The organism is Flavobacterium sp. N3904, from assembly GCF_025947305.1.
Taxonomy (GTDB): domain Bacteria; phylum Bacteroidota; class Bacteroidia; order Flavobacteriales; family Flavobacteriaceae; genus Flavobacterium.
The window spans coordinates 57672-980417 of sequence record NZ_CP110009.1; the positions used below are offsets into that span (position 1 = coordinate 57672).

General features: G+C 34.7%; 719 protein-coding genes, 14 tRNA genes and 3 pseudogenes (2 of these 736 running past the window's edge). 290 read left to right on the forward strand and 446 right to left on the reverse strand.

Features of this window, described 5'->3' with window-relative positions; translation table 11 throughout:
- From OLM57_RS00280 to OLM57_RS00295, 4 genes are all read right to left on the reverse strand, one after another.
- Positions 1-1449, reverse strand: the 5' portion of a protein-coding gene (locus OLM57_RS00280; RefSeq protein WP_264565250.1) for an aconitate hydratase. 819 nt of this gene lie to the left of the window's left edge; the window shows 1449 of its 2268 coding nt (coding positions 1-1449); its start codon is at positions 1447-1449; the stop codon falls past the left edge of the window.
- A 123-nt stretch (positions 1450-1572) separates the two neighbouring features.
- The gene (locus OLM57_RS00285) at positions 1573-4344 is read right to left on the reverse strand and encodes a bifunctional aconitate hydratase 2/2-methylisocitrate dehydratase (RefSeq protein ID WP_264566933.1); all 2772 of its coding nucleotides are present in this window, start codon (positions 4342-4344) and stop codon (positions 1573-1575) included.
- Between the two features lie 334 nt (positions 4345-4678).
- On the reverse strand, positions 4679-5632 hold the full coding sequence (locus OLM57_RS00290; protein WP_264565251.1) for an AAA family ATPase: 954 nt from the start codon (positions 5630-5632) through the stop codon (positions 4679-4681).
- A gap of 76 nt (positions 5633-5708) precedes the next feature.
- The gene (locus OLM57_RS00295; RefSeq protein ID WP_264565252.1) at positions 5709-7136 is read right to left on the reverse strand and encodes a peptidylprolyl isomerase; all 1428 of its coding nucleotides are present in this window, start codon (positions 7134-7136) and stop codon (positions 5709-5711) included.
- Positions 7137-7856: 720 nt separating this feature from the next.
- Between OLM57_RS00295 and OLM57_RS00300 the strand changes: the two genes are divergently transcribed.
- Both OLM57_RS00300 and OLM57_RS00305 read left to right on the forward strand, forming a co-directional pair.
- Entirely contained in the window at positions 7857-9299 is a 1443-nt protein-coding gene (locus OLM57_RS00300; RefSeq protein WP_264565253.1) for an alpha-amylase, read from the forward strand.
- Positions 9300-9462: 163 nt separating this feature from the next.
- Positions 9463-11052 carry a peptide chain release factor 3 gene (locus OLM57_RS00305; protein WP_264565254.1) on the forward strand — a complete coding sequence of 530 codons (1590 nt, stop codon included), beginning with the start codon at positions 9463-9465 and terminating at the stop codon, positions 11050-11052.
- An 83-nt stretch (positions 11053-11135) separates the two neighbouring features.
- Here OLM57_RS00305 and OLM57_RS00310 read toward each other — a convergent pair whose 3' ends face one another.
- The 20 genes from OLM57_RS00310 to OLM57_RS00405 all read right to left on the reverse strand — a co-directional run bounded on the left by OLM57_RS00310 (position 11136) and on the right by OLM57_RS00405 (position 29305).
- The gene (locus OLM57_RS00310; RefSeq protein ID WP_264565255.1) at positions 11136-11501 is read right to left on the reverse strand and encodes a hypothetical protein; all 366 of its coding nucleotides are present in this window, start codon (positions 11499-11501) and stop codon (positions 11136-11138) included.
- 238 nt (positions 11502-11739) lie between these two features.
- The gene (locus tag OLM57_RS00315) at positions 11740-12051 is read right to left on the reverse strand and encodes a DUF3467 domain-containing protein (RefSeq protein WP_264565256.1); all 312 of its coding nucleotides are present in this window, start codon (positions 12049-12051) and stop codon (positions 11740-11742) included.
- Between the two features lie 67 nt (positions 12052-12118).
- On the reverse strand, positions 12119-16426 hold the full coding sequence (gene rpoC / locus OLM57_RS00320; RefSeq protein ID WP_264565257.1) for a DNA-directed RNA polymerase subunit beta': 4308 nt from the start codon (positions 16424-16426) through the stop codon (positions 12119-12121).
- A gap of 249 nt (positions 16427-16675) precedes the next feature.
- Entirely contained in the window at positions 16676-20488 is a 3813-nt protein-coding gene (gene rpoB, locus OLM57_RS00325; protein ID WP_264565258.1) for a DNA-directed RNA polymerase subunit beta, read from the reverse strand.
- 275 nt (positions 20489-20763) lie between these two features.
- On the reverse strand, positions 20764-21132 hold the full coding sequence (rplL, locus tag OLM57_RS00330) for a 50S ribosomal protein L7/L12 (RefSeq protein ID WP_264565259.1): 369 nt from the start codon (positions 21130-21132) through the stop codon (positions 20764-20766).
- An 87-nt stretch (positions 21133-21219) separates the two neighbouring features.
- On the reverse strand, positions 21220-21720 hold the full coding sequence (gene rplJ, locus OLM57_RS00335) for a 50S ribosomal protein L10 (RefSeq protein WP_264565260.1): 501 nt from the start codon (positions 21718-21720) through the stop codon (positions 21220-21222).
- 22 nt (positions 21721-21742) lie between these two features.
- Positions 21743-22432 (reverse strand): 50S ribosomal protein L1, encoded by a 690-nt coding sequence (rplA, locus tag OLM57_RS00340; protein WP_039111376.1) that lies wholly within the window; start codon positions 22430-22432, stop codon positions 21743-21745.
- 13 nt (positions 22433-22445) lie between these two features.
- Positions 22446-22883: a 50S ribosomal protein L11 gene (gene rplK, locus OLM57_RS00345; RefSeq protein ID WP_035639405.1), complete on the reverse strand. Its 438-nt coding sequence runs from the start codon at positions 22881-22883 to the stop codon at positions 22446-22448.
- Positions 22884-22950: 67 nt separating this feature from the next.
- Complete coding sequence (nusG, locus tag OLM57_RS00350; RefSeq protein ID WP_264565261.1) at positions 22951-23502, reverse strand: transcription termination/antitermination protein NusG; 552 nt, start codon at positions 23500-23502, stop codon at positions 22951-22953.
- 9 nt (positions 23503-23511) lie between these two features.
- A complete protein-coding gene (gene secE / locus OLM57_RS00355) occupies positions 23512-23709 on the reverse strand; it encodes a preprotein translocase subunit SecE (RefSeq protein WP_035639370.1) in 198 nt (65 codons plus the stop codon).
- A gap of 18 nt (positions 23710-23727) precedes the next feature.
- Positions 23728-23798 (reverse strand) — tRNA-Trp (locus OLM57_RS00360).
- A 56-nt stretch (positions 23799-23854) separates the two neighbouring features.
- Entirely contained in the window at positions 23855-25042 is a 1188-nt protein-coding gene (gene tuf, locus OLM57_RS00365; RefSeq protein ID WP_264565262.1) for an elongation factor Tu, read from the reverse strand.
- 54 nt (positions 25043-25096) lie between these two features.
- Positions 25097-25168, reverse strand: a tRNA-Thr gene (locus OLM57_RS00370).
- 83 nt (positions 25169-25251) lie between these two features.
- Positions 25252-25332: transfer RNA gene (locus OLM57_RS00375), tRNA-Tyr, on the reverse strand.
- A gap of 117 nt (positions 25333-25449) precedes the next feature.
- Positions 25450-25523, reverse strand: a tRNA-Thr gene (locus OLM57_RS00380).
- A 90-nt stretch (positions 25524-25613) separates the two neighbouring features.
- Positions 25614-25916, reverse strand: coding sequence for a ribosome hibernation-promoting factor, HPF/YfiA family (gene hpf, locus OLM57_RS00385; protein ID WP_264565263.1), 303 nt, complete (start codon positions 25914-25916; stop codon positions 25614-25616).
- A 34-nt stretch (positions 25917-25950) separates the two neighbouring features.
- Positions 25951-26847: a tyrosine-type recombinase/integrase gene (locus OLM57_RS00390; RefSeq protein WP_264565264.1), complete on the reverse strand. Its 897-nt coding sequence runs from the start codon at positions 26845-26847 to the stop codon at positions 25951-25953.
- A gap of 71 nt (positions 26848-26918) precedes the next feature.
- Positions 26919-27116 (reverse strand): 30S ribosomal protein S21, encoded by a 198-nt coding sequence (gene rpsU / locus OLM57_RS00395; protein WP_264565265.1) that lies wholly within the window; start codon positions 27114-27116, stop codon positions 26919-26921.
- A gap of 144 nt (positions 27117-27260) precedes the next feature.
- Positions 27261-28403, reverse strand: coding sequence for an acyl-CoA dehydrogenase family protein (locus OLM57_RS00400; RefSeq protein ID WP_264565266.1), 1143 nt, complete (start codon positions 28401-28403; stop codon positions 27261-27263).
- A 17-nt stretch (positions 28404-28420) separates the two neighbouring features.
- On the reverse strand, positions 28421-29305 hold the full coding sequence (locus OLM57_RS00405) for a ComEA family DNA-binding protein (protein ID WP_264565267.1): 885 nt from the start codon (positions 29303-29305) through the stop codon (positions 28421-28423).
- 252 nt (positions 29306-29557) lie between these two features.
- Between OLM57_RS00405 and OLM57_RS00410 the strand changes: the two genes are divergently transcribed.
- Positions 29558-31036, forward strand: a complete 1479-nt coding sequence (locus OLM57_RS00410) for an amino acid permease (protein ID WP_264565268.1) — start codon at positions 29558-29560, stop codon at positions 31034-31036.
- 72 nt (positions 31037-31108) lie between these two features.
- Here OLM57_RS00410 and OLM57_RS00415 read toward each other — a convergent pair whose 3' ends face one another.
- The 5 genes from OLM57_RS00415 to OLM57_RS00435 all read right to left on the reverse strand — a co-directional run bounded on the left by OLM57_RS00415 (position 31109) and on the right by OLM57_RS00435 (position 36832).
- Complete coding sequence (locus OLM57_RS00415; RefSeq protein ID WP_264565269.1) at positions 31109-31336, reverse strand: PspC domain-containing protein; 228 nt, start codon at positions 31334-31336, stop codon at positions 31109-31111.
- Between the two features lie 84 nt (positions 31337-31420).
- On the reverse strand, positions 31421-32692 hold the full coding sequence (locus OLM57_RS00420) for a DUF2851 family protein (RefSeq protein WP_264565270.1): 1272 nt from the start codon (positions 32690-32692) through the stop codon (positions 31421-31423).
- 143 nt (positions 32693-32835) lie between these two features.
- The gene (locus OLM57_RS00425) at positions 32836-33318 is read right to left on the reverse strand and encodes a 3'-5' exonuclease (protein WP_264565271.1); all 483 of its coding nucleotides are present in this window, start codon (positions 33316-33318) and stop codon (positions 32836-32838) included.
- Between the two features lie 73 nt (positions 33319-33391).
- On the reverse strand, positions 33392-34753 hold the full coding sequence (locus OLM57_RS00430; RefSeq protein ID WP_264565272.1) for a pyridoxal-phosphate dependent enzyme: 1362 nt from the start codon (positions 34751-34753) through the stop codon (positions 33392-33394).
- 123 nt (positions 34754-34876) lie between these two features.
- On the reverse strand, positions 34877-36832 hold the full coding sequence (locus tag OLM57_RS00435) for a putative porin (protein ID WP_264565273.1): 1956 nt from the start codon (positions 36830-36832) through the stop codon (positions 34877-34879).
- 377 nt (positions 36833-37209) lie between these two features.
- Between OLM57_RS00435 and OLM57_RS00440 the strand changes: the two genes are divergently transcribed.
- Positions 37210-37869: a ribonuclease HII gene (locus OLM57_RS00440; protein ID WP_264565274.1), complete on the forward strand. Its 660-nt coding sequence runs from the start codon at positions 37210-37212 to the stop codon at positions 37867-37869.
- Positions 37870-37923: 54 nt separating this feature from the next.
- Here OLM57_RS00440 and lipB read toward each other — a convergent pair whose 3' ends face one another.
- Together lipB and OLM57_RS00450 are read right to left on the reverse strand one after the other, a co-directional pair.
- Positions 37924-38625 (reverse strand): lipoyl(octanoyl) transferase LipB, encoded by a 702-nt coding sequence (lipB, locus tag OLM57_RS00445; RefSeq protein WP_264565275.1) that lies wholly within the window; start codon positions 38623-38625, stop codon positions 37924-37926.
- Between the two features lie 78 nt (positions 38626-38703).
- The gene (locus tag OLM57_RS00450) at positions 38704-39444 is read right to left on the reverse strand and encodes a hypothetical protein (RefSeq protein WP_264565276.1); all 741 of its coding nucleotides are present in this window, start codon (positions 39442-39444) and stop codon (positions 38704-38706) included.
- A gap of 311 nt (positions 39445-39755) precedes the next feature.
- Here OLM57_RS00450 and lysS point away from each other — a divergent pair, with 311 nt between their 5' ends.
- Positions 39756-41459: a lysine--tRNA ligase gene (lysS, locus tag OLM57_RS00455; protein WP_264565277.1), complete on the forward strand. Its 1704-nt coding sequence runs from the start codon at positions 39756-39758 to the stop codon at positions 41457-41459.
- Between the two features lie 54 nt (positions 41460-41513).
- Here the strand turns inward: lysS and OLM57_RS00460 are convergent, their stop codons facing one another.
- The 4 genes from OLM57_RS00460 to nadA form a co-directional block, all read right to left on the reverse strand.
- Positions 41514-42104, reverse strand: a complete 591-nt coding sequence (locus OLM57_RS00460) for an RloB family protein (protein WP_264565278.1) — start codon at positions 42102-42104, stop codon at positions 41514-41516.
- A 2-nt stretch (positions 42105-42106) separates the two neighbouring features.
- Positions 42107-43288 carry an AAA family ATPase gene (locus OLM57_RS00465; protein ID WP_264565279.1) on the reverse strand — a complete coding sequence of 394 codons (1182 nt, stop codon included), beginning with the start codon at positions 43286-43288 and terminating at the stop codon, positions 42107-42109.
- 181 nt (positions 43289-43469) lie between these two features.
- On the reverse strand, positions 43470-45008 hold the full coding sequence (gene nadB / locus OLM57_RS00470; protein ID WP_264565280.1) for an L-aspartate oxidase: 1539 nt from the start codon (positions 45006-45008) through the stop codon (positions 43470-43472).
- Between the two features lie 2 nt (positions 45009-45010).
- Positions 45011-45937 (reverse strand): quinolinate synthase NadA, encoded by a 927-nt coding sequence (gene nadA / locus OLM57_RS00475; RefSeq protein ID WP_264565281.1) that lies wholly within the window; start codon positions 45935-45937, stop codon positions 45011-45013.
- A gap of 257 nt (positions 45938-46194) precedes the next feature.
- Here nadA and OLM57_RS00480 point away from each other — a divergent pair, with 257 nt between their 5' ends.
- Positions 46195-48009, forward strand: coding sequence for a hypothetical protein (locus OLM57_RS00480; protein ID WP_264565282.1), 1815 nt, complete (start codon positions 46195-46197; stop codon positions 48007-48009).
- Positions 48010-48066: 57 nt separating this feature from the next.
- On the opposite strand, the gene OLM57_RS00485 is transcribed toward OLM57_RS00480, so the two are convergent.
- From OLM57_RS00485 to ric, 7 genes are all read right to left on the reverse strand, one after another.
- Positions 48067-48816 (reverse strand): DUF3667 domain-containing protein, encoded by a 750-nt coding sequence (locus tag OLM57_RS00485; protein WP_264565283.1) that lies wholly within the window; start codon positions 48814-48816, stop codon positions 48067-48069.
- Between the two features lie 111 nt (positions 48817-48927).
- Positions 48928-49656 carry a hypothetical protein gene (locus tag OLM57_RS00490; protein WP_264565284.1) on the reverse strand — a complete coding sequence of 243 codons (729 nt, stop codon included), beginning with the start codon at positions 49654-49656 and terminating at the stop codon, positions 48928-48930.
- A gap of 63 nt (positions 49657-49719) precedes the next feature.
- Complete coding sequence (locus tag OLM57_RS00495) at positions 49720-50154, reverse strand: RrF2 family transcriptional regulator (protein ID WP_264565285.1); 435 nt, start codon at positions 50152-50154, stop codon at positions 49720-49722.
- Positions 50155-50304: 150 nt separating this feature from the next.
- Positions 50305-51021 carry an anaerobic ribonucleoside-triphosphate reductase activating protein gene (locus tag OLM57_RS00500; RefSeq protein WP_319800262.1) on the reverse strand — a complete coding sequence of 239 codons (717 nt, stop codon included), beginning with the start codon at positions 51019-51021 and terminating at the stop codon, positions 50305-50307.
- Complete coding sequence (nrdD, locus tag OLM57_RS18675; protein WP_319800263.1) at positions 50975-51142, reverse strand: anaerobic ribonucleoside-triphosphate reductase; 168 nt, start codon at positions 51140-51142, stop codon at positions 50975-50977. The genes OLM57_RS00500 and nrdD overlap by 47 nt, the downstream gene beginning before the upstream one ends.
- A gap of 137 nt (positions 51143-51279) precedes the next feature.
- Positions 51280-53385, reverse strand: coding sequence for a ribonucleoside triphosphate reductase (locus OLM57_RS00510; protein WP_264565286.1), 2106 nt, complete (start codon positions 53383-53385; stop codon positions 51280-51282).
- Positions 53386-53414: 29 nt separating this feature from the next.
- Positions 53415-54146 (reverse strand): iron-sulfur cluster repair di-iron protein, encoded by a 732-nt coding sequence (gene ric, locus OLM57_RS00515; protein ID WP_264565287.1) that lies wholly within the window; start codon positions 54144-54146, stop codon positions 53415-53417.
- Between the two features lie 642 nt (positions 54147-54788).
- Here ric and OLM57_RS00520 point away from each other — a divergent pair.
- Positions 54789-55109 (forward strand): annotated as a pseudogene (locus OLM57_RS00520) (c-type cytochrome); the annotation flags it as partial.
- 452 nt (positions 55110-55561) lie between these two features.
- The gene (locus OLM57_RS00525; RefSeq protein WP_264565288.1) at positions 55562-56800 is read left to right on the forward strand and encodes an alginate export family protein; all 1239 of its coding nucleotides are present in this window, start codon (positions 55562-55564) and stop codon (positions 56798-56800) included.
- Positions 56801-56876: 76 nt separating this feature from the next.
- Here OLM57_RS00525 and OLM57_RS00530 read toward each other — a convergent pair whose 3' ends face one another.
- The 6 genes from OLM57_RS00530 to OLM57_RS00555 form a co-directional block, all read right to left on the reverse strand.
- On the reverse strand, positions 56877-57968 hold the full coding sequence (locus OLM57_RS00530; protein ID WP_264565289.1) for an alpha/beta hydrolase family protein: 1092 nt from the start codon (positions 57966-57968) through the stop codon (positions 56877-56879).
- A gap of 122 nt (positions 57969-58090) precedes the next feature.
- Complete coding sequence (gene budA / locus OLM57_RS00535) at positions 58091-58870, reverse strand: acetolactate decarboxylase (protein ID WP_264565290.1); 780 nt, start codon at positions 58868-58870, stop codon at positions 58091-58093.
- Positions 58871-58989: 119 nt separating this feature from the next.
- A complete protein-coding gene (locus OLM57_RS00540) occupies positions 58990-59382 on the reverse strand; it encodes a group III truncated hemoglobin (RefSeq protein WP_264565291.1) in 393 nt (130 codons plus the stop codon).
- 55 nt (positions 59383-59437) lie between these two features.
- Positions 59438-59977, reverse strand: a complete 540-nt coding sequence (locus OLM57_RS00545) for a DUF4136 domain-containing protein (protein ID WP_264565292.1) — start codon at positions 59975-59977, stop codon at positions 59438-59440.
- Between the two features lie 333 nt (positions 59978-60310).
- Positions 60311-62290, reverse strand: coding sequence for a urocanate hydratase (locus OLM57_RS00550; protein ID WP_264565293.1), 1980 nt, complete (start codon positions 62288-62290; stop codon positions 60311-60313).
- 299 nt (positions 62291-62589) lie between these two features.
- Positions 62590-62766 (reverse strand): DUF5522 domain-containing protein, encoded by a 177-nt coding sequence (locus OLM57_RS00555; protein ID WP_264565294.1) that lies wholly within the window; start codon positions 62764-62766, stop codon positions 62590-62592.
- 94 nt (positions 62767-62860) lie between these two features.
- Between OLM57_RS00555 and OLM57_RS00560 the strand changes: the two genes are divergently transcribed.
- The 4 genes from OLM57_RS00560 to hemL all read left to right on the forward strand — a co-directional run bounded on the left by OLM57_RS00560 (position 62861) and on the right by hemL (position 66332).
- The gene (locus tag OLM57_RS00560) at positions 62861-63202 is read left to right on the forward strand and encodes a hypothetical protein (protein WP_264565295.1); all 342 of its coding nucleotides are present in this window, start codon (positions 62861-62863) and stop codon (positions 63200-63202) included.
- Positions 63203-63205: 3 nt separating this feature from the next.
- Entirely contained in the window at positions 63206-64102 is an 897-nt protein-coding gene (locus OLM57_RS00565) for a 1-aminocyclopropane-1-carboxylate deaminase/D-cysteine desulfhydrase (protein ID WP_264565296.1), read from the forward strand.
- 34 nt (positions 64103-64136) lie between these two features.
- Entirely contained in the window at positions 64137-64961 is an 825-nt protein-coding gene (locus tag OLM57_RS00570) for a glucosaminidase domain-containing protein (protein WP_264565297.1), read from the forward strand.
- Between the two features lie 84 nt (positions 64962-65045).
- Positions 65046-66332 (forward strand): glutamate-1-semialdehyde 2,1-aminomutase, encoded by a 1287-nt coding sequence (gene hemL / locus OLM57_RS00575; protein WP_264565298.1) that lies wholly within the window; start codon positions 65046-65048, stop codon positions 66330-66332.
- A 105-nt stretch (positions 66333-66437) separates the two neighbouring features.
- Here hemL and OLM57_RS00580 read toward each other — a convergent pair whose 3' ends face one another.
- Positions 66438-66863, reverse strand: coding sequence for a hypothetical protein (locus OLM57_RS00580; RefSeq protein WP_264565299.1), 426 nt, complete (start codon positions 66861-66863; stop codon positions 66438-66440).
- Positions 66864-66990: 127 nt separating this feature from the next.
- Here OLM57_RS00580 and OLM57_RS00585 point away from each other — a divergent pair, with 127 nt between their 5' ends.
- The 5 genes from OLM57_RS00585 to glp all read left to right on the forward strand — a co-directional run bounded on the left by OLM57_RS00585 (position 66991) and on the right by glp (position 71828).
- The gene (locus OLM57_RS00585; RefSeq protein ID WP_264565300.1) at positions 66991-67365 is read left to right on the forward strand and encodes a hypothetical protein; all 375 of its coding nucleotides are present in this window, start codon (positions 66991-66993) and stop codon (positions 67363-67365) included.
- A gap of 103 nt (positions 67366-67468) precedes the next feature.
- Positions 67469-68269 (forward strand): MbnP family protein, encoded by an 801-nt coding sequence (locus OLM57_RS00590; RefSeq protein WP_264565301.1) that lies wholly within the window; start codon positions 67469-67471, stop codon positions 68267-68269.
- A 165-nt stretch (positions 68270-68434) separates the two neighbouring features.
- Positions 68435-69475 carry a cytochrome-c peroxidase gene (locus tag OLM57_RS00595; RefSeq protein ID WP_264565302.1) on the forward strand — a complete coding sequence of 347 codons (1041 nt, stop codon included), beginning with the start codon at positions 68435-68437 and terminating at the stop codon, positions 69473-69475.
- Positions 69476-69487: 12 nt separating this feature from the next.
- Positions 69488-70462 (forward strand): transporter, encoded by a 975-nt coding sequence (locus tag OLM57_RS00600; RefSeq protein WP_264565303.1) that lies wholly within the window; start codon positions 69488-69490, stop codon positions 70460-70462.
- 196 nt (positions 70463-70658) lie between these two features.
- Positions 70659-71828, forward strand: coding sequence for a gephyrin-like molybdotransferase Glp (gene glp / locus OLM57_RS00605; protein ID WP_264565304.1), 1170 nt, complete (start codon positions 70659-70661; stop codon positions 71826-71828).
- 102 nt (positions 71829-71930) lie between these two features.
- Here the strand turns inward: glp and OLM57_RS00610 are convergent, their stop codons facing one another.
- From OLM57_RS00610 to OLM57_RS00620, 3 genes are all read right to left on the reverse strand, one after another.
- Entirely contained in the window at positions 71931-72431 is a 501-nt protein-coding gene (locus OLM57_RS00610; protein ID WP_264565305.1) for a GNAT family N-acetyltransferase, read from the reverse strand.
- A 262-nt stretch (positions 72432-72693) separates the two neighbouring features.
- The gene (locus tag OLM57_RS00615; RefSeq protein ID WP_264565306.1) at positions 72694-73365 is read right to left on the reverse strand and encodes a hypothetical protein; all 672 of its coding nucleotides are present in this window, start codon (positions 73363-73365) and stop codon (positions 72694-72696) included.
- A gap of 337 nt (positions 73366-73702) precedes the next feature.
- Positions 73703-74905 carry a BamA/TamA family outer membrane protein gene (locus tag OLM57_RS00620; RefSeq protein ID WP_264565307.1) on the reverse strand — a complete coding sequence of 401 codons (1203 nt, stop codon included), beginning with the start codon at positions 74903-74905 and terminating at the stop codon, positions 73703-73705.
- Between the two features lie 316 nt (positions 74906-75221).
- Here OLM57_RS00620 and glgA point away from each other — a divergent pair, with 316 nt between their 5' ends.
- The gene (gene glgA / locus OLM57_RS00625) at positions 75222-76448 is read left to right on the forward strand and encodes a glycogen synthase (RefSeq protein WP_264565308.1); all 1227 of its coding nucleotides are present in this window, start codon (positions 75222-75224) and stop codon (positions 76446-76448) included.
- Between the two features lie 131 nt (positions 76449-76579).
- Here the strand turns inward: glgA and OLM57_RS00630 are convergent, their stop codons facing one another.
- The gene (locus OLM57_RS00630) at positions 76580-77389 is read right to left on the reverse strand and encodes a DUF5995 family protein (RefSeq protein ID WP_264565309.1); all 810 of its coding nucleotides are present in this window, start codon (positions 77387-77389) and stop codon (positions 76580-76582) included.
- 321 nt (positions 77390-77710) lie between these two features.
- Between OLM57_RS00630 and OLM57_RS00635 the strand changes: the two genes are divergently transcribed.
- The 10 genes from OLM57_RS00635 to OLM57_RS00680 all read left to right on the forward strand — a co-directional run bounded on the left by OLM57_RS00635 (position 77711) and on the right by OLM57_RS00680 (position 86341).
- Entirely contained in the window at positions 77711-78040 is a 330-nt protein-coding gene (locus OLM57_RS00635; RefSeq protein WP_264565310.1) for a winged helix-turn-helix domain-containing protein, read from the forward strand.
- Positions 78037-78786 carry a sulfite exporter TauE/SafE family protein gene (locus OLM57_RS00640; RefSeq protein ID WP_264565311.1) on the forward strand — a complete coding sequence of 250 codons (750 nt, stop codon included), beginning with the start codon at positions 78037-78039 and terminating at the stop codon, positions 78784-78786. The genes OLM57_RS00635 and OLM57_RS00640 overlap by 4 nt, the downstream gene beginning before the upstream one ends.
- A gap of 51 nt (positions 78787-78837) precedes the next feature.
- Positions 78838-79407, forward strand: coding sequence for a molybdenum cofactor guanylyltransferase (locus OLM57_RS00645; RefSeq protein WP_264565312.1), 570 nt, complete (start codon positions 78838-78840; stop codon positions 79405-79407).
- Positions 79404-79646: a MoaD/ThiS family protein gene (locus OLM57_RS00650; protein ID WP_264565313.1), complete on the forward strand. Its 243-nt coding sequence runs from the start codon at positions 79404-79406 to the stop codon at positions 79644-79646. The genes OLM57_RS00645 and OLM57_RS00650 overlap by 4 nt, the downstream gene beginning before the upstream one ends.
- Positions 79647-79708: 62 nt before the next feature.
- Positions 79709-80764, forward strand: coding sequence for a HesA/MoeB/ThiF family protein (locus tag OLM57_RS00655; protein ID WP_264565314.1), 1056 nt, complete (start codon positions 79709-79711; stop codon positions 80762-80764).
- 43 nt (positions 80765-80807) lie between these two features.
- Positions 80808-81281 (forward strand): molybdenum cofactor biosynthesis protein MoaE, encoded by a 474-nt coding sequence (locus tag OLM57_RS00660; RefSeq protein WP_264565315.1) that lies wholly within the window; start codon positions 80808-80810, stop codon positions 81279-81281.
- Positions 81282-81342: 61 nt separating this feature from the next.
- Complete coding sequence (gene moaCB / locus OLM57_RS00665) at positions 81343-82257, forward strand: bifunctional molybdenum cofactor biosynthesis protein MoaC/MoaB (protein ID WP_264565316.1); 915 nt, start codon at positions 81343-81345, stop codon at positions 82255-82257.
- Positions 82247-83254, forward strand: a complete 1008-nt coding sequence (gene moaA / locus OLM57_RS00670; protein WP_264565317.1) for a GTP 3',8-cyclase MoaA — start codon at positions 82247-82249, stop codon at positions 83252-83254. Before moaCB ends, moaA begins: the two co-directional genes overlap by 11 nt.
- A 165-nt stretch (positions 83255-83419) precedes the next feature.
- Positions 83420-84409 (forward strand): TIGR01212 family radical SAM protein, encoded by a 990-nt coding sequence (locus tag OLM57_RS00675; protein ID WP_264565318.1) that lies wholly within the window; start codon positions 83420-83422, stop codon positions 84407-84409.
- Between the two features lie 168 nt (positions 84410-84577).
- On the forward strand, positions 84578-86341 hold the full coding sequence (locus OLM57_RS00680; protein ID WP_264565319.1) for an aromatic amino acid hydroxylase: 1764 nt from the start codon (positions 84578-84580) through the stop codon (positions 86339-86341).
- 60 nt (positions 86342-86401) lie between these two features.
- Here OLM57_RS00680 and OLM57_RS00685 read toward each other — a convergent pair whose 3' ends face one another.
- From OLM57_RS00685 to OLM57_RS00700, 4 genes are all read right to left on the reverse strand, one after another.
- Complete coding sequence (locus tag OLM57_RS00685) at positions 86402-88696, reverse strand: BamA/TamA family outer membrane protein (protein WP_264565320.1); 2295 nt, start codon at positions 88694-88696, stop codon at positions 86402-86404.
- A complete protein-coding gene (locus OLM57_RS00690; protein ID WP_264565321.1) occupies positions 88686-93749 on the reverse strand; it encodes a translocation/assembly module TamB domain-containing protein in 5064 nt (1687 codons plus the stop codon). The genes OLM57_RS00685 and OLM57_RS00690 overlap by 11 nt, the downstream gene beginning before the upstream one ends.
- Before the next feature lie 204 nt (positions 93750-93953).
- Complete coding sequence (locus tag OLM57_RS00695) at positions 93954-94574, reverse strand: DUF4230 domain-containing protein (RefSeq protein WP_264565322.1); 621 nt, start codon at positions 94572-94574, stop codon at positions 93954-93956.
- A 2-nt stretch (positions 94575-94576) separates the two neighbouring features.
- Positions 94577-95533 carry a GSCFA domain-containing protein gene (locus tag OLM57_RS00700; protein ID WP_264565323.1) on the reverse strand — a complete coding sequence of 319 codons (957 nt, stop codon included), beginning with the start codon at positions 95531-95533 and terminating at the stop codon, positions 94577-94579.
- A 215-nt stretch (positions 95534-95748) separates the two neighbouring features.
- Here OLM57_RS00700 and OLM57_RS00705 point away from each other — a divergent pair, with 215 nt between their 5' ends.
- On the forward strand, positions 95749-96600 hold the full coding sequence (locus OLM57_RS00705; RefSeq protein ID WP_264565324.1) for a hypothetical protein: 852 nt from the start codon (positions 95749-95751) through the stop codon (positions 96598-96600).
- A gap of 1 nt (position 96601) precedes the next feature.
- Positions 96602-97252 carry a hypothetical protein gene (locus OLM57_RS00710; protein ID WP_264565325.1) on the forward strand — a complete coding sequence of 217 codons (651 nt, stop codon included), beginning with the start codon at positions 96602-96604 and terminating at the stop codon, positions 97250-97252.
- Positions 97253-97309: 57 nt separating this feature from the next.
- On the opposite strand, the gene OLM57_RS00715 is transcribed toward OLM57_RS00710, so the two are convergent.
- Positions 97310-98149 (reverse strand): hypothetical protein, encoded by an 840-nt coding sequence (locus tag OLM57_RS00715; protein ID WP_264565326.1) that lies wholly within the window; start codon positions 98147-98149, stop codon positions 97310-97312.
- A gap of 122 nt (positions 98150-98271) precedes the next feature.
- On the reverse strand, positions 98272-100902 hold the full coding sequence (gene alaS / locus OLM57_RS00720; RefSeq protein ID WP_264565327.1) for an alanine--tRNA ligase: 2631 nt from the start codon (positions 100900-100902) through the stop codon (positions 98272-98274).
- A gap of 319 nt (positions 100903-101221) precedes the next feature.
- Here alaS and OLM57_RS00725 point away from each other — a divergent pair, with 319 nt between their 5' ends.
- The 13 genes from OLM57_RS00725 (at position 101222) to OLM57_RS00785 (ending at position 113693) form a co-directional block, all read left to right on the forward strand.
- Complete coding sequence (locus tag OLM57_RS00725; protein WP_264565328.1) at positions 101222-102199, forward strand: peptidoglycan DD-metalloendopeptidase family protein; 978 nt, start codon at positions 101222-101224, stop codon at positions 102197-102199.
- Positions 102200-102281: 82 nt separating this feature from the next.
- On the forward strand, positions 102282-102614 hold the full coding sequence (locus OLM57_RS00730; RefSeq protein WP_264565329.1) for a MerR family transcriptional regulator: 333 nt from the start codon (positions 102282-102284) through the stop codon (positions 102612-102614).
- A gap of 43 nt (positions 102615-102657) precedes the next feature.
- Complete coding sequence (locus tag OLM57_RS00735; RefSeq protein ID WP_264565330.1) at positions 102658-103239, forward strand: LemA family protein; 582 nt, start codon at positions 102658-102660, stop codon at positions 103237-103239.
- 43 nt (positions 103240-103282) lie between these two features.
- A complete protein-coding gene (locus OLM57_RS00740; RefSeq protein WP_264565331.1) occupies positions 103283-103720 on the forward strand; it encodes a TPM domain-containing protein in 438 nt (145 codons plus the stop codon).
- Positions 103721-103723: 3 nt separating this feature from the next.
- Positions 103724-104536 (forward strand): TPM domain-containing protein, encoded by an 813-nt coding sequence (locus tag OLM57_RS00745; protein ID WP_264565332.1) that lies wholly within the window; start codon positions 103724-103726, stop codon positions 104534-104536.
- A 27-nt stretch (positions 104537-104563) separates the two neighbouring features.
- The gene (locus OLM57_RS00750) at positions 104564-105295 is read left to right on the forward strand and encodes a DUF2490 domain-containing protein (RefSeq protein WP_264565333.1); all 732 of its coding nucleotides are present in this window, start codon (positions 104564-104566) and stop codon (positions 105293-105295) included.
- Between the two features lie 97 nt (positions 105296-105392).
- Positions 105393-105806: an RrF2 family transcriptional regulator gene (locus OLM57_RS00755; RefSeq protein ID WP_264565334.1), complete on the forward strand. Its 414-nt coding sequence runs from the start codon at positions 105393-105395 to the stop codon at positions 105804-105806.
- A 244-nt stretch (positions 105807-106050) separates the two neighbouring features.
- Entirely contained in the window at positions 106051-108606 is a 2556-nt protein-coding gene (locus OLM57_RS00760) for a TonB-dependent receptor (RefSeq protein ID WP_264565335.1), read from the forward strand.
- A 164-nt stretch (positions 108607-108770) separates the two neighbouring features.
- Positions 108771-109712, forward strand: a complete 942-nt coding sequence (locus OLM57_RS00765) for a PstS family phosphate ABC transporter substrate-binding protein (protein ID WP_264565336.1) — start codon at positions 108771-108773, stop codon at positions 109710-109712.
- A gap of 92 nt (positions 109713-109804) precedes the next feature.
- On the forward strand, positions 109805-110698 hold the full coding sequence (pstC, locus tag OLM57_RS00770; protein ID WP_264565337.1) for a phosphate ABC transporter permease subunit PstC: 894 nt from the start codon (positions 109805-109807) through the stop codon (positions 110696-110698).
- Positions 110699-110709: 11 nt separating this feature from the next.
- Entirely contained in the window at positions 110710-111549 is an 840-nt protein-coding gene (gene pstA / locus OLM57_RS00775) for a phosphate ABC transporter permease PstA (RefSeq protein ID WP_264565338.1), read from the forward strand.
- Positions 111546-112307: a phosphate ABC transporter ATP-binding protein PstB gene (pstB, locus tag OLM57_RS00780; RefSeq protein WP_264565339.1), complete on the forward strand. Its 762-nt coding sequence runs from the start codon at positions 111546-111548 to the stop codon at positions 112305-112307. Before pstA (OLM57_RS00775) ends, pstB (OLM57_RS00780) begins: the two co-directional genes overlap by 4 nt.
- A 216-nt stretch (positions 112308-112523) precedes the next feature.
- Positions 112524-113693: a chromate transporter gene (locus tag OLM57_RS00785; RefSeq protein ID WP_264565340.1), complete on the forward strand. Its 1170-nt coding sequence runs from the start codon at positions 112524-112526 to the stop codon at positions 113691-113693.
- A 41-nt stretch (positions 113694-113734) separates the two neighbouring features.
- On the opposite strand, the gene der is transcribed toward OLM57_RS00785, so the two are convergent.
- A complete protein-coding gene (gene der, locus OLM57_RS00790) occupies positions 113735-115045 on the reverse strand; it encodes a ribosome biogenesis GTPase Der (protein ID WP_264565341.1) in 1311 nt (436 codons plus the stop codon).
- Positions 115046-115119: 74 nt separating this feature from the next.
- On the opposite strand from der, the gene OLM57_RS00795 reads away from it, so the two are divergent.
- Positions 115120-115683 (forward strand): hypothetical protein, encoded by a 564-nt coding sequence (locus OLM57_RS00795; protein WP_264565342.1) that lies wholly within the window; start codon positions 115120-115122, stop codon positions 115681-115683.
- Between the two features lie 22 nt (positions 115684-115705).
- On the opposite strand, the gene OLM57_RS00800 is transcribed toward OLM57_RS00795, so the two are convergent.
- From OLM57_RS00800 to era, 4 genes are all read right to left on the reverse strand, one after another.
- Positions 115706-115915 carry a helix-turn-helix domain-containing protein gene (locus OLM57_RS00800; RefSeq protein WP_264565343.1) on the reverse strand — a complete coding sequence of 70 codons (210 nt, stop codon included), beginning with the start codon at positions 115913-115915 and terminating at the stop codon, positions 115706-115708.
- A 3-nt stretch (positions 115916-115918) separates the two neighbouring features.
- A complete protein-coding gene (locus OLM57_RS00805) occupies positions 115919-116467 on the reverse strand; it encodes a DUF2975 domain-containing protein (RefSeq protein WP_264565344.1) in 549 nt (182 codons plus the stop codon).
- 80 nt (positions 116468-116547) lie between these two features.
- Positions 116548-116706 carry a hypothetical protein gene (locus OLM57_RS00810; protein WP_264565345.1) on the reverse strand — a complete coding sequence of 53 codons (159 nt, stop codon included), beginning with the start codon at positions 116704-116706 and terminating at the stop codon, positions 116548-116550.
- A gap of 146 nt (positions 116707-116852) precedes the next feature.
- Positions 116853-117734 (reverse strand): GTPase Era, encoded by an 882-nt coding sequence (gene era, locus OLM57_RS00815; protein ID WP_264565346.1) that lies wholly within the window; start codon positions 117732-117734, stop codon positions 116853-116855.
- 117 nt (positions 117735-117851) lie between these two features.
- Here era and OLM57_RS00820 point away from each other — a divergent pair.
- The 3 genes from OLM57_RS00820 to OLM57_RS00830 all read left to right on the forward strand — a co-directional run bounded on the left by OLM57_RS00820 (position 117852) and on the right by OLM57_RS00830 (position 118860).
- Positions 117852-117924, forward strand: a tRNA-Met gene (locus OLM57_RS00820).
- A 35-nt stretch (positions 117925-117959) separates the two neighbouring features.
- Positions 117960-118032: transfer RNA gene (locus tag OLM57_RS00825), tRNA-Met, on the forward strand.
- A gap of 129 nt (positions 118033-118161) precedes the next feature.
- Positions 118162-118860, forward strand: coding sequence for a pseudouridine synthase (locus OLM57_RS00830; RefSeq protein ID WP_264565347.1), 699 nt, complete (start codon positions 118162-118164; stop codon positions 118858-118860).
- 248 nt (positions 118861-119108) lie between these two features.
- Here OLM57_RS00830 and fbp (OLM57_RS00835) read toward each other — a convergent pair.
- From fbp (OLM57_RS00835) to OLM57_RS00960, 26 genes and pseudogenes are all read right to left on the reverse strand, one after another.
- Positions 119109-120128, reverse strand: a pseudogene (fbp, locus tag OLM57_RS00835) (class 1 fructose-bisphosphatase).
- Positions 120129-120205: 77 nt separating this feature from the next.
- Complete coding sequence (locus OLM57_RS00840) at positions 120206-120406, reverse strand: hypothetical protein (protein WP_264565348.1); 201 nt, start codon at positions 120404-120406, stop codon at positions 120206-120208.
- A gap of 21 nt (positions 120407-120427) precedes the next feature.
- Complete coding sequence (locus OLM57_RS00845; RefSeq protein WP_264565349.1) at positions 120428-121828, reverse strand: exopolysaccharide biosynthesis polyprenyl glycosylphosphotransferase; 1401 nt, start codon at positions 121826-121828, stop codon at positions 120428-120430.
- Positions 121818-122246, reverse strand: a complete 429-nt coding sequence (locus tag OLM57_RS00850) for a VanZ family protein (protein ID WP_264565350.1) — start codon at positions 122244-122246, stop codon at positions 121818-121820. Before OLM57_RS00850 ends, OLM57_RS00845 begins: the two co-directional genes overlap by 11 nt.
- A 62-nt stretch (positions 122247-122308) precedes the next feature.
- Entirely contained in the window at positions 122309-124636 is a 2328-nt protein-coding gene (locus OLM57_RS00855) for a GumC family protein (RefSeq protein ID WP_264565351.1), read from the reverse strand.
- Positions 124637-124646: 10 nt separating this feature from the next.
- Entirely contained in the window at positions 124647-125408 is a 762-nt protein-coding gene (locus OLM57_RS00860) for a polysaccharide biosynthesis/export family protein (RefSeq protein WP_264565352.1), read from the reverse strand.
- Between the two features lie 117 nt (positions 125409-125525).
- Positions 125526-126272 (reverse strand): glycosyltransferase family 2 protein, encoded by a 747-nt coding sequence (locus tag OLM57_RS00865; RefSeq protein WP_264565353.1) that lies wholly within the window; start codon positions 126270-126272, stop codon positions 125526-125528.
- A 459-nt stretch (positions 126273-126731) separates the two neighbouring features.
- Entirely contained in the window at positions 126732-127676 is a 945-nt protein-coding gene (locus OLM57_RS00870) for a UDP-glucuronic acid decarboxylase family protein (RefSeq protein ID WP_264565354.1), read from the reverse strand.
- Complete coding sequence (locus OLM57_RS00875) at positions 127673-128503, reverse strand: glycosyltransferase family 2 protein (protein ID WP_264565355.1); 831 nt, start codon at positions 128501-128503, stop codon at positions 127673-127675. Before OLM57_RS00875 ends, OLM57_RS00870 begins: the two co-directional genes overlap by 4 nt.
- Complete coding sequence (locus OLM57_RS00880; protein WP_264565356.1) at positions 128496-129053, reverse strand: DapH/DapD/GlmU-related protein; 558 nt, start codon at positions 129051-129053, stop codon at positions 128496-128498. Before OLM57_RS00880 ends, OLM57_RS00875 begins: the two co-directional genes overlap by 8 nt.
- A complete protein-coding gene (locus OLM57_RS00885) occupies positions 129053-130168 on the reverse strand; it encodes a glycosyltransferase family 4 protein (protein ID WP_264565357.1) in 1116 nt (371 codons plus the stop codon). Before OLM57_RS00885 ends, OLM57_RS00880 begins: the two co-directional genes overlap by 1 nt.
- A 4-nt stretch (positions 130169-130172) precedes the next feature.
- Entirely contained in the window at positions 130173-131246 is a 1074-nt protein-coding gene (locus OLM57_RS00890; RefSeq protein ID WP_264565358.1) for a glycosyltransferase, read from the reverse strand.
- The gene (locus tag OLM57_RS00895) at positions 131243-132415 is read right to left on the reverse strand and encodes a glycosyltransferase (RefSeq protein ID WP_264565359.1); all 1173 of its coding nucleotides are present in this window, start codon (positions 132413-132415) and stop codon (positions 131243-131245) included. Before OLM57_RS00895 ends, OLM57_RS00890 begins: the two co-directional genes overlap by 4 nt.
- A complete protein-coding gene (locus OLM57_RS00900) occupies positions 132416-133729 on the reverse strand; it encodes a hypothetical protein (RefSeq protein WP_264565360.1) in 1314 nt (437 codons plus the stop codon).
- Between the two features lie 47 nt (positions 133730-133776).
- Positions 133777-135021 carry a glycosyltransferase family 4 protein gene (locus OLM57_RS00905; protein ID WP_264565361.1) on the reverse strand — a complete coding sequence of 415 codons (1245 nt, stop codon included), beginning with the start codon at positions 135019-135021 and terminating at the stop codon, positions 133777-133779.
- Between the two features lie 17 nt (positions 135022-135038).
- Positions 135039-136151 carry a hypothetical protein gene (locus OLM57_RS00910; RefSeq protein ID WP_264565362.1) on the reverse strand — a complete coding sequence of 371 codons (1113 nt, stop codon included), beginning with the start codon at positions 136149-136151 and terminating at the stop codon, positions 135039-135041.
- Positions 136152-136169: 18 nt separating this feature from the next.
- Complete coding sequence (glf, locus tag OLM57_RS00915) at positions 136170-137288, reverse strand: UDP-galactopyranose mutase (RefSeq protein WP_264565363.1); 1119 nt, start codon at positions 137286-137288, stop codon at positions 136170-136172.
- 11 nt (positions 137289-137299) lie between these two features.
- Positions 137300-138214: a glycosyltransferase family 2 protein gene (locus OLM57_RS00920; RefSeq protein ID WP_264565364.1), complete on the reverse strand. Its 915-nt coding sequence runs from the start codon at positions 138212-138214 to the stop codon at positions 137300-137302.
- A 12-nt stretch (positions 138215-138226) separates the two neighbouring features.
- On the reverse strand, positions 138227-138700 hold the full coding sequence (locus tag OLM57_RS00925; RefSeq protein ID WP_264565365.1) for an acyltransferase: 474 nt from the start codon (positions 138698-138700) through the stop codon (positions 138227-138229).
- 114 nt (positions 138701-138814) lie between these two features.
- The gene (locus tag OLM57_RS18680; protein ID WP_319800264.1) at positions 138815-139348 is read right to left on the reverse strand and encodes an acyltransferase; all 534 of its coding nucleotides are present in this window, start codon (positions 139346-139348) and stop codon (positions 138815-138817) included.
- 2 nt (positions 139349-139350) lie between these two features.
- Positions 139351-140304, reverse strand: a complete 954-nt coding sequence (locus tag OLM57_RS00935; protein ID WP_264565366.1) for a hypothetical protein — start codon at positions 140302-140304, stop codon at positions 139351-139353.
- A complete protein-coding gene (locus OLM57_RS00940; protein WP_264565367.1) occupies positions 140301-141590 on the reverse strand; it encodes a polysaccharide biosynthesis protein in 1290 nt (429 codons plus the stop codon). Before OLM57_RS00940 ends, OLM57_RS00935 begins: the two co-directional genes overlap by 4 nt.
- A 109-nt stretch (positions 141591-141699) precedes the next feature.
- A complete protein-coding gene (gmd, locus tag OLM57_RS00945; protein ID WP_264565368.1) occupies positions 141700-142815 on the reverse strand; it encodes a GDP-mannose 4,6-dehydratase in 1116 nt (371 codons plus the stop codon).
- A gap of 205 nt (positions 142816-143020) precedes the next feature.
- Positions 143021-143980, reverse strand: coding sequence for a GDP-L-fucose synthase family protein (locus OLM57_RS00950; RefSeq protein ID WP_264565369.1), 960 nt, complete (start codon positions 143978-143980; stop codon positions 143021-143023).
- A 119-nt stretch (positions 143981-144099) separates the two neighbouring features.
- The gene (locus tag OLM57_RS00955; protein ID WP_264565370.1) at positions 144100-145104 is read right to left on the reverse strand and encodes a mannose-1-phosphate guanylyltransferase; all 1005 of its coding nucleotides are present in this window, start codon (positions 145102-145104) and stop codon (positions 144100-144102) included.
- The gene (locus OLM57_RS00960; protein WP_264565371.1) at positions 145104-145529 is read right to left on the reverse strand and encodes an adenylyltransferase/cytidyltransferase family protein; all 426 of its coding nucleotides are present in this window, start codon (positions 145527-145529) and stop codon (positions 145104-145106) included. The genes OLM57_RS00955 and OLM57_RS00960 overlap by 1 nt, the downstream gene beginning before the upstream one ends.
- A gap of 527 nt (positions 145530-146056) precedes the next feature.
- On the opposite strand from OLM57_RS00960, the gene OLM57_RS00965 reads away from it, so the two are divergent.
- Positions 146057-146524: a UpxY family transcription antiterminator gene (locus OLM57_RS00965; RefSeq protein WP_264565372.1), complete on the forward strand. Its 468-nt coding sequence runs from the start codon at positions 146057-146059 to the stop codon at positions 146522-146524.
- A gap of 89 nt (positions 146525-146613) precedes the next feature.
- On the opposite strand, the gene OLM57_RS00970 is transcribed toward OLM57_RS00965, so the two are convergent.
- The 5 genes from OLM57_RS00970 to OLM57_RS00990 all read right to left on the reverse strand — a co-directional run bounded on the left by OLM57_RS00970 (position 146614) and on the right by OLM57_RS00990 (position 151701).
- Positions 146614-146817, reverse strand: coding sequence for a helix-turn-helix domain-containing protein (locus OLM57_RS00970; protein ID WP_264565373.1), 204 nt, complete (start codon positions 146815-146817; stop codon positions 146614-146616).
- A 78-nt stretch (positions 146818-146895) separates the two neighbouring features.
- Positions 146896-147126 carry a helix-turn-helix domain-containing protein gene (locus tag OLM57_RS00975; protein WP_264565374.1) on the reverse strand — a complete coding sequence of 77 codons (231 nt, stop codon included), beginning with the start codon at positions 147124-147126 and terminating at the stop codon, positions 146896-146898.
- A gap of 856 nt (positions 147127-147982) precedes the next feature.
- Positions 147983-150424 carry a fibronectin type III domain-containing protein gene (locus tag OLM57_RS00980; protein ID WP_264565375.1) on the reverse strand — a complete coding sequence of 814 codons (2442 nt, stop codon included), beginning with the start codon at positions 150422-150424 and terminating at the stop codon, positions 147983-147985.
- Positions 150421-151161, reverse strand: coding sequence for a hypothetical protein (locus OLM57_RS00985; RefSeq protein ID WP_264565376.1), 741 nt, complete (start codon positions 151159-151161; stop codon positions 150421-150423). Before OLM57_RS00985 ends, OLM57_RS00980 begins: the two co-directional genes overlap by 4 nt.
- Positions 151162-151173: 12 nt before the next feature.
- The gene (locus tag OLM57_RS00990; protein ID WP_264565377.1) at positions 151174-151701 is read right to left on the reverse strand and encodes a T9SS type A sorting domain-containing protein; all 528 of its coding nucleotides are present in this window, start codon (positions 151699-151701) and stop codon (positions 151174-151176) included.
- Between the two features lie 987 nt (positions 151702-152688).
- Between OLM57_RS00990 and OLM57_RS00995 the strand changes: the two genes are divergently transcribed.
- The 4 genes from OLM57_RS00995 to OLM57_RS01010 all read left to right on the forward strand — a co-directional run bounded on the left by OLM57_RS00995 (position 152689) and on the right by OLM57_RS01010 (position 168419).
- Complete coding sequence (locus OLM57_RS00995) at positions 152689-159330, forward strand: polyketide synthase (RefSeq protein WP_264565378.1); 6642 nt, start codon at positions 152689-152691, stop codon at positions 159328-159330.
- A gap of 195 nt (positions 159331-159525) precedes the next feature.
- Positions 159526-163575 (forward strand): non-ribosomal peptide synthetase, encoded by a 4050-nt coding sequence (locus OLM57_RS01000; protein WP_264565379.1) that lies wholly within the window; start codon positions 159526-159528, stop codon positions 163573-163575.
- A gap of 67 nt (positions 163576-163642) precedes the next feature.
- Positions 163643-167641, forward strand: a complete 3999-nt coding sequence (locus OLM57_RS01005) for a non-ribosomal peptide synthetase (protein WP_264565380.1) — start codon at positions 163643-163645, stop codon at positions 167639-167641.
- The gene (locus tag OLM57_RS01010) at positions 167628-168419 is read left to right on the forward strand and encodes a 4'-phosphopantetheinyl transferase family protein (RefSeq protein WP_264565381.1); all 792 of its coding nucleotides are present in this window, start codon (positions 167628-167630) and stop codon (positions 168417-168419) included. Before OLM57_RS01005 ends, OLM57_RS01010 begins: the two co-directional genes overlap by 14 nt.
- A gap of 47 nt (positions 168420-168466) precedes the next feature.
- Here OLM57_RS01010 and OLM57_RS01015 read toward each other — a convergent pair whose 3' ends face one another.
- The 4 genes from OLM57_RS01015 to OLM57_RS01030 all read right to left on the reverse strand — a co-directional run bounded on the left by OLM57_RS01015 (position 168467) and on the right by OLM57_RS01030 (position 171872).
- Entirely contained in the window at positions 168467-168700 is a 234-nt protein-coding gene (locus OLM57_RS01015; RefSeq protein ID WP_264565382.1) for a helix-turn-helix domain-containing protein, read from the reverse strand.
- Between the two features lie 522 nt (positions 168701-169222).
- Entirely contained in the window at positions 169223-169528 is a 306-nt protein-coding gene (locus OLM57_RS01020) for a hypothetical protein (RefSeq protein WP_264565383.1), read from the reverse strand.
- A 448-nt stretch (positions 169529-169976) separates the two neighbouring features.
- Entirely contained in the window at positions 169977-170804 is an 828-nt protein-coding gene (locus OLM57_RS01025) for a Two component regulator three Y domain protein (RefSeq protein ID WP_264565384.1), read from the reverse strand.
- A 213-nt stretch (positions 170805-171017) separates the two neighbouring features.
- On the reverse strand, positions 171018-171872 hold the full coding sequence (locus OLM57_RS01030; protein WP_264565385.1) for a Two component regulator three Y domain protein: 855 nt from the start codon (positions 171870-171872) through the stop codon (positions 171018-171020).
- 284 nt (positions 171873-172156) lie between these two features.
- On the opposite strand from OLM57_RS01030, the gene OLM57_RS01035 reads away from it, so the two are divergent.
- Positions 172157-172645 (forward strand): DUF1761 domain-containing protein, encoded by a 489-nt coding sequence (locus OLM57_RS01035; RefSeq protein ID WP_264565386.1) that lies wholly within the window; start codon positions 172157-172159, stop codon positions 172643-172645.
- A 60-nt stretch (positions 172646-172705) separates the two neighbouring features.
- On the opposite strand, the gene OLM57_RS01040 is transcribed toward OLM57_RS01035, so the two are convergent.
- The gene (locus OLM57_RS01040) at positions 172706-172981 is read right to left on the reverse strand and encodes a 4a-hydroxytetrahydrobiopterin dehydratase (RefSeq protein WP_264565387.1); all 276 of its coding nucleotides are present in this window, start codon (positions 172979-172981) and stop codon (positions 172706-172708) included.
- Positions 172982-173070: 89 nt separating this feature from the next.
- Between OLM57_RS01040 and OLM57_RS01045 the strand changes: the two genes are divergently transcribed.
- Positions 173071-174219: a GNAT family N-acetyltransferase gene (locus OLM57_RS01045; protein ID WP_264565388.1), complete on the forward strand. Its 1149-nt coding sequence runs from the start codon at positions 173071-173073 to the stop codon at positions 174217-174219.
- A gap of 50 nt (positions 174220-174269) precedes the next feature.
- Here OLM57_RS01045 and OLM57_RS01050 read toward each other — a convergent pair whose 3' ends face one another.
- Positions 174270-176177: an ABC-F family ATP-binding cassette domain-containing protein gene (locus OLM57_RS01050; RefSeq protein ID WP_264565389.1), complete on the reverse strand. Its 1908-nt coding sequence runs from the start codon at positions 176175-176177 to the stop codon at positions 174270-174272.
- A gap of 73 nt (positions 176178-176250) precedes the next feature.
- Here OLM57_RS01050 and OLM57_RS01055 point away from each other — a divergent pair, with 73 nt between their 5' ends.
- A complete protein-coding gene (locus OLM57_RS01055; protein ID WP_264565390.1) occupies positions 176251-176631 on the forward strand; it encodes a DUF983 domain-containing protein in 381 nt (126 codons plus the stop codon).
- Here the strand turns inward: OLM57_RS01055 and OLM57_RS01060 are convergent, their stop codons facing one another.
- The 7 genes from OLM57_RS01060 to topA form a co-directional block, all read right to left on the reverse strand.
- The gene (locus OLM57_RS01060) at positions 176632-177681 is read right to left on the reverse strand and encodes an NAD(P)/FAD-dependent oxidoreductase (RefSeq protein WP_264565391.1); all 1050 of its coding nucleotides are present in this window, start codon (positions 177679-177681) and stop codon (positions 176632-176634) included.
- A 94-nt stretch (positions 177682-177775) separates the two neighbouring features.
- Positions 177776-178753, reverse strand: coding sequence for a gliding motility protein GldN (gene gldN / locus OLM57_RS01065; RefSeq protein WP_264565392.1), 978 nt, complete (start codon positions 178751-178753; stop codon positions 177776-177778).
- 50 nt (positions 178754-178803) lie between these two features.
- Positions 178804-180360 carry a gliding motility protein GldM gene (gene gldM, locus OLM57_RS01070; protein ID WP_264565393.1) on the reverse strand — a complete coding sequence of 519 codons (1557 nt, stop codon included), beginning with the start codon at positions 180358-180360 and terminating at the stop codon, positions 178804-178806.
- A gap of 49 nt (positions 180361-180409) precedes the next feature.
- Positions 180410-181042 carry a gliding motility protein GldL gene (gene gldL, locus OLM57_RS01075; RefSeq protein WP_264565394.1) on the reverse strand — a complete coding sequence of 211 codons (633 nt, stop codon included), beginning with the start codon at positions 181040-181042 and terminating at the stop codon, positions 180410-180412.
- Positions 181043-181085: 43 nt separating this feature from the next.
- Positions 181086-182489, reverse strand: coding sequence for a gliding motility lipoprotein GldK (gene gldK / locus OLM57_RS01080; protein ID WP_264565395.1), 1404 nt, complete (start codon positions 182487-182489; stop codon positions 181086-181088).
- Positions 182490-182758: 269 nt separating this feature from the next.
- On the reverse strand, positions 182759-183910 hold the full coding sequence (locus tag OLM57_RS01085) for a formimidoylglutamase (RefSeq protein ID WP_264565396.1): 1152 nt from the start codon (positions 183908-183910) through the stop codon (positions 182759-182761).
- 3 nt (positions 183911-183913) lie between these two features.
- Positions 183914-186433 carry a type I DNA topoisomerase gene (gene topA, locus OLM57_RS01090; protein ID WP_264565397.1) on the reverse strand — a complete coding sequence of 840 codons (2520 nt, stop codon included), beginning with the start codon at positions 186431-186433 and terminating at the stop codon, positions 183914-183916.
- A gap of 342 nt (positions 186434-186775) precedes the next feature.
- Here topA and OLM57_RS01095 point away from each other — a divergent pair, with 342 nt between their 5' ends.
- Positions 186776-188359, forward strand: coding sequence for a glycerol-3-phosphate dehydrogenase/oxidase (locus OLM57_RS01095; protein WP_264565398.1), 1584 nt, complete (start codon positions 186776-186778; stop codon positions 188357-188359).
- Between the two features lie 112 nt (positions 188360-188471).
- A complete protein-coding gene (locus OLM57_RS01100) occupies positions 188472-188894 on the forward strand; it encodes a CBS domain-containing protein (RefSeq protein ID WP_264565399.1) in 423 nt (140 codons plus the stop codon).
- Positions 188895-188952: 58 nt separating this feature from the next.
- On the opposite strand, the gene rpe is transcribed toward OLM57_RS01100, so the two are convergent.
- From rpe to OLM57_RS01175, 15 genes are all read right to left on the reverse strand, one after another.
- A complete protein-coding gene (rpe, locus tag OLM57_RS01105; protein ID WP_264565400.1) occupies positions 188953-189615 on the reverse strand; it encodes a ribulose-phosphate 3-epimerase in 663 nt (220 codons plus the stop codon).
- A 225-nt stretch (positions 189616-189840) separates the two neighbouring features.
- Entirely contained in the window at positions 189841-190704 is an 864-nt protein-coding gene (locus tag OLM57_RS01110; protein WP_026707723.1) for an RNA polymerase sigma factor RpoD/SigA, read from the reverse strand.
- A gap of 222 nt (positions 190705-190926) precedes the next feature.
- The gene (locus OLM57_RS01115) at positions 190927-191166 is read right to left on the reverse strand and encodes a hypothetical protein (protein WP_264565401.1); all 240 of its coding nucleotides are present in this window, start codon (positions 191164-191166) and stop codon (positions 190927-190929) included.
- A gap of 240 nt (positions 191167-191406) precedes the next feature.
- A complete protein-coding gene (locus OLM57_RS01120; RefSeq protein ID WP_264565402.1) occupies positions 191407-192153 on the reverse strand; it encodes a LytR/AlgR family response regulator transcription factor in 747 nt (248 codons plus the stop codon).
- Complete coding sequence (locus tag OLM57_RS01125; RefSeq protein WP_264565403.1) at positions 192146-193687, reverse strand: ATP-binding protein; 1542 nt, start codon at positions 193685-193687, stop codon at positions 192146-192148. The genes OLM57_RS01120 and OLM57_RS01125 overlap by 8 nt, the downstream gene beginning before the upstream one ends.
- Before the next feature lie 289 nt (positions 193688-193976).
- Positions 193977-194402: a hypothetical protein gene (locus OLM57_RS01130; protein ID WP_264565404.1), complete on the reverse strand. Its 426-nt coding sequence runs from the start codon at positions 194400-194402 to the stop codon at positions 193977-193979.
- A gap of 505 nt (positions 194403-194907) precedes the next feature.
- Entirely contained in the window at positions 194908-196689 is a 1782-nt protein-coding gene (locus OLM57_RS01135; protein WP_264565405.1) for a hypothetical protein, read from the reverse strand.
- Entirely contained in the window at positions 196677-197879 is a 1203-nt protein-coding gene (locus OLM57_RS01140; RefSeq protein WP_264565406.1) for a DUF4249 domain-containing protein, read from the reverse strand. Before OLM57_RS01140 ends, OLM57_RS01135 begins: the two co-directional genes overlap by 13 nt.
- Positions 197880-197919: 40 nt before the next feature.
- Complete coding sequence (locus OLM57_RS01145) at positions 197920-199122, reverse strand: DUF4249 domain-containing protein (RefSeq protein ID WP_264565407.1); 1203 nt, start codon at positions 199120-199122, stop codon at positions 197920-197922.
- Positions 199123-199162: 40 nt separating this feature from the next.
- The gene (locus OLM57_RS01150; protein ID WP_264565408.1) at positions 199163-200395 is read right to left on the reverse strand and encodes a DUF4249 domain-containing protein; all 1233 of its coding nucleotides are present in this window, start codon (positions 200393-200395) and stop codon (positions 199163-199165) included.
- Between the two features lie 11 nt (positions 200396-200406).
- A complete protein-coding gene (locus OLM57_RS01155; protein ID WP_264565409.1) occupies positions 200407-203190 on the reverse strand; it encodes a TonB-dependent receptor in 2784 nt (927 codons plus the stop codon).
- A 3-nt stretch (positions 203191-203193) separates the two neighbouring features.
- Positions 203194-203943, reverse strand: a complete 750-nt coding sequence (locus tag OLM57_RS01160) for a hypothetical protein (RefSeq protein ID WP_264565410.1) — start codon at positions 203941-203943, stop codon at positions 203194-203196.
- A gap of 358 nt (positions 203944-204301) precedes the next feature.
- Positions 204302-206437, reverse strand: coding sequence for a polyribonucleotide nucleotidyltransferase (locus OLM57_RS01165; RefSeq protein ID WP_264565411.1), 2136 nt, complete (start codon positions 206435-206437; stop codon positions 204302-204304).
- Between the two features lie 200 nt (positions 206438-206637).
- Positions 206638-206907, reverse strand: coding sequence for a 30S ribosomal protein S15 (rpsO, locus tag OLM57_RS01170; protein WP_264565412.1), 270 nt, complete (start codon positions 206905-206907; stop codon positions 206638-206640).
- 148 nt (positions 206908-207055) lie between these two features.
- Positions 207056-207511 carry a GAF domain-containing protein gene (locus OLM57_RS01175; RefSeq protein WP_264565413.1) on the reverse strand — a complete coding sequence of 152 codons (456 nt, stop codon included), beginning with the start codon at positions 207509-207511 and terminating at the stop codon, positions 207056-207058.
- 72 nt (positions 207512-207583) lie between these two features.
- On the opposite strand from OLM57_RS01175, the gene xrtF reads away from it, so the two are divergent.
- From xrtF to OLM57_RS01215, 8 genes are all read left to right on the forward strand, one after another.
- A complete protein-coding gene (xrtF, locus tag OLM57_RS01180; RefSeq protein WP_264565414.1) occupies positions 207584-208120 on the forward strand; it encodes an exosortase family protein XrtF in 537 nt (178 codons plus the stop codon).
- The gene (locus OLM57_RS01185; RefSeq protein WP_264565415.1) at positions 208110-208553 is read left to right on the forward strand and encodes an exosortase F system-associated membrane protein; all 444 of its coding nucleotides are present in this window, start codon (positions 208110-208112) and stop codon (positions 208551-208553) included. Before xrtF ends, OLM57_RS01185 begins: the two co-directional genes overlap by 11 nt.
- Positions 208554-208614: 61 nt before the next feature.
- The gene (locus OLM57_RS01190) at positions 208615-209445 is read left to right on the forward strand and encodes an ATP cone domain-containing protein (protein WP_264565416.1); all 831 of its coding nucleotides are present in this window, start codon (positions 208615-208617) and stop codon (positions 209443-209445) included.
- A gap of 36 nt (positions 209446-209481) precedes the next feature.
- On the forward strand, positions 209482-210837 hold the full coding sequence (locus tag OLM57_RS01195; RefSeq protein ID WP_264565417.1) for an MBL fold metallo-hydrolase: 1356 nt from the start codon (positions 209482-209484) through the stop codon (positions 210835-210837).
- A gap of 70 nt (positions 210838-210907) precedes the next feature.
- Positions 210908-211318: an HYC_CC_PP family protein gene (locus OLM57_RS01200; RefSeq protein ID WP_264565418.1), complete on the forward strand. Its 411-nt coding sequence runs from the start codon at positions 210908-210910 to the stop codon at positions 211316-211318.
- Positions 211319-211380: 62 nt separating this feature from the next.
- Positions 211381-213393 (forward strand): TonB-dependent receptor plug domain-containing protein, encoded by a 2013-nt coding sequence (locus OLM57_RS01205; protein WP_264565419.1) that lies wholly within the window; start codon positions 211381-211383, stop codon positions 213391-213393.
- Positions 213394-213446: 53 nt separating this feature from the next.
- The gene (locus OLM57_RS01210; protein WP_264565420.1) at positions 213447-213836 is read left to right on the forward strand and encodes a heavy-metal-associated domain-containing protein; all 390 of its coding nucleotides are present in this window, start codon (positions 213447-213449) and stop codon (positions 213834-213836) included.
- 199 nt (positions 213837-214035) lie between these two features.
- Complete coding sequence (locus OLM57_RS01215) at positions 214036-214713, forward strand: DedA family protein (RefSeq protein WP_264565421.1); 678 nt, start codon at positions 214036-214038, stop codon at positions 214711-214713.
- 147 nt (positions 214714-214860) lie between these two features.
- Here the strand turns inward: OLM57_RS01215 and groL are convergent, their stop codons facing one another.
- The 24 genes from groL to OLM57_RS01335 all read right to left on the reverse strand — a co-directional run bounded on the left by groL (position 214861) and on the right by OLM57_RS01335 (position 240126).
- Positions 214861-216492, reverse strand: coding sequence for a chaperonin GroEL (groL, locus tag OLM57_RS01220; protein ID WP_264565422.1), 1632 nt, complete (start codon positions 216490-216492; stop codon positions 214861-214863).
- Between the two features lie 64 nt (positions 216493-216556).
- Positions 216557-216832, reverse strand: coding sequence for a co-chaperone GroES (groES, locus tag OLM57_RS01225; protein ID WP_264565423.1), 276 nt, complete (start codon positions 216830-216832; stop codon positions 216557-216559).
- 133 nt (positions 216833-216965) lie between these two features.
- The gene (gene secG, locus OLM57_RS01230) at positions 216966-217310 is read right to left on the reverse strand and encodes a preprotein translocase subunit SecG (protein WP_264565424.1); all 345 of its coding nucleotides are present in this window, start codon (positions 217308-217310) and stop codon (positions 216966-216968) included.
- 11 nt (positions 217311-217321) lie between these two features.
- Entirely contained in the window at positions 217322-218278 is a 957-nt protein-coding gene (locus tag OLM57_RS01235) for a tetratricopeptide repeat protein (protein ID WP_264565425.1), read from the reverse strand.
- A gap of 47 nt (positions 218279-218325) precedes the next feature.
- The gene (locus tag OLM57_RS01240; RefSeq protein WP_264565426.1) at positions 218326-218829 is read right to left on the reverse strand and encodes an LptE family protein; all 504 of its coding nucleotides are present in this window, start codon (positions 218827-218829) and stop codon (positions 218326-218328) included.
- A 95-nt stretch (positions 218830-218924) separates the two neighbouring features.
- Positions 218925-220181, reverse strand: a complete 1257-nt coding sequence (locus OLM57_RS01245; protein ID WP_264565427.1) for a sigma-54 interaction domain-containing protein — start codon at positions 220179-220181, stop codon at positions 218925-218927.
- Between the two features lie 331 nt (positions 220182-220512).
- The gene (locus tag OLM57_RS01250; RefSeq protein ID WP_264565428.1) at positions 220513-220884 is read right to left on the reverse strand and encodes a GxxExxY protein; all 372 of its coding nucleotides are present in this window, start codon (positions 220882-220884) and stop codon (positions 220513-220515) included.
- A gap of 35 nt (positions 220885-220919) precedes the next feature.
- Positions 220920-222365 carry a tRNA (N6-isopentenyl adenosine(37)-C2)-methylthiotransferase MiaB gene (gene miaB / locus OLM57_RS01255; protein ID WP_264565429.1) on the reverse strand — a complete coding sequence of 482 codons (1446 nt, stop codon included), beginning with the start codon at positions 222363-222365 and terminating at the stop codon, positions 220920-220922.
- 111 nt (positions 222366-222476) lie between these two features.
- Positions 222477-223289 carry a zinc-dependent peptidase gene (locus OLM57_RS01260; protein ID WP_264565430.1) on the reverse strand — a complete coding sequence of 271 codons (813 nt, stop codon included), beginning with the start codon at positions 223287-223289 and terminating at the stop codon, positions 222477-222479.
- A gap of 74 nt (positions 223290-223363) precedes the next feature.
- Positions 223364-223437 (reverse strand) — tRNA-Arg (locus OLM57_RS01265).
- A 54-nt stretch (positions 223438-223491) separates the two neighbouring features.
- On the reverse strand, positions 223492-223941 hold the full coding sequence (locus OLM57_RS01270; RefSeq protein WP_264565431.1) for a GatB/YqeY domain-containing protein: 450 nt from the start codon (positions 223939-223941) through the stop codon (positions 223492-223494).
- A 338-nt stretch (positions 223942-224279) separates the two neighbouring features.
- Positions 224280-226220 (reverse strand): cell division protein FtsZ, encoded by a 1941-nt coding sequence (gene ftsZ / locus OLM57_RS01275; protein ID WP_264566935.1) that lies wholly within the window; start codon positions 226218-226220, stop codon positions 224280-224282.
- Positions 226221-226315: 95 nt separating this feature from the next.
- Positions 226316-227707 (reverse strand): cell division protein FtsA, encoded by a 1392-nt coding sequence (ftsA, locus tag OLM57_RS01280; RefSeq protein WP_264565432.1) that lies wholly within the window; start codon positions 227705-227707, stop codon positions 226316-226318.
- A 6-nt stretch (positions 227708-227713) separates the two neighbouring features.
- Positions 227714-228436 carry a cell division protein FtsQ/DivIB gene (locus tag OLM57_RS01285; RefSeq protein ID WP_264565433.1) on the reverse strand — a complete coding sequence of 241 codons (723 nt, stop codon included), beginning with the start codon at positions 228434-228436 and terminating at the stop codon, positions 227714-227716.
- A complete protein-coding gene (murC, locus tag OLM57_RS01290) occupies positions 228423-229772 on the reverse strand; it encodes a UDP-N-acetylmuramate--L-alanine ligase (RefSeq protein ID WP_264565434.1) in 1350 nt (449 codons plus the stop codon). The genes OLM57_RS01285 and murC overlap by 14 nt, the downstream gene beginning before the upstream one ends.
- Before the next feature lie 36 nt (positions 229773-229808).
- Entirely contained in the window at positions 229809-230897 is a 1089-nt protein-coding gene (gene murG, locus OLM57_RS01295; RefSeq protein WP_264565435.1) for an undecaprenyldiphospho-muramoylpentapeptide beta-N-acetylglucosaminyltransferase, read from the reverse strand.
- A gap of 76 nt (positions 230898-230973) precedes the next feature.
- Positions 230974-232293 carry an FtsW/RodA/SpoVE family cell cycle protein gene (locus tag OLM57_RS01300; RefSeq protein WP_264565436.1) on the reverse strand — a complete coding sequence of 440 codons (1320 nt, stop codon included), beginning with the start codon at positions 232291-232293 and terminating at the stop codon, positions 230974-230976.
- A 55-nt stretch (positions 232294-232348) separates the two neighbouring features.
- Positions 232349-233680, reverse strand: a complete 1332-nt coding sequence (gene murD / locus OLM57_RS01305; RefSeq protein WP_264565437.1) for a UDP-N-acetylmuramoyl-L-alanine--D-glutamate ligase — start codon at positions 233678-233680, stop codon at positions 232349-232351.
- A gap of 1 nt (position 233681) precedes the next feature.
- Positions 233682-234911 (reverse strand): phospho-N-acetylmuramoyl-pentapeptide-transferase, encoded by a 1230-nt coding sequence (mraY, locus tag OLM57_RS01310; protein WP_264565438.1) that lies wholly within the window; start codon positions 234909-234911, stop codon positions 233682-233684.
- A 6-nt stretch (positions 234912-234917) separates the two neighbouring features.
- Complete coding sequence (locus OLM57_RS01315) at positions 234918-236381, reverse strand: UDP-N-acetylmuramoyl-L-alanyl-D-glutamate--2,6-diaminopimelate ligase (RefSeq protein ID WP_264565439.1); 1464 nt, start codon at positions 236379-236381, stop codon at positions 234918-234920.
- A complete protein-coding gene (locus OLM57_RS01320) occupies positions 236378-238381 on the reverse strand; it encodes a penicillin-binding protein (protein ID WP_264565440.1) in 2004 nt (667 codons plus the stop codon). Before OLM57_RS01320 ends, OLM57_RS01315 begins: the two co-directional genes overlap by 4 nt.
- Positions 238372-238719: an FtsL-like putative cell division protein gene (locus OLM57_RS01325; RefSeq protein WP_264565441.1), complete on the reverse strand. Its 348-nt coding sequence runs from the start codon at positions 238717-238719 to the stop codon at positions 238372-238374. Before OLM57_RS01325 ends, OLM57_RS01320 begins: the two co-directional genes overlap by 10 nt.
- Before the next feature lie 41 nt (positions 238720-238760).
- Positions 238761-239678, reverse strand: coding sequence for a 16S rRNA (cytosine(1402)-N(4))-methyltransferase RsmH (rsmH, locus tag OLM57_RS01330; RefSeq protein ID WP_264565442.1), 918 nt, complete (start codon positions 239676-239678; stop codon positions 238761-238763).
- On the reverse strand, positions 239653-240126 hold the full coding sequence (locus OLM57_RS01335) for a division/cell wall cluster transcriptional repressor MraZ (RefSeq protein WP_116763849.1): 474 nt from the start codon (positions 240124-240126) through the stop codon (positions 239653-239655). The genes rsmH and OLM57_RS01335 overlap by 26 nt, the downstream gene beginning before the upstream one ends.
- 370 nt (positions 240127-240496) lie before the next feature.
- On the opposite strand from OLM57_RS01335, the gene OLM57_RS01340 reads away from it, so the two are divergent.
- Positions 240497-241270 carry an alpha/beta fold hydrolase gene (locus OLM57_RS01340; protein ID WP_264565443.1) on the forward strand — a complete coding sequence of 258 codons (774 nt, stop codon included), beginning with the start codon at positions 240497-240499 and terminating at the stop codon, positions 241268-241270.
- 30 nt (positions 241271-241300) lie between these two features.
- Entirely contained in the window at positions 241301-241921 is a 621-nt protein-coding gene (gene yihA, locus OLM57_RS01345; RefSeq protein WP_264565444.1) for a ribosome biogenesis GTP-binding protein YihA/YsxC, read from the forward strand.
- A 78-nt stretch (positions 241922-241999) separates the two neighbouring features.
- On the opposite strand, the gene OLM57_RS01350 is transcribed toward yihA, so the two are convergent.
- From OLM57_RS01350 to gldB, 3 genes are read right to left on the reverse strand one after another with little or no spacing between them, the layout of a single operon-like run.
- Entirely contained in the window at positions 242000-242455 is a 456-nt protein-coding gene (locus tag OLM57_RS01350) for a DUF4252 domain-containing protein (protein WP_264565445.1), read from the reverse strand.
- A gap of 58 nt (positions 242456-242513) precedes the next feature.
- Complete coding sequence (gene gldC / locus OLM57_RS01355; protein WP_264565446.1) at positions 242514-242849, reverse strand: gliding motility protein GldC; 336 nt, start codon at positions 242847-242849, stop codon at positions 242514-242516.
- Positions 242849-243805 carry a gliding motility lipoprotein GldB gene (gene gldB, locus OLM57_RS01360; protein WP_264565447.1) on the reverse strand — a complete coding sequence of 319 codons (957 nt, stop codon included), beginning with the start codon at positions 243803-243805 and terminating at the stop codon, positions 242849-242851. Before gldB ends, gldC begins: the two co-directional genes overlap by 1 nt.
- Before the next feature lie 201 nt (positions 243806-244006).
- Here gldB and nadE point away from each other — a divergent pair, with 201 nt between their 5' ends.
- Positions 244007-244804: an NAD(+) synthase gene (nadE, locus tag OLM57_RS01365; protein ID WP_264565448.1), complete on the forward strand. Its 798-nt coding sequence runs from the start codon at positions 244007-244009 to the stop codon at positions 244802-244804.
- An 88-nt stretch (positions 244805-244892) separates the two neighbouring features.
- Complete coding sequence (locus OLM57_RS01370) at positions 244893-245522, forward strand: response regulator transcription factor (protein WP_264565449.1); 630 nt, start codon at positions 244893-244895, stop codon at positions 245520-245522.
- Here the strand turns inward: OLM57_RS01370 and dnaG are convergent.
- Together dnaG and OLM57_RS01380 are read right to left on the reverse strand one after the other, a co-directional pair.
- The gene (gene dnaG / locus OLM57_RS01375) at positions 245519-247495 is read right to left on the reverse strand and encodes a DNA primase (RefSeq protein WP_264565450.1); all 1977 of its coding nucleotides are present in this window, start codon (positions 247493-247495) and stop codon (positions 245519-245521) included. The genes OLM57_RS01370 and dnaG overlap by 4 nt on opposite strands.
- Positions 247496-247580: 85 nt before the next feature.
- Positions 247581-248558 carry a polyprenyl synthetase family protein gene (locus OLM57_RS01380; protein ID WP_264565451.1) on the reverse strand — a complete coding sequence of 326 codons (978 nt, stop codon included), beginning with the start codon at positions 248556-248558 and terminating at the stop codon, positions 247581-247583.
- A 346-nt stretch (positions 248559-248904) separates the two neighbouring features.
- On the opposite strand from OLM57_RS01380, the gene OLM57_RS01385 reads away from it, so the two are divergent.
- Positions 248905-249762, forward strand: coding sequence for a hypothetical protein (locus tag OLM57_RS01385; protein ID WP_264565452.1), 858 nt, complete (start codon positions 248905-248907; stop codon positions 249760-249762).
- A gap of 76 nt (positions 249763-249838) precedes the next feature.
- On the opposite strand, the gene rlmN is transcribed toward OLM57_RS01385, so the two are convergent.
- The gene (rlmN, locus tag OLM57_RS01390; protein WP_264565453.1) at positions 249839-250882 is read right to left on the reverse strand and encodes a 23S rRNA (adenine(2503)-C(2))-methyltransferase RlmN; all 1044 of its coding nucleotides are present in this window, start codon (positions 250880-250882) and stop codon (positions 249839-249841) included.
- Positions 250883-251508: 626 nt separating this feature from the next.
- Here rlmN and OLM57_RS01395 point away from each other — a divergent pair.
- From OLM57_RS01395 to OLM57_RS01405, 3 genes are read left to right on the forward strand one after another with little or no spacing between them, the layout of a single operon-like run.
- Entirely contained in the window at positions 251509-252072 is a 564-nt protein-coding gene (locus OLM57_RS01395) for a YceI family protein (protein WP_264565454.1), read from the forward strand.
- Between the two features lie 11 nt (positions 252073-252083).
- A complete protein-coding gene (locus OLM57_RS01400) occupies positions 252084-253475 on the forward strand; it encodes a hypothetical protein (RefSeq protein WP_264565455.1) in 1392 nt (463 codons plus the stop codon).
- Between the two features lie 3 nt (positions 253476-253478).
- Complete coding sequence (locus OLM57_RS01405) at positions 253479-254033, forward strand: hypothetical protein (RefSeq protein ID WP_264565456.1); 555 nt, start codon at positions 253479-253481, stop codon at positions 254031-254033.
- Positions 254034-254640: 607 nt separating this feature from the next.
- On the opposite strand, the gene OLM57_RS01410 is transcribed toward OLM57_RS01405, so the two are convergent.
- A complete protein-coding gene (locus tag OLM57_RS01410) occupies positions 254641-255084 on the reverse strand; it encodes a hypothetical protein (protein ID WP_264565457.1) in 444 nt (147 codons plus the stop codon).
- 146 nt (positions 255085-255230) lie between these two features.
- Here OLM57_RS01410 and OLM57_RS01415 point away from each other — a divergent pair, with 146 nt between their 5' ends.
- Positions 255231-255872 (forward strand): O-methyltransferase, encoded by a 642-nt coding sequence (locus OLM57_RS01415; protein WP_264565458.1) that lies wholly within the window; start codon positions 255231-255233, stop codon positions 255870-255872.
- Positions 255873-255893: 21 nt separating this feature from the next.
- Here the strand turns inward: OLM57_RS01415 and OLM57_RS01420 are convergent, their stop codons facing one another.
- The 9 genes from OLM57_RS01420 to OLM57_RS01460 all read right to left on the reverse strand — a co-directional run bounded on the left by OLM57_RS01420 (position 255894) and on the right by OLM57_RS01460 (position 263307).
- On the reverse strand, positions 255894-256481 hold the full coding sequence (locus tag OLM57_RS01420; protein ID WP_264565459.1) for a phosphatase PAP2 family protein: 588 nt from the start codon (positions 256479-256481) through the stop codon (positions 255894-255896).
- Positions 256481-256879, reverse strand: coding sequence for a twin-arginine translocase TatA/TatE family subunit (locus OLM57_RS01425; RefSeq protein WP_264565460.1), 399 nt, complete (start codon positions 256877-256879; stop codon positions 256481-256483). The genes OLM57_RS01420 and OLM57_RS01425 overlap by 1 nt, the downstream gene beginning before the upstream one ends.
- A 149-nt stretch (positions 256880-257028) precedes the next feature.
- On the reverse strand, positions 257029-259272 hold the full coding sequence (locus tag OLM57_RS01430) for a M1 family metallopeptidase (protein WP_264565461.1): 2244 nt from the start codon (positions 259270-259272) through the stop codon (positions 257029-257031).
- A 64-nt stretch (positions 259273-259336) separates the two neighbouring features.
- Positions 259337-259840 (reverse strand): DUF6702 family protein, encoded by a 504-nt coding sequence (locus OLM57_RS01435; protein WP_264565462.1) that lies wholly within the window; start codon positions 259838-259840, stop codon positions 259337-259339.
- Positions 259837-260595 carry a carboxypeptidase-like regulatory domain-containing protein gene (locus OLM57_RS01440; protein ID WP_264565463.1) on the reverse strand — a complete coding sequence of 253 codons (759 nt, stop codon included), beginning with the start codon at positions 260593-260595 and terminating at the stop codon, positions 259837-259839. Before OLM57_RS01440 ends, OLM57_RS01435 begins: the two co-directional genes overlap by 4 nt.
- 192 nt (positions 260596-260787) lie before the next feature.
- Complete coding sequence (locus OLM57_RS01445; RefSeq protein ID WP_264565464.1) at positions 260788-261513, reverse strand: carboxypeptidase-like regulatory domain-containing protein; 726 nt, start codon at positions 261511-261513, stop codon at positions 260788-260790.
- 29 nt (positions 261514-261542) lie between these two features.
- On the reverse strand, positions 261543-262358 hold the full coding sequence (locus OLM57_RS01450; RefSeq protein ID WP_264565465.1) for a carboxypeptidase-like regulatory domain-containing protein: 816 nt from the start codon (positions 262356-262358) through the stop codon (positions 261543-261545).
- The gene (locus OLM57_RS01455) at positions 262348-263079 is read right to left on the reverse strand and encodes a carboxypeptidase-like regulatory domain-containing protein (protein ID WP_264565466.1); all 732 of its coding nucleotides are present in this window, start codon (positions 263077-263079) and stop codon (positions 262348-262350) included. The genes OLM57_RS01450 and OLM57_RS01455 overlap by 11 nt, the downstream gene beginning before the upstream one ends.
- A gap of 42 nt (positions 263080-263121) precedes the next feature.
- On the reverse strand, positions 263122-263307 hold the full coding sequence (locus OLM57_RS01460) for a hypothetical protein (protein ID WP_264565467.1): 186 nt from the start codon (positions 263305-263307) through the stop codon (positions 263122-263124).
- Between the two features lie 148 nt (positions 263308-263455).
- Between OLM57_RS01460 and pepE the strand changes: the two genes are divergently transcribed.
- Positions 263456-264163, forward strand: coding sequence for a dipeptidase PepE (gene pepE / locus OLM57_RS01465; protein WP_264565468.1), 708 nt, complete (start codon positions 263456-263458; stop codon positions 264161-264163).
- Positions 264164-264302: 139 nt separating this feature from the next.
- Here the strand turns inward: pepE and OLM57_RS01470 are convergent.
- Together OLM57_RS01470 and OLM57_RS01475 are read right to left on the reverse strand one after the other, a co-directional pair.
- Positions 264303-264378: transfer RNA gene (locus OLM57_RS01470), tRNA-Gly, on the reverse strand.
- A 52-nt stretch (positions 264379-264430) separates the two neighbouring features.
- Positions 264431-264503 (reverse strand) — tRNA-Gly (locus tag OLM57_RS01475).
- Between the two features lie 454 nt (positions 264504-264957).
- Between OLM57_RS01475 and OLM57_RS01480 the strand changes: the two genes are divergently transcribed.
- Entirely contained in the window at positions 264958-266529 is a 1572-nt protein-coding gene (locus OLM57_RS01480) for a L,D-transpeptidase family protein (RefSeq protein WP_264565469.1), read from the forward strand.
- Here the strand turns inward: OLM57_RS01480 and OLM57_RS01485 are convergent.
- Positions 266518-267240 (reverse strand): murein L,D-transpeptidase catalytic domain family protein, encoded by a 723-nt coding sequence (locus OLM57_RS01485; RefSeq protein ID WP_264565470.1) that lies wholly within the window; start codon positions 267238-267240, stop codon positions 266518-266520. The two genes, OLM57_RS01480 and OLM57_RS01485, sit on opposite strands and share 12 nt — an antisense overlap.
- Before the next feature lie 187 nt (positions 267241-267427).
- Here OLM57_RS01485 and OLM57_RS01490 point away from each other — a divergent pair, with 187 nt between their 5' ends.
- The 3 genes from OLM57_RS01490 to gpmI all read left to right on the forward strand — a co-directional run bounded on the left by OLM57_RS01490 (position 267428) and on the right by gpmI (position 274129).
- Complete coding sequence (locus OLM57_RS01490; RefSeq protein WP_264565471.1) at positions 267428-269827, forward strand: carbohydrate binding family 9 domain-containing protein; 2400 nt, start codon at positions 267428-267430, stop codon at positions 269825-269827.
- 124 nt (positions 269828-269951) lie between these two features.
- On the forward strand, positions 269952-272369 hold the full coding sequence (locus OLM57_RS01495) for a DUF5916 domain-containing protein (protein ID WP_264565472.1): 2418 nt from the start codon (positions 269952-269954) through the stop codon (positions 272367-272369).
- A gap of 242 nt (positions 272370-272611) precedes the next feature.
- Entirely contained in the window at positions 272612-274129 is a 1518-nt protein-coding gene (gpmI, locus tag OLM57_RS01500) for a 2,3-bisphosphoglycerate-independent phosphoglycerate mutase (RefSeq protein ID WP_264565473.1), read from the forward strand.
- A gap of 72 nt (positions 274130-274201) precedes the next feature.
- Here the strand turns inward: gpmI and OLM57_RS01505 are convergent, their stop codons facing one another.
- Positions 274202-275476 carry an acetyl-CoA hydrolase/transferase family protein gene (locus OLM57_RS01505; protein WP_264565474.1) on the reverse strand — a complete coding sequence of 425 codons (1275 nt, stop codon included), beginning with the start codon at positions 275474-275476 and terminating at the stop codon, positions 274202-274204.
- A 145-nt stretch (positions 275477-275621) separates the two neighbouring features.
- On the opposite strand from OLM57_RS01505, the gene OLM57_RS01510 reads away from it, so the two are divergent.
- Genes OLM57_RS01510 through OLM57_RS01525 form a run of 4 tightly spaced genes read left to right on the forward strand, consistent with a single transcriptional unit; the run spans position 275622 to position 280722 of the window.
- On the forward strand, positions 275622-276296 hold the full coding sequence (locus tag OLM57_RS01510; RefSeq protein WP_264565475.1) for a TetR/AcrR family transcriptional regulator: 675 nt from the start codon (positions 275622-275624) through the stop codon (positions 276294-276296).
- Between the two features lie 4 nt (positions 276297-276300).
- Positions 276301-277959 (forward strand): peptidase domain-containing ABC transporter, encoded by a 1659-nt coding sequence (locus OLM57_RS01515; protein WP_264565476.1) that lies wholly within the window; start codon positions 276301-276303, stop codon positions 277957-277959.
- 4 nt (positions 277960-277963) lie between these two features.
- Entirely contained in the window at positions 277964-279313 is a 1350-nt protein-coding gene (locus OLM57_RS01520) for an HlyD family secretion protein (RefSeq protein WP_264565477.1), read from the forward strand.
- A 35-nt stretch (positions 279314-279348) separates the two neighbouring features.
- On the forward strand, positions 279349-280722 hold the full coding sequence (locus tag OLM57_RS01525) for a TolC family protein (protein ID WP_264565478.1): 1374 nt from the start codon (positions 279349-279351) through the stop codon (positions 280720-280722).
- Between the two features lie 66 nt (positions 280723-280788).
- Here the strand turns inward: OLM57_RS01525 and OLM57_RS01530 are convergent, their stop codons facing one another.
- The gene (locus OLM57_RS01530) at positions 280789-282042 is read right to left on the reverse strand and encodes a DUF445 domain-containing protein (RefSeq protein WP_264565479.1); all 1254 of its coding nucleotides are present in this window, start codon (positions 282040-282042) and stop codon (positions 280789-280791) included.
- Between the two features lie 210 nt (positions 282043-282252).
- Between OLM57_RS01530 and map the strand changes: the two genes are divergently transcribed.
- The 6 genes from map to pruA all read left to right on the forward strand — a co-directional run bounded on the left by map (position 282253) and on the right by pruA (position 290385).
- Positions 282253-283071 (forward strand): type I methionyl aminopeptidase, encoded by an 819-nt coding sequence (map, locus tag OLM57_RS01535; protein WP_264565480.1) that lies wholly within the window; start codon positions 282253-282255, stop codon positions 283069-283071.
- On the forward strand, positions 283071-283835 hold the full coding sequence (locus OLM57_RS01540; protein ID WP_264565481.1) for a class I SAM-dependent methyltransferase: 765 nt from the start codon (positions 283071-283073) through the stop codon (positions 283833-283835). Before map ends, OLM57_RS01540 begins: the two co-directional genes overlap by 1 nt.
- Positions 283836-283953: 118 nt before the next feature.
- Positions 283954-286863, forward strand: a complete 2910-nt coding sequence (locus OLM57_RS01545) for a DEAD/DEAH box helicase (RefSeq protein WP_264565482.1) — start codon at positions 283954-283956, stop codon at positions 286861-286863.
- A gap of 61 nt (positions 286864-286924) precedes the next feature.
- Positions 286925-288190: a DUF5103 domain-containing protein gene (locus tag OLM57_RS01550; protein ID WP_264565483.1), complete on the forward strand. Its 1266-nt coding sequence runs from the start codon at positions 286925-286927 to the stop codon at positions 288188-288190.
- An 85-nt stretch (positions 288191-288275) separates the two neighbouring features.
- Positions 288276-288662, forward strand: coding sequence for a Co2+/Mg2+ efflux protein ApaG (gene apaG, locus OLM57_RS01555; protein WP_264565484.1), 387 nt, complete (start codon positions 288276-288278; stop codon positions 288660-288662).
- Between the two features lie 94 nt (positions 288663-288756).
- Positions 288757-290385 (forward strand): L-glutamate gamma-semialdehyde dehydrogenase, encoded by a 1629-nt coding sequence (pruA, locus tag OLM57_RS01560; protein WP_264565485.1) that lies wholly within the window; start codon positions 288757-288759, stop codon positions 290383-290385.
- 112 nt (positions 290386-290497) lie between these two features.
- On the opposite strand, the gene rsmG is transcribed toward pruA, so the two are convergent.
- Positions 290498-291127: a 16S rRNA (guanine(527)-N(7))-methyltransferase RsmG gene (gene rsmG, locus OLM57_RS01565; RefSeq protein WP_264565486.1), complete on the reverse strand. Its 630-nt coding sequence runs from the start codon at positions 291125-291127 to the stop codon at positions 290498-290500.
- Between the two features lie 106 nt (positions 291128-291233).
- On the opposite strand from rsmG, the gene OLM57_RS01570 reads away from it, so the two are divergent.
- Together OLM57_RS01570 and OLM57_RS01575 are read left to right on the forward strand one after the other, a co-directional pair.
- Complete coding sequence (locus OLM57_RS01570) at positions 291234-292325, forward strand: fatty acid desaturase family protein (protein ID WP_264565487.1); 1092 nt, start codon at positions 291234-291236, stop codon at positions 292323-292325.
- A gap of 42 nt (positions 292326-292367) precedes the next feature.
- Entirely contained in the window at positions 292368-293573 is a 1206-nt protein-coding gene (locus OLM57_RS01575; RefSeq protein ID WP_264565488.1) for a pyridoxal phosphate-dependent aminotransferase, read from the forward strand.
- Between the two features lie 190 nt (positions 293574-293763).
- Here the strand turns inward: OLM57_RS01575 and OLM57_RS01580 are convergent, their stop codons facing one another.
- Complete coding sequence (locus OLM57_RS01580) at positions 293764-296340, reverse strand: AsmA-like C-terminal region-containing protein (protein ID WP_264565489.1); 2577 nt, start codon at positions 296338-296340, stop codon at positions 293764-293766.
- A 218-nt stretch (positions 296341-296558) separates the two neighbouring features.
- A complete protein-coding gene (sppA, locus tag OLM57_RS01585; protein WP_264565490.1) occupies positions 296559-298316 on the reverse strand; it encodes a signal peptide peptidase SppA in 1758 nt (585 codons plus the stop codon).
- A gap of 129 nt (positions 298317-298445) precedes the next feature.
- On the opposite strand from sppA, the gene folK reads away from it, so the two are divergent.
- Complete coding sequence (folK, locus tag OLM57_RS01590; RefSeq protein ID WP_264565491.1) at positions 298446-299582, forward strand: 2-amino-4-hydroxy-6-hydroxymethyldihydropteridine diphosphokinase; 1137 nt, start codon at positions 298446-298448, stop codon at positions 299580-299582.
- Position 299583: 1 nt separating this feature from the next.
- On the opposite strand, the gene OLM57_RS01595 is transcribed toward folK, so the two are convergent.
- From OLM57_RS01595 to OLM57_RS01605, 3 genes are all read right to left on the reverse strand, one after another.
- Positions 299584-302466 carry a T9SS type B sorting domain-containing protein gene (locus OLM57_RS01595; protein WP_264565492.1) on the reverse strand — a complete coding sequence of 961 codons (2883 nt, stop codon included), beginning with the start codon at positions 302464-302466 and terminating at the stop codon, positions 299584-299586.
- 106 nt (positions 302467-302572) lie between these two features.
- The gene (locus tag OLM57_RS01600) at positions 302573-303109 is read right to left on the reverse strand and encodes an RNA methyltransferase (RefSeq protein WP_264565493.1); all 537 of its coding nucleotides are present in this window, start codon (positions 303107-303109) and stop codon (positions 302573-302575) included.
- Positions 303110-303181: 72 nt separating this feature from the next.
- A complete protein-coding gene (locus OLM57_RS01605; protein ID WP_264565494.1) occupies positions 303182-303640 on the reverse strand; it encodes a DUF1573 domain-containing protein in 459 nt (152 codons plus the stop codon).
- A gap of 153 nt (positions 303641-303793) precedes the next feature.
- Here OLM57_RS01605 and mutS point away from each other — a divergent pair, with 153 nt between their 5' ends.
- The 4 genes from mutS to OLM57_RS01625 all read left to right on the forward strand — a co-directional run bounded on the left by mutS (position 303794) and on the right by OLM57_RS01625 (position 307206).
- Positions 303794-306400 carry a DNA mismatch repair protein MutS gene (gene mutS / locus OLM57_RS01610; RefSeq protein WP_264565495.1) on the forward strand — a complete coding sequence of 869 codons (2607 nt, stop codon included), beginning with the start codon at positions 303794-303796 and terminating at the stop codon, positions 306398-306400.
- Between the two features lie 152 nt (positions 306401-306552).
- Positions 306553-306628 (forward strand) — tRNA-Gly (locus OLM57_RS01615).
- 12 nt (positions 306629-306640) lie between these two features.
- A tRNA-Leu gene (locus OLM57_RS01620) sits at positions 306641-306726 on the forward strand.
- A 132-nt stretch (positions 306727-306858) separates the two neighbouring features.
- A complete protein-coding gene (locus OLM57_RS01625) occupies positions 306859-307206 on the forward strand; it encodes a DUF1508 domain-containing protein (RefSeq protein ID WP_264565496.1) in 348 nt (115 codons plus the stop codon).
- 100 nt (positions 307207-307306) lie between these two features.
- Here OLM57_RS01625 and OLM57_RS01630 read toward each other — a convergent pair whose 3' ends face one another.
- Positions 307307-307516 carry a hypothetical protein gene (locus tag OLM57_RS01630; protein WP_264565497.1) on the reverse strand — a complete coding sequence of 70 codons (210 nt, stop codon included), beginning with the start codon at positions 307514-307516 and terminating at the stop codon, positions 307307-307309.
- Positions 307517-307764: 248 nt separating this feature from the next.
- On the reverse strand, positions 307765-309003 hold the full coding sequence (locus tag OLM57_RS01635) for a 3-deoxy-D-manno-octulosonic acid transferase (protein WP_264565498.1): 1239 nt from the start codon (positions 309001-309003) through the stop codon (positions 307765-307767).
- Positions 309004-309275: 272 nt separating this feature from the next.
- On the opposite strand from OLM57_RS01635, the gene OLM57_RS01640 reads away from it, so the two are divergent.
- Positions 309276-310406 (forward strand): DegT/DnrJ/EryC1/StrS family aminotransferase, encoded by a 1131-nt coding sequence (locus tag OLM57_RS01640; RefSeq protein ID WP_264565499.1) that lies wholly within the window; start codon positions 309276-309278, stop codon positions 310404-310406.
- A 49-nt stretch (positions 310407-310455) separates the two neighbouring features.
- On the forward strand, positions 310456-311469 hold the full coding sequence (galE, locus tag OLM57_RS01645) for a UDP-glucose 4-epimerase GalE (RefSeq protein ID WP_264565500.1): 1014 nt from the start codon (positions 310456-310458) through the stop codon (positions 311467-311469).
- A gap of 88 nt (positions 311470-311557) precedes the next feature.
- Here galE (OLM57_RS01645) and fabD read toward each other — a convergent pair whose 3' ends face one another.
- On the reverse strand, positions 311558-312430 hold the full coding sequence (gene fabD, locus OLM57_RS01650) for an ACP S-malonyltransferase (protein ID WP_264565501.1): 873 nt from the start codon (positions 312428-312430) through the stop codon (positions 311558-311560).
- A gap of 445 nt (positions 312431-312875) precedes the next feature.
- Here fabD and OLM57_RS01655 point away from each other — a divergent pair, with 445 nt between their 5' ends.
- The 3 genes from OLM57_RS01655 to OLM57_RS01665 are packed head-to-tail and all read left to right on the forward strand — an operon-like array spanning position 312876 to position 317187.
- On the forward strand, positions 312876-314342 hold the full coding sequence (locus tag OLM57_RS01655; RefSeq protein ID WP_264565502.1) for a glycoside hydrolase family 130 protein: 1467 nt from the start codon (positions 312876-312878) through the stop codon (positions 314340-314342).
- A 4-nt stretch (positions 314343-314346) separates the two neighbouring features.
- Positions 314347-316611 carry a glycosyltransferase gene (locus OLM57_RS01660; protein ID WP_264565503.1) on the forward strand — a complete coding sequence of 755 codons (2265 nt, stop codon included), beginning with the start codon at positions 314347-314349 and terminating at the stop codon, positions 316609-316611.
- Between the two features lie 15 nt (positions 316612-316626).
- Complete coding sequence (locus OLM57_RS01665) at positions 316627-317187, forward strand: sugar O-acetyltransferase (RefSeq protein ID WP_264566936.1); 561 nt, start codon at positions 316627-316629, stop codon at positions 317185-317187.
- Here the strand turns inward: OLM57_RS01665 and OLM57_RS01670 are convergent.
- The 7 genes from OLM57_RS01670 to OLM57_RS01700 form a co-directional block, all read right to left on the reverse strand.
- Complete coding sequence (locus OLM57_RS01670) at positions 317184-317414, reverse strand: (4Fe-4S)-binding protein (protein ID WP_264565504.1); 231 nt, start codon at positions 317412-317414, stop codon at positions 317184-317186. The genes OLM57_RS01665 and OLM57_RS01670 overlap by 4 nt on opposite strands.
- Positions 317415-317416: 2 nt before the next feature.
- Entirely contained in the window at positions 317417-317824 is a 408-nt protein-coding gene (locus OLM57_RS01675; protein WP_264565505.1) for an OsmC family protein, read from the reverse strand.
- The gene (locus OLM57_RS01680) at positions 317824-318108 is read right to left on the reverse strand and encodes a GNAT family N-acetyltransferase (RefSeq protein ID WP_264565506.1); all 285 of its coding nucleotides are present in this window, start codon (positions 318106-318108) and stop codon (positions 317824-317826) included. Before OLM57_RS01680 ends, OLM57_RS01675 begins: the two co-directional genes overlap by 1 nt.
- A gap of 70 nt (positions 318109-318178) precedes the next feature.
- The gene (locus OLM57_RS01685) at positions 318179-318895 is read right to left on the reverse strand and encodes a pirin family protein (RefSeq protein WP_264565507.1); all 717 of its coding nucleotides are present in this window, start codon (positions 318893-318895) and stop codon (positions 318179-318181) included.
- A gap of 78 nt (positions 318896-318973) precedes the next feature.
- Entirely contained in the window at positions 318974-320524 is a 1551-nt protein-coding gene (locus OLM57_RS01690) for a vWA domain-containing protein (RefSeq protein ID WP_264565508.1), read from the reverse strand.
- Between the two features lie 164 nt (positions 320525-320688).
- Positions 320689-321261 (reverse strand): Crp/Fnr family transcriptional regulator, encoded by a 573-nt coding sequence (locus OLM57_RS01695; protein WP_264565509.1) that lies wholly within the window; start codon positions 321259-321261, stop codon positions 320689-320691.
- Between the two features lie 73 nt (positions 321262-321334).
- Positions 321335-321697 carry a DUF983 domain-containing protein gene (locus OLM57_RS01700; RefSeq protein WP_264565510.1) on the reverse strand — a complete coding sequence of 121 codons (363 nt, stop codon included), beginning with the start codon at positions 321695-321697 and terminating at the stop codon, positions 321335-321337.
- Positions 321698-321786: 89 nt separating this feature from the next.
- Here OLM57_RS01700 and OLM57_RS01705 point away from each other — a divergent pair, with 89 nt between their 5' ends.
- Complete coding sequence (locus OLM57_RS01705) at positions 321787-322647, forward strand: AraC family transcriptional regulator (protein WP_264565511.1); 861 nt, start codon at positions 321787-321789, stop codon at positions 322645-322647.
- A gap of 24 nt (positions 322648-322671) precedes the next feature.
- On the opposite strand, the gene OLM57_RS01710 is transcribed toward OLM57_RS01705, so the two are convergent.
- From OLM57_RS01710 to OLM57_RS01720, 3 genes are all read right to left on the reverse strand, one after another.
- Positions 322672-323265 carry a hypothetical protein gene (locus OLM57_RS01710; protein WP_264565512.1) on the reverse strand — a complete coding sequence of 198 codons (594 nt, stop codon included), beginning with the start codon at positions 323263-323265 and terminating at the stop codon, positions 322672-322674.
- 151 nt (positions 323266-323416) lie between these two features.
- Positions 323417-324577 (reverse strand): formate-dependent phosphoribosylglycinamide formyltransferase, encoded by a 1161-nt coding sequence (gene purT / locus OLM57_RS01715; protein WP_264565513.1) that lies wholly within the window; start codon positions 324575-324577, stop codon positions 323417-323419.
- 310 nt (positions 324578-324887) lie between these two features.
- The gene (locus tag OLM57_RS01720) at positions 324888-325682 is read right to left on the reverse strand and encodes a DUF2797 domain-containing protein (protein WP_264565514.1); all 795 of its coding nucleotides are present in this window, start codon (positions 325680-325682) and stop codon (positions 324888-324890) included.
- Positions 325683-325849: 167 nt separating this feature from the next.
- On the opposite strand from OLM57_RS01720, the gene OLM57_RS01725 reads away from it, so the two are divergent.
- Positions 325850-327358 carry a GH3 auxin-responsive promoter family protein gene (locus OLM57_RS01725; protein ID WP_264565515.1) on the forward strand — a complete coding sequence of 503 codons (1509 nt, stop codon included), beginning with the start codon at positions 325850-325852 and terminating at the stop codon, positions 327356-327358.
- A gap of 143 nt (positions 327359-327501) precedes the next feature.
- Positions 327502-327636 (forward strand): hypothetical protein, encoded by a 135-nt coding sequence (locus tag OLM57_RS01730; RefSeq protein WP_264565516.1) that lies wholly within the window; start codon positions 327502-327504, stop codon positions 327634-327636.
- Positions 327637-327711: 75 nt separating this feature from the next.
- Here OLM57_RS01730 and OLM57_RS01735 read toward each other — a convergent pair whose 3' ends face one another.
- From OLM57_RS01735 to OLM57_RS01765, 7 genes are all read right to left on the reverse strand, one after another.
- Complete coding sequence (locus OLM57_RS01735; RefSeq protein WP_264565517.1) at positions 327712-328242, reverse strand: SRPBCC family protein; 531 nt, start codon at positions 328240-328242, stop codon at positions 327712-327714.
- An 11-nt stretch (positions 328243-328253) separates the two neighbouring features.
- A complete protein-coding gene (locus tag OLM57_RS01740) occupies positions 328254-328694 on the reverse strand; it encodes a VOC family protein (RefSeq protein WP_264565518.1) in 441 nt (146 codons plus the stop codon).
- Between the two features lie 155 nt (positions 328695-328849).
- Positions 328850-329260, reverse strand: coding sequence for a VOC family protein (locus OLM57_RS01745; RefSeq protein WP_264565519.1), 411 nt, complete (start codon positions 329258-329260; stop codon positions 328850-328852).
- A gap of 16 nt (positions 329261-329276) precedes the next feature.
- A complete protein-coding gene (locus OLM57_RS01750) occupies positions 329277-329681 on the reverse strand; it encodes an SRPBCC family protein (RefSeq protein ID WP_264565520.1) in 405 nt (134 codons plus the stop codon).
- A gap of 115 nt (positions 329682-329796) precedes the next feature.
- Positions 329797-331029 (reverse strand): ATP-dependent Clp protease ATP-binding subunit ClpX, encoded by a 1233-nt coding sequence (clpX, locus tag OLM57_RS01755; RefSeq protein ID WP_264565521.1) that lies wholly within the window; start codon positions 331027-331029, stop codon positions 329797-329799.
- Between the two features lie 75 nt (positions 331030-331104).
- Entirely contained in the window at positions 331105-331779 is a 675-nt protein-coding gene (gene clpP, locus OLM57_RS01760) for an ATP-dependent Clp endopeptidase proteolytic subunit ClpP (protein WP_264565522.1), read from the reverse strand.
- Between the two features lie 231 nt (positions 331780-332010).
- Complete coding sequence (locus OLM57_RS01765) at positions 332011-333336, reverse strand: trigger factor (RefSeq protein WP_264565523.1); 1326 nt, start codon at positions 333334-333336, stop codon at positions 332011-332013.
- 407 nt (positions 333337-333743) lie between these two features.
- On the opposite strand from OLM57_RS01765, the gene OLM57_RS01770 reads away from it, so the two are divergent.
- Entirely contained in the window at positions 333744-334112 is a 369-nt protein-coding gene (locus OLM57_RS01770; RefSeq protein ID WP_264565524.1) for a hypothetical protein, read from the forward strand.
- A gap of 53 nt (positions 334113-334165) precedes the next feature.
- Positions 334166-334372, forward strand: coding sequence for a hypothetical protein (locus OLM57_RS01775; protein ID WP_413614335.1), 207 nt, complete (start codon positions 334166-334168; stop codon positions 334370-334372).
- A gap of 76 nt (positions 334373-334448) precedes the next feature.
- Here OLM57_RS01775 and OLM57_RS01780 read toward each other — a convergent pair whose 3' ends face one another.
- The 6 genes from OLM57_RS01780 to OLM57_RS01805 form a co-directional block, all read right to left on the reverse strand.
- Positions 334449-335273 (reverse strand): MOSC domain-containing protein, encoded by an 825-nt coding sequence (locus OLM57_RS01780; protein WP_264565525.1) that lies wholly within the window; start codon positions 335271-335273, stop codon positions 334449-334451.
- Between the two features lie 135 nt (positions 335274-335408).
- A complete protein-coding gene (locus tag OLM57_RS01785; protein ID WP_264565526.1) occupies positions 335409-335741 on the reverse strand; it encodes a nuclear transport factor 2 family protein in 333 nt (110 codons plus the stop codon).
- A 206-nt stretch (positions 335742-335947) separates the two neighbouring features.
- Positions 335948-336169, reverse strand: a complete 222-nt coding sequence (locus tag OLM57_RS01790; RefSeq protein WP_264565527.1) for a hypothetical protein — start codon at positions 336167-336169, stop codon at positions 335948-335950.
- Between the two features lie 131 nt (positions 336170-336300).
- The gene (locus OLM57_RS01795) at positions 336301-336963 is read right to left on the reverse strand and encodes a DUF2461 domain-containing protein (RefSeq protein ID WP_264565528.1); all 663 of its coding nucleotides are present in this window, start codon (positions 336961-336963) and stop codon (positions 336301-336303) included.
- Positions 336964-337124: 161 nt separating this feature from the next.
- Positions 337125-337658, reverse strand: a complete 534-nt coding sequence (locus OLM57_RS01800; protein ID WP_264565529.1) for an ester cyclase — start codon at positions 337656-337658, stop codon at positions 337125-337127.
- Between the two features lie 116 nt (positions 337659-337774).
- Positions 337775-338215 carry a hypothetical protein gene (locus OLM57_RS01805; protein WP_264565530.1) on the reverse strand — a complete coding sequence of 147 codons (441 nt, stop codon included), beginning with the start codon at positions 338213-338215 and terminating at the stop codon, positions 337775-337777.
- Positions 338216-338493: 278 nt separating this feature from the next.
- Here OLM57_RS01805 and OLM57_RS01810 point away from each other — a divergent pair, with 278 nt between their 5' ends.
- On the forward strand, positions 338494-339495 hold the full coding sequence (locus OLM57_RS01810) for an IS110 family transposase (protein ID WP_264563942.1): 1002 nt from the start codon (positions 338494-338496) through the stop codon (positions 339493-339495).
- 283 nt (positions 339496-339778) lie between these two features.
- Here OLM57_RS01810 and OLM57_RS01815 read toward each other — a convergent pair whose 3' ends face one another.
- Complete coding sequence (locus tag OLM57_RS01815; RefSeq protein ID WP_264565531.1) at positions 339779-340633, reverse strand: hypothetical protein; 855 nt, start codon at positions 340631-340633, stop codon at positions 339779-339781.
- Positions 340634-340929: 296 nt separating this feature from the next.
- Between OLM57_RS01815 and OLM57_RS01820 the strand changes: the two genes are divergently transcribed.
- Entirely contained in the window at positions 340930-341931 is a 1002-nt protein-coding gene (locus OLM57_RS01820; protein ID WP_264563942.1) for an IS110 family transposase, read from the forward strand.
- A 282-nt stretch (positions 341932-342213) separates the two neighbouring features.
- Here the strand turns inward: OLM57_RS01820 and OLM57_RS01825 are convergent, their stop codons facing one another.
- The 7 genes from OLM57_RS01825 to OLM57_RS01855 all read right to left on the reverse strand — a co-directional run bounded on the left by OLM57_RS01825 (position 342214) and on the right by OLM57_RS01855 (position 349062).
- Complete coding sequence (locus OLM57_RS01825; protein WP_264565532.1) at positions 342214-343044, reverse strand: SDR family oxidoreductase; 831 nt, start codon at positions 343042-343044, stop codon at positions 342214-342216.
- Positions 343045-343369: 325 nt separating this feature from the next.
- Complete coding sequence (locus OLM57_RS01830) at positions 343370-345907, reverse strand: heavy metal translocating P-type ATPase (RefSeq protein WP_264565533.1); 2538 nt, start codon at positions 345905-345907, stop codon at positions 343370-343372.
- 56 nt (positions 345908-345963) lie between these two features.
- Positions 345964-346332 carry a heavy metal-binding domain-containing protein gene (locus tag OLM57_RS01835; RefSeq protein WP_264565534.1) on the reverse strand — a complete coding sequence of 123 codons (369 nt, stop codon included), beginning with the start codon at positions 346330-346332 and terminating at the stop codon, positions 345964-345966.
- A 97-nt stretch (positions 346333-346429) separates the two neighbouring features.
- Positions 346430-346990, reverse strand: coding sequence for a helix-turn-helix domain-containing protein (locus OLM57_RS01840; RefSeq protein WP_264565535.1), 561 nt, complete (start codon positions 346988-346990; stop codon positions 346430-346432).
- Between the two features lie 169 nt (positions 346991-347159).
- The gene (locus OLM57_RS01845) at positions 347160-347504 is read right to left on the reverse strand and encodes a phage holin family protein (RefSeq protein WP_264565536.1); all 345 of its coding nucleotides are present in this window, start codon (positions 347502-347504) and stop codon (positions 347160-347162) included.
- Between the two features lie 56 nt (positions 347505-347560).
- Complete coding sequence (locus OLM57_RS01850) at positions 347561-348322, reverse strand: alpha/beta fold hydrolase (protein WP_264565537.1); 762 nt, start codon at positions 348320-348322, stop codon at positions 347561-347563.
- Positions 348323-348348: 26 nt separating this feature from the next.
- Positions 348349-349062 (reverse strand): pyridoxine 5'-phosphate synthase, encoded by a 714-nt coding sequence (locus OLM57_RS01855; RefSeq protein WP_264565538.1) that lies wholly within the window; start codon positions 349060-349062, stop codon positions 348349-348351.
- A gap of 115 nt (positions 349063-349177) precedes the next feature.
- On the opposite strand from OLM57_RS01855, the gene OLM57_RS01860 reads away from it, so the two are divergent.
- The 8 genes from OLM57_RS01860 to murI all read left to right on the forward strand — a co-directional run bounded on the left by OLM57_RS01860 (position 349178) and on the right by murI (position 357505).
- Positions 349178-349837, forward strand: coding sequence for a CBS domain-containing protein (locus OLM57_RS01860; RefSeq protein ID WP_264565539.1), 660 nt, complete (start codon positions 349178-349180; stop codon positions 349835-349837).
- Positions 349838-349877: 40 nt separating this feature from the next.
- Positions 349878-350762 (forward strand): NAD kinase, encoded by an 885-nt coding sequence (locus OLM57_RS01865; protein ID WP_264565540.1) that lies wholly within the window; start codon positions 349878-349880, stop codon positions 350760-350762.
- 160 nt (positions 350763-350922) lie between these two features.
- Positions 350923-351600: a DUF6089 family protein gene (locus OLM57_RS01870; RefSeq protein ID WP_264565541.1), complete on the forward strand. Its 678-nt coding sequence runs from the start codon at positions 350923-350925 to the stop codon at positions 351598-351600.
- Between the two features lie 3 nt (positions 351601-351603).
- Positions 351604-352341 (forward strand): isoprenyl transferase, encoded by a 738-nt coding sequence (locus OLM57_RS01875; RefSeq protein ID WP_264565542.1) that lies wholly within the window; start codon positions 351604-351606, stop codon positions 352339-352341.
- The gene (locus tag OLM57_RS01880) at positions 352274-355021 is read left to right on the forward strand and encodes an outer membrane protein assembly factor (protein ID WP_264565543.1); all 2748 of its coding nucleotides are present in this window, start codon (positions 352274-352276) and stop codon (positions 355019-355021) included. Before OLM57_RS01875 ends, OLM57_RS01880 begins: the two co-directional genes overlap by 68 nt.
- Before the next feature lie 34 nt (positions 355022-355055).
- Positions 355056-356096: an OmpH family outer membrane protein gene (locus OLM57_RS01885; RefSeq protein ID WP_264565544.1), complete on the forward strand. Its 1041-nt coding sequence runs from the start codon at positions 355056-355058 to the stop codon at positions 356094-356096.
- Between the two features lie 27 nt (positions 356097-356123).
- Entirely contained in the window at positions 356124-356624 is a 501-nt protein-coding gene (locus tag OLM57_RS01890; RefSeq protein WP_264565545.1) for an OmpH family outer membrane protein, read from the forward strand.
- A 104-nt stretch (positions 356625-356728) separates the two neighbouring features.
- Entirely contained in the window at positions 356729-357505 is a 777-nt protein-coding gene (gene murI, locus OLM57_RS01895) for a glutamate racemase (RefSeq protein ID WP_264565546.1), read from the forward strand.
- A gap of 4 nt (positions 357506-357509) precedes the next feature.
- Here murI and OLM57_RS01900 read toward each other — a convergent pair whose 3' ends face one another.
- Complete coding sequence (locus OLM57_RS01900) at positions 357510-358748, reverse strand: outer membrane protein transport protein (protein ID WP_264565547.1); 1239 nt, start codon at positions 358746-358748, stop codon at positions 357510-357512.
- Positions 358749-360071: a DUF4270 domain-containing protein gene (locus OLM57_RS01905; protein WP_264565548.1), complete on the reverse strand. Its 1323-nt coding sequence runs from the start codon at positions 360069-360071 to the stop codon at positions 358749-358751.
- Between the two features lie 229 nt (positions 360072-360300).
- Between OLM57_RS01905 and OLM57_RS01910 the strand changes: the two genes are divergently transcribed.
- The 5 genes from OLM57_RS01910 to OLM57_RS01930 all read left to right on the forward strand — a co-directional run bounded on the left by OLM57_RS01910 (position 360301) and on the right by OLM57_RS01930 (position 364364).
- Positions 360301-361164 carry a DUF6268 family outer membrane beta-barrel protein gene (locus tag OLM57_RS01910; protein ID WP_264565549.1) on the forward strand — a complete coding sequence of 288 codons (864 nt, stop codon included), beginning with the start codon at positions 360301-360303 and terminating at the stop codon, positions 361162-361164.
- 15 nt (positions 361165-361179) lie between these two features.
- Positions 361180-362175, forward strand: coding sequence for a Kelch repeat-containing protein (locus tag OLM57_RS01915; protein ID WP_264565550.1), 996 nt, complete (start codon positions 361180-361182; stop codon positions 362173-362175).
- A 103-nt stretch (positions 362176-362278) separates the two neighbouring features.
- Positions 362279-362524: a DUF4907 domain-containing protein gene (locus OLM57_RS01920; RefSeq protein WP_264565551.1), complete on the forward strand. Its 246-nt coding sequence runs from the start codon at positions 362279-362281 to the stop codon at positions 362522-362524.
- 276 nt (positions 362525-362800) lie between these two features.
- Positions 362801-363619 (forward strand): sensor histidine kinase, encoded by an 819-nt coding sequence (locus OLM57_RS01925; RefSeq protein WP_264565552.1) that lies wholly within the window; start codon positions 362801-362803, stop codon positions 363617-363619.
- Between the two features lie 31 nt (positions 363620-363650).
- Positions 363651-364364, forward strand: a complete 714-nt coding sequence (locus OLM57_RS01930) for a LytR/AlgR family response regulator transcription factor (protein ID WP_264565553.1) — start codon at positions 363651-363653, stop codon at positions 364362-364364.
- 27 nt (positions 364365-364391) lie between these two features.
- Here OLM57_RS01930 and OLM57_RS01935 read toward each other — a convergent pair whose 3' ends face one another.
- Together OLM57_RS01935 and OLM57_RS01940 are read right to left on the reverse strand one after the other, a co-directional pair.
- Positions 364392-364907 (reverse strand): gamma carbonic anhydrase family protein, encoded by a 516-nt coding sequence (locus tag OLM57_RS01935; protein WP_264565554.1) that lies wholly within the window; start codon positions 364905-364907, stop codon positions 364392-364394.
- A gap of 13 nt (positions 364908-364920) precedes the next feature.
- Complete coding sequence (locus OLM57_RS01940; RefSeq protein ID WP_264565555.1) at positions 364921-365904, reverse strand: type IX secretion system membrane protein PorP/SprF; 984 nt, start codon at positions 365902-365904, stop codon at positions 364921-364923.
- A 123-nt stretch (positions 365905-366027) separates the two neighbouring features.
- Between OLM57_RS01940 and OLM57_RS01945 the strand changes: the two genes are divergently transcribed.
- From OLM57_RS01945 to OLM57_RS01955, 3 genes are all read left to right on the forward strand, one after another.
- Entirely contained in the window at positions 366028-366921 is an 894-nt protein-coding gene (locus tag OLM57_RS01945; RefSeq protein WP_264565556.1) for a NifU family protein, read from the forward strand.
- Between the two features lie 163 nt (positions 366922-367084).
- Entirely contained in the window at positions 367085-367561 is a 477-nt protein-coding gene (locus OLM57_RS01950) for an apolipoprotein A1/A4/E family protein (protein WP_264565557.1), read from the forward strand.
- An 82-nt stretch (positions 367562-367643) separates the two neighbouring features.
- A complete protein-coding gene (locus OLM57_RS01955) occupies positions 367644-368471 on the forward strand; it encodes a mechanosensitive ion channel family protein (RefSeq protein ID WP_264565558.1) in 828 nt (275 codons plus the stop codon).
- A 16-nt stretch (positions 368472-368487) separates the two neighbouring features.
- Here OLM57_RS01955 and tsaB read toward each other — a convergent pair whose 3' ends face one another.
- The 7 genes from tsaB to OLM57_RS01990 all read right to left on the reverse strand — a co-directional run bounded on the left by tsaB (position 368488) and on the right by OLM57_RS01990 (position 376534).
- Entirely contained in the window at positions 368488-369156 is a 669-nt protein-coding gene (tsaB, locus tag OLM57_RS01960) for a tRNA (adenosine(37)-N6)-threonylcarbamoyltransferase complex dimerization subunit type 1 TsaB (protein WP_264565559.1), read from the reverse strand.
- Between the two features lie 196 nt (positions 369157-369352).
- Positions 369353-370645: an efflux RND transporter periplasmic adaptor subunit gene (locus OLM57_RS01965; protein WP_264565560.1), complete on the reverse strand. Its 1293-nt coding sequence runs from the start codon at positions 370643-370645 to the stop codon at positions 369353-369355.
- A gap of 13 nt (positions 370646-370658) precedes the next feature.
- Entirely contained in the window at positions 370659-372089 is a 1431-nt protein-coding gene (locus tag OLM57_RS01970) for a TolC family protein (RefSeq protein ID WP_264565561.1), read from the reverse strand.
- Between the two features lie 78 nt (positions 372090-372167).
- The gene (locus OLM57_RS01975) at positions 372168-373286 is read right to left on the reverse strand and encodes an efflux RND transporter periplasmic adaptor subunit (RefSeq protein ID WP_264565562.1); all 1119 of its coding nucleotides are present in this window, start codon (positions 373284-373286) and stop codon (positions 372168-372170) included.
- A gap of 41 nt (positions 373287-373327) precedes the next feature.
- Positions 373328-374593, reverse strand: a complete 1266-nt coding sequence (locus OLM57_RS01980; protein ID WP_264565563.1) for an ABC transporter permease — start codon at positions 374591-374593, stop codon at positions 373328-373330.
- A gap of 2 nt (positions 374594-374595) precedes the next feature.
- Positions 374596-375840, reverse strand: a complete 1245-nt coding sequence (locus OLM57_RS01985; protein ID WP_264565564.1) for an ABC transporter permease — start codon at positions 375838-375840, stop codon at positions 374596-374598.
- Positions 375833-376534, reverse strand: coding sequence for an ABC transporter ATP-binding protein (locus tag OLM57_RS01990; protein ID WP_264565565.1), 702 nt, complete (start codon positions 376532-376534; stop codon positions 375833-375835). The genes OLM57_RS01985 and OLM57_RS01990 overlap by 8 nt, the downstream gene beginning before the upstream one ends.
- Positions 376535-376707: 173 nt before the next feature.
- Between OLM57_RS01990 and OLM57_RS01995 the strand changes: the two genes are divergently transcribed.
- Complete coding sequence (locus OLM57_RS01995) at positions 376708-378120, forward strand: DUF4403 family protein (protein ID WP_264565566.1); 1413 nt, start codon at positions 376708-376710, stop codon at positions 378118-378120.
- A gap of 148 nt (positions 378121-378268) precedes the next feature.
- On the opposite strand, the gene OLM57_RS02000 is transcribed toward OLM57_RS01995, so the two are convergent.
- The 29 genes from OLM57_RS02000 to OLM57_RS02140 all read right to left on the reverse strand — a co-directional run bounded on the left by OLM57_RS02000 (position 378269) and on the right by OLM57_RS02140 (position 422173).
- Positions 378269-378532 carry a hypothetical protein gene (locus tag OLM57_RS02000; RefSeq protein ID WP_264565567.1) on the reverse strand — a complete coding sequence of 88 codons (264 nt, stop codon included), beginning with the start codon at positions 378530-378532 and terminating at the stop codon, positions 378269-378271.
- A complete protein-coding gene (locus OLM57_RS02005; protein WP_264565568.1) occupies positions 378525-379064 on the reverse strand; it encodes a DUF420 domain-containing protein in 540 nt (179 codons plus the stop codon). The genes OLM57_RS02000 and OLM57_RS02005 overlap by 8 nt, the downstream gene beginning before the upstream one ends.
- Before the next feature lie 42 nt (positions 379065-379106).
- The gene (locus OLM57_RS02010; RefSeq protein ID WP_264565569.1) at positions 379107-379793 is read right to left on the reverse strand and encodes an SCO family protein; all 687 of its coding nucleotides are present in this window, start codon (positions 379791-379793) and stop codon (positions 379107-379109) included.
- 3 nt (positions 379794-379796) lie between these two features.
- Positions 379797-380438, reverse strand: coding sequence for a hypothetical protein (locus OLM57_RS02015; RefSeq protein ID WP_264565570.1), 642 nt, complete (start codon positions 380436-380438; stop codon positions 379797-379799).
- A gap of 78 nt (positions 380439-380516) precedes the next feature.
- Complete coding sequence (locus OLM57_RS02020; protein ID WP_264565571.1) at positions 380517-380867, reverse strand: cytochrome C oxidase subunit IV family protein; 351 nt, start codon at positions 380865-380867, stop codon at positions 380517-380519.
- 16 nt (positions 380868-380883) lie between these two features.
- Complete coding sequence (locus OLM57_RS02025) at positions 380884-381861, reverse strand: cytochrome c oxidase subunit 3 (RefSeq protein WP_264565572.1); 978 nt, start codon at positions 381859-381861, stop codon at positions 380884-380886.
- Positions 381862-381903: 42 nt separating this feature from the next.
- A complete protein-coding gene (locus OLM57_RS02030) occupies positions 381904-382491 on the reverse strand; it encodes a heme-copper oxidase subunit III (RefSeq protein WP_264565573.1) in 588 nt (195 codons plus the stop codon).
- Between the two features lie 2 nt (positions 382492-382493).
- Complete coding sequence (cyoE, locus tag OLM57_RS02035) at positions 382494-383396, reverse strand: heme o synthase (RefSeq protein WP_264565574.1); 903 nt, start codon at positions 383394-383396, stop codon at positions 382494-382496.
- A gap of 158 nt (positions 383397-383554) precedes the next feature.
- Positions 383555-384643 (reverse strand): glycoside hydrolase family 18 protein, encoded by a 1089-nt coding sequence (locus OLM57_RS02040; RefSeq protein WP_264565575.1) that lies wholly within the window; start codon positions 384641-384643, stop codon positions 383555-383557.
- A gap of 103 nt (positions 384644-384746) precedes the next feature.
- Positions 384747-386861, reverse strand: coding sequence for a gliding motility protein RemB (locus tag OLM57_RS02045; protein WP_264565576.1), 2115 nt, complete (start codon positions 386859-386861; stop codon positions 384747-384749).
- A gap of 19 nt (positions 386862-386880) precedes the next feature.
- Entirely contained in the window at positions 386881-387624 is a 744-nt protein-coding gene (deoC, locus tag OLM57_RS02050) for a deoxyribose-phosphate aldolase (RefSeq protein ID WP_264565577.1), read from the reverse strand.
- 106 nt (positions 387625-387730) lie between these two features.
- A complete protein-coding gene (locus tag OLM57_RS02055; protein WP_319800266.1) occupies positions 387731-388123 on the reverse strand; it encodes a VanZ family protein in 393 nt (130 codons plus the stop codon).
- Positions 388116-388496 carry a glycine cleavage system protein GcvH gene (gcvH, locus tag OLM57_RS02060; protein WP_264565578.1) on the reverse strand — a complete coding sequence of 127 codons (381 nt, stop codon included), beginning with the start codon at positions 388494-388496 and terminating at the stop codon, positions 388116-388118. The genes OLM57_RS02055 and gcvH overlap by 8 nt, the downstream gene beginning before the upstream one ends.
- Positions 388497-388577: 81 nt before the next feature.
- Positions 388578-395750, reverse strand: a complete 7173-nt coding sequence (gene sprA / locus OLM57_RS02065; RefSeq protein ID WP_264565579.1) for a cell surface protein SprA — start codon at positions 395748-395750, stop codon at positions 388578-388580.
- 24 nt (positions 395751-395774) lie between these two features.
- On the reverse strand, positions 395775-396356 hold the full coding sequence (gene ruvA, locus OLM57_RS02070) for a Holliday junction branch migration protein RuvA (RefSeq protein ID WP_264565580.1): 582 nt from the start codon (positions 396354-396356) through the stop codon (positions 395775-395777).
- A 156-nt stretch (positions 396357-396512) separates the two neighbouring features.
- Positions 396513-398789 carry an NADP-dependent malic enzyme gene (locus OLM57_RS02075; protein WP_264565581.1) on the reverse strand — a complete coding sequence of 759 codons (2277 nt, stop codon included), beginning with the start codon at positions 398787-398789 and terminating at the stop codon, positions 396513-396515.
- Between the two features lie 160 nt (positions 398790-398949).
- Entirely contained in the window at positions 398950-399375 is a 426-nt protein-coding gene (locus OLM57_RS02080; protein WP_264565582.1) for a CBS domain-containing protein, read from the reverse strand.
- 76 nt (positions 399376-399451) lie between these two features.
- Positions 399452-401317: an alpha,alpha-trehalase gene (locus OLM57_RS02085; RefSeq protein ID WP_264565584.1), complete on the reverse strand. Its 1866-nt coding sequence runs from the start codon at positions 401315-401317 to the stop codon at positions 399452-399454.
- Positions 401301-402527 carry an MFS transporter gene (locus tag OLM57_RS02090; protein ID WP_264565585.1) on the reverse strand — a complete coding sequence of 409 codons (1227 nt, stop codon included), beginning with the start codon at positions 402525-402527 and terminating at the stop codon, positions 401301-401303. The genes OLM57_RS02085 and OLM57_RS02090 overlap by 17 nt, the downstream gene beginning before the upstream one ends.
- Positions 402528-402546: 19 nt before the next feature.
- Positions 402547-403485 carry a carbohydrate kinase family protein gene (locus tag OLM57_RS02095; RefSeq protein WP_264565586.1) on the reverse strand — a complete coding sequence of 313 codons (939 nt, stop codon included), beginning with the start codon at positions 403483-403485 and terminating at the stop codon, positions 402547-402549.
- Between the two features lies 1 nt (position 403486).
- Positions 403487-404662: a glycoside hydrolase 100 family protein gene (locus OLM57_RS02100; protein ID WP_264565587.1), complete on the reverse strand. Its 1176-nt coding sequence runs from the start codon at positions 404660-404662 to the stop codon at positions 403487-403489.
- Positions 404655-405962 (reverse strand): MFS transporter, encoded by a 1308-nt coding sequence (locus tag OLM57_RS02105; RefSeq protein ID WP_264565588.1) that lies wholly within the window; start codon positions 405960-405962, stop codon positions 404655-404657. The genes OLM57_RS02100 and OLM57_RS02105 overlap by 8 nt, the downstream gene beginning before the upstream one ends.
- Positions 405963-406085: 123 nt before the next feature.
- The gene (locus tag OLM57_RS02110) at positions 406086-407003 is read right to left on the reverse strand and encodes a hypothetical protein (protein WP_264565589.1); all 918 of its coding nucleotides are present in this window, start codon (positions 407001-407003) and stop codon (positions 406086-406088) included.
- A gap of 2 nt (positions 407004-407005) precedes the next feature.
- Positions 407006-408331 carry a vanadium-dependent haloperoxidase gene (locus tag OLM57_RS02115; RefSeq protein WP_264565590.1) on the reverse strand — a complete coding sequence of 442 codons (1326 nt, stop codon included), beginning with the start codon at positions 408329-408331 and terminating at the stop codon, positions 407006-407008.
- 45 nt (positions 408332-408376) lie between these two features.
- Positions 408377-411637: a VCBS repeat-containing protein gene (locus OLM57_RS02120; RefSeq protein WP_264565591.1), complete on the reverse strand. Its 3261-nt coding sequence runs from the start codon at positions 411635-411637 to the stop codon at positions 408377-408379.
- Complete coding sequence (locus tag OLM57_RS02125) at positions 411630-414947, reverse strand: VCBS repeat-containing protein (RefSeq protein WP_264565592.1); 3318 nt, start codon at positions 414945-414947, stop codon at positions 411630-411632. The genes OLM57_RS02120 and OLM57_RS02125 overlap by 8 nt, the downstream gene beginning before the upstream one ends.
- Positions 414948-415113: 166 nt before the next feature.
- On the reverse strand, positions 415114-416676 hold the full coding sequence (locus OLM57_RS02130; RefSeq protein ID WP_264565593.1) for a RagB/SusD family nutrient uptake outer membrane protein: 1563 nt from the start codon (positions 416674-416676) through the stop codon (positions 415114-415116).
- Between the two features lie 13 nt (positions 416677-416689).
- Positions 416690-419692: a SusC/RagA family TonB-linked outer membrane protein gene (locus OLM57_RS02135; protein WP_264565594.1), complete on the reverse strand. Its 3003-nt coding sequence runs from the start codon at positions 419690-419692 to the stop codon at positions 416690-416692.
- Between the two features lie 474 nt (positions 419693-420166).
- Positions 420167-422173 (reverse strand): glycosyl hydrolase family 95 catalytic domain-containing protein, encoded by a 2007-nt coding sequence (locus OLM57_RS02140; RefSeq protein ID WP_264565595.1) that lies wholly within the window; start codon positions 422171-422173, stop codon positions 420167-420169.
- 178 nt (positions 422174-422351) lie between these two features.
- Here OLM57_RS02140 and OLM57_RS02145 point away from each other — a divergent pair, with 178 nt between their 5' ends.
- The 12 genes from OLM57_RS02145 (at position 422352) to OLM57_RS02200 (ending at position 438794) form a co-directional block, all read left to right on the forward strand.
- A complete protein-coding gene (locus tag OLM57_RS02145) occupies positions 422352-423974 on the forward strand; it encodes a glycoside hydrolase family 32 protein (protein ID WP_264565596.1) in 1623 nt (540 codons plus the stop codon).
- 3 nt (positions 423975-423977) lie between these two features.
- Positions 423978-425306: a sugar porter family MFS transporter gene (locus OLM57_RS02150; RefSeq protein WP_264565597.1), complete on the forward strand. Its 1329-nt coding sequence runs from the start codon at positions 423978-423980 to the stop codon at positions 425304-425306.
- Positions 425303-426211 carry a carbohydrate kinase family protein gene (locus OLM57_RS02155; protein ID WP_264565598.1) on the forward strand — a complete coding sequence of 303 codons (909 nt, stop codon included), beginning with the start codon at positions 425303-425305 and terminating at the stop codon, positions 426209-426211. The genes OLM57_RS02150 and OLM57_RS02155 overlap by 4 nt, the downstream gene beginning before the upstream one ends.
- A gap of 12 nt (positions 426212-426223) precedes the next feature.
- Entirely contained in the window at positions 426224-427987 is a 1764-nt protein-coding gene (locus OLM57_RS02160; protein ID WP_319800267.1) for an alpha-glucosidase, read from the forward strand.
- A 13-nt stretch (positions 427988-428000) separates the two neighbouring features.
- On the forward strand, positions 428001-429737 hold the full coding sequence (locus OLM57_RS02165; protein ID WP_264565599.1) for a glycoside hydrolase family 13 protein: 1737 nt from the start codon (positions 428001-428003) through the stop codon (positions 429735-429737).
- A 28-nt stretch (positions 429738-429765) separates the two neighbouring features.
- Positions 429766-431451: a glycoside hydrolase family 13 protein gene (locus OLM57_RS02170; RefSeq protein ID WP_264565600.1), complete on the forward strand. Its 1686-nt coding sequence runs from the start codon at positions 429766-429768 to the stop codon at positions 431449-431451.
- 187 nt (positions 431452-431638) lie between these two features.
- On the forward strand, positions 431639-432190 hold the full coding sequence (locus tag OLM57_RS02175; RefSeq protein ID WP_264565601.1) for a hypothetical protein: 552 nt from the start codon (positions 431639-431641) through the stop codon (positions 432188-432190).
- Positions 432191-432547: 357 nt separating this feature from the next.
- Positions 432548-433738 (forward strand): hypothetical protein, encoded by a 1191-nt coding sequence (locus OLM57_RS02180; protein ID WP_264565602.1) that lies wholly within the window; start codon positions 432548-432550, stop codon positions 433736-433738.
- A gap of 37 nt (positions 433739-433775) precedes the next feature.
- On the forward strand, positions 433776-434687 hold the full coding sequence (locus OLM57_RS02185) for a hypothetical protein (protein ID WP_264565603.1): 912 nt from the start codon (positions 433776-433778) through the stop codon (positions 434685-434687).
- Between the two features lies 1 nt (position 434688).
- Positions 434689-436245 carry a phosphatase PAP2 family protein gene (locus tag OLM57_RS02190; RefSeq protein WP_264565604.1) on the forward strand — a complete coding sequence of 519 codons (1557 nt, stop codon included), beginning with the start codon at positions 434689-434691 and terminating at the stop codon, positions 436243-436245.
- Between the two features lie 411 nt (positions 436246-436656).
- Positions 436657-437676: a LacI family DNA-binding transcriptional regulator gene (locus tag OLM57_RS02195; protein ID WP_264565606.1), complete on the forward strand. Its 1020-nt coding sequence runs from the start codon at positions 436657-436659 to the stop codon at positions 437674-437676.
- Between the two features lie 95 nt (positions 437677-437771).
- Positions 437772-438794: a LacI family DNA-binding transcriptional regulator gene (locus tag OLM57_RS02200; protein WP_264565607.1), complete on the forward strand. Its 1023-nt coding sequence runs from the start codon at positions 437772-437774 to the stop codon at positions 438792-438794.
- A 93-nt stretch (positions 438795-438887) separates the two neighbouring features.
- On the opposite strand, the gene OLM57_RS02205 is transcribed toward OLM57_RS02200, so the two are convergent.
- The 13 genes from OLM57_RS02205 to OLM57_RS02265 form a co-directional block, all read right to left on the reverse strand.
- Positions 438888-440831 carry an OmpA family protein gene (locus OLM57_RS02205; protein WP_264565608.1) on the reverse strand — a complete coding sequence of 648 codons (1944 nt, stop codon included), beginning with the start codon at positions 440829-440831 and terminating at the stop codon, positions 438888-438890.
- Positions 440832-440841: 10 nt separating this feature from the next.
- Positions 440842-441756, reverse strand: a complete 915-nt coding sequence (locus OLM57_RS02210; RefSeq protein WP_264565609.1) for a type IX secretion system membrane protein PorP/SprF — start codon at positions 441754-441756, stop codon at positions 440842-440844.
- A 29-nt stretch (positions 441757-441785) separates the two neighbouring features.
- Positions 441786-459791 carry a gliding motility-associated C-terminal domain-containing protein gene (locus OLM57_RS02215; RefSeq protein ID WP_264565610.1) on the reverse strand — a complete coding sequence of 6002 codons (18006 nt, stop codon included), beginning with the start codon at positions 459789-459791 and terminating at the stop codon, positions 441786-441788.
- Positions 459792-460040: 249 nt separating this feature from the next.
- Positions 460041-460964 carry a tRNA epoxyqueuosine(34) reductase QueG gene (queG, locus tag OLM57_RS02220; RefSeq protein WP_264566940.1) on the reverse strand — a complete coding sequence of 308 codons (924 nt, stop codon included), beginning with the start codon at positions 460962-460964 and terminating at the stop codon, positions 460041-460043.
- Positions 460965-461094: 130 nt separating this feature from the next.
- Positions 461095-462117, reverse strand: a complete 1023-nt coding sequence (ruvB, locus tag OLM57_RS02225) for a Holliday junction branch migration DNA helicase RuvB (protein ID WP_264565611.1) — start codon at positions 462115-462117, stop codon at positions 461095-461097.
- Between the two features lie 78 nt (positions 462118-462195).
- A complete protein-coding gene (locus OLM57_RS02230) occupies positions 462196-463992 on the reverse strand; it encodes a cbb3-type cytochrome c oxidase subunit I (protein ID WP_264565612.1) in 1797 nt (598 codons plus the stop codon).
- Positions 463993-464020: 28 nt separating this feature from the next.
- Positions 464021-465178, reverse strand: a complete 1158-nt coding sequence (locus OLM57_RS02235; RefSeq protein ID WP_264565613.1) for a cytochrome c oxidase subunit II — start codon at positions 465176-465178, stop codon at positions 464021-464023.
- Between the two features lie 19 nt (positions 465179-465197).
- Positions 465198-466526 (reverse strand): quinol:cytochrome C oxidoreductase, encoded by a 1329-nt coding sequence (locus OLM57_RS02240; protein ID WP_264565614.1) that lies wholly within the window; start codon positions 466524-466526, stop codon positions 465198-465200.
- Positions 466527-466556: 30 nt separating this feature from the next.
- Entirely contained in the window at positions 466557-467105 is a 549-nt protein-coding gene (locus tag OLM57_RS02245; RefSeq protein WP_264565615.1) for a c-type cytochrome, read from the reverse strand.
- Positions 467106-467113: 8 nt separating this feature from the next.
- On the reverse strand, positions 467114-467638 hold the full coding sequence (locus tag OLM57_RS02250) for a DUF3341 domain-containing protein (RefSeq protein WP_264565616.1): 525 nt from the start codon (positions 467636-467638) through the stop codon (positions 467114-467116).
- Positions 467631-469034 carry an NrfD/PsrC family molybdoenzyme membrane anchor subunit gene (nrfD, locus tag OLM57_RS02255; RefSeq protein WP_264565617.1) on the reverse strand — a complete coding sequence of 468 codons (1404 nt, stop codon included), beginning with the start codon at positions 469032-469034 and terminating at the stop codon, positions 467631-467633. Before nrfD ends, OLM57_RS02250 begins: the two co-directional genes overlap by 8 nt.
- Before the next feature lie 36 nt (positions 469035-469070).
- Complete coding sequence (locus OLM57_RS02260; RefSeq protein ID WP_264565618.1) at positions 469071-472139, reverse strand: TAT-variant-translocated molybdopterin oxidoreductase; 3069 nt, start codon at positions 472137-472139, stop codon at positions 469071-469073.
- Positions 472140-472230: 91 nt separating this feature from the next.
- On the reverse strand, positions 472231-473565 hold the full coding sequence (locus tag OLM57_RS02265; RefSeq protein ID WP_264565619.1) for a cytochrome c3 family protein: 1335 nt from the start codon (positions 473563-473565) through the stop codon (positions 472231-472233).
- A 221-nt stretch (positions 473566-473786) separates the two neighbouring features.
- Here OLM57_RS02265 and OLM57_RS02270 point away from each other — a divergent pair, with 221 nt between their 5' ends.
- A complete protein-coding gene (locus OLM57_RS02270; protein WP_264565620.1) occupies positions 473787-474176 on the forward strand; it encodes an SPOR domain-containing protein in 390 nt (129 codons plus the stop codon).
- Positions 474177-474197: 21 nt separating this feature from the next.
- Here the strand turns inward: OLM57_RS02270 and OLM57_RS02275 are convergent, their stop codons facing one another.
- From OLM57_RS02275 to rimP, 4 genes are all read right to left on the reverse strand, one after another.
- Entirely contained in the window at positions 474198-474956 is a 759-nt protein-coding gene (locus OLM57_RS02275; protein WP_264565621.1) for a 5'-methylthioadenosine/adenosylhomocysteine nucleosidase, read from the reverse strand.
- A gap of 133 nt (positions 474957-475089) precedes the next feature.
- A complete protein-coding gene (infB, locus tag OLM57_RS02280; RefSeq protein ID WP_264565622.1) occupies positions 475090-477990 on the reverse strand; it encodes a translation initiation factor IF-2 in 2901 nt (966 codons plus the stop codon).
- Positions 477991-478092: 102 nt separating this feature from the next.
- A complete protein-coding gene (gene nusA, locus OLM57_RS02285) occupies positions 478093-479346 on the reverse strand; it encodes a transcription termination factor NusA (protein ID WP_264565623.1) in 1254 nt (417 codons plus the stop codon).
- 13 nt (positions 479347-479359) lie between these two features.
- Positions 479360-479824: a ribosome assembly cofactor RimP gene (rimP, locus tag OLM57_RS02290; protein ID WP_264565624.1), complete on the reverse strand. Its 465-nt coding sequence runs from the start codon at positions 479822-479824 to the stop codon at positions 479360-479362.
- A gap of 175 nt (positions 479825-479999) precedes the next feature.
- On the opposite strand from rimP, the gene OLM57_RS02295 reads away from it, so the two are divergent.
- Positions 480000-480824, forward strand: a complete 825-nt coding sequence (locus OLM57_RS02295; protein WP_264565625.1) for a universal stress protein — start codon at positions 480000-480002, stop codon at positions 480822-480824.
- A gap of 132 nt (positions 480825-480956) precedes the next feature.
- Here the strand turns inward: OLM57_RS02295 and OLM57_RS02300 are convergent.
- A tRNA-Gln gene (locus OLM57_RS02300) sits at positions 480957-481027 on the reverse strand.
- Between the two features lie 261 nt (positions 481028-481288).
- Here OLM57_RS02300 and OLM57_RS02305 point away from each other — a divergent pair.
- Together OLM57_RS02305 and OLM57_RS02310 are read left to right on the forward strand one after the other, a co-directional pair.
- On the forward strand, positions 481289-484564 hold the full coding sequence (locus OLM57_RS02305; RefSeq protein WP_264565626.1) for a DUF2723 domain-containing protein: 3276 nt from the start codon (positions 481289-481291) through the stop codon (positions 484562-484564).
- A gap of 90 nt (positions 484565-484654) precedes the next feature.
- Positions 484655-485305, forward strand: coding sequence for a polysaccharide deacetylase family protein (locus tag OLM57_RS02310; RefSeq protein WP_264565627.1), 651 nt, complete (start codon positions 484655-484657; stop codon positions 485303-485305).
- Positions 485306-485329: 24 nt separating this feature from the next.
- Here the strand turns inward: OLM57_RS02310 and OLM57_RS02315 are convergent, their stop codons facing one another.
- The 6 genes from OLM57_RS02315 to OLM57_RS02340 form a co-directional block, all read right to left on the reverse strand.
- Positions 485330-485626 carry a thioredoxin family protein gene (locus tag OLM57_RS02315; RefSeq protein ID WP_264565628.1) on the reverse strand — a complete coding sequence of 99 codons (297 nt, stop codon included), beginning with the start codon at positions 485624-485626 and terminating at the stop codon, positions 485330-485332.
- Positions 485627-485698: 72 nt separating this feature from the next.
- The gene (locus OLM57_RS02320; RefSeq protein ID WP_264565629.1) at positions 485699-486934 is read right to left on the reverse strand and encodes a metallophosphoesterase; all 1236 of its coding nucleotides are present in this window, start codon (positions 486932-486934) and stop codon (positions 485699-485701) included.
- A 176-nt stretch (positions 486935-487110) separates the two neighbouring features.
- On the reverse strand, positions 487111-487314 hold the full coding sequence (locus tag OLM57_RS02325; RefSeq protein ID WP_264565630.1) for a hypothetical protein: 204 nt from the start codon (positions 487312-487314) through the stop codon (positions 487111-487113).
- A 111-nt stretch (positions 487315-487425) separates the two neighbouring features.
- Entirely contained in the window at positions 487426-488751 is a 1326-nt protein-coding gene (locus OLM57_RS02330) for a sensor histidine kinase (protein ID WP_264565631.1), read from the reverse strand.
- Between the two features lie 23 nt (positions 488752-488774).
- Positions 488775-489449, reverse strand: a complete 675-nt coding sequence (locus OLM57_RS02335; protein ID WP_264565632.1) for a response regulator transcription factor — start codon at positions 489447-489449, stop codon at positions 488775-488777.
- A gap of 183 nt (positions 489450-489632) precedes the next feature.
- A complete protein-coding gene (locus OLM57_RS02340; protein ID WP_264565633.1) occupies positions 489633-489821 on the reverse strand; it encodes a hypothetical protein in 189 nt (62 codons plus the stop codon).
- A 233-nt stretch (positions 489822-490054) separates the two neighbouring features.
- On the opposite strand from OLM57_RS02340, the gene polA reads away from it, so the two are divergent.
- Complete coding sequence (gene polA, locus OLM57_RS02345; RefSeq protein WP_264565634.1) at positions 490055-492916, forward strand: DNA polymerase I; 2862 nt, start codon at positions 490055-490057, stop codon at positions 492914-492916.
- Positions 492917-493009: 93 nt separating this feature from the next.
- Here the strand turns inward: polA and OLM57_RS02350 are convergent, their stop codons facing one another.
- A complete protein-coding gene (locus OLM57_RS02350; protein ID WP_264565635.1) occupies positions 493010-494029 on the reverse strand; it encodes a LacI family DNA-binding transcriptional regulator in 1020 nt (339 codons plus the stop codon).
- Between the two features lie 342 nt (positions 494030-494371).
- On the opposite strand from OLM57_RS02350, the gene rplM reads away from it, so the two are divergent.
- The 4 genes from rplM to tsf all read left to right on the forward strand — a co-directional run bounded on the left by rplM (position 494372) and on the right by tsf (position 497296).
- The gene (gene rplM / locus OLM57_RS02355; RefSeq protein ID WP_264565636.1) at positions 494372-494827 is read left to right on the forward strand and encodes a 50S ribosomal protein L13; all 456 of its coding nucleotides are present in this window, start codon (positions 494372-494374) and stop codon (positions 494825-494827) included.
- Positions 494827-495213, forward strand: coding sequence for a 30S ribosomal protein S9 (gene rpsI, locus OLM57_RS02360; RefSeq protein WP_077371473.1), 387 nt, complete (start codon positions 494827-494829; stop codon positions 495211-495213). The genes rplM and rpsI overlap by 1 nt, the downstream gene beginning before the upstream one ends.
- A gap of 173 nt (positions 495214-495386) precedes the next feature.
- Positions 495387-496196: a 30S ribosomal protein S2 gene (gene rpsB / locus OLM57_RS02365; protein ID WP_264565637.1), complete on the forward strand. Its 810-nt coding sequence runs from the start codon at positions 495387-495389 to the stop codon at positions 496194-496196.
- A 137-nt stretch (positions 496197-496333) separates the two neighbouring features.
- On the forward strand, positions 496334-497296 hold the full coding sequence (gene tsf, locus OLM57_RS02370) for a translation elongation factor Ts (RefSeq protein ID WP_264565638.1): 963 nt from the start codon (positions 496334-496336) through the stop codon (positions 497294-497296).
- Positions 497297-497680: 384 nt separating this feature from the next.
- On the opposite strand, the gene OLM57_RS02375 is transcribed toward tsf, so the two are convergent.
- A complete protein-coding gene (locus OLM57_RS02375; RefSeq protein WP_264565639.1) occupies positions 497681-498925 on the reverse strand; it encodes an MFS transporter in 1245 nt (414 codons plus the stop codon).
- A gap of 222 nt (positions 498926-499147) precedes the next feature.
- Here OLM57_RS02375 and OLM57_RS02380 point away from each other — a divergent pair, with 222 nt between their 5' ends.
- The 3 genes from OLM57_RS02380 (at position 499148) to OLM57_RS02390 (ending at position 501603) form a co-directional block, all read left to right on the forward strand.
- Entirely contained in the window at positions 499148-500206 is a 1059-nt protein-coding gene (locus OLM57_RS02380) for an exopolyphosphatase (protein WP_264565640.1), read from the forward strand.
- 150 nt (positions 500207-500356) lie between these two features.
- Positions 500357-501040, forward strand: a complete 684-nt coding sequence (locus OLM57_RS02385) for a hypothetical protein (RefSeq protein ID WP_264565641.1) — start codon at positions 500357-500359, stop codon at positions 501038-501040.
- Positions 501040-501603, forward strand: coding sequence for a DNA-3-methyladenine glycosylase I (locus OLM57_RS02390; protein ID WP_264565642.1), 564 nt, complete (start codon positions 501040-501042; stop codon positions 501601-501603). The genes OLM57_RS02385 and OLM57_RS02390 overlap by 1 nt, the downstream gene beginning before the upstream one ends.
- Here the strand turns inward: OLM57_RS02390 and aat are convergent.
- From aat to OLM57_RS02405, 3 genes are all read right to left on the reverse strand, one after another.
- The gene (aat, locus tag OLM57_RS02395; protein WP_264565643.1) at positions 501600-502244 is read right to left on the reverse strand and encodes a leucyl/phenylalanyl-tRNA--protein transferase; all 645 of its coding nucleotides are present in this window, start codon (positions 502242-502244) and stop codon (positions 501600-501602) included. The genes OLM57_RS02390 and aat overlap by 4 nt on opposite strands.
- Positions 502245-502355: 111 nt before the next feature.
- Positions 502356-502730, reverse strand: a complete 375-nt coding sequence (locus tag OLM57_RS02400; protein WP_264565644.1) for a DUF3127 domain-containing protein — start codon at positions 502728-502730, stop codon at positions 502356-502358.
- A 20-nt stretch (positions 502731-502750) separates the two neighbouring features.
- Positions 502751-503638: a flavin reductase family protein gene (locus OLM57_RS02405; protein WP_264565645.1), complete on the reverse strand. Its 888-nt coding sequence runs from the start codon at positions 503636-503638 to the stop codon at positions 502751-502753.
- A 282-nt stretch (positions 503639-503920) separates the two neighbouring features.
- Between OLM57_RS02405 and OLM57_RS02410 the strand changes: the two genes are divergently transcribed.
- A complete protein-coding gene (locus OLM57_RS02410) occupies positions 503921-505066 on the forward strand; it encodes a sensor histidine kinase (RefSeq protein ID WP_264565646.1) in 1146 nt (381 codons plus the stop codon).
- A 3-nt stretch (positions 505067-505069) separates the two neighbouring features.
- Here the strand turns inward: OLM57_RS02410 and OLM57_RS02415 are convergent, their stop codons facing one another.
- The 3 genes from OLM57_RS02415 to greA all read right to left on the reverse strand — a co-directional run bounded on the left by OLM57_RS02415 (position 505070) and on the right by greA (position 507226).
- Positions 505070-506236 carry a transglutaminase domain-containing protein gene (locus tag OLM57_RS02415; RefSeq protein ID WP_264565647.1) on the reverse strand — a complete coding sequence of 389 codons (1167 nt, stop codon included), beginning with the start codon at positions 506234-506236 and terminating at the stop codon, positions 505070-505072.
- A gap of 81 nt (positions 506237-506317) precedes the next feature.
- Positions 506318-506707, reverse strand: coding sequence for an HIT family protein (locus OLM57_RS02420; protein WP_264565648.1), 390 nt, complete (start codon positions 506705-506707; stop codon positions 506318-506320).
- A 42-nt stretch (positions 506708-506749) separates the two neighbouring features.
- Positions 506750-507226 (reverse strand): transcription elongation factor GreA, encoded by a 477-nt coding sequence (gene greA / locus OLM57_RS02425; RefSeq protein WP_264565649.1) that lies wholly within the window; start codon positions 507224-507226, stop codon positions 506750-506752.
- A gap of 164 nt (positions 507227-507390) precedes the next feature.
- On the opposite strand from greA, the gene OLM57_RS02430 reads away from it, so the two are divergent.
- Positions 507391-507804 carry a Rieske (2Fe-2S) protein gene (locus OLM57_RS02430; RefSeq protein WP_264565650.1) on the forward strand — a complete coding sequence of 138 codons (414 nt, stop codon included), beginning with the start codon at positions 507391-507393 and terminating at the stop codon, positions 507802-507804.
- 111 nt (positions 507805-507915) lie between these two features.
- Here OLM57_RS02430 and OLM57_RS02435 read toward each other — a convergent pair whose 3' ends face one another.
- The 9 genes from OLM57_RS02435 to OLM57_RS02475 form a co-directional block, all read right to left on the reverse strand.
- Positions 507916-510087: a TonB-dependent receptor gene (locus OLM57_RS02435; RefSeq protein ID WP_264565651.1), complete on the reverse strand. Its 2172-nt coding sequence runs from the start codon at positions 510085-510087 to the stop codon at positions 507916-507918.
- A gap of 232 nt (positions 510088-510319) precedes the next feature.
- Positions 510320-510721, reverse strand: a complete 402-nt coding sequence (gene arfB, locus OLM57_RS02440) for an alternative ribosome rescue aminoacyl-tRNA hydrolase ArfB (protein WP_264565652.1) — start codon at positions 510719-510721, stop codon at positions 510320-510322.
- 1 nt (position 510722) lies between these two features.
- The gene (locus tag OLM57_RS02445) at positions 510723-512849 is read right to left on the reverse strand and encodes a DUF4301 family protein (RefSeq protein WP_264565653.1); all 2127 of its coding nucleotides are present in this window, start codon (positions 512847-512849) and stop codon (positions 510723-510725) included.
- Positions 512798-513433 carry a nicotinamide riboside transporter PnuC gene (pnuC, locus tag OLM57_RS02450; RefSeq protein ID WP_264565654.1) on the reverse strand — a complete coding sequence of 212 codons (636 nt, stop codon included), beginning with the start codon at positions 513431-513433 and terminating at the stop codon, positions 512798-512800. The genes OLM57_RS02445 and pnuC overlap by 52 nt, the downstream gene beginning before the upstream one ends.
- Positions 513434-513492: 59 nt before the next feature.
- Positions 513493-514203, reverse strand: a complete 711-nt coding sequence (locus tag OLM57_RS02455; RefSeq protein WP_264565655.1) for a geranylgeranylglyceryl/heptaprenylglyceryl phosphate synthase — start codon at positions 514201-514203, stop codon at positions 513493-513495.
- A 56-nt stretch (positions 514204-514259) separates the two neighbouring features.
- Positions 514260-514916, reverse strand: a complete 657-nt coding sequence (locus OLM57_RS02460; protein ID WP_264565656.1) for a 4'-phosphopantetheinyl transferase family protein — start codon at positions 514914-514916, stop codon at positions 514260-514262.
- A 102-nt stretch (positions 514917-515018) separates the two neighbouring features.
- Entirely contained in the window at positions 515019-515819 is an 801-nt protein-coding gene (locus tag OLM57_RS02465) for a lipid II flippase Amj family protein (protein ID WP_264565657.1), read from the reverse strand.
- Positions 515820-515924: 105 nt separating this feature from the next.
- On the reverse strand, positions 515925-517013 hold the full coding sequence (locus tag OLM57_RS02470) for a glycosyltransferase (protein ID WP_264565658.1): 1089 nt from the start codon (positions 517011-517013) through the stop codon (positions 515925-515927).
- Positions 517014-517790 (reverse strand): hypothetical protein, encoded by a 777-nt coding sequence (locus OLM57_RS02475; protein ID WP_264565659.1) that lies wholly within the window; start codon positions 517788-517790, stop codon positions 517014-517016.
- A gap of 279 nt (positions 517791-518069) precedes the next feature.
- Between OLM57_RS02475 and ahcY the strand changes: the two genes are divergently transcribed.
- From ahcY to OLM57_RS02490, 3 genes are all read left to right on the forward strand, one after another.
- On the forward strand, positions 518070-519386 hold the full coding sequence (ahcY, locus tag OLM57_RS02480) for an adenosylhomocysteinase (protein ID WP_264565660.1): 1317 nt from the start codon (positions 518070-518072) through the stop codon (positions 519384-519386).
- A 315-nt stretch (positions 519387-519701) separates the two neighbouring features.
- Positions 519702-522020 carry a patatin-like phospholipase family protein gene (locus tag OLM57_RS02485; protein ID WP_264565661.1) on the forward strand — a complete coding sequence of 773 codons (2319 nt, stop codon included), beginning with the start codon at positions 519702-519704 and terminating at the stop codon, positions 522018-522020.
- Between the two features lie 121 nt (positions 522021-522141).
- The gene (locus tag OLM57_RS02490) at positions 522142-523413 is read left to right on the forward strand and encodes a PQQ-dependent sugar dehydrogenase (RefSeq protein WP_264565662.1); all 1272 of its coding nucleotides are present in this window, start codon (positions 522142-522144) and stop codon (positions 523411-523413) included.
- Between the two features lie 50 nt (positions 523414-523463).
- On the opposite strand, the gene rpmA is transcribed toward OLM57_RS02490, so the two are convergent.
- Together rpmA and rplU are read right to left on the reverse strand one after the other, a co-directional pair.
- Positions 523464-523724 carry a 50S ribosomal protein L27 gene (gene rpmA, locus OLM57_RS02495; RefSeq protein WP_116761547.1) on the reverse strand — a complete coding sequence of 87 codons (261 nt, stop codon included), beginning with the start codon at positions 523722-523724 and terminating at the stop codon, positions 523464-523466.
- Positions 523725-523747: 23 nt separating this feature from the next.
- Positions 523748-524182 (reverse strand): 50S ribosomal protein L21, encoded by a 435-nt coding sequence (gene rplU / locus OLM57_RS02500; protein ID WP_264565663.1) that lies wholly within the window; start codon positions 524180-524182, stop codon positions 523748-523750.
- Between the two features lie 253 nt (positions 524183-524435).
- Here rplU and OLM57_RS02505 point away from each other — a divergent pair, with 253 nt between their 5' ends.
- Positions 524436-525734, forward strand: coding sequence for a M16 family metallopeptidase (locus OLM57_RS02505; RefSeq protein WP_264566941.1), 1299 nt, complete (start codon positions 524436-524438; stop codon positions 525732-525734).
- Positions 525735-525792: 58 nt separating this feature from the next.
- Entirely contained in the window at positions 525793-527142 is a 1350-nt protein-coding gene (locus tag OLM57_RS02510; RefSeq protein WP_264565664.1) for a M16 family metallopeptidase, read from the forward strand.
- A gap of 181 nt (positions 527143-527323) precedes the next feature.
- Here OLM57_RS02510 and OLM57_RS02515 read toward each other — a convergent pair whose 3' ends face one another.
- Complete coding sequence (locus OLM57_RS02515) at positions 527324-528190, reverse strand: DMT family transporter (RefSeq protein WP_264565665.1); 867 nt, start codon at positions 528188-528190, stop codon at positions 527324-527326.
- A 108-nt stretch (positions 528191-528298) separates the two neighbouring features.
- On the opposite strand from OLM57_RS02515, the gene OLM57_RS02520 reads away from it, so the two are divergent.
- A complete protein-coding gene (locus OLM57_RS02520; RefSeq protein WP_264565666.1) occupies positions 528299-528679 on the forward strand; it encodes a heavy-metal-associated domain-containing protein in 381 nt (126 codons plus the stop codon).
- A gap of 87 nt (positions 528680-528766) precedes the next feature.
- On the opposite strand, the gene gldD is transcribed toward OLM57_RS02520, so the two are convergent.
- The 5 genes from gldD to mutY all read right to left on the reverse strand — a co-directional run bounded on the left by gldD (position 528767) and on the right by mutY (position 533576).
- On the reverse strand, positions 528767-529330 hold the full coding sequence (gldD, locus tag OLM57_RS02525; RefSeq protein WP_264565667.1) for a gliding motility lipoprotein GldD: 564 nt from the start codon (positions 529328-529330) through the stop codon (positions 528767-528769).
- 43 nt (positions 529331-529373) lie between these two features.
- Entirely contained in the window at positions 529374-530669 is a 1296-nt protein-coding gene (locus OLM57_RS02530) for a gliding motility-associated protein GldE (protein ID WP_264565668.1), read from the reverse strand.
- A gap of 23 nt (positions 530670-530692) precedes the next feature.
- Positions 530693-531133: a single-stranded DNA-binding protein gene (locus OLM57_RS02535; protein ID WP_264565669.1), complete on the reverse strand. Its 441-nt coding sequence runs from the start codon at positions 531131-531133 to the stop codon at positions 530693-530695.
- A 138-nt stretch (positions 531134-531271) separates the two neighbouring features.
- Positions 531272-532441 (reverse strand): hypothetical protein, encoded by a 1170-nt coding sequence (locus tag OLM57_RS02540; protein ID WP_264565670.1) that lies wholly within the window; start codon positions 532439-532441, stop codon positions 531272-531274.
- A 97-nt stretch (positions 532442-532538) separates the two neighbouring features.
- Positions 532539-533576, reverse strand: coding sequence for an A/G-specific adenine glycosylase (gene mutY / locus OLM57_RS02545; protein ID WP_264566942.1), 1038 nt, complete (start codon positions 533574-533576; stop codon positions 532539-532541).
- Positions 533577-533709: 133 nt separating this feature from the next.
- Here mutY and OLM57_RS02550 point away from each other — a divergent pair, with 133 nt between their 5' ends.
- Both OLM57_RS02550 and OLM57_RS02555 read left to right on the forward strand, forming a co-directional pair.
- Positions 533710-534000: an HU family DNA-binding protein gene (locus tag OLM57_RS02550; protein ID WP_016989051.1), complete on the forward strand. Its 291-nt coding sequence runs from the start codon at positions 533710-533712 to the stop codon at positions 533998-534000.
- A gap of 383 nt (positions 534001-534383) precedes the next feature.
- Complete coding sequence (locus tag OLM57_RS02555; RefSeq protein ID WP_264565671.1) at positions 534384-535928, forward strand: ribonuclease E/G; 1545 nt, start codon at positions 534384-534386, stop codon at positions 535926-535928.
- A gap of 178 nt (positions 535929-536106) precedes the next feature.
- On the opposite strand, the gene pbpC is transcribed toward OLM57_RS02555, so the two are convergent.
- The 3 genes from pbpC to OLM57_RS02570 all read right to left on the reverse strand — a co-directional run bounded on the left by pbpC (position 536107) and on the right by OLM57_RS02570 (position 545040).
- Positions 536107-538482 carry a penicillin-binding protein 1C gene (pbpC, locus tag OLM57_RS02560; protein ID WP_264565672.1) on the reverse strand — a complete coding sequence of 792 codons (2376 nt, stop codon included), beginning with the start codon at positions 538480-538482 and terminating at the stop codon, positions 536107-536109.
- Positions 538483-538676: 194 nt separating this feature from the next.
- Entirely contained in the window at positions 538677-544331 is a 5655-nt protein-coding gene (locus tag OLM57_RS02565) for an alpha-2-macroglobulin family protein (RefSeq protein ID WP_264565673.1), read from the reverse strand.
- A 265-nt stretch (positions 544332-544596) separates the two neighbouring features.
- The gene (locus OLM57_RS02570) at positions 544597-545040 is read right to left on the reverse strand and encodes a nucleoside deaminase (protein ID WP_264565674.1); all 444 of its coding nucleotides are present in this window, start codon (positions 545038-545040) and stop codon (positions 544597-544599) included.
- A gap of 84 nt (positions 545041-545124) precedes the next feature.
- On the opposite strand from OLM57_RS02570, the gene OLM57_RS02575 reads away from it, so the two are divergent.
- On the forward strand, positions 545125-546906 hold the full coding sequence (locus OLM57_RS02575; RefSeq protein WP_264565675.1) for a 1-deoxy-D-xylulose-5-phosphate synthase: 1782 nt from the start codon (positions 545125-545127) through the stop codon (positions 546904-546906).
- Positions 546907-546929: 23 nt separating this feature from the next.
- Positions 546930-547958 (forward strand): DUF3078 domain-containing protein, encoded by a 1029-nt coding sequence (locus OLM57_RS02580; protein ID WP_264565676.1) that lies wholly within the window; start codon positions 546930-546932, stop codon positions 547956-547958.
- Positions 547959-548019: 61 nt separating this feature from the next.
- Here the strand turns inward: OLM57_RS02580 and OLM57_RS02585 are convergent, their stop codons facing one another.
- The 9 genes from OLM57_RS02585 to OLM57_RS02625 form a co-directional block, all read right to left on the reverse strand.
- On the reverse strand, positions 548020-550683 hold the full coding sequence (locus tag OLM57_RS02585) for a T9SS-dependent M36 family metallopeptidase (RefSeq protein ID WP_264565677.1): 2664 nt from the start codon (positions 550681-550683) through the stop codon (positions 548020-548022).
- Positions 550684-550778: 95 nt separating this feature from the next.
- Positions 550779-552122 carry a dGTP triphosphohydrolase gene (dgt, locus tag OLM57_RS02590; RefSeq protein ID WP_264565678.1) on the reverse strand — a complete coding sequence of 448 codons (1344 nt, stop codon included), beginning with the start codon at positions 552120-552122 and terminating at the stop codon, positions 550779-550781.
- Between the two features lie 151 nt (positions 552123-552273).
- On the reverse strand, positions 552274-552753 hold the full coding sequence (locus OLM57_RS02595; RefSeq protein ID WP_264565679.1) for an RDD family protein: 480 nt from the start codon (positions 552751-552753) through the stop codon (positions 552274-552276).
- A 126-nt stretch (positions 552754-552879) separates the two neighbouring features.
- Complete coding sequence (locus OLM57_RS02600) at positions 552880-553605, reverse strand: AAA family ATPase (RefSeq protein WP_264565680.1); 726 nt, start codon at positions 553603-553605, stop codon at positions 552880-552882.
- A 44-nt stretch (positions 553606-553649) separates the two neighbouring features.
- Positions 553650-553775, reverse strand: coding sequence for an addiction module protein (locus OLM57_RS02605; RefSeq protein ID WP_264565681.1), 126 nt, complete (start codon positions 553773-553775; stop codon positions 553650-553652).
- Positions 553776-553969: 194 nt separating this feature from the next.
- Entirely contained in the window at positions 553970-554848 is an 879-nt protein-coding gene (locus OLM57_RS02610) for a hypothetical protein (protein ID WP_264565682.1), read from the reverse strand.
- A gap of 361 nt (positions 554849-555209) precedes the next feature.
- Positions 555210-557591 (reverse strand): ribonucleoside-diphosphate reductase subunit alpha, encoded by a 2382-nt coding sequence (locus OLM57_RS02615; protein ID WP_264565683.1) that lies wholly within the window; start codon positions 557589-557591, stop codon positions 555210-555212.
- Between the two features lie 284 nt (positions 557592-557875).
- Positions 557876-558853 carry a ribonucleotide-diphosphate reductase subunit beta gene (locus tag OLM57_RS02620; RefSeq protein WP_264565684.1) on the reverse strand — a complete coding sequence of 326 codons (978 nt, stop codon included), beginning with the start codon at positions 558851-558853 and terminating at the stop codon, positions 557876-557878.
- A 261-nt stretch (positions 558854-559114) separates the two neighbouring features.
- Positions 559115-559687 (reverse strand): DUF3109 family protein, encoded by a 573-nt coding sequence (locus OLM57_RS02625; protein WP_264565685.1) that lies wholly within the window; start codon positions 559685-559687, stop codon positions 559115-559117.
- 307 nt (positions 559688-559994) lie between these two features.
- Between OLM57_RS02625 and OLM57_RS02630 the strand changes: the two genes are divergently transcribed.
- The 3 genes from OLM57_RS02630 (at position 559995) to OLM57_RS02640 (ending at position 561517) form a co-directional block, all read left to right on the forward strand.
- On the forward strand, positions 559995-560573 hold the full coding sequence (locus OLM57_RS02630) for a MarC family protein (protein WP_264565686.1): 579 nt from the start codon (positions 559995-559997) through the stop codon (positions 560571-560573).
- Positions 560574-560702: 129 nt separating this feature from the next.
- A complete protein-coding gene (locus OLM57_RS02635) occupies positions 560703-560906 on the forward strand; it encodes a hypothetical protein (protein WP_264565687.1) in 204 nt (67 codons plus the stop codon).
- A gap of 2 nt (positions 560907-560908) precedes the next feature.
- Positions 560909-561517, forward strand: coding sequence for an NAD(P)/FAD-dependent oxidoreductase (locus tag OLM57_RS02640; RefSeq protein WP_264565688.1), 609 nt, complete (start codon positions 560909-560911; stop codon positions 561515-561517).
- Between the two features lie 41 nt (positions 561518-561558).
- On the opposite strand, the gene OLM57_RS02645 is transcribed toward OLM57_RS02640, so the two are convergent.
- Genes OLM57_RS02645 through OLM57_RS02655 form a run of 3 tightly spaced genes read right to left on the reverse strand, consistent with a single transcriptional unit; the run spans position 561559 to position 564207 of the window.
- Positions 561559-563142: a S41 family peptidase gene (locus OLM57_RS02645; RefSeq protein WP_264565689.1), complete on the reverse strand. Its 1584-nt coding sequence runs from the start codon at positions 563140-563142 to the stop codon at positions 561559-561561.
- A gap of 36 nt (positions 563143-563178) precedes the next feature.
- Complete coding sequence (locus OLM57_RS02650; protein ID WP_264565690.1) at positions 563179-563610, reverse strand: deoxycytidylate deaminase; 432 nt, start codon at positions 563608-563610, stop codon at positions 563179-563181.
- Between the two features lie 3 nt (positions 563611-563613).
- Positions 563614-564207 carry a HupE/UreJ family protein gene (locus OLM57_RS02655; protein ID WP_264565691.1) on the reverse strand — a complete coding sequence of 198 codons (594 nt, stop codon included), beginning with the start codon at positions 564205-564207 and terminating at the stop codon, positions 563614-563616.
- A gap of 183 nt (positions 564208-564390) precedes the next feature.
- Here OLM57_RS02655 and OLM57_RS02660 point away from each other — a divergent pair, with 183 nt between their 5' ends.
- Entirely contained in the window at positions 564391-564822 is a 432-nt protein-coding gene (locus tag OLM57_RS02660) for a TerB family tellurite resistance protein (protein WP_264565692.1), read from the forward strand.
- 68 nt (positions 564823-564890) lie between these two features.
- Here OLM57_RS02660 and fbp (OLM57_RS02665) read toward each other — a convergent pair whose 3' ends face one another.
- Positions 564891-565910: a class 1 fructose-bisphosphatase gene (gene fbp / locus OLM57_RS02665; protein WP_264565693.1), complete on the reverse strand. Its 1020-nt coding sequence runs from the start codon at positions 565908-565910 to the stop codon at positions 564891-564893.
- 170 nt (positions 565911-566080) lie between these two features.
- Here fbp (OLM57_RS02665) and OLM57_RS02670 point away from each other — a divergent pair, with 170 nt between their 5' ends.
- The 5 genes from OLM57_RS02670 (at position 566081) to OLM57_RS02690 (ending at position 573359) form a co-directional block, all read left to right on the forward strand.
- A complete protein-coding gene (locus OLM57_RS02670) occupies positions 566081-566563 on the forward strand; it encodes a GNAT family N-acetyltransferase (RefSeq protein ID WP_264565694.1) in 483 nt (160 codons plus the stop codon).
- Between the two features lie 59 nt (positions 566564-566622).
- A complete protein-coding gene (locus OLM57_RS02675) occupies positions 566623-567879 on the forward strand; it encodes an aspartate kinase (RefSeq protein WP_264565695.1) in 1257 nt (418 codons plus the stop codon).
- A 195-nt stretch (positions 567880-568074) separates the two neighbouring features.
- Positions 568075-571506 carry a hypothetical protein gene (locus tag OLM57_RS02680; protein ID WP_264565696.1) on the forward strand — a complete coding sequence of 1144 codons (3432 nt, stop codon included), beginning with the start codon at positions 568075-568077 and terminating at the stop codon, positions 571504-571506.
- Between the two features lie 65 nt (positions 571507-571571).
- Positions 571572-572138: a hypothetical protein gene (locus OLM57_RS02685; protein ID WP_264565697.1), complete on the forward strand. Its 567-nt coding sequence runs from the start codon at positions 571572-571574 to the stop codon at positions 572136-572138.
- Positions 572139-572291: 153 nt separating this feature from the next.
- Positions 572292-573359 carry a glycosyltransferase family protein gene (locus tag OLM57_RS02690; protein WP_264565698.1) on the forward strand — a complete coding sequence of 356 codons (1068 nt, stop codon included), beginning with the start codon at positions 572292-572294 and terminating at the stop codon, positions 573357-573359.
- Between the two features lie 58 nt (positions 573360-573417).
- Here the strand turns inward: OLM57_RS02690 and phoU are convergent, their stop codons facing one another.
- From phoU to OLM57_RS02730, 8 genes are all read right to left on the reverse strand, one after another.
- A complete protein-coding gene (gene phoU, locus OLM57_RS02695) occupies positions 573418-574098 on the reverse strand; it encodes a phosphate signaling complex protein PhoU (RefSeq protein ID WP_264565699.1) in 681 nt (226 codons plus the stop codon).
- Between the two features lie 200 nt (positions 574099-574298).
- Positions 574299-575057: a phosphate ABC transporter ATP-binding protein PstB gene (gene pstB, locus OLM57_RS02700; RefSeq protein ID WP_264565700.1), complete on the reverse strand. Its 759-nt coding sequence runs from the start codon at positions 575055-575057 to the stop codon at positions 574299-574301.
- A gap of 48 nt (positions 575058-575105) precedes the next feature.
- Positions 575106-576050 carry a phosphate ABC transporter permease PstA gene (gene pstA, locus OLM57_RS02705; protein WP_264565701.1) on the reverse strand — a complete coding sequence of 315 codons (945 nt, stop codon included), beginning with the start codon at positions 576048-576050 and terminating at the stop codon, positions 575106-575108.
- Between the two features lie 2 nt (positions 576051-576052).
- Positions 576053-577258, reverse strand: coding sequence for a phosphate ABC transporter permease subunit PstC (pstC, locus tag OLM57_RS02710; RefSeq protein ID WP_264565702.1), 1206 nt, complete (start codon positions 577256-577258; stop codon positions 576053-576055).
- 79 nt (positions 577259-577337) lie between these two features.
- A complete protein-coding gene (locus OLM57_RS02715) occupies positions 577338-578171 on the reverse strand; it encodes a PstS family phosphate ABC transporter substrate-binding protein (RefSeq protein ID WP_264565703.1) in 834 nt (277 codons plus the stop codon).
- Positions 578172-578198: 27 nt separating this feature from the next.
- The gene (locus tag OLM57_RS02720) at positions 578199-579545 is read right to left on the reverse strand and encodes an OprO/OprP family phosphate-selective porin (protein ID WP_264565704.1); all 1347 of its coding nucleotides are present in this window, start codon (positions 579543-579545) and stop codon (positions 578199-578201) included.
- Between the two features lie 200 nt (positions 579546-579745).
- Positions 579746-580837, reverse strand: a complete 1092-nt coding sequence (locus OLM57_RS02725; protein WP_264566943.1) for a sensor histidine kinase — start codon at positions 580835-580837, stop codon at positions 579746-579748.
- Between the two features lie 72 nt (positions 580838-580909).
- Positions 580910-581593 carry a response regulator transcription factor gene (locus tag OLM57_RS02730; RefSeq protein ID WP_264565705.1) on the reverse strand — a complete coding sequence of 228 codons (684 nt, stop codon included), beginning with the start codon at positions 581591-581593 and terminating at the stop codon, positions 580910-580912.
- A gap of 237 nt (positions 581594-581830) precedes the next feature.
- Here OLM57_RS02730 and OLM57_RS02735 point away from each other — a divergent pair, with 237 nt between their 5' ends.
- The 4 genes from OLM57_RS02735 to OLM57_RS02750 all read left to right on the forward strand — a co-directional run bounded on the left by OLM57_RS02735 (position 581831) and on the right by OLM57_RS02750 (position 587842).
- Positions 581831-584626 (forward strand): TonB-dependent receptor, encoded by a 2796-nt coding sequence (locus OLM57_RS02735; protein WP_264565706.1) that lies wholly within the window; start codon positions 581831-581833, stop codon positions 584624-584626.
- 256 nt (positions 584627-584882) lie between these two features.
- Positions 584883-586301 (forward strand): hypothetical protein, encoded by a 1419-nt coding sequence (locus tag OLM57_RS02740; protein WP_264565707.1) that lies wholly within the window; start codon positions 584883-584885, stop codon positions 586299-586301.
- Between the two features lie 99 nt (positions 586302-586400).
- Positions 586401-586739, forward strand: coding sequence for a T9SS type A sorting domain-containing protein (locus tag OLM57_RS02745; RefSeq protein ID WP_264565708.1), 339 nt, complete (start codon positions 586401-586403; stop codon positions 586737-586739).
- Positions 586740-586861: 122 nt separating this feature from the next.
- Entirely contained in the window at positions 586862-587842 is a 981-nt protein-coding gene (locus OLM57_RS02750) for an acyl transferase (protein ID WP_264565709.1), read from the forward strand.
- Between the two features lie 71 nt (positions 587843-587913).
- Here the strand turns inward: OLM57_RS02750 and tyrS are convergent, their stop codons facing one another.
- Positions 587914-589212: a tyrosine--tRNA ligase gene (gene tyrS / locus OLM57_RS02755; RefSeq protein WP_264565710.1), complete on the reverse strand. Its 1299-nt coding sequence runs from the start codon at positions 589210-589212 to the stop codon at positions 587914-587916.
- A 140-nt stretch (positions 589213-589352) separates the two neighbouring features.
- Between tyrS and OLM57_RS02760 the strand changes: the two genes are divergently transcribed.
- Positions 589353-590342 carry an NAD-dependent epimerase/dehydratase family protein gene (locus OLM57_RS02760; protein WP_264565711.1) on the forward strand — a complete coding sequence of 330 codons (990 nt, stop codon included), beginning with the start codon at positions 589353-589355 and terminating at the stop codon, positions 590340-590342.
- On the opposite strand, the gene OLM57_RS02765 is transcribed toward OLM57_RS02760, so the two are convergent.
- From OLM57_RS02765 to OLM57_RS02775, 3 genes are all read right to left on the reverse strand, one after another.
- Positions 590343-590849 carry a DUF4296 domain-containing protein gene (locus OLM57_RS02765; protein WP_264565712.1) on the reverse strand — a complete coding sequence of 169 codons (507 nt, stop codon included), beginning with the start codon at positions 590847-590849 and terminating at the stop codon, positions 590343-590345.
- A gap of 9 nt (positions 590850-590858) precedes the next feature.
- Positions 590859-592199 carry a dihydroorotase gene (locus OLM57_RS02770; protein ID WP_264565713.1) on the reverse strand — a complete coding sequence of 447 codons (1341 nt, stop codon included), beginning with the start codon at positions 592197-592199 and terminating at the stop codon, positions 590859-590861.
- A gap of 104 nt (positions 592200-592303) precedes the next feature.
- Positions 592304-593029 carry a polyprenol monophosphomannose synthase gene (locus OLM57_RS02775; RefSeq protein WP_264565714.1) on the reverse strand — a complete coding sequence of 242 codons (726 nt, stop codon included), beginning with the start codon at positions 593027-593029 and terminating at the stop codon, positions 592304-592306.
- Between the two features lie 102 nt (positions 593030-593131).
- On the opposite strand from OLM57_RS02775, the gene OLM57_RS02780 reads away from it, so the two are divergent.
- Both OLM57_RS02780 and OLM57_RS02785 read left to right on the forward strand, forming a co-directional pair.
- Positions 593132-593803: a DUF4271 domain-containing protein gene (locus OLM57_RS02780; RefSeq protein WP_264565715.1), complete on the forward strand. Its 672-nt coding sequence runs from the start codon at positions 593132-593134 to the stop codon at positions 593801-593803.
- Positions 593804-593815: 12 nt separating this feature from the next.
- A complete protein-coding gene (locus OLM57_RS02785) occupies positions 593816-594565 on the forward strand; it encodes a uroporphyrinogen-III synthase (RefSeq protein ID WP_264565716.1) in 750 nt (249 codons plus the stop codon).
- Positions 594566-594653: 88 nt separating this feature from the next.
- Here OLM57_RS02785 and OLM57_RS02790 read toward each other — a convergent pair whose 3' ends face one another.
- The 6 genes from OLM57_RS02790 to OLM57_RS02815 all read right to left on the reverse strand — a co-directional run bounded on the left by OLM57_RS02790 (position 594654) and on the right by OLM57_RS02815 (position 600860).
- Positions 594654-595334, reverse strand: a complete 681-nt coding sequence (locus tag OLM57_RS02790) for a zinc metallopeptidase (RefSeq protein ID WP_264565717.1) — start codon at positions 595332-595334, stop codon at positions 594654-594656.
- A gap of 103 nt (positions 595335-595437) precedes the next feature.
- Positions 595438-595623, reverse strand: coding sequence for a hypothetical protein (locus tag OLM57_RS02795; protein ID WP_264565718.1), 186 nt, complete (start codon positions 595621-595623; stop codon positions 595438-595440).
- A gap of 124 nt (positions 595624-595747) precedes the next feature.
- Positions 595748-596344 (reverse strand): hypothetical protein, encoded by a 597-nt coding sequence (locus OLM57_RS02800; protein ID WP_264565719.1) that lies wholly within the window; start codon positions 596342-596344, stop codon positions 595748-595750.
- Entirely contained in the window at positions 596334-596804 is a 471-nt protein-coding gene (locus OLM57_RS02805; RefSeq protein WP_264565720.1) for an RNA polymerase sigma factor, read from the reverse strand. The genes OLM57_RS02800 and OLM57_RS02805 overlap by 11 nt, the downstream gene beginning before the upstream one ends.
- Before the next feature lie 2 nt (positions 596805-596806).
- Complete coding sequence (locus OLM57_RS02810) at positions 596807-597655, reverse strand: alpha/beta fold hydrolase (protein ID WP_264565721.1); 849 nt, start codon at positions 597653-597655, stop codon at positions 596807-596809.
- Between the two features lie 187 nt (positions 597656-597842).
- A complete protein-coding gene (locus OLM57_RS02815; protein ID WP_264565722.1) occupies positions 597843-600860 on the reverse strand; it encodes a leucine--tRNA ligase in 3018 nt (1005 codons plus the stop codon).
- Positions 600861-601071: 211 nt separating this feature from the next.
- Here OLM57_RS02815 and OLM57_RS02820 point away from each other — a divergent pair, with 211 nt between their 5' ends.
- From OLM57_RS02820 to truB, 4 genes are all read left to right on the forward strand, one after another.
- The gene (locus OLM57_RS02820) at positions 601072-601947 is read left to right on the forward strand and encodes a cell division protein FtsX (RefSeq protein WP_264565723.1); all 876 of its coding nucleotides are present in this window, start codon (positions 601072-601074) and stop codon (positions 601945-601947) included.
- Positions 601948-602039: 92 nt separating this feature from the next.
- Positions 602040-602279 carry a DUF3098 domain-containing protein gene (locus tag OLM57_RS02825; protein WP_264565724.1) on the forward strand — a complete coding sequence of 80 codons (240 nt, stop codon included), beginning with the start codon at positions 602040-602042 and terminating at the stop codon, positions 602277-602279.
- Between the two features lie 75 nt (positions 602280-602354).
- Positions 602355-603164, forward strand: a complete 810-nt coding sequence (locus OLM57_RS02830; RefSeq protein WP_264565725.1) for an undecaprenyl-diphosphate phosphatase — start codon at positions 602355-602357, stop codon at positions 603162-603164.
- Between the two features lie 7 nt (positions 603165-603171).
- Positions 603172-603870, forward strand: coding sequence for a tRNA pseudouridine(55) synthase TruB (gene truB / locus OLM57_RS02835; protein ID WP_264565726.1), 699 nt, complete (start codon positions 603172-603174; stop codon positions 603868-603870).
- A 318-nt stretch (positions 603871-604188) separates the two neighbouring features.
- On the opposite strand, the gene OLM57_RS02840 is transcribed toward truB, so the two are convergent.
- Entirely contained in the window at positions 604189-604806 is a 618-nt protein-coding gene (locus tag OLM57_RS02840) for a thioredoxin family protein (protein WP_264565727.1), read from the reverse strand.
- 181 nt (positions 604807-604987) lie between these two features.
- Between OLM57_RS02840 and OLM57_RS02845 the strand changes: the two genes are divergently transcribed.
- From OLM57_RS02845 to OLM57_RS02860, 4 genes are all read left to right on the forward strand, one after another.
- Positions 604988-605773 (forward strand): patatin-like phospholipase family protein, encoded by a 786-nt coding sequence (locus tag OLM57_RS02845; protein ID WP_264565728.1) that lies wholly within the window; start codon positions 604988-604990, stop codon positions 605771-605773.
- 127 nt (positions 605774-605900) lie between these two features.
- Complete coding sequence (gene pyrH / locus OLM57_RS02850) at positions 605901-606608, forward strand: UMP kinase (protein WP_264565729.1); 708 nt, start codon at positions 605901-605903, stop codon at positions 606606-606608.
- A 79-nt stretch (positions 606609-606687) separates the two neighbouring features.
- Positions 606688-607251: a ribosome recycling factor gene (gene frr, locus OLM57_RS02855; RefSeq protein ID WP_264565730.1), complete on the forward strand. Its 564-nt coding sequence runs from the start codon at positions 606688-606690 to the stop codon at positions 607249-607251.
- Positions 607252-607367: 116 nt separating this feature from the next.
- The gene (locus OLM57_RS02860) at positions 607368-609866 is read left to right on the forward strand and encodes a DUF5686 and carboxypeptidase regulatory-like domain-containing protein (protein WP_264565731.1); all 2499 of its coding nucleotides are present in this window, start codon (positions 607368-607370) and stop codon (positions 609864-609866) included.
- A gap of 55 nt (positions 609867-609921) precedes the next feature.
- On the opposite strand, the gene OLM57_RS02865 is transcribed toward OLM57_RS02860, so the two are convergent.
- From OLM57_RS02865 to OLM57_RS02890, 6 genes are all read right to left on the reverse strand, one after another.
- The gene (locus tag OLM57_RS02865; RefSeq protein WP_264565732.1) at positions 609922-612192 is read right to left on the reverse strand and encodes a cation:proton antiporter; all 2271 of its coding nucleotides are present in this window, start codon (positions 612190-612192) and stop codon (positions 609922-609924) included.
- Positions 612193-612524: 332 nt separating this feature from the next.
- Complete coding sequence (locus OLM57_RS02870) at positions 612525-613244, reverse strand: LytR/AlgR family response regulator transcription factor (RefSeq protein ID WP_264565733.1); 720 nt, start codon at positions 613242-613244, stop codon at positions 612525-612527.
- On the reverse strand, positions 613213-613980 hold the full coding sequence (locus tag OLM57_RS02875) for a sensor histidine kinase (protein WP_264565734.1): 768 nt from the start codon (positions 613978-613980) through the stop codon (positions 613213-613215). Before OLM57_RS02875 ends, OLM57_RS02870 begins: the two co-directional genes overlap by 32 nt.
- A 31-nt stretch (positions 613981-614011) precedes the next feature.
- Positions 614012-614341 (reverse strand): DMT family transporter, encoded by a 330-nt coding sequence (locus OLM57_RS02880; protein ID WP_264565735.1) that lies wholly within the window; start codon positions 614339-614341, stop codon positions 614012-614014.
- Between the two features lie 60 nt (positions 614342-614401).
- Positions 614402-616012 carry a hypothetical protein gene (locus OLM57_RS02885; RefSeq protein WP_264565736.1) on the reverse strand — a complete coding sequence of 537 codons (1611 nt, stop codon included), beginning with the start codon at positions 616010-616012 and terminating at the stop codon, positions 614402-614404.
- A gap of 35 nt (positions 616013-616047) precedes the next feature.
- On the reverse strand, positions 616048-618318 hold the full coding sequence (locus OLM57_RS02890) for a cation:proton antiporter (protein WP_264565737.1): 2271 nt from the start codon (positions 618316-618318) through the stop codon (positions 616048-616050).
- Positions 618319-618515: 197 nt separating this feature from the next.
- Between OLM57_RS02890 and OLM57_RS02895 the strand changes: the two genes are divergently transcribed.
- A complete protein-coding gene (locus tag OLM57_RS02895; protein WP_264565738.1) occupies positions 618516-620879 on the forward strand; it encodes an efflux RND transporter permease subunit in 2364 nt (787 codons plus the stop codon).
- 109 nt (positions 620880-620988) lie between these two features.
- On the opposite strand, the gene OLM57_RS02900 is transcribed toward OLM57_RS02895, so the two are convergent.
- Together OLM57_RS02900 and OLM57_RS02905 are read right to left on the reverse strand one after the other, a co-directional pair.
- Positions 620989-622164, reverse strand: coding sequence for a cation:proton antiporter (locus OLM57_RS02900; protein WP_264565739.1), 1176 nt, complete (start codon positions 622162-622164; stop codon positions 620989-620991).
- A 69-nt stretch (positions 622165-622233) separates the two neighbouring features.
- Positions 622234-622686, reverse strand: a complete 453-nt coding sequence (locus OLM57_RS02905; RefSeq protein ID WP_264565740.1) for an Hsp20/alpha crystallin family protein — start codon at positions 622684-622686, stop codon at positions 622234-622236.
- A gap of 491 nt (positions 622687-623177) precedes the next feature.
- On the opposite strand from OLM57_RS02905, the gene asnS reads away from it, so the two are divergent.
- The 3 genes from asnS to OLM57_RS02920 all read left to right on the forward strand — a co-directional run bounded on the left by asnS (position 623178) and on the right by OLM57_RS02920 (position 626834).
- Entirely contained in the window at positions 623178-624611 is a 1434-nt protein-coding gene (gene asnS / locus OLM57_RS02910) for an asparagine--tRNA ligase (protein WP_264565741.1), read from the forward strand.
- Positions 624612-624695: 84 nt separating this feature from the next.
- Entirely contained in the window at positions 624696-626165 is a 1470-nt protein-coding gene (gene rpoN, locus OLM57_RS02915) for an RNA polymerase factor sigma-54 (protein ID WP_264565742.1), read from the forward strand.
- A 63-nt stretch (positions 626166-626228) separates the two neighbouring features.
- The gene (locus tag OLM57_RS02920) at positions 626229-626834 is read left to right on the forward strand and encodes a hypothetical protein (protein WP_264565743.1); all 606 of its coding nucleotides are present in this window, start codon (positions 626229-626231) and stop codon (positions 626832-626834) included.
- Here OLM57_RS02920 and OLM57_RS02925 read toward each other — a convergent pair.
- The 5 genes from OLM57_RS02925 to OLM57_RS02945 all read right to left on the reverse strand — a co-directional run bounded on the left by OLM57_RS02925 (position 626829) and on the right by OLM57_RS02945 (position 638608).
- Complete coding sequence (locus OLM57_RS02925) at positions 626829-627536, reverse strand: porin family protein (RefSeq protein ID WP_264565744.1); 708 nt, start codon at positions 627534-627536, stop codon at positions 626829-626831. The two genes, OLM57_RS02920 and OLM57_RS02925, sit on opposite strands and share 6 nt — an antisense overlap.
- A gap of 270 nt (positions 627537-627806) precedes the next feature.
- The gene (gene porV, locus OLM57_RS02930; protein WP_264565745.1) at positions 627807-628862 is read right to left on the reverse strand and encodes a type IX secretion system outer membrane channel protein PorV; all 1056 of its coding nucleotides are present in this window, start codon (positions 628860-628862) and stop codon (positions 627807-627809) included.
- A 137-nt stretch (positions 628863-628999) separates the two neighbouring features.
- A complete protein-coding gene (locus tag OLM57_RS02935) occupies positions 629000-636496 on the reverse strand; it encodes a S8 family serine peptidase (protein ID WP_264565746.1) in 7497 nt (2498 codons plus the stop codon).
- Positions 636497-637037: 541 nt separating this feature from the next.
- Complete coding sequence (locus tag OLM57_RS02940; RefSeq protein ID WP_264565747.1) at positions 637038-637385, reverse strand: helix-turn-helix transcriptional regulator; 348 nt, start codon at positions 637383-637385, stop codon at positions 637038-637040.
- Positions 637382-638608 carry a tetratricopeptide repeat protein gene (locus tag OLM57_RS02945; protein WP_264565748.1) on the reverse strand — a complete coding sequence of 409 codons (1227 nt, stop codon included), beginning with the start codon at positions 638606-638608 and terminating at the stop codon, positions 637382-637384. Before OLM57_RS02945 ends, OLM57_RS02940 begins: the two co-directional genes overlap by 4 nt.
- Positions 638609-638969: 361 nt before the next feature.
- On the opposite strand from OLM57_RS02945, the gene gnd reads away from it, so the two are divergent.
- The 3 genes from gnd to OLM57_RS02960 are packed head-to-tail and all read left to right on the forward strand — an operon-like array spanning position 638970 to position 642644.
- Positions 638970-639869, forward strand: coding sequence for a phosphogluconate dehydrogenase (NAD(+)-dependent, decarboxylating) (gene gnd / locus OLM57_RS02950; protein ID WP_264565749.1), 900 nt, complete (start codon positions 638970-638972; stop codon positions 639867-639869).
- Positions 639870-639899: 30 nt separating this feature from the next.
- Positions 639900-641222 carry a gluconate:H+ symporter gene (locus OLM57_RS02955; protein ID WP_264565750.1) on the forward strand — a complete coding sequence of 441 codons (1323 nt, stop codon included), beginning with the start codon at positions 639900-639902 and terminating at the stop codon, positions 641220-641222.
- 3 nt (positions 641223-641225) lie between these two features.
- Positions 641226-642644: a gluconokinase gene (locus OLM57_RS02960; protein WP_264565751.1), complete on the forward strand. Its 1419-nt coding sequence runs from the start codon at positions 641226-641228 to the stop codon at positions 642642-642644.
- Positions 642645-642703: 59 nt separating this feature from the next.
- On the opposite strand, the gene OLM57_RS02965 is transcribed toward OLM57_RS02960, so the two are convergent.
- The 6 genes from OLM57_RS02965 to OLM57_RS02990 form a co-directional block, all read right to left on the reverse strand.
- Positions 642704-642790, reverse strand: a tRNA-Ser gene (locus OLM57_RS02965).
- A gap of 61 nt (positions 642791-642851) precedes the next feature.
- Positions 642852-643880: an asparaginase gene (locus OLM57_RS02970; RefSeq protein ID WP_264565752.1), complete on the reverse strand. Its 1029-nt coding sequence runs from the start codon at positions 643878-643880 to the stop codon at positions 642852-642854.
- Entirely contained in the window at positions 643870-645006 is a 1137-nt protein-coding gene (locus OLM57_RS02975) for a 1-acyl-sn-glycerol-3-phosphate acyltransferase (protein WP_264565753.1), read from the reverse strand. The genes OLM57_RS02970 and OLM57_RS02975 overlap by 11 nt, the downstream gene beginning before the upstream one ends.
- Positions 645007-645069: 63 nt before the next feature.
- Positions 645070-645849 carry a TatD family hydrolase gene (locus OLM57_RS02980; protein WP_264565754.1) on the reverse strand — a complete coding sequence of 260 codons (780 nt, stop codon included), beginning with the start codon at positions 645847-645849 and terminating at the stop codon, positions 645070-645072.
- A gap of 200 nt (positions 645850-646049) precedes the next feature.
- Positions 646050-646775, reverse strand: coding sequence for a tetratricopeptide repeat protein (locus OLM57_RS02985; protein WP_264565755.1), 726 nt, complete (start codon positions 646773-646775; stop codon positions 646050-646052).
- Between the two features lie 2 nt (positions 646776-646777).
- A complete protein-coding gene (locus OLM57_RS02990; RefSeq protein ID WP_264565756.1) occupies positions 646778-647362 on the reverse strand; it encodes an RNA polymerase sigma factor in 585 nt (194 codons plus the stop codon).
- A gap of 578 nt (positions 647363-647940) precedes the next feature.
- Here OLM57_RS02990 and OLM57_RS02995 point away from each other — a divergent pair.
- From OLM57_RS02995 to OLM57_RS03010, 4 genes are all read left to right on the forward strand, one after another.
- Positions 647941-648924, forward strand: a complete 984-nt coding sequence (locus OLM57_RS02995) for a hypothetical protein (protein WP_264565757.1) — start codon at positions 647941-647943, stop codon at positions 648922-648924.
- A gap of 131 nt (positions 648925-649055) precedes the next feature.
- Complete coding sequence (locus tag OLM57_RS03000) at positions 649056-651005, forward strand: PKD domain-containing protein (RefSeq protein ID WP_264565758.1); 1950 nt, start codon at positions 649056-649058, stop codon at positions 651003-651005.
- Positions 651006-651066: 61 nt separating this feature from the next.
- Positions 651067-653724, forward strand: coding sequence for a CHAT domain-containing protein (locus OLM57_RS03005; RefSeq protein WP_264565759.1), 2658 nt, complete (start codon positions 651067-651069; stop codon positions 653722-653724).
- 47 nt (positions 653725-653771) lie between these two features.
- Entirely contained in the window at positions 653772-654209 is a 438-nt protein-coding gene (locus tag OLM57_RS03010; protein WP_264565760.1) for a retropepsin-like aspartic protease, read from the forward strand.
- Here the strand turns inward: OLM57_RS03010 and OLM57_RS03015 are convergent.
- On the reverse strand, positions 654184-655419 hold the full coding sequence (locus OLM57_RS03015) for a TCR/Tet family MFS transporter (protein ID WP_264565761.1): 1236 nt from the start codon (positions 655417-655419) through the stop codon (positions 654184-654186). The genes OLM57_RS03010 and OLM57_RS03015 overlap by 26 nt on opposite strands.
- Before the next feature lie 433 nt (positions 655420-655852).
- On the opposite strand from OLM57_RS03015, the gene OLM57_RS03020 reads away from it, so the two are divergent.
- On the forward strand, positions 655853-657835 hold the full coding sequence (locus OLM57_RS03020) for a T9SS type A sorting domain-containing protein (protein WP_264565762.1): 1983 nt from the start codon (positions 655853-655855) through the stop codon (positions 657833-657835).
- 76 nt (positions 657836-657911) lie between these two features.
- Here OLM57_RS03020 and odhB read toward each other — a convergent pair whose 3' ends face one another.
- Both odhB and OLM57_RS03030 read right to left on the reverse strand, forming a co-directional pair.
- Entirely contained in the window at positions 657912-659138 is a 1227-nt protein-coding gene (gene odhB, locus OLM57_RS03025) for a 2-oxoglutarate dehydrogenase complex dihydrolipoyllysine-residue succinyltransferase (RefSeq protein ID WP_264565763.1), read from the reverse strand.
- Between the two features lie 81 nt (positions 659139-659219).
- Positions 659220-661994, reverse strand: a complete 2775-nt coding sequence (locus OLM57_RS03030; protein ID WP_264565764.1) for a 2-oxoglutarate dehydrogenase E1 component — start codon at positions 661992-661994, stop codon at positions 659220-659222.
- A 116-nt stretch (positions 661995-662110) separates the two neighbouring features.
- Here OLM57_RS03030 and OLM57_RS03035 point away from each other — a divergent pair, with 116 nt between their 5' ends.
- Entirely contained in the window at positions 662111-662662 is a 552-nt protein-coding gene (locus tag OLM57_RS03035; RefSeq protein ID WP_264565765.1) for a hypothetical protein, read from the forward strand.
- A 152-nt stretch (positions 662663-662814) separates the two neighbouring features.
- Here the strand turns inward: OLM57_RS03035 and OLM57_RS03040 are convergent, their stop codons facing one another.
- Together OLM57_RS03040 and OLM57_RS03045 are read right to left on the reverse strand one after the other, a co-directional pair.
- The gene (locus OLM57_RS03040; protein ID WP_264565766.1) at positions 662815-663168 is read right to left on the reverse strand and encodes a hypothetical protein; all 354 of its coding nucleotides are present in this window, start codon (positions 663166-663168) and stop codon (positions 662815-662817) included.
- Positions 663169-663199: 31 nt separating this feature from the next.
- Positions 663200-664174, reverse strand: a complete 975-nt coding sequence (locus OLM57_RS03045; RefSeq protein WP_264565767.1) for a polyprenyl synthetase family protein — start codon at positions 664172-664174, stop codon at positions 663200-663202.
- Between the two features lie 286 nt (positions 664175-664460).
- Here OLM57_RS03045 and OLM57_RS03050 point away from each other — a divergent pair, with 286 nt between their 5' ends.
- The 5 genes from OLM57_RS03050 (at position 664461) to OLM57_RS03070 (ending at position 671380) form a co-directional block, all read left to right on the forward strand.
- The gene (locus OLM57_RS03050; protein ID WP_264565768.1) at positions 664461-664982 is read left to right on the forward strand and encodes a YceI family protein; all 522 of its coding nucleotides are present in this window, start codon (positions 664461-664463) and stop codon (positions 664980-664982) included.
- A 106-nt stretch (positions 664983-665088) separates the two neighbouring features.
- On the forward strand, positions 665089-665688 hold the full coding sequence (locus tag OLM57_RS03055) for a TetR/AcrR family transcriptional regulator (protein WP_264565769.1): 600 nt from the start codon (positions 665089-665091) through the stop codon (positions 665686-665688).
- Complete coding sequence (locus tag OLM57_RS03060) at positions 665685-667025, forward strand: TolC family protein (RefSeq protein WP_264565770.1); 1341 nt, start codon at positions 665685-665687, stop codon at positions 667023-667025. Before OLM57_RS03055 ends, OLM57_RS03060 begins: the two co-directional genes overlap by 4 nt.
- A 5-nt stretch (positions 667026-667030) precedes the next feature.
- Positions 667031-668095 (forward strand): efflux RND transporter periplasmic adaptor subunit, encoded by a 1065-nt coding sequence (locus OLM57_RS03065; protein ID WP_264565771.1) that lies wholly within the window; start codon positions 667031-667033, stop codon positions 668093-668095.
- A 108-nt stretch (positions 668096-668203) separates the two neighbouring features.
- Entirely contained in the window at positions 668204-671380 is a 3177-nt protein-coding gene (locus OLM57_RS03070) for an efflux RND transporter permease subunit (RefSeq protein WP_264565772.1), read from the forward strand.
- Between the two features lie 182 nt (positions 671381-671562).
- Here OLM57_RS03070 and OLM57_RS03075 read toward each other — a convergent pair whose 3' ends face one another.
- The 3 genes from OLM57_RS03075 to OLM57_RS03085 all read right to left on the reverse strand — a co-directional run bounded on the left by OLM57_RS03075 (position 671563) and on the right by OLM57_RS03085 (position 672921).
- Positions 671563-671850: a hypothetical protein gene (locus tag OLM57_RS03075; protein ID WP_264565773.1), complete on the reverse strand. Its 288-nt coding sequence runs from the start codon at positions 671848-671850 to the stop codon at positions 671563-671565.
- Between the two features lie 150 nt (positions 671851-672000).
- Positions 672001-672360, reverse strand: coding sequence for a hypothetical protein (locus tag OLM57_RS03080; RefSeq protein WP_264565774.1), 360 nt, complete (start codon positions 672358-672360; stop codon positions 672001-672003).
- 111 nt (positions 672361-672471) lie between these two features.
- On the reverse strand, positions 672472-672921 hold the full coding sequence (locus tag OLM57_RS03085; protein WP_264565775.1) for a hypothetical protein: 450 nt from the start codon (positions 672919-672921) through the stop codon (positions 672472-672474).
- 343 nt (positions 672922-673264) lie between these two features.
- Here OLM57_RS03085 and OLM57_RS03090 point away from each other — a divergent pair, with 343 nt between their 5' ends.
- The 9 genes from OLM57_RS03090 to OLM57_RS03130 all read left to right on the forward strand — a co-directional run bounded on the left by OLM57_RS03090 (position 673265) and on the right by OLM57_RS03130 (position 686342).
- Positions 673265-673660, forward strand: coding sequence for a hypothetical protein (locus tag OLM57_RS03090; protein WP_264565776.1), 396 nt, complete (start codon positions 673265-673267; stop codon positions 673658-673660).
- 49 nt (positions 673661-673709) lie between these two features.
- A complete protein-coding gene (locus OLM57_RS03095) occupies positions 673710-674210 on the forward strand; it encodes an RNA polymerase sigma factor (protein WP_264565777.1) in 501 nt (166 codons plus the stop codon).
- Positions 674211-674671: 461 nt separating this feature from the next.
- On the forward strand, positions 674672-675268 hold the full coding sequence (locus OLM57_RS03100) for a TetR/AcrR family transcriptional regulator (protein ID WP_264565778.1): 597 nt from the start codon (positions 674672-674674) through the stop codon (positions 675266-675268).
- On the forward strand, positions 675268-676596 hold the full coding sequence (locus tag OLM57_RS03105; protein WP_264565779.1) for a TolC family protein: 1329 nt from the start codon (positions 675268-675270) through the stop codon (positions 676594-676596). Before OLM57_RS03100 ends, OLM57_RS03105 begins: the two co-directional genes overlap by 1 nt.
- A 26-nt stretch (positions 676597-676622) precedes the next feature.
- Positions 676623-677762, forward strand: coding sequence for an efflux RND transporter periplasmic adaptor subunit (locus tag OLM57_RS03110; protein WP_264565780.1), 1140 nt, complete (start codon positions 676623-676625; stop codon positions 677760-677762).
- A gap of 96 nt (positions 677763-677858) precedes the next feature.
- Positions 677859-681326: an efflux RND transporter permease subunit gene (locus OLM57_RS03115; RefSeq protein ID WP_264565781.1), complete on the forward strand. Its 3468-nt coding sequence runs from the start codon at positions 677859-677861 to the stop codon at positions 681324-681326.
- A gap of 857 nt (positions 681327-682183) precedes the next feature.
- The gene (locus OLM57_RS03120; RefSeq protein ID WP_264565782.1) at positions 682184-683422 is read left to right on the forward strand and encodes a TMEM143 family protein; all 1239 of its coding nucleotides are present in this window, start codon (positions 682184-682186) and stop codon (positions 683420-683422) included.
- A gap of 407 nt (positions 683423-683829) precedes the next feature.
- Positions 683830-684138: a S8 family serine peptidase gene (locus tag OLM57_RS03125; protein ID WP_264565783.1), complete on the forward strand. Its 309-nt coding sequence runs from the start codon at positions 683830-683832 to the stop codon at positions 684136-684138.
- A gap of 32 nt (positions 684139-684170) precedes the next feature.
- Positions 684171-686342 carry a prolyl oligopeptidase family serine peptidase gene (locus tag OLM57_RS03130; protein ID WP_264565784.1) on the forward strand — a complete coding sequence of 724 codons (2172 nt, stop codon included), beginning with the start codon at positions 684171-684173 and terminating at the stop codon, positions 686340-686342.
- Positions 686343-686497: 155 nt separating this feature from the next.
- On the opposite strand, the gene OLM57_RS03135 is transcribed toward OLM57_RS03130, so the two are convergent.
- Complete coding sequence (locus tag OLM57_RS03135) at positions 686498-686860, reverse strand: toxin-antitoxin system YwqK family antitoxin (RefSeq protein ID WP_264565785.1); 363 nt, start codon at positions 686858-686860, stop codon at positions 686498-686500.
- A 174-nt stretch (positions 686861-687034) separates the two neighbouring features.
- Complete coding sequence (locus OLM57_RS03140) at positions 687035-688033, reverse strand: TlpA family protein disulfide reductase (protein ID WP_264565786.1); 999 nt, start codon at positions 688031-688033, stop codon at positions 687035-687037.
- A 150-nt stretch (positions 688034-688183) separates the two neighbouring features.
- Here OLM57_RS03140 and aspS point away from each other — a divergent pair, with 150 nt between their 5' ends.
- The 16 genes from aspS to OLM57_RS03220 all read left to right on the forward strand — a co-directional run bounded on the left by aspS (position 688184) and on the right by OLM57_RS03220 (position 703595).
- A complete protein-coding gene (gene aspS / locus OLM57_RS03145; protein WP_264565787.1) occupies positions 688184-689938 on the forward strand; it encodes an aspartate--tRNA ligase in 1755 nt (584 codons plus the stop codon).
- A 109-nt stretch (positions 689939-690047) separates the two neighbouring features.
- Positions 690048-690242, forward strand: coding sequence for a cold-shock protein (locus OLM57_RS03150; protein ID WP_077378011.1), 195 nt, complete (start codon positions 690048-690050; stop codon positions 690240-690242).
- Positions 690243-690481: 239 nt separating this feature from the next.
- Positions 690482-690847, forward strand: coding sequence for an NADH-quinone oxidoreductase subunit A (locus OLM57_RS03155; RefSeq protein WP_264565788.1), 366 nt, complete (start codon positions 690482-690484; stop codon positions 690845-690847).
- Between the two features lie 85 nt (positions 690848-690932).
- Positions 690933-691481: an NADH-quinone oxidoreductase subunit B gene (locus tag OLM57_RS03160; protein WP_264565789.1), complete on the forward strand. Its 549-nt coding sequence runs from the start codon at positions 690933-690935 to the stop codon at positions 691479-691481.
- A gap of 5 nt (positions 691482-691486) precedes the next feature.
- Complete coding sequence (locus OLM57_RS03165; protein WP_264565790.1) at positions 691487-692008, forward strand: NADH-quinone oxidoreductase subunit C; 522 nt, start codon at positions 691487-691489, stop codon at positions 692006-692008.
- Between the two features lie 33 nt (positions 692009-692041).
- Positions 692042-693280: an NADH-quinone oxidoreductase subunit D gene (locus OLM57_RS03170; RefSeq protein ID WP_264565791.1), complete on the forward strand. Its 1239-nt coding sequence runs from the start codon at positions 692042-692044 to the stop codon at positions 693278-693280.
- A gap of 79 nt (positions 693281-693359) precedes the next feature.
- Complete coding sequence (locus OLM57_RS03175; RefSeq protein ID WP_264565792.1) at positions 693360-693890, forward strand: complex I 24 kDa subunit family protein; 531 nt, start codon at positions 693360-693362, stop codon at positions 693888-693890.
- Between the two features lies 1 nt (position 693891).
- The gene (gene nuoF, locus OLM57_RS03180) at positions 693892-695259 is read left to right on the forward strand and encodes an NADH-quinone oxidoreductase subunit NuoF (RefSeq protein ID WP_264565793.1); all 1368 of its coding nucleotides are present in this window, start codon (positions 693892-693894) and stop codon (positions 695257-695259) included.
- Positions 695260-695276: 17 nt separating this feature from the next.
- Positions 695277-696308 (forward strand): 2Fe-2S iron-sulfur cluster-binding protein, encoded by a 1032-nt coding sequence (locus OLM57_RS03185; RefSeq protein ID WP_264565794.1) that lies wholly within the window; start codon positions 695277-695279, stop codon positions 696306-696308.
- A gap of 3 nt (positions 696309-696311) precedes the next feature.
- Entirely contained in the window at positions 696312-697364 is a 1053-nt protein-coding gene (gene nuoH, locus OLM57_RS03190; protein WP_264565795.1) for an NADH-quinone oxidoreductase subunit NuoH, read from the forward strand.
- Between the two features lie 124 nt (positions 697365-697488).
- Positions 697489-698034: a NuoI/complex I 23 kDa subunit family protein gene (locus tag OLM57_RS03195; protein ID WP_264565796.1), complete on the forward strand. Its 546-nt coding sequence runs from the start codon at positions 697489-697491 to the stop codon at positions 698032-698034.
- Complete coding sequence (locus tag OLM57_RS03200) at positions 698034-698543, forward strand: NADH-quinone oxidoreductase subunit J (RefSeq protein ID WP_111409550.1); 510 nt, start codon at positions 698034-698036, stop codon at positions 698541-698543. Before OLM57_RS03195 ends, OLM57_RS03200 begins: the two co-directional genes overlap by 1 nt.
- On the forward strand, positions 698543-698863 hold the full coding sequence (gene nuoK, locus OLM57_RS03205) for an NADH-quinone oxidoreductase subunit NuoK (RefSeq protein ID WP_077377981.1): 321 nt from the start codon (positions 698543-698545) through the stop codon (positions 698861-698863). The genes OLM57_RS03200 and nuoK overlap by 1 nt, the downstream gene beginning before the upstream one ends.
- A 6-nt stretch (positions 698864-698869) precedes the next feature.
- Positions 698870-700753 carry an NADH-quinone oxidoreductase subunit L gene (gene nuoL / locus OLM57_RS03210; RefSeq protein ID WP_264565797.1) on the forward strand — a complete coding sequence of 628 codons (1884 nt, stop codon included), beginning with the start codon at positions 698870-698872 and terminating at the stop codon, positions 700751-700753.
- 9 nt (positions 700754-700762) lie between these two features.
- Entirely contained in the window at positions 700763-702205 is a 1443-nt protein-coding gene (locus tag OLM57_RS03215) for a complex I subunit 4 family protein (protein WP_264565798.1), read from the forward strand.
- Between the two features lie 19 nt (positions 702206-702224).
- Positions 702225-703595 (forward strand): NADH-quinone oxidoreductase subunit N, encoded by a 1371-nt coding sequence (locus OLM57_RS03220; RefSeq protein ID WP_264565799.1) that lies wholly within the window; start codon positions 702225-702227, stop codon positions 703593-703595.
- A 132-nt stretch (positions 703596-703727) separates the two neighbouring features.
- Here the strand turns inward: OLM57_RS03220 and OLM57_RS03225 are convergent, their stop codons facing one another.
- Entirely contained in the window at positions 703728-704987 is a 1260-nt protein-coding gene (locus OLM57_RS03225) for a tetratricopeptide repeat protein (RefSeq protein WP_264565800.1), read from the reverse strand.
- Positions 704988-705303: 316 nt separating this feature from the next.
- Here OLM57_RS03225 and OLM57_RS03230 point away from each other — a divergent pair, with 316 nt between their 5' ends.
- The 3 genes from OLM57_RS03230 (at position 705304) to OLM57_RS03240 (ending at position 707549) form a co-directional block, all read left to right on the forward strand.
- Entirely contained in the window at positions 705304-705738 is a 435-nt protein-coding gene (locus OLM57_RS03230; protein WP_264565801.1) for an ArsR/SmtB family transcription factor, read from the forward strand.
- Between the two features lie 105 nt (positions 705739-705843).
- A complete protein-coding gene (locus OLM57_RS03235) occupies positions 705844-706560 on the forward strand; it encodes a DsbA family protein (protein WP_264565802.1) in 717 nt (238 codons plus the stop codon).
- An 8-nt stretch (positions 706561-706568) separates the two neighbouring features.
- Complete coding sequence (locus OLM57_RS03240) at positions 706569-707549, forward strand: Gfo/Idh/MocA family protein (RefSeq protein ID WP_264565803.1); 981 nt, start codon at positions 706569-706571, stop codon at positions 707547-707549.
- A 55-nt stretch (positions 707550-707604) separates the two neighbouring features.
- Here OLM57_RS03240 and OLM57_RS03245 read toward each other — a convergent pair whose 3' ends face one another.
- The 14 genes from OLM57_RS03245 to OLM57_RS03310 form a co-directional block, all read right to left on the reverse strand.
- Positions 707605-710046, reverse strand: a complete 2442-nt coding sequence (locus tag OLM57_RS03245) for a glycoside hydrolase family 95 protein (protein ID WP_264565804.1) — start codon at positions 710044-710046, stop codon at positions 707605-707607.
- A 161-nt stretch (positions 710047-710207) separates the two neighbouring features.
- Positions 710208-712157 carry a sialate O-acetylesterase gene (locus tag OLM57_RS03250; protein ID WP_264565805.1) on the reverse strand — a complete coding sequence of 650 codons (1950 nt, stop codon included), beginning with the start codon at positions 712155-712157 and terminating at the stop codon, positions 710208-710210.
- A 91-nt stretch (positions 712158-712248) separates the two neighbouring features.
- Complete coding sequence (locus OLM57_RS03255; protein ID WP_264565806.1) at positions 712249-713745, reverse strand: cellulase family glycosylhydrolase; 1497 nt, start codon at positions 713743-713745, stop codon at positions 712249-712251.
- Between the two features lie 18 nt (positions 713746-713763).
- Positions 713764-715989 carry a glycoside hydrolase family 3 C-terminal domain-containing protein gene (locus tag OLM57_RS03260; RefSeq protein ID WP_264565807.1) on the reverse strand — a complete coding sequence of 742 codons (2226 nt, stop codon included), beginning with the start codon at positions 715987-715989 and terminating at the stop codon, positions 713764-713766.
- A 31-nt stretch (positions 715990-716020) separates the two neighbouring features.
- The gene (locus tag OLM57_RS03265) at positions 716021-717598 is read right to left on the reverse strand and encodes a GH39 family glycosyl hydrolase (protein ID WP_264565808.1); all 1578 of its coding nucleotides are present in this window, start codon (positions 717596-717598) and stop codon (positions 716021-716023) included.
- A gap of 2 nt (positions 717599-717600) precedes the next feature.
- Positions 717601-719766, reverse strand: a complete 2166-nt coding sequence (locus OLM57_RS03270; RefSeq protein WP_264565809.1) for a glycoside hydrolase family 3 C-terminal domain-containing protein — start codon at positions 719764-719766, stop codon at positions 717601-717603.
- Positions 719767-719917: 151 nt separating this feature from the next.
- Positions 719918-721924: a glycoside hydrolase family 97 protein gene (locus tag OLM57_RS03275; RefSeq protein ID WP_264565810.1), complete on the reverse strand. Its 2007-nt coding sequence runs from the start codon at positions 721922-721924 to the stop codon at positions 719918-719920.
- 80 nt (positions 721925-722004) lie between these two features.
- Complete coding sequence (locus OLM57_RS03280; protein WP_264565811.1) at positions 722005-724404, reverse strand: alpha-xylosidase; 2400 nt, start codon at positions 724402-724404, stop codon at positions 722005-722007.
- Positions 724405-724435: 31 nt separating this feature from the next.
- The gene (locus OLM57_RS03285; RefSeq protein WP_264565812.1) at positions 724436-726913 is read right to left on the reverse strand and encodes a glycoside hydrolase family 2 TIM barrel-domain containing protein; all 2478 of its coding nucleotides are present in this window, start codon (positions 726911-726913) and stop codon (positions 724436-724438) included.
- A 244-nt stretch (positions 726914-727157) separates the two neighbouring features.
- Entirely contained in the window at positions 727158-728018 is an 861-nt protein-coding gene (locus tag OLM57_RS03290; protein ID WP_264565813.1) for a hypothetical protein, read from the reverse strand.
- 26 nt (positions 728019-728044) lie between these two features.
- Positions 728045-729634, reverse strand: a complete 1590-nt coding sequence (locus OLM57_RS03295) for a RagB/SusD family nutrient uptake outer membrane protein (RefSeq protein ID WP_264565814.1) — start codon at positions 729632-729634, stop codon at positions 728045-728047.
- Positions 729635-729645: 11 nt separating this feature from the next.
- The gene (locus tag OLM57_RS03300) at positions 729646-732732 is read right to left on the reverse strand and encodes a SusC/RagA family TonB-linked outer membrane protein (RefSeq protein ID WP_264565815.1); all 3087 of its coding nucleotides are present in this window, start codon (positions 732730-732732) and stop codon (positions 729646-729648) included.
- A 48-nt stretch (positions 732733-732780) separates the two neighbouring features.
- Positions 732781-734103, reverse strand: coding sequence for a xylose isomerase (gene xylA, locus OLM57_RS03305; protein ID WP_264565816.1), 1323 nt, complete (start codon positions 734101-734103; stop codon positions 732781-732783).
- 2 nt (positions 734104-734105) lie between these two features.
- Positions 734106-735599 carry a xylulokinase gene (locus OLM57_RS03310; RefSeq protein WP_264565817.1) on the reverse strand — a complete coding sequence of 498 codons (1494 nt, stop codon included), beginning with the start codon at positions 735597-735599 and terminating at the stop codon, positions 734106-734108.
- Between the two features lie 391 nt (positions 735600-735990).
- Here OLM57_RS03310 and OLM57_RS03315 point away from each other — a divergent pair, with 391 nt between their 5' ends.
- The 4 genes from OLM57_RS03315 to OLM57_RS03330 all read left to right on the forward strand — a co-directional run bounded on the left by OLM57_RS03315 (position 735991) and on the right by OLM57_RS03330 (position 739515).
- Positions 735991-736710, forward strand: coding sequence for an NUDIX hydrolase (locus tag OLM57_RS03315; protein WP_264565818.1), 720 nt, complete (start codon positions 735991-735993; stop codon positions 736708-736710).
- 511 nt (positions 736711-737221) lie between these two features.
- Entirely contained in the window at positions 737222-738496 is a 1275-nt protein-coding gene (locus OLM57_RS03320; protein ID WP_264565819.1) for a Y-family DNA polymerase, read from the forward strand.
- The gene (locus tag OLM57_RS03325; RefSeq protein ID WP_264565820.1) at positions 738487-738927 is read left to right on the forward strand and encodes a LexA family protein; all 441 of its coding nucleotides are present in this window, start codon (positions 738487-738489) and stop codon (positions 738925-738927) included. Before OLM57_RS03320 ends, OLM57_RS03325 begins: the two co-directional genes overlap by 10 nt.
- A 102-nt stretch (positions 738928-739029) precedes the next feature.
- Positions 739030-739515, forward strand: a complete 486-nt coding sequence (locus OLM57_RS03330; RefSeq protein WP_264565821.1) for a DinB family protein — start codon at positions 739030-739032, stop codon at positions 739513-739515.
- Between the two features lie 77 nt (positions 739516-739592).
- Here the strand turns inward: OLM57_RS03330 and OLM57_RS03335 are convergent, their stop codons facing one another.
- The 12 genes from OLM57_RS03335 to OLM57_RS03390 all read right to left on the reverse strand — a co-directional run bounded on the left by OLM57_RS03335 (position 739593) and on the right by OLM57_RS03390 (position 759624).
- On the reverse strand, positions 739593-741278 hold the full coding sequence (locus tag OLM57_RS03335; RefSeq protein ID WP_264565822.1) for a sodium/sugar symporter: 1686 nt from the start codon (positions 741276-741278) through the stop codon (positions 739593-739595).
- Positions 741279-741586: 308 nt separating this feature from the next.
- On the reverse strand, positions 741587-742618 hold the full coding sequence (gene galE / locus OLM57_RS03340) for a UDP-glucose 4-epimerase GalE (protein ID WP_264565823.1): 1032 nt from the start codon (positions 742616-742618) through the stop codon (positions 741587-741589).
- Positions 742619-742639: 21 nt separating this feature from the next.
- Positions 742640-745771 carry a glycoside hydrolase family 2 TIM barrel-domain containing protein gene (locus OLM57_RS03345; protein WP_264565824.1) on the reverse strand — a complete coding sequence of 1044 codons (3132 nt, stop codon included), beginning with the start codon at positions 745769-745771 and terminating at the stop codon, positions 742640-742642.
- Positions 745772-745773: 2 nt separating this feature from the next.
- A complete protein-coding gene (locus tag OLM57_RS03350) occupies positions 745774-746823 on the reverse strand; it encodes a UDP-glucose--hexose-1-phosphate uridylyltransferase (RefSeq protein ID WP_264565825.1) in 1050 nt (349 codons plus the stop codon).
- 1 nt (position 746824) lies between these two features.
- Positions 746825-747994, reverse strand: a complete 1170-nt coding sequence (galK, locus tag OLM57_RS03355; RefSeq protein ID WP_264565826.1) for a galactokinase — start codon at positions 747992-747994, stop codon at positions 746825-746827.
- 31 nt (positions 747995-748025) lie between these two features.
- Complete coding sequence (locus tag OLM57_RS03360) at positions 748026-750452, reverse strand: DUF4982 domain-containing protein (RefSeq protein ID WP_264565827.1); 2427 nt, start codon at positions 750450-750452, stop codon at positions 748026-748028.
- 45 nt (positions 750453-750497) lie between these two features.
- Positions 750498-751532 carry an arabinogalactan endo-beta-1,4-galactanase gene (locus OLM57_RS03365; RefSeq protein ID WP_264565828.1) on the reverse strand — a complete coding sequence of 345 codons (1035 nt, stop codon included), beginning with the start codon at positions 751530-751532 and terminating at the stop codon, positions 750498-750500.
- A 6-nt stretch (positions 751533-751538) separates the two neighbouring features.
- Positions 751539-752633: an arabinogalactan endo-beta-1,4-galactanase gene (locus OLM57_RS03370; protein ID WP_264565829.1), complete on the reverse strand. Its 1095-nt coding sequence runs from the start codon at positions 752631-752633 to the stop codon at positions 751539-751541.
- A gap of 13 nt (positions 752634-752646) precedes the next feature.
- Positions 752647-753699, reverse strand: coding sequence for an aldose epimerase family protein (locus OLM57_RS03375; protein WP_264565830.1), 1053 nt, complete (start codon positions 753697-753699; stop codon positions 752647-752649).
- 273 nt (positions 753700-753972) lie between these two features.
- Positions 753973-755031 carry a SusE domain-containing protein gene (locus OLM57_RS03380; RefSeq protein ID WP_264565831.1) on the reverse strand — a complete coding sequence of 353 codons (1059 nt, stop codon included), beginning with the start codon at positions 755029-755031 and terminating at the stop codon, positions 753973-753975.
- A gap of 32 nt (positions 755032-755063) precedes the next feature.
- The gene (locus OLM57_RS03385) at positions 755064-756671 is read right to left on the reverse strand and encodes a RagB/SusD family nutrient uptake outer membrane protein (protein WP_264565832.1); all 1608 of its coding nucleotides are present in this window, start codon (positions 756669-756671) and stop codon (positions 755064-755066) included.
- Positions 756672-756681: 10 nt separating this feature from the next.
- Positions 756682-759624 carry a SusC/RagA family TonB-linked outer membrane protein gene (locus OLM57_RS03390; protein WP_264565833.1) on the reverse strand — a complete coding sequence of 981 codons (2943 nt, stop codon included), beginning with the start codon at positions 759622-759624 and terminating at the stop codon, positions 756682-756684.
- A 404-nt stretch (positions 759625-760028) separates the two neighbouring features.
- On the opposite strand from OLM57_RS03390, the gene OLM57_RS03395 reads away from it, so the two are divergent.
- From OLM57_RS03395 to fsa, 3 genes are all read left to right on the forward strand, one after another.
- Positions 760029-761027: a GntR family transcriptional regulator gene (locus OLM57_RS03395; protein ID WP_264565834.1), complete on the forward strand. Its 999-nt coding sequence runs from the start codon at positions 760029-760031 to the stop codon at positions 761025-761027.
- Between the two features lie 393 nt (positions 761028-761420).
- Positions 761421-763475 (forward strand): transketolase family protein, encoded by a 2055-nt coding sequence (locus OLM57_RS03400; protein ID WP_264565835.1) that lies wholly within the window; start codon positions 761421-761423, stop codon positions 763473-763475.
- 70 nt (positions 763476-763545) lie between these two features.
- Positions 763546-764202 carry a fructose-6-phosphate aldolase gene (gene fsa / locus OLM57_RS03405; RefSeq protein WP_264565836.1) on the forward strand — a complete coding sequence of 219 codons (657 nt, stop codon included), beginning with the start codon at positions 763546-763548 and terminating at the stop codon, positions 764200-764202.
- 93 nt (positions 764203-764295) lie between these two features.
- Here the strand turns inward: fsa and OLM57_RS03410 are convergent, their stop codons facing one another.
- Entirely contained in the window at positions 764296-764985 is a 690-nt protein-coding gene (locus tag OLM57_RS03410; RefSeq protein WP_264565837.1) for an NUDIX hydrolase, read from the reverse strand.
- A 644-nt stretch (positions 764986-765629) separates the two neighbouring features.
- Between OLM57_RS03410 and OLM57_RS03415 the strand changes: the two genes are divergently transcribed.
- The 14 genes from OLM57_RS03415 (at position 765630) to OLM57_RS03480 (ending at position 790090) form a co-directional block, all read left to right on the forward strand.
- Entirely contained in the window at positions 765630-768680 is a 3051-nt protein-coding gene (locus OLM57_RS03415; RefSeq protein WP_264565838.1) for a SusC/RagA family TonB-linked outer membrane protein, read from the forward strand.
- 26 nt (positions 768681-768706) lie between these two features.
- Positions 768707-770266, forward strand: a complete 1560-nt coding sequence (locus OLM57_RS03420) for a RagB/SusD family nutrient uptake outer membrane protein (RefSeq protein WP_264565839.1) — start codon at positions 768707-768709, stop codon at positions 770264-770266.
- A gap of 136 nt (positions 770267-770402) precedes the next feature.
- Entirely contained in the window at positions 770403-771398 is a 996-nt protein-coding gene (locus OLM57_RS03425; RefSeq protein WP_264565840.1) for an arabinan endo-1,5-alpha-L-arabinosidase, read from the forward strand.
- A gap of 53 nt (positions 771399-771451) precedes the next feature.
- Entirely contained in the window at positions 771452-772999 is a 1548-nt protein-coding gene (locus tag OLM57_RS03430; protein ID WP_264565841.1) for an alpha-N-arabinofuranosidase, read from the forward strand.
- An 11-nt stretch (positions 773000-773010) separates the two neighbouring features.
- Positions 773011-774633, forward strand: a complete 1623-nt coding sequence (locus OLM57_RS03435) for an arabinan endo-1,5-alpha-L-arabinosidase (protein WP_264565842.1) — start codon at positions 773011-773013, stop codon at positions 774631-774633.
- A 72-nt stretch (positions 774634-774705) separates the two neighbouring features.
- Positions 774706-775701, forward strand: coding sequence for a glycoside hydrolase family 43 protein (locus tag OLM57_RS03440; RefSeq protein WP_264565843.1), 996 nt, complete (start codon positions 774706-774708; stop codon positions 775699-775701).
- 107 nt (positions 775702-775808) lie between these two features.
- Positions 775809-776777, forward strand: a complete 969-nt coding sequence (locus tag OLM57_RS03445; RefSeq protein ID WP_264565844.1) for an arabinan endo-1,5-alpha-L-arabinosidase — start codon at positions 775809-775811, stop codon at positions 776775-776777.
- A 77-nt stretch (positions 776778-776854) separates the two neighbouring features.
- A complete protein-coding gene (locus OLM57_RS03450) occupies positions 776855-778819 on the forward strand; it encodes a glycoside hydrolase family 127 protein (RefSeq protein ID WP_264565845.1) in 1965 nt (654 codons plus the stop codon).
- A 118-nt stretch (positions 778820-778937) separates the two neighbouring features.
- Positions 778938-780923 (forward strand): alpha-L-arabinofuranosidase C-terminal domain-containing protein, encoded by a 1986-nt coding sequence (locus tag OLM57_RS03455; RefSeq protein ID WP_264565846.1) that lies wholly within the window; start codon positions 778938-778940, stop codon positions 780921-780923.
- A gap of 84 nt (positions 780924-781007) precedes the next feature.
- Positions 781008-782699, forward strand: a complete 1692-nt coding sequence (locus tag OLM57_RS03460) for a ribulokinase (protein WP_264565847.1) — start codon at positions 781008-781010, stop codon at positions 782697-782699.
- The gene (locus OLM57_RS03465; RefSeq protein WP_264565848.1) at positions 782683-783384 is read left to right on the forward strand and encodes an L-ribulose-5-phosphate 4-epimerase; all 702 of its coding nucleotides are present in this window, start codon (positions 782683-782685) and stop codon (positions 783382-783384) included. The genes OLM57_RS03460 and OLM57_RS03465 overlap by 17 nt, the downstream gene beginning before the upstream one ends.
- A 94-nt stretch (positions 783385-783478) precedes the next feature.
- The gene (gene araA / locus OLM57_RS03470) at positions 783479-784987 is read left to right on the forward strand and encodes an L-arabinose isomerase (protein ID WP_264565849.1); all 1509 of its coding nucleotides are present in this window, start codon (positions 783479-783481) and stop codon (positions 784985-784987) included.
- Positions 784988-785181: 194 nt separating this feature from the next.
- Entirely contained in the window at positions 785182-786369 is a 1188-nt protein-coding gene (locus OLM57_RS03475) for an aldose epimerase family protein (RefSeq protein WP_264565850.1), read from the forward strand.
- Positions 786370-786811: 442 nt separating this feature from the next.
- Positions 786812-790090: a T9SS type B sorting domain-containing protein gene (locus tag OLM57_RS03480; protein WP_264565851.1), complete on the forward strand. Its 3279-nt coding sequence runs from the start codon at positions 786812-786814 to the stop codon at positions 790088-790090.
- Between the two features lie 597 nt (positions 790091-790687).
- On the opposite strand, the gene OLM57_RS03485 is transcribed toward OLM57_RS03480, so the two are convergent.
- From OLM57_RS03485 to OLM57_RS03495, 3 genes are all read right to left on the reverse strand, one after another.
- On the reverse strand, positions 790688-790870 hold the full coding sequence (locus OLM57_RS03485; protein ID WP_264565852.1) for a hypothetical protein: 183 nt from the start codon (positions 790868-790870) through the stop codon (positions 790688-790690).
- Between the two features lie 580 nt (positions 790871-791450).
- Positions 791451-793922 (reverse strand): T9SS type A sorting domain-containing protein, encoded by a 2472-nt coding sequence (locus tag OLM57_RS03490; protein WP_264565853.1) that lies wholly within the window; start codon positions 793920-793922, stop codon positions 791451-791453.
- A 371-nt stretch (positions 793923-794293) separates the two neighbouring features.
- Positions 794294-796213 carry a glycoside hydrolase family 97 protein gene (locus tag OLM57_RS03495; protein WP_264565854.1) on the reverse strand — a complete coding sequence of 640 codons (1920 nt, stop codon included), beginning with the start codon at positions 796211-796213 and terminating at the stop codon, positions 794294-794296.
- 383 nt (positions 796214-796596) lie between these two features.
- Here OLM57_RS03495 and OLM57_RS03500 point away from each other — a divergent pair, with 383 nt between their 5' ends.
- From OLM57_RS03500 to OLM57_RS03540, 9 genes are all read left to right on the forward strand, one after another.
- The gene (locus OLM57_RS03500; RefSeq protein WP_264565855.1) at positions 796597-797235 is read left to right on the forward strand and encodes a phage integrase SAM-like domain-containing protein; all 639 of its coding nucleotides are present in this window, start codon (positions 796597-796599) and stop codon (positions 797233-797235) included.
- A gap of 60 nt (positions 797236-797295) precedes the next feature.
- Complete coding sequence (locus tag OLM57_RS03505) at positions 797296-797850, forward strand: tyrosine-type recombinase/integrase (protein ID WP_264565856.1); 555 nt, start codon at positions 797296-797298, stop codon at positions 797848-797850.
- Entirely contained in the window at positions 797837-798568 is a 732-nt protein-coding gene (locus tag OLM57_RS03510) for a hypothetical protein (RefSeq protein WP_264565857.1), read from the forward strand. The genes OLM57_RS03505 and OLM57_RS03510 overlap by 14 nt, the downstream gene beginning before the upstream one ends.
- Before the next feature lie 65 nt (positions 798569-798633).
- Positions 798634-798915, forward strand: coding sequence for a helix-turn-helix domain-containing protein (locus tag OLM57_RS03515; RefSeq protein WP_264565858.1), 282 nt, complete (start codon positions 798634-798636; stop codon positions 798913-798915).
- Positions 798916-799083: 168 nt separating this feature from the next.
- Positions 799084-799839, forward strand: a complete 756-nt coding sequence (locus OLM57_RS03520) for a hypothetical protein (protein ID WP_264565859.1) — start codon at positions 799084-799086, stop codon at positions 799837-799839.
- A 197-nt stretch (positions 799840-800036) separates the two neighbouring features.
- Positions 800037-800891, forward strand: coding sequence for an ATP-binding protein (locus tag OLM57_RS03525; protein ID WP_264565860.1), 855 nt, complete (start codon positions 800037-800039; stop codon positions 800889-800891).
- Positions 800866-801912, forward strand: coding sequence for a DUF3871 family protein (locus tag OLM57_RS03530; RefSeq protein WP_264565861.1), 1047 nt, complete (start codon positions 800866-800868; stop codon positions 801910-801912). The genes OLM57_RS03525 and OLM57_RS03530 overlap by 26 nt, the downstream gene beginning before the upstream one ends.
- 81 nt (positions 801913-801993) lie before the next feature.
- Positions 801994-804000 carry an ATP-binding protein gene (locus tag OLM57_RS03535; RefSeq protein WP_264565862.1) on the forward strand — a complete coding sequence of 669 codons (2007 nt, stop codon included), beginning with the start codon at positions 801994-801996 and terminating at the stop codon, positions 803998-804000.
- Complete coding sequence (locus OLM57_RS03540; protein WP_264565863.1) at positions 803997-805013, forward strand: HNH endonuclease; 1017 nt, start codon at positions 803997-803999, stop codon at positions 805011-805013. The genes OLM57_RS03535 and OLM57_RS03540 overlap by 4 nt, the downstream gene beginning before the upstream one ends.
- A gap of 110 nt (positions 805014-805123) precedes the next feature.
- On the opposite strand, the gene OLM57_RS03545 is transcribed toward OLM57_RS03540, so the two are convergent.
- The 4 genes from OLM57_RS03545 to OLM57_RS03560 form a co-directional block, all read right to left on the reverse strand.
- Positions 805124-805762, reverse strand: a complete 639-nt coding sequence (locus OLM57_RS03545; protein ID WP_264565864.1) for a hypothetical protein — start codon at positions 805760-805762, stop codon at positions 805124-805126.
- Entirely contained in the window at positions 805755-808790 is a 3036-nt protein-coding gene (locus OLM57_RS03550) for an Eco57I restriction-modification methylase domain-containing protein (protein ID WP_264565865.1), read from the reverse strand. The genes OLM57_RS03545 and OLM57_RS03550 overlap by 8 nt, the downstream gene beginning before the upstream one ends.
- Positions 808791-809346: 556 nt before the next feature.
- On the reverse strand, positions 809347-810042 hold the full coding sequence (locus OLM57_RS03555) for a DUF4276 family protein (RefSeq protein ID WP_264565866.1): 696 nt from the start codon (positions 810040-810042) through the stop codon (positions 809347-809349).
- A gap of 8 nt (positions 810043-810050) precedes the next feature.
- On the reverse strand, positions 810051-811148 hold the full coding sequence (locus OLM57_RS03560) for an AAA family ATPase (protein ID WP_264565867.1): 1098 nt from the start codon (positions 811146-811148) through the stop codon (positions 810051-810053).
- 833 nt (positions 811149-811981) lie between these two features.
- Between OLM57_RS03560 and OLM57_RS03565 the strand changes: the two genes are divergently transcribed.
- Both OLM57_RS03565 and OLM57_RS03570 read left to right on the forward strand, forming a co-directional pair.
- Complete coding sequence (locus OLM57_RS03565) at positions 811982-812383, forward strand: hypothetical protein (protein WP_264565868.1); 402 nt, start codon at positions 811982-811984, stop codon at positions 812381-812383.
- An 86-nt stretch (positions 812384-812469) separates the two neighbouring features.
- Positions 812470-812910, forward strand: a complete 441-nt coding sequence (locus OLM57_RS03570) for a JAB domain-containing protein (RefSeq protein WP_264565869.1) — start codon at positions 812470-812472, stop codon at positions 812908-812910.
- Between the two features lie 89 nt (positions 812911-812999).
- On the opposite strand, the gene OLM57_RS03575 is transcribed toward OLM57_RS03570, so the two are convergent.
- The gene (locus OLM57_RS03575; RefSeq protein WP_264565870.1) at positions 813000-813230 is read right to left on the reverse strand and encodes a helix-turn-helix domain-containing protein; all 231 of its coding nucleotides are present in this window, start codon (positions 813228-813230) and stop codon (positions 813000-813002) included.
- A 96-nt stretch (positions 813231-813326) separates the two neighbouring features.
- On the opposite strand from OLM57_RS03575, the gene OLM57_RS03580 reads away from it, so the two are divergent.
- Entirely contained in the window at positions 813327-814046 is a 720-nt protein-coding gene (locus tag OLM57_RS03580; RefSeq protein ID WP_264565871.1) for a hypothetical protein, read from the forward strand.
- 30 nt (positions 814047-814076) lie between these two features.
- Positions 814077-814586 (forward strand): hypothetical protein, encoded by a 510-nt coding sequence (locus tag OLM57_RS03585; protein WP_264565872.1) that lies wholly within the window; start codon positions 814077-814079, stop codon positions 814584-814586.
- A 342-nt stretch (positions 814587-814928) separates the two neighbouring features.
- Here OLM57_RS03585 and OLM57_RS03590 read toward each other — a convergent pair.
- Positions 814929-815008 (reverse strand) — tRNA-Leu (locus tag OLM57_RS03590).
- 218 nt (positions 815009-815226) lie between these two features.
- Between OLM57_RS03590 and OLM57_RS03595 the strand changes: the two genes are divergently transcribed.
- The 3 genes from OLM57_RS03595 (at position 815227) to pth (ending at position 817853) form a co-directional block, all read left to right on the forward strand.
- Positions 815227-816168, forward strand: coding sequence for a ribose-phosphate pyrophosphokinase (locus tag OLM57_RS03595; protein ID WP_077377844.1), 942 nt, complete (start codon positions 815227-815229; stop codon positions 816166-816168).
- A 66-nt stretch (positions 816169-816234) separates the two neighbouring features.
- Positions 816235-816843 (forward strand): 50S ribosomal protein L25/general stress protein Ctc, encoded by a 609-nt coding sequence (locus tag OLM57_RS03600; protein ID WP_264565873.1) that lies wholly within the window; start codon positions 816235-816237, stop codon positions 816841-816843.
- Positions 816844-817181: 338 nt separating this feature from the next.
- A complete protein-coding gene (pth, locus tag OLM57_RS03605; RefSeq protein ID WP_264565874.1) occupies positions 817182-817853 on the forward strand; it encodes an aminoacyl-tRNA hydrolase in 672 nt (223 codons plus the stop codon).
- A gap of 52 nt (positions 817854-817905) precedes the next feature.
- On the opposite strand, the gene OLM57_RS03610 is transcribed toward pth, so the two are convergent.
- Positions 817906-820635 (reverse strand): reprolysin-like metallopeptidase, encoded by a 2730-nt coding sequence (locus OLM57_RS03610; protein WP_264565875.1) that lies wholly within the window; start codon positions 820633-820635, stop codon positions 817906-817908.
- A 214-nt stretch (positions 820636-820849) separates the two neighbouring features.
- Here OLM57_RS03610 and OLM57_RS03615 point away from each other — a divergent pair, with 214 nt between their 5' ends.
- The 3 genes from OLM57_RS03615 (at position 820850) to bioB (ending at position 823610) form a co-directional block, all read left to right on the forward strand.
- Entirely contained in the window at positions 820850-821794 is a 945-nt protein-coding gene (locus tag OLM57_RS03615; protein ID WP_264565876.1) for a bifunctional riboflavin kinase/FAD synthetase, read from the forward strand.
- Between the two features lie 192 nt (positions 821795-821986).
- Positions 821987-822424: a hypothetical protein gene (locus OLM57_RS03620; protein WP_264565877.1), complete on the forward strand. Its 438-nt coding sequence runs from the start codon at positions 821987-821989 to the stop codon at positions 822422-822424.
- A 100-nt stretch (positions 822425-822524) separates the two neighbouring features.
- On the forward strand, positions 822525-823610 hold the full coding sequence (gene bioB / locus OLM57_RS03625; RefSeq protein ID WP_264565878.1) for a biotin synthase BioB: 1086 nt from the start codon (positions 822525-822527) through the stop codon (positions 823608-823610).
- Positions 823611-823684: 74 nt separating this feature from the next.
- On the opposite strand, the gene OLM57_RS03630 is transcribed toward bioB, so the two are convergent.
- The 6 genes from OLM57_RS03630 to OLM57_RS03655 all read right to left on the reverse strand — a co-directional run bounded on the left by OLM57_RS03630 (position 823685) and on the right by OLM57_RS03655 (position 853426).
- Entirely contained in the window at positions 823685-826198 is a 2514-nt protein-coding gene (locus OLM57_RS03630) for a T9SS sorting signal type C domain-containing protein (protein WP_264565879.1), read from the reverse strand.
- Between the two features lie 205 nt (positions 826199-826403).
- Positions 826404-831032 (reverse strand): T9SS sorting signal type C domain-containing protein, encoded by a 4629-nt coding sequence (locus OLM57_RS03635; RefSeq protein WP_264565880.1) that lies wholly within the window; start codon positions 831030-831032, stop codon positions 826404-826406.
- Between the two features lie 352 nt (positions 831033-831384).
- A complete protein-coding gene (locus tag OLM57_RS03640) occupies positions 831385-837087 on the reverse strand; it encodes a fibronectin type III domain-containing protein (RefSeq protein ID WP_264565881.1) in 5703 nt (1900 codons plus the stop codon).
- A gap of 569 nt (positions 837088-837656) precedes the next feature.
- Positions 837657-845951 carry a T9SS sorting signal type C domain-containing protein gene (locus OLM57_RS03645; protein WP_264565882.1) on the reverse strand — a complete coding sequence of 2765 codons (8295 nt, stop codon included), beginning with the start codon at positions 845949-845951 and terminating at the stop codon, positions 837657-837659.
- 314 nt (positions 845952-846265) lie between these two features.
- Positions 846266-848059, reverse strand: coding sequence for a T9SS sorting signal type C domain-containing protein (locus tag OLM57_RS03650; protein ID WP_264565883.1), 1794 nt, complete (start codon positions 848057-848059; stop codon positions 846266-846268).
- A gap of 495 nt (positions 848060-848554) precedes the next feature.
- Positions 848555-853426, reverse strand: a complete 4872-nt coding sequence (locus OLM57_RS03655) for a LamG-like jellyroll fold domain-containing protein (RefSeq protein ID WP_264565884.1) — start codon at positions 853424-853426, stop codon at positions 848555-848557.
- A 725-nt stretch (positions 853427-854151) separates the two neighbouring features.
- Here OLM57_RS03655 and OLM57_RS03660 point away from each other — a divergent pair.
- Positions 854152-854631 carry a regulatory protein RecX gene (locus OLM57_RS03660; protein ID WP_264565885.1) on the forward strand — a complete coding sequence of 160 codons (480 nt, stop codon included), beginning with the start codon at positions 854152-854154 and terminating at the stop codon, positions 854629-854631.
- Positions 854632-854829: 198 nt separating this feature from the next.
- Here the strand turns inward: OLM57_RS03660 and OLM57_RS03665 are convergent, their stop codons facing one another.
- From OLM57_RS03665 to OLM57_RS03730, 14 genes are all read right to left on the reverse strand, one after another.
- Positions 854830-855984 carry a beta-ketoacyl synthase N-terminal-like domain-containing protein gene (locus OLM57_RS03665; RefSeq protein WP_264565886.1) on the reverse strand — a complete coding sequence of 385 codons (1155 nt, stop codon included), beginning with the start codon at positions 855982-855984 and terminating at the stop codon, positions 854830-854832.
- A gap of 162 nt (positions 855985-856146) precedes the next feature.
- Positions 856147-857418 (reverse strand): adenosylmethionine--8-amino-7-oxononanoate transaminase, encoded by a 1272-nt coding sequence (bioA, locus tag OLM57_RS03670; protein ID WP_264565887.1) that lies wholly within the window; start codon positions 857416-857418, stop codon positions 856147-856149.
- A gap of 116 nt (positions 857419-857534) precedes the next feature.
- Positions 857535-858152, reverse strand: a complete 618-nt coding sequence (gene bioD, locus OLM57_RS03675; RefSeq protein WP_264565888.1) for a dethiobiotin synthase — start codon at positions 858150-858152, stop codon at positions 857535-857537.
- 51 nt (positions 858153-858203) lie between these two features.
- The gene (locus OLM57_RS03680) at positions 858204-858587 is read right to left on the reverse strand and encodes a GxxExxY protein (RefSeq protein ID WP_264565889.1); all 384 of its coding nucleotides are present in this window, start codon (positions 858585-858587) and stop codon (positions 858204-858206) included.
- Positions 858588-858629: 42 nt separating this feature from the next.
- Positions 858630-859790 carry an aminotransferase class I/II-fold pyridoxal phosphate-dependent enzyme gene (locus OLM57_RS03685; RefSeq protein WP_264565890.1) on the reverse strand — a complete coding sequence of 387 codons (1161 nt, stop codon included), beginning with the start codon at positions 859788-859790 and terminating at the stop codon, positions 858630-858632.
- A 140-nt stretch (positions 859791-859930) separates the two neighbouring features.
- Positions 859931-860665 carry a porin family protein gene (locus OLM57_RS03690; RefSeq protein WP_264565891.1) on the reverse strand — a complete coding sequence of 245 codons (735 nt, stop codon included), beginning with the start codon at positions 860663-860665 and terminating at the stop codon, positions 859931-859933.
- A 64-nt stretch (positions 860666-860729) separates the two neighbouring features.
- The gene (locus OLM57_RS03695) at positions 860730-861851 is read right to left on the reverse strand and encodes a hypothetical protein (RefSeq protein WP_264565892.1); all 1122 of its coding nucleotides are present in this window, start codon (positions 861849-861851) and stop codon (positions 860730-860732) included.
- A gap of 272 nt (positions 861852-862123) precedes the next feature.
- Positions 862124-862405 carry a FoF1 ATP synthase subunit delta/epsilon gene (locus OLM57_RS03700; protein WP_264565893.1) on the reverse strand — a complete coding sequence of 94 codons (282 nt, stop codon included), beginning with the start codon at positions 862403-862405 and terminating at the stop codon, positions 862124-862126.
- Between the two features lie 63 nt (positions 862406-862468).
- The gene (atpD, locus tag OLM57_RS03705; RefSeq protein WP_264565894.1) at positions 862469-863980 is read right to left on the reverse strand and encodes a F0F1 ATP synthase subunit beta; all 1512 of its coding nucleotides are present in this window, start codon (positions 863978-863980) and stop codon (positions 862469-862471) included.
- A 259-nt stretch (positions 863981-864239) separates the two neighbouring features.
- Complete coding sequence (locus OLM57_RS03710; RefSeq protein ID WP_264565895.1) at positions 864240-865733, reverse strand: SGNH/GDSL hydrolase family protein; 1494 nt, start codon at positions 865731-865733, stop codon at positions 864240-864242.
- 36 nt (positions 865734-865769) lie between these two features.
- On the reverse strand, positions 865770-868592 hold the full coding sequence (locus OLM57_RS03715; protein ID WP_264565896.1) for a TonB-dependent receptor: 2823 nt from the start codon (positions 868590-868592) through the stop codon (positions 865770-865772).
- A 300-nt stretch (positions 868593-868892) separates the two neighbouring features.
- Positions 868893-870740, reverse strand: coding sequence for a glutamine--fructose-6-phosphate transaminase (isomerizing) (gene glmS / locus OLM57_RS03720; RefSeq protein ID WP_264565897.1), 1848 nt, complete (start codon positions 870738-870740; stop codon positions 868893-868895).
- A gap of 9 nt (positions 870741-870749) precedes the next feature.
- Positions 870750-872393 carry a DUF4270 domain-containing protein gene (locus OLM57_RS03725; protein WP_264565898.1) on the reverse strand — a complete coding sequence of 548 codons (1644 nt, stop codon included), beginning with the start codon at positions 872391-872393 and terminating at the stop codon, positions 870750-870752.
- 21 nt (positions 872394-872414) lie between these two features.
- Entirely contained in the window at positions 872415-873221 is an 807-nt protein-coding gene (locus OLM57_RS03730) for a glycogen/starch synthase (RefSeq protein ID WP_264565899.1), read from the reverse strand.
- A gap of 108 nt (positions 873222-873329) precedes the next feature.
- On the opposite strand from OLM57_RS03730, the gene panC reads away from it, so the two are divergent.
- The 5 genes from panC (at position 873330) to OLM57_RS03755 (ending at position 879258) form a co-directional block, all read left to right on the forward strand.
- The gene (panC, locus tag OLM57_RS03735; protein WP_413614338.1) at positions 873330-874178 is read left to right on the forward strand and encodes a pantoate--beta-alanine ligase; all 849 of its coding nucleotides are present in this window, start codon (positions 873330-873332) and stop codon (positions 874176-874178) included.
- An 11-nt stretch (positions 874179-874189) separates the two neighbouring features.
- Positions 874190-874540: an aspartate 1-decarboxylase gene (gene panD, locus OLM57_RS03740; protein WP_264565901.1), complete on the forward strand. Its 351-nt coding sequence runs from the start codon at positions 874190-874192 to the stop codon at positions 874538-874540.
- Between the two features lie 99 nt (positions 874541-874639).
- Positions 874640-875893 (forward strand): alpha/beta hydrolase, encoded by a 1254-nt coding sequence (locus OLM57_RS03745; RefSeq protein ID WP_264565902.1) that lies wholly within the window; start codon positions 874640-874642, stop codon positions 875891-875893.
- 2 nt (positions 875894-875895) lie between these two features.
- Positions 875896-877260, forward strand: coding sequence for a DNA repair protein RadA (gene radA, locus OLM57_RS03750; protein WP_264565903.1), 1365 nt, complete (start codon positions 875896-875898; stop codon positions 877258-877260).
- Between the two features lie 36 nt (positions 877261-877296).
- A complete protein-coding gene (locus tag OLM57_RS03755; RefSeq protein WP_264565904.1) occupies positions 877297-879258 on the forward strand; it encodes a transglycosylase domain-containing protein in 1962 nt (653 codons plus the stop codon).
- Positions 879259-879310: 52 nt separating this feature from the next.
- Here OLM57_RS03755 and OLM57_RS03760 read toward each other — a convergent pair whose 3' ends face one another.
- Positions 879311-880057, reverse strand: coding sequence for a LytR/AlgR family response regulator transcription factor (locus OLM57_RS03760; protein ID WP_264565905.1), 747 nt, complete (start codon positions 880055-880057; stop codon positions 879311-879313).
- Complete coding sequence (locus OLM57_RS03765) at positions 880054-881874, reverse strand: histidine kinase (RefSeq protein ID WP_264565906.1); 1821 nt, start codon at positions 881872-881874, stop codon at positions 880054-880056. The genes OLM57_RS03760 and OLM57_RS03765 overlap by 4 nt, the downstream gene beginning before the upstream one ends.
- A gap of 221 nt (positions 881875-882095) precedes the next feature.
- On the opposite strand from OLM57_RS03765, the gene OLM57_RS03770 reads away from it, so the two are divergent.
- The 3 genes from OLM57_RS03770 (at position 882096) to OLM57_RS03780 (ending at position 886652) form a co-directional block, all read left to right on the forward strand.
- On the forward strand, positions 882096-883256 hold the full coding sequence (locus OLM57_RS03770) for a vWA domain-containing protein (RefSeq protein ID WP_264565907.1): 1161 nt from the start codon (positions 882096-882098) through the stop codon (positions 883254-883256).
- Positions 883257-883377: 121 nt separating this feature from the next.
- Positions 883378-885027 (forward strand): DUF4139 domain-containing protein, encoded by a 1650-nt coding sequence (locus OLM57_RS03775; RefSeq protein ID WP_264565908.1) that lies wholly within the window; start codon positions 883378-883380, stop codon positions 885025-885027.
- A 257-nt stretch (positions 885028-885284) separates the two neighbouring features.
- Entirely contained in the window at positions 885285-886652 is a 1368-nt protein-coding gene (locus OLM57_RS03780; RefSeq protein ID WP_264565909.1) for a PQQ-dependent sugar dehydrogenase, read from the forward strand.
- A gap of 78 nt (positions 886653-886730) precedes the next feature.
- On the opposite strand, the gene OLM57_RS03785 is transcribed toward OLM57_RS03780, so the two are convergent.
- The 3 genes from OLM57_RS03785 to OLM57_RS03795 form a co-directional block, all read right to left on the reverse strand.
- Complete coding sequence (locus tag OLM57_RS03785; protein ID WP_264565910.1) at positions 886731-887768, reverse strand: aldo/keto reductase; 1038 nt, start codon at positions 887766-887768, stop codon at positions 886731-886733.
- A gap of 194 nt (positions 887769-887962) precedes the next feature.
- Positions 887963-888901, reverse strand: coding sequence for a flagellar motor protein MotB (locus OLM57_RS03790; RefSeq protein ID WP_264565911.1), 939 nt, complete (start codon positions 888899-888901; stop codon positions 887963-887965).
- A gap of 184 nt (positions 888902-889085) precedes the next feature.
- Positions 889086-889847: an exodeoxyribonuclease III gene (locus OLM57_RS03795; RefSeq protein ID WP_264565912.1), complete on the reverse strand. Its 762-nt coding sequence runs from the start codon at positions 889845-889847 to the stop codon at positions 889086-889088.
- A 193-nt stretch (positions 889848-890040) separates the two neighbouring features.
- Between OLM57_RS03795 and OLM57_RS03800 the strand changes: the two genes are divergently transcribed.
- Positions 890041-891843 carry a lysophospholipid acyltransferase family protein gene (locus tag OLM57_RS03800; protein ID WP_264565913.1) on the forward strand — a complete coding sequence of 601 codons (1803 nt, stop codon included), beginning with the start codon at positions 890041-890043 and terminating at the stop codon, positions 891841-891843.
- 96 nt (positions 891844-891939) lie between these two features.
- On the opposite strand, the gene OLM57_RS03805 is transcribed toward OLM57_RS03800, so the two are convergent.
- From OLM57_RS03805 to OLM57_RS03820, 4 genes are all read right to left on the reverse strand, one after another.
- Complete coding sequence (locus tag OLM57_RS03805; protein WP_264565914.1) at positions 891940-892377, reverse strand: DUF2752 domain-containing protein; 438 nt, start codon at positions 892375-892377, stop codon at positions 891940-891942.
- Positions 892378-892398: 21 nt separating this feature from the next.
- Positions 892399-892677 (reverse strand): TM2 domain-containing protein, encoded by a 279-nt coding sequence (locus OLM57_RS03810; RefSeq protein WP_264565915.1) that lies wholly within the window; start codon positions 892675-892677, stop codon positions 892399-892401.
- A gap of 10 nt (positions 892678-892687) precedes the next feature.
- Complete coding sequence (locus OLM57_RS03815) at positions 892688-893092, reverse strand: DUF805 domain-containing protein (protein WP_264565916.1); 405 nt, start codon at positions 893090-893092, stop codon at positions 892688-892690.
- A gap of 88 nt (positions 893093-893180) precedes the next feature.
- Positions 893181-894131 carry a 2-hydroxyacid dehydrogenase gene (locus tag OLM57_RS03820; protein ID WP_264565917.1) on the reverse strand — a complete coding sequence of 317 codons (951 nt, stop codon included), beginning with the start codon at positions 894129-894131 and terminating at the stop codon, positions 893181-893183.
- A 122-nt stretch (positions 894132-894253) separates the two neighbouring features.
- Here OLM57_RS03820 and nhaA point away from each other — a divergent pair, with 122 nt between their 5' ends.
- The 5 genes from nhaA (at position 894254) to OLM57_RS03845 (ending at position 900830) form a co-directional block, all read left to right on the forward strand.
- Positions 894254-895426, forward strand: a complete 1173-nt coding sequence (gene nhaA, locus OLM57_RS03825; RefSeq protein ID WP_264565918.1) for a Na+/H+ antiporter NhaA — start codon at positions 894254-894256, stop codon at positions 895424-895426.
- Between the two features lie 101 nt (positions 895427-895527).
- Complete coding sequence (locus OLM57_RS03830; protein WP_264565919.1) at positions 895528-896187, forward strand: hypothetical protein; 660 nt, start codon at positions 895528-895530, stop codon at positions 896185-896187.
- A 4-nt stretch (positions 896188-896191) separates the two neighbouring features.
- The gene (locus tag OLM57_RS03835; RefSeq protein ID WP_264565920.1) at positions 896192-898195 is read left to right on the forward strand and encodes a DUF4836 family protein; all 2004 of its coding nucleotides are present in this window, start codon (positions 896192-896194) and stop codon (positions 898193-898195) included.
- A complete protein-coding gene (locus tag OLM57_RS03840) occupies positions 898188-899576 on the forward strand; it encodes a hypothetical protein (protein WP_264565921.1) in 1389 nt (462 codons plus the stop codon). The genes OLM57_RS03835 and OLM57_RS03840 overlap by 8 nt, the downstream gene beginning before the upstream one ends.
- A gap of 168 nt (positions 899577-899744) precedes the next feature.
- Positions 899745-900830, forward strand: coding sequence for a hypothetical protein (locus OLM57_RS03845; protein ID WP_264565922.1), 1086 nt, complete (start codon positions 899745-899747; stop codon positions 900828-900830).
- Positions 900831-901005: 175 nt separating this feature from the next.
- On the opposite strand, the gene OLM57_RS03850 is transcribed toward OLM57_RS03845, so the two are convergent.
- The 11 genes and pseudogenes from OLM57_RS03850 to OLM57_RS03900 all read right to left on the reverse strand — a co-directional run bounded on the left by OLM57_RS03850 (position 901006) and on the right by OLM57_RS03900 (position 911792).
- Positions 901006-901488 (reverse strand): YybH family protein, encoded by a 483-nt coding sequence (locus OLM57_RS03850; RefSeq protein ID WP_264565923.1) that lies wholly within the window; start codon positions 901486-901488, stop codon positions 901006-901008.
- Positions 901489-901711: 223 nt separating this feature from the next.
- Positions 901712-901834: a FeoB-associated Cys-rich membrane protein gene (locus tag OLM57_RS03855; protein WP_264565924.1), complete on the reverse strand. Its 123-nt coding sequence runs from the start codon at positions 901832-901834 to the stop codon at positions 901712-901714.
- Positions 901835-901840: 6 nt separating this feature from the next.
- Complete coding sequence (feoB, locus tag OLM57_RS03860; protein WP_264565925.1) at positions 901841-903940, reverse strand: ferrous iron transport protein B; 2100 nt, start codon at positions 903938-903940, stop codon at positions 901841-901843.
- A 2-nt stretch (positions 903941-903942) separates the two neighbouring features.
- A complete protein-coding gene (locus OLM57_RS03865; protein WP_264565926.1) occupies positions 903943-904179 on the reverse strand; it encodes a FeoA family protein in 237 nt (78 codons plus the stop codon).
- 72 nt (positions 904180-904251) lie between these two features.
- The gene (locus OLM57_RS03870; protein ID WP_264565927.1) at positions 904252-904929 is read right to left on the reverse strand and encodes an SCO family protein; all 678 of its coding nucleotides are present in this window, start codon (positions 904927-904929) and stop codon (positions 904252-904254) included.
- A 114-nt stretch (positions 904930-905043) separates the two neighbouring features.
- Positions 905044-905994, reverse strand: coding sequence for a DMT family transporter (locus tag OLM57_RS03875; protein ID WP_264565928.1), 951 nt, complete (start codon positions 905992-905994; stop codon positions 905044-905046).
- Position 905995: 1 nt separating this feature from the next.
- A complete protein-coding gene (locus OLM57_RS03880) occupies positions 905996-906799 on the reverse strand; it encodes an SDR family NAD(P)-dependent oxidoreductase (RefSeq protein ID WP_264565929.1) in 804 nt (267 codons plus the stop codon).
- Between the two features lie 121 nt (positions 906800-906920).
- Entirely contained in the window at positions 906921-909317 is a 2397-nt protein-coding gene (locus OLM57_RS03885; RefSeq protein WP_264565930.1) for a M20/M25/M40 family metallo-hydrolase, read from the reverse strand.
- A 12-nt stretch (positions 909318-909329) separates the two neighbouring features.
- Entirely contained in the window at positions 909330-909677 is a 348-nt protein-coding gene (locus OLM57_RS03890; protein WP_264565931.1) for a DUF2116 family Zn-ribbon domain-containing protein, read from the reverse strand.
- A gap of 90 nt (positions 909678-909767) precedes the next feature.
- A pseudogene (locus OLM57_RS03895) lies at positions 909768-911297 on the reverse strand (GNAT family N-acetyltransferase).
- A gap of 165 nt (positions 911298-911462) precedes the next feature.
- Positions 911463-911792: a hypothetical protein gene (locus OLM57_RS03900; RefSeq protein ID WP_264565932.1), complete on the reverse strand. Its 330-nt coding sequence runs from the start codon at positions 911790-911792 to the stop codon at positions 911463-911465.
- 287 nt (positions 911793-912079) lie between these two features.
- On the opposite strand from OLM57_RS03900, the gene OLM57_RS03905 reads away from it, so the two are divergent.
- A complete protein-coding gene (locus OLM57_RS03905; RefSeq protein ID WP_264565933.1) occupies positions 912080-912403 on the forward strand; it encodes a single-stranded DNA-binding protein in 324 nt (107 codons plus the stop codon).
- A gap of 487 nt (positions 912404-912890) precedes the next feature.
- On the opposite strand, the gene OLM57_RS03910 is transcribed toward OLM57_RS03905, so the two are convergent.
- The 5 genes from OLM57_RS03910 to metG all read right to left on the reverse strand — a co-directional run bounded on the left by OLM57_RS03910 (position 912891) and on the right by metG (position 918576).
- Positions 912891-913406 carry a ferritin gene (locus OLM57_RS03910; RefSeq protein ID WP_264565934.1) on the reverse strand — a complete coding sequence of 172 codons (516 nt, stop codon included), beginning with the start codon at positions 913404-913406 and terminating at the stop codon, positions 912891-912893.
- A gap of 99 nt (positions 913407-913505) precedes the next feature.
- Positions 913506-914915, reverse strand: a complete 1410-nt coding sequence (locus tag OLM57_RS03915) for a hypothetical protein (protein WP_264565935.1) — start codon at positions 914913-914915, stop codon at positions 913506-913508.
- 82 nt (positions 914916-914997) lie between these two features.
- Positions 914998-915627 (reverse strand): chloramphenicol acetyltransferase, encoded by a 630-nt coding sequence (locus OLM57_RS03920; protein WP_264565936.1) that lies wholly within the window; start codon positions 915625-915627, stop codon positions 914998-915000.
- Positions 915628-915763: 136 nt separating this feature from the next.
- Positions 915764-916453, reverse strand: a complete 690-nt coding sequence (locus OLM57_RS03925; protein WP_264565937.1) for an HAD family hydrolase — start codon at positions 916451-916453, stop codon at positions 915764-915766.
- Between the two features lie 62 nt (positions 916454-916515).
- Positions 916516-918576, reverse strand: coding sequence for a methionine--tRNA ligase (gene metG / locus OLM57_RS03930; protein WP_264565938.1), 2061 nt, complete (start codon positions 918574-918576; stop codon positions 916516-916518).
- 298 nt (positions 918577-918874) lie between these two features.
- Here metG and OLM57_RS03935 point away from each other — a divergent pair, with 298 nt between their 5' ends.
- The 3 genes from OLM57_RS03935 to OLM57_RS03945 all read left to right on the forward strand — a co-directional run bounded on the left by OLM57_RS03935 (position 918875) and on the right by OLM57_RS03945 (position 920262).
- Complete coding sequence (locus OLM57_RS03935) at positions 918875-919294, forward strand: lipocalin family protein (protein WP_264565939.1); 420 nt, start codon at positions 918875-918877, stop codon at positions 919292-919294.
- A gap of 187 nt (positions 919295-919481) precedes the next feature.
- Entirely contained in the window at positions 919482-919634 is a 153-nt protein-coding gene (locus tag OLM57_RS03940; RefSeq protein ID WP_264565940.1) for a hypothetical protein, read from the forward strand.
- An 88-nt stretch (positions 919635-919722) separates the two neighbouring features.
- Positions 919723-920262, forward strand: coding sequence for a hypothetical protein (locus OLM57_RS03945; RefSeq protein WP_264565941.1), 540 nt, complete (start codon positions 919723-919725; stop codon positions 920260-920262).
- Positions 920263-920371: 109 nt separating this feature from the next.
- On the opposite strand, the gene OLM57_RS03950 is transcribed toward OLM57_RS03945, so the two are convergent.
- Positions 920372-922288 carry a M1 family aminopeptidase gene (locus OLM57_RS03950; RefSeq protein WP_264565942.1) on the reverse strand — a complete coding sequence of 639 codons (1917 nt, stop codon included), beginning with the start codon at positions 922286-922288 and terminating at the stop codon, positions 920372-920374.
- Positions 922289-922408: 120 nt separating this feature from the next.
- Positions 922409-922746, reverse strand: partial view of an outer membrane beta-barrel protein gene (locus tag OLM57_RS03955; protein WP_264565943.1) — the 3' portion only. 178 nt of this gene lie beyond the right edge of the window; 338 of the gene's 516 nt are visible here — the last part of the coding sequence; the start codon falls outside the window, past its right edge; the stop codon is at positions 922409-922411.

Here is a 922746-nt window from a genome sequence, read left to right on the forward strand (position 1 = left end):
CGGATTAAAATCCAATCTTCCTGAAATAGCCAATGCAGCTACCATTTCTGGTGACGTTACAAAAGCATGTGTATTTGGATTACCGTCTGCTCTTTTAGAGAAATTACGGTTAAATGAATGTACGATAGTGTTTTTCTCGCCCTTATCAGCTCCTGCTCTATCCCATTGTCCAATACATGGTCCGCAAGCATTGGTAAATACTTTGGTTCCCATTTTTTCGAAAGTGGCAATTATACCGTCTCTTTCGATAGTATAGCGAATTTGCTCTGAACCTGGATTAATTCCGAATTCCGCTTTTGGAGTGATTCCGTGTTCTACGGCTTGGTTTACGATTGAAGCCGCACGAGCCATATCCTCGTAGGATGAGTTCGTACAAGAACCAATCAATCCCCATTCTACTTTTATTGGCCATCCATTTGCAGCCGCTTCCGCTTTCATTTTAGAAACAGGCGTTCCGCGATCTGGTGTAAAAGGCCCGTTGATGTGAGGCTCTAATTCTGATAAATTAATTTCGATAACTTGATCAAAATATTGTTCTGGATTTGCATATACTTCTGGATCCCCAGTCAAATATGAAGCTACTTTATCGGCAGCATCAACAATATCCTGACGATCTGTAGCCGCTAAATACCTACGCATAGAATCGTCGTAACCAAATGTAGATGTGGTAGCACCAATCTCTGCCCCCATATTACAAATTGTTCCTTTTCCTGTACAAGACATTGAAGTAGCACCTTCTCCAAAATATTCAACAATAGCTCCAGTTCCACCTTTTACGGTAAGAATATCGGCTACTTTTAAGATAACGTCTTTTGGAGCTGTCCAACCCGATAATTTTCCGGTCAATTTTACTCCAATCAATTTAGGAAATTTCAATTCCCAAGACATTCCAGACATTACATCTACTGCATCAGCACCACCAACACCTATTGCTAGCATGCCCAATCCACCTGCATTTACAGTATGGGAATCGGTACCAATCATCATTCCTCCAGGAAAAGCATAATTTTCTAAAACAATTTGGTGAATAATTCCTGATCCTGGTTTCCAAAAACCAATTCCATATTTATTTGAGACTGAGGACAAGAAATCAAAAACTTCTTTTGACTGTTTATTTGCAACAGCCAAATCTGATTCAGCTCCGTTTTTAGCTAAAATCAAGTGATCACAGTGAACAGTAGTTGGTACTGCAACTGTTTTCTTTCCAGCGTGCATAAATTGCAACAATGCCATTTGAGCCGTGGCATCTTGACAAGCCACTCTGTCTGGAGCAAAATCAACATAATCAACCCCTCTTCCATATGCTTGGGTAGCGACGCCATCCCAAAGGTGACTGTACAAAATCTTTTCGGATAAAGTAAGTGGACGACCAACTATTTCGCGTGCTGCATCAACACGACTTGTCATGTTAGCATACACTTTTTTAATCATTTCAATATCAAAAGCCATAATGTTTTAGGTGTTTTTGTTATTATATTTTGAACATTACAAGGTACAAAAAAATAGAGTACAAAAAAAAGCCTGAGTCATTAGGCTCAGGCTTTAACATTATAATTAACTAATTATGTATAATTATTTAACTAGTAATTTATGAGAAGGCGCAAACTTGGTTAGATTAATACCTTCTACAGCAGTTTTATATTCTTCTATTGTTGGGGTTCTTCCAAGTATTGTAGATAAAACTACAACTGGCGTAGAGGAAAGTAATGATTCTCCTTTTTTACCCTCAGTATCTTCAACGACTCTTCCTTGGAAAAGACGAGTAGATGTTGCCATAACCGTATCTCCTTTGGCCGCTTTTTCTTGGTTACCCATACAAAGATTACAACCTGGACGCTCTAAGTACAACATATTTTCGTATGATGTACGTGCTGCAGCTTTAGGAACATTATCGTCAAATTCGAAACCAGAATATTTTTGTAAAATTTCCCAGTCACCTTCTGCTTTCAATTCATCAACAATATTATAAGTAGGAGGTGCTACAACTAGAGGCGCTTTGAACTCTACTTTACCTTCTTGCTCATCAATATTCTTAAGCATGTGAGCAAGGATTTTCATATCTCCTTTGTGAACCATACAAGAACCGATAAATCCAAGATCTACTTTTTTAACTCCACCATAGAAAGATAAAGGTCTGATGGTATCGTGAGTATATCGTTTAGAAACATCAGCATTATTTACGTCTGGATCAGCAATCATTGGCTCAGCAATCTGATCCAAATCTACAACCACTTCAGCGTAATACTTAGCGTTTGCATCAGGTCTTAGCGCTGGTTTTTCACCTGATATAATCTCAGCGATTCTCTTGTCAGCTATAGCAATCAATCCTTTAAGAACTTGATTTTTGTTATCCATTCCCTTGTCAATCATGATTTGAATTCTACCTTTCGCCATCTCCAAAGATTCAATCAAAGTATAATCCTCAGAAATACAGATAGACGCTTTTGCTTTCATTTCAGCAGTCCAGTCCGTAAACGTAAACGCTTGATCCGCATTAAGAGTTCCTAAGTGAACCTCAATAATTCTTCCTTGGAATACATTTTCTCCACCAAATGTTTTAAGCATCTGAGATTGTGTAGCATGAACCACATCACGGAAATCCATGTATCCTTTCATATCTCCTTTGAAAGTTACCTTCACAGATTCTGGAATTGGCATAGAAGCCTCACCAGTAGCCAATGCAAGAGCAACAGTTCCTGAGTCAGCACCAAAAGCAACACCTTTAGACATTCTTGTATGAGAGTCACCACCGATGATGATAGCCCACTCGTTTACAGTAATATCATTAAGCACTTTGTGAATTACATCCGTCATTGAATGATAAACGCCTTTCGGGTCACGAGCTGTGATCAATCCGAAATCGTTCATGAATTTCATTAATCGCGGGATATTTGCCTTAGACTTATTATCCCAAACTGAAGCAGTATGACAACCTGATTGGTAAGCACCGTCAACAATTGGAGAAATCACAGTAGCAGCCATAGACTCTAATTCCTGAGAAGTCATCAAACCAGTTGTATCTTGTGAACCAACGATATTCACAGTAACACGAACATCAGAACCAGCATGTAAAATTTTACCTGGTGTTGTTCCTACCGCATTTTTATTAAATATTTTTTCTACAGCCGTAAGACCTTGCCCTTCAACAGAAACCTCTTTTGATGGAGCATATACTGATACAATAGGAATACCCAGAGTCTTTGATGCAAATGTTTGCAATTTTTTTCCAAATACAATTGCGTAAGATCCACCTGCTTTTATAAATTCAATTTTCTGAGGAGTAAATGCCTTAGAAATATCAATCAATTCTTTATCACCGTTATAAAGTTTCTTTGTCTTTGTATTAATAGTAAGAACAGTACCGGTAGCAACAGAATAAACTTCTTCAAGAATAGGATCACCACTTTCATTACGAACAACGTTCCCATTTTCGTCAAGTTTTTTTACCCAGTTTTTAAGGTCAAGACCAATACCACCAGTAACATCAACAGTTGTTAGGAAAATCGGAGAAATACCATTTGTTCCCGCAACTATTGGAGCAATATTAATAAATGGAACATAAGGACTTGCTTGTTTTCCACTCCAAAGTGCCACGTTATTTACACCTGACATTCTTGAAGAACCCACACCCATAGTACCTTTTTCAGCGATTAACATCACGCTCTTATCAGGATTCGCAGTTGCTAATGCTTTGATTTCAGCTTGTGCTTCAGGAGAAATTAAACATTTTCCATGAAGTTCACGATCTGAACGGGAGTGCGCTTGGTTTCCTGGAGAAAGTAAATCAGTTGAAATATCTCCTTCACCAGCAATAAAAGTAACTACCTTAATTTCTTCTGCAATTTCAGGCAATTTAGTAAAGAACTCAGCCTTTGCGTAACTCTCTAAGATATCCTTAGCAATTTCGTTACCGTTTTTGAAAGCCTCAGCCAAACGATCAGTATCTGCTTCATAAAGATAAACTTGTGTCTTTAAAACTTCGGCAGCATCTTTTGCAATAGCAACATCATTACCTAAAGCTAAATCAAGTAATACCTTTATAGAAGTACCACCCTTCATATGCGATAATAACTCTAAAGCAAAAGCAGGGGTAATTTCAGCAACTACTGATTGACCTAGAACGATTTCTTTTAAAAAATTAGCTTTAACATTTGCAGCAGGAGTAGTTCCAGGAACAACATTATAAATAAAGAAGTTAAGAGAATCTACTCTGTACTCGTTATTTAAATCTTTAATTTGCGCAATGATTTCGCTTAGCAATTCGGCGCCATCAATAGGTTTCGGGTGAAGCCCCTGACCTTTTCGTTCTTCGATTTCTTTAATGTAATCGCTATAAGTCATAATGATATCTTTTCAATGTTATATGGCATTTTTTTTTATTATTTTAAAATAAAAAAGCCATAATAATAAGTGAGTTATTTTTTTGTGTTGCAAATCTAATAATTAAAGATGAGAATTAAAAAAAATTTAATAGAAGTCGCCTTTTTGAAAATTATTATTGCAAAATTAAAGATTTCGATGCGATAAAATAAGAAAAAATCATGTTTTAGCCTTTTATTTTAAATATTATACAAATAAAAATTTTAATTTTAACAAATAGAAAAAATAATGTTAAAACAAAAAGTGCTACATTCTTATTAGAACATAGCACTTTTCAGTAATTTATTATTTTTTCCTTTTAAATTAGCTTTCCAATTATCATTTCCTCAGTCACTCCTTCGGCGTCAGCTTTGTAATTTTTAATAATTCGGTGTCGCAAAATACCAACCGCCACAGCCTTTACATCTTCAATATCCGGTGAAAACTTTCCGTGAAAAGCAGCATTGGCTTTGGCCGCCAAAATCAAATTCTGTGAAGCCCTTGGGCCTGCACCCCAATCTAGATAATTTTTAACAAATTCATTCGAAAGCGCGTTATCGGGACGGGTTTTACTTACCAATGTTACGGCATATTCTACAACATTATCCGCTACAGGAATACGACGAATCAAATGCTGAAAATCGATTATCTCCTGCGCTGTAAACAATGCATTTACAGTAGCACTTGAATCTGCAGTTGTGCGTTTTACCACCTGTACCTCTTCTTCAAACGAAGGATATTCCAATTTTATGGCAAACATAAAACGGTCCAATTGTGCTTCGGGCAAAGGATAAGTTCCTTCTTGCTCGATTGGATTTTGGGTTGCCAACACAAAATAAGGCAAACTCAATTTATGATTTGCTCCCGCAATAGTAACCGAACGTTCTTGCATCGCTTCTAATAAGGCAGCTTGCGTTTTTGGAGGTGTTCTATTTATTTCATCTGCCAGAATAATATTCGAAAATATTGGTCCTTTTATAAATTTAAACTGTCTATTTTCGTCCAAAATTTCACTTCCAAGAATATCTGAAGGCATTAAATCCGGAGTGAACTGAATTCTCTTAAAATCCAATCCCAAAGCCTGCGCCAAAGTGTTTACCAATAATGTTTTTGCTAATCCAGGAACACCCACTAACAAGGCATGTCCTCCAGAAAAAATACAAAGCAAAATTTGATCTACAACTGCTTCTTGGCCAACAATTATTTTTGCAATTTCTTTTTTTAGTTCGTTACGTTTTTGAACCAAATTCTGTATTGCTGTTACATCCGACATTTTATATTTTTTTAATTAAAAAAGGGTTAGTACTATGAAAACATAAAACTAACCCTTTTTATTTATTTAATGAAAATTATTTTTTCAACCAGTTATTTGTAAAAGGGCAATCTCTATATTCACCCAAAACTTTAATATAGGTATCTTTTATTTTGGCATCAAACCATTTTCCAATAGCCTGAATTTGTTTTTCTTTCAAAGCCAAATCTTTAATTTTGATGTAATCTTTAGCATAATCAGCCGTGTGCTCATCGATTCTATTGGTTACAATCATAATTTTATAATCTTTCTTACCTTGATTATCTTCAAGAAAAGGCATAGAAATTTCGTTGTCTTTTAAATTGGAAACCTGAGTATATAGTGACGGATCCATTTTTGTCAATTCAAATCGGGTATCTTGCGTCTTAGGATTTACAAGGGCTCCACCATTTGCTCTCGTTTCTTTTTCATCAGATGTTGTTCTGGCGGCTTCCGCAAAAGTGATTTCTTTGTTTAAGATTTTATTTCTAATCAAGGTAATTTTTTCCTTCGCTTCTTTCAAAGCATCTGGCGAAAATGTTGGTGAAATCAATATATGTCTCAATTCAACTTCTTGACCTTTTATTTTTTCAACATAAATAATATGATATCCAAAAGTAGTTTCAAAAGGTTCTGAGATCTCGCCTTCGGCAAGACTAAAAGCGACATCTTTAAATTCTTTTACAAATGGGGTTCTCCTTGTCATTTTATAATACCCACCATTCTTACTGGAACCTGGATCTTCTGAATACAAAACTGCTTTGGTCGCAAAACTCGCGCCTTCCTTACATTCTTTTCGGAATGCATTGAGTTTGTCAATTACTTTTTGCTTATCCGCATCGGTAAGTTTTGGCTTGATAACAATTTGAGCAACTTCCAATTCAGCTCCAAAAACGGGTAAATCTGCTGTTGGTATTTTTTTATAGAATTCACGAACTTCTTCAGGTGTGATTTCGACTTTATCTATAATTTTTTTTCTCATTTCTTCAGTCAGCTTTTGCTCTTTCAAAACATCAAAGAAATAAGTTCTAAATTCTTCCTCAGAATCCTTTTGATAATACTTTACCACTTTATCCATAGAACCTATTTGTTCTACCATATAGTTTAGTCTTTCATCCATCATCCCTTTTACTTCGGCATCACTTACTATAATACTGTCTTGAACCGCCTGATGGGCATACAATTTATCTTCTAGCAGACTTCCCAGAATCTGGCATCTTGTAATATCTTTTATTGAACCACCGCGACTGCTAATTTCTAAAAAGGATTTATCAATATCCGAATCCAAAACAATATAATCACCAACAGTTGCTACCACTCCATCCACTTTCAATCTTTTGCCAGATGGCTCAACCGCTTTAATGGCAACCACACTATCTTTTATAATTTCTTGAGCATGCATTAATAAAGGTGAGATAAAGCAAAGAAATAATGTAACAACAACCTTATTCACCAAGGATTTCATTCTGACTGTTTTTAAAGACATTTTATATAATTTATATATTATTTTACAGGATATATATTGATTTAAAAAATCACAAATAACTACAAACAAGCACTTTAGTTGCAAATTTATTTAATTATCCGTTTTTTAAGCATTAAAAAGCATTTATCCTACAAAAAATAACTACCATTTACAAAACTTAAAGCGAACAAAAATAACAATTCGATTGCATTAAACAAGTTTCCCTACTAGTATTAACAAAAAATTATTAAGTTCCTAAATGGTCACTAATGCATTGATTGTAATTCGGAAATCAAATGCTTCTTTAAAATTGAAAAATCATTAATAATCTTAAAAAAATTTGCGAATTTAAATTTCACTCGATTTGGTTATTTTTTAAGGAATTAGCATTTAAAAAAAACATAAAATATCGTATTCTTATTATTTTATTTAAAAATCATTTTTTGCATTTTTAAATAATTAATAAAAAATAAGCATTTTAATAATTATTCGAAAAAAGCAACTTTTAAGAACCATTATTAAGACTGATTTACAACAACTTATAAACACTACATCGTTATAGTTTTGCTTTGAAATAAAAAATTTACAAACAATAGTGTTTTTTAAATACATTCGCTACAGCATAAATATAAATACATCGTTTTCAGTAATTTATAATTTAAAATAATGACTAAAAATTAAGCCTATTTATATTCAGCTAAAAATAATTAACACCAATTAACCAACTAAATTTACCAGATTATGAAAAAACCAAATTTTAAAATGTACGCATTATGTGCATTATTAGTCGGGCTTTATTCCTGTAATTCATCGGATGAAGCCACTACTAATAGCATTGAAACCGCACGTGAATTCAAAATCATCAATGTCACGACACATGATGGCCGCCCTTTTAGTACAGGAAAAACAAGTTCTTCAATTACAGGAAAATATGTCGACAATCCTGGCGGGGGCGTTATGATGCAAGCCTTTTATTGGGATGTTCCAGCAGGTGGAAACTGGTGGAATACAGTAGGAACAAAAGTTGTAGCATGGGGAAATGCAGGAATTGGTTCCATCTGGCTACCTCCTGTGTCAAAAGCACAAAATGGAGCTTTCTCAATGGGATATGATCCAACAGATTATTTTGACTTTGGAGATTATAATCAAAATGGAACTGTAGAAACTCGTTTTGGATCTAAAGCCGAACTGGTAAGCTTAATAACAAAAGCACACGCAGAAAACATAAAAGTGTACGCCGATATTGTAATCAACCACAATAGTGGCGGACAATTAGAAAACAATCCATTTACAGGAACCCAAACCTATACTAACTTCACGGGTGTTGCTTCAGGAAAATTCAAAAGAACTAGTGCCGATTTTTACAAAAATTCATTCGGGAATAACGATGAAGGTTCTTTTGGAGGATTTCCGGATTTATGTCATGCTGCACCAAATGTACAAGACTGGTTATGGAAAAGAACCGATGGTGTAGGTAAATACTATAAAAACACAATGAAATTTGATGGATGGAGATTTGACTATGTAAAAGGTTTTGGATCATGGGTAATAAAAGACTGGAATACAAACGTAGGCGGATTTTCTGTTGGTGAATTATGGGATTCAAATGTAAATATCCTAAACAATTGGGCTAATGCAGCAAATAGTTCAGTATTTGATTTTGCTTGTTATTACAAAATGAATGACGCTTTTGACGGCAACAATCTAAACTTATTGACAGATGACATGATGTGGAAAAGAAATCCATACAAAGCAGTCACATTTGTAACCAATCACGATACAGATGAAATTTGGGCCAAAGAATTAGCTTATGCATATATACTTACCCACGAAGGTTATCCGACAATTTTCTACAGAGACTATGAAGAATGGCTTAATAAAGCAAAATTGAACAATCTAATTTGGATTCATAACAACAAAGCGACAGGAAATACATCAATATTATATGCCGATAATGATGAATATGTTGCAAGAAGAAACGGCTACAATGGCAATCCAGGATTGGTAGTATACATCAACAATTCTACATCAACACTAGAAAGATGGATTCAGACCAATTGGGCATCCAAACAAATCAAAGATTTTACAGGAAATTCTACCTGGTATCCTACAACCCAAGCAGATCAATGGGTAAAAATACAATGTCCTCCAAAAAGCTACACAGTTTGGTCATTAAATATCTAAAACTAAAAGTATAAAAAATTTAAAGCTATCCATTATTGGGTAGCTTTTTTGGTTATAGCATAAATTAACATCAAAGAGAAACAAGAAAGACTCCTTTTATTATAAGTATATTTTTCAAATAGCATTTATAAATAGTACTTTTGCAAACTATTGAGATAAAAATATGAGTTTTTTAAAAGAAATACAACGAAGACGCACTTTTGGGATTATATCACATCCTGATGCTGGAAAAACAACTTTAACTGAAAAATTACTTCTTTTTGGAGGAGCTATTCAAGAAGCAGGTGCCGTAAAAAATAATAAAATAAAAAAGGGAGCAACGAGCGATTTCATGGAAATTGAACGTCAGAGAGGAATTTCGGTTTCTACTTCTGTTTTGGCCTTTAATTACAAAGAAAAAAAAATAAACATTCTTGACACGCCTGGTCACAAGGATTTTGCCGAAGATACCTTTAGAACTTTAACTGCCGTAGACAGTGTAATTGTTGTAATTGACGTTGCAAAAGGAGTCGAAGAGCAAACAGAAAAATTGGTAGCCGTATGCAGGATGCGTAAAATTCCAATTATAGTTTTCATCAATAAATTAGACAGAGAAGGAAAAGATGCTTTTGATCTAATGGATGAAGTAGAACAAAAATTGGGATTAACCGTAACTCCACTAAGTTTTCCAATAGGAATGGGCTATGACTTTCAGGGAATTTACAATCTTTGGGAACAAAATATAAATCTATTCAGTGGTGATAGTCGAAAAAATATTGAAGAAACAATAGCTTTCTCTGATGTTCAAAGTCCTGAATTAGAAAAAATAATTGGTCAAAAACCAGCGGATCGCTTACGCGAAGAACTAGAATTGATTGACGAAGTATACCCAAAATTTGATCGTCAGGATTATTTAGACGGAAAATTACAACCAGTATTTTTTGGTTCTGCCTTAAATAATTTTGGAGTGAGAGAACTTCTTGATTGTTTCGTTGCTATTGCGCCATCTCCTAGACCGAAAGATTCTGAAACAAGGCTAGTAGATCCAAAAGAAGAAAAAATGTCCGGTTTTGTATTTAAAATACACGCCAATATGGATCCAAAACACAGAGATCGATTGGCTTTTATAAAGATTGTTTCTGGAACTTTTGAAAGAAACAAACCTTATTACCACGTTCGCCAGAAAAAAAACTTAAAATTCTCTAGTCCAAATGCATTTTTTGCCGAAAAGAAAGAAATTGTCGATATTTCCTATCCGGGGGATATTGTAGGATTGCACGATACGGGGAATTTCAAAATCGGAGATACTTTGACCGAAGGTGAAATCATGAGTTTTAAAGGAATTCCGAGTTTTTCTCCAGAGCATTTTAGATACATCAATAATGCCGATCCGATGAAAGCCAAACAACTTGACAAAGGGGTAGATCAGTTGATGGATGAAGGGGTAGCTCAATTATTCACTTTAGAAATGAATAATAGAAAAATAATAGGAACAGTTGGAGCCTTACAATATGAAGTTATCCAATACCGATTAGAACATGAGTATGGCGCTAAATGTACTTATGAAAACTTCCCGGTTCATAAAGCGTGTTGGGTAAAACCAAATGATCCAAAAAGCGATGAGTTCAAAGAATTTAGACGTATCAAGCAAAAGTTCCTGGCCCATGACAAATATGGTCAATTAGTATTTCTTGCTGACTCGGACTTCACTATACAAATGACTCAAAATAAATATCCAAATGTAAAATTATTTTTTACATCAGAATTTGAATAATTTCTAAGCATAAAAAAAACGCTAATTTATAAAGTTAGCGTTTTTTTTATGCTTAAAATGAATTAATTTAACCTTTATAAATTTTAACAAAACTTAATATTTATCGTTTTTTTCAAAAGTGTTTTAATCAACAAGTGATTAGGTACAGTTCCAGAAATAATGATTTGTTTCTTTGTATACATTCCATCACTTGAAATGGTTTTGTTTGGATCTTCTTTTGTACCCATAAACCATAAGATGAAATGAACATTAGAATTTGAAGTAGCAGGAGCTATTGATACAGTATCACCTGCTGCAATAGTATTTATTTCCTCAAAATTCTCAGTAGTAACACTTACAACTGTATTTTGTGCAAAAGTAGATGAGTTAGTCAAAACAGTGAAAACAAACAGTAAATACAAGCTTACTTTTCTATTCTTACCGTAAATTTTTTCGAAAAAATTATTCATACTTTGCAAATTATGGCTTGGTTATGTATTAACCGAGCACAAAACTAGTTGAATCACTAATTACAAAAAAAAATAGTCGTTGAAATGTAAAAATAGCCGTTTAATTACCTGAATACGTATTCTTAAGTGTTTTAAAACAAAAAAAGTAGTTAAGATTATAAAATATGTAATTTGTTATTCCAGATTTATAACAAAAAAAAAGAGGCTCTATTACTAGAGCCTCTTTTTTACTATTTTATTATGCTTGTCCAGCTGGACCAAAATTTAATGGAATTGGAGGTTGTTCACCTTCTTTAATTTCGCCATGAGCGACTTCAAAACGATGTACATTCTCTCCTATTGCCTTCAACAATCTTTTAGCGTGTTGCGGTGTCAAAACAATCCTTGATTTAACTTTTGCTTTTGGTACACCAGGCATGATACATACAAAATCCAAAACAAATTCAGACGAAGAATGATTAATTATTGCTAAATTAGAATAAATTCCTTCAGCAATTTTTTCATCCAACTCAATATTAATTTGCTCTTGTTGTTGTTTAGAATTACTCATAAATAATTGTTTTATCCAAGATTCCCTTTCTGCTTTTCAGCAGAAAGGGTTCTATTTGGAAAATGAATTAATAAATATATTCCTCTTTATTTGCCATCATATCATTGTAATCTTCTCTTGACCCTACAATTGTATTATCATATTCTCTCATACCGGTACCGGCAGGAATTCTATGCCCTACAATTACATTTTCTTTCAATCCTTCTAAGTAATCAATTTTACCTGCAACCGCAGCTTCGTTTAATACTTTTGTAGTTTCTTGGAAAGAAGCTGCAGAAATGAATGATTTTGTTTGAAGAGATGCTCTAGTAATACCTTGCAATACCGGTGTTGCTGTTGCGGTGATAACATCACGAGCTACAACTAAGTTCTTATCGGTACGTTTCAACAATGAATTTTCATCACGCAATTGACGAGGTGTAATAATTTGACCTGGTTTTAATGCGCTTGAATCTCCTGCATCTTCCACAACTTTCATTCCGTAAAGATTATCGTTCTGAACAATAAAATCTTTTGTATGAATCAATTGATCTTCAAGGAACAAAGTATCTCCTGGATCTTGAACTCTTACTTTACGCATCATTTGACGTATTACTACCTCAAAGTGTTTGTCGTTGATTTTTACCCCTTGTAAACGGTATACTTCTTGAATTTCATTTACCAAATACTGTTGAACAGCAGCAGGTCCTTGAATTCTTAAAATATCATCTGGAGTAATTGCACCATCAGATAATGGTACCCCTGCACGTACGAAGTCATTTTCTTGAACTAGAATTTGGCTTGATAATTTAACCAAGTATTTTCTAATATCACCAAATTTAGATTCGATAACGATCTCACGGTTCCCTCTTTTGATTTTTCCAAAAGAAACAACTCCATCAATCTCAGAAACGACAGCTGGATTAGAAGGATTACGAGCCTCTAACAATTCTGTAATTCTTGGTAAACCTCCTGTAATATCTCCTGATTTAGAAGAACGACGTGGGATTTTCACCAATACTTTACCTGCTTTAATTTTCTCACCGTTTTCAACCATCAAGTGGGCTCCAACTGGTAAGTTATAAGAACGAATCAACTCTCCTTCTTTACCGTAAACCAATAAAGTTGGAATCAATTTTTTGGCTCTTGATTCAGAAATTACTTTCTCCTGGAAACCAGTTTGCTCATCAATTTCAACCATGAATGATTGACCTTGCTCTAAATCTTCGTAAGCAATTTTACCAGTAAACTCAGAAACGATAACTCCATTATATGGATCCCATTTACAGATTACATCTCCTTTTGCAACTGATTGACCATCCGCAACAAAAATACTTGAACCGTAAGGAATATTATTAGTACTTAATAAAATACCTGTTTTCTCGTCAATTAATTTCAATTCCGTTGAACGGGAAACTACAATATCAACAGCATTACCTTCGCTATCCTCACCTTTAACGGTTTTCAAATCTTCAATTTCAAGTTTACCTGCAAAACGAGTTACAATACTAGATTCTTCAGAAATACCACCCGCAACCCCTCCAACGTGGAAAGTACGTAATGTCAACTGTGTACCTGGCTCACCAATAGATTGTGCAGCAATTACACCAACTGCTTCACCTCTTTGAGTCATTTTGCCAGTAGCTAAGTTTCTACCGTAACATTTAGCACATATACCTTTTGTAGCCTCACAAACCAAAGGAGAACGTACTTCAACTTTCTCAACTGGAGAAGCTTCAATACCTTTTACCAATGCTTCAGTGATTTGCTCACCAGCATGAACTAAAATTTCACTTGTTAATGGGTTAATTACATCTTGCAATGCAACACGTCCTAAGATTCTCTCTCCTAATGATTCAACAATTTCTTCGTTTTTCTTCAATGCCGAAACTTCAATACCTCTAAGAGTACCACAATCTTCAACATTAACAATAACATCTTGAGAAACGTCATGTAATCTTCTTGTAAGGTATCCAGCATCTGCCGTTTTCAAAGCGGTATCTGCAAGACCTTTACGAGCACCGTGAGTAGAAATGAAATACTCAAGGATAGAAAGACCTTCCTTAAAGTTAGAAAGAATAGGGTTTTCAATAATTTCACCACCACCAGCAGTCGATTTTTTAGGCTTAGCCATCAAACCACGCATACCAGTTAACTGACGAATTTGTTCTTTGGAACCCCTTGCTCCAGAATCAAGCATCATATACACTGAGTTGAAACCTTGTTGGTCTTCTCTAATGTTTTTCATTGCCAATTCCGTAAGCTGAGCATTCGCTGATGTCCAAACATCAATAACTTGGTTGTAACGTTCGTTATTGGTAATAAGACCCATATTATAATTCACTGAGATACCTTCAACTTGTTCTCTGGCATCAGCGATTAATTTTGGTTTTTGTTCTGGAATTCTAATATCCCCAAGAGAGAATGACAAACCACCTTTGAAGGCAAATTTATAACCCATATCTTTCATATTGTCCAAGAACGCCGCTGTAGTAGGCACATTGGTCACATTAAGAACGTGTCCAATAATGTCTCTAAGGTTTTTCTTAGTCAATACATCATTGATATATCCAGCTGCTTCCGGCACTACTTCATTAAATAATACACGACCAGCAGTTGTTTGAATGATTTGGTACACTAATTCACCTGCTTCATTAAAATCTTTTGCTCTAATTTTCACTCTAGCATTCAATTCTAATCTTCCTTCATTCAAAGCAATATTTACTTCTTCAGCAGAATAGAAAGTGATTCCTTCACCTAAAATAGCTTTTTCTGGAGTTGACAAACGCTCTTTGGTCATGTAGTAAAGACCAAGTACCATGTCTTGAGAAGGTACCGTGATTGGCGCACCATTCGCAGGGTTCAAGATATTGTGAGAAGCCAACATTAACAATTGCGCCTCCAAAATAGCTTCTGGTCCTAACGGTAAGTGAACAGCCATTTGATCCCCATCAAAATCCGCATTAAATGCAGTACAAACTAAAGGGTGCAATTGGATTGCTTTTCCTTCAATTAATTTTGGTTGGAATGCTTGGATACCTAATCTGTGCAAAGTAGGAGCACGATTCAGTAATATTGGATGACCTTTGATAACATTTTCAAGGATATCCCAAACTACAGGCTCTTTCTTATCTATAATTTTCTTAGCTGATTTTACAGTTTTTACAATTCCTCTTTCTATCAATTTACGGATAACAAAAGGTTTGTATAATTCGGCTGCCATATCTTTTGGGATACCGCATTCGAACAATTTCAATTCAGGTCCAACAACAATTACCGAACGAGCAGAATAATCCACACGTTTTCCAAGTAAATTTTGACGGAAACGTCCTTGCTTACCTTTAAGGGAATCAGATAATGATTTTAATGGTCTGTTTGATTCAGTTTTTACTGCAGACGCTTTACGTGTATTATCGAAAAGTGAATCTACAGATTCTTGCAACATACGTTTCTCGTTACGAAGGATTACTTCTGGAGCTTTAATCTCGATTAATCTTTTCAAACGGTTATTACGGATGATTACACGACGGTATAAATCATTCAAATCTGAAGTTGCAAAACGACCACCATCAAGAGGCACAAGAGGACGTAATTCTGGCGGAATAACAGGAACCACTTTCATGATCATCCACTCAGGACGATTTTCTCTGTTCAAGTTAGACTCACGGAAAGACTCAACAACTTGTAATCTTTTTAAAGCTTCAGTTTTACGTTGTTTTGATGTTTCGTTATTTGCTTTGTGTCTCAAATCATATGACAATTCGTCAAGATTAATACGAGCCAATAAATCCATAATACACTCTGCTCCCATTTTAGCAACAAATTTATTAGGATCAAAATCATCAAGATATTGATTGTCTGCAGGAAGAGTATCTAAAATATTCAAATATTCTTCTTCTGTCAAGAAATCTAATCTTTGAACTGATTCACCTTCTGCATTTTTAGCGATACCGGCTTGGATTACTACGTATCTTTCGTAGTAGATAATCATATCTAATTTCTTAGATGGAAGACCCAGGATATAACCAATTTTGTTTGGAAGAGAACGGAAATACCAGATATGGGCAATTGGCACAACAAGATTGATGTGACCTACTCTGTCTCTACGTACTTTTTTCTCAGTAACTTCTACACCACAACGGTCACAAATGATCCCTTTGTAACGTATTCTTTTATATTTACCACAAGCACATTCAAAATCTTTAACTGGTCCGAAAATACGTTCGCAGAAAAGACCATCACGCTCTGGTTTATGAGTTCTGTAATTGATGGTTTCAGGTTTTAATACTTCACCTCTAGACTCTTTCAAGATTGATTCTGGAGAAGCAAGACCTATCGAAATTTTATTAAACCTTTTTACAGGATTCTTATCTTTATTATTTCTATTATTCATCATAGTTTTTACTATTGATTTATTTGCAATTAAAAATTGATTTTATGGAGTCATAGCGGCGCTACTTCTCTACACATTACCTCGGATTACTTCTCTAAACTTCAACTAAATTTTTGAAGTGCTAATTATAAAACTATTTAAGTTATTATAAAAAATCGGAACGGTTTACGGGTCTAAATCCTAAAAACTCTTATAAATGAGTAATCAGTTTTCAGGTATTGCGACCTGAAAACTGAATACTGTAACCCTTTTTTATTCTTCTAAACGAATGTCAAGTCCAAGACCTTTCAATTCATGCATTAATACATTGAATGATTCAGGTAATCCTGGCTCTGGCATCGATTCACCCTTAACGATTGCTTCGTAAGTTTTTGCTCTACCAATAACATCATCAGACTTCACAGTCAAGATTTCTCTAAGTGTACTTGATGCTCCATAAGCTTCAAGTGCCCAAACCTCCATCTCTCCAAAACGTTGTCCTCCAAATTGCGCTTTACCTCCTAAAGGTTGTTGCGTAATTAATGAGTATGGTCCGATAGAACGTGCGTGCATCTTATCATCAACCATGTGTCCTAATTTTAACATATAGATCACACCTACGGTTGCTGCTTGATGGAAACGCTCTCCAGTACCACCATCATAAAGATGTGTATGTCCAAAACGTGGTACTCCAGCTTCGTCGGTCAATTCATTGATTTGGTCTAAAGTCGCTCCATCAAAAATTGGCGTAGCAAATTTTCTACCCAAGTTTTGTCCAGCCCAACCAAGAACAGTTTCATAAATTTGACCAATGTTCATACGTGAAGGTACCCCAAGTGGGTTCAACACAATATCAACCGGTGTTCCGTCCTCCAAGAAAGGCATATCTTCATGACGAACAATACGAGCAACAATACCTTTGTTACCGTGACGTCCTGCCATTTTATCCCCAACTTTCAGTTTACGTTTTTTAGCGATATACACTTTAGCCAATTTCAAAATTCCTGCTGGCAATTCATCTCCAACAGTAATTGTGAATTTCTCTCTACGTAACGCCCCTTGTAAATCGTTCAATTTAATTTTATAGTTATGAATTAAATCATTAACCATTTTATTAGTCACATCATCTGCAACCCATTGACCTTTACTTAAGTGAGCAAAATCTTCCACTGCATAAAGCATTTTTTGAGTATATTTTTTACCTTTTGGTAAAACTTCTTCACCCAAATCATTCATTACACCTTGAGAAGTTTTTCCGTTTACAATAGTAAAAAGTTTCTCAATCAATTTATCTTTAAGCTCAACAAACTTAACTTCAAACTCCATTTCAAGTGCTCCTAAAGCATCTTTATCTTGAGTACGTTTACGTTTGTCTTTTACGGCTCTTGCGAATAATTTTTTATCTAAAACCACACCATGTAAAGAAGGAGATGCTTTTAATGAAGCATCTTTTACATCACCTGCTTTGTCCCCAAAGATTGCGCGAAGCAATTTCTCTTCCGGAGTAGGATCTGATTCTCCTTTTGGAGTAATTTTACCGATAAGAATGTCACCAGGTTTAACCTCGGCTCCAATTCTAATCATACCATTTTCATCTAAATCTTTAGTAGCTTCTTCAGAAACGTTTGGAATATCATTCGTTAATTCTTCGTTACCTAACTTAGTATCTCTAACTTCCAATGAATAATCATCAACGTGAATAGAGGTAAAAATATCGTCACGAACTACTTTTTCAGAAATCACAATCGCATCCTCAAAGTTATATCCTTTCCATGGCATAAATGCCACTTTTAGGTTACGACCCAAAGCTAATTCACCATTTTGAGTAGCATATCCTTCGGATAATACTTGACCAAGAACCACTCTGTCCCCTTTTCTTACGATAGGTTTCAAATTGATACTTGTACCTTGATTGGTTTTTCTAAATTTAATTAGATTGTATGTTTTCTCATCAGTTTCAAAACTTACCATTCTTTCTTCTTCAGAACGGTCGTATTTGATAGTAATGATATTTGCATCTACATATTCAATAACCCCATCACCTTCAGCGTTTATCAAAACTCTAGAATCCGAAGCTACTTGACGCTCTAAACCAGTTCCAACAATCGGTGCTTCAGGACGAATTAATGGTACGGCCTGACGCATCATGTTAGATCCCATCAAGGCTCTATTCGCATCATCATGTTCCAAGAAAGGAATTAATGAAGCAGAAATCGAAGCAATTTGGTTAGGAGCAACGTCTGTATAATGTACTTGAGAAGGGTCAATTACCGGGAAATCACCTTCTTGACGTGCAATTACGTTTTCGGCAGTAATTTTACCAGTAGCATCCATTTTAATGTTTGCTTGGGCAATCAACATTCCTTCTTCTTCTTCCGCGCTTAAATAAATTGGTGTTGCATCTAAATCAACAACTCCATTAGTTACTTTACGATAAGGTGTTTCAATGAAACCCATTCCGTTTACTTTAGCATAAACACCAAGAGAAGAAATCAAACCAATGTTTGGTCCCTCTGGAGTTTCAATTGGACATAAACGTCCGTAGTGCGTATAGTGAACATCACGAACCTCAAATCCAGCTCTTTCTCTCGAAAGTCCACCTGGTCCAAGTGCAGATAATCTTCTTTTGTGTGTAATCTCAGCCAATGGATTCGTTTGATCCATAAATTGAGATAACTGGTTTGTTCCAAAGAAAGAGTTGATAACAGATGATAATGTTTTAGCATTAATCAAATCTATTGGTGTAAACACCTCGTTATCTCTAACGTTCATACGCTCTCTAATGGTTCTAGCCATACGTGCTAAACCAACACCGAATTGTTGAGACAATTGTTCTCCAACTGTTCTAACACGACGGTTTGATAAGTGGTCAATATCATCAATATCCGCCTTAGCGTTTATCAATTCAATTAAATACTTCACTATAGTGATGATATCTTCTTTGGTAAGCACTTGCTTTTCCATTGGAGTATCAAGACCTAGTTTTTTGTTTATTCTATAACGACCTACTTCACCTAAGTTGTAACGTTGGTCAGAAAAGAATAATTTATCTATAATACCACGAGCAGTCTCTTCATCAGGCGGTTCTGCGTTACGCAATTGTCTGTAGATATGCTCAACAGCTTCTTTTTCAGAGTTTGTTGGATCTTTTTGTAATGTATTGTGAATGATAGAATAATCTACAAGATTATTATCTTCTTTATGCAACAAAATAGATTTAACATTTGAATCAATGATTTCTTCTACATTATCTTTGTCGATAATAGTATCTCTATCAAGGATTATTTCGTTACGTTCAATAGAAACAACTTCGCCAGTATCTTCATCAACGAAATCTTCATGCCAAGTGTTCAAAACACGAGCAGCTAATTTTCTACCAATATATTTTTTAAGTCCTGTTTTAGAAACTTTAATTTCTTCAGCAAGGTCAAAAATCTCAAGGATATCCTTGTCTCTTTCGAACCCAATTGCGCGGAATAAAGTAGTAACAGGTAATTTTTTCTTTCTATCGATATACGCATACATTACGCTATTGATATCTGTAGAAAATTCTATCCAAGATCCTTTAAAAGGAATAACTCTCGCAGAATATAATTTTGTTCCATTTGCATGGAATGACTGTCCAAAGAAAACACCAGGAGAACGGTGCAATTGTGAAACCACAACTCGCTCTGCTCCATTGATAACAAAAGTACCACTTGGTGTCATATAAGGTATTGTTCCAAGATAAACATCTTGCACAATAGTTTCAAAATCTTCGTGTTCAGGATCGGTACAATATAGCTTCAACCTTGCTTTTAAAGGCACGCTATAAGTAAGACCTCTTTCTATACATTCTTGAATGGTGTAACGTGGTGGATCAACAAAGTAATCAAGGAATTCCAAAACAAAGTTATTTCTTGTGTCTGTAATTGGAAAGTTTTCCATGAAGGTGTTGTATAACCCTTCGTCGCCTCTTTCGTCTGATTTAGTTTCTAATTGAAAAAAATCTTTAAACGATTTTACCTGAACATCTAGAAAATCTGGATAATCAGGAATATTTTTTGTAGAGGCAAAATTCAATCTTTCAGTCTGATTTGTTATCATCAATGGACAAAATTTTGATTAAAAAAAAGTAGTTTTGTGTGTAAAACACAGTAATTTATAAAACAATCTATACTTTCTTTTTACAATCAATACCTCTTTAAAAATAATATAAAATAAATCTTGTATTATTTTTTTTCTTCGTATTGATTAAAAAAACCTTTTCGTATTTTAAACTATTTTATAATAAAACTTGATATAATTTTATTATACGAAAAATGGTTTAGGCCTTGAGAAGACTCTCAAAGACCTAAACCTGTTTCAAAAACTAGTTAAACTTATTTAAGCTCAACAACAGCTCCAGCTTCTTCTAAAGATTTTTTAAGCCCTTCAGCTTCTTCTTTAGTTACACCTTCTTTAACGTTGCTAGGAGCACTATCAACTACATCTTTAGCTTCTTTCAAACCTAAACCTGTAAGTTCTTTAACTAATTTTACAACTGCCAATTTAGAAGCGCCAGCTTCTTTCAATACAACTGTAAATTCTGTTTGAGCTTCTTCAACAGCAGCTTCTCCACCACCTGAAACCACAACTGCAGCAGCAGCTGGTTCGATTCCGTACTCATCTTTTAATATTGTTGCTAATTCGTTAACTTCTTTTACAGTTAAATTAACTAATTGTTCTGCGAATTGTTTCAAATCTGCCATTTTTTCTATCGTTTTAAAATGATTTGTAAAATATAATTTATTTATTGTGCGCTAATTTAAGCAACAAGGAAAACCTTGTTTTGAGCATTATGCTTCAGCCTCTTCGCTATTAGCGAATTGGTTTTGTAAAGCAGAAATAACTCTTTGAGCTGGTGATTGTAATAATCCAATGATTTCACCAATAAGCTCTTCTTTAGATTTAATAGTTGCTAATGCATCTAATTGATCATCACCAATATAAATTTCAGAATTAATGAAAGCCCCTTTTAATACAGGTTTATCCGATTTTTTTCTAAAATCTTTAATGATTTTTCCAGGAGCATTTGCAACATCTGAAATAAATATAGCACTGTTACCAGTCAATACTGATGGTAAATCACCATAATCATTAGCAGAAGCTTCCATTGCTTTTGCAAGCAAAGTGTTTTTTACTACCTCTAATTTAATACCTGCTTTAAAACAAGCTCTTCTCAAGTTTGAAGTTGTTTCTGCGTTTAATCCAGAAATATCAGATACATAAATAATGTTTGTACCAGCTAACTGTGCAGTTAAATCTTCAATCGCGATTGATTTTTCTTCTCTAGTCATACTAAAAATTATTAACTACCAATTATACTGCTTTAGGGTCCAATGCAATTGCAGGACTCATAGTGCTTGTAAGGTGAATACCTTTAATATAGGTCCCTTTAGCAGCAGTTGGTTTAAGTTTGATTAATGTTTGAATAATTTCGTGTGCATTGTCATAAATTTGCTCAGCTCCAAAAGAAACTTTACCAATTCCTGCATGTACAATACCAGTTTTATCAACTTTGAAATCGATTTTACCAGCTTTCACTTCTTGAACAGCTTTTGCAACATCCATAGTTACAGTACCTGTTTTAGGGTTTGGCATCAAACCTCTAGGTCCTAAAATACGACCTAATGGACCTAATTTACCCATTACAGCAGGCATAGTGATGATTACATCAACATCTGTCCAACCGTCTTTTATCTTTTGCAAATAATCGTCAAGACCTACATAGTCTGCACCAGCTGCCAAAGCTTCCGCTTCTTTATCTGGAGTAACCAATGCCAATACTTTAACGTCTTTACCTGTACCATGAGGTAATGTTACAACACCTCTAACCATTTGATTCGCTTTTCTTGGATCAACACCCAATCTAACTGCGATATCAACAGACTCATCAAATTTTGCAGAAGCTATTACTTTAATTAATGCCGCAGCATCTTTTAAAGAGTATAGTTTGTTCTTTTCAATTTTTGAAGCAGCCTCTTTTTGCTTTTTTGTCAATTTTGCCATGTTTTTCTCTTAATTAAAAAGGAGAATCTCCTGATACAGTTATACCCATAGATCTAGCTGTTCCAGCAATCATGCTCATAGCAGATTCGATTGTGAATGCATTTAAATCTACCATTTTATCTTCAGCAATTGCTTTGATAACATCCCAAGTAACGCTAGCTACTTTTTTACGATTTGGTTCACCTGATCCAGACTTTAGCTTTGCAGCTTCCAATAACTGGACAGCCGCTGGAGGAGTTTTTACAACAAAATCAAATGATTTGTCTTTATACACAGTAATTTGTACTGGGCATATTTTGCCGGGTTTATCTTGAGTTCTAGCATTAAATTGCTTACAAAACTCCATGATGTTTACCCCAGCAGCTCCTAAAGCAGGTCCAACCGGTGGCGACGGATTCGCAGCACCTCCCTTAACTTGTAGTTTAACTACCTTACTAATTTCTTTAGCCATTTTTTAAAAAATTTAACACGACAATCATTGGAAGCGATTGAAGTGGTTATTATAGATGTAACAAAAATTATACTTTTTCAACTTGCATAAAACTCAATTCCAACGGTGTTTTTCTTCCGAAAATTTTCACCATTACTTCGAGTTTACGCTTTTCTTCATTAATTTTTTCAACCGTACCGTTAAAACCATTAAAAGGACCATCGATCACTTTTATTGTTTCACCCAAGTTGAAAGGAATAGAACGAGTATCTGTATTTACAGCCAACTCATCTACTTTACCTAACATTCTATTTACTTCAGATATTCTTAAAGGAACAGGCTCTCCACCTTTTGTTTCTCCAAGAAAACCGATAACACTGGTTATAGACTTAATAATATGTGGAATTTCACCAATAAGATTAGCTTCAATCATAACATAACCCGGAAAGTATACTTTGTCCTTGGATAGTTTTTTACCATCTTTTACAGTAACTACTTTTTCAGTAGGCACAAGAACTTGCGAAACATAATCACCCATTCCAAGACGCGCAATTTCTGTTTCGATATAAGCTTTCACTTTATTTTCTTGTCCGCTTACTGCACGAACTACATACCACTTTTTTATATTATTCTCTGCCATTACAAAAAATTATGCTTTTATCCAGTTAAAAAACACAGCTAATGTTTTTGCAAAAAGTTCATCTACACCCCATGTTGCCAAAGCGAATACCACTGAAAAAACAGCAACAACAATCGTAAGACGTTGTACTTCAGCCCAAGCTGGCCAAGTTACATTTGATTTTAATTCTTCAAATGATTCTGATATGTAATTAACAACTTTTGTCATAGTGATTAGTTTATTTTGCACGGGCGGAGGGATTCGAACCCCCATCAACGGTTTTGGAGACCGCTATTCTACCCTTGAACTACGCCCGTAGTTAATAAAAACCAGTGTCGCAAAAAACGACACTGGCTTAGATTTTATAATAGTATTAAGCTACAATTTCAGTTACCTGACCTGCACCTACAGTTCTACCACCTTCACGGATAGCAAAACGTAAACCTACGCTCATTGCGATTGGGCTTAACAAAGTAACATTGATAGTTAAGTTGTCTCCTGGCATTACCATCTCTACTCCTTCTGGTAAAGTAATAACTCCTGTTACGTCAGTTGTACGTACGTAGAACTGTGGACGGTAGTTATTATGGAATGGAGTATGACGTCCACCTTCTTCTTTTTTCAAGATATAAACCTCAGCTTTGAAAGTAGCGTGTGGTTTTACTGATCCTGGCTTAATGATAACCATTCCTCTTTTGATAGATTCTTTATCAATACCTCTTAACAATAAACCTACGTTATCTCCTGCTTCACCTCTATCAAGGATTTTACGGAACATCTCAACTCCAGTAATAGTAGAAGTTAATTTTTCAGCTCCCATACCAATGATTTCAACAGCATCTCCTGTATTAGCAATACCAGTTTCGATACGACCTGTAGCAACAGTTCCACGACCTGTAATTGTAAATACATCTTCAACTGGCATCAAGAATGGTTTTTCAGTATCACGTACTGGCTCTTCGATCCAAGAATCTACAGCTTCCATTAATTCAATGATTTTTGGTACCCAAGCTGGATCATTATTCAATCCTCCAAGAGCAGACCCTTGAACAACTGGACAATTATCTCCATCATATTCATAGAAAGACAATAAGTCTCTAATTTCCATTTCAACAAGTTCCAATAATTCCTCATCATCAACCATATCCACTTTGTTCATGAATACTACCATTCTAGGAATACCTACTTGGCGACCTAAAAGGATGTGCTCACGTGTTTGTGGCATTGGTCCATCAGTTGCAGCTACAACAAGGATAGCACCGTCCATTTGAGCAGCACCAGTAACCATGTTTTTTACGTAATCCGCGTGACCAGGACAGTCAACGTGTGCGTAGTGACGGTTTGCAGTTTCATACTCAACGTGTGAAGTATTAATTGTAATACCTCTTTCTTTTTCTTCTGGAGCATTATCAATTTGATCAAATGATTTTGCTTGACAGTAACCAGCATCAGATAACACTTTTGTGATTGCTGCTGTTAAAGTAGTTTTACCGTGATCTACGTGTCCGATCGTACCAATATTTAAGTGTGGTTTCGAACGGTTAAAGGTTTCTTTTGCCATTTTACTTAATTTTTAATCTAGTTTATATATTTATTTCAATTTCCTACTTACTTGAGCCAACTACGGGAATTGAACCCGTGACCTCTTCCTTACCAAGGAAGCACTCTACCTCTGAGCTAAGTCGGCAGTTTTTTAGATTACAGATTGGACAATTCAGATACTAGAACCTAGCTTAAAAATCTGCCAACTAAAATCTGCCATCTGGCTAGTGGGGAGAGCAGGATTCGAACCTGCGAAGTTCACACAGCAGATTTACAGTCTGCCCTCGTTGGCCGCTTGAGTATCTCCCCAGACAATTTATGATTAAGACTTACAATCTTAGATTAAAACCTAAAAACAGTACCCTAAACCACAAATCAATACTTTTTTATTTACAATCCAGAAAATATAAAATCTCCAGTCTTTTGAGCCGGCGGAGGGACTCGAACCCACGACCTGCTGATTACAAATCAGCTGCTCTAGCCAACTGAGCTACGCTGGCAATTTCAAAAAAAAAGTCCGCTATTTCTAACGGACTGCAAATGTAGAGATTTTATCTTTTAATCAAAACATTTTATTGAAAAAATTTTAATTAAATATGTGTTCTTAACTTTTCTTTACGTTTTACCAGTAACCTTTCTATTGATTCTGCAGCTTGTTCCGTTGCTTCTTCAAAGGTTTTGCATTGTTTTTTTACCAAAAAATCATCCCCTGGAACATTAATCTTCATCTCAACTATTTTATTTTCTTTGTCACTTGTCTTTTCAACTTTCAAAAAAACATCAGATGACACGACTTTGTCATAATACTTTTCTAATTTATCCATTCTATCCTGAACAAAATCTACTAGCTTTTTGTCAACAGTAAAGTTAACCGCATGAACATTTACCTTCATAATCAATCTATTTTAATGGTTAAACATTTTTGAATTATTTTTTATTCCGAGGATGTGACTCTTGATACACTTTTTTAAGTTCTGACAAACTACTATGAGTATAAATCTGAGTTGAAGCCAAACTGGAATGTCCTAATAACTCTTTAACTGAATTTAAGTCGGCTCCGTTGTTTAATAGATGGGTCGCAAATGTATGTCTTAATATATGAGGACTTTTTTTTACTTTCTCGGAGACACTACTAAAGTATGAATTTATTAAACGATACACAAAAGAATCATTCAATTTTAATCCTTTTTTTGTGAGGAACAAATATTCGTCGTCCATTATATTTTCTAAAGATGATCTTTCTTTTTTATACAGCAATAATTGCTCTATTATAACTGGCAGAATTGGCAGTATGCGCTCTTTGTTTCTTTTTCCCAATACTTTTAAAGTTTGATTCGAAAAATTAATATTCATCAATTTTAAATGAATCAATTCTGTTCGTCGCATTCCGGTTGTATAAAACAAATCTATAATGAGTTTATTCCTTATTTCCTCAAATCCATTTGTCTCGAAAGTGATATCTAAAACTGCATTCAATTCTTTTTCCGAAAAAGGAATTTGCAATATCTTGGGCGTTTTCAAAGCTTTATGCTTTAATAATGGATTCAGTTCAATTTGCTTTGTTTTTAATAGAAATTTATAAAAAGCCTTAAGAGAAGCCACTTTTCTATTTATGGTAGTATTTGAAACCCCATCGTCTACAAGCGAAACAACCCAACTTCTAATCTGGTTGTAATTTACCTGTTCGATTGTATCTTGCCCGAAGTTATCCTTATTAAATGATTCAAAATAAGTGATATCATTTAAATAAGCATTTATGGTATGAGAAGAATATTTTTTTTCTAATTGCAAATAATCTTTAAATGCATCTTTATTTGTAGCCATAAAAAAAACCGTTAGCATCAAAGTTAAGAAACTTTAATGACTAACGGTATTTTATTTTCAATCGAATTTGACTAGATATTCTCTAAACCATCTTTCATGTTTTGGATGTAAGCTGCTTTTTGAATTTTCATTCTATTGATAACTGATGGCTTTATAAAAGCAGTACGTGCTCTTAGTTGTCTTACAGTTCCAGTTTTGTCAAACTTTCTTTTATAGCGCTTAAGTGCTCTATCGATATTTTCTCCGTCTTTAATTGGTATAATTAACATAATTTTATCACCCCCTTTCGTTAAGTGCGCAAAAGTAAAAATTAATTATGAATTATTAGTTATGAATTATAAATTATTTTAAAATAAAAAAGTCAAGTCACAATTTCTTGCTTCGTGACTCTTTTATCTATTCTCAATTTTTAATTAATCTTTCAAAATATTTCTCGAAATTACCACTTTTTGAATTTCGGTAGTTCCTTCGCCTATAGTGCATAATTTTGAATCTCTATAGAATTTTTCTACAGGATAATCTTTGGTATAACCATAACCTCCATGTATTTGCACAGCATCATTGGCTACTTTTACACAAACTTCTGAAGAGTACATTTTTGCCATAGCACCCGATACTGTTACTGGCCTGTGCTGTTGTTTAAGAAAAGCGGCTTTATGCAATAACAATTCAGAAGCTTCAATCTCGGTGGCCATATCGGCCAATTTGAAAGAGACTCCTTGAAACTCTGAAATAGGCTGACCAAACTGATGTCTTTCTTTAGAATATTTCAAAGCAGCTTCGTAGGCCCCTTTTGCAATTCCCAAAGACAATGCTCCAATGGAAATTCGTCCTCCATCCAAAATTTTCATGGCCTGAATAAATCCTTGCCCTACTTCTCCCAATCTATTGGCATCAGGAATGCGACAATTATCAAAAATCAATTCTGCCGTTTCGCTGGCGCGCATTCCTAATTTATTTTCTTTTTTCCCTGATGTAAATCCTGGCATGCCTTTCTCAAACACAAATGCAGTCATCCCTTTTGAATCTCCTTTTTCGCCAGTTCGAACAATGACTACAGCAATATCACCAGAAATGGCATGGGTAATAAAATTTTTTGCTCCATTAATTATCCAAAAATCACCATCGCGCACAGCCGTTGTATTCATTCCACCAGCATCAGAGCCCGTGTTATGTTCTGTCAAACCCCAAGCACCTATATGCTTGGCAGTTGCCAATTTCGGAATCCATTTTTTCTTTTGCTCTTCGTTTCCAAAAGTCAAAATATGATTGGTACATAACGAATTATGTGCCGCAACAGACAATCCAATAGAAGGGTCAACTTTAGAAATTTCCTCAACTATCGTTATGTATTCGTGATAACCTAATCCAGAACCTCCTAATTCCTCGGGCACCAAAACGCCCATGAATCCCATTTCTCCTAATTTTTTGAATAATGAAATAGGGAAAATCTGTGCCTCGTCCCATTCCATTATATAAGGTCTTATATTTTTTTCCGCAAAATCTCTTATAGATTGCGCTATCAAAGACTGCGTCTCGTTGTAATCAAAATTCATCGTAAATCTATTTTGTATTAAAAGTCCAAATATAAGGCAATAAAATTTGCTTTTTCAACAGGAAAGCCGTTAATTTTTATCAAATCCTCAATATTCTTAATATTCCCGTTCATGCTTCTGTATTTTACGATTTGTTTTGCCAATTCATATTTAAAATAAAAAAACTGAGAAAGCTCCTTTAACGACGCATTATTGATGTCAATTTTATGCAAATTGGGTAATTTTGCTATTGTAAAATGAGTATTTAAATTTGAAATTACTTCAGGAGTCAATCCCCAAACATCATTGAGTTGCTCGATCGAGACAAATCCACCTAATTTTTCTCTTTGATTAAGAATACGAATTGAAATGGCTTCCCCTATTCCATAAATTTTAATTAAATCTTCTTTGGTAGCGCCATTAATGTCGATTGCAATGATTTTTTCTTTTTTGGCAAAAGCCCTATCAGGAAAATCTTTGTAAGTCCCGTTTTCCTTTTTATGGCTCACCCAATCCGGGAATTTAAAAAACGGCGCAATGGTATTCAGCAACGAATCCGATACTTTTGTAACTTTTTGAAATTCTTCTGCTGAATTGACGTATTTGTTTTGCTTCCTGAACGCAAAGAGCCGATCAATTTCCTGAACAGACATGCCGAGTTTATATCCTTTGTAATCTGAAATAAAATTGGGATTGAACGGGTATAACTTGGCAACATAATTACGGTTCTCTAATTTTGCAGCATCGATTTCAGATTGTAAAGAAAGCCATTTTTGCTTTTCTGGATTTTCTTTTGATAATGAATTGAAATCAACAAAAAAACAAACGAATTGCAAAATAATTATTATGCCAAATAAAATAGCAATTCCCGTTTGTTGGCTTTTAGAAAATTTGAATAAATGCTTAATTGTATTAAAAGTCATGCTTTAAACTGTTTTAATTGTTTATTAGAATGGAAATCTAAAAATATAAAAAAATAGTATAGCTCGTTTATTTCTATAAGAAAAATATTAGTATAGAAATCAAATTTCAATATTGTAAAATAAGAAATACCAAATTTTGGCAAAACAAAAAATCACAACTTTTAATATTTTGTTAGTTAATTTAAATTATAGTTTTTTATTTTTTATAAAAAACTATACATTTGGCGCTTAATAACACTAAACCATAAAACCATGTCTATTTGGAAAAGAAAACCATTAGCTCAACTATTAGCAGAAGCTGCTGATTCTGAAAAAGGATTAAAAAGAACGTTAACCGCTTGGTCCTTAATTGCATTAGGAATTGGAGCTATTATTGGAGCTGGATTGTTTGTAAGAACAGCAACAGCGGCCGCACAAAATGCTGGTCCGTCGGTAACTTTAGCTTTTATAGTAGCCGCCATCGGTTGCGCTTTAGCTGGGCTATGTTACGCTGAACTCTCATCTTCTATTCCTATTTCCGGTAGTGCATATACTTATACTTATGCAACAATGGGTGAGTTTCTTGCTTGGATTATTGGTTGGGATTTAATACTCGAATACGCAGTAGGTGCTGCAACAGTAGGAATTGCATGGAGTGAATACTTAAACAACTTATTGATTAATGTCCTCCACATGAGCCCCATACCCTTTGAATATTCACATTCACCCTTTCAAACTTCTGCAGAAGGTGTACACGGAATAATCAATCTTCCAGCATTGTTTATAGTCGTTGCAATTAGTCTTATATTAATAAAAGGAATTCAAGAATCAGCCTTTATAAATGGAATAATTGTAATTGTAAAAGTTACTATTGTTATATTAATTATTGTATTTGGATGGAATTTTATAAATCCTGCAAATCACGTACCTTATATTCCAGCACCTTCAATTTTCACAGATGAACATGGAGTTGACCATCATTACGGGGGGATTTTAGGGATTTTAGGAGCTGCCGGAACTGTTTTCTTTGCTTTTATTGGATTTGATGCAGTAAGTACAGCTGCTCAAGAAACAATAAATCCTAAAAAGAATATGCCAATTGGTATTTTAGGATCATTGGCTGTTTGTACCGTTTTATACATACTTTTTGGTCATGTATTGACAGGTCTTGAACCAGTAGAATTTTTCAGAACCGATGGTAAAGAAGCGTCAGTTGCCAATGCAATCATAGCTGCTATGGGAGAAAGCTACAACTGGCTAGCACAGTTTGTAACTATTGCCATTTTAGCAGGTTTCTCGTCAGTAATTTTAGTAATGTTGTTAGGACAATCTAGAGTTTTCTATGCAATGGGTAAAGACGGTTTATTACCAAAAGCTTTTAGTGATTTACATCCTAAATACAAAACACCATACAAAGCCAATCTTGCCATTTTAATAATTGTAGGGGCCTTTGCTGCTTTTGTTCCTGGTGACATTGTTGGCGATATGACAAGTATAGGAACTTTATTTGCTTTTTCACTTGTATGTATTTCGGTTATTATTTTAAGAAAAAAAGAACCAAATATGGTAAGAGAATTCAAAACACCATTTGTTCCATTCGTTCCAATATTAGGGGTTATAGTTTGTGTCGCTATGATGTACGGTTTAGGCTGGACTAACTGGTTAAGACTATTTGCTTGGATGGCAATAGGAGTCGTTTTCTATTTTGCTTACGGAAAGAAAAACAGTGTCTTGAACAACACAAAAGAATAAATTTAATTTAAACCAAAAAAAGGGATTTTAAAGTTTAACCACTTTAAAATCCCTTTTTTTATTTTACTTTTTCTACAAATCAAAAACTGAAGTTCTTTTGGCCCGTATCAAATCTTTAAGCCGAATCCAGAAAGCCAATGTAAGGTACACTCCAAACCCTAATCCTGCTGTAACAAACGAAATGTAAATAAAAAAAAGTCGCACACTCGTCACACGCATTCCCAATTTATCGGCTAATCGCGAAGACACATGAAAACCGTATTTTTCTAAAAAAAACTTTAATCTAATTACTGCTCGCATTTTTTTTTGAGTTATGAGTTATGAGTTATGAGTTATGAGCAAAATTACGAAATTTTAGGTTTAACAAATAATCAAATTAAGAGGTCAACATTTTTTCAACAATTCCATTCCGATTGCACATTCTAAGCAACGGCTTTTATTGCAATATTCATTTTTGAGTTGCAATAAAGATTGACTTTCAAATGCATTTTTGGCTTTTATTCCAAATGAATTAAACTTATCAATAATTGAATTCTTCTCTGGATGTATCTCATTCAAAATCATTATTAAGTCCTCAGATATTTCTTTTCCCTGACTTTTTGCATAAGCAAATTGTAGCGGAATAATCGTATTTAAAACAATCAAATCAACAAATGATTTTGATACCGTTTTCTTTTTCTTTGAGCTTTCCTTGTCAAATTGATAATGCGTCAGCCAATAAGGCGCTGCCGAAACCTGAAATACTTCATAAATAGATTCTAGCAAATTTAAAGTAACTGCTTTCGAAAACAAATTATGCTGTTTATGATACAAATTAGCCAACTGCGACAGTCGGATAGTTGGAAAATTATCAGGACGGTGTTTAAAAAACTGAACGGGTTCGATACAACTTTTCCCCATTTGATATTTATGAAGCAAATAAAAATATCTGAATTTTAAGTCCTTGAAGTAGTTGTCTTCTTTTTCGGAATCCAATAATCCCGCTGAACCAAACAACAAAGCTTCCAGATTTTCGACTTCAAAAGATTCTTTTCGTATTACGGAAAAAGGAATAGACTGAGCAATTTTCAAAAATATTTCGCCATTGGTATTCAAACCAAAATTCTTTGCCAACAGGCAGAATAAAACTGCTTCCCAATCATTATTGGTTTGCTCCAGTAATTCAAAAATAGGTTTTGATTTCCTTTCCAAACGCTCAAAAAACAAACGTTCCTGCCAATTGATTAATGTAAATTGCGGAATTGCAGCTAATTGTTTTTCGCAAAAAATCCACGACTTTGGACTTATTAATTTTTTATAATTGGCAATTGTAATTCCATCAACATAATTTTTGAGTTCCAAGACTGGAATCTCGGTATTGTTGCTTCTGTAAATTTCAGAATCATGTTCCCAAACTACATGAAGTATTACATTCTCGTAACCAGCATCTTTCTCATGATGATGCACATACCAATCGGAGGATTTAAGATGCATTTCTACGTTTCCTGCCCACTTTTGATTGCCAATGGTGATTTGGGCATTAAAAAAATCAGGTCCGGCCATTTCTAAATACTGCCCAACATTGGTTATGGTGATTTCCTCCATGTTGGAAGTTTTTATATTTAAAGTGTCAAATTTTTTAAATTTCCAGAGGTAGTGCAGAAAATCTTCTTTCATAATTCCAATTTGTTAGACTCTTATTTTTGTTAGATTTTTAGACTAAAGTACTAAATAAATCAACAACTTGTCTTACAAAATATAAATTATCACAAAATTCTAAACGAGATTGCTTCGTTCCTCGCAATGACAGGGTGCCAAAACTATCTCAACATATACAATTTGGCACAGGCCCTGGCATCAGATAAAGCTTCGTGATGATTGAGCTGAATTTTCATTTCGCGACAGCAATCGCTCAGTTTCGTAGGTTTCAAGCCTTTGGCTTTGTATATTTTTACGGTACATTCCCAACGAGAACCGATATTCAAATCCTCATAATTCAAGCCGTAAAGCGCCATTGATTTAGCCAAAACATTGCGATCGAAACTTTCATTATGGGCAACCACTATCCTGTTTTGAAGTCTTTTTTGAATTTCAGGAAATACCTGCACGAATGTTTTGGCATTTACCGTATCTCTGGGATAAATCCCATGCACTTGTATCGTAAAGGGATTGTATTCGTTATTGGGTGGTTTGATTAAGGTCACAAACTCATCTACAATAATGCCGTTTTCTACGGTAACAATCCCAACAGAACAGGGATGATAAGCGGTTGCGGTTTCAAAATCTATAGCGGTGAAGGTCATGAAAATTAGAATTTAGATTGCAATATAAATTGCAGATTTTATCATTTATATAAAATCTGCAATCCAAAAAGTATTACTTCATCGACCTGATAATATCAGACTTAGTGATAATTTGATGGTTCCCATTTTCAAGTTCTACCAAAACAGCATCATTTTCTTTGGTAAATAATTTAGATACTTCGTCAATCGAGGCGTTCAATTTTACAATAGGAAACGGTTTTCCCATTACTTCTTTAATGGGTTTATCGGCTACGTTTTTGTCGGCTACGTAACTTCTGAACAAATCGGTTTCGTCTACAGAGCCCACAAATCCAGTAATATCGACTACGGGAATTTGCGAAATATTATACTTACGCATGCGATCAATGGCGTGCGAAACCAATTCTTCGGTGCGTACCACAATCAAAGGCTCATTGATATGGTCCCTGATTACATCTTCGGCTTTGGCAACATCGTCTTCCAGGAATCCTCTTTCGCGCATCCAGTCGTCATTAAACATTTTGCCTACATAACGACTTCCAGAATCGTGAAACAACACCACAACTACATCTTCCGGTTTAAAGTGCTCCTTAAGCTGCAACAGTCCTTTTATTGCTGCTCCAGCCGAATTACCAACAAATATACCTTCTTCGAGTGCAATTTTTCGAGTATAGACTGCGGCATCTTTATCGGTTACTTTGGTAAATCCGTCGATTAGAGAAAAGTCAACATTTTTTGGCAAAATATCTTCTCCAATTCCTTCTGTGATGTATGAATAAATTTCATTTTCATCAAAAATACCTGTTTCGTGGTATTTCTTAAAAACCGATCCATAGGTGTCAATTCCCCATATTTTAATGTTTGGATTTTTCTCTTTCAAAAATTTTCCAACACCGGAAATTGTTCCTCCTGTACCTACTCCAACTACAAAATGGGTGATTTTCCCTTCGGTCTGTTTCCAGATTTCAGGGCCTGTTTGCTCGTAATGTGCCAATGAATTGGATAAATTATCGTATTGGTTTACATACCAGGAATTTGGAGTTTCTTCAGCCAATCTTTTGGAAACCGAATAATACGAGCGTGGATCTGTCGGCTCCACATCTGTAGGGCAAACGACCACTTTGGCACCTACGGCACGAAGAATATCCATTTTTTCTTTGGATTGCTTATCCGAGATCACACAAATCAATTTGTATCCTTTGATAATGGCTACGAGTGCCAAACCCATTCCGGTATTTCCAGAAGTCCCTTCAATTATTGTCCCTCCCGGTTGCAAACGTCCATCGGCTTCGGCATCTTCAATCATTTTTACAGCCATACGATCTTTGACCGAATTACCTGGATTGAATGTCTCTACTTTGGCCAAAACCAAGGCATCAACTTCGGCAGTAACTTTATTGAGTTTCACCAATGGAGTATTCCCAATTGTGCCTAATATATTTTCTGAGTATTCCATTTTATATTTTTTTTGGGTAGTTGTTTTTCAAAACTATACCATTCCTATATAGTTTAATTTATTAAACAAAATTAGCTTATTTTTTAAATATCAGCTATTATAATTTAATTCTTTGAGGTCAAATTAATTGAAGAAGTTCCAAACCAATCCGAATCGGATCAAGAAATCACGATAGGGATAATTGGGTGACGAAAAATAATTGTCTTTAGAAAAAAGCGAGTTAAAATGCTCTGCCTTGAAATAAATACGGGTTCTAAGAATTCGTGCATTTACAAAAAAGTCCAGATTGGCATAATTACCAATTTTCGTTTTATTCTGAACAAAAAACTCTCCAACCAATGTGTTGTAATTATCACTATAATAATTTGTGAAATAGTTAAACTCCACACCCGTTTGAAGAAATAATCTTTTTTCGAATAAAGTATCCGAAAAATAAAAGGCATTTCTGGTCACAAAATCAGGCACATTCAAAATCAAGTCAGGCTGATCTACTTTTTGAAACAAAAAAGTATTGTCCAACGCAAATTTCCCCAACACAAACTCTCTGCTTATCTTTAGCGAAGCATAATTAATTACTTTACCATATTGAGCCGGAGCTACTATTTGCATACTGTCTTTTCTTTGCAAAGCATTGGTAACATCTGCAAAATACAAATGATCTTTTACCGAATTAAGCTGCAGCGAAAGGTTGACCCATTGGGTTGTGGCATTCACACTGATTGCATTAATTTTTTCAGTCTGAAAATTATTCGACCAATTGTATTTCAAATAACTGCTTTGAAATAAATTATAATTATTGTTTGGAAGCTTATTCATGTTCTGATATTGAAACGAGATTTGATTGTCGTCGTTAATATCGTATTTTGCAGATGCATCCAAGTTGTATAAATTTTGATCAGTAATAGATTTAGTATACAAAAAAGTACCACTCCATTTGTCTTTTTGATAATTGTATTGTCCACCGACAGTATTTATAACCTGATTTAGCAAATTGGGTATTGTTTCGGAATCCAAATACAAAATCTGATTGTAGTAATAATTAGACTGCAAATCTTCTCCAAAAAACGTAAACTTCCCTAAAGTAGTATTCTCATATACTAATCCGAATTTGTTGTACATTTTATTGTACTTCGTTCTGTCATTAATATTGCTAGTAACGAATGATTCTCCATAACGATACACCAATTTAGTACCTACTGTAGAAGCAATTGTTGCCTGTGTGTAATCAAAATACATGTTTTCATAATTAAACTGCTCGGTGACAAACAGGTTATTTGCACCTTTGGTTTTGTTTATCCTAAAGGTTTGATCCAGGAAAAAACGTTTTCCTTGCAACAAAGAAGTGGCATCTTCAAAATAAACCTGCAATCTTGCACGATTTGAATAAGCAGGATCACCACTCTCAAAATCTTCAACGGTGGTTATTCCCCCATTTTCTTGATTCTCAATTTTCTGAGACGTATAATGCATGTTGGCAATATAACGTCCGCTCTTACTGTTATAACTCGTAGTAAATTTAAAATTTCCCGATTTTGCTTCCTGATTAATATACCTTCCCTGAGAAACCAGTGCTTTGTAAGCAATAGAAAAATTCAATCTTGGAGAAACATTTAGGGTAAAAAACGAATCAGCAGAACGTCCCTGTTGTATCGTTGTTTTAAAATACAATTCGGTAGCAGGTGTAGCCACATTATAATACCTCACTTGATCGGCCAACATATAATCAAATTGTTTTGCCGTAAAACCGAATCCGGGATACGGGTTAAAACCATTTATGCCATATTGCAAGGTATTGTACGTTTGCCCCACATTGGTAAATTCCAAAAGACCAAAATTATCTTTTCTCAAATAATTATGGCTGTATTCTTTCTGAATGGTAAGTGATGTATCAATGTAAGTAGTGTCACGATCCAAAGTAATTACCTGATACATATCGCGAGTAGCTACAGGCTCTTTCTTCTTTTTTATGGAGTCCGAAGAATTGTATTTGCTATTATAATCGATTTCTTTAGCACTATTTACTTGAGAAAATAGGAGAATTGGGAAAGCTAAAAAAAATAACGAAAAGAAAATTCTCATTTGAAAAGGTTATAATTAGGCAATTATTTTACTGATATACCGAGCAAAGGTAAAGGATAAAAACGTATAAATAAAAAAACACCTCAATTTATGGAACAAACAACCAAACAAAATTTAGTTACAAACCACAACTTCACTCTTTCAAATAATTTGGGCGAGCCACCAGTAGGAAAAGGGGCTAACTCACTATGCCGCTTATTCGCCCCTTTCCCTAATGCTGTCGGGCTATACGCGCTACTTTGGTAGCTTGCTACTATACCTCTCGCAATCGCAAGATGTAGAATACAATCTCCACATCATTATTTCCGAAATGAATTTGCTCACAAAAAAGAAAATCAAGAAAAAATCACAATATTTGTCTTTATAAATCAAACAGCATGTTACTCACTAATTTTTCAAATTATATTCTAGAATCAGGCACCGACGAAGCGGGTCGTGGCTGTCTTGCTGGTCCAGTAACCGCCGCCGCCGTAATTCTACCAGTAGATTTTGAAAACAAAATACTAAACGACAGTAAGCAGTTATCTGAAAAAGTTCGAGAAAAGCTCAGACCGATTATAGAAGAACACGCCATTACATTTGCCGTAACCCATTTGCATCCAAATGAAATTGACGAAATAAATATTCTAAATGCTTCGATGAAAGGAATGCAGGAAAGTATTTTGAAATTAACACAAACTCCAGAATTTATCATTGTTGACGGCAATAGAGCATTGTATGCAAAACTAGGCTTGAAAAGCAATTTTGGAAAACAATTCTCTGAAGCCGAGATAGAATTATTGAAATCGATTCCCAATCAAAGCATCATAAAAGGAGATTCAAAATATTTGAGTATTGCTGCGGCTTCGGTTCTGGCAAAAACCTATCGGGATGAATACATGGATAAAATTCACGAAGAATTCCCGATGTACAATTGGAAAAAAAACAAAGGCTACCCCACCAAAGAACACCGCGAAGCCATTCGGAAATACGGTACGACAAAATACCACAGAATGAGTTTCAGGTTATTGCCAGAACAATTGAAATTGGATATTTAGTTCGATTACTGGATTATTAGATTCTCAGGTGTTTCTATACTTCGAACAATTTAATTATCGAATGATTGAGCATTCGAACAATACAGAGAAATGCTTTAAAATTTTTTCTTTGACTTCTCGTTCATCTACCCGATCAACTCCGAGTTCAACATTCAAAGAAGTTACCGCTTTACCGCGAATTCCACACGGAATAATGTTATCAAAATAACCCAAGTCGGCATTGACGTTTAAGGCAAAACCATGCATAGTTACCCAGCGGGATGCACGAACTCCCATAGCACATATTTTTCGAGCGAAAGGCGTTCCTACTCCAAGCCAAACTCCGGTTTCGCCTTCGCTTCGTCCACATTCCAAACCGTATTCCTGCAAAGTCAGAATAATGGCTTCCTCCAGAAAACGCAAGTATTTATGAATATCCGAGAAGAAATTCTCCAAGTCGATAATAGGATAACCCACAATTTGTCCAGGTCCGTGGTACGTAATATCGCCACCTCGATTGATTTTGTAGAAAGTAGCACCTTTGGCTTCAAGCTGTTTTTCGGATAAAAGCAAATTACTCAAATCACCGCTTTTCCCCAACGTATAAACATGTGGATGTTCTACAAACAGAAAATAATTAGGTGTCGCAATAGCAGTTTCTTCTCTCCTATTTTGAATCTTCAAATCCACAATTCCTTTAAACAATTCTTCTTGGTATTCCCAAGTTGCTTTGTAATCTTTATTTCCTAAATCTTGAAGTTGGATGGTTTTGTTCATTTTTTTCTCTGAGATGCTATCCCGATAGCTATCGGGACTAAGATTTATTTTTGCAAATGTACAAATGTTTATGGCATTTTAATCAACTGTTTCGGGCTCCAAAACCACTTCTAGATTTGTGATTTCAGGATTTTGTAAACAATCGGTTAAGAGAAATTGTAATGAAAGTGATTTACCATCCTCACTAATTTTGGCAAGTGGATTGGAAATCGATTGGATTTTTCGAGGAAAGTGGTAGTTCACCACATAATTTTGCACCAATTTGGAGCCTTTGTATTTCGCCTTTATTTCCTCAATTTTATCAAATTGTTTTTTTAGCTCTACTGAATCGATAATCGTTACGGATCTGCTGAAACGATTTCGATTGTAATCATAACTCACTTTATAATAATGCTCTTCGGCACTTAAGGCATAGTTGTTTTTAATGTCATCTAAATAATGATCCGTTTTTGAAAGGTCAACAATATCGCATGCTTTTTGAAAATTTTGAGTATAAGTAGTTCGAAATTCCTTCTCGTAGGAACTTGCTTTTCTATGAACTTTCACATCCGTATATCTCAAAAAAACTTGTTGATCGGCCGCAGCCGTTCTAGAAAACGTTTCTTGATGTTTCTTTATATAATCACCAAAAACATAAGTGGTGTCGCTGTAAATATCTTCTTTTGAATATTCTTCTTTTGCCAATTGCATGTAGCTGTTTTCATCTCGTAAATGGACTACTTCAATATTTCCGCTACCGTCAGGATTGAGATGAAGAGTTTCGGTCACTTGACAACTTACCATTAGGAGAATTAAGAGCAGGAAGAAATATTTTTTCATTTTTAAAGTTTTCTAAGTTTTGAAAAGCTAAGTTACTTAGTTTTCTTACAGCTGTTATTGTTGTTTTTAAATAATTAACAATTTTACATCACAATGCAGCTTTGTCAAAGATCTTATGAAAAACTAAACTTGTAGAATAGCCCCGATAGAAGGGAAAATCCTCTCTCGTTTTTCAACGGGAGAGATTGCAACGGATAGCGGGAGAAATGATCTTGAAAACACGCGAATTTTCTGCTCCAAAAAATCTGAAATCTGCTTTCTAAAATCTGCAATCTATTTGTTATCTTTGCACACTTAAAAAACAGTATATAATGGCCTTATCAGAACAAGAAATCATCCGAAGAGAAAAACTTCAATCTTTACGTAATTTGGGAATCAATCCTTATCCTGCTAATCTTTTTCCTGTAAATCATACTTCAAAACAAATAAAGGAGTCTTTTGTAGAAGGTAAAAAAGTGATTGTTGCCGGGCGTTTGATGAGTGTTAGAGATCAAGGAAAAGCTTGTTTTGCTGAATTGCAAGATAGCGAAGGGCGCATACAATTGTATGTGAATCGCGATGTTTTGTGTTTGGGAGAGGATAAAACATTATACAATCAAGTATTTAAAAAATTGACCGACTTGGGGGATTTTATTGGTATTGAAGGCGAATTGTTTACGACCAAAGTGGGTGCGCAATGTATTCGTGTAGATGGTTTTACATTTTTAAGTAAAACACTTCGTCCGTTGCCTTTGCCAAAAGTAGATGAAGACGGAAAAGTGCACGACGCTTTTAACGATGCTGAATTGCGTTACAGAATGCGTTATGTGGATTTGACTGTGAACCAGAATGTGAAAGAAACGTTTATCAAGAGAACGAAATTGTTTAATGCAATGCGTGGTTTCTTTAACGAAGCGGGATACCTTGAAGTTGAAACTCCCGTTTTGCAATCAATTCCTGGTGGTGCGGCAGCAAGACCTTTTATCACGCACCACAACTCGCTTGACATTCCGCTTTATATGCGTATTGCAAATGAATTGTATTTGAAAAGATTGATTGTTGGTGGTTTTGATGGTGTGTATGAGTTTTCGAAAAATTTCCGTAACGAAGGTATGGACAGAACGCACAACCCGGAATTTACCGCTATGGAAATATATGTAGCCTACAAAGACTACAACTGGATGATGGATTTTACCGAAAACTTGTTGGAACATTGCGCTATTGGTGTAAATGGAACTAGCGAAGCTGTTTTTGGTGAACACAAAATCAACTTCAAAGCGCCTTATGCCCGCGTTACAATGACGGATTCTATCAAACATTTTACTGGTTTTGATATTTCTGGCAAAAGTGAAGCGGAACTTTTTGAGGCTGCAAGAGGTATGGGAATAGACGTGGACAACACGATGGGTAAAGGAAAATTGATTGATGAGATTTTTGGAGCGAAATGTGAAGGGAATTATATTCAGCCAACATTCATTACTGATTATCCAAAGGAAATGTCACCACTTTGTAAAGAACACCGTGACAATCCGGATTTGACAGAACGTTTTGAATTGATGGTTTGTGGTAAAGAAGTAGCAAACGCCTACTCTGAATTGAATGACCCAATTGACCAAAGAGCCCGTTTTGAAGACCAAATGCGTTTGGCTGAAAAAGGAGATGATGAAGCGAATGGAACTATTGATGAGGATTTCTTGAGAGCATTGGAATACGGTATGCCTCCAACTTCCGGTTTAGGAATTGGAATGGATCGTTTGATGATGTTCTTAACAAATAATGCTTCGATTCAAGAAGTGTTGTTTTTCCCGCAGATGCGTCCTGAAACCAAAAAAGCTCAAATTGAATTGACTGATGAAGAGAAATTTATCGTAGATTTATTGAAAGGAAATGAAAATAAAATGGATCTTCAGCAATTAAAAATTACTGCGAATTTAAGTGGTAAAAAATGGGATGCTGCTATGAAAGGTTTGTCTAAAAATGGTTTGACTAAAGTAGCTATTGAAGGAGAATATAAGATTGTGGAATTAATAGAATAAGGTTTATTCTAAAACTATACTGAAAAAGGAGCTTCAAATTTGAAGCTCCTTTTTTTATGTTCTTTGACTTTCTAAAAATAGTACCAACTCATCAACATTTGTATATGGATTTAAATTAAAAACTTCAACACCATAATTATTTCCTACAACAGACAATCTAACATTTTCTGCATTTAATTTAGCAAGGGTCAACTTATCTTTTAATATTGCATAATGTTTAAAGTCATTCTTCTGATAATTTTCCATTCCTGAGCATTTCTTTAATTCTTTTTCCAAAACTTCTTCTGAAGTAAATACCTTAGTCGAATTTTTAAAATGGAACAAATACCAGGACTCAAAACAAATACTCGAAAAAATAACATTTGCATTCTTTTGAGAAGCTAGTTTAAAAACATCTCCTCTTTTTGGAAAATTATCATGGTCAAAAACTACAAATATTTTTTCAAAACCATCTTTCTTTGCATTTTTTAAAACATCAGTCACGTCACCTTTACAATCAATCACATTCACTGCAATAGTTTTAGGCAAACGAAAATCCTCTTTCATTGCATTAAAATAATTCTTCTCGGTCAATCCTTCACACAGAATCAAGACTTTAGATTTAAACGTTCTTGATTTAAAATTATTAGTAGGTCTTTTAGCCATATTTATGAATTTATATAATCAATCAATTCCTGCCTAAAAGTTTCCCTTGCTATATTTGGCACAGCTCCCAATCTACCTTCTAAATACCATTTTTCATAATTTCCTTCTCGAACTCCTTTGATATCTGAGATAGCAAACATTTCTGTCTCTCCTTTTGAATTTTTTTCAACCAAATTAATTTGATCTCTTCTCATATTGTTTTCAGGACTTAATAAAGTAGTATCATGAGTTGCAAATATAAACTGAGCCCCTTTATTGTTTACTCCTGGATCATTAAATAAACTCAAAATATATTGCGCAATTTCAGGATGTAAACTTCTTTCAAATTCATCTACGACAATAGTGCCTCCATGTTTTAAAACCATAAAAATTAAAGGAGAGAATGAGATTGCTCTTTGTGTACCAGAAGATTCATCAGAGAATTCAAATTCAATCTTTTCGTATTGATCATTCAGATGAATGGTTTTAATTACCCCTTCTTTTTCTTCAAAATCAACAACTTGTGTGTCTAATTTTTGTATTAAAGATTTTGATAATCTTAGAATTAAACTTCCGCCATCAAAACCACTGAAAAGATGTTTATTTGCAGCTTTATTAAATCTTTCAGAATGAAAAAGATCAGTAGTGAATACTAGTAAAGCTGAAATGGTCTCATAAACATTTTTAGCAATTTCTACATTTTCTAAGGCAGCTTTACTCAAAAACAATTGATTTTCAGTTGTTCTCTGTTTTATTGTTTCAAAAATACCTTCATATCCATTGCCCTTTTGGAAATCTTGTTTATTTCTTTCAAAAATTTTCGTTTTCAATCCTTTAGGGTAGAAATATAGAGATTCACTAATAACTTCTTTTTGATAAACCTCTATAGAATATGTATGTAGTATATTTTCAATTAAAATATCAATTGAAAAAAATGATGGTTTCAATACGTTTTTTTTAGATAACCTAAATGGATTAAATAATTTTATTGGATCATTGGGCTTATTGTCAGTGGAATTTCTGATAAATTCTTGAAACTCATGTAGAGCCCTGATAATATTACTCTTCCCACTAGCATTTGGTCCATATATAGCAGCAGAAGTCAGTCCGAAATAATCTTTATTTTTAGTCGCATTGGGATTGGTCTTTATGATTCTATTGACTGAATTTTTCAAATCACTAGGTATCATAGATAATTCTAACATTTCATTTATAGAACGAAAATTAGCTATTCTGAAGTTTAACAACATCACTTAAGGGTTTAATTTGTAAATATATTACAAATATATACTTTAATTGGTTTTTAAATCACAAATCAAACATAAAAAAAGGAGCTTCAAATTTGAAACTCCTTTTTTGTGTATTTTTCCGATTCAAACAAATCCTCTATTTAATATCCTTTGAATCAAACTTCACAAATCCGCCACAATTACCATTTCGGTCAATAGATTGCTGAACGATAAGATTTCCAATATCAATCATATTGTTCAGTTCGTATAAATCAGTACAAACAAGATGATTCTGTATTTTTTCGTCAATCTCATTTTGCATGCTTTTGAGTGCTTCTTTGGCTATCAATAAATCGGATTCAAATCGGACGATTCCCGCATTTTGACGCATCAGCAGTTGCAGTTTTGCTTTTGTCTGAGCAACATATTCGGGAGCAATTTTTGTTTTCGATTGGATAGACCATTTGGGGATGGTGATAGCTGTTTTTGGTTCAATAAAAGGATTTTCGGCCAAATAATGATAGATTTTATCCGAGTACACCAAAGCTTCCAATAAGGAGTTTGAAGCTAGTCTATTGGCCCCATGCAATCCTGTTCTGGAACATTCACCACAAGCAAAAAGATTTTCTATTGATGTTTTCCCGTTAATGTCAACTACAATACCGCCACATAAATAATGTTGAGCCGGAACAACAGGAATCCACTCTTTTTCAATATCGATTCCCATTTTTTTACAAAAATTGTAAATCATAGGGAAATGTTTTTTGAATCCTTCTATTTCAAGATGAGTGCAATCCAGAAAAACACATTCATCGCCCGACTTTTTGAGTTCTAAATCGATGCTTTGGGAAACAATATCCCTAGAAGCCAAATCTCCTCTAGAGTCATAATGATGCATGAACAAATCTCCTTTCTTGGTTCTCAATCGAGCGCCAAAACCCCGAACCGCTTCGGATATTAAGAATTTTGAACCTGCAGTATTATCAAACAAAGCAGTTGGATGAAATTGAATAAATTCCATATCCTTTATCATTGCATTGGCACGATACGCCATTGCGATTCCATCACCAGTTGCAATTATAGGATTGGTGGTATGTCCATACAAATGTCCGATTCCTCCAGTTGCCAATAAAGTAAAATCAGAACGATAGGTTATGATTTCGTTCGTCTTTTCGTCAAGAGCATAAGCGCCCAAACAGTTGTTGTTATGGGTTATTAATTCAAGGGCAAAATGATGGTCTAAAACCGCTATGTTTTCTTTTTGTAGTACTTGCTCCAGAATAGCACGCTGAATTTCGTGCCCGGTTTGATCTTTATGATGCACCACCCTATTCTCAGAATGGCCGCCTTCTTTTCCTAAATCAAAAGTACCTTTGGCATTTTTATCAAAAGTAGCGCCCCATTCAATTAATTCTTTCAGGCGTTTTGGCCCTTCGGTTACAACCATTTTTACTACCGTTTCATCACACAATCCATCTCCACAAATAAGAGTATCCTGTATGTGTTTTTGATAGGAGTCTTCGGTTTTATCGGTAACAATAGCGATTCCACCTTGTGCGTATTTGGTATTAGATTCGTCAGCGTTTGCTTTGGTAATAATCGTGATGCTTCTATCCGGAAAACGATCTGCCATTTTTATAGCAAATGTCAGTCCTGCAACACCGGAACCTATAATTAAATAATTGGTTGTAATCATTATTAAGATAATTCGAGCATGCGTTCGATTGGGATTAATGCTTTCTCTCTAATGTCATCCGGGACATTAATTTCCGGAGTTTCATTCAAAAGGCAGTCATATACTTTTTGAAGGGTATTCATTTTCATATAACCACATTCGCTACAAGCACAAGTATTGTCTTCGTTTGATGGTGCTGGAATAAGAATTTTATCTGGAACTTCTTGTTTCATTTTATGCAAAATACCCGCTTCGGTAGCTACAATAAATTTTTTGCTTGGATTGGTTTTTACATAATTTATCATTCCAGCAGTAGAACCTATGTAGTTTGCTGTTTTCAGGATATGGGTTTCAGATTCCGGGTGTGCAATAATCTGGGCATCCGGATTTTTTTTGTATAACGCAATTAATTTATCCAAAGAAAAGGCTTCGTGAACTACACAAGATCCGTCCCAAAGTAGCATTTCTCTGCCAGTTTGTTCCATTACATATTTGCCTAAATTTTTATCGGGTGCAAAAATAATTGGTTTATCTTTTGGAATCGATTCCACAATTTTAACAGCATTGGAAGAAGTAACCACAATATCTGTCAATGCTTTAACTTCGGCAGAACAGTTTACATAAGTGATTACGATATGGTCAGGGTGCGCTTCTGTAAATTCTTTGAATAAAGGAGCCGGACATGATTCTGCCAACGAACAGCCAGCTTTCAAATCGGGTAAAATTACTTTTTTGGTAGGGTTTAATATTTTGGCAGTTTCGGCCATAAAATGCACTCCTGCAAAAAGGATAATATCGGCATCTACTTTCATTGCTTCCTGTGACAATCCCAAACTATCTCCTACATAATCTGCCACATCTTGAATATCGGCTTCCTGATAATAATGCGCTAAGATTACCGCATTTTTCTCCTTTTTCAACTCCAATATTCGTTCTTTAAGACTTTTCATTTTTTTAAAAACTTTAATTGTATTTTCCTAATTGAAGATTAATTCTATGCAAATATAAGGTAAAACTTTGAAGCTACATCGAACTTATAGTTTTAGAAAACTATCAGAAAAGAGCTTTTTGTTAAATAGTTGCGGTTGTAATTTTTAAAACTTGCAAATGTATTCGAATATGATTCTTGTGAGTATGACATTTATCAGCTTTTTAAAGAAGAACATTCATAACCTTTGTAAAATCATTTAATAAACCAATAACACGCATGACAACAAAAAAACCATTGCATACTTTCCATATCCCTGTAATGGGATTGGCCTATACAATTGACAGTCCTATACGAGTGGCACAATACGGAATTTCTTCTGTAGTTTCAATTATTGATGATGATTTGATTGAAAGAATGAATGCTTTTTATAGCGAAAAATTCAAAATGCCTTACCAGGAAATCACTCAAAAAATGCATGATTATCGTGCCGAAAGAGTCACTTCCTATTTGAATTTAATGGACACGATTGTCAAAGAAAAATTTGAAAAATTCAAAGTTGAATTAACCGAAAGCAAACAAGCTTTAGAGAATTATATTGCAATGTTACCCAACAAATCTGAGATTAAAAAAGGGCTGCAAGATTTAATCGACGATGGAATTGCTTTTAAGGAAAACATCAAAAATTACCTTGAAAACAATCTTTCTCCTGGGGAAATAGATGTCAATATTATGACAAAGGTTGACAAAGACAACTTTAACAAAAATGAACAATTACCAGTTGAATTTAATGACGCACATGCTTCACTTCGTGGTTTTGCAAATAGCAATTTATCCTCTTCTGTAGTACTTTCTGCGGGTATGAATCCTAGATTATACGCCTATTTTGAAAACTTTCCTGTTTTTTATCCAGATGCAAATAATCAATTGCAAAAGAAAATTATCTTAAAAGTAAGTGATTTTCGTTCGGCGATGATTCAAGGGAATTTCTTAGCCAAAAAAGGGCTTTGGGTATCAGAATATAGAATCGAATCCGGTTTAAACTGCGGCGGCCATGCCTTTGCTACCGACGGATTTCTGTTGGGCCCGATTCTCGAAGAATTCAAGCAAAAGAAAGAACAATTAATACAATCGGCACATGAGTTGATGGTAAAAGCTTTGGATTTAAAAGGAATGCATGCACCAGAAAATCCATTAGAATTAAAAATCACAGTGCAAGGAGGAGTTGGAACCGCCGAAGAACATGAGTTTTTATTAGATCAGTATCAGGTTGATTCTGTAGGCTGGGGTTCTCCATTTTTGTTGGTTCCAGAAGCAACTTCTGTAGATCCTGCCACCAGAATTCTTTTGGAAAAAGCCAAAGAAGATGATTTTTATTTAAGCCATATTTCACCTCTTGGTATCCCGTTCAATGCGGTAAAAGGAACTACGAATGAATATTTTAAACAAAAACGCATTCACGACGAAAAATCCGGAAGTTCGTGTCCGAAAAAATTCTTGGCCTTAAGCAAAGAATATGGTCCTAAAGGAATGTGTCCGGCTTCCAAAAAATACCAAGATTTAAAGTTAGATGAACTGGATGCTGCAAAAGATTCATTAACCTCATCAGAGTTTAATAAAAAGAAAAATAGCATTACAGAAAAATCATGTCTTTGCGTAGGTTTGGCAAATGCCTCTTATCTTGAAAATCACATCAAAATAACGGGACAATCACAAGGAGTCGTTATTTGTCCTGGCCCCAATTTGGCTTATTTTGACAAAGAAGTTTCGCTGCTGGATATGGTGAAACACATTTATGGAAATGCTTCTGTATTAGGAACTACCGATCGTCCAAATGTAATTATCAACGAATTGAAAATGTACATGGACTATTTGAAAAATGAAATCAATGAATTTTCAGAACAAATAACAGCACCTCAAGTAAAAAAATTGAAAGCTTTTAAAAGTAATTTAAATGAAGGAATTGAATATTATCAGTCCTTACTTGCTTCCAATACTTGGTTTGAGAAAAGCAAACAAACCATCGAAAATCAATTGCAACAATACAAAAAAGAACTGTTTGACCTTTGTATACCTGAATTAATAATAGTTTAAAAACAAAAAAGGCTTGACGTAAATCAAGCCTTTTTTTATTTACTAAGTGTTCTTTCTTTAGTTTAAATACCATTCAACAATAACGACCCCAAGAGAAGCAATTGCGATTATTAAAATCCAAAAAATAAAATGAGTCAATAGTGTCAAGAAAAATGTTTTTGTTTTTGACAACTGATTGAAAAATTGCTCGTTGGTCCAAAAATATAAGACAAAATCAATAATAAGAAGAATTTTGCTCAAAATTTCAACAGTTGGAGTTCCGCTATAATGATACAAAAGTGGAAGAAACAAAATGGAAACATATAATTTTTGAGCCGCTTTGTAAGTGTTGAGCACAAAATATTCTATAAAATTATACCCTTGATTTCTAAAGCAAATTGCTGTACCAACAGTATGTAAAGGAATGCTCAATAAGTTAATCCAAGCAAAATGAGAAAACAACCACTCTCTAAATTGTTCCATATCAATATGAGAATCTGGAATTACAGTTTCGTTTGTTTTTGCAAATAAATCAATATGAAGTATATGGATTGAAGCAATATAAGTCGTTGCCAAAACCATTATCAAAGAAATTGGCTTGAAATGTTTTATTCTTTTTCCCTCTATAAATTCCCGAATCGAATGGCCTGGTCTTGTGAATAATTCTTTGGCCGTATAAAATATTCCACTGTCAAAATGTAATAATCCATGTTGAATGTCATGCCATAAATAATGTAAATTGAGTTTGTGAGTCTCTGCGGTCTGCCCGCAATTACTACAATAATGCCCTTTGAAAGTTTGATGGCAGTTTTTACAAGTGATATTCATTTTTCTTGCTGATTATTAGTCTTTATAAAAAATAGAACAAAAATATTTTTTACGTAAATATAGCAGATTAATTAAAAAATTGAAACTAACATCCGAATAAATAATTGTGAATTAATCTTTAAACAATGTTTCCCCTTTGACCAACCAAGCAAAACCAAAACTTTCAATAGCAAGTGTCTCCATCCAAAAAGTCAACGGATATGTTTTAAAATAACTTGCTGGAATTATTTTAAGAGAACCGGCAAATAATATCAAAATGGCCAAAAACATTACTACACCACAAGTTCTATAAATTCGATTTCGAATGGTTTTTTGGATTCCTCTTTTACTTGGAGTTTTGTTTGACTTTGTAAACAAAAAAAAGGACATATAGGAAAGACAAATGAAGAATAATGCAGCAGAAATGTAATGAAAATACATTCTAAAATCGCTCGCAGGTAAAATCGTTACAGCGTATTTTTTGGTAGGATCACCACATATTTCAATGATATTACTTGTTGGGAATAAAACAACCAAGAGCGCAAAAACTCCTGCAAATAAAGAAATATAGAAATCAATAGGATTTTTGCCCTTGTAAACAATCAAGAAAAAGGCCAATAAGCTCAAAATAATTACAAATATTCCACTCACTCGGGTGTAATAATAATGACTAATGGACTCCAAAGGAGAACTTAATCCATTGTCAAGATATAAAAACAAAAACAGCAGCAATGGCATTACCATTCCCAGAACACCAATAATCTTTCGGAGTGTAAGACTATTGGTAAGCCAAATACTATTTTCTTCTTTGTAATCTACTTTTAAAAAAGTATTTAAATTGGATTCCTTAGATTTAGTCATGACAATTTAAGTTTTAAATTCAATCACTTAAAAAATACCATGTAAATATAAGATTACTTTTTATTAATATCTCAAAAAAGTATCTCCAGATTTAATTCCAAGAGCCAACTCTTCTAGATTCGTATTTTCGAGCATGAAAGCCAATTCGTTTCGGATGGCTTTGAATTTTTCGTGCATCGGACAAGGATGTCCTTCGGTACATTGACTGAGTCCCAAACCACAACCAGTAAAAACGCGGTCACCTTCCAAGGCATTTACTATTTGGGCCAATTTGATGTCTTTCATTATTTCCCGAGGTATTTCAAAACCTCCGCCAACACCTTTTACGGAATGTATAATGTTGTCTTTGGATAATATTTGAAGAATTTTTGCTGTAAAAGCTTCAGGGGAATCAATTTTTTTGGCAATGTCTTTGAGCCCAACTCTATTGTTTTGATAAGATTGGGAAGCTATGAAAATTGTAGCTCGAATGCCGTATTCGCAGGTTTTAGAAAACATAATCGGTTTTTTACAAATTTAAGAAATAAGTTTCATTTTTGAAAGTAAATACTAGAGTTTTGAACGCTTAAACGTTACAATTCGGTTAATAAAATTAAGTTTCTGTTACAAAATAAAAAGCCTAAAAGACAAACAGTTTCCTTCGACTGATTATCCTCTAAAATGCACTTTAATTTTTTCTGTCGAAAGATTTTCATTTTCCAATTCCTTGAATGAATGTCCTAATTTTTCAATCGTTGAAACCTCATTCATAAAATGCTGAATGTAATAGTTTCCAGTATAACCAATTGCTTCTAAATAGAAAATCATCTCCTGAATGTCCTTTTTCTTTAATAATTCAGAATGCACTGTTGTGCGTACTTCAAACGGTATTCTGCTTTGAAGCAATAAAAGCAATGACTTTTCGAAGGGAATAAAAAGTTTGGACTGTGTTATCTTTTCAAAACTAGCAGGCATTGCCTTAAAATCGAGCGCCACATAATTGATGAGCTCTTTTTCTATGAGTTCTTTTAGGACTTCAGGTTGTGAACCATTGGTGTCTATTTTGACCAAGAATCCCATTTTTTTGACTTCGGCGATAAATGAAATGCACTTTTTATGCAACAAACATTCGCCTCCGCTAAAAACAACAGCATCCAAAAGATTGATTCTGGATTTTAAAAAAGATATTATTTTTTCGAATGAAATTATTCCTTTACCCAAAACAATTTCGGGATTATAACAATAAAGACAACGCATATTACAGCCTGCAAACCAAAGTATGCAAGCTGATTTATGAGGGTAATCCAATAACGTAAAAGGAGTTAAGCTATAAATAGGTTTAGCAACACTTTCCTTCTGTAAAATGTGTTCGTTGTTTGTGTTCACCTTTTTTTCCTATGTTAAAACTTTCTACGGGTCTATGATAGCCCATAACTCGTGTGTACACTAAGCACTTGGTGCGTAATTCTTGATTTTGATCTAAAATCTCTTTGGTTGTTATTTTCATGTCTTTATTGTTTAATAGTTAGGTTATAAAATTTAACCGCAATCCCGATAATTATCGGGACGCAAAGGATGCACAATGTCCGCAAAGCTTAGGGAACTTAGCGTAATTTATTGCGAACCTTGCGGTTGAATTCTCTTCTAAATTTCAATGAACTTAGCTTTTTCTTCAATTATAATTTCATCACATTTCGGACAATATTCGTGTTCTCCATTCAAGTAACCGTGTATTGGGCATACGCTGAACACCGGCGTTACAGTGATATAAGGCAATCTAAAATTGGAAATCACTTTTTTTACAAACTGCTTACAGGCTTCTGGTGAACTTATTTTTTCGCTCATGTACAAGTGCAAAACCGTTCCGCCAGTGTATTTGCATTGCAATTGATCTTGCAACAACAAAGCTTCATAAGGATCCTCTGTATAATCTACTGGAATTTGAGAACTATTGGTATAATAAATATTCTGATTTTGTCCGGCTTGAATAATATCGTCAAAACGTTTTTTGTCTTCTTTGGCAAAACGATAAGTTGTCCCTTCAGCAGGAGTAGCTTCCAAATTGTAAAGATTCCCAGTTTCTTCCTGAAACTCTCTCATTCTGTTTCGAATGTGATCTAGAATTCCAGAAGCAAATTCAATACCCTCTTCAGAAGTAATTGTGTCTTGATTGTTGGAGAAATTCTGAATCATTTCATTCATTCCATTTACACCAATAGTCGAAAAATGATTTCTGAAATGTTGCAAATAACGTTTGGTATAAGGATATAATCCGCGATCATACATTTCCTGAATAAACACTCTTTTTTTCTCCAAAGTCGATTTGGCAATATATAAAAGCTGATCCAGTTGGGTATATAATTTATCTTTATTCCCTTTGTTTAAGTATCCCAAACGGGCCATGTTTATAGTCACCACGCCAATACTTCCGGTCATTTCTGCACTTCCAAAAAGTCCGTTCCCGCGTTTTAACAATTCACGCAAGTCAAGTTGCAAACGACAACACATACTGCGAACGGCATTCGGTTTGTAGGCATTCTCATTTTCAATTTGATTGCCATTTTCATCCAAAATATACTGACTTCCTATAAAATTCTGAAAATACGAAGAACCGATTTTTGCTGTGTTTTCAAAAAGCAAATCGGTATTTTCACCATCCCAATCAAAAGCTTCGGTAATGTTTACTGTCGGAATCGGGAATGTAAATGGTTGACCATTGGCGTCGCCTTCGGTCATTACAGTATAATACGCTTTGTTTATGAGGTTCATTTCTTTCTGGAAATGCTCATAGCGCAAATCGGTTACTTTGGTTACTCCTCTTTTTCTGGCTCTAATTAATAAATTAGATGTAATGTTATTTTCAAAAATATGGTAGTCATTTTTGGTTGGAATCTGAGTCTTTAGATCATCGGGAACAATCCAGTCCAAAGTAATATTCGTAAAAGGAGATTGTCCCCAGCGCGCCGGCACATTCAAGTTATAAACAAAACCTCTTACTGCCTTCAAAACATCATCAAAACCTAGATTATCTTTAAAAACATAAGGAGCAAGATAGGTATCAAACGAACTGAAAGCCTGTGCTCCTGCCCATTCGCTTTGAAGAATTCCCATAAAATTGGCCATTTGTCCCAGCGCCTCCCTAAAATGAGAAGGTGGTTTGCTCTCCACACGACCTCTAACGCCATTAAAACCTTCGTTAAGCAATACACGCAAGCTCCAACCTGCACAATATCCTGTAAGGCAATCCAAATCATGAATGTGAATATCTCCGTTGCGGTGTGCATAACCTTCTTCTTTGGTATAGACTTTATCCAACCAGTAATTGGCAATGATTTTTCCCGCCACATTATTTACCAATCCTGCATTAGAATACGAAGTATTGGCATTGGCATTGATGCGCCAATCGGTTTGCTCTATGTATTCTTCGATAGTTTGTGTACTGTCAACATAAGTAGTATCATCGTTTAATCCGTTGATATGCTCTCGCTGCAATTTTCTGGTGTGGCGAAACAACATAAAGGAGCGCATCACATCAAAATATTTTTTCTCAAACAATTTTTTCTCAATTAAGTCCTGAATTTCTTCAACGGCCCATACCTCTTTGCTCTCAAGTTGAATAATTATATTTTCAAAAACACTTTCGTCAACAACTACGGAGACACTCTTGAAACTCTTTTCAATAGCATCTTTTATTTTAAAACTTTCAAATGGCTTGTATTTTCCATTTCTTTTGATGACGTAATTTTCCATAGTTGTTAATTTTTAGTGTTTGACATTGGTTATAATTGTGTCGAAAAATCCTTTTCGAGCTTGGTTGCTTTTGGGAATAAAATATTATTTTCCAAATGAATGTGTTTATGGAGATCCTCTTCAAATTCCAGCAACATCGCAAATGTTACTTTATAGGTGTTGCATCCGTCTGATGGCGGTGTATAATTATTGCTTAATTCTGCTATTTTTCTAAAACGTTCTCCTTCGGCATCGTGTTCGTGCATCATCATAGTGATAGGATTTTGAATAGTTCCAAAATGAGGTTGCTCAATTAATTCATCCGAGATAACGGCATGAACCATGTTCTTTACAAATGGAAATAAAATCATTTCCTCTTTTTTCATATGATTAGCCAATTCTTCGGCGCAACCTTTAAAGAGTTCATTTATCTCCAACAATTCAGGATGATTTGCCCCATGCACTTTGCTTAATTTATCTAAAAACTGAAGCAAAACCGGTGTTTTTTCAACAACATAGCGATGATGCGTTTTCTCAATATAATCGGCCAATAAATCGATTGGCCATGCATTGAAATCGATTCCTATATCGCTTTTTGATGCTAAAATATTTTCAATTTCCCCTAATAAAATATCAGGGTTGACTGCTTTTTTCTGACAAGCTTCTTCAATGCTTCTGTTGCCATTACAGCAAAAATCAATGCCATATTTTGAAAATAAAGCTGCTGTTCTAAAGTCTTTTGCTACATATTCTCCTATTGTAATTTTCTCTAAAGTTTCCATTTTGTTATTTTTTATAATTAAAATTTAGAGTACAAAATTAGGTGTAATTTAAATAAAAGACAAATTTATCCTTAATTAAATATATTATTTTTTGTTTTATGTAAATGATTGAAAACTAAAAGAATGAGATTTGGGAATCTTCTTTTTTTGACTTTATAATTTTACGATTATTTAAAAACCTAGAACATGATTTTTATCATATTTCACACACGAGTTAAGAACATTCTACTGTTGAAAACTTATTCCGAAATGAATAGTGACATTTACCAGAATATTATTTTTGGTAATTATTATTTTTTTAAGTTTCAGGTTTCAATTAAAATGATTAATTGGTCAGAAATGAATTAATCCAACAAAATTATGGCTAATAGTATACATTAAATCACAATAAAAAGACATTTTTTTTAAGTATTATTAGACAAATAATAAGAAGAAATCTATTTGCATTTACTACAGATAAGATATCTTTGTAAATGAGAGAAAAGATTACTCCGACTGCCAATTATAACTAAGAAATTAACTTGAGTGTCGCATAATACTAACGTTCGGCAAAATAAACAAACACCATTTAAATATTTATAAGTCATGAAAAAGTACATTTTAGGATTTGCATTAATTGGATTAAGTCTAAAAGGTTTTAGTCAAGATACAAACAAAGGAAAGGGAGTTTATGCCAAAACATGTATCGCTTGTCATCAAGCTACAGGTCTTGGAATTCCGGGAGCTTTTCCTCCTTTGGCAAAATCGGATTATTTGAATGCCGACGTAAATCGCGCCATTAAACAAGTAATTAAAGGATCTAATGGACCGATAACAGTAAACGGAAAGAAATACAACACTCCTATGCCAGCACAAGTTCTAAATGATCAAGAAATAGCAGATGTGCTGACTTATGTTTATGCAAGTTGGGGGAATAGCAAAAAAGTGATTACTCCTGCAATGGTAAAAGCTCAAAGAAAATAACTGCAGAGAATTAATAAGCCTTCACCTCCTTATTAAAAAGCATTACCAAAATAACTACTACAGAGAGCTTTTTTTTATAAAAATCAGGCTCTTTTTGCTTTTATATTTTAAATCATACGATTAAGTCAAATTATTGTCTAATACTAAATTTATTTTTCTGCATATAAAAGTAAAAATCTACTAAAATTAATCATTGAATTAACTATTTAACCCTAAAAAAATAAGCAATTCATATCTCAAAATAAAAACAAAAACAAAAAAAGTGAAATATGATTTTTATCATGCCCTAGGTTTTAAATGACTTCTATTTTTACACCATTAAAAATAGGTTCTTCCAAAAAATTATTTACAGAAAAAGCCTACATATAATTGATTTTCTTAAAATAGTTAGGTTGCCTCACAAGAAACCAATAATGAAATCGCTAAAAAAAATCTTACTATCATTAATTTTAATGATAAACCTAGGAATCTATGCTCAGGAATTTGATGCTACATTACAAATCAGACCCCGTTATGAATTTAGAAACGGTTATCGCTCCTTTATTCCTTATGGAGTTTCCCCATCACAGTTTATTTCTCAAAGAACCCGTTTGAGTCTGAATTTCAAGCAAGATAAATTTGTTACTCGAGTGGTAATGCAAAATGTTCGAGTGTGGGGTGATGTACCGACAACAACAAAAACAGATGTTAATGGCGTTGAATTATTTGAAGCTTGGGCACAATATAATTTTGATGAACATTGGAGAATTCGACTAGGGAGACAAGCCATTTCTTATGACAACCAACGTTTATTATCCCAATCGGATTGGGCGCAATCTGGCCAAAGTCAAGATGCTGCTTTGGTAACTTTTCAAAACAAAAAAAATCAACTGGATCTTGGTTATTCCTATAGCGCTTTGTCTGAGACAGACATTGTAACCCCTTATTCGGTAAACAATTATAAAAGCATGCAATTTGCCTGGTATCACACTCAATTGAAAAAAGTGGATGTGAGTTTGCTTTTTCTAAATGCGGGATATGAAGAGGCTATGCCAAAACCAGTACCAGATCCGCTACCCGAGTTAAAACAAGATTACATGCAGACTTTTGGGACCTATATTAGTAGTACCTCAAATAAATGGACCGGAACTTTTGCCACATACGGGCAAACCGGAAAATACGAAAAAAACACTGTGAGTGCATGGTATGCCTGGGCAACATTAGGATATTCTTTTACAGAACATTTTAATACTACACTTGGATATGAGTTCCTTTCTGGAAAAGGACAAGACAATTCCAGTACGATGATTAAATCCTTTTATCCTAAAAACGGAGCCAATCATGCCTTCGATGGAAATATGGATTATTTCTATGTGTCTAACTACCAAAACAATGCAGGTTTAAAAGATTATTTCTTGAAACTCAATTACATTACAGGAAAATGGGATGCCTTGCTTACCAGTCATGTTTTTTATGCCGGAAATACTGTTTTGGATGCTTCCAAAAACAAAATGAATCCTTATTATGGTGTTGAAGAAGATTTTATTGTAAAATATGCCGCCCATAAAAACATAACAGTATCCGGAGGATATTCTCAAATTTTCGGAACCAGTACGCTTCAAAGCATTAAAGGAGGAGACATAGACCATCCCAACAACTGGGCTTGGGTAATGGTTAATGTAAATCCTCAAATATTTTCAACCAAAAAATAGTTCTATATGGTAAACTCAAAAAAAGGAGCTTTGAATTAGTGGCTCCTTTTTTTATTTATACCTCTATCCTATTTTACTATGACGTTTTTATACTCCTAAAAATTTTAGATTGTGTTTCCAAAACCGATTCATTAAAACCATGAGCAGTTTTCGGAAGCAAATAATACTTCTTTTCGGGTGCTTTTATTTTATCAAAATAGGCTTTCGAAGCTTCTTTTGGTGTCATTAGGTCTTCATTGCCTTGAATCAAGTAAACAGGAATTTTAAACTCTAAATTATCTTGCATCAAGTCAATCGTATCAATCATCGAATGCACTCCCAGTTTGCTGTCACCGATATAATTGACAAATGAATAATCATCACCATCCTCTCGATTTTGATTGTCTTTCGGACTGTTATAAGCAGTTGCTTCTACAAACCAAGTATCAGGAGCAGGTGTCGAATTGGCTCTTTCATACTTTTTTAAAACTCTAAATAACTGGCCCGTTTTTTTGGCTCTATCGTAAGGTGGTTTACCAATAGAGTTCAACACTTCCAACGATTCCGAGTCGTTTTTATCCTCAGCAATTTTATAAATTTTGGTATAAAATGCTTCATCAATCGCCGGTTTTACAATTTGTGAATGACCCACATAAGCATAAAATAAATCTGGTCTTTTGGTTACTATTTTGACTCCTAGTGCCGAGCCCCAGGATGTACCAAAAAGGATGAGTTTTTGTTTTCCCAAATGTTTCAAAAGATATTCAGACACTGCAATTCCGTCAGCTGTCATTTGCTCCAATGTTAATGGATTAGCCTGCAAAAATTCAGGTGTCAATTCTGCTGGAGCGTTACGTCCATACGTTTTTCCTGTTCCTCGCTGATCCCATTGAACAATGATAAAATCCTTTGACAAATCTTTGTACAGATTGTCCGAATAAGGACTTATAGGACTACCGGGACCGCCGTGAATAAACAAAACAACAGGTTTTGAACTTTCTCCTTTAATCGTTATCCATTGCTTGATGCCGTTGATCAAAACAAAGTTGTCTTCAGAAATTTGCTTTCTGACAATGGAGTCATGAGCGGTCTTTGCAATTATAGTTTGCGATGGAGATTTAGCAAAAAGTGATGCAGTTAAAAATAAATGAACTAATACTAATTTTAATGTACTGGAGTAATTTTTCAAAATGATGGTGGTTTAATGGATTGAAAGCTAATGAGCAGTAAGACTGCATTTTTTCAGTTTGTTACAGTATTTATACGAATTCTCTCAATTAAGGTTGCTTTTGAACAATCAGTTTAGCCTAATTATTTCTCCACTTTCTCCAAATCTTCCGCTTTGGTTTTAGTTAAATTCAGTTTATTGAATGCTTCATTATCGGGAATATGCAATTCAAAATCATCCATGTAGTCAATTTCAATTTCAAAATTTGAACCCGATAAATCCAATACGTGTCCACCTACCTTTTTATCATCCGACAGGAAATGAAAATGATATCCCGGAACATTAAGTCCTTTCATATAATCCGGAAATCGAAAACCAATCAGTGTTCCAGAAATAGTCCCCAACTCAAATACCGATTGCTTTTTTACGGCATCAATCATCAGAGGATACGGCCTCACTTGTTTGGAAACGCTTCTGGTTTTTAGAGTCTGACATTTTACTTTGATTTTATACGCCACATATAAATTTTTATTGGGCGATATGGTGTCCAGTAAAGCATAGAGCTTCTTGAGGTCAAATGTTTGATGTGCAAAAACAACATTGTCTTTATAAAAATTGGTCACAACTGCAAAAGGTGTTTTTTGCGAAGGCAAAACTTCATAAGCTTTTCCATCCGATTTAATTTGATAAAAATGATTGTCAAACCCAATCATTTCGCCGTCCAATTCATTAAAAGTTCCGATACCGAAAGTGCCTTTTTTTTGCAAATCGCTAAAAGTCATATCACCATCAAAACCACCTTCCATCAAGGCGTTGATTGTGGCATATTGATAAATCTTAGTGTTTCTGTCTTTTTGGGCGTTGCTCGTAAAATAGGATAATGTAATAAGTATAAAGCTAATTGCTTTTAAAGAATAAGTCATTGTAATTTGGTTTCGTTAGAGTAACAAAAGTAACACAATGATCTTGAAAATGAATTACCGCACATTTGCAGATTAAAAGTTTTTAAAATCTATGGCAATTTTAATCAATGTGGATTCTGTTACAAAAGCGGATGTTTTGCCTCATGCCTGAAATACTCAATTTTGTGATTGAACATCTCGGCCATCATTTTACCTCTCAGTTTGGCTTCATCAGCATTTTTACCTGTAAATAAGCTATCCACAGTTTCAGTAAAAACTTCCATCCAACGGTTAAAATGTTCTTTCTCGACAGGGAGTTGTTTGTGCGGTGGAAAAGGACTTCCTGAATAAGTGTGTTCTTCGAGCAAAATAGTTTGCCAAAAGCGATACATTTTCTCCAAATGTTCTGGCCAACGATCACCTATTTTTTCGTTGAAAATACCACTAATCAGATCGTCTTTTTTCACTTTGGCGTAAAAGCTGTTGACCAATAATTGAATATCTTCTATGTTTGTTATGTCTTTGTTTGTCATGATTTATGGATATAAAAAAACCTACGCAAAGGTAGGTTTTTGTCTTTAACTATTTTTATTTTTGGGGAAGTACAGGTGGGTACTGAGCCAAAATTTGAGTTACAAAATCATTAACAATTTTGTCTTTTTCTTCTGCTTTTTTACTTAGATCCCCTTTTCCTTCTCCTTGCCAAACTAATTCTTTCTTTTTGGCATCAACTAAATCAATATATAAAACCCCTTCTGTAGAGGTGGTAACTGTTGTTTGCCCTCCGTACAGGTAAGGATTCCATCCCCAACCCCATCCGTAACCCCAACCTGAGTTGAATTGATTGACGCTAACTTGTTCGCGGGATTTAGTAAAAATATTAATTAATAAATCGGGTGTTTCGCTTTTTGTAAATCCTTTGGCTAGCATTTGTTGATCAATGGCATTCAGGATTCGTTTTTTATCAATATCTGAAATTTCCACTTTGTCGATACCTGATTTCATATAGGCATACGTTTTGAACTGTGAAAAATTGACACTTTTATCGTAATCTGAATTTACTTTTATAGTACTGCATGAGGCTACTATGAAAAGCAATAATAAGGGCAAGAATTTAAATGTTTTCATGTTTCTGTGTGATTTAAGATAGAATAAATATTAATCAAAAATTATACCATAATAATTATCAGAAAGGTAATAATTATTTTTCTACTGGCGAAAAGTTTCTATCAAATCATTTTGTTACTGTTGGCCGCGCTAGCCCTGATAGCAGCGGAAAGCATTTTTGATAAACGAGTATTTTTTTCTTGAACAAAAAGAGCGACCAGAGGAAGCTCCTTTTTGTTCTTAGAAAAAAACGAGTTTGTAAAAAATCTTGGAGCGAATAGCGTGATTGGCTCCTAAAATATTTTAGTGAATAACTTATTTTGTGGCTAATAACTAATCACCAATAACTAATTACTATTCTAATAATGCATCGTCTACTAAATTGGGTAATGTTACTTTTAACAAAGGCTCAACTTCCATAGCGCGTTTTATAGCAAAAACAGCTCCTTCGTTACGTGCCCAGCTGCGTCTTGAGATTCCGTTATTGACATCCCAAAAAAGCATCGAAGCCAAGCGGCGGGAAGCTTCTTTGGAACCGTCCAGCACCATTCCAAAACCACCGTTGATGACTTCGCCCCAGCCTACGCCACCACCATTGTGTATAGAAACCCAGGTCGCACCACGGAAACTATCCCCAATCACGTTTTGAATTGCCATATCGGCCGTAAAACGAGAGCCATCATAAATATTGGAAGTTTCTCGGTAAGGAGAATCCGTTCCTGAAACGTCATGATGGTCACGCCCCAAAACTACTGTTTCTATCTCGCCTTTGGCAATCGCCTGATTGAATGCTTCGGCAATTTTTACACGACCTTCGGCATCGGCATATAGGATTCGGGCTTGAGATCCCACAACCAATTTATTTTCTTGTGCGCCTTTGATCCACTGAATATTATCCTGCATTTGTTGCTGAATTTCAATAGGAGCCGTTTTGGCCATTTCTTCCAGAACTTGACAGGCAATAGCATCTGTTTTGGCTAAATCTTCAGGCTTTCCAGAGGTACAAACCCAACGGAAAGGTCCGAAACCATAATCAAAACACATAGGTCCCATAATGTCCTGCACATAACTTGGGTATCTGAAGTCAATTTTATTTTCCGCCATAATATCGGCTCCTGCACGAGAAGCTTCGAGTAAAAAGGCATTTCCGTAATCAAAGAAATAGGTTCCTTTGGCAGTATGTTTGTTGATAGCCGTTGTATGTCGACGCAAAGTTTCTTGCACTTTTTCCTTGAATAAAATAGGATTGTTCGCCATCATTTCATTGGCTTCTTCAAATGAAATTCCGACTGGATAATACCCACCTGCCCATGGATTGTGAAGCGAAGTTTGGTCGGAACCCAAATCAATGTAAAGGTTTTCTTCGTCAAAACGTTCCCAAACATCGACTACGTTTCCGAGGTAGGCGATAGAAACGGTTTCATTATTGGCTTTCGCCAAAGCGACTCTTTTGACTAATTCGTCAATGTTTTCAACCACTTCATTTATCCAGCCTTGACTGTGTCGAATATGTGTTATTTTAGCATTTACCTCCGCACAAACTGTGATGCAACCTGCAATATTTCCCGCTTTCGGCTGTGCGCCACTCATTCCACCCAATCCAGAAGTTACGAATAAGCCGCCTTTTGGTGAGCGTTTTATTTTTCTAAAACCATTCAAAACCGTGATTGTCGTTCCGTGTACAATTCCCTGTGGGCCTATGTACATATAACTACCCGCAGTCATTTGCCCGTATTGCGAAACGCCCAGGGCATTCATTTTTTCCCAATCATCAGGTTGAGAATAATTCGGAATCACCATTCCGTTGGTAACCACCACTCTCGGTGCTTCTTTGTGGGAAGGAAACAATCCCATGGGATGTCCGGAATACATCGTCAACGTTTGCTCATCGGTCATTTCCGATAAGTATTTCATTGTCAATAAATATTGAGCCCAGTTTGAGAAAACCGCACCATTCCCTCCATAGGTAATCAATTCGTGCGGATGTTGCGCTACTGCATAATCCAGATTGTTCTGAATCATCAGCATAATGGCTTTGGCTTGCTCGCATTTTCCGGGATATTCCGAGATTGGACGGGCATACATTTTATAATCAGGACGCAAACGGTACATATAAATACGACCATAAGTCTCTAGTTCGTTGCGAAATTCAGGAATCAATTCAGCGTGATGTTTTGGATCAAAATAACGCAAAGCATTTCGAAGCGCCAGTTTTTTCTCGTCGTCAGACAAGATTTCTTTCCGTTTCGGCGCGTGGTTGATGTTGGCTTCATACGGTTTTGGCTGTGGTAATATAGAAGGAATTCCTTGTTGTATTTGTTCTTGAAAAGTCATCTGTTTTTAGATTTTTAGATTGTTGGATTGTTGGATTATTAGAATTTTATAAACTCAATAAAGCACATCTATCAATCTTTTTGGTTGTATTTATTTAGATTTTTCGAACTGTCGAATAATCTAAAAATCGAATAATCATTGTTTAATTAAAATGACAAACTTAGGGATACCGTATATCCGACCTATGGTAGGACTTATGAATTTTAATTCTATATTTTAAAGAAAGGATGTCCATTATAATTATTGAAATATTTAAAATACTGTTTTCTGAATTCTGCCTTCTGAATACTGCAAACTGATTACTTTTTCAAAAGCCCCGTTTTCTTATCAAATCCATAAGGACAATGACGACAACCACTTTTACAACAATAGCCTCTTTTCAAATGGTATTTTTCGGTAAAACATCTGTAACCTTCGGGTGTATAATAAAAATCTTCTCCCTCAATTAATTTATTTTCATTACTTTGTTCTGCCATTCTGTTTTTTATGCTTGAAATTCGTCTCTGAACGATTGTGTTTTTCTTTAATTTGACGCAAATTGCTTGTACAAATCTATAAATTTTATAATCAATGTTTGTTATTGTTGCCAAATATTTAATTCCTAAAGGATATCGCGGGCTAACCGTCTTTCCTTTTATGTTTATAAAACATCAATTCGATTCTGAAAATAAAGTGCTAATAAACCACGAAAAAATACATATCAGACAACAATTAGAATTATTAGTATTGCCTTTTTATGTTTGGTATTTTGTCGAATATGCGGTACGTTTGTTCCAGTATAAAAACGCAAATCTAGCCTATAGGAATATCAGTTTTGAAAGAGAAGCTTATGCCAATGAACTCGATTTTGACTATTTGAAAAAGAGAACTTTTTTTAGTTTTTTAAACCATTTAAAAACTAATAAATCCTAAACATTGAATCAAAAAATAACATACGAATTACCCAATGGAATTTCTCTTGAAATAAAAAGAGAAGATTTGCTTCATCCCTTTATATCGGGGAATAAATTTAGGAAGCTAAAGTATAATTTGCTTCAGGCGAAAGCCGAAAACAAGGAAACAGTATTGACCTTTGGCGGGGCTTATTCCAATCATATTGCGGCGGTTGCTTATGCAGGGAAAGAACAAGGTTTTAAAACCATTGGCGTGATTCGCGGAGATGAGTTGGGCGATAAAATTGACGAAAACCCAACATTGAAGTTTGCCCAAGAATGTGGAATGCAATTCGAATTTGTGACCCGAGAAGCTTATCGGCATAAAACCGAACCGGATTTTATAATTAACCTACAACTCAAATTTGGATCATTTTACCTTGTTCCAGAAGGCGGAACCAATGAGTATGCCATAAAAGGATGCGAAGAAATATTGACTGAGGAAGATATTAAATTTGATTATATATGTTGTGCGGTAGGAACTGGTGGCACCATTTCGGGGATTATTAACAGCGCATTACCGCATCAAAAAGTTTTGGGATTTCCGGCATTAAAAGGAGATTTTTTAAAAGATGAAATTCGTAAATTTGCCATCAACGAAAATTGGGAATTAATCACCGACTATCATTTTGGGGGTTACGGAAAGGTAAATGAAGAACTGATTCAGTTTATAAACCAATTTCATGAACAAACTGGAATTCCCTTAGATCCAATTTATACGGGAAAGATGGTTTTTGGCGTTATAGATTTAATTCAGATGAACTATTTTCCCAATAACACAAAAATTCTGTTGATTCATACGGGAGGATTACAGGGAATTAGAGGAATGAATGCGCTTTTGAAAAGTAAAAACAAAACATTGATTGAGGTTCAACAATAAAAAAAGTAAAAACACAACACCCAAACACAACTTCATGTTTAAAAAAATAATTTTATTTCTTCTAATTGGAACAATCGTCGGATGTGGTTCTTCGAAATCAACCATCGTGACGACAAAGAAACCAGTAGGATGGAAATACTCCAAACCCACTCAAAACGGAAGTAGTAGCAAAGTGTCTTCACAATCTACCACAAAACCAATATCGACAAATGAAGTGACTTATGCCTACATTGCACAATACAACACTGTTGCAATGGCCAATATGAAAACCTACGGAATTCCTGCCAGTATTATTTTGGCACAGGGAATTCTAGAATCAGGTGCTGGACAAAGTGATTTGGCAATGAATGCCAACAACCATTTCGGTATCAAATGTCATAACGACTGGACTGGAGACAAGGTCTACAAAGATGATGATTCCCTTCAGGAATGTTTTCGAAAATACAATCAAGCCTCCGAATCCTACCAAGACCACGCAATGGTATTGACCAGTAAAAAAAGATATGCCAATTTATTTACCTTGCCAAAAGGAGATTACAAATCCTGGGCAAAAGGTTTGAAAGATGCCGGGTATGCGACAGACCCTAGATATCCTGAAAAATTAATAAGTTATATTGAAACCTATAACTTAAGTCAATATGATACTAAAGTTTTAGGGAATAAAATCGCAAAAGAGCAAGCCAAAGTATTGCTTGATGATAATTTTGGTGCCGATGAAGCCAGTTTGTATGAAATTCAAAAAGGAGATACTTTTTATTCCGTTTCCAAAAAATTCAATTTGACCGTAGAAGAATTAAAACAGAAAAATAATCTAACAGAGAATACACTTTCAATTGGACAGAAGCTGATTGTGAAGTAAGATGGCAGTGTTCAGTTTTTAGTAATCAGTCAAGTCTTAATGCCTAATAATCCAATAATCGAACAATCAAAGAATCCAAAAATAATGATCTATAAAAGAAGTAGTCAGCTTTTTGCTGAAGCAGAAAAAGTAATCCCTGGAGGAGTAAATTCACCAGTAAGAGCTTTCAAAGCCGTGGGTGGAACTCCAATATTTGTAAAAAGTGCCAAAGGAGCGTATTTGTATGATGAAGACGGAAACCGATTAATCGATTATATCAATTCATGGGGGCCAATGATTTTGGGTCATGCCTACGAACCTGTGGTCGAAGCTGTAATCGAAAAAGCCAAATTAGGAACATCTTTCGGGATGCCAACAGAATTGGAAACCCAAATTGCAGCACTTGCCGTTTCGATGGTTCCAAATATTGATAAAATCCGTTTTGTGAATTCCGGGACAGAGGCTTGTATGAGTGCCGTGCGTTTGGCTCGTGGATTTACCAAAAGAGACAAAATTATCAAGTTCGCTGGTTGTTATCACGGTCATTCCGATTCGTTTTTGATTCAGGCAGGTAGTGGAGCGGTTACTTTTGGAACACCAAACAGTCCTGGTGTAACCGCAGGAACGGCTAAAGACACTTTACTTGCCAAATACAATGATTTGGATAATGTGAAGACTTTGATTGAAGCAAACAAAAATGAAATTGCAGCTATAATTGTAGAACCCGTTGCCGGAAACATGGGATGCATTCCACCAGTTAAAGGATTTCTAGAAGGATTACGTGAGTTGTGTACGGCCAACGGAATTTTATTGATTTTTGATGAGGTAATGACAGGCTTTAGATTGGCCAGAGGCGGAGTTCAGGAATTGTTCAACATCAATGCAGACATCGTTTGTTTCGGAAAAGTAATTGGTGGTGGTTTACCTGTTGGAGCTTTTGCAGCACGTGCCGAAATTATGAATTTCTTAGCGCCATTAGGGCCTGTTTATCAAGCAGGAACTTTGTCTGGAAATCCATTGGCTATGGCAGCTGGATTGGCGATGTTGCAGGCATTGGACAATGATCGTGAAATTTTCAAAAGGCTGGAAGAAAAAACGGCATATCTAGGAGCTGGAATCGAAAGGGTTTTGAAAGCCAATAATGTTAATTTTACAATCAACAGAATTGGTTCTATGATTTCGGTTCATTTTGATGCCAATCCAGTGATTGATTTTCAATCTGCTGCTGCAGGTGATAATGAAACTTTCAAGAAATTCTTCCACGGATTGGTTGTCGAAGGGGTCTATATCGCGCCATCGGCGTATGAAACTTGGTTTATCACCGATGCACTAACCTATGAAGACTTAGATTTTACTATTAATGCAATAGATAAAGTTTCTAAAACGTTCTAAATAACGCCAAATAATAAAACACGAATTCCACTAATTAGCACGAATCTATTTGTGTTTATTAGTGGAATTTTTTGTTTGACTTTTGAAAAGAAATGGAATTATGCTCTACATTCCTGCTCTTCTTTCTTTCATTTTTTCTTTATTCTCAGCTCTTAAGTCAATCCATTTTTGATATTGATCGGCAGATAAAACGGATTTCATTTTAGCTTCGGTATCTGCTTTTTCGGCTTGCATGGTGTTTTTAAAGGCAGTTCTTTCTTCTGTAGTCATTCTGTCTCCACTGGCTTTACGGGTATCTTTTTGAGCTTTCAGATCTTGTGCTTTGGCACTTTTCTCTGCTAAAATTTTACCAACTGCTTCTTGTTGTTTGACATCCAAACCTAATTCTTTGGTTAAGTAAGCCAAATGTTTTTGTTGGCGTTGCTCTGGAGTCATTTTTTCTATATTTGCTCGGTTGGGTTTTGGAGTCGCTTCTTGTGCAAATCCTGATATTCCCATTACTAATACTAAGGCAATAATTAAATTTTTCATTTTCATTTATTTTTAAGTTATAGGGATAAGATGAATGTAAGAAGCAAAGGTTTAATACTTTAACGTTAATTTAATAAATTCGGTTATTCGTTATTTGAATTTAAAAAGGGTGTACTATCTTTGCGCCGTGAAAAACCTCGTATTCATACTTATCATAGCTATTTTTCTAAAGCCGATTTTTCCGGTTATAGAATATGTGGTTAATTATGAATACATCTCAAAAGTACTTTGCGAAAACAAGGCAAAGCCAATGATGCACTGTAACGGTAAATGTCATCTGATGAAAGAATTGGCCAAAGCTGCCGAAAACGAAAAGCCTGCTTCTTCTGATAAAAAAGGATATTCTCCTGTTCTTGAAGTGTTGTTTTTTCAGGAAATCAACTCTTTTGCAATCGCTTCTTTTTCTTTTTTAGATAAAGAAAACAGCAGCAATGCTTATTCTAATTCATATTCCAATTCTCATTTGGAGTCCGTTTTTCGACCACCCATTTTTATTTCTTAGATTTTATTAAAACACCGTGTCAATTGTCGCAAATGATATTCATTATTTGTGCACACTTTCGCGCACGCATCAATTCTAAATAATTTAAGAATAAAAAACAATAATGAAAAACACAATAAACAAAGCAATTGCTGTAATGGCAATGGTTGCTGTAGTATCAGCATGTTCAAACAATAATGACGAAGTTATCACTGGAACCGGTAAATTGGGCGTAGAATTTGACAATGCCTTCGGATCAAATGACTTGATTTTAACGAGTCAAACCAACACCACCTCACAAGGAGAAGTATTAAAAATAAGCAGCGTAAAATACATTATTAGCAATATTGTTTTGACCAAAGAAGACGGAACTACCCTTACTTATCCAAAAAGCTCCAGCTATTTCATTGTTGATGAAGCTACTGCAGACAGTCATGAAATCGAATTGGAAAATATCCCGGCCGGGAATTACACCAAAATAAAATTCGGAATCGGAGTAGACAAAGCGCAATGGGAATTGGGAGTAACTGGACAAGGTGATTTTTTGGCAAAAGCACAAGATGCCGGAATGTTGTGGAGTTGGTCTGCTGGGTATAAATTCGTGGCTTTTGAGGGAACTTTCACTTCTGCTACTGTGACTACAGATACTTCTTTTATGGTGCATACAGGACAAACAGGAACCGATTACAATTATACAGAAGTAACTTTGAATTTGCCTACAAATGCAATGGTAAGAACTACAATCACTCCAGATATTCACATCATTGCCAATGTAGCTAAAATCATTGACGGGACCAATAAAATCAAGCTTTCAGACAACAATATGGGAGGTATGGGTGCCATGATTATGGGCGGTTCACAATTGCCTTTGATTACCACAAATTTAAACGGAATGTTCTCAGTAGCTCACGTACACAACGACTAACAGGATGCTGAAGTTTTAGGAGCAGACGATTTGTTTTCATAACAATTGTCCTCCCGCTATCCGCTATATCTTTTTTACTAACCCTGAATAGGTTAGTAAAAAAGGATATACGCTTCTATCGGGGCTAATCCACAACTTTAGTAATTCTTTCAACAGTATAAAAACATGAAGAAAAGACATTTCCTGTGGTTCATTATTCCGTTATTTTTTGGTTGTTCCAATGAAAACGAAGACAACTATATTGATGTGCCGTTAACATTCACCGTTCCGTCCAATTTCCCTCCTTTGGCTTACAATATTGCATTGAATCCACCAACAGAGAAAGGGTTTGAACTCGGTAAAAAATTGTTCTACGACGGAAGATTGTCTTCGGATGGAGTCGTTTCCTGTGGCTTTTGTCACATTCAGGAAAATGCATTTACCCATCACGGTCACGTCTTTAGTCACGGAGTCGGCGACAATGTCGGAACCAGAAACACACCTTCGATTCAAAATTTAGGCTATCAAACCGCCTTTATGTACGATGGTGCCGCTTCGCATCTCGATTTGCAACCGATTATTCCGTTTACAAGTCCAATCGAAATGAATGGTAATTTTAATGATGCGATTGCCATGATGAAGTCCGATGCAACGTATCAAAAATTGTTTGCTGTTGCATTCAAAGATGGAAAAATCAATTCCGAAAACATGCTCAAAGCACTTTCGCAATTCATGCTGATGGTAACCTCCAGCAATTCTAGATTTGACAAATACCGTCGCGACGAAGTTGGAGGAACGTTGACAACAGAAGAATTAGCCGGTTACGAAATTTTCAAAACCAAATGCAGTTCGTGCCACGCCACCGATTTGATGACGGATAATTCGTTTCGAAACAACGGATTGGCAGTCAATCCACAAATTAAAGATGTAGGTCGTTATCGAGTAACCCAATTAGCAGTGGATTATTATAAATTCAAAGTGCCGAGTTTAAGAAACGTTGAAAAAACAGCGCCTTATATGCACGACGGACGATTCGGAACATTAGAATCGGTTCTGGATCATTATGCCTCGGGTGTTGTAAACTCGGAGACATTAGACCCAATTTTGAATCAAAACGGCAAACTCGGAATCGCTTTGACTAATCAAGAGAAAACGCAAGTGATTGCTTTTCTAAAAACACTAACTGATAATCAATATCTAACAGATAAACGATTTTCGGAATTTTAAAGACTCACTAAAATGAAAAAATATTTATTAATAACCCTAGTTTGTAGTTTTCAATTCGCTTTTTCCGCTCCAGTAAAAGACAGTATTTATGCGGATACTTTTCGAAAAATGTTGTTGCAAAGCCAATATGAATACGAATATGAAGACTGCGATGCTTGCGGCTGTTCGGCCAGTAGCGGTGGTTTGGGTTTTGGCTCCATGCTCAATTCCAATTTTGTGGGAGTTCGTTATTTGAATCAAAGTTATACCAGCAAAGACGGAATTTTTGACAATTCCCCTTGGGTCGACGAAAATTTCAACACCATCCAGATTTGGTCCAAAATACCGATTACCGAAAAGCTTCAGGTTTTTACATTAATTCCTTTTCAGCATCACAGCCGTGAATTGACATCGGGAAAAGAAGAGATTCAGGGTTTGGGTGATATCACGGTGATGGGAATGTATACTTTGTATGAAACCCATAAAGACAGCATCACACTAACCCATAAATTCCAAATGGGAGGCGGTGTGAAAATGCCTACCGGAAAGTTCAACGAAGCCAACAATCTGGGAACAGTTAATCAAAGTTTTCAAGTTGGAACAGGCAGTTGGGATTATCTTTTGGTAGCTGATTATGTGATTCAAAAAAATAATCTAGGGCTGAATTTGCTTTTAGATTACACAATTAAAACAGAAAACAGTAAAAACTATCAATACGGTAACCAACTCAATTATGGCGGATTGTTGTTTTATTTATTGGAAGCCAATACCGTAAAAATAATGCCTCATCTGGGTTTGGTTGGTGAAACGTATGCTGCTAATAGGCAGCACGGTCAAGAATTACCCAATACAGCCGGTGATGTATTGTTTAGTAAATTTGGTCTCGAAATTGGTATAAACAAACTTTCACTGGGTATGAGTGCAATGTTGCCTGTTACGCAGCATTTGGCAGGTTCTAATATTGAAGCCAATTATCGTTTAATGTTCAATTTGAATTATAGTTTGTAATCAAAAAAAAAACGGCAAAGAGCGCAAAAGAAGTAGGATGTTCGCAAAACTTTGTGAACTTTGCGAAAATCTTTGCGCTCATTGCGGTTAATTATAAAAGCTACCAGTTTTTTTGTTACAATATTTGATTTTATTTAGAACCTCTCGTTAAAGTCATTTTCGAATTGTATTTTTGAATACTGTTAAAAATTAACCTATGATTTCCGTTCAAGAAGCCTTTTCGATATTAGAACAAAATTTGCCTACTTTGCACGAAGTGGAGTTGCCACTTTTTCAAGCCCGAAAACATATTTTGGCACAATCGGTGGTGTCGCCCATCAATATGCCACCCTTCCGGCAATCGGCGATGGATGGCTATGCTTTGTGTTTGCACGAGGCTTTGGTTTATGAAATTGTTGGCGAAATAAAAGCGGGAGATTCTCACTTGGTAAATTTGGTTCCTGGTCAGGCTGTCAAGATTTTTACTGGAGCCACTGTACCCGATTCGGCGCAGGCTGTAATTCAGATTGAATTGGTTGCGGCTAACGGAACACAATTATTACTCGACGAATTGGTAGAGCCCGAAACGAATGTCAGACCCATTGGCGAACAAATTTCTACTGGGGATTTGGCACTCGAAAAAGGAACTTTGTTGAATGCCGCTGCTATTGGATTTTTGGCGGGACTTGGTTTTACAAAAGTCTCTGTTTACAAAAAACCAACCGTTGGAATTGTAGTTACTGGAAACGAATTGTCAAAACCCGGAACTCCTCTTGAATACGGTAAAGTATATGAGAGCAACGGAATTATGTTGCAATCGGCATTAATTGATGCTTTTTATGAGGCAGTGACGATATACGAAGTCAATGATGATTTTGAAAATACCAAAAACAAACTGAATGAAGCGTTGACAAACAACGATATGATTTTGGTTTCCGGTGGCATATCAGTTGGGGATTATGATTTTGTGGCTCGTGCATTAAAGGAACTTCAAGTCGAAACCTTATTTTACAAAGTGAATCAAAAACCTGGAAAACCTTTATTTTCAGGAAAATTACAAAACAAAATGGTTTTTGCATTGCCAGGAAATCCTGCCGCTTGCCTGACTTGTTTTTATGTATATGTGTTGCCTACATTGGCCATACTTTCGGGTGCCAAGGCCAATTATCAACAGGCTGTTTTATTTCCAATAGCCCATGATTATGAAGTAAAAAATACCCGTTCCCAGTTTTTGAAAGCAAATATTAGCAATGGAGAAGCACAAATCCTGTCACATCAAAATTCGTCCATGCTTAATTCTTTTTCAGTTTCAAACGGATTGATTTTCGTTCCCCACGGACATTATGAATTGAAAAAAGGGGATATGGTTGAGGTGTATTTGTTGTAGACTTTAGATAGTTTTTTTTACTTTACATAGTTAAAAAAGAAACGAATAAATACCGAAAATCCAGAAGTGAGAATTAACAATAGGTATTGTTTTGTTTGTCTATTATATATTCTGTCTTAATTCGTATTCAATTTCGTTGTCTCCCAAATCAGTAATTTTAATAAAGTTTAGTTGCTCCAGAAGTTGTATTGCTTTCAAGTTTTGTTGGGTTGTTATTGCCCAAATACGTTTTAGTCCGATAGTATTTATTCCAAATTCTATCGCTAATACCATAGCAGAAGTCATAAAACCTTGTCCTCGATATTGAGGTAATAAAACGCATCCCAATTCGCCTTCTCCTTTGCGAAGGCCACGATAGTAACCACAAGTCCCAATAATTTTATTTGTTGAATTTTCTGCAATGCCCCAATGAATAGAATTACCTTCAAGATAATCCTTGTTTATTTTAGTCTGCATTTCCATCGCCTGTTGAACAGAAGTCGCCTGAATAGAATCGTAAAATGAAATTTCAATAAGATCTTCTATATCCGCAGTTAGGATTTTTCGCAACGAGATTTTCTCGCCAGAAATAATTGGAAAAATGTCATACGGAGGTAGTTTCATTTTGTATGTAATTGTTTTTTTAACGTTCTGGCACTAGCGGGTTTGGGATTAAATTAAGCCCTATTTTCGGATTTGCCAAATATTCTAAATACAAAACCAACTTTCCATTAAGCCAATTGCCCAAATCCGTTGTAGCTATTGTATGCTGTATTTATTTCTCGTATTTCCAATTTATGTTCTCTTCAATTGAAATTGCTTTAAAGATTTGGAATGCAAATTCAGCTAATTTTATTATTAAATATTCAAATTTCGTAAAGTCAAGTTATATTTTCAATTGTTCATTATTAATTTCTGAATAACTAAATAAAAATTCGAATATTTGATTGTGATATTGTGTTTTATTTATTTTTGATTTGTTTATTACTGATTTAGAATGAGTAATGGAATGACGTACTTCAGATAATATTTTTAATAGTTCTCCAAATTTTATATTTGTATTATTCTCTTTAGATAATTTATGTATTGTTTTTTTTCCAATCTTTTTAATTGCTTTATAAAGTAAATCACCTCCCTTGATATTTTCTCGAGTTAGTTCTCCTTCAATTTTAAAAGCTATTTTAATCTCTTCTCCAAAGTTAAAATTATTTTTTGCTTTATAAAACACACAATCTTTGAAGAATTTTTCAAGAGACTCATATGATTGGCAATACATTAAACAAAATTCTCGAGATAGAACGCTTATCATTTCACTTTTGTAATTTTCTCTGGAGGTATTTTTAAATAATCCTGAATGAAAAGGTAAAACCCAACCATTATCAGTTTTTCCAGTCCAGTCACTTAAAAGTAATGTAGAATTTGAATCATAAACGGAACCAGTTTGCGTGTACTTTTCAATATCCAAATTGATTACTTTATTTAATCTTCTGCTGGTATGAATAAATTCCAGTAAAGTTGAAAAGTAGTTGTCGAGAAATACTTTGTATTCATTATTCATATATAATTCAGATTATCCGATTCTGTGGGAATATAGCATACAACTTTCTTATAAGAGTGATGGAAATACACTTTTCTCAAATCCAAATATACAGATTAATCTTTGTAAATTATCAAATGCATTTGTTTTGCTAAATGTACTTTAGTTCTTGAAACAATTAAAATTTGTTGTTTTTTATTGAAGTCTTTGTGTTGCGTGAGGGATAGAAGCTAGCTACCAAAGTAGTGCGGATAGCCCGACCACAATATAAAAAGGGGCGACTGAGCGACACTATATTCTAGTCCCTTTTTTATATTGTGGTCACGCCCAAATGATTTTCCTTATTTTTAGAAAAGTCTTAAAACATTTCGCCAATATTCAAATAGACGGTAAAATAATCTTTACTGAAACCAAAATCGAGGTCGACATTGACATCTGAATATTTGTTGAACTTAACTCGTAGACCGAAACCTGCTGCTGGGTGCCAGTATTCAAAATTTTGCGTGTCAAATTGTGAAGCCGATACTACATTGGCAAATAACACTCCTCCTATTAATCCGTTATTGGTAATAACATAACGGTATTCGGATTCAAAATAAAGATTGGCATTACTACGGTACCTGTTTTGCTGAATTCCTCTGGAAGATGTCCCCTGAGCGGGTTCCCAATCATTTGACGGCAAATCGAGATAAGGCGTTCTACCTGAGAGTATTGTCCAATAATACGATCGAAGAGCGAGAACTGACCGGGTGTTTTTGATGGAGAAATATTTTCGAAGGTCTATAAATAGAGAAGACCAATCGCTGTCGCTGCCAAGTATTGTGCTGTTATATCTATAATTGAAACTACCATAGAATCCTTGTTTTGCATTTAAAGTATTTTTTCTACTATCAAAGACTATTGGAATTTCCAAACCTGAAGAAATACTGACATTGTTGACCACATCACTTTTTAAGGAATCAAGTACATGCTCAGGGGCATCAGGCAAACTGATGTTATAATGTTTATCGTATTGATAACCTAAACCCACAGCCAAATTTGGAAAAATACCTTTTAAGGTACTTTGATGCACTCTTATTTGTTTATAATCTACGAGTGTTTGATTACTGCTGGGTGTATTGCCTCCAAGTCCCCAAGTATCTTGTGGGTAGTTTAAAATAAAATACTCTCCTACAAAATTCCAACTGTTTTTTTTAAGCCAGATCGTTGGGTATAATTCAAAACCATATTTGCCTACAAAAGAAATATAAGGAATAAAATAAACATTGGAGACATTGGTATTTGCTTTTTCACCCAGTAAAAAAGTGGCGTTAAAGGTTGTTACCAATGCTCTACCTTCAGCAAAATTAGATTCGGTCGGAAATAAGGAAAACTGAATTTTTTTTGTGTCCTTATTGTCTATCTCGACCTTGGGTTTGAAAATTTTTCGAAAATAGTCAATAAGGTCAACTTGCTTAACGGTATCAATTTTATGGTAAACAAAATAGCTTTCTCCGTTTTGAGAAATCGCATTAAATGCAATAAGCAAAAAGAATATGAGTAAAGCTAATTTTAGTTTCATAATTAACGAAGCAAATTGAATATAAAAAACAACTGGTCCTAAAAATGGCTTGAATGTTGTTTCTTTTTAAATAATTACATACAAAAATAGACAAAAAAAGAATCTTCCAACTGGTAGTTTCTTTCCAATAATTTGTTTTTTTATCTTAAAATAATTAACTCAAAACAGATTTTTTTTTCTGGAAGTGCCAATCGGAATTTTGTTTTAAATTAGTAACTGTTTTTGGTATTTATTAAAATGGTCTTTCGTATTTTTACTTTTAATGCTAATAACCCGCTTTTTTTCAACACAATAATATAACTCTAAAAACAAATCCATGAAAATAGCTCTGTATACCAACGAATTTCCACCAAATATTTATGGCGGTGCAGGAGTTCATATTGATTTTTTAAGTCATGAATTGGCCAAACTGGCTCAAGTTGAAATTCGATGTTTTGGTGATCAAAAAGAAAACAAGGAATCCATGCATGTGGAAGGAATTGATTCGTGTTTGACAAAAATGGTTGATCCCGAAAACGAGCATATAAAGATGTTTCATAATTTAAGCCGCAATGTCGAAATGGCTCAGGCTACTCCAAAAGCAGACATTGTGCATTGCCATACTTGGTACACACATTTAGCTGGTGTCTTTAGCAGGGAATTGTTGCAAGTACCGTTGATTTTGACTACTCACAGTTTGGAAACGCACCGCCCATGGAAAGTAGAACAACTCGGAAATGGTTACTTTATGTCCCGATGGATTGAAACCAATGCCTATAAAACTGCCGATGGCGTGATTGCCGTAAGCGAACAAATGAAAACCGATGTTGTGGAAGCTTATGGTGTCGATCCCGAAAAAGTAACGGTAATTCATAACGGAATCGATCCTGAATTTTATAAACCAACTTTTGATGAAGCTTTGTTGACCGAATACGGAATCGACCCAAATATTCCTTTTGTGCTTTTTGTGGGGCGAATCACCCGTCAAAAAGGGATTTCGGGATTGATCGAAGCTGCTCAATATTTTAATGAAAATTGTCAAATTGTGCTATGCGCAGGCGCTCCAGATACCGAAGAAATTGCTCGTGAAACGGCAACTCTTATCGACCAATTGAAAGCCAAAAGAAAAGGCGTTATCCTGATTTCAGAAATGTTGCCTCGTGAAAAAGTTAAAGTGCTGTACAGTCATGCTAGGGTTTTTGCCTGTCCGTCTTTGTATGAGCCATTTGGAATTATCAATCTCGAAGCGATGGCTTGCGAAACGCCAGTTGTAGGCAGTCACGTTGGTGGAATCCCTGAAATAATTATTGAAGGAGAAACCGGTTATTTGATTCCACTGGAAAGCATTTCGAGAACAGATTTTAATCCAAAAGATCCAATTGGTTTTCAAAAAGCTCTTGCTGCCAAAATAAATGTGTTGTTGGACAATGAGGAACTAGCAACAGCCATGGGTAAAGCCGGTCGTGTGCGAGTGTTGAAACAGTTTAGCTGGGAATCGATTGCTAAAACTACGTTTAATTATTATCAGGAAGTAATTGCAAGATTTGAAAAAGAGACGGCATAAAGGAGTCGAATATATTTGCAAAAGTTTAACCGCAAGGTTCGCAAAGCAAGCGCTATGAACGCAAAGATTAGCGAACAATGCGGTTTTTCTTTGTGTTTAGCGGTTAAATCTGATAAGGATTTTTTTATGTCTTAATTTTGTACGACACATTCAGGAGTCACAACGGTTTTACTTACTGGGTTATATCCTACTTTGCTTAAATCTATAATTTTTTGAGCCACAGTTCCTTTCTCAAATAATCGAATAAGCTTGAAAATGCTACTTACAAAATAACCCGGATTCGAAACTAATCGAGCTATTTTGGTAATCTTGATGTCCCTTTCTTGTATGGAGGCATCTCTTTGATTTTCTGGAAGAAGGACAAATTCAGTAGCGTATTTCCATGCACCATCTCTAGCGGTTTTCATACTAAAATCAATAAAGAAATTGTCTATTTTGCCAGATAATTTCAATATATACGTGAGTGTTGGCCAAATTTCAACCAGACATTTTTCAACTCCTTCGACTAGATTGCTTAAAATTTCATTGATTTTATTATAGTCAGAATGTAAATCAAAAATGCTTTCAGGAGTACTGACTTGTGCGCAGGCAATTCCTAAATCTAAATTGATATGTGCATTGATTCCTAGTAGTAAATGTTGTACTACAATTGGCCAATATTCTTCTCCTTTCGTAAACGAAAATTCCCAGCATTCTGAGCATTTTTCTTTAGCTTTAAACTGGTAATAAGCTTTTAAATACCTATTGGCAAAAATAACATCGAGTTTTTCCATTCGTTCTGGATTTTGAAATAAACCCGTTTCGATACCATGTTTTATTTGCAATGTCACTTCTCTATATAAAGTACTAAACAAACCTATAGCACATTGTTCCAGTTTTGACGTTTCAATTATTTCATCCAAAAACTGAATGACTTCATCTATGGTTGTGGCTTGTTTCATATTCATTTAGAGTTGGTAATGGTTAAAAATGGAAGAGCGAATATAATTATTTTAATTTTTTAAAGAGTATTTTTTTTGAAGTAATTGTCTTGCTATTTTTTTGTATTTAATACTAAAAGCGAGTGAAAGCTTGGATTTTTATTTTTTTATAACAAAAAAGACATGGTTGAGCTATTTTTTATTTTTAGGAAATAATCATTTCGTTATATTTGTGAAAGTATAACGAAAACAACAGACATTGAAATCGCTCTGATTCAAGAATACAAACACGATGAAGAATGGCGATTCCATATTCCGATAAAAAACAAATATTAACTTCGTATGAAAATCAAGAGTAAAATTTGGATTGAAACCGATGAAGGGGTCCTCATTAGTGAAGGGCGAATTCAGTTGTTAAAGTTGATTGAGTCCACAGGTTCGCTCAATAAAGCGGCAAAGGAAATGAATATTTCGTATCAGAAAGCGTGGAAATTGATTGATGCTTCGAACAAAGCTTCCAAAGAGCCATTAATTGCAACCCAAGTGGGAGGCAATAAAGGTGGAGGAACTGTTATCACTCCCTATGGTAAATCCCTAATCGACTCTTTTGAAAAAATTAATATCGCCTGCTGGAAATTCTTGGATTTGGAACTTAAAAAACATTCTTTATGAGCGTAGAACATTTATTAGAGATGCCTTTGCTATTGTTGTTGTTTCCAATTGTAGCTTTTTTGTATGCCAGTGTAGGTCATGGGGGCGCAAGTGGTTATCTCGCCTTGATGAGCGCTTTTGCTTTTCCAATAACGTTTATGAAACCAACCGCTTTGATCTTGAATATTTTGGTTTCGGGACTTTCATTTTATTTCTATTACAGAGAAAAAAACTTTAAATTCAATCTGTTTTATCCTTTTGCTTTGACCTCAATTCCGTTTTCGTTTATTGGAGGCTATTTAAAAATAGACGCTTTTTATTACAAAATAATTCTGGCTACCGTTTTGGTTTTTGCCGTTTTACGATTATTGGGTGTTTTTGGTAAAGAAAAAGAAAATTTAAAAGTGATAAACATTCCGATGGCATTGGCTTTTGGAGCCCTCATAGGTTTTCTATCGGGATTGTTGGGCATTGGCGGAGGAATCATTTTGAGCCCCGTTCTGTTGCTGATGGGTTGGGCCAACATGAAACAAACTGCGGCCGTATCGGCATTGTTTATCTTGGTCAATTCAATTTCAGGACTTTTTGGTTTTGTCTTACAAGGCGGAACATTACCTGCTTCATCTGGAGTGTTAATCGGGTTGGTTTTTATAGGAGGATTATTAGGCGCTTATTATGGAAGTGCAAAATTCAATTCAAAAAGATTGCGAATCATATTATCAGTAGTCATTGGGATTGCGATTTTTAAATTATATACAACGGCATAACCACCAAACGCAAAGAGGAGTAAAATTGGCATAACTAATTAAAAAATAACTATGGAAAACAAAATAACAGCAATACTGCTGGCCGGTGGAAAAAGCCAGCGCATGGGAACCGACAAAGGATTATTGGTTTTAAATGAAAAAACATTCATCAAACATATTTGTGATGCTTTGCAACCCATTGTTGGGTCAAATATTTTAATTGTTTCGGACAACAAAGAATATGATGTTCTCGGTTTTACCAGAGTGGAAGATATTATAGAAAATAAGGGACCGGTTGGCGGACTTTATACGGCTTTGGCAACATCTAAAACCAAAGTAAATTTGGTTTTGAGTGTTGATGTGCCATTGGTGTCAACTGAATTGTTGCAATGGGTTTTAGAAAATCACGATGAAACGGATATGGTTACACAAACCAAAAGTGGCGATAAAACGAATCCATTAATTGGTGCGTACGACCGCTCGATGCGAATTGTCTTTGGAGAACATATGGCTGGAAACCAGTTGAAATTGCGAAAAGTGATTGAAGATGTCAAGCATCAAACTCTTGAAATACCTGAAAAATGGGATAACCAGATTCAAAATATAAACACACCAGAAGAATATCAAAATTTAATAAAATGACGATAACGCTAAAATATTTTGGCCTACTAGCGGATATTACACAATTGAAAGAGGAGCAATTTGCTTTCGAGGAAGAGACTATTTCGGTTTCAGCATTAAAATCAAAAATAGAGAGTAGTTACCAAAGTATTCAAAATACTAATTACACCATTGCTGTCAATCAAGCAATAAGTAGTTTGCAAACCACCATAAAAGACCAAGATATAATTGCTTTTTTGCCACCGTTTGCGGGAGGGTGAAATTTGTTTAAAGTTTAATGGTTAAAACCCGTTTAACTTTAAACTTTTAAACTTTAAACACTATGAGATATTCCAGACAAATGATTCTTCCAGAAATAGGAGAAACGGGCCAGCAAAAATTGCAGGACGCTCGTGTCTTGGTAATTGGTGCGGGTGGTTTGGGCTGTCCTGTTTTGCAAAATTTGGCTGCTGCAGGAGTTGGAACCATCGGAATTGTAGACGGAGATGTGGTAGATGAAACCAACTTGCATAGACAATTATTGTATACCTTAAAAGACTGTGGCAACAGCAAAGCCGGAATAGCCAAGAGAGCGATTTTGGAACTCAATCCTGAGATTAATGTAACTGCTTTTTCAGGGTTTTTCACTGCTAAAAATGCAAAACGTATTATTAACGAATACCAAATAATTGTTGATTGCACAGATGCTATTCCAGTTCGTTATTTAATTAATGATGTTTCTGCGGCCAAAAGAATTCCGATGGTGTATGCATCCATTCATAAGTTTGAAGGACAGGTTTCGGTATTTAATTATAAAAATGGACCAAGTTATCGCTGTCTGTTTCCAGAGCAGGAAGGGTTAAATACGATTCCCAATTGTGTTGAATCTGGAGTTTTGGGCATTTTGCCTAATACTTTGGGAACGTTTCAAGCTACCGAAGTACTTAAGATAATTTTGGAAATCGGGACAGTATTGTCAGGGAAATTATTGATTTATGATGCTCTACATTTTCAAACGCAAACCATCAATTTCTCCAAAAATCCAAAAATGATTGAGAAAGGAATCATAAATGGAACACAAGTTTTAAACAGTAAAAAAACAGAAACCGATTTAAGCCCAGAATCTTTTTTTGAAAAATGCAATCAGTCAGGAATCGTCATTATTGACGTTCGGGAATTGGAAGAAACTCCAGATTTTAAAGGAATGAATGTTGTTCGGATTCCTTTGGGTGCATTAGAAGAGTATAGCAAGAAATTGGATAAAAATCAGGAAATAGTTTTGTTTTGCCAAACGGGACAACGCAGTCAAATGGCTTTGAATTATTTGATAAAATCAGGATTTGTCGGCGTTTTTCATTTGGGGAAAGGAATCGAATCTTTGAAAAATCAAATTCAATAGCAATGACAATATCAATTTAAAAAAATTAAAAAATACACTATTCATGTCAACAGATAAACCCAAAAAAAGTTCCTTTATTCAGGGGCAGATAACATCCGAATTTATTGGAAATTCGATTGCCAAACACCAAAGTAAAACTTCGATTGGCGCACATAATATTTTCTTGGGTCAGGTTCGTGCCGATGTGATTGAAGGAAAAACGGTCGCAGCCATTGAATATACAGCCTATGAAGAAATGGCAGAGCAAACGTTCTACGAAATTAGGGAATCGGCTTTTGCCAAATATGAATTGTCTTGTTTGCATATTTACCACAGTTTGGGAACTGTAAAAACAGGCGAAATATGTTTGTTTGTTTTTGTTTCGGCACCAAGACGAAAAGTGGTGTACGAAGCTTTAGAATTTTTGGTTGAAGAAATAAAAGAAAAGACAGCCGTTTTTGGAAAAGAAATTTTTGAAGACGAATCGTATACTTGGAAAGTAAATATCCCCCCAACCCCCAAAGGGGGAGTTATGTAGATTGTCTTAATAGGAGCAAATCTAAAATCTAAAATCAGTTAATCTGAAATCTAAAATCCCTATGGTAGATATCACCCATAAAATAATCACACAACGCACCGCAACTGCCCAGGCCATTGTAAAAGTAGGTTCGCCAGCAACCATGCAAGCCATTTTGAACAAAACAGTTCCGAAAGGCGATGTATTGGAAGTGTCCAGAACAGCAGGTTTGTTTGCTGTAAAAAACACTTCAACCTCGATACCAGATTGTCATCCTATGCCTATTGAATTCACTGGAATTGAGTATGAAATGCTCGAAGATTCAGTGTTAATAAAGGTAACCGTTAAAGCGATTTACAGAACAGGCGTTGAGGTCGAAGCCATGCACGGAGCTTCAATTGTAGCCTTGACAATGTATGATATGCTAAAACCCATCGACAAACAAGTTGAAATTTCGACTATCAAACTACTCCACAAAAAAGGAGGAAAATCCGATTATGGAGTTAAAGAAGATCTTGATTTATCGGTAGCGGTAATCGTTTGTTCGGACAGTGTTTCCAGCGGAAAAAAAGAGGATCGAGCTGGAAAAGTAATCTCAGACAAAATCAAGAATCTTGGTTTGAGCGTTTCGAGTTATTCAGTCATTCCAGATGAGGTTCTTGATATTCAGGAAACCATAAATAAATTGTGTTTAGCCAATAAAGATTTAGTTATCCTCACAGGCGGAACAGGTTTGTCCAATCGTGATGTCACTCCCGAAGCGATCATCCCATTACTTGACCGACGCATTCCCGGAATTGAAGAAGCCATTCGCTCTTATGGACAGGACAGAACGCCTTATGCAATGTTGTCTAGATCTGTGGTGGGTTTCAAAGGGAATACGTTGATTATGGCTTTGCCAGGTTCTACAGCGGGTGCCAGCGAATCTATGGATGCGGTTTTTCCCTCCATATTGCATTTATTCAAAATATTAAATGGTTTCAACCATGAAAAATAACAGCAATCCAATGCAGGACAACCACGGCAGGTCGCACAATTACCTCCGCATTTCGATTACAGAACATTGTAATTTGAGATGTACCTATTGTATGCCAGCCGAGGGGATTGCGCTTACGCCAAGAGCACATCTAATGACTGCAGACGAAATTGTTACCATCGCCAAGACTTTCGTAAAGCTCGGCGTGACCAAAATTCGATTGACTGGTGGCGAGCCACTGGTACGAAAAGATGCCAAAACCATTATTGAACAATTAGGCAAACTAGGTGTCGAATTGACATTAACTACCAATGGAATTCTGGTTCACGAATTTATTGACACGTTCAAAGAGGCGGGAGTCACTACTTTGAACATGAGTATTGACAGTTTAAAAAAAGACAAATTCAACCAAATTACACGCCGCAATTATTTTGAAAAAGTAATTGAAAATCTGGATTTATTAGAAGATAATGGGTTTCAGGCAAAACTGAATGTCGTTGTGATTAAAGGCTTTAATGATAACGAAATTATTGATTTTATAGAGATGACCAAAGACCGAAACATTCAAATACGGTTTATAGAATTTATGCCTTTTGACGGCAATCAATGGAACAAAGAAAAACTGGTGAGTTATGCCGAAATCCTATCACAAGTCAATGCTTTTTATACCGAACAAAAGGTAGAACGTACCCAAGACAAACCAAATGACACTTCCAAAAACCACAAAATTATAGGCTATCAAGGCAGTTTTTCTGTAATCAGTTCGGTGACCAATCCGTTTTGTAGTACTTGCAATCGCATTCGATTAACCGCAGATGGAAAACTGAAAAACTGTTTGTTCTCCAATTCCGAAACATCTTTGCTCGATACTTTGCGGGCAGGAGAATCCATAGAACCACTCATCTTCCAAAACATAAAATCCAAACACGCCATGCGCGGCGGAATGGACGATGATGCTAAATTTCAAAATCCGTTGCTTTTTTCCCAAAACAGAAGCATGATTAAAATTGGGGGCTAAAGTAAGAGAAAATCATTTCACGAAGACTCGCTAAAAAAACACAGAGGTGCGCTAAGAGTATTTTTGCTAAACCTTTGCGGTCCTTTGTGTATCCTTTGTGAAACTTTGCGAAAACAACTTCTCTTCAGCAACAGTTCATTATTAAATCCCTGATAAAAGTCATTGTTGGAACTATACAATAGTGAATATCTTTGCATGATGAAGGCAGAAAAAGAATCCAGTAAGAAAGGGTACAACAATTACGGGACCCATCTCCGTGAAAAATACAACGGAAAAAAAGTTTTCAAAGTAATTGTCGATGGAAATTTTAGCTGTCCCAATCGAGACGGATTAAAAGGCTACGGCGGTTGTACCTATTGCAATACCGATTCTTTCACGCCCGATATTTCCAGAAAAGCGCCTACCATCGAGGAGCAGTTGTTGCAAGGTATGGAGCGCGCCAAAAAATCATACAAAGCAGACCAATTCATAGTCTATTTTCAACCCAACACTAACACTTATGCCAGCGTCGATTATCTAAAAGAAATCTATGACCGAGCCCTGTCTTTCAATCCCGATGAGGTTGTTGGCTTTTCGGTAGGGACTCGTCCCGATTGCATTGATACCGAAAAAGTGGATTTGCTCGAAAGCTATTGCAACCGATTTGATGTCGATCTCGAAATGGGAATGGAGTCCATTTATGACGAAACCTTAGAAAAAATCAACCGAGGCTGTACGCACGCCGAGTTCATCACAGCGGTGGAATTATTAAAAGACAGTCCCATCGATTTGTGCGTTCACACCGTATTCGGATTCCCTTGGGAAACCCGCGAGATGATGCTCAACTACATTGCCGAAATCAACCGTTTCCCCCAAATAAAATTCGTCAAATTCCATCATTTACACATCGTAGAAGGCTCGATTATGGGCGTACACTACAAGCGAAATCCATTCCCTCTCTTCACTTTAGAAGAGTATACTGATTTGCTTTGCGACCTAATCCCGCTACTGCGACCGGATATCGTTATCCAACGCCTCTTCGGAATCTCCGATTGGGATCTACTCATCGCACCAAATTGGGGACTCAAAAAAACCCAAATCCAACATTATATCGACTCCACAATCGAAAGTAGAGGAATCATTCAAGGATCAAAATACAACACTATAAACGTTTAAAGGTCTCTTTGTTTTTGGCTCATTTTTTAAATAAAAACAATCTTAGATAATTTTTTAAAAAAGTATAAATTGATTTCAATAACTTACATGCGATAAAATCTTGACTCAAAAAGGTACAATTCGCCTCTGAAAATTGTACTTTTGCATAAAAACTATATCGTTTTCGTTATGAACACAAAAATAAAAAGCAATCCGTTATTAGACCGCTTGCCCAAACATTTAAAACAGTTTATCAAACCACAGGATTATAGCGATTACACTCCTATTAACCAAGCGGTTTGGCGTTATGTGATGCGCAAAAACGTAAATTATCTCTCTAAAGTCGCCCATAGTTCGTATCTGGAAGGATTGAAAAAAACGGGAATTGAGGTGGACAATATTCCAAGTATGTACGGAATGAACCGCATCTTAAGTGAGATTGGTTGGGCTGCCGTAGCGGTTGATGGTTTTATTCCACCAAATGCTTTTATGGAATTTCAGGCGTATAATGTTTTGGTTATTGCATCAGACATTCGTCAACTCGAACATATTGAATACACTCCCGCTCCCGATATTATTCACGAAGGTGCCGGTCACGCGCCTATTATTGCAAATCCGGAATATGCAGAATACCTGCGTCGATTTGGCGAAATAGGTTGCAAAGCGATTTCTTCGCATAAAGATTACGAAATGTATGAGGCCATACGTTTGCTTTCGATTTTGAAAGAAGCGGAAGGTACACCAAAAGCCGAAATTGAAGCTGCCGAAAAAGCTGTAGAAGACCTGCAAAACAATATGGGCGACTTGTCTGAAATGGCGCAAATTCGCAACCTGCACTGGTGGACCGTGGAATACGGTTTGATAGGAACTGTGGAAAACCCAAAAATATACGGCGCCGGATTATTGTCCTCTATTGGCGAAAGCGCTTGGTGCATGACCGATAATGTGAAGAAAATACCTTATGGTTTTTCGGCAGTCAATCAAAGTTTTGACATTACCAAATTACAACCTCAACTGTATGTTACTCCCGATTTTGCTTATTTGAGTTTAATTCTGGAAGAGTTTGCCAATACTATGGCCTTGCGCACAGGTGGATTGTCAGGGATTAAAAAACTAATCCATTCGAAAGCATTGGGAACCATTGAATTGAGTACCGGTTTACAGATTTCGGGCGTGTTTACCAATGTTATTGAAGAGGATGGAAAACCAATCTACTTTCAAACTACAGGAAAAACAGCTTTATCGTACCGCGAAAAAGAATTGGTTGGACATGGCACCGCGACACATCCGGAAGGTTTTGGCAGCCCGATAGGCAAACTCAAAGGTATCAATCTGGCTATTGAAGATATGAGTCCGCGAGACTTGAAAGCATACGGCGTTTATGAAGGACAAACTGCTTCTTTGGAATTTGAAGGTGATATAAAAGTCGTTGGAGAAATCATTACCGGAAAGAGAAATCTGCATGGTGAAATTATTCTAATTTGTTTTAAAAACTGTACAGTCACACACGGAGACACTATTCTATTTCAACCAGAATGGGGAAATTATGATATGGCTGTGGGGAAAAAATTGGTTTCGGCTTTTTCGGGTCCTGCCGATGTAAACAGTTTTGATTTAATTTTGCATGTGCCTTCGAGCAAAACCATTAAAGCCAAACAAACTGCCGAAAGAGATGACTTGGAAATATTGTACCAAACCGTAAGAAGTATTCGAGAATCGAATGATATGACGACTTCATTGGAACCGATTTTTGAAAAACTGCAAAATGCCCATCCAAATGACTGGTTGCTTTCTGTGGAATTGATTGAGATTTTAAACACACGAAACGAAACCAATTTGATGCAAGAAGTCCTTTTGCATTTGGAAAATCTTAAAAAACAACGACCTGAAATCGGAAAATTGATTTCGAATGGCTTGGAGTTGATTTTTGAGAATGAAGAAACGACACATTAAAATTTTTAAACACGAATTATAAGCAATTGTAATTCGTGTTTTTTTGAGTAAAAAACGACATTAAAAAGGATAACCAATAGCAATACTAAGTACTAGATTTTCTTTCCTCCAAGCACCGCTCCCGAAATCGACTGCATCAAACACCCAATTGCTTCCGTTAACTAGGTAAGGCTGCCTGATGGGAAAAGCAAGATCAGTTCGTAGGATTAAAAAAGAAAAATCAAAACGGAGTCCTGCTCCTACTCCAACGGCAATTTGCTTCATAAAATCTTTGGATATTTGTCCGCCAGACTCTTCTGGATTTTCATTCAAAAGCCAAATATTTCCCGCATCTAAAAACAGTGCCCCATTTACAATACTAAATAATTTGGTTCTGTACTCAGTATTGAATTCCAGTTTTATATCCCCCGTTTGATCGGGTAAAAAAGCTGGGTTTGGATTAATATCTTTATAACTTCCCGGCCCAACCGATTGCGATCTAAAGGCTCGAATACTATTGGCTCCCCCAATAACAAACTGTCTGGAGGATGGCATTTCGGTATTGTTTCCATAAGCATATCCTACTCCAGCAATAAGTCGGGTCGCCAATTTACTATTTTCTCCGAGCTTTAAATAATGTCTAAAATCTCCTTTGACTTTTACATATTGGCTGAAAGGGACGTCAAAAAACTTGATGGTATCTCCTTTTTTTGCATTGGCTCCCATAATCAGTCCCGTAATATTTCCAGCCAAATCCAATTCACCATTGAAATAGAAAGTGTTTTTCTTCCTTTTTTGCATGGTGTTGGTAAAAGTATACGAATAGGCAGGTCCAAAAATCAATTGCTTTTCGATTACTTTTCCTAAAGATGGATTTGCCAAAATTTCTTGCTGATATTCAGCTGTTACATTTTGAGGACTTACATAATTAATTTCGATTACTTTCAATTCATGTTCTGCTTTGGCACTTTCTTTCCATAAATAAACAAAAGAGGTTTTGAAAGAATTCAATGTATAAAGCTGAGCCTTACTTTGTCGTTCATATCGGAGAAGCACTTTGGTTTTTGGAACGAATTCGCTCGAATTTTGCCATTTGAAAGGCGCGATTAAACGAGGCCAAATCAAACTTGCTTCCCCACCAAAAGTATAAATATCGTTCCCCCCATTCTTCCCCGAAAGTTGAAAATCGGCACCACCAAATAAGGAAAGTGTAAACAATTCAGCTCCTCCAAAAGTGTTTCTATGATTCCAATTCACTTTCAAATCGGTACCCGTATAACCTGCCGAATTGGTACTGGCACCCACTTCAAATCGAAGAAATTTTTCGGGCAACATGGTCAAATAATAATAGGCATTTAATGCATCTGGAATTGAATCGTCTACTTTGAATTCATTTTTTACAAACTTAAAAGTTCCTAAACTCACGAATCGATTCAAGGAAAGGTTATGATTTTTTCTGTTGTACAAATCCCCTTTTTTAAAATATAAAGTACGGTCAAATACTCTAGGATTAAAGGTTTTGGCAGAATCAATAATGGTAAAATCTTTGTATTGAACAACATCTTCCTTTTTATAGGCGATACTATCCGTTAGAATAGAATAATTAGGATATACAATAATATCATTTATGCTATACGGTTTCCTCGCTTTGGTGGGTGTTTCTTCTTTTATTTTTAGTCTTATATTCACCTCCTGATTTCCCTTTGAACTATCAACCTGAGCCAAAATATAATCGGGATTAAAAAAATAATATCCTTTTTCTTTTAATCTGGCATCAATACGATCCCGTTCTGATTTAATGACTTCCAAATCATAAGGATTTCCTGGAATCAAAAGACTTCTTTTTTGGGTTCTGCTAATAGCTTTTCCCAAAGCTGTAGAGTCATCAGGAAAAGTAACAGTTTTAATTTTATATTGTTTCGAAGGCCAAACAGTATATTCTGCTGTGGCTTTTTTTCCATGTCTAGTAGAATCTGACTGAACTTTAGTTTTAAAATACCCTCTGTTTTCGGTATAATTTCTTAGTACAGCTGCATTATATTCTAAATCTACTTGGCTGAATAAAACGGGTGGTTCCCCTACTTTAGTACTTAACCAATACTGCAAACCTTTGTCTTTTGTGGGTTTTCCTGCCAAATTATAAATTAATAATTTTGGTCTTAGCCCCAATATTTGTTTATTAGGTTTGGGACGTAAAAGATTTTCCAATTCTGTTTCTAGCGCTTTTCTGTCTTTTCTTTTTATAATTGAATCCTCCACTTTTACGGAACCTCCAGTATACAGCAAGTCACCGTCGGGCAAATACTTAATGTTACTGCATCCTAGAATAAAGAATGAGCATAGAAGTAAAAGATATTTTGAATAGTTAGTTTTCATACGACACCTTAGACTTTTGTTTCTCTTTCTCCAATTTCTTTTTTTCTTTACGGATTTGCTCCTTTTTCGTAATCTCAATTTCCTTGGCACTCCGTTTAAAAAGCTCTTTGAATTTGTTATACTCCATCGTGATTATAAAGACAACGCCTGTTTCCACAATTTCGCCTTGAATCGCAACTTGGTATTCGTTTTTTCTGTAGGCCCGAATCATATACCTGCCATCTTTACTCAGTTGATATTCTATCGAAGCATCCCCGGCAATATTCGACGCATCTTCATTGGCGCGTTCTGCTCCTTCAACCCCGAAACTGCTTCCTACGGTAACTTTCAACCTATCGTTCAACAATTTTTTTGAAATCCCTACATTCAAATCGGTTCTAGTTTCTTTTGTGCCTGTAGAATAGTCTTCGGTCGATTCCACATCAAATTCCAACTGAACTCCTGCAATTAAATCTCCTGCCAAATCATTTAGTTGTTGCGAAAGTATTTTACTCGCACTTTGTCGGGCAAGATATTCGGCACTTGTGCTGCCGCTTTCGCTAGAAAAAGGATTCTCGCCTACGAATCGATTTAGCAACAGTAATGCAAATACTTGTTTATTTAATTCCGATGGATCTTGTCTCAGCTGTTCTAACTTTGTTTGTGATGCAGTCACAATATCTGATGAAACATTATAATTCCCATCAGGCAAAATGATGTCAAATGTTATTTCAGGTTTTAGTAATTCCCCATTCATCTTCAATAAAGTCTGAAATGGGATTTTTTGTTTGTAGGTATTTCTAACAGCAGGACTTAATGCTCCAAGTTGATCACTAAGCAAATCCAACGGTGCTGTATTGACTTTATAAATCGCCGTAATATTCACAGTTGCCATTGTTGGTTCACCGTTCCAAATAATATAACTGCCTTTTTGAATCTCGAATTTCCGTCTGATCATATTGAAATTCATTTCGTAAGCACCACCACTAAACTCGTACTTACCCGTTAGTGTAGTTTTCCCGGAAGGGTCAATTCCAGCGGTAAGTTCGGCTTCGCCTTTTAAATTCAAATAATCACCATTTCCTTTATCAATCACCAAAGTAAAAGCAGCTTCCTTATTTATAGTAATAGCAACCGACACATCCATTCCTATTAATTTAGATTGATTCAGTTCTTTCTGTAATTCAACCGTTTGTTTTAAATACAGATTATCTTCATCTACAAACTCGACAATTCCTTCCCTGTCAATAATAGAAGGATCCGACTGAGGCATAACAACCGTAAACTTTGTTTCTTCATTAATCTCGACATTTCCCTTAACGACAGGACTGTCAAGAGTTCCTCCTATTTTTAGTTTGGTATCCAAAAATAAATCGCCGTAAAACAGATCATTATCGGTTACTTTAGAATGAATCGCCCTGAAATCATCTGCCGTAACGATTAAATCGAAATTGAAATCCCTAAAGTTTTTGGTGATCATTTTTCCGTTTACAGCCAGTTCATTTTTATTTTCATCAAAAATGGAGAAATGGTCAAAATTAATTTCTTCATTTCTCAGAGATACTTTTTCATCATTTACAGTAAAGAAGGAATTGAGTTTTGTGATTCGGAAACCAGCGTCTTTAAATAACAATTCTCCATTTACTTTTGGTTCCAAAGTATTTCCGGTAATTTTAAATTGTCCAGACAAGGATCCTTTTCCATCGGTTATATTTCCAAACGAAAACCCTTGAATGCTTTTGATGTTTAATTGATTTACATCTAAATTCAAATCAAAATTATCGTTGTCAATTCTATATGTCCCCAAAAGAGCCAGATCATTTCCTTCCCCAGATAGCATCATATTTGCCGAAAGAATATTTGCCGTTTTGTTATCTACTTTTAAACTGATATTTCCAATAGCTTCACCTCCAAAGACAAACTTATCAATCGTCAAATCGGAAGTAAAAATGGGATTCGTCATGACGTTTTCGACTACGGCAGATCCATTTATCAAACCTTGCATTTCCAATTCATCTTTCTTTATCATATTCAAAATCGTCTCTATTTTGAAATTCACAAAATCAACATGAAGCGGAGCATTGTTTTGATCGCCTTGCGATTGAATCTTAAGTTCATTTCCGGAATGATCCAAATAAAATTTATTGACATAAAGTCTTTTATCTCCAAATTCAATTGAATTATCCGGGTTTATATTCCATCTATCATAATTCAAAACCAAGCTTTCCGCATTCAGCTTAATTACATTTTTTGAATACTCGTGACGCAATTCGCCTGCAATAAAATATTGATCTTTTTTGTCTTTGTCTTTTACCTGCAAAGCATACGAAAGAATATTGTTTTCTGCTTTTCCCGATAAACTCGTAAACGGAATTTTAAATTGTCCGCCTTCAATCGTTGCTACAGAAGTCTGATACTCTAAAGCATTATCCTTCGTTTCAATATTTATCTTACCGTCCGACATGGTAGTATTGGCATAAATAATTTTCGGAATGGCTCCTTTAATTTCCAACGTATCACCTACGCTATTGTATTTTCCGGAAATATTTATGGGTTCCAGTGCGGTCAACTTCGGAATCAATTTATATAAAACAGGGTCATTTTGAACAGCCACAGTAAAGGTAAATTGTTGTTTCTCAGAACTATTTTTGTATTTCTCAGACTGAATATTTATATATTTTGACAACGAATTTTTTATCGCATCCGAAAGTGTGGTCAATTTGTATTTACCGTCAATTTCGGCTTGAATAAATTGCGAACTGATTTTAATATTATTTTTTTGATTGTCTGAAAAAGCAATAATTTTAACCTTATCCATAACAATCGGTTCTGTATTCTGTAAAATTTGAACATTTGAAGCCACGATTTCGCCGTTCAAATAATCGGGATTACTGTTGGCAATATCTGCGACAACGTTTCCTCTAAGTTTCATCGGGCCTGCATGAAGATTCAGTTTTTCCAAATCGGCGATATCAAGATTCAGATTCAATTTTACAGCTGGGTATTTATCTTTGAAACCACCATTTGCATCCAATTTGAATTTTAGATTTGGATCTTTACTGTCGGCTTTTATATCAAAATTTCCTTTGGCAATCGCCCCTTTCAAAGCCATGTTAGAGTACGTATATTTATTGAAATCTGCTTTTTTTACAATGGCTACGAGCTGAGCATTTGCTGTTTTAGGATTCAGTCCTTGGCCTTTAACTTTTGCATTTAGCGTAATTTTTCCCAAGGAATCATTCATAATTAATCGGCCAAGATTAAAATCCATAAAAGCAATCGTTGCATCATATTTTTCACTGTTTTTAATTCTATTATCAAACAATGCGTCCACATTGGCTTTGCCATAACTGCTGTTTAATGCCAATTTGGTTTTAAAATTATCGATGGAACCTTTGAATTTTCCACTAGCATTAAATTGTTCCGGAAGCCGAATCGTTTTGGGAAGTGATCCTTTAGGAACAAAAGAAATTATGTCTCGGGAAGAAGAAGTTATGTTTTTTATATCCAAATCAAAAAAAGCTTTTTCGTAATTGGGAAGCCCTTTTATTTTTCCAGAGACAGAAACTTTTGTGTTGCCAATTCCCTGCATTTGAAAATAGGGAATATTCAAATCTTTAACTTTCCCGTTTACTCGGGAATTGATGTACAAAATAGCATTGGGATTCGATTGAAAAGGATTCATTTTATGCAATTGTGGAGCAAAAAGCAAAATATCCTTAAAGCCAATTTTCGACTGACTCAAATTAGCATCAACCAACATATCCCCTATGTTTTTTGAAATACCATCAATTGATTGATAGTTCACCTTTAATTTGTCTTTCAACTCAGTTTGAGGTGTTCTTACATACAAATCAGTCAGATACGCTTGCTTTGGACCATAAAAAAACTGAGTTCTGAGTTGCTGAATTTTGAGACCGCTTTTCTCGTTTAGAGCTAAAGAGTTCACACGCCCCGAAACAGTCTCATTTGCAAAATAAATATTTTCTGCTTTGGCATTCAAACCATTCCAATCAAGATGACTGTAATCCATTCCATTTGCAATTGCAGGAGATTGCATATCATCAAATTGGAAAGCAATGTTTTGCAAATCGATTGATTTCAGTTTCATTTTCCAACCATTTTTTGAAATGGCTGTTGTGTCTAAATTAGGTGTTTTTAGTTGTTTGTCTTTTTTGCCAAGAAGCAGATTTCCTTTTAGATTCTTAACTTCAAATTTTTCAAAATCGAGCATTTGATTTTTTATATCTAAATCATTTACCAAAAGTTTCAGACTGCCCAAAGTGAGTCCTGAATTCATTTTAGAATCTTTATTGTCGTATAAAACCTTGATTTTAGACAAGGTGATTTTCTTTAATTCCAAATTAAAATCACTTCTTTTGGCAATTGTATCAACGGTTTTAACAGAAACTTCGGCAATTTTTTCGACCAAATCCTGATTTAAAACTACATTCAATCCGTTCAAATTAATGTATGGAATATTGAAATCCATTTTATCCAAATCAAATTTCTTGAATTTTGTGCTGAAATTATCCAACTTCAGACGAATGTCATTTTTTGATAAATCGTCTTGAAAACTAAACTTGATGTTTTTTAAATCCACATCAACAACCGATACAATATATGGTTTGCTGCTAGGATCTGCGGGCGCGTTTGAAGCAAATGCTTTGATAATATAATCGAAATTAAATACAGCGTTCTTGTTCCTTGAAATATTTGCAGTTGCGTTTTCCAGTTCAATCGAGTTTATTTCTATTTTGTGATTGATGATTTTAAATAGATCAATATCAATGGCCAAACGTTTTCCACTCAATAAAGTATCCTTATGTTGGTCTTCAAAATAAAACCCTTCGAGTACAATCGTTTTCGGGAAACTAATCGCAATTCGATCAAGAGAACTTTTAGTTTTAAGCTTATCATTCAGATAAGTGAGTACCTTATCCTTAGTAAAATTCTGAACAGCCGGAACTTGAATCAAAACAATAATTAAGAGCAAAAAAACCAAAATTGTAACAGCGCACCAAAGCATAATACGCTTTGTTTTTTTTACAAAAGAATTTAGTTTTGGGTTCATATAAAAAATCTTTGTAAATAAATGCGTTTGAATTTGGACTATTCAGAGTATTTATTAGGAATTTTTGAATCTACAAATATGCAATAACCATAATTGTTTAAGTTATACAATTCCTATAATATGTTTTAAAATTATTGTATGATTGTCTAAATTATTAGGTTGAAGTATAACAATTGAGTTACTCTTTATAAAGCTAAAAAAGTTTTAAAGTTTTACTTTTGTAGCAAAATCCTTTTCATTTTCAATCACTTTACCATCGTATTGCAATTTCCAACCCATGGTGTTCGTAAGGATTAAAATCTTGGAAAGTTCACTAATCAAACGATTCTGGGCATTTGATTTCAACGAAGATTTTTCGATTTTCTTTGCCAAATTTGCTTTTACCGATTTGTTTATTTTATTGTAATCATCGCCTGTAAATTCGTTCATCTGACTTTGTTCAACATCATAAAACTTGATGTCTGGGCTTATTTTTATTTCTTCTTTTGGAATACTTAGAATCGTTATGGTTTTGTTTTTCTCATCAATATCATATTTCATTTGGTGCAAATCATAAGAAACAGTAACATCGGCATTGACAATTACTAGTGCTTTTTTTTCAAACTTAAGCATATCAAGCAGGTATTTCTGTTGGTTCCTATAAGTTACCACCTCAGAAAAATGCCCCTCGGTAACCACCAATTTACCTACATTAACGATTTGTTGTTGAATCAAATTGGTATTGTATTCTAATGATGAATCGTCCCCTTTCTTGAACTCACAATATTTGAATGCCAAAATGATGACCACTACTACTACTGCACCAACTATAATTCTCTTTAGCATAATTAAAATTTCATAAATGAATATTGCGATACTAATTTAGTGATTTTTTCCTTCAATTTGGATTCGAATTTTTTATGACTCTCTGAATCTGGATTAAAAGGACGATGTTGCAAACTTTTTTGAATGCTTTCTACAATTTCCATTGCTTCATAAGCAGTTTCTGAAATGGCAGTTTCCTTGAATCGTTCCCAAATATAATCAATCGCCACTTGACTTGGATGAACCATATCTTCGGCATAAAAACGATAATCGCGAAGTTCGTCTATCATGATTTCGTAACTTGGAAAGTGCTCAGTGTTCAGTATTGAGTATTCAGATCTCACTGTATCATAAACAGCAGTAATCAAATGTGCTTTACTGACCTGATTTTCGACAAAACCATCTTTGAGGTGACGCACTGGTGAAACAGTAAATATGAAATTGCAATTGGGATTTATGGACTGAATTAAATGTATTGTATTTTCTATATTTTCCTGAATAACTGTTGCAGAAAGTAATTCTTTGGCAAACTGCTTTTGAGGGACTTTATGGCAATTGGCTACTATCGCATCTTTCTCAATATTCCGGTACACCCAGGACGTTCCGTAGGTAATAATGATATGGGTTGCCACATGTAATTGCTTTTTTGTTTCTCTCAGAATTTGATTTAGATTTTTTAGCAATTCCTCTTTATTTGAATGACTTAAATCCGAATGCACCTCAAAACAATGCCAACGTTCGTTAAAGAAAAAGATATCATCTTCAGTAAATAAAGTATCATTAACTACTCTATACATAATTCTCTCGATAGAGACCGGATTAAAAATAATCCCGAATGGATTGGTCGCACTTTGAAATTTAAAATACTGGAATTTGCCTCCCATATTTTCAGCAAAACAAGAGCCCAAAGAGACTATTTTAGAATTGTAGTTTATTGGATTGGGATTTTTCGGGATTTCGATTTTGGTCGTAAAATTCATTATATGTTTTTAATATTTCAAAAATACAAAATAAAAAATACAGAATATAGATGTAATTTTTTTAATACAATTATTTAATTATTTATATTTGAATTAAAAGACACAATTTACTCAAAATCAGCATTTTGTTTAACTTTAAATTAATTACAAGTAAGAAAAATAATATTTTAATAAAAGCTAGATACATAAATTAAAAATAACCTAAACTAAAAAAAATGAAACTAAAAAAAACACTTACCATTTTGTTTTTGGTTGTATTATCAACTTCCATCACAGCCCAAGTAAAGAAACTTGACAAAATCATCACCAAAGATTATCAAATAATTGAATGTACAGTCACGAAAATGTCTGACAAGACTGTAGATTATTCGTTGCCAAATGAAACAATGACAATTGAAATTGATGTATCAAAAATTGCAAGAATAGATTTTGCAAATGGCAGATCACAAACTTTTGCAGCAGCTAAAAACACATTGGGTGCTGGCTCAAGTTCAACAATTGTGTCTTCTGAAACACAAGATGCAACTTTCAAAATAAATACAATAGCCGTATTACCTGTACCTTTTGTAAATTCTGAAAACTTAACCAATTCGGAAGAAATGGCGAAATTTGCCCAAAATGACATCTACAATAAACTGCAGGACAAATCCTCCAATATATTGCCATTAACAGTTCAGGACTTAAGAATCACTAATAGTCTATTGAAAAAAGCAGGTATAGATTATAAAAATATAGATGAAACTCCAATAGAAGAACTTCATAAAATTCTTGGAGTAGACAATATTATTGCATCAAAAGTGTCCTATACAGTTACTGAAAAACAAACCTCAGCAGCTTATACCACTCAAAATGCAAAAGTCAACAACAATAAGATAAAAGGAAATGAAGCAACTATTGCCAATACCAATACCCAATTAATCTTTGATTACCATGTGTATTTTGATATGTATAAAAACAACTCCAAAATATACACGCAATCCCGAAAACCAATGCTAAAAATCAAAGACAGTTGGATGGACACCGTTACATATTTATTAAAAAGAAGTCCAATTTATGTAAAAAAATAAAATGAAAAAGTACATCTTAACATTCACATTTATCTCAACATTTGCCTTTATTTCATGCAAAAAAGAGATAACCAAAAATCAGAACAGTACTGATACAACTACAATAAATAAAGATACAGTTACAAATATTTCTAAAGATAGCATTATTGATCCTGATCCTACGGATACCATTCCCGCTGGACAGTTCGGAATCAACTCCTCTAATTTAAAAACAGCCAATACCGTTCGACTGACTTTACAAAATATCTTTAAAGAGGACCTATCGAAAAACAGCATTGACGATTATAGCAAAAGATTCATTTTCTTTGAATATGATTTAAATGATGATGGTAAAAAAGAAATTCTCGTGGGATTAACAGGTTCTTACTTTTGCGGTTCAGGTGGTTGTACCCAATATATTTTGGACAATCAAGGCGCAGTCATTTCCAGATTTACGGTTGCCGATTATCCCATTGTGATTGATACTGAAAAATCTTTGGGCTGGAAAAACTTATTTATACCAAGTGGTGGGAAAAACAGAATTGTAAAGTTCGACGGGAAAAAATATCCATCGAACCCATCACTTCAACCAGAATTGAAAGTTATACCAGGGGATGGTTTACCAAGAGCATTGAATTTTATTAATGAGCCTTATGCTTGGTTTAAGTTTTAAATATAAAACCCCAAATACTCCATTTTGAAAATAGAGTATTTGGGGTTTTATAAAGAATTATTCATAAAAATATTTAGTTGTAAGGTCTTTTATAAAAACTCCATAATTGTCATAATAAAGTGTACTTTCCACTGGAAATCCTTCTTCATTCAAAACATATTCATACTTAGCTGGCAAATTAGTGTTCTGATTAGCTTTTATAACATTATTAAATCTTTCTAAATGGAAGCCTGTAGTATTTGAAGCGAAATTTGGAGGAAAATCAAAAAATAAAAATTTATTTAATCCTACTACATTCTTTTTAGAATTAAAACTAGTATTATACTCATAACTTGCAAATATTATTTTGGAATCCAATGATTCTGATTTAATAAGATTGTCATTAATATCAAAAAACAAATTCGATTCCATCAAAAGAGACTCCGTATTATCATTTATCGCAATATTATAAATTTTACAAGAAATTATTTTATCACTTTTTTTATCATATAAAATCTTAATTTTTCCAAATTCATTTGTCTTAATAGATGATATTAAATTCTCTTTATTATCATAAACATAATCTGTATTTACAAGCAATTTATAAGGAGTCGAAAAAATATTCATTACTTTTATATTAGTAATTAAATTGCCTGTATATGTATACTCGGTTTTGTAATTATAACCTACATCTACACCCATAGAAATGTCATTTTTTTTAACTTCTTCACTAACAATTTTATTACCATCATAAACGTATATAAATGTTAATATTTTTTTTCCATCAGTTGAATACACCTCTTTTCTTTTCAACAATGTCGAATTTATAACATCTCCTTTTTCGTCTTCATTATTGTCACTCGAACAAGAACAAAAAGCAAACAATAGTATATTTAATACCAATATGATTTTTTTCATAATTAAATAATATTTATTTTACTTACAAATAAACATAATTTTTTAATACAAATAAGAATAAAAAAATAACCCTTTTAGAGTTCGAAACTCTAAAAGGGTTAATTACTTTAAAACAAGTTTTTTTACTTCACAAACTCAACTGCCTTAGCCAAAGCCTCAGCAATTCCATCAGCATTTTTCCCTCCGGCGGTTGCGAAGAACGGTTGTCCTCCTCCTCCTCCTTGAATGTATTTTCCTAATTCACGAACAACTTGACCTGCGTTTAATTTTTTGTCAGCCACCAATTCTTTAGAAATATAACAAGACAACGTCGGTTTTCCTGCTTCGGCAGTTGCCAAAACCAAGAATATATTCGTGCCCAAAGTTCCCAATTCATAAGCCAAGTCTTTGGCACCTTCCGGACTCAAATCAACTTGTTTGGCTAGGAACTGAATTCCGTTGATCTCTTGCAATTCCTGAGCCAATTCGCCTTTCATATTTTTGGCTTTATCTTTCAATAAAACTTCCAATTGTTTTTTCAAAGAAGTATTTTCGTCTTGAAGTGTTTGAATCGCTTTTACTGGATCAACAGCGTTCTTCAACACTTCTTTGATCTCATAAAATGAAAGCAACTGGGACTCAAAGAAATCTTTGGCTGCATCGCTGGTAATAGCTTCTATACGTCGGATTCCAGCCGCAACTGCACCTTCGGATACAATTTTAAAATGCCAAATATCACTTGTGTTTGGAACGTGCGTTCCGCCACATAACTCTACCGAATCACCATATTTTATCATTCGAACCAAATCACCGTATTTCTCTCCAAACAAAGCAATAGCGCCTTCTTCAATTGCCTGGTCTTTTGGAATTGCTCTTTTTTCAATCAAAGGTAAGCTTTCGCGAATTCTGGCATTTACAAAATCCTCCACTTCTTTAATTTCATCATCGGTAACTTTAGAAAAATGAGAAAAGTCAAATCGTAATGAAGCCGAACGCACCATCGATCCTTTTTGCTCAATATGAGTACCCAACACTTTTCGCAATCCTTGGTGCAACAAGTGCGTTGCCGTATGATTCGAAGAAGTTTTTGCTCTTTGATTTTCATCCACAATAGCAGTAAAACTATCTGTCAAATTATTAGGCAACGATTTAGTAAGGTGTATCGTTTGATTATTTTCTTTTTTGGTATCAATAATATAGATAATGTCTCCGTTTTGGGCTTCCAGATATCCTTTATCCCCTGTTTGTCCCCCACTTTCACCATAAAAAGGTGTAGAATTGAAGACCAACTGATAAATTTCACCGTCTTTCACACTGTCTACTCTTCGGTATTTAGTGATTTTAACATTGTGTTTCAATCGGTCATAACCCACAAATTCCTGAACGTCGTCTTCAACCAAAACATTCCAGTCTCCTGCGGTAACTTTAGAAGCCGCACGAGAACGCTCCTTTTGCAATTGCAATTGTTCCTGAAATCCTTTTTCGTCCAATTCCAATCCTTTTTCAGACAGAATCAAAGCAGTTAAATCAATTGGAAAACCATAAGTGTCATACAATTCAAATGCTTTTTTACCATCAATTACAGTTCCGGAATTGGTATTAATCACAGCATCCAACAACACCAATCCTTGATCCAATGTTCTCAAGAAAGAACTTTCTTCCTCCCGAATCACATTCGAACACAAGGCTTTTTGAGAGCGAATTTCAGGAAATGAACCTCCCATTTGAGCACTTAAAGTGTCAACTAATCTATATATAAAAGGCTCTTTGGTATCTAGGAAAGTAAAACCGTAACGAATCGCACGACGCAAAATTCTACGAATTACATAACCAGCGCCCGTGTTCGATGGCAACTGACCATCGGCAATGGCAAAAGCAACTGCACGCACGTGATCTGCAATTACACGAATCGCGATATTTACTTTTTCTTCAGCTTCGTCTTTCGCTTTAATGGTATATTTAGTACCGGTAATCGTTTCAATTTCTCTGATTAGCGGTGTAAAAATATCGGCATCATAATTTGATTGAACCCCTTGCAAAACCATACAAAGACGCTCAAATCCCATTCCCGTATCCACGTGTTGAGCAGGCAATTTTTCTAAAGAACCATCGGCTTTACGATTGAACTCCATAAATACATTGTTCCAAATCTCCACCACGTGCGGATGATCGTTATTCACCAAAGATTTTCCTGAAACCAAAGCTTTTTCTTCAGCAGAACGAATATCAACGTGAATTTCAGAACAAGGTCCGCAAGGTCCCTGGTCACCCATTTCCCAGAAATTATCTTTCTTGTTTCCAAGAATAATTCGGTCTTCATCTATCAACGTTTTCCAAATATCCCAAGCTTCTTGATCAAAAGGCACATTCTCATCAGGATTCCCTTCAAAAACAGAAACATACAGAATGTCTTTCGGAATTTTATACACCTCAGTCAATAATTCCCATGCCCAGTGAATCGCCTCTTTCTTGAAATAATCGCCAAAAGACCAGTTCCCCAACATTTCAAACATCGTGTGGTGATAGGTATCAATCCCCACTTCCTCCAGGTCATTATGCTTTCCGGAAACACGAAGACATTTTTGTGTATCGGCAATTCTCTTGCTTTTTGGCGTTCCAAGGCCCAAAAAATACTCTTTAAACTGCGCCATTCCCGAGTTGTTAAACATCAAGGTTGGATCATCCTTAAGAACAATAGGTGCAGATGGAACAATTAAATGCCCTTTACTTTCAAAAAAATCTAAAAATTGTTTACGTACGTCTTGTGATTTCATTTTTGCTGTATATTCAGTAATTTGTTGAATTATTATTTATTATTTTATCTAAACCTTATTTTAATCATCCTTTGGGCGTGCCACCATTAGAAAAAGGAGCCAAATTAAGCAACCGTATATTCGGCTCCTTTCTCTAATGCTGTCGGGCTATACGCGCTACTTTGGTAGCTAGCTTCTATCCCTCACGCGAACTCGTTATACCAAGAACTATATTTTAAATAAAGTTATATTTAAAAAAAAAGAGCCGAACATCTGAAACATTTATTAAATTTGTTCGACTTACCTTTAACTAATTTGCAAAAATAGGGTATTTTAAAATATGGCGAAAGTAAAATATTATTACGATTCCGTAAATCTGGCATATAGAAAGATAAAAATCAGAAAAAGGAGAAAAGTTGGCTTTGCAGTTCTGTTTTTATTGGCATCAGCTATTTTTGGATTCCTTACCTTCATCATATTACTGAACACTCCTTATTTTGACACACCAAAAGACCGTTTACTGGCTAGGGAAATCGAAAATTTAAAATTAAATTACGCTATTTTAAACAAAAAAATGGATGAAGTAGATGAAGTAATGGAAGATATTGAAGATAGGGACAACAATTTATATCGCGTTTATTTTAATACCGCCGCCATTCCAGAAGAACAGAGAAAAGCAGGCTATTCTAAAATAAACCGTTATGCAGCCTTACAAGGCTACAACAATTCAAAATTGGTGACCAGCACCACCGAAAGAGTAGACGCATTGAGTAAAGAATTAGCCATTCAATCCAAATCATTGGATGAAATAGTAAAATTAGCCGAGGCCAAAAGCAAACTGCTTTCTGCAATTCCAGCGATTCAACCGGTAAAAAATGAAAATTTAAAACATATGGCATCAGGCTTCGGGTATCGAACAGACCCATTTACAAAGGCCAGAAAAATGCATGAAGGAATGGATTTTACAGCCAAAACAGGAACTCCAATTTATGCCACGGGCGACGGAGTTGTAGCAAGAGCAGACAACACTGCTTCTGGATTTGGCAATCACATTGTAATTAGACACGGCTACGGATATGAAACATTATATGCCCATTTAAGCAAATACAATTGCAGACCTGGAAAATCGATAAAACGGGGAGATATTATAGGATATGTTGGCAGCACAGGACGTTCTGAAGCACCACATTTGCATTACGAAGTACACAAAAACGGAAAAGTGGTCAATCCGCTTAATTTTTATTATGGCAATATTTCGGCAGTAGAATACGTTGCTATTTCAAAAATAGCCAATCAAGAGAATCAATCGCTGGATTAATTTAGAAAAGTATTCAGTGTTCCGTTAAATAGTAATCAGTACTAGGAGACTATAAAAAGTGTTCAGAAAAAAAAAAACAAAAATGCATATTGAACTTTCAAAAGACAAAAGATACTACAGCATAGGCGAAGTCGCCAAAGCATTTGATGTAAACGCTTCCCTGATTCGTTTTTGGGATAGTGAATTTGACATTCTGAAACCGAAGAAAAATGCTAAAGGAAACAGAATGTTTACTCCAGAAGACATCAAGAACCTGCAGCTTATTTATCATTTGGTCAAAGAAAGAGGATTTACACTCGAGGGTGCGAAAACCCATTTGAAAGAAGGTCAAAAGAAAATAATGGATAAATTTGAAATTATTACTAAATTAGAATCCATAAAAATGCAATTAATTAGTATTAAAAACGAATTATAAAACAATACATTAAAACAACAAACAAACTTTAAATTAAACAATCATGAAAAGATTTTTGCCTTGGATTATCGGAATTGGAGTAATAATAGTCATTGCTTTTTGGGTAATGGGATTAAAGAACACAGCGTTGCGCTATAGCCAAAATGTTGGCAAAGAATGGGGAAATGTTGATGCCGCCTATCAAAGAAGAAATGATTTAATTGGAAATTTGGTAAACACAGTAAAAGGTGCTGCCGATTTTGAAAAAAGTACTTTGACCGCAGTTATTGAAGCCAGAGCCAAAGCTACGGCAGTTACCGTTGACCCAACCAATATTTCACCAGAACAATTAAGCGCTTTCAGCAATGCGCAATCCGGAGTATCCTCTTCATTATCCAGATTATTGGTAAGTGTAGAAAGATATCCTGAATTGAAAGCAAATGCTAACTTCTTAAAATTACAAGATGAATTGGCTAGCACAGAAAATCAAATTTTAACAGCAAGAACACGTTTCAATGAATCTGTAGAAGTCTATAACGGTTATGTTTTGGCAATGCCACAAAGCTTTTTCTTAGGAAATTACAAAGAAAAACCTTTCTTCAAATCTGTTGAAGGCGCAGACAAACCTGTTGAAGTAAAATTCTAAAAAAACTGAACCCCGCCATGGCGGGGTTTTTAAAAATTATACGATGTCAAAAGTAGAAGATTTTTTAAGCAAAGAAGACGAACAAGAAATTGTGGAAGCTATTCGAATAGCCGAGAAAAACACTTCTGGCGAGATTCGAGTTCATATCGAAAAAACAACTTCACAGGATGCGTATGATCGCGCCTTGGAAGTTTTTCATGAATTAAAAATGGATGAAACCGAATTGCAGAATGGTGTTTTAATTTATATGGCTGTCGAAGACAAAACGTTTGTGATTTGTGGAGACAAAGGGATAAATGACATTGTTGAAGCTGATTTTTGGAACTGTACTAGAGATGTAATGGTTACTCAATTCAAACAAAACAAATTCAAACAAGGTCTTGTTGACGGAATTTTAAGAGCTGGAGAACAACTCAAAAAACACTTCCCGTGGCAAGAAGGTGATACCAACGAATTATCAAACGAAATATCAAAAGGATAACTAATGGAAATTCCAACAAAGAAAAAATCAAATTCCAAAGGAATTTTTAAATTCGCTTTCTTATTCATTGTACTTTTTTCAAGTAATTGCATCTTCTCACAATTTACAATTCCCGAGAAACCTAGTTTTCAAACTTCGGTTTATGACTATGCCAATATTTTGAGTCCGGAGGAAAAAGCACAACTCGAAGAAAAACTCATCAAATATTCCGATTCTACAACTACACAAATCGTTGTGATTACCATTGAAAGTCTCAAAAATGAAGATGTTAGCCTATTAGCAACTAAATGGGGCCAAACATGGGGAATCGGCGGAACAGAGAAAGATGATAATGGGGTTGTCATTCTTGTGGCCAAAGACGAAAGAAAAATAGCCATCAATCCTGGTTATGGCCTTGAAGATCGATTAACTGCAGGAATAGGTGGCGAAATAATAAGAAACATTATCATTCCAGAATTCAAAGCAGGCAGCTATTATAAAGGACTTGACAAAGGTGCAGATGCTATTTTTGATGTTTTCAAAGGCAAATACAAAGGGGAGCGTAAACAAACCAAAGGAAAAAGCTTTCCAATTTTCCCAATCATCGTTATTGTTGTAATCCTTATATTTTTATTTTCAAGAAATAAAGGAGGCGGAAGCGGAAATTCCGGCAATCGAGGTGGTGGAATTGGTCCTAGCCTACTCGATGTAATCATCTTAAGCAGTCTCGGAAGAGGTGGTGGAGGTGGTTTTGGAGGATCTTCAGGCGGAGGTGGCTTCGGCGGTGGTTTTGGCGGCGGTGGTTTCTCTGGTGGCGGATCTAGCGGAGGTTGGTAATTTCTAAAATGATATATAAAAAACCTAATGCAGTTCCCTAAATCCCTTTTTTTTACGCTAATGATTAGCTCCGTTTTGTTTGCTCAAACCGAGAAAACAGTTATTCACCAGAGTATGCTTTGGACCCGTTATTACAACATACTCAATTTAAATGAAAAGTGGTCAATCCATTCCGAAATAGAAAATAGAATCTTTACAGACCCTATAAAAGAAAGTTCTATAGATGTTCGTTTTCAAGGGAGATATAAACTAAATGAGTTCCTAGAAATGGGGGCTGGTTTGGCTTATTTTGTTAACCCAACAGATATCCCCAATACCAATGATAAATTTTATATTGGAGATTATCGTCTTCAGCAAGACATTATTTTAAAACAAAATATTGGTTCGTATGGTATTAGCAATCGTTTACAACTGGACGAACGATGGATTGAAAATTCAAACAAGCAAGGATTAACATCCGGAACAACGCTAAATTTAAGACTTAGATATCGATTTCAAGTAGATCATGTTTTTTGGAAAAAAGAGGCGAAATATTTCAAAGGAATTATATACGATGAAATCATGTTCAACATTGATCATAATGTCGTTTACAATACCTTTGACCAAAATCGAATTTATATTGCGGGTCAAATGGGATTTAATAAATCACTATCTTTAGAACTCGGTTATATGAAAGCTTTTCAACAACGACCAAATGGATATGAATATTTAGATCGAGATATCATACGGATTACTTTTTATCAAAAATTAAATTTGTAGCACTTTAAAAAGAAACTATATTTGATTTTCTAATATTTAAATAAAAAATGATATATTAGTTTTTTTTATATTTACCACCAAACAGTAATCAACAAAAATGTTATCACACAAGACCAAATACGCTCTTAAGGCACTTCTTTATTTAGCACAACAAGACGAAAATCATATTTCAAGAACCATTGAGATTGCTGAAGGAGCCTCTATACCCAAAAAGTTTTTGGAGCAAATTCTTTTGGATCTAAAAAGAGGTCATTTTGTTGGCAGCAAACAAGGTAAATATGGAGGATATTATCTTTTAAAAGACAAAGAAACTATTACTTTGGCCGATATTCATCGTTTATTTGACGGCGCAATTGCACTACTTCCCTGTGCATCACTGAATTTTTACGAGCGTTGTTCAGATTGCGAAAACGAGTCGGAATGTACATTAAGACACGGATTATTAGCCATTCGTGATGAAACTTTGAAAGCAATGCAAGGGATTACAATCGCCTCATTGGTCAAAAAATAAAAAAATATTTTTTAAACTATACTACTTTAATAGAATTTATATATATTTGCCTCGAGTTTAACGTATGATTAACAATAAAAAATTAAACAATGCAAACGAATCGAAGTCAAAACAATGATGTCAGGACAACAAATCTTTTAAATACAGAAAAAAATAGTATCAAAATGTACTGTATGTGTATGTGCTAGTTTATTTAAAAAAAATTTATTTAAAACTCTACTAATTACATATAACATACATAATAATGAGAACTATTTATACAAAAACAATTACAACTATAGTATTCGTATTTATTCTAACTTCTTCATTTGCACAAAGCAAAATAGAAGGCATACTAACAAACAGTCAAAAAACACCGATAGAAGGAGCCAATGTCGTTATAAAAGGCACAAAATACAACACTACTTCGGATGCTTTTGGAAAGTTTTCTATAGAAACCCAAGAGAAATTACCCGTTACATTATTAATCCAATACGCTGGTTATAAAACAAAAGAAATTACAATAAACAAGCTATTGGATGCTCCGTTAGAAATACAAATCAACGATGAAAATGCGCTAGCAGAAGTTGTCGTAACCTCTAGACGCCGCATAGAAAAACTACAAAATATTCCTATACCAATTACTGTTGTGAGTGGCGCACAAGCCGATCAGGCAAGTGCATTCAATGTGAATCGATTGAAAGAATTGATTCCATCGGTACAGTTATATTCCTCCAATCCAAGAAATACAGGAATCAACATTCGTGGTCTTGGTTCTCCATTTGGACTTACCAATGATGGTATTGACCCAGGAGTTGGCTTTTATGTTGATGGTGTGTACTATGCTCGTCCTGCTGCGACAACTTTAGACTTTATCGATATAGAACAAATTGAAGTATTACGTGGCCCGCAAGGAACCTTGTATGGCAAGAATACAACAGCTGGAACCTTTAACATAAAAACAAAAAAACCAAGTTTTACAACTGGTGCCAACTTTGAAGTGAGTTATGGTAATTATGGTTTTCTTCAAGCAAAAACTTCTATTACAGGAGCTTTGGCTAAAAACTTAGCCGGTCGATTGTCCTTTTCGGGTACTCAACGTGATGGTTTAATAGAAAATATTGTAACGGGTAGATATGTTAATGAATTGAATAATCAAGGCTTTCGTGGTCAGTTGCTATTTACTCCATCAGAGAGCATTGATATAACATTATCCGCAGATTATACTAGCCAGAAACCAGATGGATATGCGCAAGTTATTGCTGGTGTTGCTCCAACACAACGTGCTGCCTACCGTCAATTTTATGCAATTATTGCCGACTTAAATTACACTCTTCCAACAACAAATGCATTTGACAGAATAATTGACCATGACACTCCATGGCGTTCGGAGCAACAATTGGGTGGAGCATCCCTTAATGTTGAAGCAAAAATTGGAGAAGGAACACTTACCTCTACAACCGCTTGGCGTTTTTGGAAATGGAATCCTTCCAATGACAGAGATTTTACAGGTTTATCAGCTCTGGCAAAATCACAAGGTTTCTCCAAACAAGATCAATGGTCGCAAGAGGTGCGATATGCTGGAAATGTAACATCCTCTTTGAGTGGTGTGATTGGAGTCTATGCCTTTGGTCAAGAGGTTCAGTCAGATCCGCTACAAATTGAAGAATCGGGAGATGATCAATGGAGATTTGCTCAGAGTACAACTAGCCCATTATGGAAAACACCAGGCCTTTTGAATGGATATGGAATTAAAACCTATTCTGATTTAAATACTTTTAGCGGAGCTGTCTTTGGACAATTGGATTGGGCTATAACGGAACGTTTACACGTTTTACCTGGATTAAGATATAATTATGACCAGAAAAAAGTAGATTATAGCAGAGTAACTTATGGAGGCTTGCAAACGACTGATCCTGCATTAATTGCTATTCAGCAATCGGTTTACAGCAACCAGGCATTTAAAGCTGATGTTGATGACACTAACTTTTCAGGAAATTTAACTGTAGCATACAAAGTATCTGATCGTATTAATACTTATGCCACTTATGCAAAAAGTTTTAAACCTGTAGGTATGAATGTAGGCGGACTCCCTACACTTGCAGGTCTGCCAATACTAGAATTAGCAGTAGTCTTACCTGAAGAAGTAAACCATTATGAAATTGGTGTAAAAACGTCACCTTCTGCAAATTCAATTTTAAATTTAACCCTTTACGATACCGAAATTAAAAACTACCAAACTCAAGTTCAGAGTCCAGAACTAGGTGTAAACCGTGGATATCTTGCCAATGCAGCAGGAGTTCGTGTAAGAGGTGCAGAACTCGACGCTAGTATTTTTTTAAATAAACATTTAACTTTTAACGGAGCATTATCGTATACTGAAGGAATATATACCGATTTTAAAAATGCACCTTTACCATTAGAAGAAACTGGTGCAAAAATACCGTTGAAAGATATTTCGGGTAGCGATTTACCAGGTATTTCAAGATGGGCAGGAACTTTAGGCGGGGAGTACTCTGGTTCAGGAAAATTATTTGGAAACAATGGTAAATTCTTTGTAGGATTGGATGCCTTTTATCGTTCCGGATTTTCTTCAAGTCCAACACCATCTATTTATCTAGTTGTTCCGTCTTATGCATTATTTAATGCTCGTATTGGTTTTCGTGCCTCAGATGGGCTGTCTGTTTTCTTATGGAGCCGTAATATTTTTAACAAAGATTATTACGAACAACTATTGCCTGCAGGAGGAAATGCAGGTCAATATGCAGCTGTGTTAGGAGATCAAAGAACGTTCGGAATTACATTTCGTTATTCTTTATAATAAAATATTTAAAATTGAAAAAGTTGATACATAAATAACATTTGAAAGCAGAACTCTAAGATTCAAATCCTTAGAGTTCTTTTCAATTCTTTTCCATACTTTAATAGAAATTAAAATTTAACAAAGACATCCAATTTATTTTGGATTAAAAAACATTAAAAAAAATGAAAACATTCTCAAAAATAGTAGCAGCAATCATACTATTAGCAGCCATACTACCTACTAAAGTAGCTGCACAAGATCTATCAGGCAACATCAGTATTTCTGGAGCATTTGCCTTATACCCAATTACTGTAAAATGGGCCGAAGAATTCAAAAAAATTCACCCCAATGTCACAATTGACATACAAGCCGGCGGCGCAGGAAAAGGAATTACAGATGTATTGTCTAAAGTGACCGATATCGGATTGGTATCCCGTAATTTAAATCCCGCTGAATATAAAAAAGGAGCATTTGCCATTGCGGTTACAAAAGATGCTGTTATTCCAACCATAAGCGCAGCGAGTCCCTATAAAAAAGTAATCTACCAAAAAGGTATTAAGAAAGAAGCTTTCAACAATATCTTTATCACCGGTAAATATACTACTTGGAACTCTTTAGGTTTCAAAAGCACTGCTCCAATACATGTTTATACCCGATCTGATGCAGCAGGAGCTGCCGAAACTTGGGCTGGCTATTTTGGTAAAAAACAAGAAGACTTACTGGGGGTTGCCGTATTTGGAGATCCTGGATTGGCACAAGCGGTACAAAAAGATCCTGCTGGAATAGGATATAACAATATTGTATACATCTACGATACTAAAACCAACAAGCCAACAAATGGAATTGTTCCTGCTCCAATTGACCTAAACAACAATGGAAAATTAGATCCAGATGAAAACTTTTATGGAGATATAGATCAATTAATCGCAGCTATAGTGACTGGAAAATACCCATCGCCTCCTGCTAGAGATTTATATTTTGTAACGGTTGGAAAACCAACAAATCCTATTGTAAAAACATTTATAAAATACATCCTGACTGATGGTCAAAAATTTGTATCGGAAGCAGGATATATTAAACTTTCAAAAGAAAAACTGAAGAAAGAATTAACGAAAGTAAAATAACTCTTTTTCTAAATAAAACTTCCGCCCAAAAGCAAACACAAAAATCATGAGCGATTTATAAACTGTTTGTTGGGGCGGTTTACTATAATTAAATGAAAAATATAAGACTACTCAAAGACCGTTTCATAAGTAAAACGTTCTTGACACTAACCATCTTGTCAATATCTGTTGTTATATTGATCGGTTTAGGCTTGTTCTATAAATCAATCCCTATTTTAAACAGTACATCGCTTTATAATTTATTGTTCTCATCCGAGTGGAGACCTTTCAAAGAGGCCTTCGGATTTTATCCTTTTATAATTGGTACACTTTGGGTAACCGCAATTGCCATTATTATTGCCTTACCATTATCAATGCTGACCGCGATTTACCTTTCTGAATATGCACACGCACGTGTCCGAAAATTGGTTTTGCCATTGATCGAATTATTATCCGGTATTCCTCCTGTCCTTTTTGGCGTTTGGGGAGTTTTGATTATTGTCCCGTTAATTCAAGAAAAAATCGCACCCCATTTTATTGAATTCACTACTGGTTATTCTGTATTGGCAGGAGGAATTGTCCTAGCCATTATGATTTTCCCGCTAATCATCAGCATTCTGATGGAAGTATTTGACAATGTGCCTCAGGAATTAAGAGATGCCTCTTTGGCTTTGGGAGCAACAAAATGGCAAACCACCAAAAAAGTATTGCTTAGAAAATCGGTTGACGGAATTGTAGCGGCTGTTGTACTCGCTATTTCCAGAGCTTTTGGAGAAACTATTGCCGTATTAATGGTTTGCGGAAATTTGGCGCAAGTTCCACATAGTCTGTTCGATTCTGGTTATCCGTTGCCTGCCCTTATCGCCAATAATTATGGTGAAATGATGTCAATCCCGATGTACGATTCAGCACTTATGTTTGCCGCCCTACTCCTATTTGTCATTATATTTTTATTTAATGCCATTTCGAGAATCATTTTATTCAGAATTGAAAAAAGAAACAATTAATCTATATCAAAATGAGAAAAATAGAAGAAAATATATTCAAAGTTTTGATGATAGCCAGCACCATCATCATTAGCAGTACCTTGTTTATGATATTATACACCATTTTTTCAAAAGGTGTTGGTTCCCTGAGTTGGGATATGGTTTCAAAAATTCCCGAAGGCGGATTCTATATCGGCAAAGGCGGAGGAATTTTGAATGCTATAATCGGATCCGTTTATATCACGATAGGCTCAACGATTTTGGGGCTTTTAATTAGTATTCCAATTGTAATTTACATCAATGTCTACGCAAAAAAGAATGCAGCTTTAGCCAATATAACCCGTTTGAGTTATGACATTTTATTTGGAATCCCATCGATTGTTTACGGTGCCTTTGGATTTGCAATAATGGTTTATTTAGGATTGAAAACATCGCTGTTGGCAGGAATAATCACGGTTACTTTATTAATCATTCCAATATTGGTTCGCGCCATAGACGAAGTAGTAAGAGTTGTTCCAGAAGACATGAGTAATGCGGTATATTCCTTAGGAGGCACCCGTTATGAAACGGCAAAAATTTTACTAAGACAATCCATCCCCGGAATTATTACTGCCATATTGCTCTCTTTTGGAAGAGCTATTGGTGATGCGGCCTGTGTACTTTTTACGGCTGGTTTTACAGACAGTATTCCAACCTCTTTAAATCAACCGGCGGCGACTTTGCCGTTATCCATTTTCTTTCAACTCAGTAGCCCGATACAGGAAGTTCAAAACCGAGCCTATGCTGCAGCAGTTATCCTAACCATAATTGTTCTAATTATTAGTATCGCGGCAAAAATAGCCAGCAAAAACCTTTCAAAAAATAAAATATGATCATTCAACCTCACATAAGCATCCAGAATTTAAATGTTCACATTGGTGAAAACCACATTCTAAAGAATATTAACCTTGATATCCCAGACAAGAAAGTAACTTCACTAATTGGTCCTTCAGGTTGTGGAAAAACAACTCTTCTTAAAACCATGAACCGACTACTCGACCGTCAAAACGACGTACGTGTGGAGGGAAGAGTTTTGGTAGATGGCGAAAACATCTACGATCCAAAAGTGGAAGTTACCCACATTCGAAAAAAAATGGGGTTGCTTTCTCAAAGACCATTCCCATTGCCCATGAATATTTATGACAATATTGCTTACGGTCAACGCATTCATGGAAACCATAACAAAAGGGAGCTGGACGAAATAGTTGAGAAATACCTTCGCGGTGTTAATCTTTGGGACGAAGTCAAAGACAGACTAAAATCTCCTGCTACCCGATTGTCCATTGGGCAACAACAACGATTGTGTCTAGCCAGAGGACTGGCTATAGAGCCCGAAATTATTTTGGGAGACGAACCAACATCGGCCTTAGATCCGATTTCTACCCAAGCAATCGAGGAATTGTTTTTGCAGCTAAAAGACAAATACACTATCGTTTTGGTCACTCACATTCTGCGTCAGGCGCGAAGAGTATCAGACTATATCGGATTTGTCTATATGGGCGAAATTATAGAATTTGGCCCAACCGAAGAAATACTTTTGAACCCAAAAGAAAAACTGACTCAGGACTATGTAAAAGGTTTTTTGAGTTAGTAATGAAAAAAGGGGGCCTACCCTCAAAAGTGTGGGTTTTATCAAATAGAGAGTATCGTCAAAATAAAATATTAAAAAAAACCATTAAGGCATTAAGACTCATTAAGGTTACAATTGCTTAATGAATCTTAATGTCTTAATGGTTTAGAGTTTTAAATTTAATCTTAAATTTAAAAACCCACACAATTCGTGGTAGAACCAAAAAATTAAACGATTATGAGTACAGAAAAACTCAATTATACCTTACTTGATTTAATAAAATATTTTCTCAAACTGGGAACAACTGGTTTTGGAGGTCCAGTTGCCTTGGTTGGGTACATGCATCGGGACTTGGTTGAAGACAAAAAATGGATTAACGACTCCGATTTTAAAGAAGGATTGGCACTTTCGCAATTGGCACCAGGCCCTTTGGCGGCGCAATTGGGGATTTATATCGGCTTTGTACATTTTGGTGTTTTGGGTGCAACCTTATCAGGATTGGCCTTTGTGATTCCGTCATTCATAATGGTTGTTTTATTGGGTATTGCCTATCAGGCGTATGGCGGATTACCGTGGATGCAAGCTATTTTTTACGGTATTAGCGCAGCTGTAATAGGCATTATTGTTATGAGCTCCTATAAACTAACTGTCAAATCCATTAGCAAATTTGAAATTCCAGCCATCAAAAACAACTGGATTCTTTGGACATTTTACGTCGCCGCCATCATTCTCACGGCGGTAACCCAAAAAGAAGAACTGCTTTTATTTGTTGCTTTAGGTTTTATTTATATGGTTGTAAAAGCACATCCCGAATGGATTAAACGCCCAAAAACAGCCTCGTTTTTTTTCCTGACAACTGCCGGATTATCTACTGTTGACCTTGGAAAATTAGGAGAACTTGCCTGGTTTTTTATCAAAGCTGGTGCCTTTGTTTTTGGAAGCGGATTGGCCATTGTTCCGTTTTTGCATGCGGGAGTGGTCAATGAGCATCATTGGTTAACCGAAAATCAATTTGTAGATGCCGTAGCGGTAGCCATGATTACTCCAGGTCCGGTTGTAATAACGGTAGGGTTTATAGGCTATTTGGTTGGGGGTGTTACTGGAGCAACTATTGCCGCTTTAGGTGTTTTTCTTCCCTGTTATTTATTTACGGTAATTCCTGCTCCCTATTTCAAAAAAATATCGCAAAACAAAAGTATCAAAGCATTTGTCGACGGAATAACTGCCGGCATAATTGGGGCCTTAGTAGGAGCCGTAATTGTAATTGCCCTTAGGACCATTGTTGATATACCCACGGCACTGATTGCTATAGGTACCGTGCTTATTCTCATTTACGTCAAAAAAATACAGGAACCACACATTATAGTCATTGCAGCTCTTTTGGGCGTTTTACTTAAATTGGTTTAAGCCCATAAAAAAAGCGGATGTCAATGGCATCCGCTTTCCTATTATTTTTCTCTAATATAAATATCGATTGGCACTCCTGAGAAATCCCATTTTTCTCTAATTTTATTTTCAAGGTAACGTTTGTATGGCTCCTTAACGTATTGTGGCATGTTGGCAAAAAACACAAACTGAGGTGTTGGTGTTGGCAACTGCATACAATATTTAATTTTCACATATTTCCCTTTGGTTGCAGGTGGCGGATACGCTTCAATCACTTTCAACATAAATTCATTGAATTTCGATGTGGCAATATGTTGCTTTCTATTTTCAAAAACCTGAACAGTAGCTTCCAATGCTTTCAACAAACGCTGTTTGGTCAAAGCCGAAACAAAAAGAATAGGCACATCAGTAAATGGCATTAATTCTTTTTTGATTTTCTCTTCGTAATCACGGGTCGACATGGTATCTTTCTCTACCAAATCCCATTTGTTTACCAAGATCACAACTCCCTTACGGTTTTTCTCGGCCAACCAAAAAATACTTTGGTCCTGTCCTTCAAATCCACGGGTAGCGTCAATTACCAAAATACAAATGTCGGCATGCTCAATCGCACGAACCGAACGCATTACAGAGTAAAACTCCAAATCTTCTTTCACTTTCGCTTTACGACGAATACCCGCCGTATCGACCAAGTTGAATTCAAAACCAAAACGGTCAAACTTTGTATCAATAGCATCACGAGTAGTACCCGCAATATCAGTTACCATAAAACGTTCTTTACCAATCAAAGCATTGATAAAACTAGATTTTCCTGCATTAGGACGACCCACTACAGCAAAACGAGGCAAAACTACTTCTTCTTGAACCGGTTCTGGTTTCACCGGAAAAGCTTCAATTAAAGCATCCAATAAATCCCCAGTTCCACTTCCAGAAATACTCGCAAAAGTGTAATATTCTCCTAAACCAAGATTATAAAATTCCAGAGCGTCTTTTTCACGCATGGCATTGTCTACCTTATTCACCGCCAATAAAACAGGCTTAGTCACTTTACGCAACAAACGGGCAACAACATCATCCATTGGGGTAATCCCCTCTTCAACATCAACCACAAATATAATAACATCGGCTTCGTCGATAGCCAATTCTACTTGTTTGCGGATCTCACCTTCAAAAACATCATCCGATCCACGAACGTACCCACCTGTATCAATCACAGAAAACTCTTTTCCGTTCCACTCGCTTTTACCGTAGTTTCTATCTCTGGTAACTCCAGAAACTGAATCTACAATAGCTTCTCTTCTTTGTATCAGCCTATTAAAAAGGGTTGATTTCCCTACATTAGGTCTTCCTACTATCGCAACAATATTGTTCATAATATAAATTCAAATATTTATTTTCCCCGAATACTGCTTTCCAGTTTCGGGTTGCAAAGGTAGTGTTTAAAACCATGAATATCAATTTTTTTGGTATATTAGCACTACCTAATTCCCTTAACCGATTCATTTCTAAATTTATGGACACCAATAATGAGATCCGTTTGCGATTGCGATTCAACAAAGAAGTCAACCAGAACATAGATTCCCTACGCCAAAAATTCATACAATTTACCACCACCAATTCACCTGATTACTTTCTAAAAATAAGAGGCTACCATATCTGGATTAACATCAAAGGCCCCAAAAAAGCATATTGGTCACCTCATTTGCACCTCGAAATGGAATACAAAGACCAAAATGAAACCCACATTCGAGGTTTATTTGGCCCCGACCCTACTCTCTGGACATTATTTATGTTTCTCCATTTTATGATAGCAGGAACTTTCATTATTTTTTGCGGCATCGCCTACTCTGATTATATCTTAAAAACGTCAACAACAGGCGATTTTGTTGTAATGTCCCTTATGGTTTTTGCTTGGTTTTTGCTCTACGTCACCGCCAAACAAATCCGGAGCAACGGCGAAAAGCAAATGAACGATATAGAAAAGGTGTTTTTAGAAATATTAGAATCATAAAAAAAATTTGTCAATTCGTTTTTTACTTATTTTCTACATATTCTAAAATATCACCTGGCTGACAGTCCAACACTTTGCAAATAGCCTCCAAAGTAGTAAACCGAATAGCTTTTGCCTTTCCAGTCTTTAGTATTGAAAGGTTAGAAAGCGTCAAATCAACCTTTTCTGAAAGTTCGTTCAGCGACATTTTTCGCTTAGCCATCATAACATCTAAATTTACAATTATAGCCATAGCTTATATCGTTAAGTCATTTTCAGTTTGCATTTCGATTCCCTTTTTAAAAATATGAGCAATAACAAAAAGTATCACACTCATAAACAGCCACACATCTGCTCCGTCAAGCCTTAAATACTGTGTGTCAGGGATATTAAGTCCTTTTATCGCTAATTCTCTGCAAAACTTCGCTCCCCAAAAAGAAAATAAGCCAATACCCAAAGCCAAAAAAGCAATATTCAAAATAAAACGCCTTACCACTTCATTGAATGGCTGTGTTAAATTAAATTTTTTGTCGTGAAAAAATTTCACAATACAATAAAACAATAAAGCTTCCATGACTGTCACAATAATCATTAATGAAATCAAAATAACAAAATAAGTTTGATTGAAATAATACAATTCAGACAAATCAATCTCATTCCAAAATTTACTGGCACCAACTGGATTCAGTAATAAAGTAAAAAAAGCATTAGTTATAAAACCCCCTGCTTGAACACAAAGGCCCACGAATATCACCCATGAAACGACATTCAATGCCTTAAGAACGAAATCTGTTTTTCTAGACATAACATTTATTTTTTAAAATTACGCCTCAAATATAAATATTTTTTATTGATAAACAATAAATATATATCATTTTTCAAAAATTATTTGTCTTTAAACAAAACTAAGCATTCGTAGCCAATCCAGCTCTCCATTGCAACTCCTCCCTCAAAAAGAAGTTGTTCCAATGCACTTGCAGGAGCTTCCGTTGGTCGCTCAGCAAGCCCAGGAACAACAACCTTTTTTCGTTGCGGGGTTTCCATTTCACACGAGCGAAGCGAACTGGCGAAGCAATCTGGGCTAAAAAAAAATCAGCATCAGAAAAATTTCCGATACTGATTTACAATTATTTGATTTCAATCTTTTATAAGTCATCAAATTCACTGATCACTAAAAAACTGAACGCTACTTATTGGTTGTACCCAAAACGCTTCAACATATTCGCGTTGCTTCTCCAGTTTTTATTCACTTTTACAACCAACTCAATATGAATTTGTTTACCAAAGAATTTCTCCAAATCGGCACGCGCTTCCATTCCCACTTTTTTCAAAGCAGCTCCTTTATGTCCAATGATGATTCCTTTTTGGGTATCGCGTTCTACCATAATCAAAGAACGAATGCGGATGATATTCTCATCTTCAAAAAACTCTTCAGTTACAATTTCTACTGCATATGGAATTTCCTTGCTGTACTTCAATAATATTTTCTCACGAATCGTTTCGTTTACAAAGAAACGCTCCGGTTTGTCCGTCAATTGATCTTTTGGATAATAGGCTGGCGATTCTGGCAATAACGAAATGATTCTTTGAAAAACTTCAGGAACATTAAAATTCTGCAAAGCGGATATCGGGTAAATTTCGGCGTTAGGAACTTTGGCTGTCCAAAAAGCCACTTGTTCTTCTAATTGCGTTTGATTCGAATTATCAATTTTGTTTAATAACAACAAAACCGGAATTTTGGAATGAATAATTTTATTAAAAAAAGCTTCGTCTTTCAATTCCTGCTCACCAATCTCAACCATATAGATCAAAATATCAGCATCTTCAAAGGCAGACTTCACGAAGTTCATCATCGATTCCTGCATTTCGTAGGCCGGTTTGATGATTCCGGGTGTATCCGACAAGATCATTTGAAAATCTTCTCCGTTTACAATTCCCAGAATTCTATGACGTGTTGTTTGTGCTTTTGACGTAATAATAGATAACCTTTCTCCAACAAAGGCATTCATTAACGTTGATTTCCCAACGTTTGGATTCCCTATGATGTTTACAAAACCTGCTTTATGTGACATTTCTACTTTAATTTATAGTGCAAAGGTAGTCATATCAAGTCAATACAGGAAATAAAACATTTTTTAAAGTTTTCATTGGATTTATCAAAATTCAGCGTATCTTTGCACCCGAAACAACGCGGGATAGAGCAGTAGGCAGCTCGTCGGGCTCATAACCCGAAGGTCACAGGTTCGAGTCCTGTTCCCGCTACTAAGGTAGCCTTATTGAGATTACAAAACGCACATCGCGGGATAGAGCAGTAGGCAGCTCGTCGGGCTCATAACCCGAAGGTCACAGGTTCGAGTCCTGTTCCCGCTACTAGAAAAGCTTCAGAGAAATCTGAAGCTTTTTTCGTTATAACCATCTTTGTCAAAGTGTCGTTATGCTCAAGAGTGGGGTGCTCGCGCCAGCAGAGTAAAATAATCAACAGTATAAAAGAACATTAAAATGTTAGAAATTCTTTACCAAGACGAATATATTATAGCAATTAATAAACCAAGTGGATTGATAGTTCACAAATCATTTTATGCGCGCGATGCAAAAGTTTATGCTATTCAAGAACTGAGAAATCAAATAGGAGGACAACACGTTTATCCTATTCATCGGTTAGACCGAAAAACATCCGGCATCTTGTTATTTGCTTTAGACAAACAGGTTTTAAAAATTATGAATGATCGTTTTGCCACACGCGAAGTCGAAAAAAAATATTTAGCAATTTTACGCGGTTGGTCACCCGAAGAACTAACGATTGATTATGATTTAACCAATGATGATGACATTACACAAAATGCAATAACATACTTTCATCGTTTGCAAAATGCCGAAGTTGAGTTAGAATTTAACAATCAACCAACGTCACGATATTGTTTGGTAGAAGCGATTCCTGAAACTGGACGTATGCATCAATTGCGAAAACATTTCAAACATATTTTTCATCCCATTTTAGGAAGTCGTCCACATGGTTGTAACAAGCAAAATAAATTATGGTTGGAGAATTATGACCTGAAAGGAATGATGCTTCATGCACATCAGTTAATTTTTAATCATCCAATAAAAAATGAACAACTAATCTTGAATGCAAAGATTAATGAAGAATTTAGCAGAGTAGGTACTATTCTTAATCTAGATTTGAGAAAGTATAAATAGAATAATGATTTTGAAATTGTCGTTGTATTTTGAAATTTAATATACGTATGCTAAAATGCTATAATAATCACCAATAAACTCATTAAATTTTCCAAGATTTCTCGCTACTGAGAAAGCTTTGGAAAAATCTAAAGCTATTTTTATACACTAAAACCAAGTTTATGCTACAATAAAATTCAAAAGCTATCCAATTTCAGCGCAAAAAAAAGACCGTTCAATCTGAACAGTCTTTTATACTTTAAAAAAAACTAATATTTACTCAATTTTGCTTCGTAAATACATTCTTCTACTTTCTCTACCATATTAATACTACCACCATAAAAAGGCACTCTTTCATGTAGACTTGTAGGTTCAATCTCCATTATTCTGAAAACGCCGTCGGATGCTTTACCTCCGGCTTGCTCTATTATAAATGCCATTGGGTTGCATTCGTACAACAGTCTCAATTTTCCATTTGTAGCCTTGGTACTTGTAGGATACAGGTAAATCCCGCCTTTTAGCATGTTCCTATGGATATCTGAAACAAGACTTCCGATATATAGTGAAGTATAAGGTCGATTTCCTTCTTGTTGCTGGCAATATTTTATGTAGTCCTTAACTCCTTGAGGAAAATGAACATAATTCCCTTCGTTTACAGAATATATTGTTCCATCTGCTGGAAATTTAATTTTGGGATGAGACAGATAAAATGTTCCAATTGCTGGATTTAAAGTAAATCTGTTGACACCATGACCCGTGGTATAAACTAGCATTGTAGACGTTCCATAAATTACATAACCCGCAGCGACTTGGTTTATGCCAGGTTGCAGAAAATCTTCTAATGTAACGGGAGTTCCTAATGCCGATATTCGTCTATACACAGAAAAAATGTTTCCTACTGAAACATTTACATCGATATTAGAAGAACCATCTAATGGATCCATTAATAGCACATATTTATTGTTGTTGCCATTATCACTGTCTTTAACGGTGATAAAATCATCATTTTCTTCCGAAGCAATACCACATACAATTTCGCGATTGATCAATGTTTCAATAAAAACTTCATTAGCATAAAGATCCGGTTTTTGCTAATCCTCCCCTTGAATATTTTTCTCCCCAACTCCTCCAATAATATCTACTAAACCTGCTTTATTTACTTTATAGCTCACTACTTTGGCGGCTAATTTAATGGAGTTAAAAATACGAGATAGCTCACCAGAGGAATATTTAAATTCTTTTTGATTTTCAATAATAAATTCGCCTAATGTTTTGTGATTTTCTTCCATCTTCTGTTTCAATTAGAATGTAAATCATTGCCATTAAAAATCATTTAAATCTACGAGTCTCCAATAAGAAAACAAACCTATGCTCCAACATTAAAATTAGTGGTTTTAGACTTAAAATTTTTTAATTTTTTAATTTTGTCGTTCAACTTCAAAATCCGATCCAATTGTTTTTGTTGAATCGTGCATTTGGTATAATATTTATACAATTCCTTACCAATAAAGAATGCTGTCACTGAAACTCCGGTGAGTAACCCAATAAAATAATTAGTAATATCCATAATTTCTATTTTTAAAAAAATTTAAAAAGCATTTTCATCCCCTTTCAAGGTTACAATAACTGTTGCAAAACAAATTTTAATATCAGTTATTAGGCTCCAACGCTGTAGGTACATTATGTCTGCTGTAACTCGGCGTTTCATATCAGATACTTTTTTTGTTTCCCCTCTAAGTCCAGAAACTTGGGCAAGGCCCGTAATTCCAGGTTTGACAAAATGGCGTACCATAAAATTATTAATATGATCATTGTAATCTGAAGTGTGTTTAATCATATGAGGGCGTGGCCCAACAACACTCATTTTCCCCATCAAAACATTAAAGAATTGCGGCATTTCATCCAAACTGGTACGACGAATAAATTTACCAATTGGAGTGATTCTGTCATCATCTTTTCTTGCTTGTTGGCATTCATCTCCAGCATTGATATACATGCTCCGAAATTTATAACACCAAAAGGGTTCATTTTTTTTCCCAGTTCTCATTTGCTTGAATAAAACGGGACCCTTACTTTGCCTTTTAATAAAAAATGCTAATAAAGGATACAGCCATGATAAAATAAAAACAATAACCAGAATACTAAAAACAACATCAAATATTCTTTTAACTAAACGATTATAGGCATTTTGGAGTGGCTCATAGCGCGGTTTTATAACGTGGAAGTTATCAAAATTACCTGCACTAAAATGGTTTTTCGAAATTAACGAAAAGTCAGGAACAAACTTCAAGCGCATACAATGCCTATCCCCAAGTTCAAAAAAATAATTCAAATCAGAAATAAAATCGGGTTGCGTTACAATATATAACTCATTTACATTTTTTTCAGATGCATTATGAATGGCATTTGAAAGTGCAGAACTAAAATCCTCTATAGTAATATAATCCGAGGAAGAATTTTCATTGAGAATACCCAGAAAATGGATAAAATGAGAATTGGCTTCTAAGTGAGAAGCTAATTCGATACTCGTTTTATTAAACCCCCATATGGCAACTGTATATCGTTTGTTTACCCATTTTTTGATTTTTACAATTACTAGAGTAAATAAAATTCTAGATAACAAGAAATAGAACAATAAAAAACTCAATTGAAATAAATAGGCTTTACCTTTTAAAACGTATAATCTATCGTCATGAAAAAAATAAATATAACTATGCCAAAGAATTCGTTGCGTTAAAAAAGCACGCCAGCTATTGGCAAAAAATTCTCCCAAGTTAAATAATACATCAATCTGATACAATCTAAAATAGGTGATTGAAAATAACCAACTCAATATCGTAATGGGCATTATATTATTGATAAACAAAGCATTCCAGCCAACATGCTCTTCGGTCGCAAACCTCAAAAATAACATAGTTCCAAATATCATAGCGGCCATGTCTGCAATAGCACAGCAAATTATGAAAGTGAATTTATGTCTATTCCGCATTTCTTACTCTTTTAAAATTCACTAATATGCTTAACAGATTATATCCTAAACCTCCTAATAAACCTCCAACTATTGCAAAATAAATATCCATTACATCCGGATTTCTACTTTTAATTAGAAATTGCCCTCCTTCTGCAATAAAAGCTATAACTGCTGAAATTCCTAAATTTTGCATGAAACTTAAATTTCTGTTTGGATTTGTATCATATGATTTTTTTCGATTTGTATAAGCTTCTAATAAGAAACCCAAAGCCACAAACGGAATAGCTGTTCGCAAATTATAATATTCATTACTCCAGTTCAAAAGCCATTGAGGCAAATAGGTTTCGCTTTCCAAACTAGGATCTGACAACCAAGAAAAATAAAAAACACCTACAACAACAAAAATCAATGAAACTAGAATTATTTTTTTGGTCATTTTGCAAAATTTAATTATTGTATACGTGTTTATTATTACTTTATGTTTTAGAAAAAAAACTATTAGCTTGCATTTCTCTTAAACCACGATTTGTTTTCTTTTTTATCTTGATACTTATCATAATAGTTTGAACCATAATTATATCCATGAGTGTTTTTTATTTTTACTCCGTTTATGACAATACCAACATTTTTCAATTGCTCTTTTTTAATAAAATTATTTATCTGAACCAATGTATTCTTGTCAGAATAATCAGATCTGGCAATAAATACCGTTACATCGGCCAAAAAACTATAATTGAGTGTGTCTGCAACCAATTGAAGAGGTGCTGAATCTATAATTATAAAATCATAAAGACCTTTGGCTTCTTCAATTAACTCTTCAAAATTGTTGTTGGTTAATAATTGGGCTGGATTGGGTGGGATTTCTCCTGAGAAGAGGGTGTCTAGATTTTCAGAAAAACTTGTGTTCTTTAGCAAAAATTCTTTCCAGTCATCACTTTTATTGGAGAGAAAATTGGAAAGACCAACCTCGCTTCTTGCAATATCAAAATATTCATGCAATTGAGGATTCCTTAAATCAGCGCCGATAAGTAATACTTTTTTATTAAGATTACTAATAGTTACAGCACTGTGAAATGCACAAAAAGATTTTCCTTCTCCATGAATAGAAGAACAAAACAATAATACATTCCCTTTTTTCTCCTTTTTTTTAGGCAGCAAAAAGGATAAATTAGAAAATAATATGCGGGTTGCCTCGGCTATTACAGAATTGGAACTTGCTGTATTATCTAACTTTTTGTTTTCATCTACTTTTGGAATAACCCCTAAAAATGGAATATGTGAAAAACCTTTGTGAATATCATCTTCGGTATGTATTTTAGTATCTAAAAGCAAATTGAGATAGATTGCTCCAAAAGGGAGAAGCAAGCCAAACATAAATGCACCTATCATAAAGGATTTGGGTTGCGGAAAAATGGCCGAATAATTGGTTTGAGAAGGATTTATGATTTTTATATTTGAATCTAAAACGGCACCATTCAAAATAGCTTCTTCTCTTTTTTGTAATAAGGCCAAATAAGTGACTTCTTTTAGATTAAGATTGTTGTCAATATTACCCAACACTCTATCTTTAGTAGGAATGGTGCTGGCTTCTGAATTCGCGACACTTTGTTCGGATTTGTTTGCAGCATTATTTTGGTTAAGAAAGGTCAAATAGCCATCCAAAGTATTCAAAATAGCTTGTTTTTGCATATTTAATTGCAATTGCAAATTAATATATGTTGGATTATTTTTCTGCGCTCGTTGCAAAATAATTTGACTTTCGAGTATGGTAGCATTATAATTTAAAATTAATTGATTGACCGTTGGCGCATCTAAATTGTAGCCTGTACCCAATGCCGAATTACTATTTGTCCCTTTTATGTCATTGATAGCAAATTTTGTTAGAGCAATTTGTCTCTCATTGATCATTGAACTCTCTTTTTTTAGATTCTTAACATTAGTTTTATCAACGATATATTTATCTAAAACCAGTATGTCATTGCTTTGCAAATATTTCTCTTTTACACTTTCTATAGAGTCTTTCTCTTTTAAAAAAACCTTAATTCGTTGATTTAAATAAGAAACTGTATTGTCAAATAGCTTCTTTTTATTGGCAACAATAGTTTTGTCCAACAATACAATAAGTTCGTCTAAAATTTTTCTGGAAAGTTCTGGATTTATTCCTTCATGAGTCAAAAGTAAATTTGATTTTTCCTCTTCAAATAAATCAACATCGAATGAAGCTTTTAATTTTTTTGTTGCTGATTCAGTAGATTCAAGATTGACTACATACTCTTTATTTAAATAAGAAGAAAGCTGCTTATTACCCTTTGGTGTCAATCGAACATTAAAAGGTAATTGTTTCAAAGTATGATTATTGCTGTGCCCGCGAATTAAATATCTTTTTTCTACACGGGGACTACTTACAAGAAATCCTTCTTTTACTACTTGAATATCATATTTCACATCGTGCAAAGAATCATTTGGAACAGTAGGATTGACAATAAAAGGAGCATCGTTTATAATCTTGTCTTGTAAATAACCTTTTTCAAAATAATTAATATTCAAATGCAAACTGTCCACTACTTTGGATAAAACTTCATTAGAAGTAACAAGCATGATTTCGTCTTTCAAATCAAACTCTTTATTTTCGCCCTCTTCCTTACTAAAAGTGTTTATTTTGGAGTTGTCATTATGCCTTTTATCAATATTGATTACAGCCGATGTTTTATAAGTAGGAGAGACTGTTTTGATAAAAGCATAGGCAGCGCCCACAGATAAAATCAGACTAAGCAAAATCCAAGGCCAATACTGGAAATACTTAAAAAATTCTTTTTTAAAATCCATGTTATTTATTTTAATTAGTAATTAGTAAAATGACTGCTAAAGCAGATAATAGCAATCCCATTACTTGTATTGGATCTTTAATTAATCCCCCACTATTTGCTTTTAACTTGTTAGGGTTAACAATAATAATATCATTTTGTCGTATTTGATAAACCGGATTAGACATCCATGCTGCCGTTGTTAAATCAATATGATATACTTGACGTTTTCCATCCAACTCCCTAATAAGCGTTACATCTTTTCTAATCGCAGAATAAGTAAGATCGCCTGCCTTTCCTATTGCATCAAGTAAACTAACTGACTCTTCACTAAAAGGATATACACCTGGAGAATTAACCTCTCCTAAAATGGTAAATTTATTATTAAGTACTCTAACCTGTACTGTAGGATTTACCAAATATCCTTCATTTATTAGGCGTTCTTTTATTTTAATCTCCAGTTCAGAAGGGGTTAAATCTCCAACATTCACTTCATTCAAAATAGGCATTGTGATATTCCCTTTAGGAGAAACCAAATAGCCCGTTAATTCCATCATTGATACTGATTCATTGGAAGAAGTTGAAATAATATTAAAAGGTGCTGCTACTACAGGATTGAGATCGCTTATATCAATTTTTAAAATATCGTTAGGTTGTATTTTTGTGGTAACATACGGTACATTAGAATTTGTGTAAACATTGATATCTTGTACATACAACACATCCTTTCTGGTCATGCAAGACTGTAGAGTCAAAAAAATAAATAAAAGTATACTTAATAGGATTTTTTTCATGTATTTATAGTTTAGACATGTAATTACAATTAATTTTTAATTTATCGACAAAAAGAATAGCATTATGTATTAATCATTTTAAAAAAAATTAATCAATACATCCATATTCATTTTTTATTAATGCACTAAATATTGTCTTAGAGCACTAGATTTTTTAAGAAAGACAACTAAAATTGGGCCTAAACCGTGAAATTTATAAATTTTATAATCCTCATATAAAACTTCCAAAGCACGTTTAAGATTGGTACTCATACCACCCATTCTCATTTTAACAATATATGCATTGATATAGCTTACCTTAATCTTATATTTGTATAAATAGCGCAGCAAAAATTCAGTGTCTGAGGCTATTTTAAAATTAATATTATATAATCCATATTTTTCAAATATTTTTTTCTTCAAATAGACGGTAGGATGCAAAGGCAGCCAACCCGCTTTAATTTTTTGTTGACTAAAAGCTCCTCCAATTCTATTGCGAATCAATCGCTCTTTATTGTCATTCGACACATAAACGCCATCTCCATAGACACCTTCTATACTTGGGTCATAATTAAAACGATTGACAATTCTACTAATCGCCTTTTCGTCATAAAATTCATCATCCGAATGCATCAAACCAATGACATCACCAGTTGCCAATTGAAGTCCTTTATTTATAGCATCATACATTCCATTATCTGGTTCTGAAATATATTTACTTATCCGATCTCTATAAGACTCAATAATTTCTTTTGTCCCATCAGTAGAATTCCCATCAATAATGATATATTCTATATTATCATAATTTTGTTCCAATACACTTTTGATGGCTTTTTCAATAGTGTTTTTTCGATTGTAACATACCGTTATTATAGTAATTTTCATAATAATTATTTTTATTGGGTAAAATGTTTTTCCAATCTGAGGTTAAAACTAATGCAAAGGAATTCTAATAAAAAATGTTTTCGATGAAGCACTGCAATACTCGTTAAAAACGCAAAAAACAGGTTTATTTCTTTAAAATAGTTAACAAAATATTCATTTTAAAATGCTGTAATAATGTACTTTAAATGAAATTTTCTTTAACAAGTTTTGGATTGTTCATCAATGAAAATTGATGTCGGGACAGTAAAAATTCTTTATAATTTGTTGGGGGAACAAACTTCTAATAAAGATTTAAAATATAAAAAATGTAGGTTGTAATTTTTTAGTAACAAACCAGAACAATGTTAAAAAATTATTTGTTTTGGTTTAGGAAAATGAAATATTCAAATTAGAGAATTTATAAAACTGCATGCATAACAAACAGCATATAAATTGTCCGTTTTTGTAAAAAAATAAAGTCTATAAATTTAACAATAGGTTGTCAAAATAGCTGATAGTAGTAATCAAACCTTCGCGCAACTGTATCTTAGGTTCCCATCCCGCTAGTTTTTCTTTAGCCAGGGAAATGTCAGGTTGCCGCTGTTTTGGATCATCCCGAGGCAAATCCATATAAATAATTTTAGATTTGGATCCTATCAATTCAATAATTTGCTGAGCCAATTCGAGCATTGTGAATTCATTTGGATTTCCTAAATTTACAGGTCCTAGAAATTCAGGATCCGATCCCATCATCCTGATCATACCTTCTACCAAATCATCAACATATTGAAACGAACGAGTTTGCGAACCATCTCCAAAAATTGTAATGTCTTTTCCCTGCAAAGCCTGCACAATAAAATTAGAAACTACTCTCCCATCTGATAGATTCATATTGGGTCCATAGGTATTAAAAATCCGAATGATTTTAATGGCCACCTTATTTTGATTGTGATAATCCATAAATAAAGTCTCTGCACAGCGCTTTCCTTCATCATAACAAGAACGGATACCTATTGGGTTTACATGCCCCCAATAGCTTTCGGTTTGAGGATGTACAAGAGGATCACCATACACTTCGCTAGTACTGGCTTGCAACACTTTAGCATTGATACGTTTGGCTAATCCCAATACATTAATTGCTCCCATTACAGATGTTTTTATTGTTTTTATGGGATTGTATTGGTAATGCACAGGAGACGCGGGACAAGCCAAATTGTAAATCTCATCAACCTCAGCATAATATGACTCTGTAATGTCGTGCCTTACCATTTCGAAATAAGGATTATCCAGTAAATCAATAATATTTGATTTGGAACCAGTAAAATAATTGTCCAGACAAATTACTTCATTACCTTCCTTCAATAATCTTTTACACAAATGTGAACCTACAAATCCAGCTCCACCAGTTATCAATACTTTTTTCATTTTAATTCTGTTTGTTTTTTTAATAAATCAACTTTAGTCTGAATTTGAAAAAAATAATGTGACTTAAAACGCGCCAAATAAAACCCCTCTTTTCCATCTAAAAACCCCAATTTTAAAAAGTAGGCACCTAAAAAATAAACCACGGGAAGTAATCCTGTATTGAGAAGACCATACTTAATTTTTTGATTTAATGATAAATGCGAATTTTTTGATTCCTTAAGTTGCAAATACCTTTCCGCTTCCCAAGTTGAGTAAGCATTGTGCTTGGAAATATAATGCTCTAAGTTTTTAAAATCTTTATGAATAACCTTCGCCTTAATAACTCCAACCTTACCTTCTATGATAGGATGTTCATGTACTTCCATATCCAAATGACTCCACAAATCTTCATCTACTTTTTCATATGCTCCTTTGGATTTCTTAAAAAGCGCCGACTTTTGAAATCCGTAACCGTATTTCAGTTTTCTTCCCATAAAATAGTTTTCAAACTGTATTGTGTAGCCATTGTAATTTGGCTCTTGCGTTTTGATTGCTATTTCGTTAACAAATGCCTCGGTTACGAACTCATCGGCGTCTAAAAATAAAACCCATTCGTTCTCGATATTAGCATTTTGTAGCGCCCAATTGCGTTTTTTAGGAAATTTACCATTCCATTCAAATTGCAACACCTCAGCTCCCATATTGGCAGCAATGCTTCTAGTTTCATCAGTGCTACCTGAGTCCACCACAATGATTTGAGCAAAACGCGTTAATTTTTCCAAACAAGATGGCAAATTTAAAGCTTCATTTTTTACAGAAACAATTACTGAAATTGGAATTTTATTCAAAACTTCTAGATTTTATAAATTTGGCAGGATTCCCTCCTACGATGGTATTTTTCTCGACATTTTTAGTAACTAAACTTCCTGCGCCAACAATAGCATTTTCGCCTATTGTTATTCCCGGCATTACAATCGCTCTTACTCCAATAAATACGTTTTTATGTATTGTTATTTTACTGGTTATCAAATTCAGAGTAGGTTTATCAAAAGCATGAGTTCCTGTACATAAGTAAACCTCTTGTCCTACGGTGGCGTGTTCAAATATTTCAATAACTCCCAGTGTATACGCATTGGCTCGATCGCCAAGGCATGCATGATCATGTAAAATTAGATTCCAAGGAATTTGAATTCTAGCTCTTTGATGTACAAATGGTTTTCCATAGATTTTACACCCAAATAATTTGAGCCAAAATAATCTCCATGAATTAGCGGGTTTTGGAGTCCAAATACAAAACAACAACCAAGTATATTCCCAAATTATCATTTTAACGCGCTGATATACAGACCACGGCGAATGGTATGGAGAATCTTGCAAATACTGTTGGTTCATTCTCATTAATAATTGATTTTCATAGACTCAAATTCATTTAAGAACTCGGTGGCTAATTTTTCAGTAGAATGTGTGTCATTTACCTTTATGCCTTCTCTTGCTAAGTCATTCCTCAGTTTTGGATTATTTATTAAATCTTTAAGATACTGCTTTAAAATTTCAGCCTTTTCTTCTAAACGATGATCGAAACACAAACCATTTTTATTGTGGATTAAAAAATCCTTAAAACAATCTAAATTAGAAACTATTGTAGCACATCCCCAACTCATGGCTTCTAACGGTGAAACCCCAAAAGTCTCACCTTTTTCCGCTACAGAAGGATAGACAAATACAGATGCTTTTGCATATACTTCACTCAATTTATCAATATCAAAAATGGGGTCTACAAATTCCACATTGCTGTTTTGGGCTAATTGTTTTAACTCCTGTAAATAGGCATCTCCTCCTCCTCCCGTTTCTATAGAATAAGGCCCTACAATAAGTAATTGCCAATCTATTGCATCAAGAGAAACAAATGATTTTATTAAAATATCTAAGCCTTTTTCAGGATGAATTCTGCCAGTATATAATATTATTTTTTCTTTTTTTGAAAAGTCAACGGCAGTAGTGTTCTTAAACGGTAACGTATTAGGTATCATAATTACTTTGTCAAAATATTCTGCCTTGATTTCATCTTTTATTGCTTTTGCTACAGGACTAGAATTAGCTCTTAATCGAGCATTTTTTGTGTAAAACCTCATTTGCCCTTTAGGCATTCGTGCCACATCAATCATGCATTTTTTTTTTTGGTTGGATGACAGCAGGATAGGCAACCAAAAAGTATTTGAAATAATAATATCTGTATTATTGGCTATTTTCCGAACCGCTCTTAAAGTATAAAATAAATCTAAAATCTTGAGAACGAAACCAGAAGATGGCGTATTGTAACCTTTTACTCTTATGTGATTAATTCCGCCTTTACTTTCAACATTTAAAAACCCATTATATGATTTTGATATGTAGGTCACTTCATGGCCCCGATTAACAAACTCTTTTGCCAAAAGATACCACATTTTTTCAACAGCTCCTCCCAATAGTGGAGGAATAGGAAAAAAAGCACCCTGAACTATTGTTATTTTCATTGTTTTAAATAGTATTATACAATTCAACCATTTTTTTTCCTATTACCGTTATATCATATTTATCTTCAATTAATTTTCGGCCATTTTTGCCCATGGTTTCTAATAGTTTGGTTGGCACATTGAAAGCTTTGACTAAGGCATTTTCTAGATTTATAACCGATAACTCAATCCACCATCCACATTGGTATTCTTCTAAATCTTGCCAAGGTGTTCCTTGAGTTGTTAATACTGGAACCCCTACAGCCAGAGCTTCGGCAACTACAATCCCAAAATTCTCACTATGGGTGGGAAGTACCATCACATCTGCTGATCGCAAAAATTCCCACTTATCCCGGCCATATTTTGCTCCTACAAAATGCACATTATTTAAATTTTGAGCACTTTGCTTTAAAGTTTCCATGTAATTTTCATCACCAATACCCGCTATTTCGAGTGTCCATCCTGTGGTATGACAATTTCGCCACGCCTCCAACAAAATTTCAATTCCTTTCTTGGGATGAATCCGTGATAAAAAAACCATTTTTCGGGTTCCATAATTTATTTTACCTCCATTTAATTCACTCAAATCAACTCCATTCGGTATAATAGTTATTGGATTATTAAAACCTAAAGCTTGAATATTTTCAGCTTCCATTTGAGCAGTAGCATGAAGACATACGGATCGTTCTATAGCTTTTTTTTGGTATAAAAACAGTGCTATTTTTTTTTTAAATGAATTGTGTGCCAAAATCCAAGGTTCAAGCATACCATGAGGAGAAACAATCACTTTAATTCCCAGTTTTTGAGCCGCTTTTTGAAAACCCCAATTTTGAGGGCTCCAGATTCCATTAATATGCACAATATCTGGCTTTTCATTTTCAAGGAAAGTATAAAATTCTTTACTGGAAGAAAACCAACGTAATACACTGCTGTTGAAAAACTTTATTGAAACCCCATCAATAGTTATAGGGTCTTTAGAAATTCCTGTAGCGATGCTAAGTGAGGTCTCATCTTTTAATGCTTTACTCAACAAACGCATATATTCGGTAGTTCCACCACCACTTTTATCAATGCTGGCTATATAATGAATTACTCTCATTTATTTTGTAAAATTTCTTGATATATTATTTCAACTGAATTGACAAAATCTTGTGATGAAAATTTTTTTGAACGTAAAATAGACTTTGCAACAGCATCACTGCGTTCTTCAGCCGTCAATTGCATAATTTTTTCTAATTCCTTGGCTGCAGTCATTTTCCAATTTTCTACCTTTTCCGGATCATGAGGTTTTTTAGGTATATAAAAACCTGCCTCTCCTGCCACTTCCTTCATTGGATCTTCATCAGTTGTGATAACCAAACTGCCCGAAGCCATTGCCTCGACTATTGGCCAGCCAAAACCTTCATATAATGATGGAAAAACCATAACTGAAGCGCCTTGATAAAACTGTTGTAATTGCAAATCGTCAACATTTGATAAAAAATAAATTGATTTTGAAGCTCTTGAATTTTCTTTAAAAGCAATCATTTCTTCAGTAGGGTATTCTCCAATCAAAATCAATGGAACTTTTGCTTTAAAAGATTTTGCCCATTCATCATATATTTCCAAAACACCTAATTTGTTTTTATAAAAAGCATTACCACCAATATGTAGAATATATCCTTCTAATAAATCTATATTATATCTTTTGGATAATATTTCTCTTATTACAATACTCTTTTCTGCAGGCTCAAATTTTTGATTCAAGCCATTATAAACCACCCGAGATTTTTTAGGTTTTTGGGACAACAAAAGATGCAAATCGGTTTGAGTTTTCTTAGAAATAGATATAAAATTTTCAGCTTTACAATACCCCCGATGAATGAATTTTTGATACTGTTTTCCAGTTATTCCTGTTTTATTTTCGGGCAATAAACCAAAAGCTGACTGTTGCGCCAAAAAATCATGGCAATGTACAACATGATGTCTTTTGCATACTAAAGGTACCCATGGACCTAAGGCATTGTCTGAAAAAACAAACAATGTTTCTTTACTGCAATTCAATAATCTCAATTTTACTTCAATCGGAAAAACTAAAAACTGATCCAAATAACCCAACCACTTTTCCAGAATTGGTTTTTTAAATGCTAGTTTATAAAAAAAAGCCCTGGGATGCCATTTTATAACCTCATGCCCTTTTTGTTTCATGCCCTCCTTAATCATTTGAGCAAATCGAGGCATACTCTGATGAGCTAAAAAGGCTGGATGAGTAAAAAGTACAATTTTCATCTATTCGTTTTTCAGGTTTTTATTTATACTTGCTAATAAAAGTCCTATTACCATAACTGAATATCCCAACATACTGGGCTGTGCCCATTGCCCTTGAGTAAGTGAAAACAATGCTGTACCACAAAAAATCATGGGGAGAAGTTTATCTTCATTTGGCAACCTGATAGACTTCAAAAATAAACTCAAAGCCAATCCTAAACGTAATACTATAGTGCCGCCTCCTAAAAGAAGTCCTTGTTCACCACCAATTCGGCCTAATTCGTCTTCAGCAATTAAAAACCCATTGCTACCCGACAACATTTGCGCCCCTGCATTAGTACCCATTCCTAAATTACCAATAAATAAAGGTAATTTCAACAATTTTACTATAGGGCTTACAAAACCATCGACAGCTCTTGAAAAAAAAGATTCTTCAAAACCACCACTTTGCTCGCTAGCAGTATCAACCCTACTCATAAAAACTTCAGTTCCTAAATTAAAAATAGTTGTTGTTTTTTGCAAAAGAATAAACAGTGCAAACAATACAAAAATGGTCAAGACGATTCTCATTAATGTTTTAAAACTCGTAGCTGAACCAATAAAAGCAAAAAAGCCTACTAATAAAACTCCTCCAACGGCTGTTCTGCTCACTGTTAAAGGCAAACTAAATATTAAAGCTAAAGTACTGGCAATAAGCAAAGACTTAGAAACTGGCTCTTTAGATAACCAAAAATAAAATACAAATACTGAAACCATAATATAAAAAGATGACAGTCCTGTAATAAATGAAAAAGTACCAGGAGGCCTGAAATACCCCATTGCACCAGAAAAACCAGAACTACCTTCTCCTCCTAAACCAATATTTATAAAAGCAGATTGAGGGCTAACAAATTGTAAATAAACAATTAAACTCATCAATATATTAATAGCCAATAATAGATATCCCATTTTGAGAATATCATCTTTCGTAAAAACAGCTCCAATAATAAATATTAACGGAAAATGAAGCAACATAATCCTTGCTCCGTAAACCCCAACAAATAAATTGCCATGACCAAAAGTAAGTGTGACAATTAATGATAAAAGGGTGATAATAATAGCTGAGACTAAATATACGTTTGTAAATTTCACATTCAAATAAATAGCTCTAATTATTATATATATTGCAATTGGATCGCGTACAATTAGCAATGGAGTCGCTAAACTCGGCAAAACCCATTTACGCAACGCTCCTTCAAAAATCCAAAGTAAAAAATAAAGCCAAATGGCTATTTTTAGGGAACTATATGGATCTTTTTGAATTGAAGTTTCAGATTTGATATAATTTATATCCATTTATTTTATTGAATCTAAGTCGTATTTTTTTATCGTAGTACTTAATATTATTTCAAAATAGATTTTAACTGCTCGATAATAGTTTCACTATAATTATCCCAAGTATACTTTTGCGCATGTTTTGCTGCTTTTTCACCCATTACAATAACTTGATCTCTGTTTTCAATAAACCATTTTATTTTTTCAGCTATAGCACTTGGTGACCGAATGGGAACCAAGAAGCCCGTTTCTCCTTCAATCACTAAATCTTCTCCTCCCGTATTTGGTGTTATTATAATTGGCAATCCTTGACTCATCGCTTCTTGCATTACTAACGCTCTACCTTCAACAATAGAAGGAAGACAAAATACATCACAGGTTCTCATTAAATTTAGAACCTCTTCATTAGAACGACCATGCTCATAAGTAAAATTGGTTAGGTTCGAATTATAAAACTCCATTGGAGCCAATAAAGAGCCTAAAACAACTAGTTCAACAGGCATTTCTTTTAATTGATTGATCGCTTCAAATAAATCTCCTAATCCTTTTCGCTGCCCCATTGAACCAACAAAAAGTACACGTAGTGGCTGGTCCTTTTTTTTAGAATTTAATAGTGTTTCTACATCATTTTTTGGAGAACCAAACGGAGCTATTATTTTAATTTTATTCACAGACCATTCTGGCAAAGAATTAATTACAAATGAACCAGGTCCAATTACTACATCAGCTAATTCTAATTCTCTGCGTTTCCGGTCTAATTTAGCTTCACTATCTAGTATACCTCCTCCCAATGTTTTTGCCCAAGCAGGTAATCGTTGTGCTTCTTCTAGCATTAACTTCCTTCCTGTTTCCCAATAAGCAATTGGCAAATCATAAATACAAATTAATCCCAATTCTTTTGCCTTTATAAAAGTTTCCAACGCTCCATCTTCATAAGCGTAGACAGCAGTAACTCCATTTTTTTTTGCATTCTCCAATGTGTTGGCCACCTTACCATCAAGATTGTGATATATTTTATCAATGCTAAAAAGACCAACTTCATGAGTAGTAAAAAACTTAATTCCTAATTTTGAGAATAGCATTCTGAAAATTTCGTTCCAAGGCGAAGTATGTATGTGTTTCTTTAAAACGGATTTGAAAGTTCTTCGTTTTAATTCCTTAAAAAAAGAAAAATCACTGAACTTAGCTAAATAACTATCAGGAAATATGGCAATCGAAGTATAAAATCTAAATAAATTATTTTGTTCTACAAGTTTATTAACTACAGCACGTACGTTAGAATTCCCTGTAGGATGAGATAATATTATTTTCATACTATTAATAAATTATATTATTTGCTACCTAAAAAACCTAAAAAACTATTTGCAATATTTTTGAGATCTGATTTTGAATTATTTAAATGGGGTGAATCAAACAGATTTTTTAATGTATTTTCCTTATATTCTACAATACCATTTAATACACCTGAAGGTATATCTGTATCTGGTGTCCATGATCTAGCCACACAAATTACATTCAGTCCATGTTCCAGCATCGCTGCCACAGTGCCACTTTTTTCAATTTGTCTCCACGGTGTGCTACTGACACCCCAATCAGCATTGCTCAAGGCCTTAGAAATTGTATCAGAATTTTGTTCTCCAAATACTTTAAATTCAATATTTTGTTCTTGACAAAGAAAAACCCATCTATTCAATTCCGCACCACAACGTCCTATGAAATTTAATTTAATTTTAAGCTTATTTATTTGACCATATTGTGCCAATTCTGAAATAAATTCTTTAACAGGAGCATTTGGATGGATAGTTCCGAAAACAATAAAGTTCAAATAATCTTTATTTACAGAAATATCTGAAACATTATTTTCAATTACTGCAATATTCCCAAATAAAGGAAGATATGATGGTATACAATCTATTTTTTCCAACTGCGATTGATAAAGTACCGATTGTGTATGAACTGCATTGGGAGCTAATTTTTTTATTATTTTTCTAGCAATATACTTTTGTAAATTTCCCCATAATTTATGCTTTAATGGCGATTCCTGATCCATTCCTACCCATAATTCATGAAACATAATATGCCATTTTTTCCCTCTACCGATTTTATACAATTGACTCGCTAGCCCAAACGGCAGCCCTTTTTTTTGAAAAGAAAAAGGAACATATTGTAAGCTCAACCATTCAGGATTAAAATCAGAAATGTATTGTTTTGACTTTGCAAAACGTACGTTTGGTTTTGTACTATTTGGGATGCGTAATACTTGAATTATACTTCCTTCCGACTCCTGAAATTCTTCACTAATTGTATCAATACTTTGATCATAAATTGCTATTAATAAAATTTCGTGGCCTTGTCGAATTAATTCTCCAGCGAGGCGACGGGTATAATCTCCGACTCCATCATGTCCTTGCTCTAGAGAACCACAGATAAAAATTATTTTCATAGTATACTGTTACACCTGCTATATAAAATCTGCTGCTTTTTTTAATGCTGAGGCAATTATTTGATGCATATCGTAATACTTATATTCTGCCAAACGCCCTCCAAAAATCACATTAGTTTCTTTATCTGCTAAATCCCTATATTTTATAAATAAATCATTATTTATTGTATCATTAACAGGATAATAAGGTTCTTTCCCTTCTTCCCATTCTTGAGGATATTCTTTGGTTATAACTGTCTTTTTTTGTTTTCCGAATTCAAAATGTTTATGTTCGATTATTCTGGTAAATGGTGTTGTAGAATCAGTGTAATTTATAACTGCATTCCCTTGAAAATTATCTGTATCAAGTGTTTTACTTTCAAATTTTAAACTTCGGTAATTTAATTTTCCATATTTAAATCCGAAAAATTCATCAATTCTACCCGTAAATACAATTGTTTTAGCTTTAGCATTCCATTCAGCATTGTTTTCAAAATAATCTTGATCAGTCATTGTTTCTATTCCATCCAATAAAGCATCGATTAATTTATTATAGCCCCCAACAGGAATTCCTTGATACTTATCATTAAAATAATTGTTGTCGTATGTAAAACGAACAGGGAGTCTTTTAATTATAAATGCTGGTAAATCTGTTGCTTTACGACCCCATTGTTTTTCAGTGTATCCCTTAATCAGCTTAAAATAAATATCCTTACCGACTAAAGAAATTGCTTGTTCTTCTAAATTCTTAGGGTTCGATATATTTAATTCTTTTATCTCTTCCTGAATTTTATTTTTTGCTTCCTCTGGCGTTTTTACGCCCCATAGTTGGTAAAACGTATTCATATTAAAAGGTAAATTGTAAAGTTCCCCATTATAATTTGCAATTGGGCTGTTTATGTAGTGATTAAATTCGACTAAATTATTGACATAATCCCATATTTTTTTGTCGTTAGTATGAAATATATGGGCTCCATATTTATGAACATTTATGTCCTCAATGCTCTCACAATAAACATTTCCACCTAAATGATTGCGTTTGTCTATTACCAAGCATGTCTTACCTTTTTTTTTTGCCTCGTGAGCAAAAACGGAACCAAACAGGCCAGCACCTACTATCAAATAATCAAATTGTTTTTTATTTGTTTGAGATTTCATAAACTCTGTTTTTAAAATGGGTTGGCTGCTAAAATAATTCTTTTGATACCTCTTGGTCCAAATAATTTATGTCTATAGTATTTGGAAAACAACCATTTAAAAGCATTTTTTTTATCCTTTACCCTTGCTGCAACAGTAATTGCCATTGGGATATTGTTTCTTATAGATATCTCAATCTCAGGAATATTTAATTGCGCTTTACTACAATCTTCAAATAGTATCTTAACCATTCTATAGTTATTGTCGGAAGTTGACGTTCTTGATTGTGATTCTTTAACAATTCGACACTTTGCAGTAAATTTATTAACAAAATAAAAAGGTTTACCTAATTTACCTAATTGCAAACCAAAGAAAAAATCAGTTGCCTTACCTGCTCTTCCTTGATCTGAATACCCAATAGAAATCACGGCATCTCTGCGGACAAGAAAGGAATTGTTTGGAAACATCGACACGGCCCCAGCAATAAATCCATCTACTAAACCTTCTCTGTCTGGAGTTCTGAAATAAACATCATTTACAATTTCAGAATTTTCTATATATGTTCCATCTTCATTAATTACTCTTTGTTTTCCAAAACTTGCTATTATTTCGGGATGATCCAAAAAAGGCTTTTTTAAATCCTCAATACAGTTTGGATATATAGGATCGTCATCATGTAAATGCAAAACCAAATCGCCAGTTGCATGTTTATATTGAAAATCAACATTTTTTACTTCCAGCAATGATGGTTTATGATGAAAATATTTTATGGGAACAGGGCTAATATGGCTAAGTACATTAGTGACGAGATCTTCAGTAGCATCGCTCTTAGAATCATCTCCAATAACAATTTCATCAGGTAGAACTGTTTGTGCCCAAACAGATTCTAATGTTTCTTTTAAAAAATCAGGCCGCTCATAGGTTGGTATAATTACTGTTATTTTCATGATGATTATTTTTTAAATTCTGTTTTTTAAAAATTTTGCTGGTACACCACCCCATATTTGGTTGGCCGGTATTGACTTCGTCACGACAGCCCCAGCTGCAACGATTGAACCTGCACCTATAGAAACACCTTTTAACACCACGACATTACAACCTAACCAAACATCCTTCTCTAAAAGTATCGCACCTTTTATAGAGGCTTGAGGTCCAATTAGCATTCCTGATTTGGTGCCATGATCGTGATCTATAAATTTACAGCCTGAAGCAATATTTGAATATTTTGAAATTTTAATTCCACAGTTGATATTAAATTCGCAATCAGCACCTATAAAAACCTCGTCCTCTATAACAATAGATGGTCCTCTGCTCCAAATCCCTGCATATTTAAAATAAACACCATGTTCCAGAATACAATTTTTACCAATAGATACTTGATGTGGCCAAATAGTGTAAATTTTAGGAATACATACTCCACTTGCTATTTTCATTCCTTGTATTTGCAAAAATATTTTTCTAAAAAAACTTTTTGCTTTTCTAAAATAACGTATTCGCAGTACAAATAAAGATTGTTGAATAAAATAAATAAGTTGCATTTAATTAATTTATTGAAATAAGCGTTTGTAAGTTGCGTTGTATTCAAAATTTTCAATGCGATATTTTATAAATTTTGCTGGAATTCCTCCAACTACTGCAAGCGGTTCTATATCTTTCGTTACAACGGCACCAGCAGCAATAACGGCACCTTTGCCAATAGTTATTCCTGGCAGAACCATTGCTCTAGTTCCAATCCAAACAAAGTCTGCAACAGTTACTTTTTTTTCCCTGTCACAAATTCCAAGAAGTTCTGCATTATGATCTGCAGTTAAAAAAATAACATCTTCTGAAATAGACACGCTATTACCAATATCTAAAAAACCTCTTGAATCCAGACGACAATTAGCATTGATGCAAGAATTATTGCCTATCGTTAGTCCTTTGGCACAATCAAATTTACAATTCATAAAAATTGTAGTTCCTTTCCCAATACTAAAGTTCATTACTTTTCTATAAAACCACAACCTTACTGTATGGCTTGGAAAATGCGAAATGAAATTGTTACAGATATATAAACGTAATTCAGAAAAAAATCTACTCATGGCTAATATTTTCTATAAAATCGCCCAATTACTGAAGCAATTTTAATACTTAAATTTTTTATTTTAATTGTGCTTTTATTGCAGGTCGCTATAGGAAGTCCCACATTTTTCCAATAGGCTTTATCAGGAAATGAAGGAGGTATTCCTTTCAATGCAAATAAAATAAAAGATTTATTCCATGGTTTAGGACCACCAACTGCGTGTGACATAGTAAAACCTCCATGAATGAAATCCATTGCTTCTGGCCCCATCTCTGACAAAGGCGCTTTGCTGCACATTGCTGCAATATTGAAAGCGTCCTGATCACCAGCAAAAAAAATATCCCAAGGCTGAAAATTTGTAAACTCAAAATGCTTAATGCTAAACCCGAATGAATCAACAAATGAATGAATTACCTTTGACCATGTTGCTAAAAAATCAATATTACTTTTTTTAACTCCACAAAAGCCTGAATTAATATAAGAATGAACTTCTCGTTCAACTTTCATATTCATTTTATCTATAACTTCTTTCCAAATTGATCGTTTAGGGTGGTTAGGAGGACAGTCATTTGATATGATTTCATGAACCAAGGCCACCCCAAAATTTGCCCATTTTTCATAAAATAACCAACTACATTTAATTACTATATCTGGATCAAAATAAAATAGTGATTCGGCATCTTTGGCACTGGTAGCCCAAAGGTTTAACATAAAATCAGGTTTTAAATTCGCCAAATGCCAATCCGTTACTAGTGGCAGAAAATGAACTTTGAAATCTTCCTCAAGTTTCAGAGTTTTAGCATTGTCCCATTCAAGATTCGGGTTTTCATAAGCTGAATTTGCCCAAGGAGGCAGATTACCTCTATAACCCACAAATATGTCTCCTCTAAACCCATTATTATAAAGCGAATTGGATAACGCAGCCAAACCATAATGATAATTTCCTTCAAAAAGTGTACAAACAGCTGACCTCATTTAATATCTATTATTTTTATTAGACAATAGCCACCATGCAGAATGACTTGAATAATGGCTAGAAATATATTAAAGATTAATACTCCATTTAGAGTTCCTACATTAAACAAAAATGCACCAATACCTATAGACATTAAACTAATTGAAATTGAAAAGAGCGGATTAATCACCCATCCTCTACTTGTATAAAGTAAAAAAAAGACACCCCCAATAAGACCAATACAGGTACCTACAATACTTAATATTAATTCACTTTTAAGTCCATAATAATTTTTACCCAAAACCCACAATAATTGATCTGAAAACAAATAAACCAAAATCAAAATAAAGCATATTAAAATAATAAGCGAAAAAAAGATTTGAATAAATCGTTTGAATAATAGAACCTTATTTTCTAAAAGTCTGGCATATCTCGGTATTACTAATGTACTAATCAAAACGCTAAACAAAGAAAGTAAAATCGCAAATCTACCCAGAGCTCCTAATTGTGCAACAGATTCGGTTTTGCCAAAAATTGAAATAAACCAAATCGTAATTTGGCCTGAAACACAATAATAAATGGCTCCAGGCAGAATTTTTTTCACCATTTGCATAATTTCGGCTTGAATCCCCAAATCTGGTGGTTGATTTTTATCAACAAAACTGTGAGCTATTTTTCGCAATTTTATATTCCCATAAATCCGTGGTATTCCGTTGGCTAATATTGCTACAAAAGTCCATGGAAATATAAACATTGTCAATCCTGTAAGTAAGAGCCTGCCGAGTCCAACCACTACTTGATTTTTTTGCAATGGTAGGATATCTTGGTGCAGTTTTGGTACTATTTCTAATAAAGTATCAGACAAGGCTGCAAAAAAAGCTGGAATTAATGAAGCAATAATAAGTAGAGTTGTCAACCAAGAAGCGCCATTATGAAACAACAAATAAATTAAAATAGGCGTAGCAACTATTAGGCTGCCTATCGCAAATTTTCGGCGTAAATCAAGCCCTGTTGCCAAAACACTGCCTAACTTTTCTTTATCTTGCCAAACTTTCGCACCCTGTGCCATTACTCCCGAAGAAATGCCTCCATCTGCCAAAACTGTCATAGTGCCCAGCATTGTATTGGCTAATGTATACAAAGCATACTCTTGCACAGGCAATAAACGTATAATTAAAATACCACTTGCAAAACCTACAGCTTGCAAAATAATCTGAGCGCCTCCAGTAATGGAGATTAACTTACCCCAATTGAGTATGGAATCATATTTAGGGTGTTGTTTGAGCTGAGCTAATTTATCTTTCAAGAATTGGAAATAAAATGGTTAAAATATAGATTTATTTTACAAATGATTGGCCTACTTTTTTCCAAATATCTGCAGTATCAATTGAAGCATCAACATCCGTTTTTACCGGCTACTCAAAATAATTTAAAGTAGTATAGCCTCCATCTTTCAAATATTGTTCTTTTTTCATAAGGGCTAAATCTGATTGCATCATATCTTTCACCAATGCAGCTAAATCGTATCGACATTTCCAACCCAATTTTGTTTTGGCTTTTGAAGGATCTCCAATTAGTAAATCTACTTCTGTAGGTCTAAAATATTTTGGATCTACTGCCAATACTTCTTTTCCAATTTCAACTTGATAATCTGGGTCTCTACATGATTTTACATAACCTTTCTCCTCTACGCCTTCACCTTTGAATTCTAATTCTATACCCACTTCGGCAAAACTCATACGAACAAAGTCACGTACTGGAGTGGTTGTTCCCGTGGCAATTACCCAATCTTCAGGGGTATCAGCCTGCAAAATCATCCACATCATTCTTACATAATCTTTGGCATGTCCCCAATCGCGTTTTGCATCTAGATTTCCTAAATATAATTTATCTTGTAATCCCAAAGCAATCCTTGAAGTAGCTCTTGTAATTTTACGTGTTACAAAAGTTTCTCCCCGAATGGGAGATTCATGATTAAACAATATGCCATTACAAGCAAACATCCCATAAGCTTCTCTATAATTTACGGTAATCCAAAAAGCATACATCTTCGCAACTGCATATGGCGAACGCGGATAAAAAGGAGTCGTTTCTGACTGTGGTACTTCTTGCACTTTACCATACAACTCCGAAGTCGATGCCTGATAAATGCGAGTCTTTTTTTCTAGTCCCAAAAAACGAACCGCATCCAAAATACGTAGGGTTCCTAATCCATCAGCATTTCCAGTATATTCTGGAGTTTCAAATGAAACTGCAACATGACTCATGGCTGCTAAATTATAGATTTCATCGGGTTGAATTTGTTGAATCAAACGTGTCAAATTTGTACTATCAGTCATATCTCCATAATGCAAAATGAAATTCCTGTTTTCTACATGTGGGTCTTGGTACAAATGATCAATTCGCTCTGTATTAAATAAAGAAGTCCTTCTTTTTAATCCGTGTACGATATAACCTTTTTTTAATAAAAATTCACTTAAATAGGCTCCATCTTGTCCTGTTACTCCAGTAATGAGGGCAGTTTTTTTCATTTGATTAATGTTGTAATAATTAAGTACAAGGTCTTGTGGCGTAAAGGCAATAATGAGGCAGCCCTTATTGCAAAAAGAAATTGGCAAACGGCAGTGTATAAGAGTAAATTTTCGAAAATCTGAAATAAAGAGTCTTAAATTATAAATGAAAAGGAACAATTCCGATCCTATACTGTTTAGTATATATAATAGTTTATACTAAAGATTAGCCTTTTAACTGATTTGTTTTGAAATTTTCAATATTTTCTAAAAACCATTTGTAGGTTTTTTTTATTCCGTCCTCTAAATCTACCTGATGTTTCCATCCGATGTTATGCATTTTAGAAACGTCCATTAATTTTCTTGGTGTTCCGTCGGGTTTCGTGTCATCCCAGATAATTTCGCCAGTATGCCCAATAATTTTTTGGATTTTAGTTGCTAATTCCTTGATAGTTAAATCCTCTCCTGTTCCTACATTATACAAATAATCAGGAAGTTGGTTTTCTAAAGCATACACAACTGCTTTTGCCATATCATCTACAAACAAAAATTCTCGCTTAGGTGTACCAGTTCCCCAAAGGACCACTACTGCATTATTATTTTGCTTGGCTTCATAAAATTTACGTATCATAGCCGGCATAACATGTGAACTGTTCAAATCAAAATTATCATGAGTACCGTATAAATTTGTTGGCATCAAACTCACAAAATCTTTATCAAATTGCTTGCGAATGGATTCGCATGCTTTTACACCAGTAATTTTGGCCAAAGCATACCACTCATTGGTTGGTTCCAAAGGACCCGTTAGTAAATATTCTTCTTTTAATGGCTGCGGTGCCAATTTGGGATAAATACAAGAGCTGCCTAAAAAAATAAACTTATCTACACCCAAACGATGGGCTTCGTTAATAAGGTTATTTTGAATTTGCATGTTTTCCATTAAAAATTGATATGGAAAATCATTGTTTGCAAGAATACCACCCACTTTTGCAGCTGCATCTATAATAACATCCGGTTTTGTTTTTCGGATATAGTCGCGAACATCTTTTTGTTTTCTTAAATCCAATTCTTTGCTTGAAGCACCTATAATGTTTAGATATCCTTGGGCAGCCAAGGTTCTCCATATAGCACTTCCAACCATTCCATTGTGCCCAGCAATATAAATTATGGAATCTTTGTCAATCATTTTTTCGCGTTATTTATTAAACGATAATCAAAATCTTATGTTGAGACACTTTTTATAATTTAGATTATTTATTATATTTTTCAAAACTAATAATCATTTTTCCAATTGAAATTCTGTTTTTATAGTAATGGAGAAGCAATGGATTCTAATTGTTGGTAAACTTGTTTTACATCTTGAGAATTTTCTTTCTGCAAGACCATTAAGGCATCGTCAGTATATATTAAAATACAATTTCTAACACCAATGAAGGTGGTGTGCTTGGAAGTTCCAATGACAATATTTCTATTTGAATCTATTGGATAATCTTTTTGAACTAAGTAATCATAAACTGATTCGAAACAACCCAAATCAGACCAATCAAAATGTGCTGCTACCACTTTAATATCTTTACTTCGCTCCATTACTGCATAGTCAACGCTTATAGAAGGAATATTTAGAGATAAATCATAATCTAAAAATCCGTTTTTATTTGCTTCCCATGCTAATTTTGAAGCTAAATATACTTCCGGTTCTTGTTTTTCAAGTTCTTTTAAAAACTTTTCTGATTTGAAACAAAACAATCCGCTGTTCCAAAAATAGTTACTCTTTTCGAGATAAGTGATTGCCTTTTCCAAATTTGGTTTTTCATGAAATGCTATTACATCATCATTCTCAAATTCTATATAGCCATAACCGGTTTCTGGTTTAATGGGTTTTATACCAAAAGTTACCAAATAATCTTGATTGGCCAATTCAATTGCTTGTTTTAAAGCAACATCATATAAATCACTGCCCTCTATAACATGATCTGAAGGAGTAACCAATAATATCTCTTGTGATTTTGATGCAAATGCTGCAAAAGCAATTGCAGCTGCAGTATTTCTTGGCACTGCTTCAACAATATGAGTATATGCCTTATTGAATCTAGACATAATATCGTTACTCATTTTATAATTTTCAATATTTCCAACCACTATCATTTTATCGGATACTTTTTCATTACGAACCACTGTTTTTTCAAAAAGAGATTGCCCATCAAAAAGCTCAAGATATTGTTTAGGATGGTTTTTTCTGGAAAGTGGCCATAGTCTACTACCAATTCCGCCCGTTAAAACTACATGAGTTATATTATTACTAATTAACATTAGTGTGGATTTAAAAGTTCTTTTTGATACACCTCGTGACGCAGATTAGTACTCGAAAAACGATGGTCTCTGGTATTAAAATATAGCTGTATTCCTTTTTCTTCACAATAAGATCTTCCTGTAAAATCCCTGTCTTTATATTCATCACCTACTATTCGCATATCAATAGTAAAAGACTTTAAAATATCTTCTAAATCTTGTTCAGTAGCGTATGGAACTATTTCATCAACAAACTTGCACGCCTTGAGTTGAATATAACGTTCGACTACAGTTTGAGTTGGTTTATTTTTTGTTGGGCGGTCCAAAGTCGGATCTGTCTGTAAACCAACAATTAAATAATCACAGTTTTGTTTCGCTTCTTCAAGCATTTTAACGTGCCCTGCATGTAATAAATCAAAAGCACTAAAGGTTATTCCTATTTTCATCTGATTGTATTTAGAATTAATAAAAAGTTTTTTGTCATACACATTAAATTGTAAAAATATCACAACCGTATTTCCTAGGTTTCAAAATGATTTTTTAAAAAATTGAATAAGGGTTCCCCGTGAATAGTTACATTTGAACTATCCAAAAAGAAAAATTTATGGGGTATAAAAACTAAAAATTATAGCTAATTAATTATAGCTAATTAATTATTCCAAAAATTATTTAAATCTCAAGAATAAAAAAATTGAAAATCAAATCATTAATATGATTTCCTAATTCAGACCAAAATTAAGATAGTCTTAAAGATATAAAACAATATTTTAGTTGCTAAAAAGTCTTAATCAGGAAAAAACAACATAAAAATAGTATGTAAATAGGGTTGTCTGAAATTAATTTTACAAAAATAAATTGTAGTGATACTTATAATTCGACCTTTTAGATAAAAACACAAAAATTTAATATTCAAGACGTTATAATATTTTCTGCTACACGGAACGTTAATAATTATGAACTAAAACCTAGAATCATGAAATGGTATGTAGTATACACGAAACCAAAATGGGAAAAAAGAGCCACTGAACAATTAACACAGCTTGGGGTAAACTGCTATTGTCCCATGATAAAAAAAGTCGTGCAAAGATCAGACAGAAAAGTTAAGGTAGAAGTGCCATTATTCAATCATTATATGTTTGTGCAAATTGCAGAAAAAGATAGAAATATGGTATTTCTTTCACCTGGAGTTGTTAGGTATTTATTTTGGTTAGGGAGACACGCCGTTGTAAAAGACAAAGAAATTGAAACTATAAAAGAGTGGCTTACTTCCGGAGATACTGCAACAGAGATTTCAGTTATGCAATATCAAATTGGAGATAAAATCAAATTAAATTCAGGCCCGTTTTGTGAGCAAAATGCAGTTGTAAAAGATATTACTAAAACACACTATGTTTTAATTTTAGAATCTATAGGATATGTTTTAAAAGTAAAACACAAATAAACAAAACAAAATATAGAGGGAAGAAATCTCATTCTTAACTTTAATCTCTTCCTTCAAAAAATAAATTAAATAATTGTTGTTTAAAACTATTAATTGTCCATTTTGAAAATTTCACTTTTTTTGATTCCTAAAATCTTAACTAATTTATCCAGTTTTGACAATTTGAGATCAACAATTCCGTTCTCAATCTTTTCGTAATTTTTTACACTGATTTCCATTTGAATAGCTATGTATTCAGGAGTATGATTGTTTTCTAACCGATACTCTTTAATTTTTGAATAGTAATTTTCCATATCCTTATTTTTTATTACTAAATTATAATCGATTAAACCTCATTAATAAAACATTACAAATAGCATAAATTATATATTCTATTTGACCTCGTTAAAAAAAATTGAAACATCGAATTTAAATATAAACTCTGTTGAAACCTCTAACACTTTTGAAATTTCAATTAATTTAGAAATAGTTAAATCAACATCTCCTCTTTCAATTTTACCATACCCACTGGTACTCATTTTTAATTCAGCGGCAACAAATTCTCTAGTTAAATTTTTTAATTCTCTTATCTTTCTAATATTTTCGTATACAGTATATTTCATAAAAACAAACATTATAAATAATTGATATTTGAAATTATCATCCTAATATTCAAACAATTAACAAAGTCTAATAGATAAAGCATTAATTTGTTTTTGTTTACTCTTTCAAAAAAATTTAGACCTTTTATTTATAGTAATTATTTAATTATTATTAAGGTCAATTAAAAACTAAATAACCTTTTATTTTATCATTCATTTTTTATTTTGATCAAAAATATACATAGTTTTCAGTTTTTAATAATAAATCAGTTCAAAGGATTTTAAAATCCGATTAAATACAAATATGTATAATTTTATAGCACTTCGACACTTATACTTAAAGTACAAATGACATAAAATGTAAGATAATAATTTACAACATATTTATTATGAGTATAAGAGAATTTGCTCTTTGTAAGAAAAAATAATTTAAATGCAAAAATACGTCTTTAAATTAATCGTGATCAGATCATATTCATTAATGGCTAATCCGCATTAACAAAGATTTTTTTAAAAGCGTTGGGAATGAAAAGCTGTCAATAAATAATAAGATGCGAAGCATTACAGCGTCTATTTGAGAATAAGGGGGGAATGGTAACAAAAGGCCAATAAATTTAGTTTTGGTGAAATCGAAAATTTTAAACAGTTAATTGGTGAAATTTGTAAAGAAATAATCCAGCAACTTGACCTATCGTTACAGAGGTTATATCATAAAAAAGGAAATAATCAATAAGTAGTGAATTCTGACATAAAACAAAAAGTAATCCTAAAAGCACTGACATTAATAAAGATAATTATAGCTAAAAAAATTAGAGGTTCAGATTAACCAAGCATTAATCTGAACCTCTAAAATCTTATAACTTTTGAAATTTGTTTTTTATTGTGTCACTAAAAGTTGCGGGTAAGGGTCTGGTGTTGCATTTATTACTATTGTTGGAACACCTTCTTTTACATTCACTAATAATTTACTTAATGTTGGATTTGACAATAATGTACTATTTGCATAAACAGCTGACTCTTTTCCATATCCCTGATTTGCAGGAACATTTGCTAAAACATTCCCTGTGATAACTGAATTGATAATATGGTTATTTAGCGAAGTATATAGCATTGGAGAAAACATTTTAGAGCTGTCTAAGAATTTACATCCTTCAATATTAGTATAAGAAGAAATTATTGTTGAACCAGTTATCTTATTGTTATATACATTTGAATTGTACATGGAGATCGAATTAGAATTTATAACATTCACTCCACTATAGTTAGTAAAGTCACAATTTGCAACTATTGGATAATTCTGTCCGGCTAAAGCAAGAGCTGTTTTGCCTCCATCAAATTTACAATCTACCCAGGCATCTAAATTATCTGCTCTTGTGGCTAACATAGAAATCGCAATACCACAATTTATATATTGATTTTTATAAAACATAGTTTTGTCTACATAAGCAGAATTATCCTCTCCACTATTTCCAGCAGTAGGTTCTTGAAAAAATCCAATATTACAATTAACAAAACCTAAGTTTTCAAGAAAGTTATTATCAAAACCACCAGTTTTTTTTAAGTGTATACCATAATTTTGATTTCTAAATACAACAAACTTCATGTTTTGATATGCTATATTTTGTGAACCATAATCTGTGGAAGCATACACACCAATACTCCCTCCTTGAAGTGTCAGGTTCGCCAATGTAAAATTACCATCTTTACCTCCAACAAGAGATATTAGAGGAAAATCATCAGTTAAACCAACGATAACAGTTTTTCCAGTTCCTTTTCCAAAAATACCATGCTTATTATCCAGTGGCATCTTCAAAGTTGACTTTATATAAAAAACTCCTTCGGGTAATTCAGCAATGCCCTTAGTATCAATTAAGCCTTGTATATAGCTTGTTTGATCAGGTTTCCCTACTCTATCTGTTTTCCAGTTTGCCCCTAAAGGGTCTGGCAATATTTCCCAATTGGGCCTAGTCCAAGGCGTGTATTGAGTTCCCTTAATAGTATTTGTAAGAGTTGTAATTACCGAACTATTTGTCATAGCTGCAATTTGTTCAACACCATTATACTTGATGGCATTACTAAACTCTAGATTTCCTAAAAGATCAAAACCAGTAACTGTTCCTGCCTTCCGTATATATGGCCCTATACCATTTACCAAAAACATATTCGTTTTTAAAGATAAAACATCAGTCGGATAGTTATTATATTTATTTAGAAAGAAAAGATTATTAGCATCAACATCATAAGAAGGAGTTTTAAAAGGAGAACCACCATTTCCTCCACCAAAATCAGTTATTTTAACATTACCCATGTTTTTGGCAGAGAACATTGCTTTTGTTCCTTCTCCAGTAAAATTCCAACTCTCAGCGTCTATACCTACAAAAGTAGCAGATTGTAAGCCGTCAAGATCGGTAGCATCTCCGTGGGGTGTCAAAAAATTAGAGTGCAAATGTACATTACCATAACTTGGAGTGGTGCTATTACCTTTCAACACAAGAATGTTAGAAACTGTACCCGACTGGTGTTTAATTATCTTATTATTTCTAAAATAGCCTGACTGACTACAATCTAATTGTATATGTCCGCCATAGTTTATAAACGAACTATTCTCAAGCATTATATTTGTACCTCTTAAAATTGCCCATTTAATTGATTTAAAAGTACAGCCTGAAATAACACCGCCCGCTTGAAGCGTTATGAAGCTATCGGCAGGTAATAAATCTTCTAAATGAACATTAGAACTCCCTGCTGCTATTGTTATATTTGATACTTTAGATAATGATGGGTATCCATATAGCCTTTGATTACTATGCATTACTATATTTACACCGGAGTAATCCCCTTTTTCCAATCGTACAGAGCCATACTTATCTAAGGCAGCTTGGAGAGTCGCTTTTTGCGCAAGCGGTAATAAATAGGCCTTAAAATATTCAATTTCTTCCAATTGATTATTTATTCCAGCCACTTTAGCTGTCGTAAAAGTCACTGGATTACTATCAACAGAAGTGATACCTGCAGTATCAGTGGCTCTAACGGTGAAAGTATATGTTGTTTCAGGAGTTAATCCAGTTACTTTATAAGTCGTCCCTGCTCCTACAGATTTAGCCAACAAATTATTATTACTATATATCCCGTAACTTGAAACAGAAGTATTAGTAGCTGAAGCAGTCCAAGTTAAATCTGCACTAATTTGTGTAATTTGACTTGCTACTAATCCAGTTGGTGGAACTGGAAGTGTTTTTTGAGCCTCTTCAATTGCGTATTGGTAATTCTGTGAAAAACCAATTACTGAAAAGAATAAAAAGTAAACTAGATATTTCATTGTCCTGATATTATATAGGCATTTACACCTGATTTTCTAAGAAATCCAAATCTTACATTTCCAGCAGAACTGCTAAACTTTGCGTTGCCACTTGTAGTATAGTTAATTGTTACACCTGCAGATGCCTGTATTGTTAAAACAGCACCATTATGAGCTTCTAAGTTAATAGAATCACCTATTGCCATGCTACCAAATCCGGAAGTCAATGTCAATGTTGCTGATGTTGTACATTCTATTGTATTATTTATATCTGATACAGCAATGCTTCTAGAAGAAGTAAATGGAACAATTACGGCTCTAGCAGGAGTTGTAGTGTTGCTATTCCCTACTAGTCTTTCAGCAGTTATTGAATGTAATGCGTAAGGCACACTCAAAAGTTGTGTAACACCAATAATATTATAATTTGTTCCTCCAGATACATCTACTTTTGTTTCAATAAAATACGGCCCTTTTTCCCAGGCTATACTACCAAAAGTGCCATTAACAATATTCCCTGTTCCAATTTCAAGAGAAACAAGCCCATTGTTATTGGTCTTAACGGAATGATTTTCTTCATAAACATTAGTTCCTGATACTGTACCTTGATGTACAATAATTTTAAGACTTATATTCGAATTTGTAACCAGGGTATTATCTTGTGCTCTAATAATTGCTTGATAACTCATTTTTTCTGGTGACTGTGCAAAAACATTTAGTGTAACAGTCACAAATAATAGTATGGTAAGTGTAAGTTTCATTATTTTATTTTTTTATTTTTTTAATATTTTAATTGTTTTCAAAACTGCATTGTTGACATATACTCGAAGTATATAAATAGAAGAACTTAGATTACTTAAATTAACCTGAGTTTCAGTTTCATTAATTGTGTTTTGTTTTAAAAGCCTTCCTAGATAGTCATAAAGCTGATAGGATCGAGGACCTTTTTCCGACTCAAATCCTTCCATAACTATGTTAATATAATCTGTTGTTGGATTTGGGAAAACAGCTATTTCTATTTTGGGTTTGACATTTTCTGGCGTCTCTAAAGTTTCACTATTTTCTTCCTGTTGTACGCCTTGAGCTACACTATAAACCGATTCTCCTATATAGGTATAAAATACTTGTCCTATTGAATAGGCAACTGTACCAGAACTACCAGATGCATTGCTGCCAGATGCATTTATGTTCCCCATAATATTGTTCGAATTCCCTTGGGTAATTTGGCTAATACCTTTAAAAGAAAAAAACAACATCATGATAATGAGTAGGTTTATAAATTTTAAGTTTGGATGCTTCACTGTTTATAAGGCTTTTTAATAATTTAAAATAATTTCATTGCAAAACTATTTAAAAAAAAAAAAAACCGATATAATTAACACTATTTACGATTAAAAGCGTAAAATATGTATTTTAATTGACATTATTCCTACATTTAATAAAGAGATATAAATGCAATTTCACTATTCAATAAATCACTAAAAAAGTAGATGATAAGATATTACTTTAAAAAAAACATATTGATCGAATATCATAATTTTAATCAACTATATGACATTAATAAAACGTTTAATTTTTTTATTAATTACATTTATAGTTCCCTTTATTTTATTTTTTAGATTAATGCATTTAAAAATTCAGTTATTGGTTATTACTTAAAAATACTTGTTTAATTAAGGCCTAATTTATTGATTAAAATAAAATCAAGAAGATTGGGAAAATCGCTCATCCGCATTTTATTCATAAATATAAATTTACGCTTATTGCATTGCTTAAGGAGCATACATCTTGTGCAATTAGCAAATTTTATATTTGAAAATATTTCTAAAAAAATCTTAACCAAATAGGAATTAGAATTTACTACATCAAAATGACACCCAAAATTTTTGAAGTGAAAAAAAAAGGTCCAACAGTACAGCAAATAAAAAACAATATTTTAAGCCAAAAACTCTATTTCTATTTAATAAAATAATCTAAAATATGTTATTCATCGAGAATAATAGCTTTCTACAGAAAATGCAAGTTTTAATAATTTTTTTTTCTTTCTTTTGATTAACAGTCTATTAAAAACATATTCTTTTTGTATTCAATGAATATTATTTAATGACCAAAAATAATTTTAATTTTTTGTTTTTAACAAAGCATAGAATTGCAAATGTTTAAATAATAAAAAAAAGAAGCAATGATATAACTCTAATATTATATTTTATTGGATTTAAATTACGCTTTTTAAGATTAATATAAATTTTGATGTTTTTTATACAAAATTGAAATTAACATAAATTATCATGGCAAGATCGAATAATAATAATTTGGATTATACGATAAATGGAGCTAAGATGGCGTATCCAAAAAGCACATTGCATGGGCTTTTTGCAGAGCAAGTAAAAACATCCCCTACCTCTACCGCACTTGAGTTTGAAGACAAACAGATATCATACGGCGAATTAGGAAAGATGATAAATCAGATGGCTAATTATCTTTGGTCTCAAGGTTTGAGACCTGGACAAATTGTTGCTGTTTCACTTAATAGATCGCCCGAACTAATTACTTCTCTTTTTGCTGTTTTACAATGTGGTGCATCATACATTCCTATAGACACTTCATATCCAGATGCAAGACTGGATTTAATGATTGAAGATTCAAATGCAGCTTTTTACATAGGTTTAAACTCAAAAAGGAACTTTTCAAATAAAATTACTTCGCTTCCTATTGCGGCTATTTTAAATGCGCTAGCAGATTTACCAATAGAGCCTATAAACCTTAAGGTTGATTCTGAATCTGCTGCATATATAATTTATACGTCCGGATCTACTGGAAAGCCAAAAGGCGTTGAAGTTGCACATTGTAATGTAATTAATCTTATCTATTCTATGGGTGCAGCCCCAGGAATTTGTGCAACTGACAAAATATTTGCAGTAACAACAATCTCCTTTGATGCTATGGTAATGGAAATCTACCTTCCTTTACTCTATGGAGCTTGCGTAGTCCTTGTCGATGAAGAAACTAGGAGAGATGGACAACTTTTACTTAAAAAAGCTGTTGATGACAAAATTACAGTTATGTGGGGGACGCCAAGTATATGGCAAATACTACTTGATTCGGGTTGGGAAAAACCTTTGAATATAAAAGCTTTAATCGGAGGAGAACCTGTTCCGATACCTTTAGCACATGAATTACTTTCTCGATGCAGGGAATTATGGAATATTTATGGACCTACAGAAACTACTGTATGCTCTTTTCTTACCCAAATATCAATAAATGATAATCCAATAACTATAGGAAAACCCATTGCCAATACTCAAGTTTATTTATTAGATACCGAAGGAATGCCTGTAAATCATGGTGAAGTAGGAGAAATTGTTATCGCTGGAGATGGTGTGTCTTTAGGATATTTAAATCGACCTGAACTTACAAACGAACGTTTTGTGCCTAATCCTTTCCAGAAAGAATCCGATAAAAAAATGTATTTATCTGGTGATTTAGGAAAACTTTTACCTAATGGACATGTGCAATGCTTGGGGAGAATTGATCAACAAGTAAAAGTTAGGGGGCACCGTATAGAATTGGGAGAAATAGAGTCAGTAATAAATAATCTTCCTGAAATAAAAAGATCTACAATACTGATAAGCAATCACATAGGTGGAGAACCCAGCTTGGTTGCTTATTTACAATCTGTTGGGAAAATTCAGGAAACAAACAGTATTCGACACAAGCTTGAGGAGATACTTCCTGAATTTATGGTTCCCAAATTCTTTATGTGGGTCAATGATTTTCCTATAACAACAAATGGAAAAATAGATAAAAACAATTTACCTCTTCCGGAATACGTTCGACCAGATTCAGCACCTCTCTTAAGAAAACCAACAACAAAAATCGAAAAAGAAATTGTAAAAATTTGGAGTGAACAGTTGCAAATACCCATAATTGGCATTGATGACAACTTTTTTGAAATGGGAGGGACATCTCTCTTAACGCAACGTGTAGTAACCATACTTAAAAAACACTTTAACTTAAATATATCAATTACCAATATCTATCAATATCCAACTATATCAACTCTTTGTAAATTTTTAGAAGTAACAAAAAAATCAAACAGTACGCCAGATTTTTCAAAACCTAAACTGGATAGGGAATCAAGAGATGTTGCTATTATTGGTATGGCAGGAAGGTTTCCTGGAGCACAATCAATAAACAAATTATGGGACGTTTTAAAAGAAGGAAAAGAAACAATTACTTTTTTCAAACCTGAAGAACTTGATCCTACCATTCCTAGTTCGTTTCGCAATGATCCCCTTTATGTTAATGCTCGTGGTATTATACCTTCTGCAAATACATTTGATGCTGCCTTTTTTGGAATAAATCCAAAGCTAGCTGAAGTAATGGATCCTCAACAACGCTTGTTTTTAGAAATCGCATGGGAAACCCTTGAGCAAACTGGCTATTTACCAAAACACTATAATGGTAGTATAGGAGTATATGCAGGTGCTGGGACTAATACCTATTATAAAAAAAATATCCTCACTAACAAAGAAATACTAGATAGCGTAGGATATCTTCAAGCTGAAACTGTTAATGAGAAAGATTACATTTCCTCAAGAACTGCTTATCATCTAAACTTAAAGGGTCCGACATTAAGTATCCATTCTGCATGCTCAACCTCACTCCTCACCATTGCTGAAGCTGTAAAAGGAATTAGAAATAATCAATGTGATATTGCACTTGCCGGTGGCTCTAGTGTAACTGCACCTATTTTTAGTGGACATCTCTATCAGGAAGGCTCTATGCTAAGTCCGGATGGACATTGTCGTTCTTTTGATGCATTGGGAAAGGGAACCGTATTTAGTGATGGAGCTGGTGTTGTACTTCTAAAAAGTTTAGACGCAGCCCAAAAAGATGGTGACAAAATATACGGAATTATAAAAGGAATAGGAATAACAAATGATGGCGGCAACAAGGGTAGTTTTACAGCTCCAAGTACAGAAGGACAAGCTGTTGCTATTATGAAAGCAATACAAGACGCAAAAGTTACACCAGACTCTATCAGTTATGTAGAAACTCACGGAACAGCAACCCCTATGGGTGACCCAATTGAGATTGAAGGACTTAAAATGGCTTTTGGTGAACAACCTAAAAATGGTTTTTGTGCAATAGGGTCAATAAAAAGCAATATGGGGCATCTCACTGCTGCTGCCGGGGTAGCTGGATTGATAAAAACAATTCTGGCTATGAATAACAAGCTCATACCGCCTTCTCTTGGTTTTAATAGCCCAAATCCAGCAATAGATTTTGAAAACAGTCCTTTTTTTGTAAATTCTACATTACGCAATTGGGAATCTGATGGTCCACTTAGAGCGGGTGTAAGTTCGTTTGGCGTCGGTGGGACAAATGTACATCTAGTAGTGGAAGAATACCCAATTGAGCCAAAAATTTCAGGTCCAAGCCGACCTCTACAATTACTATTGTGGTCAGCCAAGTCAGAAAACAGCTTAAAAGGTTATGAAACTGAATTAGGCAATTTTCTTAAATCAACACCTGATTTACCATTGGCAGACGTTGCTTTTTCACTAAATAAAACACGTGACGCCTTTATACACAGAAGCTTTCTTTTATCAGGCAATACTGTTGATGCAAGTGAGGAATTACTTTATTCCAAAAAGAGTAGCATTAAAAATACAGTCTTAAAAATAGCACCTAGCGAACTTGTTTTTCTTTTCCCCGGACAAGGATCTCAATTTTCTCAAATGGGTATGAATCTATACAAAAACGAAAAAGTTTACAAAGAAGCAATAGATAAATGTGCTGCTTTTTTATTAGATGAATTAAAATTAGATATTCGTGAAATTTTATATCCTGAAATAGTAACTGCAGAAACGGAAGCAAAATTGAAAAACACCCGTTTCACGCAGCCTGCTTTATTTGTGACAGAATATGCTTTATCTCAACTTTGGTTAAGTTGGGGTATCAATGCAACTGCCTTTTGTGGGCACAGTATAGGTGAATTTGTAGGGGCTCATCTAGCGGGAATTTTTAATTTACAAGATGCTTTACATTTAATAGCTATTAGAGGTCGACTAGTAAGTGAACTTCCAGGAGGAAGTATGCTATCAGTAAAACTATCAGAAGATCAATTAAAAGATATCCTTCCAGAAACACTTTCAATTGCGGCTATAAACTCCAATGCTTTATGCGTAGTTGCAGGTGAAGATGATACCGTAGCAGAATTCGCCAAATCTTTGGAAGCAAAGGAGATTGTAAATAAATTATTATTTACTAGTCATGCATTTCATTCCACTATGATGGATCCAGTTTTGGAGATTTTTGAAACAGAGGTGAGAAAAATTCATTTAAACAAGCCAACTTTACCTATTGTCTCTACCGTTACAGGAACTTGGCTTAAGGATGACGAAGCCATTAATCCGACATATTGGTCAACCCATTTGCGCAGCACTGTCAGATTTGCAAATGCCGCAGATACCTTATTAAAATTAGAAGATCCTATTTTTTTAGAAATTGGTCCAGGACAGACATTATCGACTTTGACAAAACAACAAGGAGTAGGCAAAATAATTCCTGCATTTACAAGTTTATTGTCGCCTAAGAATCAAGAAAACGAATACAATTCCTTACTAAATGCATTAGGTGAATTGTGGCTTAGAGGAATTGAACCTGATTGGGATGCCTTTTATTCACACCAAAAAAGGCAAAAAGTTGATTTACCCAGTTATGTTTTCGACCGCAAGCTTTGTTGGATCGACCCTCTAAGTTTCGAAATACAAAATTCAAGACCTAATGTAATTACAGCTCAAAATTCAATTAGTAATCTTAATGAAAATAAACCGATGAGAAAAACTACTCTTCTTAGCAATATTTCTTCAATTGTAAGCCAAACATCTGGTATAGATTACCCAAATGATGCATCATCTCAAAGTTTTCTTGACCTTGGCTTAGATTCATTGACACTTACTCAGCTTGCAATCCGGTTAAAGAAAGATTTCAAACTTCCTATAACCTTTCGTCAACTCAACGAAGAATTTGGTTCGCCATCACTCTTAGCAGATTACCTTGATCAAAATCTTCCAAAAGAAGAGTATAATAACACCGTCCCTACGAAAACAGTTTCAAACATAATTGCGACATCTTCACCGATAACAAATACAACTCCTCCTATTATAAACAATCAAAACAACACGGCTTTAGGGTTGATAGCACAGCAACTCCAATTGTTAGGAAAGCAAATGGAGCTTCTGCAAGGAAATAATATATTGCAGCCTAACCATACAATTCAAGAAACATTTCAACAATCAGAGCCAGCTATAATTACAAAAAACACACTTCAAGATTTAAGAACACCGGAAGAAATTGCAGAACATCAAAAACCATTTGGCGCCTCTCCAAAAATTGAAAAACAAGCAAATGAAATGAGTCATTCTCAAAAAGAATTTCTTAATGAACTTGTAGAAAGCTACACAAAAAAAACTGGCGCAAGCAAATCTTATGCTCAAAAATACAGAAGTATTATGGCAGATCCAAGAGTAGTTTCTGGATTTAAACCATTAACTAAAGAAATAGTTTATCCACTTGTCATTGAAAAATCTGGCGGGAATCGCCTTTGGGATTTAGATGGCAATGTATATATTGATGCTCTTAATGGATTTGGATCCTGTTTCTTTGGACATCAACCAGATTTTATTAAAGAAGCAATCCATAAACAGGTTGATAATGGATTTGAAGTCGGCCCACAACATCCATTAGCGGGCGAAGTTTGTGATCTACTCTGTGAATTTACAAAGCACGAACGTGCCGCACTTTGTAATACGGGTTCTGAGGCTATATTAGGAGCCATGCGTATTGCTAGAACTGTAACAGGTCGATCATTGATTGTTGCATTTTCTGGCTCCTATCACGGCATAATTGATGAAGTTTTAGTTCGTGGCTCAAAAAAGTTGGTAACTTTTCCGGCAGCTTCCGGAATTATGCCGGAATCTGTTCAGAACATGTTGATTTTAGAATATGGAACAGAAGAAAGTCTTCGTATAATTACTGAACGAGCGGATGAATTAGCAGCTGTACTCGTAGAACCAGTGCAAAGTAGAAGACCTGAATTTCAACCAAAAGATTTTCTAAATAAACTCAGAGAGCTTACCAGTAAATCTGACATAGCACTTATTTTTGACGAAGTTATTACTGGCTTCCGAATGCATCCTGGGGGAATTCAAGCTCTGTTTAACATTCAGGCTGATATTGCAACCTATGGCAAAGTAATTGGTGGAGGACTTTCAATAGGAGCTATTGCTGGTAAACGAAAATATATGGATGCTCTAGATGGCGGCCATTGGCAGTATGGTGATGATTCTATTCCAGAAATAGGAGTTACCTACTTTGCTGGTACCTTTGTAAGACACCCATTGGCACTCGCTGCATCTAAAGCTTCCCTTATACATCTTAAAGAACAAGGACCAGCTTTACAAGAAAGACTAAATGAGATGACCAGTCGTTTAGCATCTGAATTAAACGACGAATTTAAGAAAAAAGATTTGCCGATGACAATCAATCATTTTGGTTCTTTGTGGAGACTCAAGTTCAATGAAGATGTCCTATATGGTGAGTTATTATTTACTTTACTTCGTGAAAACGGAATACATATCTGGGATGGTTTTCCTTGTTTTCTGACTGAAGCTTATAAAGAAGAAGATCTTACACAAATTATCAACACCTTCAAAAGATGCCTTGAGAAAATGGTTTCAGCTGGATTCTTTATAACTGATAAAACTGAATCTATACCATCAAAATCTAATGTAAATAATTTTTCTATTCTCAATAAACCACCTGTGGATGGAGCTAAATTAGGTCGTGATAAAAATGGCAATCCAGCTTGGTTTGTTGCAGATTCAAATAAGAATGGTGAATATATCAAAATCAATTTATAAATTAAATTCTCAAGATAACCAATATAAATAGGTTGAATTTTTAGAAATAAAAGAATTAATTGAAGATTACAGTTTTGACCTTTATAAAATGAATTTTTTCTAACATAAAATATTTTTTTTCTGAAAGAATTCAATTTTAAATTAAATTTAATTAGCATAATAATTTTAACATGTTACTAATAAATTAAAAAAATTATGATTCGTAACATATCAGATTCAAAAAAATTAAAATTAAATAGTAGAGAGAATATGTCAAATGTTCAAGGGAATATGCTAGATGTTACTCCTAAATTTGATCCTTTTGCAGGCCCCGAATTAGAATACGTTGTTTATACAACAAAAGCCCAATCTGAAATTTGGACTGGTTGTTATTTTGGAGGAAATGATGCCGCAAGAGCCTACAATGAATCTATTTCAATGGAATTTATTGGTTCTTTGGATATCTATGTCATGAATCGTGCAATTCAAACCTTGGTCGACAGACATGAGGCACTTCGAGCTACTTTTAGCACCGATGGTGTTTACATGTCCATTTACAAACAACTTAATATAGAAGTTACCAATCTAGATCTCTCTAATTTAGACGAAATTCCCCAAAAAAAGGCTTTAAATCAGTATATCAATAACGATACTCATTTTATTTTTGATCTTGTTCACGGACCATTAATAAAAGTTGGTTTACTTAAACTTTCTGAAAATAACCATACATTGATAATTACCTCACATCATATAATTTGTGATGGATGGTCGATTGGAATTATGCTACAAGATTTAGGTACAATTTATTCAGCCTATGTTGAAAATAAAACACTTGACATCACTGTACCGATACCATTCAGTACCTATGCAAATGAAGAACAAATGTTTTCAGAAAGTGATGAAAACAAAGAGATTGAAAAATTTTGGTATGAAATTTATGAAAAATCCATACCTGTTGTAAATGTACCCACTGACAGTCCTAGACCATCACTTCGAACTTATAAAAGTCAAAGGTTGGATTTCACATTAGATACAAATCTATTATCAGATTTAAAACAAACTGGATTAAGTGTTGGTTCAAGTTTAGTCAGTACATTGTTAACCAGTTTTGAACTGTTTTTATATCAATTAACGGGTCAGGAAGATATAGTAGTGGGACTTCCTTCTGCCGGTCAAGCTGCATTAGGAATGAACCATCTGATTGGACACTGTGTAAATTTACTTCCGCTAAGAAGTAAACCAATTCCGAATATGAGTTTTAAAGACTATTTAAGACAACGAAAATCAGAACTATTTGATGCTTATGATCATCAGAAATTAAGTTTTGGTCATCTTTTGCAAAAGCTAAATATTGCACGTGATCCTTCTCGAATCCCTTTGGTGCCAATTGTATTCAATATTGATTTAGGTATGACTGATGGTGTTCAATTTTCTAATTTAACCTATAAATTAATAAGCATTCCTAGAGTTTATGAAACTTTTGAAATTTTCCTAAATGCCAGTGGTAATGAAAAAAGTCTTGTTTTTGAGTGGTCTTACAATGAGGCACTTTTCAAACCAGAAACCATCAAGAAAATGATGATGTCTTTTGAAAAAATATTGCAAAAAGTTGTTGAAGACCCATCAAAAACTTTAGAACTAATTACGCATCAGGATTTTAGTAGTGATTACTCCGAAATAAACTCGACAACAACCATCTATCCTAATATTGCCCTTCATGATTTAATTGCTTTACAAGCTCAGCAAACACCAAAAAATATAGCAATAGAGTTTCTTGACATTGAGATTTCATATGAAAATCTTCAAGATAAAATTAATCAAATGTCTCATTATTTGAAAACTCAAGGACTATCATCGGGTGATTTAATTGCAGTTTCAATGACACGATGCCCAGAACTAATAATTTCACTATTAGCTATTATGCAATGCGGCGCGGCTTATCTTCCATTAGATCACGAATATCCTATATCTCGATTACAGTATATGATTGAAGACTCTGAAGCTAAATTTTTACTCACCAGTAAAACTTTATACAGATCGTTACCACAATTAAACAATACAATTATAATAGAAGATGCGATCGCATCATTAAATCAATATCCTGTCACAAAGTTACAAACAAAAATAGATCCTGAGAATGTGGTATATTTACTTTACACATCTGGCTCTACTGGAAAACCCAAAGGGGTCTCTATTACTCATAAAAACTTAGTTAATCTTCTCTGTACGATAGCCATTGAACCAGGAATAAAGGAAACAGACAGACTTCTATCCATTACAACAATTTCCTTTGATATTGCTGGTTTAGAATTGTATTTACCACTTACTAAAGGCGCAACATTAATCATTAGTAACCATGAAACTGCGAGAGATGGAAGACTCTTGCTGGAGATGCTTGAGAAGAAAAAAATATCATTACTTCAAGCCACACCTACTACTTATCAAATGCTTTTAGATGCGGGTTGGTCAAAACTATTGCCTTTGAAATTATTTTGCTGTGGAGAAGCATTGCCCATTAATCTTGCAAAAGAACTTTTAAAAAGGTGCAATGAACTTTGGAATATGTATGGTCCGACCGAAACCACCATATATTCATCCAAAAAGCAAATTAAGTCAGATGAAACATTAATTACTATTGGTGTGCCTATTGCCAATACACAATTTTATATAATTAATGAACAAAATATGCTTCTGCCTTCAGGAAATGTGGGAGAAATAGCTATTGGAGGAGATGGAGTTGGAAAAGGCTATTGGAAAAGACCAGATCTTACTAGTGAAAAATTTATTACTACTAAATTTTCTAAGACAAAAAACGGTATAGTTTACCGTACAGGTGATTTAGGAATACTACTCCCTACTAATGAAATAGAATGTCTTGGACGTATAGACCAACAGGTTAAAATAAGAGGACATCGCATTGAGCCTGAAGAAATAGAACGAACGCTAATGTCTCTTGATGGTATAAAATTGGCTGTTGTGTTAGCTCATTCTGATGTACTAATTGCCCATATTGTTCCTAATTCGGATATTATAGATATTAGTAATCAGATAAGTTTATGGCGCAATGTATTGGTATCACTATTACCAAAATATTTAATACCGCAAGATTTTCATATATTGGAAAAAATGCCAACTACTCTAAACGGCAAAATAGATCGTAACGAATTATTAAAATATAAATCTAATAATAACCCGGAATTTACTGCGCCTCGCACAAAAGCAGAAAAGATAATAGCAAACATATGGCAAGAAACACTAAATATAAGCTGTGTAGATGTTTTTAGTAACTTTTTTGAGATGGGCGGGCATTCAATCTTGGCAGTAAAAGTAATGATCAAAGTTGAGAAAGAAACTGGTAAACGAATTCCTCTATCTGAGTTATTTGAACATTCAACTGTTGAGAAATTTGCCCAATTATTAAATATTGATAGCGAAATTTATTCTGACTGTATAGTTCCTATAAAACCTAGTGGAAATAAGGTACCTCTTTTTATGATACATGGAGCAGGACTTAATATTTTAAATTTTGCTAATGTAATTAAATACTTTGATGAGGATCAACCGGTTTACGGAATTCAAGGTAATGGACCTAATGGTTTTGATAAATGGTATGAATCCATAGAAGCTATGGCAAATCATTATGTAGATGAAATTATAAAAATAAATCCGAATGGTCCTTATGCTCTTTCAGGCTTTTCTTTTGGTGGTATTGTTGCTTTTGAGATGGCTCGCCAATTAAAAGCACAAGATAGAAAAGTAAGCATTATTGCATTATTAGACACCTATATTGATTCTTCCTATTATTATCCAACAATTCAGCAAAAATTACTAATAAGATATATCGATAAAACGCGAAGAAGATTGGATTTTCTAAAAGAAATGCTCGTTAGCTGGAAGGCTGTAAAAATGCGTATTAAAGGAAAAAAAGAGTTTTTGCTAAGACGTTATTTTGGGATAAAAGACTCAATGACTGAGCAAGAAGCAATAGCACATGAACAATTTGTAATAGCAAGTAGCATGGTTCAGAAAATAGTTGATAGATACCATCTTATACCCCAAGATTTTGAAGTGGATTTATTTCGTGCGAAAAATGATTCTCAATATAAATTAGACCCTACTCACCTAGGATGGAAGAAGGCGGCATTAAGGGGTGTGCGTATTCATGATATTCCTGGTGAACATATAGACATTGTAGCGCCCCCTAATGATAAAGTACTGGCACATATGCTTCAGGATATTATAGATAAAAAACATGCAAACATCTAAGTTTTTATTTCTCTAAAGATATTGAGCATAAAAAACAATTGCATTTTTAAATAATTTTAGACTAGTTATGAAAAATCAAGCGCAAAATCAAATTCAATCCGATTCGATTTCTGTCGAAATTGAAATTGAAAACATTATACGTACAACAAATTCACAATTAGAAATATGGACAGATTGTTTAATAGGAAGTAGCGATGCAAACAAAGCATATAATCTATCTTATTCTATTAAATTGAAAGGAGAATTGGTTCTAGAAGCACTACAACATGCCGTAAACACTTTAGTTTATCGTCATGAATGTTTGAGAGCTTCATTTAGTTCAGATGGCATCTATATGAATATATATAAAGCTTTTGAAATCAAAATATCTTACGATAACATTTCTCAGCTCACAGCGAATGAAAAGGAAAAGTCAAAAGAAATAATAGTTAATGAAGAAGTTAATCACCTTTTCGACCTAGTAAAAGCCCCTTTATTTAAAGTCAAGTTAATTAAAATTGATGATTTAGAAAATATCTTAATACTAACTCATCATCATATTGTCGGAGATGGTTTAAGTATCAATATAATATTAGAAGAACTCAGTGTACTTTATTCAGCATTTATTGAAAATACAGAACCAAAACTACCAAATCCAGAACGTTTTAGTGAATATGCAAAAAAAGTAAATTCGCTAAAAGAAAGTAATGAATTTAAGCAAATAGAAGATTTTTGGCTCAATATTTATAAAGAATCAATCCCCATAATTGAATTACCAGTAGATTATATAAGACCTTCTTTACGAACCTATAATAGCCAACAACTTGATTTTCCTATTGACATTAATCTTATAAATTCACTAAAACAGATTGGAATTAGTGCAGGTTGCAGTTTAGCAACAATTTTACTTTCAGCATTCGAGGTGTTTTTATACAAACTCACAGGTCAAAATGATTTAGTAGTAGGCTTTCCTACTTCGGGAAATTGGCGATACAATATGAGGCATATGATTGGAGATTGCGCAAACCTTCTTCCTTTACGAAGTACAATAAACGCAAACATTAGTTTCTTAGAGTACTTAAAACAAAGAAATCTGCAGTTATTAGATGCTTATGAAAATCATCAGGTTAGTTTTGGACATCTCCTTCAGAAGTTGGCAATTGCTCGAGACCCTGCCAGAGTTCCTATGGTACCTGTGACTTTAACAGTAGATCTAAATCGGGATATCGAAAGTGTGTTTTCTTTTATTGGACTTACTTATGAATTTAAAATTAACCCTAGAAAATTCTCTGCCTTCGAAATCAAACTTCATGCTTATCGATCAAAAAATGGCCCCGTTTTTCAATGCTCTTATAATTCAACACTGTTCAAGGAAGAAACTATAAATCAAATGATGATTTCATTTGAAGAAACTATAAATAAGTTAATATCAAACGTAAACAGCCCATTAGCAGATCTGACAAAAGGTGATTATTTAGCAGATTACAAAACTCTAAATGACACTAAAACTCCATATCCTAATGTTTCATTATCGGAATTACTTAGTAAACAAGCAGAAAATTCACCTAACAATGTTGCGCTTGAATATAATAATACTAAAATATCATATCAAGATTTACATATTAAAGTAAATCAATTTGCACATTACTTAGAGGCACATGGGGTTCAATCCGGTGATTATATAGCAGTTTCATTTCCTCGAAGCCCTGAATTGGTATATGCCATTTTAGCCATTATCCAATGTGGAGCTGCATATCTACCCCTTGATCACAAATATCCAAGTAAGCGTATAGAATTTATGATGGAAGATTCTGAAGCTAAGTTTTTGATAACTAGCAAAGCATTGTCTTTATCATTACCAAAATGTTCCAATACCATTTTAATAGATGATGCCATGGCATCATTACATCAATATCCTACAACAAAACTTCAAACGTATGTACATCCAGAAAATATAATATACCTTTTGTACACTTCTGGTTCAACTGGTAAACCAAAAGGGGCTAAAATATCTAATAAAAGTTTAGTTAATCTACTTTGTTCATTATCAAATGAACCAGGGATAAAGGAAACAGACAGACTCCCATTTATCTCCACAATATCCTTTGACATAGCCAGTTGTGAATTATTTTTGCCTTTATTTAAAGGAGCCACTTTAGTCTTACCTAGCCCCGAAACATCAAGCGATGGCAGATTATTATATGAAATGCTTGTCAAAGAAAAAATATCAATAGTAGTAGCAACTCCAATTACTTACCAAATACTTATAGAAGCCGGATGGTCAAAAAAATTACCTTTAAAAATATTTTGTTGTGGTGAACCACTACCTCCTAAACTTGCTAAGGAACTTATAAAAAGATGTGATGAACTTTGGAATTTGTACGGTCCCACAGAAGCAACGATTTTTTCTTCGGGTAAACATATAAAGACTGACGAAACATTAATTTCTATTGGAGGCCCTATTGCCAACATGCAATATTATATAGTTGATGAGCACTTAAACCTACTGCCACCAAACACCGTTGGCGAAATTGCCATTGGAGGAGATGGTGTCGGAAAAGGATATTTAGGAAGACCAGAATTAACCGCCGCAAAATTTATTCCGAATGTGTTTTCTAATAAAAAAGGTGACATATTGTATCTTTCAGGTGATTTAGGAAAACTGCTTCCCAGCAATGAAATAATGTGTCTTGGACGTATAGATCATCAAGTTAAGGTAAGAGGCCATCGAATTGAAATTGGTGAAATTGAACATGCTTTAACGTCAATTGAAGGTATTAAATCGGCAATTGTCTTGGCGAAAGCCGATATCCTTATTGCTTATATTATCATAAATACTGAAATCACTAACGAACTTGATCAGATTCGATTATGGCGAAATGAATTGGCATCACAATTACCAACTTTCATGGTTCCGCATGTTTTTCATATTTTGGAAAAAATGCCTACTACCCTAAACGATAAAATAGATCGCAAAGCATTATTAGAATATAAATCCAATTCGGAAAGCAAACAAGATTATACTGCCCCTCGTACAAATGAAGAAAAATTAATAGCAGAAATTTGGCAAGTAAATTTAAAAAAAGAGCGCATTGATATTTTTAGCAACTTTTTTGAACTGGGTGGACATTCCATCATGGCAGTAAATGTAATGATTGAAATTGAGAAAAAGACGGGCGTACGAATTCCTCTTTCCGCCTTATTTCAGCATTCAACTGTTGAAAAATTTGCCAAATTATTAAATATAGAAAACGAAATCTCATCAGACTATTTAGTACCTATTAAACCAAAGGGGAGTAAAACCCCTCTTTTTATAGTTCATGGGGCGGGGCTCAATATCTTAAATTTTGCACATGTAACTAGTCACTTCGATGAAGACCAGCCTATTTATGGTTTTCAAGGAATTGGCCCTAATGGTTATGCTAATTGGTTTGAATCCATCGAAGCTATGGCAGCACGATATATTGATTCAATTATAAAAATAAATCCGAAAGGTCCTTATGCAATAGCTGGATTTTCGTTTGGAGGGATCGTTGCTTTTGAAATGGCTCGCCAATTAAAAGAACAAGGCAAAACAGTAAGCCTTATTGCATTATTAGACACTTATGTAGACCCATCCTATTACTATGCAAAGTATTCGCAAAAAAAGATAATACGCTATTTCAACCAGTCTTATAGAAGGTTAGATTATTTAAAAGAAATGCTAACGAGTTGGGAGGCATTTAAATTGCGTGTTAGTTCAAAAAAAGAATATATACTGAAAAAATATTTTGGCATAAAGGACATAATGACCGAACAAGAAGTAGCAGCATTTGAACAATTTATAGAAGCAGATCGTATGGTTAATAAAATCGTTGATCGGTATCATCTTACGCCTCAGCATTTTGAAGTAGAATTGTTTCGAGCAAAAGACAATAAGACCTACAAATTAGACCCTACTCACTTAGGATGGAAAAAAATAGCTTTAAAAGGAGTCAACATTCATAACATAACTGGCAATCATCTTAGCATTGTCGCTCCGCCAAATGACAAAATTTTAGCCCGGATGCTTCAGGAAATTTTAGATAAGAAACATGCAAACATCTAATCTATTTATTTCATTTTCAAATATAAAGGGCGTTGAATTCATACCTGATAAAAATTATTTACTAAACACTAATGATGTAATCATTTACACTGTTTATTTACCAATTTTTATAGGCATACAACATGATTTAGCTAAATTCCTTAATGACACAGAGCTTGACAGAGCCAAGCGCTTTTTTAAATTAAAAGACCAAATCCAATTCATTATTAGCAGGGCAGTTTTAAAATTTGTTTTAGCAGCGCATACGGACTTGGATGCAAAAAGTATTAGTCTTGCTTATCATTTCAATAAAAAACCATATTTAGCCTCTCATCCTTGGCTATATTTCAATATATCACATTCGGAAGACTGGGCAGTTATTGCAATTTCGCGTCACAATGTTGGAATAGATATTGAATATCTTACCGAAGATTTCAACTTCACGAATCTTCTCCCTGATATTTTTGACAATAACGAAATTTTGGCAATTCAAAATGCTGTTAATAAAAAACATGCTTTTTACACTTCATGGACACGTAAAGAAGCCTTTGTAAAAGCATTGGGAAAAGGTATTGATGAAGATTTTAAGCATATTCCTAGTTTGGAAGGTGAGTATAGTGTAGATTCTAAGTTACTAAGAACCGCTTCAAATTGGCAAGTATGCAGTTTTAATTTAGCAGATAATTATTTGGGTGCGGTAGCTTTTGAGAGTTCGCCAATTTCTAAAAATCTTCTATTATATACTTTACCAAATACCATGAAAGATTTAATGGAGATGATTCAGATAAGAAACAATTGATTTATGAAAGGAAGTGTAGTTTTATATTATTTTGTTTTAAGTATTCCCTACTTAGCTTCGGTAAAGAAAACACTAACATTAAATTTGAATATAAATTCAGTAGAGACATCTAAAACCTTTGCAATTTCAATTAATTTAGATACCGTTAAATCAACCTCGCCTCTTTCAATTTTACCGTAACCACTCATGCTCATGTTCAATTCTTCGGCTACGTATTCTCTAGTTAGATTTTTTAATTCCCTTATTTTTCTAATATTTACGTATACATTTGATTTCATCATAACCAAAATTTATAAAATTATTATTGAAATTCAACACTTTAAATCAACGCTTAAATTTAATTGACAAGATAAAAGTAAGTCTCTAACCATAAATTTGACTGAGCAAAAGTGACAATTCTTCCTATAAAAGGACAATTTGAGACTTTTAAGGTACTAAATCCATTTTTTACTATTTTAATTAGCTAATACAAAATCAAAATATTCAGTATAAAAAAACAATATTAAATATTGTTTATTCTAAAAGTGACTCAATCAAACAACAAAGAGACCTAAATTTTAATTTACTTTCTTATATTATTTTAATTTTTTTTTACAAAATTTACATATAAAAGCAAATGTTATAAATAAATTAAGTAGTTGTGATTTAATTTAGATGGAAACAATTAAACTTTCTTTATACTGCCAAGTTTGAATGTAAAATCATTCGTGGCTTACTTGTAATAAAAAGCCCCCAAAACAGTGTCTAACTTTTTGGGGGCTTTTTAAATTATAGACGGTCTTTCTGTCTATTTATAAATTGGATTACACCATAAACAAACCTTGCTTATGGGCATTGTATAAAACCAAATCGTATGGAACTAATTTAGGCGCAACTTTCTCTGAAGAAGCATCAAACTTAATGCCATTGTGTTTTCTGAACAAGTAAATTTCCTTTAAACAATTAGACAAACTCTGGTGAATTAAAGTCGTAAAAGTGGGTAATTGTTTATCACCAACCAATAAATCAATTTGGTAATTCGAACTGCTTTTCGATAGATTGTTACCAATAATTCTCAAAGTAAATGTTTGTGGAATTCCGTTTTGCTCTCCTTGATACTGTATTACCATATTGTTTAAGATTAAAATGTGGTTAAAATAAATTTGTAGTTTTATCTGTTAATAATTGAAATTCTCTATTTAAGGTATTTAAAATAAGAAATTGACATAATAACAACCGTTAAATTATCAATTCATAACAAAGCTACTCATAAAATCTTTTCAAACGCTTTTGGGGAATGTAAATTTTTCATAAATTATTTATTAATTAATAGACATCTAATTCCTACTCAAGGACAGTGCTCACTTTACAAACAAAACTGGACTCCGCATTTATAATAAATAATTTAACCTAAAAGCCCTCCGAATTACGATTCACGAATTAATTAAAAAGAGACAAAACAGAAGACATCTAAAAACGAAAAACCCTGTAATGTATGAGTTTACAGGGTATTCCAACTAAATGTATTAAAACAAACAACTTTTTTATGCGTAAATAATATATAAATAAATTATGTTATTATCCTTTAATAACGGGCAATGAAACTACATTTCCCATTTCATTTCTCATGGTCATATTCAACTTATCCAATAGCGATAATTTGTTTGAAACCAGACCAGAAAACAAATTATACGATATATTCATTTTTTTTAAATTGGGCAACTTTTCTAATTCCATCGGCACCTGCCCCTTAAAATCATTATCAAAAAGATTTAAGTTTTCCAACAAAACCAAATTCCCAATAGCAGAACTTAATTTACCAGTAAATCTATTAGCATACAAAGATACTGATTTTAAGTACTTTAACTCATAAAAAGAAACAGGCAATTGCCCTTGAAAAGAATTTTCATACAACGACAAGTTCTCTAACGTTGACAATTTACCTATTTGCGGAGGCAATTCTCCCGATAAAATATTTCGATCCAAAACCAATACCTTTAGATTAGGCAGCGTACAGATTGAAACCGGTATATAACCTGTCAATTTATTGAATGAAAGATCCAAAACTTCCAATGTTTTCATATTACCAATATTGAGTGGAATTTCACCATTCAATAAATTGGTTCCTAAATTTAATTCTCGCAAATTCAACAAATTAGTAATTTCAACTGGAATACGACCCGTCAAATTATTATTCTTCAAGTTTATCGAAATTACCTTGTCATCTACTACTTTAACTCCATACCATTTATCCATTGGCAAAGAAAGATCCCATTTATTAATCCATTTACTCCCATTGGTAGCTTGGTTCAATTTTATCAATATTTCCTTTTCAGCAAAAGATACATTAGCAAAAACTGAGAGTGAAAAAAAGACAGTAAGAATAAGTGTAATTTTTTTATTCATTTGCTTTGCTTTAAATTTATTGCCTCAAAAATAATTAAAAAGTTAGCTAAAAAACAAAAAAAATCGACAAATTAACACTATTGTATTTTTTAACAAATAATAAACCTACAAAAAAAACGCAACACTTTATTTTGTAAAGTACTGCGTTTATCAAAAATAAAACAAAATTATTAACTTATTAACGAACCAATAAACCTTCTATTTTCTATTTAATTATTCATCTGCAGCCAATACTCCTTTCGAGCTTTTACTAACCTCCATTTGATATGCAACACCAGTCTCATTGATCATTGTAAGCTTAAAATCGTCTTTTTGAGCAACTTCTTTGGATACCGAACCAGTAAAAGAATTATAGGAAATATTCATGCTTTTTAAATTATCCAATTTAACAATTGTATAAGGAACCTGACCCTCTAATTTATTATCAAATAAACTCAACGTTTCTAACGACTGTAACATTGATATATCCCAACTGATATTCCCTTTTAATTTATTGCTGCTTAGTGATAATTGCTTTAAGTTTTTTAAACCATAAAGAGACGCAGGTATTTCACCTGTTAACTGATTATTAAAAATTGAAACTAATTCCAATTCTTTCAATTGTCCAATTTGACGGGGTATTTCGCCAGTAAGATTGTTCATATAAAGCTCTAGGCTTTTTAAATTTTTAATTTCACAAATCGAATTTGGAATAGTACCCGACAACTTATTAAAGGAAAGGTTTAATTCTTTTAAATTCTTTAGATTTCCAATATTTAAAGGAATTACGCCCGAAATTTGATTTTTAAAAAGATTTAATTCTTCTAAATCAGTTAAGTTTACAATCTCTTTTGGTAGAGTTCCAACTAAATTATTATTGACCAAAACTATAGAAACAACTTTGTCATTAACAATTTTCACACCGTACCAGGCAGATACGGCAGCTGTTAAGTCCCATTTTATTTTCCATTGACTACCATGTGTTTCTTTATACAATTTTACCAAAATCTTTTTATCACGCTCAGATACATTTGCCACTAATGAACCTGAAAATGTTAAGGCTAACAATAAAATGAATATCTTTTTCATGACTGTGTGGTTTTTAACTTTATTGAATATAAATTTAATTATAAAATCGTTTATTAACAAATATAATCGTTGAAATACATTTATTATTTAAATACATATCTTTTTTACTACAATAAATTTAAATTTCCATTCTATGAAAAAATTTCAAAAAATAAATTTCAAAAAAAAAAGTCAATTATTTCGTTTATGAATTACGCAACTACTTTTTATGGTTTGTTTTTTCTATTTAAAAGATTAGCAAAAAATTAATTACATTTGAATCAATAACCTTAAAACCCTTTATTATGGAAATGAATTGGATTGCAATTTTTGTAGCTGCTTTATCTACTTTGGTAGTAGGATTTGCTTGGTATCATCCAAAAGTATTTGGAACAGCTTGGATGAAAGAAACAGGCCTTACGCAAGAAGAGCTTGCAAAAGGAAACATGTTGAAGATATTTGGTTTGACCTATATTTTCTCTCTTTTTATAGTCATGATCGAAATGTCATTGACTATTCATCAAACTGGTGCAATGGGAATGATTGGTGGACCAATGAAAATCAATGAAGCCCTACCTTCTTTTACTGCTTTCATGGCTGATTATGGAACCGCATTCAGGACTTTCAAACACGGAGCCCTTCACGGTTTTATGTCTGGTTTGTTTTTTGCTTTTCCAATTATTGCAATCAACGGATTATTTGAAAGAAAATCATGGAAATACATCTTTATCCATGCAGGATATTGGTTAGTTACCTTAACTATCATTGGATCTATAATTTGTGGTTGGTTATAAAAACCTAAAATTTATCTTAAGCCTTATTTCTTAATCTTTAGAAATAAGGCTTTTTTACTTTTATAATCTTTCTATCTGTCTGGCTAATTCAAAATCCTTGTCAGTTACTCCACCAGAATCGTGCGTTGTCAAACGAATGTTAACCTTATTATAGACATTAAACAATTCTGGATGATGATTTAATTTCTCTGCCAAAAGCCCAACTTGAACAATAAATCCAAGTGCCTGGCTGAAATTTTTAAATTTAAAGTCCTTTTGAATTCCATTTTTCTCAAATTCCCAATCATTCAGAGTAGACAATAAAGCTACTGCAGAATCTTTATTATACGTCTCCATACTTTCTTTTTTTATAAAGTTAGATAAATTAAAACATTTCCATTAAAAATTAACTTTATTAACTAATTTTGATAAAATAAAATTGAAAATTGAAAAACACGCTCTCCCATATCATTTACGACAAAACTTCACAACTGCCCAATACCTGGAATGATTTAGGACAGAAAAATATTTTTTTATCCAAGGAATATCTTGAAGTTTTAGAAAAATCGGCTCCAACCAATATGACATGTCATTTTATAGGGCTTTTTCAAGACAACATTTTAGTTGGTATTGCAGTTTCCCAGTTTTTAGATTTAAATAAATTGGAATCTTTTGGAGATCGAGATCAGTGTATTAAGGCCCATGTTCGAAAATTTATATTAAAAAGTTTCTCTTCCCATGTGCTACTTATTGGAAACAATATGCTTACTGGTCAAAATTCATTTATTTTATCTGACTCGATAACTGCAAGTCAAGGAATACAAGCTTTTAAAAAGGCAGCTGATGAATTGAAAATAAAATTCAAATCAATTGGAAAAAAAGTGCACATTACCACTTTTAAAGATTTCTTCAAAAAAGATCTTGAAAATTTTAATACAATAGCATTTAAAAACAACTATAAATATTGCATCCAACCCAATATGGTTTTTGAAATTCAAAAAAACTGGAAATCAGAACAGGATTATATCAATGCACTCTCAAAAAAATACCGCGACCAATACAAAAGAGCTCGAAAAAAAGCGGAAGGAATTGAAAAAAGGAAACTGCATCTGGATGAAATTATTCGTTATGAAGATGTAATTTATGATTTGTATTTTCATGTTGCAAAAAACGCTCCTTTCAATACTTTTTTCCTAACCAAAAATCATTTTCGTGTATTTAAGGAAACCTTACATGATAAATTTTTATTCTACGGCTATTTTCTTGATGACAAACTTATTGGTTTTAATACTTTAATCAAAAATGGCTCTGTAATGGACACTTATTTTTTAGGGTATGACGATAGTATACAAAGAGAGAAAATGCTTTATCTCAATATGCTCTATGATATGATTGCCTATTCGATTAACAAAGGTTTTAAAGAAATTATATTTTCTAGAACCGCTTTGGAAATTAAAAGTTCTGTTGGTGCCAAACCAATCGAAATGTTTGGTTTTATGGAACACAGCAATAGTCAAATAAACAAACACGTTCCAAAAATATTTCCAAAACTGGAACCAGAAATTGTATGGCAAGAAAGAAATCCTTTTAAATAATCAAACAGAAATTATCCTATAAAAAAAGCTCCAAATTGGAGCTTTTTTTATTATTGATTATCTATTTCTTCCTGAACGATTTCCCAATCGAGAAGCAATTTATCCAATTCTGCCTTCTTTTTATTGTAAGCCATAAAAAATGAGGCGTCCTCGATATGCTTATCATAATTGGAAGCTAGCATTTTGTCATCTTGTTGAATGTCTTTTTCTAATTGCTTAATTTGACTTTCGATTTTACTTAATTTATTCTGTAGTGCTTTCCCTTTTTTCTGATCTTCATAGGACGCTTTATTGCTTTCTTTGGAAACAGTAGCTTTTAGAGCATCTTTTTTCTCTACTTCACGCATATTTTCCATATTACGCTGCTCCAAAAAATAATTGATATCCCCCAAATATTCTTTGATTTTCTGGTCTTTGAATTCGTAAACCAAATTCGACATTCCTTGTAGAAAATCCCTATCATGAGAAACCAAAAGCAAAGTCCCACCAAATTTTTGCAAGGCCGCTTTCAAAACATTTTTAGATTTAATATCCAAGTGATTTGTTGGCTCATCCATCAACAAAACATTTATAGGCTGCAATAACAATTTGCAAAGAGCCAAACGATTTCGTTCTCCTCCCGAAAGTACTTTTACTTTCTTCTCTACATCATCGCCTCTAAACAAAAATGACCCTAGCATGTCCCGCACTTTCATACGATTGGTATCCATAGCGGCATCTTCCATAGTTTGCAATAACGTAATTTCTCCATCAAGGTATTCGGCTTGATTTTGGGCAAAATAACCCAATTGTACATTATGCCCTAATTTTATCGATCCTTGATATTCAAATTCATCAACTATAGCTTTTATAAAAGTAGATTTTCCTTGACCATTTTGACCTACAAAAGCTATTTTACTACCTCTTTCAACCAATAAATTAATATCTTTAAGAATGATTTTATCACCGTAGCTTTTGGTAACATTTTCAGCCTCTACCACCACTCTACCCGGTTCTTTTGAAACTGGAAAAGTGATATTCATAACCGAATTATCATCCTCATCCACTTCAATACGCTCGACTTTATCCAATTTCTTGATTAAAGATTGTGCCATAGACGCTTTTGATGCTTTGGCACGGAATTTTTCAATAAGTTTTTCCGTTTCTTCTATTTTCTTAGCTTGATTCTTTTGTGTAGCCAATTGCTTTTCACGAATTTCGTGACGTAATTCCAAATATTGAGAATAAGGTTTATTAAAATCGTATGCTTTCCCAAGCGAAATCTCTATAGTTCTATTAGTAACATTATCTAAAAACATTTTATCATGCGAAACAATTACAACAACTCCAGGGTAATTTCTCAAAAAACTTTCCAACCAAATAATACTTTCAATATCCAAGTGATTGGTTGGCTCATCCAGCAATAAAACATCGTTGGCTTGCAGTAACAATTTGGCCAATTCAATACGCATTCTCCATCCTCCAGAAAACGTTTCTGTTTGATTATCAAATACCTCTCTTTTGAAACCCAAACCTAAAAGAATTTTCTCAGTATCACCAACATAATTATAGCCTCCTAACAATTCAAATCGGTGTGTATAATCGGATAAATCTTCGATAATTTGACTGTATTCTTCACTTTCATAGTCGGTGCGCGTAACCAATTGATGATTGATTTCAGCCAACTTTTTTTCTACAATTTTTATTTCAGTAAAAGCTTCATAAGCTTCCTCAAGCACTGTTCTTCCTTGTTCAAAATCAATATCCTGGCGTAAGAACCCCATTCGAACTTCTTTCTCTTGCGAAATAACACCAGAATCTGGAGCAAAATCTTTGGCAAGTATTTTTAACATCGTCGATTTTCCGGCACCATTTTTTCCGACAAGACCAACACGGTCACCTGCACCCAATCTAAATGTAACTTCCTCAAACAAATAAGAACCTCCGAACGAAACCGATAAATTATGTATATTAAGCATTTATTATGTTTTTATTCCTTTTTGAAATTGTACTTTTGTGACTATAAAAAAAGAAAAATTAAATTTTTTGCAAATGTTAAAAAAAGGATCCAAATTAAATAGCATTTTAACAGGAACTTGTCCTAAATGTCAGAATGAGAGTATGTATTTGGATAAAAATCTACTGCATTTAGGTTCTGTCCTCAAAATGCATGAAAATTGTAGTCATTGCGGTTTAAAATATCAAATTGAACCCTCTTTCTTTTATGGCGCAATGTATGTAAGTTATGGATTGAATGTTGGTATAGGAATAGCTGCGTTTATTATTTCATATCTGATGTTTCATTCCAGTATAAAAACTTCTTTTATTATAATTATTGTCACTTTAATTATTTTATTCCCAGTTGTATTGAGATGGTCAAGAAACATATACATCAACATGTTTGTATCCTACGATCCAAAGACAAATCAATAATTATTTACTTTTTTTATCGAATCTCTTGATATCGATTTCTTTATCCAAAGGAATATTGTTTTCGATACTATCATATAAGGCCTTTGCCATTGCAGGACCGAGCATTACGCCTCTGGTTCCTAATCCATTCAAAATATGAATTCTGTCATAGCTGGGATGACTACCAATCAATGGTCTCCTATCCCTAACCGTAGGCCGAACGCCAGCAAAATGTTCTATAATCTCAAAATCACACGAAATAATTTCACGGATTCGCTCTATTAGTTCTAATTTTCCTTCATCAGTTGGCAAATCCGACTTATCTTTCCAGTTATAGGTCGCTCCGACTTTGAATAAGTCATTACCAAGAGGCAAAATAAAGACACTTGTATTCACAATTACATCCAGATCTAATAAAGGTGCCTTAATAATAAACAGTTCTCCTTTGGTTCCATCTAAGGGTAAATAATTAAAAAAAGGATTAGAATGCATTCCAAATCCTTCAGCAAAAATAATATGCTTTGCTTTGACATCCTTATAACTAACACAATCTTCTTCGACTGCCAATAAATTATAATCGAAGTTTTCACACCGCAAAAGAAGATTAACTTTTAAATATTTTGAATATTCTTTTAATAATAAGGCAGTATCAACATATCCTGTATGCAAAACTTCACCATAACCAAATGGAGAATCGATTCCACTGAATTTTTTAAAAAGTAAATGAGGAGACAAAAAAGGAGATAATGCGACCTTATCAGAAGCAGAAAACCAATTATTCTGTTCTTCAATCGAATAAAACTTTCTTAAAATAGGCATTTTAAAATCAAAAGTAACATCAATTCTTGACTTCAGATTACAATAAAAATCGTTCATAAATACCAATTGCTCTTTAGCTTTCCAAACCTCACTAAATCTTTTTAAAATTACCGGATTGTACAAACCTCCCGCTATTTTGGATGAATTTTGAGATTCATTTTCAAAAACAAGTATGCTTTTTTTATTTGACAAAGCCACTTCAGAAAAAGAAATACCAGCCAAACCACAACCAACTATTATATAATCTAACATATTTTTAAACATAGATAGTTAAAACACAAATAAGCTAAATAAAAAAAACTCTTACCTAAGCAGTAAGAGTTTGTCTTATAAATAATTATGTAGATTAATAATTCCACATATCATGTTCAAAGTCACGAATTTTATCTTTAATTCGTTCTGATTCTAACAATTGATTTAGTGCGTTTTCATTCACATATTCAGTAATTAATCGATCGCCATATACATTTTCTTCTTTATAAATAATTCCAGCAAACTGACGTGAATCCAAAATTCTATCAAAAGATATTGGCATAGCAGAATTTTTTTCATTAAAGGCCAAATAATCATGTAAGTAATCACGAATAGAAGGATAAAAAATCCAGAATAAATCAATATAATCAGGATTGTCAGAACCTACTTCTCTTGCTTCTGGAGCAACAGGGCATATACCAAGCAAACGATATTTTAATTCAGATTGGCGTTTATCAAAATACCAATACCCTTTTAATTTATAACCAGTAATATCTTGGGCTGTTAGCTCCTTTTTATCAATAAATTGAGGATCTAAAACTCTAGCTGGAGCTGCAGGAACAACTACTTTAACTTTTTTACCTTTTACGGTTTTATATGTAGTTGTTTCTTTTGGAAAATAAGCATCGTGATTGGCATTTACTTCTTCTCTACCTGCGTTTGTGGTATCTATATAAGTAAAAGAACTGCTCATATCCTTTAGGGTTTTTTTCGTATTAAAATAATCATCAGCATAAACTTCAGTTATTTTATTGGTTTTAATCCCTTTTATTAGAACATCAAACAAAGACCTTCTACCTTTTCCAATATTAGTGGAATCAATAGGAAAATAAAGCGGAAAATTAAATCTTTCACTTAAGTCAACTATCTCCCAAGTTGTTTTCCCCATTAGTATATCTCTATCATCTACATATCCGTAAGCTAATGGCTTATCGTTGTCAAGAGATACTTGAGATTTAGTCTTAACGCCTATTTGATCAGGAGTTTTAGCATTCAGCAAATTAGATTGTGCAAAAGAAGAAAAACTCCCTGCTACAATTGCAATAACCAGAACTAAATTTTTAGTCTTCATTTGTATTAATTTTAAGTAATTTAAGCTAATTTATAAAACTCCCTTAAATATTATTGAATTTCGTAAATTACAACAGCTGTTCTTGAAAGCATGATATCAGAACCTACTAATTTTGTTTTAATATCAGAAATAGTAACTTGATCTCCTCTTGTTGCTCTAGCCAAAGCAGTTTTGCATTGTGCATTAACTCGGTCTCCAGAAACAATAACCGCAGCTTGACCTGCTACTTTCAAAGTAAAACCAACCACATTTAATTGTACATTAAAATCAAAATCAGGCAATTTAGCAGATATCTGAGAAACTTCTAAACGTGACTTAGCACCTTTAACAACACCCATTTCTCCACCAATAGCACCTACTGGAGGTGGAATACCTTTAATTCTGAAAGATTTTTTATCTGATACTTTAGAACCATCAGGAAGCGTACCTGTTACGTTAATAACAACTTCAGATCCTTGTCCTGGGTTCATATTGTATGCACCTGGTTTACCAGCAGAACTTAATCCTGGAGCGGATGCGCTAACTTTGTCAGACGAAATACCAGCAAACGTAATTGTCATAGGATTAATTACACCTCTATAAACTACATTCATTTTATCAGCAGAAATAGTAGCAGAATTTGGTTTTGGTACCACTACATAATTTCCTTTAATTGGAATAGCAACAGGTTTACCGTCTTCCATGAATGTAAAATTACCACTTATGTCGTGTTCTCCTACATTTCCAGCACCAAAACTAAAATCAACTTGTCCGTCATGCAAAGCTGAAGATAGATTTATATTACCGCCATTTACGACTACTTTTGTAGGCACTGTAGATTTGTCAAATCGTCCTAAAACAATTTTCCCTTTTACTGCTTCTCCTGCAAAGAAAGCTGATTTATCAGGAATAACAATTGCAGTATAATTTTTCATAGATGCAGCTGCAACAGCAGTATTTCCAGTTAAGGCATTAAAAACATTTGTTTCAGTTCCTTTAATATCGTTTTGCTCAGCAGTTAATTTAGCAACAGAAGCAATCAATGGAAAATGTTTGAAATTATAATCCAAATATTGCTTCTTTACGCCTTCTTTGTCTTTAACATCAACCGTATTAAAATCAGCATCAATTTTAGTTACAATATCTTTGTATTTAGGGTTATTTCCTAAAGCAGATTTCATACCTGACTTATAGCTATCAATTGCAGCCATAATTTGTTTCCCCTTAGCCGATAATCCATCACCAGAAAACCAAGCCTCATCTAATTTAGATGAGTTATCCATAGTTTCGTATGGTAACTTACCATCTTCTTTTTCAATATCTTTTGTCAAATCAGTTTTTAAACTACCTAAATAGTCATAAAAAGTTTTAGTCACCTCTGAAACTTTAACAGCTGTAGCATAAGGAGCAGCGTATTGCTGAGGCTTATCTTGTGCCTTTGATTGTAAATCGGCTAAAATAGCCTCATTGGATGTTAAAGCTAATGAGTTTACTGTTTCAAATTTTTCATTTATTAAACCAAAAGCAGACAATACTTCTTTTGACATATTTAATGCTAACATTGCGATAAAAACCAAATACATTAGGTTTATCATCTTCTGTCTAGGGGTTAATTTTCCTCCTGCCATTTTTTCTAATTAGTTTGTTATTAATAATTTAATATAGTTAAAAAACCAATTATCCTTTATTACTCATTGCAGAAAGCATACCACCATAAACATTGTTTAATGAAGCAATGTTTGCAGTCATAGATTGCATTTGTTCTTTTAATTTGCTTGCATTTTCAGCAATTTCTTGATTAGCTTGAGCATTTCTTGAAGCACTTTCTAATTGTACTTTATACAAACTATTTAGAGACTCCATCTGTGCAGCTGCCATAGACAATTCTTCACTGTATTTTTTTGTTGCAGAAATAGAATCAACTGTTGGAGATATATTTCTAGAAGCATCTTCAAAGTTTCTGATACTAGTACCTAGACTAGACATTAATTCTCCATCAATTTTGGCTTCTTTAAGCATAGCATCCAATTTTGAAGACAACATTCCGTCTGCATCATCAGAAGCAACTTCTTTTACTGCAGTTTTTTCACCGCCAGCCAGCTCAGGATAAACTAATGACCAATCCAATTCATGATCAACAGGCTCAAAAGCAGATAGAGCAAAAATACAAGCCTCAGTACAAAGACCAATAATCAATAATATACTAGCTCCGGGATAATGTTGAATTTTAAAAAGCGCTCCAATAATTACTACTGCCGCTCCCATTCCATAGGTGAAATTCATTGTTTTTTTGCTCAATAATGCTGCCATCTTTATTTTTTTTTAGGTTAATTTTAAATTTATTTTATTTAGGTTATTTTTTACTATTTCCAGTTGTTTGTGTACCCATATAATCTTGTACAGTTCTGAATCCTATATAACTTCTAGCCGAATCAGAATATTCAAAAGCTCTTGTACTTACTTGAAGGAAATAAGAAACATCTTTCCAAGAACCTCCACGAACAACTTTTCTCTTGTTAGAATTATCAATTACCGCAGGATTCATTGTCGATACAAATTCATATGAATTAGCATCATAAGCAGAATCAGTCCATTCTGAAACATTCCCAGCCATATTATACAAATTGTAACCATTTGTTTCATAAGATTTAGCCTCTACAGTATATAAAGCTTGATCAGCTGCATAGTCACCTCTATTTGGTTTGAAGTTAGCTAAGAAACAACCTCTATCACTTTTTGTGTAAGGCCCACCCCAAGGAAAAGTAGCTGATTCCAAACCACCCCTTGCTGCATATTCCCATTCAGCTTCTGTAGGTAATCTAAAAGCATTCACATTATCAACATGGTTCTTTTTAGATTTGATATAACTATTTTTATTCAAAGTTCTCCATTCACAAAAAGCCTTAGCCTGTCTCCAGGTCACACCAACAACTGGATATTCTCCATACGCTTTATGCCAAAAATAGTCATTATGCATAGGCTCATTATATGAGTATGCAAAATCTTTAATCCAAACTGTTGTATCAGGATAAACCTTAACTTCTTCTGTTCTGATAAAATCTTGTCTTTTACCAACCTTAGCTTTAGCTGCAGCTTGAATATCCATCCAAGTATAACGGAATTTTAGTTTATCTACATCTATTGTTCTTAAACCATTATAAGAAGCTTCTAATGGCAAATACATAGAGTCCATTACTTCAACGTAATATTCATCAGGATATTTTTTAGTATCAGTTACTAATTTAGCTTTTCTATTTAGTCTTTTATAAGCATTTGGATCTTTGTCTGTTCCAATACTATAATAGTTATCATACATATACTTATCATAAGCAGACATTTTTTCAGGATCAGAAGCGTCATTAAAGGAATAATCTCCAATACTACCGGAATTTTTACCTTTCGCATTAGCCGCTCCAGCTTTTTGTCCGCTTTCTTCCGCAAGAATAGCCAATCTGAAGCGAATAGTTGAGTCTTTTACCCATTCTACAAATTGACGGTATTCACTATTAGTGATTTCTGTTTCATCCATATAAAAGGATCTAACTGTTACTGTCTTTGTAGGAGCATCTTCTACATTAGCTATATCATCATCTGATTTTCCCATGATAAACGATCCACCAGGAACTAAAGTCATTCCATAAGGTTTTTCAGGATGCCATTTTGCTCCTTTAACACCAACCAACTCTCCTTTGTCGCTTGATCTACCACAGCTAATTAACACTGTTAAAATTGCTGTAAACGCAATGAAATTCTTCATAAAATTTGGGTTATCTATTCATTATTATTCAGACTGTAAACCTATTTATTTTTTATCTAAAAAACAATTCTTTTTATTAGTCCTATTTATTTGGTCAAAAGTAAATTAAAAATTCTAAAAAAAAAAAATTTTATCGTCAAAGTGCTAAAAAAGAGGGTTGAAAAACATATTTGTGTAAAATTTGTAAGTATTGAACAAATATTTAAACAATTCACACAAAATTAACGTTTTAAACATTGTTTTAGCATTGCCAAATAAACACCATATCGTTATATACTATTTTTTCGCTGTGCTTTCCACCACCTTTCAGGCATTTCTTGGTTACAAGCAGATAAATATTCTTCATAAGAACACGGTAATAACGTATTTTTCTTTAACTTATTGCTCCCATTTGAAACAAACGGAATTTCTATCCACCATCGGTCAGTTTTATCACTTTTGTAAAAAACCAAATCTTCTTCTTCCAGCGGAACAATATATTTAAGATAATTTTCTTTACTTCCAAATGGGTATTCGTTTGATCTGTAATGATATCCTTCTATAAAATACCAAAATATTTGAGCAATAATCACAGATTCTTGATTTGAATTGTTATGATTAAAAACACCAAATGAACTTACTTTATCACTAATTCCTGCATATCTTGCCAAAGAACAAATCTCTTTTCCATTAAATCCATTTGGATTAAAGGGCATAAAATTACCTGTATCGGATGATTTTATTGAATTTAAATCAATACTAACCAAATCTGCATCTCTAAAAACTGGCTCTGCAACAGCTATATGACTTGACACTTCGCCTAATCTATAGGCGTCAAAGAACAATTTTTCAATCAAATCAATTTCTTCCTGTGAGTTATAATAGGTTTGATAACCAATATTACAATAATTAAATAGATTATTGGGCTCATTTATAATAATTTTGGTTAAAAAAGAATCTGATGCAATTACTTCATTTTCTTTACCAAAGTCAAATTTACTATCAATAGAAACTAAATTGACCATTTGTTCCAAATCATCATACGCTCTATACAAAGCATAGGTTAGATCCTGAGAGCCTCCTATAATAATTGGAATTATTCTTTTCTTGATTAAACTTGATACTATTTTTTTTACAGCAAAATAAGTGTCTTCTTTAGAATTTCCTTGAAGAATATCACCTAAATCGGCAATTGTTGCATTCCAATTTCCTGGATACATACTGTATAGTTCTTTTCGGATTGCTTTAAGATCAACCTCATATATTGCATTTTTATCACCACGGTTTTCAAGAACACCAATTATAGCAATATCAATTTTATCCAAATCTGGAACTTGCTCATTAGTATGCAAAACGACCTTACTTCCCAAATGCTGGGAAGATAATCCTAATATATAATTTAGAATTTCATTTTCTATTGGTACTAAAAAATCAAATTCCATTCTTTATTTCTTTTTTACAACTGCTTTTTTAACAGCGGTCTTTTTAGTTGCAGTTGTTTTTTTAACTGCAGTCTTTTTAGCGGGTGTTTTCTTTGCAATCATATCTCGAACTTGAGATAATGTCAATTTTGTAGCATCAACATCTTTACTTAGTTCTATCTTAATTTTTCCTTTTGTAATAACCGAACGACCCCAACGTGCTTTTTCTACCAATATCCCTTCTTCTTCCCAATTATGCAAAACCTTATCAATGTTCTTTTGCAATTTATCTTCGATTAATGCTTCCACATCTGATTGAGACAAATTATCAAAATTATATTTCTTGCTTACGTTTATAAAAATTCCGTTCCATTTTATAAAAGGACCAAAACGACCAGTTCCTTTTTGAACCCCTTCCCCTTTATAAACAGCAATAGGTGCATCGGCAATTGCTTTTTCATCGATTAACTCCTGAGCTCTTTCTATGGAAACATCCAATGGATCTTCTCCTCTTGGCAATGAAATAAAAACCGAACCGTGACGCACATATGGGCCATAACGTCCATTGCTTACCTCAACTTCTTCTCCTTTATATATACCTAAATTTTTTGGAAGCAAAAATAACTTCAAGGTTTCTTCCAGAGTGATGTTTCCAATATTTTGCTCAGACATTAAACTTGCAAATTTCTTTTCCTCGTCATCTGCTGCACCAATTTGGGCCATTGGACCAAATTTTCCTAAACGAACAGAAACAGGTTTTCCTGAAACTGGATCGACTCCCAAAATTCGCTCCCCGCTTTCTCTATCAGCATTTTCCTCAACATCTTTAACTGTTGGATGAAATTGATCATAGAATTCCTGCATCATTTTTGTCCATTCAATATTTCCCTCGGCAATTTCGTCAAAATCATGTTCGACTTTTGCCGTAAAATTATAATCCAGAATATTTCCAAAATTCTTAACCAAAAAATCAGTGACGATTGTTCCAATATCTGTCGGAACAAGTTTTCCTTTATCAGAACCGGTATTTTCCTTCAGCACTTTCTCTCCTACTTTTCCTAATTGCAAAGTAAGTTGCGTATAATTTCTTTCATGCCCATCCAGATTCCCTTTTTCAACGTAATTTCTATTAATAATAGTAGAAATCGTAGGCGCATAAGTAGACGGACGTCCAATACCTAATTCTTCTAATTTTTTAACCAAAGATGCTTCGGTATATCTTGCAGCTGCACGAGAATATCTTTCGGTTGCAGTAATATAGTTGTTTTGCAGCTTTTCATTCACTTTCATTGCAGGCAACATTCCTTCCTGCTCCTCTTCGTCATCATCATGCCCTTCAAGATACACTTTTAGAAATCCTTCAAAAAGCAAAACCTCACCAGATGCTGTAAATATCTCTTTATGATTATTGGCTTCAATTTTTACATTGGTACGCTCCAGTTTGGCATCACTCATTTGAGAAGCTAGAGTTCTTTTCCAAATTAAATCATAAAGTCGTGCTTGATCTCTATCAATATCAACTGTATGACGTGACATATCTGTTGGTCGAATAGCCTCATGAGCTTCTTGTGCTCCTTTGCTTTTATTTACAAAAGTCCTTGGATTGGAAAATTCTTTTCCATAGGATTTAATAATTTCAGCTTGAGCAGCATCCATCGCATCTTTAGACAAGTTTACACTATCCGTTCTCATATAGGTTATGAGTCCAGCTTCGTACAAACGTTGGGCCAATTGCATTGTAATACCAACTGGTAAATACAATTTTCTTGCGGCTTCTTGCTGCAATGTTGAAGTTGTAAAAGGCCCTGTAGGTGATTTTTTGGTAGGTTTAGTTTCTAAATCTGCTACCTTATATATAGAGCCGATATTTTTATTCAAGAATTCTTCGGCTTCTTTTTTCGTATTATAATTTTTTGGGAGCTTTGCTTTAAAAGTTTTTCCAGACTCATTGGTAAACTCTGCAACTACAGAATAGGTTGCAACTGCATTAAAGTTTTGAATTTCGCGTTCTCTTTCAACAATCAAACGAACAGAAACAGACTGTACCCTTCCTGCAGACAATCCCCCTTTTATTTTTCTCCAAAGTACAGGAGACAATTCATACCCGACTAATCGATCTAGTACTCTTCGTGCCTGTTGCGCATTTACAAGATTATAATCAATTTCACGAGGATTATCAATCGCTTTTAAAATTGCTGATTTTGTTATTTCATGAAAAACAATTCGTTTGGTTTTTTCTTTTTTTAGTTTTAGTTCTTCTGCAAGATGCCAAGAAATAGCCTCCCCCTCTCGATCCTCATCACTTGCTAACCAAACCATATCGGCATTTTTGGCTAACGTTTTTAATTTGGATACTAATGCTTTTTTATCGGATGAAACTTCGTATTTGGGTTTAAAACCATTTTCTACGTCTACACCTATTTCTTTAGAAGGCAAGTCGGCTATATGCCCATAACTTGACTCTACTTGATAATCACTTCCTAGAAATTTTTCGATTGTTTTTGCCTTTGCAGGTGACTCAACTATCACTAAATTCTTTGCCATGTTGCTTTTGTTTGAATCGCAAAAGTAATTTTTTTTTTCAAATATCAGCCTTTCATTGTTTTTAAAAGCAATATAAATCGTCAAATAGACCTAATTGGACGTCAATATCAAAGATTGATTTAAAAAACTAAACCATTAATGTGCTTCTTTTTTAATTTAAATAATATCAAAGTCTATCCAATTTCATAGATTTCAATTACTAAATATTTACAACCATTTCCTCTACTTCTTCCGTATAAACAAAATTCATTTACACTTAATTTAAACTCATAAAATCGAAACATTCCTTTACAAATTGATTAAATTTACTATGATTAATCTCCTCCATTACCCAAATAATTTATGAACCGAATAGAACAGTTAAAAAAATTGAATTCAGATAACGATTGGGACTTCATAATAATTGGAGGTGGCGCAAATGGTTTGGGTGCAGCAGTAGATGCCGCATCCAGAGGATTCAAAACCCTACTCTTAGAAGCTTCAGATTTTTCAAAAGGCACATCAAGTCGAAGCACAAAATTAGCGCATGGCGGAGTTCGATATTTAGAGCAAGGTAATTTAGCATTAGTCGTTGAAGCATTAAAAGAAAGAGGACTAATGCTAAAAAATGCTGGTCATTTAGTCAAAAACGAATCTTTTATAATTCCAAATTATAATTGGTGGGGAGGTTTATTTTATACAATTGGATTAAAAATTTACGATCTATTGGCTGGTAAATTGAACTTAGGAACATCTAAGTATTTATCTCGAGAAAAAACCATAGAATTAATACCCAATATAGAACAAAAAGGGCTTCAAAGCGGCGTGATTTACCATGACGGCCAATTTGATGATTCAAGACTTGCTATAAATCTTGCACAAACTGCAATTGACAACGGTGCCTGTGTGCTCAATTATATAAAAGTTATACAATTGATAAAAGACAGTAACAATCAAGTCATCGGTGTTATAGCAGAAGACCAAAAAACTCAAGAAAAATGGAAAATAAAAGGCAAAGCTATAATCAATGCAACAGGGGTTTTTACCAACTCAATCATGAAAATGAATGACAAAGAGTATAAAAAATACATTGTTCCGAGTCAAGGAATACACTTAGTATTTGATAAATCTTTTATATCTAGCGAACATGCTCTAATGATTCCAAAAACCAGTGACGGCAGAGTTCTTTTTGCAGTTCCATGGCATGACAAAATAGTTATTGGCACTACAGACACTCTCGTGTCTACATCCAGTCTTGAGCCAATTGCACAAGATGAAGAAATTGATTTCATATTAGAGACCGCACAAAGATTTTTAACTAAAAAACCAAATAGAGCTGATGTATTATCCATTTTTGCAGGTTTACGCCCATTGGCAGCCCCCGAAAAAAAAGGACAATCCACCAAAGAAGTCTCCAGAAGCCATAAAATAATAGTTTCAGAAACCGGATTGATAACTGTAACTGGAGGGAAATGGACAACTTATAGAAAAATTGCAGAAGATATTGTTGATAAAGCTATCAAAGTCCATCGATTGGCAAATAAAAAATGTGCAACTGAGCACCTTTCAATCCATGGAAATCAGAAAAATAGCGACATTGATTTTGAAAATCATTTATTCGTCTATGGAACCGACAAGGATTCTATTCTAAAACTACAAGAAAACGAACCCCTTCTCAAAGAAAAGCTGCACCTTAATTATGAATACACATTGGCCGAGGTAGTTTGGGCAATTCGGTATGAAATGGCAACAACAATTGATGATGTTTTAGCAAGACGGGTTCGATTATTGTTTTTAGATGCACGCGCAGCAATTGCCTGTTCCAACAAAGTTGCTAATTTACTGGCCAAAGAATTAGGGCATAATGAAGATTGGATTCAAAATCAATTGACAGAATTTAAATCACTTGCCAATGGATTTCTTTTGAAAGAATTCCAAATTGAGTAAATGCTACACACTTAATATTATATCCAAAAATAGTTTTAAATAACAACTGATAAACATCATGTTTTAGGATTTTTTACTGTTTTAAATTTACATATAATTAAAAAAGAGTGTTATGAGACATCATGTTCCAGTGTCAACCATTATGGCAAAAAATATTATCAAGCTTACCATTTCTGATGATTTAACCAAAGCGGAATCTCTTTTCAAGCATTATAAAATTCGACATATTCCTGTAGTGAATGGAGCTACAATAATTGGGATGTTGAGTTATACCGATTTATTACGAATTTCTTTTGCTGATGCGGTAGATGATGATGAAGAGATTGTAGATACTACTGTTTATAATATGTTTACGGTAGAGCAAGTAATGGCCAAAAAGTTAATTACTATTTCGCCAGAAACTACAATTAAAGAAGCCGCCGAAATATTGGCCAGTAAAGAATTTCATGCATTACCAGTATGTGAAGGACACTTGTTGGTAGGGATAGTAACCACTACCGATTTAATCAAGTATTTAATTGACCAATACAAATAAGTGTTTACTAAAGAAGAAAGTCCCAATACTGCTTTATGCATATTGGGACTTTTGAATTTTATAGGGTTGTCAATTTTTTCAAATCGGCAATAGTTTCAGTTGGATTTTCGGCTTTGAAAACAAAACTTCCTGCAACAAGTACATCAGCACCGGCTTCAACCAATTGCAAAGCATTTTTATTGGTGACACCACCATCTATTTCTATAATTGTATTGGCTCCTTTTCTGGTAATCAAATCTTTCAGTTTTTTTACTTTAGCATAAGTATTTTCTATAAAAGACTGCCCTCCAAAACCTGGATTCACACTCATAATACAAACCATGTCAATATCATTGATTACATCTTCCAATAAATCTACATTGGTATGAGGATTTAGTGCTACTCCTGCTTTCATTCCTTCCGCTTTGATGGCCTGAAGTGTTCTGTGCAAATGTGTACTGGCTTCGTAATGCACGGTTAAAATATCTGTTCCTAAATTCTTGAAGGTTTTAATGTATTGATCTGGATTTACAATCATCAAATGTACATCAACTGTTTTTCTGGTGTGTCTTGTTATTGCTTCGAGAACGGGCATCCCAAAAGAAATATTGGGAACAAAAACACCATCCATGATGTCAATATGAAACCAGTCGGCTTCACTGTTGTTAATCATCTCGATATCACGTTGTAAATTGGCAAAATCGGCTGCCAAAACTGACGGAGCTATAATTGTATTCTTCATTTTGTAGTTTTTACGTTGGGATGCAGTGAAGTGCATCTTTACATTTGTGTTGTTTATTTTTTGCAAAGGTAATATAAAAAATAAAACTCCGGTAATCAGCCGGAGTTTCAATCATCAATCAAAAAACGAACAGTTAATCAGACTGTTGTTTACTTTAAAAAGTTTCAAGTTTAAGGTTTCAAGTTCTTTGGAGCAACCTGAAACTTTAAACCTGAAACAAATATATTATCCTAAATACGTTTTCAAGATTTTACTTCTGGAAGTATGTTTCAATCTGCGAATTGCTTTTTCCTTGATTTGACGTACACGTTCGCGCGTCAGGTCAAAAGTTTCTCCAATTTCTTCCAATGTCATTGGGTGTTGATCACCTAATCCGAAGTACAAACGCACTACATCTGCTTCTCGTGGAGTCAATGTTTCTAGTGAACGCTCAATTTCGGTACGCAATGATTCGTGAATTAATTCCCTGTCTGGATTTGGTGATTCACCAGAACGCAATACATCATAAAGATTTGAATCTTCTCCTTCTACTAGTGGAGCATCCATAGATAAGTGACGACCAGAGTTTTTCATAGACTCTTTTACGTCATTTACAGTCATGTCCAGTTCTTTTGCAATTTCTTCAGCAGATGGTGGACGCTCATTAGATTGCTCTAATAACGCATACATTTTGTTGATTTTATTAATAGAACCAATTTTATTTAAAGGCAAACGAACAATACGGGATTGTTCTGCCAAAGCTTGAAGTATCGATTGACGAATCCACCATACAGCGTATGAAATGAACTTGAAACCACGAGTTTCATCAAAACGTTGTGCTGCTTTTATCAAACCAAGATTTCCTTCATTGATCAAATCGGGAAGAGTAAGACCTTGATTTTGGTATTGTTTGGCTACCGAAACTACGAAACGTAAATTGGCTTTTGTCAATTTTTCTAGGGCTCTCTGATCCCCGGCTTTAATCTTTTGAGCTAATTCTACTTCTTCGTCAGCGGTAATAAGGTCAACTTTTCCAATTTCTTGTAAATATTTGTCTAATGAAGCGGTTTCACGATTGGTAACCTGCTTGGTGATTTTAAGTTGTCTCATGTTTTTGTCTCCTCAATTTTTTAAGTGTACAAATGATTATACGTATGGAGTTTCGAAAAAGTTACAAAAGAGCTGTTTATTTTTTGAATTAAATAAAAAAACCTGCCTCAAACGGTTTGAGACAGGTAATTCTAACTAACTTAATTGTTCATTGGAAAGATTAGTTTATACAAGAAACAGTCCGAAATGGCATGGACTATTTTTTATCAGTTGCAAATGGTATTACTCCATTTCTTCGAGATTTATAATTCTATCAAATATTTCTTTTAAAAATAAAATCATAAAGAATACTCCTCCCGCTAAAATTAAGTGGTCTGTTGTCAGTTTAAATGGGTCGTCAAGTATATCATACAGGCTTGGAATAATCAAGCACAATGACGCTATGAGTCCAATCCATGGATTGACTTTGTTAAAGATAGTTTTGAATTGCATATTTCTTTGGTTGTTAAGTTCTAGTCGCATGTTATGAGTTTTTGTTTTTTTTTCTAAAGTAAAAGTACATTGGAAACTACCATTTTATTCAGCGAATGTCACGAAGGCAATATTTAATGTCATGAAATACCCTAAAGCTTAGTACATCTCTTCTGCGGTCAATGTGACAAAATAGAAATGGATTATTTTTAGTATTTGGTATTATTTAAATTCTTTCCAAAAAAAATCTCCACCAAAAGGAAGAGATTGCTAGTATTATAAAAAACTTATTTACGACAAAATATTCATTTTTTTGATGAAATCTTTGTAGTTGTCGCTTAGATTTACTTTGTGACCACCTTTGAGGATAATAAGATTATCCGCTAGAATAATTTCCTCAATCTTGTCGGTGTTGACGATATAATTTCTGTGGGTACGGGTGAATTTGTTTTTGTCTAGTAAGTCTCTGATTTTGGTCAGGGAAATCAAGATGACAAATTTTTCTTTCTCGGTGATGATGTTGCAATAGCGGTCCTCGACTTCGATGTAGAGTATGTCTTGAAGGGACACTTTTTTGAGTGCGTTTTTCTTTTTGATGAACATATAATCATTGCTGATTACGGTGTCTTGGTCTTCGCTCAGGAAAACATTGGTTTGCTCGTAGAATTTTTCGACAGCCATTTCCAGAGCGTACAGAATTTCCAGTTCATTGAAGGGTTTCATCAAGAAGCTGAAAGGCTTGGTCAATTTGGCTCTCTCAAAAATTTGTCGGTCTTGTGAACTGGTTAAAAACACAAATGGTTTAGATGCATTTGGTACAATGTTGATGGTCTCGGCAAAGGTGATGCCGTCTGGTTTTCCGTCAAGAAAGACATCGATTACAATGATGTCGACGGGGTTTTGGTAGAATAAGGTTAGGGCATCTGTATAATTTCTGGCCACTCCTACAATATTGTATTTGTTAGCCAGTAAGACTTTGCTCAGCGCATCACTTTGCTCTGGAGTGTCTTCTATAATAAGTACATTGATGTTATCCATTTTGTTCTGTTTTTGGGAACGAAAGTATCATTTTGGTTCCATTGTTGAGTTCGCTTTCTATGGTTAGTGTTCCTCCATTTTTTTTAATCATTTGTTTGCACAATTGCATCCCGAGGCCAGTTCCTATTATCTCCGAGTTGCTTTTCTTGGCCAATAGTTCATTGTCTTCGAGCAACTCGTTTATGGTGTTTTGGTTCATACCCAAACCACTGTCTTGTATCACGAGTTGGCAAAAATTGGTGTTGGTGTCGACTGTATAAAAACTGATTTTGCTGTTCTCTGGGGAGAATTTGATAGCATTGTCGAGCAGGTTGCGTAAAACAATTTTTAGCGAATCGAGATCTACGAAGATAAAACTATTTTTGGAAACGGCATTCTCAAAAGCAATGCTTTTGTCAAGCAGTAACGGTTTGTAGTTGTATTCTATTTGTTGCACAATGGAATACAAATGCACCGAATCTTTGCTGAAATACAATTGTTTGGTTTGCAACAACGCCCAATGGAGCAAGTTGTCGAGCAAACTGTAGGCGCCGTTTGCAATCGCGCTGTTTTGATGCAGGAGCTGGTCGAGCTCGCTATAGTTTTTGGTTTCTAGCGAAGTGGTTAGTTTGGTATTGCTGGTTTTGAGGGCATTAACAGAGGAACGCAAATCATGACTCACGATAGAGAACAATTGATCCTTGGTGGCATTGAGCTCGTCTAGTTTTTCTTTTTGAGTAAGGATAATTTTCGCATTTTTTACTTTTTGGGCATAGACATAAACGCCTCCTACTAGTAGCAACAATAAACCCAATGTAGAAAAAAACATAGTATTTCGCTGGGTGTCTTTTAGTTTGTTCTCGACTTTAAGTACTGAGATTTGTTTTTGTTTTTGTGCTACCGCATATTTCTTTTCGTAGTCTGCCAGTGCCCAGACTTTGTTTTGGTTGTTGAGAGAGTCATTCCATTGCTCTGATTCTTTCCTATAGGCTAAGGCTTGTTTGAACTTGCCCCTGTTTTCTTCGACAACTGCCATGTTTTTTGCAGATCTCCTTTTTGTATCAAAATCTTTTATTTGTTTGGATAAAAAATAGGCTTTTTCGAAATAAGGAATGGCTAGTTGGTCTTTGTATTGCAAATAGTATAAATTTGCAATATCCATATATAATCCAATCAAAGATACTGAGTCTTTTTCATTCTTCTGGAATGTAAGACTTTTAAAAAAGTATTTTTCAGCTTCTTTAAATTGATTAATATGCAAATAACAGATACCTAAATTTTCATAAATTATGCTTATTTTATAACCTTGATTGTTTGTAATTGGAAGTTTTTCAACAGCTTCGAAATAATGAATAGCTTTTTTAAATTCTTTTAATTCTAAAGTAGTTTCTCCTAGGTCTTTACTTATTAAAGGGTAGTACTTAAAATTTTTTGAGACAGAATTTAATTCAAAAATTGCTTCTTTGAATAGTTTTTTTTCTCTAAAACAACTCCCTCTAAAATAATGACAATAATCAGCTAATTCTTTATTGCTACTTGAGTGTATTTGTTTCATAGAATATACTAAAGTAGAATCGCAATTTCTTTTAATGAAAAAGGATTGAGCCTTGTTAAAGTTGAATTCCTTTCTAAATTCATTAGCTTTTTTCTCAAGTGTTTTTATGAAAATGTCATTTTTTGAAAGTTCTTGAGAAAATAAAATAGAAGGAATAATTGTATATAATATAACTAGAATTAGTTTTGTTTTTGTCATTTCAAAAGATGCTAACTAAAAAAATAATACATCGTTTAATTTTCTTTAAACGATGTATACTCAAAGTAACTTGTTAAATAAGTGTTTGTTATTAATGTCCCACTTGTGTCTCCGTCCCTCTAGAGGTCTCAGGGTCTAAGTTTACCATATATGACATAATAGTAGTTACATCTCCAACAGTAGGAGAGGTGTAGTCTAACTCAACGTACCACACATCGCAGGTTTCTGGGGTTTCCATAGAAAAATCATAATCATAATTGATGGTCAAAACACCGTCTTTTTCGACAGGTGGTTCTACAACGGGAGCATCAGGAATTTCGGAGTTCATGTATACTGTTGCTCTTACTTTTAGCGTTAATGTTTTGCCATCTGGTTTATAGAATTTTGCAGAAACCAATGGGGCTACTGGGTAATTAACCTCGCCTGGCTCAAGGAAAGTAAAGGGTAAAGTGTTAATCTTGGTGGTTTGGATGGTTGGGTAAGGTGTAAAGGATAGTTCTTTTGTAGAATCACACATAGTAGTTTTTTTTAATAGTTAATTGTTTAATAATATTCACGTTAAAGATATTTTTTTTCTTTGAATAATTTGAGATGGTTTTGTTATTTTTTTGGATTATTCGCTTTGAATTGCGTAAAATAGGATTTGTTACAGGGGATCGCGTGTTTAACCACAAAGTGCGCAAAGGTTTACGCAATGGGCGCAAAGTTTTGTTTATTGTGTTGGTTTTGACCGCGGATTAGACGGATTTTTTAAATAGTTGATTTCTAGAGTTAAACCGCAAGGGGCGCTAGGCTTTGTGTCTTAGTCAGGTGAGATTTGGATGTTATTTTTGGCGTATAGTTCTCGTTTTACGATTACATGAGGGATAGGAGCTAGTTACCTTGTAACGCGGATAGCCCGACCGCAATAGTGAATGGAGCCGAATGAGCGGTTTGTATATTTGGCTCCATTTTCTATTGGGGTCATGCCCTAATGATGATAAAACCCCAAATCAAATGAATGAATTGGGGTTTTGAATATATTATTGTACTTCAAAAGTGTCTTTTAGCGAGACTGGGATGCCTTGATCGGTGAAGCCCTCCAGCGAGATTTCGAATGTTCCTGTTACATCTGAAGTGTAAAAAGAAATTGGATTCTCCTTGTTGTCTAAAGCGACGTCGGGGAGCCATAACAATTGATAGCGGTAGTCTGGAATTCTTTCTAGTTTTGCTTTGTCGGTATAATCTGGTGTGAAATATTCTTTTTTGATAGCCGGCCTTAAAACAGAAGCATTCACTATATATGATCCTGATTTTTTGCTAACATAATCCTGATTTTTTGTAGTAAAACTAATCACTCCATTGAATAATTTGGGCCCATAATAATAACCCCCTTGTACAACTGATACTTTATAAATATTTTTTGTTTTATAAGCAAAAAGCTCATTAAAATCTTGTATAAACAATCCGTCTACCAATACTAATGTAGTACCTGGAACCTCAAGTTTGGTAATATAATCTCGGACACCGATTGTATAATCATTCCCCTTTTGTTTGTAATAAATCTCAAATAAAACTTCGGTAATTGTTTCCTGAAGTGTAGGAAAAAAAGAGTAATCCTCTAACACATATTCTCTACCTACAGAATTAAAAAAGCTATCAGATAAATTTGTCTTTACAATACTGTCGGTTTTGTTGGAATAGTATGCGTTTTCTATTTGACTGGCTACGGATCGTTGTAAAATATTATTCTTCATTTCAACCGTTAAATTAAAATTTGGATCAAACTTTAATAATGAATAGTCTATTTTGCTTGGAGAATCTATTTTTATGGTATAATTTTCCCGGTCTTCTCCTATAACTTGAACAATGATATTTGACGCATAATTGACTTTGTCGAGATTAAAAATAAATTTACCTGATGAATTTGTATTGACTATTTTGAAAGTGTAATTTTTTCCCGGAATAGAAAGCGCTATTGACTTGTTTTGAATATCATTTGCTCCGCTTTTTGAAACGATACTGCCTGCAATAATTTCGCCTCGAAGTTCTGGCAAAATTAATTCTCCTTTTGATTGCTGATTAGCCGTATTTGCTTCCCAATTACTTTTAACTTCTTTTGCCGTTATTTGTTTTTTGGTTGGTAAGCTGTCAATTTTTCTAATTGATAATGAATAATTCCCTTTTTCGGATATTTGTTGTGATAAAGGATTAATGTTTAGCGTTATTTTTTCACGTGTTGAAGCTATTTTTTTGTTTAATTGAAGAACAACAGGATCTTTATCTGTTGTATTTTCAATGGTTGTATTAAAGTTCGTTGCAGTATTTATGCTTTTTAAATTAACAGAGTCTATGTTTGTATTTGTACTTACCTTTTCACTTGCCTGAAATGGATTTATAATATAGATATCTTGCTGAAATATATCTTTCAAGGGTTTGTTCAAAATCCAATTTGTATAAGCTATAAGTCTATATTTTCCTGTTTTTAGTGTAGTAGGCACAAAAAAATCTCCTTGACTTATGCCTTTTTGTAAAAATAATTTCTGAATAAAAATGCTCGTATTATCCTCTCCGATAAGCTCAACATAGGCAATTTTACTTACCGAACTCACCTTTTTATCTAAAGGATTTAAACAATATACTTTATAATATAATGTTTCTCCTGTTACAAAAGTTGTAGCATTACAATGCAAATAAAGAGATTCGGGATTTGAGTCCAAAATTGTACTGGCATCTTTATTAGAGTTGCTTTTTTGAGAAAAAACTGAGTGCGTACCGCTTAATAGTAAAGCAACTAATAGTATCGTTTGTTTTAGTCTATCCAAAATAATGGTTTTAAAGTTGATGAAAAAATAGTACAATCTCCACATGGCGACACCACCATGGTATATATATCGTCAAACTGAGTGTTGGGATTCTCTCCAAAATCTCCTCCCACTAAGGTGAGCCCATCATGGTTTAAACCATCAATTAGCTCATTGCCTTTGCATCCAAAAGGACCAAAACAAAAAGGAAATATTTGTTCCGTACAATCGTAGTAATATGGAGGAGGTAATTTTTCTTTAGGAAAAATATCATAAAAATTAAAAAATATTCTTTTTTCGCTTACCGAAGAGACTTCAAAAAAACCAATCACTTTTTCATTAGCATTTTCCATTGCCTTTATGTTACCATAAAAGAAACCAGGCTGATTTTGCGATAGAATACTTCCGGATCCTGCTGTTTTTTTGAGCGTTTCGAAATACGTATAGGCAGCCAGATTTTGAACATATTGGCGGACCAAGATACTGTATCTTTGGCCTATAATAGGATTATTGTCGGCAATGAATCGTATAGGATAAGTCACACGGTCCTCAGTAAGATCGTTGGTGCTGGTCAATAAAATATCCAAAGACTTCTTTGAAGTGTAACAGGTCTTTACATCAACCGTTCTTAATTTAAAATCGACTTCTTGGGGTCCTACAACAAAAATCCTCAGGTTATTGTATTTTGGAGCAACAATCTTGTATGTTTCCTCATATTCAAACCTATAAAATTTAGCTTTTTCGGAGGGATCAAAACTATTTACAGTGATTTGCACTCCGCTTTGCTTGTCCTTTTCGGCAATGTTTGTTGTAATACTTGCTATCTCATTTACAGGAGTCAATGTTTCGTTTCTGGATGTATACGCTTTGCCTTCTTTTGTTGTAATGCTCAATCGGTATTCCCTTTCCGGAACTGCCTGAAATGGAATTACTGAAACGTAAATCCCTTCTTTTTCTTCAAAATCATATTGATTTCCTAAATCGTCTGTAATATATACTTGCGCTCCAGTCTCGAATGTCGGGCCATTTTCTTCAAACTTATATGTTTTTGAAATTTTTATTTCCTGATTCTTCAGCTCGTTGGTTATTATCGCTTCAATAACAATTGCTTCTTCATAAGAATTTGTTTGTAGTGCATACGGCTCTGTACAGCTATTTATGAAAAAGCATATTAGCAGCAGGAAGAATGTATGTGTTTTTATAACTTTCATTTTTTTTATTAATATAGTAATCTTTTAAAGACATTCTTTTCTAGTCTATCCAAAATAATGGTTTTAAAATTGATGAAAAAGTTGAGCAATCTCCACATGGCGATGGCACCATGGTATACGTATCGTCAAACTGACTGTTCGGGTTCTCTCCAAAATCCCCTCCTATTAATGTAAGGGCCTCATGGTTTAAAGCATCAATTAGCTCATTTCCTTTACACCCAAAGTTTCCAAAACAAAAAGGAAGTATTTGTTCGGTACAATCATAATAATAAGGCGGAAGTAATTTTTCTCTAGGAAAAATATCGTAAAAATTGAAGAATATTCTTTTTTCGCTTACGGAAGACACTTCAAAAAAGCCAATCACTTTTTCATTAGCATTGTCCATTGCCTTTATGTTACCATAAAAAAAACCGGGTTGATTTTGTGATAAAATACTTCCTGACCCTGCTGTTTTTTTGAGCGTCTCAAAATAAGTATAGGCAGCCAGATTTTGAACATATTGCCGAACCATAATACTGTATCGCTGGGCTATAATGGGATTATTGTCTGCTATGAAACGTATAGGATAAGTTACACGATCCTCGGTAAGATCGTTGGTGCTGGCCAATAAAATATCTAATGACTTTTTTGTGCTATAACATGTTTTTACATTAACGGTTCGTAACCTAAAATCAACTTTTTGAGGGCCAACAACAAAGATTTCCAGATTATTATAATTTGGAGCAACAATCTTGTAGGTTTCTTCATATTCAAACCTATAAAACCTAGATTCTCCAGAGGGATCAAAACTATTTACAGTAATTTGCACTCCGCTTTCCTTGTTCTTTTCCGTAACATTTGTAGTAACACTCGCAATCTCATTTACAGGTGTAAGCTTTTCGTTTCTCGAAGTATACACTTTACCATCTTTAGTAGTGATGCTCAAACGATACTCTCTACCGGAAACTGCCTGAAAAGGAGTTGCTGAAACGTAAATTCCTTCTTTTTCTTCAAAATCATATTGATGGCCTAAATCATCTGTAATATATACTTGCGCTCCTGTTTCGAATGTTGGTCCATTTTCTTCAAACTTGTAGGTTTTTGATATTTTTATTTCCTGATTCTTAAGTTCATTGGTTATTATCGCCTCAATAACAATCGCTTCTTCATACGAATTTGTCTGTAACGCATACGGCTCTGTACAACTATTTATGAAAAAGCATAATAGTAGCAAGAAGAATGTATGTTTGCATTTTTCTTTCATTTTTTTTAAATTTATATAGTAACCATTTAATGAAACACATTTAATCTATCCAATATAATGGTTTTAAAATTGATGAAAAAGTTGTACAATCTCCGCATGGAGATGGTACCATAGTATAAGTGTCATCAAATTGAGTATCTGGATCCTCACCAAAATCCCCACCTACTAATGTAAGCCCTTCGATCTTTAAAGCACTCATGAGCTCATTTCCTTTACAAGAAGAAGGGAAATAAAGAGGAAAACAAAAAGGAAACACTTGTTCTGTACAATCATAGTAATAAGGAGGAAGCCGTTTTTCTTTAGGAAAAATATCGTAAAAATTAAAGAATATTCTTTTTTCACTTACAGACGATACTTCAAAAAATCCAATCACTTTTTCGTTAGCATCATCCATTGACTTTATATTGCCATAAAAAAAACCGGGTTGATTTTGCGACAAAATACTTCCTGACCCTGCTGTTTTTTTGAGGGTCTCGAAATAAGTATAAGCAGCCAAATTTTGAACATATTGGCGAACCAAAATACTGTACCGTTCAGCTATTATAGGATTACTATCTGCTATGAAACGTATAGGATACGCGACACGGTCTTCGGTTAGATCGTTGGTGCTAGATAATATAATATCTAAGGATTTCTTAGTACTGTAGCAAGTTTTTACATTAACGGTTCGTAACCTAAAATCAACTTTTTGAGGGCCTACTGCCAAAATCTCCAGATTATTATATTTTGGGGCAACTATCTTGTATGTTTCTTCATATTCAAACCTATAAAACCTGGATTTTCCAGAGGGATCAAAACTATTTACAGTGATTTGTACTCCACTTTCATTGTCTTTTTTCGTAACATTTGGAGTAACACTTGCTATCTCATTTACAGGTGTCAATGTTTCGTTTCTCGAAGTATACACTTTGCCCTCTTTTGTCGTGATGCTCAAACGATACTCTCGTCCAGAAACTGCCTGAAATGGAGTTGCGGAAACATAGATTCCCTCTTTTTCTTCAAAATCATATTGATTGCCTAAATCATCTGTTACATAGACTTGCGCTCCAGTCTCGAATGTTGGGCCATTTTCTTCAAACTTGTAGGTTTTTGATATTTTTATTTCCTGATTCTTGAGTTCGTTTGTTATGATCGCTTCAATAACAATTGCTTCTTCATACGAATTTGTCTGTAATGCATACGGTTCTGTACAACTATTAATGAAAAAGCATAGTAACAGTAAGAATGACGTTTGTACACATTTTATATATCTATTTATTTGAATTTTATTCATCGTTAGTTTTTTTAAAACTTAAAGTTATAGGTAACACTTGGAATCGGAATAGAAAAAATAGAAGTTTTGTATGCCTTAACTTTCCCTTGTTCGGTTACAAAATATATAGAATATGGATTATTTCTGCCCAAAACATTGTAAATAGATATATTCCAGAAACTATGTGCCAATTTTTTAATTTTATGATTTCCTTCAATATTAAAACCTATGTCCAAACGGTAATAATCAGGAATTCTAAATTTATTTCGATCACTGTATAATGTATAATCAGCATTCCCATAATGATAAGCACCAATAGGATACGTGATAGGTCTTCCAGATTGATATATAAAATTGGTAGATAGGCTATAGCGTTTGGTAAATTTGTAATTTAGAACAGCACTTACTTCATGTGGTTTGTCAAAATTTGTTGGAAAATACTCTCCATTATTTACTTTCTCATCATCAAATTCACTATTCAATTTTATGAAAGCGCGAGAATAGGTATATCCTAACCAACCATTAAGCCTTCCGTATTGTTTTTTAAGTAATAATTCAATACCATAGGCCTTTCCTTCTCCTTGCAATAACTGTGTTTCAACGTTTTCATTTAAAACAAGTTCGCCTCCTACTTTGTAATCCAATAAATTTTTAGATTTTTTATAATACCCTTCCAAGCTAATTTCAACTAAGTCATCATCAATGTTTTTATACAGTCCCAAAGAATATTGTTGTGATTCTTGAGGATCAACATTTAAATCAGTTAATTTCCATGCGTCTGTAGGAGATTGAGTGGTATTATTAGTTAATAAATGAATGAATTGGTATGTTTTGTCGTAACTTGCTTTTATCGAAAAATCATCTGTAAACAAATAGCGTATTGCTAGTCTCGGTTCAAATCCGCCAAAAGTTTTAATAACTTCATTGTTTTTATACGTTTGGGTACTTATAACAGTTGCATCATTTACTGGTGCATTCTCTTGATAGATTCTTTGAGTAGATTCGCCTAATGCAGCAAAAAATGAATAACGCAACCCTAAATTTATTAATATTTTATCATTTACGCTGTAGTTATCCGCAAAATAAGCCGCTGACTCTAACCCTTTTTCATCATCAATATCAATTGGTATTCTAATGGATTCAGCATTACTTGGAAATAGATGACCAGGATCTACTTTGTAAAGCTTAGTGGAAACACCATAATTAAAATTATGTTTAGGGTTAAGTATGCTTTTAAAATTTAAAATAGCTTGTGTTTCATTCAACTTGTAGCCAAAATTAAAGGCCTTATTACCTATAGGTTCGTACTCGATATCAAATTTATATTGACTGTTTGTGAAAATTAAAGCCGCTTTGTTCTTGCTATTAAAAGTATGACCATATTCTAATGAAAATAATCGATTCGTATATTTATATAATGAATCAGATGATATTTTAAAGGAATCGTAACTATAATAAAACGTCGATTCTAAATTGTTTTTTTCATTAATTTTATAATTGTATTTGGCTGTTCCATCATAAAATGAGGCCTCACTATTTTTTAGGGATTCTTCATTCAAACTGTTCAATAGCCATTCCGAATAAGTTCCTCGTACGCCAACCAAGATACTGGATTTCCCTTTTATCAAAGGAGCCCCAATTGTAAGGTTACTGGTCACAGTCCCAATCCCTCCTTCACCAACCAGTTTTTCATCGCTGCCCTTTTTAGAAGCAATGTCAAAAACCGAAGACAAACGCCCTCCAAATTGCGCTGGAATACTCCCTTTATAGATATCAACTTTACTTGTAGTATATGGATTAACTACTGAGAAAAAACCCAAAAAATGCGAGGTATTATATAATGTTGCATTATCCAAAAGTATTAAGTTTTGATCATCTTTTCCTCCTCGAACATTAAAACCAGCAGAACCCTCACCCGTAGTTTTTATCCCCGGCAAAGTAGTTGCTATTCTAAAAATATCTCGTTCGCCAAGAACCAAAGGAACATTTTTAATACCTTCAACATCAATTGTAGAAACTCCTGTTATAGCTTCTCTAACATTTTTATTTACTTTCCCTTTTATAATAACCTCTTCTAGGTCGTTTATGTTTTCTGATATATATATGTCTAATTTACCATCATCATAAACCATGACGCTTTTAGTCATTTTTGCGTGGTTGATTGATTCTGTCTGTATATAGTTTAACCCTGCTGGAACTTGAATAGTAAAGTAACCTTCATCGTTAGTAACAGCGCTGATATTTTTATTTCGTATCCTAATAGTAATATTTGAAATAGGTTTTTGCGTCAAATCATCTTTAACATAACCTGTTAAAGTATAAACCTTTTTATTATTTGTTTTCTTTTCTTTTCCGATAAGAACAACTCCGTAGCTTTTTTTAGAAATATTTACACTAGTCGAGTCATATTGCTGATAGAAAATAGGATTTTCTTTTTGAACATCATTATTTACAGTTTCTTTTTCTGCATTTTTTAATGTGAAGTAATTTGGCGCTAAAGTCTCATAAATAGCACTATTCTTTGTTAATATTATTTTATTTCCCTGAATGAAAAAATTAAGATTTGTTCCATTGAATATTTTATCAGATAGTTCTTCAATAGTTACATCTTTATATGATCCTGAAATTAAAGTTTTGTCAGAATCAAACCATTCTGAGGCATAATAAAATTTATATGATGTAGCATTTTCTATAGCATGTATTGCAGAAATCCTATTTACATCTTTAAATTCAATTGAAACAAGTTCTTTTTTATTCTGAGAAAATAATAATTGATTGCAAGCGATAAACAACAGTGTAAGTAAATATTTTCTCATGTTTTAATTTGATTCATTTGTGATTAAACCATTTATATAGTTTAATAAATTAGCTGTAAAAACGATTTTATTAGATTTTTCAACAATTCGATTATTGCTATAAAAGTCGTTTATTTTACTTTTTTGCTTAGGGAATATTTTGGAGATTTCCTTTTTGGAATTTGCATTATAAAAAATATTTTTAAATTTGATTATTATGGTGTTATCATCTAAAAATTTATAATAGACTTGATCATTTTGAATAACTTCAAGCTTGTTTTTATGATGTTTTATAAAAAATGTCAACTTATTCGAAATTAATATCTCTTCATAGTAACCACTCAAAAAATCCATTGAAGGTGATTTATACCCCGCTAAGTTGACAAATTTATTTCCGTTTAATAAAAAAGATTCCGTTTTAGATTGAATTAGATTTACCCCAATATATTCAGCTTGGCCATGCGGATTGAGAATTAACTGATCTCTATAAATATCATACTTAAGATTTACATCATAATACATTTGCCCATCATAAAAAACATTCCCCTTGCTATATCTATCTGCTTTATAATACATATTATTTCCATCAAAAACTCTAAAAGGATTTGAATGAAGAGTTCCATTATTTACACCGAGATTTTCTTTACCTACTATAGAATCAAATCTGTTATACAATGCAATTTCGGAATTTGTTTGGGAATGGACTTTAAATCCACAGCAAGCAATAAATAATAGTAATATTGCTAGTTTACTTTTTGATTTTCTAAAATGCATTTTCTAAGGGATAATTTCAATTGGTTACTTACTATAATTTATACTTATTTTTAATAAGCTTAAATATTTTTATAAAAATACTATTATATCTTACAAAAACAAGATAAAATGTTATATTTATTGGGTTTTTATCAAATTATAAAATAAATAGCTAAAAAAATAATATTGAAACAAACAGTTCTTAATAATATGTCAATTTGATTTTGTTGGGATAAAGTAAGAGCTTTTAGTTTCTTTACTAGATTATCATTAGACCAAAAGGTTGCGGTGAACAAGTGATATAAAATGAAAAGCCCCGTTTCATAATTATGAAACGGGGCTCTCTCTATAAATAAACCTTTAGTAAACTAAGATTGGATTACTCTTTTTTCTCCTCACGCGGAGGTCTTGGCATCAAGGCTTTTCTAGACACTTTCTCTTTACGAGTTTTTGGATCTAAACCTAAATATTTTATCATGAACACATCACCCAAGTTTACAACATCGGCAACATTTTCTGTTCTTTCCCAAGCCAATTCTGAAACGTGAAGCAATACTTCGTTTCCTGGGGCTGCAGTATATTCTACAACTGCTCCAAAATCAAGCATTTTGATCACTTTCACTTCATAAGCTTCGCCCATTTGTGGTTTGAAGGTGATCGATTGGATTTTGGCCAAAACGGCTTCAATTCCAGCAGGATCTGTTCCAAGAATTTCGATAACTCCTTGTTCGTTTACTTCGTTGATTACGATAGTTGTTCCAGTAGCTTTTTGCAATTCTTGAATTACTTTTCCTCCAGGTCCGATTAACGCACCAATAAAGTTACCAGGAATAGTTCTTGTGATAATTTTAGGAGCATACGCTTTTACATCAGCTTTTGGCGCTGCCAAAGTCTCAGTTATTTTTCCAAGGATATGCAAACGACCTTCACGGGCTTGAGCCAAAGCTTCCTCCATGATGTTGTATTTCAATCCTTCGATTTTGATATCCATTTGACAAGCAGTAATTCCATCAGCAGTTCCGGTTACTTTAAAGTCCATATCCCCTAAGTGATCTTCGTCACCAAGAATATCTGACAATACAGCAAAACGATCTCCATCTGTAATCAACCCCATAGCAATTCCAGAAACTGGTTTGATCATTTGGATACCTGCATCCATCAATGCTAGTGTTCCAGCACATACAGTAGCCATAGAAGAAGAACCATTCGATTCTAATACTTCAGATACAATACGTATTGTGTAAGGACAATCAGCAGGAATCATGTTTTTCAAAGCACGTTGTGCTAAGTTTCCGTGACCAACTTCTCTTCTTGAAGTTCCTCTTAGCGGTTTTGCTTCACCTGTAGAGAAAGGTGGGAAGTTGTAATGTAAGTAGAATTTTTCTTCACCTTGTTCTGATGGAGAATCAATTTGGTTAGCTTCTCTAGATGTGCCTAAAGTTGCAGTTGCCAATGCCTGAGTTTCTCCTCTTGTAAAAATAGCAGATCCGTGAACAGATGGTAAATAATCCACTTCAGCCCAAATAGGACGAATTTGATTTGTTTTCCTTCCATCCAAACGAGTTCCTAAATCTAGGGTTACATTACGAACTGCTTCTTTGTTGGTTTTGTAGAAGTATTTAGAAACCAAATCTCCGTCTACAGCCAATTCTTCTTCAGTAAACAATGCTTTTACTTCTTCTTTTACGGCTGCAAATGAAGCTGTTCTTTCTTGTTTAGAAGAACCTACTTTTGCAATATCATAAATTTTATCATAAGCCGCAGCTTTTACTTTAGCATAAATAGCTTCGTCTTCTTTTTCGTTCTCGTAAGTACGTGTTTCTTTTTTACCAAAAGCTTCAACCAATCTTTCTTGGGCTGCAATTTGGATTTTGATGGCATCGTGAGCAAATTTAATGGCTTCTACCATTTCTTTTTCTGAAATTTCTTTCATCTCTCCTTCTACCATTGCGATAGAATCTTTTGAAGCTCCAATCATCATATCGATATCCGATAATTCTAATTGTGCGCGACTTGGATTGATAACAAATTTTCCGTCTATACGTGCAACACGTGCTTCAGAAATTAAAGTAGAAAATGGAAGGTCAGACAAAGCCAAAGCTGCTGAAGCTGCCAATCCTGCCAATGCATCAGGCATAACGCTATCGTCATGAGACATTAACTGAATCATTACTTGTGTTTCGGCATGGTAATCATCTGGAAAAAGCGGACGCAATACACGATCTACTAATCTCATTGTCAAAACTTCGCTATCGCTTGGTCTTGCTTCTCTTTTGAAAAATCCACCAGGAAAACGTCCTGCTGCTGCAAATTTTTCACGGTAATCAACGGTTAGAGGTAAAAAGTCAACCCCTGGGCTAGCTTTACGGGCAGATACTACAGTTGCAAGCAACATCGCATTTCCCATTTGAACTACTACAGAACCATCAGCTTGTTTGGCCAATTTTCCTGTTTCGATTGAGATGCTTCTGCCATCTCCTAAATCGATAATTTCTCTTGAAACTTTTGGAATCATAATTTATTTTTTGTGATTAAACAATGGGTTCTAGTTGTGTTGTAGTTGTAGTTGTTGCGTAGTTAATGCCTAAAACCCAATGAAAAACCAAACTTTTTTTAATGCAGATATTAATTTTAAAAATTAACACCTATGGAAGAATCTAAGATCTAGACTCTAAAATAAAAAAGAGGCACTTTCGCACCTCTTTTGTATATTGATTATTTTCTAATACCCAATACTTTGATAATCTCACGATATCTGTTGATTTCTTTCTTTTTCAAGTAATCCAACAAAGCTCTTCTTTTACCTACTAATAGTACCAATGAACGCTCTGTGTTGTAATCGTGACGATTTTTTTTCAAGTGCTCAGTAAGGTGGCTAATTCTGTGTGTGAATAGTGCGATTTGTCCTTCTGCAGATCCAGTGTTTTCTGCTTTTCCTCCGTGTTTAGCGAAGATTTCTTCTTTAACTTCTTTAGTTAAGTACATTTTAATATTATTTAAATGATTATTATGTATATCCTACAGCTATTGTAAGACGGGTGCAAAAGTAATGTAAAATATTGAAATATTCAAAAATTTAAAGATTAAATGATTTTTGATCTTTTTAATGAGAATTTCTGATTTTTTGGATTTACTAATAAATTTTTGCTATTTCCTCATTTACAAACTCCAAAAATCGTTCGTCTTCTTCTGTAAAAGGATCTATTACATGACTATCAATATCAATCTGCCCAATATTTTCGCCATTTACAAAAAGTGGTACTACTATTTCAGATTTTACGGTGAAGCTACAGGCGATGTAGTTGTCTTGTGCACTTACATCTGGCACAACAAAATTGGAGTTGGAAACCGCAACTTGTCCGCAAATTCCTTTTCCAAATGGGATTACAGTATGATCTGTTTCGGCGCCAACATACGGACCTAAATGCAATGTTTTGGTTTCTTGATTGGCAAAATAAAAACCTACCCAATTATAATAGGAAATGGAATCACTCAAAAGTTGGCAAACCGCTAACAGTTTTTCGTCTCTTGAAAGTGTATTATTTAAAGTAATATCGATTACTTTGGGTTGTAATTCTTGAAAGTTCATGTTTTTATTATTTTTACACAAAAGTATTTAAAGCTCATTTTAAAATTGCATAAATTTGTCAAAAAATTGATTTTGAAAAAATATTTAATCCTTTACAGTCCATTTTTAATCTTTCTGGGTACGTTTTTCGGATCATACATTTTACTCACTTTCTTATACCAGTCTTTTCTTGATGGTTTTGATGGTAACAAAGTGGACTCCATAACACATATAGTAGCTCAAAATACGGAAAAAGTGCTTTCCTGGTATGACAATTCCGCTACAATTGAGGAAAGCAGCAAAAATCCTTTTTTTACTTTATATCTAAATCAACAAGCTATTGCCAGAGTGGTAGAAGGCTGTAACGGCATAAGTGTAATTATACTTTTTATCTCATTTGTTGTAGCGTTTTCAGGAAGCATAAAAAATACTTTACTTTTTATTTTTGGAGGAAGCCTATTGATTTATATTCTAAACGTCCTACGAATAGTCCTTTTGACAGTTTTGATTTATCATTTCCCAAAACAACTGCACCTATTACATGGCGTGCTTTTTCCTTTGATTATCTACGGAGTCGTATTTATATTATGGGTGATTTGGGTCAATAAATTTTCAAAATATGCTAAATAAAGTATTCCAAAATAAAGGGGCAGTTTTTACAGTTATTCTATTAATAACTCTTTTAGTTTGTGTACGTGCAATTGAAAATCAATTATTCTATGATCCTTTTTTAAATTATTTTGAAGGAGATTATTTAAATTCGCCTTTACCTGTTTTTGATTCACTTCAATTATTTCTAGGTTTGTTATTCCGCTTTTCAATAAATTCACTTTTGTCATTAGGAATATTATATGCATTATTTAAAGACAAAGAAATGATACAATTTTGTTCTATTTTGTATATATTTTTCTTTGTGATTCTTATTGTCGTTTTCTTTTCTGTACTCTATTTCTACGAAAACAGAAACAATCTGCTACTTTTTTATGTGCGCCGTTTTTTGATTCAACCTTTATTTATAATTCTCTTTATACCAGCATTTTATTATCAAAAACTAAACAAATAACTTCTTTTTTTTTGTAACTTTAGGGTCAATTGGATGCACTTATTTATCCAATTCAAAAAGAATGAAAATCATTAAACATTCAGGGGCTATTGTAGATTTCAACAGAACAAAGCTGAAACAATCTCTTTTAAAATCGGGGGCAAATCCAACTATTGTTGATACTGTTTTACAACAGATTGAAAAAGAAATTTTTGAAGGAATTTCAACCAAACTTATTTACAAAATGGCATTTAGCCTATTGAAAAAATCTTCAAATTCACATGCCGCCCGTTATAATTTAAGAGAGGCCATTCGATTACTGGGTCCTGCAGGCTTTTTTTTTGAAAAATTTATCGCTCGCCTTTTTGCTTCAGAGCATTTTGAAACTAAAACCAATTTGATTTTGCGAGGCAATTGCGTTTCTCATGAAATTGACATTGTCGTTAAGAAAAACAACAATATTGGAATAGTGGAGTGTAAATTTCACATAGGAAGAGAAGCCGCATCGGATGTAAAGGTACCCATGTATATTCTGTCTCGATTTAATGATATAAAAGAAAAACAACACGATATATTCGATAAAAAAAACACTCTTTCAAAATGTTGGATAGTGACTAACAATCGATTTACTTCGGATGCGGTCGATTTTGGCAAATGTTCAGGTTTGAATTTATTGAGTTGGAATTACCCTGAAAACAACAATTTAAAAACTAAAATTGACAATACCCAATTATATCCAATCACTTGTTTGACAACATTGACCCTTTCGGAAAAAGACAAACTATTGATACTAGATATTATTCTAGTACGAGAGATTATCAACAATAGAGTAGCGTTAGAAAAAATTGGCTTAAGCCCCAATAGAATAAAAAATGTAATAAAAGAAGCATCTGAATTGTGCAGATTTATATAGAAATTCAGTTTTGGTTCAATTTTAAATTCAAATGAAATGAAAATTACGTGCATTGGCGGAGTCGGAACGGTCACAGGTTCTAAAACTTTGGTAGAAAGTAATGGTATTAGAATTTTAATCGACTGTGGACAATTTCAAGGGTTAAAACCACTACGAGAGCTCAATTGGGAGCCTTTGCCTATTTTACCTTCCACCATAGATTTTGTATTATTGACACACGGTCATTTGGATCATTGTGGATGGTTACCCAGATTAATAAACCAAGGTTTTGATGGCAAAATATATTGCACAAGCCCTACCAAAGATATCACCAAACTGATTCTTTTAGACAGTGCCAAAATACAGGAAGAAGATGCTAAAATGGCAAATGAAGGTAAATACTCAAAACATGAAATAGCCGAACCTCTATATACTGTTGCTCAAGCCGAAAAGGTTTTTTCTCATTTTCGGGTAATAAACCCCAACGAAAGTATCGACTTGGACGCCGAAATTCAAGCCGTTTTTACCAATGCGGGACATATTCTCGGAGCAAGTACAATAGAACTAAGACTTGAAAATAAAGTGGTTGTCTTCTCAGGAGATATTGGTCGCGATAATGATGTGTTGATGTTTCCGCCAACAAAACCCAAAAAAGCAGATTATATTTTCCTAGAAAGCACTTATGGTAACCGACTTCATCCTGATACAGATCCAAAACTCGAACTAGAAATATACATCAATAATACGATCCAAAACCAAGGAACCGTTATAATTCCGAGTTTTGCAGTTGAGCGGGCTCAATCTGTGATGTACTTACTCTGGCAATTAAAAGAAGAGGATAGGATTCCGAATATCCCTTACATTATTGATACCCCGATGGGAATTAGCATGCTGGAGCTTTTTACCAACAATAGAAAATGGCACCGTTTGCATCAAGATGAGTTTTCTGCGATGTGCAAAATGTTTACCATGGTTTCAGATTACCAAGAAACGATTGACACCATTTATAATAAGCAGCCAAAAGTTGTAATTGCAGCCAGCGGCATGGTAACAGGAGGTAGAGTTTTAAGCTATTTGGAACGTTATATAGGACTACCCGAAACGACAGTAATTATCATTGGTTATCAGGGAGAAGGCACTCGGGGCAGAAAATTATTAGAAGGCGCAACGGATATAAAAATTCATGGTAAATATTATGATGTAAAAGCAAAAATTCTAGAAATCGAAGGTTTATCTGCGCATGGAGACCAAAAGGATTTGATCAATTGGCTTTCAGAGTTGGTAGAAAAACCTAAAAAAATATTTTTGGTTCATGGGGAGAATGAACCTGCAGATGAATTGAGAGTTAAAATTCAAGAAAAATATGGCTTCAACTGTGTGATTCCTTTGATGGGTCAGGTTTTTGAATTGTAGCCTATATTTACTAGGTAAAGTTTAACAAGAATTTGATTTTTGTAACTTATAATAATAGTAATTTTGTAATATGAATTTTAAAAAGCACATAAGTATATTTCTAGCGGTCTTATTATTGGTTTCCAATGTAGGATTGGCATTTAATGTGCATTATTGCGGAGGCCACATTTCTTCGGTTTCTTTAAATTCTACTTTGCCCTCTTTACAAACTGAAAAAGGCTGTTGCCAAAAAATAGCTTCCAAAAAAGACAGCTGTTGCAAAGACAAGAAAGTAGTCATTCAGAAAAAAGGAGATAATGGCGTCATTAAATCATTTTCTTTTCAAATAGATTATGCTTTTGTAATTCCGGAAGCACATTCGTTTGTTTTTACAGCTAAAGACAATTTCAAAAACAATTCTACCCTTTCTTATTATTGCGATGCCAACGCACCGCCACTTTTCAAGCTGTACAGCCAATACCTCCTTTACGACAGATTGTAATGTTTAATTAGAGTCGAGCCCTTTCTTGTGGTTTGACATTTTTAATCATTATAATCTAAATCATGAAAACTCAAACTATAATAGCTGTATTGCTACTGTTTGGCACTTTAAATTCCTATTCGCAAGATACTTTACGGGAAGTAAAAGTTCAGTCCAAACGTAAAAGCATACTAAAATCGTACACTGTAACAGGAAATACAACCCTGGTTACCAGCAAAGAACTACTAAAAGCTGCCTGTTGTAATCTCGCAGAAAGTTTTGAAACCAATCCGTCTATAGATGTAAATTTCTCTGATGCGTTAACAGGTACAAAACAAATCAAGATGTTGGGCTTAACAAGTCCATACTTGATGATGACCCAAGAAAACATTCCTTCAGTAAGAGGCGCTTCTCAGGTTTTCGGCCTCTCTTTTACACCGGGCCCTTGGATAGAAAGCATTCAAATTACAAAAGGCGCCGGCAGTGTAGTCAATGGCTTTGAAAGTATCTCGGGTCAAATAAACACAGAATTAATAAAACCAATAAATGGCATTCCTTTTTTATTGAATGTGTATGGCTCTACCGATTCCCGATTTGAATTGAACACCAATTTCAATAAAAAACTGTCTGACAAATGGGCAACAAGTTTATTGCTACACGGAAATATTCGTGATTCAAAAATGGATACAAATCACGATGGTTTTCTGGACAATCCTTTGCAAAAACAAATCAACTTGCTCAATCGCTATCAATATTACAATGCCGAAACAGGTTGGATTAGCTTCATCAATTTTCAATATATGAATGATGCTAAATTAATGGGGCAACTCACATTTGATCCTGATACAGATCGAGGAACAACCAACTCTTGGGGTTCGGAAATCAATACCCAAAAAATGGATCTTTCTACAAAAATAGGATATGTGTTTAAAGACATGCCGTATCAAAGTATTGGTTTTCAGAATGCATTCTCCAGCTATGATCAAAACTCTTATTTTGGATTGAATACCTACAATATCAAACAGAATAGTTTTTATTCAAACCTGATTTTTAATTCTATAATCAATAACGAAAAAAACAAATTTGCAACCGGATTGAATTTTACCTATGACAATTACATGGAGTTTGTCAACACTACAAATTACAGCAGAATAGACAATACAGTTGGTGCTTTTTTTGAATATACTTTTGACAATCAAGATAATTTTAGTTTGATTCTTGGAGGGAGAGTAGATTATGGAAATCGTTTGGGCGTTTTTGCAACACCAAGATTACACGCCAGATACAATCCATGGGAAAAAGGAGTATTGAGAGTATCTACGGGAAGAGGCAAAAGACCCGCCAATATTTTTGCCGAAAATCAAACATTGTTTGCGAGTTCCAGAACGTTTTCGATAACAAATGCGAATGGTGAAATATACGGTCTGGATCCCGAAATTGCATGGAATTACGGAGCGAGTTTTATGCAGGGCTTTAAACTATTTAACAGAAGCGGTGATATAGGCGTTGATTTTTATAGAACCAATTTCCAGAATCAAGTTGTGGTCGATATTATGCAAAGTCCACAAGAAGTGATCTTTCATAATCTTGACGGTGTTTCGTTTGCCAATAGTTTTCAACTAGAATTCAATTACGAATTAACCAATCATTTACAATTGAGAACAGCCTACAAATACTACGACATAGAAACCAATTATTTATCTGGAATATACCAAAGACCTTTGCAGGCTACGCATCGTTTTTTTGGAAATTTAGGCTATGAAACTCCTTCGGGAGACAAAGGACAACAATGGAAATTGGATTTCACCTATAATTGGATTGGAGAACAGCAGCTTCCGTACACCGCCTCTAATCCTGCTGCATATCAATTTCCTGAATTTTCGCCCTCATATTCCTTGGTAAATGCTCAAATTACCCGAACATTTTCATCTACATTTGAAATATATGTTGGCGGTGAGAATATTGGAAATTACACTCAATATCCAGCAATTAACGATTCACAAAATCCATTTAGCCCTTATTTTGACGCTACATTGCTGTACGCTCCTGTATTTGGACAAATGTATTATGCGGGTTTGAGATTTAAAATAAAATAACAACCATGGCAATAGCAATTGCATAACAATATCAATTTAAAAAAAATAAAATAATGAAAACAAATATTCAAGAATTCAGAAAAAGCTTTAACAACAAAGTGGTTAAAAATATAGTTGCCGTTTTACTAATGACTATAATTGGCGTTTCCGTTCAAGGCCAAGAAAAGAAAAATAAAAACGCCAAATATACTACCGAAGTAAATGGAAACTGCGAACAATGCCAGAAGCGAATACAAAAAGCGGCTTATTCGGTTCCTGGAGTAAAATCGGCTTCCTGGAATATAGAAACACATCAATTGAGTTTGATTATAAATGAAGAAAAATGCTCCTTATTGGATGTAAAAAAAGCTATTGCCAAAGTAGGACATGACACCGACTCAGTAAAATCTACCAAAGAAGATTATGACAACCTTCATACTTGTTGCCAATATGAAAGGTTGTAAAATATTGATAAAAGTTTACGTATTGAGTAAATAAATTTAAAACTTTCACAAATTCAATAAAAAAGCATCAAAATAGAAGATCAATTTTGATATTTTTTGTGGTTTTTAAATCGTTAATAAAACTTTAAAATAGAGTATTCTATTGTGGTTAACCTAAATTATCCTTACTTTCACAACCTTAAAATAAAAAACAAAATTTATGAATAACTTCGAATGGACCCAATTAGTAAATCCTGAATTTTATATAACTTTTACAATTGGTGGCATTCAACTGGGTTTGTATATTGTGTTATTCATTGTTTTTGCTGAAACCGGGCTTTTTGCTGGGTTTTTTCTTCCTGGTGACAGTTTGCTTTTTCTTGCTGGAATTTACAGTCGTGATCTAATTCAAAATATTTTATTAATTCCAAGTGATTTTATAAACCTAGTTTTATTATCAACCCTTGTAGCTTTTTCGGGTGTGCTCGGAAATATGGTTGGTTATTGGTTTGGAGCCAAAAGTGGTTATTATTTGTACAATAGAGAAGATACACTTTTATTCAAGAAAAAATATTTACTGCAATCCAAAGAGTTTTTTGAAAAGCACGGTGGCAAAGCTATTATTTATGCAAGATTTTTGCCTATAGTAAGAACATTTGCTCCTATAGTTGCAGGCATTGGCTCAATGGACAAAAAGAAATTTATGTTTTATAATATACTAAGTTCCTTTTTATGGTCTTTTGTATTGATTTTTTCGGGACATTATTTGTATGGAATGTTTCTAGGAATGGGTATTGATTTAAAAGAACATATCGAAAAGATCGTAATAGGAATTATTTTAATCTCAACATTACCCGTTTTTCTAAAATTAATTAAGAAAAAAGTAGTTGCTAAATAGCTAAATAAATTATTTAAAAATAAAATGAACCGTCTTACCTTATAAAGTAAGACGGTTTTTTAAAGTCCGTTTTGGAAATAAAAGCATAAAAAAATCCGTCAAGAACAAAATTCAAGACGGATTTTATATTTAAACATTAATCTGATATTACATCATTCCCGGCATACCGCCACCCATGTGACCTCCGCCTCCTGCATTTTCTTCTTTGATATCAATCAAAGCACACTCTGTAGTCAAGATCATTCCTGCAACAGAAGCAGCATTTTCTAAAGCAATACGGGTTACTTTTTTCGGATCGATAATTCCTGCTTTAAGCATGTCTACATATTCATCGGTTTTGGCATTGTATCCAAAATCGCCTGAACCTTCAGAAACTTTTGCAACAACTACAGAACCTTCAAGACCTGCATTCTCAACAATAGTTCTCAAAGGAGATTCTACAGCACGAGATATAATTTGGATTCCTGTTTTCTCATCTGCATTGTCAGCAACAATTGCGCTAAGTGCGTTTTTAGCTCTCAATAAAGCTACACCTCCACCAGCAACAATTCCTTCTTCAACAGCCGCACGAGTTGCATGAAGCGCATCGTCAACACGGTCTTTTTTCTCTTTCATTTCTACCTCAGAAGCAGCACCAACATAAAGAACCGCAACACCACCAGCTAATTTAGCCAAACGTTCTTGCAATTTTTCTTTGTCATAATCAGAAGTTGTAGCTTCCATTTGACCTTTGATTTGGTTGACACGATTTTTGATCATATCAGCTTCACCAGCACCACTAACGATAGTTGTATTGTCTTTGTCAATAGTTACTCTTTTTGCAGTTCCCAGCATTTCTAGAGTAGTATTTTCTAGCGTATATCCTCTTTCTTCAGAGATTACGGTTCCACCAGTTAAAATAGCGATATCTTCCAGCATTGCTTTTCTTCTGTCTCCAAAACCTGGTGCTTTTACAGCAGCTATTTTTAATGCTCCTCGCAATTTATTTACTACCAAAGTAGACAAAGCTTCACCGTCAACATCTTCGGCAATAATCAATAATGGTTTTCCGGTTTGTGCAATTGGCTCTAATACTGGCAATAATTCTTTTAAAGAAGAAACTTTTTTGTCGTACAAAAGGATGTATGGACTTTCCAATTCTGCTTCCATTTTTTCTGGATTAGTCACAAAATATGGAGAAAGATATCCTCTGTCAAATTGCATTCCTTCAACAACATCAACATACGTATCCGTTCCTTTAGCTTCTTCAACAGTGATTACCCCTTCTTTTCCCACTTTTGCGAAAGCATTAGCGATTAACTCTCCAATCACTTCATCATTATTAGCAGAAATAGAAGCAATTTGTTTGATTTTTTCAGAATCGCTTCCTACTACTTTGGCTTGTTTGGCAAGGTCAGCAACGATAGCTTCAACAGCTTTATCAATACCGCGTTTCAAATCCATTGGATTTGCACCTGCCGCAACGTTTTTCAACCCTTCTTTTACGATAGCTTGAGCCAAAACCGTAGCAGTTGTAGTTCCGTCTCCGGCTAAATCATTAGTTTTTGAAGCTACTTCTTTTACCATTTGAGCTCCCATGTTTTCCAAAGGATCTTTCAATTCTATTTCTTTGGCTACAGTAACACCATCTTTGGTCACATTTGGTCCACCAAAAGATTTTCCAATAATTACGTTACGTCCTTTTGGACCCAATGTTACTTTTACGGCATTTGCTAATGCATCAACTCCACGTTTTAATCCGTCACGTGCTTCAATATCAAATTTTATATCTTTTGCCATTACTTTTTTTAGTTTAAAATTGTTTAAAGTTTAAATGTTTAATGTTGTTTTGCGTTACAAATTTTTAGATGATTGCTAAAATATCATCTTCACGCATAATCAGATAATCTTTCCCTTCTAATTTTAATTCTGTTCCAGCATATTTTCCGTAAAGTACAGAATCACCAATTTTAACAGTCATGGCATGGTCTTTTGTACCGTTACCAACAGCAACTACAGTTCCTTTTTGTGGTTTTTCTTTAGCTGTATCTGGAATAAAAATCCCTGACGCTGTTTTAGTTTCAGCCGCTACTGGTTCAATAAGAACTCTATCCGAAAGTGGTTTAATGTTTAAAGTCATGATTTTATATTTATGTTATTTTTTTATACAATTAGCGTTTCAGAAATTGTGCCATTGTTTTTAAACTGACATTTTTTCCTATAAAAAATGCCAGCTTTGACAGGCTGGCATCTGGTATTTTTATGAAAATAAATTATTTTGCTGGAGTTGCTGGTGCAGGTGTATTTTGTACAGGTGCATTTTGAACTGGTACATTTGTTTTTGGCGCAGCAGATTCTGTATTATCGATAATTTTTGAATCAGCATCACTTAATGTTCCAGTAAAACTCAATCCTGAAAGCAAAATTAAAGCGATTAATATAGTAGCCAATGTCCAAGTACTTTTGTCTAAGAAATCAGTAGTTTTTTGTACACCACCTAACATTTGAGAACCACTTATTGTAGATGACAAACCACCTCCTTTAGGATTTTGAACCATTATAACTACGATCAATAGAAAACATACTATTGTAATTAAAACTAAAAAAATTGAAAACATACTATTTATTATTAATTGTTATTTTGTTGTACTATTTTAATATCCTTGATACGGTCTGCAAAGAAACTACTTTTTTCTGGATATTTCAAAATTAATATTTCATAAGCTTGTATCGCTTTTTGATATTTTTTTTGTTCCAAATATACTTTGGCCAAAGTCTCTGTCATTAAATACGAATTATCCTCTTTATTGAGATCCAGATTAGGAGTGAAAACAACTCCAGGCTTTATAGGCGGAATTTTAGGACTTGTTTCAATAAATTTATCGATTAACTCTGCCTTTTTCTTTTTGTCCTCGTCAATGATAGGTTCTTTTGCCATACTGTTGTTTTCGTTTAGATTTTCTCTTACTATCGGTTGAATTCTGGAAATTTGTAGCCATTGCTGAAAAGAATGTGTTTCGTCTTTGGAGAAATCGATGGGCGCACCAATTTCTAATTTTTTTTCGGCTATTTCAGTATTTTCTTCAACTGAAGACAAAGGTTGTTCATTATTTGAAGACAGAATCGATTGCTCTAACGATTTTTCTATCGACTTTATTTCAATTGGAATCGAAACTTTCTCCGGTACAATTACTGCCGAAGACTCTTTTATTGAAGTTAAAATTGACTGTTCCAATGCGCTTGCAGTAACTACAATGGGTTCGTCTTTAACGACCACTTGACTGTCTACAACTGTAATATTAAGAAGTTCTTGTGTTTTTTTATCGTATGCCTTTTTTTGAATTGCAATAAAAGATTCAGATGTTATAAAATCAAATAAAACACTTCTGTCAGTAGTGTGAGCTGCAGCAACTTTTAAGGCAAAATTATATTTATAGCTATTTTGATTATAAAGTCCCTTAAGACGCAATGCTCTTGCGCTTTGAAAAAAAGGAAATTCATCCAAGACTTTTTCCAAAGCCACTGTTTGCATTTCATTGATTTCCTCAGGCTGGTTTAATAAATAATTATAGCTGCTAACGTTCATTTTTTTGTTGTATTCGGTTTTGAGTTTTTAGTTGTTCAGTGCTTGGACTACCATTTTGCCAATGAATCATTAAATATATCCTGCGTAATTCTTTCAAAAATTTCTTTGAATGCTGCTTCTTTTGTTGCACCGTCTAATTGTTGCGCGGCTGGATAATCATAATAAAATTCGAATACTTTTTCAAAATCATCCGCTTCTTTATTTTTATTCGTAAATCTGCAATTGATTCTAATTTTCAAACGGTTTTGTGAAGCTTGTTGATCTGCCGTTGCCGTCATTGGGCTTATGCGGTAATCTACTATCTCTCCCTCGTAGGTCAGGTCTCCTCCGTTTTTAACTAAATTTAAATTAGTTTGATTTTGAATTAAATCCTGCAATTCCAATGTAAAAGTTCTGTCAATACCTGGCTCAACCAAATCAGCATTATTCTGAAAAAAATTGACCTGATAGGTTTTTGCATCTATCTTACCTGTTCCTGTAAAGTTGTACACAGAACAACCCGACATTGAGAACAGTAACGTTGTTATTAAAAAAAGATATGTGTTTTTCATAAGATGCTTGTAAATTCCAATCATAAATTTTTCAAATATATGAATTTTCAAATTTGGAATTTGGAATTTCATTTTTGGAATTTTGTGTTTTATTTTTATAAATCAAATTGTTTTATTTTTCGATACAAAGTACGTTCTGAAATTCCCAATTCGTCAGCCGCAGCTTTGCGCTTTCCTTTGTTTTTTTCCAATGATTTTTTAATCATTTCTATTTCTCTTTGCTCCAAACGCAATATCTCTTCCTCTTCTATAGTTTCGGCAAGAAGATAATTGTTGTCTTGTTCTTCGTAATCCTGCTCCATATTTTGAGTTGTGATCAGCGATGTTCCCGGATCTTCCTCAAAATCAATTTCGCTATCATTTTCTTTAGAACCGTATATTTTTTTGATGAGCGTTTTGTTGGTTTCCTGCACTTTGGAACTGCCATTTTGCATTAATTCTAATGTCAATTTTTTTAAATCATGCAAATCGCTTTTCATATCAAACAGCACTTTGTACAAAATTTCTCTTTCTGTATTAAAATCACTGTCGTTTTTGGTATCCTTAATAACTGATGGCAAGTTACTTCCTTCTGTTGGCAAGTAGGTTTGCAAAGTTGCAGCAGTAATATCTCTGTTGGTTTCTAAAACCGAAATTTGTTCGGCTACATTTCGCAATTGTCTGATGTTTCCGCTCCAACGAAATTTTTGCAATAATAAAATAGCACTTTCGTCCAATTTTAAAGGAGGCATTTTATATTTGTTGGCGAAATCGGCTACAAACTTTCTAAACAACAAATGAATATCTTCCTTTCGATCGCGAAGTGGTGGCAAAGTAATATCAACCGTACTCAAACGATAATACAAATCTTCTCTGAATTTTCCTTTCTCAATTGCTTTAAACAAATTGACATTGGTTGCGGCTACAATTCGAACGTTTGTTTTTTGTACCTGAGAAGAACCTACTTTTATAAATTCGCCATTTTCCAGAACACGTAACAAACGAACCTGAGTCGTTAGCGGTAATTCTCCAACTTCGTCCAGAAAAATGGTTCCGCCGTCAGCCACTTCAAAATAGCCTTCACGGGTACTGGTTGCCCCTGTAAAAGCTCCCTTTTCATGACCAAAAAGCTCGCTGTCTATTGTTCCTTCAGGAATGGCTCCGCAGTTTACAGCAATATATTTTCCGTGTTTCCTGTGCGAAAGAGCATGTATAATTCTAGGTATATTTTCTTTTCCCACACCACTTTCTCCTGCAACCAAAACCGAAATATCGGTTGGCGCAACCTGAATGGCTTTTTCTATGGCACGATTGAGCTTTGGATCATTTCCAATAATCTCAAAACGCTGTTTTATTGATTGTACTGTATCCATTTACTTTTTTATTTTTTTTTAGTTTAAGGTCCCAAGTTGCACAGCAACCTTTAAATCTAAACTTTCCAACTTAATATATCTATTGAAATAAAAATATTCTGTTATTATGGCTTTGTCAGCGTCTCTTTTTGGACAGCTATTTTTTCTACTTTGTGTTTTGGAAAATAAGTTCTAATTAGATAGAAGTTGTTCCAAAAGCAATAATAAAAGTAATTAAAGCGATAAGTATATTTTTTTTCGACATAACAATGATTTTATTTTTTTGAAATACTTTTTATTATTGATTAATATTCTTTCGCCACAAATTACACTAATTTCCACAAATTACTCTCTAGATTATCAATCGTTTATGAGTCAAAGATTTGTTTTGAAAATTAGCGATAATTCCAATTTGGGAATCTGCAAGCTTAATATAATTTAGAGCTTGAGCAATATGTTCATTACTAATTTCTTTAACAGATTTGATTTCTAAAATTATTTCATCATAAACAATAAAATCGGCATAAAATTTATGAGGAAGAATATTTCCTTTATATTCAATAGAAAATTCTTTTTCTCGTTCAAAAGGAATGTTGTTATTCTTGAACTCTATTTCTAATGCATCTTTATAAACTATTTCTAATAAGCCAGGTCCTAAAACCCGATGAACTTCCATACAAATACCTACAATTGTATAATTTTCTTCTTGTTTGTAATACTCCATAATTTGTGGAAATTAGTGTAATTTGTGGCTAAAATTTAATTCATGTCTGAGTAACCAATCGCTTCTCCTTTGAGAGTTCCCGAGGTACAAGAATTAATTCTCACATTTACAAAATCTCCAATTTTATAATTCTCCTTTGGAAAAACTACCGTAATGCTCTGTGAATTTCTTCCCGAAAACTCTTCAGTCGATTTCTTGGAAACTTTCTCTACCAAAACTTCTACTATTTTTCCAATGAATTCCTCAGAGCGCAACCAAGCATGTTTTTGTTGTAAATCGACAATCTCTTGCAATCTTCTTGCTTTGGTAGTTTCTGGAACATCATCTTCCATTTTTCTTCCAGCCAAAGTTCCTGGACGTTCAGAATAGCTGTACATATAACCAAAATTATATTTTACATATTCCATCAAACTCAAAGTGTCTTTATGATCCTCTTCTGTTTCTGTCGGAAATCCAGAAATCATATCTTGTGAGATGGCTCCGTCAGGAATAATACAACGAATTTTATCAATCAAAGTCATATATTCTTCACGAGTATGCAAACGATTCATTTCCTTCAAAATGCGATTGCTGCCCGATTGTACTGGTAAGTGAATGTGTTTGCAAATGTTTGGGTATTTGGCAATCACATGCAAAATACTTTCGTGCATATCCTGCGGATTCGAAGTTGAAAAACGAATACGCATCTTTGGAAAACCAACCGCTACCATTTCCAGTAATTGATCAAAATCTACTGCTGTTGCTTTTTGCATTTCACTTGCATCGGCAAAATCCTTTTTCAAACCACCACCGTACCACAAATAACTATCTACGTTCTGACCTAGAAGAGTAATTTCCTTAAAACCTTTGCTCCACAAATCCTGAATTTCGTTCATGATACTTTGTGGTTCACGACTGCGCTCACGCCCGCGGGTAAAAGGCACCACGCAAAACGTGCACATATTGTCGCAACCACGAGTGATAGAAACGAGTGCTGTAATTCCGTTACTCATTAATCGCACGGGAGATATATCTCCATAAGTTTCGTCTTTCGACAAAATCACGTTGATGGCATCACGGCCTTCTTCGACTTCACTCAACAAATTGGGCAAATCTTTGTATGCATCGGGACCCACAACAAGGTCTACAATTTTTTCTTCTTCCAGGAACTGACTTTTCAAACGCTCAGCCATACAGCCCAGAACGCCTACTTTCATTTTTGGATTAATGCGTTTTACAGCGTTGTATTTCTCCAGACGTTTACGTATCGTTTGTTCAGCTTTGTTGCGAATGGAACAGGTGTTTACCAAAACCAAATCGGCTTCTTCCAAAACCGAAGTGGTATTGTAACCGCCATCAGACAAAATAGAAGCCACAATTTCGCTGTCCGAAAAATTCATAGCACATCCGTAACTTTCTATAAAAAGTTTTTTGGTATTTTCTGGTTTATGCTCCAGAACAAGGCTATTTCCTTGTTTGCTCTCTTCAATTATCTTTTCCATTGGGTATTTTCAAAGCGCAAAGATAATGCAAATAGAGCAAATATGACAAGATGTCAGCCTAAGAATTAACAACTTTTTATAGGTTGCAAAAGCTGTTGAAAATGAGTTAAATTAATACCGTTGGTTTAACATCAAACTCACTTTATAATAAAGATTAGGAAATTGTTTTTTGAATTCCTGTGGGGTTTCAAAAAAATTTTCCAGTATTACCGCAAGAAATTCAAACTGATTCGTAAAAGCGTAAATTCTAAAATAGTTGGATTGTATTAACTGTTCTCGCACCTTAGGCACACTTACTTCGTCATTTATTTCATTATACATTCTGGAAAACAAAGTCGCACTGGTATCATTACTTTGCAATCCCTGATGATGCAATACATGTGCAAATTCATGTATTCCAAGATTTAGATTATCGTTGGTCACATCATACCCCTTCAGGAAATCTTCCCAAGAAAAAACTACTGCTTTTGCCATCGGATTAAATTCTCCTTTATGATATTGCTTTGAAATATTCGAATAATAAACTGACGGGTAAATAATAATTTTATCAAAAACGTTGCAAAGATACTTTCGCATACCGAAAGACAACATAGTAATCGTTGCAGCAACATGCACTTTTACCTCTTCGGTAATTATAAAATTATTTCGGCTTACAAACTCATACTCATCGATAAAACGAGCAATGCGATGTTGAAAATAAATCTTTTTTTTATCTGACAAATTGGTATAAAATGCAAATTCGTTATTTAGAAAATCTATTGCATCTGAACTTAATGGTTTTGGAAAGGGGCAAAAATGGACAAAAAATGGTCTTTCAAAAAGTAAAACAAAACAATATTCCAGAAACTTAAAAATTATACGAATGAAGAGACCAACAACCAGGAGAAAAACAATACAAGTAAAGACAATAGCAATGTTCTCCATAAATATTTTAAGTCAGTTTTGGTTATTAAAATAAAAAGCAAAACTGTAAATAATTACAATTTTGCTTGTATTTGTGACCACGGCAGGGTTCGAACCTGCAACCCTCAGAGTCGAAATCTGATATTCTATCCAGTTGAACTACGCAGTCGGTTTAAATTTCTGATTTTACAACTTAGATTTTAAAATCAGAAATCTATATAATTTAAGTCAATAATTTCTTAACGATGGTAGAAATCGTTTTTCCTTCGGCAGTTCCGCCAAGTTGAGCTGATGCCAATCCCATTACTTTACCCATAGATGCAATTCCTGACGCTCCTGTTTCAGCTATGATCTTTGCAATAATTGCTTCCACTTCAGCTTCGCTTAATTGTGCCGGCAAGAATTTTTCGATTACGGCTATTTGAGCCAATTCTGGTTCGGCCAAATCCAAACGATTTTGTTCGGTAAAAATTCTAGCACTTTCCTTGCGGGTTTTAACCAATTTTTGAAGCAATTTTACTTCATCATCAGCAGAAATTTCTTCTTTAGACCCTGAAGCTGTCTGCGCTAATAAAATCTCAGATTTGATAGCTCTTAATGCTTCTAATGCTACTGTATCTTTGGCTCTCATGGCGGTTTTGATGTCGTCCATGATTTGTATTGATAAACTCATAATATATTTTATATTTTTAAATTCTTGATTTACGGTTCTAACTGCAGACCGAATACTGCAGACTGAATGCTTTAAAAACTGCCCCAGATGGAAATGAAAAGCCTTTTTGGGAGGAACTCTATTTTTTCTTGAACTGGAAAAGCGACTAAAAGAAGCTTTTTCTTGTTCTTAGAAAAAAAGAGTTGCAACAAAAAGCTTGAAATGTACAGCTGGATTAGGCTCGACAAATTTAGAAAATTTTACTCGCATTAACAACTACGTTATAAAGCATTCATTACAAAAAAATAACCCGAAAATAAAATTGAATTTTCGGGTTATCTCAAACTGTTTTGAGTTAGTTAATCTACATTGTCATGTAAATACGAATTGTTAGAACGCAATTGCAAATCATTGTTACTGTCTGTCCCAACAGATATTCTTGAATTTGAATTATTGGCTTGTGAACTGTTTAGATCGATACCAAACCTTTTGTAAGCAGGCTCTCTTTCTAATTCATCGACTTTTGAAATACTGTCATGAAATTTATAATTGAAATCTTTTAGTTTTCTTCTTCTTTCTTCGGCTCTAAAACGCAAGGTTTCTTCTATTGTCATATCAATCGGAGAATTGTTTGCCAGAACTGGAGTTTCAATAACCGGTTCTGTAACTTGCTTCATTGTGATGTTCATTTCTGCAGAAACCACTTCCTCTGTAGCTTTGGCAGCAGGCTTACACTCCAATAAATCACCTTCGGCTTCCATATATTCTTCCAGAGAATATTTGATTATTCCATTCTCAGACAATTCTGTCACAGGGACAAACTGAACGGGTTGCACTACTTTAATTTCTTTGGTTTCGTTTGTCAATTCAAACAAAAAATTCGGTTCTTCTACTGCATGAGCTGGTGTCGCTTTTTGCAAAGGCAAGTCGAAAGAGAATGTGGTTTGCTCTTGTTTTTCTTCAAAACGAATTGGCTCTGACTGCACTTCTCTAACTTGCTGAATTACTGGATTTGTAACCACAAAATCAATCTCTTTCATTGGAGAAACAATTTCGAATGTTACGTCTAGATTTTTAATAAATTCAGACATTCCTATTAATTCATCTTCGTTTATAGAAGAAATCACTGGTTCTGGAATGGCTATATCTTCGATTAAATCGAAAACGATTCTTTCGGTATTATTGGTTATTGGCGCTTCAATATTTAGATTAAAACCAGCAACGGTATTTTTAGACAAATCAAACACATTTTTTTGGTCTTCTCCTAATGTGTGGATGATTTTTTTAGGCTCAACATTTACAATTTCATTTTGTTGTTCTACATCAAAACCAGTAGCGATGATGGTAATTCCAACAGCATCACCCAGAGTTTCGTCTTCACCAACTCCCATGATGATGTTAGCATTTGAACCGGCTTCAGACTGAATGTGCTCATTGATTTCAGCAATTTCATCAATTGTGATTTCATTAGAACCCGAAACTATAAGCAACAATACGTTTTTGGCACCCGTAATTTTATTATCATTTAAAAGCGGAGAGTCCAATGCAGCAATAATCCCTTCTTTGGCTCTGTTTTCGCCAGAAGATACAGAAGATCCCATAATAGCAGTTCCGCTATTATACAATACCGTTTTGGCATCTCGTAAATCGATATTTTGAGTATAGTGATGTGTTATTACTTCGGCAATTCCTCTTGAGGCTGTTGCCAAAACTTCATCTGCTTTTGAAAATCCAGCTTTAAATCCTAGATTTCCATACACTTCTCTTAATTTATTATTGTTAATTACGATTAATGAATCTACTTGCTTGCGCAATTTTTCGATTCCGATAAGCGCTTGCTCTTGACGTACTTTCCCTTCAAACAAGAATGGCAAAGTTACGATTCCAACCGTTAGAATATCTCTTTCTTTGGCCAATTGAGCAATAACTGGCGCAGCACCTGTACCTGTTCCTCCTCCCATTCCGGCAGTAATAAAAACCATTTTGGTATTGCGATCGAGCATTTTTTCAATCTCGGCAATGCTTTCAATAGCAGATTGGTGACCTACATCTGGATTTGCTCCAGCCCCAAGTCCTTCTGTTAAATTTACGCCTAATTGAATTTTGTTGGGCACAGCACTATTATCAAGTGCTTGTGAATCGGTATTACAGACGATGAAATCAACGCCTTTAATCCCTTGTTTAAACATGTGATTTATGGCGTTACTACCGCCTCCACCTACTCCAATTACTTTGATTACATTTGATTGATTTTTTGGTAAATCAAATGAAATACTTCCAAATTCTGAATTGCTTGGCATCATATGGGGTTTTAATTTTTTATTAACTTTATCATTAACTACTCTTGGCTTGGGGCAAAAAGGAGATCCGACAATTTATTATATTCTTATTTTAATTATTCTGCGTTATCCAAAAAATCTTTAATCTTATCCACATATTTATCAAAAAAGGATCTTCTTATTTTATTTTCTGTAGACTCTTCTTTAACCGTTTCTTCTTGAAACACTTTTTCAGGTTCTACATAAACATTTTCTTTTATTTCAACTTTTGTTTCAACTACTGGTTCTCTAAAATAAGTAACTTTTTCAGGAACAACTGTAGCTTGCATTTTTATTGCACTTTGAGTATTATTTTGAATACTGTTCATAACCAATCCTACAGCTGTAGCATACAATGGACTTGATATTTCCTCATCTGAATTACCAGCCAAATGCTCATTTGGATAACCAATTCGAGTATCCATTCCAGTAATGTATTCTACTAATTGTTTGATGTGCTTCAATTGGGCACCACCACCTGTAAGTACAATTCCAGCGATTAATTTTTTTCGAGGATCTTCATGACCATAGGCCCTTACCTCTGTAAAAACTTGTTCAATAATTTCAACAACTCTCGCATTAATTATTTTTGAAAGATTTTTTAACGAAATCTCTTTAGGTTCTCTTCCTCTTAATCCCGGTATAGAAACAATCTCATTGTCTTTATTTTCTCCTGGCCAAGCAGAACCAAATTTCACTTTCAGCAATTCAGCTTGTTTTTCAATTATAGAACATCCTTCTTTTATATCATCTGTAATAACATTTCCTCCAAAAGGAATTACTGCAGTATGACGAATAATTCCATCCTTAAAAATGGCCAAATCGGTTGTTCCTCCTCCAATATCTATAAGAGCAACACCAGCTTCTTTTTCTTCCTGACTTAAAACAGCATCTGAAGAAGCCAATGGTTCTAATGTTAATCCCGATAATTCAATACCTGAACTTTGAATACATCTACCCACATTTCTGATAGATGAAGCTTGTCCGACAACAACATGAAAACTGCTTTCGAGTCTTCCACCATACATTCCGATCGGTTCTTTGATATCCGATTGTCCGTCAATTTTGAATTCTTGCGGCAATACATGAATAATCTCTTCTCCTGGCAACATGGCCAATTTATGAACCTGATTGATTAATAAATCGATATCGCTTCCACCGATTACTTCTTCCGGATTACTTCTACTGATATAATCACTATGTTGGATACTTCTGATATGCTGACCAGCAATTCCAACAACAACGTCCTTTATTTTATAACCCGAATTATTTTCGGCCTCCAGTATCGCTTGTTGAATAGACTGAATGGTTTGTGTAATATTATTTACGACACCTCTGGCAACACCAAGGCTTTTGGATTTACCAACACCCAAGATTTCCAGTTTACCGTATTCATTCTTTTTGCCTATCATGGCAACAATTTTTGTTGTCCCAATATCTAGACCTACTGCAATATTTTCTTTTTCCATTATCTATTATTTAGTACAAACTACTTGTTCCGTAAATCTGAGATCTATTTTTTTATATTTATACAATGAACTATCCAAACTTACCTTTTGAAAAAAAGCTTTATAATTTTTGAATTTATGTTCAATATTTATCAAACTACCAAAATCGATTTGGTAATTATAATTTCTATTCAGCATTAATAAGCTACCATTGGGCATAATTTGTATGCCAATGATGTTTTTTCTTAAAAAAGCATCATCATAAATTATCTTAAATAATTTAAATAAATCTTTGTTGTTTTTCTTGTTTATCTCCCCAGAAACAAGTGGAACTCGAGCTGCAAAATTGGTCGACAATGGCATTGTATTTCCCTCACTGTCAATATAGAAGGAGCCCCCGTCATTAAAAACCCTAGCAATAGGTGTTTTTTGTTTCACAACTGCTTTTAGAACACCATCGATACTCACAAACACATCCGCTTTCTCGATCATTTCTTGAGCATCTAATACTTGCTCCAATTTATTCAAATCTAGCTTATCTTTTGCTATACTTGAAGCATTCGATTTATTTTCTATTAACAATTTATTAACCACTTCTTGCTTTACAAATAATGTGTTTTCACCTACAAAAACCACAGTAGCTTTGGTCAATTTTCTCTTAGAATTTCGTTTTGATGTAAACGAAAAAAGAAAAATCACCAAAACAAACATGAGTAATAATCTTATATTATTCCAATTAAAGACTTTCATATAATGCTTTTTTAATTGACGGTACCATTTCACCCAAATCACCAGCTCCTATCGTTACAATAACACGGGCATCATTTGCTAAAATTGCAGGAATTAAATCCTCCTTGCTAACTATCTTTTTATGCTCATTGGTCATTTTATCCATAAGCCAAGTTGAGTTAATTCCTTCCATTGGCAATTCTCGGGCTGGATAAATTTCCATCAGAAAAACTTCGTCAAATGCCGACAGACTTTTTGCAAAATTATCTGCAAAATCTCTCGTTCTACTAAATAAATGTGGTTGGAAAATGGCTAAAACCTTTTGACCTGGATACAACTCTCTAACTGCTTGATGTACGGCATTTATTTCGGTAGGATGATGCGCATAATCATCAATATATACTAGATTCTCTTCTTTTATTTGATACGAAAAACGTCTTCTAATTCCTTTGAATGAAACCAAAGCTCTGGCAATAACATCGGTTGGGGTGCCGTATGTTACTGCCATTGCTAATGCCATTAAAGCATTCATTAAATTATGCTTACCTGGCAATCCGAAACGTAAATCTTTCAACATTCCGTTTGGGGCTTTAACATCGAAAACATAACTACTGTTTTCTATTCTTACATTGAAAGCTTCAAAAATAGCCTCTTCATTTACCGCGCAAATCACCCCTTCCAAAGGTAATTCGTTAGTTATAAAAAGTTTGTTTTTGTCTTCCACTTTATTTGCAAATTCTACAAATGAAGCTTCTATGGCTTCGCTTGTTCCATAAATATCCAAATGATCGGCATCCATTGATGTAATACAGGCAATATCAGGATGTAAATGCAAGAAGGATCGATCAAATTCATCAGCCTCAACAACCGTAATTGTTTTTCCGTTTCCAATCAAATTAGAGTCGTAATTCTCTACAATTCCACCAATAAAAGCAGTAACATCAGCTCCACTCTCATACAAGATATGACCTAAAATACTAGAGGTTGTGGTTTTGCCATGTGTACCTGCCACAGCAAAACAAAATGTATCTTTTGTAATAATTCCTAAAACTTCGGCTCTCTTTTTTACCTGATAATCCCGCTCCAAGAAATAATTCCATTCTGAATGGACTACCGGAACAGCCGGCGTTATAATTACCAAAGTGTTTTCAGCATAAAAATCCTTTGGAATAAGAGCTATACTATCCTCAAAATGAATATCAATACCACTTTCGATCAATTCATTTGTAAGTATAGAAGGTGTTTTATCATAGCCTGAGACTTGCTTGCCGATACCTTTAAAATAACGGGCCAAAGCACTCATTCCGATACCTCCGATACCAATGAAATAGACGTTTTTTATTTGATTTAAATTCATTTTACTATTTTTTAAGCTTTAAACATTTAAAAGCTATTATTTAATCAACTTTACAATTTCATCAACAATATGCACTGTTGCTTTTGGCATTGCTAATTGCTTAATTTGCTCACTCAATTGCAATTGCTTCCCTTCATCTTTAATTAATGCTTCAAAAACAAGACTAAATTGTGAGTCTAATTCTGATTCTTTGAGCATGATTGCTCCTTTTTTATCCACAATGGATTTGGCATTTTTGGTTTGATGATCTTCGGCTACATTTGGCGAAGGAATAAATATCACTGGTTTTCCAACAATACATAATTCCGACACAGAGGATGCCCCAGCGCGTGATATTATAATATCTGCAGCTGCATACACTAAATCCATTCTTTCAATAAAAGCAACGACTTGAACATTGTATTTATTGTATTTTTTATATTCCTCTAAATAAAATTTACCACACTGCCAGATTACCTGAACATTTAACGAGAGGAATTTATCCAATTCTTTTTCGATCAATTGATTTACTCTTCGGGCACCAAGACTGCCTCCCAAAACCAAAAGAGTTTTTTTATTTGAATCCAATTTAAAATAATCAACTGCTTCTTTTCTTTTCCCTACAATGTCAATTAGATCTTGACGCACCGGATTTCCTGTCAATATCATTTTATCTTTTGAAAAAAATCGCTCCAAATTATCGTAAGCAACACAAATGATATTGGCTTTCTTACTTAATAATTTATTGGTTATTCCTGGATACGAATTCTGTTCCTGAATAACTGTTGGAATATTCATAGAATTGGCCATTTTCAAAAGAGGGCCACTTGCAAAACCACCAGTTCCAATGACTACATCGGGTTTGAATGATTTTATAATTTTTCTGGATCCCCACAAACTACTTATTAATTTGAAAGGAAACATAGCATTTTGAATCGTCAATTTTCTTTGTAAACCAGCAATCCAGAGTCCTTTTATAGCATAACCAGCTTGAGGGACTTTTTGCATTTCCATTTTATCTTGAGCTCCTACAAATAGAATTTCTGCATCGGGGAAACGCAATTTTAATTCATTTGCAATAGCAATTGCAGGATAAATATGTCCTCCAGTGCCTCCTCCGCTTAATATAAATTTATGTGCCGCCATTTTTATAAAAATCAATGTTTTTTCAAAGTACTATTCAACTCCAATAATTTTTGTTAAGGTAAACAATGACCAAAACTTATTTATTTAAAACTGCATCCATTGGATTTCTAGCCTTGTCTGTAATAGAATAATTATTAGAACCAACGGTCTCCAAACTTTCTTCTATATCAACAATTGTATCAGCTTCCAATTCTCTATCAATTAGTTTTTGAAGCGCTTCATCCCTTTTTTGCTTATCTATTTTTTCCTGAGCAATTTCCTCCTCTTTTTTAGTCACACTCAAAATTATTCCAAGACCAAAACAGGTCATCCAAATAGAACTTCCTCCACTACTAATTAAGGGCAACGTTTGTCCAGTCACTGGCAATAATTCGACAGCAACAGCCATATTGATCATCGCTTGAAAAATCATGGGAAACCCTATACCTATAACTACTAATTTTCCAAAAAGGGTATTAGCTTTGTGTGATGCCACTACAAATCGGAATAGTAATAGTAAATATAAAACAAGAACCCCCAAACCTCCTACCAGACCATATTCCTCAACAATTATTGCATAAATAAAATCGGAAGAAGATTGAGGCAAGAAATTCTTCTGAACACTTTTCCCTGGTCCTAAACCATACAGTTGACCTGAAGCAATAGCAATTTTGGCTTTCTCAATTTGATAATCATCTTCATCTGCTTTGTTACTCGTGAAGTTTTCAATTCGACTTCCCCAAGTACCTACCCTACTAAAGAATCTGGAATCTGGGAATGCTTTTGCAATTAGAATAAAAAATGTTAGAAATAAAATTCCAGAACCTATAATCAAAAAGATATATTTGAGAGGATACCTACCAATAAAAGTCAACATAATTACCATCGAAAAAATCAATGCTGTAGTAGAGAAATTCGCAGGCAAAATAAACATCAATGTTATAAATACTGGCGTCCAAAGTTCCCATAAAGAGGATTTAAAGGTAATAGGTGTTTCTCTCGTTTTGGACAAATAACGTGCAACAAAAATGAATAACATTATGGCTGCAAGCGTTGATGTTTGAAATGACAATCCAATGAATGGTACCTGAATCCACCTACTGGCATTGGCACCAGCAATGACCGTTCCTTTTATTAAAGTATAGGCTAACAACAACCAAACTACAGGTAACCCAGCCTTTGAAATGGCTCTGAAATAATGATACGGGATTTTATGAACCCAATAAATAATTACAAAACCAATACATATATGAGCAAAATGTTTTACCAGATAGCCCAATGTATTTCCGGTTCCGTGACCTAAATAAGCTAAATTACTACTCGCACTAAAAACAGGCATAAACGAAAACATAGCCAAAAGGGCCACGAATGACCAAATGCCTTTATCTCCTTTTAATTTGTAAATTAGTTCTTTCATCGTTAATTTTAGATTTTAATTTGCTGATCTTAGATTTTTGTAAAAAAATATAAAATTATAGATTCTTTACAGCTTGTTTAAACTGTCTTCCTCTGTCTTCGTAATTTTCGAATAAATCAAAACTGGCACAAGCTGGTGACAATAAAACAGTATCACCTTTTTCAGACAAACGCTGTGCCATCCTAACCGCTTCTTCCATATTGGTTACTTCGATCATGATGTCAACTACATTTCCGAATGCATCAATAATTTTTTTATTATCAACCCCTAAACAAATAATAGCTTTCACTTTTTCACGAACTAAAGACATTAATTCATGATAATCATTTCCTTTATCAACTCCGCCCACAATCCAAACTGTTGGTGTGTTCATGCTATCTAATGCATAAAAAACAGAATTCACATTGGTCGCTTTAGAATCATTGATATATTGAACGTTTTGAATTTTCAATACTTTTTCCAAACGATGTTCAACCCCTTGGAAATTAGACAAGCTTTCACGGATAGTTGCATTTCTAATTTGCAAAATCTTGGCTACAGATGTTGCTGCCATTGCATTTTTTGTGTTATGTTTTCCTTCTAATGCAATATATTCTGTATCCATTGTAAACTCTTCTTGATTGATCTTTATCTCCATTTTGTTGTTTTTTATATATGCTCCTTCATTAAATTCATCGGTTAATGAAAAAGGAATTAATTTGGCATTAGTATTATTATTTTTCAACCATTCTAAAATGGCTTCGTCATTTGCATCATAAACCAGATAATCTTCTTTGGTTTGATTCATTGTGATTCTGAATTTAGAATCAATATAATTTTGATAATTGTAATCGTATCGATCTAAATGATCCGGGCTGATATTTGTTATTATGGCAATATGCGGTTTATAATTTACTATTCCGTCCAGCTGAAAACTGCTCAACTCTATCACATAAATATCAAATTCATTTTCGGCCACCTGCCAAGCAAAACTTTTTCCGATATTCCCGCCCAATCCTACATTCAATCCTGCAGATTTTAGCAAATGATAAGTAAGCATTGTGGTAGTCGTTTTGCCATTACTCCCAGTAATTCCAATAGTTGTTGCTTCGGTAAAAGGCGCTGCGAACTCAATTTCAGAGATTACTTCGACTCCATTTTTCTTTAGCTGCTTAACAATTGGTGACTTATCAGGAATACCAGGACTTTTCATGACGACATCAGCATTCAATATTAGTTCTTCGGTATGTTTTTCTTCTTCCCAAGCAATTCCATTAATTATAAGAACTTCTTTGTAACTATCATTTATTTTTCCGAAATCGGAAACAAAAACATCATATCCTTTTTTCTTTCCCAAAATAGCGGTACCAACACCACTTTCGCCTCCTCCTAAAATCACTAGTCGCATACTATCTTAATTTTAGAGTTACTATTGACAATATGGCCAACATGATAGCTACAATCCAAAAACGCGTTACAATCTTACTTTCGTGATATCCTTTTTTCTGATAGTGATGATGCAAAGGCGACATAAGGAAAATTCTCCTACCTTCCCCAAAACGCTTTTTAGTGTATTTAAAATAACTAACTTGTAAAACGACAGAGAAATTTTCAACCAAAAATATTCCACACAATAAAGGAATGAGCATTTCTTTTCTTACGGCAATAGCAAGAACAGCAATGATTCCTCCAATTGTTAGACTTCCGGTGTCTCCCATAAAAACAGATGCCGGATACGAATTGTACCATAAAAACCCAATCAAAGCTCCGAGAAATGCAGATATAAAAACAGTCATTTCACCAGAATTTGGTATATACATTATATTTAAATAATTAGAAAATATAATATTCCCCGAAACAAAGGTGAAAATTGCAAGTGCAAAAACAGAAACCGCCGATGTACCTGCCGCCAAACCATCAATACCATCTGTTAAGTTGGCGCCATTTGAAACTGCTGTGATAATAAAAATTACAATAGGAATAAAAATCAACCAAGCCCATTTTTCATATCCATCACCAGTCCATGCCAAAATTTCAGCATAATCAAATTCATTGTTCTTAAAAAACGGAATTGTAGTTGCTGTCGATTTCTCTTCTTGTGAAGCCTGCTTTACAACCGTTTCTGTAGCGTTTTTAAAAATATCGCTACTTCCTGTATCTGTTCGTACCGTTACAGCCGGACTAAAATACAATACCGAACCAACAATCAATCCCAAACCAACTTGTCCAAAAACTTTGAAGATTCCTTTAAGTCCTTGTTTGTCTTTTTTGAAAATTTTAATATAATCGTCAATAAATCCAATAGTTCCCATCCATAAGGTAGTAACTATCAATAAAATGATATATATATTATGCAATTTTGCAAATAAAAGAACTGGAATTAAGGTAGCAAATATGATGATGATTCCTCCCATCGTTGGCGTTCCGGCTTTTTCATTTTGCCCGGCCAAACCCAATTCTCGAACGGTCTCTCCTACTTGCTGTCTACTTAAAAATCCAATAATACGTTTACCATAAATAGTAGACAATAATAATGACAGCATCAAAGCTAATGCAGATCTAAAAGTTATATATTGAAAAACCCCAGTTCCAGGAACATCCATTACTTTGTCTAAATATTGAAATAAGTAGTATAGCATATTGTTTTATTTTAACAGTTGACCTAAAATTTCTTTCACATTTTTCATATCATCAAAATCATGACGAACACCTTTAATTTCCTGATAGGTTTCATGTCCCTTACCAGCAATCAATATAATATCATTTGGCTGAGCCAATTGACAAGCCGTTTTTATCGCTTGCAATCTATCTGTAATCGCTAAAACTTTTTTATAATTTTGAGCAGCAACTCCTTTTTCCATTTCCTGAATAATAACTTCTGGTTCCTCATTTCTTGGATTATCCGAAGTTAAGATTACTTTATCGCTTAATTCTGAAGCAATTCCCGCCATAATAGGTCGTTTTGCAGTATCTCTATTTCCACCACAACCTACGACCGTAATCAATTGCTCATTCTTTGTTCGAACATCATTAATGGTATTCAAAACGTTTTCAAGAGCATCTGGTGTATGGGCATAATCTACAATTGCAGTAATATTCGAATTGGAAACTATAAATTGAAAACGCCCTGAAACGCTCTCCAATTCTGACATTAATCGTAATACTTCTAAGCTATCCAAACCAAGTTCAATAGCTATTCCATAAATAGCCAGAAGGTTATAAGCATTAAAAGTTCCTATCAGTTTTACCCAAACTTCATTTCCGTTAATTTTCAACAACAAACCAGACAACTGATTTTCCAATATTTGAGCTTTATAATCGGCATAGGATTTTAAAGCATACGTCAGTTTTTTAGCTTTTGTATTTTGAAGCATTACTTGTCCGTTCTTGTCATCAATATTTGACAATGCAAAAGCATTTGTTGCCAATTGATCAAAAAATGCTTTTTTAACATCTCTATACTCGGCAAAAGTGGGATGATAATCCAAATGATCGTGAGACAAATTGGTAAAAACACCTCCTACAAAATGTAATCCTTCCGTTCTTTTTTGATGAATCCCATGAGAACTTACTTCCATAAAACAATACTCAACACCTGCATTAACCATCTCTTTCAGAAAATGATTAATCGTAATCGAATCGGGCGTAGTATGTGTGGCTTTATATTCTACATCATCCACTAAAATTTTGACCGTAGACAACAAACCAACTTTGAATCCCGCTTTTTTGAACAATTGATACAATAATGAAGCAATGGTTGTTTTGCCATTCGTTCCAGTAATTCCAACCAGTTTCAAACCATTAGATGGATTTTCGAAATAATTCGCTGCTATGAAAGCCAGAGCGGCATTGGTATCATTTACACAAACATATGTAACACCCTTTCTTAAACTCAAAGGTAAAGTGTCGCAAATAACTGCTGTAGCTCCGAGTTCGATTGCTTTTTCTATAAAATCATGTCCATCTGAAATTGTACCGCGAATCGCAACAAAAACGTCATTTTCTTCAATTTTTCTAGAATCAAATTCAATTTTGTTAATAGCAATTTCAGTCGAACCAGTAACTGATTCAATAGCGACTTTATATAATATATCTTTTAATATACTCATGATAATTCCAATAGTATAATTGAATTTTTTACAATATTTTGCCCTGCTTGAATCGATTGTTTTTTAACTTTCCCAACACCAACGGCTTTTACTTTCATTCCCAAATTCTCTAATAATGCCACTGCATCCATTCCAGACATTCCTCTTACATTTGGAATGTATCGGTATTCTTTTTGATTTTTTACAAAATAAGAGTTGTAGTCATTATCTTGTTTTGGGATACTTCCGTCTAGCTTTTTGATAACATTTGTAGAAGGTGTATCTGTATAAATTTTTTGTGCAATTCTTTTAAAAACCGGACCAGCAACATCTGCACCATAATAATCATTATTGGCTGTATTGGGCTTATGAACTACGACAATACAGGAATACTTAGGATTATCTGCAGGAAAATAACCCACAAACGACGAGACATAATGTTTGTCTTTACCGCCATTTGTCGCATAATTTGCTTGAGCTGTACCTGTTTTTCCAGCCATTGGAAAATCTTTAGAATACAATTTTGAACCCGTTCCTTTCTTAACTACATTAGCCAAAACAGCTTTGAGTTTCAAAATCGTTTCTGGAGAACAAATCCTTGGATTAATGACTTCGGTATTAAATTTTTTAATGGTTTTATTCCAAGCTTTAATCTCAGAAACCAATTGTGGTTTTACCATTACTCCATTATTTGCAACGGCATTATAATATGTTAATGTTTGCAATGGTGTAACTGAAACACCATAACCAAATGCCATCCAAGGCAGAGAAAGATTGGACCAGTTTTTATCCTTTGGCTGCGGTATAAATGGCGCTCCTTCTCCTTTAAAAATTAATCCCAACTTTTTATTCAAACCATATGAATTAATATGATTTACAAATTTGGAAGGGTTGTTTTTGTAATTATTATAGACAGCCTGAACCATTACTGTATTTGAAGAAACTTCAAAGCCTCGAGCCAACGATATTTTGCCATAACCTCCTTCATGCGAATCTCTTACTTTTCGTCCCGAATAGGTAATTTCGCCACCATGACTATCATAAACTGTACTCGTATCTGCAACTTTATCTTCCAAAATCGTCATCAAATCGACTAACTTAAATGTAGAACCTGGCTCATGAGATTCGGCATAAGCATAATTGGTAGTTTCATAATAACTTCCATCATTTGCTCTCCCTAAATTTGAAATCGCTTTGATATGACCTGTCTTAGTTTCCATAACCACAACGCAACCGTGATCAGCTTGGTATTCTTCTAATTGTTTTAATAAAGCATGGTGCGCAATGTCCTGAATATAAACATCTATTGTTGAAATAACATCATATCCATCTTGAGGCTCCACTTCGTTTACATCTCGAATCGGTTTCCATTGCCCTTTTGCAATTTTTTGCTTTAATATTTTACCGTCTTTCCCGTTAAGGTATTTGCTATAAGCCCATTCGATTCCTTTTCCATCAGAATAACCTTCTGGCATTTTTCTTTCGTAACCAATCGTACGTTCTGCAATTTTTCCTATTGGATGCTCTCTAATTGTTTTTTGTTCAACAATTATCCCACCTTTGTAGGCTCCCAAATTAAACAAAGGAAACCCTTTTATTTTCATATATTCCGTATAACTCAAGTCTTGAGCAACTAGTAAGTACCTGCTTTTATGAACTCTAGCTCTTCTTAGTTCATTTTGAATACTGCTACTTGATCTTCTAAGCACAAATGACAATGAATCCGATAGTGATTTTATATTTTTTTCAAATGCCTCTGTTTTAGGAGCAACGGCATCAAAACGAATAACATAATTAGGAATCGAAGTAGCTAAAAGACTTCCGTCAGCAGAATAAATATTTCCTTTATTGGCAGGAATCACAAAATTCTTAACCGTTCGTTCTTTGGCCAAGTGTCTGTAATGATCTCCATCAACCCATTGAATATTAGTTAATTTTACAGCAATAGCGATTGCCATCAAAAAGATGAAAACAGCAACCAGATAGGTTCTATAGGATATATATTTATCTTCTAATGCCATATTTTTTCTAAGAAATTTTTCTCTTCTTCTTTTTTTACTTCAATTTTAATTGGAGGAACCGTTGATGGAAAAATTTGTTTGGCTTCCATTTTTTCTGAAACAGTGGATTCCATTTTTAGCTTCATCAATTCCGATCTTCTATCCACAAATTCAGAACGCAATTCCTTTACTTTGTTTGTCAATTCAATAATCTTGAATACTTTTTGTTCGTATCGTTGTGTGTTTGCAATCATTATTATAGCCAATAAAATCACAAATACGATAAAACGCCAATTTTTGACTGCATTATCGTCTATTAGAAACTGTGCTTTTAATATGTTATAAATTCCGCCTTTCATGCTGTCAATTGCTTTTTGTAAACTCTTAAATCTTTAAACCCTTAAACTTTTTCTTTTTTCTCTGCAATTCTCAGTTTGGCACTTCTGGCTCTATTGTTTATTTTAATTTCGGCAAGATCAGGAACAATTAACTTTCCTATCGTTTTAAAAGGAACTGAGAAATTACCATAAAAATCACGTTCTGGTTCCCCCTCAAACATTCCGTTTTTGATAAATCTTTTAACCAAACGATCTTCCAGTGAATGATAAGATATTACACTTAATCTTCCTTCTGGATTTAATATTTCTAATGATTGTTCTAAAAATTCTTTCAGCACATCCATTTCCTGATTGACTTCAATTCGAATGGCCTGATAAATCTGAGCCAATATTTTATTGCGAACTCTTTCCGGTAAATATTTAGCCAAGACTTCTTTCAATTCATCAGTAGTTTTTATTGGTTGATGCTCTCGAGCTTCAATAATTGTTCTTGACAAAACGGGAGCATTTTTAAGCTCTCCATAATCTAGAAAAACCCTTCTAAGGTTCGACTCATCATATTCATTGACCACACGATAAGCATTCAAATCATTTTTCTGACTCATTCTCATATCCAACTCGGCATCAAATCGGGTCGAAAATCCTCTTTCGGGCACATCAAACTGATGAGAGGAAACGCCCAAATCTGCCAAAATTCCATCAACACTTTTTATACCATAAAAACGAAGAAACCTTTTTATAAATCTAAAATTCTCATTTATTAATGTAAATCTTTCGTCTGGCAAAGCATTCGCTAAAGCGTCTTCATCCTGATCAAAAGCAAATAACTTTCCGTTTGGTCCAAGTCTGCTTAAAATTTCTTTTGAATGACCGCCACCGCCAAAAGTAACATCCACATAAACTCCATCTGGTTTTATATTCAAACCATCTACAGAAGCGTGAAGCAATACTGGATTATGATATTCCATTGTCGTCGTCATTTAAATTTCCCATTACTTCTTCGGCTAAATCTGCAAAATCTACATCCTCGCCATCAATTGATTTTTCGTATAAATCTTTATCCCAAATCTCCACAATATTTACTGCCGATGAAAAAACCACATCTTTAAAAATACTTGCAAACACTACTAAATCTTTAGGAACCAGCAATCTGCCCAAAGCATCGATTTCTACCACTTTTACACCTGCTGTAAAACGGCGAATAAAATCGTTGTTCTTTTTTACAAAGCGATTGAGCTTATTGATTTTTTTCATCATCAAATCCCACTCTTCCATAGGATACAATTCGAGACAGGGCTGAAACACAGAACGCTTCAAAACAAAACCGTTTTGAAGAGAAGAAGCCAATTGCTTTTTTAAGGGAGCAGGCAACAAAACCCTTCCTTTTGCATCGACTTTACACTCATATGTCCCAATAATTGTGTCCAAGTAAATTGTATTAATTGTATAAAGCAAAAATATATAAAATTTTACCACAATTTACCACTATATACCACTTTGTTAATAAGTTTAACCACTTTGAAGCAAAAACCCTTAGTTTATGGACAATCAAGAGGTTAGCTTTAATATAAATATTTTGTAAGAAAGTTTGTGTTATGCGAAAAAACAATAAAAATGACAACAAAAATTATTTATTTCACCACCAAAAAAATGTCAAAAACAGATTCAAAAAAAGGAAAGGAGTGCAAGAAAGAGGCAATTTTAACTAAAACAATAAAAGGTTAAAAAATAGCTGTTAAAATTCATTTTTATTTTTTAAACCCTATATTTGTTGCAAATTGAAATTGGCTTAAAAAACATGGAAAAATACTATAAAAAAGAAGGTAAATACAGTTATTACGAAGCAGGTGAAGGGATTCCGATTGTCATTTTACATGGCTTAATGGGAGGACTAAGTAATTTTGATGCTGTAGCTAGTTATTTTTCTAATAAAGGTTATAAAATAATCATCCCAGATTTACCCATTTACACCCAAAACATTCTAAAAACAAATGTAAAAAGTTTTGCTGTTTATGTAAAAAACTTCATTACTTTCAAAAAATTGGACAGAGTAATTCTTTTAGGAAATTCTTTAGGAGGTCATATTGCTTTGTACCACACAAAAATGTTTCCCGAAAAAGTCTCTGGTCTTGTAATTACAGGAAGTTCTGGATTATACGAAAGCGCTATGGGAGACAGTTACCCAAAAAGAGGTGACTATGAATACATCAAGAAAAAAGCCGAAGACGTTTTTTACGATCCAAAAATTGCCACTCCTGAACTTATTGACGAAGTATATGCAACAGTAAATGACCGTATAAAACTAATAAAAACATTGACCATTGCCAAAAGTGCCATTCGTCATAATATGGCAAAAGATTTACCAAAAATGCATGTGCAAACTTGTATTATTTGGGGCAAAAACGACAAAGTTACTCCTCCCGACGTGGCGGATGAATTTCATAGATTATTACCCAATTCAACTTTGTATTGGATTGATAAATGTGGACATGCGGCCATGATGGAACAGCCAGAAGAATTTAATGCCCATCTTGAAGATTGGCTAACGCACACCCATTTGGCGGAGCACTAATATTAATTTTAGAATTTTACAAAACAAAACATGAAAATTAATACTGCAGAATTCGTTGTAAGCAACTCTGATGTAAGCAAATGTCCCAAAGATTTTTTGCCAGAATATGCTTTTATAGGCAGATCAAATGTTGGGAAGTCATCATTAATAAACATGTTGACCAATCAAAAAAAATTAGCTAAAACCTCTGGAAGACCAGGAAAAACACAGCTCATCAATCATTTTTTAATTAACAACAATTGGTTTTTGGTCGATTTGCCAGGATATGGTTATGCTAAAGTTTCCAAAAAAACTAAATCAATTTTTCAGGAATTCATCACTGATTATTTTGAAACAAGAGAGCAATTGGTATGTGCCTTTGTGTTAATAGATATTCGCCACGAAGCACAAACGATAGACATCGAATTTATGTCATACATGGGAGAAAGTGAGATTCCGTTTTGTATCGTTTTTACAAAAGCAGATAAAATAAGCAGAGTAAAGATAGATTCTCATATTGCAGCATATAAAAAACAAATGTTTGCCAACAATTGGGCCGAAATGCCGCATTACTTTGTAACATCGGCAACAGAATCTACAGGAAAAGAGGAACTTTTAAGTTATATAGCCGAAGTAAACGATGAAGTAAACAAAAACAATTCAACGTTTTAGAAAACTTTTTAAACACCAAAAAAATCCCAAAACTATCAATTTTTAGTTTTGGGATTTTTTATATAAAATGATTGACAATTAATTTACTTCATTAAAAGCAGTTAATTTTTCAAAATCATTTATTTTTAAATCACCTTGAAAACTCAAAAATATAATTTGCGAATCTTCTTCAAGCTTCACAATCACTTCCTTTAACTTATCCCCTTTCTCACAGGAATAAATATAAATTTTCCCGTCTGAAGTATTGGTATGAAAAATCTCTTCGTATTTATTTTTAACCAAAAAACCAGCAAAATTTGATTTTAAAAATTTTGGATTTTCTTTTGCTACCAATATATGATACTTTTTGACACCAGACTGTTTTGTAAACTTTCTAAACTCTTTGTCCCGTATAAACCTATTCAAGACAAATCTAGAAGCCCCAAAGGACAAAGCAACATCCTGTTTATTTTCTTTTCGAAAAGCCTCATAAGGCGTTACTGTTCCGCAAGAAACCAAAAGTAACACCAACACAAATACCATTAAATTTTTCATAAGTTCAGTTTTAAAAAAAGACGAATGAAAATTAAATTTGTAACACTAAAAGAAAAAACTATTTCTTCAATTCTAATTTTTCGGCAAAATAGTCACAAAAATCAAGCATGGTATCCGACATTTTTTCATCGTTTGTTGCTCTTTTAAAAGTATCAGCCATAGCCACTAACGTTTGATGAAAGAAAATTTTCATTTCATCCACCGGCATTTCTTTCGTCCACAAATCAATTCGCATACTTTCTTTGGCTTTGCTGTCCCAAACATTTAGCATAATTGCTTTAGCTTCTGAAAGTTCGACTCCTCCATCTTTGGCTGTCCAAAAAAGTTTTTCTGGAACACGGTTTTCGTCCAATTCGACTAAAAATTTAATTTCTGAGGTATTTTGATTTGACATTATTTCTTTGGTTTGTATTTTGATTTTTCGAAAATTTCTTTGGCATCTGTTTTCATTAACTGAGCAACGGTTACATCATTATTGGCCATATAAGAACGTACAATTTGCCAGCCTATCCAGGAACCTACTTGCCCTGGAGAATCATTATCTATTTCTAAATAAAATTTTGAAAATGGGGCCGGATCAATAAAACGTGATTTTAATTTTTGCTCATCACTAAAAAGCATTTGCCTTTCAATAAAATAACGCCATATATAACTTTCATTTTCCTGGCACCAAACATTCTGTTCTGGCGTATAACCCATTTTGTCAGCATCATCATAATCTGGTAACAAAACATCTTTTAAATAGAGTTGCTTACCAAAATAAATCATTTGTGACAACAAGTTATTATCTACAGGAATGGCAATTTTACGAGTAGAAAAACTGGTCACAATATCTGGCATGATCTGTTTTTCTTCAAAATTTTGCTTTATATATTTAGGAAATTGATAAAACTTATGTTCTTTTCCTAAATACAATTCTAAAGAAATAATAACTAATGAATCTGCATAAATGGCTTTATTAGTGTAATCCATATCCGATATCAAGGTGATAATTTTAGGATTCTTTGTCTCTGGGAAATAAAACTTGATGTGCTTGAATAAAGTCTCTACCCCATTTTGCACACTATCAATATTTGAATATTTCTTTTGGACTTCGGTATATACTTCTCTCCAAATTGGCTCCCGCATTTTATTCAACCATACCGTATCATTTACCTTTGGCGAAAAAAAGTAAGGAAATTGTTTTTTTAATTTAGCTAAATCTTTAGGAGGTGTTTCAAAAAATAATTTATCAAAACGTTCCACTTTAATGTTGATTGGTGTTTCTTCTATAGCTTTTTCAACTTTACTTTTTTGATCACAAGACCAAAACAGAAAACAAAAAACTATCGGTAAGAGAAATAATTTCATGTATTTTTTATTTATTTATCAGTTCCTTTATAGGTTTCGAGAATAATTCGCAAATCTGTATCGGTTTTTTCAACCAATACCAAACATACTCCATTCAATTGTATTATTTTATTTAAATTTGTTTTCAAAGAAATTCAGATAGCATTGCACTTCATTTTTTTTTGCAAAGATACATTCCTGCTTTTTAAAACTTAAACAATTATGACTAAAAAAAGAACCCTTCAAATCGAAAAAGTAAATTCTCATATTGTAGATTGGCTGAAAACCTATGCTGAAAATTCAAAAGTCAATGGATTTGTTATTGGAATATCTGGTGGAGTCGATTCTGCGGTTACCTCAACACTTTGTGCCCAAACGGGTTTGAAAGTATTATGTGTCGAAATGCCCATTCATCAGGCACATAGTCATGTTACTCGCGGACGTGAACATATTCAACAATTAAAAAATAGATTTCCAAACGTAAGTAGTGTTGAAGCAGACTTAACTTCGGTTTTTGAAGATTTCAAAAAGCAGGTTCCAGAAACTGATGATTTACACAAACTGCATTTATCCCTTGCAAACACCCGCTCCCGACTAAGAATGACGACTTTGTATTATTTTGCTGGAATTCATGGCTTATTGGTAGCAGGAACTGGCAATAAAGTAGAAGATTTTGGAGTAGGATTCTACACAAAATATGGCGATGGCGGAGTTGATTTGAGTCCGATAGCCGATTTAATGAAATCCGAAGTGTATGCTTTAGGTGCTTATTTAAAAATTCCAGATTCCATTTTAACAGCCGCTCCAACTGATGGACTATTTGGTGACGACCGATCTGATGAAGATCAATTGGGAGCCAGTTATGACGAATTAGAATGGGCAATGTGTGTTACTGACGCAGAAAGAGAAGCAAATAATTTTTCAGAAAGAGAAAAAACAGTTTTAGAAATCTACGGAAAACTCAACAAAAACAACCAACATAAGATGAATCCTATCCCAGTTTGCCTTATAAACTGTTAAAAAAAACATATTTGTCCGAAAAATTATACTTATATAAAAAAAAATTATTAATTTTATATCTTCAAAAACAATCCTAAAACTAAATACCATGATTAAAGTTTGTTTAGCAGATAACTATCCTGTAGTACATTTTGGAATAAAATCGTACTTCAAAGACCATTCTGATATTTCCATTGTTGCAAACGTTGGGAATTTTCTAATGGTGAGAGACATCCTTCTCACAAAAGAAATAGATGTCCTTGTAATTGACCTCGAACTAGAAGGTCTGGCAAGTATTTTCGAAATCAAATCGATTTTGAAAAATTTCCCAAAAACAAAAATTATTTTTTACAGTGGCCTTTCAGAACAGATCTACGCTCCAAATGCTATCAAAGCCGGGGTTTCTGGGTATGTTCACAAAACTGAAAAGCTAGAAACTTTGGGTCAATCGATCATTAAAGTAAACCAAGGGAAAATAATCATGAACGAAACCGTCATGAAAAACATTGCCTTAATTGCAAAACAAAGCAAAAGTGAACGTTTGTACAGAAAACTGTCAAATCGTGAAGTTGAAGTATTGCGTTATTTAAGTGATGGTAAGAAAAATCATGAAATCGCTGAGATATTAACGCTCAACGAAAAAACAATCAGTACTTATAAATTACGATTGTTGACCAAATTAAACGTTACGAATCTAGTAGATTTAGTAAATAAAGCTAAAACTTTAGAGATCGTTTAACTGTATCTTGACATAACTCTACCTAACTTTTTCGAAAAAGAATTAATTAGTTTGTAGTAGTCCATTGCCATAGCCATAGACTCTGTGTTATCTGAACCTGGTTCATTTGATACAGAGTTTTTTAATTCGTCTATAATTTTATCCACCAAATACCATCTCATGGTCAAAATGGTTTCAGACACATATTGACTAATGGTTTCGTTTTTGGTCTTTGGAATAATGTTTTGGCCTTCCCAATTGTGCAAAACAACTCTTTCGTCTTCCATCAGAATATCGGTCACTTCTTGAGCAAAATCGGCATTCAAATGCATTAGATATTTTTCAATTTCCAAGTTTTCATTTTGAAGATAATATTGAATTAAGTCATTAAAAATATCCCTAAACAAGGGATTGGCCAGTTCCACTTCGTCTTCTTGCAAACTCAGGTAAATTCTTTGATAAACCTTGTATTCTTTCTTTTCAATCAGCGTTTCAATTTCTCCCTCTTCATTGGTTTTCAAATAAATATCTTCAAACTCTTCCGTTTTATTTCCATAAAGCAAAAGAATTTCAATTATCTTTCGCTCCAATCGAAACAAAACGTCAACTTTGGCATTTTCAACAGGGTTTTCATTTTTTACAATTTCAAAAGCTTTTTGGTCTTGTTTTGCTTTTTTCCCAACTTCAGAAATGTCTTTTTGAACCAACTGCGCCAAAGTACTGGTCAATACCTGCTCTGAAATATCCATAATTCTGGAACACTCTTGAATGTAAATTTCGCGTTGAATACGATCCGGTATTTTGGAGATGCTGGACACCATATCACGAATCAAATCTGCTTTTTTGACAGGATCATTCTTGGCATCATTCATTAAAAGAGATGCTTTAAACTGTATAAAATCCTTTGAATTATTTTCTAAATAGGCTACCAAATCATCATAAGATGTTTTTCTGGCAAAACTGTCCGGGTCGTCACCATCAGGAAAAGTACATACTTTTACATTCATCCCTTCTTCAAGGATTAAATCGATTCCACGAATAGATGCTCGAAGTCCAGCAGCATCACCGTCAAAAAGCACTGTAATATTTTTGGTTAATCGGTTGATCAATCGAATTTGATCTGGCGTAAGTGCAGTTCCAGAAGAAGCCACAACATTTTCAATTCCAGCTTGATTGAACTGAATAACATCAGTATATCCTTCGACCAAAAAACAATTATTAAGCTTGGCAATTGATTGTTTGGCCTGAAAAATACCATACAAAACCTTACTTTTATGATAAATATCGCTTTCAGGTGAATTCAAGTATTTAGCCGATTTTTTATCGTTGGTCAATATTCTTCCACCAAAACCGAGAACACGTCCGGACATACTTTGTATCGGAAACATCACTCTGCTTTTGAAGCGATCAAAAGGACGATCTTCCCTGGCGATGGTCAAACCAGTACTTTCAAGAAATTCCAATTTATATCCTTTTCCTAACGCTTCTTTGGTAAGAGCGTCCCAAGCTTCTGGAGAATAACCCAAGCCAAATTTTTTGATGGTATCATTACTGAATCCTCGCTCTTTGAAATATGAGAGTCCAATAGCCTTTCCTTCTTCTGAATTTAAAAGTGTATTGTGAAAATAAGTTTTAGCAAATTCCGAAACGAGAAACATACTTTCGCGAACATCTGTATTGGCTTTTTCCTCAGCTGATTGCTCCGTTTCTTCAATCTCAATATTATATTTTTTGGCCAAATACCGAATGGCTTCTGGATAGGTAAAATGTTCGTGCTCCATTATAAAAGCAATGGAGTTTCCTCCTTTTCCTGAACTAAAATCTTTCCAAATCCCTTTGGCTGGCGAAACCATAAACGATGGAGAACGCTCATCTGAGAATGGACTTAATCCTTTGAAGTTGCTTCCTGCTCTTTTTAACTGAACAAAATCACCAATAACCTCCTCTACTCGAGCAGTTTCAAATACAGTATCTATGGTCGTTTGTGAGATCAAAATTTATGGGAGTATTATAGTGTGTACCTGCAAAAATACACAATTGAAAAGATTAAAACAGTAGTTGCTTTAAATTGAAACAAAATTATTTCTTTCTTTCGATAACGTAATTCACCATTAAAATCAGAGCTGATTTAAATTCTGAATCCGGATAATTATTTAAAAGTAACAAAGCTTCCTGCTGAAATTCTACCATTTTATTTTCGGCATAAGACAGACCCTGATTGTCTTTTACAAAAGTAATTACTTCCTTTACTCTTTTTTTATCCTTATTGTGGTTTTTTATAGAATTGATAAGCCAACTTTTCTCTTTTGAAGTACAATTGTTGAGAACATGAATCAATGGCAAAGTCATTTTTTGTTCTTTAATATCTATTCCTGTGGGTTTCCCAATAGCTTCATCTGAATAATCGAATAGATCATCTTTGATTTGGAAAGCCATACCGATGAGTTCTCCAAATTTACGCATATTCTCTACTTGAATCGCATCGTCAACAACAGATCTTGCTCCAAGTGCACAGCAAGCTGCAATTAAAGTTGCGGTTTTTTTTCGAATAATTTCATAATAAATCGCTTCTGTAATATCAAGTCTTCTGGCTTTTTCAATTTGAAGTAATTCGCCTTCACTCATTTCACGAACAGCTACCGAAATAATTTTAAGTAAATCAAAATCTTCATTGTCTATAGAAAGTAATAACCCTTTGGATAACAAATAATCTCCAACTAAAACAGCAATTTTATTCTTCCAAAGCGCATTAATCGAGAAAAAACCTCTCCGGCGATTACTGTCATCAACCACATCATCATGTACCAAAGTTGCGGTATGAATTAATTCAATTACGCATGCACCGCGATAAGTCCTGTCATTAACAACTCCTCTGGAGACCATTTTTGCCATCAAAAAAACAAACATGGGTCGCATTTGCTTTCCTTTTCTGTTGACAATATAATAAGTAATCCGATTTAAAAGCGCCACTTTTGAAGTCATCGACTCATAGAATCTTTTTTCAAAAAGTTCCATTTCGTATACTATTGGCTGCTTTATTTGTGTAGTGATATTCATTTAGACTCCAAATATACTATTTTAAATAAAAAAACGTTACTCATAACTGATAAGTGTATTAATTATTCTGTTATTTATTACTATAAAAACTTATTGCCAATTTTTTCCAGATCCCTTAACCCCAAAAATGTTTTATATTATGATTCTAACTTTATAAAATAGCAAACAAAATTCATTGCGAACTTTACAGTTACATTATAGAACACACCAAAAAACTTCAAGAATAATTATTTTATCTTTTAAGACATTATTTTAAATATAGTAAAACATATTTAAAAAAATTGATTAAACTTTTTACACTATTAAATGTCCTATAAAACAATTAACAAACCTAAAAACTATTAACATGAAAACAAAGAAATTATTTATTGCTTCTTTTATGGCGATTACCATTTTTATCAGTTGTGATTCAAATGACAAAACTCAAGATTCAACAACAGCCATCTCTACAGATCAGGTAGCTGTTGATGCAAAAATTGACGCTTCTATAGATGACGTTTCAAACATAGTAGAGGATCAATTCTCTATGAAACAAAACATGACCAGTAAATCTACAGAGACTATGAAAAGCATGTTGCCCGCATGTGCGGTGGTGACATGGACATTAACCGACGGAACTTTTACAGGAACTATAGATTTTGGAACCGAGGGTTGTGCTCTTGAAAACGGAAATGTATTGAAAGGAAAAATAACAATTAATTTCTCCGGTAATTTCACTACTGCAGAACAAACTATTACATATAGTTTTGATGGATTTTATCACAATGGCAAAAAAATTCAAGGAAGCAAAACGATTTCGAGAGCTCTTAAAAGTACCGAATTATTAGCCACTGTACATCCAGTATTCAATTGTACGATTGATATGACCGTAACTTTTGAAGATGGCAAAGTATATACCAGAACAGGAACCTTGACAAAAGAAATGATTGCAGGATATGACACCAAAGGCAGTTGGAATGACAATGTTTTCCTTGTTACTGGAAATGGAACTACCACAATGCCAAATGGTGATACTTGTGTAAGTACAATACAAACTCCATTGCGTTACGAAATGGCTTGCAAAAAACCATTTCCTGTTTCTGGAACTATTTTAAAAACCAAAAATGGTACAGAAGCATTGGTTGATTTTGGAACAGGGGAATGTGACAATCTTGCTACAGTAACTATTGCAGGAGTAACAACTTCGATAGAACTAAAAAAATAAATAGTTTAGTTAAAACTCGAAAAGCATTAAAAAGAACATAATTATTCTTTTTAATGCTTTTTTTATTGTCTGAAATTTAAGCTTCTTTATTGGCCAGTTGTCCACAAGCTGCATCAATATCTTTTCCGCGACTTCTTCTTACTTTTACCACAATTCCGCTGGCTTCTAATGCCTTAATGTATGCATTTATTGATTCTTCAGAGGCTTGTTGAAATTCGCCATCATCGATCGGGTTGTATTCTATCAAATTGACTTTGCAGGGAACGTATTTGCAAAATTTTACTAAGGCATCAATAGATGCTTTGTTGTCGTTAATATCTTTCCAAACTACATATTCATAAGAGATTTTGCTTTTTGTTTTTCTGTACCAATACTCTAATGATTCTCTCAAATCAGTCAAAGGAAAATTGGCACTAAAAGGCATAATTCTTGACCTAATTTCATCAATCGCTGAGTGTAAAGAAACCGCTAATTTGAATTTTACTTCATCATCGGCCAATTTTTTAATCATTTTTGGAACTCCAGAAGTCGAAACCATGATTCTTTTTGGAGACATTCCCAATCCTTCTGTTGAAGTTATCATTTCGATAGCTTTCAAAACATTGTTATAATTCATGAGTGGCTCTCCCATTCCCATAAAAACAATATTAGAGAGAGGATGGTTGTAATACAACCTACTTTCTTTATCAATAGCGATAACCTGGTCATAAATTTCGGCAGGTTCTAGATTACGCATGCGTTTTAATCGGGCTGTAGCACAAAAATTACAATCCAAACTACAGCCAACCTGACTTGAAACGCAGGCTGTTGTTCTGGTCTCTGTGGGAATAAGAACACTCTCTACTACCAAACCATCGTGCAAACGGACCGCATTTTTAACTGTACCATCGCTGCTGCGTTGCATGGTATCTACCTTTATATGATTGATCACGAAGTGATTTCCAAGCATCTCACGAGTTGGTTTGGCCACATTGGTCATATCTTCAAAACTATGTGCCCCTTTGCTCCACAGCCATTCGTAAACTTGATTCCCTCTGAAAGCCTGATCTCCATTGTTTACAAAAAAATCTCTCAGTTGGTCTTTGGATAGTGCTCGTATGTCTTTTTTATCGATTTGCATGGTGCAAATTTAATGACAATTTGTTGAATTGTTGTTTTGACATCAAAAATTTAAACAAATGATTATGATTCCAGCTTATTCACCGACTTGCAAAAGAAAAATAAGGCAATTATTTGTCTGTTTTTTTTTCGATAAGAATAATCGCAAAGAGTAGCTTAAAATTAAATGAGACAAAAACATCTTTTTGTATTAAAAAAAATTATATTTTTACATAACAAAAAAAAATGCAAGAAATACGACACAATTCGAACCCAAATCGAAATTTTTTTTTAACAATTAAAATAAAATAAAATAAAAAAAGCATCTGAATACCATATCCTATAAAAGAGTCTTTTTTCTTACATCACAATTCGTGAACCCCCGTAGACAAAGAATCTTGCTCCCGTTTTTATTTTAACTGAATCTAAAGAAAAACAATAAAAAACATTATAATTAGTACTTTCAAAGCATTACTGAATATTATACATTTTTTATATTTTTATTAACATGATTTATATCATATTCCCATTTTGATTTCCATTTTATATTTGTACCAATAAATATCACAGGTACGATTTAAACAAGAAATTGAAATAAAATTTAAATGTCATTCACAATTTCTTAATCACAATTAATCAAAAAAAGTTATGAAAACGATTCTTAAAACAATTACCACAGCATTAACACTCTTTGCAATTGTATTTACGGCAAATGCTCAAAAAAGCTACAACTTAGATGCAAAAACAAATTTTTCAGTATTTGGAACCTCAACGCTACACGATTGGGAAATGAAATCTGGTTCAAGAACAGGGACTGCAAATCTTACAGTAACCGATTCAAAATTGGTAGACATTAATAGTATCGATATTACGCTTCCTACCGAAAGCATCAAAAGCGAAAAAAAGAGTATGGACAAAGTAGCTTACGAAACTTTAAAAACAGACAAATTCAAAAACATTAAATATGTTTTGAAATCTGCAGACAAAGTAAATGAAACTACTTGGAATCTTACAGGTACCTATACAATAGCCGGCGTATCTAAAGTGTTAAAAACACAAGTAAAAACTTCAGTAGCTAATGGCATTGTAACCTTACAAGGTACAAACAAAATAACATTTACCGAATTTGGCATGAAATCTCCAACTGCCTTATTGGGAACTATTAGAACTGGAGAAGAACTAACAATAAAATTCAATTTAAACTTTAACTAAAAACAATAATCATGAGAAAAATCTATCTCTTAGCCGCAGCCCTTATCTGTATGACCGCAGCAAATGCTCAAGTCTCATTTGGGCACATACAAAACCAAATTCCAAGAAACGAAAACGCAATAAATGTATTTGATGTTGTAAAAGACTCTGTACCGTTTGAAGGTGTAAGTGTTGATCTAGGTGCTGCTTTTGCATTGCAATTTCAAGGAATGAAATCATTCAACGACCAAGTGCCTTCACAATTGCCAGTAGCCGTTCAAGGATACCACTTAAATGACTTAGAAAACAACTTCAATTTACCAACTGCAAACATGACCATTGGAGCACAATTGGCAGATGGGGTACGTGTAAACTTAGGAATGTACCTTGCAGCAAGACACCACAACGAAACATGGGTAGAAGGTGGATATTTGCAAATTGACAAACTGGATTTCATTAAAAAAGGACTGTTAAAAAATGTAATGAAATACACTACCATCAAAATTGGACAAATGGAGAACAACTATGGTGATGCTCACTTTAGAAGAACCAACAATGCCTATGCGATAACAAATGCTTTCATCGGAAACAATGTAATGGATGCCTTCATCACAGAGATGGGTATGGAAGTTTACTATATCCGTAACGGATGGATCAGTATGTTGGGAGCTACCAACTCAAAATTAAACCAAAACGTAGCACCAATTGTTCCTGCAGCGCCAACAGCAGCAGCTCCAAATCCAAATACTACAATTAGTCCAACTATTTTAGCTAAATTTGGATTCGACAAACAATTGGACAAAGATTTGAGAGTAAGAATCACAGCATCATACTACCATACTGCAAATTCAAGCGGTAATCTATACGCATCAGACAGAGCGGGAAGCCGTTACTATGGAGTGATGACTCATGCCGGTACAGTAGGAACTCCTTCAAACATCGGTTCACCAACATCTAACGTTTTTGACCCAACAGCAAACAAAGACACAGGAAGATTCAATCCTGGATTTGGAAACTGGGCTACATCCTACATGATTAACCCTTTTGTAAAATACAAAGGTCTTGAGTTCTTTGCAACATTAGAACGCGCTACTGGTGGAGATGGAAAAGGTGTTGATAAAACTCGTAAAGTGGATCAATATGTTGGAGAATTAATCTACCGTTTTGGAACACACAATAACCTTTATGTAGGTACAAAATACAATATTGTAAACGGAAAACTAAAAAATGCTGATGCAGATGATGTTACTGTAACAAGATTTGAACCAGCAATTGGTTGGTATATGACTAAAAACATATTAGCTAAATTTGCTTATACAAACCAAACTTACAAAGGGTATACTCAATTTGTAGGAACACAACCAAATGATTTTTACGGAGGTAATTACAACGGTATAATGTTTGAAGCAGTTATTTCATTCTAAACAATGAGAAGAATATCAATTATAATAATGGGTTTGGCACTTTTCCTTTCATTAGGAAGTGCTAAACCCATTTCTTTTATAGATGATACCAATCTTATAATAATAGACAGAATAGAGATAGAAATTCAAGGCACCTCGACAGTAGGCAAATACAATTGTTCCAATGCCTTCAACAAACGGGATACTATTTTTATAAACTCTTCAGTACAAAATAATCTGAAAGCCGAAATTGCCATGAATAATTTTGATTGTGGCAATAGAATTATGAATAAAGATCTCAAAACCACAATTATGGTTGACAAATTTCCTAAAAGTTATGTAACCATTTCCAATATCAAACCCTTTGCCACCAATTACAAATGCAACCTTAACTTTTTGATTACCAACAAAAACGTTAAGTACAAAGACTTTGTATTAAAAAATTCAAAAGAAAGTCTGGAGGGCACCATTGGTTTAAAATTCTCAGAACTTGAGCTTGTTCCACCAACCAAAATGGGTGGACTCATAAAAGTAAAAGACGATATTATTGTCAATTTTATTTTGTACAAAAAAAAGTAATTGTACAGCAGTGTAGAAAAGTAGCATTTGAAGCTAATTACTTCATCAGTTCGTTTCACTCGTGTCCGGCTATTCGCTACAATCTTTTATTTTTTAAAAGAAAAAAAATAAAAGGATTTTCACTGCAAATGAAGTTCACTGAACTCCGATAAAATTAAAGTAAAATGAAGTAATCTGGGCTAGGGCATTGGTTTCCAAAAAAAAATTCTTTTTATAAAACTCTTCAGTTTCCACCATCTATTTCCATTAGAAGCACACTATAATAACTTCCCATAAATAAATATCTGTCACAGATATTATATCTAAAAAACAAAAAAACGTCAAATTTGACGTTGTTGACGTCATACATGGGGTTGTTGACGTCATTTTTGACGTTACTGACGTCATTTTTGACCCTATACTACGTCATTTTTGACGCTCTAGACGTCATTTTTGACGTTGTTGACGTCAAATTTGACCCTATACCACGTCATTTTTGACGCTCTAGACGTCAAACTTGACATTCTGGACGTCAAACTTGGCTTTGTTTAAGTCACATATAGGATTACTGTCGTTATTTTTTACGTTTTTTGAGTAATTTTAAAAAGCTTCATAAGAAAAGGTTTGACTATTTATTATAAAAACTAATTTTACCAGCATTAGCTATAAAAGTATTATTTTTTTCTACTCCAATATTAATTTCATCAATTGCAACATTAATACTATCATACTTTTTATTGAAAATAATTTTATTGTTAAATCTATCAACTATTGAATATTTAAAAAAATAAAAAGTATAAAACTCACCATTAGTCGAATAATAAAAATTTAAATCTGATTCAATAAACGGAATCTTTTTAGTTATTCTACCACTAACTGTATTAAATTCAGACTGAATATAAGTTCCTCTTTCATACATTTCTCGTAATGTAGCAGTATCTTTTATGGATGTCATAGCTATATTAAAATTTGTATTATTTTTAAAAGTAAAAAAAATAGTCTCTTCAGCACATTTTGTACTCAAAAGAGACATAGCAATAACGAAAATAAACAAATTTAGTTTCAATTTCATGATGCAATTATTTTGAAATGTATAAAAAACGCAACCTTGATTATTTTTAAAAACCCATATTCAAACCATTTACAAAATCAAATATAACTCCTTTTTTATAAATGTTAAATGAATAACTTTGTGGCAAATTTCAACACCACACAATAATGCATTTCATTTCCCAAGAATTAGAAGATTATATAGAACAACATTCCGAAAAAGAACCTGCATTGCTGGCGGCTTTAAATAAAGAAACTTATCAAAAAATATTATTGCCCAGAATGCTGAGCGGTCATTTTCAGGGACGTGTTTTGAGTATGCTATCCAAATTAATTAGACCGGTAAATATCCTGGAAATTGGAACGTACACGGGCTACTCGGCTTTGTGCTTGTGCGAAGGCATACAGGAAAACGGGCAGTTGCATACGATTGACATCAAGGAAGAATTGGTTGATTTTCAGCGCAAGCATTTTGACAAATCTCCTTGGGGAAAGCAAATTGTGCAACATTTGGGAGAAGCTGTCGCTATTATCCCGAAACTGGATTTAAAATTTGATTTGGTTTTCATTGATGCCGACAAAGAAAATTACTTAAACTATTTTGAAATGATTTTGCCCAAAATGAACAAAGGCGGTATTATTTTATCCGATAATGTTTTGTGGAGCGGCAAAGTTTTGGAACCGATTCATCCCAATGACATCAGTACCAAAATTCTGGTCGAATACAATCAATTGCTTAAAAATGACCCACGAGTAGAAACTGTTTTATTGCCTATTCGTGATGGATTGACGGTAAGTAGGGTGATTTAAAATTCAAAAAAAAATCCGATTCTAACGAATCGGATTTTTTTTACCTTCTGAAATAATTTCCTTTTTGATCGCCCATTGGTAGGCTTTATACATTGCATATCCAGTAATTAGTCCACACAAATAACCCGAAAGAATATCCAGTGGGTAATGCAAACCTAAATAAATACGGCTGTAAGCAAAAATTAAAGGCCATAGAAATAGAAATCCAAAATATTTGAATTGTTTCTTAAAGATAAGATACAAAAAGGTCGAAACTGCCATGGTATTGGCCGCATGTCCTGAGAAAAAACCAAACGAAGTACGCACTTGAACGACTCTTATAAAAGTATTGATTTCGGGATTACTGCAAGGTCTTAATCGCTTGAAAGTAAATTTAAACACATTGGTTATTTGATCTGTTGCAGCTACAAGAACAGCAACAAAAAGCAATAAATACAGTGTTTGTTTGATTCCTAGTTTTTTATAAATGAGATAAAATAGAAGTAAAAAAAAAGGAATCCAATTGACTTGTTTGGTCATAAAAAGCCAAAAACCGTCATACGTTTCGGACCCTAAACCATTGAGATAAATAAATAATTGTGTATCTAGAGAAAGTATTTTTTCAAGCATTACATTTGGCGTTTTACAGGACCTGTTAAATCGTCTAAAAGTGGTGTACCATCTGGATTTGTAGTACCACTTATCACACTGTCTTTGGTTTTATTTACTTCGGATGTGAATGTATCTGCAATTCCAGAAAATGTATTGGATGTTTCCCCTAAAAGATTAGTCTTGGCTTTATTGATTTCAGAATTGATACCACCCGTTATGTCGTTCAACATTTTCTGATCAAAACCGTTGGCCTCTGCTCCTTTTTGAATCTCACTTTTGATGTCATTGGTTGCATTTTTAAGCTGTGCCATCGCTTTACCCATTGTTCTTGCCATTTCAGGCACTTTATCAGACCCAAAAAGCATCAATACGATAAACATGATAAAAACTAATTCGCCTCCTCCTATTCCAAACATAATTTTTGTATTTAATGAGCAAAGATATTAAAATTTGAAACTTAGTCTTTTAAAATTGTCTTAAAAAAAATTGCTAAGACACTAAGTTATTAAGCTTTAAAAATCTTAATAACTTAGCACCTTAGCAACTCAGTGCCTACTTTCTTAAATTAATCAAATTTTGATTTTACCTCTACTTTAGGCCAAGCATTATTGGTCACATCAATATCGGCAGTTTCCAGTTTTGGATCGATTAGAATTTGCTTGATTGCTTTATCTGTTGCATAAACCTTTTTGGCTGTTTCATTGTTTTTTCTCCAAATTTGTGCTGGATATTTGTAATTATCAACTGTTCCGTCTTCGTATGTAATTTGAACAATAATTGGCATTGGCATTCCGCCTGGCTTATTGAACTCTACCTCGTAAAAATATTTTGGGTTTTTCAAAGTTGCTTTTTCTTCTGCTGAAAGATTTTGATTAATATAATCTGAAAGTAGTTTCACTTCATCAATTTGCAAAGCTTTCTTAGAAGCAGGGTTCAATTCGGCATTATCTCCAGCAATCAAATAAACAAACGGTCCTTTTTCTTGCCCAGAACGACCTTTTCTCACTTTGGCATCTTTTAGAGCGGCAGTTGGAGTTTCTGTAACATAATATTGTTTTACCTCATTAATCCCAATATCTACAAAATCTGTTGAATAAAACCATCCTCTAAAAAACCAATCCAAATCGACTGCCGAAGCATCTTCCATAGTACGGAAAAAGTCCTCTGGAGTTGGGTGTTTGAATTTCCAACGATTAGCATAAACTTTGAATGCATAGTCAAACAGCTCACGACCCATAATCGTTTCTCTAAGAATATTAAGTCCCGTTGCCGGTTTTCCATATGCATTATTTCCAAACTGAATAATACCCTCAGAATTCGACATAATTGGTTCCAAGAACTTTTGATCACCACTCATATAGGGAACAATATTTTTGGCTGGGCCACGTCTGGAAGGAAAATTAGTTCCTAATTCCTGTTCAGCCATATATTCCATAAAAGAATTTAAGCCCTCATCCATCCATGTCCACTGACGCTCGTCTGAATTTACAATCATTGGAAAAAAATTGTGTCCCACTTCATGTATCACAACACCAATCATTCCGTTTTTTATTTGTTCACTAGTCACTCCGTTTTCATCAGGACGACCAAAATTCCAACAAATCATAGGATATTCCATTCCTTGGTCTTCTGCCGAAACAGAAACTGCTTTTGGATAAGGGTAATCAAAAGTGTGGGAAGAATAACTTTTTAAAGTATGAGCAACTGTTTTGGTGGAAGTTTCTCCCCAAAGCGGATTGGCCTCTTTTGGATACACCGATTCTGCCATAACCACTTTACCACCCAATTGCACCGCCATTGCATCATAAATAAATTTTCTTGACGTTGCTATTCCAAAATCCCTAACGTTCTTAGCGCTAAATTTCCATGTTTTTTTCTTATCAGAAAACCCTTTTTCGGCCGCTTCCGCTTCCGCTTGAGTTACAATAACCACAGGTTTATCAAATGATTTTTGAGCCAATGCATATCTTTTGACTTGTTCTGGAGTAAACACTTCGCTTCTGTTCATCAACTCTCCTGTTGCATCCATAACATGATCTGCTGGAACAGTAATGTTTACATCAAAATTCCCAAAAGGCAAAGCAAATTCTCCTCCACCCCAAAACTGCATATTCTGCCAGCCTTCAACATCATTGTACACTGCCATTCTTGGATAAAACTGTGCAATTACATATAATCTGTTATTTTCTTTTTCGAATAATTCGTATCCCGAACGACCTCCGTCTTGTTGGTAATTATTGATATTGTACCACCATTTTATAGAAAAAGACATAGTCGTACCCGGCTTCATTGGTGTTGCCAGATTGATACGCATCATCGTTTGATTTATTGTATAGGACAAAGGATTTCCTTTCGCATCTTTTACATATTCAATGTTAAAGCCACGATCTAAACCTTGCTTCAAATATTCGTTTGCAAATTTATTTACGGGCAGAACTTGGTCAATTTTTTCGCTTTCCGCCAATGGAGATTGCGAAGATTTGGCAGCTTGATTTTGATCCAGCTGTATCCATAAATACTCCAAATTGTCGGGAGAATTATTATAATAAGTAATGGTTTCTGAACCACTTAATTTAGCGTTTTTATCATCTAGTTCCACATCGATTTTATAATCGGCTTGCTGTTGATAATATGCTGGACCTGGGGCTCCTGATGCAGTACGAAACATATTGGGCGTAGCCAATAAATCATACATTTGACTGAACTTATTGGTGTCATACTTTCCCGGTTGTTTTGCTGGAGCAGTAACCGCTTTTTCCTGCGCCAATAAAATAGAGGGAAGAATAAATAATAATGAGAATTTTTTCATAAACTAGAATTGGGTTAATTTAGGGCGTGAAAATAACAATTATAATTAGATTTGTTATTATCTGTCAATATTTTAACACTTGTTTTGTAGAAGAGTCTGTAAAAAGGAAACTGTTTTTAATGCCAAAAGCAGTTATATGAACAATGTTTTGCTGTTCTGAAATCCAATCTATCAAGACAGAATTGTTGATTTCGAGTGAAGTGATTTTAGATATTTCTTTTACATTCAAATAACAAACAAGTACATCTCCATCTATTTCTTTACTTAAGAAATTCATGGTTTTTGTTTGTCCGTTTACTTTTAAAGAGAAATTCTCGGCAAGATATTTTTTAAGTAAAATTAATCCTTCTTCGGTTTCCTTATCGCCGCCAATAAAGAGTTTTTTTTTGTATTTTTTCTCCAAAGCCTTATTCAAGTCGTCCAAAAAAATACGCGCAGTAATTTGAAGCATCTTCTTCTCGGGAGCATAATTTATTTGATAAATCGCCATATAAAATTTATGAACGCCAAAACTGCTCAATGAGAGTAAAAAAACACTAAAGAATATACAAACAATTATTTTTTTCATTTTTCAAAAGTAGCAATTTTTTTAAACTCGACGTTTTTAGAAATCAAAAAATCCATGATTTCAAATTGCTGATTTTGAGAAATAAATGTTTTAGATTTTGGATCGTTTTCGCAAAATAAAAGAAACAGACCAACTTGATCCTCATGCAGCTTTAAATCATTTACAAAAAACGAATAACTGACGCTTTGTAATGCAACCGATGTAAAACTCATATCCGAAACTAAATCGGATTTCTCAGGATTGTTTTTTAATAAATTTTTAAAAATTTTATTATAAACCCGAATGACATCCAAATTATTTGGGTCTCCTGTCCCGGTAGGCGGTATTAAATTATTGACTGGAGACGACATTTTATCACCATAATATTGAGTGTCAACTATTTTTTGTGTGTTTCCAAATTCAGGATGAGGACCATTTTTGGCATATACCACAACTTCTATCAATTGATTCGCAATAGCATTCAATTTTACTCTAAAAAAGGAAGTTTTGATATCATTGTCTGAAAGAACTATTCTTTTTGATTTGAATCCTAAACTTGTAAAAACCAATGTGTCTTTTACTTTTGCCAATATACTAAAATGCCCTTGGGGGTCAATAATTGAACCTGTTTTTGCATTCAGATTAAAAACCAAACCGTTCTCTACTGCAATTGAATCATTTACTGCTTTTCCATGTACCGTTTTTCTTGTCAGGACTTGACTAAAACCAAATTGAAAACACAACAACAAAATTAGAATTCTTAGTTTACCGTTCATATCTAGTTTATTTAAATTTAAAAAATGAATCGTTGTAGAATAATACACCTTTTCACTTATTAAATTTACAACTTTATTTTAATCTATCTGCCTACAGTAACTATTATTCTTTTATAAAAAACATAACTGCTTTATTTTTTTAAGCGGACTGGCTAAAACAACAATGGTCTACTAAAAACAAAACAATCAATCCTAATTTATTTCGCATATTCTTTTTTGATTGTAATCCGAAGCCAAAGCTGTGATCAAGAACATACACATTGTTTTGTTTTTTGAATTTAAAGTTTTAACAAATTCGGTATCTTCTATGCAATAATACTGAAAACCCTTGACAAGTTCTTCGGGAATATGTAACGTTTTTGTGTAATATTTATCTCCAAAAAGATATTCCATTTTTTTTAATAGAAACTCTTTCTTTTCAATTTCAACATTCATTTTAAGGATATCCCTTTCGCCCGAAACAAAACTAAAAAGTCCTTGAATTCCGCCAGAATTGGAATACAACCTCCGCTCTTGTGGAGTAAATTTAATTTGTCCTCGCGGAATTATTCCTAAATTTTCTGCGGTAATATTTGCGTATTTATTTATAACAACCTCCTCCAATTCGACAGTATTGAAAGTCAGGTTAACTTCCATTATACCCGATTGATATTCGTGTTTGTAAACGTATTTCCGCAAATACTTATAATCTATACTTGAGAAATTCAAAATATCTCCATCTTTTGCCACAATTGAAAAACATCCGTTTTCATCGGAAACTGCAATCATTTTGTTAGCGCAATTGAAAATACTGATTCCTTCTAGTTTTGTGGTGTCTGAAACTACAGTACCTGTAATGATTTTTTCAACATTGTTTTGCGCGGCCAAGAACTGATTTTGACCTAAGAAAACAAGCAATATAATTAAATTATTTTTCACAAAAATTGGATAAAGGTTTACGTTTAATACTAATGAATTTCGTCATTAATTTCTCTATTGCTATTATAATTGGACGCCAATCCTGTTATTAAAAACATGCACATAGTCTTATTTTTAGAATTCAAGGCATTCGCAAAATCGGTATCTTCAACGCAATAATATTGAAAGCCTTTAATTTGTTCTTCGGGAATTTTCAAGGTTTCTATGTAATATTTCGCATCAAACAATACATCTAATTTCGCCATTAAAAATTCTTTTTTCTCAACTGATACCGCTTTTTTGAGCATTTTAGTTCTACCACTTATCGCGTTCAAAATGGGGTCAACGGCCAAAAGACCACCCAATAAACCCAATAAATGAATAGGTTTAAAATCTCCAGCCGTTTGCAATTTTCTTTCAGCTGAAGTTAACTTTACCTGATCTCTAGGAATAATTCCAATGTTTTCGGCAGAAATTTCAGGATGTTTATTCACAATTACTTCATTCAATTCAACACTCATTGCTGTCATATTTATAACAATACTACCCAAATTGAATTCCTCCTTGTTTATATATTTCCGAAGCGGATCGTAATTTACAGATGAAAAAATCAAAATATCACCCTCTTTTGCCAGAATAGAAAAATTCCCATAAGAATCTGAAACTGCACTCCTTTTACTATTTGAATTAGTAATATTTATACCTTCCAACGGAATAAAATTGGAAGTTATTTGCCCTTTAATCCATTTTTCTGTACTGACTTGTGCCGTCAGCAACTGAGCAAGAAAAAAGAAAAGAAATAAAAAAGTAAAATTATTTTTCACAAACAATGGATTGGATTTATAATTTCTAAAGCTATTTGTCATTTTGATCGGATGCTCTATTCTTATTGTAATTTGACGCCAGTCCAACAATCAAAAACATAGACATTGTCTTGTTTTTAGAATTCAAAGCATTCTCAAAATCTAAATCTTCAACACAATAATACTGAAAACCTTTAATCTGTTCTTCAGGTATTTTTAGGGCATCTATGTAATACTTATCCTCAAAAAGAAATTCTAGCTTGTGCATTAAAATTTCTTTTTTTTCGACAATTATATTCTTTTTTAGATTTTCCAACTCACCAGTTAATGCATTTATAACGCCAACAATTCCTCCAGAACCCGCATTAAGTTTTCGTTCTGCAGGTGTCAATTTTACTTGACCTTTGGAAATTAATCCCATGTTTTCTGCTGAAATTTCAGGATGTTTATTAATAATGACTTCACTCAATTCAACGCTCATTGCTGTCATATTTATAACAATACTACCTAAATTGAATTCCTGTTTGTTTATATATTTTCGAAGCGGATCGTAATTTACAATAGAGAAATTCAAAATATCTCCTTCTTTCGCTAGAACAGAAAAATTCCCATACGAATCTGAAACAGCACTCCTTTTACTATTTGAATTAGTAATATTTACAGCTTCCAACGGAATAAAATTGGAAGTTATTTGCCCTTTAATCCATTTTTCTGTACTGACTTGTGCCGTCACTAACTGACTAAGTAAAATGAAAATAAATAAAAAGGTAAAATTATTTTTCACAAATGAATTGATTATTTAAAAATGATTTCTTTTTTGAAATCATTAATTATTATTTTTCAAGGCACTCAAAGGCTGCTGCACCTTTGTTTGCTCCTTTTTTATTGACTTTGTGTCTTGAATTTCTATGCCATTTTTATTAGCCAAACCTTCATTTGAAGACTCTTTCGGAACGAATTGAAAAGCCGTAAATACTAAAAATTGAATTAAACAAAGTATAATTTTAGTCATAGTTTTCATTTATAGAATGTAAAAGTATTCCAATCCCATCCAAATTAATTACTAATGGTTTGGTAAAAGTTTGTTAATTAAAACCATTGTTTCAACACTCCAAAAAAAATTCATTTTATACCTTTACAAAATCTTATCAAGACAAAAAATGAAAAATTGCATCATCGCCAGTACCTCAACGCTTCACGAAGGAGGCTATCTAGACTATTTATTGCCAGAATTGCGTTTGCATTTTAAAGATTGCCAAACGCTGCTTTTTATTCCATTTGCAAGACCAAGCGGCATGACGCATGAGGACTATACCGCAAAAGTTGCTTTGGCTTTTGCCAAAATAAATATCGCAGTACTAGGAATTCACGAATTTGAAAATCCGACAGAAGCCATACAAAATGCAGAAGGGATTTTTACCGGTGGGGGAAATACTTTTTTACTGGTCTCTCAATTGTACAAGTTCAACCTTATGACGATACTGGCTGACACAATCAAAGCAGGAACTCCCTATTTGGGATGCAGTGCAGGAAGCAATATTTGCGGATTGACAATGCAAACGACAAATGACATGCCAATAGTTTATCCTCCCAGTTTTCAAACCTTGGGAATAATACCATTTAATTTGAATCCGCATTACTTGGATCCAGACATTAACTCTCAACACATGGGAGAAACCAGAGAAACAAGGATCAAAGAATTTCATGCATTTAATTCATTACCCGTTTTGGGGCTACGCGAAGGAAGTTGGCTTGAAGTTAAAGGAAATAAAATTATTTTAAAAGGAAATTTGCAAGCACGCCTTTTCAGACAAAACCAATTACCCGAAGAACTAGAAACAGGAAGTGATTTGAGTTTTTTAAATTAAAACTCACATTAAAAAAATAAACCATTAAGATATTAAGAATAATTAAGCTTTAAAAAACTCTTAATGTATCTCAATATCTTAATGGTTTAAAAAATAAATTTTTAGATAAAAAAAAACCTCAAACTTACATTTGAGGTTTTGGAGCGAAAGACGAGGCTCGAACTCGCGACAACCAGCTTGGAAGGCTGGAGCTCTACCAACTGAGCTACTTTCGCATTAATCATTAAAATTTTACCCTTTTTAAACCAAAAATAAATTTGATTTTAGAGCGAAAGACGAGGCTCGAACTCGCGACAACCAGCTTGGAAGGCTGGAGCTCTACCAACTGAGCTACTTTCGCATTACTGAGGGGCAAAGATAATTAATAAAAATAGTTATTTGCAAATTTTTTTTGAAAAATAAATCCACGTTAACCTTTGCTTTTTACAACCATTTTAAAACTAAATTGTTATACATTTATTTTTTCTCATTTCATTTTCAAAACATCAAAAAAACAAGCGTTTTAGGCACTTATTATGTTAGACATTCTATCTTAAGTAAGGGAAAACCAATCTAAAGTTAGCAATTTGATCGAGACAATTTACCATCAACACATTATTTTGATTGTTTAAAAAAAATGAAAGAGTAGGAATTATATTGATACTCAAAAATAATAACAGCATCTTTGTAAACAAAAAGCAATATCAAATTTTGGAAGAAAGCCTTAGTTCAATGTCAAAACAAAAATATCAAAAAGGTATTTGGTTCGAAATCGAAGGTGTTGGAGAATATGATTTAATGTTTAAAAAATAAAAATGAATAAACTCTACTTATATATATTTTTTATAGTTCTGATCGGTTGTAAAAAAGAGTCTACAATTGACTCGTTAATAAATTCTAAAAGCTCAGAAAAAGAAGGGTCAATTCTCGACATAGACACTCTTTCATTAGCTCCATTCAAAAGCAAACCACTGGCTGATTTTTATGATTCCAACGACAATAAAACCGTTTGGCAATTAGAAAAATATAGAAAAACAGTCCTGAAATATCTTAAAAATTGCGAAACCGAAGGATTAAATCCGTTAGATTACAATACTCCGAAGCTACTGGAATTCGAAAAAAAATTTTCCGAATTAGATGAAAACCAGCAAATAAATTATGATTTATTGCTTACTTATAATTTTCAAAAATACCTTACCCATCTTCATAACGGAAAACTCAATCCTCGAAAATTATATATCAATTGGGATTTACATATTCCTGATTTCAACACAAATGAGGTCATAAACCAGGCCTTAGATGACGATTCTTTTGATGAAGAAATAGAAAAATGTCAACCCATAGCTTTGACTTATAAAAAATTAATTAAAGCGTTACAGCTCATCAATGAATTTCCTAAAGATACATTAATGAAAATCGTTAGTGAAGAAAAAATAAAGCCAAACGATACTAATAAAGCCATTATTAACATCAAAAAGCGATTGCTGTTTTGGAACGATTTAAAAACCAAAGACAGCATCACTTCCTATTATGACGAACAAACTGTTGAAGCGGTCAAGAGATTTCAAACGCGTCATGGATTGACATCTGATGGCATTATTGGGAAAAGCACAATTTCTGCACTTAATTTTACCAAAGAAGACCGAAAACACCAGATCATTGCCAATCTGGAGCGTTGGAGATGGTTTGCAAAGTCATTTGCAGAGAATTATATTCTTATTAATATTCCAAATTACAGTTTGAATGTAGTCGAAAATCAGGCTATTACCATGACAAAAAGGATAGTTGTAGGGAAGATCAAAAGGAGAACACCCATATTGACTTCTTCATTGCAAACAGTAGTCTTCAACCCAACATGGACAGTCCCTCCGACAATTTTAAAAGAAGACATTATTCCTGAATTGACAAAAAACCGGGATTTCTTAAAAAATAAAAGCATTGCGATTTTTGACAATAAAAACAATGAAGTTGACCCCAAAGATTGGAATGAAAAAAAACCAAATGGTTACAGATACGTACAAAAGCCAGGCTATTATAACTCTTTGGGAGTTGTAAAAATAACTTTTCCTAATACTCATAGCGTCTATTTACACGACACTAATCATCGAAATTTATTTGAGAGAAATAATAGATCTTTGAGTTCAGGTTGCGTTCGGATAGAAAATCCATTGGAATTTGCTCAACTCTTATTAAACGACCCAATACAGTATTCGAGAGAAAAAATAGATTCAATTGTAGCAACTAAAAAAACAATCTTTCTGGGAATAAAGAAACATTTTGCAATCTACCAATGGTATTGGACTGCTTGGAGCGAAAATGACGAGTTAATTTTCAGAGACGACATTTATAATCTTGATGCCGATTTGTATGCAAAACTAAGAGATTAGTTTTTCTTCTTTAGCTTTGTTTATAGATGGATGATAAATATACAAACATGATTTGTCTTTTATTACAGAAATAATTTCGGCTGCCAATTCTACTGGTACTGCAGGACATCCCTGACTTCTTCCCAATCTTTTGTTTCCTTTAATAAAAGAATCTGAAACATAATTTGCACCGTGAATTACAACCGCTCTCTCGCGTGCATGATCATTCAATCCCTTTTCTAAACCATCTAGCTTAAGTGAAAGTCCATGTTTTCCATTATAAACTTCGGCAGTCGCATAAAACCCTAAACTGCTTTTGAACGATTCGGGAGAATTGGAAAAACTATTTGCAAATTCTTCGCCAGTATTTCTGCCGTGCGCAACTAGTGATTGAAATAAAACTACATTTTTGGATAAATCAATAACCCAAAGTCTTTTTGTATTAGAAGATAAACTAAAGTCAACCAATGTAAGAATGTCTTTCTTGATTAATCCTTTTTCTTTTAAGATATAGAATCCTTTCAAAGCTTCAGTAAAACTCTCCAATTTTGGCAGTTCAAACTGATTGGCTTGCAATGTATTGTAAACCATTTCGACTTTGGCGTCAAAACTGGATTTAACAACTGCTGCGATTCTCTTAGTAGGAATTAATTTTGAGGAATTTATTACTTTTTCACTAGAAGTAAATGAAAAAAACATAAAAACCGACGCAAGAATTGACTTATAAATCATTGAAAATCTTTTAGTTATACATCTTTTGGGGAGAACAAAAGTACAAATAAAAAACACTTATCAAAACAAAAACGCATTTTATCGGTAAAATTTAACACTTAATCGATTTTAAAATTTGCATTATATTATTGCAAAACATATATTTGTAATACAATATATCATTTTTTTGTACAAAAACATACTTTTTATGACAAAATACTGCTTATTAATTGCTTTTTTTATAGTGATAGGTAGCAGCGTGCTTTATGGTCAAAAGAAAGTACTTCAGGCGAAATCTATTACAGAAAAAATTACGATTGATGGTAACTTGGATGAACAAGTATGGAAAACTGCCAATGTTGCTACTGATTTTATCATGTACACACCTGACAATGGGAAACTTATAAACGAAGACAAGAAAACAGATGTAAAAATTCTTTATGATAATGATGCGGTTTATATATCAGCGGTTATGTACGATAATGATCCGAGCAAAATTCAGAAAGAAATTACGCATAGAGATGTTTTGGGAGTTGATGATTATTTCTCTGTCTCCATTAACGGGTTTAATGATGGTCAACAAGATTTTCGCTTTTTTGTAACTGCTGCTGGCGTTCAACTGGATTGTATTGCTCTAGAAGATAGCGAAGATTTTACTTGGGACGCCATTTGGTTTAGTAAAGCAACCCTAACCGATTTTGGCTGGGTAGTCGAAATAAAGTTGCCTTACGCTGCTCTACGTTTTCCTAAAGAGAAAAAACAAACTTGGGGCATCAATTTTATGCGAAATATAGAGAGGGATGTTCAAAAATACACCTGGAATCGAGTGAATAATGAAGTCCATGCTGTAATAGCTCAAGAAGGCATCCTGGAAGGCATTGAAAACATTAAACCTCCTACTCGTCTTTTTTTCATTCCCTATTCTTCTTATTATTACCAAAAAGATGATTATAATTCAGACCAAACCTTTAAAGCAGGTTTGGATATAAAATACGGAATCAATGATTCCTTTACACTTGATTTAATTTTAGTACCCGATTTTGGCCAAACCAAATTTGACAATGCCATTTTAAATTTAGACCCTTTTGAACAGCAACTAGATGAAAACAGGCCTTTTTTTACAGAAGGAACTAATTTATTTACCAAAGGAAATTTATTCTATTCCAGAAGAATTGGAGGTTTTCCGTCTACCATTCCTGAGATTGCAGACAACGAAGAATTTGTAGAATTTCCTAGCTCTGTCGATTTAATAAACGCGATTAAATTAACCGGACGAACGGATAAAGATTTGGGAATTGGTTTTTTGAATGCTATAACCGAAAAGACCTATGCCACAATTGAGAATACTGACACCGGAGAAACCCGCAAAGAAGTTGTCGAGCCTTTAACCAATTATAATGTTATAGTTCTTAATCAAAGATTTAACAAAAACTCGTCTGTTTCGTTTGTAAATACCAACACTCTGAGAAACGGCAGCTTTCGAGATGCTAATGTTTCAGCAGTATTATTCGATTTGAACACTACAAAAAACACCTACACACTAAACGGAGATTTTAAATATAGCACTGTCAAGACAGTTGAAGATTACGATGGATTTAAAACAGCCCTGAATTTCGAAAAAACAAGCGGAAAATTTAGATATGGATTATCGGCCAAATACCTTTCGGAGAACTACGATACAAATGATTTAGGAATTCTTTATGTAAACAATTACAAAAATGCATATGGCAGCATAAGCTATCGAATATTAAACCCCACAAAAGTTTTTAACACCTTTAGTATTAGTGAAGAAGCCAATATCGAAAAACAAAACACAACCAATAAAATGCAAGAGTTTTGGCTTAAAACTTTGATCCAAGCGACATCATTAAAAAACAATTATTTTGAATATGCATTAGTTATCAATCCAGTTGAAACTTTCGATTTTTATGAACCCCGAGCAACTGGAAAATATTCGTATATTCCAAGAAGAATCAGCTCTTATGTAAACTTCACATCCAACCAAAATAATGCTTTTACTCTTGCCATAACACCAACGATTTCAAAATTTGATGAACAAGGCCGTGTTTTATACAGCATTTATGCCAGCCCAAAATATCGTTTTAATACCAAAATCTCATTAGACTTTGCTTTTGATTACACCACAAAAAAGAATGATAGAGGATGGGTGGCTTTTGATAATGATGATATTATTTTTGCCGAAAGAAATAGGGAGATTCTTCAAGAAGATCTTACTGCAAAATATGCCATAAACAATAAAATGACAATCAACTTGACAGCAAGATATTACTGGTCTTGCTCAAGCAATCATGAGTTTTTTACTTTGCAGGATGATGGTCATTTACTTCCTAATCCAACATATTCTGAAAATAAAGATCGAAATTTCAATTCATGGAATTTTGACTTATACTATTCGTGGTGGTTTGCTGCCGGAAGTGAAATCTCATTTTTATATCGAAATTCGGCATTAGAAAGGACAGATATCGTCGAAACTGATCTTCCAAATAACTTAAAAAACATTTTCAATAGTAATCTCAATCACATCTTATCGGTAAGCATTCGCTATTCAATAGATTACAATAATGCTAAAAATGTTTTTAAAAATTAAATACATCTAGTGTAACAATACCCAAATTAAGGAGTCTATTAACCCAAACCTTTCTTTTTCAAAAAATTTCATCGAATTTGCATCAGTTGGTTTTTATTAATTTTATAATTCCAATATGCCTGTCATGAAAAAATTGTTTCTAGTAAGTTTCCTATTTTGCTCATTTATTGGCTTATGCCAGAAGAAAACTTTGCAAACAAAATTCATTTCTGAAAAAATTTCACTTGACGGTAAATTAGACGAAACCGCTTGGCAATCCGTACCTATTGCTACCAATTTTATCATGTTTCAACCCGATAATGGCAAAACTGTAGCCGAAAACAAAAGAACCGAAGTTCGCGTTTTATACGATAATGATGCTATTTACATAGGAGCATTATTATACGACGATGAGCCGGGCAAAATTTTAAAAGAAATCAACAAACGAGATGAATTTGGCACTGCCGATTTTTTTGGTGTTTTCATTAATGGTTACAACGATGGTCAACAGAATTTCGAGTTTTTTGTTAATGCTGCCGATGGACAAGCCGATTGCTTGGCAACAGACAGCAATGGAGAAGATTATTCCTGGGATGCAGTCTGGGATAGCAAAACCACAATTACAGATTTTGGATGGGTGGTAGAAATGCGCATTCCGTATGCAGCAATGCGCTTTTCGAGTGAACAAAAACAAACTTGGGGTATTAATTTTTTTAGAGAAATAAGACGGGATCGCGAAAAATATTCTTGGAATTTTATTGATTCGAAAATCGGGACATTTACTCAACAAAATGGAACTCTGGATGGAATCGAAAACGTAAAAACACCTACTCGGCTTTTCTTATTGCCTTATGCTTCATTTTACGCTTACGCCAATGCCTATCAAAAAACGTATGGAGAATTAAAAGGAGGATTGGACATAAAATATGGGATAAACGACGCTTTTACATTAGACGCCATGCTTATTCCTGATTTTGGCCAAACCAAATACGATGACAAAGTACTCAACCTAACACCTTTCGAACAACAATTTAATGAAAACAGAGGTTTTTTTACTGAAGGAACCGATTTGTTCAGCAAAGGAAACATTTTCTATTCCAGAAGAATTGGTGGTCCTCCCGCCTATACACCGGTTACAAAAACAGAAGAAGAAATTATTGATAATCCGGCAAATATAAACTTATACAACGCTATTAAAGTCTCGGGAAGAACAAAAGGCGGATTGGGAATTGGTTTTCTGAATGCAATTACCGAAAAAACGTATGCTACAATAAAAAACACAACTACTCAAGAAACCTACAGGGTAGAAGTCGAGCCCGTAACCAATTTTAATATTTTGGTTTTGGACCAAAGATTCCATAAAAACTCATCGGTTTCTTTTGTAAACACAAATGTAACAAGGAATGGTTCTTTTAGAGACGGGAATGTTTCGGCATTGGTTTGGGATTTAAACACCACAAAAAACACTTATAATCTTTCTGGAAATTTTGAATATAGTTATGTAAATGATATCGAAAACAAAAAAGACGGAATTAATTCGACTTTAAATATTGCCGAAACAAGCGGTAAATACCGCTACAGTTTAGGCACAAACGTGGTTACAAAAGACTTCGACAGTAACGATTTGGGGATTAATTTTGAAACTAATTATTATAGTTTTTACGGAAACAGCAGTTACAGAATTCTGAATCCTACCAAAATTTTCAACTCATTTAATACCAACATCAATCTGTACACTCAGTTTCAAAAAGAAACAAACAAAATGCAAGCGGATGAATTAAACATTAATGTAAATACAACTACAAAAAAGAATCATTACGTAGGCTTTGGAATAAACTACAGACCTATTGAGGTCTATAATTATTACGAGCCAAGAATGCCTAATCGATACAGTTTTGACCCAGTAAGACTTGGCGGATGGTTCTCAATATCTAGCAATTACAACAATAAATTTGCTTTTGACGTTTATCCTTCCGCGGCTATTTTAAAAGAGTCCGGAAGAAGATCCTACGGTATTGAAATTAGCCCGCGCTATCGTTTCAACGACCATTTGGCATTGAATTACAATTTTAATTATTTTAGACAAAATAACAATAAAGGATTTGTAGATAATAGTTTGGGAAATAAAAATTTACCACCAAACACCATTATTTATGCCAATAGAAATGTTGTCACTTATACCAATACACTTAACGGAAAATATTCATTAAACAGTAAAATGAATTTTGACCTTTCTGCACGTTATTATTGGTCTTATGCTGAAAACAAAAACTTTTATACGCTGCAGGAAAATGGCAGACTAGCTGCAAACGACACTTATAATGAAAATAAAAATTTTAATTTAATCACCTGGAACTTAGATTTATCCTATAATTGGTGGTTTGCACCTGGAAGCCAACTCACAATTTTATACAGAAGCAATGCCAATAAATATGATAATGAAGTAAACAAAGATTTTGGAGGCAATTACACTGGATTGCTTACAAACAATGTTTTGAACCATGTTTTATCAATTAGTGTGAAATATTTTATTGATTACAATCAGGCGAAAAACATATTCTAATTGCTTAATAACAAAGATATCTTATACACAGAACCATTCTTTTTATAGGACAAAAAACTCCTCAAAAATCTCATTTTACACATTGGGTTTTTGAGGTTTTTTTTTGCATTTATTGAAATAAAAATCACTTTTTACAACACATTTTTAAGTATTTGTTGCACTTCTCTTTTTTATGTATAATAGTAGTTTTGACTCACTTATATTTTTCGGGAAACCGTTATCTTTGCAAAAAATTTCATACCATGAACAAAAAAGTAATTTTAATGATTTTAGACGGTTGGGGGAAATCTCCTGACCCGAAAGTTTCTGCAATTGATAATGCAAATGTTCCGTTTATAAATAGTCTTTATACAAAATACCCAAGCGCACAACTTAGGACTGATGGTTTACATGTTGGTCTTCCAGAAGGGCAAATGGGAAACAGCGAAGTAGGACACATGAACCTAGGAGCTGGAAGAATTGTTTACCAGGATTTGGCCAAAATCAATCTTGCCGTAGAACACAAAACTTTGGTAAAAGAAAAAGTGTTACTTGACGCTTTCGAATATGCCAAGCAAAACAACAAAAAAATACACTTTTTAGGATTACTTTCTGATGGTGGTGTACACTCTCACACTTCACATTTACGAGGATTAATCGATGCCACGCAAGATTACGGATTGGACAATGTATTCGTACATGCTTTCACAGACGGTCGTGATGTGGATCCAAAATCTGGTAAAAAATACGTTCAGGATTTAGAAAATTATATTGCCAATACTACCGTAAAACTAGCATCTATAACTGGTCGTTATTATGCAATGGACAGGGACAAACGTTGGGAAAGAGTAAAACTGGCTTACGATGCAGTAGTTAATGGTGAAGGAAATCACTCAACCGATGCTGTTGCCAGCGTAAAAGAAAGCTACAAAAACAATGTAACTGATGAGTTCATCCACCCAATAATTATGGTGGATGATAAAGACCAACCTCTTGCTACAATTAAAGAAGATGACGTTGTTATATTCTTCAACTTTAGAACCGATAGAGGACGTGAATTGACCGAAGCGCTTTCGCAAAAAGATTTTCATGAGCAAAACATGCACAAATTACAATTGTACTATGTGACGCTTACCAATTATGATGAAACCTACGAAAATGTAAAAGTGGTGTACAACAAAGACAACATCACAGAAACACTAGGTGAAGTTTTGGAGAAAGCTAACAAAAAACAAATTCGTATTGCCGAAACAGAAAAATATCCGCATGTGACATTCTTCTTCTCTGGCGGACAGGAAATTCCTTTTCATGGAGAATCAAGAATATTGAGGAATTCTCCAAAAGTGGCTACTTACGATTTACAGCCAGAAATGAGCGCTTATGAATTGAAAGATGCTTTAGTTCCAGAATTAAACAAAGGCGAAGTTGACTTTGTATGTCTGAATTTTGCCAATGGCGACATGGTAGGACATACAGGAGTTATGAGCGCGGCCATAAAAGCCTGTGAAGCTGTTGATGCTTGCGTAAAAGAAGTAGTTGAAGCGGCTCTTGCCAATGATTATACAACTATCATTATTGCAGATCACGGTAACTGCGAAACAATGATTAATCCTGACGGTTCACCAAACACAGCGCATACAACGAATCCTGTGCCAATTATTTTGGTAGACAAAGACTTAAAAACCATACATGATGGAGTTTTAGGTGATATTGCCCCTACTGTTCTTGCTTTGATGGGAATCGAGCAGCCAGCAGCAATGACTTGTCATTCATTACTATAAATAAAAAGCGTCAATTGGCGCCTTTTTAATAAACCAAAATGGGTGTAAATTTAATTTTTACACCCATTTTCTTTACATTTTATCCAACAAATAAAAATATTCTTTTTCGATACTTTCCTGATGATTGGGATGAGCAATCCGAACCAATTCGGCAGCACGTTGTTTTAATGTTTTACCATATAAATCGGCAATTCCGTTTTCGGTAATTACATAATGAATATGTCCTCTTGTAGTGACCACACCAGCACCTTGTTTCAAGAAAGGAACAATACGACTTTGACCATTTTTTGTGGTTGATGGTAAGGCAATAATCGCTTTCCCACCATCACTCAAAGAAGCCCCTCGAATAAAATCCATTTGACCGCCAACACCAGAATACATTCTCGGTCCAATAGAATCGGCACAGACCTGACCGGTCAAATCGACTTCAATAGCCGAATTAATAGCTATCATTTTTGGATTTTTCCTGATTCTAGCGGTATCATTTACTGTGGATGATTCCCGTAATTCGATAAAAGGATTATCATCAACAAAGTCATATAAGCGTTTGGAACCTATTAAAAAAGTAGACAACACTTTGCCTCTCAATGATCCTTTATAATTACAATTAATTACATTGCTTTCAATCAAATCGATTACACCATCCGAAAACATTTCGGTGTGCAATCCTAAATCTTTGTGATTACCCAATTTACTTAAAGCAGCATTAGGTATAGAGCCAATTCCCATTTGAAGTGTGCATCGATTCTCAATCAAGGAAGCTATAAAAGTTCCTATCTTGTCTTCTTCCGCAGTAAACGGCTCTACTTCATGCGAATATATTGGTGTATTAACAGCTACTAAATAATCTATCTCGGAAACATGAAGTATTCCATCACCAAAAGTTCTTGGCATTTGAGGATTTACTTGAGCAATTACAATTTTAGCATTCTCAATCGCAGCAACTGTTGCTTCAACAGAAACCCCAAGAGAACAATATCCGTGAATATCTGGAGGCGAAACATGGATAAATGCAACATCTAATGGTAGTACATTTTTACGAAACAAATGAGGTAACTCACTCAAAAAAACAGGAGTATACGACCCATTTCCTGCTTTTAAAGTATGTCTCACATTGGCACCTATAAAAAAAGAATTAACATGAAAACTATCTGCCAATTCTGGATTCGCATAACGCGCTTCTCCCTCGGTATGCAAATGGCAAATTTCTACATTTCGCAATTCAGCTGCTCTTTCTGTCAAAGCATTAGCCAAAATTGTCGGCGCTGCTGCTGCTGCCTGAAGATACACTCTATCCCCAGATTTAACGACTTTTACAGCATCTTCTGCAGTAATATACTTTTCCATAATTGTTTAATTTCTAACAAATATAAAAATTTGTGTGATTATAAAATATGACAAAACTCATAATGCTGCTAAACGATTTATAAATAAAAGTTAAAATCTCTTTTTTGAAAGTATTACTATTATATTTGCGCTAAAATATTTCAAAATGGATCAAATTCTTTCAAATATCAAAATTCAAATCAACGAGAAGCTTTATGTAAAAGACCCTGAGACTTCTGCATTAGGAAAAAAAATCATTGAAGAAAGTATTCTTTTAATTGATAGTATTGGTTTTGACAACTTTACCTTTAAAAAATTAGGAGAAAAAATAGGTTCCAACGAAAGTTCTATCTATCGTTATTTCGAAAACAAACACAAATTATTAGTATATTTATCTTCGTGGTATTGGAGTTGGATGGAATATAGATTGGTATTTGCAATTTCAAATCATTCAGATTCTTGGGAAAAACTAAAAAAAGCGATTTCAATAGTGACCGAAAAAGTGGAAGATGATCAAAAAACATTGCATATCAATGAATCTATTTTGAACAAAATCATTATTGCAGAGTTTACAAAAACATTTCACACTAAAGAAGTAGAGCAAGAAAACAAAGAAGGATTTTATACCATTTACATTAGAGTCATCAACAGATTGACAACTATAATTAAAGAAGTAAATCCTGAATATTTGTATGCAAAAAGCCTTGCTTCTAATATAGTTGAAGGAGCGTTGCACCAACACTTTTTAAAAGATCATATGCAATCCATAACCGATTGCAATCAAACTATAAATCCAACCCATTTTTATTTCGACTTAATTGAAAAAATACTTAAAAAATAAAAATATGACTTCATTAAAAAGACTATTCAACCTTTTAGAATTAGACAAAAAAGATGTTTCACAAATCTTTTTCTATGCTATTTTTGCTGGAATCGTGAGTTTATCATTGCCTTTAGGTATTCAAGCTATTGTAAACTTTATTCAATCTGGACGAGTAAGTGCCTCTTGGATAGTTTTGGTAATTTTAGTCGTTATTGGGGTAGCTTTGGTAGGTATCTTATCCTTAATGCAATTGCGTATCACAGAAAATTTACAACAGAAAATGTTTGTGCGCTCGTCATTCGAATTTGCATCTAGACTACCCAAAATAGAATTCAAAGAACTTTATGGTCATTATCCTCCAGAATTAGCCAATCGCTTTTTTGACACTTTAACGATACAAAAAGGAACTTCAAAATTATTAGTCGATCTTTCGGCTGCTATTTTACAAATCGTTTTTGGTGTGATATTATTATCCTTATACCATCCTTTCTTTATTGTATTCGGACTTTTATTATTGGTGCTTTTATATATCATTTTTAAATTTTCGTATAATAAAGGAATCCAAACCAGTTTGAAAACCTCCAAAAACAAATACAAAGCAGCGGGTTGGTTACAAGAAATCGCCCGGAATAATTTTAGTTTTAGAAACGAACTGAACTACGATTTTGCTTTAGAAAAAAACAACGGAATCATAAAAGATTATTTATACTGTCGCGAAAGTCACTTTAACGTCATCAAGAGACAATTCAGCCATCTTATTATTTTCAAAGTAATCATCACGGCCAGTTTATTAATCATTGGCGGCTACTTGGTTTTGAGTCAAGAAATGAACATTGGACAGTTTGTTGCAGCAGAAATTATTATTTTATTAGTTATAAGTTCGGTAGAAAAAATCATTCTTGGGCTTGAGACTTTTTACGATGTATTGACAGCTGTGGAGAAAATTGGTCAAGTTACCGATATGGAATTAGAAGAAGAAATTACTGTTGAAAACAAAAGTTGTTATACCAATATCAGTCTTGAAACCGAAAATATGAATTTTCAATTTCCAGGAACAAATTTTGGAATTCTAAACAATATTAATTTAAAAATAGACTCCGGCGAAAAAATTATAATCGATGGAGAAAATGGTTCCGGAAAGACAACCTTGATTCGAGTGCTTTCCGGTTTATTACATCCGACTTCTGGGAATTTCTTTATCAATGATGACACCTTTAGAAAAATTGATATTAAACAATATCGCTCCAGAATTGGAAGTATTATTCAGGGTGAAACACCATTTGAAGGAACAATTCTTGAAAATATCACTTTTAATGATAAAAGCATCAGTACCGAAGATTTAAAATGGGCTTTAGATGGACTGCAACTTACTAGTTTTATAAAAACATTACCCAAAGGTTTAGACACTAAAATATTTCCGGAAGGCAAGGAATTATCCTCTTCCAATGCGCAAAAAATATTGTTGGCAAGAAGTATTATTCACAAACCAAATATTTTATTTTATGAAGAACCAACCGATAAAATGGATGTGAAAGTAGCCAATGAAATCATCGACTTTATTACTTCCGAAAAAAACAAATGGACGGTTATCGTTTCTTCTCAAAATCCTCATTGGCTTACCAAATGTACCCGAGAAATTACGATGCAAAAAGGAACAATTCTATCAGACACCAAAAAATAAGAGTATGCTAAATATATCCGACAAAAACCCGATAAACAACAAAGCTCTTGAAAAATATTCTACAGTTAAGGATTTGAGCAACAGACCACATTATAAGATTTTGAACAGAATAATACTTGCAGTTTCCATTATTGGTATAATTGCACTTTTCTTGCCTTGGACACAAAACATTTCAGGCACAGGAGCTGTAACAACATTAAAACCCAATCAGAGACCTCAATCGATTCAATCTGTTATTTCGGGTCGAATAGAAAAATGGTATGTTCAAGAGGGAAATTATGTAAAAAAAGGTGACACTATTCTTTTTATATCCGAGATAAAAGAAGATTATATGGATCCTAATTTGGTAAAAAATACCAAAAACCAAGTAGATGCCAAAAAACAATCGTTGGAATCATATGGCTCGAAAGTAGCAACGCTTTCTGTTCAAATGCAAGCCATAGAAAGAGAAAAAGGCTTAAAACTCAAGCAAGCTGATAATAAAATAAAACAAGCTCGTTTGAAAATAAAAAGCGACAGTATGGATCTTGAAGCGGTAAAAACACAATTAAAAATCGCAACCACACAATTCAATCGTTCCTTGCAATTAAACAAAGAAGGCCTAAAAGCGTTGTCTGATGTGGAAGAAAAACGATTAAAACTGCAAGAAGTTGAAGCTAAAATCATCACGCAAGAGAATAAATTTTATACCAGTAAAAATGAATTCATCAATGCCGAAGTAGAAATCAATCGAATAGCAGCAGAGTATTCCGAGAAAACATCCAAAGCACAAAGTGACCAATACACGGCGATGAGCAATCAATATGATACTGAAGCTCAAGTAAGCAAATTGGAAAATCAATACGCCAATTACAGCATTCGAAATGGAATGTATTACATCAAAGCACCACAAAGCGGTTATATTAACAGAGCTTTGCAGTCCGGAATTGGTGAAACTATAAAAGAAGGAACTCCTATCGCCACGATTATGCCTTCTAATTATGACATTGCTGTAGAATCCTTTGTAGACCCAATTGATTTGCCTTTAATCAAAAAAGGAGAAAAAGTAAGAGTTTGGTTTGATGGTTGGCCAACAATTGTATTTTCTGGATGGCCTGATATGTCTTATGGAACTTTTGGTGGTGAAGTCGTAGCTATAGAAAACTTTATCAGTGACAATGGAAAATTCAGAATCCTAATTGCTCCAGACAAAAACGAAGCTCCTTGGCCTAAACAATTAAGCATCGGATCTGGTGCTCAAACCATAGCTTTGCTAAACACAGTTCCAGTTTGGTTTGAATTTTGGAGAACACTTAACGGTTTTCCTCCCAATTATTACAAAGGAAAAGAGAAACCTTCAAAAGAAAAGAAATAATGCGACACCTTATTTTTATACTAATTTTATTTGGAATGTCAATTCATGGACAAACCAATAGCGAATCTACTTTACCGCCAAATCTCAAAGAAATGAGTTACAATGAGTATTTAGGCTTTGTAAAAAAGTACCACCCATTGGTAAAAAATGCAAATTTGGAAATCAGTAAAGCGCAAGCTAACCTGATGATGGCACGTGGTGGATTTGACCCAAAATTGGAATTGAATTATAATAAAAAACAGTTTCAAGGAACCGAATATTATTCGATTTTAAACAGTAGTTTCAAAATCCCAACTTGGTACGGAATAGACATAAAAGCAGGATTTGATGAAAACGAAGGGTATTATCTTGACCCCCAAAACAAAACCCCTAGCAATGGATTGACTTCGCTGGGAATTAGTGTTCCTCTTGGGCAAGGATTACTGATTAATCAAAGGATGGCCGATTTGCAAAAAGCTAAAATTCAAGTCAAATTAAGCCAAGCAGAGCAGAAGTTAGAAGCTATTGCCGTTTTATACGATGCTTCGGTAGCGTATTTTAATTGGAAGAAAAATTACGAAGAATATTTGCTTTATGAAAATTACAGCACCAATGCCCAAAAGCGCTATGAAGGAATTGAATCTTTAATCAAACAAGGAGACAAACCCGCAATTGACAGCGTTGAAGCCGGAATTGTTGTTAAAAACAGATTGTTGGCACTCGAAGATTCAAAATTAAAATTAACAAAAGCAAAACTAGAATTATCCAATTTTCTTTGGTTAGAAAACAACATACCATTGGAACTAGCAGATGCTATCATTCCAGAAAAAAAATTAGGCCAAACTATTCAGGAAACACTTAATATTAGTGATTTAGTCAATCAGGAATTTTCGTTGATAAACCATCCAAAAATTGAAGCCTTACAAAGTAAAATCGATTTGTTGACGGTAGAGAAAAAAATGAAAGCCAACATGCTTTTGCCTAAAATTGATGTAGGATATTCGTATTTGGCACAACCCAATCCGACCAAACCCAACAGTTCTGACAATTACAAAGTAGGAGTTGATTTTTATTTCCCTTTGTTTTTAAGAAAAGAAAGAGGCGGTTTGAAACTAGCGCAATACAAAATCCAGGAAACTGAGTTTACACGAGATTTAGAAAAAGTACAATTATCAAACAAAATAAGCGCCCAAAAAACAGAAATTCAATCTCTGACCAATCAACAAAAATTAATCAACAAATTGGTTACTGATTACGATACAATGCTAAAATCCGAGGAGCGATTATTTACTCTAGGGGAAAGTTCGCTCTTTCTTATTAACACAAGAGAAAATAATTTAGTGAGCGCACAACTTTCACAAATTGCATTAGAAAATCGGTTTTACACTTCCAACTCAGAATTGTATAAAATTATGGCCAACCCGAATTGATTTATGGTAAAATTAAGAAGAGAGGTTTTTCACAACAAAAAAATCTCTCTTTCTTTTAAAATACAATCAGTTTATAAAATTATGCAACACAAGTTCAACAGCATAAATTATAAGTCCCACCAAACCTCCCACAAGCGTTCCATTTATTCGAATGTATTGCAAATCGCCACCAATTTCTAGCTCTAATTTTTTGGAAACTTCATCGGTATCCCAACTTTTAACTGTAGATGAAATCAAGTCACCAATCATTTTTTTGTTATTAATGAGTACCGAAAGCACATCGTTCTTGACAAAATTATTAATCTTATCCATCATCAACTGATCGGCCTGTATTCCTTTTCCAAAACTCTGAATCATATTGGCAATGCTATTTTTTATTGTTGACTCCTCTTTTTGATTTAAATCATTGGCAATAGCCGTTTTAATTTCCAACCAAATACCGTTAATGTAATCTTGAACTTCTTTTTTATTGGCAAAACCAAGAACCAAATCATTGATTTTTTGTTGCATTTCGGGTGATTCTTTCAACTCGATTATGAAATCCACCACATAGTTATTTACTTTTTTTCGAATAATACTGTCTTGATGACTTGCCTGCTCCAGAAAATTATACAGTCCATTAAAAATTCCTTCTGTTATTTTCTTATCGGCCAAGCCAAAAGAAAGAAATGGAGTCGAACTTTTAACTTTTTCTTCAATTACGTGTTTGTTGTTTTGCAATTCTACAATTAACGTTTTCAACACATTGGTAACCAACTCTTCTTGTTTATCGCTTTTGGCCAATGATTCCAAACCAAGAGCAATCCATTCGGCAAAATTTACTTTGCTTAATTTACCACTAAACTGGGTTTGTATAAAATGTTGAACTTCTTCATCATCTATCGTTTTCAAAAGGCCAGGAATCACGTTTTCAGCAATTAAATTGGCTACCGTATTGGCATTTTTTACATCAATTAACCAATTGGAAGCTTTTATAGCCACATTAAATTGATCGATTTTCAGTTCTAATTTTTCTTTTATCAAAAACTCGTCTGAAACAAAATTCCCCAGATTCTCCCCAATTTTATCTTTATTACTCGGAATCAAAGCGGTATGCGGTATCGGAATTCCAAGCGGATGCCTGAACAAAGCCACCACCGCAAACCAATCGGCAATTCCACCCACCATCGCTGCTTCGCTAAACGCTTTTAACCAATTTAACTTATAGACATTGGCAACCACAAAAAGAACCACTGCAAAACCCAATAAGATAAGCGCATTTCTTTTCATTTTTGTCAAATTCAGTTCTTTTTTACTATCTTCTTCTATGGATGTATTCATAATGTAACGAATTGATTTCTTAGCTAATTTAAGCAACTAAACTTTAAAAAATAACCGCAAGGTACACAAAGAATACGGCAAAGTGCACTAAGTTTTGCGGGCATTGCGCCTCCTTTGCGAGTATTGCAGTTAAACTTAAAAATTAAAACAAACCCAATACAAAAGAAATAATTTTAAAAGTGTATTTTTGCACTCTGAAAATTCGAAAATATGATTATTCAAAAAACCCGTGAGGAAATAGAATTAATGCGCGAAAGTGCCTTAATCGTATCAAAGACATTAGGAATGATTGCTTCTGAAATAAAAGAAGGAGTTACCACATTATATCTTGACCAAAGAGCCGAAGAATTCATACGCGATCACGGCGCAGTCCCAAGTTTTCTTGGACTTTATGGGTTCCCGAATTCATTGTGTATGAGTCCTAATTCTCAAGTGGTACACGGAATCCCGAACAATAAACCTTTAGAAAGCGGTGATGTGATTTCGGTAGATTGCGGTGCTTTCAAAAACGGTTTTCACGGAGACCACGCTTATTCTTTTGAAATTGGCGAAGTTGCCGAAGAAACTAAAAAATTACTTCAAATTACCAAAGAATCTTTATACGTTGGAATCCGAGAATTGCGAGCTGGAAACCGTGTGGAAGATGTTGGAAATGCTATACAAAAATATACCGAAGCACACGGTTATGGTGTGGTTCGAGAATTGGTTGGACACGGTGTAGGACAAAAAATGCACGAAGATCCCGAAATGCCAAACTACGGAAAAAGAGGTCGTGGAAAGTTACTAATCGAAGGAATGGTTGTGGCTATTGAGCCGATGATCAATATGGGAACCAAAAACATTAAACAACACAAAGACGGTTGGACAATCACCACTGCAGACGGAAAACCTTCCGCGCATTTTGAACACGACGTAGCCATTATAGATGGGAAACCTGAGATATTATCTACTTTCTATTACATCTATAAAGAATTAGGGATTGTGAGCAATGAAGAAGATGAATTTAGAAAAATCCCATTAGTTGTATAATGAAAAAACTCTTTAAACTTATACTAAATACCATCCCTCGTCCTTTATTAATTAGGCTGAGCTATGTGGCACGTCCTATTATCGCTTTCACTTTAAAAGGAAATAATTTCACTGATCCTATCGATGGGAAAAGTTTCAAATCAATGTTGCCTTATGGCTACGAAACACAACGCAACAATGTGCTTTCACCAAGCACACTTTCATTAGAGAGACACCGTTTGCTTTGGTTGTACCTAAATGAGCAAACCGATTTTTTTACCGCTCCAAAGAAAGTATTACATTTTGCACCGGAACAAGCTTTTTATAAACTGTTCCGCAAGCAAAAAAACCTGGATTACACCACAACCGATTTATTTTCACCATTGGCAGATGTAAAAGCGGACATTTGTAATTTACCTTTTGAAGACAATCAATACGACGTCATTCTTTGCAATCACGTTTTGGAACACATTCCGGATGACACCAAAGCCATGCAGGAATTGTACCGTGTTTTGAAACCGGGTGGAATGGCTATTTTACAAATTCCACAAGATTTAAAAAGAGCCGTAACCTTTGCTGATGATACGATTACCGACCAAAAAGAGCGTGCCAAAATATTCGGGCAATACGACCACGTACGTATTTATGGACGTGATTATTTTGATAAACTGAGAAGCATTGGTTTTACAGTTGTAGAGGAAGATTACACCAATAAAATAGCTCCCGAATTGGTAGAAAAATATTGTTTGGCAAAAGGCGAAATCATTCCTGTTTGTTTTAAATAATTATTTTACAATAAGTTAAAAACCATATAAATTCCACAAATTTACACAAATCAACAGGTGCAAATTTGTGGAATTTGTCTTTTAAAGAATCTAATTACAATCAAATACCCTTTTGCTTTTGGAAACTAAAAATTCCTTTCAGTTCTGCTTTGATATCAGTTTTGAAAAAAGACTAAATACCTATATTCCGACTGCTTATATTGTAGGCCATTCTGAAGCTATTACGTATTTAGACAAGAAAGCGAGTCCACAAGTTCTTGAAGGTTTTGATGTGAATGTTGAAAATTTAGATGCAAATACCAAAAAAGTTTTATCGCTTTGTGAATCACTCAAGCCCGAAGTCATTTTAAAAAAATTCGGCAAAAACCGTAAATCTGCCAAAACGATTGATGATTTACTCAAAGACTCTAAACTAGAATTTGGAATTCGGCAATTCATAAAAACGAATTTAGACCAATTTTACAATTTAGTTTGCCAAAATAATTTTCCGCTCTCGCTGAATCTGGGAAAAGAAAAAGATTTTCGCATTAGCCGAATTGACACTACTAATCCAAAATTGGAAACCAGTCTTCAATTTGACAAACACGAAAACGGAATTTCTTATACATTACTTTTAAAAGACGAAACAACAGCATTCTATCCTTCAAACACCGACATCACAATACTTTTGGACGAACCGGGTTGGCTGGTTGCTTACCATAAATTGCACCTTCTAAAAGACATCAACACCAAAAAAATCATTCCTTTTTTGAAAAAGAAGACCATCGAAATTCCTTCGAAAATGGTTTCTGAATACTTTGAAAAATTCATCAAGGATGTGGCAAAAAAAGCAGACATAAAAGCCACCGGATTTGCAGTCGAGCTAAAAGACAAAATCAAATCCTGTTCGCTTCAGTTGGCGCATGATTTTTTTAAAAACACCTATTATCTGAATCTTTTATTCGACTATGACGGCTTTAGTTTTGATAATAGCAAAACCAAGAAAATCCATTCCGAAATTGACACCCGCAATTTGGATGAAATCAAAGTGATTCAATATAAAAGAACAGCAGCCGAAGAAGCATCATTTGAAAACAAATTGCATGAAATCGGCTTTATAAAAACGGAAACTGGGCTTTTCGAGCTTTCTCCAAAAACAGGAAAACAAGACACTTACGCAACTATTCAATGGGTTATAGAAAACCAAGAAGTTCTTGAATCTTTAGGTTTTTCTACAGAAAATCTGAAAATCGACAGTAAGAAAATCGACACTCATAAAGTGGCAATTCAATTTTCGAATGAAGTCAAAAGCGATTGGTTTGACATCAAAATGGCAGTCGTTTGTGAAGCATTTCAATTTAATTTTAACGAAATTGTTCCAAATATAAAAAATCGAAACCGACTCTTTCTTTTGCCAAACGGCAACTATTTTTTGATTCCGATTGAATGGATGACACTTTACGGACCAATGTCAAAATTGGCGAAAGTACAAAACGGAAATCTTACGTTTCCTAAAAGTAATTTTGCTGTTTTAGAAGGAATTCCAGAACTTAAAGATTCAATAAATTTAAAAGGAGACATCGAATATCAACCTTCCTCATTGGTAAAAGCCACTTTAAGACCTTACCAAATTGAAGGAGTCAAATGGCTTTTGGAACATTACAACAATGGTTTAGGCGCTTGTTTGGCGGATGATATGGGATTGGGAAAAACATTGCAAACCTTGACTACATTGGTTGCCGTTCAGGAGCAATTGGATTTTGAAAAAGCCGAAGATATTCAACTCGATTTGTTTGGCAACGAAATACCTGTACCAAAAGAGTACCTGAAAGCATTGATAGTTCTACCTTCGCCATTGGTTTTTAATTGGTACAACGAAGCCCGGAAATTCACACCGCATTTCCGCAGAGTGCAATACATTGGCAGCGACCGTAAACTGCTCTCGAAAAAATTAGAAAAATACGATGTGATTTTTACCAGTTATGCGGTCGTTTCCAGAGACATTTCGATTTTGGAAAAATACAATTTCAGGTATTTGATTTTGGACGAAAGTCAATACATCAAAAACAAGAATTCTAAAATTTTCAAGGCTATCAATCAAGTAAAAGCCAGTCATAAAATATCATTGAGTGGAACTCCCATAGAAAACTCACTCGATGATTTATGGTCACAAATGCAATTTATCAATCCGAATATATTGGGAAGTTATGCGTTTTTTGCAGAAAATTATAAATTCCCAATAGAGAAAAAGCAAGACGAAAACAGTTTATTGGAACTGAAAAATCTTATCAGCCCATTTATTTTACGACGCACCAAAGAACAGGTTTTAAAAGACTTGCCGGAACTCTCTGAACAGATTTTCTATTGTGAAATGGAACCCGAACAAGAGAAATTGTACGAAGAAGAAAAATCAAAAGCCCGAAACTCGTTATTAAAAACAGATGGTTCTGGATTAGATAAAATCAACATCATTAATACATTGATGCGTTTGAGACAATTGAGCAATCACCCGAAAATGATTGATTCCAAATCGGAAATGGATTCGGGAAAATACATTGCTGCGACTCGCTATTTGGAGACTTTGGTGCAATCCAACCAAAAAACGATTGTTTTCAGTTCGTTTGTGTCCAATTTGAATTTTTACAAAACCTGGTGCCACGAAAACATAATCGATTTTTGCGAACTAACTGGAGAAACTCCTTTAAAAGAAAGAGAATACCAAGTCAGTCGTTTCCAAGAACAGGAAAAACCATTGTTGTTTTTTATTTCTTTGAAAGCGGGTGGCGTTGGTCTCAACATTACTAAAGCATCTTATGTTTTGTTTCTGGATCCTTGGTGGAATCCCTTTTCGGAAAAACAGGGAATTGGCCGTGCGCATCGCATTGGACAACTAAATAAAGTAAATGTGATTCGGTTTATCACCAAAAATACCGTTGAAGAAAAAATCATTCGGTTACAGGAAAGCAAAAAATTATTGGCTGATTCGCTTTTGGATGAAAATTATATGAGTGCAGAAATTGAGGAGAATTTAGATTTTATATTGGAATAACCAAATCCTCATCCATCAAATATATCCTTATAATTTCCGTTTATTTGTATATTTACAATTCATGAACGATAACTCCATAATGAAATCAATAGCTGTTTTACTTTTTTCTTTCTTTTGTCTAACTGCTACCGCACAAGTAGAAACTGAAATTGCACCTCCGTTTAACATTAAAACCGTTTCTTTTGTTCAGAACAGCAATAATGTAGTACCTATATTTAAACTTGGTGACGCGTTTCAATTTCAATTTGATGACTTATTTGGTACCGAGACCGATTATTATTACGAAATCACCCATTGTGACTATAATTGGATTCCTTCCGATATTCCAAAAAGTGATTATTTACAAGGGTTTGATAGTCAAAAAATTCAAGATTACAGTAATTCCTTTAATACTTTACAGATATATTCCCATTATAGTTTAACACTCCCGAATCAATTTTCCCGATTATTATTAAGCGGAAATTATATTCTTAAAATTTTAAATTCTGATAAAGAAGTTGTCCTGACAAGAAAATTTGTTCTCTATGAAGATCTTGTTTCAATTTCTTTAAAAACAAAAAAGCCCCGTACCGTTAACTTTTTAGATACCAAACACAACTTAGAATTTGAAATCAAATCCGATCAGATTGTATTTCAAAACCCCATGCAAAATCTAAAAATTGTATTACTCCAAAACGGCAAATTAAATACTGCCTTAAAAAACATTGCTCCACAGTATGTAATAGGAAATACTTTTGTCTATAAATATGATAAAGAAACCCAGTTTTGGGCGGGAAACGAATTTTTGTATTTTGAAACCAAAGACATTAAAAATGCCAACAATTATGTGAGTTACGTTAACTCTGACAATGAAATTTACAACACTCATTTGTATACCAATAATGATCGGGCGAATTTACCCTACTCCAATTTTACAGATATCAATGGAAATTTCAAAGAACTCAATATAAATGGAACCAATTACAAGATTGAAGCCGATTACTCTTGGGTTTATTTTAGTCTGTCTGCTCCTATTGCAGCATCAAGTTCTTCTATTTACGTTGTCGGAATGTTTAATAATTACAGCACTTCGCCTGAATACAAAATGGATTACAATTCAAAAAACGGACTATACGAAAAAGCGCTTCTAATCAAACAAGGATTTGTAAATTATCAATATCTTATGGTCAATAACAAAGGAGTGATTGACCAAGAAAACGCAATTGATGGTAACTTTTACCAAACCGAAAATGAATATACTGTTTTGGTTTATTATAAAGGAAATGCCGATCGCTATGAAAAAGTAATCGGTTATGAGGTTGCAAATTCAATAAACATAACAAATTAGCAAAAGATTGGGAATAAAAATTTAGAGACACTACTATTTTTTTTTGTAAATTTGGCGACATATAGTACTTAATTAGCTATTAATCATGGTTTCACAAATAACAAGAGGCATAAAAATTTCCGTTTTGACTAGTTTTGAAGGTACGTACTTCAAAAACTACAAGATTCATTTTGCCTTTAGTTATGAGATTACCATAGAAAACCATAGCAAAGATTCGGTGCAATTAACTTCTCGCCATTGGGAAATTTATGATTCTTTGAATGATTTAGAATTTGTGGATGGTGAAGGCGTAATTGGCAAAAAACCAGTTCTAAAACCTGGCGAACAACACACCTATAGTTCAGGTTGTTTGTTATCCTCTCCTTACGGAGCGATGAAAGGATATTTCAACATGATTAATTTTACTTCTACCAAATCTTTCAAAGTTATTGTGCCTACTTTCAGAATGTGTGCGCCCTTTGCATTGAATTAATTTGACTTTAATTATGACATTTTTATCATAATTTAAAACTTTCCTTTGTACTTTTGCATCAAATTTCTAATTGTTTACATTTAATTATAAAGATATGCTAAAAGGATTTTTCAATGTACCCAAAGCGGTAAATGAGCCTGTAAAAAGTTACGCTCCCAATTCACCAGAAAAAGCAGCAGTTCTGGCGGCTTACAAAACCATGTGGAATTCTAAAATTGACGTGCCATTGTATATTGGCAGCGAAGAAATTAGAACTGGCAATACCAAAAACATGACAGCTCCTCATGATCACCAACATATTGTAGGAACTTATCATCAGGCTGAAAAATCACATGTTGAAAAAGCGATTGCTAATGCTCTTGAATCAAGAACAGCATGGGCAAATATGGCTTGGGAACAGCGCGCTGCTATTTTCTTGAAAGCAGCCGAATTGATTGCAGGTCCTTACAGAGCAAGAATAAATGCCGCAACAATGATTGCGCAATCCAAAAATATATTTCAGGCAGAAATTGATGCTTCTTGCGAATTGATTGACTTCTTGCGTTTCAACGTTGAATTCATGTCGCAAATTTATGCAGATCAACCAAAATCTACTTCAGATATGTGGAATCGTTTAGAATATAGACCACTTGAAGGTTTTGTCTATGCAATCACACCTTTCAACTTTACAGCTATTGCTGCCAATCTTCCAGCCAGTGCTGCCATGATGGGAAATGTAGTAATCTGGAAACCAAGTGACAGCCAAGTATTCTCTGCAAAAATCATAATCGATGTATTCAAAGAAGCAGGAGTTCCTGATGGCGTTATTAATGTCGTTTTTGGAGATGCTTTGATGATTACCGATACCGTTTTGGCCAGTCGTGATTTTGCCGGAATTCATTTTACAGGATCAACACATGTTTTTAAAGACATTTGGTCAAAAATTGGAACCAACATACACCACTACAAAACGTATCCAAGAATTGTTGGAGAAACTGGTGGTAAAGATTTCATCATTGCCCATCCAAGTGCCAATGTAAAACAAGTAGCTACTGGAATTGTACGTGGTGCCTTTGAATATCAAGGACAAAAATGTTCTGCAGCTTCAAGAGCTTATGTACCGCAAAGCTTATGGCCAGCATTAAAAGAGCAATTAATTACGGATACAAAATCAATGAAAATCGGTTCTCCGGAAGATTTTGGAAACTTCATTACTGCTGTGATTCATGAAGGATCTTTTGATAAATTGGCTGGTTTTATTGACCAAGCCAAAAAAGATGCTGATGCAGAAATCATCGTTGGTGGTAATTACGATAAATCTGTTGGTTATTTTATTGAACCAACTATTATAGTAACTACAGATCCTCAATACACAACTATGTCAACCGAATTATTCGGACCCGTTATGACGATTTTTGTTTATGAAGATGCAAAATGGTCTGAGACATTAAAACTAGTTGATACTACATCCGAGTATGCACTAACTGGAGCAGTTTTCAGTCAAGATCGTTATGCGATTGAAGAAGCTACAACCGCTTTACAAAATGCTGCTGGGAACTTCTACATCAATGATAAACCAACAGGTGCTATTGTAGGAATGCAACCATTTGGCGGTGCAAGAGCTTCTGGTACCAATGACAAAGCAGGTTCTGCATTGAACTTATTGCGTTGGGCCTCTCCAAGAACAATCAAAGAAACATTTGTAACTCCAACCGATTACAGATATCCATTTTTGGGAGAATAACTTTTAGTCATAAAATCGAAAGTTCGAAAGTCTCATAGACTTTATAAATATAAAAGCCGAATCTTAAATTTAAGATTCGGCTTTTTTAATTTATACCTTTTCACTTTCAGACTTACACCACAAACTTCAAAGGCAAATGCACAACTTTCTTAGTTTCAAAAAATTCATCCTCAAAGAAATCGGAAATGTTATATTCGGTGGCTTTCGGAAAATCTTTTAGTTCTTCGGTTAAGTCACCGCCTTTTAGATAGAGAATTCCGTTTTTCAATTCGTGCTTATTTTGCTTCTTTATTTTGGTTTTTACCCAAGAAACAAAATCAGGCATATTGGTCACGGCGCGACTTACAATGAAATCAAAATCACCTTTCACATTTTCGGCACGAAGCTGTTCGGCTTTTACATTTTTCAATTCTAAAGCTTCGGCGACAGCCTGAACCACTTTTATTTTTTTGGCAATAATATCGATCAGAAAAAAACGAGTCTCCGGAAAAAGAATAGCCAAAGGAATTCCTGGAAATCCTCCTCCGGTCCCAACATCAAGCACATAAGTTCCAGGCTCAAACTTATTTACTTTGGCAATAGCCAAAGAATGCAATATATGTTTGGTATACAATGAATCAATATCTTTTCGAGAAATAACGTTGATTTTTTCGTTCCAATCGTGGTACAAAAAATCCAATTTTTGAAACTGTTCCTTCTGATTATCAGACAGGTTAGGAAAATACTTTAGAATCTCATCCATCTTAAAAATTTTTAACAAAAGTACTGCTTTTAGGTTAGAAATATTTAACTCAATATTGTATGTTCAAGATTTATATTGGTTACCTTTGCAAATATTCAAAAATATTATGATCAATACCCCACCTACATTTGCAAAACAAGACAATCTAAAATTTTTTAGAACTCTTAACTCACGGGTTAACAGCTATTTCAAAGAAAACAATTTAGAGAAAACCGGAAACTGGAAAATACATTTGAAAACTGTAATTCTTTTCACTGTTTTTCTTGTTCCTTACTTTTTGATACTTACTTTAGACATGCCTTTCTGGACTCACTTGCTACTAACCATTGTTATGGGAATTGGAATGGCAGGCATTGGTATGAACGTAATGCACGATGCCAATCACGGATCTTATTCAACCAAAAGTTGGGTAAATAAATTTATGGGAGGAACTATTTATGTTTTAGCTGGCAACGTACATAACTGGCAAGTACAACACAACGTTTTACACCATACTTATACGAACATTATAGGTCATGATGAAGACTTGGAAGCAGGAAGAATTATGCGTTTCTCCAAAGAAGCTGAATGGCACAAATTTCATAAGTTTCAACAATATTATGCTGTGTTTTTATACGGATTATTGACTTTCAATTGGGCTATTACAACCGATTTTAAGCAAATGAGAAATTATCTCAAGAGAAAACTTTCATACGGAGAACCAAAAAGCCCAAAAACACTTTGGACAACTTTAATCATTACAAAAGTTATTTATTTATCCATCTGGATAGTGTTGCCTATTGTAATTGGAATCACTTGGTGGAAAGTGCTGATTGGATTTTTCATAATGCATTACACTGCCGGATTAATATTAAGTATTGTATTTCAATTGGCTCACGTAGTAGATGAAGCTTCCAATCCGCAACCAAATGAGGCTGGCGAAATGGAAAACACTTGGGCGATTCATCAATTGTTTACCACTGTAAATTTTGCTCCAAAAAACAAAATCGTAAACTGGTACACTGGAGGATTGAACCACCAAATCGAGCACCATATTTTTCCTCACATTAGTCATGTACATTATGGCAAAATTGCAAAAATTGTAAAAGAAACGGCAAAAGAATGTCAATTGCCTTACTATGAATACAAAACAATGACAGCTGCTGTTATTGCCCATTTCAAACATTTAAGAACATTGGGTCTAGAACCCGCTCTATAATAATTATCTAAAAAAAGAATAAACCAAAAAATTTACATTTTAATGAGCAATCCACTTTCAGACAGAATTAACAATCTAGCTACATCACAAACATTAGCGATGGCTGCATTGGCAAGAGAATTAAAAGCACAAGGAAAAGACATTATCAGTTTAAGTCTTGGAGAACCTGACTTCAACACACCAGATTTCATCAAGGAGGCCGCAAAAAAAGCGATTGACGAAAATTACAGCACTTACTCTCCAGTGGAAGGTTATGCAGAGTTGAAAGAAGCTATTTGCAGAAAATTTAAAAGAGACAACGATTTAGATTACAAGCCATCACAAATTGTGGTTTCAACTGGAGCCAAACAATCTTTATACAACATTGCTCAAGTAATGCTTAATGACGGTGACGAGGTAATTTTACCGGCACCTTATTGGGTAAGTTATTTTGAAATTGTAAAATTATCAGGAGGAGTTCCTGTAGAAGTTCCTACTTCTGTAGAAACCGATTTCAAAATTACACCAGAACAACTAGAAGCAGCCATCACACCAAAAACAAAAATGATGTGGTTCAGTTCTCCTTGTAATCCGAGTGGATCGGTTTACAACAGAGAAGAGCTAACAGCTCTTGCAAAAGTTTTAGAAAAACACCCCCACGTCTATGTAGTTGCCGACGAAATTTATGAACACATCAATTTCTCAGGAACTTTTTGCAGTATTGCTTCTATTCCAGGAATGTTGGAAAGAACTATTACTGTAAATGGAGTTGCAAAAGCATTTGCGATGACAGGATGGAGAATTGGATACATCGGAGCTCCAGAATTTATCGCAAAAGCATGTACTAAAATCCAAGGGCAAGTTACTAGCGGAGCCAACAGCATTGCACAACGTGCTACTATTACCGCTGTAGACGCAGACCCATCTGTATTGAAACACATGGTTGACGCTTTCCATAGCCGTAGAGACTTAGTAGTTGGATTATTAAAAGAAATCCCAGGAGTAAAAATAAACGTTCCTGAAGGAGCATTCTACGTATTTCCAGACGTTTCATCTTTCTTCGGAAAAACATTGAAAGGAACACTTATCAAAGATGCCAATGATTTCTCTATGTATCTTTTGGCAGAAGCTTGTGTAGCAACTGTTACTGGTGACGCTTTTGGAAATCCAAATTGTATTCGTTTCTCTTATGCAACTAGCGAAGAATTATTAAAAGAAGCTTTAAAAAGAATTAAAGAAGCCGTTTCGCTTACTGAAGTTCTGGCATAAATAGAATTTATTTCAATTTCAAAACAGTTTAAGGTTTAAAGTTTAATCACTTTATACTTTAAACTGTTTTTTTTACCCAAACCTGAATTCAATATTTTTTTTGGCTAGTCAATCCCTCCTAATTAGATTCAAAAAAAATCCCAACTCATTTTTAAACAAGTTGGGAATATTGCAATGCTGAACGTTTTCTTTAATTCTTTTTCTTAAATAAGCCGTTAATTAAATCGCCCGCTTTCTTTTTAATATCTTCTTTTTGTGCATTGGTTTTAGTGGTGTCAGTTTCTGTTTTTTTACCGCCATTCAATAATTTATCCAATTCTGCACTTCCTTTTTTAACCAATTTATCCGATTGTTGTTTGGCCAATTGCATGGTAAGGTTTGTCAAAACCGCTTTCATATCCGATGAAACTTTTGGATTACTAAACGTCCCGGTCACAATAGCAGTAACAGGAATATTCTCGAATTTTGCCGCATCAGCAGCAGACATTTTCGAAATATAGGCATTGGCTTCTGTTCCCAGATATTTAGCAGGAACATTAAATTTCATGTTATAATCCATGTTTTGATCAAAACCGTGAGTACCACCAATAGTAGCTTTTATATCCTGATACTTTACATCAAAAGGTTTTACATTGACTCTTCCGTCTTTAAACGTAAGTGCCGCTTTTATGTCATTTAGATTTACTTTGTTTAAATCTATAAATTTCAAATTAGAACTCAAAGCTTTCAACATGGTCGAGCTATTGGCATTCAAAGTTGTAGAAAGAAATTGACCTATCAAATCACCCGAAAGAGAATTCAAATCCGGCGTCATCTCTGTAGCATTAAGATTCCCATTCAATTTGATAGTTGAATTTAATTTTCCATTTACAATTCCTGCCAACGGAGCTATTTTTTTCAACATTTCTAGTTGAGTAAAACTCTGTTGAATATCGACTTGATTTAAATTTAAATTCATATCAAAAACTGGAGTTTTTCCTTTGGTAGACACACCTCCATTGGCGCCAATTGTTCCTCCAAAAATAGATGTTTTTACATTTTCCAAGGTTACTTTTTCATCCTTGATAATCATTTTTCCAGAAACATCTTTCAAAGTCAAATTATCATACAAAACCGTATTGGCTTTCGCGGTAAGCGTACAATTTAAAAAAGCTGGAATTTTCAGAGGCTCTGCTTTCTTAGTTTCAGTAGTTGCAGGAGCGGTGGCTGTGGTCATGAAATCATTAACAACTAATTGATTTGAGGTCATATTAAAATTCCCTTTCAATTCTTGTTTTCGAAACATAAAACCATAAAAATTATCCAGGACACCCGTTACGCTTAGGTCACTTTTTCCTGTTTTTGCATTGAACTGTTTCAGATGTACCTGACTAGGATTAAATTGTACCAAAGCCGAACTAATGGCCATATTTTTACCATTGGCATCAGCATAATTAAATCCTGTCAAACCAATAGTTCCTGCATTATTAATGTTCTGATATTGACTTTTTTCTACCGAAGCCATGTCAAATTTAGTGGTAACATTCGCTTTCAAAATTCCAGTAAGCGGCTTGTCAAGCTTTATAGGATAGGCTTTCGAAAGATTAGCTAAATTAATAGTTCCCTTCAAGGCAGCATCAACCAATGCATTGGTACTGATATTTTTTATATTGGCTTTTGCATCAAAAACATCCTGATCTATACGAAAAGAAAGTTTGTCTAAATTGACATAAGTGTCATTCATTATACCGGTTTCGTTTACGATTTTAGTATCAATTACGATACTCTGAACTGATTTTGGCAAGTTCGGATATTGAAAAGAACCGTTGTTGGATGCAATGGCAATGTTAAATTTCGGAATGGTTGTATCGGTCAACATCCCTTTCGCAAAGCCATTAACGGTAAAATCTCCGGTAGTTTTCACTCCTTCTAGACTCGAAGAATAGGCAGCTGGAATTAAACCCAAAAAGTTCTTGAACGAAGATGTTGGTGTTTTAAATTTTAAATCATAAACCTGACCCGCATCAACCATCTGAATAAAACCATCAAATTCCAAAGGCAATTGATTGATCAGCGCTTTGTTTTGTTTGAAAGTATATTTGCTTTGATTCAAATCGATTCCTAAAACGGCATCCAGTGACAATGACACATTTTTCATGTAATTGATTTTGCCCATGTCTAGAGAAATTTTGGCAGTCGATTTGGTGTCTAAATCTAATATTGAATTGTTAAAATCACCTTTCCCTTCATGGTTTAAGCTATCAATAACCATTCGAACCTGTGAGCTTTCGTCAAAATATTGAAATTTAAAATTCTCAATTTGGTATTTCTGAATTTTCAATAACATCGGATCACTTTTACCATCGTCTTTGGCTTTATTGTCTTTCAATGCAATGTCAAAATTGCCTATTCCATCTTTGTTGAAAATAATATTGATAAACCCGTTTTTAGAACTGACACCTTCAATTTGTATGGCTTCGTCCTTTCCTTTGAATAATTCTTTGATGGACATATTTAAATTCAATTCACCCAAAGAAACCAATGTATCACCTTCAAAAGGAGCTTTATTGATAATCAATAATTGATCAAGAGTAACGGTTGCTTTTGGAAAATTTTTGAATAAACTCAAGTCTGCATCCACAAAAGAAACTTTGGCATCTACTTTTTCGTTGATGGCTTCTGTAATTTTGGCTTTGATTTGATCTTTGAAGAAATACGGAATAGCAAATAGGGATGCAACAAGAATTACTAATACAATTCCAACGATTTTTAAAATTTTCTTTAGCATATAATTAAAATAAATAAGGTTATTGTTTACAGAAATTGGGTTTGTAAATTAGTTTGTTTGAAAACTGTATTACGAAGGTAATATTTGTTTATTTAAAAAAATATGGGATCACCATTCTTTAATCTTATTTTATGATTTTGGAATCATACTATTTTATAAAAAAAGAAACCCTTTCAATTTTTAGGTTGAAAAGGTTTGCGTCTTTTATGTTAAAAAAATTATTGAATATTTATCTCGAAAGGCATTCTGGCTTGTATCCCCTTTTGAAGTTGTACTTTTTTAATTTGTTGTAGAATGAAATAATTTTCTTCGCCCAGTTCTTCTTTTATCAAAGCTTCTTTAGATTTGGCAAAAGGAAGTTTTGCCAGAATATCACTAAAATTTTTCTCATATTCCGGAAAATTTTGAGTAGAATATGTTTTGATTTTTGCCAAGGAAGCCGCTTCTTTTAAAGCATCATTCAGGTTTCCTATTTTATCGACCAAACCTATTTTCAAAGCTTCAGAGCCAGTCCAAACACGACCTTGTGCAATAGAATCTACCTGGGCAAATGTCATTTTACGTCCTTCGGCAACATGAGTCACAAATGTCTTATAGACACGCTCAACACCTTCGAGAGTTACTGCTTTGAACTTTTCGTTTAAAGGAACAAATGGACTATAATTGGCATTATCATTAGTCATTACTTGTTCTGTGTTAATCCCTATTTTGGTAGACAATTGACTAAAGTTGGGCAATACACCAAAAACACCAATAGAACCTGTAATGGTGTTTTTTTCTGCAAAAATTTTGTTTGCATTGCAAGCAATATAATACCCACCGGAAGCGGCATAATTACCCATAGAAACTACTACAGGCTTTACTTTTTTGGTTAATTCTATTTCTCTCCATATCAAATCTGATGTCAAAGCACTTCCTCCTGGACTATCAACTCGAAGAACAATAGCTTTAATGTCTTTGTTTTTTCTGGCTTCTTGCAAAGATCGACGCATAGAACCTTCGCCAATTACATTCACGTCTCCTTCTCCACTCTGTATTTCGCCTTGAGCGTAAATAACAGCTATTTGATTATCGGTATTTAGATCAATCGAGGTGGTCGCAACATTTTGAGCGTAATCAGACATAGATACTTTATTATAATCTTCATCCGCATCTACCTTCAAAATTTTCTTTATAGCATTATGATACACGTCTTCATAAGCTACAATATCAATGAGTTTGTTGGCCTTTGCCATCTCTGGAGTACGAGCCAATAAACCCGTTGCGATTTCATTCAATCTCCCAGCAGAAATAGTACGGCTTACCGAAATATCGGCAACAATGGAGTTCCAAACCGAGTTTAACAATGCTGTGGTTTGTTCTCTATTGGCATCACTCATTTTATTTTCCAAGAAAGGTTCTACGGCACTTTTGTATTTGCCATGACGAATAACTTCCATCTTTATTCCTGATTTTTCTTGTAAATCTTTAAAAAACATAACTTCGGTCGAAAGTCCTTTAAAATCTAAATCTCCAGCCGGATTCAAATAAATGGTATTGGCTACAGAATTTAAATAATAATCTCTTTGCGAATAATTATTGGCATAAGCCATCACAAATTTACCCGAGGTTTTGAAGTCATTCAAAGCTTCTCTCAATTCTTTACTTTGTGCCAAACCTAAAGAGGAGTTTTCATTTAAGATAGAAATCCCTTTGATATCACTGTCTGTTTTTGCAGCAGCAATGGCATTAATTATATCCGTAAGACCGATTCCTTTTTTCTCAGAAAAAATATCCATCCACGGATCTTTATATTTTCCGGCGTAATCATTCGAAATATTTTCTAAATTTAATTCAATAACCGAATTACTTTTTACTTCAATTCCTTCTGGTTCACCACCAAAAATGGCTCCCAAAAGCACAATTCCGAAGAAAAATAACATAAAAAAAACAAAAATACCAACAATAGTGGCCATTACATTTCCTAAAAATCTCATACAAATCTATTTTTATAATAAGTAGTAAAAAGTATCATTTTGTTACATTTTAGAATTAAAAAATAAAACGCAACAGAGCGCGCAAATATACTGTTATTCTAAAATTCTTTTAGTTAATTTGTGTCTAATATGGAATCACAACATCAAGTCATTTTATCCTTAGGGAGCAATCAAGGCAATCGATTGAAAAACATCGAATTATGCCTGGAATTGATCCATCAAGAAATTGGAACTGTTATAAAAGTTTCCAACCTTTATGAAACTCCGTCATGGGGTTTTGAGAGTGACGCATTTTATAATTGTATTTTATCCATCCATACTTCAAAATCACCTCAGCAGGTTTTAGATCAGGTTTTACAAGTTGAAAAGACACTTGGGCGCATTCGAAATGAAAATGCGGGCTATCAATCCCGAATAATAGATATTGATTTGATTGCGTTTGATGATGAAATAATCGATTTAAAAAACCTTCAAATTCCGCATCCTTTACTGCAGGATAGGAAATTTGTTTTGTTGCCTTTTCAGGATCTAAATATAAATTGGAAGCATCCTGTTTTAAAAAAAACAATTTCAGAGCTAATTCAGATTACACCTGATGTGAGCGTTTGCGAAGTCGTTCAAAAACTAGAAAGTCCATTAGACCAAATACAACTGAATCATTATAATTATATAGCAATAGAAGGAAATATTGGTGCTGGAAAATCGACTTTGGCACTTAAAATGGCACAGGATTTTAATGCTAAAACCGTTTTGGAACGATTTGCCGACAATCCTTTTTTACCCAAATTCTACGAAGATCAAAACCGTTATGCTTTTTCTTTGGAAATATCATTCTTGGCCGATAGATACCAGCAATTATCCGATGATTTGTCTCAATTTGATTTGTTTAAAGATTTTGTGGTAGCCGATTATCATATTTTTAAATCATTGCTGTTTTCCAAAATTACTCTAGGAGAAGACGAGTTTAGATTGTATCGCACCCTTTTTGATATTATATATAAAGAAATGCCAAAACCCGATTTGTACATTTATCTGTATCAAAATACGAATCGATTATTGGAGAATATCAAATCTCGTGGAAGAAGTTATGAGCAAGATATTACCGCTGAATATTTAGAAAAAATAAACAAAGGATATTTGGAATACATCAAAACCCAGACCGATTTGAATGTTTTAATTATTGATGTTTCCGATCGTGATTTTGTAAACAAGCAAGAAGATTACCTATATATTTTGAATGAAATTCAAGAAAAAATCAAACAATAATTTATCTTTTCAAAGAGAAATGTCCTTTGACTTCCGGGCTATTATTGTCTAATTTTAAAACATACCAATAATCTGTTGCAGGCAAAGGAGTTTTATTGAAAGTTCCATCCCAACTTCGATTTGAAGCATTGAGTTGAGTTATTATTTTTCCGTAGCGGTCAAAAAGAGTTACTTCTGCCAAAGGGTAATTGACGATTCCTTTTACTTCCCAAACATCATTAAAACCATCATTATTCGGAGTAAAATATTTTGGAACAACAATCACAACAAAGGGTTTACTGTCCATAGTGCAAAGATTTACCTCTCGCACATAAGCAGTTTGCAATCCACTCGGAGCGTTGGTAAAAATATTTGAGTTTTGATAATTTACGCCATCGATTGAATATTCAAAATAGTTTTCACTCTTTATTAGTTCAACTGTTACCGTTGTTTCATTTACAAGGATATCTTTTATTTCTGGTTTATTGTTTTCTACAACCGTAATTGTTTTTTTACTCGTACAGCTTTCTGGCGCAAGGCTAGTTACATCTACAGTATAAACCCCTTTTTCTGTCACATCTATTGTTTGAGTGAATGCACCCGTAGACCATAGATAAGTCATGTTTGGAACAGCTGCATCCAGTGTTATACTAAAAGAAACACAATGTGCAACTTCTTGATCGCTAACTGGTGGTAGTGGATAAATTAGTATGTCAACTGGAATTCGAGTACTATTTATACAGCCATTATTAGTCGCTTCTGCATAATACACTGAATTTACCGAAATGCTTGGAGTAATAAACGACTGCCCTGTACTTAAAATTGTTCCTCCAACCAGTTCTGAATACCAGTTTACTGTTCCAGCCGAAGCCAAGGCTGTCAATGTGACTGATCCCGGTCCACAATTAGTAACAGGAGTATTGGTTTGTGTAATAGACGGAGTTGTATTTATAGTTGCAATTACTTCTTTTCTTGCTGTTGAACATCCAGCATCTACAAAATATGAAGTAGTCGCTGTCAATATTGGAGTCGTAAAACTTGTTCCGCTTCCTAATAAATTCCCTCCGGTAACAGCACCATACCAATTAATAGTTCCCGCAGATGCTGTTGCATTAAGGGTCATGGCTCCAGAATCACATTTTGAAGCTGGCGAAGTAGTAAGTATCGATGGAATTGTCAAAGTAGTACTAGCAGAAAGTTGCAATACGGGATCTCCAGGCATCCCTCCATATTCTACAATATATCCTTTGGGTTGGTAGTCACCACTTGGGCTTCCAGCATCGGCTAAATCATTCCAAGAACCAGCTTTCCCAATACTTGGCGCTGTTATATGAGCATAATCTTCATCACCAGCTTGGTTGGGTTCGTTGAAATTCCAAAAGGCAAAATTCGGGGTTGATCCATTCGAAAGTCCGTTCCAGAAAACAGTTCCTATTTCTGGACCTGTTACCCATTTCCAAACACCTTCTGTTTCGGCATCGCTACCTCCAATCCAACCAGCGCCGGGAGCTTGTTTTCCTGCCAACTGAGCTTCATCTGCAGCCGTAATTGTTGCCAAATAGCCTTTTAATCCGTAATATGTTCTTACCTCAGCAGCAGCTTTTGCGACAGTCCAAGTAACTCCTATATTAGGCACGAACTCATAATAATGGCCATTTCGAGGTAAATAATTGGCCTGACCTATACTAATCGAAAAATTTTTAATTCCAGAAGGTGTAATAGAAGAATTCGTAAATTGAACGTCCTTAATCGCACTTTCAAAATCAGAGTATGTAATTGGTAGTCCAGATGGACTTTTTAAAGTTAATTTCCCTTCACTTGCATTCCAACTACTTCTTACGGTTGGATGCAGCAAAGCATTATTAAGGAACAACTGATCATTACCATTGCTATAACCTGATGATATTTGTACGTAAATAGCATCAGTGCTCGTATCATCTGGATCGGTAATAGAAATTGATGTAACAATATTTACGCTTGTTAATGGACAGTAAATTTGATTCCCTGAAGCTGTAATAATTGGTGCAGCGTTGTTTAAAACAGTATTGCAAGTGCTAGAAAAATTAGCTGTTATGTCTTTGTTTGAAGACCAATTCGCATTTGAATAAGCGACATTGTCAACTTGAATGCAGCTAAGATTAGGATTGAATTTAAAATCGGCAACATTCATTAGATTATTGATTCCGTTTTTTAAATTTAACGAGGTTAATTTATTGTTTTCGCACTGGAAAGAACTTAAATTGATGTTTTTGGAAATGTCCAAATTTGTTATTTGATTATTGTTGCAAGAAAATAAGTTGATTTTTGTGTTTTTTGAGATGTCTAAATTGCTGATTTTGTTATCATAACAAACAAATATATTTAAATTTGTGTTGCTTCTAGTATCTAAATTTGTTATTTGGTTAAAGGTACAATAGAATGAATTTAATGCGATGTTTCTTGAAATGTCTAAATTAGTAAGATTGTTATAGCTACAGCCTAAATCATTTAAAGATAAATTATTTGAAATGTTTAAATTGTTTAATTTATTGAAATTACAATTTAATGAGGTAAGGTTGGTGTTGTTATCTACATTTAAACTAGTTAATTGATTGTAACTACAATCTAAATATTTCAACTGAATGTTTTTAGTTAAATTTAGAGTAGTTAAATTATTATTGTTACAAATGAGTGTTTGTAAATTTGTGAAATCTTCAATCCCTGTCAAATCTGAAATGTTTTCAAATCGCATTTCTAAACTTGAAATAAAAGAGACATTTGACGTAAGGACTTTACCGTCAATTGCACCATTGTCTATACCTAAGCTAATTAATGTTCTTTCGAAATTGGTATCTGGAATTGCTGTATATTGGGCAAACACAAAAAAAGTTGAGAATAGTGAAAGAAAAAAGAATATGTTTTTCATAGTTAGCCAATTTCTTGAAATCGTTTTGTAAAAATACCTAACTATGAACAAAAAAAAATGACATTCAATAATTATTTTGTTAGAATTAAGTGTTTTTTTTTGAAATTTACTGATTCATATTGATTTTACAAAACAAATCCCAAACCACAATCCCGGCACTTACCGAAATATTTAAAGAATGCTTGGTACCCAATTGCGGAATTTCTATACAACCATCACACAAAGCAACCGCATCCTGCGCAACTCCATATACTTCATTTCCAAATACTAAGGCGTATTTTTGGTCTTTTTTTACTTTAAAATCTTGAAGAAAAATGGCGCTTTCCACCTGTTCAATAGCCAAGGTAGTTATGTTTTCTTTTTTTAGATTAGCAATAACTTCCAATACATTTTCTTGATGCTCCCAAGTAACCGTTTCGGTGGCTCCGAGGGCAGTTTTGTGAATTTCTTTATTGGGGGGTGTAGCCGTAATACCGCATAGAATTATTTTTTCTATCAAAAAAGCATCTGCTGTTCTAAAAACCGAACCAATATTATGCAAACTACGAATATCATCTAATACTAGAATTAAAGGTGTTTTGTCTGATTTTTTAAAATCAGCTATTGATTTTCGTTCTAATTCATTGTTTTCTAGCTTTCTCATTGTTTGGCAAAAGTTTACAAAAAAGGCTTCCTAGTAATTAGGAAGCCTTTTTTAATTGTATAAAATATAATATTAGCTTTTTGTAGCAGCTGGTGCAGCATCTGGCAATACAGTTCCTTTGATAGTAAGAACAACGCTTGGTTTTCCTTCAGCATTTGAAGTTACTGTAACTGTTTTTGTAAATGGACCAACTCTGTCTGTTGCATATTTTACTCCAATAACTCCTTTTGCTCCTGGTGCAATTGGTTCCTTTGGTGTAGTAGGCACAGTACATCCACAAGATCCTTGTGTGTTTGTAATGATTAATGGTTTGTTTCCATTATTTGTAAATGTAAATTGACGATTTCCATCAGCGTTGTGTGCAATGGTACCGTAATCGATAGTTTCACTTGCAAAAACCATTCCTGCTCCATCTACTGTAGGAAGTGCTGCTGTTGTTGTGGCTTTTTTACTTTTCTTTGAAGTTTCTTGGGCATTAGAAGTAGTTACTCCTAAAACAGTTAGCATAGCTAATAGAAATATTTTTTTCATAGTCTTTTTTAAATTATTGGTACAAATTTATACAAATAAACAAAATAGTATTGTAAAATTTTCTTAAAAGTAATTTAATTTTTGCCTCCTTAGTTTTTTGCTATATAAAATTATAAATTCGCTGAGTTTTTTATTCATTTTAACACAACCATTTTGGCAACTAAAGATAAGACAGTTAAAGAGACTCCGTTAATGAAACAATACAACGAAATCAAGAGGAAATATCCGGATGCATGTTTGTTGTTTCGTGTAGGCGATTTTTATGAGACTTTTGGAGAAGACGCCGTTCGGGCTTCTAAAATTCTTGGAATAACATTAACCAAAAGAGGTGCAGGATCGGAAACAGAAACTGCCCTGGCCGGTTTTCCACATCATTCGATAAATACGTATTTGCCAAAATTAGTCAAAGCTGGTCTTCGTGTCGCAATTTGTGATCAGCTTGAAGATCCAAAAATGACAAAAACGATTGTAAAACGTGGTGTTACAGAATTGGTAACTCCAGGCGTTTCTATGAATGATGAAGTCTTGCAATCCAAAACCAATAACTTTTTGGCAGCTATTTATTTCGCCAATAAAACAATCGGAATTTCTTTTTTGGACGTGTCTACAGGAGAGTTTCTTACGGCTCAGGGAAATGCGGAGTATATTGACAAATTACTTCAGAATTTTAATCCAAGTGAGGTTTTGATTCCGAAAAATAATAAAAGTGATTTTCGTGAAATTTTTGGTGAAGATTTTCATAATTTCTATTTAGAAGATTGGATTTTTAAAGAAGATTATGCTTTTGAAACCTTAACCAAACATTTTCAAACGGTTTCACTAAAAGGTTTTGGAATCGAAGAATTAAACGAAGGAATCATTGCTTCGGGTGCCATTTTATATTACTTATCCGAAACACAACACAATAGAGTACAGCACATTACATCTATTCAGCGAATTGCCGAAGATGCTTACGTCTGGATGGATCGATTTACCATACGCAATCTCGAATTATATCATAGTTACAATCCAAATGCAGTCACACTTTTGGATGTGATTGACAAAACGCTTTCGCCAATGGGAGGACGTTTACTCAAACGTTGGCTGGCATTACCATTAAAGGATAATAATAAAATCAAGAGCCGCCATCAGGTAGTGGCTTATTTAAAAGAAAACCAAGATATTCTAAAAAACATTCAATATCAAATCAAACAAATTTCGGATTTAGAGCGATTAATTTCCAAAATTGCCACAGGTAAAGTTTCCCCAAGGGAAGTGGTGTATTTGAAAGAGTCTTTAGATGCCATTATTCCAATTAAAACTTTAGCGTTAGCGAGTCCTCAAGAAGCGGTAAAAGTAATTGGAGATAGTTTACACAGTTGTGATTTGTTGCGCGAAAAGATAAAAACCACCCTGAATCAAGATGCTCCTGTGGCCGTTGCCAAAGGAAATGCAATAGCCAAGGGAATCAATGAAGAGTTGGACGATTTACGTGCTATTTCAACTTCAGGAAAACAATTTCTGGAAGGAATCGAAAAAAGAGAATCAGAACGAACAGGAATTTCTTCTTTGAAAATATCATTCAATAATGTTTTTGGATATTACATAGAAGTTCGAAATACCCATAAAGACAAAGTGCCTGCAGAATGGATTAGAAAACAAACATTGGTTAGCGCCGAACGTTATATTACCGAGGAGTTAAAAGAATACGAAACCAAAATCCTTGGCGCCGAAGAAAAAATTCAAAAAATAGAATCCGATTTATTCGAACAATTAGTAAGTTGGATTGCCACTTACATCAAGCCTGTTCAAATGAATGCCAATTTAGTAGCACAATTGGACTGCTTGTGCTCCTTTACCCAATTGGCTATCGAAAATAAATATGTTTGCCCGGATTTAGATGAAACATTCGAACTGGACATCAAAAACGGAAGACACCCAGTCATCGAGAAGCAACTGCCAGTTGGAATGCCTTATATTGCCAATGATGTTTTCTTGGATAGAGAAACCCAACAGTTAATTATGATTACCGGACCAAACATGTCGGGTAAATCGGCAATATTGCGTCAAACCGCCTTAATTGTATTATTAGCCCAAATGGGAAGTTTTGTACCTGCCGAAAGTGTTCGAATGGGAATTGTAGACAAAATATTCACGAGAGTGGGTGCAAGTGATAATATTTCGATGGGCGAATCTACTTTTATGGTCGAAATGAACGAAACTGCCTCCATCCTAAATAATATTTCTGATAGAAGTCTGGTGCTGTTGGACGAAATTGGAAGAGGAACCAGCACCTACGATGGAATTTCAATCGCATGGGCAATAGCGGAATTTTTACACGAACATCCTTCAAAACCCAAAACCTTATTTGCCACTCATTATCATGAATTGAATGAAATGAGCGAATCGTTACCTCGAATTCAGAATTACAATGTGTCCGTAAAGGAACTAAAAGACACAGTGCTTTTTATTCGAAAACTAGTAAAAGGAGGAAGTGCACACAGTTTTGGTATTCATGTCGCAAAAATGGCAGGAATGCCACAAATCGTTATTTTGAAAGCACAAAAAATGTTAAAGAAGCTAGAGAAAAACCATTCCAGCGATGCTCTTAACGGAATTAAAGCCGATAAGGAAGAAATGCAAATGAGCTTCTTTAATCTTGATGATCCACTCTTGGAAGAAATCAAAGATGAAATTGTAAATTTGGACATTAACACCATTACTCCTGTTGAAGCTTTAATGAAACTCAACGAGATTAAACGAATGCTATCCAGAAAATAATTTTTTTTTTATATTTAAAGCAATCGTTGTCAGAACGTTAAATTTTATCATGATTTTTTTTCTAAAAAAGGCTTGTGTAATTGAATAAATGTACTAAATTTGCAACCGCAATACAAAACAAGTATCGCAGTTCGCTTTAGCGAATTGAGAATGCGAAAATAGCTCAGTTGGTAGAGCGCGACCTTGCCAAGGTCGAGGTCGCGGGTTCGAGCCCCGTTTTTCGCTCCAACACCACATAATGCTCGGATGGTGAAATTGGTAGACACGCTGGACTTAAAATCCAGTGAACAGCAATGTTCGTGCGGGTTCAAGTCCCGCTCTGAGTACTAAAAAGCTTCAAACTATGTTTGAAGCTTTTTTATTTATACAAAATCATGTCTGAATAAATTAGTTTTTATTTCAGTCTGCACATTTTTAAATCTAAAATTCTAAATTCTGCAATCTAAAATCTAAACTTTATGGGCGCTTTTGTTATAAGTAAAAGGTTTGATGACCAGTATAAATTTGTATTTACTTCAAGAAAAGGAAAAGTAATCTTTACAAGTATGAGATATGAACTTAAATTCGAATGTGAAGAAGCGATAGAATATTTCAAAAACAACATCGAATTGGCAACTTTTACCAAATTCAAATCACCTGGTAATAAGTATTTTTTTAAGTTATTTTTGGACGGAGCCCAAATTGCATTAAGCAGAAAATACACAACTGAATTAAGAGTTCAAAAAGGAATCGATGAAATCATAAAATACGCCTCAGTTTCTGAAATATTAGACTTTTCTGATGACGATCTAATTTTTACAGCTTGATATTTTTAAGACGCTCTTGTTAGAGCAAAAGCTGTTTTTAAAGCACAAAAAAAAGCTGCATACAAGTATACAGCTTATTTTTTCTTTTTGTAATTTGAAATTACTTAGCTGGAGTTGCAGCAGGTGCAGCAGCTGGAGTTGCAACAGTATCAACAGTAGTAGTTGAATCAACAGCGATTACAGCAGAAGAATCAGTTACAACAGCAGTAGAATCTACAGTTGTAGTTTCAACTACTTCAGCATCAGCTTTTTTACAAGAAACAACAGTTAAAACAGCAACAACGGCTAAACTTAAAAATACTTTTTTCATCTTAATTTAATATAAAGGTTAATTATTAATTCGTGGCAAAGATATAAAATTTTTAATACGTAAAATATTTTTTCATTTATTTTTTTAAAATTATTTTCTATCAGCACTTTAGCACTTTGTAACAGAAATCTTTTAACATACATAATAACACGAAAAAAGATTGGAAATTTACAATATTCTGTATTATAATTGAAAAAATTATAGATTTTTTAATTTCGCCAATATATGGGTTTTGTTATCAAAAAAACTTAAATAGAAATTATTTTTGAAATTATACAACTAGTTGCCCCTTTATTACTTTGGACAAAATTGTTACAAATAATCCCCTTTTCGTCCCTTGCCTTTTTTGAATCAAGTAAATCATTAATAGCAAGTTCTAATTCCTCGTAATTAGAAACAGAAGTACAACCTCCCAACGCCACCAAAGCTGTTGCTTCTGCAAAATGAGAATAATTCGGCCCAATCACAATTGGAACACCAAAAGTAGCTGGCTCCAATATATTATGGACACCTGGATTACCAAATCCCCCTCCAACATAAGCTATATCAGCATAACTGTATATTTTGGTAAGAATTCCGACAGTATCAATTATAAACACATCATATTGCGATAAATCTTTATCCTCTTTTTCAGAAAATAAAACTACTTTATTTGCAATGCTTTTTTTCAATTGTTGAATTTGCTCCTTTTTTATATTGTGTGGAGCAATTATAAATTTGACATTTTTTAAAGCACAATTATTAATAAAATCAATTAACAAAATTTCATCTTTTGGCCACGAACTCCCCACAACTATTGTCACACTATCCCCTTTAAATTTAGCTATAAAATCCAAGTGATTGTCTTTTTCTAAAATAGCCACTACCCTATCAAATCTAGTATCTCCCGAAACAGTAACGTTTGTCATTCCCAATTGCGTTATAAGTCTTTTTGAATCCTTATTTTGAACAAAAAAGTGAGTGAATGTATCCAATGCTTTTCTGTAGAATTCACCATACCATTTAAAAAATAATTGTTTTTCTCTAAAGATTCCCGAAATCAAATAAGTAGGTATGTTTTGTTTTCGAAGTTGATACAAATAGTTAATCCAAAACTCATACTTGATAAAGAAAACAAGATCGGGATGCACTAATTCTAAAAACCGTTTCGCGTATTTTGGAGTGTCCAAAGGCAAATAGAGCGTCACATCGGCTACAGTATTGTTTTTTCGCACTTCGTAACCTGAAGGAGAGAAAAAAGTAATTATAATTTTATGATCAGGATAGTTGTTTTTAATTTTTTCAATTACAGGCAAACCTTGTTCATACTCGCCTAAAGAAGCAGCGTGAAACCAGATGGTTTGATCCTGAGCAGCTATTTTTTGTTCCAAAATCTTAAAAACATCTTTTCTGCCGTCAACAAAAAGTTTCATTTTTGGACTGAAAAGCGCAATAATTTTTAATAAAAACTGGGCTATTCGAATAGTTAAATTATAAAGAAAATGCATCGTTATTTTTTTTGTAAAAATACATTTTCTTTGTGTTATTTTATTCTTTAAAAAATGTTTAAATTTTGGTTCATCCCGACAGCTTACGAGGCATTTTTTATTTTATCGGAAAAATGTTTTTTATTACGAGTTTCATTGCTTTAAACTCATTAAATAACTATTTTTGTTCCGCTTGTTTGAAATAGCAGAATTGTACTTAAATTTTGCACTAAGACAAGTTTTACTTCTATTAATTAGTTCTGTGAATGGCATGGAATATTAAAAAAGAATACATGAAAAAAATACAAATGGTTGACTTAAAAAGTCAATACGATAAAATCGCAGCAACAGTAAACGCTTCGATTCAAGAAGTTTTGGACACCAACACTTATATCAACGGACCTCAGGTTCATGCATTTCAAAAATCACTAGAAGAATATTTAGATGTTAAGCACGTAATTCCATGTGCCAACGGAACCGATGCCTTACAAATCGCCATGATGGGATTGGACTTAAAACCGGGTGACGAAGTCATTACAGCCGATTTTACTTTTGCAGCCACTGTTGAAGTAATTGCTTTGTTGCAATTGACGCCAGTTTTGGTTGATGTGGATTTGGTAAACATGAACATCTCTATTGAAGCTATCAAAAAAGCAATTACACCAAAAACCAAAGCAATTGTTCCTGTTCATTTATTTGGTCGTGCCGCCAATATGGAAGCTATTATGGCTATTGCCAAAGAGCATAATTTATATGTTATAGAAGATAATGCACAAGCCATTGGAGCCAATTGTAAATTCTCGGATGGAACAAAAAAGAAAGCAGGAACTATTGGGCATGTCTCTTCAACTTCTTTCTTTCCTTCAAAAAATCTAGGGTGTTATGGTGACGGTGGAGCAATTTTTACCAATGATGATGCTTTGGCACACAAACTACGCGGTATTGTAAATCACGGAATGTACGAGCGTTACCATCATGATGTTGTAGGAGTCAATTCTCGTTTGGATAGTATTCAAGCAGCGGTTCTTAATGCTAAGTTGCCCTTTTTAGATGATTACGGAAAAGCGAGACAAAACGCAGCCAGAAAATATACAGCTGCTTTTGAAGGACACAAAAATATTGTTGCTCCAAGTATTTGTGATAATTGTGATTGCCACGTTTTTCATCAATATACATTGCGAATTACAGATGCTGACAGAAACGGATTGATGCAGCATTTGCTGGACAAAGGAATTCCATGTGCGATTTACTATCCGATTCCTTTGCATTCTCAAAAAGCTTATTTGGATGTACGTTATAAAGAGGAAGATTTCCCAGTAACAAATCAACTCGTAAAGGAAGTTATTTCATTGCCGATGCATACCGAGTTAGACGATGAACAAATCAAATTTATAACGGATAGCGTTTTAGAATATTTAAAATAATTTCCATAGAAGACGCTATAAATAGCGTCTTTTTTTTATAAAAGCAAATATGAAAATACTAGTAACAGGAGGTTTAGGATTTATCGGTTCGCATACAGTTGTCGAATTACAAAACGAAGGTTTTGAAGTGGTAATTGTTGATAATCTATCCAATTCTTCGAAAGAAGTTTTAAAAGGAATTGTCTCAATTACTGGTAAAATGCCCCTATTCGAAAAATTGGATTTGCGAGTAAAACAAAGTGTACAGGATTTTTTTAAAAAACACGACGATGTTGCTGGTGTAATACATTTTGCAGCATCCAAAGCTGTTGGAGAAAGCGTAGAAAATCCTTTATTGTATTATGAAAACAATATTGCTGCACTAGTATATATTTTGCAGGAATTAGAAAAAAAACCAAAAGCCAATTTTATTTTCAGTTCGTCTTGTACAGTTTACGGTCAAGCTGAAAAAATGCCAATTACCGAAAATGCTCCTTTACAACAACCAATGTCACCTTACGGGAATACCAAGAAAATAGGCGAAGAAATCATAAACGATGTAGCAAAAGCAACTAATATTAATGCAATATTGTTACGCTACTTCAACCCAATTGGATCTCATCCTTCTGCCGAAATTGGAGAATTGCCACTAGGAGTCCCTCAAAATTTAGTGCCTTTTATAACTCAAACCGGTTTTGGTTTGCGCAAAGAATTATCTGTTTTTGGAAATGATTATCCTACGCCTGACGGAACCTGCATTCGGGATTATATACATGTAGTCGATTTGGCAAAAGCTCATGTAATTGCCTTACAACGTTTGTTAAACAATAAGAATCTGGATAAAGTAGAGACATTCAATCTGGGAACAGGAACAGGAAGTTCAGTTCTGGAAGTGATTCGAAGCTTTGAAAAAGTAAGTGGCAAAAAACTTCCCTATAAAATTGTTCCCCGCAGAGAAGGCGATATTACCGAAGCTTATGCTAATACCGATAAGGCCAATACCATATTGGGATGGAAAGCACAATCTTCGTTGGATGAAGCCATGGCAAGTGCCTGGAAATGGGAACAGAAAATTAGAGGATAGATCTCAGAATGCAGATTTTAGAAAAACAAAATCCCAAACTATCAAAGATAATTTGGGATTTTTTTGTTGTTATTCTGCAATCTAAAATTTATGCATTAGCAGTCACAGCTTCTTTATCAATTTTTCCAATCAAACCAGCCAACACTTTTCCTGGACCAACTTCGGTAAACAAAGTAGCGCCATCAGAAATCATTTGTTGAACTGATTGCGTCCAACGTACCGGAGCTGTCAATTGAATAATCAAGTTTTTCTTAATTTCATTTGCATCAGAAACAGCAGTTGCCGTTACATTTTGATACACAGGACAAATCGGAGTTGAGAACGTAGTCGCTTCAATAGCAGCAGCCAGTTCTTCTCTTGCAGGTTCCATCATTGGAGAGTGAAAAGCACCTCCAACTGGCAATAATAAAGCACGTTTTGCACCAGCTGCTTTCATTGCTTCGCAGGCTTTTTCTACTGCTGATGTTTCTCCCGAAATCACCAATTGTCCAGGACAATTATAATTGGCAGCAACCACAACACCGTCGATTGATGCACAAACTTCTTCCACAATATTATCGGCCAATCCTAATACCGCTGCCATTGTAGAAGGTTTAATTTCACAGGCTTTTTGCATGGCTAAAGCACGTTGAGAAACCAATTTCAATCCGTCTTCAAAAGACAAAGCACCATTGGCAACCAATGCCGAAAATTCACCCAATGAGTGTCCAGCAACCATTTCTGGTTTGAAATCTTCAAGATTTTTAGCCAAAATAACCGAGTGTAAAAAAACAGCTGGTTGTGTCACTTTGGTTTCTTTCAATTCTTCTGCCGTACCTTCAAACATAATGTCGGTAATGCGGAAACCTAAAATTTCATTTGCTTTTTCGAATAATTCCTTTGCTAATGGAGAGTTTTCATATAAGTCTTTGCCCATTCCTGTAAATTGCGCACCTTGACCTGGAAATACGTATGCCTTCATATTTTTTATTTTTCTTAATGTTTAAAAAGTTTTAGGTTCTTAAAAGAGACGAACAAAAAACCATCTGCAAAAGTACTACTTTTTTTAGGAGCTGCAATTTTTTGAGTATCAAGAACAAATTTTCTGCCTCTGGCAGCAATCAGATTTCCAGATCTTTTGTCTGTTAAAAAAGTGTTCGGAAAAGTTTTTTATTTCCATTAGCAGAAAATATTCCTCCTTTCTTTTTTAGAAAAAGAATAAATAAATACTAGATGTAATATATTTAAAATCAAATTTTTACATGTTTTTTATTTGTATATTTGGTAGTATTTTTTATCTAAAAAAAGCAGTCTTTTTTGCGTTTCTTTTGAATAAGCACTGCTATAGGGCGTAATAAATTGGCACTAACTTTTTACAACAACCAAAATACGCTTAGTTAATGTATTATAATTAAAAAAATAATTCGATGAAAGTTTCTGTTACAAGAAAAAATGTAAAGTTTTTACCTGATTCTAGTAGAGTTGTTGCTAGATATTTTAATAGTGGAGAACAACGAACCAAAGAGTTAATCGGTCGGATATTGGTTATGAGCAATTATGATGTTAGTCATACTTTGGAACAAATTAACAGAGGTTTTGCAAGACGTCATCGGAATATTTCGGCTATATTTTATAAGCATTATGATTTTATTAAGCCCATAATTACTGAAATGCAAATAAACGAAGCGGATTTATCTGAAGAAAGAAAAATGCTTATTGGTTCCTATCTAACTATGGAGTATTCTATCGAATCATCTGCTTTTTTTAATCCTTCAATTGTAGAAGATTTTGACCAATCGAGTTTGGAAAAAGGAGAAAAACGAGTGGTAATTTCTTTTCGGGCTACAGGAGAAGGTCATGTTTCTTCGATAGTGTTTAGAAGAGGAATTATTGATAAAGACAATAATCTAAGGATGATGCGAATTGGCGATGATATTGAAAAGGCAGAGATTTTGCATAAAATGATGTTCAATAAAAAGAAGATTATTGCTAAGCTGACAGAAATGCACACTCTAGATATCTATTCTTCAATAATGTGTGATTTACCCGAAGTGTTTGAATACTCAGCCTTTAAAGAAATTTTAAATATTGAATTAGCAAACCCAAATATTAATCTGGAGAAAAAAGAGGCTTATGAGGAAGTGCTTTGGTTGCTGAATTCCTTTTATGACATTCAATTCAAACACGATTCAGATATTTCAGAACGCGTTATTTTTCCAATATCCGATGCAGAAAGCCGCGGTATAGAAGATGCCCGTTTTGTACGCTTTGTAGATGATGATAATTCAGAAATTGTAATGGGCACCTATACTGCTTATAATGGGCACTCCATACTTTCAAAATTAATTACAACTGAAGATTTTTATACGTTTCGAGTGATGCCTTTGTATGGCGAAGGATCTCAAAGCAAAGGAATGGCTTTATTCCCAAAAAAAATAAAAGGAAAATACGCCATGTTAGGCAGAATAGACGGTGTCAATAATTATCTAATGTATTCGGCACGTCCTAACGAATGGAAAAACCCTCAAATTATTCAGCGCCCTGAATATCCATGGGAGTTTACACAAATTGGAAATTGCGGATCCCCTTTGTGGACAACCGAAGGGTGGCTTGTAATTACTCATGGTGTCGGAGCGATGAGACGCTACTGTGTAGGAGCATCATTGTTTGATTTGGATGATCCCTCCAAAGAAATTGGAAGACTAACTGAGCCATTGCTTAGTCCTTTGGAAGATGAACGTGAGGGATATGTGCCCAATGTAGTATATTCCTGTGGTTCAATAATTCATAATAACTGTCTTATTTTGCCTTATGCTGTATCCGATTATTCATCGACTTATGCGGTAATTGATTTGGCTGAATTGCTGGAAGCATTGAAAGACAGTAAAAAATAGCATCATGAAATCAAAGAAAAGCAAAACAATACTACTGATGAGCTCCTATCCGCCAAGAGAATGCGGGTTGGCAACTTTTTCTAATGATATCGTAAATTCCGTCAAATTAGTTTTTGGGGATTCTTTGCCAATAGAAGTCTGTGCTTTGCAAAAAGAAGAAAATCAATTTGAGTATGGACTTGATGTACATTATGCTTTAACTGTAACTTCAATCGAGGAATACCGTCTTTTGGCAGAAAAAATTAACACCCGAGATGATATAGGAATGGTTTGTATCGAACATGAATTTGGTCTTTATGAGGGGGAATATGGAAATTATTTATTGTCTTTTTTATTGGCCGTAAATAAACCTATTGCGACCGTTTTTCATACTGTTTTACCGGAACCCAATGATAAATTGAAAAAAATAGTACAGGCAATCATCGATTTTTCCAACAAAATTGTGGTTCTCACCAAAAAATCACAAGAGATTCTAATACAATATTACGATTGTCAGGAATCTAAATTAACACTAATTCCTCACGGTACACACATGGTATTATGGGATCAAAAGGACAAACTAAAAAAAGCATACGGATATTCTGAGAAAATCGTATTATCAACATTTGGTTTAATAAGTGACAATAAAAATATAGAGTCTGTTTTATTTGCTCTGCCCGCTGTTATTGCAAAACATCCCGAAGTGATCTATTTGGTAATTGGCAAAACGCATCCCGAAATCTTAAAAAGAGATGGCGAAAAATACCGAAACATTTTAGTTGAGACAACCAAAAAACTCAAAATTGAGAATAATGTATTCTTTGTTAATGAGTTTCTGGAATTAAAGCAGCTTCTTAATTATTTGATTTTATCAGACATTTATTTGTTTGCTTCCAAAGATCCCAATCAAGCTGTGAGTGGAACTTTTGCTTATGCTATGAGTTGCGGATGCGCTATTATTTCAACTCCTATAGCTCACGCGGTTGAGGATTTAAACTCGAGTATTGGAATATTATTACACGAATTTGACAAGCCCGAAGAATTTCAAAACGCCATATTGAAACTGGTTGAAAATAAAGAAAAAAGGTTGGAAATGGGCCGAAATGGTTATGCTTTGACCCACGAAACTACATGGGAGAATGTTGCCTTAAAATACGGTTTCCTTTTTGCTGAAGTAACAGAAAGTAAGAAAAAATTAAGATTCAATTTTCCTCCTATAAAGTTGGATCACATCAAAGAGATGACAACAGATTACGGAATTCTTCAATTTTCAAATTTTAGTCAACCCGATTTTTCATCAGGCTATACCGTAGATGATAATGCTCGCGCATTAATTAATATGATTATGTATCACGATACAAGTGCAGATCCTATTGCCTTGAAACTTGCCTCTATTTATTTGAATTTTATTGTAGGCATACAACGCGATGATGGTAGTTTTGATAATTACAAAGACTTTAACCATCATTTGACAAAGCAAAATGAGTTAGTAAACCTCGAGGATTCGAATGGAAGAGCTTTGTGGAGTTTAGGATTTACATTATCTCATCAAAAAAAGCTTCCATTAGATTTAGTTGAACAAACCCAAAAAGCATGGGATAAAGCCATTGTGCATATCGATGAAGTTGTTTCTCCAAGAGCGATAGCTTATACGCTCAAGGGGCTTTATTACTATTATCAGGTTAATCCAGAAGAAAAGATTAAAAAAAATATAACGCAACTTGCCGATAAATTGCTGAATCACTACCACATCAACTCCGATGAAGATTGGTGTTGGTATGAAGATTATATGACGTATGCCAACAATGTGCTTCCGGAGGCTATGCTTTTTAGTTTTTTGGCTACAGGAGATTTGAAATACAAAAAAATTGCTCTTACTACATTTGATTTTCTTTTGTCCCATTATTTTATGAAAGGAGAATTTAGTGTGATTTCAAATAGAGGATGGTTTGTTAGAGGCAAGAAAAAAAACACTTACGGAGAACAACCTATTGAAGTGGCGACAACAATTATTACCTTACATTTGTTTTATGAAGTAACGGGAAATGTTAAATATAGAAAGCAACTGAATCTTGCTTTTTCATGGTTTTTAGGAAATAACCATCTGAATCAGATTGTTTATAATCCAGTAAATGGAGCTTCCTATGACGGGCTTGAAGAAAAAAATGTCAATATCAATCAAGGTGCCGAATCGACGCTTTGTTTTTTTAAGGCACAGCTTATCATGAATAAATATAAGGATTATGGCAAGCACAGACATTTAGATACAAAGAGTACTTATTCGATTTGAAAATAGAATCTTAAGATAATGACCGAAAAAGAAAAAATGCTTTTGGGCGAAATCTATTTTGCCAATGATAAACAACTGATTGAAGAGCGTAGCAGAGCCAAAAAATTATTGCACAAATTGAATGTTACTGAATATTTGATGAACGGAAAATCACGTGCCATTCTCAGGGAGCTAATGCCCAATTCTCATAAACGTTTGTATATAGAACCACCGTTTCATTGTGATTATGGGTACAACATCCATTCGGGCGAAAATGTATATTTCAATGTCAATTGCGTGGTTTTGGACACGATGAAAGTGACCATTGGAAACAATGTTTTCTTTGCGCCAGGTGTACATATTTACACCGCAACCCATCCGCTTAATGCCATTGAAAGAAGAACTGTCGAAAGTTCAAAACCCGTATCCATTGGAGACGATTGCTGGATAGGAGGAAATTCTGTGATTTGTCCGGGAGTCATTATTGGTGCCGGTTGTGTAATTGGTGCCGGATCAATTGTAACCAAGGATATTCCCGAAAATTCGTTAGCAGTTGGTAATCCTGCCAAAGTGATTCGGAAATTGAATGAGGATTAATCTTTTATGTTTTTGTAATAGCTCAATGCTCCTGATGGACATTTATTGATTGTATCAATAATTTTTTCTGTTGTTGAGTTTTCGGGTGTAACCCACGGTTGTTCTTTGGGTTTGAAAACGTCGGGATTATTGCGAACGCAATTTCCAGAATGAATGCATTTTTCCGATTGCCATACGATGGTTACTTCGCCGTTGGTATATTCTTTTTTGATGTTTTTTGGATCCATGATTAAAGGGTGGTGTTAATGTTTATTTTTCCTTTAAGTAATTTTGAAATAGGACATTTGTCAGCAATGATTAACAATCTCTCTTTTTGTTCGGCACTTACTTCTCCCAAAAAGCTGATGTTCCTTTTGATTGTTGTTGTCATTTCGCCTTCCATTTCTTGCTTTAAATTTAGTGAAATATTTATTTCAGGAATTATCCATTCTTTTCGATCAATATACATTCTTAGGGTAGAAAGCGTGCATCCTGCCAAAGAAGCCAATAAGGTAGAAAACGGATCCATTCCTAAATCCTTTCCACCAACACTGTCGGGCTCATCCATAAGAAATTGTCCGTTTCTCCAAGTAATGGTGCATAGGTATTTTTGAGTACCAATGTGCCCGAGTATATCATTTTCAAAAAGATCTTCCATTATAATACATCATTGAATTGAGGGTTTTTGTCAAAAGTCTTTTTTGCAAAAGGACATAACGGAATAATTTTCCAGTTTTTTTCTCTTGCCACTTCAACCGCTTTTTCCACCAATTTTTTACCCAAACCCTTTCCGTTAAAGGCCGGAGAAACTTCGGTATGATCAATAATAATTTTATCTGGACCGGCAAATACAAAAGTCATCAAAGCTACTTTTCTTTCTTCGGTAGTGATATTGAAATTACCATTTTTTTCGTTGAATTCTATATTTACTATTTCGTTCATGATTTTTTTATTTAATATTAAGATTCTAAGTCTCTATGAAACTTAGAATCTTAGTCACTTTTACTCTAAATTAATAAGCCATTGGGATTTCCATTAACAGAAATTTTGCATCTGTTGTAGCTTTTATATCCAAAGTTTCGAAATCTGTTATTCCTAAACCGTCACGAGTTTCCATTTCCTGTCCGTCAACAGTTATTGTCCCCGAAATCACAAAAACATACATACCGTTTCCTTCTTTTTTAATCTCGTATTTTTTAGAAAAACCAGCGCTAAAATCGGCTAAGTGAAACCAAGCATCTTGGTGAATCCAAACTCCAGCATCATCAGGATTTGGGGATACTATTTGAGCAAAATTATTTTTTTGTTCAGTAGTGTCTAATGTGATTTGTTGGTAACGAGGCTCCACATTTCTCACTTTTGGAAATACCCAGATTTGAAAAAGTTTGGTTCGCTGATCTGCATTTGGATTGAATTCGCTGTGTTGAATTCCTGTTCCAGCGCTCATTACTTGTATATCTCCTGTTTTTATTACTTCAGTATTGCCCATACTATCTTTGTGAGCCAAATCTCCTTCAAGCGGAATTGTAATAATTTCCATATTGTCGTGTGGATGCGTTCCAAAACCCATTCCTGCGGCAACGGTATCATCGTTTAAAACGCGTAAAGAACCAAATTGAACTCTATCTGGATTGTACCAACTCGCGAAACTAAAGCTATGGTATGCATTTAACCATCCGTGATCTGCGTGTCCTCTTGTGTCTGCTTTGTGTAATACTGTATTTTTCATGATGTATAAATTTAGTGATTTTTGTTATACAAATTTACATTGGATATCAGCAAAAGACACTTAACCTAGATTAAGAAATTATTTGGCACTGTCAGCAAGTCTTATAAATTCGGCTTTATATCCCTCTTCATCATTAGATAAGCCTGATTTAGCTAGGTTTTTTATTGCTTCAATAGAGGTGTTTGCAATTAGTTTTGATTCTTTTAATTTTAAGCCAAACCAAGCTACAGCAGTACTGAATTTAAAATCCGCAGAAGTTTTTCCTAATCCAATGGATGAATTATTAATGATTTGAATCATTTCTATGCTTTTTTCTCCATCGGGTTTTTTATATCTGAATTTTACCGTTGCTAGTTCATCATTATAGTTTATTGTTTCCGTTTTGGTTTTCGAATATTTTAAAGCATCAGGAATAAAGTCACTTTGAACACCTGTTGGAATTATTTCGTATAGGGCGGTAACCGTATGTCCGCTTCCTAATTCGCCTGCATCAATTGCGTCGTTTTTAAAATCTTCTGCTTTTAGTTTTCGATTTTCATAACCAATCAGTCTATATGCTTGCACATGCTTTGGATTGAATTCTATTTGAATTTTTACATCTTTTGCAATAGCAAACATAGAACCTTTGAATTCTTTACCTAAAAAACGGTTAGCTTCTTGCATGTTATCAATATAGGCGTAATTTCCATTTCCTTTATCCGCTAAAATTTCCATTTTACTATCTTTATAATTACCCATTCCAAATCCTAAAACGGTCAAGAAAACACCTGATTTTCGTTTTTCTTCAATCAAATCTTCCATGTCTTTATCCGAAGAGCTTCCAACATTGAAATCCCCATCGGTTGCAATTATCACTCGATTATTTCCTTCTTTTATAAAGTTCTCTTCTGCCAATTCATATGCCAATTCAATTCCTTCACCACCAGCAGTGCTTCCCCCAGCTTTTAATTCGTCAAATGCATTCATAATGACTTTTTTTTCATCACCCGATGTTGGAGGCAAAACCACTCCGGCCGAACCAGCGTAAACCACAATTGATACCTTGTCTTTAGGTCTTAACTCTTCGACTAAAATTCGCATGGATTCTTTTAATAGCGGCAGTTTATTTTCTTCATCCATCGATCCCGAAACATCAATTAGAAACACCAAATTGGATGTTGGTAAATTGGTCATTGGGATATTTTTTCCTTGTAAACCTATTTTTAATAATTTATGATTTTCATTCCAAGGACAGGCACTGTATTCCGTATTGATGGAGAAAGGATTACTGTCTTTAGGTTGAGGATAGCTGTATTTAAAAAAGTTTACCATTTCTTCTACGCGGACAGCATCAGTGGGAACTTTCTGGCCATTATTTATAAATCGTCGAATATTGGTGTAAGAAGCATTATCTACATCAATCGAAAAAGTGGAAAGCGGAGCTGTTTTTGGAGATTCAAAGGGGTTTTCTTCTACTTCTGCATAGCTTTCGTTGTTTGTTTCTACAGGGTATGTTTCTTGATATTCTTCGGATAGAGCAGGTGCTGACAAAGTTATATTTGAGACATTCTCTTCTACACTTTCTGCTTTTTTACAATTGGTTAAAAATAGGAATACAAATGACACTAAAATAAAATGTTTTTTGTTCATTAGGAATGGTTTTAGAAGTTAAAAAAGGGTGATTTAAATAGGAATTACTCCTCAGAATTTATAAACAGAATTGTTTGAATAATATTGCGTATTAGACTCTAAATCTTGTTAATTTTTTTTTATAAGCACCTGCTTATTAAATAAAAAAAGGTGTACTGGTGTTATTATCGCAACATTTTACTTTTCATCTTGCTAAAAAACTCTGGAGTCACGCCAAGATAGGAAGCAATTTGCTTTTGGGCGACTTTCTGAATGAGTGTGGGGTACTTTTTGCAGAATTTTTCAAAACGTTCTTCGGCAGTTAGGCTGAGGTTGTCCATTAAACGTTCCTGATTGGCGACCAATGAATTTTCAGTAAGTATCCTAAAGACCCGTTCGAGTTTTGGGATTTCCTGATACAGTATTTCTTGATTTTCTTTGGACAATAAAACCACTTCGGCATCTTCTAAAACTTCGATGAAAAGGTTGCCGGGTTTTTGCGAAAGTAAACTGTACATATCACCAATCCACCAGCCTTGACAAGCAAAACTCAACACATGTTCTACAATATTATCATTAATATTGAAACTACGGAGAATACCCGAATTTACAAAATAAGAATGCTTGCAAATTTCGCCTGCATGAAGTAAAACGGTTTTGGCTTTGTAATGATGAGTCTCTGTTTTAGACAAGAAAAACTCTTGTTCTTCGGGGGTGAGAATTACATGCTGCGCAATATTATTGAGTATTAATGCCATTTATTTTGCTTTGGTAAAGTGTATAAAAATAACTTGAAAGTCCTAAGTTAAGTATTTTACTTTACCCGATATTCTAAATGGAATAGTTTTTAAACATATAAATCCATAATAATCGTGACAGCCGAATGTTGAAAGAGGCCATCGATACAATGACAACGGAAATAACGGCAATTATTCTTAAGTCGAAACGCTCTGCAAAAAATTGTTGCGCAATTAAATAAGTAGCAATTCCCTGTGCTACCGTTAAACCATAATTAACATACATAGCACCAAAGAAATAGCCAGGTTCTTTTTCGAATTTAAATTGACAATGAGGACAATATTGATTCATTTTTGGAAAACCAATATTTAAGAAAATATTTTTTTCGTTAAAAACTTTGCCTTCAAGACAATGAGGGCAATCATTATTTAGGATGTGAGCAAGTGTGTGTGACATTTTTTATTTTTTTCAAAGGTATTTTTTATTCGTGTCATGGATGTTTTCTATATTCGCCTATTATAGCACAATAAAGACATTAAGCGCAGATGAAAAAATATCCGATTTATTCCATTCAGCGATTCAATTGCAATGATATCAATAGTGATTTTTATATCAATACTTTCAAAAATCACTTGGTTGACCACAGTTTTGTAGAAGAGCCGCATAGACATAATTCGTATGTGTTGGTTCTTTTTACCAATGGGGCAGGTATGCATGATATCGATTTTGATACTTTTGGGATTCAGCCCGGGAGTATGTTTTTTATTCAGCCCGGACAAATACATCATTGGAGTTTGTCTGATGATATTGATGGTTTTGTTGTTTTTTATTCCCAAGAGATGTACAACCTTTATTTTAGGCAAAAAGCAATCGAAATGTATTCTTTTTATTATGCTTTGGGGAATTCTCCTAAAATGATTTTTGAAACCAAAGAATTGAAGGTGATCGAACCTTATTTTTATAATATGCTTGAAGAATATCAAGGGAATAAAATCATGAAGCAAGATAAAATCATGAATTTATTGGACAATATTCATATTGAAATTGCGAGAAAATACAATGAGGAGCATGTTCTGGAACCCCATTCTTATAATGTGAAAATTAAAGATTTTGACATGCTTTTGGAAAAATATTTTCGGACCGAAAAAGCACCTTCTTTTTATGCTTCGGAACTCCACATTACGTTAAAGCATCTAAATAGAATATGCAATGAAATCCTAAAAAAGACCACCACTCAGGTCATTACCGACAGGATTATTCTGGAAGCCAAAAGGATGCTGATGGATAAAAAAAGAACAGTCAACGAAATTGCAACAGAGTTGGGTTTCGATGACTATTCCTATTTTGTACGATTATTTAAAAAACATACGGCAATGACGCCGACAGCTTTTCGGGTTTCGAAATAGTGATGATAAGTGCTTTTAACAGTATTAATCGATAGGGAAACTATATCCTATAGCCATAGCTCCAGAAAATTGATCAGCGGCAGGAGTTAGGAAGTAAGACACTGCAATTTCTATATTGTGTTTACGCCCTACGGCAAGACCAAAATTAACAGGTACATGCATTAAAACGGAACTTTTTTTGTAATTTGTAGAAGGCGTAAAAGTTTGGAATGAACCAACTGAAGTACCAATACCGATCTCAATAAAAGGGGCAACATAAGGAATGGGAGCGCATAGACGTGCTTTTCCTCCTAATAAAAAAGCATTGGTAGTTACTTTATAATTCGGTTCCCCATGAGGATTACCACCATCAGAGGATGTTAGAATCAGTCCGGCGTAAGGTCTTATTCCAAACCATTTGCTAATCCCAATAATGTATTCTACTTGGGCATAAAAACCATCACCGTCAACATCTAACTCATTTTGATTTCCGTAGTTTTCAATATTGTATGAAGTACTTAGTCCTAATCCAATGGATACATTAATGGATTTGCCAACTCTTGGTTGAGCTTTTGTGTGATTTGTGAAAAATAAAGTAAAGATTATTATCAGGAAAGAGTTGCGTAAAGTTGAATTCATAGGGCTTTTTATTTTTTGACGAATGTAAGAGTTATTTTTAAATAACTTAAAGTAAGAAAAAAAGGCATGATTGTTTAAATTTAAACAGTAGCGATTATTTAAGAAGCATGCCGCAATGACGCCGACAGCTTTTCGAGCTTCTAAACAGTAATTAGGGATGTACTTTGACTAGTTGAGCCGCTTCTTTAGCTTTTTCTACTATTTCTTCAATTGGAGTGTCTAAGGTATCGTTGACTAAAGCGACTCCCATTCTCCTGTAGGGTCTTGAAGTGGGTTTTCCGAAGATCCTGAAATCGGTTTTGGGTAAAGCAGCAATTTTATTGATGCCTGAATAACTTATATTTTCTGAATTTTTGGAAGCGGCAATTACGGCACTTGCACCCGCTTTTTCTAATGTAATTTCGAAAATGGGTAAACTCAAAATGGCTCGCAAATGCAATTCAAATTCATTAAAGTTTTGCGTTCCTGCCAAAGTAACCATTCCTGTATCGTGTGGTCTTGGAGACAATTCAGAGAAATAAACACCATCATCGGCAAGGAAAAACTCTACTCCAAATAATCCTGCTCCGCCCAAAGCTTCGGTTACTTTTTCGGCCATGTCTTGTGCTTCGTATAGGTCTTTGTCTGATACTTTTGCAGGTTGCCAGCTTTCCTGATAATCGCCACGTTCTTGTCTGTGTCCGATTGGCGCACAAAACAAAGTAGGATTATTGTTTTGAACAACTGTCAATAATGTGATTTCCGAATTGAACTTCACAAAAGCTTCGACTATGACTTCAACTACATCGCCACGGGAACCTTCTACGGCGTATTGCCATGCTTTGTCGATATCGGCAGCTGTTTTTATGGTCGATTGTCCTTTTCCGGAGGAAGACATTAATGGTTTTACGACGCATGGCATTCCAACGGCTTCAACTCCTTTGTGTAATTCTTCGGCAGAAGTGGCATATCGATAATTGGCAGTGCGCAATCCTAGCTCTTTGGCAGCCAAATCCCGAATGGCTTTTCTGTTCATAGTAAAATTTGCCGCTTTTGCAGAGGGAACAACGGTAATACCTTGGTTTTCGTAATCATAAAAACGCTCGGTTCTGATGGCTTCTATTTCGGGAACGATGAAATCGGGTTGGTGTTTGGCAACGATTTTGTCTAAAGCTACTCCATCGAGCATATTGATCACTTCAAAACCGTGCGCCACTTGCATAGCGGGAGCATTTTCGTAGCTGTCAACAGCAATCACGATTTGGCCGATGCGTTGAGCTGCGATTGCAAATTCTTTTCCTAATTCACCTGAGCCTAGAAGTAATATTTTCATTTTGAACTGTATATGTTATGATTTCCTGAAGTTCAGGAAAGGTTGTTTTGATTGTAACAAAAATACATTTTTTGCGCGAAATACTTTTAGGAATGCTTTCGCAATTTTGTTGTTTGTTGAAAAATTTGTATTCACCCGTTTACTTGCGTGAGGGACAGGAATAAGCTACCGAAGTAGCATGGATGGCCCGACCCCGTTGAGCTAAGGGGCAGTATATGCGGTAGGATAAGTTTGCCCCTTTGCTCAACTGGGTCACGCCCAGACAAACTTTATCAAATCGACGATGTTGATGTTCCGGTAAATTGCTGTTTTAAACTTCCAAACGAACCACATAGCCTTCGAAGCTTCTGATGTTGAAAACCGTACCGTCTTCAAAAATAAGGTATTGCCCTTTAATTCCAGTCAGTTTTCCTTTGTAACTTGGTGTTTTGTCCAAACTCAAACTGTTTACCTTTTTGGGATATTGCAAAACTGGGAAATGCATTTCGTATAGATCATTTTTCTCCAAATGAAAAAACTCTTGTACCTCGGTTGGTATTAGTTTTTCCAATTTTAATCTTTCGGCAATTAAGTCGACATGAACTATATCATTCTGAAGCATTTTGCGCCAATTGGTTTTATCGGTATAATGGCCTTTGAGAGCAACCTCGGTAATTCCTGCCAAATAACGATTGGGTACTTCTACAATAGAAATTGCCTGACTTGCGCCTTGATCAATCCATCGTGTAGGCACTTGACTTTTGCGAGTTACTCCTACTTTGACCTCACTGGACAACGCCAAATAGACAATATGGGGTTGTAGTTGCACCGATTCTTCATAAGCCAAATCACGATCTTGAATGCCAAGATGTGCGGTACTCAACTCGGGTTTCATAATCCAATCCCCAACTGCGGCGCTCGAATAGAAACAATCATAACAAAATCCTTGTCGAAATATTTTTTTCTTTTTCCCACAATTTAAGCATTGATATCCCTCGAAATTAATTTCCAATTCTTTGTTCAATAACTGATTTACATTGAGAAAACTATTCTCAAAAACCAAATAATATTGAATAGGATTACCGAATTCAGTTTGCATTTTAGAAAGTACTCCTTGGTATGTCATTTTAGATTGCGGATTTTAGATTGCAGTTGGCAAGACTATGCATTTGTGTTAGAATATTTGATACAAATAGAATTGTTTTTTATAAAAAAACACTATTTTTGGTATTATTGCAAAGTTAGCGTTTGTAAATCTATTTTCAAATCAGAAATCTAAAATCAGAAATCTCCATGCCGTTATCAATAATCAATTCATTTGCCTCATGGGTTTTAAAACAAAGAATTCACCAGATTGAACTTTTTCTAAAATATCCCAATGAAGTTCAAGAAGAGTTATTAATGAACCTGATTCGTTCTTCTGAAGAAACGGTTATTGGTAAGCAATACGATTATAATTCCATAAAATCATACCAAACTTTTACCGAAAGAGTTCCTATTTCTACGTACGAAGATCTGGAACCCTTAATTGAACGAACTCGAAAAGGAGAACAAAATGTACTTTGGGAAACTCCGATAAAATGGTTTGCCAAATCCAGCGGGACTACCAATGCCAAAAGCAAATTCATCCCAGTGAGCAACGAAGCTCTTGAAGATTGCCATTACAAAGGAAGTAAAGATTTATTGTGTTTGTATCTAAACAATAACGAGGATTCTGACATGTTTTTGGGCAAAAGTTTACGTTTGGGAGGAAGTTCACAGATTTACGAAAACAACAATACTTTTTTTGGAGATTTATCGGCCATTTTAATAGAGAATATGCCTATTTGGGCTGAATTCAGCAGTACCCCAAGCAGCAAAATATCTTTAATGAGCGAATGGGAAACCAAAATAGCAGCAATTATTAAAGAAACCGTAAATGAAAATGTAACCAGTTTTGCAGGAGTTCCTTCGTGGATGTTGGTTCTGATGAATAAAGTATTGGAAGAAACTGGAAAAACAAACCTTATGGAAGTTTGGCCAAATCTGGAAGTATATTTTCACGGTGGCGTAAGTTTTGATCCCTATAGAGAGCAATACCACAAAATATTACCTAAAAATCAATTCAAATATTACGAAATTTACAATGCTTCTGAAGGTTTTTTTGCCATTCAGGATTTAAACAATTCGAGTGATTTGTTGCTAATGCTGGATTATGGAATTTTTTATGAATTCATTCCTATGGATACCTTTGGCACACCCGATCAAAAAGCTGTTCGTCTATCAGATGTTCAATTATTCAAGAATTATGCGATGGTTATTACCACAAATGGTGGCTTATGGCGTTATCTAATTGGCGACACCGTGCGATTCACTTCCTTAAATCCTTATCGAATACGAGTAACGGGGCGCACCAAACACCACATTAATGTTTTTGGCGAAGAATTGATGGTCGAAAATACAGATCAGGCTATTGCCAAAGCTTGTCAAATCACCCAAACCGAAGTGGTTGATTATACTGTCGCTCCCGTATTTATGAAAGACAAAGAAAAAGGAGGCCATGAATGGATGATTGAGTTTAAGAAAAAACCAAAAGACATTGTCGAATTCCAAAAAGCATTAGACGACACTTTGCAAAATCTAAATTCAGATTACGAAGCCAAGCGATATAACAACATGACTCTTAATCCTTTAGTAATAAACGTTGCTAGAGAAAAATTATTTTATGACTGGCTCAAACAAAATAACAAATTAGGAGGCCAACATAAAATTCCTAGACTATCGAACAAGAGAGATTATCTCGAACAATTGAAAAAGATGTAAATTAATTCTTTTGTTTTTCCTTTAATTTATTAAAATTTCAAACAAATGCCTTATTAATCAATCTATTTTATTAATTTTCAGCGATATAAAATAAAAATTTTGAACTAATTCTTTATATTTAATTAAAACAAATACTTTAACTGATGAAAAGAACGCTCCTCCTTTTAACTGCTATAGCAATTACCTCATGCAGTTCCTCCAATCATGTATGCGGCGGAAGTGGCGGAAAACGTTGCGTTGAAGTGACCACAAAAATTAATACCGATAAAATTTCCTGATTTTATACTCTATAAAAACACAAAAAAGCCATTCAAAGAATCTTTTTTTGAATAGCTTATACTTTTATAAAAATACTATTTTTCGAGTATCTTTTTTAAATTGGCCAAGTTTTGAGTTTCGGCATCTTTTATAATTTTTTCTCCTATAAAAATTATAAGATTCATTGGATAAGGAGAATGTCCATAAAATTCGGAAGTCACTTTAGTTTGATTTTCCGATACTGACCCTAATAAAGTACTTACTTTATTATCACCTTTCATTGGTCGTTCAAAATGCAAATCGACATCGATCCTGTCTTCAGAAATAGCCGTGATTTGCTGAGAACCTGCTCCTACATTATCGTCTTTACTGTCCCAAGTCGCTTTAAAGCCAACCGTTCCGTCAACGCCTTGATAGAGCATCTTTACATTCGGATCTTGCATTACCCAAATGCTGTAGTATTCTTGGTTTTTTATCAATTTAACATAATCAAAAACCACTTGTTGTGGTTTATTGATTGTTGTTGAAACCGAAACCGTATAATCATTAGGTATAAAAAGTGCAATCAATAACAATAGCGCTATAAAACCTATAATCCCTAAACCTATTATTTTAAGTATCTTCATATATTATCGATTTAATTAGTTGGCTTTTCGTCAAAATTAACCATCCAATGGATTCCAAATTTATCTACAAACATCCCAAAATATGCACCCCAAAAAGTTTGGCTCATTGGCATAAAAGGATTTCCTCCTGCCGAAAGACCATCAAAGAGTTTATCCGCTTCCTGTTTGCTTTCGGCATTAATAGAAATTGACACGTTAGCACCAAAAGTCACAGCGCCACTGGCTTCATTACTATCGCTTCCCATTAAAATAGAATCCTTACCTATTGGCAAAGAAATGTGCATAATTTTATTTTTGTCTTCTTCAGAAATAGCTCCTGCTCCTTCTGCATCTGCTGGCATGTCATTAAACTTCCCCACATAGGGGAATTCACCCCCAAAAACGGATTGATAAAATAGAAATGCTTCTTCGCAGTTTCCATTAAAAATTAAATACGGATTAATCGCTGCCATAGTATTTTATTTTTTATTAGTTTATTAGATTCTGATTTTCTAGCTACTAAGATTTTGTGTGTTATTTTAAATCTCAAAGAAATCATTAAAACCAATTAAAGGTTTTACATTTCTATTCAAGTTTAGAAACTCAGCATCTTAGCAACTTAGCATCTTTATTTATTCATTTTACTAAAATCCATATACAAAACATTCCAGCGATGACCGTCCAAATCTGCAAAAGCGCAACCATACATCCATCCTTGATTTTCGGCAGGTTCAGCAAAAAGATCACCACCAGCTTGCTTAACTTTTACAGCAAATTCATCGACTTCCTGTTTGCTTTGTGCATCGATTGAAATTAAAATTTCAGAACTCCTTTGGGTATCAGTTACTTTATTTTGGACAAAACCTTCAAACATACCTTCTTCAAAAAGCATTACGACAAAATTATGCTCTCCAACCAGCATGCAAGCCGAGGAAGCCGTTTCCTGTTTATTGTTAAAAGCAAAACCAATTTTAGAAAAAAAAGCTTTTGATTTTTCTACATTCTTCACGGGCAAATTAAGCCAAATTTGTTTTACCATCTTTCCATTTTTAGGTTTAAAAACTATCTACGTACTTTTTAAAATTATCAAGAATAGCCTGCCAACCACTTCTTTGCATTTCTTCTGGATTTACTGTTTCAGGATCAAAACTTTCGATTACTTCTACTCCATTTGGAGTTTCTTCAAAACTTATTTTGACCTTTCTTCCGTCAGCCAATACATATTCAATAGCTTCATTTTGTTTTACCAAAGTGTATTCGCCCTCAAAATCAAAACTCATTGTTCCGTCTCTGGAAGCCATAGTCGATTTGAATTTTCCGCCTACCCGCAAATCATTTTCAGCATATGGGGTATGCCAATCATCCGAGGCATTGTTCCATTTCATTATATGCTCCGGGGTTGTCCAACATTCCCAAACAGCTTTTAATGAGGCAATTATTGTGCTTTGTACGGTTATCATTGTCTAATTGTTTTTATAAAATTACAAATAATCTTAAATAAATTAAAATTTTAACTACAAAAAAAACCTGTTCCGACAACAGAACAGGTTTTTACAACTATTTGATTATTAATACTTAAGAAGCTATCTCCAAACGTTTCAATAAATTTTTATTCAATGTTTCTTTGGCGTATTCCACGTCAATTTCCAACTTTTTATCATCCGAACTTGGTAATTCATACATCGCATCGGTTAAAATTGCTTCGCATAACGAACGCAATCCTCGAGCGCCCAATTTGTATTCCAAAGCTTTTTCGACAACAAAATCCAAAGCTTCATCCGTAATTGTGAATTCTACCTCATCCATCAAGAATAATTTTTGATATTGCTTGATTAAAGCATTTTTAGGCTGAGTCAAAATCGCACGCAACGTTTCTCTGTCCAAAGGATCCATGTGTGTCAAAACAGGTAAACGTCCAATGATTTCAGGAATTAATCCAAAATCTTTAATGTCTTTTGGAATAATGTATTGCAACAAATTATCTTTATCAATATTATCCACATTTTTAGATGTAGAATAACCTACTGCCTGACGGTTCAAACGTTTAGAAATTATACGTTCCACTCCATCAAAAGCACCACCGGCAATAAACAAAATATTTTGTGTGTTTACCTCAACAAATTTTTGGTCTGGATGTTTACGACCTCCTTTTGGCGGAACATTAACCACAGTTCCTTCCAATAATTTCAACAAAGCCTGTTGAACACCTTCTCCAGAAACATCACGAGTGATGGAAGGATTATCGCTCTTACGGGCAATTTTATCAATTTCATCAATAAAAACGATTCCTCTTTCGGCTTTGGTTACATCGTAATCGGCAGCCTGCAAAAGACGCGTCAAAATACTTTCGACATCTTCTCCCACATAACCGGCTTCGGTAAGTACTGTTGCATCAACAATCGCAAGTGGCACGTCCAACATTTTGGCAATCGTTTTGGCTACCAATGTTTTTCCTGTACCTGTTTGTCCTACCATAATGATATTGCTTTTTTCAATCTCTACCTCATCGTCCAATTGCTGTTGCATCAAACGTTTGTAGTGGTTATAAACCGCAACGGACATTACTTTCTTGGTTTGTTCCTGCCCAATAACGTATTGATCAAGGAAAGCTCTGATTTCTTTTGGTTTTTTTAAAATTAAATCACCAACTAGCTTAGAGCCTCTGTTTGTTTTTAATTCTTCCAGAACAATTCCGTGTGCTTGTTCGATACATTTATCACAAATGTGAGCATCAATTCCCGCTATCAACAAATTGGTTTCTGGTTTTTTCCTTCCGCAGAAAGAACATTGTAATACTTGTTTTGCCATTTTTCATGTTTCAAGTTTAAAGTTTAAGGTTTTAAGTTAATTCTAACAACTTTAAACCTTAAACTTTAAACTAATTTAAACCCTTCTTAAAACTTCATCAATCATTCCGTATTCTTTGGCTTCATCAGCAATCATCCAATAATCACGCTCGCTGTCTTTATGTACTTTATCAAAAGTTTGTCCAGTATGCTGCGATATAATTTGGTATAATTCGTCTTTTAATTTCAACATTTCACGTAAGTTGATTTCCATATCGGTAGCAACACCTTGTGCTCCTCCTGATGGTTGGTGAATCATAACACGTGAATGAGGCAAAGCCGAACGTTTTCCAGCCGCACCTGCACACAAAAGAACAGCTCCCATTGAAGCGGCCATTCCGGTACAAATTGTAGCTACATCTGGTTTGATGTATTGCATCGTATCATAAATTCCCAAACCGGCATAAACACTTCCTCCAGGCGAATTTAAATAAATCTGAATGTCTTTAGAAGCATCAGCACTTTCTAAGAATAACAATTGAGCCTGAACGATATTTGCAATTTGATCATCAATTCCCGTGCCAAGAAAAATAATTCTGTCCATCATTAATCTCGAAAAAACATCCAATTGTGAAATATTCAACTGACGCTCTTCAATAATATAAGGAGTCATATTTGTTGGGTTCATAGCAGCTACTATTTTATCATAGTACATTGCGTTTACCCCTTGACCCTTAATTGCAAATTTTTTGAATTCTTTTCCGTAGTCCATTTTAATTAGTTTATAAGTTTATAAGTTTATAAGGTATATTTTCTAATGTTTTATATTGTTTTAATGGCAAAGCAAAGGTCATACCTTTTTGTTTTTTGTGACAAACTGTCTCATAATAATTACTGAGTTTGTATGTCAACTATCTCGAACTACTTTTATTTAACCATTTCAAACAAAAGAGCGTCAAAACTAAAATCTTTTGACGCTCAAATATACTTAATTTTTTATAAATTATTCCCCGTAAGAAGCAGCAATAAATTCGTCATAAGTTACTTCTTTCGTAGCTGGATTCGCTTTTTCTTTGAATAATTCAAGTAATTTAGCTGCAACTACTTGGTCAGATAATCTTTTCACTTCTTCTTGGTTAGACAATACTCTTGCCACAATTCCTTGAACTTCTTCGTCAGTAGGATTTGTTTGTCCAAATTGAGCCATTTGTTGTTTGATTGCATTTGTTGTAAACGCTTTCAAATCTTCAAAAGTAATTTGAATATTGCTTGTAGCCATTGCTTTTCCTTCAATCAATTGAAAACGCAATCCTCTTTCAGATCTTGCATATTCTACGATTGCTTCTTCTGGAGTCAATTGTTTTTCTCCAACAGTTTGCAACCATTTGATTAAGAATTCAGATGGCAAATCGAATTTTGTATTTTCGATCAAAAATTCTTGAACATCAGCCAATAATTTTTGGTCAGCTTGTTGAGCAAACTGAGATTCAGCATCTTCTTTGATTTTTGCTTTCAAGTCTTCCAATGAAGCTACATTTCCAGCACCAAAAAGTTTGTCGAACAATTCTTGGTTCAACTCAGCCAATTCAGCTCCGTTAATCGCTTCGATAGTGAAGTCAACATCTACTGCCAAACCGTGTACGCTATCGTGACCTACTTTCAAATAATCCATCAATTGGTGGTCATCTTCAAATAAACCTTTAGTGTTTACAGTAACAACGTCACCTACTTTTTTCCCGATGAATTTATCAGCAGTCGCTTTATCTTTAAAAATTGACAACGCAATTGTAGTTGTATTGTTGATTCCTTCAGCCTCATTAGAGAAAGTTCCGGTAATATCAGAGTCGGCTACAACAACATCCTGAGGAATTGGAGTTCCAAATTGTTTTTGAATACGCGCTACTTGACCGTCAATTAATTTGTCATCGGCAGTAACTATATATTTTACGATATCATTTTTAGCTTCAAGATCTAAATCAAAATGTGGCACCAAACCAATTTCGTATTCAAAAACTAATTCTTCAGCATCCCAGTTGAAGTTTTCGTTCACTTTAGGAAGTGGAGTTCCCAAAAGATTCAATCTTTCAGATTGCACAAAACGCTCCAAAGCCAAATCAACAACTTTCTTAACTTCTTCTTGTTTGATAGCCTTACCGTATTGTTTTTCAACAAGGTCTTTAGGCACAGCTCCTTTTCTAAAACCTTTTACAGTTGCCAAAGGCATTTTTTCGTTTATTCTTTTTGCTACTTGTCCTTTGTAATCCATGTGAACAACTGTCATCACAATCGTTTCATTCACAGCGTCTATTGCTACTCTTTTGATATCCATCTTCTTCTTTAATTTACATTATAAAATTGGGTTGCAAAATTATGAATTTTTTGCAACCCAAACAAGCTTTTTACCATTTTGAATTTTATAACGGTTTGTTAAGTTTTTCAGTCCTTTATCCCACAATTACAATCATTTAAATAATTTGGGCGTGCCCCTGCGTAAAAACTTCGGGTCAGGCTTTCCGTTTCAAGTCCTCGTCTCGTCAAAAAAAGACGAGACTGTGGGCTTTCCACTTCAATCCTTCACGCAGATTCAGACGAAAATTAGATAATTTCGTTATTATTAAGTCTCAATCTAAAAAATATGCTTTTTATAAATTGTAAAGAATTATCCCCTATATTTGTTCGGTGAATCACGATAACGAGTATCTTTCACCAAAAAATTGAAAATTCAAATTCAATAAATTGACTAAGTATTTAAAATATCTCATTTCGCTCCTTCTGGCATTTGGCCTGATGGTAAATGACGGCACAATACTTTCTCAGTCAAATTCAGCTGAATATTATCAGGTTTCATGCGTTAAGACTAGAAATGAATTCGGTCAAACCGACAAATTATACCGATTCCATCAGATAAAATCTTCCAAAAGAATTACATTTCCAATTCTTTTTGCACATCAAAAGCTTAAAGATGTTTACAGTATTCAAACCCGAATACTTCTAAAATTACAGCTTGGACTTTATCAAAACATAAGCGAAACGAAAGAATTGCACACTTTTTTGAGTAAAATAATAACATCAAGCAACCGCTACTCTAATTTATACATAGCCTAGAAAATTTTATTTCTAAGCATTTATGCATCTTAATGCATAACGATGATAAAAAAATGTCTAAATCATTTATCATTTACAAAATGTATAAACACAATAACAAAACACGTTTGAAAAAGTCCAAACAGCCTACTCATTGGTTAAAAAGAAAAATCATGCTGATTATTACAGCATTCATGATCGGAATGTCAAACGGAATGAATACTGGAGACAACATAATTCTCAAAAATCAAAATCATACCGAGCAGCATAAAAAAGATTGATTTAAATTTTACCGCAAAATTCGCAAAGAAAAAACGCAAGGAACTCAAAACTTTGTGAACCTTGCGCTTTTTGCGGTTATTTTTTATTATGACTCAACACCCTTATTTCATCACCAACCGAAACCGTTCCCAATCCAAGTCCAATCACATTTTGACCAAACAATACTTTATTGCCGAAATTTCTATATTTCGCCAATGTCTTCAAAGGGTCTTTCCCTGAAACAACTCCTTTTTCCTGATCAACGGTCGTCATTATGCAGCGATCACAAGGTTTAACCCCTACAAAAGGAACATTTCCAATGCTAAACTCCCGCCAAGTATCCTCTTCAAAAGCCGCACCATTTGTGAAAACAAAATTCGGACGAAAGCGATTTATCGGAACTTTGTTTTCCAATCGTCCATTCAAATCATCCAACGAAGATTGGCCAATAATCAGAAAAGGATACGCATCCGAAAATGAATTGTTTTCGGCTCCCGTAATCGCATAATCTGGATCCAGTTTTCGTTCGCTCTCGTCTGACATATATACCAATCGTGCCGAAAATCCCAATAATCTAGAAAACCAATCTGTCACGACTTGATTCACTTCATACGCCTCAATAGTATCATCCCAAACCGTTACCTCAATTTTAGTCACTCCATCCGAAAAAACAGAACGAAGCGGTATCTGTATAAATTCCAAAAGTATTCTGTGTGTAATTTTTAAAAAATCACCCACAATCTCAGACTTAAAAAGCGCCAATTCGGGATGTTCCCGCTGGGATAAAAAACGACCATCGTCATCTACCAACAACCAACGTCGATCCAGTTCCAAACCACGATCGGTAACTTTGGATTCTTGCAATGAAATTCCGCCTAATGATTTTACAGGATAAACCCAGATTTCTGAAAGTTGTAGCATAGCCTTATTTTTGTTCAAATCTACAAAAAAAAGAAAACAAAAATAAAGCAAAAAAGCCCCAAAAGGCTTTAATTTTTGGGACTTGTTCTGTCGATAGAACGACTTCTAATTTCGTCAAAGTTGGTGTTGCTCATGTTATTTTAGATCTGCTTTTACATTTGCTATTTTTTGGTTCTTAAAAGTAAAATCAAATACCCCTCCAATTTTTCCTTCTGGAAAATCTCCCGTAAATTCAACTTCCATATGAGCGCTATTATCTTGAATATCTAATCTCACCAATTTTGTTTGTGTTTTATAGCCAATAAAATAACTCGTATAATAGGCTCGAATCCCTTTATGACCAATAAATTTTTTACCAACGGAAGGATCATCCAAAACCGCATCTTCCAGATATTTCTCCAAATAGTTGCCCGTATTATAATTGTTGCTTACTTCTAGCCAATTCAATAAAAATGCTTTTATATCCATTAATTATAAATTTAAAATATGATGTTTTAGCAAATGTAAAGCAAAGGCAAAGTCACGGCTTTGCTCAGAGGGGATATATTGACAACTTTATGTTGTCTTAGAGGGGCCTGAGTATTTTCTGGTAAATGGAAATACTAATAAAACGGTAATTCCATTAAAGCCCAATCTTGCCAAACAGTTAGCGATAGTAGCAATGTCAATGTATACTAACTTTTGGATTTAGCTGAATAAATTCCGCCGATAAAAATTACAATTGCAACTCCTACATAGATATAGCCTTGTTGCTGTCCGGATTCATTTGAAGCGTCTATTTTCAGTCCTAATAAATTTACCTTTTTTGTGCTACCCGAAATTTTATTGATCCCCATATAACCAATTGCCAAGCTAACTACAATTAGTATTATTCCGATAATTTTTGATGTGTTCATATTTAGTGTTTTTTTTAATTGCTCTAATTTAGCGAAATTAAATCTGGCTTACTGTATGAAGTGGGTATTATATAAAAAAAATGCAATTGGATGTAATTTTTCAAGCAATTATTGCAGCAGATTGGTGGCTTTTAGAATAACGGCTCTCCATTTAAATCTGTAGTAAGTACTTCACTCATATAATCGAAAAAAGGTCGCATTGCCAAAAATGTTGCCATCACTTCTTTCTGAAAATCATCAGACAAAACTTCGCTGTCTGTAAATTTTCGCATCAGTACAAATTGCTTTTTCTTTATCAGATTGATTGCTGGGTGATTTTTATCGAAGCCCTTGGGAGCCGTTTTTACTCCATCTTCTCCTTTAAGTTCTCCGAAATATTTTACGAAAGTAGGGTTGGAAGTAATCTTTTTGATTGCTGTTGTGTCTATTTCGAATTCTTTACGTATGCGAAGCAAATCTGCAGTACTTGGTCCCCAAAAGCCTCCTCCGACAAAACTATTGTTTGGCTCCAATTGAATATAATAACCGCCCCTCAGCATTGGTTTTGCACGGGAATAACCCGCTCCCAAATACGATTTGTAAGGCGATTTATCTTTGGAAAAACGAACATCCCTGTAAATTCTAAAAATGTGGATTCCCTGTAAACTATCGTGTTTTTGAAGTTCGGAATAAATTTGATCGAAAAAAGTTTTATTTTCTTTCATAATCAAATCGTATTCTAGCTTATGGCTAGCAAACCATTCCCGATTGTTGTTTTCTTTTAGGTGTTTAAGAAATTTAAATGCCTCTTTCATACTGTTGTATCGGTCAAAAGTTCTACTGTTTTTCTCATTTGTTTCAAGTGTTAATTGTCTTTTCGGGTTGTTTTTAATTTAAGCTCAATTTTCGGATTTGGTAAATATTCCAGTTTTCATTAAGTCAATTGCTTAACTATTTTGTAGCTGGCAGTGGTTCCTTATTGTCTGGGAATAATTCCCAATTGATTCATAAATTCCAAATTATCCATAAAATCCTGTTCCTGCATTATTTTTCCGTTTTTCATTTTTACCAAAGTAACACCTTCAATATTTACGTTTTTTCCTGTAGCCGGAATTCCAAAGAAAACGCCTGTGTGTTTGCCTTCAAATCTCCAATGTTTTACAATCCTATCGTCTTGCCCGAAAGTATCAATAATTGTAAACTTTATTCCAGAAAAACCAACCAAAAAGTTTTTGTAATAATCCTTGAAAGCTTCAATACCGACAATGTTTTTGGGTGTGCTCACTAGAGTGACATTCTTGTCAAACATTTTCTGGTCGATAAGTTCAATCTTTCCCTGATTGACAATGGCATCCCAGGTTGTCTCATAATTTTTTATGTTTTCATTGAGCTTTGCTTCAGCAATTTTCATTTTTTCGCATTCTGAAGAATCTGCTTTTTGACAACTAAAAATTGACCCTGTTATCGCGACTCCAATAATCGCGCAATAAAATAATTTTCTAATCTTCATAATTTTGTATTTAAAGTTAATTATTGATTTTTAGTAGTTATTACGATGGTGAATTTTCATTATTACAAATGTCGAAATTTGTTGTGGTGGTTGGACGGATAGCCCTTTATTTTGGTTTAATGGGACACAAAAAGGTCGATACAAACAAAAGTGCATATTGAAATAAACAATCCAATTATTCCAATAGCAATTATTCTCCACCAACTATAATATTGACCGCCATTTTCAATATGCTCATTCGCTTTTTGTTCCTGAAAACGTTTTGCAAGAGAAGATGCTATTGCAGTATAAATTATAGGGATTATTTGATTTGGTATTTTGACATTTTCAGGAATAAAAGATAGCCCGCCAAAAATTACAATTGTTGTAACTATTGCAATAATCCAAGTTATTTTTGCTTTTTCGTTCTCATTAAAAACTTTAAAGTTTTCTGCTATTAAATAACCCGCAACTAAAGGTCCCCCTAAAAAAGTACCAACCCAAATAGCTCGTTCTTTATAAATTTTTTCTGTCGGGATTTCGGTAAAAATTGATTTTTCTATTAATTCTTCTTCCATAATTATTTTTTCTAATTTCGGGTTTTTCGTTAAGGATTAGCGCCAACTTTCTGGCACTACCTTTAGATTTGCATAATAAATTATTCGTAAATTTAAATTAACAACCAAACTGACAAAGTACACCATTGGTACTACAAAGTTTTTAGACTTATCCGCTGATTAGGACTTTGTCAGTTTATATTGAGCAAGCATCAAATAGTAATTCAGGTTTTAAGGCCTATTTTCAAGGTTACGAGTGTGTTCAATAATTTGGTTGCTAATCCTTAAAATCTTTTCTTATGAGTAAATTTAAACATTTTTTAGGTATTGATGTGTCAAAAGAATATTTTGATGCCGTAGTAATTTTGGATAGAAATAAAGAAAAATCAATTCACAGCCAGTTTGTAAATGATTACAAAGGAATCAAGTCCCTTTGCAAATGGCTCAAGGAACAAGGTTCGACGTTTGAAAACACGCTTGTTTGTTTAGAACACACAGGAATGTACGGTAAGTTAATAATCAAATGTCTAATGATTGAAAAGTTCTCACTTTGGGTCGAAATGTCACTGAAAATTATTCGCAGCATTGGGGTTCAAAGAGGCAAAAACGACAAAGTTGATGCCCAAAGAATTGCTTTTTATGCCATGAAAAATGTGGAGGAAGCAGTTATTTTTAATGCTCCCAGAATGGAAATCAACAAAATGAGAAATCTTTTGTCCCTGCGGGAAAAATTAGTTGCAACAAAAGCTTCTTTGTTGCGAAATGTAAAAGAACTCAAAGCCTTTGATTTGGAAGTAGCCAGACTCTCTGAAAAACTACAGAAAAGCACCATCAAGGGAATTGATTTGGATCTAAAAAACATTGAAAAACAATTGGACAAAACAATAAGTGACGATGAAAATATTTCTAGAATTTTCACTCTTGTCACATCTGTTATTGGCATAGGAAAAGTAACGGCTTTGTTTTTGATTTGTTTTACAAACGAATTTACAATGTATACAACTCCTCGCCAACTGGCTTGTTATGCAGGTGTTGTACCTTTTGAACATACCTCGGGGAAAAGTATTCGCTCAAAACCAAAAGTCCATTATGTGGCTAACAAAAAATTAAAAAAACAGCTTCATATGTGTGCCTTGTCAGCAATTACCAGTGATCCAGAATTAAAAAATTATTTTAATCGAAAGGTGGAAGAAGGTAAAAACAAGATGCTTATCATAAACAATGTTAGGAACAAACTTGTACATAGAGTATGTGCATGCATAAGAGAAAACAAAATGTTTGAAAAAAGACAAGTAGCGTAAAAAAAACATTAAATAAAATTTCTTTTGAAAGGAAAGAGAAAAAAATGCTCTTCCCCTTCGCAAGACTTTTTTGTTTTTTCTAAACCAAAGTTATTAATTATTCGCAAAAAATAGATGGCTTTTTTTATGAATTTTTATTTGGTAATTTCATAGTAATCAGCGGGTTTGGGACTAAATCAAGCCCTATTTTCGGATTTGCCAAATCATCCCAAATACAAAACCATTTTCAAATTAAGCCTAAAACCCAAATTTCTTGTAGCGTGTGTTATGCGTTTCCGGCTTTTTATTTTTCATTTTTATTAATCCAATTTGCTATATCATTACAAGCTGCTTGAACTACCAACCAAGATATTTTACAAGTATCAATATCAGGATTCGTTCTTACAGCAAGTTGTTGATATGGATGAATAATATTTCTAAAATCTCGGAGTGCGTGGCTAAATTTCTTTACGTCGAGTTGTATCCAACCAACTTCATGTCCAACGTCAATCATATCGCTTAAAGTCCAATCTGCAAAATGTTTTACAACTCCATCTTTTTTTGGAGCATTTGATGCTTTGTTTGCAATTTGTGGTCTTCTTTGCATAGTTCCCATTAAAAAGCCTTCCAGCATACTTCCCATCATAATTACGGCACTAACTGTAGCATTTACATCTATGCAACTTTGGATTTCATTCCATCTTTGTTGAAGTATTTCTGAAATTCCAGTTTCTAAATTTAACTTGTTAAAATCTGGTGGCGGTAATGGTTTCAGTTCTCTTTCGGCAGGTTTCTCTTCAAAATCATAATTTGGTTTTTGTCTAGTCAATTTTGGCTCAATTCCTTCAATTATAATTTTCAAACTTTCTACTGCTAAAATTTCATTCATAGTATTCAAAGCTAGTTTTATATGCTCTCTATTTCCACCATAAAGTTTAGGCGATACTAATCGTAAAATTACTTTTTGTAAATCTGTTCCGTTTAATTTTGAAATTATTTCTTGTGCCCATTTATTTCTTGTCGAACCATCATGAGTTGCATCAATTCCTATTTCTTGAAAAAATCTCGTTAAATAAAATGAACTTCTGTAAACAGGATATTTAGCAACATCGTCTCCACAAATAAATTCTCCAATTTTATTTTTTGTTGTTGCATCCATTTATATAGTTGTTCTTATTTATTTCTGTACATATTTTTTTACACTCACGTAGCCTGACCGCTAACGCTCTGGCACTACCTTTAGATTTGCATAATAAATTATTCGTAAATTTAAATTAACAACCAAACTGACAAAGTACACCATTGGTACTACAAAGTTTTTAGACTTATCCGCTGATTAGGACTTTGTCAGTTTATATTGAGCAAGCATCAAATAGTAATTCAGGTTTTAAGGCCTATTTTCAAGGTTACGAGTGTGTTCAATAATTTGGTTGCTAATCCTTAAAATCTTTTCTTATGAGTAAATTTAAACATTTTTTAGGTATTGATGTGTCAAAAGAATATTTTGATGCCGTAGTAATTTTGGATAGAAATAAAGAAAAATCAATTCACAGCCAGTTTGTAAATGATTACAAAGGAATCAAGTCCCTTTGCAAATGGCTCAAGGAACAAGGTTCGACGTTTGAAAACACGCTTGTTTGTTTAGAACACACAGGAATGTACGGTAAGTTAATAATCAAATGTCTAATGATTGAAAAGTTCTCACTTTGGGTCGAAATGTCACTGAAAATTATTCGCAGCATTGGGGTTCAAAGAGGCAAAAACGACAAAGTTGATGCCCAAAGAATTGCTTTTTATGCCATGAAAAATGTGGAGGAAGCAGTTATTTTTAATGCTCCCAGAATGGAAATCAACAAAATGAGAAATCTTTTGTCCCTGCGGGAAAAATTAGTTGCAACAAAAGCTTCTTTGTTGCGAAATGTAAAAGAACTCAAAGCCTTTGATTTGGAAGTAGCCAGACTCTCTGAAAAACTACAGAAAAGCACCATCAAGGGAATTGATTTGGATCTAAAAAACATTGAAAAACAATTGGACAAAACAATAAGTGACGATGAAAATATTTCTAGAATTTTCACTCTTGTCACATCTGTTATTGGCATAGGAAAAGTAACGGCTTTGTTTTTGATTTGTTTTACAAACGAATTTACAATGTATACAACTCCTCGCCAACTGGCTTGTTATGCAGGTGTTGTACCTTTTGAACATACCTCGGGGAAAAGTATTCGCTCAAAACCAAAAGTCCATTATGTGGCTAACAAAAAATTAAAAAAACAGCTTCATATGTGTGCCTTGTCAGCAATTACCAGTGATCCAGAATTAAAAAATTATTTTAATCGAAAGGTGGAAGAAGGTAAAAACAAGATGCTTATCATAAACAATGTTAGGAACAAACTTGTACATAGAGTATGTGCATGCATAAGAGAAAACAAAATGTTTGAAAAAAGACAAGTAGCGTAAAAAAAACATTAAATAAAATTTCTTTTGAAAGGAAAGAGAAAAAAATGCTCTTCCCCTTCGCAAGACTTTTTTGTTTTTTCTAAACCAAAGTTATTAATTATTCGCAAAAAATAGATGGCTTTTTTTATGAATTTTTATTTGGTAATTTCATAGTAATCAGCGGGTTTGGGATTAAATTAAGCCCTATTTTCGGATTTGCCAAATCATCCCAAATACAAAACCCACTTTCCATTTAGCCAATTGCCCAAATCCGTTGTAGTGGCTGTTGGTGGTAGTGCATTTTTATTTCTGTGATGATTCTCCATACCAATATTCTGCTGTTACACCTCCGTCCATTAAAAAATCACTTCCTGTTATAAATGCTCCATCTTGTCCCATTAATAAATTCGCAACATTTCCAACTTCGTCAGGCGTTCCTGCTCTACCAACTGCACAAGAGTCAATCATTTTTCTATAACCATCTCCTCTCGGTCCATTTAGTTCGTCTTTGGCAAGTGGTGTAATTATAATTCCAGGACTAATTGTGTTTATTCTTGCACCGCGTTTTCCCCAACGAACTGCTTCTGCCATTACTCGCAATGAATTCCCTCTTTTTGAAAGTTGATAAGAATGAAGGGAGTCTTTTATTTTGTCTAGCTGAAGAAATGGCAATGAAAGTAATTCTTCTGTTGGTGTAGTCGCAAGTGCTTTGTTTTGCTCTATTGACAAAGGTTCTAATCTGTGTCCTGATTGAGAAGCGATAACAACTCCTGAACCGCCTTGAAAAATTACTTTTCCAAATTCTTCAAGCACAATTGCAGTTCCGTATAAATCAACCTTCAAAATTGTCTCAGGTGAAGCTTGCGATGGTGAAACTCCTGCTGTATGAATTAATCCTACAATGTCTCCTAATTCTAAAGCAACCTTAATCATCAAAAGTACCGATTGTCTTGAAGAAACATCAACTGTCGTGGTGCTCACTACAAAACCAGCTTCACTTAAAACTACAGAAGCCTTGTCAGCATTTGTTTCGTTTAGGTCTGCAAGTAAAATGTGTTTATCTGCTCCAATTCGCCTTACAATTGCTTGTCCAATTGAACCTGCTCCAATTACAACTATTATTTTTTTATTCATTATCTGTCACTTTTTAAGGTTCCGTTCGTTGGCATTACCACCAACTAGTGTGTAGCTCTGACATGTGCAATCCTTTTGGTATTGCTAAAGTATAAATAAATCCGTATGAATCAGAGCAAATGTATTTATTTAAAGGAACCGAATAGTTCTTGAAAAAACAAAACTTTTTGCTTTCCCTAAAGATCTCGGGTGCGCGTGAGGGATAGCGCCAAATTACCGCAGTAATGGCAATAGCCCGACCACCGTCAGGAAAAAGGGCCGTGACGACACAGAAGCTAGCCCTTTTTTCTGACGGTGGTCACGCCCAAAATAGCAATAGTAATTTCTACAATTTTAAATTTCGTAGTCTCAGCGCATTTGTAATTACAGAAACCGAGCTGAAACTCATGGCCAAAGCGGCTATCATCGGCGAAAGCAAAATTCCGAATACGGGATACAATACACCTGCAGCAACCGGGATTCCTAGCACATTGTACAAAAAGGCAAATACCAGGTTTTGTTTGATGTTTCGCATTACGGCGTGGCTCAGGTTTTTGGCTTTTACGATGCCTTGCAAATCGCCTTTTACGAGTGTGATTTTGGCACTTTCGATGGCGACATCGGTTCCGGTTCCCATCGCAATTCCGATATCGGCTTGCGCCAAAGCGGGAGCATCGTTTATTCCGTCGCCCGCCATCGCAACAATTTTTCCTTGTGCCTGTAATTTTTTTATTTGCTGGAGTTTGTCTTCGGGTAAACAGCTCGCTTTGTAGGCAGACAAGCTCAACGTATCTGCCACTGCTTTGGCAGTATTTTCATTGTCACCCGTAAGCATAATCACTTCGACTCCCTGACGAATTAGCTCCTGAACCGCAGCAGCACTGGTTTTTTTTATGGCATCTACTATCGAAACAAAACCAACCACATGACGATCAATGGAAATATAGGAGACTGTTTTGCCTAGCTTTTGTTCTGCCCCAATTTTATTTTCTAATTCATCGGGAACGTTGGCGTTGATTTGCTCCATTAATTTTTTATTGCCCAAAGCCACTTTTTGGTTGTTGACACTTCCCAGAACTCCTTTTCCGGCAATGGCTTCAAAATCCTGAACTTCGGATAAAGTGCTATTCTGTGTTTTGGCAAATTGAAGAACGGCTTCCGCCAAAGGATGTTCGCTGTATTTATTGACCGAAGCAATCAATTGCAGCAGATTCTCTTCATCATTATTTACCGCATATACGTTCTCTACCGAAGGTTTTCCCTCTGTGAGGGTTCCTGTTTTGTCGGTAATTAAAACCGTTACTTTATTCATATTTTCGAGTGCTTCGGCGTTTTTTATCAAAACCCCCGATTGCGCCCCTTTTCCTACTCCAACCATAACAGACATGGGTGTTGCTAGACCCAAGGCACAGGGACAGGCAATAATAAGCACCGCTATGGCATTGATAAATCCGTATACCAATCTGGGTTCGGGACCAAAATTGACCCAAACAAAAAAGGTCAAAAGAGCAATCAGCACTACAATGGGAACGAAATATTTGGCAATCCTGTCGGCCAGTTTTTGAATGGGTGCACGAGATCGGCTGGCGTCGTTTACCATTTGAATAATTTGCGAAAGCAGGGTTTCGGAACCTACTTTTTCGGCAACCATCTCAAAGGATTTGTTGCCGTTAATGGTTCCGGAACTTACCGAATCGCCAATGGTTTTGTCAACAGGGATCGGTTCTCCGGTTATCATCGACTCATCAACATGACTCGAACCGTCGGTTATTTTTCCGTCCACCGGAATTTTGTCTCCCGGTTTTACACGCAACAAATCACCTTTCTTGATGTCGTTGATCGAAATTACTGAATCTTTACCCTCAATAATCAAAGTAGCTTCGGTAGGCGCCAATTTCAACAGTGCTTTTATGGCACCGCTGGTCTGGCTGTGCGCTTTGGCCTCCATCAATTGTCCCAATAATACCAAAGTAAGGATTACGGTTGTGGCTTCAAAATAAAGCGATACCACCCCGTGATGATTTTTGAATTCATGTGGAAAAATATCTGGAAAGAACAATCCCACCAAACTAAACAGAAACGCGACTCCTGACCCAATCCCGATAAGCGTAAACATATTGAGATTCCAGGTCAGTATCGATTTCCAAGCTCTTACAAAGAATATCCAACAGGCATAAAAGACAACCGGCAATGACAAAAACAGCTGTACCCAGTTCCACTTGTTGGGATCCATCAATTGATATATTGGATTATTGGGAATCATGTCGGACATGGCAATGATAAAAATAGGCACTGTAAATCCGACCGCAATTTTCATTTTTCGCAACATGGCTTTATACCCTTCCTCTTCATCGGAATCGGCAGTGGCCATTGGCACCAAATCCATTCCGCAAATTGGGCATGAACCAGGCTGATCCTGAACAATCTCGGGATGCATCGGGCAAGTGTACTTCGCTTTTTGAGCAGCCAATTCGGGGTATTTTACCAAATCCATTCCGCAAACCGGACAATCTCCCGCTTTGTCATAGACTTTGTCGCCTTCGCAAAACATCGGGCAATAATACTTTCCCGGATTGTTATTTGGAATTTTATGGTGCTGATGTTCGTTTGGTTCTTTTGAGTCGCAACACGATTTGGTTGCGGATTTACCTTGTTGTTGATGAGCTGTCGATGCTGAATCGTCTTCGGCTATTGTGTATTTTCCAACGGCGTATAAGGCTTTTTGAAATTGGAAAAGGGGAATGTGTTTTTCCATAACAATTGTTGCCATTGGCGGATCTAAAGTAACCGAAGCTTTTACCCCTTCAATAGCATTTAATGTTTTTTCCACTTTAGAACGGCAACCATCGCAAGACATTCCTGTAACAGTATATGTATGTGTCATTATTTTTCTTTATAAAAAAACAGCCTTGTAAAATTACAAGGCTGTTTAAAATAATTTTATTGTTTGATCTCTTTAGTTTCCACTTTTTTCTCGGTCATTGCCATTCCACATTTTGGGCATTTCCCTGGTTTATTGGCAGTAGAACCGTCCATTGTACAAACATATTTGGTTTTTACGGTAGTGGAAGTCTGGCTTCCTTTGACAGCGGCATTGTGAACAGTTACTTTAGTTGCCACCATGTCCATGCCACATTTTGGGCATTGTCCCTTTTTGTCACTCATTTCTTTGGGATGCATCGGGCAGGTATACATTGTTTTCTGAACCTCTTTTTTGGTTGTCGTAGTTGTTGTTTTTGTTGTTGTTTGAGCTGATACGGCGGTACCTATAGCAAAGAATGCCGCCAAAGCGATAAATAGTGTTTTCATGATTTTTATTTTTAATGATTTATTTATTTTAACTAGTCAAAGTTCAGAAAATAATAGTGTGCTATTGTTGTATATTTCCCAAAACCATTTGTAAAATTTACAAATGATCTATTTGCGTTCTTTTGTTTTTATCCAGCAATTTGAATTTAGTAGGTGTGATTCCCGTTATTTTTTTGAATTGATTACTCAAATGAGCTACATCACTATAATTCATTTTATAGGCAATTTCACTTAATGACAATTCATTATACGTCAATAGCTCTTTTACTTTTTCAATTTTTTGCTTTATAAAAAAATGTTCGATAGTCACTCCTTCAACCTCTGAAAATAAATTACTTAATGTGTTGTAATCTTGAGCTAAGTTTTGGGCTAAATAGCTCGATAAGTTGACTTTTAAACCCAAATTCTGATGATGAACCAATGCAATAATTAGACTTTTTATTTTTTCGACAGTGATTCTTATTTTGTCCTCAACGATTTCAAAACCGAGTTCTTCCAACCTTTTTTTCAAAAGCAGTTTGTTCTTTTCGTCCCATTCATTCAAAAGTTCGACTTGACCCAACTCGATTGCAAGTGGATGGATTCCGGATTTTTCAAACTCAGATCTCACTGCCATTATGCAACGATCGCAAACCATGTTCTTGATGTATATTTTCATTTTTTTGTGTCCAAAATGTGACCTAACTAATGTTCATAAATTGCAAAACTGCATTTGGTTTCCTAGGGATTCCAAATGCAGCTATTACAATATATAAGAAGTTTATATGCCTTTAAAATAAGACAAAACAGGAATCATCTTGACTTTTAAATAAACATTTCAACTTTAATTATTTTTCGTTACCAATAATAGAATAAACAATAGACTGGCATAATGAAAGAATCACACTAAAAATCATGGCAACCCAAAAAGTATCTACTGTAAAACCTCCAACAATTTTGGTACACAGCAATATAATTATGGCGTTTACAACCAATAAAAATAATCCTAGAGTTATAATTGTAAAAGGCAGTGTTAACAATACCATTATAGGTTTAACAAATACATTAAGCAATGCCAAAACGACTGCAACCACGGCTGCCGTATAAAATCCCGCCACATGAACACCCGGTAAAAAATGAGCAATTCCAAAAACTAAACCTGCAGTAACGATTATTCTAATTAGTAAATTCATAGGTATCTCTTTTTAAAATTTTAATAAATATAGTAAAATTTTTATTTGTATCTAAATTATTTCAAAAAAGCGTTTACCAATTCATAAAACATTTTAGGATTTTCGGCATGAAGCCAATGACCTACATTTGGAATAGTCTGAATATCTGAATTTGGGAAATGTTTTTTTATATTTTCAAAATCACTGTCCAAAATATAATTTGAATTTCCACCGCGAATAAAAAGTGTAGGCTTTTTAAAAACCGAATCTGGATTTAATGCTTTACCGATTTGATCGATTTTATGATTAAAAACACTCAAATTAAATCGAAAAGCCAATTGTCCCGGTTCTTGCCAGTACAGGCTTTTCATCAAAAATTGTCTTGTGCCAAAATCAGGAATGTAATTTTTCAATACTTCCTCAACTTCATTTCGACTGGGTTTAACCGAAAAATCAACAGCATTCAATCCTGCCAAAATATCTTGATGGTGTGGTGCATAATATTTTGGACCAATATCCGCTACTACTAATTTATCGATAAGTTTAGGATAGGTAGTCGCCAAAAGCATAGCTATTTTACCGCCCATTGAGTGGCCAATAATAGAAATGTTGTTTAAATTATTTTCTTGACAATAATCATAAACATCCTGAACCATAACTTCATAACTGAACTCTTCAGAATGAAAACTGCGCCCATGATTTCTCATATCTAATAAATGAACTTGAAAACCAGCTTCAGCAAATTGAACACCAAGGGTTTTCCAGTTATCTGACATTCCCAGGAATCCATGAAGTATTAAAAGAGGAAAACCTTCTCCTTCTATTTTTGAATATAACATATTGAATACAGATTGAAAATTAGAAACTATTTTAATTTTTGCAGATACATGTTTACCACATTATCCAAACCTAGGTAAATAGCTTCTGAAATAAGGGCATGTCCAATGGAAACTTCCAATAGTCCGGGAATATTCTGGTTGAAAAACTGAATGTTATCCAAACTCAAATCGTGACCGGCATTAATTCCCAATCCCAATTCATTTGCCAAAACGGCTGAAGCAACGTAAGGATCAATTCCATTCTTATTACCTAAACCATATTGATGGGCAAAAGCTTCTGTATACAACTCTATTCTTTCGGTTCCTACTTTTTTTGCTCCTTCAATCATTTCAAGAACAGGATCGACAAAAATAGAAGTCCGAATTCCGTTTCTTTGAAATTCTTTAACAACATCTGTCAAAAAAGAAGCATGCTTTATAGTGTCCCAACCCGCATTTGAAGTTATGGCATCCACCGCATCGGGCACTAAAGTGACTTGAGTAGGTTTTATTTCGAGTACTAAATCAATGAAAGACTGCTCTGGATTTCCTTCAATATTGTATTCTGTGTAAACAATTGATTTTAAATCTCTCGCATCCTGATAGCGAATATGGCGTTCATCCGGACGAGGATGAATTGTGATTCCTTGACCTCCAAATTGCTGAATATCAGTAGCCACTTTGAATAAATCGGGTACATTTCCGCCCCGTGCATTACGCAAAGTAGCAATTTTATTTATATTAACGCTTAATTTTGTCATTGATAGAACTATTATTAGGTGTATTATTATATTTATTAAGGCAAAAATACAAAGTAAAAGGTAGCATATTTTGCATATTTTTGATTATTTTGCGTCAATTATTGAGGATAGATTTATGACAGATATTAAAAACTACATAACAAACGATTATAAGGCGATTAACAGCTACGAAACTATTGGAGCTGTTCAGGATTTCTTTGCCGATTTGCACTTTTCTCATTTCCCGGTAATCGAAGAAGAAATTTTTATTGGAAGCATCGCTGCCGATGATATTGAAACTTTTGATAGTGATAAAACTGCAATTGACTATAAATACACCCTCGAACATTTTTTTGCGAGATCAAATATGATATGGCTAGATGTGTTGGAAGTTTTTGCAAAAAACCATACCAATTTGGTTCCTGTTTTGGATGAAAACAACAAATATTTAGGGTATTATGAGATTCAAGATATTATAAAATTCTTTCATGAAACTCCATTTTTAAAAGAACAGGGAGCTATTATAGTAGTCAGAAAAAATACCGTTGATTATTCGATGAGTCAAATTACCCAAATAGTCGAAAGTAATAATGGAAAATTATTGGGATTGTTTATCTCAGATTCCGATATAAATACTGTTCAAGTAACTATTAAAATAAATTTAGGTTCATTAAACGAAATAATACAAACCTTTAGAAGGTATAATTATGAGATTTTGTCTGAGCATTATGAAGACAATTACATCAACAACCTAAAAGAACGATCCGATTATTTGGATAAATACATGAACATGTAATTTCCACAATTCCATTCAAAACAACAGATCAACCAAAAACATGAAAGTAGCTATTTACGGTCAGTATTATTTAGTAAGCACAGAACCCATTATCAAAGACATCTTTGTTTTTTTTAACACTAATAATGTTGAAATGGTTATTGAATCGAATTTTCTGAAAATGCTGTATGAAAAAAATATTATAAAAAAAGAGTACAAAACATTTTCTGACCATTCTGAATTAGACAAAAGTTTTGATATGCTAATTAGTATTGGCGGAGATGGTACAATATTGAGAGCGGTAACACTTGTTCGCAATTCAGGCGTACCTATTCTAGGTATTAATGCAGGGAGGTTAGGTTTTCTTGCAACTGTACAAAAAGAAAACATTGCCGAATTCATGCAATTTGTAATTGACAAAAAATACACCATATCAAAAAGAACATTATTGAGTCTAAAATGTTCACCAGACAATGAAGCCATAGAAGAACTGGATTTTGCAATGAATGAAATATCGGTAAGTAGAAAAGACACTACTTCAATGATCACAATTGAAACATATTTAAACGATGAGTTTTTAAACTCGTATTGGGCAGATGGCCTAATTATTGCAACACCAACTGGCTCGACAGGATACTCATTAAGCTGTGGCGGCCCTATTTTGACACCAACGGTAAAAAGTTTAGTAATAACACCTATTGCACCACACAATCTGAATGCCAGACCATTAGTAGTTCCAGATGAAACCGAAATCAGACTGAAAGTTTCTGGAAGAGAGGAACAATATTTAGTTTCGTTAGATTCAAGAATAACAACAGTAAAAAACGATTCTATTTTAACGATAAAGAAAACACCTTTTGAAATTAATATGGTTGAAATTCCAGAAGAAACCTTTTTAAAAACATTAAGAACCAAATTACTTTGGGGAGAAGACAGAAGGAATTAAGCTGCTTCAAAAAAATTTATACGATAAAGATCCTTTTTGTCGTTTGATATCAGTAGTATGTAGATACAAATAGTGGTCTGGTCTAAAATAAAGCACTATTATCATAATCTGTATTGAATACTATTGATAATTATTATATTTGCACGCAATTTTTAAATTTATGAAGAATATTTTCATTTCATTTTTATGTTTTTTTGCTTTTTCAACTATTCATGCTCAAATTCATGAAATAGGTGTTTTTTTGGGCGGCAGTAATTACATAGGAGATGTTGGTTCTACAAATTACATTAACCCAAACGAACCAGCTTTTGGTATTATATACAAATGGAATAAAAGCCCGAGACACGCCTATAGATTTTCTTACACTCAATCACAAATATCATCAAATGACAATGATTCTAAAGAGCCTGGCAGATATAATAGAGGATATAGTTTTGTAAATAATGTAAAAGAATTATCTGCAGGGTTGGAATTCAATTTTTTTGATTTTAACCTTCATGAATATAAAAACAAAATCACACCTTATGTGTCATCAGGTTTGAGTTATTTTTTTTATGACGGTAAATATTTATCTGGTAACACGATAGCAACAAGTGGAACATTAACTTCAATCGCCATACCGATGATCGTTGGTGTAAAATCAAATATTGCTGAAAATTTTATTTTAGCTGTCGAAGTTAGGGCCAATTATACTTTTACCGATAATATTGACGGAAGTAATGTTAAAAACGAATCTTTCCCTAAATTTGGTAACATAAATAATAATGATTGGTATGTTTTTTCGGGAGTTACACTTACGTACACGTTTGGAGAAAAACCCTGTTATTGTAGAGAATAGAAAATGTTAAAAGAAGAAATAAATAAAGACAACATTCCGAAACACCTCGCCATTATTATGGATGGGAATGGTCGATGGGCAAAACAAAAAGGTTTTTTAAGAACCTTGGGGCATAAAAGCGGATCAAAGTCGGTAAAAAAAATCATCAAAGCTTGTTCTGATTTGGGAGTTGAGTACCTTACTTTATATGCTTTCTCTACAGAAAACTGGAACAGACCCAAGCTGGAAGTGGATACTTTAATGAAAGTTCTTATCAATTCATTAAAAAAAGAACTGCCAACATTGCTCGAAAACAACATGAAAATGAACGCAATAGGCAATTTAGATAAATTACCTAAAAACGCTCAGAAAGAATTACAGGATGTTATAGAAAAAACAAAAAACAATACAAAAATGACTTTAACTCTAGCCTTAAGCTACGGATCTAGAGAAGAAATTGTTAATGTTGTTAAAATAATAAGCGATAAAGTTAAAAATAATATAATTTCAATAGACGCTATTGACGATTCAATTATAAATGAGCATCTTTACACGCATAATTTACCGGATGTTGATTTATTAATAAGAACTAGTGGAGAACACAGAATAAGTAACTTTTTGTTGTGGCAAATTGCCTATTCAGAACTTTATTTTACGGAAGTGTTATGGCCTGACTTTAAAGAAAAAGATTTATATGAGGCTATTATTAGTTATCAAAAAAGAGAACGTCGATTTGGAAAAACAAGTGAACAAATTAAATAATTTTTTAGTGTTACATAAAAGCATAAAATTAGTCCTTACCCTTTTTATATTAGGAAGTTTTACTCAAATAAAAGCTCAAGACAGAGTCCCTTTTGATCAAGGAAAAAAATACATACTTGCCGATGTAGCCATTGTTGGCGACATTAGTTTCAATCCACAAACCGTAATTACTTTTGCGGGTTTAGAAAAAGGTCAAGAAATTACCATCCCCGGAGAACAAATAAGCAGCGCCATCAAAAAACTAGGAAAGTTAGGTCTTTTTGACGAAATTTCATTTTATGTAAATCGTGTTCAAAATGACAGCATCTACTTAGACTTAGACATCAAAGAATTGCCCAAAATAAATGAAGTAAAAATTGTTGGTGTTTCTAAAAGCAAAGCCGAAACTTACATTAAGGATAACGGTCTAACCAATGGTAAAATTGTGACCGAGAATTTAATCACCACGACAAAAAATTATATTGAAAAGACGTTTAAAAAAGACGGCTATTTTAATGCCAAAGTTTACATCACCACAAAGAAAGACACAGCTACAACCAATGAAGTGAATATGCTGGTAAATGTTGACAAAGGTGAAAAGGTAAAAATATACGAAATTGACATTGAAGGAAATAAAGAAATAGCAGGCAAAAAACTGCTTAAATCGATGAAGAATACTAAGATTCAAAATCCTTTTAACATACTAAAACGATCCAAATTTATTGAAGAAAAATATCAAGAAGATTTAGAGTCTATTGTAAAGGATTATAAAAAAATTGGATATAGAGATGCTCGTATAAAAAGCGACACCGTTACTTACAACAAAGAAAAAGATGCTCTTCATATTAAAATTAACATAGAAGAAGGACAGAGATATTATTTTGGAAATATCAAATTTATTGGAAATACAGTATATTCAGATCAAGGGTTAAGCAGCATGTTAGGGATTCAGCCTGGAGATGTTTATAATGGTGTATTGCTGGAAGAAAGAATTTCTGATAAATCAAAACCTGACGGGGAGGATATTACTAATTTGTACCAAAATAATGGATATTTATTTTCAAATATTAATGCAGTCGAAGTTAAAACTGTAAATAATACAATTGATTTTGAAATTCGTGTAACTGAAGGACCTGTAGCGTATTTCAATAAAATAACAGTTGTTGGTAACGACAAAACGAATGACGAAGTTATATACCGAGAATTAAGGACCCATCCTGGAGAAAAATACAACAAAGCTGAATTAGTAAGAACCATAAGAGAGATTGGCCAATTAGGATTTTTTGATCCTGAAAAAATTGAACCAAAATTCAAAAATGTAGATTCTGGTGCCGGAACCGTAGATATTGAATACAATCTAGTTGAAAAAGGCGCTAGCCAAATAGAACTGCAAGGAGGTTACGGTGGAGGTGGTTTTGTAGGAACATTAGGGCTTTCATTCAACAACTTTTCAGCAAGAAATTTATTCAACAAAGACGCTTATCACCCACTACCAATGGGAGACGGACAAAAAGTTGCTTTGAGATTGCAAGCGAGTTCTTATTATAAAACCTATAGTGTATCTTTTTCAGAACCATGGTTCGGAGGCAAAAGACCTATCCAATTTAATACATCATTAGCATTCAGTCAGCAATACAATGCCAATTATCAAACTCAAAAAGTAGATAAGTCAAAATACATCAACATAACAACTTTGTCTATAGGAACTGCCAAAAGATTGACTGTTCCAGATGACAACTTTGTACTTTCACAGTCGATAAGTTACCAACAATATGATTTACATAACTATCTTTATGGATTGTTCACTTTCCCGAATGGAACGTCAAGAAACTTATCGTATACAGTTGGATTAACTAGAAACAGCAAAGGAATCAATCCAATATTCCCAACTTATGGTTCAGAATTTAATGTAACAGGTCAATTTACACTTCCTTATTCCTTATTTACTGGAATAGATTATGCAACATTGGGAGACCAAAAAAAATACAAATACACATATACAGGTGTTTCTTATAAAGATAGTAATGAACATGCAGTAAATACAGGAGATTACGTAGATGCATTACCAAGTTCAGGTACAGTTCCTAATTATGTGGCTCCAGACAACTATCAAGATGCCGTAGCAGATCCAGGAAAAGTAGATCAAGAAAAATACAAATGGTTAGAATATTATAAAATTCAATTTACTGGGGATTGGTTTACTACAGTGTATAAGAAACTGGTTTTACGAACTTTAATGCAATTTGGATTCTTAGGAGCTTATAACATGGATAGAGGAGTAATTCCTTTTCAAAGATTCTATATGGGGGGTGATGGTATGGCCGGAAGTTCAATTGATGGAAGACAAAACATTCAGTTAAGAGGATATGAAAATGGCGCTTTAACTCCTATCGCTGAAAATGGACAAGATGTTGGAGCTACAGTTTATAATAAGTTTTCATTAGAATTACGTTATCCAATCACTTTAAAATCGTCTGCATCTATTTATGCTTTAACATTTGCTGAAGCAGGTTCTTCATACGCATCGTTACAAGACTACCAACCCTTTGCGTTGTCTCGTTCTGCAGGGGTTGGCCTTAGAGTTTTTATGCCGGCATTTGGGCTTTTAGGTATTGATTTTGGTTATGGATTTGATGCTGTACCAGGACAGATACAACCAAGCGGATGGCAAACACATTTTATTATTGGTCAACAATTTTAATTATCTTAGTGCGGAATTTCTAATTTCAAAAATTATGAGAAAACGATTTTTATTTATAATTTTAACGATTATTAGTACTAATACAATAAACGCACAGACGAGAGGAAATAAAGTGGGCTACATTGATATGGAGTACATTTTAGAAAACGTTCCGAATTACATAGAGGCAAAAGCTCAATTAGAGCAAAAAGCCCAAAAATGGAAACAAGAAATTGAAGCAAAAAAATTAGAAATAAACAAACTCAATGATGCTTTAAAAGCAGAAAAACCTTTATTAACAGCTGAATTGATTGAAGAAAGAGAATCGGAAATTGCCTTTCTTGAAACAGAAAAATTAGATTATCAACAGAAAAGATTCGGTCCAAGCGGCGATTTAATTTTACAAAAAGAGGGGTTGGTAAAACCAATTCAAGATCAAATTTTTACTGCAGTGCAAGATATAGCCGAAGCAAAAAAATATGATTTCATTTTTGACAAATCTTCACATTTAACGATACTTTTTGCAGCCAAAAGATTTGATATCAGTGATCAAGTAATCCGAATATTAAATCGAACCGAAAAAAGGGAACAGTTAACTAAGAAACAGTTAAAAGAAGAAGAAGATAAAGAAAATAAAGAAGATGCTATCGATGAAAATCCAGTATTAGCAGAAAGAGAAAAAGCATTACAAGACAAAAAGACGGCAAGAGAAAAATTAATTGCCGATAAAAAACAGGCCCAAGAAGAAACCAAAAGAAAATACGAGGAAAAAAGGAAACAACTCCTTGCAGAAAGGGAAGCTAAAAAAAATGGTACGGTTGTTGCAACATCAAAAACTACAACCGAAACAAAAACAGTTGTTGATCCAAAAAATGAGCCCCAAACAACTACAGAAGCAACGAAAACAACAGAAGTATTAAAACCTAACTTGCAAGAAGAGCGCAAAAAGGCTTTAGAAGAAAAAAGAAAAAAAATACTTGAAGAGCGGGAAGCCACCAAAAAAGCGTTGGAAGAAAAACGTTTAAAAGAACTTGAAGAAAAAGAAGCTTTGAAAAAAGCAAACGAAGAAAAACTAAAAGAAAACAATAACAAATAATAATTAATTACTAAATATTTTAAAACGATGAAACAATTCAAAACTTTACTAATTGCTGCAATATTTATTTTAGGAGCATCACAAACCACTAAGGCACAAACGAAAGTTGCACATGTCGATGTAAGTGAAATAATGGGAAAAATGCCTGCAATGCTTGATGCTCAAAAACAATTAGAGAAATTAAGCGGAACTTATGATGCCGATTACAAAAAAATGGTTGAAGAATACCAAGCAAAATTGAAAAAATATAGTGAAGAGTCTGCTACTGTTACAGAAGCTATAAATCAAGATCGTTCTAAAGAAGTTCAAGACATGCAAAAAAGAATTACTGACTTTAGAGACAATGCCCAAAAAGAATTGCAAACTAAAGAATCTGAAATTGTAAAACCAATTATGGAAAAAGTAAGAGCTTCTATTCAAAAAGTTGGAAAAGCAAAAGGTTTCCAATATGTATTGGATGGTTCTACTCTTTTGCTTGCAGACGGAACAAATTTGACTGCTGATGTAAAAAAAGATTTAGGTTTCTAAAATTTTTACAAACTTAAAAAAACTGCTCTTCCATAAAATTTGGATTGAGCAGTTTTTTTTTACATTGAAAATATAGTACATTTAAACAATAGAATTTATTTTTTATGACAAACGATCAACCCATCGGTATTTTTGACTCAGGTATTGGAGGAACTTCAATTTGGAAAGCGATACATGAATTACTTCCAAATGAAAAAACCATTTACTTAGCAGACAGTAAGAATGCTCCTTATGGACAAAAGTCAAAAGCAGAAATTATCGCTTTGAGCATGAAAAATACCGAATTGCTAATTGAAATGAATTGCAAACTGATCGTTGTGGCCTGCAACACTGCGACTACGAATGCCATTCAAGAATTAAGAGCCAAATATCCTATTCCTTTTATCGGAATTGAGCCTGCCATAAAACCCGCAGCAACCCATTCAAAAACTCAAACAATCGGAATACTCGCCACAAAAGGAACCTTAAACAGTGAGCTTTTCAACAAGACCACCGAAATGTATCATGATACCAAAATTATTGAACAGGTAGGTCACGGACTCGTTCAACTCATTGAAAATGGCGACATCAATTCGCCAGAAATGACAAAATTGCTTCATTCTTACCTTACTCCGATGATTGATGCAAATATTGATTACCTCGTACTAGGATGCAGTCATTATCCCTATCTTATTCCACAAATAAAAAAAATTCTTCCCGGTCATATTCACATTATTGATTCTGGAGAAGCTGTGGCCAGACAAACACAAAATATTCTAAAAGAAAAAGTAGGATTCACAAGTTCTAAAAACAATCAGCCTATTTTTTATACAAATACTAATTCAAAAGTACTAGCGGAAATATTAGAAAATAAATATACTGTCGAACAAAGAGATTTTTAAAAAACTAATCTATTTTTCTTTTTACAAACCATATACCGTCTAGATTAAGGCTCAACGTCAATTTATGATAGTCTTCTTTTATTAACGAATTCGTGATTTTGCCTTTTTCTCCATAAGAATAAGAAACAAACAAAGCTGACGAATTGCGATCGAATGGTAATGACAGTCCAATCGAAAAGCTTTTGTCGTCAATTTTTCGGTTATTGATTTGTAAATAGCCTGAATCATAATTAAGTCCAGTTGCAAATCGAATTCTGTCGAAATAGTTTCTAGATTCCTTGGCTTTTTGATACGAAAACCCTAAAGCAAACTTTTGCTGATTTGTAAAATCTCCATACAAATCGGATTGGTTGGTTGCGTCCCAAAATCTTTTTTCATAATCAAAAGTAACGCTTAATTTGTTTTTAAAAACTTTATTAATACCTACTCCAATTTCCAATGGCAAATAAAAATCATCTGCAGCTGTTTTTTTATCAGACTCCAAAACAGACGAACCGGTACTATTAGCAATTGCAACATATTGAACTTTTGCAGCATTTATTTTTGTTGGAGTTTTTACATTTAGTCCAAAAGTAAAATCAGGATCAATTTTGAATTGAGAACTCAAAATTGGCCGAATACCATTATAACTCGTTTTTTTATCTAGAAGAGTAACAGTATTGTTTATGGTGTACGTTCTGTCGTCCTTTGTGCTCCCAAAAAGGACTGAAGCTGACATGCCAAAAGAGAGTTTATTTGTTACTTTATATGCATAAGATAAATCAAGATTATTAAGGCCTCCAGACCCTATTACATCCAAATTATAATACTCATTGCTTCCGTCAATTATTGAAATCTTCACGTCCGAAATTATGAAGGAAGAACTTGAATATGGCATTAAAGCGAGACTAAATGCAGATTTTGTTGTAATAGGAAAGGCAAATGCCAGATGTGAGAACTGAAAATTATTTCTGTTTTCTGTTTTTGAATTATTCTGAAAAGAAGTTTGAATAGCCGTGCCCCCAAACTCAAAAAAGAAATTATTCATAGGAATATTTACTAACGACGCTGCATTTTTATTATTGATAAAACTACCTGAGGGCAACCCAATTCCTGAGTTACCAATAGCCGGAATTAATCCGAAATTAGACTCATACAAACTACCTAAACCATAAAGCGAATAAGGCGAAGTGGATATACTTTGAGCATTAGATATAAAAAAAGCCAAAAAAACTAAAACTAAAAAGCTACTATTTTTTTTCATTTAATAAGTGATATAATAAATTTTTAATTCAATTTTATTTTCTTTGACCAATTGATCTCCCAAGACCACCCTATCCACATTTTTTGCTGAGATTGGTAGCGTTAGAATTAATCCATATTTAAAATCCGAATTTTTTTTCATTTCTTTTTGTAGAAAGCCGCTAATATTAATTTCATACCCTATATTCTCATCAAACTCATCATTTGATGCATTCAAATTTGCAGTAAGAATGTTACCACTGGCATCCGAAAGCTGCGATTGCGTTCTGTTTAAATTATCAACAACATAAACATTTAATTTTTCTGGCAGTGGAAACAATTTGGAATAAGAGTTTTTAACTGGTTTTATAAATAGTTTAGCATCTACTATTGCTCCGTTTTCGGTTAAATATTTTAATTGCTTGACATTTGGAAAATCAATCCTACAGACCAAACCAGTTCCTGCCTGTACAAACCCTTTATTACCCGTAAAAATGCTAGAAAAACTTTTTTTAGACAAAGGCAAATCTTCTAAAAAAGTACCTGTTTTATCAGATAAGATATTATTAAATTGCTTTGAAATATCACTTATGGTAAAGTCCTTAAAATAAGAAGTTTCAGAATCGCCTTTTCCTTTGGAATAATACAATCGAAGAACACTGGACAAACCGTATCCGATTATACTATTGGATTCGGTTGATGTAGATTTAAGCATAAAGCCTTTAAAATAATTAGTGAACTCATCATAGGTAGTAATTTCATTATTTTTGAATTTATTAAAAATCTCAGCTCCAAATACTGCATTTAATTTAATATTAATACTGTCTCTTCCTATTGGCTTAGGATAAAATGAAATCATTCCTAAACTATTTGCATCATACTTAAAAGAGGAACTATTATAAAAATTACCGTCATCACTGTTTGCTTTTAGCTTTTTTAAAACTCTATGAATACTTAAAGTTTGCAATTTTGTTGTATCTGCATAATAATAATCGTCATACTTTAAAATCATAGCAATTGAATCAAAAACATATCCTGTTGCTTCGGTGTCTGAATTTTCACTGTAAAGATTAAATATTGAAGTCGAACACTGAAAATAACTCTCTGACCTTACCTTTCCAAAAAACGGGTCATCATAATTGCCAACCAATATTCGACTTTGACTAGAAGTAACTAAAGAATCTAGTTTCACATTCGAAACATCAACTGTCATTGTATCAATTGATATTACTTTATTTGTAACCTCGAGATAATCGGAGCCAACAACAAATTCTCCGGCATCAACATCCGAATTACAGGAAGTCAGTACTAACCCTGAAAACAGCAAAAACAAAAACTTGTTCATAATCCAATTTTTGAACAAATATATATGCCCTCGTTTTAGAAGTCCTAATAACATATACAGACCGCTATTATCTCTCTATAAAAAGCGGTAATCAATCTATGATTTGAAATACAACAGCAATTCGAGATTCAACCTTTATAATTGCCAGTCTGTCTATAAAAATTGGTCATATATATATATTCTTTTTTATTAATAGCCAACACAATTACTTTTGGCCAATAAAATAATAATGAGAATAAAAACACTAACGAATCTTTTGCTACTGGTACCCCTTTGTAGTGTTTATGCACAAACAGGCTACACTATTGATTTGAATTTAAAAACAGAACCAACAGAAAAAAGCACAATAAATGAAACTGAATTTGGAGTTATGTTCTTTAAAAGTATTGGTGCCAAAAATAAATTGAAAAACACCTTTAAATACAAAAACATAAATTTTGATTACGAATTAGAAAATTATATCATAAAAAATTATGCTTCTCAAAACAATTCAACGCGGTTTAATGCTTTTGAAGATACTTTCGAATTATCTCATCAATTGACCGATAAAACCATTTTGAGATTTGAAATCGAACCAACAGCAAATTTTGACTCTAATTTCAAAATGGATGATATTACAATTCTTGGTGGCTTTACAATTACTCAAACAATCAATAATAGCAGTACGATAAATATAGGAGTAAATAGAACTACCGTATTTGGCAAACCAGAAATATGGCCAACGTTTTATTATTCGAAACAAATAAATAAAGATGTTTCTATAAAATTAGGTTTCCCAAATTCAGAAATAACATATTCAAATACAATCCAGAATAAATTTAGTTTAAAAAATACTTTTAACGGAACTAATTATAACATGAACAAACCTATACTTTCTGAAAATTTAAATGAGATAACAAAAATTGGGTTTTCACAAATTGAAACCACATTAGAATATGAAAGAAACATGGATACTTCTTGGTTCATCTGTTTAAAAGGAGGCTATGCTTTTAATAAACAATTTACCCTTTCAAACCAGAATTTTACAAATGAACAAAATGAAACAATAAAAAACGGAGCAATTTTCAATATCGGTATAAAATATAAACATTAATAAACACAACAGATTATGAAGCATTTTAAAAAAGGTATATTTTACAGCACTTTGCTGGTTAGTTTAATTTTAATTGGCTGTAGCAATGACGATGATGAAGATAAACTAGGAAACTGGATAAAAAAATCAGCATTTGATGGCCCAGCAAGATCAAGCGCAACAGGTTTTGTGATAGGAACTTATGCATATGTCACCACAGGATATACTGGTGACGAATATCTATCTGATTTATGGGCTTACAATTCTGAGGGGGATTTTTGGGAACAAAAAGCAGATTTCATAGGAGTTGCAAGAAGTTCTGGTGCTGGTTTTGAGTTAGACGGAAAAGGCTATGTGGGTCTTGGTTATGATGGCACCAATAAATTGAAAGATTTTTTTGAATACAATCCAGACACAAATAGCTGGACACAAAAAGCAGACTTTGCAGGAACTGCCCGTTATGGAGCAGTTGGTTTCCAAGTTGGTGGAAAAGCTTTTCTTGGAACAGGATATGATGGCAATTATTTAAAAGATTTCTATCAATTCAATCCAACAGAAAATAGCTGGACACAAGTCAACGGATTTAGCGGGAACAAACGAAGAAATGCAACAGTTTTTGTAATTGACAATATAGCCTATTTGGGCACCGGAATTAATAGCGGCGTCAATCAATCCGATTTTTGGGCATTTGACCCAAGTACTGATGTTTGGACACGCAAAAGAGACCTAGACGATGACGAAGAAGACCATGATACATATTCAATTAAAAGATCTAATGCTGTAAGTTTTTCTCTTGATGGCTTAGGGTTTGTAGCTTGTGGAGAAAGTTCGAAAACAGTTTGGGAATACAATCCAAACACTGACATTTGGAAAGAAAAAACTTCATTAGAAGGTTCAGGCAGATCTGATGCTATAGGGGTTTCGTTCGCATCGAATAAAGCTTTTATTATGCTAGGAAAATCAGGGACTTCCTATTTTGATGATGTATGGGAATTTAAACCAAAAGACGAACAAAGTGATGACGATAATTAATCAAAAAGATAAATTCTTCTGGACAAAAATCCAGAAGAATTTTAAATATTTATTCAATATATTCACAATACTTTTTTTAGTAGGTATATTGATTTTTATTTTTTTGCAAAAAGACCAAAATTTAAAAGTAGAAAGTATAAAAATTAAATCTGGTTGGGGTTATATAATTACAAATGACAAAAAAATAATTATAAAACAAAACATAATTCCTGTTATTAGCCAACAAAAAAGTTTTGAAACCGAAAAAGAAGCATTGCAGGTAGGAAAATTAGTTTTACAAAAATTAGAAGCAAATTCATCCCCCACTATTACAAAAAATGATTTAATTTTATTAAAAATAAAAATGTAGATGAATATAGGATCAATAAACAACAACTCAAACAAAATACTAATTCATAGTGTCATTTGGTGTTTTTTTATTGTTACATCACTTATTCAATTTTATGAAAGCCCATTTCATATCAATTCTGATTTTTATGTCCAATGGACAACTGGGATTTTTCTTTTTTATCTTAACTATATTTATCTTGTACCTAATTTGCTTTTGCAAAAAAAATATGGGTATTACTTAAGTATTTTAATAGTTTTGATAGTTGTTTTTATGATTTTCCGATATAAATATCTAATGCCTGAATTTCGTGAAATGAAACCGCCAAATGGCTTTTCTTATCCCAAAATGAGCCATCCATTAGGCAAGGAAATGATAAACAATAAGATGTTCAAAAAAGACCAACCCTTATTTTTTAAAATTGCACCTTCTTTCTTTTATATTTTGATTATTGCTATTAGTACCATAATCAAAATATTGTCGGAATTTTACAATGACCAACAAAACAAATTAATTGCAGAAAGTCAAAGAACAACGACAGAATTAAACTATTTAAGAAAACAAACAAACCCCCATTTTTTATTCAATGCACTCAATAGCATTTATTCCCTGGCTCACAAAAAATCAGATCTAGTACCCGACGCTATTGTTACTCTGTCTGAAATGATGCGGTATATGCTGTATGAAACCGATAATAAATCGGTTTTGCTTGAAAAAGAATTAGACTATATAAAAAACTATATTGACTTACAAAAACTAAGACTTAATACTATTGAGAACATAACGATAAACATTCATGGGGACACCAAAAACAAGTTTATCGAACCTTTGCTTTTAATATCATTTATCGAAAATGCTTTTAAGTACGGAACCGATTATAAAGGGGCTGCATTTGTTAAAATCAAAATTACAATCGAAGAAAATATATTGGATTTTTGGGTCGAAAACAAAATAGAGAATAGTAAAAAAGATCCTGAAAATTCTGGAATTGGACTTTCGAATATCAAAAATAGACTTACTTTGCTATATCCAAACGCACATCAACTGACTCTTACAACTACAGAAACATTGTATAAAGTGCATTTGAATTTAAAATTAGATCAAATTCTTATTTAAAGTAAAGCCACATCAAAACAAAACAAAAACTATGAAATGTGTAATTATAGATGACGAACCATTGGCAGTTGATTTACTGGTAGAATTTGTTGGAAAAATTGATTCACTTGAACTTGTTACTACATTTACAAATGCTATTGATGCAATTTCAATTATAAATCAGTCCAATATCGATTTAATTTTTTTAGATATCGAAATGCCTCATTTTTCAGGGATTGACTTTATCAATGCCATCGAAAAAAAACCATTAATCATATTTACAACTGCTTACTCCAATTATGCTGTTGAAGGTTTCAATCTTGGTGCTGTAGATTATTTAGTAAAACCAATTCCTTTTAACCGTTTTTTAAAATCCGTTTTACGCGCTCAACAAATCTTTAACCCTCAAAATATTCCAACTGCAAATCCCGTTGTATCCATTCCGGAAATTGAGCATGATTTCATGTTTGTACGAGCTGAATATGAAAATGTAAAATTAAATTTTGCCGATATTTTATTTATAGAAGGATTGAAAGATTATGTCAAAATATACACTACCGATAATAAATATACCTTGACATTAATTAGTTTGATAAAATTGGAAAATTTACTCTCCTCCAAGGGTTTTGCAAGAATTCATCGTTCCTATATAATCAATATAAAACATGTGAAGTCCATCCAAAAAAACAAAGTTTTAATTGCCGAAAAAAGAATTCCAATAAGTGAAAGTTACAAAACGACTTTCTTTGAGAAGATAAACCTATAAATTCAAAGATTGGATTAAAAAATAAATCTACTCTTCCTTAAACCAGCTGGAATACATAACATAATTGTTTGAAATACGCTCAATTTCACCGGAAAAATTAGATTGATCAATATCTTTTACTTTTTTTGCAGGAACACCTGCCCAAATAGATCCGGATTCAATTACTGTATTTTGGGTAACCACAGCCCCTGCAGCAACAATAGAATTGCTTTCTACCACACAATTGTCCATAACTATTGCTCCCATCCCAATTAATACATTGTCATGAATTGTACAACCGTGAACAATTGCATTATGCCCGATAGAAACATTATTCCCAATAATTGTGGGATGCTTTTGATAAGTACAATGTACAATAGCACCGTCTTGAATATTTACTTTGTTACCAATAGTTATAAAATGTACATCACCTCGAATTACTGCATTAAACCAAACGCTGCAAGAAGCTCCAAAAGTTACATCCCCGACAATGGTTGCATTGTCGGCAACATAACAGTCTTCAGGAATATTTGGTGATTTACCGTTAACAGATTTTATTATCATTTTTGACTTTAAATTAATTAATTGCAGGACAGTTACAATCGTATTTCACTGGCTTGCATGAAAAGTTATACCCTAGAGTAAGCTGATGAAAACCAGCGTTATCATATTTAATATCTCCCAATAAATAGGTATACGTATAAGCAAACATGAAATTATTATAATTTAAACCAACAACTGGTGTTATATATTGCAATTTCTGACTGTTTGTACCGCTTCCATTGCTAAATTCAGCTCCATCAAAACTTCTTCGATAAGACAAACCTCCCCATAATTGTCCCATTTCCAGTTTTTTGTATGCTTTTAAGTTCATGTCTAATGAACTCTCTTTTGTTTTATCTACAAATTGATATAGAAGTGAGGGTTCCCATAATATTTTTTCGGGATTCCCAAAAACATATCCCCCACTAACAATAAATTTCCTCAAGTTATCACTTTCTAATTCACTATAAAGATTCTGCCTAGTTTCCAAAACATTTTTAACTACTGCATTAAAACTAAAATCAAGTAAATTATAAGAAGCACCTATATCCAAATTAAAATAAGAAGCCTGATATAAATTTCCTAAAGCAGGATCTGGATCAGTAAACTTGCTTTCGTCCAATTGACTTTGATTGACACCAACATTAACACCAAATGACAATTGATTCAAATCAACTTCATCTCTAGAAAACATAAGATGATACGCATAGGTAGCCTTAAAACCAAATTGCGAATGATATCCATTTACATCATTAAAAACGATGGCTCCTATTCCTGTTTTCTCTCCTACTCTACCATTATAACTTAATGTTTGAAGCGCTGGTGCATCTTCTTGATCAAACCATTGTCCTCTAACTGTGAGTCGTAATTTATCACAATTAGAAGCTCCTGCCATAGAAGGGAATATCAAATAGTAATTATCAGACAAATAGTCAGAATAAACCGGAATTCCTTCTTGCGCTATCGCATTTAGGCTTAGAAAAAAAAGAACTGCTATACACTTGATTCTGTTATACATTATAGGGAAAGTTTATAAAATTAGCCTTCGCAAAATAGGCTTTTGTTAATTTATTTATTAAATATTCAAATATAGGGATTCGTAGAAAATAACTTTAGTAAATTTGCATAAAATTACAAAATCATGACAAAGGTTATTATAAAAGAAACGCAAAACCCAACAATATTAAAATTTGAATTTCCGGATTTTATCACTCAAAATGAAAGCTTTGAATTCAGAAACATAGATGAAGCAAAAGTATCTCCACTGGCACAACAATTATTTTATCTTCCTTTTGTAAAAACAGTATATATTTCTGGAAATTTTATAGCCATCGAAAGATTCAGCATTGTAGAATGGGACGATGTGAAAGAGGCTGTTGCAGAACAAATTGAAGCTTTTGTTGACAAAGGGGGAATTATCATTGCCATTGATGAAAACAAAACCAAGAAACAACCCGTCACTGTTTATGGAGAATCGACTCCAAATCCAGCAGCCTTAAAATTTGTTGTAAGCAGAATGTTGACAAAAAATGCAATTGAATTCAAAAATATTGATCAATCGACACCTTCCCCACTAGCAACAGAGTTGTTTAAGTTTCCCTATGTAAAAGAAATTTTTATAGATGAAAATTACATATCCGTTACTAAATATGACATTAACGAGTGGCAAGATATTACTCTTGAATTAAGAAGTTTCATCAAACAATATATTGAAAATGGTGGAACAGTCTTGGATGAAAGTTTAATTGAAACCATTATAAAAGACGAAAAAACAATTGACGAATCTTTTGATTCACTGGACGAAACTTCTCAAAAAATAATCAACATACTTGAAGAATATGTAAAACCTGCCGTAGCTGCAGATGGAGGAAATATCCTTTTTGATTCGTATGATGGATCAACAAAAACGGTCAAAGTAATCATGCAAGGTGCCTGCAACGGTTGCCCATCGTCAACTTTTACTTTAAAAAGCGGTATTGAGAATATGCTAAAAAGCATGTTAAACGATGAAGGAATAAAAGTTGAAGCTGTTTAGATAATCTTAGATTAAGCCAATATAAATCAAAGCGTTTCAATAGAAACGCTTTTTTTATGGTCTAAAAAAAATGAAATGTCAAAAATATTGATTTTCAATTAAATACAAATATTATATTTAAAAAAAAGACTATTTTTGATATATTAACTTAATCCAAAGAACCATGGGAGTATCATCATTTTTTAAAAATTTATTTGGCACAGCCAAAGTAACAGCAAACGAAGTAGCCGAAAAAGCTGAAGCAGTATTTGAAGAAGCAAAAGTAGCCGCCACACCGTACATGGAAAAAGCTGAAACATTTGTAGAAGAAACAATAAATAAAACAAAAGAAACTGCAACACCTTATATCGAAAAAGCAGAAGCTTTCATAGAAGAAAATACAGCCAAAGCAAAAGAAACAGCTACTCCTTATATAGAAAAAGCAGAGACATTTGTAGAAGAAACAATTGAGAAAGCTAAAGTTGCAGCAACTCCAATCCTAGAAAAAACAGAAGCATTAATAGAAGATGCAAAAATTGAAGGTTCAAAAGCAATTGACTCCATAAAAGAAAAAGTAAGCTCTTTTTCAAATGATTCAAACGAAGACTGTGTGGAAGAACCAAAAGAACAAACAAATAGAATTGAAGAAGATGCCGATTAACTTTTAAAAAAAATAATTAATTAGTACTTTTGTACTTCAACTTTGACCTTCTCTTTTGAGAAGGTTTTTTTATTATTTTAAAATGACATTAGATCCAAATTACATCGCAAACTACGCCAGTAAATTTATAACTGTACTAGTAGATTATTCACCGAAGCTAATTTCGGCTTTTGTAATATTATTTGTGGGCCTTTATGCTATTCGAATTATCAACAGAATCATTCGAAAAATTATGGTAAAAAGAGAATTGGATCCCACATTAACCAAATTTCTTGCCGATATTCTATTATGGGTTTTAAGGGTATTGTTGTTTGTGACCTTTATATCCAATTTGGGAATCGAAACTTCATCATTCGTTGCTATTCTAGGCGCAATGGGACTTGCTGTTGGTTTATCTTTACAAGGTTCGTTATCAAATTTTGCTGGAGGTATGCTTATTATCCTTTTCAAACCATTCAAGGTTGGTGACACTATCGAAGCACAAGGCGTTTTGGCTACAGTAAAAGAGATTCAAATTTTTGTTACTAAATTAATTACAGCCAACAACCAAACTATTTTTGTTCCCAATGGGGCTTTGTCTAACGGAACGATAATAAACTATTCGATGCAGGGATTCAGAAGAGCCGATTTGACCATTGCCATTTCTTATGATACTGATATCAAAAAAGCAAAAGATATTATAACGGCCGTGCTTAAAAACAATCCTAAAGTACTTTTGACACCAGTGGCAGAAGTCTCCGTAAAAAACTTAACAGACAACTCCATACAATTGGCTGTAAGACCTTGGGCTAACAATGAAGATTTTGGAGCCGTTTACTCGGATACTTTAGAAAATTGCAAATTGGCCTTTGATGCAGCCGGAATTACTTTCCAACCTTTTGTTACAGAAGTTTCTAAAAACAATCAGTAACAACAAATAATACCAACTATTTCTTTGACGTAGTTAACAAAAAGTCTTTCAGATAATAGGGCTCAAAATAAGCGACATCTACAGTGTCGTTTTTTTTGAATTTATTATAACTTAAAATACTCATTTCATTGGCCGATGGATATTTTATATCCTCTAAAAATATAAAATTTGGTTTTATTAATACTGTCTTGCATTTTTCACTGCAATCCCCAACAAAATAAATGGATTGCAGTTCGTTCTCAAAAGAGTTTTCTGTGATAATTTCGGCTTGAATTTCTCGTTTCTTTTCTAAAGAGGAAGAAAAAACAGCACTATATACTTCCATTCTGCGGGCATCAATCATTGGCACAATTAAACCCTCAACAACGCTAACTTGCGAAGCCAACGTTTCTAATGTATCTACTGCAATCAACGGAATATTCAAAGCATAACACAAGCCTTTGGCTGCCGAAACTCCAATTCGCAAACCTGTATAAGAACCTGGTCCCTGACTGACTGCAACAGCAGCTAAATCACGAAGTGTAATTCCGGTCTCTTTTATAATTTCTTCAATATAAACATGCAATCGTTCGGCATGGGAATAGCCTTCTTCGGCAATTTCTTTACAAAGAATAGTTTTACCTTCATTTGCCAAAGCAACAGAACAATTTTTGGTCGCGGTTTCAATGTTAAGAATATAGGACACTTTTTTAAAATTTTATATTTTAGGTTTTAGAATAATGAATCTAAAACATCAAATTATTGATTCGCCAGCAAATTTACACCGAATTTTGAAATATAGTTTCATAAAAACAAAAACACGTCTAGAGTTCTAAACGTGTTTTGTTTTTTAATACAATTTTATATAAAGCTTTTTACAAAAGGATTGAAAAAAAAAATATCTATTTTTTCTTATCATCCCCTTGGACAAACACTTTATCACCTGAATTCAAATCTTTTGAAACAGTCGTATAAGGCCCCGTAATTACAACGTCTCCTTTTTTAAGACCAGTCATAACTTCAATATTTGTATCGTCTTGAATTCCTGTTTTTATGATTCTTATTTTTGCTTTATCGCCTACTTTTACAAAAACACATTCAAATTTTTTGTCACTTTTCGGAGCGGGTTTTTTATCATCAGATTCCGGACCTTCCATTTTAACTTCTTTCACAGCGGTTGTATCTGATTTTACAACAACCGAGCTAATAGGAACAAAAACGACATTTGCTTTTGTAGTTGTAATAATATCTACCGTTGCGGTCATACCAGGACGAAATGGAGAATAGGAAAGTGGTTTTCCAACTGTCAAATCTTGGTAGGACTCTTTCAAAATTCTAACTTTTACTTTAAAATTAGTTACTTGATCAGCTGTCAAAGCGGTACTTGCCGAATTGGAAATACTGGTAACCACTCCTTTAAATTGCTTTTTTAAATAGGCATCGACTTCAACATTGGCCAAATCTCCCACTTTTATTTTTACAATGTCATTTTCATTTACATCGACTTCTACTTCCATGTTATTCAAATTGGCTACCCTTAAAATCTCGGTACCCGCCATTTGTTGCGTTCCCAAAACTCTCTCACCAAGTTCTACGTTAAGCATAGAAATGGTACCATCTGCAGGAGCGTAGATTAACGTTCTTCCAAGATTATCTTTTGCTTCATTTACAGAAGCCGATGCACTTTGAACATTGTAATATGCCGATTGTTTTGCTGCTTTTGCCCCTTCGAAAGTAGCTATAGATTTATCCCAATCTGATTTTGAAATCACTCCTTTTTCATACAAAGATTTGTTTCGGTCATAATTGGCTTTAGCCTCATTATAGGATGCGTCAGATTGACTTAAACCTGCTCTTGACCCAGATAAATTGGCCACGGACCTATTCAAACCCGATGTGTATAAATCAGGATTTATTTTTACTAATAATTCCCCTTTTTTTACAACTTGACCTTCTTTTATTGGCAAAGAAATAATTTCGCCAGAAACCATTGAAGCAATTTTCACTTCAATCTCAGGTTGTATTTTTCCTGTTGCCGAAACAGTTTCTACAATAGTTCCAGTTTCTACATTGGCAATTTCAACTTCTTTACCTTTATCTTTATTCCCTATAACTCCAGCTTTGGAAAGACCTACCAACAATGCAATAACTACTATTGCTCCACCAATTAAAATATAAATTGTTTTTTTAGACATAATAAAAAGAGTATTAAATGATTGGAATTCCAAAATAGAATTCTAATATTTTGGTTTTAAACATATAATCGTATTTTGTTCTGATAACCTCAGATTGTGCATTTGTCAATAACGTTTGTGATTGAAAAAAGTCAAAAGAATTCATCAAACCAACTGCGTACTTTTCTTTGGCATAATCATACGAACCTTGTCTAGATTCAAGAGCTACCAATGCTGATTCGTAAGCATTAAGCGCACCTTTTGCATCAGTATAAGCAGTATAAACATTTCTTTGCAATGTCAATTCTTCTTGTTCTAACGCTATTTTCGTTTTCTCCACATTCACTTTTGATCGATCCACATTATTTCTAACTGAAAAACCGTTGAATATTGGAATATTTAATTGAGCAGAAATGGATTGTCCTTTATTATCATTGAATTGGTCAACAACCGGCAAAGCATGGCCTGTTACAGGAGAAAAATTGGGTTGTAGTACATTTTGATTTGTCCCTTGTACAAATCCAATCACTGAAGTTGGATTGGCCGTATTTGGCACATATCCTGTTACGATATCGCTATAACTTGCTCTTGTATTAAAATTATAAAATGCTTGCAAAGTAGGCTGATAAGCTCCTTTTGAAATCGCTAAATCTTTCATGGCAATTTCAAGATTTGTCCTAGCGATTTTAAGTTCTACACGTTCTTGTTTGGCTTTATCATAAATGGCCATAGGCGTTTGGGCCAGAATATTATTGTCGTTTTTGGTAACCGAATCATCTTTTACGTCAAAATCATAAAATTCTGGGATTTGCAATAATTGGGCTAAACTCAATTTAGAAATCAATAATGTGTTTTCAGCAGCAATTACTTTTTGATTATCGGAAGCAATTGTAGCTTTGATATCCAATAAATCACCACGAGGAATGGTTCCGGCTTTTACTAATTCTTCTGAACGAAGTAACTGTTTTTCATTGATACTCATTTGCTCTTTTTGCACTTTCAAAAACTCCTTATTGAAAAGTATTTGCAAAAAAGCATTGGCAACATTCAAAGACACATCTTCTTGCATTTTTGTCAATTGATATTTTGCTGCAATTATCTTTAGGTTTGCTCTACGAAGATTATTTTGATTTTGCATGCCTTTGTAAATATCAATCCCTATGGATGCCCCTAGCGAAGTATACTGGGTGGTTTGATTTTCTAAAAGACCTGTTGTAATGTTTTGATTCAAACCAACGTTCCAAGAGTGTCCAGCACTAGCATTTACGGAAGGTAAAAAATTTCCTTGAGCTCCCTTTTTGTCTATATTGGCGGTTTGGCTTTCTAAAGCTGTTTCTTTAATTTGGATATTATTTTCCAAAGCATATTTTACACATTCTTCTAATGTCCAAACTTTGGTTTGCGCTTGAGTTGAAAGTCCAATAAGGAAGACAAAAGCAATTCTTATATAATTTATTTTTTTCATTTCTTTTGGTATAAAAGCGTAACAAATATACTACGCATATTTAACTTAATTTGTAAAACTAAAGCCTTTTTTAGACAATTATTTAGGTTTTTCTTCTTCTGTTTTCAAGCCTTGATTCCAGACTTTTATTTTATCAGAAGCTTTAAGACCGCTTTTTACTTGAACATAAATTCCGTCACTAACACCAAGTACTATGTCTTTTCTTTGAAACTTCTGTTTGCTTGTTTCAATCTCTACGTAAGGCTTCTGTGTTTTTTTGTCAAATTGAACTAATGATTCTTTAAGTGCTTGAACTTTATCTGCTTTTTCTAATATAATAGAAGCATTTGCACTCAAACCTGCTCTAATAAAAGTATTATCTCTATTGGTTAAAGTCGCTTTAATTTCAAATTGGATAGCACCATTTTCTGTTTTTCCTTTTGGGGCTATATCTGTCAAAATTGCAGTGAATTTTTTATTTTCAATGGCACCAACTGTAATTTCTATAGGCATATTTAATCTAATTTTTCCAACCTCAGACTCATCAACTTTACCTATAAAAATCATTCTTCCAACATCGGCAACACTTGCAATAGTAGTACCTTCGTTAAAATTATTACTTTCAATTACTTGATTCCCAACTTTTACCGGAACATCAAGCACCATTCCGTTTACAGTTGATCGGATTACAGTATTGGCATAATTTCCTAAACCTGAAGCAGTTCCTGTTTTTACGATATCAAATCCTTGAATAGAGGCACTATAATTTTGCTTCGCCTGATTATACGCCAATTGTGCTGCGTCAAAATCATTAGCAGAAATCACGCCCTTATCAAATAATGTTTTTTGTCTTTGATACAATTTTTCCTGATTGTCTAATGCGATTTTAGCAGTTCTCACTTGATTTTGGGTGCTGCTCAAATTTGAAACATTCGCCACCACTTTGATTTTAGCAATCATATCCCCAGCCGTTACTGATTCTCCAGCTTTGATGTACACCTTTTCTATGATTCCAGAAATATTAGGTTTAATTAAGACCTCTTCATCTGGCACGATATTTCCAGTAGCAAGCGTACTTTTCACAATTGTCTTCACTTCCACTTTATCGGTTTCAAAAACAATAGGTGATTGTTGGTTTTTTGCGTACAAATAATACAAAGCTCCAAAAAAAACTATTGCTATTAAAATCAATACGGTTATGGTTACTCCTTTTTTCATTTTATAAATTTTATTCGATTATTATTGTTTTTTGATTGTTTTTATTCTGTTCGTAGAGCATCTACTGGTTTGACATTTATGGCCGTTTGTGCCGGAATAAATCCAGCCAATAATCCTGAACCCACTAAAATTAACAAAGCTAAAAACACTACTGTTAAATCAACACTTGGATTAATAAACATCATTCCTTCCGAAGGCATTGTTGCCAAAATCATATTTAATATGGCCAATAATCCCGTTGCTACGGCGATACCAAACATACCCGCTATTATAGTTAGAAAAATCGCTTCTAATAATATTTGGGATCGAATGGCCCCGGGTGTTGCCCCCAATGCTCTTCTGATTCCTATTTCGTTGGTTCGTTCTTTTACAACGATGAGCATAATATTTGAAATCCCAATAATACCAGATAACAGTACTAAAGTTCCAACAAAATAAGCGATGAATTTAAGAACCATAAATAAGTCCTGTACCTTTTGAAATTCGGCAAACAAGTCAAAATTACCAACAGCTCTTTCATCATCAGGGTGAATAGAATGTCGCTCTCGAATCAATGCCAGAATCGAAGGTCTAAGCTCAGTAATTGATGCATTATCATTTGCCGTAAGTGCCATCCAACCTACTTTATCCCCAAAATTAAAGGCTTGCTGAAAAGTGGTAAAAGGAATGAAAATATTTTTTTGAGCCCCTTCAGCATTTCCATTATTATTCCCCTTGGATTTATAAACACCCACCACCATAAAATTGACACCATTTATTTTGATGTAAGTACCTATGACTTCTTCGGCATTCATGTACAATTCATTGATAACACCATTACCTATTATGGCAACTTTGCGTCTTGTCAATATATCTTGTTGATTTACAAAACGACCTTTCACAATGTCCATTTGCTCTTGTTTCACCAATTCTGGATAATCACCATAAATAGTATAAGCACCTGTTTTTGTACCTCTAACCACATTACTAACCCCATTGAAATCACCCAATTGATTGCGGGGAGACACGTATAACAGGTCAGGGAATTTTTGTTTTAAAGCATCAACATCGCTATTTCTAAAATCATATCGTCGGGTTTTAGGTAACCCTTTATAGGCCTTTGATGTTGTTTGTGTCCAAACAAACATAGTATTTGTAGCAATACCGTCAAATCCCTTTTTCACACCGTTCTCTAATCCATTTGAAGCAGCCAATAAGATTACCAAAATAAATATTCCCCAAAATACTCCAAAAGCCGTAAGCAGCGTTCGGAAGGTATTAGCGGTCAGCGCCTCTAAAATTTCGTTCCAATTTTCTCTATCAAACATAATTATTCGTCTCTAAGTGCTACAATAGGTCTAATTTTGGCTGCTCGATAAGCCGGAACAAATCCTGCCAAAGCTCCTGCAACTACCAAAACAATTAAGGTTGATATGGCTACCGTAAAATCTACTTGTGGATTCACAAAATATTCACTTTGTGCATGGGGACCAATTAATTCCAAAAGTGCCAATCCAGTCAATAATCCAATAAAACCAGAAATAGTTGTAATAAAGATAGACTCATGCAAAATCATTATAATAATTGAAATTGGAGAAGCCCCAAGCGCTTTTCGGATCCCAATTTCTTTGGTTCGTTCTTTTACAATAATCAGCATAATATTACTAACTCCAACAACACCGGCAATAATAGTACAGATTCCAACCCACCAAAAAAACAATCGAATATAAAGATTCAGATCATAAAACTTTTTGGCTTCTTTAACAGAATTAAAAATTCCAACAGCGCTTTCATCATCAGGAGCAGCACCATTTTTACTTCTCAATAATTTTCCATAATCATTTTTGAATTTTTCGGACTCAGCTACAGCTTCTTCATAAGTGTCTTTCTTTTTCATCGTATAAGCCATATAACTTATTTTATCTCCTAATCCAAAAACCTGTTGGGCTGTAGTTATAGGCACAAATACTCTGCTTTCTTCTCTCTCCCCTCCTGGATCAGTAAACACTCCAACTACTTTAAAATTGATATTCGCTACAGTAATGTTTTCGCCTATCGGATTTTTTTCTTTAAACAGGTCTAATTTAACTTTTTGACCAATCACAGCTGCTTTTACATTGTACTTCAGATCGTTTGCATTAATATACCTGCCTTTTATAACTGATACATTTTCTATTTCCATGCCGTCTGTATTTACACCTCTGTATTGATAATTTCCTGATTCCTTTCCATAACTTACGGTAATTCCCCAACCAGTAGCAGTAACCCCATTTTTATCCAATTGGTCACCGTATTTTTGTACTCCAAGATCAAAATCACTATTTCTAAATTGAATTTGCCTTCCAGGATTCATTCCTTTGTATGCTTTAGTTGTCGCACCAGACCAAACCTCAATTACGCCAGCGGCATCACGTTCAAATTGTTTTTCGATTCCGTTTTGCAAACCTTTTCCAACGCCAAGTAGAATCACCAAAATAAAGATACCCGAAGCTACAGAAACTCCAGTGAGAAAAGTTCTCAGTTTGTTTTTGGCAATCGCCTCAAATATTTCCTGCCAACGTTCTATATTAAACATAAGAAGAAGCTCTAACTTGTTCTACCATTTTATCGTCAATGATCAATCCGTCTTTCAGGACCACATTTCTTTTGCACATAGCGGCAATATCCGGTTCGTGTGTCACTATCAAAATAGTTTTGCCTTCGTCATTAATCCCTTGAATCAATTCCATTACTTCATAAGATGTCAACGTATCTAATGCACCCGTAGGTTCATCTGCCAACAAAACTTTTGGGTTTGAGGCCAAAGCTCTCGCAATTGCCACACGTTGTTTCTGACCTCCAGATAGCTCATTGGGCAAGTGATGTGAATGCGATGCCAATCCTACTTTTTCCAAATATCTCATGGCAATTTCGTTTCTTTCTTTTCTTTTCACGCCTTGGTAATACAACGGTAAAGCCACATTATCCAAAGCACTTTTGTAGTTAATCAAATTGAAAGACTGAAAAACAAAACCAAGAAATTGGTTTCGGTATTTTGAAGCTATTGTTTCGTTTAATTTTTTAATGGGTACATTATCTAAAGTATAAAGCCCTGAATCTGCTTCGTCAAGAATCCCAAGTATATTCAATAAAGTAGATTTTCCTGAACCTGACGAGCCCATGATGGCAACTAGTTCGCCTTCTTTAATGCTGAAATTAATTCCCTTTAGCACATGCAATTCGGAATGTCCCATTTTGTATGATTTATGTAAGTCTTTAATTTCAATCATGATTAGGTATATATTTAAAACAATAGAATTATTTATTTTTAAAGAAATAATCTGAGAACAGATTTCGAATTATTTCTATTTTTAAACATAAGACTTATTTACAAAGAAAATGTTACAGTCGAAACCAATAAATATATTTGATTTGTTAAATTTGCAATCAAAAAACAAAACAAATGCTAAAGTTCTTTTCAATTCTAATACTTTTATCAACAACACTATTTATAAGCAGTTGTTCCTCTACCTCTCAAAAAATTGAAGCTTTAAAACCCGAACCAGACGATGCAGTCCCTTTGACTTACACCAACACTCCATCATATATTAATCTTCCTGTCAGTATCAAACTCAAGGATATTGAAAACCAAACCAACACTCTATTGAATGGTTTGATTTATGAAGACAATAAAATTGAAGATGATAATATAGAAATGAAAGTGTGGAAACAAGCTCCAATCACTATTACAAATGATCACGGAAAAGAAGGAGAAAAAATAAAAACTGTTTTACCCCTAAAAGTTTGGGTAAAATACAGAATAGGGACAAAAACATTGGGAGTTGATTTATACAAAACCCAGGAGTTCAATCTTAACGGCGTTGTCACTTTACTGAGCAGCATTAGCCTGAATAATTGGAGATTAAGTTCGAAAACAACTTTAAAATCATTGGATTGGGTAGAAAGTCCAACAATGACTGTTTTTGGAAAAAACGTGCCCGTAACTTATCTTATCAATCCTGCAGTAAGCCTTTTTAAATCAAAAATCGAGCAAAGTATTGATAACGCCATAGAAAACTCAATGGATTTCAAACCCAATGTGATGGATGCCATATCCAAAATATCTACTCCTTTTGAAATGAGTGAAACTTATCAAAGTTGGTTACGAATTGTCCCTTTAGAAGTATATTCTACCAATGCCAAACTCAAAAATGATTCTTTCCTACTCAATATGGGTATGAAATGCAATATGGAAACGCTGATCGGAAAAAGACCTGAATCAAAGTTTGATGCAAACAAAATTGTACTAAAAGCAGTTGATAAAATTCCGGAACAAATATCGGCAAATATTGCGGCAGTCTCAACATATCAAGAAGCTTCAAAATTAATGACAAGTAATTTTGTAGGACAAGAATTTGGATCTGGAAGCAAGAAAGTAAAAGTACAAAGCGTTGCTATTTGGCATAAAGACGGAAAAATGGTCATTGCATTAGACCTTTTAGGTTCTGTAAACGGAACGATCTACTTGAATGGAATTCCACAATATAATGAAACAACAAAAGAAATATATTTTGATAAACTAGATTATGTCTTGGACACCAAAAGTAAATTAATGCGTACTGCAAACTGGTTGGCTCAAGGTCTTATTTTAAAGAAAATCCAAGAAAGCTGTCGTTATTCTATTAAACAAAATCTTGACGATGCCAAACAAAGCATGATGACGTATTTGAAAAATTATTCTCCAATGCCTGGTGTTTTTGTAAACGGAAAAATGGAAGACATACAATTTCAAAAAATACAATTAACCAATCAAGCCATGATTGCTTTTATAAAAGTAAACGGAACTATAAATGTTTCTATCGACGGACTGAAATAAGAGTATTCAGTTTGCTTTGCAGTTTGCAGTTTGCAGTTTGCAGTTTGCAGTTTGCAGTTTGCAGTTTGCAGTAATAAAAAAGTCAGACAAAAAAAATATTTTTTGTCTGACTTTTTTATTACAAATGAATTTTACAATTGACATTGATCTACTGTTTTTTCTTTTTCATTCGATAAATGTAATAACCAAGCGCGCCAACAAGTATATACGGAATCACCATCAGGTACACAATTCCGTCATTTATAGCTGCAGCTTTGGCTTTGTTTTCTTCTCCAGATAATGCGGCTCGGCACATAGCACATTGCGCATAGGATGAAAAACTAAAAAACAACGAACATAGAATATAGAAATACACCTTAACCCTGCTTCTTCTTTTTTCTATTGTCTTTATTCTATTTTCTGTACTAAACATAATAAGGCGAAATCATTAAATATACAATTACTCCCGTTACAGCAACATACAACCAAATTGGAAAAGTGATTTTTGCAATTTTTTTATGCTTGTCAAACTTAGTGGCCAAAGCACGAACATATGTAATCAAAACAAGAGGTATAACCACAATCGACAAAACTATGTGAGTTGCAAGAATAAAGAAATACACATATTTCAAAATTCCTTCGCCACCATATTTAGTAGATTCGGCAGTCATATGATACGCTACATACATTACCAAAAAAGCAATAGAACAACCAATAGCCGTTTTCATTAATAACTCATGACGTTTTCTATTTCCGTTTTTAATGGCAAGTACAGCAGCAACTAACAAAACGGCCGTAATTCCATTTACTGTAGCATAAATAGGAGGTAAAAATGTTAAAGGAGTTACATCAACCCCAAAGTCTTTCAACTTCACTTTAAAAAGAATGGCCACAGCAATAGGGATTACAAGTGACAGCACAACAATCCATTTATTATATTTATTTTCTATAGTATTATTTTCCATTCTTTTTATATATCTATTTTTTATATTCAGCTTTCTACTTACCTATTCCTTCAACAAAGCTTGAATATCTTGTTGAATGTCTCTAACTCCTTTTTTATCCAATCCATCATAATACAATATTGGATTTCCAAAATCATCTTTTCGACATCTAATGTTTCCGTTCTTATCAATCAAGGCAAAAAGTCCGGAATGTTCAAAACCGCCTTTTACTTTACTATTTTCACCTACATATATATTAAAACCTTTGTTGGATAAATCATAAATATAATCCTTATCACCAGTTAAGAAATTCCAATTGGAAGATTTGACTCCTAATATTTTTGCATGCTCTTTTAAGACAGAAGGAGTATCGTGTGCAGGATCAATAGTTATTGAAGCAATTCCAAAATTCGGATTACCAAAAAAGGTGTTCTGAATGGTAACCATATTTGCATTCATTTTAGGGCAAATGGAAGGACATGTTGCAAAGAAAAACTCTAGGACATACACTTTTCCTTTATAAAAATCATTAGAAATTTTTACATTATCTTGATTTATCAACTCAAATTTTGGAGCAGAACCTATTTTAACTAATTTATCATTCTTTTCATTTGAGCCTCTCACTTTATCCAAACGATCTCCTTGCACCACACTATTGTTTTGCAATTTGTCTATAATTTTAGGTACTGCATAAATTCCAAAAACCAGAATAACAAAAGAAATTCCTATATATGATTTATTTTTGAACATAATTTATAATTGTTTTGTTGCGTTATGATTCTTTTTTAAGGCAGCGCGGTATTCGTATAAAATGACCTTAAAATCATCTAGCATTTCATTACTCAATTCTGCTGGATGAAAAGTACTATATCCTTCTTTATATCCTTTTTTTTCTTTCCTGCCCCTAAGATTTCTCTCTTTGTCGACAATATAAACATTGGGAGTACCTAAATCAGAATCCAAAGTCCCTTTAAGCTTTAATTGACTATAAAAACTTTTAATTTCTTCAGGAGTAGCAAAAACAAAATGCCACTGACTCACATCTGTAAAAGCACCTAAAGCATCACTTACAGACTTCACATCCTTTTCTGTTCCCAAAGGAGCGACCACTACAAATTGCAAATCTTTGAATTCATGGTACCTTTGATATATTTTTTCGTTTAAATTAAAGTAATTCCCCCTGTTTTTTAGAATTTCGGTACCCGAGAAACCAAGAATGGTGATTTTATTATTTAAACTCACTGTTTCTCCATTTAAAGACCCCCAATTCCCTATGTCAGAAATTTTTGGAGTAATAACAGGTAATTTTGTAAAACTATTTATACCTGAAGCAAAGAAAAGATAAGCAACAATTGGCAAAATAAAAAGAACAAACAGAACAATATTTTTTTTCATTATAGAATCTTAAAGATTTAAAGTGCAAAAATAAAAAAAGGTACGCAATGCGTACCTTTTTTTTGAATTAATATCATGTTAAAAATTCCATTTAATGGTAGAATTTTTAAAAACCTCAAAAACATAATCTCCTTCTGTTAAGAGAATAAAAAGCAAATAACAAACTAAAAAAATTAAAGGAAAAACTACTGCATTTCTCAATGTCTTTTTTTCTCCTTCCATGTGCATAAATGCCCATACGATATAATATGCTTTAACAAGTGTTAATATAATAAACAACCAGTTTAATAAACTCACACCAATAAATGTGTGCAGGTATAAAGCGTCTGGTCTAACAATACCAAAACCAACTTCGACTGTTGTAATTAAAGATAATAGACCAAAAACAGTCCAAATTCTTTTTTCATGTGATACATGTTCGTGTGACATAATGATAAATCTAAAATTAAACTAAATAGAAGAATGTAAAAACAAATACCCAAACTAAATCGACAAAGTGCCAGTATAATCCAACTTTTTCGACCATTTCATAACTTTTTCTTTTTTCGTAAGTTCCTAAAAGAACATTAAAAAATATAATGATATTAATTATAATACCAGAAAAAACGTGAAATCCATGGAAACCTGTTATAAAGAAAAAGAAATCGGCAAAAAGCTTACTTCCATATTCATTATGAGTTAGGTTTGCTCCTTCTATAACTAAACTAGCCTGATTCAATCTCAATTGAGATTCTTCTCTAGAGAGAATAGTTTTCTTTTTATCTTTATTTATAGTTTCAATACGAACCAAAACATCAGGATGACTTTTGAAACCAGCTTGAACTTCGGCTACCGTATAAGATGGAATAGCCGGCTCACTCATGAACCATCTTCCTTGACTTCTGGTCAATTGCTCTCTTTCGACTGGCAATTTTGCAGCAAAATCAGCCAAAGCGACACGATGCCCTTCTTTATCAACAAACTGAAGCAAACTACCTCCGGTTGTCTCAACAGCACCATATTCTCCTTTTATAAAGTTTTTCCATTCCCAAGCTTGAGAACCAACGAAAATTAAACCACCAATGATTGTTAGAAACATATAAAGGGCTACTTTATCCTTTTTCATTTGATGACCAGCATCAACAGCCAAAACCATTGTTACAGATGAGAAAATCAAAATAAAAGTCATCAATGCCACATAATACATTGGAGCCGAAACACCATGTAAAAACGGAAAGTGTGTAAACACCTCATCGGCTAATGGCCATGTTTCAATAAATTTAAATCTAGAAAAACCGTAAGCTGCTAAAAATCCAGAGAACGTTAAGGCATCTGATACGATAAAAAACCACATCATTAATTTACCATAACTTGCTCCCATTGGCTCATTGCCGCCTCCCCAAGTTTTTTCTTCACTATTTGCAGTAGTAACTGTCGCTTCCATAAAAGTTATTCGTTAAAAAGTTCCCAAATTTACGTTTTTTTCTTATTTAAAGAAATATAAAAATAAAAATAAATAAACCCACAAGAAATCAAGAAAGTGCCAGTACATCGCACCTAGTTCTATTCCAAGAGTTTGTGTTGAATTATATTTTTGTTTAAAATGATTATAAATAATAATCAATAGTGAAATCATACCACCCGCAAGGTGAATTAAGTGCACTACCACCACTATATATAAGAATGTTGTTGTAATCGAACTGGCGCTTCCGGTAAAATAATACCCATCAGCGACTATTTGTCCAAAACCAACAAATTGAAGCACCACAAATGAAATTCCGAGCGCTAATGTAGCTAAAAGAAATGAAGTAGTTCTACTTTGGTTTCCTTTTTGAATTGCTTTTTTCGCCAAATGAAATGTAATACTACATCCCAAAATAGCAATTGTACTAAAATAAAAAGCGGATGGGAGTTGAAAATCTTTCAACCAATCTGCTCTTGATTGACTTACTACATAAGCACTGGTGAGCCCAGCAAACATCATAGTCATGCTCACCATAGCAAACAACAAAATCAACTTATAGGATCTTGCGGTTCTTGATTTATATTCTTCGGTTGTCATTGTCATTTCCATAATTATCTTAAAAATTTATCAATTATATAAACTAATTGTAAGAGTGTAATATAAGAAACACTTACAAGCATTAATGTTCTTGCTGCTTTAGCAGTTTTTATTTTATACAATCGCACGGCATAAAACAGCATCCAAATTCCTAGCAAAAAAACTAAAACTGCCGCTATCGGTGTAATAAACAAGCGTCCTGTATAACCTAGAGCTGGCAAAAGTGAAGCAATTATCAACCAAACTGTGTACAATATAATTTGCAAAGCTGTACCATTATCTTTTTTCCCGGTCGGTAGCATAAAAAAACCTGCTTTTTCATAATCTTCGTACAAGAACCAACCGATTGCCCAAAAATGAGGAAATTGCCAAAAAAACTGAATCAAGAACAAAGTTCCGGCTTCAATACCAAACTCACCAGTGGCTGCGACCCATCCTAACATAAAAGGAATTGCACCCGGAAAAGCGCCTACAAAAACAGATAAAGAAGTCACCGTTTTGAGCGGTGTATAAATACTAGTATATAAAAAAATGGAAATAGCCCCAAACATCGCTGTTTTTGGATTTATTGTATAAAGCAAAACCAAGCCTGTAATAGTAAGCAAACTGGCAACTGTTAGAGCCAAGTTTGGCGACATTCTTCCTGACGGTACTGGGCGATTTTTGGTTCGATCCATCAAAGCATCCAAATCTTTTTCAATCACTTGATTGTATGCATTGGAAGCACCTACCATACAATATCCTCCTATTGCAAGCTTCAGTAAAACTATCCAACTAAAAGGATTAGCACCACCAAAACCAAGAACATACCCTGCAATTGAAGAAAAAACAACACTAATTGCCAAACCGGCTTTTGTAATTGCTTTAAAATCAACATAAATAGACTTGAACGAATAGGAATTATGTATTGTACTCAATGAAGATTATATTTTTATTTTTTGAAATCTGGTGCAAATATACAAATTAGATTCAAAAACAATCATCGAAATTAACGAATGGAAAATTAGTTATTTTTTTAATCCGTTTTTACTTAACATTTACAATGTTCCTAACTAACAACGTCAAAGAAATAAGTCTACTGAGACTTCTTCACTTCAAAAATAGCATTTACCAAACCATTTCTAGTTGCATCCAAACCAAGTTCCCAAAACATAATACCCCCTAATTTATTTTTTATCGCATAAGAAGTTTTGGCTTTAACAGAAGCAATATCATCACCTGTGGCAAACATTTTCTCCTTGACATTATACCAATATGGAGCATTTGCTTTTTCATCCCAAAAATATTTCCAGCCTTTTTCTTCAATCAACAAAGTATTAAAATCTTTAAAACTAAAACCTTCTATATGCACTCCAGGGTGATACAGTCCATTATTGACATTCTCAACATTTTTCCAAGTTCTAGTATAAAATGCGGCTCCAACAATCAGTTTATACGATGGAACTCCTAATTTTAATAAGTAGTCAACAGCTTTATCTGTAGATTCCTCATCCTTTTTAGTACTATAAAGTGGCGTATGATGACCTGTAGTTTTCGAATATCCGTTGACCAAATCATAACTCATAATATTTACATGATCAACAAGCGGCATAACCAATTTCCATTCAACAGATTCATCCAAATATTTTTGAAATCCACCAGCCGCAAAACTTAATTCATTCGTATTTCCCAATGTTGCTCTTAATACTTTGACTAATTCAGTAAATTTTTTTTTATCTACCGCTTGATGCAAATGACCCGGAAAACCCTCAATAACAGGATATTCCCAATCCAAATCTAACCCATCTGTTTTAAAATAATCATTGACTTCTTTTACTGACTTAGCAAAAACGTCTCTGCCTGAAGTTGTTGAAAAGACCTCCGAACAATTTTCACAACCGCCCCAACCGCCTAATGACAACATGATTTTAAGCTGAGGATATTTTGTCTTTAATGAAACTAAATATTTAATGGTTATGGAATCTTTAGCAGTATCAACATTTAATTTTCCGTCTTTGAGATGACAAAAGCTATAAATTATATGCGTTAATTTATCAATTTCAAAATCATTTATTTGCTTTTCATCACCCATGTAGTAGGCCAAAACTGAAAAATTTTTACTTTTTTGAGCTTGTAAAGTCAAGCAAGTGATTCCAAAAAAAAGAGAAATAAAAACCTTCTTCATTATATTCGAATTATATTATTACAAAGCAGATTGCAAGTATAAAAATCAAAAACTCGCAAACAATCACTTTTATATTGCAAATTAAGATTTCAAAAAATATATTTTAATAATCAAAATACCAATTAAACACATCCGATCTAAAACCAATCGAGAACCAGGTAGTTTGCTCTTTAAAATGCAATGCTGTATTGGTTGTAGGATCAAAATTTCGATATAAAAAATTACCGAAAAACTTAAAATTGGTTGCTGGATTTACCAAATAACCCACTTGTACTTCTGAGATAAAAACATTCGTTTTATTTCCCTGACCAACAAAAACACCCGTATTATAAGGTCTGTCTACATCATAATCCCTATATATATTTTGGCCATAATTGTATGTATTCGTTGGAGTATCATAGTCAAAACCACGGGTTCCAAAAGTAACTTTAGCATTGGTATAAAAACGATCTTTATGATAATACCCCAAAAGCACCAATTCTTCAAAATTTCCTCCCCATTGATGCCCCATACTTTGGTTGTTTTGACCATAATTGGTAATTGGTTCGCTATGAGAGTATACATAAGGACGCACATGATTAAACTCCGCCTGCAACAATAAATTATTTACATGAAAGGCATTGAAATACTTCACTCCCAATTGATATCCAAATTTATTTTTCCAACTATTATCTCCCGCAAAAACATCACTTGTCGAAAATTCATCAATCAATAATTGTCCATAAAGATTGACTTTATTATTCCATTTGTATTTATAAGTTAGACCCAAAAGAGCATTTCCACTTTTAGATGAAGAAGAAAACTCGACCGCTCTATAAAAAATTATAGGATTTATAAAATTAGGATCAAATCCACGACCATTGGTGTTTGCCCAAACCACCGACTCGAAAAAACCAAGGTTCAGTTTATTTGAAACATTCCAACTCAAATAATGATTTGCCATGTATTTTGAGGCATAGGTTTTATCAACAGTAACATCTGGACGAACATCCTTGAGAAACATATAGTTTACTGTATATTTTATTTTCCAAAAATTGACATCAATCTTAAAATAAGGATATGGACTGGCACCATCACCTTCCAACAAAGAACGATAGCCATCTCCAATAAAATTTTTCCCATAGCCTAGTTGCAAATCAAGAAATCTGCTTGCATTATACGTAATATTTGCATCGGCCATAGGAAAATCAAATGCATCCGAATTATATGGTTTTGCTATTCCCATTCCTGGCACAATGGCAGGATTTCCGCCCGAAGGTTTTATAGAAATAGCATACTGATTGTAATATTCGGCAAAACGACCCTGACTTTCGTAAAAAGTGGTTGTGAAATTAAGGTTTTTGCCTAATCCTCCTTTAAAATTTAATGCCCTTGTATTTACAAAAGTATAGGAAGATTTACTGGGATTAGAGATTCCGGCCTGTACATCAAATAGGAAATTTAGGGCAAACCAATATCCTTCCCCTTGAATTTCTGCTAAGTTTTCATTCCATAATTTTCTACCCCACCAACCCGAAGTTTTCTTCATAAGGCTGGCATTAACTTTATTGAAATTATAATACTTATCGACCTCAGCATAAGTGTAAGGTTTTGATGCGGTATGACTATTACTGCCGACCTGATTCATTGCCCCGTCAAATTGAGCGTAATAACTGTGAGAAAAAGGAATGTTTAAATGGCTTTCAAATTGCGGATTGTCAAATCTTTTATAAACAATACTATCCAACTCTGTCAAACCTTCATTTATGTTTATATTTTCGTTTTTGGCCAATGCGGCGGCGGCAATCTCTTCCGGAGTCAACAAAGGAATTGCAATACTGATGTTGAATTTTGAATACGTTGGTTTTCCGTCATACGTCGGCGGCCCAATTTTTGGAAAATCACCAAAGACCCTTTTGGTCTCAACAATTAATTCTTCGTTGTTTGAATTAACATACAAAATCTTAAAAGCACCATTTGCATCCACTTCAAACAGTACTTTGACCGTTCCCTCGTATTTATTTTGTTTTAAAACTTCAGGAACTTTAAAGTTTAAATAAACCAACTTTTGAACTTCGTTATAAAAACAACTTTCTAATTCTTTAGCGTGCAAATTTTCGCAATGGGAAAAAACGGGGAAACGTTCATCCGAAAAACCAGATTGTTTTGAATTTGTGTTTTGAGCATTTATAAAAAATGTACTTAGGAAAAATAAAAAAAATAAAGATTTGATATTCATTATACTTTTGATAAATCAATTAATATTGTGAGTCCGATTTTTGCCCATTGGCAATGGCTTTTGCTCCCGAAGTACCGATCCGTTTTACACCGAGTTGAATCATTTGCAAAGCTTCTTCGTAAGTTCTTACTCCACCTGCTGCCTTAACTGGAAGAGGGCCGGCATTTTCAAGCATAATAGTTATAGTAGGAACAGTTGCGCCGTTTGGCAAATCAGCTTGTGTTTTATAAAATCCGGTTGACGATTTTACAAAAACAGATTGAAATAAATTATCTGCAAAATTTTCTACAACTACGTTCTTAATCAAAGTTGTTAATTGAGCTATTTGATTAGCATTGAGCGCAGCAACTTCGATAATCCATTTTACAACTTTACCATTGTCCAAGCCCAATTGGGTGCCGCTTAGAATTTCTTCCTGTACCAATACAATATTTCCGTTTTTAAAAGCTTCATAATTACAAACAAAATCCAATTCGTCAGCTCCGTTTTGAATACATTGCACAGCTTCGTCTAATTTTGCACTTATTGAAGAGTTACCGCCAGGAAAATCAATCACGGTTCCAATTTTAACGTTTGAATTGGCTTCGACTATCATTTTCTTGGCCAAAGCCACTCTGTTTGGACGAATCATTATGAGTTTAAATTCTTCATCAATCGCTTCCTGAATAAAACCCTTTGCAATTATTTCGCTTTCATTTTCAGTCAAACCGGCTTCTTCCGAAGTTTTTAAATAGGTAGAATCTAAATATTTTTTTATGTCCATCTTTTACAATTATAAAATTTATAAAACAAAAAACAAAAATACATCATTAGTCTGAGATTGATCGAAAGTTTTCCTTTTTAAACAACAAATCCCACCGAAGTGGGATTTAGTTTTTTAGGACTGAATTAAACAAATTCAATTTATCGCAAATTACTACCGTAAAAAAGGCTAAAGTTGCTCCTGTAAGATTCGCGAGAACATCAAGAACATCACCATGTCTAGTCGTAGTAACTATTTCCTGAAGAAATTCTATACAAATTCCAAAAACAAAGGAAAAAAGAAAAGAATAAACCAAAGGCTTTATAGTATTATTACACTGCAATTGTTTTTTAAAAAATAAAAACCAAATAAAAGTAAACACAAAATGAAAAAAAGTGTGAACGTATTTATCCAGATTTGCTATTTGAATAGCTGGAATATCTTTTGAATCGACTAAACAAAAATAAAGTATAATCCCAGTCCAAAACAAAGCAATAAAAAACACTATATATTTAGGCACCAATAAGCTCTTTGTAAGCTTCGCTAGAAAGTAATTGTTCTACTTCTGCTAGATTTGAAACTTTTATTTTAATCATCCATCCAGCTCCGTAAGGATCTGAATTTACACTTTCAGGACTACTTTCCAAAGCGTCATTAAAAGCAATAATTTCACCCGATAACGGAAGAAATAAATCAGAAACTGTTTTTACAGCTTCAACAGTACCGAAGACCTCATCTTTTTCCAATGTTTGATCCAATGTTTCTACTTCAACATATACGATATCTCCTAATTCTTTTTGCGCAAAATGAGTGATTCCTACAGTTGCAACATTACCTTCAAGACTTACCCATTCGTGATCTTTTGTATACTTTAAATTTGCTGGTATGCTCATAAAATTATAATTGATAATTAATAATTAATTTTTTTACAAATGTAGCAATCTTATAATCAAATATTGTTTAGATTTTTAAAATTAATTTCCAAAAGTATAGCGCAATGTAAATCCGGAACTGATATTTGTAAGCGGGAAAGAAGTAGAAATTACCGGCTTAGAAAAGGAATGATTGTAATAAAATATGATGGTTAGATTTTTACTCAATGCATAATCTGCAGTTGCATTCAATGTCCAAATGTTTTGCCCCCCTGCCAGTTGATTATTATTGTAATCCAAATATCTTACTATCGTCTGATTGTCTCTTAAAGTCAAATCTGCTTTTATATTGATGTCACTTTTTATAATTCCTGTTGGATTATCGGCCAATCTTGAAGAAAAAGTCACATCTTTTATACGATATCCTAACCCAACTACATATTCAATCCCATGTACTTCGGTCAATAAATTATTGTCAAAACTCATTGACAATGCTCTGTCTTTATTGATTTGTGTTAATAATTTAAAGGAATTTTTTAATTCAAAATCAATTCTCAACAAAGGATTAAACTGTTCTACCAAAGTGACATTTGACATGATTGTCTGGTTATAATAGTTTCCGCTATCATCTTTCCCATTAGGATTTTCAGTATAGTTAAAATTAGATCTAAAAGAATTTACCGTGTAGGACGCACGATAATTTTGTTGCAGTGAAAACCTTTTGAAAGTCTTCTTGAAAAAAGCATAGCGCATTAAACCATTGTATTTAATAGCCCAGTTTGGAATTGGAAAACTTCTAAATATTCCTAATGAAACGCCACTGGCACTAGTTCCCGAATATGCAGCCAAAAATGAAGGCAACAAAACTGCCTGATCTGAACTGCCATATCCTAACGGAAATCCATCTGGTCCAATATTACCAGGATTATTCAAATCAATCCCTCTTTGAACGGCCAATCTATTTGCGACTGTTAATCTATTATTTCTAAACGCATCAAAAGCAGAAGAGTAATTCTCATTACTGGTTGAAAAAGAAGTTTTTATTAAAACTGTTGATATCGAAAAAATACCAAAACTGTACGGAGATCTCGGATTATACTGCCCGTTGGTGACGTCATATTGCTCTGAAAAGTTCTCAGAATAGGCACGATCTGCCAAGAAATCAATTTTCAAATCTGGAGTCAACTCGACATTGGCAGATCCTTTGAATATTTGATTATTGACTTTGGTATAATTTTGGTTGAATTCTCCATAATCGGTCAACCAACCATTTTTGGCGGCTTCATACCTTACATCACTTTGACTACCAAACACAAATCCTAATGTAGGTTTGCTTGAGCCAAAAAAACCAACACTTGGAAGATATCCCGGAAGAACCGTACCATTGTTTTCGGTATAAGTAAGATTTACGCTTTTAAGACTCGTTAACACACCATAGACACTTTCGAGAAAAAGACTTCTATTGATGTTTTTCAGCACATCTGTTTTAACTACTTTTTCACCAGGTTTAGGCGCGACAACTTTTGCAGGAGCAGTATTATTAGAGGATTTGGAAATTCCTATGTATTTATAAAAGGTCTCCATATTGAATGTCCCAGTCAAATTAATCGAATTGGCATTTTGAACTGTGTTTCCTAAATTATAATTGGTTCCGCCAATTTCAATATTAGTAAATGCTGTGGAAGAACTTTGCCAACTATAGTCACCTGTATAGGAGAAATTAGCCTTTACAAAGCCCAATACTGGAATTTTGTATAAAGGAATATCATAGTTTAAAATAAACTGCTGGGTATGATTATTGGGTGTTCCAACATCCAAGTAGCTATTCCAAATTGTAAAATCCGGCATTGGTTCGTCATCTGCATTCAAATAATTTTTAACAACATTTCTTGAAGAAGCCGTATAATTGATTTTTAACGATTTTGTTAAGTTATAATTGAATCCATATTGATAATTGAATCCGAAATTTCTTCTGTACAGTGGATCAAAACCAATTCCAATATCTTCGACTTGCCTGAATTGCTGCAAATTGCTTTGGCGTACAATATTGGTATTAAAAGTAATGCTGGAAGGCAGATAATTAAAATTAAGGTCGCTTAAAAACTTCCAATAACTACTTTTTTTCATGAATTTGGTTTTCTGAAAAGGCACTATTTCTTTTGGCTGAAAAGTAAAAGCATAATCAACTGCTGTTCTTGATTGCTGGTCTAAATATTCCTGCACTTCATAATCGTGGCGTTCTACTTCATTATAATATTGCGAAAAAGTAAAATTCTCAGGATCATACACTTTAGGCTTCTGTTCCGGATTTCTTTCTTTTCTGAGCCCGATAAGATTGATACTTGTTCTTTTGGTGTAATCTATCGAGGTCGACAAAACATTGTCTTTTTCTGCTTGAGTATCTGTATTTTCCAATACCTGCTTCAATTTTACATCCCCATAAAACGGGTCATATTCGGGCACAATAATCGCTTCTCCAATTGAATAATTGAAAGGCACATTGATTCCCCATTTTTTAGGCAATAGTTTCCCTAAATTGATGTTGGTTACTACATTATATTGTCTAATATCTTCCCTACTTCTTTCGTTTGGCCCTTGTTCTATGCCTCCAAAACCATAATTTTTCATACTTCCGGTAAATGAAACTGTCGCTAAATCTGCAAAATTTGTGTCTACATTTAGCAAAGCTGCCATACCTCCTTTATTATCCATATCAGCCAATCGAAGTTCGTCAAACCAAACTTCCCCTTTTATATCTTGATGAGGATCGTTACTTTTTACTCCAAGCATAATATTTCTGACCAATCCTAAATTTGGATTCCCCTTAATACCTATCCTTAGTTTGCTACTTCCATCTCCACCAGCAACATTTGGATCATCATCTGCATAATAAATTCCATCTACTGGCAATTTTGACTTGTCAATTTTCATGTATTGAACCTTTAATTGAGTCAATAAACTCAAAGGCAATGCCATTTCATTATCACTTGGCCAAACCAAATCTGCGCTCAAGGGCGCACAGATTGTTCCGGCTGACGGAGGTGGTAAAGTCACCTTCAAAGGAATCTCTATCTGATAAAAATCTTCCGAATAATCAGGTCCCAATCTCATAAATGCGATCATTTGATTGTCTTGTAAAGGAGACTCATTTGGTAAAGATTCCGCATGCAAAAACATTTTTAAATTATTAAATTGTCGCATATCGACACTAAAATATTTAAAGGCGGCTCTTCCATCCAATGGTTCCAGTCCATTCCCAGATATTCGCATTGACAACGATTGCTCGTCCTGATTGATAACCGTATTATTATTATAAAGCTGCTCTCTTTCTACACCTGGAGGGCTTACATAATTGATCGGACAACGATTTGCATTTTCTTCAATATTTACCGCTGCTGTTTCAAAAATGGTCCCGTCATCTGCCTGATTTATATCATTTTGATCCAAGGACTGGGTATACACTCTCCATTCTCCTCTTATCAAATCCAACGCCCCAAAACGAAGTGTTACTTGTTCGGAAAATTTAGACATAAACATTCTCATGAAACGAATAGACCTAAAATCCGATATGTTACCAATCGTATTTTCAGGAAGTGAAACAGGTATTTTAAACTGAATCCATCTGGCTTCAGTTGTACTACCATTAGGCAGGCTGACTTGAGTATTTCTTACATCCGAAATATAATTTTCACCCACATTCATATTTGGCCTCATATCAATACTGTATTCATAGTAGGCATTAATTGTATTCATAGTATTATCCCTATTGATATCTTCTACATCTGGTACGGTTGTTGAACCTCTATTGGGCGAATTGATATTTACTGTTGAATTGCCTTCAACACCATTGTAATTTTTATAGCGTTCGACTATGTCCCCGGTTGTATTCAAATAATAGGTATAATCGTCTCCCGCGGGATCTGGTTCTGAAGCATAATTGGTATACACTGTTCCTTCACTGGTTGTCGGAAGACCGTCTAAACCAACGTCTTGATTGATACGGTTGCTTTCGTTATTATCGAATGCATAGATTAGGGATTGGGAAGCGGGTACTTTTCCCCAAATAGGAGATGGATTTACCATTACCTGATCGGGTCCTAATCCATTTTCATATAATTTTTGCCCATCTTTTAGAACATCTTCAGCTACTTCACCTAAATTAAAATAAACTTTCCCGGTATTATTATTTGGAATTTTCCCTTCTCCAACATAAGGGTCCATAACCCAAAACTGTATGTATTCGACATTGCTTTGTTCAAAATTTGTAGTACTCAAAGACCGTACAATTCCACCAAAATTGTCTTTTGGATTAGCACCCACATTCACACCATTATTATACGGCCCCCTTTCTAGAGGATAATAACTCAAATCCAAAGTATTAACAACAAGTGACTGCCCTTGAACCACATCTGTCAAAGGATATAACTCATCCATATAGACTCTTCGGGTTGTATTCAATGACAATTCATCATTGGTAATACCAGAAGGTTTTGAGGTATAAAAAATAGGATCGATTGAGTACCAGGAAAGTTTGGCTCTTTTAAAACCATAACTCAAGTCATTGTTATTACCATTAAAATCGTAATTGCTTTTAGTATTATTTAATGGTGTGGATGACAAACTCCAGGCATACGGAGAACGCAGATCTATGGAAGATTGTGAACTCTCGAAATCATCGACATAAATAGTCGATTCCCCTTGAAAATCATTCCCTTTTGGGGCATTTGGCTGTAAATAAGCAACCTCACCACTCACCGAAATTGAAGAAGGTGCATCAGTATCCATATTAGGTAATTTATTTACCAATCTCGTAAAGAAAGGAACTGGAGAAGAGTAATTCCCATTAAACCCAAAAATACTATTGTTTACTGTTTCTTGTCCGTAACTCGTTTTTTGCGTAAATGGTTTTTCTCTTAAATTTAAAAAAGTCCCGCCCACAACAAAATTTTCTGCAATTTGATGTTGCACATTTATCCCCATAAACCTTCTGGTTTGCTGACCAAAAGTAGAATTATTCTCTAATGAAATTTCGATCGGTGTATTTGAAGCTTGCAATGAAGGATCCAAAATTTGCACTCTCCCCAATTGATAATTGACACTATAATCGACACCTTCTACTAATACCCTTCCGGCTGCTGTAACCACTACTGATCCTTGAGGCACATTAAATGCTCCTATAGGAATTCCGTCTCCACCAACAGATTTAAACTTTCCGCGCAATAAAAACTTATTCAACTCTGGATTCTGAATTGCTCCCGCTTGTGTAGTATTGTACATGTTGGGATTGACGTACTTCTTTTGATTTGGATTATAGGTTGTGATGTCATTATAATCCTCCAGAGATCCTTGGTTTTTTAATTTTGAAAAAAGCAACTCACCAAATGGTTCTTTGGTTGTAAAAATCAATCTACCGTTTTGAGTATCTACCGTTAAACCGGGAACAAAATCAAAAAAACCATCACCTCCTGTTTGGGGATCATTGTTAAAATTCAACCGATCCAAGTTAAGCACTTTTAGCAAAGTCGTGTTCTCAACCGTATTTTCAGGTGTAGGATTGGCTGGAAATGGACTTCCGGGAACAGGAGTAATGTAATTTAATGCTGATGGATTTTTATAAAGTATATTAAATCTAAAGTCATCTTGAATCAATTGATAAGCCCCCGGAATTTGATAAATATTTTTCATCATCAAATTCCAAACCGGATTATTGACATTTGTTAAACTACTTTTTAACATTTTTAAAATCAACGTTTGTGACACTATAGTTTGATTGGAAGGATCTGTACCGGTAACGATTGTTGGATCAACTCCATCATTACCAAATTCACCCACTTGATAGACTTTATCTCCAATAGAATATTGATAGGCAACTGCAAGAATTTCGTCATTCCCCAATTTCTGTTGCAACGAAATATACCCTAATTGCGCATTAAAAGTATATTCATTGGGCAATAATTTTCTAGCATTTTCTAATTTTGAATAATCTTGTCCTTCCGTAATTGTAACTGGAAATCCAGTAGCATTGAGATTAAATCCATTACTTGCAGTCACTATTTGTCGAATATCCGGATTAAGTAAGCCCGTCCCTGTAGCACTTGCAGTAATCAAAGCAGGATTATAAAGGTTATTTGTATTGTCAGATGGCGAATCTGAAGGACTAGAAAACATTCCAGTCGATGGATCCAAAACCACAACATCCTTGTTTGGCTTACCTGTAATTTGGGATTCACCTAAATCCTGAAGGGCGATTATATTTCTTAAATTATTACTTGTTGCATTTACCCGGTTTTGTTTGTTGGTAACCCAAACTTCAATTCTAGATATTTGAACCCTACTATCAATAAAAGGATAATTCTTCATTGAAGCATCGTATTTATCTCTAAAGTATTGAGATAAAAAATAGTGCCTGTCGCTATCATAATCCAGACCATACATTTCAAATTCCTGAATGGTTCCTCCTCCTTGCGCGACAACGCTTTTGGCTTGAGACTTTTGTTCTGAAAAGACTCCGGTAACTGTGGTCTTCCCAAATTGCAATTCGGTTTTTACGCCAAATAAGCTTTGTGCTCCTATTATCAAAGTACTGTTGAGAGGCATACTTACATTCCCAACTTCGATTTTTCGAACAATATCGTCGTCGGCAGGCGTATATTCTAATTTGAATAAATTTTGAAAAGCAAAAGTAGATTGTGTATCAAAATTGGCAGTAACCTGAAGTCGGGTACCTACTTTACCCATCAAACTCATGCTGATTCTCTGATTAAAATCAAAAGAAAGGTTAGACCTGTTTCGAGGTGAGAAGGCAGGATTGTCTTGTTTGGTATACAGCAAACCCAAATCAATTTCTACCGAACCTGTGGGCTTAACATCTATTGTATTGCTTCCAAAAACAGATTCAAAGAGTCCTGATTTTATATAATATCTTGGCAATAAATCTTTTTTGGCTGCTTCACTCCCTGCTTTTGTTCCATCAATGGCATCAACTTTTTTCTTAAAGTAATCGCTCATCGATTCTTTCAACATTAGATCTTCATATTGTGCTGGAGTCAAAACAATAGGATAATTGATATTAAAACCATCTACAGAATTAGTGTAAACATAAGTATCTGTAACGGGATCATAGGTGTAAGCAGAAAGTACGCTTTGAGGATTTGCAATTTGAATCTTTCCTACATCATACCCTTTTTTAATAGTATCTTGAGTAACTTGTTGCACCTGAGCCTGCGATACAAGACCGCAAAAAAATACCAGCAAAAAAATAAAAATTTTATGCATATCGATTAGGCTTCTAGGGACCTTTTATAAATTTTTTAAAGCTTTTTTTATTATAGTTTCTACAGTAGCCTCTGGATCTTCTTTAACAATTTTTTCGATGATTTTTTCAGATGTTTTTCGAACAAAACCAAGAACTTCTAGAGCAGATAACGCTTCATCTTTATTTGTATTGCTTTGCGACATGGAAACTTCATCTAAATCATATAGTTTTAACACTTTTTCCTTCAAATCAAGAATGACTCTTTGTGCGGTTTTGCTTCCAATTCCTTTAATAGTCTGGATAGTAACAACATCTCCTGACGCAATAGCATTAATAATTTGTTTTGGATCTAAGGATGAAAGCATTGTGCGGGCAATGCTTGCACCAATTCCTGAAACTGACAGTAGCATTTTGAAAATTTCCCTCTCCGATTTCTCAACAAAACCAAATAAAGTATGCGCATCTTCTTTTATTTGAAGATGAGTATAAAGTTTTATAAAATCAGTTTTGGGTATTAGCGAATAAGTATGTAAAGATATATTTACATGATAACCCACACCACCACAATCAATTACAACTTCAGTAGGTGTTTTTTCGACTAATTTTCCCTGTAAATGTGCTATCATAAATGTATTATCTGTTCAAATATAATAAAAAATGAGATTAAAAGGCAAAAGTATTGAGTTAATGAAGCTTGACTTTTGGCAAAACTAAACACTACCCTTTTTATTAACCTTTTAATCTCAACTTATTCAATTACTTTTTTTAGGCAATTGTTATTCTTATAATCTTTTACTTTTTTCTTGGGCATCAATTACTGCAATTGCAGCCATGTTGACCATTTCTTCGACACTTGCTCCCAATTGAAAAATATGAACTGGATTATTCATTCCCATCATAATTGGCCCTATAGAACTCACTTTATTTAATTCTTTCATGAGTTTATAAGTGATATTTGCCGCCTCTAAATTAGGGAAAATTAAAGTATTTACTTTTTTTCCTGCTAGTTTAGAAAAAGGAAACTTAGCCGTTAGCATTTCTGGATTTAAAGCAAAATCAGCTTGAACTTCACCATCTACAATAATATCAGGATGATTTTCATGCAAATAAGCTACTGCTTCTTTTACTTTCGAAGCACTTTCATTTACTGAAGAACCAAAGTTTGAGTAGGAAACCATTGCAATAACAGGTTCAATTCCAAACATTTTGGCGGTATTTGCTGTCATCACAGCAATTTTGGCTAGGTCATCTGCGGATGGATTTACATTTATTGCGGTATCTGACAAAAACATTGGACCTCGATTGGTCATCATTATGTTTGTTGTGGCCACCAATGACACTTTTGGTGCTTTACCAATTATTTGCAACATCGGTTTGACAACTGAAGGATAACTTCTAGAATGACCAGAGACTAAAGCATCTGCCTCTCCACTATTAACCATCATTGCGGCAAAATAGTTGCGCTCTCTCAAAAACTTTTCAGCGTCATAAAGTGATATTCCATTTCTTTTTCTAGAATGCCACAATTCGGTAGCGTATCGTGTTCTTCTTTCTGCTTCTTCCTCTAATTTTGGATCTATAATTGAAAGGTCAGCGTCAAAGCCAAGCTCTGCTTTCAATTCCAATATTATCTCTTTATTTCCTAATAAAATAGGATAACCTATGCCTTCTTCATAAACAATTTGAGCCGCTTTTAAAACATCTAATTGTTCTGCTTCTGCAAATACAATTCTTTTCGGATCTGTTTTGGCTCTATTGGTAATCATTCGAATCATTTTATTGTCATTGCCCAAACGATTCAAAAGTTCTTCTTCGTACTTATCCCAATCCGTTATTGGATTTAAGGCAACGCCCGAGTCCATAGCTGCTTTGGCAACTGCTGGTGCCACTACAGTAATCAACCTAGGGTCAAAAGGTTTTGGTATAATATACTCTCTACCAAAAACCAATTTGGTAGCACCATAAGCAACGTTTACTTGTTCTGGAACATTTTCTTTGGCAAGTGCAGCAAGTGCTTTTACAGCGGCCATTTTCATGGCCTCGTTTATTTTGGTAGCACGAACATCAAGAGCTCCTCTAAAAATATACGGAAAACCCAGAACATTATTAACTTGGTTAGGATGGTCGGAACGTCCTGTGGCCATAATAACATCTTTTCGAGTTGAAATAGCCAAGTTATACGCAATTTCAGGATCTGGATTTGCCATAGCAAAAACAATAGGATTTTCTGCCATTCCCAATAACATTTGAGGAGTCATAACATCAGCAGTAGATAATCCCAAGAAAATATCTGCCCCTTTTAAGGCTTCCTCAAGACTAACTGAAACACCTTCTTTGGCATATTTTAATTGCAATTCAGACAAAGCAGCATTATCTTTAGTCAAAAGTCCTTTGCTATTGAACATGGAGATGTTTTCTCTTTTCACTCCTAATAAAACATACAAATCAGCACAGGCAATAGCGGCAGATCCCGCTCCAGACACGACCATTTTTACGTTTTCGGCTTTTTTGTTTGCCAATTCTAAAGCATTAATCAATGCGGCCGATGAAATAATAGCTGTCCCGTGCTGATCATCATGCATCACTGGAATATTTAGTTCTTCAACCAGCCTGCGTTCGATTTCAAATGATTCCGGTGCTTTAATGTCTTCCAGATTTATACCTCCGAAAGTAGGAGCAATATTTTTTACGGTTTGGATAAACTCTTCAATATCTTTGGTTCCTATCTCAATATCAAATACATCTATATCAGCAAATATTTTAAACAACAAGCCTTTTCCTTCCATTACTGGCTTTGAAGCCTCGGGTCCAATGTCTCCAAGTCCCAAAACTGCTGTTCCATTTGTGATTACTGCCACCAAATTTCCTTTGGCAGTATATTTATAAACATTATTTACATCTTTTGCGATTTCCAAACATGGCTCTGCAACTCCTGGAGAGTAAGCCAAAGACAAATCTCTTTGGGTTGCATATTTTTTGGTTGGGACTACTTGAATTTTTCCTGGAGTTGGTTTAGCGTGGTACAATAACGCTTCTCTTCTTTTACTATTTTTGTCCATTTTTCTTTGGTTCTTTTTCTAGTTTTTTTATAACAAAGATAACTGACTTCAAATAAACAGAAGCTTTTAACTTATTTTTTTATTTAAATTACGGATAATTTATAACCAAAAAAAATAGCTACACATAATGTAGCTACTAAATAGTATTTTTAAACAACTGTTACTGCGAAATATACGAATCTAAATGTTTGATTGTCTCTTTTTGAACTTCAATTATAGATTTTACGACATCTCCAATAGATACAAGTCCTATTATCGTTTCATTCTCAATAACTGGTAAATGTCTGATTCTTCTTTTACTCATTAATTCCATACAATAATCCAAATTATCGGATGGTTTAACGGTCAGCACATCTCTCTCCATGATTTCGCTTACAGGTGTTTTCTTTGAAGACTTATCTTTTAAAACAATTTTTCTAGCATAATCTCTTTCTGATAGAATACCTTTTAAAGCTCCATCTTCAATTACAAGAATAGCTCCTATGTTTTTCTCCCCCATTACTCTCAACGCTTCGAAAACGGTAATGGTCGAAACAATAGAATAAACCTCTTTCCCTTTTGTGCTTAGTATTTGATTTACAGTCATAACAAATAAATTTTAGAACGTTAAATTTAGATAAAAATCACATACGAAAAGTAAAAAAAGTAAAAAAAAATAGTTACTAAAATATTAAATCCGGTGATGTCAATAGATTTAATTCTGATTTGAGTTTGTCGCTCAATATTTGCAAACCATATTGATATGATGCATTTACCCAGCCAAAACCTTCTTTTGCGATATAATCAAATTCGGTTCCTACATTTCCATATTCGGCAAAAACTTTATGTGAACTGGTTTCCAAATCAAATTTTTCGGGAATAGTACCGTTGTATTCTACTGCATTCTTTGTAATTAACCAAAGCCAACGGTAGATCATTTCTTGCGCTTTGTCGTTGTAATTGTATTTCAACAATCCTTCCCACAGCAACATTTGATGCGGCGCCCACCCAAAAGGATAATCCCATTGTCGCTGCGGTGCATTTTCATCGGTTTCCATCCAACTGTTTTGAGTACTACCGGTAATTCCGCCCGTTTTTACAAAAAGAGGTAAAGCATTCTCTACTAACTTTTTAGCTTGATTTTTATCACATAATCCCGCCCAAAGAGGAAAGAATGTCGTCGCTGCCTCAAATGGAAATTGTTTTTGGTTTACAAAATCATAATCAAAATACATTCCCGCTGTTTCATTCCAACACAGTTCATTCATCTTCTCTTTTCTAAACTCCGCTTTTTTAGCCCAATCACTTGGAGCATAGGTTACGTTTTCAACAGTAAATGAACCTTCAAAATAATCTCTTATTAAACTTTCAATGTCTTTTTCATATTTATAAAGAAAACTATTGACATCCACTGAATTTAAATTGGCACAGGTATTAATCAAGCGATTAGTCGTATCGTGACCACTTTCGCGCATACTTCGATCATGTACAAAATACAAATCCAGTTCAGGATCAGTAATCGTTCGAGCCAAATACTGCTTTTCGAATTCTCGAACAGGCAAATTATATTTAATCGCGTAAGGTTCTAAAACATCATCAAAATGGCCAGGTTCCACTTCAAAAGGCATTCCCACACCATCCGCTTTATATCGACTCAATCCTGTCGGTGTCAATCTATTCCCTTGTACCATCCAAACCGCATTGTATTCTAAAATCACCGTTTCCAGATGACTTCGTAGCCAGTCGTGACTTATGTTTTCCTCTTTTGCGATAGCAACAAGCAAAGAAGAATACAAAGGTGGCTGCGTTCTGGTGAGATAATAACTTCGATTCGCATTTAAGATTTTTCCATAATGCAGAATTTGATATTTGAAATTCTCGGCAATGGCAATTGCTTTGTCTAATTTTCCGTCAATTAATAATCCGACTCCAATAAAATAACTATCCCAGCCATACATTTCATTAAATCTTCCTCCTGGTACCACAAAAGGAACGCCTTGCAAACTATACACTTTTTGCTGCAAAGCCAGTGCCAAAATCCCAGGTTTATCATCCAGTGTTGCTACATAATCTTCCGAAATGACCGAAGGCATAACGACAACTTCGAAGTTATCCAACTCCTTTTCTAATTCTTTAAAATAAGCAACGCCTTGTTTGTCTTTTTCAGAAACATAAAGGGTTGCCATTTCATTCGAAGTTTTCACATCTTCGAGAATTAATTTCAATCCTTTCCTGTCAATGGTTCGGGTGAGTTCATCCCAATAGTCCTCTTTTATTTTCCTTGAAATTCTTTCCACAGGATTCTCCTGAATGTAATCCAAATCAACCTCGCCTAATATCTCTTCATTCTCTTTTAGCACCGCCAATTCTTGTAACAGATTAGACAAGTGATAAGTGCCTTGAATAATTTGTTCTTTATTGGTATTCTCATCTACCAACACAAATCTTTTTGGCCCCAAATCATCTTTGGTTATTTTTTTATCATGATCCGTGTCTTCTTGAAGCAGAAGTGCTTCAAACACTTGATCGACTTTAAGTAAGAACTTCATTTTTTTTATTTATTTTGTTAATAAAAAATAAAACTACAATAAGTATAGATAGTGGAATTAGCGAAAAATAAAACGCTTTACTTCCGCCAATTTTTTGAAATAAATATCCAATAATTACAGAGCCACAGGTTCCACCAATTGCAGAGAAAAAAGTCAACAAACCGGCAACTGCACTATGAAAACCTTTTTCTGTTGCACTTATTATAGTTGAATTTACAATCGGATAAATAGGAGCCAAAAACAAACCAATTAACGGAAAAACAAACCCGATTAATGGAACGTCAGATAAAGCATTAATTTGTGTAATCTCAATTCCAGAAGCCATTGGTAAAACAAAAATAATTAAGCTCGCTGCCGCAAATAAACAAATGGTCAAAAAAACATACCAATGTATTTTCTTGACAATTATACCCGAAACAAATCGTCCAAAGGCAATCGAAAGCATTAGAATCACAGCCATTTGACCTGCTAATCGTTCATTGAGGTGCAAAACTTTTTGATTAAAAGTAGGCAACCAAGACATTATTCCCTGTTCGGTCATGACATACATAAACGCAAAAACAGCAAAAAGAAGAATCAAAGGTCTTTTTAACAAACTCAGCATATCTTTAAAATCTTCCTTAAAAGATTTAGGATTTTCGACTTTGGGCAAATTGAATTTTGAGGTCAAAATAAAAACGAACACAAGAGCAATCAATCCCGCCAAAACCAAATAAACATTGAGCCAAGCTTTCGGATCGATTTCGCTATAAAACATTGGAAAAATGACATACGCAAATACAATACCAAGCATAAATACACTTTCGATATAACTCATAAAAGCCTTATGCTGTTTTTGCGTATCAACGACAACTCCAATGAGAGCCATGACGGAAACTTTAATTATCGCAAAAGAAAAACCAGTACACGCAAATAGCACAATGACACTCCAAAATGCATCTCCAAAATACATCACAAAACAACCTGCAAATACAACAGCCAAACTGATTAGCATTCCTTTTTTATACCCTAATTTAGGAAGCAATGAACCAATCAAAAAAGCAACAAATGCAATGGTCAAATCTTTGGCGGGCTCCAAGACACTTGCTTGTACCTCTGAGACTCCATACATGTTTTGAGACTTTTGAATCAACAACCCCACACTATTCAAAAGGGCTGCAAAAACAAAATAATTGATAAATAATGCGAGCTTTATGGTGATGTTTTTCATCTAAAATATTTTAATTAATTTATAAATCTGCATTAAGATAATCCAGAATATTGATTCCGTCTGGTAATCCTCCAATATTTTTAAGTTTTAAAACAGCCAATCTTTGTGCAATGGCAATCGTTTCTTCCCAATTTTTATTTTGCAACTGAGCGTATAAAAATCCCGTCCAAAAAGCATCGCCAGCTCCAGTGGTATCTTTTATTTCGGCAACAGGCAATGCTTCTTTACGAATAATCCCAGCATTTCTGTCAGACAGAATTACTCCATCCTTGCCTTTGGTCAAACAAATTGTAGAAGCTCCCAAACCATGAAAATAATCGAATATGAATTCTTCCGATTTTGCTTCCGCAAAAAGACGGTAACAATCATCTTCGCTTAATTTCACAAAAGGATTGGTAGACAAATACTCTTTCAGAACCAGTTTGGCTTCTTCCCGATTGGGCCAAATTCTCTCCGAAAAGTTAATATCTATACTCGTTTGCAATCCTAAAGCTTTTGCTTTTTTTGCGCTTTCAACGATGGTTTGTTGCGCTGGATTTTTGCTTAAAGCAAAACAAGTAGTATGGAATATTTTAGCACTTTTAAGTAATTCCTCTGGTATCTGACTTACTTCTATATGAAAATCTGCATCACGATACGGAATAAAATCGGGTGTCCCGGTAGATTTCGACACCAAAATAATCGAAGTAGAACCTTCATCTAATTGAGTGATTTGGGAGGTAATTACGTTCTTTTCTTGAAGTTTTTGAATACTAAAATCACCTAATCCATCCTTCCCGCAAGTAGCCACCAAAACCGACTTTAAACCCAATCGCGCTGCATTTGAAGCCACATTGGTAGGTGAACCACCAAGATACCTGTGATAATCATCGGTTTCTCTAATAGTAGCATTCACTTGATGACCGATACAATCGATCAACAATTCGCCAGCACATATAATATCAATCGTTTTTTCCATTTTAAATTAGAAATTTAAAATTAGCAAACCTATTTTGATGCAAAAAAATCGTCGCTGCAGCACTCCATGCACAAAAAGGAACACCATTTGGAGTTTTGGTTTCGCTATTGAAATTTTCATAAAAAGAAAAATTTTCAATAGCATTCACTTCATTTATGGCATCCAAAACTTCATCAGCTTCTTTTTGTTTTCCTTTAGACATTAGTGCCAATCCGTAAAATCCATTCACCATTGACCAACTCCCTCCATTATGAAACTCATTGGGGTAATTCCTAAATTCGTACTTGCAATTGTTTTTAAGAAGGTTCCAATCCAAATCGGATTCGTGTATAGGAGGCCAAAAAGCGGGTATCAAAAGCAAAGCCATATTATTTTTCAGTTCCAAAGAATAGTCTAGAATAGAATTTTGAAATTCATTTGACCCAATATTTAATATCAAAGCCAAAGAATTGGCAAAAGCATCAAATTGAGTTTTGTAACCGGCCGGAGAAAAAGAACAAGGCATATAATTTTGAAAAATCAACTCTTTATAAGCTCTTTCATGGTATTTGTCCCCAACTGAATGAGGTGTAAAATTGCATTCTATTTGTGCAATAATTATTTCGAGTTTGTCTATTAAAGCATTGCTTTTAGCAAAATGATTATAACTTTTCAAAGCCCAAACTCTCAACAATTGATCATATAAAACATAGCCGTCGGTTATATATTCATCAGCCCAATTACCCGATAAAGGAACATACAAAAGTCCTTTATTATTGAACTCCCAAGCTTCGAGCAATTGCAAACATTTCTCAATATTAGCTTGGTATTTTTTCACAAAAGAATGGTCTTTGGTATGAAAAGCATACTGACAAATTCCAATTACGAACCAAGTTACCGCATCTACTCTTCCGGCAAGACCACCATAACTTACTTCCACACCCTCTTCGCTGGTCATTACATTGGAGGGAATTGTCCCATTATAATGTTGATTTCGAGCTAAAGTCTCTAATGTTTTTCGAAAAGTCTCTATCAAATTTTCATCTCCAGAAGCCAATGCTGCCAATCCACAAATCACACCATCCCTAGCCCAAACTCTTTTGTAATTTGAAATATTTTGAGCACTTGCCAAAAATCCTTCCGAGGAAGATACTTTCTGAAGTAAGTTGATTGCCTTATTATATGCTAAATTATTCACTTATACTTTCTTTTGTTGTTATAAATAAAGTAAATACAGCGCTTAAAACTAATAAAACCCCTGAAAATGTTATTGCCAATCGAGGATCATTATTTAAAAAATGCTTGAGAATATAACCGAAACTAATAGTCTGAATAAACATTGGGATTACAATCATCATGTTAATGATTCCCATATAGACACCGTATCGTTCTTTTGGGATTTGCGAGACAACCATTAGATACGGAATTCCCATCATACTTGCCCAGCCAATTCCAAAACCGGTTATAGCTGGAAATAACAGGTATTTATTCTCAATATGTGGGAAAATTAAAAACCCAATTGCTGCCAAAATCAAACAAGTAAAATGTACCATTTTTGCTGAATATTTTTTTGCAAAATAGACCAATCCAAAAGCAACTAAAAAAGTCACTACATTATACCAACCATTTACTAAACCTGTCCAACTTACCGCTTCACCATACAATTTCATATCTTTTTGAGGCGTTGTATGCCAAACTGAAAGCGCTATACTTTTTGAAGAATTTTGCCAATAACAAAAAAGCGCATACCATTGAAATAAATAAACTAACGAAAGTTGCCACATTACTTTAGGCATGTCCTTTACGGCTTTTGCAATATCAATAAATGGTGTAAAAACATTTAAGGGTTCCGATTTCATTATTTTTAACTCTTCCTCTGAAGGAGGAATTTCTTGTGTTGTACGCGAACTCCACCAAACCGATCCAATAGAGCAAACTGCGCCTAGAAAAAAGGAAGCAAAAACCCATGTTGGTAATTTCCCTGTTGTACCAATGAAAATAAGCGGGAAAATAAATAAGGAGACATTGGCCAATGTTTGTCCAAAACCTGTAAAAAAACTTTGCGCTTGAAAGCCAATGGGCTGCTGTGACTCGTCTAACTTGTCGGCAATAAAAGCGCGATAGGGTTCCATTGCAGTATTATTCCCGACATCTAATATCCACAATAAACCTGCAGCCATCCATAACGAACTGCTAAAAGGAAAAAGAAACAGAGCCAAACTACAGATTAATGCTCCAATAAAAAAATAAGGTTTTCGTCTTCCTCCAAATTTTGGGGACCAAGTTTTATCACTCATTGCACCAATAATGGGTTGAATTAACAAACCCGTTAATGGCCCAGCAAGATTTAATATAGGGATTTGATCTGGACTAGCCTGTAAAAAATCATAAATCGGATTTACAGCGCTTTGTTGCAATCCGAAACTATACTGAATGCCAAAAAAACCAACATTCATATTGATAATTTGCCAAAAACTCATTTTTGCTTTAAAATTCATGCCGTGATTTAGTTAATATTTAATTAAAAGTAATTCTATACAAACAATTGAAACACAATATAAAATCGAAATCGATTTCGAAAACACCAAAAACGTTTTCGTAAAGCAAAAAGAATTGAGATATTATCCTTTTTCGAAAGGAATAATAACTTGTGTTTCCCAAGTAAGCTCATCACCGCCATTAAAAGGATTGGCCAAGAAATGCTCTAATGGCTTGTTATCTAAGACATAACCATTTTTCTTCGCAAAATCTATTAAAGCAAACCACGAACGATCAGAAGTCCTCATATTGCCAAAATAAGTAGCCTTCAAACCTTTCATAGCCGTAATCATTTTAAATTTTACATCCTTATCGGCTATGACCTTTGTATTTTTATCAATTGGAAAACAATAATTAAAATCAAGGGTTTCATTTTCAAAATCCCATTTTGTTACCTCAACATAAGGTCTTCCTTGAATTTTAATATTGTGAGTTTGTAGAAAGCTAGTAATTACTCCATCATTTCCAATCATGGTTTGCGCTTTTGTTTGCAACACCCCTTTTAAAGAAATATAAGCAACGTATACTTCATCAGAAGTTCCAACTCCGTCAATTTTTACTTTGAATTTTTTAATATGATCCTCAAGACCTTTCTTAAAATCAGTAATCTTATTAATCTGTTCTTCTTTAAATTCAGTTGTAAAAAATGGTGCAGTTACTTTATTATACAAACTATGTCCCAACTCTTTTATCCCAATATTCACTTTTGTTACAGAGTCATTTACGGGAACCATTTCCCAAGTATATTCTAGTTGGCTTTTCCCTTTGGACATTTTCTGCTTAATAAAATCGAAATTTCTTTTCTCAACGATACTGTATTTTTCCTTCTCTTTTGCAAACCGAATAGCTGACCACTCTTGAACTCCTTGAAAAACAGTCCCTGTCGCAGCTTTTACAGTAAACGTAATCGTATAATCATTTTCTTTTACAAACAAATACCAAATTAGAAAAACAGCTAATATTATGCTTAAACTTAAAATTACTTTATTTTTAAACTTCATAACTACTTCGTCATTTTTAATTTATTCACTACAAAATCACCTACATTCTTACCTTCGACCATTCCGTTTTCTATAGCGGCTCTATAATGGATTCCTCCATAAAAACGACTCATGGCCGCTTCTTTTGAAGCTTCAATAAAAGATTTAAAAGAACGGCTTGGAAGTCCAAACTGCAATTCAGTATCATCTGTAAAAGAGAAATTATCTCCAAAAATAGAAGTCAAAACAGTAGCCGCTACTGTCGACAAAACCGAATGTCCACTTGTATATTCTGGGAAAGGCGGCGTTTGCAAAGCTGGTTTCCAATTTTCGTCTATATTTTGATTGATTACCGTTTCTGGACGCACCACATTGCTTCTGTATTTCTCGTCCCAACAACTTATAAATGCTTCAAACATTCCGATTGATGTTTTGGTATAAGCAAAAACTGTTTTATCAAAATCGGCTTTATTAATTTTACAAGCAATTTTAGTGATTCCCATCCAATGTGCGCCTGGAGAAATTTTCTTTTTGGCAAACATCATGTGTCCCTGACTAACGGAAACATAGGGATTACAATCCCAAAATTGGGCAATTTTAATCTCATTACAATTATCGCCTTTCTTTTTCATATCCAAACTGATATCATATACTTCTTGAACTTGTTTGAAAAAAGGAGATTTTTTTTCTACAGAAAAAGGCAATGCAGGAGCAGGTTTAAACTGAGACGCAGAATCTAATACCAAAGTTCTTATTTCTCCCCAATGTGGTTCAACTGCATCCATATAGGCTGGAGGAGTTGGTTGCCATCTTCCAGCTTGATTGGCAAAAACAGAAAATTTAGGCATCGTTCTGGTTTGTTTGTAATTGTCTTTCCCCATCCATTTCTTGATGCGCTCAGCCACTTTTAAACCATATTCTTTGGAAACTTCAAACTCTTTTGAGTTCTCGTTTTCCCACTTTTTATACAAACTGTCTCTAAAAACTTCAATCATATCCTCTGAAAAAACCAATTGCTTGCTCACTTCCATGTGGGCAATCAAGGCTGCTAAATCTTTATTAACGCCACTTTTTGGATCTAAAACCGGAATAGAATCCAAGCCATTCAACTGTCCTTGTAGTGAATTATATTTTTTACTGTTTTGAGCAATTACTTCGTAAGCAGCAACATTGGGATACACAAAAATTCTGCTCGCAACTGGAGGAGAGAAAATATCGTGAATCATAATTTGTGTAACATTTTCTATTGCTGCATGGTATTCATCTGGTGTTACCACTATTGCTTTTTGTTTTTCACATGAAATAAAAAGCAAACAAACTGCCGCTAGGGTATATATTTTAGATTTCATATTCTTTATGTATTATTAAATTTTGAGTAGGTTTAATTTTTTTTATTAATTCAAATTCATTGGCATTTCATATACCTCAGCTTTTTTATTATTAATGGTAACCAATAAATATTTTTTACCATTGAAATTTATAATATCCAAGTGTCTTACTGCTTTTTGAGTCAAGTAAATCCCAATTTGATTTCCTAGAAGAATGTTTTTTTCATTCTTGATTAATGCTCCAGAGAATCCGTCAAAACGACTATGGTATGGTGTAACTCCAAAATAATTTCCAGCAGCAAAAACTTCTTCTTTCGCATCATTATCAAAATTGGATTTCACAAAACAGGTTATAGGAGATACTTGCATTTTATTGGCAAAAGGGACAAATATAAATTTCCCGTTATCGTTTCTCAAGTAACCTGATTTTAAGTTATGCACTTCATACAACTTCCCAGCCTCCAACATTTTCATATCAAAAACTTCTTCTAATGGCTTTCCTGCAAATGATTTGTAACTGTTGAATTTCTTTTTCAATAAACCACTAAACTCTTCCACCAGTTCATCAAGGCCCATTGTAGTGTAGTATTTTCCGTTTTTTTCTTTGGCAACAATTGTTTCAAAAGTTCCATTTTTATCAAAATCATCATAATACATTTTCATAGGAAATTCTTGCGAAGCCTTGAATTTGGAATTCATTCCCCAGTTTCCAACCAAATAGTCTTGATCTCCATCATTGTCGATATCAAACGGAATTATTGATTGATACAATCCATTGGCTTTTTCTGGAAAAACAGTTTCAGTTACATTAACAAATTTTCCGTTTTTATTGGCAAAGAAAGTAGGTTTCATCCATTCTCCTACAACTATTAAATCTGTTTTACCATCTTTATTAAAATCGGTAAAAACGGCATCGGTAACCATGCCAATCCCTGCAAAGGTTTTCGCATCCGTAAATGTAAAGACACCATTATTATTTTTCAACAAATAACAGTCAGGAGTGCTGCCAAATCTATTATTTAATGAATTATTACCTACAAAAACATCTAAGTCACCATCATTATCATAATCGAAAGCTTTGACTACTGATGCGTTTTGGGAAAGTTTAGGTAAAAGTGAATTAATGAATTGATTCCCTTTGGCAACATACAATCGATCTTGCAAGTTTGAAGCATTCTCTCCACCTCCTGAAGCCACAAACAAGTCATTGATTTTATCGTTATTAAAATCTCCAATTACCGCCGAAGCATCTTCAAAAACAGAATCTTTTTCGATTTCACTATAGATTTTTTTAGAAAATCCATTTGTATTTTGAATATAAATAGTTGCTTTTTTCCCTTTAGAACCGCCAAAAAAGATATCTTCTTTACCATCTCCATTCAAATCACCGATGGCTGTTGCAGGACCTCGATCCGAACGTTGGTATGGAATTAATTTTTGATACACAAAATCGATATAATCATTTTCTTGGTGAATAAAATCGATTCCTAAACCTGTTTCCACTTTCTTGAAAACGGGAATTACTTTAGGATGCAACTTTTGGTAATCAAATGCTTTTCTAACGGCATTTGCCTTTATAGTCATGCTTTGATTGGTTTTTACATCCTTTAAAGTTTGAACCGTTTTGTCTGGCCAAATCACAACCAAAGAATCAATTTTAGTATTTTTTCCATATCCAAAATGAATCATTGGTTCTGATGATGATTGAAAACCTCTGGTGGTTTGCAACTCTTTGAATTGCATTTTTCCTTTCGAATATGAAATCACTTTAGACCCAATTCCAAAAATATTTTTGCCTACAAATCGAAGTTTTATTTTTAGATAATTGGCTTTATTATTCGTTTGATTAATATAGACAGAAGCAATATTATTGATGTTATTTGTAACCACATCCAAATCTCCATCATTATCCAAATCGGCATAACCACTTCCATTTGAAATAATTGAATCATTCTCAATCCATTGGTTCGATTTGTTAATAAACTGTAAATCGGGAGCTCCTTCAAAAACAAAATTAGTCACATTCCCTTTTGGCATTTTTTTTAATGCCATTTTATCCAATAATTTGGTTGTATTGATTTTGCTTTTGACCTGTTCATTCGAATAGTATTTCACATAATCCAAATCGTTTGGTCGTTTTGGAATTCCGTTACAAACAAATATATCTTGTTCACCATCTTGATTATAATCTGCAAATAAGGCGCTCCAACTCCAATCTGTAGCGGCAACTCCACTCAACAAAGCCACTTCTGTAAAATGTTTCCCTGCTTGGTTAATTTGCAACATGTTTCGAGTATATTGATAATGATACCCATACTTTTCGGTTCTCAATTTTAACATTTGCACATTATCATCACCCAAAGAAGATTTCAAAACCGTTTCGTCTTCCGGAAGCATATCAAGCGACATAATATCTGGAAAACCATCATGGTTAACATCGGCCACATCAACTCCCATTGAGAATCTACTGGTGTGTCCAAAATAGCTCTTTAAACTTTCAGTAAAAGTACCGTCTCCGTTATTAAGGTAATAATAATCGTCTTCGTGAAAATCATTCCCAATATAAATATCTGGGTAACCATCTAGATTAAAATCCGAAACTGCAATTCCCAAACCGTATCCATTAGCTCCGCCAAAAACTCCCGCTTGCGCACTTACGTCTACAAATTTACCATTGTCATTTTTGAATAATTTATCTCCGCATTCATAATTTCTATTGTTTCGGATATTGGCATTTCCAAAAGACAATTCCGAGTGTACTGCATGATTTAACAAATACATATCCAGATCCCCGTCTAAATCATAATCAAAAAAGGCTACCGAAGTACTGTAATTATCAAGATCCAAACCGTATTCGGCAGCACTTTCGGTAAACGTGTTGTTCTTATTATTAATAAACAATTCATTATGCCCTTCAAAACCATTAATCCCAACTACGGCGCACACATAAATATCAAGAAAACCATCGCCATTTACATCGGCCATAATGGTCCCTGTATTCCAATCGCTTTGGCCTTCAACCCCTGCTTTTGCAGATATATCTTCGAATTTATTATTGCCTTTATTCAGATACAATTTGTTTTTTCCTTGATTGGAAGTAAAATAAATATCTACCAAACCATCATTGTTGATATCTCCAAGAGCAACACCTCCTCCATTATAATAGTAGAGATAATCTAATATGGAAATATTTTTGGATTCTAAAAGTTCATTATTAAAAGTAATATTGCTTTCTTCCGGAGCCAATTTTTCAAACAAACGATCTTGTTTATCTGAACAACCCATGGCAAGCAATGCAAACAATCCTAGACTATAAAATTTATTCATTGCTTTTAAATATTTTTGGGGTATTATCATTTCTAACGGCCACAATTGAAACCGAATTATTTTTATTTTTAATTTTTTGAATGTGCCTAATTTCTCCTTTCAAAAAGAAACCAGATTGATCATAAGGCAACCATGAATAAGTACCTGATTTACTGCCAAGAAGTACGCTTCCATAATTTGAGTCTAACCTCGCAAATTGAGGTTTGAATTCGTATTGGTTTCCTCCAAGAACAAGATCCAAAATTCCGTCTTTATTCACATCCATTGTGCAAATAGTATTCACGCAGGAGAACTGCACTTCTTTTGGCAGCGTTTTAATTGCAAAATTGCCGCTCCCTTTATTAATAGCAATTACACTTTCTTGAATATTAACTATTTTCTGAATCGAATTATCCACTACATCCTGAGCAAATATTTCCTGAAATGATTTTTTGGAATAATCCGCATAGCTCAAATTTTTCTTTTTAATAGAAGGAATCTGACCTGCCAATTCTTTCTTTAGATGCAATGGCATATCTCTTTCGTCAATAGTTCGAGTCGTTATTTGTTCAATAGTTCCATTATTATCAAAATCATTAACAAACAATCGCATTGGATTTTTTTCGGTGGCCTTGTATGAAGTATTGGTTCCTTTATTCCCTAAAACAAGGTCTTTCTTCCCATCATTGTTTAAGTCAACACAATTGATTGCATTCCAAAAACCACTAAAATTAGATAGATTGGATTTGAAATCTACTAAACGATGCCCCGTGTTTTTAAAAATTCTAGGTGCCATCCAATCGCCAACAACGATTAAATCTTTTTTGCCATCATTATCCATATCTTCCCAAACAGCATCGGTAATCATGCCCACTTCATTTAGTTTGAAAGCTTTTTTATCAGTGACATTTGTAAAATTACCTTTACCGTCATTTTCCAATAATAATTGTTTTGGATCAATTCCGTAAACTCCAGGCACACTTCTACTCGCGACAAATACATCTGTATCTCCGTCATTATCAAAATCATATGGCGCAATTACCGAAACGTTATTATTGTTTGTCGGGATAACTGTTTTACTTTTCATAAAAATTCCCTTTCCATCATTCAAATACAAACGGTTTTTATAATTGGCTTGATCTGCTTTTTCATTTCCACCAGAACCAACCATTAAATCCAAATCTCCATCGTTGTCCGCATCAAAGAAACTAGCTGCTGTATCTTCATAATTTACATCGGCAACTAAATCATTTTGTTTTGTAATCGAGAAAGAATCATTTCCTTTATTCAAGTATACATTTCCAGCCATTCCTTTGGCACCACCAATAAAAATATCGTCATTCCCGTCGCCATTAACATCACCAACAGCAAGAGATGGCCCCTCTTGAGAAAGCATTTTCGATATCAACCCTTCGTAATCAAAATCGATATAATCATTTTCTTTATGGGCTAAAAACGAACTTGATTTTTCAGAAAAAAGTGGTTTTACTACTGCCTTTTTTGGAATATAATTTAAAGTAGCATCTCCTATATTTAAATTTATAGTCGAATTATTAGCTACTTTTTTAATCGTTTGAAATTTTCCATTTGGCCAAATGACTTGAAGTGAATCTATTTTTTTGGTTCCAATTCCAAAAGTCATTACATAATCTATTGACGATTGAAAACCTCTGGAAGGAATTAATTCTTGTCTGATGATTTCTTTTCCCGAAAACAATTCGACTACACTTCCAATAGCAAATTTATTTTGGTTTTCGCCTTTCAATTTGACTTTTACAAAATGATTTTCTTTCTTTTTCTCCGAATTATTTTGAAAAACAAATGCTTCCTGATTGACGTTACTTACTATCAAATCAAGATCTCCGTCATTATCCAAATCTCCATAAGCGGCTCCATTTGAAAAACTTGGTGTATCCAATCCCCAATTTTTTATTTCATTGGTAAAGGTTAAATCTTTATTGTTTTTGAATGCATAATTTGGAATCGGTGTACTTGGCATTTTATTAATGATGTCTTCGATTTGCTCCTTTTTTCCCGTGACAGTCATTCTCTGAATGAGTCCATTGGCAAAAAAGTCCATAAAATCCTGATTGGTTAAATCATTATAAATTCCGTTGCAAACATAAATATCTTTATAGCCATCATTATCCATATCAAATAATAAAGCTCCCCAACTCCAATCTGTTTTGGCAACTCCTGCATAATTAGCAATTTCAAGAAATTGATTGTCTCCATTATTCAATTGTAGTGTGTTTTGCATATACTGATTGAAAAAATCAAGATGCAATTTTCTGGTAAACAAATCATAATTATCAAAACTGGTTGTAGTTTTTAACCTTTCGTCCCCTTCCGGCAACATATCGGTAACAAAAATATCTGCTTTCCCATCATTATTGATATCTGCCATGTCAGCTCCCATTGAAGACTGACTTGTATGCGATGCCCAACCTTGTATTTGCTCACTAAAAGTTCCGTTTTTATTGTTGATATATAAATAATCTCGTTCGTAAAAATCATTCGAAATATAAATGTCTGGATATAAATCTCCATTTACATCACCAACAGTTACACCGAGTCCAAAACCAATAAGACTGCCGTAAATACCCGCAGCTTCACTTACATCAACAAATTTTCCGTTGTCGTTGCGCAAGAGTTTGTCTCCACCACCTTTTAAAATATCATTTACAGGCCAATCTTTGTCACGTAATTCTCTTTTATTCGAATAATTTAGGCTACTTACTGGAATGAAACTATTATTTAAAATATAAACATCAAGGTCACCGTCTTTGTCATAATCAAAGAAAGCCGCATGAGTTGTGATACCGGTATCGGCAAGGTTATATTCGGCAGCTTTTTCGGTAAAAGTTAAGTTTCCATTATTGATAAACAATTCGCTTTTTCTTGCTGCATCTATTCCATTTCCAGCATTACAAACAAAAATATCAAGCAAACCATCCCCATTAATATCAACCATTTCAACCCCTGTTGACCAAGATTTTGATATTACGATCCCTGCTGTTTTGGAAATATCTTGAAATTTGAAATTTCCTTTATTTAAATAGAGTTTATTCTCACCTAGATTTGAAGTAAAAAAAACATCCGAAAGACCATCGTTATTGATATCTCCAATGGCAACACCTCCTCCATTATAAAAATTTCGATATTTAAAGATGTTCATGTTTTTACCATTCTTAACTTTATTTACAAAATCAATTCCGGTTTTTGAAGACTCTAGTTTAGTAAATAGACTGTCTTTATTATCACTATTATTTTTGGAACAATTTGTAAAAAGAAAAATAAATAGCAAAAATAGAACAATACGTTGTAACATAGTATAGGTAGTATTTGGTTAAGTAATTTGGTTATTTATAATGTCCTAATTTATACAATAAACCATTATCAGTAATCAAAATATTGAGAAAATTATAAATAAATAAAGAGGGTAATAAATCACCCTCTTTACAAACTAACTCAAAACAAAATGAAGTGAAAAAATTTTAGTATCCAGGATTTTGTTTAATATTTGGATTAAACAAAGCATCGGAAGGAATAGAATACAATAAGTATTTAGGATCTGACACTTTAGTTTTTAATTCTCTAGGAAGAAGGAATTTTTCAAAACGAATCATATCGTTTCTTCTCCAGCCTTCCCACCATAATTCTCTTCCTCTTTCTGCATATACATTTTCTAATGAAGCCGTTGGAGCAGGTACACCTGTTCTAAGTGCGATTTTATCCATAATTGCTTGTGGAGAACCATTGGTTGAAGCAGCACCACCTCTTAAAATTGCTTCGGCTTCCATTAATAATGCATCAGAATAGCGCATCAAAACATAATCATTTCCTGGTTTACCTAAATCAGCAATATCTGGCTCGTATTTTTGAGCTCTAATTCCCGCTGTTTCAATTGTAGGGCCTGTTACAATTAAAGATATTTTTTTGGTAAAGAACAAAGGAGCTCCGGTTCTATCTTTTAAAGGGACAGTTCCACCAGCAGATATTAAAGCCCCAGTATCTTTATCATATTTGTCTGGAGCATACATCTGACCATATTGAAAACCAATAGGGTTACCAAAATTTGAAATAATAGATGGAGTTGAATGCTGGCGACGTTCGTCTGCTGCATTAAATCTATCGTAGTATTCAGCCATAGTTGTAAATCCATTCCATCCATCAGGAGTTTGATTATAATGCATTCCCATTCTCCATCTAGATTGAATTGGACCACCATCTCCTCCAGTTGAATTTTTAGAAGAAAACAAAATTTCTGGTGACACATTATTAGTTGGTGCAAAGTTTTCCCAATAGGAAACAGCCAAGCTACTATTTATAGCTTCAACATGTGCAATAACTTTGTTCATGTCGGCAGCTTGAAAAACATAAGGACCAGCAGGCGTAGCATTCATATAAACTCCAAGGTTCAAATAAATTTTAGCTAATAAAAAATGTCCTGCATCTGCATTTACGATACTCGCATCACCAGCAATACGTGCAGGTAATGATGGCAAAATAGCTTCTAATTCGCTTATTACATATGCTATCGCTTCAGGTCTTGACCATACTTTTGGATCGTCTGTCAACGGAGTCCCAGGCTCTCTATAAGGAGCTTGTCCAAACAAATCTACTACATTAAAATAGTAGAATGCTCTTAAAAAACGAGCTTGTGTTATTTCTGAGGCAACTGTAGAATTTTCAATAATTACATTACAGTTATAGACACCAGAGAGTAAATTATTCCATGCGTTTAAAATTTCTGCATTATCAGATGTCCACGATTGCGCTTGAAACTGTCTCCATTTTGCATTATCATCCCAGTCACCACCACGAGTTGGCCCTACCAAGCCATCTCCAGACATTTCGTCCATGGTAAACATCATTCCTTGATCTTGAAAATTTCTCAAACCATTATAGGCAGTAGTCAATAAGGCAGCAGTATTGACTGCACTTGAACCTCCAGTAGGTACACCATCACTAATTTGCTCATCTAAATTTGTACAACTTACACCAAGAACTAGTGTGCTTGCAAATAAGATGCTTTTAATTATATTTATTCTTTTCATGTTTTTTTAAAATTTAGAATGTTACGTTAAGTCCAAAAGCTATTCCTTTTGATCTAGGATAAGCTAAATAATCCATACCAGCAGAAGGAACTCCATTAACTTGTTTATTAATATCTACTTCTGGATCAAATCCTGTATAATTTGTAAACAATAATAAGTTTGAACCGTTTACATAAAAGCGCAGATTTTTACACTTCATTCTATCTATTAGACCTCCTGTAAAGGTATATCCAAATGTTAACTCACCCATTCTCAAAAAATCCCCTGACTGAAGGTATTTTGTAGAAGGAGAATTAGGATCTCCCTGTCCTTGAGCTGAATATGCCGCTTCTTCTGTTACATTCCTACCACCCAAAAAGGCACCTTTGAAAAAATAGGCATTTTGAGTATTATCATAAATATAATGTCCAGCTGCACCATAAAATGAAACAGTAGCATCAAAATTTTTGTATTTGAAAGCAGATGAGAAACCATAGTTAATTTTAGGTAATGGTTGTTTGTCTAATAGCTGTTTTGTAGCTTCCCCAAGACCAACTTTCTCTCCTGCATCGTTTGTGTAAATAGAATTGCCATCAGCATCATATCCTTGAAAATCATACAAGAAATAAGTATAAAGAGGCTGATCATTAGTAATTACTTGAGTGTAAGCACTTGTTAAACCTTGCCCATTTAAACCCCCAGTGCCTACAAATCCATTGAAATTTTGAATTTCATTTTTTAAGAAAGAAGCATTTCCTGCTATACTCCAAGTTATATCATCGGATTGTATAATAGTATAATCAAGACTGATTTCAATACCAGTGTTAATCAAATTTCCAGGTAAATTTTTATTTCTCGGTGAATTTGGCCCCGGTTGAGTTGACGCCTGAGGAACAGGAAAAATTAAATCTTTTGTATCCCTATGAAAGTAATCAAGAGAACCTGTTAATCTATTTTCAAGTAATGTAAAATCTGTACCTACACCCCATGATTCTGTAGTTTCCCATTTCAAATTCTCATTTGCATTTGCATCTACATTCAAAGCTCCATTATTCCCATAACTTGCTCTACCTATAGCTGAGTTAGCTGCGAACTCTTGATTCCCAGTAATACCCCAATTGGCTCTTAATTTTAAATTATTAAGTATTCCTTCGTGATTTTCAAATATATTATCGGCAATACCCACAGCTGGAAATGTACCATATTTATAATTAGAACCAAATTTTGACGAACCATCTGTACGAACAGATGCTGTTAAAACATACTTTTTATAAAAAGTCACATCAGCTCTAGCATACAATGATTGAACCTCAGTGAAATTTTTGTAAGAAGAAACTCTAAATTCATTTTGAAGTCCCCCTTCAATATCATCAATTAAATTAGTTTGAGCCGGATCATATCCTTTTCCTGAAGAAACATTTCCACTATTCAAGTACGAATAATAAGAATACCCTACTAATGCATTCAAATTAAAATTATCACTAAATTGATTGGTATAGTTTAAATTATTCTCTACTGTCTTATTAAATGCACTTATGTTAGAAATTGCGGCTGTACCATATTTTGTAACTACTGGTTTTGAACCTGGTACTGTTCCAAAAAATGCATCCCCTTGTATTTTCATTGTTGGCAATATTTGACTCTTTCTAGATGAAGTTGAATTTTCAACTCCAAATAAGAAATTGTATTTAAAATGAGATCCTAAGTTAAGAGATGCATTAATACTTCCTAATAATTTATTTGTATTAGTGTAATCTTGATAAGAATCTAATAGTTGAACTGGATTCAAATACGTATCGCTGACAACATTATAGCTACCATCTGCTTTATAGATTGGCAATGTTGGGTTCCAATATAAAGCTGTTCCAATAACATTTCCAATATATCCAGCATTATTCGTTACTAAAGTGGTATAATCATTTACACTGGCATACAATAATTTAGTATCAACTTTTAGTACTTTATCAAAGAAATTATTTGAATTATAAAACGATGCTGTATATTTTTCTAAACCTGTATTTTTTACAATCCCTTCATTGTTACTGGCAGAAAGAGAGACTCTTGTACTAGAATTTTCATTTGCAGAATTAAAAGATAAATTATTATTTACAGCGATTCCTGTTTGTAAAACCGCATCTTCCCAATTATAATCTCTTCCTCCAAAATCTTGTCCTTTAGGAATTCCCGCAGCTTTACTTGCAGTTACAAATTGATCGGGATTCATTACGCCATAATTACCAGCTTTGGTACTAATTTGCGTAGAGGTACTAAAATTAAATTCAGGAATATTTGAATTTCCTTTCTTGGTAGTAATTACGATTACTCCATTGGCTCCACGAGAACCATAAATAGCTGTAGAAGCTGCATCTTTCAATACAGAAATAGATGCTATATCAGCCTCATTAATGAAGTTCAAGGGGTTTCTAGCAGCTGAAGTACCTAATAAATCAGATCCCTGAGACGAAATATCTCCTCCCGCTAAAGGAACACCATCTACAACAACTAAAGGTCCATTTCCTGAACGTACAGAAGAGGAACCCCTTACACGGATTGTAACTGCTGAACCAGGCTCGCCACTCGTTTGTGTGATTTGTACCCCAGCCACTTTACCTCTTAACAATAAAGCAGGCGAAGTATTTGACACTCCATCAAAATCCTTAGACCCTAAAACATCAACCGCACCAGTTAAATCTTTCTTTTTTGCAGTTCCATATCCAATTACAACTACTTCATTCAATTGGCTTTGATCTTGAGCCATTGTCACATTCAAGGTGCTTTTGCCACCAACACTAACTTCTTGAGTTTTTAGACCGATGTAAGTAAATACTAAGACTGCGTTTGAACCCACATTCTTAATAATAAATTTTCCGTCAAAATCTGTTTGTGTTTCCGTTTTTGTTCCTTTTACTAATATAGAAACCCCAGGGAGTGGGCCACTCGCATCAGTCACCAATCCCGATACATCTTGCGAATATATCAAGCTAGTACATAGCATGGTTATGAAAACCATCAAGCCTTTTTGTAGACTATTTTTCATACGTAATAAATAAGTTAGTTAATAATTTGGTTATTTGTTTAAAATATTAAATCAAACATAGTTATTTTTTTAAGAAAACTTTAAGAAAATCCAAACTATAACGTTGTAGTTGCACCGAAAACGTTTTCGATTTTATATAATCGATGTTAAAATTTTAAGAAATAAAAAAATATAATGAAATAAAAAAGTGTAATAAAAACACATTTAATTATTATTTGCCATTTTTATTACATAATTAAAAATTGAAAGAAAAAAGAGTTTATTTTTTAATGTACTATACCTACAAATATTAAAAGCAAAAAAATAATTGAGCCTAAAAAACCAAGTGTCTAAAATTGAGTTAATTACATTTTAACTCGATTTTGTTAAATACATAACTTTTGCAAATTATTGAACATAAAAAAACACCAATATTCAGAATACATTTTGAATTATAATTGCATTGTGAATATTGGTGGCAATAAAAAATAGCTTCTATTTTATAGTTATGGTTTTATTGTCAACACCAATGCCTTTTATGGTTAAAGATTTCCATTGCTTTGGCAGAAGTCCTTTATTGTATCGCAACCCAGCATCTGTTTGTTCTATTCCTCCAAAACCATAAATAACCGCTTGAAGCATCGCACCTGCTCCTGTTGCAAAATAAGGATTGTTGCTATTGGCCGATTCTGAAAATACTCCAAACGGAGGACGGCTATTGGGCAAATACGATTTTACAAAATAAGCATACGCTTTGTCTCTATCACCCAATCTGGCATACAAAACCGACAAAACGCCCGAAGCCATAGCTGGTCCGTCTTTTTTATCAATTTTTTCAGTATAATACTCCAAGTCTTTTTCGATTTGTTTTCTATCTGTGATAACATGTAGCGGATAAGCCAATAAATTGACATCGGCTTGTTTAATCATTTGTCCTTTGTATCCTTTGTAATTTTGAGTAATTCCATTTTCAGAATGAATAATTAATTTATTCGAAACATCCAGCCACATTGGATTTATAGGCTCATTCAAAATGGTTGCCGCCTTAATTGTGTTTTTCAAAGCTTCAATAGCCGAAGCATTGGTAAACGCATTGTCATCTACATGCTGAGCATACTCATCAGCGCCAACAACATTTAGAATAGAATAACTCCCATCGTCATTTTTGACCACTCGACTCACCCAAAAATCAGCAGTTTCTTTGAGTACTTTATAATTTTCTTTTAACCACGTTTTATCTTGTGTGTAAGAGTAATAATTCCAAAAGGCTATGGCCACATCGGCTGTAATATGTTGTTCAAAAATTCCAGTCAAAGCCCAGGTTGGTGTCGCTTCCTCACCAGTATCATCAGATTCCCAAGGATACATAGCTCCTTTATAACCATAAATAGTTGCTTTTTGTTTGGCTTTTCCCAAACGATCCAAACGATAATCCAAACAAGATTTAGCCATATCGGGTTGTAATGCCAAAAGGGTTGGATACATCCAAAGTTCACTATCCCAAAAAATATGTCCATTATATCCTTGAGAAGACAAACCCATAGGTGCAATACTTTCTCTAGTTTCAGGACGATTGTAAGAATACAAATTAAACAATGCAAATCGAACACGTTGTTGCGCATCTAAATCTCCTTCAATTTGAATGTCACCTGTATTCCACAATTCTGCCCAAGCTTGCTTATGACGATTCAGCAAATTATCAATCCCTTGTTGCAAGGCATAAATAGGTTGCCTTTCGGATTCATTCAATGGATCATTAAAATCTTTTGAAGTGCAAATTCCTCCTGCAATAGCAAATCTATATTGTTTTCCTTTCAGTAACTTTTTAGAAAAACCGACTTCATTTCCTGTCTGCTTCAAGGTTTCATTTTTCCCATCAAACAAAAAAGTAGTTGCCGCCGAAACGGTATATTTACCAGTTAACGTTTTGGCTGTAGTACCGAAAACTGGCATTAAATATTGATTGTCTTTTAGTACGCGAAATTGACTTTTAGTGTCTTTCAGTTCCTCTGGAACGGTCATATAATTATTGGCAGTAATTTCAATGTCTTTGTTCGGGATAATTTCAATAATGGCCATAGCCGAATACGGAACTGCTCTATTAGCCAAAATTGTATAATTGATAGTAGCCAAATCTTTAAACGTATACGAAGTAGTGCTAGTTCCTTCTTTCATATTGACAATCTGACTCCAATTGGAAATATTGTCAGATTTGACTTCTTGTCCATCAATACTCAAATGAAGATTCAAAAACTCAATGCCACGAACTATCCTGCTAATTCCATTTTCTGGACTACTGTCATAAACTCCATTCAAAATTATTTCTTTGGTTTTTAAAGGCGTATCGTCTGTAACAATTCCAATTTTCCCATTGGCCATAGACACTCCAAAGTAATTTTCTCTAGAATTGGCATACAAATGCCACTCATCCGATTTTGCCTGACCCATCATCGTTGAGCTAGTCAATAAAACTAAAAACAACATTTTTAAATTTGAATTCATATTATTTATTTTTATTAGCACATCAAACATAAAACATTTATTCTTTAACTCCTTGAAATTTAAATCGAAAACGTTTTCGAGACTTCGAAAACGTTTTCGATTTGTATAATTAGAAATAACTAAAAATGGAAGCCTAAATTTATAATTCCATATTTTTTTAACTTAAAAACAAAAGCGAATGCAATTAAAAATCAGCAGATTATTATTTATTTTTAATATTAGTCTATTGGCAACTGTCGTTTCCTGCAAAAAAACAGAAGCTGATGGTACAATAACAATTGCATCTAAAGAAATAAATTCATTTGATTCAATTACTATATATAAAGAATCTTTCCGCCCACAATTTCATTTTTCGCCCGAAAAAAAATGGATGAATGATCCAAATGGTTTGGTATTCTACAAAGGAACTTATCATTTGTTTTACCAATATTTCCCAAGCGATATAGTTTGGGGACCTATGCATTGGGGACATGCTACTAGTAAAGATTTAATCCATTGGGAAAATAAAAAAATTGCCTTATACCCAGACAAATTAGGTTATATTTTCTCCGGAAGTGCCGTTGTTGATATCAATAATACTTCAGGACTCGGCACTATTGAAAATCCACCAATGATTGCCATTTTTACCTATCATAATATGGAAATTGAAAAGGCAGGAAAGACAAATACCCAATCACAAGGTTTGGCGTATAGTCTAGACGAAGGGCAAACTTGGACAAAGTACAAAGGGAATCCTATTATTGGGAACAACAGCCTAAAAGATTTTAGGGATCCGAAAGTATTTTGGAATCCAGAAACAAAAATTTGGAATTTAGCTCTAGTTGCTGGTGATCATGCTCGATTTTACAGTTCCAAAAACTTAATTAATTGGAACTACATGGGTCAATTTGGCAAAAACAGTGGCGCACATGGTGGTGTCTGGGAATGTCCTGATCTTTTTAAACTCAAAGTAGAAAATTCTACAGTAGAAAAATGGGTTTTACTCATCAGTATCAACCCAGGAGCGCCAAATGGAGGTTCGGGAACACAATATTTCGTGGGTGATTATGATGGGAAAAGTTTTAAAACCAATCAAAAAGACATCAAGTGGGTTGATTACGGAACCGACAATTATGCTGGTGTAACTTATAATGATGCTCCAAATAACGAACGTATTTTTATCGGCTGGATGAGTAATTGGCTGTATGCTCGAAACACCCCCACAAAAAACTGGAGAAGTGCCATGACCTTGCCCAGAAAACTTTCGTTAGAAAAAATAGGCGATAATTATGTTCTCAAAAACAGTCCAATCCAACAATTGAAAACAATCATAATCCCTGAATATTCAGAAGAATTATTGACTATTCAAGCAAATAAAAAAATAGTTTTCGAATACAATCATCTAAATCAATCTCAAATTGATTTTAAAGCTCTCGCCAAAAATTTAAAATTAACTTTTTCGAATGAAGTCAATGATTCATTAGTCCTCATTTATGACCACAAAATGAATACCTTTTCGATAGACCGAACCCATTCTGGATTGGTCAATTTTGAAGCTAATTTTGGAAAATCAATTCACAAAACCGAAACACCAAATCTGACAACAGAAACTCTAAATTATCAAATTATTTTGGATTGGTCCTCCATAGAAATTTTCTTAAATGGCGGAGTTTATTCCTTCACAGAACAAATTTTTCCAAACAAGCCTTATACCAAATTAAGCATACAGTCTGATGAAGACCAAGAAATTAAAAACCTAAATATTTCTAAAATAAAAAGTATTTGGGAAACCAACTCTACATCCAAAACCACTAAAAATTAAAAGATGAACAACGTACAAAAATGGTCCATAACGGTCGCAATAGCAGGATTCTTATTTGGATTTGACACCGTAGTTATTTCAGGAGCCAACTTACCCATCAAGGAATTATGGCATACGACACCCCTATTTCATGGATTATTCATTATGTCTATGGCATTGTGGGGAACTGTTTTGGGAGCAATGTTCGGTGGTATTCCCTGTGACAAATGGGGAAGAAAAAAGACCTTGTTATGGATTGGAATTTTATTCCTAGTATCAGCATTAGGTTCGGCGTTGGCTCCAAATCCCTATGTTTTTTCTTTTTTTAGATTTATAGGAGGAATCGGAGTTGGAGCTTCTTCAGTAGCTGCGCCTATTTATATCTCAGAAATATCAAGTGCCAAAAACAGAGGGAAACTAGTCGCGTTGTTTCAATTCAATATTGTGTTTGGAATCCTTATTGCTTTTTTTTCCAATTATTTATTTGAAGGTTTTAGCGGTGCCAACGATTGGCGATGGATGATTGGTATTGTAGCATTACCAGCATTAATCTACAGTATCATTGTTTTTCAAATTCCCGACAGTCCCCGTTGGTTAATTTTAAACAAAAAAGACGATGTCGCAGGATTGAAAGTCCTTGAAATGATTTATACTAAAGAAGAAGCTTTGGAAAATTTTAATGAAATCAAAAAAGATGTAGTAGACTCAATTCAAAAAGAAAAATTATTTACCAAAAAATACGAATGGCCTATTCTTTTGGCTTTTTTAATTGCTTTCTTTAATCAATTGTCCGGAATTAATTTCATTTTATACTACGCTCCTGAAATATTGGAAATGGCAGGATTAGGCTCGAAAGAATCTCTGATGAATTCCATACTCATAGGTGTAATAAACCTCATATTTACCATTATTGGCATGCGTTTAATTGATATTTTAGGCAGGAAATTATTAATGACTATTGGCAGTATTGGTTATATACTCAGCTTATGCATTATTGCTTGGGCTTTTAATACTAATGCCGGGCCGGTTGTGCTATTAACTTCCATTCTTGTCTTTATCGCTTCGCATGCTATTGGTCAAGGTGCTGTAATTTGGGTTTTTATATCCGAAATATTCCCAAATACAGTTCGTGCTCGAGGGCAATCCTTCGGCACCAGTATTCATTGGATTTTTGCTGCATTGATTACTTTGCTTGGTCCAGTGGTTATCGATTTATTTCACGAAAATCCTTGGCCCATTTTTGCGTTTTTTGCTTTTATGATGGTATTACAGTTGGTTTTCGTTTTATTCATGATGCCAGAAACGAAAGGATTATCACTTGAAGAATTAGAACAAAAAATGATCTCCGAATGAAAGCAACAAGTCAAAAAATCAGTGTGGTCTGTTTTGGAGAAGTCTTGTTTGACGTTTTTCCAACCCATAAAAAAATTGGAGGAGCACCGTTAAACGTGGCTATTCGACTGGCTTCATTAGGAATTCAATCTCAAATAATAAGCCGAATAGGAAATGACGAAATAGGAAAAGAATTACTACAATACATTAAGGATCACAAAGTAAATTCGAGTTCCATTCAAATTGATAAAGACTTAAAAACAGGCGAAGTCATTGTACAATTGAACGACAAAGGCTCCGCTTCGTATACCATTAATTATCCTGTAGCTTGGGACAAAATTATCGAAACACCAGAAGATGAGATTATTGTAAAAAAAGCCGACGCATTAGTTTTTGGCAGTTTAGTTTGTAGAGACAGCGTTTCACAAAACACTTTGTTTGAATTAATAAATTATGCAAAATATACTGTTTTTGATGTCAATCTGCGTGCTCCCTTTTACACAAAAGAATTACTCAATCATCTGATGCATGAAGCCGATTTTATAAAATTTAATGATGATGAAATCTATGAAATAAGCGAATATCTCCAATCGCCTTTCCATTCATTGGAACAAAACATACTTTTTATAGCCGAACAAACCAGCACCAAACATATTTGTGTTACCAAAGGCAGTCATGGAGCGGTTTTATATTACAACAATCAATTCTACTACAATAGTGGTTACAAAATAAAAGTCGCTGATACTGTTGGAGCTGGGGATTCTTTTTTGGCAGGACTTTTAAGCAAATTATTAGCCAAAGAAGACCCTCAAAACGCCATAAATTTTGCTTGTGCCATCGGAGCATTAGTGGCACAAAAAGAAGGTGCCAATCCCAAAATCAATGAGTCAACTATAGATTCTTTTATGAATCCAATAAAAAAATAAACAACAACTGAAATGAAAAAGAACATCACATTTACGCTCGTATTAATTACACTAATTAATATCCTTTGCAACACTATGACAGCTCAAGAAAAAAAAGCACCTATTGATAGAAAATGGTGGAAAGAAGCCGTCGTTTACCAAATCTATCCGCGAAGTTTCAAAGACTCTGATGGAGATGGCGTAGGCGATTTGAAAGGAATTATTTCCAAACTGGACTACTTGAAAAGCTTGGGTATCGATATCATTTGGCTCAATCCCATTTACAGTTCCCCAAATGCCGATAACGGTTACGACATTTCCGATTATCAAAATATCATGAAAGAATTTGGCACCATGAAGGATTTTGATGCACTTTTAAAAGGAATGCATGAAAGAGGCATGAAATTAGTCATGGATTTAGTTGTTAATCATAGTAGTGACGAGCACAAATGGTTTCAAGAAAGCCGCAAATCACGTGACAATCCATACCGCGATTATTACCATTGGTGGCCAGCCGAAAAAGGAAAACCTGCATTTCGTCCAGGAGCTTTTGAAGCCGATGGAAGTGGTTGGAGATACGACAAAACTACAGATTCTTACTACTTACACTATTTCAATTACAAACAACCCGATTTGAATTGGGAAAATCCAAAAGTAAGACAAGAAATTTACAGTATGATGCGTTGGTGGTTGGACAAAGGCATTGACGGATTTAGAATGGATGTGATTCCTTTTATTTCCAAAGACCCAAGTTTTCCTGTAATTACACAAGCAGAATTGGACAAAAAATACCACGGTCGTTGGGATGTTTATATGGGAAGCGGTCCTCATTTACATGAATATCTTCAGGAAATGAACCGTGAAGTTTTGAGTAAATATGATTGCATGTCATTGGCCGAAGGCGCAGGAATGCTTACCTCAACAGCTTTGAATTTTGTGGATGCCGACAGAAAAGAATTAAATATGGGTTACCATTTTGAAGGAACCAATTTAGGCTACGTTCCTGGTTATTTCAAAAAATCGGGACCATACTCCTTAGTCGATTTCAAAAAAATCTACTCCGATTGGGATGCTGTTTACCAAACGAAAGGCTGGGGAACCATCTATTTAGGCAATCATGACCAACCTAGAATGGCAACAAGATGGGGAAATGATTCTCCTGAATTTCATGATTATTCCTCTAAACTGCTGACTACCTTTTTGCTTTCGATGAGAGGAACCCCCTATTATTATAACGGAGACGAAATTGGAATGGTAAATGCCAAGTTTGATAAAATTGAAGATTATCGTGATATTGAAGTTTTTGCTGAATACGAAAAAGTAAAAAATGCAGGTGGCGATTTAAAACAATTCATTGAAGATCAAAAAACAGGTGGAGCAAGAGACAACGGAAGAACGCCTTTTCAATGGGATAGTTCAACCAACGGAGGGTTTACCACTGGAACTCCTTGGTTAAAAGTAAATGACAATCACACTACTTTGAATGCCGAAGCTCAAGATAAAGACCCCAACTCAGTGTTGAATTATTTCAGAAAAATGGTTAAACTGCGCAAAAACAATCTTGTCTTGGTCTATGGAAAATACACTCTTTTGGACAAAGACAATCCAAATGTATACGCCTACACCAGAGAATTAGACGGCAAGAAAGTATTGGTATTATTAAACTTTAGCGATAAGAATGCTTCCGCAAATACTGGAATCAACATTTCGAAAGCCAAAGTTTTAATCAACAATTACGCAACACCATCAAAAACGGAAGAACTGAGACCTTATGAAGCGAAAATTTTAGAATTATAAAAACAAATTAACAATGAAAAAAAACCATCTTCTATTGCTATACATTGGATCTATTCTGTTTTTATCTGTAAATCTTACTGCTCAAAACAATAAGACGCTACTATTAAAAAACGCAGACACCAAATGGTGGAAAGAAGCTGTAGTTTATCAAATCTATCCACGCAGTTTTAAGGATAGTGATGGAGATGGAGTTGGCGATTTGAAAGGGATTATTTCCAAACTGGATTATATAAAAAGTCTGGGAATTGATGCCGTTTGGCTCAACCCCATTTATGCCTCTCCAAACGATGACAATGGCTATGATATTAGTGATTATAGAGCTATTATGAGGGACTTTGGCACCATGGAAGATTTTGATCTTTTGTTGAAAGAAATGCACAAACGTGGCATCAAACTCATCATGGATCTAGTGGTCAATCACAGCAGTGACGAACACGAATGGTTCAAACAATCCAGAATTTCCAGAGATAATAAATACCGAGATTATTACCATTGGTGGCCAGCCGAAAAAGGGAAACCGCCTTACAGATGGAGCTTTTTCGATGTAAATAGTGATGCTTGGAAATACGATGCCCAAACCAACTCGTATTACCTTCATTATTTTTCACAAAAGCAACCTGATCTCAATTGGGAAAACCCAAAAGTTCGAGAAGACATTTATGATATGATGCGTTGGTGGCTGGACAAAGGTATTGATGGATTTAGAATGGATGCATTTCAGTTTGCTTCAAAAGACACCACTTGGCCAGAACTACCAAAAGGTTATGAAAAAGACATTATAAAATACTACGGAGTTGGCCCTCATTTACATGATTATTTGCAAGAAATAAACAGAGAAGTTTTTAGTAAATATGATATGATGACTGTTGCCGAAGGCGCCGGAAGTTCTCCGCAAGACGCCATGCTTTTTGTAGATCCAGCTCGAAAAGAATTAAACATGGCTTATCATTTTGAAAGTGTCGATATTGGAAAACATCTGAATGATTTTGGACTGATCAAATACAAAGCTATTTTTTCTCGATACGACCAAGAATTTAAGGATAAAGGTTGGCTGGCTATTTTTCTGGCCAATCACGATCAGCCGAGAATGGTGAGTAAATTTGGAAATGATTCCCCTAAATTCAGAATAATTTCGTCCAAAATGCTTTCTACTTTTTTAATGACAATGAGAGGAACACCCTATTATTATTACGGAGATGAATTAGGAATGGACAATATTCGTTTCAATACCATTGATGACTATCATGACCTTGACACTCGAAATAAATATAGTGCATTACAAAACAAAGGTGGTGATTTGAAGGCCTTTTTAGAAGAACAAAAACAAACCTCCAGAGAAAATGGTAGAACTCCTTTTCAATGGGATACCAAACAAAATGCAGGTTTTACAACAGGAACACCTTGGCTCAAAGTCAATCCAAATTATACTACCGTAAATGCTGCCCAACAAGAAAAGGATCCTAATTCGATATTGAATTATTTTAGAAAATTAGTTCAATTGCGTAAAAATGAACCCACATTGATTTATGGTAAATTTGAATTGGTTGACGAAACCAATCCTGCTATCTTTGCTTACACTAGAGAATTGAATGGTAAAAAACTACTAATCCTTTTGAATTTTACTTCTAAAAATGCTTCCGCAAAAACGGGAATCAACGTCTCGAAAGCAAAAGTAGTTATGAACAATTATGCAACGTCATCAAAAACAGAAGAATTGCGACCTTACGAAGCTGTTATTTATCAGTTATAGACCCAATAATCATTAAATCTATTTTATTTTGAATCCCTCATCAACTAATATAATTTCAAAAATTGATAAAAAATGGTGGAAAGAAGCCGTAATTTATCAAATCTATCCTCGAAGTTTCAAAGATAGTAATGGTGATGGAATTGGCGATTTAAAAGGTATTATTTCCAAATTGGATTACCTCAAAAGTTTAGGGATTGATGCCATTTGGATTAATCCAATTTATGAATCTCCCAATGACGACAATGGATATGACGTGAGTGATTATTGCTCTATTCTTGCCGATTTTGGCACTATGGAAGATTTTGATTTGCTGATGAAAGGATTAAAAGAAAGAGGAATCAAACTCATCATGGATTTGGTATTCAATCACAGTAGCGATGAACATTTTTGGTTTCAGGAAAGTAGAAAATCTAGAGATAATCCTTATCGAGATTATTATTACTGGTGGCCGGCCGAAAAAGGAATTCCCCCTTATCGTTGGAGTTGGTTTGATGTAAATAGCAATGCTTGGAAATATGACGAAACAACTGATGCTTATTACTTGCATTATTTTTCACAAAAGCAACCCGACCTTAATTGGAACAATCCAAAAGTGCGTCAGGAATTGTATCAAGTAATGCGTTTTTGGCTAGACAAAGGCATTGATGGATTTAGAATGGATGCTTTTCAGTTTATTTCAAAGGACGATTCTTTCCCCGAATTGCCATCTGAGATTTTGGGTAATATCCCCGAAATCATGAAATTTTATGGAAGAGGCCCACATCTACACGAATACATACAAGAAATGCATCGGGAAGTTTTGAGTCAATACGAAGTAATGACCGTCTCTGAAGGCGCGGGCGCTTCTCCCGAAGAAGCAATGCTTTTTGTCGATCCAGACCGAAATGAACTGAGTATGGCCTATCACCTGGAGGGTGTAGAAATTGGCAAACACCTTGACGAATATGGCTTTGTCAACTACAAAAAACTGTATTCGAGATGGGATGACGGTTTCAAAGACAAAGGATGGCTTTCCATTTTCTTGGCCAATCACGATCAACCTAGAATGGTGAGTAAATTTGGCAATGACACTCCAGAGTTTAGGGAAGTATGTTCCAAAATGCTTTCCACATTTGTCGTTACGATGAGAGGGACACCTTATTATTTTCAAGGAGATGAATTGGGAATGGTCAATATTCGTTTTGACAACATTGATGATTACAATGATATCGACACGAAAAATAAATACATCGCTTTACAAAACGAAAAAGGAGATTTGAAGGCTTTCCTTGAAGAACAAAAACAAGCTTCACGAGAAAATTCCAGAACACCGATGCAATGGGACACATCAAAAAATGCAGGTTTTTCAGATGGCATACCTTGGTTAAAAGTGAATCCTAATTATGAAACGATTAATGCCGAAGTACAAGAAAATGATTCAGACTCTGTTTTAAATTATTTCAGAAAACTGGTTCAATTGCGCAAACAAGAAGCAACATTAGTTTATGGAAGCTATACTTTATTAGATGAAAACAATCCAAAAGTTTATGCTTATTTAAGAACATTTGAGGATAAAAAAATAATTGTTCTACTTAATTTTTCATTAGAAAATGCGGTGTATAACTGTGATTTCAACCTAGAAAAATCAACTGTATTACTTTGCAATTATGATACAACAAACAAAACCAGTGAATTAAGACCATTTGAAGCGCTTATTTTAAAGACAAACGAATAATTTGTAAGATATTTATATTTTCTATCAGAATTATAGTTTTAAAGAATCCTAATTTAATATTGATTTTATTAAAACAATACAGAATAATTAATTGTAATTTAACTTATTTATTGTTGTATTAAAAATTATTTCTTAATTTTTAATTTTAATTATCAATATTGATATATAATTGTTATTTTTGAAACCAATGAAGAAAATAGCTTCCATATTAGTGCTATCAACCTTGCTTGTAACATTATTTTACAATGTATTGGGATACCGCATGCTTTTTGCTTTTGAAGATGAGCAAGAATGGGTTGTTGCTATGAAAAAAATTCCAGATTCCGAATTTAAAGTAATTAATCTAAATGCTTCATTGTACACTTTTGCAGAAGATTCAGATTTTGAATTTGTAAATGAAAACATCATTATAAACAACAAATCATATCATATTTTCAAAAAAAGAATTCAAAATAACATTTTGAGTTTATACTACCTTCCTAATATTAATACTGATTTGACTTCTAGCGAAATTGACGAACTCGTTAATGGCCAATTATTCAATTCAAACAATGACAACAAAGTACCTTCAAAAAAAATCATGAAGTCATTTGTTAAAGATTATTTCATTGAGTATCCAGAATCTTTAGTTTCTACAAATAAAAAAGAAATAAAATCCATTTCTTTAAATTCTTTGCCTAAAGAAAATTTACTTTCAGCACATCTTTCTGCATTTTACTCTCCTCCTGACTTCGTTTAGTTTTTATTATTTAAAAAAAGAAACAAAGACTACTTAATTTGATGCCATCCTTTATTCGTATTCAATGCAAAACCTTTCATAATCAATCATCAATTATGATGACTAAAATGATTTTGAATGTACTTTTCCTGGAATATTCGATTAATTGTAATCAATAATTTACATTCTGACATTTAGAATTCTATTGTTGCTAAATTCAAATTCAAGCATTTTCTCTTTTTTCTTTCCCATTAAAAAAATCAAAAATCTTATTGAAATGTGCTAAAATTATTTTTAGTCCTAAATAAAAACATCTTTATACAAAGGAGCTGTTTTACCATTTTATAAGATAAATTCTAAACAAGAAAAAATACTATTTTGAAAAAAAACAACGCTGTTAACATTGCATTTACCGCATTACTAATCATTTTTACAATTCTTCAATCACAAAAAATTAATGCTCAAGGTTGTGTCGCAGTTCGACAAATGGGAGGACTCAACATGACTCTAACCAATTCGTACAATCTAAACAAAGGTGATTTCCAAGTAGGAGCCAATTATCGTTATTTTCATTCGTGGAGACATTTCGTAGGTAAAGAAGAGCAACTACAACGTCAAACCACAGGCGGAGGAATAGGCCCTGATGGAAAACAACAAGGAAATGCTGTTAACATTTATTCCAATGCAATAGATTTCAGTGTTGCCTATGGTGTTACCAACAGGCTTCAAGTTTATGCTGTTTTGCCTTATGTGCACAATGAACGTTCCCAAGTTTTAAGACAAAAAACACCTGTAATTGACACCCTTCGTTATAGTGTGTATGCACAAGGAATCGCCGATGTTCGAATTGGAGTTAATTATTGGTTATTCGACCCATTAAAATTACCTAAAGGAAACATCATGATAGGCTTAGGTATAAAACTAAACACAGGAAGTCATAATGTAACTGACGATGCCCCACAAACCGATGGCACTATCAAAAATGTCATTATGGATCAGGCCATTCAACCTGGAGATGGAGGAATCGGATTTTCACCAGAATTTCAAGCTTTTAGGCAATTAACAGGAAGGTTGTATGGATTTGCCAATGCTTATTATTTATTCAATCCAAAAGAATCAAACGGAACATTCAAATCCGATCCAAAACCAGGATTGGAAGGATATGAAATTTATGCTTGTCCCGACCAATATTTTGCCCGTGGAGGTCTAATGGTAGCCGTAGACAAAAATCAAAACTTTAATGTTTCTTTAGCAGGTAGAATAGAGGGGATACCAGCTTATGATGCCTTTGGCGGCCAAGTCGCTTATCGTCGTCCTGGATATGTAATTGCAGTAGAATATGGATTTGCATATACTTTGGGCCGTCACGGTTTTAGTTTATTTATCCCTTATAACATTGTAAAAAACCGCATTCAGAGTGCAGCAGACATTGCTACTCAAGATTTACAAAACTCAACAATAACCGATCCAAATAAATATGTTCATGTTCAGGGGGACGCCGCATTTGCAGATTACTCTTTCAATTTAGGCTATTTTTACCGATTTGGACTTGGCAAGAAAAAAACGTAACTATCACTTTATAAAACTTAAAAAAACCAATTAAAACATGAAGAAAATTTATATAAGTTGCTTTTTATTAGGCAGTTTTTTTGCAAATGCTCAAACAGAGATTGATGCCATAATGATGAGTAAAAATCGCTTTTGTGTGGGATCCATATATCAATACAGCAGCTGGGATAAGTATTGGGAAGGAACGAACAAAAGAGAAAATTTAAATTTAGGCACAGTTTCTACAAAAGCTCTAGGTGTAATGGGAAATTATGGAATAACTGACAAACTAAACATTCTATTTAATGTACCCTATGTTAAAACAAATGCGTCAGCTGGAACAATGAAAGGACAAGAAGGATTTCAAGATTTATCATTAACAGTAAAATATATGCCTTTCGAAAAGAAAATTAACAATTCCATTTATTCATTATACACTATAGGCAGTTACACCACTCCTATTTCCAATTATGCAGTTGATTATTTACCATTAAGCCTAGGTTTGGGGAGTCAAGTGGCAACATTGCGACTCATGGGTGATTATCAATTAGGCAATTTTTTTACCACAGTTTCTGGTGCTTATCTTTTTAGAAGCAATGTAACTATTGAAAGAAACACCTATTTTACAGATAAAATGTATTATACCAATGAAGTTGACATGCCCAATGTAATTTCTGTTAATGCAAGAATAGGCTATCGCTCAGACCGATTAATTGCCGAAGCCATACTAGACAATTGGGTTACACAATCTGGCGGTTTTGATATAACATTAAACAACATGCCATTCCCAAGCAATACCATGAATGCTTTACGATTGGGTACTAACATAAAATACACCTTAAAAAAACTACCCGAATTAGCTTTAATAGCTGGATCAAATTATGTACTTGATGGCAGAAACGTTGGACAATCGACCGCGTTTTACGGAGGAGCATTTTACGTGATTAATTTTAACAAAAAAACAAAATAAGATGAAAAATAACATTCAAAAAATAATCTTTAAAAGTCTATTGATATTGTTAATTGGATTTAATTATGCTTGTAACGACGATATCAGCGAACGCAATAATCAATACCCTCAATTAAACCCAACCAATACAGATGAATTAGCAGGGACTTGGAAACCAATCTTATTAACTGCACCAGATGAATTTCCTCTTGATGTACCTATTGCAACAACATTGCCTGCATACACTAGAGAGATAAACGAAATCAAGAGTTACCAAGCCAATATAACCGAAGAGCAAAAAACCATAATAGCCTACTGGAGTGTTGGAGGAGTTTTGCGATGGAATGAAATCATGAGAACATTGGTTGCCAAACACAATCGTCCACCGTTTCAAAATCCTGATGGAACTTACCCTATTCCCTCTGGAGCCAATCCATTTGCCAATCCAGAATTTCCATTTTCGAATCCGCCATACGCAGCAAGAGCTTATGCTTATGTAAGTGCTGCCCAATATGACGCCATGATTGCTACTTGGCATTACAAAAAACTATACAATAGATCTGCTCCTTTTGTAGTAGATGCTACATTACCAGTTTTAATTCCAAAAAGCACTTTACCATCCTACCCTAGTGAAGATGCAGTTTTGGCAGGAGTTACAGTTGAACTATTAAAATTATTATTCCCAACAGAGATTGCTTTTATACAGGAAAAAGCGGAAGAAGAAAAACTATACCGTATCATCAGTGGTGCCAATGTACGAAGTGATGTAGATGCCGGAATTAGTTTAGGTCGAAAAATAGCAGCCAAATTCATAACCCGTGCATCAACAGATGGAGCAGGCGCAGCTGTAGGTAATCAAGATTTATGGACTCTTTTGGAAACTCAAACTGCCGCAACAGGAGAAACGCCTTGGAAATCATTAGATATTCCTGCTAGACCACCTATGTTACCAGCATTCGGAAAAGTAAAATCATTTTTTATGACTCCTGAAAATGTAGTTGCAAATCGCCCGGTGCCACCACCTTCAACCAAATCAGAACAATTTGCAAAAGAATTGGCCGAGATAAAAGCATTTAGCAAAGACAATTCTAAAAAACACCAAGAGATTGTTACTTTTTGGGCAGATGGCGTTGGAACTTATACTCCTCCAGGACATTGGAATGCTATTGCTACCGAAGCTTTTGTTGACCAAAACTATAGCGAAGTACGATGGGCAAGGAACATGGCATTATTAAATATTGCCATGATGGATGCCGCCATAAGTTGCTGGGATGCCAAGTATTTTTACTTTAATCCAAGACCATCACAAATGGATCCTTCTATAAAAACAACCACTGGTGTGCCAAATTTTCCAGCTTATGTATCGGGTCACTCAACTTTTAGTGGAGCAGCTTGCACTGTTTTGTCACATATATTACCAGAAAAGGCAGAAAAATTTAAAGCAATGGCTAATGAAGCATCTAATTCTAGGTTATTTGGAGCCATACATTACAGAAGTGATTGCGAAAAAGGCTTGATTCTTGGCGAAACAGTTGGTACCTTTGCCGTGGCAAGAGCTACAACAGATGGAGCAGAATAAATATTATTAAAAAATCTAAAAGTTATACAGTCCCAGACGACTAAAGAAAATAATGTCCCAAAAAGGTTGAACACTTTTAAATTCGTTTTTTATTTAGTTAATAGTTTGGTTACTATGTTTAAAAAAACTGGGGCTGGTAACTTTATCACATCATAAATTAATTATTAATGGCTTAACACAAAATTGATAGAATTAGTAAAATCATAAAAATTCTATACCCATTTTAGAACAAAAATCTTTTACTTAAACTTGACAATCAATACATTATAAAATAATGTATTGAAAAAATTAAACTCCAAAAATTAGGAATACTGCAAAACTGTTTTTTGAAAATGGAAATACAATAAATTAATTGTATGTTTGTTTTTAGGAAACAGTTTTTTATTTGATTCTTAAACCTGGGGCACCATTATGAAAAACGCTACTCTCAAACAAATCGCTGATCAGTTAGGCATCTCTATCACTACAGTATCAAAAGCGATTAAAAACTATCCAGATGTAAGCCCCGCAACAAAAAAAATGGTTATAGATTTAGCAACTTCACTCAATTACACACCAAATAGCTTTGCCGTAAACCTTAGGACGAGAGAATCAAAAACCATAGGCGTAATTATTCCTACTGTGGATTATCATTTTTTCTCAAAAGTTTTTCAAGGTGTTTTAGAAGAGGCCGAAAAAAGGAACTACCTTGTTATTATTTTACGCTCCAATGAAAAATTAGAATTAGAAAAAAAACAATTGGAGTTATTGTTGAACAAAAGGGTCGATGGAATTATAATTTCGTTATCGAATGAAACCGGAGAATTTGAGCATATAAAAAATATATTGAATCAAAATATCCCTTTAGTCCTTTTTGACAAAATTGCCAAGTTGGTCAATTGCTCCAAAGTAACCATTAATGACAGAAAAGCCGCTTATGATGCGACCACTTTTCTAATCAACAAAGGGCGTAAAAAAATAGCTCATTTTCGTGGATCGTATATGCCACAAAATTCAATTGATCGTTTTTTAGGATATAAAAAAGCACTAGAAGATCACAATATATCCTACGATTCTTCCTTAGTATATGTTTGTGACAACAACACTGACTTAGAAGACGGCTATGAAAACGCAAAAAAAGCAATAGAAGATCATCCTGATTTAGACGGAATTTTTACAGTTACCGATATGGTTGCAGTTGGAATTCTTAAATACTTCAATGAAATAAAGATTGCAATTCCAAAACAAATTGCTATTGTTGGATTTTGTAATTCCTTTGTAACCGAAGTTACTACACCAAAACTTTCTACTATAGATCAACCCGGATTTGAAATAGGTAGAGTTGCAGCATCCATCTTATTTGATGAAATTAATTCTAAAAAACAAAATAGCCCAATTGTTTTTCAATCTATTGAATTGGAAACTGCTGTTTTAGAAAGAGAATCCACTTAATTTTTTTTATTTTACAATAAAATAAATAAATTGCAGTTGCATAATTTGACTATCAAAATAATACATTTAAACTTAATTTAGCCTAGATTTGAATTATGAAAGACATCACTCTCAAAGAAATAGCGACTACGTTAGGGATATCTATTACTACGGTTTCAAAAGCATTAAAAAATTACCCCGATGTGAGTGCAAAAACAAAGCAAGCGGTAATAGACCTTGCCCAAAATTTACATTATACTCCCAATAGCTTTGCCGTAAACTTAAGAACAAAAGAATCCAAAACTATAGGGCTAATTATTCCTGAAGTGATGCATCATTTCTTTTCGAATGTAATTAACGCTATCATTGACGAAGCTGAAAAAAATGGTTATTTGGTTATTATTTTACAATCGAACGAATCAATTTCTTTAGAAAAAAAGCAAGTAGATCTTTTAATCAACAAAAGAGTAGATGGGATACTAATGTCACTGTCAAACGAATCAAATTACGACGAACACATTCAGCAAATCATCAACAGAAAAATTCCTTTTGTCATGTTCGACAAAATGTCAAAACTGGCTTCTTGTTCAAAAGTAATTATTGATGATCAGAAAGCTGCCTTTAATGCTGTTCAACACTTAATTGATGTTGGATGCAAAAAAATAGCACACATTAGAGGTCCTTTAAATCCACAAAATTCAATTGATCGTTTTATTGGTTATAAAAAAGCATTAGAAAAAAACAATATTCCTTATGATTCTAGCCTTGTTTATACTTGCGAAAAAGTAACATTTCAGGAAGGTTATGATTTTACAGCACAAATTACAAAAGAGCATCCAGATGTAGATGGAATTTTTGTTATCACCGATTTGGCTGCAGCTGGTGTGATATCATATTGCAATGAAAACAAAATTAAAATACCAGAACAAATTGCCGTAATTGGTTTTAGTAATTGGTTTATGTCACAGGTCATTTCGCCTAAACTAAGTTCTGTGGATCAGCCAAGTCACGAAATGGGAGTCGCTTCTTTCGATTTATTATTAGAAGAAATGAATGCTCATAGAGATGAAATACCATTTACACCAAAAACAATAGAACTAGAAACTAGCATTATTGTAAGAGAATCATCGATGAAATAAAATCATTAAAATCCATCCAAAAAAAATCCATTCTTTCTGAACAACTTCAAAAGAAAGGATTTTTGCTATTATCAAATTTAGTTTAGTATTCTACTACTTCATCGAAACAATAATAAATTCACTTCGTCTATTTGCTTGATGTTCTTCTTCGGTGCATTTTACTCCATCTGAACATTGGTTTACCAATTGTGATTCTCCATATCCTTTGCCAACCAATCTTGTGGAATCTATACCGTTTTCAATCAGCCATTGTACAGTGGCTTTGGCTCTTTTATCAGATAATTTTTCATTGTATTTTGCGCTTTGACGACTATCTGTATGCGAACGAACTTCGATTTTCAGTTCAGGATACTGTTGCATCACCACCAATACTTTGGCCAACTCAAAAGAAGCATCTTTTCGAATATATGACTTGTCCAAATCAAAATAAATAATTGGTATATCTAGTGTTTTGGCCAAATCTGTGCCCACCCCAACAGTTTTAACACGTTTTTCCAAAGCCACAGCATAATCTTTATTACTGCTATACACTTTGGTTTTAACCGATCCTTCTTTAGTTTGATAATCGTCTTTCTCGGCTCTTATGTAATATGTTTTACCACAATCAACTGGGAAACTGTACCGTCCTTGTGCGTCAGTTTGAGTTACTTGCAAAGGTTTAAAATTGGCGTCAAACAAACTCATCTTCGTATTTGCCAATATTTCTTTAGTTTCCAAATCGGTTACTAACCCGGATAATGTTTGCTCACAAGTCAATTTTTTGTTCTCTACAAATCGGTAAATGTCATCATAGCCTTTTCCTCCATCCCTATTGGAGGTAAAAAAACCATTTCTGTTTTTACTGTTAATCAAAAAAGCAAAATCGTCTTGATTACTATTAATAGGAAACCCTACGTTTTGTATGTTATAAAAACTGTTGTCCACTTCTATTTTGGCTACAAAAATATCTAATCCTCCAAGTCCCGGTCTACCATCAGTGGCAAAATACAGTTCATTGTCATCGGAGATAAATGGAAAAGTTTCCCTGCCTTCGGTATTGATTTCTGCTCCTAGATTTTCAGGAGTCCCATAAGTACCGTCAGCGTTTATTCCTACTCGAAACAAATCCGACTGCCCTAAAGTTCCCGGCATATCGGAGGCAAAATATAAAGTTTTTTCGTCTACGCTCAATGCTGGATGTGCTACGCTGTATTGGTCACTATTAAAAGGCAATTCGATTACAGTATCCCAATTCCCTTCATTGTCGAGTGTGGCTTTGTAAAGTTTCAACAATGTGTTTTTGTTGCTGTCTCTTCCTCTTTTACCTTCCAGAAAATTGTTTCTAGTAAAATACATCGTTTGTCCGTCTTGGGTAAACACTGGAGTTGATTCATTGAACTTTGAGTTGATCTTACGCTCAAATCGTTCGGGTTTACCCATTTCTCCATCGGGTTTGATTTCTGCCCAGTACAAATTGGTAAATGATTTATTGGTCCATTTGAACACTTTTTTGGAAACTCCGCCTGTATCTCTTGCTGAAGAAAAGACCAGTTTATTTCCTAAAAAAGAACTCCCATAGTCTGAAAATGTAGAGTTTATACCTGCATCCACTACTTGAAAACGATCTGAATTGGCTTTGATTTCGTCTAAATAATTCCTATTGTCTTTGAACAGAATCCCTCTTTTATCGTTACCTGTTTTGGCGTTAAATTGCTCTAACATTAAATCGGCTTTGGTATAATCTCCTATTGACTTTAAGGCTTGCGAATACCGATAAAAATATTCTGGCTCTTGATTGGGATATAACGCAAAAAGTTGCTCATACCATTTCTGGGCTTGTGACAATTCGGCTTTAAAATAATAAGCATTTCCCAATTTCTGGAACATTTTCTCGTCTTTGTACCCTTTCTCGGCTACTTTTTCGTAGTTGGTTATTGCATCTACATAGGCATAACGATCGTAATTGGAATCTGCTTTGGCAACGGTTGTTTTTTGGGCATATCCTTGGATCAAGAAAACACTCAAAAACAAGCTGTATAGTATTTTTTTAATTTTCATAAAGTAAGTTTTAGAAGAATCTTGGGGAGATAATTTTGTCGTATTTATTAAACAATTCGTATCGCAAAAAGATTTCGTGCGATCCTGAGTTGTAATTGGCCAATGCGGTGGTATCAAAATCATAGCCATATCCTATATACCAAGAGTCACTAGCTTGAAATCCTACCATGGCGCTCATGGCAGCACTCCATCTATAGGCTAACCCAACTACAAATTTTTCGTTCATCATAAAATTGACCGACACATCTACTTGTAAAGGTGCACCTTGTACATATTTACTCATCAAAGCAGGTTTGAATTTTACATCTGGACTCAAATCAAATACATATCCCGCGATCAAATAATAATTGATTCTCTCGGTAGCAATGTGACTTGTTGCACTCGAAGTGGCACTTTTGTCAAAATGTACGGTTTCGATTAAATTTGGTGCTGAGATTCCAATATAGCTATTATCCGAATGCAAATAGAATCCTACTCCAATATTGGGCGAAAATTTATTATCAATGTTATCCTCAAAAATAGGAGGATCTAATTTAGTAAAATCTACGTTTAATAAATTGGCACTGGCTTTTAGTCCAAATGACATTTTATACTTCTCTGAAACCGGTATGGAGTATGAAAAATCCAAAGCGATACTGTTCTCATCCGATGGGCCTATTTGATCATTTACTACTGACAATCCCAACCCTACCTTACTCTCATTAATAGGTGTGTTGATCGAAAATGAGTTCGTTACCGGTGCGCCATCCAGTCCGACCCATTGAGTACGATGCAATGCAAAAATGCTCATCGCCTCTCTTGATCCTGCATAGGCTGGATTAACAATTATGGTATTATACATATACTGGGTATATTGTGCATCTTGTTGTGCATAAGTTGCAAATGACAAAAGCAGTACTATCAAACCTATTATTCTTGTTTTCATATATTTTTATTTAAAGCTGGGGCTTATCTTTATTTTCTGTTCAAATATAAATATCCTGATTTCTCAAAGGCATTTGAATTACTGTCTTTGTATTTAAGGATATAAAAATAGGTTCCTACCGGTAATTCTGCTGATTTCTCAAATGTAACCCGTCCTTCTGAGGTTCCCCTAAAAGCTTTGTCTTCATTATTATAATGACCGCGCTCAAAAACCAAAACTCCCCAACGGTTGTAGATTTCTACTGTATTGTCAGGATAGCATTCCAGTCCACGTATGTAAAACTTATCGTTTTCTCCGTCTCCATCGGGGGATACAGCATTGAACACTTTTATTGCACAACCTGAAACTGCAAGCACTGTTGGGTTATCATCAACCAGATTCATCTCATCCGATTTGTCTTCTACAATTGTTCCTTGTGGGCTGGTTCCGTAAACTGTTGCTTGATTCGAAACAAACCCAATATTGATATCTGTTTGTTTAATTACAAACTGTCCTTTGAAATTATTCGCATTGGATTCTCCAATTGCCAATACCAATGGAGTTCCCGACATCACGACTCCAGGCAATGGATCGTTTATTGTAACATTTGTCAATGGTGTGTTCCCAGTATTGGTAATCTCAAAACTGTAGGTAATCGTCTCTCCGGCTTGAGCATAACCATCTCCATTTTCATCATTGAAATGAGCTGTTTTTACCAATGCAATGCTCGGTCTGGCGACAAATACAGTTACAGTAGTTGTACTGCAATTACTTGGATTTGCCTTTTCACAAATACTGTATGTTAATGTATAGGTTCCGCCAGGGATGTTAGCTAACGTATTCAACAAACCATCAGTTCCCAATGTAAAATAAGGAGTCGGCGTTAAACTGATAGTTACATCTGATAATTTTACAGGTGATCCATTTAAAGTATCATTTGCCAATACATCAAAAACTCCATTTTGTGCTTGTGTTCCTTCTACAGTTCCTGCATCGTCCGTATTGGCTACTATATCTGCATACAATTTGCAACTGATACCAAAATCCAATTCCAAGTGAACTTTTTCTGTAGCAGAAAATTGAGCAAATAAGATATTATTTGTAGTCAAGCCACAATCTACATAACTTTTTGATTTGTTTGTACTAACTTGTTTAGTCGTTACACTTGGTAAAACTTTCACCAATCCTGATGCTGACATTGCTTCGGAAGCCAATTCAAAATTAGCTTCTTTAATAAACTCAATTTTATATTCACCATATGCATCTTTTGGAGCTCTTGTTCTCCAGTAACCTTCAACACCCATGGTTACACTTCTGGAGAAACCGTTAGGACCTGTTACAAATATATTAGGCACATTAGTTGTTCCATTACCAAAACCTGCAGCATTTAATTCTCCTGCATTTTCTTTTCCTTTATAACTTCCATCTCCATTAAAATCAATCCATTCCCATTTACTATAATCAATAACTCCATTGGAATCTGGTACATTTTGTGTTACGAGCCCATCATTATTGGCATCGTACCATTCGTCTTGTATTCCGTTATCATTTAAATCATACCATACAAAATCACCAAGCACTAATAAATCTGTTTTGTCATAACCAAAATCAATCTTTTGATAATTACAATTTTCGACTTTTAAGATTAAGAAACTTGAAGTTGTATTAAATAATTCTTGAGCAGCATTCAAATTAGCATCTTGAACTTGCAAGACGTAATCTCCAGGAATCATCCCTGAAAAAGCATACGAACCATCTGCTTTGGTTAAACGCAATAAAACTGGCCCCGTTGTTGTATTGATTGGCTTCAATGTAACTGGTACATTTGCCAATGGTGCATTTGTTGCAGCATTATAAACAATCCCCGAAATAACAGTAGATGTGTTACATACTACTGTTACGGTAACTGAAGCGGTATCACAATTATTGGCATGGGTTATGTCACAAATTGAGTAGGTCAAGACATAAGTACCTGCTGGAGTATTAGCCGCCAATTCAATTGTACCATCAGCTTTTAAACTCATATAACCTGTTGAATCTGCTGTTACAGTTGCCAAAACCACATTACTCAATGTAGCTTTATTTAAATCTACAAAATCATTATCTAAGACATTCAAAATATTTTGAACATTATTTATACCCGTTATAGGGCCTCCAAGATCATCATCAGCAAATATTACTGGTGGAGCGGGAGTAGGAATATCTTTTATTTCAATGCTAATATTTGCTACATCACAAACAGTAGGCGTTGCAGTTGAACAAATTTGATATTGCAATGTATAGTTTCCTATTGTTGCCCCTACTGCAACTGTAATTGCTCCATCCGAATTTAAGGTTAATCCATTTGGATAGACACCAATTGGAGTTACTGTAACTGAGTTGAAGGTAGCAGCAGATAACAATATTCCATTTACTGAGTCATTCAATAAAATATTATCAGTAAGTCCTCCATAGGTACCAATTATAGGCAATAAAACATCATCTTGAGCATCAATTGTATTTACTACTACTGTTGAAATTACGGTATCACAATTTGCTGGATTCGTTACCTCGCATATTTTATATTCTACTGAGTAGTTTCCTGCAGCCGTGTTTGGCGCTACAGTTACCGTTCCGTCTGCATTTAATGTTAATCCTGTTGGTACGGTTACTCCTGTCAATGTTACTTGACCTGGGTTGGTTCCAATAACTACTGGACTTCCGTTTAAGGTATCGTTTGCTACTAAGGTCGCTGTGGTTCCGCCTGGTAATCCATTGATAGATGGAGTGGTTTCCGTTACGGCATCAATTACCGATGTGCTTACTACTACTGTTGAAATTACAGTATCACAATTTGCTGGATTCGTTACCTCGCAGATTTTATATTCTATTGAGTAGTTTCCTGCAGCCGTGTTTGGCGCTATAGTTACCGTTCCGTCTGCATTTAATGTTAATCCTGTTGGTACGGTTACTCCTGTCAATGTTACTTGACCTGGGTTGGTTCCAATGACTACTGGACTTCCGTTTAAAGTATCGTTTGCTACTAAGGTCGCTGTGGTTCCGCCTGGTAATCCATTGATAGATGGAGTGGTTTCCGTTACGGCATCAATTACCGATGTGCTTACTACTACTGTTGAAATTACAGTATCACAATTTGCTGGATTCGTTACCTCGCAGATTTTATATTCTATTGAGTAGTTTCCTGCAGCCGTGTTTGGCGCTATAGTTACCGTTCCGTCTGCATTTAATGTTAATCCTGTTGGTACGGTTACTCCTGTCAATGTTACTTGACCTGGGTTGGTTCCAATAACTACTGGACTTCCGTTTAAGGTATCGTTTGCTACTAAGGTCGCTGTGGTTCCGCCTGGTAATCCATTGATAGATGGAGTGGTTTCCGTTACGGTATCAATTACCGATGTGCTTACTACTACTGTTGAAATTACAGTATCACAATTTGCTGGATTCGTTACCTCGCAGATTTTATATTCTATTGAGTAGTTTCCTGCAGCCGTGTTTGGCGCTATAGTTACCGTTCCGTCTGCATTTAGTGTTAATCCTGTTGGTACGGTTACTCCTGTCAATGTTACTTGACCTGGGTTGGTTCCAATAACTACTGGACTTCCGTTTAAGGTATCGTTTGCTACTAAGGTCGCTGTGGTTCCGCCTGGTAATCCATTGATAGATGGAGTGGTTTCCGTTACGGCATCAATTACCGATGTGCTCACTACTACAGTTGAAATTGCCGTATCACAATTTGCTGGATTCAATTTTTCACAAATAGAATACAATATCGTATAAACACCTGCTGGTGTGTTGGCTGGTACACTTATTTGTCCTGTAGTTACATCAATACTTGGTATTGGCGATCCAACTGTTGCTGGTGTAGCTGGTGTAGTTACAGTTAAGTTCACTAATCCTATTGCTACTGCTATTCCATTTAAGGTATCTGGATTCGTTGGGTTTCCAATTAATACATTTCCTGCATTAGCAGTTGCTGTGGTTCCATTTCCGCCCGAAATGGTATCATCAACTGCACAAATTACTTTAGAAATAATTATATCCGCTGTTGGTAATGAAGTACAGCCAATAGAATTAGTTATTGTATAATTATAAGTTCCTGTAGATAATCCTGTAATACTTGTAGTAGCCCTATTTCCTGACATAGCTCCTGGATTAATTATCCATTTTCCAGATGGTAATTCGCTTAATTCAACACTACCAGTGGGTACAGCACAAGTTGCCTGTGTTAAAACTACTACTGTTGGTGCTGCCGGTGTTGGCAATATCGCTCCGCCATTATACGTGAAACTGGCCGAGGTAGCCGAACAGTTTGATGCATTTTCTGCTGTTATCGTATAGGATGTGCCGTCTGTTCCTCCTGTGATAACTCCTGCCACTCCTACAGTTAATCCTGATGGCGTGGATGTATAGGTTAAACTCGCATCATACGTACTCAAAATATTCGTAGCTGCTGAGGCACATGTTGGTGCCGTTACCGCTACTGTTGGTGCTGCCGGTGTTGGCAATATCGCTCCGCCATTATACGTGAAACTGGCCGAGGTAGCCGAACAGTTTGATGCATTTTCTGCTGTTATCGTATAGGATGTGCCGTCTGTTCCTCCTGTGATAACTCCTGCCGCTCCTACAGTTAATCCTGATGGCGTGGATGTATAGGTTAAACTCGCATCATACGTACTCAAAATATTCGTAGCTGCTGAGGCACATGTTGGTGCCGTTACCGCTACTGTTGGTGCTGCCGGTGTTGGCAATATCGCTCCGCCATTATACGTGAAACTGGCCGAGGTAGCCGAACAGTTTGATGCATTTTCTGCTGTTATCGTATAGGATGTGCCGTCTGTTCCTCCTGTGATAACTCCTGCCGCTCCTACAGTTAATCCTGATGGCGTGGATGTATAGGTTAAACTCGCATCATACGTACTCAAAATATTCGTAGCTGCTGAGGCACATGTTGGTGCCGTTACCGCTACTGTTGGTGCTGCCGGTGTTGGCAATATCGCTCCGCCATTATACGTGAAACTGGCCGAGGTAGCCGAACAGTTTGATGCATTTTCTGCTGTTATCGTATAGGATGTGCCGTCTGTTCCTCCTGTGATAACTCCTGCCGCTCCTACAGTTAATCCTGATGGCGTGGATGTATAGGTTAAACTCGCATCATACGTACTCAAAATATTCGTAGCTGCTGAGGCACATGTTGGTGCCGTTACCGCTACTGTTGGTGCTGCCGGTGTTGGCAATATCGCTCCGCCATTATACGTGAAACTGGCCGAGGTAGCCGAACAGTTTGATGCATTTTCTGCTGTTATCGTATAGGATGTGCCGTCTGTTCCTCCTGTGATAACTCCTGCCGCTCCTACAGTTAATCCTGATGGCGTGGATGTATAGGTTAAACTCGCATCATACGTACTCAAAATATTCGTAGCTGCTGAGGCACATGTTGGTGCCGTTACCGCTACTGTTGGTGCTGCCGGTGTTGGCAATATCGCTCCGCCATTATACGTGAAACTGGCCGAGGTAGCCGAACAGTTTGATGCATTTTCTGCTGTTATCGTATAGGATGTGCCGTCTGTTCCTCCTGTGATAACTCCTGCCACTCCTACAGTTAATCCTGATGGCGTGGATGTATAGGTTAAACTCGCATCATACGTACTCAAAATATTCGTAGCTGCTGAGGCACATGTTGGTGCCGTTACCGCTACTGTTGGTGCTGCCGGTGTTGGCAATATCGCTCCGCCATTATACGTGAAACTGGCCGAGGTAGCCGAACAGTTTGATGCATTTTCTGCTGTTATCGTATAGGATGTGCCGTCTGTTCCTCCTGTGATAACTCCTGCCGCTCCTACAGTTAATCCTGATGGCGTGGATGTATAGGTTAAACTCGCATCATACGTACTCAAAATATTCGTAGCTGCTGAGGCACATGTTGGTGCCGTTACCGCTACTGTTGGTGCTGCCGGTGTTGGCAATATCGCTCCGCCATTATACGTGAAACTGGCCGAGGTAGCCGAACAGTTTGATGCATTTTCTGCTGTTATCGTATAGGATGTGCCGTCTGTTCCTCCTGTGATAACTCCTGCCGCTCCTACAGTTAATCCTGATGGCGTGGATGTATAGGTTAAACTCGCATCATACGTACTCAAAATATTCGTAGCTGCTGAGGCACATGTTGGTGCCGTTACCGCTACTGTTGGTGCTGCCGGTGTTGGCAATATCGCTCCGCCATTATACGTGAAACTGGCCGAGGTAGCTGAACAGTTTGATGCATTTTCTGCTGTTATCGTATAGGATGTGCCGTCTGTTCCTCCTGTGATAACTCCTGCCGCTCCTACAGTTAATCCTGATGGCGTGGATGTATAGGTTAAACTCGCATCATACGTACTCAAAATATTCGTAGCTGCTGAGGCACATGTTGGTGCCGTTACCGCTACTGTTGGTGCTGCCGGTGTTGGCAATATCGCTCCGCCATTATACGTGAAACTGGCCGAGGTAGCTGAACAGTTTGATGCATTTTCTGCTGTTATCGTATAGGATGTGCCGTCTGTTCCTCCTGTGATAACTCCTGCCGCTCCTACAGTTAATCCTGATGGCGTGGATGTATAGGTTAAACTCGCATCATACGTACTCAAAATATTCGTAGCTGCTGAGGCACATGTTGGTGCCGTTACCGCTACTGTTGGTGCTGCCGGTGTTGGCAATATCGCTCCGCCATTATACGTGAAACTGGCCGAGGTAGCCGAACAGTTTGATGCATTTTCTGCTGTTATCGTATAGGATGTGCCGTCTGTTCCTCCTGTGATAACTCCTGCCGCTCCTACAGTTAATCCTGATGGCGTGGATGTATAGGTTAAACTCGCATCATACGTACTCAAAATATTCGTAGCTGCTGAGGCACATGTTGGTGCCGTTACCGCTACTGTTGGTGCTGCCGGTGTTGGCAATATCGCTCCGCCATTATACGTGAAACTGGCCGAGGTAGCCGAACAGTTTGATGCATTTTCTGCTGTTATCGTATAGGATGTGCCGTCTGTTCCTCCTGTGATAACTCCTGCCACTCCTACAGTTAATCCTGATGGCGTGGATGTATAGGTTAAACTCGCATCATACGTACTCAAAATATTCGTAGCTGCTGAGGCACATGTTGGTGCCGTTACCGCTACTGTTGGTGCTGCCGGTGTTGGCAATATCGCTCCACCATTATACGTGAAACTGGCCGAGGTAGCCGAACAGTTTGATGCATTTTCTGCTGTTATCGTATAGGATGTGCCGTCTGTTCCTCCTGTGATAACTCCTGCCACTCCTACAGTTAATCCTGATGGCGTGGATGTATAGGTTAAACTCGCATCATACGTACTCAAAATATTCGTAGCTGCTGAGGCACATGTTGGTGCCGTTACCGCTACTGTTGGTGCTGCCGGTGTTGGCAATATCGCTCCGCCATTATACGTGAAACTGGCCGAGGTAGCCGAACAGTTTGATGCATTTTCTGCTGTTATCGTATAGGATGTGCCGTCTGTTCCTCCTGTGATAACTCCTGCCGCTCCTACAGTTAATCCTGATGGCGTGGATGTATAGGTTAAACTCGCATCATACGTACTCAAAATATTCGTAGCTGCTGAGGCACATGTTGGTGCCGTTACCGCTACTGTTGGTGCTGCCGGTGTTGGCAATATCGCTCCGCCATTATACGTGAAACTGGCCGAGGTAGCCGAACAGTTTGATGCATTTTCTGCTGTTATCGTATAGGATGTGCCGTCTGTTCCTCCTGTGATAACTCCTGCCACTCCTACAGTTAATCCTGATGGCGTGGATGTATAGGTTAAACTCGCATCATACGTACTCAAAATATTCGTAGCTGCTGAGGCACATGTTGGTGCCGTTACCGCTACTGTTGGTGCTGCCGGTGTTGGCAATATCGCTCCGCCATTATACGTGAAACTGGCCGAGGTAGCCGAACAGTTTGATGCATTTTCTGCTGTTATCGTATAGGATGTGCCGTCTGTTCCTCCTGTGATAACTCCTGCCACTCCTACAGTTAATCCTGATGGCGTGGATGTATAGGTTAAACTCGCATCATACGTACTCAAAATATTCGTAGCTGCTGAGGCACATGTTGGTGCCGTTACCGCTACTGTTGGTGCTGCCGGTGTTGGCAATATCGCTCCACCATTATACGTGAAACTGGCCGAGGTAGCCGAACAGTTTGATGCATTTTCTGCTGTTATCGTATAGGATGTGCCGTCTGTTCCTCCTGTGATAACTCCTGCCACTCCTACAGTTAATCCTGATGGCGTGGATGTATAGGTTAAACTCGCATCATACGTACTCAAAATATTCGTAGCTGCTGAGGCACATGTTGGTGCCGTTACCGCTACTGTTGGTGCTGCCGGTGTTGGCAATATCGCTCCGCCATTATACGTGAAACTGGCCGAGGTAGCCGAACAGTTTGATGCATTTTCTGCTGTTATCGTATAGGATGTGCCGTCTGTTCCTCCTGTGATAACTCCTGCCGCTCCTACAGTTAATCCTGATGGCGTGGATGTATAGGTTAAACTCGCATCATACGTACTCAAAATATTCGTAGCTGCTGAGGCACATGTTGGTGCCGTTACCGCTACTGTTGGTGCTGCCGGTGTTGGCAATATCGCTCCGCCATTATACGTGAAACTGGCCGAGGTAGCCGAACAGTTTGATGCATTTTCTGCTGTTATCGTATAGGATGTGCCGTCTGTTCCTCCTGTGATAACTCCTGCCGCTCCTACAGTTAATCCTGATGGCGTGGATGTATAGGTTAAACTCGCATCATACGTACTCAAAATATTCGTAGCTGCTGAGGCACATGTTGGTGCCGTTACCGCTACTGTTGGTGCTGCCGGTGTTGGCAATATCGCTCCGCCATTATACGTGAAACTGGCCGAGGTAGCCGAACAGTTTGATGCATTTTCTGCTGTTATCGTATAGGATGTGCCGTCTGTTCCTCCTGTGATAACTCCTGCCGCTCCTACAGTTAATCCTGATGGCGTGGATGTATAGGTTAAACTCGCATCATACGTACTCAAAATATTCGTAGCTGCTGAGGCACATGTTGGTGCCGTTACCGCTACTGTTGGTGCTGCCGGTGTTGGCAATATCGCTCCGCCATTATACGTGAAACTGGCCGAGGTAGCCGAACAGTTTGATGCATTTTCTGCTGTTATCGTATAGGATGTGCCGTCTGTTCCTCCTGTGATAACTCCTGCCACTCCTACAGTTAATCCTGATGGCGTGGATGTATAGGTTAAACTCGCATCATACGTACTCAAAATATTCGTAGCTGCTGAGGCACATGTTGGTGCCGTTACCGCTACTGTTGGTGCTGCCGGTGTTGGCAATATCGCTCCGCCATTATACGTGAAACTGGCCGAGGTAGCCGAACAGTTTGATGCATTTTCTGCTGTTATCGTATAGGATGTGCCGTCTGTTCCTCCTGTGATAACTCCTGCCGCTCCTACAGTTAATCCTGATGGCGTGGATGTATAGGTTAAACTCGCATCATACGTACTCAAAATATTCGTAGCTGCTGAGGCACATGTTGGTGCCGTTACCGCTACTGTTGGTGCTGCCGGTGTTGGCAATATCGCTCCGCCATTATACGTGAAACTGGCCGAGGTAGCCGAACAGTTTGATGCATTTTCTGCTGTTATCGTATAGGATGTGCCGTCTGTTCCTCCTGTGATAACTCCTGCCACTCCTACAGTTAATCCTGATGGCGTGGATGTATAGGTTAAACTCGCATCATACGTACTCAAAATATTCGTAGCTGCTGAGGCACATGTTGGTGCCGTTACCGCTACTGTTGGTGCTGCCGGTGTTGGCAATATCGCTCCACCATTATACGTGAAACTGGCCGAGGTAGCCGAACAGTTTGATGCATTTTCTGCTGTTATCGTATAGGATGTGCCGTCTGTTCCTCCTGTGATAACTCCTGCCACTCCTACAGTTAATCCTGATGGCGTGGATGTATAGGTTAAACTCGCATCATACGTACTCAAAATATTCGTAGCTGCTGAGGCACATGTTGGTGCCGTTACCGCTACTGTTGGTGCTGCCGGTGTTGGCAATATCGCTCCGCCATTATACGTGAAACTGGCCGAGGTAGCCGAACAGTTTGATGCATTTTCTGCTGTTATCGTATAGGATGTGCCGTCTGTTCCTCCTGTGATAACTCCTGCCACTCCTACAGTTAATCCTGATGGCGTGGATGTATAGGTTAAACTCGCATCATACGTACTCAAAATATTCGTAGCTGCTGAGGCACATGTTGGTGCCGTTACCGCTACTGTTGGTGCTGCCGGTGTTGGCAATATCGCTCCGCCATTATACGTGAAACTGGCCGAGGTAGCCGAACAGTTTGATGCATTTTCTGCTGTTATCGTATAGGATGTGCCGTCTGTTCCTCCTGTGATAACTCCTGCCGCTCCTACAGTTAATCCTGATGGCGTGGATGTATAGGTTAAACTCGCATCATACGTACTCAAAATATTCGTAGCTGCTGAGGCACATGTTGGTGCCGTTACCGCTACTGTTGGTGCTGCCGGTGTTGGCAATATCGCTCCGCCATTATACGTGAAACTGGCCGAGGTAGCTGAACAGTTTGATGCATTTTCTGCTGTTATCGTATAGGATGTGCCGTCTGTTCCTCCTGTGATAACTCCTGCCGCTCCTACAGTTAATCCTGATGGCGTGGATGTATAGGTTAAACTCGCATCATACGTACTCAAAATATTCGTAGCTGCTGAGGCACATGTTGGTGCCGTTACCGCTACTGTTGGTGCTGCCGGTGTTGGCAATATCGCTCCGCCATTATACGTGAAACTGGCCGAGGTAGCTGAACAGTTTGATGCATTTTCTGCTGTTATCGTATAGGATGTGCCGTCTGTTCCTCCTGTGATAACTCCTGCCGCTCCTACAGTTAATCCTGATGGCGTGGATGTATAGGTTAAACTCGCATCATACGTACTCAAAATATTCGTAGCTGCTGAGGCACATGTTGGTGCCGTTACCGCTACTGTTGGTGCTGCCGGTGTTGGCAATATCGCTCCGCCATTATACGTGAAACTGGCCGAGGTAGCCGAACAGTTTGATGCATTTTCTGCTGTTATCGTATAGGATGTGCCGTCTGTTCCTCCTGTGATAACTCCTGCCGCTCCTACAGTTAATCCTGATGGCGTGGATGTATAGGTTAAACTCGCATCATACGTACTCAAAATATTCGTAGCTGCTGAGGCACATGTTGGTGCCGTTACCGCTACTGTTGGTGCTGCCGGTGTTGGCAATATCGCTCCGCCATTATACGTGAAACTGGCCGAGGTAGCCGAACAGTTTGATGCATTTTCTGCTGTTATCGTATAGGATGTGCCGTCTGTTCCTCCTGTGATAACTCCTGCCGCTCCTACAGTTAATCCTGATGGCGTGGATGTATAGGTTAAACTCGCATCATACGTACTCAAAATATTCGTAGCTGCTGAGGCACATGTTGGTGCCGTTACCGCTACTGTTGGTGCTGCCGGTGTTGGCAATATCGCTCCACCATTATACGTGAAACTGGCCGAGGTAGCCGAACAGTTTGATGCATTTTCTGCTGTTATCGTATAGGATGTGCCGTCTGTTCCTCCTGTGATAACTCCTGCCACTCCTACAGTTAATCCTGATGGCGTGGATGTATAGGTTAAACTCGCATCATACGTACTCAAAATATTCGTAGCTGCTGAGGCACATGTTGGTGCCGTTACCGCTACTGTTGGTGCTGCCGGTGTTGGCAATATCGCTCCGCCATTATACGTGAAACTGGCCGAGGTAGCCGAACAGTTTGATGCATTTTCTGCTGTTATCGTATAGGATGTGCCGTCTGTTCCTCCTGTGATAACTCCTGCCGCTCCTACAGTTAATCCTGATGGCGTGGATGTATAGGTTAAACTCGCATCATACGTACTCAAAATATTCGTAGCTGCTGAGGCACATGTTGGTGCCGTTACCGCTACTGTTGGTGCTGCCGGTGTTGGCAATATCGCTCCGCCATTATACGTGAAACTGGCCGAGGTAGCCGAACAGTTTGATGCATTTTCTGCTGTTATCGTATAGGATGTGCCGTCTGTTCCTCCTGTGATAACTCCTGCCACTCCTACAGTTAATCCTGATGGCGTGGATGTATAGGTTAAACTCGCATCATACGTACTCAAAATATTCGTAGCTGCTGAGGCACATGTTGGTGCCGTTACCGCTACTGTTGGTGCTGCCGGTGTTGGCAATATCGCTCCGCCATTATACGTGAAACTGGCCGAGGTAGCCGAACAGTTTGATGCATTTTCTGCTGTTATCGTATAGGATGTGCCGTCTGTTCCTCCTGTGATAACTCCTGCCACTCCTACAGTTAATCCTGATGGCGTGGATGTATAGGTTAAACTCGCATCATACGTACTCAAAATATTCGTAGCTGCTGAGGCACATGTTGGTGCCGTTACCGCTACTGTTGGTGCTGCCGGTGTTGGCAATATCGCTCCGCCATTATACGTGAAACTGGCCGAGGTAGCCGAACAGTTTGATGCATTTTCTGCTGTTATCGTATAGGATGTGCCGTCTGTTCCTCCTGTGATAACTCCTGCCACTCCTACAGTTAATCCTGATGGCGTGGATGTATAGGTTAAACTCGCATCATACGTACTCAAAATATTCGTAGCTGCTGAGGCACATGTTGGTGCCGTTACCGCTACTGTTGGTGCTGCCGGTGTTGGCAATATCGCTCCACCATTATACGTGAAACTGGCCGAGGTAGCCGAACAGTTTGATGCATTTTCTGCTGTTATCGTATAGGATGTGCCGTCTGTTCCTCCTGTGATAACTCCTGCCACTCCTACAGTTAATCCTGATGGCGTGGATGTATAGGTTAAACTCGCATCATACGTACTCAAAATATTCGTAGCTGCTGAGGCACATGTTGGTGCCGTTACCGCTACTGTTGGTGCTGCCGGTGTTGGCAATATCGCTCCGCCATTATACGTGAAACTGGCCGAGGTAGCCGAACAGTTTGATGCATTTTCTGCTGTTATCGTATAGGATGTGCCGTCTGTTCCTCCTGTGATAACTCCTGCCACTCCTACAGTTAATCCTGATGGCGTGGATGTATAGGTTAAACTCGCATCATACGTACTCAAAATATTCGTAGCTGCTGAGGCACATGTTGGTGCCGTTACCGCTACTGTTGGTGCTGCCGGTGTTGGCAATATCGCTCCGCCATTATACGTGAAACTGGCCGAGGTAGCCGAACAGTTTGATGCATTTTCTGCTGTTATCGTATAGGATGTGCCGTCTGTTCCTCCTGTGATAACTCCTGCCGCTCCTACAGTTAATCCTGATGGCGTGGATGTATAGGTTAAACTCGCATCATACGTACTCAAAATATTCGTAGCTGCTGAGGCACATGTTGGTGCCGTTACCGCTACTGTTGGTGCTGCCGGTGTTGGCAATATCGCTCCGCCATTATACGTGAAACTGGCCGAGGTAGCCGAACAGTTTGATGCATTTTCTGCTGTTATCGTATAGGATGTGCCGTCTGTTCCTCCTGTGATAACTCCTGCCGCTCCTACAGTTAATCCTGATGGCGTGGATGTATAGGTTAAACTCGCATCATACGTACTCAAAATATTCGTAGCTGCTGAGGCACATGTTGGTGCCGTTACCGCTACTGTTGGTGCTGCCGGTGTTGGCAATATCGCTCCGCCATTATACGTGAAACTGGCCGAGGTAGCTGAACAGTTTGATGCATTTTCTGCTGTTATCGTATAGGATGTGCCGTCTGTTCCTCCTGTGATAACTCCTGCCGCTCCTACAGTTAATCCTGATGGCGTGGATGTATAGGTTAAACTCGCATCATACGTACTCAAAATATTCGTAGCTGCTGAGGCACATGTTGGTGCCGTTACCGCTACTGTTGGTGCTGCCGGTGTTGGCAATATCGCTCCGCCATTATACGTGAAACTGGCCGAGGTAGCTGAACAGTTTGATGCATTTTCTGCTGTTATCGTATAGGATGTGCCGTCTGTTCCTCCTGTGATAACTCCTGCCGCTCCTACAGTTAATCCTGATGGCGTGGATGTATAGGTTAAACTCGCATCATACGTACTCAAAATATTCGTAGCTGCTGAGGCACATGTTGGTGCCGTTACCGCTACTGTTGGTGCTGCCGGTGTTGGCAATATCGCTCCGCCATTATACGTGAAACTGGCCGAGGTAGCCGAACAGTTTGATGCATTTTCTGCTGTTATCGTATAGGATGTGCCGTCTGTTCCTCCTGTGATAACTCCTGCCGCTCCTACAGTTAATCCTGATGGCGTGGATGTATAGGTTAAACTCGCATCATACGTACTCAAAATATTCGTAGCTGCTGAGGCACATGTTGGTGCCGTTACCGCTACTGTTGGTGCTGCCGGTGTTGGCAATATCGCTCCGCCATTATACGTGAAACTGGCCGAGGTAGCCGAACAGTTTGATGCATTTTCTGCTGTTATCGTATAGGATGTGCCGTCTGTTCCTCCTGTGATAACTCCTGCCACTCCTACAGTTAATCCTGATGGCGTGGATGTATAGGTTAAACTCGCATCATACGTACTCAAAATATTCGTAGCTGCTGAGGCACATGTTGGTGCCGTTACCGCTACTGTTGGTGCTGCCGGTGTTGGATTTACAGTTACAATTTCTGTTTCTGTTAATTGTTGTGAGCAAGTAGTTGTAGTATTGGTCGCCAAAACATTGAATGTCATAGTACTCGTTAAATTACCTGTTGGCAAATTAATCGGTGTTGCTGTTCCCGTTCCTGCCACTGCTACTCCAACATTGGTTGCGCCATTTCGTAATTGGTAATTAATACCACTCACTGAATTCGCAACGGTTATGTTGGTTCCAGTTCCTGAACAAATAGAACCCGTTCCCGCCAATACTAAACTAGCATCTGGCAATGGATTAACACTTAAAGTAGCATTTTGGCTAAATGTTTGACTACAATTTGGGGTAGCACTTGTAGAGGTGATTCCTGTTATTTGTAATGTCTGTCCATTATTGGCAGCCGTCAAAGAGGCCGAAGTAAAACTCGCAACTCCTGATCCATTGGCAACAACTCCCGTTACTGCCGTTTGGGCAACTCCATTTATAGTGTAAGCTATAGTAGAGACACTGCTGGCCAACAATCCTGTTAAATTAATTGTCGCTCCCAAACCAGCACAAACTGCTGATGCCTGTGAAGCTCCTGTTATTGTAGGGATAGGGCTTATTGATACCAATACAGATGCCGAATTAGCAACAGCACAAACTCCACTTTGAACTACCGCCCTAAAATAAGTGTTTGCACTAAGATTACCAATGATTGCGCCTGTCAACGTTGTTGATGTTCCTACTATATCTGTTGGAGCTGTAAAGGCGGCATCGCTTGATTTTTGCCATTTTACTACACTTCCTGTATTTCCTCCTAAAGTTAAATCTGCTGGTGAAGTTCCAGAACAAATCGTTTGGGGGGATGATACCGTTCCTCCTACTGAAGTAGGATTAACACTTAAAGTAACATTTTGAGTAAATGTTTGACTACAATTTGGTGTAGTACTTGTTGTAGTTATCCCGGTTATTTGCAATATCTGTCCATTATTGGCTGCCGTCAAAAGGGCCGAAGTAAAGCTCGCAGCTCCAGACGCATTGGAAACACCTGTTGTTCTTGTCGGTTGAGAAACTCCATTTATAGTGTAAGCAATAGTAGATGTTGTGTTGGCCAACAATCCTGTTAAATTAATTGTCGCTCTCGACCCTACACAAACTGACGCCGCTTGTGATGCTCCTGTTAATGTTGGCGTTGCTAAAGTTACTGTTACTGATGAAGTTGGATCTGATTCACCTAATGTTGAAATTGCAATTCTACGGTAGTTGGTGGTAGTCGTTAATCCTGAGGGAGCATCATAAGTTGCTGCTGTTGCTCCAGGTATTGTAGTCCAAGTACTGAATGGACTAACCGAACTTTCCCATCTGTAACTTATAGTACCTTCTCCTACTCCATCACTAGTACTTGTAAATGGGGCTGGATCGCCTCCGCTACATATAGTTTGATTAGTAGCAATTGATCCAGGCAAAACAGTTACTTTAACATAAGCGGTAGCTTTGTCACAAATAGTAGGAGACAAACTAGTGGAGCATAATTCATAATCAATTGAATAAACCCCATTTGTAGTTCCTGTTTTTACTGTAATTATTCCAGCTGGATCTATTGATAAAGGTAGTTGCGCTTTCGCTGTTACAATAGTATTTGCCGTAGTTACAGGAGTTCCATCTATAAGATCGTTAGCTTTAACTGATGTTGCTAAAGTTGATCCTGATATTACTGTTGCAAATGGTGTTAAAAGACTTCCATCATCCACTGCATCAATTGGGATACAACCTACATTAACTGGAGTTGATGCAACAGATAAACCACAAGATTTAGTACCAGCTACTGAGTAAGATCCTGTAACAGTAGGGACGAATGTTTGACTTGTCGCTCCAGGGATCAAAACATCATTTAAATACCATTGATAAGGTGCTAATCCAGGCTCTGCAGTTAATACAGTAACACAACCTGCCCCATTGATTGTTGGCGAAAACATCTGAGTCGCTTGGTCATTAAATGATGACAAATAAGAGGCCATCGAAAAACCTCCTCCTTGTTGCACCATACTTACACTCATTCGAACAGTCGAAGTAAAAATAAGATCTGTAGGATTTAATATATTAGCATTTGTAAAACCAATTATATAAAAACCAGATGTGCCAATTTGCTTTCTTGCACCTGCTAAAGTTTCTAAATTTGATCCATTTATGTTAACTACTGCTGTTGGGTCATTTACTAATACATATCCAAAATAAGGTAAATTATTATTATCATATTTTGTAAACTTTTTTGTTTCCACTCTAAACGAACCTGTACAGGCACTTACTGGAGCAACGCAAGCCATATCAACCTCGCATCCTTCTGCAGTTCCTGAGTATACCACTATTTTCTTATCAGATGAAATGACAGAAGCGGAATATTGAACCCCATCAATACCATGAAAAATATTTTGATAACTTCCCGCTGTTGACAACACGTATGTATTTATTGCTGTTATGGTTCCTGCAGTATTTACAGTATTTACAGTAACTGTTGTATTATCTTCTGTGGCAATAAAAAGGGTTTGTTCGGGAAAATTTGTATTAACGCTTGCTCCTCTAGTTGTACCGTTCCCTCTAACCACTAAATAATTTGTTCCTAAAACTCGTACAGGTGGAATTTCATTCAAAACAGCATCACCACAACCAGTTGGCACATCTCTCCATTGACCAGAATTCATAACAACAGCTTTTGAAGATGTTATCAAGGACCCAATTGTAGTTTGAAAAAGATACGATTGACCAGCATTCAAAGTAACCAATACAGTCCCATTTTTTGATACTACTGTGTTATTATCAATAGCCATAACAGAATAAACAGGTGCTGCTGCAGCAGCTGGAAAACCAGTTGGGCTATATGCATAAAGTCCCGTAAAATTTGACCTGTAATAACCAACTCTAAACGAAGACCCAATAGCCTCATTGCCATAACTTGCTAACGAAGAATTTCCTTTTATTTGGTCTGGATTACCCCCACCAACCTGATCACTTTCAACATTTCGCACTGATACCGAAATTGGTAAATCACTTGTAAAAATTAAACCTCTATCATTATATATTGTATTGATTGCATTGGCAGGTTTTGACGCTGGCGCACCAGCTGGTCTATAGGCAACAGGTGTTCCAGATGTCACACTCAAAGTAGTTATAGCTGTTCCATCACTTTTGGTAACCGTTACACTAGCAGTTCCCGCAGAACAAGAAACAATAAATTCATTAGCATTAGAAGAATAATCCCAGGGAGCAGCTGCAATATAGTGTTTGGTAGCGTATTGTGAATACCCTTTACTGGTCAATAATAACAAAAGTGCAACAAGAAAGAATGGCTTAAAAAAGTTAAGCCCTTTTAAAGTAAAGTTTTCCATAGTTAAGTAAGCATTAAGAATCAATAGTTTGGGTATTGCAAAACTATATAATTATAAAATACTTATTAACATTTTTCGTTTAAAAGCGCATTTAAACGATAAGATACACAGATATTCGATAAAAAACTAAAAAATCCGATGAAAAACAAGTGTGAAATGTTAATTTTTAATCTAAAATGTAAATATATTGTCGGAATTCAAACAAAAAAAATAATTTTCATCTAAAAAAAAACAAAAAAAGAAATTAAATTATTTATCCATAAAAGAAATATTATTTTTAAATCTCTGATATTTAGACCTTTTAATTGGCGAACTCTTAAATAATGAATTAAAAACCTCTTCTGTTATTTCTCTCCATTCTTTTTTAGACATTGACAACAATTCTGGAGTTGCATTAAACAAAGGTTCATTATGTGGCTTAGAAAAACGATTCCAGGGACAAACATCTTGACACACATCACATCCAAAAACCCAGTCATTAAATTTTCCTTTCATTTCATCGGGAATATTTTCTTTAAGTTCAATTGTAAAATACGAGATACATTTACTTCCATCAACCACATAAGGGGAAACAATCGCTTCAGTTGGGCAAGAATCAATACAAGCAGTACAAGAGCCACAATGATCTGTTGTTGCAGTGTCATAATCGAGGTCAAGATCGATAACAAGTTCAGCAATAAAATAAAAAGAACCCACTTTTTGAGTCAATAAATTACTGTTTTTACCTATCCAACCCAATCCGCTTTTTGCGGCCCAAGCTTTATCAAGAACCGGAGCAGAATCAACAAACGCGCGACCGGTAACCTCTCCAATACTTTCTTGAATTGAGAAAAGCAATTCTTTCAGTTTTTCCTTAATAACAAAATGATAATCTTGACCGTATGCGTATTTGGATATTTTGTAAGACTCAGTATTTTGCATTTCTGATGGAAAATAGTTTAACAAAAGCGAAACAACACTTTTAGCTCCATCCACCAATAAAGTTGGATTCAAGCGTTTGTCGAAATTATTTTCCATATAGGACATTTGACCATTCATTTGCTTGTTTAACCAATGTTCTAAACGGTGTGCATCTTCTTCCAAAAATCCTGCTTTGGATATACCACATGACAAAAAACCGAGGCGCTTGGCTTCGGATTTTATGAATTCTGTGTATTTAGATTTATTTAATATGGCTGATTATTTAAAAATTGAACTTGACAAGAACAAACTAGCCCCGATAGCAGTGAAAATCCTTGCTTGTACCGTTTTTTAACGGGACAAACAAGATTGCAACGAATAGCGGGAACAAGCTCCTTAAAATTTAAAACAACCCCCCTTGAATGTTTGTTCTAATTTTCCCTAAATGCTTATAGGCTTTGTCTGTAACTTCCCTCCCTCTAGGCGTTCGCATGATAAATCCTTCCTGAATTAAGAAAGGTTCATAAACCTCTTCGATAGTTTCACTACTCTCAGAAACAGCCGTAGCCAACGTAGACAGTCCAACGGGTCCGCCTTTAAATTTATCTATAATAGTATTCAAAATTTTATTATCCATTTCATCCAATCCGTGAGCATCTACATTAAGGGCTTTCAAGGCATAGCGGGCAATCTCGACATCAATTGTTCCGTTCCCTTTGATTTGGGCAAAATCACGAACACGACGTAATAAAGCATTTGCAATACGAGGAGTCCCTCTACTTCTCCCTGCAATTTCGATAGCTGCCTCGATTGAGATGGGCATTTTAAATATGGACGCACTGCGCTCTACAATTGATGTCAAAAGTTCTGTAGTATAATATTGCAAACGAGAAGATATTCCAAAACGGGCACGCATAGGAGCCGTTAGCAATCCCGATCGCGTTGTGGCACCAATAAGTGTAAATGGGTTCAGATTGATTTGTACTGTTCTGGCATTAGGTCCAGATTCAATCATAATATCAATCTTGAAATCTTCCATGGCCGAATACAAATATTCCTCCACAATTGGGCTTAAACGATGAATTTCATCAATAAAAAGAACATCTCTTTCTTCAAGGTTAGTCAACAAACCAGCTAAATCTCCAGGTTTATCTAATACAGGACCCGAAGTGATTTTTATACCGACTTTCAATTCATTAGCCAGAATGTTTGCCAACGTGGTTTTACCTAATCCTGGAGGCCCATGAAAAAGGGTATGATCTAAAGCCTCATTACGTTGATTTGCAGCAGCTACGAATACCTTAAGATTTTCCAAAACCTGATCTTGTCCAGCAAAATCGTCAAAAGACAAAGGCCTTAATCTTTTTTCGATATCTAGTTCTTCAGAGCTAAAGTAATTATTTGTTGGATCTAAGTTTTCATTCATAAGACAAAGATAGCGAAGTTATACAAAAATAAAAATGCCTTTCAAGACTGAAAGGCATTTTTTATAATTTTTGAAATATTAGTGATGTAAAACTACTTCGCCTTCTTTCATTGGTACATTTTGAGGTACAAAATCTACTTCATGAGCAGGATTACTGTAATCATAAGGCCAACGGTGTACATGAGGAATTTCTCCAGGCCAGTTACCATGAATATGTTCTACAGGCGCTGTCCATTCTAATGTATTAGATTTCCAAGGATTTTGAACCGATTTCTTACCATAGAAAATACTACTAAAGAAGTTATATAAAAATACCAATTGAAAAGCGCCACCAATTAAAGCGAATGTTGTAATCAATACATTTACATTTTGTAAATCATCAAATAAAGGAAAGTTAGTATTGGTATAATAACGTCTTGGCAAACCAGCTAATCCAATGAAATGCATTGGGAAAAACACTCCATAAGCGCATATAGCAGTTACCCAAAAATGAACATATCCTAAATTTTTGTTTAACATTCTACCAAACATACGTGGAAACCAGTGATAAACACCAGCAAACATACCATAAAGAGCAGAGATTCCCATCACCAAGTGAAAGTGAGCCACAACAAAATAAGTATCGTGAACATTAATATCTAATGTACTATCTCCAAGAATGATTCCTGTTAAACCGCCTGTAATGAAAGTAGAAACTAAACCAATTGAAAACAACATGGCCGGATTCATTTGAAGATTCCCTTTCCATAGCGTTGTAATGTAGTTGAATGCTTTTACTGCTGATGGAATAGCAATTAACAGTGTTGTAAAGGTAAACACAGACCCCAAGAAAGGATTCATACCCGAAATAAACATGTGATGCCCCCAAACAATTGTTGACAAAAATGCAATAGCGATTATAGACATAATCATCGCTCTGTAACCAAAGATTGGTTTACGAGAGTTTGTCGCAATAATTTCGGAAGTAATACCCAAAGCAGGTAAAATTACTATATAAACTTCAGGGTGACCTAAGAACCAGAATAAGTGCTCAAAAAGTACAGGAGAACCACCTTGATAATGTAAAACTTCACCAGCAATATAAATATCTGACAAGAAGAATGAAGTACCAAAACTTCTGTCAAAAATTAATAATAAAGCTGCTGACAATAAAACTGGAAAAGAAACAATTCCAATAATTGCAGTAACAAAGAAAGCCCAGATTGTAAGCGGTAATCTTGTCATTGACATTCCTTTTGTTCTAAGATTGATTACGGTAACAACATAATTCAAAGATCCCATTAAAGAAGATGCAATAAATATAGCCATAGAAACCAACCACAATGTCATTCCTAATCCAGATCCAGAAATAGCCTGAGGAAGCGCACTTAAAGGCGGATATATTGTCCAACCCGCGTTTGCAGGTCCTGACTCAATAAATAAAGAACTTATCATGATTACACTGGAGAGAAAAAACAACCAATAAGAAATCATATTCATAAAACCGGAAGCCATATCTCGTGCCCCAATTTGAAGTGGAATCAATAAATTACTAAAAGTTCCACTTAATCCGGCCGTAAGAACAAAGAATACCATTATAGTACCATGTATAGTAACCAATGACAAGTAAATATCATTAGCCATTACTCCGTTTGGAGCCCATTTATCTCCAAGCAATATGTTAAAAATCTTAAAAGATTCCTCTGGCCAAGCCAATTGCATTCTAAAAAGCAAAGACATACTTACACCAATAACACCCATAATAATACCTGTAATCAAGTATTGCTTGGCAATCATTTTATGATCGATACTAAAAATATATTTAGTAATGAAAGTGTCTTTATGGTGGTGTTCGTGTTCGTGATCGTGTCCGTGATCGTGACCTTCTGCTGACATATATTTATACTTTAAATTTTCTTAATAATTATTTCATCGCTATTTTAACAACAGCAGCTGTATCTTTAGACTTTGTTGAATCAGCTCCGATTGAAGTTTCAGGATTTGCAGGAACTTCTTTTGAAGCTTTTACTTCACTGACCAAAGTTGCTTTACTGCTTAACCATTTTTTATATTCTTCGGGGGTGTCAACAATAATCTTCATTTGCATATTATAATGAGAAGCACCACAAATTTTATTACATAATAATAAATAATCAAAACTGTATGGATCTAAAGCTGTTTCACCTTTTGCAACCAACTCAATACTTTTCTTAGCTCTAATTGCATTTATATTTGCAACTTTCGCAACCATAAAAGGTAATGACTGATATTCAGAAGTTGTATAAATTGGAGTAAATGCAAACTCAGTAACCATACCAGGAACACAATTCATTTGAGCTCTAAAATATGGCATATAAGCAGAATGCAGAACATCTTGTGAACGCATTTTGAAATGCACCTTTTTCCCTTTTGGAATGTGTAATTCAGAAACTACAATATCATCTTGAGAATAAGGATCGGCTAAGTCCACACCTAAAGTATTTACCCCTTCAATAAGTCTGACATTTGCCTTACCCAAAACATTATCAGCACCAGCATATCTGGCGGTCCATTTAAATTGCTGAGCATATAATTCAACCACTACAGTATCGTCATCTTCATCAATAAACATAATATTAGTCCAAGCATATAGGCCATAAAGAATCAAACCAGCCAATACAACAGCAGGAATAACACTCCAAATAGCTTCTAATTTATTGTTGTCTGCAAAATACAAGGCTCTTTTATCCTTATTCCCTCTGTATTTAAATGCAAAGTAATGCAATAGAACTTGTGTTATAGCCTGAACTACAAAAATTAAAACCCAAGTAATATTCATTAAATTGTCAATAAGAGCTCCATGTTCAGAAGCTGGTGTATGCAATACCAAGGGACCCCAAGTATAAACACCATATATTGAAAAGATATAAATGAAAGCCAAAAAGCCAAACATCAAATATCCTTGCAAATTATTATCATCATCATTGGCTACTTGAGAATTGTCCGAAGTAGATCCAACCTGTGTCAAATCAAATATTTTCGTCAATTGCCATAAAGCAACAGCCAATAAAACTAAAACTATAATTACCAACAAACTTGTCATCTGTTTATCTCTTTAAATATTAATAATGAAAATGTTTACTCTCTTCTATATATGGATTTCTTTTTGGCAACAAAGGAGCTTTAGTTAATGCTGAGAAGACAACAAAAATAAATAATCCAAGAAAGAATAAAACGGATGCAATTTCTGAAACACCAATAAACCAACTACCACCAACAGTACCTGGCATAATCATATTGAAGAAGTCAACATAATGACCTAACAATATAACTGTTCCTGCCATTACTAAAACCCAAGTAATTCGTTTAAAATCAGTGTTAATCAAAATTAAAACTGGAAACAAGAAATTCATAACAACAGCACCAAAGAATGGCAAATTATAAACTTGAATTCTAGTTACAAAATAAGTAATCTCTTCTGGAATATTAGCATACCAAATCAACATAAATTGAGAGAACCATAAATAAGTCCAAAATACACTAATACCAAACATGAATTTAGCCAAATCATGAATATGACTTGAATTAACATTTTCCAGATATCCTTTTGATTTTAAGTAAATAGTCACCATAGCAATCGTAGTAATCCCACTTACGAAGAAACTAGCAAAAACATACCATCCGAAAAGAGTACTAGACCAATGCGGATCAATAGACATAATCCAATCCCAAGACATGATTGATTCAGTAACAATAAAAAATACTAAAAATCCTGCTGAAATATTAAAATTCTTTTTGTAAAAACTATTATCATTTGAGTCATCTTGAGCCAAACAATTTTTTCTAGAAAAGTAACGGTAAGCATTCCATCCTAATAAAAATATAGCTGCTCTTAAAATCCAAAAAGGAAAATTTAAATAACCAGCTTTATTAGCAATAATTTTATCATTAGCCACAACTTCTGGATCTAACCAAATAAATAAATGATTAAAATGAAAACCACATAATATTAAGAAGATAAAGAATATAGCTGAACCTACAGGCAAATAAGCTGTAATTCCTTGCATAACTCTAAAAAGGACAGGAGACCAGCCTGCTTGTGCTACTTGTTGAATAGCATAAAAAGCCAATGTTCCTAGAGAAAGCAACATAAAGAAAATACAAGCTACATATAGTGCAGACCAAGGTTTATTTTCCAATTGATGCAAAACATGTGTTAAGTGTTCTGTATGTTCGGCTTCTGCTTTTACTTTTGCTTCCGCAGAAACTGCATGTGCTCCTTCAGATTCACTACTCCCTTCATGATGATTACCATGAGCATCAGCAGCTAGTATTTTTTCAACTTCTTGAATGTCTTTAGGTGCAGTTAAAAAACCATATCCAATACCTAAAAGACCAACAGCCATTAAGACGAAAGAAAAAGTTTTTAATTTACTTGAAAATGTATACATATCTATTACGATCAGTTTGTTCGACAATTATTATTGTGCTCTAAGTTTAAGAACATAGTCAGCAACTAACCAACGTTCGTGAGCACTCATTTGATTAGCATGAGAACCCATAGCATTTAAACCATAAGTTTCCACATAAAAAATACTTCCTTCAGTAATTTCTCTATCTTTATAATTAGGAACACCAAGAAATTTTTCTCTCTCCACTAATTTCCCTTTACCATCACCAGCAGCACCATGACAACTAATGCAATAAATATCAAAAAGTTCTTTTCCTTTACCAGAATTTCTATCTAGAGAATCCAATGGTGATTTTAAATTAGTTTTTGCTAAAGCATATCCTTCTGGTGTATTAGCATAATCAAAAGGTTCAAAACCTCTATTAATAGAACCAACAGCAGGAAGCTGACCTTCTTTACCATTTTTAAACACATCTACAGGCGCTGTAGCATAAGTTTCATAACCTACCGATTCGTACATATTTGGAAAATATTGATAATTTGGATTAGCATCATTATGACATGATGAAACCAAAATCATTAAACCAAATACAAGTGTTATTTTATATAAACTTTTCATATCTACAATTAATGCTTTTCAATTACTTTTACTTCTACTGCACCTGTACCTTCAAAAAAAGAAACCAATTCTTCTTCATTATTGTTTACAGCTACTTCCATCAAAAAATGGTCATCAGTAGTTCTTACATCTGGATTTTCGGCTTCTTTAAATGGCCATAATCTACTTCTCATATAAAAAGTAATTACCATTAAATGCGCTGCAAAAAATACGGTTTCTTCAAACATAATTGGCACAAAAGCCGGCATGTTATCGATATAGCTAAAACTTGGTTTACCACCAATATCTTGAGGCCAATCCTGAATCATAATAAAATTCATCATCCAAGTACCAAAAGACAAACCACACAAACCATATATGAATGCACATATCGCTAATCTTGTAGGTGCAAGTCCCATTGCTTTGTCCAATCCGTGAACTGGGAAAGGAGTGAATACTTCTTCAATATGGTGATGAGCTGCACGTGTCTTTTTTACGGCATCCATCAAAATATCATCGTCATTATAAATGGCGTATATAACTTTATTACTCATGATGTGAATGTTTATTAGCTTCTCTTTCTTTAATATAATGTTCTCCAGTAGCTTTCAATATTGTTTTAACCTCTGCTTGAGCAATAACAGGGAATGTTCTTGCGTATAATAAGAATAAAACAAAGAAGAAACCTATTGTTCCAATAAATATTCCAATATCAACAAATGTTGGAGAGAACATAGTCCATGAAGACGGTAAATAATCTCTATGCAATGAAGTTACAATAATTACAAATCTTTCAAACCACATTCCAATATTTACCACAATCGAAATAATGAAAGAAAACATAATGCTTGTTCTTAATTTTTTGAACCACATAAATTGTGGAGAGAATACGTTACAAGTCATCATAGCCCAATATGCCCATGCATATGGCCCTGTTGCTCTATTCAAGAAAGCATATTGTTCGTATTCTACACCAGAATACCAAGCAATAAATAATTCAGTAATATAAGCAACACCAACGATAGAACCAGTAATCATGATTACAATGTTCATCAATTCGATATGTTGTAATGTAATATATGCTTCAAGATTAGAAACTTTTCTCATTATGATAAGTAAAGTATTTACCATTGCAAATCCGGAGAATACTGCTCCAGCAACAAAGTATGGAGGAAAAATTGTAGTATGCCATCCTGGTATAACAGAAGTAGCAAAGTCCATAGATACAATAGTATGTACAGAAAGTACTAGTGGAGTTGCCAAACCTGCAAGAACTAAAGATACTTCTTCAAAACGCTGCCAATCTTTAGCTCTACCACTCCATCCAAAACTAAGAATAGAATATACTCTTTTATTGAAAGGTGTAATAGCTCTATCTCGTAGCATCGCAAAATCGGGTAATAAACCAGTCCACCAAAAAACTAGTGAAACTGAAAGATAAGTTGAAATTGCAAATACATCCCAAAGTAATGGAGAGTTAAAATTCACCCAGAGAGATCCAAACTGATTTGGAATTGGTAATACCCAATAAGCTAACCAAGGACGTCCCATGTGTATAATTGGAAATAAACCCGCTTGAATTACAGAGAAAATTGTCATCGCCTCTGCAGAACGGTTAATCGCCATTCTCCATCGTTGACGGAATAATAAAAGCACTGCAGAAATAAGTGTCCCTGCGTGACCAATACCAACCCACCAAACGAAGTTAGTAATATCCCAAGCCCAACCAACTGTTTTATTTAATCCCCAAGTACCGATACCTGTAGACACTGTGTATATAATACAGCCTAGTCCCCAAAGGAAAGCTGTTAATGCAATTGTAAATACAATCCACCATTGTTTGTTTGCTTTACCTTCGATAGGTGCGGCTACATCAACAGTTATATCGTGATATGATTTATCACCTATAACTAAGGGTTTTCTAATGGCTGCTTCGTAGTGAGACGACATAATCCTTTATTTGATTCTTAATTAATAATTTTTGTACTAGGTATTTCTAACTTTAACATGGTATACAACATTTGGTTTCGTACCAACATGCTCTAATAAATGATAACTTCTTTCATCTTCTGCAAGTTTTGTAACCACAGCTTCTTTATCATTTACATCTCCAAATATCATTGCTCCAGTAGAGCATGCATTTGAACAAGCAGTTTGGAATTCACCGTCTTTAATAGTTCTTCCTTCGTTTTTAGCTTTCAAAATTGTTGCCTGTGTCATTTGAATACACATTGAACATTTTTCCATTACCCCACGAGAACGAACATTAACATCTGGATTTAAAACCATACGACCTAAATCATCATTCATGAAATAATCGAATTCGCTGTTTTTGTTGTATAAGAACCAGTTGAAACGACGTACTTTATAAGGACAGTTGTTAGCACAGTAACGAGTACCAACACATCTGTTATAAGCCATTTGATTTTGACCTTGACGCCCGTGTGAAGTGGCAGCAACTGGACAAACAGTCTCACAAGGAGCATGATTACAATGTTGACACATTACAGGTTGGAAAGAAACTTGTGGATTAGCATTTGCTTTTTCCATTTCATTAAAAGTAGATAATGAGCTTGATAAACCAGCTATATTTTCTTTTCTTTCATCATCACCTGCAAACGTACTTTCAGAAGAATAGTATCTGTCAATACGCAACCAATGCATATCTCTACTTCTTCTTACTTCGGCTTTACCTACAACAGGCACATTGTTTTCGGCATGACACGCAATTACACAAGCACCACAACCGGTACAAGCATTCAAATCAATTGAAAGATTAAAATGATGCCCCATAGAACGATCAAATGAACCCCACAAATCTACTGAAGTTGCTTCAACTTCTTGGTGATCTAAAGAAACCATTGGTTTTTCATTCCAGATTTCAGCATCTTGAGTATTGAATATTTCAAGTGTAGTTTCTTTAATAATATCTCCTCTACCCATCAATGTTTTCTGACCTTGAACACAAGCAAATTCGTGTTCTCCGCCAGTTTTCACGATTGAAACAGATTGTACATTATTAAATCCACCATATAAAGCGTAAGCATTAATACCTACTTGCATTTCTTCTTTTAAAGCTGCTTTACGACCATACCCTAAAGCCATTCCCACAGTTCCAACAGCTTGACCCGGCTGAACGATTACTGGAACATTTTCAAGTTTAACTCCGTTAGCAGTTAAAGTAACATAACTACCATTTAGTCCACCGTTAGCAACAATTTCATTTGATAACCCTAATTTCTTAGCATCTGCATTTGAAACAGTAACATAATTATCCCAAGAAACTCTTGTCAATGGATCTGGAAACTCTTGCAACCAAGGGTTATTTGCTTGTTGACCATCTCCCATTCCTGTTTTAGTATATAACACCAATTCAAGACCAATAGATTTTGATTGTGCCAATGCATTTGCAGCACCAGTATAATCGGCAGTTCCAGCACTAGCGGCAGGAATAACACCAACAAAAACACCATCATGCAAAACTTGATTCCAAGACGAACCAGCAATTACTGAACCTGAAAAAGCTTTCAGATAATCATAATATGTTCCAGGAATTCCGTTTATAGACAATAAAATATCTTGAAATTGTTTTGTATTGAATAATGGACGAATAGTAGGTTGAGTAATACTATAAGTTCCTTTTGTCAAAGCTAAATCTCCCCAAGCTTCCAAATAATGTGGAACTGGAGCAGCTATTGTAGACAATGAAGCAGTTTCATCTTCTTTTAATGATAATGAAACCGAAGTTTTAACTTTTTTCAATCCTTCAACGAATGACTTACTATCAGCCAAAGTGTAAACTGGATTAACACCACTCATAATCAAAGTATGAACACTACCAGCATTCATATTCATATCTTTTACTAATTGAGCAACCTTTTCATTAGATCCTTTACGGATTTGTCTTGTCCCTGAAGTATTAAAAGCTTCACTTGCCAAAATTTGATTAATGGCCAAAACTAATAATTGAGCATTCTTATCTTGAATACCAGAAACTAAAAGTCCTTTCGAACCAGCTGCCTTTAATTGTTGAGCTGCTTTAGCAACATCTGCTTTAAATACTGCATCCAAAGAAGTAGCAACAGATGCTCCAGAAATAATATTATAAATAACAACTAATGCTTGTTTCTGATTAGCAGTTGACATAGCAACACGTTTATCAGCCGCAGCACCAGACAAAGTCATATTAGACTCCAATTGTATGTGTTTTGATATTTTTTTGCTTCCGGTTGTTCCTGAAGGAATTCTACCTTTAGCATAACCTGCATCATAACCTCCACCTTGCCAATCTCCAAGAAAATCAGCACCAACAGAAACAATTAATGATGCCTTTGAGAAATCATAATCCACTAATGCTCTTTCACCATAAACAGTTTCAAAAGCATCTAAAGCTTCTGAAGAAGATACAGCATCATATACTACATGCTTAGCATTAGGATTCTTCGCTATAAAATTAGCAATTAACGTTTCAGTTGAAGGACTTGCCAATGTATTGGTCAAAAATACAACTTGCCCTCCTTTTGCATTAGCATCAACTATACTAGATTTTATTTTTGAATCAACAGCAGACCACGTAGAATCTTTTGACTCTAACTTTGGCTCTTTCAAACGCATACTGTCATACAATCCCAAAATAGAAGCGTGTACTCTTGCATTAGCAGTAAATTTTGCACCGCCAATAGTATTGTTATCTATTTTGATTGGACGACCTTCACGAGTCTTTACTAAAAGATTTGCAAAATCAAAACCATCAAAAACTGAAGTTGCATAATAATCTGCTACTCCAGGAATAATTTGTTCTGGTTGCAACACATAAGGAATCGACAAATGCACTGGACCTTCACAAGCCGCAAGAGATGCTGCTGCCGTACTAAAACCAACGTACTTTAAAAAGTCACGACGTGTAGTTGAAGAAGAAGACAAAGCCGCTTCATTTCCTAAAAATTCATCAGTAGGAATTTCTTCAACAAATTCGTTATTTCTAAGCGCCTCAACAATAGAACTATTTCCGTCTAGCTCTTCAACACTTTTCCAGTATTTTTTGTTTGATGACATATTATATATAAATATTAATCTTAATAATTTTCTTTTTTTTCAAGGTTTAATCTATTACTAATCGAATTTCGGTTAGATAATTAATTAAATTTTAGTAGTGACATTTACCACATTCTAAACCACCCATTTGAGCAGCAGTCAATTTATCAACACCATATTTTTTTGAAAGTTGTTCATGAATTTTTGTATAATATTCATTTCCTTCCATTTTAACATCTGTTTTTCTATGACAATTAACACACCATCCCATTGTTAAAGGAGAGAATTGTTTCATGATTTCAAATTCCTGTACAGGTCCATGACAAGTCTGACATTCAATACCGGCTACAGTTACGTGTTGCGAGTGATTAAAGTAAACAAAATCAGGAAGATTATGAATACGAACCCATTTCACCGGTTCAGTTTTCCCAGTATAGGATTGTGTAGTAGGATCCCAACCAACAGCTTTGTATAGTTTTTGAATTTCACCATCATAATACGCTTTACTGTATTCTGGTGTTGCAGTAGATTCAGCCACCTCACCAATACTTTTATGACAGTTCATACAAACATTCAAAGAAGGAATACCTGCGTTTTTACTAACACGTGAAGCAGAGTGACAATATTTACAATTGATTTCATTATCACCAGCATGTATTTTATGAGAATAATGTATAGGCTGGATAGGTTGGTAATTTTGATCTACTCCAACCTGCATTAAATAGCCATAAACAAAATAGGCACCAGAGAGCAATAGAAATATAACTGTAACCAAAACTAAGAATTGGTTTCTTGCAAAAGCTTTCCATATTGGTAAAGTTGGCTCTTTTGGAGCTACTTCAATACCATTTGCGGCGGCTACTTTTCTTAAGACTCTGTTAACCAAAACTAACATCACAATAAGAATTGCCATTACTAATGACAATGCACCCAATATGACATTATTGGAAATAGAACCATCTTGATTAGCTCCAGCAGTACTTGCAGAACCGGTAGCGGCAGCAAGAGGAGCAACAGCTTTTGGTTCAGATGTATAAGCTATAATATTATCAATATCTCCTTCAGATAACTGAGGAAATGCAGTCATCGGAATTTTGTTATTTTCCTCAAAAACTTTAACGGCAGCAGCATCTCCAGATTTTATTAAATCTGAACTATTATGAACCCATTTGTATATCCAAGAAATCTCACGTCTCGAAATAACATCTCTCAATGCTGGACCAGTGGCTTTAGCGTCTAACTTATGACATGCAGCACAATTTGCATTAAAAAGCTCCTTGCCTTTTGCCGCATCACCTCCAGCACTCGCCGCTGGAGCTGCTGTAGTCGCTGCAGCAGCAACCGGAGCTGCACCCTGAGCAAATGAAGCTACGGAAATACTCAACACTAAGGCTAAGCTAAAAATTAATTTCCTTGAATTCGAATTATGGTTACCCACCTTTTCCATATTACTATATTGATTATCTACTAAAAAATTGTTCGTTTGTTATCCAAAAAAATTAGAAAACCAAACGAACCTTATTTAAAAACTTGGACAAAAATACGACTTAAGAACTATTCTCAAAACCTTAAAATAATCTTAATTATAATTTATATTAAATCTAAATAATAAACCTAATTCAATTCTCGCCGTTAAATAGTATTTTTGCATAATTAAAGAATCACATTATGAGAATTTTAAGCCCTCTAAAAAAGATATTATTTTTTTTAATCTTATTTATTTTAACAAGTCATTTATCCGCTCAAACCCAAAATTTAACCGTAACTCAAGATGCTAAATTTGAGCAATTACTTAATGAGAAAAGGAAATTGAACCCAAATTTGACCTACAACGACCGTTATAGAATACAAATTTTCAATGGCATAAGCGAAACTGCAAAGAAGACTTTTTCAGAATTCAAACAAGAGTACAATACTGTAGATGGCACTATAGTTTTTAACACACCAAACTATAAAGTTTGGGTTGGAAATTTTAGAACCCGAATGGAAGCTGAGCACTATCTAGTTGAAATTAAAAACAACTATAAAAATGTTTTTCTTATCAAACCAAGCAAATAATAATCAGAAGAGAAACGTCTTTTATTTGATCAATTTTCTTATAATTTCAATTCCATATTTCAATGCTACTTCAACAATAAATTCCTTAAAATCAACTGGAGACGTCTCATTTGCTGCGTCCGAAATTGTGCGAATAACCACAAAAGGAATGTCATATTCAAAACATACCTGAGCAACTGCAGCACCCTCCATTTCAACACACAAAACATCTGGAAGCAAATTTAGCAGCAAATTTTTATCCGAAGTATTCGAAAAAAATTTATCTCCACTGGCTACTTGTCCAACAAATACTCTAGGATTTGAAATCAAAAACTTTTCTTGATTTTGAATAGAAATTACATCCAGAAATTGTCCGCTTGTTTCTAATTCTTTGATACTCGAATAGGCATCCTTATAGATTTTGCTAGGTGGGTATAAAAACGTTTTGCTTAACAAAGGAATTTCAAATTGCCTCATTATCGGTCTCGCATCCATATCATGCTGAACGAGACTATTGGCAATCACAATATCGCCAATATTTAGTTCTTGACTAATAGCTCCTGCAACACCAATAAAATAGAGTTGAGTAATATTAAACTCAACAATTAAATGAGTAACTGTTGTTGCAGAGGCAACTTTACCCCATCGTGAAAAAACAACTACAACCTCAATTTCATTAATTGTTCCAATATAATAAGTTCGCATCCCTTTTACAATCTCTTGCTTATTTTCAAGCAGTAAAACAATACCATTAATTTCTTCTGGCATCGCACCAAGTATGCCTATTCTTTTAATTTTCATATATTTCTTTTTATAACCCATTAGCAAAACGCTTCAATTGGAAGCTAACAATCATTTTACAAAATGAACTTTAGGATTTAACCATAAAAAAATCCCAACGAATTGGGATTTTAAGTATAAATATATCGAAATTTTATTTCAATTTCTTTTTGATTGCAACTTCATGGTAAGCTTCAATAACATCCCTTTCTTCGATATCATTATAACCTTTTATTTGAATACCACAATCGTATCCTTTGGCTACTTCTTTTACATCGTCTTTGAAACGTTTCAACGCAAGAAGCTCTCCTGTAAATACTACCACACCATCTCTAATGATTCTGATTTTGGCGTTTTTGGCAATCTTACCATCCATAACCATACATCCTGCGATTGAACCCACTTTAGAAATTTTGAAAATCTCCCTGATTTCAGCAGTTCCAAGAACTTCTTCTTTCATCTCAGGAGCCAACATTCCTTCCATTGCGTCTTTCAAGTCATCAATAGCAGCATAGATAATAGAATAGTAACGGATGTCAATTTCTTCTTTATCTGCCAATTGTCTAGCATTTCCGGCCGGACGAACATTAAATCCGATAATGATTGCATCTGAAGCAGAAGCCAACATAACATCAGTTTCTGTAATTGCCCCAACTCCTTTATGTATAATGTTAATTTGAATTTCTTCAGTAGATAATTTAGAGAACGAATCAGACAATGCTTCAACAGAACCATCCACGTCACCTTTAAGGATAATGTTCAATTCTTTAAATTGACCCAATGCAATTCTACGTCCAATTTCGTCTAATGTAATATGTCGTTGCGTACGTACTGATTGTTCACGCATCAATTGAGAACGTTTTGCAGCAATTTGTTTTGCTTCTTTTTCGTCTTCAAAAATATTGAATTTATCACCCGCAGTAGCAGCACCATCAAGACCTAAAACTGATACTGGAGTCGAAGGACCTGCAACAGTAACAATATTACCTCTTTCATCATGCATGGCTTTTATCTTACCATGATGTTTTCCAGCCAACATATAATCTCCAATTCTAAGGGTACCGTGTTGAACTAATATAGTAGAAACATATCCTTTTCCTTTGTCCAAGAAAGCTTCTACAACTGTACCTTGTGCCGCTTTATTTGGATTTGATTTTAGATCTAATAATTCAGCTTCCAATAATACTTTCTCCAATAATTCTTTTACACCTGTACCAACTTTTGCAGAGATATCATGAGATTGAATTTTTCCACCCCAATCTTCTACCAATAAGTTCATACCTGCTAATCTTTCTTTTACTTTTTCTGGATTGGCATTTGGTTTATCAATTTTATTGATAGCAAATATAATAGGAACTCCTGCAGCTTGTGCGTGAGATATAGCCTCTTTGGTTTGTGGCATGATATCATCATCAGCCGCAATTACGATAATAGCGATATCGGTTACTTGAGCTCCACGTGCACGCATTGCAGTAAATGCTTCGTGACCCGGTGTATCCAAAAATGCAATTTTTTGACCATTATCTAAAGTTACTCCGTAGGCACCAATATGCTGTGTAATTCCTCCAGATTCACCAGCGATAACATTTTCTTTACGAATATAATCCAATAAAGAGGTTTTACCGTGATCGACGTGACCCATGACAGTAACTATAGGCGCTCTAAAAACTAAATCTTCTTCTTTATCTTCTACAACCTGAATTGCTTCTTCAATGTCTACAGTAATAAACTCAACTTCATAACCGAATTCATCAGCTACAATAGTTAATGTTTCAGCATCCAAACGTTGGTTCATGGTAACCATGATTCCAAGTGACATACAGGTTCCAATCACTTTAGTAATTGGCACATCCATCATGATTGCGATTTCACCTACAGTAACAAATTCAGTAACTTTAATCGTTTTACTTCCTTCGTCTAAAGCTCTTTGTTCATCATCTGATTTTTGACGGTGTGTATCTCTTTTGTCTCTTCTGTATTTTGCTGCTTTAGACTTACCTCCTTTGCCTTGAAGTTTCTCCAAAGTTTCGCGGATTTGGTTTTTAACTTCCTCCTCAGTTGGCTCCACTTTTGCAACAATAGCAGGTCTGTTTCCTTTTACAAATCCAGGTCTTGCACTTCTATTGGCATTAAAACCACCACCTCCAGTATTCGGGGTGATTTTATTAGGATTTGGCGCTCCAGGAACTCCAGGAGTAGCAGGTGGTCTAGGCGCACCTGGTTTTGGAGCAATTCTTTTGCGTTTATTTTTGTTGGCATTATTAGCTCCTGCAGCACCGGGTGCACCGGGTTTATTTGGAGTAATTTTCGGCTCTTCTTTTTTCTTTTTGGGCTTGTTGAATTGAGACAAATCAATCACTTGACCTGTTAATGTTGCACCGGAAAGTTTTTGATATTGAGTAGTAATTGATTCTTCCCCTGGATTTTCATCAGCAACCGATTCCGCTTTTTTCTCTGTTACAACTTCTGGTTTATCAGCTTTTTTAACTTCTTTTATTCCTGGAATATGCTTAACCTCTTTTGCCTCTGAAACTGGGTTTTCAACAGAAGGTTCTTTCTTGGAAGGTTTCTCTGCCGAAACTTCTTTTTGAACAACTTCTTTTTGAACAGGCTTTTCTGGTTGAATGACGTCTTTGGGAGCAACCTCTTTTTCGGCGATAATTGGAGTTGGAGCTGCCGCAGGTTTTTTAGGATTAAGATCAATTTTACCTACTTGAACAGGTCCTGACAAAACAGCTCTAGCTTTGATAACTTCTTGTTGTTTTAGACGCTCTTCATCTTGCTTGCGTTTGTCTTCAACTTCTTTTTCTCGTTCAACGCGCAATGCTTCTTTTTCTTTCCTTTTCTCTTCACCTACTTCTTTGGAAGCTTCTTTATTCCCCTTGTCGCCTGCAAACTGACTTTGTAGGATATTAAATTCCTGATCAGAAATTTTTGCGTTTGGATTTGCTTCAATAGCAATTCCCTTATCTTTTAGATAATCCACAGCTCTTTCTAACGAAATATTTAATTCCCTTAAAACCTTGTTTATTCTAATTATTCTCTCTTCAGACATAAAACCTTTTTATTATTACCTTATTCGTTGTTCTATTTTTATATCTTTTATTAAAAGAAACACAAAATAGAAATTTATTTTACGTGAAGAATCAGTAGTTGATTAACTATCAAATTCTTCCTTCAATATTCTCATTACATCTAGAATTGTTTCCTCTTCCAGGTCGGTTCTTCTAACTAAATCCTCTACATCCTGTTTCAAAATACTTTTTGCAGTATCCAAACCAATTTTTGCAAATTCTTCAATTACCCATTCTTCGATCTCATCTGAAAATTCAGTTAATTCAACATCATCATCATCAGATGTAGAGCCAGCAACATCACCTTCACGGATTACGTCTAATTCATAACCTGTCAATTGACCTGCCAATCTAATATTATGCCCACCCCTACCAATTGCTTTAGAAACTTCTTCCAATTTCAAAAACACTTCGGCTCTTTTGGTCTCTTCATTAATTTTGATAGAAGAAACTTTTGCCGGGCTCAATGCTCTTGTAATGTACAATTGCACATTACTTGTATAATTTATTACATCAATATTTTCATTTCCTAATTCACGAACAATTCCATGAATACGTGATCCTTTCATACCCACACAGGCACCTACCGGATCAATTCTATCATCATAAGAATCTACAGCTACTTTTGCTTTTTCACCTGGAATTCTCACTACATTTTTAACCATAATCAAACCGTCAAAAACTTCCGGAATTTCTTGTTCAAATAATTTCTCTAGGAACTTATCTGAAGTTCTTGACATTATAATTTGAGGTTTATTCCCTTTTAATTCAACACTTTCAATTATTCCTCTAACATTATCTCCTTTACGGAAAAAATCAGAAGGGATTTGTTTTTCTTTTGGCAAAATGATTTCGTTCCCTTCATCATCAACCAAAATAACAACTCTTGGACGTACATGATGTACTTCTGCAGTATATATGTCACCAATAATATCTTTAAATTGTTTGTAAAGATTAGTGTTATCGTGTTCGTGTATTTTTGAAATTAAATTTTGTCTTAAAGCCAATATCGCTCTTCTACCCAAATCTATCAATTTAACTTCTTCAGAAACCTCTTCACCAATTTCAAAATCGGCTTCAATTTTTCTGGCTTCAGTTAATGTAATTTCCTCATTTTCAAAATCCAAATCCTCGTCAGCAACGATTACTCTTCTTCTCCAAATCTCCATATCTCCTTTGTCAGGATTTATGATGATATCAAAATTATCATCTGAACCGTATTTTTTCTTCAATGCATTTCTAAATACATCTTCCAAAATTGCCATAAGCGTTACACGATCAATAAGTTTATCATCTTTAAACTCTGAAAATGAATCGATTAATGCTAAATTTTCCATGCGAATTCTTTAATTAAAATGTTACTGTAACAATTGCTTCTTTAATATCTGAGTATGGGATTTGAAGTTCTTTTTGAACCGTCTCTTTTCCTTTACCTATTTTTTTTGGTTCTCTGGCCTTCCACGACAAAATTATAAAAAGATCATTAGCTTCAACTAATTCTGCTTCAATATTTTCTGTTGCGGTTTTAACAATTAATGTTCTTCCAATGTTTTTTTTGTATTGTCTGATTAATTTTAATGGTGAACCTACACCTACAGAAGCCACTTCTAACGAAAAATCCTGCTCTTCTCTGTCTAAATTATTTTCTATAGCTCTGCTAATATCAATGCAGTCCTGTAAAACCACACCATTATCACCATCAATACCAACAATAACTTTGAAAGAGTCTGTAATGGTAAGATCTATTAAAAAAACCGTTGGCTTTTCTTTAAGAGCTTCATCTAATACTGTATTTACTTTTTCTCTGAATGTCATATCTTTATAAAAAGAGGGGACATTTGTCCCCTCATTATTTAAGTTTTAATAAATAACGGTGCAAATATAGTGTTTTTTTATAAATCAAAAAAAATTGATTACTATTAAAAAAATTTATATCTTTAAACTATCAATAAAAAACCAGTTTTTTCTGGAATAATCAACCCAATCTACCATGAAAAGAATTTTAATTCCTACCGATTTTTCAAAATATGCTAATCAAGCTATAGAAGTTGGTGCACAAATTGCAAAAAAAAATAATTGTGAAATCGTATTAATTAACATGCTGGAACTACCTACTCACATGAACGATGCTGTGAGCGGCGAAACAAGTATTCCAGAAATTATGCTTTTTAAAAGAAAAGCAGAAGAAATGCTAAAAAGCATTAAAGACAGAGATTATCTACAAGGAATTACAATTACCGAAGTAGTTCGACTAGATAGTGCTTATGAAGGTATAAGTAATTATTCAAACAACAACGACATTGACTTAATCATAATGGGGTCACATGGCACGTCTGGAATTGAAGAAATTTTAATTGGTTCTAATACAGAAAAAGTAGTTAGACTAAGCAAAATTCCTGTTTTAGTCATCAAAAAAGAAGTGAAGGATTTTGATGTAAGAACCATACTTTTTGCTTCTGATTTTTCGGAAGAAATAAAAAAACCATTCCAGAAATTTCTTGCGGTCACTAAATTTTTTGACGCCAAATTAAACTTAGTCATGATTTGTACTCCAAATAGCTTTAAAAGCACATTGGTTGCAGAGAAAATCATGAAAGATTTTGTAGCAGAATTCGAAATGCCAGAACATACCTTAAACATATACAATGATACCAACATAGAAAAGGGCATCAGTAATTATTCAAACAGAATCGATGCAGATTTAATTGGTATTTGTACACATGGCAGGACAGCCTTGACACATTTCTTTAACGGCAGTGTGACAGAAGATTTGGTAAATCACATTTCAAGACCCGTGATTACATTTAAAATTTAATTCCGGTTTTTTATAAAAACAAAAAAGCTTCTCAAAATTTATTGAGAAGCTTTTTTACATTAAACTCATTTCATAATGGAGATTATGAAAAACAAGCATAAAAAAAACCTCTCAATTTTGAGAGGTTTTCTGTTGGTCTACAAGGACTCGAACCTTGAAAGACTGCACCAAAAACAGTTGTGTTACCATTACACCATAGACCAGCATATTTGCTAACATTCCTGCTAAGCGAGTGCAAATTTAAAACAAATTCCAAGCTGTGCAAACTTTTTTTGCCTTTTTATTCAAAAAAAATGAAACCATTTTGAATTTAAAAATTAAAATCTGATTAAAATACTGAAACACAAAGCATTTGACAAAACAATTATTTTCAATAAAATTATAAAAATGCAACTGAACTTTATAAAAAAAAACATTTTCTTTGTATCGCTTTATTAAACAACAAAAAAACAGAAGACTAGTATATGGCATCATTCAATTTTAACAAATGGAATACGATTACAGGTTGGTTTGCATTTTCAATCGCATTAATAACTTATACCCTCACAGTAGAACCCACAATGAGTTTTTGGGATTGTGGAGAATACATAGCAACAGCAGCAAAACTTGAAGTAGGACACCCTCCTGGAGCGCCATTGTTTCAAATGATTGGGGCTTTTTTCGCCATGTTTGCCATAGATAAAGAACATATTGCCTTAATGGTAAATATGACCTCTGTTTTCTCTAGCGCCTTTACTATTTTATTTATGTTTTGGTCATCCACAATGATCCTAAAAAAAGTAGTTTCTCAATACACAGAAATTAACAAAGACAATGCTATTGCAATTCTTGGAAGTTCTTTTGTTGGCGCTTTAGCTTATACTTTTTCGGATAGTTTTTGGTTTAATGCCGTTGAAGCCGAAGTGTATGCCATGGCCACTCTATTAATTTCATTACTTTTATGGTTAGGTTTGCGCTGGGAACAAGAAATGAATACTGCACGAGGAGACAAATGGTTATTATTAATCTCCTTGGTAGTTGGATTGTCGTTTGGAGTCCACTTCATGTCTTTACTAACTATACCAGCTATTGGGTTTCTTTATTTCTTTAAAAACTATAAAGTCGTTACAGTCAAAAATTTCATTATTGCAAATGTTGTCGTGGTATCAGTACTGTTATTTATTTTTAAATTATTACTGCCTCTTACAATGGCTTTCTTTGGAAAGACAGAAATTTTTATGGTGAATTCTATGGGATTGCCGTTTAATTCCGGGACTATCTTCGTAGCGCTATTGTTTATTTCTTTCTTTTATTTTGGATTAAAATACACTCACAATAAAGGATATGTGCAATACAACACGATAATTTTATGTGTTTTATTCATACTTATAGGATTCTCTACTTGGTTAATGTTACCCATTCGCGCCAATGCAAATACGGTTATAAACGAAAACAAGCCATCGGATGCTGCCGAAGTTTTGGCTTATTACAACAGAGAACAATACGGCGTTAACCCTTTGTTTTACGGACCTCAATACACAGAAACTTTTGCAGGACTTGATGCGAATAATCCTTATTTGGACAAAGCACCCAACTACGAAAGAGATTACAAAACCGGAAAATATGTTATTGTAAACAATTACATAAAAGCAGAACAAAATAGTGATGACAATCAAAAAACTATTTTGCCAAGAATGTGGAGCACCGAACATGTTGAAAATTACATGACTTTTACAAATCCACCCGCGTTCCGAATGAATCCTGACTATCCTTATGAAGATGATTTAGTAAAATACGGATTAGATCCTAGCCAATTAAGCGAAGAAGATTACAACAAAGCCATAGCTCAGTTGAAGAATGAAACCGAAAAAACCATTGCCGAGTTCAGACAAGCTTACGCTCAAAAACAAATTGACAACGAAGGTTATGTTTCTTTCTTAAAACATTATGGCGATTACTTAATTATAGAAAAGCCAACAACTGCAGACAATTTTAGTTTTATGTTTGAATACCAATTTGGCTATATGTACTGGAGGTATTTGATGTGGAATTTTGTTGGAAGGCAAAACGATGAACAAGGAAGATACGATTATCTGGATGGAAATTGGATAAGTGGAATTCCGTTTATTGACAGTTTGCATTTAGGCTCTCAGGACAATTTACCATCGGATGTATTGAATAACAAAGGGCGAAATGTTTATTTCTTCTTACCTTTTATTCTTGGACTCATCGGAATCATGTATCATGCTTCTAAAGACCGAAAAAGCTTTTATGTATTACTGGCTTTATTCCTTTTCCTAGGAATTGCCTTGAAAATATACTTAAACGAAAGACCATTTGAACCTAGAGAAAGAGATTATGCTCTAGTAGGTTCCTTTTATGTCTTTGCTATGTGGATTGGATTTGGAGTTTATGCCTTGTATGAGAGCGCACAAAAATACCTCACTCCAAAAATAGCAGGACCGATACTTATTGCGGGAAGTTTACTGGCTGCACCTGTACTTATGGCTTTCCAGAACTGGGATGACCATGACCGTTCGGGAAAATATACTGCAACTGCAATGGCAAAAGCATATCTCGAATCTTGTGATCCTAATGCCATATTATTTACGATTGGGGACAATGACACCTTTCCTCTTTGGTACGCTCAAGAAATTGAAGGAGTACGAACAGATATCAAGATTGTCAATACCAGCTTGTTTATGACAGACTGGTATATCGATCAGATGAAAAGAAAAGCATACCAATCTGACGCTTTACCAATATCATTTACACATGACGACTATGTAGGTGACAAACTGGATTATGTAGCTTACATTCCTAAAACAGAAAGTCGTTGGGATATAAAAGATTTTATTGCCTTTATAAAAAATCCAAAATCTACTGTTGAAATGCAAAACGGGCAAACCATACATTTCTACCCAACTAATAAAATCAGAATACCTGTTGACAAAGCTACCATTATAAAAAACAAAGTCGTTGACCCAAAACTTTATGATTCGATAGTACCGTATATAGACATAGATATTAAAGGAAATGCTATATACAAAAATAGGTTAATGATGTTGGATCTGATTGCCAACAACAACTGGAAAAGACCAGTTTACTTTAGCGGAGGTGCATTTGATCCTGAAGATTATCTATGGATGAAAGACTATCTGCAATTAGAAGGTATGGTATATAAATTAGTCCCTATAAAAACACCATTTGCAAAAGATGGCGGACAAATGGATATGGGTCGAATTGACTCTGAAAACATGTATGGCAAAATCATGAAATGGGATTGGGGCAACAGTGAAAGTACCAAAATCTATCACGACCCAGAAACAAGAAGAGAAAGTCTTACTTACAGAATGAATTTAGCTCGTTTGATGGACCAACTTATTGTGGAAGGAAAGATTGACAAAGCAAAAAATATCATTGAATTGGCGATGACCAAAATGCCTTTAGACAAATTTGGATATTATTCTTTAGTAGAACCATTTGCCAAAGGATATTATGATGTTGGCGAAAAAGCAAAAGCTCATGATTTACTTGAAAAATTAACAGCAAAATACCAAGAAAACCTTAATTACTATGCAAAATTAAGTCCTTCTGAACAATCTAGCATAGCAATAGACATAATTACCGATCTTGAACGCTACAGAGGCCTGTTAGAAGTTATGAAAGAAAGTGGCGATACAGAATTTTACAATAAAAGCAAAAAGACTTTTAATACGTATATCGAAATTTTCGCCCGCTTTGGACGTAAAAAAGAATAACAAATTCATTTGAGTTTATTTAAAAAAAATGCAGTGTTTAAATTAAACACTGCATTTTTTTATACTTTCATTTTATTGTAACTTTGAAATATGAGCTTCTATTGGATCAAAACAAACAACTTTATAAAAAGAATTTTCTCAAGTTATATTTGGGATATCCCCAATGCGGAAAATAAAATCTACCTAACATTTGATGATGGCCCCACTCCTGAAATTACAGAATGGGTTTTGGAACAATTAAAAAAACACCAGACAAAAGCAACATTTTTCTGTATTGGAAAAAACATTAGCAATCATAAGGATATTTTTCTGAAAATCATAAGTGAAGGACATTCGATTGGTAATCATACTTTCAATCACTTGAAAGGATGGCAGACGCCTACAAAAGATTATTTAGAAAATACAGAGCAATGTGGAGATTCTATTTCAGCGCAGCAATCTGAATCCTGCAATTTGCAATCTAAACTCTTTCGTCCTCCTTATGGCAAAATAAAAAAGTCGCAATCCAAAAAATTACGACAATTAGGCTATAAAATAATTATGTGGGATGTTCTCAGTGCAGATTTTGACCAAAACATAAGTCCTGAAAAATGCCTGAAAAATGTAATAGATAATGTAAAATCGGGAAGTGTAATAGTTTTTCATGACAGTGTGAAAGCATATAAAAACTTAGAATATACACTTCCGAAATCACTTGAGATTTTAAAACAAAGGGGATTTAAATTTGATGTAATTCAATAATTTAAAAGACATATAGCATTAAAATTATATTTGATCTTGAACAATACCGATAAGCGTATTGGCATCCAGTTCACCTGATTGCCTCCAGATCATAAGTCCTTCTTTATAAATCATTAAAGTTGGTAAGCCTTTTATGCGTAAAGCATCGGCTAGTTCTTGGTTTTTATCCACATCTATCTTTATCACCTTGACCTTATCGCCAAGTGCTGCTGCAACATCTTTTATTACTGGATGCATGGATACCGAAGATTCATTCCAATCTGTGTAAAAATCTATTAACACTGGAACTTGAGCATTTATAAGTTCTCCAAATTTTGACATAAAACCAAAATGTTTAATTTCTATTACTTTCGAAAAGAGATATTATCTTGCAAAATTAACATTTAAAACCAATTATGCTAATTTTTCACCCTTTATTAGTTTAATTACTGTAATTTCAGGCATAATTCCCACACGTCCTGGATAGGCATGAAAACCAAAGCCCCTGTTTACATATACATAACGCCCAAGGTTTTCATACAAACCGGCCCATTGCTTGTAAACATATTGTGCCAGACTCCACTTAAAATAGCCTGGAATTTCTATTCCAAACTGCATTCCATGAGTATGTCCAGACAAAGTCAAATGAAAGTGCTTATCGTCGTGTTGAACCAATTCATCCCAATGGCTCGGATCGTGACTCATCAGAATTTTGAAATCCTCTTTTGACAAATGCTGCGATGCTTTTTTTAAGTCGCCTGCCTGTTTGAAGTTTTTTCCCCAATTTTCTACTCCAACCAACGCTATTTTATCTCCACCTTTTTCGATAAAAGTATGTTCATTCAATAATAATGTAAAGCCAATTTGACCATACAAATTCTTGATTGCATCAAAGTTTTCTTCTTTGTCAATTTCTGTTTTCCATGTAACATATTCGCCATAATCATGGTTTCCCAGAACTGAATATTTACCATATTTATGCTTTTTGATTTTGTTGAAAGTCTCAAGCCATGGTAACATTTCTTTGGCATGAGTATTAACAATGTCACCTGTAAATAAAATTAAATCCGAATTTTGCTCATTGACCAAATCAATGGCGTAGTTTATTTTTTCAGGATTGTCAAAACTACCACTGTGCACATCGGAAATTTGAGTAATCGTAAATCCATCAAAAGCTTCAGGCAAATCGGGAAAATATATGGCTTGTTTTATAACTTTATAATTGTATTTCCCTTCGAATATCCCATAAATCAAAGACAAAAAAGGAATTGCTGCAAGTCCTAATCCAACTTGGCTAACAAATTTACGTCGAGAAGGCAAAAAATCTGTACTACTATTATAATCAATAAAATAATTTACAGATCCGGCGGCTAGTCTAAATATATCCTCTCCCAAAAGAACAATAGTCACTACAATTTTTGGAATATAAATTACTAACAACAACCCCATAGTAAGCATAGTTTGCTGTGTTTGTCCTACCGAACGATCAAATTGAGTGAAAGAATAGAGAATAAATACAAAAAGCAACAGGCTAATTATTTGATACGAAATCAATAGCCATCTCAACTTGATTAAAGTTCTAACTGCCTGAAAAGCATAAAGCTCTATCAAAAAAAGAACAAAACCTATAAGAAGTAAACGTATGATCATTATTTTTAAAAATTTTAGACAAAGTAACAACTAATGGATATGCTAAGGATTTATATTATCAAAATTTTAACGCAAAAAAAGGGAGCAAATTTCTTTGTCTCCCCTTTTCACCTATTAAAACCAACTTTTAATACCTTATCTCCAAATAATTTTCTTTACCCCAATAGAAAATGCAATTATTTTTTAGGCGCAGGCATAGCGGCAGTTGCAGGAGCAGCTGTTTTAGCAGTTGTAGTTGCAGCAGGTTTAGCAGCTTTTTTTGTTGTTTTTTTAGTAGATTTTACTTCTTTTGCTGGAGCTGTTTTAGCTGGAGTAGTTTGAGCACTTACCATAACTGTTGTTCCTAATGCAAGTGTCAAGACCATTAATAATTTTTTCATGATTTTAGATTTTAAATTAATAATTCGTTTATTAATAGGTCAAAGATATTTTCTGAAAATGAAGATTAAATGAAGTTTTGGCCTTTAGAAAAAAATTAACTTTTAATTGGGTTATTGCTGATTTGGAAACAACAGAACAAAGGTAGTTCCTGCGTTTATTTCCGATGTTATCTCAATAATTATATGATGAAATTGAGCGATACTTTCAACAATAGCAAGCCCCAACCCTTGCCCTTCCTGATCTGAGCTTACTCTGGTAAATCGCTTGAAAACATTTTGCTGTTGTTTATCATTCATTCCAATACCTGAGTCTGAAATGGACAAAAAATAATTTCCATTCAAAAAACCGTCTTTAATTTCAATGCTGCCAAATGGTTTGTTGTATTTGATTGCATTAACAATTAAATTATAAAACAAAATATGCATCAACGTTTTGTTTCCTGTAAAATGAAAATGATGTTCTATTTTTTTATGGAAAGTCAGCTCTTTGTCTTCTATTCTATCTTGCAAATCGGCTATCAAATTAGTAATTATAGCGTCAAAATCAATCAACTCATTTGCTTCATATTGATTGTTTTCAATTTTTGAAACCAACAATAAATTTGCTATTATCTTTTTTAATAAGTCTAATGTACTTAGCGAGCCCACAATTTTATCTACCGCGACATCATCCAAAGATTCATTTTGAAGCAAATTCTCGAATTTATTTTTCAATAGAGCAATTGGAGTCAAGAGTTCATGGGATACATTGGCAATAAACTGTTTCTCCTTTTTAAACAATTCACTTATTCGGTCCATCATCTGATTCAAGACAGTATCCAATTCCTGAAAATCTTTCGAATGTGTTTTTATCGGAGTATGATCAAAAGCTTCGGGTTCGTTTACATGCCGAATTTTGGTATCGATAATTTTATAAAAAGGTTTTAATAAATATTCGATATAAAAAGTATCCGCGAGAAAAGTAATGACAACAATGATTATTAAAACAATGATAATAAAAAACCGAATGATAAAGGTAAGGTCATTGATTTCGCTTAAACTATTCCCAATTTCCAATAGGTAATTGGTGTTTTCATACTTAAAATAATATTGAAGAATTCTATAATCATTGCGTTCTTCTTCAATTATTCTAGGCTCTGTAATAAAAAAGGTCCCAATTATTTTACTGTTTGAAGGTACTCTAGAAAGTAAAAGAAATTCGCTATGCAATGTCGAAAAACTGGCGTATGTTTCTGAAGTGTCGTTCCGAACAATAAAATCATTGATTTCTTCCTTATCTAAATGTTCTATGAATTTTTGCTTTTTCTCAAGCAGGCTCTTATTAATATGACTGTAAACCACTTTTTCGACCAAAACGGGAAGCATTAGCCATAAGACCAAAATCAGCAACAAACGCGATAATGCATTAAAAATAGCTAATTGATGCTTGATTTTCATAATTGATTTATATTGCTTTAAAATTAAACATTTATTCGGTACCCAACGTTCCTGACAGTTTCAAACCAATCAATTTTGGTGTGCTTATCCAATTTTTTTCGAAGATTTCGAACATGTACATCGATAAAATTCGAATCAGAGTTTACCTCAAGAATGTCTCCCCAAATGTGTTCGGTCAATTGCAAACGTGTTATTACCCGATTTTTATTTAGAACTAAATATTGAAAAATATCAAATTCTTTTTTGGTTAGATTAATGGGAATTTCATCATAACTTACTTTATAATCTTGCAATTTTAAACTAAAACCGTGAACATCCAACTGATTTACCGTAAATCCGTGCATTCTCCTAATAATAGCGAATAAACGAGCGCCCAATTCGGTTAAAGCAAAAGGTTTGGTCAAATAATCATCGGCGCCAAGTTGCAAACCGTTTATTCGATCCTCCAATTCTCCTTGTGCCGTAATAATGATAACGGCTATTTTAGAGTCTGTTTTACGAATCGCTTTTAGAATATCAAATCCGCTCCCATCGGGCAATCCTAAATCAAGAAGTACAATGTCATAATCATTACTGTTAATTTCCTCCAATGTCTCTTCGCAATTTTTGGAAATTTTACAAATATAACCGCTACTTGTTAGATATTCTTTTACTTCAAAAGCCAATTCGGGATTATCTTCAACAATAAGAATTTTCATATTTGATTATAATTTAAAAATTATTCAAAGTAACAACTAATGAAAATAAGGAGTACATACTATTATTAAAATTTTAACGCTCTAAAATGCAAAAAAACCAGTAAATTTCTTCACTGGCTTCCTTAACAATTAACCCTTTTGTTTTATTGCTATTCGAAAATGATAACAAAACAAAAACATTAATTATTTTTTAGCAGTAGAACTTGTTGTTCCTGTTGCTGCAGATTTTTTTTCTGTTTTCGCTTTTTTGTTTTTTGGATGTTTTGTCATTTTTACTTCTTTTGCTGGAGCTGTTTTTACAGGCAACGTTTCTGCATTTACCATAACACTAGTACCAAATAATACTACGATTAACATTAATACTTTTTTCATGATTTCTAAAATTTTGAATTAATAATTTATTTTTATAGGTCAAATGTATAATCCAAAAATGAAGACAAAATGAAGATTTATCGTTCTCAAAAAGTTTAACTTTGGATTAACACTCTCATCTTTAAAGTCTAAATAACTAACAAATGAAGAGTTGTCGAAATGGATTTAGAAATTTCAGTAACAAATTCATTTTTAAAACTCAATTGTCTATTTTTACACACTAAATTTTTTATATGTCTGCTCAAAAACGCCTTTACCTTCTTGATGCCTATGCATTAATATTTCGTGGATATTTTGCCTTTATAAAAAACCCAAGAATCAATTCCAAAGGAATGGATACTTCCGCAATTATGGGGTTTATGAATGCCTTGATGGATGTTATAAAACGAGACAAGCCCGATCATTTGGCCGTGGCTTTTGACAAAGGTGGAAGCACCTATCGCTACGAAATGTATCAAGAATACAAAGCACATCGCGACGAAACTCCCGAAGCGATAAAAATTGCCGTTCCATATATTCAAGAATTATTGAAGGCCATGCACATTCCTATTATTGAGGTTCCTGGTTTTGAGGCAGATGACTTAATTGGAACTCTCGCTAAACAAGCCGAAAAAGAAAATTTTCAAGTTTTCATGGTAACTCCAGACAAGGACTTTGCCCAATTGGTTTCTGAAAATATTTTTATGTACAAACCCGCTCGAATGGGAAATGGCATAGAAATTTGGGGAATCCCAGAAGTATTGGAAAAATTTGAAATAACCCATCCTTTACAAGTAATTGATTATCTGGGAATGATGGGCGATGCCGCCGATAACATTCCTGGATTACCTGGTGTTGGCGAAAAAACTGCAAAGAAATTCTTGGCAGAATATGGCTCTATGGAAAATCTTTTGGCCAATACCCATCAATTAAAAGGCGCCATAAAAGACAAAATCGAAGCCAATGCCGAATTGGGAATTTTGTCTAAAAAATTAGCCACTATCCTACTCGACTGTCCGGTAACATTTAATGAGGCCGACTTCGAATTATCAAAACCCGATGTTGAAAAAACCGACGCGTTGTTTCAGGAATTGGAATTTCGTCAAATGAAAGCCCAGTTTGACAAATATTTTGGAACAGGAAAAGAATACGACGAAATTGACACCAATGGTAATGGTAATACTGTCGAAAGTGAAAAAACTGTCAAAAAAGCTCCAGCAAAAAAATCCAATGAAGACCAATTTGACTTATTTGGATTTTCGGATGAAGAAAGCAACGAAGTGCACTCCAATTCACATTATGCAACTTTAGAAAATACAGAACATTTTTACCAGAGTATTCAAGGAGATTTTGCAGTGAAATTACTTTTGCAAAACTTGATGAATCAAACTTCTGTTTGTTTTGACACCGAAACTACTGGAATTGACGCCTTAAATGCCGAATTGGTTGGTATGTCATTTTCTTTCGAAAAAGGAAAAGCCTTTTACGTACCGTTTCCAGAAAACCAAGAAGAAGCACAAATTTTGGTCGACAAATTCAAACCTTTTTTCGAAAGTGAAACCATCGAAAAAATTGGTCAAAACATCAAATACGATTTAAAAATTCTTTCGCATTACGGTGTTCAAATCAAAGGAAAATTATTCGACACGATGATTGCGCATTATTTAATCAATCCCGATATGCGTCATAATATGGACGTTTTATCGGAAACATACTTAAAATATTCGCCAAAATCAATTGAAGATTTAATTGGAAAAAAAGGCAAGAATCAAAAATCAATGCGTGAGGTGGCTTTGGAAGAAATCAAAGAATATGCCGCCGAAGATGCCGATGTTACTTTTCAATTGAAACAAAACTTCAGTCCAATTCTAGACAAAGCGGAAACCAAAAAACTATTTGACGAAATCGAAATTCCGTTAATTCCTGTTTTGGCTGCAATGGAATTGGAAGGAATCAATCTGGACGTACCTTTTTTAAAATCGATGTCAGTTGAAATGGCTGTCGAAAGCAACGCTTTGGAACAAAAAATCTATGAAACCGCTGGAGAGAAATTCAACTTAGCTTCTCCAAAACAATTAGGTGATATTCTATTTGACAAATTAAAAATTGGTGGCGCCAAACAAAAGAAGACCAAAACAGGTCAATATGCTACAGGCGAAGAAATCCTAAGTTATTTAGCTAACGATAATGAAATTGTTCGAGATATTCTCGAATGGCGTCAAATGGTAAAATTACAAAGTACTTATATTGATGCTTTACCCAATCAGGTGGACTCAAAAACAGGTCGCGTCCACACCGACTATATGCAAACGGTTGCCGCAACTGGGCGATTGAGTTCGAATAATCCCAACTTACAAAATATCCCAATTCGTACCGAAAGAGGACGATTGATTCGAAAAGCCTTTATACCACGTGACGAAAATTACACCTTAGTTTCTGCGGATTATTCGCAAATTGAACTACGAATTATTGCCGCTTTATCCGGGGAAGAAAATATGATTAAAGCTTTTCAAAACAACGAAGATATTCACAGAAGTACCGCTGCAAAAGTTTTTAATGTTCCGTTAGAAGAAGTGACAAAAGAACAACGTAGTAATGCCAAAACGGTAAATTTTGGAATTATATATGGGGTTTCGGCTTTTGGGTTGAGCAATCAGACTTCGCTTTCGCGAAAAGAAAGCGCCGAATTGATCGATGCCTATTATGCAACCTATCCTAAACTAAAATCATACATGTCAGATCAAGTTGATTTTGCGAGAGAACACGGTTATGTACAAACTGTTTTAGGAAGAAGACGCTACTTGAAAGACATTAATTCGGCAAATATGATGGTCAAAAGTGGTGCGGAACGAAATGCTGTAAATGCACCAATTCAAGGAAGTGCCGCAGATATTATCAAAATTGCCATGATTAATATTCATAAAAAACTGACTTCTGAAAACTGGAAATCGAAAATGCTATTGCAAGTTCATGATGAGCTTGTGTTTGATGTACACAATTCAGAATTGGAAAAAATACAACCGATGATTAAACACGAAATGGAAAATGCCTTCATTATGGACGTTCCATTGGATGTTGAAATTGGTTTAGGAAAAAATTGGTTGGAAGCGCATTAGAAAAGTGCTCAGTATTCAGTTTGCAGAATTCACTTAAAAAAAATTACACTAACAAAATAAAAGCCATTCAGAAATTAATGAATGGCTTTGCTGTTATTTAGTAGATTCTCTTTCTTTTAATTTTGTTTTAATAATAAGTGTTTCATACGGTTTATGCTCCTCTTTAGATTCCAGTCTGTCTATTAGCAACTTTACAGCTACTTCTCCAATCTCAATTCCGTGTTGACTTACTGTTGTCAAACTTGGGGACAATCGTCTGGAAGCAAGAATACCATCTGCAAAACCAATAATTTTAAGATCCTTTGGTATTTTGTATCCTTTCTTAGCGCCTACTTTTAAAGCTGCAACCGAATCGTTCTCATCTAATGCGAAAACACCGTCAACAAGATTATTCGAATATAAATCATTAATTTTATCAATAAGATCAATTTCTGAATCTGTTCGTATAATAATATTTTCGTTTACCTCAATATTATTATCTTTCAGTGCTTTCAAATATCCATCGGCTCTTAATTTACCGACACTCAAATTATCTACAGATGAAATCAAGGCAATATTTTTACATCCTAAATCAATTAAATGCTGAGTTGCATTGTGTCCAGAATCAAAATCATCAACAATAACTTTGTCACAATCCACTTCGTCAGATGTTCTATCAAACATAACAATTGGAGTTCCATCATTTATAATGGAGGTAAAATGACTGTAGTCGTGTAATTTTTGAGCTTCTTCAGAAATGGACAAAATAAAACCATCAATAGTTCCATTACTTAACATCTCAAGAGTATGAGCTTCTTTTTCTAAAGACTCATTAGAAATACACATAATCACATTATAACCTCTTTCATCTGCTACTTTTTCGATTCCACTAAAAACTTTGGCAAAAAAGGAGTTCAATATATTAGGAATAATAACCCCTATTGTTTTCGTTTTGCGATTTTTCAAATTTAAACCAATAACATTTGGCTTGTAGTTTTTTAATTTTGCGTATTCTTTAATTCTAATTTTTGTTTGTTCGCTAATTTCTGGACTATCATTAAGTGCCTTAGAAACAGTTGATACCGAAACATTAAGTTCTTTTGCAATTTGTTTTAATGTTGCTTTTGCTTTCATTGGAGTATGGTAATTAATGCTTAATTAATAGTCTATAAAATTAGAATTCAGTAATACATATCGTAGTTTTAATAAAAAAAACCAAAAAAAGGCATGCATTTCTTTAGATAAAAGCGAAAAGTACAAAAAAATAACAATATCAAAAAGAAAATTAAAGGAAAATATCTTAAATGTTATGATTCCCAAAGCACCTGATAATTTCGTCACTTTAAATATATATTTGATAATCAGCTAAAATCAACCAAAAAAATAATCAAATAAGGTATTTGTATTTAAAATAATTAATTGTACTTTTGCAACCCCTTTATTGGGGATGGAATGTTTAATTAAAATATTATTATTGTGAACGCATTAAGCTACAAGACAATTTCAGCAACAAAAGCCAATTCTACAAAAGAATGGATTGTTGTAGATGCTGACGGTCATAACTTAGGTCGTCTTGCTTCAAAAGTCGCTATGATTTTGAGAGGTAAGTACAAGCCAAGTTATACACCACACGTGGACTGTGGAGATAACGTAATTGTTATCAACTCAGAAAAAATTAACCTTACAGGTAACAAAATGGATGAGAAAACATACATCCGTCACACTGGTTACCCTGGAGGACAAAGAACTTTAACTGCTAAAGTATTGCAATCAAAAAACCCTGCATTACTAGTAGAGAAAGCTGTAAAAGGTATGTTACCAAAAAACAAAATTGGTGCTGAACTTTTTAGAAATTTAAATGTTGTTGTAGGATCTGAGCACAAACAAGGAGCTCAAAAACCTAGAACTGTTAACCTAAACGATCTTAAGTAATGGGAGTTATTCACAAAATCGGTAGAAGAAAGACCGCTGTTGCACGTGTTTATGTTTCTGAAGGAACAGGAGTTATCGTTGTAAACAAAAAACCATTCGCAACTTATTTCCCAACTGCTACTTTACAGTACAAAGTTTTGCAACCAATGTCTATGACAGAAAACGCATCTAACTTTGACGTAAAAGTAAACGTTTATGGAGGTGGTTCAACTGGTCAAGCAGAAGCTGTAAGAATGGCATTGGCACGCGTTATGTGTGAAGTAAATGCTGAAAACAGAGCTATCTTGAAACCAGAAGGTTTATTAACTAGAGATCCAAGAATGGTTGAACGTAAAAAATTCGGTCAGAAGAAAGCTCGTAAGAGATTCCAATTCTCTAAACGTTAATATTGCCTGTCTTGTATTATATGTACAAGACATCCTAGAATGTATTAAAAAATTTAAAACAATGTTGTTGTTGTCAAGCCGAGGCTTGAAATTAGTTTAGCATCTAAATGTATCTAGCCGATTTATCGCCATTCATACATTGCTAATCAACAGAACGTAAACTAGTACAAAAAATGTCAAACAAAGTAGAAGTAAAAGAATTACTAGAAGCAGGTGTTCATTTTGGACACATGACTAGAAAATGGGATCCAAATATGGCTCCTTACATTTATATGGAGCGTAATGGTATACACATTATCAATCTATATAAAACTGCAGCAAAAATTGAAGAAGCTAATGAAGCTTTGAAAAAAATCGCTGCATCAGGTAGAAAAATATTATTTGTTGCTACCAAAAAACAAGCAAAAGACATCGTTGCTGATAAAGCAAAAGCTGCAAACATGCCTTACATCACTGAAAGATGGCCTGGTGGAATGCTAACTAACTTCGTAACTATCCGTAAAGCTGTTAAAAAAATGGCTACTATTGACAAAATGAAGAAAGATGGTACTTTCATGACACTTTCTAAGAAAGAGCGTTTGCAAGTAGATCGTCTTCGTGCTAAACTAGAGAAAAACTTAGGTTCAATCGCAGATATGTCAAGACTTCCTGCAGCATTGTTCGTAGTAGATATCAAAGCTGAACACATCGCAATAAAAGAAGCTCAAAAATTAAACATTCCAGTTTTTGCAATGGTTGATACCAATTCTGATCCTCGTGAAGTAGAATACGTGATACCTGCAAATGATGATGCTTCTAAATCAATTGATAAAATTTTATCTTTAGTAACTGCTGCAATTATCGATGGCCTAGCAAACAGAACTTCTGATAAAGAAACTGATGCGCCAGAAGCCGCTGCAACTGCAGAAACTCCTGCTGTTGAAGTAGCCGCTGCCGAAGCTGCTCCTGCTGTTGAAGCAGAAACTCCAGCAACTGAAGAATAAATCAAATTTTAAAATTCCAATTTTAAATTCCAAATTCCATAAAAAATTAGAAACAGTATGTTGATAATTTATTAAAATTGGGATTTGGGATTTAGAGATTGGAATTTTTACTTTTATAACATTAAACACATTATATTATGGCAACAATTACTGCTGCAGACGTAAATAAATTAAGACAAACTACAGGTGCCGGAATGATGGACTGTAAAAAAGCTTTAGTTGAAGCTGAAGGAGATTTCGATAAAGCTATACAAAACCTTAGAGAAAAAGGACAAAAAGTTGCTGCTAACCGTTCTGACCGTGAGTCTTCTGAAGGAGCTGCTGTTTCTTTTATTAATGCAGACAAAACTAAAGGAGCTATCATCACTTTAAACTGCGAAACAGATTTCGTAGGTAAAAATGAGGCTTTCGTAACTTTGGCTAAAGAATTAGTAGAAAGAGCTATTAACTTCTCTTCTAAAGAAGAATTTTTAGCTTCAGATTTCAACGGAATTACTGTTGCTGAAAAATTAATCGAGCAAACCGGTGTTATCGGTGAAAAAATCGAAATCGGTGGTTTTGAAATTTTAGAAGGTGCTTTCGTTGGATCTTACGTTCACGTTAACAAAATTGCTGCATTAACTGCAATTTCTGCACCAATTGCTAATGGTGACGTTTTAACTAAAGACATCTCTATGCAAGTTGCTTCTATGGGAGCTGATACATTATCTTACAAAGATTTTGATCCAGCTTTCGTTGCTTCTGAACTTGCTGCTCGTATTGCTATAATCGAAAAAGAAAATGAAGAAGCAAAACGTTTAGGGAAAACTTTAAAAAATGTTCCTAAATACATTTCTTACTCTCAATTAACTGAAGAAGTTATCAAACAAGCTGAAGAAGATGCCAAAGCTGAATTAAAAGCTGAAGGTAAACCAGAACAAATTTGGGACAAAATTATCCCAGGAAAAATTCAACGTTTCATCTCTGACAATACTACTTTAGACCAGGAGAAAGCCTTACTAGATCAAAACTTCATCAAAGATGACAGTAAAAAAGTTAGTGATTATGTTAAAGGATTCAACGTTGAAATTACAGGTTTCAAAAGAGTTACTTTAGGATAATCTATTGATTGCAACAAACGGATTCTGTTTTAGATTTCGTTTAGACATATAAAATCCCATCTTGTTTCATTACGAGATGGGATTTTTCTTTACTAAAAATAAAGTGTTTGATTAATATTAAAACAAATAGCATATTTATCATAAGCCCTGAGCATCAAATTCTGCTTATTAGAAAAGATAAAAAAGAGAGAAAAAAAAACAAACGATTATTGCCTATAAAATGACCTACACCGCTTATTTCTATTCATCGGTAAAAACATAACAAAATAAAAAATTGGCCTATAAAAAAACAGCAGTAAACTTTTGCTTACTACTGTTTTTTCTATAAAATGCAATCATCCTAATAAAAAGACGAACATTTAAATATTATTTCTGATAATCCAACTACTTCTTGTCGTTACTTTCTATCGATATCAGTCTTTCACTATTTTTCAAATCTTCTTTTTCAACCATAGCAAACAATTTAAAAACAAGCAAAGTACCAACTATACCAAGAGTTGCCATAAATATCCAATTGGATTCATAACCCGATCTTTGAATAATTTCCATACCTGTTTTAGCACTTAAAATATGCGCAAAACTGTAACTCATAGTAAATGCAGCCATATACTTTCCTTCCTGCAATTCATATGATCGCTCCATTGCAAATGAATTAGCAAACGGAAAAGTTAACATCACTCCACATGTCATAAAAAGCATCATAGGGATTAAAACACCTTCCCAAGGGAACAATAGAAGCAGAAAACTAGTTGCCATAAACAACAAGCCTATAAAAATAACTCTATGATTATTTATTTTATTTCTCGTTACATAATTTACAATAGGAAGTTCAAAAAGCAAAATAAGAAGCCCATTTAAACTCAAAAGCAATCCACTATCAAATTCTGACATATTAAATCGCTCTTTATGATATAATGGCAAAGTGGTAAAAATCTGAAAAAACAAGATGCCTGTTATCAAACAAATTACCAAATGCAACATAAATGGTCTGTCTTTTATCACTGAAACCTTTTGTGGCACAATATCAAGTTTTTTGAACTTGACAGGTATTTTCTTATCTCTAACGAAAAACATGAAAACGATTATTGCAACAATACAAGTTAGACCGTCTACATAAAATATGTATTCGTATCCTAATTGCATAATAATCAACCCTCCCAAAACTGGTCCAAAAAGGAACCCCAAATTAACAGCGGCACGCGTTAGTGAATATGCACGAGCCCTATTTTCTTTGGTTGTGAATGTCTTTAGACATACTAACATAGCTGGTCTGAACATATCTGCAATAGTAGTCAATACAAGTATTCCTACGCAAAGTTCTTCAAAAGTCGTTGCGTAATGCAATAAAATAAACACAATACCACTAGCGAATAAACTAAAAACCATGACTTTATAAAAGCCAATCTTATCAGATAATTTACCACTAAGCCATGTGCCTATTATAGAACCGATACCAAAGAAAACCATGACCCAGCCAATTTGACTGTAACTGAATTGCAAATTTTCTTTCATGTATTTTGACAGAAAGGGAATTACCATTGTCCCTGCTCTGTTGATGAATGTAATTAAAGTAAGAATCCAAATCTCTTTTGGAAAATCTTTAAAATTGTTGAGGTATTTTTTTATCATAATTAATTTTTTTTGGGGCAAAAAATTTTTTTTATCATGGCAAAAATAGATTTTTTTTTCAATCAACCAACAATCAATTAGTTAAAAAACACAATTATTGCATAACAATCTAGCAACAAATTCATTTTTTAAAAAACTTATTCAAAAAAAACAACAAAAAAAAGGAATTAATATATTTTTAATATAGATTTGCAGTTATAAAAAACCCCAAATAATAAAAATATGAAAGAAAAAATTTACTATTTAATAATTTGCCTAATTCTTTCTTATTCTACTCAGGCACAACTCTATGGTGGAATAGAAATAGGCAGTAAAGGTATTAAAATGACAGTTCTCGAAGTCGAAAACCTTAAAAGAAATACCTACGACGTAAAGGAATTTTGGACAGAGAACGTAGGAATAGCAGCTGGTATTGGGATTGACGGTGCTTTACTAAAAGAAGACATCGACAAAGCCGGAACAGTGGTTTACAACAACTATAAAAAAATGCTTAATGAATACAAGATTGAAGACAAAAATATTTTTATTGTAGCTTCTTCTGGTGTTGGTTTGGCAAATAATACAGTTGAATTAGTTGACAAAATAAAAGAGTTAACCAATAAAAGAATAGAAATCATTTCTTCATCTCTAGAGGCAAAATTGCTTTTAAGAGGTTGTATTCCTCCTAAAAATTATTTAAGTTCTGTAATTATAGACATTGGTGGTGGAAATACTAAGGGAGGTTATGCGAAAGAAATTAATGGTTCATCCGTATTTTTTCCAATTTCAGCCGATTTAGGAACGGTTACTTTAACAGAAATTATTAATAAAAAATGCCGCCAAAAAACGATATTCGAATACAATGAAGTTTTGTTCAACTACTTACCCACAATGAGAGAGAGCTTCAAAAAAATGTATACAAGTAGAGCAGAATCTCAAGAGAAAAACAATATTTACATCTCTGGTGGTGCAGCTTGGGCTTTTTACACTCTTTTTACTGGATCCAAAGCTGAAGAAAATTTTACACAAATAAATTACGACGACATCCTTTCTATAAAAGTTATTGCAGAAAACAATTATCAAAGATTTGTAACGCAAGCCGAAAGTAATGTTGAAATGCAAAAAGTATTAAAAACCTACCAGCAAAAATCATTGATAGCCGCTTTTAATCTTTTACAAACTTCACTTGAAGTTATTCCAAATATGGAAAACAAAAAGATTTATTTTGCAAAACAAGGTCAAATTGCTTGGTTAGTAAGTTACGTATTTGACAATGCTAAAGGTGTAAAACAAATCTATTAGACCCGAAAAAAACATATATCTAAAAAAAATTAAATCCCATTCAATTACTGTTTGGGATTTTTTTATGTGTATAATTTAACAATCCCTTTTCTTAGATTCGAAAAATAGATTAAATTTGAAAAGTCATTTCAGCATTAGAACTCATTAGCCATGAAGAATTTTAAAATAATATTCTCATCCCTATTTCTTGCAACTGTAATCAGTTGTGGCAAAAATGAGCCAGAAGAAAAAGTTAGAAAAGAGACAAATGCATCACAAACCACAAATCTTGGCTCCGACAGTTTGACCAACGAAACCCAAATTATTAACGAATCGGTCAAAAAAAATCAGCCAAAGGATAGTTATATTACATCTAATCCTTCTCCAAGCACAACCAAGAATACAGAAAAAAACCACCTGGTTACAAAAGATAAGGAAACTGTCAATCCTACAACAACAGCAACAAAAAATGAAGAAATAGCCGAAGCAATTATTAATACTCCGTTGAGAAACTTATTAAACAACGCACAACTAGGTAAATCTTACACAAAAAAAGAGCTAATCGAACATTATAAATTTCCAAAAGAAGCGGTTGATCTTATAAAAAGCGTAACATATGTAGGAGAAAATAAATTGTATTTCAAATGGGGTTCTACATGGTTGGCGGAAAAAGTATCAGATGCCAAGTTCAAAAATGATACATTAGTTTTTGCTTTCAAAAAAAATAAAACCTACGTTTCTGGTGGAGCTATAGGAATTAAATACAATAAAAAAATATATACCGACCTGATTCTTAACAACGGAGCTGCCTACATTCCTTCAGTAAAAGGCTACCACTGGGATATTAATAAATAATGGAAAAAGAAATTAAAAGATGTGGTTGGTGCAATTCCAGCGAATTATATCAAAAGTACCACGACGAAGAATGGGGAGTTCCTGTTTACGAAGATACCAAACTATTTGAATTCCTTTTACTAGAAACGTTCCAAGCGGGTTTGAGTTGGATTACAATACTCAATAAAAGAGAAAACTTCAGAACAGCATTTGACGCTTTCGATTATAAAAAAATCGCTATATATTCCGAAGATAAAATTCAGGAATTAATGCAAAATCCAGGGATCATCAGAAACCAGTTAAAAATACGTTCGGCTGTTTCAAATGCAGTTGCCTTTATGAAAGTACAAGAAGAATTTGGAAGCTTTTCAAAGTATATTTGGGGTTTTACAGATGGGAAACCCATTGTCAACAATCGAAAAAACCTTGGCGAAGTTCAAGCTACCACCCCATTATCCGATGCTATCAGTAAAGATTTAAAAAAACGCGGATTCAAGTTTGTCGGTTCAACAGTTGTTTATGCACATATGCAAGCTACAGGAATGATTGATGACCATATAGCTGATTGCTGGAGAAGAAATTAACCTTTGTTTCCATTTAAAATCTCCATAAAAACAGCTCTTTCTATTTCTCTACAGCCTAAACTTTCGAGATGTCCATTATAAACCTGACAATCCAAAAGGCTATAATTTTCAATTTTAAGTTGGCCTACCAATTCAATAAAAGCAACTTTTGAAGCATTTGAAACCAATGAAAACATACTTTCTCCGCAGAAAATGTGTCCTAAATCAATGCCGTACAATCCGCCAACCAATTGATTGTTTTGCCAAACTTCAACAGATTTTGCAATTCCAAGTTCATGTAGTTTACAATAGGCCTCTATCATTTCATTGGTAATCCAAGTTTCTGTTTGCCCATCGCGTTTTACTTGTTGGCAATTGGAGATTACATCCCTGAAATTTTGATTGAAAGTAACTTTAAATATATTCCTATTGAAGATGTTTCGCATACTTTTGGAAACTATCAACTCATCTAAAAACAACACCATTCTTAGATTGGGTGACCACCAAATAATAGGTTCGCCTTCGTTGAACCAGGGAAAAATTCCGCTTCTGTAAGCGAGTTGCAAACGCTCTGGCAACAAATCACCCCCAATGGCAAGAATCCCGTCGCGATTGGCGTGGGATACTGGAGGAAAAAACAAATCTTTCGTTAAATAATACATTTTTTAATAAATCAATAGCGATGCCATCCAAAATTTCAATAAATGAGAAATTCCAAATTCCAATAAAATTTATAATTGGAATTTGGAATTTAAAAATTTGCTTTTTATTGTTTAGAATGGCAAATCGTCTGCTTCTTCTTCATTTAAGTTAGTTGCAGGTGCAAAAGTTGAAGCAGCTGGCATAGGAGGCGCTTGTTGAGTTGGAGCTTCAGCAGCTACTCTTTCAATTCTCCAACCTTGAATACTGTTGAAATATTTAGTTTCACCTTGTGGATTGACCCATTCTCTTCCTCTCAAATTGATAGAAACTTTTACAGGTTCCCCAACATTATAATTGCTTAGCAAATCACATTTGTCTTGAGTAAATTCAATCATAATGTGTTGCGGATATTGCTCATCAGTAGTAACAACCAGTTCTCTTTTTTTGAATGACGCACTTACTTGTTGCTCTGGATTAACAACTTTAATTTTTCCTATTACTTCCATCTTCTTTTTATTTATTATTGTTACTTTGAATTTATTTTTTTTGCTAAAAGTACTTTCCAAGCCGAAAGAACATCGTTAATCAGAAGATATCTTTTGGCTTCCAAGTGCTGTTTTTCTATATCATCTGCACTCAAAACTGCTTTTACAGCAAAATTTTGGTTTACAAATATACTAACTTCTTTAGTAGTAGGCAAGGCTTCAATATTACCCAACAACCCTAAATCGTTTCCATCAAAAACCGGGCTGTTTCTTATAAAATTAGGTATCGCATCAACTCCAATACCTAAAGTTGTAAGCGGCTTTGGCACTTCAAATAATCCGCGATTTGATCTGGAATACCAATTGGCTCCCAGTCTGGATACTAAATCAATTTTATACTGATCAATAGCTCCATTTTTATCTAAAACGGCTTCATTGATATGGATACGCAATACTTCACAAAGGATTAAGTTTCCGGCACCACCTTCGGTTCCCAATGGAATTATTTGGGTAACTTTGCATTCAAATTGTACTGGCGATTCCTTGACTCTATAGGGCTTTACAACATCGGAAGGAACTGGAGTAAATCCAGCCTTCACAAATTCATTGACTCCTTCGGCATATTCTGTGCTGGCCAGCGAAGTTTGTTGCACCATATCATAATTTACCACATTGATAACCACTTCCCCAGTGGCTTCGGCATTAATTAAGGTGTGTTTAATTGTATTGTTCCTTACACGTCTTGCTGGTGAAAAAATAAGAATGGGCGGATTGGCACTGAACACATTGAAAAAGCTAAAGGGAGAAAGATTAGGAATTCCATTTTTACTAATAGTACTAGCAAAAGCAATAGGCCGCGGGCCAACCGAACTTTGTAAATACCCTTGTAGTTTTACAGTGTCAATGCTTTTTGGATCAATACTAATCATAAAATTTTTATTTGGACAAAAATAGCAAAATAGCATCAGCATTTTTGATTAATTTCAAAAATATATTATGAAAACAAATACTCTAGCCCTGATAGAATTGGAAATCTTTTTATTACCCTGTCAGGGTTTTGAACCCTGACAGAGTAATAAAAAATTGAAACGTATACCAAGACACTAGTGAAGCGAACTGACGAAGTAATAAGATCCAGATAATAATGATTTTGATGACCACACAATCCAAAACCTATTATTTCGTTATATTTATACCACAAATTTACTTTTATGAATTTTTCCGAAAACAGCAACCCTATTCGTTGGATTATTATTTTTATATCTTTTTTAATTATATCAATAATCCTCTGGAACACTTATACTTTTTTTCAAATTTTCAAAAACGAAGAACGGTTAAAAATGAAACTTTGGGCCACTGCAGAAAAAACTCTAATCAATGCAGGCGAAAACACCGAAGTCGACTTACCGCTTCAAATATTTAGCAACAATACTACAATTCCGTTGATTCTGACAGAGAATGACAGCATAATAAATACTGTAAACATTGACGAAACCATAATTAAAGACAAAAGAAAAGCAAAAGAATATTTGAACGAATTAAAAAATGAAAACGAACCTATAAAAATTATTTATGCGCCAGGAAGATCGCAGGAATTATATTATGGAGATTCCTCATTGATTGATAAACTCAAATATTACCCTATTGCTTTATCATTGATAATAATTCTATTTGCTATTTTAATCTATAATTTTTACCAAAGTAATAAAATGGCTACTCAAAATAAACTTTGGGCGGGTATGGCCAAAGAAACTGCTCACCAAATAGGAACGCCGCTATCGTCTTTGATCGGTTGGCTGGAAATTTTGAAATTAGACAATATAGAAGAATCTACAACCATTGAAATAGAAAAAGATATTGAGCGTTTGCAAACTATTACGGAACGGTTTTCAAAAATTGGATCGGAACCCAAACTTGAGAATAAAGACATCATTCAAGAAACCAAACAATCCTATGATTATTTAATATCCCGTTTTTCTAACCAGATTGAATTCACTTTTAAAGCTCCCCAAAAACCGATATATGTATTGCTAAACCCAACACTGCACAGCTGGACAATAGAAAACCTTGTGAAAAATGCCATTGATGCAATGAAAGGAAGAGGGAAATTGTCGCTGGAAATGCAAGAAGACAATCATCATATAAAAATAAACGTAACCGACACGGGTAGTGGTATTCCAAAAAAGGAATTCCATCGCATTTTCGAAACGGGTTTTACAACAAAAAAAAGAGGATGGGGACTCGGTCTTTCCTTAACCAAAAGAATAGTTGAGGAATACCACAAAGGTTCCATTAAAGTATTGCACTCTGATATGGGTAAAGGCACAACAATGCAAATTAGTTTGAAGAAAGCATAAACTCTATTTGACAGGAACTCCAAACCAAGTCATTTTTGCAAACATTGATTTTCTTGCTGATTTACTTTTACTCAAATAATCATTCACAAATTTCTCTTGTACTTCTATTTGTTTGAGAATATCAATTAATGCGTTTTTCAAAGACTTTACATTAGCAATATTGTTGTCATTATATGCTCCAATCTTATAAATACGATTTTGACAATCTAAAATTTTTGCCTTTGGGGTTTCAATCATTGCCTTGATTTCGACATCTGGCAGTATTGGCTTGAACCTATTATTACGATAATAAATAAAATCATTGAATAGCACTACAGCTTGATTGTAATCATCACTGATAGCTTGAAATTTGTCCATTGCTTCATTATTCTGAACAGCATCAACTTCACTTCTTTTCGAAAGAATCATCTCCCGGATCAAATTATTTTTGACGCCATTTTTTTCCATTCGAATTAAAGAAGTTCGCGCTTTATCCAAATCAGACAGACGTTCATATTCTTCTATTTGGGTTTCAAAATCAAAATTAGGTTTGCTTTTGTCTCCTTTTGTATTCCCGTCAATAAACTCCTGATTTGTAATTGGGTAATTTAGAAATTGCCACATATAATCAAAAGGCATGTGGGTCGCAATATATTGATTTGGTGTTGCTTTATAATGAAGGTTGTTTATTTTTTTGAAAAACTTTTTTTTATCAACATAACCCGCACCCCAAGTCGGGTCAAAAAGCCACCAAGTACCATCAATTTTGGCTGCGCACCATGCATGTGCTAATACGCTTACTTTTCCATTTTGCTTGGTGTAGCCATAAACAAGACAGGATTTGACTCCAGTTTTCTGCGCAATATCATTGAATACTTCGGCATAATGAATACAAACTCCTTTCTTGGTCAGGACAGTATTTTTTATTTTATCCTGCGAAATCTCTTTGTAATCAATAGATTCTATATTCTCAATATCGTATCTGATATTTGATGCTGTCCAATAAAAAGCAGCTCTAGCTTTGTCATTTTCCGACTTGAAATTGGCATTAATATATTGCGCAATTCCTGTTGTTGAAGTACTTAATTCCTTAGGAATCTTATCCATTTTAGTATCTATCAGAGCATAAAGCTCCTTGGTTTGACCAAAGCTGGCAACCGTAAACATCACAAATAAAACAACATACCTCATATCCATTTATTTTTTAGGCGCAAAAAAACACGAATCTTTTAAATTGCATCTTAAAAGATTCGTGTTCATCGCCTTTATATTTTACAAATTTGATTGAATACTTTTCGCCAAAGCCTCAAATTCATCTTTTGTCAAACTCACTTTATGTCTGAACGTCATTTCCCCCATTTCATTCAGAGGAATTAAATGAACATGTGCGTGTGGCACTTCAAGACCAATCACGGCCATTCCTATCCTTTTGCATGCAACTGTTTTCTCTAGAGCAATCGCTACCTTTTTAGAAAAGGCCATCAATCCAAGGTACAAATCATCTTCAATATCAAACAGCTTGTCAATTTCTTTCTTGGGTATACAAAGTGTGTGTCCTTTTGCATTGGGATTTACATCCAAAAAAGCCAAGAAATTATCATCTTCGGCCACTTTGTAACAAGGTATTTCTCCGTCAATTATTTTTTTAAAAATGGAGCTCATTGTCTATTGGTTTATTTGTTGAATCGATTAAACATTTGAATATTAATCTCTGGATATTTCCAAAATTTCAAATTTCAAAACTCCATTGGGAACTGTAATTTCAGCTACTTCACCCACTTTTTTCCCCAACAATCCTTTACCGATTGGGGAAGTAACCGAAATTTTTCCGGTTTTCAAGTCGGCTTCACTTTCGGCAACAAGAGTGTATTTCATCTCCATACCGTTTGTTTGGTTTTTGATTTTGACAATTGACAAAACCAATACTTTAGACAAATCCAAGTTGGACTCATCAATTAATCTAGCGTTAGAATGCACTTCTTCCAGCTTAGCAATCCTCATCTCTAGCATTCCTTGGGCTTCTTTGGCTGCATCGTATTCTGCATTTTCAGACAAATCCCCTTTATCCCTTGCTTCTGCTATATCTTGGGATGCTTTAGGACGCATCACGCTTTTTAAATAATCTAATTCTTCTCTTAATTTTTTTAATCCTTCCGCTGTGTAATAAGATATTGCGCTCATAATTTCATCATTTATATAAATAGAAAAAATCCCATCAGGACGGGATTTCTTTCCACAAAGATACTATAATTTTGTTTTAGTCTATAATTATATGTTAATCATATCAATTTCAAAGTTAAATAAATTAAATTTGTTTCGCTAATTCTTTTACTTAATTTTAAATAATGAAAAAATATCTTTTACTAATTTTCGTTTCTTTTTTTATAATAAGCTGTAGCAATAACGAGAACTCCAATTCAAACCCATACATTCCAAACTATAGTTTTACGGTCGATTTAAACTTAAATTTACCCACATATTCTACTCTAAAATATGCCAGTAATGCCGTATATTATTCTGGAGCAGGAGCCCGAGGAATTATAGTTTTCAATACAGGCAGTGGCTATAATGCATTTGATGCAGCCTGTCCCAATCAAGAACTCAGTAGTTGTTCTACAATGACCATAAAAGGCATTAATGCAATTTGTGCATGTGACAGTAAAGAATACAGTTTATTTACGGGTCAAGGCAGCATGCAATATCCTATGAAACAATACCGAGTAGAAGTAAACGGAAATATCATTAGAGTCTACAACTAATATTTATTTCGTCAGTTCGCTTAAGCTCGTGTGAGCATAACACCTTTAAAAACAAAAATCCTGAAAGTTCAAACTGAAACTTTCAGGATTTTTTCATTATAAATTCAAAATCTAAAACTTCAAAGTAAGCCCAGCCAAGAAATTAATACCCGCTTGTGGATAATAGTACGGATAAACGTCATACATATACCCGTTTGATACATACTTTTTGTCTAAAATATTATTGACTAATGCGTTTATTACAATGGCTTTGAAAATCTTTTTCGGAGTAAAAGTATAAGCAACATTCAGGTCGTTTACAAAATAACTTGGTAATTTAGCCTCTGGAGACTCAATGTTATTCATGTATTGTTCGCCTACAAATTTTTGTAAAAGCGAAATATAAACGCTCTCTATCGGTTTGTATATAAATATATTCCCAACGATAACATCTGGTGAATAGGCAATATCTGTTGTCCCATAATCGATAGCATTTACCGTCAAATTCACATTTTTATTGCTGCTTAAAGTAAAATTGGGCTTAATCATAAATTTCTCGGTAACTGGAATAGTGACATCTACCTCGAGCCCCGTACGGTAACTTGTCTCGCTATTGGAACGTATTGGACTTCCCACGTCATCCAGTTGCCCGGTTAAAATCAACTGATCTTTGTATCCCATATAATACAGATTTGTATTGAATTGCAATTTTTCGGCAACAAATCTCCAGCCCAATTCATAGTCATTCAATTTCTCTGGTTTTGCATTTCCTCCTTCAAAATCAGTACGATTCGGTTCTCTATTGGCTCTAGCGTAAGAGAAATATAAATTGTTTTTTGGATTTATAGTATAAGTAATACCCGCCTTTGGATTGAAAAAATGATAGGTTTCATCGACCAAAGTTGGTTGGACACCATCAGCAACATAATGTACATTACGGTATTGTAAATCTCCAAAAAGGCTAAATTTTTCGGTCAATTGATAACTGGCTTTCAAGAAAATATTTCCGTCGGTTTTTGTGGCAGTATCATCATAATAACGATCTCCCAACTCACTTTGTGAAGCATATCTTGCCCAAATTACGGTACCATAATGATCTCCCACGTATTTATTCCAACCGCCACCCAAAATGGCATCCCATTTTTCTTTTTTATAATTTACAGAAAACGTCGTTCCGTAAAAATCATTGTCTAACCATTTTTGACGTACTAAATCAGTTCCTGGAACTAATTTCCCTTCACTGTTTTTTACTATTTTAGTTGGAGAAATTCCACCGTACCCTTTTACAGGCTCATCATATTTATAATTTTCATAATAGCCTTTCCCTTTGGTATAATGCAAGGCAAAATTGGAACTCCAGTTTTCGTTGATCTTTTCACTCCAAAGCAATTGATAATGATTCTGAGTATAATTATCAGTTTCGTTATCATAAAATCGAGCATTGCCCAATTCATCAGTGTACATACCAGCCGAATTGGACGTTCTGTTGCTTTCCATTGTTGCAGGATCTATCCCATTCCAGGACTGATATGTTTTTTCGTGACCTCCAAAAACTAAGGCTTTAATCAAAGTCGATTTTCCCACATAAGCGGTCTGCAAAAAATAAGATTGTAAATTGCTCTCCGCTCTATCAATATACCCTTGTGAATCTATTGTAGACAAACGTCCCGAAATTTCGATGTGCTCGTTTAACAGTCCAGTACTAAATTTGATATTCTTTTTGTAAGTATTAAAACTTCCTGCAGATCCAGAGATTTCGCCATTACTTTCATTTGCAAAATTATCGGTCAGCATATTCAGACTCGCTCCAAAAGCTCCGACTCCATTGGTAGAGGTTCCAACTCCGCGTTGCAATTGCAAACTTTGCAGAGAAGAAGCAAAATCGGGCATGTTTACCCAATAGGTACCTTGACTTTCAGAATCATTGTAAGGAATCCCATTGATGGTTACATTTACTCGAGTCGCGTCACTTCCACGCACTCGAATTCCTGTGTAACCTATGCCATTTCCTGCATCCGAAGTAGTCACTACAGACGGCAAGTAATTCATCAAAATGGGAATATCTTGACCTAAATTCCTGAATTTAATATCCTTTTTGTCTAGATTACTAAAGGTCACAGGCGTTTTGGAAGTAACCCGAATAGCTGAGACTAGCACTTCGTCTAATTGATTGACTTTGGTAGTATCTTTTGTTTGGGAAAAAGAGAATAAAGAAAATAGAGAAAAGAAAATAGAAAATAGAAAACGTTTTGATAATTGAATCGTTTTTGCGTTAATGCCCTTAAGGCTAAATAAATTTTTCATCCGTAAAAAATTACGAATAAAAGGGGGAATTATTCTTTTGTTTAAATTAATAAATGATTGTTCTACGACAAATAGATAGTGTGCACGCCATTTTTCTGTCGTTTTTTCCCTTGGCAGCATTACCCGCCCAGGTTCTTTGGGTATGATCTCAGCTCGTTATTTGGAGCACCCCTTTGAGACGGGACAAAACTAATTATAAATTGTGAATTATGAATTATGATTTGGAATAAATTTAAAAATCTGGTTTTCTTCTATTTTGCTTCGTTTCGGATAGACTTTTTTTATCCTTGATTCTTTTTCGGATAACTGATTTTGGAATTTTAGTGGGCTTTCGTTCTTTGGAAACATGCAATCCTTTTTTTATAATATCCAAAAAACGTTTGGTTACAATTTCTTTGTTTTTGAGTTGACTTCTGTCTTCATCACAATTTAAAATCAACACCAAATCTGCAGTCAGTCTGTTTTGTAAATTGGTAGCCAAAAGTAATTTTTCCTCATCAGACAAAACCTGAGAATTTTGTAAATCAAAAGTCAATACCACTTTAGACGAAACTTTGTTTACGTTTTGTCCACCAGCACCACTGCTTCTTACAGCTTTGTACTTAAGTTCTGATATTATATTTTGAATTTCCAATTTATAAAGGTTGGTGTGCTTGTTTTAATAAATCATTTACAGTTTTTACTGGGTTGAATGTAAACAAAGGAACCTCTACAAAAACAGTTAGCCAATTGGCCATAGCGCCATTCCACAAACCTGGCAATTCGTATGATTTCAGTTCGATTCCTGCATTGTTTTTATGAACAATAAAACCACTATTTGGATCAATAAACTGTTTTAAATCAAATTTCACTCCTTGGTAATTTTTCAATCCACAAACCAAATCAACAGGATTAAAATGGGTGGCACTAGCCAGTATTTTTAACTGCTCGGTGTTGTTTAAATCAATTTGCAAAGTTTCAACAATCTGTAACGTCAACCTGCCATCTGATGCTCTTACCCAAAATGGTCCTCCACCCGGTTCTCCTTCGTTTTTCACCATTCCACAAACTCGAATGGGTTTGTCTAATATTTCTTTTAATTTATTGATTTGGTTCTTCAATTTGAATTTGTGAAAATCCGGTGTCATCTTTATGCTTAATTTCTCTTTAAGAAAATCTAAAATTTCATCAATACTTTCCGAATCAAATTCCGGATTATCCAATGCATCTAGATATACAAAAAGTTTTTTCTGAATCTCAATTAAAAAGCCTCCCAAAGCTTTTTTATAAAATGAGTTACGCTGGATTTTATTTTGAATTACATTATCTATATTTTTAATAAAGACGATGTCAGAGTCAAGATTATTTAGATTTTCTATCAAAGCTCCGTGCCCTCCAGGTCTTAAAACCAGATTTCCATTTTCATTTCTAAATGGTTTATTGTTCAAATCTACTGCAATAGTATCCGTTTTTTTATTTTGATACGAATAACTTATTTCAATTGTTGAATTTGATTTTTTCTCAATCTTACCTTTTTCAGATGTAACGATATTCTCAAATTGTGTTTGGTGATTTTCCGAAACCGTGAAATGCAGTTTCGACTTATTGTTTGAAGCCGCATAAAAAGCACATTCATGCAAATGTTCTTCAATAGGAGTTACTATATTTAATGGATATTTATGAAATGGAAGTACTGCTTTTGGCTTATTAGCAAAGTCAAAATAATCAGGTGACAATAATAATTTTATAAAATAATAATTTTTATAGTCTCTGTCTAAAGCATCAAAATTTGGATATATTTCTTTCAACTTTGTATATACTTCTTCAAAAAAAGGAAATCTATCCATCCCTATAATAAAAAGAGACAGTTCAGTATCTTTTTTTCTATTGATATAGGCATTAATGCTTTCGTTTCCGAAATTAAATTCATTCAAAAAAGCAGTCAAAAATTTAAACATTCTAGAAGCTGCACCCGAAGCTGGAACAAATTTCTCTAATTTAAATTTTGATTTATTAGCATCAAAATAAGCTGCTTTTTGTTCAAAATCAGCATTGGATAGTTGCACTATTCCATGATTCAATGTTGCGGGGCTGACCAAAACACTTTTCAGAATACCTTCGTTATAAATCCTAAGTTGGTCTTTTAAATTTTCTAATGGAATACCGTGCTCATAAATTTGTAAAAAATCAAGTGATGAAAAACCCATTTGCAAAGCCATTGTCAAATCTCCTATGATGGCGACTGCTTTCTTTAGTCGAGTTTCCTTATTCCCAGAAATGGTTATAAATGGTTTTTTATTGTCAATCAAAGATTGCTTAAACACTTCAAAAACCGTTTCTCTCCCGTCTGGGCTATCTCTCAAACCATCGTCTTCCCATGGTACATCAATATCCGTTAAGAAAAATAAATCATATTGATGGGCACGAGCTGCTTTATCCAATAAAGAATCACAGAAATTATAATACAACTCAGAGAACACCTTTGTAACAAGAAGATTGGTATCGCAAAAAAGATATTTATTGGCAATTAAGGCACTTCCGTTTTCTAGTTTGGTTTGTCCATAAGCAATTGGCAACATATCGTCAATATCACAAATACCGCGACCGCTATCCAATTTTTCTTGCAGATAATCACGTGCAAATTCGGGAACCCAAACCGTTTTGTAATATTCGGCTAGTTGTGTAGCCAAAGTAGTTTTTCCGGTAGATTCCGGTCCAAAAATGGCGATTTTTATAATTGGTGATGCTCCAGATTTTGCGAGCTGTTCAAGATTTTCTTCCATTCTAAATAGCCATAAACGGCAATAATTGTAAATACTATATATTGAAAACTCGTAAAGGTATATCCTTTTGCAAAATAAAGAGGTATCGAAAGCAAATCTCCTATAATCCAAAAAATCCAATTTTCGATTTTTCTTTTAGCCATCAACCACATTCCAACAAAAAATATAGCAGTCAAAAAAGTGTCTAAGTACGAATACCAGTTTGTAAATTTATTAAAATAAAGATATACTGCAATTACAAAAATGATTGTTACTACAAAAATAATGATAGCCATTACTTTTTCTTTATTTATCATTACAGAAATTGGAAATTCATCTACATCTCCTTTTTTACGTGTCCAATGATACCATCCGTAAATACTCATTATGAAATAATACACATTAATCATCGAATCCCCTAACAAACTCCATTGCCAAAGCAAATAAGCATATATTAAAGTACTAATTAGTCCCGTTGGAAAAACCCAAATATTATCTTTTTTTGCACACCAAACGCTCCAAAGTCCAAAAAAAACGGCAATAAGTTCCAAGTAGACCTCGTGAATTGGGTAACCTTTGTATTGGGCAAAAAAATAGTCGAACATGTATAATTATAGATTTATGTCCCGATAGCTATCGGGATAGATTTTAGATTGCTTTAGACTCAAAAAAAATTTATATCCTTTTCAAAAGCGGTTCCAATTACAACTAAATCGGCTCCAGCTTCGTATGCTTTTTGAATGCTTTGCAAATCTATAATTCCCCCACCAACAATTAGTGGAATTTCGATATTTTCTGAAACTTTTTTTATCATTTCTAGTGGCACAGCTTGTTTTGCACCGCTTCCCGCTTCAAGATAAATGAGCTTATGACCTAACATTTCGCCTGCTTGGGCAGTATGCATCGCATAATCGTTATTATTTCTATTCAATGGCTTGGTATTACTCACTCTGGCTACCGCCGTTTCACTACCACTTTCAATGAGCATATAACCTGTTGAAATAATTTCGAGTTGGGTTTTCTTTAAAATCGGCACTGCATCTACTTGATGTTTTATCAAATAATCCGGATTTCTTCCTGAGATTAAGGATAGAAACAAAATCGCATCTGCCTTTGCTGAAATTTGGGATGGGTTTCCTGGAAAAAGGACAATTGGCAAATTTATTTTTTGTTTTAATCTAATAATCAAATCGTTTAGAATATTATTTTGCACATGGCTTCCGCCAATGAAAATGTGGGTTGCGGGAGATTGATTGATTTTTGAAATTAAATGTTCCAAGTTTTTCCAAACAATCTTATCAGGATCGAGGAGTATGGCAAGTAATTTTCGGTTTTCAGTTTTGGCCTGAAGTATAGCATTATAAATATTCATCATAGGCATATTCACAGAGAGGAAGCAAAGCTACGCAAAGATTTAAAATTATTTTTTTATTATTCAAAAGCATAAACAAGAGTAAAATTTTGTTTCAAACCATTATTGTCGTTTGATTCGAATTCCTCAAAGCACACATTAAAATCTTTGATTATATCATCGAAGTGAAGTTCGGTTTTGGTATACTTATCGTTTATTTCAAAAACGCCTACTTTAATATGATCTTTGAAACTAATACCCTTTTCATTTCTAATTTTAAAAATAGCTTCTTTGGCACCCCAAATTACAGTCAGTTTTCGTATGTATTCCTCTTTATGATTAGCGTTCAAATAGGAAAACTCAGTGTCAGTAAATTTATCGGCGATACGTATGATTTTTTCCCGTTGCAATTCTATATCTATTCCAACCACTTCATCACTTAGAATAATGGCCGAAAATTGATGGGAATGTGTAATTGAAATATGTTTGCCATCATGCAAATGTGGTTTTCCGAATTCGTCATAATACAAATCAAAATCCGAATAACCCGCTTCCTGGAAGAGTTTACGAACACTGAGAAAAGCACGTTGGTGCATTTCGGACTTCATGTAGTTCAATCGAATTGTATTGTTTTCGTTAAGTACCACTGCGTCGAAAAGCTGTTGATAGGATTCGGTTATTTCCCAAACCAAGATTCTGGTTGATGGGTTTAAGAGTATGGTTTTGTATAATGGCATTGCATTTATTCTTTATTTTAATAATCAAAAAAAGCGTAAATTAACTACTAATTCATATCAACATCTTTTAGTTATCTTATTATTATTTTACTGTCTTCTTATCTATAACAATTCAGCTAATTTTACAATTACCCACGCTAAGGGAATAAAAATAAATTGTCCCAGAATTGTTCCAAAGATCCTAGCAACAATAACAAAAGTGAGATGTCTTCTAAAAAATGATTCCGTAACAGAACCATCAATAACTTTATCTGTTAATGTTGCGTGATAAGGTTCTATAAATAACATCATCCCTATAGAACCTAAGCTAACCGCAACACCGCTCATTGATAAGCAAGTAGTCCGTAAATTTGGATTCAAATAACCCGCATACAAACAGGAAAGCACACTTACCGTAATAAAAGCATATACAACAACATTCAGCAAAACTAACTCTATATATATGTCTCTGTATTTTTTTAAGCGATAAAAATTATTTTTTTTAGGAATTGTAAAGCTTTTCTTGAAATGAATGATTGTAGACAAACTCAATGATTTTATTACTACAACAAAAACAGAACGATTATTATATAATGCATTTACACCTTTTTCCATAAACCTATGAATTGTCGGTATAAACAGTCCTCCAACAATACTTCCAATTGTAGCAGAAAAAATAATGCTTCTAAACATTAAATCATTCGGCAAATTTCCTAAATTAATACTATTTTCAATAGTTTTGGTCAGTAATGGGGCTTGTATGGTGTTTGAAAATTGCGATATAATAATAATTATATTGAATATGGAAGCGGAAGATGCAATACGTTTGGTTCGTGTCCCAACAATCTTGGCCGATAAACTAATAATCCCTATAAAATGAATTATTGAAGTTAGAACGCAAACTAATAAAATATTGACAGTCATATATATTAAATAAAAAAATAAAAATTACACAAATGTTTCAACCTCTGACTTATTGATTGCATTTATTAAAATGCCTAAGTAATCACTACATTAAAAATAAACAAATTAAAAATTTCTTTTAAATTTTTTAAAAACTGATCTCAAAAAAATAAATAATTTAGGGCATCGTAATCTAATTTGTGTCAAAATTAAACTTCTTAATACAACCTTATAAATAAATATATTCCTGAAAAATGTCGAATTGTAATTCCCTCTTTTCTCATTTTTAAATTCTAGGATTAGCTCTGTGTAAATTACCTCTAAACGACTGACAACGGAAAGAAAATCTGATTCTTTAATAATATATTCTGAAACTTTAATTATCTCTGAAGAGTCATATTTCTTAATCTCTTCAATCAAATTATTTTTTGTGGGTTCTTTTGACATCAATTTCATTCCAAAATTAAAATCTCTAAAATGTTTCACATTCGAACTTGTAACCATACCGCCTAATCCTCTATAATCACAAACTATGACAGCTGCTCCGGTAGCCATTGCCTCTATTGCGGCTTTTGCTTTTGCAAATACCAAATCATATTTTGAGAGAATTTGTTCGGGCTTTGTACAAGGATTACCGCTTAAAGAACCAATTATTTCAATTTCAATCCCCAGCTCAACACATGCTTCTTTTATTTCTGGATAAATATTATTTTCATCCAAATAATTAGAAAATACTAATGCCTTTTTTGGATGAGAATTTATTTTTTGTTTCAATCGAAATCGATCAACATTTGCCCAATTATAAACAACTTCAATATCTTTTTCTTTAAAACCATTTTCAATGCAATACCTTTCTTTGCAATTGTAGTCAACAGCAATATATTTCAGAATATTTTTATGACGAAAAGGATAATCGAATGCTGAAGTTCGATCGTGAATAAAATAAACAACTGGAGTAAATTTAAAAAAACTTAGTACTTTAAGAGCAGCTATATTGTGATGAGCATGAATAATATCGGGAGTTAATTTCAATTGTCTTAAATCGGAAGTAACATTAATTCCTTTTTCAATTAATTCTTGCGCTAATTTTCCTTTAAAGAATGTAAAAATTTCTACTGAATGACCTCTATTTGTGAGCTCAATTGCCAACTCTTTTACATATGTTTCTGTTCCTGTGTACTCAAAAACAACAATATTTGTGATTAAAATATTCATTTATATTGAATTATTAATGCCCAGACATAATTCAGCAATAGGTTTGATATGATTTTCGAATGTTATTATTCTTGAATAAGACCCTTCATTTACCCTTTTCTCACCAAATGTTTCATAATAAGGTTTTGCAGTTCCCCAATTTGATATTTGATTAAGATCTGATACCTTCCCAAAAGATTCCCACAAAAAAACTTCTTTGCCATATTTCTCAATTGCTAATTCAACTTCGTATTTCAATTCTGGATAACCAATTGCCGCATCAAATTTCATTTGAAACTCTTCATCAGAAAGTTTTAAAGACAATCCTCCAATATTATTATCAAGTGAAATATTATTTGGTGCTGAATTCAGTACAAAATCATAATTTAATATTGTTTTCGAATTATAATTAACTGAAATGTCTGAAATAATTCCGTTTATCAAATACCTGCAAATGTCATGGGTTGGATTGAACCCCTCTAGAGCATCTCCAACTATTACTTCATAATCATTTTTAATAATGATATCTTTAAGACTATTCATATATTCTAAAATTTCAGACAAATTTTGTTCTAAAACCATATTATATAATTCTTTATCCGTAAATATTTTTATTGAATCCTGAAATTTCGCACCTAGTGAATTTAATAATTTTATAGATTGATGTATCCTGGAAGATTTATTAGATCCTGAACCATCCGTTAAAATAAATACATCTGGCTTATATTTTTTTATGAATGCATATGCTCTTAATTCATGTCCAGGATGACCAATTATTAATGCTGTTTTAGATTTCATATTTAGATATTGAATAATTTGACCGATGTTTTCTGTGCTTTACAGCGAAAGGTTGTGAATATTAATTTTTACGCAATTTTTGCATCAAATTATATTTTACAAACTCAAATAGAATAAAAAAGATTGCAACTAATAACGGGATTAGCTCCAAAAAAAAATATTTATCTAATGTTCAAAAGATTAAGACATTAAACAATTCACAAATCTCGCATAAATTAGTTTATTTCTAAACTTATTCCCTAAATTTGCAAAAAACTTTACAATACAAATATACTATAAATGAGTACAACGACTATGCCTTTTGTGGCTTTCAAAGTAAAAGACATTTCTCTAGCAGCATGGGGAAGAAAAGAAATTGAACTAGCAGAAGCTGAAATGCCAGGTTTAATGGCGCTACGTGCAGAATACAAAGACGAACAACCACTTGCTGGCGCTCGTATTGCTGGATGTTTGCACATGACGATTCAAACTGCGGTTTTGATTGAAACATTGATCGCTCTTGGTGCTGAAGTGACTTGGAGTTCTTGTAACATTTTCTCAACTCAGGATCAAGCTGCTGCTGCAATTGCTGCTGCTGGAATTCAGGTTTATGCTTGGAAAGGGTTGAACGAAGTGGATTTTGACTGGTGTATTGAGCAAACATTATTCTTTGGTGAAGACCGAAAACCATTGAACATGATTCTTGATGACGGTGGAGATTTGACAAACATGGTTATTGACCGTTACCCAGAATTGGTTGCAGGAATCAAAGGATTGTCTGAAGAAACTACAACAGGAGTTCACAGATTATACGAAAGAGTAAAAGCGGGAACATTACCAATGCCTGCAATTAACGTAAATGACTCGGTTACTAAATCAAAATTCGATAACAAATACGGATGTAAAGAATCTGCAGTTGATGCGGTTCGTCGTGCTACTGATATCATGTTGGCAGGAAAAAGAGTAATCGTTTGTGGATATGGCGATGTTGGAAAAGGTACTGCTGCTTCTTTTAGAGGTGCTGGATCTATTGTAACAGTAACTGAAATTGACCCAATTTGTGCTTTACAAGCTGCAATGGATGGTTTTGAAGTTAAAAAATTAAACTCAGTTGTTGCTAATGCTGATATCATTATTACAACTACCGGAAATAAAGACATCGTTTTGGGTTCTCATTTCGAACAAATGAAAGATAAAACTATCGTTTGTAACATCGGCCACTTTGACAACGAAATTGATATGGCTTGGTTGAATAAAAATCACGGCGCCTCAAAAATCGAAATCAAACCTCAAGTTGACAAATATACTATTGCTGGAAAAGACATCATCATTTTGGCAGAAGGGCGTTTGGTAAACTTAGGTTGTGCTACAGGACACCCAAGTTTTGTAATGAGCAACTCATTTACAAACCAGACTTTGGCTCAAATCGAATTGTGGAAAAACAGCGCGGCATACAACAATGACGTGTATATGTTACCAAAACACTTGGATGAAAAAGTAGCCTTCTTACACCTTGCAAAATTAGGAGTGGAATTGGAAGTTTTACGTGACGATCAAGCAGCTTATATTGGAGTTGAAGTTGATGGTCCATTCAAACCAGAATATTACAGATACTAATTTAGTGAATGATCATTAGTAAATAGTGATTAGCTAAAATTCTAAATAGACAAACCCTTGCAGAGATGTAAGGGTTTTTTTGTTTTACAAGATATCTCTATATGATGAAATAAGCATCGTTCAGTATTCTAAAACCATAAATGCTTAATAATATGAATGCTTCAGAGCTGTTAATTTTCTTCATTTTAAATATTTATCTCATTGTTTTAACAATTAATTAAGTATTTTCAATATCTTAGTCGTAATTATAGAGTAAAACTGCAAAACATATAGTTGCAATTATTCTAATTCGTCAACCCAGAAAACATTAGAGCTTTGAAAAAAAACCTACCCTTAGCACTTCTATTCTTTTTATTGGTAGTTCCACAAATTATTTTTGCCCAAGACAAAAAACCAAAGGTTGTTTTGGTATTGAGTGGTGGCGGTGCCAAAGGAGTTGCACATATTCCTTTATTACAAGCATTAGACTCTTTGCATATTGTTCCCGATCTTATCGTTGGAAACAGTATGGGAAGTGTAATTGGAGGGCTATATGCTATGGGGTATTCCGGTGATAGCATAGAAAAAATAACGAAAAGTATTGATTGGGAAAAAGTTCTCGGCGGGAGTATTTCTTTAAAAAATGTAAGTGTCGAAGAAAAAAGTGAATTTGAAAGATATTTGGTAGGAATAGATATAAATAATGGAAAACCAACTAGTTTGAGTTCATTATTAAACGATCAAAACTTAAGAGAATATTTATCAGAATTAACCTTTCCTGTTTATAATATAAAGGATTTTGATAATCTATCCATACCCTTTAGAGCAATGGCTACCGATTTAGTAGAGGGGAAAGAAGTGGTCCTGAGTAAAGGTAGTCTAGCTTATGCTATGAGAGCAAGCATGTCCTTGCCAGCAATCTTCAAACCAATGTCGTATGAAAAAACATTGCTGGTAGATGGTGGAGTAATGAATAACTTTCCAACTGATGTCGCCCTAAAAATGGGAGCTGACATTATTATTGGAAGTGATGTTGGAGGTGGAATGGAGCCCGCAGATAAATTAAATAATCTAATAACTGTTTTGCTTCAAACCAGTATGTTGCCAAGCAATATAAAAGATCCCGACAATAGAAAACTTTGTACAATATTAGTTGACCATCTACCAAACCTAAGATACTCTACCAGTGATTTTGCAAAAAGTGCAGAAATCTATGATGATGGTAAAATTGCAACAAAACTTAATATGGATGCATTAACCGCTTTGGCAAAAAAATTAAATGGATACGAACAAAGAATCCATAAACTGCCAAAAGTCAAAAATGAATTTCTGATAGACACCATAGTTTACAAAAACATAAGTAAGGAAAATTTGAGTCTTGTAATTGCGAGAACAAACCTGAAAGACCACGCAATATACACAACCAAAGACTTGGTAGAAGGCATTAATAGAGCCATGGGAACCAACCTTTTTAACCAGATTACCTACAGTTATTTTATAAAAGACGGTGATAAAATCGGACTGATATTGAACGGATTTGAGCATGCTAAAAATCAACTAAATGCATCTCTACACTATGATACCTACAGAGGCGTTGGACTAATACTTAATTACACGGGACGAAACATACTGGGCACTTCATCCCGATCGCTAATTACGCTTGATATTGCAGAGCAACCGCGATTTAGAATTGATTACCAGAGTAATTTTGGAAAACAAAAAGAATGGTGGTGGGGTTCTGAAATTTATGGAGCATTCTTAAATCAAGAAATATATCTCAATGGAAAATCTGCAAATAATCTGCTTTTCAATACTGTTGAATTTAACAATGAATTCAATCGAAATATTAATTCGCTTAAAAGCTATGTGGGTGTCTCGCTAAACTACCAATATACTGAGCTGTTGCCTAAATATAACTCAGCAGGCAATAACAATGTCTATTTAAGCAGTTACCATTTCAAAGATGTAGAACTAAATGTGCATTATCTATTCAATGACATGAACAGAGTTTTTTTTGCCACAAAAGGGTATAGCTTAGAAGCTAATATAAATAGATCGCTATACACGGATGCCAATTTAGTATATTCTGATCCAGCGTTAAATATAAATGGACCAACCAATGCTTTTTATAAAATGGGATTGGATTATGAAAAAAGATTTGAAATTAAAAAAAGCATAACAGGATTTGTAGGCGTTAATGCCAATTTTATTTTTGAAGAAAAATTAAAAGCCAATCAAGTTTCATTTTCCGATTATGGTTATGGTGCTAAATATTTTTTGGGAGGCATCATACAAAGTCCAGGTGGAGATAGTTTTACTTTTCCGGGTCTAAATGAAGATGAATTGAATGTTACCCAGGTAATGGAAGTAGAACTTGGTTTACAATTAAATCCTCTTAGTAAAATCTACTTAACACCTCACTTCAACATAGCAACAGTAGGATTTGATAATTTCAATGAATACATTAAAAACGCTTTTCATCCAGATGGGGATTGGCAAAATCATACCCAAACAAGTTTATTGATGTCTGCCGGAGGCGCTGCATCATACCTTTCCATTTTGGGCCCAATAAATTTTGATGTGTCGTGGGTAAATCAACTTGATAAAGCACGAGTGTTTTTCAGTATCGGACTATTGTTTAACCCATCAAACTAGTTCAACTTCGATATTTAGACTATTTTGAAATACAATAATTATACAAATTAATTCTAAAATAATGATGTAAGAATAGCAGAACTCTTTATTAAATTCATAAGTGTTTATATATTAAATAATTATGAAAAATATATTATTCTTATTCCTGCTATTTTCAACTTACTTAGGCACAGCCCAAGTCTCGGTTCCAAAAGATTCCCTTGGCTCACCGACCAAATCCAATGGCAATTATTCCAAAGTAATAGGATGGAAAGATGGAGAAACCCCAGTTGCACCTCTAGGATTTACAGTAACAAAATACGCAGATGGTTTTCAAAATCCACGTTGGCTGTATGTTACTCCAAACGGCGATATACTCGTTGCCCAAAGCAATTCTAATTACAGTTTTCTCAAACAAATTGGAGCAACGTTGAAAGGTGTTTGGAGATCCAATAATCTGAAACACAGCGCCAATATTATTACTTTACTTCGAGACAGTAATAAAGATGGAATTCTCGATCTAAGAGAAACTTTTCTTTCAGAAGGTCTTAACCAGCCTTTTGGGATGTTGGTAATCGGCGATTGGTTTTATGTCGCCAATACCAACGCGATATTGCGTTATCCATACAAAGCTGGGCAAACCAAAATAACGGGAAAAGGAGAAAAAATTGTTGATCTCCCCGCTGGTAAACACAACAGGCACTGGTCTCGAAACATTATTGCTAATAGTGACAACTCTAAAATTTATGTTGCTGTGGGCTCTGGTTCGAACATAGCCGAAAACGGAATTGCAAACGAACTCCTTCGTGCTAATATCTTAGAAATAAATCCCGATGGTTCAGATTTAAAAGTTTTTGCAGCCGGACTTCGCAATCCAGTTGGAATGGACTGGGCACCTGAAACCAAAACACTCTGGACAGTAGTAAACGAGCGAGATGGACTGGGAGACGATCTCGTTCCGGATTATCTTACTTCGGTTAAAGAAAATGCTTTTTACGGTTGGCCTTACGCTTATTTTGGCCAACATGAAGATGTAAGAGTAACAGAAATGAAACCCGAACTAGTAAAAAAAACCATCGTTCCCGATTTTCCGCTTGGTGCACATACAGCATCCCTTGGATTGGCATTTTACACCGGAACATCCTTTCCTGAAAAATATAAAAATGGTGCCTTTATAGCGCAACACGGATCATGGAATCGAAAAAAAATATCTGGTTATCGAGTGATATTTGTTCCTTTTAAGGATGGAAAACCATCCGGCAAATCCGAAGAATTCCTAACGGGATTCATAGTAGATCCTGAGAAGGATATCGTTCATGGAAGACCGGTATGTGTGATTGTCACACCCGAAGGAGACCTATTAATTACAGACGACAAAAGCAATACAATTTGGCGGGTAACATATACAAAATAAAAAACCCGATTCTTTCGAAACGGGTTTTCAATTCTATAAAATCTTTATGATTATGCTTCGAATGGAAGTATAGAAACATAAGATTTATTATCTTTTTTCTTTTGGAAGAAAACAACACCATCAACTCTTGCATGTAAAGTATGATCTTTACTAATGTAAACGTTTTCACCTGGATTATGTTTTGAACCTCTTTGTCTTACGATGATGTTCCCAGCAATAGCAGCTTGACCACCAAAAATCTTAACGCCTAAACGTTTTGATTCTGATTCTCTACCATTCTTAGAACTACCGACACCTTTCTTGTGAGCCATGACGTATTAGTTTTATTTTGTTATTATTCTTGTGTAGCTTCTTTTTTAGCCTTTGGAGCTTTTTTTACTTTTGGAGCTGCTTCTACTTCTTCTGTAGTAGCTTCGGCAACAACCGCTTTTTTAGCAGCTGCTTTCTTTACAGTTCCGCCAATAGTAATACCTTCAATTACAATTTGAGTAAGATATTGTCTGTGACCGTTTCTCTTTTTGTAACCTTTTCTTCTTTTCTTTTTGAAAACGATTACTTTATCTCCTTTTAAGTGTTGTAACACTTTAGCTTCTACTGAAGCACCTTCTATAGCTGGGGCGCCTATTGTGATTGAACCGTTATCGTCAACTAAATAAACTTTGTCAAAAGAAACTTTTGATCCTTCTTCATTTGTTAAACGGTGAACGTAAACCTTTAGGTCTTTGCTAACTTTAAACTGTTGCCCTGCTATCTCTACGATTGCATACATACTGAATTGTTTTAATAATTTTTAAGGTTGCAAATATACAATTAAATATTTACCCTGCAATCCTTTACTAAAAAAATATTTTAAAGCCTTTTCTAGGCCTATTTCATCCTATTTTTGAAATAGTTACCAATCCAAAATAAAATAACGTTAATATATTCCCAATGCTGAATTTGCTTACTTTATGCAGGATAAAAAAAGGTATTTTTGCTACAGCAAAAACACAAAATAATTACCAATAATAAAACAAATAATGATGTCAAGTGCTGCATTAATGCTTGGAGGAGTAGCTTCGGCTCAAAAAGTAATTTTCGAGGAATATGATTTAAACAACGGCTTACACGTTATTTTACACCATGATGCTTCTGTTCCTGTTGTAATCACTTCGGTCATGTATCATGTCGGTGCCAAAGACGAAAACCCAGACCGTACCGGTTTTGCACACTTTTTCGAACACCTATTGTTTGAAGGCACCAAAAACATCAAGAGAGGTGAATGGTTTAAAATTGTAACTTCAAATGGAGGTACAAATAACGCCAACACTACCGACGACAGAACCTATTATTACGAAATATTCCCTTCTAACAATTTAGAATTGGGACTTTGGATGGAATCCGAAAGATTAATGCATCCTATAATTAATAAAATTGGGGTTGATACCCAAAACGAAGTTGTCAAGGAAGAAAAAAGAACAAGTTACGACAACCGTCCTTATGGTAATATTTTGAAAGCCGTAAAAGAAAACCTATTCAAAAATCATCCCTATCGTTGGACAACAATTGGTTCTATGAAAGATCTAGATGCCGCTACTCTTGAAGAATTTCAGGCATTCAACAAAAAATTCTATTTGCCCAATAATGCTGTTTTGGTAGTTGCCGGTGATTTCGAAAAAAAACAAACCAAAGAATGGATTCAAAAATACTTTGGTCCAATTCCTAAAGGAGAAATAGCACCCAAAAAAACCTATATAGAAGAACCTATCTCCAAAACCATCAAAGCTACCTATGAAGATCCCAATATCCAAATCCCGATGTTGATTGCCAGTTACCGTACGCCATCTATGAAAAGTAGAGATGCAAGAGTACTGGACTTAATTTCTTCATACCTAAGCGATGGAAAAAGTTCTAAATTATACAAAAAAATAGTAGACGATAGAAAAATGGCGTTACAAATTGGCGCTTTAGCTTTTAGTCAGGAAGATTACGGAATGTACATCGTATACGCTTTGCCAATGGATAATTGCAGTACCACCGACATTCTGGAAGAAATCGACGAAGAAATAGCAAAAATCCAAACCGAATTGATTTCTGAAAATGACTATCAAAAACTACAAAACAAGTTTGACAACAATTTCGTAAACACCAATGCGACCATAGAAGGAATTGCCAATAATCTGGCATCGTATTACCTTCTTTACAACAATATAAATCTAATAAACACCGAAATTGAACTGTACCATTCTATAACAAGAGAAGAAATAAGGGAAGTCGCCAAAAAATATCTAAATCCTAATCAACGTTTACTTTTGGATTACATACCTGGTAAAAGCCAATAATTTAGAGAAACCAATATCATAAAAGCACAATATTCATCCTATCATTATAACAGGAATTATGCAAGCACAAGACCGCACGCAACCCAAACCCGGAAAATCACCTATAGTCAATATCAAAAAACCGCAAACCTTTGTTCTGGCCAATGGTCTAAAAGTATTGGTTGTAGAAAATCATAAATTACCAAGAGTATCTTTCAACCTAACTTTAGACAACGCCCCTTTTATTGAAGGCAATAAAAAAGGAGTCGACGAATTAACAAGTAACTTAATTGGTAACGGCAGTAAGAAAACATCAAAAACAGTATTCAATGAAGAAATCGACTTTTATGGGGTAGAAATAAATTTCAGTTCCCATGGCGCTACCGCCAATTCGCTTTCCAAATACAGCGGAAGAGTTCTGGAGCTACTTACAGAAGGAACCTTACATCCAAATTTTACCCAAGACGATTTCGACAAAGAAAAAGCCAAATTAATAGAAGGATTAAAAGCCGAAGAAAAAAGTGTTCCCGGAATTGCCAGTCGCGTTGTCGATGTTTTGGCTTATGGCAAAAACCATCCTTCGGGAGAGTTTATGACCGAAGCAACATTAAACAACATCACCCTTGCCGATGTCGAAGCCAATTACCACAACTATTTCGTTCCGGAAAATGCTTATTTGGTAATTGTTGGCGATGTCAAATTCAACAATGTAAAAGTCGCTGTAGAAAAATTGTTTGGCACTTGGGAAAAGAAAAATACCCTAAAAACATCTTACGATACGCCGATAAATGTGCCTAACCGACAAATCAACTTAGTCGATGTGCCCAATGCGGTCCAATCGGAAATCACATTGGTCAATACCGTAAATTTAAAAATGGGAGATCCTGACTTTTTTCCGGCTGTAATTGCCAATCAAATTCTGGGAGGCGATTTCAACAGTTACCTGAACATGAATTTGCGAGAAAAAAATGCGTGGACCTATGGCGCTAGATCAAACGTGGGAGCAGGAAAACATACCACCAAATTCTTCGCAAAATCGGCCGTAAGAAACGCCGTAACCCATAGCGCAGTAGTTGAATTTGTCAAAGAAATCATAAGAATAAGAACCGAAAAAGTAACGGAAGAAGTACTCCAAACCGTAAAAGCAGGTTACATTGGCCGATTTGTAATGCAGGTCGAAAAACCACAAGCTGTAGCCCGTTATGCCTTAAATATCGAAACCGAAAAACTTCCAGCCGATTTTTACGAGAAATACATTCAAACTATAAGTGACGTGACAGCCGATGACATATTGCGTACGGCCAAGAAGTATTTCTTAATTGACAATATCCGAATTGTAATTGTAGGCAAAGCATCTGAAATTGCCCCAGAACTGGAAAAACTAAAAATTCCGATATTCAATTTCGATACTTATGGAAATCCCTTATAGTTAAAATAAATTAACCGCCTTTCTTTGGGCGTGCCCCCGTTAAGAAAAGCGGCTTACTTATAGCACCGTTTATACAGCCGCTTTCCTCAACAGGGTCGGGCTATCCATGCTACTTTGGTAGCTTATTCCTATCCCTCACGCAGCTTCAGGGAACACAAGATCTTAACTACTAATTGGAAAACTATTTTTTAGCAGACAAATATACGCCCATCAAAATCACAAAAGCACCTATAAACTGGACAAAAGTGAGCATTTCATTGTCCAACAATCCCCAAAAGAAAGCAACAATTGGAATTAAATAGGTAACCGATGTCGCAAAAACGGGCGATGAAATTTGAATCAATTTAAAGAAAATTACATTGGCGATTCCAGTTCCCACAACTCCTAAAATCAATATAAATAAAAGAGAATGTTGCACTTTTTCGACATAGACCACATCAAAAAAATCGGTGAAAAACAAAATTCCCAAAGCTGGAAAAAGTAAGATTAAAAAATTTCCTGTAGTAATGCTCAAAGGAGTCAAATCAGACAGATATTTTTTTATTAAATTCACATTTATGGCATAACAAATAGATGCAATCAGAACCAAAATTGCATAATAATAATTTTGTTCGGGATGATTAACAGCACCGTTAAAAACCAAAAGCATACTTCCCAAAAGACCAATAATTACACCCCAAATCTGACTTCTCCTGAAAGTTATCCCAAAAAATGCCGCACCCAAAATCAAGGTATTCAAAGGTGTCAATGAATTTAAAATCGCGGTAATCGAGCTGTCAATCTGGGTTTCGGCAATGGCAAAAAGATAAGCGGGAACAAACGTTCCGAAAAGCGAAGTCAATGCAATATATTTCCATTGATGATGCGGGATTTTAATCAAGCTCTTATAACCAATCAGAAGCAAAAAAACAGCCGCAAAAATAATACGTAAAGAACCCAACTGATAAGCCGTCAATCCAACCAATCCTTTTTTGATCAATATAAATGAACTTCCCCAAATTAAGGCAAGTACCAACAAATAAACCCACTTCAACTGCTTTGTCATCATAAATCTTATTTTGATGCAAAATTGTAATAATTTTAGAAACTACCGCTGCTTTTTTTATTAATTTTGCAGCCAATTACAAGAAACTAAATCAATTAAAATTATATCATAATGAATTTCACAAAATCAATCGCAATTGTAGCACTTTCGGGTTTACTTTTTGCAAGCTGCAAAGACAACAAAACCGAAGTGAAAACAGAAACTGCTTCAACAGAAACTGCAGCACCAAAAGTTAAAAAAGAAATTGCTGCAGCCAATTTGCAAACAGCAAGCTTCAAAATAGAAGGAATGACTTGCGCCATAGGTTGTGCCGCAACAATTCAAGAAGAACTGACAGCACTAGACGGTGTGCAAACAGCCAAAGTAGATTTTGACAAAAAACTGGCTACCGTAACTTTTGACAAAACCGTTCAAACTCCGGAAAGCTTAACCAAAGTCGTTCAAGCTACCGGCGACGGAAAAACATACAAAGTTTCAGACATGAAGTCGTAAGCCGACTTGGTTATCACAAAAAAAGCATTCGTCGTTGACGAATGCTTTTTTTTTGTACTATTGAATGCTGATACTAGATAATAAATTTTATTTCCATTTCAACGTTTCCATTAACCGCTGCATATCGTTTTTGATATAACTCGCTGCTGGCATAATAGAATCAAAATTGGGTTTTGCATAGAAATAAACCGAACCCGTAACAAAGTGTTTAATGCTGTCTGTGGCGTAAAATTGAGAATTGGTTGCCGCATTTCCATCCACTTGATAAAACATTCCATACACTTTTTTATCTGGGTTCAAAAACGGCTGCTCCAGAATATCATCCGCTTTGATAACATGTTCATACGTCAATTTTTGGGCGTCCCTCAACAATTTATTAATATTGTTATTTACTGGCTTATACGTTAGGTAAATAGTGGCTTTCATTTTTGGGTAGGTAATCGTAAATCCACAATCTTTGTCTTCTTTGATAATTGCCTTGGAATTCATTTCGAAAGCAAAAGGACAATGCCCTGCATAATTCACATATTCTGCTTCCGGATAGTCCAATCGCAAATAACTGGATGGTTTTGGCAACACATCATTTTTACATCCAAACAGAGTAAAGAAGAAGGTAAAAAGGACAATTATGGCAGTAATTTTTTTAAGCATATTCGTTTAATTTTAATATTCTATTCTCGCAGCTATGATAGAATTATTCAATCGTTACTTTAATTTGTTTGACTCGTTTTTGATCTACAGATTCGATGACAAACGTACAGTTTTCAAAAACAATTTTCTGGCCTTTTTTTGGAAAATTACCCAAAATTTCGAGAATAAAACCAGCCAAGGTTTCGGCTTCTCCTTTTTTATCTTCAAATAAACTTTCGTCTACGTCAATGATCCTGTAAAAATCCTTTAGGTTTATTTTCCCTTCGAAAATATAATTTTTATCGTCTATTTTAGAAAAGTTCAATGGTTCGTCATCAAATTCATCACTGATTTCGCCCACTATTTCTTCAATAATATCTTCGAGTGACACCAAACCTGACGTTCCGCCATACTCATCGACAACGATAGCCAAATGACTTTTCATGCTTTGAAAATCATTTAGCAAATTGTCCAATTTCTTGTTCTCTGGGACAAAAAAGGGTTCACGCATTAATGTTTTCCAATCAAATGTAAAATCATTTATATAAGGCAATAAATCCTTTACAAACAAAACGCCTTCAATTTGATCAATATTGTCTCTATATACCGGTATTCTCGAAAACCCCTTGTCTATTATTTTGAGGTAAATTTCCTCGAAAGTTTCAGTAATTTCCAAAGCAAAAATATCAATTCTTGGACTCATTACTTGCTTAGTATCGGTATTTCCAAAAGAGACAATCCCCTCCAATATTTTTTGTTCTTCAGTAGAAGTTTCGCCGGCATCAGTCAATCCTAATGCTTGCGATAATTGATCTACTGAGAAATTCGTTTTTTGTTTCCCTAATTTATTTTGCAAAAAAATAGTTACCGAACGCATCGGTAAACTTACCGGAGACAAAATTTTGTCTAATACTGAGATAGGGTAAGCCACCAACTTGGCAAACTTTATGTTGTTCCTGCTGGCGTATACTTTTGGCAAAACTTCACCAAAAAGCAATAACAAAAAAGTGACTAATATCACTTCGGTAATAAATTTTAGAATAGGTGATGTTATAGCTTCAAATAAATCTTTACCAACGAAAGAAAATAAAATTACTACGCCAATATTTATAAAATTATTAGCAACGAGAAGTGTGGCAAGCAGTTTTTTGGGTCTCTCAATAAGTTGAGCAATAATTTTTCCTTTTGAACCATCTACTTGAATAGTATCGTCAATTTCTTTTTGGGATAATGAAAAAAGGGCTACTTCGGCACCTGATACTATTGCGGAACAAAACAACAATACAAATATTCCAATAAAACCAAAGACTAAATCAGTGTCTATAAGGTATGCAATCTCTAAACTGGGCTCTGGGTCCAAATTATAATAAATTAGTTAAACAATTAAAACGGCAAATCATTGATTGGCAAGTCTTTATTTTGAGGGTCAAAGTTAGTGTTTTTTGTGGATTCAACACTATTTGCAGATTTATTGCTTTCCGTTTCTTTTTTTGTGGTCAAAAAAGTAAACTCTGTCACTTGAATTTCCATTGTATGCTTGGTAGAACCATCTTCGGCTTGCCATTGTCTGGATTTGATACGGCCTTCCACATAAATCTTATCTCCCTTTGAAAGGTATTTTTCGCAAATTTCGGCAGCTTTGTTGCGCACAACCAAATTGTGCCACTCGGTAGAAGTAATTTTCTCATTGGTGGTTTTATTGACGTACACTTCATTGGTAGCCAATTGAAATCTCCCGATGCAGTTTCCTCCGTCAAAATAATGCATTTTGACATCGTCGCCAAGATGGCCTATTAGCATCACTTTATTTAATGTTCCGTTCATGATTTGGTGGTATTTCTATCAAAGGTACATTATTTTTTGAAAACATTTTTTATAGGATTTCTATAAATAATTCTTGTCCAATTCTATTTCACTAAATTACTTTTGACACAAATTTCAGATTACCATTCTTAAAAAAAACTACTTCCCACTTTTTTTGATTAAAGCCCAAACACTTTCATTGAAATTGGCTTTGTTGATTCCCGATACCTTTTCGAGTACCTTAAAATAGTTATCATTGCTTTTTTCGTATTTGCCACAACTTAGCAATTCAATTACTGCTGGGAATCCTTTTTCTTTTTCTATTTTCTCGACAATCAAGGCATTAATAACATATGCAACGATTAAATGCTTTTCTTTGCTTTCGCCAAAATTATAAAAACCATCGTACAAGCTCAACCAATCGGATTTGGGGTTGGAAGCTACTTTTTCTTTGAATGTTTTCAGGATTTGCGACCAGCTGATTCCCCAGCTTCCTCCGTAAAGATAAGCACAGCCTTCATCAACGGGTTTGTTTATTGTGTTTTTTGGAATGGCATTTCTGGTCCTTTCGTGCCATAAATCGTGCGGATCAAAACTATTGAAACTAGTGTTGTAAGTACCATTGACCAATAAAGTGGTACTGTTTTCATTGGCATTAATAGTACTAACGGAACGCCCATTGTATTCTAATTTATACAAAACGCCTATGTTTTGCATGACTTCTGGCATATCATTACAACCATACCAAACAATATTGTCTTGCGGAGCATTTAGTTTTTTATCAAAAAGAGCGACATCTTTTACATACGCTGCAGCGACTTTGGTATTTAATTCATTTTTGAAATGAAAAGTACAATTCCCTATTTTTTTGGTTTGCCAAGAAAGAGTGTTGCGTTGCAAAGGAGAGAAGAAATAGAATTTGTCATCAATGTATTTGCCCAAAATCTCAAAACTGGCGTTTAAAACTGGTGTGTTTTCATTCACTCCTATATATGATAGCTGAATTATAAAATTGCTTTTGTCTATTTGAACCACATTGGTCAAATAACCTTTATAGAAATTATCGTCTTTGAATTTGGCGCTTTTCTCGATTCCTTTCATTTCGTCCAAAAGGATTGAAGTTTCCAGCAAATCTTCTTTCAATACAAAAACATTCTCCTTGTTTGGACTTTCTTTTTGACTCAAAAAGCCATTCAATGATTTAACCAATTGTTTAGCAACCAAAGTATCTTTTGGCAAAACGACATTGGCAGGAACAATTAAAGGATTGGTTTGTGCAAATGATAGCAATCCAATATGTAGGCTTAAAAGAAGTATGATTTTTTTCAAAGTAAAATAGTTTTTATGAACGAAAGATAGAAATATCCTACTTAGTAAACAAAGCGGTTTAATTAATATTTAACAATTTTACATGCAAAATCAATTTTTATAATTTCTCTTCTATAAAATTATGTATCACGATTGGAAATGGGAATGTTTTGGCAGTTTTGAGGTCGATTCCATTCTCAATGCTACCTTTTATACTTACTTTCCAGAATTTAATGTGTAAATGTTGGTGCGAAAGTTTGTGAATAATACTTTGTTCATTATATTCTAATAGACTCGCAATTTCATTTTCCTGAAAAAATTGCTGCTGTATTTGTCGGGCTACAGTATCAAAATCCTCGACTTTTTCGGTTTCGAGCAATGGGAATTCATAGAGATTGTGCCAGATTCCTTTGGCAGTACGCTTTTGAATAATAGTGTTCCCCAAATCATCTTCAACAACTATATAATTAAAGTAACGGTTTCGGACTTTTGTTTTTTTTGATTTTACGGGCAATTGGTCGACCTTCTTTTTTTGCAGCGCCGCACAACTGCTGTTGAATACACAGACAGTACAATTGGGGCTTTTGGGCACGCATTGCAGTGCGCCAAACTCCATTATGGCTTGATTGAATTGTGCCGGGTTATTTTTTGGCATTAACTCAAAAGCCAAAGCGGCGAATTCTTTTTTGGCTGAAGCTTGAGCAATATCGGTTTCTATGTCAAAATAACGCGAGAGCACTCGAAACACATTTCCGTCGACCACGGGAACACATTCATTATAGGAGAAGGAAGCAATAGCGGCGGCAGTGTACTCACCAATTCCTTTTAATTTTAGTAAATCGGAATAATTATTGGGGAAAATGCCTTCCGATTGATAAGCCACCGTTTGGGCGGTTTTGTGCAAATTACGGGCACGGGAATAATAACCCAATCCCTGCCAAAGTTTTAAGACTTGTTCTTCGTTGGCGTCTGCCAAATCAAAAACAGTCGGAAAAGCTGCTGTAAAAGACAAAAAATAAGGTGTTCCTTGAGCCACTCTTGTTTGCTGAAGCATAATTTCGGAGAGCCAAATAGGGTATGGATCGGTTGTTTTACGCCAAGGCAAATCGCGTTTATTTTGTAAATACCACTTAATTAGCGTGTTAGAAAATTTCATCATAAAATATTAGAAAACAAAAGTAATTGTTTATGTAATTAAAATTTAACGAATTAGGTTGATTTATTGTTTTTTAAATTCATATATTTGCAAACTCAAAAAAATCATTACAACATAATAAAAAGGAAAGAAAATGACGAAAGCAGATATCGTAGCAAAAATTTCGGAAAAATTAGGTCTTGAAAAAGGGGATGTGCAAGCAACCGTTGAAACTTTTATGAACGAAGTAAAAAACTCACTAGAAACTGGTGACAATGTTTACTTAAGAGGTTTTGGAAGTTTTATTGTAAAAACAAGAGCTGAAAAAACAGGAAGAAATATCTCAAAAAATACCACAATTAAGATTCCTGCACACAACATACCTGCTTTTAAACCGGCAAAAGTTTTTGTAGAGGGAGTAAAGATTAACAACGAAGCAAAATAACACTATTAATTAATCATAAAATCTATAAGATATGCCAAGTGGTAAAAAAAGAAAGAGACATAAGGTAGCGACTCACAAACGTAAAAAAAGAGCGAGAGCTAACCGTCACAAAAAGAAAAAGTAGTTTTAAACTACTTTTTTCTTTTTTAAGTTCATTGAAATTGAGAATTAGTGTTCAGTCTTCAGTTTTTAGTCATCAGTTTACTGCTAACTTGATACTGCTTACTGCTAGCTAGTTTTCCCCGGGTACAATACCTGTTTAAATTATTGTTTAATCCATCTGTAAATACGATTTTAGATTTTAGATTTTAGATTTTAGATTTTTTAATCTATTCTCTTCTCTCTATTTTCTATTTTCTGAAAAAACAGATAAAAATTTACAAATGAATAAAGAATTAATCATTCGATCTAGTTCTGATTTCGTAGATTTTGCCTTATTAAAAGATGGAAAACTAATTGAATTACACAAGGAAGAAGAGAAAAGCAACTTTCAGGTTGGTGATATTTTTATTGCCAAAATAAGAAAACCTGTTGCTGGACTTAACGCAGCTTTTGTAAATGTTGGCTACGAAAAAGATGCCTTTTTACATTATCACGATTTAGGACCTAACTTAGCTTCCCAACTGAAATTCATAAAACTTGTAAGCGCAGGTAAAATAAAAGATTTCTCCCTAAAAACCTTTCAGTTTGAAAAAGAAATAGATAAAGATGGTACTATTACTGATGTAATAAGCGCCAATCAATCTGTTTTGGTACAAGTTGTCAAAGAACCAATATCTACCAAAGGACCAAGAATAAGCGCAGAGCTTTCCCTTGCCGGAAGATTTATTGTTTTGGTTCCGTTTTCTGACCGTGTTTCTATTTCACAAAAAATAGAAGACAAAAAAGAAAAGGAACGTTTGAAACGCCTTGTACAATCAGTCAAACCAAAAGGATTTGGTGTTATTGTTCGCACAGTAGCCGAAGGCAAAAGTACAGTAGAATTAGAAAAAGATTTGCAGAACCTGCTCAGCAGATGGAATGCAATGTGTAAAAAATTACCGACTGCTCATCATCCTTCCAAAGTATTAGGAGAGCTCAACAGAGCTTCTTCAATATTAAGAGATGTTTTCAACGATACCTTCAGTGGTATCCAGATTGATGACGAAGAGTTGTACAACCAAACAAAGGATTATCTGCAAGAAATTGCACCATCCAAACAATCAATTGTAAAGTTTTATCAGTCAAATGATACGCCTATTTTTGAGAAATACAATATAGAGAGACAAATCAAAACTTCATTTGGAAAAACAGTTTCCATGAGTAAAGGGGCTTACCTTATTATCGAACACACAGAAGCTTTACACGTTATAGACGTAAATAGCGGAAACCGTTCTAATAAAGCTACCAACCAGGAGGACACAGCCATGGAAGTGAATATGATTGCAGCCGCCGAAATAGCCAGACAATTGCGTCTTCGCGATATGGGCGGAATCATAGTCGTAGATTTTATCGATATGTCTAATCCCGAAAATCGTAAAGTTTTGTTCGACTTCTTGAGAGAAGAAATGAGCGATGATAAAGCGAAACACAAGATCTTACCACCGAGTAAATTTGGGTTGGTCCAAATTACCAGACAACGCGTAAGACCAGAAGTTAACATTAAAACTAGAGAAGAAGACCCTAACAATGAGCATGGCGAAATTGAAGCGCCAATTTTAATCATTGACAAAATAGCTTCCGATCTAGAAAGAGTTTTAAAAACCCACAATAAAGTAGTACTCAATGTACATCCGTTTGTGGCTGCATACCTCAGTAAAGGTTTTCCATCATTGCGTTCAAAATGGTTTTTTGAACACAAAAAATGGGTAAAAATCATACCACGTGACGCTTACACGTATTTAGAATATCATTTCTACGACAAAAAAGGAAATGTTATCAAAGAATAAAAACAAAAACCGCTTTTCGAAAGATTGGCGGTTTTTTTGTGCGTCATTGCGAGGAACGAAGCAATCTTTTTTAGGAGCTTAATCCAGCTATTCGTTGCAATCTTTTCTTTTTTAAAGAAAAAAAGAAAAGGATTTCCACTTCTATCTGGGCTAGGGAATTTCGTTTTCAAAATAGAATTTACTCCTTTACAATCTCAATCTTTCTTCGGATTTCGTTTCCAAATTCATCCACCACAGTGATGTAATGAAATCCTGTCGTTGCCGAAATAGGCATTTCGTGAAAGGTTTTGGTACTGCCTTTAAACACATTATCCACATACCAAAACAACTTACTTTCCCGTTGCGAATGAGCTACTTTTAAAATCACTGGCTGTATTTCACTATTGAAATTTTTGGTGAGATAGATTTTGCTATTCGTTTTGGGATAAATAAAATCCATTGTAGCCGTTTGTGTTCCCATACAATCATTTCTATACGGAGGCAACGGCAAATATTCTATATGCTGACTTTTGTAATACCAAGCCATTACGGGTGGCAACACAAACCAGTTTTTGGTTACTATATTTTCTACATCTTCGCAACTGCTGTTGACCTGAAATTGCTCTAATTTATCCAAATGCACCGTTTTGTGATACGGACAAATAGAAGTATTCTTTCCTTTCTTGGGAACGAACTGTTTGATTGTTGGACAACCGTCTTTGGCCAAATGACCACTCAAACTGCAAACTTCAACTTCTTCTAAATCTTTATACGGCGTATCAAACCATCGCTGTCTGGGCAACAAATTAAAAACATCGAATAAAATTGGTGCTGCGCTGGTAACTCCCGTCAAGGTAGGTCTACCTTCACCTGTTGCGTTACCCACCCATACGCCAACTACATATCTAGCATTGGTTCCTATCGCCCACGCATCGCGATTCCCGAAACTTGTTCCCGTTTTCCAGGCAATTTTCAGCGAACTGTCATAGAATTTCCAAGCCTCATCGCCTTCGGGACGATTCACTTGTTCCATCGCATTATAAGTAAGCCAAATCGATCCCGCTCCCAAAATGTTCTTTTGTTTGGTTTCGTCACCAAAATTAACTTGAAAATCATCCTGATAATTGAGTTCGGCAAATTCATTGGTTCTGTAGTTTCCTTGATTTTTATTGAAAAAATTTAAAGTTGAAGACAAACCAGCATAGGTTCTACACAAATCCCATAAGTTACTTTCGGCTCCTCCTAAAATGAGCGACAAACCGTAATGGTCTGGTGGTTTTGAAATGTCCCGCAATTTGAATCGCTGTAATTCTTCATAAAATTTATTTACCCCGAAATCCTGCAACATCAATACAGCTGGAATATTCAACGAACGGGATAACGCCCGATGCGCCGGAACAGCACCGTCGAACGTCAAGTTGAAATTCTGAGGTGTATAACCCGAAATCTGTGTTGGAATATCCGCCACCAGTGTATTGGGTAATAACTCTCCATCGTCGAGCATAGCCGCATACAAGAGCGGTTTGAGAATACTTCCGGTACTTCTTGGTGCATCAATAACATCCACATCTTTTTGATGATTTCCGTCCGTAGACGAATTACCAACATAACTCATCACTTTTCTATTAGACACATCGATAACCAAAATAGCCAAATTATGAACCTCGTTTTGCTTGTACTGATTGTAATAATACTTTGCAATTTGATTGACTCTGTTTTGCAACCCAATTTCTATAGTCGTTTTCACCCGAGTCCCTTCTTGATTCTTGGCAACACGCTGCAATAAATGTGGCGCGATTTGTGGCAGATCATACGGTTTTTGAGGTAAGGGTTCAACTATCGAAAGTTCATAGGTTTGTTTGTCGATAATTCCTTCTTGGTTTAACTTTAACAAAAGTCGGTTGCGTTTACTCAATAATTTAACTTGGTTTTTTCCGGGATAAATCAAACTAGGCGCATTCGGTAAAACGGCCAAAGTAGCACTCTCCGCCCAAGACAATTGATGGGATTGCACGCCAAAATACCGCCAAGAAGCCATTTCGAGACCCACCACATTTCCACCAAAAGGTGCGTGAGAAGCATACAATTCTAAAATCTCGTTTTTAGAATATCCCAACTCTAATCGGGTGGCGAGAATGAGTTCGATTATTTTCTCAAAATAAGTTCGCCTTTTCCCGTTTCTGGACAAGCGAATGACTTGTTGCGTCAGCGTGCTTCCGCCACGAACGACTTTGCCCGCTTTTCTGTTTTGCTGGAAAGCATTAACCATTGCCACAGGATTGAATCCGGGGTGTTTATAGAAATACTCATCTTCAAAATAGACGATACACTTCTTGAATTTGTCAGGAACGCTGTCCTGTGCAGGAAATCGCCATTGTCCATCGAGAGCAATTTTAGCGCCAAGCAATTCTCCTTCTTTGCTTTCAATCACCGTAGAATAAGGCTCTTGAAACAAAGTTCGTGGCAAAGAAAAATAATAAACCACCAACAGCAAAAATGCTATTGATGATTTAATTTTATTTCGTTTTATCCAATTGATGCTGCGTTGTAGGAACGCTATTAGTTTGTTTTTCAAAGTTGTCATTATTTAACCGCAAGGTCACAAGGTTATTCGCAAAGTCCGCAAAGAATAGTAATACTTAAATTTGGCCACGGATGACACGGATGAAACAGATTTAGACGAATCTTTTACTTGGCTACTAAGTATTATTATTTCAATCTGTGTAAAATCCGTTATATCCGTGTCATCCGTGGCCATTTTACCATCTTCTATTTCACCACTTGAACCCAAAATCCTTTGGTTCTGGCCAAAAACGTATTGTCATACATCGCTTCACATTGCAGTCCCGGTAAATAATATGTTCCCAAATACGAGGCATTCAGTAATATTCTGAATGTTTTTGTTTCTCCGGCTTTCATTCCAAAATAGAAATTAGTTCTATCATCACGAATGTCAATATAATCTGCAATATTATTGGTTGCATCTCCGTAATCTGTGAAACGGGTATTTACAATTTCGAAACCAGAAGGTAAAATCTGAGACAAAGCTACATTTTCTACACGCTCATTTTTCTGGTTTCTAACCGTTACCTCAGCAATAAACTCCGTTCCTTGATTGATTTTAGAAACATTAATAACGCCTCCTTTTCTGTTTTTGAAAACAATGGAAGCCGAGACATTGCTCTGAACAGCATTCTCTTGCCCAATCGGAAGAATCCCTGTATTCAGTACACGGACAAACAACCTGTTCTTTCTATTATTTTTTAGAGTCAAACTATTCGAACCCATTTTAACAGTCAAACTTCTGTCGGCGATAGTTTTCATAGTTTTAACTGCCTGTGTTTTTCCATCTTTACTAAACTGAACATCGATTCCTTTAGGTCCATTATTGGCTGAAAACTTAGCCATTGCATATAAACAATAAGCTGTAGTCTGCGTACTCATCCATTGGTCACTTGACATATCTTTAGCCAATTTTGTTGCCATCGCAAATGCTTTCTGCTTTTGCCCAAGCAACAACAACGTTTCCAAAGCCATTGCACGGTTTCTGTCACTGGAACCATAATAGTAATAATTGTAATTCGAATTGTTATCAATTGTAGTTTTTAGCAACAAAGTCAAACCTGCTGATTTTTGTCCCGCCAATACATAAGCCGAAGCCAAACGTAATTTACATTCGTTCGAAATTCCTTTGGTTTCACGCAATCTGTTCATCGAAGACAAATCGGGAACTCCTGCTAAAGCCAAAGTATATAAGCGATAGGACTGTGCCATATCATTTCCGTAACTCGGCATAAATCGCCATTGTTTGGCTTCTTTTTGTTGATACGAAATCCATTTTGATTTGAAATTGATTGGCAAGAAATAACCTTTTTTCTCAGCTTCAATCATAAAATGTCCAGCATAGGAAGTACCCCAATCATCAGCTTCTGTTCCGCCTTGCCAGTATGACATTCCCCCATTCGATAATTGAAAACCTCCTAATCGAGTAATTCCTGCGGTCACATTTTTTTGAATTAATTGCTGACGCGTAGCATCCAAATCGGCAATTTCATTTAGATACAATTGCGGAAAAACTGACGAAGTAGTTTGCTCCACACAGCCATGCGGATATTGAATCAAATATTGTAATCGCCCATTTAAATTAATAGTTGGCATCGAAGAAACCTCCAATTTTGCTTTATTACTTCCCGAAACACCAAATGTTTTCCAAGAAATTGTTTTATTACTATTCGGTTCCAAAATCACATCGGTAAACGTGTTGGTGACTGGATTCGGATTAGTCATGTCAATTTCTACATCATACACTGATTTCTCCTTGCCTGAAGTCGCTACAATCTGCACTTTTCCGATTCCTGTTATAGAACCCACAGCCAAATTAAAATAAGCCATTTTTTCGTCAGGCTGTGCAAAAGAAAGTTTTTGAGTGGCACTGCCAAGAACTTTTAATCCATTATTCGTTTTAATCTGCACCGTCACATTTTTGATGCTTTTTTCCATTGCAAAAATGGTAACTGGAATAGTCACTTTCTCAGATGGAGAAATTTTTCTAGGCAAGGAAGCCAATACCATCAATGGACTACGAACAGGTGTTGCTTTTTCAACACTTCCATAAGCACTTGTAGTGGCATCGCCAGCCACAATCATTGTTTTCACGGAACCAATATACTTTGGCAATTTGACTTGATGCGTTTGGGTTTGTCCTTTCTCTAATTTAAAAGGCCCCATATAAATCACAACTGGTTTGAAACGATTCGCTTTTTTGGCTTTTCCGCCTCCCAAATCTTGGTCACCACCAATACTGAAAATCTGATTCACTTTTCCGCCATACGCTCCAATCACATCGTCATAAATATCCCAAGTTTTTACACCCAAAGCTTCCCGAACATAAAAACTATCCCAAGCATTTGGTCCTTTGAAACGGGTTAAATCCAATAATCCTTCATCTACAATGGCAATTGTGTAGGTCATTGCTTTTCCTGATTGTTCACTCACTTTTATAGCAAATGATTGTTCTGGACGTAAAATGTCTGGCATAACCAATTTGGGTGTGAGAATCGTATTTTTGTCAATCACTTCGATAGGTACAATGCCATACATTCGAATTGGCAAATCGTTTTTAGTCGAAGCATGTGGTTGTAATAATGTAATATTGAAATACACATTCGGCGCCATAGCGGCCGTAATTGGAATGATAACTTTTGTTTCCCCTTTTTGTGTTTTTGCCCAAAGTGTTTGAACCACTTTCGATCCATTTTCGATAGAAATAAAAGCACGTCCTCCTTCACTCGATGGAAACGAAATTTGAGCGTTTTCGCCCACAGCATAATTTTGCTTATCAGTAGAAAAAACCAACATATTGGCCGTTGAAGCATCGGTATTTCTAGTTTTTCCAGACCACATTGGCCAATCAATATTTACTGTTAAAGCCGTTGCGTGTCCGCCAACAACATCCGAAACCCGAATCATATAACGTCCCCATTCTTCATCGGTTAAGGCAAAACGCACACTTCCTTTTCCGCTAGCATCGGTATTTATTGTAAAAGTTTTGTACGAAGTCGTAGCATCATCCGAATTATAATTTGATAAATTATCGCTCGATTCATCCCACCACCAGCGCCATTCTACTTTATAAACTTTCACTTCTAAGTTTTTGACTGCTTTGGGCTTTCCATTTTCATCAACCGTAACCACATCAAATTGATTTACTTTTCGGGTTTCCAGCATTCCGTATTTGTTGGGTTCGGGTGACTTTATACCCACATAAGTACTGTACGGAGAATAGGTCGTAGCTATGACATCTGTGCTAAAATCACCGCCTTCTTCATACACTTTAGTAATAAATGACGCTTTCAGCATACCTGGTGCTTCTCCTTGTATTTTAGGGTCTATAACTGCATTCGCTTTTCCATTAGCATCCAATTTTCCGGAGAAAACGGTAACTTCTTCGGTGCTAAATTTTCGAACCAAATCATCAAAAACATACTTTTCATAATTCTTGAAAGTCGTAGTTTGTTGCGAAAATTTGGCTTGCATTTCAACATTCAAATTTTTGGCCACTGCGCCATGAAGCCAAGTCACTTCGAGATTGCTGGTATTTGGATACGAAGATGAAAGTACTGCTCGTTTGAAAGTATTTTTTATTTTTAAACGATTCGGTTTGATGGTTTCGATTTTTATACTTTTATAAAACTTCGCACCACCCACACTAACCATTGCTTCCCAATTTCCGGTAGGTGCATCATTTTCAGTTGGAACAGTAAACGCATAATGATTCCACTCATTCGATTTTTGAACCGTTTGATAGGTTATTTTTCCATTTGGATCGGCTAATCTAAATTTTATAGGATGTCCCAACGGTATTTTATTCGAAGCATCATTTAAAATGAAAGACAAATAAAGATTATCTCCAGGGCGCCAAACACCACGTTCTCCATATATGAATCCTTTGAGTCCTTTTTGCAAAGTTTCACCAGCCACATTAAAATTACTGACCGATAAAGAGTGACCGTCATCAAGTTTTACATAAGTGGATTGTGTTCCGTAAGTTACAATCGCAAAATAGGCAAAAGTATCCAACTGAAAACTGGCAATGCCTTCACTGCTTGTCGTTCCTGTTGTCAATTTTTGCTGTTGGAAACTGTACAAATCTACTCTTGCATTCGAAATTGGTTCGGTTGTAATGATATTATTTACCGCAAACAAATACGATTTATTTTCTCCTCTTTTGGCAATTACTCCAACATCCGATGCCAAAATATTGGTTCCAATCTTGGCATTATAATAATATGAACTGGAGCAAGGATCTTGACTTTCTCTCCATTCATAATCGTCATAATAATACTCATCGTATGAGTTTTCACTGTAATTCACCTCTTTTTCATCGACTTCTTCCGCCTCTTCATTTTCACTATCATCTTCAGTTGAAGATTCACATTTGTATAAAGAATAGGCTTTTTTATAGGAGAACTCCACTCTATAAATGGCACCTGGTTCCGGTGTTATAATTTTTGACAAATCCAAAGCAAAAGTGTTCCATTTGCTTGTATTTACTAACTTATTCTCATTGAGGTAAAGCGTTGATTTCGCAACAGGTTGTCCTACTCTTTTTAAATTTCGGGTGCCGTTCAGCTCATTATCCTGCAAAAACTGAAGAATATTGTTTTTGTAAATTTTATACACTTTTACATCAACAGCACTAAGATTTACGGCTTCAAAATTGAGTTTTAAATTACTAGAACTTGGCAGAATAGTTCCGTTTTTGATGAAACGAACATTCGGTTTTATTTCATCAAACGAGATTTTCTCTGAATAATTCTCATTTAACTTTTTACCATATTCACTTTCAATTCCTTGAAAAACTTCCAACAGCAATTCTCCTGTAAGTTTTTGTGAATCCACAACTGGCTCAGGCTCGACAACTGCAATTTCCTCTGCTTCTTCAACCGAAGCACTATCTACAACAACAGATGTAGAATCAGAAACCACAGTTACAGGAACTGCTTCAACTGTTTTTTCAACAGCTTTTTCATTATTAAAATAAACCTTCAAGACATTTCCTTGAGTAGAGAATTTTAAATTATTGGTGTTTTGAATCGCCACCAATCCTTTAAAATCTTGCCCTTTTTCCAATGGTTCCGAAAAATTAATGGACAATGATTGATTGTTTCCTTCGCTCATTTCCGTTTTTATGACTTTGAACTCATTCAGCGCCGTAATCGGGAAATCGATAGTTCCTTTTTGGTCCATATCATAATCGGTTCCGTCATATTTAATTTCGAGATTACTTGCGGAATCCAATCGCTGAATGCTGTCGATTCTGAATTTAAATTCTTTGCCAACGGTATTGGCTTTTTCGAAAATAATTTTCAAATCGTCTCCATTATGCTCGGCTTCGACCAATTTTTTGGCGGTTTCAAAATCGATATTGTCTGCGGTTTTCAATACACAATTCAAATATTGGTATTCTTTGCTGTAGGATTGCACATCGAAAGTGTTGACAATAAAGTCCTGTTTGATGGTTTTTACCGTGAAATTGAAATTGGAAAGAGCTTTATCCTTTTCGGCAACCTTTGGATTCAGTTTATCCAAATGCAAAGTCAACTGATATTCGGTGCCAGATTCCAGCTTTTTTTCAGGAATAAAAGCGATAGTATTGTTCGAAAGTGAAATCACTTTTCCGTTGACACTTGGAGAAATATCGAATAAATCATCGTCCAATACCTGATTGACTTTCCAATTATTATTATCGAAAGCCAAAACCACACGAATGTCCGATTGTGCCGAGACTATTCCCCCCGTAAAACTGACTATATACTCTTTGAATAATGAAAAATCGGAATTAAAATCGGCAGCTGATTTTTTGCCACAGGCCTGAAACAAAATACACACAAAAAATACGTAAATTAATCCTTTTGTTTTCACTTTTATCTAGAGTTAATGGGTTACAAATTAAAATTATAGCAACATTCTACAGTTAAGTCCATAACTGCAAAAGCACACATTATATTGTAGTAAAAGTATAGTATTTAAATTAATATTTTAAGAAGAAAATTCTTTGAGAGAAAATTATTTTTTGAAGGTGTTTTTTAGGAGCTTTTTCCAGCTATTCGTTACAATCTTATCTGCCGAAAACCGGCAGATAAGGATTTTCACTTCTATCTGGGCTAGGGCATTCTACTTAACAAATTTATTTTCTTCTCTCAACAAAAAAACGTTTCATCAATTCCGAAGCCTCATTCGCCATAACTCCACGAACAACAATGGTTCTGGGATGTAACTGAGTGCCCATTTTCACAAAACCACGATGTTCATCGGTGGCACCATACACAATTTTAGTAATCTGACTCCAATACAAGGCTCCCGCACACATTTGGCAAGGCTCAATTGTTACGTAAAGCGTACAGTCTTTCAGGTATTTTCCGCCAAGGAAATTGGCAGCAGCAGTTATGGCCTGCATTTCGGCGTGGGCAGTAACATCATTGAGCAATTCGGTTAAATTATGGCTTCGGGCAATGACGGTATCATTAACCACAACAACGGCTCCTACAGGAATTTCGCCTTTATCAAAAGCCATTTCAGCTTCCTGCAAAGCTTTTTTCATAAAGTACTCGTCCGTAAAAATGTTTTCCATAAGTCCCCAAGTCCCACAAAGGGAATTATTAAGTTGCCGTACAAAAATAGAAAACAAAACCGTAAATTCGCTTTTTAAACTATAATGAAAAGCAACTTACTCGAAAACATCCATTCTCCAATTGATTTACGCCAACTTGACGAAGCACAACTTCCGCAACTGGCACAAGAATTACGTGACTTTATCATCAATATTGTCGCGACCAAAGAAGGTCATCTTGGCGCCAGTCTAGGCGTGGTGGAACTCACAATTGCTTTGCATTATGTTTTTAACACACCCGAAGATTTATTGGTTTGGGATGTTGGCCATCAAGCTTACGGACATAAAATTCTTACCGAAAGAAGAGCTGTTTTCCATACCAATCGTCAATTGGGCGGAATTTCTGGTTTTCCAAAAAGAAGCGAGAGCATTTACGATACTTTTGGTGTTGGCCACTCCTCCACTTCTATTTCGGCAGCGCTTGGAATGGCAATTGCTTCCAATTTAAAAGGTGATTTCGAAAAACAACACATAGCAATTATTGGCGATGCTTCTATAGCTTCAGGAATGGCTTTTGAAGGACTGAATCACGCCGGAGTAACTGATGCCAATTTACTGGTTATCCTCAACGATAATGCAATCGGAATTGACCCAAGTGTTGGCGCACTCAAAAAATACCTCACTTCGGTAAAACAAGGAAAAAACCCGAGACAAAACAATATGATTCGGTCACTGAATTTCGATTATTCCGGACCGATTGATGGTAATGATATTTATGCCGTTATAAAAGAACTGAAGCGTTTACAAAAAATAAAAGGACCAAAGTTTTTACATATTATTACAACCAAAGGCAAAGGTCTTCAACAAGCCGAAGAAAATCAGGTAAAATATCATGCTCCGGGAAAATTTGACGCCAATACTGGCGAAATTATTATAAAATCGGAAGAAAATTTACCTCCAAAATACCAAGATGTATTTGGCCTGACTCTTTTGGATTTAGCCAAAAAAAATGAAAAAATTGTTGGTATTACTCCCGCCATGCCATCTGGAAGTTCGTTAAAATTTATGATGGAGGCGTTCCCGAAACGCGCTTTTGATGTAGGCATTGCCGAACAACATGCAGTAACATTGTCCGCAGGAATGGCTACACAAGGCCTGATTGTGTATTGCAATATTTATTCGACTTTTTTACAAAGAGCTTACGATCAAGTAATCCACGATGTGGCTTTGCAAAATTTACCGGTAATTTTTTGTCTCGACCGGGCCGGTTTGGTTGGCGAAGATGGAGCCACACACCATGGCGTTTTTGATTTGGCTTACTTACGTTGCATTCCAAACCTGATTGTTTATGCACCATTAAACGAGATTGAACTGCAAAACATTTTGCATACTGCCCAATTGGGTTTAAATCATCCTATTGCCATTCGTTATCCTAGAGGTCGCGGTGTAACCAAAAATTGGGAAAGATTGCATTTAGGAAAATATGAAACCATAGAAATTGGAAAAGCAAAACTGCTTCAAAGTGGAGCCAAAGTTGCCATTTTATCTACTGGAGCAATTGGAAACAATGTCACTTTGGCTTTGTCCAAAATACAACCACCCGAAAATTTTGCCCATTATGATTTCGCTTTTGTTAAACCATTGGATGAGAACGAACTACACACTATTTTTAGCCAATTCGAAACTATAATAACTATTGAAGATGGAGTGATAAAAGGCGGTTTCGGAAATGGAATTCTGGAATTTGCTGCAACCTATCGTTACAATTCAAAAATCCAACTCTTGGGAATTCCGGATGAATTTATTGAACAGGGCTCTATCGATGAATTACAACAATATTGCGGAATTTCCGTTGAAAGTTTAGAGATAATTTTCTCAAGTTATTGAAATTAATTATTTTTCGCCCTTAAATGCCACACACCATTATGCGATTACAACCTACATTATTTTTATTGCTTTTTTTAGTTTTTTCGACAACTAGTTTCTCTCAAATTACAATTGTAACAAAACTGCCCGATTCAACAACAACTCAAAAAAAGAAAGTCAACCCCGAAACAATTATTACAAAAATTGATACCGTCCCCACTTCGCATTGGACCAACAAAAATATGTTGGGTATTGACATCTCCGAAATTGCCTTTGTGAATTGGAGTGCTGGTGGTACGAGTGCTATTACTGGATTACTGAAAGGGCATCTTAAACGAGATTACAAAGACGAAAATCAAGTTTGGTCAAACGAACTTATTTTTAGATATGGTTTAAACAAACAAGAAGGAGTCGAGCTAAGAAAAACCGACGATGTTTTCAGGATTAATTCGACTTACGGCTATCGAAAAGACACACTATCGAATTGGTATCATTCGGCTAAATTCAATTTTAATACTCAATTTTCGGCAGGATATAATTATCCCGACACTGACAACCCAATCTCAAAACCTTTTGCACCAGCCTATACCTTCTTGGGGATTGGTTCTGAATACATCAATAAAGCAGAAAAATTTAAATTCTATATTTCTCCTTTGACATTAAAGAACACATTGGTATTGGATCAAACACTTGCTAATGCAGGTGCTTATGGCGTTACAAAGGCCATATATGATGCTCAAGGAAACATAATTACTGAAGGGAAACAATCAAAAACAGAGCTTGGTATTCTGGTAACTTCTTACATTGAAAGGGAAGTTTTTACCAACATTACATTAAAAAACCGCTTGAGTTTGTACACGGACTATATCCATAATTTTGGCAATATTGATGTCGATTGGCAATTTTATGCAGATTTAAAAGTAAATCAATATGTAAAAGCGAATATTGGGTTCAATCTGGTGTATGATGAAGATATTGATGTTATAGATGATCAAAACGGAGTTCTTGTAAATGTAGGGCCAAAGGTACAGTTAAAACAAGTTTTGGGTGTTGGTCTTGAATATAATTTTTAAAACAAAAAAACGGCTGTATAAATAACAGCCGTTTTTCGCTTAGTTTATAAACTCCTCAATTCTAGTTTATAATTATTTTTTCTACATAATTTAAACCTTCACCTTTTACACTTAGGATGTATATTCCTTTTGAAAGAGTACTTAAATCAATACTCTTTTTACCGTTGAAATCTGTATTCTCAATAGAGAGCATCTCCCTGCCGGTAATGTCATTGATTTTAATATTTGCTTTGCCTACATATTGATTTATCTGAATAGTTATAAGTCCAGTTGATGGATTTGGAAAAGTACTCATCACATTTTTACTTTCAAAATCCTGTACAGCCAGCACACAATTTGCCCCTGCTGCAGGCATTGTGAAATCTTCAACTTGATCATTTCCTATATTTTTGTCTCCAGCAGAAGCATTTTTACCTACTCCTCTAGCTGCAAAAACCTCCCATATCATACAATAATCCTTTCCTCCAGTTATTGCCTGATCAGCTGCTATTATCGCATTTCTTCCACTCACGAAAGTAGGGCTACATGGTTGTAATTTAATACCATCAAGTACTATCCGCATAATTTTATTATTTCCACCTTTGCCTGAATATTTATTGTCGTCATAGCCGTATTTATTAATATAAGCCCATGACAAATCCCATAAAATACTAGCCCAAACAGTACCTATTCCATGTTCTTCTGTTAGTTCAACGCCTTCGTCATCTGTGTATTGAAAATTATTTGTGTCAGCATAAGTTAAAGGATTAATTGTTTTATCTGTAGAATAGGGATAATCTCGTATTCCGGCTCCATCAACAGCTTGACTGGACACAAAAGTTCCAATTCCTTTTTTGGTAGTACCTATATCTCCAGGTTTTAATTGCATCATCAAAGCAATCCAATCCGACCATCCTTCTCCCATTTGATCCGTGTTGTCCAAACAACTTGAATTGTTTCGACCACCGGCTAAACGAGTAGAAATTCCATGCCCATACTCATGAGCAATAATTCCGTTATCAAAATCCCCATCAGAATTTACAAAAGGATTTGCCGCCAATTGTAATTTTACATTAACTGCTTGAGTTTGCATTTGAGTAATTAAGGATTCTCCCAGTTCTTGGGTTACGCTTATTGCAGGAATTGTAATCGTTGCATCAGCACCTGACATCGTAATTTCGCCTTCTTTATTATTCACCACAATTACAGCATTTGCCCCTGCATCTTGAGCGAATTTAACTTTCACAGTAAAATTACAACCTCCCCTTCTAAGAATAACAATTTTTCCGTTTAAAGCAGCTGCGTTTGCTGGTGCAAAACAACCTTCATCTGCCACATTAGTGGCGTTTACGTATAAAACCAAATCCGATTGTAAAAAAGAAGGAATAATTGGCAAATCTACATGCCCTGGATCAAACCCATTTTGTCTTGCTACATAACTCCCAGCTAAAGAAGAAGGAGATGTAATAATTAACGGTTTGATTTCTGGTCCATAATTCCAAAGAAACATTTGCATTCTGCCATTCTCACCATCAATTCCTGATGAAAAGTTAGCATTGTTTATGCTTTGCACCGTAAGCTCTGATCCGTCTTGTGCATCTGCATAGACAAAATCTTGTCCAGTTCCGCCTTTACCATAATTATTTTTTTGGAAATTCCCGTTTGCTTCGTTAAATCCATATTGATACCAAACATCATGCATGATATTATTCATGTAAAATAAATTGGTATTTGCTGCATCTATAGAACTAGATGCAGATGCATTTGTCCCCAAATACGGAAAATCAAAAACTAGTGAAGTACCTCCGTTTGGACTAGTCCCCACGGTATCATCATCTCCATCCATATCGTCTTGAGCCCAAACATTATTTCCTCTGGTTATGGTATATTCAGCACCCAAAACACCATTGGTATCGTGCCAGCCAAAAGGAGATGCAGTCGCATTTGATGGATTTGAAATTAATTTTCTTGCACTATGGTTGGGGCTTTCATAATTAAAAGGAACAACATTATAGGTTCCTTCCGAAGCTAAAGTTACTTTTTTAGTATATAATTGTTTGTAAGTTAAAGGACTTGGGTCTAATAATAAATCAGCACTAACAGCTGGAAATTGCTGTTTTTTATCAAAATTACAAGATAAAATACGATCCTTTTTTTCTAAAATTTTCCCTGTAAGGGCATCAACTCGAATACTCCATTTGTGTTTTGGAGCAGTTGTAGTTATAGTAAAATCCCAAGCTAAAACTAATGTATTCTCTTTTGTGGAATGGTAAACTAAATTGGCAGAAACAGGCAAACCTTTCGTTAAACCATTACTAATTAAAACTTTGTACTGGCTTTTTGTTTCCAAAATAGTAAAAGGAGCCGATGCAGTAATTTTCAATTGTTGATAGGCTTTTGCCAAAGCTTGAATCGCAGAAAGGGTTGGAGTTATTGCATTTACTTTTTTAGACACATTGGCGACAAACTTTTTTTCAACATCGATTACTTGTCCGTCTTTTATCGCAAAATTTGAAACTGCTCTATAGATTTCAATGCCTTGATATCTTTGCAAAACATAACAATTTGTTATTTTTGAACTTGTAGACGAGCCCTCACTTTCAATAATCCAATCTTTTGTATCATTGCTGGTTAACTCTAATTTTGCTGTGTTTTTATTTAGATATTTTTGAATAATTTCTTCATTGGTTTGAGAAAAGGCAAATATGGGTACTAAATAAAGAATAAATAAAGTAATTTTTTTCATGCTCCGGTTGATTTTAATTAAAATGGTAGTTAATACGTACAAACGTAAACATATTTTATGGTAATTTAACTTTTTAATTAAATAAAGTTATTATTTTAACTTTTTCCTGCTGTTATTGTCTTATAAAACAATAAAGCATTCCCATCTGTGAGCATCGAAACGAAATGACAGATATGAAGTAGTCTTTCATATAGATTTTCCTTTTCTAAATGATGCTTTTCAGGCAGCATCTTTAGTATTAGCCCGTCGTAATTGGAAGTTTTTCCTTCGTATTTATTATTAAAAGCAGTGATAAATTTATCCAATAACGTTTGAATAATTTGATAACCAACTATTTCCTTCTCCACCACTTCACGACTTTGATAGATATTTTTGACGCTAATCTTAATTATATCGTCCATTTGCGCCTTGTATTTACTCTTATCCGTCAATGCAAATGGAAATTTTCCTTGCATAATAGCTTCTTCGTTTTCAATAAAAACTTTTACGGCATCATTGATTAAACTTCCAATCGCTAATGCTCTCAAATAACTGATTCGATCTTCTTTGGTTTCTAAAGTCTTGTATTTAGAAGTGTCAATGCTGTCTTTGACCAATTTGATTAAATACTCCAAAGCAAAATCTTCGGAGACCAAACCTAAATTGATTCCATCCTCGAAATCAATTATAGTGTAACAAATATCATCGGCTGCTTCAACTAAGTAAGCCAATGGATGTCTTTCAAAACCAATGTCTTTTCCGGTTTTATTCGCAATCATCCCCATATCTAAAGCTACTTCCTGAAAGAAAGCTTTATCAGTTTGAAAAAAACCATATTTTTTGTCGGCAATATTTTGGGTAGGCTTCTTGGGTAAACTTTCTTTTGGGTATTTCATAAAAGCACCAAGAGTGGCGTAGGAAAGCCTAATTCCACCTTCAACACCCGGACGCGAACTGTTCAAAACCGAAAATCCATTGGCATTCCCTTCAAAATCTACCAAATCCTGCCATTCTTTTGCTGATAATTGCTCTTTATATTTTAAACCATTTCCTATCGAAAAATACTCCCCTATGGCTTTTTCCCCCGAATGTCCAAAAGGAGGGTTGCCAATATCATGCGCCAAGGATGCGGCGGCTACAATAGCACCAAAATCATTCATTTGATAGCCGTGCACTTCCTGCAAATACGGATATTTTTCCAATATTTTTTTTCCAACCAATCGTCCTAATGAGCGTCCCACAACCGAAACTTCCAAACTGTGTGTTAAGCGGGTATGCACAAAATCGGTTTTGGAAAGCGGAATCACCTGTGTTTTGTCCTGCAAACTTCTAAAAGCGGAAGAGAATATGATTCGATCATAATCGACTTCGAATCCCAAACGGGTTTCGTCTTGCTCGATTCTTAATCTTTTACCTGTATCTCCTTGTCTTTTTAGTGATAATAATTGTTCCCAGTTCATTCTGATTTAGATTTTTTAGTCCCGAAAAATAACGGGAGTTGATTTTAGAATAACTCCAAAGATAAAGGAAATATCGAATCTGATTATTGCATTCAAAACAAAAAGCGACCAAAATTGACCGCTCTTTGATTAATATTCTATTTCTTCTCTATCAAGGCAAAATAATAATTCTCTTTTGCTTTTCAAACTGGTGTTTTTTAACCACATAGGTTTCTGACATAGAATCATGCCATCCTCCTGCCTCGCCTCCTAAAAAAGAAAAAACTTCAAACGGAATAAATCGACAAAGTGTACGTTTTAAGATGCTTTTGTATTTGGGCTTTGAACCATCTTTCATTATCACATAGGTTTGGGTCAAGAATTTAGCAAGAGAACGAGAGAAATACAGCTCGGTTAAATAATAGTAAAATCCTGCAATGATAGCAAAAGAAAGCCCTTTTTCTAATATTCCCATAGTGCCAATCCAAGTCTTCAGGATGGCGCTGTTGGCAACATCGGCAAATATGGCGATTGTTGCTCCAACACTGATCCAAATCACATATTCACACGCTAAATCTAGTATTAAGTTTAAGAAACGCTGTCCTCTAGAAGCTAATAAATCATCGGTAACTGTAAATTTTTTATTTTCCATTTTTTCGGTATTTTATTTATACAACAGACCCTCTGTCTATATATAACCTACTCAAATATAAGGATTTATTTTTATATTAACGAATTAAGAAGCCCCCAATAGTCTGGTTATTTATCAATCAAAAAACTACAATTTGTTTGGGTCTAAAGTCTTTTGTTTTTTTATCTCCGCCTGGATGATATTATTTTTCACTTCTTTGAGCAAATGATTTTTCGCTTCTGCAAAAGTAATGTCATAAACACGATTCATTTCTTGAAATTCCAACGGAAATTTAGAAAGAAGTTTTGTGTAATAACTATCTAGAACTTCTCTGGAAGGCGCCGTAAATTCCAATTGCATTTCGAAACGGCGCACCAAAGCCTCGTCTATCATTTGGATTTGATTGGTTGCAGCTATTAATACGGAACGATTGGGGAAATTATCTATCAATTGAATAATCGAGTTCACTACTCGTTTCATCTCCGTACTGTCTTTGTTGTCGTAATCCCGAATTTGACCCAAGGAATCAAATTCATCGAAGAATAAAACCGAACTTTCGTATTGCACTTCTTTGAACAATCCTTCGATATTCTTGGAGGTTTCCCCTAATTTGGAAGAAACAATCCGGGAGAGATTGACAATGATTAGTTTTTTTTCCAGTTTTCGGGCAATTGCTTTGGCAGTCATTGTTTTGCCACAACCTGTTTTGCCGTGCAACAATATTTTATTGACCACAGGCAACTCGTATTGCTCCAAAACTTGACGAAACTGATATTCCTTCAAGAATTGATTGATTTGCTCGGAAACAGCGTCATTGAATACTACATCTTCAAGTTGAACGATGCTTCGGTCTGTAAAATATAATAAACTCAAGTGGATTGGATTTTAAATAATGTTTCTTTTAGAAAATGGATTTATTACTTTCTGATGGTCTTTAAATGTTTTTTTACCTCATCCCAAGTGTACAACTTGGATTTGCCTTCTTCTAAATCCTTAATTCGAATATCTAATTCTTTCTTTATGTCTTTAGAAATTTTCATCATAACTCTATTAATATTAAAAACAACAAAATTAAACAAATTTACTCATGAAAACGCTAACATCTAGCCCCGATTGAAGTGAAAATACTCTTATCTCGCTCCTTTAACGAGATAAAAGATTGCAACGAAAAGCAAGATTAGCTTCTAAAAAAAAACAGCCATCATTACGACAGCTGTACTTTTTAAAAATTAAATCATTATGAAGCTTGTCTTATAATATCCAGGGAGATCCTTATGAGAGACTCAGTGGTCGGTTGTCCATCATTATATTCAATTAAATTAGACACATCAACATTCGACCTAATTCTTTCATGATTCTTTACATAAAATGTTTTAGTAGAACCATTAATCCCTAAAACAAAAGTGATTTCATCATACTCTCCTTTATTTAAAAAAGGAATCTTTTCATTTGACGAGGAAAATGTATCAAAAGGTTCTAACAAAATATTCTTAACATTTTGCCCTTCAGCCATGTCATTATTCAGTTTAAAAACTCTTTCTTCCCTTCCCAACAATGCATCATTTTCAACTAATTTAAACTCTTTAAGCTTTCCAAATTCAAGATAATTTTGAATAAAATATCTCGGCGGAGCTTGTCTTAAATCAAGCACATAATTTGAAATTCCTTTAGTTCTCATAAAATTATTAAAGGCATTTTCAAATATAGATTTTACTCCATGATTTTCTTTCTTTTCAACAATCAAAAATCCGGATTTTGAATTTTTAGGAACATGAATTAAATAGAAAAATTCTTTAGAAAACAAATCCTTTTCTTCAATATTAAATTTTAATTGATTTGTCTTTCTATCTTTAATTTTACCTTTTTCTCCCGTATAAGAGGAATCAAAATATCCAGAAATATTTCTATTAATTAAATCTTTCTTTTGACGATCACTAAGAGTAAATGTCCTATATATTCCTTGAGCATCTATATAATCCCTAACATTTTTATGAATATATCCACAAAAATCATTCATTGTATCTAACAAGTCTTCTTCTTCATTATAAAAACTTAAAACTTGTTGTTCTTTTGCTTTATTCAAAAGCATAAATCTATAAATATTCAAATTTACCATACCTTTTCTTATTTAAATTATTAAATTGATTTTGTTAATAATTCCCACAACCCTTATAAAACAAAGAATTGAAAAAAAGTTTATCAACATTTTAAATTCTGTGAATAATTTAACTTTGAAAAATGATATTTTTTTATACATTTGAAGTATAAAATAAGCAGGTGAGGTAACCTCATCATCTTAATATAACTTAATTTAAAAAAGCTTCCTACGGCATTATTATTAAGTTTTCAAAGTTAGGGGTATCACAGATATCCCTTTTTTTATGTCATTATTTTTTTTCTTTACCTCAGCATGTATTTTAAGGTTAAATATATTTAAAAGGCTTCAACTTAATTGAAGCCTTTTTTATTTTATGAATTTACGACCCACACATTTCGCAATCTTCAGGATCTGCGGCTTGTGCTTTTAGCAACATAGCTTTGAAATCCTCAACATCTATTGCTTCTGTCACCGGAATTTCTTCTTGTTTTTTATCGTTGTTTAATGTGAACTTAATTGCATCGACTGCCGCTTTTGTCCTCAAATAATACATTCCTGTTTTTAAACCTGATTGCCAAGCATAGAAATGCATCGATGTTAATTTTGAATAATTGGCATCTTGCATAAACAAGTTTAATGATTGTGACTGATCTACAAAATAACCTCTTTGACGAGACATATCGATAATGTCTTTCATAGACATTTCCCAAACGGTTTTGTACAATTCTTTCAAATCTTGCGGAATGATATCAATGTTTTGAACCGATCCGTTGTGACGCATGATTTCTTGTTTCAGGTCGTCATTCCACAATCCTAATTTCACTAAATCGTGCAATAAATGTTTGTTCACCACAATAAATTCACCAGACAATACACGTCTTGTGTAGATATTTGAAGTATAAGGTTCGAATGCTTCGTTGTTACCCAAAATTTGAGAAGTCGAAGCGGTTGGCATTGGCGCAACCAACAATGAGTTACGAACACCGTTTTTCACTACTTCTTTTCTAAGTGAAGCCCAGTCCCATCTTCCTGATAATTCTTCGTCTTTCATTCCCCACAAATTGTGTTGAAATTCTCCGTTTGACATTGGAGATCCTTTGAAAGTAGAGTAAGGACCTTCTTCGATTGCCATTTCCATAGAAGCTGTACAAGCTGCAAAGTAAAGGGTTTCGAATATTTCCTGATTTAATGTTTTAGCTTCATCACTTGTAAAAGGCAAACGCAACATAATAAAAGCATCAGCAAGTCCTTGTACCCCAAGACCAATTGGTCTGTGACGCATATTGGAATTTTCGGCTTCTTTTACAGGATAATAGTTTCTGTCGATTACTCTGTTTAAGTTACGAGTTACACGTTTGGTCACATCGTACAACAATTGATGATTGAATTTTCCGTTATCAACGAACATTGGCAACGAAATAGAAGCCAAATTACAAACTGCCACCTCATCACTTGACGTGAATTCCATAATCTCGGTGCACAAATTCGAAGAACGAATCGTACCTAGATTTTTTTGGTTTGATTTTCTGTTGGCTGCATCTTTGTACAACATATAAGGAGTTCCGGTCTCAATTTGTGACTCTAGGATTTTCTCCCACAATTCACGTGCTTTGATGGTTTTTCTACCTTTTCCTCTAAATTCATAATCCGTATATAAAGCTTCGAATTCTTCTCCGTACACATCATACAAACCTGGACATTCGTTAGGACACATCAAAGTCCAAGTCGAATCTTCCTGTACACGTTTCATGAATAAATCTGAAGTCCACATCGCAAAGAATAAATCTCTGGCTCGCATTTCTTCTTTACCGGTATTCTTTTTCAAGTCTAAGAAATCAAAGATATCAGCATGCCAAGTTTCGATATAGATAGCAAAGCTTCCTTTTCGTTTTCCACCACCTTGATCTACATAACGAGCGGTATCATTAAACACTCTCAACATTGGTACAATTCCGTTTGAAGTACCATTTGTACCACGAATATAAGACCCAGTTGCACGAACATTATGAATAGAAAGTCCAACTCCACCAGCTGATTGCGAGATTTTTGCCGTTTGTTTTAAAGTATCGTAAATACCATCAATACTGTCATCCTGCATTGCCAAAAGAAAACAAGATGACATTTGAGGTTTTGGCGTACCTGCGTTGAATAAAGTTGGTGTTGCATGGGTAAAGAACTTTTTGGACATTAAGTCGTAAGTCTCCAATACCGACTCTAAATCTCCAAGGTGTATCCCAACAGAAACACGCATCAGCATGTGTTGTGGACGCTCTACGATTTTTCCGTTTATTTTTAATAAATACGAGCGTTCTAGTGTTTTAAAACCAAAATAATCGTAATTAAAATCTCTATTATAAATGATATGTGAATCCAAAAATTCAGCATTTTCCATAATCACTTTATGAACCTCTTCGGCCAATAAAGGTGAATCTTGATTGGTTCTTGGATTGATGTAATGAAACATTTCATTCATCGTTTCCGAGAATGATTTTTTGGTGTTTGAATGTAGATTTGAAATGGCAATACGAGCAGCCAATTGTGCATAATCCGGATGAGCGATGGTCATAGAAGCAGCAGTTTCAGCAGCAAGATTATCAAGTTCTGATGTAGAAACCCCATCGTACAACCCTTCAATAACTCGCATAGCAACTTTAACCGGGTCTACCAATTCGTTCAAGCCGTAACATAATTTTTTGATTCTCTCCGTAATTTTATCAAACATTACAGGTTCCTTGTGGCCGTCTCTTTTTACTACAAACATACTTTTATCTATTTTTTAATTAATGAATTGTGACTTACGAACAGTAGGAATTCATAATTCATTTTTTTACTCATTGTCAATCCATAAACCATTTCGATATTTTGTTTCATCGCATAAAATGAAATGAAACAAAACGCCGTCATTTGACCTGAAATAATCAGGCTGAATTAACTTAGTTCTTAGATTTGGGGAATCTTAAAAAAACCTCTTAATTATAATTATTTTTATTATTTTTTTAGTGCGATCAAATACTATAGAAAATATTTGAAATTCAAAACCACTTTCTAAAAATCAGCGTCGAAGCTAATTTTTTGGGAATCACCTTCGGTAACTTTAACCCCTGATTTTTGATATTCGGCAACTTTTTTCTCAAAGAAATTAGTTTTTCCTTGAAGTGAAATCATGTCCATGAAATCAAATGGATTGGTAACATTATATTCTCTATCACAACCCAATTCTACCAATAATCTATCGGCAACAAATTCTAAGTATTGAGTCATTAAACCTGCATTCATTCCTATCAAACTCACGGGAAGTGATTCGGTAATAAATTCTCTTTCGATATTCAAAGCATCAACGATAATGCCTCTTATTCTTTCTTTTGGTACTTTATTAATCAAATGGTGATTGTGTAAATGCACAGCAAAATCACAGTGAACTCCTTCATCACGAGAAATCAACTCATTAGAAAAAGTCAAACCTGGCATCAATCCACGTTTTTTCAACCAGTAAATAGAACAAAATGCACCTGAGAAAAATATTCCTTCTACCGCTGCAAAAGCAATTAGCCTTTCGGCAAAAGAATCGGATTCAATCCATTTCAAAGCCCAGTCTGCTTTTTTTCTAATAGCTGGAAAAACATCTAATGCATTAAACAAATCTGATTTTTCGTTTTCGTCCTTAACATATGTATCGATCAAAAGCGAATACGTTTCGCTATGAATGTTTTCCATCATGATTTGGAAACCATAGAAAAATTTTGCTTCGGCATATTGCACTTCATTCACAAAATTTTCGGCTAAATTTTCATTTACAATCCCATCCGAAGCCGCAAAAAAAGCAAGAATGTGTTTTATAAAGTAACGCTCATCATCATTTAACTTATTATTCCAGTCATTCAAATCTTGCGACAAATCAATTTCTTCAGCAGTCCAAAAACTAGCTTCCATCATTTTATATCTTTCCCAAATATCATGATGCTTGATTGGAAAAATCACGAAACGATTTTTGTTTTCTTGTAAAATTGGTTCTAGTTGAGACATTGGATTTTTGTTGTTTATTTTGATTTTTTATACTGAAAATAGGTGCGAAAAGCGAATTACAAAGATTGTGAAATAATGCGGTTATTAAAAGCCAAACTTATTCACAATACCTCATAGTTTTTAACAAAAAATAAAAATGGGAATATTTTTCATACAAAGAATATTTAATTGATAATCAATGCATTAAATACATAATAAAGCGTTAAACGCCTGTAAAATATAGGAATTTAAAAAAATATGAAAGCTGTTTAGTATTCGTTTTTACAAACCTTTTTTTAAGTCTTCGGCCACTTTTTCAAGTTCCAAATACCAATCTTCGCCAAAGCGACGAATAAGGGCTTCTTTGACAAATTTGTATACAGGAACTTCGAGTTCTTGCCCTAAAGAACAGGCTGCATCACAAATATCCCATTTGTCATAATTGACTGCGGCAAACTCTGTAAAATCTTTAACGCGCACAGGGTACAAATGGCAGGAGACAGGTTTTTTCCAGTCTATTATTCCTTGGTTATAGGCTTGTTCAATTCCACAAAGAGCAGTTTTTCCATCAAAAATAACATACGCGCAATCTTTGTTGTCTATAAGTGGAGTCTCCATATCCCCATCCGTTCCATTTATCCAGGTTCCTTGGGCTTCAATAGCTTCAATTCCCTGTTTTCTTAAAAATGGTTTTACTTTTGGATAAATTTCCTCCAATATTTTTGTTTCTGCCAAAGTCAATGGCGCTCCAGCATCTCCATCGACGCAACAAGCTCCTTTGCAAGCTGACAAATTACAAACAAATTCTTTTTCGAGTATATCCTCCGAGACGATGGTTTTTCCTAGTTGAAACATTTTGCAAAGGTAACCAAAGATTCAAGAAATAAAAAGCACACTTGAACATAAGTCCCCAAACGAGACAAATTAACACATTGCAACTATTTTACTTACATAAATTTATGATCTATTTTTGCTACAATACACAAAAAGACCTTGCCAAGTGATTTCCGATAGTGATCTTTAGTAAATTGGGATATCCAAAGTAGAAACTCAGGATTTTGGTTCTAATGATTTAATACTACAATTCTCAAAATAAAAAAATAACCGTATTTTTGAATTCCAAAATATTTTCACCTGAACTATTCATAAAAAAAACAATCTTATGATGGATTTTAATTTAAAAGAAATAATAACTGTGGGCATGGTGCTTTTTGCAGTAATTGATATCGTTGGGTCTATTCCTATAATAGTAGGATTGAGAGCCAAACACGGCCATATCGAATCAGAAAAAGCAGCATTAGTGGCAGGATTGATTATGATTTTGTTTTTATTTATTGGAGAGGAATTTTTAAGTCTAATAGGGATTGACGTTCATTCATTTGCAGTAGCAGGATCTTTTGTGTTATTCTTTTTGGCTCTGGAAATGATTTTAGGAATTCATATTTATAGAGATGAAGAAGCGAGTTCTGCCTCAATTGTTCCATTAGCATTCCCGTTAATTGCCGGAGCTGGAACTATGACTACATTACTTTCTTTGCGCTCACAATTTCATACTGTAAATATTGTAATTGCAATTATTTTAAACATTATACTAGTGTATTTAGTCTTAAAATCATCTGGTAAAATCGAAAGAATGCTAGGAAAAAACGGACTTGGCGTGATACGCAAGACATTTGGAGTTGTACTTTTGGCTATTGCTGTTAAATTATTCGCCGCTAATGTTAAAGATTTGTTTGTCTAAAAAAAAAAATTATAAATTTACCCCCTAATATTTTATGTGCTTAGAATTCCCCGTTTTTTAAGTTGCCCCTTTTAAATCTAAAATGCATCCTAAAAACTTCTTCAACACAATAAATAAAATTAAAAACCTATGAAAATTTTTACTAACATTTTAGTGCTTTTGGCAGTAGCGCTACTGATCTTCAACATTACATTAATCGATTTTCAAAATCCATTTAAAGGAGATAGTATAATAGCATTTGTTGGGATAGCAGCCTCATTTTGTGCAGTATTGATTCTTCTTATTTTTAGAATGTCTAAAAAAATAGTTGAAAAAATGAATGATAACGCATAACTGTGTTTGATGTTCTCATTATAGGCGGTGGTGTATCTGGCGTTTCATGTGCTCAAGTACTGGGATCTGCCTTTAGAAAACCATTTGCATCCAATAAAAAAATTGGAATTTTCACCCATCAAAAAGCTTCTTCACTTCAAGAAGCTGTTTTTTTCAATGCTTACGGCATTACCCCGGGCAAATTAGGTTCAGATTTGCTAATTGAAAGTATTGACCATTTAAATAGTACCTATCCTCATATTCTTCAGATTCCTGACGAAAAAGTATTGAAAATAGAAGGTCATTATCCAGATTTTACTGTTATTACAAATAAAAAATTGTACCATACGCAAAACATTGTTATTGGAATTGGTTCGGCCAATACTTTTGCCATCGAAGGTTTGATGCAATTTGTAGAACCTCACAAAAAAGCACTACCAGAAAAAAAAAGAATCCAGCTTAAGAATACCGACCACAAAGTAGCTGATGGTATTTACGTGATAGGAACACTTGCAGGATGGAGAAGCCAATTGTCTATTGCTGCTGGAAGTGGCGCTGCTGTTGCTACAGATTTACTTACATTATGGAATGATGGTATTCAGACCCATTCTCACGACAGTATTCGAAAATAAATTTTCAAAAGAAGAGTATTATAAAATATTTCTTTGAAGATTTAAAGTTTTGTATTTTGTTTCAACACCGCTTTTATCATAGCATCTTCCTTTAAAACCATTTCATAATAATATTTGTCGCCAAACAATTGGCGTGCAAATTCGGCATTTACAAATCTTTTTACCAAAGCTTTATTTTTACTGAGATTGACATCCAAACCATTTTGAGAAAGATATTTCTGAAAAGCATTAAAATACATATCTGTTGTATTAATTTTTGCAGAAAATTGCTCGAAAGAATCATTTGAAAACAGGTTTCTGTTTTTGTCTAATTCCTCAAATACAAAATGTCCCACAATCCCCGACTGCAACAAATACGATAAGTTTTCGGCTCCATGTTCTTCTTCTAGAGGAACGAAAACATCAGGCACTATTCCGCCACCGCCATAAACAATTTTGCCTTTTTTAGTTTTGAATTTTAAGGAATCCACTACTTTTATACTGTCTTTTTTGTATAATTCTCCATTCAAAAAACGAGAATCAGATTCTTTATAATAATCTTCATTTCCTTTTGTATAAGGCTTTTGAATAGAACGTCCAGTTGGAGTATAATACCTAGCAATTGTCAATCGAACAGCTGAACCGTCTTTAAAATCCATTTCGCGTTGCACCAATCCTTTTCCAAAAGAACGTCTTCCAACAATAGTTCCCCTGTCATTATCTTGTATGGCTCCCGCCAAAATCTCACTGGCAGACGCACTATTCTCATTTATTAAAACAAAAACTCTTCCGTTTTCAAAAGTACCCTGTTGCGTGGCAAATGTTTTTTCGACAACATTTTTTTTGCTTTTGGTAAAAACGATTAATTCCTTATCTTTCAAAAACTCATCCGCAATAGCAATAGCTTCTTCCATATAACCTCCTCCATTATCGCGAACATCTATGACTAGAGTTTTCATTCCCTGCTTTTGCAAACTTGCCAATCCCGTTTTAAATTCATCAAAAGTTGTTTCGGCAAAACGGTTTATTTTAATAAATCCTGTAGTTTGATCTAAAAGTAGCGCAACATCTACACTTTTTAAAGGAATAATATCGCGTTGAATCGTTATTTTAATTTTTTTGTGCTCAGATTTTCTGTAAACCGTCAGTTCAATTTGAGAACCTGCTTCTCCTTTTAATGTGGCATACAAACTGTCATTTGGTAATTTTCGCCCAAACAATTTAACTTTATCTGCATACAAAATTCGATCTCCAGCTTTGATTCCCGCTTTGGCAGAAGGTCCATTTTTTACTGGATTAATCACTGCCACGGAATCGTTGTACATATAAAAATTGATTCCAATACCAACAAAATCACCTTTCATGGTTTCAGCAATTTCGGCTTGCTCACTTGGCGGTATGTATATCGAGTGTGGATCCAATTGCGCCAAAATTTTATCTACCGTAAGATTAACAATGGAATCTGTATTTATATCATCTACGTACTCATTATCAATAAAATCAATTAGTTTGTTTAGTTTTTCTTTAGCATATCTTTTATCCAAAAAGCGACTCGTTTCGGGAGTATTTGACACACTGCCAATAAAAATTCCTAGCGCAAATATTGCTCCGATGAGAATTGGTAAATATTTGGGATTGAATTTCATTGTTTTTAATGCTAAATAATTTTTAACCGAATTTTTTTATTCTTCTAAATCAGGAATATGCTCTACTTCTATTCCTGCTTTTATTAAAAATTGAACTCCAGAGTCATCACGGTATCCATTATGATACACCACTCTTTTTATACCGGATTGATGAATTAATTTGCTGCATTCTTTGCAAGGTGAAAGCGTAATATACAAAGTTGCCCCTTCACAAGATTGAGTAGATCGGGCTACTTTTAGAATTGCATTTGCTTCGGCATGCAAAACATCCCATCGCGTTAATCCCTCTTCATCTTCACAACAATTTTCAAAACCGGATGGCGTACCATTATATCCATCAGAAATAATCATTCTATCCCTAACAATGATGGCACCTACTTGTTTTCTTTTACAATATGATAACAAACCCCATTCGGTTGCAATTCTCAAATAGGCTTTGTCGTATTTATTTAATTTTTTTTTATCCATTTTTTATCTTTTCCAGATTTCGCTTTCCAATATCATTGGCAAAACTACACCAATTATAAATGCCGACATCACCAATGTCCAATCTCTTTTTGAAAATCGAAAAAATGTTTGTACTATATATGACAATATTAGAACCACAAAAACTACCACAATTTGTGCTGTTTCAATTCCGATGGCAAATTCTGCCATAGGCAACAGTTTTGAGCTTGGACTTCCTCCTAATATTGTTTTAAAATAATTTGAAAAACCCAAACCGTGAATAATTCCGAAGAACAAAGTTATTACAAAAACCAGATTAATACTTCCATTTTTACTAGATTTTCCAGCAGTAAATAAGTTATAGAGAGCCGTTATTAAAATTGTAATAGGAATAAGCAATTCCACCACATTTACTTTGATGGCAATAATTCCAAAGACCGAAAGAAACAAAGCTGTAGTGTGTCCTACAGTAAAAATAGTGACCAAAAGTAAAATTCTTTTCCAATCATTGAAGGAGAACGGAACCGCCAAAGCTATTAAAAACAAAACATGGTCATACGCATGAATATTCAATACGTGTTTTAATCCTATTTGAAAATAAATCAAAAAATCTGACATAGGTATTTTATTAAATTGATAAAGGGTTTGTAAACTTACGATTAATTTTGAAAATGGAAAATTTGAATAAAATCATTCTTCAAAAAAACTAAAAGAGAAGTGAATTGTACAAAAAAATCGTCAAAAACAAAACCATTAGTAAAAAATTAATTATCTTTATGTCAAACCTAAAACACCTCTATTATGCCATTCTCCGATTTATTTAGCAGCGAATTCAACCAAGCAAACAAAGGTAATTTTTCAGCCATTGTACGCGTAGCCTATGCTGGCGGAAACATTACTGAGCAGGAACAAAAATTTCTTGATAAACTAGCAGTGGATCTTGAGATTTCTGAAGAAGAATACAAAGAAATTTTAGAAGACCCAAACAAATATCCAATCAACGCACCATACTTATACATTGAAAGACTAGAAAGTCTCTATAAAATAGCTCGAATTGTTCGTAGAGACCATCAGCTAGGAGACAAACAAGAACATCTAATGATAAAATTTGCATTAGCCTTAGGCTTTACTCCTGGAAACGTAAATTATATTGTGGACAAAGCATTAAAATTGGTCGATAAACATGTAGATCTTGATACTTTTATATATGAAATGAAAAACATGTATAAATAAATAAAAACAGCTCCCAATTGGGAGCTGTTTTTGGTTTAAATTTTAAATTCTTTGGTTTATTATTTGGTTTAATATTTACTCAGTTTTGCCTTGTGCATAAACTCTTCTGCTTTTTCAACCATGTTTAAACTTCCGCAAAAGAAAGGTACTCTTTCATGTAACTCTGTAGGTTGCAGTTCCATTATTCGATCAAAACCATCCGAAGCTTTTCCACCAGCCTGTTCTACGATAAATGCCATTGGATTGCATTCGTACAACAAACGCAACTTTCCTTTTGGTGCTTTTTTGCTGGTTGGATAAATATAAATTCCCCCCTTAATCATATTTCTATGAATATCTGCCACTAAACTCCCAATGTAACGAGAGGTATAAGGACGTTCTTCTTCTTCGAGTTGGCAATATTTAATATAGTCTTTCACTCCTTGTGGGAAATGAACATAATTTCCTTCGTTGATGGAATAAATAGTACCGTCTTCGGAGAATTTCATGTTGGGATGCGATAGATAAAAAGTTCCAATGGCAGGATTTAATGTAAAACCGTTTACACCATGACCTGTAGTATAAACCAACATCGTTGATGTACCGTAAATCACATAACCTGCTGCCACTTGATTGATTCCTGGCTGCAAAAAATCCTGTAAAGTAACCGGAGTTCCTATGGGTGTGATTCTTCTATAAACCGAAAATATGGTTCCCACGGTAACATTCACATCAATATTGGAAGATCCGTCAAGGGGATCCATCAAAACCACATATTTATTATTATGACTGCTATCGCTTCCTTCAACAGTAATAAAATCATCATTCTCTTCTGAAGCTATACCACAAACAATTTCACGATTAATCAGAGTTTGAATAAAGATTTCATTGGCATATACGTCCAATTTTTGTTGATCTTCGCCTTGAATATTTTGCTCTCCGGCAGCTCCAATTATGTCAACTAATCCGGCTTTGTTTACTTTATAATTTACAACTTTGGCCGCCAAACGAATCGAGTTGATAATTCTGGATAATTCACCAGATGAATACTGAAAGGCTTTTTGGTTTTCAATGATAAATTCGCCTAGTGTTTTGTTTTGTTCTTCCATTACGCAATCGATGTAGTTAGTTTGAAGTCACAAATATCGCTTTTTTTGTGAAAATGAAAAGAATAATACACAGATAGTTTATCAGTATTGTATATTTGCTACATATTTCATAAAAACAAGTTCCTAATTGACTGTTTTTTAATAGAATTCAAGAATAATAATACGAAATCATGAAAATACGCAAAGGAAAAAAAGAGGACATGCAGGGTGTTCTGGCATTAATTCAGGAACTCGCAGTATTCGAAAAAGAGCCAAATGCCGTTTTGATCACAACAGAAGATCTTATTCGTGATGGTTTTGGAACAAATCCTTTATTTCAGGTTTTTGTTGCCGAAGTTGAAAATGAAATTGTTGGTATTGCTTTATATTATTACCGATACTCTACATGGAAAGGAAAAACAATCCATTTGGAAGATTTGGTGGTCAAAGACAGCATGCGCGGTACAGGTTTGGGTTACGCTTTGTATTCGGAAATCATAAAGCAAGCCAAAAAAGATCAGGTACGAAGAATTGATTGGAACGTATTGGATTGGAACACACCTGCTATCGATTTTTACGAAAAATCGGGAGCCAAAGTACTGGATGAATGGAGAGTGGCGCAAATGGATGAAGCCGGAATTAACAATTTTATAGACAACAAATTAAAAAATTAAAATACGATTTTGTTTTGGACTAAAAATCTGAAATCTGAAATCTAAAATCTGAATTAAAAATGAGAGTATTCAAATTTGGAGGTGCTTCAGTAAAAGATGCAGCCGGTATCAAAAACGTTTATGACGTTTTGCAGCAAGTGGGTTATGAAGATGTGTTGGTTATTGTTTCGGCAATGGGAAAAACAACAAATGCACTGGAGGAGGTTATCAAAAATTATTTTGACAAATCACCTGAATTAAATTCATCGGTACAAGAAGTAAAAAAATACCACAATCAAATCTTAATGGATTTGTTTGAAGATGAAAAAAGCGAAGTTTTTACTGCAGTGAATGCCCAGTTTGCTGATTTGGAATATTTCTTGGCGCATAATAAATCTCCGAATTATAATTTTGTCTACGACCAAATTGTAAGCTACGGGGAATTGATCTCGACTACTATTTTAAGTCATTTCATGTCTTTCAAAGGAATTCAGACGCAATGGTTGGATGTTAGAAACTTTGTAAAAACAGATTCGACTTATCGAGATGCCGAAGTCGATTGGGAATTGACACAAAAAAATATTGCCAACAACGTAAAACGCAAAATCCTGAATATTACTCAAGGATTCCTGGGTTCTGACGAAAATAATTTCACTACTACATTAGGTCGTGAAGGATCCGATTATAGTGCCGCAATTTTTGCGTATTGCCTAAATGCCGAAAGCGTAACAATCTGGAAAGACGTTCCTGGAGTAATGAATGCTGACCCGAGGTATTTTGAAAATGCAAGCTTGCTCAATCAAATTTCGTATCGTGAAGCTATCGAACTGGCATTTTATGGCGCATCGGTTATTCACCCAAAAACGCTACAGCCTCTACAGAAAAAGGAAATTCCATTGTATGTAAAATCATTTATCAATCCGTTGCTCAAAGGAACTGCCGTTTCAAAAGGTGTCGATTTGGAACCTTATTTGCCTTGTTTTATTGTAAAAAGAAACCAATTGTTGATTTCATTGTCTTCGATAGATTTCTCTTTCATCATGGAAGAAAATATCAGCGAAATCTTTGGATTGTTTCACCAATTCAAACTAAAAGTAAATTTAATCCAAAATTCAGCAATTAGTTTCTCTGTTTGTGTGGAAGATAAATTTGGAAATTTCAATGAATTGAATGCAATCCTTTCCAAAAAATTCAAAGTAGATTTTACCGAAAATGTGACTTTATACACCATCAGACATTTTAATGAAAATGCCGCTCAAACCGTTGAAGACAATAAGACGGTTTTACTAAAACAAGTGAGTAGAGAAACGATGCAAATTGTGACTAAAGAGAATTAAAATTTTGATTAAAATAATTTTGTTACTATAAATGGAAGCTAAATATTTAGCTTCCATTTTTCATTTTAACCCGCAATGACTTTCTAATATCAGTTCCTTAAAAATGATTTTCAGCAACGCCTATTTTGTCATTGTCCAATTAACACATTATAAAATAATAAATACTAATTTTGGCGCTTTGGAGTTATAGTATTTATGTTTAAAAAAGTATTATTTTGGAGTCTAATCTTTTGTTTTTCTGGGCTTCAGGCGCAAGAAACGAATTCGGCTTATATCACCAAAAAATTAGCTTTTACTTCTGATACTATTCATCTGGAAACTGGGAGCATCAACTCCGATTCATTTGAGTTACTTGACCCAAACAATAAACCAATTGACACTGCACTTTATAAAATAGATTTCCCAAAAGGAATTTTAGTATTAAAAAAACAAAACAGCTCCTCTGCTGATTCCCTGACAGTTCATTACCTGAAACTACCCGATTTTTTAACCAAGGAATATACCATTTATGACAGTAGCAAAATAGTTGACAACGAGGTTACCTCCCAAAGTTTGTATAAGGTTGAAACGTTTCAAGTTCCAAAAAGCATCCCTTTTGACGGACTTGTAGTTGCAGGTAGTCTTTCCAGAGGAGTTACTGTCGGAAACAATCAAGATGCAGTAGTCAATTCAAATTTGGATTTTCAAATCACAGGAAAAATATCCGAAAAGGTAAGCATTCGCGCCTCGATCAAAGACAGCAATATTCCAGTTCAGGAAGGCAGTTACTCCCAAAGACTGAACCAGTACGACAATATATTCATGGAACTTTTCAGTGACAGCTGGAATGTACGCGCAGGAGATGTCTTTATTGGCAACAACACCACGCATTACCTCAATTTTAATAAAAAAATACAGGGATTGTCTGCTTCTATTAATTTAAAAAAAGAAGATAGCAACACCAATATTTTTGCATCGGGCGGATTGGTTACCGGAACCTATGCAGTTAGTAATTTCAAAGGGCAGGAAGGCAATCAAGGCCCATATAAATTAATTGGGCAAAACGGAGAATTGTATGTTTTGGTTATTATAGGTTCGGAGCGGGTGTATGTAAATGGTGTTTTGTTAAAAAGAGGCTTAAACAACGACTATGTAATTGATTATAATTCGGGAGAAATTGTATTTACCCCTCTTTTTACGATTACTTCAGAAATGAGAATTGTTATCGAATACCAATATTCTGAAAACAATTATACTCGATTCGTAACCTATGATGGTGGATCTTTTACCAACAAAAAGTGGAATTTTGGAGCTTCTGTATATTCCGAAAATGACTTAAAGAACCAGCCTGTACAGCAAAATCTATCCAAAGAACAAGCGCAAATATTAGCGGAAGCGGGAGATAATTCCAATTTGATGGTAGCGCCATCTGCCTATGTTGATACTTATGACGAGAAAAAAATATTGTATAAAAAAAATACCATCGGTACAGAATTTATTTATGAATATTCGACAAATTCAAATGATGAATTGTACAATGTGCAATTTACGTTTGTTGGCCAGGCCAAAGGCAATTACATCCTGACAAACCCAACGAGTGTCGATAAAATCTATGAATATGTTGTCCCAGTAAACGGAACACTGCAAGGAAACTACGAACCTATACTACAATTGAAAGCGCCTGAAAAAGCTCAAGTTGCCACTTTTTTTGGAAAATACAATCCCTCTGAAAAAACAGCAGTCGATTTTGAAATTGCTATTAGCAACCACGACAAAAACTTATTCTCAACCATAGATGACGGCAACAATCAGGGATTAGCTGGGGAAATCAACGCCAAACAAAGGCTTTTCTCCAAAAAATGGAATATTGATGCATTTGCTAATTTTCAAGCAATCGATGCCAATTTCAAACCTGTAGAACGCATCAACGGAATCGAATTCTACAGAGACTGGAATGTCAATAGCGCCATAACTGGAAATCAAAGTTTGTTGGGAACAGGTTTCAACTTTAACTTAATTCCGAATGAAAATCCAAAAAACTCAGGATCTGTTACGTATGCTTTTCAAAAATTGGCCATCTCAAAAGACTATTCCGGCATTAGAAACAACATCAACGCCAATTTTATTCAGAACAATTGGAACATTCAAAACATAGGCAGCTTCTTGAAAAGTGATGACATAGAAACCACTTCAAAATTTGTTCGGAATTTTTCGCAAGTACAGTATAATTTCAAAAAAAACTGGATTGGCAGTGCCGTTCGTTTTGAAGACAATCAGGAGAAAAATAAAATAACCCATCAGCTCACTTTGCAAAGTCAACGATTTTCTGAATATGGCATTTATGGAGGTCATGGAGACAGCACTAGAGTTTATGTACAATTGGGTTATTTAAAAAGAAACAATGACAGCATCCAAAATGGGATTTTGCAAAGGGTAAACAGTTCCCATTCCTTTAATTTTCAGACCAAACTTTTCAAAACCGAAGTTCGGGATTTATCCGCTTTTGTCAATTATAGAATTTTAAATTATACCGACCCTTCATTGAAAACCACCCCTTCATTGAATTCGAGAATACTTTACAACGATCAATTTTTTAAACAATTGGTACAAAGCAATACACTATACGAAACAAATTCGGGAACCATGCCTTTTCAAAATTATACGTATGTTGAAGTGCCAGCCGGACAAGGAAAATACACTTGGAATGATTATAACAATAATGGAATAAAAGAATTGGAAGAGTTTGAGATTGCCCCGTTTATTGACTTGGCTACTTATACACGAATCTTTTTGCCCAATCAGTTTTATATTAAAACCAATCAGAACAGATTTTCACAATCGTTTATTATTAATCCGGGAATATGGCAAAACGGAACTAATTACAAAAAAACACTTTCTTATTTTTATTGGCAAACTTCTTTTATTATCGATCGAAAAATTAAAAATGATGGCGATAATTTAGACTTGAACCCATTCAATTCAGCTCAAAAAAATGTATTGGGATTGATTTCCACTTTCAGCAACAGCATTTATTACAACAGAGGAAAAAGAGACAATTCTGTGATTTATACGTTTATGACTAACCAAACACAAAATTTATTATCCGTTGGCACCATCAAAAACAAAAATAGTTTTCACCAGTTGGAATACCAACATTTGCTACAAAAAAGCTGGTTATTTGATGCATTAGTCAAAACCATACAGACCAAAACAGAATCACAGACTTTTGCTGAAAAAAATTACAACATAGAAGGTTATTTGTTGGCTCCAAAGATTAGTTATCTTTTTTCAAAAAACATCAGTTTAGATCTTTTTTATGAATATGAAAACAAAGAAAACCAAATTGGAAGCCTTGACACCTTGTTGCAAAATCGATTTGGTTCTGCATTCAATTATATAGGAAACGGTAAATTTACCGCAAATGGCGAAATCTCATTATACGAGAATAAATTCAATGGCGATGCCTTTTCATCGGTGGGGTATCAAATGCTGGAAGGATTGCAAACCGGGCAAAATATTACCTGGAGAATGTTGATGCAAATGAATTTAACCAAATTCTTAGACCTTAATTTTGTTTACCAGGGCCGAAAAAGCGAAACCAGTGATGCTATTCATACAGGAAGTGTCGAGTTAAGAGCTTATTTCTAGCGTTTTAAATGGCTGTTTTAAAATAATTCACTAATTTTAAGTCTAATTTAAAAAATTCAACCACCATGAAATCAAAGATTCACGAAAACAAAAAAAACATACTGCTAAGCTTGAGTAAAAAACTAATTTTATTAAGCTTCCTCTTTATTTTGTCAAACACATTTTACGCACAAACCGCAACTACCACAGAAAAAACGGCAAAAGAGAAAACTAGCAAAACAACTAAAAAAACAAAAGACAAAACCGACAAAACCAAATCAGCAACTGATAAGACACAAAAATCAGCAACAGACAAAGCAGATAAAACAAAGAAAGAATCAAAAACAAAAACGGATAAAGCAACAAAGGAAGCAAAATCATCAACAGATAAAGCAACAAAAACTGCAATAGACAAAACAGCAAAAACCAAAAGTGATGCTACTGCAAAAACAACCGCTGCAAAACCAACCGCTGCAAAAAGTACTGCAACCAAAACAAGCACTGCAAAAGCCAGCACAACCAAATCAAGTACTACTGCAAAAACAGCCGACAAAGTTACAGGAACATACAATGGGAAAAAAGTATATACCGGGCCACAAGGCGGAACGTATTACATAAATTCAAATGGAAATAAAACCTATATAAAACAATAAAAATTTTTAAATAATTATACATGACGAAGGCTTTCCTGAAATGGGTTAGCCTTTTTTTATTTAATTATATAATATTTTAGTAATACATTGCAAACATTAGTATCCCATGCATAAAGTACCTTTCGACTTACAACTAAACTGTAAGACTTACGAATGAATCTAAATTCAGACAACAAAACAATATTGATAGCACCGTTAAATTGGGGCTTGGGACATGCTACACGATGTATTCCTATTATAAAAGCATTGCAAGAAAATAATTTCACTCCCATAATAGCTTCCGATGGAATAGCACTTGAACTCTTACGCAAAGAATTCCCTTATTTAAAAACCCTAGAATTGCCATCCTACCAAATTGAATATGCAAAAAATGGTAAAAATTTCAAATGGAAACTCATAAAAAGCTTACCCAAGATGTTGGAAGCTATCTGGGAAGAAAAAAGAATTGTCAATCAATGGATCAAAAAATACAAGATAAACGGCATCATATCCGACAATAGATTGGGTGTATTTAATAAAAAAGTCCCTTCGGTATTTATTACCCACCAATTGAATGTAATGACTGGAAATACCACTTGGATCACCAGCAAAATACATCAGCATATTATAAAAAAATACCAAGAGTGCTGGGTTCCTGACGTTGCAGGAAAACTGAATCTAACAGGTACTTTGAGTCATCTTAAAAAGACGTCAATAAAAATAAAATATTTAGGACCATTGAGTCGAATGCACAAAAAGACATTGCCCATTCAATACGATTTAATGGTCATCCTTTCGGGTCCAGAACCCCAACGCGGACTTTTGGAGACAAAACTTTCAAAAGAAGTGTTATGCTATAATGGAAACGTAGTTTTTGTAAAAGGAATTATAGAAGAAGAACAAAAAAAAGAGCAAATTGCCAACGTCACCTACTATAATTTCATGAAAACACGACAGCTGGAGCAAACCTTCAATGAAAGTCAAAAAGTACTTTGTAGATCTGGCTACACGACTATTATGGACTTGGTAAAACTGAATAAAAAAGCATTTTTTATTCCAACACCCGGTCAATACGAACAAGTATATCTGGCAGAAAAATTAAAAAAAGAAGGATTGGTTCCTTATTCGATCCAAGAAAATTTCAGAATCGAAGATTTGTCACAAATTGACAAATTCAAAGGGCTTCCACAATTAGAGACTATTGTAAATTGGGAAGAATTATTTAAGGTATTTGGATCCTAAAAAAAACCGGTAAAGTAAATTTTACCGGTTTTTTAAAAAATTTATTTCTTTGTAATTATTATTCTTCTATTTCTTTGTTGTCAAATTTTTCATGTTTAATTATTTTGGCATGAACCATGAAATAAATATACTCTGCAATATTGGTACAATGCTCAGAGATTCTTTCTAAATGTTTCAAAACAATAACCAAATTTGTCCCAGAAACTACAGCTTTGGAATTTACTTTCATTTCATTGATAATATCATGTATACCATCATCACATTTGTTTTTGATATCCTTGTTCATCACAAAAATCTCTCCTATCGTACTTTCATCACGAGTTAAAAAACAAACGTTTGTTTTTACGGTAATCAATTCAACTAGTCGAGCAGCATCGGCTATTGAATACTTGACAATTAAATCGTGTTTGTTTTTAATGTTTTTCGATTTCTTAACAATACTAATAGACAAATCTCCAATACGTTCTATTTCATTGCTAATCTGCATTGCCGACATAATAAAGCGCAAATCTGAAGCAACCGGCTGTTGCAAAGCAAAAATGCTCTGACAGATTTCGTCTATTTTGATATCCAGTTTGTCAATTTTATGTTCTGTTTTTTTAATGCTTTTGCCTTCAGCAACTTCTGGTTCAGACAACAATGCTTTAACGGCCTCACTGACTTGGCTTTCTGCTAAAACACCAATTTTTTCAATTATGTTTTTTAATTTTTCTAATTCTATTTCAAAGTATGTCGCCATTTTTTTTAATTTAAAAATTTAAAAGTTTAAGGATTTGAAAGTTTAAAATAGGTTTAAAAGTTTAAAAATGGGTATAAAAGTGCAAATCAGTTTAATAACGTAAAGACATTATACTAAATAAGAAATCGCAACATCCAGCACATGCTTTAAACGCTTTAAATAATTTTAAACTAATAAACAATTAAAGCTATTTCAAACAATTATCCAAATCTTCCTGTTATATAATCTTCGGTTTGTTTTTGAATTGGTTTTGTAAATATAGTGTTTGTTTTCCCCATTTCAATCAATTCTCCCATATAGAAAAATGCTGTATGATCACTTGTTCTGGCTGCTTGTTGCATATTGTGGGTAACAATAATAATGGTATATAACTCTTTCAATTGATGAATTAGTTCTTCGATTTTTGAGGTCGAAATAGGATCTAAGGCACTTGCAGGTTCATCCATCAGAATAATATCCGGGCTTACCGCCAAAGTTCTTCCTATGCACAAACGTTGTTGCTGACCTCCCGAAAGTCCTAAAGCAGAATCATCAAGTCTATCCTTCAACTCATCCCAAATAGCCGCTTGACGCAAAGATGTTTCAACAATTTCATCCAACTCTGTCTTGTCTTTTACACCATTTATTCGGGGACCATAGGCAACATTCTCGTAAATAGATTTCGGAAAAGGGTTTGATTTCTGAAAAACCATTCCAATTTTTTTTCTAATATTGACAACATCTACATTTTTATCATAAATATCTATACCCTCAACCAACATTTTACCGCTAATGGTAACATCAGGAATAAGGTCATTCATCCTGTTGATACATCTCAAAAAAGTTGATTTACCACAACCCGAAGGGCCAATCAATGCTGTAACTTTATTGGATGGAATATCCATCGTAATTTCATTCAGCGCTTTTTTTTCACCATAGTATAATGATAAATCATTTACTTTTATTTTTATGTCTTTCATTGTTTATTTGTTAAGTCTAAAATAATAAATTATTAAATCAATTAAAAATTATTTAGCTTTTCTTCTAATTCTTGATCTAATAATAACGGCAACTAAATTTAAAGATAATGTCAAAATTAGTAAAACTAAAGTTGTTGCAAACTGTATAGGCATTGTTTTCTCAACATCAGAAGATTGGGTAGACATAATATAAATGTGATAACCTAAATTCATGAATTGATCGCTCAATGATCCTGGCAAAGTCGCCAAATAATAGGCTGCTCCTGTAAATAAAATTGGTGCCACTTCACCAGCACCTCTGCTCACGGCAAGAATCGTTCCTGTCATAATTCCTGAAACAGAACCCGGAAGTACTACTTTTTTTATAGTTTGCCATTTGGTTGCACCAAGTGCCAAACTGGCTTCTCTTAATTCACGAGGAATTGTTTTTAGAGCTTCTTCAACCGAAACAATAATAACAGGAAGCGTCAATAAAGACATCGTAAGACTTGCCCAAAGAATATTGGGTTGTCCCCAGCGTAATTCGCCTCCATTGAAAGCTGTATCTGCACCAGCACCTAAAAACTGTATAAAAAATCCAAGGCCAAAAAGGCCAAATATAATTGATGGTACAACAGCTAAGGTACGAACAGAGAATCGAACAGCTGCGGCAAATTTAGAATTCGCACTGGCATATTCTGTCAAATAAAGTGCCGTAATAGTCCCAAAAGGAACCGCTGCAATAGACATGACAATTACCAATATAAAAGTCCCTATTATGGCCGGGAATATTCCCCCTTCGGTCATACCATTAGTTGGGAAAGACGAAATAAACTCCCATGAAAACTTGGAACGCCCTTGATAAACAATTATCGCAAGAATTATAAAAAGAATAGCTATAATCAAAATCACAGCCATTTGTGTGATGCCAACAAAAAATTTCCCCTTTATATCTGAATTACTTTTTTTACTTGTAAAAAAGTGGTTTTCTGATTCCTTTAAAACTTTTTCCATAATTATTTACCTTGGAATTTTTTCATTAATTTGCCTTTTACATAGAATTCTGCAATTGCATTTAAAGCAAATGAGAAAATAAAAAGTAAAGATCCTATAAAAAACAAAACACTATAATGAGTATCACCAAAAACAGTTTCTGCCATTTCTGATCCGATAGTTGCGGCAAAAGTTCGAACACTCTCGAATGGATTGGCGGATACTAAAGCTGCATTTCCTGTTGCCATAAGTGCAATCATTGTTTCACCAAAAACCCTTCCAACTCCTAAAAGAAGAGCTGCAAAAATACCTGGAGTCGCCGCCGGTAAAACAACAAAAAAAGCGGTTTGCCATTTACTGGCACCCAATGCCAAACTTGCTTCGGTATACGTTTTTGGAATTGCTGCCAATGCATCTTCAGAAATAGTATAAATAATAGGAATAGCCGCTAGAGCCATCGCAACTCCACCAACAAAAGCATTTAGTCTAGACTCATAACCAAATACATCTTGGAAAAAAGTAGCCAAAACCATTAGAGCAAAAAAACCAATCACCACCGATGGAAAAGCTGCAAGCATTTCTATAATGGGTTTTATAATCTCTTTGACTCTTTTTGAAGCAAAACACGAAGTGTATAATGCAGCAAGTACCGCCAAAGGTCCAGCGATTAGCATTGCAATTATTGTTACTTTTAAAGTACCAATCAGTAATCCCAACAAACCAAATCTAGGATTTTCTGAAACTGGCACCCATTCCGTCGTAAAAAAAGTACTCCAAGTTTTGTCGGCACCTTCGTTATTTTCAGAAACGGCATCCATTGTTTCATCTGTAGTTGCTACCGATAAATCTTCTTTTGGAGTTTCTCCATAAGATTCTGGTTTTAAGTCCTCCTGAGAAACTGGTTCTGAACCGTAAGTTTCTGGCTTTAAATCTTCAGTCGGTTCAGAATTATAGGCTTCCGGTTTTAAATCTTCAGTCGCTACTGCTCCATATGATTCGGGTTTATCGCCTGTAGTAGTTTGAACCTCAATTTTTGCTTTAGCATCATTCCCAAAACTAAATAGTGGCAATGACTCTTTAAAAACAAAAATGAAAATTAAAAAAATAATAGTAATTGACATAAAAGCCACTGATGATATTATTTTTTCGGCAAGAAATTCAGAAAGTCTGAATTGTTTTTTTAAACTTTCTTTGGTGAAAGTCTGTTTGATAGGTAATTGGGAATTCATCTTATTTTTTTAAGATTTGTATAATATAAACACAAAAATATCCCTCATTTTATGAAAATGAGGGATATTTTAATTATCATTATTTTAGAGGAAAATAACCCACTTCTTCTATCAGACTCTGACCAGCTGGACTCAAAATCCAATCGATAAAAGCTTTTGTTTCACCTGTTGGTTTCGATTTCAAATACATATACAAGTACCTAGTGATTGGATATGTATGATTTTTGATGGTAGCTCCTGTGGGTAATATCGCAGGGCTTTTATCGTCTTTTTTTACACCACAATCTTTTACACCTTCTGCATAAGCTGCACCCCCGTAACCAATTGAATTTTTATCTTTTTTTACGGCATTTACAATAGCTGCTGTTCCTGGCAATGTTTGACAAGATGGAGAAAAATCTGTCTTTACCACATTGTCTTTAAAGAAACCAAAAGTTCCTGAGCTACTTTCTCTTCCGTATAATTTGATTGGAGCATCTGCACCTCCAACTTCTTTCCAATTCGTAATTTTTCCGGAAAAAATTTGACCTATTTGTTTAATTGTAAGTGATGAAACTGGATTTGCTTTGTTCAAATAAACAGACAACCCATCTTTTGCACACGGAATTTCTACACCAACTGAACTGTATCTTGCTTTCAATTTTTCAACTTCAGAAGGTTTTATAGGACGGCTTGAATTTGCAATATCTGTTGACCCGTTGATCAACGCTGCTATTCCTACTCCAGATCCTCCACCAGTTACCTGAATAGATGCTCCTGGATTTTTTTTCATGTATACCTCTGCCCATTTTTGGGACAAAATAACCATGGTATCAGAACCTTTTACGGTAACTTTATTAATTGTAGTAAAAGAAAAACCAATTCCCATAACCACCATTACAATTAATGCTACTTTTAATTTTGTTGTTTTCATTTTATTATAAATTATTTATTTTGTTTTTTAGAAACTTGCTTGAAATCTTAATGTTGTTATGTTGTTTTTTATGTCTCCATTATATATTCCTCCAACAGTTGAACTTGTTTCATTTATTGGCAAAGAATAACCCAGAGCAATTTTTGTATTTAATGTAAAGAAATAATCCAAAGCAAATGACCATGTGTTAACTTTTAAGTCTGGAGCTACTGTCACATTATTACCAGACAATCTTCTGTTTGGATCCCATGAATCAAAACGAACTGCTGCTTGATATTTTGTTCCAAAATTTTTCTCTAATGTTACATAATATCCAACAAAATCTCTTACTCCACTAAAATTGAATCCAGGGTTATTATTAAGTACATTGGTAGCATTCGCTTCTCCAGATATAGTTCCAAAGTTGCATTCTGATTTTAAAGCAAAACCGCCCAATACATCATAATAAGCCTGAAGCTCAAAACCTGTCCATTGTTTATCTAATTGATCACCCACTTTTGCCGCAAACGGTTTATTATTTACATCACTAAAATTTCCTGCAACAAAAACCAAATTTTTACCATAATATCCGCTTGCACCAAAGTCAACTCCCAATCCCATGTCTTTGAAATTAAGAGAATAATACGCTCTTAACATTACATCTTTTTGGCTATCAACATCAGCAACTTGGTTTGTTATTTGTCCTTCTCCAAAATTTCCGTTAAACACTGCCAATTCAACATTCAAAGGAATTTCATATTGAGTAGCGAAGTTTGCAGCAATTTTTGCTCCTAAATCTCTTTCTTGAGGATATAAGATTCCAGACATTCTACTTCTTTCTAATATAATTCTGTCTCTAGAAGAAAACTCTACTTCATAATCAGGTCTGTTAAATTGTCCCACCCACAATTGGAAAGTATTTATCCAAGGGTCGTTTAATTGCACATAAGCATCTTTTAGTGTTACTGCACTAAAGGAGAAGTTAGGTTGCAAAACAAATATTACCCCTTCTAATGGTTGATAGGTAAACTTTATCCTTGCTCTTCGTATTACAAATGAATTGGAAACATCTACAATATTGGTTGTCAAAGGTACATTTGTCTCTGACGAACCTGGTTTAAGTTGAAGCGGTCCGTTTGCTGTAGGAACATCTTGATAGTTGTACATTTCATATTGCACTTGCATATAACCTGATATTCTCAATTTAGAAATTTTATCTACTTGCTCTTGCAAAGGAGATAATTGTTCATTAAGCGCATCAAATTTTAACTGATGCATATTTATTGCTTGCTGTAAAGAATCAATACTAATTGGTTTTATAGAATCGTTTGATACTTCTTGGGCATTTACAAACCCATAACCCAACATCATTATTGCAACTATAATTTTTTTCATTTTTATTACTATGAATGTTAATTTGCCGCAAAGGTGATATACCAATGTTAAGTTAATGTTAACTCAATGTTATATAGATGATAATTTAATGTTAATAGGTTTTTTCTTTAAATCTTTATTTCTAATTTAATTTACATTTATTTACAATAAATAGTTAATAAACAGCTAATTAAATGTTTTTTTTTAATGTTATTAAATGATTAATTCCCTTTGTTTTTAAGTCCTAATTGATCGGTTATAAATGTCTTTTCGAGTGTGAAAGAAAACTCAGAACCAATACCAAACTCACTTTCAACATATATTTTTTCTTTGTGGGCTTCTATAATATGTTTTACTATCGAAAGTCCCAAACCAGAACCGCCTTCAGAACGAGAACCACTTTTATCAACTCTATAAAAACGTTCAAAAAGCCTTGAAATATTTTGCTTTTCTATTCCCTCGCCATTATCTGTAACCCTAACCAAAACCTTTTTGTTGGTTAGATTGACAATTGAAACTTCGGTCAATCCTCCTTCTTTTCCATATTTTATGGAATTGACCAAAAGATTTTCTACCACTTGTTGAATTTTGTCTTTATCCCCGTTTACAAAAATGGGCTGAATATGATCGTTTTCAAAAGCCAACGTAATTTTCTTTTTATCCGCTTTCATTTCGAGCAAGTCAAATACATTTTGAATTAACTTTACAATATCAAATTTTGCAAATTCTATATTTAAATCTCCCGATTCCAATTTAGTAATCATATCTAAATCTTCAACAATATAAATCAATCGTTCGACGCCTTTTTCGGCACGTTTTAAGTATTTTTTTCGAATTGATTTATCGTCCATGGCGCCGTCAATGAGGGTTGACAAATAACCTTGCACAGTAAATAATGGCGTTTTGAGCTCATGAGAAACATTTCCCAGAAATTCTCTCCTATATTCTTCACGAACTTGCAACATCTCAATTTCCAACTTTTTATCGGTGGCAAATTTCTTTACTTCTCGAGTCAAGGTTTCCATATCGGTTGTGATCGGTTGGTTTATAAAAGTACTCGACTCCAATAACGCCACATCATCATAGATTTTTTTGACTCTTCTATAAATGAAGCGTTCCACTCTATATTGTAAAACAAAAAAGGAAAACACATAAACAAAGAACATGCAAATAAGCCCGAATAATAGCAAGGCACTGTATGCTGATTTGAATAGTATTGCAGAAAGAATCATGCAAAAACCGGAAACAAATAAACTGATATACAATGCTGATTTTATAGCAAATTTGTAACTTTTTTTGAAATTAATTTTCATTATATATTTGGCAAACGAAAAATTATAATTAATAAAAAAAGACATATAAAGTCTTTTTTTGAGTATTGTTCTTTAAACTTCAAACTTATATCCTACCCCTTTTATAGTTTTAAAAAGATCTTCTCCAATTTTTTCGCGAAGTTTTCTAATATGTACATCGATAGTACGTCCACCAACCACCACATCATTTCCCCAAACTTTGTCCAGAATTTCTTCTCGTTTAAAAACTTTCCCTGGCTTTGAAGCCAGTAAATAGAAAAGTTCAAATTCCTTTCTTGGCAATGCTATTTCTATATTGTCTTTTACAATTTTATACTCTTCACGATTGATTTCTATACCACCTACATTTAATGTTTCGCTGTTTTGTTCTTGTTCTTTCAATCTTCGTAACAAGGCTTTAACTTTACTGACCAACAATTTAGGTTTAATTGGCTTGGTAATATAATCATCTGCACCAGCATCAAACCCGGCCACTTGCGAGTAATCTTCACTTCTTGCGGTTAGAAAAGTGATGATCACATTATTCAATTCGGGAATTCTCCTAATATGCTCACAGGCTTCCATTCCATCCATTTCTGGCATCATGACATCCATTATAATCAGACTTGGTAATTCTTTCTTAGCTTTTTCAATAGCGTCTTTACCATTGACTGCGGTAACAATTTGATATCCTTCTTGTGCCAAATTATAGCCTACAATTTCTAAAATATCTGGTTCATCGTCAACCAGAAGAATCTTGGTGTTTCTTTTCTTCATAAAAATAGCAAAAATTAAGTTTCTCTATTGCATATTTACCCAAATGGGATGCAAAGCCTTTTTATTGCAATGTAAAAGTAATAATAAACCACAAGCTACAATACAAATAAAGCTGACTTAACCTTAATTTAATATGTTAACTATTTCATAATAATTAACACATCGATTCATAACTTGGTGTTAACACTTGAAATATATTCCTGCCCTTTATTTGCACAAAATTAAATACTACACAAAATGAAATTAAAATTTCTATTCTTTACACTATTTATCTGCGCTATTAGTTTCTCACAAACTAAAGGAACAATTTCTGGTGTTTTATTAGACAAAGACTCAAACAACCAGGCTTTACCGTTTGCAAATGTATTGCTCAAAGGCACAAAAATTGGGGCAAATACAGATATAGATGGTAAATACAGTATTAGTATCGCGCCTGGAAATTATACCGTTCAATTTAGTTTTCTTGGATATGAATCATTAGAAATTCCTGTAACAGTTGTTGCAAACGAAACTGTAACCCTGAATAATTCAATAGGATCTGGAAGCTACAAATTAAAAGATGTCGTTATCAAATCAAGCGGCGGTAGAGAAAAAGAAACTGCTTTATTATTGGATCAAAAAAATGCAGTTGTAATTAAGCAAAGTATCGGCGCACAGGAAATGTCCAGAAAAGGAGTAAGTAATGTAGCCGAAGGTTTGACCAAAATTACCGGAATTACAAGCGTGGGTAATCGTGGATTATTTGTACGTGGCCTTGAAGACCGTTACAACAATCTATTAATAAACGATTTGGCGACACCATCAAACAATCCGTATAACAAATACATTTCATTGGATTTGTTCCCAACAGATATTGTGGGTGTAATTGATGTTTATAAAACATTCAACCCAAATATTTATGGAGATTTTGCTGGAGGAACATTCAATGTACAAACAACAAAGGTATCCAAAAGCATCACCAAATTAAATATCGGAATAGGTTACACTACAAACAATAGTTTATCAGACTTCTTAATTGCCGAAGATGCCAATTCTACAAAAGGTTTTTTTGGATTAACAGCCAATGATAGAAAATTGCCAACCGTTTTGGGAAATACGGCTACTGCCAATACATTAACTTCGCAACAATCTCTTGATGCATTTAAAAACAGTGGTTTTAATGTTGCTGCTACAAAAAGCCCTTTAAATTCAAGCATTAGTTTTTTGAATGCCGAAAAATTTGACCTTACTCCAGAAAAAAGCTTATCCTATTTAGTTTCCCTATCTTTTGAAAACGACTTCAGTATAACAAATGGTGTTCAAAGAAATTTTACCAATAGTCCTACTGGTTTTGTTTATGGCAGTGATTTCGTAACAACAGATTACACCTATCAAGCTTCCTTTACAGGATTATTGGGTTTAAATTATAATACAAAAAAATTAAAATTATCTTATAATACAATTTACATTCAATCTTCTGCCAATTTGATTCAAGATCAATTTGGTATTCCAGATACCAGTACAGGAGCAAATAACTCTATATTAATCAGGACGAATCAATTGGATGTTTCTTCCTATATAAACAACCAATTGCTTGGCGAATATGCACTTTCTGAAGATAAAAATCAAAAAATAAATGCAGGAATATCTTATGCCATAACAAAATTTGACCAACCTGACAGAAAATTTTTCAGAGGATCATTATCTGGAGAAAATGACATAACAACTTCTATTGCGGCAAATAATTTTATTCGCCAATATTTATCTATTGACAGCGATTACTATTTCTCAGGTTTGGCAGAGTACAATTATAAATTTGGAAAAGAAGAAAAAAACAAAAAAATAACAGTAGGATATAACGGATACACTTCAAACATGGAATCTTCCTATCGATTTATAATTCCAAGCGTAGGTCCAAATTTTACCACACCTTTAAACCAACCAGATAATCAACTGAATGGATATTTAACAAACAATATTTTTTCATTTAGAGAAAGTTCGAATGCAACATGGCAAGCAAAATTAAATCAAGGTGCCCATGCAGGATATGCCAACTTATTATACAATTTTGACAATAAATGGGAAGTAAATGGCGGTTTACGAGTAGAAAATACTACTAGGCAAACACTATACAGAAAACCAGACTCTTTTGATGCAGATTTTACTGTAGTAGATTATAATAATTTGTATTTTTTACCAGCGTTAAACGTAAAATATAGTATTACTGAAAACTCAAATGCACGTTTTTCTGCAACCCAAACCTATACCACTCCAATTATTATGGAAGCCTATCCTATAGAATACATCAATGCCGATGGAACCTCTACTTTGGGCAATCCTTATTTAGAGAATAGCGACAATTATAATGTAGATTTCAAATATGAGATTTTCCCAACGACCAAAGAACTATTTTCAGCGGGACTATTTGGAAAGAAAATAACAACTCCTATAGAACGTACTTTTGTCGCAAATGCCTCCAACACAACCATTACAACTTATTTGAATTCAGACAGTGCCATATTGTATGGAGCAGAAATTGATTTTTTGTATGATTTATCAAGAATTAACAAAGCTTTGGACAAATTTTCATGGGGTTTCAATACTTCATTGTTATATTCACAAGTTAAAGTTGCACCTACTTACATAAACTCTCAAGGCGACTCATCGCAATCAATAGAAACACATCAAGTAAGAGAACTTCAAGGTGCTTCAAAATACATCATCAATTCCGATTTAAAATATCAATTTGATTTTAGCTCAGAATGGAGCAACACAATTTCATTAGTCTACTCTACTTTTGCAAAAAGAATTTATGCAGTTGGAACTGGGCACATGGACAATATTTATGAATTACCTGTAACCAAACTGGATTTTGTTTGGGGAAGTAAAGTATCCAAAAATATTGATTTAAAATTTTCAGTTCAAAACATACTTAATCCAGACATTACATTTGAACAAGGAAATAACGGAGATTCACCATTACTGAATGATTCAACAATACGTAATTACAAAACAGGAGTGAGTTTCTCACTAAATTTAGGATATACATTTTAAATAGTTACCAATCAAACCAAAAGCCTCTAATTCTTTAGGGGCTTTTCTACTTATAGAAACTCCTTTCTTAACATTAAAATTACATTTAGGAATGCTTTTAGTAACTTTTTTGTAATAATTAGGTAACCTCTGTGTGATACTCTCGAAGTACTTTTGGCATATAAAATTAAGATATCGCAGACAAAAAAAGATAAAAAACTGCGACACCATTTTTTCAAAAAAATAAAACAAAAAACAAAAAACAAAAACACAAATTATGAAAACAAAATTTTTAGCTTTTGCAATGTCTTTAGGCTTATTATTTGCATCATGTAGCAGCGATGACAATAACACGCCAGCAACAGTAGCGCCATTAACAGGTATAGAAAGCATTATTGTAGGTGCTACAACTACTTTTACTAGTACAACTACAGGCGGAACTTTTACAAGCGCAACTCCAGCAGTAGCAACAGTTAATGCTACAACAGGAGTTATAACAGGGGTATCTGTTGGGTCTTCTGTAATTACCTATACAGTACCAAATACAGCAGGACCAGTAACTAGAACAGTAACTGTAACGGCAATTCCAGCAGCAACAGGAGAAATTACAGGGACATTTACAGCAAACAAAACTTTTGTTTACGGTAATTACACTTTAAAAGGGGTTGTGAAAATTGCAGATGGTGTAACTGTAACTTTTGAAGCTGGATCTACAATTACATGTACAAAAACAACAGGTGACAACGCATTTGTTGTATTGAAAGGCGGAAAATTAATCATCAATGGCACAGCAGACAAACCAGTAGTATTTACAGAATCTTCAAAAACACCTGGTTCTTGGGGAGGTATTATAATGTATGGAGACGCACCAATTAAAGCTATTGGTGGTGTAACTAACTCAACTTCTGAAGATGGAAATGCATTACCTTACGGTGGAACAAATGCAGCTCACAATGGTGGTTCATTGAATTATGTAAGAGTAGAATATGCTGGGTCAAAATTAGGCGACGGAAACAAAGAAAATAATGGATTTACTTTTTATTCTTGTGGTTCTGGAACAACATTAGACCACTTAGTTTCTTATAAGGGTGCTGATGACGGTTTTGAATTTTTTGGTGGGACTGTAAGTATGACCAATGCTATCTCTTACGGCAATACTGATGATGCTTTTGACTGGCAAGATGGATGGCAAGGTCAAAACAATAGTAACTGGTACGCTTACCAAACAGGTAAAGGAAACTACGGTATGGAAATTGAATGTTCTAACAACGACAATGCATTCTGGCCAAAAGTTACAAATATCACATTAAAAAGAGCAGCAGGAACAACTCCAGAAGCTATAGGTGACATTCAAATTGATGCTTTCCAATTCAAAAAAGAAGCTAATGGAGACTATAGTAACATCATCATTGATGGATATGCAAACTATACAGAAGGAACAACTACTTATACTGCTGCAGCTTGTAAAATCCAAGATGTTGCAACAAATACCGATCAAGTAAATACTTCTAAAATTAAAATGACAAATGTTACTATTACTAATACAGGAACAAACATACTAGGCGCAACTATTGGTGGTATTCCTCTTACAGTTGCTTTCCCAGCAGGTCAATTTGTGACTAGCACCAATGCAACAGGAGCTTCATTAACAAATGGAGCATGGTCTACTGTAGATGGAAATACATTACTTAAATAATAAACAAGTTTGAATTAGTAAAAATACCTCTCAAAATTTGAGAGGTATTTTTTTTATAACAATATTTTTTATTATATTTACTATCAACTTACAATGCTAATGGCAAAAAACTACTTTTATATCACACTTTTATTGGCTATTTTCTTCACTACTGCTGCAAGCGCACAAGATAGTAAGCAATCGTCAAACATACAAGAAAACACTTCAATAGAAGGGTTGAATTTGTATCCAAATCCTGTGACTACTGGAAAAGTGTACATTTCATCAAAAAACGATTTAGAAAAAGAAATTATTATTTTTGACGTTTTAGGTAAGAAAGTGTTACAAACCATAATTTACACCAAAGAACTTAATGTTTCGAACCTTTCTCCTGGTGTTTATATCATTAAAATCACCGAAGAAAATGCAACTAGCAGTAGAAAATTAATAGTCAGGTAAATTCTGTTAATTATATTATAAAGTCCCAAGTGATTGGAACTTTTTTTTTGAGTACTGTTTTCAGACTTAAAAAATTCTCCAAATAGGTTTAGAATTAGTAATATCTTTGCAAAAAAAAGAACTTGATTTCATCCAGCGATATATTTACCCTTTCGAGTCAGAAGCAATTTGAAAAAATTGCCTTAAAAGTATTCCGATTTCAATATGAAAACAACTTAGTGTATCAAGAATTTTGTGATTTATTGAAAACAAATCCACAAAAAGTAAAATCGATACAACAAATCCCTTTTTTGCCGATTCAGTTCTTCAAAAGTCATAATGTTATTTCAAACAACAATCCAATTGAAGCGACTTTTTCCAGTAGCGGAACAACAGGGTCCATCACCAGTAGGCATTTGGTGACCGATGTTTCCATTTACGAAGAAAGTTACCGCAAGGGGTTTTCTCAATTTTATGGGAACATTGAAGATTATGTGGTTCTGGCTTTGCTCCCCTCCTATCTGGAAAGAGAAGGTTCCTCTTTAATTTATATGGTGGAAGATTTAATACAACTCACAAACCACAGCAAAAGCGGCTTTTACCTCAACAATCACGATGAACTAATTCAAAAACTAATTGAATTAGACCAAGCAGGACAAAATGTAATTCTGATTGGCGTTACTTATGCTTTATTGGATTTAATCGAAAAAAACAAATTCCAACTACAACATACCATTATCATTGAAACTGGCGGAATGAAAGGCAAGCGTAAAGAAATGATTCGCGAGGAATTGCACGAACAGTTATGCGAAGGTTTTGGAGTTAGAGCCATCCATTCGGAATACGGTATGACTGAACTGCTTTCGCAAGCTTATTCTTTAGGAAACGGCGTATTTGAATGCCCTTCTTGGATGCAAATACACATTCGCGACACCGAAGATGCACTAACCTATATAAACGACGGCAAAACAGGCGGAATTAACGTTATCGACCTAGCCAACATCAATTCCTGTTCGTTTATTGCTACGCAAGATTTGGGCAAAAAATATCCCAATACCACTTTCGAAGTATTGGGACGTTTTGATAATTCTGATATTCGGGGTTGTAATTTGATGGTTGTTTAAAAACGTTAAATCGGTTATTTGTTGAATCGGTTAAACGAATAAACGATTTACCGATTAAACATATAAAACAGTTAAACAATCCTAATCACAAAATAATTTTTCTTCCCACTCTGCAACAATACAAATTGATTGTTAATCAAATCTTTGGTCGAAAGCACAAAGGTTTCGTTTACTTTTTCTTTGTTCACCGAAATAGAATTGGCTGTTAATGCTCTTCTTGCCTCACCATTTGACTTGAAAAATCCTGTCTTTTCATTCAAAACTTGAACGATATCCAATCCTGCTTCAACGTCACTTTTTGAAATTTCGGCTTGAGGAACTCCGTCAAAAACTTCCAAAAAAGTGGTTTCATCCAATTGTTTCAAATCGTCGGCAGTTGCATTTCCAAAAAGAATATTGGAAGCTTTAATCGCTTTCTCCAGTTCTTCAGCTGAATGTACAAAAACAGTTAACTCTTCGGCTAATTTTCTTTGTAAAATTCTTAAATGCGGTGCTACTTTATGTTCTTCAATCAGAGAGTCAATTGTTTCTTTATCTAAGAAAGTAAAGATTTTGATATACTTTTCGGCATCAACATCAGTGGTGTTCAACCAAAATTGGTAAAATTTATACACCGAAGTTTTATCTGCCGTCAACCATACATTCCCACCTTCGGATTTTCCAAATTTAGAACCATCCGCTTTGGTGATTAACGGACAGGTCATTGCAAAAGCCTTGGCTTCTTCTCCAACGTTCATACGACGCACTAATTCAGTTCCAGTAGTGATATTTCCCCATTGATCTGAACCTCCCATTTGTAACAAACAATTGTATTCTTTATGCAAGTGATAAAAATCGTACCCTTGAATCAATTGGTATGTAAACTCTGTAAACGACATTCCTTCACCTTCTCCAGACAATCTTTTCTTTACAGAATCTTTGGCCATCATATAATTTACCGTGATACGTTTACCTACATCACGGGCAAAATTGATAAATGACAAGCCTTTCATCCAATCGTAATTATTAACTAAAACCGGAGCATTTGCAGCAGTATCATTAAAATCTAAAAAGCGCGACAAAACACTTTTAATCCCTTCAACATTATGGTTTAAAGTAGCTTCATCCAATAAATTACGCTCATCCGATTTCCCGGAAGGATCTCCAATCATTCCAGTTGCACCACCTACCAAAGCAATGGGTTTGTGCCCAAAATTTTTGAGGTGAACCAATAAAATTATCGGCACCAAACTACCAATATGCAAAGAATCTGACGTGGGATCAAATCCAATGTAGGTAGTTGTCATTTCTTTTAAAAGTTGCTCTTCGGTTCCTGGCATGATATCGTGTACTAAACCACGCCATTGTAATTCGGAAATAATATTTTTCATTTATAATAATCAATTTTGGGCAAAGATAAAATTTAATGTTGATTTGATAATTTGTTTAATCGGTTAATCGAAAAAAAGTTTTACCAAATAAACACATAAACGATTTAACGAATCAACAATTAAATAATATATTTGTCAATATGATACTAGTAACTGGAGGAACGGGTTTAGTTGGCGCACATCTATTATTGAATTTAATAGAAAAAGGAGAGACTGTACGCGCAATTTATAGAAATCCAGAAAGAATCTTAAAAACAAAATCGCTTTTTTCATTATACAAAAAAGAGGCCCTTTATGAGTCTATTCAATGGATTCAAGCCGACATCTTAGACATCCCATCCTTAGAAAGTGCATTTAAAGATATAGAACAAGTATATCATTGCGCGGCCTTTATTTCATTTGATCCCAAAGAGGAAGACATCGTTCGAAAAACTAATATTGAAGGCACTGCAAACATTGTTAATTTTTGTTTGACTAACAACATCAAAAAATTATGCCATGTAAGCTCCATAGCTGCACTTGGCGACTTAGCAGAACACGAAACCATTATTACCGAAGAAACCGAATGGAATCCCGAAAAGCCCCATAGTGATTATGCCATTTCAAAATATGGCGCCGAAATGGAAATCTGGCGTGGTCAACAAGAAGGACTTCAGGTTGTGATCGTAAATCCTGGTGTTATTATTGGCCCTGGTTTTTGGGAGCAAGGAAGTGGGGCGCTTTTTACGAAAGTAAAAAAAGGGTTGCCGTTTTACACTATCGGATCTACAGGCTTTGTAGCGGTTACTGATGTGGTTGAAACAGCTTATAAATTAATGAAAAGCACTATTCATGGCGAACGCTTTACATTGATCAATCAAAACATTGTTTTCAGGGATATGTTGTTTACTATCGCAGATGCCTTGAATGTTAAAAGGCCAAAATACCATGCAAACCCAACGATAATGAATATTTTATGGAAATTAGACTGGATTGCCTCTGCTTTTTTGGGTCAAAGTTCTCAAATTAGCAAAGCAACTGCAAAATCTTCCTATTCGAATGATTTATATTCTAATGAAAAAATAAAAAACGCCTTGAATTTATCATTCATAGACGTTCATCATTATATTAAAGAAATCGTAAAGTTGTAACTATTTCTCTTTTTTTGTTTTTAATTCTTTTTCCTTTTTGGCCTTAGCAACAGAATCTTTCTCTTTTTTAAGTTTTAAATCCAACGCTTTTTTAGCTTTTTTTATCGAATCCTGAACTTTCTTAGCTTTTGCTTTTTTAAGGCTATTTTGTTTTTTTTGTTCTATTTTTATTATAGAATCGACTTGTTTTTTATTCTCGATCAAACGCTTATTCAACATGTCAAACATATCTTTATAACCTCGATAATCGGCAGCATAATAGGCATTGCTCTTTACGAACTGAAGGCTGTCTATTTTATATTTTTGATAAATATAAGTCTTCGGATTAATATTATTTTGATACAAAGAATTCGGATTTTGGTACTTTAATGCATCCAGAATCGACATGTCATACATAATATCAAGCATTACTTTTTTGTCAATAAGATTATCTGGCTTTTCTACCAAATCCTTATTGCATCCAAAAAATGACACTATTAGAACAAAAAGAAATATACTTTTTTTCATTTAACCAATTTATCTATCAAACAACATTCTTTGTCCTGCGCGAATATCTTTTACCTTAAAACCAGAATAAACCAACTTGCCATTAACAAAAGTATGTGTTATTCTAGATTTGAATGTAAAGCCTTCAAAAGGCGACCAACCGCATTTTGAAAGGATATTCTCTTTCTTTACGCTCCAAGGCAATCCTGGATTTATAATTACCAAATCTGCATAATAGCCCACTTTTATAAAACCACGTTTTTCAATTTTGAAAATCTTGGCCGGATTATGGCACATTTTCTCGACTATTTTCTCTACACTTATCTTGCCTTGGTGATGCGCTTCAAACATAGCGACCACAGCGTGTTGTACTAATGGACCTCCTGATGGAGCTTTAAGATAAGATTGTTTTTTTTCCTCTAATGTATGAGGAGCGTGATCTGTAGCAATTACATCTATGCGACCATCTTTTAGCGCTTCCCACAATACTTTTCGGTCATTTGCTGTTTTAACGGCTGGATTCCATTTTATAAAATTACCTTTTGTATCATAATCTTCATTGGTGAACCACAAATGATGAATACAAACTTCGGCGGTGATTTTTTTCTCCTCTAAAGGAATTTTGTTGGTAAACAAATCCATTTCTTTGGCGGTTGAAAGATGAAAAACATGCAATCTTGCACCTGTTTTTTTGGCCAACGCTATGGCTTTAGAAGAAGAAAGATAGCAGGCTTCTTCACTACGAATAAGGTGATGCACCGTTACAGGAATATCTTCACCAAATTCTTCTTTGTATTTTTCTAAATTATTTTTTATTGTCGTTTCGTCCTCACAATGAACAGCAATCAGCATTGAAGTACAGGAAAATATTTTTTCCAATACCGCTTCATTATCCACCAACATATTTCCTGTGGAGGACCCCAAAAATATTTTTATTCCGGCAACATTCTTAGGATTTGTTTTAAGAACTTCTTCCAGATTATCATTGGTAGCGCCCATCATAAAAGAATAATTGGCAAACGATTTTTCGGAAGCTATTTGATATTTTTCTTCCAATATTTCCTGAGTCACTGCATTGGGAACTGTGTTGGGCTGTTCTATATAAGAAGTAATTCCACCCGCAACTGCAGCTCTTGACTCTGATTCTATATCGCCTTTGTATGTAAGTCCCGGCTCCCTGAAATGAACTTGATCGTCAATAGCACCAGGCATAAGATAATTCCCTTCTGCATCAATAATCACACAATCGGAAGTCTTTAAACTAATGTACTCCGAAACTTCAACTATAAGGTCATTCTCTATAAGAACGTCTCCTTCAAAAATAACTCCTTCATTTACTATTTTCGCATTTTTTATCAAATATCTATTCATATATGTAGAATTTTATTTGTTAGTTGTCATATATGTTATCGCTTTTATTTATTGATTTTACTAAAGCAAAGTTGCAATTAATGGCGATTTCATAGTATCTCTTTTTACAAACTGTTAAATAACTTTTTTAATCGTAACGAAATAACACCAAAAACGGCTTCCACAATAATAGAATTACTCATTTTGGATTGGCCTTTGGTCCTATCTGTAAAGATAATTGGAACTTCGGAAATTGCAAACTTTTTACTAAATGTTCTGTACTTCATTTCAATCTGAAAAGCATACCCTACAAATTTAATTTTATCTAAATTAATTTCTTCGAGCACTTTTCTTTTATAACATACAAATCCGGCAGTCGCATCGTGTATCTTCATTCCTGTAATCATACGCACATAAACTGAGGCAAAATAAGACATCAACACGCGGCTTAATGGCCAATTAACAACATTTACACCCGTAACATAACGAGAACCTATCGCCAAATCAGCATCGCCAAAATGACAGGCATCGTATAATTTTTCCAAATCATTTGGATTGTGTGAAAAATCGGCATCCATTTCAAAAATAAAGTCATACTTGTTTTTCAAAGCCCACTTAAAGCCGTGTACATAGGCCGTTCCCAACCCTGATTTCTTGGCCCTTTTCTCTAAAAATAATTTTCCACCAAACTGAGATTGAAGCATAATTACTTTATCTGCTGTATGATCGGGAGAGTTGTCATCAATAATTAAAATATCAAAAGATTTATGCTGTGAAAGCACAGCTCTAATAATGCTTTCAATGTTTTCAATTTCGTTATAGGTAGGAATTATAACAATGCAATTGTTCATATTATTCGAGTAAATTCCGTGCAAAAGTAACCTATTTATGGCATTTGATTATTATAAAATTATAATAAATAATGTTATAAAAATTAGTAATTTTGTCGAGATATGACTGAACACGTACTTCATCCTAGAATAATTGAAAATAAAGATTGGGTCATCCTGATATTTATGCTGTCTTTTGGCATCATTGCTTTAATCAAATCCATTTATGAAAATCGATTTGAAGACTTCACCAGATTAATATACTCCGACAAATACATCAAAATATACAGAGACAGCAGTCACCTTATGGGAATATTTTCCATCTCCTTATTTTTTGTTCAGATTATTTCCTTCTCCTTTTTTATCCAGCTTTTGCTTAATTATTTTGGATATGGGTCAAAAACAGATTGGATTTTATTCATTCAGATATTTACTTTTTTAATCTATTTCATATTATCAAAGTTTTTGATAGAAAAAATAATTGCAACAACTTTCAAAATAGAAGAACTTTTAGAACAATATAACTTACAAAAAGTCACTTATCGCACCTATATTGGGTTACTGTTACTTCCTATAGACATTATTTTATTCTACTACGATTCTGTTTTTAAAAATATTTCATTGCTAGTTTTTTATACAATAATAGGAATCAACGTGTTATTATATATAGTTTCAATAAAAAATTACAGAAAAGAAATTTTCGGTAAGTTGTTTTATTTTATTTTATATCTTTGCACTCTTGAAATAGCACCCTATTATTTTATGTATTATTGGTTTACAAAAGGTAGTGTTTAGAAATTATTAAATATGAAAGTGAAAACAATTTTGGTATCACAACCAGAACCTAAAGTGGAAAATTCTCCATACTTTGAACTTCAACAAAAGCACAAAGTGAAAATTGATTTCAGACCTTTTATTCATGTAGAAGGAGTAAGCGCAAAGGAAATTAGACTTCAAAAAATCGACCTTAACCACTACACTGCGATTATCTTAACCAGTAAGAATGGTGTCGATCATTTTTTTAGAGTGGCAGATGAAATGCGTTATAAAGTTCCTGAAGGATTGAAATATTTCTGCCAATCAGAGGCCATTGCGTTTTACCTACAAAAATATGTAGTGTACAGAAAACGTAAAATCTATGTAGGCCCGAAAGATTTTGCCGATTTATCTCCTTTAATAAAAAAATACAAAGACGAAAAATTCTTATTGCCAGCTTCAGATCAATTAAACGCAGATATTCCTGTAACTCTGAACGCTTTAAAAGTAGATTGGACTCCAGCTACTTTTTACAAAACAGTTATGAGTGACTTATCTGATTTGGCCGATGTTTATTACGATGTATTGGCTTTCTTTAGTCCGACCGGAATTAAATCTTTATATAAAAATTTCCCTGATTTTGAACAAAACAATACTCGAATAGCCGTTTTTGGGAGCACCACTCAAAAAGAAGCTTTGGACCACGGATTACGCATAGATATTATGGCTCCGACACCTGGAACTCCATCAATGACAATGGCTTTAGAAAAATATATTATTGAAGCCAATAAAGGAAAATAGATTTTAATAAATTTTCTATAACAATAAAAAACTCCAAATTTCCAATACATAATTGGAATTTGGAGTTTTTATTTTGCTTTTTTTCTATTTACCTTCTATTATTAAAAATAGAAATATAGTACAATAAAGTTGCTATCGATCCCAACGCAGCAACCACATAGGTTCTGGCCGCCCATTTTAAAGAGTCCTTTGCTCCTGCTTGCTCTTGTTGTGTCAGCATGTTTTTATTCTCCAACCAAGCCAAAGCTCTGTTGCTTGCATCATATTCTACTGGCAAAGTAATAATCGAAAACAAAGTCGTTGCGGCAAATATCACAATTCCGATCAATAGTAGTTGTGGAAAAGTCCGAATCATCAAAATTCCCGCCAATAAAATCCATTGCATATAAGTCGAAGCTACATTAACAATTGGGACCAATTGAGAGCGTAACGACAGCCATTGATAACCCACAGCATGTTGAACAGCGTGACCGCATTCGTGCGCCGCAACAGCCGCTGCCGCAGCATTCCGCTGATTGTAAACTGCCTCACTCAAATTGACCGTTTTGTCCACTGGATTGTAATGATCCGTCAACTGACCCGGTGTAGAAATTACTCGCACATCACGTATTCCGTTATCAGCCAACATTTTCTCAGCGATTTCGGCACCCGACATTCCGTTTTGCAAATGCAATTTCGAATAAAACTCAAATTTACTTTTTAGTGTAGAACTCACTAACCAACTTGCCAGCATAATAGCACCCGCAAGAATTAAATAACTCATTCCCATATTTTTGTTTTTTTAATATAAAGTTTAAAATCTATAAAAATCTATAAATTGAATATCAAATTCTGAACCAAATTATAATTGTGTCATTTTGGCATTACAAAAATTATTTGCAGATTGTAATAAAGGCTACTAGCTCCGTAGCTTCATAATAGGTAAAAGAGACATTTATAATCTCATATCCTGCAGAAGACTTAGTATTCAAGAAATCCTCTACTTCTTTTGACAATTCATCTTTCATACTGGAAAATCCGGCTGTTTTTTTCAAAATGTGAACTTCGTGCTTTTTCATTTTTATGTTTTTAATATTGGTTATAAAAACGTCATAAATGTTACACAAAAAATCCCAAACTCTAATCGTAAAATTAAAATTTGGGATTACTATATTTTGCAGATACAAACATAAAAATATTTTGCTATTTTTTGGCTTCAAATTGCTTATTTACAGCTTCAAATTTCGCAATCAAACTATTGACTCTGTCCTGCTCTTTTTTAATTTCTTTTGGTCTTAAGTAAAACCAAGTAAATCCTATCCATCCCAACATTATAGCATAAGTAACAATTCCCCAAAATAATGTCATTCGGTTTGTGTATTCAAACATATACAAACATAAGCCTGAACCAAGCAGTATAAAATACAAACTTAACATAGTAGATTGCAAAAAATGCTGTTTCGCTTTTATGGAAATTAATTTTTGCAGGTATTCACTGTTGTTAAGAGTGCCATCAATTGTTTTATAAAACCCAGCTAATCTATTGTAAACCAACAAATAAATTACCATTGCCAAAATGACTAAAACAATTCCGATTTTGGTCGAAATAAACTCAGGCTGATAACAATACCAGATAAAAAGAATAAATACGCTTGTTGCGATAAGCAATACATTTGTTATAATCAATTTTCTAATGCTTACTCTCTTGAAATGTTTCAGTTTTGAAAATAAATCTTCAATATTGGGCGGACTTACAGTCTGTTGTTTCCATAAATCTTTGAAATCTATATTATTGTCCATTTTCTTTAAACTTTTGAGTTAATTTTTCTTTTATTCTATGAATTCTGACTCTCGTATTCGCTTCAGAAAGACCAACGATATTGGCAATTTCTGCTTGTTTTAGACCTTCCAGTTCTAGCGAAATAATAATACGGTCGGTCTCTGGCAATTCGGCAATGCATTTGTACAAAAACTGAATCTGTGGTTCCATCGAATACTGCTTTTCTTCAATAATGTTTACGGGAAGTTCAGACTTAGGGAACCGTTTTTCTTTTTCGATCTGCCTCAGACAATTGTTTGAGGCAATTCGGAAAATCCAAGTCCCGATGCTGGATTCATTTCTAAATGTGTCCAATTTTTGCCAAACAATAATAAATGTTTCCTGAGCAATGTCCTGCGCAATATCATAATCATTTACATAACCCATACACAAACGGAATATCTTTTGCCAATAGGTTTTATATAGTTCTTCAAACTCCATTCTTATGATTTTATAAAATTATTCAGTTGCGCCAAATACCATTCCTTATCGTCATACATAATAAAATGCAGACCTTTGTTTGAGTATTGAAAACTAGCTGATTTTAAGTTTTTATATTGTGCTTCAATAGGTTCTTTGTAATTGGAAAAACCAAATTCCAGCAATATCAGTGAAGGACATTTTATGGCTGCAATCTTATCCCTCAAATCGGTATTTGAAAAATCACAATACATTTCGCTGAACGTTTTTCTGTCTGATTTCATGCTCCAGCCAATTGCCTCATCTTGTTTCGAAGCATCTGCCAAAAGCATCGCCATATTTCTTTTTTGCATTTGAAGAAACTCCTCTTCAGACATTGCAACTATTTGATTAATCATTGGCGAGCAGTCATTATTTTCTTGTGATTTAAAAGAAGGATCTCTCAAAGCGGCCAAACAGGGAAGCGCATCGACAACCACAATCTTACTGATTAGATCGGGATAATCCGAAGCAATTGCTAGGACAAGCCCGCCACCCATACTGTGACCCACTATAATTGGTTTTTCGATTTTGTTGGCTTTTATATAATTGACAATTTCTGTTTCCCAATTTTTGAATGAAGCATTCGGCTGTGGTTTAACTCCCGTAAAACCTGCCATAGTAAATGTATAACAAGTAAATTCTTTTTCAAAATTAGATTTTGTTTCGTTCCAGACATCTCCAGAACTGGCAAATCCAGGCAGAAAGATAATGGCCTGTTTTCCCTTTCCGGTTTTGATAACCTCAAACGGATACGATTTTGTTTGCCCAAATACATTTAAACATAATGCTGAAAATAATAATGCGATAACTAAGAAGATATACTTTTTCATTTTTAATAGTTTTAAGTTAATGATTAATCGGATCCGTCCTTTGGATACGGTAACTATTAAAATGTTACAAAAGTTTTCAAAAAAAATAAATTTAAACTCCTTGATCCTAATAAAATAGGGCAAAAAAAATTCCAAACCCAATCGTGAAATTGGAATTTGGAATTTTTAAAATTTGAAATTTATATTTTTACCCCACCAAATTGATAACCCTCCCCGGAACGATAATCACCTTGTTTGGTGTTTTACCATCCAGCTGTTTGATGGTTCTTTCGTCTTTCATAACGATTTCCTCGATTTGTTCTTTGGTTAAATCCAAAGGCAAATTGATGGTAAAACGCATTTTCCCGTTGAAAGAAACCGGATATTCCTTATCGCTTTCTACCAAATGTATTTCGTCCAAAGCAGGAAAAGGTACCGTTGCAATAGAACCTGTATTTCCTAACAACGACCATAATTCCTCAGCAATGTGTGGCGCACAAGGCGAAATCACAATCGCCAACGGTTCTAAAATAGCACGAGAGTGACAGTTTTGCGCTGACAATTCATTCACACAAATCATAAATTGAGAAACCGAGGTATTGAAAGAGAAACTCTCGATATCTTCCGCCACTTTCTTGATGGTTTTGTGCAATGATTTTAGGTTATCTTTCGTTGGTTCGTCATTGGTAACAATCAAACCATTTTCGTCGAAATACAAACGGCATAGTTTTTTCAAGAAACCAAAAACACCTGAAATTCCTGCTGTGTTCCAAGGTTTCGCTTGTTCCAATGGCCCTAAAAACATTTCGTACAAACGCAACGTATCGGCTCCATATTCATTACAAATATCATCCGGAGTAACTACATTGTATTTTGATTTCGACATTTTTTCAATTTCGCGGCCAACGATATATTTACCATTTTCTTCGGTGATAAATTCTGCATTAGCATAATCTTCTCTCCAAGCTTTGAATTTTTCAGTATCTAATTCATCTGAAGAATTAACCATTGATACATCTATATGAATAGCATCAAAATAAATATTCGAAAATTTTAAATTAAAATCAGAATAATAATTATTAAAATACTCTTCTTTTTCTTTAATAAATTTATCAATTTTATCGTTACTTCCGTTCTTTAAGAAATCATTAATAATGTTTTTAGAAACAAAAGTTTCTATTATTTCAAAACAAATGTCATTTCTTGAATCTGAATAAGTTCTTTCAAAATCAATCTTAACTCTATAAACAAACGCACTCATCCCCAAAATCATCCCCTGATTAATCAGTTTCTTGAACGGTTCTTCAGTTGGTGCAAAACCTTTGTCTTTTAAGAATTTGTTCCAAAAACGAGAATACAATAAGTGACCTGTAGCGTGTTCGCTTCCGCCAATGTATAAATCCACGCTTTCCCAATATTTCAATGCTTCCTTGCTGGCAAATTCGTTCTCGTTGTGCGCATCCATATAACGCATCCAATACCAAGAACTTCCTGCCCAACCTGGCATCGTGTTCAATTCCAAAGGAAAAATAGTTGCATTGTCAACCAAACTCGTTTCAACCACTTTATTATTCACACTGTCCCAAGCCCAAACTGTTGCGTTTCCTAAAGGAGGCAATCCGTCTTCGGTTGGTAAGTATTTCTCCACTTCCGGCAAGATGATAGGCAAATGTTGCGCATCGATCATTTGCGGTAAGCCATTCACATAATACACCGGGAAAGGCTCTCCCCAATATCTTTGACGGGAGAAAACCGCATCACGCAAACGGTAATTGATTTTCCCTTTTCCTTGGCTTATTTCTTCAAGTGCTGAAATTATCTTTTTGGTCGCTTCTTTGTAATTCAGTCCATTTAGGAAATCCGAATTCGCAATTTCTACATTGTCTTTAGAACCGAAAGCTACTTCCGAAATATCCACATTCGCAAAAATGTTTTTGATTTCGGGCATTCCTTTTTGACCTTTAAAGAAATTAGCGAAAGCATAATCTCTTTCATCACCACAAGGAACCGCCATCACAGCACCTGTCCCGTAACCCGCCAAAACATAATCCCCAATCCAAACCGGAATCGGTTCTTTGGTAAACGGATGCTCCGCAAACGCTCCCGTGAAAACTCCCGAAATGGTTTTTACATCGGCCATACGCTCTCTTTCGGAACGCTTGGCTGTTTTTTCGATGTAGGCTTCCACTTCTGCTTTTTGTTCGTCAGTTGTGATTTGCGACACTAATTCGTGTTCTGGCGCCAAAGTCATAAACGTTACCCCAAAAATAGTATCAGGTCTAGTCGTAAAAACTGAAATACTACTTTCTGAATTCTGCAATCTAAAATCCACCATCGCACCAACCGATTTTCCAATCCAGTTTCTTTGGCTTTCCTTAATACTTTCGCTCCAGTCAATATCATTCAAACCTTGCAGTAAACGTTCCGCATAAGCCGAAATACGCATGCTCCATTGCGTCATTTTTTTTCGAATTACAGGATAGCCGCCACGTTCCGAAACACCATTTACAATTTCGTCATTCGCCAAAACCGTTCCCAATCCAGGACACCAGTTTACTTCGGTTTCCGCCAAATACGTCAATCGGTATTGCAACAAAATTTTCTCCTGTTGCTCTTTTGCAAAAGCGTTCCATTCATTTGCAGTAAATAATTCAATATTATCGTCACAAACCGCATTTACGTTAGCATTTCCTTCTGTAGAAAAAACGGAAACCAAAGTCGAAATATCCTCTGCCTTATCTGTATTTTTATTGTACCAAGAATTAAACAATTGGATGAAAATCCATTGGGTATGCTTGTAATAATCAGGATTCGAAGTACGCACTTCACGATCCCAATCAAATGAAAATCCTATTTTGTCCAACTGCTTTCTGTACCCGGCAATCACTTTCCCTTCTTTGTCGACACCACCATCAATATTTACCGAAGTCGTGTCCTCTGGACGTTGCCCAGTCTGAATCGCATATTGCTCCGCCGGCAATCCAAAACTGTCATACCCCATTGGGTGCAACACGTTAAAACCTTGGTGTCTTTTGTATCTCGAATACACGTCCGATGCGATATACCCCAGCGGATGCCCCACGTGTAGTCCCGCTCCAGACGGATACGGAAACATATCCAACACATAGTGCTTTGGTTTATCAGAGTTGTTTTGAGCAGCAAAAGTTTTATGCTCTGCCCAGTATTTTTGCCATTTGGCTTCTATTTCGTTCGGATTGTATTTCATTCCAGTGTATATTGTTTTTTAACGAAGTCATGCTATCGCACACTCAGGTCTTTTTTATCTTTATTACCCTCTGAGGATTAAAAATCCTGAAAGAGTTATGGCAATTAAGCGGCAAATTTACATTTATTGTACGAAAGTTAAAACTTTGGGACTTATTAACTTCAAATTAAAGAATATGTTTATTATTTTTACCCCATAATTTAGATATACTATGAGTTCATCATTTGAAAAGTTTCAAAAGCGCAGGTTAATTTCCTCTTATTTTTCAGTAGTGCTAAGTGTTTTCTTGGTATTGTTTCTACTAGGCATATTGGGATTTTTTATAATCAATTCCAAAAAACTTGCCGATGACTTTAGAGAAAAAATAGCAATGACTGTATTTTTCAAAAATGAAGCCAATGACACAATTCTTAAAGCGTTTGGTCAGGAATTGAAAACGACCAAGTTTTCGAAATCATTTGTTTATGTTTCAAAAGAACAGGCGGCAAAAGAACATACCGATATTATTGGTGAAGATTTTGTGACCTTCTTGGGCGAAAATCCGTTGCAAAATTCATACGATATCCATTTAAAAGCTGATTACGTTGTAAAAGACAGTATAGCAAAAATAGAATCCCGCCTACGCAAAAACCCAATGGTTTCTGACATTGTTTACGACAAACAATTGGTAAATCTGGTAAACGACAACATCAAAAAAGTCAGTATGTGGATTTTAATCATTAGTGCATTCCTGACTTTTATCGCGGTACTTTTAATCAACAGTTCGTTGCGACTTTCCATATATTCCAACCGTTTTATCATCAAAACCATGCAAATGGTGGGCGCTACCAAATCATTTATTCGAAAACCATTTGTAATGCGCAGCATCAAACTGGGAATGATTGGTGCAGGTCTTGCTATCTTGGCTTTGATTGGCGTTTTGATTTACTTGGAAAACAGTTATCCTGACCTTGGCATTCTTGATGACAAATTACTGATTGGCCTTGTGTTGGTTGCTGTATTTGGCCTTGGTGTCTTAATCACTTGGCTAAGCACTTATTTTGCCACGCAACGTTTCTTGAATTTAAGAACAGACGACCTTTATTAATTTTAGATTGCAGATTTTAGACTGCAGATTTCAGTTATAAAACATAAACTTAAAACAGCGGATGAGATTGCTTCGTCCCTCTCAATTACAAAATGAAAAACGAAGAAAATAAACACGAATTCCTTTTTGAAAAAATAAACTATAAAATTCTATTAATTGGAATTGGTGTAATTGCACTTGGCTTTATATTAATGTCAGGTGGAGGAAGCGATGACCCTAATGTTTTCAACGACTCTGTTTTTGATTTCCGAAGAATTCGTTTGGCTCCAACCACGGTTTTAATTGGTTTTGGAATTACCATTTATGCCATTCTTAAAAACCCTAAAAAATAGTAATCCTTTTTCAGAATTCAGTTTTCAGATAGTACCTGACTGAAAACTGAAAATTAACTGAAACCTTACTCAAAAATGAATACATTCCAAGCTATCCTACTTGCTATTGTTGAAGGTCTAACAGAATATCTTCCTATTTCCTCAACTGGACATATGATATTTGTTAGTTCTTATTTCGGAATTCAAAATGATGATTTCGTCAAACTTTTCCAAGTTTCTATACAATTTGGAGCTATTTTGGCCGTAGTTGCTTTATACTGGAAAAAGTTTTTTGATTTCTCTAAATTTAATTTCTACATAAAATTAGCTTGTGCCGTGATACCGGCCCTTGTTTTAGGCAAATTATTTGATGACAAAATAGAAGCTGTCCTTGGAGATCCAATTCCCATTACAATTGTACTTATCCTTGGAGGAATAATTTTGCTTTTTGTTGACAGTAGATTTCACAGCCCAACAATAGTAGCAGAAGAAGAGATTACTATCAAAAAAGCGGTTGCAATAGGTTTTTGGCAATGTTTAGCCATGATGCCGGGAACAAGTCGTTCTGCTGCTTCTATAATTGGAGGAATGCAACAAGGATTAACACGCCAAGCTGCAGCAGAATTTTCATTTTTCCTTGCTGTTCCAACAATGCTAGCGGTTACTGTTTATTCATTATTATTAAAGACATATGAAGTTTCACATTTAAAAGGATACGAACTTCTTATTCAATCCCCAAAAAACATAAAGTTATTCTTAATGGGTAATGTAATTGCTTTTATAGTAGCGATTATAGCCATTAAATTTTTTATTGGCATAATCAAACAATACGGTTTCAAACCTTGGGGATGGTATAGAATAATCGTTGGTGTTTTTCTTTTAGTTTACTTTTCATACATAAAATAACAACCCATTGACAACCGAAGATTTTTTAAACGGCCAAATTCTGTTAATTGACAAACCGTTGCATTTTACTTCTTTTCAAGCAGTAAATAAGCTCAAATATGCACTAATCAACAAAGCAGGATTACCAAAAAAATTCAAGATAGGGCACGCAGGTACTTTAGATCCATTGGCTTCTGGATTATTGTTGGTTTGTACCGGAAAATTCACCAAAAAAATATCAGAACTCCAAGGCCAAGCAAAAGAATATACTGGAACTTTCTATATTGGAGCCACTACTCCATCCTATGATTTGGAAACCGAAATAGACCAGACTTTCCCAACAGAACATATCGATGAATCTCTGATTTATGAAACCGTAAAACAATTTTTGGGTGAAATTGATCAAAAACCACCTATTTTTTCGGCTATAAAAAAAGACGGCATTCGATTATACGAACACGCCCGTGCAGGAGAAACGGTTGAAATTGCTTCAAGAAAAACCACAATTCACGAATTTGAAATCACCCGAATTGCACTTCCCGAGGTTGATTTTAGAGTAGTCTGCAGCAAAGGAACTTACATTCGTTCTCTCGCTTTTGATTTTGGAAAAGCGATGAATTCAGGTTCGCATTTAATGGTTTTGCGCCGTACCAAAATAGGCAATTATGATGTAAAAGATGCCATTGATGTCAATTTATTCGAGCAAACATTATCCCATCCGATGTAATCAAAAAAAAAACACATGACAAATCAGAATTGAATTTGCGATGTGTTTTTGCTAAGATCAAAGTAATATTACTTCATGTTTTTTTCCCACTTTCTAGCTGCTGGTTAATAGTGAGTGGCACTTTCATTTCCAAACAGCAAATGAGACACGTAATCATAAACCTTTTCAAATAAATTTCTCATAATGATGTTTTTTAAATTGTTGAACAATATTTAATCACACCAATAAAAAAAGTAGATAGAAATAATAGACTCGGTTAGCAATCACTAAGTTACATTTTTTTTTGACAAAAAAAATAAAAAATAAAAAAACTTATAATCACAAACACACACTCTCTTTTATAGCATACATCATATCAACAATCTCGTTCTGTACAGACAGTCCTTTATCGTGCAAATACCACAATTGCAGTTGAGATTTGGCTTCTTCATCTACAACTCCAAATTGTTCTTTATAATTTTTAATTAAATCAGTTGCCCCTTTTGGTCTTGGTCCCCAATGACTGCAAACCTTGCCCAATTGCTTATCAATTACAAGAAGTTTAGGAATGGCTCTGGCACCATTAGTCAAAAAATGATTCATTAAATCATCATTCGAATCGCGGAGAACTATTTTCAATTCAATTTTGTTTGATTCAGCTGCCATTTTATTTATTACCGGCAAAATTTGCGCGGCATCTCCACACCAACCTTCAACAATCACCAACCAAATGTATTCTTTTTCTAATGCTTTCAATTTTACACTAATTTCCTCGGGAACGGTTATGGTTTTATCCAATCGTTTCAAACGGGCTTCGTTCAGAGTAGTGTAATGCAACAAATCCTCTGATTGATCATCACCAGTTGACTTCCCTTCAGACAATAAATCGGATACAATTTTTCTATATTCTAAATAACTATAACTATTAAACAACGCTTTCGCAACTGAACTTTTCATATGTATATAATGTTTGTTTTTTTTGTGAATATGGTATCGCCAGATCTTCATTGGTGTTTGTGACAGCTGTTGTCATGGCGATTTCATATTTTAATTATTTTTAAGCAAATTTAAATATCTCAATCGGTAAAAAGTGTGATAAAAATCACTTAAGATTCAACAAAATGCTTAATTTTATAAAATGTTCAGCCATTCAAAATCAATAGGTTTAATATTGTCCGGAGGTGGGTCAAAAGGGATTGCCCACGCTGGTGTTTTGCAATTTTTGGAAGAAAAAAACATCATTCCTAATCATATTGCAGGGTCAAGTGCAGGATCCATTGTTGCCGCTTTGTACGGTAGCGGAAAATCACCCAAGGCTATTCTGGAATTCTTCAAATCCATTTATTTTTTTCATTGGAAACATTTTACCTTTTCCAAAGCGGGTTTGATTGATTCGGAATCCTTCAAAGAATATTTCTATGAAATTTTTAAAGACACTACTTTGGGCGATCTTAAAATTCCAATTCATATTAATGCAACAGATATGATTAAAGGAAAATCAAAAGTATTTGGCCCCGAAACCAAAACAATTGATGCTATTTTGGCCTCCTCATCATTTCCCGGAGTAATGTCTCCTTATGAATTTGATGGTAAATTATACAGTGACGGAGGTATTCTCAATCATTTTCCAACCGAGATATTAAAAGGCAAATGCGATACTTTGATTGGTGTTTACGTTAGTCCAATACACCAAATAGAAGCTAAAGATTTAAATTCCATCAAAGCCGTTACAGCTCGAGCCTTTGATCTATTCTCGGCCAATTCCAGCATACACAAATTTGACCATTGCGACTGGCTGATAGAACCTGAAGCACTATCGCTTTACAGCACTTTTGAAACCAGCAAAATCAAAATGGAAGCCATTTTTGATATCGGATACGAATCGGCCAAAAAATCATACAAAAAACTTAATTTAAATATTTAAGGGACACTATTTCAAGAAAAACAGAATATGTCTATATTTGCACAAATTTGGCAGCATTGAACCCAATCAATAATGCAATTTCTTTTCGAAAAACGAAGGGAGACCTTAAAAAAACAAAAACTGACTAATGAAATACAAAAGAATCCTTCTGAAATTAAGTGGTGAAGCTTTAATGGGTGATTTACAATACGGAATCGACCCAAAACGATTGGCCGAATATGCTGACGAAATTAAGCAAATTCACGAAAAAGGAGTTGAAATCGCTATTGTAATTGGTGGGGGAAACATTTTTAGAGGTGTTGCAGGAGCCAGTTCCGGGATGGACAGAGTACAAGGAGATTATATGGGAATGCTAGCAACCGTAATTAACGGAATGGCATTACAAGGAGCTCTTGAAGACAAAGGCATGAAAACCCGTTTGCAAACTGCCTTAAAAATGGAATCAATCGCAGAACCTTACATCAAAAGAAGAGCGGACCGTCACTTGGAAAAAGGAAGAATCGTAATTTTTGGTGCCGGAACAGGTAATCCCTATTTTACAACAGATACTGCAGCCGTTTTGCGTGGAATCGAAATCAATGCTGATGTAATTCTAAAAGGAACTCGTGTTGATGGCGTTTACGACTGTGATCCGGAGAAAAATGCCACTGCAGTAAAGTTTGATTTCATCTCGTTTGATGATGTATTGAAAAAAGGATTGAATGTAATGGATACCACCGCATTTACTTTAAGTCAGGAAAACAAATTACCAATTGTGGTATTCGATATGAATAAAATTGGCAATTTATTGAAAATTTGTGAAGGACAAAATATAGGAACCGTAGTTAATATATAAAAAAAAACAGAAGACAGTTTTCAGATGGCAGTACAACAAATCTGAAATCTGAAGTTTTAACTCTGAAATCTTAAAAAAAATGACAGAAGAAATTGAATTTATATTAGACAGTACAAAAGAATCTATGACCGGTTCTATTGCCCATTTAGAAAAAGAATTTTTAAATATTCGTGCAGGAAAAGCATCTCCGGCAATGTTGGGTAGCGTTTTTGTTGACTATTACGGGTCGGCATCACCGCTTTCTCAAGTATCAAAGATTAGTGTTCCAGATGCTAGAACGATTACGCTTCAGCCTTTTGAAAAAAACATGTTGCACCCAATCGAAAAAGCAATTATGGTAGCTAATATCGGATTCAACCCTATGAATAATGGGGATATGATCATCATTAGCGTTCCACCACTTACCGAAGACAGAAGACGCGAACTGGCCAAACAAGCCAAAGTAGAAGCAGAAGATGCCAAAATTGGCGTTAGAAACTGCAGAAAAGACGCAAATACCGATATTAAAAAGTTAGAAAAAGAAGGAACATCAGAAGATATTTGTAAAAGTGCCGAAGAACAGGTACAAAACATAACAAATGCATTTATCAAAAAAATTGACGAACTTCTTGTCGCTAAAGAAGCCGAAATAATGAAAGTTTAAACTCTTATTCAACATAAAATTAAATCTGTCTTGTTTTTGAAACGAGACGGATTTTTTTATTGCTACTTTTGTTATAACAAAATGTAATAGAACACGTTTTGCAATAAACCGTTTTTATGAAGCACTTTTTTTTACTGTTCTTCCTCTTTACGCTTTCACTACAAGCGCAATTTCAAGTAAATGGAATTGTGAAAGACGCTTCAAACAAAAAACCTCTCCCTTTTGCCACTATAACTTCTGATGACGGTTCGAACACCATTTCGGATGTTGACGGGAAATTTAGCATCACTTCCCCAAAAAAAATTGCCTCTATTGAAATTTCTTATGTAGGGTATTTGAAAAATAAAATTTCATTAGAAAACAATAGAATTTATTATACTGTTTTTTTAGCCCAAAAAACAGACGAACTTAATGAAATCTTGATTTCTAACGTAAATCCGGCTATTGCTATTATTAAAAAAGCCATTGAAAATAAAAATTCGAACAATCCGCTAGCAAAACTCAAGAGTTTTGAATTTAAAGCCTACAACAAACTTATTGTTACCGCAAATCCTGATTCTATCAACGGAAGTATAGACTCTGTTTTTGTAACTACTCCTTTTGGAAAACATTTCAAAAAAATAGATTCAACAGATTATCAATTCAAAGAAATCATCAAAAAACAACATTTGTTTCAAACCGAAAAAGTCTCTCAATATCAGTTCAACAATCAAAGATTGAAAGAAACCATTTTGGGAACCCGAATGGCCGGATTCAAACAACCCGTTTACGAAGTGCTTTCATTCAACTTGCAATCATTTTCAATTTACGATTCCAAATATGAACTTTTTGAAACCAAATACAACAGCCCAATTGCCACGGATGCATTAGATGATTATAATTTTAAATTATTAGACACCATAACTATCAGTGGCCGAAAAACCTATATGGTTTATTTTAAAAACAAAAAGAAAAGAAAAGCATCTGGACTAGAGGGTATTCTCTACATCGATCAGAACAATTATGCTATTGCGAAAGCGATTATGCGTATAAAAGGCATACTCGATATCAGTGGAATTCACGAATTTCAATACATTCCCGAAGAAAATTTATGGTTTCCAACCCAAAAGAAATTTAAAATTGTAAAGGGTGTCAACGATGATGATATAAAAATACTCGGCGGAACGATACAATTTGATGGTGATATCAAACAAAATTTAAAACCCAGAAAAAGAGTCGAATCCGATTATATTTATTTGCTTTCGCAAACCAATAATTTTGACATTCAATACAATACACCAGTAAAAATCAAAAAGCCAATCGTTGAAGTCGAAATTAAAGATGATGCCATCAATAGACCCGAAAGCTTTTGGGAGGAATATCGAAAAGACAGCCTAGACATCCGAAGTCAAAAAACATATTTATCACTTGATAGTATTTCGATAAAAAAAAGTGTAGAAAGCCGTTTGAATTTAGGTCGAAAAATACTAAGTGGATATCTTCCTTTAAAGGTTTGGGATTTTGATTTACGCAAAATAATAAGTTACAATAATTATGAAGGATTACGTCTTGGAATTGGGGGGATTACAAACGACGAGTTTTCCAGAAAGTATAGAATTGAAGGCTACACTGCTTATGGTTTAAGGGATTATGCTTTCAAATACAGTTTGGGTCTGGGCGCGAGAGTAGATAAATTTTCGAATACCTGGATTGGTGTTGGTTATACCGATGATATTCGGGAAATTGCAAGTACCGATTATGCAGTCGAAAAAAAGGCCTTCAAAATTTATGACCCCCGTTCGATCAATTTTAGCACATTCTATAAATATGAGAATTGGAGAATCTCTGTAGAGTCAAAAATTATTCCCAAAATGGAAAGTGTATTTGTGTTGGCCAATACATTTGTAGAGCCCAAATTCAATTACGCCTATAACTTAAACGGGACTTTATACGAGACTTATACCATGACGACGGCAACTATTTCCCTGAAATGGAGTCCTTACAGTGATTATATGCAAACTCCAACCGGAAGAATAGAAACCGATAAAAGGTTTCCTAAATTTACTTTACAACTTACGCAATCGATCCCCAATGTCCTCAATAATGATTTTAGTTTTACTAAAATTGACTTTAAAACAGAGTATCAGATAAAATACTTAAATGGACAAAGGACTTTCTTGTTATTTGAAGCTGGGCGGGCCTTTGGAGATCTTCCGCTTCCTCAATTATACAGTAATTCACCAAATAATCTAAACAAAGAAACGGTTCTACAGCGAATCACTTTTGCTGGTAAGAACAGTTTTGAGACCATGTTCTTCAATGAATTTTTCTCCAGCGAGTTTATGTCGTTTCAATTCAAACATGGCTTCAATAGAATCTATATTTTCAAAAAAATAAAGCCGGCTATAGATTTTGTCACCCGAATGGCTTGGGGAAATATGAAAAACCCAGAAACCCAAGTTGGCATAGAATATAAAACGCTGAACAAAGGTTTTTTTGAATCTGGAATCGAACTCAATCAAATCTACAACGGATTGGGACTTGGTGCATATTACCGCTACGGACCCAATCATTTGAGTAATTTTGAAGATAATATTGCTATAAAACTGACTTTTATTGTTGACTTAGGGATTTAAAAAAAGGGGCAACAGATTTTACCAAAAAAACCTGCTGAGTCCATTATAAAAATTTTTACGGTTTAATAATCAGCACCGAAGGCGTATTATTGAGCCAAATACTGTGTGAATCAATTAATTTTTTCCAACTTTCCAGACTAATAATCATCAAATCCTGTTGTTCCAAGAATTCTTTTTTGATGATTCTTTCCTGCATCATCATGATGTGATTGGGAGCAATTTGTTCTATCGAACGAACCACTTCCTGAATTCCCCTACTGTTTTTTATTTCACCTACAGCATCTAAAACTGTTATTTGAGAACCATTATTGTGTATCAGCTTTTGGGCAAATTCCATCAAAAAGTCATCTTCTTTACTAAAAATAGGCATAAAAACCCGATTGATTTCTTGCAAATCTTTGTCAACAAGAATTCCAACCGGCATCTTGCTATTCGATATAATTTGTCGGGTTCTTTCATCAAACGGAGAATTTTCAAACAAACCTTCTTTCCCTGTAATTTTATCAATCAATCGGTCTGGATTAATGATTCGCGTGGTAAAACCCAACACTTTCCCGAGTAACGTTCCCTCAAAAATAGACTGACCCAAACCAACCAATAACAAATCATATTCTCCATGATTCGCAGTGTCCGTTATTTCAGAATCAATATCATTGGACACTTTAAATAGTGTCACTATTTTTTGATTTAGATTTTCCGATTCGGAAAGAACCGGCAAAAAGGTTTCTTTTTCATAATCCTTAACATCAAAGGAATGAATCTCGGAACTTAAAGATAAATGCATTGCCGTTACAATAGTATTTCCTCCTTGTTTCTTCACCAAACTGTTGGCAACTTTTAACAACGTTTTGCCTTTGTCTGCGGTCGCAAAAGAAATCAGGATTTTGTATTTGCTTCTATTGCTAATTTCTTCAGGTATAAGAGTAGGTTTGTCCCTAAAAATATAGTTTATTAAATCCAACGCTGGTCCTGTCATAAAAGTGGTGACCAAAGCCATAATGACCATCATTGTAAAAATTTGAGTGGACAAAACGCCTAAATCATACCCAATATTCAGCACCACCAACTCCATCAAACCCCTTGTATTCATTAAGGCTCCAATAGAAAGACTGTCTTTCCAATTATGTCCAACAACCTTTGCCGCCAATGCGCTTCCAAAAAATTTACCAGCTACAGCAACTAAAATAATTAAACCCGTAATTTTCCACAAATGCGGATCATCGATCAATCCAATTTGGGTTCTCAAACCTGTAAAAACAAAGAACAATGGCAACAAAACAATTACCGATACATCTTCCACTTTTTCGATAAAAATATTACGGAACTTATTGTTTTCAGGCATAATTGCACCAGCCATAAAAGCACCGAACAAAGCATGGATTCCTATCAATTCTGTAACATACGACGAAAGCAATAAGGTCAAAAAGAAAATCGCCACAACAGGTTTGTTCAAACTTTCTCTTGTGCTATTCAAATCCCCCACTTTTTTCAAAAAAGGACGGACTACTTTCAGCATTATCAGTACATAAAAAACAGCCATCGCCATAACATAGAGCGAACTCGTAAAAGAACCGGCTTTTACAATGGCAATTACTGCCGCCAAAATACACCAAGCCGTTACATCATCTGCGGCTGCGCAAGTAATCACAATAGAACCCAATTTAGTTTTATGAATTCCGCGTTCCTGCACAATCCTGGCCAGAACCGGAAAGGCTGTAATGCTCATGGCTATTCCCAAAAACAATCCAAAAGAAACAAACTCAACACCTGAAGGAGCAAAAGAATGGTAAATAAAATACGCCAACCCAATACCAAGCGCAAATGGGATTATGATACTGGCATGGCTTATCACTACAGCATCATGCGCTTTGTTTTTCAATGCTTTCAAATCGAGTTCCATCCCAATAACAAACATGAAAAATATCAAACCAATTTGGCTTAAAAACTGTAAGTTGCCCAACGAATCTTTTGGAAACAGCAGCGCCGAATATTCCGGAAAATACATTCCTATCAAGGAGGGTCCCAAAACGATACCGGCAATGATTTCTCCAATTACCGATGGTTGTCCAATCTTTCTACAAATCCAACCAAAAAAACGAGCGACCAAAATTATCGTAATGATTTGCACCAAAAGAATAGCCAAAGGGTTTTGCAAATTGTGACCCATCGAAGTTATAAAATCCTCCCAATGCCCGTTACCCGTTTGGCGGGGAATAATATTTTGTCCAGCTTCCAGCATTTTTCCTTTTAGAATAATCCAATAGATCAAAGCTGAGAAACCACCTATAATTGTCAAATAGAAAAAAGAATTTTTAATATTCTTCATACCACACTGTTTAAAATTATTTTTAATGCAAATATGAGAACCCGTTTTTGAAGTATAAAATGATTTGGAATCTAATTTTAGCTCCATGTAACAAGAGTGCAAAACTTTGTAATAAGAGCTTAATTCTACAATGAACTGCATTTACTTTTTAACATATAAGTCATGTAAGTTCTTGTTTGAATAAAATTGAGTAAAAACAATAGTTCATTTAAGATTAGTTCTTTAACCACAAAAATGTTTTTAACTAATATCTCTTTTTTAACCACTAATTGACAAACCAACTATTTTTAGAACTTAAATGACTTATATGGTTTAAAATTAAACGGTAAAAGCTAGATTTTCACTTTCGCCAAAAAATCAGAACGATAGGTTTCGCTCAAAACCAACACTATGGGTTTTCCGTTCTTTTCATGAGAAGAAAGCGTTATTTCATTATGACTGAAATACTGTACTGCCTTTATCGCAATAATTTCTTTTTTATTGACTCTACAAAAATCGGCCTTGGGAAGCTGACTCAACAACGAATCGAAATTGATGTTTTTCAGCAGTAAAAAACTACCATCTGTAAGATGTACTTCCTTGTCCCTGCTATCTACCAATGCTGTTTTGAAGTATTGAATCTGGTCAAAATACAACAGTGCTTTTCCTTTATCGGTATTCAGGTGGATGAATTTTTTGGGAGCCTCCAATTTCTGGAATCGTTCTAGTGCTTTGGCAACAGCTCTTTCCAAACGCTCTTTGGTAACGGGTTTGGTGATGTAATCTACCGCATCAATATCAAAAGCTTCGGCAGCATAATTTTTGTAAGCCGTGGTGAAAATTACCAATTTATTTTTCAGCAAATCAGCCAATGTCAACCCGTCAATACCCGGCATTTCGATATCCGAAATACACAAATCAAAATCAAGATTGGAAACTTCTTCGAGTAATTTTTGTGGATCGTTAAACGCCTTTACAATTTCTAACTCTGGAATTTGCTCACAAAGCATTTTCAGGTAAGTCAAACCCGGCAATTCATCGTCAAGGAGTAAGCATTTGATTTTTGTATTCAAGGAGATTGATTTTTAAATGCGCAATATAGATGTCATTTTCAACAAATTTATCCAATTTGAACTGATTTTTGTATATAATTTTCAATCGTTGTTCCAATGTCGTTGCACCAATGCCGCTTCGTTCTTTTTTTAAGGCTTTTTTCTCCGAAATTTTATTCGAAACCGTTAAATAAAAACAGTCGTCCTTAAACTCAAATAGTATCGAAATAAAGGCATCGGCACTTTGCAAATCTGCGTGCTTGAAGGCATTTTCTATCAAATCAATCGAAATCAGCGGAGCCAGAAGGTTTTGTTCGTACAGTTTTTCGCCGTCATTGATCTTGGTTTTTACTTTCAGTTCAAAAAGCGGACTCACCTTGATTTTATTAATTTCGATCAGATTGAGAGCAAACTGAATTTCTTCTTTTGGCGAAACAAATTTCTTCTGACTTTCGTACAGAATATAATCCAAAACATTGGCCAATTTATCCAAAGCAAAATAGGTTTGGTAAGCATGCGACTGAATCGAATTGAGAATATTTTTGAAAAGATGCGGATTGAGTTTGGATTCTAAGGTCTCCAATTGTAGATTATTGACCTTCATTTCGAGCAAGCCAAATTGTTCTTCAATATTTTTTTTTGCTTTGCCAGACTCCGTCAAGCGATAAATCAGATAACAAAGTACTACTATAAATACCAGAATAATTACTAGCAGCACATATACAATGCTATTATTATTTTCGGAAACGTTTTCCATTTTTAAGATCTGATTAAAGAGCGATTTTTTATTAATGTGCCGATACAAATTTTAAACCAACAATAGACGATATCAAGGTAAACAGGAAGAAAAGTCTCCAGAAAGTTGCTGGTTCTTTGAAAACAAAAATGCCAACCAAAACAGTTCCAACCGCCCCAATTCCTGTCCAAACGGCATATGCAGTGCCGATTGGCAAAGTTTGAGATGCTTTGTACAATAAAGCCATACTTATAGAAAGCGCCACAAAAAAACCAACCATCCACAGTGTAGATGTCATTCCCGAAGTTTCTTTGGCTTTGCCCAGACAAGTCGCAAAACCTACCTCAAAAAAACCGGCAACGATGAGTAAAATCCAATTCATGGTGTAGTGATTTAATTGGGCAAAGATAAAGCGTATTGGTGATGATAAGAAAATTATTTCCTAGGTTACTATTACATCATCATCATAAATTATTTCATCATCCTCTGTTTTAACAAAAATGTGGTATTCGCCAATTGGCAATTCAAAATTAATAGTTTCGTTTTTAGGAACCGTTAAAAAACTTTCAATTGGAATAGCTACGTTCTTCATCAAATCAAATTCTTTAAAATCAACTATTTCAACTAAAACCTCTTTGTTTTTAAAAGCAGAAAATTTTGCACTCTTAATAATTTCTTTTTTGAATTCGGCATTGGGATAAATTATTTTTAAACTTGGTTTCAGGTTGTTAACCAAAAAATAATCGGCAGAGGATTTTACTTTCGTTGTATCAGTAAAATATTTTCGAGGAATTAAAATTAAATCTTGTTTGATATCTGCACAAATAACAGTTTGATTGATTGTTATTGGATTAATTCCAGACAATTCTTTAAAATACTCTGCCATCATTTTTCTCTTTTCATTTTTCTTTTCAATATGATCATGCCCCACATATACAAAAATTTTAGCCTTAGGGTCTTTCTCCAAAATCTTTATAATATTTTTTGCCTGACCCAATTCTCTATCAACTCCCTTATCAAAGTTTTCATGTCCAGAAACAGTAAATCCCAACGCTATTGCTTTCCTGATGAAGTGAGCAAAATAAGGTTCATCAGTATAAATTCCATTATTATAATTTGGAGTTGACTCTTTCTCTGAGCTTTCAATATTAAATGCTTCTAATGACAAATAATGATACCCATTCGCTTTCAGCGTTTCTAACAATTCCATCGCAAACAATCTATGTTTAGGATAGTAATGGTCTTCATTAAGCATTATAACTTGGTTTTCTTTTGCTATTTCTGAAATCTTCTCAAAAACGGCTTTGTCTTTATAAACGTCATCTTTACTCGATAAATCAACAATCAAGGAATTAAAATTTTGTTTGCGTTCTTTTTCGTAACCCACTATTAAAGAATCATAAAATTTATTGTTAGACATTGATGCATTCACAGTTGCTAGAAATTCGAATTTAATATCATTTCCTTCTTTCGATTTTAATGGTGCTGTTTCTAGCTTTTTACTTGCGAAAAGAGGATTGGGATGAACACCCGGAAAATCATTCATAAATATAGATACAAACGACATTTTCTTGGTATTCAGTGAATCTATGGATATTTTATTTAAAAAATCGCTAACATATGCCGCAGCATTATTGTCTTTACTTAAATTGGCTTTTAGCAATCCTAATACTTTTCTTTTTCCTTTTTGTTTTTCGAAAAAGTAAGTATGATGTATTGTATCGGCTATTATAGTTTTTATGTTGTTTGAATTAACCGCTGATGGCACATTTTGGTAGAAAAAATACATTTCAATTCCTTTTTCTTTTGCATCAGCAACCAAAAAAAGATCTTTTGATGATAATTTATTACCCTTTAATACTTGTTCAAATTCTTTCTCTTTTATAAATGCAACTTCTCTGAATTGTACATTTTTATCAAAATCAATTCCAACTTTCAAAGAATCATTATAAAAATAGTTTTTGTTAAAATAATTGTTCTCGGCCAATTTGCTTTTGCTTGAAGTACAAGAAATGAATAGGAACAACAGTAATAAATTTAAATATTTAGTCATTAATCTAAAGGTTTTATATTTGCAGTCTTTTCTAATTACGGCTTTATAATCAATACCGAAGGTACGCCGCTCAGCCATTTGCTGCGGGAATCCAATAATTCTTTCCAACTTTCAAGGCTAACAATCATTAAATCTTGTTTTTCCAAGAAGTCATTTTGCAGCACCGATTCGTTGTCAACAAGTATATTGGCAGGGAATTTTTGTTTTAAGGAATCAATGGCACTTGCAATTACAAAATTGGATTCGATGTGACCATTAATGTCCAAAAAGGCAACAGTCGCATTATTATTGTAAATTATTTTCTGCGCATAATCGATCAGGAACGAGTCCTCGGAGCTGTAAATTGGCACAAAAACCTGATTTACAGCTTGCAAATCTTTGTCAATCAAAACTCCCAAAGGCATTTTGGCTCTCAAAACAATTTGTCTGGTTCTCTCATCAAATGGGGAATTTACAAACAAACCTTCTTTGCCGGTAAACTTGTCCAGCAATCTTTCGGGGTTAATGATTCTCGACGTAAACCCAATTACTTTGCCCAATAAAGTGCCTTCAAAAATCGATTTTCCGAGTCCAACCAACAATAAATCATATTCTCCTTGGTTGGCAATGTCAATAATTTCGGTTTCAATGTCAATTGTTGCTTTGAATATTGTCGTGATTTCCTGTTTCAAGATAACCGCTTCCTTCATGATAGGATTAAAACTGCTCTTCTCCTTGTCCTCCATATTGAAAGTATGCACTTCATCGCTTAAGGACAAATGCAATGCCGTAATACTGGAGGTTTCACTTTGCTTTTTTACCAAGCTGTGAGCCAATCGCAATAAGGATTTCCCTTTTTCGTTGTTCCCAAAAGAAAGCAAAATCCTGTATTTGCTTTGATTTATTTCGTCTTCCTGGTCAGTGATGTCATTGGTTTTGAAAATATAATTGATCAAATTCAAAGCGGGTCCGGTCATAAAAGTAGTGACCAGTGCCATAATCACCATCATCGTAAAAACTTCGGTGGTAAGGACTCCGAGACCCAATCCTATATTCAATACAATCAGTTCCATCAAGCCCCTTGTGTTCATCAACGCACCAATGATAAGGCTGTTTCTCCAACTTTGACCGACAAATTTAGCCGCCAGGGCACTTCCGAAAAACTTACCAACTACAGCAACCAGTATGATAAAACCAGTAACTTTCCACAAATACGGCTCGTTTATCAACCCTATTTCGGTACGCAAACCAGTAAATACAAAGAACAAAGGCAATAACAATATTACCGACACATCTTCGACCTTAGAAATAAAAACAGTTCTGAACTTAGGAACATCGGGCATAATGGTTCCCATCATAAAAGCGCCGAAAAGCGCATGGATACCTATTAATTCTGTAGCATATGAAGAAATAATTAACAACAAAAAGAAAATAGCGACCACCGGTTTGCTCAAACTGTCTTTAGAGCCATATAGATCACCTATCCTTTTCAAGAATGGTTTTACTAAAAATATCATTAAAAGAACATATAAAGCCGCCAATGAAATGATGAACATTGAACTTTCAAAAGTTCCGGCTTTCACAATGGCAATTACTACAGCCAACAGACACCAGGCAGTAATATCATCGGCAGCGGCACAAGTTATTGCGATAGCTCCCAATTTGGTTTTATGCATGCCTCTTTCCTGAACGATTCGTGCCAAAACCGGAAAGGCTGTTATGCTCATGGCAATTCCCATAAACAAACTGAAGGAAAGAAACTTCACTCCTTCTGGAGCAAAACGATTGTATACAAAATAAGCCAATCCAATTCCCAGTGCAAACGGAATCACAATACTGGCATGACTGATAACAACGGCTTCTTTGGCCCTGTTTTTTAGCACTTTGATATCGAGTTCCATACCAATTACAAACATAAAAAGTATTAGTCCGATCTGGCTCAAAAATTTTAAATTCTCTAACGAATCGGATGGAAAAAGTGCATGGAAAAAATCAGGAAAATAGAGGCCTAATAGAGAGGGGCCGAGTGCAATTCCGGCAATGATTTCGCCAATTACAGAAGGCTGCCCAATTTTTTTGAAAAACCAACCAAAAAGGCGTGCCACAAGAATAATCATTATAATTTGTGCCAATAAAATCGCCAAAGGATCTTGAACATTGTGTAACATTGCAGTAAGGAAATCTCCCCAGGAACTGTCGCTTACTACAGGATGAACGATTATTTTATTTCCTTCAAGATGTTTTCCCTCCTTTATAATCCAATACATCAATGCAGTAAAACCACCTGTAACTCCCAAATAAAACAATGTGTTCCTGTACTTTTTCATACTTTTCTTGACTTCTTTACCCCATTAACAAAAGCGCTAATATGAGAAATTCAAATATATAATTTATAATGCACAAATTATCTTATTGTAAACAAAAATAAAGTCAAAAAAATACCTGAATATCACCCAGAAAATCAAAGCACTTTCATGTGATTTCTAACTGTTTTGTTTACATTTGCATGCATTTTAAAACGTATATGAAAAAGAAATTCACGGATAGGTTATGGCAGAACATAGCCCGCATTGTACTTAAAAACAGAATAACCATACTAGGTGTAATACTTGCCATAACCATTTTCCTTTCTTTTCAGTGGAAAAATTTGGCTATGACCTATACTGAAGCCAATTTACTCCCTAAAAAACATATCGTAAATAAACAGTATCAAGACTTTCTGGATAAATTTGGAGAAGAAGGAAACCTTATTGTCATTGGTTTTAAAGATGATGCTTTTTTCACTCCCAAAGCATTTGCCGCTTGGAATGAATTGATGACGGGTTTAAAAAATTCTAAAGAAGTGGAACTTGTCGTTTCCCTGAATGACCTAAAAACTCTTGAAAAAGACACGGTTGCGCAAAAATTCAAATTGGTTCCGTTTATTGACCAAAGTCAAACTGCGAATCCAGAATACATTCAAAAAATAAAATTCGAATTGTTTCATAACCTTCCGTTTTATGAAGGGTTATTGTTCAACAAAGAGTCAGGAAGTATCCGATCTGCAATTTACCTCAATAAAAAAATTGTAAACACCGCCTCCAGAAAAACATTTATTCTCGAAAATTTGGTGCCAAAAATCGACAAGTTCGAAAAAACAACTGGAATCGATCTTCGTGTTTCGGGAATGCCATACATTCGAACCATTAATGCCGAAAACATGAAAGGCGAAATTGGGTTGTTCATTGGTGCTGCCTTATTTATAACTTCATTGATTTTCTTTTTGTTCTTCCGTTCGTATCGAGCTACTTTTATATCAATGTGTATTTTGATTATTGGTGTAATGTGGTCTTTTGGAACACTCGGTTTGTTTCATTATAAAATCACAATTCTTACCGCTATTATTCCGCCATTGATTATTGTTATTGGGATTACAAACTGTATTTTCCTAATCAACAAATACCAACAGGAAATAAAAACGCACCAAAATCAAGCCAAAGCCTTACAACGTGTAATTTCTACAATTGGTGTTTCTACCTTAATGACCAATTTGACTACAGCCGCAGGATTTGCCACTTTTATGATTACCGGAAATGATTTGTTGTTTGAATTTGGTCTGGTTACATCCATAAACGTAATTATAGTTTACTTGCTTACTCTGGTAATTGTACCAATAGTATATAGTTTTATGGACGTTCCAAAAGAAAAACACCTAAAACACTTAACCAAAACCTACATCTCTGCCCTATTAAATTGGGTTGAAAGTGTTGTAAAAAACCACCGTAAAATGATCTATATTATTTACGGATTATTATTGGTTTTTAGTGTAATTGGAGTTTCCCAAATGAAAGTTTCAGGAAGTTTAATTGGCGAAATGCCAAAAACGGCTTCATTTTTCAAAGACATAATCTTTTTTGAAAAAGAGTTTAACGGGGTAATGCCATTGGAAATAATGATTGACACCAAACACAAAAAAGGAGTCATGAAATTATCGACGATGAAAAAAATGGAAGAATTGCAAAAAACCATTGCAGAAATTCCTGAGCTATCAAAACCGGTTTCTGTTGTTAATTTAGTGAAATATTCGAAGCAAGCTTATTACAACGGCAACCCTAACTATTATGAATTGCCGACTTCACAAGAGCAGGCTTTTATATTGTCGTATGCTAAAAATGCTACCAAAAACACCAAAGGTAATTTAATGAAAAGCTATGTGGATTCGACTGGACGATATGCCCGAATTACAACTTTCATGAAAGACATTGGAACAGAAGAAATGGCAAAAGTAGAAGGTAAATTAAGATCCAAAATAAACAAAGTTTTCCCAAAAGAACGCTATGAAGTTACCCTTACCGGAAAAGCATTGGTTTTCCAGAAAGGAACTTCATACCTTATTGACAACCTTATCGAATCTTTAATTTTTGCTATTTTCCTAATAGCAGGTTTGATGGCCTATTTATTCCGTTCTGCCAAAATGGTTATGGCTTCGGTAATTACAAATATATTGCCACTTTGCATCACATCAGGATTGATGGGGTATTTTGGCATTCCGCTAAAACCGTCTACGATATTGGTGTTCAGCATTGCTTTCGGAATTTCGGTCGATAATGCGATTCAGTTTATGGCCAAATACCGACATGATTTGAATCTCTATAATGGCAAAATAAAAAAATCTGTCTTTAGCGCCTTGAAAGAAACGGGAATTAGTACTTTTTACACCTCGATTGTATTGATTGTAGGATTTGCAACTTTCACATTGTCCAGTTTTAGCGGTACAATAGCACTTGGAGGATTGATTTCCTGCACCTTATTGTTTGCCATGTTTGCCAATTTATTGGTGCTGCCTGCATTGGTGCTGACATTTGAAAAGAAAAGAACAAAGAAAGAAGATTTAGAGCACACACATTAATCAAGAATATTTTTATTTCAAAAAGCATATTCATAATAAAAACAGATAGTTGTTTTATTATGAATATGCCTTCCCAAATCCCTTTTGATCTTATAGTTTTAATTCAACACTAAAAAGATTTTTCTTTGTAATCTGGCAGTTTATAAATTAATCCCTGGATTATCATAAGCCAAAATGTGTTAAGAAACATTGTAAAAGTTGTAACAGCCAAGGTTATTTGATAAGTATAAATCCCCACAAGTCGCAAAGAAGATGCCAAGGTCATCAAAACAAAACTAAATTCTCCAATTTGTGATAAAAGTGCTCCTCCATACAAACTATCACGCCATGAGTTTTTTGTAAGTTTAAAAAGTATGGCATTGATCAGGCTATTTATAAAAAGCACAGCAACTGAAATCCATATTATAGTTCCAATATTTTCAATAAAAAACTTGATATCAAGCTGAACACCTACTGCAAGAAAGAAGAAAGCCATAAAAAACACTCTGAAAGGAATCAGGGATTTACCTAACCAATGTGTCGCCTTGTCGTGTCCAATTAAAACACCGGCAATAAAAGCTCCAAAGGCAGGAGACAGTCCAAACCATTCACTAATCCATGCCATACCAAAACAGATGCTGAAACCAATGAAAACCTGCAATTCATGATCAGCAATAATTTCTCTTCGCATGGGGATTGAGAAAAGCTTTTTACTGATTGCCGCTTTCATAAACAGAATAATCAATACTCCTCCTACGCAGACTTTTATCAATTCTGCAGCTGAAATATTATTTCCTGACATAAAATTCAGAGCCAATATCATGGGAACCACGAGTATGTCTTGCATTAGTAAAACACCACAGGTAATAATTCCGAGCTGACTTTTAATCTCACCCGTCTTTGCCAAATATTGGAACACAATCGCAGAACTACTCAAACTTATTATAAAAGCGATCAAAATTATAGTTGTCATTTTCCACTCCAAATATGAACCAACAATATACATGCTAATAAAACTAAGTGCAATCTGCACCACTGCAATTAAAAGAGGCTTGTAAAAATTATGCGATAGATAATGAAGATCTATTTCATTGCCGATGGAGAACATTAGAAGTACAATCCCAATTTGCCCCAATTCTGAAATTACTTCAGGTTCATAAATGACGTTAAATACTTGAGGCCCAAATAACAAACCGGCAATTATATAAGCAATAAAATAAGGCTGCTTTAATCGTCGCAAAAGCAATATCAATAATAAAACCATAAAGGACAGCACAGCTATCCCGGAGAATAATTGTGACAACATCTGTGTGTATTTTATAATGAAGAAAGCTGCCTAAAACAGCAGCTTTCAAAATAGTTAATTAATGAGAATTTATGAGATTTCAATCATTCGTGGAGGTCTAGGTTTTGCCTCTTCACGTTTCGGGATGGACAATAATAAAATTCCATTTTCATAACGAGCAATTATTTTATCCTCATCCACTACGTTTTTAGGCAATTCAAAACTTCTCTGAAATGATTGGTAACTAAATTCTCTACGGCTGTAATTTGCGTCCCTAGTTGTTTGTTTATTTTCTTTCACTGAAGAAATCGTTAATTGGTTTCCATCAAGTGTAATCTTGAAGTCATTTTTATCCATACCAGGAGCGGCGACTTCCACCTCATAATTATCTGCAGTCTCTTTAATGTTTACAGAGGGCAGTGTTGTACTAGTTGTTGAAAAATTGTTATTTTCCCAATTGAAAAAATCACGGCCAAAAATATCATCAAAAAACAAACGATGTAAAGCTGGTACTTGACCTCCATTTCTTTTAATAAGATTCATAACTGTTTTACTTTAAAATTGTTAAACAAAAATTTATTTTAAACTTGCGCAAGTTATATACAGAAAAACAAAAAATATGCCATTTGAAAAATATGTCATTTTTTCAGAATTGAATTGAAAAAATGTCAGATAGTTATATACCATTACAATAACTCAATTATCTAGAGTCAAAAAACAAAAAAATAATATTCTTTTTTTACTTCAATCAATCTTAATACCTAAAATCGAAAAATAAACTCTAACTATTATTTTTAATTTTTCTTTTTATATAAATTAACAATTGAGTTTGAAATGTCATATTTTTACTTTCGCTCTAAAAAGTAAAAGATATAGTGGATAGCAGGACATCGAATATTCAGCAAAAGCTAAATTGCCCCTTATTACACTATATCTCACAATGACAATTTCAAACAAATCCTTTATATTTGCAATTGGATTAAAACATTGATTTTTGTTTAATCTAAAAAAGAACTATAAAATCTAAAATTAAAATGAGACACACAAAAGTTAAAGACTTACTAAACAGTACAACGACGTTACTCGAAATAAATGCAAAAGGTTGGGTTAGAACTTTTAGAAACAATCAGTTTATTGCTTTAAATGATGGTTCTACCATCAATAATATACAATGTGTTGTCGATTTTGAGAATACTCCGGATGAAACTTTGAAGAGAATTACAACTGGCGCTGCTGTTTCGGTAACCGGAAGTTTGGTTGAGAGCAAAGGTGCTGGACAAAAATATGAGATTCAGGTAAACAAACTGGAAATCCTTGGAGATTCGGATGCCGAGAAATTCCCAATGCAACCCAAAAAACACTCTTTGGAATTCTTGCGTGAAAATGCGCATTTGCGTGTGCGTACGAATGCTTTTGGAGCGATTATGCGTGTGCGTTCGGTTTTATCTTTTGCAGTACATAGCTATTTTCAACAAAAAGGGTTTGTTTATGTAAATACGCCGATTATCACAGGATCTGACGCTGAAGGTGCCGGTGAAATGTTCAAAGTTACGGCTTTGCCATTTGACAACACACCAAGAACCGAAGACGGAAAAGTAAATTACAAAGAAGATTTCTTTGGAAAAGAAACAAATCTAACGGTTTCAGGACAATTGGAAGGTGAAACTTTTGCAATGGCTTTGGGCCAGATTTATACTTTTGGACCAACTTTTAGAGCAGAAAATTCCAATACTTCTCGCCATTTGGCTGAATTTTGGATGATTGAGCCCGAAGTGGCATTCAATGATTTGAACGACAATATGGATCTTGCCGAAGATTTTATCAAATATGTGGTAAAATATGCCGTTGAACATTGTAGTGACGATTTGAAGTTCCTGGAAAGCCGTTTGACCGAAGAAGAAAAATCAAAACCACAGGCTGAAAGAAGCGAAATGCCTTTGTTGGAAAAACTAGGTTTTGTGATGGATAACAATTTCAAACGTGTTTCGTACACCGAAGCGATTGATATTTTAAGAGACTCTACTCCAAACAAAAAGAAAAAATTTCAATATATCATCAACGAATGGGGCGCTGATTTACAATCGGAACACGAGCGCTATTTGGTAGAAAAACACTTTAAATGCCCAGTAATCTTGTTTGATTATCCAGCCAATATCAAAGCCTTCTACATGCGTTTGAACGAAGACGGAAAAACAGTTCGTGCAATGGACATCCTTTTCCCAGGAATTGGAGAAATCGTAGGAGGTTCACAAAGAGAAGAACGTTTTGATGTTTTGGTCGAAAAAATGAAAGCCTTAGGAATCGAAGAAGAGGATTTATGGTGGTATTTGGATACCAGACGATTTGGTTCTGCTGTTCACTCCGGTTTCGGACTTGGATTCGAAAGACTCGTGCTTTTTGTAACCGGAATGACCAACATACGCGACGTAATTCCTTTCCCAAGAACACCAATGAATGCGGAATTTTAAAAATTTGTTTCAGATTTAAAGTTTAAAGTTGTTGATAGTTCTGCAACCTTAAACTTTAAACTTTTAAACTTTTAAACAATAAAAATGCTAAAGCAATTTTTAAATTTAAAAATATCACAGAAATTATCTCCACAGCAAATTCAGCTGATGAAGTTAATTCAGTTGCCGACGCAAGCATTTGAACAACGATTGTTGGAAGAAATGAATGAGAATCCCGCTTTGGAATCTGGCAAAGAAGAGGATGAAAATTACGATAACGACGAATTTGACAACGAACAATTTGACGATTATGATGATTCTGAAGCAGACAGAATAGAATCGGAAGATGTTAATATCGACGAATACCTAAGCAACGACGATACTCCAGATTACAAAACACAGGTCAATAACTACAGTGACGATGACGAAGAAAAAGAAACCCCTTTTGCTGCTACAATTAGTTTTCACCAAGATCTAATCAACCAATTAAACACTTTTATATTAAGCGATGAAGAGCGCGATATCGCTGAATTTTTGGTGGGAAGTATTGATGACATGGGCTACATTCGAAGAAGTATTCCAGACATAGTAGATGATATGGCTTTTACTCAAGGTTTATACACCAATGAAAAACAGGTCGAAAACATACTTCATATCATTCACGAACTGGAACCTACCGGAGTTGGCGCACGCGATTTGCAAGAATGCTTATTACTGCAATTGAAACACAAAACCCCTACTGAATCGGTAGATTTGGCCACTGCAATTATCGAAAATCAATTTGATGCTTTTGCCAAAAAACATTACGATAAATTAATACAAAAGCTTGGCATTTCAAACGAACAACTTAGAAATGCCGTTCATGAAATAGAACGACTCAACCCAAAACCCGGTGGTTCTTTTACAGGAAACAATAAAATCACAGAGAACGTGGTGCCCGATTTTACAATTCGAATTATTGATGGTGAATTGGAACTTACTTTAAACGGAAGAAATGCTCCTGCACTGCACGTTTCTAAGGATTATCAGGAAATGATGCAAACGTATAAAGAATCGAAAGATAAATCGCATTCACAAAAAGATGCAGTACAGTTTATCAAACAAAAACTGGATTCGGCCAAATGGTTTATTGATGCTATAAAACAACGCCAAGACACGTTATTTGTAACGATGAATGCCATTATGCATTACCAAAAGGATTATTTGCTTGACGGAGATGAAACCCGGCTAAAGCCCATGATCTTAAAAGATATCGCCGATATGATTGGCTTAGACATATCAACAGTTTCAAGAGTTGCCAATAGTAAATATGTCGAAACTCCTTATGGCACAAAACTAATTAAGGAATTTTTCTCAGAAGCGATGACAAACGATCAAGGAGAAGAAGTTTCTACACTCGAGATCAAGAAAATCCTTCAAAATATTATTGAAGAAGAAGACAAACAAAAACCATTAGCCGACGATCTGTTAGCCGAAATCTTAAAAGAAAAAGGCTATCCTATAGCGCGCAGAACGATTGCAAAATATAGAGAACAACTTGAAATTCCTGTAGCCAGAATGAGAAAGAAAATATAGTTTTTAAAAAAAATTTAATAAGCTATTCCTTCCCTATAACATACAATATTATTTTTTTAGAACTTGAAAAAAATTCTCCCTGCTTTCTCTTATATTTTTCATCCCCTTTTTATTCCGGGCATGGCCACTTTTTTATACTTTTTTTTTCATATTTCTGATTTTAAAATTCAAGAAATATCTTTTGTTTTTTTACAAATAATCATTCTTACCATTCTTATCCCAATAGCACTATTTTTTCTATTACGTACTTCTGGCTTTGTAGATTCATTAATGCTTGCCAACGTAGATCAACGCAAAATTCCGTTGGTATTACAATGTTTCCTTATTATTTTAATCGTTCGTAAAAGCATAACCATAAATAACTATACTGAGCTTCATTTTTTCTTTTTAGGCGCTTTATTCAGTACATTGATTGCTCTAATATTAGTTTTTGCCAATATAAAGGCCAGTTTACACATGCTAGGCATTTCGGCTTTGACAGTGTTTGTTTTTGCGTTGAATATACACTTACAGGCCAATAGCATTTATCTGATTCCGTTTTTAATTTTAATGAATGGTTTCGTAGCCTCTTCCCGATTAGTGATGAATGCACATTCGCCAAAAGAGTTAATCATCGGTTTATTAATTGGCAGCATTCCGCAATTACTTTTTCTGAAGTTATGGTTATAATATATAGAAAATCACTCCCATTTTTAAAGTATTGAGCTGTATTGATTCATTATTTATTTTTGCAGAAGAATTAAACAGAGAATTGAAACCGTAATAAAGGTATAAGTTAAAGGAACTATATCCCGCAGAAATATAAGCTCCGTAAAGAAAGTTATTAAAATCATTATTTTTTCTGATAACTACATTGGTCAAATCATCAATATAGACCGATTTGTCAAGCAGCAAATAACTAAATTTAACACCACCGTAAATTCTCCAAAATTCATAAATTTCTGGGGTTGATGTTCTCCATCTAAATTCTATTGGAACTTCAACCAACAACTGCTCAAATTTATTTTTGTTGTAATTCACACCAGACGGAATCACAGTGTAAATAGCATTTTGATTTGTGCCTGTAATCGCTAAATTTTGATTGTAATTATTATAGGAAAATCCAATTCCTGGAGCTATTGCAACAGTTCTACTTTTATTTACAGGCATATCTCTAAGGAAACCCAATGAAAATCCAAATGATATTTTGTCTTGAGAAACTCCTGACGGTTTTTTTATTAATGAATTATAATTCAAACCAAAATAAAACTGATCTTCTCTATAAAGAGAATCAATTTTTATATGTAAGGTATCTATTGAAAACTTATTTTCTTGAGAAAACCCTCTGAAAAATGATAAAAAAAGAAAACAACCAAGAAAAAATCGCTTCATTATTTTGTGTGTTAAATTGAATGCAAGAGCATTTAAACCATTTTAAGAACTATTGCTTCTGAATTACTGTTACAAATATAAGATTTTGAGAGTCTGATCGTTCATTTTAGAAATAAATTAAACGCTCAATCCAAAATAACTCATCCAAAATGATTTAAAATATTGAGGAAAAATTTCAAAAAAAAACAGACTGCCTAAAATATAGACAGCCTGTTTTTATGGGATTTTGGTTTATTCTATGTTTTCAAATAAAGAAGAATAGCATTTATTTTAGTTAACTATCTTTTCCTCTTCTTTAACATTACTAGCGGGGCTATCTCCTATGTTAAAAGATAGAGAAAATCGTAACATGTTATCTTCTGACGATGCCTGTTTAGATGTGGAATTAAGATAGGACAAATCGAATTTAACCGTCTTATATTTGAATCCAGCTCCAACAGTAAAAAAATTGTGATTTCCACTTCCATTATTGTCATTGTAAAATCCAGTTCTTAATGCGAAAAATTGTTGGTATACATATTCAAGTCCTAGTCCACCAGTTATTGAATTTGAATCATCAGCAAATAATTTATTGAATTCTATGGAAGTTCCCAACGTATTATCCTGGTCAAGAATAAAATCAAAACCTCCACCCAGTTTCAAATTGGTTGGCAAAGCACTTTCAGATCCAGAATTTACATCGTAATTCAACTTTGGTCCAAGGTTTGAAAGATTAAACCCTCCGCGCCAAATACCCTGAAAATTTTTAAAGGAGATTTCTTTAGACTGGTAATATCCGGCAATATCAACGGCAAATGTACTGGCGACGCTGCCAGTGGCATCCACTTCCTGAATTTTTAAATCGGAACGAATGTATCTTCCGGTAACGGACATCGAAAAAGTCTCACTTAATTTTAACGAATAAGATCCGTCAAAAGCCAATTCATTTGGGGTTACCGCTTGTCCTTGATCACTTTCATTTTGTTTAAATACGGTTTCGCCCAACCCAAAATATCTTAAACTGAGTGCATAGGTACTCCTTTCATTAATCTTATTAAAATAATTTAAATTCAACAAAGCAATATCATTTGACATAGAAGATAAATAGGGTGTGTAGCTTAAACCTATACCTAATTTATTTTCGGAAAAAGGATACTTCGCTGGATTCCATTGTTGTGAAAATACATCTGGTGCAGTTGCTACTCCTAGATTTCCCATACCAGAAGCTCTTGCATCTGCCGAGATCAGCAAAAAAGGCACTCCGGTGACGCTTCCCCCATTTTGTTCTTGTGCGAATAAATTTCCGACTCCAAAGAGTAGTAAAAATAAAAGAATTATTTTTTTCATGTGTATACGTTAATTGTTTTTTGTTTAAAATTATAGTATGTGATGCGATACACTATTTATTGTTTGGAAATCAAATAAAACTCTTCTAAAACATTAAATCTTGTATCGCTACACATTTACTTACATCCTTTCATTATTTATTCCTTTGCTCTTTTAATAAACTTGGTCACTGAGGAGGTTCCTTCTTTTCCACTTACATGTAGAAAATAAACTCCTATAGGCAAGTTGCTTAGGTCTAACTCACTATACCCCTTAAATTGCACATCTTCAATCTTATTTTTATAAACAGTTGCACCGTTAAGAGCCACAACTTCAACAACAACATCTCCAGCCCAACGGTCTTCCCACTTGATATTTAGTGTGTTTACAACAGGATTAGGAAATATATTGAGTGCCGTAATTTCTGCCTTATTCACAACAACCTTAATTTGTTGTTCTGTGCTCAAGCCATGAATATCTGTAGCAGTCAAGGTTAATATTGTTTCACCTGCAGCATGAGTTTCAATTACATATTGACCAAGTTCTTGCCCTGTTGTAACAGATACAATATCTGAATTTGCTACTGAAGCAGTGAAGGTCATTTGATCGGCATCTGGATCTGAAAAATAATCTTCAAATTTACGTACATCAAAATACTTCAATTTAGAATAAATTAATTCTTCTGACATAATAACAACTGGTGCTCTATTGGTTTTTACTACTTCAACTTTAACTGTCATTTCGCTTGAGGCACCAAGTGCATCAACAGCAGTATAAGTCAATGTGTAAGTTCCAGCTGTCTCATAACCTGGAGCCAATTTTATTGAAATTTCCTGGCCAACCAATGCAAATGTTGCCCATGTTGGAGCGTTAGCAACAGTAACCGTAACAGCATTGCCTTCCTTATCAATTAGTCCTACTTTTACAGTTACTTCAGAAGCTTCATTAACAACAACTGTATCTTCAGGTATTTTAGAAAAAACCGGAGCTTCATTAATATGTAATTTAACAGGGATTTTACCTACTGTATTAACAGGATCATTTGTTCTTATGTTCAAAACAGCATGTTGATCTCCACGAACTCCATTTGCAGCAGTAAAGTCCAGTTGCACTTTTTTGGTTTCACCTGAAGCAATATTTCCATTAGAAAGACCATTCATTGAAACCCAAGCATTAGAAAGATAATTCTCTTCTCCAGCTCTTACCATCCAACCATTACCAGGATATAATTCTGGATCCTGCAAATCAAACCAGTCACCCCCACTCTCGACCATATACCTTCCAGGTGTGTCAGTGATACCCGCAACAGCTCCTTGTACAAAAGGCAATTCATAAGGGTAAGTAATAACGATATAAAAATCTTCATTTGGATAAAGGCCTTTAGGTTCCTTTATAGGCAATGTTACCCATGCCCCAGCTTTATCGCCGACATAATTATAATCAACATATCCTTGATCTATTATCGATGCATCAGCAACAGAAGAACCCCCTGCACGTATTTCGTAAGCAATAGTTCCTGACGGTTTTGCATTACCATACATGTATGTTTGAAAATGTGACAAAGTAAAACCATCTTTCCCAGCATTAAATCGTGTTGAGTTTGTGAAAGGTTCACCACCATCATAACCAAAATGGCCGTCAGCAGCAGTCTTATCTTCGTAAGCCAATACTCGGTTAAAAGTAGGATCAGAGTATGCACTAATTCCTCCTTTTGGTGCTGGGGCTGATTTTAATAATTGATTAATTTTGTCAGTTTTTGCAACTTTTACAATTGATTGTTTACTAGAGCTAGATATAGATTTTCTCAAATAATCAATACTCAATTCATATTTCAAAGTACCTCCATCACTATTACCAAAAACAGCATATTGTGTATCAGTATCAGTCAAATAATTAACAACACTGTTTACTTCGGTAGTTTCAATAGCTAAAACAGGTGGTAATGTGACTTCAGCCTTTAAAGGAATCATCATTTTTGCCACTGTAGCATTGCTTTCAACAACAATGTTATCACTAAATGAACCAGCAACAGTTGGAGAATATGTAATTCTGAATTTGGCATTTTCACCCGGTAATGTAGATGGGTAATTACCCCCAAAATCATTTATACTTACCCAGCTCCAGTAATCTCCATAAAACCAGTCTTGGAATAATGTATATCTTTCAATAGTATATTCTTTAGCACCACTTTCTATAGACATATTTGACAATTGAAGTATGTCACTGCCTGAATTTTGAATTTCAAATTCTTTAGTATAGCTTGCAGTAGAACTAACCATTATTTCACCATAATTTATTTCTGCAACATTTGAAGCAATAACTGGCGCTCCATTTACAGTTAAATGTATTGGTTTCTCAAGAAATTCCTGATTTGGAACATTGGTACGTAATTTTAATTTACCGTCATATTCTCCTTTATATATATTGCTTGCATCAATATCTATTTGAGCACTTAATGTAGTGCCCGCAGGAATTACCAGTTTTTTTGCTGGATTAATCACATAAGCTAAACCTGTTCCGTGGTTTACATTTGCATGATTAGACATTAAAACAAAATCAGATCGATCTCCATTTTGGAGCCCAATGCTTGTTAGATTGGTCGTTAAATCTAAACTTCCGTTAACTTTATATTGAAATTTCATGGTTCCATTCTTATAAAATATAACTTGTGCAGAAGTTGGATCTCCCATTCCTCCAAAGAAATTCACAAAATATTCCCATGAGATAATAACCTTATCATCATCACTATAATAGAAAACACCCACTTCATCTTTCGGATAAGTCGTTGTGTCAAAGGCAGCAAACGACCAATAGGGAGCAATTAGTGTTTTAAACCTATCGTCCGGTATAGTTCCATTCATCACAGCCGACTCTTCTGGCTGATCAAAAGTCAATAATCCAGTAGTACCTATATGTAAATCTGTATATTCTTTACCATAAAAATTTAATGCCCACGGTAACGTTATTTTTTTCCAATATTGAGTATTATCACCAAGATCATCCGCTAAAGGTAGTTGTGTTCCAGTTTTACGGATATCAACCCATTGATAGTTTGTTCCATCATTATACGTATCATAACTATACGTGAAATTTGGAATTGCTTCCGCAGTGCTTACGGGTACAGACATTGTCAACCAATCGGTACCAGTTGCAACCACTTCAAGGTCTGCTTTGCCATTATTTTCGATAAGTAAAGGATATTTAGCCGTCTCGCCGTGTTTTAAAACCTCAGTTATCAAATCTAAGTTGGTTACTGATATGGCCGGTGCATCCATTACTTTTCCTGAAAGTGTAAGTAGATATTTTACTCCTTCACTATCCGTAATTCGCAATGCATCTGTAAAATCAGCAACAACATCAGTTGGCATAATAACTTCATACACCTTACCAAGACCCGGGGCAATAGTTGCGTTTGTTTCTCCTATTATTTGAAAACTACTATTATCTAAAGCATAACCCGTTAATGTTATTGGTGCAGTACCATTATTTTTAAGGCTGAATTTTCTGGAAGCTACAGCTCCTTGGAATACATCGCCAAAATTAATATCGGTATGAGACATGACAAGTCCTGCTTTACCTCCATTGGTAATATTAATTTGTACCAATGGATTTATTTGGGTATTTAATGGGTCAGTAGATATAACATTTAAATACCTGTTGATCATACCTTCGTGCAACGAAGCTGTTTCCATTACCACATCCATCTTGGCAGATTCACCAGGCAATAAAATTCCCCCTGCATTGCTGATAGAAGTAATCATATCCGGACCAGGATAGTCAAATCCTAAAGCCAATCCAGAATATATTTTTGCTACTTTAGACCAATTATTTACTAAAATTCCATCGGTTTGCTCAAAATCTTCTATAAGGATGTTAAGATAAGCCACATCCTGCTCCGAAAATGTAATCTTGTCATAGTAAAAACGAATATTTCCATCTGCATACAATACCATTTGTGCTGTAAGCGTACCAGCATATCCATCAGTTACATTCGTAAATTGAACAATAACTTTATCGGCTTCAACTTTATAATAAATAGCACCTCCGGCGCTCAATTCAACATATGTCCCCAATGGAGAAATATATCCTTTTGGAGAATAAGGGGCTCCATCCAGACTTGGCATATTAACTGGGCTTGCCGTGTCGTCAAATGTCGTAAACCCTTTGTAACTAATATATAGCGTCTGCATTTTCTTTGCATAGTAAGGGAAATCAAATCCCATTTCAACAGGATAATACCTGTTACCATCTGCTTTAAAATAACTTGTAATATCTTTTCCTGTACTAGAAATATCTTGATATTGATATGCTAAAGGAGCAGTTTCCGATACGTAACTGGTGCGGTATTTATATCCGTATTTGTGATATTCTCCTTCCCAGCTATCACTGATACCAGATTGATCATACTTTGGAATAAAATATTTCAGCGCAGCCTGACCTTTGTTCTCCACAGTTACCGAAGCCGTAACGTGATCTCCCAAGGTAACATTGTCAATCAATTGGGTCATTGGGTCAACCACTATTTTTGCAGGTTCAGAACTTACTCCAAATAAAATGACTTTTAAGGTTTTAGAACTGCTAGTTGATGTTAATGCCAATACTCCATTATCGTTTCCTAATGCATTCGGCGTATATTTTACTTTTAGAAGTATTTCACTATCGGCAGAAAGTTGATACGGAGAACTACCAACAAGTTCGAAATTTGGATTAGAGATATTTAGTGATACATCATTGAAGTTACCCAACCCCGTATTCTTTACTACAAACTCCATTTCTTTGGTAGTACCTTTAAAAACACTTGCAAAATTTAGCGTTTCAATAGATTTAAGAACAGGTTGTTGACCAGTTACATTTACAGTAACAGGAACTTTAAATTCCGTATTACTTGCATCATTTGATTTAAAAATCGCATTTGCATAATAAGTACCATTTATTAAAGTAGATCCATCAGCCGAGAGTTTTGTGTTTTCAGTTGCATTACCGTTCACCTCACCATTCTTAGGGTCTAATGTCAAATATTCTCCTAAGTATTTGTTTTGGCTGCTTGCGATATTGAACCATGCAAAATCTTTGCTGTCAAGAGCTACTCCAAGTGGACCCCAAGATTGTCCTAAGTCAAAAGATATGAAGCAATTATCAGATCCTTCCGGAGTATTCTCAAAACCAATACTTAATGGGTAAAGATTTCCTGCAGGCACATGCAACACCACCCAAAAAGTTTCCCCATTTTCAAAATACAATTGCTCATCTAAATTAATGTATGTAAATTGTTCACCAGCACTATAAGGAGTATAGTTTTGTGCGTAAATCAGATTTTCTTTACTGAGTTGTGTTCCTTTATAAATTTCAACAACAACCGGACCTAATTCTGGATTTACATTCAAATAGGTTTGAATTTGTGTCAGATTGAAGCCCTCCTCTTCGCTAACAACATATTTTGTAGCTGCCGAATTTGGAAGTTTGATATCGGTATCTCCGATGATGTCGGTAGGGCCATCACAATAACTCTTATCTTGCGGAGTAAACTGGAATGTGCCCACTTCTTTACTTGAAGAAGCTGATGATACTCTAGCCTTTACTTTACGTACATTTCCCAAAGAGGCTACTTTTGTAGTTTTTGCAATTGGGTAGTTTATTTTTTTTGCAGCAAACGATGAAATAGAAGTTTGTTTATGACGCGTCAAAAATTCCCATTTCAATACACCTTCTGCATTATTCAATATTGTAAGATCATGCGATCCTTTAAAAGAAGTACTCGCATCTACATCAATCACAATGTCTTTGCTGTTGTCATCTACATTTATTTTTGGTCCTGCATTGGTTGTAGCTTGTATACTATTTGATAATTCGGACAGGTTATTCCACCTGTCTCCCGAAATTACTGCAAAATAATAAGAGGTAAGTCCCAACAATCCGTTTACTGAATGTGTCACAGTTGTTCCGGCCAAAGCTGAACTTCTAATGATATCATATTTTGTCCCCGAAAGGTTACTTTTAGTTATCGGTGTAGTAGAATAGTAAATACGAAAATCAACAGGTTGTGAATCATCTGTATCGATTGGAACAGTCCAAGATAAATTCGCAAATTCTTGAGCAATTCCTGTAACTGCTAAATCTGTAATAGTACTTGGTGCCAAACCTTCATTATTTTGAATGGCCAAAAATGCATCTATATGACCTGAACCTAACAAGCCTTCAAATCCAGGATTGTGAGAATCAATATCAACTACACCTGTCAAAAGTTTTGTTTTTAGAACTTCTGGCGTTAATTGACTTTTTCGATTTACCAAAGCAAGTGCAGCAATACCAGAGACATGTGGACAAGCCATAGATGTTCCCTGATAAAAACCATATTGATTTTTTGGCAATGTACTTAAAACACCATTTTTTGACCCCAGCGATGTCTCTCCTCCTGGAGCTGCAATATCTACCCAGGTGCCATAATTAGAATAGCTTGCTTTCTCCCAATTAGGTCCAATTGAACTTACTGACATCGTGTTTTCATAGTGACCTGGATACCAATCTCCATCTGAATTACTATTTCCTGCCGCAAATATTACAATACCACCCCTCATAGGACTATTTACATAATCTCCTGCTTCAGCTATAAAATAGTCAATCGCTTCTTTTACAGACTCGTCAAAATTTCCTGGGCTGGTATACCCCCAACTATTTTGCGAAATAACAGCACCATTGTCTGCTGCATAAATATAGCTTCGTTCAAAACCTCCGCCTCCTAAACATTGAAGCGACATCACTTTAGAACCATCATTATTACCGCTTCCACCAGCAATACCACAAACACCTATACCATTGTTGTTCACCGCTGCTATTGTACCAGCTACGTGAGTCCCATGCGGTTCAGCTTCAATACTTCCGTTATTTTTGTCAAAATTCCAGCCATGTAAATCATCTACATATCCGTTTCCATCATCATCCACGCCAGTAACTCCATTAAGTTCTGCTACATTTGTCCAGATATTTTCCTTTAGATCAGGGTGCTCAATATCTACTCCTTGATCGTGGATCGAAACAATAACTTGAGGATTCCCTTTTACGATATCCCAAGCTTTAAAAAGATTTATATCGGAACCATCTGGATATCCAGTTTGTCCGGTATTATCATAATGCCATTGATCGCCCAACTTAGGGTCATTAAAATAAGGTTCCGCAACAGAAGATTTTGCAGAACTAATTTTCGAATTACTAATTGGTGTAAAACCATAATCAGAAAGCACTTTTTCTTTCTCTGTTTCTGCTGTCTGAATCGCGGCAATGCCTTTATATTGAAGAACTGCTTGTTGTGGATTTTGATTAGCGTCAATCTCTACAACATACCACAAATCAAGTTTGTGTTTTCGCAACTTTGCTTCCAATCTCGGGTTGGGATTTTCTGGAAATAGCCTATGCATTTTTTTGGCTCCAACTTTTGCAGAAACTTTGTCAAAAGCCTGAATTCCTGTCAAAAGCTTTTTTCCTTGAGTCACATTCATTTTCCTTAGTGTTTGTGTTAGTTGCCCTGAAAATTTAACTTTTACAGAACCTTGCATAACACCATCTTTATAAGTCACTTGCTGACTAAAGGAAAAAAATGACCAAAGTGAAAAAATCAAAACCCATAATAATCGATTTTCTTTTTTGTAATAATTTGTCATTAAAGTTGTTTTTGGTTAATAATAATAATTGAATGTATGTGGTAATGCATTAAATGTTAGGAGCAAGAATATGGAAAAAACAAATATTTAGAATTCAAACGATAGTTACATCTTATATATAGAGAATAAATCATGATTACATTTTTATAACAAAAAAAGGTAAACAACTGTATATTAGATTTTTAATTAATATAAATTTTGGATAGTATGAACATCAAAATTTTAATAAAACCTATTACAATTTCTATGTTTAAAAGATAGTTTTAAGGAATTAGGATCTTTTTAAATCCCAAAATTGAGCTCTTAATTCAATTTTAAGCACTTAAACTTCACACAGTACTTGGTGAAGTCTGTTGCTCTATTGTGTTGAAAGTATTGTTTAAAAAATAGGAATAAATGTACGAAAAATAAGTGCACAGAAATAGTGCGTTTTGTATCAAACAAAACCCAAAACTGCAAGGAAACATTTTTTTATAAATTAAGTACTGAATAGTTCCCTAAAAAGTGGTCTGAATTTTATAGATGGATTTGTCAAAAGAGTCTATATGTTCTCTAAAAAAGTCACCAAATTTATATCCTCATTTTGAATATTAAGTTTTTTTCTAAGCCTTGCTCTTGCCACATTCAGACTATTATATGATTGGCGCGTGAGTGAACAGATTTCTTTGGTAGTCATATTTAATCTCAAAAAGGCACAAATCCTTTTCTCATTAAGCGTTAAGTCAGGATATTTATCCTTTAAACGCTCATAAAAATCGTTATAAACCTGATTAAAACGAACCTCAAATTCTTTCCAGACATCGTCATCTTGGGCATGCTTGATATCAAATATTATTTTTTGGATTGTTTCTTGATTATCTTTTTTCAGTTGCTTTTTTAATGTAATCAATCGCTCCGAAATTTCAACAATGAATTCGTTCTTTTTAACAAATACATTATATTGGTGGTAAGTTCTTTGTTTTTAAATTCCAGATCTCTTTTTAAAGTGTTTTCTCTCAGAGAAAGTTCTTTATTGCTCAATTCTGCTTTTTCTTTTAATAATTTTTGAATTTTAGCCTTCGTTTCCTGAAACCAGTACATAATGACAACAATAATGATGATTAGAATCAAAACAACTGCAACAATCAAATAAATAAGTTCCCTCTGGTTTTGTGCCGCTTTTGCAGTTTGACTTTCTTTATCAAAGTTGTACTGCATTTCGGTCTGGATAATTTTTTGTTGGTTTTCTTTATTAAAAAGACTGTCATTTAAAGACTTATACGCAACATGATATTCATAGGCTTGTCTGTAATCTCCTTTTCGAGCCATTACATCGCTAAGTTCTTCCAAAACCGACACTCTTGCCGATGATGAATTGGATTTTTTACAATATTCGAGACTACTAAGCAAATATTCCTGTGCTTTATTGAGCTGCCCTTTTTCTTTAAAAAGCTTTCCCAAATGATAAGTAGATTTACTTAACCCATAAATATTGTTATCTTTTTTTCGTAAATTAAAAGCCTCAATAAAAATAGCTTCAGCAAGGTCGTAACGCTTTCCTTTAAGATATATAATTCCCATGTTAGAGTATACAGAAGACAGATTTTCATTGTCATTTGCCTTTTTACTATACGTAGATGCCTGCATAAAATATTCAAGAGCAAGATCCATTTGGTTTTTATTATCGTAGATAATACCTATATTATTAAGCAATTTCCCTTTAATCTGATTAACTTTTCGGGCATCTTTTATGATATTTTTATCCAACAAGCTATTAACCTGATTAAACTTTACAAGCGCTTTTGCAAAGTCCCCTTGATAAAAATAAACCAAGGCTATGCTATTGTAAACTTTTAAAATACCAGAATTTGATGGATAGCGTTCATAAATTTTCAATGCTTTTAACTGATAATCAAGACAAATATCAATATTGCCTTTAAGAAGGTTGGCACTACCAATATTTGAGTATACGCGAGCCAAAAGGGTATCTGTGGTTTTTTTTTCGAAAGCTAAAGCCTTTTTATAATAAAATAACCCAGAGTCTAAGTCCTTTTTTTCTACTATATACCCAATCTGAATGAGCAAACGTACCTTCTTATTAGGTTCGGCGCTTGCATGATATTGATGCTTCAAACTATCAATATTTTGTGAACTAATAGTTTCACAAAAAAAAATAAAAATCCCTATAAATATAAATAAATGCTTCAATTCAAATAATTTTAGCTAAAATATGTATTATTTTTCATTTTTTGCACTATCCATTATGGAATTTACAAGATATTTAGGCTTAATTACATATTTGTTCAGACGAAAAAAAATAAAAAAAAGGGTTTATTTCCTGATTTTTAAATGTCAATTTCGAACAATTAAACTTTAACCTAAAATATCACACAAATTATCAGAAAACAACAACACTTATTAATTAAAAAACACATATTTTTACTTTTTAAATCACACAAAACAAACAATAACAGCACTTTAAAAATAAATAAAAATGCAAATAGGGATCATAGGACTTGGAAAAATGGGGTTTAATTTGGCTCTTAATTTAAATCGAAATCAATACGAAGTTATTGCGCATGATGTAAATACAACTTTCGTCAAAAATATTGCAGCCGAAGGAATCAAAACAGCACCAACAGTCAAAGAATTATGCCAACAATTACAAAACCGAAAAGTAATTTGGCTAATGGTTCCCGCTGGGGAAATTGTTGATGAAGTTATCACTTCCCTACTTCCTTATTTGAACAAAAATGACATCATTATTGATGGGGGGAACTCCAATTACAAAGATTCCAAAAGGAGACATATACAACTTAAAGAACTTGACTTTGACTTTTTGGATTGCGGTACATCGGGCGGTACGTCTGGAGCTTTGAATGGCGCTTGTACGATGATTGGCGGAGATGCTGATGTTTTTGATTATGTTGCCAATGTTTTCGAAGCCATTTCTGTAACCAATGGCTGGCTCTATACTGGAGAAGCTGGAAGTGGGCATTTTACAAAAATGGTTCACAACGGAATAGAATATGGAATGATGCAATCGATAGCCGAAGGTTTTGAAGTATTTGAACATTCTGAATATGATATCAATTTTGAGAAAACAGCCAAACTTTTCAATCACGGATCTGTAGTCCGCAGTTGGCTTATGGAACTTACCGAAAGTGCCTTTTCTAAAGACCCAAAACTAGATAGCATAAAAGGGATCATGCACTCTTCTGGCGAAGGAAAGTGGACATTAGAAACTGCTTTAGATTTGGGTGTTCCTACTCCCGTAATTGCACTTTCGATTATGATGCGATACCGTTCTCAAATGCAAGATACTTTTTCTGGAAAGGTAGTGGCAGCATTGCGTAACGAATTCGGAGGTCATACCGTTGAGAAAAATGAGTAGCCTAAAACATTTTAATTTAAAAATAAGTACATGTCAATATTGATTTTAATTGCAAGTATCCTATTATTACTGGTTCTAATTTCCGCAGTCAAGCTCAATGCCTTTATTGCACTAATCATTACAGCACTTTTTGTTGGAATTGCAAAAGAAATGCCTTTTCCCGAAATCATAAACTCACTACAACAAGGCATTGGCAGTACACTCGGCTCTTTGATTTTAATTCTGGCTTTTGGAGTAATTCTGGGAAATTTATTATCGAATAGTGGCGCGGCACAGCGAATAAGTACCGTATTAATAAAACTCTTTGGAGTAAAACACATTAAATGGGCGATGGCACTAACTGGTTTTGCAGTTGGTATTTCTATGTTTTACAACGCTGGTTTTATTATTTTAATTCCAATGGTTTTTGCTGTTGCTGTTAGTACCAAACAACCACTTACCTATTTGGGTATAGCCATGGCATCGGCTCTGTCTATTACACATGGTTTTTTGCCACCACATCCTGGACCAACCGCTATCGCAGTAATTTTCAAAGCTGATATTGGCAAAACATTACTTTACGGAATACTAGTAGCACTACCAGCGTTACTCGTAGCTGGTATACTTTTTCCAGAATTCATTAAAAAAATTAATGCAAATCCGCCAAAAGGTTTGTTCGAAAGCAAAACATTTCAGGAATCCGAACTGCCTTCTTTTACGATAAGCTTAGTTTCAGCATTAATCCCAGTCATACTGATGGCCTTGGCTACCATCACAGAATTATCGTTACCCGAAACTAATTCTATTCGGATAATTCTTAGTTATGTCGGAAATCCAACTATAGCCATGTTAATTACGGTTCTATTTGCCATTCTTTTTTTAGGAATAAATAGGGGTCAAAAAACACAAGACATCATGGAAAAATCAAGTTTAGCATTAACCTCAGCAACTATGATTATTTTGATAATTGCATCTGGAGGAGCTTTCAAACAAGTATTGATTGATAGCGGCATTGGATCTGATTTAGCTACATTTTTCGAAAAATCGACACTTTCGCCTTTAGTATTAGGATGGCTAGTTGCGACAATTATTCGGATTGCAATAGGATCGGCTACGGTTGCAGGACTAACTGCAGCAGGAATTGTGCAGCCTTTGGTGGCAAGTTCAGGCATCAGTCCAGAATTGATGGTGCTTTCTATCGGTGCTGGAAGTTTAATGTGTTCACATGTTAATGATACTGGCTTTTGGATGTTTAAAGAATATTTTGGCATCAGCCTAAAAGACACATTCAAGACATGGACAGTAATGGAAACCATCACAGGAATTATGGGTTTGTTTGGTGTTTTGATTCTAAATCAATTTGTGGCCGCTTAAAACATGGAAAAAGTATACCTAGGAATCGACATTGGCACAACAGCTACAAAAGCAGTTTGTTTTGATACAAATGGAAACGTATTGCAGCAAATCACAAAAGAATACCCAATGTATCATCCCAAAGAAAATTGGAGTACTCAAAAACCAGATGAAATTTTAGATTCGGTTCAAGCCTGTATCGAGGAGATTACAAAAAACTCAAAACCTGAATTCATCAGTTTTAGTGCTGCTATGCAAAGTATACTCCTTATAAATGAAGAGGGCTGTCCCATAAGCGATGCATTACTTTGGGCAGACAACAGAGCTATCGCTATCGCCTCAACATTAAAAAAATCTGAACTTGGAACAGCTTTTTATCAAAAAACAGGCATTCCTATCCATCCATTTTCTCCAATGACAAAATTGGCTTGGATCAAAGAAAATGAAACCAAATTATTCAATAACACCTTTAAATTTATCAGTCTCAAGGAATATATCTGGCATCAACTCACAGGAGAATATGTTATAGATTCTTCAATGGCATCGGGCACTGGGATTATGAACATTCACACGTTACAATGGGAGGAAACTGTTCTTAATTATTTAGATATAAAGGAAGACCAACTATCAAAGATTGTAACCCCAACACACCAATGCAAAGGAATCAAAGACGATTTTTTGTATATAATTGGCGGTGGAGACGGAGCAATGGCTAACCTGGGAACTGGCGCAATGAAAAAAAACCGTTTGGCATTATCCATTGGCACTAGCGGTGCCGTTCGAATACCTATAGATCAACCCTACATTGACTTAGAAATGCGGACACAGTGTTATCATTTAATGGACAATCAATACCTAAAATTAGGTGCGGTAAATAATGGCGCTATTATTTTACAATGGTTAAAAGAAGCGCTTTTACAAACAAATGAATCTTACGAAGCGCTTTTAGAACAAGCTGCAACAATCCCTGCTGGCTCAGATGGTTTGCTTTTTGTACCCTACTTACTAGGAGAAAGGGCTCCTATTTGGGATGCTGCTGCACAAGGAACTTTACTGGGTATTAAAATCACACATTCTAAAGCGCATTTTATCAGAGCTACACTTGAAGGAACTCTTTTTGGCCTGTTTAGTGTGGTAGAAATTTTACTTCCAGATCTAGAAAAAAGAAAAGAAACTACCGTCATGGCAAGTGGTGGCTTTGGAAAAAGTGAATTATGGCTACAAATGGTATCAGATATTTTTCAGATGAAAGTTGTAATTCCCGAAACTATTGAAGGGGCTGCCTGGGGAGCCGTATTAATAGGATTTAAAGCTGTCGGAACCTCAAATTCTTTCAACAATAAAACAGAAGCGGCTTTTTATCCCAATCCAAATCATAAAGTGATTTATACAAAAGCATTTGAAAAATTTAAAAAAGTATACCCATTGTTAAAAGATATTTAAAGCAAAATCATAAACTAAAAAAGCGCTGTATCACAAGTTGACACAACGCTTTTTCTTTGCAGAGAGGAAGGGATTCGAACCCTCGATATAGTTACCCATATACTAGCTTTCCAGGCTAGCTCCTTCAACCACTCGGACACCTCTCTATTTTATTTTGGTGTGCAAAGAACACTAAAAAAAATGAATTTTGAAAGTAAAAAATCAATATTATTGCATTTCTCCTCTTAATGAAGTTTCGAACACATTTTTGAACTCATCGTGAGCGATATTTTCGCCCAATAAATACATTAATTTAGTTATCGCTGCTTCAGTAGTTATGTCTTTCCCAGAAATAATTCCTAATTTTTTCATGGTGGTGCTGGTTTCGTATTGTCCCATACTGACACTGCCAATCGCACATTGCGTAACATTTACAATATGCAATCCTCTGGTTATGGCATCATGCAAAAGCGATAGAAACCAATCCTCTGTAGGTGCATTTCCTGCACCGTAGGTTTCTAGTACAATTCCTTTTAAACTTTTTATATTTAAAACCGCAGAAAGCACTGTTTCACTTATTCCGGGAAACATTTTGATGATAGCCACATTATTGTCTAATTGAGTATGCACTTTTAAGGGAACTTCATCATTTGAAGGCAAAAATGATTCCAAATTAATTTTTAAATGTACTCCCGACTCTACCAAAAAAGGATAATTGGGCGAAATAAATGCTCTAAAATGTTCTGCATTTATCTTGGTCGTTCTGTTTCCGCGGTATAGTTTATATTCAAAATAAAGGCAAACTTCCTTAATCAAAGGTTGGCTGTTTTCTTGTAATGAAGCAATTTGAATCGCCGTAATTAAGTTCTCTTTAGCATCGGTTCTTAAATCTCCAATAGGTAATTGAGATCCTGTAAAAATCACAGGTTTCGAAAGATTTTCGAGCATAAAACTCAATGCGGATGCCGAATATGACATCGTATCCGATCCATGAAGCACTACAAAACCATCAAATTTGGTGTAATTATCCTCAATAGTTCCAGCAATTTCCGCCCAATATTCAGGGTTCATGTTTGATGAATCAATTGGATTTTCGAAAGAAAAGGTATCTATCTCACAATCCAATAATTTTAATTCGGGAATATTATGAAGGAGCTTGCTAAAATTAAAAGCTTTAAGAGCTCCTGTTTCAAAATCTTTTCTCATACCGATGGTTCCACCAGTATAAATCAAAAGAATTTTAGATTTAGAGTTCATCGACATATTTTAATTTATTGACAACGGGATTGGCATACATATCCAAAAAGCCTTGTTTGGCCACTGGGTGTTCATGATCGATTCGCATTTCTAATCGTCGCTCAAAAAGTAATTTTTCGTTTTCAGTATACAAATGAGAAAATCGATTGGAGCAATTCAAAATATCATAGGCAATAAAATTGGTCGTCCATAATTTGTAATTGCTCAAAATAGAGTTGTCAATTACTTGCGCCAACGCTTGAACTTGTTTGTTGGTAGTATCTACATTTTTGATAATCTCATCAATTTCAGTATCCAGAACATCACCAATGTGTATGTGTATTCTTTTCTTTTGGCCAATAATACCACTCAACAAAGTCTTGAAATCTTCATTTTTTTCTTTAATGTAAATTTCATTATTTGCTTCAGCCAACAATTGCGGCATTTTTAAAGCATCTGTAGGGTCATATTCATAGGAAATAGAAACTGGAACAATTTTAATTTTCTTAAAATAATCCATTATATTCGGCTCATCAGATCCCATGGCAATCATTTTTAAAACTCCCGGATTGGTTTCGTCATTTCCGTCTTTGGTCCTTCCTTCGCGTTGCGCAATCCAAACCGAGCGGTTTTCGTGTAACAACAGTTGGGCCATATATTCGGATAGTAATTTAGAACTCACCAACAATTCTCTTGGAGATAATCCGCGTAATACTAAAAAATTTCTATTGAGTTTTGCTAAAGTTTTTAAGAACGATTTTTTGACCAAATTATCACCAATAGCAGATGATGTCATATCCAAACCATGCTCAAACAAAGATGAGTTCAGTAAAGTTGTATCCAAAACAATATCTCGATGATTGGAGATAAAAAGATAAGCTGTATTTTTTTCTAATTTCTCAAAACCAGATGTTGTTAAACCCTCCGAGCTTTTTTCGAGTACCTGTTGCACTCCATAATAAATAAAGTTGCATTGAAAATCGCGAATAGAATGTGTTTTTCGAAGTTGTTCTTTCCAAATTTCATCATCTACTCCAGGAAAACAAAAGTTCATCAAAGCTTTCATCATCGGATGATCAATAACCTTTATTATTCCTTCGTTTATTTCGGAATCATAAAAAGACCGAATCGCGTCAAATTTATTCATTTTGGATATCAATTTAGTTGGACAAAAGAACAAAAAAAATATTAAAGTTAAGGAAAATAGAGATTAAATACCGAAAATTTTTGCAGAATTATCAGTTGTTATCATTGCAATCTCATTTACAGAAAGACCATAAATTTGAGCCATTTTATCAGCAACATTTACTATATAGCTACTTTCGTTGCGTTTACCTCGATATGGAATCGGAGCCAAATAAGGCGAATCCGTTTCCAGGACAATATGTTTTAAATCAATTTTATTCAAAAACTGATCTATTTTTCCGTTCTTAAAAGTAACGACGCCACCAATTCCTAACTTCATATTAAAAGATATCGCTTGCAAAGCCTGTTCATAAGTACCAGAAAAACAATGAAAAATTCCAAACAACTCCGGTGATTTCTCCTCATCCAAAATTTCAAATATTTCATCAAAAGCTTCTCTACAATGAATTACAATAGGCAATTTGTATTGTTTTGCTAACTGAATTTGTTTTCTAAAAGCTATTTGTTGCTCGACCAAATGTGTTTTATCCCAATACAAATCAATCCCAATTTCGCCAATAGCCACAAACTTTCTTTTGGCCAATTCGGTTTCTAAATGTTGCAATTCCTCTAGATAATTATCTTTTACATAAGTAGGGTGCAAACCCATCATCAAGAATACATTGTTGGGATAATCGCGTTCCAAATCATACATGCTTTGCGTACAAGAAGAGTCTATTGCAGGAACAAAAAAACGGGTTACACCATTATCAATGGCGCGTTGCATCATTTCGTCTCTATCCATATCAAACTCTTCTGAATATAAATGGGTGTGAGTATCGGTAAGTATTGTTTTTGTTTCCAAGTCTAAAGTTTAAGGCCACAAAATTACTCGAAAAAACGGGCTTTACAAAAAAGGAATTACTCAAAGATTTTTTCACGAAGATTCACAAAGAAAAAAAAGATTCGCAAAGATTTTAATATCTCAGCGAATCTTTAAAAATAAACTTTGCGAATCTTCGTGTAATCCTCTGCGAATCTTCACGAAAGAACCATTATAAAATATTAATCCAAATCATTCAACAACGCATCAACCTGATCATTTCCTTCATAATCTTCAGGAATGGTCAATAGTAGTTCTTTACATGATTTATAATCTTTCAGTTTTAATTTACTCAAAGCCAAGCTCCAAATTGCCTTGTTTTTATAAATCGAATTCCCTGTTTTCAGGGCATTAAAAACTATTTCTGCATCAACCACCCTATTTTCCTCCAGCAAAGCCACTCCATAAAAATACTGAATCTCGGCACTTTTATCCGTTTTCAGAATAGTCTCAAAAAGCGGAATCGCCGTTTTATATTGTTTGGCGTTAAAAGCATCCTGCGCCAATTTTAAATTAGCATCTGCATCCCCTCGTTCCGTAAAAAATGCCATTTCAGGCTGATTGTAATCTTCAAAAGTAGGATTCGAATGCTGATTCAAAAAGAACAATCCAAACAAAACCGCAACCGATGCCGCCACTCCATAATACCAAGGCTTGAGCGCCATCACTTTAGGTTTAGACTTTTTAAAATGCTTCTTAGAAATCCCTTTCAAATTCTTCTTAAAAGCTAGTAATTCATCGGCTTGCCCAAATTTGTTTTCCAAATGAAGCTGCAACTCTTTATAGGTTGCAAAAGCCATAGCCAAATCAGGCTGATCTTCTAATTGTTGCTCAAAAGTCATTTTATCTTCAACAGTCATTTCGCCTTGAAGATATTCATCAAATTCCAAAAAGTGTTCTTCGTTCATGGCTAGGTATTTTTTATAGATTTAAAGCGATTGGTTTCTTGAATCCACTGCGTCAATTGACCAATGCAAAGCGATTTTTTCTTACGAACATATCCGTAAGTTACTGATAATTTCTCAGCAACTTCCTCCATCGATGGAAGCGTAAAACTTAGCTTCAGCAATTCTTGGCATTTATCGCCAAGTTTCTCAAACATCATGTCATATAACTGTTGCTTCTCGTCATAATGCTCGGTTTGCAAAACCATCTCATCAGTAGATTCATGTTTAGATGTCAAATCTTCCTTAATTGTTACCCCTTTATTCGATTGTTTTTTTAACTCATTGAGCCACTTTCGTTTACACAACAAAAAAAAGTACGCAACAAAAGGACATGTCAATTTTAGTCGTTCCGCTTTGGCTTGATTGAAGAGTAAAATCATCACTTCCTGAATCACATCCTGCGCTTTGTCTTCATCACCCGAATTGTTCCTTATATAATGCACCACCTTCGGCACAAATTTTTTATAAATCGCATGAATAATCACCGAATCATTATTCGCCAATCCTTCAATATACATTTGATCGGGATGAACAGTCGTTGGAGCCATAAAAAAAAATTTCATCGAAAATACTAAAAAAAGAGCGAAAACCATTGCATAACGCCTTTTATAAATACCAATAATCCCCTGGGCGTAACCCCATTATGAAAAGAGGCCAGCTTTACTTTGCGCTTATTCGGCCTCTTCTCATAATGCGGTCGGGCTATCCGTGCTACTTCGGTAGCTTACTACTATCCCTTACGCAGAGCCGTAAAATCAGATATTTAGAACTAAAATCAAAGCAAGGGGTAACAAATCAAAACCAAAGTTTATATAACAGTATAAATCAATAATTAGAACTTTTTAAAACTTTTAGATTATGGAAAATTTAAAAAAAATAGGAATCACTTTTATCAATACACTTTGGACATTAATTACTCGATGATAAAATAAATAAAAAACAAGGGTAACAAATCAAAACGAAAGTTGATATAAGAATGAAATCAGAATTAAAAAAGAATTTTCAAAAACAAGGGTAACAATATCAAACGGTATTTGATATAAACAAAAGAAACAAACAATTAACAACCAGAATCTGAAACAACCTCTTGAAAATTTTCAAGACAGATTTAAAAAACTTAGAAAACATGAAAACAAATTTTAGAACAATCGCAATTTTAGTAGTAGGAGCAATCACAATGACAAGTTGTACAAACGAGGACACTCCAGAAATTCCAAATGTACCCGCAACAGCAACCGAATTTGCAGCTGTGCGAACAGAAGCTTTGACCAAATTAAAACAAGAATTTACCATTACCGAAGCTTCAGGTTCTGTAACCCTAACTTCAGAAAAAGGAGTTAAATTAATGATCAACAGAGACTACCTTAGAAAAAATGGAGTCGCAGTAACTGGTGCCATTAAGATTGAATATGTAGAGCTATTCGACAAAGGACACATGCTTACCGCCAACAAACCAACCATGGGATTAATGGCAAACGGAGACAAAAATTTACTGATTTCTGGTGGAGAATTCTACATCAAAGCCACCCAAGACGGTGTAGCTCTAGAATCATTAGCCAACATGACCCTTCTTGTCCCAACTTCTTTAACCGATGGCCTAGACACAGCAATGACACTTTGGATAGGTAATACAGAAGACAAAGAAAACCTAGTATGGAGAGGTGCAGCTGATGCCACTGGTGCCAATGGCGGTAAAGGCGGCGTACAAGGAGAAGGCAACAATTATTATGTTTCTTTTGGAAACTTTGGATGGACCAATGTCGATAGATTTTACAGCGATCCAAGACCAAAAACGACCATTCTTGCCGATGCTCCCGAAGGTTACGACAATACCAATAGTGCGATTTATTTGTCTTATGACGGCGAAGGTCAAAACGCTCTTGCAAAATTGGACACCTATACTGCAGCAGGATTATTCAGCGAACACTACGGTCAAATTCCAATTGGACTAGCTTGTCATGTGATTTTTGCTACCGAAGACAACGGACAATGGAGATGGGCAATCAAAGGAGTAACAGTTGCAGCAAATGATGTGTATACCTTCACACTGGCCGAAACAACTGTAGGTTCCGAAGCGCAATTAATAGCCGCAATCAATGCTATTCAATAAGTTACAAAAATAAATAATAAGAAAAAGTGGTGATTTGCTCATCGCTTTTTTTTACATTTAAAAATAATTTGAATTGAAGCTTCATTGAAAAACGTTGCTAAAACTATAATGACTGACCAAAATAACCAAATATGAACAAATCGATAGTACTCTTTTTACTCCTAATTACGTTCCCTTTTTATGGCCAAACCAAAGTAAAAGATACCATTACCCGAAGAGCCAATATCGGATACGATCAAAAAGGAAATTTAGTCACGTACAAGCCCGAAACGCCACCTCTGATTCCTATTGCAGGTGCTCCAAAACCCAGTTATTCCTATTTATGGGAATTGGGCGACGGTCATTACAGCAAAGAGGCCGAACCCAAACATGTTTACAAAAAAAAAGGAACCTATACTGCAAGATTAGCGGTAACCAATAATTACGACAACGGAAAACCTCCTGCCACACGCCCAAAAAAAGTAGTTGTCAACGATATTGAAGACCTCAACTATAAAGACATCGCTTCAATAGCCGATCAAAATGGATTGTCTCTTTTTAAAAATTGTGACCCCATTCCAGACCAAGAAATGCAAGTGGTGGTTAGTTATGAAAATCTTGAAAATTATGTCACCAACGGAAAACTCTATCTTTTTTTCAATGAAAAAGAATTCAAAAGCAACAATTTTGATTTACAGGAAGTAAGAACATACGCTAATGAAAGAACTGTAAAGGAAAACAATGTAGTTTCGGCCGATGATATAGATAATTCAAATCGCTATTTGGCTTCCAATGAACCTTTGACTTTAGCCAAAAAATATAGAGAAACGACCAATGAAACCGACTTGGATTCGACTTTATTAAAAGCAAAAAACACATACAAAGACGTTTCTATTTTAGAAATCGACGATCACAATCCCGGAGAAACCCGAAATGTTTTTTACACTTTCAAAACGACTCCCGAAATGCTCAAAGACACGAGTGCAACGATAACGATGCGTAGCATTTATGTGCCTAATCGAAGTTTTAAAAATCATAAAATAAAAAACCTCGAAATGGAAATCGTCACTTCCCACGATCCCAACAAAATGGGCTCCAACGGAAGCTTTATGAATTATAGATTGGTACGTTATAAAAGAGTCAAATTCAAAACCAGTTTCCAAAATAATGGTGAAGGGCCGGCGAGAAAAATTCAGCTCGAAACCGATATTCCCGATATGTTTGACAAAAAAACTTTGAAAATTGAAAGCATGTATCCCGAATGCCCTATTTGCCCAAAAGGCGAGGCGCCATCAATAAGCTGTTTGGACACCATTGTCAGAAATACTCAAATATTTTTTGTCTTTAGGAACATTTATCTACCCGGAAGCAATCAAAAAAATGTAAAAGAAATTGACAGTACCAAAGGTTTTGTAAAATACTCAATGAAATTCAACGAAGACTTTCACAAAATAAAAACCAAAAGCAGAACGGCTATTATTTTCGACAAAAACGAACCAATTATTACCAATTATGCCACAACAAGATTTACGCCAGGAATTTCTATAGGTGCCAAAGCGGGTTACAATTTATATACTAATTTAGAAAATGCTAAAAGCTATTTTGTGGGCGCAACTGTTTCTCCTTTCAAATCGTATCGCTATTACGGACAAGCTGAATTTTTAAACAGCATAACCTCCTATGATGATGCCACAACAATTACAGATGCAATAGTGCAAACCAATGGCAACGCCCATTTGGAAAGAACCACAAATACAACCGAAAACAAAAATATAAATTGGGAGATTCCGGTTTTGTTTCGATACAACATTTCTACTTATATTGGTGTTGGAGCTGGATTTCAAGCTAATATGAACGTCTCTGAAGAGCAAACACAAAATTTAAAAACGGATGTTTATGAAGGCACTTCTGATAAATTAATTATTAGAACCGATTATACAACAAACACTGTAAAAAATTCGTTTACCAATCTAAAGACTGGATTGTTACTCGATTTTACCGCTGGTTTTGCCAGAATTGGACCGAGTTTAGGAGCGCGATATGTACTTAACTTTGATGGCGATTTTAATTATTTCCAATTTTATGGAATTTGGAAGTTTTAGTTTAGCAAAATCCGCTTGTTTTGTTAAATACTTTTTTCGAAACGAAGTGAAACAATATCTTATGTTAAAAATTACCTTAGGTTTTTTACTTTTTGCCTCTTTGGCTGTTTTCGGTCAAAAAATTCAAACTCAAGAAGACAAGACCTATGAGGCAATTGACTATTTTATAGCTAATCCGTCACTTTCTGGATTAGAAAATCTAAATGCGATTGAAACCAAGATCTGGAAAAACCAAGATCAAAAATCAAAGAATGAATTGCTTTCTATCGTTGTCTTAAACTGCAACAAAGCCTATTTCGAAAACAAATTTGGAAAAGCCAACCAAGCCATTACCAGTTATGAAAAAGCCTGGAAGATATACCAAACTTACCGACTCACCGATTATGACATTGTTGAATATTGCCTAAAACCTTTGGGTAATCTCTACACGATAATAGGTGATTATGACAATGCGGAAAACACCATCAAACACTATTATTTTATTGCCAATCTAGAAAAAAACGAAAGCACCAAAGCAGCTGCAATCCTCAATTTGTCGAATGTGTATCAAAGTTCCGGCAAGAGTACCCTAGCCATTGATTTGTTGGAAAACACCTTAAAAACAACAAAACTTTCTTCAATTCAAAAGGGAAATTTATTGAATAATTTGGGCAATAATTATTTGCTAAGCGTCAAAGAATTATCCTTCAATCCAAAAATATATTATAGAGCAGAAGAGAGCTATGAAAGAGCCATTCAGTTATTAAAAAACGAAAAAAATCAATCCGATGCTTTATCCAATTGCTATCGAAACTTAGCTTCCCTTAATGGACAAATAAATAATTTTGAAAAAGCAAACAACTATTTCGAAAAAGCAAAAATACTTTTTTTTACATCCAAAAATCATAGCGTTCGCGACATTGCAAAATTACATTATGATGAAGCGCTATTGTTTTACGAACAAAGAAAAATACCTCAGGCACTTCAATCCATTCAGTTGGTTTATCAAACCTTAATTCCTTTATACAAGGGTCAAAAAAGAAACATTCCGCAACAAAATTCCTTGTATGCAGAAACCGTTTTAATCGATGCACTGGATTTACAAGCTGATATTTACAACTTTCAAAACCAGTCCAAAAAAGCCCTAGAAATATACAAACTGTGTTTTCCTATCGAAGAGTTAATAAGTAATTTATTGCTCTATGAAAATTCTAAAATTATCAATCAGATGCGGATGTGCAATCGCACCGAAAAATGCATTACGATCTACAATGAATTATATTTAAAAGAAAATAAAATCAGTTACATCGAACAGGCTTTTCAGCTAGCAGAAAAAACCAAATCGGCTGTTTTAAAAAGTGAACTTTCAAAAAACAGCAGCGCCTCAAAAAAAGAAAAACAAAAGATTGAGGAATTGCAATTTTGGAACAATGAAATCCTGAAAGAGCAACAAAAAGGAGCATTAGCTAATATATACAAAATAAATAAAGCCATTAAAAAGCAAAATGAAACGATGCTTTTGCTAAAAGAACTTCAAACTAAAAACAAAATTTTTGAAGAAAAACCCATTGATCTAAATACGTTATATTCCAAACTCGAATCAGATGATGCTTTGATGGTTTACTATTTTTCGGGCTATGACAAAATGTATTACTTTACTTTGGGTAGCACACAAAATCCAAAAATAATATTGAATTCATTTAGTAATAATGCGCATTACTCTGTTTATTTTTGGCAATTCATTGCCTATTTTAATGATGCCGATGCTATTACTAATAATATAAAAGGATACAATCATTTTGGGAAAATAGCCTACGATAAGTTACACTTACCTCAAAATACCTCCTTTAAAAACCTAATTATTATTCCGGATGGTGTTCTAGACTTTCTGCCTTTTGAAGCCTTGATTACCAAAGAAACCAACACCACCAATTTTGAAAAAATGCATTATTTGCTGCATGATTTCAATATTGCTTACAACAATTCGGCTAGTTTTTATTTGAATGCCAAACCCTTTTCTCCAAAAGAAAAAACGGTCTTAGGTATTTTTCCTGTTTTTGAAAAAACCAATTACACCTTGACCTACTCCAAAAGAGAATTACAATCCATCAAAACTAGTTTTAAAGGGCATTTTTTTGAAAATGATTCTGCCTCATTTCAAAATTTCAAAAATAATGCCTCGGCTTATTCCATTCTGCATTTATCGACCCACGCGACTGCTGGCGATATAGAAACTCCCGCCAGTATTAAATTCTATGATCGAGAAGTATTGTATTCTGAACTCTACCATCTAAACATCAACCCCAATCTGGTTGTATTAAGTGCTTGCGAAACGGGAATTGGCAAACTTTACAAATCCGAAGGGGCAATGAGCGTTGCTAGAGGTTTTCAATTTGCGGGAGCTCAAAATTTATTGTTTTCCTTATGGAAAGTAAATGACTATACCACAGCTGTTTTTATGGGTGATTTCTATAAATATATCAAACAAAATGACTCTTATTTTGAAGCCAATACCAAAGCCAAACTTGCTTTTTTGAAAAACAAAAACATCTCAAATGCCAAAAAATCCCCCTATTATTGGGCCGCATTCGTATATTATGGCAGTCTGGAAAACAAAGAAAAAAACAACTATTGGCTAATGGGATTTGTAATTATCACTTTATTAATTGTTGGTTTCTCATTATGCAAACTCATTGCTAAAAGAGTAAAAAAAGATAAATTTAAATACAAAGACAAATAGTGTCATAACTAACACTATTTTTACCTTGCAAAAAAGCCATTCCTAACATGAAAAACTTACACGAAAAACTAAAGAAGGTAGATTATAAAAAAGTGAAGTTTAAAATTACCAAAACACAACACCTTTTAATCAAAGCAACCATCAATGGTGTAAAGGGGAATTTTATACTGGACACGGGTGCCTCCAACAGTTGTGTGGGATTTGAAAGTATTGAACATTTTGCATTGGAAGCCAAGAAGTCCAAAACCAAAGCTTCGGGCGCGGGAGCTAACGGCATGTTGACCCAAATATCTTCTAACAACCAATTGCAATTGGGCAAATGGAAAAACAACAAGCTTGCCCTTGTTATCTTCGATTTATTCCATGTCAATGAGGCTTTGAGTCAACACAAAGTAAAACCCGTGCACGGCATCATTGGCGCCGATGTTTTAATGAAAGGCAAAGGGATAATTGATTACTTTAATCATTGTTTGTATTTGAAGTAGCATATTTTTTTAATGAAAAATAGGCAACAATACCACTAATCATCATCAAGAAACCACCCAGTATAAAAGGCATTCCTGCAAATTGCAGCGGTGCACCTTTATGTGTAAAATAATAAAAAAGACCTGACATCACTGGTGGTCCGACAATGGTTGCCGCACTCATTAAACTCGCAATTGTACCTTGAATTTCGCCTTGTTCGGTTGGCAAAACATGACTTGTAATAATAGCCCGCAATGATGGGCCAGCGATTCCTGCAAGACAATATGGAATTAGAAAGAGAAACATCATCCAGCTTTCTGAAGCAAAAGCAAACAAAAACATTCCTATAGTATATAATACCATTCCAATATAAATACTCTTTTCATTTCCTAGCTTTCGACTAGTCCAGCGTATCAGTCCTCCTTGAACCAGACTTACTAAAATTCCAACAACACCTAGTGAAATTCCGACCATTTTTTCGTCCCAACTGAATTTATACATTGTAAAATAACTCCAATTGCTTTCGACCGCATGTGATGCAACAAAAATTAGAAACAAAGCGATTAATAATCTATATAAAGAAGGGTATTTCTTTAAATTCAAAAAGGCACCAATCGGATTGGCTCTTTTTAAATTTACTGGTCTCCTGTTTTCTTTTGATAATGATTCAGGCAAAATAAAATAACCGTACAAGAAATTTAGCATGCACAAAACTGCTGCCGCATAAAACGGAATTCTAGATCCGTAATGTCCCAAAACACCTCCTACAACGGGTCCAATTATAAATCCTAAACCAAAAGCCACCCCAATCATACCGAAGTTTTTGGCTCTATTTTCTGGTGTACTCACATCGGCTATATACGCCGACGCTGTTGAAATACTTGCTCCTGTTAATCCTGCAATTATTCTTCCTACAAACAACCAAGTAATCGTTGGCGCAAATGCTAGTAAAATATAATCCAGTGAAAAAGCAAAAAGTGAAATTAGGATTATGGGTCTTCTCCCAAATTTATCACTCAAATTACCAATTAAAGGGGCAAACATAAATTGAGTTATCGCATACGCAAATGTCAGCCAGCCACCATATTTAGCTGCTTCACTAACATCTCCATGTATTAATTCCTTAATCAATTTTGGAATAACCGGAATAATAATTCCCCAACCCGTAATATCGATTAACATTGTGATGAAGATAAAGCCGATAGCTGCCTGTTTTTTATTTGATGCCATAAATAGTATTAGTTAGTGGGGCAAATAAACAAAAAATCCGTTTAGATAACTATGCTTGATTTTGTATTTTTATAAAGAACAAAAATCTTTGCTTAATTTTATAGTAAATATTACGCTTAAAAGGCCTGTTTTTAACTCCCATAAACAATCATAGTCAACATAAAAAACAAACATGCAAAACCAAAGTGGGGCGAATAAAAATTAAAATTTATAATCACCAAAACTAAGGATTTCGACCTCATCATTATTAATTTATAATATGCAACTGAAGCCTTAAATCATTATAAAATAAAAACCATTACCAACATTATTGCTCCGATATTATAATGGAAGACTAAAGAGCTATGATAATTTAATGTATGGTTGTATTTGATATAAATTCTTGCTAAAATTTAATATATTTGTTTATGAATAATGACTTTAACATATATCTATGAAGAAAATTTTACTTTCCTTGCTTCTCTTGACGTCTCTTACTTTTTACTCCCAAGTTGCCAACATGGTTCAATGTGCTGGAGACACAAATTTTAATTTAACTAATCAATATACAGCATTAATTAGTAATCTTAACCCTGCGGAGACAACATTAAGTTACTATATTACACTTGACGACGCTACTAATGGAACTAATGCAATTTCAAATCCAACTAATTTTGTGAGCGGCATAGCATCCCAAATCATCTACGCACGAATCGATCATCTTGGAACTATTACAACGAATTATTTTAATTTGATTGTGAATCCCAGTTTAATAACCGCACATTCTGATGAACAACCATATAATTGTTATAATAATGGATCTGCGAAAGTTGAAGTTTTATCTGGTGGCACACCTCCTTATTTTTATTCAATCGATAATGGCCCATTTACAACCAATAATATTTTTACGAGCTTATACCCAGGTGAATATGTTATAACTACTAAAGATGCCGTGGGCTGTTCAGTTGCTTTTACTCATGTTTTATATCCAGTAAATTCTATATCAGTAAACACAAATGTTGTAAATAATTATTGTTACGGTCAAAAGGAAGGATCAATCGAAATAATTGCTTCTGGCGGAGCTGGTTCCTATAAATATTCTTTAAAAAACAAAAAATCTGGCGTAATCCTTGCGAACAATCAATCTCAAAATACTTTCAGTAAATTGCCTGCAGGTTTATACATCGTAACAGTTTCAGACGTTATTGGCTGTACATCATCAGAACATCAAATTGAAATTTTTGAACCTGATCCTATTTTATTAAATACCACAACAACTACGGCTACCTGTGTTAATAATAAAGCAACTTTAACTGTTTCAGCAATTGGAGGTACAACCCCATATCAATATTCAATTGACAATGGCATTACTTTTACTAGTAATAATGTATTTTCTAGTTTAGTTCCTGGAACTTATGCAATAGTTGTGCGAGACGTTAATAATTGTATGTCTTCAGTTGCAGCTACTGTAACTCCAGTAAGTTATCCGACAATAGTAGCAGTTGTTTCTAATGTAACTTGTAATGGAGCCAATAATGGTTCAATAGAAGTCTCAACAATTGGAGGACAAACTCCCTATCAATATTCATTAAATGGTAGTACCTATCAAACTAGTAATAATTTCAACAACTTATATACTGGAGTACATACTATACAAGTAATCGATTTCAACGGTTGCACTTCAATCATATCAATAGTACTAAAAGAACCAGCACCACTATCAGCAACTGTAACTACCAATAACCAAACCATCATCATTACCGCAACTGGCGGATCAGGCACATATCAATATGCTATTTATCCTAATTTGAATCAATTTTTTGTTGAAAATACATTTGCAAATTTAACTCCTGGGAACTATATAATAATTGTTCAAGATCTAAACGGCTGTGATGTAATAACATCCCAAATCACAATCAATCCGCCAGCTCCGTTTATAAATGGCAGTACTACTGTCAATCAAAACTTTACGCAGGGACAAACCCTTGCAGACTTAGTGATTCCAGGCGAAAACATTAAATGGTACAGCACTCCAAAAGCACCAACAAATAAGTTGAAGAAAGCAACAGAAGCTTCATTACCATTATCAACTCTTTTGGTAGACAATACTACCTACTATGCGTCCCAAACCATAAACGGTATTGAAAGCACCGAAAGACTGGCGGTGACAGTAAAACTAGGAGCTTTGGGAACCAATGATTTTGCTATCAAAAATTTTAGATACTATCCTAATCCGGTAAAAAATCTTCTAGCGATTTCGAATACTTCCATTATTGATGAAGTCAATTTAATCTCTATAAAAGGAGAGACGCTGTTAACTAAGAAAATAAACAGCCTGCACTATGAAATTGATTTATCCAATTTCTCTAAAGGGGTTTATTTTCTAAAAGTAAAAGCCGAAGGAACAGAAAAAATAGTGAAGCTTATAAAAGAGTAACCATAATTTCTATTAACAAAAAATTCGTCTCGTTCAAAAACGAGACGAATTTTTTGCTATTTATGAATTTATTGAATTACAACTCAAATGCTTTTTTAGCATTATTGTCACACAACAATTCTAATGGGTTTTCCAAAGCTTCTTTTACAGCAACCAAGAAACCAACAGACTCACGACCATCGATTATTCTGTGGTCATAAGAAAGTGCCACATACATCATTGGGTGAATTTCCACTTTACCATTTACAGCAATCGGACGCTCGATGATGTTGTGCATACCAAGGATTCCTGATTGAGGAGGGTTGATAATTGGTGTAGATAACATAGAACCAAAAACACCACCGTTTGTAATTGTGAATGTTCCACCTGTCATATCATCAACTGTGATTTGTCCGTCACGTGCTTTGATAGCCAAACGTTTGATGTCTGCTTCAATTCCACGGAAAGTTAAGTTTTCGGCATTGCGCACTACAGGAACCATTAATCCTTTTGGACCAGAAACTGCAATCGAAATATCGCAAAAATCAAAAGCAATTTTATGATCACCATCCATCATTGAGTTTACGTCTGGATACAATTGTAATGCTCTAGTAACCGCTTTGGTAAAAAACGACATATACCCTAAACCAATTCCACCATGCTTTGCTTTGAATGCATCTTTGTATTCATTGCGCAAGTTGTTGATAGGCGTCATGTTTACTTCATTGAAAGTAGTCAACATCGCTGTTTCGTTTTTCGCAGCAACCAATCTTTCGGCTACTTTTCGACGCAACATAGATAATTTTGTTCTTTCGGTACCACGAGATCCACCAGTTGGAGTTCCCATAGACGGCACTGCATTTACAGCATCATCCTTAGTGATTCTACCTGCTTTTCCTGTTCCGGTAATTGTAGACGGCGCTATGTTTTTCTCTTCTAATATTTTTTTGGCTGCTGGAGATGGTGTTCCAGAAGCATAAGAAGCTGCTACAGGAGCTGCTTTTGGCGCTTCTACTTTTACTTCCGCTTTTGGTGCCTCAACCGCTTTTGGTGCTTCAGCAACTGGTACTGCACCTGCTGGTTTTGCTCCATCAGTATCAATTAGACAAACCACTGCTCCAACGGCAACAGTATCTCCTTCTTCCGCTTTTAGCGTAATAATTCCGCTTACTTCTGCCGGCAATTCAAGAGTTGCTTTGTCTGAATCAACCTCAGCAATCGCTTGGTCTTTTTCTACATAATCTCCGTCCTTTACTAACCAAGTTGCAATTTCTACTTCTTTGATTGATTCCCCTGGTGATGGGACTTTCATTTCTAAAATCATACAATTTTTGTTTAAAGTTTAAATTGTTTAAAGTTTCAAATTGTTATTAAACTTGGAACTTTAAACCTGAAACATTATTTTTTATCTGAATAAATTCTTGTCAAATACCATTTTGATTGCATCTGCCTGACGGCGTTTTGCTCTAGTATAACTTCCAGCCGCCGGAGCAGCATAGGCTTTTAATGAAGCCAATCTCCATTTTACCAAATCAAAATTCATCAACATATAACTGTAAGCTCCCATGTTTTTTGGTTCTTCCTGTGCCCAAACATAATCGTCTGCATTTGGATATTGTGCGATGATGGCTTTCAATTGTTCTACCGGTAAAGGAAACAACTGTTCGATACGAACAACTGCCACATCTTTACGACCGTTATTTTCTCTTTCGGCTGTAATATCATAATAGAATTTACCCGTACAGAAAACCAAACTTTTCACATCAGCTTTGTTTACAGTTACGTCATCAAAAGTCTCTTGAAAACTTCCTGAAGCAAAATCTTCTATTGGAGAAACTACTCTTGGATCACGCAACAAACTCTTAGGAGTAAATACTATAAGCGGTTTGCGGAAAGTCGTTTTCATTTGTCTTCTCAACAAATGGTAGAAATTCGCTGGTGTTGTACAATCGGCAACATACATATTTTGTCTGGCACAAAGTTGCAAATAACGCTCCATTCTTGCTGATGAGTGCTCTGCCCCTTGCCCTTCGTAACCATGAGGCAACAATAAGACGATTCCGTTTTGATTATTCCATTTATCTTCTCCACAAGAAATGTATTGGTCAATCATAATTTGGGCTCCGTTACTGAAATCCCCAAATTGTGCTTCCCAAATTGTTAACGTATTTGGACTTGCTAATGCATATCCATAATCAAATCCTAAAACGCCATATTCTGATAATAATGAATTGAAAATATGAAACTTACCTGTTTCACCTTCCAGATTGCTTAACAATGTTACTTCCTCTTCGGAATCCTCAACCTTTACCACTGCATGGCGGTGTGAAAAAGTACCACGTTCTACGTCTTGTCCAGAGATACGAACATCATATCCTTCTTTCAACAACGAGCCATAAGCCAAATGCTCGGCCATAGCCCAATCCAACTTATTGGTTTCGAAAAACATTGTTTTTCTGTCATTGATTAATTTTTGAATTTTACTGATGAATTTTTTATCTGTCGGCAAGTTGCAAATTACATCTGCAATTTTAGTTAGTTCTTCTTTCGGATAAGAAGTATCTACTTTTTCAAGCATTTTCTTATCGGTCACTTGCTTAAATCCTTTCCATTCATTTTTCATAAATGGAGTGATAATCGTCAAATCTTTTTTACGGGAAGCTTCAAGATTTTCTTCAAGATCTGTTTTATATTCTTTTTCTAAAGCATTTACATACGAAGCGTCAATAACGCGTTCTGCCAATAATTTTTCAGCGTAAATATCTCTAGGATTTTGATGTTTTGCAATAATTTTATACAACACAGGCTGCGTAAAACGAGGTTCATCGCCTTCGTTATGACCGTATTTTCTATAGCCTAGTAAATCAATAAATACATCACGTCCAAACTCCATTCTAAAATCCAGTGCAAATGACATGGCATGAACCACAGCTTCGGCATTATCTGAATTTACGTGCAGTACAGGTGACAATGTAACTTTGGCGACATCGGTACAATAAGTAGATGAACGGGCATCGTGATAATTGGTTGTAAAACCAACTTGATTATTTATTACAATATGAATAGTTCCTCCTGTTTTGTATCCATCCAATTGTGCCATCTGTATAATTTCATACAAAATTCCCTGACCGGCGATTGCTGCATCCCCGTGAACGGCGATTGGCAATACTTTAGAGAAATCGTCTGGATAATATTTATCCTGTTTGGCTCTGGTGATTCCTTCAATAACGGCACCAACAGTTTCCAGATGCGAAGGGTTTGGAGCCAAATTGATATTTATCTTTTTGCCAGATCGTGTTACTTTATCGGCAGTAAGACCCAAATGGTATTTTACGTCACCATCAAAATATTCCTGATCGTAATCTTTACCGTCAAATTCGCCAAAAATGTCTTGGGTAGATTTTCCAAAAATATTGGCCAATACATTCAAACGACCACGGTGAGCCATTCCCATTACAAATTGTTCCACCCCTTTGTCTGCTGCTTTTTCGATTAAAGCATCAAGTGCAGGAATTATTGATTCTCCCCCTTCTAATGAAAAACGTTTTTGACCTACATATTTAGTATGCAGAAAATTCTCAAAAGAAACAGCCTGATTTAATTTATAAAGGATTGCTTTCTTTTCTTCGGCATTAAAATTGGGTTGATTGTCATTGACTCTCAATTTCTTTTGAATCCACTCCACCACTTCTGGCTTACGGATATAAATATATTCAATTCCAATATGTTGGCAGTAAATGGTATCCAAGTGCCCAATAATTTCCTTAAGCGTACATGGTTGCACACCTATTACTTTGGCTGCATCAAAAACAGTATTCAAATCGGAAGCCGAAAGACCAAAATTTTCCAATTCAAGTGAAGGTAAATACACTCTTCTCTCTCTTACAGGGTTAGTCTTCGTGAATAAATGGCCACGACTACGATATCCTTCAATCAATTTTATTACTTTAAACTCTTTTTGAAGTTTATCCGAAATTGGCGCGCACTCCAAAGCAGTAACAGTTTCATTTGCTATGACCTGAACTGGATTTTCATCGTTGTAAGTTGTCATTCCAAAGTCAAAACCCTGAAAAAAACTTCTCCAACTAGGTTCTACACTATCTGGATTCTCTAAATATTGATCGTATAATTGAGCAAAAAATTCGGTATGTGCTGCGTTTAAAAATGAAAACCTATCCATAATGTTATTGAATATACTTTTGTTAAATAGTTCGGCAAAAATACAATAAAGCAATTTATTTAAATCGATTTTTTACGTACTTTTACGTAAAAATATGTTAAAAAAACACCTCTAGTATGAAAAAATATTCCTTTTTGCTCCTATCAAAGTCTGTTTTAATAGTCATTATCCTGTTCTTTTCCGAAAACGTAATAGCTCAATACCAACAAACTCCTCAGTCTAGAAGTCCCTTTTGGCAAAATGTACAATTTGGCGGTGGATTGGGTCTAAGTTTTGGCAGTGGATATACTGATATTTCCATCGCCCCGAGTGCCATTTACAATGTAAACCCCTATTTGGCAACTGGAATAGGTCTTCAGGCTACTTATGTTTCATCCAAAGGATATTACGATTCCGGTATTTATGGTATAAGCTACCTTGTTTTTGTCAATCCAATACCCCAAATTCAGCTTTCGGTGAATTTAAATGAATCCTATGTCAATAACCATTATGAATATTATAATGGCAGGGCTAGTTATTCAGATCAATTCTGGAATACTGCTTTGTTTTTGGGTGCCGGTTACCGAACAGGAAATGTCACCATCGGACTCGCTTATAATGTTCTATATGATGTAAATGACAATGTATATGGCGATGCAGTAACACCTTTTGTGAGAGCTTATTTTTGATTTGAAAGTTGCTAAGAATCTGAGATACTAAGTTTCTAAGATAAAATTATTTAACTTAAATAATTCTTACGAAAATTACACTTTCTCGCTTGAGAGAAAATATTCATTTACAAATATTAAAGAGTTATAAATCCAACTCAGAAACTTAAAAACTATTTATACTTATTTCTAAACCAAACCTTCTGCCATTCTCTTTTTAGGATTAAAAAAGCGACTTGTTCGGCAAGAATCACTAAATCGGAGCCATCCAATTTTTTTATTTCCTCCTCGGAAACATCAATAATATAAAGTAAATTGAGATACTCGGCAAATTTATACTGAATAAGTCTGTATATTTTTTCGTGCAATTGAATTTTTAATTCATTTGGAGAAAGGCTCAACGGAAAATCAACGGCTTCGTTTGCCAAATTAAAATCCTTATTCAATTGCGTAATCAAATTGACATAAAGCGTTTCTTTCTCGGCTTCTTGAAGTAATAAATCGGTATTTTTTGGCGCTATAAACATATATTCAATTTCAAAAATTCAATGGCAATTGTTATACTTTTCTTCCCATCAGGTTTTCCCCAAATGCTCTTAACATGGATTTTTTGTCGTTGCTAATATCCATTTTTTCCAAGGTTTCAAATGCCTTAAACGTGTACTCTTTGATCGCTAACTGGGTAGCATCTGAAGCTCCTGAAGTATTGAAAATCGATTTAACCTCATTTATTTTCTTTTCATTATCATCTGAATGAACCGCAAAAAGAGTATTCAGGAATTGCACTTGTTCTTGATTCGAAAACTCAATTGCTTTTAGGTATAAATAGGTTTTTTTATTTTCGATAATATCCCCGCCTACTTGTTTCCCAAAAGTTTCAGGATCACCGAAGGCATCAAGATAATCATCCTGCAACTGGAAAGCGAGCCCCAAATTGAGTCCAAAATCATAAATTAAATCAGCGTTTTCCTGAGAAGTTTCGGCAATAATAGCTCCCATTTTCATCGCTGCTGCTACCAAAACAGCCGTTTTGTACTCTATCATTTTAAGGTATTCGGGAATGGTCACATCCTTTCGGGTTTCAAAATCGACATCCCATTGCTGGCCTTCACAAACTTCGAGTGCTGTTTTACTAAATAATTTGGCCAAATCCTTAAAAACATTTGGTTCGTATTGCTCAAAATATTGGTAGGCTAAAATAAGCATCGCATCTCCAGAAAGGATTCCGGTGTTGATATTCCATTTTTCATGAACAGTCGGCGAACCTCTTCGCAAAGGCGCATCATCCATAATATCGTCATGCACTAATGAAAAATTATGAAAAACCTCAACCGCCATCGCAGCCGGAAGCGCTTTTACGTAATCAGCATCAAAAACCTCCGCCGTCATTAAAGTTAAAACCGGTCGCATCCGTTTTCCTCCCAAACTCAATATATAATCAATGGGTTCGTAGAGATTTTTTGGCTCTTTACTAATCGATTGATTTTCTAAATAAGTGATAAAAAAATCTTGATACTGATGAATGGCGTGCATAAAATAAGGTTCTGGTTTACGGTGTCCGACCGCCTTTTTGGCTCGGTTTTTAAAAGTTCAAATATACAATTCAAATATGGATTATGAGGTTTTGAAAGGAGTCAAATTTTGAGCTATAGTTTTTGACTATAAAATAATTTAAAAAAAACAATGGAAACTTTGTTGGTTTTTAAAGTTTCCTTATTACATTTGCAAAACAAAAGAAACTTTAATAGTGTCCAAAGTTTCCAAAATACATTTTAAAAAAACAAAAAAATAGGAAATACTATTACTAAAACTAATCATCATGGAAAATGAATGGGAAATTGATTCCAACCAATCAGACGTTTTAATAAAATCCAGACACGCACTAATAGACTACATGTCGGGAAGTCAAAACAATTTCAAAGGGCATGTAGCCATACAAAACGATGAAGTAGAAGATGCTTCAATCGAATTTTCTTTGAACGTGAATGATAAAGAGACAAAATCAGTTCAAAAAAACAATGATTTAAAATTGATTGATTTTTTTGACCAAAATGAATCTCCTGTGATACAGTTTAAATCGACCTCTTTTCAAAAAATAAACAAAAACATCAATTTCCTGAAAGGCTTTCTAACGATCAAGAACATAACCAAAATTGTGGAGTTGGATACTGAATTCATCGGATTCAACAACTACAACGGTGTACAAAAAGCCTCATTTGAAATTACAGGAAACATCAACCGCAAAGATTTTGGACTAAACTACAATATGCTTTCCCAACATGGAGGTTTTGCAGTGGGGAAAGACATTAAGCTCATTGCCAATCTAGAATTTACACATTGAGAATAACCAGTTCTCATCAAGCATTCAACCAACTAAAACTCATTTAATAACTAACTTTTACTGTATTATTTAATTCAATTATTAATTACAATAAGTTACCCATAAAATGAAAGATAAAATTATTTCAAAAGCAACGGAACTCTTCTTAAAACTTGGTTTTAAGAGTGTGACCATGGATGATATTGCAAACGAAATGTGCATTTCAAAAAAAACGATTTACAAGTTTTTTTGCAACAAAGAAATCCTTATCACCGAGAGTACAGAAATGGTTCATAAAGCAATTCACGAAAGCATTAATACTATAGCTACAAAAGGTTACAATGCAATCGAAGAAAATTTTGAAATCAAAAAAATGTTCAAAGAAATGTTTAAATCTGGAGAAAATTCGCCAGCCTATCAATTGAAAAAACATTATCCTGAAATCTACAACAGGGTTATGTCTAGAGAAGTAAACGAATGCAACACCGTCTTTAAACAAAATATTGAAAAAGGAATTCAACAAGGTTTGTACCGAGAAAATTTGGAAGTTGACATCTATGTTGGATTTTATTACACGCTTATTTTCAGCATTCACGATATATCCAGTTCTGAAAAAGAAGCACAAAAACTAGAATTAGAAGCATTAGAATACCACACCAGAGCCATGGCAACGCCAATTGGAATAGTAGAACTAGAAAAACAATTACAAAACCCTAATATATTATGAAGAAAATAATTTTATTAACCTTCTTAACTTTTGCAATCACTGCAAATGCACAGGAAGTAAAGACACTTACGCTAAAAGAGGCGATAACATATGCATTACAAAACAAATCGGATGCCAAAAAAGCGAAACTAAGTGTTGAGAACAGCGAATATCAAATTCAAGAAGTACGTTCCAGAGCATTGCCGCAAATATCGGTTAATGGGAACATGACATACAATCCTATTTTACAACAAAGCGTTTTGGACGGAGGAACATTCGGAGGTGACCCAAACAAGTCAGTAGCAGTAACATTTGGACAAGAATGGAGTTCAGGCGCTGGTGTATCGCTGAGCCAAACCATATTTGACCAATCAGTTTTTACAGGTTTGAAAGCGGCAAAAACCACACGTGAGTTTTATATAATCAACGATCAACTGACTGAAGAGCAAGTAATAGAAAGAGTGGCAAATAATTATTACCAAGTTTATGTGCAACGCCAAAAACTGGCAGTACTTGACAGTAATTATGTCAATACTGTGAAAGTAAAAAACATTATAAAAGGACAATTTGACAACGGTTTGGCCAAAAAAATTGATTTGGACCGTGTGAGCGTAAAAGCATCAAACATCAGTACTCAGCGCCAACAAGTTTTGAATGCGGTTCAACTACAAGAGAATGCCTTAAAATTTTATATGGGAATGCCAATCGAGACCAAAATTGAGATTCCAAAAACAGCATTTGAAGTTAGCCCACAAGTGTTATCAGAAGCACCAAATACGGCAAACAGAACCGAATATTTACTTTTGAAAAAGAACGAAGAATTATTGGAATTTCAAAAGAAAGCTGAAATGGCCGGATACTATCCAACGCTTTCTTTAACTGCAGGCTACAATTATATCGGTCAAGGCCCAGAGATGCCTTTGTTTGCAGATTCTGGCAAAAAAGTATATTGGTCTGATTATTCTGCTATTGGACTTAATTTAAAAATTCCTGTTTTTACAGGTTTTAGTACCCGCTCAAAAGTGCGTCAGGCTGATGTAAACTTACGCAGTATAAAAGAGGATCTGGTAGACACCAAATTATCACTTGATCTGGCCTATGAAAATGCCAAAGCCCAAATAGACAATAGTCTTATTACCATTCGAAACCAAAAGGACAATTCGGAGTTGTCACAAGAAGTGTTGAGCAATACCAAAAATAATTATGTTCAAGGTTTGGCTTCATTAACCGATTTATTGGATGCTGAAAATGCATACATTGAAGCAGAAAACAATTATAACAACGCCATATTAGATTACAAATTAGCAGAAATACAATTAATCAAATCCAAAGGAGAACTTAAAACCCTATTAAACTAAAAAACATGAAAAAGAATATAACAATCGTACTTATAATCATAGTTGCATTAGCATCAATTGGTTTTGTTTTGTCAAAAAACAAAGCTGAAAACAAAGCTAAAACAGACATCGTTGCCGAAAAAAATGCAGCTGTATCCGTAAAAACAGCACAGGTAAAAACAGAAGAAGTTACTTTGGATTTCTTGGCCAACGGAAATTTTGAACCGATACAAGAATTGACTTTCTCTGCTGAAAAATCAGGTAAAGTAATTAGTGTTTTGGTAAAAGAAGGTGATTATGTAAACGTTGGACAAACATTATTAATCGTTAGAAGCGACGTTATAAATGTAAATGCCCAAACAGCAAAAGCGGCTTACGACAATGCAAAATCGGATTATGACCGATATGAAAACGCATTCAAAACAGGTGGTGTTACCAAACAACAATTGGATCAGGCCAAACTGGCCTTGACCAATGCAGCATCAAACTTGAAGCAAGCAAACATCAACGTTGGCGATACAAAAGTAAAAGCCCCAATAAAAGGATTTATCAATAAAAAATACATTGAGCCGGGATCAATTTTGACCGGAATGCCGGCCACTGCCCTATTTGACATTGTAAATGTTTCTAAATTGAAACTAACAGTATCAGTAAACGAAAGCCAAGTGGCCAGCTTAAAATTAGGAAACACCATAAATGTTACTTCTAGCGTATTTCCAGATAAAACATTTGCAGGAAAAATTACTTTTATCGCTGCAAAAGCAGACGAGAGCTTGAATTTTCCAGTTGAAATTGAAATTGAAAACAACGCAGACAAAAGCTTAAAAGCAGGTATGTATGGAACTGCCAATTTTGGTTCTAAACAAAAACAACAGCTTAAAGTAGTTCCTAGAAGTGCTTTCATAGGAAGTGTGAACAGTAATGATGTTTTTGTGGTTGAAAATGGTGTTGCCAAATTGAAAAAAGTAACTTCAGGCAGAATCTTGGGTGACCAAGTAGAAATAGTTGACGGATTATCTGATGGTGATACTGTAATTGTTACAGGACAAATTAACCTGCAAGACGGTAATGCAGTAGAAATTATTAAGTAAAAAGTAATTAGTGACCTGTACTTAGTGATTAGTTATGACCTGTACTCAAGGCTAATCACTAGTCACTAATTACTCTTTACTATCCTCATCACTATTTAAAAAAAACATATGAAATTAGCAGAAATATCCATAAAACGTCCGTCGTTAATAATTGTATTGTTTACGATTCTAATCCTTGGCGGACTGTTCAGTTATAGTCAATTGGGCTATGAATTGATTCCTAAATTTGAACAAAACGTAATCACAATTGCTACCGTTTATCCTGGAGCTTCTCCAAGTGAGGTTGAGAATACGGTTACCAAAAAAATTGAGGACGGAATCGCCTCTTTGGAAAACATCAAAAAAATTGATTCCAAATCATACGAAAGTTTGTCTGTCGTTACGGTTACATTGACAACACAAGCAAAAGTTGACATTTCGATGAATGACGCACAGCGAAAAATCAATGCTTTGATAAGTGATTTACCTGATGATGCCAAAACCCCGTCGTTATCTAAATTCTCTTTGAGTGATTTACCAATTATGACTATTGGTGCCAACGGAAAAATGGACGAAGCGGCTTTTTATGATTTAATTGATAAAAAAATAGCTCCCGTATTATCCCGTGTTACTGGTGTGGCGCAGGTTAACATTATTGGTGGTCAAGAAAGAGAGATTCAAGTAAATCTTGACGCCCTAAAAATGCAGGGCTACGGACTTTCGGTTCCTCAAGTACAGCAAGTTATTTTGTCATCCAACCTGGATTTCCCTACCGGAAACATCCAAACTCGTGATCAAAAAATATTAATTCGTTTGGCGGGTAAATATAAGAGTGTAGACGAATTAAGAAACTTAGTTGTTTCGTCCAAAAACGGAATTGAAATACGCTTGAATGACATTGCAGATGTTCAAGATGCACAAAAAATTGCCGAGAAAATTTCTCGTGTCGATCAAAAAAGCGCAATTATTCTTCAGGTAATCAAACAATCCGATGCTAATGCCGTGGCGGTAAGTGAACTATTGCATAAAAGCATCAGTAAATTAGAAAGCGATTATAAAGGCAGCGAATTAAAACTGGAAATTGCCAAAGACAGTACCGAATATACATTAGAAGCGGCAGATTCTGTACTACACGATTTATTGATTGCAGTTGTTTTAGTTGCTTTTGTAATGTTGTTCTTCTTGCACAGTATCCGAAATTCATTGATCGTAATGGTTTCGATTCCTGCTTCGTTAATAGCCACTTTTATCGGAATTTATCTTTTGGGATATACATTAAACTTAATGAGTTTATTGGGACTTTCCCTTGTGGTTGGTATCCTGGTCGATGATGCGATTGTGGTATTGGAGAATATTTACAGGCATATGGAAATGGGCAAAAGCCGTATTCGTGCTGCTTATGATGGAACAGCAGAAATTGGTGGAACGGTTGTATCGATTACGCTGGTAATTGTGGTGGTATTTTTACCAATCGCACTAAGTTCCGGATTGGTATCGAATATTATCACGCAGTTTTGTGTAACGGTAATTATTTCAACATTATTCTCATTGTTGGCTTCGTTTACAATTATTCCATGGTTGTCTTCCCGTTTTGGAAAACTGGAACACATAGAAGGTAAAAACTTATTTGGGAAAACGATTCTTGGATTCGAAAGTTATTTGACTCGATTTACAAACTGGGTTTCAAACTTATTGAACTGGTGTTTGGATCATTATATTAAAACGATCATTGTAGTTTTGGTGTTGTTTTTCGGAACAATATTCAGTTTGTTTGGTGGTGGATTCATCGGAGGAGAGTTTTTTGCCTCTTCAGATAGTGGGGAGTTCTTAGTTCAAATCGAAATGCCGAAAGACGCTTCATTGGAACAAACCAACTTTATGACCCAAAAGGCAGAAGCGTTTTTGAAAAGCCAAGAATATGTTCATAGCCAGATTACAACTGTAGGACAAACCAGTGAAGGTATGGGTGCTGCGCAAGCGACCGCATACAAGGCAGAGATTGACGTAAAAATGATTGACCAAGCAGAACGTACCGATGATGCTTCGGTATATGCTGCAAAAATCAAACGTAAATTGGAAAAAGTATTGGTTGGTGCCAAAGTAAAAACAGTTCCGGTTGGTATTTTAGGAACGGCTCAAAATGCTACTTTAGGATTAATTGTAACTGGTCCTAGTGTGGAAAGTGCTATGAAATTTGCCAAATTAGCCGAAGCTGAATTGCGAACTATACCTGGAACAACCGAAATTAAATTAACTGTTGAAGATGGAAATCCAGAAATCGACGTACATGTCGATCGTGATAAAATGGCCGCTTTGGGACTAACATTACAAACAGTGGGGCTGACCATGCAAACGGCCTATAGCGGTAACACAGATGGAAAGTTTAGAGCCGGTGAATACGAGTATGACATCAACATCAAATACAATGCTTTTGATCGAAAAAACATTACTGATGTAAGTAACCTAATTTTCATCAACAATGCCGGTCAACAAATCAAATTGTCACAGTTTGCTGCTATTACTGAAGGTTCAGGGCCTAGCCAATTGGAACGTCGTGACAAATCGGCTTCGGTAACCGTTCAAGGACAAAACGTAGGTGTTGCCTCTGGAACAATTGTTAACCAATGGAAAGTAAAACTGGAGAAATTGAAAAAACCGGTTGGTGTAGATTACATTTGGGGTGGTGACCAAGAAAATCAAAGCGAAGGTTTTGGTACTTTGGGAATAGCTTTATTGGCCGCTATTATCTTGGTTTACCTTGTAATGGTTGGTTTGTATGACAGTTTTATGCACCCGTTTGTGGTATTGTTTGCTATTCCGCTTTCGTTTATCGGAGCGTTGCTAGCCTTGGCTTTAACCAATAATACTTTGAATATATTTACCATTTTGGGTATCATTATGTTAATTGGTCTGGTGTGTAAAAATGCGATTATGCTTGTGGATTACACCAACCAGCGAAGAGCCGCTGGCGAAAGCATTCGTAATGCATTGATTCAGGCGAATCACGCACGTTTGCGTCCGATCTTGATGACGACAATTGCGATGGTTTTCGGTATGTTCCCAATTGCATTGGCTTCTGGAGCTGGTGCCGAATGGAAAAACGGTTTGGCTTGGGTAATTATTGGTGGATTGATTTCATCATTATTCTTGACTCTGGTTGTGGTTCCGGTAATTTATCAAATCATGGAGAAAATCAAAGCCAAATTATCTAAAGGTGAAGTAATCGATTATGAAGCCGAAATGGTTGCCGATTATGACCACAAAGAATTAAGCGAAGACGGTTTCAATCCGAAACATACAGTTTAAAATAGGTTGCTTACTAATTCAAAAAAGGGCTTTCAAGATATTTGAAAGCCCTTTTTTTATTGGGTGTTTGTATTATCTCAAATAAGAGAGTTATTGTTCCTTCTATTGAAAATCTTTGTGTTCACGAGTTGGACGCTAGCGGATGACTGTAACTTAAAGCGAGTTGTTATTGCTTATATTGGCTATAATTTAATTATCCTATTTGTATTATTAGAATCAATAACAACTTTCCAGTCGTTCTTTTCCATGTAGTCTTTTGATACATATATTATTTTTTTTATATCATAGTTATCCTTTGGTTTTTCGATACGCTTTTTGAGAATAGCTTCCTTATCATAAACTAAAAACATTAAAGTGTCATTTTCAAAGCTGAGTTCCCAATTTCCATTTGTAATAAATCTTTTAAAATTATTAGCGGGGATTTGGTTTTGATGGAAATAAGAATCATCAACATCTTTTTTATTTTCCATATAAATTGATATATCAGAGGTCCAGTAATAATTACAAACAATTAAAGTTTTATTTGTTTTATTTACAACCGTCAATCTGTCATCCCAGACGTCACAGCTGAAAAAGAGAAAAGAGAATAGTATAATTATATATTTTTTCATTGAGATTCCTTAATTAACTTTAATGAATTTTCCACTACCAATAGCGACGTCCATGTAATTAGTTGGTGTTGCGATTTTACTGTGAATATAAAATTTTATTGTGTCTTTTTTTACTTCTTCGTTGCGTATTGAGAAAAAGACATCGGAATTAATCTTTAGATAAACAGTATTCGGAGTATATTCAATTTTGTCAGTATAAGGGAGTAGATTAAAATGTTTTAGAGTAAATTTATTATCCTTAAAATCAATATACCCATCTTTATACATTCCCGTTTCAAAGTCAACATAATATCTTCCGCTTAATGTTAAACTTTGAGTATTCAAAACCGACAGAAAAAAAAGAAAAGGTGTTAAATATAGATATTTCATATGCATCTTTTTACTAAATATTCCCAAACACAAAACTATTTTCCTATTAAGCCAATTGCCTAAATCCATAGTCGTAACTGTTATAATCAGTTTTATTAATTTCCAAAGCTTCTATTCCCAAAACTTCCACCAACTTTTTTGCTTTTTGTAGTTTTTTAAGTTAATTGTTACACTTCCAGTTTCATCAATTTCCCAAATAGATGTTGAGTCTATATTAATTGAATTTAAATTTAAGAATGTATCTATCTCTTCTGATATATTTTTATCTACTTCACCATTTAATTTTCCGAATCTTGGTAACGCAATAATTGATTTATCTTTATTTTCAATTCTTTTAATTCTGTTTATCAAAAGAATTAAAATACTTTCAGGATAATTTGAAGTTACATCTCTAGCAATTTCAAGATTTTCATCAAATAGAAAATAGTCACTTACTAGAATCGAGAAAAATTCATAATCTCTCTTGTCAAAATAAAAAATCTCAGAAATTTTTTCGGCTGGTTGGGTAAACCCAATTTCAAGCCAATTCTCTATAATCTCTCGTTTAGTTTGTTCGCTCATAAATTGGTTATAACTTTTATATAGACAAAACAAAACTTCGTATAGTCATTTGCAGTCGCCAAGGTTTTATTTCGTTTTATGTTTTCCCAAATATAGAAAATAATAGTCACAAACTTACAAAGCATAAATTTTATTCAAATGAAATCCTTTCTGTATCCAACTAATTTCACGCTTGAACTGCCCTTCTAACAGATACATTACAGTAATTTTATCTACTATTATTTGTGCGTTCAAAAAAAAAATAAAAAAAACTGCATTTCTGTAAAATATTTATCGCTTTCATTTGTCTACATAAATAGGAGGCCCCTAAAAATGAATTTAAAAAACAAATAAAAATTATAACATGAAAAGAAAAGGTTTTAAAATAGCAGGAATGATAATACTTGGCATTGCAGCAGGTGCAGGATTTACTTTGGCAGTAATGCTATTGTGGAATTCACTAATACCAAGTATATTCGGATTGGGAATTATCAGTTTTTGGCAAGCACTGGGATTGCTTGTACTTTCCCGTCTTTTGTTTGGTGGTTTCGGACATGATGGTGGTCGCAGATTTGGCGGTATGCGCCATAACAATGGAATCCGTGAAAAATGGATGAGCATGACGCCCGAACAGCAAAAAGAATTTGTAGACAAACGCAAAGAACACATGTGTGGCGGAAGATTTGGCCGCAGACGTTTCTTTGGTGGCAGGGATTTTGATTTTGAAACAACCGATTCGGACAAAAAAGATAATGAGTAATAAAAAACAGCAGGATGTCGGATCTCTGGTAACAGCTTATAAGCCTCGATTGAAAGCGTTTATCAATAAACGCGTTTCAAACAAGGAAGATGCGGAAGACATTTTGCAGGACGTTTTTTACCAACTGGCCAAAGTTGATACTGCGATGAACCCGATTGAACAAGTGGCTGCTTGGCTCTATCGGGTAACCCGTAACATGATAATCAATAAACAAATTAAGAAACATGAAGAAGAATTACCATCTTACCAAAACGACGACGATGTACTGAAAGATATTTCCGAAATGCTATTCAGCGAACACACAGCACCATCTCCCGAAACGGAGTATCTGCGGTCTTTAATGTGGGTTGAACTGGAAAATGCATTATCAGAATTACCCCAGGAACAAAGGGAAGTATTTGAAAAGAATGAATTGGATGGTATGTCATTCAAAGAAATATCCAAAGAAACTGGTGTCTCAGTCAATACATTGCTTTCGCGAAAGCATTATGCTATTTTGCATTTACGGAAACGATTATCTGAGTTGTATGAAGAAATTATTTATACCTGATTTTTTCAGCTACTTCCAATAGCATTTGCGTAAAACTGTCTCGATCCGCCACAATCATGGGACATTTATTAAAACCTGCAGATTGACAATTCGAGATGGATTTAATGCAGCAATCTATTGTTCTTAAATCTTGCGAGGTTTTTTGCAGATATAATCAATACTCAAAAGATTTCTAAAAAAGTTTGCACAATTATTACACAAAATAAATCAGCCTATATTTTATTCATCAGAACTCAAACCAAAAAACTAATAACCAATTTTTTAGCACAGTAAATAAAACATGCGGAAACTTATTCTGTTTTTAAAGTTTCCTGTTATATTTGCACTACAAATTTTTTATTAAAAATTGAATTATTAGAATATAGGCATCATCAAAAGCAACAAAAAAACGATTTTGAAATTACACGTTTCCTCATTATATTTACATCAATATATTAATTAACAATAAGTTACAGTTATAAATGAAAGACAAAATTATATCCAAGGCTAGCGATTTATTTTTAAAACTAGGTTTTAAAAGCGTTACTATGGATGATATTGCCGGCGAAATGTGTATTTCAAAAAAGACGATTTACAAATATTTTTGCAATAAAGAAGTGCTCATCGAAGAAAGCACAGAAATGGTTCATAAAGAAGTACACGGAATAATTGACACAATCGTTGCCAAAAATTATAACGCCATTGAAGAGAATTTTGAGATTCGAAAAATGTTTAAGGAAATGTTTCAAGCAACAGACACTTCCCCGTTATACCAGTTAAAAAAACATTATCCAGAAATCTATCAAAAGGTAATGTCAAGAGAAATTGACGAATGTAATTTATGTTTCAAACAAAATATAGAGAAAGGTATCGCACAGGAATTGTATCGAAAAGATCTTTCAGTAGATGTCTATGTAAAGTTTTATTACAGTTTAATTTTCGGTATCAAAGAAAATACAATTTCTGAAAAAGAATCAACAAAACTAGAATTAGAAGCACTAGAATACCACACAAGAGCTATGGCTACACCAAAAGGAATAGTCGAACTTGAAAAACAAATACTAAACGCTACACTATAATGAAGAAAATATTCAGTATGCCCTTTTTGCTTTTTGCTTTGATTGTCAATGCTCAAGCGCCAAAACAGAATTATTCGTTTACACTTCAGCAAGCCATTGCATTTGCATTGGAAAATAATTATTCATCGATTAATTCTACTCGAGATATTGAAGCTGCCAAACAAAAAAAATGGGAAACAACCGCAGCAGGTTTGCCACAAATCAATGCAGGTGTTGACTATAATAATTATTTAAAACAACCAGTAACTCTTGCCGATTTTGACAATAATGGGGTAAATGAGGAATTTATTTTTGGAACAAAACAAAACATATTAGCATCGGCAACCTTGAGTCAATTGATTTTTGATGGTTCCTATATTGTGGCTTTGCATGCTACAAAAACCTATATGAACTATTACGAAAACAACAAACAAAAAACCGATAATGATGTAAAAGAAATGGTCATCAATTCGTACGGAAATGTTTTGCTTGCCGAAGAAAGTATTGAGATACTCTTAAAAAATAAATCGGCACTCGAAAAAACATTGTTTGACACCAAAGAAACATTCAAAAACGGATTGATAGAAGAGGAAAATGTAGAACAACTTGAAATCACTCTTGCAACCATAAACAGTAGTTTGAGTTACAATACTAGGCTAAAGGACATTGCCTACAAAATGCTTAAAATAAATTTGGGGATCGAAATCAATGACAATCTTAGTCTTACTGACAAATTAGACAATCTTACAAAAGAAAATTTAGATTATTCTTTATCCCAAAACGAATTTAACATCCAAAACAACATCGATTACAAAATTGGGTTAGACTTTCAGGAACAAAGAAGACTTGAAGTGCAATTAGAAAAAAGTAAAGCATTACCCACTCTGGGGGCATTTGTAAACTACGGATTATCTGCAAACAATAATACGTTCAGTTTTTTCAATTCAGGTCAAAAATGGTATGATTCGTCACTTTTGGGTGTCAGTTTGAATGTTCCAATCTTCAGTAGTTTGGCCCGAAGTTCCAGAACACAGCAAGCCAACATTGCTTATGACAAAGCCAAAACAGACCTGATTGCTGCCGAACAAAAAATAAAATTGGCGTACGAAAGTGCAAAAAATCAATACGAATACAGTGTTGAACAATACACAACGTCAAAAAACAACTTAAAACTGGCCGAAAGAATCGAACAAAAGCAACAAGTGAAATTTACCGAAGGGCTTTCAACCAGTTTTGACTTCAATGATGCCCAAAGACAATTGTATACCGCACAACAGAATTATTTACAATCGATGGTCAATGTCATTTCGACTAAGGCAGCTCTGGAAAAAATCATAAATAACAAATAAAAAAACCAATATATAAAACCAATAAAATGAAAAAAATACTCCTACTTTCCACTTTTATACTTGTCTTTTTTTCTTGTGCCGATAAAGAGAAAAACATGAATATAGACGAACTGATCAGTTCAAAGAATGTTCAGAAAATAAATGCAAGAAAAGCACTTCTTCAAGCAGATTTGTCAAAACTTGATGAAGCTTTGGCAACATTGGATGTAAAAAAAGCCGAAGCTTTGGTTTCTGTTCTAACAGTAAATGACACTGTTTTTAATCATTATCTTGAAGTACAGGGAAGCGTCGATACTAAAGAAAACATCTTGGTTCAACCAGAAATGCCCGGAATATTAATAGCCCTAAATGTAAAAGCAGGTCAACATGTTTCGAAAGGGCAGATCCTTGGCAAAACAGATGATGGTGGATTGAGCCAACAAGTAGCCAGTCTAGAAAATCAAGCTGCTTTGGCCAAAACGACTTATGAGCGTCAAAAAAATCTTTGGAATCAAAAAATTGGTTCCGAAATTCAATATCTACAAGCACAAACCCAAATGATTTCTGCTCAGAGAGCCGTTGCTCAAATCAAAGCACAATTGGCAAAAACAGTAATTAGAGCTCCATTTACAGGAGTTATTGACGAAGTTTTTGTAGAAAAAGGCGAAGTTGTTTCTCCAAGTGCACAAGGATTGATGCGTATTGTAAACTTAAACAATATGTATGTATCTACAACTGTTCCCGAAACGTATATTGGAAAACTAAAAGTTGGCACCGAAGTAGATGTTTACTTGACTTCTTTAGGCAAAACCTACAAAGGGAAAGTACGTCAGATCGGAAACTTCATAAACCCAAACAACAGAAGTTTCGGAATTGAAGTTAGCGTTCCAAATCCAGATAATTTATTGCGCCCAAATCAAGTTGCCAAATTAAAAGTAATCGATTATGTAAACAAAGATGCTATTGTTGTTCCTACCAATGTTATTCAACAAGATGGTGAGAAAAACACTTTTTTATATACCGTAACAAATGCTAACGGAAAAACAGGAATTGCCAAAAAAGTAATTGTAAAAACAGGACAATCCTCAGATAATGTTACCGAAATTTTGAGCGGAGTCAATTCAAAAGATATAATCGTAACAGAAGGTATGAATACAATCTCAGACGGAATGAAATTGAATTTTTAAAAAGTTTAAAATTGTTTAAAAGTTTAAAATTGTTTTAATAAAACAATCCAAGTTAAACCCATTAAACAGCATTAAACAACATTAAACCAAAAATATATGTCACACCAAAATAAAGAATTCGGAATATCAAGCTGGGCCATCGAAAATCGAGTTACGGTCTACATCTTAACATTGCTGATTGTCATCACAGGTGTTGTTGCCTATGTAACAATGCCTCGAGAAGATTTTCCCGAAATTATAGAAAACAAAGTTTATATTTCCTCTGTTTTCCCAGGAAATTCAGCTCAGGATGTAGAGAAATTGATTATCAAACCGCTCGAGAAAGAAATAAAAAACATCAGTGGTGTAGCTAAAATTACTTCCAGCTCCTTCCAGGATTACGGAATGATTATCGTTGAGTTTGACGATAACGTTACCATTTTGGATGCCAAAACAAAAATCAAAGACAAAGTCGATATTGTAAAAGCAGATACCGATTGGCCTAATCTTGACAATGGAAGCAAAGTAGAACCTAGTGTATTTGAATTGAACATCTCAGAAGAAGTGCCCATTCTGAACATCAATTTACAAGGAAATTATACCACCCAGCAACTTAAAAAATATGGGGAACTTCTTCAAGACGATATTGAAGAAATCCCAGAAGTAAAAAAAGTAGACATTCTTGGTGTAGACGACAAGGAAGTAGAAATTGCGGTTGACATTTTCAAAATGTCGGCAGCACAAGTATCCTTTGACGATATTCAAAATGCCGTAAAGTACGAGAATATGACCCTTTCTGGAGGAAATTTAATTTCGCAAGGCTCGCGAAACAACATTAGGATTGTGGGTGAAATCAAAGACCCGAAAGAACTGGAAAACATCATCGTAAAGCACAATGGAGGTACTGTTTACCTGAAAGATATTGCAGTGGTGAGTTTCAAAGAAAAAGAAAAAACCACTTATGCCCGTGAGAAAGGGTCCGAAGTAGTGATGCTGAACGTAAAGAAACGCTCCAATCAAAACATGATTTCGGCTATTGAACAGGTAAAAGAAAAAATTAAAGAAGCCAAAGAATCCTATTTGCCTTCCAATTTGAAAATTGAGTTGACAAACGACCAGTCTTCAAGAGTAGAACACCAAGTAAACGAACTATCGAATCATATCATTTTTGGGATTGTGTTAGTAATGATTGTTTTGATGTTTACGATGGGTTTACGTAACTCTTTGTTTGTGGGAGCTGCTATTCCTTTATCTATGCTAATGGCATTTAGTATACTCTCCGCATTTGGATTGACCTTGAATACTATGGTTCTTTTCGGATTGGTAATGGGACTGGGAATGCTGGTTGACGACGGAATTGTGGTAGTCGACAACGTATTTGCCAATATGAAAAAAGGCATGAATCGCGTTCAGGCATCAAAAATTGGTATTGGCGAAATCGCTTGGCCCGTAATAGCCTCAACCGCAACAACGCTAATGGCATTTTTGCCTTTTGCGTTATGGCCCGGAACTATGGGTAAATTCATGAAATATTTCCCAATTACATTAACTGTTACTTTATCGGCATCATTGTTTGTCGCTATGGTCGTAAACGCTGCGATGACTGCCGGTTCTATGGAAATTGAAGACAAAAATGTGTCGAAAAAATCAGCAAAAATGTATACTATCATTTTTACGATTATAGCGGTTATTTTTGTGCTGCTTGGAAATATTTACGATTCAAAAGTGGCAAAAGCAATCGGACATATTTCTATAATTTCGTTAGGATTAATGTGGTTGTATAAATTAAAACTGTACCAATGGACTCAAGACTTCCAACACAGTTTTTTTCCTAGAATGGAAGATAAATACAAAGTGTTTCTAGCCAAAATCCTGACCCAAAAAAGAGCTTGGTATGCCCTAGTTGGGATTATCGGTCTGTTGTTTTTCTCCTTTATCCTATTGGGTATTTTTCCTAGAAAAGTATTGTTCTTTCCAGATAATATTCCGAATCAGGTAATCGCTTATATCGAATATCCTCAAGGAACCGATATTGACAAAACCAACAAAGCAACATTATTTGTAGAAAAACAAGTCATTGAAGTTCTAAAAAAATATGTTGACCCAAAAACGGATAAAAACTACCTTGCGGAATCTATTGTTTCACAAGTGGGTGTAGGTGCCGGAAATCCAAATGTAGATGCGGGTTCTGCTTCTGAAACCCCCTACAAAGGGAAAGTAACTGTAAATTTTTCTGAATATAAATTTAGAAAAGGAATCAACACTTCGGATATTCTTGAAGAAATTCGAGGAAAAGTAAAAGGAATTGCAGGAGCCACCGTAACCGTCGAAAAAGATGCAAACGGACCACCAGCCGGTTACCCAATCAGTATTCAATTGACTGGAATTGATTATGACGAAATGCTAAAAGAAGCAGACAAAATGATTGCTTTTATCAATTCGAAAAATATTCCCGGAATTGAGCGTTTGAGTATCGATGTCAACAAAGAAAGTCCAGAACTAGAAGTAAAAGTAGACCGCGTAAGTGCCGGAAGTCTTGGTGTTTCTACAGGACAATTGGGATTCAATTTGCGTCGTTCCGTATATGGTCAAGAAATTTCCACTTACAAAGAAGGCGATGATGATTACAACATCACGATGCGTATGCAGGATGATCAACGTAAGAATGAAAATGTATTGTTCAATCAAGCATTGACTTTCCGAAATCCAGCCAACGGGCAAATGATGCAAGTACCTATTTCGGCAGTTTCCGAAACAGAGAAAACAACAACCTACAATCAAATTAAAAGAAAAGACCAAAAACGGATCATGACGGTGTATTCCAACGTCTTAACAGGGTACAATGCCGATGAAATTACCAAACAAATTGCAGCCGATTTAAAAAATTATAAATTACCAAAAACAGTATCCTATTCTTTCTCAGGAGTTCAGGAAGAGCAAGGCAAAAATCAAAGTTTCCTGATGTATGCCTTATTCTTGGCCTTGTCGGGAATCACCATCATTATTGTTTTGCAGTTTAATTCGGTTTCAAAATCACTAGTAATTTTATTTACTGTGCTTCTGAGTTTTAGTGGAGTATTTTACGGATACGTCATTGCCAATATGGATTTCGTAATCCTGATGACCATGATGGGAATCATCTCGCTCGCGGGGATTGTGGTGAAGAACGGAATTGTATTAATGGATTTCTTTGTTTTATTATTGGACAAAAAAGTAGCTGACAAACAAGTAGAAAGCCATGATGACTTAACCATCGAAGAAATCAAAGAAGTCATTATCGAGTCTGGAAAATCAAGATTGCGTCCGGTATTATTGACAGCATTAACAGCCGTTTTGGGATTGATTCCATTGGCTATTGGTTTGAATTTTGACTTCTTCTCTTTAGTAACCGACTTGAATCCGCACATTTTCATGGGAGGAGACAACGTAGTTTTCTGGGGACCATTGGCCTGGACCATCATCTTCGGATTGACCTACGCCACGGTATTAACCCTGGTTATGGTACCAGTTATGTTCTACCTTGTTAAGAGAACCAAATATTGGTTAAGGGACCGTAGAAACAGCCGATTGGCAACGGAAGAATAAGTTCGAGTTCGACTCAAAACACAAAACCACTCCATTCAAATTCTGAGAATGGAGTGGTTTTTTGGTTATAAGAAATTCCAATTATTAAATCCTTTGGGCGTAACCCCATTAGGAAAAGAGGCCTACTGTACTTTGCGCCTATGCGGCCTCTTTTCCTACTGCGGTCAGGCTATCCAGGCTACTTCGGTAGCTTCTTCCTATCCTTTACGCTTGTGCTAACAACAAAAAACATAATCATTTCAGAATTGAATCCAAAAAAACCATAATAATTATATTAAAATTAATCACCCCAGCAAATTTTAAGAACTCCTACAAAATAATATCAAGTCCCTAAAAACCGTCATTTATGACGTTGTTTGCGTCATGCATGACGTTATTGACGTCAAATTTGACGTTTATGATGTCAAATTTGACCCTAGACCACGTCAAATTTGAGGCTCGTGACGTCAAATTTGACGTAATGTACGTCAAATTTGACCCATGCTAACGTCATGCATGACGTCGAGGACGTCAAATTTGACATTTTGGGACTATTTCAACTGATTTTGGAATTAAACATACACCTGAAAATCAATATTTTTTTAGATTTAATACTACCCCTAATTCCAAAAATTGACTTTGTCCCCTTTTTAGCCCTGATGGAAGCGGCATCCCATATCGTCTCGTTCCTAAAGACGAGACGATATGGAATATAGCGGACAGCAGGAACGATGTTTACTGACAAAGCCAATTCTTTCGCTTCTTATAATTATTTTTGAAAACTGAAAAAGAATTGATATTCAAAAAATAAAAGAATTCACTTTTTGTACTTTACCTTTGCAGCACTTTTAAAACCACATTAAAGCCCGAAATTCAATATGAAAAGAGAACATTATATCCCATTTGATAAGGAATTCCTGCTCGAAGAACAACTCTCGGAATATGCTGGTGATCAAAAGCAAATTGAAGATTTTAAAAAGCTGTTTGACATTATTGAACATTATTTTCATTACGAAGCATTTAATCTGATTCGGAATATCAAGCAGAATTATGCTTTTTTTGACCCTGATTTGCATCCAAAAGAACGTGAAGCTTTTAAAGAGAAAAGCGATTTTTTGCTTTTCAAGGAAACCCTTCTTAAAGTAATTGATCTAAGCAATTACAGCCGCGTTAGTCAAGAAACGTTGGACAAGGCATTCAAAGATTCCGATTTGATAGGTTTAAAATTGGCCATTGATTTAGATACTTACGCCGATTATGAAATATATGTAAGAGGTCAGCATACTGCCAAAGAAAAGGTTAGCAAATACTTTTTTTGGAAGAAAAAAATCGAGGTCGAATACTATGATCGAGTGATGATTTACCTTAAATATCACGATGCGAATTACTATAAAAAAAAGAAAACTCCAAAAGATAAAAAGCCAATTGATCCTGGATCTATTGTATTGAAAATCTTCAAACGTGTTCCCAAAAACGACTTGGAAACCATATTCCCCAATGCCGTCCCCATGATGTCGTTGACCGACAAATTATTATTGTGGGTTCCCGGTCTTGTCGGGGGAATTTCGTTATTGAGTACCAAAGTCATCCCGGCGCTCATTGCAATGCAGGCTGCCTACCAAACTGGCGAAACTATAGATTTATTAAACAGTAAAACGTCACTAAATCAAGGCTTAATTGCCCTTGGAATCTTGGGTGCCTATTTGTTCCGTCAATACAATAATTTTGTAAACAAGAAAATAAAATATGCAAAAATGCTATCGGATAGCCTTTATTTTAAAAATATGGGAAATAATAGCGGCGCCTTTTATTCTTTGTTAAACTCCTCCGAAGAAGAAGTACTCAAGGAAACCATCCTAGCATACTCTTTCTTAAACAGAAGTCCAACTCCTTTAACAGAAGCCGAACTCGACCATCAAATTGAATCCTGGTTTAAAACCAAACACAATACCGAGCTCGACTTTGATGTAAAAGCGGCATTGGTAAAATTAAAAAACACAGGCCTTGGAATAGAAACCAATGGTAAATGGAAAGTTCTTCCTTTGGATAAAGCGCTCATCAGAATTGATGAGCTATGGGATGGGTTTTTTGAGTATAATCAATTAAATATAAATTAGGATGCAATTTGAAAATGCAAAATCCTAATTTAGTGAAAATTCGATTCTAACAGATATCAAAGACTTGTAGATGGGTAGCATCCGCTTTCTGGGTTGCTGTATCTTTCTTGGCTTTTATTTCATAATTGCGGGTTTCTTTAAAATACAATAAAGAATCAAAACCAATGGGATTTTTTCATAATAAATAAGAGAAATAGTAAAAATTAGCTTTTAAAACACAAATATAACTTATTAAATTAGCTAAATCAATTAAGGTATTTAGAGTCGGTTTTCAATAATTTTTTAGTTCATTAGCACATTAAATACATACATATCAATCGATTAACAAAATTATAAGAAAATAATTATTTTTAAAAATTTTATTGATGTTTGCCGTATTTTTGTAAAAAACCAAACCAAATGACTACTTGAACTGGAAAACGCAAAATAGACAAAGAAAAACTGGAGCGGGCAATATTTATAAAACGGATTCTGGAACTTCCTTTTCGGCACCTATGGTTTGCGGGACAGCTGCATTAATCTGGTTGTATTACCCAAAACTTACCGTAGCTCAAGTAAAACAAATCATCTTAGACTCAGGGACTGCTTATGACATTGAAGTCATCCTTCCTGGCACAACAGACAAAAAAATTCCTTTCTCGGAATTATCCAAATCCGGAAAAGCATTAAATGTATATAATGCTATGCAAATGGCTAAAAAAGTGAGTAAACTATAAAACATTGTAACAATCATTTAAGCATAAACAAATTGAAAAAAACCATACTATTCTTAGCTGTTAGTTTTTCCAAAATCGTACTAGCTCAATCACCAGTTTTAGCTCCGTCAGTTCCAACGATAGATGTATATCATGGCATAGAAATTACCGACGATTACCGAAATTTAGAAAATTTAGAGGATCCTGCTGTCCTCGATTGGATGAAAATTCAGACTGCATATTCTGAAACGACCTTGAAAAACATCTCCAACAGAAAAGAATTCTTAGACAGAATGCTTAACCTGGACAAAAAAACTGAATTTATTTATGGCAGTAGTATAAAAATAACTTCTGATGGTACGTATTTCTATACTAAAATGCGAAATGAAGATTCATTTCGAAAATTATATTGCAGAAAAGGGCTTACTGGCAAAGAACAATTAATTTTTGACCCGAAGGATTTTAAACCAGAAAGTGATAAAAAATATTTGATTAGCTATTACGCTCCTGCTAAAGATGGCTCCAAAGTTGCTATTGCTGTAACCGAAGGCGGAAAAGAAATTGCAGAAATAATAATTTATGACATAACAAAAAATAAAATATTACCAGAAATCATTACAAATACTTGGCCAAGTGATTTAGGGGGTATAAACTGGTTGCCGGACAATTCTGGATTTATTTATGTTCATATTCCAAACATTGACAATAAATCTAATGATTTTATTAAAAACACACAATCAGTTGTATATAAAATTGGAAGTAATCCCAATGCAACAAAAGATATTTTTTCTATATCAAATAATCCAGAATTAAAATTAAATACAGAAGATTTTCCTATTGTAACAATTCCTCAAAAATTCAACAATTATATTTTTGGCAGCGTTGAAGGCGCTACTGTTTACAGTGATAATTACTATGCAAAAGTTACTGATGTTTATAATGACAAAGTGGTTTGGAAACCATTCTTTAAGAAACAAGAAAAAATTAAAAGCTTTATTATTGACGGTAATGATGTGATTTTTATTTCGGAGAAAAACAACAAAAACTTGTTGTGCAAAACATCCCTTAATAATCCAGATTTTTCGACTCCTAAAATTATAGTACAACAAATAAACAATGAAATACTGCAAGAAGTTATAAAAACAAAAGACGGACTCTTTTTTTCTACTATAAAAAACGGAGTAGTTGCTAACTTATATTTTTATAACGGACATAATTATAAGAAAATAAATTTACCGGCCCCTGCAGGAGCAATTTCTATACAAACAATAAGTGCAGACGTATCAGATATTTGGATTTATTGCTCTGGATGGAGTCAAAAACGCAAAAGATACAAGTACAATATTAAAGAGGATACCTTTAATGCCGAAGATATTCGTGAAGAATCAAATTATTCCGAATACAATGACATTGTTGTCGAAGAAATAGAAATTAAAACACATGACGGATTAAATTTGCCATTGACAATTATTCACAAAAAAGAATTAAAAAAAGACGGTAAAAATAGAGTAATAATGGATGGATATGGTTCTTATGGTGTTTCAAACAGTCCTTATTTTTCACCACATAGTTTGTTATGGGTTTTAGATGGAGGTGTTTTAGTACACACCCATGTTAGAGGTGGAGGAGAAAAAGGAGATGCTTGGCATAAAGGTGGCGTTAAAGAAACAAAACCAAATTCTTGGAAGGACTTTATTACAAGTGCCGAATATTTAATTAAGGAAAAATATACCTCTCCAGAATTTTTAGGTGCAGAGGGAGGAAGTGCTGGGGGTATTTTGATAGGTAGAGCCATAACCGAAAGACCTGACTTGTTTAAAGCTGCAATTATTGATGTTGGTATTTTAAATGCTGTACGTTTTGAAAAAACGCCTAACGGACCGAATAATGTAAAAGAATTTGGAACTGTTGAAAACAAAGAAGAATTTAAGGCTTTGTTTGAAATGGATGCCTTTTACCATATAAAGAAAGGAGTGAAATACCCCGCAACGTTAATAACGGCTGGGATGAACGACCCACGAGTAACAGCTTGGATTCCTGCTAAATTTGCAGCCAAACTACAAGCTAACAATTCAAACAATAATCCTATACTTTTAAATGTTGATATAGAAAGTGGTCATGGCGGAGATGTCACTTTTGATAAACTCTATGACAAATTTGCTGACTCTTATTCCTTTTTTTATTGGCAACTTGGCCATCAAGACTATAAATTAAAGACGGAATAATGAACAATTATAAAGTTCTACCCTTTAGCACTATATTTTAAGAACTCCTTTATTTCCATTAACTTATAGGTTTTGATTTTACATATCATAAAAAAAAGGAGAAAATCAATAGTGATTTTCTCCTTTTCCTAAATTAATTAATTGAATATAAATGGCTACTCGTTTGAAGTAGCAAATGCGTCTTGTCTCCAGTTTTTAACTTTTGCAACTTTATTACTTGAAAAATCTACTTCGCAAAGACTCTTTTTATCTGTATCTTGAGACCAGAAAAACCATTTACCCGTTTTTACTCCGTTTACATATTCTCCAGAAGCTGTTTTATCTCCTGCTTCATTATAAGATACCCAGATTCCTTCCAATTTTCCGTTTTCAAAATAACCTTCTTGTTGTACTTGGCCATTTTCATAAAAATAGGTAGCTTTTATTTTTTTTCCAAATGGTTCTAAAACAGGTTTTGCATCTTGTGCAAAAATAACTCCTGAGAACAATACAGCTGCTAATATTACAAGCTTTTTCATATCGTTAGTTTTTAATTGTTTACATCTTATACATCAAATGTAAAAACAATATTTACATTAAAAAAACATTTGCTTAACAATTTCGTAACACAGACAAAAGCTTAACATTGGAAATTAAAAAAACAAAAAAAGCCAACACTTTCGCATTGGCTTTTTAATGTATAAAAAGACTTTTTAATTCAATAAAGAATCCAGTTCTTTTACTAAATCTGGTGAAGAAGGCCTTGTAGCATCCGCTTTTACAATGATACCTTTTGGGTCGATCAAAATAAATCTCGGAATACCGGTAATCTTGTAATCCTTAACAAATTTAGAATTCCAGTCATTATCCGCAAAAAGCTGTACGCCTCCTAATGATTTGTCTTTTATCATTGTTTTCCATTTTTCCTGATCTTTCAATTTATCGATAGAAATGCTCACAAAAGTGATATTCTTGTCGTGATATTTTTTTTCAATCTCCTGCAAAAATGGAATTTCCTGACGACAAGGCCCACACCAAGTAGCCCAAACATCAATAAAAACATATTTACCTTTAAGATCTTCCAATTTTGTTTGCCCTCCCGCATAATTCAAATAATCGAAAGTTGGCGACGGCAAATTATTCATCTTTTTATTTTCCTGCCCTTGCTCATAATATTTAGTCAAGCCTACAAGTGACTGTTCAATGTCCTTTTTTTCGACAATTACAAAATTGGGATCAAATTTACCGTTATTTAATTGTGCCAATTCTGATGCAATTTTTTGTTCTGATAGTTTTTTAAAATCTGCTGGACTTGCAGCTAATAGCGCATCATAGTCGTATTTTGAATCCAAAATAGTCCTTTGTGCCAAATAATTATTTTCAAGAGAACCTTTTCCTGTATAAACAATCGATGCATCAAAATCTTTTGCGTCCATTTTCAATTTCAAATCATATCCGTTTTTAAGATATAAACTGGTATATTCTACACCATCAAAAAACACATAAGGCCCTTCAACTACATTTAAAGTATCTTTGAAAACGCCATTTTTATTGACAGTAATCTTCTTGATTATTTTTTTATTGTTACGAATAAAGATAGAATCCGTGTTTCTATTGGCTATTTCAGCCTGAAAAGTAACATATTTTTTATCCTGTGCATTACTTAAAAAAGAAAACATTAGGACAAGTAAAGAACAAATTATTTTTTTCATAAAATGATAATTAAAATTTTGGTTTTCCAAATCTAAACCTAAATAGTAACACGTTAAAAAAATTAACAAAAAATTAATTTCATTGAAGTGAAGTGCTTTTCGAGATTATTTTAATTTTTGTGTTTACTTTTGTACTCAAAAATAAAAAACATGTACAGAAGTCATAATTGTGGTGAATTGAACGCCTCTCATATCAATACAGAAGTTACACTTGCCGGTTGGGTTCAAAAATCAAGAGATAAAGGATTTATGAATTGGGTCGATTTACGAGATCGTTACGGAATTACACAATTGATTTTTGATGAAAGTCGTTCTATAAAAGAGGTTTTTGAAGCTGCCAAAACTCTTGGTCGTGAATATGTGATTCAGGTAAAAGGAACTGTTATTGAGCGTGAAGCCAAAAACAAAAACATTCCTACTGGTGAAATCGAAATTTTAGTTACCGAACTTAATATATTGAATGCTTCGCTTACTCCTCCGTTTACTATTGAAGACGAGACTGATGGTGGTGAAGACATTCGAATGAAATACCGTTACTTGGACATTCGAAGAAATCCGGTGAAAAACAGTTTGCTTTTCCGCCACAAAGTAGCGATGGAAGTTCGTAAATATCTTTCTGATCTTGATTTTTGCGAAGTAGAAACTCCTTACTTAATCAAATCAACTCCCGAAGGAGCAAGAGATTTTGTGGTTCCTTCCCGAATGAATCCAGGACAATTTTATGCTTTACCGCAATCTCCTCAAACGTTCAAACAATTATTGATGGTGGGCGGAATGGATAAATATTTCCAAATTGTGAAATGTTTCCGTGACGAAGATTTGCGTGCCGACAGACAACCGGAGTTTACACAAATCGATTGCGAAATGGCTTTTGTGGAGCAGGAAGATATTTTGAATGTATTTGAAGGTTTGACCCGTCATTTGCTAAAAGAAATTAAAGGCATTGAAGTAGAGAAATTCCCAAGAATGACTTACGAACATGCTATGAAAACATACGGAAATGACAAACCGGACATCCGTTTCGGAATGGAATTTGGCGAATTGAACGAATTTGCGCAACACAAAGATTTTCCAGTTTTTAATGCTGCGGAATTAGTAGTTGGAATCGCTGTACCAGGAGCTGGAAATTACACGCGTAAAGAAATCGACGCCTTAATTGATTGGGTAAAACGTCCTCAAGTAGGTGCCAGCGGAATGGTGTATGCAAAATGCAACGAGGATGGGACTTTTAAATCATCGGTTGATAAATTCTACGACCAAGAAGACCTGACCAATTGGGCAAAAACCACAGGAGCAAAACCTGGCGACATGATTTTTGTACTTTCGGGACCAGCAGATAAAACAAGAACACAATTAAGTGCATTACGTATGGAAATTGCCACACGTTTGGGATTGAGAAATCCAGCCGAATTTGCACCTCTTTGGGTTGTTGATTTCCCTTTATTGGAATTTGACGAAGAAAGCGGTCGTTATCATGCAATGCACCATCCTTTTACCTCTCCAAAACCAGAAGACATGCATTTATTGGAAACCAACCCAGGAAAAGTACGTGCTAATGCTTACGATATGGTTTTGAATGGTAATGAAATAGGCGGAGGTTCAATTCGTATTCACGATAAAGCGACACAGCAATTAATGTTTAAATATTTAGGCTTTACAGAAGAAGAGGCTAAAGCACAATTCGGCTTCCTGATGGATGCTTTCCAATTTGGAGCCCCGCCACATGGAGGTTTGGCTTTTGGGTTGGATCGTTTAGTAGCGATTTTGGGCGGACAGGAAACCATTCGTGATTTTATCGCTTTTCCTAAAAACAATTCAGGAAGAGATGTAATGATTGATGCACCCTCGATTATTGACGAATTACAATTAAAGGAATTACATATTAAATTAAATGCAACAAATTAATTGAAAACGTTGAATATCAATATTTTTAGAAAAAAATTATTGTAAGAATGGTTTTCGTATTATATTAAAGATTACATTTGCGACATTATAAATTATTATTACTATTACAATGCGTACAGGTACAGTTAAATTTTTCAATGAATCTAAAGGTTACGGATTCATTACAGACGAAGAAACAGGAAAAGACATTTTTGTTCATGCATCAGGAATCAACGCGGAAGAATTGCGCGAAGGTGACAGAGTAAGCTATGAAGAAGAAGAAGGAAGAAAAGGAAAAGTTGCTGCTAAAGTAGCAGTTCTTTAAGCACAAAAATAGCTCGCTATTTTTTGTAGAATGTCTAAAAAACGTTTCGATTTATTTCGAAACGTTTTTTTTTACACTATTTTCATATCAAAATAAAAGACAAAATTATCGTTATTTGTATTGAATAAAAATAATAAGCATTTCTAGAGTATTGTTACACTAATTTTGATTTTGCCCTTGTGATTTACACTCACTAAACCTATCTTTGCAGCTTATTTTAAGCAAAAACAAGTATAATTATGCAATCAGATCAATTAAATTATATTCCAATCGCAATACAGTTTATTATTGCTGTAGGATTTGTTGTAAGCATGATCATTATCTCTGGTAAACTTGGTCCAAAAAGATCATCTGAAAACAAAGATAAAAACTTTGAATGTGGTATAGAATCAGTAGGAAATGCAAGAATTCCATTTTCAGTAAAATATTTTTTGGTAGCTATACTATTTGTATTATTCGATGTTGAAGTGATATTTTTATATCCTTGGGCTGTGAACTTCAAGGAGTTAGGAATTGAGGGAATGATAAAAATGATTATCTTTATGATGCTGCTTTTGGTTGGTTTTTTCTATATCATCAAAAAGAAAGCTTTAGAGTGGGAATAATATTATTTTAAATTATAAATGTTGAATTACAAATTAATTAAAACATTCAAAATTTAAAATTCAACATTCAAAATAAAAAAACAAAATGAGCGATTCAAAAATAAATATGGTTGCCCCTCCAGAAGGTGTTGTTGGTGAAGGTTTCTTTGCAACAAAACTGAATGACGTAGTTGGATTGGCGCGTGCCAATTCGCTTTGGCCTTTACCTTTTGCCACTTCTTGTTGCGGAATTGAATTTATGGCAACAATGGCTTCACATTATGATTTGGCACGTTTTGGCTCCGAAAGGGTAAGTTTCTCTCCTCGTCAAGCCGATATGTTATTAGTAATGGGGACAATTTCAAAAAAAATGGCTCCAATTTTACGCCAAGTATATGAACAAATGGCAGAACCTAGATGGGTAATTGCTGTTGGTGCTTGTGCTTGTTCGGGAGGAATTTTCGACACTTATTCTGTATTACAAGGAATTGACAAAGTACTCCCTGTTGATGTATATGTTCCTGGTTGTCCACCACGCCCAGAACAAATTGTAGATGGCGTGATGAAACTACAAGAATTAGTACGCAGCGAATCTGTAAGAAGAAGGAGTTCACCTGAGTACCAAGAATTATTGACATCTTATAACATTCAATAAGAAAAATGGCTTTAGAGACAACAGAAATTCAAGAGAAGTTAACAGAAACTTTTGGTTCAAAGGTTTTAGGATTCAATCAGGATAGAGACATTTTTGCATTTGAAGCGGATTCAGACATCATTACAGCTGTTATCCTTTTTTTAAAAAATGACCCTACTTTGCGTTTTCATTTTTTAACTGATTTATGTGCTGTACATTATCCGGATAATGAAGAAGATAGACAATATGCTGTTGTGTATCATTTACACAATTGGTACGAAAACAAACGCATCCGAATCAAATCTTTCATCAACGGAGCAAAACCGGAAATCAAAACTATTTCAAATATCTTCTTGTGTTCAAATTGGATGGAACGAGAAACCTATGATTTCTTCGGAATCAATTTCATCGGACATCCGCAGTTGAAACGTATTTTGAATATGGACGAGATGATTTCTTTCCCCATGCGTAAAGAATTTCCAATGGAAGACAGCGGAAGAACGGATAAAGATGACAGGTATTTCGGAAGAACAACAATCAACCAATAGTTAAAAATCAATATAATTTTTCACATTAGATAAATGTCAGAACTATTATTACCACCAGAGCATCGCTATGCTAAAATTATAAAGGAAAAACTAAACGAAGACGGAAGCGAGCTTTCAATTCTGAATTTAGGTCCTACACATCCTGCTACGCACGGTATTTTTCAAAATATTTTGTTGATGGATGGTGAAAAAATTCTGGAAGCGGAACCAACTATTGGATACATCCACAGAGCTTTCGAAAAAATTGCCGAAAATCGTCCTTTTTACCAAATCACCCCACTTACCGATAGAATGAACTATTGTTCTTCTCCTATCAACAATATGGGATGGTGGATGACTCTTGAAAAACTTTTGGACATCAAAGTTCCAAAAAGAGTTGACTATTTAAGGGTTATTGTAATGGAACTGGCACGTATTACCGATCACTTGATTTGTAATTCAATTTTGGGAGTGGACACGGGAGCGTACACAGGATTCCTTTATGTATTCCAATTCAGAGAAAAAGTATACGAAATCTACGAAGAAATTTGCGGAGCTCGTTTGACTACCAACATGGGAAGGATAGGCGGTTTTGAAAGAGACTGGTCACCAGAAGCTTTTAGAAAATTAGACATCTTTTTAAAAGATTTTCCAGTTGCTTGGAAAGAATTCGAAAACTTATTCGAAAGAAATAGAATTTTTATTGACCGTACCGTAAATGTAGGAGCAATATCTGCAGAAAAAGCAATGGCTTACGGATTTACTGGTCCAAATTTGCGTGCAGCAGGTGTTGATTATGATGTTCGTGTAGCGCAACCGTACAGTTCTTATGAAGATTTCGACTTCATAGTCCCTGTTGGAAAATCAGGAGACACTTACGACCGTTTTTGCGTTAGAAATGCTGAAGTTTGGGAAAGTTTAAGCATTATTCGTCAAGCATTGGACAAAATGCCAGAAGGAAATGAATACCATGCTGAAGTTCCTGAATATTACCTTCCTCCAAAAGAAGACGTTTATCACAACATGGAATCTTTGATATACCATTTCAAAATTGTAATGGGTGAAGTTCCTGTTCCTGTTGCCGAAATCTACCACGCAGTAGAAGGTGGTAATGGAGAATTAGGATTTTATTTAGTAACGGACGGAAGCAGAACTCCATATAGATTGCATTTCAGAAGACCTTGTTTTATATATTATCAAGCTTATCCGGATATGATTAAAGGGTCTATGCTATCTGATGCTATTGTTATTTTATCAAGTTTAAATGTTATTGCTGGAGAATTAGACGCTTAAAAAATTAAGATTGCAGAATGTAGATTTCAGAATGCAGATTGAAAAATCTAAATCTAAAATCCAAAATCTAAAATAAAGGATGGAAAGAACACATTACAAACAAGAAATAAACATGACTGAAGCATTGATGTCCCGCATCAATGAGTTAATCAGTCATTACCCTGAAGACAAAAGAAAATCAGCTTTACTTCCCGTCTTACACGAAGTTCAAGACGCTCATGACAATTGGTTGAGTATTGAATTGCAAGACAAAGTTGCCGAAATTTTACATATTAAACCTATCGAAGTGTATGAAGTTGTTACTTTTTACACCATGTACAATCAAAGACCGATTGGCAAATACATGTTTGAATTTTGCCAAACATCACCTTGTTGTTTGAACGGTGTAGAGGATTTAATGGATTACACCTGTGAAAAATTAGGTGTTCCTGTTGGAGAACCTACAGCTGACGGTCTTTTTGAAGTAAGAGGGGTTGAATGTTTGGGTGCTTGTGGTTATGCCCCGATGATGCAATTGGGAGATTTTTATAAAGAGCATTTAAATAAAGAAAAAATCGACCAGTTAATAGCCGATTGCAAAGACGATAAAATAATATTACACGATAAATAAGATGTCACAAAAAATATTATTAGACAAAGTCAATATTCCTGGAATCAAAACCTACGAAGTATATCGCCAAAACGGTGGTTATGCTTCTGTAGAAAAAGCGTTGAAAACCTTAACTCCTGATGAAGTAGTCGAAGAAGTAAAAACTTCTGGATTGCGTGGTCGTGGTGGTGCCGGTTTCCCTGCTGGAATGAAATGGAGTTTTATTGATAAAAAATCAGGAAAACCAAGACATTTGGTTTGCAATGCCGATGAGTCTGAACCAGGAACATTTAAAGACCGTTATTTGATGGAATTTATTCCTCATTTATTGATTGAAGGAATGATTACTTCCAGTTATGCTTTAGGTGCCAACCTTTCGTATATCTACATTCGTGGAGAATACATGTGGGTTTTCAAAATATTGGAAAGAGCTATTGCCGAAGCAAAAGCAGCAGGTTTTTTAGGAAAAAACATATTAGGTTCTGGATATGATTTAGAATTACATGTTCATTGTGGTGCTGGAGCTTACATCTGTGGTGAAGAAACTGCTTTGATTGAATCATTGGAAGGAAAAAGAGGTAACCCTCGTATTAAACCACCATTCCCAGCAGTTTCAGGACTTTGGGCAAATCCAACCGTAGTAAATAACGTAGAAACTATCGCAGCTGTGCCGTGGATTGTAAACAATTCAGGTGCAGATTATGCTAAAATTGGTATTGGCAGATCTACTGGAACCAAATTAATCTCAGCTTCAGGACATATCAAAAACCCTGGTGTATATGAAATTGAATTAGGATTAAGCGTTTACGAATTCATGAATTCTGATGAATATCTTGGTGGAATGAGTTCTGACCGTCCATTGAAGGCTTTTGTGCCAGGAGGGAGTTCTGTTCCTGTTTTACCGGCACATTTAATTTATAAAACTGCAGCAGGCGAAGATCGTTTGATGTCCTACGAATCCTTAAGTGACGGTGGCTTTGCTACCGGATCGATGTTGGGTTCAGGAGGATTTATCGTTTATAATGATACCTCTTGTATTGTACGTAACACTTGGAATTTCTCTCGTTTTTATCACCATGAAAGCTGTGGACAATGTACTCCTTGTAGAGAAGGTACAGGTTGGATGGAAAAAGTATTGCATAGAATCGAAAACGGACACGGACGCGAAGAAGATATTGACTTGTTATTAAGCATTCAAAGTAAAATTGAAGGAAACACGATTTGTCCTCTTGGGGATGCAGCAGCTTGGCCAGTAGCAGCAGCGATTCGTCACTTTAGAGATGAGTTTGAGTACCATATTCGTTTTCCGGAAAAAATAAAAAATAGAAACCATTTTGTAGCTGAACCTTTTGAAAAAGTGAAGCACCTAGTTTCTAAAGTAATAGTATAAAGAAAGAATTTCAGACAATGAAAGTAACCATAGACGGTCAAGAAATTGAAGTAGAAGCAGGAACAACGATCTTGCAAGCTGCGCGTATGATTGGTGGAGAAGTTGTTCCGCCAGCGATGTGCTATTATTCTAAATTAAAAGGGAGCGGCGGAAAATGCCGTTGTTGTTTAGTGGACGTAACCAAAGGTAGTGACGCTGACCCAAGACCTATGCCAAAATTAATGGCGTCTTGTGTAACAGGCTGTCAGGACGGAATGGAAATCGCCAGTAAAGCATCACCAAGAGTTCAAGAAGCAAGAAAATCAGTAACTGAATTTTTGCTAATTAATCACCCACTGGATTGCCCTATTTGTGACCAAGCCGGAGAATGTGATTTGCAAAACTTAAGCTTCGAACACGGAAAATCTGAATCTCGTTTTATTGAAGAAAAAAGAACTTTTGAACCGGAAGATATCGGTCCAAATATTCAATTACACATGAACCGTTGTATTTTATGTCAACGATGTGTGCAAGTTGCAGATCAATTGACAGACGATCGTGTTCATGGAGTAATGGATCGTGGTGATCATGCTAATATCTCTACTTGCATTTCAAAAGCTATAACTAATGAGTTTTCTGGAAACATGATTGATGTGTGTCCGGTTGGTGCTCTGACTGATAAAACTTTTAGATTCAAATCAAGAGTTTGGTTCAACAAGCCTTATAACGCACATAGAGAATGTACCACTCCAGGATGTTGCGGAAAAACAACCGTTTGGATGTTTGGAAACGAAATTCAACGTGTTACAGGTCGTAAAGATGAATTTCATGAAGTAGAAGAATTCATTTGTAACACTTGTCGTTTTGACAAAAAAGAAGTTTCTGACTGGGTAATTGAAGGACCACGTGAATTTGAAAAAGATTCAGTAATCAATCAAAACAATTACACTCAAAAATTAGAAAAAGTAGAAATTGCTACTGAGAAAAACATTCTTTTGGGTAGAGACCAAGACAGAAAAAAAATAAGTATGGCTGCCAATCCATTGGACACTAACACTAAAAAATCTTAAGAAATGGAAAGTACATTTATTATAGAAAAAAGTGTTGTTATAGTAGTAGTCTTTGCTCTTACTATGTTGATGGCTATGTACTCTACATGGGCAGAACGTAAAGTAGCCGCTTGGCTTCAAGACAGAATCGGACCAAATAGAGCAGGCCCATTCGGGTTATTTCAACCTCTTGCTGATGGTTTAAAATTATTTTCAAAAGAAGAATTTTTTCCTAATACTCCCAATAAATTTTTATTCGTTGTAGGACCCGCTATTGCGATGAGCACTGCTTTGATGACAAGTGCCGTTATTCCTTGGGGTGATAAATTACACTTATTTGGTAGAGATATATTATTACAAGCGACCGATATCAACATTGCCATATTGTATATTTTTGGAGTTGTTTCTTTAGGAGTTTATGGAATTATGATTGGTGGATGGGCTTCAAACAATAAGTTCTCTTTGATGAGTTCTATTAGAGCAGCGTCACAAATGGTTTCGTATGAAGTAGCGATGGGATTGTCCATAATTGCTTTGATTATGATGACCGGAACTTTAAGCTTAAAAGAAATTTCGTTACAACAATCAGAATGGCATTGGAATGTGCTGTATCAGCCGTTAACCTTTTTGATTTTCTTAATTTGTTCTTTTGCTGAGTTAAACAGAACACCTTTTGATTTAGCGGAATGTGAATCGGAATTAATTGGAGGATACCATACTGAATATTCCTCTATGAAAATGGGATTCTACTTATTTGCAGAGTATGCTAATATGTTTGTGTCATCCACTATTTTGGCTGTATTATTCTTTGGTGGATACAATTATCCTGGAATGGGATGGGCTTTGGAACACTGGGGCGTAAATGTTGCCAACGTAATAGGAATGGCTGTGTTGTTTACAAAACTATGCGGTTTCATTTTCTTTATTATGTGGGTTCGTTGGACAATACCAAGATTTAGATACGATCAATTGATGCATTTGGGATGGAGAATATTGATTCCACTTGCGATTATCAATATTATGATTACTGGAGTTGTGCTTTTGAGAAGTGAAATAGCAGTTTATTTCGGATTTTAATAGAACCAAATCACAATGTTAACGGGGACTAGCCCTGATAGAAGTGGAAATCCTTTTATGTTTTTCTTTAAAACATAAAAGATTGCAACGGATAGCAGGATTAGCTACAAATAAAAAATATAAAATGTCAATAGAAACTATATCCTTATCAGGAAGAAAAAAAATGGTCTCCAACAAGGAGATGACTTTTTTGGAACGCATGTATCTGGTTGCGATTGTAAAAGGTTTAATCATTACGCTGAAGCATTTATTCAGAAAAAAAGTAACGGTTCAATATCCGGAGCAAGTACGTGTGATGAGTCCTGTGTATCGTGGACAGCACATGCTGAAACGCGACGAACAAGGTAGAGAAAACTGTACTGCCTGCGGGTTGTGTGCATTGTCTTGCCCTGCAGAAGCCATTACAATGAAAGCGGGAGAGCGCAAGGCGAATGAAATGCATTTGTACAGAGAGGAAAAATATGCAGAGATCTATGAAATCAATATGTTGAGATGTATTTTTTGCGGACTTTGTGAAGAAGCTTGTCCAAAAGACGCCATTTATTTGACTATCTCTAAAGAATTGGTTCCTTCTAGTTATGACAGAGAAGATTTCATTTTTGGAAAAGACAAACTGGTTATGCCATTAGAAATGGCTTTGAAAAATACTCAACTTAAAAACGCTAACTAATGTCAACAGTACTTATTCTATTTTGCGTATTGTCTGCAATCACATTGCTAACAGCATTTTTAACTATTTTTAGCAGAAATCCGATACATAGCGCTATTTACTTGGTGATTTGTTTTTTCTCTATAGCTGGACATTATTTGTTATTGAATGCACAGTTTTTGGCCATTGTACACATCATTGTCTATTCTGGGGCGATTATGATTCTATTACTGTTTACAATAATGTTGATGAATCTTAATGAAGCGGATGAAGTTCATAAACCGAGATTTACGAGGTTGGGCGCTATTGTTTCCTTTTGTTTGGTTTGTTTGGTTTTGATCAAAATCTTTATCAATTCTAAACCAATTGTCGAATACGATTATACGGGTGAAGATTACCAATCGATAAAAGTACTCGGAAAAGCATTATTGAATGAATATATGGTGCCTTTTGAATTTGCTTCTATACTATTATTGGTAGCAATGATTGGAACTGTGTTATTGTCTAAAAAAGAAAAATTAGAAAAATAATGAACAATATTTTAACTCAAATTGGTATAGAGAACTATATCTTCCTGTGTGTAACACTTTTTTGTATTGGGATTTTTGGAGTTTTATACAGACGAAATGCAATCATTGTATTTATGTCTATAGAAATCATGTTGAATGCAGTTAACTTATTGTTTGTAGCATTCTCAACGTATCACCAAGACGCACAAGGACAAGTATTCGTATTTTTCTCTATGGCTGTTGCAGCTGCCGAAGTAGCGGTTGGACTGGCCATATTAGTTTCGATATTTAGAAATATTGGATCAATTAGCATCGATAATTTAAAAAACTTAAAAGGATAAATGGCAATGGATACCAATTTAGCTTTAGTCTTACTATTAACTCCTTTTTTAGGATTTTTAATTAATGTTTTCTTCGGGAAAAGTTTAGGAAAATCTGTTTCTGGAATCATCGGAACACTTTCGGTAGTGATTTCGTTTATTGTTTCGGTTTCCTTATTTCTACAAATCAATCAAACCAAACAAGCTATCTCTATTCAATTATTTGATTGGATTCAGATTAGCAACTTTCATGTGAGTTTTGGTTTTTTACTGGATCAGTTATCTATTTTATGGTTATTGTTTGTAACTGGAATTGGTTCACTTATCCATTTATACTCTATCAGCTATATGCATGATGATGAGAAAATGCATTCTTTCTTCGCTTATTTGAATTTGTTTATCTTCTTTATGATTACCCTAGTAGTTGGAAGCAACTTATTGGTAATGTTCATTGGTTGGGAAGGTGTTGGACTTTGTTCGTACTTATTAATCGGTTTTTGGTATAAAAACCAAGATTTTAATGATGCTGCGAAAAAAGCCTTTATCATGAACAGAATTGGGGATTTAGGATTACTAATTGGAATTTTTATTCTTGGTAATATGTTTTCCACTTTGGATTTTGCAACATTAAAAACTGCAATTGCAGGAGCAACCAATTTGGATACATATTGGTTAAGCATTGCAGCTTTTGCTTTGTTTATTGGTGCTTGTGGTAAGTCGGCTCAAATTCCTTTATATACTTGGTTGCCTGATGCGATGGCTGGACCTACACCGGTTTCAGCATTGATTCACGCGGCTACGATGGTAACGGCAGGTATCTTTATGGTTAGCCGATTGAATTTTGTTTTTGATTTATCTCCATACGTTCAAACGATAATTGCTGTAATAGGTGGTGTAACTGCCTTGGTGGCTGCAACTATCGGTTTAGTTCAAAACGATATTAAAAAAGTACTGGCCTACTCTACTGTTTCCCAATTGGGATTAATGTTTTTGGCTTTGGGATTAGGAGCTTATGAAGTAGCTGTATTTCACGTAATCACTCACGCTTTCTTCAAAGCTTGTTTGTTCTTGGGTTCTGGATCCGTGATACACGGTTTGCACGGAGAACAGGATATGCGTAAAATGGGTGGCTTGAAAAAAGCGATGCCAGTGACTTTTTGGACCATGCTTATTGCTTCTTTAGCAATTTCAGGAGTACCATTATTCTCTGGGTTTTTCTCAAAAGATGAAATCTTGATGACAGCATTCCATCATAACATTCCGCTATGGATTATTGCTTCTGTAGCTTCTATAATGACCGCTTTCTATATGTTTAGATTGATGTTCTTGACTTTCTTTAACGACTTTAGAGGAACCGAAGAACAAAAACATCATTTACATGAAAGTCCAGCATTAATTACTTTCCCACTAATCATTTTAGCCATTTTAGCTACTGTTGGAGGTGTAATTAGTTTGCCTGGTAATAGTTGGCTGAATGAATATTTAGCGCCACTTTTTGCAAAAGCAACATCAGAAGAACATGGCTTGGGAACTACTGAGTACATCTTAATGGCAATTGCTGTTGTGGGTGGACTAATAGGAATTGCAATTGCTTACGCCAAATACATCAAACAAAATACAGTTCCAAGCGAAGATGCTGAAATAACAGGGCTTTCAAAAGTACTTTACAATAAATACTATGTTGATGAAGTGTATGATGTACTATTTGTAAACACCACAAACAGTTTGTCAAAATTCTTTATAGACTACATTGAAACAGCCATTTCTTCTCTAGTTTTTGGATTAGGAAAAGTAACCAATGAGCTTAGTTTTCAAGGTAAAAAATTACAGAATGGAAGTGTTGGTTTATACTTATTTGCTTTTGTTTTAGGCATGTGTGCCATTGTTTCTTATTTATTTCTAGCTCAATAATTATATACTATGAACGTATCTCTTATATTAATCATCCTTTTAGTTGGCGCATTTGCAACTTATTTAGCTGGCGATAAATTGGCTTCAAAAGTGGCATTGTTTTTTGGATTAACCTCACTAGGTTGCTCTATTGTTTTGTTAAACCATTTTAATTTGGGTGAAAACATTAGCTATAGCAGCCAATGGATTACATTGCCAAAAGTATCATTTGCACTTCAAGCAGATGGATTGTCATTGGCCATGGTTTTATTAACAACTGTTTTGACCGCCATTATCATCTTATCCTCATTTGGCAATGAATTCAAAAATGCAAAAGCAATTTATGCACTGATTTTATTTATGTCTTTTGCGATGATTGGAACTTTCTTGGCAAGCGACGGACTTTTATATTACATTTTTTGGGAATTATCTTTGATTCCAATCTACTTTATCGCTTTAATTTGGGGTAATGGAGATGCCGAAGAACGCAGAAAAGCAGTCGTTAAGTTCTTTATATACACATTAGCAGGATCTTTGTTTATGTTGGTTGCCTTTGTTTATATGTACCAAAAAGCAGGAAGCTTCTTGATCGAAGATTTATACAAATTAAATTTAACTATTAACGAGCAAAAATGGATTTTTACGGCTTTCTTCTTGGCGTATGCTATTAAGATTCCTTTGATTCCGTTTCATACTTGGCAGGCGAATGTATACCAAAAAGCACCAACTCTTGGAACCATGCTTTTGTCTGGTATCATGCTTAAAATGGGATTGTACAGCCTTATCCGTTGGCAATTGCCTTTGGCACCATTAGCCGCCAAAGAATACATGTTTATATTCATCGGTGTTGGTATTGCAGGAGTTATTTATGGTTCTATTGTTGCACTAAGGCAAAAAGACTTGAAAAAATTATTGGCTTATTCTTCACTTGCTCACGTTGGATTAATTGCAGCCGGAACTTATACTTTAACCCTTGATGGATTTAGAGGAGCTGTTTTACAAATGATTGCTCACGGATTTGTGGTAGTTGGTTTGTTTTTTGCCGCCGAAATCATTTATAGAAGATACGAAACGAGATTAATTGCAGAGATGGGCGGGATTCGTTCTCAATCTCCGAAATTCACTTCGATGTTTTTAATTTTGGTATTAGCCTCTGTGGCATTGCCAACTACTTTCAACTTTATTGGAGAATTTACAGTATTGTACAGTCTATCCCAAATAAACATTTGGTTTGCTATTTTAGGTGGAACAACCATTATTTTAGGTGCTTATTATATGTTGAAAATGTTCCAACACGTAATGCTTGGAGAAACCAACACAAAATTATTTGCCGATGTTACTTTTTCTGAAGGATTGACAATGGTCATTATCATTGCAGTTTTGTTTTTCTTCGGAATGTATCCAAAACCAATCAACGATTTGATAACACCAAGTCTTGAGACTATTTTAAACACTATTAATAAATACAATTAAGTAAAAAAGCATAATATAAATGACAACATTAATAGCTATAATAGGATTAGGTGTTTTATGCCTTATATTTGAAATCTTCGATTTTAGAAAAGCAATTATCCCGATAACAATTATCGGATTATTAGCCATTCTAGGACTTACCGTTTCTGAATTTAATTCTCCTGCGAGTTACTATAACAATATGATTGTAGTGAATAAATTCTCAGTTTCTTTTTCGAGTTTATTTATTGTATTAACTATCTTTTTAGTGGCTTTGAGTCATAATTTCTATGACAATCATCAAAGCAAACTTTCTGATTATATTGCCATAAAAATATTTCTTTTGGCAGGAGCTGTTTCAATGGTTTCTTTTGGAAATTTAGCTATGTTCTTTTTAGGAATAGAAATATTATCAATATCTCTTTATGTACTGGCGGCCAGTAACCGAATGAATGTAAAAAGTAATGAAGCTGGTATGAAATACTTCTTGATGGGGTCATTTGCCTCTGGAATTATTTTATTTGGCATCTGTATGATTTATGGTGCCATGGGATCATTCGACATTATTGAAATTAGTGACATGTCACAATCTGCAGAACTGCCGATTTGGTTCCCTATTGGAATTGTTTTGGTTACTATAGGAATGTTATTTAAAATCGCTGCAGTTCCATTTCATTTTTGGGCACCAGATGTATATGAAGGTTCACCTGCTTTAACAACTGCATTAATGAGTACATTAGCAAAAGTTGTAGCAATTGCGACACTTTATAAATTATTATCAAGCATGCACGCTGACATCAATTACTCTTTCCAAATTGTGGTAGTAATTATCTCAATTGCTTCTATGACAGTTGGAAATATCATGGCATTAAGACAAGCGAATGTGAAACGTATGTTGGCTTTCTCAGGAATTTCACATGCAGGATTTATGCTGATGACTTTATTGAGTTTATCTAATTCAGCAGGAAACTTATTGTATTATACTACGGCTTATTCTTTGGCAGGTATTGCTGCTTTCAGCGTTATCTTATACGTTTGTAAAAACAGAGAGAACGAAGACATTGTAAACTTTCACGGTTTAGGGAAAACAAATCCGTTGTTGGCTGCTATTTTAACGGCATCACTACTTTCTATGGCAGGTATTCCAATTTTTGCAGGTTTCTTTGCCAAATTGGTTTTGTTCAGTCAAACGATTAAAGCCGGTTATTTAGTTGTTGTGATATTTGCGGTTATCAATTCAATTATAAGTGTTGGTTACTACTTTAAATTGATTCTGGCGATGTATACTAAAGAGCCGAACGAAACGCGTACAGGAAAACCTTTCTTAATTTATGCTGTTGCCGTTGTTGCAATACTTTTGAACATTGTTATTGGATTGTTTCCTTCACTAGTTTTGGATTTACTAGTCTAAGATCATTCTTTAAAAATAATAATTTTAAGTCACTAATTAATCTTAGTGACTTTTTTTATTCGAAAAAAAAACCACCAATTTTACAATTGATGGCTTTTTACCCTAATCAAATCTCAATACAAAACTTATTTTTTATTCATCTGAAGCAATAGCTTTAGATTGAATACTGATAACATTATTTATGCTGGAAAGCAATTGCTTTGCGCTAGCATTAAAGGGGTCAATACTTATCACTCTTTGCAGATAAGGAACCACACTTTTCATTAAATTTTCCCTTTGTAACTTCAACTCTTCATAATTTTTCTTATCCGTTGATGATGCTCCCAAATTGTTCATTCTTGCTGTCAACGCAACCCCTTTATCAATTATTAAAACTGACAAATTAATAATTGGATTTGTGTATCTAGAATCCATTTGCATGGCTTTTTTATAATAAAACTCAGCTCCTTCAAAATACTTTTGGTTTTGACAACTTATTCCCAGACTATTCACTAATTCTGCATCATTAGGATTTGCAAGCATCAAATCGGACGCAAGTTTGTCAAAATAGTCGTAATCTTTCGTTTCCAAATATAAATTTGCTTCCATTAATGCAAGGGAACCATCTTCCCCATTATATTTTCTAGCTTGATTTATAATCTTTATGGCTTTTTCTTTGTATCCTTTTTGGGCATAAATCAAGGCAATATTTTTGTAAATCTCAGCTTTTTTGGACCGCAATTCCTGTCTCGGTTTAATGTGGGTTCCATACTGAATTCTCAAATCTCTTTCATCCAAAGTAGCAAACATTTCGTCGGCCAAGTTCTTTTTACTATAGGCTATATATACCATATTGCCCCCAGAATAATCAAGCATTTTTAATTCTTCAAAACATTTTAAAGCCAAATCCACTTCATTTGCTTTATTATATGACACTGCTGCATTGTATAATTGCAAGGTGTCTTTTTTATCTAGTGTGTATGCCTGATAAAATTTATCTGAGGAATTTGCGAATTTTTGCAAACTCATATCTTCTTTAGCGCTATCCAACAAATCAATTTTTATTTTCAAAACAGCTTTACTGATTTCTGGCGTATATTTAAATATACCAGATTCATTTTCTACTTGAATTAAATCACTAAATGTTGCTGCTGCCAATGAAAGATTATTAGAAACATTTACTTTATTTTGGGCCAAGTTCAATAATGAATTTCCTTTTAAATAATAAAAATGAATTTTATCCTCATCTGAAGCATTATTAATTAAATATTCTATTGGTTTTAATATGGCTAAAGTTTCCTCAAAATGACCAGCTTTAAACTCTTTCTGAGCATCCTTAATCTGACTTTTTTGACCATAAGCAGCATAATTTAACAACAACAAACAAACAACGATTTTTAAAATACTTTTCATAATGTGTAGGTTTTAATTAGTTTTTATGTTGGGACATATTTGTATCGAATAAGTGAAAAATCAATTTTATAAAATAATATTTACAATTTCAAAATGGGGTGAATCGAAAAAGAAAAAAATCAAACTTTTAAAATCATTTTTTTGAACTTATTTAATCTATTCAAAGCTATTAATTATAAAAATAGTCTGCATGCGTATTTATACGTGAATATTTAAAAAATATCCTAAAATGTCATCAAAAAGAAAATAATTAGTGATAAACTCTTAAAAATCAATATTAATCGCTAAATTACGATTTGAAAATAAAATATAAAAAATGGGCCTAACAAAACAAATTGATTTTGAAAAAGAGATAAATGATATCGCTGAGACATGCAGAGCATTGGGACATCCAGCCCGAATACAAATTATGACTTTGTTACTTATAAAAAACAACAGAACCTGTGGAGAAATTGTAGCTGTTTTACCATTAGCTCAATCAACTGTTTCTAAACATTTATTAGAATTAAAAAAAGCAACATTACTAAATGTCAAAAACATTGGGAAGAAAACAATTTATTCTGTAAACCTCAACAAAATTGAAGTCTTAAAAAAATACCTCAGCAATTATATTTCGAACACCGTCAAAATTGAAGAAGTCGACATTTCAAAACTTACGTTTATTCCTAAAAATCAAATTTCAATGGAGCCAAAACTACATTTAAAAAAATACAACTATCAATTTCCACATAAAAAAAACAAAACCGACTAAAGTTATCCTTTGTCAATTCACAATAAAATCCCAAAAGCAAAAGCTTCAAAATTGAATTTCATAATTTTGTGCTTTAAATAACTTGGCTTTACCAAAAAAAATAAAATGGAAAATCTATTAAAAATACAAATCTGGTCAGATGTAATGTGTCCGTTTTGTTATATAGGGAAAAGAAAAATCGAAGGAGCACTAGACCAATTTGAGAATAAAAAATCGGTTGTTATCGAATGGAAAAGCTTTCAGCTAGATCCAAGTTTTGTGGCAACTCCCAACGAAAACATTGTCGATCATTTGGCAGAAAAATATAGAAGAGATACCGATTGGGCTCAAACAATGATTGATAATATGACTGAAAATGCAAAAACATCTGGATTAGATTTTCATTTTGAAAAAGCCATTCTTGCCAATTCATTAAATGCTCATCGCTTGTTGCATTTGGCAAAAAAACATAATTTGTCAAACGAATTGGAAGAACTTTTATTTAAAGCCTATTTGACTGATGGCAAAAATGTAAACGATTTGAACACTTTAGAATCTTTGGGTCTCGAAGTAGGATTAGATAAAGAAGCAATTGAAAACGTATTAAACACTGACCTTTATGCTAATGAGGTGCAACAAGAGCAACAAGAAGCACAATCCCTAGGTGTAACTGGTGTTCCTTTCTTTGTATTTGACAATAAATACGCTGTATCGGGAGCACAACCCACCCAAGTGTTTTTGAAAACATTACAAAAATCCTGGGAAGAAGGAAATTTTGAAACCAAATTAAAACTCCAAAACACCACTGACGAAAACAGTTGTGGTATCGATGGTTGTGAATAATAAAAAACATGAGTGAAAATACAAAATTAGTTCGTTGGGGTATTATTGGTTGCGGAAATGTCACAGAATTAAAAAGTGGGCCAGCCTATCAAAAAACAAAAGGTTTTACGATATCAGCAGTGATGCGTAGAGATGCAGAAAAAGCAGCCGACTATGCCAAAAGACATGAAATAAAGAAATATTACACCAATGCAGACGATCTAATAAATGATCCTGAAGTAGATGCCATATATATTGCCACACCTCCCGACACTCATAAATATTATGGATTAAAAGTAGCTGAAGCTGGAAAAACCTGTTGTATTGAAAAACCTTTGGCGCCCAATTTCCAAGATTGTTTGAGTATCAGTGAAGCTTTTGAAGCCAAAAATACTCCTTTATTTGTTGCCTATTACAGACGAACGTTACCACGATTCGAGCAAATCAAGAAATGGATTGACACAAAAACTATTGGAGAAGTCAGACACATCCGCTGGCATTTGAGCAAACCTACAACCGATCAAGACCGCTCAGGAGAATACAACTGGAGAACCGACAAAACAATTGCTACAGGCGGTTATTTTGACGATTTGGCCAGCCACGGATTGGATTTGTTCATCCATTATTTTGGAACCATAAAAGAAGTCTCCGGAATTAGCCTTAACCAACAAGGCCTTTATACTTCCACAGATGCAGCCACGGCCAATTGGCTTCACGAGTCTGGAATTACAGGTAGCGGAAGTTGGAATTTTGGCACTTTTGAACGTGAAGATGTAGTAGAAATTTATGGTAGTAAAGGCAAAATCACATTTTCTGTTTTTGAAAACACCCCAATAATTCTTAAAACCAAAGAAGGCGAATCAATCCATCAAATTCATCATCCCGAAAACATTCAGTTGTATCATGTAGAACAAATGCGGGAACATCTTTTAGGAAATTCAGCACATCCTTCCAGTGGATTTACGGCATCACATACCAGTTGGGTAATGGATCAAATCATTGGAAACTGAATGTAAACTTCAATAAGAAAAAGAGGTGCTAATTTGATTAGCACCTCTTTTTCTTTTACCAAACTATTTCTAATTGCTGTCCTTTTTTCAAAGTGACATCTTGTTTTTTCTCTCCGCTAATTAAGGTTGTCTTACCTCCTTTTTTAGAAAATACCGAAACTTTCTTTAGACTTTTATTATTCCATTCCATCGAGATTTCAAAACCTCCTCTGGCACAAATTCCTTTTACAGTTCCAGATTCCCAAGCATCGGGTAAAGCAGGCAATAATCTGATTTCATTTTCATTGGACTGAACCAACATTTCGGCAACAGCAGCGGCTCCACCAAAATTTCCATCAATTTGAAACGGCGGATGTGCATCGAATAAATTAGGATATGTCCCTCCTCCTCTTCTTGGTGAGTCGGTTTTTTTTCCGTCGGGATCAACATATCGAAGGAGTTCTCGAAACATTTTATAGGCACGATTACCGTCCCAAAGCCTAGCCCAAAGATTAATACGCCACCCTTTTGACCAGCCTGTGGTTTCGTCTCCTTTTATTTCTAATGTTTTCTTAGAGGCTTTCGCTAATTCTGGAGTTTTTAATGGTGTGATGTGGTCACCAGGAAAAAGCCCGAACAACTGTGATTGATGACGGTGTTTTGGGTCCTTATCTTCCCAATCAAAATACCACTCCTGCAGATTTCCTTTTTTCCCAATTTGGTACGGATGCAAATTAGCCAAATCTTTTTCAAGTTCCGCTCTAAAGTCGGCATCAATATTTAAAATTTTAGCAGCTCGAATTGTTTTGTCAAAACATTCTCTTATCATTGCTAAATCGGCCGTACCGCCATACATTGTTGCCCCGACAAAACCATCAGGTGTTATATATTGATTTTCGGGTGAAGTCGAAGGACCTGTAATTAAATTTCCTTTTTTATCAAATACAAGCCAACCCTGACAAAATTCAGCTGCCCCTTTCATCAAAGGATATCCTTCTTTCTTTAAGTATTCTTTATCTTGGGTAAAAACATAATGCTCCCAAATGTGCGTACTCAACCAAGCACCTGCCATTGGCCAGCATGCCCACATGGGATCTTCTTTACCAAACTGCCCCACGGGATTGGTCATTGCCCAAATATCAGAATTGTGCGCTGCAGCCCAACCTTTATCAACTCCGTAAAAAGTCTTGGCTGTTACTTTCCCTGTAACCGAAAGATTTTTTATAAAACTCAAAAGCGGCAAATGCATTTCGGAAAGATTGGTGTTTTCGGCAAGCCAGTAATTCTCTTCCAGATTGATATTCATAGTATAATTACTGCTCCAAGGCGCATACAGATGTGGATTCCAAAGTCCTTGCAAATTGGCAGGAACTCCAAGCGTTCGTGACGAGCTAATCAATAAATAACGTCCATAATTAAAATAAAGAATTTCTAAATTCTTGTCTTCTTTCCCTTCAGAATATCTTAGTAAACGTTCGTCTGTTGGTAAATTAGGCGCAGTCGTTTTTCCTAAATCTAAAGTGACACGATTATAGAATTTTTGATAATCGGAAATATGAGTTTGCTTTAATTTATCGAAAGATTTTGCAAAGGCTTTGTTTAGATTTTTTGATGCAATTTTTTTATTATCCAATCCCTGAAAAGCGGAATTTTTATCAAAACCATTAAAACTAGTAGCTATTGAGACATAAATAATGGCTTCGGTTCCGTTTTTTAAACCTAAACTTGAAGAAGAACTTGTGATAGTTCCATCAGTATTTTTGATTTTAATAGATGAAGTAAAGCGTGTTCCAGGTCCATTTTCTTTTAAGTCTTCTGTTTGTAAAAGTTCAACAGGCAAATAAGTTAGTTGATAATTGACATAACCTGGATTTTCATGAATTGGCGCAGAACCATTCATCGACAACATACTGTCTTTTGATTCAGTTTTGAATTTTAATAAACTGCTGGGAACGATATCGAAATTCAATACCCCTTTTTTACTGCATGCCAATTTGATTATCATGATTTGGTCTGGTGCCGAAACAAAATATTCGCGGGTAAATTTCACTCCGTCAACTTCATAACTTACTTTGGATGTCGCATTCGAAATATCCAATTCTCTGTGATAGTTTGAAACTTTGCCAATGTGATGGTTATTGATTTCCAACGTTCCTAGTGGCTGATACGACTCGGAATTTTTACCTTCAATCTTTTTATTCAACTCCTCGGCAAGTTTGTAATTTTCATTTTTTAGTGCTTCCCGAATGGCGGGTAGATTTTTATATGCTTCTGGATTCATGTTGGCATTTACTGGTTGTCCTGACCAAAGCGTGATGTCATTCAGGTAAATTTTATCTGAATTTACGCCTCCGAAAACTGTGGCCCCCATTTTTCCATTCCCCAAAACTAAAGTTTCCTCAAAAAATTCGGCAGGTTGATTGTACCACAAAACGTGACTGGACTGCGCTACAACTTTTCCGAAGAAAGTAGAAAAGAAAAAAACCAGAAGAAGTTTTTTTATAAAGTTTAAATTCATCGTAGATTCTTAAATATTAAAATTCTTGTTTACCGTTCACGCGCGTGAGGGATATGAGCAAACTACCGAAGTAGTGCGGATAGCCCGACCGCATTTATGAAAGGCGCGCATAAGCGGTATGCTAAGTAGCGCCTTTTGTAAATGGGGTCACGCCCAAATAATTACTTACTTACTTGGTATTTTTCATTCACAGTAATCATTTCCCAATTATCGGTTCTAAAGGGCGATGCAGGGAATTTTTCTTTATTGAAAAGATTGATTTCTGTATCATCGTCTGCCCAACCGTAATGCACGGCAACCGGATTTGGCACTTTTTCGCTAGAAACTATTATTTTATTGCCTTTGATAATCGCTTTTGCAGAATGAAATACCTTGTCGGAACCAGCGATTTCAAATCCTTTTACATTATCCGTGCTATCTGAAGTAGACAATCCACCTCCAATGTTATCGAAAGTCAGAATGATTTGGTTTCCTTTAATTTGTTGAGATTTATAAGTTGGTCCGCTATGCACTCGCTTTTTGCCGTAATCATTATTCAAAGCAATGGCTTCCAAACGCAGTCCAACATCTTGTTTGTTTGTGGGATGAATATCCTTTGCGTTTCCAATATCAGTGGTTACTGCCATACCTGTATTTGGCAATTTTAAAGTTTCGGATTGTGCTTCGCGAAGTTCCGCCCATCGGCTGCCTACTTTACTGTTTCCATTAAATTCATTAAAACTTGATAATTGCACAAAGTAAAAAGGAAAACTACCCTGATTCCATTTGGTTCTCCAATCATTTATCATTAGCGGAAACGCTTTTTTGTACTGTTTTGCTCTCCAGACATTGGCCTCTCCTTGGTACCACAAAACTCCTTTGAAAGCATACGGAATCAATGGATTTATCATAGCGTTATACAACAACGAAGGATAACTATTGGGCGAAATTTCAATTTTTACCTTTATTACATTAAACTTCCAAAGCCCTTGCAAAGAAACATTTGAATCTTTGAAATCAATTTTTAAATCATTAGGATCTCCGTAAATTCCACCACCTCCGCTGTAATCCGTAATTCGCACAGCAATCACATTTTTTCCTTCTTTCAAAACGCCAGCAGGAATTTTGTAGATTCTGCTGGTTTCCCAAATCGTATTGGTCCCCACCTGAACACCGTTGACATAAGTGGTGTCTTCGTCGTCTATTTTGGCCATGTGTAAAACGGCTTCTTTTTTGGCTTGTTCGGCTGATAAAACAATGGTTTTTCGCATCCAAACGATTCCGTCAATATTACCAATTTGTTGATTTTCCCATAAGGAAGGCACTTTTATTTCCGGCCATTTAGCATCATTAAAATCTGCTGCTTTATACTCCTTTTCGTTAGCATCTGTCACTTCAAAACCTTGAACCGTTTTGATATTATCCAAAAGTGATTTTTTGTATATTTCAAAAACTGACCCCATATCTACTTGAGGAACTCCAGCAATCATTCCTTTGAATTCATCGTTCTTTTCGAATGCATCACGACTGGTCCATGTCTCCACACAAGTTCCGCCCCAAGATGTATTGATGATTCCGATTGGGATTTTTAATTCGGCGTATAGTTTTTTGGCAAAAAAGTAACCCACAGCCGTAAAATCTTTTACATTTTCTTTATTACAAACGGCCCATTTTCCTGCTTTTAAATCTTCTTTTGGTGAACCACTCAAATCTTGGGCAACACCAAAATGACGAATCATTGGATAATTGGAGTCTTCAATTTCTGCTTTGGAATTCATTGTTTTATACATTTGAAATTCCATATTCGATTGTCCACTGCAAATCCAGACTTCTCCAACCAAAACATTGGCGATGACAATTTTGTTTTTACCTTTAATAATTAATTCAAAAGGCCCTCCTGCTTTTTCAGCATCTAATTTTACCATCCATTTTCCGTCTTTACCGGCTGCGATGGTTTTGGTTTGTTTGTTGAAATGAACTTCGATTTTTTCATTGGCATTGGCCCAACCCCAAACCGGAATTGACTTGTTGCGTTGCAAAACCATTCCATCCGAAAACAGCAAAGGCATTTTTACATTGGCATTTGAAAAAAAAGTAACCAATAAAAATAAAGTAACTAATTGTTTTTTCATTTTAAAAAAATTGATAATCGAAAAAATGATTTCTTATAAATTGAAAGTTATTTATAAAAAATCATTTGCTCAAAATTATATTCGTTTACCCTTATTTTAATCCGTCTTGTAAAGCTGTTAACGCCTGAGAATCATAAACCGTATTGTCGGTTCTATTGAATAACGACATTGTGTTTACTCCCATATTTCCAGCGTCCCAGTAAAACGGAATCAAACCATTAGCCTTAGCTTGTTTTACTACATACTTTAAATAATAAGCTCTTGAATTGAGATGCAAAGTCAAGTCATCACCTGTCAAATCGCGTCTAATAGCTCCAAACTCACCTAAAATTACCGGAATACCTTTACTCACAAATTGCGTTTTCATAGAAAGGAAAAATTTATCCAAATCGGCTTCTTCTCCCCAAGTCGAATTGTGGGCAGTGTCTGTAGTTGAATGGTAATTTGCTCCCCAATAATAAAACATTTTACCCCAATCTGCATCTTTGTCCATTAGACAAAATTGATATGGTGTATAATAATGCACCTCAACCATCATTCGGCTCGCCACATTATCGGTAGGCAAAGTCAACATTAATTTGTTTGTTTTTTCAATATCGGTTGATGGCCCTTGCACAATCAGTGTACGATTGGCGTTTTTACCTCCTGTAGCACGAACCGCATCAATAAATGTTTGGTGATAGGATGTTAATACAGCCATTTGGGTTGCATTGTCAACGTTTGGTTCATTGGCACTGGCAAAAAGCAAATGCTCATCAAAACCACGTAAACTGGTTGCTATTTGTTCCCAAAACGCTTTTTGTTTGGCGTTATTTTCTGCTTTTTTGGCTTCGGTACAATTATTTTCGAGCCACCCCCCGTCCCAGTGAGTATTCACAATCACATACATGTCATTATCTACACAATATTGAACAACTTCTTTTACTCGATTCAGCCATTCTGTTTTGATTTGTGCTGTAGATGTATTTGCTAAATTTTGATTCCAAGAACACGGAATTCGAATTGCATTAAAACCATTGGCTTTTACCAAATCAATCAATGCTTTGGTAACCTTTGGATTCCCCCAGGCAGTTTCGCCACCTGTCGCTTCTAATGTGTTACCGATGTTCCAACCCAGTTTGATTTTGGAGGCAAGCTCTACAGCATTACTTGCCATTCCAGTAGCATCAGCCGGTAGCGGATTGGTATTGTAACTTGGATATAGCGAAACAACTGGAACTGCTGCGGCTTGAGAAACCGCTATTTGCACAGAAGCTATTTGACTTGAACTAATTGTTATTACAGCAGTCCTTACAGCAGTGGTTGTATTAGCCAAAGCTGTTACATTAACTGTAGTGGTTCCTGTAACACCTGTAGTTTTGCTCAACTGTAACCAACTGCTATCTGAACTACTAATTGTGTATGACACCACATTTGTCGTAATCGTTACATTGGCAACACTTCCTGCGCTTATAAAATCAATTGTGTTTGTGTCTAGAGTAAGTGTTTTTGCGTCTGGTTTCACTGGCTCTGTTCCTGAATCGGAGCTACAAGCCCAAAGTCCTAAAAAAGCAACGCATAAAGTAGCGCTAATTATTATTTTTTTCATTTTTACTGTTTTAAAATTTTACTTAATAGTTACAACAACTTCTTTTTTGATATCACGGGAAGAACTTCCTAGTCTCAAAGTATATTTTCCTGGTTCAACTGTCCATTTTTTGGCTTCAACATTATAATAAGCCAAATCTTTTACCGGAACCTGAATGATTACTGTTTCAATTTTTCCTACTGTAACCATTACTTTTTGGAAGCCTTTCAGTTCTTGGGCTGCACGCTCAATCTTCGAATCCGGTTTAGAAGAATACAATTGCACTACTTCTTTACCGTCAACTTTTCCTGTGTTTTTAACTGTTATCGAAACCGAAATTGTCTCATCACCTGTATATTCTTTTTTATCCGTTTTTGCATTATCGAAAGCAAAAGTAGTATAGGACAATCCGTATCCAAAAGGATAAAGTGGTTCTATATGTTTAGTGTCAAACCAACGATACCCAACCAAAATTCCTTCGGCATAGTTTACTGTTTTGTCACCAGGAAAACTGTTTGTAGCGTGAGCCGGCGAATCCATAATGTTTTTAGGCATTGTCCAAGGTAACTTACCCGATGGATTTACTTTTCCCAACAATACATCTGCCAAAGCATTTCCACCTTCAGAACCATTAAACCAACCCCAAACCAAAGCATTCGTTTTTTTACCAATTTCATCAATATCAAAAGGAGCTCCGGCAACCATAACCACAATGGTTCTTGGGTTTACTGCCAAAACTTTTTGAATCAACTCCTCTTGTCCAAATGGTAATTTTAAACTTCTACGGTCAGAAGCTTCGGTTTCATAATCACGGTTGGAACCTGCAAAAATGATGGCAACATCAGAGTTTTTGGCCGCTTGAATCGCTTCTTCTAATTTGGCGGGATCCAATTGGTCAATTGTTACAGGACCATTCATAGTGATATCACCTAATTTACCAACCTTTTTTTCTTCGTAACGCTCCAAATAACCTTCTGCATAATTGATTTTGATCGAAGCTGGCAATCTGTTTTTCAAACCATCTAAAGGTGTAACCTCTCTTTTGGTTTTTACACCTGCACCAAATCCGCCCAAAGCATTTTTCTTAGTTGCATTATTTCCAATTACAGCGATGGATTTCACACCATCCAGTTTCAAAGGCAATGCGTTATTATCATTTTTCAATAAAACCACAGCTTCTGATGCGATTTTATAAGCATCTTGATAATGCGCTTCAGTTGCAATGCTACCTTTCACACGATCTTGACCGCCCATTGCTTTTACTTGAAACAAAACATTCAATATTCTTTTTACATGTATATTAATTTCTGCTTCTGAAATTTCGCCAGACTTGGCAGCTGCAATTAATTTATCAGCCAGATAAAATTCGTTGAACTTTGTGGTAGGAGTTCCCATTTCGATATCCAAACCGCTTTTTAAAGATTTTACTGTTGAATGAACCGCAGCCCAATCGGAAACAACAACTCCTTTGAAGCCCCATTCGTCACGCAAAATGGTATTGAGCATATAATTATTTTCGCAGAGATATTCACCTCTAAACTTATTATAGGCTCCCATTATACTGTATGATTTTGCCTCGGTTACCGCCGCTTTAAATGCTGGCAAATAAATTTCACGCAGGGTACGTTCGTCCATTTGAACATCAACAAAATCACGATTGGTTTCTTGGTTATTGGCTGCAAAGTGTTTGACACAAGCCATAACATCTTTGTCTTGCAAACCAACAATCAACGGCATGGCAATTTTACTGTTTAGAAAAGGATCTTCAGACATATACTCGTAAGTTCTGCCTCCAAGCGGTGTTCTTACAATATTGATGGCTGGCGAAAGCAACATGTCTTTGTCTCGGGCCCGCAATTCTTCCCCAACACTATTTCCAAATAAATGTGCCAAATTAGTGTTCCAAGTTGCTGCCAAAGCTCCAGTAGCAGGATAATAAGTCGCAAAATCGTTTGTCAATCCTGCAGGTGCCCAACTGTCACGAGATATTTCTTCACGAACGCCTAACGGCCCATCAGCCATTTTTAATTCTGGAATGCCCAAGCGCTTTACACCTCCATTGGCAAACATACTGTTACCATGCAACATGCCTATTTTTTCCTCAAGCGTCATTTGAGCAATTAATTTGTCAATTTGCGCATCATATTTAGACCCCAAAGATTTTACAGCAGTAGCTTTTTTATTCTTAACCGTTTGGGAATTTGCATTGTATCCAGTAAACAATAACATTGAAAAAATGGATAAGGTGATTATTTTCATTTTCATAACTAGGTTTTTTTTGGTCTTATTTTTTTATTTATTGCTTTATAAAATTGAGCAACAGCACATCATTTTCATTAATCTTGAAATCCTTGCTATAGATTCCTTTCGAATCAATTTTTACTGTTTCAGTTGAAATTGGATCTCCATTATTTTTCTGCTTGAGCGTATTGACTTGCTGTAGCGTCAACCGATTCGGTTTATTCATTCCTAAATAATCGGTAAAAACGTCATTGACTTTATACCCCACTTTATATATTTCTAAAATGTATTTTCCTTTTTGCAATCCTGCCACTTCAATTTTTACAGACCCTTTTGGTTTTGAGGGTAAATCTTTTATATAATATTGCTGATTGTTTGTGGCATCTGGTAATGTATAGGTAAAATCCCAAAACAATAATTGTACGTCTCCTTTTGCATTTTTGGTTGCCCAAGAGGAAGTGTCGCTATTTTGAAGTTCTGTTTCTCCCAATTTGTTTAAAAAAGAATACGAAAAATAGGCTGGCTTCTTAATTCCTTGTGTATTCAACAACCCGAAACCTCCGTGAAAAGGGGTAAATCTTGGCCCAGGTTCTTCAAAAATATCGGTAAAAACCCAATACGACATGGAGTTTGCTGCATTCCCAACTTGTTTCAGTTTTTGAAGAATATAAGCCGCCGAATGGTAACTGTCGTGAATCGGGTCTGCTGGAGTGTACGATGAACTCCATTCGGTGTAATGCAATTCGAGATTTGGTTTTGCTGAACTTGAAATTTGCTTGCGAGAATTAATTACTTCTCCACTCACACTCGACGCATCATTACTCAAAACCGTTCCGGATTCTCCATATTCATCTAAAAAACCTTGACCAACTCCGTAAGCATGTGTAGAGATAAAATCTAAAGGCACATTGTTTTTAGTAGCAAATTCAATTGTTTCTGGCACCCAAGCCGCTCCAGCTGTAGCAGGACCTCCTACTTTATAAGCTGGATTTACGCTTTTGATAGCTCTAGCGGTATAATCATACAATTTAAAATATTCTTCCTGGGTTCCTGTCCAAAATCCTGGCGATAAATTGGGTTCGTTCCAAACCTCGAAATACCATGTTTTTACTTCTTCAACTCCATAACGCTCTGTAAAATGCTGTGTCAGATTACGAATTAAGTCTTCCCATTTTTTATAATCTTTTGGAGGAGTTACGTTCCCGCGCCACCAAAAAATGGTTTCGTTACCACTGGCCAAAGCTGATGGCATGAACCCTAATTCAACAAAAGGTTTCATTTTGATGCTCAAAAGAAAATCGTACAAAGCATCAATATATTGGTAATTGTATTCTGGATTTCCTTTATTGTCTTCGCGATAAACGGCCATATCATCGGTTAATAAACCGTGCATCCTAATGTACTTGAAATCGCATTCTTTTTTGACCATTGTCAATTGCTGTTGCCAATCGGCACGTAATCCTTCATTGGCTCTGCCTGCCCCGATACATTCTTTGAACATGGTATTCATGTCTCCGGCCGATTTGTTATAATCAACTTTTATAATTCTGCTTTTGGCATTCGAGTCTTGTCCAAACAATGCAAAATTGGTTAGGCCAAAGAGAATAATAAGTATTGTGAAATGTTTTTTCATCTTTATTTAATGCTAATTTTTTTGGTCAAAAGGATTTTATCAGAAGCACTTCCAACCTGTATTTCAATTTGTCCTTTTTCAAGTTCAAATTGTTGTTTGTTGGCATTCCAATATTCTAATTTTTTGGCTTTTAAAGTCAGAACAACCGTTTTGGTTTCTCCTGCTTTTAAGGCCACTCTTTGGAAAGATTTTAATGCTTTTATCGGTTGCTGAATCGCCGAGTCGATTGATTTAACATACAATTGAACGACTTCCTCCCCGTCTCGTTTTCCAGAATTAGTAACCGAAACCGAAACTGTTAGATCTTTGTCTTTTTCTAAAATTTCTTTGTTTGTCGCTATCGAATTGTACGCAAAATTCGTGTAACTCAAACCGTGACCGAAAGCATACAATGGTTTCCCTTGAAAATACATATAGGTTCTTCCGTTACGGATGTTGTAATCCAATAAATTGGGTAAATCGGTAATATCTCTTACCCAGGTTTGCGTCAATCTTCCCGCTGGATTGTAATCGCCAAACAAAACATCGGCCAAAGCGGTTCCTAATTCCTGGCTGTTTTGTGTCATGTGCACAATAGACGGAATGTGTTCCTGTGTCCAATTGATAGCGTACGGAAAACTGCTTATTGAGGCTACAACTGTATTGGGATTGGCTTGATACGCAATTTTGATTAAATCTTCCTGTTCCAATGTCAAAGACTGACGATCAACGGATTCTTTGCCTTCGCTCGGAACTGGACAATCGTTCCAACCGGCATTGCAAACGGGGTGATTCCCAACTATCACAATAACTACATCTGCTTTTTTGGCTATAGTGGCTGCTTTTCCGTCGGCATTATTCTTGGCGTATAAAATCTCAACTTTGTCGCCTAATTTATTTTTAATTCCCTGCAAAGGTGTAACAACATAAGGTGGCGTTCCGCTGTACCAGTCCAAAAGCACCTCATCAGCACGAACACCGATTACGGCGACTGTTTTCAGTTTTTCTTTTTGCAAAGGCAACAACTGTTTGACTGGATCATTCTTTAATAAAACAATTGATTTTAATGTTGCTTCCAATGCCAACTTTTTATGAACATCCGATTTCCAAGGATCAATCGTGTCTTTTCCTTTTCCGATTTTCGCATACGGATTGTCATCTGTAGCATCCAACATTCCTAGTTTTATCATCACCCGAAAATCACCTCTGATGACTTCGTCTATTTCTTTTTCAGTCAGATAGCCTTTTGAAATTGCGCCGTCGACACCTTCTTTATAATCATCCAAAAACTGATTGATTCCGGCTTTTACTGCTGCTGCAGCTCCCAGATACGAATCGGGATAATATTTATGATCCGAAAGCAATAATTTGAAAGCACCACCATCGGTACAGATAATTCCGTTTTGTCCCCATTCTTTCTGAGTGATGTCTTTCAGCATCGGATGCACCATCGCTGGGATTCCGTTTACTTTATTGTAAGACGCCATATAGGCTCGTGAACCGCCTTCGATAATTCCCATTCTGAAAGGAACGGAATAATATTCTCTCCAAAGACGCTCATCAAAATCGGATGATGTATAGGTTCTTCCATCTTCATTGCTGTTCGCCAAAAAGTGTTTCATCAACGAAGCCGTTTGCCAATATTTTGGATTGTTTCCTTGCAATCCTTTTACAAAAGCGACAGTCATCGTCCCGTTAAAAAAAGCATCTTCTCCATAACTTTCCTCGGTACGTCCCCAACGTGGATCTCTGGCAATATCGGCATTCGGAGCCCGAACTACTAATCCTCCACGATGGTATTTCTGAAAAGCGTAACGCGCTTCATACCCTTCAACATTCGCCACTTTCTGAAGCAAATCGACATCCCAAGTTTCGCCCAAACCATAGGCTTGCGGAAAAGTGGTGGTGGTAACTGGCTTTTTGCCTTTTCCACCCCATTCGCCTGGTCCGCCTAATGCCAATCCGTGTAAACCTTCGACATGCCCAGTACCAGCAACTCCCAATCTGGGAACGGAAGGATTGGTACTTAATACCGCTATTTTTTCCTCCAAAGTCATTAATGACAACAAATTGTCAATACGCTTTTCGGTATCCAAATTGGGATTCTGAAAAGGATATTGCTGTTTTTTTTGTGCCAAAACTGGCACAGCAAACAAGAGAAGAAGAATAAGTGTCAAATAATTTTTCATTTATTTCTTTGGTAAAAAAAATTTGATTACAAACGTTTGTGCGTGAGGGATAGCAGTGGAAATCCTTTTTTTATCCCGCCTTTTGCGGGATGAAAAAAGATTGCAACGGATAGCCCGGTTCGCTTTTTCAGCGAACACGCCCAGAATATTTTTATAATTTTTTAAATCTAATGGCTGTTCCACCGGCTCCGCCCAAATGCAATTTCAATATATCTGAAGCTTTTACAGTTTTTTTAGAAATAGCAACTGCCGACGGATTGTGTGTTTCGTCAGTACCTTCGGCATCCGCATAAATCTGAGCTTCGTAAGTCGCTTTGGAATCTAAAAACGTCAATGGAATAGCTAAATCTCTAGCGTTTTCATTGGTGATACTTCCCAAATACCAATTTTCACTATTCCTGTCTTTACGAGCTGTAGAAATGTATTGTCCGATTTCTCCATTTAAGACTTTGGTCGTTTCCCAATCTGTTGGAACGTCTTTCAAGAATTGCAAAGCTGGTTTTCCTTCGTAATTTTCAGGAAGGTCAGCCATCATTTGAATTGGAGCATAAATGGTTACATACAATGCCAATTGTTGCGCGGTTGTCCCATGTACTCTTTTACCTGGATACCCTTGTTTTACCTCAACATCAAAAATTCCCGGCGTGAAATCCATAGGTCCGGAAAGTAATCTTGTAAACGGAATAATCGTCAAATGATTTGGAGGATTTCCTTCGCTCCAAGCATTGTACTCTTGTCCTCTGGCAGCTTCTCTAGAAACCATATTGGGATAGGTACGGCGTTCTCCTGTGTCTTTTATAGACTCATGGTACAAAACGGCCAAATCATATTGAGCCGCTTTTTCCAATACATATCTAAAATAATTCACTCCGAATTGTCCGAAGTGCCATTCTTTCATATTTAATTTTGAACCTACGTGACCGATTTTAACCGAATGCATTCCGAGTTTTTTGTATAAAGCAAAAGCATCGTCAATTTCTTTTAAGTAATTAATCAAGTTTGAACCTGTTTCGTGATAACCAATTAATGCTACCCCTTTTTTATTTCCGTATTCCACTACTTTTTCAAGGTCGAAATTATCGGCGCTTTTTGTAAAACTGAACATGTGCATTTTATTTTCGTACCAAGCAGGTGTCCAACCTTTGTTCCAACCTTCGATAAGCAAATGATGAAATCCTTCTTTAGCCGTAAAATCCATGTATTCTTCAGCATGTTTGGTTGTTGCTCCCTGAATAGGACTTTCCCAAAAAGAGTATTTTCCGATGTGCATTCCCCACCAAATTCCGAAATATTTATAGGGTTTAAAATAAGTTATTTTGCCTAATTTATTGGGTTCATTCAGATTCAGAATCAAATAAGACGTAATCAAATCTGTCGGTTTTTCAGCAATTTGTAACGTTCTCCATGAAGAAGTGAATGTGTCTTTTACACGAACTTTTACACCATCTGCCCAAGGCACAAGGTCGGATTTAAGTTGTGTACCCGTTGTATTTACCAAAGTCATACTGGCGAAATCTACCAAATTGGCTTCGTGAAAACTCAATGCCAGTCCGCTTTTGCTTTCAATAGTTAATGGCGTTAAAACAGTATCAAGAGTACTTACGGGTGAGTCTTTAAACAAATATTCATCGCGATTTTCCCTGTTTGCAGGAATCCACCATGCTTTACCATCTTCTTTCAGGTTGAAAGTCGTTTTCTCATCCATGATAAAAATACTGTCTTTCGTTTCTTGTTTTGGATACACATATCGAAAAGCAATTCCGTCATCGTAAGCACGGAACTGAATTTCTAGTTTGCGTTTGTTTTTATCTTTTTGTTGCAATTGAACCACTAACTGATTGTAGTGGTTTCTGATGTTTTTCTTTTCTCCCCAAACCTGTTCCCAAGTTTCGTCGAAAGTGGAATTTTTTACGTTTGTTATTTCGAAATTAGAACTTAAATTCTCATTGTTCTTTAGCAAAAACCCCATATCTGATGGAGTAATCACTTGAATTTTTCCGTGGCTTACTGCATATTTTGGTGCATTGTTTACTAATTCGAATTTTATCTTGTTTTGCCCTCCAGGAGAAGCCAATTCATAGGATTTTGTCTTTTTGCCTTGAGCATTTCCTATACTTAAGGATAGTAATAGAACAGGAAGTATTAATTTCTTTATCATAATATTGTTTCTTACTCTTTTTTATAAATCGGGAAACGAAGCAACCCTTCATTCCCCGATTTAAAACTAACTCAACTTATTTATTTTATCCACTCGGTTTTGAAAGTGGTTTTTCCAGTTAATGGATTTGATGTTGTTTCAAAATTGCTTCCTTTTTTGGAAAGGGTTATCGTTTGTACGGCATCGGTTCCTGGTAAAAATACTTTTGCAGTAGCAGTATTGGTAGCCTCAGTAGCGTATACTTTTAAAGTTAATTTGCTCCAGTCCATGTCTTTTGTTGATTGTGCCAATGCTATATGAGGAATGGCAGAACCGTTTCTAACCAAAACTACGATTGGAATAGCACCCGCTTTGATTTTATGCCATCCGCCTTGATAAACCTGTTTGGTTTGGTAGTCAATCCAAGTTCCTGCTGGAAGATAAACGTCTCTTTCGGTTACTTCTTCGAATAAAGGGGCAACCAATATACTGGTCCCAAATAAATATTCATTGTCTACCAACCAAGAACCTGCATCATTTGGATATTCAAGGAATAAAGCACGCATCATTGGCAATCCTTGTTGAGAACTTTCTTTGGCCTGCGCATAGATGTAAGGCATCAATTCATAACGCATATTATCGGCGTTTCTAAATCCTTCCAAGAAATCTTTACTGTACAACCAAGGTTCGCGCGGAGGCTCGCCATGGCTTCTCACATGTGAAGTAAACATTCCGAACGGCGCCCATCTGCGGTATAAATTTTCAGGAGATTTGGTTGCAAATCCTCCTACATCATGACTCCAGAAACTGAATCCACACAATCCCAATGAAAGTCCACCTCTCAATTCGGCAGACATTGCACCGTTTGTAGTTTCGGCATCACCACCCCAATGCAATGGGTAACGTTGGCTTCCTGCCCAAGTGCTTCTGGCCCAGATTAAAGTATAGCCTTTTTCTTTTTGAGTGATTTCCGCCACGGCTTTGTTGTAACGCAACGGGTATAAATTGTGCTCGTAAAAACCAGTACGACCTGAATGATAAATTCCTTCTGGCGGTGCAGCTTCTCCAAAATCTACTTTGAAAACAGAAACTCCTTGATCAAATAAATGTTTCAATTTGGCTTGATACCAAGTCACTGTTTCTGGGTTCGAAAAATCCAAAACAGCATCTTCATAAGGCAAGTTTCCTTTACGGTCTCTTACTGCTAGATTTTTGTCCATTATTTCATTGAACAATGTGTTTTTAGGACTGAAATAAGGCAATTGCCATAAACATACATGGAAACCGTCATCTTTCATATCCGACATCATTTTTACAGCATCTGGAAAACGATCTTTTGAAAATTCGTAATTATTTCTCCAATCTACATCAAACCAACCTGTATCAAAGTGAATTACATCGGTTGGAATTTTATAAGCACGTAAATCTTTCGCTACCTGACGCCCCTCTTTTTCAGAGAAATAAGTGATACGACTCATCCAGAAACCAAATGACCAAAGTGGTGGCATTGCTGCTTTTCCTGTCAAATTAGTGTACTCATCCAATATTTCTTTTGGTTCTCCTATGAAGAAAAACAAATCGGCTTCATCATCGCCAATGTACATTTCATTCGCACTACCAAAATACCTTCCAAAATCGCAGGTAATTGGTGTAGAATGGTGCATAAACACACCATAACCACGGCTACTCATATAAAACGGAACTGGTTTGTACATCGTTTCGTTTTGAATACCGTTGGCATCATCCGTCCATAAAACTACTTTTTGTCCGCGTTTGTTGAATTGGGTAAATGATTCTCCACAGCCAAATATTTTTTCATCCGGTTCTAAGCTAAAAGCCGCGCCCATACTTCTGGAATAATCACTGTTTCTTCGAACAAACGAGAACGGAAGTGTTGGAGTATAGGTGTTTTTAAAATCAGAATCATGCAATGTACTGGTTAGTAATTTACCCGTTTCATCATAAATTTTTACGTGCCATGGTTTTGACAAAATCTCAACAGAACCGTGTTTGCTTGTGTATTTATGGCCTCCTTCAATTTTAGAATATTTCCATAATTCTGGGTGATTTGGAGCTACACCATCAACCAACATCAAAGAGGTTGCCTCAGGATGAAATTGTGGTCCAGAAGTCGTTTTGATACGAATGGATCGGTCCGAAACAAACTGGATTTGAAAAGGTAATTCAGGAGAAACTGCATATTCCGTCGTTGGAAATTCATTGGCAGGAACCACACCTGGCTTCATCATCATATTGTTGAAAGCCTGACGTGTCTGGTAATTGTAACGCAAATATTTTATTGTCCCTTTTCCTGTTGCAGGATCAAAAGCAGTAAGCTCATCAGCAAAATAAAACGTATTTAGATAATTCTGAAAATCTTTGCTGATATCTATTGGCGCATTTAGCACATCTGCATTTTGAATTTGTGCCGACACTTTTGGCGACAACAACAAACCAAAACCCATGAATAGAGACAAGGATGCAAGCTGTATTTTTTTCATTGTATTCTTTTTAATATTATTTAATTCTGTTTTATTCTGCTGAAATTGTAATTGTAGCATCTTTCAAACCATTTGCGGTAGCTGTCAATTCAAGCTTATCGGCTTTATTACCGGATTGAATCACCACTAAACATTTTCCGTTTAGGGCAGTATGTTTTGTTCCTTTGTACGATTCGTGACTCACTGGATCTCCGCTGCAAACACCTACAATTTTTCCGTTTCCTTTTAAAGAAAAACTAATTTCATTATTCGCTTTTGGCACTAAAACTCCTTTGGCATCTAGAATATCAACCGTTACAAAAGACAAATCGTTTCCGTCAGCTTTTATTGTACTTCTGTCTGCCGTTAATTTTAAATTATCTGGATTTCCGGCGGTCTGGATTTCGGTTTCTAAAACTGTTTTTCCGTCTTTGCGAGAGATGGCTTTAAGTGTACCTGCTTGAAAGGGAACTTTCCACATTACGTGCAAATCATCTCCTTTTTTGCTTCGAACACCAACTGATTTTCCGTTAAGGAACAGTTCCACCTCATCGGCATGATTATAGTATGCCCACACATCGACAGTTTGTCCTGCTTTCCAGTTCCAATGCGGAAAAATATGCAGTACATCTTTGTCTGTCCATTCGCTTTGGTACATATAATACACATCTTTCGGGAAACCGGCTAAATCTACAATTCCAAAATAGGAACTAATAGACGGCCACTCATAAGGGGTTGGTTCTCCAATATAATCGAAGCCTGTCCAGATGTACATTCCAGAAAGATAATCATGTTTTTTGATGACTTTCCAAGTCGCTTCGTGTGTAGAACCCCAAGGTGCCTGAACCTGATCGTAAGCAGAAACGGTGTTACCTGAATTGCCATCCGTAAATTTGAGATCCCATCTTACCGGCCATTTTTTAATGGAGTCCGAATTTGTATCATAATACCCACGGGTTTCTAAAGCCGAAGTCGTTTCGGTTGCTATAAAAGGAATTCCAGGGAAGTTTTTTTGATGATATTCATATGTTTGATGGGCGTAATTGTAACCAATAATATCCAAAACTCTAGACTTTGCTATGGCATTAAATTGAACATTGTTCTTTTCGAACTGCAAAGTGACTTCATCGATATTCATATTAACGGGTGGATTCATAGCTGCTGTAATTGGTCTGGTTTTATCGTATTGACGTGTGATTTCGGCTAATTCTTTTGCAATTATCACACCCGTTTCACTCCATTGTTCTGGAATTTCATTTCCGATACTCCACATAAAAATACTTGGATGATTTCGGTCGCGCAATAATTGATCTACTAAATCAATTTTGTGCCATTTGTCCCAATCGTTGCTGTAATCGTATTTGGTTTTGCTTTGTTTCCACATATCGAATGCTTCATCCATGACGATGAAACCCATTTTATCACAAAGGTCCAAAAGCTCTGGAGCAGGTGGATTATGGGAAGTTCGAATTCCGTTTACCCCCATTCCTTTTAGAATTTCTAACTGGCGTTCGATAGCTCTTGTATTGATTGCGGATCCCAAAGGCCCTAAATCGTGGTGCATACAAACCCCTTTGATTTTGACTTGTTTTCCGTTTAAAATAAAGCCTTTGTTAACATCGAATTTAAAACTTCTGATTCCGAAATTGGTTTTGTATTGATCTACAATTTGATCATCAACCGAAATTTCAGTAACTGCTGTATATAATTCTGGAGTTTCAACAGACCATAAAATTGGCGTTTCGACTTGAGCTTCTTGTTTGATTGTTTGATTGGCATTGGCGCCAATTGATATATTTTGAGTAACCGATGTTACTTTAGTGTCCTTTTTAAAAATAGTAGTAGTTACCGTCGCTTTTTTGGAAGTTAAATTTTGATTCTGAATTGTAGTTTCGAATTTGACCGTAGCTTTTTCGGCTGTAACTTTAGGTGTAGTAACATAAGTTCCCCATTGGCCTACATGCAATTTATCTGTGGTTTCTAACCATACGTTTCTGAATATTCCTGAACCGGAATACCAACGTGAATTGGGTTGTTTTGAATTGTCAACCTTAACAATAATTTCGTTGTTTTTATCTCCATAATTCAAATAGGGAGAAATTTCATATTGAAAACCAATATAACCATTTGGGCGTTTGCCTAGATAATGCCCGTTTACCCAAACTTCACTGTTTTTGTAAACTCCATCAAAAATTATTGAAGTTACTTTTGTGCTGTCTTCAGCTGCAACTTTAAATGTTTTTTTATACCAACCTAAACCACCCGTAAGTGCTCCGCCTCCAAATCCTGCAGGGCTTTTTTCATCAAATTTACCTTCAACACCCCAATCGTGAGGAACATTTAGTGTTCTCCATTTTGTATTTGTTCCAATTGTATCTTTATCAATAATACTGTCACTTAAATGAAAGCTCCAATCGGAATTGAAAGAAATTTTTCTCGAAGTAAAACCGTCATTATTTTCTTTAGTGCAACCAAAAATTGCAATAAATCCAAAAATGATGAGTGTTTTTAAAAGGTTTGAATATTTCATTTTTTTTTAATTATCATGTTTTTTAAGTAGTATAAATGTATCGATAAGTGTTTAAACAATACCACTTATCGATACATTATAGTATTACTTTTTTGCAGTACTTTTCTTTTGTTTTAAAAGCAAGTCCTCTTTATTTTGGGATTGCTATCAAGAGTTCGAATAATTCTAACTCTTGATAGTGTCTACCCATTTCGAAGTACAAAAAAACAGTTACTAACCTAGTTTCTTTAATCCAATAAATAATTTAGTTTGCAGCAGGTTTTGGTTTGTAATTAAAAATAATTTGACAATTACCTTCTCCACTTCTACTTTGATCCCTAACTACTGACAATCTCATTTGATTATCATTAATCTCAATCACATGGATAGATGTCCAGTTACTTACGTCACCATAATAATCTCCACCGTAAAGTAGTTCTGGGCCTCCGCTAAAAATCATGGTATTCTTTGCAATATCAAAATTAAAAAGACCGATTTTAGTGGTTTGATCCATACTGTTTAGAGCTGTTTGCACTACTTTAACATTGTATCCACCGTTAAGATCAAAAGTCATTTCTCCCCAATCTTTCATCGCCATAGACCAACTTTGGTATGATCCTGGAATCCACCACCAATCTCCTGAATATGGAGCTGGCCCTGCAAAGTTTAACGCACCCCAAGCAATTGGGTCGCTCATATCTAATACCCATGTTTTACCTGCTTCCCCATTGGTCAATTTTGTCCAACTAGGATCACTAAAGTATGTTGGATCATTTTGGTTTACTTTTACCGTTACAGGGCTGGCATACACTGCGCCTCCTGGTGTATAGGCAGTAAAATCAATTGTATAAGTTCCTGCAAATGGAAAAAAGACAGTTTGCTCATTTGTATTATAATGGCCTAATTCTCCTTTTGAATCGGAATAAGACCAATAAGGAATAACCGTTCCGTCTAAATTGGTTAATTTTACCTCATTGTTTTTCAGTGGATTTTGAACTACCGAAAATTTGAGCGTTTCTGGCGTTAATGTAACAGCAGGAAGGCTAGTACGATCTTCAACAGGCTCACAGGAAAACAGTGAACCCAAGGTGATTGCAGCTACAAGTATATATAGTTTACGTTTCATAGTTTCTTTTTTTTATTAGTTAAAAATTACCAACCTGGGTTTTGTGAAATAGCACCATTTGCAAGTAGTATTTGAGATTGAGGAAGCGGGAACCATCCTTGTGTTTCAGTTCTAAAAGTAACTGCAAATGTAGATCCACCAACTGTGTTGTCAATTGCCGCTTTTGTAGTAGCCATATCTTGTCTAATCAAGTCAAAATAACGTTGTCCTTCAAGAGCAAATTCTAGTTGACGCTCTTTCATAATAATCGGAATTGTTACAGCAGTATTATGCGTAGTGTCATGAAAAGCACGTTCGCGAACTTTATTAAAACAAGCTTGTGCAAAACCTGCATTTGTTGCCAAGTTAAGTTCGGCTGCCATTAACAATACATCAGAGAAACGGATAACGGCAAAGTCTTCGTAATTATCAATTTGGAAATTCCCCCCATTTGCAACAGTAACTGCCACACCAGCCGCATCAGTAATCGGACAATATTTTTTCCAGGCATAACCTGTATATTGTCTTTGGTCTCTTGTAACTGGATTAAAATCAAGATTTTCATTTGCAAAATCAATAATTGTAGCATCTCTGCGGGTATCTCCTAGAGCATACGCATTGTACAATTTAGGATTCACCGTAGCTCCACCCCATCCTGTTGCGTAGTTTCCAATATTGCCACCACGTGGTGCAATATCAACTTGGAAACGGTTTCCTTCATGTAAGTCCCAATTTCCATTTCCGGATCCGTTGAAACGAATTGCCCAAACCATTTCGTTATTTCCTTCACCTCCATATACTTTACTAGTAGAACTAACAGCAGAAGCAAGCCAAAGTTGAGAAAAATCAGGAACCAAAGCGTGTCCGCTATTATTTACAACATCATTTATATAAGTTATAGCCTGTGCTTTTGTAACTACACCTGCCAAATCCGGTTTGTTGTAATAGTCTGTGTAGAATAAAAAGGCTTTTGCCAAATAAGATTCTGCAGCCCATTTTGTGATGCGCCCGTATTTTGGATTTGTAGGTTGAGAATAATTTTCATTTCCTAAATTATCCGCAGCAAATTTTAAATCACTAGCAATTAATGCATATGTTTGTTCGGGTGTATTTCTTGGCAACTCATTGTCAGTAGCTTTAATAGTATGATCTAGTGCAATAATATCACCAAACATTCTAGCCAAATCAAATGTAAAATATGCTCTTAAAAAACGAGCTTCTGCTTCATATTGTGTTTTAAGTGCTGTATCTGCACCCCAATTTACACTACCTAAATTTTCGAGTAAAATATTGGCTCGGTAAATCCCTTGGTAACTGACTTGATACGTAGGATTATTCATTTCTAAATTGGATGAAAACTGAAAACGATCCCATTCTAAATCAACTGTAGCATCTGAACCACCATATCCTCCGAAACAGTTATCAGAAGCTTCCTCAGTAATTAGCAATGGCCCACCGTAAGCTTCTCTTTGCAAAATGTCATAAACAGCCACAAGCCCTTGATATGCCTCATCTGGTGTTTTATAAAAGTTTGTGGTTACTTTCTCTGTATAAGGTTCAGTATCTAGAAACTGGTCTGAACAAGAACCCAGTACTAAAATGGAAGAAACTGCAAATAGTTTAATATATTTTTTCATTTTTTTTTCGATTAAAAGTTAACATTAAAACCTACCATATACGTTCTTGGTTGTGGATAAAATCCAACATCAATTCCTTTTGCCCAAGATTGGTTTGAGTTACCGAACCCAATTTCTGGATCCATCCCTTGATATTTAGTAAATGTGTATAGATTATTTACAGCTACGTAAAGTCTGAATTTACTAAAGAAACCTAAGTTGCTTGATAATTTAGTCAAGTCTACACCAAAAGTCACGTCTTTGATTCTAAAGAAATCTGAATCCTGAATGTACAAATCAGAGAATTTAGTATAGTTCCCATTTGGATCTGATCCATAAGTTACTCTAGGAATTGTATTAGAAGTTCCCTCTGTAGTCCATCTGTCAATAATAGTTGTTGTGTAATTATTGTAAGGACGAGTTGGATCATGAACACCAAAAGCGTTTTGACCACCAGCAGTACCGTAAGTAAAAATAGAGAAATCAAATGCTTTGTAAGAAACCTGCATATTTACACCATACGTCAAATCTGGATTTGGATTTCCAACTTCTGTTTTATCGTCCTGATTTATTTTTCCATCTCCATTTAAATCTACAAAACGAACATCGCCAGGAACTGCATTTGGCTGAACACCTGCAGCTACTTCAGAAGCATTTTGGAAAATTCCGTCTGTTTTTAATCCGTAAAAATATCCAATTGGTTTTCCTACTTGTACACGATTCATCTCATCCAATCCTTGAAAAAGAAGATTTGGATCTCCGTAGATTATACCACTTTGATTTGCAATTTTAAGTACTTCGTTTTGATTGTATGAAAGGTTACCATTTATAGAAAAATTCCAATCTGTTCCAAAAGTTGTTGCATAACCCAACGCAAACTCAACCCCTTTGTTTTGAATATCTCCACCATTGATGTAAGGAGCGTTTGCACCTGTCGTTTCTGTTACGGTAGGTTGTACCAACCAATCTCTTGTCACTTTATTATACCAGTCAAAAACAAAAGTAACTTTTTCAAATAAGACAAGATCAAAACCTAAATCGGTTTGTTCTGAAGTTTCCCATTTCAAATCTGGATTATTCAAATCATTAGGAGCTGCACCTACATATAGATGTTCATTGTTGCCTACGCCAAAATGATAGCTTTTATCTATAGAACTTATGGTTGATAAATACGCAAACTGTTTCAATTGATCATTTCCGTTTTCACCCCAACTTGCTCTTAATTTTACTTTGTTTAAGAAAATATCTTTCGGGAAGAAATCTTCGCGATCCACATTCCAACCAGCAGAAAATGCAGGGAATATGGCATATTTGTTATTAGGTCCAAAATTGGAAGAACCATCTCTTCTTATAGTACCGGTAAATAAGTATTTATCATCATAATTATATAGTAATCTTCCAAACAAAGAAGCCATTTTATAATCAGAACGTCCACCCCAAACTGTGTTTTGAGGTTGCAATGTAGCATTACTCAAATAAGCATGTTTGAAATCATTAAAAATCAAATCTTTACCTGTAGCGCCACTATATTCAGATGTTTGTGATCTGGCAGAAGTTCCAACTAAAACGTCAAAATTATTTTTACCAAGAGAAGCTTTGTAATCTAATGTGTTTTCCCAAGACCATGTCATGGCATTACCAGAACTTTGAGTTACTGTTGAAATTGCATTATACACGGTGCTAGAAAGATCGTATACCGGTACAAACGATCTGTTGAAACTATCGTTTGAATCTGCACCAAAATTGGTTATAAATGTAAATCCTTTTAAGAATTTAGCTTCCAAAAACGCATTTCCTATAAAACGATTTCCTTTGTATTCTTTAAAGTTATTGTAATACATACTTCCAAGTGGATTTGCAATATCTGGAGCGATATCAGATTTTGCATAAGTACCATCAGGATTATAAACATCCATAGTAGGCGGTGCATTCAAGAATCCTCTCACACTATTGTTATAAATTCCCTGATCGGAAATACCATTTCCTCCAATATTAGAATAAGTAAAGTTTTCTCCAAATTTTAAAATTTCTGGGATAATTGATGTTGTAGTATTTACAAAAAAGGATCTACGAACATACTTTGATTGATTGTCCTGACTACCAATAAGCCCTTCTTGCGTTGCATTTGACATTCCAGTAGCATAGGTAGAATTTGCAGTTGCTCCAGAAATCAACAACGATTGATTTTGTTTCAAAGCACCTTCATTGACCATTTCATCTTGCCAGTCTGTATTTGGTAATGCCGCCATTTGGGCTTGTGTGTACAAAGGAGTTAATCCTGAGTTTACACGTGCTTCATTCATAATAGTCGCATATTCAGTAGAATTTAGTAAATCTATTTTTTTTGCAACATATTGAAAACCGGTATATCCATTTAATGAAACAGCCATTTTATCTCCTTTTCCTTTTTTGGTAGTTACCAAAACAACTCCATTCGCAGCACGGGCACCATAAATAGCCGCTGCCGATGCATCTTTAAGTATATCTACTCTTTCTATAGCAGATGGATCAAGGTATCCGATACCTCCATCAATAACAATTCCATCTACAACGTATAATGGATTTGAATTTCCTGCCGTCCCTACACCACGAATATTAATTACCATACCTGCTCCTGGTTGTCCAGAGGTAGAGGTAACATTTACTCCAGAAGCTTGTCCTTGCAATGCATTGACAACATCTATTGAAGCAACTTCTTGAATACTTTTTGCAGAAATAGTTGAAGTAGCAGCAGTTGCCACTTTCTTTTTCTGAGTACCATACCCAATAACAACAACTTCTTTAAGATCTGATGTTTCGGTTTGCAAAGCAACATTAATAGTTGATTGATTGTTTACGGAAACTTTTTGGGATTTATACCCCATAACACTAATTTTCAAAACATCATCCGACTTGACATTAATTTTATAAGTCCCGTCAAAATCTGTTGATGTACTTGTAGTTCCTCCTTCTACAGTAATGTTTGCACCAGGAATACCCAAGCCATCACTTGTAGAGGTGATCTTTCCTGTCACAGAAAGCGATTTCTGTTGTGCAAAACCTGACTGCAGCATAAAAACACTGAACAGGAGTGACATACAAAAGGGAAGCATTGTCGATGTACAATATTTTCTTTTCATAATAATTTAAGAATTGGTTAATTTAAGTTAGTGATATTTGTATTGGTTCTAAAAAGCATTGGAAATAATTTGTTCAAATAATTCTTGTTTTCCACTTATTGGCTGAGGTTCTCCCTTTGCACGGGCAATAGCACTAAGGTCTTCAAGGGAAAGCTCCCCTTTTTCGTACTTAGCTCCATTTTCTCCGTCAAATGATCCGTAACGCTTTTGGCGTAATTCTTTATAATTTGATTTTCTTAAAATTTCATCCGCACAGATAAGTCCTCTGGCAAAAACATCCATTCCCGCTATGTGGGCAACAAATTTATCTTCGATATCGATTGAGTTTCTTCTCACTTTAGCGTCGAAGTTGATTCCGCCTCCTTGAATGCCACCACCTTCTAAAATCACCAACATAGATTGGGTAATTTCAAAAACATTAACCGGAAATTGGTCTGTATCCCATCCGTTTTGATAATCTCCACGATTTGCATCGATACTTCCCAACATTCCAGCATCTACAGCCACTTGCAATTCATGTTCGAAAGAGTGTCCTGCAAGAGTGGCGTGATTCACTTCTAAATTCAGTTTGAAATCGTCTTGAAGACCGTGTTTGTGAAGAAATCCTAAAGTAGTAGCCGCATCAAAATCATATTGATGTTTCATCGGTTCCATTGGTTTTGGCTCGATAAGGAAAGTTCCTTTAAAACCTTGTTTGCGAGCATAGTCTCTACAAATGGTTAAAAAACGTGCCATGTGCTCCAACTCTCTTTTCATATCGGTATTCAAAAGGCTCATATATCCTTCTCTTCCTCCCCAGAACACATAATTCTCTCCTCCTAAAGCAATCGTAGCATCAATAGCAATTTTGGCTTGAGCTGCAGCGTACGCCACTACATCAAAATTTGGATTGGTTGAGGCTCCATTCATATAGCGCGGATTGCTAAATAAGTTTGACGTTCCCCACAACAATTTAATTCCTGTTTCTTCTTGTTTGATTTTAGCGTAAGCCACCAAAGCCTGTACACGTTTTTCAAATTCTTCTAAAGTAGGCGCATCGTCTACCAAGTCGACATCATGAAAGCAGTAATAAGGAATTCCCAGTTTGCTCATGAATTCAAAAGCGGCATCCATTTTGTCTTTGGCTCGCTGAATAACATTCTCGCTTTTATCCCATTCAAATGTTTCAGTTCCTGCTCCAAAAGGATCTCCCCCTTTGTTGCATAAGGTATGCCAGTACGCCATAGAAAAACGCAAATGTTCTTTTAGCGTTTTACCTGCTACTATGCGATTTTCATCATACCATTTGAAAGCAAGTGGATTTGTACTTTCTCTACCTTCAAATTTTATGGTATCGATGTTTTTAAAATACGATTGTTTTGTTGTAGTCATTATCATGATTCTAGTTTAATATGATTTTTCCATTCTTGGTATATTTCCTGATATTGTGCAGTCAAAACAGGATTTGGCTCTATTCTATCTATGCATTTTAACCCTTCAAAAGCCTGGTCCAAAGAAGCATAATAGCCAAAACCATAAGCGGCTCCACGCGCTGCTCCTTCTGATCCAGAGGTGTTATATAATTCTAATGTAGTTTGAGTGGTATTGGTAAAAATTTCTCTAAAAACGGGACTCAAAAATAAATTGGCATTTCCGGCACGAACGATCTCTCCCGATGCCCCTACCGATTTCATTACATCAAAACCATAATTCATCGCAAATACAATTCCTTCACAAGCCGAACGAATTAGATGTCCCGACTGATGAATATTAAAATTCAAATTTTGAATTCCTGCATCAACCTTTTTATTATTAAAAATGCGTTCCACCCCATTACCAAAAGGATAAAAACGCAAGCCTTCACTTCCTGCTTTTACTTTTGCCGCTTCGGCATTTAGGGCTTCGTAGGCGATTAAACCAGTTCTGTCTGTCGACATGATTTTACGCAACCACTGGTATAAAATTCCAGAACCATTAATGCACAACATCACACCGTTATTTTTTTGAGCTTCGTTATTATTGACATGCAAAAAGGTATTGATACGGTTTTCTTTATCATAAATATCCTGATTACTTACGGCATAAATAACTGCCGAAGTACCTGCAGTAGTTGCAATTTCTCCTGGTTTTAAAACATTCAGAGACATGGCATTGTTGGGTTGGTCACCACCTCGGTACGTGATTTTTACATCAGGGCTTAATCCCAATTCTGATGCAACATTAGGGTGTACTGTTGCCTGATACCCAAAGTTGGGAACAATTTCAGGAATCTTATCTACGGGAAGTCCCATAGCTTGCAAAACCTCGGTTGCCAAAGCACCTTTTGAGAAGTTCCACAAAGCGGCTTCCGATAAGCCCGAAGTACTTATTTGTGCTTTTCCGGATAGTCTTGCAGCTATAAAATCGCCCGGAAGCATCATGTAAACCGCTTTTTGAAAAATCTCTGGTTCATTGGTTTGAACCCATTTTAATTTGGAAGCCGTAAAATTCCCTGGGCTTCCAAGTATTTGTTGTTGACAAGATTCATGTCCGATTTTGTCATAAACTTGATTTCCTATGCTAGCTGCCCTACTATCACACCAAATGATAGAAGAACGCACTGGATTTATATTTTCATCTGTCAATACCAAACCGTGCATTTGATAAGCAATTCCGATTGCTGCAATTTTTTTTAAATCGATATGTTGTTTGGATCCAAGAGTTTGAATCCCGTTTTTTACATATTCCCACCATTTATTCGGGTCTTGTTCTGCCCAGCCAAATTTAGGAGCAATGATATCCATTTCAAATTCAGGAGCAGTTACCGAAGCTACAGTAATTCCTTTATCGGCATCAAATACCGACAATTTTATAGATGAGCTTCCTAAATCGATTCCTAAAAAATACATGTTCTTGTTATTATATGATTGACTTATTACTGTTTTTTGTACTTTTGGTCAAACAAACCATAACGTTATGGTTAATTTGACTACAAGTATAAGAAGTATTTTTCATATTAACAAAAAATTGAGATTAAATATTTGTAATTAATAAAAAAATGGGTGTGTTTTTAATGATATCTTATACGAAAAAGATAATTTTATATCGTTTTAAATGCTTTTTTTAAATTTAAAACATTGTATTTCAATACATTGAATAATATTTGATTACAAAATAAAAAGTATTTTAATTTTTGAACCAAAAACAGGTTTAATCACAATTGTTTTACAAAATATATTTCTTCATACACGACTGAACTCTTTAAAAAAATATTAATTTAGTGCTAAACTTTGTAAGGCTATGGGAGAAAAAATTATCGATAGGGATTTAATACAAATTCAGGAGCAATCTGCCATGAATGCCATTACTATTGACTGCGTGATATTTGGTTTTGATAACGGAATTCTTGAAGTTCTTTTGGTACAACACGCCGAAGGTATCAGTAAAGGAAGATGGGGATTACCAGGTGGCTGGATCAAGAAGAAAGAAAGTACAGACGATGCTGCTCACCGTTTGCTGGCCGAACTTACCGGAATGGACAATATTTATCTTGAACAGCTAAAAGCTTTTGGAGAACCAGACCGTTTCCCGTTGAGAAGGGTAATTACTATTGGCTATTATGCCCTTGTAAAAAGAGAAGACTATAATATTAAGGCAGGTTTTACCGCTTCGGATGCCAAATGGTATAAGATCAATGAAATTCCCGATTTGATTTATGACCATAATGAAATTCTTGCCTACAGCATAAAAAACCTTCGCAACAGAGTACGTCAAGCTCCACTGGGTTTTAACTTATTGCCTGAAAAATTCACCTTATTACAACTGATGCAACTGTACGAAGAAATTCTGGGGATCGAAATGGACAAATCCAATTTCCGTAGAAAGATTTTACACATGAAATTGCTGGTTCCATTGGATGAAAAACAACAGGATGTTTCGCATCGTGCAGCACAATTGTATAAATTTGACCCTGAAATTTATGAGAAACTAACGCAGAAAGGGTTTAACTTTGAGTTCTAATTCTTGTTATAGTAATTCAAATCATTTTCAATACAATAGTTAGCACAAGCTAATCCCGCTATCCGCTACAATATTAAGGGCTGAACCCCAGCCCATAATGATTTTCACTTTTATCGGGGCTAGGTCATTCGTTTACAGTAGAAAATTGCAGAATAACTATAAAAAAAGACCCGAAAGCTAATCACACTCTCGGGTCTGGAGACCAATAACTAATTAAGACTCCTTTTATATTATAACAAAATAGGTCTCTTAAAATAATAACAATTATCTTATGGTAAATATGACCACAAGATAATAAATGTTTTTAAATTGATACTGTTTAATTTTAAAAATTTTCTCCTTGCCAATTTCTAATAAGCATCTTCTCAATTAATGACAGTTTCTATCCTAATAGATATTGGGATAGAATCTTAGAATCTCCTTTAGATACATCCCAAACTACTTATCAACAGTCTCAAAAATTAACTTTCGTTATCCAAAAGCATAGGCCACTATTCTGTAATTTTGCAACATGTATGCTCTAGTCGATTGTAATAATTTCTATGCTTCCTGCGAACGTGTTTTTCAGCCGAAATTCAACGGTAAACCGGTTGCGATATTATCCAACAATGACGGCTGTGTGATTTCGAGAAGCAACGAAGCCAAAGCCGTTGGAGTACCTATGGGCGCGCCGGCATTTCAGATTAAGGAATTGGTCAAAGAGAAAAATGTTCATTTATTCTCCTCCAATTATCCACTGTATGGCGATTTGAGCAATCGGGTTATGGCGATTTTGAGTCAATTTACCCCAAACCTAGAAATTTACAGCATTGACGAAGCTTTCCTGAATTTTGATGGGTTAAACATTTTGGATTATCACGATTATGGCCTTCAAATGAAAGGACGTGTCCAAAAATGGGTAGGCATTCCGGTTTGCATTGGCTTTGCCGAAACCAAAGCATTATCTAAAGTCGCCAATAAAATTGCCAAAAAATTCCAAGACAGAACCAAAGGAGTTTATGTCATTGACAGCGAAGAAAAACGCATCAAAGCTCTCAAATGGACCAAAATTGAAGATGTTTGGGGCATTGGGTATCGCACTATCAAAAAAGTAAAACTTCGCAATATCAATACCGCACTCGATTTTGTCCAGCCACAGCACGAGGCTTGGATTAAGAAAGAAATGGGAGTTATTGGCCTGCGTCTAAAATATGAATTGGAAGGCAAATCGGTTTTGGACTTGGAGCCCATAGTCGAACAAAAAAAGAGCATTGCCACGACCAGAAGTTTCCCCAAACAAATTGCCGACTTTGATTTACTTCGAGAACGGGTGACTACTTTTGCAGCCGTTTGTGCCGAAAAACTACGCAAACAACATTCCTGTTGCCACACCATTATTGTGATGCTGGTTGTCGATAAACATTCGGTTATAACTTCCAAATATTATTTTAATATGGCCATGACTTTGCCATACGCCTCAAATTCGACAATAACCATTACAAATGCTGCCGTCGAAATGCTGAAGAAATTACACAAAGGCAACGAGGGAATCAAGTTCAAAAAAGCGGGAGTTATCGTCACGGAATTAATCGATGAAAATCAAAAACAATTTCATTTATTTGAGGAAGAAAATCCCAAACATTTGGCTTTAATGAAAGTGATGGACCGACTGAATCACAAAATTGGTGATACCAAAATAAAACTGGCCAGCCAAAATTTAAGTCTGACCTGGAATATGAACCAAAATCATCTTTCGCCCAGATACACTACTAATTTCAAAGATATTCTCGAGATACAATGTCTATAAAAAAAGAACAAAAGCTTACTTTTTTTCGCCCCGACTTTGAAAGCGATAGTCGAATTCCGTACATAAACGAAGGGATTTCGGCGGGTTTCCCCTCACCTGCCGCCGATTTTATGGAAAACAACATTGATTTGAACAAAGAGTTGAGCGAAAATCCTTTGGCTACTTTTTATATCAAAGTCAAAGGCAACTCAATGATTGATGCGGGCATAAACGACAAAGATGTGTTAGTCGTTGACCGAAGTCTGGAACCGCAAAACAATAAAATTGCTATTTGCTTTATCGATGGCGAATTTACCGTAAAACGCATTCAAGTCGAAAAAGACTGTTTGTACCTCATGCCTGAAAACCCCAATTACGAGCCCATAAAAGTCACTGAAGAAAACCAACTCATCATTTGGGGAATGGTGACTTATGTGATAAAGAAAGTGTAAAACTTTGGAAAAGGAACATATTAACGCAAACATCTGTTATATCAATACTTAGTCAAAACTAATGCTGTAAAAAAATTAAATAACAGACAAACCAACAGTAACATGACTGCAAATAAAAACAAAAACGCTGTAAATGCATTACTTTCAGAATATAGAAAAGTAATAATAGAACTGCAAAATGTGATTCAAAATATACCTGACGAAAAGTTGGTTTTGACAATTACTCCAGAAACTAATAACGAGGATTGTCAATCAATTCAAACGATACTTGCTCATGTAGTGAATTCTGGATACGCCTATTGCATTTATATTCGAAATTTGAAAAATGCAACTATTGAACGTCCGAGAAAAGAAATTCGTAAATCAGTACAAGAATATAAAGTTGACCTAAATAATGTTCTTTTATATACTTACGAAACGTTTGAAACTATTTATGATAATGATCTGGAACGCTTTGCCGAATCAGAAAAAATAAAAACATCCTGGGGACAAGTCTACGATATTGAACAATTATTTGAACATGCCATCGTACATATTTTAAGACATCGAAGACAAATAGAAAATTTCAAAACAACATTAGAAATTTAGACAAAGTAGCCACATAAAAAAAGTGTGAAACCAAACGAATTTAGCTTCACACTTTTTTAACTAACTAACAAACTTTATTACCAGAACTTCACGTACAAAGCAGCAATAATCAATAATGTAATTACAATTAAAACCATTGTTTGTGGTTTTACCTTAAACATTTCAGTATCCAATTCGAATGCTTTTGGATTCACTTTTGGTCCTGCAAAACTGATTCCGATCATTAGAATCATCGTAAATAAGAAAGACAATCCCATACAGATATGGAATGGGATTTCGAAACCACCATGCCCATTAGGCCAAGCTGTGTACAATAAGGTTTCATTTCCTAATAATGCAGGCGCAAATTCGTTAAAGAAAACTGACAATAAGAAACCTGAAATCACACCTACAATTGCAGCTGTACCAGTCGTTCTTTTCCAGAACATCCCAAGGAAGAACATTGCAAATACTCCTGGACTAATAAATCCAGTATATTTTTGAATGTAAGTAAAACCACCCACACCGCCAATTCCTAACAAGTCATTCCAAGTAAACATAACCGCAAGAAGCATCGCTGCAAAAACGGCATATCTTCCAATATTTACCTGAGTTCTATCTGAAGCCCCTTTTTGAATGTATTTTTTATGCACGTCCAAAGTATAAATAGTTGATATACTGTTTACTTTACCAGCCAATGAAGCAACAATAGCCGCAGTCAAAGCTGCAACAGATAATCCTTTCAAACCTGTAGGAAGGAATGTTAGCATTGCTGAGTAGGCTCCGTCTTTTCCTCCAACCAATTGTGGTAAATGTCCATTTTCATATAAAACGTAAGCGGCAATACCTGGCAACATTACAATAAGTGGCATCACTAATTTCAACATACCTGCAAACAAAATACCAGTACGAGCCGTTTGCAAATCAGCTCCCAAAGCTCTTTGAGTGATGTATTGGTTACAACCCCAATAGTTAAGATTGATAATCCAGATACCTGCCAAATACGACATTAACCCCGGAAAAGTAAGATACTTATTGATATCCAATTGAGAAGATGTAGCTGTAGGTCTTGGAATAATCATTTTGAAATGCTCTGGTGCTTTTTCCATCAATACTTTGAAACCAGCGATGGCGTCTTGACCAAAACCAAAATAGTGTCCTACTGTAGTCAAAGCAATATAAGACGTAACCAACCCTCCGATAATCAAAACCGCTACCTGAATTACATCGGTATACGCTACCACTTTCATACCTCCTAAAGAGATTAATAAAGCGAAGAAAGCCAAACCTATCATAATAACATGCAAATATTGACCACCTGCCAAACCGTTGATAGCAACAGCTCCTAAGTATAAAATAGAAGTCAAGTTTACAAAAACATATAAAAACAACCAAAAAACAGCCATAATCAAAGCCGTTGATTCGTTATATCTCGTTTTCAAAAATTGAGGCATGGTATAAATCTTGTTTTTCAAATAAACAGGAATAAACCAAACGGCAACAATAATCAAAGCGATAGCGGCAAGCCACTCATATGCAGCAACAGCGATTCCTAAAAAGAATCCTTCACCACTCATTCCAATAAATTGTTCAGCCGAAATGTTTGAAGCGATTAACGAAGCTCCAATAGCCCACCACGTAAGTGATCCTTCTGCAAGGAAATATGCTTTGGCATCGTGCTCGTTTTTTTCACGCTTGCGATAAATCGTATATCCATAAGTGGATACCACGACAAAATAAATAATAAATACTGCGTAATCCGCAAAAGCAAGGTTCTGGCTCATGAGTAAATAGTTTTTTTAAAAATTAATATTAATGAATTGGGGTTATGCGTTGGTTCTTATTTTTTCGAAACTTATAATCTATCTGCTTAAAATTCTTCAACTTTTGAATAAAAATTTGCAATTTTTCATTCTAATTCGTTCTAAAATGTGATATGTGTTTTAATTCCATTATTATTTTATGAATTATTAAAGCCAAATGTAAAATAAAAATATTTATTTTCAATAAAATAAATGTGTTTTTTACATTTATTTTTAATTATCCCATAAATAGTCTGATACAGTACGATTTACCTGTTTAATTAAAATCATTATGATGCAAATTGAGGACTAGTTCTAACTTTTTGTTCCCATTTCCAGGCACTGTCCATGGCGTCTTCCAAAGTCGAAACGGTCTTCCATCCCAAAACGGTATTCGCTTTGTCTGTATTGGCGTACGCCTCAGTTACATCTCCTTCTCTTCGTTCCACAATTTTGTATGGTAATTTTTGACCACTCACTTTTTCGAAAGCGGCAATCACTTCCAATACAGAACTTCCTGTTCCTGTTCCTAAGTTGAAAATCTCTAAAGGCTCTGCATTCTTTTTGTCCAATAATCGTTGCAAAGCGATTACGTGTGCTTTCGCCAAATCGACTACGTGGATATAATCGCGAACGCAAGTACCATCAACCGTTGGGTAATCGTTTCCATAAACCGATAATTCGGCTCGCAAACCCATTCCGGCTTGAGTGATAAATGGAACTAAATTTTGGGGCACACCAATCGGCAATTCTCCAATTTCCCCAGAAGGATGCGCTCCGATTGGGTTGAAATAACGAAGCAGAATAGCATTGATACCGCTTACTTTCACTACATCAGATATGATTTCTTCGCCAATCTGTTTTGTATTTCCGTAAGGAGACAAGGCAGGTTGAATCGGGGTTGTCTCTGCAATTGGCATCACTTCGGCTTGACCGTAAACCGTACAAGACGAACTGAAGATAAAATGAGCTGCTGCCTTTTTCTCCAATTCCTGCAAAATGTAAACCAAAGCACCCAAGTTGTTTTCATAATACAACAACGGATTTTTTACGCTTTCGCCAACCGCTTTAGAAGCTGCAAAATGAATGACTCCCGCAATATCAATATGTTCCATAAAGAAACTTTGCACTGCCAATTTTTCTCTTAAATCGATTGCGGAAAAAATTGGTTTTTTACCTGTAATTCGTTCAATACCATCTAAAACTTCAATAGAAGAATTAGAAAGATTATCAATCACGACTACTTCGAAACCTTGATTTTGCAATTCGACAACGGTGTGGGATCCAATAAAACCTAAACCGCCAGTAACTACTATTTTCATCCTATTTCTTTTTTACTTTTATTACATCTTTTTTGGTTTTATAACAAAACCATAACTGTATTCCTTATTATTCAATCGGTATTGTTCATGTGGCAAAGCACCCCAACTGGTATCGCCTCCTACTCCTCTTTGGGATAAATCTACACAAACTACAACTTCATTTCGTGGAGTAATATCATTGATATGTCGGTATTTTTTAGTCAACCCCGGATCAAAATCTTCAGGATAATTATGTAATGCACTCACACCTAAAGATTGTAATCCGTCTATTTCTATTCCGTTTCCTGAGTTATTAGTTAGCGTTAACCAACGAACATCTGTTTTATATCCATTTTCCTGAGGACGCGTATACGGAACATATTGATCTAAAACTTTACTGCTATAAATTCCCTTGAATGAGGCTGTATTTCGGTCTTGATAATTTTCCCAAGGCCCTCTTCCGTAATAACTAAAAGTATCCAGTTCGTTCTTGAGAGAGAATATCATTCCAAATCGAGGCATTTCCGATAATGGGTTATTTCCTGCCTTGAACGAATTCAACACTTCTAAACTTCCATCTGAATTCATAGCATAAACAATGGTATAAGTCGATGCAACATCTCTTAAGAAAAGAGTAGCCACAACAGTAGTTTTCCCCGCTGTTTCTTTAACTTCTATAGCACTCAAATGAGAAGACTTCCCTGCTGTTCTCCAGACATTACTTTCTACCTGCATATTATTTCCAAAATCATTGTCAGTTGGTGCGCGCCAGAAATTAGGAATCGGCAATTGATTGAAAAACCGTTCACCCTTAGAATTGTAATCTTGAATTAAACCTGTGTTTTTGTTTATTGTTACTTCGACACCAGACGCACTGAGCGTAATCACATCTTTAGTTTCTTTCACAATAGGTTTTGTTTCTTTATCGGCAACTTTTACAAAATAGTTGCTCACTCCTATTGAAAACTGTTCACGAGCCACTTCAAAGTTTTGGGGTAAAACTTCGGTGCCTTTTAAAGTGTAAGCATAAACATTCAACAGATATTCAACCCCATCTTTTGCAACTAATTTTGGTAATTCCAATTGAATTTGCTTTTTGGATTGAGGAGCAAGATTTATATCAATTGTACCCGTCTTTATAACCAAACCATTTTCCAAAACTTCGTATTTGAAAAGATAATTATCAAGGTTTGTGTATCCAAAACCATTTTTTATCTCGATAATTCCTTTGTTCAAATCCACAGCCTTAAAAAGAATATCCTGATACACTTTCTTCACCTCAAAAGCACCAGGATGTGGCTTGCGATCTGGCCAAACCAATCCGTTATGACAAAAATTTTCGTCATTGGTATAATTTTGACTACCCATGTCTCCACCATAAGCCCAATATTTACGGCCTACTTCATCAGTCATTTCAAAACCTTGATCTACCCAATCCCAGATAAATCCGCCCTGCATGTTTGCACTGCTGTGAATAATATCCCAATATTCTTGAAAATTTCCGCTACTGTTCCCCATTGCATGCGCATATTCACACATAATGAACGGGCGTTTTACATCCTTTCGTTTGGCATATTCCTTCATATACTCCATACTTGGATACATTGGGCAAACGATATCGGTATTTTCTTCTTCTGCTGCTTGTTCAAATTGAACTAAACGCGTTTTGTCCCTATTTTTAATCCATTTATAAGCATCGTGAAAAACTTTTCCATTACCGCATTCGTTCCCCAAAGACCAAAGAATAACTGAAGGCTGGTTTTTGTCCCGTTCTACCAAACTATAAATACGATCCATGTGCGCAGCGTGCCATTCTGGTCTGTATGCAGGATGGCTTGCGTAATCCGAAATCCAGGGAAAAGAACCCATTCCGTGACTTTCGATATTGGCTTCATCTACCAAAAACAAACCGTATTTGTTGCAGAGTTTTACCCAATTTAGATTATTGGGATAATGACTGCAACGCACTGCATTAATATTCAATTCTTTCATCAACTTGATGTCCTTCATCATCGTTTCCTTATCCTGATAATGACCTGTTTTTGGATTATGTTCATGAATATTTACACCATGAACCATAATCCGAATACCATTGACTAACAGTTGTCCGTTTTTCAGTTCTACTTTTCGAAAACCAATTGAAGTCCCAACGGTTTCTATATCCTTTCCGTTTTCATCTTTAAGGGTTAACAATAAAGTATATAAATTGGGCATTTCGTTACTCCATAATTTGGGCGTTGCAACATTTTGATTCAGTGTGATGGATTCAGTTGCATTGGCACTCAGACTTATCTTTTCTGTTTTTATAAAAACAACTTTTCCCGTTTCATCTACCAATTTAGCGATAACAGTTTGGTTCTTTTTCGCAACCGAGTTCATATTCTTAACTTTAACATCAACCGACAAACTTCCGTTTTTATATGAAGCATCTAAATCGGGGCGCGCAAAGAAATCGGCAATTCGAATATTATCAGTACTGTACAAATAGACATCTCTGTCGATTCCTGATAAGCGCCAAAAATCCTGATCTTCTAAATAAGAGCCATCGCTCCAGCGGTATACCTCAACGGCAACTTGATTTTTACCTTTTTTTACATACTTAGTGATATCGAATTCAGTTGGACTTTTCGTGTTTTCACTGTAACCCACTTTTTCTCCATTTACCCAAATATACATAGCCGAAGTTCCTGCTTCAAAATGAAAGTAAACCCGACGATTGTTCCAGTTTTCCGGCAACTCAAAAGTGCGTTTATACGAACCAACTGGATTATCCGCATGGTCTATAAAAGGGGGATTTTTGACAAATGGATAGGTTATATTGGTGTAAATAGGGATTCCATAACCATTCAATTCCCAATTGGACGGAACAGTAATTTCCTTCCAATTGGTGGTATTAAAATTGGTTATAAAAAAATCCTTAGGTCTTTGATCTGGTGTTGGAGACCAATTAAATTTCCACATTCCATCTAAGCTTAAAAACCATGGAGAACGAGTATAGTCATCTGCAATCGCAGACGATTCATCCGCATACGGCAAAAATGCAGCCCTTGCGGGTTCTCGATTGATTTGGAATATTTCCGGATTTTCCCAGTCATTAGTTATTGGCTGATTTTGAGCAACGACAAGTAATGAAGAAAAGAAGAAAATATAGCTTAAAAAGAGTGTGTTTTTCATTCCTATTTATTTTTATAATGAATTTCAGGAAGCGCTTTCAATACAACCGCACTTTTCTCTGGTGTTATATCTCGTTGTGCTTCTCCCATCATTTCGTAACCGACCATAAATTTCTTTACCGAAGCTGAACGCAATAACGGTGGATAAAAATGCATGTGAAATTGCCATTCCGGATGAAGTTCTCCATCTGTTGGTGCTTGATGAATTCCAGAAGAATACGGGAAAGAGGTTTCGAAAAGATTATCGTATTTTATCGTTAATAGCTTTAAAATTGATGCATAAGCCGAAACTTCTTCAGAAGTGAACTCCGTAATTTTTGTAATATGCCTTTTGCTGATAATCATCGTTTCAAATGGCCAAATTGCCCAAAAAGGAACCAAAGCCACGAAGTGTTCATTCTCAATTACGATACGTTCGTTTAGCTTTAATTCTTCTTTCAAATAATCCAATAAAAGATTGCTTTGATTTTTATCGAAATAGGCTTTCAAACTATTTTGTGTTTTCTCCACTTGGGTAGGCAAAGACGATTGCGCCCATATTTGCCCATGAGGATGCGGATTGCTGCATCCCATAACAGCACCTTTGTTCTCGAAAATCTGAACATGATTGATGTAATCTACACTTCCTAAATCGGTGTATTCTTTTTGCCAAGTCCTTATAATAGTTTCAATTGCAGAAAGCTCCATTTCTGGCAAAGTCAAATCGTGTCTTGGCGAGAAACAAACTACTCTGGCAATACCACGCTCTGGTTTTGCCTTGAAGAAAGTGGGTTTAATATCCTCTTCATACAAGATTGGTTCTTGCTTTACAGCGGCAAAATCGTTCTCGAAAACAAAACTCGATTCATACTTCGGATTGCTTTCTCCATTGGCACGAACATTCCCTGGACACAAATAACAAGTAGCATCGTACTCTGGAAGTACATCCGTATGAATTTTTTCATTTTGTCCTTGCCAAGGTCTTTTTGCTCTGTGCGGAGATACCAAAACCCATTCGTTAATTAATGGATTGAAACGTCTGTGCGGATCTTCGTTTATATCAAAATTTTTCATCTTAGTTTGCATTATATAATGATGTACCGTTTCCGATTTTTACATCATAAATTTTCAATTCTATATCAAAAGCCTCTTTATACAACTTAGTCAGTTTTTGTTTGATGGCTTCTTCTTCTCCTTTTTTAATCAAATTGATGGTACATCCGCCAAAACCGCCACCCATCAATCGGGATCCGATTACTGCTTTTTCTTGTTTTAAAGTATCTACAATAAAATCCAACTCATCGCAACTTACCAGATATTCTTTGGACAAACCTTCGTGAGTTTCGAAAAGTAATTTCCCTAAAGCTTCGATGTTTCCGTTATCCAAAACTTCGCAGGCGAGTGCCACACGATGAATTTCTTGAACAACAAAATGGCATCTGTCAAATACTTTCGGTGTCATTTTATCTTTTAATTGAAGCACATGACTTTCGATGCAATCTCTGAAACTACTAATCTCCGGAAAGTTACTTTTGATTATCGAAAGTCCTTCTTCACATTCTTCTCTTCTGGTATTATATGCCGACGAAAACAAGGAATGCTTCACATTACTGTCAAATAAAATAAGAGAATAATCATTGAAATCGGCGTTGTGGTACTCGTATTCCAGTGTTTTGCAGTCAATTTTAATTACTTTATTTTCTAAACCCATCACGCTCGAAAACTGGTCCATAATTCCGCAATTGATTCCAACCCAATGTTCCGCTTTTTGTCCCATTAGCGCAATATCCACTTTTGGAATAGACAAATTGAAAAGTTCCTTGATTCCAAAAATCGTTCCGCATTCTAGAGCTGCCGATGAAGACAATCCTGAACCAACCGGGATATTACTGCTAAAAACACAATTGAAACCATCGAACGAAAAGCCGTTGTCCTGCAATTGCTTGATAACTCCCAAAATGTAATTCGTCCAAACTACTTTGCTCAATGAAATGGTTTGAGTCAAATCGACTTCAAATTCTTCGTTCAAGTCTATGGCAACAATTTTAGATGTTTTTGTATTGTTTTTTGCAAAAGCGAAACAAATAATCTTGTCGATTGCGGCTGGCAAAACATAGCCATCATTATAATCGATATGTTCGCCAATAATGTTAATTCTTCCTGGAGAAAGGACTGTTTTTTCGGGAGCGCTGCCAAATTTTTCCTGAAAAAAAGCGGTCGTTTTTTTAATTAATAAATCGTTCATTATTTTGAAATTATTATTATTTTGATTTTTTTTATTTCTCAGATACCAAGTTCAATTTACCACTCTTAAGCCCGGCTCCGCTTACTTCTAGTTTTACATCACCAACAGTTGTTGTCGATTTTACAAGCACTACCAGTTTTCCACTAAAAAGTTTCATGGTATCTTTATGAAACATTTCGAGTGAAGTGGCATCGCCATTGCAGGCAGCCCTGTAAGTACCTGCTCCTGTAACCTTAAATTTTAACTGGTTGGTCGCCGTTGGGCAAGGAATTCCATTTTTATCCACTACAGATACGGTTACGAAAGATATATCTTCACCATCGGCAGAAATTGTTTTCCTGTCCGCATCCAAAACAATTTGATAAGGCTTGCCGGCAGTATGTATTTCTTCTTCAGCAACAGCTTTATCATTGTCATCAAAAGCCACCACTTTTACGGTTCCTGGCTCATATTTTACATCCATCCACATCAAGCGGTAGCGATTCTGTGGTGTGTTTTTATTTTTTTTCTGTACTCCCATGCTTTTACCATTTACAAAAAGTTCAGCGCTGTTGTAGTTTGTATAAACAAAAACGGGGGTTGTCTGTCCTTCTCTTCCTTCCCAGTTCCAATGCGGCAAGATATGAAGAGTTGGTTTCTCCGTGTTCCAACGGCTACGGTATAAATAATAGCGATCTTTAGGCAAACCGGCCAAATCGTTAATTCCAAAATAAGAACTTCGAGAAGGCCACATTTCATCGTAAGGCGTGGGTTCTCCTAAATAATCAAAACCAGTCCAAACAAACTCGCCAATTACCCAAGGTTTATCATCTTGAAGCACAAAATCTTCATCAGGTACATTAGACCAGCTACAGGCTTCCAAATCATAAGAGGAAGATTGAAAATCTGGATATTGTTTCATTTTTTCTTGAACCACAGGGAATTTATAAATCCCTCTAGAACTAACAGTCGAAGCTGTTTCTGAACCTAAAATAAACCCTTGCGGAAATTTATTAAATGCCTCATCATATAAATGCACACGATAATTCAACCCCGGAACATCGAGCAAAGCTCCAAAACCAGATTCCATAGTCGCTTTTACCTGATCCATACCAACAGTTACCGGACGTGTCGGGTCTTCTCTATGAAATATTTCCTGCAGCCATTTGGCGCGCTTCACTCCAGCTTCTCCCCATTGATCCGGCACTTCATTTCCGGCGCTCCACATTACAATAGAAGGATGATTTCGTGTTGCCTGCACCAAATTCACGATATCTTTTTCGGCATATTCATCAAAAAAACGATGGTACCCATTTTCTACTTTTGGCTTTGCCCATTCATCAAAACTCTCTGCCAAAAATAGAAAGCCCATTTCATCCGCCAATTCAAGCTGCTCGAAGGAAGGCATATTGTGCGAACTGCGAATCGCATTACAACCCATATCTTTTAAGATGGTCATTTGCCTGCGCAACGCCGCTTTATTTACTTCAGCTCCAAGGGGACCAAGATCATGGTGAAGACAAACTCCTTTAAATTTGGTTATCTTTCCATTAAGACTAAAACCTTTATTCGCCTCGTATTTTATTTCTCGAATTCCAAAAGGTGTTGAAATCTCATCTTTCAGTTCTTTTCCAACATACAATTGGGAAACTGCTTTATACAAATAAGGAGTTTCGGGACTCCATAATTTTGGCTTTTCTACTTTTATATTTTGATCGAACTCTTTTCCGAATGGTATAGTCGATTCCTCTGAATTTAGTTTCTTTCCTTCGGCATCAAAAATGGTGGTGACCAAACGAGTGTTTCCCCCAGAAACTTTTGTCTTAATATTCACTTTAGCCACTTCTTGACTGATAAAAGGAGTCGTAATAAACTGTCCCCATTGATCGATGCTTTCGTTGTTTTTTATAATAAGACTTACTTTTCGATACAAACCAGCACCAGGATACCAACGAGAAGCAAATTCTTTATTGGTTAATTTTACAGATAATGTATTGGCTCCTTCTTGTATAAATTGAGAAACATCGAAGTAAAAATAACTGTAGCCATAAGCCCATTCACCCACTTTTTTTCCGTTTAGATATACTTGAGGTTCGCTCATTGCGCCTTCAAAAAGCAGAATTATTTTTTTACCATCTGAATTTTTTGGCAATGTAAATGTATTGCGATACCAAGCGGTTCCAATATGGGGTAGAGCCCCTGTTCGTCCAGTTTTTTCGGTAGCAACATTTTCCCCGTTTTGAACAATGGCAACTTTCTGTATATCTACATTCTTATCAAATGGCCCGTAAATTGCCCAGTCATGCGGTACAGTTACAGATTCCCATTTCGAATCATTAAAATCTACTTTATATGCCTCTTCAAAATTGCCTTTTTGAAATTTCCAATTGGTATCTAACACTTTAATCTCACGTGTTTGAGACCAAGTCATTTGTGTGAATGTTAAAAACACAATCAGAAAACGTATCAATTTTTTCATTTTTAAACGGGTATAATTATTTTTTTATAGTTTCACTAATCAAAACTAATCTTTAAAAGCATCCAATGCCATAGACGGTTTCCCGTCTGATTTCCAAGCACTCAATTCATAGTGGCTCCATGATTTTGCACCTTCAGGTTCCCAATAAATGACACCTAGACCTTTGTTATTTGGCACTGCTTTTACTGCTTTTATAACAGCAACTAACATGTCATACGTGTTTTGTTCCTGCGTATCAATACCGCCCACCTCAACAACCATAACCTCTTTGTCATATCGAGCCGCCATGTCTTTTAGATTATTGGCCAAATCGGCAATATTTTCTTTATAATCGCTTTTAATCCAAAATGGGTAATAGGATAATCCAATTACATCATACTTTACATTATTGGTTTTCGCATTATCAAAGAACCATCTGAATTTTTTACTATTATTTCCTTCATCCAAGTGAACAATTACTTTGATCTTTGGGTCAATTGCTTTGGTCGCTTCGTATCCCTTATTGAGTAATTGTGCCAATTGACTGAAGTTGTCAGTACTTCCTTCCGGCCATAGCATACCGCCCGGAATTTCATTCCCCACTTGCACCCATTCTGGTGTAACTCCTGCCTTTTTTAACGCTTTCAAAACATCTTCAGTATGTAAATAAACATCATTCAGTAATTCTGAGAAAGTATGATTCTTCCATTCCAACGGTTTGTTTTGTTTCCCTGGATCTGCCCAAGAATCGCTGTAATGAAAATCAATCATGATGCGCATTCCCATTTTTTGGGCACGAACGGCCATGGCTACTGTTTCTTCTTTACTGCAATGTCCGCTTGCTTTGTCATTTGAAGGATTTACCCAAACTCGCAATCTGATTGTATTCATTCCACGGTCTTTCAACAATTGCAAGCAATCTTTTTTGGATCCATCTGCATCATAAAATTGATATCCGGTCGCTTCCATTTGTGGCAACCAGCCTACATCTGCTCCTTTTGCAAAAGCATCTTCTTTGGGCTTATCTACATTTTTATTGGTAGTGCAACAAGAAAAAACTACGGCAGAAAGAATGGCTAATGAAAATAATATCTTTTTCATTGTATTTTAATTTAAATTAAAAGCTTGTAAAACAGGCAATGCTTTATTATCAAAATCATAGAATGCTTGGTTTTCAAAAGTTGAACCATTCTTTGCTTCTTTTCCTTTGAACGAAATCCACTCACCACCCCAATAGGCAAATCCAATTCCGCTTTGTGAGATTTTTACAAGATTTTTGATGGCCAGCAAATAACTTTTTTGCCCTTCGGGTGTTGCTGGATAACCAGAAACCAATTGATTATCTGCTCCAACTATATTATTCGTCCAATCATTCCAAAGTAAAGTAAATGGATAAGCTGTTTCGGCAATAAGTACTTTTTTTCCAAATTTACTTCCCAAAGCATCAATCGTACTTTTTACAACAGCTAAATCTTTACCGTGCCAAACCGGATAATAGGAAAGTCCAATATAATCGTAATCGACACTTTTTACTTTGGTAAAAAACCAATCCGTATCCGATGCATTTACTCCGGCATAGTGAATCATGATTTTGGTTTTTGGTGCTTTGCTTCTAATGGTGGCGCTCGCAGTCGACAACAACGCAATACATTGTGCTTCCTGATTAATCAAATGTCCTTGAGGCCATAGTAAACCACTGTTTATTTCATTACCAATTTGAATAATATCAGGATTAATTTCTGTTATAATAGTAGATGTGTAAGTGGCAACTGCCGTTTTCAAATCGGCAAAAGATAAATTTTTCCATTCATCGGGAGTTGTTTGGGCTGCTGGATCTGCCCAAGTATCAGAATAATGAACAGTAAGCCAAACTTTCAGACCTGCTTGTTTGACACGAGCGGCAAGTGCTTTTACTTCTGCCAATCCCGAATGTCCATTGGTTGGGTTTTTCCACAAACGAATTCGGATCGTATTACAACCTGCATTTTTCAGCGTGGTAAGCATGTCTTCGGCTTTGCCGTTATTGTAGAAAACGGTTCCTGTGCTTTCGATCTCAGGAAGGAAAGAAATATCGGCAGCTCTAATAAAATCATCTGTCACAACTGGTGGAGTAACCGGTGTATCAGGAGAATCACTACTTGAGCAAGCCAATTGAATAGCTAAAATACCGAAAAGTGATAATAAGGTTAAGACTTTCTTCATGATGGATTGAAATTTAGAATGATTGAAATTTATAAATTGTATTATGGGTATATTCGGCTCCTTTTTTGAGAACGGCACTCGGGAAATTTTGATTGTTTGGTGCATCTGGATAATTTTGGGTTTCAAAACAAATTCCGCTTAATGGATGATAATCGGCATTTGCTTTCCCTTTTATAGCATTAAAACAATTTCCGCCAACGTAGATATGCACTCCAGGCTGATTGGTGTAAACAGTCATTTTTAAATTATTCTTTTTATTAAAAAGAGAAGCTGCAAATTCATCTTTTCGATCCAAAACAAAAGTATTGTCTATTTTGGAAGGACATTTTTTTGGGGCAAAAAAATCGAAGTCGGTATTTTCTATTTCCAAAAACCTACCAGTTGGGATGTTTTCAACTGAAGTTTCCAGCATTCGATGGGTATTTACTATTAATTCTTGGTCTAAAACATTGGATAAATGACCGTCCAGATTAAAATAACTATGGTGTGTCAAATTTACCACGGTATCTTCTGTAGTCTTGGCGCTATATTCAATAATCAATTCGTTTTCTTTGGATAGCGTATACGTAAGTTCAACCTCAAGTTTTCCTGGATAATTCTCTTCACCTGCAGGGCTGGAATAGGTCAAGGTTATTGATGATTTTTTGCCTGAATGTATATCTTTGACGGTCCAAACTTTTTGGCTGAACCCAATAGCGCCTCCGTGCAAAGAGTTATCATTGTCGTTTTTATTCAAAATAATTTTTTTTCTGTTCAAACTAAAAGTACTTTTATAAATCCTACCGGCATATCTTCCTACGGTGGCTCCCATATAAGGAGGACTCGGCAGATTAAACGATTGTATATAAGATTCTAAACTATCAAAACCCAAAACAACATCAACCATTTCGCCATTTTTCAAAGGCATTTCCAATTTAGTTATTGTTGCTCCATAGGTGATTACTTTTAATTTCATTCCATTTTTATTGGATAATTCGTAAGCGTATATGGCAGTACCATCTGGCATCAAACCAAACAAATCCTTTGTAGAAGTAGTCTTAATTTGTGAATTGCGTTTTATTTCCATTGTTTTATTATGAAATTTGAAATTCAAATGTAAAACAAAATTTAAATTATACATACCAGTACCTACCAGTTTGTTTGTCTTTAAAAAAAAACCTCGGATGCTACACATTCGAGGTTTTTTTTGAGTTTCTATCCCGATAGCTATCGGGACTGAGATGCTGAGTCACTAAGATTAAAAATAGAAATTTAGAAAATGCTAAATATAACATAAGTTGCAAATTATTATTTGCTTAAAAATCTCAGAAACTTAGTCACTCAGAAACTTAGCAACTTTTTAAAGCGCTGGAATTAACATATATCTCTGATCTATATCATCAAACCAAATATCGTATTTACCTGGTTCAACATGGATATCAGCTCCAGCACTATCACCAATCCAAGTAGTGTCGGCAAGAAATTTAAATTTCCCTGCGGTTGTAAATGTATAAGTGATTTTCCAGATATGAGCATTAAAAGATGACTTAGTCATGGGAACACTAGTTCCCCAATTATCTAATGGTGCTGCGTCTCCAATGATACCAACAGTAGCATAAGTTGTCATAGTTCCTGTATAAGGAGCAATGGTATAAGTCAATGCTTTTAGATCAATAGCAAAAGTATAATATCCAGCAGCTGTAGTTGGGAAAAGTCCTGGATCTGAATCACTTTCAGTTGCTCTGTATTGTGCTTTATCTCCATTTGCACCATACATTGGCGCCCAAAACCCAGTTTGTTCAAGTAATTTAAATCCACCGGCATTAAAATAACCTGTATAATATTGTTTTTCAGGAGCTGCTGGATCTCTGAAAATTGGCATAACAGCCAAATTTGCATCCCATCCTGCAGAAGTTCCTGGGCCAATTAAATATAACTCTTTTGAAGGAAAAACTCCTGCATAAGGTGTCACAATAATTGTTATTGGTGTAGAAAGTTTTGGCTCTGAACCTGTAGTGCCAACTGTTGATTTAATCCTAATATCGATTGTTCCTTGTTCGTCTGGAAGCAAACCTAAATCTAATGCTTTTGCATTCAATTCTGCAACACTCATTGTTGTATGTGTAGTTGTCAAAGTAGCAATATCTACAGGAGTTGCAAATTCGGTATTACTTGCTGCAATTTGAATCGTGTAACTTACAATAGTTGGAGTTCCATAATCTACCGGCTCCCAAGTTAAAGTTATAGCCGTATTGTTTGGAGTATCTTCATTTAATACAATTGTAGCACCAGTGTCTGGAGTAATAATAGCAAAATCTTCTGCTTGAGGCTCCAAAATCATTAAATTTTCTTCGTTTTCGCATGACCACATCCCTAGGATAAGAGCCACTGCAATAAAATATTTGAATATATTTTTCATGTTTTTATATTTTTATAATGTTAGTATATTTTTTAGTAACCCGTGTTTTGAGTTAAATTATGGTTCGCTCCTAATGAACCAACTGGAATAGGAAAAACGTTCATATACAAAGGAATCGAAATTCCGGTTGAAGCATTTCCTTTCCAAGCCCAGTTGTATGAACCACCCGTATATTTACCAAAACGGATTAAGTCTTGTCTTCTATGTGCTTCCCAATGCAACTCACGCGCTCTTTCGTCAATTAAGAAATCAAGCGTCAAATCGGTTGCGGTGATATTCCCAACAGTCGAACCGTTATTGGCTCTTTTTCTCAAATCATTTACATAAGTCAATGCTTGAGTTGCATCTCCGTTACCGCCTCTCAAGGTTGCTTCGGCATACATCAAATACACATCGGCCAAACGGAATAACGGAAAATCAGTATCGGCATAAGTAGAACTACTTCCAGCTGCGCCAGTTGAAGTTTTATTAGAATATTTAGACAAAATATACCCTTGCGTTTTCACTCCAAGATCAGCAATATCAATAGGTCTTTGTTTTGATGGATCACCTTGAACACCAGTGCCAATTGTTTTACGAGTATCTTGATTAAATTTTCCACCATCAAATTTTTGAGCAAATTGTTTTCTAATTCGAAGTGCGCCACTCCAACCACCAATACCAAAATCGGAACCGTTATTTTCCCAAGCGCCAATCTGACCATTGGTCAAAACTGTAGTTGCTCCCCAGTTTTGAGAAACCACTCCATCCGATTGTATGCTGAAAATCATTTCTTCGGAGGTATTGTTATCTGCTTTAAAATTATCCAAGTATTTTGGTTTTAAGGAATACCCGCTAGCGATAATTTCTTTACACTTAGTCACACAATCATTATAGCGATTTGTTTTAATATACACTTCGGCATTCAAATAAATTTTAGCCAATATCATATTTGCCATTCCTTGATCTACTCTACCATATACGTTGGTACGTGCTGGTTTCAAGTCTGGAAGAACGGCAAGCAATTCAGTTTCAACAAAATCAAACAATTGCTTTCTAGTAAATTCCGGGCCTGCAAAATTTATAGGATCATTTTCGGTGTACATCGGTGCTTTTCCAAACAAATCCATCATATTGTAATACGCATACGCACGCAATACTCGAACTTCTTTTCTGTACAGCGCAATTTCGGCTAGTTTTGCAGCAGCTGTAATCCCTCTTGACTGTAATTTTTCGGGAGTACTTTGGCGCAAAAACTCATTGGCGTACGCCACCGAAGCCATTGTTCTACTGTACATTCCTAAAATAATAGGGTTGGATGCCGTCCAAATGTTTCTTTGTAACTCGGCAGTACCTTCGTCAGCTTCATAACTCCAAACCAATTCGTCTGTAGTTAAATCCTGCAAATACAATAAGCATCTAGTAAACTGGCTTGTTCCGGCATCTACTCCTTCTAGCGAAGAGTTATTTGGACCAATAACCCCTGTCAAAGTAAGATTGCCATATACTCCGGCCAACGCTTTTTGATAGCCATCTGGAGAAGCATATAAGGCATCCGAAGACAAAACATCGTCATCTTTGGACACTACATTCATGTCGTCGGTGCAGGATTGAAGTACTGTTGTGAGTACTAAAACGCAAATAAATATATATTTTTTCATAACTACCTTTTTAAAATTTTAAATTAAGACCAAACAATATGGAGCGTTGTCTTGGATAAATTGTTTTATCAACGCCATTGTTTGTGATTTCAGGATCTAAGCCAGTATATTTTGTAATTACAAATGCATTTTGAACTCCTGTTGACACTCTTAAAGTAGCTTTGTCATTGACCCAATTCGTCAAAGTATATCCAAAAGTGATATTGTCCATTTTTAAGAAAGAGGCATTTTCTATATAAATATCAGATAACACTACATTTGATGTCGTTTGGAAATTTGTATTTAATATTGAAGAAGGCACATTACTTAGAACACCTCCGTTTTCCATAGAATCATATTGTGCTCTTGAGGCATCTACGGCATTAAAAACTCTGTTTCCAACACTAGCTCTTAAATTGAATGAAAAATCAAAATGTCTATAATTCATTGTAGAAGCAAAACCTAAATTGACGTCTGGATCTGGATTGTTATAGATGTATTTGTCTGAGTTGTTTTTGATGTTGTCTCCATTCAAATCAGCAAAAGCTCCGTCAATCGGCTTACCTGCTGTGTCATACAATTGTTTGTAAACATAAAATGAATAAGGAGTATAACCTTCGCTAAATATTTGACCTGGAGTTCCTGTACCGGCAATATTGTCTCCTAGCAAAATATCGGTTCCATTTACCAAATCTTTAATTCTTCTTTCATATTTTGCCACTGTAAAATTCACATTCCAATTGAAATTTTCTGATTTAAGTACAATTGCGTTTAGCATAAATTCTATCCCTTTGGTCGTAAAAGAACCAACATTTTGATACACTCGATTTGAAAAATTACTACCATCCGAAATTGCCGCATTTACCAATAAATCTTTTGATTCTTTATAATAAACATCTACTGCTCCAGAGATACGATTGTCCCAAAGTCCAAAATCGACTCCTATGTCAGAAATAGAGGTTTGTTCCCATTTTAAATCTTTCGTTCTTTTGCTGGAAAGCGCAACGGGTATGGCTGTTGTTCCAAAATAATATTGAGAATTCCCGCCTCCAATTTCATATTTTTCCAAATATCCGTTTGGCTCAGGAATATCCTGTTGCCCAGTAACACCATAACTTATTCTTAATTTCAAATCAGAAACTGTGTTGCTTTCTTTAAAAAAGTCATCTTTTATTTTCCATCCAAAAGCTGTTGCCGGAAAATTACCCCAACGATTTTGTTCTTCAAATCGAGAAGAACCATCTCTTCTATAAGACAAAGTCAATAAGTATTTGTCTTTGAAATTGATGTTGGCTCTTCCAAATAGACCTAACAAAACCACATCGGTATCATAAGAGTATTCTGGAAATGTTGATGGTAAATCTGGGTTCAAAACGTTACCGGTTTCGAATCTGTAACTTTCGAATTTTTGATACGAGTATCCAGCAGTCAGATCAAAATTGAAATCGCTGACCGTTTTGTTATAGGCCAAATAAGTATCCAACAATTTATTTCTTTTGGTCGCTTCTGTGTACTCGTTTGTACCATAAGGAATATTATTGTTTGATGGTGCAGAACCTGCATCATCACTAACCAATCTTGTTCTATCTCCATTCGATTCGTCAAACCCAACATTGACAACCGCTCTTAATTCTGGTAGGAAGTGAAGTTTATAATCGATTTCAAAATTTCCAAAAGTTCTTTTACTAGTTCCTCTATCATTTGTCATCAACAATTGAGCCACTGGATTTCTGGCGGCTGTAGAGATCAACGGATATTTCCCATTGCTATTGATTCCAGAGGTGTATTCAAAGAAACCTCCATAAGGTGCACCTTCCACTCTAACCGGTTGTGTTGGGTCAAAACCAATAGCCGCTCCCTCTACTCCATCGGTAAACCTATTTTTTTCATCGGCATAATTAACCGCCAATTTCAATTTCAGATGGTTTTCAAAAAAGGCAGGATTCATAACAAGGCCTAGCGTATTTCGTTTAAAATTATTGGTAATTCTCAATCCCTGTTGATCTGTGTTACCCAAAGTTAAACTCGTTGGAACAACACCAAGCAAGTTTCCTCGTACTGACAAATTCTGATCTACATACCCAGTATTTCTATAAATTTCTTTTTGCCAATCGGTATTTGCAGTTCCCAATTTACCCACATCTCCAGGTCTTTTCTCAGCTATGAGCGCTCTATATTCGTCGGCACTAAATACATCTACAGTATTAACCAACTTTCCCGCTCCATAAAGAACATTATAGTCAATGGCCAAAGTTTTTGTCCCTTTTTTGGTGGTAATAATAATCACTCCATTAGAGGCGCGAGAACCATAAATTGCCGATGCCGAAGCGTCTTTTAATACCACAATAGATTCCACTGTACTTGGATTCAAAGAAGCTAAAAATGAAGAAGACCCTGTATTGGTCGCATTGTCCAAAGGCAATCCATCTACAACAATAAGAGGATCATTACTGGCAAAAAGAGAACTCCCTCCACGTATTCTCATTTCAGATTTACCACCAGGAGCACCTGTAGAATTTACAGTCAAACCCGCTACTCTTCCCTTGAATAAATCTTCGGTAGTTACATTGGCTCCTTTATTAAAATCCTTTGCGCCTAATGCTACGACTGCCCCGGTTGCATCTTTCTTTTTCACAGTTCCATAACCAACCTGAATTTTAACTTCATTCAGTTGATTGGCTTCGGCTATAAGACTTATTGCAAGTGATTTTTGATTATTGAAAGTCACTATTTCATTTTTATATCCAATAAAAGAAAAAACGATCTTATCGCCTTGCTTCACATTTGGAATCTGAAATTTTCCGTCAAAATTGGTCGAAACACCATTCGTGACGCCTTGTACATTTACATTTACTCCCGACAAGGGTTGTCCAGAACCGCTGTCCAGAACAGTTCCGTTAAGGGCATTCTGCGAAAAAACACAAAACGGAAGCAGGAGAAATAAAAATAACAACTTCTTGTAAATTGTTTTCATACTTTTTTTAATTTAAATTGATTTTGGTTAGTTATTGATTCATGCATTGGGTATTATAAATATTATTTTTTTGTTCATTTCAACTGATATTGTACTCAGCTAACACGTTTTACTTTATAAAAAAATCAAACATCTCGCAATAAATATTTTAAGTCTGCTATTATTGATAATTTAACAATGATAGATTCCCTCTAATTACAGAAAAAAACAAGCAAAAACGAATCCCTTATCATATTGCGTATTTTTATAAAAAATCGCTATATAATTTGATTTAAAATAAGATAAATTCTTTTTTTGAATTGTTTTATTGTGAAATATGAAAATCAAAATTATGTGTTAAATACAAATTTCAATACCAGTACCTACCAGTTTTTTATATATTTGCATAAAAACCAACTTCAGCTATGAAAATTATTTCCATCCAAAACAACCTTGGCATACCAAAATACAAACAGATAATTCAATCGATTGAAAAAGCAATTGAGGAAGAAAAACTTACAAAAGGGGATCGGCTTCCATCGGTAAATAAAGTGTGTTTGGCCTTTTCATTATCCCGAGATACTGTCTTATTGGGATATGATGATCTCAAAAAAAGAGGAATTATTTTTGCCATTCCAGGCAAAGGATATTATGTGAAAAGTGTTGAAATCACTATAAAACAGAAAATATTTTTGCTCTTTGATGAGCTTAACATTTTTAAAGAAGATATCTATAATTCATTTTTAAAAAACATTGGCAAAAATGTACAAGTTGATATTTTCTTTCATCATTTTAATGTTCCGGTTTTTCAAAAATTGATAGATGATAGCAACGGAAATTATACCAAATATATCATTATGCCAACCAACTTAATCGATGTAGTTGCGATCATAAAAACCCTACCAGTAAATGATGTAATCATCTTGGATCAGACCAATGAAGATCTAAAATCATTTCCAGCCATTTACCAAAATCACAAAAAAGATATCTTCGAGGGTTTATCCAAAGGAAAATCAAGGCTAAACAAATACAGCAAACTCATCCTGATATTCCCGGGTTTTAGGGAACCTTTGGGAATGAAAACCGGTTTTGAGGATTTTTGCAACGAATTTTCTTTTGATTATGAAATCATTAATGAATTTACCGATAATGAAATAACTTTAGGATGTGTCTATGTTATTCCAAATGACCGAGATTTGGTTAGTGTAATTGAAAAAGCCAAACAAAAAAACCTAAAATTAGGAACCGATTTTGGAATCATTTCCTATAATGAAACTCCACTAAAAAAAGTAGTTTCGAATGGAATTACTACTATCTCCACCGATTTTACCACTATGGGAAAACTACTCGCCCAGATGGTTCTTACCGGGAAAAAAGAACAAATTGAAAATAAAAATGCTTTGATTATTAGGAATTCGTTGTAATGGGATAACTATAGTTCTTATCACAATTATTTAAATTGTTCCAATCGCAACAGAAGCTCTAAAGAAACAATTAAATGATAGTTTCTTTTTTTGTTTTTGTAAAACAAATTTAGTTATATTTGCAAATGTATTTTTTACACTTATTATTTTATTCTCCCTTATCCTCTCAAAAATAGTCAGTTATTACAGCCGGCAAATCGATATCAGAACAAAATAATAACCCTTTATTATTTGATTAAAGCAGCGAAGAAATTAAACCCAAACTGTTTTTAAACTAAAATTTGTTTCTGTACTCATTTAGAAAAAAATAATCATCCCATTTTGGAGTTGGTTTATTCAAAATCTAAAAAAGCAGCAATATCAATACCTCTATTACAACCAAATTAAAAAATTATGAATCACAAAATGGACCAATTAGCCGCAGACAACATAAGAGCTCTGGCTATTTCTATGGTAGAAAAAGCAAATTCAGGACACCCGGGAGGTGCCATGGGTGGAGCCGATTTTATGCATATTTTATACACTGAATATCTAAATTTTGATCCAACCCAAATGGATTGGCCTTTCAGGGATCGTTTCTTTATGGATGCGGGTCACCTATCGGCATTGATGTATGCTCAATATTATTTATTAGGAAATTACAAAAAAGAAGACGTTCAACAATTTAGACAATGGGGTTCTGTAACTCCAGGTCATCCTGAAGTTGATGTGTTAAGAGGAATCGAAAATACTTCGGGACCACTAGGACAGGGTCATACCATGGGAGTAGGAGCTGCCATTGCTGCCAAGTTTCTTGCAGCACGATTCAAAGGAATTTTCGATCATAAAATATATGGTTTTATTACTGATGGTGGAGTTCAGGAAGAAATTTCACAAGGAGCGGGAAGAATTGCCGGTCATTTGGGATTGAACAATTTTATAATGTTCTATGATTCGAATGATGTGCAACTTTCGTCTATGACCGACGAAGTTACCTCTGAAGATACCGCCATGAAATACCGAGCTTGGGGATGGAATGTGATTACCATAAACGGGCACGACCATTTGGAAATCCGAAAAGCATTGGACACAGCGAATCAAGAAACAGAAAAACCAACCTTAATTATTGGGAAAACCATAATGGGAAAAGGCTGCGTTACCGCAGATGGCGGAATGTATGAAGGCGAATGCGAATTGCACGGAAAACCAATTGGTGACACCAAAGCAGATTATACTAAAACACTTTTGAATTTAAAAGCAAATCCTGAAGATCCTTTCGCTGTTTTTGAAGAAGTAGCTGCACATTATACTCAAGTTTTAGCCCAAAAAACAAAAAAAGCAGTTCTGAAAAAAATGCAAATAGCCCAATGGGAAAAAGAAAATCCAACATTGGCACAAAAAATGCACGTTTTTTTATCCGGAGAATTACCCGAATTGGATTTGAGCAACGTTGTTCAAAAAGCCAATTCCGCCACTAGAGATGCATCTTCGGCAGTACTTGCTTATTTGGCAGAAAATGTAGAAAACATAATCGTTTCTTCGGCTGATTTATCGAACAGTGATAAAACCGATGGCTTCCTAAAAAAATCATCTGTACTGCAAAAAAATGATTTCAACGGAGCCTTTTTACAAGCTGGAGTTGCCGAATTGACTATGACTTCAATAGCCAATGGTATTGCCTTGCATGGTGGTGTGATTCCAGTTGTGGCGACGTTTTTCGTTTTCTCGGATTATATGAAACCTGCGATACGATTGGCTGCCATTCAAGAACTTCCGGTGAAATATGTATTAACACATGACTCTTTCCGTGTTGGTGAAGACGGACCAACACACCAACCAATCGAACAGGAAGCTCAAATACGTCTGTTGGAAAAAGTTAAAAACCATTCAGGACACCCGAGTTTACTGGCGTTGCGTCCAGCTGATGCAATAGAAACATCTGTGGCTTGGGATATGGCTTTGAAAAACACTAAAACGCCAACAGCTTTGATTCTTTCGAGACAAAACATTAAGGACATTCCGGCAAGCAAAACTTCGAGATATCAAGAAGCTTTGCAAGCTACAAAAGGTGGCTATTTGGTAAAAGAAACCCAAAATCCAGACATTACTTTAATAGCAAACGGATCGGAAGTATCGACACTTATTAATGCTGCGATGATTTTGGAAAAAGAGCATAATCTAAAAATAAATATAGCCTCCATAATTTCCGAAGGCCTATTTAAATCGCAACCCAAATCATACCAAGAAAGTATTATCCCGAAGGAAAAACTCGTTTTCGGTCTTACCGCCGGACTTCCTGTAAATCTTGAAGGATTGATAGGCGATAGCGGAAAAATAGTAGGATTGGACCATTTTGGTTATTCGGCACCAGCGAGCGTTTTGGACGAAAAATTTGGATTTACCAGCCAACATGTTTGTGCGGAAATACTAAAATATATTGAAGAAAGTGCTCAGATATTGAGCAATTAAAAAAACATTTAAAAACTCAGAATCTCAGTCCCGATAGCTATCAGGATAGATTCTCTAAAAAAACATACACATGAAATTTTTTATCGATACAGCAAATTTAAAAGACATCAAAGAAGCCAATGATTTAGGAATATTAGACGGCGTTACTACCAACCCCTCGCTAATGGCGAAAGAAGGAATCACGGGAGCCGACAATATTATTGCGCATTATGTAAAAATATGTGAATTGGTGGATGGCGACGTAAGCGCCGAAGTTATTTCGACTGATTTTAAAGGAATGGTTGCCGAAGGAGAAAAATTGGCAGCACTGCATTCGCAGATCGTGGTTAAAATCCCAATGATCAAAGACGGGATAAAAGCCATTAAATATTTTTCGAATAAAGGAATCAAAACCAACTGCACTTTAGTGTTTTCTGCAGGCCAGGCTTTACTTGCGGCCAAAGCCGGTGCTACTTATGTGTCGCCTTTCATTGGAAGACTTGACGACATTTCTACAGATGGGTTGACTCTTATAGAAGACATTAAATTGATTTATGACAATTATGGTTACGAAACCCAAATTCTTGCAGCTTCTGTTCGCCACGTTATGCATATTCTGAATTGTGCCAAAATTGGTGCCGATGTTATTACAGGTCCATTAAGCGCGATCGAAGGTTTGCTGAAACACCCGTTAACAGATAGTGGATTGGCAACATTCTTGGCTGATTATCAAAAAGGAAATAGCTAGGAATAACAATATTTTAATTCAACAAAAAAGGAAGCTTCTGCAATAGAAGCTTCCTTTTTTTATTTCTTTTTAAAACAAAATCTGTTTTACTTTTTAAAAATTTAAAGCAAAATGATTCAACAATTTGGCATCGTATTTCTCTTTATCAAAAGTATAGAGATAGGAACCTTTTCTGGAAGAAGTCATGTCTTTCTCGTCTAATTTTATCAAAATATCCAACGAATTAATTTTACTAATAAAATTTCGTTTATCAATTTCTTTGTCCAAAATCGATTCATAGAGCTTTAACAACTGACTCATTTTGAATTTTTCGGGTAAAAGTTCAAAACCAACTGGTCGCATTGAAGTTCTGTAACGCAGCCTTCTGATGGCATGAGCCAACATATTGTCGTGGTCAAAAATCAATTTTGGCACTTCAGAAACACTAAACCATTTCGCGTGATAGTTTTGAATCAGTTCGGCATTGTGGTTTTCAATATTTATCAGTGCATAATAAGCTACAGATATGGTTCTTTCCACCGGATCACGATCAATTTCGCTATAGGTATAAAGTTGCTCCATATAAATGTCCTGCAACCCTGTATAGGTATTTAATATTCTAATGGCTGCCGTATCCAGTACCTCTTCTTTTTTAAGAAACCCACCCATCAAAGACCATTTCCCTTTCTCGGGTTCAAAATCCCTTTTAATCAAAAGAATTTTTAAACCATCTTCATCAAAGCCGAAAATAATACAATCTACCGCTAGAAGGACTTTGTCTGCCGTACTATAACTATTTAGCATTTCTATTTATATTTTCAGTAAATATAAGAACTTCCTTAAAACTAACAAATTAATTTAATGTGGTTTTTACACTAATAAAAAAACAAAAAAGAGAAATTATGATTAAATATGTGATTATGCACATACAATGTTCTCTTTTTCTTTTTATACAAATCGTTTTGATAATCATTAAGTTACAAAATTTAAAAGCCACTATCTTTATTTCAACTTCTTTTTAAAAAGGCATTGCAACAATTAAGTGTTAAAATTACATTTAAATATGTTTTTTTTGCTTTTATGGCGCCAAAAATCAATTGAAAAACATCTCAAAAAGGAAAAAATAAATTCTAATGACCTATAAATTAATACACTAAATCTTATTTTTAATTTGTAAAATTGAAAATTGTGAAATTTTTTAAATTTTTTAAATTGGAGAAAAAAATAGAAACACAAAAACATTAATCATTGATTATCAATTAATTATAACTGACGAAAACGTTTTTTAATACTACAAAATACACAAATCTTTTCAATTTTCACTATATTTTAGGATATCCGTTTTTTTTCAAAGCTTTTTTTATCAGATTAATTTGTTTTTGTGCTTTTTTTTTATTTAAATTTACAAATGTAAAATATACACTTATAATTAACCAAAATCAATCAATATGACAACAAACCACCGATTATTTTTTTATTGCAATTTTCTATTGCCTAAAAAAGAATGGCTGCTAGCACTACTAGTTATGCTCTTTACTACATATAATGCATCGGCACAACAAGCCAATGTTATAAAAGGAACCGTAATTTCTGCTAAAGATTCTGCACCATTGCCAGGAGCAAATATTCTGATTAAAGGAACAAACATTGCTATTTCAACAGGATTTGATGGCGAATTCAGTATAAATGCAAAACCAAATGATATTCTTGTTATTAGTTTCTTAGGATTTGACACTCAAGAAGTAACCGTAGCAAACAGTGCAAAACTTACTATTTCTTTATTTGAAAGTTCAAACAAACTCAACGAAGTTGTTGTTATTGGATACGGAACACAACGCAAAGCCGATTTAACAGGATCTGTAAGTGTTATCAATACTGAAGAAGCTAAAAAAACTGTTACTTATGATATTGGAAAATTACTTCAAGGACAAGCTGCTGGTGTTACCGTACAATCTTCTGGTGAGCCTGGAGGATATGTAAATGTAAAAATTAGAGGGATTACTTCATTTTATAACAATAACCCCCTTTTTGTAATTGACGGAATGATTGTAGATGCCCCTGGGGATTTTTCAACTGGAGATGTTGAGTCCATGCAAGTATTAAAAGACGCATCGGCAGCCGCAATTTATGGTGCTCTTGGAGCCAATGGTGTTGTTATTATAACCACTAAAAAAGGAAAAAAAGGATCACTTGACATTAAATACAAATCACAATTTGGTGTTCAATCAGTAGCCAAAAGATGGGATGTTCTAAACAGAACGCAATACCAACAAACTACCAATGCTGCCGAAACTAATGCTGGAATAACTCTTGCGCCTGGAAATGACCCGTCAAGTCCTTATTTTATCAGCAATGTTGATACAGATTGGCAAGATGCATCGTTTAAAACTGGAACAATCAGTGACAATTCACTTACTCTTTCAGGCGGTGCCGAAAGCATGACCTATAATTTGAACGTTGATTATTTCAAAAACACTAGTTATGTTGATACTCCTCAAGACTACAAAAGAGCTACAACTACTTTGAATTTAGGTGGTAAAAAAGGAAAATTCACTTACGGTTCCAAAATTGGATACACACAATCAAACAAAAATATATTCAGTGAATACAATGCAGGAGAAACCGGTATTACCGATTTACTACAATCGATTCCTACAGTTCCTGTTTATGATGCAAATAACTTAGGCGGTTATGGCGGAGCAGTAAATGCAACCCAAAAAGCAATTATGTTGAATGTTATTGGATATAATAATTTGATCACAAACGAGGCACTTAGAAATCGCTTTATCGGTGATATCTGGGGACAATTTGAAATAATTGAAGGATTAAATTACAAATTTGACGCTAGTGCCGATATCTTAGACTGGCATGATAGATACTTTAATCCACCAAGTAACTTGGGATGGTATTATGTTACTGAACCTGCAGAGTCTCAATTAAGAGTTGCCGACGGTAATCGTACCAGAACTATTTTGAATAATATCCTTACTTATGCAAAACAAATTGGTAATAACAAATTTGACATTATGTTGGGTATGCTTCAGGAAAATAACGATTACTACAATCATTATTCTGCTGGGACAGGTTATCAACCAGGTGAGATAAGTGAGTTGCAATACGCTGACAAAACCGATTCGCAAGAATACAAAACTAAGCAAACAGGAAAATCATACATAAGCCGAATCAATTATAGCTATGATGACAGATATTTTATCCAAGCCAACTTTAGACAAGACAAAACATCTCTTTTTGCGCCAGAAAACAATACTGGGAATTTCTACTCCTTTTCTGGAGGTTGGAAATTCAGTAACGAAAAATTCATAAAATTACCAGAATGGATTAATAGTGCTAAACTTAGAGGAAGTTATGGTATTTTAGGAAACAATACATTAGGTGTATATAGCTATGCTTCTACAATTAATCCATTTGCTAATTATTTATTTGGAAATCCAGGTTCATTAGCCCCAGGAACTACCACAGTAGCGTCAACTGACCCTAATATAAAATGGGAAGATTCAAAACAATCTGATATTGGTCTTGATTTAGGATTGTTCAATAATAGATTACAGCTTACTGCCGAATATTTTGTAAAAGAATCTTCAGATCTTTTATTGAATTTACCACTTCCTTACTCTACAGGATCATTTCCTGCAAGTATTGTAACCAATGCTGGAACAGTTAGAAATAGTGGATATGAATTTACAGCAGTCTATAATAATAATGACCACGCTTTTAAGTACAGCATTAATGCCAATTTAGGAACTTTAAAGAATGAAGTACTAAAATTAGGCGAAAAAAATGATCCAATTTATGGTGCGGCTTCAAAAACGGAAGTAGGTAGATCTGTTGGAGAAATATTTGCTTATCAAACAGATGGAATTTTTCAAAATCAAGCAGAAATTGCCTCTTCTCCAACTCAAATTGGTGCAGCTCCTGGAGACATAAAATTTAAAGATGTTAACGGAGATGGTGCTATTACTGATGCTGATAGAACCTATCAAGGTGTTACCATACCCAAATACAGTTATGCTTTTGGATTTGACAGTTCATACAAAAACTGGGAATTTTCATTCTCTTGGATTGGATCTGGAGGAAACAAAGCATTTGATGCCACTTACCGTAATTTAATGTTAGGGCAATATGTAAATAGCAGTACAGATATTCTTAACTATTGGACGCCAACAAATACAAACACAAATATACCTCGCCCTGTTATTGGAGATCCAAATGCCAATAGTAGAGATTCGAACCGTTATGTTGAAAATGCAAGTTATTTGAAACTTCAAAATGTTCAAATTGGGTATAATATTCCTTTGCAAAACAACAACACTATAAAAAGTGCTAAATTATTTATTACTGGACAAAATCTTTGGACAATAACCAACTATAGAGGATATGATCCTGATTTTAATAACGAAGGTTTACTGTCAAGAGGATATGACCAAGGAGCATACCCAAATCCTATGTCTTTTATTTTAGGGGTAGATGTAGCTTTTTAAATAATTATAATTAATAAAAACGAATCATGATGAAAAATAAAATATTTAAATCTCTGACTATATCCTTTTCTGTTTCACTACTATTAGCTGGTTGTGTAAGCGATGATGATTTAGTGCAAGCAAATCCAAATTTTGAAACATCGGTTTCCTTTTGGAAAACAGACCAAGATGCTGTCAATGGTATAAACGCTGTATATTCAAGTTTACTTACCGATGGAACCTATATGAGAAGTACTCCGCTATTATTGGATATAAAAGGCGATGACTCCAGAAGTAATAGCCCTTGGGATGCTATGTATAATGTTGGTCGTTTCAACTCAAGCCCTTCAAATGCAGCTATTTACGGATGGGCTTTTGAAACCTATTATCAGGGAATCAATAGAGCCAATCAAGTTTTAGAAAATGTACCAAACATTGCAATGACAGACTCGGAGCTTAAAACTAGAGTTCTTGGTCAGGCCTATTTCATGAGAGGATTGTATTTCTTCCATGCTGTAAATTTATTCAAAAATGTACCGTTGCCATTAAAAGTTGAACTTTATAGCCCGCAAAAAACGCAGGAAGAAGGCTGGGCTCAAGTAATATCTGATTTGAAAACGGCAGTAGATATGCTTCCCGTTTCGTATGCAAATTTGTCAGGAATTGATAAAGATCAAGTGGGTAGAGCTACAAAAGGAGCTGCATTAGGGTATTTAGGTAAAGCCTATTTGTTTACCAAAGATTTTACCAATGCCAAAATTACTTTCAAAAAATTAATTGATTTGGGTGTTTATTCATTAATGCCAAATTATGCAGATAATTTTACCACAGAATATGAAAATAATGCCGAATCAATTTTCGAAGTACAATTCGACAGAGAAGTTGGTGGAGTGGAGTTAGGATGGGGTGGAGCACCTTTATCTACTTGGGGAAAAACTTCTGCTAGAGCAATAACGTACGCACCAAGAGGATTTGGTTGGACAGATGTACAACCTACTTGGACCTTATTTGATGAATACCATCAAGAAATGACTGTGAACAGTACTGTAGATCCTCGTTTAAATGCAACAATGTTTTACAACACTCCAGGGATGACATTATACGGACAGGATTTTGCCACTTATTATGCTTCAAATCCTGGAAATTTAAATGATATCTACTGTGCAAAGTATGAAAATTCCAAAACAATGCCCAATGAATTTGATTGGCGTTCAGGAATTAACGAACGATTGATGCGATATTCAGATGTTTTGTTAATGTATGCTGAATGTTTAAATGAAACTGGAGACACTCAAGGAGCTTATCAGTACATACAAATGGTAAGAGATCGTGTTGGATTGCCAAACTTAAGTACTTCAAAACCAGGATTATCACAAGTAGGCATGAGAGATCAAATCGCCCACGAACGTTTCTTGGAATTTCCACTTGAAGGCCACCGTTTTGATGATATTCGCCGTTGGGGTTGGTTACAAGATCCTGCAAAATTGGCTTGGTTAAAAACAAGAGACGCTGAGTTTAATACATATACGAACGGTAGAGAATTCTTCCCAATTCCACAACTGGAAATGGACAATAATCCTGGAACAGTTCAGAATGAAGGTTATTAATATTTATTTGAGTTAGTTTAGTTATTAAAATCATGTGGCAACCCAAGAAAAAGGATGTCACGTGATTTTATAACTTAGAATAAAATCGTAAAAGGCGTTGAGTTTATCTAATAACAAACATTTAATTAAAAAAATTATGATTAAAAAAATAACCTCCCTTGTTCTATTTGCTTTTTTGCTTGGAAGCTGCCAAAAAGAGGATATTGATACTGCAACTATTGAGACAACACAAGCTTATCAAACTTCCAATTTAACAGCAAAAACAGTTGCCGGAAATGTGCCCTCCCATGATCCAAGTACCATTGTAAAAAGTGGTGTGAATTATTATGTTTTTACAACTGGAGACTATATTCCGATGACCTACTCAACAGATTTAATAAATTGGTCTTGGGGAACATTAGTTTTTAGTTCCTCTCCAAGTTGGATAACAGGCTACGTGTCTGGTTTTACCAAAACATTTTGGGCACCCGATGTAGCTTGGTTTAATAATCGATGGAATATGTATTATTCCTGTTCTACTTTTGGATCTGCAACCTCAGCAATAGGCTTGGTTACTGCTCCTTCCATTTCTCAAAGTGCAGGAACAAAATGGACAGATAGAGGAGTTGTTGTCTCTTCCTCTTCATCCTCAGATGTTAACGCTATTGACCCATCAATCTTAGTAGATGGAAGCAATATTTATATGGCCTATGGTTCTTTTCACGCAGGAATTGGTGTTATAAAAATTGACCCCACAACTGGTAAAACAACTGGAAGCAAAACAATTGTTGCCGGTGGCAGTAGTGCTAGTTGGGAAGCACCTTGCTTGATTAAAGAAGGCAGTTATTATTATATGTTTGCCAATCGTGGAGCGTGTTGCCAAGGTGTAAACAGCACTTATTATATTGTCGTAGGTCGTTCTACAAGTCCTTTTGGTCCATTTGTGGATAAAAGCGGTGTTTCCTTGACAGGCGGTGGAGGCACAACCGTATTAAAAACAACTGGAAATTATATTGGTCCAGGACATATCTCCAGAATTGTAGGAACGCAAAAAGGGTCTGTACACTATTATGATGGTGCCGACAGCGGGAATCCTAAACTGGAAATCGTTAATTTTACATGGTCAGGAGGCTGGCCAACTATTGCATATTAAAAAATAATATTTAGGAGGATGTAATAATGTCCCTCTTTATCAATTAAAACAACATGAAAAAAGTCTTATTCCTTTCATTTATAATTGCTTTTTGCAGTCAAACCAGTTTTGCACAAAAAGAAACCACAGTACTTACCATAAAGAATACTGCAAACGCTCCAATTATTAACAAAAACATATATGGTCACTTTGCAGAGCATTTAGGAAGGTGCATCTATGGCGGTTTTTTTGTGGGTGATACTTCTAAAATACCAAATACAGCAGGCGTTCGTAACGATATTATTGATGCCCTTAAAAAATTAAAAATACCAAATTTACGTTGGCCAGGCGGATGTTTTGCCGACACCTACCACTGGAAAGACGGCATTGGTCCCAAAGAAAACCGACCTACAATTGTAAACCAATGGTGGGGAGGAACTACCGAAGACAATAGTTTTGGTACTCACGATTTCCTGAATTTATGCGAAACTTTGGGTGCTGACCCTTATCTTTCTGGAAACGTAGGTAGCGGAACCGTACAAGAACTGGCAGATTGGGTACAATATACCAACTTTGGCGGAAAAAGCCCAATGAGTGATTTGCGTAGAAAGAATGGAAGAACAGAACCTTGGAAAGTTAAATTCTGGGGAATTGGAAATGAAGCATGGGGTTGTGGAGGAAATATGACCGCAGATTATTATGTGAATGAATATAGAAAATACGCTACATTCATGTCTGATTGGGGAAATACTGGTGGTATAACCCGTATTGCTTCCGGATCAAATAGTGCCGATTATAATTGGACTGAAACTTTAATGAAAGATATTCCCCTAAACATGTTGGGAGGAGTTGGGGTACATCATTATGCCGTAATCGATTGGGCAAAAAAAGGAGATGCTGTGGATTACACCGAATTTGAATATTTCCAAACGATGAAATCAGCTTTAAAAATGGAGGAATTAGTTACCAAACACTCCGCCATTATGGATAAATATGATCCTGAAAAAAAAGTGGCAATGATTGTAGACGAATGGGGAGCTTGGTATGAAGTCGAAAAAGGAACAAATCCTGGATTCTTGTACCAACAAAACACTATGAGAGATGCCGTTTTGGCTGGAGCAACACTTAATATTTTCAATAATCACGCTGATCGTGTTCGAATGGCCAACTTGGCACAATGTGTTAATGTTTTACAGGCGGTTATCCTTACCGATAAGGCCAAAATGATTTTGACACCCACTTACTATGTAATGCAATTGTACAGCGTGCACCAAGACGCTCAACAATTACCTATTTCCATAAAATCACCGCTTTACTCGTATAATGGCGAAACACTTCCTGCTTTATCCGCTTCGGCTTCTAAGGACAAAAAAGGATTGGTTCATATTTCATTGGTAAATATCGATTCCAAAAAAGAAAACAATGTAGAGATTGACCTTACTGAAATTGGAATCAAATCGGTTTCTGGTCTGATTATTGGTTCATCAAAATTACAGGATTACAATTCATTTGACAATCCAACAAAAATACAACCCATTGCTTTCAAAGGTTTTGAAATTAAAAAAGGAAAATTAACTGTTACAGTTCCTCCTTTTTCTGTTATAATACTTGAAAGCAAATAAAAATGTTCGTTATGAAAAAATCAAATTCCATTATAAGAATGGCATGCTATTTTGCATTTATTCTTATTACAGCTTTGTCATTAGGTGGTTGTTCTAAAGGAGATGATCCTTCACCAGATCCAACTCCAACGCCGACTCCAACACCAACCCCAACGCCTGTTGCTTTTCCCGGACCTACTTATGCTGATAACTATTCCTCAATTTCCTCGTGGGGCAGCAATGCAAAATGGAATTTGGCCAACGTACACGATCCATCGGTAGCCAAGTGCGGTGAGTATTATTATATGTACCAAACCGATGCTTCTTATGGAAATGCAACCGATGGTCATGGACATTTTTTCTACAGACGTTCCAAAGACCTTATAACTTGGGAATTTATGGGCTCTTCAATGACCACGGCACCAGCTTGGGTAAAAGATTCTTTGAATAACAAAAGAGCCCGAATGAATCCGGCATTGCCAGCCATTACCAGTCCAAATTATGGCTATTGGGCTCCTTGCGTACGAAAAGTGGGTAACAAATACCGCATGTATTACAGCATTGTAGTCGATAATCCTATAATTGCAAGTAATTTTGATAACTCTTGGAGTGAAAGAGCCTTTATTGGCTTGGCCGAAACCGATGATTTAGCCTCCAATGTTTGGACAGACAAAGGAATGGTGGTTTGTTCAGAACCTGATGGTGTAAAACCGTATTCGTTTACAGGCACAAGAAACTGGGACGATGCTTATTTCAAATTTAACGCCATCGACCCGAGTTTTATTGAAACTCCTACAGGAGACCAATACCTAATCTACGGTTCCTGGCATTCTGGTATTGCAGCTTTAAAACTAAATCCAGCTACCGGAAAACCAGATCAATTAAAAACCTTGAGCGATTATGGAACCCGCATTGCCACCCGCAATAATACCACACGCTGGCAAGCTTCCGAAGGCCCCGAGATTATCTACAATGATGTTACAGGTTATTATTATTTGTTTTTAGCGTATGATGGTCTGGATGTTCCTTACAACACCAGAGTTTGTCGTTCCAAAAATATTATGGGACCTTATCTTGGAATAAACGGTGCCGACGTGACCAATGGTTCCGATTGTTGGCCAATGCTGACACACCCTTATGGTTTCAATAATCACACAGGTTGGGTTGGAATCTCGCATTGTGCTGTTTTTCAAAATCCAGACACTAAGCAATGGTATTATTCCTCACAGGCACGCTTGCCAAAAGATGTACCGGGAATTGCCGTTTCCAACGCCATAATGATGGGACATGTTCGCGAAATCCAATGGACTGAGGATGGATGGCCAGTAGTTGCTCCCGAGCGCTATGCTGGTGTACCCGCAACCACCATTACAGAATCTTCATTTATCGGTTCATGGGAACAAATCACTATGAATTACCAATATGCCACCATTCAAAAATCGGCTACTATATACTTAACCGCCGACAAAAAAGTAAGTGGTGGCGTTTCAGGAACTTGGTCGTATGACAGCACCAACAAAACATTGACCGTCAATGGCATAAAATGCAAAGTAAGCGATGCCTGGGATTGGGAAAGTGCAACGCGCAAAGTAACCTTAACTTATTCTGGACTTACAGGAGCAGGTTTACCAGTTTGGGGCAAGAAAATAAATTAGTCTTTTAGACAATCAAAACCCTTTTTTAAATTTTAAAAAAGGGTTTTTTGATTATTAACAAATGTAAAGAAAATGAAAAACACCATCATAACCTTTTCCTTTTTGGCACTTATTTCTTCTGCCAAAATAATAGCTCAGGATATTGTTTCGGCTTCCGCCAAAGACAAAAAACCGGATCCAACGACCCTAATCAACAACCCAATTATCAAAGATAAATACACAGGAGATCCAGCGGCTTTGGTGTACAAGGACAAAGTATACCTTTATGCCGGTCATGATGAAGCTCCGAATGATTTCAATTTTTATAAAATGAACGAATGGCTGGTGTATTCTACTTCAGATATGGTGCATTGGCAAGAACATCCGGTTCCGCTGAAAGTAACTGACTTTGCTTGGGCAACTTCTGATGCTTGGGCATCACAAGTAATAGAGCGCAACGGAAAATTCTATTGGTACGTTACCGTTTCCCATGGTTCCATTAACGGAAAAGCGATTGGCGTGGGAATTTCAGACAGTCCAACAGGGCCTTTCAAGGATGCATTGGGAAAAGCGCTGGTGACCAATGACATGACCACTCAAACCAAAATCGACTGGGATGATATCGACCCAACTGTCTTTATTGACAATTACGGTCAAGCGTATCTTTTCTGGGGAAATAGCGTTTGCCATTATGCCAAATTAAAAGCCAACATGACCGAACTCGATGGCCCAATCCAAACCATTTCTTTACCCAATTATACCGAAGCGCCTTGGATTCACAAACACAACAATTGGTATTACTTATCATATGCCTATCAATTTCCGGAGAAAATTGCCTACGCGATGAGTAAATCCATTAATGGACCATGGGAATTCAAAGGCATTCTGAACGAACTCGCCGGGAATTCCAACACCAATCACCAAGCGATAATCGATTTCAAAGGAAAGTCATATTTCATATACCACAATGGCGCAACTCAACCCAATGGTGGAAGTTTTAGAAGATCGGTTTGTGTAGATCGTTTGTACTACAACAAAGACGGAACGATGAAACGCGTGATTATGACAACGGAGGGGATAACAGATTAAAGAGAAAGCAGATTGGAGAAGGCAGATTGCAGTCGCAAAATGTTACATCTAACAAATACATTATCCTTATATTTTCTTAAATAACTGATATGTTTAAAAACCGAATTATGAAACTACATAAACTATTTTCCATCTTACTTGTTTTAATTGGCACCTCATCATTTGCTCAAGACATTACCGTTCATGATCCAGTAATGATCAAGCAAAAAGATACCTACTATTTATATTGCACCGGAAAAGGTATCAGCGCTTTCAGTTCGAAAGATTTAAAAAACTGGAATCCAGAACCCCAAATATTCAAAGAAAAACCTCTTTGGGTGGATGCAGTCGTTCCCAATTTCGACAATCACATTTGGGCACCGGACATTTCTTTTCACAACAACACTTATTATTTGTATTATTCGGTTTCCGCTTTCGCAAAAAACACTTCGGCGATTGGAGTGACGACCAACACCACTTTGGATCCAAAAGACCCAGCCTACAAATGGGTCGATCAGGGAATTGTCATTCAATCCATTCCCAACCGTGATCTTTGGAACGCCATCGATCCCAATTTGACTTTCGACGAAAACAATACGCCTTGGCTGGCTTTCGGTTCTTTTTGGGAAGGTTTGAAAATGGTGAAACTGAATCCAGATTTAAAATCAATCGCACAACCGCAAGAATGGCGAACTATTGCCAAACGCAAAAGAACATTTGAACTAGCTGATTCCGATCCCGGCGATGGTGCGCTCGAAGCTCCTTTTGTATTTAAGAAAAACGATTATTATTACTTGTTCCTTTCGTGGGATTTGTGTTGTCGAGGCGAAAAAAGCACGTATAAAGTTGTGGTAGGAAGATCCAAAACCATAACAGGACCTTACGTTGACAAAGACGGAAAATTACTAACCGAAGGTGGAGGAACTTTGTTAATTCAGGGAGATAAAAATTGGTACGGAGCTGGACACAACAGCACCTATACTTTTGATGGTAAAGATTATATCATATACCACGCTTATGACGCCAAACAAAATGGAAGACCGTTATTACAAATAAAACAATTGCAATGGGATGCTGATTTATGGCCAACGCTGTAAAAAAATTTAATTTATTTTAAAAATGTATATTACACACTTATTTTATTTATCTTGCAACTCGTTAATAAAAAACGTTGATGAAAATATTTAATTTAAAAAGCCACACATTAATTCTGATAGCTTCATTTTCGCTTTCAAGCACAATGAATGCTCAGAATAGTGCAAATAAAACCGCTGGATATCCAATTTCTGCAGTTAACATTCAAAATGTAAAACTAACGGATAACTTTTGGTTACCTATTATCAAAAGAGTTCAGGAAAAAACCATCGAATATGCCATTCATAAATGTGAGGAAGAAGGTCGTTTGGATAATTTCCTGATTGCAGGCGGAAAGATGAAAGGCGAAGTGAAAGGGCAAATGCCTTTTGACGACACCGATATATACAAAATTATAGAAGGCGCTTCGAATACCCTGATAAGTGAGCCCAACCCAAAACTAGAAAAATTATTGGATTCCCTTATAGGCATTATCAAAGTGGGTCAGGAAAAAGACGGTTATTTGACCACTTGGCGAACCATCAATCCAGCCAAACCACCAGCACCGTGGGTTCCCGTTATAGAGGGAAAACGTTGGGAATCCTTGCAAATAAGCCATGAATTGTACAACTCAGGCCATATGATAGAAGCGGCAGTAGTGCATTATGAAGCAACAGGAAAAAGAAACTTTTTGGATATTGCCATCAAAAACGCCAATCTATTAGTTCTAACTTTTGGAGATAATCCGGAGCAAGTTCATGGTGTTCCTGGCCATCAAATTGTCGAAACGGGTTTGGTGAATCTCTATCGAATAACCAATAATAAAGCCTATTTGCAATTGGCCAAATATTTTCTAGACAACCGCGGAAATCCAAAAAACCATAAACTATACGGTGCTTATGCACAAGATGACATTCCGGTTATCCAACAAAAAGAAGCAGTGGGTCATGCCGTAAGAGCCGTTTATATGTATTCTGGAATGACAGATATTGCCGCAATATACAACGACAAAAATTATCTCGATGCCGTAAACGCTCTATGGACCAATATGGTCAACAAAAAAATGTACATCACTGGTGGCATTGGTGCTGTACATGATGGTGAAGCCTTTGGAGCAAACTATGAATTACCCAACCTAACGGCTTACAACGAAACTTGTGCCGCCATTGGCGATGTCTATTGGAACCACAGACTGCACAATATGACTGGAAATTCTGGTTATTTTGATGTAATTGAACGCTCTTTATACAACGGATTAATATCTGGAATTTCATTAGACGGAAAACAATTTTTTTATCCAAATGCACTAGAATCCGATGGTATTTACAAAAACAACAGAGGTTCTTGCACCCGCCAATCGTGGTTTGACTGTTCCTGTTGCCCAACAAACTTGATTCGTTTTATCCCTTCAATTCCGGGATTGATTTATTCTACAAGCAAAAATGTTCTTTATGTGAATTTATATGCTTCGAATACTGCAAAAATTTCTTTGGACAAAACAGAATTGGAAGTTTCTCAACAAACCAATTATCCTTGGGATGGCAAAGTTGTTTTGACAGTTTCTCCAAAAAAAGAAAGCGAATTCACTATCAAGTTAAGGATTCCAGGCTGGGCCAAAAATCAAGTCTTGCCCGGAGATTTATACAGTTATGCAACTCCCGCTTCCGCAAAAGTTACGCTGACGATAAACGGAAAACCTTTCGATTACAAAGAAGATAACGGATACATCACCATCAGCCGAAACTGGAAAAAAGGTGACATCATAAACCTGAATTTTCCAATGGAAGTAAAAGAAGTGGTAACCAATACAAAAGTGGAAGGCAACATCGGGAAAGTAGCTTTGGAATATGGACCGATTGTGTATGCTATCGAAGAAATTGACAATCCAGCCAACTTTGATAAAATCACCATCAATGCCAATGACACTTTCAAAGTAACTAAAGAAGATAATCTTTTAGAAGGAGTAAATACCATCCAAACGTCACAACTAAAAGCCATTCCTTATTACTCCTGGTCGAACAGAGGCGTTGGAAAAATGAAAGTTTGGATAGAATTGAAAAAATAAAAGAGATGATAGACTGAGAGATAATAGAATATAGACACTGTAATAGCACAATTATTAAAGTTTAAAACTCAATGCAACAACTTGAAACTTTTAAACTTTAAACTTTAAACAAAAAAATATGAAATCAAATTTAATCACCAAAATAACCCTTTGCGGTCTATTATTAAACGGCATTTACGCCAATGCACAAAAGACGACTCTGGAAGTAAACACCAGTAAAACCATTACCAAAATTCAGCCAACAATGTATGGAATCTTTTTTGAAGATATCAACTTTGCTGCCGATGGGGGTTTGTACGCCGAAATGGTAAAAAACCGCTCATTTGAATTTGATGACCCTTTAATGGGGTGGAATCAGCCAAAAAGCGACAAACATAATTTTAATACCGAATCTGGAATTGCTGTTCCTGTTCAATTTTCAAAAAAAGGGAACAATCATAATTATTGCCGAATTACGGTAAAAGATGCTAAAGGCTATGAAATCATCAATGAAGGTTTCAGAGGAATGGGAATTAAAAGCGGAGCAAAATACAATTTGACTCTAAAAGCATCCAAAGAAGCAGGAAATATTTCCAAAATAATTATTCAATTCATTGGAAAAGATAATAAAGTTTTAAGCGAAACGAGCATTGTTCCTACTGCTTCAGATTGGAAAGAATATACCGCTCAGCTTACTCCAACAGCTACAGAAGCAAAAGCAAAATTGCGTTTTACTTTTGAAGGAACAGGAACTATTGATTTGGATATGATTTCATTATTCCCGAAAGACACTTGGAACAATAGAAAAAATGGTCTTCGCAAAGATTTAGTACAATTACTATATGATATGAAACCTGGCTTTTTACGTTTTCCAGGTGGCTGTATTGTTGAGGGAAGAACTTTGGCACAACGTTACCAATGGAAAAAAACAGTTGGAGAAGTTGATAATAGAGAAAGCTTAGTTAACCGCTGGAATACAGAGTTTGCACACAAACCAACACCCGATTATTTTCAGTCTTTTGGTTTAGGATTTTTTGAATATTTTCAATTATCAGAAGATATCGGAGCTAGTCCATTACCAATTTTAAGTTGTGGAATGGCTTGTCAGTTCAATACAGGCGAAATGGTTCCTATGGATCAATTGGATCCTTATGTGCAGGATGCGATTGACTTAATTGAATTTGCCAACGGAAGCGTAGATACTCCGTGGGGAAAAGTTCGTTCGGATATGGGTCACCCAAAACCGTTCAATTTGAAATTTATTGGAGTAGGAAACGAACAATGGGGAACAGATTATATCGAGCGTTATAAAGTGTTTGAAAAAGCAATCAAAGCAAAACATCCAGAAATTACAATTGTTTCAGGAAGCGGACCATTTCCAGAAGGAGATTATTTTGAGTATGCACAATCGGAACTTAAAAAATTGAATGCCGAAATCATAGATGAACATTATTATAAAGAACCAAAATGGTTTAGAGAAAACGCAACTCGTTACGACAATTATGACCGTAAAGGGCCAAAAATTTTCGCAGGTGAATATGCCGCACAATCGGTAGCCATTGCAAGTCCAGATAACAAAAACAGTTGGGAATGTGCTTTTTCTGAAGCCGCTTTTATGACCGGAATGGAACGCAACGCTGAAGTAGTTCATCTTACTTCGTATGCTCCTTTATTTGCTCACGAAGAAGGTTGGCAATGGACACCGGATATGATTTGGTTTAATAATTTAGAGTCCTTTGGAACACCAAATTATTATGTGCAAAAATTATTCGCTAACAATAAAGGAACTGATTTATTATCCATCACCAAAGATGGAAAAGCAGTTACTGGTCAAAACGATTTGTTTGCATCGGCAGTGAAAGATGTAAATACTAAAGAAGTAATTGTAAAACTGGTTAATACTTCAGCAAAAGCGCAGGACATTACAGTTGATTTAAAAGGAAGCAAACTCCAATCAAAAGGAACCGTTATTACGCTTACAAGCCCAAATACTAATGACGAAAACTCATTTGCTTCGCCTAAGAAAATCAGCCCGAAAGAAAACGAATATATCTTGAAAAGTGAGAAAGCCCAATTGAGTGTTCCAGCCTATTCTGTAACTGTTTTGAAGTTGAAAATGAAATAGTTTCAACATAAAATAAATTAAGTGTTTTTTATACACTTATTAAATAATTATATATATATTTGTACTTATATAAAAAGATTTGTGATGAAAAATTATGTGATAGGATTAGATTATGGCTCAGATTCTGTTCGTGCAGTATTGATAGACACTGAAAATGGACAGGAATTAGCGTCAAGCGTTTGTGATTACAAGCGATGGGCAACTAAAGAATATTGTAATGCCTCAATAAACCAGTTTCGTCAACATCCTTTGGATCACATCGAAGGATTGGAAACTACCATAAAATATGTAGTTGAAAATAGTAAAGTAGATCCTTCGCTTATACGAAGCATTTGTATCGACACTACAGGATCTTCACCAGTTCCGGTTGCCGAAGATGGAACTCCATTGGCACTGACCAAAGGTTTCGAAAACAATCCAAATGCCATGATGGTCTTATGGAAAGATCACACCGCCATAAACGAAGCAAACGAAATCAATGAATTGGCAGCCAACTGGGGCGGAGAAAATTTTACTAAATATGAAGGGGGAATCTATTCATCGGAATGGTTTTGGGCCAAAATCCTTCACGTTGCCAGACAGGACGAAGCCGTAAAAAAAGCTGCTCATACTTGGATGGAACACTGCGACTTAATGACGTATTTGTTGATTGACAATAAAGATTTGAAATCATTCAAAAGAAGTCGTTGCGCCGCGGGACATAAAGCGATGTGGCACGAAGACTGGAATGGTTTACCACCAGAAGAATTTTTAGGACAATTAGATCCATATCTAGCTACACTTCGAGGAAAATTATATAATGAAACTTATACATCTGATTTAGTTGCAGGTAATTTAAGTCAAGAATGGGCAACTCGATTGGGACTTTCAACCAATACAGTTATTGCAGTAGGAACTTTTGATGCACATTCAGGTGCGGTGGGAGCCAAAATTGACGAGCATACTTTGGTACGCGTAATGGGAACCTCAACTTGTGATATTATTGTGGATACCAAAGAATCTATCGGAACAAAAACGGTTCGCGGAATCTGCGGACAAGTTGACGGATCGGTAATTCCAGGATTCATTGGTCTGGAAGCGGGACAATCTGCTTTTGGAGATTTATTGGCTTGGTACAAAGAATTATTGTTATGGCCAACAGATAATTTATTAGCCTCTTCTACTCTATTGAATGAAGAACAAAAAGCACATTTGAAAGCGGAAATCAGCGACAATCTAATCAAACAATTAACTGCTGAAGCTGAAAAAATTCCGTTATCAGAAAGTATACCAGTTGCCTTAGACTGGATTAACGGGCGACGAACTCCAGACGCCAATCAAGAACTAAAAAGCGCCATCGCAAACTTATCTTTAGGAACAAAAGCACCGCATGTATTCAAATCATTGGTAAATGCGATTTGTTTTGGATCTAAAAAAATTGTAGATCGTTTTGAAGAAGAAGGTGTTCGAATTGATACCGTGATTGGTATTGGTGGTGTGGCTCGTAAATCACCATTTATCATGCAAACTTTGGCCAATGTATTGAACAAACCAATCAAAGTAGCTTTATCAGATCAGGCCCCTGCATTGGGAGCTGCTATTTATGCAGCAGTCGCAGCCGGGATTTATCCAAACGTAATTGAAGCGGCTCAAAAAATGGGAAGTCCCTTTGAAAGCGAATATAATCCACAGCTTGACAAAGTAGCCGCCTATAACAAGTTGCTTTTGGCATATGATCAATTAAGTGCTTATGCAGATCCATCCATCAAAAAACAACAACATGAGCTCTATATATAAAGATTTAAAGCAAGAATGCTACGAAGCGAATATGCAGTTGAATGCATTGAATTTGGTAGTCTACACTTTTGGAAATGTGAGTGCCGTTGACCGAAAAAATGGTGTTTTTGCCATTAAACCAAGCGGTATTCCTTACGAAGACCTAAAACCGGAAGATATTGTTATTGTTGATTTTGACAATAACATCATTGAAGGAAGTATGCGCCCTTCTTCGGACACCAAAACACACGCATATCTATACAAAAACTGGCCAAACATTGGTGGTGTCGCACATACTCATGCGACCTATTCAGTAGCTTGGGCACAATCACAAAGAGACATTCCGATTTTTGGAACCACCCATGCCGATCACCTAACCTCCGATATCCCCTGCGCTGCCCCAATGAATGACAGCTTAATCGAAGGAAATTACGAGCATAATACGGGTATCCAAATTTTGGATTGTTTTAAAGAAAAAAACCTTTCCTACGAAGAAGTCGAAATGATTCTGATAGGAAACCACGGGCCTTTTGCTTGGGGAAAAAATGCTGCTAAAGCAGTTTACAACAGTAAAGTACTGGAAGTTGTAGCAGAGATGGCGTACCTGACTTTGCAAATAAATCCTAATGCACCTAGATTGAAGGATTCTTTGATCAAAAAACATTACGAACGCAAGCACGGAAAAGATTCGTATTACGGACAGTAATTTTAGTTTAAGGTTTCTTTGGTTTAAAGTTGTTTAAACTAAAACGAACCTTTAAACAATTTTAAACTTTAAACAATTTTAAAAAAATAGTATAATGATAGATATATCTCAAAAAGAAATTTGGTTTGTAGTAGGAAGCCAAGAATTATACGGTGAAGAAACATTAAGAAAAGTAGCCGAGCATTCTCAAATAATAGCAGAAGGATTGGATGCATCCTCAAAATTACCAGTGAAATTGGTATACAAAGATGTAGTAAAATCGCCTGCTCAAATCATGAATGTATGTTTGGAAGCGAATTCCAACAAAAACTGTATTGGTATCGTAGCTTGGATGCACACTTTTTCACCAGCCAAAATGTGGATTCGTGGTTTAAGCATTTTGAATAAACCATTATGTCACTTACATACACAATTCAACGCCGAAATTCCTTGGGCTTCAATCGACATGGACTTCATGAACTTGAACCAATCGGCTCATGGCGACAGAGAATTTGGTTTTATCATGTCCAGAATGCGCAAAAAACGCAAAGTGATTGTAGGACACTGGGAAGACGAACGCGTTCAAACCAAAATAGGAAACTGGACAAGAGTGGCGCTAGGCTGGAATGAACTTCAAAACCTAAAAGTAGCCCGTATTGGTGACAATATGCGTGAAGTTGCTGTTACCGAAGGAGATAAAGTAGAAGCTCAAATTCGTTTTGGAGTTTCTGTCAATGGATATGATTCTTCGGATGTGACCAAACATATCGAGAAAGTAACCGACAAACAATTGAACGATTTATTGGCTGTTTATGAAGCTTCTTATAATTTGACTCCATCATTGAAAGAAGGCGGAGCGCAAAGACAATCATTGGCAGATGCTGCAAAAATTGAATTGGGACTGAGAGCTTTCTTGGAAGAAGGGGCTTTTGGAGCATTTACCGATACTTTTGAAAATTTAGGCGCCTGGAAACAACTACCTGGAATAGCAACCCAACGTTTGATGGCCGATGGTTATGGTTTTGGTGGAGAAGGAGATTGGAAAACAGCTGCAATGGTTAGAGCCTTGAAAGTAATGAATGTGGGACTTGAAGGAGGAACTTCGTTCATGGAAGATTATACATATCACTTTACTCCTCAAAAATCATACGTTTTGGGATCGCACATGCTGGAAATTTGTCCATCTATCGCTGATGGAAAACCAAATTGCGAAGTACATCCATTAGGAATTGGTGGAAAAGAAGATCCAGCTCGTTTGGTGTTTAATTCACCTGCCGGTGATGCAATCAACGTATCTTTGGTAGATATGGGAACCCGTTTCAGATTAATTGTAAACGAAGTAACAGCAGTAAAACCAATGGCTGAATTGCCTAAACTTCCGGTAGCGCGTGTATTGTGGGATTGCAAACCAAACCTTGATATTGCAGCTACGGCTTGGATTCTTGCCGGTGGTGCACATCATACCGTTTACAGCCAAGCAGTAACTACTGAATTTATGGAAGATTTTGCAGATATTGCAGGTATTGAATTGTTGGTAATCGATGCAGATACGACCATCCGTAATTTCAAAGATACAATCAATGCAAATGAAGCGTATTTTCATTTGTTTCAACATGGTTTGTAATAACTAAAAAATATGTAGGTTAGCACTGCTCGCGTGAGTGATGGCAGTGGAGCTCTTTTTTATTAATTGCACCGCCTTTAAAGGTGGTGCAATTAATAAAAAAAGCGGGAACGTACAGCACGACCCGACCTTTTTCGGGAGGGACACGCCCAAAAGAATAATAGCATTGTTTATAGAATTAAAAAACCAAACCTATGAATCTAGTAAAACGTTGTATTTATGGAATTTCCATTTTAAGTTTAGCAAGTATGAATGTACAGTGTAAAGGAGAGAAAAAAGCAGATGCGGGAGAAACTGCTCTGGAAGCTAAAGCTACCGATTCGGTATCTATAGCAAAAACGGTTTATGGTAAAACAGACAAAGGGGTGCAAATAGACCGCTACACACTTAAAAACCATAAAGGAATGAAAGTAAACATCATTACTTATGGTGGTATTATTTCTTCCCTGAAAGTGCCCAACAAAGCGGGTAAATCCGAAGAGGTGGTGATTGGTTTTAATTCATTGGATCAATACATGAAGCCCAATCCGTATTTTGGAGCCCTTATCGGAAGGTATGGCAACCGAATTGCAAAAGGTGAATTTTCATTGGACGGAAAAGAATATTCATTGGCGATCAACAACGCACCAAACGCTTTGCATGGAGGACCGGAAGGTTTTCACAGAGTCGTTTGGACTGCAGAGGAAGCCAAAGGCGGAGACACTGCTTCACTCAAATTGAAGTATGTAGCCAAAGACATGGAAGAAGGCTATCCTGGAAACTTGACAGTTTATGTAACCTACACTTTGAACCAAGACAACGCATTGGATGTTTTGTATGAAGCGACTACCGACAAGAAAACGGTAGTGAACTTGACTCAACATTCGTATTTCAATCTGTCATCTGATTTCTCTAAAAATATTTTGGATCACGAAATCACGATTGATGCTGACAAATTGGTTCCTGTAGCTGCCACTTTGATTCCAACTGGGCAATTGACGGATGTAACCAATACGCCTTTTGATTTTAGAAAATCAAAAGCTATTGGAAAAGACATTGAGGCCAAAGACGAACAGTTGAAAAATGGATTGGGGTATGACCACTGTTGGGTATTGAACAATCAAGGTAAGGGAGAACGTTTTGCGGCCTCGGCCTATGATGCAACTAGTGGAAGACTATTGGAAGTATACACTGACCAACCTGGAATCCAATTCTATTCTGGTAACTTCCTTGACGGGACTTTACCGATGAGAAATGGCGGAACTTATGCGCATAGAACTGGTTTTTGCTTGGAAACACAACATTATCCAGATTCACCAAATCAAAAAGATTTCCCTACGACTGTTTTGAGTCCAGGAGAAAATTATAAAACGAAAACGACTTTTAAATTTTCAGTTAAGTAAAAGCTAAATAGTTTTAGATTTCTGATCCTATTTTATACTTTTACAAAACATAAGCCTTTTCAATGCTGGGTTTGTGTAACAATTTGTAGCAAAGAATAATACCACTATAATTGTCTTAGTGAAGTAAATGTTTGATTATGTTGTCACGATTACTAAAACAATTTAGAATACTAGTTATCATATAATTTGGTTATTTGTTGAATATCTAGTTTAGAAACTAACCACTGTTAGTTTTGTAAATTCCTCGGGAGATTATACTTCCGAGGTTTTTTTGTTTATAAAGTAAGATTTATACAGTTTCATTCTTATATTTGTTTTCTAAAGCTTGCTTTTAGTAGCACACATAATTTGGAGAATAACAATTTATTTTTATTAATTATTACTGTCCAAATCTTATTATACTGCGGAGCATTAATATAACCATTGTTGAAAATAAATAAGAATGATAATAACTCAAAAAAATGAATTTAAAAAAGCAGTTTTACTTCTTATTTTTCTCTCTTTTCAATATATAAATGCCCAAATAACGCTAACCAATAATATTGGAACAACACTTGTTAAGACTGATATGCTTCCTTGTGAAGGAAATGAAAGTTGGTCCAGAGTTTTTAATCTCTCCGATTATGGTATAAAACCAAATGAACAATTTATTATTAAATCGGCACAAATTGGAATTAGTAAATCAGATACTGGTTCAAACTTATATATTCGGGTCTATAGTATAGACGACTCAAAATTTCCTAACTATGATTATTCTCTTTATCCAGAAACTGTTCTTGGATCCCGTGGGATGGCTCAAACACCACTTGTTACTGGTACACCCCAAATTTTAAAAGTTGATTTTGATGAACCCATAATTGTTCCTGCTGGTGTAAGAAGAATTTTGGTATCAATAGAAAAACAAGAAGATTTCTATAATCCAGATTCTGCAGAATTGCTTGTTGCAGGAACAGCCCAGGATAAAGGTGAATCCTGGTATGTTGGTTGTGAGACCCACTATGATATAATTTCTACAAAAGATTTACCAATCCCCGTTCCAAATGCAAATTTTTATATAAATGTAACTGGCGAGGTTTTTGATTCGAAAAGTTCAGGTTCAATAACGAGATTGACACATAATACATGTGATGATGTAATAAAGACGGGGATATATTCCTGTACTTCTAGTTATATTTATTGGGCAAGAGCCTTTAATTTAAAAGATTTTGGAATATCAAATAAAGAAGAATTCCTAATTAATTCTGGCCAGGTTGGAATTAGTAATACTGGTTCTTCACACTCAGAAGTTAGTTTTAATATCTATAAAATAGACAGCAATTTTCCTGCTTCTTTTTCCGAAACAGACTTAATTGGAAGTAGCCAAATCCAAAGCCTGCCAAACAGTATAAGTCAACCTCAAGTTATACAAGTAGATTTTAAAACACCAATAGTAATTCCTGCTGGAGTTGAAAAAATTCTGGTGGAAGTTTTAAAAGGAGTTGGCTGGGGAGATGGTGTAGCTTTTATATCTGGTTCAGCTCAGGATAATGATGTGTCATGGCAGAGAGGCTGTACTTCCTTGTCTGGAGCTGGGGATAAATATGTTTCTACTGCAGATTTTGGATATCCAAATGCAAATTTCTACATCAACGTAACCGGAAATGTAAAAAATGTTTCGAATCATTTCGAAATGAATTTTTCAAATATCTGTTCTGAATTTTTAAAAGAATTTAGTGTCGATGATCAGTCAAAAGTTGGTTCAATTGCATGGGATTTTGGGGACCCTGCTTCGGGAATAAATAATACATCTACAGATTTATCTCCTTTTCACGATTTTTCAGTAGATGGAAAATATACTGTTACAGCCATAGTTACAGGTAAAGATGGAAGTGTTGAAACGTTGACCGAAAAAATCGATGCAAAAGAACCCCCAAAAGCATACGGGATTAATAATATTTATGCATGCGAAAGTGTATCTGGCACAGGTATTTCAACATCTTTTGATGTTTCAACGATTACGCAACAGGTTATAGGAGGTCAAACCGATAAAGACGTTATTTTTATAGATGGAAAGGGAAACAAATATACTTCATTACCAAATCCTTTTACCAACACTATTAAAGATAGAGAAACAATAACGGTAAGAGTAAGTCATAAAGATAACCTTTGTTGCTATTCTGAAACTAGCTTTGATTTAATTGTAAACCCATTACCAAACTTACTGGCTGTTTCTGATTTGATTGTCTGTGATAACGATAAAGATGGTTTTGGACAATTTAATTTAAAGCCAATAGAAACGTTGATTGTAGGAGCTATATCAGATATAAAAGTCGAATTTTATCATCAAAACGGACATAAAATAACGGCTCCATTAAATGCAATTACTAATTTAATTACCAAGGAGGAAATAATAAAAGTAAAAGCCATAAATACAAATACAAATTGTGACAACGAAGCAACTTTTAAATTAATAGTAAATACGCCACCAACCGCAAACCCTTTACAAGAGCTTCTGGGCTGTGATGATAATAATGATGGAATTTCAGAATATTTTGACACTTCGAATATTGAATCTATTGTTTTAGGAAACCAAACAGGAATGAAAGTTTCCTATTTTAATGCCAGTGGAAATGAATTAACAAGCCCCTTGCCTAATCCTTACAGAAATACTACTAAGAATAAAGAAACAATCACTGTTAGAGTGACAAATAGTTTGACTAATTGTTATGCAGAATCACCATTAGTTTTAAAAACAACTTCGCAACCAAAAATTAACAAGCCTACCAATAAGTATGCTTGCGACGAAGGCAATGGTTTTGCGAGTTTCGATATGTCTAATTTAAAAACCGAAATTATAGGGAATCAACCTGGTCTAAAAATAAGCTATTTTGACAGTAATCGAAATGAATTACCAAGTCCCTTACCCCCTTTATTTAAAAATACGCAATCAAAATTACAAACAATAAATGTAAAGGTAGAAAGCGAAATAAATAGTCTTTGTAATTCTGAAACAAGTTTCGACCTAATAATAAATGACTTACCTAGTGTAAAGATTGAGAAAACTTATTTTTTATGTAATTTGGAACCTTCATTAAATGTAAGTGTTGATAATAATTTAGATTATTATAGTTGGAAATTTCAAGAAAGCGATGTTATTTCTAATACTAATGAAGCGAATCTAGTAAATGCAGGAAAGTACACACTTGTAGTTGGAAAAATTCAAAACAACATTTATTGTGAAAATAATTATGAATTTGAATTAATACGATCTGTTCTTCCAACTATAAAAGAAGTAAAATACAAAGAATTGTCAGACAACAATTTTATTGAAATTATTTCAACATCTCAGGGAAATCTCGAATATTCTATAGATGGTGTAAATTATCAGGAAAGCAATTATTTTCCTAACATTCTGGGAGGAACTTATACAGCATATATAAGAGATAAAGAAGGATGCGGCGAAGATTTAAAAGAAGTTACTCTTATTGATTATCCAAAATTTTTCACCCCAAATAATGATGGGCATAATGATATTTGGCAAATAAAAAGTTTAAATAAATTTCCAAATTCTAAAATCTCAATATATGACAGATATGGTAAATTGTTGACTGAACTGTCTGAGAATGATTTTGGATGGGATGGTTTTTGCAATGGAAAAGAAATGCCTTCAGATGATTATTGGTTTAAAGCTAACCTTAACAATAAGATTGTTTTTTCAGGACATTTTGCATTAAAAAGGTAAAATTAAAAATACTCTAATGTCATAAAATGGCTTTATTAGCATAAAAACTCAAAGTCTGGAGACTTTGTGCAGCAGGGTAAAGCAATTTTTAAATCACAATATGAGAAATAATTTTATCACCTTTTATTCCTCTAATGCTACTAATTAATTACAATTTGATGAAATTAAAAAAAAAGCTATTGAGGCTAAATTCATAAATATCCCAACAACAATGTACGTATGTGTTGTTTCTGCTATAATGTAATCAAAAATAAAATTAACCTTATTCCATGTCCAACTTAGAGGAATCAAACATATTGCGATTATTCCTTGGATTTTAAGCGATTTATTAAACATTCCGATTAAGCCAACAATAGAAAATCTTTTAAAGAATTCGCTTTTGTATATATTCCACAAAATGGGAATTAAAAACATTAATGTTACAAGAATAGTTACTATTTCGATGTTTCCTACAATCATTTTTTAATTTAGATTTCTTTTGACTTTGATTATATGACGCACAACTCGTTTTATAACTCTAACAAAATCATACAAAGCCGCCCCTATTCGGGTAGACTGATCTGATCTATTTTATACTTTCTCATAAATATACCATTTTTACAGTGTCACACCGTTTTTTGCTCTAATCACCTGTAGCAAAATTTGTTTCTCGGCTTCGAGCAGTTTTATTTTTTCTTTCAGGGCCTCAATTTCGTTGGCTGCCGTGACATCTATGGGCGCATCGGTCGTATAGCTTTTGGGCAACTGCACCGCTATGTCCATCAAAAAATTGTACTCCAAACCCTCTGATAGTTTTAGTAAAGTGTCTACCCGTAAAGTCTTCGCTTTCTGATACTTAATGATTTACTGATAGTCAATACCTGTTTTTCGTGCCAACACACTTTTGTAAATGCGTTTACGGTTGTAGTAATTGGTGAGCAAGTCGCCTATGTGTACGTGTACCATCGTTTCTAAATTTAGAATTTTTGAAAAAAATATAAAATTATTTATACATAAAATACAATCGAATTATCCAAATCATATAATTAAATTCTATAAAAAGTATAACTAAATTGTGTAAAAAATATAATTAAATTCTACAAAAAGTATAATTAAATTATACATAACACATAGTAGTATAGCTAGCGCTTTAAAGAGTAAATAAGTTGGCGGATAGGCTCTTCAATCCCGAAAGCTTATAAGAATAGCTTTTTGTTTTTTAGCATTTTTCAGTCCGTAAAATAAAACTGCACGGCAATTAGGTAATCATCAACCGATCGTCTGCTCCAAAATCAAAAAATTTAATACTTCTTCACCATAAAAAAGACCTGAAAATTATAACTGAATTTTCAGGCCTTTTAGATATGATTAATGTTAACGCTTACTTTTTAATTATTTTTTTAGTTGTAACTCCCAAATCAGAAAAAAGTTTAATGAAATAAACTCCTGAAGCAAATGAAGACATATCAACGTCTATGTTATCTTTACTTTGCACTTTAGAAGAATATAGTTCTGTTCCATTCACTGAATAAACAGCCACTTTGGTTGGTACAATTGAATTTGAAAAAGACAAATTTACTTTTTCCTTTACCGGAACCGGATAGAATAAAACATTTGAAGTTGATTTTTCTGGTGTTGGATTAACAGACAATGACCCAGATTTTGCTCCAAGATTCACTTTTACAATAACAGATGATAAACCATTAACTCCACTGTTTACAGTACCGATTGCAAATATGTAATTATTAGCATCAGGCACTAATTTTGCTTTACGGGAAGTAGTATGACTTACTACAGGCGCTTCTAAAGGAATTAAATCATTTACAACATCGATTGCAGTTGGCATCTCAAAATCGTTCTTAACAGTTCCGTCAAGGTTTATTGCAGTCACACTTGGACCAACAACCGAAACCTCACTAACGTAAATAACAGAATCCAACTCCTCTATTTTACTGTAATTATGGTAGGTAATTCCACCAAGATTACCTATTGGGGATACATTTATATTATCATTAAATTTAACATCCATTTCTCCGTCTTTTGACAGTTTGACTATCTGATTAGGAACGGAAATTCCGTTAAAATTCAGAAAACCACCCGCAACTATAATCTCACCCGAATCCAAAACTTTTATTTTTTCAAATAGCGAATCTGGTCCTTGTCCAATATTAAAATTGCTGTCGATCGAAGTATCTAAATTAAATCGAATTAGTTTAGGAACGTACCCTGAACTAAAACTATTTAAAAGATATCCACAAATAATTTGATTATTTTGCATTTCAAATTTAATGCCGGTAGCCCAAAAATTCGGATCTGAATTTATCGGAAAAATGGCTTCTTGTATTCCTTCTTCATTCAATATATACAAACCCCACTGATCTGTAATTAAAATTTTACCGTTATCTAGGACTTTAAACTGTTCTATCCTTAATAATTGAGAATCTTTTTTAAAATCAAAATCTTTTAAAATATTTCCAGTATTATCCAGTTTCAAAAATTTATCTTTTGTACTAACAAAAATGGTGGTGTTATCTATAATTTGAAACTGTCTAATTTCGCCAAGATATTTTGGAAAAACAAATGTTTCATCAACCGTGCCGTTTTCGTCCAATAAACCAATACCAAAAGTTTCAACGTCGTTAATCTTCATAAAGTCCCCTTTAACGACTAGTTTTCCATCAAAATAACCACCCGTTTCAAAACTTCCAGACTTACTCGGTTGCAATTCAGACGAGTCAATTGTATTTCCGTCTAAATCAGATATCGACAGGCCATATCTATTTCCAACCTGCCCAGAATTAGTGTAAAAAATTTTGTCATCGATAAAATTTAGAGCAAAATCATCCATTCCAAATTCATCTAATTTAACACGATTAAACCTTTCGTCTAATGCCCCATCAGCATTAAGTCTGATTAAATATGGTCTACTGACAATTCCATCGTTTATTTCGGCATCTAAGTAAATAAAAGAATCTTTTATAACCACGGAAGAATTAGCATAACTATAATATTGGGAAGAAAAACTATCATCTATTGATCCGTCTAAATTTAGCCTTGCCATATTATATGATTGTACATTGTCTACAATACTTAAGAAATTCCCGCTAACTATTAATTTACCATCATCTAGAGGTGTCATTGAAAATCCATGGCCATTAGCTCCAACTCCAACGTCAAAAGAAGCGTCAATTATTCCATCAGGATTCAATTTTACAATACTGTTTTTTGTTATTCCATCCACTAATGAGAATAAACCACTTGCATATATTGAACTTCCAAAAACTTTTACATCGGTTACTTCTTTATCAAAAAAAATATCATTCTTAAAAGTTTCATCAATACTAAAATCACTATTGTATCTGCGTAAATAACCGTTGTCAACAGCCCAAGTACCGCCAGAAACTAGAATTTTATCATCATTTTGTATACCTATTGAGGTGATATCTACTAATCCTGTAATTTCAGTTTTAATTTCGCCTTCTGTACTAAGTTGAAAAATGATTCCTTTTTCATTATTAAAGTTATACGGATTATCAACATGAGCTAGAACAACTATATCACCATTACTCTGCAATTGAACCTTTTTAATTTTTAAATTGTCTGGATCATTGAATAAAAATGTTTCGTCAAGTGAATAATCGGCATTTAAACGAATAAGGTTATTTACTTTTTTATCTTTATAAAATGCAATATCTCCACCGAGCAAAATTTTACCATCGGGAAGTTTTCTTATAACAGAAATTTTTGCGGCTTTATAAGGTATCGGTTTAATAAAAGTTTCATCTATAGTTTGAGCATAAGATGAGAAAAATCCAAAAATAGCAAGTAATAATAATGAGTAAAGTTTCTTCATTCGAAGCATTTCAAAGGTTAATTTTATTTTAGAATTGGTCCTATTGAAAATATTTTTATTGCCTGGTGTAATTGAAATCTAGCAAAAAAATAAATTTGTTTTAACATTTCAAATATAATTATTTTTAATGACCATTATAAAAATAATCTGTCAGAAAGATGTTGAATTTCCTCTTAAATTGGTAAATTTTTTCATATTATAAGGTTTGAAGCTTTTACATTGTTAATTATTAGAGTTTTACAGAAAAGAAATAGGATAGTAACTCACCTAAGATTAATTATCAAAATCAATAAATGCCAGTACAACAAAATAATAACTTTATTGATATACTGGTATTACCAACCTAATTAAACTTCAACTATTTCCACTCATTAAATCTTTACAACAAACCCTCCATTGGGTTCCATTGTTACTTTGAGCTTTTTGTTTTTGGTGATCATTTGTTGTTCAAAACCTTTCCCATTTTCTAAAATAATATATCCCGACTCATCGGTTACAAATGACAAATCAAGTTCTATTTCTTTGACTTTATTTTCTCCATTGATTCCAACGATATGCCAAACGTTGTCTTTTTTTCTGGCCATAACAATGAACCTTCCAGGGTAACCGTCAATGAATTTGGAATCATCCCAATTGGTCGGAATGTCCTTTAGATAGTCTACCACATATTTAGGCATTTTAGCCATACCAACAGGCGTCTCTGCAATATGCTGAATCCCGGACAAAAACAAAACAGGCAAAGCCAACTCAAAAGCGGGTGTTGTTTTGCGCTTGATGTTCGGGATAGAATCCAATACCATAGGCGTAAAATCCATTGGATCAAAAACATTTCGGGCAAAAGGAAGCATAGCACAATGGCTAGGCTCCAAATCGGCAATTTCCTGAAAAAACGTAATATATTCTTGTCCTTTCACAGCCTCAGTAGACAATAAATTGGGGTACGTACGTTGCCATCCTCTAGGTAACGTCGCCCCGTGAAAATTAATCATCAATTGATGTGCCGCTGCATCTTTTAAGATCGCGTGGTAATAGGCAATCATCGATTGACCGTCACCTCCAAAAAAATCGACTTTGATTCCCGCAATACCTATTTCCTTAAGTTTTGAAAATTCTTTGTCTCTATCATCGTGGGTTAGTAATTTCCCTTTTGGATGATATTCCGTACTGTTCCAAGACCCCGAGGAATTGTACCAAACCAATAGCTTTACGTTTTTGGTTGCGGCGTAAGCTACCAATTCCTTCATTTTGGTATCACCAATTCTGGTATCCCAATCGGCATCAATCAGGCAATACGGCCAATTCATACTGGATGCATAATCAATAAACTGCAAAGTAGTTTCAAAATTAACCGAGTCGTCTTTTAGCAACACCCAACTCCAAGAAGACAATCCACTTTTGATAAAAGAAGTATCCATAGGAATCGCAGGATCGGCCAAATCGGTTCCAAGCGTGCTTTCTGTAATCGTTTTCAAAGAACCCACAGTAATAATTCGCCAAGGCGTGTACCAGGGCAATTGCGATTCCGGATTAAGAGCGCCGTTGGGGAAAATCTCTTCTTTTTGAGGAAAGGTAACTTGTAGTGCTTTGGAGATATCATTATAAACCAATCGGCTACCACAGTAGTTATCCTGCAATCCAGTTTCGGTAATCAAAACCCAAGCATCATTGGCATTGAACAAAGCCGGATACACCCACCCTTGTCCAATCGCTGGCTTTGTATTTACAGGAACGCCTATTGCATAATGCTCTTCGTATGACGGATTGGTTTCTTTCCATCCCGTTTTGGCTTTAGACATGGGTTGCAACCACGCTTTTGCGGTCGCATCAAAATTATAGGTAGTTTTCTCTTCCGTAATTTTCTTGATATCATTCGAAGTTTTAGGAAAATGGTAACGCAAAGCAATTCCGTCATGGGAAAGCTGAAAAATAATCTCCATCGCTTCTCCTATTTTGTTTTGCAAGCTTACTATATATTGATTGGCAGCATAACTGATGTTTTTTCGTTTCCCTTGGAGCATCGAATAATTGGACGTTACCGGTTTGGCTTCAGATACGTTTACAATCTTCATATTGGTATAAAAATCGGCATCTTCGCGAATAATCCCAAGCTCCGAATTGTTGATGACCAATTTATTTTTAAAAAAAACTTTATAGAAAGGTGTTTTCTTTTGGGTTAGGTTAAATTCAATTTTTATAGTTTTATCTGAATTGAGAAACGAATAATTGGCAGTTTTTTCAGCAAATGAATATAATGAAAGAGTCAAGCAAAGGATGCAGCAAATTTTTTTCATAATTATAAGTGTTTATTTTACACTTACAAGTTTACGACAAAAAAACTATAAATAATGCTACAGGCGAAAAATTATGATATTGAATTAGAAATACTTGGAATTTAAAAAAAAGAGAAAGTGCAAACAAAAAGAAACTTCCTAAAACCAAAAAAACCGCTTCTTTCGAAGCGGTTTTTGTACCCGGAGCCGTAATCTTTAATATCCAAAACTAAAAATCGTTGTAAGTCATCATAACATTAAAAACCTCTGCGTTTACAATATATTAGATGATATTATCCATTAAAAAATGGTTTTGATTTTTGAATTAGATTTAACCAGATTTACTCCTACCATACAAAACCCGTACAGATTATAACTTTGTATTGCACTAAAGCACATTTACTATGGCAACAGTTAATTTTTTGTACAGGTCCACTAAAAACAGTGGTGATTTAACTCTCAGATTATTATTTAGAAAATTTGGTGATGATATTATTATTGGCGCAAATTCAAGAATTACAATAGAAAAAGTATTTTGGAAAAAGCAATTAAATCAAAAAAACCTAAAAGACATCAATCATATTAATGATCAAACTAAGTATAAAAAGATAATTAATGATTTATCAGTACATATTCTTAACCAATTAAAAAAAACAGATTTAAATATAGTTAATAAAGAATGGCTACAACACCATATTGACATTTTTTATAATCCGGAAGAATTACAACCAAAAGTTCCAGTATTTTTAACAGATTATTTTGACTATTACATCGAATTATTAATAACAAATAGAAACACTAAAAAAAAATTAGTTACTACAAGAAATAAACTTACCATATATGAGAAAAAAACAAAAATAAAATTGGCTATTGAAGAATTGAATAATTTCAAACTACATACATTTAAACAATATTTGACAGATTTAAAATATAACCAAAATACAATTATAGGTGATTTAACAAATATTAAAACTATTTGCAGACATGCAAAAACTGCCTTAAATGTTAATGAGGAAATCTTTAATTGGTCTTTAAAAAAATAAAAAATAAAAATTGTATATCTTAACTTTGATGAAATAAGAAAAATTCAAGAAGTAAAGGATTTGCCAGATTATTTAGACAATGCAAGAGATTGGCTAATCATTAGTTGCTATACTGGGCAGAGGGTTTCTGACTTTATGAATTTTGATAAATCAAAAATTAGAATTGAAACTAATTCAAAAGGAAAAAAAGTCTCCTTAATTGAATTTACTCAAATGAAAACAAAGCAAAATATCGCTTTACCTTTGCATCCTGAAGTAGTTAAAATTTTGAATAAAAGAAAAGGAGAATTTCCTAGACCAATATCAGATGTAAATTACAACAAATACATAAAGTTAGTAGCCCTAAAAGCAAATATAAATGAGTTGATGGAAGGTTCTAAGTTAGACGGCAGTATTAATAGAAAAGTTAAGAAAGTTTATACAAAAGACGAACTTGTTACTTCTCATATTGGCAGAAGGTCATTTGCAACTAATTACTACGGAGTTATACCAACACCATTAATTATGAGTGCAACTGGGCATCAATCTGAAAAAATGTTTTTAAATTACATCGGAAAAAGTCAAACAGACAGAGCTAAGTCATTATCTAAATATTTTTACCATGAAGTTTTCTAAAATTATAAAAGAACTAGAAGAAGAAGAAATAAGACTTATAGACGTCTTAAGTATCGACCCTATTGAAGATTATAATTCTGAGGATCTTAAAAGTTTGTATGTAAATGTTATTGATAAAGAAGGGTATATAGCTGCTTTAAAAGAGAATATGAAGCAGCTATCAAAAAAAGTATTTGAAGCAAGTAAAGTTGAAGTCCAATATTGGGCGTACTGCCCTTATAATGTATACAAACTTACTTACAAAAGCCGTCTAAAAGATACAATCCTCAATGACAATAATGATATGTTTGATGAAACAAACTTTATTGATAGTGAGATTTCAACCCTAAATTTATTGTCAAAAAGTGATTACTTAAATTTTTACCATCCTGATTTAAAAAAACCTATAGTAAAAAAATTAAGGTTCTTAGATGTTAGAAAAGAGGAATTAAATATTCATTTAAAAGAGGAACTAATAGATTTAAGTGAAACTACTGGGGAAGAAAAAATAGTATTTCTTCATAAATTAGGGGTATTGGATTTTTTGAAAAAACAGTCCCCTTATAATACCTCCACAAACAAATTAGCAATTTTACTTTCTGCAATAACTGGCGTGAGCTCAACGACTCTCCAACCATATCTTAACCCTATTTATAGTCCAGAGTCATCCCAAACGAAAAATCCACTCAAAAAAATCAATGTTATAGAGAGAGTTGAAAAAAAGCTTTCCATAATCTAGTTTTTTTTAGACCAAGTCTAAAATTAACCTAATGCTATTTGCAGCCAATTTTAAATCTATTAAATATGGCAGATGCAATTATGGTACATAATCTAGATGTACACCAACTACAAGAAGTAATCATTTCAACTTTAAAAGAACAGTTGAATGATGTATTTGAGGCTCTAAAAAGAGAAAAAAACGAAACTCTTTTAACTAGAGAAGAAACCTACAAGTTACTAAAAATTAACTCAACAACCTTATGGTATTGGACTAAAGCAGGAAAGCTTAAGTGCTATGGCATTGCCAATAGGAGGTATTATAAAAAAAGTGAAATACTTGAGTGTTTAACTCTTTTGAAAAGTTAAGTCAAATAACAATTAAAGTCTTTAGAATCTAAAGATTTTAATGGGGATCCTTCAGAATTTTACTGAATTAAAAACAACCATTACCATTTTATTCAGATTAAGTTTTAATAAAAATCAATTTAAACTGAATAATAATTAAAATGAAAATGAATATTAAAATTTATTATTATGATTGAAAAATTAGGATATGGGTATATAGACCCTGCAACTTATATAGAAAGAAACGAAGAAGTAGAAGAAATAGATGAAGTAGATGATGATATTGAAACAAAAATAACTGATGTTCCATTATATGATTTGTCATTAACAATTGAAGAGAATTTTAGAGATGGAATCCAAATAAAATACATCTTGCTCCCAATAAAAGCAAATGGAGTTCAATATGAAAATAATTATTCACCACTTTTAAATGCCGGAGCAAAAATAGTCATGAATGCTGAAAAATTTGAAGAAAATTCAGAATATTTAATGGATTTCATAGTAATTGATTATGATACAATGTTTGGCTTGAGATTATTATCATTTCAAAAATACAATAGTGATTTATTTAGTTGTGATGAAAGAGTTTTTTTTGAAACATTACTAATCAAATTTCAAAGGTTTGGTTTTATTCCTTTCTTTATTTCGTACACAACTATTGAGAAAGAATTGGGCATTAAAAAAAATAGGGCGATAACAATATCTAAAAAATTTAAAGAACTTGGATTTTTAAATACTGAAATACAAACCAGCAAAATAGATGATAGACCATCTCAAGTAACATACTATCATATTAATGCTTCTAAAATAATAGAACTATTGCCAAAAATATACATCAAGGAACATTTGGATGTTATTGGGAGAGATGTCGAAAAATACCTTGCACCTGCAATAGCAAAAATAAGATTACCCGATAACTACGATATCTCAAGTATTATGCAATAATCAAAAAAGGAAGGCAAAAGCTTTCCTTTTTTGATTGCACAACCCATCAATGGAATCCTTTCAATAAATATAAAATTTTATTATAATTTATAATTTTATTTATGAAATTTAAGTATGTGATAAAGATTCTCTTTTATTAGAGGAATTCCATTGATGGTATTCGAAATGACTGAATTTAACCTTAAAAAAAAGAAAAAATGGAATTAAAAAAATCAGAAAGAAAAAAAACCAAAATCAAAATGGCTTTACAAGCACCTAGTGGGTCGGGGAAATCTATGAGTGCAATTTTATTAGCGCAAGGATTATCTAAAGGAGATTTAACCAAAGTAGCTGTAATTGATACAGAAGCAGGTTCAAGCAATCTCTATGCTCATTTAGGAAACTATAATGTCCTGAGTTTAGAAACTCCACATTCACCTGAAAGGTATATGGAAGCAATAGATGTATGTATTAAATCAGGGATGGAAGTTGTCATAATTGATAGCATATCGCATTGCTGGGATTTTCTGCTTGATTATCATGCTTCTCTTACTGGTAACAGTTTTACCAATTGGAATAAGGTAACTCCTAGGCAGAAAGCTTTTGTGGATAAGATATTGCAAAGTGATGTTCACATAATATGCACAATGAGAGTTAAACAAGACTATGTTTTAAGTGAGAGAAACGGCAAAATGGTTCCTGAAAAAGTAGGTTTAAAAGCTATTCAACGTGATGAGATTTCTTATGAGTTTACAATAGTTTTTGATATTGATTACAAGCATTTTGCAACAGCATCAAAGGATAGAACCAATTTGTTTGAGGGTAAACCACAGTTTATAATAAGTTCTGCTACAGGCAGAAAAATTCTAGATTGGTGTAATAGTACAATGACAAAAGGAGAACTTCAAATTAAAGTTACAGAGTGTAATACAGTTACGGAATTGACTGAACTATACCACAACAATGCAGATATAGCAAAGACTATTGAGCAAGATTTTGTTGCGAAAAGGAATTTACTAAACAATTTAACCTCTAATATTTCTTCAAATGGAAATGGAACTCATAAAAGTTAGAACAGAGCAGGAGCATATAGAAAAAAATCATCCAGCACAAGCACTCTTAGCCCAAGAAGAATCATTTATTGACATGAGTACACAACGAGTAGCACCTATTATAAAATCTCCTTTCATTGAGGCTAACACAGAAGAAGTTAGCCTTTTGCATTTAAAGGAAAAATGTGTAATACCTGTTTTTACAAAGGATAATGAAACAACATTATCCCATCAAGAGTTTATTGATGTTGCCTTAAACTGTGTGACGAGGTTCTTTCCAAATCAAATAATTGACGCTCCAGAAATACGTGTATCCCACCAGATTAAAGGAAGGACACCTGACGCGCTTTATATAGCTGCAAAAGAATTGCTTGAACATCAGCGTACATCATACTTTGAAAGAATGGCTTTTATTATAAGAGTTCCGGGAATTAAAGCAAATATAAATGGGAATGATTTAGCATTAACAATCGGAGGAGTAAGAGCTTACAATATGGAGAACCTTTACAACAAAAAAACCTTTGAAAAATTCAAGTTCTTTATTGGATTCCAAAATATGGTTTGCTGTAACCTATGTGTTTCCACAGATGGTTACCAAAGTGATATTAAAGCAATGAGTTACGTTGACCTAGAGGATAAAATGCTACAAGTTATTCAAAATTATAATGCACAAGAACATATTAACTCTATGCAAAACTTACTTGATTATTCCTTGTCTGAAAGGGATTTTGCTCAAATCATTGGTAAAGGCAGATTGTATAATTATCTCCCTAAAAAGGAAAAATCCTTGTTACCTGAATTACTACTTAATGATGGTCACCTTTCTACAATTGCCAAAGATTACTACCAAGACGAAAGTTTTTGTAGAAATTCTAATGGCGATATTAATATGTGGGAGTTTTACAATCTACTAACAGGAAGCAACAAAGCTTCCTATGTAGATACATTCCTTGACAGAGGAGTTAATGCCTTTGGCTTTGCCACTGGTGTATCAAAAGCACTAAGTGGTAGTTCTACCAACTATTCTTGGTTTTTGAGTTGATTATTAGGGCTATTTATTTAGCCCTAATAATTATTTATTCAATTGAAATACCTTACTTTTAATCCATATTAAAATATAGAAATGGAAAATTTTAGAGTTATTGGGTTAAAAATAGAAGATGGTTGTAATCCGAAGATACATAAAGTACTAGAGCCAAAAGTTATTTATTATTTCTACACAGATATCAAAATAGATGAAAAATCGGAAGAGATAACTATTAATAATAAATATTGTAAAAACTTGTATGAACTTCCGAATGTTCATATTAACATTTCAGCAATCGCGGGTAAAAATGGGAGTGGTAAAAGCACAATAATCGATTTGTTATTTATGATTATTAATAATCTCTCATATGTAAATAAAGATTTTATAGATCAATTAGATTTTATAGAAGGCTTACAAGCATCATTATATTTTGAAACAGATAATTTTTATAAACTTGTAATAAAAGACGATACTTTTGAAGTTTTTAAATACACAGATAACAAAATTTCTGAAACGGCAGAAACTGACTTTGAGTTGCATAAACTTTTTTACACTGTTGCAATAAATTATTCACAATATGCACTGAACTCATTAGAAATAGGGAATTGGATAGGTGGATTATTTCATAAAAATGATGGCTATCAAATACCAATTGTCATCAATCCAATGAGAACTGAAGGAAATTTCGATATTAATACAGAAAATAATTTAGCTAAATCCAGGCTTATTACTAACTTGGTAAGACCAGTAAAAGACGGAGATATTAATTTTAGAATAATAAGTGAGAATCTCATTGCTAAGAGATTGAAATTAACTTCTAATAATAGAAACCTCCACGATAAAATACTTTATACTAAAATAGAAAAAAGTAAAGAAAGAGCTAATGGGAAAGAATCTTTGAAGGAATTAAGAATTAATGTAAAATTAAATGACTTAAAAATCGATTTAAATTTAATTTTAAACAAGATTAGTGAGGTTTATGATTTTAAAATTTCCGATTTAGGAGTTTATGAATATGAAGACATAATTAATCCTATTTTAAAGATAAGCCTTGATTATTTAGTGTATAAATTAGTAAATATAGCTTTAGTTTATCCTAATTATTCACATTACTTTGATAGAGAAACAAATTCATTTGTCAATGATAAATTTGAATCTTATTTGAAAGAACTTTTATTTGACGATAAAAGTCATATAGGGTTTAAAATAAAGCAAACACTAAATTTTTTAAAATACCACCATTATAGTTTGACAACACAAAGTCTAACATTTGATAGTATTACAAAAAAGATAGATTTACTAATTAATAATTCTAAAAATGATTTAAAAGAAGAAAATAGAATAGAATTGATTCCTCCCCCTATTTTTAAAACGGAAATCATTTTGGAAACTATTAAAGGGGATAAAGAGACCGTCGAATTTCATACATTGAGCTCCGGTGAAAAACAATTGATTTATTCTGTAAGTTCAATCTTGTATCATCTTATAAACTTAGACTCAGTTGGTAAGGGCATTAAGTATAGTAATGTAAATATCGTTTTAGATGAAATTGAATTATATTTTCATCCTGATTTTCAAAGAAAATATATAAAGTATATTTTGGATAGCATTAGTGTTATCAAATTTAACAGCATAAAAAACATTAATTTTTGTTTCATAACCCATTCTCCATTTATATTATCAGATATACCAACATCAAATGTTATGTTTTTAGAATTAAATCAAGAGAAAAATAAGTTTACAGAACAAATTAGGGTATTAGCAAATACATTTTCTGCTAATATACATGATTTATTAGCTCAGAGTTTTTTCTTGAAAAATGGGTATATGGGAGAATTTGCAATATATAAAATTAAAGAAGTAATCTCAAAACTTGATATTATAAAAAAAGATAAACAAAATATCAGTGATGCATTGCTTAAAGAGGAGTTAATTAAGATTAAGGATGTAATTGATATTATTGGTGAGCCAATATTAAGACAAAAATTAAATGAACTTTTTGACGAATCAACTATAGATTACGAATCAACTGAAGACAAAATAAGTAGGTTGGAATTTGAATTATCTCAAGCAAAAGAAGAACAAAAAAGAACAAATTCATGATTAAGATAGAAAAAGGCTATAGTAGTATAAAAAATAAAGCAGTTACTCTTGACGACCTTGCATTGGAACATTATAATAGACTTGTGACAATTGTAGGAAATTATAAAATTACTCCATTAAATAAATTATGCGAAGAGCTTGATGAAGAACGATTAATAGCTATACGACCACTAACGAAAGATATTCAATTAAAAATTGATTTTCTAGAGAAAGTAACCAATGCGAAAGAATTTGAAAAATTGATAATTTCTCCTTTAAGCGATTTTGACACAATAATAGCAGATTATGATAGATTTAAAACCTTGTTTGAAAATAAAAAATATAAGAGTTATTTAGACATCTTTGGATACTCAAGGATACGAAAATTAAGAATGATGTATGTTTTTGCTCTGGATTTAGGCATTAAGACATGTCCTTATTGTAATAATCATTACGTTTTGACAATAAAAAAATCAAAAAAAGCTAATCTTCATTTTGATCATTTTTATTCAAAAAGTAAATATCCTTTTCTCTGTTTATCGTACTATAATCTTGTGCCATGTTGTGCAGTTTGTAATACTACTAAGAGTGATAAAGATTTTAATATCAAGAATTATATACACCCTTATTTTGATTCGATTAATGATAAATTTGATGTAGTAACAGATAAGCACACGATAATAGATATGATTTTAACGGGGAATCGAAAGTTTGAAAGCTTATCAGTAGAATTGAAACCTAAAAAAGGGCATGAGGATTTAGTTAATAGACACGATACAGTTTTTAATTTAAAAGAAGTGTATAATGAGCACAAGGATGTTGTTTTTGAAATATATTCAAAGCAATATATTTATACTGACAGTTTTATAAAGTCTTTGAAGGGTTCGTTTTCAAAAGAATTTTCAGAAAGTGAAATTGAAAGGTTTATTCTAGGAAATTATACATTAATAGAAGAAATAAATAATAGACCTTTAGCAAAACTAATGCAAGATATTTATAAGGAGGCTCGAATAGTAAAAGCAACTAAAAAATAACCAGTTATAAACAAGGCATAGGTAAGGTGTCTTTTGACAAAGTGTTCTTAGAAAACAAATAATTATAAGTAGTAAGATGAAAATAGTTTGAATTGAGAAAACCCAACTCTTTAATTAAGGATTGGGTTTATTTTACTTGAAAAATCCAACATTAGATGATATAATGTTAGATTATTTGACTTTGTAGTTGTATGATTAGATACATAGGAATATTTATAATCATTAATGAATTGATGAAACTTTAAGTCTGAAAAACACTTTGTGTTTTTCTCAATATCTATTGAATTAACTACAAATCCAATCATACCATTTACTTTTTTGAAAGATGGATATTTTTCATTTTCGACAAACCTGTTTATCCCATTTTCGATATATTTTTTATTCAATTCATTTGAACCGTCAATTCTTTTACATTCAATAATATAATACGCATTTGTATTTTTAGTTCTTTCAATAGCATTATAAACCTTTATATCTGTTCTACCTTTTACAGAATCATTATCATCATTAAAAAGTTCTACTTCTGTATCAAATAAATATGGTGTTAAACCTAATTCTTCTCTAATTAAATTGTTTTCTAAATAATTTTTATAAAGCCCATTTCTGATTAAATTTTCATTATTGTCAATTGTCGTATAATCACACAACATCTTATTATAACAATTATATATCTGATTAAGAATAAATTCAAACACTTCATCCTTGTAAAAATCAAGGAACTTAAAATTTGATGCATCTAACTTACCCATCAATATTTGAATTTGAGTTATGTAATGCTTCAATAAATTCTGATAAATCTAAATATGCAAGTGCAGGATGCCAAGATTTATATTCATTTGGTTTAATAACATAGAATCCATCATTTTCAAACCCTTTAATATCTTTTTGAATAAAAAGGTTTTGTCCAACATTTTCAAAATTCAATCTTGAAAATGTACTTAATAAATCTTTGTAGCCTTTTTGAGACCAAATAATTTTTTTAGATGATTTTGATTTATTTGGTATTACTCTAAAATACATTGCAATTGTATGATTAGAATATATAATCTCAACTTCAAAGAAATGCCCTTCTTTATTATAAATCGCTCCAAAGTGATTTAAAAAGATTTTAGCATACTCTTCAAGAACTGAATTTTTGTAAACTACTCTTTTGAAAATTTCATTATACTTTTTACCGGTTCTTAATGGAATAGAAATGTTTTCTGAATAATTAAGTAATGCCTTTTCTTGTTTACTAATTAAATAATTCTTTTTAAGCTCATTTTCAATTTTCTCTAAAATTATGTTTGTCACATCTAAATCAAATGGATTGTAAAGAATAGAATCATGAACTTTATTCATTTCAATTTTTAATTCATCAATATGCTGTATCAACAATTCACTTGTTACATATGGAGTATTAAGTTTCTCATCAATATGCACTTGTTTTCTTTCAATTCCTAAAGAGGATGCTGTCAACATTAAATAACTAGAAAAAAACTTTGAATTATATATTGCTTCTAAGGATTTAAGGATATCTACGTCTTCATCATTAATTGCTTTTATAGCAAAAACAGAATCTGTAAAAACACAGTCTACTGTTGACAAACAAGCAATTGAGAGATAGTCAGAATTTGTACCTTTTTTTGTTAACAAAACAGGTGCTTTAAAAATGTTTTCATCAGGTAAAAATCCAACTACTTCTTCATTCCAAAGCTTATTCTTTGTGATTAAGTAGTTTTTTAATTCTTTTTTAGAAGTATCCACAAATGGTTTACCTATTAAATTTACAGTTGAAGAATTATTTTTCCCATCTTTTCTTTTTAGTCCTCCATATTTTATGAATTTTTCAGAAGGTAATGTATCATTAACAGTTAAAAAATCATTTTTCAATCTTTTTATAAAATAAAAATCTAATATATTACCAAAAACTAAAGTTTTCCATATCCAGTCAAAATCTAAAAACAAACTTTGAAAAACTTCTTTAACATCAAATTTTTCTATTACTAATAGCTTTAATGTATTGAAGAAATAGTTTGGTTTTACTGAGATATGTGTAATTAAGTTGTTTTTAAAATCTTCATCTTTTTCTAAAACCTTGTAAAATAAAACTACAGCAGGCTCAATAGAAGAATCATTTGAAACATTAAATATTTTTTCAGCAATAGAAGACAATTCAAATACTTGTCTGAATTTAAAATTTGTAAGTAAATATCTTCTGTAATCTTTGGCATTAATATTATATAATACCTTACTTGTAACAATTAAAGCAGATTCATCAAAAGAAAAATCTTTTACTCTTATAAGAAAAACTTGAGAAATTTGTTTATCAGTTACTTTAATATCTGTCTTCTCAATTTTCTCTTTTTCTTTCCAATAAGATTCATAAAGCTTAACACTATCTTCAACTTTTCCCCAAGGTGGATTTCCTAAAATAAATTGAAAATGTTTATTTTTAATTATATTGTTATAATCAGCATTTAAATCAAAAAAATCAGCAACAAAAAAGTTAGTGCCAAGTAAGGCAGGAAATTGAAATCCAACTATACTACTCGGTTCTAAATAATCAAGTAGTGTAATGTATAGTGAAAATATTGCAACTTTAATTGCATTCTCATCTTTGTCAACTCCAAAAATATTTTCAGTTAAAAGATATTTTAATTCTTCCTTGTAATCATCTAATGAATCACTATAATTTGGATTAATTAATCTGTATTGTAAAATTATTTGCCTTAAAGTTTCAACCAAAAATATTCCTGATCCACATGCAGGGTCTAAAACTCTACAATTATATTGCTCTGTATTTAAGTTGAAATATTCAGTTACAGTTTGTTTTTGAATATAATCAACTAAAAAAAGTGGAGTGTAATAAGCACCCTGCTCAGCTTGATTACTTCTTCCTATAAATTTTTCATATACATTACTTACAAATTCAATTGGAATAATTGAAAAATCATAAATATCAAAAAATGACAATTGTATTTCAGATTTTTTATTTAATGAGGTTAATTTATCACCATTCAATAAACTTATAATTACTTCGAGACTGTCTTCACTAACAAAGTCTTCTTCATTTACGGCATCATTATCAACAATAAATTCTAAAGGAAATAAGTTTCCATTGAAATCATTTCTAAGTTGTTTAAAAAGCTTGTAAGCAGTTTTTTTATTTTTTAAAATTTCATAAAATTGCTCTTTACTTAAAATTTCATATTTATTTAATTCTACTTTTCTATCAATTAAATATCTAATGAAAATTACTCTACCAATAAGCGAATTAGCAATACTATTAGCAACATTGTAAGTAATGTTTTTATCTAAAAACTTGTTGAGTAAAATACTTCTTGCACTTTCAATGTTGCTTAATAAATAGTTATCAATTCTTTTTCTGCTATCAAACTTTGATTTATACTTTTCCCAAGATTCTCCAGTTATTAATTTAAAATAATCAAAATCACTAATATTATTAGAATCAGTTAAATCATTTAATCCAGCATTTTTAACAAAATTGAACCCATTCTTTATTTGGATTTGATTTTGAGAAATAATAAAAATTATTGGAGTTTGATTAAAATTCCAAATTTGTTGTTCAAGTAAATCTAAATTTTGAGGGTTTTCAAAAAATAATATTAAGGGTTCATTATTGATGCAAAAAACAGCATCAGGAGATAGTTTTAGTAAGGTTTCTTTTATTCTATTAGAAACAATACTGAATTGTTTTAATTTAATATCAGACAAATAGAAAAGACCATCTTTATCAAGAAGGTCTAATTTTTCTAAAACTGAATTAATTTGCATATTAAAAAATATTCATTCTTGCAAATTTAATCAAATAAACGGATTATAAAAGAAGTAAAATGATATATGTGTAAATATCTTATTGTCAATGATTTACATTATTTTGTAAATTCATAAAATGCAAAACTCATTCAAAAAATTTTACTTCATTTATCCTGATATACTTCAAATTCTTGAGTTTTTTATATCCAAATAAGACCTTTTGTCACGAGACTTTGGTGGGCTTGCAAACAACTCTAATGCTTTAATAGAAGTAAATATAAAGAATTCTGGTTTCTCTTTTGGATTGAGTTTCTGCAAGTAGGGAATCTAAGAACAGACCAAATGACTTTTATATAAAATATTATTACATACCTTACAAAGAATGGCACAATAGAACCAAGTATGCTATTTGAACCACCATTTACTGATATGAATGATTATTTAACGATAACATCAAAAAAGCATTAACGGATGAGTTAGATTTAAAAAAAAGTGGAGTAAAATTGTAATGATTTTGGTCAATGAAATATTTACATATTTAATGACATGTTTAATAAATAAAATAAAATGTTTTTTAGTTTTTATCTGGGTAGTTTACATTTTTAAATTCAATAATTTTTTCTATCCATTCGTTTAATTTTGGGCATTTTTCTAATACAGTTTCTAAACCAATTTCAAGTAAAATGAAATTACCCTCTAGAACTTTATCATACTCTACATAATTAGCCAAAATCCTTTTCGAGGGGGCCGTTGTTGGTCCATCATTTATATCTTCCGGAAACTTATTGTTTTCAATAATACTGCATAATTCTTCTAAATTTGCATTTCTTTCATCAACACAATTTACAAACCCACATTTGTCAGAAAACAGCATAGCTTCAAACTCATGAAGTTGAATATAGGGAAGGAAATTTTTTGGGCTTCCATATAGTAAAAACAATTCACTTTCGAGATATGCTACTCTTTGTCTTGGAGTAGCATAATTTCCTCTATTTTCATAACCTGGAAATTTAGATGGAAGTGCATAATAGTCAATAAATGTGGTAACCAAACCATGAGGGGTAGAATAAATAAGCTTCTGTAAATCGCCATTGAAATACTTCCAATTAAAATTTGATAAACCTCCTTTATAGTTTTTTCCATCCGCGACAACTTTTGTTGAAACAATTATTGGTATTGCATAAATCCCATATTTATCTATATATGGATTCAAAACTTCTTTAACAAAAGTTTCTTCTGTTTGTCCTTCGACTAATACATTTAATATCATAAAAATGATTAAGGTCTTGCTCCTAAAATATTTTTTTCCCAAGCTTCTCCAAGACTATAATCTTCGAGCCAAGTTTCAATTTGCTCAGGGCTTAACCTCTTGAAGGTTGTATTTTTGCTTTCTCTCTCTACAATAATTATATCGTCAATTGAAAATTGATTAATCAATGTAACTGATTGTGTAGATATAATGACTTGATTCTTTTTTGATGTTCTTTTAATTAAATTAGCTAATAAATTAATAGCCGCGGGATGTAAGCCTAATTCAGGCTCATCTATAATTATAGTTTTTGGCGGGTCTGGTTGCAAAAGCAAAGTTGTTAAAGCAATCATTCTTATTGTTCCATCAGAAAAATGATGAGCATTAAAATATTCATCACTCCCTTTCTCACGCCATTCAAGCCTAATTTTTTCAGTATTTAACCTCATCGGTTCAAGTATGAAGGTATCAAAAAAAGGTGCTATTTGCTTTATAACATTTTCTATTAATGCTAAAGATTTAGGGTTTTGCATTTTAAGTAAAAAAAGGAATGCCGCCAGATTACTACCATCTTTTCTTAAAAATCTATTGTCATGAATGTCACAATTTTGTTTTATAGGAGATTTTGAACTTGTGTCATGAAAATGATATATTTCAAAAGTGGAAAGAGCCATTCTAACATACTCAGGAATACCACCGTAGCCTCTTTTGTCTTTATGCTCTTGCGATAATTGATTAAGATTAGACTCTTTATACCCATAATTTTTCATACCATATTTATGCCACCCATTAGAGAAAAAAGCAGCAACCTCATTTGAAAAATAAAAAGTATCCTCGTCATTTGGTTTTAATGCAAACTCATATGCATTGTTATTGTGGAATATAATATGTCCTGCTAAAAAAGTAGATTTTTTAACTCCGAAATGAATTATATTGTTTGCTCCTCCCTTATCTGCAACATATTCCTGTAAATTCCTGTTAGCAATCTCTTTCAAAAGAGTCAGAAATGAAATAAAATTACTTTTACCAACACCATTTGACCCAATTAAAATATTGATATTATTTAAAGGTAAATTATCTATTTTTCTAATAGATTTATAATTGTATATGCTTATATCTTTAATCATAATCAAATATATGCATATTTTGAAAATTTTTCTTCATTTTTTTTTAGTTATACACAGTCCTGATGGTTTGATGTCCTGATGGTTTGATTATAACAATGAATATTAAAAACCTTTTGAAACCATCAGGATGTTGATTGACAAATATTAAAAAAATTAAATATACTGCACTTTTGTTTTTTTGTATATTTTTTCACGCTTTTTTAACAGACTTGATTACCCTGCCAAAACAGCCCCCCCTCCCAAACCAATACAAAACCCCCACCCATACTCGACAAAGAACAAATTTTACCAGCAAAATATGAGAACACGAGTTGATAGCTGTGTGTCTAAAAGTTGTAAAAGTCTTTGTCAAGAAAATGTTTAACTCAAAAATTAGAAAAAATGGTACGAATTATTAGTTACAAAAAAAAGAGAAACAGAAGAAGGTAAAGAATTCTTTGTGTTAGAATTTCAAGGAGGAATAACAATGGGTAAGAGCAAAGAAACTGGCAAGTTATATGCTGGTGCCAACAAAGCGACAATTCTTCAACATTCGATCAAAAAACATGCGAAGCTCTAATTGGAGCTTAATTATGGGTAAAAGTTTAAGCATATTTTAAAATTTATGCTTAAAGTATTTATTTTTTATTATACCAAAAATTTGAGTTGTTTTTTTTACGAGAACCACCCTACTAAACACCCCCCCGCTCCCTCCAAAGCAATTACAAGACCCCCACCCATTTCAAGAACAGAATAAATTTTAGTCCGCAGATGAAAACATAAGTTGATAGCTATGTTTATCCTTTGCCTAAGAGTTGTTTTGTTTTTAAACGTTTAACTCAAAAATTAAAGTAATGGTAAGAATTGTAAACTATCAAAAAAGACAAACAGAGGAAGGAAAAGAATTCTTTGTTTTGGAACTACAAGGTGGGATTGAAGTGATTAAATCCCAAGAAACTGGGCAGTTTTATATGACTGCGAGAAAAACATCAATTTCATCAACGTTTGATGAACTGACTTGTCAATCTTTAATTGGAACTGAGGTATCAGGAAAGATTGAGAAAGTAACTTGTGAACCTTATAAATATGTAATTAAGGAAACAGGTGAAGTTGTAATGTTGTCACACAGATTTCAGTATGTTGAAGAAGGCAATCAAACTGCTAAAGTTGAGAAGAGCAATTTAACAATTGAAGGCTTTATGGAGAATGTTCCGGTAGGAAATTCTTTTTCTACTAATGGAGCATTAACACATTAACCAAAATAATCCCTTTTACATAAGTACTCTTATCACTAGAATGAGAAGTGGATTGTAAGGGGGATTTTTTATAAAAAACTTATATTATGATTAATGAATTAGCAGAGATACACGTCTCGTACAGAACTAACAACTACAATAAGATTAAAATAACGAGTATTCAAATTGCTTTTGAATTATTAGTCAATTCATGGTGTAAAGATACTATTGAATTACAGGAAGAATTTAAAGTAATTCTCCTTAACAGGTCTAATGAAACTTTAGGGATTTATTCATTATCAAAAGGAGGTACTACCGGAACAGTGGTTGATGTAAGATTACTTTTTGCAGTCGCTTTAAAATGTAATTCCACAGGAATTATCATTTCACATAATCACCCTTCAGGAAAATTACAACCAAGTGATATAGATATTACCTTGACAAAGAAGATTAAAAAGTGTTCAGAATTTCTTGATATTGTATTGCTTGACCATTTAATAGTTACAAAAAATGGTTATTACAGTTTTTCCAATGAAGGATTAATTTGAAATAGTAAAAGCGTAAGACTGCTTTAAATCTGGATGAATTTTCAATAAAATATAAATTGAATCTTCTCAATATTATTATTAATAGCCTTTTATTTAAATCTGAAGAGTTCTATTGCAGGAACATTCAAAGCATTCGCCACAATCTGAATAGTAGTTAAGGTTGCATTTGCTCTTCCTGCTTCTAATCTAGACATGTTACTTTTTTCAAAATTACATTTGGCAGCTAAATCCTGTTGAGACATTTCTTTCTCAATTCGAATTTCCTGAATACGTTTCCCAACCCTTATTTGCAAAGCGTTTTCCAAATTTCTGATTATCATTTATGATAAGTCAAAATTTGTGTTATTTTTGCTTATTTGGTTATCGTTTAAGATAACATATGAATTTAATACAGAACCTTTAAACTAAACTTACACATGAATCAAATACAGAACAAAAAAATACCAATCACTATCATTCTAATTAGTGTATTAAGTTTACCCTTAAGCTTTCTAATTAAGGCTCCTTATGATTATGCTTTAATTGCGTATTATAGCGAGAATCAAATAAGCATCCCTTTATCAGAGTATTATGTCATATGGGATTGGTTATCATTAGAAAGGGCTACAATAATTCTATTTCTGTCTCTTGCTATTGGAATATACTGTTATCTCTACAAAACAGATGAAAACATTAAGTCAACTCTTAAGAATTGGTCAATAAAAAATAACGTGTTGTTGAGATTTTTCAGAACAGCGAGTCAGAAAACTGCAAACTTCTATAAAGTTAAGCCTGATGAATGTATAAATACACCTGAAATCACTCCAACAAGCGAAGACTACATTGAATATAATTCTGTCAAAAAAGAAAGAACTAAAGCATTATGCATTGGGGTTGTATTCTTGCTACTCTTAACTGCTGAATACTCTTTCGCTTATATGAGTACAGGCATGCTAATAACAGCGATTGTATTAATGTTTATTCAAAAGTTGGTAGGTGCAAACCTATGTAATGCGCTTGCACCATACAATTATGGTAACTCATGGATATGGATTCTATTTGGATTTATATTTCCATCTATTGCTTTAATAGTTTCTGGTTCTGGAATTGCTACAAATGAGAAATCTGAAATACTGAACAAAAAATTTGATAAATAGATTCAATAATTAAAACCAAAACTAACAAAAATGAAAAATTTACGATTACTCTTAATGGCATTATTAATGATCTTTTTGCTTTCCTGCTCTGGAAGTGATGACAATAACGAAAATACAAACCCGAACCCAAAGCAATATAAAATCTTACTTACAGGAAATGCTATAACAAATACCTGCGACGTTTCTACAAACTCTTATGCTATTAAAGCAGAGTACACTTCTGATGGAGTCATTATTGATTCAAATACATTTAATGGAAGCAACAACCAATCTATAAGTGATGAAACAACTACCGGAGGTACAAATCTTGCGGTTAAACTCACACTTAATAATTTCGACATCAACAATCAAAATATCGGCAGGGGAACTGGCATTCAAAGTGTTACTATCAAGGTTATAGATGTTGAAACTGAAGAAGTCTTGGTAAACAAAACTGGTATCGCCTTATTCATTTGCACTGACAGTTATTACCAAGCCGATTTAACCTATAATACAGAGACGGGTGTGCTTTCAAGTAATATTTTAAGACATGACTTTTAAACACTGTAATATTCTAGGTCGAATATAGGTCAAATCTTGCTGTGAAAAAGAATGAAAAAAGAAAGATAAGTATGAAAATGGAAAGATTATTGAAATACTTTTATATTTTTGTCGCCATGTGTTTTGGCAAGTAAATGTTGCAATATGTAACATAATGATATTCCCTTTCTACCTTCTGTTAATCAGAGAACACTTAGAATTAATAATTTATACTTTCATTATAAAACGAACTCATTAAAACAAAATAACCTAATTATTAACCGAACAATACAAAAATTGTACAAGTTTAAAAACAAAAAACCTCTAAATTCCTTACTTATAAGGTTTTAGAGGTTTTTAAAGTACCCGGAGCCGGAGTCGAACCGGCACGGTTTCCCACAGGTGTTTGAGACCAGCGCGTCTACCAATTCCGCCATCCGGGCTTAGCTAGACATGAAATAATAAACAATTATTTCAACGCAATAAAGAGACAATCAATATTAACAATTATCTTTTCCTTTAACACGGTGCAAATGTAAAAAATATTTTTAAACATTCTAATAAAAATACTTAAATTTTTCCTTTCAGAGTTGAATAAATTTTATAAATTTGCACCTCCTAAAAAACGGAACACTCAACTAACTACAAAACAACAAATTAAATGTCACACCTAGAACCAGAAGCTAAAATTTTTGCTTGTTCAAAAAGTGAATATCTTGCAGAGAAAATTGCAAAAGAATACGGTATCCCAATGGGGAAAGTTACCATGTCTACCTATAGTGATGGTGAATTCCAGCCTTCTTATGAAGAGTCTATCAGAGGGTTACGTGTTTTTATTGTTTGCTCCACTTTTCCAACTGCAGATAATTTAATGGAATTATTATTGATGATTGACGCGGCAAAACGCGCTTCAGCAAGACACATTACTGCTGTAATCCCTTACTTCGGTTGGGCGAGACAAGACAGAAAAGACAAGCCAAGAGTGCCGATTGGAGCCAAACTAGTAGCTAATTTACTGGACGCTGCAGGAGCAACAAGAATAATGACCATGGATTTGCATGCAGATCAAATACAAGGATTCTTCGAGAAACCAGTAGATCACCTTTTTGCATCCACAATCTTTTTACCATACGTAGAAAGTTTAGGTCTTGATAATTTAATGATTGCTTCACCAGATATGGGAGGATCAAAGAGAGCTTACGCTTATTCTAAATTCCTAAATTCTGAAGTAGTAATCTGTTACAAACAAAGAAAAGCCGCCAACGTTATCGAAACAATGGAGCTTATCGGAGAAGTAAAAGGCAAAAATGTAATCTTAGTGGATGACATGATTGACACAGGAGGAACTTTGGCGAAAGCCGCCGATTTAATGATTGAAAAAGGAGCCTTGAGCGTTAGAGCCATTTGTACGCACGCCATTTTATCGGGTGCTGCTTACGAAAAAATAGAAAATTCAAAATTGTTGGAACTAATCGTAACCGATTCTATTCCGTTAAAAAAACAATCTAATAAAATAAGAGTAGTGAGTTGTGCACCGCTTTTTGCCGAAGTAATGCACATGGTGCACCACAACAATTCCATTAGCGGGAAGTTTTTAATGTAATTCGTTACACCAAAACAAAAGCTAATACAAACAAGAGTTTAATTAATAACTATATAAATATTTACAATGAAATCGATTACAATTAAAGGATCAGAAAGAGAAAGCGTGGGCAAAGTAGCAACTAAAGCCTTACGTAATGCTGGATTGGTTCCTTGCGTATTATACGGAGGAAATCAGGCAGTTCATTTTCAAGCGGAAGTTATAGCTTTCAAGAACTTGGTTTACACTCCAAACGCGCACACAGTTGTGATTGAGCTTGGTACTGGAAAATCATTCAACGCCATTTTGCAAGATATTCAAGTTCACCCAGTATCAGACAAAATTTTACATATTGACTTCTTTCAAATCTTTGATGACAAAGAAATCACTATGGAAGTTCCAGTAAAAATCACTGGTAACTCAAAAGGAGTTTTAGCAGGTGGTGAATTACGTGTTAACAACCGTAAATTAAAAGTAAGAGCTTTGCCAAAAAATCTTCCAGATTTCGTTGAAGCAGACATTACTCCTCTTGACATGGGTAACAAATTATATGTTACTAAAGTGCCAACACCAAACTTCAAAATCCTTGCTCCAGACAATACAGTAATTTGTCAAGTGAAGATCTCTCGTGCCGCTATGAAAGCAGCTCAAGAAGCAGCAAAAGCAGCAAAAGCTCCTGCAAAAAAGAAAAAATAATACTTTTTCAATCTATATCAAAAGCATCAGTTTCACAACTGGTGCTTTTTTTTTGAATAGAAGCGAAAGATTGGGCATTTTTAGAAAACATGCATTCCTCGCCCCCGATAGCTATCGGGGTTCCAAATCTTTTATTTTTTAAAGGAAAAAATAAAAGGATTTTCCCTCCCATCGGGGCTAAAAGGGAAGCATCGTCTATTTTTGGAAGTATTCTTAAAATCAATTCAAAAATTCAAAATTTAGAATTTAGAATAATTTTACATTTCTCTTGGTTCAATTCTCTTGGTTCTTTCTTCTTAACACTTTTCTCTTTATTCTTTTTACCCTATTTTTGCACCATGATAAAATGGATACAAAACCTGTTTTCATCACCAAAAACAGCAGAGAACACAGATAATATGAAACCGGAGGTTCACGAACACCAAAAAACAATAAAAAACGTGAGTAAGAAATTTTTAATCGTTGGCCTTGGCAACATCGGCTCCGAATACGTAAACACCCGACACAACATTGGTTTCAAAATCGTTGATTTCCTAGCCAAGAAAGAAGGAATCTCATTCGAAACCGTAAAATTAGGCGCACTTGCCGAATACAAATTCAAAGGAAGAACCTTTCTGCTTCTGAAGCCCAATACTTATATGAATTTGAGCGGAAAAGCCGTAAAATATTGGATGGACAAAGAAAATATTCCACTGGAAAATATTTTTATAATTACCGATGATTTAAACTTGTCATTCGGAACCATTCGCATCCGAAAAAAGGGCAGCGACGGAGGACACAACGGACTCAAAAACATCAATCTCGTTCTGAATACACAAGAATACACCCGATTCCGTTTTGGCATCAGTGATGAATTCAAAAAAGGACAGCAAGTCGATTATGTTCTTGGCGACTGGGATGATACTGAAAAAGCAAAACTTCCCGAAAGGCTCGAGCTGGCTTCCGAAATTATAAAATCATTCGGAGCAGCTGGACTGGAAAACACTATGACAACCTTTAACGGAAAATAAAAAAAGGGAGACAATCAAATTTGCCTCCCTTTTTTATAAACTTAAAATCAAATTATTCGACTATAATTTTAGAAACCCCTTTTCGATCTCCATCAATAACCGTAACTATATAAGCACCAACAGGCGCATTAACCAACTGAATGTTTTCATTGAAATCGCCCGTATTTTTATATTTTCTTTGATATATTTTTCGCCCTAACATATCATTTACCAAAACTTGAATGTCTGTTGTATTTGGACTTGCAAAGCGAATTGCGAAATTTCCTTTATTCGGATTGGGATACAATACAAAATCTGTTATATCAAAACTTGGGGTAGCCAAAGTATTATAAGCACTGGAGCATATGGTTATAGAAGCCGAATCCAAAGTTCCAGTGTCGCCAACACCTTTGTCTCTAACTCTTAGTTTCCAAGTGCCTTGGGGATTTTCTCCATTAAAAGCAGACAACAGTTGAGCGGGTGCAACCGTTTGCTGAATAGTCTCCCCACAAGTAAGGGCGTCTCCTAAATCATCATAGGTAATAGTCAGGCTGCTATCGGTCGCACCACAGGAACCATCAAATAACTTTACTGTCGTTCCAGTTGGACTCACCATTTCTATTAAAACATCTCCCAGATAAGTATGTGTGAACTTTACGTTTACATTTACATCTACAATTTCTGTTGAAGAAGCAGGAACCACTATCGTTTTTTCAGCAAAAGTTGCTGATTCCGGAATAGCAAATGGCGCGGCAAATGTATAAGAACTACACGAAGTTGCTATAGCGTATCCCAATGCAAAAGGCTTACTGTTTACGGCATAATAAATATTTGCAGTAGGCTCAATCAAAATTCTACAGTTCTTAGCCGCCGTCATTGGCGCAGTTACAACCTCTGAGCCATCATTTGGTGTATTTGCAGCCAAAACAGTTGGAAAAGTCAAACCTCCATCTGTAGATAATTTAATATTTACATTGGCAGAACCTACTAAAGAAGTTGTCCCGTTAACATTCCAAGTAATAGTTTGTGAAGACCCTAAAACCCAACTAGCATCAGTTGCATTTTGAGAAGTGATGGTAAATGGTCCCTTAGTTGCATTCACTGTGACATTCATAATATCCGTATTGGTTTGTCCTAAACCGATAGCGGCATTTTCTCTAGCGGTAAAAGCAAATGTCATTGTTCTCGCTATAGAAGAAACCGACTCCCATGTTGAACTCAATTGACCTACCAAAACTTTATTTAAGGCAGGCATGTATCGATTTGAAGAACTGCTCGGCAAAACCGATCTGAAATTGGGTCCATTGGGTTTTGTATCATATGCAATACTGTTTCCGTCACTCTGACTACTGTCTGCCGAATTGTATTGTTCCCAACAATAAGTCATTTTATTTCCATTCGGATCCGATCCTGCACCTTTCAATACAAAAGCAGTATTTTTTGGTATGGTATAATCTAATCCTGCATTTACTGTTGGGGTTTGATTGGTCAATGCTGTACTAATAGGACAAGATTTAGTAGCCAAATTATCCTGAATTTGTAAAATACTGGCATAGGTAAAATAATCATCCGACTGGCTTTGAACATTATAATCAGTAATACCTGCATAGCCCATAATTGTAGAACCACTGCCTGGTTCTACACTCACACCTGTTCCTTCTACCTCAAAAGAAAAAGAGTGATTGGCTCCCAACTGATGACCCATTTCGTGCGCCACAAAATCAATATCAAATGTATCTCCTTCTGGCTTACTATCTGCTGGAGAGGTATAGCCACTGCCTTTGCCTAAACTATAAACTGGTTTTGAAATTGTACTAGACAATGGATCACAAACGCAGCCAATGCAACTGGCATTACCTCCACCTCCTGAAGCTCCAAATAATTGGCCAATATCATAATTGCCTTCCCCAATCTTATTCGTTATTGTACTTTGCACTTCTTCATTCCAAGTATCCGGGCAGTCCCCGGTACAACCAGAAACAGTAGTTACACCTTGGGTAGCATCCGAATATGGATCCGTAACAGGATTAGTATAAATAATATTGGTGTCATTGCCAATAATAATCAACTTTAGAGCCAAATCTTTATTAAAAATACCATTAACTCTGCTCATTGTAGCATTCATTCCTGCCAAAGCACCCGCAACTGTTCCTCCAAAATATTGGGCATATTCACCTGTACAAGAAAGTGCCAATCGCATGGTTTTAAAAACACCATTATTTGATTTCAATAAACTTGTTTTTTTTACCAAATCCTTATTCATTCTCACATCCTCCGTTTTACATGTCAAGGGCAAAATGCCTTTGTCCCTGCTCTTTGAAGTCAAAACTACATATAATGATTTATTATCAGCCAAGTGCTCAATAAATTCCGAACCGCTATCTCCTCTTAAAACCATAGTTTGAATTCCATTTGGGGAAATGCTAAAATTGATTGAAGCTTTAGGGTCTGTAATTCCAATTCCGGAAAAAGCTCTGATTTCGGGATATTGTGCTTGCAATTCAGGATCAAAATTAGATGATTCTACCACTACAAATTGTTCTATTTTGCCAGTATTGTTAGGTATAGAAATTCGAACTCCTTTATCTATATTGGATTTACCATACAAACCATTTAATGACTGTTTAAATTCCCCTTCATTGAGTTGAAAAAACAATTTTTGATTCGCATCCGTTGATTTGTTTTCAAGTCTTTGAGAATAAGAAATCTGAGAACTACCAACTTCTTTCCAAAAGTTTTTCTCTTGTGAATATCCTATAAAACCAAAGACAAAAACTCCAATAAAAAGTAGTAATCTATTCATTTCCATAAATTTTGAACAGCAAAATTAAATATTTTTAAAAGGAATAAGCAACAATTTAGAATTGTTTTAAGAAAACACCACAAATTGAAACTAATAAACACTTTTTTTAACCACTATTTTTAAATATAATTGCCAAAAAAGCATAAATTAGAAACCTCTTATGCTCTTTTTAGAATAGATAGTATAAATTTGCAAATTATTAAAAAAAAGCACTTTGAAGATTTTTCATTCTATAAACGATTTCCAAGTTTCAACAAACGGAACTGTAAAAAAAACGATACTTACTTTAGGTACTTTTGACGGTGTACATTTTGGACACAAGAAAATCTTGGAAAAATTAACTCAAAATACCGAGAACGGGAAATTTGAAAGTGTTGTACTTACTTTTTTTCCGCATCCACGCATGGTGCTCCAAGAGGATTCAGATATAAAATTACTCAATACCATTGATGAAAAGATTGAATTATTGGAAGCAATTGGAATTGAAAACTTAGTCATTCATCCTTTTGACGAAAGTTTTTCGAGATTAACTGCCGATGAATTTGTGCAGAATGTATTAATCGATCAATTTCACATTCATAAAATAATAATTGGTCACGATCATCGATTTGGCCGAAACAGAACAGCCAATATTGATGATTTGATTGCTTTTGGAAAACAATATGATTTTGAGGTTGAAGAAATATCAGCTCAAGAGATAAAGGAAGTATCGGTAAGTTCTACCAAAATCAGAAACGCTTTAATTGAAGGGAATGTAGCTTTGGCAAATGAATATCTTGGTTATAATTATTCACTAACTGGAACAATAATCAAAGGAAAACAGTTAGGAAGAACAATTGGCTTTCCAACAGCCAATCTAAAAATTAAAGAAAATTTTAAACTAATTCCTCAAAATGGAGTTTATATTGTAAAAAGTACATTCGGCTCAAAAACTGTTTTCGGAATGATGAATATTGGTTTTAATCCAACAGTTGAAGGCAAAATTCAAACCATTGAAATCAATTACTTCGATTTTAATGAAGATTTATACGATCAAAAAATCACGGTTTCTATTTTAGAAAGAATTCGATCTGAAGTAAAATTTGAATCCGTTACGCTTTTGAAAGAACAAATAGAGAAAGACAAAATTGCAGCTTTGACTTATTTTGACAACAATTGAGATTCATTCTATCTCAATTAAAAAACTGCCTCAGCAATTCCAAATTAAATAAATAACATCCCCATTGAAAGTATTAGGGACAAAACCCTCTTAAATCATTTTTATTATTCGTATTCTTTTTTTTTGTAAATTTATATCAAACTACTTGACTTTCAATTACATATTCTATTCTAACTTAAAAAAAATGAAAAAATGAAAGTAAAAAAAGAAATTAAAAATGGGTTCTTTATTTTTATAACTGTAGGTACTTATTTTCTTCTAATGGAATTCTTAGGATTATCTGATCTTTTCTATTTGAGATTATTCAATGTGTTTTTTATCATTTATGCTGTAAATGACACTTTAAAGTCTAGGATTGCACATGGCAAGAAAAAATTTGTCCCCAATGCGATAGCCGCAACGGTTACTTCGGTTGTTGGTGTTTTTTTATGCATTCTTGGGTTGTTAATTTATAGTTACATGAGAGGTGGAGATGCTTACATCCAAAATTTATCCGAAACCTTTCTATTTGGAGGACATCCGTCAATTAATATGTATTGTTTTACCTTGTTTTTTGAGGGAATTGCCTCTTCGGTAATTGTTACGATGCTATTAATGTTGTATTATAATGACAAATTTGTAGCCGATTAAACTACTTTTTAAAACTATTCAGAGTAAGTCTTTTTAAGACATGCTCGTTGCTTGTTTAGAACAATTTGATTACTTTTGGGGGCATCAAAATAAAGGATCAATGAGTATCACAAAACACAACTGGACAACAGAAGAAATTATTGCAATTTATAATAAACCTATGATGGATTTGCTTTTTGAAGCGGCTACAATCCATCGAGAGCACCATGACCCAAACGTGGTTCAGGTTTCAACTTTGGTTTCCATAAAAACAGGTGGATGTTCTGAAGATTGTGGGTATTGCCCCCAAGCTGCCAGATACAACACAGGTGTTGAAGGCAATAATTTAATGTCAGTAAACCAAGTAAAAGAACAAGCTATTCAAGCTAAATCAGGAGGTTCATCCCGTGTATGTATGGGAGCTGCTTGGAGAAATGTAAAAGATGGCCCTGAGTTTGACCAAGTGCTGGAAATGGTTCGTACCATTAACAAAATGGACATGGAAGTTTGTTGCACTTTGGGTATGATTACCGAAAACCAAGCGCAACGATTGGCAGAAGCGGGTTTATATGCATACAATCATAACTTAGACACTTCAGAAGATTATTACAAAGAAGTAATATCAACTCGTGGATTTGAAGATCGCTTACAAACCATAGAAAATGTTCGTAAAACTAGCGTTACTGTTTGTAGCGGTGGAATTATAGGAATGGGTGAAAGTATCGAAGACAGAGCGGGAATGCTAGTGGCTCTTTCTACATTAAACCCACAACCAGAATCGGTGCCGATCAATGCATTAGTCGCTGTAGAAGGCACACCTATGGAAAACGAAAAACCAGTAGAAATTTGGGAAATGATTCGAATGGTTGCTACCACCAGAATTGTGATGCCCAATACACAAGTTCGTTTATCGGCAGGAAGAATGAACATGAGTAGAGAAGGTCAAGCCATGTGCTTTTTGGCTGGGGCTAATTCTATATTTGCTGGAGATAAATTACTAACCACTCCAAATCCTGATGTCAATGAAGACATGAAAATGTTTGATTTATTGGGTTTAAAACCTCAACAACCATTTAAAAAAGCAGCACAACGCCCAACAGTCGAAGCAGCAGATTCACAATTTGAATCTCTTGGAGAAAAACCAAAATGGACAAGACCTGGACATACAATTGAGAAAAATTTAGAAGCTTCTATAAAAGGAAAGTAATCCTTTTTGAAATAATTTGTAACCCCCATTTTCAATATGAAAATGGGGTTATTTTTTTTAGAATTAAATTTATTCTAAAAAATAATTTCGTTAGCCTTTTTCAATCCGTTGCTCAATTCTGTAACTACAACTAGTATTTGTTTGCCACTGACAATATTAGAAACTACAAATTCATTTCTGTTTACTTCGATTTTTTCATAAAGCAACCTTCCTCTCAAATCATAAACCATCACTTTGGCAATCGTTTCCTCAAAAGAGTTAATGGTAATTTGGTGATTGTCTACCGATACAGCAACTTGGTTTCTAGATTTGCTATAATCCAGATTTCCTAAACTTGGATCTAATACTTCTACCGGAGGGCCAACCGCAACCGTTTTATCAACATAAACCAATACAAAACGATCGTTGAACGTTCCTTTCAAAGTAGTGAAAGTATAAGGGCCTTCTTTTAAATTATGAAAAACATTCAGACTTTTATCTTCTAAAAAAACTGCTTGGTTACTCAAAATCCCATCAGTTTGAATGATGCTTATTGTAAATGTGCCTTCTATTGCCGTTTTGTATCCCAAAGCTACTTCATCTGTTTTCATGAAAGGCAATGCGCGACCTTGTATCGTGAAATTGGCCTCTTTAATAATACTGTAAAAATCAATATAGGTATTCCCGTCAAAACTCGCACCATCATACAAATTATCCACACCATTGGTAGCTCCGGTGATATAACCAACCAACAGTTGCTTGAATGCGCCTCCTGCATTGGTCAGATTCAGCCAAACCCTATTCTTCTCAATACCTGATTCTTTCTTTGTCTTGGACATCTTGTAAAATTGTGCGTTGGAGGTCGCATCCGGAATCCGCATCGAATTGTTAAATTCAATAGCCCCTGCTGCTTTGCTACCCACAAAAAAAGATTGACCTGCAGCTATTTGACCGGATGGAGCCGGACCGCCTGTCGGCGCTCCTTTTGTTCCTCCTGTTAAGTTATAAACAGCATAATCATTTGATTGATAAATATAACTAGAACCACTTTTACTTATTGCTGTATTATGTGTCCAAAAATACAAGGAACCACAAATAATTGCAGAATTGTTAGTGTTGGTCATAAACAAATCGGCATCTATAGCGGATGGGTATGGATTTCCAATTAAATTATATTGATCGGCTCCAACAAAAAAATTATAATAACCATTATTCGGAATTCCAGTAAAAGCTACAGGCTGTGAATAAGGAAAAACTACTAATTCTCCATTTGCCCAACGGCCAGCTTTGGGTGTACGAATAATATATCCTACAGCAGCATCCATTCTTCCTGTATACAAAACCCACTTGTTTGCACCACCATCAAATTTAAAATATTTATCTGACAAAGTATTGGGAGACAATGCAACTGTAGTTTGCATTGGGCTAGTAACAGGAGAGGACCAATAGGTAAAATCAAAATTCTTCATTGGAGCAGAAATACGCTTGTAGGTAATTTTCCCTATATTCACTGCTGCATCGTTGCCTTGAATCAAACTTGCATTATTTTCAAAGACCAAAGAGCCAGTTTCCGAAACATTCAATCCGTTCTCGACATTCAAAATTGCTTCCGAATTTGTTGCTCCTGAGATTCCTACCGATATATTTACTCCAGAATTGATTTGACAAGAGCAAGCATTTAATTGCTCAGTAATTACAGCATTTCCATTAAAAATGGCTTTCTTGGTGATATCAGGCACACCATTGTCCCAAGAAATCCCATCAAAAATAGTTGCTGGTGAAAAAACAACACTTGTATTTGAATAATCACTTATTCCACAATCACTCTTTGCTCGCAAACGGACATAATAAGTTTGTCCAGCAATTATCCCTGAGACATCTTGTTTTGCAATATCCGCTAAAAACATATTGAAATATCCGGCAACTGGGTTTATAAAACTTGAATCCGTAGCAACATCCAAAATGTAACTATCGGCTTGGAGTGACTTAATCCAATTGACATCAAAAGATGTTGATGAACACGAAATAGATATGTCTGATAAATAGGGAGATTCTGGGATGAAACAACCTGTACTTCCATCGAAATTAAAACTATTGATACTAAAAGTTCCTGTACCGGCCATTGCCTCCCAAGCATAAATCCTAAAAGTTGTTGTCGTTGTTCTATTTTGAAAAACAGTATTAGACAAAGATACTGTAGAACCTGCAGCTACAATAGTGCCAATATCCGTAGCAAAACCATCTATACTAGAACGAAAAGCAAATTGTGTTGGACCATTTGCAGAAACCTGTCCTACAAAAGAAAAACTCAAAAAATCAATTTTTTTCCCAGCTATTGGATTTATCGAAAACTCATAGTATTTACTGGAATCTAAATTTGTAGAACTCCAACTTGTGGCATCATACCTATTATTAGCGTTTTTTCCAAAAATTCCGTTACCTCTACTGATGCCAGAAACCATGCAATTTGGGTCAACTGTTTGCCCATTGGTATAAGGGTTTGAAAGATTTGGGTTAATGTCAGTAATTGGATTGAAAAAAATAGATTGTCCGTAAAATCCAAAAGATTTTAAAAAAAGAATGGATAAAAGTAAAACGATTTGCTTCATAAATAACCTTTAAAAAATTAGAATGAATACCATGTGTAAATACGTAATATGTGCACAATATAAGAAATATTATAAATAATAAAACAATTCATATGAAATTTCTTTATAATAATTCAAGACAAAAATCGCAGTTAGATTGTTCATTAATAAAAAAATCCCACCTTGAATAAACAAGATGGGATTAAATTAATAGTGGGACTGTGTTCTAAAAAACGATTTCCTTGCTGACCCATTTGCCATTTGCCAATTGTACGACAACAATCAAAAACTGATCACCAGAATTCAAATTGGGTATCACAAATTCATTTTTGTCTGTGTTTTTGTTTTCATAAAGCAATCTTCCTCTCAGATCATAAACAAAAACATCTCCCAAAGCTTCGGCTGTAGAAACTATCGTGATTTTCTTGTTTTTTACATATACATTCAACGCTTTTTCAACAATTTCATGGTCATCGGTGCCCAAGGTCTTGTTGGTGTATTTCAACACAAAACGATCGTTTTCGGTGCCTTTTATTGCTGTAAAGCTGTAACTCCCTTTGGTCAAATCATGCATCACTGCCGTTTTCTTGTCCTCCAGCCAAATCTCCTGATTGGCCAATAGACCGTCTCTGTTTGCAATACCTATTTCAAAAGGCCCTTCAATGGTGCTTTTATATCCTAATGGTACTTCGTCTGTGGCTTTAAAAGGCACTGCTCGTCCCTGAATCGTATAGTTCTTCCCATTATTGAGACTGTAAAAATTAACATACGTATTGCCGTTAAAATTTGCCGCATCGTATAATTTATCCACATCATCGGTAGCTCCGGCGATATAACCAACCAACAATTGCTTGAAGGCTCCTCCTGAGTTAGTCAAGTTCAACCAGACCCTGTTTTTCTCAATTGCTGCCGATTTCTTGGTCTTCGACATTTTGAAAAACTGACTGTTATTTCCCGCTACCCGCATCGAGTTGGTAAATTTAAAACTACTGCCTGTTATATTAGCACTACCCACAAAAAACGATTGGCCGGCAGCTATTTGACCTGATGGTGGAGCACCCCCTGTAGAAGCAGCTGTTCCACCTGATCCATTATAAGTAGCATAATCACTTGATTGATAACTCGGACCGCTTGTCGCTATTGGCGTAATGTGCGTCCAGAAATACAATCCGCTAGCATATAAATCGCTATTGACATTCATAAACTCATCTGCATCTATAGCCGATGGATAAGGATTTCCTACCAAATTGAATTCGTTGGGTCCTACTGCATAGCTGTAATCCCCATTGTTGGGAACTCCTTTGAATGCAACGGGCTGTGAGTATGGGAAAACAACATTTTCTCCATTGGGCCAGATACCCCCTTTGGGCGTGCGGATAATATAGCCCACTCCCGGCGTCATTATTCCATTATAAAAAACCCAAGCATTAGCAGTTCCGTTATACTTAAAATACTTATCAGGAAAGGTATTGGGAGACAATCCGAGCGCACTTTGTCCCGTAACCGGTGAAGACCAATACGTATAATCGAAATTCTTCATCGGTGCCGAGCTACGCTGGTATTCAATAGCTCCCGAATTTGAGTTGGTAGTAGTAGCTGCATCTTGTACCAAACTCGCGTCGTTCTGGAAAATTAATTGACCGTTGGTCGTTACCGCATTAGTGATTGTTAATGTAACTCCTGATGGAACCGTTACAATTATACCCGCATCAACTGTCAAAGCACAGGCTGCAATATCGGCAGTAAATGGCTGGTTTGGAGTTACTGACGCAATTATGGCGCTTTTACTTGAATTAGGAGTTCCGTTAGTCCAAGTTGTACCGTTCCAAGTTGTAGACGAGGAGTCCAATATCGAAACAAAAGCCGATGGTGCTGATGGACAACCATTTCCGTCTGCTACCGTAAAGGTATAACTGTTTACAGCCAAACCTGTAACGGTATAAGAGGTTCCTGTGTCTGAAATTGCGCCAGGACCAGGATTAATTGTCCATGTACCACTAGGTAAGCCTCCCAAAGTAACACTGCCGGTACTTACTGTACAGCTTATGTCTGTTTTGGAACTTATCGTTGGGGCTGTTGGTAGGGCGTTGACTGTCATAGTCACAACATTTGAAATTGCTGGGCTTCCTGTTAAACAAGGAGTAGCATTCGATGTCATTTCGCAAGTAATTGCGTCTCCATTTGCCAAAGTAGTTGTTGTATATGTATCTGCTGTTTCACTTGGAATTAAAACCCCTCCTTTGTACCATTTATAGGTTGGTGTTGTTCCTCCGTTAGTTGGTGCAGCGGTAAAAGTTACCGATGTTCCTGCACAAATTGCCCCCAATGGTAACGCCGATATATTGACACTGGCTGGTATATTTGGGTTTACTGTTACGGTCCAAGTTCCTGTAGCTACTGATGGAGTAGTGTTACAAGTTCCGTCTTTAGCATAACGGCGGTAACTAGTTGTTGTTGTCAAGCCTGATGGCGGTAAATAGCTAGCACTTGTAGCTCCGGATATCGCAGCCACATAACCATCAACAGAAGACCTCCATGAATAGGTAATTGTAGTATCACCTCCACTGGCTGCTGTTGCACTTCCAATAGTAGTTGCTGGTGTACCTCCGTTACAAATCGTTTCGCCTGTTGTATTGATAGCTCCTGAAGTAAATAAAGCTCTTACTGTTACGGTCCAAGTTCCTGTAGCGACTAACGGAGTAGTGTTACAAGTTCCGTCTTTAGCATAACGGCGGTAACTAGTTGTTGTTGTCAAGCCTGTTGGTGGTAAATAGCTAGCACTTGTAGCTCCGGATATAGCAGCCACATAACCATCAGTAGAAGACCTCCATGAATAGGTAATTGTAGTATCACCTCCACTGGCTGCTGTTGCACTGCCTATAGTAGTTGCTGGTGTACCTCCATTACAAATCGTTTCGCCTGTTGTATTGATAGCTCCTGAAGTAAATAAAGCTCTTACTGTTACGGTCCAAGTTCCTGTAGCGACTAACGGAGTAGTGTTACAAGTTCCGTCTTTAGCATAACGGCGGTAACTAGTTGTTGTTGTCAAGCCTGTTGGTGGTAAATAGCTAGCACTTGTAGCTCCGGATATAGCAGCCACATAACCATCAGCAGAAGACCTCCATGAATAGGTAATTGTAGTATCACCTCCACTGGCTGCTGTTGCACTTCCAATAGTAGTTGCTGGTGTACCTCCGTTACAAATCGTTTCGCCTGTTGTATTGATAGCTCCTGAAGTAAATAAAGCTCTTACTGTTACGGTCCAAGTTCCTGTAGCTACTGATGGAGTAGTGTTACAAGTTCCGTCTTTAGCATAACGGCGGTAACTAGTTGTTGTTGTCAAGCCTGATGGTGGTAAATAGCTAGCACTTGTAGCTCCGGATATCGCAGCCACATAACCATCAGCAGAAGATCTCCATGAATAGGTAATTGTAGTATCACCTCCACTGGCTGCTGTTGCACTGCCTACAGTAGTTGCTGGTGTACCTCCATTACAAATCGTTTCGCCTGTTGTATTGATAGCTCCTGAAGTAAATAAAGCTCTTACTGTTACGGTCCAAGTTCCTGTAGCGACTAACGGAGTAGTGTTACAAGTTCCGTCTTTAGCATAACGGCGGTAACTAGTTGTTGTTGTCAAGCCTGATGGCGGTAAATAGCTAGCACTTGTAGCTCCGGATATAGCAGCCACATAACCATCAGCAGAAGATCTCCATGAATAGGTAATTGTAGTATCCCCGCCACTGGCTGCTGTGGCACTTCCAATAGTTGTAGCTGGTGTACCTCCGTTACAAATCGTTTCTCCTGTAGTATTGATAGCTCCCGAAGTAAATAACGCTCTTACTGTTACGGTAGTAGTAATAGAAATAGTAACAGGACATGAACCTCCTACTGGGCCTGATTCTAATTTTGTTATCTTTATAGCATTTGCCCCAGCAGTACTTAAAACCGCTGAAGTAAAACTACCTGCACCAGCTGTTGTAACAGTCATAGTAGCAGTTAAATTGGTAGCTGAACCAGCATCATAAGTAACTGTATAAATTCCTTTTGGAAGCCCTGCGGCTGATCCTGTTAAATTAATTGTAGTGGTACTTCCTGAACACACAGTAGTTGGAGAAACTGAAACACCTGTAAGACTATATGTAGGGCAAGTCCAAGAAATTTTTACCTGACCATCTCCACCCTTACCTCCAGCATGTGTATAACCTGCACCACCTCCACCGCCACCAGTGATTAAACCAGGATTACTTATCGTATTTGTTGTAACTCCATCACCTCCTTTTCCACCGTCACTATTTGGCGCACCTCCATTATTTTGATTAGCAGGATTCCCACTAGCAGTTGAATTGGCTCCTCCTCCTCCTCCTCCCGAATAATTTGAACCCACATTACCATCATCTCCAGAGCCTCCATAAAAATTAGATGATCCACCTACATTACCAGAAGTTACAGCTGCAGCACCTGCACCATTTCCAAAAAAACTTGCTTGTTTTCCACCACCACCACCTATTGCAAGAACTGTTACATTTGACACAAACCAGCTTGAACCGCCAGAAGAACCGTCAGTAGGACTATTTGTACCACCTGAACCACCCAAACCTACAGTAACAGTATAACTCGTTCCCAAAACTAGGGGAATAGCAAGTTTTTTAGCATAAGCACCACCACCACCACCACCAGCAGCTGCAAAAAAATTAGCTCCTCCTCCTCCTCCTCCCGCTCCCCAGCACTCAGCAGTGACCGAGGCAACACCAGCTGGAGCCGAGAAAGTTCCGGATGCAGGAAATGTCTGTGATTGCCCAAAAGAAAATAATGGACCTAAAAAAACGGCGGTAAAAAAAAGTAAAATTCTATTCATAGTATTTGGGGGAATTTGAAGGATGATTTAAAAAATAAAAGAAACTATAATTTATATGCTATTAATAAAAATAAGTTTGTTTTTTTATGTTAAATTCCATTATACCTATTCAAACACAGATATTTATACATGCAAAATTAAAAATTAAAAATTAATGTAATAACAAAATTATTCACAAAGTTCCACTCTTACACTAATAACTTGTTTTTCTTAATACTTTTATAAGAATAATTGTATAGATTAGAGTAAGCAACTACCAGACAAATAAAAACCTTCATCTTGAAATTAACACTCAAAAAAAATCCCATCCTGTTTATTCAGGATGGGATTAAATTAATAGTGGGACTGTGTTCTAAAAAACGATTTCCTTGCTGACCCATTTGCCATTTGCCAATTGTACGACAACAATCAAAAACTGATCACCAGAATTCAAATTGGGTATCACAAATTCATTTTTGTCTGTGTTTTTGTTTTCATAAAGCAACCTTCCTCTCAGATCATAAACAAAAACATCTCCCAAAGCTTCGGCTGTAGAAACTATCGTGATTTTCTTGTTTTTTACATATACATTCAACGCTTTTTCAACAATTTCATGGTCATCGGTGCCCAAGGTCTTGTTGGTGTATTTCAACACAAAACGATCGTTTTCGGTGCCTTTTATTGCTGTAAAGCTGTAACTCCCTTTGGTCAAATCATGCATCACTGCCGTTTTCTTGTCCTCCAGCCAAATCTCCTGATTGGCCAATAGACCGTCTCTGTTTGCAATACCTATTTCAAAAGGCCCTTCAATGGTGCTTTTATATCCTAATGGTACTTCGTCTGTGGCTTTAAAAGGCACTGCTCGTCCCTGAATCGTATAGTTCTTCCCATTATTGAGACTGTAAAAATTAACATACGTATTGCCGTTAAAATTTGCCGCATCGTATAATTTATCCACATCATCGGTAGCTCCGGCGATATAACCAACCAACAATTGCTTGAAGGCTCCTCCTGAGTTAGTCAAGTTCAACCAGACCCTGTTTTTCTCAATTGCTGCCGATTTCTTGGTCTTCGACATTTTGAAAAACTGACTGTTATTTCCCGCTACCCGCATCGAGTTGGTAAATTTAAAACTACTGCCTGTTATATTAGCACTACCCACAAAAAACGATTGGCCGGCAGCTATTTGACCTGATGGTGGAGCACCCCCTGTAGAAGCAGCTGTTCCACCTGATCCATTATAAGTAGCATAATCACTTGATTGATAACTCGGACCGCTTGTCGCTATTGGCGTAATGTGCGTCCAGAAATACAATCCGCTAGCATATAAATCGCTATTGACATTCATAAACTCATCTGCATCTATAGCCGATGGATAAGGATTTCCTACCAAATTGAATTCGTTGGGTCCTACTGCATAGCTGTAATCCCCATTGTTGGGAACTCCTTTGAATGCAACGGGCTGTGAGTATGGGAAAACAACATTTTCTCCATTGGGCCAGATACCCCCTTTGGGCGTGCGGATAATATAGCCCACTCCCGGCGTCATTATTCCATTATAAAAAACCCAAGCATTAGCAGTTCCGTTATACTTAAAATACTTATCAGGAAAGGTATTGGGAGACAATCCGAGCGCACTTTGTCCCGTAACCGGTGAAGACCAATACGTATAATCGAAATTCTTCATCGGTGCCGAGCTACGCTGGTATTCAATAGCTCCCGAATTTGAGTTGGTAGTAGTAGCTGCATCTTGTACCAAACTCGCGTCGTTCTGGAAAATTAATTGACCGTTGGTCGTTACCGCATTAGTGATTGTTAATGTAACTCCTGATGGAACCGTTACAATTATACCCGCATCAACTGTCAAAGCACAGGCTGCAATATCGGCAGTAAATGGCTGGTTTGGAGTTACTGACGCAATTATGGCGCTTTTACTTGAATTAGGAGTTCCGTTAGTCCAAGTTGTACCGTTCCAAGTTGTAGACGAGGAGTCCAATATCGAAACAAAAGCCGATGGTGCTGATGGACAACCATTTCCGTCTGCTACCGTAAAGGTATAACTGTTTACAGCCAAACCTGTAACGGTATAAGAGGTTCCTGTGTCTGAAATTGCGCCAGGACCAGGATTAATTGTCCATGTACCACTAGGTAAGCCTCCCAAAGTAACACTGCCGGTACTTACTGTACAGCTTATGTCTGTTTTGGAACTTATCGTTGGGGCTGTTGGTAGGGCGTTGACCACAACCAGAACCTCATTTGAAATTATCGGACTACCACAAGTTGGAGTAGATGTACAAACCACAAACCAAGTTCCTGCTGTTAAGCCTGCTCCTGTTGGAGTATATGTTGGTCCTGTCTGGCCTGTAATTGCTGTAATTGCTCCACCCGATACTGAACGTTTTCCCCATTGATTGGTCGTAACTCCGCCGCCTGTAATTGTTGCTGCCAAAAGTGTTCCAGCACTATTACTGCAAAATGATTGAGGAATGTTTGGTGTAACACCTACTGCTGTCAAACTAGGTGTAATCGCAATAGCCGCAGTTGAAGAATTTACAGCACAACTTGTACCATTTTTTACAACAACTCTATATTGAGTAGTCGTACTTAAGTTTGTTGCTGTGTAAGTTGCGGTTAGATTTCCTATAGAATTAACAACCGAAACAAAATTATCAGTTGAAGATTCCCAACGCTGAATAGTTCCAGTAAATCCTGCTAGTGACAATAAAGTACTGTTTGTTCCCGCACAGACCGTTGTGCTGCCATTCAAAGTTCCGCCTACGCTAGTGGTAGTTCCTACCGTAACTGCGAGAGTTTTAACTGCACTTGTACCACAGCTATTCCCAGCTGTAACACTTATGTTTCCACCTGTTGTACCAGTAGATACCGTAATACTTGTAGTCCCAGCTCCAGCAGTTATTGTCCAACCTGTTGGAACAGTCCAGCTATAAGTTGTCGCATTGGCCACCGCTACTATACTGTAAACCTGTCCAGTCAATGATGGACATTGTGCTGCTGTTCCACTTACTGTTCCTGGTGTGGCTGGTGTTGCAGACAACGTTGAAAAGGTTGCTGTAACAGAATTGGAACTTGTACCACAGCCATTTACAGCGCGAACTCTAATATAATAAGTTACACCTGCTGTTAATCCCGTTATAGGATAAGCAGTTACATTGGCAACATTCAAATTATTATACCCCGCAACAAAACTTGCAAAAGTATTTACTGCTGAGACATCCAATCGGTAGCTTGTCGCATCAACCGAAGCCGACCAATTAGCCGTAATTTGAGTACAAGCTGCTCCAGAACCAAAAGGAGAGGATGGTGCTGCTGCTATCCCCGGACTCGTAGTTATGGAAATCACATTACTAGTATAGGTACAACCCGAGGTAGCCGCGCTTGAGCCGACCACAATTCTTCGGTAATAAACAGTAACATTTGATGTTGTTGTAGTTACAGCAACTGGTGTATAATTTTGTAAGGTTGCACTAGGTATATCAGTCCAATTTGTATTGTCTGGTGACGATTGCCATTGGAAATTAATGGTCGGATTAACTGTTGCACCATTGTAAGTAAGTGTACCTATTATAGTATTTGGAGTGGTTCCACTACAAACCAATGCAGGAGTTGGAGCTGTTATTGTATTCGAACTAGCAACAAAAGGAGTCATACTAAAACCAACAACATTCCCTCCAGCATTCTCATAATAATCAAAAACCAACTCACTAGAACCTGTCAAATATATTAAAACATTACCAAAAGTTGTATTGCCTTTATCACCCCATGAATTAAAAACCAATGTACCATCTACATACAAACGAAATCCATCATCACCATTCATGTTTGCCAAATAACAACCAACTTTAGTTGATTTCATTCTATAACGAACTGCAAATTTATCTGCGTAAACATTTGTTCTATTCACTTCAGCCGTTAGTACAGGGAAACAACCCGTATCACCGCCAAAACCTTGGGATAAAATAGTCTCAGGCTCATTATAATAACCAGCATAATTGGCAGTTACAAAAGGAAGACTTGTTGTCAGTGTATTTGGTGATGCGCCTCCTGGAGGAGGACCTACTGTCCAATTGTACACATATCCTATCCAAGCATTATCACCAAAAATAGTTTGAGAATCTAATGTGTCACCAACAGTATTTAATTTTAATTGCAATGCCCCCCCTGTTGCTCCTGTATTTGAACAATCACTACTGGAAAGAACTATTTTTATTTGTCCCGAAAATGTGGCAGTCCAGTTCAAAGATGTTCCAGCAGCAGCAGTTGAAAATGCCGTAGGACTCACATTATTATTAGTACTGGCATCCAAAATATTTAAACTTTCGTTTAGTCCAGAAAAAACATCCCCTACAGAAAATGTATACCCAAATCCTTGCACCACATCGAGTAAAACATATTGTCCAGAATTGATAGAGGCAGTAGTCCTTGTATTTAAAGTAGGGCTGTCAATACATATTTGATAATTACTTCCTACCTGTGTTGTTGGTACAAATGCCAATGTTGTAGCCGATATCGTTCCCGAACTTGCTGTTGTACTGCAACCATTCATCGCACGAACTCTATAATAATAAGTAGAAGAAGGTGGTAAATTCGTAATAGTATAAGTCGTTACATCCCCAACATTTAGATTATTATATAAAGGAAGAATACTCGCAAAACCAGTATCTGTCGCTACATCAATTAAATAACTTGAAGCATTGGCAGATGGAGACCAATTGGCATTAATTTGCGAACAGGTAACCCCTGTAGCTGCATTAGCAAACGGTACCGGTATGGTTCCCACGGGACTGGTAGTAATGGCTATCGAATTACTAGTATAAACACAACTGGACGCCGCAGCAGCAACTGCCGAAACTACTCTCCTATAATAAACCGTCACATTCACGGTGGTAGTTGTAATGGCCGGCGGTGTATAATCCTCTGAAGTCGCTCCAGAAATATTGTTCCAAGTACTATTATCAGGTGACGATTGCCATTGAAATTTTATCGTTGGATTAACCGTTGCTCCATTATAGACAAACGCAGAACCATCAATAACTCCTGGCGAAGCACCACTGCAAACAGCAAAAGGCGAGGGCGCTGTTACCGAATTGGAACCAGCCACAAAAGGTGTCATGGTGAAATTAGAAACATTTCCTCCGTTTTTTTCATAGTATTCAAACAACAAATCAGTTCCAGTACCTCCATTCTTACTTGCATCAAGATAAACTAAAACATTATCATAAGTTGCTGTTCCCTGCTGAATCCAGGCATCAAATACTTTAACGCCATCTACAGTCAATCGAACACCATCATCCCCATCAATTTTCACTAAATAACAGCCATTCAACGTAGAACGCATCCTGTATTTTACTGCATAGGTATCCGTTCTAAAAGTTGCCGGAGCACCATCAGCTACATACGGAAAACAAGTGTCACTCCCTCCGTAATTTTGACTAAATGATGTTGTTGTACCAGTAACTGTATTTGTTTGATTAAAATAACCCAAATAATTAGAAAAAGCATTAGCATCATTTGGTGGAACTCCTACCGTATTCGAAAAATTATAAACATGTCCAATCCAAGAATTGACTCCATAAGCCAATTGAGAATCGCCTGTATCATTACCTCCGGTATAAGCAATCGTAATAGTGTCGGCACTTGTGCTCGCAGCACAAGCATTTGAATCATTGTTGAATTGAACATACAAAACACCCGTAAAAGTGGCCGTCCAACCTAGAGAAATAGCAGTAGTATTTGTCGATGAAATTGCTGTTGCAAGACTTGTACCCGTTGCAGTACTCTCAAAAAGCGTGACTCTTTTTATAAAACCTAAATCTGTATTTGTTGTTTTTATCGCATAGGTGTAACCCTTTATCACATTTACAGCGACATAAGTCCCAACAGTTACTCCGGCAGTAGCCACCTCACCTACATTGGGGGAAATAACTTCGGTATTGTAACAAATGGACTGAACGGTGGGCGTAGCGATAAAAGGTTGATTGGCAAAAGTACATTGAGCAAAACTGGCGCTTTGACATAGTAATAGAATCAACAGTACGGAAAGTAATTTTAATTTCATAATTAGAATTATTTATTTTTTACTAACGAACCTGATTTAATCAGTTGGCATTGCCATTAGAAATAAGTGCAAATACTTTATAATAAGCACCTAAAGAAATTTTAACAAAGTTAAAACTAATATTCTCCAATATATCGATAAAAGTTATATTTTATTAGATAAACAAATGTTAAATTAAAAATTTGTAATCCATTTATATAAAAAATGATTCACAGTATTATATGTTAAATAATTTTTAGTAATACAAAATTTTAAGACTTTGTAACAGAATAAAACAAATAAACCTCTATAAAATTTGGTTAGCATACGGAGAGTCTGCAAAGTTGCAGCATACTTTTTACAAAAAAAGAGCACAAATTAACACTAATTAATACCCAAAACCTCTACAATATAGTCCAATACTATTTTTGTCACATCTAGCGCAGTCGAGATGCTCTAGTGGTTCTCTACTGCGCTCGAACTGACAAATCGGACTATTTTATAAAAATTATTAAATAAATATATCTGGGATCAAAAAAAATCCCATCCTGTTTTTCAGGATGGGATTAAATTAATAGTGGGACTGTGTTCTAAAAAACGATTTCCTTGCTGACCCATTTGCCATTTGCCAATTGTACGACAACAATCAAAAACTGATCACCAGAATTCAAATTGGGTATCACAAATTCATTTTTGTCTGTGTTTTTGTTTTCATAAAGCAACCTTCCTCTCAGATCATAAACAAAAACATCTCCCAAAGCTTCGGCTGTAGAAACTATCGTGATTTTCTTGTTTTTTACATATACATTCAACGCTTTTTCAACAATTTCATGGTCATCGGTGCCCAAGGTCTTGTTGGTGTATTTCAACACAAAACGATCGTTTTCGGTGCCTTTTATTGCTGTAAAGCTGTAACTCCCTTTGGTCAAATCATGCATCACTGCCGTTTTCTTGTCCTCCAGCCAAATCTCCTGATTGGCCAATAGACCGTCTCTGTTTGCAATACCTATTTCAAAAGGCCCTTCAATGGTGCTTTTATATCCTAATGGTACTTCGTCTGTGGCTTTAAAAGGCACTGCTCGTCCCTGAATCGTATAGTTCTTCCCATTATTGAGACTGTAAAAATTAACATACGTATTGCCGTTAAAATTTGCCGCATCGTATAATTTATCCACATCATCGGTAGCTCCGGCGATATAACCAACCAACAATTGCTTGAAGGCTCCTCCTGAGTTAGTCAAGTTCAACCAGACCCTGTTTTTCTCAATTGCTGCCGATTTCTTGGTCTTCGACATTTTGAAAAACTGACTGTTATTTCCCGCTACCCGCATCGAGTTGGTAAATTTAAAACTACTGCCTGTTATATTAGCACTACCCACAAAAAACGATTGGCCGGCAGCTATTTGACCTGATGGTGGAGCACCCCCTGTAGAAGCAGCTGTTCCACCTGATCCATTATAAGTAGCATAATCACTTGATTGATAACTCGGACCGCTTGTCGCTATTGGCGTAATGTGCGTCCAGAAATACAATCCGCTAGCATATAAATCGCTATTGACATTCATAAACTCATCTGCATCTATAGCCGATGGATAAGGATTTCCTACCAAATTGAATTCGTTGGGTCCTACTGCATAGCTGTAATCCCCATTGTTGGGAACTCCTTTGAATGCAACGGGCTGTGAGTATGGGAAAACAACATTTTCTCCATTGGGCCAGATACCCCCTTTGGGCGTGCGGATAATATAGCCCACTCCCGGCGTCATTATTCCATTATAAAAAACCCAAGCATTAGCAGTTCCGTTATACTTAAAATACTTATCAGGAAAGGTATTGGGAGACAATCCGAGCGCACTTTGTCCCGTAACCGGTGAAGACCAATACGTATAATCGAAATTCTTCATCGGTGCCGAGCTACGCTGGTATTCAATAGCTCCCGAATTTGAGTTGGTAGTAGTAGCTGCATCTTGTACCAAACTCGCGTCGTTCTGGAAAATTAATTGACCGTTGGTCGTTACCGCATTAGTGATTGTTAATGTAACTCCTGATGGAACCGTTACAATTATACCCGCATCAACTGTCAAAGCACAGGCTGCAATATCGGCAGTAAATGGCTGGTTTGGAGTTACTGACGCAATTATGGCGCTTTTACTTGAATTAGGAGTTCCGTTAGTCCAAGTTGTACCGTTCCAAGTTGTAGACGAGGAGTCCAATATCGAAACAAAAGCCGATGGTGCTGATGGACAACCATTTCCGTCTGCTACCGTAAAGGTATAACTGTTTACAGCCAAACCTGTAACGGTATAAGAGGTTCCTGTGTCTGAAATTGCGCCAGGACCAGGATTAATTGTCCATGTACCACTAGGTAAGCCTCCCAAAGTAACACTGCCGGTACTTACTGTACAGCTTATGTCTGTTTTGGAACTTATCGTTGGGGCTGTTGGTAGGGCGTTGACTGTCATAGTCACAACATTTGAAATTGCTGGGCTTCCTGTTAAACAAGGAGTAGCATTCGATGTCATTTCGCAAGTAATTGCGTCTCCATTTGCCAAAGTAGTTGTTGTATATGTATCTGCTGTTTCACTTGGAATTAAAACCCCTCCTTTGTACCATTTATAGGTTGGTGTTGTTCCTCCGTTAGTTGGTGCAGCGGTAAAAGTTACCGATGTTCCTGCACAAATTGCCCCCAATGGTAACGCCGATATATTGACACTGGCTGGTATATTTGGGTTTACCGTCCAACTTAACGTGTTGCCTGTCGCTGTTGTACAGCCTGTTCCTGTTGATGTTCTTCGTGATTCTATTGTATTGGTTCCTACTACTGCTGTAAAACTTGGAACTGTTGTTGCCCATGCCGTTAAGCCCGAACCATTATTATAACGGTATTCATCCTGTGAAGTTCCTGTTCCGCCTGTTCCTGCTGTTGTCAATGTCATTGTCAATGTAGTGCCCGCACATACTGTAGCTACGTTTGGATTTTTGGCTATAACTGGTCCTACTGGAACCGCTACAACTGTCCAACTTAGCGTGTTTCCTGTCGCTGTTGTACAGCCTGTTCCTGTTGATGTTCTTCGTGATTCTATTGTATTGGTTCCTACTACTGCTGCAAAACTTGGAACTGTTGTTGCCCATGCCGTTAAGCCCGAACCATTATTATAACGGTATTCATCCTGTGAAGTTCCTGTTCCGCCTGTTCCTGCTGTTGTCAATGTCATTGTCAATGTAGTGCCCGCACATACTGTAGCTACGTTTGGATTTTTGGCTATAACTGGTCCTACTGGAACCGCTACAACTGTCCAACTTAGCGTGTTTCCTGTCGCTGTTGTACAGCCTGTTCCTGTTGATGTTCTTCGTGATTCTATTGTATTGGTTCCTACTACTGCTGCAAAACTTGGAACTGTTGTTGCCCATGCCGTTAAGCCCGAACCATTATTATAACGGTATTCATCCTGTGAAGTTCCTGTTCCGCCTGTTCCTGCTGTTGTCAATGTCATTGTCAATGTAGTACCCGCACATACTGTAGCTACGTTTGGATTTTTGGCTATAACTGGTCCTACTGGAACCGCTACAACTGTCCAACTTAGCGTGTTTCCTGTCGCTGTTGTACAGCCTGTTCCTGTTGATGTTCTTCGTGATTCTATTGTATTGGTTCCTACTACTGCTGCAAAACTTGGAACTGTTGTTGCCCATGCCGTTAAGCCCGAACCATTATTATAACGGTATTCATCCTGTGAAGTTCCTGTTCCGCCTGTTCCTGCTGTTGTCAATGTCATTGTCAATGTAGTACCCGCACATACTGTAGCTACGTTTGGATTTTTGGCTATAACTGGTCCTACTGGAACCGCTACAACTGTCCAACTTAGCGTGTTTCCTGTCGCTGTTGTACAGCCTGTTCCTGTTGATGTTCTTCGTGATTCTATTGTATTGGTTCCTACTACTGCTGCAAAACTTGGAACTGTTGTTGCCCATGCCGTTAAGCCCGAACCATTATTATAACGGTATTCATCCTGTGAAGTTCCTGTTCCGCCTGTTCCTGCTGTTGTCAATGTCATTGTCAATGTAGTACCCGCACATACTGTAGCTACGTTTGGATTTTTGGCTATAACTGGTCCTACTGGAACCGCTACAACTGTCCAACTTAGCGTGTTTCCTGACGCTGTTGTACAGCCTGTTCCTGTTGATGTTCTTCGTGATTCTATTGTATTGGTTCCTACTACTGCTGCAAAACTTGGAACTGTTGTTGCCCATGCTGTTAAGCCCGAACCATTATTATAACGATATTCATCCTGTGAAGTTCCTGTTCCGCCTGTTCCTGCTGTTGTCAATGTCATTGTCAATGTAGTACCCGCACATACTGTAGCTACGTTTGGATTTTTGGCTATGACCGGCCCTACTGGAACCGCTACTACCGTTACTGTCCATGTCCCTGTAGATACCGTTGCTATAGTATTACAAGTGCCATCATTAGCATAACGTCTGTAACTTGTTGTGGTTGTCAAGCCTGATGGCGGTAAATAGGTAGCACTTGTAGCTCCGGATATAGCAGCCACATAACCATCAGCAGAAGACCTCCATGAATAGGTAATTGTAGTGTCACCTCCACTGGCTGCTGTTGCACTTCCAATAGTAGTTGCTGGTGTACCTCCGTTACAAATCGTTTCGCCTGTTGTATTGATAGCTCCTGAAGTAAATAAAGCTCTTACTGTTACGGTCCAAGTTCCTGTAGCTACTGATGGAGTAGTGTTACAAGTTCCGTCTTTAGCATAACGGCGGTAACTAGTTGTTGTTGTCAAGCCTGATGGTGGTAAATAGCTAGCACTTGTAGCTCCGGATATCGCAGCCACATAACCATCAGCAGAAGATCTCCATGAATAGGTAATTGTAGTATCACCTCCACTGGCTGCTGTTGCACTGCCTACAGTAGTTGCTGGTGTACCTCCATTACAAATCGTTTCGCCTGTTGTATTGATAGCGCCAGATGTGAAAGCCGGACGTATTGTTACTGTAAAACTATTCATAAAACTCACACATCCTGTACTGTTTCTTTTTACAGTAAGTGTTCCTGTATAAGTACCAGCAGGAACATTTGCAGGAATAGCAATGGTATTTAATGTTCCTCCAGCTGCTACAAAAGCAAAAGTAACATCTGTTTGATTTACTAATCCAGCTGTAATCGCAGCCGTATCCCAAACTACACTATATCTATCAGGAGTGCCTGAAGTGGCTGTATAAGCTAGAAATGCGTTTTGAGAAGCTGTGCTAAAACAAACTGCAGATGTACTTGCAGTGGCTGCAATTGAAACTGTATTTGCTACCGTTGTATTCATACACGCTGCAACTTTATTGCAACTATTTAGATATCTCACATAGTAAGTTGTACTGCCCATAGTTGGACTAACTATTAAACTAGCAGGTATAACATTTGATGTTCCCACAACCGTACCACCGCAAGAGCCTGAATAAAACTCAGCATAACCTCCTAGTCCAAGCGAACCTCCACTAACTGTAAGAGTGGCTGTTCCATTACAATTTGTAGCAGAGGTAAACGAGATAGGTTGAACGGGTGGCCCTGTTGTCACTTGTACAATAACAATTGTAGCATCAGAGTAAATACCCGAAGTTACTGTTCTCCTATAATAAGTAGTTTGATTTATACCCGCGGGAACTGTATAATCTTCAGCATTATTTGTTCCTGAAACTGGACCATAACCACTACTTGGTCCTGTTGTACTTACTTCCCATAAAAAAGTATAGATCCCATTCCCTCCTGTTGGTGTTGAACCATTTATAACAAAAGAAGAAACTGTAGAAGTGGCACAAAATGGTTCCGCATAAGTAGCTACTACATTATAGGATTTCACTACCCCATAACAAGGATCTCCAAATGTAGCATTAAAAGAACCAGATGCAGGAATTGTTGCTACATTACTACCTAATAAACCTGTAGTTACAGTACGACTGTTAAATGCATGACAAGTTCCTATCGTAAAATTTGGAGAGGTTCCTACTGGGCTACCATAACTTGCAAACTTCACATTGATAAAAGCAGAACCTGCAGGAGCAGCAAGTGTTACTGAACCTGCAATCGTATTGGTAGGCGGATTTGCATATTCCCCTGAACTTCCAGCCACTTGACCACTAACACCACTAGAATAGGAGGCATAATTATTATCAATTGCAGGATATGGCGCAGAGGAAACGTTGATTATACCAGTACCTGTAAAGTAATCATTAGTTGTATTTGCAGCTCCGGATGATGTAGATCCCCATGAATTTAAAAGCGGTCCTGCTCCACCCAAAACAAGTGTTCCTGCCGTGTGTGTAAATCCTCCCAAATTAGCCAAAGGTCCTAATACCATAGACCAATTACCACTTACGGTTGAAATAGCTCCAAAAGTTTTAGTTCCTGACCCTGAAAGTGTCAAATTATTGTATGTCAATGCACTTGACCCTAAATTTTGCGCACCAGCTCTATTAAATTCTACGGTTCCAGTACCGGCTGTAAAAGTCCCACCTGTACCACTAACATCACCACCTACTTTTAATAAACTTGAACCTCCATTTAAAGTCCCAGCAGTTCTTGTCCAATTTCCTGTAAAAGTATGCGTTAAACTAGTACCTAAATTCAAAGTTCCTGTTCCATTTATCGTCAATCCCGCGCCATTTACATTGCCTGCAAATGTAACTGTACTTCCTGTATTAGTCATAGAAACTAGACCTGTGGTTGTAAAACCAGCTATACTTTGTGCGGCAGTACCACTTATAGTAATTGCAGAACTTCCTGCAGTAAACGTACTGCTATTGGTAAAATTTCCTTTTAAATCTAAACTAAAATTTGCAGTAGCCAAAGTAGCCCCTGAAGCAATATTCAGATTCCCTCCAATTGTAGTCCCAACTCCCAAAGTAGTAGTCCCAGAATTGATATTCAAATTAGAAAATATTGTTGCACCGCCTCCAATAGCTTGTGATCCTCCTCCGACAAAACTCACAATACTGGCAGCCCCAGCAGTAAAAGTTCCACTGTTCACAAAATCTCCACTTATATTTAATAAACTTGTTGCGCTATTAGCTAACGTTAAAGTAGCCGAAGCATTAATCGTTATATTTCTACAATTTGCAGTAGTTCCTGCTGCAATAGTTGGCGAGAAAGTAGTTCCTGTTGGTATAACTACGTCAGTTGTTGCTGTGGGTATTCCTCCACACCAGTTTGCATCAGTATTCCAATCAGTACTTGTTGCTCCAATCCAAGTACCTGCTGTACATGTAAAATTAGCTACATTAAGTTGTCCTAAACCTACAACACCAAAAAAAGTACTGTTTTTATAGGTTGCTGCAGAAGCGGAGCTACCATATGAACCTGAATTCTGACCGATCGCATTTAGTGACAATGTCAATGCGGTATGATTGTTTGTGCCTAAACTGGCTACCACTCCCGTGTCTATAATTAAGCCATTGTCTACAGTTGTTGCACCAGCAAATGTCTTAGTACCAGAACCTGATAATCTAAGATTAGAATATGTTGTTGCTATTACCGTTTGTGCAGCACCACTATAATTTACCGTATTGCCCGCAAAAGTTGCAGTAAGAGTACTAATCGTAGGTACTGGTGCAATAGATATATTAAGCTGACTCGCAGCTGTTGCGTTATTAAAAGTAGTAATGGTTCCTGAACCTGCAAGATTTACAGTTCCGTTATTGGTAATCCCAGTTATTGCACCAGATCCATTTATATTAAGTGTTCCTCCAGCATTATTAGTAATTCCGGTAACTGTGTTAGAACCATTAATATTGAATGTCCCACCAGAATTATTGGTAACTCCAGTAATTGCACCAGAGCCATTAATGTCAAATGTCCCTGTATTGGTAAAATTTGCTAGAGCTGTAGTTATTGCTCCCGTGCCATTTTTGGCTGCAGTACCAGCATTTGTAAGTGTTGTGATTGAAGAAGTTCCATTAAGATTAAGTGTCCCTCCAGATGAATTCGTTAACCCTCCAGCTCCTGTTAGAGCTGCCGAAACAGTAAGTGTAGCATTATTGGTTGTAGTACCATTACTTATTGTCAAATTATTAAATGAAGTAAAAATAGTAGTAGGCAAAGTATTTGTTGTGGTTAATTGAACAGTTCCTGTTCCTGCTGTAAAGAGATTTGCCCCAGTATTTGCTAGAGAAAATCCTTGGCAAATTATAGTTCCTCCATTTGTCATATCCAAACTACCTCTCCTAGTAGGAGCACCATTATTACCCAGAGTAACCGTCCCATTTACAGTAAGTTGACTTGACCCGCCTGAAAATTGAAGTGTAGCAGTATTGGTATTTGTTGGGGCTATTGCGAGTGAAGCACAAGTGTAGATGCCATTCACAGCAACAATATGATTCGATACAATTGTTACATTATCAACTGGACTTGGCGGTCCACTTGTAGTTCGGTAAGTTTGAGCTGTAACGCTATTTGAGGCATTTGCAGTCAATGTTAAACTCGTATTACTAGCAATAGAAGCAACTGTACCTATAGCTGTATTTCCTAATGTTCTTATAACTGAGCCAACTGACAATTCGGTTAAAAACAATGTCCCAGTCCCATTAACAGTAGTAGAGCTACTTAAAGAAGTAACCGTTCCTGTTCTAGTAATATTTGCATTAGCCCAAGTTGAAGCAGCACTCCAGTTACCAGGAGCAGTACTTGTTCTCTGGGCAAAAGCAACGTTAATAAAAAACAACAAAACCAGCGAAAACACAAAAGTCTTCAATCGAGCTGCATTTTTATATACAATGTTGTCGGATAAATTGTCTTGATTATTAACCGGTAAAAAAGACGTAAATGCTTCTTTAAGTTTAGTAAAGAGAAAACAAAAAACAGCGGTAAATAAAAGTAAAATTTTATTCATAATATTTGGGGGTATTTGAGGCTAATTTAAAAAGTAAACAGAATCTATAATCTATATGTTATTAATAACGAATACTTTTATTTTGTATGCTAAATTTCATTATGCCAATTCAAAAACAGGTATTTATACGCATCAAAATTAGAACATTAAAATTTACATTTCTCAATAAGTTTTGAAATTGTATGTAAATTTTAACTAAATGACTGAAATTCAATAATTTTGTAAGTTTAGGATTCTAAAAAAAATTACACCAAAACCCCGTCTTGAATTTACAGGATGGGGGATATTGGTAAACATATTTGATTTATTAACTCCTAAAAAACGATTTTATTAACAAAACCTTTCCCATTGGTAAGCAATGTTCTAATTATTAAGAATTTATTGCTTGATTCTACATTTGGTATTACAAATTCGGTACTATTTATAGCAGCAACTTCATAAAGTTGTCTTCCTCCCAAGTTATATACCATTATCTTATCAATTTTTTCATTTGTTGAGTTCACTTTTATTTGATGATCATTGACAGAAACAATCACTGGTTTTGAATGTGAATCAAAACGGTTTTGTTTTATTTCAAAAACAATTGGAGTAGCGACCACTGATTCAGTTACGAATGGATTATCAATAACTGGCACCTCTACAATTGGGTCTTTTACAACTGGTGCATCCACAATTGGGTTGGTAACTACAGGTAATTCTACAATTGGATCAATTACGACTGGTAATTCTACAATTGGGTCTATTACGACTGGTACATCTACAATTGGGTCGGTAACTACGGGCAATTCTACAATTGGATCGATAACTACAGGTAATTCTACAATTGGTTCTATTACGACTGGTACATCTACAATTGGATCAGGTACAACTGGAGGAACGGCAACTACTGGCGGCACTTCTACAATTGGGTCTGTTACAACTGGTACATCTACAATTGGATCAGGTACAACTGGAGGAACGGCAACTACTGGCGGCACTTCTACAATTGGGTCTGTTACAACTGGTAAGTCTACAATTGGATCAGGTACAACTGGAGGAACGGCAACTACTGGCGGCACTTCTACAATTGGGTCTGTTACAACTGGTACATCTACAATTGGATCAGGTACAACTGGAGGAACGGCAACTACTGGCGGCACTTCTACAATTGGGTCTGTTACAACTGGTACATCTACAATTGGATCAGGTACAACTGGAGGAACGGCAACTACTGGCGGCACTTCTACAATTGGGTCTGTTACAACTGGTAAGTCTACAATTGGATCAGGTACAACTGGAGGAACGGTAACTACTGGGGGGACTTCTACAATTGGGTCTGTTACAATTGGATTGACAACTGGTACATCTACAATTGGGTCCGCTACAACTGGAGGCACGACAACTACTGGAGGTACTTCTACTACAGTTTTGTCAACATAAACTAGTACAAAACGGTCATTAAAAGTCCCTGTCATAGTTGTAAAACTGTACGGGCCATTTTTTAAATTATGAAAAACTCCTGAATTTTTATCTTCAATAAATACATCTTGGTTGACCAAAACTCCATCTACTTGACTAATACTAATCTCAAAAGTACCCTCTATAATCGTTCTATAGCCTAATGGAACTTCGTCTGCATTGGTAAAAGGCAAAGCACGACCCTGAATAACCAGTTTTTTTCCATCGTTTATACTATAAAAATCAATGTACATATTGGCATCAAAACTTATTGCATCATACAATTTATCCCAATGATTGGTTGCCCCCGTAATATAACCAACCAACAATTGTTTGAAAGCTCCTCCTGCATTGGTTAAGTTCAGCCAAACTCTGTTTTTCTCAACTGCAGCAATATTCTTAGCGTTGGGTATTTTAAAAAACGGATTGCTTGGCTCCGAAACTTTGATAGTATTGTTGTTTGCAAAAAAGGCAAAATTCGGAGCCGATTTTTTTATTGAAGACATCTCATTTACTAGAAATCCAGCAGAAACATCGACAATTCCAGGAACAACGTTAAGCGAAATATAATTTCGTTGCAAACCCATTTTTGCATAATTGCTTGCTACTTTCCCGAAAGAAATTTGCGCAATCAAAAAAAGTGCACTGATTAAAAGTAGAATTTTTTTCATTTTAGTAAGTATTAGATATTATGTTCCGTTTTGAAATGACCACTGAAAAACAGGAGGGTTGATATTATAAATTTTAACCAAAAAACCGTTTGAAAAATTGAATTTATACTCGTCAACCAGCAAAAGCTAATATCCTGATTCTAGGCATATAAATTTCTTCTTATTGACTCTATCAAAATTAGCTAACAAAAACGAATAAATCGAATAAAAGCATTTTTAATCGATGAAATACATAAAATAAAATTATATATAAATTTTAACTTACATTTACAGATGTTTTAATATTTAAAAAAAGCAGGTTCAGGTGAAAAAAAAAAAGAGGGCTTATCGTAAAATAAAATCAGGATGGAAGTATAGGCTAATTCAATCCTGATTTAAAAAAAAAGAAGCGAGAAAAGAATATGGATTAATACAAAATTAGTATTTCGATATATTCACAAAAAGAATCCCATCTCGAATGAACAAAACGGGATTAAATGAACAATTAAACGTTAATTAAAAAATAATTTTTTTAGTACCAATAGCATCATTTTGCAGTTTTATTTTAACCATTAGAACCTGATTGCCCGAAATCAGATTATTTATTAAAAACTCGTTACTTCCTATTTCTGTTTTACTGTAAAGTAATCTTCCTCTCAAATCATAAATAAAAACATCTTCCAATGCTTCAGCAGTCGAAATTATTGTAATTTTTTTATTTTTCACATAGACATTTACCGCCTCATCCACAATTTTATTATCGTTGGTGCCCAATGTCTTGTTGGTATATTTCAATACAAAACGATCGTTTTCTGTTCCTTTTATAGCCGTAAAGGTGTAATTCCCTTTGGTTAAATCATATGTGATGTCAGTTTTCTTGTCTTCCAACCAAATTTCTTCATTTGCCAATAGACCGTCTCTGTTTTCGATGCCAATTTCAAAAGGTCCTTCAATTGTACTTTTATATCCTAACGGCACTTCGTCTGACACATCAAAAGGCAATGCCCGACCCTGAATGGTATAATTATTTCCATTATTGACACTGTAAAAATCAACGTAAGTATTGCCATTAAAACTTGGTCCATCATATAAATTATCGTTATCATTTGTTGCGCCAGTAACATATCCTATCAACAATTGTTTGAATGCACCTCCTGCATTGGTTAAATTCAACCAAACTCTGCTTTTCTCTAGAGGAGTCGATTTTTTAGTTTTTGACATTTTGAAAAACTGACTATTATTTGCTCCAAATCGCATAGAATTATTAAAATGGAAACTACCTGCAGCAACATTCCCGACAAAAAAGGATTGGCCTGCAGCAATATAACCTGTTGGAACTGGACCACCAGAACCAGCTGGTCCTTTCGCTATACCTGTCCCTCCAGTTATATTAAAAGTAGCGTAGTCGTTGGCAGTATAACCAGGCCCATTTTTTTGAATCGCAGTATTGTGTGTCCAAAAATACAATGCTCCATAAATAATCCCTGCATTGTTTGGATCTGTCATGAATGCTACTGCGTCAAGTGCAGATGGGTAAGGATTTCCTAATAAATTATATTGATTGGCTCCTACTGCAAAACTATAACTACCATTATTGGGAACTCCCTTGAATGCAACGGGCTGTGAGTATGGGAAAACAACATTTTCTCCATTGGGCCAGATACCCCCTTTGGGCGTGCGGATAATATAGCCCACTCCCGGCGTCATTATTCCATTATAAAAAACCCAAGCATTGGCAGTTCCGTTATACTTAAAATACTTATCAGGAAAGGTATTGGGAGACAATCCGAGCGCAGTTTGTCCCGTAACCGGTGAAGACCAATACGTATAATCGAAATTCTTCATCGGTGCCGAGCTACGTTTGTATGTAATAGAACCGGTATTTACTGCGGCATCATTTACTTGAACTAAACTAGCATTGTTTTCAAAAGTTAAGCTGGTAGTTGCCAATACATCCAGATTTTCCTGTATTGACAAAACAACTCCAGAATTAACGATTACTGAACCCGAATTAATTTGACAAGAACACATTGCTAAATCAGAGCCAATTGTATAGACATCATTTATACCTCCATTCAAAACAACCCTTTTTAAAAGTGATGGTGTTCCATTTGACCATGCGGTTCCATTCCATGTTGTGGAAGAAATTGGAGATGCATTAACAACAATATTTGAAGAATTAGAAGAAAAGCAAATCCCTTCGGAAACAGCAACTGTATAAGTCCCTGGTGCCAATCCTGGAATCGTTATTGTTGTTCCACTACCAGAATATGACTCTCCTGTATTAAAATTTAAAGTCCAACTACCTGTTGGTAATCCGCTTAATGCCACACTCCCTCCTGCTACAGCACATGAAATTTGTGTTATTAATCCAACTATTGGTGCAGTTGGCCCCGTATTAATGATTACTGATATTACATTAGAAGGCGTTGCAACAGTACCACAGGTTGCATTGTAAGAGCGTACTCTATAATAATACGTAAATCCAGATGCTAATGGAGTCACCGCAAGGGAGGTAACATTCCCAACATTTAAATTATTATAACCAGAGACAAAACTACTGAAAGCTGGGTTGGTAGAAACATCCAAATAATAAGCCGTTGCACCAGAAACTGGGTTCCAATTTGCCGTAAATCCGTTGCACAATACTGAGGTTGCATCAATAGCTGTTGGAGCATTTATTTGTAAAGTAGCATAGGTAATTATATTTGAATAAGAACTCTCACCACAACTACTATGTTTGTGAACCCTATAATAAATATTACCTGGAGGCAATCCTGTCACTAAATAACTGGTTACATTACCAACACTAAAATCACTAAAACCAGAAACAAAAGTTGTAAAACCAATATCTGTAGCAACATCTAAGGAATAACTTATTGTACCCGCAGATGCTGTCCAATTTGCAGTAAAACTATTAGTACAATTGGCTCCTGTACCTGTCAATGCGGTTACAACAGGTGCAGAACCAACTGTAAAACCTGCAGCATTAGGACTACTTACCCCAATTAAAGAAACTGTAACTTTATAATCACCAGGCGATAAATTAGTTAAATTCTTAGTAGTAGCTGAAAAGGCTACATCACCTGTTTTTTGCCAATAATAATTATATGGATCGATCCATTCTGGTGAGTTTTGAAAAGTACCATTATTTCCAGAAGGATACGAAAAAAGAGTAGTTCCTGATCCTATAAAAAAATTATAACCCGCAATAATTCCTGCCTCATAACCTGAATAGGTAGTAGGACCAATAGCCAAATACGTGATGCCAATAGCTGAAATCGCAGTATTATAAAGTCCCATTTTCATTACTTGTCCCGTAAATGAATCACCTGTTGGGCTGTAAACGCCACTTCCGATCTTTGCATTATAAGTAGAACTTCCATAATTTGCAGTAGCAACCGCTCCTCCAGTTACAGCAACACTAGCGCCATTCAAATATATTTTAACCGTAGATCCGTTTCCCACAGCCGCTATGTGATGCCAAGCACCATCTCCCAAAGAAGGTGGAAGTGTAGCGGTTACTGAACCAGTTGCTGCTGTCCATAACTCAATGGTTGTTGAATTGGAAAAACCAAACTCTATAGCATCATTTTGTCCAAACAAGCCCATTCTTCCTGTAACATCAGCAATATTAAATTTTATCCAACCTTCGATGGTGAAAGCGCTTTTATTTGAAAGCAAAGGGCTTCCCAAATCGATATAATCATTATCTGCTCTAACAAATTTTAGAGCATTGTTCATGTTTGTTATTGTGATGGCACCATCTGTACCAACAGCACAAGAGGCTTCTGTAACTGTTGCTGTAGGAACAGGCAACAACGGAAAAATTGTAATTGTAGCTGTTGCAGTAGAACATCCTGCAACCGTATAAACTATCGTAAACGTTCCTCCTGCACTTGTCGCCAAATTTACTTCTCCAGTCGAAGAGTTCAAAATCAATCCAGTAGGTGATGAAGTGTAAACTCCGCCTGTCGCTCCAGTTTGCGTAACCCCAACTTTACCAATTGCAATGTAAGCGTTACCCGGATAGACTATTATAGGAGGCGGTGTAAATTGATACACTTGTCCTGAAGCTGGTTTAGTAGCTATAGTAGATGTAAATGTACCAGATTGAGCCGTAGGATTTGTTCCCGAACTATTTAATGTCAAATAATTACTATTTGCATCATAAATACCAATAGTAGCCGAACCATTAGTTACCGCAGCTGCACCTTGATTATAAATATATTCAATCCTATTAGACCCTTCATAAAGCCATACTTGAAAGGATAATACATCTCCAGTATTTTGATAATCCCACTTTTCTTTATACCACTCTAATTTAAAAATCCGATTGGGAGCCACTCCCGTTGTTACATATCGAGGAATTGTGGTGCCCCTTAAATCATCCCAAAGAGGCATCAAAATAGGCTTGGATGCGGCTGCATTTGCCACAGTATTTGTATAATTCTGACTAGCTGAAACTGCTGCTGCTCCAAAACTTAGCCATCCATTACTGGAAACCCTCACATCTGTATAGACGGCTCCTCCAAAAGTAAATGGAAACTGCAACGTAACGGCATTAGAAATCGCATCATCTTCTGATGCCGTTATCCCTACAACATCTGTGGTTCCTGTTAAAATCCCATAGGTTACTGTTTTTGTAGTAAAACAATATTTACTGGCTTCAAGACCGGTGACAGGTGGTGGTGTAAATCTATAAATTTGTCCAGTTGCTGGCTTAGTGCTAATATTGGTCGTAAATGTATTATATTCAGCCGTTGGGGTTGTTCCGGAATTAGTTAGCGTTAAATATTTACCGTTTGCATCACAAATTCCTATTGAAGCACCACTTGAATTATTTGTAACTGCTGTAGCTCCTTGATTATATAAAAACTCTATAACATTTGTAGTCTCAAAAAACCAAATTTGAAACGAAATCACATCCCCTGGAGATTGAGCATTCCATTTTTGCTGACTCCATTCTACTTTAAATCTTCTATGAGGAAAAATCCCAGTTGTTATGTATTTAGGCTTTGCAGTACAAATTAAATCATCCCACAAAGGAAACAAAACAGGCTTGGCAACGCCAGCATTTACAAGTGAATTCGTATTGTTCTGAGCATCTGTTACTGTAGCAGCCCCAAAACTAAGCCAGCCGTTGGGCGAAACTTTTATGGCAGAATAAGCCGTGCCTGCAAAAGTAAATGCAAATGGCAAGGTAATACTCGTAGACACTCCCACATCAGCCGTTGCCCCAAGCGAAGTATCAACAACCCCAGAAACTCCAGAAAGCGGAATATAACTCCCTGACACAGCAGTAAAATAATAACTGCTTGCCGCTTGTCCAAAGGACATTTGCGAAATCAAAAAGAGCCAGATAATTAAAAGTAGATTTTTTTTCATTTTGATTTGAGTGTTAAAATTTATATTCACTTTTGAATTGGCTGATAAAATCGGCGAACAGTACTAAAAAGAACCGAAATTGATATTTATAACTGTCATTAATAAATGACCATTCATTCTATTTAGTCTACTAATTATTGATAAAACACTATTATATCTTCTGCACGGTTATGCCGTTGAATATTGATTTTCCAATCAATATTTGTGGGGAAAACAGCAAATTATAGTAATCTAGAATTCGTTAAAAAGATATTTTATACTACTTTACTACAAAAAGTTAATTAATTGATATTAAGCATTAAACTAAATATCTTTAACTATATCTAATCTAGTGAATGAATCCTTATAAATCGAAAAAAAACACATTTTATCGATTAAATACATTATTTTTATATAATTATAGTATTTAACGTTCATAATTTAGACAAAATACAATTAGAAAAAAGTTCCATAAATAATAATCGAAACAAAAACAGGAAGTCGAAATGAAGAAGTCAATACAACCACAAAACAATTTAGTTTATAGTAAAAATTCACTGATTTAAAAGTTATTAATCTCAATCCGCGCGACAGAATACCGTACTGCAGAACTTATAAGTATCAATATATTTATAATATCTAATTTTGGATATCAAACCCGAAATACATTAAAAAAACAAGTTCACCATCCAAAAGGAATGTTCTATTTTTGCTTTAGCAAAACCAATGCAAATTGATATTTTAATATGAAAGAAGTCTATTCCCTCAAAGAAGCCAAATTAAAAATAGAGCATTTTTGCGCCTATCAGGAACGCTGTCACGAGGAAGTGGTGTCCAAATTGTGGGGCATGAAATTGGATCCTGACGAAATAGACGAAGTCATTGTGCATCTTATTGAGAATAATTTTCTCAACGAAGCACGGTTTGCCTGTAGTTTTGCCCGAGGGAAACATCGCATCAAGCATTGGGGGAAAATCCGAATTACCAACGAATTGAAAATTCGAAAAATCAATCAAACCTTGATTAATCTTGCCCTAAAAGAAATTGAACCTGAAGAATATATTACTACGTTTGAGGAACTCGCCGAAAGAAATTGGAAATCCATTACAGAAACTAATGCTCTCAAAAAACGAAAGAAATTTTGTGATTATATGCTTCGACGAGGATTTGAGAGTAATTTAATTTATGATAAAGTACGGCAATTAGAGAATGAAAACTCAGATTAAAAAGGATTCTTTTCGCAAAGATTCACAAAGAAAAAATATGAAGAAACGCAAAAAAATTTTTGAGTTAATATAACAAAAACCTAAAACTTTCAAAAACTCTTGGCGAAACTCTGTGAAACCTTTGTGTGACTTAGCGAAATAATCTACCTTGTGTTCCTCTGCGAAACCTTAGCGAATCTTTGCGAAATAGCGCACCTTTTACAAACTCAAAAGTACACTCACCGCATTCCCTCCAAAACCAACTGCATTGACCAAAACTTTCTTTATTGGCTTCGTTTGTTTTTGCGCTTCCGCAAAAGGCACTCCAATGAATTGATCGTGTTGCATCATCAAAATAGCCATTTCCATACTTAAAATGCCCGAAGCGCCAAAAGTATGCCCAATTTTCCATTTATTAGTAGTCAACAAAGGCAGGCTTTCACCAAAGACTTTTCCGATTGCTTTATACTCCGTCAAATCCCCTTTTATCGTTCCAGGCGCGTGCATAACGATAGCATCCACTTCAGATATATCTATATTTTGCAAAGCCATTTTCATCGATTTCTGAAAACAAGTTGCTTCTGCCGAAATCGAAATATTGTGTTCCAAAATCTCTGTCGCATACCCGATGCCTTCAATGTAAGCAACAGCATTTTCTTTTTTCCCGATTTCAAGACAACATACACCTGCCCCTTCTCCCAAAATCATTGTGTTTTGCTTTTTATTCAAATCCAAAGCTCTATTGGGGTATTGTTCTTCGCTTTTGGAGTAGATTTTCAAGGCACGCATTTGTCCAATCGTAAAATCGGTCAAAGGCGCTTCACTTCCGCCAACCAAAAATTTATCGGCCATACCCGCTCTCAACCATGCCACACCATTCAGTACTGCATGCAAAGCGGTGGAACACGTGATGGAATGTGAAATTTCAGGCCCTGTACTTTGCAAATCATGTGCCACCCAAGAAGAAATATTTCCCAAAGTTGTGGTAGGGGACGCCAAAGTTTGTGCTTTGCCCGTTTCCAGATATTCCTGAAAATGCTTTTCGAATAAGTCTGTTGCACCACGGGAAGAACCAATGTTGATTCCAAATTCATCTCCTTTTGCCCAACCCGCTTTTTCGGTAGCTTTGCGGGAAGCTACCATTGCAAAAAGAACAGATTTATCTAATGCTTTATATTTAATATCAGATTGTTGTAATGCATTAACTTCCTCCATCGAATCATCATCAAGTACAGCAACGACTGTGTTTTGATGATCCAAAAATTGTGTTGTGAAACAAGGATTTTCTGAAAGGTAATTTTCCCAAATCGACTCGGATGAATTTCCTAATGGCGAAATGGAAGCTATGGCTGTTATGGAGATAATTTGTGACAAAATATTCAATTCTGGTTTAACCGCAAAGGTCGCAAAGTTTTACGCAAAGTTGGCAACGGATTATAAATTTATCACAACAGAAAGAAACAAATTGTTACAATTATAAATTCAACACATTTTGTGATTCGTCGCGACAACTTCGTACATCTTTTGGAAATAACTTTACGCTATTTCCAAAGCACTTTCGACTACTTCATACACTTTTTGCAATTGTGCATCAGTAATTACATAAGGAGGTAAAATGTAAACAATATTCCCAACAGGACGTAAAATCACTCCATTTTCGATAAAAAAATCATAGAGTCTGTTGCGCAGCGACCCGTAATAACTTGCCGCTGTTTCTGTTTTTATTTCCAGTGCAAAAATAACGCCTAGTACTCGAGTTGCTGTAACCATTGAATGATTTTCGACTCGTTTTTTAAATTCCAAATGACTTTTGTTGATTCGGACTAAATTATTTTGCATTTCGGCAGTTTCCAACAAAGTCAAACTAGCCAAAGCTGCGGCACAACCCGTAGGATTTGCAGTAAACGTATGACCGTGAAAAAGTGCTTTATTGATATCATCATCATAAAATGCATCAAAAAGACCCTGAGTAAAGGTCGTTATCGCCATCGGAATGGTTCCTCCCGTAAGCGCTTTCGACAAACACATCATATCTGGTTTTTGTTCCAAATAATCACAAGCAAATGTTTTACCCGTTTTCCCAAAGCCTGTCATCACTTCATCAGCGATGGTCAATACATTATTATCTTGACAAATTTGAAGTAATTGATCCAATGCATCAGGTTCATACATCACCATTCCCGCTGCCCCTTGTACCAAGGGTTCAAATATAAAACCGGCGCAATTATTGTTTTTAATTACTTCTTTCAAAACATCAAAACTAGCCTCCTCCTGCCCTTTCACCGGAACCGGAATCCGAACCACATCAATAAACATTCCTTGAAAGGCTTGCGTATAAAATGATATTCCACTGGCGGCCATAGCGGCAAAAGTATCACCGTGAAAAGCATTTTCGAAAGCAATAACAGTCGTTCTTTTTTCTCCTTTATTATAAAAATATTGTAAAGCTACTTTGATTGCCACTTCTACGGAAGTCGATCCATTATCCGAGAAAAAAACTTTTTTTTGATTCTCTGGCAAAATTGCCATTAGCCTTTCGGCCAAAATAATGGCCGGTTCATGTGTAAATCCACCAAAGAGAACATGCTCCAATGTGGTCAACTGTTTGTAAATCGCATCGGCAATAAATTTATTGGAATGTCCAAAAGGATTGACCCACCAAGAGGCGATGGCATCGATGTATTCTTTTTGGTTTTCATCCCAAAGTAAAGCGCCCTCTCCCTTGACAATCGCAATAGGAAGTGCTGCAGTTTTGTGCTGTGTATAAGGATGCCAAAGATGTTGGCTGTCTCTTTCGATTAAATTCATTTTACAAAGATAAAAGAAGAAAGAACCAAGAAAAAGAGTTTCGATAAATTTAATAACAATCTTGTCTTGCTTCCTGTTTCTTGCTTCTTATTTGTTATCTCTATCTTCTTTGAACTTTACAAATTCAATAGTTTATCCCGGAACAAATCCGCATATTCTTTGATTACATTTTGGTCAAAATACGGTTCTTGTTCAATTCTACCAATGCATTTAACACCTGTTTTCTTCAAAATAATGCTTTCGGTAGATTTGTTTTCTTCTCCCGAAAAGATTATTCCTCCAATCGTAATTTTACGATTAAGCAAAGATTCGATGGTTAGTAGCGTATGATTGATGCTTCCCAAATAATGTCTGGAGACTACAATCACTTTATAATCGGGTTGGATCAAATCAATAACACAATCTGAATCATTCACAGGGACAAAAACGCCTCCCGCACCTTCTATAACAAGGTGATTATTCGTTTCGGGCGCTATTATTTTTTCTAAATCAATAATAACACCATCAATTTCTGCTGCAAGATGCGGACTTGCAGGAGTATTTAGCAAATAGCTATTCGGGTGAATTACTGTTTTATCATTAGAGACCAGCAATTTGATTTTATGACTGTCTGAATTGTCAACATCGCCCGCTTGAATCGGTTTCCAGTAATCAGCTTCTAAGGCTTCGACAATAATGGCGGAGGCAATTGTTTTGCCTACATCGGTAGATATTCCTGTAACAAATAGTTTCATGTTTTGGCCCACGGATAAAACCGATTAAACGGATTATCACTGATTTTAAAATTACTTCTTATTGTTTGTATATATAATACGTTTGAATTCTGGTTCTTCTCCAAAATTTAAGACTAATCCGACTTCGATTTCTGTTGCTTTCAAATAATTCATTAATTGAGCCACGTGAACATTCATAAGCAACTCACAAGCTTTAAGTTCAACAATGACTTTATCTTCAACTAATAAATCTGCATAATATTCACCAACTAATTGATTCTTAAAATAAACTTTTATTTGTTTTTGAGCTTCAACTTTATAGCCCAGAGATTTTAGTTCAAAATACATCGCATTTTGATATACTTTCTCTAGAAAACCATAACCAAGTTGATTATAAACAGCATAATATGCTTTCAAAATTGAATCAGTAACATTTTTATAAAGTAGGTTCGTCATAATAAATCTGCGTCAATCAGTTAAGTCAGTGTTATCTGTGGGCTAATATACAAAGCTACTCAACAACGTCAATACTTTGGTAATATCTTCTTTAGTATTATAGCTGTGAATGCAAAAACGCAAACGTTCCTGCCCTTCGGGAACAGTTGGTGATAGTATGGCTTTTACATCAAAACCATTTTGTTGCAAGGCATTGGCAATACTTTTTACTTTTTCGTTGCCCGGAATAATGACACTTTGGATAGCCGATTTACTGCGAACGAAAAGTGGACTTAAATACAACATCTTTTTCACCTGATTAAAAAAAACAATATTCTCCCGAAGTGATTCGAGTGCAATTTTATCTTTTTCTAAATGGTGGTAACCCATTAAAATAGTTGCTACCGAATGCGGTGAAAGTCCTGTAGTATAAATAAAACTTCGGGCGAAATTAACGAGATACGACTTTAACTCATTCGACCCCAAAATAACTGCGCCATGGCACCCTAAGCCTTTGCCAAAAGTCATAACTCGGGCAAAAATTTTATCCTGTAATTGCAAATGTTGTATCAATCCTTCTCCTTTTCCTCCAAAAACTCCCAAAGCATGGGCTTCGTCAACCACTAAATAGCAGTTATGCTTTTCGGAAACAGCGACCAATTCTTCCATATTTGGACAATCACCATCCATAGAGAAAACCGATTCGGTTACGATATAAATTTCGTTAAGCAAAGTACTTCGACTGCGCTCGGCATAACAACGTTGGATTAAAAGCTCCAAGTCCTCAAAATCATTGTGTTTGAATTTATAGGACTTGGCATTCGACAACTGGATTCCGTCCCGAATAGAAGCATGACACAATTCATCATACAAAATCAAATCGCCTTTATGGGGAACCGAACTAAAAAAACCCACATTGGCATCATAACCCGAATTAAACAGCAAAGCTGATTCCGCCTGATGAAACTGGGCAATATAATTTTCGGTTTCAGTATATAAAATGTGGTTACCAGAGATTAGCCGCGATCCAGTGGCGCCATTTCTTTTTATATTATAATCCAATAAAAATTGATGGGTGGCATTAAAAATCGCTTCCGATTTTGAAAAACCAATATAATCATTCGAAGAAAAATCAATTAAATCATTGGGCTGAGGAAGAATGCGCAATGATTTATTTTGTCTTCGGGTCTCGAGTTTATCGCTAAGATTTTTTGGGAAATTCATAAAAGCAAAGTTATTAAAATGAACTTAACTTTTGCACGAATACTGTTTTTTAGCCCAGATTAAAACGGCATCCTACGCTTTTGGGCTAGAATCTAATATACAGTTAGATGATTTCCTGAAATAATTGTTGCTGAATGTTGCTATTTCTCTTCTCCAGCTTTCTTTTCCGCGGCTATTCTGGCTGCTTTCCCTTTGCCAATAGGAATTCCGGCTGTTATATAGAAAGAACGATTGAATTGATTTGGACTAGAATCTCCTTTCAATACTGGCACCAAACCATAGTAATATTGAATACCCAGATTCATTCCGTTTCCACCAGTCAATCGATACCCGGCTCCCACTGCTAAACCCGCATCGATAACATGAATCTGATCCCGGATATTGTTTTTGTATTCTACATCTTCACCATTATAATCATTTTTGAATTCATCATAAGCTTTGGACAATAAACCCAATTGGGTGCCGGCTTTTACATAAATATTATTGTCGAATTTATACTTTATCAAAATGGGGACATTAAAATATTTTATCGTTCGGTCTACGTAACCTCCTGCAAAAACATTGTCTAAATTTTCATTGTTTAAAGAATAGACAGCCAAACCATCAGCTCCCATAGTCGATTTTACAATAACCCCAGTATTTACCATCCATTTGGGATTTTTTAGATTGAAATCGAAATAAAACCCTAAATTAAAGTCAGTGGCATATTTGGCATCCTCTAGATTGGAAATCGTCGAAAAATTAGCTCCTCCCTCCAACCCAAATTCAAGGTTAGGAGAATTCAACTTATCTCCAAAAATGAGCGATAACAACACTTGAGAATGAGCAGACTGAAAACTAAAACATAGTGCGATAAAAAGTAGAATTTTTTTCATGTGCTGTTCATTGATTTTTATCAAACCAAAAAAATCATTTATAATTAACTATTCTTTTTAAAATCTATAATCCAAAACGATACTGAAGACTGGTCATAAACTGAGTCCTAGTTCCCAGAAAACCAACCTCGGCTCTTAACATAATATGTCTATTGTATTGATATTGGGATCCTATAATGAAGTTCCACATTTCGGTTTGCTTTTTTTCCAGTGAATATTGAACTGTTGAACTTCCCACCGTACTCAACGCCCCATCTACAGCATTCAATAAATTTCCGGCTGTTTCAAGTGCTCTATTTGCTGTTTCATATTTGGCTTTATTTGCAGGATTGGCTTTTTGGGCATTCGATAGACCATTCCACCAATCATCAACTTTAACCTGAGTATCCGCTACTTTTTGAATTCCGTTATCCACTTTTTCTTGTGCATCATTTGGAGGCACCACCTCTGAAAATGGCAGAGAGCCTGTGGTTTCATTATTCAAATGTACTCTAAAAGCTCCGACCCAAACTGCAATATTGCTTTCCGGTTTTCTGAATTTAAATGTTTTTCCCAATCTCGGCCCAAACACAAAAGCAACAGCCGGTTTTTCCAATGCATCCGAATCGGACCAAGACATATTCATATCCAAAGCCAGCCAGCCGCCACCAATACCAATTGTAGGGGTAAGACCCAATCCAAAGGTGGTAACATCAAAATTAGCTTTGGTTTTGAAACTCATGAGTTCTGACCAGTTATTTTCGGCATCAGGAATCCATATTCCAGCATCTATTGCTGTAGAAGCTTTTCCTTTACCAAAAATACCGTACACATTTAAAAACGGAAACAGCCAAATGTCTGGCCTGATATTGACAGCGTTTGCCGTTGCCACTGCACTATTAAAACGTATAATTTGATCCAAGTTATATTGCGGTCCGTTGTTAAAACCTACCTCCAGATTACTAATCGTTAAGTCGGATTCTTGCCAAAAGTAATTTACAGAAACCCCAGCAGAATAGGGCAATTGATATCCTTTTTTAGTTGCTTTTTCGCCCCAGATTGGCAATGTATAAGGATAGGGCTTTTCTTTAATGCTATCCAATAGTGCTATGTTTTTTTTTCCAACTATTTTATCACTGTATACTTGACCAAACAATGTGGAACTGAATATTAAAAAAAGAAGTGATGGGATTATAAAGGTCTTCATAGCAATTACTTTTAATTTAAACTAATGAACATCAATCGATAACAAAAATAGGGAATAATAAAAACAAAGGAGAATAATCCCAAAAAAAAGTACCTATTTAAATGAAGAATTTAACACTCCTAATTTTAAGAAAACAAGAGGAAGAATAGAAATAGCAACTGAACTTTAATGATAAAATAGTTTAGAAAAAGCACTTAAACATCCCTTTCATTTTTACCCATAAAAAAAATGCCCAACTTTCGTTAGGCATTTTTATTTAAAACGGAATTGTCTTAATCTGCTAAAACAATAACTTTATTGTCTTTTAACTCAAGAGTACCAGAGGCAATTTCTAAAGTATAATTTTGATCATTTACTTTGGTAAACAAACTGGCAGTTTCTTCGTTTAAATCGAAACTTGGAGCAGTAATATTAACCGTTCCTTTCTGTAACAATGAAACTATTGGCGCGTGGTTATTCAACATTTGAAAACGACCGTCAACTCCTGGAACAGAAATAGAAGTTATTTCTCCTGAAAATAATTTCGCTTCTGGTGATACTATTTCTAATAACATATTTTTTTTGTTATGAGTTATGAGTTATAAGTAAAACTGAATACTGATAACTGCCAACTGATTTTAAGCTTCTGCCAACATTTTTTCTCCAGCCTCGATAGCTTCTTCAATAGTACCTTTAAGGTTGAAAGCTGATTCTGGCAAGTGATCTAATTCACCGTCAATAATCATATTAAATCCTTTGATAGTATCTTTGATGTCTACTAAAACTCCTTTCAATCCAGTAAATTGCTCAGCAACGTGGAAAGGTTGAGACAAGAAACGTTGTACACGTCTAGCTCTTGAAACCGCTAATTTATCATCTTCAGATAACTCTTCCATACCTAGAATCGCAATGATATCTTGCAATTGTTTGTATTTTTGAAGAATTTCTTTTACTCTTTGTGCACAGTCATAATGTTCTGCACCGATAATATGAGGAGCTAAAATTCTTGAAGTAGAATCCAAAGGATCCACTGCAGGATAGATACCTAACTCAGCAATTTTACGAGACAATACAGTAGTAGCATCAAGGTGAGCAAATGTTGTTGCTGGTGCCGGGTCAGTTAAGTCATCCGCAGGAACGTAAACCGCTTGTACAGATGTAATAGAACCTTTGTTTGTTGATGTAATACGTTCTTGCATCGCTCCCATTTCAGTAGCCAATGTTGGTTGGTAACCTACCGCAGATGGCATACGACCTAAAAGAGCCGAAACCTCAGAACCTGCTTGTGTAAAACGGAAGATATTATCAACAAAGAACAATACATCTTTTCCTTGATCAGAACCTGCACCATCACGAAAATATTCTGCAATGGACAATCCTGAAAGTGCCACACGAGCACGAGCTCCTGGAGGCTCATTCATTTGTCCGAAAACGAAAGTAGCTTTAGACTCTCTCATTCCTGGCATATCCACTTTAGACAAATCCCATCCTCCATTTTCCATAGAGTGCATGAATTCATCACCGTATTTTATAATTCCTGACTCCAACATCTCACGAAGTAAGTCATTCCCTTCACGTGTTCTTTCCCCTACTCCTGCGAATACTGAAAGTCCTCCGTGACCTTTTGCTATATTGTTAATCAACTCCTGGATCAAAACTGTTTTACCTACTCCAGCACCACCAAACAATCCAATTTTACCCCCTTTTGAGTAAGGCTCAATCAAATCGATTACTTTAATACCTGTAAATAAAACTTCAGAAGATGTAGATAAATCTTCGAATTTCGGAGCTTGTTTGTGAATTGAAGTTCCGTTTTCACCTGTTTTTGGCAAAGCCGGCAAACCGTCAATAGCATCACCAATTACGTTAAACAAACGACCGTAAACATCGGCGCCGATTGGCATTTGGATAGGATTCCCTGTTCCAACTACTTCATAACCTCTACTCAAACCATCTGTTGAATCCATCGAAATGGTACGAACAGTGTTTTCACCAATGTGAGATTGTACTTCTAGAACTAATAACGTTCCGTCTTTTTTTGTGATTTCTAATGAATCATAAATTTTCGGAAGTTCAACATCTTTTCCGTTGAAAACTACATCGACTACTGGTCCAATGATTTGGGCAACTTTTCCTATTACTTTTGACATTACTTATGTGTTTATTAAATAGCTATTTAGGTTTATGAAATACAGCCCATCGAAATAGCTCGAATGGATACTTTTTTCAGAGTGCAAAGATAATTTTTTAAAATATAAAATCAATAATTTTTTTTATAAAATACACTAATTTTTTATTGTATTGATTATGAAGCCCATTTAAACTAATAAAAGACACTTATACACCTCCAAAAACCAAAAAACCACCATGTTACAAACGGGCGGTTTTTTGATTCTAAGAAAATTTTATTTATTGAATTGTCGCCGGGTACTGAATTGGGTATTGCCCCAAATCTACTGTTCTTAACGTAGCATCAAATTTTGCATTAATTGCATTCACGAAAAGATTAGCGATATAGGCATATCCTCTTGCGCTTGGATGAACTCCATCCAATGAAAAAGCACCACCAGTTACATAAGAAGAGGTCATCTGATAATTTCCAAAACTTATTCCGGTTGTAGACAATTGCGTCATGGCCGCTTTTGTATCCACAAATGCCAAACCTTTAGAAGTAGCAATTGCTTCAATTGCTTTATTATAAGCATCAGTTGCCACTTGAACCTCTTTAACTTCGTCTTTAGAAAGAACCCATTGATCTGCCAAAGGAACAGACACACCATTCACTTTTGTCGGATCTCCTCCAACAGGAGTTCCTATGAAATTTTTAGCTGTTAAAACTACCAAATCCTCTTTGGTTGCCTGTCTGTAAGAAGGAACTCCGTATGCTGATAAATTAGTCAAATAACTATCTACTATAACAACTGCATTACTCCCCGCTACAAATTTAATTGTTCTTCGAGCAGCCTCTTCGGCTGTAATTGCATTATAAGGATCTTTCGTCATTGCTTGCAAACCGGCATTGTATTGAGCATATCCCGCATTTAACTGAGCTGCTTTTGTAGCATCCAAAGCGACAGGATTAAACGGTACAGTCTTAAAATAAGGTAAAGTGGTCACGTAAGGCAAATTGGCAACAACGCCTTTTGCTCCGTTTGCAGTTAAATTTGTTGTCAAAGCTGTATATACATTAGCAAAAACCGTTGGGTCTGTAATGTCATTTGAACCATACGTGGAAGGATCTAAATTCCCTTTCTGATCCACTCCAATTCCCCCAGAAGTTGCATAGGACAAAACATCATTTCCTCCAATAAACAAAGAAAAGAAGGTTGGACTTTGTACCAAGGCATCTGCCAAAACCGAAGCAGTTCCGGAAGAAGCAAAGCGAGCATAATATGGATTTGCCTTCCCAGAAGCCACTCCTGCTACATTTCCATATCCTTGAGCAAGCAAATGAAAACTTTTTGCCCCTGGAACGCCTAAATTATTGAAAGGTCCGGTTAAATGATTGGTAACTTCAGTAGTTGGAGTGCCAGGAATAGAGCCAATAATTGGAGTTCCACTAGGCGTAAATCCAAGAATAGCAAATCTGCTACCAGCAATTACATTTCCGCCAAGCAAAAGTCCGCCAATATTATCCGCCATTAAAGGCGTTGTAATTGCCGTCCCCCCAGCTGGCGCAAATTGTTGGGCCAATATATTTACATACGATCCCTCTTGTCCTGTTTTAAACAAAGCGCCATCGCTATAACCCGCTGCAAAAGAATCTCCTAATGCCACATATTTTGTAAAAGTCGCCGTTCCCGGAGTAATTGGAATTTCTACTGGTGCCGAATCTTCATTATCGTTATTACAGGCAACAAAGGTTAAGGAAACCAATAGTAGCCATTTGAAATTTTTTATCATAACTATATATTTTTAAATTATTGTCTTTTTATTTAATCAAGGATTAATAGTCCAATTTATAAACCATTGATTTCCTATGCTTCCAGCTCCAACAACCTGAACATATTCTTTACCAAATAAATTGGCAGCACCAAGTTTAACCACAGATTTTAATTTTGGAATTCCATAATTGATTTGGGCATCAAAAACAGTCATTTCTGGAACTACACCATCTGCAAAAGTAGATTGGTAAACATAAGCCGTATTCCATCTTACATTCACATTAAATCCAAAATTATTAAACAAATTAGAATTACCAATGGATGCTTTTACAGCATGTTTTGGCGTATTAAATCCTGGAACGAAAGCTGGATCTTCTGCTTGGTCAAAAGAAAATTGCGAATAATTATAATTGGCTCCTAATTCAAAATTTTGATATACTTTTTTATTCAATCCAATTCCATACCCTAAAGAAGTAATTTGCGCTGTAGTATTAGTATATACTTGATAAATTCTTCTGTCACCATAACCTAAGGCTGCAATAGCTAGTAATGATTCAGGGCTGCCAAGTGGTGCATTTACATTTCCATAATACGGGCTTGCAACTCTAGCAGTACTCAAGAAATTGTCATACTGATTGTAATATACATTCAAATCTACCGTCATATCTTTCAACACCACACCACGATATCCAACCTCATAAGAGTGAACTTCTTCGGGCTTAACCAATCCTACATTTGCAGCTACTAATAATTCTGCAGCAGCTAGAGGTTTTAATGGATCTGCTGCCAAAGCTGCTCCAAATGCCTGAACAGAAACTAATGTGTATGAATTATCATATGCTTGTACTCCAGTCATAACCTTAGTAGCTGGTTGATTTAAATTTGACTGTGCGGCTAAACTCACTGGTCGAATTTCAGAATAACGAGTTAGATTTTCAGGAGCAGAACCAATCAATGCCAATGCTCCAACGTCAAGACCAATGTATTGATCTTGCGTTGTTGGATTTCTAAAACCTGTTTGAAATGAAGCTCTGAAATTATTATTGTTATTCGCTCCAGTAGTATAAACCATAGACAAGCGAGGAGAAACATTCCCGTCAAAATTTAGACTCTTGTCATAACGCAGCGATGCTACAAAATTCAATTTTTCATTTAAGAATTTTTTACCAAATTGCCCATACATGCCATATTCATTATAACTGATTGGCGCATCATAATCTGTAAAAATAGTCCCTTCTGAATTCAATTCGTATTGTCTAACCGAACCACCCACTTGAATATTGGCAAATTTGGTCATTTCGTTAAAATTATAATTGGCTTCACCGTTATAAATTTTAGAATGATCAATAAACTTAGCACCTTTGGTCAAATCAGATTCAGATTTTACCGCAGTCAATGCATTATTGAACTCTGGTGTACCAGGTAAAAATCTAGCTTGTCCTGTTGGCGTAGGAAGGAAAGGCAAACCTGCCGGTTTGATATTATAATCAGCATAATTTCTGGCATTAGCTGCAGATTCAGTTGCATTTGTTCCTAGAACTGCACCAGACAATTGATAGGCTGTTGCGTAATTTGTAAACCACTCTACATCGGTTTTGGCTGCTCTTAAAACGTTCCAGCCTGCAAATTGCATATTATAAGAATTGGCAGCATCCTCAGAAGTCATAAATCCTCTTACAAAAAAGCTTTTCCCTTTTACTTCTAATTTGGTCTGACTCATGAAGAAATCATTCAATGAATATCTATTTGAACCTTGATAAATTGTAGTTCCTAGACCTAATTTATATTCGAAATTGAATTCAACATCATTATCCCAAGGTCTGTAAAACAAAGAGAAATCTGCTTTCATATTGTGTACCTTATTGTCATTTAAGTCTTGATCCAAATATCCGGTTCTACTCACTTGGCCTACATTTGAAATAAATGTGGTAATCTCATCTCCATAAACGTTCATCCCGTTATAGTTTGGATTGTTTGCGTGACCAATAGAACCACCAGTCAAACTGGTTAAATCATCCGCAATCCATTCAGAAGCTTGCATATAGGTCAAATTGGCTTTGGCTGCAAAGTGTTTGTCAAATGCTTTAGCCAAACGAATTCCAAAATCATATACGTTGTTTGTTCCTGCAGCTTTTTGTGTTGTCTGTCCGTATTTAAAATAAGTACTTACTCCTTCATATTTAAAAGGACTTTTACTGTTCATAAACAAAATACCATTAAATGCATTAGCTCCATAAAGTGCAGACGAAGCACCTGGCATCATTTCCACAGAAGCGATATCAATATCATTTAGACCTACTAAATTCCCTAAAGGAAAATTAAGTGCTGGTGATGAGTTATCCATTCCGTCGACAATTTGCATAAAACGCGTATTTCCGACAGCTGCAAACCCTCTGGCATTTATGGATTTAAAAGACATACTACTGGAATTTAATTGCACATCTTTCAAATTGTCCAATCCATCATAAACTGTGGGAGATGTGTTGCTCTTAATTTGCTGAATCCCAACTCTTTCAATTGTAACAGGAGATTGCATAATTCTTTCTGGAGTTCTTGAAGCAGAAACAACTATTTCATTTAGTTTCGTTTCTTCAGAATTAAGTTTTACTCTTATTTTTTCACCAACAGATTCTACGCTCACTTTTGTGGCTGTGAATCCAATAGCATTAACATTTAGAATAAAAGGGGGCTTTACAGATGTGCTTATCATAAAAGATCCATCAAAATCAGAAACCGCACTTTGGGTTCCTCCATTAATTTTAATGCTAGCACCTGCTATGGGTTGATTTTCAGAATCGGTAACAACTCCGGAAACAGTATTTTGGGCAAATGTAATGCCGCAAAAGAACAATGTTACTAAAAGTAAATACAATCTCATTTGGTAGAATTTTGTTGGTTAGTGGTGCCAAATTACATATATTTTTTAATTATCAACAATAAAATACAAAAAATTTATAATAATAATTAATAAAAAAGGTTATAATATAACAATTCTATATTTATTAAAATTACATTATTACTAATAAATTAATGACTTATTCGCAATAAATAGTATGCATACATAGCAATTTCGTTTAAATTTTAAATTAATCTCAAAATTACAACGATTTCGTAAAATTGCAAAAGCATAAAAAAAGCGAGAAATAGTTCTCGCTTTTTAAAAAAAAATATAAATTATTTATTCAACAGTAACCGATTTTGCTAAATTTCTGGGCTGATCAACATTACAACCTCTCATTACAGCTATATGATAAGACAATAGTTGTAAAGGTATTGTGGTAATTAAAGGAGACAATGCATCTGAAGTCTCAGGTATTTCAATTACATAATCTGCAAGATCACGAACTTGAGTATCCCCTTTGGTAACAACAGCAATAATTTTTCCACTTCTTGATTTAATTTCCTGAATATTACTTACAATTTTATCGTAATGACCTTGTTTTGGCGCAATAACAACAACTGGCATTTGCTCATCAATTAAAGCAATAGGGCCGTGCTTCATTTCGGCTGCTGGATACCCTTCTGCATGAATATAGGATATCTCTTTAAGTTTCAAGGCTCCCTCAAGTGCCACTGGAAAATTATATCCGCGCCCCAAATACAAACAATTTGGCGCATCTTTAAATGCTGCTGCAATTTCTTTGGCTTTATCATTGGTTTCCAAAGCTTCTTTCACTTTCTCTGGAATTATTTCCAATTCTTGCAAATACATATGAAAATCAGACTTGGATAATGTTCCTTTGGCTTGAGCCAAACGAAGTGCAATCATAGTCAACACAGTAATTTGAGTTGTAAATGCTTTGGTAGATGCTACACCAATTTCTGGTCCCGCATGGGTATAAGCTCCTGCATGGGATTCTCTAGAAATAGAAGATCCTACAACATTGCAAACCCCGAAAACAAAAGCCCCATGTTCCTTGGCCAATTTTATGGCTGCCATAGTATCGGCCGTTTCTCCAGATTGAGAAATGGCAATTACAACATCTTTACTGTTTATAATTGGATTTCTGTATCTAAATTCAGAAGCGTACTCCACTTCAACAGAAATTCTGGCAAATTCCTCAAAAACATATTCGGCAACCAAACCTGCATGCCACGAAGTTCCGCAAGCTACAATTATAATACGATCTGCATTTAAGAATTTTTCTAAATTATCTTCAACACCTGCCATTTGGATAATTCCTTCATTTGCATGAAGTCTTCCTCTGTACGTGTCTTTTATTACATTAGGTTGTTCGTAGATTTCTTTCAACATAAAGTGGTCGTATCCTCCTTTTTCAATTTGCTCCAAATTCATTTGAAGTTCTTGAATATAGGGATCTACAATGGAATCGTCTTTTATTTTTCGTACTTTCATAGGTTTATGCAACCTAATATTTGCCATTTCTCCATCTTCAAGATAAATAGCATTCGATGTATATTCTATAAATGGGGATGCATCTGAGGCAATAAAATACTCCCCTTCGCCAACTCCTATTGCTAAAGGACTCCCTAAACGAGCAGCTACAATTTCGTTTGGATTTTTTTTATCGAAAACAGCAATTGCATAAGCTCCTACCACCTGATTTAAGGCAACTTGTACCGCTTTTCCTAATTTTAAATTTTCCTTTTTTTGAATTTCTTCAATAAGATTTACCAATACTTCTGAGTCAGTATCAGAATTGAATATGTATCCTCTTTTTATTAATTCAACTTTTAAAGGGGCATAGTTCTCAATAATTCCGTTGTGGATTATTGCCAGATCGCCAGAATTTGAAAGATGTGGATGTGAATTCACGTCATTTGGGACACCGTGAGTTGCCCAACGTGTATGACCAATACCTATAGTCCCGTTTGTGGTAATTTCTGCGGCAGCTTTCAATTCAAGATCAGAAACTTTTCCTTTTGTTTTAGACAACTTTATAGCTTCTCCGTCATATAGCATAACCCCTGCGCTATCGTATCCTCTATATTCTAACCTTTTTAATCCTTTTATAATAATAGGATATGCTTCTCTATAACCAATGTATCCAACAATTCCACACATAGTTTTTGTTTAATTAGGTTTTGTATAATAAATTTCAAGTTTCAGTCTTTTATTACTAGGGACATCTTCAGAATCAGTGCCTCCAAATAAAATAGCGCCCAAAGGATTCATTACAGAAGTCATAGGTATGTAAGTCGGATCTGGGTCTGGTCCTTTTAAAGCATACATAGTAGCTTTGTTTATATCTTCAGTCACAACAACGCCAAGTTTGACATTGGTAGAATCAGTGTTTTTTATAAGACTCTTAATATAATTTGTAATTCTAAATTTATAGCAATAATCTCCAGCAGGATTTTTGGTTAAATAACCTCCAAAAATAAATTTTGAGTTTTTGATATTTGACGCAACAGATCTGTCAACAGCATAATCAATAAGTGACTGATTGTTTGTAAAATCATATAAATAAATTCTTTGCGGGAAATAATTTATTTTGCCAGCGTCAGTGGCATTTTTTTCCATTTTAGCCGAATTTAAATAAAAAACTATATTAGCTTCATTAATTAGTAAGCTTTTTGTTCTCATAATATCAAGCGCATCGGGAACTCCATTCTTAGAACCCGTAACGCCATCAGGACCAAAATTATCCACTCCAAATAATTCCAAAATAGACATCGAACCTTGTCCGCCTTTTAGATATAAATTATCATCCCCAGTTGTATGATTTATGTTATTTGGATCAGTAGCATTAGTATACTCAGCATTTGGATTACTTTCATTCAATAAACTCACCGTATTACCAGATAAATTAATTTTCAGCGTTTTATATACCTTTTTTGAGTCGATAGTTTCCTCATAAGCAACCGTGATACTTCCTTTTCTAAAATCAATCATGGCCTGATTAGCTTCACTTCCCAATGATTCAACCTGAAAATACAAACCTCTAAAATAATCTTTAAATAAATCATTATTCTTCAAAACCCCAGCAGGAGCCTCTGTTATCAATTTTTTAGTAAAAAAATCTTTATTTAAATCCAATTGCATTCCTGGAGGCGATTTGGTTTCGGTAGCGACTCCAGTTGTCGCATCCTTTGTAGAAACTGTAAGCTCTGCAGGACTAAAAAAGAATTCGTCATTTTGAGCTTTATTCGCACTGTTATTCAAAGGCATACCAATTTTCAACGCAGCAAACTCAGCGTTCTGATTTGTGTAGTATTTTTGAGGTTTTAAAAATTGGTCAGCTGGATCTAAATCCCTCATATAATAGCCCGATTCATATATACGTAACTTAAATTTTGCTAAATCAGGCCCGTAAATAGAATCTAAAAAATAAGTCTTTGCTCCCGTAGTTGTATTTGTTTCTGTTTTTGTTTTATCATAAAAATAGGGAACAGTAAGGATCACACTTGTTATTACAGCACTGTCATCAAAAGTAGGATCTACTACTGCCAAAGCCACTTGCGTATTAAAATTAGCTGTAGTTGTTCCGAATGAAGGATTATCATATATTCCTAATGCATTAATTTCCAAATTATTAGACTGTACCGGGCCAATTTTTTGATTGTATGCAACTATATCATATACTGTGTCTTTGAGGGTAAAATTATTATCCCCTATTAAATCTTCACCAACAACATTATATTCTTTATCACATGAATTTAAAAGAACGACAAATAAAATAAAAGCAATGGTTTTAAAAAAAGAATTTTTAAGCATATTTATTCGTAAAAGATTGATTTATAACAACATATTTTTATAGAATTCGGTATAAGCCACACCAAATCCATCTCTGGGCACCAAAGGTAAAAAAGGTTTACCTGAAGATTCTATAAATTTTGTTAAACTTGGAGATAGTCCATCAGACGCAATAATAACAGCATCGGAATTTAAAATTGTTGTTTTTAATATGTTTTCATAATCTGGAGATTCAAGATCTGCAATAGCTTCTGCTGGAATCCCGTCAAATTTCACTTTATTGATCATTTCAATATCCAAAGTTCCATCGAAAGATTGGCTGTAAACAGAGGTGACAATTTTAGTGTCTGAAAATAAAGCCTCGTTTTTATAAAAATGTTTCATATAAACCGGTAACATTGCAGCCATCCATCCATGAACATGTATAATATCTGGAACCCAATTCAATTTTTTCACTGTTTCTACAACACCTTTAGCAAAGAAAATAGCTCTCTCGTCATTATCTGGATACATTACCCCCTCTTCATCAGCAAAAGTTGCTTTTCTCTTGAAATATTCATCATTATCAATAAAATATACTTGTATTCTTTCTTTGGGAATAGAAGCGACTTTTATAATTAACGGCATATCCAAATCGTTTACAACCAAATTCATTCCTGAAAGTCGAATTACTTCGTGCAATTGGTGTCTTCTCTCGTTAATATTTCCGTATCTTGGCATAAAAATACGAATTTGTCCACCTTGATCATTAATCATTTTTGGTACGTCATAAGACATTAATGAAACCTCATTTTCAGCTAGATAAGGCACAACTTCAGATGATACGTATAATATCCTCTTATCTTTCATAGTATAAATTGATTAATTAATTGGCAATAAAAACCACGCAAAATTACAAAATTTTATGCAGTTATGGACTAAAATATTATGTTTGCACCTAATTTAAACAAAAACACCATGCATCTATTCCATGGAAAAGTAGCTTTGATGGACTATTTATCATCAATTAAGACTACAAATTCTACTATAGGATTTGTCCCAACCATGGGTGCGTTGCACAAAGGACATCAGTCGCTAATGCAACAATCTATTAAAGAAAATGACATTACAGTTGTCAGCATCTTTGTAAATCCTACCCAATTTAACAATCCTGAAGACTTAGCAAAATACCCGAGAACCTTAGACGAAGACTTGAAAAAAATAGACACTATAAATTCGGGAATTATCGTTTACGCCCCAACAGTTGATGACATATATGAAGGAAAAACCTTGTCTCAGTCTTTTGATTTCGATGGATTGGAAAATAAAATGGAAGGCAAGTTCAGACCAGGCCATTTTGATGGGGTTGGAACAATAGTAAAACGTCTTTTTGAAATTGTAAATCCGACTAATGCTTACTTTGGTGAAAAAGATTTTCAGCAATTGCAGATTATTAAAAAAATGGTCGAAAAATGCAAAATGAAAGTAAACATAATTGGCTGCCCAATTTTTAGAGAATCCAACCATCTCGCGATGAGTTCTCGAAATGAACGCTTAACTTTGCAGGAAAGAAAAGATGCCGCTGTTATTTATAATGTTCTCGAAGGAGCCAAATCTAAATTTAAAACCAGTAGCGCCAAAAAAATAAATCAATGGGTAAAAGAAGAATTTGAAAAAAACAAACCTTTTACATTAGAATATTTTGAAATTGCAGATGAGGAAACTCTTTCAACTTGCATCAGAAAAAATAAAAACAAAAAATACCGCGCTTTTATTGCCGTACATATCAATACTATTCGGTTAATAGACACAATTTCATTAAATTAAAATAAAACAAAATGCACATTCAAGTAGTTAAATCAAAGATACATAGGGTAAAGGTTACTGGAGCCGATTTAAATTACATAGGCAGTATTACAATTGACGAAGCCTTATTGGAAGCCTCAAATATTATAGAAGGAGAAAAAGTATCGATAGTCAACATCAACAATGGAGAACGTTTTGATACTTATGCCATTGTTGGAGAAAAGAATTCCGGCATCATTACTTTAAACGGCCCTGCCGCGCGAAAGGTCCAAAAAGACGATATCATTATTATAATTTCATACGCAACACTAGAATTCGAGGAGGCCAAAAAATTCAAACCTTGGATTATTTTTCCAAATGAGAATGACAATTCACTCTCCTAAACTTATAAAATAAAAACTGAATCGCCTCTGCTACTCAAAGCATTAAATTATTCATTATATTGCTTCTTTATTCTATTTTAATTAAATCAACCCCAAATTATGAAACAATTATTAATAGTAGTGTTAGGTTTGTTTTCAATATCATCCTTTTCTCAAATTAAAATTTTAAATTTTAATTCAGATAAGCTTCAAGAAAAAAGAGAAATTGTCATTTCGTTGCCGGCTTCTTATGAAAAAAATCCAACAAAGCGTTATCCTTTAATGATTTTATTGGATGGTGATTATCTATTAAATCCCTTTTTAGGAACTGTAACATACGGAGCCTATTGGGATGATTTACCAGAAGTAATTATAGTTGCCATAAGTCAAAATAAACAAAACGAAAGAGCAACAGATTGTGGTTTAGATGAAGTAACGGGCATGCCTGATGGCAAAAGTGTAGATTTTTTTGACTTCATAGGCTTAGAACTTGTTCCTTTTATACAACATGACTATAGAACTACCAATTTCAAAATAATAGCAGGTCATGATACAACTGCTGCATTTTTAAATTTTTACTTGTATAAAGGCGACCCGTTGTTTAATGCTTATATCTCAATGAGTCCCGAATTGCCGGTAAACATGGAAAACGAATTGCCAAACATTTTATCGTCAATAAAGCAACCGATTTATTATTATCTATCAACTGCTGACGGTGATGTTAAAAACATGCAAGAAAGGATCAAAAAACTAGACAATAGCATCAGAGAGATTAAAAACCCTGATTTGAATTATAAATTTGAATATTTTAAAGAAACTTCACATTTCTCATTGGTATTGCATTCAATTCCTAGTGCTTTATATCAAATTTTTGGTGTTGCCCAACCCATTTCTACTTTAGAATATGATGAAAAAATCGTGACACTAAAAGAAGGATATGTAGATTACCTAACCAAAAAATACGATGTTATCGAAAATTCATTTGGGGTAAAAACACCAATCCGAATCAATGATTTCAAAGCAATTGAAGCAGCAATACTTTACAATAAAGATTACAATGACCTAGATGCTTTAGCGATTCTTGCCGATAAAAATTACCCGAAAAGCATGCTTGGTGATTATGAATTGGCAACCATGTTTGAATATAAAGGTGACAATCCTAGAGCCGTACGCTATTATATGTCTGGATTTAATAAAGAAGAGATAGCCGATCTTACCAAAGACATGATGTTTGCCAAAGCAGAAGAATTGAAAAAAACCTATGCTAAAAAACCAAAAATAAAAGGTAAAGTTGGTCAAGTTGAAACAAAAGAAGAAGTTATTGAAGAAACTCCCGCAACTGATACTCCTGTTACCGAAGAAAAAAAGCAATAATAATGACCGCCAAAGTAAAAACAACTTTTTTTTGCCAGAATTGTGGCGCACAATATGCCAAATGGCAAGGACAGTGCAATTCCTGCAAAGAATGGAATACTATTGCTGAGGAAATTATACAAAAACAAGAAAAAGTAGCTTGGAAAAGCGAATCTTCAACCAACAGTAAAGCACCAAAACCTTTACGAATTAACGAGATTGACAGTGCCGAAGAAATCAGACTCGACACAACTGATAACGAGTTGAACAGAGTTCTGGGTGGCGGGATTGTTCCTGGATCTTTGATTCTATTGGGCGGAGAACCAGGTATTGGAAAAAGCACACTTTTACTGCAAATTTCTTTAAAATTACCCTATAAAACTTTATATGTTTCTGGAGAAGAAAGCCAGAAGCAAATCAAAATGCGTGCAGAACGCATTACTCCCAACGGAGATAATTGCTACATTCTTACCGAAACCAAAACACAGAATATCTTCAAACAGATTGAAGCCATTCAGCCCGAAATTGTTATAATCGATTCGATTCAAACGCTACATACCGATTACATTGAATCAACGGCCGGAAGTATTTCTCAAATTCGGGAAACCACTGCTGAACTAATAAAATTTGCTAAAGAAACCAATATTCCAGTTATTTTAATTGGTCATATTACCAAAGATGGAACTATTGCCGGGCCAAAAATATTGGAACATATGGTCGATACCGTTTTGCAATTTGAAGGTGACCGAAATCATGTCTATCGTATTTTGCGTTCCTTGAAAAACCGTTTTGGATCAACTGCCGAAATTGGCATCTACGAAATGTTGGGTAGTGGCCTATGCGAAGTTTCCAATCCATCAGAGATATTGATTTCGCACAAGGATGAAGAATTATCGGGTACGGCAATTGCCACAACCCTCGAAGGCATGCGCCCTTTGATGATTGAAATTCAATCGTTAGTAAGCACCGCAGTTTATGGAACTCCGCAACGAAGCACCACAGGCTACAACGCCAAGAGACTGAATATGATTTTGGCTGTATTAGAAAAAAGAGCAGGTTTCCGATTGGGAGCCAAAGACGTTTTCCTGAATGTAACGGGTGGAATTTCGGTGGACGATCCAGCTATAGATTTAGCCGTTGTGGCCGCCATTTTATCATCAAATGAAGACATTCCAGTAAATAAGGATTTTTGTTTTGCTGGCGAAGTTGGTCTTTCAGGTGAAATTCGTCCTGTGAACCGTGTGGATCAACGCATTCAGGAAGCCGAAAAATTAGGATTTTCGACTATTTTTGTATCCAAATACAATAAAATTGCCCTAAAAAATACAGGTATAAAAATCCAATTGGTCGCCAAAATTGAAGATGTTGCCAGCCAATTATTCGGCTAAAACAGTATAAAAAAGAATTCCTTTTCCATTTCAAATATGAGAACACACAAACAAAAGTTACTATTGGCATCCAAAATACTTGGAATCGTTATTGCTCTGCTCATAATTGGTTTTCTGGTATTTCGAGATGAACTTTTGGATCAAGCCATTGCTAAAGTTTCAACCACTATGAAACTGGAATACAATAGTGACTTTGCCATAAAAAACGCTTCTTTTGATGGTGTTTCCGGAATAGAATTGGACGAAATTACTTTGGCACCAAAAAATCTGGACACTATTTTTAAAATTCAAAAAATAAAAACCAGCGTCAATTTATGGCGATTGTTAATTGGCGATGTGCAACTCGGCACCTTAGAAATAAAAAATGGTTATGTACAATTGACCAAAAAAGGGAAAATCAAAAACTTTGGTGCTTTCCTAAAAAAAGACAAAAACGAACCAAAAACAAACAATAAAAGGGATTACGCCGAATTTGCTTATCGCATTATCTCCAAAGTCCTCAATCTGGTCCCAACGGACATGAATCTTGAAAATTTGGTTTTTAAACTAGATGATAATGGCAAAAAAGCAACGGTAAATATCAAAAAACTTTCTTTATTTGAAACCAAATTGGAATCGGCAATAGAAGTTCAAACCAATACTTTTGCCCAAAGATGGAGAATCAACGGAATGGCAGATCCCAGAAACAAAAAGGGAGATTTACGTTTTTTTAATATTGACACAGGCGCTATAAAAGTGCCTTATTTTGATGAACGTTATAATCTAAAAGCCAGTTTTGACTCTATTCGATTTAATATTCAAAACATTGATATGAACGGTGGTGAATTGCACTTGGACGGTTACACTTCGATTACAAATCTAAAAATGAACCACAAAAGAATTGCCAATAAAGACGTCATCATCAAAAATGCACGATTTGATTATCGTTTCTTATTGGGTTCCGATTTTATTTCTATCGACAGTAGTTCGACAGTTCAATTCAACAAAATCAAACTACATCCTTACCTTTCCTATAACACCGAAGAAGATACTGTTTATAAACTAAAGGTTGCTATTCCAAAAATGAAAGCGCAAGATTTTATAACCTCGCTTCCCGATGGATTGTTCACCCATTTTCAAGGTATGGAAGCCACCGGAGATTTTGATTATAAATTGGATTTTATGTTCAACAAAAATAGACCAAATACCATTGTTTTCAAAAGCAACATAACCAAACAAAATTTAAAAATAACCAAATACGGGAATATAGATTTAGCCAAATTAAATGGTGAGTTTACCTATCGAGCCATTGACAAAGGCGTACTTCAACGACCAGTTTTTGTGGGTGCCAGTAATCCGTATTATACACCTTTGGACCAAATATCACCTTACTTGCAAAAATGTGTTTTAACTTCTGAAGACCCTTCTTTTATGTCACACCACGGCTTTATAAACGAAGCCTTCAAACAGTCGATTCTAAAAAATATTCGCACTAAAAAGTTCTCCCGTGGGGCGAGTACTATAAGCATGCAATTGGTGAAGAACGTATTTCTTACCCGAGAAAAAACGCTGTCGAGAAAACTAGAGGAAATACTATTGGTATACATCATCGAAAACAATCACATCACGAGCAAGCAACGTATGCTCGAGGTGTATTTTAATATTATCGAATGGGGTCCAAACGTATATGGAATAGGTGAAGCTGCCGAATTCTACTTCCAGAAAAAACCAGCCGATTTGAACGTAAACGAATGTTTGTACTTGGCTACGATAATTCCAAAACCAAAGAAATTCATGTGGCAATTTGATCAGGAAGGTTTACAAAAAGCCTATGCGACCAAACAGCAGACTTTCTTGAGAAATTTAATGTTTCGTCGTGGTTTGTTAGTCCCGGAAGACACTATTGGTTTGTCTAAATCTATCCTATTGACTGGCCGAGCTCATTCGTTATTGAACATCAAGGTTCAAGATACAACGGTAATTGATTCGATGGCGGTGAAGGAAGAGTTTGATTTCTAACTATTTATTTAACCGCAAAGAACGCAAAGCTTAGCGCTCTTTGCGGTTAAGTTTATTTAAAATTCCTCAAAAAATCCTCTTTGTAAGTCGGGGAAACTTCAATTTCAGTGGCATCGTTTAGGGTAATAATTCCACCCTTATTATACGATTTCACGCAATTCAAATTGATGATATGTGATTTGTGAACGCGGATAAATGGCAAAGGCAAGATTTCTGAGAAATGTTTCAAAAAACGACAGACCATTTTCTTGCTTCCGTTATGGAGATACAAATCGGTGAAATTACCGTTACCGCGAAGACGAACAATTTCTTCCATTTTAACAACTTCAAAACCTTCCAATGTTGGTAAAATTACCTGTTGTTTCTCGGGCTTTGTTTCCTTAAAATTTTCAACGATTATCTTGTTTCTGTTAAAGATTTCGTGATTCAGAATTTGATGATGCACTTTGTTTACTGCAACGATTAATTCTTCAATGCTAATGGGTTTCAACAAATAATAGGCCGCACTTTGATTTAACGCTTTCAAAGAATATTCCGAGAAAGCCGTTACAAAAATAGTCTCAAAATGCAAATCTTTGCAGGCTTCCAGCACATCAAAAGCATTTCCAAAAGGCATTTCGACATCTAGAAAAACTAGTTGTGGCTGTAATTCATGCAACAGCGGAACGGCTTCTTTTATATTTTGGGCTTCGCCAATAACCTCAACTTGCGGGCAATATTTACTCAAATAATTTTTGAGCACTTCTCGTGCCGCCAATTCGTCTTCGACAATGACGCTTTTTATCTTTTGAAAATTCATCCTATTTTATCAATTAATGGAAAAACAATTTCAACTATGGTTCCTGTTTCTGGCAAGGCTTTCTCAGCAATTTGGAATGTAATATTCCTTTTGTACAATTCATTGAGTAAACCAATACGCTCTTTCGTATTGCTCATTCCCCGTGATTCATGCGCTTTTTGATTGCTCGTTTTAAGCTCCTGACTTTTGGTCAAGCCAATACCATTATCTTCGATACGAATTGCCACTTTCCCATTCACTAACTGAACTTGAAACTGCAATAAGCCTTTGAAATCCAAATAACGTAATCCGTGCCAAATGGCATTCTCCAAATGAGGCTGAATAATCATATTGGGAACCATCGTTCTTTCCGCATCCAACTCTGGGTCAACACTTATCTTGAAATCAAATTTATCCTGAAAACGCAAATGTTCCAACTCCAAATACTTTTTTAATTGCTCCAATTCATTATCCAAGGTAATGAAATCCTTATTGGAATTCTCCATCGTATTTCGCATCAAATTCGAATACGAAGTCAGGTATTTATTGGCTTCCAATTCTTTGTTCTCGGATATAAATTGGTTCACACTATTGAGACTGTTGAAAATAAAATGCGGATTCATTTCACGACGCAACGACTGCAAGGCGATTTCTTTATTCTTTGTTTTAATCGAAAAAAGCGTTTTTACTATCCATATAAACAATAGTAAAAGCAATCCAATCGAGCCCAAAAGAAAATAATTAAAAGTGTTTTTCTTTGTGATTAGCTCATCTTTCAGTGATTTTTCTTTTTCCAATTGACGAATTTTATCTTCGCTAACCTGAAATGCTTTGGTATCCATCAAAGTCGTGTCTGATTGCACTAATTGATCAAAATTTTGTATAAATTGATCGTACAAAGCCAAACTTTCCTTGTTCTTTCCTTGTTTATTGTAATACTGAGTTAACGAAATCAAACTCTTTTTGGCTTCGGCAGAATTTCCTTTTTGCAATGCCAAAACAAAGGCTTCCTCCAATGCGGTAATGGCTTTATTAGGCTCTTCTTTTTTAAAGTAAAGAGTTGCCAAAGATTGTAATTGTTTAATTTGAGTATTGAAATCTTCTTTGGTTTTGGCTTCCTTCAAAAGTTTTTCGTTGATGTCTATCGCTTTATCAAATTGATTGTCTGAAGCGTAAACCTTGGCAATTTCATTATTGATTTTGATGATCGCTGCCGGTTTTCCTTTTGCGTAAGTGAGCGCCTGATTGTAACTTTCTATCGCGACTTCCTTGTTTTTTTGTTTCAAAGAATTCTCGGCTTTTTGAACATAAGCCGCCGAAACTTCTTCTTCTTTATTTTCTTTTTTGAGCAACTCTATATTCGAATTTACATAACTTTCCTGAGCCACTGGACTTGCCACTGACCTCAAACGATTGGCATCATTTTCGTTTATTTTTTCGATGCTTTTATCTGCGGATATTGAACTCGCCTTGTCGTAATTTTCAATAGCCGAATTATATTTTTTCTGGGATTCCTGAACTTTGGCAAGACTCCTAGTTACACGGGTTTTATCATCAACCAACTTTAATTTGGTGTAACTGGTGATGGCTTTTTTAAAATATTCTTCGGCTTTGGCATTGTCACTTTTATTTAGAAATTCATTTGCCAATCGTTCATAATTCTGGGCAATTTGAGCTTCGTCATTTACCTCCAAAGATTTTTTTAAATCATTACTCACTTTACTCATCTTAGAAGCCGGCATCGATTTCTTTTTTGATATAGAATCCTGAGCCATAACAGCAAATGGCATTACCAGAACTAATATTAAAAAAGTAAAACATTTACCTTTTGAACGCATTTTTTATTTTTTTAAATTTAGATACTCGGAATTTATATCACTAAGCAATCAGAAAATCAACCTCTTAGCAACTTTCAGATTAATTATGTAAAGTAAAGTATTTTAAATTCCTTTTACAACTCGTTTCACCAAGTCAAAAGGCCGTTTCACCATTTGTTCAAAAAACGAGTGTTTTTAGTTTTTAAGTTTGGTCTGTAATCAACCTTTAAAAACTAGAAATCATGAAATCGACGCTATTTATCTCCGCACTATTGGCAACCACACTTTCTTTTGCAAGTTGCAATTCTTCCAATGCAAAACCGATAAAAAACAATGGAACAGAAAAACCAAAAACTTCAGAAAATACCAAAATTCAAGTGGCTCTTTTACTAGACACTTCCAACAGCATGGACGGATTAATCGATCAAGCCAAATCGAGACTTTGGAATATTGTCAACACCTTGACTACTCTAAAATATTCAGGCAAAACTCCGGATATCGAAATTGCGTTGTATGAATATGGCAACGACGGTTTGGCACAACAATCCAATTACATTCGACAAGTTACGCCACTCACCACCGACTTGGACTTGATTTCTGAAAAATTATTTGCTCTAAAAACCAATGGGGGCAACGAATATTGCGGAGCCGTAATTCAAGATGCCACTCAAAAATTACAATGGGGCAAAGCAAACAGTAATATGAAACTCATCTACATTGCTGGAAACGAAGCTTTCAACCAAGGCGGAATAAACTACAAAGAAGCCATAAGCGACGCTATGAAAAACGATATTTATGTGAACACTATTTTCTGCGGAAGCAGTACGGAAGGTATTAACACCTTTTGGAAAGACGGAGCCGATTATGGAAAAGGAAAATACTTCAACATTGATTCCAACTTATCAGTTCAATCCGTATCAACGCCTTATGACGATCAAATATCCAAATGCAACGTAAAAATTAATAACACCTACATTGGTTATGGAGCAAAAGGTTCTTCCAAAAAAATGAATCAGGAAGCACAAGACAAAAATGCACAAGGAGTTTCCTCTGCAAATTATGCCGAGCGTGCCGTAAGCAAATCCAAAGCAGTATACAAAAATGAAAGCTGGGACTTAGTTGACAAGGTAAAAGAAGACCCAAAAGCCATTGCAAAAATTAAAAAAACAGAATTACCAGTTGAACTTCAAAACAAATCGGAAGCCGAAGTGGAAGTGATTGTTACCCAAAAAGCTAAAGAAAGAGAGATAATCCAAAAAGAAATTGGGGAATTGGCCAAAAAACGCCAACAATATATTGATACCGAAGCCAAAAAAACAAAATCACAAGACGATTTGGGAAATGCAATCAATACTTCAATTGTAGCTTTAGCGAAAGCAAAAGGCTATACGGTGGAGCAATAAAAAAATTTCAACATATAAGTCATATAAAAGCAGTAAAGTCTTTAACTTATTTATATGACTTATATATTTAAAAAACACGTTATTTGTAATAGATATCTTCTAAAAATTAAAACACCTACTTATGCTTAAAAAAACAGTATTATCTGCCTTTTTATTGGTTACCGCTATTGCTTTGGCACAAAAACCAATTTTCACCACCGCCAAAGTAAAAGCAGCAACAGTGTATTTTAATGCTGCCGAAATTTCGCAAACCACCAACGTAAATCTACCGCTGGGAACGAGTGAAATTGTTATCAAAAACGTAGCTGTTGACTTAAATGAAAATTCGGTTCAAATAGGTGCACCAGCATCTGTAACAGTACTTTCTGTTCAATTCACCAATGATTATGTTTCGGAATATGAAATAGATTTAAAATCGCCCGCCTTAAAAAAAGTAAAAGACAGTATTATTTTGGTACAAAAAGAGATTTTAAAAATAGGTAATACCAAAAATGCGGAAACCAAAACACTGGCTCTTTTAGACAAAAACCAACAAGTTTCAGGAGTAAATTCGGGTTTGAATGTGATGGAATTAATGAAAATGGTCGAGTATTACAAAGCCAAACAGACCGAAATCGCCAATACCATAAATGCGTTAACCGAAAAAGAACAAAAACTGAATGAGATCCTTCAAAAACTGAACAACAAACTCGAAGTAGATACGAGCAAAGAAGAGAAAACCTCATCTGGAAAATTGATTGTTCAAGTGATGAATAATTTGGCTGGAGCCGTTCCGCTAGATATTACTTATTTGTCGAATAATGCTTCTTGGACTCCTTTTTATGATTTACGTACCGAAAGTGTAACAGCTCCAATCAATATGATGTACAAAGCACAGGTTATTCAAAACACAGGAATCGATTGGAAAAAAGTAAAACTAACTTTGTCCAGCGGAGTTCCCAATCAAAACAATCAAGCGCCTTTGTTGAATTCTTGGTTCTTGAATTACAGGCCGAATCTGAGTGAAGTTGTTGTTACTGGGTATGGCATAAAGCGTGACAAAAAATCATTGGGTTATGCATCAAATGTTCAAAATGATATGGACGCCAAAGGTCAAATGGAGGCACAACCGATTATGCAATCAGAATCAACAATTTCAAACTACACCACAGTATCTGAAAACCAACTGAACGTCTCTTTTGACATCGATATCCCTTACGATATTTTGTCTAATGGAAAAGTGCACAGCGTTTCGCTAAAAGAAATCAAGCTTCCCGCATCGTATAAATTTTATGCCGTGCCAAAAGCAGAAAAAGATGCGTTTTTACTGGCTGAAATTATAGATTACAGCAAATACAACCTACTAAGAGGTGAAGCCAATATCATTTTTGAAGGCATGTATGTGGGGAAAACTTTTATAGAGCCGAGCCAAACAAGTGACACTTTGAGTTTGAGTATGGGTCGTGATAAAAAAGTGACCATCAAACGAGAGAAAGTTGTGGATCAATCGGGAACCAAGTTTTTATCTTCCAAGAAAGAGCAAACTTTCACCTTTGATATCACTATTAGAAACAACAAGAAAGAAGCGATTGAAATGTTATTGAAAGACCAATATCCGCTGAGTTCTAATAAAGATATTGAAGTTGAATTACTGCAAAGTGATAATGCCAAAGTAAATCTGGAAACTGGAATTCTCTCTTGGCAATTGCAAATGAAACCGAATGAAACTAAGAAAATTAGGATTAGTTACAAAGTTCGCTATCCTAAAGATCAGGTTATAGAAAATTTGTAAACGAAGGGGTATTTGTTTTAAAGAATCCCCGCAAATCACAAAGTTTGCTGGCATTTATTAATTTTGAAAGCTCTGCTTTATGGTTTAAACCGCGCTACTTGCTTCATGATGCTTTTATTTCTGGCTCAGTGTTTTTAGAATAAAAAACAATCTAACTCCTATCAACATCACGTAACTATATAAAAATCAGTTTTTTAAATGTAATTTAAATTGTTTTTATTTTATAAATTTGACTATAACTTTAAAAACAATTGATTATGAAAATAGCTTTATTATTTCTCACATTGTTTTGTTTAAATTTTTCTTACTCACAAACGATCGGACTTCAAACTTTTGCGACAGGTTTTACAAGACCACTGGAAATCACAAATGCGGGTGACAGTAGGTTATTCGTCGTAGAGCAAGGGGGTATTATAAAAATCCTAAATTCCGACGGAACGACCAATCCAAATCCTTTCCTCAACATTTCAAGTTTAATAACTAACAGTGGTGAGAGAGGTTTACTTGGATTGGCTTTTCATCCCAATTATGCTACGAATGGTTTTTTCTTTATTAACTACATCAACTTGGCGGGAAATACTGTGATTGCCAAATACTCTGTTAGCTCGGGAAATCCAAACATTGCAAATGCAGCAAGTGGAATTATTCTTTTAACCATTGCACAACCTTATACAAATCATAATGGAGGAACTCTAAAGTTTGGACCAGATGGTTATTTGTATATTGGCATGGGAGACGGTGGAGACGGTGGAGACCCTGGAAACCGAGCTCAAAATATAAATGAGTTGCTAGGAAAAATGCTTCGCATTGATGTAAATTCAGGGAATCCATACTCTATTCCTTCTGGAAATCCATACGTAGGAATTACCGGTGCCGATGAAATTTGGGCGATTGGACTTCGAAATCCATGGAAATTTTCCTTTGACAAAACCCTTGGAAATTTATGGATTGCAGATGTCGGTCAAGGTCAAATAGAAGAAATTAATAGTGCCCCTTCATCACAATCTGGATTGAACTATGGCTGGCGTTGTTATGAAGGAGATAACGACTACAATACTGCAAGTTGTGCTCCAAAATCAACTATGAAATTTCCACTAAAGACCATAAATCACAATACTGGAGCATGTTCAATAACCGGAGGCTATGTGTATAATGGAACTACATATCCTAAATTTAAAGGGCTGTATTTCTTTACCGATTATTGTGATCCAAAGATAGGCATGCTTACAGATAATGGAACTCTTACTTATTCTAGTATGTACGGGGGAAATAATTTTTCGACTTTTGGGGAAGATAATGCTGGGGAATTATACGTCGCAGCTATAAATAATGGTGCTATTTATAAAATTACCGACACTTCTTTGGGACTAAACTCAAATGAGAAGATTGCTTTTTCAGTTTATCCGAATCCAGCAAAATCCGAAATCATTATTCAAAACTCCAATGAAAATTATCCCGCAGAAGTTATGATTTATGATTTGGACGGCAAATTATTACTGAAACAAAAGGCTGAAGATAAAAATTTAAACACTGTCAAAATGGATAATTTGTCTCAAGGTCTTTATATTGTAAGCATCAAAAACAAAGAAGGCAATGTTTCAAACTACAAATTAGTTGTGAAATAATAAATCCAAAAATTTGTCATAAAAAAACCTGCCAACGTTTGAAGACTGGCAGGTTTTTCTATTTTGTTTATTTCGATATTATGGTGCTGGATCGGGAATAACAGCCTGCACAGCATCTATTTCTTTTAGGATATCGTTCGATAATACAACATCAATTGTGGCAATATTTTCTTTAAGTTGTTCCATTGTTGTTGCACCAATAATTGTACTGGTCAAAAAGGGTTGCTGTTCTACAAATGCCAAAGCAAGTTGCGTCAAAGTCAATCCGTTTTTATGTGCTAATTCTTGATATAATTGAGTAGCCTCGGTGCATTTGGCACTACTGTATCTTGAATATTGAGGAAACAAACTCAATCGTGCGTTGGGATGACTTTCGCCTGTCAAAAACTTACCTGACAGAACACCAAAAGCCAAAGGTGAGTACGCCAATAATCCCACATTTTCGCGAAGACAAACTTCGGCTGACGCATTTTCGAAAAGGCGATTCAGTAACGAATACGGATTTTGAATGGTTTTAATTCTTGGCAAATTATGGTATTTACTTTCTTCGAGAAAACGCATCATTCCCCAAGGATTTTCATTGGAAACTCCAATGTGCTTGATTTTACCCGCTTTGACAAAACCATCCAAGGCTTCCAAAACAGCATGGATATTGTCTTCCCAAGCATCGTCTTGAACTTTGAAACCTCTTTGTCCAAAAAAATTGGTTTTTCGTTCTGGCCAATGCAATTGATAAAGGTCCAAATAATCGGTTTGAAGGCGTTGCAAACTATTGTCCAAAGCATACTGAATACTAGCTGGTGAAAAATCTAATTTTTCGCGCATATAACCGAAAATAGGACTTGGACCAGCAATTTTGGAAGCCAAAACCACTTCGTCTCTTTTCCCAGTTTTCTTGAACCATGAGCCAATAATTTTTTCGGTGCTTCCGTAGGTTTCTTTTTTTCCTGGAATAGAATACATCTCGGCAGTGTCAAAAAAGTTAACGCCTTTTTCCAGTGCATAATCCATCTGGGCGTGTCCTTCAGATTCTGAGTTTTGTTGACCAAAAGTCATGGTGCCAAGACATATTTTGCTGACTTTTATATCGGTATTGGGTAATGTAGTGTATTTCATTTTTTTAAGTGGCTAAGTGGCTAAGAAACTATCCCGATAGCTATCGGGACTAAGTTTTTTTGAAAGCAAAGATAAAAATTAGTTCTTCTTTTTTGGTTTGACATTTCCTAATATTAACATAAAAGGTTCGACGTTTTCACGCGAACCTTTTCTAAACCTATAGTCTTAGTATCTCAGCAACTTAAATTCATTTGCTAAAAGTCATTCAACATTTTTGAAATTTCGTCCAATCTTGGAGTCAAAATAATTTCGATTCTACGATTTTTGGCTTTTCCATCGGCAGTAGCATTGCTTGCCAATGGTGAATATTCGCTTCTTCCAGCAGCAGTAAGATTTTGTTTGTTTACTTTTTTGTTTTCTCCCAAAATAGTAACAATCGCCGTAGCTCTTTTGGTCGAAAGATCCCAGTTATCCGCTATTGGTCCAGAACCTTCGTACGGATCATTATCAGTGTGACCTTCTATCAATACTGAGATGTCAGGATTATCGCCCAACACTTTCCCAACTTCAACAACTGCTTTTTTACCTTCAGAACCTACAGCCCAGCTACCCGAGTTGAAAAGCAATTTGTTCTCCATAGAAACATAAACTTTTCCGTTTTTTTGTTCTACTGTCAAGCCTTTGCCTTCAAAACCATTTAGTGCTTTTGAAAGCGTTTCTTTTAATTTTTTCATACTTGCTTCTTTGGCAGCGATAAGATCTTCAAGTTCTTTCAAACGCTGACTGCTTGCCGTTAATTTTTCCTGTTCCAGTGCCAATGCTTTGGCTTTTGCATCTAGTTGCGCCAATAACTCACGATTCTTTTTCATATTGGCTTCCAGCGATTCATTACTGTTTTTTTCTAAAGCAGCGTAGGAATCTTGTAGCACTTTCATTTTGTTTTGGGCAGCAGCATAATCGGCCTGTACTTTGGCCAAGTTGGCATTAACATCATCCAAATTGGCTTGCAAAGCGGCTTTCTCTGTTTCCAATTGTTTTTTGGAAGCCAAAAGTGCTGCATTTTCATCAGAAATGGATCTGTTTTCCTTTTTTAAATCGGCAAATTTGGTTTCAAGATCATTGTATATTTTCTTGGAAACACAGGAAGTGGACAGTGCGAGAATTAAAAGTCCGATTGAAATTTTTTTAATCATTTGGGTTAAATTTTAATATTTATATGTAGTATTTGAGGTCAAAAGTTTTTGTAAAAAGTATTATCCTAGCCCCGATAGAAGTGGAAATCCTTTTTTTGGGCTATTTTTTTAGCCAAAAAAAGATTGAAACGGATAGCGGGATTAGCTCCTTAAAGCTTTCATTCTTTTACATTTATAATTGTTTTTATTCTATTTCAACCAAAACCGGGCAATGGTCTGAATGCATGGCGTCTGGCAGTATAACGGCTCTTTTGAGTTTATGTTTTAAGGAGTCGCTCACTAAATTGTAATCGATACGCCAACCTTTGTTATTCCCGCGAGCTCCGGCGCGGTAACTCCACCAGGAATATTGGTGTGGTTCGCTGTTGAAATGGCGAAAACTATCGACAAATCCCGATTTCATAAACTTGTCTAGCCACGCTCTTTCTTCGGGTAAAAAGCCCGATACATTTTTGTTTCTGATTGGATCATGAATATCAATCGCCTCGTGACAAATGTTGTAATCTCCGCAAATGATAAGATTGGGTATTTCTTTTTTGAGCTCATCAATGTAGTTTTGAAAATCGTCCATAAACATAAATTTATGATCCAATCGTTCAAAATTGGTTCCCGAAGGCAAGTACAAACTCATCACAGAGCAATCGTCAAAATCGGCACGAAGGTTTCTACCTTCAAAATCCATGTGCTGAATTCCAGTTCCGTACACCACGTTATTGGGTTTTGTTTTTGAAAGTATAGCAACGCCGCTATACCCTTTTTTGGTAGCCGGATAATAATACTGATACGGATAGCCAGCGGCAGTAATATCTGCAACAGGAATTTGCTCTTCGGTGGCTTTGATTTCCTGCAAACAGATTACATCGGGATTAGCATGTTGCAACCATTCGATAAATCCTTTGTTGATAGCGGCGCGAATTCCGTTTACGTTGTAAGAGATTATCTTCATTTATATGTTTAAGTTTTAATAAAAAAAAGGGCTGTTCCCCATAAATATAAGGTTCAAACTTTTATTTAAAATTCGAAATATTTTTTTTGTCGAATCCAAAAGTAATAAAAAGTATAAAGAATGAATCAAAAAAAAACATAAAAAAATGGAGTATTTTGCTATCTTTGTGTCTTGCTCAAAAAACAAAAAATAAATGGGTTTAGTTACCGCGAAAGAAGTTGCAAAGGCAATTAACACGGACAAGTACGGCGTTTTCGGTACTTTTTCGGGCTGGTTGTTGATGAAAGTTTTGAAGATTTCGACATTAAATCAAATATACGACAGGAACAAGCATTTGAAAGAATTGCCGTTCTTGAATGCCATATTGGATGAATTTCAAATTAAATTTGAAATTCCTGAAGAAGATTTTAAACGATTACCAAAAGATGGCGCCTATATTACCATTTCAAATCATCCGCTTGGGGGAATTGATGGTATTTTGTTGTTGAAATTAATGCTCGAAAGAGAACCCAATTTCAAGATCATAGCCAACTTTTTGTTGCATCGTATTGACCCAATGAAACCGTATATTATGCCGGTGAATCCTTTTGAAAACCACAAAGACGCCAAATCCAGCGTGGTAGGAATTAAGGAAACGCTACGTCACCTTAGAGACGGAAAACCTTTGGGTATGTTTCCGGCAGGTGAAGTTTCTACTTATAAAGATGGAAAACTAGTCGTGGATAAAGCTTGGGAAGAAGGAGCAATAAAAGTAATCCGAAAAGCTCAGGTTCCTGTTGTCCCTATTTATTTTCATGCCAAAAACAGTCGTTTGTTTTATTTTCTATCCAAAATAAATGACACTTTAAGAACAGCAAAACTGCCTTCAGAGTTATTGACGCAGAAAGATCGTATTATCAAGGTACGTGTTGGGAAACCGATTTCGGTTGCAGAACAAAACGAACATGAATCAATCGAAGATTACACGGAGTTTTTGAGAAAGAAAACATACATGTTGGCCAATCCTTTCGAAAAAGAGAATAATTTTTTGAATACGGCGAGTTTGAAACCGACCAAAAGCCCTAAAAAGATTGTAACTCCAGCCAACACTGAAAAAATGATTGCCGAAGTGACTGCGTTGCGAACAAAAGACCTCCGCCTTTTGCAAAGTAAAAACTATGAAGTCTTTTTTGCCGAGGCCAAACAAATTCCAAATATTCTTCATGAAATTGGACGTTTGCGTGAAATTACTTTTAGGGAAGTTGGAGAAGGAACAAACGAATCCATTGACATTGACAAATACGACCAATACTATCGTCACCTCTTTTTGTGGGATGACGACACCAAACAAATTGCAGGAGCCTACCGTATGGGATTGGGATCTCAAATTTTTCCCAAATATGGTATTGAAGGGTTTTATTTGAACGGACTTTTCCGTTTTGAACCCGAATTGCATGACATGATGAGTAAGTCCATAGACATGGGTAGGGCTTTTATAATTAAGGAATATCAGCAAAAACCAATGCCATTGTTCCTATTGTGGAGAGGAATTATACACACCACTTTACATTATCCAGAGCATAAATATTTGTTGGGCGGAGTGAGTATCAGCAATCAATTTTCGGATTTCTCGAAATCATTGATGATTGAATTCATGAAATCACACTATTATGATCCTTACATCGCACAATACATTCATCCGAAAAAAGAATTTAAAGTCAAACTGAAAGATGCCGATAAGGATTTTATTTTTGACGAAGCGGAAGCCGATTTGAATAAATTCGACAAACTTATTGATGAGTTGGAACCAGGGATTTTGAGACTTCCAGTATTGATAAAAAAATACATCAAACAAAACGCTAAACTTGTCGCTTTTAATGTTGATCCGTTATTCAACAATGCTATTGATGGATTAATGTACATTCGGATTTCGGATATTCCGGAGAGTACAATGAAACCCGTGATGGAAGAATTCCAGACTGAATTGGAACGTAAGCTGAATGATAAAGAAGAGTAAATTTTAGATTGCAGATTGCAGATTGCAGATTGCAGATTGCAGATTGCAGATTGCAGATTTATAAAAAAAATCCAGAAATTCTGGATTTTTTTATGCTTATTTCCAAATGGATTCTTTTAAAATGGAATCGTAGGTGTTGTTTTCTACAAAATAGGTTATTCTCACAATCTGATAAAAAATTAAAAAACAAGCCAAAACATACGCCAATTTTTTATTGTATAAAACGCGATTGAAATACTCTTTTTTGGTGATTAATTCAGCAATTAAAACTACAATTGTTACCACACAAAAAAGAGCCAAAAACGGCCCTAAAACATGATAATGAAGGCTTTTGTATAAATCTCCTTCATAGAAATACACCAAAGATTTGGTTATTCCGCAACCCGGACAAGGAAAACCGGTAAGCATCTTGAACGGACATAAAGATTGATCAGTTTCAAGATGATTATTCTGATTGTGCATCATTAAAAAAAACGGAATTACAAGGGTTATGATAGCCCCTATAATTCCGAGTATTTTGCGGTCTCGTTTCATCTTTTATTAAAATTCAAACGTTTAAAACCATCCTTTCTTTCCAACTTGGTAAGTTTGGTAAAACTCTTCATCGGTTTTGGTCAGATATATTATACCTTCGATTAAACCAATTATCCCACCAATACCACAAGTTACAACACCCAAAATAAGTTGAATGATTCCTTCTTGTGTGTATCCTAAAATAAATTTATGAACCCCAAATCCGCCCAAAACGATTGCTAAAACTCCAGCTACAACTTTTTTGTTTTCTTGACGAATTGGTTGTGGTGCATTCCATTCTTCTTTTTTTGAATTTTCCATAATCTAAAATTTATTCTGTTTGACCAATTTCATTTATTTCTTCAAAGCTACTTTTCGGGTCTGAACCATATGCATTCGCCCCACTATCTCCTTCTTGACAGAATAATACAAGCAACCAAATTGAACCTATTAAAGGAATTAAAATAATAAAGAAAAACCACCCACTTTTACCTACGTCATGTAATCGTCTTACAGCCACAGCGAAACCTGGCAAAAAAGTCGCCAATGCATACGCAACATAAAGATAACCGTACGGCAACGGTTCAAAATTCATTCCTGTTGAACTATCAATAATAGTAGCTAGAACAAGAATAATCATATTCATCAATAAATAATACCAATACTCACTGCGCCTAGCCCTCCCTGAAAAATTTGCATAATTCTCGAAAACAACTTTTTTGTACCATTCAATCATAATTTTATTTTTAGTTGGTTAATAGTGGTCTAATGTATAAAAAATATCCCAAATTCCTATTTTTTAGACAATTAAAAATCCTACACAATCACGCCTTCCCATACAAGGCTTTTATTTTATCTACAATTACTTGGGCCAAGCGTTCATGGCTTTCGTAGGTCCAACCAGCTATGTGCGGGGTCAAAATCACTTTTCGCCCATCCAATAAATACTGGAAAGCATCGGGTGTGTTTTTGTCTTTAAAGAGCGTTTCGAATGATAATTTCTCGTATTCCAAAACATCTAGACCTGCACCAAGCACTTTTCCCGTTTGCATGGCAGTAACCAAATCGGCTGTGACGATGTTCTTTCCTCTGGAAGTATTGATAATCCAAATGTCTTTTGCGAAAGCATTAATAAATTTCAAATTTACCATTTTGTCGGTTTCGGTTGTCCACGGAATATGCAAACTCAGTACATCGGTTTTTTGCTGTAATTCTTCTAACGAAACTTGTCTTGCATTGGCATCACCCACATTTTCTTTGATGTCGTAACACAAAACTTCGACATCAAAGCCACGAAGTTTTTTGGCAAAGGCTTTTCCCATATTTCCATAACCAATAATCCCAACTGTTTTTCCGTCGAGTTCATATCCGCGATTTTTTTCTCTATTCCATTCTCCTGACCGAATTTCGCTATCGGCTATATTCAATTTATTAAAAAGTGATAGTATCATTCCCAAAGTATGCTCTGCAACGGCATTGCAATTCCCTTCGGGTGCGGCTATGAGTGCAATGTTCTTGGACGTTGCATAATCGCAATCTATACTTTCCAAACCGGCTCCCACTCTAGCAATGAATTGCAAATTGGTCGCTTTGTCCAGAAACTGCTTGTCGATTTTAAAACGGCTTCGAATCACAATCCCTTGATAATCTTGAATTTTGGATTCAATTTCCTGTTTTGAAGAAGTAAAATCGGCATGATTGATAAAACCAGCTTTTTCCAATTGTTCCCAAAGTAAAGGATGATTGCTGTCTATGTGTAGAATTTTGATGTCCATGATACGGAGTAGTAATTTAGAATCTCAAAAATAATTAAAAAAATGCGGTTTATGGATTTAACCAAAAATAATTAGGATACAATCCGTAAATTAGCAAATCCATTTTAATCAGACTTTTCGATATGAGATTAACCAAAACATTTGATGCCTTTTTCCACAGTGAAAAAGCTGGTGGATTGTTGCTCCTTTTTGTAACAATACTTTCTTTATTCCTTGCCAATTCTGTTTTTCAAACCGAATATATTGCCTTTTGGAATACCGAAATAGGACATCACTCTATCACGCATTGGATTAATGATGGATTAATGACTATTTTCTTTCTGCTTATTGGTTTAGAATTGGAACGCGAAATGTATGATGGTGAATTGGCCAATATCAAAAATGCGATTCTTCCAATTTTTGGAGCTTTGGGAGGCATGATTGTACCAGCTGGAATTTTTCTGGCATTAAATTACGGAACAATTACTCAAAACGGAGCGGGAATTCCAATGGCAACCGATATTGCATTCGCGATTGGGATATTATCTTTATTGGGCAGCAAGGTTCCTGCATCATTAAAAATATTTTTAACAGCTCTCGCCGTAATTGATGATTTAGGAGCCATAATTGTAATTGCTCTGTTTTATACCAAAACGATAGCTTATGATAATTTACTCATTGCACTTGCCATTATGGGTTTCTTGTTCTTTCTTAATCGACGAAAAGTGCACAACTTGATTCCTTATTTGATAGGTGGTGCTTTTATGTGGTATTTTATGTTGAATTCCGGAGTTCACGCCACCATTACCGGCGTGTTATTGGCATTTGTTATTCCGTTTGGTGATGGTGGAAAAAAAACCTCTTCCTATCGATTGCAGCATTTACTTCATAAACCCGTTGCTTTCTTTATTCTTCCATTGTTTGCCGTTGCCAATACTTGTATCGCCATCAATCCTGGTTGGCATGAGGGTTTGAGCCATTCCAATTCTATTGGGATTATTCTGGGTCTTGTGGTGGGCAAACCGTTGGGAATCTGGTTATTTTCTTTTGTTGCCGTAACTTTGGGAATTTGTACTTTGCCCAAAGATCTAAAATGGAAAGACATCTTGGGAGCAGGAATGCTGGGCGGAATAGGATTTACCATGTCTATTTTTATTACTTTATTGGCTTTCAAAGAAGATGGCGAAGAAGTTATTACTTACTCAAAAATTGCCATATTGATTGCTTCATTTATGGCGGGAACTTTTGGTTATTTTTGGCTAAAATTTACACTGAAGACCCCTGTCAAAAAGGTTAAAATCAAAAAAATAGCCTAAAAAACGTACTAAATAAATCTAAAAAAACAAATAATATCCTTTTCTTTGCAAACAATTGACTGCGAATCTTCAAGCAAATTCCTCGTAGCCATATTCATGCCATGAAAAAGATTTACTTTATTCCTTTATTGTGTTTTATCTTTTTATTTCAAAGTTGTTTTGAAGTTATTGAAGAAGTAAAATTGAAAGATGACGGTTCTGGGCATTTTAATTTTGCTATTAATTTCAGTCAGAGTAAGAGCAAGATTAATTCTATTTTAAAGATGGAAAAGGTAAACGGTTATGCGATACCATCCAAAGATGAAATCAGAAAAGAAGCCTCAAAACTAGAAACTTTGGCGCAAAACACCACAGGGATTTCGAATGTAAAAACCAATATTGACTTGACGAATTATATTTTTATAGTCGATTTGGATTTCGAAAAAATCAGCAATCTCAATGCCGTTTTTTTGAAACTAAAAAATAATAAAAAATTAGATCCAAAAATAACTACCGATTATTTTACCTATACCGACAAAAAATTCATTCGAAGCCAGAAAGTACCCATAAAAGCTTTGTATGAAAAACTTGATAAAGCCAATAAAGAAATCTTTGAAACAGCAAAATACACTTCGGTTTACAAATTTGATTCGACTATAAAATCTTTTTCAAACAAAAACGCTACTACTTCAAAAAGCAATAAAGCAATCAAACTAAACGGCTCTGTGATTAATGTAATCAATGGAAGCGAAAAAATAGAAAACACAATTACACTCAATTAAAATCATGAAGAATTATTTAGTATTACTCGTTATTTGTCTCTCAGCAAGATTGAATGCACAAGATTTAGCCTATAAAGTTCCAGAAAATGTGCCATTTGCAATGTGTTTTAATGGGAAAAATTTAAACAATAAAGTACCTTTCCAAACCATACAAAACTATCCTTGGATGCAGCCTTTATTAGAAAAAGATTTAAAATTTTTACCCAAAGATTTAAATCAGACCGGAATTGATTTCAACGAAAAACAGTATCAATACTACATCAACAAAGATTCTGTGATGAGTTATGCAATATTGCTTCCTCTAAATAATGCCGCTCTTTTTGAAAAACTAATTCAGACTAAATACGGAGACACAATAAAAATAAAAAATCAAGAAAATTATAAAACGATTTCAACATCAAAAAACCATCATTTGGCTTGGAATGACAAGTTTGCTATAATGGTCAATGGAAGCTATACCAAACCATATACCTACAAAGATGATTATTCTGACCCTTACGGTACAGCGGTTGTAGATACAGCCTCCATCAATTTTGATGCTCCGATTTTTACCGAAGAACTACCATCGCCAGATGAAGTAGCTCCTCCACCGCCTCCCGCTCCCCCAAAACACAAGAAAACATCAAAAAAAGGGAAAAAGAAAACCAAAGAAGTTGCCCCGCCAGTAACAGAAGTTGTTGAACCAACCGAAGAAGAATTATATGCCGCACAAGACAAAGCCAATGCCGAATTGGAAGAAACCAATAAAAAACTAGCAGAGATAGAACAAAAAAAGACAGATTCAATCGAAGCAATAAAAATCAACGCTTCGGTTGCTTTACTTTTTAAGGAAACCTTCAATTCCGGTTCTGAATTAAAACTGCTGCAACCAACCGTTTTCAAAGACAACGACCCAAAAGCCGATTTTTATGTTTTTGCCGATTTGGATGCCTTGACTAGCCAATTGTACAGCAGTTTTGCCGGAGCAAACGCTGCTTTGATGGGGATTTATAAAAATGGGATATTGGACAGTAATATCTATATGAACGGCTATTTTGAAAAAGATAAAATTCGGCTAAATCAGGTTATGAAACCAAAAAACGAAGAAACCAAAAAATCATTTCAGGCAATGTTTGACTCAAAAATAGACAAAAATCTTATGAATTATGTAGGCAATAATGTATTGGCCTATTATTCGATTTCTATGGATACTGAAGCGATTATGAACTACGAATACAAAGTTTTAAAAAACACTCTGAATACCGTTTATCAATCGTATGACAAAGAAGCCAAAGCACATGAAGCCGATGTTATTATTGATGCTATCTCTATTTTTCTAGATGAGAAAGCCATCTCGGATCTCCTTCCCGAAGATGCCATTTTCGTACTTCATGATCTAAAAAAAGTGCAAAGAGAGTTTGTAAACATTGACTACGATGAGAATTATGAACAAATAGAAACCAAAGGCACGAAGGAAGAAATACAACCCGATTTTACTATTCTTTTTGGCACCAAAAATGAAATGTTTCTTAACAAATTACTTCAACTTCCATTGAACAAAAGCAAATTTACGGCGTCGGATTACCAAATGACAAACGGCTATTACACTCTGCATTTTGAAAAAGACAATCTGCTGGAAAACCTATACATTGGTCTAAAAAACGGTGTCGTAATGTTTACAACGGTCAAAGAAAACATAGAAAACTTAATCCAGCAAAGGGTAATGCCTTTAAATCCGGATTTCAAAAAATCAATTTCAAAAAATAATTCTTCGGCTTGGTTGGATCTTCAAAAAATAATTGCAGCTTCCAAAACCGAATTTGAGAAAGATTCAAAAAGCAACTATTTTGACATTGCTATAAAAAATGCAGGCGAATTTACAATGGACTCAAAATTTAAAAATGAAGCAATCGTAACAGAATTCACTTACTCTATAAAAGGCGATCACGTCAATAGTTTGCAGTATTTCTTTGATGTAATCAATGAAATGTACACCGAAAGTAAAAAAGAAAAACCTAGTATTGAATAATTTCATAAAGCGTATAAAAGTCCATTTTTGGAGGATTGTCATACTTCTAATAATCGTTGGAAGTGTGGCTTTTCTGTATTGGTTGGGATTCAAGAAACATTTTGAAAAAAATTGTATTCATCAAAATGCCGATCAAGTGGTGATGGTGGATTTAAAGAACATTCGCAATTATTTTGTTTTCTCTAGTCTTAAAAAACCTTCTCAATGGCTGAAGAACTCCGAAAATACTAATACTAACAAACTTTTTGATTTAAAGGCTTTTGGCGTAAAAACTTCCGATTATTTAGCCTTTTTCCATATTGAAAACCAACCCGAAACTGTTTTTTACTGTATGGCCGCAATTCAAAATGAAATCGATTTTGAAAAAGCAATGAACAAATATCATTTTAGAAAAACAGTTCTTAAAAACGGAATGACCGATTATTATTCTAAAGATATAAGGCTTTTAATACTTAAGCATTCAAGCCAAATTTTATGTGCTTCAATTCGCGAGAAAGAAAAAGAAATTGCCGTAAAAATTGCCGAAGATTTATTTCTAAAAAGCCAATTTTTAGACGCTGAAAAAATTAAAAATACGATTGGCACTCCAAATGCGATTACACTATGGCTTAAAAAAAACAATTTTTTAGACAAAAACGGAATCATAACCATAAGACTGGAAGATCACGAAATTGTTGCCGAAGGGCAACTAAAACTGAAACCAAAATACAGAAGAGAAATCCAATTCTCTCAAAATAAAAACCCTTTATTTGCTTTGGGCTTTGATTTTGGAATGATTCGAAACTTTAAATCAGTCACTCAAAATAAAGACAAAATCAATAAAATAATCGGTTTTGATTTGGATTCCATCATTTCCAAAAACCCAACAAAAATGGAGCTGATTCTATATCGCATTATCGAAAAAAAAGATTCGTCCATTAGTTATTCCTACGATGATGATTTTAATGCAATTGAAAAAGTTATTGTTCATACCAGCCGAGAACCATCGTTTTATTTTTCAATGCAGAGTGATAACACAAAAAAAATATTTAATTATTTAAATAGTCAAAAAGCAATTGATAAGGATCGCGTATTCGTAAATTTTCCTTTTGCAAAAACCAATATCAGTGTACACAAAAAAAATTTGGTCTTTCAAGCCAATTCACCAAATCCGTTGGGTCAAATAAAGCCAATCAATGCAATCGCTTTTTTGCAAATTAATTTCGATAAAATAAAGCCAACCGACTGGAAGTTTATTATCAAAAGACAGGCGAATTTTAAAATTCTAAAACATTTTGAATCCCTGCAAATGAATCTTACGCCTAGAAATAATTTAGTGAATTTCACAACGGTTTTGAAAATAAAAGACAGTAAATCTATGTCGGAAGTTTTGAAGAATTAGCTGATTAATTATCATTTAAATTTTGTTAATTTATCTGCTTAAAGTCCTGATTGTTTGCACATTGAAATCCTTTGAAACTATTTTCGGTAAGATAGCTTTTTACACAATAATTTATTTTATTAGATTTTTGTTTGCTATATTTACATTACAATTTTAAATCATAATACAATGAAAATAAGCTATTTATCATTTTTAGTTGTAGTGATGAGTTTTACTGGTCTTACAGCTTTTTCTCAAACAGAAAGTGATACAGGAGAACTGGGTTTGCCTGGTGACAATCTAGATCTGTATGCGGTGTTGGATCTCTTTCAAAAGTCCAAAACTATTGAAGATTTTGAAAAGTCGTTGAATGACGGAAAAACGAAAATCAATAATTTGGATTTAAACGATGATAAAAAAGTTGATTTTATCAAAGTGGAAACTAAGAAAGATGGCGACGATTATACTTTTATCCTTAGAGACCCAATAAGCAAATCAGAAACTCAAGATGTAGCTGTCATTTTAGTCTCAAAAGATAAAAATAAAAAAGTAACGCTTCAAATTGTTGGTGATAAAGATTTGTATGGAAAGGATTATATTGTTGAACCAAGCCCCAAAGGGAGTGGTGGAGTAACGGCAAATCCAGCCTATACAGGATCCAATCCGGTTACCGTGAATGTGCCAGCATCAACCACAACAGTTATAGTAGAACAAGCTCCCATTGTACAATATGTGTATTCTCCAGCATATGTACCCTACTATCCGCCATATTACTATGGATATTATCCCCCTTACTTTGCTGCTTTTACAATAATGGCTGTTGGTATTTACCGTCATAATCATTATCATTATCACGGTGGTGGTTATGGCTACCACAATACGAATGTTTATGTTAATCATAATAGTTATAAAAACTATAATAATAACAGTAGAAACAGTTCAAATAGAATTTCGCACAACAACATAAACAATAATAGAAATAATAATAATTCGAGAAACGGAAATAGAAATTCGGCGTCAACCCGTGATAATAAATCATCTTCTAATCGAAATGGAAATAGAAATTCAGCGTCAACACGAGACGCTAACAGAGCTTCAGCTTCAACACGTGATGTTAATAGATCGTCCTCATCGAGACCATCCACTTCCAACTCAATGAGTTCTTCACGTTCAGGTTCCGGATCTAATTTTAATAGAGGAAGTAGTGGTGGCTATAGATCTGGAGGTGGCGGTGGCGGTTACCGAGGTGGCGGTGGCGGTGGAAGAAGACGATAATAGAATTCTTTTACAAAATACAAAAACCCTGACAATTTATTTTTATCAGGGTTTTTGTATATCTAAAAATCTAGGATAATTGAGGATAAAAATTTTAAATTGTCCAAATGTTGTAGAGACAATGAAATAATTTGCTTGAATAGACTTGATTATAATCAAAAAATGTAAAATCCATTTAATCGTTTGGCAAATCGGAGGTACTCATGTCTCTTAAACAATAATATTTACCATCACGTTTTACAAATAAACACATGTAATTTCCAGAATTTACAATGGCAGCCGTAGAATCAACTATTTTGTAGTATCCAATTTCTACCACCTGTTTGGCATCATTTGATACAAAAACCTCATCGGTTTTAAATGAAATTTTATGATTTTTAGAAATAGAATCCATATGGGATTTTAAATAGGCTACAATTGCTTTTTTACCTACCAATGGCATGCTGTTTTGCGGATAACTTATGGCATCATCCGAGTGATATCCAATGTTTTTTATTATTCCAGCGTTAAATGTTTCCGCAAATTCATTTTCCTTAGCTTGAATTTGCTCTTTAATTTGGTTGGTGTCAACATTTACTAGCGGTTCTTCTTTTTTGCAGGACATTAAAAATAACAACACACCTGAAACAACTAATCCTTTAATAAACATTTTTTTCATAATAGTGAGTTTTTTAAATTTAAGCTTTAAGTAATTGAAAATTAACGACATAAATTTAACACAAAAAAATGTAATGAAATGCTTTTGCTGTAGAAATTAGAGTATTCCGTTTCTTTTGGAGAGGCAAAGATTTAAAAACCCCCTAATAGAAATATTTTCGAATGATAAAAAAACATGTTGGTTTTACAAAAAATGCTTTTTCTTTTTTAGGTTTAAAAGCCTATTAACTGCAGCCACAATCGCCACTCCCGCAGTTTTTATCAGACTTATTTTTGAAGAAAAACTTTCGAATTAAAAAAGCAAGGGCAACAACTAGGATGACAAAAGCTATTATTTCTTGAACCATAATACGTTATTTTAGGATTTGGAAAGCGATCAAGGCGACTAAATATGCCAAGGAACTCATAAACGCCAATTGTCCAGCCGGCCATTTCCAAGAGTTGGTTTCTTTTTTTGTTATTGCTAGCGTACTGGCGCATTGCATGGCAAAAGCATAAAATAGCAGTAATGAAATTCCTGAGGCAAAGTTGAAAATCTTTTCACCAGTCTCCGGATTTACTTCTGCAGCCATTTTATTTTTTATGGTGTTTTCATTATCGGTTCCTCCCACACTATATATGGTTGCCAAGGTTCCAACAAATACTTCTCTTGCCGCAAACGAACTGATGATGGCGATACCTATTTTCCAATCGTAACCCAAAGGTGAAATTACAGGTTCGATGGTTTTTCCCATTAATCCAATATAGGAATTTTCCAGTTTTTGGGAAGCCACAGCATTATTGAACTCGGCTGGAGACAGTGGATGTGCTTTGGTGTTTTCTAGGATTATCTTTTCGGCGTTTTTAAATTGTTTTCCGGGACCGTAAGAAGCCAAAAACCATAATATGACCGATATTGCCAGAATGATTTTTCCGGCTCCAAAAACGAATGCTTTAGTTTTTTCGATTACGTTGATGGCTACGTTCTTGAACAGGGGCAATTTGTAGTTGGGCATTTCTACCACAAAGAATGTTTTGCCTTTTATCTTTAGAATACTATTCAAAATATAAGCCGCCAAAATAGCCGTTCCAAAACCAATAACATACAACAGCATCAAAGTTAATCCTTGCACATTTAATATTCCCAAAACATAAGTGTCTGGAATAACCAACCCAATAATAATAGCATAAACAGGAAGTCGGGCGGAGCAAGTAGTAAAAGGAGTTACCAGAATTGTGATGAGACGTTCTTTCCAGTTTTCGATGTTTCGAGTCGCCATAATTGCCGGAATAGCACAGGCGGTTCCCGAAATTAAAGGAACCACACTTTTTCCGGATAATCCAAATCGACGCATAATTTTATCCATCAGGAAAACCACGCGACTCATATAACCACTTTCTTCGAGTATGGAAATGAATAAAAACAAGAAGGCAATTTGCGGAATGAATATTAAAATACCTCCAATTCCTGGAATTATTCCTTGTGAAATAAGGTCGGTCAGCATTCCTGCAGGTAAATGTTCACTGGCAAATGTGCTTAAACTGGCAAATGTACTGTCGATAAAATCCATCGGGATTTTTGACCACTGAAAAATAGACTGAAAAATAATAAACAATATAAGGAAGAAAATTACGTAACCCCATATTTTGTGGGTGAGTATTCGGTCCAATTTGCTTCGAAAATCTTTGGCAATACTGGAGTCAATTTTCATACCCACTTTTAGAACATCATTGATGAACTGATAGCGTTTGATAGTTTCTTTTTGTTGCAATCGTTTCAAATCCGAATGGGATTTGGTAAAGGAACTGCGAATTTCGTTACGTTCCAAGTTCAAAAAGTTGACATCTTGTGTTATCACCAGCCACAATTTGTATAATGGCTGGTTGGGAAACGCATTTCGGAGACTATTAAAATAGTCAACATCTATACTTGAAGCATTCAAACAAGGTTCGCTTGAAATGGTTCTATAACTAACGATTAAATTTTTTAATTCCTCAATTCCGTAGCCTTTTCTAGAACTAATTAGCGCGATTTTTGTTTTTAATTGTTCTTCAAGATAAGGTATATCAAGAGTAATGCCCTTGTATTCCATCCTGTCAGCCATATTAATGACTAAAATGGTTGGGATTTCAAGGTCTTTTATTTGGGTATAAAGCAGTAAATTTCGTTTTAGGTTCTCCACATCGGTAACCACTAAAGCTACATCTGGATAGAGGCGGTCGTTTTTATTAAGCAAAAGTTCGATCACAACACTTTCGTCAATAGAACTCGCATTTAAGCTATAGGTTCCGGGCAAATCAAGAATATTCGCTTTGATATTATTGGGCAGTTTGCAAAAACCCATTTTTTTCTCCACGGTAATCCCAGGATAATTCCCCACTTGCTGGTTCAAACCGGTAAGCTGATTGAAAACCGACGTCTTCCCTACGTTTGGATTCCCGATTAAAGCAACGTTAATGTTTTTTAAACTCATTTTTATTTGTTTTTAATGAGTTCAACGCCTATTTGTTTTGCCGTTTCGATACGAATGGCAAGATGAGAGCCATTAATATTCAAATACAAAGGATCTCCAAAGGGAGCAATTTGAAGTAATTCAACTTCATTGCCAGGCAAACAACCCATTTCTAGGAGTTTTAATGGGATAACATCGATATCAAAATCCAGTATAATGCCCTTTTGGCCTTTCTTGAGAGAATGTATCGTTTTTCGCAAAGCTTATTTAGATTGAATTAAGATTGCAAAAATACATTTTTTATTATAATTATAGGCTGATAATTATCAGTTTTACTCATTTTTTTCATTGGCACAAAGCCAATTAATATCTTCGATTAAGCGCTGTATGTCTTCTTTCTTGGTTCCGTCATAAAAACCACGAACGCGTCTTTTTTGATCAACTAAAACAAAGTTTTCGGTATGCACCATATCATACAACTGCTCAGGTTTTCCAAGCTTTACAGCCAGATAGGATTTTCTGGCCATAGTATAGATTTCTTTTTTGTCGCCCGTTACCAGATTCCACTTTCCATCAATGACCCCGTATTTTTTTGCATAGGCCTTTAATGCCGGAACACTGTCGGTCTCGGGAAAAACAGTATGTGAAAGCAACATCACTTTCGGATTATTCTTAATCGCTTTTTGTACATCGACCAAATTGGTGGTCATTTTGGGACAAATAGAACCACAAGTGGTAAAGAAAAAGTCGGCAACATATACTTTGCCTTCATAGTCCTTTTGGGTAATGGTTTTTCCGTTTTGGTTCACAAAAGAAAAGTCACCAATCGTGTGGTATTTGCTAATGTATTGTATTGTACTGTCCACCAATTCTGGATTCACATCGGATGGATTATAGATTGGTAGTGTTTTAGTGGGTTTCAAAGCGCCATAAAACAAGTAAAGTGTTATGATGGAAAAAATCGATACAATGCCAATGTAGATTCTGTATTTTTTTAAAATGGATAACATAATTTAAATTTGGTGCAAAATTAAATAAAAATTCAATCCTATATGAAATATGAAGATGATATAAGATTAGTCATTCTCAATTGCTTTTTTTAAAACCGCTTTCAAGACCTGATACTAATTAATCTCTGATATTGGCTCAATGCTATTTTTCTTTTTCCGCATGGCATAATTAATTAAATACAATCCAATTAAGGTGATGCTTCCGCCAAAGACAATGGCCACAGTTAATGATTCTCCAAAAATAAAAGAACCCAAAATAACTGCTACTATTGGATTGACATAAGCATACAAACTGCTCAATTCGGTAGGGAGTTTTTGCAAAGCATAAATAAAAGCGATAAAAGTCAATACCGAACCAACAATTACCAAATAAGCTATCGATAACCAGGAATTTATAGGAATTTCCGAAAGTGGAATACTTGCACCCGTAGCCCCAACAAAAGAAAAAAGAAAAATACTCGAAATAAACATCTGCAATCCCAAACTAAAATAAGGATTGAAACTCGCCGCTTTTTTCTTGGTATATAAAGTGCCAAAAGCCCAGGTAATCGTTGCTGCTATCGAAAGTACAATCCCAAATTGAAAATCGGGTTGCAAAAAATCGAGTAAGTGCTCATAAAAGATAACACAAACACCACCAAAACAAATTATAATTCCCAAAACCGCCAATCGCGTAATTCTTTCGCCTTTAAAAAAACTGATGAATACAATCCACAAAGGCACCATTGCGCCAATGATAGCGCCCAATCCGCTGCTGATGTATTTAACACCCCAAGTACTCAATCCATTACTCAAAACAAAATTGAGTAAGCTAAGGATAATGATGGTTTTCCATTGTTTTCCTTTTGGCCAAGGTGTTTTCTTCAACAAAAAAAAGGCAAGATATAAAGAACCCCCAATAAATTGTCGAATCCCGGCGAGTTGTATTGCCGGCATGTGTTTGACCCCTTCTTTGGAAGCCAACCAAGTCGTTCCCCAAAAAAAGCTCACCCAACACAAAGCCAAAATGGGCAATCCGATAGCGTTTATTCTGGACTTAAAAGCGGTTTGAATTTTTGTTTTCAACTTATAAATTGGTTTTAATAAAGTCGTATCCCAAAACAGTTTCTACTTTATTACTCAAAACAAATTTTTTAGTAGAAGGTTTCGAATGGTCAAATTTAGGCAAAACTAAAGATAATTCGGTTGCTTTTTGGGTATAATAGGCCTCTCTTGTGGGATGAAAAGGACTAACGCCATTGTAAATTTCATTCCATGAATCAGAAGAAATAATTTTTAAGATGATCCCAATGCAATCTTCTTGATGAATAAAGTTGATGGGTGTTTCTGGGTTTTCAATATTTACTTTTCCAGCCATAAATTTGGTTGGATTTCGATCTTCGCCAATGAGTCCACCAAAACGGAGTACTGTGGTTTTGAAATTTGAATTACTTTGCAAAAGCGATTCGACTTCCAGCAATTGTTTGCCGCTTTCGGTATCGGGTTTTGGGACGGTTTCTTCAGTTATCGTTGCATTGGTTTCACCATAAACTGAAGTAGAACTTACAAAAAGTACGTTCTCAATCGTAGATTTTTCGACATATGGAATCACATTTTTAATCTTGGAAACAAAGTTTTCTTTCTCAGAACCGCGTAGTTTTGGAGGAATATCAATAATTAAAATGGATGAATTTTTTAGAAAATTAGCAACGTCTCCAATTGGTTTATCTTCTGAAAGGGCAATCAAAAAGGAGTGAATCCCAAACTTATCTAATATTGCGAGTTTACTTTCGGATGTAGTTGACCCTTTCACAGAAAACCCATTTTCTATCATGGCTTTCGCCAAAGGCAATCCCAGCCACCCGCAACCTAATATGCTTATTTGTGTCATTTTTTATATAAAACAATTTGATTAAATTTTTAAGGTCACAAATTGTGACCTTAAAAGTTGTCATAAAATGCGTAATCATCCGTTTAATCCGTCTAATCCGTGGCTCATTTTAATTCAGAAATTATTGCCTAACCCTCAAACTATCTTTCACCACCTTTAAACTATCCGCCGCTTTCGGTAGAGCCAAGTTTGGATTCACAACAGGAGCAACAACTTTTGGAGTTCGTTTTATTTTTTGGGTAATGACGATTGCATCATTCAGTACGAAAGGTGTTGGCATCATCCAGTTTTCTCTTGGGGTCATCGCAAATATTGGATTGACCATCAAATCAAAAGAGCTTTCCATAACATCCATATCCAATATAGTCGCTCTGTTTATGGTAAACTGCAAAACAAGCGGTTCGTTGTTGACCACATAATAGCTCAACAGTTTTTTGCCTTTTCGCTCTAATTCAGTTCCTTTTTGTCCCAAAGTAGTCACACCATTGGCTTTGAAATTATAAAAGGTCATAATTTCATCAGCAAAAATATCATAGCGATTTACTTTTCGGTTTGGCGTGATTTGAATTTTTAAAGACCTTTTGATACCCACCACACTGTCTTGTAAAAAAGTAATGGTTGGTTTCGCAATGCCTTTATTTGGTGCTTCTGCTGCATACGTAAACTCCGAATTGTATTTGCTAAACAATTTCAAATTGTTGAAAATTTTTGCGCCTTTTGGTTTTTCGCCCAAATATCCTTTTGTCCAGGAATCCAAATTGGTATCATAAGTCAGCCAATGTGCTTTGTTTGTATCGGCATTATAGTAATACACCAAACTGTTCGATTTGGCTTCACCTGCTTCATAACCCGAATGGTATTGTGCTTTTGCCAAAAACAGGACAGCTGTTAAAAAGAACAATAATGACCAACTTCCCTTTTTGGTAAAAGATCCAAAAATTGGCAACAGTATAGCAAATGCCAAAACAGTCAAAATAGCACTGCCAAACAACACTTTCAATCCCAAACCTACGGGAAACATTTGAATAAACGGTGCAATAATCAACAAAGCGGGAATTCCACAAATAAGGTTTACAATCCAAATGGATCTTTGGCTAAACACAAAAACTGCAAAAGAAATTAGTCCAAAATAAACGGGAATAATCAGGAATCCTGCACCACGCAAGCTATTGGCAAGAAATCCATTCAACACAATCCAAAACACTAGCGGAATCACATAATGGTTCATCGTCACTTTGGGTTTGGAAGCAATTTGATAAAAGAAAAAACAAATCGAAAGACTCAATAATACAAAAGCGGCAATATAATCGTGACCGTTGTAGGTAAAACCGTTGAGTAAATCATTGTATTGCGGATTCAGTAACAGCAAGCCCTTCCAACCGTAATACGTAATCAATCCCGTAAAAATCAAAGCGCCCAAAAACGGAAAGAATCCTTTCACGATGTCATTCAACTTTAGCATTCTTTTGGCTTTGCCAAGAAATACTAAAATGAGTAGGAAACCAGCAGCGATTAGCGTCATCGGCATCACCCAATCAAAAGGATAACTGATAAAAGTAAACGGAATCGTAAAATAAACGTAATCTTCTGCCGTATCAGTGTTGTTCAAATCGGCATTCGAAAAATAATTCAGCAACGGCATCAAATACGAACCTTGGTGTTTCAAAGTGTTTTTGTCCAAATGCGCCACATCATCCTGAGCGGTATGGTAATTAAAATGGTCGTCTATAAAAGCAAAATTAAATCCTTGAATGTTACCTTGCTCTCTAAAAACCGTTAAGTCGGTATCATTCGGCAACATTTTGTAAATGCTGTACATCAACGAATTTGAAACGGGATAGGTTGCGCCTGCTTTGGCAAATTCCTTTACCAAACCGGCATTTCCTTTGTTGGTTTCCATCAGCATATAACTTGGCCCCGAAGAACCACGGGCTTCAAAATTCAATACCAATCCCACTTCTTTGGCCCACTGATGCTCGGTAACAAAAAGTGCAGCACCATTCAATCCCAATTCCTCTGCATCAGTAAACAGAATAATAATATCGTTTTTATGTTTGGTTTGCGCATTCAAAAAAGCCCGAACACCCTCCAAAATAGTTGCCACGCCTGATGCATCGTCACTCGCGCCATGCGAAACCGAATGTGGTGCGCTGTCATAGTGAGAAAGTAAAAGCAATGCTTTGGTATTCTTTGTTCCTGTGATGCGGCACATTATGTTTTTGGATTTGACCAAATTCCCCCAATCGCTCAGTGTAAAACCTTCCTGAACCGTTGTTTCCAACCCCATTTTTTGAAGTTCTTTGATGATATAATTGGCCACAACCTCATGATTTTTGGTGCCTACATAATGCGGTTGTTTGGCAATTGCATTGATATGTTCCAAAGCTCTGCTGGTCGAAAATTCCGTAACTTTTTTATCCTCATTAGGTGACCAAGAAGGCATCATTGTATAAAACAAAAAACCTAAAACAATTAGGATGCACGCAACAGCAATAATAGAAGAATAGTTTTTTTTCATTATTTGAGGGTATTAAATATCTTTTTTAACGAGCATGTAAAAATCATTGTCCAAAACCATATAACCCTGGTCGTACAGGAAATAATAGGTATTTCCCGTTTTGGTATTCAAAACGTTGGTGAAAAACTCAAAATCAAAACCCTTGCTCATCAACTTGGCGCGAGTTGTTTTGGATTTTCCATCCACATTCAGCTCTGACAAAATTCGGTAATTTTTGCGCAATTTGTTGTTGATATTGCGCATATAATTCGTACTATCCTTATTTATTTTGTTGTTGTAGGCATTTCGGCAACCATCACTGCAGAATTTCTTGTCTTCACGACCTACAATTGGATCACCACATTCTAGACAGGTTTTCATAATACTATCTTTTTATAACAATTAATATTGAATATTATTTCATTTCTTTTGAGCCAATCCTTAGGCTTTATATTTCTTATATGACTAAAATCAATTCTCAATCTTTTTTATTTGATACAAATCGGTTCTTCGGTCTTTCAGGATTCGCACGCTTCCATGTTCGTGCAATTCTTTCAGCAAACGCAAATCGACATCGACAATCAAAGTCATTTCGGTATTCGGCGTGGCTTCGGCCTTAATACCATTACTCGGAAAAGCAAAATCCGAAGGCGTAAAAACTGCCGCTTGCGCATACTGAATGTCCATATTATTCACTTTTGGTAAATTACCCACGCAGCCCGTAATGGCAACATAGCATTCGTTTTCTATCGCTCGGGCTTGGGCACAGTGTTTCACTCGGGTGTAGGCGTTTTGAGTATCGGTCAGGTAAGGCACAAACAAAATATTCATTCCTTCATCGGCCATAATTCTCGCCACTTCGGGAAACTCGACATCATAACAAATCATAATCCCAATTTTGCCACAATCGGTGTCAAAAGTTTTGATTTCCGATCCTCCTTTCATTCCCCAATGTTGGGCTTCGTTTGGAGTAATGTGAATTTTGGTATACATTTCCGAAGTTCCATCTCTTTTGCACAGAAATCCGACATTGTACAAATTGCCATTTTCCAGATACGGCATGCTGCCCGAAATGATATTAATATTATACGAAATAGCCAATTCCTGAAAACGTTTCCGAATGGGTTCAGAATGCTTCGCCAATTCCCGAATCGCTTCGGCTTCGGTCAAATGATTGTAATCGGCCATTAAAGGCGCAATAAACAATTCGGGGAAAACTGCAAAATCGCAAGTATAGCCCGAAACCACATCTATAAAAAACTCCGATTGTTCGAATAATGCTTCGAGATTGCCCAAAGAGCGCATTTGCCATTGAATTAATCCTAGTCGAATCACATTTTTCTCCGTGTTTATTAATCTTGGACTTTCGTCAAAATAGATATTGTTCCATTCCAGCAAAACAGCAAATTCCTAAGAATCTTCATCACCCTCCAAATAATTTTTTATGATTCGCAGCACATGAAAATCATTACTCAACTGAAACGAAAGTACCGGATCATGCAATTGTTTGCTTTTTACTTTCTCAATGTATTTTTTGGGTGTCATTTTATCGGCATGTTGACCATAACTCGGAATACGGCCTGCAAAAACAATCGCTTTGAGGTTCAACTGTTCGCACAATTCTTTTCGGGCATCATACAAACGCCTGCCCAAACGCAAGCCACGATACTGGGGATGAATAAAGACATCGATTCCGTACAATATTTCTCCTTGCGGATTGTGAGTCGAAAACGAATAATCGCCAATAATCTGTAAATAATTGTGTTTTTTATCGACCAGTTTTTCGTCGACAATCAAAGACAAAGCAGAACCTACTACTTTTCCATCGACCAAAATCACTAATTGCCCTTCGGGAAAAATACCCAACAATCGCTCAATATCATTGGCGCGCCAATAGGAATCGGCCATTTCTGGATACGATTCGACCATCGAGTTTTTGAGTTGTTTGTAATCCTCAAAAGCTAAATTCCGTAATTCTACTTTTTTTATTTTGGCCTGCATAATGGAGAATTTTAGGTGAATAATTGGTTTAAAACTGCAATATTTCAATTTTTTTAGAGCCAATCATTGGGCTTTATTTCTGGGCATGGATTCCTGCTTTTTGTTCAATCTTTTTTGTCTCGAAAAAGTCGAAACAAAAAAGGATTTCACTATAATCAGGCCTAATTAGGATTTATGGTTTTGTGTTTTCTGAATTAAAAAATTAATTTCATAAATTAACAATTCCACTTTTTTAGTGTCACAATCGGTTACAATTATATCTTTGAAATCATTTTCAAATCGAATTCTTAGCAGTTCCGCTTTTGCATTCACAAGAAATCCGAATGTTACTTCTATCACTTTATTCCAAAAAGTCAATTCCCTAATAAGTTCAACACTTTGAATATCCTCTATGTTTATGCGTCTATTGTCATTTGAATGCTGTGTGTTGTTAATTATTAAAAAATTATTTTCAATATAGAGCTCAAACAAAGGATTAGTTCTGATAATTTTCATTTGCAATATTGTTTCTGATTTCAATTGCCTCCCGCTATAGCTGGAAGTAATTAAATCTTCGTAAATCTTAATTTTGTGATAACTCCCAAATATACTCAAAATTTTCCATTTACAAACGGTTACAAATAATTACAACCGAAAGTAAGTAGTTAGCAACAGAATAACTTTTTGAACCTGTCGCATCTTTGCCCTGTCGAAATGAAACAATGCAATATCAATATCAATTGCAAATGTCAATTTCAATAAAAAATCAATTTATATACACTAACATTTAAATTTTACACGCCATGAAAAACAGAGTACAATTAATCGGAAACGCAGGGAATGATCCAGTAATCAAATCTTTTGAGGGAGGAAAAAAATTGGCCAATTTGACCATCGCCACCAACGACAGTTACAAAAACGACAAAGGTGAACGTGTCGAACAAACCGAATGGCACACTGTTGTCGCTTGGGGGAAAACGGCCGAGATTATCGAAAAATTCGTCACCAAAGGCAAACAAATCGCCATAGACGGCAAACTTACCCACAGAAGCTACGACGACAAAAACGGTGAAAAGCGCTATATCACCGAAGTGGTCGTAAGTGAAATTATGCTACTAGGAAAATAGGTTTAGCATTTTAAAACCCAAAAAAAAAGAGTCTCATAAAACCACGAGACTCTTTTTTCATTAATGCAAATTAAAATTAACTATTGCGACGGTACTTATTGAAATGAAACTAGATAAAAAATACAAATTTTGGTAACGTAAGCTAAAAAAAATGGATTATGACAAATAAAAACTAAGCTGTCTTTTTAAACAGATCAAACATTGGGCAACGGCTGCAACGCTTTTTTTCGCCTTTCTTGAATTTTTCGCAACAACTAGACTTGCAGTTTTCGGCCACTTTTATCTTTTTAAGGAGTTCCTTTTTTTTATCCTTTTTTTTGCTCTTCTCTTTTTCTTTCTTGCTCAATGTGTAAAGAATTAAAAACCACCACAAATGTAGGTTATTTTTATCTGTTCTAAATAAACTTTAACACTTTTTCGAACAAAAAAAATCCCCAAATTGTTTTAGTAACGATCTGAGGACTGTGTTTATTAAAATTTATTTTAATTATTTTACGGGAGCTGCTGCATTTGTAATAGCTACTTGCATTATATCTCGGTCAAAAAGGTACAATCCGCCTTTATCGTCACCAATAAGATTGATTTTATCTAAAATATTTTTGGCTGTTGCTTCTTCTTCAATTTGTTCGGCTACATACCATTGCAAGAAATTATGAGTCGCATAATCTTTCTCTTCAAAAGTAATATGAACCAATTCATTTATCGATTCCGAAACAAAAATTTCATGTTTGTATAGTTCTTCAAACATTCCTTTGAAAGTTTCGTAAGTTGTTTTTGGCGCTTTCAAGTCGGTTATTTGTGCATGTCCCCCACGTTCGTTTACATATTTTATTAATTTGAGCATGTGCAAACGCTCCTCGTCAGATTGGGCATACATAAACTGTGCAATTCCTTCCAGTCCATTTACTTCAGACCAACAAGCCATTGATAAGTAGATTTGAGAAGATTCTGCTTCTATACGAATTTGTTTGTTTAGTGCGGTTTCGATATTTTTTAACAACATGATTTCTAGTTTTTAGTAAAATTAGAAAAAAAATAATTTAATGCTATCCTTTTTTGGCAAAAAAGACAATGTTGTGCTTATTTTGAATACTCTTGAACTTTAAAATGAATAATCAAATCCATCTTTAAATTTGCGCATAATGTATTGTTTTGCCTTCGAATCATAATACTCAAAAATATAATAATTTTTGTATCGAATGGTATTTTGCAGAGTTACTTCCCTATGTTCGTTGATAAAACGGGAAATAAAGTCTACTGCAAGTGGTTCCTGCTCTTTTTTGGAATGTTGTAGTTTCTTGTCAAAAACACTTTCAAAATATAAATTAATAGATTTTGCATTGACGAGCAAATCGCCGACATTGATGAAATTTCCTGACATTGCGGCATTAAAACCAACAGAAGTATCAAAAAAACCAGACTCTGTATCACTTGTTCCTCCTATGGTTACCAGAATTTCTTTTTGGGTTTTGTAAACCGTAAGACCTGCATTCAAAAAAACCAAACGTTGCAAAAATCGTGATGTATTTTTTAATTCTTTGGGTTGTTGCCCATCCATTTGTATAAATAAAGGCGAGTTTTTAAAAGCAATAGTATCTGTTTTTGATGCTTGAAATGTCTGAATTGAATTTGCTGATTTATAGTCTTTTATATCAAATTTAAACTCATCTTCAGTGGCAATGAGCTGATATATTTTATTTTCGCAATAAAAGGAATTACCCAAACCATTTTGTTTTGAAATTGCAGGTTGAGGGAATATTTTTTCTTTAATATCAAAAGTGGTTAAGTCAATATCAAATGCCTGTGTTTCTTTGTAATTATGATCAAAAGTCAAAAGCATTCGGTTTTGAAATACATACATTTTGGTCTTTTGAGTCCCTTTGAACAAGGGCGTAAATTCGTTAGTTTCAATTTTTGTAATCGGGCAGACTTCCAGAATTTCGTTTAAAGTCAATGGTTCTGTTTTCTTGTTTTTGAACTTGAACGTGCTGAAATCCAATATTTTCTCTTCTTTTTTTCCGTCTTTAAAAATATAAAGTACCAGTTTTTGTTCTAAATCTTTTTCCGAAAGGATATAAAAAATATTATTTGCTTGAAATTGGGTCACAATAGACTCATTAAAAAAAGAAAATTGATATTGCAAAACGACAGTATTTTTGGCATTCAAATCATATTGCACGGCCAACCATTTTTTAAAATCTCTGGAACACCAATAAAGGGTTGGGTTTCCTTCTTCGTTAAAACTATAACCTGCCAATTCTTTATATTCTAGATCAGGTCGGTTTGTCGTAAAATTGCTGCTAAGAAATAGGGCCGTATTGTATTTGAGAATGGTAATTGTTTCCTTGTCTGAGGCAAATACATATACATCATGCGTTTTTGTGTTTTCGGCATTAATAGTTTGCTGAAAATCTTTGGATTTTGTAAGTTCCAATGGATAGGAAGTCAATAGGGTTTGACTAAAAAGCACCGAACAAGGGGTTAGAATTAAAAAAAAAAGCAGTTTTTTCATGAAATGATTTGTTTTTTTGCGCTTAAAAGAGATTTATATAGAATCAAAAGATATTCTAAAACACGAATTTATTCTGAAAGTACTATTCATTCATCAATTCTTGAAAATAATCGACCATTTGCCCAACATGCATCGCATCCATAAGTCCGTGGTGCACATGAATAGACATGGGCATGGTTCTTTTTCCGTTTTGGTCAATAGTCATTTTCCCAAATGAAATTTTGGGACAACTATCTGGAAAAGTCATGCTTCGTGCATGCGAAAGTGATGTAAATTTCAACCAAGGAATTGCCGAAAAATGAATTAGATTCTCCTCATTAAAAGTACGGGTAAACAAGCCAGTTGTGCTTTGAATGCGTTCAATCTCTGCCAATGCAGTTTCTTCAAAAATACTATAATCTGGATGGTATTCTATCAATGAAAACCCAAAAGTACCATCTTCTCTACTTATCGTTGCTGAGCCATCAATTCGATCATGAACATAGATATGGGTATTTAAAATTCGGTATCTAAAATTTTCAAAAGCATTTACTGCCACAAGAGTTTTATGCAAATAATAAACAAAAAAAGAAGTATTTAAAAATTTACAATTTATATAAGCTTTTGTACAATCTATTTCAACTGTCACTCCAAAAAAAGGTTCTTGCATTTGTTTAAAGAAAAGGAAATGTTCTTTTCGATTCCAATTGTCTAGGTCTAAAAGCGTTTTCATTTTTTTAGTATTTATAATGATCCAATTCTCTAGGAATAACGAGATTTTTAAGAAAGTGCATATAAAATTAAAACCTAGCTAAAATACTAAATAAAAAGCATTTTAACTAGGTTCAATATATTTTTAAAAACAGTTTTTAAACGTCTAATAACTTTAAGACTTCTGTTATTTTTTCGAATGCCTGAAAGTTTTTATGTTCTACCTTATGATCTATTTTTTCATGTGCCCAAGTAGTATGAAAAGGTATGTGAACGGCGTATCCGCCAATGGCCAAAACAGGCAAAACATCCGATTTTAAGGAATTCCCAATCATAAAAAATTCCTCAGGTTGTATCTCTAATCGTTTAAGTAAATCCGAATAATCCACTTCCTGCTTGTCTGACATCACTTCGATATGATGGAAATAATGTCCCAAACCCGAATTGTGTAATTTTCTTCGTTGATCCAGTAAGTCGCCTTTGGTGGCAACCACCAATTTGTATTTTCCATGCAAAGCTTCCAGCGTTTCCTCAACGCCATCCAACAAGACAATTGGTTTTTCGAGTAATTCTTTTCCGTATTGAATGATTTTTTCGACAACTTCAATTGGAATCGTATTGTTCGAGATCCTCATAGCCGCTTCGATCATTGATAGAATATATCCTTTGATGCCGTAACCGTACAATTTGAGATTGTCGATTTCTATCTTGAATAACTCTTTCGAAATTCCCTGATGCGACAAATAATCTTCCATCAAACCACAGAATTTTTTCTCGGTTTCATCAAAATACGTTTCGTTGATGAATAAAGTATCATCAGCGTCGAAGGCGATTACTTTTAGGTTCATGGTTTATTTATTTACTGCTGATTCGCTGATCATTTTTATAATCTGCGAATCAGCGGTTATTTTTAATTTATTGTCTCCCCATTCCCGACACCTTCTGCATCAGGATTTACGAAAACTAGTTTCCCTTCGGCATTGGTAGTCATCAAAATCATTCCCTGACTTTCTACACCGCGAAGATTTCTTGGGGCTAAGTTTACGAGAACGGTTACGCGTTTCCCAATAATATCTTCTGGATTAAAACTCTCGGCAATTCCAGAAACTATGGTACGAACATCAATTCCAGTATCTACTTTCAAAATCAAAAGCTTGTTGGCTTTTGGCATTTTCTCTGCTTCCAGAATGGTTCCCACACGAATATCCATTTTGGCAAAATCCTCAAACTGGATTAAGTCTTTTTGAGGTTCGGCTACTTTATTTTCAGCTTTATTGGCGGTTTTAGTCGCTTCCAGTTTATCAATTTGCTTTTGGATTTCCTCGTCTTCAATTTTAGAAAACAACAACTCAGCTTCACCTATTTGGTGACCTGATGGAATTAAACCAGAACTATCCGTAATGGTTTTCCAGTCTAAAGGCGATTCAATTTTTAAGATTCTTGATAATTTTGTCGCTGTAAATGGCAAGAAAGGTTCACAAAGCGAACTCAATGCCGCAGCAATTTGCAAAGCCACATACATCTGCGTTTGAACACGAGCTGGATCGGTTTTGACCATTTTCCAAGGTTCTTCGTCAGCTAAGTATTTATTTCCAAGTCTGGCCACATTCATCATTTCGCCAAGAGCTTCTCTAAAACGGTATCTTTCCAGTGAACTCGAAATCACGGCTGGATACGCTTTCAATTCGGTCAAAGTAGCTTCGTCAACTTGTGATAATTCGTTTGGTTGAGGTACAATTCCTTCGTAATATTTATTGGTCAAAACCACCACCCTATTAATGAAATTACCATAAATCGCTACCAATTCGTTGTTATTTCTCGCCTGAAAATCTTTCCAGGTAAAATCATTGTCTTTAGTTTCAGGAGCGTTTGATGTTAATGCATAACGCAAAACATCCTGTTGGTTCGGAAATTCTTCCAAATATTCGTGCAACCAAACCGCCCAGTTTTTAGAAGTCGACAATTTATTTCCTTCCAAATTCAAGAACTCATTCGCAGGCACATTATCGGGCAAAATATAGCTTCCTTCGGCTTTTAGCATCGCCGGAAAAATTACACAGTGAAAAACAATATTGTCTTTCCCAATAAAGTGAACCAATTTTGTGTCTTGATCTTTCCAGTAGGGTTCCCAATCTTTTCCTTCGCGCAAAGCCCACTCTTTCGTAGACGAAATATAACCAATTGGTGCATCAAACCATACGTATAATTTTTTTCCTTCGGCACCTTCTACAGGAACATCAATTCCCCAATCCAAGTCACGAGTTACGGCACGAGGTTCCAATCCGCCATCAATCCATGATTTTACTTGTCCGTAAACGTTCGGTTTCCAGTCATTTTTATGTCCAACAAGAATCCATTCATTTAGGAAATCCGAATAACGATCCAAAGGTAAAAACCAGTGTTTAGTCGATTTCAAAATAGGAGTTTCTCCCGTAATGGTCGATTTTGGGTTGATTAAGTCGGTTGCATTTAGTGTGGAGCCACATTTTTCGCATTGATCGCCATAGGCTTCTTCGTTGCCACATTTCGGACAAGTTCCCACCACAAAACGGTCTGCCAAAAACTGATCGGCTTTGGCGTCGTACAATTGCTCAGTTACTTCTTCTATAAAATCGCCTTTATCATATAGTGTTCTAAAAAATTCCGAAGCGGTATCGTGATGAATTTTTGCCGAAGTTCTGGAATAATTGTCAAATGAAATACCGAAATCAGAGAACGATTTTCTAATAATTCCATCGTATTTATCGATTACTTCCTGTGGCGTAATGCCTTCTTTTTTGGCTTTCATCGAAATGGCAACGCCGTGTTCGTCGCTTCCGCAAACAAACAAAACGTCTCTTCCCTGCAAACGCAAATAGCGCGAATAAATGTCCGAAGGCACGTAAACCCCCGCCAAATGACCAATGTGTATAGGTCCGTTTGTATAAGGCAATGCCGCTGTAATGGTATATCTTTTTGGATTCTGTAACATAATTCAGTTTAATTTGTTGCAAAAATAAGCAATTATTTATTGTCATACTGAGTGAAGTCAGAGGATTAGAAGCTAATCCCACTATCTATTGTAAATATATACACTGAACTTCACTGAAAATAAAATTATGTTCTGTACTCTTATTGCTTTTTAAAGAAAAAAAAGATTACTGCCCTCGAAGGAAACTAGAAATCACTTAAAGCCCAAAATAATAATGCAAATACTATCCATAATTATATAACAGTCTTCAGACACTCTAAAGTTAATTTAGCCATTATTAATTCTAAATAAATAGAACATGAAAAGTAAAAGCATATTATTTGCATTTGTATTAAGTATCGGATTATTTGCAGCGTCTTGTAATTCTAATGATGAAAACGAAGGAGACACATTAGCTCCCTTAGAAGGTAAATGGAGTATTGTCAAAGTTGGTACCAATACTAATGGTGTAGAAACATTGGTTGACCCACCACAAAATACAGCTGGTTGTGACCATGATTTTATTGATTTAAAGATTAATAATTCATTAGTTTCAGGAGATTATGATTCCACTGTGAGTCCATGTGCACTAACAACTATGTCAGGAACGTATTCAAAAGGAGACAGTAAAGTAACAATTGTTTTAAATGGTGTAACAACAACTTATGATATTGTTAATCTTACACTTACTGATTTAAAGTTAAAAAACGGTAACGAAATCAAAGTTTACATCAGATAATTCATTTATTTAGGTGTCAGAAACTGCATCTTTAGGGATGTAGCTTGAAAACGGAAGTGACTTTTTAAAAGTTATTTCCGTTTTTTTTTATGAATGATAAGCAAATACGCTTTTGAAAGGGAAAACAGTGCTTTTAAGAGGCCTTTATTTTATATTTGCAAACTGTAATCATCGAAGCTTATAAATTATGGCAAAAGGACCCGAAAAAAATACTAAAAACAAAGCTTTGCACACCAAATTACTCAATCGAAAAAAGACTAAACTTCAGGAAGAGAAAAAAGCACAAGCCTTGCGCTTGAAAGCTTTAGTAACAAAAATGAATCAGAAAAAAGAGGAGTAGTAGGTTTGATGTCAGATAAATCATTTTGTATTTCTTTTCTGTTTTTATTTAACTGAAATTTGTATCAAATAGTCAAACACCTAAAAATATGGAATTCGGCAGAATAATAGTTTCAGAAACAACTTTTAATAGTGGCAATCTTCAAGATGTTGTTCACTCCAATATTTCGGTAATCAATTTAATGCGGGAGGAAGGCGTGAATGACGATTTAATTCACGAAGATGCTTTGATGAGTTATTACTTGGATTATTATTACTCTCAATATGTTTCCGGAAATTTTGCCCAATTTGTACATCATTCCGGTTGGAATAAAGAATTGAACGAATTGCTGGAAGAAGGCTTGACATTAATTGGTGCCGAAAAGCATTTGGCATTATTTCAGCAGCAATCCAAAAAAGTAAAACTAATGAGCAGCGTAAAGCTCAATAAGTTCCTAAAAGGAAAGTTGGAAGGTGTCAATCCAACGAGAGATTTACTCAACAACGATACTTTTTTCGAATTAGAAGAAAATCTGGTTACTTTGAATGCCAATTTTCTAAAAACACACCCCGATTTCGAAGTACTTTCGGTAGACGATATGTTTGCCACTTTAGAAGAATTTGTGGGTCATGAGATTAAAAGAGAATAGGCTAGTTATTTCGCAAAGAAACACTAAGAAAAAACCGTGAAGGTACACGAAGATTTCTCTAAATCTTTCAAAAAAACTTTGCGAATGGCTGTGACTCTTCGTGTTATTGTTATTTCTTCACAAATTTCAATTTCATCGTGCCAGAATCCGTTTGCACATTCATAAAATAAACCCCAGACGGCCATGTGCTAATATCCCAGCTCGTTACCGAATTGGTTGATTTTATTTTTTGTCCAGCCACATTATAAAAGACTGTTTTTTTAATCGTTATGCCACTTGAGAGATTGAGCGCAAGAATATCATTAAGTTGATTTAATGATATTTGTGCCGTTGTCAATTCGAAATTTTCATTTCCTAATGTTGCCGTATTCCCTTTGGAAATGATGTTTTTATTAGGGTCAAAAGTGATACTCGATATCGTAAAAGGCACATTTTCTATAAAACTTTCCCCATTCGCGGTATTGTTCAAAACCAAATCCAATTGTTGGCCTCCAGTTCCGAAAACACGAATAGGGACCGGCATTTCAAAAAAGGAAACCGATGCATCCGATTGTGTCTGATTGATTGTAAATTTGGCTTGACCGCCAGATAAATTTTGGGCTGTAATAGTATAAATAGGATAGCCTTGATTGTAAATCCAATCGTTAAAAAACTCCGTCAAACTACTGCCATAAACGGCTTCCAAATGGGATTGCAAATCGGGAGTTTTGGCGTATTTGTAGGCTAGATTTGCATCTTTCAAATAATTTTTCAATCCTTGAAAAAACAAAGCGTCTCCCATTTTGAAACGCAGCATATTCAAGACCATCGCCCCTTTATTATACGTTAATCGAGTGCTGAAAATCCTATTGGTATCTGTAAGATCAGCATCAGATAAATAGACTGCTCCATTGGTTTGGGAGGTAATGCTATTAATCATTTTGTTTTTTTCGGTTACAAAAGCAGCTTGACCGTCAAAATTCTCAATTACCAATGCGGCAACATAAGTCGCAAAACCTTCGTTGAGCCAAATGTCTTTCCAACTGCCACAAGTGATTTTGTCTCCAAACCACTGATGCGCCATTTCGTGGGCAATTAATCCTCTTCCAAAACTTACCATAAACGAAACTGTAGTGTGTTCCATTCCGCCACCCCAACCAAATTGCGCGTGACCATATTTTTCGGCGTGAAAGGGATAAATTTCAAATAGGCTTTCGTATAAATTTAGTATCAAAGGCGTCTGATCCAATAGTGTTTGCGCCGAAGGCAAAGTCTCTGGATAGATGTAATTAATGATTGGATATTGATTGGGTGCTGTTCCTCCTGTTTGATTGTATAAGCTATAATTGGTTACTGCAATAGCAACCAAATAAGCTGGAATAGGATAGCCATGATGAAAGTGAGTCGTTTTATTGGCACCATTAATCACTGGCGCTTCCGGTTCTACACCATTGGCGACGCTTACATATTGGGATGGTGCTGTAATATAAACATCGATGGCATCTGCTTTGTCATTCAAATCCTGTTTGCAAGGCCACCAATCTCGGGCGCCATAAGGCTCAGATAAAGTATATAAAACGGGAGAACTATTGTGAGTCGAAGTTGTAAAAGCCTGTTCTCCATTTGCGGGAGCGCCAGAATAAGCAATAACAACAGTGGCTGAGGTTCCGGCATTTAGCGTACTTGGTAAAGTGATTACCAATTCGTTATTGGTGTTTTGAATAAATGTTAAAGGTAACCCCTCTTTGGTAACAGAACTTACTGTCAATTGATTGGTTAAGTCAAAAGTTACGGTGGCAAGATTAGTCAGCGCCGTAAAAGTAGTCGTCACTTTTCCAGCAATAAAATAACTCGCCGGATCAACCGTAAACTCCAACTTATGATACGTAATGTCATAATTTTGAGTATTGGGATTGACCAATAAATTCATCTTCTTACTGGCCATTTTCATCTCCGAATGTACAATTTCATCCAGTTGTAGATCATTTTTTTGAGCCGAAACTACAAACGCTGTAAAGAATAAAACAGAGAGTAACGTTGATTTCATTTTTGTCTTTATTTAAAACAAATATAATGATTCTCAGCTAAGTTGAATATTCGATTAAAAAACATAAAAAAACCACCTGAATTATTCAGATGGTTTTTGTTAAATTTTATTTTAGAAAGTTTAGAGTTTAAAAGTAACCCCTGCTTTGACACCACTGGTTACGGTTCCTCCTCCAAATTCTAGGTTAACCCCAAAGGTATTGCTAAAGAAATAGCGACCCCCTACTTGAAGTCCAACGCCAAAAGAAGTATTGTCTGGGTGTGGGTTGCTGCCGTAGTTATCATAAGTCCAAATGAAATAGGAAAGACTGCTACCGGCATAGCAATCAAATTTGCCTGGAATATGCAACAAACTGTTGAAATGATAATTTCCGCTGACACCAAGGCCAATTGCAGAAGAGTCGTAGTAGGAGTTATAGTCTTTATAATAACAATGACCCTCAGACTGAAAAGAAATTT

Excerpts from the sequence above, each read along its gene's own strand:
- gmd (WP_264565368.1), bottom strand. The coding sequence starts at position 142,815 with ATGAAAAAAACTGCCCTCATTACTGGAGTAACAGGACAAGATGGAGCC.
- OLM57_RS00660 (WP_264565315.1), top strand. The coding sequence starts at position 80,808 with ATGTCAACAGATAAACCCAAAAAAAGTTCCTTTATTCAGGGGCAGATA.
- OLM57_RS01480 (WP_264565469.1), top strand. The coding sequence starts at position 264,958 with ATGAATAAACTCTACTTATATATATTTTTTATAGTTCTGATCGGTTGT.
- OLM57_RS02275 (WP_264565621.1), bottom strand. The coding sequence starts at position 474,956 with ATGAAAATTAAAAGAATAGGCATACTTGGTGCGATGCCAGAAGAAATT.
- OLM57_RS01635 (WP_264565498.1), bottom strand. The coding sequence starts at position 309,003 with ATGCATTTTCTTTATAATTTAACTATTCGAATAGCCCAGTTTTTATTA.
- ric (WP_264565287.1), bottom strand. The coding sequence starts at position 54,146 with ATGGAAACTTTAGAGAAAATTACAATAGGAGAATATGTAGCAAAAGAC.
- OLM57_RS02760 (WP_264565711.1), top strand. The coding sequence starts at position 589,353 with ATGATACTAGTAACTGGAGGAACGGGTTTAGTTGGCGCACATCTATTA.
- gldM (WP_264565393.1), bottom strand. The coding sequence starts at position 180,360 with ATGGCAGGAGGAAAATTAACCCCTAGACAGAAGATGATAAACCTAATG.
- OLM57_RS00300 (WP_264565253.1), top strand. The coding sequence starts at position 7,857 with ATGAAAAAACCAAATTTTAAAATGTACGCATTATGTGCATTATTAGTC.
- ftsA (WP_264565432.1), bottom strand. The coding sequence starts at position 227,707 with ATGGAAAAAGAAAATATTGCAGTAGGTCTAGATATTGGGACAACAAAA.
- OLM57_RS03730 (WP_264565899.1), bottom strand. The coding sequence starts at position 873,221 with ATGAAAGATAAGAGGATATTATACGTATCATCTGAAGTTGTGCCTTAT.
- OLM57_RS02245 (WP_264565615.1), bottom strand. The coding sequence starts at position 467,105 with ATGAAAAGTTTATATAAAATAACACTTGTATTTGGTTTAATGATTTTG.
- era (WP_264565346.1), bottom strand. The coding sequence starts at position 117,734 with ATGTCACATAAAGCAGGTTTTGTAAACATCATAGGGAATCCAAACGTT.
- OLM57_RS01100 (WP_264565399.1), top strand. The coding sequence starts at position 188,472 with ATGAGACATCATGTTCCAGTGTCAACCATTATGGCAAAAAATATTATC.
- OLM57_RS03695 (WP_264565892.1), bottom strand. The coding sequence starts at position 861,851 with ATGAAGACCTTTATAATCCCATCACTTCTTTTTTTAATATTCAGTTCC.
- groES (WP_264565423.1), bottom strand. The coding sequence starts at position 216,832 with ATGACTTTAAACATTAAACCACTTTCGGATAGAGTTCTTATTGAACCA.
- OLM57_RS01120 (WP_264565402.1), bottom strand. The coding sequence starts at position 192,153 with ATGGATAACATCAATGTACTTATTATAGAAGACACTCCAGAGCAAAGT.
- OLM57_RS03600 (WP_264565873.1), top strand. The coding sequence starts at position 816,235 with ATGAAATCGATTACAATTAAAGGATCAGAAAGAGAAAGCGTGGGCAAA.
- OLM57_RS01300 (WP_264565436.1), bottom strand. The coding sequence starts at position 232,293 with ATGAAAGAACTAATTTACAAATTAAAAGGAGATAAAGGCATTTGGTCA.
- OLM57_RS01670 (WP_264565504.1), bottom strand. The coding sequence starts at position 317,414 with ATGGATCCAAAAAACATCAAAAAAGAATATACCAACGGCGAAGTAACC.
- OLM57_RS03655 (WP_264565884.1), bottom strand. The coding sequence starts at position 853,426 with ATGAAAAAAAATCTACTTTTAATTATCTGGCTCTTTTTGATTTCGCAA.
- OLM57_RS02610 (WP_264565682.1), bottom strand. The coding sequence starts at position 554,848 with ATGGTAAATTTGAATATTTATAGATTTATGCTTTTGAATAAAGCAAAA.
- OLM57_RS01730 (WP_264565516.1), top strand. The coding sequence starts at position 327,502 with ATGAAAAGAACGCTCCTCCTTTTAACTGCTATAGCAATTACCTCATGC.
- OLM57_RS00800 (WP_264565343.1), bottom strand. The coding sequence starts at position 115,915 with ATGGCTATAATTGTAAATTTAGATGTTATGATGGCTAAGCGAAAAATG.
- ruvB (WP_264565611.1), bottom strand. The coding sequence starts at position 462,117 with ATGAATGAAAACTTAGATCCAACAAATAATTACTTTAGCTCTGAAGAA.
- OLM57_RS00290 (WP_264565251.1), bottom strand. The coding sequence starts at position 5,632 with ATGTCGGATGTAACAGCAATACAGAATTTGGTTCAAAAACGTAACGAA.
- OLM57_RS00830 (WP_264565347.1), top strand. The coding sequence starts at position 118,162 with ATGTTAGAAATTCTTTACCAAGACGAATATATTATAGCAATTAATAAA.
- OLM57_RS01845 (WP_264565536.1), bottom strand. The coding sequence starts at position 347,504 with ATGAATTTACTAATTAGAATAATCGTTACTGCAGGTTTAGTTTTTGGA.
- bioB (WP_264565878.1), top strand. The coding sequence starts at position 822,525 with ATGAGTATCACAAAACACAACTGGACAACAGAAGAAATTATTGCAATT.
- OLM57_RS03255 (WP_264565806.1), bottom strand. The coding sequence starts at position 713,745 with ATGAAAAAAATAATAATTAGCGCTACTTTATGCGTTGCTTTTTTAGGA.
- OLM57_RS02510 (WP_264565664.1), top strand. The coding sequence starts at position 525,793 with ATGCAAGCACAAGACCGCACGCAACCCAAACCCGGAAAATCACCTATA.
- rpsO (WP_264565412.1), bottom strand. The coding sequence starts at position 206,907 with ATGTACTTAACTAAAGAAGTTAAAGAAGAAATCTTCGCTAAACACGGA.
- OLM57_RS01640 (WP_264565499.1), top strand. The coding sequence starts at position 309,276 with ATGAAAAAAATACAAATGGTTGACTTAAAAAGTCAATACGATAAAATC.
- OLM57_RS03215 (WP_264565798.1), top strand. The coding sequence starts at position 700,763 with ATGAACGTATCTCTTATATTAATCATCCTTTTAGTTGGCGCATTTGCA.
- OLM57_RS02975 (WP_264565753.1), bottom strand. The coding sequence starts at position 645,006 with ATGAATAAATTTGACGCGATTCGGTCTTTTTATGATTCCGAAATAAAC.
- OLM57_RS00805 (WP_264565344.1), bottom strand. The coding sequence starts at position 116,467 with ATGTCTAGAAAAACAGATTTCGTTCTTAAGGCATTGAATGTCGTTTCA.
- OLM57_RS01725 (WP_264565515.1), top strand. The coding sequence starts at position 325,850 with ATGCCGTTATCAATAATCAATTCATTTGCCTCATGGGTTTTAAAACAA.
- OLM57_RS03075 (WP_264565773.1), bottom strand. The coding sequence starts at position 671,850 with ATGGAAAATAAAAAAGATGTTGATGATTCTTATTTCCATCAAAACCAA.
- OLM57_RS03885 (WP_264565930.1), bottom strand. The coding sequence starts at position 909,317 with ATGAAAAAAAACTATTCTTCTATTATTGCTGTTGCGTGCATCCTAATT.
- OLM57_RS02455 (WP_264565655.1), bottom strand. The coding sequence starts at position 514,203 with ATGATGAATATTTATAATGCTATACTTCAGGCCAAAACTGAAAACCGA.
- OLM57_RS03920 (WP_264565936.1), bottom strand. The coding sequence starts at position 915,627 with ATGAAAACGCTTTTAGACCTAGACAATTGGAATCGAAAAGAACATTTC.
- OLM57_RS02825 (WP_264565724.1), top strand. The coding sequence starts at position 602,040 with ATGAAAAACGAAGAAAATAAACACGAATTCCTTTTTGAAAAAATAAAC.
- OLM57_RS02555 (WP_264565671.1), top strand. The coding sequence starts at position 534,384 with ATGAATAAAGAATTAATCATTCGATCTAGTTCTGATTTCGTAGATTTT.
- lipB (WP_264565275.1), bottom strand. The coding sequence starts at position 38,625 with ATGAACAAAACCATCCAACTTCAAGATTTAGGAAATAAAGATTACAAA.
- OLM57_RS02435 (WP_264565651.1), bottom strand. The coding sequence starts at position 510,087 with ATGAAAAATTTATTTAGCCTTAAGGGCATTAACGCAAAAACGATTCAA.
- OLM57_RS02570 (WP_264565674.1), bottom strand. The coding sequence starts at position 545,040 with ATGGAAAACATTTTTACGGACGAGTACTTTATGAAAAAAGCTTTGCAG.
- OLM57_RS00405 (WP_264565267.1), bottom strand. The coding sequence starts at position 29,305 with ATGACTTTTAATACAATTAAGCATTTATTCAAATTTTCTAAAAGCCAA.
- OLM57_RS00420 (WP_264565270.1), bottom strand. The coding sequence starts at position 32,692 with ATGAAAGAAGATTTTCTGCACTACCTCTGGAAATTTAAAAAATTTGAC.
- OLM57_RS00685 (WP_264565320.1), bottom strand. The coding sequence starts at position 88,696 with ATGAAAACTAACTATTCAAAATATCTTTTACTTCTATGCTCATTCTTT.
- OLM57_RS02670 (WP_264565694.1), top strand. The coding sequence starts at position 566,081 with ATGAAAATACGCAAAGGAAAAAAAGAGGACATGCAGGGTGTTCTGGCA.
- OLM57_RS03395 (WP_264565834.1), top strand. The coding sequence starts at position 760,029 with ATGAAAATTATTTCCATCCAAAACAACCTTGGCATACCAAAATACAAA.
- OLM57_RS03100 (WP_264565778.1), top strand. The coding sequence starts at position 674,672 with ATGAAAGACAAAATTATATCCAAGGCTAGCGATTTATTTTTAAAACTA.
- OLM57_RS01235 (WP_264565425.1), bottom strand. The coding sequence starts at position 218,278 with ATGAACGTTAGCAGCTATAATTATTTATTAAACCAGCCTGAGGAAATC.
- OLM57_RS03580 (WP_264565871.1), top strand. The coding sequence starts at position 813,327 with ATGAATCAAATACAGAACAAAAAAATACCAATCACTATCATTCTAATT.
- OLM57_RS03805 (WP_264565914.1), bottom strand. The coding sequence starts at position 892,377 with ATGAAACGAGACCGCAAAATACTCGGAATTATAGGGGCTATCATAACC.
- greA (WP_264565649.1), bottom strand. The coding sequence starts at position 507,226 with ATGAGCGCAATATCTTATTACACAGCGGAAGGATTAAAAAAATTAAGA.
- OLM57_RS02385 (WP_264565641.1), top strand. The coding sequence starts at position 500,357 with ATGAAGAATTTTAAAATAATATTCTCATCCCTATTTCTTGCAACTGTA.
- OLM57_RS03765 (WP_264565906.1), bottom strand. The coding sequence starts at position 881,874 with ATGCGTTCAAAAGGTAAATGTTTTACTTTTTTAATATTAGTTCTGGTA.
- OLM57_RS03910 (WP_264565934.1), bottom strand. The coding sequence starts at position 913,406 with ATGTTGTTAAAAAATATCGAAACCGCACTAAACAAACAAATTCGTATA.
- OLM57_RS02465 (WP_264565657.1), bottom strand. The coding sequence starts at position 515,819 with ATGACTGTCAATATTTTATTAGTTTGCGTTCTAACTTCAATAATTCAT.
- OLM57_RS01005 (WP_264565380.1), top strand. The coding sequence starts at position 163,643 with ATGAAAAATCAAGCGCAAAATCAAATTCAATCCGATTCGATTTCTGTC.
- OLM57_RS00650 (WP_264565313.1), top strand. The coding sequence starts at position 79,404 with ATGACGATAACGCTAAAATATTTTGGCCTACTAGCGGATATTACACAA.
- OLM57_RS03320 (WP_264565819.1), top strand. The coding sequence starts at position 737,222 with ATGTATGCTCTAGTCGATTGTAATAATTTCTATGCTTCCTGCGAACGT.
- OLM57_RS02765 (WP_264565712.1), bottom strand. The coding sequence starts at position 590,849 with ATGAAAAAAAGTATATTTCTTTTTGTTCTAATAGTGTCATTTTTTGGA.
- OLM57_RS03390 (WP_264565833.1), bottom strand. The coding sequence starts at position 759,624 with ATGAAAACAATTTACAAGAAGTTGTTATTTTTATTTCTCCTGCTTCCG.
- OLM57_RS01505 (WP_264565474.1), bottom strand. The coding sequence starts at position 275,476 with ATGGAAAAGTATATTACTGCAGAAGATGCTGTAAAAGTCGTTAAATCT.
- OLM57_RS03790 (WP_264565911.1), bottom strand. The coding sequence starts at position 888,901 with ATGATTAAAAAAATTTCAATCGGACTTTTAATTCTCGCACTGTCCACT.
- OLM57_RS01155 (WP_264565409.1), bottom strand. The coding sequence starts at position 203,190 with ATGAGAAAATATTTACTTACACTGTTGTTTATCGCTTGCAATCAATTA.
- clpP (WP_264565522.1), bottom strand. The coding sequence starts at position 331,779 with ATGGACTACGGAAAAGAATTCAAAAAATTTGCAATTAAGGGTCAAGGG.
- OLM57_RS02815 (WP_264565722.1), bottom strand. The coding sequence starts at position 600,860 with ATGAAATACAATCCGAACGAAATAGAAGCCAAATGGCAAAAATACTGG.
- OLM57_RS03620 (WP_264565877.1), top strand. The coding sequence starts at position 821,987 with ATGAAAGTAAAAAAAGAAATTAAAAATGGGTTCTTTATTTTTATAACT.
- OLM57_RS01270 (WP_264565431.1), bottom strand. The coding sequence starts at position 223,941 with ATGAGTTTATCAATACAAATCATGGACGACATCAAAACCGCCATGAGA.
- OLM57_RS00965 (WP_264565372.1), top strand. The coding sequence starts at position 146,057 with ATGAAATGGTATGTAGTATACACGAAACCAAAATGGGAAAAAAGAGCC.
- OLM57_RS02630 (WP_264565686.1), top strand. The coding sequence starts at position 559,995 with ATGATGGATTTTAATTTAAAAGAAATAATAACTGTGGGCATGGTGCTT.
- tsf (WP_264565638.1), top strand. The coding sequence starts at position 496,334 with ATGGCAACAATTACTGCTGCAGACGTAAATAAATTAAGACAAACTACA.
- OLM57_RS01175 (WP_264565413.1), bottom strand. The coding sequence starts at position 207,511 with ATGAACTTTCAAGAATTACAACCCAAAGTAATCGATATTACTTTAAAT.
- OLM57_RS02265 (WP_264565619.1), bottom strand. The coding sequence starts at position 473,565 with ATGGAAAAGGTGGGTAACCATAATTCGAATTCAAGGAAATTAATTTTT.
- nuoH (WP_264565795.1), top strand. The coding sequence starts at position 696,312 with ATGGAAAGTACATTTATTATAGAAAAAAGTGTTGTTATAGTAGTAGTC.
- OLM57_RS02005 (WP_264565568.1), bottom strand. The coding sequence starts at position 379,064 with ATGGAAAATAATACTATAGAAAATAAATATAATAAATGGATTGTTGTG.
- OLM57_RS03220 (WP_264565799.1), top strand. The coding sequence starts at position 702,225 with ATGACAACATTAATAGCTATAATAGGATTAGGTGTTTTATGCCTTATA.
- OLM57_RS01630 (WP_264565497.1), bottom strand. The coding sequence starts at position 307,516 with ATGAAAAAAGTATTTTTAAGTTTAGCCGTTGTTGCTGTTTTAACTGTT.
- OLM57_RS02900 (WP_264565739.1), bottom strand. The coding sequence starts at position 622,164 with ATGTTGTCACAATTATTCTCCGGGATAGCTGTGCTGTCCTTTATGGTT.
- OLM57_RS03315 (WP_264565818.1), top strand. The coding sequence starts at position 735,991 with ATGGGAGAAAAAATTATCGATAGGGATTTAATACAAATTCAGGAGCAA.
- glgA (WP_264565308.1), top strand. The coding sequence starts at position 75,222 with ATGAAAATAGCTCTGTATACCAACGAATTTCCACCAAATATTTATGGC.
- OLM57_RS01685 (WP_264565507.1), bottom strand. The coding sequence starts at position 318,895 with ATGAAAAATACAGTATTACACAAAGCAGACACAAGAGGACACGCAGAT.
- clpX (WP_264565521.1), bottom strand. The coding sequence starts at position 331,029 with ATGGCAAAACAAGTATTACAATGTTCTTTCTGCGGAAGGAAAAAACCA.
- OLM57_RS00510 (WP_264565286.1), bottom strand. The coding sequence starts at position 53,385 with ATGGAAAATTACGTCATCAAAAGAAATGGAAAATACAAGCCATTTGAA.
- OLM57_RS02720 (WP_264565704.1), bottom strand. The coding sequence starts at position 579,545 with ATGAAAAAAATTATAGTTGCAATAATGATGTTGGGTTATGGGTTTGTA.
- OLM57_RS01970 (WP_264565561.1), bottom strand. The coding sequence starts at position 372,089 with ATGAAAAAAATAAATTATATAAGAATTGCTTTTGTCTTCCTTATTGGA.
- OLM57_RS03760 (WP_264565905.1), bottom strand. The coding sequence starts at position 880,057 with ATGAATTTTCAAAAGATAAAAAGCGTCATTGTCGAAGACGAATTGGCG.
- OLM57_RS01950 (WP_264565557.1), top strand. The coding sequence starts at position 367,085 with ATGGGAGTATCATCATTTTTTAAAAATTTATTTGGCACAGCCAAAGTA.
- OLM57_RS00495 (WP_264565285.1), bottom strand. The coding sequence starts at position 50,154 with ATGTTTTCTAAAACCTGCGAATACGGCATTCGAGCTACAATTTTCATA.
- OLM57_RS02635 (WP_264565687.1), top strand. The coding sequence starts at position 560,703 with ATGAAAATTTTTACTAACATTTTAGTGCTTTTGGCAGTAGCGCTACTG.
- OLM57_RS02805 (WP_264565720.1), bottom strand. The coding sequence starts at position 596,804 with ATGGAGTTTGAAGAACTATATAAAACCTATTGGCAAAAGATATTCCGT.
- OLM57_RS03680 (WP_264565889.1), bottom strand. The coding sequence starts at position 858,587 with ATGACGAACCTACTTTATAAAAATGTTACTGATTCAATTTTGAAAGCA.
- OLM57_RS03835 (WP_264565920.1), top strand. The coding sequence starts at position 896,192 with ATGAAGAATTATTTAGTATTACTCGTTATTTGTCTCTCAGCAAGATTG.
- OLM57_RS02645 (WP_264565689.1), bottom strand. The coding sequence starts at position 563,142 with ATGAAATTCAATCCCAAATATTTACCAATTCTCATCGGAGCAATATTT.
- OLM57_RS03755 (WP_264565904.1), top strand. The coding sequence starts at position 877,297 with ATGAGAACACACAAACAAAAGTTACTATTGGCATCCAAAATACTTGGA.
- OLM57_RS00680 (WP_264565319.1), top strand. The coding sequence starts at position 84,578 with ATGAACACAAAAATAAAAAGCAATCCGTTATTAGACCGCTTGCCCAAA.
- dgt (WP_264565678.1), bottom strand. The coding sequence starts at position 552,122 with ATGAACTGGGAACAATTATTATCACTAAAAAGACAAGGAGATACAGGT.
- pruA (WP_264565485.1), top strand. The coding sequence starts at position 288,757 with ATGCTAAAAGGATTTTTCAATGTACCCAAAGCGGTAAATGAGCCTGTA.
- OLM57_RS02740 (WP_264565707.1), top strand. The coding sequence starts at position 584,883 with ATGAAAACAAAATTTTTAGCTTTTGCAATGTCTTTAGGCTTATTATTT.
- OLM57_RS03555 (WP_264565866.1), bottom strand. The coding sequence starts at position 810,042 with ATGATATTAAATGTATTAGTCGAAGGACAAACAGAAGAAACTTTTGTT.
- OLM57_RS03510 (WP_264565857.1), top strand. The coding sequence starts at position 797,837 with ATGAAGTTTTCTAAAATTATAAAAGAACTAGAAGAAGAAGAAATAAGA.
- OLM57_RS02415 (WP_264565647.1), bottom strand. The coding sequence starts at position 506,236 with ATGAGGTATGTTGTTTTATTTGTGATGTTTACGGTTGCCAGCTTTGGT.
- OLM57_RS02460 (WP_264565656.1), bottom strand. The coding sequence starts at position 514,916 with ATGCCATTATACAAAACCATACTCTTAAACCCATCAACCAGAATCTTG.
- OLM57_RS01020 (WP_264565383.1), bottom strand. The coding sequence starts at position 169,528 with ATGGTAATACAGTATCAAGGAGAGCAAAACGGAATTCCACAAACATTT.
- OLM57_RS02470 (WP_264565658.1), bottom strand. The coding sequence starts at position 517,013 with ATGAATATTTTAATCACAAATATTGTTGTTTTTGAGTACACAGGAACA.
- OLM57_RS02095 (WP_264565586.1), bottom strand. The coding sequence starts at position 403,485 with ATGGAAAAAACGATTGATATTATATGTGCTGGCGAATTGTTGATCGAT.
- OLM57_RS00950 (WP_264565369.1), bottom strand. The coding sequence starts at position 143,980 with ATGATTGACAAAGATTCCATAATTTATATTGCTGGGCACAATGGAATG.
- pstA (WP_264565338.1), top strand. The coding sequence starts at position 110,710 with ATGAGAAAAATAGAAGAAAATATATTCAAAGTTTTGATGATAGCCAGC.
- OLM57_RS03225 (WP_264565800.1), bottom strand. The coding sequence starts at position 704,987 with ATGAAAAGTATTTTAAAAATCGTTGTTTGTTTGTTGTTGTTAAATTAT.
- OLM57_RS03085 (WP_264565775.1), bottom strand. The coding sequence starts at position 672,921 with ATGAGCGAACAAACTAAACGAGAGATTATAGAGAATTGGCTTGAAATT.
- OLM57_RS00810 (WP_264565345.1), bottom strand. The coding sequence starts at position 116,706 with ATGGAAACCCCGCAACGAAAAAAGGTTGTTGTTCCTGGGCTTGCTGAG.
- OLM57_RS00890 (WP_264565358.1), bottom strand. The coding sequence starts at position 131,246 with ATGAGAGTAATTCATTATATAGCCAGCATTGATAAAAGTGGTGGTGGA.
- OLM57_RS01015 (WP_264565382.1), bottom strand. The coding sequence starts at position 168,700 with ATGATGAAATCAAATGTATACGTAAATATTAGAAAAATAAGGGAATTA.
- topA (WP_264565397.1), bottom strand. The coding sequence starts at position 186,433 with ATGGCAAAGAATTTAGTGATAGTTGAGTCACCTGCAAAGGCAAAAACA.
- OLM57_RS01040 (WP_264565387.1), bottom strand. The coding sequence starts at position 172,981 with ATGGAGACGTATAATAAAGATTCTGCAGTAGCTTTATTGTCTACTCTG.
- OLM57_RS01785 (WP_264565526.1), bottom strand. The coding sequence starts at position 335,741 with ATGGATATAAAAGCATTTTTATTGAATTGGCTAGAAGTAAGCAACAAT.
- OLM57_RS01430 (WP_264565461.1), bottom strand. The coding sequence starts at position 259,272 with ATGAAAAAATTCTCATTATTATTTATTCTTCCCTCTATTTTATTGGCG.
- OLM57_RS00410 (WP_264565268.1), top strand. The coding sequence starts at position 29,558 with ATGTCTATTTGGAAAAGAAAACCATTAGCTCAACTATTAGCAGAAGCT.
- OLM57_RS02955 (WP_264565750.1), top strand. The coding sequence starts at position 639,900 with ATGTCAATATTGATTTTAATTGCAAGTATCCTATTATTACTGGTTCTA.
- OLM57_RS02715 (WP_264565703.1), bottom strand. The coding sequence starts at position 578,171 with ATGAAAACAACAAAATTAAAAGTAGCATTAATTGTAATGGTGGTTATG.
- OLM57_RS03040 (WP_264565766.1), bottom strand. The coding sequence starts at position 663,168 with ATGTTTATAGCGCCAAAAAATACCGATTTATTACTTCAAGAAGCCGAG.
- OLM57_RS00615 (WP_264565306.1), bottom strand. The coding sequence starts at position 73,365 with ATGAATAATGAATACAAAGTATTTCTCGACAACTACTTTTCAACTTTA.
- bioA (WP_264565887.1), bottom strand. The coding sequence starts at position 857,418 with ATGAATTTAATCGAAAGAGACAGCCAACATCTTTGGCATCCTTATACA.
- OLM57_RS03460 (WP_264565847.1), top strand. The coding sequence starts at position 781,008 with ATGAAAAATTATGTGATAGGATTAGATTATGGCTCAGATTCTGTTCGT.
- OLM57_RS01915 (WP_264565550.1), top strand. The coding sequence starts at position 361,180 with ATGAAGCATTTTAAAAAAGGTATATTTTACAGCACTTTGCTGGTTAGT.
- OLM57_RS01110 (WP_026707723.1), bottom strand. The coding sequence starts at position 190,704 with ATGAGACAACTTAAAATCACCAAGCAGGTTACCAATCGTGAAACCGCT.
- OLM57_RS01570 (WP_264565487.1), top strand. The coding sequence starts at position 291,234 with ATGATCAATACCCCACCTACATTTGCAAAACAAGACAATCTAAAATTT.
- OLM57_RS02960 (WP_264565751.1), top strand. The coding sequence starts at position 641,226 with ATGGAAAAAGTATACCTAGGAATCGACATTGGCACAACAGCTACAAAA.
- OLM57_RS03595 (WP_077377844.1), top strand. The coding sequence starts at position 815,227 with ATGTCACACCTAGAACCAGAAGCTAAAATTTTTGCTTGTTCAAAAAGT.
- OLM57_RS02810 (WP_264565721.1), bottom strand. The coding sequence starts at position 597,655 with ATGAAAAAGTATATCTTCTTAGTTATCGCATTATTATTTTCAGCATTA.
- OLM57_RS00465 (WP_264565279.1), bottom strand. The coding sequence starts at position 43,288 with ATGTTAGAATTATCTATGATACCTAGTGATTTGAAAAATTCAGTCAAT.
- OLM57_RS00970 (WP_264565373.1), bottom strand. The coding sequence starts at position 146,817 with ATGGAAAATTACTATTCAAAAATTAAAGAGTATCGGTTAGAAAACAAT.
- nuoL (WP_264565797.1), top strand. The coding sequence starts at position 698,870 with ATGGATACCAATTTAGCTTTAGTCTTACTATTAACTCCTTTTTTAGGA.
- OLM57_RS03640 (WP_264565881.1), bottom strand. The coding sequence starts at position 837,087 with ATGAAATTAAAATTACTTTCCGTACTGTTGATTCTATTACTATGTCAA.
- tyrS (WP_264565710.1), bottom strand. The coding sequence starts at position 589,212 with ATGAAAAATATTATTTCCGAATTACAATGGCGTGGTTTAGTACACGAT.
- folK (WP_264565491.1), top strand. The coding sequence starts at position 298,446 with ATGGAATCACAACATCAAGTCATTTTATCCTTAGGGAGCAATCAAGGC.
- OLM57_RS01060 (WP_264565391.1), bottom strand. The coding sequence starts at position 177,681 with ATGTTAGATTATATAATAGTTGGTTGTGGTTTGGCTGGTATTTCTTTT.
- OLM57_RS00920 (WP_264565364.1), bottom strand. The coding sequence starts at position 138,214 with ATGAAAATAACAGTAATTATACCAACCTATGAGCGGCCTGATTTTTTA.
- OLM57_RS01850 (WP_264565537.1), bottom strand. The coding sequence starts at position 348,322 with ATGTTATATTCAAAAATAGAAGGAGAAGGTTTTCCTCTTTTAATACTT.
- OLM57_RS01720 (WP_264565514.1), bottom strand. The coding sequence starts at position 325,682 with ATGACATACCAAGGAGTACTTTCTAAAATGCAAACTGAATTCGGTAAT.
- OLM57_RS03330 (WP_264565821.1), top strand. The coding sequence starts at position 739,030 with ATGACTGCAAATAAAAACAAAAACGCTGTAAATGCATTACTTTCAGAA.
- OLM57_RS01965 (WP_264565560.1), bottom strand. The coding sequence starts at position 370,645 with ATGTCTAAAAAAACAATTTATATTTTAATTGGTGGAGCAATAGTAGTT.
- OLM57_RS18680 (WP_319800264.1), bottom strand. The coding sequence starts at position 139,348 with ATGAGTAGATTTTTTTCTGAATTACGTTTATATATCTGTAACAATTTC.
- OLM57_RS03725 (WP_264565898.1), bottom strand. The coding sequence starts at position 872,393 with ATGCTTAAAAATTCTTTTTTTAAAACCATTGCTTTTATTTTATTTGTC.
- OLM57_RS02730 (WP_264565705.1), bottom strand. The coding sequence starts at position 581,593 with ATGAAGAAAAGAAACACCAAGATTCTTCTGGTTGACGATGAACCAGAT.
- OLM57_RS01320 (WP_264565440.1), bottom strand. The coding sequence starts at position 238,381 with ATGGCATTAGAAGATAAATATATATCCTATAGAACCTATCTGGTTGCT.
- OLM57_RS00895 (WP_264565359.1), bottom strand. The coding sequence starts at position 132,415 with ATGAAAATTGTACTTTTTACTCATCCAGCCTTTTTAGCTCATCAGAGT.
- OLM57_RS02800 (WP_264565719.1), bottom strand. The coding sequence starts at position 596,344 with ATGGACAATAATATAGATTTCAAAGATTTATGGAAACAACAGACTGTA.
- OLM57_RS01085 (WP_264565396.1), bottom strand. The coding sequence starts at position 183,910 with ATGGAATTTGATTTTTTAGTACCAATAGAAAATGAAATTCTAAATTAT.
- OLM57_RS02200 (WP_264565607.1), top strand. The coding sequence starts at position 437,772 with ATGAAAGACATCACTCTCAAAGAAATAGCGACTACGTTAGGGATATCT.
- OLM57_RS03285 (WP_264565812.1), bottom strand. The coding sequence starts at position 726,913 with ATGAAATATTCAAACCTTTTAAAAACACTCATCATTTTTGGATTTATT.
- OLM57_RS01820 (WP_264563942.1), top strand. The coding sequence starts at position 340,930 with ATGAGTAAATTTAAACATTTTTTAGGTATTGATGTGTCAAAAGAATAT.
- OLM57_RS03415 (WP_264565838.1), top strand. The coding sequence starts at position 765,630 with ATGACAACAAACCACCGATTATTTTTTTATTGCAATTTTCTATTGCCT.
- OLM57_RS03635 (WP_264565880.1), bottom strand. The coding sequence starts at position 831,032 with ATGAATAGAATTTTACTTTTTTTTACCGCCGTTTTTTTAGGTCCATTA.
- OLM57_RS02885 (WP_264565736.1), bottom strand. The coding sequence starts at position 616,012 with ATGACTAAATATTTAAATTTATTACTGTTGTTCCTATTCATTTCTTGT.
- OLM57_RS00620 (WP_264565307.1), bottom strand. The coding sequence starts at position 74,905 with ATGAAACTAAAATTAGCTTTACTCATATTCTTTTTGCTTATTGCATTT.
- OLM57_RS03890 (WP_264565931.1), bottom strand. The coding sequence starts at position 909,677 with ATGAAAACCTGTCTAGAATGTGGTGATCCAATTGTAGGTCGTGAAGAC.
- xylA (WP_264565816.1), bottom strand. The coding sequence starts at position 734,103 with ATGACTACAACAAAACAATCGTATTTTAAAAACATCGATACCATAAAA.
- OLM57_RS01420 (WP_264565459.1), bottom strand. The coding sequence starts at position 256,481 with ATGCTTGAAAAAATACTTTCTCTAGATACACAATTATTTATTTATCTC.
- OLM57_RS02250 (WP_264565616.1), bottom strand. The coding sequence starts at position 467,638 with ATGAGTAATAAAGTTATATACGCCATTTATAATGACGATGATATTTTG.
- OLM57_RS01800 (WP_264565529.1), bottom strand. The coding sequence starts at position 337,658 with ATGAAGATTAGAAAATTATTTTATTGCGCGATTATTGGAGTCGCGATA.
- OLM57_RS00980 (WP_264565375.1), bottom strand. The coding sequence starts at position 150,424 with ATGAAATATCTAGTTTACTTTTTATTCTTTTCAGTAATTGGTTTTTCA.
- OLM57_RS01125 (WP_264565403.1), bottom strand. The coding sequence starts at position 193,687 with ATGAAACAAATACACTCAAGTAGCAATAAAGAATTAGCTGATTATTGT.
- rpoN (WP_264565742.1), top strand. The coding sequence starts at position 624,696 with ATGCTAAAGCAATTTTTAAATTTAAAAATATCACAGAAATTATCTCCA.
- OLM57_RS03005 (WP_264565759.1), top strand. The coding sequence starts at position 651,067 with ATGTTAAAAATTACCTTAGGTTTTTTACTTTTTGCCTCTTTGGCTGTT.
- OLM57_RS03940 (WP_264565940.1), top strand. The coding sequence starts at position 919,482 with ATGGCAAAAGGACCCGAAAAAAATACTAAAAACAAAGCTTTGCACACC.
- OLM57_RS00955 (WP_264565370.1), bottom strand. The coding sequence starts at position 145,104 with ATGTTAATTAGTAATAATATAACTCATGTAGTTTTAACGGGCGGAATT.
- OLM57_RS00540 (WP_264565291.1), bottom strand. The coding sequence starts at position 59,382 with ATGACAAACAAAGACATAACAAACATAGAAGATATTCAATTATTGGTC.
- pstC (WP_264565337.1), top strand. The coding sequence starts at position 109,805 with ATGAAAAATATAAGACTACTCAAAGACCGTTTCATAAGTAAAACGTTC.
- OLM57_RS00310 (WP_264565255.1), bottom strand. The coding sequence starts at position 11,501 with ATGAATAATTTTTTCGAAAAAATTTACGGTAAGAATAGAAAAGTAAGC.
- OLM57_RS02160 (WP_319800267.1), top strand. The coding sequence starts at position 426,224 with ATGAAAAAGAACATCACATTTACGCTCGTATTAATTACACTAATTAAT.
- OLM57_RS03260 (WP_264565807.1), bottom strand. The coding sequence starts at position 715,989 with ATGAAAATGAAAATAATCACCTTATCCATTTTTTCAATGTTATTGTTT.
- OLM57_RS00690 (WP_264565321.1), bottom strand. The coding sequence starts at position 93,749 with ATGAACCCAAAACTAAATTCTTTTGTAAAAAAAACAAAGCGTATTATG.
- OLM57_RS02675 (WP_264565695.1), top strand. The coding sequence starts at position 566,623 with ATGAGAGTATTCAAATTTGGAGGTGCTTCAGTAAAAGATGCAGCCGGT.
- OLM57_RS01700 (WP_264565510.1), bottom strand. The coding sequence starts at position 321,697 with ATGTCACACACACTTGCTCACATCCTAAATAATGATTGCCCTCATTGT.
- OLM57_RS02405 (WP_264565645.1), bottom strand. The coding sequence starts at position 503,638 with ATGATTAGTATTGATCCAAAAAGCATTGACACTGTAAAACTACAAGGG.
- OLM57_RS00560 (WP_264565295.1), top strand. The coding sequence starts at position 62,861 with ATGTTTGTTATTGTTGCCAAATATTTAATTCCTAAAGGATATCGCGGG.
- OLM57_RS03465 (WP_264565848.1), top strand. The coding sequence starts at position 782,683 with ATGAGCTCTATATATAAAGATTTAAAGCAAGAATGCTACGAAGCGAAT.
- OLM57_RS00905 (WP_264565361.1), bottom strand. The coding sequence starts at position 135,021 with ATGAAAATAATATTATCTCATCCTACAGGGAATTCTAACGTACGTGCT.
- OLM57_RS02105 (WP_264565588.1), bottom strand. The coding sequence starts at position 405,962 with ATGAATTTTAAAGCAAAAATGAGTTTTTGGCAAATTATCAATATGAAT.
- OLM57_RS00390 (WP_264565264.1), bottom strand. The coding sequence starts at position 26,847 with ATGGCTACAAATAAAGATGCATTTAAAGATTATTTGCAATTAGAAAAA.
- OLM57_RS03360 (WP_264565827.1), bottom strand. The coding sequence starts at position 750,452 with ATGAAAAAATTGATACGTTTTCTGATTGTGTTTTTAACATTCACACAA.
- OLM57_RS01690 (WP_264565508.1), bottom strand. The coding sequence starts at position 320,524 with ATGAACAAAAAACATTTTATTTTAGTGTCATTTGTATTCCTATTTTTA.
- rimP (WP_264565624.1), bottom strand. The coding sequence starts at position 479,824 with ATGACATTCAGAGAAAAAGTAAATACAGTATTAGATGAAGCTCTTAAA.
- OLM57_RS00545 (WP_264565292.1), bottom strand. The coding sequence starts at position 59,977 with ATGAAAACATTTAAATTCTTGCCCTTATTATTGCTTTTCATAGTAGCC.
- yihA (WP_264565444.1), top strand. The coding sequence starts at position 241,301 with ATGAAAATTAATACTGCAGAATTCGTTGTAAGCAACTCTGATGTAAGC.
- nuoF (WP_264565793.1), top strand. The coding sequence starts at position 693,892 with ATGTCACAAAAAATATTATTAGACAAAGTCAATATTCCTGGAATCAAA.
- OLM57_RS02155 (WP_264565598.1), top strand. The coding sequence starts at position 425,303 with ATGAAAGCAACAAGTCAAAAAATCAGTGTGGTCTGTTTTGGAGAAGTC.
- OLM57_RS03050 (WP_264565768.1), top strand. The coding sequence starts at position 664,461 with ATGGAAAATGAATGGGAAATTGATTCCAACCAATCAGACGTTTTAATA.
- OLM57_RS01370 (WP_264565449.1), top strand. The coding sequence starts at position 244,893 with ATGATTAAAGTTTGTTTAGCAGATAACTATCCTGTAGTACATTTTGGA.
- OLM57_RS02315 (WP_264565628.1), bottom strand. The coding sequence starts at position 485,626 with ATGTCAAAATTTGGAGAACTTATAAATGCTCAAGTTCCAGTGTTAATA.
- OLM57_RS03370 (WP_264565829.1), bottom strand. The coding sequence starts at position 752,633 with ATGAAGAAAGTCTTAACCTTATTATCACTTTTCGGTATTTTAGCTATT.
- nhaA (WP_264565918.1), top strand. The coding sequence starts at position 894,254 with ATGAGATTAACCAAAACATTTGATGCCTTTTTCCACAGTGAAAAAGCT.
- OLM57_RS03015 (WP_264565761.1), bottom strand. The coding sequence starts at position 655,419 with ATGGCATCAAATAAAAAACAGGCAGCTATCGGCTTTATCTTCATCACA.
- OLM57_RS02150 (WP_264565597.1), top strand. The coding sequence starts at position 423,978 with ATGAACAACGTACAAAAATGGTCCATAACGGTCGCAATAGCAGGATTC.
- OLM57_RS02380 (WP_264565640.1), top strand. The coding sequence starts at position 499,148 with ATGAAAGAAAAAATTTACTATTTAATAATTTGCCTAATTCTTTCTTAT.
- OLM57_RS00715 (WP_264565326.1), bottom strand. The coding sequence starts at position 98,149 with ATGAAAAAAATCATATTGGTATTAAATATACTATTGTTTGCTTTTTGT.
- OLM57_RS00630 (WP_264565309.1), bottom strand. The coding sequence starts at position 77,389 with ATGAAACAAGCCACAACCATAGATGAAGTCATTCAGTTTTTGGATGAA.
- OLM57_RS02410 (WP_264565646.1), top strand. The coding sequence starts at position 503,921 with ATGAATTTTTCCGAAAACAGCAACCCTATTCGTTGGATTATTATTTTT.
- OLM57_RS02605 (WP_264565681.1), bottom strand. The coding sequence starts at position 553,775 with ATGATGAAAATTTCTAAAGACATAAAGAAAGAATTAGATATTCGAATT.
- OLM57_RS01405 (WP_264565456.1), top strand. The coding sequence starts at position 253,479 with ATGAGAAGAATATCAATTATAATAATGGGTTTGGCACTTTTCCTTTCA.
- OLM57_RS00695 (WP_264565322.1), bottom strand. The coding sequence starts at position 94,574 with ATGCTAAAGAGAATTATAGTTGGTGCAGTAGTAGTAGTGGTCATCATT.
- OLM57_RS02745 (WP_264565708.1), top strand. The coding sequence starts at position 586,401 with ATGGCAAAAAACTACTTTTATATCACACTTTTATTGGCTATTTTCTTC.
- OLM57_RS03235 (WP_264565802.1), top strand. The coding sequence starts at position 705,844 with ATGGAAAATCTATTAAAAATACAAATCTGGTCAGATGTAATGTGTCCG.
- OLM57_RS02520 (WP_264565666.1), top strand. The coding sequence starts at position 528,299 with ATGAATTTCACAAAATCAATCGCAATTGTAGCACTTTCGGGTTTACTT.
- OLM57_RS02235 (WP_264565613.1), bottom strand. The coding sequence starts at position 465,178 with ATGACAAGTTTGTTGGTAATTATAGTTTTAGTTTTATTGGCTGTTGCT.
- OLM57_RS00730 (WP_264565329.1), top strand. The coding sequence starts at position 102,282 with ATGCATATTGAACTTTCAAAAGACAAAAGATACTACAGCATAGGCGAA.
- OLM57_RS00425 (WP_264565271.1), bottom strand. The coding sequence starts at position 33,318 with ATGACCTTCACCGCTATAGATTTTGAAACCGCAACCGCTTATCATCCC.
- OLM57_RS03645 (WP_264565882.1), bottom strand. The coding sequence starts at position 845,951 with ATGAATAAAATTTTACTTTTATTTACCGCTGTTTTTTGTTTTCTCTTT.
- OLM57_RS01995 (WP_264565566.1), top strand. The coding sequence starts at position 376,708 with ATGCTAAAGTTCTTTTCAATTCTAATACTTTTATCAACAACACTATTT.
- OLM57_RS03650 (WP_264565883.1), bottom strand. The coding sequence starts at position 848,059 with ATGAAAAAAATTCTACTTTTAATCAGTGCACTTTTTTTGATTGCGCAA.
- OLM57_RS02660 (WP_264565692.1), top strand. The coding sequence starts at position 564,391 with ATGCCATTCTCCGATTTATTTAGCAGCGAATTCAACCAAGCAAACAAA.
- OLM57_RS03275 (WP_264565810.1), bottom strand. The coding sequence starts at position 721,924 with ATGATAAAGAAATTAATACTTCCTGTTCTATTACTATCCTTAAGTATA.
- OLM57_RS02305 (WP_264565626.1), top strand. The coding sequence starts at position 481,289 with ATGGCATCATTCAATTTTAACAAATGGAATACGATTACAGGTTGGTTT.
- OLM57_RS01520 (WP_264565477.1), top strand. The coding sequence starts at position 277,964 with ATGCTAAATATATCCGACAAAAACCCGATAAACAACAAAGCTCTTGAA.
- OLM57_RS03610 (WP_264565875.1), bottom strand. The coding sequence starts at position 820,635 with ATGAATAGATTACTACTTTTTATTGGAGTTTTTGTCTTTGGTTTTATA.
- OLM57_RS03045 (WP_264565767.1), bottom strand. The coding sequence starts at position 664,174 with ATGCACGCCATTCATCAGTATCAAGATTTTTTTATCACTTATTTAGAA.
- OLM57_RS03105 (WP_264565779.1), top strand. The coding sequence starts at position 675,268 with ATGAAGAAAATATTCAGTATGCCCTTTTTGCTTTTTGCTTTGATTGTC.
- OLM57_RS02585 (WP_264565677.1), bottom strand. The coding sequence starts at position 550,683 with ATGAAAAAAATTACTTTATTTATTCTTTATTTAGTACCCATATTTGCC.
- OLM57_RS01050 (WP_264565389.1), bottom strand. The coding sequence starts at position 176,177 with ATGCTTAATATACATAATTTATCGGTTTCGTTCGGAGGTTCTTATTTG.
- OLM57_RS01350 (WP_264565445.1), bottom strand. The coding sequence starts at position 242,455 with ATGAAAAATTTAATGGTATTTGTGTTGGTGTTACTTTTGGTTTCTTGC.
- OLM57_RS02505 (WP_264566941.1), top strand. The coding sequence starts at position 524,436 with ATGTCAAGTGCTGCATTAATGCTTGGAGGAGTAGCTTCGGCTCAAAAA.
- OLM57_RS03830 (WP_264565919.1), top strand. The coding sequence starts at position 895,528 with ATGAAAAAGATTTACTTTATTCCTTTATTGTGTTTTATCTTTTTATTT.
- OLM57_RS03565 (WP_264565868.1), top strand. The coding sequence starts at position 811,982 with ATGGTAAGAATTGTAAACTATCAAAAAAGACAAACAGAGGAAGGAAAA.
- OLM57_RS00705 (WP_264565324.1), top strand. The coding sequence starts at position 95,749 with ATGAAACTAAAAAAAACACTTACCATTTTGTTTTTGGTTGTATTATCA.
- OLM57_RS01775 (WP_413614335.1), top strand. The coding sequence starts at position 334,166 with ATGTCTAAATCATTTATCATTTACAAAATGTATAAACACAATAACAAA.
- OLM57_RS03435 (WP_264565842.1), top strand. The coding sequence starts at position 773,011 with ATGAAAAAATCAAATTCCATTATAAGAATGGCATGCTATTTTGCATTT.
- OLM57_RS03280 (WP_264565811.1), bottom strand. The coding sequence starts at position 724,404 with ATGAAAAAAATACAGCTTGCATCCTTGTCTCTATTCATGGGTTTTGGT.
- OLM57_RS03770 (WP_264565907.1), top strand. The coding sequence starts at position 882,096 with ATGAAATCGACGCTATTTATCTCCGCACTATTGGCAACCACACTTTCT.
- OLM57_RS03120 (WP_264565782.1), top strand. The coding sequence starts at position 682,184 with ATGAAAAGAGAACATTATATCCCATTTGATAAGGAATTCCTGCTCGAA.
- nadB (WP_264565280.1), bottom strand. The coding sequence starts at position 45,008 with ATGATTACAACCAATTATTTAATTATAGGTTCCGGTGTTGCAGGACTG.
- OLM57_RS03870 (WP_264565927.1), bottom strand. The coding sequence starts at position 904,929 with ATGTTATCCATTTTAAAAAAATACAGAATCTACATTGGCATTGTATCG.
- OLM57_RS00590 (WP_264565301.1), top strand. The coding sequence starts at position 67,469 with ATGAAAAACACAATAAACAAAGCAATTGCTGTAATGGCAATGGTTGCT.
- ruvA (WP_264565580.1), bottom strand. The coding sequence starts at position 396,356 with ATGATAGCACATTTACAGGGAAAATTAGTCGAAAAAACACCTACTGAA.
- OLM57_RS01930 (WP_264565553.1), top strand. The coding sequence starts at position 363,651 with ATGAAATGTGTAATTATAGATGACGAACCATTGGCAGTTGATTTACTG.
- OLM57_RS01140 (WP_264565406.1), bottom strand. The coding sequence starts at position 197,879 with ATGAAAGTTATAAAAACACATACATTCTTCCTGCTGCTAATATGCTTT.
- OLM57_RS02840 (WP_264565727.1), bottom strand. The coding sequence starts at position 604,806 with ATGAAAAGTTCAGTTGCGAAAGCGTTGTTTAATAGTTATAGTTATTTA.
- OLM57_RS02860 (WP_264565731.1), top strand. The coding sequence starts at position 607,368 with ATGAAGCACTTTTTTTTACTGTTCTTCCTCTTTACGCTTTCACTACAA.
- OLM57_RS01380 (WP_264565451.1), bottom strand. The coding sequence starts at position 248,558 with ATGAATATCACTACACAAATAAAGCAGCCAATAGTATACGAAATGGAA.
- OLM57_RS00975 (WP_264565374.1), bottom strand. The coding sequence starts at position 147,126 with ATGAAATATACTGTATACGAAAATATTAGAAAGATAAGAGAATTAAAA.
- groL (WP_264565422.1), bottom strand. The coding sequence starts at position 216,492 with ATGGCAAAAGATATAAAATTTGATATTGAAGCACGTGACGGATTAAAA.
- OLM57_RS01815 (WP_264565531.1), bottom strand. The coding sequence starts at position 340,633 with ATGGATGCAACAACAAAAAATAAAATTGGAGAATTTATTTGTGGAGAC.
- OLM57_RS01890 (WP_264565545.1), top strand. The coding sequence starts at position 356,124 with ATGAAACAATTCAAAACTTTACTAATTGCTGCAATATTTATTTTAGGA.
- OLM57_RS03480 (WP_264565851.1), top strand. The coding sequence starts at position 786,812 with ATGATAATAACTCAAAAAAATGAATTTAAAAAAGCAGTTTTACTTCTT.
- OLM57_RS02575 (WP_264565675.1), top strand. The coding sequence starts at position 545,125 with ATGAAAAGCAACTTACTCGAAAACATCCATTCTCCAATTGATTTACGC.
- OLM57_RS02515 (WP_264565665.1), bottom strand. The coding sequence starts at position 528,190 with ATGATGACAAAGCAGTTGAAGTGGGTTTATTTGTTGGTACTTGCCTTA.
- OLM57_RS01530 (WP_264565479.1), bottom strand. The coding sequence starts at position 282,042 with ATGAATACATCCATAGAAGAAGATAGTAAAAAAGAACTGAATTTGACA.
- OLM57_RS00490 (WP_264565284.1), bottom strand. The coding sequence starts at position 49,656 with ATGACTAAATCTAAGGAATCCAATTTAAATACTTTTTTAAAAGTAGAT.
- pstC (WP_264565702.1), bottom strand. The coding sequence starts at position 577,258 with ATGAATTCCCAATTACCTATCAAACAGACTTTCACCAAAGAAAGTTTA.
- OLM57_RS02010 (WP_264565569.1), bottom strand. The coding sequence starts at position 379,793 with ATGTTCAAAAATAAATCATATATAGGAATTTCTTTTGTTATTCTGGTT.
- OLM57_RS00760 (WP_264565335.1), top strand. The coding sequence starts at position 106,051 with ATGAGAACTATTTATACAAAAACAATTACAACTATAGTATTCGTATTT.
- OLM57_RS01215 (WP_264565421.1), top strand. The coding sequence starts at position 214,036 with ATGAATAACTTCGAATGGACCCAATTAGTAAATCCTGAATTTTATATA.
- OLM57_RS01515 (WP_264565476.1), top strand. The coding sequence starts at position 276,301 with ATGACTTCATTAAAAAGACTATTCAACCTTTTAGAATTAGACAAAAAA.
- OLM57_RS03455 (WP_264565846.1), top strand. The coding sequence starts at position 778,938 with ATGAAATCAAATTTAATCACCAAAATAACCCTTTGCGGTCTATTATTA.
- OLM57_RS02580 (WP_264565676.1), top strand. The coding sequence starts at position 546,930 with ATGCCACACACCATTATGCGATTACAACCTACATTATTTTTATTGCTT.
- OLM57_RS03780 (WP_264565909.1), top strand. The coding sequence starts at position 885,285 with ATGAAAATAGCTTTATTATTTCTCACATTGTTTTGTTTAAATTTTTCT.
- OLM57_RS03685 (WP_264565890.1), bottom strand. The coding sequence starts at position 859,790 with ATGAATTTCCCAAAAAATCTTAGCGATAAACTCGAGACCCGAAGACAA.
- OLM57_RS01905 (WP_264565548.1), bottom strand. The coding sequence starts at position 360,071 with ATGAACAAGTTTTTGTTTTTGCTGTTTTCAGGGTTAGTACTGACTTCC.
- OLM57_RS00785 (WP_264565340.1), top strand. The coding sequence starts at position 112,524 with ATGAGTACAGAAAAACTCAATTATACCTTACTTGATTTAATAAAATAT.
- aat (WP_264565643.1), bottom strand. The coding sequence starts at position 502,244 with ATGTATTATTTAACGAAAGATTTGTTTTTTCCTCCAGTATCCCACGCC.
- OLM57_RS03265 (WP_264565808.1), bottom strand. The coding sequence starts at position 717,598 with ATGAAAAAACATTTCACAATACTTATTATTCTCTTTGGCCTAACCAAT.
- OLM57_RS01285 (WP_264565433.1), bottom strand. The coding sequence starts at position 228,436 with ATGAAAGTCTTTAATTGGAATAATATAAGATTATTACTCATGTTTGTT.
- OLM57_RS03525 (WP_264565860.1), top strand. The coding sequence starts at position 800,037 with ATGGAATTAAAAAAATCAGAAAGAAAAAAAACCAAAATCAAAATGGCT.
- OLM57_RS01010 (WP_264565381.1), top strand. The coding sequence starts at position 167,628 with ATGCAAACATCTAATCTATTTATTTCATTTTCAAATATAAAGGGCGTT.
- OLM57_RS01985 (WP_264565564.1), bottom strand. The coding sequence starts at position 375,840 with ATGTTTAATATAGAACGTTGGCAGGAAATATTTGAGGCGATTGCCAAA.
- OLM57_RS00860 (WP_264565352.1), bottom strand. The coding sequence starts at position 125,408 with ATGAAAAAAATCCTATTAAGTATACTTTTATTTATTTTTTTGACTCTA.
- apaG (WP_264565484.1), top strand. The coding sequence starts at position 288,276 with ATGGTTTCACAAATAACAAGAGGCATAAAAATTTCCGTTTTGACTAGT.
- hpf (WP_264565263.1), bottom strand. The coding sequence starts at position 25,916 with ATGAAGGTAAATGTTCATGCGGTTAACTTTACTGTTGACAAAAAGCTA.
- OLM57_RS03785 (WP_264565910.1), bottom strand. The coding sequence starts at position 887,768 with ATGAAATACACTACATTACCCAATACCGATATAAAAGTCAGCAAAATA.
- OLM57_RS03915 (WP_264565935.1), bottom strand. The coding sequence starts at position 914,915 with ATGAAAAAACTGCTTTTTTTTTTAATTCTAACCCCTTGTTCGGTGCTT.
- OLM57_RS02135 (WP_264565594.1), bottom strand. The coding sequence starts at position 419,692 with ATGAAAAATAGTCTACAAAAAGGCTTGATGGTTTTCATAACCATGCTA.
- OLM57_RS00430 (WP_264565272.1), bottom strand. The coding sequence starts at position 34,753 with ATGGAATACTCAGAAAATATATTAGGCACAATTGGGAATACTCCATTG.
- OLM57_RS00850 (WP_264565350.1), bottom strand. The coding sequence starts at position 122,246 with ATGACCAAAAAAATAATTCTAGTTTCATTGATTTTTGTTGTTGTAGGT.
- OLM57_RS01980 (WP_264565563.1), bottom strand. The coding sequence starts at position 374,593 with ATGTTTGATAGAGAAAATTGGAACGAAATTTTAGAGGCGCTGACCGCT.
- OLM57_RS02185 (WP_264565603.1), top strand. The coding sequence starts at position 433,776 with ATGAAGAAAATTTATATAAGTTGCTTTTTATTAGGCAGTTTTTTTGCA.
- OLM57_RS02490 (WP_264565662.1), top strand. The coding sequence starts at position 522,142 with ATGAAAAATATATTATTCTTATTCCTGCTATTTTCAACTTACTTAGGC.
- OLM57_RS00935 (WP_264565366.1), bottom strand. The coding sequence starts at position 140,304 with ATGAGGTCAGCTGTTTGTACACTTTTTGAAGGAAATTATCATTATGGT.
- OLM57_RS02790 (WP_264565717.1), bottom strand. The coding sequence starts at position 595,334 with ATGGGAATGAGTTATTTAATTCTTGCGGGTGCTATTATGCTGGCAAGT.
- OLM57_RS01575 (WP_264565488.1), top strand. The coding sequence starts at position 292,368 with ATGAGCAATCCACTTTCAGACAGAATTAACAATCTAGCTACATCACAA.
- frr (WP_264565730.1), top strand. The coding sequence starts at position 606,688 with ATGACAGAAGAAATTGAATTTATATTAGACAGTACAAAAGAATCTATG.
- OLM57_RS03400 (WP_264565835.1), top strand. The coding sequence starts at position 761,421 with ATGAATCACAAAATGGACCAATTAGCCGCAGACAACATAAGAGCTCTG.
- OLM57_RS00440 (WP_264565274.1), top strand. The coding sequence starts at position 37,210 with ATGTTACTCACTAATTTTTCAAATTATATTCTAGAATCAGGCACCGAC.
- rpe (WP_264565400.1), bottom strand. The coding sequence starts at position 189,615 with ATGAAGAATACAATTATAGCTCCGTCAGTTTTGGCAGCCGATTTTGCC.
- OLM57_RS02880 (WP_264565735.1), bottom strand. The coding sequence starts at position 614,341 with ATGAATTGGATTTTACTCATCGTTGCCGGTTTTTTTGAGGTAGGTTTT.
- OLM57_RS02905 (WP_264565740.1), bottom strand. The coding sequence starts at position 622,686 with ATGAATCTTATTAAAAGAAATGGAGGTCAAGTACCAGCTTTACATCGT.
- OLM57_RS03690 (WP_264565891.1), bottom strand. The coding sequence starts at position 860,665 with ATGAAAAAAATTCTACTTTTTATCGCACTATGTTTTAGTTTTCAGTCT.
- OLM57_RS02985 (WP_264565755.1), bottom strand. The coding sequence starts at position 646,775 with ATGAACGAAGAACACTTTTTGGAATTTGATGAATATCTTCAAGGCGAA.
- OLM57_RS02340 (WP_264565633.1), bottom strand. The coding sequence starts at position 489,821 with ATGAAAAAAGTATTAATGTTAATCGTAGTATTATTTGGTACTAGTGTT.
- gldC (WP_264565446.1), bottom strand. The coding sequence starts at position 242,849 with ATGTCAAATCAAAATACCTCAGAAATTAAATTTTTAGTCGAATTGGAC.
- rplK (WP_035639405.1), bottom strand. The coding sequence starts at position 22,883 with ATGGCTAAAGAAATTAGTAAGGTAGTTAAACTACAAGTTAAGGGAGGT.
- OLM57_RS00600 (WP_264565303.1), top strand. The coding sequence starts at position 69,488 with ATGAAAAAATATTTATTAATAACCCTAGTTTGTAGTTTTCAATTCGCT.
- rplU (WP_264565663.1), bottom strand. The coding sequence starts at position 524,182 with ATGTATGCAATCGTAGAGATAGCAGGGCAACAGTTTAAAGTTAGCAAA.
- OLM57_RS02080 (WP_264565582.1), bottom strand. The coding sequence starts at position 399,375 with ATGACTGTAAATCAAATACTAAGCACAAAAGGGAAAGAGGTTTATTCT.
- OLM57_RS01740 (WP_264565518.1), bottom strand. The coding sequence starts at position 328,694 with ATGGCAGCGATTAATCCGTATTTAATTTTTAATGGAAACTGCGAAGAA.
- OLM57_RS01860 (WP_264565539.1), top strand. The coding sequence starts at position 349,178 with ATGACAGATATTAAAAACTACATAACAAACGATTATAAGGCGATTAAC.
- OLM57_RS01840 (WP_264565535.1), bottom strand. The coding sequence starts at position 346,990 with ATGAAAATATACATCAAGAACATGGTTTGCGATCGTTGCATAATGGCA.
- OLM57_RS03155 (WP_264565788.1), top strand. The coding sequence starts at position 690,482 with ATGCAATCAGATCAATTAAATTATATTCCAATCGCAATACAGTTTATT.
- OLM57_RS01875 (WP_264565542.1), top strand. The coding sequence starts at position 351,604 with ATGTTAAAAGAAGAAATAAATAAAGACAACATTCCGAAACACCTCGCC.
- OLM57_RS03170 (WP_264565791.1), top strand. The coding sequence starts at position 692,042 with ATGTCAGAACTATTATTACCACCAGAGCATCGCTATGCTAAAATTATA.
- metG (WP_264565938.1), bottom strand. The coding sequence starts at position 918,576 with ATGTTACAGAATCCAAAAAGATATACCATTACAGCGGCATTGCCTTAT.
- OLM57_RS01655 (WP_264565502.1), top strand. The coding sequence starts at position 312,876 with ATGAAAGTTTCTGTTACAAGAAAAAATGTAAAGTTTTTACCTGATTCT.
- OLM57_RS01595 (WP_264565492.1), bottom strand. The coding sequence starts at position 302,466 with ATGAAAAACATATTCTTTTTTCTTTCACTATTCTCAACTTTTTTTGTG.
- OLM57_RS00610 (WP_264565305.1), bottom strand. The coding sequence starts at position 72,431 with ATGAAACTACCTCCGTATGACATTTTTCCAATTATTTCTGGCGAGAAA.
- OLM57_RS01540 (WP_264565481.1), top strand. The coding sequence starts at position 283,071 with ATGAAAAAACTCTTTAAACTTATACTAAATACCATCCCTCGTCCTTTA.
- OLM57_RS02045 (WP_264565576.1), bottom strand. The coding sequence starts at position 386,861 with ATGAATATCAAATCTTTATTTTTTTTATTTTTCCTAAGTACATTTTTT.
- OLM57_RS01990 (WP_264565565.1), bottom strand. The coding sequence starts at position 376,534 with ATGATTGAAATTAAAGACTTACATAAATCATACAAAATGGGACATTCC.
- rpsI (WP_077371473.1), top strand. The coding sequence starts at position 494,827 with ATGGGAGTTATTCACAAAATCGGTAGAAGAAAGACCGCTGTTGCACGT.
- OLM57_RS01460 (WP_264565467.1), bottom strand. The coding sequence starts at position 263,307 with ATGACTAAAATTATACTTTGTTTAATTCAATTTTTAGTATTTACGGCT.
- OLM57_RS02550 (WP_016989051.1), top strand. The coding sequence starts at position 533,710 with ATGACGAAAGCAGATATCGTAGCAAAAATTTCGGAAAAATTAGGTCTT.
- OLM57_RS01865 (WP_264565540.1), top strand. The coding sequence starts at position 349,878 with ATGAAAGTAGCTATTTACGGTCAGTATTATTTAGTAAGCACAGAACCC.
- OLM57_RS02195 (WP_264565606.1), top strand. The coding sequence starts at position 436,657 with ATGAAAAACGCTACTCTCAAACAAATCGCTGATCAGTTAGGCATCTCT.
- OLM57_RS01580 (WP_264565489.1), bottom strand. The coding sequence starts at position 296,340 with ATGCTAAAGAAAATTTTAAAAATCGTTGGAATTGTATTAGTAATTCTT.
- OLM57_RS02210 (WP_264565609.1), bottom strand. The coding sequence starts at position 441,756 with ATGAAAACAAGAATAATAGGTTTGATAGTACTGCTTTTGTCATTTGCA.
- gcvH (WP_264565578.1), bottom strand. The coding sequence starts at position 388,496 with ATGAGCATACCAGCAAATTTAAAGTATACAAAAGATCACGAATGGGTA.
- OLM57_RS02075 (WP_264565581.1), bottom strand. The coding sequence starts at position 398,789 with ATGGACAAAAATAGTAAAAGAAGAGAAGCGTTATTGTACCACGCTAAA.
- OLM57_RS03035 (WP_264565765.1), top strand. The coding sequence starts at position 662,111 with ATGAAAAAATATTCCTTTTTGCTCCTATCAAAGTCTGTTTTAATAGTC.
- OLM57_RS01880 (WP_264565543.1), top strand. The coding sequence starts at position 352,274 with ATGAGGCTATTATTAGTTATCAAAAAAGAGAACGTCGATTTGGAAAAA.
- OLM57_RS01095 (WP_264565398.1), top strand. The coding sequence starts at position 186,776 with ATGAACCGAATAGAACAGTTAAAAAAATTGAATTCAGATAACGATTGG.
- sppA (WP_264565490.1), bottom strand. The coding sequence starts at position 298,316 with ATGAGATTTTTAGGAAATGTAATGGCCACTATTGTTGGTATTTTTGTT.
- OLM57_RS03775 (WP_264565908.1), top strand. The coding sequence starts at position 883,378 with ATGCTTAAAAAAACAGTATTATCTGCCTTTTTATTGGTTACCGCTATT.
- OLM57_RS02000 (WP_264565567.1), bottom strand. The coding sequence starts at position 378,532 with ATGTTTAGTACAGAAAATAGAATAAAGACAATAGAAAAAAGAAGAAGC.
- OLM57_RS03425 (WP_264565840.1), top strand. The coding sequence starts at position 770,403 with ATGATTAAAAAAATAACCTCCCTTGTTCTATTTGCTTTTTTGCTTGGA.
- OLM57_RS03900 (WP_264565932.1), bottom strand. The coding sequence starts at position 911,792 with ATGAAAATTATCAGAACTAATCCTTTGTTTGAGCTCTATATTGAAAAT.
- OLM57_RS01260 (WP_264565430.1), bottom strand. The coding sequence starts at position 223,289 with ATGGAGAACATTGCTATTGTCTTTACTTGTATTGTTTTTCTCCTGGTT.
- OLM57_RS02785 (WP_264565716.1), top strand. The coding sequence starts at position 593,816 with ATGAAAGTGAAAACAATTTTGGTATCACAACCAGAACCTAAAGTGGAA.
- OLM57_RS03880 (WP_264565929.1), bottom strand. The coding sequence starts at position 906,799 with ATGACACAAATAAGCATATTAGGTTGCGGGTGGCTGGGATTGCCTTTG.
- OLM57_RS02330 (WP_264565631.1), bottom strand. The coding sequence starts at position 488,751 with ATGAAAATCAAGCATCAATTAGCTATTTTTAATGCATTATCGCGTTTG.
- OLM57_RS02230 (WP_264565612.1), bottom strand. The coding sequence starts at position 463,992 with ATGTCAGCAGAAGGTCACGATCACGGACACGATCACGAACACGAACAC.
- OLM57_RS02990 (WP_264565756.1), bottom strand. The coding sequence starts at position 647,362 with ATGGCTCCAACGACTGTTCATCCCGATCAAATGTATATTGAAGGATTG.
- secG (WP_264565424.1), bottom strand. The coding sequence starts at position 217,310 with ATGTTTTCAATTTTTTTAGTTTTAATTACAATAGTATGTTTTCTATTG.
- deoC (WP_264565577.1), bottom strand. The coding sequence starts at position 387,624 with ATGGACATAAAAAAATATTTAGATTCTACCTATTTAAAAACTTCGGAA.
- OLM57_RS00710 (WP_264565325.1), top strand. The coding sequence starts at position 96,602 with ATGAAAAAGTACATCTTAACATTCACATTTATCTCAACATTTGCCTTT.
- OLM57_RS02090 (WP_264565585.1), bottom strand. The coding sequence starts at position 402,527 with ATGAAAAACATCACCATAAAGCTCGCATTATTTATCAATTATTTTGTT.
- pyrH (WP_264565729.1), top strand. The coding sequence starts at position 605,901 with ATGAAATACAAAAGAATCCTTCTGAAATTAAGTGGTGAAGCTTTAATG.
- OLM57_RS02260 (WP_264565618.1), bottom strand. The coding sequence starts at position 472,139 with ATGTCATCAAACAAAAAATACTGGAAAAGTGTTGAAGAGCTAGACGGA.
- porV (WP_264565745.1), bottom strand. The coding sequence starts at position 628,862 with ATGAAAAAAATAATTCTTTTATTTTTACTACTCTTTGGAGTCGGAAAT.
- OLM57_RS00645 (WP_264565312.1), top strand. The coding sequence starts at position 78,838 with ATGGAAAACAAAATAACAGCAATACTGCTGGCCGGTGGAAAAAGCCAG.
- OLM57_RS00570 (WP_264565297.1), top strand. The coding sequence starts at position 64,137 with ATGTTTAAAAAAATAATTTTATTTCTTCTAATTGGAACAATCGTCGGA.
- polA (WP_264565634.1), top strand. The coding sequence starts at position 490,055 with ATGTCTGCTCAAAAACGCCTTTACCTTCTTGATGCCTATGCATTAATA.
- OLM57_RS01030 (WP_264565385.1), bottom strand. The coding sequence starts at position 171,872 with ATGAAAAAGATATTCATTTTATTGTTAGCCTTAACATTTTCAGGTTCA.
- OLM57_RS00400 (WP_264565266.1), bottom strand. The coding sequence starts at position 28,403 with ATGAATTTTGATTACAACGAGACGCAGTCTTTGATAGCGCAATCTATA.
- OLM57_RS00870 (WP_264565354.1), bottom strand. The coding sequence starts at position 127,676 with ATGAAAAAAGTATTGATAACTGGTGGAGCTGGATTTGTAGGTTCACAT.
- OLM57_RS01245 (WP_264565427.1), bottom strand. The coding sequence starts at position 220,181 with ATGGATACAGTACAATCAATAAAACAGCGTTTTGAGATTATTGGAAAT.
- OLM57_RS03195 (WP_264565796.1), top strand. The coding sequence starts at position 697,489 with ATGTCAATAGAAACTATATCCTTATCAGGAAGAAAAAAAATGGTCTCC.
- OLM57_RS02795 (WP_264565718.1), bottom strand. The coding sequence starts at position 595,623 with ATGAAAAAGCACGAAGTTCACATTTTGAAAAAAACAGCCGGATTTTCC.
- OLM57_RS02735 (WP_264565706.1), top strand. The coding sequence starts at position 581,831 with ATGAAATTAAAATTTCTATTCTTTACACTATTTATCTGCGCTATTAGT.
- OLM57_RS01605 (WP_264565494.1), bottom strand. The coding sequence starts at position 303,640 with ATGAAAAAAATATTTCTATTAGCTATGCTAACTGTTTTAGGAGTAACT.
- OLM57_RS00735 (WP_264565330.1), top strand. The coding sequence starts at position 102,658 with ATGAAAAGATTTTTGCCTTGGATTATCGGAATTGGAGTAATAATAGTC.
- OLM57_RS01940 (WP_264565555.1), bottom strand. The coding sequence starts at position 365,904 with ATGTATAACAGAATCAAGTGTATAGCAGTTCTTTTTTTTCTAAGCCTA.
- OLM57_RS02925 (WP_264565744.1), bottom strand. The coding sequence starts at position 627,536 with ATGAAGCGATTTTTTCTTGGTTGTTTTCTTTTTTTATCATTTTTCAGA.
- OLM57_RS01945 (WP_264565556.1), top strand. The coding sequence starts at position 366,028 with ATGACAAAGGTTATTATAAAAGAAACGCAAAACCCAACAATATTAAAA.
- gldB (WP_264565447.1), bottom strand. The coding sequence starts at position 243,805 with ATGAAATTATTTCTCTTACCGATAGTTTTTTGTTTTCTGTTTTGGTCT.
- sprA (WP_264565579.1), bottom strand. The coding sequence starts at position 395,750 with ATGCATAAAATTTTTATTTTTTTGCTGGTATTTTTTTGCGGTCTTGTA.
- OLM57_RS03030 (WP_264565764.1), bottom strand. The coding sequence starts at position 661,994 with ATGGATAGGTTTTCATTTTTAAACGCAGCACATACCGAATTTTTTGCT.
- OLM57_RS02420 (WP_264565648.1), bottom strand. The coding sequence starts at position 506,707 with ATGAGCTCCATTTTTAAAAAAATAATTGACGGAGAAATACCTTGTTAC.
- nusA (WP_264565623.1), bottom strand. The coding sequence starts at position 479,346 with ATGGAAAATTTAGCATTAATCGATTCATTTTCAGAGTTTAAAGATGAT.
- OLM57_RS02040 (WP_264565575.1), bottom strand. The coding sequence starts at position 384,643 with ATGAAGAAGGTTTTTATTTCTCTTTTTTTTGGAATCACTTGCTTGACT.
- OLM57_RS03290 (WP_264565813.1), bottom strand. The coding sequence starts at position 728,018 with ATGAAACGTAAACTATATATACTTGTAGCTGCAATCACCTTGGGTTCA.
- OLM57_RS03820 (WP_264565917.1), bottom strand. The coding sequence starts at position 894,131 with ATGGACATCAAAATTCTACACATAGACAGCAATCATCCTTTACTTTGG.
- OLM57_RS02620 (WP_264565684.1), bottom strand. The coding sequence starts at position 558,853 with ATGTCTCAACTAGAACCAATTTTACAAGAAAACAAAAATCGTTTCGTG.
- OLM57_RS00315 (WP_264565256.1), bottom strand. The coding sequence starts at position 12,051 with ATGAGTAATTCTAAACAACAACAAGAGCAAATTAATATTGAGTTGGAT.
- OLM57_RS02775 (WP_264565714.1), bottom strand. The coding sequence starts at position 593,029 with ATGAACAATTGCATTGTTATAATTCCTACCTATAACGAAATTGAAAAC.
- OLM57_RS03585 (WP_264565872.1), top strand. The coding sequence starts at position 814,077 with ATGAAAAATTTACGATTACTCTTAATGGCATTATTAATGATCTTTTTG.
- rpsU (WP_264565265.1), bottom strand. The coding sequence starts at position 27,116 with ATGTTAATTATACCAATTAAAGACGGAGAAAATATCGATAGAGCACTT.
- OLM57_RS03520 (WP_264565859.1), top strand. The coding sequence starts at position 799,084 with ATGATTGAAAAATTAGGATATGGGTATATAGACCCTGCAACTTATATA.
- OLM57_RS00795 (WP_264565342.1), top strand. The coding sequence starts at position 115,120 with ATGAATATCAATTTTTTTGGTATATTAGCACTACCTAATTCCCTTAAC.
- OLM57_RS03060 (WP_264565770.1), top strand. The coding sequence starts at position 665,685 with ATGAAGAAAATAATTTTATTAACCTTCTTAACTTTTGCAATCACTGCA.
- OLM57_RS02970 (WP_264565752.1), bottom strand. The coding sequence starts at position 643,880 with ATGAACTCTAAATCTAAAATTCTTTTGATTTATACTGGTGGAACCATC.
- OLM57_RS02165 (WP_264565599.1), top strand. The coding sequence starts at position 428,001 with ATGAAAAAAAACCATCTTCTATTGCTATACATTGGATCTATTCTGTTT.
- OLM57_RS01130 (WP_264565404.1), bottom strand. The coding sequence starts at position 194,402 with ATGTGTGATTCTACAAAAGAACTATCCTTTACACCTTACCCAACCATC.
- rsmG (WP_264565486.1), bottom strand. The coding sequence starts at position 291,127 with ATGGATGAGATTCTAAAGTATTTTCCTAACCTGTCTGATAATCAGAAG.
- rpmA (WP_116761547.1), bottom strand. The coding sequence starts at position 523,724 with ATGGCTCACAAGAAAGGTGTCGGTAGTTCTAAGAATGGTAGAGAATCA.
- OLM57_RS02780 (WP_264565715.1), top strand. The coding sequence starts at position 593,132 with ATGACTGAACACGTACTTCATCCTAGAATAATTGAAAATAAAGATTGG.
- rpoC (WP_264565257.1), bottom strand. The coding sequence starts at position 16,426 with ATGATGAATAATAGAAATAATAAAGATAAGAATCCTGTAAAAAGGTTT.
- OLM57_RS03135 (WP_264565785.1), bottom strand. The coding sequence starts at position 686,860 with ATGAAAAAGCTTGTAATATTAGCAGCTGTATTGTTCTCAGGAGTTATT.
- pstB (WP_264565339.1), top strand. The coding sequence starts at position 111,546 with ATGATCATTCAACCTCACATAAGCATCCAGAATTTAAATGTTCACATT.
- murD (WP_264565437.1), bottom strand. The coding sequence starts at position 233,680 with ATGCGACTAGTGATTTTAGGAGGAGGCGAAAGTGGTGTTGGTACCGCT.
- OLM57_RS03950 (WP_264565942.1), bottom strand. The coding sequence starts at position 922,288 with ATGAAATCAACGTTACTCTCTGTTTTATTCTTTACAGCGTTTGTAGTT.
- OLM57_RS01435 (WP_264565462.1), bottom strand. The coding sequence starts at position 259,840 with ATGAAAAAAATAATTGTTTGTATATTCTTTAGTGTTTTTTTACTCTCA.
- glf (WP_264565363.1), bottom strand. The coding sequence starts at position 137,288 with ATGAAATCTCAAACAAATAAAAAACAATTTGATTATTTGATAGTAGGT.
- OLM57_RS03545 (WP_264565864.1), bottom strand. The coding sequence starts at position 805,762 with ATGGGTAAGTTAGATGCATCAAATTTTAAGTTCCTTGATTTTTACAAG.
- OLM57_RS02595 (WP_264565679.1), bottom strand. The coding sequence starts at position 552,753 with ATGGAAAATAAAAAATTTACAGTTACCGATGATTTATTAGCTTCTAGA.
- OLM57_RS02130 (WP_264565593.1), bottom strand. The coding sequence starts at position 416,676 with ATGAAAAGAATAAATATAATTAAAAGCATCTTATTTGCAAGCACACTA.
- OLM57_RS01935 (WP_264565554.1), bottom strand. The coding sequence starts at position 364,907 with ATGATAATAAAATCTGTTAACGGTAAATCACCAAATATTCCTGAAGAC.
- OLM57_RS03055 (WP_264565769.1), top strand. The coding sequence starts at position 665,089 with ATGAAAGATAAAATTATTTCAAAAGCAACGGAACTCTTCTTAAAACTT.
- OLM57_RS02190 (WP_264565604.1), top strand. The coding sequence starts at position 434,689 with ATGAAAAATAACATTCAAAAAATAATCTTTAAAAGTCTATTGATATTG.
- OLM57_RS02120 (WP_264565591.1), bottom strand. The coding sequence starts at position 411,637 with ATGAATAAATTTTATAGTCTAGGATTGTTTGCATTGCTTGCCATGGGT.
- OLM57_RS01780 (WP_264565525.1), bottom strand. The coding sequence starts at position 335,273 with ATGCTACAACTTTCAGAAATCTGGGTTTATCCTGTAAAATCATTAGGC.
- OLM57_RS01795 (WP_264565528.1), bottom strand. The coding sequence starts at position 336,963 with ATGAAAGAGGCATTTAAATTTCTTAAACACCTAAAAGAAAACAACAAT.
- OLM57_RS01550 (WP_264565483.1), top strand. The coding sequence starts at position 286,925 with ATGAACGATAACTCCATAATGAAATCAATAGCTGTTTTACTTTTTTCT.
- infB (WP_264565622.1), bottom strand. The coding sequence starts at position 477,990 with ATGTCTGAAGAGAGAATAATTAGAATAAACAAGGTTTTAAGGGAATTA.
- rsmH (WP_264565442.1), bottom strand. The coding sequence starts at position 239,678 with ATGACGACGACAATGGAATATCATAATCCAGTATTGCTTCACGCTTCT.
- OLM57_RS00295 (WP_264565252.1), bottom strand. The coding sequence starts at position 7,136 with ATGTCTTTAAAAACAGTCAGAATGAAATCCTTGGTGAATAAGGTTGTT.
- OLM57_RS02535 (WP_264565669.1), bottom strand. The coding sequence starts at position 531,133 with ATGAACGGAACATTAAATAAAGTGATGCTAATAGGCCATCTTGGCGAC.
- OLM57_RS01510 (WP_264565475.1), top strand. The coding sequence starts at position 275,622 with ATGGATCAAATTCTTTCAAATATCAAAATTCAAATCAACGAGAAGCTT.
- OLM57_RS03630 (WP_264565879.1), bottom strand. The coding sequence starts at position 826,198 with ATGAAGCAAATCGTTTTACTTTTATCCATTCTTTTTTTAAAATCTTTT.
- panC (WP_413614338.1), top strand. The coding sequence starts at position 873,330 with ATGCATCTATTCCATGGAAAAGTAGCTTTGATGGACTATTTATCATCA.
- pstB (WP_264565700.1), bottom strand. The coding sequence starts at position 575,057 with ATGAAAGACATAAAAATAAAAGTAAATGATTTATCATTATACTATGGT.
- OLM57_RS03160 (WP_264565789.1), top strand. The coding sequence starts at position 690,933 with ATGAGCGATTCAAAAATAAATATGGTTGCCCCTCCAGAAGGTGTTGTT.
- OLM57_RS00595 (WP_264565302.1), top strand. The coding sequence starts at position 68,435 with ATGAAGAAAAGACATTTCCTGTGGTTCATTATTCCGTTATTTTTTGGT.
- OLM57_RS00555 (WP_264565294.1), bottom strand. The coding sequence starts at position 62,766 with ATGGCAGAACAAAGTAATGAAAATAAATTAATTGAGGGAGAAGATTTT.
- OLM57_RS03240 (WP_264565803.1), top strand. The coding sequence starts at position 706,569 with ATGAGTGAAAATACAAAATTAGTTCGTTGGGGTATTATTGGTTGCGGA.
- ftsZ (WP_264566935.1), bottom strand. The coding sequence starts at position 226,220 with ATGCCAAGCAATTCAGAATTTGGAAGTATTTCATTTGATTTACCAAAA.
- OLM57_RS02625 (WP_264565685.1), bottom strand. The coding sequence starts at position 559,687 with ATGTTTCAACTAGGAAAAACCATCGTCTCGGAGGATATACTCGAAAAA.
- OLM57_RS01385 (WP_264565452.1), top strand. The coding sequence starts at position 248,905 with ATGAAAACAAAGAAATTATTTATTGCTTCTTTTATGGCGATTACCATT.
- gldD (WP_264565667.1), bottom strand. The coding sequence starts at position 529,330 with ATGCTTAAAAAAATTACTGCCATAATTGTCCTTTTTACCTTCTTCTTT.
- OLM57_RS02390 (WP_264565642.1), top strand. The coding sequence starts at position 501,040 with ATGGAAAAAGAAATTAAAAGATGTGGTTGGTGCAATTCCAGCGAATTA.
- OLM57_RS00580 (WP_264565299.1), bottom strand. The coding sequence starts at position 66,863 with ATGAAAAATTTAATTATTGCCTTAGTATTAGTAATGGGAATATCAGGA.
- OLM57_RS03550 (WP_264565865.1), bottom strand. The coding sequence starts at position 808,790 with ATGCAAATTAATTCAGTTTTAGAAAAATTAGACCTTCTTGATAAAGAT.
- murI (WP_264565546.1), top strand. The coding sequence starts at position 356,729 with ATGACAAACGATCAACCCATCGGTATTTTTGACTCAGGTATTGGAGGA.
- OLM57_RS03710 (WP_264565895.1), bottom strand. The coding sequence starts at position 865,733 with ATGATAAAAAATTTCAAATGGCTACTATTGGTTTCCTTAACCTTTGTT.
- rpoB (WP_264565258.1), bottom strand. The coding sequence starts at position 20,488 with ATGATAACAAATCAGACTGAAAGATTGAATTTTGCCTCTACAAAAAAT.
- OLM57_RS01205 (WP_264565419.1), top strand. The coding sequence starts at position 211,381 with ATGAAAACTCAAACTATAATAGCTGTATTGCTACTGTTTGGCACTTTA.
- OLM57_RS00885 (WP_264565357.1), bottom strand. The coding sequence starts at position 130,168 with ATGAAAATAACAATAGTTCAGGGTGCTTTTTTTCCTATTCCTCCACTA.
- OLM57_RS03150 (WP_077378011.1), top strand. The coding sequence starts at position 690,048 with ATGCGTACAGGTACAGTTAAATTTTTCAATGAATCTAAAGGTTACGGA.
- nuoK (WP_077377981.1), top strand. The coding sequence starts at position 698,543 with ATGAACAATATTTTAACTCAAATTGGTATAGAGAACTATATCTTCCTG.
- OLM57_RS00655 (WP_264565314.1), top strand. The coding sequence starts at position 79,709 with ATGAGATATTCCAGACAAATGATTCTTCCAGAAATAGGAGAAACGGGC.
- OLM57_RS03845 (WP_264565922.1), top strand. The coding sequence starts at position 899,745 with ATGAAAATAAGCTATTTATCATTTTTAGTTGTAGTGATGAGTTTTACT.
- OLM57_RS02205 (WP_264565608.1), bottom strand. The coding sequence starts at position 440,831 with ATGAAAATTAAAAAAATACTATACAGCTTGTTTTTGAGTGTTTTCTTG.
- bioD (WP_264565888.1), bottom strand. The coding sequence starts at position 858,152 with ATGAAACTATTTGTTACAGGAATATCTACCGATGTAGGCAAAACAATT.
- gnd (WP_264565749.1), top strand. The coding sequence starts at position 638,970 with ATGCAAATAGGGATCATAGGACTTGGAAAAATGGGGTTTAATTTGGCT.
- OLM57_RS01145 (WP_264565407.1), bottom strand. The coding sequence starts at position 199,122 with ATGAAAGAAAAATGCAAACATACATTCTTCTTGCTACTATTATGCTTT.
- murG (WP_264565435.1), bottom strand. The coding sequence starts at position 230,897 with ATGGCGGCACATAAATTTATATTAAGCGGAGGAGGCACTGGAGGACAT.
- OLM57_RS00460 (WP_264565278.1), bottom strand. The coding sequence starts at position 42,104 with ATGGCTAAAAGACCTACTAATAATTTTAAATCAAGAACGTTTAAATCT.
- pnuC (WP_264565654.1), bottom strand. The coding sequence starts at position 513,433 with ATGTTCGACTATTTTTTTGCCCAATACAAAGGTTACCCAATTCACGAG.
- pth (WP_264565874.1), top strand. The coding sequence starts at position 817,182 with ATGATAAAATGGATACAAAACCTGTTTTCATCACCAAAAACAGCAGAG.
- ahcY (WP_264565660.1), top strand. The coding sequence starts at position 518,070 with ATGAGTACAACGACTATGCCTTTTGTGGCTTTCAAAGTAAAAGACATT.
- OLM57_RS03810 (WP_264565915.1), bottom strand. The coding sequence starts at position 892,677 with ATGGAAAATTCAAAAAAAGAAGAATGGAATGCACCACAACCAATTCGT.
- OLM57_RS00985 (WP_264565376.1), bottom strand. The coding sequence starts at position 151,161 with ATGAAACTTACACTTACCATACTATTATTTGTGACTGTTACACTAAAT.
- OLM57_RS03200 (WP_111409550.1), top strand. The coding sequence starts at position 698,034 with ATGTCAACAGTACTTATTCTATTTTGCGTATTGTCTGCAATCACATTG.
- OLM57_RS00900 (WP_264565360.1), bottom strand. The coding sequence starts at position 133,729 with ATGGATATAAATTATATCAAATCTGAAACTTCAATTCAAAAAGATCCA.
- OLM57_RS01750 (WP_264565520.1), bottom strand. The coding sequence starts at position 329,681 with ATGATAACCGTACAAAGCACAATAATTGCCTCATTAAAAGCTGTTTGG.
- OLM57_RS03250 (WP_264565805.1), bottom strand. The coding sequence starts at position 712,157 with ATGAAAAAACAATTAGTTACTTTATTTTTATTGGTTACTTTTTTTTCA.
- OLM57_RS02375 (WP_264565639.1), bottom strand. The coding sequence starts at position 498,925 with ATGATAAAAAAATACCTCAACAATTTTAAAGATTTTCCAAAAGAGATT.
- OLM57_RS02865 (WP_264565732.1), bottom strand. The coding sequence starts at position 612,192 with ATGAAGAATATTAAAAATTCTTTTTTCTATTTGACAATTATAGGTGGT.
- araA (WP_264565849.1), top strand. The coding sequence starts at position 783,479 with ATGATAGATATATCTCAAAAAGAAATTTGGTTTGTAGTAGGAAGCCAA.
- atpD (WP_264565894.1), bottom strand. The coding sequence starts at position 863,980 with ATGTCAAAAGTAATAGGAAAAGTTGCCCAAATCATTGGACCAGTAGTC.
- OLM57_RS03140 (WP_264565786.1), bottom strand. The coding sequence starts at position 688,033 with ATGAAAAAAATAATTTGTTCTTTACTTGTCCTAATGTTTTCTTTTTTA.
- OLM57_RS01910 (WP_264565549.1), top strand. The coding sequence starts at position 360,301 with ATGAGAATAAAAACACTAACGAATCTTTTGCTACTGGTACCCCTTTGT.
- OLM57_RS00725 (WP_264565328.1), top strand. The coding sequence starts at position 101,222 with ATGGCGAAAGTAAAATATTATTACGATTCCGTAAATCTGGCATATAGA.
- OLM57_RS01855 (WP_264565538.1), bottom strand. The coding sequence starts at position 349,062 with ATGACAAAATTAAGCGTTAATATAAATAAAATTGCTACTTTGCGTAAT.
- OLM57_RS01210 (WP_264565420.1), top strand. The coding sequence starts at position 213,447 with ATGAAAACAAATATTCAAGAATTCAGAAAAAGCTTTAACAACAAAGTG.
- OLM57_RS03115 (WP_264565781.1), top strand. The coding sequence starts at position 677,859 with ATGTCACACCAAAATAAAGAATTCGGAATATCAAGCTGGGCCATCGAA.
- OLM57_RS01765 (WP_264565523.1), bottom strand. The coding sequence starts at position 333,336 with ATGGATATCAAAAGAGTAGCAATAGACGCTGTGAATGAAACGATTGTG.
- OLM57_RS01055 (WP_264565390.1), top strand. The coding sequence starts at position 176,251 with ATGTTAAAAAAAGGATCCAAATTAAATAGCATTTTAACAGGAACTTGT.
- rplL (WP_264565259.1), bottom strand. The coding sequence starts at position 21,132 with ATGGCAGATTTGAAACAATTCGCAGAACAATTAGTTAATTTAACTGTA.
- nrfD (WP_264565617.1), bottom strand. The coding sequence starts at position 469,034 with ATGTCGTCTCACTACGAAGCAGCCATTAGAAAACCCTTAGTTATAGGT.
- OLM57_RS01695 (WP_264565509.1), bottom strand. The coding sequence starts at position 321,261 with ATGGCATTAATACTCAATAATATTGCGCAGCATGTAATTCTCACCCCC.
- OLM57_RS01675 (WP_264565505.1), bottom strand. The coding sequence starts at position 317,824 with ATGGAAGATCTTTTTGAAAATGATATACTCGGGCACATTGGTACTCAA.
- galK (WP_264565826.1), bottom strand. The coding sequence starts at position 747,994 with ATGAACGATTTATTAATTAAAAAAACGACCGCTTTTTTTCAGGAAAAA.
- OLM57_RS03715 (WP_264565896.1), bottom strand. The coding sequence starts at position 868,592 with ATGAGATTGTATTTACTTTTAGTAACATTGTTCTTTTGCGGCATTACA.
- OLM57_RS01115 (WP_264565401.1), bottom strand. The coding sequence starts at position 191,166 with ATGCGACTAGAACTTAACAACCAAAGAAATATGCAATTCAAAACTATC.
- OLM57_RS01830 (WP_264565533.1), bottom strand. The coding sequence starts at position 345,907 with ATGACACATACATATACTGTTACAGGAATGTCTTGCGATGGTTGCCGT.
- nusG (WP_264565261.1), bottom strand. The coding sequence starts at position 23,502 with ATGGCAGAGAATAATATAAAAAAGTGGTATGTAGTTCGTGCAGTAAGC.
- OLM57_RS03905 (WP_264565933.1), top strand. The coding sequence starts at position 912,080 with ATGAAAAACAGAGTACAATTAATCGGAAACGCAGGGAATGATCCAGTA.
- OLM57_RS02770 (WP_264565713.1), bottom strand. The coding sequence starts at position 592,199 with ATGAATAGATATTTGATAAAAAATGCGAAAATAGTAAATGAAGGAGTT.
- OLM57_RS01325 (WP_264565441.1), bottom strand. The coding sequence starts at position 238,719 with ATGAAAGGCGGAATTTATAACATATTAAAAGCACAGTTTCTAATAGAC.
- OLM57_RS03110 (WP_264565780.1), top strand. The coding sequence starts at position 676,623 with ATGAAAAAAATACTCCTACTTTCCACTTTTATACTTGTCTTTTTTTCT.
- OLM57_RS01735 (WP_264565517.1), bottom strand. The coding sequence starts at position 328,242 with ATGAAGATACTTAAAATAATAGGTTTAGGGATTATAGGTTTTATAGCG.
- OLM57_RS03660 (WP_264565885.1), top strand. The coding sequence starts at position 854,152 with ATGAAAGAAGTCTATTCCCTCAAAGAAGCCAAATTAAAAATAGAGCAT.
- OLM57_RS03230 (WP_264565801.1), top strand. The coding sequence starts at position 705,304 with ATGGGCCTAACAAAACAAATTGATTTTGAAAAAGAGATAAATGATATC.
- OLM57_RS02085 (WP_264565584.1), bottom strand. The coding sequence starts at position 401,317 with ATGAAGTTCTTACTTAAAGTCGATCAAGTGTTTGAAGCACTTCTGCTT.
- aspS (WP_264565787.1), top strand. The coding sequence starts at position 688,184 with ATGTACAGAAGTCATAATTGTGGTGAATTGAACGCCTCTCATATCAAT.
- odhB (WP_264565763.1), bottom strand. The coding sequence starts at position 659,138 with ATGATTTTAGAAATGAAAGTCCCATCACCAGGGGAATCAATCAAAGAA.
- moaA (WP_264565317.1), top strand. The coding sequence starts at position 82,247 with ATGAAAAATAACAGCAATCCAATGCAGGACAACCACGGCAGGTCGCAC.
- OLM57_RS01150 (WP_264565408.1), bottom strand. The coding sequence starts at position 200,395 with ATGAATAAAATTCAAATAAATAGATATATAAAATGTGTACAAACGTCA.
- OLM57_RS01835 (WP_264565534.1), bottom strand. The coding sequence starts at position 346,332 with ATGAAAACACTATTTATCGCTTTGGCGGCATTCTTTGCTATAGGTACC.
- OLM57_RS01925 (WP_264565552.1), top strand. The coding sequence starts at position 362,801 with ATGCCTGAATTTCGTGAAATGAAACCGCCAAATGGCTTTTCTTATCCC.
- OLM57_RS02820 (WP_264565723.1), top strand. The coding sequence starts at position 601,072 with ATGAGTTCATCATTTGAAAAGTTTCAAAAGCGCAGGTTAATTTCCTCT.
- OLM57_RS03090 (WP_264565776.1), top strand. The coding sequence starts at position 673,265 with ATGAAAAGAAAAGGTTTTAAAATAGCAGGAATGATAATACTTGGCATT.
- OLM57_RS03350 (WP_264565825.1), bottom strand. The coding sequence starts at position 746,823 with ATGAAAAATTTTGATATAAACGAAGATCCGCACAGACGTTTCAATCCA.
- OLM57_RS01200 (WP_264565418.1), top strand. The coding sequence starts at position 210,908 with ATGAATTTTAAAAAGCACATAAGTATATTTCTAGCGGTCTTATTATTG.
- OLM57_RS03070 (WP_264565772.1), top strand. The coding sequence starts at position 668,204 with ATGAAATTAGCAGAAATATCCATAAAACGTCCGTCGTTAATAATTGTA.
- rplJ (WP_264565260.1), bottom strand. The coding sequence starts at position 21,720 with ATGACTAGAGAAGAAAAATCAATCGCGATTGAAGATTTAACTGCACAG.
- pepE (WP_264565468.1), top strand. The coding sequence starts at position 263,456 with ATGAAAAATTGCATCATCGCCAGTACCTCAACGCTTCACGAAGGAGGC.
- OLM57_RS02025 (WP_264565572.1), bottom strand. The coding sequence starts at position 381,861 with ATGGAAGCGACAGTTACTACTGCAAATAGTGAAGAAAAAACTTGGGGA.
- OLM57_RS02015 (WP_264565570.1), bottom strand. The coding sequence starts at position 380,438 with ATGAAAAAAAATATTGTTCTGTTTGTTCTTTTTATTTTGCCAATTGTT.
- OLM57_RS00765 (WP_264565336.1), top strand. The coding sequence starts at position 108,771 with ATGAAAACATTCTCAAAAATAGTAGCAGCAATCATACTATTAGCAGCC.
- OLM57_RS02830 (WP_264565725.1), top strand. The coding sequence starts at position 602,355 with ATGAATACATTCCAAGCTATCCTACTTGCTATTGTTGAAGGTCTAACA.
- OLM57_RS02140 (WP_264565595.1), bottom strand. The coding sequence starts at position 422,173 with ATGAATTCAAATTTAAAAATGTTGTTTTTAGTTTTATTGACTAGCTCA.
- OLM57_RS00845 (WP_264565349.1), bottom strand. The coding sequence starts at position 121,828 with ATGCGGAATAGACATAAATTCACTTTCATAATTTGCTGTGCTATTGCA.
- OLM57_RS03540 (WP_264565863.1), top strand. The coding sequence starts at position 803,997 with ATGATTAAGATAGAAAAAGGCTATAGTAGTATAAAAAATAAAGCAGTT.
- OLM57_RS01340 (WP_264565443.1), top strand. The coding sequence starts at position 240,497 with ATGGAAAAATACTATAAAAAAGAAGGTAAATACAGTTATTACGAAGCA.
- OLM57_RS02890 (WP_264565737.1), bottom strand. The coding sequence starts at position 618,318 with ATGAAAAAGTACAGGAACACATTGTTTTATTTGGGAGTTACAGGTGGT.
- OLM57_RS00745 (WP_264565332.1), top strand. The coding sequence starts at position 103,724 with ATGGAAATTCCAACAAAGAAAAAATCAAATTCCAAAGGAATTTTTAAA.
- OLM57_RS01025 (WP_264565384.1), bottom strand. The coding sequence starts at position 170,804 with ATGAATAAAAAAATTACACTTATTCTTACTGTCTTTTTTTCACTCTCA.
- OLM57_RS01440 (WP_264565463.1), bottom strand. The coding sequence starts at position 260,595 with ATGAACGGTAAACTAAGAATTCTAATTTTGTTGTTGTGTTTTCAATTT.
- OLM57_RS01240 (WP_264565426.1), bottom strand. The coding sequence starts at position 218,829 with ATGAAAAACACATATCTTTTTTTAATAACAACGTTACTGTTCTCAATG.
- fsa (WP_264565836.1), top strand. The coding sequence starts at position 763,546 with ATGAAATTTTTTATCGATACAGCAAATTTAAAAGACATCAAAGAAGCC.
- OLM57_RS03165 (WP_264565790.1), top strand. The coding sequence starts at position 691,487 with ATGGCTTTAGAGACAACAGAAATTCAAGAGAAGTTAACAGAAACTTTT.
- nadA (WP_264565281.1), bottom strand. The coding sequence starts at position 45,937 with ATGAAAAGTCTTAAAGAACGAATATTGGAGTTGAAAAAGGAGAAAAAT.
- OLM57_RS03335 (WP_264565822.1), bottom strand. The coding sequence starts at position 741,278 with ATGAGCCAGAACCTTGCTTTTGCGGATTACGCAGTATTTATTATTTAT.
- phoU (WP_264565699.1), bottom strand. The coding sequence starts at position 574,098 with ATGGCGACATACTTTGAAATAGAATTAGAAAAATTAAAAAACATAATT.
- lysS (WP_264565277.1), top strand. The coding sequence starts at position 39,756 with ATGGCCTTATCAGAACAAGAAATCATCCGAAGAGAAAAACTTCAATCT.
- galE (WP_264565823.1), bottom strand. The coding sequence starts at position 742,618 with ATGAAAATAGTAGTTACTGGCGGTTTAGGTTTTATTGGATCCCACACC.
- OLM57_RS03295 (WP_264565814.1), bottom strand. The coding sequence starts at position 729,634 with ATGAAAAAATATATTAAACTATTTGCAGTTTCTTCCATTTTAGTACTG.
- OLM57_RS03065 (WP_264565771.1), top strand. The coding sequence starts at position 667,031 with ATGAAAAAGAATATAACAATCGTACTTATAATCATAGTTGCATTAGCA.
- OLM57_RS02270 (WP_264565620.1), top strand. The coding sequence starts at position 473,787 with ATGAGAATTTTAAGCCCTCTAAAAAAGATATTATTTTTTTTAATCTTA.
- glmS (WP_264565897.1), bottom strand. The coding sequence starts at position 870,740 with ATGTGTGGAATTGTTGGATACATTGGTTATAGAGAAGCATATCCTATT.
- OLM57_RS03850 (WP_264565923.1), bottom strand. The coding sequence starts at position 901,488 with ATGAAAAAAATGTTTATTAAAGGATTAGTTGTTTCAGGTGTGTTGTTA.
- OLM57_RS01400 (WP_264565455.1), top strand. The coding sequence starts at position 252,084 with ATGAGAAAAATCTATCTCTTAGCCGCAGCCCTTATCTGTATGACCGCA.
- OLM57_RS02845 (WP_264565728.1), top strand. The coding sequence starts at position 604,988 with ATGTTCAGCCATTCAAAATCAATAGGTTTAATATTGTCCGGAGGTGGG.
- OLM57_RS01035 (WP_264565386.1), top strand. The coding sequence starts at position 172,157 with ATGGAAATGAATTGGATTGCAATTTTTGTAGCTGCTTTATCTACTTTG.
- OLM57_RS01160 (WP_264565410.1), bottom strand. The coding sequence starts at position 203,943 with ATGCATTTTAGAAAATCAAAAAGTAAACTAGCAATATTACTATTATTT.
- OLM57_RS03925 (WP_264565937.1), bottom strand. The coding sequence starts at position 916,453 with ATGAACCTAAAAGTAATCGCCTTCGACGCTGATGATACTTTATTCATC.
- OLM57_RS02240 (WP_264565614.1), bottom strand. The coding sequence starts at position 466,526 with ATGTATACATTTTCAAGTAAATTAAAAACTTTTTCTTTCGTCTTAATG.
- radA (WP_264565903.1), top strand. The coding sequence starts at position 875,896 with ATGACCGCCAAAGTAAAAACAACTTTTTTTTGCCAGAATTGTGGCGCA.
- fabD (WP_264565501.1), bottom strand. The coding sequence starts at position 312,430 with ATGAAGGCATACGTATTTCCAGGTCAAGGTGCGCAATTTACAGGAATG.
- OLM57_RS02655 (WP_264565691.1), bottom strand. The coding sequence starts at position 564,207 with ATGTCAGATTTTTTGATTTATTTTCAAATAGGATTAAAACACGTATTG.
- OLM57_RS02325 (WP_264565630.1), bottom strand. The coding sequence starts at position 487,314 with ATGAAAAAATTATTAATGGTCTTGACACTTGCATTAGGAACAACAGTT.
- OLM57_RS01710 (WP_264565512.1), bottom strand. The coding sequence starts at position 323,265 with ATGAATTCAACTTTACGCAACTCTTTCCTGATAATAATCTTTACTTTA.
- OLM57_RS01955 (WP_264565558.1), top strand. The coding sequence starts at position 367,644 with ATGACATTAGATCCAAATTACATCGCAAACTACGCCAGTAAATTTATA.
- OLM57_RS03745 (WP_264565902.1), top strand. The coding sequence starts at position 874,640 with ATGAAACAATTATTAATAGTAGTGTTAGGTTTGTTTTCAATATCATCC.
- OLM57_RS00635 (WP_264565310.1), top strand. The coding sequence starts at position 77,711 with ATGAAAATCAAGAGTAAAATTTGGATTGAAACCGATGAAGGGGTCCTC.
- OLM57_RS03560 (WP_264565867.1), bottom strand. The coding sequence starts at position 811,148 with ATGATTAAAGATATAAGCATATACAATTATAAATCTATTAGAAAAATA.
- OLM57_RS00995 (WP_264565378.1), top strand. The coding sequence starts at position 152,689 with ATGGCAAGATCGAATAATAATAATTTGGATTATACGATAAATGGAGCT.
- OLM57_RS00925 (WP_264565365.1), bottom strand. The coding sequence starts at position 138,700 with ATGAAAATAGCAAGTGGAGTATGTATTCCTAAAATTTACACTATTTGG.
- OLM57_RS00880 (WP_264565356.1), bottom strand. The coding sequence starts at position 129,053 with ATGAGAATGAACCAACAGTATTTGCAAGATTCTCCATACCATTCGCCG.
- OLM57_RS03325 (WP_264565820.1), top strand. The coding sequence starts at position 738,487 with ATGTCTATAAAAAAAGAACAAAAGCTTACTTTTTTTCGCCCCGACTTT.
- OLM57_RS00750 (WP_264565333.1), top strand. The coding sequence starts at position 104,564 with ATGCAGTTCCCTAAATCCCTTTTTTTTACGCTAATGATTAGCTCCGTT.
- OLM57_RS03495 (WP_264565854.1), bottom strand. The coding sequence starts at position 796,213 with ATGAAAAAAATTTGCTGCATCCTTTGCTTGACTCTTTCATTATATTCA.
- OLM57_RS02030 (WP_264565573.1), bottom strand. The coding sequence starts at position 382,491 with ATGGAAATGACAATGACAACCGAAGAATATAAATCAAGAACCGCAAGA.
- OLM57_RS03020 (WP_264565762.1), top strand. The coding sequence starts at position 655,853 with ATGAAGAAAATTTTACTTTCCTTGCTTCTCTTGACGTCTCTTACTTTT.
- OLM57_RS03365 (WP_264565828.1), bottom strand. The coding sequence starts at position 751,532 with ATGAAAAAGATATTATTTTCATTAGCCATTCTTTCTGCCGTAGTTTTT.
- OLM57_RS01190 (WP_264565416.1), top strand. The coding sequence starts at position 208,615 with ATGAAAATCATTAAACATTCAGGGGCTATTGTAGATTTCAACAGAACA.
- mutY (WP_264566942.1), bottom strand. The coding sequence starts at position 533,576 with ATGAAATTTTCTAACACGCTAATTAAGTGGTATTTACAAAATAAACGC.
- OLM57_RS02310 (WP_264565627.1), top strand. The coding sequence starts at position 484,655 with ATGAGCTTCTATTGGATCAAAACAAACAACTTTATAAAAAGAATTTTC.
- OLM57_RS01660 (WP_264565503.1), top strand. The coding sequence starts at position 314,347 with ATGAAATCAAAGAAAAGCAAAACAATACTACTGATGAGCTCCTATCCG.
- OLM57_RS02445 (WP_264565653.1), bottom strand. The coding sequence starts at position 512,849 with ATGGAAGAAAATCTTGAACAGCTCGCAAAATCTGGAGCATCACCAATT.
- OLM57_RS03410 (WP_264565837.1), bottom strand. The coding sequence starts at position 764,985 with ATGCTAAATAGTTATAGTACGGCAGACAAAGTCCTTCTAGCGGTAGAT.
- alaS (WP_264565327.1), bottom strand. The coding sequence starts at position 100,902 with ATGAAATCACAAGACGTACGTAAACAATTTTTAGATTTTTTTGAAAGT.
- OLM57_RS00740 (WP_264565331.1), top strand. The coding sequence starts at position 103,283 with ATGTCAAAAGTAGAAGATTTTTTAAGCAAAGAAGACGAACAAGAAATT.
- OLM57_RS01705 (WP_264565511.1), top strand. The coding sequence starts at position 321,787 with ATGAAAAAATATCCGATTTATTCCATTCAGCGATTCAATTGCAATGAT.
- OLM57_RS03245 (WP_264565804.1), bottom strand. The coding sequence starts at position 710,046 with ATGAATTTAAACTTTATAAAAAAACTTCTTCTGGTTTTTTTCTTTTCT.
- purT (WP_264565513.1), bottom strand. The coding sequence starts at position 324,577 with ATGAAAATATTACTTCTAGGCTCAGGTGAATTAGGAAAAGAATTTGCA.
- nadE (WP_264565448.1), top strand. The coding sequence starts at position 244,007 with ATGACTAAAAAAAGAACCCTTCAAATCGAAAAAGTAAATTCTCATATT.
- OLM57_RS03935 (WP_264565939.1), top strand. The coding sequence starts at position 918,875 with ATGAAAAGTAAAAGCATATTATTTGCATTTGTATTAAGTATCGGATTA.
- OLM57_RS01680 (WP_264565506.1), bottom strand. The coding sequence starts at position 318,108 with ATGAACGAAATAGTAAATATAGAATTCAACGAAAAAAATGGTAATTTC.
- moaCB (WP_264565316.1), top strand. The coding sequence starts at position 81,343 with ATGGTAGATATCACCCATAAAATAATCACACAACGCACCGCAACTGCC.
- OLM57_RS03500 (WP_264565855.1), top strand. The coding sequence starts at position 796,597 with ATGGCAACAGTTAATTTTTTGTACAGGTCCACTAAAAACAGTGGTGAT.
- OLM57_RS01790 (WP_264565527.1), bottom strand. The coding sequence starts at position 336,169 with ATGAACACATCAAAAATTATCGGAATAATACTAATTGTAGTTAGCTTG.
- rlmN (WP_264565453.1), bottom strand. The coding sequence starts at position 250,882 with ATGCAAATCGATAAAAAAGACATACGAGCACTATCCAAAGACCAACTG.
- OLM57_RS00755 (WP_264565334.1), top strand. The coding sequence starts at position 105,393 with ATGTTATCACACAAGACCAAATACGCTCTTAAGGCACTTCTTTATTTA.
- OLM57_RS00305 (WP_264565254.1), top strand. The coding sequence starts at position 9,463 with ATGAGTTTTTTAAAAGAAATACAACGAAGACGCACTTTTGGGATTATA.
- secE (WP_035639370.1), bottom strand. The coding sequence starts at position 23,709 with ATGACAAAAGTTGTTAATTACATATCAGAATCATTTGAAGAATTAAAA.
- mraY (WP_264565438.1), bottom strand. The coding sequence starts at position 234,911 with ATGCTATACTACTTATTTCAATATTTAGACAAAGTAATGGATGTTCCT.
- OLM57_RS00435 (WP_264565273.1), bottom strand. The coding sequence starts at position 36,832 with ATGAGAATTTTCTTTTCGTTATTTTTTTTAGCTTTCCCAATTCTCCTA.
- OLM57_RS01625 (WP_264565496.1), top strand. The coding sequence starts at position 306,859 with ATGGGCGCTTTTGTTATAAGTAAAAGGTTTGATGACCAGTATAAATTT.
- OLM57_RS02680 (WP_264565696.1), top strand. The coding sequence starts at position 568,075 with ATGTTTAAAAAAGTATTATTTTGGAGTCTAATCTTTTGTTTTTCTGGG.
- budA (WP_264565290.1), bottom strand. The coding sequence starts at position 58,870 with ATGACTTATTCTTTAAAAGCAATTAGCTTTATACTTATTACATTATCC.
- OLM57_RS00855 (WP_264565351.1), bottom strand. The coding sequence starts at position 124,636 with ATGGATTTTAAAAAAGAATTTTTTAAGTATTTCCAGTATTGGCCTTGG.
- OLM57_RS02400 (WP_264565644.1), bottom strand. The coding sequence starts at position 502,730 with ATGGAAGTAATAGGAAAAATTAAAGTTGTTAATCCAGAGCAACAAGTA.
- glp (WP_264565304.1), top strand. The coding sequence starts at position 70,659 with ATGATTTCCGTTCAAGAAGCCTTTTCGATATTAGAACAAAATTTGCCT.
- OLM57_RS03300 (WP_264565815.1), bottom strand. The coding sequence starts at position 732,732 with ATGAAAAGAAAATATTGTACATCGACAATGCTTCCCTTTTGTATGTCA.
- OLM57_RS02935 (WP_264565746.1), bottom strand. The coding sequence starts at position 636,496 with ATGACAAATTATTACAAAAAAGAAAATCGATTATTATGGGTTTTGATT.
- OLM57_RS01185 (WP_264565415.1), top strand. The coding sequence starts at position 208,110 with ATGCTAAATAAAGTATTCCAAAATAAAGGGGCAGTTTTTACAGTTATT.
- miaB (WP_264565429.1), bottom strand. The coding sequence starts at position 222,365 with ATGGAAAAGATAATTGAAGAGAGCAAACAAGGAAATAGCCTTGTTCTG.
- OLM57_RS00840 (WP_264565348.1), bottom strand. The coding sequence starts at position 120,406 with ATGGATATTACTAATTATTTTATTGGGTTACTCACCGGAGTTTCAGTG.
- OLM57_RS01410 (WP_264565457.1), bottom strand. The coding sequence starts at position 255,084 with ATGAAATTGAAACTAAATTTGTTTATTTTCGTTATTGCTATGTCTCTT.
- OLM57_RS03010 (WP_264565760.1), top strand. The coding sequence starts at position 653,772 with ATGAAAAACTTACACGAAAAACTAAAGAAGGTAGATTATAAAAAAGTG.
- OLM57_RS00910 (WP_264565362.1), bottom strand. The coding sequence starts at position 136,151 with ATGAAAATAATTTTTATCTGTGGTTCTCTAGAGCAAGGACATGATGGA.
- OLM57_RS01525 (WP_264565478.1), top strand. The coding sequence starts at position 279,349 with ATGTCAATTCATGGACAAACCAATAGCGAATCTACTTTACCGCCAAAT.
- OLM57_RS03270 (WP_264565809.1), bottom strand. The coding sequence starts at position 719,766 with ATGAAAAATTATTTGACACTTATTCTTCTTCTCTTGTTTGCTGTGCCA.
- OLM57_RS02175 (WP_264565601.1), top strand. The coding sequence starts at position 431,639 with ATGAAGAAAATAGCTTCCATATTAGTGCTATCAACCTTGCTTGTAACA.
- hemL (WP_264565298.1), top strand. The coding sequence starts at position 65,046 with ATGATCTATAAAAGAAGTAGTCAGCTTTTTGCTGAAGCAGAAAAAGTA.
- OLM57_RS03000 (WP_264565758.1), top strand. The coding sequence starts at position 649,056 with ATGAACAAATCGATAGTACTCTTTTTACTCCTAATTACGTTCCCTTTT.
- OLM57_RS01000 (WP_264565379.1), top strand. The coding sequence starts at position 159,526 with ATGATTCGTAACATATCAGATTCAAAAAAATTAAAATTAAATAGTAGA.
- OLM57_RS01415 (WP_264565458.1), top strand. The coding sequence starts at position 255,231 with ATGCATTTCATTTCCCAAGAATTAGAAGATTATATAGAACAACATTCC.
- OLM57_RS03440 (WP_264565843.1), top strand. The coding sequence starts at position 774,706 with ATGAAAAACACCATCATAACCTTTTCCTTTTTGGCACTTATTTCTTCT.
- OLM57_RS01425 (WP_264565460.1), bottom strand. The coding sequence starts at position 256,879 with ATGTTTGGAATAGGAGGAGGCGAATTAGTTTTTATCATGTTTATCGTA.
- feoB (WP_264565925.1), bottom strand. The coding sequence starts at position 903,940 with ATGAGTTTAAAAAACATTAACGTTGCTTTAATCGGGAATCCAAACGTA.
- OLM57_RS01395 (WP_264565454.1), top strand. The coding sequence starts at position 251,509 with ATGAAAACGATTCTTAAAACAATTACCACAGCATTAACACTCTTTGCA.
- OLM57_RS01810 (WP_264563942.1), top strand. The coding sequence starts at position 338,494 with ATGAGTAAATTTAAACATTTTTTAGGTATTGATGTGTCAAAAGAATAT.
- OLM57_RS03570 (WP_264565869.1), top strand. The coding sequence starts at position 812,470 with ATGATTAATGAATTAGCAGAGATACACGTCTCGTACAGAACTAACAAC.
- OLM57_RS03800 (WP_264565913.1), top strand. The coding sequence starts at position 890,041 with ATGGGTTTAGTTACCGCGAAAGAAGTTGCAAAGGCAATTAACACGGAC.
- OLM57_RS00865 (WP_264565353.1), bottom strand. The coding sequence starts at position 126,272 with ATGAAAATTACTATAATAACGGTATGTTACAATCGAAAAAACACTATT.
- asnS (WP_264565741.1), top strand. The coding sequence starts at position 623,178 with ATGAGACACACAAAAGTTAAAGACTTACTAAACAGTACAACGACGTTA.
- OLM57_RS01745 (WP_264565519.1), bottom strand. The coding sequence starts at position 329,260 with ATGGTAAAACAAATTTGGCTTAATTTGCCCGTGAAGAATGTAGAAAAA.
- OLM57_RS03445 (WP_264565844.1), top strand. The coding sequence starts at position 775,809 with ATGAAACTACATAAACTATTTTCCATCTTACTTGTTTTAATTGGCACC.
- OLM57_RS02350 (WP_264565635.1), bottom strand. The coding sequence starts at position 494,029 with ATGAAAGCAAAAGCAACATTAAAACAAATTGCAAAAGAACTTAATGTT.
- OLM57_RS02215 (WP_264565610.1), bottom strand. The coding sequence starts at position 459,791 with ATGGAAAACTTTACTTTAAAAGGGCTTAACTTTTTTAAGCCATTCTTT.
- OLM57_RS00700 (WP_264565323.1), bottom strand. The coding sequence starts at position 95,533 with ATGAATTTTACGACCAAAATCGAAATCCCGAAAAATCCCAATCCAATA.
- OLM57_RS00480 (WP_264565282.1), top strand. The coding sequence starts at position 46,195 with ATGACAACAAAAAAACCATTGCATACTTTCCATATCCCTGTAATGGGA.
- OLM57_RS03310 (WP_264565817.1), bottom strand. The coding sequence starts at position 735,599 with ATGTATTTTTTAGGAATCGATTTAGGAAGCTCATCTATAAAATTGTCG.
- OLM57_RS00450 (WP_264565276.1), bottom strand. The coding sequence starts at position 39,444 with ATGAAAAAATATTTCTTCCTGCTCTTAATTCTCCTAATGGTAAGTTGT.
- OLM57_RS00640 (WP_264565311.1), top strand. The coding sequence starts at position 78,037 with ATGAGCGTAGAACATTTATTAGAGATGCCTTTGCTATTGTTGTTGTTT.
- tuf (WP_264565262.1), bottom strand. The coding sequence starts at position 25,042 with ATGGCAAAAGAAACCTTTAACCGTTCGAAACCACACTTAAATATTGGT.
- OLM57_RS03380 (WP_264565831.1), bottom strand. The coding sequence starts at position 755,031 with ATGAAAAATATATTCAAATATTTTATTGCAGTGGCTCTTATCCTAGGG.
- OLM57_RS03795 (WP_264565912.1), bottom strand. The coding sequence starts at position 889,847 with ATGAAGATAATCTCTTACAACGTAAACGGAATTCGCGCCGCTATCAAC.
- OLM57_RS03430 (WP_264565841.1), top strand. The coding sequence starts at position 771,452 with ATGAAAAAAGTCTTATTCCTTTCATTTATAATTGCTTTTTGCAGTCAA.
- OLM57_RS01250 (WP_264565428.1), bottom strand. The coding sequence starts at position 220,884 with ATGGAGTATTACAAACAAGAAGAAAATTATACAATTGTAGGTATTTGT.
- OLM57_RS03575 (WP_264565870.1), bottom strand. The coding sequence starts at position 813,230 with ATGATAATCAGAAATTTGGAAAACGCTTTGCAAATAAGGGTTGGGAAA.
- OLM57_RS01485 (WP_264565470.1), bottom strand. The coding sequence starts at position 267,240 with ATGATTTATAAGTCAATTCTTGCGTCGGTTTTTATGTTTTTTTCATTT.
- OLM57_RS03420 (WP_264565839.1), top strand. The coding sequence starts at position 768,707 with ATGATGAAAAATAAAATATTTAAATCTCTGACTATATCCTTTTCTGTT.
- OLM57_RS00485 (WP_264565283.1), bottom strand. The coding sequence starts at position 48,816 with ATGAATATCACTTGTAAAAACTGCCATCAAACTTTCAAAGGGCATTAT.
- nrdD (WP_319800263.1), bottom strand. The coding sequence starts at position 51,142 with ATGAAAATAACAACCAAAGAGATTTTAGATCAAAATCAAGAATTACGC.
- gldN (WP_264565392.1), bottom strand. The coding sequence starts at position 178,753 with ATGAAGACTAAAAATTTAGTTCTGGTTATTGCAATTGTAGCAGGGAGT.
- OLM57_RS03450 (WP_264565845.1), top strand. The coding sequence starts at position 776,855 with ATGAAAATATTTAATTTAAAAAGCCACACATTAATTCTGATAGCTTCA.
- OLM57_RS00960 (WP_264565371.1), bottom strand. The coding sequence starts at position 145,529 with ATGAAAATAGGAATAACCTTTAGTGCTTTTGATTTATTACATGCAGGG.
- OLM57_RS02995 (WP_264565757.1), top strand. The coding sequence starts at position 647,941 with ATGAAAACAAATTTTAGAACAATCGCAATTTTAGTAGTAGGAGCAATC.
- OLM57_RS01825 (WP_264565532.1), bottom strand. The coding sequence starts at position 343,044 with ATGAATAAAAAAATAATAGTTGTAATTGGAGCAGGTTCAATTGGACAA.
- OLM57_RS03345 (WP_264565824.1), bottom strand. The coding sequence starts at position 745,771 with ATGAAAAACACACTCTTTTTAAGCTATATTTTCTTCTTTTCTTCATTA.
- OLM57_RS03385 (WP_264565832.1), bottom strand. The coding sequence starts at position 756,671 with ATGAAAAAATATATATTTATTTGCGTTTTAGTACTCACAACAGTACTT.
- OLM57_RS02110 (WP_264565589.1), bottom strand. The coding sequence starts at position 407,003 with ATGAAGTTTAAAAATAAAGTAATTTTAAGTTTAAGCATAATATTAGCT.
- OLM57_RS01900 (WP_264565547.1), bottom strand. The coding sequence starts at position 358,748 with ATGAAAAAAAATAGTAGCTTTTTAGTTTTAGTTTTTTTGGCTTTTTTT.
- OLM57_RS03945 (WP_264565941.1), top strand. The coding sequence starts at position 919,723 with ATGGAATTCGGCAGAATAATAGTTTCAGAAACAACTTTTAATAGTGGC.
- OLM57_RS02685 (WP_264565697.1), top strand. The coding sequence starts at position 571,572 with ATGAAATCAAAGATTCACGAAAACAAAAAAAACATACTGCTAAGCTTG.
- OLM57_RS01165 (WP_264565411.1), bottom strand. The coding sequence starts at position 206,437 with ATGATTCCAAAAGTTTCAAGAGAAATTATCGATTTAGGAGATGGCAGA.
- OLM57_RS03175 (WP_264565792.1), top strand. The coding sequence starts at position 693,360 with ATGGAAAGAACACATTACAAACAAGAAATAAACATGACTGAAGCATTG.
- OLM57_RS01805 (WP_264565530.1), bottom strand. The coding sequence starts at position 338,215 with ATGGAAGAAGAATTAATAGAAAAATCAATTTTTACCGAAATCCCGACA.
- OLM57_RS03815 (WP_264565916.1), bottom strand. The coding sequence starts at position 893,092 with ATGATTGAATGGTACAAAAAAGTTGTTTTCGAGAATTATGCAAATTTT.
- OLM57_RS03700 (WP_264565893.1), bottom strand. The coding sequence starts at position 862,405 with ATGTTATTAGAAATAGTATCACCAGAAGCGAAATTATTTTCAGGAGAA.
- OLM57_RS03080 (WP_264565774.1), bottom strand. The coding sequence starts at position 672,360 with ATGAAATATCTATATTTAACACCTTTTCTTTTTTTTCTGTCGGTTTTG.
- OLM57_RS02295 (WP_264565625.1), top strand. The coding sequence starts at position 480,000 with ATGAAAAGAATTTTAATTCCTACCGATTTTTCAAAATATGCTAATCAA.
- OLM57_RS02690 (WP_264565698.1), top strand. The coding sequence starts at position 572,292 with ATGAATCTAAATTCAGACAACAAAACAATATTGATAGCACCGTTAAAT.
- OLM57_RS03475 (WP_264565850.1), top strand. The coding sequence starts at position 785,182 with ATGAATCTAGTAAAACGTTGTATTTATGGAATTTCCATTTTAAGTTTA.
- fbp (WP_264565693.1), bottom strand. The coding sequence starts at position 565,910 with ATGGAAGAACAAAACAAAACACTAGGCGAATTTATCATTGAAAACCAA.
- OLM57_RS01600 (WP_264565493.1), bottom strand. The coding sequence starts at position 303,109 with ATGAGAAAGCTAGAAAACAATGAATTAGAACGAAAATCAATAGCTGAT.
- OLM57_RS02430 (WP_264565650.1), top strand. The coding sequence starts at position 507,391 with ATGAAAAAATATCTTTTACTAATTTTCGTTTCTTTTTTTATAATAAGC.
- OLM57_RS01495 (WP_264565472.1), top strand. The coding sequence starts at position 269,952 with ATGAAAAAATTGTTTCTAGTAAGTTTCCTATTTTGCTCATTTATTGGC.
- OLM57_RS01450 (WP_264565465.1), bottom strand. The coding sequence starts at position 262,358 with ATGACAAATAGCTTTAGAAATTATAAATCCAATCCATTGTTTGTGAAA.
- OLM57_RS01885 (WP_264565544.1), top strand. The coding sequence starts at position 355,056 with ATGAGAAAACGATTTTTATTTATAATTTTAACGATTATTAGTACTAAT.
- OLM57_RS02475 (WP_264565659.1), bottom strand. The coding sequence starts at position 517,790 with ATGAAATCTAAAACAGCATTAATAATTGGTCATCCTGGACATGAATTA.
- OLM57_RS02020 (WP_264565571.1), bottom strand. The coding sequence starts at position 380,867 with ATGTCACACGAACATGTATCACATGAAAAAAGAATTTGGACTGTTTTT.
- panD (WP_264565901.1), top strand. The coding sequence starts at position 874,190 with ATGCACATTCAAGTAGTTAAATCAAAGATACATAGGGTAAAGGTTACT.
- galE (WP_264565500.1), top strand. The coding sequence starts at position 310,456 with ATGAAAATACTAGTAACAGGAGGTTTAGGATTTATCGGTTCGCATACA.
- OLM57_RS03375 (WP_264565830.1), bottom strand. The coding sequence starts at position 753,699 with ATGGAAATAAAACGCAATTCACAAATTAAGACTACTTCTACAAAGGAT.
- OLM57_RS01195 (WP_264565417.1), top strand. The coding sequence starts at position 209,482 with ATGAAAATTACGTGCATTGGCGGAGTCGGAACGGTCACAGGTTCTAAA.
- OLM57_RS03515 (WP_264565858.1), top strand. The coding sequence starts at position 798,634 with ATGGCAGATGCAATTATGGTACATAATCTAGATGTACACCAACTACAA.
- OLM57_RS02875 (WP_264565734.1), bottom strand. The coding sequence starts at position 613,980 with ATGGAAAACGTTTCCGAAAATAATAATAGCATTGTATATGTGCTGCTA.
- gpmI (WP_264565473.1), top strand. The coding sequence starts at position 272,612 with ATGAACAAAAAAGTAATTTTAATGATTTTAGACGGTTGGGGGAAATCT.
- OLM57_RS00525 (WP_264565288.1), top strand. The coding sequence starts at position 55,562 with ATGATAAACCTAGGAATCTATGCTCAGGAATTTGATGCTACATTACAA.
- OLM57_RS02320 (WP_264565629.1), bottom strand. The coding sequence starts at position 486,934 with ATGATCATACGTTTACTTCTTATAGGTTTTGTTCTTTTTTTGATAGAG.
- OLM57_RS00415 (WP_264565269.1), bottom strand. The coding sequence starts at position 31,336 with ATGCGAGCAGTAATTAGATTAAAGTTTTTTTTAGAAAAATACGGTTTT.
- OLM57_RS01975 (WP_264565562.1), bottom strand. The coding sequence starts at position 373,286 with ATGAAAAAAGGAGTAACCATAACCGTATTGATTTTAATAGCAATAGTT.
- map (WP_264565480.1), top strand. The coding sequence starts at position 282,253 with ATGATTATTCAAAAAACCCGTGAGGAAATAGAATTAATGCGCGAAAGT.
- OLM57_RS03535 (WP_264565862.1), top strand. The coding sequence starts at position 801,994 with ATGGAAAATTTTAGAGTTATTGGGTTAAAAATAGAAGATGGTTGTAAT.
- gldK (WP_264565395.1), bottom strand. The coding sequence starts at position 182,489 with ATGAAGAATTTCATTGCGTTTACAGCAATTTTAACAGTGTTAATTAGC.
- OLM57_RS02895 (WP_264565738.1), top strand. The coding sequence starts at position 618,516 with ATGAAAAAGAAATTCACGGATAGGTTATGGCAGAACATAGCCCGCATT.
- OLM57_RS03855 (WP_264565924.1), bottom strand. The coding sequence starts at position 901,834 with ATGGTTCAAGAAATAATAGCTTTTGTCATCCTAGTTGTTGCCCTTGCT.
- OLM57_RS02115 (WP_264565590.1), bottom strand. The coding sequence starts at position 408,331 with ATGAAATCTAAAATATATACCCTAGCGGCAGTTTGTTTGCTTTTTATT.
- der (WP_264565341.1), bottom strand. The coding sequence starts at position 115,045 with ATGAACAATATTGTTGCGATAGTAGGAAGACCTAATGTAGGGAAATCA.
- OLM57_RS01315 (WP_264565439.1), bottom strand. The coding sequence starts at position 236,381 with ATGAGTATATTAAAAGATATATTATATAAAGTCGCTATTGAATCAGTT.
- OLM57_RS01490 (WP_264565471.1), top strand. The coding sequence starts at position 267,428 with ATGACAAAATACTGCTTATTAATTGCTTTTTTTATAGTGATAGGTAGC.
- pstA (WP_264565701.1), bottom strand. The coding sequence starts at position 576,050 with ATGGAAAAAGTTTTAAAGGAATCAGAAAACCACTTTTTTACAAGTAAA.
- murC (WP_264565434.1), bottom strand. The coding sequence starts at position 229,772 with ATGAATTTAAATCAAATAAAAAACGTCTATTTCATTGGTATCGGAGGT.
- OLM57_RS00550 (WP_264565293.1), bottom strand. The coding sequence starts at position 62,290 with ATGACTTTTCAAGAACAAATACAACAAGGAATTCCTTCTATATTACCA.
- OLM57_RS03490 (WP_264565853.1), bottom strand. The coding sequence starts at position 793,922 with ATGAAGAAACTTTACTCATTATTATTACTTGCTATTTTTGGATTTTTC.
- rpsB (WP_264565637.1), top strand. The coding sequence starts at position 495,387 with ATGTCAAACAAAGTAGAAGTAAAAGAATTACTAGAAGCAGGTGTTCAT.
- OLM57_RS02650 (WP_264565690.1), bottom strand. The coding sequence starts at position 563,610 with ATGGATAAAAAAAAATTAAATAAATACGACAAAGCCTATTTGAGAATT.
- OLM57_RS02725 (WP_264566943.1), bottom strand. The coding sequence starts at position 580,837 with ATGAAAATTAATTTCAAAAAAAGTTACAAATTTGCTATAAAATCAGCA.
- OLM57_RS01870 (WP_264565541.1), top strand. The coding sequence starts at position 350,923 with ATGAAGAATATTTTCATTTCATTTTTATGTTTTTTTGCTTTTTCAACT.
- gldL (WP_264565394.1), bottom strand. The coding sequence starts at position 181,042 with ATGGCAGCATTATTGAGCAAAAAAACAATGAATTTCACCTATGGAATG.
- OLM57_RS03185 (WP_264565794.1), top strand. The coding sequence starts at position 695,277 with ATGAAAGTAACCATAGACGGTCAAGAAATTGAAGTAGAAGCAGGAACA.
- rplA (WP_039111376.1), bottom strand. The coding sequence starts at position 22,432 with ATGGCAAAATTGACAAAAAAGCAAAAAGAGGCTGCTTCAAAAATTGAA.
- OLM57_RS03530 (WP_264565861.1), top strand. The coding sequence starts at position 800,866 with ATGGAAATGGAACTCATAAAAGTTAGAACAGAGCAGGAGCATATAGAA.
- OLM57_RS02615 (WP_264565683.1), bottom strand. The coding sequence starts at position 557,591 with ATGTTTGTAGTAAAAAGAGACGGCCACAAGGAACCTGTAATGTTTGAT.
- OLM57_RS02145 (WP_264565596.1), top strand. The coding sequence starts at position 422,352 with ATGCAATTAAAAATCAGCAGATTATTATTTATTTTTAATATTAGTCTA.
- OLM57_RS02335 (WP_264565632.1), bottom strand. The coding sequence starts at position 489,449 with ATGAAAATTCTTATTGTTGAAGATAATCCCGAATTGGCTTTTGAAGTA.
- OLM57_RS02125 (WP_264565592.1), bottom strand. The coding sequence starts at position 414,947 with ATGTTACAACGTATTGTTCTATTTTTGCTATTTATTTTTCTTTTTACA.